The organism is Pseudomonas sp. BC42 (assembly GCF_021560055.1).
In the GTDB taxonomy this organism is placed as follows: Bacteria; Pseudomonadota; Gammaproteobacteria; order Pseudomonadales; family Pseudomonadaceae; genus Aquipseudomonas.
In genome coordinates, this window is the sequence record NZ_CP091067.1 from 5,259,136 (window position 1) to 6,040,000 (window position 780,865).

Sequence of the window (780,865 nt, forward strand, 5' to 3'; positions counted from 1 at the left end):
AATGGCCGTCCAGGCGCAGTGGCTCGTTTAGCGCGTGGCGAATTTTTTCCGCCACGTGCTGGGCGTCGTCAATGTGCTGCACGCTTTCCAGCAGCACCACGAATTCATCGCCGCCCATGCGCGCCACGGTGTCGGATTCGCGCACGCAACCCTTGAGGCGGTTGGCCACCGCTTGCAGCAGCATGTCGCCCACGGCATGCCCGCAGGTGTCATTGACCTCCTTGAACTTGTCCAGGTCGACGTACAGCAGGGCCATGCGTCCCGAGTCGCGCCGGGCCCGGGCCAGGGCCGAACGCAAGCGCTCGCGCAGCAGTTCGCGATTGGGCAGATGGGTCAATTGGTCGTACTCGGCCATGTAGTGCAGGCGCGCATGCAATTGCGCACGTTCGATGGCCGCGGCCAGCTGGGCACTGACGTACTGCAGCAGTTCCAGCTCCGCCTCACCATAGCCTTGGGCGCCGGGGGCGCTCTTGACCATGAGCACGCCGATGGTGCCCTTCTGCGAATTCAGCGGCACCCCCAGCCAGCAACGCGGGCCTTGGATGACCGCGAACTCGTCCCACAGATTCCGGCTCGACGGGCATGTGGGCGCCAGCAGCAGGGACTGGCCATGCTGCAGCACCTGGGCGCAAAACCGCCCGATCAGGGTTCCGGGCCGTTCCGGGCTGCTTTCGCAGTCGTCGACGTGGTAGGGAAAGCTCAGGCTGTCGCTGCGCTCGTCGTACAGCGCCAGGGCGAAATTGAGCGCCGGCAGCCACTCGCCGATGATCCGATGCACACGCTTGAACAGCCCCAGCAGGTCTTCGGTGGCGTGGGCCGCCTCGGAGATGGCATACAGCGCGGCCTGTTTCGACTCGGCCAGCTTGCGCTCGGTGATGTCCCGGGCCACGGCAATGCGCAACTGGTCCACCTCCGACCAGCGCGCCGACCAGAGGATATGGGCCACGCGCCCGTCCTTGCGCAGGTAGCGGTTCTCGAAGTTGGGCTTGGGCACACCGCCCATGATTTCCCGGGCGGCCTGCAGGGTGCGTTCGCGATCGTCCGGGTGTACCAGCTCGATCATCCGCAGACCGATCAGCTCATCGGCGGTGTAGCCGAATACCCGCTCGCAGGCAGCGCTGACAAACACGAAGCGACCCTCGATATCCACGGCGCACACGGCGTCCAGGAGCAGGTCGATGAAACTGGCCAGAGGCGCGGAGTTGTTGGTTGCCATCAGAGAAAGCTACTACCCATGAAAAATGCACTGAGTACCCATCCCTTGAGCCTGTTCGGCCAGTGTCGAGCACCGGCCTTACACCCTCGCACCCCGCGAGCGGCGTTATGCCTTGTTGCCGATCAGTCCCGGTACCGCATGCAGCAGGGCATTGATCGCAAAACCGATGAACATCACCCCGCAGATCCGGGTGATTGCCAGTTCGTGGCGCTGGTAGCCATCGCGCACCCGACGCGCGCCGACAACGCCGATGAGAATAGCGTATGCCACAAGCCCACCGAGGAAGCTCAGGGCAATCAGACCGGGCAGCATCGACCAGGTGAGCAGCTCGGCGCGGCTGGACAGCAGCGCGGTGAAGGTGGCCACGGCCACCGGGTATGCCTTGGGATTGGTCAGGCCGAAGAGAACGCCGTGCCAGAACGGATGGCGCGCGGCGCCCTGGGGCTCATCGCCGTTGCCGCGACGGGCGCGGATCGCGCGCATTCCCAGCCAGAACAGGTACAGGCCACTGAGCAGGCCGAGGATATTGAAAGCCTCGCTGCCGATCTCCCGGGCACCGACAATGGCGATCAGCGCCGTGCTGCACCAGACCACATCCCCCAGCATGTGCCCGCCAAGAAACCCGGCGCCGGCCTTGCGGCCTCGGGACGCACCGATGCCGAACACCGCCAGGACCCCGGGTCCGGGGGTGATGGCATAAATGAAACCCGAGGCGATAACGGCCAGCAACAGCGATGAGGTCATCGGCAAGACTCCAGGACGGATGCACCTCACGGTAACGCCAGGCACAGAACGAATCTGCCGGATTCTGCACGATCAAGGCACCTTGCCACCAGCGACTTTCGTCAGCTGCTTCCAGGCAGCGCAACCTCAGTCGGTGGGGTAAAAGCGCATTCCCGCGTAGGGACGTTCGCGACAGGCGCGTAATCGCGAGGCCAAGTCACCGACATGGACCTCCAGTCGATGGCCATCGGGATCGAGAAAATAAAACGATGCGCCCTCGCTGCGGTTGTCACGCCACTCCTGCACCCGCGCCTCCCGCAGACGCTGGACCAGCGATGAAAAATCCGCAGCGCCGACGCCAAAGGCGTAATGGGTGTAATCGGCAACGGCCGGCGCCTGCCGTTGCGGGTCCAGGGACAGGCACAGCCACAGCCCCGGCAACGACAGATAGGCTCCGCACTCCCAGGTGGCCTCCAGGCGCAGTTGCAATAGCTGGTGATAGAAAGCCAGGCTGCGGGGCAAGTCGCTGACCGCCAGGGTCAGGTGATTGAGGCCAGTGAGCATGGATCACACACCTTTCAGGGCTTGGGGCAAGGGGTAGCGCTGACCGTCGTAGTGCAAGGTGACGCGGCTGCTCCTGGGCGCCAGATCACGACGCTCGCAACCGGCCGGGCCCTTGAAATGCTCGGTGTCGACGATTCGTGTACGCACCAGCAGGTCGACATGGCCATTGCGCTGGCCGTTGCCCAGCTCCAGGGTCCGCTGCAGGATCCGGCTGCGCCCGACACACTCACCGCCCGTGCCGAACTCGCCGCGGCGCTCATCCACCACCAGCCCTTCGAGCCTCGGCGGAAGGCCCTTGCCATCGCGCACGAACAGGGTCAGCACGGTTTTCTCATAGGGCCGGGTGCTGGAGGCGCGGTGGTAGTTCACCCGCAGGCCAAAGGCCCGCTCCTCCTCGCTCAACTGATAACGCCCGGTGTCGATCTGCAACCCCTGCAAGGCCAGGCCATCGGAACGCGGGGCCAGGTCCTTGTTGTAACTGGCCACGGCCCAACCGTTGTCGTCGAGCAGAAGCGCCACATCCAGGTTGTAGCGGGGTGCTTTGGCGTTGACCGGCCCCTGCATCGGCGTTGCTCGAACCCCGATATTCATGCCTTCTTCCGCCGGCCAGGGCTTGCAGACATGGAGTTCTCCCGGGGCATAGATTGAGTCGCTGCACTCGGCCAGCGCAGTCGTCGCCATGCCCAGCAAGGCGCACAGCAGCAGCCCTCGGGCCGATTGTTCAAGCCGTTTCATCAAGCGTCCTTATCGATTGCCGGTATCAGATACCGCTGTAGCCATTGGGCAGGACATAACGCTGGCCGTCGTAATGCAAAGTGACGAGCACCGGCTTGGCGGTCACCGACTTGGACTGGCACTCCTCGCCGACTATTTCGCTTCGGGTACTGACGCTGACCGAACGCACGATCAGGTCGGCATAACCGTGGCTGCGGGTCTTGGCGATCTCCAGGGTGCGGGTGGTTTTTGTCCCCTCCCCGGCACACTGGCCATCCCATTCGCCGTTGTAGGAGTGGGCCAGGAATTTCTCCAGCACCGGGCGCAGGGTGCTGCCCTCTCGCACATACAGGCTGAGCCAGACCTGACTGAAGGGGTTGACCCGGGACGAGCCTTCGAACCCGGCACGGACCCCGAACGCCCGCACCTGCGGCGTCAGTTGGAAGCGCCCGGTGTCGAGCTTCACGCTCTCCAGGCGAACCGCGTCGGAAACAAAGGCCGCAGGCTGTGCATAGCGCGCCAGGACCTGTCCGCTGTTGCGCTCCAGCACTGCCAGTTGCAGGTTGTAGGTGCCGTCACCGTTGCCGGTGTCGCTGGGGTCCGGAACCATCTCGGACAACAGGCTGATGCTCTGGTCGGCAAACGCCGGCCAGTCCTTGCACAGGGAAAAGCCCTGAACCTCGGCATTGCGTGGCGGCGGCAGGCATTGGGCCGCCACCGAGGTGGCGCCGGCCAGCAACGCCAGGCTGCCCAGCAGCGGGATCAGAGAAGAGCGACGGAACATTCACGACTCCTTGTGACAGGCGGATTCAGCGCGATTTCTGCTCGCACTATCCTCTGCCGCGCGGACGCTTTCAACGCTGGGAGCTGGTGCTCGGGAGTTGCCTTGCCTTGTGACAACTCCAGACCTGACGAATGGCCGGGGCTGGGCTAGGGTATGACGAGATCGCCATGTCCATCATGCCCCTGCGCTTGCCCGATGAGCTCGCTGAAACCCTGGCCCTGCTGGCAAAGGCCACCGGGCGCAGCAAGTCGTTTCTCGCCGTGGATGCCCTGCGGGAATACCTGGCACGGGAAGCCTGGCAGATAGAGGAAATCCAGAAGGCCCTGAACGAGGCCGACGCGGGTGACTTTGCCAGTGCCGAAGAAGTGGCGGCCATCGCCAGCAAGTGGACTGACAATGGGCATTGAATGGCTGCGCAGCGCCTTGAACAACCTGGATGCTGAGGCGCGTCATATCGCCCAGGACGATCCCCGGGCCGCTGCGGAATTCGTCAGGACGCTATTGGCCAGCATCGAGCAACTGGCCCGCCTCCCCTCAAGCGGCCGCGAAGGCCGCCTGCCCGGCACCCGGGAGTGGGTGGTACCGGGCTGGCCCTACCTGATTCCCTATCGGGTGCGGGGAGACCGGCTACAGATACTGCGAATTTTCCATACCCGCCGTCAGCCCCCGGCGCGTTGATGAACGCTTCACTTGCAGGAGCTGGCTTGCCAGCGAAACGGACCTACCCGTTCCTCAAAACGCGCTACGGAAGATCTCCTCGATCTGCCGTTGATCCGCCGGACGCGGGTTGGTCAGGCCGCAGGCGTCTTTCAGGGCGTTGGCCGCCAGCAGCGGAATGTCCTGCAACTTGGCCCCCAGTTCACGCAGGCCGGCAGGAATCTCCACATCCCGAGCCAAGGCACGAATCGCCGCGATTGCCGCCTGGGCCCCCTCCTCCGGGCTGAAACCACGGATGTCCGCGCCCAGGGCGTGGGCCACATCGGTCAGGCGGTCGGCGCAGACGCTGGCATTGAAACTCTGCACATGGGGCAGCAACACGGCGTTGCACACCCCGTGAGGCAAGTCGTAGAAACCGCCCAGTTGGTGGGCCATGGCGTGCACGAAGCCCAGGGACGCGTTGTTGAAGGCCATGCCGGCGAGGAACTGGGCATAGGCCATGTTCTCCCGCGCCAACAGATCGCTGCCGTCGTGCACCGCCTGGCGCAGGTTGGCGCTGATCATGCTGATGGCTTTGAGCGCACAGGCATCGGTGATCGGGTTGGCGGCGGTGGACACATAGGCTTCGATGGCATGGGTCAGGGCGTCCATGCCGGTGGCGGCGGTCAGGTCCTTGGGCATCGCCACCATCAGCGCCGGATCGTTGACCGACAGCAAGGGCGTGACGTTACGGTCGACGATGGCCATTTTCACGTGGCGCGACTCGTCGGTGATGATGCAGAAACGGGTCATCTCGCTGGCGGTGCCGGCGGTGGTGTTGATGGCGATCAGCGGCAACTGCGGCTTGCTTGAGCGATCGACCCCTTCGTAATCGGCAATCTGTCCGCCGTTGGTGGCACACAGGGCAATGCCCTTGGCGCAGTCATGGGGCGAACCGCCCCCCAGGGAGATGACGAAATCGCACTGCGACTGCTGCAACTGCGCCAGTCCCTGCTCGACGTTGGCTATGCTCGGATTGGGCTTGGCGCCATCGAAGATCACCGAATCGATGTCCTGCATGGCCAGCTTCTCGGCGATCATCCCGGCCACCCCGGCCTTGGCCAGGCCGGCGTCGGTGACGATCAGCGCCTTGCGAAAACCATAGTTGCGAATGGCCTCCATGGCTTCGTCCAGGCAGTTGATACCCATGATGTTGACGGCGGGAATAAAGAAGGTGCTGCTCATGAGGAAGTCTCCGGGCGAAGGCCCAATGCGGGTGTCGATGCGGTGTATGCCCGACAGGATCGACTCATCGGTCACGGGCGATCTTGATCTGGCTCAAGGGTCGGTCGTGATAAAGTCGGCGCCCTGATCACCTACTGCCTTGAGACCAATGACCGCGATGACGGATTTCCAGGAATTTGACGCCGAACTTGAAGACTGGAACGCCCTGGGCACGAGCACGGCGTTCGGCGGCCTGCTGATCGGCAACGGCGCCAGCCGCGCCGTGTGGGAAGACTTCGCCTACGATTCGCTGTTCGAAAACGCCCGCACCGTCGAAGAAAAGCCCCTGAGTCCATCCGAACTCAGCGTGTTCGAAGCCCTGCAGACCCGCAGCTTCGAGCAGGTGCTGGGGGCCCTGAAAACCACCAGCCGGGTCAACAAGGCCCTGGCGGTCAGCTCGGCGGCGCCGCGCAATCGCTACTACGCGATCAAGGAAGCGCTGATCAACACCGTGCACGCGGTGCACATTCCCTGGCGCCTGGTCCAGGCGCAGAGCCTGGCGGCCATCAACCAGGAACTGCGGCGCTACCCCACGGTGTTCACCAGCAACTACGACCTGCTCAACTACTGGGCCGTGCAGCATGACAGCCAAGGCATCGACGACCTGTTTCACGGCGCCGACCCGGCCTTCGCACTGGGCACCGCCCCCCGTGCCGCGACCCGCATCCTCTACCTGCACGGCGGCCTGCACCTGGTACGCAACCTCGATGGCAGCGCGCGCAAGCTGAGTGCCACCGAAGGCACCCTGCTGGGCAGCTTCGCCATCAACAACACCCTCAAGACCCTGGACGACGTGCCCTTGTTCGTCAGCGAAGGGCCGCTGGCGGACAAGCTCAAGACCATCCGCAGCTCGGACTACCTGTCGTTCTGCTACCAGCAGCTGCTGGATCACAGCGGCGCCCTGTGCATCTTCGGCCACAACCTGGGGCCCCAGGACCAGCACCTGGTGCAGGCGATCCGCCAGTCGGCCGTCACGACCCTGGCGATCTCCATCTACCCGCGCAGCGCGGCGTTCATCCAGCACCAGAAGCGTCATTACGCCAAGCTGTTCAAAGGGTTGGAGTTGAACCTGCGCTTCTTCGATTCCAAGACCCACGCCCTGGGCAACCCGGCCCTGGCGGTGCCCGTCGAACACTGACCGCGCCGGGCGCGGGCGTCCTGGGGTTCGTCGCGGGCCTGCGGCCCGTTCGCAGCCTGCGGCAGCGGCTACAGATGGGGACACGCCAGGCTTGGTGTAGCCGCTGGCGCAGCCTGCGATAAGCACCGCCAGAGGCTTGGGTGTCCTGGGGATTGCCGCGGGCCTGCGGTCCGTTCGCAGCCTGCGGCAGCGGCTACAGGAAGTGGTCGGGGTTCATTCTTCGTTGCTGTGTACCACCACCAGCAACTGCGCCTGCTCGTCCCCCAGGGAGCGGATGCGGTGGGGTTTCTGCGCGTTGAAGTGCAGTGCGTCGCCACGGTTGAGGATCACCCGTTCGTTCATGAAATCCACTTCCACCTGGCCTTCGTGGACGAACAGGAACTCCTCCCCCAGGTGCTCCTTGAAGGTCTTGTCACTGAACTCCCTGGCCGGGTAGATGATGAACGGCAGCAGGTTGCGCTCGCTGACCTGGTGGGCCAGCACCGCATAGCCCGGGGCCTGGTCGTTGGCCGCCAGCGACTGGCGCTGGTCGCTGCGCACCAGGCTGTAGCTGTCGAGGCTGATGCTGTCCTCGGCGAACAGCTCCTCGACCTTGACGTTCAGCGCCTTGGCCAGTTTCAGCGCCGCCGCAATCGACGGGGTGTTCAACCCGCGCTCGACTTTCGACAGATAACTCTTGGTCATCCCGGATTTTTCGGCCAGGGCCTCCAGGGTCACGCCAAGTTTTTTTCTCAGTAATTTCAAACGGATAGACATGTAGAGCGGTTAATCCATCTAGGAAACAACGATTGGCGCTTGCCAATGACACAAAGTGTCATATAGCCTTTTAAGTGTCATCGCGCCTCACCCAACCACCTCGCAAGCAGCAGGTGAAGCGCAGATCCGACGTCCATTGCACTTCTCAAAGGACCTTCGACATGGCCAAGACATTAGCACTGCCCAAAGACCAGCTGGTCAAGCACGCCCTGACCCAGATGCAAAACACCCTGGCGGATAATACGTGGACCGACCGGCAAAAGCTGGCCCTGACCTGCCGCATCCTGTTCGAAAACGGCCATGACTCGGGCCTGGCCGGGCAGATCACCGCCCGTGGCCCGCAACCGGGCACCTACTACACCCAGCAGCTGGGCCTGGGCTTCGACGAAATCAGCGCCAGCAACCTGCTGCTGGTCAACGAAGACCTGGAAGTCCTCGAAGGCCACGGCATGCCCAACCCGGCCAACCGCTTCCACAGCTGGGTGTACCGCGCCCGGCCGGACGTGAACTGCATCATCCACACCCACCCGACCCACGTTGCCGCGCTGTCGATGCTCGAAGTGCCGCTTGAGGTGTCGCACATGGACCTCTGCCCGCTGTACGAGGACTGCGCCTTTCTCGAACCCTGGCCGGGGGTGCCGGTGGGCAACGAAGAAGGCGAAATCATCTCCGCGGCCCTGGGCGACAAGCGCGCGATCCTGCTTTCCCACCACGGCCAGCTGTCCACCGGCGCCAGCATCGAGGAAGCCTGCGTGATCGCCCAACTGATCGAGCGCGCGGCCAAGCTGCAACTGCTGGCCATGGCCGCCGGCCGTATCAAGCCGATCCTCCCGGAGCTGGGCCGCGAAGCCCACGACTGGATCTCCAAGCCCAAGCGCCACGGCGCCGCCTTCAACTATTACGCTCGGCAAAACCTGAAAAAACACGCCGACTGCCTGAACTGATCCACCCCTTGTGCCTTGCAGGAGTTGCACCATGCCTACCACCAAGATCCACGGCATCATCGGCTACACCGTCACCCCCTTCGGCGCCAACGGCGAAGGCCTGGACCTGGACGCCCTTGGGCGTTCCATCGACCGCATGATCGACGCCGGCGTCCACGCCATCGCGCCCCTGGGCAGCACCGGCGAAGGCGCCTACCTCAGCGACGCTGAATGGGACCAGGTCGCCGAGTTCAGCATCCGCCACGTGGCCAAGCGCGTGCCGACCATCGTCAGCGTCTCCGACCTGACCACCGCCAAGGCCATCCGCCGCGCGCGCTTTGCCGAAGCCCAGGGCGCCGACGTGGTGATGGTGCTGCCCACCTCCTACTGGAAGCTCAGCGAAGCCGAGATCCTCGCCCACTACCAGGCCATCGGCGCCAGCATCGGCGTGCCGATCATGCTCTACAACAACCCGGCCACCAGCGGCACCGACATGTCGGTGGAACTGATCCTGAAGATCTTCCACACCGTGGAGAACGTCACCCTGGTCAAGGAGAGCACCGGCGACATCCAGCGCATGCACAAGCTGCACCTGCTGGGCGAAGGCCAGGTGCCGTTCTACAACGGCTGCAACCCGCTGGCCCTGGAAGCCTTCGCCGCGGGTGCCAGCGGCTGGTGCACGGCGGCGGCGAACCTGATCCCGCAGCTCAATCTCGACCTCTACCAGGCGCTGCTGGACAACGACCTGCAGCGCGGCCGGGAGCTGTTCTACCGCCAGCTGCCGCTGCTGGATTTCATCCTCAAGGGCGGCTTGCCGGCCACGGTCAAGGCCGGGCTGGAGCTGACCGGGCTGAACGCCGGCGAGCCACGCCGGCCGGTGTTTGCCCTGGACCAGGGCGCACGCCAACGGTTGCAGACGCTGCTGCAGACCCTGGCTTGAAACCCTGAGCAAAAAGCCCGGGCGGCTGACACCGTCCGGGCTTTGGCATGGGCCGCGTTCACGCGTGGCTCAGTGGCTGTTCAGCGCCACCGGGGCCGTGGCCTTGAACTGCGGGTCCTGCAGCATCTGCGCGATGAAGTCGTCGGTGATGCGCTGCACATGCTGGTATTGGCCGCCATCGAGATTGGCCCAGCCGCGCCAGGAGCGGGTGTGGTTGCTGACCCGGTACTTGGCCAAAGGCTGGTCGCCACGGCTGACGTGGAACATCACCTGGCTGTCCCAGGTGACGCGGCCCGGCACGATAAAAAAGGTCATCGCGCTCAGCAGCCCCATGGGAATGTTCTGCCAGCCGAAGTAGTCACTGTCGGCCATTACGATCACGTTGTAGCCATCGGCAGTGAACCCCGACTGCACCTGTTCGAAGGTGCCGCGGCGGCGCAGTTCATCACGGATCAGGCCCCCGGGAATGGCGCCCATGACGCTGACGCTGATCGCCGGCAACGCCTGCTGATAATCCACCTCGGCCGGCTTGAGACTATGACTGGTCTGGCAACCCCCCAGCCCCAGCATCAACACCAGCAACACCCACAACCGCGTCCGCATCACAACTCTCCCGAGAGCATGGCCTTGAGCATCGAGGCCTTGGGCCCTTGCTCCTTGACGATCAACGGCGTCGCTTGTTCCATCTTCTCCAGGTCGACCCGTTGCAGGCTGGGCACGTGCGGGTACTTGGCACGCACCAGGGCGGCGTCGCGCTCCATATGGTCACTGTGCAAAAACACGCATTTGGCCCCCAGCGCCGACAGACAGGCCGCGCGGAAATCGCCGACGTAATAGGCCTTGCCGGCTTCCAGCTCCAAGGGGATGGAGAAGTCCTCGCGGCTCCAGGACTTGGCGTTGCCGCGATCGAAATGCAGGTTGTAGATCTCGTAGCGCCCTGGCTTGAGCGGCATGACGAACAGGCTGCCGATGCCGTGCCAGCTCTCGCGCACATCCCGTGGCGTGCGGCCGTAGATTTCGTTGTACAAGCGCGCCGAGGCGAACCCATCACCGCCTCGTGGACGAATCAGCAGCATCTGTTCGTTGGCGGTGTGCACCGCCTTCGGCCAGATCCCGACCACCCCCACCACATAAGCCACCCCCGACTGCGGGTCGGGGTTCATGTTCTTGGCAATTTTCGTGGGTGACAGACTGTAGCAACCGCTCAGCGTTAGCAGCGCGGCGAGTAAAACGAAAGGGCGAATCATGAGGTCGCAGATCCCTTGGACAATGATCGATAACGTCACCCAAGGTGCCAGGCATGCCGAGCGCCCGGTGACGGGCGCGGAGGATAAAACAAGTGATGGCATTTCGCCAGAATTCAGTCGCCAATCGGCTGGCGCCCGCCAGGGGCTCGAACCCAAGCCCGCCGCCATCGCGGGCGACCCGCTGCCACAGGGCTGATGGCGCTGCAACAAGGCCGCCTGGCCCCTGATCGGGCCAAGCGGCAAAGACCTTGTCGAACCGGGTTCAGGCGTCCGTCAGGTCCTTGATGTTGTGGCTCGGACCGTTGGCCTTGACGCTGGCGATACCCTTGTCCCGGGCCGCCTCCGACGAATAGGTTTCACTGCTGCCGATGATCTGGTGATTGGCCGCCTTGAGATTGAAATAGGGCTTGCCGTCCTTGGCGCTCTTGCGCTCGTAGCGCTCCTCCAGGGGGCTGTTGGCCTGCACCGAGGCAATGCCGTTCTCGGCGGCGGCGCGCGTGGTGTACAGCTCGCTGGTGAGAATGGTCTCGGCGTTGGCCGCCTTGAGCAGGAAACGAAACTGGCCGCTGCTGCTTTTCTTCAACTCATACCATCCGGACATGCTGTTGCTCCTTGGGGTTTTCGATGGGCGTTGATCGATGGGCGTTGCGCCTTGAGAGTAAAGTCCCTTTTGGCGATTCAGCCATTGCCCCGCTGGCTGAAGAATCGGTTTGCCACCCGTTCCAGCCCCAGGTGTTCGCGCAGGCTGTGCCCCGTGTAGCGCTGGCGAAACAAGCCCCGGCGCTGCAGCTCGGGGGTGATCCATTGCACAAAGTCGTCGATGGCCCCCGGCAGGTGGGTGAACAGCACATTGAAGCCATCGGCGGCGTATTCCTCGTACCAGGTCGCCATCTCGTCGACGATCTGCCCCGGCGTGCCCACCAGCACCTTGTGCCCGCTGGCGGACAGGCTGCGCAGCAGTTGCGCCAGCGTTGGCCGTTCCCGGCGGATCAGCTCCACCACCAGTTGCCGACGGCTCTTGTGCCGTTCGGTGGGCGCCGCATCCGCCAACAGCGGCACCTGGGCGTCCAGGGGCAGGTTCGACAGGTCGATGCCCAGGTCCAGCAGGTAGGACAGCGCCTTGAGCTGGGCCTGCGGGTCCTGCAACTCCTGCAATTGCTGGTACTTTTCCTCGGCCTCGTTGAGGCTGCGGCCCACCGTGGGGGCGATGCCTGGGAAGATTTTCAACTGCCCGGCCTGGCGGCCGTAAGCGGGAAGTCGTTCCTTGAGCCCGGCGTAGAACGCCTTGGCCTGCTCCAGGTCGGTCTGGGCGGTGAACACCAGCTCGGCGCAACGCGCCGCCAGTTCGCTGCCCGGGCCCGAAGAACCGGCCTGGGCGATCACCGGCCAGCCCTGCACCGGCCGTGGCGCGTTCAATGGCCCCTGGACCTGAAAGTGCTGCCCGTGGTGCTGCAACAGGTGCATCCGTTCCGGGCGCAGCCACTGGCCACTGGCCGGGTCCCGGGGGAAGGCATCATCGGCCCAGCTGTCCCACAGGCCACTGACCACGTCGAAAAATTCCTCGGCGCGGGCATAACGCTGGGCGTGGCTCATGGGCACGGGCTGATTGAAGTTCTCGCCGCCGATCAGCCCCGTCACCAGGTTCCAGCCGGCCCGGCCCTCGCTCAAGTGATCGAGCGAGGCAAACTTGCGCGCCAGGTTGTAGGGCTCGTTGTAGGTGGTGCTGGCGGTGGCGATCAGGCCGATGTGCCGGGTCACCACCGCCAGGGCCGGCAGCAGGGTCAACGGGTCCCAGCGCAGGCTGTGGGAACTGCGGGCCAGCACCCGCGGATCGAGATCCCCCACCGCCACGTTGTCGTTGAGAAACAGCGCGTCGAAGCAACCTCGCTCCAGGGTCTGGGCGTAGTGCCGATAGCGCTGGAAATTCAACGAGGCATCGGCATCCGCCCGGGGATGGCGCCAACTGCCGCCGTGGGCCCCGGAGCCGGAGAGAAAGGCCCCCAGCCCCATCTGCCCGCCGCGCTCAGCCATGGCTGGCGCCCTCCTCGGCCGCCGCCACCGGACTCGGCGCGGCGCGCAGCAACAGGCTCACCGCAGCCCAGACCAACAGCGTCGCCAGCGCCAAGAACAGCATCACCCCGCGATAGCCATTGAGAAAGGCGCCCTGGGGGTCATCCAGCGGCGTGGCGGAAAAGTGGTGGAACAAGCCCACCCCCAGCGCCAGTCCGATGCCGCCGCCAACGTTGTGCAGGGTCATCAGCGAGCCCATGGCCACCGAGCCCACGGCCTGGGGCACCGAGGAAATGCCCAGCACCGTCGACGGCCCGAGAATGCTGGCCCAGCCCAGGCCCATGATGACGAAGGCGCCCAACAGATACGCCAGTGACGTCTGGCGATCGAAGCCGGCCTGCAGCAGCGCCGACAGCACGAACAGCAGCAACCCGGCCTTGATCAACAGCGCCGGGCCCTTGCGGTCCACCAGCCGCCCCACCAGCGGCGACAGCAACGCCACCCCCAAGGTGGTGGGCAGCAACAGCAGGCCGCTGGCCTGCACCGATGCGCCACGGATCTGCGCCAAGTACAGCGGCATGACGAAGAACGCCACGCAGTAGAACAGCGCTAGGCCGAAACTGGCCGCGACCCCGGCGACAAAGCGCCGGTTGGCGAACAGCTTGAGGTCGATGATCGGCGCCGCGACCCGTTTCTCCACCGCCAGGAACACCACCAGGGCCAGCAGCGCCACGGCGATCAGGCTCAGGGTCAGGCGTGAACCCCAGCCCCAGGCTCCGCCCTGGACGATCACCAGCACCAGGCTCGGCAAGCCGATCAGCAACAGCAAGGCGCCCCAGCCATCCAGCCGCGCACCGGCCTCGGCCGAGCGCGATTCCTTAACGCTGACACTGCAGATGCCCAGGCTCAGCAGCACGAAAGGCACGTTGATCAGGAAGATCCACTGCCAGCCAAAACCACTGGTGATCAGCCCGCCCAGCACCGGCCCGACAGCCAGCCCCACGCCGTTGACACCGAACAGCACGCCAAAGGCCTTGCCCTGTTCGGCGCTGTCGAAGGTGCTGGAGACAATCGCCCCGGAGGCGGTGTAGAGCACCGCGCAGGCCAGCCCCTGGATCACCCGGGCGCCGATCAGGGTGTCGATCTGCGTCGCCAGTCCGGCCGCCAGGGACGCCAGGCCGAACACGCTCAGGCCGATGAACAGCACCCGCTTGCGTCCATGCAGGTCGGCCAGGCGCCCCACCAGCACCATGAAACTCGACAGCGTCAGGATGAAGCCGTTGATCACCCACTGCAGGCTGTCCACCGAAGCCCCGAGATCGGCCTGCAGCGCCGGTAGCGCGGTGTTGACGATGGTGAAATCCACACAGCCGAGAAAACTGGCGATGCTCACACCGAGCAATGCCCACCACTTGCGTTGCTGTTGCGCAAAAACGCTCATGGAAACTCCTTGTCAGTCAAAAAAAACCGCTCTGCAGGCGCCCGCTTGCCGGCGAACAGGCCCTTGAGTCCTGCATCGCTGGCAAGCCAGCTCCTGCATTGATCGCGGCGGGTCAGATGGCGATGGCGCCGCTGGTCCAGTTGGGGTGAATGGCGCCGGGCAAGGTGAACGGAATCGGAATCCCGCGCTTCTTGAACTTCAGCGGCAGCCAGCGCACCCGGTCCGGGCTGTGGGGTTCGATCAGCAGCTCACGGCTGGTGGCCATGGCGCTGGTCATCTGCTGCGGATAGAGCACGTAGTGGTAACCCTCGTCGGCCCACAGCGGCAGGATGATCGGGATTTCCTCAAGGATGTATTCCCGGCACTGGGCCGCCGCCCGTTCGATGTCCGCCTGTTCATCCCGCAGGCGCAGGCGCTCGGTGAACACGTTGATGGTGCTGTCGATGGCCTGGCGCAATTCCTCGCGCTGCTGATAGATCTGGTCCAGTTGCTGACGCAGTTCGGCGTAACGGTCGCTGGCCAGCTCCTGGTTCCAGCGGGTGATGTGGTACGGCACCCGCAGGCCGTCGAGGATGCTCTGGTTGCGCGCCAGCCAGGCATCGCCGTCGCGGATCGACGCCGACAGCGCCTCGCCGGGGGATTTGCCGTGCTTGTTGTGGCGTTGCAGGGTGTCGGCGACCACCACCTTGACGTGGCTGAAGCCGGACTGGTTGATCAGGTGGATGGTGGACCGCAGCTTCTGGTCCTCGTGGTATTCCTGGCCGACGCTGACCGCCAGGACCACGCGCTTGCCGTCGAATTCGTGCTCCTCGCCGCCCTTGTTGAAGTAGGCCTTGAGGTTGATTTCCTGCACCTTGCTCATGAGTTCAGCTCCAGTAGGCCAAAGGCTGGTGTTCGCCGTAGTAACCGATAAAGACCCCGAGGGTGACCCGGGTGCTGCTGGCCGAAGGGCGTACCGCGTGGATCAGCCGTGGGTTGAGCAGGATGAGGTCGCCGGGCTCGGGCTTGACCACGAAGTCCGGCGGCGGCAGCAGGTGGCGCTCGATGCCGTAGGCCCGCTCGCCCTTGAGGCGGTTGTATTCGTCCTCGTCCGGCTCGATGCCCCAGATCTCCAGTTCACCGCCGTCCTCGGGGATCTCCAGGTAGATGTTGGTCGACAGCTGGGTCAGCAGCGGCGGGCTGTGGCCCTCGGGGGCATTGCGTTCGAGCTTGTCGGTGTGGGGCGTGAGATCGACCCCCGAGCCCTGGAAACGGGCGATGCCGACGAAGCATTTCTGCCCGTCCACCTGCAGCAGGTGCGCGCCCTGGGGCCAGACCTCGTCGAGCAACAGGCGCAGCTCGTCGATGGGCGAGGCCAGGGGCCGGAACAGGTTGCGGATCTTGCGGATGTTGGGCAGGGCCAGGGCGTGGTATTCGGCCCGGCTCTGTTCATCCTGGATCTCGATATAGGCCTTGCCGATCCGGACAAACTCCTGCTGCTGGCTGAAGGCACTGCGCAGTTCCTGCCGGTACAGATGCTCCCGCGCCACCTGCAAGGTATCCGGTGGGCAGAAACCTTTAAGCTGAACGCCGTAAGAGCGTTTTTCCACAACATCGAGGATATGCCGCGCTTCAAGTTTGTCGGCAGTAGTGACTGTGAACATGCAAGCTCCCTTATTCCCTGGAAGTAGCGACGAAGTACAAAACTGGCAGAACGTAATAATTTGTTTCAGGGCCACCTTAGGCAGTTGGCAAGACCTTGTGAAATACCCTTTATCTCTAATATCCAAACTTAAAAATGTATCGAAAATCAGGCAAATAGCGGCCATTACCGACAACTTCAACGGTCTTCGCGAACACTATTAAATTTGCTGATAGTTAAGTTAAACAGCGGACATTATTGAAGGGATATTTATTCATTCCTCCCGAGCTTAATTAATAAAAACGCCATTAACTCATTCAACTTCATTGAACTGTTCGTCCATGTAAGCCGCCGCATCGAACGACTTCTGGATGATGCCTTCCTCGCGATACAGATCAGCGGTGTGCTGCACGTCCGCCACCACCGACGGGCCCACGGCAATGCGTCGGGGCACGGAGTAGCGGTTGGAGCGTTCATGGACCTCTACCGGCAGGCCGCTGTAGCCGGCCTGGATGCGGGAAAACTCGGCCTGATGCTGATTGGCCCAGGCATAGGCGCGATCCAGGCGCCGGAGGAAATCGGCAATCTGTGCCGGCTTGTCATGGATCGCCTGATCATTGGCCACCAGCAGCATGTGCCCGGCGAACAGGCCCTCGCCACTGACCAGCACCCGGGTTCCACCTTCCATCTGCACCATGCTGGTGTAGGGGTCCCAGGTCGACCAGGCGTCGGCCTGACCGTTGCTCAGCAAACTGCGGGACTCGGCCGGCTGGAGAAAGATGAACTGCGCATCCGCGCCGTGCAGGCCGACCGAACGCAGCGCCGCCAGGGCCAGGAAATGGCCGATGGAGCCGCGAGTGGTGGTGATGCGCCGGCCCTTGAGGTCGGCGGCATCCCGTAGCGGCGAGTCGTCCCTGACCAACAGCGCCACCGCTGTGGGCGTGACCTTGAGCTTGATCACCCCCACGGTCTTGATCGGCGCCCCGGCGGCCGCGGCGAACACAAACGGCGCGTCCCCCAGGCTGCCGATGTCCACCGCCCCCGCGGCCAGGGCCTCGGCGGTGGGCGCAGCGGCGGCAAAGGAGGCGAACTCGATGGGGTATGGCACCTGCTCCAGCTCACCGGCGGCCTGCAATAGAATCTTCAGCGACTGCTTCTGGCTGGAGACCCGCAACGCCGGCTGCGCCAGCGCAGTGCCCAGCCACAAACACAACACCAGCCCTTGTAGGAGCCGGCTTGCCGGCGAATGGCCCCTCAACCCTGCACCCGTCATGCGACCGCCTTCGCTGGCAAGCCAGCTCCTGCGAGGTGGATGACTGGCGTGCTTCCGAACACCAGGCTGACACAGCGAACGTAGGAGCCAGCTTGCTGGCGAACAGCCCCTGAACCCTGCACCCGTCATGCGACCGCCTTCGCTGGCAAGCCAGCTCCTACGAGGTGGATGGCTGGCGTGCTTCAGAACACCAGGCTGACACAACGGCCGTAGGAGCCAGCTTGCTGGCGAACAGCCCCTCAACCCTGCACCCGTCATGCGGCCGCCTTCGCTGGCAAGCCAGCGCCTACGAGGTGGATGGCTGGCGTGCTTCAGAACACCAGGCTGACACAGCAGCCGTAGGAGCCAGCTTGCTGGCGAATGGCCCCTCAACCCTGCACCCGTCATGCAGCCGCCTTCGCTGTCAAGCCAGCTCCTACGAGGTGGATGACTGGCGTGCTTCCGAACACCAGGCTGACACAGCAGCCGTAGGAGCCAGCTTGCTGGCGAACAGCCCCTGAACCCTGCACCCGTCATGCGACCGCCTTCGCTGGCAAGCCAGCTCCTGCGAGAGTGATCGTGGTCATGCTCAGAACGCCAGGCTGACGCGGCTGTAGTAATAGCCACCGCCCAGGCCATAGGGCGAGAACATCCCGTATTCATAGGTCCCCGCCCAGGCCTTGAGGCCGATCTTGTCCGGGTACACGTCGAACAGGTTGTTGGCGCCCACCGCCACGGTGAGGTTCTGGGTCACGTCGTAGGCCACGTCCAGGTCGGTGATCCACTTGGCGCTGTAGGTGCGGTCGTTGGCCGGGATGTTCGAGCCTTCGGTGTACTCGCCAAAGCGGGTCAGCTGCAGGTTGGTGGTCCAGTCGCCGACCTTGTAGTTGGTGGACAGGATCCACTTGTCCTTGGGTGTGGATTTAGTCAGGTCGATCTGCTGCTGGCGGTCGAACAGCACATAGCCGGCTCCCAGGCGTGACAGCGCCGCCGGGGTGTCCGCCAGGTCGCGGATGGTGGTCTTGTTGTGGTTGTAGGCCAGGCTCCACTTGGCCGTGCCGTACTCGCCGAACGACTGGCTGTAGTCCGCCACCAGATCGACGCCCTTGGTCCGGGTGTCGGCGGCGTTGGTGTAGTACTGCCCGGCGAGGTTCGGCGACAGGCCGTTCTCCACCAGGATCTGCGACACCGCCGGGCCCTTGAGGATGCCGGTCTGGAGGATGCGCTTGTCGATGTCGATCAGGTAGAAGTCGGCGGTCAGGCGCAGGCGTTCGGTGGGTTCGGCGGTGAAGCCCAGGCTGTAGTTGCGCGAGGTTTCCGGCTCCAGGTCCTTGGCCCCCAGGGCAATGGCTTCCGGCGAGTTGGGGCGCATCTGCTTGGTGCGCACCGAGCTGGTGGTGCCGCCTGCGCCGAACTGGGTCACGGTGCTGGTGGTGGAGAACACGCTCTGGGCCAGGGACGGCGCGCGGAAGCCGTTGCTCACCGCCGCGCGCACCGCGTAGCCGGGGAGGAACTCGTAGCGCGTGGTCAGCTTGCCGCTGGTGGTATCGCCCACCCCGAGGTTGTACTTCTCATAGCGCGCCGCCGCGCCGACGTACCAGTTGGGGGTGATGTTCAGGCCCAGGTCCACATAGGCCGCCTCGCTGTGACGCTTGAGGCTGTAGGCGTCTTCCGGGGTGGTGCCGTTGACCGAGAACAGCCCCGGGTCCGGCACCACGCCGGCAAAGGGGCCGGTGGCCGGCACATAGCTGCCCTGGTTGTAGGAATTGGGTTCGCCCTCCTCCAGGGCGTATTTCTCCCAGCGGTATTCCACCCCGAAGGAGGTTTCCAGCGGGCTGCTCCAGCCGATGTCCAGGGCCCGGGAGAAGTCCAGGTTGTTGGTCCACTGGTCGAACACCAGATTGCCCAGGTGGAAGTCGTGCTGACCGTAGGGGCCGTTGGAAATGTTCAGGTTGTTGGCGGTGTCCAGCACCCCGCGGTCCTTGCCGTAGGTGCTGGACAAATCCCAGTCCCAGCCGCCCGCCAGGCCCTTGGCGCCACCGGCGACCTGGAAGTCGGTCTCGCGGATTTCCCGCCGCGCCTGGCCGCCATTGGGGTACGGCGCATTGGGCACCCCCGCCAGGCTGGTGATGTCGGTGGGCTTGCGATGGCCCAAATCCTTGTTGCTGTTGCGGTAGCTCAGGGTGGAAAACGAATACAGCTTGAGGTCGTCGGCCAGGGGCAGCTCGGCGTTGTAGGCCAGGCTGGTGGTGCGGTCGCGGCCCAGGCCGTATTCGGTGCCCCAGCCCTGGCGATTGCTTTCTCGCGGGTCCGGCGAGCCGTCGGCCTGCTTGAAGTACAGCTGGCCGCTGGCGGCGCTGGAGCGCTCGTAGGGCTCCTGGATCTTGGCGTCCCAGGACAGGTTGAAGAAGCCGCCGTCCTCCCCCAGCTTGTTGCCCCAGTTGAAGGCCTCGTGGCCGGTGGTGCCGTCGCCGTCGTAGTACTGGCCCAGGGTGGTGTCCGAGGTCAGGCCCTCGGCGTTGCGCTTGAGGATGATGTTGATCACCCCGGCGATGGCGTCGGAGCCGTACTGCGCGGCGGCGCCGTCGCGCAGCACTTCGATGCGTTCGATGGCGGCCGTGGGAATCAGGTCCAGGTCCACCGGCACCGAGGCGTTGCCGACTCGGGCCCCGTTGTTGATCAGCGCCGAGTTGTGCCGGCGCTTGCCGTTGATCAGCACCAGCACCTGATCGCCGCCCAGGCCGCGCATGCTCACCCCGCGCACCAGGAAGGCGGTGCCGCCGCCGTTGATGGTGGGCACGTTGAACGACGGCAGCAGGCGTCCGAGCATTTCTTTCAGGCCGTTCTGGCCGATGCTGCGCAGCTGTTCGCTGTCGATCACATCAATCGGCGCCGGGCTGTTGGTGACGGTGCGCTGCTGGCTGCCGCGCACGCCGGTGACCACTACGGTGCCGAGGGTTTCATCGGCGGCCAGCAGCTCCACCGGGGTTGCCAGGCTCAGCAGGCCAAGGCTCAGGGGCGCGGCGCCGAGGACGATTTTATGCAAGGACATACTCATGACTTCAGATCCTTTGACAGGCGCCTCAGCGCGCTCGGGCGGCGACGGTTTCGACTTCGATCAGGGCCCCGGGCAGTACCAGCCCCGCCACTTGCACCGTGGTCCGGGCCGGTTTGAGCGGCTGTTTCTCGGTGCCGAAAAACTCGCGAAAGGCCACTTGCAGGCCGTCGAAATCCAGCTTGCCGCCCAGGGCCGGATCGCCCACCAGGTAGATCCGCAGTTGCACCACATCCCCCAGGGTCAAGCCCTGGCCGGCGAGGATCGTCTGCACCTTGCGCAGCACCTCGCGGGCCTGGCTCTCGGTGTTGCCGGCGGCGTGGATCTGTTCCTTGGGCGCCTTGGGGTCCACCGGGTCCGGCAGCAGGCCGGAGAGGTAGGTCACCTCGCTGTTGGCGGGCAAGGTCACCGATTGCAGGATCGGCGAATGGGGATAGGTGGACGGCACGCGCTGGATCCCCGCGGCCCAGCTGCTGCTGGCGGCGCACAACAGCCCCAGCCCTACGACGGTGTTTTTCAAAGACATGCAATGACGCTCCAAGGTTGTGTTTGCCAGCCTCGGAGGTCCGCTACCCGGCAATGGGTGACTGCTGTTTTATGAGTGTTAGGCTTTTTCAGGCCGTTTGCTGTAGCGACGAGCCTTGCGCCCGTTGAAAAAGGTGGCGCACCACGCGCCGCGCCGCGCCGGCAGCGGCTTCCTGCCAGATGCCCACGCCGCTGTGGGCCAGGCCATCGCTGGTCAGGTAGACCCGGCCCTGGGGCTGGTTGAGCAGGCTGTAGTCCGGCTCGGCCACTTCATGACTGATCCAGGGGCCGAAGTTGTAGGGGATCTTGCCCCAGGCAATCACCAGCGGCTTGCGCAGTTCATGGCTGTGGCCGGGGTGCAGCAACTCCACCGCCTGACGGGAAATCTCGATCTGCTGGGCCAGGCTTTTCTCCCCGAAGCGTCGCGCGGTTTCACCGTTGTTGTAGGCCGCCACCAGCACCCCCTCGGCCTGGTTGAAACCACCGCTGGGGTACCACAGCCCGGAAGCCTCCTGGTTGATGAACGACAGCCCGCCGTAGATCTGGTACTGGCTTTCCCAAAAGCGCCGCGACTGCCAGGCCACCTTGTTGGCGTAACCGAACTGCACCGCGCCGATGGCCCGACGCACCGGGGCGCTGAAGTTGTTCTCGACCTTGGCCAGCAGCGGCAAGGGCAGGGAGCTGATCACGTAGTCGGCCTTGAGGCTCTGGGTGCGGCCGCTGCGGCGATCCAGGTAGACCACCTCGGCACCGTCGGCCCGGTTGGTGATGGAACGCACCTCGCTGTGCAGCCGCAACTGCCCTTGCAGACGCCGGGCAAACGCCTGGGGGATGCGATCCATGCCACCCACCGGCTGGAACATGGTGGGCGAGAATTCCGGGTATTCATCGATCATCAGCGCCGTGGTCAGCGCCGGGTTGAGCAGGGTCTGCAACGGCAGCGGGTCGTTCTTCTGCGCCAGCTGGTCACCGGCGCCGGGCCAGACCTTGTAGCCCGAGCGCGCCGAGCCCAGGTATTCGAGCTTGTCGGAAAGGTCGCCCCAGGTTTTCAGAAAGCTCAGCAGGTTGCTGCGATCGGCAGCCGTCAACTCCTGGTCCAGGGCATGCCGATTGACCGCCTTGGCCAGCAGTTCGGAAAAATGCCCGCGGCTGTCGTTGACCGCCTGACGGATCTGCAACGCCGGCTGATTCAGGTCCGGCCGCACCAGGGCATTGCGGCTGGTGTTGACCAACACCTCCAACTCCACCCCCAGCTCGCGGCAGTAGCCGAGCATCAACTGGTGATGGCTGGGCAGGCGGCCGGCCCCGGCATTGAGGTAGAAGCCGTCGTCGAACTCGGCGACCTGCACACTGCCGTCGCTGTACTCAACCCGATCGCCGCCGCGCACCGTCCAATTGCGCCCGCCGACCCGGTCCCGGGCTTCCAGCAGCGTGACCTTGAACCCGGCCTTGTTCAGCTCATAGGCGCTGACCAGGCCACCGATCCCGGCGCCGATCACCACCACCGAAGCGCCCTTGCCCACGGCGGCTGTGGGCAGCGATGCATAGTTCTCCTCGAAGGCCTCGGCATTGCCCGAGCCGCCGAACAGGCCCATGACCGCGCTCGCCGCCTGGACCCCGCCGACAGCGGCGATACGGGCGATCAATTGTCTTCTGGTCAGTGGCATGCCAGCGCTCCCTGCTGCGAATGGATAGTGCGTTCGGTTATAGCCCGCGGACTTATGCAGTCACTTGGGTCTATGGGAAGCCATCCTAGGGGCGCTCATTTAATAAGAGAAATACATTTTAAGCATATGCAAATATTACTTTGTTTCATATTCAGACACGCAAATACTGCACAAGACGCATGAACAACAGTGACTAGCCAGTCGCAGGACAATCCACCTCGGCCCGCGGGTCTACACCGGGAAAAACCGTTTGTAACGTATTTATTGAACAGTAACATTTTAAATGTTACCGTTCTTAAATCATGTTAAAAGGACACCGACCATGAACCCCGAACTCCAGCACAGGGCTCCCCAACTGCCTGCGCTCGCCTCCTACATCGAGACGGTGCTCGGCGATACCCCAAGCTTCAGCGCCTGGGATCAAGCCCCCAACCTTCCCTACTACCTCAACAGCCACTATTGCCTCCTGCACATGACCCTGCTCGGACAAGCCTGCGTGGTCTTGCTGGAGAACCCGCAGCAAGCGGCCAGCTTGCCGGACGTGAAAAAGCACATGGATACGCTGCGCAAGCTGACCCAGGCCCCCCTGATCTTCGTGGCCGAGGCCCTGGCCTCCTATGAGCGCAAGCGCCTGATTGACAAGGGCGTGCAGTTCATCGTCCCCGGCAACCAGCTGTTCATCCCCGAACTGGGGCTTGATCTGCGGGAGTACTTCCGCGCTCGACAGGAAAAAATCACGCTCATGAGTCCGGCCACCCAGGCCATGCTGATCCACCTGTTGATGAATCCCTCGCCGCCCTCGTTGCAGTTGTCCCAATCGACGCTGGGCTACCCGTTCAAGTACTCCAAGATGACCGTTTCCCGCGCCGTCAAAGAGCTGAAAGATCTGGGTTTGATCGTGGTACACAACGACCGGCAAGCCCATATCGAGATCCAGGTTTCGTCGCATCAACTCTGGGAAGACGCCAGGAAGCACATGCGCTCCCCCTTGAAAAAGACCCTGTGGCTGAACCAGATCCCGCACTTGAATCACACGCCACTGCTATTGGCAGGCGAGTCGGCGCTGCACGAGCACAGCCTGCTGATGGAACCCCGGCTGCCGGTTTACGCCTGCTCCAGTGAAACCCTGGCCACGCTCCTGAAGGACTGCCCGGCGCTGAGCGAAGTTGCCCCCGAGGACGCCGTCTGCGCATTGCAGATCTGGTCCTACGAACCCACCGTCTATGCTCGGACAAAGGATGGCTGTGTCGATCCTTTCTCGCTGCTCCTGAGCTTGCAGGACAGCAAGGATGAAAGGATCCAGATCGGCTTGAGCCAAGTGGAAGGAGACTTGAAATGGTAAGGGGGCTGGACCGCTTCCGTGAGTACTTCACCGACTACGCCGACCGCTACGTGATGATCGGAGGCGTGGCCGCCTACCTGAGCATGGAAGAAGCCGGCCAGGCGTTCAGAGCTACCCGAGACCTGGACATCGTCCTGATCATCGAAGCGCTGGACCCTTCGTTTGTCGCTCGGTTCTGGGAGTTCATACGAGCCGGCGGTTATCAGATCAAGCAACGCAATGACCAAAGGCCGATTTTCTATCGCTTCATGGCTCCGGCCGATACCCGCTTCCCTGTACAGATCGAACTGTTCTCACGCAGCCCGGAAGGCATCGATCTGGCCGAGGGCGCGACCTTGAGTCCTATTCCTGTCGACGAGGCCGTCTCAAGCCTTTCGACCATCTTGCTCAACGACCAGTACTACGACTTTTTACTCGCAGGCATGCAGCAGATCGACGCTATCACCCACATCGGGGCGGACCGGCTGATTCCCCTCAAGGCCCATGCCTGGCTGAACCTGACCGAGCGCCAGGGCAAGGGGGAGCAGATCGACAGCAGGAACATTCGCAAACACCGTAACGATGTCTTGAGCCTCTCGGTCCTGCTTGCTCCCCACTCAACCCACCTGCCCGGCCCAATAGCTGAAGACCTGCAGCAGTTCCTGCGGCAACTGGCCGAACAAGCCGTAGATCCTGCCGCCATAGGGCTGACAGAAAGCCTGCAACAGATGATTTGGCGAATCAGACAAGCCTTTCATCTGGCCTGAAACAGTCAGCCTCCTAACCAGCGCTAGCGGCCTGCGCCGCATCCAGCACCCGCAGCAGATTCCCACCCCAGATCTTCACCAGATCCGCTTCGCTGTACCCCGCCGCCAGCAGGCGTTCGGTGATTCGCGCCAGCTGCGTCACATCCTCCAGCCCCTGCACCCCGCCACCGCCATCCCAGTCGGCACCGATGCCCACATGGTCCGGCCCCACCACGTCCAGGATGTGCAGCAGGTGGCGCATGTAGTCGTCCAGGCTGGCCCTGGGCTGCGGGTAACGCGCCTCGACCTGGCGAATGCGCTCGGCCAGGTCCGCCACCTGCCTGGGGCTCAGGCTCGCCGCCAGGCGAAACTCGCGGTACAGCGGCCCCAGGGCCTTGTCGCGCTCGGGGTTGGGCGCGTGGTTGATCAGGTCGCTGGGGAAGCTGTTGACCTGCACCACTCCGCCCCTGGCCGCCAGCTGGCGCAGGCGCTGGTCATCCAGGTTGCGCGGATGGGCGGTGATCGCCCGGCTGCTGGAATGCGAGGCAATGATCGGCGCCGTGGACAGGGCCAGGACCTGGTCGAATACCTGGTCCGAGGCATGGGACACGTCCAGCAGGATGCCCAGGCGATTGGCCTCGGCCACCAGTTCGCGCCCCGCCGGGCTCAGGCCGTGCCACTGCGGTAGGGCGGTGGCGGAGTCGGCGAAATCGTTGTTGGCCGAGTGCACCAGGCCGAGCATGCGCAGGCCCTGGCGGTAATAGGTGTGCAAGCGGGCCGGATCGGCGGCCAGGGGCTCGGCGTTCTCCATGCTGATGAAGACCACTCGCTGGCCACGGGCGACGATGGCCGGAACATCGCTGGCCTGCAGGGCCAGGGCGAAATCATCGGGGTGGGCGGCGATCAGGTCGCGGATCCGCGCCAGCACCGCCAGCCCATGTTCGCTGGCCAGGGTCCGGCCTTCGGCATTGAGCGGGCCCTGGGGGGTGAAGATGGCCCAGAAGCCGCCGTCCAGCCCGCCCTCTTTCATCCGTGGCAGATCGACCTGGGACAGGTCGTCCCGGTAGGCATGGCGCTGGGTGATGTCCCAGCCGGGGCGGGCCAGTTGCATCGGGGTATCGAGGTGACTGTCGAGCACCGTCAGGCGCTGGTGCAAGGATTGCGCCGGGCTGGCGGCCAGCGCCCAGGGGCTGACCAGCGCCAGGCACAGCAAGGTTCGAGAAAACATCGGGCCTCCTGGCCAATCAAAGAAATCGCCCCATCGGACCGTAAGAGCTGGCTTGCCAGCGAAAGCGGCCCCGAGATCGTCGCAAGGCTCGAGGGCCTATTCGCCGGCAAGCCGACTCCCACGCAAATATCAACATGGGCGTGAACCTGTAGGAGCTGGCTTGCCAGCGAAAGGGGCCCCGAGATCGTTGCAAGGCTCAAGGGCCTATTCGCCGGCAAGCCCGTTCCCACGGAAATATCAACATGGGCGTGTACCTGTAGGAGCTGGCTTGCCAGCGAAGGCGGCACCGAGATCGTTGCAAGGCTCAAGGGCCTATTCGCCGGCAAGCCGGCTCCCACGCAAATATCAACATGGGCTCCTACGCAAATATCAGCATGGGCGTGTACCTGTAGGAGCTGGCTTGCCAGCGAAAGCGGCCCCAAGATCGTTGCAAGGCTCAAGGGCCTATTCGCCGGCAAGCCGGCTCCTACAAGGGGTCATGACCAGTGGAAGCTGCGGTCCCACAGCCCGGAAACATCCAGCTGCTGGGGCAGGACGCCGGCTTCGAAAAACAGGTCGGCCACGTCCTGCTGGGATTTCACCGCCGCGTCGTCCACCGGTTGCAACAGTCGTGGGCCGCTCTGGGCGCGGTATTGGGCCAGGAACACTTCCCGGGGCATGCCAAGAATCTTGGCGCTCTTGGTGGCCCATTCCTCGGGATGGCTGGCGATCCATTGCCAGGCGCGGTATTCGCGCAGGATGTAGTCGGTGATCGCCGCGTGCTTGAGCGGGTCGGCAATGCTGTTCTGGTTGGCGGCGATCACGTAGTTGCCGGACAGGTAGCCCTGGCCGGTCTTCAGCACCCGGGCCCCGGCCCGCAGTTCCGCCAGTTGGATGAAGTAGCCGAAGCTGACCCAGGCATCCAGGGCGCCGTTCTGGAAGGCGGCGAAACCGTCTTGCGGGGTCAGCGCCATGGGCACGATGTCGGCAAAACCCAGGCCCTGTTCCTTCAGTGCCTTGAGCAGAAAGTAGTGCGAGCTGGTGGAGCGGATGTAGCCGATGCGCTTGCCCTTGAGCTCGGCCACCGACTGCACCGCAGAGCCCTTGGGCACGATGAAGGCCTGATTATTGACGTCGCCGGTGAGCACCGCGATCAGCTTCACCGGGGCGTGGTTCTTGATGCCGAAGATCGGCGGGATCTCGCTCATCGGCGAGATGTCCAGGGTGCCGCTGACCAGGGCCTCGAAGCTCAGGTTGCCGCCGGTGAACTCGGCGTACCTGACCTTGTAGGGCGGCGGCTCGATGCCCGCCTCGGCAAAGAAGCTCGGCGCCGCACCCTTGTAGGTGGCGACATTCAGGGTGACCCCGGATAGGTCCACGGCGGCCCCCAGGCCCAGGCGCGGCAAGGCGGCGGCCAGGCCGGCCAGGGCCGAGAGTTGGAGAAAATGACGACGCTGCATGGGCAAGGGTCCTTAATCGAGAAAATCCGGTTCTTCACGCACGATCCGCTCGCGGTAAGGCTGGAAGCTGAACCAGCCGCCGAACTCGGTGCCGACCTGGCGCGCGGTGTGGCGCGCCACCTCGTGAGGGATGAGTCGCGGGGTGCCGGCGGCTTCCGCCAGCAGCTGGGCCTGGGCGGCGTTGTCCATGGCGATGAAGCGCCACACCGCCGCCTCGACGGTTTCGCCCACGGTCAGCAGGCCATGGTTCTGCAGGATCAGCGCCTTGTGCCCCTGCAGCGCGGCGGCGATCCGCGCGCCTTCGCTGGCCTCCAGCACCACCCCGGAGAAGTTGTCGAACAGCCCGTGCTTCTCGTAAAAGGCGCAGGCGTCCTGGGTCAGCGGGTCCAGCAGGCGGCCCAGGCTCGACCAGGCCTTGCCGTGCAACGAATGGGCATGGGCCGCGGCCACCACTTCGGGATGGGCTTCATGCAAGGCGGCATGAATGGCAAACGCCGCGAGGTTCAGCGCCCCCTCGCCTTCGATCACCGCGCCTTCGGGGTTGACCAGCAGCAGGTCCGACACCCGCACATGGCCGAAATAAACCCCCACCGGGTTGACCCAGAAATGGTCCGGGCGCCCCGGGTCGCGCACGGTGATATGCCCGGCGCCCCCTATGTCGAAGCCCAGCCGGGCGAACACCCTAAAGGCCGCGGCCAGGCTTTGCTTGCGCTGCCGGCGCTCCAGCTCGACCGTGGCCTGCTGGGGCGGGTGCTCCCAGCGAAACACCGTATGGCCATCGCGGGGCAAGTCATACACCGCGGGACGAAAATGTGCGGTCATGTCCGCTCTCCTTGAAGTGGTCATCGATACCCTGCGCGCAAAGGCCCGCAGGACCTTGCTTGGCGATCTCCCGCCAAACCTGCAGCAACCTTGAGAACCTCGCGTCCCTTCGGGCCGTTCGCAGCCTGCGGCAGCGGCTACACCTATCCCGGCCCGACATGGGCCCTGTAACCGCTGCCGAGCCTGCGAGGCTGCGCAAAGGCCCGCAGGACCTTGCTTGGCAATCGCCCGCCGAACCTTCAGCGACCTCAAGCCCCCTGCGTCTCCTGCGGAGCCGTGCGCAGCCTGCGGCAGCGGCTACACGAAGCGCTGCAGGCCAAGGCTGGAACCGTGTGTTAGTAGCCACGCTGGATCTCCACCGGGTTTTCCAGGGGTAAACCATCTCTCCAGCGCTGCAGATTGCGCCCCAGCAAGCGGGCGATATTCAGGTAGACCCGTGGCGAATTGGCCGAGGTGTGGGGCGACAGGCGAATGCCCGGGTGGCGATAAAAAGCGTGGCCCGCGGGCAGCGGTTCGGGGTCGGCCACATCCAGGCTGGCCAGGCCGATGCGCCCCGTATCCAGGGCCTGCAACAGCGCTGGCTGATCGATCAGCGCACCGCGAGCGATATTGATCAGGTGCAGCCCGGGCTTGGCCGACGCCAGGACATCGGCATCGATGATGCGTCGGGTCTGCTCGGTCAGGGGCACCGCCAGCAGCAGGTGATCGGCCCGGGCAAACAGCTGGTGCAGGTCGGCCACCGGTTCGACCCCGGGCACCTCGAAAGGCTGCGCCGAACGGCGCAGGGCCAGCACCTGCATGCCCAGGGCCTGGGCCTTGGGCGCCAGTTCGCGGGCAATGCTGCCAAAGCCGAACAGGCCCAGGATGCTGCCGGCCACCGAGGCCAGCGGCCGTGGCTGCCAGTGTTCGGCGCGCTCGATCCACACCTGGGGCAATTGCTTGGCGGCGGCGAAGATCGCCGCCAGGGCAAACTCGGCAATGCTCTCGGCGGTGCTGCCCCGGGCGCTGGCCACCGGCAGATCCTGGAACAGCCAACGGGGGAAATAATCCAGGCCCGAGGTCACCAATTGCACGAAGCGCAGGCCGAAGGGCCAACCCGCAGGCGGCTCTGGAGCATCACGAAAATCGGCATGGGGCGCCGCCAGCAGCACCTGAACATCCCCGGGCAGATCACTGGGCAGCCCTCGGGGCAGGCTCAGCACCTCGACGCCTGGCAGCGACTGGCGCAGTTGCTGGTTGAAGCCCTCGTCGAGCTGGCTGGCAATGCGCGTCACACCTGGGCTCCCCGGCTGGGCAAGGCAAAGGCGGCGCGGCCCACGGCGCCAAGGATCGCGTCGTTCTGCGGGGTGTGGATCCGGCTGCACAGCACATCACGGTAATGCCGCTCGATGGGGTTGCCCCGGGCCAGCCCGGGATTGCCGATGGCCTCGATGCCCAGCTCCACGGCGCTGATGGCGTTGCTGGTCACCAGGTACTTGATCTGGGTCGCCTCGCCCGGGGCGATCCGCCCTTCGGCGGCGGCATCCAGCAGCACCCGGTTGTTCAACAGCAAGGCGTCGATGCGCCCGATCAGCTCCTGGAAACGCGGCAGGCTCGACAGCGGCGCGCCGAGGTTGGCCGGGGCGCGCTGGGCCAGCCAGCCCAGCAGCCAGTCACGGGCGGCGCGGGCCACGCCGTCGTAGATCGCCGACAGCAGCACCGCCAGCCAGAGCACGCCCTTGCTGTCCAGCTCCGAGGGGCGCGGAACGTTGGCCGGCTGGATGTCCACCGCCTGCTCCAGGGGCACAAACACTTCATCGAAGATCACGTCGTGGCTGCCGGTGGCGCGCATGCCCAGGTGGTCCCAGGTTTCCTCGACGCGGATGCCGGGGCTGTCGCGGTGCACCAGCCAGGTGCCCACCTGCGGCTCGGCATCGTCGCTGCGAGCCCAGACCGCCAGCCAGGTCAGCCCGGGAATGCCGGTGGAGTAGATCTTGCGCCCGCTGAGCCGCCAGCCGCCCTCGACCCGGCGCGCCAGGGTGGCCGGCAAGCCGCCCCGGGCCGGGGTGCCGAGGTCCGGCTCGACCCGCAGCGCATTGATCAGGGCGCCCTCTTGCACCGCCTCGCGCGCCACGCGCTGGCGCAGGTGCAGGGGCCAGGCGCTGTTCTGTTGCAGGCGGGTGTGCTGCAGGTACTGCATCACCAGCACCAGCGCGGTGGAAGGTTCGCCCCGGGCCACGGCGCCGATCACCCGCCGCGCCTGGGCCAGGGTCGCCTCGCTGCCGCCCAGGGCCCGGGGCACGGTCAGGGCCAGCAGGCCATGCTGGTGCAGGCGCTGCAGGTTGGCGTGGGGAAACTCGCTGTGGCGATCGTAATGGGCCGCACTGGCGGCGAACTCCTCGCTCAACTGCTGCAGCAGGTCGGCGAACTCGCTGGAGTCCGGATCAGGGACGGGACGGGACACGGACGAAGACGGTTGCACGCTGGAAAGGCTCATCGGCTGGCAGTCCTGCTCAAAGGGTGGGAGATGTCGACGGCCGGCTCGGCCTCGGTTTCCACGCCCAGCAGTTGCAGCAACCGCGCACGCAGCGGCTGGAACCCCGGGGCGGACACCTGACGCGGACGCGGCAGGCGGATCGGCAGTTGTTCGGCGATTTGCCCGTTGGCCAGCACCAGCACCCGGTCGGCCAGCAGCAGCGCCTCGTCGACATCGTGAGTCACCAGCAGCACCGCCGGGGTGTGCGCCCGCCACAGGCGGATGATCAGTTGATGCATGCGGATCCGGGTCAGGGCGTCGAGGGCGGCGAAGGGTTCATCCAGCAGCAACAGCTGCGGCTCGCGCACCAGGGCCCGGGCCAGGGCCACGCGCTGGGCCTCGCCGCCGGACAGGGTGCCGGGCCAGGCGCCCAACCGATGGGCCAGCCCGACCTCGCCCAGCGCCGCCTCGGCCCGCTCGCGGACCCCAGCCCCACGCACGCCCAGGGCAACGTTGCGCCACACGCGCTTCCAGGGCATCAGCCGTGGCTCCTGGAACACCGCGGCCATGGCCGAAGGCACCTGCAACCGGCCCTCATCGATGGGTTCCAGCCCGGCCAGGGCCCGGAGCAAGGTGGTCTTGCCCGAACCGCTACTGCCCAGCAGGGCGACGAACTCCCCCGGCGCGATGTTCAGGTCCAGGCTGTCGAGTACCGCCTGCCCGGCGAAACGTCGGGTCACCCCGCGGCATTCGACGGCGGCGCGCACGGGGCCCGGCTGGGGCAATGACACAGTCATGGGTCAGTTCCTGATAAAGGTCGGGCGCCAGGCCAGGGCGCAACGTTCGAGGCCGCGCACCAGCCCGTCGATGCCCAGGCCGAGCACGCTGTAGACCAAGAGGCAGATGACGATCACATCGGTGCGCATGAAGTCCCGGGCGTCGTTGACCAGGTAGCCGATGCCGGCGCTGGCGTTGATCTGCTCCACCACCACCAGCCCCAGCCAGCTGATGCCGAAGGCGTAGCGCAGGCCGACGAAGAACGCCGGCAAGGCTCCGGGCAGGATCACGTGGACGATCAGTTCCCAGCGCTTGAGGCCGAGCAGGGTCGCCGCCTCCAGCAGCTTGGGGTCCAGGCTGCGGATGCCGGAAAACAGCGTCAGGTAGATGGGAAAGGTGGTGCCCAGGGCAATCAGGGCGATCTTCGGCGTCTCGCCCACGCCGAACCAGAGAATGAACAGCGGCACGATGGCCAGGAACGGCAGGGTGCGCAGCATCTGCATCGGCGAGTCGATGGCGATCTCGCCGCGCCGCGACAGCCCCGCCACCAGGGCCAGGACAGTGCCCAGGCTGACGCCGATGGCCAGGCCGCTGAGGGCGCGCTGGAGGGACACCCACAGATGCCCGCCCAGCTCGCCGCTGCCGAGCATCTGCCACAGGGTGCCGCCGATGGTGCTGGGGGCGGCGATGATCCGCGCCGGCAACAGCCCGCTGCGCGACGCCAGCTCCCAGAGCAACAGCAGCAACAGCGGGCTGATCAGGCGCAGCGACAGATTGCCGAGGAACTTCACTCCGGGGCGCTCGGTCCAGCGGGCATACAAGGAGAGCGGGGCTTGCGCAGGCATTTCAACATCCCTATTTCAGCGCGTTCGAGCCCCATGCTAACTACATAAAAAACGTCCGTGAAATTCGTTTTGGTTCTAACTTAATATACAAAAAATGCATTCATCAAATAGATATATATGCAAACAAAGGATAACCCCGTAGGCGCCAGCTTGCCGGCGAAAGGGCCGTTGAGCCTTGTGCCGCCCTTGCCAGCACCTTCGCGGGCAAGCCAGCTTCTACGCAGCCGGTTGGCGCCGCCCCCGTGGCTAGCCGACGCGAGCGGCGACCATTTCGCCGAACAGACTCACCGGCTCCTGCAGGTTGCCGAGGAAGCGCGGGTGGATCAGCCACAGGTCGATCACCGGCTTGAAGTCGCTGACCGGCACTATCTCCAGTTTGTCCCGGTGACTGCTGTTCTCCAGCAGCGGCAGCGGCACCAGACCGTAGCCCAGGCCATTGGCGATCAGCCCCAGTTGCAGCTCGGTGCCGAAGGTTTCCAGGTTGATCTGCAAGGTCAGGCCCTGGGCGCTCAACGCTCGTTGCAGGCCGGCCCGAAAACCGCAGCCGTCGGGGTTCAGCACCCAGCCGCGCTGGTAACAGTCGGCCAGCTTGCACGAGCGTTTGCGCACCTCGCCCTTGGCCGCCACCACCACCAGATTCATGCTGCCCAGGGAGCGCCCTACCACCCCTTCGGGGAATACCTTGCCGGCGGGAAACAGCGCGGCCACCACGTCCAGTTCACCGTTCTCGACCTTGTTCAGCAGGTGGCTGCCCCAGCCGGTGGCTACCGAGGTCTGCAACTGCGGATAGAGGCTCTTGAGCTGGCTCAGGGCATCCAGCAGCACCACGTCGCCAATGGTCTGCGGCACACCGATGCGCAGGGCGCCGCTGGGGGCGCCGTCATTGGCCACCAGCTCGTTCAGGGCGTCGATGCTGCGCAGCACTTCCAGGCACTGGCCGTAAACCCGCAAGCCCATGCTGGTGGGCTTGAGCGGCTTGGTGTTGCGGTCCAGCAGTTCCACCCCCAGGGCTTCCTCGAAATTCTGCACCCGGCGGGTGATGGCCGGCTGGGTCAACTGCAGGGCATCGGCCGCCTGGCTGATGGTCTGGCAGCGGATCACCGCCACGAACGCGTTCAGATCATCTATCTTCATTCTTTTTTCGCATAATAAATGACTGGAAAAATGTTCGATAAGAATAATACCTTTTAGCTCGCCCGTGTAGTTCGCGTCCTTTGCCTTGTGTCCACGGAGGGAGCCCATGCCCCACAACGCCGCAACAGTCGCTATCGATACCCCCAACTTCGCCCGCCTGCGGGACTTCATCGCCGCCCTGGCCGAGCTGCTGGACGGCCATCCCGATGAGCCCCGGATACTGGAGCAAGGCGCCGACCTGCTGCAGCGCCTGGTGAGCCAGGACGACTGGCTGCCCGACGAATTCGCCCAGCCCGACCCGCAGCACTATCAGCAATGGCTGCTGCATGTCGACTCGCGCCAGCGCTTTTCCATCGTCAGCTTTGTCTGGGGTCCGGGGCAGCGCACGCCGATCCACGATCACCGGGTCTGGGGCCTGATCGGCATGCTCCGCGGCGCCGAGGATAGCCAGGGCTTCGAGCGCCTGGCGGACGGGCGCCTGCAACCTGCGGGGGCTCCGATTCGCCTGGTGCCGGGGCAAGTGGAAGCGGTGTCGCCACGCATTGGCGACATCCATCAGGTGAGCAATGCCTACGCCGACCGGGTGTCCATCAGCATCCACGTGTACGGCGCCAACATCGGCGCGGTACGCCGGGCCGTGTACACCGCCGAAGGTCACGAGAAGCCCTTTATCTCCGGTTATTCCAACCGCTTGCTGCCTAACCTCTGGGACTTGTCGAAGGAGCCCCCGCAATGACCGATTTCCCTACCCGCAGCCCGGCGCAGATCCGTCAGGCCCTGCTCGACCGCCAGGAACTGGCGCTGATCGACGTGCGTGAAGAGGCGCCTTTCGCCGAAGCCCACCCGCTGTTCGCGGCCAATATCCCGCTGTCGAAACTGGAGCTGGAGGCCTATGCGCGCATCCCCCGGCGCGACACCCCGATCACCCTCTATGACCAGGGCGAAGGGCTGGCCCAGCGCGCCGCGAGCCGCCTGGGGCAACTGGGCTACAGCGACGTCGCCCTGCTCGAAGGCGGCCTGGACGGATGGCGCACCGCCGGTGGCGAGCTGTTCAAGGACGTCAACGTACCGAGCAAGTCCTTTGGCGAACTGGTGGAAGCCGAGCGCCATACCCCGTCCCTGGCCGCCGAGGAACTGCAAGCGCTGCTCGACCGGCAGGCCGACCTGGTGGTGCTCGATGCCCGGCGTTTCGACGAGTACCAGACCATGAGCATTCCCGGCAGCACCAGCGTGCCCGGCGCCGAGTTGGTGCTGCGGGTGCGCGAGCTGGCCCCCGATCCGCGGACACAGGTGGTGGTCAACTGCGCCGGACGCACCCGCAGCATCATCGGCACCCAATCCCTGGTCAACGCCGGCATTCCCAATCCGGTGGCGGCCCTGCGCAACGGCACCATCGGCTGGACCCTGGCCGGACAGAAACTCGAGCACGGCCAGACTCGGCGCTTCCGGCCGGTCGACGAAGAGCGGCGGGCCGAGGCGCAAACGGCGGCACGGGCGGTCGCGGACCGGGCCGATGTGGCGCGCATCGACCTGGCCCAGTGGCGGCGCTGGCAAGCCGATCCCAAGCGCACCAGCTATCTGTTCGATGTGCGCACCCCGGAAGAATTCGCCGCCGGCCACCTGCCCGGCGCCCGTTCCACGCCCGGTGGGCAACTGGTGCAGGAAACCGATCACTTCGCCAGCGTGCGCGGTGCGCGCCTGGTGCTGGTGGACAACGACGGGGTACGGGCCAACATGAGCGCCTCCTGGCTGGCCCAGATGGGCTGGCAAGTGGCGGTGCTCGACGGCCTGCGCGACAGCGACTTCAGCGTGCGCGGGCCCTGGCAGGCACCGCTGCCGGACACCGCGTCGGCCGAAGAAATCAGCCCGCGGACCCTGGCCGCTTGGCTGGAGCAGCCCGGCACCCTGGTGCTGGATTTCACTGCCAGCGCCAACTACGTGCAACGCCACATCCCCGGGGCCTGGTGGGTGCTGCCCAGCCAGTTGCAGGAATCCCTGGCCCAGTTGCCCCAGCCCGAACGCTATGTCCTGACCTGCGGCAGCAGCCTGCTGGCGCGTTTCGTGGTGCCCCAGTTGCAGGCCCTGACCCAGCGCCCGGTGTTCCTGCTCAGCGGCGGCACCGCGGCCTGGATCGACGCCGGCCTGCCCGTCGAGGAAAGCCGCCAGCAACTGGCCTCGCCGCGGATCGACCGTTACCGGCGCCCGTATGAAGGCACCGACAACCCGAAAGAAGCCATGCAGGGCTACCTGGACTGGGAATTCGGCCTGGTGGAGCAACTGCGTCGCGACGGCACCCACGGTTTCTTCGTGATCTGAGCCTTAGAGGGGGCTTTCGCTGGCACGCCAGCTCCTACAGGCCTGCTTCCCCTTGTAGGAGCCGGCTTGCCGGCGAAGAGGCCGCAAGCCTGGCATCGCTCGCAAGGTCGCCTTCGCTGCAAGCCCGCTCCTGCGAGGAGGGGTATTTCGGACGCGTAGGCGGTGCCGGTTGATCGTCAATCTGCCAAAGTGACAAATAGCAATAATTCTCGATATCATTCGCGACCTTGTGCTCACCGCGTCGTCAAGAAGGATATCCATGTCTCGCTCCAAGCCCGACTCTGCACTGGCGGACTCTGTCCGCGGGTTCTATGCGGACATCCTGCATTTCCTGCGCAAACGCACGGACAACGCCAGCGACGCGGCGGACATGACCCAGGACGTGTTCACCCAATGGCTCGACTACCGGGACCGGGACCAGGTCGAACAGCCCCGGGCCTTCCTGTTCCAGATGGCACGCAACCTGCTGCGCGATCATTGGCGGCGCCAGCAGGTGCGCTCCAGGGTGCATCACCAGGTCCATCCCGAGTCAGGCTTGGACACTGAGCCCCTGGCCGACGAACAGCACGAGCCACTGCCCGCCGCCCAGCGCCTGCAACGCCTGGAACAATTGAAAGAAGTCCTCGCCCAGCTCTCGCCGCGGCGCCGCGAAGCCCTTATGCTGCACCGCTTCGAGGGGCTGAGCCAGACGCAGATCGCCGAGCGCATGGGGATTTCCGTGAGCATGGTGGAGAAACACATCGCCTTTGCCCTGCTGCATTGCAAGCAACACCTACAACGAGAAAATGGCAAGGAGCAGCCTGAATGACCCGCTTTTCCGGCCCCCAGGACGACCTCGACAGCGAGCAGATCGATGCCCAGGCCGCCAGTTGGTTCGCCCGTAACCGCAATGATCCGGACCGGGCCACGCGCAAAGCGTTCGACAGCTGGATCAGTGAACCGGCCCATGCCCGGGCCTATGCCGAGTTCGAGCAGTTGTGGGTCGATCTGGCGCAGTTGCAGCAGCTGAACCGCCCCGTGCCGCTCCCTCGGCGCAAGACGCCGCTCTGGCGGCCGGCCCTGGCAGCGGCGGCCGCGGTGCTGTGCGCGGTGCTGGCGCTCAACCTGGGGACACCCCAGGCGCCTTACCGGCAGCAGATCGCGGCACAGGAACAGGGCGCCCGAGCCTTCAAGCTGCCGGACGGCAGCACCCTCTACGTCAATGCCAATACTCAGGTGAAGGTGGATTTCAGCGCCCGGCAACGGGATATCTACCTGCAACAGGGCCAGCTGTACCTGGAGGTCGCCGCCGACCAGGAGCGCCCGCTGTGGGTGCACAGCGGTGCGGCCAAGGTCCGGGTGGTGGGCACCGCATTTGACGTGCGCCGCGGTCAGCGCCAACTGGTGGTCAGCGTGGCCCACGGCCAGGTGGCGTTCAGCCCGGACGGCAAGCCCGGGGAACTGACCCTGCTGGGGGCCCGGCAGCAGGCGGTCTACGACCTGCACCAAGGCACCTTGCGCCAACAGTCCCTGGACCGCGACGAAGTGGCCGACTGGCGCAGCGGGCGCCTGGCCTTTCGCAACCGCGACCTGGCCAGCCTGGTGGACGAGCTGAACCTCTATCGGCGGCAGCCGGTGCAACTGGCCGAGGGCTCCATCGGCGCCTACAAGGTGTCCGGCAACCTCGACGTCAACGACCCGGATGCCCTGGTCAAGGCCCTGCCCGCCCTGATTCCGGTGAAAACCCGGGTCCAGGCCGACGGTCAGTTGAAGATCGAAGCCCGCTGAGCAATACATGAGAATATTTTGCATTCGCATATGAGGTATTTTTTCACTGCCGCGTCTTCCTCCTGTCTGCGCTCTGTCCGCAGCGCCTTTCTGGCCTTTAAGCCGCTCTGGGGGATGTCATGTTTCGCGCGTTCTTGCCTGTTCCGTTAGTCCGTACCCGCCCAACCCTGCTCGCCGCCTGCCTGGCCTTCAGCCTGCAGGTCCAGGCCGGGCCGTTGCATTTCCAGTTGCCGGCGCAGCCCCTGGCCGCGTCCCTGAGTCAGGTCGCCCAGCAGGCGAAGATCCAGCTGCTGTTCGATGAGCAATTGCTGCGCAACGCCAAAGCACCGGCCCTGCAGGGGGACTTCAGCCCCGAAGAGGCGATCCGCAGCCTGCTCCAGGGCGGCCCGTTCAATCTGCTGAAGGTCGACAACACCTACGTCGTGCGCCCCGCCGAAACCAGCGTCAGCAGCGGCTCGGCCCTGCAACTGGGGGCCATGAGCGTGATCGGCAACGGCACCGAGGTCGACGCCGCCAGTGTCGGCCGCTCGACCCTGAACCAGGCGGAAATCGATCGCCACCAGTCCAACAACGTGGTCAGCCTGATCGACACCCTGCCCGGCGTCAGCCTCGGCGGCTCGCTGAAACCCGGCGGCCAGACCATCAACATCTGGGGCCTGGGGGACGCCGAGGACGTGCCGATCACCGTCGACGGCGCCACCAAGAGCGGCTTCGAGCGCTACCAGCAGGGAGTGATTTTCATCGAGCCGGAACTGATCCGGCGGGTGGAAGTGGAAAAGGGCCCGCACTCGCCCAAGACCGGCAACGGCGGTTTCGGCGGCACCGTGCACACCGAAACCAAGGACGCCCCAGATCTGTTGCAGGACGGGCGCAACGCCGGCGCCATGGTCAAGTACGGCTACAGCAGCAACGACCATCAACAGGCCTACACCTCGGCGGTGTATGGCCGTTCCGACGATCATCGTTTCGATGCCCTGGCCTACTGGACCAAGCGCGACGGCGACGACATGAAGCTGGCCAGCTCCGTTCCCGACCCGCGCAATGAATACCTGATCAACCCCAAGCGCCAGCCCAACACCGCCCAGGACCTGGAAGGCGAGCTGTTCAAGTTCAACATGCAACTGACCGACGAGCAGCGCCTGGGCCTGAGCTACATGCGCTCCGACAGCGACATCTGGGCGCCCTTCTCGGCCAAGAGCTACCCGGCGCCCCCCAGCAAGGCCAACATCGACAAGTACGGCTACGACGGCGCCACCAAGCGCTACCTGGCCCAGCGCAACACCATCGACACCACCTGGCTGACCAAGTACGAGTACCAGCCGGTGGACAACCCCTGGATCGATCTCAAGGTCCAGTACTCCAATTCCACGACCGATCAGACCGACGAACGCGGCCCGACCGCTTTCTATCAACCGGTCACCGGCGGTCGCAAGATCACCGTGGGCTACGAGGACAAGATCCTCGAAGTGACCAACATCAGCCGCTTCAGCACCGGTTCCCTGGACCATGCCCTGACCCTCGGCACGCAGATCCGCAAACACACCCGCGAGGTGGACATGTGGATGCCGGGCAAGACCTACGAAGTGCCCAAGTACAACTACGGCCACTACCAGCCGGGGTTCATGCCCCATGGCAAGGTCGACAACAACGCCTTCTACATCCAGGACGCGGTGACCCTGGGGGACTTCACCCTGACCCCGTCGCTGCGCTACGACCATGTGCGCAACCGTGGCCAGGAAAACGACGCGCCGCTGTACAACAGCACCAACCCCAAGGACGGCCATGACTACGGCGACAAGACCTACACCGGCTGGTCGCCACGGCTGTCGGCGTTCTGGAACGTCAATCCGAACCTGGCGCTGTTCGCCGACTACAGCAAGACCTGGCGCGCTCCGGTAATCGACGAGCAGTACGAAGTGCAGGCCCCCGGCAGCAGCCGCTCGGCCACCAGCCGCAACCTGGACCCGGAGCGCATCACCGCGTTGCGCGCGGGGACCCTCCACAACTTCTCCAAGGTGCTGGCCGACAACGACAACCTGCAGATCCGCACCACGGTGTTCCAGAACAAGATCAGCAACGAGATCCTCAAGGCCACCGGGATCGGCTGCGCGGAACAACTGAGCACCGGCAAGAGCATCGCCCAGGTGTGCAAGGAGTCGCCGATGTCGGTGTATCGCAACATCGGCGACCTGACCATCAAGGGCTTCGAAGTCGAAAGCTACTACGACTCCAGCTACCTGTTCGGCGCCCTGTCCTACTCGTGGATCACCGGCAAGCACCAGGGCGCCTACACCAACCCCTGGGGGCCGAACGTCTGGGCCCGGGACATTCCGCCGCGCAAATGGGTGGCGACCCTGGGAGTGAAGATTCCCCAGTGGGATGCCCAGGTCGGCTGGCAGGGCCAGTGGGTGCGCCAGACCGACCGCCTGCCCAGCGACAAATACCCCAGTGGCCCGGCCAGCAGCCTGGGCGACTCCTACTGGGACCAGTACGGCAATGACCGCTACAACGTGCAGGGCTTGTTCGCCAACTGGAAGCCCCAGCAGGCCTACCTCAAGGGCACCGAAGTCAACTTCACCCTGGATAACATGTTCAACCGCGACTACCGCCCGGCCCTCAGCGGCGACAACGCCTACAGCGTCGGACGCAACGCCAAGATCAGCGTGACCCGCTTCTTCTGACGGCCGCTGGCTGCGGTGCATCGGACGCACCGCAGCAGGCCAGCCGTTGGCCATCACCGATGTATTGCAAGCCGTTAACCCGGCCCTGCCGCCCGCGCCTGCCGGGCTAAGATCGACTCCCCCCTGAACACCGCTGAAAGGCCGTTGGGCACTTTCAGTCAACGTCCCATTGATTATGTACGACGACTGTCGTACAACCGAGAACGCATCATGGACAGAGGCTTCAGGAAGGTCAGGCGGGACCTGATCAATGCACTACAAAGCGGCAACTATCTGCATGCCGCGCGCGGTTCGATCGAGGCCAAGAACCTACTGGCCACTGGCGAGGTTTCGGCGGGCCAACTGATCGAGGTCATCGGCGCCTGCAAGGGCACCGACCACCATTGCAGTGCCCACCACAGCGTCCCGGACCTTGCCGTCCATGTGCTGAAGAAGGCGGGCTGGTACATCAAGTTCTACTTTATCGAGCCAGAAACCTGGTTCATCGGCGTTCACCGATGAGGGCAACCCATGAAACTCTATCTGCAGGGCGACCGGGGCAAGGCGCTTTGTGAGCATTGCCAACAGGTCGTGGGCATCACCTACACCCGCCGCGACGTCCCTTTCAGCGACGGCAACGGCCAGGCCCGGGAGGTCCTGGTGGGGGTCTGCGACCTGTGCGCCACGGTGGTGGCCATCCCGCCCCAGTCGACGCCGGCGATCAAGGAAGCCCGCAAGCAGTCATTGACCTCCATCGAGGCGCGGCTGCCGGCGGTCTACCTCGATGTGCTGGATGCGGCGATGCACTCGGTGGCCGAAGACGCCGGGGTGCAGATGCGCAAACTGTTCTTCAGCTACTACTTCAGCGCTCCTCCGGCGTCTTCCCTGGAGCAGGTGCATGAGGGCTTCGCCGCGTACCTGGCCGAACAGGCCGAGGCCCGCCAGTTGCCGGCCGTGCCGGCCATGAAACGCCTGTCGCTGAAGGTCAACCACTATGTGGCCGAGGATCTCGCGCGCCTGCTGCAAGCCACCCGGATGACCCAGACCGAGCTGCTGAAATCGCTGATCGCGCAAATGCGCCTGGACGTGCTGGAAGGCGGCAACCCGGCGGTGATCGCCGACCTGCGCCAGCTGGCGCGCCTGGGGCTCTAGTCCTCAGCCTTTGCCGCGGCCCGCCGCCCGGCCCGCCCGGAGGAAATCGCCCCAGCGCCGCACCAGGTAGTTGTGCTCGTCCATCACCGAGTTCCACACCGCGATGTGCCCCATGCGCTGCTGGTAGGAACCGCCGTCGCGAGTCTCGCCGATCTCGATCAGCGGCGCGCCATCGCTGCCCGGCAACTCCTCCCGGGCCGGCTTGCCGGCGTACCAGTAATCCCACTCGGCGCTGCTCAGGTGATCACGGGTACGCGCCGGGTTGCCGATGTAGTAGCCCTGGCGCGCCATCACCGCTCCGGGCCAGCCCGACAGCCACCAGTTGAGATAGGCGTAGGCCGCGTCCAGCACCGCGCCCTGGGCATGGCGCGACAACGACAGGCCGCCGAACCAGGCGCGGTAGCCCTCGCGCGGCACCGCCAGACGGTATTTGACCCCGGCGCGGTGCAGGCGCATCAGGGTCGGCGACCACAGGCTCTGGATATCGATGCGCGGGCTGAGCATCAGTTGCGCGGCTTCTTCGTCGTCCGACCAGAACGCGGCGAAATGCCCTTCGCGCTGCTTGCGTACCAGGATCTGTGCCAGCCGGTCGATCTCCTCGATGCTCAGGTTGCCGATGTCCTTGAACGACTCCAGGCCACAGCCCTGCACTGCCAGGGCGGCATCCAGGGCACCGATCGCGGCGTCGCTCTGCAAGGCGATGCGCCCGCTCCAGGCCGGCTCCAGCAGCCAGCCCCAGCTTTCGTTGGCGCTGCTGAACCCGGCCGGCAGGCGCTCCGGGCGGTAGGCAAAACTGTCGGCGTTGTGGGTCAGCGGCAGCATGCTGATGCGCTCGCTGACCGTGCTGCCCAGGCTGCCGTCGTGCTGCACGTAGAGCCGCTCGCTGGGCACGCTGCCACTGCCCAGGCGATCGCTGGGGGACAAGCGTCCGCGCTTGGGCAGGTCGTTGATCTCGTGCCACAGGGCAATACGCCGGGTATCGATGGGTTGGATCGCCTGGGCCGGCCAGACGAAATCGACGTTGTGAAACCACTGGTCGTAGAGGTCGTAGCTGTCCGGCTGCATCACCGCGATGCGCTGGGCCTGTTCCACATCGTGCACCTGATACACCAGGCGAATGCCCAGGTCCTGTTCGGCACGCAGCCGCAGGGATTCGAGCAGGGTCACCGAGGTGCCCAGTACCCGCAGGGTGACCGGTTGCGTCGCGACCATCAGGCACTCTCCCCGGCGACCGGGGCGAAGCTGCGGGCGAACACCTCGAAGGAATGGCGCAGTTGCTCGGGCTCAAGCCCGCGCAGGATAAACACCAGCCGCGAACGATGATCGGCACTGGGCCAGCGTGGCAGATGCACGGGAGCATGCAGGCAATGCTGCACGCCATGAATGACGATGGGGGCCTGGCTGGCGTTGACGTTGAGCAATCCTTTCACCCGCAGAATTCGTTCGCCGTGGCATCTTAGCAGCATCGACAACCAGACCCCGAAGCCCACCCAATCCAGCGCTTGCTCGAACTCCAGGCTGCACACCTGCGCCGCGCCATGGGACGCAGGGGCGACCGTCAACGGCCGCTGCAACTGCCAGCGCGCCACCTCCCGCTCGGCCGTCGCCCCGCGCAGCCCCTCGCCCAGCAACAGCTGGTCACCGCTCTGGATCTGCCGGGTCAGCAACAGCGGCGCCCCGGGGTTGAGCCGTTGCAGACGCTCACGCAAGGCAGCCTGGGTCGCCTCGTCGACACAGTCGGTCTTGCTCAGCAACAAGCGGTCCGCGGCCGCCACCTGGGCCAGCCACTCCGGATGCAGGCGCTCCTGCAACGCCGCGTGGCTGGCATCCACCAGGGTCACCAGCAAGCCGATGTGCACCCGCCCACGCAACTGCGGATCGTTGTTCACCGTGGCCAGGATCGGGGCCGGGTCGGCCAGCCCGGTGGTTTCCAGCAGCACCCGGCGAAAGGCCGGGACCTCGCCGCGGCTGCGTCGCGCCAGGAGCCCGAGCAAGGCCTCTTTCAATTCGCCGCGAATCGAACAGCAGACACAGCCGCTGGGCAGCAACACGGTATCCGGCGCCACCTCCTGCACCAGCAGGTGGTCGATGCCGATATCGCCGAACTCGTTGATCAGCAACGCCGTGTCGCCCAGGCTCTGGTCCTGCAACAGACGATTGAGCAAGGTGGTCTTGCCACTGCCGAGAAACCCGGTGATGACGTTCAGGGGCATGCTCATGGCTGTTGCTCCAGGTGTTTGAGAAGCACAGGGTCGAGAGGGTCCAGGGGCCGGCCCAGCATGGCCTCGGCCAGGCTCCAGAGTTGCTCCAGGCCGCTGGCCAGCTCCTGGCGGCCAGTGGCCCCGAGCAGCAAGTAGGCCGAGCCCTGGAAGTCCTCGACCTTGAGCCGCAACGGCGCCAGCACCCGGTTGATCGCGGCGATCCTGCGCAAGCGCTCGCGGCGCCGGGGCAGTTCATCCCCCAGCGGATCGCTCCAGTGCACGTCTTCGCCCAGCAGCCCGCATAAGCCGCACATGTTCAACCCTCCTTCATGGCATGACGTCGCCGGAGTTCGGGCCCAGGGTCTGGCCGACGAACAGGTTGCCCCCCGGATCGCTGGCCAGCAGCACCGCGGTGGGCGCCACTTCATCGGCGAGGCCGAAACGCCCCAGGGGCAGTTCGGCGGCCTTGGCGGTTTTCCAGGCACTGCTGATGCCGGCCACCAGCGGCGTCTCGATCGGTCCCGGGGCGATGGCATTGACCAGCACGTTGTCCTTGGCCACTTCCAAAGCCAGGGACTTGGTGAAGCCGATGACCCCGGCCTTGGCCGCGGCGTAGTGGGTCAGCTCGGCGCCGCCCTTGATCCCCAGCTGCGAGGCGACGTTGATGATCCGCCCCCAGCGCTGCACCAGCATGTGGGGCAAGGCCCGCTGGCTGGCGATGAAGACGCTGGTCAGATCGACGCGCAGCATGTCGTTCCACATCTCGATGGACAGGTCGACGCAACGGGCCTGGGTCAGCATGCCGGCGTTGTTGACCAGGATATCGATGCCGCCGAAATGCTCGACGCAGGCATCGACCCCGGCCTGGGCGCCTTCGACGCTGCCGACATCGGCCACGCATTCGACGACTTCGGCGCCCAGTTCGCGACAGGCTTGGGCGCTCTCGGCCAGGCGCGCGGGGTCGCGGTCGGCCAGCAGCAAGCGGGCACCGGCGACGGCATAAGCCCGAGCGATAGCGGCGCCGATGCCGCTGCCGGCACCGGTGATCACGGCGCGGCGGTTGTGCAGGTGTTGCATGTGCAGCACTCCTTAAAAAAGCTCAGCCCCTGGACGCCCCCGAAGGGGCGCGGCTGATTTGAGGACGTTGAAGGTTTGGCATTAGAGCGATGCGCAGCCTCGCAGGCTCGGCAGCGGCTACACCGTGGGTTCAATCCGGCCAGCGCACCGTCAGGCCGCCATCGATGACGATGCTCTGCCCGGTCAGGTAGCTGGACTCGTCGCTGGTGAGAAAACGCACCAGCGACGCCACTTCATCGGCTCGCCCGACGCGCCCCAGGGGAATCGCCCTGGCCGCCTTGGCCAGCCCTTCCGGGCCCAGGGAGTTCTGGCTGTCGAGGGACTGCGGAGTCTCGATCAGCCCCGGGATCACCGCGTTGCAGCGAATGCCCCTGGCCGCCAGTTCCACCGCCAGCGAGCGGCACAAGCCCGGCACCCCGGCCTTGGCTGCGGCGTAGTGGGCGTGGTCCTGCCAGCCGTAGACGCCGCCGGCAATCGACGAAATCGCCACCAGGGCACCGCCCTCGCCCATGTACCTCACCGCCGCGCGAAAGGTGCGCATGACTCCGGTCAAGTCGACATCGAGCATGGCGTTCCAGGCCTGGTCGGTCATGTCCAGCAGCGGCGCACGGCGCAGCAAGCCGGCATTGGCCACCGCGTAATCGAGACGGCCAAAGTGCGACGCCGCCTGTTCCGCCAGGGCGTCCACCGAGGCGCTGTCGGTAACGTCCAGGGGCAGCATCAGGCATTGCCCGCCCGCCTCGGCCACGAGGTCGCGGGTGGTTTGCGGGTCATGGGGATCGGCGGGGAAGTACCCGCCCACCACCGCCACGCCGCAGCGCGCATAGGCCACGGCCAGGGCCTGGCCGATGCCGCTGGCGGCACCGGTGATCAAGGCGACTTGTCGAGTCATGGATCAGTTTCCTTATTGAACGGTTTCAGGACGCACATGGCGCGCGGCGAACATCAGCGCACCGGAGAGAAAGCAAGGCAGCGCGCCGAAATACAACGCCGAGGTCTGCCAGTCGCCACCGGCGGACAGCACCTGGGTCGCGCCGAAGCCCGCCACCACCGCACCGATCGGGCCCATGGCGTGGATGATCGCGCCGCCGGTGGCGCGGATGCTGGTGGGAAAACTCTCACTGATGAAAAACAGCGCCGCCGAATACGGGCCGATCAGGAAGAACAGGCCCAGGCTGTAGAGCCCCACCACCATCGGCAGGTTGCTCGGGCCGTAGAGCATCCCGGCGAACGACAGGCCGCCAAGCATCCAGCCCAGGCCGATGACGTTGCGCCGGCCGATCTTGTCGCCCATCCAGCCGTGGCTCAGGTAGCCGCAATAGCCCACCAGGTTGGACAGCACCAGGATGATCAGCGAGTTCTCGAAGGAGATGTGGTGCACGCTGACGATCACCGACGTGCCCAGCACGCTGAACACCTGGATCGCCGCCCAGTTGAGCAGGATCGCCGCGCCGATCACCAAAGTCGCGCGCCGCGCCGGGCCACGAAAGGCCGCGGCCAGCCCGGCCTTGCTGTGCTCGTCGTAGTCCACGCCGTAAGTCAGGGCCACCGCCTGGGCCTCGCTGACCGAGCCGCTTTTGCGCAACTGGCTGATGCGCCGGTGGATCTGGAACTGCGGGCTCTCCTTGAGCTTGCGCGCCATGACCGCGATGACGATGGCCGGGATCGCGGCAAAGATGAAGCAGCCCTGCCAGCCGATGATCGGCAGCAGCACCGCGGTCAACCCGGCGGCGATCAGCGCCCCCACCGGCCAGCCGCCCTGCACCAGGCTGTAGATGAAGCCCCGGCGCTTGGCCAGCTTCGGATCGTCGGACGCCGCGTACAGCTCACTGAGGTAGGTGGCGTTCACCGTTTCCTCGGCGTAACCCAGGCCGCCCAGGGAGCGGATCAGGATCAGCGGCGACTTGCCCCAGGCGCCGCCGATGGCGGTCAGCGCCGAACAGATGGCCGAGCCGCTGACGGTGAAAATGATGCCCATGCGCCGCCCCAGCTTGTCCACCAGCGGCCCGATGGCCAGGGCCACCACCGCGGTGCCCACCGCCACCCAGGTGGCGATCTCGGCCTGCTCGACCTCGCCCCAGCCGAAGTGCCGGCCGATCTCCGGCAGCAGGGTGCCAAACAGAATGAAGTCGTACACCGCGAAGACCCAGGCGAAGAAGGCGATCCAGGTGGCGAAGCGCACTTGGTCCGGGGTCAGCTGCTGGGGTTTCCACCCAGTCAGGTCGAGCTTGTTATAGATAGACATCAATCACGCCTCGATGAAGTGGCCGGGATCAGCGGTTGCGCGGGTGGCGGCGGATAAAGTCGTCGGCGATCTCGTCGAAGGTGACGAAACGCACGCCGGCGTGGCTCTGGATGTGTTCGATCAGGCGTTCGAGCATCAACAGCACTTGCGGGCGGCCGGAGACGTCGGGGTGGATGGTCATGGTGAACACCGCGTGTTCATGCTCGCGGTAGACCCAGTCGAACTGGTCGCGCCACATTTCTTCCAGGTGTCGCGGGTTGACGAAGCCGTGGCTGTTGGGGGCTTTCTTGATGAACATCATCGGCGGCAGGTCGTCCAGGTACCAGTTGGCCGGGATCTCCACCAGGTCGGTTTCCTGGCCGCGCACCAGGGGCTTCATCCAGGTGTCGGGGTGCTGGCTGTAGTCGATCTTGGTCCAGCTGTCACCGACCCGCACGTAGTAGGGGTGGAAGTCGTTGTGCATCAGGCTGTGGTCGTACTTGATGCCCTTTTTCAGCAGCAGCTCGTTGGTCACCTTGCTGAATTCCCACCAGGGCGCGACGTAGCCGGTGGGGCGCTTGCCGGTGACCCGGGTGATCAGCTCGATGGACTTGTCGAGCACGATCTCCTCCTGTTCGGCAGTCATGGCGATGGGGTTCTCGTGGCTGTAGCCATGCACGCCGATCTCGTGGCCGGCATCAGCCACGGCCTTCATCTGCTCGGGAAAGGTTTCCATGGAGTGCCCGGGGATGAACCAGGTGGTGCGCAGGCCATAGCGCTCGAACAGCTTGAGCAGGCGCGGCGCGCCGACTTCCCCGGCGAACAGGCCCCGGGAGATGTCGTCCGGCGAATCCTCGCCGCCGTAGGAGCCGAGCCAGCCGGCCACCGCGTCCACATCGACACCAAATGCACAGAGAATTTCTTTAGCCATGAGCGGCCTCCAGTGATTGCTTGTTGTTGGAAAAAAATCGTCGGGGCCTAGCGCGGCAGCACCGCCTCCAGCGCCAGGGCCGTGTTCAGCAACTGCTGGTCATGGCCCTGGGGCAGGCTCAGCAGCAACCCGGTGGGCAGGCCCTGGGCATCGCGGCCGCTGGGCAGGGCCACCCCGGGCATGTCGAGGAAACTGCCGGGCATGGTCAGGCGCAGGGTCGCCAGGTTGGTCCGGGCAAAGAGTTCGTCGTCCTGCTCCAGGGGCGCCAGGGGCGGCGCCACATGGGCCACGCTGGGGGTGATCAGCACCGCGCCGTCCAGTTCGTCGTGCATTTGCTGCTGCAACTGGCGCCGCGCCTGGTACAGCCGCAACAGTTGGCTGGCCGGCATCTGCCGGGCGCTTTCCAGGCGCCGGCGCACCCGTGGGTCCAGTTGCTCGGCGTACTCGCTGTCGAGCAACGGCTGGTGCAGGGCGAAGGCTTCGGCGGCGCCGAGCCAGCCGTGTTCCTGGATCAGTTGCAGGGTGGCTTGCAGGCTGTGCAGCGGCCGTTGCTCCACCCGCGCCCCGGCCTGTTGCAGGCATTCGACCACCTGCAGCAGGTTGGCGCGCACCGCCGCTTGGGTGCGGCTGTCGTCGAGCACTGGCGAATCGACCCAGAAGCGCTGCCCGGCCAGGCTGCGCGGCAGCGGCAGTTGCCGTGGGTCGCCACCGCGCAGCAGAGCGTCGATCACCCAGGCATCGCGCACGCTGCGGGTCAGCGGCCCGAGGCTGTCGAGGCTGTGGGCCAGGGGAAACACCCCGTCGCGGTCATAGCGCCGGGATGTGGCGCGGTAGCCCACCAGGCCATTGAAGGCCGCGGGGATGCGGATCGAACCGGCGGTGTCGGTGCCCATGGCGATCGGCACGATACCGGCGGCCACCGCCACGGCGGAACCTGCCGAAGAGCCACCGGGAATCCGTGGCTGGGCATCGCTGTGGGGATTGATCGGGGTGCCGAAGTGCGGATTCAGGCCGAGCCCGGAGTAAGCGAATTCGCTGAGATTGGTCTTGCCCAGGCTGACCAGCCCGGCGCGGCACAACTGCCGCACGCTGGGCGCATCGACGCCGGCCGGCGCTGCATCGCGCCGCACCTGGGCGGCGGCGGTGGTGATGCTGCCGGCGAGGTCGAACAGATCCTTCCAGGCCAGGGGCACGCCATCCAGCAGGCTCAGCGGCTGGCCGTCACGCCACCGGGCGGCAGCCGCCTCGGCCTCGCGCCGGGCCCGGGCCGGGCACAGGGAAATGAACACATGGGGCGTCGCCTCGGCCAACGCCAGGGCCTGCTCCAGGACCTGGACCGGATCGGTGCGGCCCTGGGCGAAGGCTTGGGCCATCGCCGTGGCGTCGCTCAACGAATCTGGATGCATGGTTCACTCCGCAAATCGATAAAATGTACTAATTATTAAAATGTACATTTTATTCAGAGCAGATTCCGTGCCAGCTCAAGAGCCCGCGCACCTCGTCACCCGTTCCGAAAACTTGGAAATGGCCCTGGAATATCGAGGCAGAGTGGGTTGCAGAGACAGGCCGCCGGGCCACCGACGGAGAAAAGCCTCGCGCCTGCTCATGCCAATGAAATAATGTATCTTTTATTAAAAAGTACATTTTGGTGCAGAAAGGTAACAATCCGGCCATGAAGGCCCCAGGACGGGGCAGGCAAACGTGGCACTCAGTGACACTCGGCAACTGTGAGAGAATCCCCGGCCATCGCCGCCCAGCCCCCTAGAGGAACCGATGAAAGCAGTGTCAGCAGAGGACCCGCGCACCGCATCGCGCTACGCCATGATCCGTCAGGTATTGCGCGACGCCATCCTCCAGGGCACCGCCCTGCAGGGCCTGGTGCTGCTGGAAGCGCCGCTGGCTGAACTGTTCGGCACCAGCCGGGTGCCGGTGCGCAAGGCCCTCGACCTGTTGCACGGCGAAGGCCTGATCAGCCGTTTTGATGGCCGCGGCTACCTGATCAACCCCCAGGGCCTGGCGATCGAACCGCTGCGCCTGCCCCTGAGCCATGCGCACCTGGGACTGGCCAGCGATGAAGAACTGGTGGACACCCGCCCCCTGGGAGAACGGATCTACGAGGAACTGAGCGGCGCCCTCTCCACCTGCATCGCCTTTGGCCACTTCCGCCTCGACGAACAGGCTGCCGCCGAGCACTACGGCGTCAGCCGCGCGGTGGTCCGCGAGGCGCTGATGCGCCTGCGCGATCGCGGCCTGGTGGAAAAGGAGCCCTACTCTCAATGGCTGGCCGGGCCGCTGACCGCCCGCGAAGTCACCGAAGACTACGAACTGCGCGCCTGCCTGGAACCCGAGGCCCTGCGCCAGAGCGCCCCGGGCCTGGCGCGCGAGCACCTGGAACAGATGCTGGAACGGGTGACCCAGGCGCAACAGGCCGAGCATTGCGACCTGGAGGTGCTGGAGCGCCTGGAAGAAGACCTGCACCAGCACTGCCTGAGCGGCTTGCACAACCGCAAGATGGCAGCGCTGATCCGCCAGGCCCAGAGCCCGATGATCATCAACCGGATTTTCTACCGCCTGCTGGGCATCGGTGCCGACCCGGCGATGCTCGCCGAGCACCGACTGATTCTCGAACTGTTGCTGCACGGTGCCTTCGACGCCGCCGCCCTGAACCTCAGGGAACACCTGCAACGCGCCCGCCAGCGCATGCTGCAACGCCTCAAAGTGCTGGCGGTGCTCCCGGAACCGCAACTCCCGGGCTTCCTCAGCAAAATCAGCTGAGCCCGGGCGCCGCTGCCGAGCCCGCGAGGCTGCGCAAAGGTCCGCTGGACCTTGCTTGGCGATCGCCCGCCAAACCTTGAGCGGCCTTCAGAAACCCGCGTCCCTGCGGGCCGTTCGCAGCCTGCGGCAGCGGCTACAGTGCGTTGCGCCGCACCAGGCTGAGATCGGGCGCGGCAGTACGCCGCTGGCTCAGGTAGCGGGTGCAACTGACCCGCAGGAAGGAAGCGAAGTTCACCACTTCGCCGCGGTAGTCCATGACCTCTTCATACAGCTTGGCGATCAGCTGGTTGGTGGTCATGCCGTCGGCTTCGGCGATCTCGCTGAGGATGTCCCAGAACTGGTTTTCCAGGCGCAAGGTGGTGACCACGCCACAGATGCGCAGCGAACGGGAGCGGGACTCGTAGAGAATCGGGTCGGCCTTGACGTACAGCTCGCACATGGCGTGGTCCTCGCTTACAGGGTGATTTTGGTGCCCAGCAAGCCCAGGAAATCGGCCAGCCAGCTGGGGTGCGCCGGCCAGGCCGGGGCGGTGGCCAGATTGCCCTGGACGTGGCCTTCGGTCACCGGGATATCGATGTAAGTGCCGCCGGCCAACCGCACTTCCGGGGCACAGGCCGGGTAGGCGCTGCACTCGCGACCTTCAAGGATGCCCGCCGCGGCCAGCAGTTGCGCGCCGTGGCACACCGCGGCGATCGGCTTGCCGGCCTGGTCGAACTCCTGGACCAGTTGCAGCACCTTGGCGTTCAGCCGCAGGTATTCCGGAGCGCGTCCGCCGGGGATCAGCAGCGCGTCGTAATCAGCGGAGTTGACCTGGGCGAAGTCGAAGTTGAGGGCAAACAGGTGCCCCGGCTTCTCGCTGTAGGTCTGGTCGCCCTCGAAGTCGTGGATCGCCGTGCGCACGGTCTGCCCGGCGCGCTTTTCCGGACACACGGCGTGCACCGTGTGACCGACCATCAGCAGCGCCTGAAACGGCACCATCACTTCGTAGTCTTCGACGTAATCGCCAACCAGCATGAGGATCTTTTTCGCGGCCATGGAGTGGACTCCTTTCAGGGAAAGACGTGGGCGGAAGAAGTACTCAAGGTAGTCCCATTACGCCAGCCCGGGTAATAGCCTGGTACTACAGCGGCAAGCGGCAAGCTGTAAGTGGCAAGTGGCAAGTGGCAAGTGGCAAGTGGCTGGCTTGCGGCTTGTCGCTTGTCACTTACAACTGCTGGTCTGCCTTGAGCAGGGTTTCCAGGCAGTGCTCGCTGATCTGGTAGAAGGCCTTGAGTTCTTCGATCCTGGCCAGCAGCGGGGTCGGGTCAACCGGTTCGGCACGCTTGACCGCCAGGATCATCTTGTTCTTGTTGGTGTGTTCCAGGGAGATGAACTCGAAGACCTTGGTTTCATAACCGCAGGCTTCGAGGAACAAGGCCCGCAGGCTGTCGGTGACCATCTCTGCCTGCTGCCCCAGGTGCAGGCCGTATTGCAGCATCGGCTTGAGCAGCGCCGGGCTCTGGATCTGCTGGCGGATCTGCTTGTGGCAGCACGGCGAGCACATGATGATCGCCGCGCCGGAGCGGATGCCGGTGTGGATCGCGTAGTCGGTGGCGATGTCGCAGGCATGCAGGGCGATCATCACTTCCAGCTGGCTGGGGGCCACGCTGCGCACGTCACCGCACTTGAACACCAGGCCCGGGTGCGCAAGGCGCTGCGCGGCGGCGTTGCACAGGGTCACCATGTCCTCGCGCAATTCGACGCCGGTCACCTCGCCCTCGACCTTGAGGGTGTTGCGCAGGTAGTCGTGGATGGCGAAGGTCAGGTAGCCCTTGCCGGAACCGAAGTCCGCCACCCGTACCGGCTGATCGAGCTTGATCGGCGAACTGCTCAGGGCGTGGCTGAAGACTTCGATGAACTTGTTGATCTGCTTCCACTTGCGCGACATCGCCGGAATCAGCTCGTGCTGCTTGTTGGTCACCCCCAGGTCGGCGAGGAACGGCCGGCTGAGATCGAGGAACCGGTTCTTCTCACGGTTGTGCTCGGCCGACGGCACATCGCGCTGGGTTTGCGGCTTGCCCTTGAACAGCGAGCTCTTGCCCTTCTTGCTGTATTCCAGCTGCACTTCATCGGTCAGGGTCAGCAGGTGGGCGTTCTTGAACGCGGCCGGCAGCAGCTCGGCGATGGCGGCGCTGCCTTCGTCCAGGGTGAAGTTCTTGGTGATGTCGCGGGTCTTGTAGCGATAGACGAAGGACAGGCACGGCTGCTCCTTGACCGTCAGTTGCTTGATGATCAGGCGTTGCAGGTCCGCTTCCGGGCCCACGTGCTTGGCCAGTACCAGCTTGATAAAGGCGTTTTGCGCAAGGCTGGTGTCGAGCAATTGCAGGAACTGGGCGTGATGATCCGGCGCGGAGCGGGCGGAAGGAGCGGTAACGGACATGGGGGCAGGTGCCTCGGGCGATGCGGGGTGTGAATCAGGGAGTGGCGGGTATTTTAGGGAGCAAATCCCGTCGGGGCACGGAGTTATTCACCCGACGGTAAAAATTCGTCGCCCCAGGGCAGTGCAAGGCTCAGGGGCCATGGGCCGGCAAGCCGGCCCCCAAGGGGGCTCAGTTGAGCACCACCAGGCGGTTGGGCAATTCATTGCGCACCTGGGTCAGGGGCACATGGGCCTTGAGCAGTTCGCCGCTGGCCTCAATGCAGTCGAGGAAGCCCTGCAGGGTCTGGCCCTGCCGGACCTGCTGGGTAAAGTTGCGCACGATGCCGTTCCACTGCTTGTTATCCAGACGCTTGGAAATGCCCTCGTCCACGAGGATTTCCACGTAGCGCTCGGCTTCGCTGACAAAGATCAGCACCCCGGTGCCGCCCACGGTGTGGTGCAGGTTCTGTTCGAGGAACTGGCGCCGGGCCAGGTTGGAGGCCCGCCAGTGGCGTACCGAGCGCGGGATCAGCCGGGTGGTGATCCGCGGCAGGCGAAACACCAGGCACAGCACGATGAAGGTCGCCCATTGCGCCAGCAGCAATAGGTGCATGTTCAGCCAGCCGGTGGCGTAGTGCACCAGCCCCGGCACCACCAGCGCCAGCAGGCTGGCCCAGAGCAGCGGGATATAGGCGTAGTCGTCGGCCCGAGCGGCCAGCACTGTCACCAGTTCGGCGTCGGTCTGCTGCTCCACCCGGGCAATGGCTTCGGCCACTTGCCGTTGTTCGTATTCACTGAGTAATGCCATGTCGTTGGATTTCCGCTTTTTATTTTGAGTTACCAGCCGCCGGAGGAACCGCCGCCGCCAAAAGTGCCGCCGCCACCGCTGAAGCCGCCACCGCCGGACCCACCACCAAAACCGCCACCGCCGAAACCACCCCCACCACCGCCGCGACCGCTGGTGGTGGTGATGAAACCGAGCGCCTGCGCCACCATCACCACCAGGATGAACAGCAGCACCATGAAGAGGAACAGCCACGGGTGACGCTGGACAAAATCGTCCTGCGGACTGCTCTCGCCGCCGCTGTCGTAGGCCGTGGCCGGCTCGTCCAGCGGCGTGCCGCCGAGCACCAGGAGCATGGCCGAAACCCCGTCGCTGATGCCCTTGCTGAACTGCCCGGTCTTGAACGCCGGGGTGATCACCTGGTTGATGATCACCGAGGCCTGGGCGTCGGTCAGGCGCTCCTCCAGGCCGTAGCCCACTTCGATGCGCAGCTTGCGCTCGTCCCGAGCGACGATCAGCAGCGCGCCGTTGTTCTTGTCCTTCTGGCCGATGCCCCAGTGGCGCCCCAACTGGTAGCCGTAGTCCTCGATGCTGGCGCCTTGCAGGTCCGGCAGGGTCACCACCACCAACTGTTCGCTGGTGGCCTGTTCGTGGGCTTGCAGTTGCCGAGTCAGCTGGGCGCGGACGCTCGGCTCGATCATCTGCGCGTCGTCCACCACCCGCCCAGTCAGGGCCGGGAACCTGAGTTCGGCCTGGGCCGAGACCGCGAAGACCCAGAGCAACAGCACCAGGCCGATTTTATAGAGTCGCATCAGCACCTCATCCTTAATGTTTGTCCGCGTGTACTACCAACTGCCAGACGCCCCGCCACCGCCAAAACTGCCACCGCCGCCCCTGAAACTGTCCGAATCCGAGCTGGAACTGGAGCTGGAGCTGCTGGAGTCGAACCAGTCGAATGAACCGCTGCTCGCACTGCTGTCGCGCTCGGCCCTGGGCTCGCGCCTGTACGAGTCATCGCCGGTGTCGCGCCGCCCGGCGCTTGCCGCTTCACCGTCGTCGCGCGTGTAGAGCAAGAGCCCGACCAGCGGCACGCCGACGAACACCGAGAAAAACACCAGCTTGAACCACCACAGCCATTCGATCTGCTGGTACCAGCTCTGCACCACCCAGCGATGCTCCAGCATCCGCGTGCTGTTGGGCTCCAGCAGACGCACGATGGAGGTGGTGCCGGTAATGATCCCGGAGGAGTACAGCTCATCCTTGAAGTACGGAATGATCGAGTCGTTGATGATCAGGTGCGCCCAGATATCGTCGATCCGCCCTTCCAGCCCGTAGCCCACCTCGATCCGCACCTGGCGCTCGTCCTTGGCCACCAGCAGCAGGACACCGTTGTTCCTGTCCTTGCGGCCGATGCCCCAGTGCCGGCCCAGTTGCAGGCCGAACTCCTCGATGCTGTAGCCGCCCAGGCTCGGCACCGTGACCACCACCACCTGGTCGCTGGTGCTTTGTTCAAGCCGTTCGAGCATCTGCGTCAGGTAGACCTGCGCCGAAGGCGTCAGCAACTGGGCGGTGTCCACCACACGCCCGGTCAACGGGGGGAACAGGCTTGCAATCGGTGCCGCTGTCGCCGTGGCCGGTGCAGGCCCGACCTGGACAGAGGGCTGCGTCGCACGCAACGGCACCCCATCCATGGGTGTTGAACCTGAGGGTTGCGCCAGTACGACGCCACTCACCAGCCCCAGCCACAGGAGCGCGCCTCGTAGCACGCGCTGCCCGAGGGCCATCAGAATTTCACTTGCGGCGCTTTGTCGGCGTCAGGGCTGGTGGCTTCGAAGGATTCACGCACCGGCAGGTCGCTGTACATCAGGCTGTGCCACAGGCGGCCGGGGAAGGTGCGGATCTCGGTGTTGTACTTCTGCACCGCCAGGATGAAGTCGCGACGGGCCACGGCGATGCGGTTCTCGGTGCCTTCAAGCTGGGATTGCAGGGCCAGGAAGTTCTGGTTGGCCTTGAGATCCGGGTAGCGCTCGGACACCACCATCAGGCGGCTCAGGGCTCCGCTCAACTGGTCCTGGGCCTGCTGGAACTGCTTGAGCTTTTCCGGGTTGTCCAGGGTCTTGGCGTCCACCTGGATCGAGGTGGCCTTGGCCCGCGCCTCGATCACCGCGGTCAGGGTTTCTTCCTCGTGCTTGGCGTAGCCCTTGACGGTTTCCACCAGGTTGGGGATCAGGTCGGCGCGGCGCTGGTACTGGTTCTGCACCTGGCCCCAGTCGGCCTTGACCTGCTCGTCCAGGGTCGGAATGTTGTTGATGCCGCAGCCGCTGAGCAGGCTGGTGAGCAGCAACAGGGCAGCGACAGGCCAGCTCGAACGCAGGCTTTGAGTGATGTTCATGGGTGGGGCTCCTTGCACAACCTGATTGAAATGAAGCTTTTGCCCGGTTTCACGCCTCCTGTGGGCAAAATCTGCCTGCGCCACTGGAATGCATCGGGCTGATGGGCTAAAAGATGCCCAGCGCGAAAAAGAGTTCAGAAATAAGGCGGTGTGAAAACGTCGCGAGTGAAGGCAAGACAAGGCAAAAACAGGCGAGGAAGCGGAGTGTAGTAGCCTACATGAGCATTCCGATCGGACTCGCGCACGAGCCTGTTTTTAACGCCGTATTGCCGAACGCAGCAGTTTTCACACGGCCTGAAGTGTGCTGGATTTATCTGAACAACAATAGCCGCTCCCTAAATTTTGGCTGTTCGACGCGTCACTCATGCGTCGGTCTTGAGCCCTTGAGAACACTATTCATGAATAAGCTGTGTTTGCTGGGCCTGCTGGTCAGCCTGGCCAGTCACCCTGTATTGGCCGAATCTGCCCCGGTCCCCCTGGAAAACAAAGACGCCTTTATCAACGACCTGCTCAAGCGCATGACCCTGGAAGAGAAGATCGGCCAGTTGCGCCTGATCAGCATCGGCCCGGAAATGCCCCGCGAGCTGATCCGCAAGGAAATCGCCGCGGGCAATATCGGCGGCACCTTCAACTCCATCACCCGCCCGGAAAACCGGCCGATGCAGGACGCGGCCATGCGCAGCCGGCTGAAGATCCCGATGTTCTTCGCCTATGACGTGATCCACGGCCACCGGACCATCTTTCCCATCAGCCTGGCCCTGGCGTCCAGCTGGGACATGGACGCCATCGGCCGCTCCGGGCGCATCGCCGCCAAGGAAGCCAGCGCCGACAGCCTGGACATCACCTTCGCGCCGATGGTGGACATCTCCCGCGATCCGCGCTGGGGCCGCACCTCCGAAGGCTTCGGTGAAGACACCTACCTGGTCTCGCGCATTGCCAAGGTCATGGTCAATGCCTACCAGGGCCAGAGCCCGGCCCTGCCGGACAGCATCATGGCCAGCGTCAAGCACTTCGCCCTGTACGGCGCGGTGGAGGGCGGTCGCGACTACAACATCGTCGACATGAGCCCGGTGAAGATGTACCAGGACTACCTGCCGCCCTACCGCGCAGCCATTGACGCCGGTGCCGGCGGGGTGATGGTGGCCCTGAACTCGATCAACGGCGTGCCCGCCACCTCCAACACCTGGCTGATGAACGACCTGTTGCGCAAGGAATGGGGCTTCAAGGGCCTGGCGGTGAGCGACCACGGCGCGATCATCGAGCTGATCCGCCATGGCGTGGCCAAGGACGGTCGCGAAGCGGCCAAGCTGGCGATCAAGGCCGGCATCGACATGAGCATGAACGACTCGCTGTACGGCAAGGAGCTGCCGGGGCTGCTCAAGTCCGGCGAGATCGAGCAGAAGGACATCGACAACGCCGTGCGTGAAGTACTGGCGGCCAAGTACGACATGGGCCTGTTCAAGGACCCTTACGTGCGCATCGGCAAGGCCGAGGACGACCCGGCAGACACCAACGCCGAAAGCCGCCTGCACCGCAGCGACGCCCGGGACATCGCCCGCCGCAGCCTGGTGCTGCTGAAGAACCACAACGACACCCTGCCGTTGAAGAAAACCGCGAAGATCGCCCTGGTCGGCCCGCTGGCCAAGGCGCCGATCGACATGATGGGCAGTTGGGCCGCCGCCGGCGTGCCGGCGCAGTCGGTGACGCTCTACGACGGCATGCGCAATGTCCTGGGCGACAAGGCCCAGCTGGTCTACGCCCGGGGCTCCAACATCACCGCCGACAAGAAGGTGGTGGACTACCTGAACTTCCTCAACTTCGATGCCCCGGAAGTGGTGGACGACCCGCGTCCGGCGCAGCAGATGATCGACGAAGCGGTCCAGGCGGCCAAACAGGCGGACGTGATCGTCGCCGCCGTGGGCGAGTCCCGGGGCATGTCCCACGAGTCTTCGAGCCGTACCGACCTGCTGATTCCCGCCAGCCAGCGCGACCTGATCAAGGCGCTCAAGGCCACCGGCAAGCCGTTGGTGCTGGTGCTGATGAATGGCCGGCCACTGTCGCTGCTGGAAGAAAACCAGCAGGCCGACGCCATCCTGGAAACCTGGTTCAGCGGCACCGAAGGTGGCAACGCCATCGCCGACGTGCTGTTCGGCGACTACAACCCGTCGGGCAAGCTGCCGATCACCTTCCCCCGCACCGTGGGGCAGATCCCGACCTACTACAACCACCTGACCATTGGCCGGCCGTTCACCCCGGGCAAGCCGGGCAACTACACCTCGCAATACTTCGACGACACCACCGGCCCGCTGTTTCCGTTCGGCTATGGCCTGAGCTACACCAGCTTCAGCCTGTCGGACATGGCCCTGTCCTCCACCACGCTGAACAAGAGCGGCAAGCTCGACGCCAGCGTGACCGTGAAGAACACCGGCAAGCGTGACGGCGAAACCGTGGTGCAGCTGTATATCCAGGACGTGGCCGGGTCGATGATCCGCCCGATCAAGGAATTGAAGAACTTCCAGAAAGTCATGCTCAAGGCCGGTGAAGAGAAGTCCATTCACTTCACCATCACCGAGGACGACCTGAAGTTCTACAACGCCCAGCTCAAGTACGCCGCGGAACCGGGCGACTTCAATGTGCAGATCGGCCTGGACTCCCAGGACGTCAAGCAACAGAGCTTCGAACTGCTCTGACCCCTGACACCGGCCGGCGCATGACCTGCGCTGGCCGGCTGCCGCTGCAATCGCCACAACCCCCGCAACTCCTGTAGCCGCTGCCGAGCCTGCGAGGCTGCGCAAAGGCCCGCAGGGCCTTGCTTGGCGATCTTGAGATGTTGCGTCCCTTCGGCCGGTTCGCAGCCTGCGCCAGCGGCTACGGTCAGCCGCGCCGGTCCAGCAGGTTGACCACCAGACGGTCGACCCAGCCCCAGATCCGCTGCTTGATCCGCCGCCACAACGGCCGGTTGCGCCACTGCGCCAGGCTGATCTCTTCGCTCTGGGCGAAATCCGCCTCGAAACTGGCCGCCACCGCGCGGGTCAGCGACGGATCCAGGGCTTCGAGGTTGGCTTCCAGATTGAAGCGCAGGTTCCAGTGATCGAAGTTGCACGAGCCGACGCTGACCCAGTCGTCCACCAGGGCCATCTTCAAATGCAGAAACCGCGGCTGGTATTCAAAGATCCGCACGCCGGCCTTGAGCAGGCGCGGGTAGTAACGGTGCCCGGCATAGCGCACCGCCGGGTGATCGGTGTTCGGCCCGGTCAGCAGCAGGCGCACGTCGATCCCCCGGGCCGCGGCCTTGCGCAATGAACGGCGCACCGACCAGGTGGGCAAGAAGTACGGCGTTGCCAGCCAGATGCGCTGCTGGCCGCTGTGCAGGGCGCGGATCAGAGAGTGCAGGATGTCGCGATGCTGGCGAGAGTCGGCATACGCCACCCGACCCATGCCCTCCCCCGAGTCAGGAACGCGCGGCAGATGGGGCAGGCCGAAATCCACACTGGGCTTCCAGGCCCCCCGGTGCAGGTTGGCACTCCATTGCCGGTCAAACAGCCGCTGCCAGTCACGCACCGCAGGGCCGGCGATCTCCACCATCACTTCATGCCAGTCGCAGCTGTTGTGCTCGGGCTGCCAGAAATCATCGGTGACCCCGGTGCCTCCCACCATTGCCAGGGACTGGTCCACCAACAGCAGCTTGCGATGGTCGCGGTACAGGTTGAGCAGGCCCTGGCGCCATTTCAGGCGGTTGTAGAAGCGCAATTCGACACCGGCAGTTGTCAGGCGCTGGCGCAGGGGCTGGGTAAAGGCCAGGCTGCCGTAGTCGTCGAACAGGCAACGCACCCGCACCCCGCGCTCGGCGGCCTGGACCAGGGCCTGAACCATGGCCTCGGCGCAGGCCCCGGCCTCCACCAGATACAGTTCCAGCTCCACCTGTTCTTGGGCGCGGACGATGGCCAGCAGCATGCGCGGAAAGAATTCGGGACCATCGATCAGCAACTCGAAGCGGTTGCCTTCACGCCAGGGGAACACCGCCGCGCGCATTTCAGCGCGCCGTGAAGATCAGCACCGCACCCACCGGCACCGAGAAACTGATGGCCGAAAGCCCCGCGAGCTTGCGCAGGCTGTCCAGCCCCGGGGCCAGGTTGAAGTCTTCGGCGTTGAGCACCAGGGGTTCCAGGGTCACCACCTGAAAGCGCCGGTCATCCAGGCGGGTGGCCAGCAGTTCGGCGTTGTAAGTGTGTTCCTGGCCGTGCAGGGTCACGGTGACCGGCAGCAACAGCTCGATCTGTGCACCGGGAGCCAGGTCGTTGATCGGGCGCAGGTTGATGTGTGCGGTGATCTGCGCCTCGGGAAACTGCTGCACCTGGAACAGTTCCTGGCGCATGCGTTCATCGCGCAGAGGAATGCCGCTGCTGACCGAGTCCATCTCGATCTGCACCAGCGCCTGGCCCTTGCCATCGACCTTGCCGTGCAGCACCAGGAAGCGCTGCACTTCGGAAATATTGGCGTTCTTGGTGGTGATGAAGGACACGCGGGATGACTCGTTGTCCAGGTACCAGTTGGCCTGGACCGGCAGCGCCAGTCCCCCGAGCAGGCTGAGAAGTAGGCGGATCGGCGTACGCATGCAAGCTCCCTTGAACAGAAGGCGCCACCTTAACCGGCTGCCGTAAGGCTGGCAAACGCCGTGCTCGGGCGGCGCCCTGCGATAGAGTGGCAAGCCGCGGCTTTAGTTCAGGAACAAACCTGCGGCGCTCGCGCCGGACGGATCCGGGCCTTGCTCGGCGCCCCGCTGCCAGTCACGCCAAGCATGGATCACGCATTGCGCGCCTGCGCCGCCCGGTAGTGGCTCAGACGAGGGTTTTCTGCAGCTGTTCGACGGTTTCGGCCAGCAATCGCAAATGACGACTGCGCACCTGCTCGACACAGGCCAAATCCATCGGCCAATGCAGGGCGATGCTGCCGATCACCCGGCCTTCGGCCTGCAACGGCAAGGCCACGGCGCGGATCAGAAAAGGCAGGCGCACCGGATACTCCCAGTGGCCTTCAGTGCGCTGGCCAAACCCCAGGTGCTGGGACTGGGCGCAAGCCTGTTGCTGATCTTCGACCGGTACTCGCTCGCGCTCGGCCAACCGCTGGACTTCAGCGCTAGCCAGGGCCCCCAGGCAAGCCTTGCCCATGGCCGAATGAAACAGGCTGGCATGCTGGCCGACAATCCGGCTGTTGATCGGGTAACGCTTGCGCAACACCGGGGGCACTGCGCTTTCCAGGACTTCCAGGTGCTCGCCGTCGAAACCCGACAAGTCGCTGACCAGCCCGGTGCGTGCACTCAATTCCAGCAGCCAGGGCACCGCCTGCTCCACCAGGCGGCGCTTGAACCGTTGTCGGCTGTCGCCGAACAGACTGCGCGCGCTCAAGCGATAGCGCCGGTCACTCAAGCCCCGGTAGATCCAGCCCTGCTCCTGCAAGGTCAGCAACATGCGCGACACCGTCGCCTTGGGCAGCCCGGTCAGGTAGTGCAACTCCTCCAGCCCCAGGGCCTGGTGCTGACCGAGTAACTCGACAATCCCCAGGGCCCGTTCCACGGAACGCACACTGCCGCTTTCGACCTTGCTGGCCATGGTCCGAACTCCCTGACTTGAGAATGGGTAAAGCCGTTACCCAGCAAGATGCGGGCCTCAGGAGCCTATCAGCGACGCTTGCCTGGTTACAGCAGGTTACCCGGGGGGGCGCAGGCGCACCCATTGCGTCAGTTGTTCGTGGGCGTAAGCCAACTGCAGCACGGCGTGATCGGCCTGGGCCGGACCGACGATCTGCATGCCCATGGGCAGGCCCGCCAGGTTGAATCCCACCGGAATGCTGATGCTGGGCAGGCCGGCCAGGGTCGGACCGATCACCACTTCCATCCAGCGATGATAGGTGTCCATTTCCTGCCCATCGATCTGCCTTGGCCAGGCCTGCCGTGCATCGAAAGGGAACACCTGGGCCGTGGGCAACAGCAGGAAATCGTAACGCTCGAACAATCGCTGCAAGGCGCGGTACCAATCGCTGCGACTCTGGGACGCGCGGTACACATCCGCAGCACTCAGGTTGGCCGCTCCCTCCACTTCCCAGCGGGCCTCGGGCTTGAGCCAGCGGCGTTTGTCCGGGTCGCCGTGCAACATCCCCAAAGCCCCCTGGACCAGCCAGTGCCGGTGCACCAGCCAGCAGTCCCACAACTGCGCCATGGAAAAATCCGGCTGGCAGCTTTCCACTTCGCAGCCCAGATGGGTGAAGTCGGCCAACGCCTGTTCGCACAGGCTCAGCACTCCCTGCTCCATGGCCAGATAGCCGTTGTAGTCCCCCAACCAGCCCAGGCGCAGGCCCCGCACGTCCCGTTGCAGAGGCGCCTGCAACAGCGCCGGATCCTCCTTGAGGGACAAGGGCACCCGCGGATCGTAACCGGCCTGGGTGCTCAACAGCCGCGCCACATCGGCCACCGTGCGCCCCATCGGTCCTTCGGTGGCCAGTTGCTGCACGAACAGTTCCGGGGTCGGGCCGAAGGGCACCCGCCCCTGGGAAGGACGCATGCCGAACAGGTTGTTGAAGGCCGCCGGATTGCGCAACGACCCCATCATGTCGCTGCCATCGGCCACCGGCAGCATGCGCAGGGCCAGGGCCACTGCTGCCCCGCCGCTGCTGCCGCCGGCGCTCAGCCGGCTGTCGTAGGCATTGCAGGTGGTGCCGAACAGCTGGTTGTAGGTGTGGGAGCCCAGGCCGAACTCCGGCACGTTGCTCTTGCCGACGATGATCGCGCCACTGGCCCGCACCCGGGCCACGCTGATGGCGTCCACCTGGGGCACCTGTTCGGCGAACAGCGGCGAACCCAGGCTGGTGGTCAGCCCCGCGGTGGATGCCAGGTCCTTGATCGCCTGGGGCATGCCATGCATCCAGCCCATGGACTGCCCCCGGTCCAGTTGCCGGTCGCGCTCATCGGCCTGGGCCAGCAACTCGCCCGGATCGCCCAGGGACACCAGGGCATTGAATTGCGGGTTGTAGCGCTCGATCTGTTGCAGGTAGGCCTGCATCACCTCGCGGCAGGACAACTGACGGGCGTGGATCGCCCGGGACAGCGCCAGGGCATCCAGTTCGACGATGGGCTCGCAGGCCACCGCTTCTTTGTGCTGAATCAAGACTCGCCTCCCAGGGTCAGGGCATCGGGCTTGCTGTCCCGGACCGCGTCGTACATGCAATAGATGCCCAGCAGACTGAGGATCGAAGTTGCCAGGACATAGAAGGACGGCGCCACCGGCGTGGCCATGACCCGGCTCAGCCAGGTCACGATCAACGGAGCAAAACCGCCGAACAGCATCACCGCCACGTTATACGCCACGGAGACGCCGGTGGAACGCACCTCGATGGGGAACTGCTCGGCCAGGGCGGTGGGGCCAGGACCGAAGAAGCCGCCAATGGCGCCACACAGCAGTATCTGCATCACCAGCAGGCGCTCGATGGACGGCGCGGCGGCGACCCACACATACAAGGGATAGACCATGACGAAAAACGCCAGGGTGAACGCCATCAGCACCGGGCGCCGGCCGACCCGGTCCGACAGCGCCCCGGCAAAGGGGATCACCAGGGTCATCAGGGCCACGGCGAACATCTGCACCAGCAGCACCTGATCCAGGGGCAGGCCGAGGTTGGTGTGGGCAAAGGTCGGCATGTTCACCAGCACCACGTAGAAGGACACGGTGCTGCCGCTGCACAGGCCCATGGACACCAGGATTGCCCGGCGCTGGCTCGACACCACCTGCCACAGCCCCGGTCCATCGCCCCGCACCTGCTTGCGTGCCTCGACGAAGGCTTGCGGCTCCTCCATGTACTTGCGGATCCACAGCCCCACCGGACCGATCAGCAGGCCGATCACGAACGGCAGGCGCCAGCCCCAAAGATCCAGGGTCTGGGGCGAAAAGAAATGGGTCACCGCCGCCACCATCGCCGCCCCACTGAACACCGCCAGACACTGGCCGACCAGTTGCCAGGAACCGTACAGGCCCTTCTTGTGGACCGGCGCGCTCTCCACCAGATAGGCCGTGGCGCTGGCGTACTCGCCACCAGTGGCGAAGCCCTGGAGCATGCGCGCCACCACGATCAGCAAGGGTGCCCCCAGCCCGATGGCGGCGTAGTGGGGAGCAAACACGATCATCGCGATGGCCAGGGTCATCAGTTGGATGATCACCATCATGGCGGCCTTGCGGCCCTTGCGATCGGAATAGATCCCCAGCAGCACACCGCCCACCGGGCGCATGAAAAATCCCACGCCGAAGGTGGCCAGGGCCATCAGCAGCGAGGTGTACTCATCCTCCGCCGGAAAGAACTGGCGGGCGATGAAGCTGGCGAGAAAGCCATAGACGATGAAGTCGTACCATTCCAGGGCGTTGCCGACGACGGCAGCTACCACCTGCCGGGTCTTGGAAGCAGCGGGGCTCGAAGTGCTCATGGGACGTTCCTTGGATACTTTTGAGCCCTGGGCCGGGCTCGGAAAAGTGCCGGGCGCCTGTAACGCCCGGGGTGCTCGGAAACACAGGAGCGGCAAGGCTCAGGAGGGCTTGAGCCAGCTTTCCGCCAGGGCAGCCCAATAGGCCGCGCCGGTGAGCAGGATGTCGTCGTTGAAGTCGTAACCCGGGTTATGCACCATCGGCTGCGCCACCCCGTTGCCGATGAACAGGTAGCTGCCGGGGCAGCGTTGCAGCATCCAGCCGAAGTCCTCGCTGCCCATCAGCTTGGGGGTGTTGCCGTTGACCGCATCGGCCCCCACCAGCTCGACCCCGACCCGCCGGGCGAACTCGGTTTCTTCCGGGCTGTTGACCAGCACCGGATAGGCCGGGCGATGCTCGATGCTGGCGCGGCAGCCGAAGCTTTCGGCCTGGGTGCGGATGATCGCCTTGACCCGCTCCAGCATCTGCTCGCGCACCGGTGCGTTGAGGGCCCGCAGGCTCAGGCGCAACAGCGCCTGCTGGGGAATCACGTTGGCCGCCTCGCCGGCCTGCAGGGCACCGACGGTCACCACCGCGGCTTCCTGGGTGTCGATATTGCGCGCCACCACCGTCTGCAAGGCCATCACGATGCTCGCCGCCGCCACCAGCGGGTCCACCGCCAGGTGCGGCATGGAGCCATGGCCGCCGACGCCTTCGACTATCACCTCGAGCAGATCCTGGGAGGCCATCATCGGTCCTTCGCGAAAGCCCAGGTGCCCGGCCGGCAGACCCGGCATGTTGTGCAGGCCAAACAGCGCGTCGCAGGGGAAACGCTCCAGCAGGCCATCGGCGAGCATGGCCTCGGCGCCGCCCTGGCCCTCTTCGGCGGGCTGGAAGATCAGGTTCAGGGTGCCGTCGAACCGGCGGGTCGCGGCCAGGTAGCGCGCCGCCCCCAGCAGGATGGTGGTGTGGCCGTCATGCCCGCAGGCGTGCATGCAACCGCCATGGCGACTGCTGTAGGGCACCCCGGTGTTCTCGATGATCGGCAAGGCGTCCATGTCCGCCCGCAGCCCCAGGGTGCGGCTGCCCGTACCGTTGCGCAGAACCCCCACGACCCCGGTTCGGCCGACCCCGGCATGCACCTGGTAGCCCCACTCCTCCAGGCAACGCGCCACCAGCGCCGAGGTGCGCTGTTCCTCGAACCCCAGTTCCGGGTGGGCATGAATGTCCTGCCGGATGGCCCGCAGGTCGCCGGCGATGTCGTTGAGCCAGGCAAGGATGTGCTGGTGTCGGGTCATGGCGTATCTCCTCTGGGCCGGGTGGCTTCCCGTTCTTGTTGTCGGAGCGCTGCACGAGGGGCCGGACCTGCTCGAAGCGCTGCGTCAGATAACCGCGCGGCGCAGCACAGGACAATCAAATGTGGTTCCACTGTATGGAACACATCATCTGCGGCGCGGCTTGATCGAGGATCAGGGATCGAGGCGGCAGCCTTCGCGGAGACCCAGCCAGGAGGCGCCGTGGGTCCGTCCCAGGGCGCTGGCGGTGACTCGCCGGGCCTGGGGCTCATCGTTGAAACCGCTGATGGGCAGGTACTGGCGCACGTAGGCGCGGCAGTCTTCGGCGGGTTGTTGCATGACGTAACGGCAGGAGCAGTACTCCTTGGCGGTGTAGGCCCCGAGGATGTCGGGAAAGGCCTGCAACGCCACCCGCTGCTGCCAGCCCCAGCCCAGCAGCAGGAGCAGCGCCAGCAGCAACAGGCCGAGCAGCGGATGACGCCGCACCCAGGTCCGGCGCCTCATGGCGGACTCGGCTCGGGAAAGGCCGCCAGGACCCGCTTGAGCAGCTCGTTGTGCCGATAGCTGCCATCGCGATCGTCGCCATAGCGCACGATCACCAGGCGCTCGGCGGGCAGGATGTACAGCGCCTGGCCCCAATGTCCCAGCGCCGCATAAGTGTCCGCCGGCGCATCCGGCCAGGGCCGGGGCGCACCGTCCACCGCGCGGTTGAGCCACCAGTGCCCGCCCGCCACGGCCACGTCCTGGTTGGCGCGGTAGCCGGCAAAGGGCGTGCGACAGAAATCGACCCAGGCCTTGGGCAGCAATTGCCGGTCGCGCCAGCGGCCATCGCGCTGCATCAACAGGCCGATGCGCGCCAGATCCCGAGCCGTCAGGTACAGGTAGGACGAAGCAACGAAGGTGCCGGCCGCGTCGCGTTCCCACACGGCCTGGGTGATTCCCAGGGGGTCGAACAGCGCGTGCCAGGGATAGTCCGCGTACCGCTCGGGCCCCACCATCCCCCGCAGACTGGCCGCCAGCAGGTTGCTGTCGCCACTGGAGTAGCGAAACACCTGCCCCGCCGGCGCGGCCGCTGCCTGCTGCGCGGCGAATGCGGCCATGTCCCGATGGCCCCGGGTGTAGAGCATGGCCACCACCGAGGAGTTGAGCGGTGCGTATTCGTAGTCTTCCTGCCAGTCCAGGCCCGAGGCCCAGTGCAGCAAGTCGGCCAGGGTGATGCTCGGATGCCGCTGCAGCGCCGAGTAATACTGTGCGGCAGGGTCCTGCAGCTGGAAGCGGCCTTCAGCGAAGGCAACGCCCAACACCACCGCCAGCAGACTCTTGCTGGCAGACCAGATGAGATGAGGAGTCTGCGCTCCGGTGGCGCCGGCATAGCGCTCGTAAAGCACCTGGCCATCGCGGATCACCAGCAACGCGTCGGTGCGAATGCCTTGCCGGGACTTCTCGTCCCTGGGCACGAAGGCGTAGTCCTCAAGCGCCTGGAGCGCCGGACCGGCGACATCCGGGGCCCGGCGCCATTGCTCCCCCGGCCACTCCTCGGCCCAGGCCGGCAAGCCGAACAGGAGCAGGAGTGCTAGCAGGGTCGGAGCTTTGCGCATGAAGGACACTCGAACGACGTCAGTGGCCGAGCCTAAACAGGACAGATGACCGTTTTACTGCAGCGCCGTGCTTGCCTGTCAGCCAAGGCGTGATCAGGCCTTGTACACGACGCTCGGCCCCGCTCACCGGCAAGCCGATCCCGCGTGAGGGTGGGCCTCGTTCGGCCGGGATTAAAACGCCGCCAGGGCCTTGGCCAGGCGCTGGCCCCGGGCTCCGGCAGCCAGATCCAGCAGGCCCCGGTCCCGGGACCACTGGTTGCGCCAAGGCTCGGGGCCCTGGGCAAAGGCCGCATCGATCCCGGGCTTCAGGGCCTCGAACTGGGTGAACAAGCCGCCCAACAGAACGTGCCCGCTGCTCAAGGACGGGTTTTGCCGACTGGCTTCGGCACACCCCGCCAGCAGTGCCAGCAGTTGCAATTGCAAAGGCTGCGGCCAGCCGCTGTCCTGCCCCACCCCATACAGCCAGGCGCTCATGGCACTCAGCACGTAGATGTCTTCCAGGGTGCGGAAGGGTTTGACATAGGCGTCCCAGCCGTCGCCGGCGAGCAGTTCGCAAGCGGCGTTGTCCAGCAGCAGGCAGCCATGACCGATCTCCGGCATCAGGCCCATGGCGGGCAGGGTCTGGACCTGGACCCCCGGCTCCCCGGCATAGACCACGGTCAGGCGCAACGCCGCCGGTTGCCCGGGGGCCTCGCTGCGGGCCGCCACCAGCAGCCAGTCGGCGGCATCGCCGGCGGTGACGAAATCCTTGCGTCCGTTTAGACGCAAATCCTCCAGCCGGGTCTGCATGTCCGCCGGGCGCAGGCTGTGACGTTCGGTCGCGCACAACGCCCCCAGGCTGAGCGGCGCGCTGGGCCACAACATGCGCAAGGCCGCCTGGTAACCCACCAGGAACGCCAGCCCGGGGGCGCTCATCAGACGCCCGCCGCGCACCGCCAGTTCAAACGGCGTGACCGCTCCCAGATGGGCCAGCAAAGCCCCGTAACCCTCGGCCAGATCAGGGTTGGCGGGCAGTCGTTCACGGCTCTCGAGCAGGGCTTGCCAGGGCATTCGAAGGTCCTCAGGGGCTGTCATATAAGCATCACCAAAGCTTCATGGCGATGACACCGGGGCTACATAGCCTGACTTTGCACAACAAAGTCGATCGGCTGCAACCCAAGGCGGGTCAGTGGCCCGCACGGAGATTCACAATGACTCAGATCGCCCGCATCAGCGACACCGGCATTGAACGCCGCCTGCAGGCCGAACGCCTGATCGGCGCCCAAGCCCTGCAGGAAGCCCAGGCCCTGCGCTTCAACGTCTTCAGCGGCGAGTTCAACGCCAAGCTCAAGGGCGCGGAATGGGGTCTGGACATGGATGACTACGACATTCACTGCAGCCACATCGGTGTGCGCGACCTGAACACCGGTCGCCTGGTGGCCACCACCCGCCTGCTGGACCACCAGGCCGCCAGCAGCCTGGGGCGCTTCTACAGCGAAGAGGAATTCAGCCTGCACGGCCTGATGCAGCTCAAGGGGCCGATTCTCGAAATCGGTCGCACCTGCGTCGACCCGGCCTACCGCAACGGCGGCACCATCGCCGTGCTCTGGGGCGAACTGGCGGAGGTCCTCAACCAGGGCGGCTACAGCTACCTGATGGGCTGCGCCAGCATTCCGATGCAAGACGGTGGCATCCAGGCCCAGGCGATCATGCAGCGCCTGCGCGAACGCTACCTGAGCACCGAACACCTGCGAGCCGAACCGAAGAACCCGCTGCCGAGCCTGGACATTCCGTCCAACGTGATCGCCGAGATGCCGCCGCTGCTCAAGGCCTACATGCGCCTGGGGGCGAAAATCTGCGGCGAGCCGTGCTGGGACGAGGATTTCCAGGTCGCCGACGTATTCATCCTGCTCAAGCGTGACGAGTTGTGCCCACGCTACGCCCGGCACTTCAAGGCGGCGGTCTGATGCGCCGGCTGCGGGTCTACGGGCGCATCGCCCGGGTTCTGCTGGTGGTGGCGCTGGGGCTGAGCATGGCCAGTGTCTTCGGTCTGCTGGAGCGCCTGGGCGTCGCCAATTCCATGGTCCGGCGCCAGCGCTGGTCGCGCTTCTTCATGGCGCGCTTGAGCAATGCCCTGCCCTTCCAGATCTCGGTACATGGCGAGTTGCCCGGGCAGCCGATGCTCTGGGTCAGCAACCATGTGTCCTGGACCGACATTCCGCTGCTGGGCATGCTCACGCCGCTGTCCTTCCTGTCCAAGGCCGAAGTGCGCACCTGGCCGGTGGCCGGCTGGCTGGCGGCCAAGGCCGGCAGCCTGTTCATCCGCCGCGGGGCCGGCGACAGCCAACTGATCCGCAAGCAGATGACGCGCCACCTGCAGGAACAGCATCCATTGCTGTTGTTCCCCGAAGGCACCACCACCGACGGTCATGGCCTGCGGACCTTCCACGGCCGCCTGCTGGCCAGTGCCATCGACGCCGAAGTGTCGCTGCAACCGGTGGCGATCCGTTATTTGCGCGATGGCCAGATCGACAGCCTGGCGCCCTTCATTGGCGACGACGACCTGCTCTCGCATTTGATGCGGCTGTTCGCCCACGACCGGGGCCAGGTGGAGATTCATCTGCTCAAGCCGATTGCCTGTCAGGGCCAGGAACGTGCAGCACTGGCCTTTCAGGCACAGCAAGCGGTGCAGAAGGCACTGTTCGGCGATGTGCCCCAACCGGCCGAACCGCGCCGCAGCGGCGAACTGGTCGCCGCCTGACCCGCCCTGCTGGAGCCCACTTGCTGGCGAAGCAGCCTCGAAGCCTGCGCCGTTGATAAGGGCGCCTTCGCTGGCAAGCCGGCTCTACAGGAGCGGATCTGATTCAGGGCAAATGGACGTGCTGCGCCGCGAATGCCTGCAACTGCGGGTAGAAGGCGCGAAAGTCTTCGCTCAACGGCTCATACAAGCGCTCCAGCTCGCCCATCGCCGCCGTCAGCTCCTGCGGCTGTGACAGGCGCCGGGCAATCCCGCGCAACACCTGCTCCAGCACCGCGAATTCGCGGTAGGAACCGAGCCAGTCATCGGCCGTCATGTAGGGCGCAATCTGCGCCAGGCGCGCCGGCAACTGCGGTTCGGCCGCCAGCACCCGGTACACCTCGGCAGTGAAGGACGGCAAGGGCTGATCGGCGTAATGCTGCCAGTCCCGGGCCAGGCAATGGTCGAAGAACACGTCGATGACGATGCCGGCATAGCGCCGCCGGGTCAGGGAGAAACGCGACAGCGCCGCACTCACCAGCGGGTGGCTGTCGGTATAGGTATCGATGCGCCGATGCAGCTGAATCGCCGCCTCGACCTCGGGGGCAAACTGCCCTTGCAGGCGGCCTTTGACGAAATCGCCATATAGGCTGCCCAGTAATTGACCCGGACGCTGGCCGCCGAGGTGTAGATGTGCGAGATAATTCATTCGCGCAGCTTAGCACCGCGCCCAACATATCGTTATAACCCGATATACCGATAAGTAATGATTTAAGATCAAAATCATATTGGTATATCGCGAAATAACGATTTAAATTTCGCCTCATCGCGATACAACGTTTTACGGAAAACGAGCACCGCCATGTCCCTCGACCTCGACGAAATAATAAAAGCCCTGGCACATCCGGTTCGCAGGGAAATCCTGCACTGGCTGAAAGACCCGACAGTCGAATTTCCCGATCAGGCTCACAGCAATGAGCACGGCGTCTGTGCCGGACAGATCGATCAACGCTGCGGCCTGTCGCAGTCGACCGTGTCCGCCCACCTCGCCACCCTGCAGCGCGCCGGCCTGATCAGTAGCCGAAAAGTCGGCCAATGGCATTTTTTCAAACGCAATGAGGAAGTCATCCAGCAGTTCCTCACGCAAATGAGCCAACAGCTCTAGACCTGACAAGGACCCGACAATGCCCCTTTCACTCATCATCCTGGCCTTGAGCGCCTTCGCCATCGGCACCACCGAGTTCGTCATCATGGGCTTGCTGCCCGATGTGGCGGCGGACCTCGGGGTGTCGATTCCCGGCGCAGGCTGGCTGGTCACCGGCTACGCCCTGGGCGTGGCCATCGGTGCGCCGTTCATGGCCCTGGCCACCGCCCGCCTGCCACGCAAGGCGGCCCTGGTGGCGCTGATGGGGATCTTCATTGTCGGCAACCTGCTGTGCGCACTGGCCAGTGATTACAACGTGCTGATGTTCGCCCGGGTGATCACGGCGCTGTGCCACGGTGCCTTCTTCGGTATCGGTTCAGTGGTGGCCGCCGGCCTGGTGCCGGCCAACAAGCGCGCCTCGGCCGTGGCCCTGATGTTCACCGGCCTGACCCTGGCCAACGTCCTTGGCGTCCCGCTGGGCACGGCCCTGGGCCAGTCGGCCGGCTGGCGCTCGACCTTCTGGGCGGTGACGGTGATCGGCGTGGTCGCCCTGATCGGTCTGCTGCGCTTTTTGCCGGCCAAGCGCGATGAGGAAAAACTCGACATGCGTTCGGAACTGGCCGCCCTCAAGGGTGCCGGAATCTGGCTGTCCCTGAGCATGACCGCGCTGTTCGCCGCGTCGATGTTCACCCTCTTCACCTATGTCGCCCCCCTGCTCGGCGATGTCACCGGCGTCTCGCCGCGGGGCGTGACCTGGACCCTGCTGCTGATCGGTCTGGGCCTGACCCTGGGCAACATCATCGGCGGCAAGCTGGCGGACAAGCGCCTGGGCGCCACCCTGATCGGCGTGTTCGCCGCCATGGCGGTGGTCTCCACCGTGCTGACCTGGACCAGCGTGGCGTTGATTCCCACGGAAATCACGCTGTTCCTCTGGGCCACCGCCTCCTTCGCCGCGGTGCCGGCCTTGCAGGTCAATGTGGTGACCTTCGGCAAGGCCGCGCCGAACCTGGTTTCGACCCTGAACATCGGCGCCTTCAACATCGGCAACGCCCTGGGCGCCTGGGTCGGCGGCAGCGTCATCGCCCACGGTTTCGGCCTCACCAGCGTACCGCTGGCGGCGGCGGTGCTGGCGATTCTGGCCCTGCTGGTGACGCTGATTACCTTTCGCCAGGGCGGCAACGCCGAACTGGCTCCTGCAACCCACTGATCCGTCTCTTTCCTCTATAGAAGGCTGCATTCCATGACCACTCTCTTTGATCCGATCAAGATCGGCGACCTCGAACTGTCCAACCGCATCATCATGGCGCCGCTGACCCGCTGCCGCGCCGACGCCGGCCGCGTGCCCAACGCACTGATGGCCGAGTACTACGTGCAGCGGGCTTCCGCGGGCCTGATCCTCAGCGAAGCCACCTCGGTCACCCCAATGGGCGTCGGCTACCCGGATACCCCCGGCATCTGGTCCAACGATCAGGTGCGTGGCTGGGCCAACGTGACCAAGGCAGTGCATGGCGCCGGCGGCAAGATCTTCCTGCAACTGTGGCACGTGGGGCGGATTTCCCACCCGTCCTACCTGGACGGCGAAACCCCGGTGGCCCCGAGCGCCATCCAACCCAAGGGCCATGTCAGCCTGGTGCGTCCTCTGGCCGACTACCCGACCCCGCGGGCCCTGGAAACCGCTGAAATCGCCGACATCGTCGAGGCTTACCGGGTCGGCGCGGAAAACGCCAAGGCCGCCGGTTTCGACGGCGTGGAAATCCACGGCGCCAACGGTTACCTGCTGGATCAGTTCCTGCAAAGCAGCACCAACCAGCGCACCGACCAGTACGGCGGCTCCCTGGAGAACCGTGCCCGCCTGCTGCTGGAAGTCACCGACGCGGCCATCGAGATCTGGGGCGCCGGCCGGGTGGGCGTGCACCTGGCGCCTCGCGCCGATTCCCATGACATGGGCGACGCCAACCTGGCGGAAACCTTCACCTACGTTGCCCGCGAACTGGGCAAACGCGGTATCGCCTTTATCTGCTCCCGCGAGAAAGAAGGCGCCGACAGCCTGGGCCCGCAACTGAAAGAAGCCTTCGGCGGCCCGTACATCGCCAACGAGCGCTTCACCAAGGACAGCGCCAACGCCTGGCTGGCTGCCGGCAAGGCTGACGCCGTGGCCTTCGGTGTGCCGTTCATCGCCAACCCGGACCTGCCCGCGCGCTTGAAGGCCGACGCGCCGCTGAACGAGGCGCATCCGGAAACCTTCTACGGCAAAGGTCCGGTGGGCTACATCGACTACCCGACGCTGTAAGCCGGCCCCGGTAAAGCCAAAAGCCCCGACTCTCGCGAGCCGGGGCTTTTTTGTAGGCGCCGGGATCAGCGCCTGCGTTGCGTCCAGGCCACCGCCAGGCCACTGAGGCAGATCACCGTGATGCCGATCAGGCCGTAGCGGTCCGGGGTATGCCCGAAGATCAGGTAGCCGTACAGACCGGCGAACAGAATCTGCCCGTAACTGAACGGCGCCAGCATCCCCGGTGCGGCATGGCGGAACGCCTGGGTCAGCAGCATGTGGCCGAGCATGCCGCAGGTGCCCAGGCCGATCATGAACAGACCATGGAAAAATGACGGCGTGCTCCAGAAAAACGGCAGCAGCGCACTCATGATCAGGCTGTTGAGAATCCCGGTGAGAAAGTTGCTGGTGGTCGGGCTGTCGATACCGCTGAGCTTGCGAGTCAGCAACTGATAGAAGCCGAAACACAGCGCCGACCCCAGGGGCAGCAGGATCGCCGGGGTGAACAACGCCCCCCCGGGCCGCACCACGATCAGCACCCCGACGAACCCGGCGAGCAACGCCAGCCATTGCGCCCGACTGACCCGTTCGCCCAGGAACGGCACCGACAGCGCAGTGACCAGCAAGGGTGCCAGGAAGTTGACCGCCGTGGCTTCCGCCAGGGGGATATAACGCAGGCCGGTGGTGAACAGCAGGCTGGTGCCGATCAGGCACAGGGCCCGCAGCAGTTGCAGGCCAGGACGCTTGGTACGCACGACCGCGGAAAAACCGCAGCGGGGAACGAACACCACCAGCATCAGCAGGGTGTGAACCACGTAGCGGGCCCAGACCACCATGACAATGGGATAAAAAGCCGAGAGGTACTTGGACAACGTGTCATGGCTGGCAAAGAGCAGAACCGCCAGGCAGATCAGGGCAATCCCCTTGATCGGCTGCTCTGCGCCTTTGAACGGTGAAGGGTTCACACTCATTCACACACCCGCAACAAAATCCCTACAAAATACGTAGCTCGCTATCTATCAAGATGCGGCCAGCCCGTATATAAAAGCACCCCATCGCGATGGCGAGCGCGGGAATGGATATCCGTCGCGGTAAATCTTGACACAACTGGATTCAATTACGCATGTTGTCTTGATGACGCAAGTTCGGGCTCAAGCGCAACATATCCAGCCCGATGTCGATCCAGCGCTCTGCCTCGGTGTGCAGGGCGAAGCTCTCAGGGGCCAGCAGCCATTGGTAAAGGATGCCATCGATGAAGGCGCGCATGCTGATAGCCGCCCGCTGCGTATCAAGATTCTCGGGCAATTGCCCGCGATTCACTGCATTGGTCAGCGCCAGCTCGATGCGCACGTTGCACTCCAGGCTGGCGGTGCGACGTTGACGCCGCAGATCGCACATTTCATCGGTGAATTCGCACTTATGAAACAGAATTTCATTAATGCGTCGGGTTTTCGGGTCCAGGGCAACTTGATGAAACAAATGAATCAACAACTTGCGCATCCAGCCCAACGGATCCATTTCATCTACATTCTCACTGGCGGCAGCCATCTCATCCAAAGGTTCACGCAGGCTGTCGAGCATGGCCTGGACCAGATCGGCCTTATTACTGAAATGCCAATAAATGGCACCCCGCGTCACCCCCGCCAGCGCCGCGATATCGGCCAGGGTGGTACGCGCCACGCCACGCTCGTAAAAGGCCTTTTCGGCGGCCTCGAGTATCTGGCTGCGAGTTTCTTGAGCTTCCTCTTTGGTACGACGGACCATGGCAGTAAAACCTCGATCAGGATCTTTCAGCGATGCGTGAAGACCTTCTGAATAAATATGAAACGGCATCTCGGGTGCCGTTTGCCCAGCCTACAATTCAACACCTACAGGGGCTTGTGTAACCGAATGGGTACGCCGCCAGGGTATTTACAAACAGCCGTGAACGTAAGTATATTCCTTAGCAAGCTACTAATCCACTCAGCCAACTCTTTTTAACCTTCCACTTTTCTTGTGCGCATCTTGCGTGCCTGACCCGAGGATCTTCATGCAACTCAAGCCAGCTGTTACCGCTCTGGTCACTGCCGTCGCCCTGGCATCGCTGCTCAGCGGATGTAAAAAGGAAGAGGCGGCACCAGCCCCTCAAGCTCCTCAGGTCGGCGTCGTCACCCTGCAACCACAAGCCTTTACCCTGACCTCTGAACTACCGGGGCGGACCACTGCGTTCCGTATCGCCGAAGTTCGTCCGCAGGTAAATGGGATCATTCTTAAGCGCCTGTTCAAAGAAGGCGGGGAGGTCAAGGAAGGTCAGCAGCTTTATCAGATCGATCCATCGGTCTATGAAGCAACGCTGAAGAGTGCCGAGGCCAATCTGCAATCGACCAGGTCGATTTCCGATCGCTACAAGCAATTGGTCAACGAGCAGGCCGTGAGCCGCCAGGAATACGACACCGCCGTGGCCAACCGCCTGCAATCGGAAGCCGCCCTGCAAAGCGCTCAGATCAACCTGCGGTTCACCAAGGTGCTGGCACCGCTGACCGGTCGCATCGGCCGCTCCTCGGTGACCGAAGGCGCCCTGGTGAGCAATGGCCAGGCCGATGCCATGGCCGTGATCCAGCAACTGGACCCGATCTACGTCGACGTCACCCAGTCCTCGGTGGAACTGCTGGAACTGCGCCGTGAGCTGGAAAGCGGGCGCCTGCAGAAAGTCGGCGACAACGCCGCCAAGGTCAAACTGACCCTGGAAGACGGCAGCCAGTACAAGCTCGACGGCAAACTGGAGTTCTCCGAAGTCTCGGTGGACGAAACCACCGGCTCGGTGACCCTGCGCGCCGTGTTCCCCAACCCTCAGCACACCCTGCTGCCAGGCATGTTCGTTCACGCCCAGCTGCAAGCCGGGGTCAACAGCGCGGCGATCCTGGCCCCACAACAAGGCGTGACCCGCGACCTCAAAGGCACCCCGACCGCCCTGGTGGTTGGCCCGGACAACAAGGTCGAGCTGCGCCAACTCAAGGCCAGCCGCACCGTCGGCAGCCAGTGGCTGGTGGAAGACGGCCTGAAGGCCGGCGACCGGCTGATCACCGAAGGCCTGCAATTCGTCAAGCCGGGCATTGAGGTCAAGGCCAGCGAAGCCACCAACGTAGCCGCGAAAAACCCGGCCCCTGCACAGGCAACTGACAAAGCTGCAGGCGGCAAAGGGGAGTAAACCATGTCGAAATTTTTTATCGACCGTCCGATCTTCGCCTGGGTAATTGCCCTGGTGATCATGTTGGTCGGGGCTCTATCGATCCTCAAATTGCCGATCAACCAGTACCCGAGCATCGCCCCGCCGGCGATCGCCATCTCCGTGACCTACCCGGGCGCCTCTGCACAGACCGTGCAGGACACCGTGGTCCAGGTGATCGAGCAGCAGCTCAACGGTATCGACAACCTGCGTTACGTGTCCTCGGAAAGTAACTCCGACGGCAGCATGACCATCACCGCGACCTTCGAGCAGGGCACCAACTCGGACACCGCGCAGGTACAGGTACAGAACAAGCTCAACCTGGCCACCCCGCTGCTGCCGCAAGAAGTGCAGCAACAGGGTATCCGCGTGACCAAGGCAGTGAAGAACTTCCTGCTGGTGATCGGCGTGGTGTCCGAGGACGGCAGCATGTCCAAGGACGACCTGTCGAACTACATCGTGTCGAACATGCAGGACCCGATCTCGCGGACCGCGGGCGTCGGTGACTTCCAGGTGTTCGGTGCCCAGTACGCCATGCGGATCTGGCTCGACCCGGCCAAGCTGAACAACTTCAACCTGACCCCGGTGGACGTGAAGACCGCGGTTGCCGCGCAGAACGTCCAGGTGTCGTCCGGCCAGATCGGCGGCCTGCCCGCCCTGCCCGGCCAGCAACTGAACGCCACCATCATCGGCAAGACCCGTCTGCAGACTGCCGAGCAGTTCAAGGCGATCCTGCTGAAGGTCAACAAGGACGGCTCGCAAGTGCGTCTGGGTGATGTCGCGGATGTGGCCCTGGGCGGCGAGAACTACGCCGTCAGCGCCCAGTTCAACGGCAAGCCGGCTTCCGGTCTGGCGGTGAAACTGGCCAACGGCGCCAACGCCCTGGACACCGCCAAGGCGCTGCGCAAGACCATCAGCGACCTGGAACCCTTCTTCCCGCAAGGCATGAAGGTGGTATTCCCCTACGACACCACGCCCGTGGTCACCGAATCCATCAAGGGCGTGGTTGAAACCCTGGTGGAAGCGATCGTCCTGGTGTTCCTGGTGATGTTCCTGTTCCTGCAGAACTTCCGCGCCACGGTGATCACCACCATGACGGTGCCGGTGGTACTGCTGGGGACCTTCGGTATCCTCGCGGCGGCCGGTTTCAGCATCAACACCCTGACCATGTTCGGCATGGTGCTGGCCATCGGCTTGCTGGTGGACGACGCCATCGTCGTGGTGGAAAACGTCGAACGGGTGATGCACGAGGAAGGCCTGTCACCCAAAGAGGCAACGAAGAAATCCATGGGCCAGATCCAGGGAGCCCTGGTGGGTATCGCCCTGGTGCTGTCCGCGGTACTGCTGCCAATGGCCTTCTTCAGCGGCTCCACGGGCGTGATCTACAAACAGTTCTCGATCACCGTGGTGTCGGCCATGGCCCTGTCGGTACTGGTGGCCCTGATCTTCACCCCGGCCCTGTGCGCCACCATGCTCAAGCCTGTGGTTGCGGGGCAGAATCACGAGAAGCGCGGCTTCTTCGGCTGGTTCAACCGCACCTTCGACCGCAGCGTAAAAAGCTACGAGCGTGGCGTCGGCAACATCCTGCGCAACAAGGTTCCGTACCTGCTGGCCTATGTGCTGATCGTCCTGGGCATGATCTGGCTGTTCACCCGTATCCCGACCGCGTTCCTGCCGGAAGAAGACCAGGGCGTACTGTTCGCCCAGGTGCAGACCCCGGCCGGCTCCAGCGCCGAGCGGACCCAGGTGGTGGTCGATGAAATGCGCGCCTACCTGCTGGACAAGGAAAAGGACACCGTGGCATCGGTGTTCACCGTGAACGGCTTCAACTTCGCCGGTCGCGGCCAGAGCTCGGGCATGGCCTTCATCATGCTCAAGCCGTGGGGCGAGCGCTCCGCGGAAAACAGCGTGTTCAACCTGGCGGCCCGTGCCCAGCGGCACTTCTTCAGCTTCCGCGACGCGATGGTGTTCGCCTTCGCCCCTCCGGCGGTACTGGAATTGGGTAACGCCACCGGTTTCGACGTGTTCCTCCAGGACCGCGCCGGTATCGGCCACGAGAAACTGATGGCGGCACGCAACCAGTTCCTCGGCATGGCCGCCCAGAGCAAGGTGCTGTCCCAGGTGCGTCCGAACGGCCTGAACGATGAACCGCAGTACCAGTTGAGCATCGATGACGAGCGCGCCAGTGCCCTGGGCGTGACCCTCACCGACATCAACAACACCTTGTCGATTGCCCTGGGCAGTAGCTACGTCAACGACTTCATCGACCGTGGTCGGGTGAAGAAGGTGTACATCCAGGGTCAGGCCGGTGCGCGCATGAGCCCCGAAGACCTGAAGAAGTGGTACGTACGCAACAGCGCCGGGACCATGGTGCCGTTCTCCTCCTTCGCCAAGGGCGAGTGGATCTACGGTTCACCGAAACTGGCCCGTTACAACGGCGTGGAAGCCATGGAAGTCCTCGGCGCCCCAGCCCCTGGCTACAGTACCGGTGAGGCCATGGACGAAGTCGAAGCCATTGCCGCCAAGCTGCCGCCGGGTGTGGGCATCTCCTGGACCGGCCTGTCCTACGAGGAACGTCTGTCGGGCTCCCAGGCACCTGCGCTGTACGCCTTGTCCCTGCTGATGGTGTTCCTGTGCCTGGCAGCCCTGTATGAAAGCTGGTCGATTCCGATCGCGGTCATGCTGGTGGTGCCGCTGGGGATCATCGGTGCGCTGATGGCTACCAGCCTGCGCGGCCTGTCCAACGACGTGTACTTCCAGGTGGGGCTGTTGGTGACCATCGGCCTGGCGGCGAAAAACGCCATCCTGATCGTCGAGTTCGCCAAGGAACTGCACGAGCAGGGCCGCTCCCTGGTGGATGCCGCGGTGGAAGCCTGCCGCATGCGTCTGCGGCCGATCATCATGACCTCCCTGGCCTTCGTCCTCGGGGTCGTGCCCCTGGCCGTCTCCACCGGCGCCGGCTCCGGCAGCCAGCATGCGATCGGCACCGGGGTGATCGGCGGTATGCTCACCGCGACGATCCTGGCGATCTTCTGGGTACCGCTGTTCTTCGTCACCGTATCGTCCATGGGCCGCAGGAAAGCGGATCTATCAGAAACCACTGCAACTGCTAACGAGGCTGGCCAATGAGCAAGTCGCTACTCTCCCTGGCAATCACCGCCATCGCGCTAAGTGGTTGCTCGCTGATACCAGACTATCAGCGCCCGGAAGCGCCGGTGGCGGCGCAATTCCCCCAAGGCCCCGCCTATTCGCCCAAGGAGGCCGCCAACGTGGCGGCCGCCGAACAGGGCTGGCGGCAATTCTTCCACGACCCGGCGCTGCAGCAACTGATCCAGACCGCTCTGGAAAACAACCGCGACCTCAAGGTCGCGGCGCTGAACATCGACGCCTATGCCGCGCAGTACCAGATCCAGCGCGCCGACCTGTTCCCCGCGGTTTCGGCCAACGCCAGCGGCAGCCGCCAGCGCACGCCGGCACGCATGTCGCAGACCGGCGAAGCCGGCATCAGCAGCCAGTACTCCGCCACGGTGGGGATCAGCGCCTATGAGCTGGACCTGTTCGGTCGGGTTCGCAGCCTGAGCGAACAAGCCCTGCAAACCTACTTCTCCAGCGAAGAGGCCCGGCGCAGCACCCAGATCAGCCTGGTGGCCAGCGTGGCCAATGCCTACATGACCTGGCAGGCCGACAAGGAGCTGCTCAAGCTGACCCAGGAAACCCTCGGTGCCTACGAGGAAAGCTACCGCCTGACCTCGCGCAGCAACGAAGTAGGCGTGGCCTCGGCCCTGGACCTGAGCCAGGCGCGGACCTCGGTGGAAAACGCCCGGGTTCAACTGGCCCGTTACACCCGCCAGGTGGCCCAGGATGAAAACAGCCTGACCCTGCTGCTGGGCACGGCGATTCCGAGCAACCTGCCGGCGGCCCAGCCGCTGTCGGCCAATCTGTTGAGCGAACTGCCGGCCGGCCTGCCGTCGGAGCTGCTGCAACGGCGTCCGGACATCCTCGAAGCCGAGTACAAGCTGAAAGCGGCGAATGCCAATATCGGCGCGGCGCGGGCGGCCTTCTTCCCGAGCATCAGCCTGACGGCCAACGCCGGCACCCTGAGCCCGGACCTTTCGGGCCTGTTCAAGGGCGGCTCGGGAACCTGGCTGTTCCAGCCGCAGATCAATCTGCCGATCTTCAACGCCGGCAGCCTGCGCGCCAGCCTGGATTACTCGAAGATCCAGAAAGACATCACCGTGGCCCAGTACGAAAAATCCATCCAGACCGCCTTCCAGGAAGTCTCCGATGGCCTGGCGGCGCGCCAGACCTACAACCAGCAGTTGCAGGCCCAGCGTGATTTCGTCAACGCCAACCAGGACTACTACCGTCTGGCCGAACGCCGCTATCGCATCGGGGTCGACAGCAACCTGACCTTCCTCGACGCCCAGCGCTCGCTGTTCAGTGCCCAGCAGGCCCTGATCACTGATCGCCTGGCGCAGCTGACCAGCGAGGTCAACCTGTACAAGGCCCTCGGCGGCGGCTGGAGCGAGCAGACGGCGAAGAACCAGCCACTGGCTGAAAAAGCCCCGGCGCTGCACCTGTTCTGAAACAGGATCCGGCTGTAGGAAAAACCCACCTCATGGTGGGTTTTTTTATGTCACCGCCCCTCAGCCCCCCGCCCCATTGAGCAAGAACACCGGCTCACGCAGATAATCCAGGCCCAGGCGGGTTTCGAAAGTCTCGTCGCGCAGGGCTGCCGTGGTGCAACTCCTGAGCCCCAGGGCGGTAGCCACCAGGGCAAAGCTCTGGCTCAGATGGCCGCAGTCCATCAAGGCCACCCGCAAGGCCCGACTGCCCGGGTACTTCCAGGCCAGGCGCTGCAGACACGCGGTGGACAGGAACAGCACCGAGGCCTGTTCGATCCAGCTCTGGTCGCCGCACGCCGCACCGATCCAGGACCTGGGGTCCTCGCGCGACAGCAGTTCAAGCCCGTGCCGCCGCACCGAGTAGTGATACAGACCGGCCTCCAGGCCCTGCACATTGAGCAGGATCGGATAGACCTCGATGGCATGCAGGGAGCCCCCGGACGCCGAGGTCTTCTTCAGGAAGAAATCCCCCATGGGATTACGCCGCACCTGACTCGCTCCCCAGGTGTAATACAGCAGCGCCGACAGCTGTTGGGCGGTCACGGGGCCCCCGTCGAAGGTCCGGCAGGTCTGGCGACGGGCCAGAACCTCCAGCAGTTGCGGCTGCTCAAACAGCGAGGGCGATGCCAGCAAGGGATTGTCCAGGGCCTGGAACGGATGGGAAAAGTAGTCCTTGAACGCCGACGGCTGGCGCTGCTGCAGCGCCTTGCCGGCCAGTTGCTCCTCCATCTGCGCCACGCTGATGTAGGGCGTGGCGGTTTGCGTGCGCGTCCCCAGGTAGAAATCCAGCGCGACCTGCCAGTGACTCCAGATCTCGCCGGCCGCCTCGGGCTCGGAGGGCCCAGGGCCCTGCCCGTCCACGGGCTGCAACAGCCCCCGGGCGATCAGGTCCTGGAGCAGCGCCAGGCTGGGGTTTTCCAGCGCGCCGGGGAGCAGCAGCGCGCTGTCCAGGGTCCGCGGACAGAGAAAATGCCGGACCAGCGGCAGAAACTGCAGCGCCAATTCCAGGTCCAGGGCCCGCCGTCGATCCCGCAGGGTAAAGCGGTCCCGGTCGATACCCAGCCAGGTGCCCGGGCGCAATTGCAACAGGGTCTGGCCATCCAGCGGGCTGGCCGCCGGTGGCGCAGGCTTGGCCAGGGCGCCGGCCTGCCAGAACAGCGGCTCAGGCCGCAGCGCCTTGATCTCCCGAATCAGCGCTGCCAGCTCCGGATCGCCGGCGCGATCGGCAATGTCCCACTCGATGGTGACCGCCTTGAGCGGCGCGTGGCCGAACAACTGCCGCAGGATGTCCCAGTCCCGGCGCGGATCGCCGACATGCACTTCGATCAGGCGCTTGAGCGGCAGTGATCGCAGGTACTCACGCAAGTCGTAGCCCAGGGCCCGGGCGGTGCAGATGGCGCTGTCCAGGTCGAGGAGAAAACCGCTGTGGCTGCGCTCCACCACGCTGCAAATGAATCCGCCCTCGGACAGCTCCTGGCCAATGTCCATGGCAAACAGCCGCGGCGCGTTCTCCAGCACCAGCGGGGTGCCGGTGAAGGCCTGCAGTTCGAGGGCGTTGGCCACCACCGTATCGGCCACTTCCCGAGCCAGGCTTGGCAGGATGAAATGCTGGGTATCGCCGCCCTGAAAGCGTGACCAGGAAATGTGCTCCGCCAGCCACGGCGAGGCGGTCCGCTGGCACAGGCGACGGGTCATGTGCAGAAATTCCCGGTCCATCTCGATGCCGACGCTGCCCAGGGACAGGCTCGACGAGTGCAGCAGCACCGGCACCTGCCCGCCCAGCTCGTTCAAGCGCGGCTGCAGGATGCAGTGGGTGGGCTGAAACTCCAGGTAATCGAAGTACGGCAGCCCCTCAGCCTGAATCCGTTCGAGGCTGGGATCGAGCCCGACCGCGCCGCTCCCGGCGCCAGGCGGCAAATGGTATTCCAGGCCCACCCCGGCGTCGGGGAAACGCGAAGCATCGAAGTCTTGCATGTCCGCCTCCCCGGCTCAGGCCGTCATGTGCAGGACCGTGGCAACGGCACTGGCGCCCTCGCCCCGACTCAGCGATCCGGCATGGCGACGCTCCAGGCGATGCACCTCCTGCAGCAGATTGCCCAGCAGCTCCCGCCCCTGCGCGGTAAAACCCGGGGCGGCGGCGAAATCCGCCTGCGCCTTGCTCAAACCCCGCAGGATGAACAGCAGGCGTTGCTCGGCCCGGCGCATCTCCTGCGCCGGACGGTCGCGAACCCGTTCCAGGTACTTGACCAGGGCGATGTAGACATAAAAAGCATGAAAGTACCCGTACAAGTCGCGCTGCTGCCCCGACCAGGGCAGGGTGTACAGGACCTCCCGCGAAGCCTGGGGCTCGACCACCGCGGCGACTTCGACCACGTTGTACAGCAACTGGTGGGTCGCCTCGTGCACCAGCGACTCCTCCAGATCGAGTATCGAGTTGTCCCGGCTCGACAGCAGGATCACCCCGGTATAACGGGACGCGGAGCAACTGCGAAAACTGCCGTCGGGCAAGTAGCACACGGCCTTGACCAGCACCTGCCACTGTTCATGACAGGCCGGCCAGGTGTGTTTGATCCGCTGCAGGGCAAGTTGCATGACATCGCGAAAAAACGCTTTGGAATAACCCGCGCGCTCCAGCTGACGCCGGGTCGCCTCGTCTGGCGGGTAGTCATAACTGGGGGGCGTGACCTGCGTGATCAGCGGATCGACATCGAAGCGATACACCGGCGGGCACTGTTCATCGGGCCGTGCCTGCTGCGCAGCTTCAATCCGTTGCAGCACTTGGGGAAACTCCAGCAGCCTGGCTATGACCTCGCTGTCATCCAGGGTCTTTCCAGTCAATAGATAGTTGACATCGCGAAACGTCAGCACACTCCAGATCTGAAATACCGGATGCGCGACCAGTGGATTGCGGACACTTTCCGGCGACAGAATAATATCCAGCGCCTGTTTGAAAAATACTCGCAGCGCAGAATTCGCCGCAAATAACTTTGACAGTTCCGCATATAACGCGACAAACATCGTATAGCGATTCTTCGCAACTTGTTCCTGCAACTGGAGAAAGCGTTGCGGTTCGCTGTCCGCAAGAAAAGTAGTGCCCTTAAACAGCTCATCGATGGAAAGTTCCGCTTGTTTGCTGTTTACGCTGTCCATGGTTCAACCTTCCCTAAAGTTCACGGCAAGGGCTTGCTCATCGTCAGGCTGGCGACTTCATAGCCCAGCAGTTCATAAAGACGACGCGCCTCAAGGTTGCGACCGAAGACATGCAAACGCATTTCATCACAGCCCCACTCGCGCGCCAGCGACTCACCGGCCAGCAGCGTCTGCCTGGCGTAACCCTGGCGACGTTCGATCGGTTCGATATACAGATCGAGGATGAAGGCAATCCGTCGGGACCCGGCCTGACGTTCGGCGATCCACAGCTCACCCACCGCCCGCCCTGCATGCAGCGCCCGCCACAGGTGGTTGTGCGGACTCAGGCGGCCCTGCGGCAGTAACTGGCGGAACACCTCCGCCGCCTGGAACGATGCCTGCTCCGGCGGCCATTCACCGGCGGCCACCATGCCGGCGGCATACTCCTGCAAGGCTCGCCGGGCGAAACGCTCGAAGTCGGCTTCCTGCATCGACACCAGGCTGATGGACACGGACAGGCACTCCACTGTGAACTTGAATCCCGATTCCGGTGTGCCGCCCTGATCCGCACTGAAGGGCGACACACCGGACTGCACACGCCCCGCTCAGTCCATTCGCGCCTGTTGCTGTTGAGTGTCAAAGATCGCCGCGACACCGATCTTGTCGCGAATGGCCGACCCGGCACTGGTCAGTTTTGCCGTATCAATACTTTTCACGGCGCCCACTTCAGTGGCGCTCAAATGCACGCCGATGCCTTTGGCAGCCGCTTCAGGATCCTGATGCAACTGCGCTGCGAAGTCCTTATCCAGAAGTGCGCGGCCTACTACTGATGCAAGGCGCTCCTGATTGACTTTCGTACTCATGGTATCTCTCCTTATATATTGAAAGCACGATAACAACCTTTCTCCTGACGAAACTTACAACTTATCCCTATCCGCCCTGAGGACTTTCAATATAGCAAGGCAAGTCTGCATTTCCAGCACCAGCAAAGTTTTCGCTTAAACCTTTTTACGATAATAGATAACACCGAATTTAAAGTTTAACTGGCGATTACTCCTATATCTTTTATATAAGTAAGCCACTTGTAGACAATGACTTACAACCAAAGCAATAAACACTTGTCATGAATCTGTGGCGCGCCAGGGATACCACACAAGGACCAGGCCCCATCGAGCAGCGCGGACAACCCCAGGATTCAACAGGCATCCCGGGGTTGCCGGCGCCCCGGAACCGAACTCGATAAGTGTTCGTTAATCGCCCAAAACCGCCATTCGCCAATTGATCGCCCCTGGGGGGCAACGCACCATTCCCGGCACCCGAACACACCAATAACAACAGGTTCGATGTCATGCCCCCACGCCCTGCCCGCTCCGGCTGATCCCACCCGCTGCACCTTCAAGGTATTGCACGCTGTCCGCAGATTTGCCGGCAGTGGGTTGCTGCACCCCTAACAATTAGAGAGACCGACACATGAAGCCAATCACCCCGCCACAACACCTTGTGCCCTGCCTTCTGGCGGTGGCGTTGACCAGCCTCGCCCTGCCGGCAGTGGCCGCGGAATCGGGCTTTTTCGAGGACGCCCAGGCCAACCTGAACCTGCGCAACTTCTACATCAACCGCAACTTCACCAACCCGACCAAGGCTCAGGGCAAGGCCGAAGAGTGGACTCAGAGCTTCATCCTCGACGCCAAGTCGGGTTTCACCCAGGGCACCGTGGGGTTCGGCATGGATGTGCTGGGCCTGTACTCGCTCAAGCTCGACGGTGGCAAGGGCACCGGCGGCACCCAGTTGCTGCCCCTGGACCACGACGGCCGCCCGGCGGACAACTTCGGGCGCCTGGGGGTAGCGTTCAAGGCCCGCTTGTCGCAGACCGAGGTCAAGGTCGGCGAGTGGATGCCGGTGCTGCCGATCCTGCGTTCCGATGACGGCCGCTCGCTGCCGCAGACCTTCCGCGGCGGCCAGATCACCTCCAGGGAAATCGCCGGCCTGACGCTCTACGGCGGCCAGTTCCGCGGCAACAGCCCGCGCGACGACAGCAGCATGAGCGACATGACGATGTTCGGCAAAGCGGCCTTCACTTCCGACCGCTTCAACTTCCAGGGCGCCGAATACGCCTTCAACGACAAGCGCACCCAGGTCGCCCTGTGGAACGCCCAGCTCAAGGACATCTACCGCCAGCAGTTCGTCAACCTGATCCACACCCAGCCTCTGGGCGACTGGACCCTGGGCGCCAACCTGGGCTTCTTCTACGGCAAGGAAGACGGCAGCGCCCGTGCCGGCGATCTGGAAAACCGCACCTGGTCCGGCCTGTTCTCGGCCAAGTACGGCGGCAACACCTTCTATGTCGGCCTGCAGAAACTCACCGGCCCCAGCGCCTGGATGCGGGTCAACGGCACCAGCGGTGGCACCCTGGCAAACGACAGCTTCAACGCCAGCTACGACAACGCCCAGGAAAGATCCTGGCAGCTGCGCCATGACTACAACTTCGCCGCCCTGGGAGTGCCAGGCCTGACCCTGATGAACCGCTACATCAGCGGCAGCAACGTGCACACCGCCACGGTCAGCGACGGCAAGGAATGGGGCCGGGAAAGCGAGCTGGGCTACACGGTGCAGAGCGGTACGCTGAAGAACCTCAACCTGAAATGGCGCAACTCCACCATGCGCCGGGATTTCAGCAACAACGAGTTCGACGAAAACCGCCTGATCGTCAGCTATCCGTTGAGCCTGCTGTAACGGCGCATCAGCCCCACAAAAAAGGCCAGCCCGGTGATCGGGCTGGCCTTTTTGTTGGGCCGTGGAACGGGTTACAGGCGCGACTCGGTGCCCAGTTCGTCCCACACCGATTCGGCCAGGTGGAAGGTGGCATTGGCCGCCGGGATGCCGCAGTAGATCGCGCTCTGCATGATCACTTCCTTGATCTCGCCACGGCTCACGCCGTTATTGGCGGCAGCCCGCAGGTGCAACTTGAGCTCTTCGTTGCGGTTCATGCCGATCAGCATGGCAATGGTGATCAGGCTGCGGGTGTGCCGCGGCAGGCCCGGGCGGGTCCAGATATCGCCCCAGGCATGGCGGGTGATCATTTCCTGGAATTCCGAGTTGAACTCGTTCAGGGCATTCAGGCTGCGGTCGACATGGGCATCGCCCAATACCGCGCGGCGCACCTGCATGCCGGCGTCATAACGTTGTTTCTCGTCCACGAAGGGCTCCTTGAATCGATGCTCAGGCCAGCAGGAATTCCACGACACGGGCGCTGAACGCGTCGCCGGCCTGGACGTTGGACAGGTGCGCGGCATAGAACTCGGCGTACTCGGCGCCGGCCACGTGCTGCTCGATGAAGTGACCGCCGGAGGGCGGAGTCACCGCGTCGTCACTGCCGGAAATCACCAGGGTCGGCACCTTGATCGCCCCCAGTTGCTCGCGGAAATCCGCATCGCGCACCGCCGCACAGTTGGCGGCATAGCCCTGGGGCGAAGTGGCGGCGAGCATGTCGGTAATCAGCTTGGCCTGGTCAGGGTGGGCTTGGGCGAAGTCGGCGGTGAACCAGCGGGCGATGGAGGCGTCACGCAGCGCCACCATGGCCGCCGGGCCGTCACGCAGCACGGTCTCGATCCGCGGGTTCCACACCGAGGGCTCGCCGATCTTGGCCGCGGTGTTGCACACCACCAGTTTGTGCAAACGCTCGCCGGCGTTGATCCCCAGCCACTGGCCGATCAGGCCGCCCATGGACAGGCCGCAGAAATGCGCACGCTGGATATCCAGGGCATCCAGCAACGCCAGCACATCCCGGCCCAGTTGCTCGATGCTGTAGGGCCCCTCGCTCACCAGCGAAAGACCATGGCCGCGGGTGTCCATGCGCAGCACCCGGAAGTGCCGGGTAAAGGCCGCCATCTGCTTGTCCCACATACGCAGATCGGTGCCCAGGGAGTTGGACAGCACCAGTACCGGCGCGCCCTCTGGTCCTTCGAGTTGATAGTGCAGATCGCCCTCGGCGAGTTTCACGAATCCCACAGCAGTCTCCTTCAGGCCTTCAAGGCAAAATGTTCAGCCACGGCGCGCTCGACCCAGGCCTGGGCCTGACCGAGGTAATGCGCCGGATCCATCAGACGATCCAGCTCTGCCGCCGACAGCTCGGCGCAGACCCGGGCATCGTCCGCCAATACCTCGCGCAGATGGCGTTGTTCCTCCACCGCACGCTTGCAGCATTGTTCCAACAGGTGATGGGCGGTTTCCCGGCCCAGGCGCTGGGCCAGTTCAATGCTCACCGCTTCGGCCAGGACCAGGCCCCGGGTCAGGTCGAGGTTGCGCGCCATGCGGGCGCTGTCGACCTGCAACCCCTCGGCCACCAGCAAGGCTTGTTGCAGCGCCCCGGACACCAGGCAGCAGATGTCCGGCAGGGTGTCCCATTCGGCGTGCCACAGGCCGAGACTGCGCTCGTGCTCCTGGGGCATGGCGGTGAACATTGTCGCCAGGAGGCCCGGAACCCGGGTCGCGGCGCTGATCAGTACCGCCGCGCCCACCGGATTGCGCTTGTGCGGCATGGTGGACGAACCGCCCTTGCCCGGCGCAGCAGGCTCGAAGACTTCCGCCGCCTCGGTCTGCATCAGCAGGCTGATATCGCGCCCCAGCTTGCCCAGGCTGCCGGCCAGCAGGCCCAGCACCGAGGCGAACTCCACCAGGCGGTCGCGCTGGGTGTGCCAAGGCTGTTCCGGCAGGCGGAGCTGCAGTTCCTCGGCCAGGGCCCGGGCAATCGGCAGGGCCTGCTCGCCGAGGGCCGCGAGGGTTCCGGAGGCGCCGCCGAACTGCAGCACCAGCAGGCGCGGCTTGAGTTGTTGCAGGCGTTCGCGGCTGCGGGTCACCGCCCCCAGCCAACCGGCGATCTTCATGCCCAGGGTCACCGGCGTCGCGTGCTGCAGCCAGGTTCGGCCGGCCAGGGGCGTGTCGGCATGACGCGTGGCCTGGGCCGCCAGAAGGTCCCCCAGGCGCAACAGGTCCTGCTCCAGCAACTGCACGGCGCGGCGCAGTTGCAGCACCAGCCCGCTGTCCATCACGTCCTGGCTGGTGGCTCCCAGGTGCACATAGCGTTCGGCCTCACCATCGCTGCGGGCGATCTGCTTGCCCAGGGCCTTGACCAGGGGAATCGCCGAATTGCCGGCCGTGGCAATCGCCTCTCCCAGGGCCTGGAAATCATAGAGTTGCGCCCGGCAGGCCGCCTCGATCGGGGCCACGGCACGCTGCGGGATCAGCCCGACCCGCGCCTCGGCGCGGGCCAGGGCCGCCTCGAAGTCGAGCATGGCCTGGACCCGCCCCTGGTCGCAGAACACTCCGCGCATTTCCCGGGCAGTGAAGTAGGCATCGAACAACTGGTTGCTCGCAGTCAGGGTCATAAACAGTCCTTAGCAAGCCTGCGCCCGGCTCGGGCGCAGGCACACAGGTCAAAGATCATGGTGCAGGTAGGCCGCCTGCTTCGGCAGGCGCAGGCTGAACAGGAAGGCTATCGCCATCATCGCCGTGACGTACCAGTAGAAGGTGTTTTCCATGCCCATGTTCTTGAAGTTCAGGGCCACCCATTCCGCCGAGCCACCGAAGATCGCATTGGCCACCGCATAAGCCAAGCCCACCCCCAGCGCGCGCACCTGCGGCGGGAACATCTCGGCCTTCACCAGGCCGCTGATGGAGGTGTAGAAACTGACGATGGCCAGGGCCAGGGTGATCAGCACAAAGGCCAGGAACGGACTGGTGACGGTCTTCAGGGTCAGCAGGATCGGCACGGTGAACAGGGTGCCCAGGGCGCCGAACCAGAGCATGGAATTACGTCGGCCGATCTTGTCCGCCAGCATGCCGAACAGCGGCTGCATGCACATATAGAGGAACAGCGCGCCGGTCATGATGTAGCTGGCGGTCTTGGCGTGCATGCCCGCGGTGTTCACCAGGTACTTCTGCATGTAGGTGGTGAAGGTGTAGAAAATCAGCGAGCCGCCGGCGGTGTAGCCCAGCACGGTGATGAAGGCCGCCGAGTGATTCTTGAACAGCGCGGCGACGCTGCCGGCGTCCTTGTTCTCGCGCATCTCCTTGCTGGTGGTTTCCTTCAGCGAACGCCGCAGCAGCAGCGAGATCAGCGCCGCGATGGCACCGATCACGAACGGAACGCGCCAGCCCCAGGCCTTGAGCTCGGCCTCATCGAGAAACTGCTGGAGAACCACCACCACCGACACCGCCAGCAGTTGCCCGCCGATCAGGGTCACGTACTGGAAGGAGGCGAAGAACCCGCGCTGGCCCTTGAGCGCCACTTCACTCATGTAGGTGGCGGTGGTGCCGTACTCGCCGCCCACCGACAGGCCCTGGAACAGGCGCGCCACCAGCAGCAGGAACGGCGCCCAGGCACCGATGCTGGCGTAGGTCGGCAAAAAGGCGATGACCAGGGAGCCGGCACACATCATCAGCACCGAGATCATCATCGAGTTCTTGCGCCCGTGGCGGTCGGCAACCCGGCCGAACAGCCAGCCGCCGATGGGCCGCATCAAAAAGCCGGCGGCGAACACCCCGGCGGTGTTGAGCAACTGCACCGTGGGATCGTCGGAGGGGAAAAATGCCGGGGCGAAGTAGATGGCGCAAAAGGCATAGACGTAGAAGTCGAACCATTCCACCAGGTTGCCGGAGGAGGCACCGACAATGGCAAAGATCCTTTTGCTGCGCTCCTCTGCGGTGTAGTGACTTGTGCTTGTTGTCATGATTTTTCACTCGTGGGGGACAGTGTGAGTCTAGACACACCTGGCAACACTCCCGTTCCCTACGGGACATGGGCCCTATGGTTCTGCCTGTAGCCGCTGCCGAGCCACGGCGAGGCTGCGAAAGGCCGGGCCGCGTTCGGTACGCAGGGCCTTGCTTGGCACTCTCTCGCCAAACTCGCCGCAACCGCGTCCCTTCGGGCCGTTCGCAGCCTGCGGCAGCGGCTACACCGTGCTCCGGCTCAGTAATCGAAGAACACCGTCTCGGCGTCGGTCCCCTGGAGAATCACGTTCCACTGGTAGTGACCGGCGGCATCGGCCCTGGCCAGCAAGGTACCGCGGCGCTCCTCGGGCACGCAGGCCAACAGCGGGTCGGCGGCGTTGGCCGGCTCGCCGTCGAAGTAGATGCGAGTCAGCAGGTGCTTGACCAGGCCACGGGCGAACACCAGCACCACCAGGTGCGGCGCCTGGGTCGTGCCCTTGAGGCCCGGCACCGTGCCCGGCTTGATGGTGGTGAAGCGAAAGCGCCCTTCGGCGTCCACCGGCACCCGGCCAAATCCCTGGAAGTGCGGGTCCAGGGGCTTGTCCTGCTGATCTTCCGGGTGGCGGTACTTGCCGGCGGCATTGGCCTGCCAGACTTCCAGCATGGCGTCGTTGACGAAGTTGCCGTTGCCGTCCACCACCTGGCCGGTGATCGCCACCCGCTCGCCCCGAGTGCCTTCCTCGGTCAGGTCTTCGCGGTTCAGCCAGGTCAGGCCGATGTGGTAGTAGGGGCCGACGGTGTGGGAGGTAGTCGCGGTCAGGGTCATGTCATTTCTCCATCGGCGTGGCATCGCGGCCGCGCAGGACGATGTCCCAACGGTAACCGAGGGCGTAGGAAGGGATGGTTTTCTCCAGATCGAAACGGGCGATCAGGCGTTCCTTGGCGCGGGTGTCCGGCACGCAGTTGTAGATCGGGTCATATTCCAGCAGCGGGTCGCCGGGGAAATACATCTGGGTCACCAGACGGGTGAGGATGCTCGGGCCGAACAGCGAGAAGTGGATATGCGCCGGACGCCAGGCATTGTGGTGGTTGCCCCAGGGGTAGGCGCCGGGCTTGATGGTCTGGAACTGATACCAGCCGTCGGCATCGGTCACGGTGCGCCCGGTGCCGGTGAAGTTCGGATCCAGCGGTGCATCGTGCAGGTCGCGGTCGTGGTTGTAGCGACCGGCGGCGTTGGCCTGCCAGATCTCCACCAGGATGCCCGGCACCGGCAGGCCGTTTTCGTCCAGCACGCGGCCGTGGATGATGATCCGCTCGCCCTGGGGCTGGCCTGCGTGCTGCGCGGTCAGGTCGTTGTCCCGTTCCTGGATCGATTCGGCGCCGATGCTCGGGCCGGTGATTTCCGACAGCGAATGGGGCAGGAACACCAGCGGCTTGGACGGCGAGCGGGTGTTGGTCGACTGGTAGGCCGGGTGCAGATAATCAGGCTGAGTGCCCGCTTGCGGGCGCCGGTAACCGGGCTTGTCACTCATGGTGGTTCCTCGTTCTCTTCTTGTATAAGGCAGGCAGTCAGACCCGCTCGATGGCCAGCGCCAGCCCTTGGCCGACACCTACGCACATGGTGGCCAGGCCTTTTTTACCACCGCTCTTTTCCAGCTGATGCAGGGCCGTCAGCACCAGGCGCGCACCACTCATGCCCAGTGGATGGCCCAGGGCAATGGCGCCGCCATTGGGGTTGACCTGTGGCGCATCGTCCGCCAGGCCCAGCTCGCGCAGCACCGCCAGGCCCTGGCTGGCGAAGGCTTCGTTGAGCTCGATCACGTCGAAATCGCTGACCGCCACGCCCAGGCGTTCGATCAACTTGCGCACCGCCGGCACCGGGCCAATGCCCATCACTCGCGGCGCCACCCCGGCGCTGGCCATGCCCAGCACCCGCGCACGCGGGGTCAGGCCGTGTTTCTTGACCGCCTCGGCCGACGCCAGGATCAGCGCCGCGGCGCCGTCGTTGACCCCGGAGGCGTTGCCGGCGGTGACGGTCTTGTCCGGGCCGTTGACCGGCTTGAGCTTGGCCAGGGTTTCCAGGGTGGTATCGGCACGCGGATGTTCGTCCTGCTCCACCACTGTCTCGCCCTTCTTGTGGGCGATGCGCACCGGGACGATTTCCTCGGCGAAGTAGCCGGCGGCCTGGGCCGCGGCGGTGCGCTGCTGGCTGCGCAGGGCGAAGGCGTCCTGGTCGGCGCGGGACACCTGATAGTCGTCGGCCACGTTATCGGCGGTCTGCGGCATGGCGTCCACGCCGTACTGGGCCTTCATCAGCGGGTTGATGAAACGCCAGCCGATGGTGGTGTCTTCCAGCTTCATGTTGCGCGAGAAGGCGCTGTCAGCCTTGCCCATGACAAAGGGCGCGCGGGACATGGACTCGACGCCGCCGGCAATCGCCAGCTCCATCTCGCCGCTGGCGATGGCGCGGAACGCGGTGCCGATGGCGTCCAGGCCCGAGGCGCAGAGACGGTTGAGGGTGACCCCGGGCACGCTGTCCGGCAGGCCCGCCAGCAGCAACGCCATGCGTGCCACGTTGCGGTTGTCCTCGCCGGCCTGGTTGGCGCAGCCGAGGAACACCTCGTCCAGCGCGCTCCAGTCCACGCCCGGGTTGCGCTCCATCAGCGCCTTGATCGGCACTGCCGCCAGGTCATCGGCACGGACGGCCGAGAGGCCGCCGCCAAAACGGCCGATGGGGGTACGAATGGCATCGCAAATGAATACGTCACGCATCAGGCTTCTCCAGGAGCTTGGCCATGGGCCGCGGCGGTGCGCGCTTCCAGGTCACGCAGGGCAGTGAGTTCGACTTCGGTGGGTGCGGCCGTTTCGGCCACGTGCTCGGCGAAACGGATCGCCCAGCCGGTGGCGGCCACTACCTGCTCGCGGGTCACGCCCGGGTGCAGCGAGGTGACGATGAATTCGTGGGTGCCGGCTTCCGGCTCCATGATGCACAGGTCGGTGATGATCCCCACCGGACCGGCGCCGGGCAGGCCCAGGCGCTTGCGCGAGTCGCCACCCTCGCCGTGACCGACGGAGGTGATGAAATCCAGCTTGTCGACAAAGGAGCGGGACGACTGCTTGAGGATGATCAGTACGCTTTTCGCCGAACCGGCGATTTCCGGAGCACCGCCGGCGCCCGGCAGGCGTACCTTGGGCCGGTGGTAATCACCGACCACGGTGGTGTTGATGTTGCCGAAACGGTCGACCTGGGCAGCCCCGAGGAAACCCACGTCGATGCGTCCGCCCTGCAGCCAGTAGCGGAAGATCTCGCCGGTAGGCACCACGGTGTCGGCGGTTTCCGCCAGCTCGCCGTCACCGATGGACAGCGGCAGCACGCTGGGCTTGGCGCCGATCGGGCCGGACTCGTAGATCAGTACCACGTCTGGCGACGAGGTCAGGCGCGCCAGGTTGGCGGCCTTGGAGGGCAGGCCGATGCCGACGAAGCACACCGAGCCGTTCTGCAGGCGACGGGCAGCGGCCACGGTCATCATTTCATTGGTGGAGTAGTTCATTACTTGGCCTCCGAAGCTGCGGCCAGCTTGGCCTGGAATTCGCTGAAGTCGGCACTGCCGCGGATGTATTCGTTGATCCAGGCGGTGAAGGTTTCACGGTCGCGGGCGATCGGATCCCAGGCCTGGTAGAAGCGGTTGTCGCGCTCGGAGTAACCGTGGGCATAGGACGGATGGGCACCGCCTGGCACATGGCAGACCGCGCTCAGGGCCCAGGTCGGCAGCACGCAGGCGTTCATCGGGGCGTTCAGGTCGTCGACGATTTCCTCGACGGTGACGATGCAGCGCTTGGCGGCCAGGGCGGCCTCTTTCTGCACCCCCAGGATCCCCCACAGCAGGACGTTGCCCTTGCGGTCGGCTTTCTGCGCATGGATCACCGTGACATCGGGGCGTACCGAAGGCACCGCCGCCAGTACTTCACCGGTGAAGGGGCAGGTCACGGTCTTGATCAGCGGGTTGACCTTGGGCAGGTCGGAGCCGGCGTAGGCCCGCAGTACGGCAAACGGCAAGCCCGAAGCACCGGCGACATAGGCGTTGGCCAGGTCGGCGTGGCTGTGCTCTTCGATTTCCAGCGGCTGAGGCCACTGTTTTTCCACGGCATCGCGCAGGCGGTGCAGGGAGCCCACACCCGGGTTGCCGCCCCAGGAGAAAATCAGCTTGCGAGCGCAACCGGCACCGATCAACTGGTCGTAGATCAAGTCAGGGGTCATGCGCACCAGGGTCAGGTCTTTCTTGCCCTGGCGGATGATTTCATGACCTGCGGCCGTAGGAATCAGGTGGGTGAAGCCTTCGAGCGCGACGGTGTCGCCGTCGTTGACGAATTGCTTCACCGCGTCGTGCAGCGAAAGGATTTCAGCCATGGATGGGGTCTCCCGATTGTTATTCAGCGACTGGAGAAAAAGGCGCTCTGGGCGCGCCGCAGTGACTGAAGATTAAGCGGGAGCCAGACCCCAAACAATCCGATAATCGACTGAGTGTTCGATTATCGAACGCATTGTTGCGTGGCTATCGATTACCGCTCTCCCGTCCCGAAACAGCCTTGCGGGTCGGCTAGTGGCCGCCGCCGCAGGCTGCGATGGGGCTTGAAGAACCTTGCGCAGGACCTTGGAACAGCGGGCCCCTCCGGGCCCGCGGGCAGCCTGCGACAGCGCCTAGGGGGCGAGATGGCCTCAGGTGGCGTCGGCGTGGCTGACCATGCCCTTGATCACCACGGCGGTGGTGGCCAAGGCCGCCGGAATCACCAGGGCGGTCAGTACCTGTTCGAAGTTCCAGCCCAGGCCCAGCAGGGTCGCCCCCATCCAGGCGCCGAGGATGGCACCGAAACGGCCGATGCCGAGCATCCAGGACACCCCGGTGGCCCGCCCCTGGGTCGGATAGAAACGCGCCGCCAGGGACGGCATCGCCGATTGCGCGCCGTTGACGCACATGCCGGCGATCAGCACCAGGGTGGCGAGCAGGGTGATGCTGCCCAGGCTTTGCCCCACGGCGTAGGCAAAGACCCCGGCCAGCAGGTAGAAACAGCCGATCACCTTGTGCGGATTGAAACGGTCCATGGCCCAGCCCACGGCTACGGCGCTGAGCACCCCGCCGAACTGGAACAGGGCGCCGATAAAGGCGGCCTGCTCCATGCTCGCCCCGCTGTCCCGCATCAGGGTCGGCAGCCAGCTGGTCAGCAGGTAGACAATCACCAGGCCCATGAAATAGGTCAGCCACAGCAGCAAGGTGCCCACGCTGTAAGTGCCGGAGAAGATCACCGCGAACACGTTGCGCGCCTTCACCGTCTTCTGCTCGGGCACGCTGAAACTGCCGGCCTCGCCGACGATGGCCGGGGCGATCGGCGCCAGGGTCTTGCGCACCCTGTCGGTGCCGCGATTGCGCACCACCAGGTAACGCGCCGACTCCGGTAACCAGACCACCAGCACCAGGGCCAGGATCAACGGCAGAATTCCGCCAATCAGCAGCAGGCTGTGCCAGCCGAAGGCCGGAATCAGCTTGGCGGAAATGAAGCCACCGCCGGCCATGCCCAGGTTGAAACCGCAGAACATGCTGGTTACCAGCAGCGATTTGTGGCGCTCGGGGGTGTATTCCGACAGCAGCGTGGTGGCGTTGGGCATGCCCGCCCCCAGCCCCAGGCCGGTGAGAAAGCGCAGGACCAGCAACTGATCGACATTGGTGCTATAGGCCGACGCCAGGCTGAAGGCGCCGAACAGCAGCACCGCCCCCACCAGCACCACCTTGCGCCCGAAACGGTCGGCCAGGGGTCCAGAGCCCAGGGCGCCGAAGACCATGCCGATCAGCGCGGCGCTCATCACCGGGCCGAGGCTGGCGCGGTCGATGCCCCAGTCCTGGGACAGCGCCGGGGCGATGAAGCCCATGGCCGCGGTGTCCAGGCCATCGAGGAAGACAATCAGAAAACACAGGATCACCACTCGCCACTGGTAACGGGACAAGGGTTGGGCATTGATGAAGGACTGCACATCAAGGCAGTTCCCTACAGCGGATTGAGGTTGGTTCATTGTTGTTATTTCCACACTAAAACGCAGGCGAGCAAAGGCCGCCAGGGGCTGATCAGGTCACGTAGAAAGGGTGGAGTAAATCAGGCGACTCGGGCGGGACGGCAGGAACGGTCACGGCAACGACGCAGGGAGAGCATGCTCATGAGTTGGCCTCTTCATTATTATTGGACGGGTCATCGGCGCAGACCGGCAATGCCGGCTGGCCGCCGATGACGCTGCCGCGACATTAATGAGCCAGGGGAAACAGCGTCAATTCGTCCGAGGCGGATCTGTGCGTTTATCGAACAGCTTAAGCAAACAGCTGGGCGCTCAGATCGCGGCTGGCGCTCAGCAGGCCGGGCAAAAAGCGCTGTTCCAACTCGGCGCGGCTGACCCGGCCGGCGTGGGTGCTGACGTTCAATGCCGCCAGCACCTGGCCCGAGGCGTCGTACACCGGCACGGCGATCGAGCGCAGCCCCTGCTCCAGCTCCTGGTCGACAATGCACCAGCCTTGCCGACGCACCTGTTGCAGGCATTCCAGCAGGGCTTCCGGTGTATGCAGGGTGCGACTGGTCTTGGCCTGCAGGTCGGCGTGCTCCAGGTACTCATGCAACGAAGAGTCGTCCAGGGCCGCCAGCAGGATGCGCCCCATGGACGTGCAATAGGCCGGCAGGCGCCCGCCGACCGACAGGTCCACGGAAATCAGGCGCTGGGTGGTGGCGGAACGGGCGATGTAGAGAATGTCGTCGCCTTCCAGGGTGGCCATGTTGCAAGCCTCGTGGAGCTGCTCGCTCATGCGGTCCAGATAGGGCTGAGCGGAAACCGCCAGGGGCGTCGACGACAGGTAGGCATGGCCCAGGGTCAGCACCTTGGGCAGCAGCGAATAGGTGCGCCCATCGGTGGTGGCGTAGCCCAGCTTGATCAGGGTGTGCAGGCAACGACGCACCGCGGCCCGGGGAATTTCCGTGCGGTGGCTGATCTGGGCGATGGTCAGGTGGCGCTTGCGCTCCTGGAACGCCTGCACCACTGCCAGGCCACGAGCCAGGGAAGTCATGAAATCCGGGTCACCGGTCAACGCCTGAATCCTCTTCGCAGCCGAAGCCACGATCGGCGGCGCCACCGAGGTAAAGGAATTACGCATCTGATCGTTCATTTCAGGTTCCCTGCGACAAAATTCGGCCGTATTACAAGCCGTATTGGAGAGACAGCACAAGCTGCCACCGGCAACATTGGGCGATTATCGAACCGGCGACCGATAATCGCAATCCGCCGCGCTTGAGGCCGCCACCCTCTTCAGCACTCTTTTATTGCAAAAACTCATAGTAATAATCGCCAGCCGACGCTGGCGCTGCGCGCTGTTTTTTCCATTCGCCACTTGTATAAAGAGCAGCGACGCCCCATCTAGACTTCCATTGGTGGAGTACGAAAACAGGAAGCATCGTGTAGGAAGTGTTTCGAACTTCCGTGTCACAAAATACTCACAATAAAGTTGGCTATTTTAAACTTGTCGCCCATAGAGTTATTCTTCGCCGCGGCTATACTGCACGAGCGAGGAACACGGAGTGAGTCCCGCTCCCGCCTCGCCCAGGTGACGCCAGGCTGTAATCGATCACCTGCCGCAAGCGCTTGACCTCAAAGCAGATTCGGCCAATCCGCTTGCAACAAACAACACTGTTGCTACGACAGTTGTCTTCATCCGGTGACGTGGCCGCATGCAACAAAAGGCACGCTGGAACGGATCACGAATCGGCAGCCCCAGAAGCCCGATTCGGATTGTTATAGTCGCCCACAGGCAATGCGTTACGCCGGAATGGACCTTTACTCAATTAGGTAACACTGTGACGAAAGACGAACTGCGCGCGGAACTTGAGCGCCAGGAACAACGTTACAAGGAAGTTTACGGCGGCGAGATCACCCGCTATGCCGCCCAGCCCGAACCGGAACGCAAACCTTGGCGCAAACGCGCAACTATTCGCGATCAGGCTTTCACTCAAGAACTGCAAAAGATGGAAAAAGAGCTCAAGGCCGAACAGCCATAATCCTGGCGGCCTGACTTCATGGGGCTTGCTCGCTGGTCCGCACGATGATCTCGGCGGCCTGGCAGACTATTGATGCTCGCCACCCCGGGCCCTTCGCCACCTTGTCCCATCCGGACGAGAATCGGCACCCGGCAGGCCCTTTCGCTGAAATTTCATACGATCGTTTTAACCTTTGCTTCACGCCGGTCGAGCCCGCACTCATGGCGCTCAAACCCAATAAACTCAATGGGTTGCCAGGCTCGACGAGAATCGACAAAAACTCTGCTCTGGGTCAGTTTTTTCGTTGAAGAATGTTACCGGTGAGCACCTTGTGCATTGATTACCAGGGTTTTCTGGCATAATCGCGCCCCCTTATGACCGGGTCAGAAAACCTTCATGATCGATTTATTCAGCGGACTGGATGCTTGGGTGCTTGTGAGCCTCTTGCTCGCCCTGGCTTTTGTCCTCGCCTACGAGTTCATCAACGGCTTTCATGACACCGCTAATGCGGTTGCCACTGTTATCTACACCAAAGCCATGCCGCCGCACCTGGCCGTATTCTTTTCCGGTGTATTCAATTTTCTCGGTGTGCTGCTGGGCGGGGTCGGCGTGGCCTATGCCATCGTCCACCTGCTGCCGGTGGAACTGCTGATCAATGTCAACACCGGCCACGGTCTGGCCATGGTCTTCTCGCTGCTGGCGGCGGCCATCGCCTGGAACCTGGGCACCTGGTATTTCGGCATCCCGGCCTCCAGCTCCCACACCCTGATCGGCTCGATCCTCGGTGTCGGCCTGGCCAATGCCCTGCTCAACGACATCCCGCTGGGAGATGGCGTGAACTGGCAGAAAGCGATCGATATCGGCGCTTCCCTGGTGTTCTCGCCGATGGCCGGCTTCCTGATTGCCGCGCTGGTGCTGATCGGCCTGAAATGGTGGCGGCCGATCTCCAAGATGCACAAGACCCCGGAACAGCGCCGCAAGGTCGATGACAAGAAGCACCCACCGTTCTGGAACCGTCTGGTGCTGGTGATCTCGGCCATGGCCGTGAGCTTCGTCCACGGTTCCAACGACGGTCAGAAAGGCATTGGCCTGATCATGCTGGTGCTGATCGGTATCGTCCCCGCGCAGTTCGTGCTGGACCTCAACAGCACCACCTACCAGATCGAGCGGACCCGCGACGCAACCCTGCACCTGAGCCAGTTCTATGAGCGCAACCACGACTCCCTGGGCGAATTCCTGGCCCTGGGCAAGAGCGTGAAAGACGACCTGCCGGGCAAGTTCCGCTGCAATCCGCAACAAACCGAGCCGACCATCAGCGCCCTGCTGAGCAGCCTCAAGGGTGTCGCCGATTACCACTCGCTGTCGCCGGAGAGCCGCATCGAGGTGCGTCGCTACCTGCTGTGCCTGGACGACACGGCGAAGAAAGTGGGCAAACTGCCGGACCTGGCAGCCCGTGAAAAGGCTGACCTGGACAAGCTGCGCAAGGACCTGACCGCCACCACCGAGTACGCGCCGTTCTGGGTAATCCTGGCGGTGGCCCTGGCACTGGGCCTGGGCACCATGATCGGCTGGAAGCGCGTGGTACTGACCATTGGCGAGAAGATCGGCAAACAGGGCATGACCTACGCTCAGGGCATGTCGGCACAGATCACCGCCGCGGGCCTGATCGGCCTGGCGAATATCTTCAGCCTGCCGGTGTCCACCACCCACGTACTCTCCTCCGGCGTGGCCGGGACCATGGTCGCCAACAAGAGCGGCCTGCAGAGCGGCACGGTGAAGACCATCCTGCTGGCCTGGGTCCTGACCCTGCCGGCCACGGTGGCCCTGTCGGCCGGCCTGTTCTGGGCGGCGTCGAAGGTCCTGGGCACCTGATCCACCCGCCCGGGAATAAAAAAGGTGCGCCCCCAGGGACGCACCTTTTTTTATGCCGCACGCTTTTCTGCAGGCAAAAAAAAGGGCAACCGAAGTTGCCCAAAATGCCTTGCGTGCTCGTTGCTCTGGAGAGACTTAAGGTTTTTTACGCTTATTCGCGTCTTTCCAGATGAAGAATCCAAACCCTGCGAAAAACAGAACCATGAGGCCGACAGTCAGCACTCCGGCGATCACCACATTGTCGAAAAACATGACTGGCCTCCTGCTCTTGCCCTGTTGCGATGGGGCTAAGTTAACCAAAGAGGCGGCGGGGAAAATTGACCGGGGTCAATGTCGCCCATGAGTGGGCGCAAGGAAGGGGGAATAACTGACCTGTATCAACAAAAAAGCACCCTGTTCAGCGCTTTTTCGGTTTGTTTTTCGGTTTTTTCTTGGCTTTGCCCAGCGGCATGGCCTGTTCGAATGCCTGGCGCACTTCGTTCAGGCGCTTTTCATTGAGGTCATGCACGCGCTTGGCGCGCTCGGCGGTCAGGTCGATCAGTTTGTCGTCTTGATTCATGGCTTGGCTTGCATCACTCGAAGTCAATATCGACCGCACGGTCTGGAACCCGGGACGGCCTTGGCGAATGTGCCAATAATGCGACGCGGCGCCGCACCTGACCAGTGATCAGACCAACGCGAATGCAATAAAGTCGCTGCCAGACAGATTTTTTATCCGCACAATGGCCGCCCCCCACCCACAGGAAAGCGGATGTGCAAACGCCCCAGCACCTGCCCCCCCTACTGGCCCTGCGCGCCTTCGAGGCCGTGGCCCGCCACCTGAGTTTCAGCAAGGCAGCCCGGGAGCTGTGTGTCAGCCAGAGCGCGATCAGCCATCAAGTGCACAAGCTCGAACAGCACCTGGGCCAGCCACTGTTTGTGCGGCGCACCCGCGCCATCGACCTGACCGCCGCTGGCGCCGCCTATTACCAGCAGATCCGGCCGGCCCTGGAGCAGATCGCCGCAGCCACCCGGGCACTGCTGGCCGCGGAGCCGCCGCGGGTGCTGCGCGTTGGCCTGCTGGCGTCCTTCGCCACCTTGTGGCTGGCCCCGCGCCTGGCGGACTTCAGCCGCCGCCACCCAGAGATCCAGCTGGAGCTGCAACCGGCAATCGACCTGGCGGATGTGGCCGGGGCCGAGGTCGACCTGGCCATTCGCTACGGCAAGGGCAACTGGCCCAAGGTCGAGGCCAGGCGCTTTCTCGCCGAACAGCTGTCGCCGGTGTGCAGCCCGGAGTTCAAGGCCCGCGCCCTGGCCAATGGCACCTTGCTGATGGCCCGCTCCCACCGGCCCTTTGAGTGGGACGACTGGAGCAGGCAGAACAGCATCGACCTCGGCTCCCACCCCAGCGTCATGCTCCACGACTACAACATCGTGGTGGAAGCGGCAGTGGCCGGCCAAGGCATCGCCATGGGCCGCCGTCAGCTGATCCGCCGCCACCTCGCCCAAGGTAGCCTGGTGGATGCCTTCGACCTGCCCTCCCTGCACAGCCCTCACATCGGCTACTGGCTGGTGACCGCCAAAGGTGCGGCCAATCCGTCGGCCGAGTGTTTTGCACACTGGTTAATGGAGCAAGGGTTGATGGAACAGGGCCGCGACACATGAGAAATTCAGATACGTCGGATTAGATCTATCCGTTTGTCGCCCCGAGAGCGAACACCGATGCTGCAAGCCTTTCATTCGAGGACTTGCCATGGGTGACTCTCTGCAACAACGCGTGCAACAACTGGGTCTTGAGCTGCCGCGTCCCGGCCAGCCGATCGCCAACTACGTCAATCATGTCAGCAGTCAGAACCTGCTGTTCATCTCCGGGCAGACGCCGTCGGCCGAGGAGCATCCGCAATTGCTTGGCCGACTCGGTGACAACCTCAGCGTCGAGCAAGGCGCCCAGGCCGCGGAACTGGCGGCCCTGGCCCTGCTGGCGCAACTGGCGGCCGCCCTGGGTGACGACCTGTCACGGCTGCAACGCATCAGTCGGCTGGGGGTGTTCATCGCCGCCAGCACCGACTTCAAGCAGCATGGCCAGGTCGCCAACGGGGCCTCCAACCTGCTGGTCAATGCCTTGGGCGACAAGGGCCGGCATGCCCGCACCTCGGTGGGCGTCGCCAGCCTGCCCGCCGGTGTCGCGGTGGAGGTCGACGGGATTTTCGAGCTCAAGCCGTGAAGCCCCTGGACCTGGAGCAGATCTCCCGGTTGCGGGCCGCCACGCCGGGGTGTGCCCGGGTCTGCCATTTCAATCATGCCGGGGCTTCATTGCCCAGCCAGGGCACCCTGGACGCCATGCTGGAGCAACTGCAACGCGAAGCGCACAACGGGCCGATGGAAGCCGCCCGCCATGGCGCGCAGTGGCAGGAACAAGCGCGACAAGCCGCGGCCCGTGTGCTCAATACCAGCCCGCAAGCGATCGCCTTTGCCAGCAGTGGCTCGGCGGCCTGGAGCATGGCTTTCCACGCCCTGCCCGCCTGGCAACCGGGAGACCGGATCCTCGTGGGGCGCCAGGAATGGGCCGGCAACCTGGCCTGCATGGCCCCGGCCGTGGCGGCCGGCGCGCGGTTGGAGGTGATTCCCTGCGACAGCCAGGGCGCGGTTTCAGTCGAGGCGCTGCAATCCATGCTCGACACCCGGGTGCGGCTGATCGCCCTGACCTGGCTGCCGGCCAACGGCGGGCTGATCAACCCGGCAGCTGCCATCGGCCAGCTGGCGCGCCAGTGGCGCATCCCCTATTTCATCGACGCCGCCCAGGCTGTGGGCCAGTTGCGGTGTGACGTGCAGGCGCTGGGCTGCGATGTGCTCAAGGCCGCCGGACGCAAATACCTGCGCGGCCCTCGGGGCACGGCCCTGCTCTATGTACGGCCAGGCTTCCTCGAACAGCTCAACCCGCTGCCACGGGACGTCTTGTCGGCCCCCTGGGACGGCCAGGGCTTCGCCCTGCGCAACGATGCCCGACGCTTTGAAACCAGTGAAGTGTCGCTGGTGCTGCTGGCCGGTCTGGCCAATGCCCTGCAGGAGCTGGAGCGCATCGGCATCGATGCCATCGCCCAGCGGATCCGCATGCTGAGCGACCGCGTACGCCGGGGGCTGGAGCGTTTGCCCGGCGTGCAACTCCGGGACCTGGGCCAACCGGGGCAGCAATCGGCCTTGATCGCCTTCACCCTCGAAGGCTGGGACGGGCAGACGCTGAAGGAAGAACTGGCGCGCCGCGACATCAACATTGGCGCCAATGGCATGCACTACACACCGCTGGACATGCAGGCCCGGGGCCTAGGTGACATTGCCCGGATCGCGGTGAGTTATTTCAATACAGAAGAGGAAATCGAGCGCCTGTTGCAGGCCCTCGCGGAACTGGCGCGCGCCCATCGGCCCTAGACTTCGACATCCACCCACAGGCCCTGGCGCGGGGCGTCGTCAATCAGCGGCACCACCGGCACGGTGTTGTCGGCATTCAACTCGTCGCCGGGCACGGCCAGATGCTGCTCGGGATCATCATCGGCCTCACGCTTGCGCCGCTGTTTTTCCTGCTGGCGCTGCTGCTCTTCGCGCAGCAGCAGGGCCGACTGCTCGGGATCGCGCTTTTGCAGGTCGATGGTGCTTTCATTGGAGCTTTGCTGCACCGGCACCACCGGCGGGATGTCCGGACGCTGGCGGACCGGATCCTGCTGGGATGTGATTGGCACGGCACTCAAGGGGAGCATCGGTGGCAGCATGTTATGGGTCTCCTGTCAGCAGGCTGTCGGCTGCGGCATGGGCGACTTGAGCCATCGGTCGCAAAACTGTGACCCAGTCGTCAGCCGATAGTGCCCTGCCAACCGACGAATGCACGCCGTACGCTACCTTTTAATCCAGGGGTTTTTATCAGAGTTCTTTGGACTGGAAGCATCGTTCCGTTAAGATAGTCGGCTTTTTCAAAGCGGGAGTCAGGCAGCATGGCGCAGCAGTATCAACCGGGGCAACGCTGGATTAGTGACAGCGAAGCCGAGCTGGGTTTAGGCACCGTTCTGGCACAGGACGGTCGCTTGCTGACCGTGCTCTATCCGGCCACTGGCGACACCCGCCAGTATGCGCTACGGAATGCGCCCCTCACTCGCGTGAGGTTCTCTCCGGGTGACAGCGTCACCCATTTCGAAGGCTGGAAAATGACCGTTCAGGAAGTCGACGACGTCGATGGCCTGCTGGTCTACCACGGTCTCAACGGGCAGAACGAAGCCGTCACCCTGCCGGAAACCCAACTGTCGAACTTCATCCAGTTCCGTCTGGCCAGCGACCGTCTGTTCGCCGGGCAGATCGACCCGCTGGCCTGGTTCTCCCTGCGCTACCACACCCTGGAACACACCAGCCGCCAGCTGCAATCCTCCCTCTGGGGCCTGGGTGGCGTGCGTGCCCAACCCATCGCTCACCAGTTGCACATCGCCCGTGAAGTGGCCGACCGCATCGCGCCGCGGGTCCTGCTGGCAGACGAAGTGGGCCTGGGCAAGACCATCGAAGCCGGCCTGGTGATCCATCGCCAGCTGCTCTCGGGCCGTGCCAGCCGGGTGCTGATCCTGGTTCCGGAAAACCTCCAGCACCAGTGGCTGGTGGAAATGCGCCGCCGTTTCAACCTGCAAGTGGCGCTGTTCGATGAAGAGCGCTTTATCGAAAGCGACGCCAGCAACCCGTTCGAGGACACCCAACTGGCCCTGGTGGCCCTGGAGTGGCTGGTGGACGACGAGAAGGCCCAGGACGCGCTGTTCGCCGCCGGCTGGGACCTGATGGTGGTGGACGAAGCCCACCACCTGGTGTGGCACGAAGACCAGATCAGCCCGGAATACGCCCTGGTTGAACAGCTGGCCGAAACCATCCCCGGCGTGCTGCTGCTGACCGCGACCCCGGAGCAACTGGGCCAGGACAGCCACTTCGCCCGTTTGCGCCTGCTGGACCCGAACCGTTTCCACGACCTTGCGGCCTTCCGTGCCGAGAGCGAGAACTACCGCCCGGTGGCCGAAGCCGTGCAAGAGCTGCTGGACAAGGGCCGCCTGTCCGCCGAAGCGCACCAGACCATCCACGGCTTCCTCGGCAACGAAGGCGAAGCCCTGCTGGCCGCGGTCAACGACGGCGACAGCGAAGCCAGTGCGCGCCTGGTGCGCGAACTGCTGGACCGCCACGGCACCGGCCGCGTGCTGTTCCGCAACACCCGCGCCGCGGTGCAGGGGTTCCCGGAGCGCAAGCTGCATGCCTACCCGCTGCCATGCCCGGACGAATACCTGGAACTGCCCCTGGGCGAACACGCCGAGCTGTACCCGGAAGTCAGCTTCCAGGCGCAGCCCGAGGCCGGCGACGAAGAACAGCGCTGGTGGAAATTCGACCCGCGGGTCGAGTGGCTGATCGACCAGCTGAAGATGCTCAAGCGCACCAAGGTCCTGGTGATCTGCGCCCACGCCGAAACCGCCATGGACCTGGAAGACGCCCTGCGCGTGCGTTCCGGCATCCCGGCCACGGTGTTCCATGAAGGCATGAACATCCTCGAGCGCGACCGCGCGGCGGCCTACTTCGCCGACGAAGAGTTCGGCGCCCAAGTGCTGATCTGCTCGGAAATCGGCAGTGAAGGCCGCAACTTCCAGTTCGCCCACCACCTGGTGCTGTTCGATCTGCCGTCGCACCCGGACCTGCTGGAGCAGCGGATCGGCCGCCTGGACCGGATCGGCCAGAAACACGTGATCGAACTGCACGTGCCGTACCTGGAAACCAGCCCGCAAGAGCGGCTGTTCCAGTGGTACCACGAAGCCCTGAACGCCTTCCTCAACACCTGCCCGACCGGCAACGCCCTGCAGCATCAGTTCGGCCCACGCCTGCTGCCGCTGCTGGAAAACGCCGACGATGGCGAGTGGCAAGCGCTGATCGACGAAGCCCGCAGCGAACGCGAACGCCTGGAAGCCGAGCTGCACACCGGCCGCGACCGCCTGCTGGAGCTCAACTCCGGCGGTGCCGGCGAAGGCGAGGCGCTGGTGGAGGCGATTCTTGAACAGGACGACCAGTTCGCCCTGCCGATCTACATGGAAACCCTGTTCGACGCCTTCGGTATCGACAGCGAAGACCACTCGGAAAACGCCCTGATCCTCAAGCCCAGCGAGAAGATGCTCGACGCCAGCTTCCCCCTGGGCGACGACGAAGGCGTGACCATCACTTACGACCGCAACCAGGCGCTGTCCCGCGAGGACATGCAGTTCATCACCTGGGAACACCCGATGGTGCAAGGCGGCATGGACCTGGTGCTGTCCGGCTCCATGGGCAACACCGCTGTGGCGCTGATCAAGAACAAGGCGCTCAAACCCGGCACCGTGCTGCTTGAGCTGCTGTATGTCAGTGAAGTGGTCGCTCCACGCTCGTTGCAACTGGGTCGCTACCTGCCGCCGGCCGCACTGCGCTGCCTGCTGGATGCCAACGGCAACGACCTGTCGCCACGGGTGGCTTTCGAAACCCTCAACGACCAGTTGGAAAGCGTGCCCAAGGCCAGCGCCAACAAGTTCATCCAGGCACAGCGCGACCAGCTGGCGCCGAAGATCAACGCCGGTGAGGCCAAGGTCGCGCCACGCCACGCCGAGCGTGTGGCTGAAGCGAAACGTCGCCTGGCAGCCGATACCGATGAAGAGCTGGCGCGTCTGACCGCCTTGCAAGCGGTCAACCCGACGGTGCGTGACAGCGAGCTGGTCGCCCTGCGCAAGCAACGGGAACAGGGCCTGGCGATGCTGGATAAAGCCGCTCTGCGCCTGGAAGCGATCCGGGTGCTGGTGGCGGGCTGATTGCCTGGTTCCATCCGCTGAACAAAAGGCCCGCATCATGCGGGCCTTTTTTTTGCCTGCCCGCTCCTGCGGATGGGGCGGCACCCAAGCTCAGACCGCCAGCGCCGGCGCCCCAGGCGCGGCCAGCGCCAAGCCGTCCTTCATGCGCTGTGAGTCACCGACAAAGCAGCGGGCGGCCTGAAACAGAAACAGCAGGGTCAGGAACAGCGCCACCGGAATCAGGTACATGGCGTCGTGCAGGCCGATGGCCTTGAACTCCTCGGTCATCAGCTGCGCGCCGGCGGCGTACATCGCCGAGTGGGCGAAATGGTCCGACAGCGCACCGACCACCACCGGCCCCAGGCCACCACCGAGCAAGTACAGGCCGGCGAAGAACAGGGCCATGGCGGTGGCCCGCAAGCGCGGCTCGACCACATCCTGCAGGGCGGTGTAGACGCAGGTGTAGAAGTTGTAGGCAAACAGCCAGCCGACACTGAAGACCGCGACAAACACCCCGATCTCGACTCGCCCGGCATGCAGCGCCCAGCCGGTGGCCAGGGTCGAAATGATCAGGCTGCAGGCGGCGAACAGCAGGCGACCGTTGGCGATCCGCTGATGGATCTTGTCGGCGAACCAGCCGCCCAGGGTCAGCCCCACCAACCCGGTGACACCGACAATCAGCCCGGTGGCCATCGCCGCCTCCTGCAAGGGCATGAGGAAGTAACGCTGGAGCATCGGCACCAGGAACGAGTTGCAGGCGTAGGTGGCGAAGTTGAAGGTCAGCCCGGCCAGGGTCAGCCAGAGAAAGGTCGGTATCGCCAGCACCCGGCGGATCGGTCGGTCAATAGGCACTTGCGCGACCTTCACCGTTTCCGCAGCGCCGCGCTTGGGCTCCTTGATGAAGAACATGAACACCGCTAGCACCAGCCCCGGCACCGCGGCAATGAAGAACGGCGCCCGCCAGCTGTCGAAGGCCTTGACCATGGCGCCGATGGTGAAGAATGCCAGCACCAGCCCCAGGGGCAGGCCAAGCATGAAGATGCCCATGGCCCGGGCCCGACGATGGGCCGGAAACAGGTCGCCAATCAGCGAGTTGGCCGCCGGCGCATAGCTGGCTTCGCCGATGCCGACCCCCATGCGCACCAGCAAGAAGCTCCAGAAACTGCCGACCATGCCGTTCACTGCGGTCAGCCCGCTCCACACCGCCAGCCCCCAGCCCATCAGCTTGCTGCGCGAGCCGGTATCGGCCAGGCGCCCCAGGGGCAGGCCGGCGATGGCGTAGACGATGGTGAAGGCGGTACCGATGATCCCCAGCTGAAAATCGCTCAAGTGCCATTCCATGCGGATCGGCTCGATGATGATGGCGGGGATGGTGCGATCGAAGAAGTTGAACAGGTTTGCCAAAAACAACAGGAACAGAATGCGCCAGGCATTTGCCGCTTGAGTCGAGTTATCCATGGGTCGATCTCTTTATTGTTATTCGGCCAGACGCAGACGAGCCTGGAAGCTGCAATCTAGTCAGGCCCGGTGCCGCTGTCTGTGATTATTCGCCAGCCTGATATCGACCCATCGCAGCCCGGCGTCCGGGTCCGGCCTCAAGGCGCCGATCGCGGCATCGGCCAATCCGCCACAGCCCCCGCTACCCGGGCGTTTCCCAGTCTTTTCAAGGGCTTGGCCGAGGTTGAAAAAATACCTCGCGCCCCCCCTTCCCATGGCCAATGGGAAGCCTAGAATAGCCGCCTGCCTGCCCCCTTTACCCTTCCCTTTCCCTTTGAATACGCCCATGTCCGAAGCCAGTCCGTGTCTGAATTGCGGTGCCTGCTGTTCATACTTTCGTGTGTCTTTTTTCTGGGGCGAATGCGCCTCATCCGGTGGTACGGTCCCCGACGATCTGGTGCAGAGCATCAATCCCACGCGGGTGGCCATGCTCGGTACCGACTGCAAGTCGCCACGCTGCATCGCCCTTGAAGGCGAGGTCGGCCAGCGCGTGAGCTGCTCGATTTATGAACAACGCTCCAGCCCGTGCCGGGAGTTCGAAGCGTCCTGGGCCGACGGCCAGCACAACAGCGATTGCGACGCCGCCCGCGCGGCCTTCGGCCTCGCGCCACTGGACCCCATCGACCACGAACCCTGGTTCGAGAAAAGCGCTTAGCACCATTGGCGATAGCGCCCATAAGCAAATCATTGGCACCAAAATGCCACCTCCCATTGCAGCCACCGGGTGCCTTCTATACTCCAAGCACTCGTTGGCGCGCGGCTCCGCCGACATCCTATGACTCAGAGATGGGCATGCTATGGACTGGCTGGGTCTGCATTTCATCAGCGAGCTTCCTGACAGTGGGCAGGTGGTCCTGCACGGCACTCACAACCCGGTCCTGGTGCTGCTGGCCTACCTGGTAGCCTGTGCCGCCAGCTTCGCGACCCTGGACATGGCCGAGCGCATCAGTCACGTCGAGCAACCGTCCAGCCAACGCCTGTGGCGCTGTGTCGGCGCCTGCTGCCTGGCCGGGGGTATCTGGACCATGCACTTCATCGCCATGCTGGCGTTCGAAGCACCGCTGAAGATCCACTACGCCCTGCCACCGACCCTGCTGTCCCTGCTCATCGCCCTGATTGCCGCCTGGCTGGCGATGAACACCTTGAGCCACAAGCAATTGCCGTTGTGGCGCTGCGTCATTGCCGCGATATGGATCGGCCTGGGCATCAGCGGCATGCACTACGTCGGCGTCTCGGCCATGCGCTCCAGCGCCGGCCTGTATTACCAGCCGCTGCTCATGGGCCTGTCGCTGCTGCTGGCGATCGCTTGCAGCCTGGCGGCGCTGCTGCTGTCCCGACACCTGCGCGATGGCAGCGGGATGTTCCATCAACTGCTCAAGTACGCCAGCAGCCTGTTGCTGGGCGGCGGCATCGTGCTGATGCACTTCACCGGCATGTGGTCCATGACCCTGGTCTTGCCCGCCGGCAGCGCGGTCGTCCCGGCCATTCCCAACGAGCACCTGCAACTGGGCCTGACCCTCAGCGTGATCATCCTGCTGATCATCGGCAGCGGCCTCAGCGCAGCCCTGGCGGACAAGAAACTGCAGCACAAGGAACGCGACCTGCACCGGGTCAACGCCTTGCTCTCGCAACTGGACCAGGCCCGGATGTCACTGCAGCAGGTGGCCCACTACGACGCCCTGACCAACCTGATCAACCGCCGCGGCTTCAACCAGCTGTTTGCGGAAAAGCTCATGGAGAAGACCCGCTACGGCGGCATGCTGGCGGTGATGTTCCTCGACATCGACCATTTCAAGCGCATCAACGACAGCCTGGGCCACGACGCCGGCGACGAGTTGCTCAAGGTCATCGCCGGGCATATCAAGAGCTCCACCCGCAGCCATGAAGACGTGGTGGCCCGCCTCGGCGGCGACGAGTTCTGCATTCTCATCACTCTCCACGAGCGCGATGAGGCGCGGCACATGGCCCAGCGCATCATGCACAAGATGAAGGAGCCGATCGAACTCGGCGGCCGGCGCATGGTGATGACCACCAGTATCGGCATCAGCGTCTTCCCCGATGACGGCAAGACCTGCGAGGAGCTGCTGAAAAATGCCGACCTGGCGCTCTATCAATCCAAGGACTCCGGGCGCAATACCCTGCACTTCTTCAACACCAGCCTCAAGACCCGGGCCACCCTGGAGCTGCAGCTGGAAGAGGAACTGCGCAACGCCCTGCGCGACGATCAAGGGCTGCTGCTGCACTATCAGCCGATCTACGACCTCAAGCGGGCCAGGGTCACCAAGCTCGAAGCCCTGATCCGCTGGCAACACCCGCAACACGGGCTGCTGACCCCGGATCGTTTCATCAACATCGCCGAAGCCAACGGCATGATCGCCGAACTGGACAACTGGGTACTGCGCAAGGCCTGCCAGGACCTGGGCCAGCTCTCGCAACAGGGGCGCGGCGAGCTGAAGATCGCGGTCAACTGCTCGGCCCTGAACCTGACGCGCGAGGCCCTGGCCACGGAGATCGAAAGCGCCCTGCGCGATGCCCGGGTGGCGCCGCAGCGCCTGGAGCTGGAGGTCACGGAGAACGCCCTGATGGGCAACATCGCCAGCACCCTGGCGCTGCTCCAGCAGATCCGCAGGCTGGGGGTGTCACTGTCGATCGACGACTTCGGCACGGGCTATTCGTCCCTGGCCTACCTCAAGCGCCTGCCGCTCAACACCCTGAAGATCGATCGCTCGTTCATTCAGGACATCCCCCATTCAACCCAGGACATGGAGATCGTGCAGGCGATCATCGTCATGGCCCACACCCTGCACCTGCAGGTGGTCACCGAGGGGGTGGAAACCCTGGAGCAACAGCGCTTCCTGGAACGCTACGGCTGCGACTACCTACAGGGCTACCTGCTCAGCCGCCCGGTGCCGCTGCAGGATCTGCACCGGGTGCTGGATGAACTGGACCAGCGCCAGGAGCAGCTCAATCCAGCCCTGTCGGATCCCGGTACAGGCGGATCAGGGTCGCCGGATCCTGCTCCAGGTAGCCCTGCGCTCCATGCAGGCGCATCAACTGTGCAGCTAATCCGCTGATCGGGGTCGCCGAGCCCTGCTCCCGGGACAATTTCACCGCGCCGTCCAGGTCCTTGAGCAAGGTCCGCACATGCCACTTCACCGGTTCGAAGCGGCTCTCAGCCATTTGCGGAGCGAGAATCTGCAAGGGTTTCGAATCGGCAAAGCCGCCGGCCAGGGCCTCGGCGATCAGCTTGGCGTCCACCCCCGAACGTTCCGCCAGGGCCACCACTTCGGCAATCACCAGGGCGTTGCAGGCGACGATCATCTGGTTGCAGGCCTTGGTCACCTGACCGGCGCCCACCGCGCCCATATGGGTGACCCGCTGCCCCAGGGTCAGCAGCACCGGGCGCACCCGTTCGATGTCCGCCGCCTCGCCGCCGACCATGATCGCCAGGCTGCCGGACTCGGCGCCGGGGGTGCCGCCGGAAACCGGGGCGTCGACCCAGGTCATGCCGGTGTCGCGAGCCAGCGCCGCGGCCATGTCCCGGGTGGCACTGGGCTCCAGGCTGGACAGGTCCAGCAGCAGTTGCCCGGCCCGGGCGCCCTGGGCAACGCCATCAACGCCAAACACCACTTCGCGCACCACGTCGGTATTGGCCAGGCACAGCAGTACCAGATCGGCGTGTTCGCACAGCTGCGCCGGTGTGGCTACTTGTCGCGCCCCGGCGGCCACCAGGGGCGCGCATTTCTGCGGATTGCGGTTCCACACCGTCAGCTCATAGCCCGCAGCCAGCAGCCGGCGGCACATGGGCAGCCCCATCAGGCCGATCCCGGCAAACCCGAGTGAAGGTAACGCTGACATCATATTGCCCCCATTTGATTAAAGATCATCGAATACTGGCCGATTCATCATGATTCAGGAAAGGATTCCCCCGAGCGACGCTCAGTAAATACCCTGACGCCTTGGGCAAAATTCGCGCTCCACGCAGCGACGAGGTCCCATTCCGTGATGGTTCGCTGACACCTCGTCTCGAGCCAACCAGACCAGGCATATGGCGCACAATGACTTCTAAAAACAATCCTGCCAACGCAGTCTCCGAGATGACGCTGACCTCCCCCACATCAAGCCACTCAGATACGAAGCCATTGTCCAGTTCACGCCCCCTGTCGACCCAGCAGTACCTGTACTTCACCGAAACCAACACCGACCGCATCCTCGACAACCTCGACGGCCTGCGCGATTCCGTGTTTCCGCGTCCACCGCACCTGGAAGACGAGCAGGAAAACCGCCGCGACCAGGAATTCCCCTCGGTGTGCCTGATCGGCCTGGGCCGCTGCGGCTCCAACATCGCCCTGGATGTGGCGGAGCTGGTGTACAACGCCCGCAAGTTCTACCTCAACGAATTCAATAACGAAGACAAGGTCTACGAAGGCGGCTACAGCCCCGCGCAGTGGATCCGCCAGAACCTGCGCCTGGGCCAGAGCAAGGCCAGCAAGCCGGTGTTCCTGGTGGAACCGCTGGTGATGCTCGGTGACCTGGACAAGGACATCGCCGGGCGCATCCGCTTCTCGCGCAAGGGCGAAAAGAGCGGCTTCATCCGCGACTACAGCAAGATGAAGATCATGGACCTCTCGGAAGTCCACGCCGGCGGCGCCGGTAACGCGCCGATCCTCGGCCAGTACCTGGCCAAGATCATCCTCAACAAGGACACCCAGCGTTTCTCCAGCCCCGACTGGAAAATGATCCACTCGTACCTGATCGATTCCTGCGGGATCAAGGCCAACCAGTCGCGCCTGTACTTCTCGATCTTCAGTGCCGGCGGCGGTACCGGTTCGGGCATGGCTTCGGAGTTCGGCCTGGCCCAGCAGTACTCGTACATGAACAAGACCTTCGACACCAAGCCGATGGACGAGCACGACAGCAAGAGCGGCCACTCCTTCGTCTTCGAGCCGATCTTCACCAGTGGCATCTGCGTGCTGCCGAACATCTCGGACCATCGCAGCGAAATGTCCGAGGCGCTGCATATCAATGCCGGCCGCCTGCTGTGCAAATACCTTTCGGAAGAGTGGGACTTCTCCTACAACTTCGACAACGAAGACAGCAGCGAAGCCAGTGTGATGGGGCGGATCCGCCCGTGGAACGCGATGATGCTGATCTCCAACGACATCATGCGTTACGCCGAAGAAAGCGATGACGGCAACATCCAGAACATCGACGTCAACGCCATGGAGAAGCACGCCAACCAGTACATCTCCCAGCAGATCTTCAACATCCTCACCGCCCAGGCGGTGACCACCGACTACGACCAGAACTACTTCCGGCGCGCCGGCATCGACATCGGCGAGACCATCCGCCTGGACGCCAACGACCTGTTCATGAGCCTGGCCGGCCCGGTGGCGATCGCCTATGCCGAATCCGTGGTGCCGGAGCAGCCGGTGCCCACCGGCGACAAGTTCAAGGTGTTCGAGAAAGAGCCGCAGCGCCTGAACATCGACGACCTGTTCTTCCGCTCCATCGACCTGCCGCACTTCAACAAGGTGACCCAGGCCATCGAGGGCATCAGCCTGCTGCCGATCGAGTCCAAGCGCTACCGCGCGGCCCTGGAGCAGTACAAGGCGTCGGGTTATGACGCGGCGGCGCTGCACGACCTGCACTTCTTCAAGAACTGCTCGTCGGTGGTGTCGATCGTCTCCCTGCCCAAGGACTACAAGCTGTCCTACATGGACCTGAACCGGCTCAAGACCCACCTCAACAGCCTGTTCCCCAACACCACCCTCAAGCGTTATGCGCTGGTGATCGGCGCTTCGGCCAACCTGTCGCTGACCACCCTGATCGCCAAGAGCCCGTGCCTGTCGGACGACTTCCTGACCCTGATCGTGGCCTTTATCAAGCGTTGCTTCGCGCGCAATCCGTACCGCTTCGACGACACCCTGGACAACTCGGTGCTGGATTTCATCGTCAGCGAGCAATTCGACGAAGACCGCATCGACGATCTGCTCAACGAATTCGAGAACCCGGCGAAGATCCTCGATACCAACTGGTACGCGATCAAGCCGATGTACGAGAAGAAGTACCGCGAGCTGATCAACGACAAGGACAAGTTCGTCTCGATCAACGACATCCGCCTGTCTCGGGATTGCGTGAAGAAGGCCATCAAGTACCTGCGGGAAATCTACCGTCACCGCATCGGCAAGACCCGGGTCATCTCCCTCAACAGCCACACGGGCAAGACCGCCTACTGACCGGGCTGCACCGACAAGCCGGCTCCTGCGCCCTGCAGGAGCCGGCTTGTCGGCGAATGGGTCATTGGCTCACACCACGAAACAATTAAGCAGCTCGTCGGATGGGCTTGAAACTGTGCCCCTTCCGTGAACGTCACCCTGGCTGAAAGCCTTGTGGGGCCTTTCTCCACGGCAAGGTGCCATCACGAAATTCACGGTTACTCGGCTACACACTTTTGTCCGACAAAACGTCGCACCAAATCGGCGCACGCCGTCAGCGCGCTGCTCTTTCCTGGGTCAGAATCCACGGTGAAACCACCACCGCCCACAGCTGCGGATCACGTTCCAACAGATCGGACGCCCGCGTCGCAGACAGCTTTTCAACCTTCCCTTCGGCCAGCCAGGCCGCGACTTTTTGCGCCTCGTTCTGCGCCACCGCCTGGGCCGCCTCGATCAGATCCAGCTCGGCGTCGACCCACAATAGGGCACCCTTGGCGAAGAACGGCTCCAGTTCCTTCCAGCTGATAGATGCGGTCTCACCAAGCAGCTTGGCATAGAGGGTGCTAGGTTCTTGAGTCATGGGACTGTCCAGAAATGAAATCGGCGCAATCATAACGTCGGTGCTCTGGCAGAAAAACCCAGAAGCAAATGCGTCACCGATCGAGAAGCTCAGAAGCGCCAGGGACTGACGCCAAACCGGGCGCAAGCCACGCCGCAAATCTGTCTTTTTCTTTCAATTAAGCGACACTCCGCGTTTTTGCCCCCAGCCGCCAGCTTTTCAAGCGAACAACCGGCGCTCTACACTGTACCGGTACAGTTGCCAGGGGCATTTCCGACGGATATTCGCGATATATCTGATTCGGTTCTGCGACCCAAGGCCGCCGGAACTATAAAAATTACAACAGTAAGAGTGGAGCACTATGAATAAGGCTACTAAGCAGATTTCCAAACTGTTTGCCGCTATGGTCCTGGCCGGTGTTGCCAGCCATTCGTTCGCAGCTGACACCATCAAGATCGGTATCGCCGGCCCCAAGACCGGCCCGGTAGCCCAATACGGCGACATGCAGTTCAGTGGCGCCAAAATGGCCATCGAACAGATCAACGCCAAGGGCGGCGTCAACGGCAAGAAGCTCGAAGCCGTTGAATACGATGACGCCTGCGACCCTAAACAAGCCGTGGCGGTGGCCAACAAAGTGGTCAACGATGGCGTCAAGTTCGTGGTCGGCCACCTGTGCTCCAGCTCCACTCAACCCGCTTCCGACATCTACGAAGACGAAGGCGTGGTGATGATCACCCCCGCCGCCACCAGCCCGGACATCACCGCCCGTGGTTACAAGATGGTGTTCCGCACCATCGGCCTGGACAGCGCCCAGGGCCCGGCCGCCGGCAACTACATCGCCGATCACGTGAAGCCCAAGATCGTCGCCGTGCTCCACGACAAGCAGCAGTACGGTGAAGGCATTGCCACCGCCGTGAAGCAGACCCTGGAGAAGAAAGGCACCAAAGTGGCCGTGTTCGAAGGCATCAACGCCGGCGACAAGGACTTCTCTTCGCTGATCGCCAAGCTCAAGCAAGCCAACGTCGACTTCGTCTACTACGGCGGCTACCACCCAGAGCTGGGCCTGATCCTGCGTCAAGCCCAGGAAAAGGGCCTGAAGGCCAAGTTCATGGGTCCGGAAGGCGTGGGTAACGACTCCATTTCGCAGATCGCCAAGGACGCTTCCGAAGGCCTGCTGGTAACCCTGCCGAAATCCTTCGACCAGGACCCGGCCAACGTCGCCCTGGCTGACGCGTTCAAGGCCAAGAAAGAAGACCCGAGCGGTCCTTTCGTATTCCCTTCCTACTCCGCCGTTGAAGTGATCGCTGGCGCCATTACCAACGCCAAGAGCGAAGACTCGGCCAAGGTGGCTGAAGCCATCCACGCCGGCACCTTCAAGACCCCCACCGGCGACCTGAGCTTCGACGCCAAGGGCGACTTGAAAGACTTCAAATTCGTGGTCTACGAGTGGCACTTCGGCAAACCTAAAACCGAAGTTTCTCCTCAGTAAGGCGCGGCCTGACTGACTGCCAATAAAGCCCACGGCTCGCCGTGGGCTTTGTTTTAAGAATGTATGGGCCTGTATTCCGTGATCCGGAATCCCGCCCACCTGAAAATCTCAAAACCGTCATCAGCGGTTCGCTGGCAAAACCCAGCCCGAAGTGGGTGCAGATCCACGGGGCCTGGGCGGGAAAATGACTCCACCAGTGAAATGCGTATCAGGTTTTTAGGAGCGTTGTAATGCCTGACATCTATCACTTTTTCCAACAGCTGGTTAACGGTCTGACCGTTGGCAGCACGTATGCCCTGATCGCCATCGGCTACACGATGGTCTACGGCATAATTGGAATGATCAACTTCGCCCACGGCGAGGTGTACATGATCGGCTCCTACGTGGCGTTCATCGCCATCGCCGGGCTGGCCATGATGGGACTCGACAGTGTCCCGCTGTTGATGACCGCAGCCTTCATCGCGAGCATCGTCGTCACCAGTGCCTACGGCTACAGCATCGAACGGATCGCCTACCGCCCCTTGCGTGGCAGTAACCGCCTGATCCCGCTGATCTCGGCCATCGGCATGTCGATCTTCCTGCAGAACACCGTTCTGCTGGCGCAGGACTCCAAGGACAAATCCATTCCCAACCTGATTCCGGGCAACTTCTCCATCGGGCCAGGCGGCGCACATGAAGTGCTGATTTCCTACATGCAGATCGTGGTGTTCGTGGTGACCCTGGTGGCCATGCTCGGTCTGACGCTGTTCATCTCCCGTTCTCGCCTGGGACGCGCCTGCCGCGCCTGCGCCGAGGACATCAAGATGGCCAACCTCCTGGGGATCAATACCAACAACATCATCGCCCTGACCTTCGTGATCGGCGCCGCACTGGCCGCTATCGCCGCCGTGCTGCTGAGCATGCAATACGGTGTGATCAACCCCAACGCCGGTTTCCTGGTGGGCCTCAAGGCCTTCACCGCAGCGGTCTTGGGCGGCATCGGCAGTATCCCGGGCGCGATGCTCGGCGGGCTGGTGCTGGGGGTGGCCGAAGCCTTTGGCGCCGACGTGTTCGGCGACCAGTACAAGGATGTCGTGGCGTTCGGCCTGTTGGTTCTGGTGCTGTTGTTCCGTCCGACCGGCATTCTGGGCCGTCCGGAGGTTGAGAAAGTATGACTAGGAATCTTAAATCGGCGCTGTTCAGCGCCCTGTTGGTCTGGGCCGTCGCCTACCCGGTGCTGGGCCTGAAACTGACCATCGTCGGCATCAACCTGGAAGTCCACGACACCAGCCCGGCCATTCTCGCCACCATCGCGGTGTGCTCGGTGCTGATGTTCCTGCGGGTGCTGTTCCACAGCCAGATCAGCGCCGCCTGGAAGTCCTCTCCCAGCATGCCGCTGATCCCGGCCAAGGCCAGCAACTTCCTGACCCTGCCCGGCACTCAGCGCTGGATCATCCTGGCGTTGATCCTCGGCGCCCTGATCTGGCCGTTCTTCGGCTCCCGCGGCGCGGTGGACATCGCCACGCTGATCCTGATCTACGTGATGCTGGGCCTGGGCCTGAACATCGTCGTCGGTCTGGCCGGCCTGCTGGACCTGGGCTACGTGGGCTTCTACGCCGTCGGCGCCTACAGCTACGCGCTGCTGTCGCACTACTTCGGCCTGAGCTTCTGGATCTGCCTGCCGATCGCCGGGATGATGGCGGCCACCTTCGGCTTCCTGCTGGGGTTCCCGGTGCTGCGCCTGCGGGGCGACTACCTGGCCATCGTGACCCTGGGCTTCGGCGAGATCATCCGTCTGCTGCTGCGCAACATGACCGATCTCACCGGCGGCCCGAACGGCATCAGCAACATCGAGAAGCCGACGTTCTTCGGCCTGACCTTCGAACGCAAGGCGGCGGAAGGCCTGCAGACCTTCCACGAGTTCTTCGGCCTGGAATACAACTCGATCAACAAGGTGATCTTCCTCTACCTGGTGGCCCTGCTGCTGGCGCTGGGAGCGCTGTTCGTCATCAACCGCCTGCTGCGCATGCCGATTGGCCGCGCCTGGGAAGCCTTGCGTGAAGACGAGATCGCCTGCCGCGCCCTGGGCCTGAACCCCACCGTGATCAAGCTCTCGGCCTTTACCCTGGGCGCCGCGTTCGCCGGTTTTGCCGGCAGCTTCTTCGCCGCGCGCCAAGGCCTGGTGACCCCTGAGTCCTTCACTTTCATCGAGTCGGCGATCATTCTCGCCATCGTCGTGCTGGGTGGCATGGGCTCGCAGCTGGGGGTGATCCTGGCGGCGATCGTGATGATCCTCTTGCCTGAACTGATGCGTGAATTCAGCGAATACCGGATGTTGATGTTCGGCGCCATGATGGTGCTGATGATGATCTGGCGTCCTCAAGGTCTGCTGCCCATGCAACGTCCTCACATGGAGCTGCGCAAATGAGCCGCGAGATCCTCAAAGTAACCGGCCTGTCGATGCGTTTCGGCGGCCTGCTGGCGGTCAATGGCGTGGCCCTGACCGTCAAGGAAAAACAAGTGGTGGCGCTGATCGGCCCGAACGGCGCCGGCAAGACCACGGTGTTCAACTGCCTGACCGGCTTCTACCAGCCCAGCGCCGGCAGCATTCTCCTGGACGGCGAGCCGATCGAAGGCCTGCCGGGCCACAAGATCGCCCGCAAGGGCGTGGTGCGGACCTTCCAGAACGTGCGGCTGTTCAAGGACATGACGGCGGTCGAGAACCTGTTGATCGCCCAGCATCGGCACCTGAACACCAACTTCCTGGCCGGCCTGTTCAAGACCCCGGCGTTCCGCAAGAGCGAGCGTGAGGCCATGGAATACGCCGGCTACTGGCTGGACAAGGTCAACCTGCGGGAGTTCGCCAACCGTCCCGCCGGCACCCTGGCCTACGGTCAGCAACGGCGCCTGGAAATCGCTCGCTGCATGATGACCCGTCCGCGGATCCTCATGCTCGACGAGCCGGCCGCCGGCCTCAACCCCAAGGAAACCGAGGACCTGAAAGCGCTGATCAGCGTGCTGCGTGAGGAGCACAACGTCACCGTGCTGCTGATCGAGCACGACATGAAGCTGGTCATGAGCATTTCCGACCATATCGTGGTGATCAACCAGGGCACGCCCCTGGCCGACGGTACGCCGGAACAGATCCGCGACAATCCCGAAGTGATCAAAGCCTACCTGGGGGAAGCGTAAATGCTGCAGTTCGAAAACGTTTCCACCTTCTACGGCAAGATCCAGGCGTTGCACAGCGTCAACGTCGAGATCCGCCAGGGCGAAATCGTCACCCTGATCGGCGCCAACGGTGCCGGCAAATCCACCCTGCTGATGACCCTCTGCGGTTCGCCGCAGGCCCACAGCGGCAGCATCCGTTACCTGGGTGAAGAGCTGGTGGGGCAAAGTTCGGCGCAGATCATGCGCAAGAGCATTGCCGTGGTGCCCGAGGGCCGCCGGGTATTCGCCCGCCTGACCGTGGAGGAGAACCTCGCCATGGGCGGGTTCTTCACCGACAAGGGCGACTACCAGGAGCAGATGGACAAGGTCCTGGGGCTGTTCCCACGGCTCAAGGAGCGCTTCACCCAGCGCGGCGGCACCATGTCCGGCGGCGAACAGCAGATGCTCGCCATCGGCCGGGCGCTGATGAGCAAACCCAAGCTGTTGCTGCTGGACGAGCCGTCCCTGGGCCTGGCGCCGATCATCATTCAGCAGATCTTCGACATCATCGAACAGCTGCGCCGCGACGGCGTGACGGTGTTCCTGGTGGAGCAGAACGCCAACCAGGCGCTGAAGATCGCCGACCGCGCCTATGTGCTGGAAAACGGCCGGGTGGTGATGCAAGGCACCGGCGAGGCACTGCTGACCGATCCGAAGGTGCGCGAAGCCTATCTGGGCGGCTAAGCCCGCGCGTCAATGAAAACGGCCCTTCGGGGCCGTTTTTTTGTTCCGGAATAAAAAACTCCGTCCCAGGCTGTAACAAATCCCCAGGTGCCTTCTCTAGAGGGATAAGCAAGCAAACACGCTTTCTTAAACCCACCCCGATCCGGAGAAACACCATGAACACCACTCGCACCTTGTCCGCCACCGCCCTGGTCCTGGCCCTGGGTTCCGCCCTGAGCATCGCCGCGGTGTCCACCAGCGCCCAGGCTGCCGGCGATATGGAGAAATGCTTCGGCGTGGCCATGAAGGGCAAGAACGATTGCGCCGCGGGCGCCGGCACCACCTGCGCCGGGACTTCCAAGGTCAACGATCAGGCCAACGCCTGGAAGCTGGTGCCCAAGGGCACTTGCGAAAAAACCGCCAGCAGCACCTCGCCCACCGGTTTCGGCCAGCTCGAAGCCTTCAAAGCCAAGTCCTGATCCTGCATCAGCCTGAGTGTCGATGATGAACAACGCCCTGAACCACTGCCCCCGCCACGACATTCAGGCGTGCGCCCCGAGCCTGCCGCCCCGCGCAGGCCTGGGGCTCAAGAGCGAACACTTCAAGGAGGTTCTCGAACAGCGGCCCGACCTGGGCTTTTTCGAGGTGCACGCCGAGAACTACATGGTGGCCGGCGGCCCCTTCCATCATTACCTGGGGCTGATTCGCCAGGAGTATCCGCTGTCGCTGCACGGTGTCGGCCTGTCCATTGGTGGCGAAGGCCCCCTGGACAGCGCGCATCTGCAGCGCCTGGCGGTCCTGGTCGAACGCTATCAACCCCAGTCCTTTTCCGAACACCTGGCCTGGTCCAGCCACGGCCCGGTGTTCCTCAACGACCTGTTGCCCCTGGCCTACGATGAGCCGACCCTGCAGCGGGTCTGCGAACACATCGATCAACTGCAGAATCACCTGGGGCGAACCATGCTCCTGGAAAACCCCGCCACCTACCTGCAGTTCCAACGCTCGACCCTGGACGAGACGGACTTCATCCGCGAAGTGATCCAGCGCAGCGGCTGCGGCCTGCTGCTGGACGTCAACAACCTCTACGTCTCGTGCATCAACCACCAGCGCGATCCCCAGGCCTACCTGCAGGCGCTGCCGCTGCACGCGGTGGGGGAGATTCATCTGGCCGGGTTCGCCGAAGACCGGGACAGCCTCGGCGACCGCCTGTTGATCGATGACCACGGCGCCCCGGTGGACCGGGAAGTCTGGGCCCTGTACCAGCAGGTGCTGGAGCGGATCGGCCCCATGGCCACCCTGATCGAACGGGACAATCAGGTGCCGAGCCTCACTACCCTGCTGGGGGAGGCCGCGCAGGCACAGGCGCTGTTGCATCGGTCGCAGGTGCAGCCATGAGCAACCACGCCCTCTTCGCCCAGGCGCTATTGAGCAGCGAAGCCACCTGCCCGGCGGGGCTTTGCAGCAGCAACGGCGCCGATCCGGCCAGCCGCTTCGCGGTCTATCGCAATAACGTGCAAGGCTCGCTGATCAACGCCCTCTCGGAAGCCTACCCGGTGGTGACGCAACTGGTGGGGCAGACATTCTTCAGTGCCATGGCCCGCCTGTATGTGCAGGATTTCCCCCCGCACAGCCCGTTGCTCGGCGACTACGGCCAGGACCTGGCGGACTTTATCCGGGGCTTCGCTCCGGCGGCGGCCCTGCCCTATCTGGCCGATATGGCGCGCCTGGAACGGCTGCGGGTCGAGGCTTATCACGCCGCCGACGCCGAACCTCTGCCACCGGCCCGGTTGCTGGCGGCGATGAACCAGCCCGATCGCCTCGGCCAGCTCTGCCTGCGGCTGCATCCGTCACTGCGCACCCTGCACTCGGCCTTCGCCATCGTCAGCCTGTGGGCCGCACACCAGAGCGATGCCGCCTGGCCGGCGTTCGATCTGCACCAGGGCCAGCACGCCCTGGTGCTGCGCAACGCCCTGGAGGTACAGGTGATGGTGCTGGACGCCGGTAGCGCCACCTTCATCGACAGCCTGCGCCACCACTGGCCGCTGGAAATCGCCGCCGCTCATGCCCTGGACGCCCAGGCCGACTTCGACCTGGGCCAGTGCCTGGGCCTGCTGCTGGCCCACGGTGCCCTCATCGACCTGCAACCTCACCAGAAGGCTTGACCATGAACACCCAGACACCTGCCCCCGTTAGCGGACTGCTGCACCGGATCATTCAAGGATTCGAGCGCATTCCCTACAGCCTGATCGCCTTCGTCGCGCGTTTTTCCATCGCCGCGGTGTTCTGGAAGTCCGGCCAGACCAAGATCGAAGGCCTGGCCATCGACCTGTTCTCCGGAACTTTCGAACTGGGCTGGCCGCGTCTGGCGGACTCCACCCTTCCCCTGTTCCAGAGCGAATACCACGTGCCCCTGCTGAGCCCGGAAGTGGCGGCGCACCTGGCGGCCTTCGCCGAGCACTTTTTCCCGGTGCTGATCCTGCTGGGACTGGCCACGCGCTTTTCCGCCCTGGCGCTGCTGGGGATGACCCTGACCATCCAGCTCTTCGTCTACCCCGACGCCTACCCGACCCACGGCACCTGGGCGGCGATCTTCCTGCTGTTGATGGCCCGTGGCCCGGGCGCGTTCTCCCTCGACCACCTGCTGGCCCGGCATTTTCACCACCGTCCTCTGTAGCCGCTGCCGCAGGCTGCGAACAGGGCCGTAAGCCCTGGAACCGATTCAAGTTCGCAACCCGCCGGCCGCGACTACAGACGATCCAGCGCCTCACCGCTGCGGCGGAACCAGTCCATCAGGTAATCGGCCAGGACCTGGGTGCGCCTGGGCAGGCCGCCCTGATAGGGGTGCACCAGGTACATCGGCATGCTGCGGGTCTGGTAGTCCCGCAACAGCCAGCGCAAGCGGCCATCGGCCAGCTCGCTGTGCAGCACATAGGACGGCAGCCGGGCGATTCCCGCCCCCACCAGGGCGGCCTTCTTCAGCAGGTTGTAGTGATTGCTGGCAAAGGGCCCGGAGACCCGCACCCGCAGCAGCTCGTGACGCTGGTGATAGAGCCACTCCTCCCGCCCGCTGTAGTGACTGTTGAGCAGGCAGCGATGCTCGGCCAGCTCCGCGGGAGTCTGCGGCTCACCGAATTGCTCCAGATAAGCCGGGCTGGCGCAGGTCATTTCATGCCAGGCCAGCAGCGGCCGGGCCACCAGGCGCTGGTCGCTGGCCACCTCGGAACGCACGGCCAGGTCAAAGCCTTCCCGGGTCAGGTCGCGGTAGCTGTTGTTCAGGTCCAGCTCGATCTGCACCTGGGGGTAGTGCCGGGAGAACTCCAGCAGCAGGCCGTCGAAAAAGGTTTCGCCCAAGGACACCGGCACGGTCAGGCGCACCGGGCCGGCCATGTCGTCCTTGAGCCGCGCCAGGGCCTGATGCGCTCGTTCCACTTGGGCAACCAGGGCCTGGGCCTGGGGCAGCAACGCCGCGCCGGCGGCGGTCAGGTCCAGGCGCCGGGTGGTGCGTTGCAACAGCACCACGGCGTAGCGTGCCTCCAGGGCGCTGAGGCGCTTGGACAACTGGCCCTTGCTGCAACCCAGGCGCTGGGCCGCCAGGGTAAAGCTGCCCGCCTCCACCAGCACGGCAAACGCCGCCAGGTCATCCATCTCGCTCATGGACTGTTTCCATTTGAAAACCAAAGGTTGCCTATTAGCGCGTTAATCCACGAAAAAAACCACTCTAGACTGCAAGTTCTTCCCCCCTTATCGAGGAACGACCCATGAAGATTCTCTTGATCGGTGCCAACGGCACCATTGGTTCGGCGGTTGACCGGGAACTGTCCCAGCGTCACGAGGTGATCCGGATCGGCCGTAGCAGCGGCGACTTCCAGGTGGACATCAGTGATGCCCAGTCGATTCGCGCCCTGTTCGAGAAAACCGGACGCTTCGATGCGCTGGTCTGCGCCGCCGGCAACGTCACCTTCGCGCCCCTGGCGGACATGACCGCCGAGCACTTCAGCCTGGGCCTGCAGGACAAGCTGATGGGCCAGGTCAACCTGCTGCTGATCGGCCGCGAGTACGCCAACGATGGCGCGTCCTTCACCTTCACCACCGGCATCTTGAGCCACGACCCGATCCGCAGCGGGGCCTCGGCGGCCCTGGTCAACGGCGCCCTCGACAGCTTCGTGCGCGCCGCCGCCATCGAACTGCCGCGGGGCCTGCGGATCAACTCGATCAGCCCCAACGTGCTGCAGGAAGCCATGGGCAGCTATGCCCCGTACTTCCGTGGCTTCAAGCCGGTGCCCGCGGCTGACGTGGCCCTGGCCTACGCCAAGAGCGTGGAAGGCCTGCAGACCGGCCAGACCTACCGCGTCGGCTGATCCCGCTTGAGTGGGGCTGGCTTGTGTAGGAGCTGGCTTGCCAGCGAAGACGTCCTCCCGAACCACACAAGGCTCCATGGCCTCTTCGCCGGCAAGCCGGCTCCTACGGTTGATGGCGCCGCGGCGTTCAATCCGGGGTTGTGGTGACCGGGCGGGCTGCGTAACGTGTCGGCTTCCGCTTGGAGGCCCGATGATGCGCACTGCCCGTTCACTGCTTTGTTTCGCCCTGTTGCCGCTGTTTGCCGGCTGCCAGATGCTGCCGATGTTCAACCAACAGCCCCAGGCCCCCTCCATGGCCGGGCTGACCCGGATGCAGGGTGAACTCAGTGCGGCGGACGGCAAATTGCTGTTCAAGCCCTGCACCGAGGATCGCCGCTATGTGGTCAGTGACGGCGGCGGCACCAGCGTGCTGCAGGAGGCCGCCACCCTGGCGGAGAAACAGGGCAAGCTGTTCGCCGACCTGCGGGGCAAGTTCTCCGCCAGTGGCAGCAGCGACGGCCAGCTGGACCTGCGCCAGCTGTACCGCGTCGAGCGTTCCGCCAGCGCCTGCGGCGACCCGAACTTCCAGCGCCTGATCCTGCGGGCCGGCAGCAAGAACCCGGCCTGGAACGTCGATGTCAGCGCCAAGGGCATGATGATCGAACGCGCCGGCCAACCGACCCTGGCCCTGCCCTATCTGGAAGAACAGTTGGGCGACGGCCGTTTCAACCTCACCAGCGAAGCCAATCACCAGCGCGTGGAACTCTGGGTGGCGCCGCAGCGTTGCGTCGACCCGACGACCGGCAGCGTCCAACACCTGAGTGCCGAACTGCGGGTGGACGGTCAGGTGCAGCGCGGTTGCGGCTATTTCGGCGGCTCGCGCAACGACTGATTCGACGAGCAGCGGTTTTAGCCTCACGGCCAGGGAGGATTGCGGCTTATAATCGCCGGTTTGTGCAAAGCAAGCCGGCGCACTGTTGCGCACCGCCTACCCGGATCCTGTCATGTTACGAATCACCGAACTCAAGTTGCCGATCGACCATCCCGATGAAGACCTGCGCGCCGCTATCGTGCAGCGCCTGGGAATCGCCAGCGATGAGCTGCTCGATTTCACCTTGTTCAAACGCAGCTACGACGCACGCAAGAAGTCGTCCGAGCTGTGCTTCATCTACACCATCGACCTCAGCGTGCGCGACGAAGCGCCGCTGCTGCTCAAGTTCGCCGACGACCGTAACGTCAACCCGGCGCCGGATGTCAGCTACAAGGTGGTGGGCCAGGCCCCGGCAGAGCTGAGCGAACGGCCGATCGTGGTGGGTTTCGGCCCTTGCGGGATCTTCGCCGGCCTGTTGCTGGCGCAGATGGGCTTCAAGCCGATCATCCTCGAGCGCGGCAAGGAAGTGCGCCAGCGCACCAAGGACACCTGGGGCCTGTGGCGCAAGAGCGTGCTCAACCCCGAGTCCAACGTGCAGTTCGGCGAAGGCGGTGCCGGGACCTTCTCCGACGGCAAGCTCTACAGCCAGATCAAGGACCCGCAGCACCACGGCCGCAAGGTGCTCCACGAGTTCGTCAAGGCCGGTGCGCCGGACGAGATCCTCTACGTCAGCAAGCCGCACATCGGCACCTTCCGCCTGACCGGCGTGGTGGAGAACATGCGCCAGCAGATCATCGCCCTGGGCGGTGAAGTGCGCTTCGAGCAGCGGGTTACCGACGTGTTGATCGAGGACGGCCAATTGCAGGGCGTGGAGCTGGCCAGCGGCGAACAGCTGCATTCGCGGCACGTGATCCTGGCCCTGGGCCACAGCGCCCGCGACACCTTCCGCATGCTCCACAGCCGTGGCGTGTACATGGAGGCCAAGCCGTTCTCGGTGGGTTTCCGTATCGAGCACCCGCAGTCGCTGATCGACAGTGCGCGCCTGGGCAAGTACGCCGGCCACCCGAAACTCGGCGCCGCCGACTACAAGCTGGTGCACCACGCCAAGAACGGCCGTTCGGTCTACAGCTTCTGCATGTGCCCAGGCGGCACCGTGGTGGCCGCCACGTCCGAGCCGAACCGGGTGGTGACCAACGGCATGAGCCAGTACTCGCGCAACGAGCGCAACGCCAACTCCGGCATCGTGGTCGGCATTACTCCGGAAGTGGATTACCCGGGCGGCCCGCTGGCGGGTATCGAGCTGCAGGAGCGTCTGGAATCCCACGCCTTCGTCCTGGGCGGCAGCAACTATCAGGCCCCGGCACAACTGGTGGGCGACTTTATCGCCGGCAAACCCACCACCGCCCTGGGCAGCGTCGAGCCTTCCTACAAGCCCGGCGTGAGCCTGGGCGACCTGGCCCTGGCCTTGCCGGACTTCGCCATCGAGGCCATTCGTGAAGCGCTGCCGGCCTTTGAGCGGCAGATCAAGGGCTACTCCCTGCACGACGCGGTGCTGACCGGTATCGAGACCCGCACCTCATCGCCACTGCGCATCACCCGCGATGCCTCGATGCAGAGCCTGAATGTGAAGGGGCTGTACCCGGCCGGTGAAGGCGCCGGTTATGCCGGAGGGATTCTCTCCGCCGGGGTCGACGGGATTCGCATTGCCGAAGCCGTGGCCCGCGACATCCTCGGCATCCAGGCCTGACGCAGCGGCCCTTTCGCCGGCCAGCCGGCTCCTACCGCCTGCCGTAGGAGCTGGCTCGCCAGCGAAGATGTCATCCAGGACAGTGCAAGGCTCAAGGGCCTGTTCGCCGGCAAGCCGGCTCCTACGACAGGTTCAGATGCCGGCGCGCAATACGCTGGCGGGGAGTGCCTCGCCACGCTCGACGCTGGCCGCTACCGCGTCGATCAAGGCATCCAACTCATACCCCTGCTCCGCCAGCCACTGCTGATCGTAGTAAGTGGTCGCATAGCGCTCACCGCCATCACAGAGAATCGCCACGATCGAACCGCTTTCGCCGGCCGCGGCCATGTGCTGGGCGGCCATCAATGCGCCGATCAGGTTGGTGCCACTGGAACCGCCGACCCGCCGACCCAGGCGCTGGGCCAGGTAGTGCATGGCTGCCAGGGACAGGGCATCCGGCACCTTGACCATGGCGTCGATCACCTTGGGCAGGAACGAAGCTTCGACCCGCGGCCGGCCGATACCTTCGATCCGCGAACCGCAATCCAGGCGCAGGCTGGCATCGCCGCTCTGGTAGTAGTCGAAGAACACCGAACGCTCGGCGTCGGCACACAGCACCCGGGTGCAGTGCTGGCGGTAACGCACGTAACGCCCCAGGGTCGCGGTGGTGCCTCCGGTGCCGGGGCTGGAGATCAGCCAGCTGGGCTCCGGGTAACGCTCGAAGCGCAACTGCTGGAAGATCGATTCGGCGATGTTGTTGTTGGCCCGCCAGTCGGTGGCGCGCTCGGCGTAGGTGAACTGATCCATGAAGTGACCGCCACTTTCACGGGCCAAGCGCTCGGACTCGGCATAGATCTGCGTCGGATCCTGTACCAAATGGCTCTTGCCGCCATAGAAAGCGATCTGGGCGATCTTTTCCTGGGAAGTGCTGGCGGGCATCACGGCAATGAAAGGCAGGCCCAGGAGACGGGCAAAATAGGCTTCGGAAATCGCCGTCGAGCCGCTGGACGCCTCGATCACCGGCGCACCGGGCTTGAGCCAGCCGTTACACAGGGCGTAGAGAAACAGCGAGCGGGCCAGACGATGCTTGAGACTGCCGGTGGGATGGCTGGATTCATCCTTGAAATACAGCTCGATGCCCGGCTGCCCCGGCAGCGGCAATGGAATCAGATGGGTGTCGGCGCTGCGCTGGAAGTCGGCTTCGATGATGCGGATGGCCTCACGGGCCCACTGGCGATTGTCGCTCATGTTCTATTCTCGTCAGATCGAACGCCGTACCGGCGCAAGAAGATGAAATGCCCCCGGGCTGGATGATCCGGGGAGCCGGGACTGACAGGCGCTTTCCCCAGGAAAAACGGCCCGCAACGCCCCGGATCAGACATGTTATGAAATAACTTTCAGGGCTTACAGGTACAGCTGAGAAGCAATTGGAAACACAACTGCAAATGAGCATTTTTAAGCGGGCCCTTTAGCCTCTGCATATAACAAAAAAGAATATATTTTTTGTTTTAACAACTAACTGCACGGGTTAGGGTGTGCCACCTATTTTCGATTTAGATGGAGAGCGACCTTGCCTCTGCGTAGCACTTTCACTCGTTTCTTTGCCATGGAAGCTGCCAGCGGTCTGTTATTGATCGCCGCTGCCATCCTGGCTCTCATCATCAACAACTCGCCACTGTCCTGGCTGTACAACGGTCTGCTGGAAACCCCGGTGGTGGCCCAGATCGGCGCCCTGAAGATCGCCAAACCGCTTCTGCTGTGGATCAACGACGGCCTGATGGCGCTGTTCTTCCTGCTGATCGGCCTTGAGGTCAAGCGCGAAGTTCTGGAAGGCCAACTGTCCAAACCTTCGCAAATCGTTCTGCCGGGCATGGCGGCCATTGGCGGCATGCTGGTTCCGGCACTGATCTACTGGTTTCTCAACCGGGACAATCCGGCGGCGCTCAATGGCTGGGCGATTCCGACGGCCACCGACATCGCCTTCGCCCTGGGGGTCCTGGCCCTGCTGGGCAAACGGGTGCCGACCTCGCTCAAGCTGTTCCTCATGACCCTGGCGATCATCGATGACCTAGGGGCCATCGTGATCATCGCGATCTTCTACTCCGGCGCCCTGTCGACCCTGTCGCTGATGCTGGCGGCCGCCTGCATCGCCGCCCTGGTGGCGATGAACCGCATGGGGGTGGTGAAACTCGGGCCGTACATGATCATCGGCCTGATTCTCTGGGTTTGCGTACTCAAGAGTGGCGTCCATGCCACCCTGGCCGGCGTGACCCTGGCCTTCTGCATTCCCCTGCGCACCCGCAATGCCGAGCCCTCGCCCTCGCAGGCCCTGGAACACGCCCTGCATCCCTGGGTGGCGTTCGGCATCCTGCCACTGTTCGCCTTCGCCAACGCCGGCCTGTCCCTGAGCGGCGTGACCCTTGAGAGCTTCACCCACCATGTGCCAATGGGCATCGCCATCGGCCTGCTGCTGGGTAAGACCATCGGTGTGTTCGGCCTCAGCTGGCTGGCGGTCAAGAGCGGACTCACGGCCCTGCCTGCCGGCGCCAACTGGGGCCAGATCCTGGGGGTGGCGATTCTCTGCGGTATCGGCTTCACCATGAGCCTGTTCGTCGGTTCCCTGGCCTTTGAGCCCGGCAGCAGCGACTACGCGGGCATGGACCGCATGGGGATTCTCACCGGCTCGCTGCTGGCGGCGCTGATCGGTTACGCCGTCACCGCGGCCGCCAGCCGCAAGAGCACGGCGCTGAACTCCTGATCAAGCAGGATCGGCCAGCCTGAAAACACAAAACCCCGACCAGTTGCCTGGCCGGGGTTTTGTTTTGCAGCAAAGGTATCAGCGGGTAACGCGGCTGGTGCCGTTGACGGTCATGATGCGTACCCGATCGCCAACCCGGAACACTTCGTTTTCCTGCACCTGCTGCACATAGGCACGCATGCTGCCGTCGTCTTCACGCACGGTGATTTCGACGCCCTGGGTGCGGGTCAGGCCTTCTTCAGTGGCCGAACCCAGCAGACCACCCGCTACCGCGCCGATCACCGCAGTGACGATGCTGCCACGACCGCCGCCGATGGCGCTACCACCCACACCGCCGATCACAGCGCCAGCAGCGCCGCCGATTGGGGTCTTGGTGCCTTCGATTTTCACCGGCCGCAGGGATTCGATGGTGCCCATACGCACGGTTTGCACGCGACGCGCTTCGTCACGGGAGTAGGAGTCACCGGTCAGGTTAGAGGCACAACCGCCGAGCAACGTTGCCATCGCGGTGAAAGACGCAACCAGCAAAACAGACTTACGCATAGGATCAACTCCAAAGGACAGATGGTCATTAGACTCCGCAGCTTGACGCCTGTCACGGCGCAGCCCGGATAAAATTGGTTTCATTCAGCCGAAGTACAGACTGTATAAACGCTAAACCTTCTCAATACGGTGACGCCAGTTTGCCGCAGAGCGCCACCGAACAAAGGATTCTCCATGGATTACTTCATCATCATCGTGACCACCGTCGCCGGTCTGTACTTCCACTGGTGGCTGTATGTACGCATCAAGCGCTGGACAGACCGGGACCTGGCACTGTCCATGGCCGGGAGCGATGAACAGAAGAAGCAATTCATGCTGCAACAACTGGCCGAGGCCCAACGCCAGAAAGTAAAACGCCGGGACCTGCCGCAATGGCTCGAAGCCGCCGCGGCCGGTTATCCCGGCGAGTGATCCGCAGTCTTCAGGGAGCCAGACGTTCGCGAACCCACTGCTCGCCCTGCAGGCGATAGTTCAAACGATCATGCAGGCGACTGGGACGCCCTTGCCAGAACTCGATACGCTCTGGCAGCAAGCGATAACCACCCCAGTGTTCCGGGCAATCGGGCTGGCTATCGCTGAAGCGCGCCTCAGTGGCCTTGAGCAGTTCCTGCAACTCGGCGCGATCGGCGATCACCCGGCTTTGCGGTGACGCCCAGGCGCCCAGGCGGCTGCCCAGAGGACGAACCTGGTAATAGGCATCGGACTCCTCGGGCGTGACCTTGGCCACCCGGCCTTCAATCCGCACCTGACGCTCCAGGGTTGGCCAGAAGAAGGTCATGGCGGCAAAGGGCCGTGCAGCCAGTTGCTGCCCCTTGGCGCTCTCATAGTTGGTGAAGAAGGTAAAACCTTGTTCATCCAACCCCTTGAGCAACAGGATGCGGCAATGGGGACGACCGTCGGTATCGACGGTCGCCAGGGTCATGGCATTGGCTTCTACCGGGGGCTGCTCGGTTTTCACCGCATCGGCAAACCACTGGTGGAACAGCGCAAAGGGTTCGTCCGGGGCCTGGGCCTCGGACAAACCATCGCGGGTGTAATCGCGGCGCATATCAGCCAGAGACTGCGTCATGCCTGCTTCCTTTTCCTTGAGAATCAGTTGTTAGCTTGCGCGACCTTCTTGGCCGGAGCTGCCGCTTTTTTCGCTGGAGCCTTCTTGGCGGCAGGCTTCTTGGCGACGGTGGACTTCTTCGCCGGGGCTGCGGCCTTTTTGCCGCTTGCAGCTGGCACAGGCGGTTTGGCGTCCTGCACGGCGACCATTTCAGTCTCCGATGGCGTCGGCTGGTTGTACTTGCTCAACAGGCCCAACAGGGTACTGCGCTGGGTCAGCATGATTTCCACACGACGGTTCAGCGAACGACCCTGCGGGCTGTCGTTGGCGGCGCGCGGCATCACTGCGCCCATGCCACGCAGCATCAGGCGGTCCTGCTTCAAGCCGCTGAGGCTGAAGATGGCCGCAACGGACTGTGCACGATCGCGGCTCAGCTTCTGGTTGGCCAGGGTCGGACCGGTCGCATCGGCATGCCCGAGGATCAGCACCGCTGTCTTGGGATCGCCTTCAACCGCCTTGGCCACGCGGGTGAACGGGCCCAGGGTCACAGGCAGCAGCATGGCCGGACGATCCGGGTTGAAGGAGGCGTCGACCAGTGCGGTGACCACCAGCACGTTTTCGCGACGTTCCACTTGCAGCTTGCTGTCCTTCACCGCTTCACGCAGGCGCGGCTCGTAGTCGTCGAGCCAGGCCTGGGTGATTTTCGGATCAGGCATCGGCACGTCCGCCACACTCACTTTGTTCAGAGGCTTGGGCTCGCTCTTGGCAAACGGCCACCACCAGTGAGTCTCGGAATCCGCGGCCTTGGCCACTGCCGGAGCGGGAGCCGGCTCGGCCTTCTTGGCTTCGGCGACCGGCTTGTCAGCCGAGTCCTTGGAGGAGAACGGCCACCACCAGCTGCTGCTTTCGGCCTTCGCGGCGGGCGCGGCTGGGGCGGCGGCCACAGGAGCGGGCGCGGGCGCCGGTTCGGCAGCCGCAGCAACGGCGGGCTTGGCGGCGGCCGGTGCTTTGCCGGCTGGCGCTGCAGGTTTGGCAGAAGCGGTGGCTTTGGCGGCAGGTGCCGGCGCAGCGGCTTTGGCCGCTACCGCCGGTTTGCCCGCAGGAGCGGCAGGCGCCGCTTCGGCTGCGGCCGGTTTCTCGGCCGCTTGCGGGGCTTGATTGCTGCTGCTCTTGTCGGACCCGAACGACCACCAATGGCCGCCATCCGCTTCATTTTGTGGGGTTTGTGCACAACCTGTGACGGTCAGGCAGATGGCCAAGGCTAGAGACTTGTTTGACGACATGGGATATCCACAAAATGAGATAAAAAATTCGGTCTAAATAACCGCTACAAACAGACGCTTGGAAATTATAAAAGCCACAGGGTTCATGCCTGCAGCTTTTCCAGCATGTTTAAGCAAAAAAGTTCTTAACAGCAACCTTTTTACAGACAATCCGACAAAACCCGCACCAGCTTCTGCGCCCGCGGATCCATCAAGACATAAGGCCCCAGGGTGTTTGTCACAAAACCGAAGGCCACGTCATGTTCCGGGTCAGCAAATCCGATGGAGCCGCCCGCCCCCGGATGCCCAAATGCCCGGGCGCCCAAGCCGAACGTGGCATTGGCGACCTGGGGCTGATCGAGCATGCAACCCAGGCCGAACCGGGTCTGGGTCAGCAAGGTCTTGTCCATGCCCAGGCTGTGCTCACGGGTCAGTTCCTCGAGCATGTCGGCCTCCAGCAAACTGCCGTCCAGCAAGCCGCTATAGAAACCGGCAAGACTGCGGGCATTGCCATGGCCATTGGCCGCCGGCTGCTGCATGCGCCGCCACTCGGGTTTATTGGTGCTGGTCATGATAGACGGCGGATTGGTAAAGGCCCGGGTAGTCATCGCCGTGGGCTCGCGCATGGTCACTTGCAACAGGCGCTGGGCCGCGGCATCGCCGACATTGCCCTTGCCCCGGGCGATATGCGCGACCCGATGAAATTCCTCGTCAGCCAGGCCCACATGGAAATCCAGCCCCAAAGGCTTGGCCACCCGGGCCACGATCGACTCCCCCGGGCCACGGCCATCGGCCCGCCGGATCAGTTCCCCAACCAGCCAGCCATAGGTGATGGCGGCGTAACCGTGCCCTTCACCCGGCGTCCACCAGGGCTGCTCTGCAGCCAGGGCATCCACCATGGTCTGCCAGTCGTACAGGGCTTCGGCAGGCAGCAGCTCACGCAGCGCCGGCAGCCCGGCCTGGTGGCAGAGCAACTGACGCAGGGTAATCGCCGCCTTGCCCGAGGCGGCGAACGCCGGCCAGTAATCGGCCACTGGCGCATCCAGCTTGAGCTTGCCTTCGGCCACCAGTTGCAGCGCGGTGACTGCGGTGAAGGTCTTGGTGCAGGAGAACAGGTTGGCGATGGTGTCGCTGTGCCAGGCCTCGGCGCCATCCTTGTCGGCGGTGCCGGCCCAGAGGTCGATGACGGTTTCGCCACCGATCTGGATGCACAATGCCGCGCCGCGCTCCTGGGGATCCTCGAACAATGCCGCGAAAGCTTCGCGTACCGCCTCGAATTTAAGTTCGTAATGACCCTGAATCTGCACCCTGACTCCCCCAGCACATTTGCTCGACAACGAGGCGCGCATTGTTCCAGCCCGTAACGGATTTGGGAACAGCCGGCGGGGCTGCGCTCATGGCGCCAGAGCCCCCGCCCGATCAGTGACCGTTGGCGGCGTGACCACCGGCATGCACGCCGCTGTCCCTGGCGCCGTGCGCCTGGCCGGCGTCACCGGCGCCCTGTGCGGCGGCACCGGCCTGTTGCGCCTGAGCCTTCTGCGCTTCCTTGGCCAATTGCTCAAGCGCCTGCAGGTTGCTCTTGCGCACCGTGTCGACAAAGCCCTGAAACGGCACATCGGTAATGCCCACCAGACCAAAATGTCCGTTTTCACCGTCCAGCAGGCGCCCGGTCACGGGCTGGTCCAGATACTGGAACCAATGCACACCGACGATCGACGGCTCGCTCAGCGCCTGCTTGAGGAAGTTGGCGTAGGCCGGGCCACGCTCCTCTTCCCGGGCCAGTTCGGTCACACCGCCCCAGAACGGACCGCGATCCCGGGAGCCGAAGTTGAATTCGGTCACCAGCACCGGCTTGTCCAGGCTGCGCAGATAGGCAAAGTCCTGACCGTCCTGAGGCTTGAGGGTGTAGAGGTTGAAACTCAAGACGTCGCAGTACTGGGCGCAGGCGGCCACCGCTTCGGGGTTGCTGACGGCAAAACGACCGCCCAGCAGCAGATGATTGGGGGCATGCCACTTCAACGAATCGGCGATGGTCTTGAAATAAGTCTCGGCAAAGACTTTCTGGAAATACTTGAAGTCAGCCTCGATTTCCGGGTGCTCGGGGCTCGGCAACGGCGGCACGAAGCCCGGGTCTTCCATCAGTTCCCAGGCCGGCAGGTCGATGCCCCAGGCTTTCGACAGGCCCGCCTGATTGCGGTACTTGTCCCGCAGTTGCTTGAGGAAGGCCCGCTTGGCCGGGACGTCGGTGGTCAGGCGCAACGTGCCGTAGGCCAGGGCATAGCGGGCTTTAGGATCGTCACCCGGACCGGCCCAGGCCAGTTCGTTGTCGGCAAAGTAGCCGATCAGCCAGGGATCGTCGCGGTGATCGCGGGCGGCAATGGCCACCGCGCGCTCGGTGGCCATGGCAAAGCGCGGGTCGAAGGGATCGGGCATGCCACCCCACCAATCGCTGCCGGTGCTGATGCTGGCGTAGTCGCCGACGATGGACAGCGGCACGGTGTAGGGCACACGGTCGGCCAGCCCCAGGGCCGGCGCGCTCCAGTTGCCGATGGTGTTGAATCCCCAGGCCTGCAGACGATCCAGGGTGTGAGCGACCCAGCGCTTCTCATCAAACGCCGGCGGCGCGCACGGAATGGCCGCCTCCGAAGCCACAGGCTGGGCTTGGCTGGCGGCCGCCTGCTGCGCCGCCGGGTCGTCGTGGGTGCAGGGCTTGCCATACGTGCGTTGCAGGTTGGCCCGGTAGAAGTCGTACCAGCGGCCGGCGTTATAGCCACGCCCTTGGTCGGCACCGTTGCCCCCGCGGTTGTCGCCCTCGCCGTAATAGGCGGCCAGGGGCTCGTCGTCCTTGGGCAAGGCACTGAACATCCACTCGCGCCCGGCGACATAGGTCTGACTGTTGTCCGCGGCCACGGTGTTGACCCCCAGGGAGTAGAACGGATGCCCTTGTGGGGTGACCAGGAACCAGCGGCCATCGCGTTTTTCCGTGCGGAAGAAGCCGCTGGCCTTGAAGTCCGGGCCCAGGCTTGAGCCGCCGAACTTGTCCAGCGGCGCCTTTTCCCGCTCGCCGAGCCAGCCCTTGAGCTGTTGCTGTTCCCTGGCATCGGCCGCCTTGAGCTGATCATCGCTGCTGACTTTTTCCGGCCAGCGGGCCCGGGTCGATTGACCGTAGCCATCCACCAGCGAACCGTAGACCGCCTTGACCACGCCCTCACCGTCCAGCACGCCGAAGCGTTCGAGGAGGATGCTCTGGGTCGCCTTGGGGTTATCCAGGGACAGGGTGACCGACACCACCTGACTGCGGTCCAGTTGCCCTTCGCTACTGGCCAGCAGAATGCGCTGGCCGTCCACGGTCATCGGCATCGGCGGAGCGGCCTTCATGCCCTGGCTCAGGGGGCCGCTGGCCACCAGGGGCACCAGCAGGGTCTGCGCCGGACCGGCCGGCAGGTCGACGCGGCTGACCAGGGTCTTGCCGTCGTTGCTCTGAATGGTCACGTAGAGCGTCAGGGCCCAGTTCATCGCACTCTGGATGCGCAGGCTCATCATCCCCGACTGCGACCAGTCCCAGGCGCCGCTCTGTGGCGTCAGGCTCAGGCTCGGCTTGGCGGTGGGGTTGAAGGTAATCCGCCGCAGCACTTCGCCCTCGGCCGTCTGCTCCGCGTTGGACTGCGGCAGGCTGGCATCTTGTGTCGCCACCTGCACCACGGCGGCAGGTCGGACAAAGTTGAACAGCGTCTGTTGTCCGGCTGGGGCCGCCAGTACGGGCGCGGCAAACAACAGGGCAAATACAGTGGGCAACGAACGGCGAATCATATGAACCTGGCTCTCCCTAAAGGCCGATGAACGGCCGGTGCTGAAGCGGTGACGTGAAATAGACAGCACGGCGCGCAAAGGTGCGCGCCGTGCTCAAGATATTTCTCGGCGAAATGGCGGCAAGGCATTGAGGATAGCCTTGCCGTAGCGCTGGGTGACCAGGCGGCGGTCCAGCAGGGTGATGGTGCCGCGGTCCTGTTCGGTGCGCAGCAGGCGACCGCAGGCCTGGACCAACTTGAGGGAGGCGTCCGGCACCGAGATCTCCATGAACGGATTGCCGCCCCGGGCCTCGATCCACTCCGCCAGCGCCGCTTCCACCGGATCGTCCGGCACCGAGAACGGGATCTTGGCGATCACCACGTGCTCACAGTAGGCACCGGGCAGGTCCACCCCTTCGGCAAAGCTCGCCAGCCCGAACAGCACGCTGGAATCGCCACCGTCGACCCGGGCCTTGTGCTTGTTCAGGGTTTCCTGCTTGGACAGGTTGCCCTGGATGAACACCTGCTTGCGCCAGTCGCGATCCAGGCCGTCGAACACGTCCTGCATCTGTTTGCGCGAGGAGAACAGCACCAGGGTGCCGCGGGAACCCTCCACCAGTTGCGGCAGGTCGCGAATGATCGCCGCGGTATGCGCCGGCGCATCCCGCGGATCGGCCCGCAGGTCGGGCACCCGCAGCACCCCGGCATCGGCGTGATGGAAGGGGCTGGGCACCACGGCGGTCACGGCTTTCTTCGGCAGGCCGGCGCGCATGCGGAAACGGTCGAAGGTGCCCAGGGCGGTCAGGGTCGCCGAGGTCACCAGGGCGCCGTAGGCCACGTTCCACAGATTGCGCCGGAGCATCTCCGCGGCAAGGATCGGGCTGGCGTTGACCTCGATGTCGAACAGCGAGCCGCTCTCGGCCAGGGTCAGCCAGCGAGCCATGGGCGGGTTGTCTTCCGGGTCCTCGACGGTAAATGCGGTCCACAACTCCCAGTTGCCCGAGGCCCGCGCCAGCAGGCTGCCAAACAGCGGGTACCACTCTTCGGCCTGGTTGCTGGCGATGCCGATATTGACCTCGCCATCCATGCCTTCCTTGAGCAGCTCGGTGAGGCGGGTGAACAGGTCGGTCAGACGGGAGAAGCCCTTCTTCAGCTCGATGCCCATCTCGCGCATGTGCTCGGGGATCAGCCCGCCGACGAAGCGATGGCGCGGCCGTTCGCGGCCCTCCATGTCTTCGCCGGTCTTGAAGTCGGCGATCTGCTCGCAGGCGCTGAACATGAACTGCTGCTGGGTCTTGATCTCCCGCGCCAGCTCCGGCACCTGCTCGATCAGGCGCCCCAGGTCCCCGGGCAGCGGATGCTGGGCCAGCAGCTTGGTGAGGTTCTTGGCGGTCTGCTCCAGCCAGTCGGCGGTGGAGCGCAGCCGGGTGTAATGGGCAAAGTGGCCAATGGCCTTGTCCGGCAGGTGGTGGCCTTCGTCGAACACATAAAGGGTGTCGCGCGGGTCCGGCAGCACGGCGCCGCCGCCCAGGGCCAGGTCGGCCAGGACCATGTCGTGGTTGGTGACGATCACGTCCACCTTGCCCATGCCTTCGCGGGCCTTGTAGAAGGCGCACTGGCCGAAGTTCGGGCAATGGCGGTTGGTGCACTGGCTGTGGTCGGTGGTCAGGCGCGCCCAGTCGGCGTCTTCCAGGGCCGTGGGCCAGCTGTCGCGGTCACCGTCCCATTTATTGCCGGCGAGCTTCTCGATCATGCTGGTGAACAGCTTCTGGCTGGCTTCATCCACTTCGATCTTGAAGCCTTCCTCCTCGAACAGCTGGGCCGTGGCGGTCTGGGCGTGGCCTTCCTGAAGCAGCATGTCGAGCTTGGACAGGCACATGTAGCGCCCCCGCCCCTTGGCCAGGGAGAAGCTGAAGTTCAGCCCGCTGTTGCGCATCAGGTCGGGCAGGTCCTTGTAGACGATCTGCTCCTGCAGGGCGACGGTGGCGGTGGCGATCACCAGGCGCTTGCCGGCTGCCTTGGCCGTGGGAATCGCCGCCAGGCTGTAGGCCACGGTCTTGCCGGTACCGGTGCCGGCTTCCACCGCGACCACCGCCGGGTCGCCACTGCGCCGGCCTTCGTCGTCGGTGTCGATATCACCCAGGACCTTGGCCACCTCGGCGATCATCAGGCGCTGGCCATAACGCGGCTTGAGGCTCTTGGCTTCGAGAAAACGCGAATAGGCGCCCTGGATCGTGGTTTTGAGTTCGTTGCTGATCATGGTTTTTCGGGCGCACAAAACGCTGGATAAATTTTCAGTGGTTCGAATCGGCCGCTATCATACCCCGCTAATTCATCCCGCGCAGAACGGAGTACCCGAATGACCCCTTTCGCCCTTGCCTACACCCTGCATGTGCTGGCCGCCCTGGTTTGGGTCGGCGGCATGTTCTTCGCCTGGATGGTCCTGCGCCCCGCGGCCGTGGTCGCTCTGGAAGGCCCCGCACGGCTGAAGCTGTGGGCCCAGGTGTTTCCGCGCTTTTTCGTCTGGGTATGGCTGGCCGTGGTGCTGTTGCCGATCAGCGGTATCGGCCTGCTGCATTTGCGCTTCAGCGGCTTTGAAACCGCGCCCAAGTATGTGCAGATCATGATGGGGCTGTATCTGGTGATGACCGCCCTGTTCATTCGCATCCAGTCCCTGCAACTGCCGGAGCTGCGCAAGGCGCTGGCCGCCGAGGATTGGCCCGCTGGCGCCGCGGCGCTGGGCAAGATCCGCCGGCTGGTGGGCAGCAACCTGATCATCGGCCTGGTGCTGGTGGCCCTGGCCGCGGCCCGGCCGACCTTCTGAAAGCAAGCGCCCGCTACAGGAGCGGGCGACTGGGAAAGCGCGGCCTCAAGGCCGCTGTTACAAACGCTGGACCGTCAGCGTGCCGGCTTCTCCCGCCGGCCCTGGCTGGCCTTGGGCGCCGGGACGACCGCTCTTGCCGCCGTCGGTGCGATACACCAGGCAGCCCTTGGACTTGCCCCCGGCCCCCGGCTTGCCTCCGGCACCGGCCAGGCCACCGGCACCGCCATCGACCAGCACCTTGATCCGCTCGCCTGGGAAGTCGCGGGGCAACTCGAGCCGGACCTGGGCGCCCGCCGCCCCGGGTCGTCCGTCGCCGCCGTTGTCACCATCGGCGCCGCGCCCGGCCTGGCCCCAGGTGCACCCCGGCTCCTGGCCATTGGCGCCGTCGAGGCCGACATAGCCGGGAACACCGGCACCGCCTCGAGCGTCCACCGACAAGGTCTCGGCCTTCAGGGATTCGAACCGCAGGTTCAGATTGCGCCCCGGCTTGGGCGCCTTTTCATAGGTGCCCGGCGCGCCGCGGGAGCTGATCTGGCTGCCGCTGTCCAACTGCGCACGCTGGACCCGCAATTGCAGGCTTTGCCCGGTCGGCACGATGGCGATGCGCGCCTCACGCCCCAGGTGCAGCTCGTCGACCTTGAGCTCGGTGACATTGGCCGGAATCAGCAAGGTGCCGTAGTCCGCCACATCGAGGCGCTCCAGCTGCAGGGTGCTGGTGGTATTGGGCAGGCGCATGAAGGAGTTGCTTTCGACCTGCACCACCTGGGCCACGGCCAGGGGACTGCAGAACAGGGCCAGCAGGCAGAGCTTACGCATGATCGGTCTCGACAGCAGGAACAGCAGCGGGAAGGGTTTGCAGGTGGAAGATGCCCACCAGCAGGATTTGCCAACGATCACGCCAGGGATGCGGACGGTCCTTGAGGCTGCCGTTGAACAGCAGCAGTTCCAGCAGATGGGTCAACAGCAGCAGACTGCCCGCCAGATTCACCAGCAGGTGCAATGGATTGATCAATGGCTTGGCCAGATTGATCAGCACCACCAGCCAAAAAACCAAGGTCAGAAACTTACCCATCCCCCACAAGAACTTCATACGCTCCCCTCGTGAATTATTCTTTGCGCGCACAGTAACGACTTATCCCGGGGGGACGCCAGAGGAGGATGAAAATTCTTCCCGAAGGCTCTGTTTAGCCCCTCGATCGGCGAGGATCGCCTGCCACGACCGAACTCGGCGGACGCATCGAGACCCAGGAGAAGACCAGCGCCAGCCTTATCAACAACGCCCGGAGCCGGAAGCCGAAACGACCCTGCGCGGCAGTCACGCCGCGCAGGTCTAGGTTTCAGCGGTTGATCTGAATCTCCGTGCGACGGTTCATGGCTCGGCCTTCGGCGGTCTTGTTGTCCGCCACCGGCTTGCTTTCACCCGCGCCGGTCACCGAGACGAAGCTGTTGCGTGGAATGCCGTTGCTGATCAGGTACTCCACCACCGAGTGGGCACGCTTGTCCGAGAGTTTCTGGTTGTAGGCGTCGCTGCCGACGCTGTCGGTGTGGCCGGTCACTCGCAGTTGCGCGCTCGGCGCCTCCTGTTTCAGGCGGGTGACGATGGTGTTGAGCTTGGACTTGTCGGCTTCGGTCAGCTTGGCCGAGTCGAAATGGAAGTACACATCGCGAATGACAATGGTTTCTTCCTTGACCACTACCACCTCTTCCACCACGGGTGGCGGTGGTGGGCAGCCGTTGGCATCGACCTTCACGCCCCTTGGGGTATGTGGGCACTTGTCACGGCTGTCCGGCACACCATCGCCGTCCTCGTCGCCATCACCTTTTACCCAGCAATAGGCGCCGGCCAGGCCACCGACCAGCAATGCGCCACCGCCCGCCCACGAGGAGCTTTCGGTGGCGCCCAGCGCCGCGCCCGTGACACCGCCCACCGCGGCGCAGATCGGCCAGTCGGTTTTCTGCAAACCTGCACAACCAGTCAACACACTGGTTAACAGAACCAAGGGTACTGCCGTCCGAATGATGCTCATCTGATTTCTCCTGAGGGATCGGCTCAAGGCCGATTCACGGAGTAAAGACCCCGGTAATGATCTGCGCCAGCAGTCGGCCAGCGCCGTTTTCACCCCGTAAACACGGGAACCTCGCGCAATAAGTGGTGAACCGCTCTAGGCCCGAAGGTGGCGGCACGCTAGTCTTGGGCGTTCTGATCGAGGAGCTAAGATGAGCGCCGGCATTTCTACTCGTACACCCCAGCAGGCCCTGGCGGCCCTGCTGGATCGCTATGCACCGCAACAGCTGCTGCTGATCGGCGCCAGCGACTTCCCGGCCCTGACGGCCTTCAAGGAAGCCCACCCCGGCACTCAGGTCGCCCAGGCAGCGCCCGGCCCCCTACCCGCGGAACTGGCGGCCCGGCGTTTCGACCTGGCCCTGGCGGTGGACTGCCTGGAGCATTTGCCCAAGCGCGACGGCCTGAACCTGCTGGGGGGCATCCGCAACCTCAATGCCAGTCGGATTGCGGTACTGGCCGACCTGTCCGCCTGCGGCTGGCAGGAAACCGATTTTTTCTCCCTGGCCCTGCAGGCCAGCGAACGCTTCCAGCGGGAACAGCAGGTACTGACCCTGTTTACCTATGATCTGCTTGAATACAAACAGGTGCCCGACTGGCTCAATTCACGCTTCTGGGCGAACCCGGAGAACTTTGGAAAGTATTGGTGGTAACACGATGAGCGCCTCGATTTGTCCCTGCGGCAGCGGCAACCTGCTGGATGCCTGCTGCGGCCACTACCATGCCGGCCATCCCGCGCCCTGCGCCGAGGCCCTGATGCGTTCGCGCTACAGCGCCTATGTGCTGGGCCAGGTGGATTACCTGCTGGCCACGACCCTGCCGGTGCAGCAGGCCGGCCTGGATCGCCAGTCCATCAGCGAATGGAGTGCGCAAAGCACCTGGCTGGGGCTGCAAGTGGAGAGCTCGGAGGTCTTCGGTGGCCAGCCGGAGCATGCCTTCGTCACCTTCACCGCGCGCTGGCACGACAGCCAGGGCGAGCACAGCCACCGTGAGCGGTCATCCTTCGTGCAGAACCAGGGACGCTGGTATTTCATCGATCCGACGGTGCCGCTGAACGCCGGGCGCAACGACGCCTGCCCTTGCGGCAGCGGGCAAAAATTCAAGAAGTGCTGCGCCAGCTACTTCACCCGCTGAACCGGGAATGCCCCAGGCCCAGGACGGGCCCGGGGAATTCAAAGGGAGTCTTGCAATGATCGGTGAACTGCGCATCCTGCGAACCCTCTGCCTGCTCGGACTGCTGAGCCTGTCGGGGTGCGTGTCCTGGTTCACCGAGGAGGAACTGAACCCCGCGGTGCATCTGGTGAAAGTCGAGGTGGTCAAGGCCAATCTGCTGGAACAGCGCTTCACCCTGCACCTGCGGGTGGACAACCCCAACGACAGCGACCTGACCGTGCGCCGCCTGACCTACCGGGTCTATCTGCAGCGCTTCCTGCTCAGCGAGGGCGAGCACGAACACTGGTTCACCGTCTCGCCCCACAGCAGCCGCTTGTTCAAGGTGCCGGTGCGCACCAACCTCTGGCCGCAGATCCGCGACGTGGTGAAACTGCTGCGCAAGCCTGAACACCCCATTCCCTATCGCCTGGAAGGCGAACTGGAAATCGGATTATTCATCGGCAAGGACGTGCACCTGAAGCGCAATGGCGTGATAATTCCCGGCGATTTTATTCCGGAGTAACCCGCAATGACCCAGCAACCTCATGTCCATGGCCCTGACTGCAACCACGATCATGACCATCACGATCACGACCATGGCCATGTTCACGGCCCGCACTGCAACCACGCGCACCAGGAGCCGGTCCGCAACGCGCTGAAAGACGTCGGCCGCAACGATCCTTGCCCTTGCGGCAGCAGCAAGAAGTTCAAGAAGTGCCACGGCGCTTGATCTGAGCGCAGGCCGGGCTGCCAGGGCGCTACGCCGTCAGCGGCAACACTGCCCGGCCTCCCCGGCCAGGAGCTGCTCCTGGCTCAGGACCGTGGCGTACTCGCCCTGCAGATTGGCCAGCGACATGGCATGCACCTCCTCGGCAGTACGGGCCCGACCGGCAAAGTCGGGCTTGTCGAAGGTGTAGCAGGCATCGGCCACCACCCATACCGCAAAACCCAGGTTGCCTGCGGTGCGCGCCGTCGACTCCACCGAGTTGTTGGTGGCGACACCGACCATCACCAGCCCCGTAATCCCTTCCCGGCGTAAATCCGCTTCCAGCGGGTTGGCACAAAACGCATCCGGCACCTGCTTGCGAATCAGCCACTCGCCGTCCTGGGGACGAAAGCGCGGCTGAAATTCCACCCCGGATTGCCCGGGCCAGAACACCGAGTCCCGGGAGCGCGACAGGTGCTGCACATGAATCACCGGCCAAGCGCGGGCCCGCCAGTGAGCCAGCAGCTCAAGCATGCGTGCCTCCGCCTCGGGGTTGTTGCGCGGCCCGAGCCGGGGCTCGAGGATGCCTTGCTGCTGGTCGATGAGCATCAGTGCGGTGCTGGCCGAAAGGGGCATATTTTCTCCGCTGCGGTCATTGAATTCGATGCACTTGAGCATCACATGCCTATTCAGGCAAGCCATCGAGGGCAAACAGGACGACCTCATGCCGGCATTGGCTGTCCATAACGTACGGATACATTCCAATTGGAGCACTGCATGATCGACCTGTATTACTGGACCACCCCCAACGGCCACAAGATCACCCTGTTCCTCGAAGAGGCCGGCCTGCCCTACACCCTGCACCCGGTGAACATCGGCCTGGGTGAACAGTTCAAGCCCGAGTTCCTGAAGATCGCCCCGAACAACCGCATTCCGGCCATCGTCGACCCGCAACCCGCCGATGGCGGCCAGCCGCTGTCGCTGTTCGAGTCCGGCGCGATCCTCCTCTACCTTGCGGAAAAGACCGGCCAGTTCCTGCCCCAGGATCTGCGCGGGCGCCAGGAAACCCTGCAATGGCTGTTCTGGCAGATGGGCGGGCTGGGACCGATGGCCGGGCAGAATCATCATTTCAGCCACGCTGCCCCGGAAAAAGTCCCCTACGCCATCAAGCGCTACGTGGATGAGACTGCGCGCCTGTACGGCGTGCTGGACCGACGCCTGGCGGACCGCGCGTTCGTCGCGGGCAGCACCTACAGCATTGCCGACATGGCGATCTACCCCTGGATCGCTTCGTACAAGAAGCAGAGCCAGAAACTCGAGGACTTCCCGCACCTGCATCGCTGGTTCAACAGCATCCAGGCCCGACCGGCCACTGAACGGGCCTATGCCCTGGTCGAGCAGGTCAATCCCGCCATCTGAACCTCGCCTTGCGGGAGCCGACTTGCCAGCGAAGGCGTCCGCAAGCTCCAAGGCCAGGCGCCAGGACCTGTTCGCCCACTAGCCGGCTCCTGTGTGCTTTGGCCGCGGCCGAAGGGCCGGCGATGGCTATTTGCAGCGCCTTCAAGAAATACCTCCCGCCCCCGCTTGCGCGGCACTCGCCTGCTCACTAACGTAGCGCCTTTATCGACGTTACCCCCCGCAGGAGCTTGACCATGGCCTCGCCAGCCCTTTCACATTTTCTTCCCCGGCTCGGCGTTGCCGCGGCTGTGGCCGGTGCCCTGAGCCTGGCCGGTTGCCAATCCTGGAACTCGCAGAACAGCCTGCCCCCGACCTCTGGCGTGCAGCCCCTCAAGGGCCTGGCCCAGAACGTCTCCGTGCGCCGCAACGCCGTGGGCGTGCCGCTGATCGAAAGCAACAGTTTCCATGACGCGCTGTTCACCCTGGGCTACGTGCATGCCAGCGACCGCATCGGCGAAATGGTCACCCTGCGCCTGCTGGCTCAGGGCCGCCTGGCAGAGATGTCCGGCGCCGAGGCGCTGGATGTCGACCGCCTGATGCGCGCGGTAAACCTGAAGAAAAGCGCCGACGAGCTGTACAAGGCCTCGTCGCCACGGATCAAGCGCTTCTTCGAGGTCTACGCCCGGGGGGTCAACGCCTACCTGTTCCGCTACCGCGACAAGCTGCCGCCAGACCTCGCCGCCCGTGGCTACATTCCTGAATACTGGAAGGCCGAAGACTCGGCACTGATCTTCTGCCTGCTGAATTTCGGCCAGTCGGCCAATCTGCTGGAAGAGATCAACAGCCTGGTACTGGCGCAAAGGGTCGGCAGCGACAAACTGCCCTGGCTGACCCCGAGCTACCCCGATGAGCCGCTGCCCATGGCCGAGGCCGACAAGCTCAAGGGGCTGGCATTGTATGTGCCGGGTTTGAGCGAGCTCAGCCTGGCCGCCAAGCAGATGTCGACCCTCAACTCACTGGGCGTCACCGCCGGCAGCAACCTGGCCGTCGCCCCGCAGCGCGCTCGCAGCGGTCGCAGCCTGCTGGCCAGCGACAGCCAGATCGGTGCCTGGTACTACGTACAGATCCGCGCACCGAAATATCAGGCGGCCGGGGCCTCGATCGCCGGTTTACCGGCCATTCTGCAGGGGTTCAACGGCAAGCTGGCCTGGAGCATGAGCTCGGCGATGGGCGACAACCAGGACCTGTTCCTGGAAAAACTCAAGCGCCAGGGCAATGCCCTGTACTACCAGAACAACGGAAAATGGCAGCCGGTCATCGTTCGCAACGAGACCTACTTCGTCAAAGGCCAGCGGCCGATTCGCGAAGCCGTGTACGAAACCCGCCACGGTCCGCTGCTCAACAGCGCCCTGGGGATCAACGCCAACAATGCCCTGGACAGTGGCTACGGCGTGGCGCTGCAAATGCCGGAGCTCAAGGACGACAAGAGCCTGGATGCGTTCTTCGATCTGTCACGGGCACAGAATGTGGAGAAAGCCTCCGACGCCAGCCGCGAGATTCGCGCTATTGCCCTGAATATGGTCTATGCCGATGCCAGCAACATCGGCTGGCAGGTCACCGGACGCTTCCCCAACCGCCGCGAAGGCGAAGGCCTGCTGCCGTCTCCCGGCTGGGACGGACGCTATGACTGGGATGGCTATGCCGATCCGATGCTCCACCCTTATGACCAGGACCCGCCCCAAGGCTGGATCGCCACCGCCAATCAGCGGGTCATCTCCCGCGGTTACGGCATGCAGCTGTCCAACTCCTGGGAGGCGCCGGAGCGGGCCGAGCGCATCGGGCAATTGCTGTCTGGCGGCAAGCAGGACAACCGCAGCCTGATTGCCCTGCAGTACGACCAGACCACCCTGTTCGCGGCCAAGTTGAAAAAGATGTTCGAGGCGCCGGGCATGGCCCAGCCGCTGAAAAACGCCATTGACACCCTGCCCGAGGCAGACCGCGCCAAGGCTCGGGAAGCCTACAGCCGGCTGATGGCGTTCGACGGCAAGCTCACTGCCGGCTCTGCCGACGCCGCGCTCTACGAACTGTTCCTCCAGGAAAGCGCCAAGCAGACCTTCCTCAAACAGCTCGGTCCGGAGCCCGGCATTGCCTGGCAGGCGTTCGTTGCCAATGCGGGCCTGTCCTATTCGGCCCAGGCCGACCATCTTCTGAGCCGCGAAGACAGCCCGTTCTGGGGCGACTCGCGGAACCGGCAAAAAGAGGACAAGCCGGCCATTATCGCCCGCAGCCTGGCGGCGGCCATCAGTTCGGGCGAGCAACTGCTGGGCACGGACCGCAAGGCCTGGCAGTGGGGCAAGTTGCACAGCTACCGTTGGACCAACAACAGTGGCCAGGCGATACGCGGTCCCTTGCAGGCCGGTGGCGACCAGAACACCGTCAACAGCGCCGGCTATCGCTGGGGACAGGACTTTGCCATCACCACGACCCCGGCCCTGCGTTTCGTCGTCGACTTCGCGCTGAGCGAGCCGTTGATGGGCCTCAACAGCAGTGGCCAATCCAGCAACCCGGTGAGCCCGAACTACGCCAATGGCATCGACGGCTGGCTCAAGGCCCAGTACCTGAGCTTCCCGATGCAACCGCAAAACTTTGAACGCAGCTACGGCAAGACCCGTCTGACCCTGGTGCCGGGCAAGTAAGCGCCTGGCCCTGCCACCCGCTTGCCCATCCGGTGCAAGCGGGCCTGCCCCAAAACGAACAGCCCGCCCCCGCCGAGGGCATGACGCGCCAGCGTGATGCCCAAGCCAGCGCCTCCCGCGATCAACCGCGCACCTTGCACCCTATTGGCGCCCGCCCCAAAACACGCCCCACTTGAGCGCACGCCGCCCCTGACACCGACACCTGCCAACGGTTTTAAAACACTTGTTCGGGACTCTGGTTCGGAAATTGCTACTTTCAATATGTCTTATGCGTTCCAGTAACAGTACTCATGCGCCACAAGCGCTCATATTGGTTCTTAGGGATTGAATAATGAAAAAAGCATTGCTGACCCTTTCTGCACTGGCTCTTTGCATGGCCGCCGGCTCCGCGCTGGCCAAGGAATACAAGGAACTGCGCTTTGGCGTCGACCCGTCCTATGCCCCCTTCGAATCCAAGGCCGCCGACGGCAGCCTGGTGGGCTTCGACATCGACCTGGGCAACGCCATCTGCGCCGAGCTGAAGGTCAAGTGCAAATGGGTCGAAAGTGACTTCGACGGCATGATTCCCGGCCTCAAGGCCAATAAGTTCGACGGTGTGATCTCTTCCATGACCGTTACCCCAGCCCGTGAAAAAGTCATCGATTTCTCCAGCGAGCTGTTCTCCGGCCCCACCTCGTTCGTGTTCAAGAAGGGCTCGGGCCTGAGCGCGGACACCGCCACGCTCAAGGGCAAGACCGTCGGCTACGAGCAGGGCACCATTCAGGAAGCCTATGCCAAGGCCGTGCTGGACAAGGCCGGGGTCAAGACCCAGGCCTATCAGAACCAGGACCAGGTCTACGCCGACCTGACCTCCGGGCGCCTGGACGCCTCGATTCAGGACATGCTGCAAGCCGAGCTGGGCTTCCTCAAATCGCCACAGGGCGCGGACTACGAAGTCAGCAAGCCGGTGGAAGACCCCTTGCTGCCGGCCAAGACCGCCGTCGGTATCTCGAAAGGTAACAAAGAGCTGAAAGCGCTCCTGGATAAAGGTATCAAAGCGTTACACGATGATGGCACCTACGCCACCATCCAGAAAAAACACTTCGGTGACCTGAACCTCTACAGCGGTAAATAACCTGTCGGCGCCCATCCTCGATGGGCGCCTTTTTTATCGCTACGGGTCACTGATCGATGCTCGAAGAACTTCTAAAAAACCTGGGGCTTTCCGCCTTCAGCCTGAAGGGTTTCGGCCCCCTGCTGCTGGAAGGCACCTGGATGACCATCAAATTGTCGGTGTTGTCGCTTCTGGTCAGCGTCCTGCTCGGCCTGATCGGCGCCAGCGCCAAACTCTCCAGCATGGCCTTGCTACGGATTCCGGCCCAGCTCTACACCACCCTGATCCGCGGCGTGCCGGACCTGGTGCTGATGCTGCTGATTTTCTACAGCCTGCAGACCTGGCTGACCTCCTTCACCGACTTCATGGAGTGGGAATACATCGAGATCAACCCCTTCAGCGCCGGGGTGATCACCCTCGGCTTCATCTATGGCGCCTATTTCACCGAAACCTTTCGCGGGGCGATCCTTGCCGTGCCCCGGGGCCAGGTGGAAGCGGCCACCGCCTATGGCCTGAAACGCGGCCAGCGCTTTCGCTTCGTGGTCTTCCCGCAGATGATGCGCTTCGCCCTGCCGGGCATCGGCAACAACTGGATGGTGATGCTCAAGGCCACGGCCCTGGTATCGATCATCGGCCTGGCCGATCTGGTCAAGGCCGCCCAGGACGCCGGCAAGAGCACCTATCAGCTGTTCTACTTTCTGGTCCTGGCGGCGCTGATCTATCTGCTGATCACCAGTGCCTCCAACTTTGTCCTGCGCAAACTTGAACGGCGTTACGCCGCCGGCGCCCGGGAGGCCGTGCGATGATCGAACTCCTGCAGGAATACTGGCGTCCCTTCCTCTACAGCGACGGTTACCACATGACCGGGCTGGCCATGACCATGTGGCTGCTCACGGCGTCGATCTGCATCGGTTTCCTGGTGTCGATCCCACTGTCCATCGCCCGGGTTTCGCCCAAGCGCTACATCCGCTGGCCAGTGCAGTTCTACACCTACCTGTTTCGCGGCACGCCGCTCTATATCCAGTTGCTGATCTGCTACACCGGGATCTACAGCATCGCCGCGATCCGCGCGCAACCGCTGCTGGATGCGTTCTTTCGTGACGCGATGAACTGCACCATCCTCGCCTTCGCCCTGAATACCTGCGCCTACACCACGGAGATTTTCGCCGGGGCGATTCGCAGCATGGCCCACGGCGAAGTCGAAGCGGCCAAGGCCTACGGCCTGAGCGGCTGGAAGCTGTATGCCTACGTGATCATGCCCTCGGCCCTGCGCCGCTCGCTGCCTTACTACAGCAACGAAGTGATCCTGATGCTGCACTCCACCACGGTGGCCTTTACCGCGACCATTCCCGACATTCTGAAAATCGCCCGGGACGCCAACTCGGCGACCTTCCTGACCTTTCAGTCGTTCGGCATCGCCGCCCTCATCTACCTGTGCGTGACCTTCACCCTGGTGGGCCTGTTCCGTCTCGCCGAGCGCCGCTGGCTGGCCTTCCTCGGACCGACCCACTAGGACTTGCAGCAGGAATAACCGTCAATGCGCCACGAGATCCACGACCTGCTCGCCCCCTTGCCGGGCACCGCGCGCCAGGTCCACAGCTTTCATTTCGGCCCCACCCAGGCCGCGGGCAAGATCTACATCCAGTCGTCCCTGCATGCCGATGAGTTGCCCGGCATGCTGGTGGCCTGGCACCTCAAGCAGCGCCTGACGGAACTGGAAGCCGAAGGTCGCCTGCGGCATGAAATCGTTCTGGTGCCGGTGGCCAACCCGGTAGGCCTGGAGCAGATACTGATGGATGTACCCCTGGGTCGCTATCAGTTGGAGAGCGGGCAGAACTTCAATCGCGGCTTCGTCGATCTCAGCGAAGAGGTGGGCAACGCCGTCGAAGGACTGCTCAATCACGACCCCCGGCACAACCTCGATCTGGTGCGCCGGCACCTGGCCGACGCCCTGGCCCGGCAACGCCCCGAGACGCAACTGCAATCCCTGCGCTTGACCCTGCAACGGCTGGCCTGCGACGCCGACATGGTGCTGGACCTGCATTGCGACTTCGAAGCCGTGGCGCACCTGTACACCACCCCCGAAGCCTGGCCGCAGGTCGAGCCCCTGGCCCGCTACATCGGCGCCGAAGCCTGCCTGCTGGCCACCGACTCGGCGGCCTGGTCGTTCGATGAGTGCTTCAGCCTGCTGTGGTGGCAACTGCAACAGCGCTTCGGCGAGCGCTTTGCCATTCCCACCGGCAGCTTCGCGGTCACCGTCGAACTGCGCGGCCAGGGCGACGTCAATCATGGCCTGGCCCGTCTCGACTGCCAGGCCATGCTCGATTACCTGACCCATTTCGGTGCCATCGCCGCCGAGGCGCCGCCCTTGCCTGAACTGCCCTTCCCGGCCACGCCGCTGGCGGGAGTGGAACCGGTAGCAACGCCGGTGGGCGGGCTGCTGGTGTTCACCGCACTGCCGGGGGAATACCTGCAAGCCGGACAGCAGGTGGCTGAAATCATCGACCCGATCCACGACCGGGTCACCCCTATCCATTGCAACAACGCCGGGCTCCTGTATGCCCGCTCGCTGCGGCGCATGGCCACCGCCGGCATGGTGATCGCCCATGTCGCCGGCCGCGAAGCCTATCGCAGCGGCTATCTACTTTCGCCTTGAGGATGCAAGCCCCATGTACAAATTGACCGTTGAAGGCCTGCATAAATGCTATGGCGACAATGAAGTGCTCAAAGGTGTGTCTCTCAAGGCCAAGACCGGCGACGTGATCAGCCTGATCGGCGCCAGTGGCTCGGGCAAAAGCACCTTTCTACGTTGCATCAACTTTCTCGAAACCCCGGACGACGGCGCCATGAGCCTGGATGGCCAGCAGATCCGCATGGTCAGCGATCGTCACGGCATGCACGTGGCCGATCCTGCCGAGTTGCAGCGGATCCGCACACGCCTGGCGATGGTGTTCCAGCATTTCAACCTGTGGAGCCACATGACCGTTCTGGAAAACATCACCATGGCTCCGCGCCGGGTGCTGGGGGTCAGCACCAAGGACGCCGAAGAGCGGGCCCGGCGCTACCTGGACAAGGTCGGTCTGCCGGCCCGCGTCGCCGGCCAGTACCCGGCGTTCCTGTCCGGCGGCCAGCAGCAGCGGGTGGCCATCGCCCGGGCATTGGCCATGGAACCGGAGGTCATGCTATTCGACGAACCGACCTCGGCCCTGGACCCGGAACTGGTGGGCGAGGTGCTCAAGGTGATCCAGGGCCTGGCCGAAGAAGGCCGGACCATGATCATGGTCACCCACGAAATGAGCTTTGCACGCAAGGTGTCGAGCCAGGTGCTGTTTCTGCACAAGGGCCTGGTGGAAGAGGAAGGCGCCCCGGAGGACGTGCTGGGCAATCCGAAAAGCGAGCGCCTGCAGCAGTTCCTCAGTGGCAATCTGAAGTAGCGACCCGCTACGACGCTCCCGTCCGCACCGGTTTGCCGCGGGCGGGGCGTCAAGCGGCGACAGGCCGGCTCAGGCCACGGGTGCGGGAGGCGGCTCGTCGGGCAAGGTGGGCTCGCCTGGTTCCTGGGGGTCAAGGGGTTGCGGGGTATCCGGGTCAGGCTGACCGGGAATGCCACCCGCCATCTCGGCGGACGGATGGGCCAGCAGGGTCCAGGCCAAGAGCCCGACCTGATTGGGTTCCAGCTGAGCCAAGGTGGCGCTGATTCGCGGATCTATCTTCATGGGGCACTCCTGAGCTGGGCCCGGCATGCCTTGCGCATACCGGAAATACACCCAATAGAGTGTGGGTCCGCTCAGGAATTCCCGCTGTCTGTCAGACGGACGTACTCAGGTGCGCGGCAGGGTGACGCCACGTTGGCCCTGGTATTTGCCGCCGCGGTCCTTGTAGGACACTTCGCACTCTTCATCGGACTCCAGGAACAGCATCTGCGCCACGCCTTCATTGGCGTAGATCTTCGCCGGCAAGGTGGTGGTGTTGGAGAACTCCAGGGTCACGTGGCCTTCCCACTCCGGTTCCAGCGGGGTCACGTTGACGATGATGCCGCAACGGGCATAGGTGCTCTTGCCCAGGCAGATGGTCAGCACGTTGCGCGGAATGCGGAAGTACTCGACGGTACGCGCCAGGGCAAAGGAGTTCGGCGGGATGATGCAGACGTCGCTCTTGATGTCGACGAAGCTCTTTTCATCGAAGTTCTTCGGATCGACGGTGGCCGAATTGATGTTGGTGAACACCTTGAATTCATCGGCGCAGCGCACGTCGTAGCCGTAGCTCGACACCCCGAAGGAGATCAGCCGATCCGGGCCTTCGCCACGCATCTGGCGCTCTACGAAGGGCTCGATCATGCCGTGCTCTTGCGCCATGCGGCGAATCCACTTGTCCGATTTGATGCTCATGGCGGGTGTCCTGAAATAGCGAGGTGAAAAAAAACGGTCAGGCATCTTACCGGGGCGCGGGGTCGGGTTCAAAGTCCGGGGCGTTTTTCTCGCCCGACACCACGATTTTCAAGGGCTCGGCGACGAACGACGGGCCGTCAGTCACGAAAACCGAGAAACCTTGGCCCTAGCCATTGGCACGTTCAGGAAAAAGGGTTAAGGTGGCGCCACTGTGCTGCTTGTGTCACTGAGAATCTCTACACGATGTTGAATTTCGATCCAACCATCTCCAAGAATTTTTCCTGCTCTTTGCACTCAGTCTCGGCCAGGGCTTTTCCTGAGTCGCAGTTAACTTTGTCCAAGGAGATACACCATGTCTAATCGCCAAACCGGTACCGTTAAGTGGTTCAACGATGAAAAAGGCTTCGGCTTCATCACTCCACAATCCGGTGACGACCTGTTCGTACACTTCAAAGCTATCCAATCCGACGGCTTCAAAAGCCTGAAAGAAGGCCAACAGGTTTCTTTCATCGCTACCCGCGGTCAGAAAGGCATGCAAGCTGAAGAAGTTCAAGTTATCTAACTTGTACTGATCCAGTAAAAAGCCCCGCCCTCAACAGCGGGGCTTTTTTGTGCCCGGTGTTTTTGTCGGCGCCTTTTACTGAAAAGGCGCCCGGGCCGCTCCGGTTTACCAGGCCACGCCAAAGCCCACGGTGTAGCGGGTCTTGTCCAGATCGCTGTCTTTGGTGCCGCGAATCAGGTCCTTTTCCGCCTTCAGGTTCAGCGACGCCCAGTCGGTGACCTTGTAGCGCAACCCCATCTCGGCATCCAGCGCATAGTCGGCTACCCCGGAAAGCGGTCGCCCAACTTCGCCATTGGTGAAGAACTCCACCCGTTTACCGATCAGATAGCGGTTGTAGTCCCACTTCATTGCCAGGGAATAGAAGTTGTCCCTGCCGCCTTCGGCGTACTCGTAATCTGTACGGTTGAGCAGCGAGCCCAGGGAGAACGCCCCCAATTCATCGTCCCAGAACTGGTAGCCAGGGCCGGTACCCACGACCCGCTGCCGCTCCAGCTCCTCGACCTTGTCACGCTTGTAGGTCAGGCGTCCTTCCCAGAACCATTTTTCAGTGATGAAACGGTCCAGGGCATATTCGGCACTCCAGTTGTCCGTGGTCACCACATGATCCTGGAACTCACGGTTGTACTCACCCTGCGCATTGTGGCGCCAAGCCCCATGGCGCGCCGACGTCTTGAAGTCGATGTCGTAGTCATCGGTATCCTTCTCCGCACGCTTGTAGTCCATGGCGACATCGACATTGCCCTTCCAGACCATGTCCTCCACCAGCGGCCTGGGCTTCATGATCTGCTGGATACTCGCCAGCTCCACCGTCTTGGGCGCTTCACCGTTGGCAAGAATGACCTTGCCCTCCTCCGCCGCCTGCAACGACTTGGTCTTCTCGCCGATGTAGGCATCCTGCTTGACCAACAGCTCCTGGTCGCTTTCCAGGGTCTTGACCTGTTTCCAGTCGATGGAAATAGCGCCGCCATAGTCGGTCTGGAGCAACAGCTTGCCGCCGTCGAAAACCTTGATCTTGCCGCTCAGGCGATCACCGTTCTTCAACCAGACGGTATCGGCCAGGACAGGCGTGGAGGCGCTGAGCACCGCGAAACACAACAACGTTCTAGGCAACATAGGTAATACAGGGCTCGATCTTGCGAAAAAAAACGGCATTATTCCTGCTGAACACGCCTTAGTCAGGACTGACCCGGGTATTGAGAGTGAGTTCAATATGCATCCACCCCTCATCCCCTGAACCGACCAACGCCTCTTCATTGATCTGGAACCGCGAATGTGACCGAACACGGCGACGCCCCGCAGGACCCGGCGCAAATCCGACGCACGGCGCTGTACCTGACCCTGGCCCAGGTTCCCGCAGGCAAGGTGGTGAGCTACGGCCAACTGGCAGAAATGGCCGGCCTGGGCCGCGCCGCGCGCTGGGTTGGCCGCACCCTCAGCCAGTTGCCGGCCGACACCCGCCTGCCGTGGCACCGGGTACTGGCCGCCGGCGGCCGCATCAGCCTGCCGGCCGGCAGCCCGTCAGGCGATGAGCAGCGCGCCAGACTGCGCGGCGAAGGCATCACTATCCGGAATAATCGCGTGGATATTCAGCGCCATGGCTGGCGCCCGGTAGAGCACAGCGGTTAGAGTGCGCGCTTTGTTTCCGCAATCTGAGGCAGACTTCAGCCCATGCCCCGTAAAACCTGGCGCGCCGCACTTGCCGCCTATGCCAGCCCCTCGACGCTCGTGCTGTTGCTGCTTGGTTTCGCTGCCGGCATGCCTTACATGCTGGTGTTCTCGACTCTCTCGGTGTGGTTGCGCGAGGCCGGTGTGGCCCGCGAAACCATCGGTTACGCCAGCCTGATCGGTTTGGCCTATGCCTTTAAATGGGTATGGTCCCCGCTGCTTGACCAATGGCGCCTGCCAATACTGGGCAAGCTCGGCAGACGCCGCTCCTGGCTGGTACTGGCCCAGACCCTGGTGATTCTCGGCCTGATCGGCATGGGCTTCTGTGACCCGCAAAAACATCTGTCCTGGCTGATCGCCATTGCCGTGATCGTGGCCTTTGCCTCGGCGACCCAGGACATCGCCATCGACGCCTACCGCCTGGAAATCGCCGACGACAGCCGCCAGGCCGCCCTGGCCGCCAGCTACATGTCCGGCTATCGGGTAGCGGTGCTGCTGGCGACCGCCGGCGCCCTGTTCTTTGCCGAAGGCTTCGGCTCCACCGGCTTCAGCTACAAGCATTCAGCCTGGACCGGCACCTACGTGCTGTTCGGCGTGCTGATGATTCCCGCGCTGATCACCACCCTGCTGATGCGTGAGCCCGCCGTGCCACTGCGCACCCAACTCTCCGCGGGACGCTACAGCTTCGCTCACCAGCTGATCTCGGTATTCGTCCTGATCGTGCTGCTGGTTTCGGTGCCCGCCACCTTCACCCAGCTCTACAACACCGACTTCGCCAGCGTGATCTTCGATGGCATGAGCCTTTTGGACCTGCTGCTGGAAGACCGGGCGTTCCTGCGGGCCATCCTCTATGTCACCCTCACCGCCCTGTGCCTGTCGGCCATGGGCCGCCGGGGCCTGGCGCCGGTGCTGACGCCGGTCAACGACTTCATCCTGCGCTATCGCTGGCAAGCCTTCCTGCTGCTGGGGCTCATCGCCACCTATCGCATGTCGGACACGGTCATGGGCGTCATGGCCAACGTGTTCTATATCGACCAAGGCTTCACCAAGGACCAGATCGCCGGGGTCAGCAAGATCTTCGGCCTGATCATGACCCTGCTCGGGGCCGGCATGGGCGGCCTGCTGATCGTGCGCTTCGGCATCCTGCCGATCCTGTTCATCGGTGGCGCCGCCTCCGCCGCCACCAACCTGCTGTTCCTCATGCTCGCCGACATGGGCCCGAACCTGGAAATGCTGATTGTCACCATTTCCCTGGACAACTTCAGTTCGGGCATGGCCACTTCGGCTTTCGTCGCCTACCTGTCGAGCCTGACCAACCTCAAGTTCTCCGCCACCCAGTACGCCCTGCTCAGCTCGATCATGCTGTTGCTGCCGCGCCTGATCGGCGGCTATTCCGGGGTCATGGTGGAGAAGTTCGGCTACCACGACTTCTTCCTCATCACCGCGATACTCGGGGTCCCGACGCTGATCCTGATCGCCCTGCACTGGTTCCAGGAGAGCCGCCGCGCCGGGCCCAAACCCGAGCCGGAGCACCCCGCCAATGGCACCGCCGTGAGCGAAGAATCCTAGAAAATCCCGGGAGTTACGGGCCGTTCCCCGTCGCTCCCCGCCCTTCCAAGCGCAATCCTGTACGCCAGCGGAACTCGCCCGTACAATGCTCCGTCACTTCCAGTCTTCAGCAACCGACAACGGCCTACCATGCGTACCAGTCAATATTTGCTCGCCACACAGAAAGAAACGCCTTCCGACGCGGTCGTGATCAGCCATCAGCTGATGCTGCGCGCCGGCATGATCCGTAAACTGGCTTCCGGCCTGTACACCTGGCTGCCGATGGGCTTGCGGGTGATGCGCAAGGTTGAAGCCATCGTTCGCGAAGAAATGAACGCCGCGGGCGCGCTTGAAGTGTTGATGCCGAGCACTCAGCCGGCTGAGCTGTGGCAGGAATCCGGTCGCTGGGAAGAATACGGCCCTGAACTGCTGCGCTTCAAAGACCGGCACGGTCGCGATTTCTGCGCCGGCCCGACCCACGAAGAAGTGATCACCGATCTGGCGCGCAACGAGCTGAGCAGCTACAAGCAGCTGCCGCTGAACCTGTACCAGATCCAGACCAAATTCCGCGATGAGATCCGCCCGCGCTTCGGCCTGATGCGCGGTCGCGAGTTCATCATGAAGGACGCCTACTCCTTCCACGCCGACCAGGCGTCCTTGCAGGTCACCTACGACCGCATGCACCAGGCTTATTGCAACGTCTTCACCCGCCTGGGCCTGAAGTTCCGTCCGGTTGAAGCGGACAACGGCTCCATCGGCGGCGCCGGCTCCCACGAATTCCACGTACTGGCCGAGTCCGGCGAAGACGATATCGTCTTCAGCAACGGTTCCGACTACGCCGCGAACATCGAGAAGGCCGAAGCCGTGCCGCGCGAAACCTCGCGCCCGGCGCCGACCGAAGAGATGCGCCTGGTCGACACCCCTGACGCGAAAACCATCGCCCAGCTGGTGGAAGGCTACAACCTGCCGATCGAGAAGACCGTCAAGACCCTGGTGGTGCATGCCGAAGAAGCCGGCAAGCTGATCGCCCTGATCATCCGTGGCGACCACGAACTGAACGAAATCAAGGCCGCCAACCAGCCTGGCGTTGCCAGCCCGCTGGTCATGGCTTCCGAAGCCGAACTGCGTGCCGCCATCGGTGCCGGCGCCGGCTCCCTGGGCCCGGTGAACCTGCCACTACCAATCATCATCGACCGTTCGGTGGAGCTGATGAGCGACTTCGGCGTCGGCGCCAACATCGACGACAAGCACTACTTCGGCGTCAACTGGGAGCGTGACCTGCCCGTTCCGACCGTGGCCGACCTGCGTAACGTGGTCGCTGGCGACCCGAGCCCGGACGGCAAGGGCACCCTGGAAATCAAGCGCGGCATCGAAGTCGGGCACATCTTCCAGCTGGGCAACAAGTACAGCAAGGCGATGAAGTGCGAAGTGCTGGGCGAGAACGGCAAGCCGGTGACCCTGGAAATGGGCTGCTACGGCATTGGCGTGTCCCGCGTGGTGGCCGCCGCCATTGAACAGAACAACGACGAAAACGGCATCATCTGGAGCGACACCCTGGCGCCGTTCCAGATCGCCCTGGTACCGCTGCGCTACGAAACCGAGCAGGTTCGCGAAGCCACCGACAAACTCTACGCAGAACTGACTGCCGCCGGTTTTGAAGTACTGCTGGACGATCGCGACAAGAAAACCAGCCCGGGCATCAAGTTCGCGGACATGGAGCTGATCGGCATTCCTCACCGCATCGTGGTCAGCGATCGCGGCCTCGCCGAAGGCAACCTGGAATACAAGAGCCGTACCGAAGCCGAGGCGCAAGCGCTGCCCGTGGCCGACGTTCTGTCCTTCCTCCAAGCCCGTATCCGTCGCTGAAACCAGATAGAGAAGTCATGTTCAAGCGAAACACCTTAAGCCTCGGGGGCGCCGCCTTGTGCGGCGCCCTGCTGGTCAGCGGCTGCGCCAATCAGATGTCGCAACGCAGCGAACACGAGGAACGGATCGAGCGCAAATTGCTCGATCACAGCCTGCAGATCGATGTCGGTGAGCCTAAGGTGCTTGAGCTGCCGCAACGCCGGGTACGTATCCACGAGCAAAAGACCTTCGAAGTCACCGAGTTCGAGGTCACCCGCCGCTACGATCGCTATACGCCCTACCAACCCTGGCGGGAGATCTACGAGATCCCGCTGGGTGCGGTAGCACTGGTGGCCGGCGTCGGTGCCAACGTGGTCAATGTGTTCGCCCTGGGCAACCTGCCGGACAGCGTCACCAAGGACTGGGTCAGCTATGGCGTGTCGGGGCTCAACCCGTTCATGAACATGCCGTCCCACGGTCGGGCCCAGCAGAACCTGGCAGCCATCGATGAAGTCCAGCGTGACAAGCGCCTGGAGTATTCGAGCCTGCCCTGGAGCGAGCGCCCGGTGCAAGTCAAGGCCGGCAAGCAGACCTACGACATGAGCACCGATCGCAATGGTGTGCTGCGCTTGAACCTGCTGGACGCGCCGTTCTCCGAACAGGACCTGAACCACATCGGCAAGTTGCAGATCAGTGTCGAAGACGCCCAGGACGAAGTGCATTCCGACTCGTCCCTGAGCCTGAGCAGCAGCCTGCGCGGCAAGCTGGTGGAAGCTCACGCCCTGATCTACGACGACCTGGAAGATGACGAAGTGAGCCAATGGGTGCACCGAGTCAAGCGCCTGTCGGAACTGGGCCTGGAAGAAGAAGCCAGCGAACTGGAGCAGAGCCTGATCGAGCTGACCCGCAACGATCCGGAACTGCAGAGCGAGTTTCTCAAGTCCCTGACCAAGAACGCCGGCCGCCTGGTCGCCGACCCCGGCAGCAACTGACATCCCCTGTAGGAGCCGGCTTACCGGCGAAAAGCGCTACCGCGGCTGAATAACAGCCCGGTTCGCTGGCAAGCCAGCGCCTACACTCCGCCCTGGAACAGCTCCAGCTGTTCATGAGCGCCGCGCAGATCCTGCAAACGCACACCAATGCCCAACAGGCGCACTGGCTTTCCGCCCCGCTTGAAGGCCTGGGTCAGCAGTTGCCGATAACTCTCCAGGTCCCGCCCCGCCCCCGCCTGTTCCAGGGTGGTCTGGGTAAAGTCATGGAACTTCACTTTGACGAACGGCTTGCCCGGTCGGTAGCTGGCGTCGATACGGGTCATGCGCCCGGCCAGCGTCTCCATCAGCTCCGGCAACTTCTGCAGGCAACTGTCCAGATCCGGCAGATCCACGTCATAGGTGTTTTCCACGCTGATGGACTGGCGCCGACTGTCATTCTGCACCGGCCGCTCGTCGATCCCCCTGGCCAGGCTCCACAGACGCTCACCGAAACTGCCGAACTCGCGCACCAGCGCCAGCTTGCTCCAGTCGCGCAACTGCAGGCAGTCGACAATCCCCAGGCGACCCAGTTTGTCCGCCGTGACCTTGCCCACCCCATGCAACTTGCTCACTGGCAATTCGGAGACAAAATCCTCCACCTGATCCGGAGTGATGACGAACAGGCCGTTGGGCTTTTTCCAGTCGCTGGCGATCTTGGCCAGAAACTTGTTGGGTGCGACCCCGGCCGAGACGGTGATATGCAATTGATTGGACACCCGCCGCCGAATGTCCTGGGCGATGCGCGTTGCGCTGCCGGCGAAGTTCGGGCTGTCGGAAACGTCCAGGTAGGCCTCGTCCAGGGACAAGGGTTCGATCAGATCGGTGTAATCCCGAAAGATCGCATGAATCTCTTTCGACGCCTCGCGGTAGGCATCCATGCGCGGCCGGACGATCACCAGGTCCGGACACAGGGTCAACGCGTGCCGCGACGACATGGCCGAACGCACGCCATAGGCCCGCGCCTCATAGTTGCAGGTCGCAATCACCCCCCGCCGATCCGCGGAGCCGCCCACTGCCAGCGGTTTGCTGGCCAGCTGCGGGTCATCGCGCATTTCGATGGCGGCATAGAAGCAATCACAGTCAATGTGGATGATTTTGCGCTGCATCATATAAAGGCAGGGATCATTGAAAGCTGAAGTCGGAATCAAAGCGGGCGATCAGTATCTACCGGCCCCTGTATATAGCACCAGTACCTTGCATCTCGGAGCAATCGGCAAAGCACCATGAGACATTTATTCTCTCAATGAGCGCCAAGCCTTCCATAGAGCTGCAAGCCACGTTCTACCTGGGCCCAAGCCTCGCCAAACGCTCCTGCGAGCACGCTAAGCGATTGAACAGGAAGCCTTTTTTAAAAATTAATGATTGACAGGCGCCCGCGACGCTGTAGAATCCGCCCACACAGACGCGGGATGGAGCAGTCTGGTAGCTCGTCGGGCTCATAACCCGAAGGTCGTCGGTTCAAATCCGGCTCCCGCAACCAAACATCAAAAAAGGCTACTCGAAAGAGTGGCCTTTTTTGTGCGCGTCTGTTTTTCCCTGCCCGTACTCACCAGCAGCGCGGCAAAACTCTTTAGCTGTCGCTGACTTAAGCGGCAGAGTCGGCCATTCGACGTTTATTTGACCTGTCGGACCATTAATGGTTGACACTCAGTCGTTCGCCTGTAGAATGCCGCCACACAGACGCGGGATGGAGCAGTCTGGTAGCTCGTCGGGCTCATAACCCGAAGGTCGTCGGTTCAAATCCGGCTCCCGCAACCAAACATCAAAAAAGGCTACTCGAAAGAGTGGCCTTTTTTGTATCTGTTGAAAAAGTTCTTTCGCAACAATGACCTGAGAAAGTATTGCGAACCGTTAGCGGTGCTTCGACCCTTCAAGACGCGAGCTATGCTCTGTCTCGAGCAACCACCCGGCGGCAAGCGCCCAGGGTCGCCGGGCCACGGTGAGACGCGTTAATATCTGAAACTATTTTTTCTACAGGGATTGGTAACTTGGCTGGATACCCCCATCCTGTCGCGCACAATCCAAGAGGTGATTGATGCGCGCCAACACGTCTGACTCACAAGACAGCGATACCACCGCTACCGCCACTCAACCTGTGACAGCCACTCGCTTGCGCTGGCTGGACCTGTTGAGCAAATACCGCCAACCCCTGGGCCTGGCCGTAACCCTGTTGCTGTTCGCCATTGCCCTGGTCGCTTGCCGGCATTTGCTCAGCGAGCTGGACTTCTACGCGCTGCACGACTCGATCCTTGAAGTGCCCAAGCCGGCCCTGCTCGGCGCCCTGGGCGCGACCATCGTCGGCTTCATCATTCTGCTGGGCTACGAGTGGTCCGCCAGTCGCTATGCCGGAGTCAACCTGCCCGGTCGCACCCTGGCCCTGGGCGGCTTCACCGCCTTCGCCATCGGCAACGCCATCGGCCTGTCGCTGCTGTCCGGCGGCTCGGTGCGTTATCGCCTGTATGCACGCCACGGGCTGGGGGCCTCAGACGTCGCCCACATGACCCTGTTCGCCAGCCTCTCCCTGGGCTGCGCCTTGCCACCGCTGGCGGCCCTGGCCACCCTGAGCAACCTGCCGGCCGCTTCGGCGGCCCTGCGCCTGCCAGAGAGCCTGTTGGCCGGCATCGCCCTGGCCATCCTGCTGCTGGGCACGGTACTGGCCGTCGGCATCTATCGCCGGCGCCTGCCGGAGCAACCCCTGCGCGACAACCTGTTGGTCCGGGTCGGACGCCGCACCCTGCGCCTGCCAGGTCGCCGCCTGACCTTCCTGCAACTGATCATCACCGCCCTGGACGTCGCCGCAGCCGCCACCGTGCTCTACCTGCTGCTGCCCGAGGCACCGCCCTTCGGCGCCTTCCTGCTGGTCTACCTGCTGGCCCTGGCAGCGGGCGTACTGAGCCATGTGCCCGGCGGCGTCGGGGTGTTCGAAGCCATCCTGCTGGCAGCCTTCGCCGACAAGCTCGGCGCCGCGCCCCTGGCCGCCGCACTGCTGCTGTACCGCCTGATCTACGTGGTGCTGCCGATGCTGGCGGCCTGCGTCCTGCTGCTGATCAACGAAGCCCAGCGCCTGTTCCAGACCAGGCAATCGCTGCGGGTGGCTTCCGGCCTGGCGGCACCGATCCTGGCGGTGCTGGTGTTTCTTTCCGGCGTGGTGCTGCTGTTCTCCGGCGCCACCCCGGAAATCGACACCCGCCTGCAACACATCGGCTTTCTCATTCCCCATCGCCTGGTGGACGCCTCGCACTTCGGCGCCAGCCTGATCGGCGTGCTCTGCCTGCTACTGGCCCAGGGCCTGCGCCGGCGCCTGTCGGCGGCCTGGATGCTCACCACCATTCTGCTGCTGGTGGGCGCCCTGCTCTCGCTGCTCAAAGGCTTCGACTGGGAAGAAGCCTGCCTGATGACCCTCACGGCCAGCCTGCTGGCGGTGTTCCGGCGCTCGTTCTACCGCCCCAGCCGCCTGACCGAACTGCCCTTCTCGCCGCTGTACCTGGTGGCCAGCGTCTGTGTGCTCGGTGCCTCCATCTGGCTGCTGCTGTTCGCCTATCAGGACGTGCCCTACAGCCATCAGCTGTGGTGGCAGTTCACCCTCGACGCCGATGCTCCCCGGGGCCTGCGCTCGCTGCTGGGCGCCGCGGTGCTGTTGCTGGTGGTGTCCCTGACCTGGCTGCTGCGCACCGCGCGCCCGGTGATCCACCTGCCCACCAGCGAAGAGCTGGACAAGGCGGCGCAGATCCTCATGGCCTCCTCCCAACCCGATGGCGGCCTGGCCCTGACCGGTGACAAGGCGCTGCTGTTCCACCCCAACGACGACGCTTTCCTCATGTACGCCCGCCGTGGCCGCAGCCTGGTGGCGCTGTACGACCCCATCGGCCCGACCCAGCAACGCGCGGAAATGATCTGGCAGTTCCGCGACCTGTGCGACGTACACCACGCACGCCCGGTGTTCTACCAGGTACGGGCGGAAAACCTGCCCTACTACATGGACATCGGCCTGACCGCGATCAAGCTCGGCGAAGAAGCCCGGGTCGATCTCAAGCGCTTTGATCTCGAAGCCAAGGGCAAGGAGATGAAGGACCTGCGCTACACCTGGAACCGCGGCACCCGCGACGGCCTGTCGCTGGAGATCCACGAACCCGGGCAAGCGCCGATGGATGAGCTGAAGGTCATCTCCGATGCCTGGCTGACCGGCAAGAACGTCCGCGAGAAAGGCTTCTCCCTGGGCCGCTTCAGCGACGACTACCTCAAGCACTTCCGTATCGCGATCATCCGTTTTGAAGGGCGCCCGGTGGCCTTCGCTAACCTGCTCGAGACCTACAGCCACGACCTGGCCAGCCTCGACCTGATGCGGGCGCACCCGGACGCGCCGAAGCTGACCATGGAGTTCATGATGGTCGGCCTGATCCAGCACTATAAAAATCATGGATACGCCCGCTTCAGCCTGGGCATGGTGCCGCTGTCCGGCCTGCAACCCCGGCGTGGCGCGCCGCTGACCCAACGCCTGGGCTCGATGGTGTTCCGTCGTGGCGAGCAGCTGTACAACTTCCAGGGCCTGCGCCGCTTCAAAGACAAATTCCAGCCTGACTGGGAACCTCGTTACATGGCCGTGCCGGCAGGTCTGGACCCGCTGGTCGCATTGGCCGACACTGCCGCCCTGATTGCAGGCGGCTTGACTGGATTGGTGAAACGCTAATGATTCGACGCTCTTGGCGGTACCTGCTGGCAACCCTGGTGGTGCTGGCTCTGATTGCAGGTGGCGGCTACTGGTGGTGGAACCGCCCAGCTCCCGAACCCACCCTGGAACAACTGACCCAGGCCGACGGTTCGACCCTGACCCGAGTGACCCCAGGCACCAAGGCCAAGGCCCGAGTGGTGGTGGCGGTGCTGCCTGACGCCACCCTGACCGACAAGCAGCTGCTGGCCCTGAGCCGCAGCGGCGCGGCGCAGATCGTCCAGGTGGTCCTGCCCAAGGACGACTGCAAGCTGCAGGAGCAAGCCCTGCAAGACGCCCTGCCCCAGCTCAACGGCCCGGCCACCCTGGTCAGCGGCATCGGCCCGGGCGCCGCCCTGGCCTGGCGCTGGATCGCCTCCCAGAACGACGACAAGGCCCAGGCCGTGTCGGTAGGCTTCACCATCAACCCGGCGCCCGGCTGTACCGATCCACTGCCCAAGACCCTGGCCCACGGCCACTGGCTGGTGGCCTGGAACGACAACCCAGACGACGAAAGTGCCGGGTTCGTGCGTGACACCCCCAACGCCACCACCAGCATCAGCGACTACGACATCCACCTGCCCCAGGTGCTGAACAACGAGCTGCGCAAGCTGCTGGTGGGTTCGGAGAACGGCGGCCTGAGCATCCCCGTGGTGGAAGTCCCGGCCGGCCAGGCCAAGGACACCGTGACCCTGTTCCTCTCCGGCGACGGCGGCTGGCGCGACCTGGACCGCGACGTGGCCGGCGAGATGGCCAAGATCGGCTACCCGGTGGTGGGCATCGACACCCTGCGCTACTACTGGCAGCACAAGACCCCGGAACAGAGCGCCATCGACCTCACCGAGCTGATGCAGCACTACCGGCAGAAGTGGGGCACCAAGCGTTTCGTGCTGACCGGCTACTCCTTCGGCGCCGACGTGCTGCCGGCGATCTACAACCGCCTGCCGGAAGCCGAGCAACAGCGCATCGACGCCATTATCCTGCTGGCCTTCGCCCGCACCGGCAGCTTCGAGATCGAAGTCGAAGGCTGGCTGGGCAACGCCGGCAAGGAAGCCGCCACCGGCCCGGAAATGGCCAAGCTGCCAGCGGCCAAGGTGGTGTGCATCTATGGCGTGGAAGAAGTCGATGAAAGCGGTTGCACCGACAAGACTGCCGTCGGTGAAGCCATGAAGCTGCCAGGGGGCCATCACTTCGATGAGAACTACCCGGCACTGGCCAAGCGCCTGGTGGATGCCATCGAGAAGCGCCAGGTCAAGGATCAGGCCACCGCTCAAGAGTGAGCTGAGCCTCGCCCCATAAAAGCCCCCGCAGCCCTGAAGCTGCGGGGGCTTTTTTAACATCAGCTGTCTGAGTTGTCTCGCTGAAAGCGGCGCAATAGCGGATGACTCCCGCCCAGGTTGTAGGCAAACTCCGAGAGTTGCGTAAGGGGGGCGTTTTGGGCACTTTGCTGCCTTGTTGGCCAGAGCTTCGACGGGCTAGGCTCCGGGTGTCGCTGATTCTTCAGCGGCCGGGCTTGGAAACCCGAAGAACCTTGGCAACTAGCGCCCCGCTTGATTGCAGATAATTTTTGCGCCTGCAATCCATCTGTTATGGCGGCTGTGCGTGGGAGACCTTCGGGTCTGCCGGGTTCCTTGGTTTCCGGTTTTCCAACCTGCGCATAGCTGCCACCCACTCGCTTGGAAACGAACGTGGTAGCTCCTAAAACCTTGGAGTTGAACCATGAACAATACAAACCCGCCTCAACTTTCAAATCTGAAAACAGTCGGCTTAACCACTTTCCTCTACTGCTCGGAACGCCCGTTATTCCAGGTCAGCCCCGGCCTCCCCATTGGCGACGCCCTGGCCCAAGCCTCCGACCTGCTGTCCCTGGCCAAGGCCTTTGCCGAGGACGCCGCCTACAGCCAGGACAGCGATCGTCACGCCTGGGCCGCGCACTACCTGACCGCCATGGGCAAGGCGGTGGTGGACGATGTGGTGCAGGCGCTCGCCGCGTAATGCGCGAGGGGCGATCTCGCGAACGCGTTCTGTTATCGGCATTGATGCTGGCTGTCAGTCCGTTATCGCGAGCAAGCTCGCTCCTACAGGGCCGTGAAACGAAAAAGCCCCCGCTGCCGCAAGGCAACGGGGGCTTTTATGGGCTCGGGTTTATATCTCGACCTGGGTGCCCAGTTCGATCACCCGGTTCACTGGCAGCTTGAAGAAGCGCAGGTTGCCGTTGGCGTTCTTCAACATGAAGGCGAACAGCGCTTCGCGCCAGCGGGCCATGCCTTCGAGCTTGGAGGCAATCACCGTCTCGCGGCTGAGGAAGTAGGTGGTGCGCATCGGGCTGAAGTCCAGTTCATCCAGGTGGCACAGCTTCAGGGCTTCCGGCACGTCCGGCTCGTCGGTGAACCCAAAATGCAAGATCACCCGGAAGAAGCCTTCGCCGTAGGCATCCACCTCGAAACGCCGCTGGGCGGGCACCCGGGGAATGTCTTCATAGACCACGGTCAACAGCACCACTTGCTCATGCAACACCTGGTTGTGCAGCAGGTTGTGCAACAGTGCGTGGGGCACGGCGTCCGGGCGCGCGGTGAGGAACACCGCGGTGCCCTGGACCCGATGCGGCGGCTGCACGCGGATGCTGCCGATGAAGATCGGCAGCGGCAGGCCGCCTTCGTCCAAGCGATCCACCAGCAGTTCCTTGCCGCGCTTCCAGGTGGTCATGAGGACGAACAGGACGATCCCCGCCAGCACCGGGAAGGCACCGCCCTGGACGATCTTCGGTACGTTGGCGGCGAAGAACAGCCCGTCCACCAGCAAGAAACCCACCAGGATTGGCACGGTCAGCACCGGTGGCCATTTCCACAGCAGCAGCATCACCGCCGATACCAGGATGCTGGTGATCAGCATGGTCCCGGTCACCGCCACGCCGTAGGCCGAGGCCAGGGCACCGGAGGACTCGAAGCCCAGTACCAGCAGGATCACGCCCACCATCAGCGACCAGTTCACCGCGCCAATGTAGATCTGCCCTTGCTCGGCACTGGAGGTGTGCTGGATGTACATGCGCGGGATGTAGCCCAGTTGGATCGCCTGACGGGTCAGGGAGAAGGCCCCGGAAATCACCGCCTGGGAGGCGATCACCGTGGCCAGGGTCGCCAGCACCACCAGCGGGATCAGGGCCCAGCCCGGCGCCAGCAGGTAGAACGGGTTGCGCGCGGCGTCGGGGTTTTCCAGCAGCAACGCGCCCTGGCCGAAGTAGTTCAGCACCAGGGCCGGCAGCACCAGGGCGAACCAGGCACGGGCAATCGGCTTGCGGCCGAAGTGGCCCATGTCGGCGTACAGGGCCTCGGCGCCGGTCAGCGCCAGCACCACGGCGCCAAGAATGGCCACGCCCATGCCGGGATGGACGATGAAGAAGCGCACGCCCCACACCGGGTTGAGCGCCTGCAGCACTTCCGGGTGCTGGAGAATGCCGTTGACCCCCAAGCCACCCAGCACCAGGAACCAGGCCACCATCACCGGGCCGAACAGCTTGCCGATGCGATCGGTGCCGTGTTTCTGGATCAGAAACAGCCCCACCAGCACCACCAAGGCCATGGGCACCACCCAGTGCTCCAGGCCGCTGAACGCCAGCTCCAGCCCTTCTACCGCCGACAATACCGAGATCGCCGGGGTGATCATGCTGTCGCCATAGAACAAGGCGGCGCCGATCAAGCCGAGGATCACCAGCACCGAGCGCAGACGTGGGTAGGAGCCGGCCGCCCGCCGGGCCAGTGCCGTCAGGGCCATGATGCCGCCCTCGCCCTGGTTGTCGGCCCGCAGGATGAACAGCACGTACTTGATCGAAACGACCCAGACCAACGACCAGAAAATCAGCGCCAGGATGCCAAACACCCCATCGTGGTTGACCTGGACGCCATAACTGCCGGAAAACACCTCTTTGAGGGTATAGAGCGGGCTGGTGCCGATATCGCCATACACCACCCCGACCGCTGCCACCAGCATCCCCAGAGGCTTAGCCCCGGAGTGCTCGCCACTCACCGCCTGACCACTTGCCTGACCCATCAATGACTCCTACTACCAAGACCGGGGCTTCTTATATAGAAAGCGCAAGGTTATACAAGGGCTATTCTCTAAACTTGTGCAGTTTCCCATGTAACTTGCAGGTTTTTATTACCACTGGGTACTTAACTAAAGCCGCATGAAAACCACCGGGCATAACGCGAAGAAGCATAGTCCAGCGCTCGTCGTATTTCCCCTGCATAAAGCTGGTCAAGCGCCTCGACCATCGCTAGAATTGCGCACTTTTTGATCAGAGGCGCAGCCAGCGCCCAAGCGTCGCACTTGCCCCCCAAGTGATTCGACACCAATACCGAGGTTAGACATGTCCACCCCCTCCGCGCCGGCCAACCCGAAAGTCGGCTTCGTATCCCTGGGTTGCCCAAAAGCTCTGGTCGACTCCGAGCGCATCCTCACTCAACTGCGCATGGAAGGCTATGACGTGGTGTCCACCTACCAGGACGCCGATGTCGTGGTGGTCAACACCTGCGGTTTCATCGACTCGGCCAAGGCCGAATCCCTGGAAGTGATCGGCGAAGCCATCAAGGAAAACGGCAAGGTCATCGTCACCGGCTGCATGGGCGTCGAAGAAGGCAATATCCGTGACGTGCACCCAAGCGTGCTGGCCGTGACCGGCCCGCAACAGTACGAGCAGGTGGTCAACGCCGTGCACGAAGTGGTGCCGCCGAAACAGGACCACAACCCGCTGATCGACCTGGTGCCGCCGCAAGGCATCAAGCTGACCCCACGGCACTACGCCTACCTGAAGATTTCCGAAGGCTGCAACCACAGCTGCAGCTTCTGCATCATTCCGTCGATGCGCGGCAAGCTGGTCAGCCGCCCAGTGGGCGATGTGCTCGACGAGGCCCAGCGCCTGGTCAAGTCCGGGGTCAAGGAACTGCTGGTGATCTCCCAGGACACCAGCGCCTATGGCGTCGACGTCAAGTACCGCACCGGCTTCTGGAACGGCGCGCCGGTGAAGACCCGCATGACTGAACTGTGCGAGGCCCTGAGTACCCTGGGTGTGTGGGTGCGCCTGCACTACGTGTACCCCTACCCGCACGTGGACGAGCTGATTCCGCTGATGGCCGCCGGCAAGATCCTGCCGTACCTGGACATCCCGTTCCAGCACGCCAGCCCGAAAGTGCTCAAGGCCATGAAGCGTCCGGCCTTCGAAGACAAGACCCTGGCGCGGATCAAGGCCTGGCGCGAGATCTGCCCGGAGCTGATCATCCGCTCGACCTTTATCGTCGGCTTCCCCGGCGAAACCGAAGAAGACTTCCAGTACCTGCTCAACTGGCTGACCGAAGCCCAGCTGGACCGCGTCGGCTGCTTCCAGTACTCGCCGGTGGAAGGCGCTCCGGCCAACGACCTGGACCTGGAAGTGGTCCCGGACGAGGTCAAGCAGGACCGCTGGGAACGCTTCATGGCGCACCAGCAGGAAATCAGCTCGGCACGCCTGCAACAGCGCATCGGCAAGGAGATCGAAGTGCTGATCGACGAAGTTGATGAGAATGGCGCGGTGGGCCGCTGCTTCTTCGATGCGCCGGAGATCGACGGCAACGTGTTCATCGATGGCGCCGGCGACCTGAAGCCGGGTGACAAGGTCTGGTGCCGGGTCACCGACGCCGACGAATACGACCTCTGGGCCGAAACCCTGTAAGGCGTAAAAAAACTGCCAAGCCCCGCTCTCGCCACGAGATGCGGGGCTTTTTTCGGTCTATCGTTAGCCCTTGCCAATCACCTCAGGGACAAGCGGCATGCGCCACCACTCGGTCATCCACACACCGAAAGTCAGCGACTACCCGGAACTGGTCCGCGTCTGGGAAGACTCGGTGCGCGCCACCCACGACTTTCTCCCGGACAGCTACATAGCGCTGCTGCGCAACCTGGTGCTGACCCGCTACCTGGATGCGGTGATGCTGATCTGTACCCGCGACCCACGCCAGCGCATCACCGGTTTCGCTGGCGTGGCAGCGGGCAAGATCGAGATGCTGTTCATCGACCCGGCCCATCGCGGCCAGGGCCTGGGCCGGCAATTGCTGCACTACGCGGTGGAGCACTTGAACGCCTATCAGCTGGACGTCAACGAGCAGAACCCCCAGGCCTTGGGTTTCTACTTCAAGCAGGGTTTCGAAGTGGTCGGCCGCTCGGAACAGGACGGCCTGGGCCAGCCCTACCCGCTGCTGCACATGCGCCTGAAGCAGCCACAGCTGCAAGCCTTGCGCGGCTAAAAGCCACAGCCGGCAAATGGACCCGCGATTAACCAGCGCCAGGCAGGTACAATAGCTGCCCTCTTTTGTTACGGCCCCTGACATGACTGACCCGATTCGTCTCTCCAAACGCCTCATCGAACTGGTCGGCTGCTCCCGCCGGGAGGCTGAGCTGTTCATCGAGGGCGGCTGGGTCACCGTAGACGGCGAAGTCATCGACGAGCCGCAGTTCAAGGTCGGCGCGCAAACCGTCGTGCTCGACCCCGAAGCCAAGGCCACCGCACCGGAGCCGGTGACCATCCTGCTCAACGTGCCCGCCGGCCAGGACCTGGACAGCGCCATGCAGTCCATCAGCGCCGACAGCCTGTCGCAGGAGCACCGCTACGGCAAACGTCCGCTGCGTGGGCATTTCCTGCGCCTGAGCGCCAGTGACGACCTGCAACCCAATGCCAGCGGCCTGCTGGTGTTCACCCAGGACTGGAAGGTGCTGCGCAAGCTGACCGCGGACGCGGCCAAGATCGAGCAGGAATACGTGGTCGAGGTCGAAGGCGAGATGATCGATCACGGCCTCAACCGCCTGAACCACGGCCTGACCTACAAGGGCCGCGAGCTGCCGCCGGTCAAGGCCAGCTGGCAGAACGAAAACCGCCTGCGCTTCGCCATGAAGAATCCGCAGCCGGGTGTGATCGCGCAGTTTTGCCAAGCCGTCGGCCTCAAGGTCGTCGCCATTCGCCGCATCCGTGTCGGCGGCGTGTCCATCGGCAAGGTGCCGCTGGGCCAGTGGCGCTACCTGTCGGCCAAAGAGAAGTTCTAAAGCCGCCCCCATTCAGACGCCGTGCCCTGGCGCGGCGCTCCACGCGCATTGATCAGGACTGTAACCATGATTCATAACGATGTACTGCGCAGCGTGCGCTACATGCTCGACATCAGCGACAAGAAGGTCGTGGACATCATCAAGCTGACCGGCTTCAAGGTCAGCCTCAACGACATCGTCAGCTACCTGAAGAAGGATGAGGAAGAAGGCTTCGTGCACTGCCCTGACGAAGTCATGGCGCACTTCCTCGACGGCCTGGTGATCTTCAAGCGCGGCAAGGACGAAAGCCGTCCGCCGCTGCCGATCGAGCTGCCGGTGACCAACAACATCATCCTGAAGAAGCTGCGGGTGGCCTTCGAGCTCAAGGAAGAAGACATGCACGCCGTGCTCAAGGCCGCCGACTTCCCGGTGTCCAAGCCGGAGCTGAGCGCGCTGTTTCGCAAGTTTGGCCACACCAACTACCGCCCCTGCGGCGACCAGCTGCTGCGCAACTTCCTCAAGGGCCTGACCCTGCGTGTTAGAGCGTAAGACAGCTGCAAGCTTCAAGCTGCAAGTTCAAGGCTTGTAGCTGGCGGCTTGTAGCGCAAGGCTTGAGGCTTGCCAAATGACCTACAGCGTTTCTCCCATCGGTTTCGTGCGCTCCTGTTTCAAGGAGAAGTTCGCCATCCCGCGCCAGCCGCAACTGGCACCCGCCGCCCGTGGGGTACTGGAATTGGTGGCGCCCTTCGATCAGGGCGACGCGGTGCAAGGGCTGGAGCAGGTCAGCCACGTCTGGCTGCTGTTCCTGTTTCACCAGGCCCTGGAGGACAAGCCACGGCTCAAGGTGCGCCCGCCGCGCCTGGGGGGCAACAAGTCCATGGGGGTCTTCGCTACCCGTGCCACCCACAGACCCAACGGCATCGGCCAGTCGGTGGTCAAGCTGGACAAGGTCGAGGCCAACCGCCTGTGGATCTCCGGCATCGACCTGCTGGACGGCACGCCGATCCTCGATATCAAGCCCTACGTGCCTTACGCCGACATCATTGCCACGGCGAGCAATGACATCGCCAGCGCCGCGCCGCAGATTATTCCGGTGCAGTGGCAGGATAATGCCCTGCAACAGGCTCAGATCCACGCTCAGCGCCTTCAGGAGCCGCTGGTGGAGTTGATCGAGCAGTGCCTGGCCCAGGATCCGCGCCCGGCCTATCAGGTGCCCACTGCCGAGCGGGAATACGGCGCGCAGTTCTGGGACCTGGACGTACGCTGGCATTACCCCGAGCCGGGGCTGATCCGGGTGCTGGAAGTGGTCCCGGCGGGCTGAACGCCGGAAACGAAAAAGCCCGCGTTGCCTTGACAGGCAACGCGGGCTTTTTTGCGTTCGGGAGATCGTGCCCAATCAGCACGAATGCGCTGCTTGGGCGATCTTCGCGAGCAAGCTCGCTTCTACTTTTCGACGAAGGCGCGTTCGATCAGGTAGTCACCCGGTTCGCGCATGCGCGGCGAAACGGTCAGGCCGAAGCTGTTGAGCACTTCGCTGGTTTCTTCCAGCATGCTCGGGCTGCCGCACAGCATGGCGCGGTCGTCCTGCGGGTTGATCGGTGGCAGACCGATGTCGCGGAACAGCTTGCCGCTGCGCATCAGGTCGGTGAGACGGCCTTCGTTCTCGAACGGCTCGCGGGTCACGGTGGGGTAGTAGATCAACTTTTCACGCAGCGCTTCGCCGAAGAACTCGTTCTGCGGCAGGTGCTCGGTGATGAACTCGCGGTAGGCGACTTCGTTGACGTAGCGTACGCCGTGGCACAGGATCACTTTTTCGAAACGCTCATAGGTTTCCGGATCCTGGATCACGCTCATGAACGGCGCCAGACCGGTGCCGGTGCTGAGCAGGTACAGGTGCTTGCCCGGCTTCAAGTCATCCAGTACCAGGGTACCGGTTGGCTTCTTGCTGATGATGATCTCGTCGCCTTCCTTCAGATGCTGCAGCTGGGAAGTCAGCGGACCGTCCGGAACCTTGATGCTGAAGAATTCGAGATGCTCTTCCCAGTTCGGGCTGGCAATGGAGTAAGCACGCATAAGCGGACGGCCATTGGGCTGTTGCAGGCCGATCATCACGAACTGACCGTTCTCGAAGCGCAGACCCGGGTCGCGGGTGCACTTGAAGCTGAACAGAGTGTCATTCCAGTGATGAACACTGAGGACACGCTCGTGGTTCATGTTGCTCATGTACGGGGGCTCCTAGAAATTGCCTGCGCTGACCATGAGCGCAATTGCACAGCATTCTAATGGCGGCGACAATATCTGTTAACTGGATTATTAAGATAAGGGTTATCGGTTATATCGATATGCGATTTACTCTCCGTCAACTGCAAGTCTTCGTCGCCGTCGCCCAGCAAGAGAGCGTTTCTCGCGCTGCCGGGCTCCTGGCCCTGTCGCAATCCGCGGCGAGCACCTCGATCACCGAACTCGAGCGCCAATCCAGCTGCCAGCTGTTCGACCGTGCCGGCAAGCGCTTGAGTCTCAATGCCCTGGGCAAGCAGTTGTTGCCCCAGGCGGTGGCCCTGCTCGATCAGGCCAAGGAAATCGAGGACCTGCTCAACGGCAAGTCCGGCTTCGGCTCGCTGTCGGTGGGTGCGACCCTGACCATCGGCAACTACCTGGCGACCCTGCTCATCGGCAGCTTCATGCAGGTACACCCGGAAAGCCAGGTGAAGCTCCATGTGCAGAACACTGCGCATATCGTGCAACAGGTGGCTCACTACGAAATTGATCTGGGTCTAATCGAAGGCGACTGCAGCCACCCGGATATCGAGGTGCAGACCTGGGTCGAGGATGAGCTGGTGGTGTTCTGCGCGCCCCAGCATCCGCTGGCCAAGCGCGGCAACGCCAGCATGGAGGAGTTGACCCACGAAGCCTGGATTCTTCGCGAACAGGGTTCCGGCACGCGCCTGACCTTCGACCAGGCCATGCGTCATCATCGCAGCGCACTGAACATTCGCCTGGAGCTGGAACATACCGAAGCCATCAAGCGCGCAGTGGAGTCGGGATTGGGTATTGGCTGCATCTCCCGCCTGGCGCTGCGGGACGCCTTTCGCCGGGGCAGCCTGGTACCGGTGGAAACGCCGGGGCTGGATTTGGCCCGGCAGTTCTATTTCATCTGGCACAAACAGAAGTACCAGACCTCGGCGATGCGCGAATTTCTCGAACTGTGCCGTTCGTTCACCGCCGGGGTGCAGCGCAGCGACGAGATCGTCCTGCCGAGCATTCCTTAGATCAGGATCACCGCCCAGACGATAGTAATCATGCTCAGGGCAACAAACTGCGCGGCACTACCCATGTCCTTGGCGTTTTTCGACAACGGGTGGCGATCCAGGGAAATGCGATCGATGGCCGCCTCCACCGCCGAGTTGAGCAGCTCGACGATCAGCGCCAGCAGGCACACGGCTATCAGCAGCGCGCGCTCGACACGGCTGACATGGAGCAAAAAGCTCAAGGGAATCAGGATCACATTGAGCAGCACCAGTTGACGAAAGGCTGCCTCGCCGGTGAAGGCGGCGCGCAAGCCATCGAACGAATAGCCGGCGGCGTTAAGGATGCGTTTAAGACCGGTTTGACCTTTGAAAGGCGACATAGGCAGGGCAACTGAAGAAAAAGAAGTGGGGAAGCTAGTTCAACCAAAGTCAAAAAAGCGTGAACCAGCAGCCGGTTAATGGCTGGAAATTGACTCAAGTTGTTGCAGAAGCAAGGCCGCCTGGGTGCGTGTGCGAACCCCAAGCTTGCGGAAGATCGCCGTCACGTGGGCCTTGATCGTCGCTTCCGACACACTCAGTTCATACGCGATCTGCTTGTTCAGCAAACCTTCACAGACCATGGTCAAGACCCGGAACTGCTGGGGCGTCAGGCTGGCCAGGCCTTCGCTGGCGGCCTTGGCTTCCGCCGAAACACTGACTTCTTCAAACGCCTGGGGCGGCCACCAGACATCACCGTCCAGCACACTGCGCACCGCTTGTTGAATGACTTCCAGGGAGCTGGACTTGGGAATGAAACCGCTGGCCCCGAACTCTCGGGAACGGACCATGACGGAGGCTTCTTCCTGGGCCGACACCATCACCACTGGAATCTGCGGGTATTGCCCGCGCAACAGCACCAGACCGGAAAAGCCGTAGGCGCCGGGCATGTTCAGGTCCAGCAGGACCAGGTCCCAGTCGGCTTTTTCGGTCAGGCGGGTTTCCAGTTCAGCGATGCTCGCCACTTCCACCAGACGCACATCAGGCCCCAGGCCCAGGGTGACGGCTTGATGCAGCGCACTGCGAAACAGCGGGTGGTCATCGGCAATCAGGATTTCGTATGTGGCCATTTTTCAAATGATCCTGTTTTTCATGGCAGGACTGATGCATTCAGCCCTTATCCAGGCAACACGAGTGCTCGCCAGAGTGCGACACCCAAAGAGCACGAACACCGCGAAAAGCCTGAGCAAAACGGTGGTTCAAACAGCGCTGGCGCCCTAATCGGCGCCAAGCATGCCCAGCGCAGCCGGGGTGGTCAAGCGTGAAGCTTTGCGGCATCTTAGCCGGCTAACTAATAAGAGTGCCATCATGCGAAGCCAAGCCTTGCGTGCCGATGTCCTGATGCTGATCACCGCCGTCATCTGGGGATCGGCGTTTGTTGCCCAAACCTCCGGCATGGATCATATCGGGCCCTTCCTTTATTCCGGACTGCGCTTCGCTCTGGGTTCACTCTGCCTGCTACCGCTGGTCCTGCGCAGGGCGGCGGCCGATCGCCCTGCCGCACCGCTGCTCAATCGCGGCCTGTTGCTGGGCGGCGTGCTGATGGGGCTGGCCCTTGCTCTGGGGATCAATCTGCAACAGGTCGGGCTGTTGTTTACCAGTGTCACCAATGCCGGGTTCATCACCGGGCTTTACGTCATTGTAGTGCCGCTGCTGGGATTGCTGATTGGCCACAAGACCGGCCTGGGCACCTGGATCGGCGCGGTGCTGGCCGTGGTGGGGATGTTCCTGCTGAGCGTCGGCGACGGCTTTCAGGTGGCCTCCGGCGACTGGCTGCAACTGATCGGCGCCTTTGTCTGGGGTGGGCACGTGATTCTGGTGGGCGTATTCGCCAGCCGCCATGACCCGATTCGCCTGGCCTTCCTGCAATTTGCCACCTGCTCGGTGGTGAGCCTGATCCTGGCGCTGTGCCTGGAGCCGATTCGCTGGAGCGCGATCGTCGCTGCCGGGCCAGCCATTCTTTATGGCGGCGTGATAGCGGTCGGCGTCGGTTACACCTTGCAGGTGATCGCTCAAAAGAACGCAATTGCCTCCCACGCCGCGATCATCCTCTCCCTCGAAGCCGTGTTCGCCGCCGTCGCCGGGGCCTGGCTACTGGATGAGTCGCTGCAGATGCGCGGCTATTTCGGCTGCGCCCTGATGCTCGGCGGCATGCTGGTTGCCCAGCTATGGCCGCAAAAAAACCAGGCAAACGCCACCACTACACAAAGGGCTTGAGCCGGGAGTGCACTTCATCCTGGGGATCGATGGCCTTCTGGAACTTCGCCGACAGGTAATGGGTGCTGAACACATCAAGGTAGGCATCCAGGACCTGGCTGACCTGCTCGTCCCCCGCCAGCTCCAGGCATAACGCGGCAACCTCGGCGGTACAGAAATGGTCGTCGCGCTTGGAGCGGCGCAGTTTGTAGCGCGACAGCTTCTCGGACGACAGGCTCAGGACCGGCAAGTGCTCAAGATACGGGCTCTTGCGAAACATCTTGCGGGCTTCGCTCCAGGTGGCATCCAACAGAATGAACAACGGGCGCTTGCCTTCTTGCCGCCGGACCTCACTGACCACCCGCTCGGGGGCCACGAACTCGCCGGGGAACACGATATAAGGCTGCCACTGCGGATCCGCCAGCAAGGCCAGCAATTGTGGATCGACCTCGGTGCGGGACCAGTGAAACGCCCAGGTGTCGGCAATCACATCGGCGATCAACCACCCGGTATTGCTCGGCTTGAGCGGCTCCACATCGTGCATCACCAGGCACATGGCCGATTCGGCGCTGACCTTTGGCCGCCAGGCACACAGGCAATGACTGGGAATCACGCGGCAGCGCGGGCAACGCTCGGCTCGCGAGCCCCGGGCGAAAAAGGGTTTGACCACACGAGCCATACGCAAATCACGTAGTCGGGATACCGCGTGGCTCATCGCAGGCCACACCGGTAAAGGGCAGGAATCAACACGTCAAAAACTCGAGGCGGGAAAAAGTCGGACAAGTTTATCAGAGCTATCTGTTCAAACCTGTACCGCCTTCCTGGCTCTCCCCCTATAATTCGTCGCCACTGAACGCACAGTCGAGTGACTGGTCGAAGCTTCAGTCATTGCACCAGGAGAGTTTCATGTTGCGCTTTACCATCCCTACCGTCGCCCTTCTGCTGGCCTTGCCTCTGGGAGTCCAGGCTGCGTCTTTGCAAGAGTTCGAACTGAGCAAAATGCTGGAGAAGGTCGCTGCGGAAAGCAACGTCGGCACTCCCCGGGAAATCAACGAAAACATCCTCGATCAGGGTTATACCGTTGAAGGCAAAGAGCTGATCAACCACCTCAGCGTCCAGTCCGCTCACGCCGCCCAGATGCGCGCCAATCCCAAGGCGGTCTACCTGCAACTGGGTGCCAGCGTCTGCCGCAACCCCAACTACCGCAAGCTGATGGCCAAAGGCGCAATCATGCGCTACGAATTTACCGAGAACCGTACCAATCGCCCGGTCGCCTCGGCACGCTTCCAGGAATCGGACTGCCCCTCCCAGAACACCCCCAAGAAGAAGTAATCAAGAGCGAGCCGCGCGTCGCTGCAGATCCTCGGCGCGCAACTCCGCCACCAGGGCCTGCAGGTAACGCGAGTGCGGCTCCTCGCCCGCCAGGCGCCGCCGGCACTCTTCCTCAAGGCTCAAATCATGGGCCGCCGCAGCGGCTTGCAACAGCTGGTACAACTGCGGATCGATTTCCAGCACAACAGTGGTCATCCCTTGCCTCCTTGCCCTTCGCTTTCACGAATGAACGCCCGCGGCCCCTTCCCGGGCCCAGCGCTGTAACTTAGTAAATCAGGGGTACAGCCCCCTGCCGCTGCGCCCGACCAATGGTGCACAAGCCAATAAGTTCATCAAGAAGCGATTGCCAGCCAAGACTTTATGGGCACATGATCAAGTCATGTCCGAAGGTTTCCATTAATGCTTTGAGGACGGTTCAGGAGGCCGCCCTGATGCGCCTTGCAGTGCAATTGTTTTCTCAATAAAGGAAAGCAGGACCTCTGTGGATACCTCGATTGCCGCCCAGCGACGGTCAGCAGCAATCGGCGAGGAGCATTGCTCGCACGCTGGGCCGAGCAGGCAGCGACACAGGCTGTGTCGTGGCACATTCGAATACCTCGAGCGTGCACAAGGTTCTGTGCAGAAGGAGAAGCTGAATGCCTTACCAATCGAATGACCTGTTAACCCGTCATTTTCAGAGCAAGGGCGCCGACCTCACGAGCCAGGTCGAAGCGCAACTCAACCAGATTGCCCCCAACAGCCCGAATATCCCTCTTTATCGCGACATGGTTCTCACTGTCCTGCGCATGGCCGAGGACGACCTCAATCGCTGGAACGCCAAGATCACCCTGCAAGCCCTGCGTGAACTGGAACATGCCTTCAGAGTCCTGGAACAGTTCAAGGGTCGGCGCAAGGTGACGGTATTCGGCTCGGCGCGAACCCCCAGCGAGCACCCGCTGTATGCCATGGCCAAGGAGCTGGGCGCTGCCCTGGCACGCTCGGACCTGATGGTCATCACCGGCGCCGGAGGCGGCATCATGGCCGCAGCCCATGACGGCGCGGGCCTGGAACACAGCCTGGGATTCAACATCACCCTGCCCTTCGAACAACATGCCAACCCGACTGTCGGCGGTACGGAGAACCTGCTGTCATTCCACTTTTTCTTCACTCGCAAGCTGTTCTTCGTCAAGGAAGCGGATGCTCTGGTGCTCTGCCCCGGTGGATTCGGCACCCTGGATGAGGCACTGGAAGTCCTGACCCTGATCCAGACCGGCAAAAGCCCCCTGGTACCGGTGGTGCTACTGGACGTACCTGGCGGGCAATTCTGGCAGGGCGCCCTGGACTTCATCCGCAACCAGCTGGAAGCCAATCGCTACATCCTGCCCAGCGACCTGAAACTGGTGCGTCTGGTGCATAGCACCGAAGACGCCGTCAAGGAAATCCAGCAGTTCTACGCCAACTTCCACTCCAGCCGCTGGCTGAAGCAAGAGTTCGTCATTCGCATGCACCACAATCTCACCGAACAGGCGCTGGCACAGATGCAGACGGAGTTCTCCGACCTGTGCCTCAGTGGTCGGTTTCAGCAACATGCCTACCGTGGAGAGGAGCACGATGAAGCGCAATTCAGCCATTTGACACGGCTGTCGTTCACTTTCAACGCTCGCGACAATGGCCGCCTGCGGGAACTGATCGACTTCATCAACCTGCCGCAGAACTGGGCCAGACAGCCCCCCAAGGCCCACCAAAGCGTGAGAGAAACCAGCGACGCCAACTGATCCGCCTCTCGCCCGCGGCATCACGCAGCGGGTACAGCCTCAGTCATCCAGCCCTCGGCCGCTCAACAGGCGGCCGATCATGTCCATGGAATAGCCGCGATAACTCAGAAAGCGCCCTTGCTTGGCCCGCTCCCGGGCATCCGCAGGAAAGTGCCCGGCAAACTTGCGCTGCCAGACGTCTCGCAACTGCTCTTGCCAGTCGATACCGCACTCACGCAGGGCAAGATCGATATCACTTCGCTGCAAGCCGCGCTGACTGAGTTCTTCGCGAATACGCATTGGCCCGTAACCTGAGCGGGCACGGTAGGAAACAAAGCTTTCGAGATAACGGGATTCGGACAGCAATCCCTCTTCCGTCAAACGGTCAAGGGCAGCTTCGATCATTTCGGGAGGGGCGCCGCGCTGACGCAGTTTACGCGTCAGCTCGACTCGACCGTGCTCGCGTCGCGCGAGCAGGTCCATTGCAGTTCGCCGCACCGCGACGAGGGTATCGAGTACGGCGGTCATTGGATCAATCAGATATCAGCGTCGGCCATATCGTCTTCGGTCTCTTTGACCGGATTAGCTTTGACGTCTGGCGAGGCTGTCAGCAGCTTCTCGCGAATCTGCTTCTCCAACGCGTTGCCGATTTCCGGGTTGTCCTGCAGGAACTTGGCCGAGTTGGCCTTGCCCTGACCGATCTTGTTGCCCTGGTAGCTGTACCAGGCACCGGATTTTTCCAGGAAACCGTGCAGCACGCCAAGATCGATGATCTCGCCGTTGAGGTAGATACCCTTGCCGTAAAGAATCTGGAACTCGGCCTGACGGAACGGCGGAGCCACCTTGTTCTTGACGATCTTGACTCGGGTTTCGCTACCGACCACCTCATCGCCTTCCTTCACCGCGCCGGTACGACGGATGTCCAGACGAACCGAAGCGTAGAACTTCAGGGCGTTACCACCGGTGGTGGTTTCCGGACTGCCGAACATCACGCCGATCTTCATGCGGATCTGGTTGATGAAGATCACCAGGCAGTTGGCGTTCTTGATGTTACCGGTGATTTTACGCAGCGCCTGGGACATCAGGCGGGCTTGCAGGCCCACGTGCATGTCGCCCATTTCGCCTTCGATTTCAGCCTTGGGCACCAGAGCCGCCACGGAGTCGACGATGATCACGTCAACCGCGTTGGAACGCACCAGCATGTCGGTGATTTCCAGGGCCTGCTCGCCGGTATCCGGCTGAGAAACCAGCAGATCGTCGACATTGACCCCCAGCTTGCCGGCGTATTCCGGGTCCAGCGCGTGCTCGGCATCGACGAAGGCACAAGTGGCACCGGCTTTCTGCGCCTGAGCGATGACCGACAGGGTCAGGGTGGTCTTACCGGACGATTCAGGACCGTAGATTTCAACGATACGGCCTTTTGGCAGACCGCCAATGCCCAGAGCGATGTCCAGACCCAGAGAGCCGGTGGAAATGGCCGGGATCGCCTGACGGTCATGATCGCCCATACGCATTACGGCACCCTTGCCGAATTGACGTTCGATCTGACCCAGGGCCGCAGCCAAGGCTTTCTTCTTGTTGTCGTCCATTAAAGTCCTCACGTAATCAATAAGGCCTGACGGCCAACACCTGTATAAGTAGCCAGTATTATTCCACAGCGCTCAAGGATCGCCTACCCCTGATTTGCGATTTCTGCTGCGGCGTGTTGCAGCAGCCCCTCTAGCGCGGCCTTCACCGTTTGTCGGCGAACCTCATCGCGATTCCCGGGGAAGTGCCGGCACTCGGCAGTCAGCGTCTCTCCCGCGCCCCAGGCCAGCCACACGGTACCCACCGGCTTCTGCGCGGAACCGCCATCCGGCCCGGCGATGCCACTGACCGCCACGGCAAAATGTGCATGGCTCTTGGCCTGCGCTCCGCGAACCATGGCCTCTACCACCTCACGACTGACCGCACCGACCGAGTTGAACAACCCGGCCGGTACATTCAATTGCAAAGTCTTCTGGCGATTGGAATAAGTGACATAACCGGCCTCGAACCAGGCCGAACTGCCCGGAATCCGCGTGATCGCCTCGGCAATACCGCCGCCGGTGCAGGACTCCGCGGTGGTGACATGGGCATTCAGAACCTGCAGACGCCGGCCAAGTTCAGCGGCAAGCTGGGTAATTTCTTTCACAATCCTCTCCTGATGGGGCTGGCGTGTGCTTACCGTACACCAGCAAAGACGGCTTGCAAGTGACAAGCCGTCAGGAAAACCAACGGCTCTGGAACACGGCTTCAGACAACGAAGCCCCAAAGAACAGGAAAGCGCTCGCGCAAGCTCGCGAAGCTCGACACACAACTCAGGCCAGCAAGTCCCAAGTCAACGCGATTGCACCACCCGGAGTGGATGCATAGGCCCACAATGCCTGGCCTGCGGGAATACGGATCGGGTACGGCATGACGATCTCGGAGTCACTGCCGGAAATGCTGGAGCCGTTGCCCGAGAAGATGATGGCCGCATTGGAGATGGAAGACCCGGTCGGTCCCACATACAGATCGACCACACCGGTCGAGGTCTTGATCAACCCCGTCTGGATGATCAGCCCCCCCGTGTTTTGGGCCGCCGAAACGATCTCCACAATGCCTTTTGGGAATACGGTAATGAAGTGCTTGCCCATGGTTACTGCGTTCATATTTTTCACCTTTGAATGGAAGGGGCGGTCACGGAAAGTGCCGTTTTCATGTCGCTCAAAGGCGATGGGGTCGAAGCTCTTGGGCTTCTCGATGGACGAGCTGCAACAGCACACCCACCGATATCTTGAAGACGCCAGGCAAAGGCCCCGCACGATCGCGGGGCTTCTTGCGGCCTTTTAGAACACGTTGTCCCAGGTGTAGCTAGCGGTTTGCCACTTGTGATCCGGGTAAAAGACACGCGGCGGCTTGATGGTCGGGGTGTACCCGAAACGGGCCCAGATCGGCCGCTCGGTCACGATGCTCAAGCTGCCGTTGGCCTGCAGGCGAATGGTTGCGCCCGGATGGCCAGCAGTACCACTTTGCCAAACGACAGCATTGTTCGCTGCGTAGATCACCAGGTTACCGTCTGCCTGCATGACGCATCGCGCACCGCCCCTGTTCTGGGTGTACGTCGCCCAGACAACGCTCCAGTTCGGACCGTAGACCACCAGGTTGCCATCGCCCTGGAAGACCAGGGAATGATCACCGGCACGGTAGAACTGGCCCGGTACCAACTCCGCAGGGCCACCGATGATCATGGCCGCCCCGACTGCCGGAGTGAACACGCGACCGTTGGGCGCATACCAGTGAGGGATGGTGTCGATGGTCACGATGTTCCCGTCATCCTGAACCTGGGTGAACGCACGCAAGGACGCATCCTCGCGAGAGCCCATGGTGGGATCGCTCGGTGTCGTCGACCAGATACGGCCGCGCAACGGGTCATCCAGAACGAAGCCGTAATTCATAAAGACCATCATCGGGTCTTTCTTGTTGCCCTTGCTCACATTGGTAAAGGGCGTGTTCTGGTCGGCGACCCACGCCAACTGGGCGCCGTCATAAAGCGCAAGGTTGCCATCAGGTTGAAAGAGCAACTTGAAGCGTTTGTTGGGGGACTGCAGATACTGGTTCGGCGCCATGTAATAGCGAGCCGGTAGCACCGAAGAACCGTTGTCGGTGAAGTCGTAGCGAATCCAAGCCATGTTGATACCTATTGAGTCGAATGATCAGTCGCGGAAAAGTCCGCTCTCATGTCGCTCACAGGCGATTGCCCAAGGCTCGAGGCCTTCACGTGATTCAAGGTTCCACAGCGGGAACATTTAATCTGGAGCTCGGTAAACTCACCCACGCGGGCGAGAAGTCGTTTGCAATGACCGCATCTGCATTCTTTTAACATCGACAAGTCCATTTGATTTCAACTGCCCCACACTGCGGCAGCGATCCATTTCATAAAGATCTCAAGGCCGTCAGGGCATCGCCGGAGCACCTTGCAACAGCGACTGAGACTCCCGCACCCACTGCTGCAACGCCCTCAATTGCTCGGCATTGGCATGGCATTGGCTGTAGTTGTCGACGACGCTGGCGGCGACGGTAGAGAGTGCAAGGCCCGAGGCGGCGTCATCAGCGACGCCGGGGCCTGGGGCCACGGGCAGGTTGGTGGCGCCGGCGTCGTGCACCCGGACAAAACCAGCAGGTACAACGCAGGCGTTATCAGCCGCTTTCGAAACATAGATCGGAACCTCCTTGGTGACAGTGGCGCCCGCCTGATAGACCTTGACGACGCGATCGACGTACTCGACCACCACCTTCTCCTTGACCCTGCCCAACGCCTGGCCCTGCTCGAAGGATTGCTGCAGTCGGGCCTCGTCCAGGCGCTGCTGTTGACTGCGTTCGCTGCCAACTCCGCTGACGAAGCCAAGGGCATAAAGCAACCCCGCTACGACGGCGAGAGCCAGCCAACTGCGGATATTCATCACGTCCTCCTCGGACCGATATGAAATGCATCAAACGGCCGGCAAAAATCCCTGTAACCGCTGCCGCAGGCTGCGAAAAGGTCCGCAGGACCTTCCCTCCAGGTCCAATCGCAGCCTACGGCAGCGACTACAGAAGGTGCCCGCCTCCGCATGAACTCAGACCACGGGCAGGCACAGCACCGCCCGCGCCCTGGCCCAGAGTTGCAGGCGATCCTGCAAGCCGTTCAAACCGCCATTGATGCGACGGGTGATGCTGTTGAACTCATCGCGATCGGCCAGGGCATTGAGCCCGCCGCGCTCCCAGAACCAGGCCGCCGACTCGGCGGCCCATTGCGGCTGCTCCAGCAGCTCGGGCAACTCCAGCAGGCGCTCATCGCCAAACAGCCCGAGGCTGCACTGGCGATAGTTGCTGCGCCCGGTGATCTGGATCAGCCCGCGCCCGCGATAACGCTGACCGTCGCCATCGGCCTCGGGGGTGTTGCCCAGGCGTGCCGCGAGCGTGCCGGTGTCGTACTTGCTCAGGTATTGATCACTGCCCAGCTCGCGCACGTATTGCAGTTGCCCGGATTCGTGACCGATCTGGGCAAGAAAGGCCGCCTGGCGCTTCGGCGTATCGATCTGCCGATGGGCCATGGCGGTGTTGAGTGGAGAAACAAAAACGCCCGCTTGGCGGCGGGCGTTAGGCATGATTTGTTGCAGTTGTTGTTCGGTAATAAGCATGTTCTGTGTTTGTAAGTCGGATAAGAAAACGCCCCGGCGGTGCGGGGCGTTTATTGGGTCTGTTCAGTTATCCACGATGGTGCAACAGGGCGATATCGACTATTGGGAAAATTGGCAGATTGCGGCCAATCGCGTAAAGCCTGGATATACACAAGCAGAGTATTGAACTGCTCACTATCAAGACTAGTCGGTGCTTTAATTTCCAATTGATCACGGTGCCGCTCACGCAACCATATGACGGACATCAGATTTTCATCGCGCCACGCTCGCTCTTGGCTTGAAAAATCCTGGACCACTTTAGGCGCATCAATTAAGAATGGCAGCCCTTGTTCATCATGCGCGCGAATCTGACCAGGCAAAGGATTTCCAATCACAGATTGATAAAGCGCCTCCGATATCTGGATAGCATCCATTGGGATACGAGCATGAACCCCCATGAGATATGTCGTCTGTGTTGTCTTGCTATAAAGTCTTTTCATCTCAGATCTCAACTTCCAATTGCAATCCAACGAATAGGAATTCCGGCACTCATAGCAGTTCCATTATTACTATCAAGCCTCCATCTCGCGCCCGTGAGTGTTATTAAGTCAAACGCAACAATAGGGATACCGCCTGATCCAGAAGTATTGAGGCCTACATTGATATTAGTGGCACCGGGTGCGCCCAGCACTACACGTGTAGCGTCTGGAAATGCCATAGGAAAGTTTAATGTACCAAACGGGGCAGAACCTCCAGTTGCGGAGACCACCCCCCACTGGAGAATGAATCCTCCTAGCCAACTGGGTAAAGCAATATATCCGTTAGGTGAAAGACTGATTGAAAATCCCCATCGCAGCTTATTCGGAGTGACAATCACGGAGTCGTCTGTCCCTGTAAACGTCTGCGCTAACGTCGCGACCCTCGCTGTACCCTGATTCATCTCTGTCGCCTGAACAGCTAATGGAGCCAACGCAGCGACATCGATATTCCCCTGGTTGATGGGAGTGTTCCAGGCCTTGATGCACCACATCACCGCCAGGTTACGAGGGCGGGTTTCAACTCCACCTGATGGATTTGTCCTGAGATTTTCATCATCAGTAACTCCGTTACCAGTATCACCATAAACCCAAGAATCAAACACACTTCCAGCACTTGAACTGTCCTTCACTGAGTGTGCATGACTCTTGAACTCATCGGCCTGCCAACTGCCGACAGTCCGCCCAGCATCCACCCCCCGACCATGATCCCAACCCCGCAAAAACTCCCCCCGCGACTCCGGCAGCCGGAAGTTACCCGCGCCCTCGCCCCCGGTGTTGAAGGTCGTCCCCAGATAAGCCGCCAAATCCGGATAAGTCGCAGCACTCTGCACACTGCCATCCACCTCCAGAAACCCCGCCGGCACCGTGCCCTTGGGAAACGGCACCATGGCGCCCACCGGCAGGGCCGACATGTTCTTCAGCAGCGCCTCGATCTCGGCCTTGGTGTAGGTCACCGACTTGGTATAGGCGTCGGTGATGCCGTACTCGGCCAAGGTGCTGCGAATCTTCTCTGGCGGTATCGAATCCCGGACGATCGCCTTGATCGCCGCCAGCAACTGGTCGTGCTCGGCCTCGGCCGGCTCCTTCCCACCCGCACGAATCACATTGAGCAATTCATCGGTCACCGCATTTCCCCAGTCGGAAGAAATCAGTGAGCCGACTTGCCCCGTGACCGGGTTCTCGTCGACAAACTTCCCATTAACCAGCCCGACACTGGGCACACTCTTTGGATAATCCACTCGTCTGTCCTCTAGTTGAAATTGAAACCCACCAACGCAAGGTAGATGGGTAACCAATAAGTCAGAGACTCCAGGCCTAGGCCTGGAACGATCTCAATGTGCCGTGTGCATCAACTCGCCCAGATGCCGAACTCTGGTCAAACCGATAACGAACTGAATCGCATCGACAGTTGACTAGAGAGATCCGCATCGGGACTTATCAAAAGGTAAGAAAGGTGAAATGCCCCATCGAAGGACGAGGAGTCGGAAACAATGCCTTTAGCATCGTCCCGGTAATCAGAGGGTTGAAACAGGTAACTCGCAAACCACCAAAAACATCAATGAAGCGCTGTCACAACAATTCAGGCGCTGCGGAAAACTCAACAGCCGGCCAACCTGCAATGAGCATCGACGCCTCATACAAGCCAGCATCAACAGCATCAACCAACTCGCTCTCACGCATAAAGCAAGCCTGTACGTAAGCATCAACGGCACTATCACAAACCTGTACCTGACGTGCATCGAGCTGTACGAAAGAGCCATTTTCCAACTTCCAGTGGATTACGTAGTTGGCATCTCGACTTGCCCTTACTGCGGCTCGAGTGAGCTTTGCCTGGCTTGCACGATCCGTTTGAATAGCCAAGCCTTGTACAACGATACCGGCTTCCTCACGCCTGAATCGCTCATCGGCAATCAATGCCAACCTATCGGTAGCGTTAAGAGCGAGAGTCGGATATTCGACTGAGAAAACCTCCCCTTCCAGCAAGTGCTCGACACCGTCCACCGCCCTGCAACCCCGGCCATCGGCTCGAACTGCAAAACCATTCATAAGTTGTCCTCCCATCCAATACATTGCAAAACACCTGTCGCCGCAAAAGATCCGAATCGAATCGTTGGTCCTTCCAGCAAAAACTGACCATTAGCAGTAGGTACCGGCGAAGACGGGTTATAACCGCCGACAAAGGGCGCAGCATTGAGCGTTGCGGTATTCAAATAAACAGGTGCTTGCGCGGTATAGGCACTGCTGGGGGCAAAGCCAACGTAGCCGTTGTTGGTACCGGCAGTCAGTGAAATTTTTGCCGCCGTCGGCGGAACAAAAGCAGAGACGGCAACATCCGCAGCGGGGCTGACAACCCCAGAAGCCATGACCGGCAGATTTTGCACATTGGAACCCGGAACCACCTTGTACTGAACGCAGTTACCCGCCTGAATAAACGACAACAGAAACTTGTTTGCCGTGGGGTCGGTTCGCGTCCAACTGACCCGGGCCTTGTGGGTGTAACCCACAGGTAGCACAGGAGCTTTCTCACTGAGCGACAGCAAACCCGCAACCCCAGCACCTCCCCATATCACCCAGACGCTGTACCAGGTGGAACCGGTCAGCACTCCTGTATCCAGTCCGTTGGCGCCGATGACCGTAGCGTTGATCTTGAGAGTCACATCACCCAGTGTCTTGAACGACAAATCGTTACCGACCACCAACTGCTCAGCCACCACATTAACGATCGAACTGAGCCCGGAAGCAGAAACCTTCAGACCTTTACAAATCCCGACCACAGCATTTTTCTGTGCATTACGAACATCAACGGCCAGAGCAGCAACATCGATGCTTCCCTGATTGGTCGGTGCGTTCCAGGCTTTGACGCACCACATCACCGCAAGGTTTCTAGGTCGGGTTTCCATACCACCTGAGAATGCGGTTTCTGTCAGGTACTTGTTGCCATCGGTAGCAATACCGCCAGCGTATCCAGACCCTGTTTCGGTAACGACGTTGGCGTCAAGCGCGTGCTTGTGACTCCTCAATTCGTCGGGCTGCCAGCTACCCAGAGCCCGCCCAGCATCCACCCCCCGCCCATGATCCCAACCCCGCAGAAACTCTCCCCGCGACTCCGGCAAACGGAAATTCCCCGCCCCTTCACCACCGGTGTTGAAGGTCGTCCCCAAATAGGCCGCCAGATCCGGATAAGTCGCAGCGCTCTGCACACTGCCATCCACCTCCAGGAACCCCGCCGGCACCGTGCCCTTGGGAAACGGCACCATGGCCCCCACCGGCAGGGCCGACAGGTTCTTCAGCAGCGCCTCGATCTCGGCCTTGGTGTAGGTCACCGACTTGGTATAGGCGTCGGTGATGCCGTACTCGGCCAAGGTGCTGCGAATCTTCTCTGGCGGTATCGAATCCCGGACGATCGCCTTGATCGCCGCCAGCAACTGGTCGTGCTCGGCCTCGGCCGGCTCCTTCCCACCCGCACGAATCACATTGAGCAATTCGTCGGTAACCGCGTTTCCCCATTGCGAGGAAATCAGTGAGCCGACTTGCCCCGTGACCGGGTTCTCGTCGACAAACTTGCCGTTCACCAGCCCTACGCTGGGAACACTTTTCGGATAATCCACTTGTTCTTGTCTTCTCTAGTCATAGTTGATGTACACCTGTGTATGCGCCGGTGTACTGCGATGGATAAGGCACTCCAGGGCGCTCCCCGGATTCATGCCAAAACGTTCACCCCAATAGCTCGCGCCGAAACGCCGGCCCAGTTGCAGGCGGCCGCCGGTATTGAGGGTCCACATGAAGTTCGCCCGCCAGGTGCCGAAATGCGCATGACCAAAGCGTGAGCGGCCCATGCGCGGGGTACTCAGCTCAGTGACGCTGGCATTGGGGTAGCCCTGGCTGCGGGCGATTTCGACGAAGTAGGCAGCGCGCTGGCTGCCCACCGCCAACAGACGGCGGCGCACGGCCAGCCGTCGGTCTTCGAACAGCGGGGTCAGGCCCAGGCAGGGATCGGGCAGGTTCATGACCTTTTCCCAATCGGTCACCAGTTCGCTGACGCTGGCCGGGTCCATTTCGTTTTGCAGGTCAACGGCCCGGGCGTCGATGCGCGCCAGCTCCTGGGAGACGCCCTGCAACACTCGTTCAAGCTCCGGCACCCGCTCCGGGTCCCAGGCCGGGCCGCTGGGCAGCAGGCTGCGCAACTGATCCTGGTACTGGGCGGCGCTTCTTATTGCTGCCATTGGCAACCTCCGAAAACCAGCAACTGATTATTCGCCGCCGGAACATCGGCCAGGGGCGCCAGCAGCCGGTGATCCTGCTCGCCGGTGGCGCTGCTGATGGCTTCGCGGATATGGCTGAGCAACAGGGTCTGGCCCAGGCCGGCCTCGCGGCTGTGCAGATCGCGCAGCTGGTCCTCGACCGCGGCGCGCACCGCGCTGGTGTCGGGGGTCAGGCGCAACGTGTAGGTCACCGGCAGCATCACCGGGGCCAGCACATGCACCTCGGCAGTGACCGGGCGCAGTGGCTCGATATAGGCCTGGACCTGCGCCAGTTGCTCGGCATTGGGGATCGGCTGCGAGTCATCGTCACGCATGACGAACAGGCCCACCGTGCCTGGCCCCAGGTAATTGCGCCGGCACCAGGCACGGGTGATCCCCGGGCATTCCAGGGCCCAGGTTTCGTAGTCGTCTGCCGAGCCGCCGTGGGGAATGATCCGATAGGAGCGGATCACCCGGGAGCGCAGGGATTCGAGGCTTTCTTCAGCCACGCCACCGCTCAGCCCCGGGGCCAGCACGGTGAACGCGTTGCCAATGCCTTGCACCGGCTGCACCGCGGTCAACTCCAGGCCGGCGCCGGCATTGCCCAGGGCGCCGCCATCGACCGCCTGGATCGTGGTGCTGTTGAGCCCGGCGCTGGTGGTGCGCGCGGCGGTCACTTTGTAACTGCGACCGTCGCTGCTCTGCAGCAGGGTATCGACATCCAGCACGGCTCCGGCCGCGGCCGTGAAGCTGACGCTGCCACGGGCCGCCTGGGCGGCCTTGCGCGGCTGGTTCAGGCGCAGGGCGGCGATGCGCTCCAGAGTCGACTCATCGGCCTTGTCCGGAAGGATCTGCTCGGCGATCCAATCCAGGTAGCCGTACAGGCCAAAGGCGGCCCCACTCAGGGTTCGGGCCAGCACTTGGGCATCGGACTGGCGCAGCGAATCGCTGGCCAGGTCGCTTTGGGTGCGTTGAATCAGCACCGGCAGCGAAGGGGTTTCAAACGGCATAGGTCACCTGCCAACTGTGAATGGGGTTGAGGTCCAGGCGTTCGCCGTCGGCCAGTATCAGCACCGTGCGCAGGTTCAGGCGCTGGGCATCGAGGCGTTCGCTGAGAATCTCGACGGCGTTGCAATGACCATCGTCGATCAGCCACTGCAAGGCCTCGCGGGCATAGAACTCGGCGTCGAGCTGGGTCTGCCGGGTCAGCTTGACCCGGCGCAGCAGCCACAGCCGCGAACCGATGCGGTCGTCGGCCACCGTGGGAAAGCTGTCGCCCCACCAGCCATAGCGCTGATCGTCGTCCAGGGCATCGTCATCAGCGGCGCGGCGCCAGGTGAACAGGCTGATTTCCACAGCCCGGGTCAGGGCGTTCTTCAGGTCATAGGTGGCGAACATGCTTAACCTCCCACCGGCGCGCCGGTCTGGCCCGGACCGGGTTGCACGCCGCTGTGGACGTGGTTGATCTGGCTGATGCCGGCGGCAAGCTGATCGCCCTGGGAGACGATCTTGCCGCTCATGCTCAGGGTCGGGCTGTCGATGTTGACGCCGCTGCTGGCGCGGATGTTCAGGGTCGCGGTGTCGATGTCGATGACGCGCCCACGCTTGAAGTGGATCTTGTCGCCCTCGTCGGTGTAGATCGCCACCTCACCGGCGGCCAGGGCCTTGAGGCGATAGCGCCGGTCGGCCACCACCAGCACCACCGCGTGGGACCGGTCGCCGCCGAGGAAGGTGGCGATGCCCTCGGCGCCGGCCAGGGGATTGCTGGTGAAACCGTAAGGCTCGAAATGCTCCATGTCGTCGTTGACCTCGCCGGCGGTAAGGCGCATTTGCAGCGATTGCAGTTTGTTGGCCGAGTTGGCGAGCACCACGGTGCCCCGCGCCAACAGGCGTGTCAGTAGGCTCATGCTGAGTTCCTTGGAGGGTAGGAGCCGGCTTGCCGGCGAACAGGGGTTGCGCGGTTTCGGGCCGGATGCCTTCGCCGACCAGCCGGCGCCTACGGATGGGCGCGGGTTTCAGGTGTTGCCGGGTGTCGGGTTGGCGTCGAAGGTCTGCGGCGGCGCCACCTGCAGGGTGGTGATCGAGCCCTGCTCGGACAGCGACCAGGTGACCTTGGAGATCAGCATGTCCCGGTCGAACCCCAGCACCGGGTCGATCACTCGCACCAGGGTGTTGTGGCGCCACAAATCGCCATTGCTCTGGCGCCAGCCCTGCACCTGGTAGGTGGTGGTCAGGGCCTTGCCGGTGCGGGTGCCGCACTCCCAGTCAGCGCGCTGCTGAGCCAGCTCGGCACTCAGTTGCGCGGCTTCGTTGATCACCGTGACCCGCTTGCGCGAAACCCTTGCATCGCTGGCCCGGCCAGACACCTCGCTGACCGCCGCCCCGCTGCTCTGATCGCTGCCCTTGTGCTGGCCGATCACCCGGTACTCGGAAAACACCGCGGAAAAATCCATCGGTGCATTGGCCGAGAGGATGTTCTTGCCCAGCTCCAGGGCATCGCTGGCGCGCCCACCGCTGCCCGGTGCCGCCAGCAGTAGGTAACCGTCGGCGTCGTCGGTGGAGAACACCCGGTACAGGGTCAGCAAACGGTCGATGGAGGCGAACACCGTCTCACCCGGCACGATGCTGTGGGTGTGCAGCTTGCCGGTCGGGGCGATCTCGCTGCGCACCCCGACCCCGTAGGAGCCGGCCAGGGCGCGGACGATGCTCAGCACGTCCTGCTGGCGCCACTGACTCGGCCGGTTGATGGCCGCGCAATCCACCAGGTCCTGGGTCAGCGAACCGCCCTGGATGCTCAGGCTGATCTGCTTGCCGTCGTAACTGATCGGCGCCTTGTAGACATGCCCGGTGAGCACCAGGTCGCAACCGATGCGCACCTGACAGCGAGCGCCCGGGCGGATCCGCACCTGCGAGTCCTGCCCCGGCCATTGCCAGGTGATGTTGAGGCTGAAGGTGCGGAACTGACGCTCCAGGTCGGCGCTGATCTCCACGCTCTTCCAGCCGCTGTAGTCCAGCCCGTCCACCGTCAGGGTGACGATATTTGCCAGTTCGTCCATGGGTCACTCCCGAGCAATTTGCAGGTCGGCGGGCGGCAGGAAACCCGGGTGAGGCACCCGATTGCGCTGCACCACTTCGCCGCCCCGGGTCGCATCGGCAAACCGCTGATAGGCCAGCACCAGCGCCGGAAGGCTGCTCTTGGGGCTGAGGCTGACCAGCCGCACCCCCGAGGAAGCCACGGCATTGAGGTGCCCCTGCACCTGCTGACGCAGAGTGTTGAGCGCCTGGTAATGCACCGCGTCGGCCTTGAGCGAGGCTTGCCAGATCAGCTCATTGAACTGATCGCGCAGCGCCAGCACATCGTCGGCCACCGGCACCTCCAGGCGCTGCACCGGCCGGCTGGCCTGCTGCGCCAGGGGCGGCGTGTTCTTGAGCTTCACCACGGGCGTGGCCACCGGTAACGCCGACACCAGGCGGGCGATCTGCACCAGCAGCGCATCCTGCACCAGGTTGGCCACTGCCTCGGCCGCCGCCGTGGTGTCCTTGCCGGTGGTCAGCTTCGGCGCATCGATGCGCCGGGCCGCCTCCACCTGCTGGGCAATATCGGCGAGCATCTGCCGATAGCCGCTGCGGGCAAAATCCTTGAGCCCGCGCACATCCTCCAGCAACCCCTTGAACTCCGTGCTCAGCTCCTTGGGTATTTCCTTGACCGCCTTGACCAGGGTGTTGAGGTCGCCATAGAACTCGATCAGCGGCTTGAACTCGTGCTCGATGACCGCATACACCTCGGTCAGCCCCTTGCGCAGCGCGTCCACGCCGATCCGCGCCTGCTTGATCAGATTGGTGGCGAACTCGAAACGCAGCACGGCCGAGCCCAGCAAGGTATCGCTGGCCACCAGCACCTGCTGCTGGGTGTTGACCACCGCCGAGGGAAAGCGCAGCGGCTGGTCCGGATAGAACTTCAGGCTGAAGGTCACCAGGCCGCCGTCCTGGCGGCTCTGGGTCATCTCGCATTCGCCGACCTTGACCTGCATCCGCCCAAGCCAGGGGTGCACCAGCTCGCCGCTGCCCTCCTCCAGGGCCTTGAGCAGCCTGTCGCGCTGCTCCAGGCAATCGGCGCCGACGATAAAGGCCGTCAGGTCATGGATTTTCGCCTGCTGGCCAAGGCCCTCGAAAAACGGCTGGTCACGCTGCGGGTACTCGTGCAACTGACCTTTCTGGCCCACCGGGGTTTTCGCCTGATCGACCCAGAACGGCACACCGCGAAAGGACGCGGGCAACAAACGATCACGCCAGTTATCCGCCATTGGAACCTCCTAGGGAAAGTGAGCGATAGCCCAGGGTCGAAGCCACGTTCAGGCCTGGTTGATTGGTCTTGGCTTGTTCGGCACGCAGGCCCGCCGGGGCGTTTTCGAAACGCACGGTCAAACCGCCTTCGAGTTGCGTGCGGTTGTTGGCAGCGTTCTGCTGGATCAGGGCACTGGAGTTCTGGGTCAGCGAGCTGCCCTGGGTGGCGGCAAAGGGTGATGCCAGCCCGCCTTTACCCTCGGCGTTGATTTGCCTTTGCGCCTCGGTAAAGCCTTCGACCTTGCCGGTGACCGTGGCGATCAGCCCTCCGAAACCGCCCTCGAACAGTTCCTTGATCGGCACCATCAGCTCTTGAAGCTTGCTCCACAGCCCGGAAAACCAATCGGCGATGGGGGCCCAATTGGTCATGATCAGCTCCATCGGCGACCAGTCGAACAGGGCTTCAATGGCCTTTCTGATCGAGTCGATACCCGGTTGCAATTCGGCCCAGATCGAACTGAAAAAGCCCGTAACCGCGCCCCAGTTGTTGTAAAGAATCACCAGCGGAGAGAAGTCGAACAGGGTTTGCAGGACCTTCTTGACCCCGTCGATACCCGGTTGCAGCGCCGCCCAGATCGAGCTGAAGAAGCTGCTGACAGCGCCCCAGTTGTTGTAAAGCACCACGGACGGAGAAAAGTCGAACAGCGTCTGGAACACCGTTTTGATCGCCTGGATGCCCGTTTGCAACACTCCCCAGATCGACGCGAAGAAACCGGTGACCGCGCCCCAGCTCTTGGTGATCATGTCCATCGGCACCCAGTCGAACAGGCCTTTTAGAAAGGCCATCGCGGGTACCGTCAAGGCCTTGAGCGACTCCCAGATGGACGCGAACAGGCCCGTCAACCCAGCCCAGTTATCGATGATCAGTCCCAGAGGCGACCAGGAAAACACCTCCTTGAGGAAGCCGACGACCGCAGCCGTCATCGCCTTGATTCTGTCCCAGAGCCCGGCAAAGAACGCCGTGACGGCTCCCCAGTTACCGATCAGCATGCCCAGGGGCGTCCAGCTGAACAGGGTACTCAGCACCTCCATCGCCTGAGCCGCGAAGCTCTTCACGCCTTCCCAAAGGCTGACGAAAAAGGCCGAGATCGGTGTCCAGTTGGCAATGATCACTCCGGCTGCAAGAGCAATGCCCATGGCAATCAGCATCACCGGATTGGCCTTGGCCACGGTGCCCATCAGGTCGAGCACCTGGATCGCACCGGTCACGGCGGTTTGCATCGCCGAAAAGGCAATGGCACCCATCGCCAGCCCCTCGACCAGCTTCGGGTTGTCGTCGAGCAGTGTCCCCACGCTGTTGAGCATGGGCTCCAGACCGACCACCAGTGCCCCCACCGCCGGCGCCAGCGCAGCATCAATGGCCGAGGACACCTTGGCCATGGACTGACTGAATACATTCATGCCTTTGGCCGCGTCGGCCGACGCGCTGGAGTCACCGACCTCGGCCAGTTTGCCCTTGAACGCGTCGCAGGCCTTGATCCCGTCGAGAAACGGGGTGATCAGGCTGCCGCCCTTGAACAGACCACTGATATCCAGCTTGCCCAGCCCGGTCTGCTCAAGGTTTTTCTTGAAAGAGTCGACCTTGCCTTGAAGGGCGACGAGTTTGGGTGACAGTTCGTCGATGCCGGTCAACAGCACCGACTTCTTCTCTACGGTTTGTGTATCTGCCATCACTGCACCTGCTGCATCGCATTGATCCGTTGCGCGTGCTCCAGGGATTCCCGGAGCACATCCAGTGGCCTGGCCATCATCTGTTCGGGGTCGACCTTCCAGAACCAGGCCAGGTCATAGGCGACAGCGATCAGGTCGGCGATGGCTGCGATGCCGCACTCATGAAAAAACTCGCCACCGCCCAGCTCAGGGCGTTGAGGTCCACCAGGTCCAGCTGGTTCACCGAGGACGGTGGAATACCGGCGCAGACCGCGATGTATTTGGCCGCGACGTCCATGTCGAGGCTGACTTCTTCGCTCTTGTCGATCTTGTACGGCAGCGCCTTGATCGCCCGCACTTCCTGCACCGTCGGACGGCGCAGGGTCAGTTCGCTCAGGGGCTCGCCGTGGGCCTCGATCGGCACCTGCAGCTTCACCAGGTTGCTCATTGCCAGGTCCCCTTCTGCCCTTCGAAGTTCAGCTCGATGCTGGCGTCGTCGCCCTTGGCAATAGGCTCGTCCACCAGGTAGGCGCCGGCCAGCACGTAGACCTTGCCGTTGGCGAACTCGCAGGTGACAGTCATGTCGGAGCCGGCAATCAGTTGCTTGAGCGGAAAGTCCGGGGTGTGCAGCGCGGTGACTTTGAACGACGGGGTGAGGTCGGTTTCCTTGTAGAAACCCGGAACCACGGTTTCCCGCTTGACGGCCATCAGCGGTGCTTCGCAGCCGCCGCTGATGGTCAGTTGAGCGCCGTCCACTTTGACGTAGCAGGTGCCCGCAATCAGTTGACCCATGATGTTTCTCCCAAAAAATAAGCCCGCTCAAGGCGGGCTGAAAAAGCGCAGTGATGCAGGTCCGGCTCAGGCCGCGGCGTCGTACTGCAGGCGGAATTGGTTGAGCAGCGCGAACACCCGCAGGCCGTTGATGTAGTCCGGCGGGAACAGCACGTTGACCCGGCTCGGGTCCTGCACGTCGCGCTCGACGATCAGGTGCTCGGCGAACAGGTCGGCGTTCTCCACATGGCCTTCCAGCTCCAGCTTGGCGTACTGGGCGATCAGCTCACCGCGAATGGTGCTCGGGGTGACGATCGGCTGGCCGGCGCCGAAACGGGTGCCGTCGGCGGCCAGCTTGTGGCGCCCGTACTTGCTGGTGATCACGCTTTGCAGGCGACGCACGATGAACGCCGACTGGTGCATGGTTTCGCTGTCCAGGTAGGAGTTGTCGGCCTGGCCGTAGGCGTTCTTCTGGTAGGTGGTGATCGCCCGCTGAATGCGCATGTAGCCGCCTTCGTAGTAGGCGGTGGCGATGCCGTAGCTGAGCAGCGACTGACGCTCGGTGAGGGTGAAGCGTTCGCTGGCCGGCGCCGGGTCGATCCCCGGCAGGCTGCCGCTCTGGGTCGGACGGCTGGCGTCGGCGGAGATGAACACCGAGGTCCGCGCTGCCAGGGCTGCGGCCTGAACCCACACGGGCTGGGGCACGCCGGTTTCCAGGGCCTGGATGGTGATGTGCTGGTCGTTGCGCGCCTGACCGGCCGCCACCAGGGTGCCGACGGTGCCGCGCTTGGCGCTGTAGACATGGCCGAACAGCTGCTTGGCCCAGGACCAGCGGCCGGTGTTGTCGTCCATCACCGCTTGCCAGGCATTGAGGCTGGCGGTGTCGGTCCAGGGCATGCAGATGAACTCGAACGGCTCGTCGCCCAGGGCCGCCAGGGCCGCGACCTGATCCGGCACGCCGGTGCCGCCGGCCATCTTGCCCAGCACCAGGGTCAGGCCGGCCGGGGTTTCTTCGCCATTGCTCTTGCCCAGGCGATTGAGTTGCAGGCTGATGTCGTTGCCGCTGTCGCCGGTCCACTTGGCGCTCAGGGTCACCGTGCCGTCGACCGCCGCCGCGGTCACCGGCAGGTCCACCGCCGCATTGACCTTCAGCGCCAGGGCGCTGGCCGCCTGGGCAGCACTGGCGCCACTGACGATCGAGGCCTGCACCCGCACCCCGCTTACGTACAGATTGAGCAGGCCGGCGGCACTGGCGCTACCGGTGAGCTTCAGCTCGGCCTTGGCCACGCTGCCCTCGGTGCTGTGCAGCGGCAGGCACCAGATCTCGCCCACCGGGTCGGTCTTGCGCCAGGTTTCATACATCGAGGCGAGCATCGAACCTTGCCCGCCGATGCTCTTGGCCAGGGCCACGCTGGACACCAGCACCAGCTTGCCGAGATCGTCGCCGGTCTGGTTGTCATTGACCTGGGCGACGATCAGACGGCGCATGGCCGAAGACGCGCTATTGGCCGCCGAGTTGTCCATCTCGGCGTAGAACAGCGGAACACGGATGTCCGCCGGGATATTGCTGAAACCGATCGCCATTATTTGGCTCCTTGAGATTTCGCCGCTTTCACGGCTTTGCTAGTGATATCGCCATCGGCCAGACGCCGGCGCCACCAGGCGTTGTCCGGCACTTCACGGCCGGAGGCGGGCAGCAGATCGCCTGCTTCCGGGTCCGGTACGGCGCGGCCAGCGACCGGCAGCACGGTGATGCGTTTGCTCATTGCTTCAGCTCTCCTGAAAAAGTCAGCTCCAGGCGCCCGTCGGGGCCCGGTTTCTTCAAATTGGGGTCCGCCGGATCGATGGCATCGACCCGCACCGTGACCCCGGTAAAGGACGGCAGGCCGTCGAGTTCACGCTCATGCCAGGTTTCCGCCGGCTGCCCGGGCAGATTGCGCCCCAGCTGGAATTCGGCGAAGAAGCGCAGGCGGTAGAGCAAGCGGGTGGCGTCGAACGACACCAGTTCACCGCCGTCGTATTGGATCGGGTTGTACTCGGCGCCGGGCTTGAAACCGACCAGGGCGCGCCAGACTTCGGCGCGCAGGTCATATAGCTGAGTGGTGGCTGTTACTAGGTGCTCCTGTAATGCATCCAGAACAACTACCACCTCAAATTGCTCTCGAACTATGGGGTGCTGGGTAGTTTGGCGAACCAAATCCCCTACAAGATTTACATAAGCAGCCGGCTTATCAGTCAGGGGAAGTTTTTCAATCCCCCTCAAACCAACAGCAACACTCACCAAACCTTTCAGACCAGGGCAAAACCCAGCAACCTGGGCAATCAAATTTTTAATATTCAGACCCCACCTCCTGATACAACATCATTGGAAGCCACCTTATTTACAGCCCCGAAACATCCGCCACCAATATACGAATTGCACCCGTTGGAGGAACATGATCATAAGTACCATTCCAACCCGAGCGCCGAATGGTCGCACCGTATTGCATGGCATAATTGCTATAGACTCCCGCATCATCCACTCTACAACCCAAAATATACTCGAACGAATCAGTGGAACCGTTTGAAAACTGCTGTTGTAGATAAATATAGCGAGCATTACCAACGGACCATGCAACTTTGGGTGCTTTTAAACCGGTAGTTTGAGCTGGATAGCTAAACCCATACTTGAACCCCAGCAGGGAAGCTCTACTATCAGCATGGACACCGACCAGCTTCAAGAAAGGCCTTGCAGTATTAAACGTCAATTCCCCGGACGGACCATAAACTTCCAAACCTTCTCCAGCATTTGACTTCACAACTGGACCAAAACTGTAGCAAACAATAGACCCACCAATATTGCCTGTAGGCGCACGCACAACTCCGCCCTGTTCTACAACTGGAAAATCCGCACGATAAAAACGAATGATCGAACCATCATTAGGAATAGCAGCATATGCATCCCAGTAGATCCGTTGCCCTGCGGCAGTCACTAAGTACTGACCTCCAGAAACTGTAAGAGTCCTGGTTCCATAATGGACAAGGTTCGCATAATCAGTACCTATTATCTTGAACCCTTTCTGATTGAAGCTTTCGAATCCGACGTTCATCCGGACACCACAACGAGTAGAGGCTTACCAGCAAAAACACCATAACCAAGATTATTAGCAAACCCCCAATACAAGGTTGAACCTGTAGCACTTACAACACGCGCTCTATTTCCACCCTGATAAAGTATATAGTTGAGAGTTTCGGGATCAACAGCCGGATAACTTCGACTTCCTGGAGTACCAACAACGGACAGATCAATAATTTCGACTATACGAGGGTAACGCCCAGAACCATCCATCATTAGGCGCCCATTACGGTCGAAAAATTCGATTCCACTCGGCATAGCCACCTCCGTAGATATAAGATACGCCGCATAAAAAACTTATAAAAATACAACTAAATCTCATGACCAAATACCAGCGCGCAGGCAAAGACTGCCATCACCATAAAAGATCTGCAGTAGTTGATTATTGATACTCAGACGACCACCACCAGCAACAGGCCCATTAAACTCAATAGACCCGCTTTTATCCAACCGCCACCCCACTTCTCCTGGGACGTAGTCAGTCGATTGAATATATTCACCTATCTGTGCACTGGTTATTGAGCCATTACTTATAAAAGCACTATCAATGAACACCTTATTATCCTGAACAACAAACGGATAAAAAACCTTGTCCATATTTGGATCAACCACCGCAAATCGACTAGCAGCTATCAGCACCTGACTAGTAACAATCCCTTTGTCATTCTCCACCCCCAAACCGATCCCGGCCAAGTAAGGTCGCCCATCTACCGTCAGTTGAGTCTTGATACTGTACATGGCGGCCAACTCGTCTTTTACAGCCTTTATCTGAATTGCAGAGCCACCACCAGTTTCAACTTTCTCAAGCAAGTTTTTACTGAGCTGAGTTTCACTGATCTGATCATTTAAATACTCAAGAATCGGTCCAGCATCACTACTGGACTGGCCCATTACCGCCTTTGAATAGGCGCCAACATTACCTATACGGTCTACGAGTCTGGCCCAAAAAAAGAATGTCGTCCCAGCTGCCAACCCCATAATGGTCAAATCAGTTTGTGGGTATGCATAATCACCAAACTTGGTCGCATTGGATAAATCGTTAGTCTTGCCATACCAGATCTCTGTTCGCTGCAGGTCAGCAACGCTAATGTCATCAGAAATAGTCCATTTGACTTTGATGGCAAAGACTAGAGATTGCGCAGTCAACGACGAAACAACCGGAGGTGGAGTGATCTTGCCAGTTAAAACTGTCTCCGCTGAAACGGCATATACCGAGCCGATATCCAACGCACTAATTGCTCTGACTTTGGCAACATAGCGGCCTGAATAGATGCCTGACACCTCGATGGAATTACCCCCAGTACGTCCTGCAAACACCCACTCACCATCGTTCTTGCGCCAGTAGGCTTCAAACGCAATAGCATTGGCCGGTCGGCTCCACTCGATAGTCATCACATTGATTGTGCTGCCTTGATCAACAAAGTGATCATTACTCACTCGAACGTCGGTTGGTGGTAGTTGCACACTCGGCGGTATCACCGTCACCGGCGGTCGTTCAATCCGCGCGCCGTTATCAATCGCGTCAAACTTGCTGGGTACATGCTTGACCGCGCTGATGCTGTATTTGATGGCGTCATCGCTGAAGTCTTCAGCCACCGACAGCACCCGAAACTGTTGGGCTGCCAAGGTCGGCGAATCGATCGCCCACATCGATTGCTCTGGCGGCAGTTCCTCCAGCTTCTTCTCCAGCACCACTCGCTGGACTTCGGCAGGAAAGCCGGTGGTATCGAGAGTGATGTCACCGTTGTCCCAGGTAATCCCCGTGCTGTCCCAGGTCAGTGGATAGCCCACTGACTTGATCACCCGCGAGACGGCCTTGCCGGTGGGCATGATCAGGGTGACGGTGTCCCCCGGATAGGCCTTAACGTCGGCGTCGAGCACCAGGGTATCCAGGGTCGCGGAACGCAGTCGGCCGCCAATCCGGCGCCCTGCCCTGTCGTTGTCCGCCACCCGGATGATCTGCCCAGGGCGTGCGAGGGTGCCATCCAGGCCCACGGCGAAACTCACGCTTTCGGTTTCCAGGCGGTTGGTCAGCAGCGCCCATTTACCGATGCGCTGGGCCTGGGCCTGGGAGGTGCAACCGGTGGCGGTGATTTCGGTCTGCTGCACGCCGTAGCGGGCAATGCCTTCGGGGTCATCGACGTACTGGACCTTCTGCCGGTAAAAATCCGCCGGATCGTTCCAGCTGACCAGGGCCACGCTGTAGCGGGTCTTTTTCGCCGAGCCGCCGTAGACGAACTTGCCGTCGACCACGTTGGCATTGCTGTAGGTGTACACCGGATCTTCCGGCATATCGGCCACGGCCATCACCGAACCAGCGCCCCAATAGGCCATGCCGCGGAAGGTGGTCGCCAGGTCCTGCAACACTTTCAAGGCGTCGGCGCGAACGGACAGGTAGAGGTTGCAAGTAAAGCGTGGTTCGGTACCGCCCTTGCCATCGGAGACCGGCTGGTCGCAGTACTGGCCGATGCGGTACAGCTCCCACTTGTCCACCTGGGCGGCGTTGAGCAGATGCCCCAGGCCATAGCGCTGGTGCAGCAGCAGGTCGTAGTAGATCCAGGCTGGGTTGTCGGTCCAGGCCGACTTGAAGGTGCCATCCCAGACGCCACTGTAGATCCGGGTCTGCGGGTCGTAGTTGCTGGGTACGCGGATAATCCGCCCCTGCAGTTCGAAGGAACGGGTGGGGATCGACTGGAACTGTGAGGCATCGAATTGCAGGCCGATGATCGCCGACCCGGGGTAGCGCAACTTGGCGTCGATCACATCGGTGATGGACTCGACACTGGTGGTGTCGGCGATCGCTCCGCTGGTGGAGTTCGGCGTCAGGCGCCGCACTCGAACCGTCCAGCCAGCAGTAGCGGCAGGCAGATCGACGCGATGGGAGCGCTCGTACTTGCTTGAGGTCTTGCCGCTGAAGGCTGCTTGCAGCACTTCCACGAAGGCACCGCCATCGGTGGAAAGGTCGATGGCATAGCGCACCGTATATCCGTTGGTGTCGCCATTGCTGGTGTTGGTCTGCGCCAGCCGCGAGACCGCCAGGCGAATGCGCACGGCCGACAGTTGCAGGTTGGTGATGGCCTTGCTCCAGGGCTGGTCACTGCGCAACTCCACCGCCACCGACGATTCGTTTTCCACCGCCGGGAATCCCGGGATGTAGGTCTGGTCCTGGCTGCCATTGCGGGTCTCGAGGGTGACCCCGGAGAAGTTCAGGCTGCCATCGGCGTTGGCCAGGGGTGTCTCGTTGAGAAACACCGAGCGCTTGCCATTCTTCAAGCCCACAATCTCGCCCTCGCTGACGAGATCGAGGATCCGAGCATAAGCCGTGCTTTGCAGGCTGTCTGGCGCCTCCACGGAGGGACGGGGCTTGGAGCCGCCGCCTTTGCTGCCAGCGAGAGTGAGGTCAGTCATGGCTTTCCTTCAGGCGAAATAAGGCCCACGCAACGGCAGGCAGGTTGAAGACAGGAGGAGTTAAAGTTGATCTTCGGCATAGATGCCGGAACTGATCACGGCGCTGCCAATGGTCAACTGACCGTAGAGCAGGCCTACCGGGTTGCCCTGGGCGCTGGTGTTGACTGGCCCGTTGAAGCTATAGCTGGAGCGGCTTTCCGGGCTGTCCTGGGCGGCAAGCCCCTTGGGCAAGGGAGCCAGCATTTGCATAACACCGCCCATGGCCATGCTGACTCCCGTCATCATCAGAAACGACGCAGCAGGCCCGGTCAGGAAGCCAAAGGGGTTGTAATAAGCCACGGCCATCAACACCGCGCCCAGAATGGTCTGCAATCCACCAGCACGCTTCGAACCGCTGAGGACCGGGGCGATCCGAATCACTTCTTTGCCCAAAGGCTGATGAATATCGGTCTCGGACAAATTTCGCCGTCCATTGAACACCGCAAATCGCAAGCCTTGGTCCGCGCTCTGCACCATATAACGCTCGAAGCCGGGGAATTGACGGAAGTACCCCATCACCTCCTTGAAGCCACCCGTAATGGCCACTCGATGCTCACGCCCGAACATCCTTGCCAGGGAGCCGGACAGCAGCACGGTTTGCATCTTTTGTCGTTCTACGGCCAAGCCCATGGGGTTCTCCTGGCAATAAAAAACCCGCCAAGGCGGGTTTCAAGTAAAGGGTGGGCCCAGGCGGATTCAGAGCTGGTCCTGGGCATAGATCCCGGCGCTGATCACCGAGCTGCCAACGGTCAACTGACCGTACAACAACCCCACCGGATTGCCCTGGGCACTGGTATTGACCGCGCCATTGAAACTGTAGCTGGCGCGATTGTCGGGACGGTCCATGGCCCCCAGTCCCTTGAGCTGCGGCGACATCATCTGCATGACCCCACCCATGGCGAGGGCGATGCCCATTTGCGCGGCCATGGTCCAGCCCGTGGTGCCAGTACCGCCGATCAGTGTTGTGCCACCAGCGGCAAACGTGCCCCCGGAGAAGTACGACGCAGCCACTACCAATGCGACCCCGATGATGGTTTGCAATCCACCTGAACGCTTGCTACCGATCAATACCGGAGCGATTCGGATATCACTGGCACCACAGGGGGCATTCAAGCGGTCGTGACCGATGTTGTCGCGGCCAAGAAACAGCGAGTAGGTCAGGCCGCGGTCCTTGGACTCCATCAGGAAAGCCTCGAACCCCGGAATCAGGATGCACAAGGCTCTAACCGCTTCCGAGGCACTACTGACCGCCAGCCTGTGCACTCGGCCAAAACGTGCGCCCAGGGTGCCGTAAAGACGGATGACGCGGATTTTTTGCTGATTCATCACATCACTCCCAGGAACAAGATCCCCGGTTGATTTCAAGGAAAGACGATGCACTTCAATCCATCGCCATGAGTTGGCGATGTCGCCAGATGCTGACTGTTACCTCGTCCCAGTAACCACCATAGGTGTCGCGTTTGCTGTCGCGTCCATAGAGGTGATGCAGGATCGAGCCTGGCGCGGGGAAGTGCTCCGGCTCGCTCTTGAGCACGCCGTCGGCCAGATAGATTGCCGCATGATTGGGCACCGGCGAGCGGATCTGCATCAGCACCACGTCGCCTTGGCGCAGGTCATTGACTCGCTCGAATCCGGCCTGAGGCAGATGCTCTAAATAAAGGTTGCCGCCCTTGTCCCACCAACCGTCTTCACGCTGGTAGCTACCCAATTCGATACCCAGTTCACGACGGTAGTAGTCCAGGATAATGCTCAGGCAATCGTGAATGCCGTGGGCAAAAGCTCGGCCAATCAACGGCGATTGATAGCCCGTGGGCAGCTGACTCGCCCAGTCGCCCTTGCGCAAGGTGCCGTCATCGTCCTTGCGCACTTCCAGGATGTGCCAGGGCAAGCCCGACGCCTCGCAGGCCACCCGGTCCGCCTCGCTGGGAGCCGGTGGATAATCCGGGTGACTGTGGATCACCGCCAGCACCTCGCCGCGCTCTTCCGCCGCCGCGTAATCCTCGGGGGCCAGGCGAAAATGTTCGCTGGGCGTGACAGCGGTGTTGCGACAGGGCACATAGACCCGCTTGCGCCCCTCGCGGATCAACAGCCCGCAACATTCCTTGGGGTACTCGGCCAGCGCGTGGCGCTCGATGGCGGCCCGATTTGCCTTGTTCATGCTCAGCTCCGTAGCAGCCCTGCCGCTGGAAATGAACCGAAAGGCAGCGGGTTGTTTTCACCGAAACGCAGCTTGCAGCTGCTCAAACGACCACCGCATTTATCCTTGGCCGCATCGGTGACGATCACATCGTTGAGATCCGCCACCGGGCCACCGTTGTAGCCGCAATAAGGCCCGCGATAGCCTCCACAACTGAGCCACCAGCAGACGTTGGCAACGATTTGCCGTCGTGGCAGTTGTACACCGTTGAAGTCCAGGGCGCTGGCCAGTTCGAACTTCACCACCTCGTTGTCTTCGCTAGACTTGCGCTCGACATACCAGATGTCTGGCGGCAACTCTTCTTCGGGGTCGGCTTCAGGCTGGCCATCCAGGTACTTGCCAAGGGTCCGGTGACGAATCAACCGGGCCCCTACCAGGTCCTCGAAATACAGCACCAGGGCAGTGATGAAACCGCCGACGTTGCCGACCGACAACGTCGGAGTCGGCTGCGCGCCCTTGCCGGTCATCTCAAAACCCTCGGCCTGAATCGGCCAGGGTGAGTACTCAAGCCCCTGCCAGAAGATCGACGACTGCTGGGGGTAACCGTGAAAGCGATAAAGCTCGGCGCCGAGGCTGGTGGCGTCGAGCTCAAAAAGCTCCACCCACGCGCCTGGCTCCAGGGTCTGGATATCGGCCGTGATCGGCATGGTGATTCCTCGGGCAAAAATAAGCCCGCACAGGGCGGGCACGGGGTAACTCACAGTGGTTTAGCGGTTAGAGCATCCAGTTAGGTTTCATTTGCAAAGGAACCAGGCAATCAACTGCAGAGCTCGAGAGGTAAACACCGTATTGGCCCTGGTGCCCCCAGCCATAGATCATGCCTTCGCTGTCCATAGCATAGGTAACCGTGGCACCAGCACCTGCGTGACTCGTGCCCAGGAACCCAATGGTTTCAATGGAAACCGGCTTGCCACTATTGCCCAGTTTTGGCAGCGCCACCAAAACAGGAGTAGAAATGGTTCCGACGACGCCTCGCCCACCTTCACCGTAACCATTGACACCCATGTGATAGATGTTGCCCGCGGCAGTTCGGATGTACATCGGGAAACAGTAACCATAGTAGGGACGGTCGTAATCATGAGTCATGATCTTGCCGACCTTTCGGTCCGAAGTCGTTCCATCAAACGTCGGGTGCTTGGTCGGCACCAAAAGATTGGTCGCATTGCCAGTCCCCAGTTGTGAGGTTGCGTTATAACCCCAGACCCAAAGTGCACCATCTGAATCCACACCGTAGCAACTGCCAACACCACCGCCGCACACGCTCAGTTGAGAAAAAGCCTGTGAGATTTTGAAGGGCGTCGTCAGGGACGTGGTGTTGCCACTGCCCAGTTGCCCATAAGTATTGAAGCCGCACGTACGCAATGAGTCAGTGAACCACATCACAGTGAACCCACTGGCGTTCGCAGCACTGTCAGCCCAGCCGCTTCCCCCCTTGATATGCAGGAGTTTGGCGATTTCTTCAGGCCCACCCCACGCGGTGGTCACATCGGTGAAAGAAACAACATTGGCTGGAGTAGCAATGCCTGCCTGCCCTTGCCCGTTATAACCCGCAAAGAACAAACGATTATCAGAGGTCTGCACCCAAGTGCGCCCATAGTGACTGCCGAGGTTCCACACCGATTTGATATCACCCCGAGTCGCCACATCCCATACTTTCGTCCAGCTATTTCTAAGCGTGGTATCGCCACTGCCGAGCTGACCGTATCCGTTGTAGCCGGCTGCGTACAAACCATCAGCCTTGCGAATCAAGGCCTTGCCTCCGTCGAAGTTGTGACCGGAGTTAGTCTCATGGAAGTAGATGTCGAGCACACCACTCGTGGAAAGCGTCGGCAATGGAGCCACCGCCACGCTCCCGAGCCCCAACTGTCCATTGTTGTTATAGCCCCATGCCCACAGTTCTCCGTTACCGAGAAGTGCATAGCCGTTATAGCCCACCGCTCCAGCCTTGATAACCGGAGAAGTGCTGGGAATATTTACGCGACTAAAATTGTTCAGGCCATAGAAAGTTGTCGATGCATTAGGTCCGCGACCGGCCTGAAAGTTACCGTACACAGAAGCAGCGCCACACGCTGACCACAACACGCCATTGACGATGGCGTAAACGCTATTGACCAAGCAATTGCTTATCCAAGAGGGCTTAAGCGGATTGATTACATCTTCCAGCTTAGTGACTCGCTGGGTGTTGTTGTCCACCTGAGTCGCCAAAGCGGGAACATTCACTTCACCTGGGGCAGAAGCAGCCGCTGCCGCCATTGTGATCCAGATTACGGTGGCGTTGGCCATACGCGTTTCCGAACCGACTCGCGGGGTACCGTTGGAGCCATCGGACACCGCACCTCCGGTATAAGTAGCCCACCCTGTCGCCGCAACTACGTTGCCAACCAGACTGCTCTGAACAGTGTCACCTCCAAATACAGGGTTTAGACCTGTGGAGTTGGCTCCACCGCCATTCACAGAGGTCCTGTGCTTCATGCTTTGAACTTGATCGGACTGGTGCATCCCGACCATGCCCATAGAGTTCAATCCATAACCCCGGTATGTAACCCCACCCACTCCAAGCTGGTCATACTTGCCGTTGTCATCCGGCATCCGGAAAGTTGTGGAGCCATCGCCATTGGAATAGCAGCCACGAAATGCAATGTTGGACTTCCACTGATCATCCGACACTGCCACCGCCTGGACCTTACCCCACAGCCCCGGCCATACAGCGCGCGACAGGAGTTGCCCGGAGCGCTCGACGAACCCGGCGGGAATAGTCTCAACCGGCAAGGTCCAAGGAATGGTCGCCCCTACTGGCAAACCAGTTCCGCTGCTGACTTCCTTGAAGGTTCCATCGCTGCAGAGGAAGCGGTCTTTATCCGTTTCCAGCTGAGGCGGCGCAGGCACCAGACCCTGAGTACCAGAGGCGGTGGCGGTCGCTCCACCCATGGGAGCACGGTAGTAAGCCGCAGGCAGGCCTGCCAGCTTGTCCGAATCGATAGCCTTTTCGCTTTTGCCGAGTTTGGCGTCGACCTGCCCCTGCAACTTGGCAATGCCTTGCAACAGCGTATCGCTGGCGACAACAGCAGCGTTGACCGACGCTCCCAGGCCCGTCAGAGTCGTCGAACGCACACGCGCCGCTGTGAAGTACTGGTTAGTCGCCCCTTCAGCCACCTGATCCGTTGAACCTGGGGAGGAAGGGATCAGTACGAAGGACAAACCATTCCAGCGATACTGCTTGCTGGGGTTGCTCAGACTGTCACCATCATTGACCGCGATATAGATCTTCCCGCCCTCACCCGTCGCTGGAAAACCAGCCAGCGTCGCGAACTCCAGCACGTCACTGGGCAACTGCGACTGCGGTACTGTTCCGTTGACCAATTGAGCCACAGTGGCTCCTAGAGCTGATGCCGGAATCGCCGCATCAGCCTTGGCCTGGGCGGCTACGGCCTGCGCAACCCCCTGCTCGGCTGTGGCTTGTGCTGTTGCAGTACGGGTGTCCAGCTCAGCGAAGTTGTCATTGATGGTCTGCCCCCCCGAACGCAGGTTCTGCCCGGTGCCATCGTTGGGAGCACTGCCAAGGTGGATCGGATCGATAGTCATGGATGAAATGCCTGTTCAAAAGTTGCGCTGAGCGAGTAAATCCCTGCGCCCAACGGCGAGGGCTGGTAGGTCTTGCAGCGGTACAACCCCTGCTCGCCCAACGGCGGGGTCCAATAGAAAGGCCTGGCTCCTTGATGGGCGTCGATGAAGTTGATGATCGGCTTGATCTTCTTGTCGTCGCCGACAAAGGTCAGCGGCCAGGACTGGGTCTTGTTGTTGATCCCGTCCTGGACAACCTGCTGATAGCCATCACCAAAGCGCGCCGACTTGAGGCGAAACTCGACGCTGCCCACGGGCTCGATCTTGGGTACCCAAGTGAATGTTTCGATAGTCATGTCTTTTCTCCGGGCGTGAGCCGTTGCGGCCGCTGGAAATCAGCGGCCGTTGATGACGGACCAGATCTGGCCGCCCGGTTTCAGGTCTCGGGCGATCTGTTCGGCCGCGCCCTGCTTCGCCGCGCTGGCGTAGGCATTGGCCAGGCTCTGGGAGTTAGTGCCTGCACCCGCGGCCTGTCCGTCGGGTACGTTGATGGTCTGCTGGATCACCACCTGCTGGTTGCTGGTGGTGCCGGGCTGTCCACCGCCAAGCGCAACTACGCCCAGCGAACCATCGGAACCACGACTCAGGGGCATGATTGCTTCTGGTCCGGCCTCACCGAACAGGGCCATAGGAGCCAGGGTCGGACCGGTAGCGACACCATTGGTGAAGACACCACCGTTGGCATACTTGAAGCTGGAGTCCAGGCTCAACTGAGGATCGAAGGTGTAGCTTGAGGAACCGACCGTAGCGGTCGTTGGGGCAGGGGCAGCAGTAGAGCCAAACCATCCCATGACCGCCGAACTGGCCATTCCAAACAACGAACTCAACGCTTTGGACGCCGCCGTCTTCGCCGCCAACATCGCCATGTCCTTGAGCACCGACTTGGCGAAATCGGAAAAGGAGAACTTGCCCGTGGTAGCGAACTGGAGGATCGCTGCATCCATCTGCTCAAACGCACTGGTGAACACCGCCTTCGACTGAGCGGCGACGTTACCGGCGTTATTCATGTAGTCATCCAAAGCCGACGAGGCACCATTTTTCCAGTCGCCAAGTGCTTCGCTCATCTGTACATAGTTGCTTTGAATCTGCAGGGCCATGTCACTGTGCTTGGTCTTGAGCTCATCAAGCTTGGTGGCATACTCGTCGCCCTGTTCGGCCCCACGGCCATAGGCATCTCCCGCCGGAAACTTGATCCCCGACTTGTCGGCATAGGTCGCTGGCGACTGAACCGCGCCTTGAGGAAATTGCTTATCCAGAGCCTTGCGCGCCGACGCATATTCTTCATCGTTCGCGCTAAGTTGAGCGGCCAGTGCCTGTTGACGACTACCCCTGCCCAGCTGAGAGGCTGCTAAAGCCCCTGAGTTACGCAGTTTCTCCAGCTCGTCGGAGTACGCCCCCAGCTTTTTTCCAGATACTTCCAGGGACTGCGCATACTCGGTTCCAGCACTTTTGTTCTGCTGGAGCAGTGCGCTCAAGGAACTTTGACTCTTTACAAAATCATCGGCCGCTCTGGCAGCCGGGTCATAGGCCTTGCGCAGGCCATCGAAGGCATTGGAGGTCGCGCCCAACGCGGAAGCAGACGAAGTCGCCATTGCCTCGGCCATTTTCTTGCTGGCCTCCTCGACACGCCTCTGCATGCTGCGCATGCCTTGGTCGGTAATACGCTGGGCCTTGTCCAGGGCCCGCTCCAGGCTGCCAAGGTCCAGCTGCAAACTCCCTTGGGAAGCAGTTGCCATAGGTTTCTCCGGGTCATGAAAAAACCCGTCGAAACGGGTTTGGGGAAAGTGGCCTGAGGTCAGCGCCACTCGTTCATTGCACGTTCGAGTGACAACCCCAAACGTTGTTCGTGAGGCATGAAGTCCAGCAACTCCGCCATGCCTCCGCCCAGCCGGTGGGTCTGCAGCGCCACCAGGGCGCTGCCCGCCTCCAGCCGCCTACCGGTATGCAAGGAGCCATATCGGTCGATATAGCGCCCCCATGCCAGGGCTTCCTGGTAGGTCATGCGTTCCTTGGCTTCGGCAATGGTCCGGCCGCCGACTCCGTTCAGCACCAACTCGTGCCAGAACTCATCGGCGGCGGTCAGTTTTTTGCCGCGGCGCCACCGGTGCCATTGACCTCATTCACCGCATTGAGAATCAGGAACCCCAGGGACGGCTCCAGCCCGTAGGCATCGTCGTAACTGAGGGCTTCCGAGCCATCAGCGCCCAAGGCCACCGACGCGGCGATGTAGCGGGCATTGCGGCTCAGCTCGCTGTCACTCTCGGCAAACAGGCGCTCGATAACCCCGAAAGACTGCCGGCGTACATGCAGGGTCAAGGTGTCGGTCACTTCCTTGCCAGTCTTGCTGTCAAGGTGAGTCCAGCTCACCTGTTTCTTCACGGGCAGGGCATCGACGATGCCGCCCTTGGCTTTCAGTTGCTTGAGGTTCATGGCGTGGCTCAGGCCTTCTTGATCCAGGTGGAACCGCCGGTGCGCTGAATGGTGACGGTAGTGGTCACCACAGCGTTGAGGGCGAAGTTGAACGGGAAGTCCGAGACGTAGCCGTCGAAGGCGAACCAGGTACGGGTGGTGGGCAGTTCGAAGTTGTCACCCTTGGTATTGAGGGTAGGGACTACACCCTTGCCATCGGACCAGCCCACGACCCATTTGACGCTGGTATCGCCATTGGCTTCGGACAGTTGGTGCAGGCGGATATGGCTGGCGTTGGCCGGGTCGGCGTTCAGCCCGAGACTGGCCGTGCCTGGAGTGCGCAGGCCCTTCTTGTAGCTGCGCTCTTCGGCATTGAGGCTGGTGTCTTCGATCTGCTCGGCGGGCGCACCGCCCGGATCGAAGGAAGTGGCGTGCTCGATTTCCAGCACGGTGTAGGGGCCGCTGCCGGAGACAGGCGGAACCAGGGCAAAGATTTGCGTACCTTGGGTAAGAATCGACATCAGGTGTTCTCCATCAAACAATAAAAAACCCGCGACGGCGGGCTGTGAGTGTTACTCGGGGAGGAAGCTCAAGACGCTGGAACCCTGGGTTCAGGGAGCCGGCGAGCCATCCAGATAAGGGGGAGCGTTGGGGTCGGGCTCGCGACTCTTGATCAAGTCCACCAGTGCCTGATTGCTCTGCGCCAGCAGGCGGATTGCGCTATTCAAGGCGGCCTGGCCATCGGTCTGGGCCTGGAGCGCAGCGATCAGTCGATTGATCGCCGCAAGGTCTTCGTCATTCATGGGGCAGTACTCTCTATCCGTCGAACGTCACCCGGGGCAGTCCCGGAACTCTGGTACTGGCCTGGCTCACTCCCGCCCCGCCGGCAACAGCTCAGCACCGGCCTTGAGCCCGGCCTGCAGCGCCGTCCAGAACTCGGCATTTTCATAGCCCATGGCCCAGACGCTGGTACCACCCAGGCCCAGCTTGGTCACCAGTGCGGTCTTGGTCTTGATGCTCGTAGCGTCGTCATACCAGAGCACCGGTTGCGCGCGCTCCGGGGTCCACTCCACGCCATCGGCGAAGCTCTTGACCGGCCCCCAGGTGGCATAAGGCGTTGCGGAAGCGGCGTCCCGGTGGGTGACGGCGCGGTGCTCGGCAATGATTTCCTGATAGGCCGACCAGTGCACCCGGTTGCCAATGCTGTAGTCCTGACCGTAGGCCGGCAGCCCGGCCAGGACCTTGCCCGGCGCGACTCGCGATACCGCGTAGCCGAGCACAGCCCGTTGCCAGTCGGCGCCGGAGCCCGGGCCGGGCCAGACTTCGTCGTGGAAACCGCCGCTGCTCCAGCCCGGGCCGACCTGGTCGTAGGTCATGACCTGGACGTAATCCACCGCCGCGCCCAGGGCCTTGTAGTCGTAGCCTTGCAGGTACTCGGGCTCGCGGTCGCTGGACTTGGGCGGGACGCTGATGATCAGTTTCTTGCCGCTGGCATGCAGGGCATTGCCCAGGGCTTTGACATAGGCGGAAAAGGCCTTGGCATTCCTCGGTTCGACCTGTTCGAAGTCCAGGTTGATGCCGGCAAAACCGCCCTCCTTGGCCAGCCTCACCAGTTGCTTGATGCTGCCGGCACTCAAGGTCTTGTCGTTGACGATGGAGTGGGAAATCGCCGGGTCGAAATCCGCAATGCCCTGGTTGTAGTCGGACACGGTGGGGTACAGCGGCAGCGATTTGGACTGGGCGAAGCGAATGATGTTTTCGCTGGTCGGGTTCATCCCTTCCTGGTGCAACTGGCCGGTGACGGTCAGCCCGTAGACGCTGCCCAGGCCCACTGCAGACAGGTTGCCGTGGAACGCTTGCAGGTTGCTGTAGGAGGCTTCGACCTGGCCGTCGGTGTAGGCCAGGACAAAGGGCCCGGCATGGGCTGTGGCCGCCAGCAGCAAGCTGCAGCCGACGATCAATGTCTGGAACAGAAAGCGCAGGCCTCGCTTCGAGGCCGGGCTGCTGATGCCTGGGTTCATGACTACTCCTGCGGATTGTCCGCGTACTTGAAAAGGCAGAGTGGGTTGCAGCGCAACGCTGCACATGGGGTGGCTACGGCAAAGCTCGCGGGGCTGACGCAGCGTCAAAGCTGCACCACTCTGAGTGGTTTTTTGGCGGGGGTTTTCTTCGCCTTGGCTTTGGCCTTGCCTTGCTTGCCGCCGTTGCATTCGACCGTGGTGCTCCACCCCGACGGGTTGAACAGCTGCTCTACCGAGTCCACCAGGTACTCGCCGTCCAGTCCGGCCTTGAAGCCCTGGGCATTGATCAGGCGCTCGGCAAACAGATCGGTGCGCCCGGGCATCTCCAGGCGCAGGCTGGCGCTGCTGCGGTTGAAGGCCGCCAAACGGGCCTTGGCTGCTTGCTCGGCGGCGGACTTGTTGGGGTACAGGTGTCGATCGGTGTGCACCGCCGGCACGCTGGCCGGCGAGTCGCTGTTGCCCAGGTCGATGACCTTGAGCGTGCCGCTCTTCGGGTCCTGATGCTTGGTCTGCACCGCCTTGTGGGTGCTGCTGTCACTGAGGCGGAACTGATAACGGCTGACGTCGCGGCGGCTGAGGCTGACAACGCCCAGGGCCTTGCCGCTGGCACTCAACCCGGACTGACGGGGCAGCACCAGCAACCTGCCTTCGGCCACCTTGGCGGTGCAATCGTACTGCCGGGCCAGGCGGGTGATGAAGTTGAAGTCGGATTCGTTGAGCTGGTCGATCCGCGGCACCTTGGTCGCCACCGGACAGACCGGCTGCCAGCCGTTGCGGGCCGCCAGATCGCGGACGATCTGCGCCAGCGCAACGTTCTCCCAACTGCCGCTGCGGGTGGTCTTGCCACTGCCGCGCATGTCGCTGGCCTTGCCGCGGATCTCGATGGAATCCGGCGGTCCGTTGACCACCACTTCATCCACCGTGTAGCGCCCCAGGCGAGTCAATGCCTGCCCGGCATAGCCGAGGAACACTTCGATGGCGGCGCCACGACCGGGCAAGGCGACCGCACCGTCACGGTCGTCGATGCGCAGTTCGAACTCGTCCGCTTCCATGCCCGGTTTGTCCAGGGTGCGCAGCGTCAGCAGCCGGTCATTGATCTGCGCGGTGATGTCGCGGCCATCGGCGAGGATGCGAAAGACCGGGGTCATGGCCTGTGCTCCAGAAAATGAAGACCCCGCACGCAGCGGGGTCTGTTGAGCGGAGGCCAGGTCAGTCCCATAGCTGAACCATCGCCTCTGTGCGGATCGGCAGCTCCGGTAGCAGGATCAGTACCCCGGACCGAAAGGGTTGTGGCTCATCGGCCAGGCCCTGGTTGGCGTCCAGCACCGCCTCGACGCTGCCATTGAGGTGCCCGTAGTAGCGATGACACAGGGTGTCGAGCAGATCGCCGTCAGAGGTTCTGCAGGTCGTTGCCATAGCTCACAAACTCCAGTGAAAACCCTTGTTTGCGGGGAATGCCGCCCGCCAGCAGGTGGCTCTGTTCCTCGTCGATGCTGGTGAGGCACCAGGTGCCCAGCACTTCGCCGTAGCCCGTGGTCAGGCTCAGGGGCTGCAGGCGCCGGCCAATGCTGCGCAACGCCTGCAACTGCCCCAGCCCGCCCTTGAACCCGGGAAAGATCGCGCCCTTGAGGGAGATCTTGTCGTCGCCCTGCCCCACTGCCTGCTGCGCGATGCTGCGGCTCAGGCGCTCCTGGGCCGCCCAGCGAAAGCCGGTTTGCCGGCGCAGCTCATCGAAGGCCGCGGTGTCGAGGTTGAAGTAGAACGGCTCGGCCGCGGCCCCCAGGGGCTGCAGGATCAGCAGGTGCGGGAAGGGTTTCACCGCCTCTGCCGCCGGGGTGGCCTGGGGCGCCAGCGCGCCGGAAGGAAAGATATTGCCCAGGGCCGGACTGATCTGCCCGCCGATGCGATTGATCGCCGCGCCAGCCTTGGCCACCTGCTCCTGCAAGGCGCCAAGACGCTGCTGCATCTGCCCCGCCACGGTCACGGCCTGGCTGTACTTGGCCGCGACCTCACCCACCGCCGACTGCGCCGCGCCGATGCTGCGCATCGTGCGTTGCAGCTTGGCGCCCAGCACCGGGCCGACCCAGGGCAGGTTTTCCAGCTCCGAGGCGGCGCCGGTGATGTCGCTGATGGCGCCGTTCATCGGCCCGAGCATTTCATCGGCACTGCGCCGCCCCGCCTCCGCTGCCGCCACCAGGGACGTGAGCCCCGATTGCAGCTGTTCCATATAGGCCATGCCGCCTCCTTAAACGTGTGCCGCGTCGAACAACTGACGACCCGCCGCCTGGCGGCTGTATTCGTCGAACTGAAAGCGCAGATAGGGTTCCAGCTCCCGGGCCAGTTGCGCCGGATCCCTGACATCGCCCTGGACCGAGATCGACAGGTAAGGCGCGAAGCTGAACTGCTGTTCGATTGCCGGGGGCGCCGCCGATTTGAACGGCTCCGGAGGATTGCTCAGCGAAAGGCTCGACGCCGACGGTGCCGGACTGGCCAGCGAACGCGCGGCCTGGCCCATCAGCGGAGGCGTCTGGCCCGGTTGGAAGGACCTGGCGATATCGCCCATGACCGACGGGATGTTCTGCCCGGCATTGCGCATCATCAGCGGACCGGCAGCGGGCATTTGCTTGAGCGAGTCGTCGGAGCCGAACAGTTTTTTGCCCAAGGCCCCACCTGCGGCAGAACCGCCCCAAGCGCCCAGGGCACCGCCCACCAGCCCACCAATAACAGTACCGATGACCGGCACCACGGAACCAATGGCGGCCCCTGCTGCTGCTCCGGCAGCGGCGCCTGCAAGATTGCCTGCCGCCTCGCCATAGCCTTCGGCTTTTTCATCCTGGGTCTTGGCATTCAGATAGGTGTCCGCAACCTGGAAACCGGCACCAAGCACCGATAGAATCGCGCCGCCCTTGAGCAAAGGTGCGAACCCTTTGGCCACAGAGCCAGCGCCTTTCAGTGCGGCACCGGCCACGCCAGACCTGACCGCCCCTCTGGGCATTTTTTCCAGACCACTGGGCGTCAAAGGGCTCTTGCCACCTTGAATGCCCGCCCCCCTCGCAGGTGGCCTGCGCCTGTCAGCCTTACGCCCACCACGGCCCCGACGGCGTTGCTTGTCCAAGCCGCAGTCGATAATGGGCTCGCAACAGTCAATGCCTGGCGCATTGCGACCGGGCGCTCGCTTTGCCGCCTTGGGGTCAACTTTCAACCCACCCCGCAGGACATTGATCAGGCCCTTGCCCATGGTGTAGACCGCCATGAGCTTTTGCACCGCGACATACGCGGCGCCCAAAGCGACCACACCCTGCACCAACGATGGGTTGTGCTCTGCCAGCTCGGTCAGCTTGCCGACCACCACGGTGATGCTTTTGGCCACCAGATCCGTCACCGGTTGCAGGGCCTGCCCCACGACCCGCTGGCCTTCATCGATGGCTAAACCTGCTTCAGCCCACAACTGCTTGGAGGCCTCTCGACGCTCCGCGAGGTTCTTGTCGATAACCCCCGAAGCGCTCAACGAATCCCTCTTCACTTGCTCATACTGCTGCCGACCCTGGGTCTGGGCTAGCAAGGCCGCCTTGATCTGCATATCGGTAAACAGGTCGCCGGTGCGCAGGGACTCTTCCAGGGCCTCAAGCATGGCCTTGGCCTTGGCCGGGTCGGTTTCCTGGCTGATCTGCGCCTGGGCCTCGGCCATCTTCGCCGCCTTGGCCGGGTCGATGGCCCTGACGTAACGCATGGCCAGGGCAAAGCTCGCCTCCAGGCTCGACATGCCCTTTTGGATGCCGGTGTTCAGCGAAGCCTGATAATCAATGCCGGCGTCTTCATAAGCCTTGACCGCCTCACTGGAGCCGATTTTCTCGATCCAATTCTGCAATTGGCCAGCGGCCTGATCGGCACTGCCCGCAGTGTTCATCTGCACTTGCAGCATGGACCCCAGCTGACTCACCGCCTCCATGCCGGTGAGTCCTTCCGCGCTCGCACTGTTGAGCAGCGCCGGGAGCAAGCGCGCCATGTCGGCCGCCTCGAAATTACCGGCCTGCCCCTGCAGGGCGATGGCCTCAAGAGCCTGCTCCATGACCTTGGGATCGCTGATCCCGGCCTTCAGCTCCAGGGCGCGCATCAGCTTCGCGGTGTCGTCGACACTCGCGCCCTGCCCCACCGCAAACTTGGCGGCCAGCCCTGTGTAGCCTTGTGCCTTGCCCAGCGACATGCCGCTGGCCATCATCTGGCTCACCAGGGCCGCCACATCGTTACGGGCCATGCCCGTGTCACGGGAGGTCTGAATCACCGTGCGGCTCAGCTGCGCTTCCTGAGGCTGGTTGACCACATTGGCCTTGATCGCCATGTCGCGGATCAGCGCCTGATAATCGGCACTGATCTTGACCGGGGCGCGCAGTTTATCGACGCCAAACTTTGCCCAGCCATAAGCCGCCTTGAAGTCGGCCTTGCCTTGGGTGACCTGCTGTAGCCCACGAGCCTGAAGCTCAGAACCCCGGGCCACCTTGCCCAGCGCTTGATATTCCTGGCGCAGCTTGTGCACCTCAATACCCTGCTGGCGCAGCCCGTTGCGGCTCTCTTCCAACCGGCGCAACAGCCCGGCTGCGGAAGTGGCGCCGGTGTCATGGGCCTTTTTCCATTCATCCTGCAGGCGCAGGGTCTGGCCAATGGTCTTCTCCAGCACCCTGGCCTTGCTGCCCTGCTGTTCCAGCTGCTTGATCCGGTCTTCCACCGTCTTGAAGGCGGCGTCCCAGGTCGAACTGAGGGCAGTACCCACTACCACCAGCCCCGATACCAGTTTGTTCGCCATGTGCTTCTCCTGATCCTTGGGTGACGGGCTCAATCCGTGAGCCACCAGACCATGTCGGAAAAGCCCATGGTCATGATTTCCTCGGCGGAAAAATGCAGCTCGCGAGCGAGCCGTTTCGCCGCCACCTTCATCACCGCCGGATCAAAGCTCGTCGTCTTGCACCAGGCGAAAATAGCCAGCCTGCAGGCGCTGATAGTCCTTGAGCGCCATGCTCTCCAGGTCCTTGGTGCTGATTTGCGCGAGGCTGGCAAACAGCATCAGCTCGCGCTGTTCATCGTCACCCACACCGGCGGCACTGGCGGCGCGCACATCACGCACCGTCGGCGCTCGCAGGGTGAGCCGGTCGCAGACCACACCGTTCATCTCCACCGGCCTGCTCAGCGCCACCATCACGCTGTCGCTGCTCAGGGTCATCCAGCTCGGGGTCTTGTCGCTTGCTTGAGACATGGGGTGTCTTCCTTACAGGCCCAGGGCCGAACGTTGGGCGGCGAGCTGGTCGACGCCGTTGATCACGCGCTTCATGCCCAGGGCATCGATCTCGTAGATCAGGCGGCCGTCGACTTCCAGCTTGTAGTAGGTCAGGGCCACGTTGTGCTTGATCTCGGCCTTGTCGCCGGATTTCCAGTCGCCCATGTCGACCTCCTTGAGCAGGCCGCGCAGGGTGACGATCACCGGAGTGACCTTGCCCTTGAGGCCCTTGAAGGCGCCACGGAACACACCGTTGAAGCCGCTGCCATCGGCCAGGCCGAACATCTTCAGCGACTCGCGGCGCACGCCGGTGGTGGTGAAGCCGGCCTCTTGCTTCTCCATGCCCATGTCCAGTTCCACCGGCACATCCATGCCGCCGACACGGTGTTCCTCGGTCTTGAGGGTCAACTTGGGCAGGGTCAGGCTCGGCACGTCGCCTTGAAAGCTGATGCCATCGACGAACAGGTTCATGTTCGCCAGGGTTTCGGGAATCATTGCCATTGCGGGGGCTCCTTAAGCGGCTTGGTCGAGGACTTCGGTCAACCACTGGTTGGTGACCTCGACCCGGAAGTGGGGGTTTTCGGCGGGCGGCACGTCGGTAAAGCGGATGTTCCAGTAGACCTTGCCCTGCTCCAGCTGGCTGGCGGTGTTCAGTTCGGTGTCCGCGTAGACCTCGAAATTGATGATCGCGCCCTGGTTCTTCAGATCACGCATGAAAGCCTGCAGGCCCTCGGTGACATCCTTGACGTAGGTCGCGGTGATCGAGCGGTCCACGGCCCATTTGTGGCCGAAGAGGATCGCGTCCATGACGATGTCCATGGTCCGCACCCGGGTGACGAAGGCCCACTTCGGATCGCTGGACAGCGTGCGGTTGCCCCACAGGCGGAAGCCCGCATCGCGAATGATGGTGGTGATGTTGGCGTTGTTCAGCAGGTTGGCGCGGCAGGTTTCATCGCCGTCGAGGAACTCGATCGGCCGCTTGGTGCCGGTGATGCCGACGAACTCCTTGTTCGACGGCGAGGCCCAGAAGCCGTACTCGTTGTCGGTCCAGGCGAACAGACCGGCAACCCAGGCCGAGGCCGGCGCATCGACGGTGGCATTGGCGCCGTTGTCCCAGTGCTGAACACCCGGATCGACCATATAGGCGCGCTTGGCACCGAAGTTCTTGGCGTAGGCCATGGCCGCTTCGTCGGTGGTATTAGGGCCATCGAGAATGGCCAGGCCACGCAGCTTGTCCGCCAGGGCCACCAGGGCAGTGCCGATGGCCAGGGTCGAACTGTGCTTGGGGGTGACCAGCAGACGTGGCTGGGCGTTGAAACGGCTCTTGCCGTCCAGCAGCGCCTGCAGACCGGTACGCTTGCCGTCGGCCAGCACCCCGCCGATGATCGCCGAAGTCTGCTCGGCCGCGTCGGTCATCTTGGCCACGCCACAAGCGACGATCACCGCCTTGGCCCGCTGGTAGATGGCCTGGCAGGCCTTGGTGATGGCCGCATCCGGGCCCCAGGCGGCAATGGCCTCGCGCTCGTTGGTGATCAGCAGCAGGTCATTGACCTTGGCAGTGGCGGTCGGGCCTTCGGTGAAGGTGTCCACCAGGCCGATGATCGAAGACGACGGCAGCGAAATGGTGCGCGTGCCGGTGTCGACGTTAGTTACGGTAACGCCGTGGAAAAAACCACTCATGGATAAACTCCAGACATGAAAAAGCCCCGGGTGAAGGGGGCTCGTAGGGATGATTGATTGGTGGGAAGCGAGAAAGAAAACGCCCCGGCGGTGCGGGGCGTTTAATCGGTTTGCTCGGCGATCCAGGATGGGGCTACTGGGCGGTGCTCGGCTTGCGGGAAGTCCGGGGATTGGGGCCAATCGCGTAGGGATTGCATGTACATAAGCAACTCCTTGAACTGCTCACCGGTCAGCGTCGTGGCTGTCCCGATTTCGAGCTGGTCACGGTGACGCTCGCGCAGCCACATGACAGATGCCAGCTCCAAATCGCGCCACTGGCGTTCCTGTGCTGCTGGATCCGGAAGCACCTCGGGGGCATCGATCAGATAGGGCAAGCCCAGTTCATCATGAACCCGAATCTTGCCTGGCATTGGGTTTCCAATTACCGAGAGATAACGCTCATCAGATATCTCTACTGCGTCGTCAGGTATCGACGTATGCAACCCCATCAGGTAAGTGGTCTTTGTGCTCTGGCTATAAAAACGCTGCATATTTCACCATCCAATCGCGATGTAAGAGACGTCATATCCGGTCCCGCCTACTGCCGAGTAAAAGATCGCTCCCTCACGCGAGGGGGCCCCGGTTGAAACACCGCCGCTTGGCGCGGATGCCCCGCCGAAAGATGCAGAGCAGCGACCAAATGCATTGGGGAAAGCCATGGGCCATGTCACTGGAACTGCCGCTGCACTCGGCTTCGGAACATACCCCCACTGAACAACTAGCCCTCCCAGCCATGAGGGGAAAGCCACATATCCGTTTGCCGCCAAGCTCATTGCAAAACCGAGGCGTAGTTTTTTAGGCGTTGCGATCATCGCGTCGTTTGCACTGTCCAGCATCTGCGCATCCGTGGCGACCTTGGCCGTCCCATGTTTTATCTCCGTCGCCTGAGCCGCCAACGGCGCCAGTGCGGCGATGTCGATGGTGCCCTGATTGACTGGCGCGTTCCAAGCCTTGATGCACCACATGACAGAGAGGTTGCGCGGACGGGTTTCAGCTCCCCCAGTCGGGCTGGTTGGCTGGGTTAGTTCTCCAACTTTCGCTCCGTTGTGCAACGGCCCAGAAGACCCGCCGCTGCCGTATGTATTTTGATTACCGATTGGATGAGTGTGCGACTTGAACTCATCAGCCTGCCAAGTGCCAAGAGCACGCCCAGCATCCACACCGCGCCCATGGTCCCATCCCCGCAAGAACTCCCCCCGAGACTCAGGCAATCGGAAGTTTCCAGCACCCTCATCGCCCTTGTTGAAGGTGGTCCCGAGATAAGCCGCAAGATCGGGATAAGCGGCAATGCTTTGCACGCTACCGTTAAGTTCAAGATAGCCCGGTGGAACCTCACCCTTGGGAAATGGAATGATGGCACCGACAGGGTGCGCAGACTTGAGTGCGGCCAGTTCCTTTACCAGCGCTGCTACGTCGATGTTTCCCTGATTGATGGGTGCGTTCCAGGCTTTGATGCACCACATGACCGCCAGGTTGCGTGGGCGGACGTACATTGCAGAAGCTATACCGGGACCACTAATATTTGCCCCGGTCCCAACGTACTGAACATTTGGTAGAGCCGTCGGAGTCCCATCAGAGTTCAGCCGCGCCCTGAATGCTGCAGAGTCATCATTGAGATCATTGTAAAACGCTACAACGCTTACTCCTGAAACTACCGCATCGCCTGCTGAGACAATCGACGCATCTTGCCGACTTCCAATTTCCCGCCCAGCATCCACCCCACGCCCATGATCCCACCCCCGCAGGAACTCGCCCCGAGACTCGGGCAAGCGAAAGTTTCCAGCCCCCTCATCCCCCTTGTTGAAAGTGCTCCCCAGATACGCCGCCAGATCCGGATAAGCCGCAATGCTCTGCACACTGCCATCAATCTCCAGAAACCCCGGCGGCACGCTGGCCCTGGGAAACGCCACCATCGAGCCCACCGGCAATGATGACGACTGCGCCACAATCGACTCGATCTCGGCCTTGGTGTAGGTGTCGGTAATGCCATGCCCGGCCAGGGTGCTCGGGTTGGTCCCGGCGATCACCCGGCCGTACTTGTCGACCGTGACGTTGGCATAGGAGCCCGCGCTGATGCCGGTTCGCCCGATGGCCATCTCGAAGGCCAGCGGCGTGGTGCCGAGGACAATCGGCCCGTCGGTAACCAACTGCCAGACGCTGTCGCCGTTGACCGTGCCCTTCTCGATGCTGACGAACAGCCCGGGGGTGACCTCCAGGCTGGTGTCCGCATCCTGGGCACGGGTCCAGACGCCCGTCGACGACACCACATACAAGCCGTTGTCCTTGGCCTGAGTCTGGTTCTTCACCAGCACCCGGGCATCGGCCGGCAGCAACACGCCGTCGATGGTCTGAATTCCGCTCAAGGCGATGTTGGCGGTGGTGGCCACCACTGCCGAATGCTTGAAATCCAGCTTGGCGAGAGCCTCGATCACTGCATTGTCGACATACTCGCGAGTCGCCAGCACCACAGCAGGATCAATCTTCAACACGATCTGCGCGGTGTTGGCGACGATGAAGTTCATGCGGATGACTTGGGTCTTGCCGGTGCCCTGGGCCAGCAGGGGCTTGAAGCTAGGCGCGCAGTTGGCCACCGCCACCAGGTCGCCGTCGGCGTCGAACAGGCCGATCTCGCGGATCCAGCGCCCACCGACATCAGGCGGGATCACCTGCTCGGTGATGATGATGTTGGGGTTGGCCGGGTCGGTGCGCACCTGGTTGACCGGGGCGCGGCGCCATTCGTTGATCAGCTTGGTCTGGGCCTTGTTCGGGATGGGGTCGGTGCCGTTGGCATCGCCGACCGCCATTTCCTTGAAGGTCCAGGACGTGCCCAGGGCCGTGGCATTCGCCTGTTTCGCCTCGCCCACTGCCGTGAGGATGGCGAAGAACTGACTGTTGGAATCAATCATGAGTACACATCCAGGGTGTCTGTTTCATCAATACACATGACCTGGCCATAACGGCCGGTCACTTCAATGTCGCGGGGTGTCGGGGGATAAACGTCGAGCACTTCGCCTTGATCCACGTAGGCGCCGTAACCGATGACGCCGGAGGTTTCCAGGCTGATGGCCAGGCCGGTCATGTGCCGGCTGACCGGCCGGGCGTCGTCGATCAACCGGGTCAGCTCCTGGTACATCTCCTCGGTGATGCCGGTATCCAGCACCCCTACTTTCAGGGCAAAGGTGGCCGGTTCGCCTTCAGGGACCGTCTGCCACCATTCGACCACTTCGATCAGGTAGCCCAGCGGTTCCACCACCCGCCGCAGCGCACCGAGGGTGCCCTTGCGGGCGTGGATGAAGTACGAGGCGCGAATGGCGTTGCGCTTGACCGTCTCGGACCAGCGCGGGTCCCAGCGATCCACCGACCAGGCCCAGGCCAGTTGCGGCAGCAGATGCACCGGGCAGGTCGCCGGGTCGTACAGGGTGCGCAGCATGATGGCGGTATCGCCTGCGCTGGCCGCCTCCAGGGCGCGCTCCAGCGGCGTGCTATTGATCGGCAATAGGCTGGTCATCTCAGCTCCCCAGCGTGACGCTGTAACCGGCGCAATACGCCGCTTGAGCCTTGGTCGGGGTGATGTCTTGCCAACCCGCCAGATCGACCCGAGCCACGCCGGCCACATGCAACTGCGCATCAATGGCCGAACGGGCCACCTCGATGCCCAGGCGCCGGCGTGGGTTGACCCAGGCAGCCAGCTTGCGCTCGGCTTCAGCCAGGGCAGCGTCACCTTCCGGGCCGGAGCCCTTCATGTGCAGCACCGCGTCGATGCGATACGGCAAGACTTGGGCACTCTGGACCGTGACCCGGTCGCCGAGCGGTCGCACGTCTTCATCGTTGAGGGCTGCGGCAACGGTCGCCAGCAAGCCAGGACTGGCCGCGCCATTTCCCTCCAGGCTCAGCACCGTGACCGTTACCCGGGCCGGTGCCGGGCTTTCGGCCTCGGCGTCTGCTACCAGCGCAGAAGCGTTACGGGCATGCAGGATGTAGCTGTTGCGCGGGCCGGCCGTGGTCAGTCCTTCATAGGCCAATTGCACGCGCTCGCGCAGCGCGTCGTCAGCTTCCTTGACCTCCTCCAACGGCGGTACCGCCTGCGGGTCTGCGGCCTGGATCACCAGGCGCTGCAGTTTGACGTTGGCCGCCAGGTGGTCCAGGTCCGTGCCCTGGGCATGGGCCAGCAGCAACGCCTTGGCGGCGTCGTTGACCCGGGCCCGCAGCAGCATGTCAGCGTAAGCCGAGACTTCCAGCAGTTTGCTCACCGGGTCGCTTTCCAGGTTGGCCGTCCAGTTCTCGCCCATGTGCCGGCGAAAGGTGTCCAGCTTGCCCTGGTACAAGGCCTCGAAATCCAGGGCTTCAAGCACCTGGGGGGCCGGCAGCGCCGACAGGTCCAACGTACTCATGCCGTCACCTCCAAAACCGCGCGATTGCCCAGGTACTGGCCGGTCAGTTGAAAACTGATCTGGCCTCCCACCACCGCGATCACACTGACCCGCTCCAGCTTCAAGCGTGGCTCCCAGCGCAACAGCGCCCGGGCCACTTCGGCCTGCACCGCGCTTTTCCAGCCGCCGGTCACTGGCAGGTCGACATAACGACGCAGGTTGCTGCCGTATTCGGGGCGCATCCGCCGGCTGCCCTGGGGCGTGGTCAGGATGTCCTCGATGGACTGCCGCACATGCTCGATGCCGGACAGCGACAGGCCGGTACGGCGATCCATTCCGATCATGGCCTTACTCCTGTGCTTGCAGATCCGGGTGGCTGGCGAGGTAGTCCAGGGCAACGCGGTCGCCGGCCTTGACCGATACCTGTCCCTGGACCACCGGCAATTGGCGGCCATCCGGCAGGATCAGATGGCGCGAGGTGTAAAGGCTGTCGCGAAACACCACAGCACCGGTGCCGGCCGGGCGGCCGGTTTTTTTCTTGGGGGTGGCCATTGGATTCTCCGGGTAGAAAAAACCGCTCTGGGCGGGTTGCTTGAGTGATAGGTGGGTCGTGCGGGCAATGGGGCCAAGGATCACTGCGGCGGAGCCGTTGCACCGGGGCCTGACATCACACCCGGGTGGGTATGGGTCGAACCGACGTTGACCCCGTTGTGCTTCAGGCTCCCACCGTTGATCTGCACATCGCCATTCAAGGTGATCGCTCCGCTCAGGGTGATGCTGTCGGCCTTGCCGGTCAGGGCGCTGTCGGTCACCACCGCCGAGCTGGCGCCGACCTGAATGCTCACCGTGCCGCTGGGCAGGCTGATGCTGTAGCTCTTGGCCTGCCAGTCATAGACCAGCGAGCCGCCATCCTCGAAACGCCAGACCTCGACATGGTCGCGGTTGTCCGGCTGGGGACCGGCGTTGCCATACAGGCCGGGAACGAAGGTGCCCTGGGCCGGCTCGCCGCTGGGGCTGATCAGCACGCCCTGCTCCCCCAGGCTCGGTGCCCGCCAGTGCCGGGCCTTGCCCGCGGCCTGGCTGTGCCAGCGCAGCCAGGCGCTGGTCCAGCCGGCACCATCGGAAACCCGCACCAGACCGGCAGCCAGATCCACGCCGACCACGCTGCAAGGCAGGATCAGACCGGCAATCATGCGGTCGTGGGTTGCAGACACGTAACTCACGCCATGTGCTCCGGCGACTGGTAGTCGCCCTCGTGGCCGGGTCCGGTATCGGGGCTGAAGCCCAACACCAGCGTGCCCGGTGGTTGATCGGGCCAGGGCCATTGCTCCTGGCCCAGGTAGACCAACTGCTGCCACTGCACGATCCACTCGGCGCGATAAGCCGGATCGGCCACCGGGCCGGCAGGCTTGGCCCATACCGCCGTTGCCCCCTCGACAAAGTCCAGGTTCCACTGCTGGCAACGCAACAGCTCAAGCAACTGCGCCGCCAGCATGGCCGCCTGCAAAGGCGCCTGTGCCAGTTCGGGGTCAACCCGTATCCGCGCCTCGAAGGTGGCCCGCATGCAACTGCGGCCATCCCCGGGGTCGGCGGCCTGGTCCAGGCCGGTAACCGCGAAGTGGAGCGTCGGTTCAGTGACGCCTTCGAGGATCTTGGGGAAGGCCTCAACCCTCTGCAGTTGCGGCATCGCCAGCTTGATGGTGGAGGTGATGGCGTCTTTTAGCTGGGTCAGTTCGTTCATTGTGTAGTTCCTGAATCAGGTCGAGGCGCCCCAGCCGCCAGGGCCGATGAGCCTTGTTGAAGGCCGGAGCCGATGCGGGATCAGCGCTGATCCGGGTTCGAGTCCCGTGAGGGCGGTTCGCATACTCCGATGCGCTTGGCCGCCCAGCGCTCGTAGAGGCCGATGGCGACGTCGGCACCGGCCATGGCGGTCAGGCAACCGAAGGCACAGGCGGTCCAGATCGAGACGCCGGCGGCATACAGCAGCATGATGGCCGAGACCCCGCAGACCACGCAGGCTCCAGAGCGCAGCGCCAGGCGCCGTAACAGCGACCAGCCACGGGCGCCCTCCTTGTCGGCGCGCCACATTTCGCCGGAAACGCCACCGACCAGCGCCAGGACGATGACCAGCCAGATCGGCATGTCCAGCAACGCTTGCTGCTCGTTTGTCATTCACGTCTCCCGTGCGGATTGAGGCCAGCGAGATGGCCAGTTGATAGAAAGCTGAAAAGGGTGATTCAAGGGGTCCCTGTCTATTGGCGGCCCACGTTAGGCAGGCATTCCAAAAAGCCCGGTCGCCCGGGCTTTTCAGTAATGCAAACCTTGGTCTTTCGGCACTACTGGTGCGGTACGGACCCATTCAAATTGTTCCTCCGACCGCGACCCTGTCCGCCGGATAACTGCTTCTGGTGCTTTACGCTGCACACCCGGGTCAGTTGCCAACCCTCTGAACCGTCGAGGCCGGTTCATCGCTGCCTTTGCTTTGCCACTAAAGAGCGTCGTTGCAGCCGTTGTTGAACGGCCTGAGATGGATAATATGCATTCATGCATATGCAGTCAATGCGTAAATGCATTTATTTATGCGCAAAAATTGCACGCGCGCATGGAGCCCGCATAAATGCAGGGGGGAGGATTTTTCGAGGGCGAAAAAAAGCCCGCTCAGTGGCGGGCTGTGTCTGACCGTGATGGCTTAGCGGGCGTACATGCCCCACCAGAAAACGTGACCGAGGATGCTGATCTGCTCCTCCTGGATCTCCTGGAAGCTGTAGTCCTCGTCCGGATGTTCATCGCGGTTGAAACTGCGCAGGCGGATCCCGGTGGGCAGGCGATACAGCTGCTTCACCCGCAGCTGGCCATTGTGGTTGATCGCGTAGAGGTCGCCATCGATGATGTCGCCAATGGCGCATTTGCCGGCATTGACCCCGACCGTAGCGCCATCGCGCAGCACCGGCAACATGCTGTTGCCCCGCACCGTGACGCACTTGGCCTGATCGAACTGCACGCCGTTGTGCCGCAGGCTGCGCTTGCCGAAGCGCAGGCTGGCGCGCTCGCTTTCCTCGATGACGAATCTTCCTGATCCAGCAGCCAATTCAACCTCACGCAGAAAGGGAACCGACACCTCGTCGTCATCGACAGGGGTATCGTCGTCCCACAGGCTTATGTCCTTGAGTTCCGAATGAATCTCGTCACGGGGGGCCGCCGCGCGGGCAGGCGCGATGTCCACGCGCCCGCGCAGTTGATCGGTGCTCACCTGGAAGTATTCGGCGATCCGCGAGATGTGCTTATCCGAGGGATCGACGATCTTCCCGCTGAGAATCCGCGAGAGGGTGGATTGAGGCACACCGGTACGGCGGTGAAGCTCCGTGGGGGAGATTCCATCGCGATCCAGCAGCTCTCTTAAGACGGTAGAAACATTGCGTATTTGCATAGAACGCATATTGCTCGATCTTTTAGGCAATGACAAATGCTGTTTTGCATATTTGCAATGCATTTGCCGGACAAACCTGCTCGCGCCTTGGTGCCTGCGAGCCCGGGGCACCCATGGTAACCTTGCCGCCATCTGCAAAAAGCCGGGCCCAGCGCTCCTTTGCTTCACCCATTCAACGAATCCGCCTAAATACCAATGAGTAAAACTACCTCCGATCTGTCCTCCCACACGCCGATGATGCAGCAGTACTGGCGCCTCAAGAACCAGCACCCTGATCAGTTGATGTTCTACCGCATGGGCGACTTCTACGAGATCTTCTATGAAGACGCGAAGAAGGCCGCCAAGCTGCTGGACATCACCCTGACGGCGCGCGGACAGTCGGCGGGCCAGGCGATTCCCATGTGCGGCATTCCCTACCACGCCGCCGAGGGCTACCTGGCCAAACTGGTGAAACTCGGCGAGTCGGTGGTGATCTGCGAGCAGGTTGGTGACCCAGCGACCAGCAAAGGCCCGGTGGAGCGCCAGGTGGTGCGCATCATCACCCCGGGTACTGTCAGCGACGAAGCCCTGCTGGACGAGCGCCGCGACAACCTGATTGCGGCCGTGCTGGGCGATGAGCGCCTGTTCGGCCTGGCGGTACTGGATATCACCAGCGGCAACTTCAGCGTCCTGGAAATCAAGGGCTGGGAAAACCTGCTGGCCGAGTTGGAGCGGATCAATCCGGTCGAACTGCTGATCCCCGATGACTGGCCGCAGGGCCTGCCGGCGGAAAAACGCCGCGGTACAAGGCGCCGCGCGCCCTGGGATTTCGAGCGCGATTCGGCTCACAAGAGCCTCTGCCAGCAGTTCTCCACCCAAGACCTCAAGGGCTTTGGTTGCGAAACCCTGACCCTGGCCATCGGCGCCGCCGGTTGCCTGCTCAGCTACGCCAAGGAAACCCAGCGTACTGCCCTGCCCCACCTGCGCAGCCTGCGTCACGAACGCCTGGACGACACCGTGGTGCTGGACGGCGCCAGCCGCCGCAACCTGGAGCTGGACACCAATCTGGCCGGTGGGCGCGACAACACCCTGCAATCGGTGGTCGATCGCTGCCAGACCGCTATGGGCAGCCGCCTGCTGACTCGCTGGCTGAACCGCCCGCTGCGCGACCTCAAGGTCCTGCAGGCGCGTCAGTCGTCCATTACCTGTTTGCTGGACGGTTACCGCTTCGAACGGCTGCAACCGCAGTTGAAGGAAATCGGCGACATCGAGCGGATTCTCGCGCGAATCGGCTTGCGCAACGCCCGTCCGCGCGACCTGGCCCGCCTGCGCGACGCCCTGGCCGCGCTGCCGGAACTGCAAGAGGCGATGACTGAGCTGGAGGCGGATCACCTCAAGCAGTTGGCGCTCACCACCAGCACCTACCCGGAGCTGGCAGCGCTGCTGGCCAAGGCCATCATCGACAACCCGCCGGCGGTGATCCGTGACGGCGGCGTGCTCAAGACCGGCTACGACGCCGAGCTCGACGAACTGCAATCGTTGAGCGAGAACGCCGGGCAATTCCTGATCGATCTGGAAGCCCGGGAAAAAGCCCGTACCGGCCTGGCCAACCTCAAGGTCGGCTACAACCGCATTCATGGCTACTTCATCGAGCTGCCGAGCAAACAGGCCGAGCAGGCACCGGCGGACTACATTCGCCGGCAGACCCTGAAAGGCGCCGAGCGCTTCATCACGCCGGAACTCAAGGCGTTCGAAGACAAGGCGCTGTCGGCCAAGAGCCGGGCCCTGGCCCGGGAGAAGATGCTCTACGATGCGCTGCTGGAAACCCTGATCAGCCATCTGCCCCCCCTGCAGGACACCGCCGGCGCCCTGGCGGAGCTGGATGTGCTGAGCAACCTGGCCGAGCGCGCCTTGAACCTGGACCTCAATTGCCCGCGCTTTGTCAGCGAGCCGTGCATGCGCATCACCCAGGGTCGTCACCCGGTGGTGGAGCAAGTCTTGACCACGCCTTTTGTGGCCAACGACCTGAGCCTGGACGACAACACACGGATGCTGGTGATCACCGGTCCGAACATGGGCGGTAAATCCACCTATATGCGCCAGACCGCGCTGATCGTGCTGCTGGCCCATATCGGCAGCTTCGTCCCGGCGGCCAGCTGCGAGCTGTCCCTGGTGGACCGGATCTTCACCCGGATCGGTTCCAGCGACGACCTGGCCGGCGGCCGTTCGACCTTCATGGTGGAAATGAGCGAAACCGCGAACATCCTGCACAACGCCACGGAGCGCAGCCTGGTGTTGATGGACGAAGTGGGCCGCGGTACCAGCACTTTCGACGGACTTTCCCTGGCCTGGGCTGCGGCAGAACGTCTCGCCCAGCTACGGGCGTACACCCTGTTCGCCACCCACTACTTCGAGCTGACCGTACTGCCGGAAAGCGAACCGCTGGTGGCCAACGTGCACCTCAATGCCACCGAGCACAATGAACGCATCGTGTTCCTGCACCACGTCCTGCCAGGACCTGCCAGCCAGAGCTACGGCCTGGCGGTAGCCCAGCTGGCCGGGGTTCCCAGCGCTGTCATCAGCCGCGCCAGGGAGCACTTGAGCCGTCTGGAAACCACCAGTTTGCCCCATGAGGTGGTGCCTCCAGCACCGGGTAAAACCTCGGTTCCGCAGCAAAGCGACATGTTCGCCAGCCTGCCGCACCCGGTACTGGACGAACTGGCCAAGCTGGATCTGGATGACATGACCCCGCGCCGAGCGCTGGAAATGCTCTATACATTGAAGACGCGCATCTAACGCGAACGCCTTCAAGCTGTTAGAATCTCGCGCGGTTTGGGATGCTGCGGACTATTAGCCTGGTTCGCAGACTATCGCTCCCAAACCTGGCGACCCCGTCATGTTGGGGCTCCGCTGCCGCCGCCTGAGGAGAGAATTAGAAATGACCTTCGTCGTCACCGACAACTGCATCAAGTGCAAGTACACCGACTGCGTAGAAGTCTGTCCGGTGGACTGCTTTTACGAAGGCCCGAACTTCCTGGTGATTCACCCGGATGAGTGCATTGACTGCGCGCTGTGCGAGCCTGAGTGCCCCGCTGTAGCTATTTTCTCCGAGGATGAAGTCCCGGAAGAAATGCAGGAATTCATTCAGTTGAACGTCGAGCTGGCAGAGATCTGGCCGAACATCACTGAAAAGAAAGAACCGTTGCCGGATGCCGAAGAGTGGGATGGCGTCAAAGGCAAGATCAAAGACCTCGAACGCTGATTGCCCCGCGTTCCTGAAAAGGCCCCTTGCGGGCCTTTTTGCGTTTCTGGGAACGGGGTTCTTGCGATTGGGGACTTTTCGCCAGGCAAAAAAAAGGGGCGGTATGACCCGCCCACTTTTTCCCTAGTCCCTGTGTTCCTTTTCATCGTCCTGATGAATCGCTTCCTGCGATGTCCTGACCATCGTCCTTGATGGCTGTGTCTATCCGTCGACACAGAGCTGATATTAGAGAGTTCCCTGATAAGAGCAATCGCACCTATCCCGGGAAATACTGTCGAAGGCCAACAGGAAAAATAAAAAATACCCTTATAAATCAAATAGATAAAAAATAGCCTAAGGTGTTTTAGGCAAGCCTGAAGCACTAGCGAACCGAACACCTACGAAAAAGTAATCTATTGCTTACACGCAAGTTAAGAGTAATCCCATCCTTGATCAGAATCCGCGCACTCAGGGCCAAAACACTTAGCCAATAAAAAGCCCCGAACGAATCGGGGCTCTTGCGAATCAGTTCCAGAAGCTACTGGAACAGCGACTCACTGGACAGGCCATTCTTCTCAAGGATCTCCCGCAGGCGCTTGAGCCCTTCAACCTGAATCTGCCGAACCCGCTCGCGGGTCAGGCCGATCTCCAGGCCGACGTCTTCGAGCGTGCTGCTCTCGTGACCCCGCAGACCAAAGCGGCGAACCACAACTTCACGCTGCTTTTCAGTCAGTTCGGAAAGCCATTGATCGATGCTTTGTGACAGATCGTCGTCCTGCAAAAGCTCACAAGGATCCGTCGGACGGTCATCCGTCAGGGTGTCCAGCAGGGTTTTGTCCGAATCCGGTCCCAGCGAGACATCAACCGAAGAAACCCGCTCATTCAGACCGAGCATGCGTTTGACTTCGGCCACCGGCTTCTCCAGCAGGTTGGCGATTTCTTCGGGAGAGGGTTCATGATCGAGTTTTTGCGTCAACTCACGGGCGGCGCGCAGGTAGACGTTGAGCTCTTTGACCACATGAATCGGCAGCCGAATGGTGCGGGTCTGATTCATGATCGCCCGTTCGATGGTCTGACGAATCCACCAGGTGGCGTAGGTCGAAAAGCGGAAACCGCGTTCCGGGTCGAACTTCTCCACTGCCCGGATCAGGCCGAGGTTGCCCTCTTCGATCAGGTCCAGCAGCGACAAGCCGCGATTGACATAGCGCCGGGCGATTTTCACCACCAGGCGCAAGTTGCTTTCAATCATGCGTTTGCGCCCGGCAGGGTCGCCACTCTGCGACAAACGCGCAAAGTGCACTTCCTCTTCAGGAGAGAGCAATGGAGAAAAACCGATTTCATTGAGATACAACTGCGTCGCATCGAGGGCGCGCGTGTAATCAATGTACTTGTGTTGCTTAAGTGATGCGGAGCTTTTGGATTTGGCGCGAACGGAAGGTGGAGTTGCCCCCTCATTATTCGACATCGAATCCATATCGATACTGCTCTCCATAAGGAGAACTTCATCGTCGATGTCAAACTCCGGCACTTCTTTACTGAGAGCCATTGTTATAGTCCTTTGGTGAGTTCGACCTCAGGCTCAAGCGGCGCCTTAATCCTTGGCAACGCTGGAGCCTGTTCCCTCTACGTGAGTGGAACAGGCTGGTGACGGATCAACGTCGTGGCAGGAATTGCAGCGGATCTACAGGTTTACCTTGTCGGCGAATCTCAAAGTGCAGTTTCACCCGGTCTGTACCAGTTGATCCCATCTCGGCAATTGTCTGTCCGACTTTGACCTGCTGTCCCTCCCGAACCAATAGCTTGCGGTTGTGGCCGTAAGCACTGACGTAGGTTTCGTTGTGTTTGATGATGACTAATTCGCCGTAGCCCCTTAAGCCACTCCCGGCGTAAACCACCGTCCCATCAGACGCAGCTAAAACAGGCTGTCCCAAATCCCCGGCGATATCAATGCCTTTATTCAAACTACCGTTTGAAGAGAATTTTCCAATCAGAACGCCGTTTGAAGGCCAGCCCCAACCTGTCGGTGCGGGGCCCGCAGGCGTAACCGGGGCAGGCGCCGGCTTGCTGGCCGCGGGGGCTGCGGTGCCCGATGCTGGAGCCGTTGCGGGGGCCGTAGCAGCACCAACGGGACGACGAATAACCGTGGTCTTGCTCGACGACGAGGCACCGGACTGGGCGCTGGTAACCACCGTGGCCGGCGCTGCGCCAGTGCGGCCATCAAAGCGAATGGTTTGCCCGGGATGGATGGTATAGGGCTCGGCAATATTGTTGCGAGCGGCCAATGCCTTGTAGTCCCAGCCATAGCGGAAGGCAATGGAGAACAAGGTGTCGCCACGACGCACCACATATTGCCCAGTCGTGACTGTCGGGCGCTGAGGCGCGGCGGTATTACTGCGCTCAACCACACCTACGCTGCTGGACTTGGTACTGGAACAACCGACCAACAAGGAACTCAAGACAAGGCCAATCATCAGTCGCTGAAAGCTTGATATACCTATTCGCTGCGCAATGACTGTGAGACTCACCCGCCGCTCCCTTTATGGTGGTTGACGATATAGATTGCCTTGCTCAGGCGTGAAATGACGCAAGTATAACTGGACGACCGCGCTTTACCGCTGGCAAAGCGCACCACACAGTGGCAAGAAATGACCATTGAAGGCCACCCGACTCATTGACGATCAATACGGCACTAAGACACAGCGCTTCAAACAGAATTCACCCAGCCCCGACAAATACTCAGGCCAGCGGCCCATTGAGCAGAGGCACAAAACGCACCGCCCCCAGGACATGCCGGGCAAAGCCGTGTTCTTCTCGAATGATCAGCATCAACTGCTGCACTTCTCCTGCCCCCACCGGAATCACCAGGCGTCCGCCCGGAGCCAGCTGGTCGAGCAGCGCCTGGGGAACATCAGTGGCCACAGCGGTCACGATGATGCCGTTGTAAGGCGCCAAGGCTGGCCAGCCCTCCCAACCGTCACCCCAGCGAAACACCACATTGCGCAGGTTCAACTCCTGCAGCCGTTCCTTGGCACGGTCCTGCAGGACCTTGATCCGCTCCACCGAAAACACCCGCTCCACCAACTGCGACAGCACCGCCGTCTGATAGCCGGACCCGGTGCCTATCTCCAGGACCTTGTCCAGAGGACCGGCCTCCAGCAGCAGCTCGCTCATGCGCGCCACCATGTAAGGCTGGGAGATGGTCTGGTTGTGGCCGATCGGCAGGGCCGTGTCTTCATAGGCCCGATGGGCCAGGGCTTCATCAACGAACAGGTGCCGCGGCGTACGACGAATGACTTCCAATACCTGTGGATTGGACAGCCCTTCATCGTAGAGCCGTTGAATCAGGCGTTCGCGGGTACGCTGGGAAGTCATGCCGATTCCCCGTCGCAGCAAATCGTCTTGCTCACGAGCCATCAGCGCAGCCCCTCCAACCAGCCGTCCAGGCTCCGGAACGCGTCATTGAACGTGCGATCCAGCTGCAACGGAGTGATGGAGACATAACCTTGCATCACCGCATGAAAATCGGTGCCCGGGCCGCCATCTTCGGCATCCCCGGCGGCGGCAATCCAGTAACCCGACTTGCCGCGGGGATCGACGACCTTCATCGGTGCCGCCGCGCGCGCGCGATGGCCCAGGCGGGTCAGCTGTATGCCACGAATATGATCCAGTGGCAGGTTGGGAATATTCACGTTCAACACCGTCCGTGGTGGTAAATCCAGCAAGCCCTGAGCCTGCACCAGCTTGCGCGCGAAATGGGCCGCCGTGGCAAGGTTTTCCACCTGCCGCGACACCAGCGAAAAGGCAATCGCCGGACGCTGCAGAAAGCGCCCTTCCAGGGCTGCGGCGACCGTTCCGGAGTACAGCACGTCATCCCCGAGGTTGGCCCCCAGGTTGATCCCCGACACCACCATGTCCGGCTCATGCTCCAGCAGGCCGTTGAGCCCCAGGTGCACACAGTCGGTCGGCGTGCCGTTGATGCTGATGAAGCCATTGCCGAGGGTATGCGGATGCAACGGACGGTCAAGCGTCAGCGAGCTGCTGGCGCCGCTTTTGTCCTGGTCCGGTGCGATCACCACACAGTCGGCGTAATCCGCCAGCGCAGCATGCAGCGCGGCGATACCGGGTGCGGTTACCCCATCATCGTTAGAAATCAGAATACGCATGAGCTGTCCGTCTGCCCCACCGGCACCAGATCGACGAGTTCACGCACCAATGCGGTGGCGAAACACCCGGCCGGCAGGACGAATTCCAGTTGCAGAATGTCAGGCTCGGGATAATGCCACGTCAAACCGCCAATGGGCAGCCGCAGGATGCGTCGTTCGTGGCTCATGCCGGCTCTGATCAGCCAATCACACAGTGCCGCCTCACGGCCGGCAATCTGTTGCTCAAGCTCGTGGGACACACCGCTCGCCGGAGAGGCGCCCTCGCCCCACAACGGACCGGTGGGGTGCAGGTCGAGAATCGCCAGGCGCGGGTCCGAGCATTCCTCAGGACCGGCCATGAAAAAACTGCGACTGTCGGTAAACGCCAGCAGGTCACCGACTTGCGCCTGCTGCCAGCTGCCGTCCGCCACCCGTGCCGCCAGCACCTGATTGAACAGATAGCTGCGGGCCGTGGAAAGCAGGCGCGAACGCACATTGCGCTGCTCTGGCAAGGCCTGGCGCGCGGCCCAGCCACGGGCATCCACCAGGTTGCCGCCGTCGTGGCCAAACCGCTGGGCGCCAAAATAGTTGGGAATCCCGTGCTGGGCGATCTGGCGCAAACGCTCATCGATGGCCGCATGATCCGCCGTGAGCTCTGTCAGGCGCAGGGTAAAACCGTTGGCCGCATGGGCACCGCGCTGCAGCTTGCGCTTGTGGCGGGTAGCCTTGAGGATTTTCAGGGTGTGGTTTTCCGCAGCGCCAAGATCCGGGTCAGCCTTGCCCGGCAGTTGCACGCTGAACCATTGGCGAGTCAGCGCCTGGCGATCCTTGAGCCCGGCGTAGCTGACGGTGCGCAACGATACTCCGGCGGCCTTGGCAATCCGCCGCGCGGCCTCTTCGGTATTCAGGCCACGCTTTTCCACCCACAGCCACAGGTGCTCGCCTTCACCGCTCAGCGGGATATCGAGCACTTCATCGACTTGGAAATCTTCGGCAGTGGCCTTGAGCACGGCGCTGCCCAGGGCGTCACCATAGGCCCGCGGGCCCAACAGTTGCGATTCATTCATGGGCGCAGCAACAAGGCCACGGAGTGCACCGCGATACCTTCCTCGCGGCCGACGAAACCGAGTTTTTCAGTGGTGGTGGCCTTCACGTTCACTTGGTCCAGTTCGACTTGCAGGTCCTCGGCAATCAAGGCCCGCATGGTTTCAATATGAGGCGCCATTTTCGGGGCCTGGGCGACGATGGTGTTGTCGACGTTGCCGACCTTCCAGCCTTTGGCGTGGATCAGCGCGACAACATGACGCAGCAGGACGCGGCTGTCGGCACCTTTGAACTGCGGATCGGTGTCCGGAAAATGCTTGCCGATGTCCCCCAGCGCCGCAGCGCCCAGCAGGGCATCACTGAGCGCGTGCAACAACACGTCACCGTCGGAGTGGGCGAGCAAGCCGCAATGATGGGCGATGCGCACACCACCCAAAGTAATGAAGTCGCCCTCAGCGAAACGGTGCACATCGTAGCCGTGGCCAATACGCATAAAAAAACGCCCCGAAAAAGTCAGGGCGTGATTCTACCTGCTTTGGCAGGCATTAGGCGTTAAGAGCACGTGCATGGTGCTGCAAGTGATCGTCGATAAAGCTGGCGATGAAGAAGTAGCTGTGGTCGTAGCCCGGCTGCATCCGCAGCGTCAGCTGATGGCCGGCGCTCCTGGCCGCCTGCTGCAGCACTTCTGGCTTGAGCTGGGTGGCGAGAAAGTCATCTCGATCCCCTTGATCCACCAGCAACGTCAGTTTTTCCCTGGCTTCGGCAAGCAGTACGCTGGCATCCCATTCACGCCAGCGTGAACGTTCCTCACCCAGGTAACGGGAAAACGCCTTCTGCCCCCAAGGACAATCCATGGGATTACTGATAGGAGCGAACGCCGAAACCGACTGATAGCGACCGGGATTACGCAAGGCACAGACCAATGCCCCATGACCGCCCATGGAGTGCCCGCTGATCCCACGTTTCTGCGACGCGGGAAAATGCGCCTCTACCAATTCCGGCAGTTCGTTCACCACATAGTCATGCATCCGATAATGCTGGGCCCAGGGCTCCTGGGTCGCGTTCAGATAGAACCCGGCTCCCAGGCCAAAGTCCCAGGCGCCCTCAGGGTCACCGGGCACGCCGGCGCCGCGAGGGCTGGTATCCGGAGCGACGATGATCAGACCAAGCTCCGCCGCCAGCCGTTGGGCGCCGGCCTTTTGCATGAAGTTCTCGTCGGTGCAGGTCAGGCCGGACAACCAGTAAAGCACCGGTAGCTTGCCACCCTGTTCCGCCTGGGGCGGCAAATACACCGCGAACACCATGTCGCAGCCCAACACCTGGGAATGATGCTTGTAGCGTTTGTGCCAGCCGCCGAAGCTCTTCTGGCAGGAAAGGTTTTCCAGACTCATGGCAGACCTCCAGCCACAAGCCGCAAGCTACAAGCCGCAAGTGGGAATCCCTTCTTGGTGCTTGTGGCTTGCCGCTTGCCGCTGCTCTTAGAAATGAATGACCGAACGAATGCTCTTGCCTTCGTGCATCAGGTCGAAGGCCTTGTTGATGTCTTCCAGGCCCATGGTGTGAGTAATGAAGGTATCCAGCGGGATTTCGCCGGTCTGGGACATTTCCACGTAACTTGGCAGTTCGCTGCGACCACGCACGCCGCCAAAAGCCGAACCACGCCATACGCGACCGGTCACCAACTGGAAGGGACGGGTCGAAATTTCCTGGCCGGCACCGGCCACCCCAATGATCACCGACTCGCCCCAGCCCTTGTGGCAGCATTCCAGCGCGGCGCGCATCAGCTGGACATTGCCGATGCATTCGAAGGAGAAATCCACGCCGCCGTCGGTCATGTCGACAATGACCTCCTGGATCGGACGATCGAAGTCCTTGGGATTGACGCAGTCGGTAGCGCCCAGTTGCTTGGCGATCTCGAACTTGGCCGGGTTGATATCGATGGCAATAATGCGCCCGGCCTTGGCCTTGACCGCGCCAATTACCGCCGACAGGCCAATGCCGCCCAGGCCGAAGATGGCCACGGTGTCACCGGCCTTGACCTTGGCGGTGTTGATCACCGCACCAATGCCAGTGGTCACGCCGCAACCCAGCAGGCAGACCTTTTCCAACGGCGCTTCCTTGGGGATCTTGGCCACGGAAATTTCCGGCAGCACGGTGTACTCGGAGAATGTCGAGGTGCCCATGTAATGGAAAATGGGCTGGCCTTTGTAGGAAAAGCGCGTGGTGCCGTCAGGCATCAAGCCTTTGCCCTGGGTTGCACGAATGGCCTGACAGAGGTTGGTCTTGCCCGACAGGCAGAATTTGCACTGGCCGCATTCCGGGGTGTACAGCGGAATCACATGATCGCCCACGGCCACCGAGGTCACGCCCTCACCCACCGCTTCTACAACTGCCCCCCCCTCATGGCCGAGGATCGCCGGAAAGATGCCTTCCGGATCGGCGCCGGACAGGGTGTAGGCGTCGGTGTGGCAGACGCCGGAAGCGACGACCCGCAACAGCACTTCGCCGGCCTTGGGCATGGCGACATCCACTTCGACGATTTCCAGGGGCTTCTTGGCCTCGAAGGCTACGGCAGCACGTGACTTGATCATCCTGACTCTCCAGCGAATAAAAACGAGGCAGTGAGTGTAAAACAGCGCAATGCGATGAATAATCCAGGCAAAAGCAAAACATTATTGCCATGCAGGGATAATCAATGAGCGAAAACCGTTGGGAAGGCATCGACGAATTTGTCGCGGTTGCCGAATGCAGCCAATTCACTGCCGCTGCCGAGCGCCTGGGGGTTTCCTCATCTCACATCAGCCGCCAGGTGGCGCGCCTCGAAGAACGCTTGCAGACCCGCCTGCTGTATCGCAGTACCCGCCGCGTCACCCTGACCGAGGCCGGGCAGACCTTCCTCCAGCATTGCCAACGCTTGCAGGATGGTCGCGAGGAAGCGTTGCGCGCCGTAGGGGACCTGACCAGCGAGCCCAAGGGCATGCTGCGCATGACTTGCGCAGTAGCCTATGGCGAGCGGTTCATCGTGCCACTGGTCACGCGCTTCATGAGCCTTTATCCACAGTTGCGGGTGGACATCGAATTGAGCAACCGGCCTCTGGACCTGGTGCACGAGGGGCTCGACCTGGCCATTCGCCTGGGACGCCTACAGGACTCACGCCTGGTCGCCACTCGCCTGGCACCACGCCGCATGTACCTATGTGCATCGCCCTCCTATCTGGAGCGCTATGGCCGCCCCCACAGCCTTTCGGAATTGAGCCGGCACAACTGCCTGATTGGCAGCTCGGATATCTGGCAGTTGGAGGTCGATGGGCGCGAATTTTCGCAACGGGTGCAGGGCAACTGGCGCTGCAACAGCGGACAGGCAGTGCTGGATGCGGCGCTACAAGGCGTCGGGCTCTGCCAACTGCCGGACTACTACGTGCTGGAGCACCTGCAGGACGGTACGCTGGTTTCCTTGCTGGACGCTCACCAGCCGCCCAATACCGCGGTCTGGGCGCTGTACCCGCAGCAACGGCATCTGTCGCCGAAAGTGCGCAAGCTGGTGGATTATCTCAAGCACGGCTTGGCCGAACGCCCGGAATACCGCGATGTGTAGCCACTGTCGCAGCCTGCGACAAGGCCCGCAGGGCCTTCAGGTTTCAAGAGCGGCGCCTCCTTCGGAGTCGTTCGCAGCTTGCGGCAGCGGCTACGAGGTTCGTCGGCCGCCCGCGATCAGCGCCGATTGGACCAACGCTGGCGCAGCCACTCAAGGTCCTCGGGGCGAGTGACCTTGAGGTTGTCGGAGCGGCCTTCGATCAGGCGTGGCGCCTGCCCGGCCCATTCCATTGCCGAAGCCTCATCGGTGACCGTCACATCGGCCACCAGGCTGTCGGCCAGGGCCCGGTGCAGCGCGCCAAGCCGGAACATCTGCGGTGTGTAGGCTTGCCAGATCAGGCTGCGATCCACGGTTTCCAGAACCCTTCCGTGCTTGTCGATCCGCTTCAGGGTGTCCCGGGCCGGCACCGCCAGCAGCCCGCCCACCGGGTCGTGCGCCAACTCGCCCAGTAGCTTGTCCAGGTCATCTCGGGAAAGATTGGGGCGCGCGGCATCGTGAACCAGCACCCAGTCTTCGTCGGCCGCGCCCTGGGCGTGCAGATGAAGCAGGGCATTGAGCACCGAACCGGAGCGCTCGGCGCCACCTTCGACCCGCTGAATCCGCGAATCGTGGGCGCAGGCCAGGGTCGGCCAGTAGGGATCATCCAGCGCCAGACTGACCACCAGCCCCTTGAGGCCGGGATGGTCGAGAAAACAGCCGAGGCTGTGTTCGAGAATTGTGCGTCCGCCCAGTTGCAGGTACTGCTTGGGACGGTCCGCGGCCATGCGGGCACCGACGCCCGCGGCAGGAATCACGGCCCAGAAGGCCGGTAGCCGATTGCTCATTGGGCCAACTGGTAGAGGGTTTCACCCTCCTTGACCATGCCCAGTTCATGGCGAGCCCGCTCTTCCACGGTCTCCATGCCCTTCTTCAACTCCATGACTTCCGCATCGAGTACGCGATTTCGCTCCAGCAGACGCTCGTTTTCAGCGTGCTGGTCGGCAATCTGCTGAGTCAGGTCAGCTACCTGGGCCAAGCTGCCGTTCCCCACCCACAGGCGGTACTGCAAGCCGGCCAGCAGCAAGAGCAAGACCAGGAACAACCAATTGGGACTGCGCATCGAATATCGGGTATCCAGTGAAAAAAGACAGCCATGCCAACAACTTTGGACCTACTGATAGCACGAAGCCTGGAAGAACCAGGCTTGTGCTCTTAAGGCATCAGATTAGTGGCAAAAAACTCGCTGTAGCGATTTTCCCGACACAATCCGGTGTCTTTTTACCATCTACTGCTTAGCCGCGAAACTCGCCGCGACCGTTGTACTTGGCCTTGCCGTTCAATTGCTCTTCGATACGCAGCAATTGGTTGTACTTGGATACGCGGTCGGAACGGCACAGGGAGCCGGTCTTGATCTGGCCAGCCGAGGTGCCCACGGCCAGGTCGGCAATGGTCGAATCTTCGGTTTCGCCGGAACGGTGCGAGATCACGGCGGTGTAACCGGCAGCCTTGGCCATCTGGATGGCTTCCAGGGTTTCGGTCAGGGTGCCGATCTGGTTGAACTTGATCAGGATCGAGTTGGCGATCTTCTTGTCGATGCCTTCTTTCAGGATCTTGGTGTTGGTCACGAACAGGTCGTCACCGACCAGTTGCACCTTGTCGCCGATCTTGTCGGTAAGAATCTTCCAGCCCGCCCAGTCAGACTCGTCCAGGCCGTCTTCGATGGAGATGATCGGGTAGCGCTGAGTCAGACCTTTGAGGTACTCGGCGAAACCTTCGGCGGTGAACACCTGGCCTTCGCCGGACAGGTTGTACTTGCCGTCTTCATAGAATTCGCTGGCGGCGCAGTCCAGAGCCAGGGTCACGTCGGTGCCCAGGGTGTAACCGGCGTTGGCCACGGCTTCGGAGATGACTTTCAGCGCGTCTTCGTTGGAGGCCAGGTTCGGGGCGAAGCCACCTTCGTCACCCACCGCAGTATTCAGGCCACGGGCCTTCAGCACGGCTTTGAGGTGATGGAAAATCTCGGTGCCCATGCGCAGACCTTCCGAGAAAGACTTGGCGCCGACTGGCTGCACCATGAATTCCTGGATGTCGACGTTGTTATCGGCGTGCTCGCCACCGTTGATGATGTTCATCATCGGTACAGGCATCGAGTAGACGCCTGGAGTGCCGTTGAGGTTGGCGATGTGGGCGTACAGTGGCAGGTCCTGGTCCTGGGCAGCAGCCTTGGCCGCAGCCAGGGACACGGCGAGGATGGCGTTGGCGCCCAGGGAGGCTTTGTTCTCGGTACCGTCCAGGGCGATCATCGCGTGATCCAGCGCTTTCTGGTCGATCGGGTCTTTACCCAGCAACAGATCGCGGATCGGACCGTTGATGTTGGCTACCGCCTTGAGCACGCCCTTGCCCAGGTAACGGCTCTTGTCGCCATCACGCAGCTCCAGCGCTTCGCGCGAGCCGGTGGAGGCACCGGACGGCGCGCAAGCACTGCCGATGATGCCGTTGTCGAGAAGCACGTCCGCTTCGACAGTGGGGTTGCCACGGGAGTCGAGAACTTCACGACCTTTGATGTCGACGATTTTTGCCATTGTTGTAAACACTCCAAAGTTGACGAAAACGCTGAGTACCGCTCGATTTATAACTTGTGGGTCAAACTGCTGGTTCGTAGGAGCCGGCTTGCCGGCGAACAGGCCCGCGAAAACGCGGTGCCGGTCAGCCGGCTCCTACAGAGGAAGTCGCCGTTTTTTACGCGGTTTCTACCGTGGGGAAACTCTTGACCAGTTCGTCCAGAGCCTTGAGCTGAGCCAGGAACGGCTCAAGCTTGTCCAGACGCAGGGCGCAGGGACCGTCGCACTTGGCGTGGTCGGGATCCGGATGGGCTTCCAGGAACAGACCCGCCAGGGATTGGCTCATGCCGGCCTTGGCCAGGTCGGTGACCTGGGCCCGACGACCGCCAGCGGAGTCGGCGCGACCGCCCGGCATCTGCAGGGCATGGGTAACGTCGAAGAACACCGGGTACTCGAACTGCTTCATGATGCCGAAGCCGAGCATGTCCACCACCAGGTTGTTGTAGCCGAAGCTGGAACCGCGCTCGCAGAGGATCAACTGATCGTTGCCCGCCTCTTCGCACTTGCTCAGGATGTGCTTCATTTCCTGAGGCGCGAGGAACTGGGCCTTCTTGATGTTGATCACCGCGCCGGTCTTGGCCATGGCCACTACCAGGTCGGTCTGCCGCGAGAGAAACGCCGGCAACTGGATGATGTCGCAGACTTCGGCGACCACGGCGGCCTGGGCCGGCTCGTGGACGTCGGTGATGATCGGCACGCCGAAGGCCTGCTTCACGTCTTCGAAAATCCGCATGCCCTCTTCCAGGCCCGGGCCACGGTAGGAGGTCACCGACGAACGGTTGGCCTTGTCGAAGCTGGCCTTGAACACGTAGGGGATCCCGAGCTTCTCGGTCACCCGCACGTACTCTTCACAGACCTGCATCGCCATGTCGCGGCTTTCCAGCACGTTCATGCCGCCGAACAGCACCATCGGCTTGTCGTTGGCGATCTCGATGTTGCCTACGCGGATGATCTTCTGCGCCATCAGGTTCAAGCCTTCTTCTGGTGTTGAGCCAATGCAGCTTTGACGAAACCGCTGAACAGTGGGTGACCGTCACGTGGCGTCGAGGTGAACTCGGGGTGGAACTGGCAAGCGACGAACCATGGATGATCCGCAGCTTCGACCACTTCGACCAGCGCGCCGTCGCCCGAGCGACCGGAGATCTTCAGGCCCGCCTCGATCAGTTGCGGCAGCAACTTGTTGTTCACTTCATAACGGTGGCGGTGACGCTCGACGATCACGTCCTTGGCGTAGCAGTCGTGCACCTTGGAGCCCGCTTCGAGCAAGCATTCCTGAGCGCCCAGGCGCATGGTGCCGCCCAGGTCGGACGCTTCGTTACGCACTTCGACGGCGCCGGTGGCATCTTCCCACTCGGTGATCAGGCCGACGACCGGGTGACCGCTGGCGCGATCGAATTCGGTGGAGTTGGCATCTTTCCAGCCCATGACATTACGGGCGAATTCGATGACAGCCACTTGCATGCCCAGGCAGATACCCAGGTACGGCACCTTGTTCTCGCGAGCGTATTGCACAGCGGTGATCTTGCCTTCCACGCCACGCAAGCCGAAACCGCCCGGAACCAGGATCGCGTCGACGCCTTCCAGCAGCGCGGTGCCCTGGTTCTCGATGTCTTCGGAGTCGATGTAGCGCAGGTTGACCTTGGTGCGGTTGGTGATGCCGGCGTGACTCATCGCTTCGATCAGCGACTTGTAGGCGTCCAGCAGCTCCATGTACTTGCCGACCATGGCGATGGTGACTTCGTGCTCGGGGTTGAGCTTGGCGTCCACCACCTTTTCCCACTCGGACAGGTCGGCGCCGTTGCATTGCAGGCCGAAACGCTCGACGACGAAATCGTCCAGGCCCTGGGCGTGCAGCACGGCCGGGATCTTGTAGATGGTGTCGACGTCTTCCAGGGAAATCACCGCACGCTCTTCAACGTTGGTGAACAGGGCGATCTTGCGACGCGAGGACACATCCACCGGATGGTCGGAGCGGCAGATCAGCACGTCAGGCTGCAGGCCGATGGAGCGCAGCTCCTTCACCGAGTGCTGGGTTGGCTTGGTCTTGGTTTCGCCGGCAGTGGCGATGTACGGAACCAGGGTCAGGTGCATCAGCATCGCGCGCTTGGAGCCGACTTCGACCCGCAACTGGCGGATGGCTTCGAGGAACGGTTGCGACTCGATGTCGCCCACGGTACCGCCGATTTCCACCAGGGCCACGTCGGCATCGCCGGCGCCCTTGATGATGCGACGCTTGATCTCGTCGGTGATGTGCGGAATCACCTGGATGGTGGCGCCCAGGTAGTCACCACGGCGCTCCTTGCGCAGTACGTGCTCGTAGACACGGCCAGTGGTGAAGTTGTTGTTCTGGGTCATGGTCGTGCGGATGAACCGCTCGTAGTGGCCCAGGTCCAGGTCGGTCTCGGCGCCGTCGTGGGTGACGAACACTTCACCGTGCTGGAACGGGCTCATGGTGCCCGGGTCGACGTTGATGTACGGGTCCAGCTTGAGCATGGTGACCTTAAGCCCCCGCGCCTCCAGGATGGCCGCCAATGAAGCCGAGGCAATGCCTTTCCCCAATGAAGAAACAACACCGCCCGTGACGAATATGTAGCGCGTCATGAAAAACCCTAGAAGTCTGCGTTAAAGCGGTCAGTGCCGCCGGGGAAAGCGAAGGAAGGCCGAAGCCCCCGATCACCTGCATTAATCACAGTGCACCTTTCAAAAAAACCGCCGCGTGGTGACAGACCGGATGCAAAAACACCGGTAGGTTGCTCGCTACACATTTTTTGGAATCGCCCAGCAAAGACTGCTTGGTAATCGGCAACTCCTGCAATTCAGGCGAATCCACAGAAGTTGTATCAAGAAGGGAGCGTAGTCTACCGGAAAGCCCCTTTCAGCTCAAACCTTGATCGCTGGTCAGTGGTCGCCAATGCAATTGCCAGTCGGCCAGAGGTTCCGCGCCGGGCCCAGGCAGGTTAGCCAGCGCCAACAGCCGCTCCCCCTGATACAACAGCGGCAATCTGCCACGGACAAAACCCGGTAGCCCGGCTTCGTTGAGCAAACGCTTCAGGTCACGATGGCCGCGCCCTGCCACCTGCACGACCTCCCCTCCCTGTCGGTAGCCTATGCGCAACGGTCCCTGGGGCGCCCTTCCACTGAAAAACACCTGGCCATTGCCCGGCAAACGCAATGGGCATGTCGGATCCAGCCATTCAACCGGCCCCTGCACCGGCTGCAACCAGGCACCGGACAACCACCAGACCCGCCCGCACGCACGATGCAGCTCACCATCGGCCAGGCGCCACAGCGGCCGGCCATCGGCGCCGGCATCCCGCAGGTTCTCCCAGCCGTGCCAATGATCGGTATCGGGCAAACGGCCAAAACCACCCAGCCAATGGCTCAGGGCATTGCGCTGGCGGGCCGGGGACAGGGCCTGCAACGGCGCAAGGGCCAGCGACGGCAGGCCAAGCCAGGAAAAACAGTCCCCGCCCTCGGCAGCCGACAGGTCCAGCGCCGCCAGCTCGTCGAGCAGGCCCTGGGCCTCCCTCAGGTGCGCGGCGCTGCGACTCATGCAGGTAGCGGCCTGAGGCCAGCGGGCCAGCAAAGAGGGCATGACCTGATGCCGCAGGTAGTTGCGCGAATACTGATGATCGGCATTCGAAGGGTCCTCGACCCAACTCAGGCCATGCTCGGAGGCATAGCGCTCAAGCTCCTGACGCGACACGCCAAGCAAAGGTCGCAGCAACTGCCCGCCCCCCAGAGGCCGGCACATCGGCATTGCCGACAAGCCCCGGACCCCGGCTCCGCGCAACAGACGAAACAGCAGGGTTTCGGCCTGATCATCACGATGCTGCGCCGTCAGCAGCAGTTCATGCGCCGCGGTGAGCGCTGCAAAAGCCCCGTATCGAGCCTCACGGGCGGCCTGTTCAAGACTGGCACCAGCCTGCACCTGCACGCGAATCACTTTCAGGGGCACGCCCAGGGCATCACAGATCGCCTGGCAATGATCCGGCCAGGCATCCGCCGCTTCTTGCAGCCCATGGTGGATATGCACAGCCTGCAGTGTCGGCAAGCGTTGCCGGTGCGCCAGACTGGCAAGCAGGTGCAGCAGGACAGTGGAGTCAAGACCACCGGAGAGGGCGACACGCCAGACCTTGGCATCGAGCCAGGGCCTCAGACTGTGCAGTAATTGGGTGCTGAGAGCGTTCATGCAGCGATCGAAACCTGTAGGAGCGGCCGGCTGGCGCAGTCACTTGCCCCGCTATAAGCAACGACGCCGCCATCGAATCGATGGCGGCGCCTGGGTCGCGAACGAGCGTGCCCCTATCGGGGAAAGCGCTAGTCGATCAGAGACCGTAGCTCATCAGGCGGTCATAACGACGGGCCAGCAAGGTGTCGTTATCCATTTCCTTGAGCATCGCCAGCTGCGAGCTGAGCTCGGCACGGATCGAAGCGGCAGCCGCCGCCGGATCACGGTGGGCGCCGCCCAGTGGCTCGCTGATGACCTTGTCGACAATGCCCAGGCCTTTCAGACGCTCTGCGGTGATGCCCATGGCCTCTGCCGCATCGGCAGCCTTTTCCGAGGTTTTCCACAGGATCGAGGCGCAGCCTTCCGGCGAAATCACCGCATAAGTGGAATATTGCAGCATGTTCAACTGGTCGCAGACGCCGATGGCCAATGCGCCGCCGGAACCGCCCTCACCGATCACGGTAGCGATAATCGGGGTCTTCAGGCGCGCCATGACCCGCAGGTTCCAGGCAATGGCCTCGCTCTGGTTGCGCTCTTCAGCGTCGATGCCCGGATAGGCGCCCGGGGTGTCGATGAAGGTCAGGATCGGCATCTTGAAGCGTTCGGCCATTTCCATCAGGCGGCAGGCCTTGCGATAACCTTCCGGACGCGGCATGCCGAAGTTGCGACGCACTTTCTCGCGTACTTCGCGGCCTTTCTGATGACCGATGATCATCACCGGCTGCTCGTCCAGGCGGGCAACCCCACCGACAATCGCCGCATCGTCGGAGAAGTGGCGATCGCCATGCAGCTCGTCGAACTCGGTGAAGATGTGCTGGATGTAGTCCAGGGTGTATGGACGACGTGGGTGCCGTGCCAGACGTGCGATCTGCCAGCTGGTGAGCTTGCCGAAGATGTCCTCGGTCAGGGTGTTGCTCTTGTCCTGCAGGCGGGAAATCTCATCGCCGATATTCAGCGAATTGTCATTACCGACCAAGCGCAACTCTTCGATCTTGGCTTGCAGGTCGGCGATCGGCTGTTCGAAATCAAGAAAATTCGGGTTCATAGGCGTCCGTCTGGGCTCGACGTCCAAGGGGGCTTGGGCCGGCCGGTTGTCTATTCGCGCCCTACCTTAAGGGACGGACGCGTTGAGGTCGAGATTAAAAATTCAGGTGACGACAAGGCGCAATGATGGCGCCTCTCCGTCAACGGTATTGGAGGAAGACGTTGTCTCGCCCGAACTGGTCACGCAGGGCTTGAATCAAGCTGTCCGCCGGGTCGATCCGCCAGTTCTCGCCGAACTGCAGCAGGGCCTTGGCGTCGTTACGGCTGTACTCCATGGTGATCGGGCACGCGCCGCGGTGGCGCTTGAACAACTCACCCAGCCAGCGTAGCTGATCGCCCTTGAGGGCATCGGTATGGACTTTCAGGCGCAGGCTTTCCGCCAGGTTGGTCCGCGCGTCTTCCATGCTCATCACCCGCTTGACCCGCAAGCGCAGGCCTCCGGAGAAGTCGTCGTTGCTGACCTCGCCTTCCACCACCACCATGGCATCGGTCTGCAACAGCGATTGCGCCGAATGGAACGCATCGGCAAACAACGAGGCCTCGATCCGTCCCGAGCGGTCGTCGAGGGTGATGAAACCCATCTTGTCGCCCTTCTTGTTCTTCATCACCCGCAGGGCAATGATCATCCCCGCCACCGTCTGGGTATCCCGGGCCGGCTTCAGATCGATGATGCGCTGACGGGCGAAACGACGGATCTCGCCTTCATACTCATCGATCGGGTGCCCGGTCAGGTACAGCCCAAGGGTATCTTTCTCGCCCTTCAGGCGCTCCTTGAGGGTCAGTTCCTTGGCCTTGCGGTGGTTGGCATAGACGTCCGCGTCTTCCTCGACAAACACTCCGCCGAACAGGTCGGCGTGGCCACTGTCGTGGGTCCGGGCGGTCTGTTCCGCCGCCTTGATCGCCTCTTCCATGGCCGCCAGCAGTACGGCACGGTTCTGATCGATGTTGGCCTGATAAGCCTTGGGCTCATCGAAGAAGTGCGGGCCGAGGCGGTCCAGGGCGCCACTGCGAATCAGACCATCCAGGGTCCGCTTGTTGATGCGCTTGAGGTCGACCCGGGCACAGAAATCGAACAGGTCCTTGAACGGCCCCTCGACACGGGCTTCGGTGATGGCTTCCACCGGACCCTCGCCCACCCCTTTGATCGCGCCAAGGCCATAAACGATACGGCCTTCGTCGTTCACCGTGAACTTGAACTCGGAGGTGTTCACATCCGGCGCATCGAGGCGCAGCTTCATGGTCCGCACTTCCTCGATCAAGGTCACGACCTTGTCGGTGTTGTGCATATCCGCAGACAGTACCGCCGCCATGAAGGGCGCCGGGTAGTGCGCCTTGAGCCAGGCAGTCTGGTAGGACACCAGGCCGTAGGCGGCGGAGTGGGACTTGTTGAAGCCGTAACCGGCGAACTTTTCCACCAGGTCGAAGATGTTGCCCGCCAGGTCGGCGTCGATGTTGTTGCTGGCGCAACCCTCAATGAAACCGCCACGCTGCTTGGCCATTTCCTCGGGTTTCTTCTTACCCATGGCCCGACGCAGCATGTCCGCACCGCCGAGGGTGTAACCGGCCATGACCTGGGCGATCTGCATCACCTGTTCCTGATACAGGATGATGCCGTAGGTCGGCGCCAGCACCGGGCGCAGACCCTCGTACTGATAGTCGGGGTGCGGGTAGGCCAGTTCGGCGCGACCGTGCTTACGGTTGATGAAGTCATCCACCATCCCCGATTGCAGCGGCCCCGGACGGAACAGGGCCACCAGTGCGATCAGGTCTTCCAGGCAGTCGGGCTTGAGCTTCTTGATCAGCTCCTTCATGCCCCGGGATTCAAGCTGGAATACCGCGGTGGTTTCAGCTTTCTGCAACAGGCTGTAGGTCGGCTTGTCGTCCAGCGGGATAAAGGCGATATCCAGCGGTTCCTCGCCCACCTTGGCGCGGTCGCGGTTAATGGTTTTCAGCGCCCAATCGATGATGGTCAGGGTCCGCAGGCCGAGGAAGTCGAACTTCACCAGACCGGCCGCCTCGACGTCATCCTTGTCGAACTGGGTTACCAGGCCGCCGCCTTCTTCGTCGCAGTAGATCGGCGAGAAGTCGGTGAGCTTGGTCGGCGCGATCACCACGCCACCGGCGTGTTTACCGACGTTACGCACCACGCCTTCGAGCTTGCGCGCCATTTCCCAGATTTCCGCCGCCTCTTCATCGACCTTGATGAAGTCCCGCAGGATCTCTTCCTGCTCGTAGGCTTTTTCGAGCGTCATGCCGACTTCGAAGGGGATCATCTTCGACAGACGGTCGGCCAGACCATAGGACTTGCCCTGGACCCGCGCCACGTCGCGGACCACCGCCTTGGCCGCCATGGAACCGAAGGTAATGATCTGGCTCACCGCGTTGCGGCCGTATTTCTCGGCCACGTAGTCGATCACCCGGTCACGGCCATCCATGCAGAAGTCGACGTCGAAGTCGGGCATCGATACCCGTTCCGGGTTAAGGAAACGTTCGAACAGCAGGTCGTATTCCAGCGGGTCGAGGTCGGTGATCTTCTGCACGTAGGCCACCAGGGAACCGGCACCCGACCCCCGGCCGGGACCTACCGGCACACCGTTGTTCTTGGCCCACTGAATAAAGTCCATCACGATCAGGAAGTAACCGGGGAACCCCATCTGGATGATGATATCCAGCTCGAAGTTCAGGCGGTCGACATAGACCTGGCGCTTGGCCTCGTAGTCCTCGGTGGTGTCCCTGGGCAACAACACGCTGAGGCGCTCTTCCAGGCCGTCGAAGGAAACCTTGCGGAAGTACTCATCGATGGTCATGCCATCGGGAATCGGGTAGTCGGGCAAGAAGTGCTTGCCCAGCTTGACCTCGATGTTGCAACGCTTGGCGATCTCGACCGTGTTTTCCAGGGCCTCGGGCAGGTCGCTGAACAGCTCGGCCATTTCCTCGGCGCTTTTCAGGTACTGCTGGTCGCTGTAGTTCTTCGAGCGTCGCGGATCGTCCAGGGCGCGGCCTTCGCCGATGCAGACCCGGGTCTCGTGAGCTTCGAAGTCTTCCTGCTTGATAAAGCGCACATCGTTGGTGGCCACCAGCGGCGCGCCAATCTTGTCGGCCAGGGCCACGGCGGCGTGCAGTTGCTCTTCATCATTGGGCCGGTTGGTACGCTGCACTTCCAGGTAGAAACGGTCCGGGAATACCGTCATCCACTCCCGGGCCAGGGTCTCGGCGACCTCCAGGTCACCGGCGATCAGCGCCATGCCGATCTCCCCCTCCTTGGCCGCCGAGAGCATGATCAGGCCTTCCGCGGCTTCCGCGACCCATTCGCGCTCGATGATGATCTGGCCGTTGCGCTGGCCATCGATAAAGCCCCGGGAAATCAGCTCAGTGAGATTGCGATAGCCCACGGCATTCATCACCAGCAGACTGATGCGGCTCAGGGCATTGTCCGGGTCCTTGTTCGACAGCCACAGGTCGGCACCACAGATCGGCTTGATCCCGGCACCCATGCTGGCCTTGTAGAACTTGACCAGGGAACACATGTTGTTCTGGTCGGTAACCGCTACCGCAGGCATGCCCATGCCGGTCAGGGCTTTGACCAGCGGTTTGATCCGCACCAGGCCGTCGACCAGGGAGTACTCAGTGTGCAGGCGCAGGTGAACGAATGAAGCCGGCATAGTGATCCTGTAATAAGCGCGAAAACAACAAGGCCCGGATTGTACCGGGCCTCGACTAAAACATCAGCCTCAGGACGGAATCTCGCCCCGCGCCTCAAGGGCCTCATAGGCTTGTCGCACCGGGGCGAAGGAGCGCCGGTGAATCGGGGTCGGTCCCAGGCGGGCCAGGGCCTCCAGGTGCACCGGCGTCGGATAGCCCTTGTGGCCGCCAATACCGTAGCCCGGGTAGATCAGCTCAAAGGCAGCCATCTCGCGGTCGCGGCTGACCTTGGCCAGAATCGATGCCGCGGCAATCGCCGGAACCTTGCTATCGCCCTTGACCACCGCTTCGGCGGGCATGGCCAGCTTGGGGCAGCGGTTGCCATCGATCATTGCCAGCTTCGGGGTCACGCTCAGCCCCTCCACCGCCCGCTGCATGGCCAGCATGGTGGCGTGGAGGATATTCAGTTCGTCGATTTCCTCGACTTCAGCCCGGGCAATGCACCAGCTCAAGGCTTTTTCGCAGATTTCGTCGAACAGCTTCTCGCGACGGGCCTCGGTGAGTTTCTTCGAATCATTGAGACCAAGAATCGGCCGTTTCGGATCGAGAATCACCGCCGCAGTGACAACGGCTCCGCACAAGGGGCCACGGCCGACCTCATCGACACCGGCCACCAGATCCTCGGCATCCGCCACCAAGGTGAAGTCCAGGCCCATCTGCATCTTCGCGTTACTCATTGTGATTTGCCGATCAGCTCAAGCACCGCTTGCGCGGCCTGGTTGGACGCGTCGCGACGCAAGGTTCGGTGGATCTCGTCAAAACCGCGGGTCTGCTCTTCCCCGCCTTCGATCAAGGGCGACAAGGTCTGCGCGAGGGCTTCGGCGGTGGCGTCATCCTGCAACAGCTCCGGCACCAGCAGGCGCTGGGCCAGCAGGTTCGGCAAGGAAATGTACGGACTCTTGACCATGCGCTTGAGAATCCAGAAGGTCAGCGGCGCCAAACGGTAGGCCACCACCATTGGACGCTTGTAGAGCAAGGCTTCGAGTGTCGCGGTGCCAGAAGCGATCAGCACCGCGTCGCAGGCGGCCAGGGCCTTGTGGGACTGGCCATCGAGCAAGGTCAGCGGCAGGTCACGACTGGCCAGCAGTTCTTCGAGCTGGAGCCGACGCTCCGGGCTGGCGCACGGCATGATGAAGCGCACGCCGGGACGCAGGGTACGCAAGCGCTGTGCGGCATCCAGGAACAAGGCCCCCAGGCGCCCCACTTCACCGCCACGACTGCCGGGCATCAAGGCCACCAGAGGCCCGTCCGGCAGACCCAGTTCGGCACGCGCCGCCTCACGGTCCGCCTGCAGCGGAATGGCATCGGCCAGAGAGTGGCCGACGAACTTCACCGGTACGCCTTTCTCTTCGTAGAACCGGGCCTCGAAGGGAAACAGCGTGAGCATCAGGTCGCACCCTTCGCGAATCTTCAGCACCCGTTTCTGGCGCCAGGCCCAGACCGACGGACTGACGTAATGCACGGTCTTGATCCCGGCCTGACGCAGCTTGAGTTCAATATTCAGGGTGAAATCCGGAGCATCGATACCGATGAATACATCCGGCTTTTCGGCAATCAGGGTCTGGATCAGCTTCTTGCGTCGCGCCAGCAACTCACGCAGTCGCCCAAGCACCTCGACCAAGCCCATGACCGCCAGGCGCTCCATGGGAAAGTAAGAGGTCAGACCTTCGGCGTGCATCAGCGGACCGCCGACGCCAATGAATTCGACAGCCGGGTGCTGAGCCTTGAGGGCTCGCATCAGGCCGGCGCCGAGAATGTCGCCGGAGGCTTCGCCAGCCACCAGCGCAATACGCAGAGTGTTCATGATTAACGGGTGATGCCGCGAGTCGAAGACTGGATCGAGTCACGAAACACCGCGACTTCCGGGAACTCAACCGCCGCTTCGGCCAGTTCAGCCAAGGCTTGATCCACGGTCAGACCCTGACGGTAAACCACCTTGTAGGCGCGCCGCAGTGCGTGGATCGCGTCCTCGCTGAAGCCGCGACGGCGCATGCCTTCAAAATTCATGCTGCGGGCTTCGGCGGGGTTGCCGAACACCGTGACGAACGCCGGTACATCCTTGCCGATGGCGGTGCCCATGCCGGAGAAGCTGTGGGCGCCGATATGGCAGTACTGATGCACCAGGGTGAATCCGGAAAGAATCGCCCAGTCGTCGACATGCACATGGCCGGCCAGCGCTGTGTTGTTGACCAGGATGCAGTGGTTGCCAATGACGCTGTCATGACCGATGTGGGCGTAGGCCATGATCAGGTTGTGATCGCCCAGGGTGGTTTCGGAACGGTCCTGGACGGTGCCACGGTGAATGGTCACGCCTTCGCGGATCACGTTGTGGTCACCGATGACCAGGCGGGTTTCCTCGCCTTTGTACTTCAGATCAGGGGTGTCCTCACCTACCGAAGAAAACTGGTAGATGCGGTTGTGCTTACCGATCCGGGTCGGGCCCTTGAGAATGACATGGGGCCCGATCACTGTACCCTCGCCGATTTCCACACCAGCGCCGATGATCGACCACGGGCCAACCTCAACGTCGTCGGCCAGGATGGCCGTCGGATCGATGATTGCGCGAGGGTCAATCAAACTCATAGTTTGCGTTCCGCACAGATGATTTCAGCAGAGCACACCGGCTTGCCGTCGACCGAGGCCTGACACTCGAACTTCCAGATCTGGCGCTTGCAGCTGATGAACTTGGCCTCAAGAATCAGCTGGTCGCCCGGCAGCACTGGCTGGCGGAAGCGCAGCTTGTCGGAACCGACGAAGTAATACAGGGTGCCATCGGCTGGCTTCACGTCGAGCATCTTGAAACCGAGAATGCCCGCAGCCTGAGCCATGGCTTCGATGATCAGTACGCCCGGCATGATCGGATGCGCAGGAAAGTGACCATTGAAGAACGGTTCGTTGATGCTGACATTCTTGTAGGCACGAATGCACTTGCCCTCAACATCCAGGTCCACTACCCGATCCACCAACAGGAAAGGGTAACGGTGAGGCAGGTATTCGCGAATCTCGTTGATGTCCATCATTTCGGGGGGAAGCCTGTAGTAAAGAGTGGGAGCGCGCGACTAACGCACGCCCCTCTAGCAAATCAAGGAGGCCGTCTAGCGGCTGTGCACACTTGATATGGAAATGGTATCAGCCATCTGATGAAGCATTGCCGTCAGGGGTCACGCCCCCAACGCGCTTTTCCAACTGACGCAGGCGTCGCGCAAGATCATCGAGCTGACGGATGCGTGCCGCGCTCTTGCGCCACTCGGCAGCAGGTTGCATGGCCGTACCGGAAGAGTAGGCACCCGGCTCGGTAATCGAGTGAGTCACCATGGTCATTCCAGTGAGGAATACGTTGTCACAAATATCGATGTGCCCGACCAGCCCCACACCGCCGGCGAGCATACAGTGCTTGCCGATCTTGGTGCTGCCGGAGATCCCCACACAAGCGGCCATGGCGGTGTGATCACCGACCTGAACGTTGTGGGCGATCTGAATCTGGTTATCGAGCTTCACGCCATTGCCGATGACGGTGTCAGCCAGGGCGCCACGATCGATCGCGGTGTTGACGCCAATCTCGACATCGTCACCGATGGTCACGCCGCCAATCTGCGCGATCTTCTGCCAGATGCCTTTCTCGTTGGCAAAGCCGAAGCCTTCGCCCCCCAGCACCGCGCCCGACTGGATAACCACTCGTTTGCCGATGCGTACGTCGTGGTACAGGGTGACCCTTGGCGCCAGCCAGCCGCCCTCGCCGATCTCGCAGCGGGCACCGATAAAGCAATGAGCGCCGATGGTCACTCCGGCACCGATGCGAGCACCACTCTCGATCACCGCAAACGGGCCAATGCTGGCCGCTGGATCCACCTGCGCATCAACGGCAATTACCGCGGATGGGTGAATGCCAGCCGGCGCCTTGGGCTTGGGGTCGAACAGATGGGAAATTCGGGCATAGGACAGGTAAGGATCGGCCACCACCAATGCGTCGCCGGCATAGGCCTCGGCATCAGCGGCTTTCAGCAACACCGCACCGGCCTGGCAGTCCACCAGGTACTTGCGATATTGCGGGTTTGCCAAAAAGCTCAACTGAGCTGGGCCAGCCTCCTGCAAGGTGGCTAGCCCAGTGATTTCCTTCTCCGCGTCGCCACGCAAGGTGGCGCCGAGGAACTCGGCCAACTGGCCGAGTTTTATAATCGCGGTCATGGCTTACTTCAGCTGATTCATGCGCTCGATAACTTGGCGAGTGATGTCGTACTGAGGTTTGACATCGATCACTGCGCCACGCTCGAAGACCAGATCGAAACCGCCTTTCTTGATGACTTCTTCAACTGCGCTATCCAGCTTCGGCTTCAGTTGCTTGAGCATCTCGCGGTCAGCAACAGCCTTGGCTTCGTTCAGTTCCTTGGACTGGAACTGGAAGTCACGGGCCTTTTGCTTGAACTCGAGCTCCAGACGTTCACGCTCGCCCTGCTGCATCTTGTCGCCACCGGCCACCAGACGATCCTGGATACCCTTGGCGCTGCTTTCCAGGGTTTTCAGCTTGGTCAGTTGCGGACCGAACTTTTTCTCGGCGTCCACTGCGTACTTCTTCGCCGCGTCGGATTCCAGCAGTGCCATCTGATAGTTCAGAACGGCAATTTTCATTTCGGCAAACGCCGGGCTCGCGACCAGAACGGAGGCCAGGAGAACCAATTGAGTCAACTTACGCACGATGCACTCCTACAAAATCCATTGTCGTTATCTTGGGTCAGGCTATTAGAAAGTCTGACCGAGGGAGAATTGGAACACCTGGGTCTCAGCGTTATTCGGTTTCTTCACTGGCATCGCCAGGGCAAAGCTCAATGGACCCAGGGCCGTAACCCAAGTCACACCGACGCCCACGGAGCTGGCCAGGTTGCTGAGACTGATGTCATTGCACTGCGTCTTGGAAGAAATGCCGTTGGTATTTTTCACGTTCGAGCACTTGGAATCGAACACGTTACCCACATCCCAGAACACCGACGTCCGCAGGGAACGCTGATCCTTGACGAACGGCAGCGGGAACAACAGTTCGGCACCACCCTGGATCAAGACGTTACCACCGAACGGTAGCGGATCCTGATCGGGGTCGGCTGCAGTTCCGACGTTGCCCGTTACACCGGCACCACGACTCGGGGTACTGCGCGGACCCAAAGTGCTGTCCTTGAAACCACGAACCGAGTTAAAACCACCAGCATAGTAGTTCTCGTAGAATGGCAAGCCGTCGGTTGAACCGTAGCCATCACCGTAGCCCAGCTCGGTATGGAAGCGCATGGTGTAGTTTTCAGTCAGCGGCTGGAACATCTGGCCACGGTAATCAAGCTTGAAGAACGACAGATCGCTACCTGGGGTCGTGGTTTCCAAGACCAAACTCTGAGAGTGGCCTCGGGTGGCCAGCACACCTTTGTTCAAAGTCGATTCGGACCAGCCGGCGGATGCCTTGAAGTTCAGGTAGTTGCTGCCCTGCTGATTCACGAAGTCGAAAATCTCATCGACGGTGTACAGACCAGTCTTGATCTTGTCCTGCTGCGCAGTCAGGCCGAAGGTCAGACGCGAAGTCTCACTGATCGGGTAACCCACGCTGACACCGGCACCCAGGCTGTCCACCGCATAGCTGGCCACGTTGACGTCGAGGTCTTTGTAGTCAGTGGTGCGATAGAAGGCGTTGTAGCCCAGGCTCACGCCATCGGCGGTCCAGTAGGGGTCAACGTAGCCGAAGTTGTAGCGGCTCTGGTATTCACTGCGGGTCAGGCCAATGCTGACCTTGTTACCAGTACCCAGGAAGTTGTTCTGAGTGATCGAACCACCAAGGATCAGACCGGCACTCTGGGCGAAACCGACGCTGGCGGTGATCGACCCGGACGCTTGTTCTTCCACCGCGTAGTTCACGTCAACCTGGTCATCGACACCCGGAACAGCCGGAGTCTCGACGTTGACCTCCTTGAAGAAGCCCAGGCGCTCCAGGCGAGTCTTGGACTGGTCGATCAGGTAGGTCGAAGCCCAGCCACCTTCCATCTGGCGCATTTCGCGACGCAGAACTTCGTCCTCGGACTTGGTGTTGCCACGGAAGTTGATGCGGTTGACGTAGGCACGCTTGCCCGGGTCCACCACGAAGGTGATGTCCACGGTGTGATCTTCATCATGCGGCTGAGGCACGCCGTTGACGTTGGCGAAGGTGTAACCCTCGTTACCGAGACGACGAGTGATCAGTTCGGAAGTGGTGGTCATCAGCTTGCGCGAGAACACCTGGCCCTTCTCCACCAGCAACAGCGCCTTGACCTGGTCTTCAGGGACTTTCAGGTCGCCGCTGAGCTTCACGTCACGAACGCTGTACTTCTCGCCTTCGTTGACGTTGACAGTGATATAGACGTGCTTCTTGTCCGGAGTGATGGACACCTGGGTCGAAGCGATATCCATGTTGATATAGCCGCGATCGAGGTAGTAGGAACGCAGACGCTCCAGGTCACCGGACAGCTTTTCACGGGCGTACTTGTCGTCGTTCTTGAAGAACGACAGCCAGTTGGTGGTCTTGAGTTCGAACAGGCCGATCAGGTCTTCATCAGGGAAAACCGTGTTGCCCACCACGTTGATGTGCTGGATGGCAGCGACCGTACCTTCGTTGATCTTGACCTTCAGGCCAACGCGGTTGCGTGGTTGCGGCACCACTTCGGTCTCAACGGTGGCCGAGTAACGACCCTGGGCGACATATTGACGCTGCAGTTCGTTACGCACGCCTTCGAGAGTCGCACGCTGGAAGATTTCGCCTTCGGCCAGGCCAGACTGCTTCAGGCCCTTCATCAGGTCTTCGGTAGAGATCGCCTTGTTGCCTTCGATCTCGATACTGGCAACCGACGGCCGCTCGACTACCGTAATGACCAGGACGTTGCCATCGCGGCCCAGCTGGATGTCTTGAAAGAAACCGGTTTTGAACAGCGCACGAGTGGATTCCACCAGGCGACGGTCGTCCGCCTGCTCGCCGACGTTCAACGGCAAGGCACCAAAGACGCTACCCGCGGAAACGCGCTGAAGGCCGTTGACGCGGATATCGGAGATAGTGAAGGACTCGGCGTGAACTTCGGCGATCATCAATACGGTGAGAACCGCAGTTAGCAGCAGACGTTTCATGAAGTCCTTTCTTATTCCAACTGGCAATAAACAAACTGCCGCAAAATGCGGCAGATTCGCAATTCAGCGAAGCGTTACAGACGACCCAGATCGTTGACCAGAGCAAGCAGCATGACTCCGACCACCAAGCTGATACCGATCTGTATCCCCCAACCTTGCACCCGATCCGACAAGGGACGACCACGCGCCCACTCGATCAGATAGAACAACAAATGCCCCCCATCCAGTACCGGGATGGGCAACAAATTCAGAACACCCAGGCTAATACTCAGATAAGCAAGGAAATTCAAGAAATCAGCAATGCCCGACTGGGCAGAAGCGCCCGCCACTTTAGCAATGGTTATCGGTCCACTCAAGTTTTTTACCGAGAGCTCGCCGAACAACATTTTCTTCAGTGATTCCAGGGTCAGGACGCTCATGGTCCAGGTCCGCCGGGCCCCTTCGCCAATGGCCTCCAGCGGACCATAACTGACCTCGCGGAGCATCTCCGGCGGCCAGTCTACCGCCTTCACCCCGGCCCCAAGATAACCGCTGGGCGCCTTGCTTTCACCGCGACTGGCCAAAGTCACCGGGATCTCGACCTGAGCGCCATCGCGCTCCACCTGCAGCACAATCTTGCTGCCAGGGTGCATCCGCACCCGATCGACCACCTGCTGCCAGTCATTGAGCGGCTGCCCATCAAGGGCCAACAGGCGATCACCGCTTTTCAGGCCAGCCGTCTGGGCCGGGCCTTTCGGGTCCAGCTCGGCCAACACCGGCGGCAAGGCCGGCCGCCATGGGCGAACCCCCAGGGAGCGGATAGGGTCCGGCTCATCAGCCCCCTTGAGCCACTTGTCCAGTACCAGCTGACGGGGCGACTCCACAGTCGCGCCCTGCTCGCGCACCAACACCTGCAGCGCGCCACTTTCACCCAAACGACGCACCAGCTGCAGGTTGACCGCTGCCCAGCCAGTGGTCGGCTCACCGTCGATGGCGACGATTTCCTGACCGGCAGCAAGGCCCGCCTGCGCCGCAATACTGCCCGCCTCCACATCACCGATAACCGGCCGCACCTGCTGGCTGCCCAGCATCGCCAGACCCCAGAAGAACACCAGCGCCAGGAGGAAGTTGGCAATCGGCCCCGCGGCAACAATGGCAATGCGCTGGCGAACCGACTTGCGATTGAAGGATTGATCCAGCTCCTCGACGGCCACTTCGCCTTCACGCTCATCGAGCATTTTCACGTAGCCGCCCAGCGGAATGGCGGCGATCACGAACTCAGTGCCGCGACGATCGTGCCAGCGCAGCAGCGGCATGCCGAAGCCTACGGAGAAGCGCAGCACCTTGACGCCACAGCGGCGGGCGACCCAGAAGTGGCCGAATTCGTGGAAGGTGACCAGCACACCCAGGGCTACCAGGGTGCCGACAATCATATAGAGCGCGCTCATCTACTTTCTCCGCAATCCTGTTCGCCGCCACTCGCGCGGTCGCGCATCCTATCGCCCGTTACGCTGCAACCATTGTTCCGCCAGGCTCCGGGCCTTGGCGTCCGCCGCAAACACCGCATCGAGTTCATTGACTGCGACCACAGGTTCACGGACTAAAACTTCGTCGATGATACTCGCGATTTCCGGGTAACGGATGCGCCGTTCGAGAAACGCCGAAACCGCCACTTCGTTGGCCGCATTGAGCATCGCCGGCGCACTGCCACCCGCCTCGGCAGCCTGACGCGCCAGCCGCAGGCAAGGAAACCGCTGCTCGTCGGGTGCTTCGAAGTCCAGGCGGGCAATCGCAAACAGATCCAGCGGCGCAACACCAGAGTCGATACGCTCCGGCCAGGCCAGGGCATTGGCGATCGGCGTGCGCATATCGGGATTACCCAACTGCGCCAGCACCGAACCGTCGACATAATCCACCAGGGAGTGAATCACGCTCTGGGGATGCACCACCACTTCAACCTGTGAAGGCCTGGCATCGAACAACCAACAGGCCTCGATCAGCTCCAGGCCCTTGTTCATCATGCTCGCCGAGTCCACGGAGATCTTGCGTCCCATGGACCAGTTCGGATGGGCACAAGCCTGCTCGGGCGAGACACGCTCAAGCTCGGCCAGCGGCGTCTGACGGAACGGACCACCCGAGGCTGTCAGCAGAATCCGTCGCACCCCGATTGCCCCCAACCCCCGGGAGAAGTCGGCAGGCATGCACTGGAAGATTGCATTGTGCTCGCTGTCGATGGGCAGCAGCACCGAACCACTCTTGCCCACCGCCTGCATGAACAGCGCGCCGGACATCACCAATGCTTCCTTGTTGGCCAGCAGAATTTTCTTGCCGGCCTCAACGGCTGCCAGGGTCGGACGCAAACCGGCCGCCCCGACAATCGCCGCCATCACCGCATCGACCTCAGGCGCCGACGCGACGTCACACAAACCTTGCTCACCCACCAGAACCCGGGTCGAGAGACCGGCAGCCCGCAGCTCTTCCTGCAAACGACTGGCGGCAGCCGCCTCCGGCACCACCGCAAAGCGCGGCACGTGGCGAATGCACAATGCCAGCAACTCGGCCAGGCGACTGAACCCGGTGAGGGCAAACACCTGGTAGCGATCCGGATGACGGGCAATAACGTCCAAGGTACTCAGCCCTATGGAGCCCGTAGCCCCCAGAACCGTTACCTGCTGGACAGCACTCACAGTCCGGCCATCCACAGCAGTACCGCAAACACCGGGATAGCCGCCGTCAGGCTGTCGATCCGATCGAGCACGCCACCATGGCCCGGCAACAGGTTGCTGCTGTCCTTGATGCCCGACTGACGCTTGAACATGCTCTCGGTCAGATCACCGACCACGGAAATAAACACCACGATGGCCGCCCCCAGCAACCCCAGCAGGATCTGCCCGGCACTCCAGTCACGCACCAGCCCGACCACCGCGGTAATCACCAGGCTCAAGGCCAGGCCGCCATACACACCTTCCCAGCTCTTGCCAGGACTGACCTGAGGCGCCAGCTTGCGCTTGCCGAAAGCCTTGCCGGAGAAATAGGCGCCAATATCCGCGCCCCACACCAGCACCATGACCGACATGATCAACCAGTTGCCCAGTGGCAGCTGCTTGATGAACACCAGGCCCTGCCAGGCCGGCAACAGGATCAACAGACCGATCAGCAGCTTGGGCGCGACGCCCGACCAGTGCTCGCTGGTACGTGGATAAGTCAGCACCAGGAAGGTCGCCAACGCCCACCACAGCACTGCAGCGCCCAGCACCCAAGGAGCAACGCCCGGCACCAGGTGCATGAGCAGCAACATCGCCGCCACCACCAAGGCGAAGGCGACCCGAGCCGGCTGCGCCTCGAAACCGGCCAGGCGCGCCCACTCCCAGGCTCCCAGGCTCACCACCAGACCGATGAACAGGGCAAACCCCGAACCTTCCAGCAGGAAAAACCCGCACAAAGCGATCGGCAGCAGGATCAGTGCCGTAATGATTCGTTGTTTAAGCATTAAACCCGGGCTCCAGCCTCGACCTGCTCGCTCGTCTTACCGAAGCGCCGCTGGCGAGATGCGTAATCGGCCAGCGCATTGCGCATGGCTTCGTGTTTGAAGTCCGGCCAGAACAGGTCGGAGAAATACAACTCGGCATAGGCCAGTTGCCACAACAGGAAGTTACTGATGCGATGCTCGCCACCGGTACGGATGCACAAATCCGGCAACGGCAGATCGCCGGTTGCCAGGCAGGTTTGCAACAGACCCGGCGTGATGTCCTCGGGGCGCAGATGACCGGCCTGAACCTCACGCGCCAGGCGCTGGGCAGCCTGAGCGATGTCCCACTGCCCGCCATAGTTGGCGGCAATCTGCAGGATGAAACGATCGGGACCGGCCGTAATGGCTTCCGCCTCGCGCATTGCCGCCTGCAGCTCGGGATGGAAGCGCGAACGATCGCCAATGATCCGCAAGCTGATGTTGTTCTCGTTGAGGCGCTTGGCCTCACGACGCAACGCCTTGAAGAACAGGTCCATCAAGGCGCTGACCTCATCAGCCGGGCGCTGCCAGTTTTCACTGGAAAAGGCAAACAGGGTCAGCACCTCGACCTTGGCCTCAGCGCACACCTCGATCACCGCACGCACCGCATCGACACCCGCTTTATGCCCGGCAACACCCGGCATAAAGCGTTTTTTTGCCCAGCGGTTATTTCCGTCCATGATGATCGCGACATGGCGCGGCACCGAGGACAACACGGACTGCTTGGTCTTTTCCATGAAAACGCCTGACCCTTAAACGGCCATCAAGTCCTTTTCTTTTTCCTCAGTCGCCTTGGCGATCTGAGCTTCAAAGTCCTTGATCAGCTTGTCGATTTCGGCGCTGCCACGACGCTCTTCGTCTTCGCTGATTTCCTTGTCCTTGGTCAGTTTCTTCAACTCGCCCAGGGCGTCGCGACGGATGTTGCGCACGGCAACCCGTGCATCTTCGGCCGCGGCGCGCGCCTGCTTGGTGAAGCCTTTGCGGGTTTCCTCGGTCAGCGGCGCCATCTTGATCAGCAGAAGCTCGCCCAGGTTGGTCGGGTTGAGGTTGAGACCGGCACTGCCAATGGCCTTGTCGATGGCGCCGAGCATGTTGCGCTCGAATGGCACGACCTGCAGGGTCTGGGAATCCTTCACGGTAACGTTGGCAACGCCGCTCAACGGCGTGTCGGTACCGTAGTAAGGCACCATCACGCTGCCCAGGATACTCGGGTGGGCCTTGCCGGTACGGATCTGGCCGAATGCATGCGCCAGCGATTCCAGGGACTTTTTCATGCGCTCCTGGGCGTCTTTCTTGATTTCGTTGATCATTGTTCGCCTTCCTCGATCAGGGTTCCTTCAGCGCCACCATGCACGATATTCAGCAGGGCGCCGGGCTTGTTCATGTTGAATACCCGCAGCGGCATCTTGTGGTCGCGGCACAGGCAGATGGCCGTCAGGTCCATCACTCCCAGCTTGCGATCCAGCACTTCATCGTAAGTCAGATGATCGAACTTCTCGGCATGCGGGTCCTTGAACGGGTCTGCAGTGTAAACACCGTCGACCTTGGTTGCCTTGAGCACGACATCGGCATCGATCTCGATGGCGCGCAGGCAGGCTGCGGAGTCGGTAGTGAAGAACGGGTTGCCGGTGCCGGCCGCGAAAATCACCACCTCTTTGGAGTTCAGGTGGCGCATGGCCTTGCGACGGTCATAGTGATCGGTCACGCCCACCATGGAAATGGCGGACATCACGATGGCCGAGATATTCGCACGTTCCAGCGCGTCGCGCATGGCCAGGGCGTTCATCACAGTGGCCAGCATGCCCATGTGGTCGCCCGTGACCCGATCCATCCCGGCTGCGCTCAATGCGGCGCCACGGAACAGGTTGCCACCACCGATTACCAGGCCTACCTGGACGCCGATGCCGACCAGTTGGCCGACTTCCAGCGCCATGCGATCCAGCACCTTGGGGTCGATCCCGAACTCTTCCGAGCCCATCAGGGCCTCGCCGCTAAGCTTGAGTAGAATGCGTTTATAGCGAGCTTGATAACCACTGCCCTGCTGAGCCATTGCGAATCTCTCCTGCGGCGTATTTTAAAAATTCTTTGCGGGCTGTTTTCAGCCTGCGTTCACTCTAGCTTGACGCTGTCACAGCGCCATCAGAACACGACTTTGTAAACCGGTTCCGAGGTCACACAACAAAATTGCCCTGCCCATTTGAAAAGAGGCTGCGCGCGTGAGCGGGCAGCCTCTTCTGGGCGACAGTTGAAAAACCGTCTTACTGTTGCTTGGCAGCAGCCAGTTGTGCAGCTACTTCTTCAGCGAAGTTGTCTTCTTTCTTCTCGATGCCTTCGCCTACGGCGAAACGAGTGAAGGAAACGATTTCAGCGCCGCCTTTCTTGGCCAGAGCACCTACGGTGATTTCTGGATCCTTGACGAAGGCTTGCTCAACCAGGCTGGCTTCAGCCAGGAACTTGCTGATACGGCCAGCGATCATCTTCTCGACGATTTCGGCAGGCTTGCCTTTCATCTTGTCTTCGTTCAGCTGCAGGAACACGCCCTTTTCACGCTCGATGGCTTCGGCGGAAACTTGCGAAGGCAGCAGGAACTCAGGGTTGCTTGCCGCTACGTGCATGGCGATGTCTTTGGCCAGGTCAACGGAACCGCCCTTCAGGACAACCGCAACACCGATCTTGTTACCGTGCAGGTAAGTACCGACCACGTCACCTTCAACGCGAGCCAGACGACGGATGTTGACGTTCTCGCCGGTCTTACCCACCAGGATCAGACGGTCGGCTTCTTGAGCTTCGATCAGCGGAGCGGCGTCGGTCAGTTTGTCAGCGAACGCTTTTTCAACGCTGGCAGCAACGAATGCCTTGAAGTCGTCCTGCAGAGCCAGGAAGTCGGTCTGCGAGTTCACTTCCAGCAGGACAGCGGCTTTACCGTCGTCCTTGATGGCGATAGCGCCTTCAGCAGCCACGTTGCCTGCTTTCTTGGCAGCCTTGATGGCGCCGGAAGCACGCATGTCATCAATGGCTTTTTCGATGTCGCCGCCGGCCTTGGTCAAGGCCTTTTTGCAATCCATCATGCCTTCGCCGGTACGCTCGCGCAGTTCTTTGACCAACGCTGCAGTAATCTCTGCCATTTTCAAAATCCTCTTGGATAGGTTTTCAACCATTCCACCCGATCGAACGGGCGTTCAATTCTTGGGCGCTGCCCCGAACTCACTTCATAACAGCCCCGGATTACAGAATCTGTCGGGGCGCGACGACGAAATGATTTTCGAGTTGGCAAAAAGGGGGCCAAGCCCCCTTTTTGCGTACTGAGTAAACGCTAAGCGTCAGTTACTCAGGCTTCAGCCGCCGGTGCTGCAGCTTCTTCGAACACTTCGGTGCCGCCAGCAACGTTGTTGCGACCACGGATCACAGCGTCAGCCATCGAACCCATGTACAGCTGGATGGCGCGAATGGCGTCATCGTTGCCTGGGATGATGTAGTCAACGCCTTCCGGGCTGCTGTTGGTATCGACAACGCCGATGACCGGGATGCCCAGCTTGTTGGCTTCGGTGATCGCGATGCGCTCGTGATCAACGTCGATCACGAACAGTGCGTCAGGCAGGCCGCCCATGTCCTTGATACCACCCAGGGAACGATCCAGCTTTTCCAGATCGCGAGTGCGCATCAGCGCCTCTTTCTTGGTCAGCTTGGCGAAGGTGCCGTCTTCTGCTTGCACTTCAAGGTCACGCAGACGCTTGATGGAAGCACGGATGGTTTTGTAGTTGGTCAGCATGCCGCCCAACCAGCGGTGATCGACGTACGGCGAACCGCAACGTGCTGCTTCTTCAGCAACGATCTTGCCAGCGGAACGCTTGGTGCCGACGAACAGAATCTTGTTTTTGCCCTGGGCCAGACGCTCTACGAAAGTCAGAGCTTCGTTGAACATTGGCAGGGTTTTTTCAAGGTTGATGATGTGAATCTTGTTACGCGCACCAAAAATGTACTTGCCCATTTTCGGGTTCCAGTAACGAGTTTGGTGACCGAAGTGCACACCGGCCTTCAGCATATCGCGCATGTTGACTTGGGACATGATAGTTCCTTAATAAGTCGGGTTAGGCCTCCACGTATCCCAATGACCAACCAACAGCCTGCGCTGAGGGCACCCAGGTCATCGTGTCGACACGTGTGTGGGTTTGGGCTTTTCGGGGCATCCCCGGAAAGCGGCGCATTTTATACCACAGCGAGGGGCAAAACGGAACCCGGATTCACATCCGCCGATCCTTGGAGTTTTTGCCCTGTTGCTGGAATCGGCCCAGAATGCACCATTGTATGGAGACAAGCGCCAGCAGAACCTCAGATTTGCGCTGAGCGTCTGTTAGAATCGCTCCTTTGCGGCTTCCGAAAACCTTCCTGCTTCCACCCCGGCGCCAGCCTTGCCGGGGCAGGTTTTCAAGCCATTCCGTGTATATCGCGCCACTGAGCGTCAAGAGAGCCTGTATGACCGTCACCCTCAAAACTCCCGAGGACATCGCCAAAATGCGTGTCGCCGGCAAACTGGCCGCCGAAGTGCTGGAAATGATTGCCGAGCATGTCAAACCCGGGGTCACCACCGAAGAACTGGACCGCATCTGCCACGACTACATCGTCAACGTGCAGGGCGCCATCCCGGCCCCGCTGAACTACAAGGGCTTCCCCAAGTCCATCTGCACCTCGATCAACCACGTGGTGTGCCACGGCATCCCCAACGAGAAGCCGCTGAAGGATGGCGACACCCTGAACATCGACGTAACCGTCATCAAGGACGGCTACCACGGCGACACCAGCCGCATGTTCCACGTCGGCAATGTGCCTGTCTGGGCCGAGCGCCTGTCGCAGATCACCCAGGAATGCATGTACAAGGCCATCGAACTGGTGAAGCCGGGCTGCCGCCTGGGCGACATCGGCGAAGTGATCCAGAAGCACGCGGAAAAGAACGGCTTCTCGGTCGTGCGCGAATTCTGCGGCCACGGCATTGGCAAGGTATTCCACGAAGAGCCGCAGATCCTGCACTACGGCCGCGCCGGCACCGGCATGGAACTCAAGGCCGGCATGACCTTCACCATCGAGCCGATGATCAACCAGGGCAAGGCCGACACCAAGGTGCTGGGCGATGGCTGGACCGCCATTACCAAGGACCGCAAGCTCTCGGCGCAGTGGGAACACACCCTGCTGGTCACCGAGACCGGCTACGAAATCTTCACCCTGCGCAGCGATGACACCATCCCCCGGGTATCTGCCTGATCCACAACGCCGCGTCCCGACCTTATAGATAGAAAGGAAAGCCAATCGATGCCGCAGGTGGATCCCGAACTCTTCGACCGTGGCCAGTTCCAGGCGGAACTGGCACTGAAGGCCAGCCCCATCGCCGCCTTCAAGAAAGCCATCCGCCAGGCACGGGAAGTGCTCGACAACCGCTTTCGCAGCGGACGGGAAATCCGCCGGCTGATCGAGGACCGCGCCTGGTTCATCGATAACATCCTGCAAAAGGCCTGGGACCAGTTCAACTGGAGCACCGAGGCCGACATCGCCCTGGTGGCGGTCGGCGGCTACGGCCGCGGCGAGCTTCACCCCTACTCCGACATCGATCTGCTGATCCTCCTGGACAACGCCGATCACGAGATCTTTCGCGACTCCATCGAGCGCTTCCTTACCCTGCTCTGGGACATTGGCCTGGAAGTCGGACAAAGCGTGCGTTCGGTGGACGAGTGCGCCGAGGAGGCCCGGGCCGACCTGACGGTCATCACCAACCTGATGGAAAGCCGCACCATCGCCGGGCCCGAGCACCTGCGCCAGCGCATGCTGGACGTCACCAGCACCGCGCACATGTGGCCGAGCAAGGACTTCTTCCTGGCCAAGCGCGCCGAACAGAAGGCCCGTCACCACAAGTACAACGACACCGAATACAACCTGGAGCCCAACGTCAAAGGCTCCCCCGGCGGCCTGCGGGATATCCAGACCATTCTCTGGGTGGCCAGGCGCCAATACGGCACCCTGAACCTGCGAGCCCTGGCCGGCGAAGGCTTCCTGGTGGAAAGCGAAAACGCCCTGCTGGCCTCCTCCCAGGAATTCCTGTGGAAGGTCCGCTACGCCCTGCACATGCTTGCCGGGCGCGCCGAAGACCGCCTGCTGCTGGACCACCAGCGCTCCATCGCCGAGCTGCTGGGGTTCAGCGGTGAAGACGTCAAGCAGTCGATAGAAAGCTTCATGCAGCAGTACTACCGGGTGGTGATGAGCATCGCCCAGTTGAGCGACCTGATCATCCAGCACTTCGAGGAAGTGATCCTCGCCCCCGAGGACGAAGCCCCGCCGCAGCCGATCAACGCTCGCTTCCAGCTGCATGACGGCTATATCGAGGCGATCAACGACAACGTGTTCAAGCGCACCCCGTTCGCCATGCTGGAGATCTTCGTGCTGATGGCCCAGCACCCTGAGATCAAGGGCGTGCGCGCCGACACCATCCGCCTGCTGCGCGAACACCGGCACCTGATCGACGACGACTTCCGCCACGACATCCGCAACACCAGCCTGTTCATCGAGCTGTTCAAGTGCGAGATCGGCATCCACCGCAACCTGCGGCGGATGAACCGCTACGGCATCCTCGGACGCTACCTGCCGGAGTTCGGCTTCATCGTCGGACAGATGCAGCACGACCTGTTCCACATCTATACCGTGGACGCCCACACGCTGAATCTGATCAAGCACCTGCGCAAGATGCAGTACACGCCGATCTCCGAGAAATTCCCCCTGGCCAGCAAGCTCATGGGCAAGCTGCCCAAGCCCGAGCTGATCTACCTGGCCGGCCTGTATCACGACATCGGCAAGGGCCGCCACGGCGACCACTCGGAAATCGGCGCGGTGGATGCCGAAGCCTTCTGCGTGCGCCATCAGTTGCCTCTGTGGGACACCCGGCTGATCGTCTGGCTGGTGCAGAACCACCTGGTGATGTCCACCACCGCCCAGCGCAAGGACCTGTCCGACCCGCAGGTGATCCACGACTTCGCCCAGACCGTGGTCGACCAGACCCGCCTCGACTACCTCTACGTACTCACGGTCGCCGACATCTACGCCACCAACCCGACCCTGTGGAACTCCTGGCGCGCCAGCCTGTTGCGCCAGCTCTACACCGAAACCAAGCGCGCCCTGCGCCGCGGCCTGGAAAACCCGGTGGACCGCGAAGAGCAGATCCGCCAGACCCAGAGCGCCGCCCTGGACATCCTGGTGCGCAACGGCACCGACCCGGACGAAGTGGAACAACTCTGGTCGCAACTGGGCGACGACTACTTCCTGCGCCACACCGCCGGCGATGTGGCCTGGCACAGCGACGCGATCCTCCAGCAGCCGGCGGACGGCGGCCCGTTGGTGCTGATCAAGGAAATCACCCAGCGCGAGTTCGAGGGCGGCACCCAGATCTTCATCTACGCCCCGGACCAGCACGACTTCTTCGCGGTGACCGTGGCCGCCATGGACCAGCTCAACCTGAACATCCATGACGCACGCATCATCACCTCCAGCAGCCAGTTCACCCTCGACACCTACATCGTCCTGGACAACGACGGCGAGTCCATCGGCAACAACCCGCAGCGGGTCGAACAGATCCGCAAGGGCCTGACCGACGCCCTGCGCAACCCCGACGACTACCCGACCATCATCCAGCGCCGGGTGCCGCGCCAGCTCAAGCACTTTGCCTTCGAGCCCGAGGTGACCATCCACAACGACGCCCAGCGTCCGGTGACCGTGCTCGAGCTCAGCGCCCCGGACCGCCCAGGCCTGCTGGCGCGGATCGGCAAGATCTTCCTGGAGTTCGACCTGTCGCTGCAGAATGCCAAGATCGCCACCCTGGGCGAGCGTGTGGAAGACGTGTTCTTCATTACCGATGCGCACAACCAGCCCCTTTCCGACCCACAGCTGTGCAGCCGCTTGCAGGATGCGATCGTCGAACAGTTGAGTGTCAGCCACGAACCGACTATCGAAACGACCCGCCTGAGCATCTGACAGGTCTGAACCGCCGCTTTGAGTGAGAAAACGCACCGATGAACAACGCTCTGAACCAGTTGCAGCCTTACCCGTTCGAAAAGCTGCGGGCCCTGCTCGGCACCGTGACGCCCAACCCGGACAAGCGCCCGATCGCCCTGTCCATCGGCGAGCCCAAGCACCGCTCGCCGAGCTTTGTCGCCGAAGCCCTGGCCAGCAACCTCGATCAGATGGCGGTCTACCCCACCACCCTGGGCATCCCGGCGCTGCGTGAAGCGATTGGTGCCTGGTGCGAGCGCCGCTTCGGCGTGCCGACCGGCTGGATCGACCCGGCGCGCAACGTATTGCCGGTCAACGGCACCCGCGAAGCCCTGTTTGCCTTCACCCAGACCGTGGTCAACCGCGGCGAAGACGCCCTGGTGGTCAGCCCCAACCCCTTCTATCAGATCTACGAAGGCGCCGCCTTCCTCGCCGGAGCCAAGCCGCACTACCTGCCGTGCCTGGATGAAAACGGCTTCAACCCGGATTTCGACGCCGTACCGGCCGAGATCTGGCAGCGCTGCCAGATCCTCTTCCTGTGCTCCCCGGGCAACCCCACCGGCGCGCTGATCCCGCTGGACACCCTGAAAAAACTGATCGCCCTGGCCGACGAACACGACTTCGTGATCGCCGCCGACGAGTGCTACAGCGAGCTGTACTTCGACGAGCAGACCCCACCGCCGGGCCTGCTCAGCGCCTGTGTCGAACTGGGCCGCAAGGACTTCAAGCGCTGCGTGGTGTTCCACAGCCTGTCCAAGCGCTCCAACCTGCCGGGCCTGCGCTCCGGCTTCGTTGCCGGCGACGCCGAGATCCTCAAGGGTTTCCTGCTGTACCGCACCTACCACGGCTGCGCCATGCCGGTGCAGACCCAACTGGCCAGCGTCGCCGCCTGGAACGACGAAGTGCACGTGCGCGCCAACCGCGCGCTGTACCGCGAGAAGTTCGACGCGGTGCTGGCGATCCTCGCCCCCGTGATGGACGTACAACGCCCGGACGGCAGCTTCTACCTGTGGCCGAACGTGGCCGGGGATGACGCCGCCTTCTGCCGCGACCTGTTCGAGCAGGAGCACGTGACCGTGGTCCCGGGTTCCTACCTGTCGCGGGATGTGGACGGCACCAACCCGGGCGCCGGACGGGTGCGCATGGCGCTGGTCGCGCCGCTGGCGGAGTGCGTGGAAGCCGCCGAGCGGATTCGCGATTTCGTGTTGCGTCGGGCCTGAGCCCCTTCGTCGACAAGCCGGCTCCTGCACCTTCCCTGCAGGAGCCGGCTTGCCGGCAAAAGCGTCATCCGTTCACTTCACCTGCCCCAGATTCGCCTCGCTCAAATCCAGGTCCGCCAACACCTCGCGCAGCACATCGTCACCGATCTGGTGATGTCGGCTCAGGCGATACAGCTCCAGCCGTTGCGCACGCAGGGCCTTGAGCCGCAGGCGGCGCTCCAGCAAGTCCATCTGCAAGGCCAGGGCCTGGGCCTCGGCGGAGTCGTTGTAGACCTCCAACTGATGCCGGTACTCAGCCATCAAGCGTCCCTTGAGCTCGGTGGCCAGCGCCGCTTGCGCCGCGTCCGGAACCTCACTGGTTTCGGCCACCTCCTCGGCCTCCAGGGCATGGATCGCTGCCTCGGCAGTCTTGCGCCAGGCATCGCGCACTTCCCCGCGGCGCTTGTCGTCGGGGCTCTTCACAATGCCGCGCAACAGCAGCGGCAGGGCAATGCAGGCCGCCACCAGGGACAGCAGAATCACTCCGGCGGCGATAAAGATCAGCAGGTCACGCTCGGGAAATGCCTCCCCGGCGCCCAGGAACAAAGGCACCGACATCACACCGGCCAAGGTCACCGCCCCACGTACCCCACCCACGGTCAGCAGCCAGCAGGAACGCGCCGTGGGCACCAGGGTCAGCTCGCCCTTGCCGCGCCAGCGCCGCAGCAGCCCGGACAGACGCCAGATGCTCTGCACCCAGATAAAGCGCAACACCAACAGCACCAGGAAGATCGCCAGCACATCCAGGCAGCGGTAGAACAGGGTCGGCCAGAGCGAGGTCTCGTGACTGACCACGGCCTTGACGATGTCCGGCAGTTGCAGGCCCAAGAGCAGAAAAATCAGGCCGTTAAAGGCAAATTCCAGCAACGACCAGACACTGCGATTGAGCAGCCGGGTGCTGGTCTGGCGCGGCAGCAGGTCGAGCCAGCTCTGCATCATCCCCGCCGCCACCGCCGAGAGAATGCCCGAGGCCCCCAGGCGCTCGGCCAGCACATAGGCGGCAAACGGCAACAGCAGCATGAACACCACATGGGTCGCCGGGTCGTCCCAGCCGCGGGCGATCATCCAGGCCCGCAGGCGCCCCACCAACCAGCTCAGGGCCACGCCGACCGCCAGCCCGCCCACCGCCACCAGAACAAAGGTCAGGCTGGCATTGGCCAGGGAAAACACCCCAGTCACGGCCGCCACCAGGGCGAACTTGAAGGTCACCAGGCCCGAAGCGTCGTTCATCAGGGCCTCGCCCTGAAGCATGTGCATCAGCGGGGTCGGCAGGCGGTTCTGGGAAATCGCCGACACCGCCACGGCGTCGGTGGGCGACAGCACGGCCGCCAAGGCAAAAGCCACCGGCAGAGGAATGGTCGGCAACAGCCAGTGAATGAAGTAGCCGGCACCGACCACTGTAAACAGCACCAAACCCACCGCCAGGGTCAGAATCGGTCCCCGCAGACGCCAGAATTCGCGCTTGGGCATGCGCCAGCCATCGGAAAACAGCAGCGGCGGCAGAAACAGGAACAGGAACAGCTCCGGGTCCAGGGCGACGTGCAATCCCAGGGTCGGCCAGGCCAACAAGGCGCCGGCGACAATCTGGAGCAAGGGCAAGGGCAGCGGAATCACCCGTCCGACCAGTCGCGAAAGACTCACCAGCATCAGCAGGATGAGGACGGTATAGGCGGTTTGCATAAAGCGAAAATCCAAGGCTCAACAGGAAAAATCGTACGCATCTCAGCTGAGAATCGCCGACGAAGTGCCATATTAGCCGCTTAAACTTGGCGCTGACCGCTGCACATAAGTCGCAAGCCCCGCACCCTGCCACGCAACAACCTGCGACAAAGCCGATTTCAGGCCGGCGCCGAAGCGCTGCGGTCGTGGCATAATCCGTGACCGTTGATCTCCAGCATCTCCAAAGGGGGCAATTCCTTGACCGCTTCAAGTAAAACGTTGCACCTTTTCGGCATCAAAGCCTGTGACACCATGAAAAAGGCGCGCACCTGGCTCGATGAACACGCTGTCAGCTATGACTTCCACGATTACAAAACCTCCGGCATTGACCGTGAGCACCTGAACCAATGGTGCGACGAGCACGGTTGGCAGGTGGTGTTGAACCGCGCAGGCACGACCTTTCGCAAACTCGATGACGAAAGCAAAGCCGATCTCGACCAGGCGAAAGCCGTTGAACTGATGCTCGCGCAACCTTCGATGATCAAGCGCCCGGTGCTCGATCTCGGAGACAAGACCCTGATTGGCTTCAAGCCAGACCTTTACGCAGCGGCGCTCAAGTAAGCCTGCTCACTCAATTTCGCAAGAGGTAACTGCATGTCCATTACCCTGTTCAGCCTGGCATTCGGTGTCGGCACTCAAAATCGTCAAGGCGCTTGGCTGGAAGTGTTCTACGCATCGCCACTGCTCAATCCTGCCGCCGAAATCGTTGCCGCTGTCGCACCGATCCTCGGCTACAGCGAAGGCAACCAGGCCATCACCTTCACCACCGCCCAGGCCGCGCAGATGGCCGATGCGCTGAAGAGCATCGACGCCACCCAGGCTGCCCTGCTGACCCGCCTGGCCGAAAGCCACAAGCCGCTGGTAGCCACCCTGCTGGCCGAAGACGCTCAGTTGACCTCCACTCCAGAGGCCTACCTGAAGCTGCACCTGCTGTCCCATCGCCTGGTCAAGCCACACGGCCTGAGCCTGGCCGGCGTGTTCCCGCTGCTGCCGAACGTGGCCTGGACCAGCCAGGGCGCGATCGATCTGGGCGAGTTGGCCGAGCGTCAACTGGAAGCCCGCCTGCGCGGCGAGCTGCTGGAAGTGTTCTCGGTGGACAAGTTCCCGAAAATGACCGACTACGTGGTGCCGAGCGGCGTGCGCATCGCGGACAGCGCGCGGATCCGCCTGGGCGCCTACATCGGCGAAGGCACCACCGTGATGCACGAAGGCTTCGTCAACTTCAACGCCGGCACCGAAGGCCCGGGCATGATCGAAGGCCGCGTATCGGCTGGCGTGTTCGTCGGCAAGGGTTCGGACCTGGGCGGTGGCTGCTCCACCATGGGCACCCTGTCGGGTGGCGGCAACATCGTGATCAAGGTCGGCGAAGGCTGCCTGATCGGCGCCAACGCCGGTATCGGCATTCCCCTGGGCGACCGCAACACCGTGGAATCGGGCCTGTACGTGACCGCTGGCACCAAGGTGGCGCTGCTGGACGAGAACAACCAGCTGGTCAAGGTGCTCAAGGCCCGGGAACTGGCCGGCCAGCCGGACCTGCTGTTCCGTCGCAACTCGGAAACCGGCGCCGTGGAGTGCAAGACCCACAAGTCGGCCATCGAGCTGAACGAAGCGCTGCACGCTCACAACTAAGCAGCGATTCGGTTTCACTGGAACCGGCCGGGCGCTTATCATCGGCGCCCGGCCTGTTCAAACGAGTTCTGCCACCATGCTTGTAGCCTCCCCCTGGCGCGCCGACTTCCCGGCCATCGCCGCCCTGCATCGCCAGGACCAGACGTACCTGGACAACGCCGCCACCACGCAAAAACCACAAGCCCTGCTGGACGCCCTGGCCCACTACTACGCCAATGGCGCGGCCAATGTGCATCGCGCGCAACACCTGCCCGGCGCCCACGCCACCCAGGCCTTCGAAGACAGCCGCAGCAAGGTCGGCCAGTGGCTCAATGCCGGTGACAGCGGACAGATCATCTTCACCCACGGCGCCACTTCCGCGCTGAACCTCCTGGCCTACGGCCTGGAACACCAATTCACAGCGGGCGATGAAATCGTCATCAGCGCCCTGGAACACCACGCCAACCTGCTGCCCTGGCAGCAACTGGCCGAACGTCGTCAACTCAAGCTGATCGTCCTGCCGCTGGATGCCGACGGCATGATCGATATCGAGGCGGCCGGCCACCTGATCGGCCCGAGAACGCGGCTGCTGGCGCTGAGTCAGCTGTCCAACGTGCTCGGTGCCTGGCAGCCCTTGAGCCCGCTGCTGGCCATGGCCAGGGCCCGGGACGCACTGACCGTGATCGACGGCGCCCAGGGCGTGGTGCATGGCCGCCATGACGTGCAGGCCCTGGGCTGCGACTTCTATGTGTTCTCCAGCCATAAACTCTACGGCCCGGACGGGGTCGGTGTGCTCTTTGGCCGCCACGAGGCGCTCAAGGGGCTGCGCCACTGGCAGTTTGGTGGCGAGATGGTCCAGAACGCCGACTACCATCACGCCAGCTTCCGCCCGGCGCCGCTGGGCTTCGAGGCCGGCACCCCGCCGATTGCCGGGGTCATCGGCCTGGGTGCGACCCTGGATTACCTCGGCGGCCTGGATCAGTCGGCAGTGGCCGCGCACGAAGCCGCGTTGCACGCCTATCTGTTGCAGGGCTTGCAGGCACGCAACGGCATCCGCCTGTTGGGCTCCCCGCAACTGGCCCTGGTCAGCTTCGTCGTCGATGGCGTGCACAACGCCGACCTGGCGCACCTGCTGACCGAACAGGGCATTGCCGTGCGTGCCGGGCATCACTGCGCCATGCCGCTGATGAAAAGCCTGGGGCTGGCCGGAGCGATCCGGGTGTCGTTGGCGCTGTACAACGACTCCGAAGACCTGGAGCGCTTCTTCGAGGCCCTGGATCAGGCCCTGGAGTTGCTGCGATGAGCCTGCCGGCGGATGCCGTCGCCGCCCTGCAGGTGTTCCAGGGCGCTGCCGGCTGGGAACAGCGGGCACGCCTGCTGATGCAATGGGGCGAACGCCTGCCAGCCCTGAGCGAGGCCGACAAGGTCGAAGCCAATCGGGTGCACGGCTGCGAAAGCCAGGTCTGGCTGGTGGCGAGCCTGGAAAATGATCATTGGCAATTTGCCGCCGCCAGCGACGCGCGGCTGATTCGCGGCCTGGTGGCCTTGCTGCTGGCGCGGGTCAACGGCCTGACGGCGCAGCAGTTGCGCGAGGTGGACCTGGCGGACTGGTTCAATCAGTTGGGCCTGTCGCGCCAGCTCTCGCCATCGCGCAGCAACGGCCTGAACGCGGTGCTGCAGCGCATGAACGAACTGGCCGGCCCCCTGTAGCCGCTGCCGAGCCTGCGAGGCTGCGAAAAGGTCCGCAGGACATTGCCTGGCGCTCTCCCGCCAGCCCCCTAGCGGCCTCAAGCCCCCACGGCCCGCCGGGCCGCTCGCAGCCTGCGGCAGCGGCTACAGGGGCTTGCTGCGCTCGGACGGGCGGCGCACGCCGGCAACGATCTTGTCCACCGCCTTGGTCGCGGCCACCATGCCAAAGGTCGCGGTCACCATCATCACCGCGCCAAAACCACCGGCGCAGTCGAGCTTGACCCCGTCGCCGACAAAGCTCTTCTGCAGGCAGATGCTGCCATCGGGTTTCGGATAACGCAGTTGCTCAGTAGAAAACACGCAGGGCACGCTGTAATGCCGGGTCACGGTGCGCGAGAAACCATAGTCGCGGCGCAACGTGGAGCGCACTTTGGAGGCCAATGGATCGTTGAAGGTGCGGTTCAGGTCGCAGACCTGGATCAGCGTCGGGTCGATCTGCCCGCCGGCACCGCCGGTGGTGATGATCTGGATCTTGCGCCGCTTGCACCAGGCGATCAGCGCCGCCTTGGCATTCACGCTATCGATGCAGTCGATCACGCAGTCGATGTTCGGGGTGATGTATTCGGCCATGGTCTCGCGAGTGACGAAATCCGCCACCGCATGCACGCGGCAGTCCGGATTGATGCCGCGCAGGCGCTCGGCCATGACCTCGACCTTGGGCTTGCCCACGGTGCTGTCCAGGGCATGCAGTTGCCGGTTGCTGTTGCTGACGCAGACATCGTCGAGGTCGAACAGCGAGATCTCGCCCACCCCGCAGCGGGCAATGGCTTCCGCCGCCCAGGAACCGACACCGCCGACCCCGACAATCGCCACATGGGCCGCCCGCAGCCGCTCCAGGCCTTCAATGCCATACAAACGAGCGACGCCGGCAAACCGTGGATCTTCTGTACTCATGACCATCACCTAAAAAACCGGCGCGCATTATAGGGCTGGGAAGCGACAAGTTTTAAGCCGCCAGCTACAAGTAAAGAACTTAAACGCAATTACAGTGCCCAAGGTCTGGCTTTCCTCTGTGCGCTGTACGCTCAGTTGAGGGCCGGTGTAGGATGCCCGCCGTTTGGCGCCTGCCAACCCTTCCCTCGTTCCACACCCTTTGGAACCCGAAATAGCTATGTCATCGCGTAAATTTGGACTCAACCTGGTGATAGTGCTGGCCATTGCCGCGCTGTTCACCGGCTTCTGGGCGCTGATCAATCGCCCGGTCTCGGCCCCCGACTGGCCGGAACAGATCTCCGGTTTTTCCTACTCGCCTTTCCAGCAGGGCCAGTTCCCGCAGAAGGACCAGTACCCGTCCGACGATGAAATGCGTCGCGACCTGGAGATCATGAGCAAGCTGACGGACAACATCCGTACCTATTCGGTGGATGGCAGCCTGCAGGATATTCCCAAGCTGGCGGAAGAGTTCGGCCTGCGCGTGACCCTGGGCATCTGGATCAGCCCGGACCTGGAGCGCAACGAGCGGGAAATCATGCGCGCCATCGAACTGGCCAACAGCTCGCGCAGCGTGGTGCGGGTAGTGGTGGGCAACGAAGCGATCTTCCGCAAGGAAATCACCGCCGACCAGTTGTCGGTGATTCTCGACCGGGTCCGCGCTGCGGTGAAAGTCCCGGTCACCACCTCGGAACAGTGGCACGTCTGGGAAGAACACCCGGAGCTGGCCAAGCACGTCGACCTGATCGCCGCGCACATCCTGCCGTACTGGGAGTTCATCCCGGTGGACAAGGCCGAGCAGTTCGTCCTCGATCGCGCCCGCGACCTGAAGAAGATGTTCCCGAAAAAGCCGCTGCTGCTGTCCGAAGTGGGCTGGCCGAGCAACGGCCGGATGCGCGGTGGCGCCGACGCCAGTCCGGCGGACCAGGCGATCTACCTGCGCACGCTGGTCAACAAGCTCAACCGCCAGGGCTACAACTACTTCGTCATCGAAGCCTTCGACCAGCCGTGGAAGGCCAGCGACGAAGGTTCGGTGGGCGCCTACTGGGGCGTGTTCAACGCCGCGCGCCAACAGAAATTCAACTTCGAAGGCCCGGTAGTGGCGATTCCGCAATGGCGGGTGCTGGCCATCGGTTCGGTGGTGCTGGCGCTGCTGTCGCTGACCCTGCTGATGATCGACGGCTCGGCCCTGCGCCAGCGCGGCCGCACATTCCTGACCTTCATCGCCTTCCTCTGTGGTTCGGTGCTGGTGTGGATCGGCTACGACTACAGCCAGCAATACAGCACCTGGTTCAGCCTGACCGTGGGCTTTCTCCTCGCGCTCGGTGCGCTGGGGGTGTTCATCGTGCTGCTCACCGAGGCCCATGAGCTGGCCGAGGCGGTGTGGATCCACAAGCGCCGGCGCGAGTTCCTGCCGGTGGAAGGCGACTCCAGCTACCGGCCGAAAGTCTCGATCCACGTGCCGTGCTACAACGAGCCGCCGGAGATGGTCAAACAGACCCTCAATGCCCTGGCCAACCTCGATTACCCGGACTTCGAAGTCCTGATCATCGACAACAACACCAAGGATCCGGCGGTCTGGGAGCCGGTGCAGGCCTATTGCGAGACCCTGGGCCCGCGCTTCAAGTTCTTCCACGTCGCGCCATTGGCCGGTTTCAAGGGCGGTGCGCTGAACTACCTGCTGCCGCACACCGCCAAGGATGCCGAAGTGATCGCGGTGATCGACTCCGACTACTGCGTCGACCGCAACTGGCTCAAGCACATGGTGCCGCACTTCGCCGATCCGAAGATCGCCATCGTGCAGTCGCCCCAGGACTACCGCGACCAGAACGAAAGCACCTTCAAGAAGCTCTGCTACGCGGAGTACAAGGGCTTCTTCCATATCGGCATGGTCACCCGCAACGACCGTGACGCGATCATCCAGCACGGCACCATGACCATGACCCGGCGCACAGTGCTGGAAGAGCTGGGCTGGGCCGACTGGTGCATCTGCGAAGACGCCGAGCTGGGCCTGCGGGTGTTCGAGAAGGGCCTGTCGGCGGCGTACCACCACGAAAGCTACGGCAAGGGCCTGATGCCCGACACCTTTATCGACTTCAAGAAGCAGCGCTTCCGCTGGGCCTATGGCGCGATCCAGATCATCAAGCGCCACACCGCCAGCCTGCTGCGCGGCAAGGACACCGAGCTGACCCGCGGCCAGCGCTACCACTTCCTCGCGGGCTGGCTGCCGTGGGTGGCGGATGGCATGAACATCTTCTTCACCGTCGGCGCCCTGCTGTGGTCGGCGGCGATGATCATCGTGCCGCAACGGGTCGACCCGCCGCTGCTGATCTTCGCGATCCCGCCGCTGGCGCTGTTCGTGTTCAAGGTCGGCAAGATCATCTTCCTCTACCGCCGGGCGGTGGGGGTCAACCTCAAGGACGCGTTCTGTGCGGCCCTGGCGGGCCTGGCCTTGTCCCACACCATCGCCAAGGCGGTGCTGTACGGCTTCTTCACCAGCAGCATCCCGTTCTTCCGCACACCGAAGAACGCCGATAACCACGGCTTCTGGGTGGCGATCTCCGAAGCCCGGGAAGAGTTGTTCATCATGCTGCTGTTGTGGGGCGCGGCGCTGGGGATCTTCCTGGTGCAGGGCCTGCCGAGCAACGACATGCGCTTCTGGGTGACCATGCTCCTGGTGCAGTCGCTGCCTTATGTGGCGGCACTGGTCATGGCCTTCCTTTCGTCGCTGCCAAAACCTGCGGAACACCCCGAGCCGGCTCCAGCCGCCTAAATCGATGCAAAGCACTAAACGGCGGCCTCAGGCCGCCGTTTTGCTTTAAGATATCCGCCATTTTGCGCGCCTAGCCCGCAGCTCTCCCTGTAGGAGCGAGCCTGCTCGCGATAGATGTCAAGAATGACGCAAGCACCTGAGGCTCTGCGCCGCTCTTGAGTCCATCGCGAGCTTGCTCGCTGCTACAACAAGAAAAGAGCCGCGCCTGATCTTGCCTTGCACCGGAGTTTCCCATGACGGCCCACGCCGAGCTTTCGCCGACCCTGCAACTTGCCTGTGATCTGATCCGCCGCCCCTCGGTGACGCCGGTCGACGCCGACTGCCAGAAGCTGATGATGCAGCGCCTGGGCGATGCCGGCTTCAAGCTGGAACCGATGCGCATCGAGGACGTGGACAATTTCTGGGCCACCCATGGCCGGCATGACGGCCCAGTGCTGTGCTTCGCCGGGCACACCGACGTGGTGCCCACCGGTCCGGTCCAGGCCTGGCAGAACGATCCGTTCGAAGCCCTGATCGATGAACACGGCATGCTTTGCGGCCGTGGCGCGGCGGACATGAAAGGCAGTCTGGCCGCCATGCTGGTGGCCGCCGAGCGCTTTGTCGCCGACTACCCGGACCACAAGGGCTCGGTGGCCTTCCTCATCACCAGCGACGAAGAAGGCCCGGCGCACCACGGCACCAAGGCGGTGGTGGAACGCCTGGCAGCACGCAAGGAGCGCCTGGACTGGTGCATCGTCGGCGAGCCTTCGAGCACCAGCCTGGTGGGCGACGTGGTCAAGAACGGCCGTCGCGGCTCCCTCGGCGCCAAGCTCACGGTCCGCGGGGTACAGGGCCACGTGGCCTACCCGCACCTGGCCAAGAACCCGATCCACCTGGCGGCAGCGGCCCTGGCGGAACTGGCGGCCGAGCATTGGGACGACGGCAATGCCTTCTTCCCGCCCACCAGCTTCCAGATCTCCAACCTCAACTCCGGCACCGGCGCCACCAACGTGATCCCCGGTGATCTGGTGGCGGTGTTCAACTTCCGCTTCTCCACCGAATCCACCGTGGAAGGCCTGCAGCAGCGGGTCGCGGCGATCCTCGACAAGCACGGCCTGGACTGGCACGTGGACTGGGCCCTGTCCGGCCTGCCATTCCTCACCGAACCCGGCGCCCTGCTGGACGCGGTTTCGGCCAGCATCAAGCAGGTCACCGGCCGCGAGACCAAGGCGTCCACCAGCGGCGGGACGTCCGACGGTCGTTTCATCGCCACCCTGGGCACCCAAGTGGTGGAACTGGGCCCGGTCAACGCCACGATCCACCAGGTCAACGAGCGGATCCTGGCCAGCGACCTGGATGTGCTGACCGAGATCTACTACCAGACTCTCGTCAAGTTGCTTGCCTGATGCTCGCCTGTCCTCTTTGCAGCACCCCGCTGAATGCCGTGGACAACGGCGTGGCCTGCCCGGCCGGGCATCGCTTCGACCGTGCCCGCCAGGGCTACCTGAACCTGCTGCCGGTGCAGCACAAGAACAGCCGTGACCCGGGTGACAACCAGGCCATGGTCGAGGCCCGCCGCGACTTCCTCAACGCCGGGCACTACGCCCCGGTGGCCCGGCGCCTGGCAGAGCTGGCGGCGGAACGCGCGCCCCAGCGCTGGGTCGACATCGGCTGTGGCGAAGGCTACTACACCGCGCAACTGGCCGAGGCCTTGCCTGGCGCCGACGGATATGCCCTGGATATTTCCCGGGAAGCGGTGAAACGCGCCTGCCGCCGCGCGCCGCAACTGACCTGGATGGTCGCCAGCATGGCGCGCATTCCGTTGGCCGATGCCAGCTGCCAGTTCCTCGCCAGCGTCTTCAGCCCCCTCGACTGGCAGGAAGCCAAGCGTCTGCTGAGCCCCGGCGGCGGGCTGATGAAAGTCGGCCCCACCAGCGGTCACCTGATGGAACTGCGCGAGCGCCTGTACGACGAGGTGCGCGAGTACACCGACGACAAGCACCTGGCCCTGGTGCCTGAAGGCATGGCCCTGGCCCACAGCGAAACCCTGGCGTTCAAGCTGTGCCTGGAACGCCCGGAAGATCGCGCCAACCTGCTGGCCATGACCCCTCACGGCTGGCGCGCCAGCGCCGAACGCCGGGCCGCGGTGATCGAGCAGGCCGAGCCTTTCGAGGTCAGCGTGTCGATGCGCTACGATTACTTCGTGCTGCAATAAACCCCACTAGAACCCACGACTTCGGGCAGCGGCCCGGGGTCGAAGAAATCCGCGAATGGATTTTTCAGACCGGCAATGAGGACATCCATGCGCCAGCCCGATATCGAGATTTACCTGAAAGACGCCGACGTCGACTACAAGGCCATCGCCGCCTGGCTCGGTGCCGTGCTCGGCCCTTGCAGCGACTGGGTGCAGAAAGGCCAGACCTACAAATGCAGCGCAGGCAACGTGCCAGTGACCTGGCTGCCCAAAGCGGTGGGCAAGTGGAACAGCCTGTACCTGGAAAGCGACCAGACCCCATGGGATGACGACATCGCCTGCGCCCGCGCCGCCTTTGCCGCCTTGAACGTGGAAGTGCGCTGCGCACCGGGCAGTTGGGTCGAGGAAGAAGGTGAAGAGTCCGCCGATCGCTGGATTCGCATCAGCGCCGACGGTGAAGAAGAGATTACCTGGCGCACCGCCTGAAGATTGAACCCGTAGGAGCCGGCTTGCCGGCGAAGGCGCCGCCAAAGCTTGCATCGCCAGTGCCCCTGTTCGCTGGCAAGCCAGCTCCTACCGGGTTGGTTACAGGCCGACGACGTCTTCGGCTTGCAGACCTTTCTGGCCTTCGACCACGGCGTACTCCACCTGCTGGCCTTCGGTCAGGGAGCGGTGGCCTTCGCCACGGATCGCTCGATAGTGGACAAACACGTCCGCCCCACCTTCACGCTGGATAAAGCCGTAGCCCTTGGCGTCGTTGAACCACTTCACGTTGCCGGTCTCACGAGTAGTCATGAATCCATACCTCATTTTTTTATTATTGGATTGGCGCACTGCAACCAAACCTTGAGAACTTTCCCCCGACCTGTGTCTCTATGACAGGAGGCAACACGGCCGCGAGAGAGTCGGCCGAGTATATGACAGGCGTAAAAACTCTCAACTCAATCTTGTTTCGGCGCTTTTTTGCCGATTTTCGGCGAATCCGGCACACTACCGGCCCCGAGCAGTTGCTCGGTTTTGTGTTCATCCACATATTCACTCACGCAGAAGCCGTATGACCCGCTCCCCGATCCGCCGTCTCGTGTTTGGCACCTTGCGCCGCCTGCTGTACCTCTGGGTGCGCTCGGAAACCATCAACCAGTCGTCCTTCACCCTCGACCTCGACCGCAGCCGGCCGGTGTTCTACGTCCTGCAAAACCCGTCCCTGACTGACCTGGCCGTGGTCGATAGCGAATGCACCAAGGCCGGGCTGCCACGCCCGGTGCTGCCGGTGTCGGTGGGCAATCTGCTGGAGCCTGCGGCCTTCTTCTACCTGACCCCGGAGCCCGACTGGCTCGGCCGCCAGGACAAGCGCGGCGCGCCGCCGACCCTGACCCGACTGGTCAGCGCCCTGGCCCAGAACGCCGCCGAAGACGCGCAGATCATTCCGGTCAGCGTGTTCTGGGGCCAGTCCCCGGACAGTGAATCGAGCCCGTGGAAACTGCTGTTCGCCGACAGCTGGGCAGTCACCGGGCGCCTGCGCCGGCTGCTGAGCATCATGATCCTGGGGCGCAAGACCCGGGTGCAGTTCTCCGCGCCGATCAACCTGCGGGAACTGATCGAACACAACAAGGGCCACGAACGCACCGTGCGCATGGCCCAGCGCATCCTGCGGGTGCACTTCCGCAACCTCAAGGCCGCGGTCATCGGCCCGGACATTTCCCACCGACGTAACCTGGTCAAGGGCCTGCTCAACCAGCCCCTGGTGAAACAGGCGATCCTCGACGAGGCCGAGCGCGAGAAGATCTCCCCGGAAAAAGCCAAGGCCCAGGCCCTGCGCTACGGCAACGAGATCGCCTCGGACTACACCTACACCGCGATCCGCTTCCTGGAAGTGGTGCTCAGCTGGTTCTGGAACAAGATCTACGACGGGATCAAGGTCAACCATCTGGAAGGCGTGCAGAAGATCGCCCAGGGTCACGAAGTGATCTACGTGCCCTGCCACCGCAGCCATATCGACTACCTGCTGCTGTCCTACCTGCTGTTTCGCAACGGCCTGACGCCACCGCACATCGCCGCCGGGATCAACCTCAACATGCCGGTGATCGGCAGCCTGCTGCGCCGCGGCGGCGCCTTCTTCATGCGCCGCACCTTCAAGGGCAACCCGCTGTACACCTCGGTGTTCAACGAATACCTGCACACCCTGTTCACCAAGGGCTTCCCGGTGGAGTACTTCGTCGAAGGCGGGCGTTCGCGCACCGGGCGCATGCTGCAGCCCAAGACCGGAATGCTGGCCATCACCCTGCGCAGCTTCCTGCGCTCGTCGCGCATGCCCATCGTCTTCGTGCCGGTGTACATCGGCTACGAGCGGGTCCTGGAAGGCCGCACCTACCTGGGCGAACTGCGCGGCGCGAGCAAGAAGAAGGAGTCGATCTTCGACATCTTCAAGGTCATCGGTGCCCTCAAGCAGCGCTTCGGCCAGGTGGCGGTGAACTTCGGCGAACCGATCAAGCTGGCGGAGTTCCTCGACCAGGAGCAACCGGACTGGCGCTCCCAGGAGCTGGGCCCGCAGTACCGCCCGGCCTGGCTCAACGAAACCACCAACCGCCTGGGCGAGCGGGTGGCCCAGCACCTCAATGAAGCCGCGGCGATCAACCCGGTGAACCTGGTGGCCCTGGCCCTGCTCTCCACCAGCCGCCTGGCCCTGGACGAACGCGCCATGGCCCGGGTCCTGGACCTGTACCTGGCACTGCTGCGCCGCGTGCCCTACTCGCCCCACACCACCTTGCCGGAAGGCGATGGCCGGGCGCTGATCCAGCACGTCAAGGACATGGACCTGCTGGCCGAGCAAAGCGACGCCCTGGGCAAGATCCTCTACCTGGACGAGCAGAACGCCGTCCTGATGACCTACTACCGCAACAACGTGCTGCACATCTTCGCCCTGCCGGCCCTGCTGGCGAGCTTCTTCCAGAGCTCGTCACGCATGAGCCGCGAACAGATCCTGCGCTACACCCGGGCGCTGTATCCCTACCTGCAGGCGGAGTTGTTCATTCGCTGGTCGCTGGAGGAACTCGACGCGGTGGTGGATCAATGGCTGGAGGCCTTCGTCGAACAGGGCCTGCTGCGTTTCGAGAAAGACCTGTACCTGCGCCCGGCGCCCAGCTCGCGGCATTTTGTCCTGCTGACGCTGCTGTCCAAGAGCATCGCCCAGACCCTGCAACGCTTCTACATGGCCATTTCCCTGCTGCTCAACAGTGGCCAGAACAGCATCAGCGCCGAAGAGCTGGAAGACCTGTGCACGGTCATGGCCCAGCGCCTGTCGATCCTGCATGGCCTCAATGCCCCGGAGTTCTTCGACAAGAGTCTGTTCCGCCACTTCATCCAGACCCTGCTGGACCAGGACGTATTGCGCCGCGACGAAGCCGGCAAGCTGAGCTACCACCCACTGCTGGGAGACCTGGCCGAAGGCGCGGCCAAGCGCGTGCTGCCGGCGGAGATTCGCCTGTCGATCCGCCAGGTCGCCCTGCACCGCAGCGAAGATGCCGCCGAGCAGCTCGCGGCACCGGTGCAAAGCGACTAGATTCTTATCGGCGCCGCAGAATCTGCGGCGCCCCCGATACGGAGATCCGCAATGAAAAAACTCACCCTGCTGGCAGCCACTGCGCTGCTCGGCGCCTGCCAAGCCATGCAGCCTGCGGCCAAGGCCAGCCTCGATGGTGAAGTCTTCTACCTGCAGCGCATCGCCCTGCCGCCCACCGCCACCCTGAGCGTGAGCCTGCAGGACGTGTCCCTGGCAGATGCGCCGGCGCAAGTCCTGGCCGAGCAGAACGGTCCGATCAAGGGCCAGGTGCCGCTGCCCTTCCACCTCAGCTACGACCCGGCCCAGGTCAAGCCAGGCCACCGCTACGCGGTCAGTGCGCGGATCGAACTGGACGGCAAGCTGATGTTCATCACCACCGAACACAACGGAGTCAATCTGGACGGCAAGGATCCCCAGCCGCTGAAACTCCGTGTCGACGCTGTACGTTAACTCTCATTGTCCAAGGAAGCCGCCATGCTCCGTACTTCGCTCCGCTTCACCAGCCTGTGCGCTGGCCTGATGATCTCCGCCAGTGCTCTGGCCCTGTCCCTCAGCGACCTGTCCCAGGGTGACGCCAGCGGCGGCCTCAAGGACGCCCTGACCCAAGGCGCGCAGATCGCCGTGAAACAGCTGGGGACCCCTGGCGGTTTCAGCAACAACCCCGATGTGCGCATCGAACTGCCGGGCAACCTCGGCAAAGTGGCGAAGAAAATGAAACAGTTCGGCATGGGTGACCAGGTCGATCAGTTGGAAACCAGCATGAACAAGGCCGCCGAAGCGGCAGTGCCGCAAGCCCAGGCGCTGCTGGTGGATGCGGTGAAGAAAATGACCGTGGCGGACGCCAAGGGCATTCTCGCCGGAGGCAAGGACTCTGCCACCCAGTACCTGGACAAGAGCAGCCGCGAGCAGATCCGCGCCAAGTTCCTGCCTATCGTCAAGCAGGCCACCGACCAGGTGGGTCTGGCCAAGCAGTACAACTCCTTCGCCGGCCAGGCCGCGACCCTGGGTGTGCTGGATGCCAAGAGCGCCAACATCGAAAGCTACGTGACCGAGCAAGCCCTCAATGGCCTGTTCGAAATGATCGGCAAGCAGGAAGAAGCCATTCGCCAGAACCCGGCGGCCGCGGCCACCAGCCTGGCCAAGAAAGTCTTCGGCACCCTGTAAGACCTTCCCCTCACCTGCAGGAGCCAGCTTGCTGGCGAAGGCGTCTGCCGACAGACGCCGGCCTCAAGGCCTCTTCGCCGGCAAGCCGGCTCCTGCTGGATGCAACCCTGCGTAGCGCTTGCTAGGTTTTCTTGACCCGGAACCACGCCGCATAAAGTGCCGGCAGGAACAGCAGGGTCAGCGCCGTCGCCACGATCAGCCCGCCCATGATGGCCACCGCCATCGGCCCGAAGAACACGCTGCGCGACAGCGGGATCATCGCCAGCACCGCCGCCAGGGCCGTCAGCACGATGGGCCGGAAACGCCGTACCGTGGCTTCGATGATCGCATCCCAGGGCGTGTGCCCGGCCTTGATGTCCTGCTCGATCTGGTCCACCAGGATCACCGAGTTGCGCATGATCATTCCCGACAGGGCAATGGTCCCGAGCATGGCCACGAAGCCGAACGGCTGGCGGAACACCAGCAGGAACAGGGTGACCCCGATCAGCCCCAGGGGCGCGGTGAGAAACACCATGGCCGTGCGCGAGAAACTGCGCAGCTGGATCATCAGCAAGGTCAGCACCACCACGATGAACAGTGGCACGCCCGCCTTCACCGAGTTCTGGCCACGGGCCGAGTCCTCGACGGTGCCGCCCACCTCCAGCAGGTAGCCATCCGGCAGTTCGGCGCGGATCGGCTCCAGGGTCGGCAGAATCTGCTGCACCAGGGTCGCCGGCTGTTCCTTGCCGTAGATATCGGCCCGTACCGTGACGTTGGGCAGGCGGTTACGGTGCCAGATCACCCCTTCCTCGAAGCCGTACTCCAGGGTCGCGACCTGGGACAGCGACACGCTCTTGCCGTTGTCGGTAGGCACCGCCAGGCTCGGCAACAATGCCAGTTCGGTGCGCTCCTGCCGGGTACCCCGCAGGAGGATCTCGATCAGCTCGTTGTCCTCGCGGTACTGGCTGACGGTGGAGCCGATCAGTGAGCTCTGCAGGAACTTCGACAGGTTGGCAGTGCTGACGCCCAGGGCCCGGGCCCGGTCCTGATCGATGTTCAGGTAAACCACCTTGCTCGGCTCCTCCCAGTCCAGATGCACGTTGACCACATGGGGGTTCTCCCGCACCTTGGCCGCCACCTTGCGGGCCAGGGCGCGAACCTCCTCGATGTGCTCGCCGGTGACCCGGAACTGCACCGGATAGCCCACGGGCGGACCGTTTTCCAGCCGCGTGACCCGCGAGCGCAGGGCCGGGAACTGTTCATTGAGGGTGGAGATCAGCCAACCCCGCAGGCTTTCCCGCTCCTCGATGGACTTGGCCAGCACCACGAACTGGGCAAAGCTGGTGGCCGGCAGTTGCTGGTCCAGCGGCAGGTAGAAACGCGGCGAACCGGTGCCCACATAGGCCACGTAGTTATCGATGCCCGGGTGATCCTTGAGCATCGCCTCCAGACGCTTGACCTCGTCGGCGGTATTGCTCAGGGACGCGCCCTCCGCCAGCTTCAGGTCGACCATCAGTTCCAGGCGTCCCGAGGCCGGGAAGAACTGCTGCGGCACGAAGCGGAACAGCACGACCGAGCCGACAAACGCCAGGATGGTCAGGACGATCACGGTCTTGCGCCGCTCCACACACCAGCCGACCACGCGGCGCACGCGCTGATAAAACGGCGTGCCGTGGGGGTTGGACTCGGCGCCGTGCTTGGCGGCATGGATCTTGGCCAGGTCCGGGAGGAGCTTCTCTCCCAGGTAGGGGACGAACACCACGGCAGCGATCCACGAGGCCACCAGGGCGATGGTCACCACCTGAAAGATCGAGCGGGTGTACTCGCCGGTGCCGGACTGGGCCGTGGCAATCGGCAAAAAGCCTGCGGCGGTGATCAGGGTGCCGGTGAGCATGGGGAAGGCGGTACTGGTCCAGGCAAAGCTGGCGGCCTTGATCCGGTCGAAGCCCTGCTCCATCTTGATCGCCATCATCTCCACCGCGATGATCGCGTCGTCCACCAACAGCCCCAGGGCCAGCACCAGAGCACCGAGGGAGATCTTGTGCAGACCGATCCCCAGGTAGTACATGGTGGCGAACGTCATCGCCAGCACCAGGGGAATCGCCAGGGCCACCACCATCCCGGTACGCACACCGAGGGAGAAGAAGCTCACCAGCAGCACAATGATCAGCGCCTCGGCCAGCACCCGCACGAACTCGCCGACCCCGGTCTTCACTGCCGCCGGCTGGTCGGACACCTTGCGCAGCTCCATCCCTGCCGGCAGGCTGTTCTGCAGGCGCGAGAACTCGCCTTCCAGGGCCTTGCCCAGCACCAGGATGTCGCCGCCTTCCTTCATCGCCACCGCCAGGCCGATTGCGTCTTCGCCCATGAAGCGCATGCGTGGTGCCGGCGGATCATTGAAACCACGGCGCACCTCCGCCACATCGCCGATGCGGAAGGTACGGTCAGCGATCCGGATCGGGAAATTGCGAATCTGCTCCACCGTCTGGAAATTGCCCGATACCCGCAATTGCACCCGCTCGCTGGGGGTTTCGAAGAACCCGGCGGTGGAGACGGCGTTCTGCTCCTCCAGCGCCTGCTGCACCGCCGCCAACGGCAGTCCCAGGGTCGCCAGCTTGACGTTGGACAGTTCGATCCAGATCTTTTCATCCTGCAGGCCCAGCAGGTCGACCTTGCCCACGTCCTTGACCCGTTGCAGCTGGATCTGGATGCGGTCGGCGTAATCCTTGAGCACGGCGTAGTCGAAGCCCTTGCCCGTCAGCGCATAGATATTGCCGAAGGTGGTGCCGAACTCATCGTTGAAGAACGGACCCTGGATGCCCGGCGGCAAGGTCTGGCGGATATCGCTGATCTTCTTGCGTACCTGGTACCAGAGATCGGGAATCTCGTTGGAATGCATCGAGTCCCGGGCGATGAAGGTCACCTGGGATTCCCCGGGGCGGGAGAAGGAAACGATGCGATCGTATTCGCCGGTTTCCATCAGTTTCTTTTCAATGCGCTCGGTGACCTGGCGCGACACTTCCTGGGCCGTGGCCCCGGGCCAGTTGGTGCGGATCACCATGGCCTTGAAGGTGAAAGGCGGGTCTTCACTCTGACCCAGCTTGGTGTAGGACAAGGCGCCGACAATGGCCAGCAACAGCATCAGGAACAGGACGATCTGGCGATTGCGCAACGCCCAGGCGGAAAGGTTGAAACCCATCGGGACTACTCCTTGGCCGCCAGGTTAACCATACGGTTGTCACGATCCACCGGGCGCACCTGCAAGCCCTCATGGAGCACATGCACGCCGGCAGCCACCACCCAATCGCTGGCACTCAAGCCTTCGAGCACCGGCACGCTCTTCTCGCCAAAGGCGCCGACCCGCACCGGGGTCTTGTGCAGGGTGTTGTTGGCATCGACCCGCCAGACGAAGGTCGCGCCACCTTCAGCAGTCAAGGCCGACAACGGCACCGACAGCGACAGCGCATCGGCGTTCTGGATAAACACCCGGGCGCTCTGGCCCAGCTCGGCGGGCACTTTGCCGGCAGTGAAGGCAATGCGCGCGGCGAAGGTCCGGGACTTGGGATCGGCAGCCGGCGACAGCTCGCGGATACGTCCGTCGAAGCGCTGGCCCGGCTGGGTCCAGAGCTCGACCGACACGGGCTGGCCGACCTTGAAGCGACCGTAATTCTGCTCGGGGAAACTGATCAGCACCTCGCGCTCGCCATCGGTGGCCAGGGTGAAGACCGTCTGCCCGGCCGCCACCACCTGCCCCACTTCCACCGCACGCTTGGCCACCACGCCGTCCTGCGGCGCACGCAGCACGGCATAGCCGGCCTGGTTGTTGGCCACGTCGAACTCGGCCTTGATCTGCTTCAGCCGCGCTTCACCGGCGCGGTAGAGGTTTTCGGCATTGTCGTACTGGGAGCGGCTGACCATCTGCCGGTCCAGCAGGGTCTTGTAGCGATCGCGCTCGGCACGCACCAGATTGAGGTTGGCGCTGGCCGCCGTGACCTGGGCCCGGGTGGCTTCAAGCTGCAGGCGCACGTCCTGCGGGTCGAGTTCGGCCAGGGGTTGATTGGCCTTGACCCGCTCGCCTTCCTCAACCAGTCGTCGACTGACCTTGCCGCCAATGCGGAATGCCAGCTCGGGTTCGTAACGGGCGCGCACCTCGCCGGGATAACTGTCCGAAGCCCGTGCCGAAGGCTCTGGCTGGACCACCATGGCCGGTCGGATGCCAATTTGAACGGGCTCTTCGTGCCCACAAGCAGACAGAAAAAAAGCCAGGCTGACTGGCAAGGCATAGCGGAACATGGCGGCGACCCTTCGCTAATGGTGCTTTGAATAATTATACTGGCCGGTATGTTATTAATAGCAAACTCACCAGTCCAGTATTAACAGCGAAAAATGTCCGACAATCTTTCCGCAAACGTTGGGCCAGGCAGGCCCAAAGATCTGGCCAAGCGCCAGGCCATTCTCGAAGCAGCGAAAAACCTGTTTCTGAGCAATGGCTACGCCAGTACCAGCATGGATGCGGTCGCCGCCGAAGCCGGCGTTTCAAAGCTCACGGTGTATAGCCACTTCAATGACAAGGAGACCCTGTTCACCGCCGCGGTGGTGGCCAAGTGCGAAGAGCAGTTGCCGACGCTGATCTACGAACTGACGCCCGACACGTCGGTGGAAAGCGTCCTGCTGAACATCGCCAGAGGCTTTCACCAACTGATCAACAGCGACGAGTCGGTGAACCTGCATCGCCTGATCATGGCCCTGGGCAATCAGGATCCCAAGCTCTCGCAGATGTTCATCGAAGCCGGCCCAGAACGCGTGTTGCAAGGCATGGAACGGCTGCTGAGGCGAATCAATGAGCTGGGCACCTTGCACATCGACAAGCCGCGCAATGCCGCCGAGCACTTCTTCTGCATGCTCAAGGGCGGGGCGAACTTCCGCCTGCTCTATGGCTGCGGCGAGCCGCTGAGGGGCGACGCGGCGGAAGAGCACGTGCAGGAAGTGGTGGCGCTGTTCATCCGCGCCTACAGGTCGTAGCAGCTGGGTTGAGCAGGCCCTGGCCTGCCAGCGAACGGGCCATGAAGACAGCCTTCGCCGGCAAGCCGGGCCCTAGGGGGATCAGGCCTTGAGGGCCTTCTTCGGGTAGATGTCGTAGCGGCTGGACTTGCCCTCCAGCCCGTGGCTCGGCTTGGGCCCGTCAATGCACGGGGCCTTGCGCGGGCGCTTGACCACCACCCGGTGGCTGGCCAGGGCCAGGGCCGCCGCCAGCAGCGCCGGCGCATCGTTGTCGTCCCCCACCAGCGGGCGGAACAGGCGCATTTCCTTTTTCACCAGCGCGCTTTTCTCCCGATGGGGAAACATCGGATCGAGGTAGATCACTTGAGGCGGCTCGCCTTCCCAGTTGCGCATCAGTTCGATGGAGTTGCCCTTGAGCAAGTGCATGCGAGCCACGATCGGCGCCACTTCGGCGTCCAGCGCGGCACGGGCCAGGCCGTCCTCCAATAGCGCGCCAATCAATGGCTGACGTTCGATCAGGCTCATCTCGCACCCCAGGGTGGCGAGGACAAACCCGTCCTTGCCCAACCCCGCCGTCGCATCCAGCACGCGGGGCCGCACGCCTTGAGCCACCCCCACCGCCTTGGCAATCATCTGTCCGCTGCCGCCGCCGTACAGGCGTCGATGGGCTGCGCCGCCTTCGACGAAGTCGACCCGTACCGGCCCCGGCGCATCCGCCCCCAACTGCTGCAATTGCAGGCCCTGCTCACCGACCTGCAGCGCGAACTCCGGCTCGTCGATCTGCAAGGGCAGGCCCAGGCGCTCGGCCCATTGCCGCGCCAGGGGCTCGAAGCCAGCGCCCAGGGCCTCGACTTGGATGCGGCAGGCCGCGGGTTGCTCATTCATCTGAAACCACACTCAAAAAATTAATGATCGGCAAAAACTGCCGATAACAGAACTATCGGCCATTTTGCCAGAGCTCAAGCGTCGACCGAGAGCAATGTCAGACATTCAACGCACATCGATAGGTTATATCTCTCGCCACGGCGACTATGGCCTACGCAACTCCCAGGCACTGAGCGGCGTCAGCCATCTGTGGCAGGACTTCTTTGCCCAGGCCCTGGCCGAGCAACGGGGAGATGGCGCGAGCGTTGAAGGGCTGCCGGCGGTTGCCGTCGATGGACCGGTAGAACCGGCGGGCGGTAGCGACGTGCTGGCGCAGATCGTCAATCAGCGCCACTGCGACGTGCAGGAAACCGAAGTTCGCCCTCCCGAGCCGCTGTTCCTGCCGATTGCCGAATTCGAAATGGAGCTGCTGGACAAACCCGCTACGCCTTTCCCGCCGGAAGAAATCGTCGCCCAGCAACGCCAGCAGGACTTCGAAAGTGGCTGGGTACGGCCGCTCGTGCTCAACGCCGGTCAGCCAGTGCCTGCTCCAGGTCCTGCGCCGGAGCCGCGCCCGCTGCACCTGCCGATTGCCGAATTCGAGCTGGATCTGCTGGACAAGCCGGCCGAACCGTTCCCGCCGGAGGAGCTCATCGAACAGCAACGGCAGATGGATTTCGACATCGGCTGGGCACGCCCGCTGATTCTGCAGAACCTGCGCATCGCCGCCTGAGCCGCTGTTTAGCGACACACCCACCAAGGCCCCACATCCAGATGGAAATGGTTGCGGTGCGCGCTGTTGTAGTCCGGCCCCAGCACCACATTGAACGCATCGCAGGCGCCGTCCCGGGCCAATCGCAAGAAGCGCCCTTCACTGCTGTCCTTGGGCCAATCCCGCAGCACGCTGATACTGCGTCCATCGCTCAAACGAAAGCCGGCAATATCCAGGGCATTGGCGCTGGCATGCTGACTGCGCGCCCCCTTCTCGCGGCTGTACATATTGCGGCAGGCAAAGCTGCCCAGATGATCGACCCGCGCCACTCGCTGCCCATACACCGCCTGCGCCGCCGGCTGCAGTCCATGGCGCTCGTACAGGGCAAACGCCACCGCCAGCGGACAACTGGCGAGAAAGCTGCTGCTCAACGCCACCGACCCACCTTGCACCCGCAAGGTATTGCTCAGCGGACAGGCGACATCGCCACGACTGTCGGGTTGGCGACTGGTGCGCAAACCGGAGCGCCCCAGCACCTCATCGCACAGCTGCGGATCGTCCCGCAGCCGCGCCAGCTTGAAACGGGTCAGCAGATTGGGCTTGGCTTGCACATCCAGCGGCGCCCAGGGGTTCCACGCATCAGCCACCGGCAACCAGCCCAAGCGGATGCCAAGCAACAACAGGGCGCACAACAGCAACACGGCGCCCAACACTTTCAGCCTCCGCACATGCCCCCCCTGTTCATGGCTGCTTGAACAATTGATTGATCTGCCTAAACGGCATCGCCCGCTCGGCAAAATCGAAGCGGCCGTGATCGCGAATGTCCTCAGCCGCGCGGTAGAAGGCGCCATAGGCTGCCCGAGCCAGGGCGGAACCGACGCTGATGCGCTTGACCCCCAGCTCCGCCAGTTGCGCCACGCTCAGGTTGAGGCCGCCGGACATCAGCACGTTCACCGGCCTGGGGGCCACGGCCCGCACCACTTGCAGGATTTCCTCGGCACTGCGCAACCCCGGCGCATAGAGCACATCGGCCCCGGCTTCGGCAAAGGCCTGCAAACGGCGGATGGTGTCAGGCAGATCGTCACGACCGTGGAGCAGATTCTCCGCCCGAGCCGTCAGGGTGAAGGGAAATGGCAGGCTACGGGCTGCCACGACACAGGCCTCGATGCGCTCCACGGCCAGATTGAAGTCATAAATGGGCTCGTCGGCACGCCCGCTGGCATCCTCGATCGAACCGCCCACCACGCCACTGGCCGCGGCCAGCAACAGCGCCTGGGCGCAGCCTTCAGGGCTGTCGGAAAAACCGTTTTCCAGGTCCGCCGCCACCGGCAGGCTGCTGGCGCCGACGATCTCGCGGACGTTGTTCAAGGTGTCTTCCAGGCTGACCGCGCCCTCGGCATCCGGGCGCCCCAGAGAGAAGGCGTTTCCCGCGCTGGTGGTGGCCAGCGCTTCGAAACCGAGGCCGACCAGCATCCTCGCGGAACCGGCATCCCAGGGATTGGGAATGACAAAGGCTCCGGCACGCTCGTGCAGGGCCTTGAAAACGTTGGCTCGAAGGGATTGCGCGTCCATTTGCTCGCTCCTGAAAAAGGCGGTGAAACCGCCTCAGAGCAGGCCGAGCTGCTCCGCGGCGGGCTCTCTGTATAACTCAGGCAACGCGGGCAAGCCAGGCAAACGTTGCATCAGCCGAGCGTGAAAACGTCGGGCCAGTTCCGCTGCCAGGCGGTTGTCCGAGGTGTGCAGGAACACATAGGGCGTGCGCCCTTCCTCGATCCAGGTGGCGACCTTGTCGATCCAGGGCAGCAGGAACGGATCGTTGGCCTCCAGCTCCGGATGGCCGATGAAACGCACCTGGGGAAACTGCGTGAAGGCCGCCGGCCGTGGCGGCACCCGGGGCTTTTTCGACTGCGCATGCAGCACTGCCGGAGCGCTGGACGTGCAACTGAACAGGGCCCGCGGATCCAGGCAGATGCGCTCGACACCCCGCTCGCGCAGCAATCGGTTGAGCCTGCGCTCGGCATCGCCCTTGGCAAAGAATTCCGGGTGCCGGACCTCCACCGCCAGCGGCCGCTGCAGACCATCGATAAACCCCGCCAGCTCCGCCAGGCGCTGGGGCGCGAAGCTGGCCGGCAGTTGCAACCACAGGGGCGAGACCCGCTTACCCAACGGGCTGAGCAACTGAACAAAGGTCTCGGCTGCGCTCAACTGCTGGCGCAGGTCACCGCCGTGACTGATATCGCCGGGAAACTTGGCGGTGAAGCGAAAGTGCTCGGGCATGATCTCGGCCCAGCGCTGCACCGTGGTTGGCGCGGGACGGGCATAGAAGGTGGTGTTGCCTTCGACGGCGTTGAAGACCTGGGAATACAGGCCGAGGAAATCATTCGCTCGGGCATCTTGCGGATACAGGTACTCACGCCAGGCGTTTTCGCTCCAGGAAGGACAACCGAGGAAATAAGGCAGCATCAGATGTGCAGGTCGAGCCCCACCACTTCCAGGTCCCAATCGACAAAGCCGGCGGTGGTCAAGTAGCTGGCCAGAGCATTGGCCACGCTCTTTTTCATCGCGCGCTGGAAGATCATGTCCTGAGGACGGGCGGGGAGATTACCGGTGCGGGAGGCAGAAGCCTGGGAACGGCTTTGGGGTTCGGGCTGGACTTCGACCGCATCGGCATCGTCCAGGGACTCGTCTACCAGCACCGGGCCTTTGCGAGGCTTGCGCTTGATGGGGTAGGACTGCGAGGAGATGCCGTCTATGCGCATACTGAAAAGCCCGGGATCAATGATGGCAATTTAGCGGCACTGCTGCGACTTAGCAAATGCCCGAGTGATAACTAGAACACAGAAAAGCCAAAAGGTTTAAAACCGGGCAGGAAGGATGCTGAAAAACAGACGATTGGCGGCTGTCGGCAGAAAAAATCTGAACAACCGCAAACACTTGGAGCACCCTCAACGGGCTTTGGGCGTGGCCACCTTATCCCGCAGATAGACCGGCTGAGCCTCGTCGGCGACGATCGCCTCGCCCCGCTCCCAGGCAAATTTCGCCAGGGTCAGCAGGTCTTCGGCATGGGGCAGCATGCCCGCGTCCCGAGCGCTGAGCGTGACGGCAATGCGCTCGCCATACCCCCAGCCCGTGCCCGCGCCAAACCAGTCACCACTGGCGCCTGCCGGCAAGCTCGCGACTTCCGGCGCCAGCACGGCTTCGGCCCCGACCAGGCGCATCTCGCCGGCCGTTTCCCGATAACAGCCCCAATAGACTTCATCCATGCGCGCATCGATGGCCGCGGCCACCTGAGTCGCACCGTGCTCACGCAAGGCGCGCTGGGCCAGCACCGCCAGGTTGGACACCGGCAGCACCGGACGCTCCAGGGCGAAGGCCAGCCCCTGCACCACGCCAATGGCGATGCGCACACCGGTAAAGGCGCCCGGGCCACGGCCGAAGGCAATGGCATCCACCGCCTGCAAGGTGGTACCGGCATTGGCCAGCAGTTCCTTGATCATCGGCAACAACTTCTGCGCATGCAGACGCGGGATCACCTCGTAATGGCTCGTGACCTTGCCGTCATGCAGCAAAGCAACGGAGCAAGCTTCAGTCGCGGTGTCCAGGGCCAGCAAGGTGCTCATTCGGGGTTCCATCGGCATTGAAAAAAGTGACGCATTATAAACAGCAACGGCCCGCAAGCGGGCCGTTGAACGATCAAACGATCAGGTAAATCAGCTCAGGGCTTCAAGTACCTTGGCAGTGATCACTTCCACCGAACCCACGCCCGGGATGTGGCTGTACTTCGGCTTGCCCTGGGTCGAGGCCAGCTGCTGGTAGAACTCCACCAGCGGCTTGGTCTGGGAGTGATAGACCGACAGGCGATGACGCACGGTTTCTTCGGTGTCGTCCTTGCGCTGCACCAGGTCTTCACCGGTGATGTCGTCCTTGCCGGCAATCTTCGGCGGGTTGTAGACGGTGTGGTACACACGGCCCGACGCCTCGTGTACGCGGCGACCGGCGATACGCTGGACGATCTCTTCGTCGTCGACAGCGATTTCCACCACGTTGTCCAGTTCCACACCGGCTTTGACCAGTGCTTCGGCCTGAGGAATGGTGCGCGGGAAACCGTCGAACAGGAAACCCTTGGCGCAGTCAGGCTGGCTGATGCGTTCCTTGACCAGGTTGATGATCAGGTCGTCGGACACCAGGCCACCGCTGTCCATCACGCTCTTGGCCTTCAGGCCCAGCTCGGTGCCGGCCTTGACCGCAGCACGCAGCATGTCGCCGGTGGAGATCTGTGGAATGCCGAACTTTTCGGTGATGAACTTTGCCTGAGTACCTTTACCGGCCCCGGGAGCTCCCAGCAGAATTACGCGCATCGATGTGCTCCTCAATTTTTTATTTAGAAACGCTCGGATTCGCCTCGTGGGGCCAATCTCAAAAATAGGGTGATGACCGCCCAAACGGCCAAAGGCTGATCAAGATACACAGCCGACACAGCCCGCACAAGCAGTCGAAAGTCGGAGGAACCCGGCCTTTTTATGCCACTTTGGCCGGGTAGAACAAGTCGCAACCCCATAACAAAGTGTCGCCAGATGAATCTGAGCGACACCTTGGGTTTGTCCTGATCAGGGCTGCGCCAGAGCAGGCAAACAGCCCTCTGCCGCCTCAGCCGGTGTTGCGCAAACCGGCGGCGATACCGGCCACGGAGACCAGCAACGCCTGTTCCACGGGGCTTCCTTGCGGCGCCTCCTGCTGGCGCGAGCGCGCCAGCAGCTCCGCCTGCAGCAAGTGCAGCGGATCCAGGTAGGTATTGCGCAGGCGGATGAACTCCAGGGTATCGGGGCTGTGGGCCAGCAATTGCGACTGTCCGGTCAACCCCAGGACCACCGCGCAGGCCTGCGACAATAGGTCGCGTAAATGCGCACCCAATGGCAGCAGTTCCGCCTCCACCAGGCGCTCGTCATAAGAGCGGGCAATGTCCGCATCGGCCTTGGCCAGCACCATTTCCAGCATATCGATGCGGGTGCGGAAGAACGGCCACTGTTCACGCATCTGCCCCAGCAACTCACCCTCGCCCCGGGCCAGCGCCTTGCTCAAGGCCGCCTCCCAGCCGAGCCACGCCGGCAGCATCAGGCGGGTCTGGGTCCAGCCGAAGATCCACGGAATCGCCCGCAGGCTTTCAATCCCACCGGCCCGGCGCTTGGCCGGGCGACTGCCCAGGGGCAGGCGGCCCAACTCCTGCTCCGGGGTGGACTGGCGGAAGTACTCGACAAATTGCGGATTGTCGCGCACCACCGCGCGATAGGCCTGGACCCCGTCGCTGGCCAGTTCGTCCATCAGGTGACGCCAGGCCGGTTCCGGTGGTGGCGGCGGCAGCAGGGTCGCCTCCAGCACAGCGGCCAGGTAGAGGTTGAGATTCTGCTCGGCAATGTCCGGCAGGCCGAATTTGAAACGGATCATTTCCCCCTGTTCGGTGGTGCGGAAACGCCCCGCCACCGAACCCGGCGGCTGCGACAGGATCGCCGCGTGGGCCGGACCACCGCCGCGTCCCACAGTACCGCCGCGGCCGTGGAACAGCAGCAACTCCACCTGTTGCTCACGGCAGATATCCACCAGCCGCTCCTGCGCCCGATACTGCGCCCAGGCGGCCGCGGTGGTCCCGGCGTCCTTGGCCGAATCCGAGTAGCCGATCATCACCTCCTGAGGCCCCTGCAGCCGCGAGCGGTAGCCCGGCAAGTGCAGCAGTTTCTCCATCACCGGGCCGGCGTTGTCCAGGTCCGCCAGGGTTTCGAACAGCGGCACCACGCGCATCGGCCGCAGCACCCCGGACTCCTTGAGCAGCAACTGCACCGCCAGCACATCGGAGGCCGCCCCCGCCATGGAAATCACGTAGGAACCCAGGGACGCCGCCGGCGCCTGGGCGATCTCGCGGCAAGTGGCAAGCACTTCGGCAGTGTCCGCCGAAGGCTTGAAGTAGCCCGGCAGCAACGGCCGCCGGCTGGCCAGTTCGCGATTGAGGAAGGTGATGCGGTCCTCTTCGCTCCAGTCGGCATAGCGCCCCAGGCCCAGGTAATCGGTGATCTCGGTCATGGCCGAGGTATGCCGGCTGGAGTCCTGACGCACATCCAGACGCACCAGAAACAGGCCGAACGTCACCGCCCGGCGCAGGCAATCGAGCAGCGGGCCATCGGCAATCACGCCCATCCCGCATTCATGCAGCGACTGGTAGCACAGCTGCAAGGGCTCAAGCAGCTCGCGGTTGTTCTGCAACACCTCGGGCCCGGCCGGCACCGCCGCGCCAAGCGCCGCCTGGGCCCAGTTGCGGGTGGCCCGCAGGCGCTCGCGCAGTTGCTTGAGCAACGCACGGTAGGGTTCGGCACTGTCCCCGGCCTTGGCCAGCAGGGCCGGGCTGGCCTGCTGCATGGACAGCTCGGCGGCCAGGTGATCGACGTCACGCAAATACAGATCGGCGGCCATCCAGCGCGCCAGCAGCAGGACTTCGCGGGTCACGCTGGCAGTGACGTTGGGGTTGCCGTCACGGTCGCCGCCCATCCACGAAGCGAAACGGATCGGCGCCGACTCCAGGGGCAAACGCAGGCCGGTGGCTTCGAACAGCGCCTTGTCGGCCTTGCGCAGGTAATTGGGGATCGCCTGCCACAGCGAGTGCTCGATCACCGCAAACCCCCACTTGGCCTCATCCACCGGGGTCGGCCGGGTGCGGCGGATTTCCTCGGTGTGCCAGGCCTCGGCGATCAGCCGTTGCAGGCGCTCCTGAATCTGCCCGCGCTCGGCGCTGGTGAGATCGCGATGGTCCTGGGCCGCCAGCTGCGCGGCAATCGCATCGTACTTCTGGATCAGGGTGCGGCGCGCCACTTCGGTGGGGTGAGCGGTGAGCACCAGCTCGATCTCCAGACGCGCCAATTGCCGGGCCAGGGCATCGGCGGAGTGGCCCTCGGCCCGCAGGCGCGCCAGCAGCTCCGGCAGTACCCGGGCTTCGAAGGGCGCCGGTTGCGACTCGTCGCGACGGTGAATCAACTGATACTGCTCGGCGATGTTCGCCAGGTTGAGGAACTGGTTGAAGGCCCGGGCCACCGGCAGCAGTTCGTCTTCGCTCAGCGAATCGAGACTGGCGCTCAATTCGGCACTGGGCGAGCCCCGGCGATCGGCCTTGGCGCCCTTGCGGATCTGCTCGATCTTGTCGAGGAAAGCCTCCCCGTACTGATCTCGGATGGTATTGCCCAACAGTTCTCCCAAGAGGTGAACGTCTTCGCGCAAGCGCGCATCAATATCGGTCATCGAGGTGGTCTCCAGCAGACTCAAGGCGGCACGGAAGGCTCAAGAGTGCCGCTTGCACGCCTGCCTTAGCAAGCGTGCAACCTCACCCCGGGCCAACCCTGGCCGATGGGACTAGTCTCAAGGGTAGGCCGCACAAGGGCCACGCACCGGCCCCGGCCGGTTACTCAACCCAACCTGCCACAAGCAGGCGTTCATCGAGGTCAACATGAAAATCCGTGAACTGGCACAACATTGGGAAGAAAACGCCAAGGGGCGCCTGAGCAAAACCGCCTACCGGATTCACCTGGACGTGGAAGCCGCCGCCCGCCTGGCCGCCCTCTCCGAGATGTACCCCAAACGCCAGACCGAGGAACTGCTCGGCGAACTGATTGGCGCCGCCCTGGAAGAGCTGGAAGCCAGCTTCCCCTACATCCAGGGTCGGCAGGTGGTGGCCACCGACGAGGAAGGCGATCCGCTCTACGAGGATATCGGTCCGACCCCGCGCTTCCTGGCCCTGTCACGCCAGCATCTGCAGCTCATGGCCAGCCAGTCCGACAAGCCGAAGCACTGAGTCGGCGCCCTCTCCAACTCCCGTTGAACTTCATCGTCCCCGGCCCTGAACAGGGTCGGGGATACCCCGCTGCACGGCAAAAGTTCCGGATTTAGAGCCTTGTCCGAGTCGTCAGTTTTTTTCCGGCCAATCGCCATCTTTCTCTGAACTATTCAAAAAAGCCTCGGGTCACACCCAGTAGCCATCACTGGAACGGCCGTTTCAAATTTTGCCATCAGCGCTCGTCACTCAGCACCACGGCGCCAGGACCGGGATGGACATTGATGTTTTCCAGGAGTTACCCAATGGAGTTGAAGACCATGAAGATCAGCACTGCCAAATCCTCGTTCACCTCTCTGCGCGGGCTGAAGCTGGCCGCGCTGGCCCTCGGTAGCAGCATGGCACTGGCCGGTTGTGCCGGTAACCCGCCTTCCGAGCAGTACGCGGTCACGCAATCTGCGGTCAATAGCGCAGTGAGCGCAGGCGGCACCGAATTCGCCGCTGTGGAAATGAAGTCGGCCCAGGACAAGCTCAAGCAAGCCGAGATTGCCATGCACGACAAGAAGTACGACGAAGCCCGCCGCCTGGCCGAACAAGCCGAGTGGGACGCCCGTGTCGCCGAGCGCAAGGCCCAGGCCGCCAAGGCCGAGCAGGCGCTGAAGGACTCGCAGAAAGGCGTTCAGGAACTGCGTCAGGAAGGTATGCGCAGCGTGCAGTAAGCCGCCGCCGATTCCCACGTACTCGTATTTGATTGAAAGGACGAACCATTATGCGCAAACAACTGATGATCCCTGCCCTGTTGGCCATGAGCGTAGCCCTGGCGGCGTGCTCCACCCCACCCAACGCCAACCTGGAAAACGCCCGCACCAACTTCTCCGGCCTGCAAGCCAACCCGCAGGCGAGCAAGGTCGCGGCCCTGGAAACCAAGGACGCCGCCGACTGGATGGACAAGGCCGACAAGGCCTACCTGAACAAGGAAGACGAGAAGAAAGTCGACCAGCTGGCCTACCTGACCAACCAGCGGGTTGAAGTGGCCAAGGAAACCATTGCCCTGCGCACCGCCGAAGCCAAGCTCAAGGACGCCGGCGACCAGCGCGCCCGCGCGATCCTCGAGGCCCGTGACGCACAGATCAAGCAGCTGCAGGACAGCCTCAACGCCAAGCAGACCGATCGCGGCACCCTGGTGACCTTTGGTGACGTGCTGTTCGCCACCAACAAGTCCGACCTGAAGTCCAGCGGCCTGGTGAACATCAACAAGCTGGCGCAATTCCTCCAGCAGAACCCGGACCGCAAGGTGATCGTCGAAGGCTACACCGACAGCACCGGCAGCGATTCCTACAACCAGTCCCTGTCCGAGCGCCGTGCCGGTTCGGTGCAGATGGCCCTGATCCGCATGGGCGTCGACCCGTCGCGCATCGTCAGCCAGGGTTATGGCAAGGAGTATCCGGTGGCCGATAACGGCAGCGTTTCCGGTCGTGCCATGAACCGTCGCGTGGAAGTGACCATTTCCAACGACAACCAGCCGGTGGCACCACGTTCGGCCATCAGCCGCAACTGATGCAGCCTCTGCCTTATATAGGCAGGTGAAACACAACGCCGCCGACCTGTTCAGGTCGGCGGCGTTTTTGTGTGCATCTTCGCCGGCACGCCGGCTCCTGCAAAAAACCTGCAGATCACTGCTGCAGCTGGGGCGTCTCCTGGCCCATGCAGCGCACGGCCTGCTTCTTCTTGTTCACCAGGACCCCAGTCAGGCCCTTCTGCTGGGTGTCGAACAGCACCAGCACGCCATCGATGCACTGGGCCACTTCATCGGCCGGTTGCAGGGAGATCTTGTAGTCCTCGCCCGGCACGGTCTTGAGCATGGTGAAGTCGCTGAGCAGCAGCGCGTCCTCCGGTTTGGCGAAGTGCAGATAGCCGTAGTACCACAGGCTGCCCACGGTAACGATGATGCTGCAGATACCGGTGATGATCATGGGAATGGCGTTGCGTTCTTCACTCATTGCGGACTCTCTGGAGGTTCAACGGCTGAATTCGGGGGCGTCGGGTAATTGGGGATTTCCCCCAGCCGACGCAACCCGTCGAAATGCTGCGGATCATCGAGGTAGCGCAGCATCACGCTGCGCCAGGTCGGATCGGCAAAGGTTTGCACATGGCCGCCGCGAGTCAGTTGCAGGACCCTGGGCGGGGGCGCAGCTTGATACACGCGGATGCCGTTGGAAAGGGGCACGATCGGATCATCGATGCTGTGGTAGATGAGTTTCGGCACCCCAGTCAGGCGCGGCAGAAGGTAAACCGCGCTGTCGCTGTCCGGCACCAGCCAGGACAGCGGCGCCTGCAACGGCCAGGTCAGCCAGGAGGTGCTCAGGGCATAACGCCCGACATCGCGATAACTGGCCGGCACGCCATCGAGGACGATGGCCTTGAGCCGGGCCTGACGCTCGGGGTGCTCCACCAGGTAGTGGATCGCCAGCGCGCCACCCAGGCTTTGCCCCAGCACGATCAAGGGTTTGCCTTGCACTTCAGGGGCCTGGTCCAGCCACTTGAACGCAGCGTCGACGTCCTGGTAGATCGCCGGCAGGCTCGGCGCGCCCTCGGACAGGCCATAGCCGCGATAGTCCAGCAGCAGCACCTGATAGCCCTGCTCCGGCAACCACCAACTGCCCCCCAGGTGCCAGGCAAGGTTGCCGCCGTTGCCGTGCAGGTGCAGCACCGTGCCCTTGACCGCCACCCCCGGCTTGGCCGGCAGCCACCAGCCGTGCAGCTTGAGGCCGTCGGCGCTGGTCAGGGTCACGTCACGGTATTCGAGCCCGGCCCGTTCGGGAGTGAATGGCAGCCCGGGTTCGGGATAGAACAGCAGCGAGCTGCAGCCATTGAGGCACAGCAACAAGGTCAGCGCGGCCAGGATGCGCATCATCGGCCACTCCGTGCAGCTAGCAGTACGTCCATGTGTGCCCCCCGGAAAGATTCAAAGGATATTGGAGTAGTCCGCCTCGATCCGGTCCAGGCTCAGGTGGTTGAGGAAGTTGGAGAAACACATCCAGGCCGACAGGGCATTCAGGTCACGGAACTGGTCCGGCAGGTACTTGGGCGGCACCACCAAACCTTCATCCACCAACTGGCGCAAGGTACGCATGTCTTCCAGGGTGGTCTTGCCGCAGAACAGCAAGGGGATCTGCTCCAGCTTGCCCTTGCGCACGGCCAGCTGAATGTAGTTGTAAACCATGATGAAGCCCTTGAGATAGGACAAGTCTTTGGTAAACGGCAGCCCCGTGGGCACCGAACCGCGGAACACCCGGCTGGCGTTGCCGTAGCTCTCGGCCATCTCGAAACCCTGCTCGCGGAAAAACTCGAACACCTGCAGGAAGTCCGCCCCCTCCTCCACCATGTGGATGGCCCGGGTGCGGTTGGTCAGCTTGCGCAGGCGGCTCGGGTAGGAGGCGAAGGTGATGATCTCCATGAGGATCGCCAGGCCTTCCTGGGTCACCGTGGACGAGGGCGGCCCCTTGGCCAGGAAGGTACAGATCGGCTGGTTCAGGCCATTGAGGGTGGTGCCGACATGCACCAGTCCTTCATGGACTTCCAGGGCCCGCACATCGCGTTCGTTGAACATCGCGTCGCTGCGGATCTTGATGTAGTCGGCGCCCGCCGCGGCGTCGGCGACGATACCGTCGGACTCGAACACGCGGATGGTTTCCTCGGCCTCGCCGAACACCTTGTTCAGCCGGCCCTGCAACAGGCCGACCGCCTGCTTGGCGCTGAGGACCTTGGGTTCGTCCTTGAGGTCGCCGCGCCCGTCGATGTTGTTCAGGTAGTCGGACATCATCAGCCCGAGGTCCGCCAGGGTCGGATCGCCGGCGTGGAAGGCATCGGACGCGGCGCCGTAGAGCTCCTGGGAGATCAGCCCGAAGTCGCCGGTGCCCCGGGCTTCGAGCATGCGCACCACCATGCGGTATTCCTTGCACATGCGGCGCATGATCTGCCCCACCGGGCTGAACTGGCCCAGTTGCCGGGTGATGTCGCGCTCGATGTTCTGGAATTCCAGCTTTACCGCTCCGGAATCGAAGGACAGCGGCCGTCCTTCGTAATAGGCGCGATCCACGGCGGGCAATTCCTTGCCCTTGGCCTTGAGAAAGCCCTTGCGGATGTTCTCGTCCCACTTCACCGCATCCAGTACGCGGATCGGGGTCTGCGCCAGCACTATGCGATCGGACAAAGTGCGTATCGTCTGCTGGTAGTCGTCCACCGGAAGTTCCTATTGATTGGGTCTGTGGCGCAGGCTCAGCGGGCCACGCGCTTGAAACGTGCCGTCTCGACGAACAGGTCGGAGTTGGCGGGGTCGTCAAGGTAAGCGAAGACCTCGGGCAACGGACTGCTGATCAGCACCCCCTCGCCTTCGGCCGTGGGCATGGATTGCCCGCTCAGGGCCTTTTGACCCAGGGACTGGCGCATCTGTTCCAGGTCCAGGGTATAGAGCACCAGTTCGTGCCTGGCCGTCAGTTCGAACCCGGCAATGCTGTAGTGCCCGCCGAAGGCCTGGGGCACCGCGGCCGACAGATACCAGCGATTGCCATGTTGCGCCACCGTGAACTCGTAGGTGTCGCGCGGGCGCGCCGTGCCACCGGGGAAACTCGCGGCCCGATAGCGGTTGGGGCCGATCTGGCGCAGTTCGATGTTCAGCGGCTCGCCCCAGGCGTTCTGGCTGGCCCACTTGCCCAGCAACGCGGCAGGCGCCGCCTGCTCGGCAGGCAGTGGCTCCTTGAAGACCACCAGGCAACCGCTGAGCAGAAGAAACGCCAGAGCCATCAGGACGCGCCAGGCTTGCATGCAACTCTCCCTTGAACACCAGAATCACTGTAGCCGCTGACGCCGGCTGCACAGCCCGGGACGGATAAATCAGACCGAAGCCAGCACCAGATGCATGTAGCGGGTGAGGATGCCAAGCATCTCCTCCTCCGCCTGCGGCTCGCTGTCGTTGAGCAGGCCCTGATATTCCATCCGGCCGATTATAGACGTCAACACCTTGGCATCCTGCTGCGGCTCCCGGGAGCCCAGGACCTGAAAGAACTGGCAGGTGCCCTGCAACAGGATCTGCTGGTGCGAGCGCACCAGTTGCGCCAGGCGCGGATTGAGCAGCGCCTCCTGGCGGAACGCCTGCTCGGCCATCAGGTGCTCGCGGCGGGTGTACAACTGGCGCTGTACGTAGTCGGCGGTCAGACGGGCAATGTCATCGGCCAATTGCGCGCGCGACGCCGGACTGCCATCACCGTAGGCGACCATCTCGCGCAGCAACCCTTCGTTGCTGGCCCACAGCTTGGCCATGTAGGCCGCGCTGCGCTCGACGTACTGGGCGAAGGTATCGGTGAGCAGGTCATCGATATCCTTGAAGTAATAGGTGGTGGCCGACAAGGGCACACCGGCTTCGGCGGCCACCGCGCGGTGACGCACGGCCCGCACACCGTCACGCACGACAATGCGCATGGCGGCGTCGAGAATTTCCTGTCTGCGCTGTTCGCTGCCCTGTCGGCTGGCCTTGCGCCCCTGGTACTGAACGCTTTCAGCCACCGCAGTGGCGATGCCAGCTGCACCTTCTTGAGCAATTGCGCGGTTCACGACAGGTATTCCCTCTGAAAAATCACACAGAATTAGAAGCGGTACGTCAGTTCCAACCAGACAATAAAAAGCCGCCTGTCAAAGGCGGCTTCATATTCACGACATTCAGGCTTGCGGCCGCATGTGTGGGAACAGGATCACGTCGCGGATCGACGGCGAGTTGGTCAGCAGCATCACCAGGCGGTCGATACCGATACCTTCACCGGCGGTGGGCGGCATGCCGTATTCCAGGGCACGAACGAAGTCGGCGTCGTAGTGCATGGCTTCGTCGTCGCCGGCGTCCTTGTCCGCCACCTGGGCCATGAAGCGCTCGGCCTGGTCTTCCGCGTCATTGAGCTCGGAGTAGGCGTTGGCAATTTCGCGGCCGCCGATGAACAGCTCGAAGCGGTCGGTGACGTTGGGGTTTTCATCGTTGCGGCGGGCCAGCGGCGACACTTCGAACGGGTACTGGGTGATGAAGTGCGGCTGTTCCAGCTTGTGCTCCACCAGCTCTTCGAAAATCATCACCTGCAGCTTGCCCAGGCCTTCGAAGCCCAGCACCTTGGCCCCGGCCTTCTTGGCGATGGCACGCGCCTTGTCGATGTCGTTCAGGTCGTCGGCGGTCAGCTCGGGGTTGTACTTGAGGATCGAGTCGAACACCGACAGACGGGCGAACGGCTCGCCGAAGTGGAACACCTTGTCGCCATACGGCACGTCGGTGCTGCCCAGCACCAGCTGCGCCAGTTCACGGAACAACTCTTCGGTCAGGTCCATGTTGTCTTCGTAGTCGGCGTAGGCCTGGTAGAACTCCAACATGGTGAATTCAGGGTTGTGCCGGGTCGAAACGCCTTCGTTACGGAAGTTGCGGTTGATCTCGAACACCTTCTCGAAACCACCGACCACCAGGCGCTTGAGGTACAGCTCGGGGGCGATACGCAGGAACATTTCCATGTCCAGGGCGTTGTGGTGGGTTTCGAACGGCTTGGCCGCGGCGCCGCCAGGAATGGTCTGCAGCATCGGCGTTTCGACTTCGAGGAAGTCGCGCTTCATCAGGAAGCTGCGGATGTGCGCGATCACTTGCGAACGTACGCGGAAGGTCTGGCGCACGTCTTCGTTGACGATCAGGTCAACGTAGCGCTGGCGGTAGCGCTGCTCGGTGTCGGTCAGGCCGTGGTGCTTGTCCGGCAGCGGGCGCAGGGATTTGGTCAGCAGGCGCACCTGGGTCATTTCAACGTACAGGTCGCCCTTGCCGGAACGGGCCAGGGTGCCTTCGGCGGCAATGATGTCGCCCATGTCCCAGGTTTTCACCGCGGCCAGGGTCTCTTCGGACAGGGTCTTGCGGTTGACGTAGACCTGGATGCGCCCGGTCATGTCCTGGATCACCATGAACGAGCCACGGTTGAGCATGATGCGACCGGCAACCTTGACCGGGATTGCAGCCTCCGCCAGCTCTTCCTTGGTCTTGTCGGCGTACTGCTTCTGCAGGTCCTGGCAGTAGTTTTCGCGGCGGAAGTCGTTCGGGAAGGCATTGCCCTTGGCGCGCTCGGCAGCAAGCTTTTCCTTGCGCAGGGCGATCAGGGAGTTCTCTTCCTGTTGCAGGGCTTGCGGGTCGAGTTGTTGGTCGCTCATGTCTTTAGATATTCCATCAGGTTCGTTGCCCCCGGGCCTTGCGGCCCGGGGATCGCCAGCAGAGCTGGCTCCTACAGGGATCGCGTTGAATCAGCCGATCCTGTATCGCGTCTTTTTACAGGCCGGATTTCAGGCTGGCTTCCAGGTATTCGTCGATGTCGCCGTCGAGCACCTTGTCGCAGTCGCTGCGTTCGATGTTGGTGCGCAGGTCCTTGATCCGCGACGCGTCGAGCACGTACGAACGAATCTGATGACCCCAGCCGATGTCCGACTTGGTGTCTTCCAGGGCCTGGGAAGCCGCGTTGCGCTTCTGCATTTCCTGCTCGTACAACTTGGCCCGCAGCATTTTCATGGCGGTGTCCTTGTTGGCGTGCTGGGAACGTTCGTTCTGGCAACTGACCACGGTGTTGGTCGGCACGTGGGTGATACGCACGGCCGAGTCGGTGGTGTTTACGTGCTGACCACCGGCACCGGAGGAACGATAGGTATCGATCCGCAGGTCGGCCGGGTTGATTTCGATTTCCACCTTGTCGTCGATCTCTGGCGAAACGAACACTGCCGAGAACGAAGTGTGGCGACGGTTGCCGGAGTCGAACGGGCTCTTGCGCACCAGGCGGTGTACACCGATCTCGGTACGCAGCCAGCCAAAGGCGTATTCGCCCTTGATGTGCACGGTCGCGCCCTTGATCCCGGCCACTTCACCGGCGGACAGCTCCATGATGGTGGCGTCGAAACCGCGCTTGTCGGCCCAGCGCAGGTACATGCGCAGCAGGATGTTGGCCCAGTCCTGGGCCTCGGTGCCGCCGGAGCCGGCCTGGATGTCCAGGTAGGCGTTGTTCGGGTCCATTTCGTGGCTGAACATGCGGCGGAATTCTAGCTTGGCGAGGTTTTCCTCGAGACGGGCCAGCTCGGCGACGACATCGCCCACCGCGCCTTCGTCGTTTTCTTCGACCGCCATGTCCAGCAGGTCGCGGCAATCGGCCAGGCCGCCATTCAGCTCGTCCAGGGTCTCGACGATCTGCGCCAGGGCAGCGCGCTCGCGCCCCAGTTCCTGGGCGTATTCGGGTTTGTTCCAGACACTCGGATCTTCAAGCTCGCGATTGACCTCGGTCAGACGCTCATGCTTTTGATCGTAGTCAAAGATACCCCCGAATAGTTTCGGAGCGCTCGGACAGGTCCTTGATGGTGTTCAGGATCGGGTTGATTTCCATGGGGGGCGGCACTCGTTGGCGAACTTTTGAAAGCCGGCGATTATAACGGAATCACCGAATCACGGCAGCCCGCTTAGCGGCTTTAGCGGCCAATCGGCCATCTAATTTCAGCGACAGCCCCACTGAAATCCGAGTGCACACTGAATTTCATTGCCCTCACTGACCTGCAAGCCCTGTCCGGCAAGTCACATCGCCTTCGATACTCACAGGCCGCGACGTAAAATCACGGCGCCCTTGAGACCGGCCGGCGCAATACAATGCCGCCTGAAATGACACGCACGCAGTAGGCTCATGGGACGCACACTCAACAACGCCGAAATAGAAGAGATCCAGCGCAGGGAGCGGCGAAACGGGAGAGGCGTCCAGGCGTTTTTCGCCGCGCTCTTCAGCGCACTGGCCTTTATGCCATTGATGGGAATCTGGCTGATGGTCTCACCAGCGCTGGCCTGCGCCCTGGTCGTGCCCTGGCTGATCTTTTTGTGGTGGTGGATCTACTACCGCACAAGAATGCTGGTGGATGAGGTCGGTGAGCGAACCCAATGGCTGCAGGCCAGGTTCAGCTGTCGCTGGGTCCACGTCCATAGGGGCGGCTACATGGACTACCGCTTTGGCGACTACCCGATCGCCCCTGGCAACCTGCTGAACAACTGGTTCATCGACAAGACACTCAACACCTACACCACCTATCGCATCGAAGCGGTAAAGCTCACTTGTCGGCACACCGCGAGCCACAGCTACTACCTGTTCAGGGACACCCTGGTGGAGGTCGCACAGGATCAGGCGCCGGCCACGCCAATGGCTGACGCCTAGAGCGCACGCCCAACCCGCCTACTCGATCCCGACCTGATTGCGGCCATTGTTTTTCGCCAGGTACAACCCCTTGTCCGCCGCCGAAATCAACTGCCGGCAATGGCTGTTGGGCTGCGGGGTGATGGTGGAAAGTCCGATGCTGATGGTCAGGCTGGAGCCTTCCACGGGGGCGTTATGGGGAATCTTCAGGGCTTCGACGGTCTGGCGCAGCTTCTCGGCCACCAGCCGCGCCCCGCCCGGTGAAGTGTTGGGCAGTACCAGCACGAACTCCTCGCCGCCATAGCGCGCCGGCAGGTCCGAAGGCCGGCTGCTGGCCTCGCGAATCGCCGTGGCCACTTTACGCAGGGCTTCATCGCCCTCCAGGTGGCCAAAGGTGTCGTTGTAGATCTTGAAGTAGTCGACGTCGATCATCAGCAATGACAACTGACTCTGCTCGCGCATCGCCCGGCGCCACTCCAGCTCCAGGTATTCGTCGAAGTGCCGGCGGTTGGACAGCCCGGTCAGGCCGTCGGAGTTCATCAGCCGCTGCAGCACCAGGTTGGTGTCCAGCAACTGCTGCTGACTGACCCGCAGCGCCCGGTAGGCGGCGTCACGTTGCAGCAGGGTCATGTAGGAGCGCGAGTGGTAGCGGATCCGCGCCACCAGCTCGATGTTGTCCGGCAGCTTGACCAGGTAGTCATTGGCTCCGGCGGCAAAGGCCGCGCTCTTGATCAGCGGGTCTTCCTTGGTCGAGAGTACGATGATCGGGATGTTCTGGGTCGCCGGGTGGTTGCGGTACTCGCGCACCAGGGTCAGGCCGTCCAGCCCCGGCATCACCAGGTCCTGGAGGATCACCGTGGGCTTGATGCGGATCGCCTGGGCAATGGCCTGGTGCGGATCGGCGCAGAAGTGGAAGTCGATGTTTTCTTCATTCGCCAACCCACGCCGAACCGCTTCGCCGATCATGGCCTGGTCGTCCACCAGCAACACCATGGCGGCATTTTCGTCGGTCTTGAATTCGTCGAGCTGTAAATCATTCATGGGTTGTCACCTGAGTTGCTACCTGGCCAGGACAGCTGCGTTTATCAGTCATTTGGCAAATATCTCCAGCAAACGTGGAGCGATCTTGTCCAGTGGGCGAATCTCTGTGGCGGCACCGATGGCAGCGGCCGCCTTTGGCATGCCATACACCGCGCTACTGTTCTGGTCCTGCGCGATGGTCAGGAATCCCTGGTCGCGCATCAGCTTCAAGCCCTGGGCTCCGTCACGGCCCATGCCGGTCAGCAGCACCCCCACCGCATCGCCATTCCAGTAGCTGGCGACGCTCTCGAAGAACACGTCGATGGAGGGCCGGTAGATCTCGTTCACCGGCTCGGCGGTGTAGGCCAGGGTGCCGTTCTTCAGCAAACGGATGTGGTGGTTGGTGCCCGCCAGCAATACCGTGCCACTTTGCGGCGGCTCGCCCTCCCGGGCCAGGCGCACCTGCAGGCCGGAGGCGCTGCTGAGCCACTCGGCCATGCCGGCGGCAAACACCTGATCAACATGCTGGACCAGCACGATGGCGGCGGGAAAGTCCTTTGGCAAGGCTTTGAGCAGCACCTCCAGAGCGGCCGGGCCTCCGGCGGAGGAGCCAATGGCCACCAGCCCCTGCCGGGGAGCGCCGCTGCGCAAGGGCACCGGCGCCGAACGGACCCGGCTGCCACGCTGGCCGATCAGCCAGCCGATATTGAGGATCTTGCGCAGCAGCGGCGCCGCCGCCTCCTGGGCATTGCCGGCCCCCAGGGCCGGGGTATCGACCACGTCCAGCGCGCCGTGGCCCATGGCCTCGAACACTCTGTGGACATTCTGCTGGCGATCGACGGTGACGATCACGATGGCGCACGGCGACTCGGCCATGATCCGCCGCGTGGCCTCGACGCCGTCCATCACCGGCATGATCAGGTCCATGAGAATCAGGTCCGGGGTCAGCTCGGCGCAGTACTTCACCGCGTCGGCGCCATTGGTGGCGACCCACACCACTTCATGGCTGGGGTCGAAGGCCAGCGCCCGGCGCAGGGCCTCCACCGCCATGGGCATGTCGTTGACGATGGCGATCTTCATGCCCGCGCGCCTCCAATCAGTTCCACCACCGCGTCCAGCAGCGCGTCGTCATGGAAACTGGCCTTGGCAAGATAGTAGTCGGCGCCGGCATCCAGGCCACGGCGCCGGTCCTCCTCACGATCCTTGTAGGACACCACCATCACCGGCAGGGACTGCAGGCGATTATCGCGACGCAAGAGTGTGACCAATTCAATTCCGTCCATTCGCGGCATGTCGATATCGGTGATCAGCAAGTCGAAACTTTCCGAACGCAAGGCATTCCAGCCGTCCATGCCATCCACCGCCACGGCCACATCGTAGCCGCGGTTGATCAGCAGCTTGCGTTGCAACTCACGCACCGTCAGTGAGTCGTCGACCACCAGAATACGCTTGCGCGCGGCCTGTGCGTGCAACGAATGATTGCCCGCGATGCGCTCCAGGCGTCCGGTATTGAGCAGCTTGTCCACCGAACGCAGCATGTCCTCGACATCCACGATCAGCGCCACCCGGCCATCATCGAGCAGGGCTCCGGCGGAAATATCCTGAATCTTGCCCAGGCGGTCGTCCAGGGGCAGCACCACCAGAGTGCGCTCGCCGATAAAGCGCTCCACGGCGATCCCGTACACCGCGTCACGCTCACGGATCACCACCACCTTGAGGGTTGGCGCGCTGCTCGGGGTCGCCGGGCGCTGCAGCAGCTGGCTGGCCGCCACCAGGCCGACATGCCGCCCCTCGTGCCAGAAATGCTGACGCCCTTCGACCTGGACGATCTCCTCCGGCTGCAGATCGCACATGCGCTCGATGTGAGCCAGGGGAAAGGCATAGGCCTCGTCGCCGACTTCCACCACCAGACTGCGCACCACCGACAGGGTCAGCGGCACCTCCAGGTGGAAGCGACTGCCCTGGCCGCTGGTCTGCTCCAGCAACACCGCCCCGCGCAACTGCCGGACCATGTGTTGCACCGCATCCAGGCCGACGCCGCGCCCGGACACTTCGGTGACCTTGTCCCGCAGGCTGAAGCCGGGCAGGAACAGGAACGTCAGCAATTCTTCCTCGCTGAGCTGGGCGGCCGTCTGCGCCGGCGACAGCTGGCGCTCGACGATGCTCTGGCGCAGGCGCTCAAGGTCCACGCCGTTGCCGTCGTCGCCCAGCTCCAGCACCAGCAGGCCGGCCTGGTGCGAGGCCCGCAGGCGGATCACCCCTTCTGCCGGCTTGCCCGCCAGCAAGCGCTGCTCGGGCAATTCGATGCCATGGTCGACGGCGTTGCGCAGCAGGTGGGTCAGCGGCGCTTCGAGTTTCTCCAGCACGTCGCGATCGACCTGGGTCTTCTCACCCTCGATCTCCAGGCGCACCTGCTTGCCCAGGCTGCGCCCCAGATCACGGACCATGCGCGCCTGGCCGCTGAGCACATCGGCAAAGGGCCGCATGCGACAGGCCAGGGCCGTGTCATACAGCACCTGGGCCCGCTGGCTGGCCTGCCAGCCGAACTCATCGAGTTCGGCGGTCTTCTGCGCCAGCAGTTGCTGGGATTCGGCCAGCAGCCGCCGCGCATCCTCCAGGGCTTCCTGGGCCTCCAGGCTGAGGCTGTGTTCCTTGAGGTGCAGGTTGAGGTTTTCCAGGGCCGCCAGGCTGTTGCTCTGGATCCGCTTGAGACGCTGCATAGTGGCCAGGTAGGGCTTGAGCCGCTGGGTTTCCACCAGGGACTTGCTCGACAGGTCCAACAGGCTGTTGAGGCGTTCGGCGGTGACCCGCAGCACCCGCTCGCCGCCTTCGGTCACGCGCCGGCCCGGACGCGCCGCATTCACGCTCGATTCCACCGCCGGCTCATTCGGCAACGCCAGGGATTCGGGCTCGCTCAACGCCTCCGGCATGGCGTCGACCGGCTCCGCCACGGCGGGCATGGGCAAGGGCGCATCCGGCGTCGCCGGCCCATGGCTCAGCAGGTGCTCCATCAGCGCCACGTAGGCAAGCACGTCCGGGGCAGCCAGTTCGGCGCCTCCGGGCGTGGCGATGCGCATCAACAGGTCGGTGCCCTGCAACAGCGCATCGATGTGCTCGGGCTGCAGGTAGAGTCGCCCTTCCTGGGCACTGACCAGGCAATCCTCCATCACGTGGGCGACGCTGACCCCGGCGTCCACCCCGACAATCCGTGCCGCGCCCTTGAGGGAATGGGCCGCGCGCATGCAGGCTTCCAACTGGTCGGCCTGGGTCGGATTGCGTTCCAGCGCCAGCAGTCCGGCACTGAGCACCTGGGTCTGGGCCTCGGCTTCCAGGCTGAACAGCTCCAGCAGCGAGGCATCGCGCATTTGATCGGGGGTCATGTCAGGCTCCGGGTCACGGCCAAGAGCAACTGCTCTTCATCCAGCAAGCGCAGGCTGCGGCCCTGCCATTGCAACACGCCACGGGTGTACTTGGCATTGGCTTGCTCGCCGGACAGCGACGCGCCATCGAGAATGCGCTCGTCAATGGCATGGATACCGTCGACCTCATCCACCGGCACCACCACCGGGCCACCCTCGGCACCGATGATCAGCATCCGCGGCATGATCCGCGCCGAAGGGGCGGCGCCGGCTGGCGCGCCATCGAGCCCCAGCAGTTCGCTCAACGACAGGCAGGCCACCAGCGCCCCGCGCACATTGGCCACCCCCAGCAGCGCCCGCGAACGCTGGTGGGGCAAGGAGTGGATCGCCTGCAGCGGCGCCACTTCAAGCAGGCAGCGGGTGGCCAGCCCCAGCCACTCCTCGCCCAGACGCAAGATCAGCAGCGAGCGGGTGACCACATCGCTGTCGGGCGAAAGGGCCACCGATTGCTCGCGGTCCTCCTGGCGCAGCGAATAGCGATCCAGCAGGCGCGTGGCCGCGGCGGAGTACACCGAACAGTTGCGGCAATGAATGTGCTCGGCCAGCAACGGGCAGGACTTGTCGCCGTGGATACCGATGCGGTTCCAGCAATCGTCGATGGCCTGGGCATCGTCACGGGTCAGGTCCAATGAGAGGGAATGGCTCATCGTTTCAACTCACTGTCGGCAGCGCGGGTGCTGCGCACAGCCCGCGCCTGCAATCGTTGGGCACCGGCGACATCGCCCTGGGACGCCAGCAGCGCCGCCAGGTGCGCCAGGGCCTCGGGGTGCTGGGGCGCCAGGTACAGGGCCTTGCGGTAAAAGCCCTGGGCCTCCATGGCGTTGCCGGCCACATCACTGAGCAGCCCCAGCCAGTAGAACACCTGGGCCACCGGCTCATGCTGCTGCAGGTAGCGCTCACAGGCGGCACGGGCCTCGGCACTCTTGCCCTCGTTGGCCAGGGCGGCAATGGTGGCCAACAGGCTCGCCGCATCGCTGGGCGGCGCGCTGTCCAGCGCTGGAGCCGGCACCGGAACCGCCCGGGTGGCGAAGGGCCGCGGCCGCGGCGCCGGGGCTGCCGGGGTCAGCGGATGACGCGGCCGCAACGGCAGGGACAGCGGCTGCGGCAAGGTCACCGGCAGCGGCGCCGGTTCCGGCTCCTGATGCCGGCTGAAGGCAAAGGACTGGGGAATGCCGATCGAACGCATGCCCAGGCGCCCCAGCAGACTGCCCTCGGCGGGGCCGATAAACAGCACGCCTTCTTCATGGGTCAGGCGCTTGAGCACCTCGAACACCTGACGCTGGGTCGGCTGGTCGAAATAGATCAGCAGGTTGCGACAGAAGACAAAGTCGAAAGGCGGCTCTGCGGCCAGCAATCCGGGGTCCAGGACATTGCCCACCTGCAGCCGCACCTGCTCGCGCACCCGCTCGCTGAGGCAATAACGATCGCCCTCGACATGAAAGTGCCGCTCACGAAACTCGGTGTGCTGGCCGCGAAAGGAGTTCTTGCCATAGCTGGCGCCCCGGGCCCGCTCCACCGACAGTGGGCTGACATCCAGGCCGTCGACCTTGAATTGATGAGGCGCCAGGCCACCGTCGAGCAGGGCCATGGCGATCGAATAGGGCTCTTCACCGGTGGAGCACGGCAGGCTCAGCAGGCGCAGGGCGCGCATGCCCTTGATCTGCCCCAGGCGGGCCTTGGCCAGCTTGACCAGGGTGGCGAAGGATTCCGGGTAGCGGAAAAACCAGGTTTCCGGAACGATCACCGCCTCGATCAGGGCCTGCTGCTCCTCCCGGGAGCCCTGCAGCTTCTGCCAGTATTCGTCGCTGCTGTGGACGTACAGGGCATTGCAGCGCTGGCGCACCGCGCGCTCGATGATCGCCGGGCCGACCGACGCTACATCCAGGCCGATGCGCTCCTTGAGAAAATCGAAAAACCGTTGCTCGTCACTCATCGAGGCTCCTCAAGCGACGCCGGGTCCAGGGGCTCCTCGGGAAACAGCAGCTCACGCACCTCGGCCGCCAGCAAGTCGTCGACCCGCACCCATTGCAGCAGCCCCAGGTCATCCTCACGCACCGGCCCCAGGTAAGGGGCCTGGCGGTTGTCCAGGCCATAGGGCTGGAATTCCCGGGGATCGCAGCGCAGGGTGTCATTGGCCTGCTCCAGCAGCAGCCCCAGCACCCGCGGCGGCCGCTCGGCATCGCTGCGGTAGTGCACCAGCACCAGCCGGGTACTGGTGCGCAATTGTGCGGGACGGCCGAAGGTCAGCTCGCACAGGTCGATGACCGGCACCACCACCCCGCGGTAGGCAAACACCCCGGCGACCCAGGACGGCGCCCGGGCAATGGGCTTGAGCTGCAGGCGCGGCAGCACCTCCACCACATCCACGGCCCGCAGGGCGTAGCGCTCCTGACCGATGCGAAACATCAGGAACAGAGCGCTTTTCGCCCCCGCAGCGCCACTGCGCTTGTGCGCCAGTTCGTCCATCAGACTTTGAAACGCGAGACGCCGCTGCGCAGGCCCACCGCGACCTGGCTCAGCTCATCGATGGCGAAGCTGGCCTGACGCAGGGACTCGACGGTCTGGCTGCTGGCATCGCCCAATTGCACCAGGGCGTGATTGATCTGCTCGGCGCCGGTGGCCTGGGCCTGCATGCCTTCGTTGACCATCAGCACCCGCGGCGCCAGGGCCTGGACCTGATGGATGATCTGCGACAGCTGCTCGCCCACCTGCTGCACTTCGGCCATGCCGCGACGCACTTCCTCGGAGAACTTGTCCATGCCCATGACCCCCGCCGACACCGCCGACTGGATCTCGCGGACCATCTGCTCGATGTCGTAGGTGGCGACGGCGGTCTGGTCCGCCAGGCGGCGCACCTCGGTGGCCACCACGGCGAAGCCGCGGCCGTATTCGCCGGCTTTTTCCGCCTCGATGGCGGCGTTGAGCGACAACAGGTTGGTCTGGTCGGCCACCTTGACGATGGTCACCACCACCTGGTTGATGTTGCCGGCCTTCTCGTTGAGGATCGCCAGCTTGGCGTTCACCAGGTCCGCGGCGCCCATCACCGAGTGCATGGTGTCTTCCATCCGCGCCAGGCCCTGCTGGCCCGAGCCGGCGAGCACCGAGGCCTGGTCGGCGGCGCTGGAGACTTCCGTCATGGTGCGCACCAGATCCCGGGAGGTCGCGGCGATCTCCCGCGAAGTGGCGCCGATTTCCGTGGTAGTGGCCGCGGTTTCGGTGGCGGTGGCCTGTTGCTGCTTGGACGTGGCGGCAATTTCGGTCACCGAGGTGGTCACCTGCACCGACGAGCGCTGGGCCTGGGACACCAGGGCGGTGAGCTCGGTCATCATGTCGTTGAAGCCGGTTTCCACGGCACCGAACTCGTCCTTGCGGTCCAGGTTCAGGCGGCCGCTCAGATCGCCGGTGCGCATGACATCAAGAATGCTCACGATGCGATTCATCGGCGCCATGATCGCCCGCATCAGCAGCAGGCCACACAGACCGGCGGCAAGAATGGCCACCAGCAAGGACACGCCCATGCTGACCTTGGCCGTCGCCACGGCCTCGTCGATGGCGTCGCTGGCGGCGTCGGCCACGGCCTTGTTCTCGCTGATGATGTCATTGAGCTTCATCCGTCCGGCAATCCAGGCCGGGGTCAGTTGCTCATTGAACAGGCGAATCGCCTCGGCTTCCTGGCGCTTCTGATGCAGGTCGAGCACCGCGGCCTGGATGCGGTTGAACTCCTGGTGGTCTTTCTCGAAGGCATCGAACTCGGTCTGATCCTGGCGACTGTTGAGGGTCTGCTTGTAGTTGCCCATCTGGGTCTGCAGGCGCTCTTCGAATACCTTGAAGTCGGCCTTGTCTTCGGAACTGATGTCCTGATTCTGCTTGAGGCCAATGATCTCCTGGGTCTGCAGGTAGGTATCGACCCAGGCGCTGCGGATCATCGAACTGTAATAGACCCCGGGGATCGCATCGTCACGCATGCTGTTTTCACCGGCTTCGATCTTCAACAGGCGCGAGTACGAGACGACGACCATCAGCAGCATGATGGCGATAATCACCGCAAAGCTCGCCAAAATGCGTTGGCGCAACGTCCAGTTCTTCACAGTCAGTCCTCGGGGCCATTCAAAAATGGAGGGAGTATAGCCGAGGACGATCGCGGTTTTACGGGTGGTTTAACGACACAGGCAGCACTTTGGGCAAATTTGCGCGCCCGCTCTGGCTCGCGCTTTAGCGGGCTTTTTCCGCCCCTGAAGGCATATCGGCAAATCCCTCGGGCAGAACCGCCATCCATGGCAAAGGGGGCCCGTGCAAGTCAGTGAGCGTTCTGGCGCACCTGGTTTTCCAGTTCGGCCTTGAGCCCCACTGGCAGTTGCAGTTGGCGCGCCAGTTCATCCAGGTAGGCCTTCTCCATGAAGTGTTCTTCATCCACCAGCATCACGCTGGCCAGGTACATCTCGGCGGCCATTTCCGGGGTGCTGGCGGCGCGGGCCACGTCCGCTGGGTCCAGCGGCTTGTGCAACTCGCTGTGCAGCCACTGCTGCAGCTGCGGGTCGTTGTCCAGCTTGCGCAACTGGTCCTCGATCAGCGCCCGCTCGCGCTCGTCGACATGGCCGTCGGCCTTGGCCGCCGCCACCAGGGCCTTGAGGATCGCCTGGCTGTGCAGCTCGACCTGTTGCGCCGGCAACCGGTCGAGGGTCCGCGGCTCATTGGCCGGGGCCGTGCCCTGTTGCGCCTGCCAGTTGCCGTAGGCCTTGTAGGCCAGCACGCCGAGAGCCGCGAGGCCGCCATAGGTCAGGGCCTTGCCGCCGAACTTGCGGGCCTTCTTGTTGCCCAGCAGCAAGCCCATGGCCCCGGCTGCCAGGGCCCCGCCGCCAGCGCCGCCGAGCAGTCCGCCAAGACCGCCGGACTTGCCCCCGAGCAAATCGCCAAGGCCGCCCTGGCGGGCCTTGCCGCGCTCGCCGGACGCGGTGCCGGCCTGGTTCTGCAACAGCTCCTGGCCGGACCTGAGTAATTGATCGAGCAATCCACGGGTGTTCATCTGCCGCCTCCGCAAAGTCAGTGTCGTGTCGACACATCAGGCCGCAAGCCTAGAGAGAAGTGCCGAGGCTCAGGGGACGATAGTGCTTCTGAATGTTGCTTTCACCGGATCAGGGAAAGGTGCTAAACAAGGCATCGGTTTTACCAATACAGCGCCCAATACTTCTAATAAGCCGCCCGGTAGCCCCGCCATGATGACCTTGCGCCAGATCCGTCACTTTATCGCCGTGGCCGAAACCGGCTCGATCTCCGCCGCCGCCCAGGCGGTGTTCATTTCCCAGTCGACCCTGACCCTGGCCATCCAGCAACTGGAGCAGGAAATCGGCGTCAACCTGTTCAGCCGCCATGCCAAGGGCATGACCCTGACCCATCAGGGGCACCAGTTCCTGCGTCAGGCGCACCTGATCCTGGCCACGGTGGACAACGCCAAGCGCAGCCTGCAACAGAACAGCGACCCAGTGGCCGGGCAGTTGACCGTGGGGGTGACCAGCCTGGTGGCCGGCTATTACCTGGCGGACCTGCTGACCCGCTTCCAGCGCGCCTACCCCAATGTCGACATCCGGGTCATGGAGGACGAACGGCCCTATATCGAACACCTGCTGGTCAGTGGCGAAATCGACGTCGGGGTGCTGATCCTGTCCAACCTCGAAGACCGCCACGCGCTGCAGACCGAAGTCCTGACCCACTCGCCGCACCGCCTCTGGCTGCCGCCCCGGCATCCCTTGCTGGAACACGACAGCATCAACCTGGCGGACGTGGCCCGGGAGCCGCTGATCCAGCTCAACGTCGATGAAATGGAGCGCAATGCCCAGCGCCTGTGGAGCACGGCCGGGCTGCAGCCGCGGATCAGCCTGCGCACCGCCTCCACCGAAGCGGTGCGCAGCCTGGTGGCCGCCGGGCTCGGCCTGTCGATCCAGCCGGACATGACCTACCGCCCCTGGTCCCTGGAGGGCGACATCATCGAGGCCCGGCCTCTGGCGGACCTCAACCAGACCCTGGATGTGGGCCTGGCCTGGCGCCGGGGCACCGCGCGCCCGGCCCTGGTGGACCCTTTCCTCACCGTGGCCCGGGAGCAGCCCCCGGGCGGGCGCAAGCCATCTATTTAATCGAACGGCCCCTTCAGTATTAAGAATTTGTCGACCTCAGGCCCCGCCACTAGTCTCTGGGCATTCCCGATAAGAGCAGGCCGGGCACTCACCCCCAGGGGAGCCCCATGGCCCTAGCAGAAAAGAGAACCCGCAAAATGGCTGGCCCACAGACTCCGCTGTGCACGGCATTGCTGATCGACGGCGAACTGGTGAACGGCCAGGGTCGGGTCGAGCCGATTCTCAACCCGGCCACCGGCGAGGTGCTGACGCAGATCGCCGAAGCCAGCAGCGAGCAGGTGGAAAGCGCGATCCTCGCCGCCCACCGGGCGTTCTCCAGTTGGTCGCGGACCACCCCGCAGCAACGCTCGAACCTGCTCCTGGCGATTGCCGACAGCCTGGAAAGACAGGCCGACTACCTGGCCCGCCTGGAAGCCCTGAACTGTGGCAAGCCGCTGCACCTGGCGCGCCAGGACGACCTCGGCGCCAGCATCGACGTGTTTCGGTTCTTCGCCGGTGCGGTGCGCTGCCAGACCGGCCAGTTGAGCGGCGAGTACCTGCCCGGCTACACCAGCATGGTGCGCCGCGATCCCATCGGCGTAGTGGCCTCGATCGCGCCCTGGAACTACCCGATCATGATGGCCGCCTGGAAGATCGCCCCGGCCCTGGCGGCGGGCAACACCCTGGTGTTCAAGCCCTCGGAACACACCCCGCTGTCGATCCTGGCCCTGGCCCCGAGCCTGGCGCAGTTGCTGCCACGGGGCGTGATCAACATCGTCTGCGGTGGCGGCGAAGGGGTCGGCAGCCATCTGGTCAGCCATCCGAAGGTGCGCATGGTGTCCCTGACCGGCGACATAGTCACCGGCCAGAAAATCCTCCAGGCCGCGGCGAAGACCCTCAAGCGCACCCACCTGGAACTGGGGGGCAAGGCACCGGTGATCGTCTGCGACGATGCCGACCTGGAGGCCGTGGTCGAGGGCGTGCGCAGCTACGGCTACTACAACGCCGGCCAGGACTGCACCGCTGCTTGCCGGGTCTACGCCCAGGCCGGCATCCACGACCGCCTGGTGGCGGAGCTGGGCAGCGCCGTCAGCAGCCTGCGCTTTGCCAGCAAGCGCGACGCCGACAACGAAATCGGCCCGCTGATCAGCACCCGCCAGCGCGACCGGGTGGCCAGCTTCGTCGAGCGCGCCCTGAGCCAGCCCCACATCGAACGCATCACCGGCGCGGCGGTGCACTCCGGCGCCGGTTTCTACTACCAGCCGACCCTGCTGGCCGGCTGTCGCCAGAACGACGAGATCGTCCAGCGCGAGGTGTTCGGACCGGTGGTCACCGTCACCCGCTTCGAACAACTGGAGCAGGCCCTGGACTGGGCCAACGACTCGGAATACGGCCTGGCCTCTTCGGTCTGGACACAAAACCTGGACAAGGCCATGCAAGTGGCGGCGCGCCTGCAATACGGCTGCACCTGGATCAACAGTCATTTCATGCTGGCCAGTGAAATGCCCCACGGCGGCCTCAAGCGCTCCGGCTACGGCAAGGACCTGTCCAGCGACTCACTGCAGGACTACAGCGTGGTGCGCCACATCATGGCGCGCCACGGCAACGAGCTGGAATAACACCACTACGCTAATAACAAGCCGTCCGCGGCCGCAGCACACATCGTCAACCACTGCCCCGATCCTAATAAAAGCAGAGGCAATTCCTATGTCCGCGCACAAGACCGCAATCCTCAGTGCTCTCACCACCGCCCTGCTGGCCAGCGCCAGCCTGCAGGCCGCCGAACCGCTCAAGGCCGTGGGCCCGGGCGAAGGCCAACTGGATATCGTCGCCTGGCCGGGGTACATCGAACGGGGCGAGAGCGACAAGAATTACGACTGGGTCACCGGCTTCGAGCAGGAAACCGGCTGCAAGGTCAACGTCAAGACCGCCGCCACCTCCGACGAGATGGTCAGCCTCATGGCCAAGGGCGGCTACGACCTGGTGACCGCCTCCGGCGACGCCTCCCTGCGGTTGATTGCCGGCAAGCGGGTGCAACCGATCAACACCGCGCTGATCGCCAACTGGAAGAACCTCGACCCGCGCCTCAAGGACGGCCCCTGGTACGTGGTCGAGCACAAGACCTACGGCACCCCCTACCAATGGGGCCCCAACGTGCTGATGTACAACACCCAGGTGTTCAAGCAGGCGCCCACCAGCTGGGACGTGGTGTTCACGGCGCAGAACCTGCCGGACGGCAAGCCCAACAAAGGCCGCGTCCAGGCCTATGACGGCCCGATCTACATCGCCGACGCGGCGCTGTACCTCAAGACCGCACGGCCGGAACTGGGCATCCAGAGTCCCTATGAGCTGACCGAGGCCCAGTACAAGGCGGTGCTCGATCTGCTGCGCGCCCAGCAACCGCTGATCCACCGCTACTGGCACGACACCACGGTGCAGATGAGCGACTTCAAGAACGAGGGCGTGGTGGCCTCCAGCGCCTGGCCCTATCAGGTCAATGGCCTGGTCAACGAGAAACAGCCGATCGCCTCGACCATTCCCAAGGAAGGCGCCACCGGCTGGGCCGACACCACCATGCTGCACGCCGAGGCCAAGCACCCCAACTGCGCCTACAAGTGGATGGACTGGTCGCTCAAGCCCAAGGTCCAGGGCGACGTCGCCGCCTGGTTCGGCTCGTTGCCGGCGGTGCCAGCGGCCTGCAAAGAGAGCGAGCTGCTGGGGGCCGAGGGCTGCAAGACCAACGGTTTCGATCAGTTCGACAAGATCGCCTTCTGGAAAACCCCACAGGCCGAGGGCGGCAAGTTCGTGCCCTACAGCCGCTGGACCCAGGACTACATCGCCATCATGGGTGGCCGCTAGAACGACCTGTCCAACCCGGCCCTCGTCGACCCAGCAGTCCAGGCAGGCCGCCAGTGGCGGCCCTGCCTTTGCGGAGCAGTGCACCATGACCCTTGCAGTCCAGTTCACCCAGGTTTCCCGGCAGTTCGGCGAGGTCAAGGCCGTCGACCGGGTGTCCATCGATATCCACGACGGTGAATTCTTCTCCATGCTCGGCCCGTCCGGTTCGGGCAAGACCACCTGCCTGCGGCTGATTGCCGGCTTCGAGCAGCCCAGCGCCGGATCGATCCGCATTCACGGCGCCGAGGCCGCGGGCCTGCCGCCCTATCAACGGGACGTCAACACGGTGTTCCAGGACTACGCGCTGTTCCCCCACATGAACGTGCGGGACAACGTCGCCTACGGCCTGAAGGTCAAGGGGGTGGCCCGCCACGAACGCCTGGAGCGCGCCGAGGCGGCCCTGCAGATGGTGGCCCTGGGCGGTTATGGCGAGCGCAAGCCGGCGCAACTGTCCGGTGGCCAGCGCCAGCGGGTGGCCCTGGCCCGGGCCCTGGTCAACCGGCCACGGGTACTGCTGCTGGATGAACCCCTGGGGGCGCTGGACCTGAAACTGCGCGAGCAGATGCAGGGCGAACTGAAGAAACTCCAGCGCCAGTTGGGCATCACCTTCATCTTCGTCACCCACGATCAGACCGAGGCCCTGTCGATGTCCGACCGGGTGGCGGTATTCAACAAGGGCCGCATCGAACAGGTGGACAGCCCGCGCAACCTGTACATGAAACCCGCCACCACCTTCGTCGCCGAATTCGTCGGCACCTCCAACGTGATTCGCGGCGAGCTGGCGCAACAGCTCAGCGGCAGCCCGCAGCCCTTCTCCATCCGCCCGGAACACGTGCGTTTCGCCCAAGGCCCGCTGGCGGCCTCGGAGATCGAGATCAGCGGCCTGCTCCAAGACATCCAGTACCAGGGCAGCGCCACCCGCTTCGAAATGAAGCTGGACAATGGCCAGACCCTGAACATCAGCCAGGCCAACAACCAATGGCTGGACACCGGCAGCAGCCACTGCACCGGACAACGCATCAGCGCCCGCTGGGCCCGGGAGGCGATGATCCCGCTGACCGACACCCCGACCAGCGAGGCCTGAGATGAGCACCCAGGCCCTCGTCCAAGGCAGCGGCGACACGCCCCTGCGGCGCTTGTCCAACCTGCTGTACCGGCGCCCCAACCTGTACCTGACGCTGCTGCTGGTGCCGCCGCTGATCTGGTTCGGCGCGATCTACCTCGGCTCCCTGCTGACCCTGCTGTGGCAGGGTTTCTACACCTTCGACGACTTCACCATGGCGGTCACCCCGGAGCTGACCCTGGGCAACTTCACCGCGCTGCTGCAGCCGTCGAACGTCGACATCATCCTGCGCACCCTGGGCATGGCCGTGGCGGTGTCCATTGCCAGCGCCATCGTCGCCTTTCCCATCGCCTACTACATGGCCCGCTACACCAGCGGCAAGACCAAGGCGTTCTTCTACATCGCGGTGATGCTGCCGATGTGGGCCAGCTACATCGTCAAGGCCTATGCCTGGACCCTGCTGCTGGCCAAGGGCGGCGTGGCCCAGTGGTTCATCCAGCACCTGGGGCTGGAGACGGGGCTGCAATGGCTGCTGGGCGTTCCCGGGGTCGGCGGCAGCACCCTGTCGACCTCGCACCTGGGGCGCTTCCTGGTGTTCGTCTACATCTGGCTGCCGTTCATGATCCTGCCGATCCAGGCGTCCCTGGAGCGTCTGCCGCCCTCGCTGCTGCAAGCCTCGGCGGACCTCGGGGCCACGCCGCGCCAGACCTTCATGCTGGTGGTCCTGCCGCTGGCGGTGCCGGGCATCGCCGCCGGCTCGATCTTCACCTTCTCCCTGACCCTGGGGGACTTCATCGTGCCGCAACTGGTGGGCCCGCCGGGCTACTTCGTCGGCAGCATGGTCTACGCCCAGCAAGGCGCCATCGGCAACCTGCCGATGGCCGCCGCCTTCACCCTGGTGCCCATCGTGCTGATCGCCATCTACCTGTCCATCGTCAAACGCCTGGGGGCCTTCGATGCACTCTGAACGAGCATCCTTCGGCCTGCGTCTGGCGGCCTGGGGCGGGCTGGTGTTCCTGCACTTCCCGATCCTGATCATCGTCCTCTACGCCTTCAACACCGAGGACGCGGCCTTCAGCTTTCCGCCCCGGGGCCTGACCCTGAAGTGGTTCAGCGTGGCCTTCAACCGCCCCGACGTGCTGGACGCCATCCAGCTGTCGCTGCAGATCGCCGCCATCGCCACCCTGATCGCCCTGGTCCTCGGCACCCTGGCCTCGGCGGCCCTGTACCGCCGCGAGTTCTTCGGCAAGCAGGGCATCTCGCTGATGCTGATCCTGCCCATCGCCCTGCCGGGCATCATCACCGGCATCGCCCTGCTGGCGACCTTCAAGACCCTGGGCATCGAGCCGGGGCTGTTCACCATCGTCGTCGGCCACGCCACCTTCTGTGTGGTGATCGTCCACAACAACGTGATCGCCCGGCTGCGGCGCACCTCCCACAGCCTGATCGAAGCCTCCATGGACCTGGGCGCCGACGGCTGGCAGACCTTCCGCTACATCATCCTGCCCAACCTCGGTTCGGCCTTGCTGGCGGGGGGCATGCTGGCGTTCGCCCTGTCGTTCGATGAAATCATCGTCACCACCTTCACCGCCGGCCATGAACGCACCCTGCCGCTGTGGCTGCTCAACCAGTTGAGCCGGCCCCGGGACGTACCGGTGACCAACGTGGTGGCCATGCTGGTGATGCTGGTGACCATGCTGCCGATCCTCGGCGCCTACTACCTGACCCGTGGCGGCGAAAGCGTGGCCGGCAGCGGCGGCAAATAACCCGCTTCCCTACCCTCAGCGCCAAGAAAGGAGATGAACATGCAGACCAAATTGCTGATCAACGGCCAACTGGTGGCCGGCGAGGGGCCGGCCCAGCCGGTGTACAACCCGGCCCTGGGCAGCGTGCTGGTGGAGATCAACGAGGCCAGCCAGGCCCAGGTGGACGCCGCGGTGCGGGCCGCCGACGACGCCTTCGCCAGTTGGTCGCAGACCCCGCCCAAGGACCGCTCGCTGCTGCTGCTCAAGCTCGCCGACACCATCGAGGCCCACGGCGCCGAGCTGGCCAGGCTGGAATCGGACAACTGCGGCAAGCCCCTGAGCGCGGCCCTGAATGATGAAATCCCGGCCATCGCCGACGTGTTCCGCTTCTTCGCCGGCGCCAGCCGCTGCCTGGGCGGCTCGGCGGCGGGGGAATACCTGCCCGGGCACACCTCGATGATCCGCCGCGACCCGGTGGGGGTGATCGCCTCCATCGCCCCCTGGAACTACCCGCTGATGATGGTCGCCTGGAAGATCGCCCCGGCCCTGGCCGCCGGCAATACCGTGGTGCTCAAGCCCTCGGAACAGACCCCGCTGACCGCTCTGCGCCTGGCCGAACTGGCCAGCGAGATTTTCCCGGCCGGCGTGCTCAACCTGGTGTTCGGCCGTGGCCCGAGCGTCGGCCAGCCGCTGGTGACCCACCCCAAAGTGCGCATGGTGTCGCTCACCGGTTCGATCGCCACGGGCGCGAACATCATTTCCAGCACCGCCGACAGCGTCAAACGCATGCACATGGAACTGGGGGGCAAGGCCCCGGTGATCATCTTCGACGACGCCGACCTCGACGATGCGGTGGCGGGCATCCGCGCCTTCGGCTTCTACAACGCCGGCCAGGACTGCACTGCCGCTTGCCGGATCTACGTGCAGGCCGGGGTCTACGAACGCTTCGTCGAGCAGCTCGGCGCCGCCGTCGGCAGCATCCGCCACGGCCTGCAGGACGACCCGGCGACCGAGCTGGGGCCGCTGATCACCGCCGCGCATCGCGACCGCGTGGCCGGGTTTGTCGAGCGCGCCCTCGCCCAGCCGCACATGCGCCTGATCACCGGGGGCAAGGCCGTGCCGGGCAACGGCTACTTCTTCGAACCCACGGTGCTGGCCGACGCCCGGCAGGACGACGAAATCGTCCGCCGCGAAGTCTTCGGCCCGGTGGTTTCGGTGACCCGCTTCGAGGATGAAGCCCAGGTCCTGGGATGGGCCAACGACTCGGACTACGGCCTGGCCTCCTCAGTGTGGACTGCCGACGTCGGCCGCGCCCATCGCCTGTCGGCACGCCTGCAATACGGCTGCACCTGGGTCAACACTCACTTCATGCTGGTCAGCGAAATGCCCCACGGCGGACAGAAACTGTCCGGCTACGGCAAGGACATGTCCCTGTATGGCCTGGAGGACTACACCACGGTCCGCCACGTCATGTTCAAGCACTGAGCCTGCACGGGCCATCGGCAGGCGCTGGCCCCACAGCGCCTGCCGCTCGATCCCCAGCCGCCAGACTGGATTAGCGCCCCCAGTTGCGGCACTATCCGCCGCCTGAAAACCCCGGCGCCATCGACCGGAATCGCTGAACACCTTCCGGCAGCAAGGATGCGCCCATGCCCCGCCCTCCCACCACCACCGCCCGCGAGCGCCGTCCATGAGCCTGGACGCCACAAGCCGTTATCACCTGCTGCGCATCTGCACCAGCCTGGTGCCGCTTGCGCTGCCGGCGCCGCTGTTCTATCTGGCGCATGTCTGGGGCATACCGGTGTATCGCAGCTACTTCGGCGCCCTGGCCAAGGGCTTTGGCCTGGGTGTGATGGTGGATTTACTGTTTTATCTGCTGATCATCGTCAGCGTGCTGGTGGCCCTGGTGCCCAACCTGAAGGCCAAGCTGGGCCTGGTCGGCGCCCTGGTGCTGTTCACCGCCTGGGCGATGTTTCCCAACCATCCGGTACGCGGCTACGTCTATTGCCTGCTGATGAGCGTGCCGCCGCTGCTGGCGATCGCTCTGGCCCAGTGGCTGTGCCGCCGCCTGCTGCCCGCGCCCGCCCCGGACAGCCCATGACCGACGCTCTGTCTCCCACCTCAACGAGTTCGCCGATGCCCGCCCTTCGTCATCTTTTGCGCCCACTGTGCGCCGCCCTGTTGCTCGGTGGTGCCGCTCAAGCGGCCCAGGCCGCTGCCCCCGCCTGCCCGTCCAGCGACCTGCCGACCTTCCTCCAGGCCTTTGCCAGCAGCCCGGAACTGCAGCAGGCGTTCACCGATTCGCCGCTGATCGAACAGCGCCCGGCCCACGACGAGTACGGACGCGAGATCACCACCCGGCACAAGCTGACGGGCGATACCCGACACCTGCTGACCCTGCTCGATCCGAAGGCCCAGGCCCGGGCCGGACTGCAATCCTTCTGGGAGAGCCAGACCCTGGTGGTGCATGACCCGCTGGGCGATGTGGTCCAGGCCTTCGTCTTTCAACAGGGCGCCTGCTGGCAACTGGTGCGGGTGGAGCAGTGGTCCATGGACGGCCTGCTCGACCAGGACGCCCCGGCCAACGAAACAGCCTTGCAACGGCAGATGCGCAAGGCCGATCTGTTCCTGGGCTACGGCGGCCGGGAGCAATACCTGTTGACCCAGTACTTCTTCGAGCTGGGTCAGCAGATTCTGCTGGACGCCGCCCGCCATGGCTCGGCCAAGGCGGCCGTGCAGGCCGTGAGCCTGGGCTACTCGGGCATGGCGCCGGAGCTCAAGCCCGGGGAGCCGGAAGAACTGCTGCTGCCCTATGCCCAGACCGATGCCGAGGCGGCGCTGATGCTGTCGATGTACTACTGCGATCCGCTCGGCGATGGCTCGGTCAATGAATGCCAGCAACCCCGCAAGTCCGAAGAGCTGGTGCAGCGCACCGCCCGGGAACTGGACTCGGCCAGCGCCTTCTACTACCTGGGCAGCGGCTACGCCGAGGGTAAGTGGGGCACCACCGATGCCCCCCGGGCCCTGGCCTGCTACCGGGAAGCGATCAAGCGTGGCGACCTGAACAGCCTCAACCGCCTGACCTGGTGGACCAAAAAGGGCGAAACGCCCGCCGCCGGAGCCCAGTGCCTGCCGGCGCAGAGCTGAACTCGGAGCGGCGTGCCAGCCCCGGCGCAGGCCCGTTGACTTTTTTTCACAAGAGTTTGATTGCCCCCACGCCGCCTGATCGCGTTAATTGAGCCTTCACTCCTTTAACCGACAGGCCAGCCCATGCCCCTCGTCCCTCTGGAACACGCCCTGTTGCCCGGGCCCCGGACATGAACGCGCCATTGCCGCGCCAGGCCGCACGCCTGCAGCAGGTCGATGCCCTGCGCGGCTTCGCACTGCTGGGCATCCTGGCGGTGAACATCTGGTCTTTCGCCGATCCCTACTACGCCTCGCCGGTCAGCAACCCGGCCTACGCCAGCGACCTCGACCACCTGATCCGCTGGCTGGTGTCGGTGCTGTTCGAGGCCAAGTTCTACCTGCTGTTCTCCTTCCTGTTCGGCTACAGCTTCACCCTGCAGATGGCCTCCGCCGAGCGGGCGGGTGAACGCTTCGTGCCGCGCATGCTGCGGCGGCAACTGGCCTTGCTGGCCATCGGCCTGGTGCATGGCGCGCTGCTGTTCTACGGCGAGATCCTCACCCTGTACGCGCTGCTGGGCCTGGTGCTGCTGGCGTTGCGCGGGCTGACAGCACGGATGGCGGCCATCCTGGCGATCCTGTTGATCGGCGCCACGGCGCTGCTGATTCTGCTGTTTGGCATCGAGTTGCTGAACGCCGGCCTCTATACCGGGGCCGCCGACGACCAGCCGCTGCTCAAGGATCTGGCCCTGGGTGGAGATGCACTGGACACCCTCGGCTACAACGCTGCGCATTTGCTGGAAACCGCCTCGGCCCTGTGGCTGCTGCAGGGGCCCAGCACCCTGGCGATGTTCCTCCTGGGTTATGTGGCCGGACGCAAGGGCCTGCTGGTGGCGCCCGAGCGCTTTGCCGCGCGGGTGCCCCGGCTGCTGGCCCTGACCCTGCCCATCGGCCTGGGGGGCGCCCTGTTCTACGGTTACTGCAGCGCCTACGCGCCCGGTGGCGGCCTGGAGGTCATCGGCTACGGCATCAGCCAGATCAGCGCACCGCTGCTCTCGGCCAGCTACGCCATGCTGCTGCTTCGGGCCTTCGACTCGCCTCTGGGCCAGCGCCTGTGCCAACGCCTGGCGCCACTGGGACGGATGTCATTGAGCAACTACCTGCTGCAATCGCTGATCCTGTGCCTGCTGTTCACCGGCTACGGGCTGGGGCTGATCAACCACCTGCAGCCCCTGTGGATTCCCCTGCTGGTGATCGCCATCTACCTGTTGCAGATGCAGCTCAGCGCAGGCTGGTTGCGCAGCCATCAGTACGGCCCCTGCGAATGGCTGCTGCGGGCGCTGACCATCGGCGCCTGGCCGCACTGGCGCAAGCGCGCGCAGGCTTAAACCAGCCGCAGACAGAGGTGGATATCCTCCGGCTCGATGCGCAGCAGCTCCGGGTCCGGGGTCGCCAGCACTTCGCAGCCCAGGCGCCGGTAGAAGTCCACCGTGTGCCACGACGGCGTGGCCGATACATACAAGCCCTGGGCGCCCATGGCCAGGGCCTGCTCCCGGGCCAGGGCGAACAGCTGCCGGCCCAGGCCAAGGCCGCGATAAGCCTGGCTCACGTGGAGGAATTTCAACTGTCGCAAATCCAGCCCGGCGCACTCGATCGCCAGGCAATCGACCACCGCTGCCGCCACCAGCACCTCAGCGTCGAAAATCCCGTACAACCAGCCGCCACGCTGGTAACACTGCTGCAAGATCAGCGCGTCATGCTCGGCCTCGCCCTCCGGCCAGCCGCTGACCACCTCAAGCTGGGCATAGCCGATCAGACGGCCATCCTGCACACGGTAGAAGCCGTCGATGACTTCGGCGCGGTCGATCCATTTGAGCTGCGGGATATCGTTTGCGGTAAGGGCACGCGGGTGCAACATGAGGCCGGTTCCTGAGGCGATTCAAGTGGTTACCAATGGACACAAGCTAAGCATTTTTCTGCCTGGGGCGAACCGTTTATTCTAGCGACCCTCTATTTATCGTCCGCTGCGTCTGGCCAATGGCATGGCCGGACCTCACCTTGCGATCCCCCCAGTCAGCCAGGAGCGGCTGACGATCCCAGCCCCCCACAAGGTTCATCTATGCACCGCAGGCACCTCCTCAAAGCTTCCATGGCCCTGGCGGCCTACACCGGCCTCTCGGCCAGCGGGCTGCTGGCCGCACGAGCCTGGGCCGGCGCCGCTGACGGCGACGCCCAGGCCTTCGATTTCGAGCGCCTCAAGGCCCAGGCCAGGCAGTTGGCCGGCAACCCGTATGTAGACACCAAGCAAGTGCTGCCGCCAACCCTGGCGCAGATGACGCCGCAGCACTTCAACGCCATCCAGTACGACAGCCAGCATTCACTGTGGAATGAGTTGAACGGCCAGCTGGATGTGCAGTTCTTCCATGTGGGCATGGGCTTCAAGCAACCGGTGCGCATGCACAGCGTCGACCCCAAGACCCGCCTGGCCCGGGAGGTGCACTTCCGCCCGTCGCTGTTCAACTACCAGAACACCAGCGTCGACACCGCCCAGCTCAAGGGCGACCTGGGCTTTGCCGGGTTCAAGCTGTTCAAGGCCCCGGAACTGGACAGGCATGACGTGGTGTCCTTCCTCGGCGCCAGCTATTTCCGTGCGGTGGACGCCACCGGCCAGTACGGCCTGTCGGCCCGGGGCCTGGCCATCGACACCTACGCCAAGCGCCGCGAGGAATTCCCCGACTTCACCCAGTTCTGGTTCGAGACTCCGGACAAGGACAGCACCCGTTTCGTGGTCTACGCCCTGCTGGATTCGCCGAGCGCCACCGGTGCCTACCGCTTCGACATCGACTGTCAGGCCGAGCGCGTGGTGATGGAGATCGACGCCCACATCAACGCCCGCACCGCCATCGAGCAGTTGGGCATCGCCCCCATGACCAGCATGTTCAGTTGCGGCACCCATGAACGGCGCATGTGCGACACCATCCACCCGCAGATCCACGACTCCGACCGCCTGGCCATGTGGCGCGGCAATGGCGAGTGGATCTGCCGTCCGCTGAACAACCCGGCGACCCTGCAATTCAACGCCTTCGCCGACAAGGACCCGAAAGGCTTCGGCCTGGTGCAGACCGACCATGAATTCGCCAGCTACCAGGACACCGTGGACTGGTACAGCCGCCGGCCGAGCCTGTGGGTCGAGCCCACCACCGCCTGGGGCGAAGGCAGCATCGACCTGCTGGAGATCCCCACCACCGGCGAGACCATGGACAACATCGTGGCCTTCTGGACCCCGAAGCAACCCGTGGCCGCCGGCGACTCCCTGAACTACGGCTACAAGCTCTACTGGAGCGCCCTGCCGCCGGTGGGCACGCCGTTGGCGCGAGTGCACGCCACCCGCTCGGGCATGGGCGGCTTCGTCGAGGGCTGGGCCCCGGGCGAGCATTACCCGCCAGTCTGGGCCCGACGCTTTGCCGTGGACTTCACCGGTGGCGGCCTCGATCGCCTGCCTGCCGGCACCGGCATCGAACCGGTGGTCACCGCCTCCCACGGCGAGGTCAAGGATTTCAGCATCCTGGTGCTGGACGAGATCAAGGGCTACCGCATCCTCTTCGACTGGTACCCCACCAACGACAGCGTCGATCCGGTGGAACTGCGGCTGTTCATCCGCACCCACGACCGCACCCTGAGCGAAACCTGGCTGTACCAGTACTTCCCGCCGGCGCCGGACAAGCGCAAATACCCCTGATCGGCTGACAGCCCCCGGCACGCCCTAGGGGCCTCTTCGCCGGCAAGCCGGCTCCTACAGACCGCACCGCCTCCGTAGGAGCGGGCTTGCCCGCGAAGGCGGCCAGCAGCCAGACACAAAAAACCGGCCCACACGGGCCGGTTTTTTTACATCGGCACAACCTTAATCGCGCAAGTCCGACTCATGAATCGGCTGGTCCCTGTGGGTGGCCCGCTGGTACTGCGCCGGCCAGATCGCCTTGCGCCCGCCCAGGTCGTCATCGGCATGCAGCGGCCAGTACGGGTCGCGCAACAGCTCCCGGGCGAGGAAGATGATGTCCGCCTGACAGGTGCGCAGAATGTGCTCGGCCTGGGCCGGTTCGGTGATCAAGCCCACGGTGCCGGTGGCGATCCCCGACTCCTTGCGCACCCGCTCGGCAAAGCGCGTCTGATAGCCCGGCCCGGTGGGTATCTCGGCATTGGCCGCGGTGCCGCCGGACGACACATCAATCAAGTCCACCCCCAGGTCCTTGAGACGCCGCGCCAGCTCCACGGTTTCGTCGGGGTTCCAGCCGTCCTCCACCCAATCGGTGGCCGACACCCGCACAAACAGCGGCAACTCCTCGGGCCAGACTTTTCGTACCGCCTCGGTCACTTGCAACACCAGGCGAATGCGATTTTCAAACGAGCCGCCGTACTGGTCCTGACGCTGATTGCTCAGGGGCGAGAGGAACTGGTGCAGCAAATAGCCATGGGCGGCATGCACTTCCACCACCTTGAAGCCGGCCACCAGGGCCCGCTTGGCGGCCGCGACGAAGGCCTGGATGATCTCGCCGATCTGCCCTTCGTCCAGTTGGGTGGGCGGCGTGTGCTGTGGGTCGAAGGCAATCCGCGAGGGCCCCACCGGCACCCAGCCGCCATCCTCGGGCTTGACGCTGCCGGACTTGCCGAGCCAGGGCCGATGAGTACTGGCCTTGCGCCCGGCATGGGCCAGCTGGATGCCGGCCACGGCGCCCTGGGCGGTGATGAAACGGGTGATGCGCTGCAAGGGTTCGATCTGCGCATCGTTCCACAGGCCCAGGTCCTGGGCGGTGATCCGGCCCTCGGCGGTGACCGCCGTGGCTTCGGTGAAGATCAGCCCGGCGCCGCCGACGGCACGGCTGCCCAGGTGCACCAGATGCCAGTCGTTGGCCAGCCCGTCCACCGACGAGTACTGGCACATGGGCGACACGGCGATGCGGTTGAGAAGGGTCAGTTGACGCAAGGTATAGGGTTCAAGCAGCAGACTCATGGGGCACCTCTCGATCAATGGTCAGGCTCCAGGGTTCTGTTTGAACGGTCGACGAGTGACTGCGAAGTGAAGCGCCCGCCCCCGCGGGTAGAGGAATGACAAAAGGTCACAAGGCCAATCAGACAGTGCTTAGAGACTAGTCGACAACACTGCCGCTGGCAGGGTTCCTGATGCGTGCCGGGGTAAAAACTTGCCCCCGGGCCCAAGCGCTAGCCGCTGCGGCGGGGCAGCGGCTAGCAGAGCGTCAGATTGCAGGCCCCCTGCGATTGCCATCAAGCAAGGCTTCCACCACGCCGCGGGCCATGGCCATCTCCACCGAATGCACCAGCGACCAGATCAGGCCGCGCTCCACGCCGCTGGCGTGCTCGGTGATTTCATCGGACACCTCCTCGGCGGCCTTGAGCAGCATGGACACATGAATCAATGCCTCTTCGGCACTGATGCCGGGGCGCACAGCGAAGGGGTTATCAGGCCCTGCAGGGCCGGCCACGGTGGGTTGCAGAGTCGCGATCAACGAGCCATTTACGCAAGTGTTGGCCAGGGCATGGCGCACAGCTTCATTGGCCAGATCGTGGTCTGGATTACGACGGGAAGAAGGATGGAGAACCGGCGGATCGGGGAGGATCTTTTTCATGGTGTAGCTCCTCGACGATGAAGCCTCCACACCTAACGCTGCTAGACGTTTAAACAGGGTGGCGGCTGTACGCGGGCTAGCAGACCGGGTCGAGGAACCGGTGCGCCCGAAAGCGCCCCCACGCACAGCCGCCATAACAACACACTGCAAATCTGCATGGCAGTGCTGATGGCATCGCTTGCGTTCGACCCGGGCTGCTATTCCCGATCACTGATAGGCAGTGATGAACCGAGACTAGTCAGCTGAGTAGGTCGCCACAAGCGCCCGGGAGTGTCTCGGAAACCCCTTACAAAAGAAAGAGACATACCGCCATCCCGCTTTCCAAAAGTCTGGCGAAACCACCCTCGTCGCCCTTAACGCGGTTCGATATGGGCAATCATCAACTGCACGGTTTCCTGGCCACGGAACTCGTTGAGGTCGAGCTTGTAGGCCAGTTCCACCCAGCGGATGGTCGGGTTGGGCCAGACTTCGCGGTCGATGCCGAAGGCGATGCCGTCCAGCTTCAGCGAGCCGCATTCGCTACGCAGCACCACTTTCAGGTGGCGTTCGCCGACGATGCGCTGCTCCACCAGTTCGAACACGCCATGGAACATCGGCTCGGGGAAGTGCTGGCCCCAGGGGCCGGCGTGGCGCAGGGCGCGGGCCAGTTCCAGGTGGAACTCCTCCACCGCCAGGGTGCCGTCCGACAGCAGGCGCCCGGTGAGGTCTTCTTCGCGCAGCTGGCGCCGCACTTCTTCGTCGAAGGCCTCGGCAAAGGCCGGGAAGTTCTGCTCCGGCAGCGACAGCCCGGCGGCCATGGCGTGGCCGCCGAACTTGCTGATCAGTTGCGGATGGCGCGCGGCCACGGCGTCCAGGGCATCGCGGATATGAAAGCCCGGCACCGAACGCGCCGAGCCCTTGAGCATGCCGTCGCCGGCATCGGCAAAGGCGATGGTCGGGCGGTGGTAACGCTCTTTCAGGCGCGAAGCGAGAATCCCGATCACCCCCTGGTGCCAGTCGGCATCGAACAGGCACAGGCCGAACGGCATGGACTCCACCGGCAGTTCCTTGAGCTGGGCCAACGCTTCGCGCTGCATGCCCTGCTCGATGGATTTGCGGTCCTGGTTCAGCTCGTCGAGCTGGGCGGCCATGGCCCGGGCCGCCGAGACGTCGTCGCTGAGCAGGCACTCGATGCCCAGGCTCATGTCGTCCAGGCGCCCGGCGGCGTTGAGCCGCGGGCCGAGGATAAAGCCCAGGTCGGTGGAGGTGATGCGCGAATGATCGCGCTTGGCCACTTCGAGAATCGCCTTGAGCCCCGGCCGGGCGCGACCGGCGCGAATCCGCTCCAGGCCCTGGTGCACCAGGATGCGGTTGTTGGCGTCCAGGGGCACCACGTCCGCCACGCTGCCCAGGGCCACCAGGTCCAGCAGCTCGCCGATGTTCGGCTGCGGCCGGGTTTCATAGCGTCCCAGGCTGCGCAGGCGCGCGCGCAGGGCCATCAGCACATAGAAGATCACCCCGACCCCGGCCAGGGCCTTGCTGGGGAATTCGCAGCCCGGCTGGTTGGGGTTGACGATGGCATCCGCCGCCGGCAGTTCATGGCCGGGCAAGTGGTGGTCGGTGACCAGCACTTGCAAGCCTGCGGCCTTGGCCGCGGCCACGCCTTCGACGCTGGAGATGCCGTTGTCCACGGTAATCAGCAACTGCGGCTCGCGCTGCAGGGCCACGGCGACGATTTCCGGGGTCAGGCCGTAGCCGTATTCGAAGCGGTTGGGCACCAGGTAATCGACATGGGCCGCGCCCAGCAGGCGCAGGCCCAGCAGCCCCACGGTGCTGGCGGTGGCGCCATCGGCATCGAAGTCGCCGACGATAAGGATGCGCTGGCGCTGGTCCAGGGCGGTCACCAGCAAGTCCACCGCGGCATCGATGCCCTTGAGTTGCTGATACGGGATCAGCCGCGCCAGGCTCTTGTCCAGCTCCTCCACCGACTGCACGCCACGGGCGGCGTAGAGGCGGGTCAGCAGTGGCGGCAGGTCGCCGAGAAAGGGCAGGACGGCGGGCAACTCACGGGGTTCGATACGCATGGGCTAACAGCAACTTCTCTTGGGGGACGGTGGGTCGTTCAGGAGCGGCGCGGGCAATCAGCCGCGCTCGCCCAGCAGCCATTCCAGCTGGACTTCATGCTGGCCGCGATCGTCGGTGACGAAGATCGTGCCTTCGCTGATCATCACGTCCCACTTGATGACCCGCGGCATGTCCTTGGCCAGGGTCTCAAGGACCTCCTGGGGCACGCCGGCGATGTTGAGGTTCTTCAAGTTCTTCACCGCGTCCACCACCCGGGTCTGCCAGACCCGCAGGCTGCCGTAGGCCAGCAGGCTGGTGCGCTCGGTACGGCGCGAGCACCAGGTCAGGCGATCGGCGTCCGGCTGGCCGACTTCGATCCAGTGCAGCACGCGGTCGTCCAGGCTCTTTTCCCACAGGGCCGGCTCATCCACTTCCGACAGACCACGACCAAACGACAGCTGCTCGTTGTACCAGAAGGCGTAGGCCAGCAGGCGCACGGTCATGCGTTCCTCGGTTTCCGAAGGGTGACGGGCGATGGTCTGCTTGACGCTTTCGTAGACCCCGCGGTCGAGGTCGGTCAGGTTCAGTTCGAATTTATAGGTGGTGGACGGCTGGGCCATGTGCGGGCTTCTTGAGTGTGCGAAAAGGCGGCAAGTCTAACCCGAAACCTGCCGCCCTGCCCGACCGCTGACCGGCCGGAGGCCCTTGCGCTGAAATCCGCAGAAATGCATTGCCTCGGTAAAGTTGGTTGCCAGCCTGCCACCAGGGTTTTATAACCCCCGCGCGAATCGGCCGGCGCGCACCGCGCCAACGCCGCAGTTCAATAGAAAAGGACGTCCATGACTCTCTTTGTCACCCTGCTTGTCATCGTGCTGCTGTTCATCGCGCTGATTTTGTATGCCCGCCAAAAAACCGCCGATCGCAACGAGAGCCTGGAGCTGACCGGCAACCTCACCGCCCAGATCAACCAGACCCTGCTGCTGAGCAAGGCCGAACCGCTGCTGGCGCTGAAACTGGCAGAGCAACTGCCCGGCGAAGCCCGGGAACTGGCCTCGCAGCTGGTGGCCAGCGAGCTCTACCTGGCGGGCCACAAGGCCCAGGCCCGGGAGCTGTACCAGCAATTGCCGCCCCACGCCCGGGACTACGTACTCAATACCCTGATCGAAACGCTGCTCGACACCGACGATAGCCAAGCCTGCCTGGAACTCCTGGAGAACTGGGGGGAATCCCTGCCCAGCTGGCCGCTGCTGCAAGTGCGTATCCTCCAGGCCCGTGGCGAACAGGAGCGGGCCCTGGCCGTGCTCGGCGAACTGAGCGACCCGCGCCAAGCGGCCGCCCATGAGCGCCAGAGCATCGGCAACCTGCTGACCCTGGCGCGCCTGCAGCATCAGGCCGGGATGCAGGACGCGGCGCTGGTCAGCGTCGAGCAGGCATGGTCGGTGTTCGAGGGGCCCGAGGAGGGCCACCGCCAGTCGATTCTGCGCCAACTGTTCGAGGCCAGCGCGACCCTGGGCCAGTTCGACTCGATCCTCACCCGCGCCGCGTCGCTGCCGGCCGAAGAGCAGGCCCAGGCGGTCGCCGCCCTGATCAAGGCCGGTCAACTGGACTCTGCCCTCAGCCTGCTGGCCCCCATCAGCGACGATCTCTACTCCACCACGCACAGCGAACTGATGGACCTGGCCCTGGCCCTGCCGCCCATCGACAACGCCCTGCGCCTGCTGGAGAAGGCCCCCGACCTGCATCGCTACAGCCTGCTGCTGAGCCTGCTGAACCACATGGCGACACAAGGCCAGACCGCAGAAGCCGAAGCACTGCTGCCGACGCTGGAAACTGAGCCGAGCCAGCATCCGGGGCTGATGCTCAGTCTCTGCGAACAGCACCACGCCACGCAGCCGCAATGGGCCGAGGCACTGCTGGCCAAGGCGCTGCAACAGATCGACGGTTACAAGCATGACCATGAGTTCTGGAGCGGCATGCGGATCCAGGCGCTGCGAACCCAACTCCAGCTGCAAAGCCGACTGCCGGCCCATCGTCGGGACAGCTGGCTGGTACGCAGCAGCCTTGAGGAATTGCACAGGCTGCATCAGCAGGAGGAAGGCGAACAGCAATTGCTGTGCATTCGCGAGCAGACCAAGCTGCTGCACGACCTGGGGCAGACGGCCCAGGCCAGGACCCTGCTGGAGCAGGCCCTGGCGTTGCTGGACAGCGACAGCCTGCCGGAGGTCGATGAGATGGACAAAACCTTCTACCTGGAGGACATCGCCAGCGCCTACCTGAGCATCGACGAAGCACAGCAGGCCCAGGCCCTGCAGGATCGATTGCACAGCCTGGAGGCCGGCAGTCGCGACCTGGAAGAGGACCTGCTGCTCAATCACATCGAGCACCAGCGCTACGCCCAGGCCATCAAGGCCCTGAACCTGAGCGTCCTGCTCAGCGACAAGAAACCTCTGTCACGCCTGTATCAGGCCCTGGAAGAGCTGCACCAGCGCGCCCCCGAGCGCGCCGCCGAACTTCAGCAACAGCTGATGGAGCGGTTCAGCAGCGGGCAGGCCTGGCGCGCCTCTCAGGCGAACTGACCCAGCGGCCTTTGGCGCCCCAACGGGGCGCTGTTGGCGTCCAAGGGCTTGACCATCGGCTCCAGCCGTTTCAATGCCGGCAGCACATTGCCGCGGTCCGCCAGGCTCAGTTCTCGCCCCCAAGGAAAACCGAATCATGGAAGTGTTTCTCATCCTGCTGCTCATCACCGGCGTGATCTCGCTGCTGGTGGTCTACGCCCACAAGGGCAGCAGCAATGACCAGGGCAGCAGCCTGGGCATCAACCTGGACGAGGAGGCGCAGATCTATCGCGCGGCGTACCTGAGCGCCGTCGAACCGCAGGTGGCCCTGCAACTGGCCCAGCGCCTGGCGGGCAAAGCCCGGCAACAGGGGCTGCTGCCGATACCCGCCGCGCTGTACCGGCAAGGCAACCAGGCCCAGGCCCTGGAAATCCTGGCCGAGCTCGATGAAACCTGCCAGCCCATGGCGCTGTACCGACTGCTCGAAACCCTGCTCGACAAGGACGGCCCGCAGGCGGTGCTGAGCCTGTTGGAGCGCCTGCATCAGCCCCTGCCGTCAGCCCCCCTGCTGCGCATCCCGCTGTTGGTGGCCCGCGGTGAGCTTGAGCAGGCCCGCGCCTTGCTGGTGACCTTCGGTGTCGAGCAGTTGAACCAGGGCTGTGCCAGTGAGCACCGAAAGTTGGCAACCCTGCAACGCAGTGTGGGCCTGGCCGAGCAAGCCGCCATCAGCATCGGCCTGGCCTGGCAACTGCAGCTCAAACAACCGGCCGACGAACTGGACCCGTATGAAGTGGAACAGACCCTGCGCGAGTACCGTGCCCAGGGGCAGGACGTGCAGTTCCCGGCCATGGCCGCGCAATTGCCCGCGTCGGCCCAGATCATCGTCGTGGTCTTGCTGATACAAGCCGGGAAATTCGACGCCGGGTTCGAACTGCTGGCGCAGAACCCCGAGCCCGAGGACTACTGCGGCTACCCACCGCTGCTCAAGCTGATCCTGGACGCCAGCCGTCCGGATCTGGCGGCATCGCTGATCGCCCAGGTGCCGGTGAGACACGCCAGCGAGATGCTGCTGAGCCTGTTGCACTGGCATGTCGCGCGCCATGAGCTGGCCGAGGCCGAGGCGGCCTTGCAGGCCTGCGCGGTCGCGCCCTCGCAGCGTCTGTGGTGCCTGCTCTCTCTGTGGCGCACCTACTTCGAGGAACACCCGCATTGGTGCGCCCACCTGCTGGAGCAGGCCCTGCTGACACTGGAGACCTGGCGTGGCGCTGAGCAATGGCCGTGGCATCGCCTGCTGATCGTGGAAACCCAGTTGTGGGTGCAGGCTGCCCTGGCGCCCGAGCGGCGCGACAGCGAACTGATCCGCAACGGTCTTGAGGAAGTGGCGCTCCTCAACACCCAGCTCGAATACGCCGATCGCCCGGTGAAACAGGCAGCACAGGCCAAACTACTGCACGACCTGGAACAGACCCGGCCAGCCGTCGAACTGCTGGACCAGACCGTGCAAGCGCTCGACGACGAAGCTCAGAATGCGGCGATGGACCCAGCGGAAAAAAACTACCACCTGGCACAGCTGGCATTGGTTTATCTCTACATCGACGAGCAGGCAAAGGCCGCCGAGCTCAAGAGCCGCGTGGAACAGCACGTTTCCTATACCAGCCAGTTGAGCCACGCCACGCTGCTGAACCATATCCGTCAGCAACGTTTCGAAGAAGCCATTGCCGGCCTGGAACTGGGCAGCCTGTTTAATAGCGAAAACCCGCTGCAGCAGTTGCACCTGGCCCTGGAAACCCTGAGCCAGAGCGCCCCGGAACAGGCCCATAGGTTGCGCCAGAAACTCCTCGACAGGCTGGCCGACGACAGCCTCTGGAGTCAGCCGAGCGCTGCCTGAGGCCGGGTGCTGGCCCGCCGCTACACGCCTTAACGCGGCGCGTAGCGGGCCCAGAGTTCGTTGAACTCCCTGAGGTAACTGGCCACCAGTTGCGGGTGGTCGATCACCAGCAGGTTTTCCTCATTGCCGGTGGTGGCACTGCGGGTCCAGTTGAAGCTGCCATTGAGCAGGGTTCGGCCATCGAACACGGCGAACTTGTGATGCATGTGGAACGGCGTGTCGTCGATCCGCACCGGCACCCCGGCCTCGCGCAGCGCGGCGATATCGCTGCCGACATCGAATTGCTTTTCACTGTCGCTGATCACCCGCACGGCCACGCCGCGCTGGTGGCAGGCGCGGATTTCGTCGCTCAGTTGATCGTCGGAAATGGTGAACACGCAGATATCCACCGAGACTCGTGCCTGGCGGCACAGGTCGCGGATCTTGCGCCGGCAGTCTTCACCGGGGCTGAAGTGGGCGCTGGCCATGTCGCGCACCGGGGCGCTGTGGGTGTCCAGGGTCTTGATCACCTGCTCCAGCCATTTCAGCGCCGGCAGCACATTGGCGCTGTCCGCCAGCGCCAGCTCGCGCACCAGGTCAAAGGCCCGGTTGCGCAGGTAGCGCACCTGGTCGCTGCCCAGTTCGCTGCCCAGTTGGCGCAGTTCGTCCCGTTCTTCGTTGCTCAGTTTCAGGTCCAGCAGGCTGTCGCGCAGTTGCCGGTCCAGGTGGGCAAAATCCATGTCGTGATCCTTGGCTGTTCGCCGGCAAGCCGGCTCCTACTATTGGGAGTCCTTGAGGGTCGGCACATCACCGTGGCTGAGCATGCGGCTCAATTCGTCCACCCGCGTGGCGATGTCGCCAATGCGCTGGTGGCTGTGCAGGTCGACGTCGATCTTCTTGTGCATGACCTTGAGCAGCGGCAGGAAACTCTGCTCCAGGTGCTCGGAGAGGTTTTCCAGCACTTCACGCATGCCCTGCTGTTCCGCCGGCCGGGCCAGGCCGCGCACGCCTTCCACCAGATCGTTGAGCTGGGCCACCACCCGGGTGCCGACATCGCTGTCGCTGCCGCCCATGGAGCGGTTGCGCACGAAGTCGCGCTTGATCTGGGCCCAGCGTTCGCTCTGCTCCGGGGTCTGGTTGCCGCGCAGCTCGGCGAGCTTGAGCAGGTTTTCCTCGGCGCCGGTGGTCAGCAACTGGGATTCACCCTGGTAGTGGTCGGCCAAGAGTTGCAGGAGCTCGGCGTCGTTCATCACCGCCGAGATCTTCTCCGCCATCTTGTTCATGTTGCGGTAGCTGCCCTGCAGCTTGAACGGCGGCTCGCTGCGGTACTGGTCGGCCTGGGCGGCGCTGGCGATGTACTGCTGGTTGACTCGCAGCACCACGTCGCGCACCTGCATCAGGCGTTGCAGGGTGGTGGTGATTTCGTTGATCTCGGCGCCGCTGTAGCTGTGGCTCAGTTCGTTGCTGGAGAAGGCCTTGCCTTCGGCCTTGGCGACAAAGCGGTAGACGTCCGCCATGTCGCGGGTGGCCAGGGGCGCCAGCACCGGGTTGGAGGTCAGGCCGTTCTCGATGTAGCTCAGGGCGAAGGCTTCCTGCATGCCGCCCAGGGTGTCGCCGAGGTTATAGATGTCGGCCCGGTTGGCCAGCATGTCGGGGATCTTGAACACCTCGCCGGACTCGGTGTACGGGTTGCCCGACATCACCACGCAGAACTTCTTGCCGCGCATGTCGTAGGTCTTGGTGCGGCCTTTCCACACGCCTTCGATGCGCCGGGTGCCGTCGCACAGCGAGATGAATTTCTGCAGGAACTCGGGGTGGGTGTGCTGGATGTCGTCGACATAGAGCATCACGTTGTTGCCCATTTCCAGGGCCAGGTTGAGCTTCTCCAGCTCCTGGCGCGAGGTGGCGTCCGGCGCCTGGGCCGGGTCCAGGGAGCGCACCTGGTGCCCCAGGGCCGGGCCGTTGATCTTCATGAAGATCAGGCCCAGGCGGTGCGCCACGTATTCCATCAAGGTGGTCTTGCCGTAGCCCGGTGGCGAAATCAGCATCAACAGGCCCATCAGGTCGGTGCGCTTGTTCTCGCCCACGGTGCCCATCTGCTTGGCCAGGTTGTCGCCGATAAAGCCCAGGTACACATCGTTGATCAGCTTGTTACGCACGAAGGAGCTCAGCGGCCGCGGCTTGAATTCGCTCAGGCGCAGGGCCGAGCGTTCGCGGCTGATGATGCCCTGGCGCAGCGCCTGGTAGCGCTGCAGGCCGGGCAGGAACTGTTCGCGGTGGGCCCGCAGGCGGGCAAAGAAACCGTCCACGGTGAGGGACAGGCTGCGTTCCTGGATGCGCGGGTGTTCGCCCATCAGGTTGCCGACGCTGAACCGCAGGTCGACTTCGGTGATGCGCTTGGCAAAGTCGTCCCGCAACAGCGACAGGGCCACGGCCTCGGGCACGTAGTCGCTCCACTCGGCGAACTCGCCCTCGGCACACAGCGCCGACAGCCAGTTGCCGGCCAGCGCCCACTGCGCGGCGGGCCGCTCGGCCAGCTGGGCCAGGGCCTGCTGGTAGTCGTCCCACATGCGCGCGCCTTGCAGGCGCAGGGTCAGGGCTTCCTGCAACTGCCTGGCGTACTTGCTGAAGGTGAACTCGATGCGTTCTGCGGCCAGTTCCTGCACCAGGTACTCGGCGGCTTCCGGCAACAGCTCCGCCGGCAGGCTGAAGGCCTGCTGCTGACGCCAGTCCTGCAGCGCCAGGAAGATTTCGTCCTGCAACTGCAACAAGCCTTCACGACGACCGAACAGTTGCTGGATATGCCGGCTGGTGCGGGCCCGCTCGGCCCATTGCTGCGGTTGCGGCTGGTGCTGCTGGCGGTCCCAGAACAACGCGGCAAAAGCCCGCGCCGAAGCGCCGAAACGCAGCAGGCCGGCACTGTCGCGCAGGGGCAGCAGTTGCAGGAGGATCGCCGCGGCATCGTGATCGTGGATGCCCTTCTCGTAGCCTTCCTTGTAGCGCGGCGCAGCGAAGTCGCGGATCACCCGCGCCAGTTCCTCGGGGTGCGCCAGCAAGGGTTTCAGGCTTTCCAGGCTCAGGCCTTCCTGGCCGCGGTCGGCGGCATCCAGCACTTGCCCGGCCAGGTACTCGGCGCGGTACAGCTGGGCCGACTCCGACTCCAGGGCCACCTGCCAGAAGTCCCGCAGGGCTTCCAGCTCGGGGTCGCGCAACGGTTCAAGGAAATCCGTGCCGGTCAGGTGCAGGTGCAGTTCGTCGCCCCGGGGCATCAGGGTCAGGTCCAGCTCCTGGGTGTTGACGCTGAAACGGTGGCGCGGCCCCAGCTTGATGACGTTGCCGCCCTCTTCGAACAGCTCGGTCTTGTCGCGCAGGGCACGTACGGCCTGATCCCGGGCGCCCTTGAGGCGCGACTCGACATCGTCGGCCTTGACGCTGTCCTTGAGCTCGCGCAGGCGCTCGGCCAGCTCCCGCAGCTTGAGGATCAGCGGGTCGGCGGCGAAGAACGCGTTGAGTTCCTCGGCCTGGGTGAACTTGGCGGTGCGCCGGCCGAGACTGTCGAGAATCCGCCGCGCCGCGTCCAGCAGGCCCTGGGCCTTGCGCTGGCGCTCGTCGAGCAACGATTGCTTGTGGGCCTCGAAGGTTTCCAGCAGTTCCTCACGCTTGCCGAGGATGTCGCCGAGGAACTGTTCGTGATCGCCGAAGCGACTCTCCAGCTCTTCGAGCTGCACCAGCAGCCGCGACAGTTGCTCGTCGCAACGCTCGGGGTCCTGGGCCTGGGCCAGGGCGTTGGTGATGCCCTGGCTGAAGAGTTTGAACTGCGCGCCGAACTGCGCCACGGTCTCGGTCGAGCCCAGGCCCTTGCGCCGTTGCTCGGCGCGGGCCTTGGCCTGGTTCAGGCGGGCGTAGATCTGCGAGATCGATTCGATGATCCGGGTGCGCTGGGTGGCGTCGTCGATCTGCAACGAGGCCATCAGGCTCGACAGCATGTCCAGGTCGCCGGCCATGGCTTGCAGGGCGCCCAGGGGCTCGTTGAGCTGGGCCACGGTTTCGGCTTTCTGCGCCTGGGCGTCGAGGGTTTCCAACTGGGTGACGAAGGGCAGCAGGGCCTGGTCGCTGGCGAGGAAGGTCGCGGTGCCAGCGGCGGTGCGCTCCTGGGCCTTGAGCAGCTCGGCTTCCATGGCGTCGATGCGCGCCACGTCGATGTAGCGGTAGTCGCGAATGGTCAGCAGCAGGCCGCGCTGGGCAGTGATGCCGTTGAGCGCATCGACGAAGCTCTGCACCTGGTCCCAGCTGTCCACCAGCAGGCTGTCGAGCAGGGCTTTCTGCTTGGCCTCGGCGGCCACCATGGCCTGGTCCGACTGGCGGCGGATACTTTCGACTTTCTCGTATTCATCCAGCACCAGCTCCGAGGTCGAGGCCACCTCGCGCAGCAATGGGGCCAGGCCTTCGAGCTCGGCGCTACCCAGCCAGTGGTACACATCGAACAGGCGCCGGGTGTTCTGGCACAGCAGCGAATAGCGCTGCACCGACACCGCCGGGGTGTCGATCTCGCGGCACAGGTCGTAGAGATCGGAAACGCTGCGCACCAGCTCGGCGTTGCCGATGCGCCCGAGGAAACCGCTGCGGGTCGGTTGCCGCGCGGCGTATTCCTCGGTGAAGAACGGGGTCTGCCAGACCTGCATCGGGTGGACCCGGGTCGGCTCGTCGCCTTCGGCGGCGAAGATCACCATGCGCCCGTCTTCCAGGCGCGCGTAACCGTGGCCGAACAGCGGGTTCTGCAACTGGCGGTTGATCATGTTGTAGGTCAGCAGCACCGAGCGGCCCTGCTCCGGGTGGTAGAAGATGTACTGCACATCTTCACCGTTGGGCGAGCGCACCGAGCGCTTGAAGCGCATGCCGTCCATGGACTGTTCGAAGGTCTTGTACTCGCCGCTCTGCAGGTAATAGCCACCGGGGAAGATGATCCCGTGGTCTTCCGGCAGTTGCACGCAGGCCAGGCCGATGGCGTCGATGCGCTCCACCTGGCGAGTCAGGCTGTTGAACACCAGGTAGCGCCACTGCTCTTCGCGGTACGGCAGGACCTTGAGCAGGATCAGGCTGCCCAGGCGGGCGAATTCGATCTGCGAGTCGTCCAGGGACTGGGTCTTGTCCAGCACCTCTTCGCGGTAGATGCCCAGGCCGGACTCGGTGTTGTTCTCGACCTTGATGGTCAGGTCGCCGCCGATGGTTTCGACGAACACCGTGTCGAGGATGTTCAGGTGCGGGAAGCGGCCTTCGACCACCATCTCGCGGGTGGCCTTCTTCCATTCGAAGTCGAAGGGCGCCGGCAGGGCGATATCCCGTTCGCCGCGGTTGTCGATGTAACGGACTTCGCGCCCGTCCACCGAGATCGACCAGCGGAACACCCGCACATCGGTGACGCGCTCGCCGATCTGGAAACTCGCCAGCAGCTTGCCGTCACGGATCGCCAGTTGCAGCAGGCGGGTGTTCTTGTAATAGGTGTAGAGCTCGTTGAAATCGTTGAGGAAGCCCTGGGCCGCCAGGAAGCTGCCTTCCAGGGGCACCGGCTCGGCTTCGTAGCCTTCGCCCTCCTCCACCAGCCGGTAAAGGGAAAACACGTCGGCGACGCTGGTTTCCTTCTTCAGGCCGATGAACACGTTGTAGCCGAACAACAGGCAGTCGCCGACCTGGACGATGTCCCGGGCGATGCAGTTGTTCTCGGTGCGGATGCGCACCCGCCCGACCACTTCCATGCGGCTGTTGCCGAACTCGTCGAGACGCCTCTGGTTGAGGTCGTCGGTGGTGGCCCGCAGGCGCTGGCCCTGGTCCAGCAGGCGCTTGTGCAGCACCTCATAGGCGCCGCCTTCGGCGACGGCCTTGTCCAATACGTCCTGCGGGGGAGTTGCGACTTGAGCGTCCGACATCGTGGCCTTCCTGGATCTACGGCGGTGTGCAAAAAAAGCGGGCTCCTCAAACCTGGAGCCCGGTGCCCGACACAAGGCCGGTAGCCGCTGCCGCGGGCTGCGTGCTTGAGGGCCCGAAGGCCCTCAAGGGCTGCGCCTCCTACGGAGTCGGTCGCAGCCTTCGGCAGCGGCTACAGGTGTGTCAGGTGTGGGTCAGGCTTCGGCAGACGGCGCGTCGGCCTTGCGCGAGACGGCAGCGGCGGCCAGTTCGGCGGCAACCGCCGGGGCGCCCTTGCCATTGAGCAGGCGTGCCAGGACGTCCTGGACCACCGGGCTCTTGCCCACCACGCCCTCGATGGCCTTGCCCACCGACAGCGACTTGGCGAAGGAGTTGAAGAAGTCGCCTTCGCCGCCAACGATCTCGATCTTGGCCTTGCTGAGGGCCGCCGACAGCACTTCGGCCTGGTCCTTGGCGATCTCCTTGTTGGCGGCGATGGCGGCCATCGCTTCCTCGAAGTTCTTCTCCAGTTGCATGCGGAACTCTTCGTGCTGACGCGCGCTGTCGCTGAGGGAATCCAGGGCACCGAACTTCTTGCCCAGGCCTTCGGCTTCGGCGTTCAGGCGCTGCAGCAGCACTTCGGCTTCGGCCGAACCCAGGTCCTTGGTGGCCTTGGCCTTGGCCGCGCCCAGTTGCTCTTCGCCACGGGCCTGAGCCCCGAGTTTCTCTTCCATGACCTTGGCTTCGGCCAGGCCGTCCTTCTCCTTGGCCGCCGCCTGGGCTTCCATGATGCGGGCGTCGGCCAGGCCTTTTTCCTGCTCGCCACGGGCTTCGGCAATCAGCTGCTCGGTGCGGACGCGGGCTTGCGCCAGGCCTTCTTTTTCCTGGGCCGCTGCAGTGATTTCCAGCACGCGGGCATCGGCCAGGCCAGGCGCGGCGCGCTCGGCTTCCAGGCCTTCGGCCAGGCGTTTCTTGGCTTCGGCCTGCTTGGCCGCGGCTTCCAGCTCGGCCTGGGCCAGGTTGTTGATTTCCACCGCCTTGTGCTTGGAGCGGGTTTCGTCGGCTTCGGCCTGTTTGACCTGGCGCACCAGATCCTGCTCGGCTTCGGCCTGGGCCTGGATCACCACCACTTGCTTGGCACGCTCGGCTTCGGAAACCTCGCGCACTTCCTTGATCCGCTCTTCTTCCTGGGCCACGGTCTTCTCCACCGCGACCCGCTCACGGATCACCGTGGCGATGTTCTTACGCTGCTCTTCCAGGGCCTTTTCTTTCTCGATGCGCTGCAGTTCCACTTCACGCTCGCGGGCCACCACTTCCAGGTCCTTGGCGCGGGTGACTTTCTCCACTTCGATGACCACCGCGCGCTGGCGGTTCTGCTGGGCCACTTCGACTTCGCGCTGATGGTTCTCGGTGCGCACGTCGATTTCCTGCTGCGCCTGGATACGGGCCTGTTCGGCCTTCAGACGCTCTTCTTCCTTGACCTTGGCGGTCTCGGCTTCCTCGCGGGCGCGGATGGTTTCGATCTCGCGCTTCTGCCGTGCTTCGGCATCGGCCTGCTGGCGTTCCAGCGACAGCGAGGCTTCGCGGGTCTCGACGTTCTTCTTCTGGATCGCCAGTTCCTGGTTGCGCTCCAGTTCGTTGGTGATGACGTTCTGCGCCGCGGTCAGCTCGGTGATCTTGCGGATACCCTCGGCGTCGAGAATGTTGCTCGGGTCCAGGGAATGCTTGGCGGTCTGCTCCAGGTAGTCGATGGCCACGTCTTCCAGCACATAGCCGTTGAGGTCGTTGCCGATGATCTCGATGATGCGGTCGCGGAAGTCCTGGCGGTTCTCGAATAGCTGGACGAAGTCGAACTGCTTGCCCACGGTCTTCAGCGCTTCGGAGAACTTGGCGTTGAACAGCTCGTTGACCGCGGCGCGATCGGAGGCGCGGTCGACACCGATGGCCTTGGCCACCTTGAGCACGTCTTCCTGGGTTTCATTGACCCGCAGGTAGAAGGCCACGGTGATGTCGGCGCGCATGTTGTCGCGGCAGATCAGACCATCCTTGGCCCGACGGTCGACTTCCAGGGTGATCAGCGAGATGCGCATGAACTCCTTGAGGTGGATGACCGGGTACACCAGGGCGCCGGTGAAGTGCACCTTGGGGGTCGAGGACATGTCGTTGACGATCAGCGCCGTGCCTTGGGGGACCTTGATGTAGAAGGCCTTGAACAGGGCCAACAGGCCGAAGACCACCAGGACGACGAGGCCGATCCCGAGCAGGATGGGCAGCAGCGACGGTAAATTCATGCAATCAATCTCCTTTGATTCTGAGGAAGCCCGGGCTCAGAGGCCGCGAAACTCGTCCTCGGTAATGACCCGATAGGCGTGTTGCGCCTCCAGATACTCCAGTAACACGACGCGATCGCCGCGTTTGAAAGCTCGCGCCTCATCGGCACGCACACGCAGGATCAGGCCCGCGCCGCCGTTCTCGAGCACGGCTTCGCCGTGTTCCAGGGTGACTCTGCCGCTACGCACCACAGCGGTCTGCCCCAGCACCGACTGGCTGCTGGTGGCTTCCATCTTGTGAAACAGCGGACGCAGCGGACGGCAGATGGCCGCGCTGATGGGCGCTGCCAGAAACAGCGCAACCACGGCCAGCAACAGGCCCAGGGGATAGCGCAGCCAGCCCAGGGGCAGGTGGCTGAGGACGTAGAGTTCGGCGAAATAGGTCAGGAACCAGCTGAAGAACATCAGCAGGGTCAGCACCAGGGTGACCGGCACCCCGTTGAGCTTGAACTTGATCAGCAGCCCGGCCAGGCCTTCGCCGGCGTGGGCGCTGTCGAGCAGCGAGTCGGCCTCGAAGTCCAGCAGGTCGACTTCAAGCATGCCCATGGCCACCACGGCCCAGTAGATCACGGCCAGGCAGAGCATGAAGCTGAACAGCACTGTGGGGAACGACAACACTGTCTGCAGGAAGATTTCCATTGCTTTCCTATCCCTGAAAAAGCCGGGCAAGGCCCGACGACCTCGCCCCTACAACACAACGATGAATCAGGACTTGTTACGGTCCTTGAGGCGCGCCAGCACGCTGTCGGCGCTGGTGCTGCCGGCGACGATCCCGGCCTCGCGCAACTTGGCGTCCAGGGCGTCGTCGGGGTTGCTGGTGCTGGCCAGCTCCGCTGCGGCTTCCATCTTCGCCGCGCGCTCGGCCTGCTTCTGCTTGATCCGCTCCAGGGACTCCACCGCGGTGTGCAGCTTGCTCTGGGAGCCGCCGTAGCGCTGGGCCACGGCCTGCTGGGCCTTCTGCACGCTCTCGGTGGCCTTGACGGTATCCACCTGCTGTTTCAAATGTTTGATATTGCCCTCGGCCTGGGTCACGGCCTTGCGCAACTGGGCCACGCTGGCGGCGAAACCGTCGGCCTGCTCGCGTTCCACGGCCAGGTCGTTCTCCAGGTTGGCGATTTTCTGCGCCACTTCCTGGGCGAGCTGTTCGTTGCCCGACTCCAGGGCCTTGAGGGCGTAGGTTTCATATTCGGCGATCTTCGCCGCGCTGCCATTGGCGCGCTCGGCGGCGAGTTTCTGCCGGGCCATGATCTCGGCCAGGGCCTCCTTGGACTTGCGCAGTTCCTGATCGGCGTCGCGGATTTCCTGATCGAGAATCCTCAGTGCCTGGCTGTCCACCAGGGCTTCACCCGCTTCGTTGGCGCCACCGCGCAGGGCGGTAAGCAACTTGCTCCATACGTTCATGTGCATTCCTCCAGGTCAGGCCTGAGCCTTCAGGTAGCCTTCATAGGCCTCGGTAGCCCTGATCACGTTGCTGGCCAGGGTTTCGATCTCGTAGAGCACGTTGGAGAGGATCGAGGTGGCGCTGAGCGCGCCGAACATCATGTAGAAGCGCTCGCCGCCAAGACGGGTTTCCAGGCCGATGCTCGACAGCGGGAACAGCTGGCGGCTGAGCAGGACCTCTTCATTGAAGGCCTGCACATCGGTCACTTCGCTTTGCGGCCAGAGCAGGGCTTCGACCAGGATCTGCTCGCCGGACAGGGCAACGAACAGCGGCAGGTCGCCGTATTCGCGCATGGTCACGTGCAAGCTCGGTTCGGCGCCTTCAAGCAGCTCAACGCAGGCTTCGCCGCTGCTGAACAACTCGGTGGCCATCAGGGCCTGGCACAGCGATCGGGCATTCCAGATCTGCGGCATGCTCATTTCTCCATCCTTTTCCACAGGAGCCAGCCCCTTGGAGGGCTGACGCAGTTTGCGTTCAACCGCCAGCAACGCCTGGGCGTTCTCCGGCAGTATCCAGACTTCCTTTTTCACCAGGCCCTGATCACGCAGGCGCTGGCGGAATAAACGTTGGTAATGGGCTGAGGATTTGTTTTCCATGGCGCACAGACTAGAGCATCACATGTAAGGAGTTCAATTCATCACATGTAAGTTTTTGATCGGGTATTTGTAACGAGATTTATCAGACTTACCGTTCCGGCAAGAGCACAGGCTCCGTCACGGACATAGACCAGATTGCGTCCTTTGCAAGCGCGTTCTCTCGAAAGGCGTCATTAAACCTGTCACCAAAGGGAATGAGAAGCACAATTGTCTGCGCAGCCACCCGGAAATAATCAACGCGGGCCGGCGCCGGACGCTGACTTAATCACGACCAATGGTCTAGGCTAGGCGGATTTTCCTGCCCAGCGGATGCCCCATGAACAGTCTCAGCAAGCCCCTCGCCGGATTGAAAGTGATCGAACTCGGCACCTTGATCGCCGGCCCCTTCGCCTCGCGCATCTGCGCCGAGTTCGGTGCCGAGGTGATCAAGGTCGAATCCCCGGACGGCGGCGATCCGTTGCGCAAGTGGCGCAAGCTGTATGAAGGCACTTCGCTGTGGTGGTTCGTCCAGGCGCGCAACAAGAAATCCCTGACCCTGAACCTCAAGCACCCCGAAGGCCTGGCGGTGCTCAAGCAACTGCTGGGCGAAGCGGACATCCTGATCGAGAACTTCCGCCCCGGCGTGCTGGAGAAGCTCGGCCTGGGCTGGGACGTGCTGCACGCCCTGAACCCGAAACTGGTGATGGTGCGCCTGTCCGGCTTCGGCCAGACCGGACCGATGAAGGACCAGCCGGGTTTCGGCGCCGTGGGCGAATCCATGGGTGGCCTGCGCTACATCACCGGCTTCGAGGACCGCCCGCCGGTGCGCACCGGAATCTCCATCGGCGACTCCATCGCCGCTCTGTGGGGCGTGATCGGCGCCCTGATGGCCCTGCGTCATCGCGAGGTCAACGGCGGCCAGGGGCAAGTGGTGGACGTGGCGCTGTACGAGGCGATCTTCGCCATGATGGAGAGCATGGTTCCGGAGTTCGACGTGTTCGGCTTTATCCGCGAACGCAGCGGCAACATCATGCCCGGCATCACCCCGTCGTCGATCCACACCAGCGCCGACGGCAGGCATGTGCAGATCGGCGCCAACGGCGACGCGATCTTCAAGCGCTTCATGCACCTCATCGGCCGCGACGACCTGGCCAACGATCCCGCGCTGGCCAGCAACGATGGACGCGACACTCGCCGCGACGAACTGTACGGGGTAATCGATCGCTGGGTGGCGTCCCTGCCCCTGGAACGGGTGCTGGAGCAACTGAACCAGGCCGAAGTCCCGGCCAGCCGGATCTTCAGCGCCGAAGACATGTTCAACGATCCGCAATTTCTGGCCCGGGAAATGTTCCTCCAGGCCAAGCTGCCGGACGGCAAGGCCTTCAAGATGCCCGGCATCGTGCCGAAACTCTCTGAGACGCCCGGCTCCGCGGACTGGATCGGCCCCGAACTGGGCGAACATTCGGCACAGGTCCTGGAGGGCCTGGGCTACAGCAGCGAGCAGATCCAGCACTTGCGCAACTCTGGGGCAATCTAACCTGAAACAGCCGTCTCACACCGACGCTCCACAACCGGCACATCGACGCTCGAAGCCCGGCCTTGGCCGACTGACGACGGCGCTCGCGGTGTGCCTGCTGTGGCTGCCCTGCCCACCCGGCCACGCCGGGGAAATGCTCACCTGGCTGCTGCGCGACCTGCCCCCCTTGAATGTGTTCGAAGGCCAGCAGAAGGGCCGCGGCGTCATCGACCTGCTGATGCCACAACTGATCGCCAACCTGCCCGAGTACCAGCACGAGCTGGTCCGGGTCAATCGCGCGCGAGGCATGCAGATGCTGCGCGAGCCCAGCTTCACCTGCGACCCGGCGCTGATCTGGAGCAAGGAGCGCGCGCAGTGGGTCGCCTACTCCATCACCAGCTTTCGCGTATTGAGCAATGGCCTGGCGATCCGCCGCGCCGACCGCGAACAACTCGCGCACTTCCTGCATGACGGCAAGGTCGACCTGCATGGCCTGCTCGAGAGCGGCAAGGAACTGATTGGCGTGGTGGCCGAGCGCAGCTACGGGCAACAGCTCGACAACCTGCTACAGCAAGTGTCGCCGCAGCAGATTCGCGCCCACTATGGCAACGACGCCCTGGGCAGCCTGCTGCAGATGCAGCGCCTGGGCCGCCTGCAACTGCTCCTGGGCTACTGGCCGGAAATCCGCTATCAGGCCATGCAGCAAGGTATCGACCCGCAGGATCTGGAGTTCTATCCGATCGAAGGCACCAGCAAGTATCAGGAAATCCACGTCGGCTGCTCCGACACCCCACAGGGCAGGCAGGCCATCACCCAGATCAACCAGGCCCTGCTCAAGCTGCGCGAAGTGCAACTGGTGGAGCTGTATGCCGCCTGGCTGGACCCCGGAATGCGCGACGAATACCGCGCCGACGCCCGCGCCTACTTCCAGGACCTACACGACCACTGACAAATCCCGGGCAAAAAGAAACCCCGAGAAGTGGGGAGACGACTCGGGGTTAAACGCGGTCTTTGACGACCGGTATCAGCCGGCTGCAAGCACCGGAGCACAATGCCTGATCCTGCTGATACTGAGTCTGACTGATACGACTGGCGGAAGGTTCCGTAAAAATTTGCATCAGCGGTGCTGATCGAACACCTTGCCTTCGGCGGCGTGGCGCAAGGCTGCGATCACACAAGGCTCCAGCCGCCCTTCAGCGATCAACACATCACGGTACAGCCCATCGACCACATCGGTCAGCAGGCGCTTGTCGGCGAGCTGGGCCTGATTGACCTCACGCTCCACGACAATCGCACCAGCGGTATTCTTCAGCCTCACCAGGCATTCACCGTGGGCGCCACAGGGCATCAGCGTGACCTGGTAGGGACTCAACGACTCACTCAATAAAAGACTGATACTTTCCATCTAGATCACCACTCAATAGCTCGAATTAGAGGTTCGAAAACAAAAATGCCGGTAGCTTTCTGACATTCAAGTGACCATCGCTCAGAGAAGAAAGTTCGCCACGCCTACTGCTGCCGACCTGAGTCAATCGAGCATGCACGGGTAACATGACAGATATAAAACGGCCAACCAGGCGCAACCCACGCCGCCGTTGCATTGGAGCCCAAGCTTTGAAAGCAATGTCGAACCACAGATTGCGCATCATCCTTGCCGACGACCACCCGATCTTCCTGATCGGCCTGCGTGCCGTGCTGGAGCAAAACGACAGCTTGATGATCGTCGGTGAAGCCCGATCCCCCTCCGCCCTCGTCCAGTTGCTGCAGGACACGGAATGCGATGTGCTGGTAACGGATTTCATGATGCCCGAGGAGCAACAGAACGACGGCCTGCGCCTGATCGAACAACTGCGCCGGCATCATCCCGATCTGCCCATCGTGGTGGTGACCATGCTCAACCACGCCGGACTGTTCCGCTCGATCCTCGACCTCGGCGTGATGGGCCTGCTGAGCAAGGCCAGCCTGGCCGATGAGTTGCCGTCCGCCATTGCCCGGGCACGACAGCACAAGCGCTATGTCGCCCAGGCCATCAGCCGGGCCCTGAGCCTTGCCGGCGAAGTGGGCCCGGATCGCCTGGTGTCCAAGGACCAGTTGTCCCCCCGGGAGCTGGAAGTGATCCGCCTGCTGGCCGCCGGCCATGCCGTGGGGGAAATTGCCACCCGGCTCAACCGCAGCAAACAGACCGTCAGCGCACAGAAAGTCAGCGCCATGCGCAAACTGGGTCTTTCCAGCGAAGCGGCGCTGTACATCTACGTTCAGGAACATGGGCTGTCCTAGGCACACAAACCGGCCAACTGCTCGCCCGGCCCATTGCATCCCGCTCCTGAAGTTTCGACCAGCCATTGGCGCAACTCGGCGGCGCTCATCGGTGGCGCGATAAAACAACCCTGCAGATGAACCGCCCCCAACGCCCTGGCCGCCAAACAGTCGGCCTCACTCTCGATGCCCGTCACCACCACCGCCAGGGACATGCGCCGAGCCATGCTCGTGGCGCCACCGACCAGTGCCAGCTTGCGTTCATCGGCCGCCATGCCTGCAACAAACACCGGAGGGATCTTCAGCTCGGTGAAAGGCAGCTCCAGCAGGCGCTGCAGACTGGTGCCCCCGGTACCGAAATCGCCAATGGACAACTTGCAGCCCAGCATCCGCAGGCGCAACAGTGCCTCGACATGGGCGCTATCGGTTTGCAATTGGGTGGTGTCGACCAGCTCCAGGGTCAACATCCGCGCCGGGACTTCGAAGCGCCTCAGCAAGGCTTCCAACTGCCGAGGGAACAGCGGCCGCTCAAGGATGCCGGTGGGAATGTTCACCGCAATCGGCAGCCAGTAGCCCAGCACCAGCTTCACTCCGGCCACCAGCTCAAGTGCCTGCTCCAGCATGTGCCAGGTGAAGAGTTCTTGCAGGCCGGCGAACTCGATCAGGGGAAGAAACTCGCCCGGCATCAGCAAGCCCCGCTCGGGATGCTGCCAGCGGGCCAGTGCCTCGACACCCTGCAACCCGCCCTGCTGGTGGATGACGGGCTGAAAGTGCGCCACGCCACAACCCAGCACCGCCGCCAGCCCCTCGTCCGTGGTCACAGGTTCGCGAACAAAGGGTTCAAGGCCCAGCAAGTCCCGGAGCAGTGTCTGATTCAGCTCGGGGCCATCGGCCCTGGAGTGCAACTGATAGGCACAGAGCAAGTCGCCAATCACCGCGGCCGACGCCGGTTTTGGCAGGCATGCGAGCACTTTCAGGCCCAATTCACGGGCCATGCCGGACGCGCCCTCAAGCACATCCGGCTCCGCGTCGCTGAGAATGATCAAGGCCTTGGCCTGCTGGTGCCGGGCCAGATCACGGATCAGTTCCAGGCCGTCAGCCTGCTCCAGGTACAGATCGCAGATGGCGATATCCACCGGCCCCTTGCTGTCCAGCGAACGCCGCGCGGATGCCACGTTCTCGGCAGCCAGCACGTTGAAAACGCCATTGGCGTTGAGCATCTGGTGCAAGGCCATCAACTGGAACGAGTTATCTTCGAGAATCAGCACGTTAAGCGTATTCATGGGGGGCAACCTCCGAGACGGCGCAAGTGAAACAGTCCACTACGAGCCGACACGGTAGTCAGATATTTCTTAGCCACACATAGGACAAGTCTTATTCGTCCAGAGCCGCCTGAATGTCGCTACGCAAGATCCCGATAACGTCTCGCAACTCCGGCCAATGACTGGCCAGCGCCTGCGCCTGCTGCCCCTTGACCACCTCTTCCAACGCGATACAGACCTTGGCCAGGGGCAAGGCGTCAATCAGGCAACACACCCCCTTGAGACGGTGCAAGGTGCCTCCCAGGCCCCGCCAATCCTGCGCCGCCAGGGCCGCCTCCAGCGCCTGCTGCTCCTCGTCGAGATTACGCAACAACTCCTGCAACATGCGCTGCAGCACCGGCTCATCGGCCTGAGTCATCCCGCGCAAGGTCTGGATATTGAATGACGGTGACGGCAGGAAACGCGCGAGGGACTGAGCCAATTGATCCAGGGTCACCGGCTTGACCAGCAATTGATCCATGCCGGCACGCTCGCAGCGCTCTCGCTCGTCTTCGAAAGCATTGGCGGTACAACCGATCACCGGACAGCGCCGACGCCCCTCTTGCGCCTCGATCCGGCGGATGGCCTCGGTCAGTGCATAGCCGCTCATCTGCGGCATGTTGCAATCGGTCATCAGTACGTCAAAGGCCCCGGAACGCCACTGCAGCAGCGCCTCCTGGGCATTGTCACAGGCCACGACCCGGTGCCCGAGAAACATCAACTGCTGGCTCAGGACCATCCGATTGGCGCTCAAGTCATCCACCACCAGCACCTCGATGCTGCGACTCGGCGGGCGCTCGGCAGACGGTGACGCCTGAGGCTCAAGATCGTCGCTGACCCGTTCCGGATACAGCTCGAGGGTGACCACGGTTCCCGCACCCGGTTCGCTCGACAGGTGAATGCGCCCGCCCATCAACTCGATCAGCTGCCGACAGATGCTCAGGCCCAGCCCGGTACCGCCATACGTCGAGGAGGTCATGGCGTCGGCTTGAACAAAAGGCGTGAAAATGTTCGCTTGCTGCTCGGCACTGATACCCGGGCCGGTGTCCGCAACACTGATGCGCAGGCACTCGATACCGGACTCGTCGGGCTGACGCTCGACCGTCACCCGCACCTCACCTTCCGCGGTGAACTTCAGGGCGTTGCTCAACAGGTTGTGCAGGACCTGGCGCAAGCGCAGCGGGTCGAAGAAATAACGGCCCTGGGCCTCTGCGTTGAACACCAACCGTAAATGCACCCCCTGATTACGCGCCGTTACCTCGAACAACTGCCGAACACTCTCGAAAAACGGCTTGAGGGCGGTGACCTGTGGCACCAACTGCATGTGCCCGGCTTCGATCTTGGCCAGATCAAGGCTGTCCCCCATCAGGCTGATCAACTCCTGGGCGGAGCGATAGGCCACCCGCAAGGCCTCGGAGAAGGGCGCGCCCCGGACCCTGGCCTGCTCCTTTTCCAGCTCAAGCAAGCCGACGATGGCCGTCATGGGCGTGCGGATCTCATGGCTCATGGTGGACAGAAATGCGCTTTTCGCGGCATTGGCCTGATCGGCCGCCTGACGCGCCTCCACCAGCTGATTCTCCAGGCGCTTGCGCTCGGTGATATCGATCCAGCCGCCCAGCAAGCCTTGCAGGAGCCCGTCGGCGCTATAGAAGGGCACTGTCCATTGATAGGCGTGAATCGAACCATTGCGCGTCTCCACCTGCCGATCGGCGAACACCGACGCCTCGCTGGCCAGCAATTGCATGATCTCGCCATGCAACTGGCGAGCGGTGGCCGCAGGCAACAGGTCCAGCTCGGTCAGTTGTCGTCCGCGAATCAGCTCCAGGCTCGTCCCCAACTGCTGCTCGTAACTCTTGTTGCAAGTGATCAGGCGCCCTTCCAGGTCTCGGACAAAGATCGGATTGGGAATGCCGTCAAGCAGAGCACGCATGAACACCAACTGATCATTGAGTCGTTGCTCGGCCTGCAATCGCTGCTGAATCTGGCGCTTGAGCCGACTGCTCCAGGCCAGGGAGGCCAGCCCGAATAGCAGCGCCGTGGCAATGGCCCAGTAGACCCAGGTCGGCACACGCTGCCAGGCCGGCATCGGCACCGGCGTGGCTCCCAGCCACTTGAGGCGAATGGCACTGAGCTCCGCCACCGGCAGCGCCTCCAGCGACTTGTTCAAGATGCTCAGCAGTTCGGGCTGATCCTTGCGCACGGAAAACTCGTCAGCCGACCAGGTGCCTTCGACACTGCGCCCGACCCGCAACCCGTCATCGGCCGCCCCCAGCGCCTGAACCTGGACCTCATTCTGAATGGTTGCCCGGGCCTCGCCACTACTCACCAGGGCCCGCGCCTCTTCATCGCTGGCGACACTGCGCAAGCGGATATCGGGGTAGTTGCGGCGAATGTAGCTCTCAAGGGTGTGCCGGGCCGGCAGCGCCAGTACCTCGCCTGCCAACTGTTCCAGGCTGCTCAGGCGCCGATCCTCGGGGCGCACGACAAAAACCCAGGCGGCACCACCAAAGGCATGGGAAAAATTCAGGAACAGTCGCCGGTCTTCACTGGCCGTGAGGGTCGAGTTCATCTGCGCCTGCCCGCTTTCCAGCAGCTCCAGGGTCTGCGCCGTGGTAAGGCTCTCCTTGTGCACAAAATGCAGACCGGTCATGCGCGAGATGCGGTTGAGCAAATCGATGTTCAGGCCAGCCCAGCGCCCCTCCTTGTCCTTGAACACATGGGGCGGATACTGCTGGGACGCGACCATCACATGCGGGTGCTGGAGAATCCAGGCCTGCTCCTCGGCGCTGAGTTCGATGCGCTCACCCGAGATATTCGCCCCCAGCCCGGTGGTCCAACGGGCCTGTATTTCCCGCTGCAGGGACTCGTCGATGCTCTGCAGCGCCTGCTCCAGCATGCCCGCCAGCAGCACGTTGTCATCCCGCGTGGCAAAGGCAAAGCCCGTCGGCGGCAGGCGGCTTTCATCCTGAATCCGCACCGCCAGATAAGGGCGCAGGGCCTGGTAGGCGCGGACGATGATCTCATTGCCGATGAAGGCGTCGGCATCGCCCTGATTCAATGCCTCCAAGCCGCTGTAGAGGTTCGGCGAGAGCATGATCTGACTGTTCGGATACGCCGCATGAACCTGCTCGGCGTTGGCATAGCCATCCAATAACACCAGTTTCTTGCCGGCCAGGTCATCGCTGGAGCTCACCCCGTCACGACGCACCACCACTACCGCCCTGTCAGGCATGTAGTCACTGGTGAAACGCAGCCCCGAGACACCGCGCTCATAGCCATTGGCACTGGTCAGGACATCGATACTGCCGTTGCGCAGCGCTTCAATCGCCTGCTCTCGCTCGGAAAACCCCAGGACCTCCATCGTGACACCCAACCGCTCGCCCACCAGCGCCAGGTAGTCGGCGCTGATTCCTTGATAGCGATTGCGGTCCCGGGTGATATCAATGGGCTGGTAATCATCGATGGCGATGCCGACCCTCAGCGTCTTATGCGTCGCCAGCCACTGGCGTTCGGCAGGTGCCAGGGCCAGGGGTTCCAGGTCAACGAAAGCCGGCACCAGCTTGAAGGGTAGATTCTTCGTCGCAGCCGCCAGCAACGCGCCACAGAACAGGCAGGCCAGCAGGCCCCCGACAAGCCGCCACAAGGCAAGTGACATGCAATGGGTTTGGCGGTTGCTCATCCGTGCCTCCCTGCCCCAGCCGGGCCAAGCTCATGCAACAAGTGCGAGAAAAAACAAAGCCCGTCAGGAGACGGGCTTCGTGGACGACAAGACCATCCGGTCAGAGCGGCTTGCCACGATTGCCGTGCTGGCTGACGAAAGCCTGCACCGCTTTCAGGTCGTTGGCCAGGACCGTGCAGCGTTCTTCACGCTGGAACAGGTCGGACAGGTGCGCCGGCAGCTCCAGGGCCTTGCCGACACCGGCCTTCTCCACGGCATCCGGGAACTTGACCGGGTGCGCGGTGCCCAGGACCACCATCGGCGTGTCCAGGCTGCGACGGCATTCACGGGCGGCCTTGACGCCGATCGCGGTGTGCGGGTCCAGCACTTCGCCGGTCTGGGCGAAGACTTCGGCGATGGTTTCGCAGGTCTGCTCGTCGTTCACCGCCAGGGAATCGAACAGCTTGCGCGCTTCGATCCAGCGGTCCTGTTCGACGCTGAAACCGCCGCCTTGCTTGAAGCTGTCCATCAGCGCGGCCAGGGCCGCGCCGTTGCGACCGTGCAGGTCGAACAGCAGGCGTTCGAAGTTCGACGACACCATGATGTCCATGGACGGCGACAGGGTCGCGTGCAGGGTTTCCTTGACGTACTGATTGCCGCTCATGAAGCGGTGCAGGATGTCGTTGCGGTTGGTCGCGACGATCAGCTGGCTGATCGGCAGGCCCATGTTGCGCGCCAGGTAGCCGGCGAAGATGTCGCCGAAGTTGCCGGTGGGCACCGAGAACGCGATGGAGCGCGCCGGACCGCCCAACTGCAGGGCCGCGTGGAAGTAGTAGACGATCTGGGCCATGATCCGCGCCCAGTTGATCGAGTTCACCGCCACCAGGCGCGTGCCCTTGAGGAAGCCCTGGTCGGCGAAGCTGGCCTTGACCATCTCCTGGCAGTCGTCGAAGTTGCCTTCGATGGCGATGTTGTGGATGTTCTCGCCGAGGATGGTGGTCATCTGCCGGCGCTGCACTTCCGATACCCGGTTGTGCGGATGCAGGATGAAGATGTCGACGTTGTCGCAACGCTTGCAGCCTTCGATGGCCGCCGAACCGGTGTCACCGGAGGTGGCGCCGATGATCACCACGCGCTCGCCGCGCTTCTCCAGCACGTAGTCCAGCAGGCGACCCAGCAGTTGCAGGGCGAAGTCCTTGAACGCCAGGGTCGGGCCGTGGAACAGCTCCAGCACCCACTCGTTGCCATTGAGCTGACGCAGCGGCGCAATGGCGTTGTGGGAGAACGCCCCGTAGGTTTCTTCGAGGATCTTCTTGAAGTCGGCATCCGGAATGCTGCCGGTGACGAACGGGCGCATGACCCGGAACGCCAGCTCGTGATACGGCAGGCCGGCCCAGGAAGCGATTTCTTCCTGGGTGAAACGTGGCAGGTTCTCCGGTACGTAGAGACCGCCGTCGCTGGCCAGACCGGCCAGCAGCACATCTTCGAAATTCAGGGCCGGTGCCTGGCCACGAGTACTGATATAGCGCATGGGGACAAACCTTCGGTTTGAGCTGCAAGTTGCAAGCTACAGGCGACAAGTCAGAGCAGTTGCGCTTCTGGCTTGCCGCTTGGAACTTGAAGCTTGCCGCTGCTTCAATTGAGATGTTCGACGCGGATACGGACCACTGGGCCAACGACGCCCTGCAGGGCCTCCAGCGCGGTAATCGCATCGTTGATGTGCTGCTCCAGAACGCGGTGGGTCAGCAGGATCATCGGCACCAGGCCGTCCTGCTCTTCCACTTCCTTCTGCATGATCGATTCGATGTTGATGCCACGCTCGGAAAGAATGCTCGCCACCTGGGCCAGCACGCCCGGGTGATCCTTGGCCTGGATGCGCAGGTAGTAGGCGCTTTCGCAGGACTCGATCGGCAGGATCGGGTGATCAGACAGGGAGTCCGGCTGGAAGGCCAGGTGCGGCACGCGGTTTTCCGGGTCGCTGGTCATGGCGCGAACCACGTCCACCAGGTCGGCCACCACCGAGGAAGCGGTCGGCTCCATACCGGCGCCGGCGCCGTAGAACAGGGTCGAACCGGCAGCGTCGCCATTGACCATGACCGCGTTCATCACGCCGTTGACGTTGGCGATCAGGCGATCGGCCGGGATCAGGGTCGGGTGCACCCGCAGCTCGATGCCCGCCTCGGTGCGGCGCGCCACACCCAGGTGCTTGATGCGGTAGCCCAGGGCTTCGGCGTAGTTCACGTCGGCGGTGGTCAGCTTGGTGATGCCTTCGGTGTAGGCCTTGTCGAACTGCAGCGGGATACCAAAGGCGATGGACGCCAGGATGGTCAGCTTGTGCGCGGCGTCGATGCCTTCGACGTCGAAGGTCGGATCGGCTTCGGCATAACCCAGGGCCTGGGCTTCGGCCAGCACGTCTTCGAAGGTGCGGCCCTTCTCGCGCATTTCCGAGAGGATGAAGTTGCCGGTGCCGTTGATGATCCCCGCCAGCCAGTTGATGCGGTTGGCCGACAGCCCTTCGCGGATCGCCTTGATCACCGGGATGCCACCGGCCACGGCGGCTTCGAAGGCCACGATCACGCCCTTCTCCTGGGCCTTGGCGAAGATTTCGTTACCGTGCACGGCGATCAGCGCCTTGTTCGCGGTGACCACGTGCTTGCCGTTCTCGATGGCCTTGAGCACCAGCTCGCGGGCCACGGTGTAGCCGCCCACCAGCTCGATGACGATATCGATCTCGGGGTTGGTGGCCACGGCGAATACATCGTTGGTAATCGCAATACCGGTCGTTTGGAACTGCGGCTTTGGCGTACGGGTAGCAATTTGCGCTACTTCGATTCCACGCCCGGCACGGCGGGCAATCTCCTCGGCGTTACGCTGAAGTACGTTTAGGGTACCGCCACCGACAGTACCCAGCCCACAGATGCCTACTTTGACCGGATTCACTCTGAACTCCCCATAAAACGGCCGACTCAAGGCCGGCCGTGGAAAACAGCCGCAAACAGCGCGGCTCTCTATTAATGCCCCTCCAGCTACACGCAGAGGGGCATGATCGTCAAAGGCTAGCGTGACGATGCAGGATTATTTCGCACCCAGCGCCAGTTTGGCGATCTGTGGTGCCGGCTGGTAGCCGGGAATTACCTGGCCATCGGCCAGAACGATGGCCGGCGTGCCATTGACGCCGATCGACTGCCCCAGCGCGAACTGCTTGGACACCGGGTTATCGCACTTGGCAGCCTTGATTTCCTTGCCGTCGACCATCTTGTCCATCGCGGCTTTCTTGTCCGCCGAGCACCAGACCGCCTGCAGCTGTTCGTCACCCGGCGAGCCCAGGCCCTGGCGCGGGAAGGCCACGTAGCGCACTTCCACACCCTGCTTGTTCAGCGCCGGGATTTCCGCGTGCAGCTTGTGGCAGTAGGGGCAGGTGGTGTCGGTAAATACGGTGATGTGGGTCTTGGTTTCGCCAATGGCCGGATAGACCACAGTTTCTGCGACCGGAATGCCGTTGATCAACTTGGAAATGCCCAGGCGCTCGGTTTTTTCCGTGAGATTCACCGGCTTGCCGTCCTTGAGCTGGAACAGATAGCCCTGAACCACGAACTGGCCGTCGGCGCTGGCGTAGAGCACGCGACTGCCCTTGAGCTTGACCTCATACAGGCCCGCCAGGGGGCTGGCGGTGATGCTTTCCACCGGCACTTCGAGCTGCAGCGTCTCGAGGCTCTTGCGGATGGCTTTCTCGGCACTGTCATCGGCCACGGCGAAGGTGCTGAGCAGCGCCAGGGAGGCGGCGGCAATAATCTGGGTCAAACGCATGGGAACTCCTGAAGGCGGGCAAATGGGCAAACGCCAAGGCTGGTCGGGACCAAACGCGGGCAAACACCCTTTTTGCAAACCGGCAAAGCCTATCACATCTGTTTGCCGGCACCGACTACGGGCGACGCAAAGCGCCGCACGGACGCCCATTCAGCCCCTTGGATGATGTTTGGCGTGCAGATCCTGCAGCCGCGCGCGCGCCACGTGGGTGTAGATCTGGGTGGTGGACAGGTCGCTGTGCCCCAGCAGCATCTGTACCACCCGCAAATCGGCACCGTGATTGAGCAGGTGCGTTGCAAACGCGTGGCGCAGGGTATGGGGCGACAGCGCCTTGCCGATCCCGGCGACCTTGGCCTGGTGCTTGATCCGGTGCCAGAAGGTCTGTCGGGTCATCTGCTCGCCGCGCTGGCTGGGAAACAGCACATCGCTGGGCCGCCCGCCCAGCAACTCGGCACGGCCATCGCGCATGTAGCGCTCGACCCAGACAATCGCCTCCTCGCCCATGGGCACCAGGCGCTCCTTGCTGCCCTTGCCCATGACCCGCAACACACCCTGGCGCAGGTTGACCTGCTCCAGGGTCAGGCTGATCAGCTCGGTGACCCGCAACCCGCAGGCATAGAGCACTTCAAGCATGGCGCGGTCGCGCTGGCCGATGGCCTCGCTCAGGTCCGGGGCGGCCAGCAGCGCCTCGACATCCGCTTCCGACAGCGACTTGGGCAACGGCCGCCCCAGTTGCGGCATGTCGATCCGCAGGGTCGGATCGACCTCAATCAGCTTCTCCCTGAGCAGATAGCGATAGAACCCGCGCAGGCCGGAGAGAAACCGCGCCGTCGAGCGGGGCTTGTAGGCCTGCTCCACGCGCCAGGCCAGGTGATCGAGGATCAACTCGCGACCGGCTCGCGGCAGTTCCAGCCCCTGCTCCTGCAGCCAGCCGTTGAACAGCGCCAGATCGCTGCGGTAGGCGTCGCGGGTGTTGTCGGACAAGCCTTTCTCCAACCACAGGGCATCGAGAAAACGGTCGATCAGAGGGTGGTCGATGGCGGGCATAAAGACTCGAAAGGCGCGGCCCAGGGGCTGCGGGTAAAAAAATAGTGAACTGCACGGAGGGTCGCTAGTCTTTCATAGCCAGCCATTTCAAGGAACAGGGTGCATTGATGAGCGAACAACAGATTCTGCTGGCCTTCGGCGGCATCGGCGTGGCGGCACTGGGCTGCCAATGGCTGGCCTGGAGGCTGAAGCTGCCGGCCATTCTGTTCCTGCTGCTCAGCGGCATCCTGGCCGGCCCCGTGCTCGGCTGGCTCGACCCGCAGGAAATGTTCGGCCCGCTGCTGATGCCCCTGGTGTCGCTGGCGGTGGCGCTGATCCTGTTCGAAGGCAGCCTGACCCTGCACCTCTCGGAATGGCGCGAGATCGGCAGTGTGGTCCATCGCCTGGTCACCCTCGGCGCGCTGTCCACCTGGGCGGTGATCACCCTGGCCACCCATTGGCTGCTGGGCTTCGACTGGATGCTGGCCCTGCTGTTCGGCACCCTGACCCTGGTCACCGGACCGACGGTGATCGTGCCCATGCTGCGGGTGGTGCGCCCCAAGGCCTCGATCGCCAACATCCTGCGCTGGGAAGGCATCGTCATCGATCCCATCGGCGCCCTGCTGGCGGTGGTGGTCTACAGCTTCATCATCGCCAGTGCCGCCGGCGATGGCCTGAGCCACAGCCTGCTGACCTTCGGCGGCGTGATTCTGTGCGGCAGCCTGTTCGGCATCGTCGGCGGCTGGGTCCTGGGCAGCATCATGCGGCGCCAGTGGCTGCCGGAATACCTGCACAACCTGGCAAGCCTGGCCGGGGTACTGGGAATCTTCATTGCCTCCAACCAGGTGATGCACGAATCCGGGCTGCTGGCGGTGACCCTGATGGGCATGTGGATGGCCAACATGAAGGGCGTGGACGTGCGGCACATCCTGCACTTCAAGGAGAACCTCAGCGTGCTGCTGATCTCCGGGCTGTTCATCCTGCTGGCAGCGCGCCTGGACCTCAAGGCGCTGATCGCCCTGGGCCCGCTGGTGCTGATCCTGCTGCTGGTGATCCAGTTCATCGCCCGCCCGCTGAACGTGCTGCTGTCCACCGCCGGCTCCAGCCTCAGCTGGCGCGAGCGGGCGTTGCTGGCGTGGATTGCCCCACGGGGGATTGTCGCCGCCGCGGTGTCGGCCATCTTCGCCATCCGCCTGGACGAAGCCGGCCATCAGGGCGCGCTGCTGCTGGTGCCGCTGACCTTCGCCGTGATCATCGGCACCGTGGTCCTGCAAAGCGCCACCGCTCGCCCTCTGGCGCGCCTGTTGAACGTCGCCGAACCGGCGCCCAGCGGCTTTCTGATCGTCGGGGCCAACGGTCCGGCCCGCACCCTGGGCAAGGCCCTGCAGCAACTGGGCAGCCGGGTGCTGCTGACCGACTCCAGCTGGGAGAACATCCGCACAGCGCGCATGGAAGGCCTGCCGACCTACTTCGGCAACCCGGCCTCGCAACATGCCGACGCGCACCTGGACCTGGTGGGCCTGGGGCATCTGCTGGCGCTCTCGCCTTCCGGCGAGCTCAACACCCTGGCGGCCATGCGCTTTCGTCATGACTTCGGTCATCAGCGCCTGTTCGCCCTGGCCAACAGCCAGGAAAGCCGGCGCACCGACAAACACCGCGCCAGTCACGAACACCGAGGCCAGCTACTGGGCAGCGAGGCCCTGAGCTACACCAAGCTGGCCAGCCTGCTGGGCCAGGGCGCGGAGCTGTACAGCACGCACCTGACCGAGGCCTTCGGCTGGGATGACTACCAGGCCCTGCACGGCGAACGCGCCACCCTGCTGTTCGCCCGCGACAGCAACGGCTGGGTGCACGTAGTCACCCCGGAGAGCGACCTCAAGCCGGCACCGGGCTGGACCCTGCTGGCGCTGATCCAGCCCGAGTCCCCGTAACCAGCCCCGGTAGGAACCGGCTGCCGGCGAATAGCCCCGATAGCGTGCTCGCCGGCAAGCCGCCTCCTACGCCGCAAACCCCGGAAGCACCGGCACCGGGCGCTTTTCGTCATCGATGGCGACAAAGCTGAACAGGCCATGGATGGCTTTTTCCCGCCCATCGCAGCTCATGCTTTCGACAAACACCTCGACTTCGACCTTGAGGCTGGTGTTGCCCACCTTCACCACTCGCCCGACCAACTCGACGATCGAACCGGCGGCAATCGGGTGCTTGAAATCAATGCGGTCGGTGGACACCGTCACCAGCGGCAAGCGACAGAAACGCGTGGCCGCAATGAACGAAACCTCATCCATCCAGGCCAGGGCCGTGCCGCCGAACAGGGTGTTGTGATGGTTGGTGGTGGACGGGAATACCGCCTTGGTCACGCGGGTCACCGAGAGTTCGGTACGACGCTGGATTTCTTGCTCACGAGGGGTCATCGAATTACTGCCTGAATGAATAGATCCGCGCATGGGCACGCTGCGGGCATGGAATGCCGATGAGCGCTGTCGGGCAGCGACCAAAGGCTTGAGGGAAACAATCGGGGGCCGCCTGCCTGTGGATAACGTCAGGTCAGGAGCGCCAGGAGGGTGTCACGCGCCCTGGGCGTCCATGCGGGTTGCAGGGCGTGGGCGATCACACTTTATTGGGCCGGCGAGTATATCGCCGCCCGCCAGGGGCCGAAAGAACCCGCCAGGGGCCTGAGGCCAACGGCGGCGAGAAAAAATGCGATGATCCGCGCACTGTAAAAGGAGACCCGCCGCCATGGATGCCCCGCTCACGCCTTCACTCGTCACGCACCTGCAACAACGCCTGAATGCCGACCGAGTGGATCATCCAGACTTCATCGGCCCGCCGCTCGACATCAGCCCTCTGACACCCGCTCAACTGGGCAGCCTGTGGCCGGACATCCGCCGGGCCCTGCGCGACCCTGGCAACCCGGCGGCGCAGCAACTGGCGACCGTGATCGTGCAACAGGCCGCGGAACTGGAACTGAGCCCGGCCCTCGACCACGCCACCCTGCTGGAGGCGCTGCGCAGTTGCCTGACCTGGCCGGAGGCACTGGAGCAACTGGCCTGTTTCAGCGGCACACCGAGCGCCGCCCTGGCCGCGGAGCTGCGCAGGATCCTCGCGGAACCCGGCGCACAGTGGGCGGCGAATTACCCCCAGGCGTACATGCTGACGCAATGGGTGGATGAAGAAGCCCGTACGGCGCTGCAACGCTGCGTGGAACAGCACCATGGGAATTCGCCTTACGCCCGGCAGGAGTTCGAACTGCTGGGGCAACTGGAGCCGCGCTCACAGCAGGCCCTGGCCGGTAGCGAGTACTGGATCGGCCATCATCACCTGAGCGCCGATCCGGCCAGGGTGTTGATGGATGACGCGGCATACGTCGAATTCTCACAGCAGATTCTCAACATGGCGGCCCAGCGCCTGGACGCGATTCACAGCGGCGCCACGCCCTATGTGGCCGATGGCGCCTTTACCACCGATGACACGCCGGTGATCGCCCGCGCCGCGCGGGTCGCCCTGCTGCGCGATGCCCCCTGGCTGCCACCGCTGATGGACATTTTGCTGCCCAAGGCCTGTGTCGCCCCGACCCAGGCCAAGACCGCGCCATCGCAGTCCCTGGCCATTGCCCTGGGGCACTGCATCGAGCAGGTGCCAACCCCGGAAAGCGTGCAGGCACTGCGCAGCGCCCTGAGCCTGGTGCGCCATGCCGGCATCCAGAAAAAACTCGCTCGCAACCTCAAGCCTGCCGAACGCGGCCTGGCCCAACGCCCCGAGATTGCCCTGCGCCTGGCCCCTACCAGCACGCCGGGCAAGGCCCAGCACGGGCTTCTGGCCAACTGCCTGGAATCCGGACTGTGGCAAGCCTTCGAGCTGCCTTTGCGCGACTGGCGGGTGCAACTGGCTGACTCCGCCGTGGGCTCGCCCTTTGCCCGCTCATTGATTTGGGTTGCCCACTGCGACCAAGGCCAACGCCGCAGCTTCCTGCTGGATGCGAACGCGCAAGCGATGGACCCCTGGGGCCAGCCGCTGGACCTGGAGGCCGGGTGCAGGATTTCGCTGTGGCACCCGCTGTCGGCCAGCGCCGAGGAGCGCCACGCCTGGCAAAAGCTGATCAGCCAACGCCGGATCAAACAGCCGCTGCGCCAGGTGTTTCGCGAGTACTACCTGCCGTCCCCGCCAGAGCTGGAAAGCCACCACTGCCAGGCATTCGCCGGCTACAGCCTGTCCATCCGCCCACTGATCGGCCTGGCCCGCCGCGAAGGCTGGAAGATCGACAGGGACGGCGGTCTGAACCGATGCCTGGGCGACATCCGGGTGAGCTTCGCCGTGAACACGGCGCTGTACCCGGGCCTGGAGGGGCACTGCCAGTCGGGCAGCACAAGCTTTGCCCGGCGCACCGACCGACATTGGCAGCCGATGCAGCTTCAAGATGTGCCGCCCCAGGTGTTTTCAGAGGCCTGCCGGGCCATCGACCTGCTGGTCAGCGTCAGCAGTTTCGCCATCGAGGAACTGGCGCAGAGCGCCACCGGCCAGCCCCTGCCGCAGATGCCGGTAGCCAGGCGTGAACAACGTCTGAATCTGTTGGCCGGGCAGAATCTCACCCAGATGACGCTGATGCGCCGCCACGTACTGGGCATGGCCTTCGCCACGCTGATCGAGGAGGGGCTGGTGTCGCTGGAGGGACGTCATGTCCGGGTCGGCGACTATGCGGTGCATCTGGTCAGCGGGCGCGTGACGCGCAATGGGGCACCGGTGGAAGTAGCCCTGGCGGGGCAAAGTGGCAAATTGGCGGCGCTGCCCTGGCTGCCTTACGACGAGGTCCTGCTGGAGCGGATCGCCAATACGGTCTGCGTATTGCTCAACCGCTCCGGGGATTAAATGACAGGCAACAAAAAAGCAGCCCGTAGGCTGCTTTTTTCTGCATCGGAAGCTGGACTTAAGCCAGTTTTTCCTTGATGCGAGCTGCTTTACCCGACAGGTCGCGCAGGTAGTACAGCTTGGCTTTACGCACGTCACCGCGACGCTTGACAGCCATGCTGTCGATCTGCGGGGAGTAGGTCTGGAAAGTACGCTCTACGCCAACACCGTTGGAGATTTTACGTACGGTGAACGCGCTGTTCACACCGCGGTTGCGCTTGGCGATAACTACGCCTTCGAACGCCTGCAGACGGGAACGATCGCCTTCCTTCACTTTCACCTGAACGACAATGGTGTCGCCCGGGGCAAAGGCTGGGATCTCTTTGGTCATCTGCTCTGCTTCGAGTGCAAGGATGATTTTGTTGGTCATGCTGTGCTCCTAAGGTAAATCGTCGGATCTACCATCGATACGTTGTTAACTATCGTCCCGCTCGCGGAGATATTCCTCGAGCAGCTTCTTCTCTTCTCCAGAAAGCGAGCGGCTTTCCAGAAGATCGGCGCGTCGTTCATAGGTCCGACCAAGGGACTGCTGTAAACGCCAACGCCGGATGTGTGCGTGATTGCCACTTAGCAATACGTCGGGAACACGCTGATCCGCATACACCTCCGGTCGGGTGTAGTGCGGGCAATCCAGCAGACCGTCCGTGAAGGAATCTTCCTCCGCGGAATCCACATGCCCTAAAGCTCCGGGCAGCAGTCGCGTAACCGCATCAATCAGGACCATCGCCGGCAGCTCGCCACCGGAGAGTACATAGTCGCCAATCGACCACTCTTCATCGACATGAGCTTCAATAAACCGCTCGTCAATGCCTTCATAACGACCAGCAATCAGGATCAATGCATCCTCATTCGCCAACTCGCGCACCGCCGACTGATTCAGTTGACGGCCTTGGGGCGACAGGTAGATCACCTTCGCACCCTCCCCGGCTGCGTTTCTGGCCTGAACCAGTGCATCCTCCAGGGGCTTGATCTTCATCACCATGCCCGGACCACCGCCAAACGGGCGATCGTCCACAGTGTGATGTCGATCCGTGGTGTAGTCTCGCGGATTCCAACAGGTCAGCTGCAACAGCCCCTGTTTCACCGCGCGGCTGGTTATGCCGTACTCGCTGATGGCGGAAAACATCTCGGGAAACAGACTGATCACTTCTACGCGCAAGTTAGCCACGCTTAGAAATCCGCGTCCCATTCCACCTTCATCTCGCCCGCTGCCAGGTCGACGGCCAACACGCATTGCTCGGTATAGGGCAACAGGCGTTCGCGATCATCCAGGCTGCCAGCGCAAGGCTTGACCACCATTACATCGTTCGAGCCGGTCTCCAGCAGGTGATCGATCTGCCCGAGCAGTTGCCCGAGGGTGTCGATGACCTTGAGACCTTGCAGCTGGTACCAGTAGTACTCGCCGTCGGTCAGTTCAGGGAACAGGCTGCGCGGCACGCAGATCTCGTAACCGGCCAGAAGACGAGCTTCTTCGCGATCATCAAGACCCTTGAGCTTTGCGACCAGGAACTTGTCGTTCCCGCGTCCGCTGACCAGCTCAACCTGCTTCACGCTACCTTCGCGCTTGAGCGTCCAGGTTTTGTAGTCCAACAGGTTTTTAATCGGATCAGTAAAGGAAAAGACCTTCACTTCGCCGCGAACGCCATGAACAGAGTAGATTTTGCCGATAACGATCAAATCATCAGCAGGAGCTGGCGTCGCGTTCATAGGGTTCAGGCTGCAGCCTTAGCCGATTCCTTCAGCAACTGAGCAACGCGCTCAGAAGGCTGTGCACCCACGCTCAGCCAGTAGGCTACGCGCTCTTGGTTCACGGACAGGCGTACTTCTTGACCACGAGCGATCGGGTTGAAGAAGCCAACTTGTTCTTTGTGCGAACCGTCACGTGGGTTACGGCTGTCGGTCACGGTCAAGTGGTAAAACGGGCGCTTTTTGGAGCCGCCAAGGGCAAGACGGATTGTTAGCATGTGAACATCGTTCCTGTAGTCGGTGCTGCAAATCTAAATGCACAGCGGGCATGGGTGCCCGAAAGGCCGCATATTCTAAGGAATATCCGGACTTTTGCAAATGACTTTTTCCGGCGCCTATCGGCTGCCACTCAGATTTGCTATGGAGCCGCCGCAAGCGGCAGCGAGTGAGCGCGCCCCAATCGAGGGTTTGCCCAGGATTCCACGTCCCCGTGGAAATGCGCCGACATGACTGTCGGCGCGGATTCTTCAGATCTTCGGCATGCCGCCGCCGGGCAACATTCCGCCCATGCCGCGCATCATCTTGGCCATCCCGCCCTTGGCGGAGAACTTCTTCATCATCTTCTGCATCTGCTTGTGCTGCTTGATCAAGCGACCGATGTCCTGCACCTGGGTACCGGAACCCATGGCGATCCGGCGCTTGCGCGAACCGCTGATCAGCTCAGGGTCGCGGCGCTCGGCCGGGGTCATGGAGTTGATGATGGCTTCCATCTGCTTGAACTGCTTTTCAGCGGCGCTCTGTGCGTTGCCCATCTGCGCCAGATTGACGCCGCCGATGCTCGGCAGCTTGTCCATCAGGCCGCCCAGGCCACCCATGTTCTTCATTTGTTGCAGCTGGTCGCGGAAGTCTTCGAGGTCGAAGCCCTTGCCCTTCTTCAGCTTCTTGGCCAGTTTGTCGGCCTTTTCCTTGTCGAGGGTCTGCTCGGCCTGCTCGATCAGACTGAGCACGTCGCCCATGCCCAGGATCCGCGAAGCGATACGCTCAGGGTGGAACGGCTCCAGGGCCTCGGTCTTCTCGCCCATACCGATGAACTTGATCGGCTTGCCAGTGATCGCGCGAACCGACAGCGCGGCACCGCCACGGGCGTCGCCGTCGACCTTGGTCAGGATCACCCCGGTCAGCGGCAGCGCATCACCAAAGGCCTTGGCGGTGTTGGCGGCGTCCTGGCCGGTCATGGCGTCGACCACGAACAGGGTTTCCACCGGCTTGATCGCCGCGTGCAGCGCCTGGATCTCGTCCATCATCTCGCTGTCGACGTGCAGGCGACCGGCGGTGTCGACGATCACCACGTCGATGAACTTGAGTTTTGCTTCCTTAATAGCCGCTTCGGCGATGGCCACCGGCTTCTGGCTCAGGTCCGACGGGAAGAAGGTCACGCCGATGTCGTTGGCCAGGGTCTCCAGCTGCTTGATCGCCGCCGGACGGTAAACGTCGGCGGACACCACCATCACGCTCTTCTTCTTGCGCTCCTTGAGGAAGCGCGCAAGCTTGCCGGCGGTGGTGGTCTTGCCCGCGCCCTGCAGACCGGCCATCAGCACCACGGCTGGCGGCACGGCGCTGAGGTTCAAGTCTTCGTTGGCCGCGCCCATCAGGCTTTCCAGCTCGGCCTGGACGATCTTCACAAAGGCCTGGCCCGGGGTCAGGCTGCGGGACACTTCGGTGCCGACCGCACGTTCCTTCACCGAGTTGACGAAGTCCTTGACCACCGGCAACGCGACGTCGGCTTCGAGCAGCGCCATGCGCACTTCGCGCAGGGTGTCTTTGATGTTGTCCTCGGTCAGCTTGGCCTTGCCGGTGACATGGCGCAGCGTCTGCGAGAGACGGTCGGTTAGGTTTTCAAACATGCTCGATCCTTTCAGGCCCAAGGTAGACCGGGGTAATGGCGGCCCAGAGCGTAATAAACAAGTGCTCGATGAGCCTGCGGCGTGGGCAGGTCGCGGATTATAGCGAAGACTGTGCGTGGCGGACACCTCGCCGTCTGCTTGCGTGGTCTTTCAGGGCTGTGGGTTCTATGCCAAACTCAGCGACTTTCGGGCCTGCCTAACAGGATTTATGCTCCCCTTGTCACCCAGCTTGCTACCCACCCTCGCCGCCGCCGTCCTTTATGCCGCTGCGACCTTCTATCAAGGCTCTCGCCTGGCCTCCGGCGCCAAGGCAAACAAGCGCCTGCTGGTTACGCTGGGCATCCTGGCCCTGCTCGCCCATGGCCTCAGCCTGCTGACCCACCTGCTGACTCCGGCAGGCCTGGGCCTGGACTTCTTCAGCGCTGCCAGCCTGATCGCCGCCGCGGTCATTGCCCTGACCCTGCTGGCCTGCTGGCGGATTCCGGTGGAAAACCTGCTGGTGCTGTTATTTCCCCTGGGCGCCCTGACGGCCCTGCTGGCGCAGTTCGTGCCCACCGGCACGGTGCCGGTGATCGATGAGGAGCCGGGGATTCTCGCCCACATCCTGTTGTCGATCCTGGCCTACGGCATGTTCACCATCGCGGTCTTCCAGTCGTTGTTGCTGCTGGTGCAGGACCACCAGTTGAAGAACAAGCACCCTTCCGGCCTGATCAGGAACTTCCCGCCCCTGCAGACCATGGAAAGCCTGCTGTTCGGCTTTCTCTGGGCCGGCTGGACCCTGCTGTCGCTGTCGCTGATCTCCGGCTGGCTGTTCGTCGAAAACCTGTTCGCCCAGCACCTGGTGCACAAGACCTTGCTGGCCTGCCTGGCCTGGGTGGTGTTCAGCGTGCTGCTGTGGGGGCGCAACCGCCTGGGCTGGCGCGGGCACAAGGCGATTCGCTGGACCCTTGCAGGTTTCTGCCTGCTAATGCTGGCGTACTTCGGCAGCAAGCTGGTTCGTGAATACATCCTGCACATCTGACGACCGGCCATGACCGACTCCCTGCCCTCCGGGCCCATGCTCGCGGTAATCGCCCTGCTGATCGTCTGGTCGGGGCTGTTCACCGCCATCGACGCCGCCCAGCAACACCTGCTGACCCAACGCAACGGCTCGCGCTCCGGGGACAAACCGACAGCGCGACTGGCCTTCCCCAAGGAAAGCCTGATCCTGTGCAATACCCTGTCCCGGGTCCTGGCGGTGATCATCAGCACCTTGCTGGCGCTGTTCTACTGGGCGGAAGAAGGCCCCTGGCTGGCCTGTCTGATCAGCACCAGCGGCTTGCTGGTACTGGCCGAATACCTGCCCCGCACCCTGGCATTGCGCTATCCGGAAGGCACCCTGAGCTTCGGCAACAGCCTGCTGGCAATCCCCATGAAGCTCGTCTATCCCCTGGCCTGGCTGCTCAACGCCATCGGCCAACTGCTGTTGCGCCCGTTTGCCGCCAAGGCCAGCGCGGTGAAGCACAGCGACGACGATCCGGCGCTGCTGGACGACGAGCCCGCGCCTCAGGAACACCACGCCCTGTCTGGCATCCACGCCCTGGACAACATCACCGTCAACGACATCCTGGTGCCCCGCAGCGAAGTGCAGGGCATCAACCTCGACGACCCGATCGAAGAGATCATTGCCCAACTGCGCCTGAACAAGCGCACCCGGCTACCGGTATTCCACAGTGATATCAATCAGGTCGAAGCGGTGCTCAACACCCGGCAGATCCGCCACCTGCTGCCCGACGCCAGCCTGACCAAGGAAGCCCTGCTGGCCGCCTGCCACGAACCCTACTTCGTCCCCGAAAGCACCCCGCTGCAACTGCAACTGCTCAACTTCCACAAGCAGCAACGGCGCCTGGGCATGGTGGTGGACGAATACGGCGAAGTACTGGGCATCGTCACCCTGGAAGACATCCTCGAAGAAATCGTCGGCGAGTTCGAAAGCGAGCACAGCCTGGACAACCCTCACATCCACCCGCAGGCCGACGGGCGTTATGTGGTGGAAGGCGCGGCCTCGATTCGCGAACTGAACAAGAGCCTGGGCTGGCACCTGCCCAGCGACGGCCCCAAGACCCTCAACGGCCTGGTCACCGAAGCCCTGGAAACCATTCCCGACAGCGCCGTGTGCCTGAAGATCGGCCGCTACCGCCTGGAGATCCTCGAAACCGAGGAAAACCGCGTCAGCCGCGTGCTGCTCTGGCACACCAGCAGCGTTCCCGCCCGGGTCTGACTCGCAGCCGATACGCCACAGGCGCTGATGCCGGCGCCCTGTCCCGCCTGCAACGGGCTCTCGGGGCCTTGCGCAGTCACGCAAAACCGGCAACGAGCACAGGCCTTGTTGGATCGTTAGCAGCCTTTCTATAATCGCGCTGCTTACCCAAGCCCCGCAGATCCGCGTGCTACCCGCACCGCAGACGATCCTGCAGGCATCACCCGCCACCGTTCGACGTCACTCCCATCCCGAGTGACGAGCGCGCCAAACCCACATCCCTGGGTGCTCGACCATAATAATTCGCTCCACAGGAGCACAGACTGTCAGGGATATCCGCATGACGACCAGCACCACCTACAGCACCGCGGCGCCTGCCCAACCGAGCAACTCCGCCTCTCGGGTGGCCACCGCCAGTTTTATCGGCACCGCCATCGAGTTCTACGATTTCTACGTCTACGCCACCGCCGCCGCGCTGGTGATCGGACCGGTGTTCTTCCCCCAGAGCTCCGGCACCGCGCAAATGCTCTCGGCCTTCTTGACCTTCGGCATCGCCTTTCTCGCCCGCCCCCTGGGTTCGGCGCTGTTCGGCCATTTCGGCGACCGCATCGGGCGCAAATCGACCCTGGTCGCTTCGCTGCTGCTGATGGGGGTCTGCACCACCCTGATCGGCGTATTGCCGGGCTATGACAGCATCGGCGCCTGGGCACCGATCCTGCTCTGCGTGCTGCGCTTCGGCCAGGGCCTCGGACTGGGCGGTGAATGGGGCGGAGCCGCTCTGCTGGCCACGGAAAACGCCCCGGCTGGCAAACGCGCCTGGTTCGGCATGTTCCCGCAACTGGGCCCCTCCATCGGCTTTCTCGCCGCCAACGGCCTGTTCCTGGCCCTGGCCATGGGCCTGGACGACGAGCAGTTCCGCGCCTGGGGCTGGCGCATTCCGTTTCTGCTCAGCGCCGCGCTGGTGATGGTGGGGCTCTACGTGCGCCTGAAGCTGCACGAAACCCCGGTGTTCGCCAACGCCGTGGCGCGCCAGGAGCGGGTGAAGATGCCGCTGGTGGAACTCTTCAGCCAATACTGGATGCCAGTGCTGCTGGGCGCCGCCTCGATGGTGGTGTGCTACGCGCTGTTCTACATATCCACGGTGTTTTCCCTGAGCTACGGCGTCGCCACCCTGGGTTACAGCCGCGAGACGTTCCTCGGCCTGCTGTGCTTTGCCGTGCTGTTCATGGCCGCGGCGACCCCGTTGTCGGCCTGGGCCAGCGATCGCTTCGGGCGCAAGCCGGTGCTGGTGGTTGGCGGCGTGCTGGCGATTCTGTCCGGTTTCACCATGGAACCGCTGCTGACCCAGGGCTCCACCGCCGGCGTGGCGTTGTTCCTGTGCATCGAGCTGTTTCTGATGGGGGTGACTTTCGCCCCGATGGGCGCGCTGCTGCCGGAGCTGTTTCCGACCCATGTGCGCTATACCGGCGCTTCGGCGGCTTACAACCTGGGGGGCATTGTCGGTGCTTCGGCCGCACCCTTCTTCGCCCAGAAACTGGTGGCGATGGGTGGGTTGAGCTGGGTAGGCGGGTATGTGTCGGGGGCGGCGATCCTGAGCTTGATCGCGGTGCTGTGCCTGAAGGAAACGCGCAATAACGATTTGAATCGGGTCGTCTGAGCGACCGCTTCGCGAGCAAGCTCGCTCCTACAGGTTCAATCCGGACCTTGTAGGAGCGAGCTTGCTCGCGATGCGTCTCAGAGTTCGACGACGACCGCTTGTGCAGCACGGGTCGCCTTGGCCCGGGCCGCTTCGATCGACTCGTCACGGGCCAGGGCCACGCCCATGCGGCGCTGTCCGTTGACCTCAGGCTTGCCGAACAGGCGCAGCGCAGTGTCCGGCTCGCTCAGGGCGACGCCGAGGTTGGCGAACGCGGTCTGGGTGGATTTGCCTTCTACCAGAATCACTGCCGAAGCCGATGGACCGAACTGACGGATCAGCGGAATCGGCAGGCCGAGAATCGCCCGCGCATGCAGGGCGAACTGCGACAGATCCTGGGAAATCAGGGTCACCAGGCCGGTGTCGTGAGGGCGCGGCGACACTTCGCTGAACCACACCTGATCGCCCTTGATGAACAGTTCCACGCCGAACAGGCCGCGGCCGCCCAGGGCTTCGGTCACTGCCTTGGCCACACGCTCGGATTCGGCCAGGGCTTTGGGGCTCATGGCCTGCGGCTGCCAGGATTCCTGGTAGTCGCCCTTCTCCTGACGATGACCGACCGGCGCGCAGAAGGTGGTGCCGCCCACGTGGCGCACGGTCAGCAGGGTGATTTCGTAGTCGAAGTCGATAAAGCCCTCGATGATCACCCGGCCCTTGCCGGCACGCCCGCCTTCCTGGGCGTAGTCCCAGGCTTTCTGTACGTCATCGACGCTGCGCAGCAGGCTCTGGCCCTTGCCCGAGGAGCTCATCACCGGCTTGACCACGCACGGGAAGCCCAGGTCTTGCACGGCCTTGGCGTAGTCTTCGAAGGTGTCGGCGAAGTGGTACGGCGAGGTCGGCAGGTCCAGCTCTTCGGCGGCCAGGCGGCGGATACCTTCGCGGTTCATGGTCAGCGAAGTGGCCCGCGCGGTCGGGATCACGGTAAAGCCTTCAGCTTCCAGCTCCACCAGGGTCGCAGTGGCGATGGCCTCGATTTCCGGAACGATGAAGTGCGGCTTCTCGGCTTCGATCACCGCCCGCAGCGCTGCGCCATCGAGCATGTTGATCACGTGGCTGCGATGGGCCACTTGCATCGCCGGGGCGTTGGCGTAGCGGTCCACGGCAATCACCTCGACACCCAGGCGTTGCAGCTCGATCACCACTTCCTTGCCCAACTCACCACAGCCACAAAGCAAGACGCGGGTCGCGGTTGGCGACAATGGAGTTCCGATACGAGTCATCTGAAGGTCCTCAAAGGAGCGAATCATCGAGGGCCGAGCGCCAGGCGGACGACCCAAGGGGGAAAGAGCGCGGCATTTTACATGAACCGCGGCCTTTGGCTCAGCCGGCGCACGCCGCTTTGCGCAAACGCCAGGCCATGGCCAGCCAGACCACGGTGACCCCGGCGAACTTCGAGCCCAGGGCGGTGAGGATCACCCCCGGGGTCATGGCATCGATCATGCCGTAGAAGATGAAGGTATCCAGGGGAATGCTCAGGGCCGAACTGATCCACAGGCGATCATGCAGGGGCCGCTTGGTGATGCTGAACACCAGCCAGTCGATGCATTCCGAGACGGCGAACGCGCTGGCGCTGGCCAGGGCAATGGTCGGGTCGGAGGTGACATAGGACAACACCAGGGCCGCCAGCATGGCGACGACGGCGCCATGGCCGAAGCGAGTCTGCACCATGTCCCGCAGGACAAACACCAGCCCGCCCCAGGCCGACCAGACGATATCCAGCTGCGGCGCGACGGAAAAGGCGTAGTTGATCAGCACGACACTGCTGATATAGGTGATCAGGAAGAGCATGGGGCGAAGAGTACCTGTCGGGAAGGCGCACAGGTTACTGCAGGCCAGGGGTTGGGCCAAGAAACCCTTGCGCCGGCAAGCTGGCTCCCGCGCATCGCCTGCAGGAGCCGGCGAATGGCCGGATCAGCTCGCCGAGCTGGAACCGACCATCCACAACAGTCCACTGGACTTGGCCCGCTCGTGGCACAGGGCCAGGACGGCGCGGCGCTCGTTGTTGTCCATGCGACTCCAGCGGGTGATTTCCTCCACCGTGCGCTGACAGCCGGTGCAGATGTCCTGTTCATCCAGGGCACAGATGCTCACGCAAGGCGAGGCGACGGGTCTTTCAGGGGCAGTCATTGTTCTTGCTCAACCAGATCTCGGGCATAACGCTGGCCATTATGAACGTAGTGGGCGGCGCTGGCTTCGAGCATTTTCTTCTGTGCCTCGGTCAGCTCGCGCACCACCTTGCCGGGCGACCCCATGACCAGCGAGCCATCGGGGATTTCCTTGCCCTCGCCGATCAGCGCGTTGGCGCCGATGATGCAGTACTTGCCGATCTTCGCGCCATTGAGCACCACCGCATTGATGCCGATCAGGCTGTAGTCGCCCACGGTGCAGCCATGCAGCATGGCGTTATGGCCGATGGTCACGCCGGTACCCAGGGTCAGTGGAAAGCCCATGTCGGTGTGCATCACGGCCCCGTCCTGGACGTTGCTGTGCTTGCCGATCAGGATCAGTTCGTTGTCGCCACGCAACACGGCGTTGAACCACACACTGGCCCCTTCTTCGAGCTTGACCTTGCCCACCAGGGTGGCATTCGGGGCCACCCAGCTCTGTGGATGGGTGTCGACTCGGGCGTCGCCCAGGCGGTATTTCATCTTGTTGTCCTTATGGTTCAGGCAGCCGCGGTTTATGCCATGCCAAGCCATGGCTTCAGGTGTCGATAAAGGATTTCGGCGGGTGATGCAGGCTGATATCGGCGTCGTACAGCAGGTTGACCAGTTCGACCACCATGATCGCGGTCAGGCCCCAGATCTTGTACTCGCCGAAACGGTAGCTGGGGACATACCAACTGCGGCCCTGGTAGTCGATACGGTGGGTGTGTTCGCGCGGGTCCTGGCGAAAAAACTCCAGGGGCACGCTGAAAACAGCGGCAATCTCGGCATCATTGGCCCGGTATTCGACGTAGTCGGGAATCACCCCGACGTAAGGCGTGACCTTGATCCCATGCAGGGAAATCAGCGGACTTAAGGGGCCGATGACCTCCACCAGTCCCGGCGGCAGACCGATCTCTTCCTCGGCCTCGCGCAGGGCGGTGAAGATCAGGTCCGGGTCTTCCGGATCGCGCCGGCCACCGGGGAAGGCCACTTCACCACCATGGGTCGACAGCCCGCTGGCACGCAGGGTCAGCACCAGTTCCGGTTCGTCGCTGCGGGTGATGGGAACCAGCACCGCAGCCTCGGGGAAACGTCGGTCGGTCTCCAGGGTTCGTGGGGTGTAATGGCTTACCCGATGAAGTAGCTCGTCCAGCATGAGGCATCTCGATCTGTTGGCTACCGTGCATCATGCACCAATCCAATCGGTGGCCCAACCCCCGCTCCCGGGCATGTCGCTTAACGACAACTTGCCGACAACCGGACGGCGCGCCAAGATAGCCCCAGCCTTTTCGGATACCCCTCATGAAATTTTGCAGCCAGTGCGGCAACCCGGTGACCCAGCGCATTCCCGACGGCGATTCGCGCCTGCGCTTTGTCTGCGATCACTGCCAGACCATCCATTACCAGAACCCCAACATCGTTGCCGGCTGCCTGGCGACCTGGGAAGGCAAGGTGCTGTTGTGCCGCCGCGCCATCGAACCGCGCCTGGGCTACTGGACCCTGCCGGCGGGCTTCATGGAAAACGGCGAGACGGTGGAACAGGCGGCCATCCGCGAAACCTTCGAGGAAGCCTGCGCCCGGGTGCGCAACCTGAATATCTACACCCTGATCGACGTGCCGCACATCAGCCAGGTGCATGTATTCTTTCGCGCCGAGCTGGCGGACCTGGACTTTGCCGCCGGTCCCGAGAGCCTGGAAGTGCAGTTGTTCGAGGAAGCCGATATCCCTTGGTCCGAGCTGGCTTTCCGCACCGTCGGTCGTACCTTAGAATGCTTCTTCGCTGACCGGCGGGCACAGGCTTATGCCGTACGCTCCGAATCCATTCCGCCGCTCTCTCAGCCTGCCATCAGTTAAACAATAAAAACGTGCACGGAATCTGTGCGCGCCTGGGGATATCGTGTCAATGCGCTGGTTGCTTGCCCTGCTGTGCTGTTCCGTCGTCACTCTGTCTCAGGCCTCCACGGTGGAAACCCTGGACGGCAAGGTCATCGAAAAGGTCCTGGTGCTCAAATCCGCCCATCAACTGCAGTTGATCAATGGCGGCAAGCCACTGAAAACCTACCGGATCTCCCTGGGCAAGAAGCCCAAGGGGCCCAAGCTCATGGAAGGCGATAAACGCACCCCGGAAGGCCTCTACTGGCTCGACTGGCGCAAGACCAGCGACCGCTACAACCTGGCCATGCACATCTCCTACCCGAACATCACCGATGCCGCCCGCTCGCGTCGCGAAGGGGTCAATCCCGGCGGCATGATCATGATCCACGGCACCCCGGACACCGAAGAGTTTCCCGAGCAGTACTTCCACACCCTGGACTGGACCGATGGCTGCATCGCCATGCGCAACGTCGACATGCGCGAAGTCTGGGGCCTGGTGAAAGACGGCACGCTGATCGAAATCCGCCCTTAACGGCCTCCCGGCAAAAAATATTTCTCCCCCCGCCGCCCTCCCCGGGCGCGCATACCACTTGGCGACCCGCTGCGGGTCGCCACCTCGACTCAAGGCCTTCGCGGCCAGACCTGCCTAATACCACTTCAATCATTTATCCTCTCAGGCACCCCGAAAGCGCCGGATTTACTGCACTTCAGCCCGATAGGTGGCGTTGACATGGTATTTAAGTGGTATTAGTTTTTCGGCATTACCGGGCGACAACAACCTAATAACCGCATCGGAAAACCTATAGATGAATCACCTCCTGACCCTGCGTCCCGACGACTCCCAGCCGACCCCGCTGTACCTGCAACTGGCCCGCAACCTGGAAGCGGCGATCCACTCCGGCCAATGGAAAGCCGAGCAGGCACTGCCTTCGGAACGCAACCTCAGCGAACTGCTGGGCATCTCCCGAGTGACCGCGCGCAAGGCCCTGGAGGTGCTTTTCGAGCGAGGCCTGATTCGTCGCAGCCAGGGCTCGGGCACCTTCATCACTCCGCGCCTCGAACAGCCCCTGTCGCGTCTTTCCGGCTTCAGCGAGATGCTGCGCCTCAAAGGCTTCGTCCCCGGCTCGCAGTGGCTGGAACGCACCCTCACCCCGCCGACCCACGAAGAACTGATCCGCCTCGGCCTGTCGCCCAACGACAAGGTGGCGCGGCTCAAGCGCCTGCGCAAAGCCGACGATGCGGTCATGGCCATTGAGATGAGCACCCTGCCGGCCAGCATCATTGCCAGGCCCGAGGCGGTGGGTGATTCGCTCTACGAGTACCTCGACAGCATCGGCCGCCCCGTGGTCCGGGCCCTGCAGCACATCCAGGCGATCAATGCCTCGGACGAGTTTGCCGCCCTGGTGGGCATTGCCCCCGGCACCGCCATGCTGCTGATGACCCGGGTCGGCTACCTGGAAGACAACACGCCGATCGAAGTCACCGACACCTATTGCCGCAACGACTACTACGACTTCGTCGCCGAGCTGCGACGCTGAATCCGCCCCCTGGAGCCAGAGAAACGCCCATGTCCGAAGACAACATCCTCACGCCCCAAGGCTGGGTCCGTGGCCGCCTGGTCCATGAGCACGGCAAGGTTGTGGCCATCGAAGGCAGCCCCTGCGACCCGGCGGACAATGACCTGCCCTACCTGCTGCCGGGCTTCATCGACCTGCACGTCCACGGCGGTGGCGGCCAGGACGTCATGCAAGGCCGCACAGCTTTCGAAACCATCACCCGTACCCACGTGCGTTTCGGCACCACCTCGCTGCTGGCCACCACCATGACCGCCCCCAGCGCGGAAATCAGCCAGGTCCTGGCCGAGCTCGGGGTCTACGCCGAGCAGCGCCCCCAGGGCTGTGCCCGAGTGCTCGGCGTGCACCTGGAAGGCCCCTACATCAACCCCGGCAAGCTCGGCGCCCAGCCCAACTTCGCCCACACCGCGCTCATGGCGGAAGTGGAGAAGTACCTGCAACTGGCGCCCATCCGGGTGATCACCATCGCCCCGGAAATCGCCGGCCACGACGCGCTGATCCGCGAACTCAGCGCCCGCGGCGTGCGCATGCAGATCGGCCACACCCTGGGCAGCTACGAAGAAGGCGTGGCCGCCCTCGCCGCCGGCGCCACCAGCTTCACCCACCTGTACAACGCCATGAGCCCCCTGCATCACCGTGAGCCGGGCATCGTCGGCGCCGCCCTGGCCCATGCCCAGTACGCGGAGCTGATCCCCGACCTGCTGCACGTGCACCCCGGCGCCATGCGCGTGGCCCTGCGCTCGATCCCGTGCCTGTACTGCGTCACCGACTCCACCGCCGCCGCCGGCATGCCCGACGGCGAATACCGGCTCGGCAGCCACACCGTGACCAAGTGCCTGGGCGGCGTGCGCCTGGCGGACGGCACCCTGGCCGGCAGCACCCTGACCATGGATCAGGCCCTGCGCAATCTGGTGAAGATCGGCTTGCCCCTGGCCGAGGCCTCCCAGCGCCTGTCGCAATTTCCCGCCGATTACCTCGGCATCCCCGAACGCGGCCGCCTGCAACCCGGCAGCTGGGCCGACAGCGTGCGCCTGGACCGCGCACTCACACTGACCGCCGTCATGGTCGAAGGAGAAGACATTGACTTCAAAAATGCTTAAAGAGGCGCTGTCCTCGCACAGCGCCGTCCGCAGCCAGTTGCAGCACCTGGACCCGTCCCTGGTCGAGGTCGCCGGCCGCCTGCGCCGCCAGCCGCCACAAGTGGCCATGACCGTGGCCCGGGGCAGCTCCGACCATGCCGCCAGCTACTTCGCCTACCTGACCATGCAACAGGTGGGCATCCCGGTGGCCTCGCTGCCGATGTCGGTGGTGACCATGCAACAGGCGCCCTTGCGGGTCAGCGGCCAGGCGGTGTTCGCCTTCTCGCAATCGGGCCAGAGCCCGGATCTGGTGAACAGCGTGCGCCTGCTGCGCAAGCGCGGGGCCCTCAGCGTGGCCATGGTCAATGCCGAACACAGCCCCCTGGAGGCCGCCAGCGAATTCTCCCTGCCGCTGTACGCCGGCACCGAGCAGAGCGTGGCGGCGACCAAGAGCTTTATCGCCACCCTCAGCGCCAGCGCCCGGCTGATCGGTCACTGGAACGAGGACAGCCACCTGCTGGAGGCCGGCCTGGCTCTGCCCGAGGGCCTGCAACAGGCCGCGACCCAGGACTGGAACCTGGCGGTCAATGCCCTGCGCGATTGCCAGCGCTTGATGGTGATCGGCCGTGGTGCCGGCTTCGCCATCGCCCAGGAAGCGGCGCTCAAGCTCAAGGAAACGTCGGCGATCCAGGCCGAAGCCTTCAGCAGCGCCGAAGTGCGCCACGGCCCGATGGCCCTGATCGACCACGACTACCCGTTGCTGGTGTTCGCCCCCCGGGGCGCCGAACAGGGCGGCCTGTTGAGCCTGGCGGCGGACATGCGCCAGCGCGGCGCCAAGGTGCTGTTGGCGGCGCCGGATGACATCGGTGAGCGGGACCTGACCCTGAGCCGCGCGGAACACCCGGTGCTGGACCCGATCCTGGCGATCCAGAGCTTCTATGTGATGGCCGCCGGCCTGGCCGAGGCCCGCAGCATGGACCCGGATCAGCCGCGCCACCTGAGCAAAGTGACCCGCACGCACTAAGCCCCTTTGATCGATGAGTACTGCGCCATGCACAACAACAATAACGACCTGACGCTCAGTGCCCCCCTCAGCGGGCCTGTCCTGCCGCTGAGCAGCGTCCCCGACCCGGTGTTCGCCAGTGGCGCCATGGGAGACGGGATTGCCATCGACCCGCTCAACGACACGCTGCACGCGCCCTGCGCCGGGCAAGTGGTGCAGATCGCGCGCACCGCCCATGCGGTCACGCTGCGGGCCGCCAACGGTGCCGAATGGCTGCTGCACCTGGGCCTGGACACCGTCGAACTGCAAGGCGAAGGCTTTGCCCTGCTGGTGGAACAAGGCCAGCAAGTCAGCGCCGGCCAGCCCCTGCTGCGGTTTGACCTGGACCATGTGGCGCAGCACTGCCGGAGCCTGATCAGCCTGATGATCCTGACCAACGGCGAACACTTCGAACTGCGTCACCTGAACCTGTCTTCGGTCAAGGTCGGCGAGCCGCTGCTGCATCTCAGCCGCCGCACGGATGCCGCCAGGCCGGAGCTTTCCCGGGCCGACGCCAGCGAGCAGGCCAGCGCCCGGATCAGGGTCGCCCACCGCGGCGGGCTGCACGCTCGCCCGGCCGCGCTGGTGCGCCAGACCGCGGCGGCATTCAACAGCCACTCACAGCTGAGCTTCAAGGACAAAAGCGCTCCCTGCACCAGCCTGATCGCCCTGATGGGCCTGGGCATCGGCGAACAGGATGAAGTGTTGGTCAGTTGCCAGGGCGATGATTGCCAGGCCGCCTTGCAGGCGCTGCTCAAGACGCTAGGCAGCGCCCTGGCGGACGATGCCCACGCCGCAGCGCCGGCCGCGCTCCAGGTGCTGCGCCCGGCCACCGAGGCTGGCGTGTTGCAAGGCGTCTGCGCGGCACCCGGGCTGGCTTGCGGCCCCCTGGTGCGCCTCAACGCCATGGAGCTGCCCAAGGACAGCGGCCAGCACCAACCCGAGTCGCAGCGCCAGGCCCTGAGCGCGGCCCTGGAGCAGGTGCGTGGGGATATCCTGCGCACCCTGGAACAGGCCCGGCAACGTCGGGATCAGCAGGAACAGGACATCTTCAACGCCCACCTGGGGCTGCTGGAAGACCCGACCCTGCTGGACGCCGCCGACGCCGCCATCGCCCAGGGACGCGCCGCCACCCATGCCTGGAGCGCCGCCATCGCCGAGCAATGCCAGGTCCTGCAACAACTGGGCAATCCGTTGCTGGCCGAGCGCGCCAACGACCTGCGGGACCTGCAACAACGGGTGCTGCGGGCCTTGCTCGGCGAAGCCTGGCAGTACCAGTTGCCCCCGGGGGCCCTTGTCGCCGCCCAGGAGCTGACCCCGTCCGACCTGCTGCAACTGAGCGCCCAGGGCGTGGCCGGCCTGTGCATGGCCGCCGGCGGCGCCACCTCCCACGTGGCCATCCTCGCCCGCAGCAAAGGCCTGCCTTGCGTGGTGGCCCTGGGCCCGGAGCTGCTTGAGCTGGAGCACCTTCCGGCAGTGGTACTCGATGCCGATGGCGGACGCCTGGAACTGGCACCGGACCCGCAACGCATCGCCCGGGTGCAAGAGGTCGTTGCGGCCCGGAGACAGCGCCGCGAGCAGCAACGCCAGCAAGCCGGTGACCCGGCCCTGACCCGGGACGGCCAGTCGATCGAGGTGGCGGCCAACGTCGCCTCCAGCGCCGAGGCCCGGGACGCGCACCAGGGTGGCGCCGATGGCGTCGGCCTGCTGCGCACCGAGTTCCTGTTCGTCGATCGGCAGACCGCCCCGGACGAAGCCGAGCAACGCCAGGCCTACCAGGCAGTGCTCGACGCCATGGGCGACAAGCCGGTGATCATCCGCACCATCGATGTCGGCGGCGACAAGCAGCTGGACTACCTGCCATTGCCGGTGGAAGCCAACCCGGTGCTGGGCCTGCGCGGCATCCGCCTGGCTCAGGCAAGACCGGAGCTGCTGGACCAGCAATTGCGCGCCCTGCTGCAGGTCAGCCCGGTGCAACGTTGCCGGGTGATGCTGCCGATGGTCACCGAAGTGGCCGAGCTGTTGCACATCCGCCAGCGCCTGAAGCAGCTCGCCGCCGAACTGGGCCTGACCCAACAGCCGGAACTGGGGGTGATGATCGAAGTGCCGGCCGCGGCCCTGATGGCCGAGCAGTTGGCGGAACACGCCGACTTCCTCTCCATCGGCACCAACGACCTGTCCCAGTACACCCTGGCCATGGACCGCGACCATGCCGGACTGGCGGCGCGGGTCGACGCCCTGCACCCGGCCCTGCTGCGACTGATCGCCCAGACCTGCAGCGGTGCCGAGCGCCATGGGCGCTGGGTCGGCGTCTGCGGCGCCCTGGCTTCCGATCCCCTGGCCACCCCGGTGCTGATCGGCCTGGGCGTGCGCGAACTGTCGGTGAGCCCGCCGCAGGTGGGGGAAATCAAGGACCGGGTGCGCCAGCTGGATGCCGCCGAATGCCGCCGGCTGAGCCAGCCGCTGCTCGACCTCCAGGGTGCCGTCGCGGTGCGCGAGGCCTGCGCCCGGCACTGGCCGCTGAACCCATAACAAGCATTCCAGGAGAGACGCCATGTACCAGTACTTCATCGAGGGCCTGCAACGCCTCGGCCGCGCCCTGATGCTGCCCATCGCCATCCTGCCGATCGCCGGCCTGCTGCTGCGCCTGGGCGACACCGACCTGCTGAACATCGCCATCATCCACGATGCCGGGCAATCGATCTTCGGCAACCTGGCGCTGATCTTCGCCATCGGCATCGCCGTGGGCTTTGCCCGGGACAACAACGGCACCGCCGGGCTGGCCGGGGCCATCGGCTACCTGGTGATGATCTCGACCCTCAAGGTGCTGGACGCCAGCATCAACATGGGCATGCTCGCCGGGATCATCAGCGGCCTGATGGCCGGCGCGCTGTACAACCGCTTCAAGGACATCAAGCTGCCCGAATACCTGGCGTTCTTTGGCGGCCGGCGCTTCGTGCCCATTGCCACCGGCTTCAGCGCCGTGGGCCTGGGGCTGGCGTTCGGCCTGATCTGGCCGCCGATCCAGCACGGCATCAACAGCTTCGGCCAGTTGCTGCTGGAAAGCGGCAGCTTCGGCGCCTTCGTCTTCGGCGTGTTCAACCGCCTGCTGATCGTCACCGGCCTGCACCACATCCTCAACAACATGGCCTGGTTCATCTTCGGCAGCTTCACCGACCCGAGCACCGGCGCGGTGGTCACCGGCGACCTGACCCGCTACTTCGCCGGGGACCCCAAGGGCGGCCAGTTCATGACCGGGATGTTCCCGATGATGCTGTTCGGTCTGCCCGCCGCCTGCCTGGCGATGTACCGCAACACCTTGCCGGAACGGCGCAAGGTGATGGGCGGGATCTTCCTGTCCATGGCCCTGACCTCGTTCCTTACCGGGGTCACCGAACCCATCGAATTCGCCTTCATGTTCCTCGCCCCATTGCTGTATCTGGTACACGCGCTGCTCACCGGCCTGGCCATGGCCCTGACCAACCTGTTGAACATCCACCTGGGGTTCACCTTCTCCGGCGGCGCCATCGACATGGCCCTGGGCTGGGGACGCTCCACCAACGGCTGGAAGGTGTTCCCGGTGGGGCTGCTGTACGCGGTGGTGTACTACCTGGTATTCGACTTCTGCATCCGCCGCTTCAACCTCAAGACCCCGGGACGCGAGGACAGTCCATCCGGGGACAAGAGCGAACTCAACGCCGATCAGCGCGCCGCCGCCTATATCAAGGCCCTGGGCGGTGCGGCCAACCTGATCACGGTCGGCGCTTGCACCACGCGCCTGCGCCTGGAGCTGGCGGACCGCAACCTGGCCGCCGACGCAGAATTGAAAGCCCTGGGCGCCCTGGCCGTGGTGCGCCCCGGCAAGGGCGGCAGCTTGCAGGTGGTGGTGGGACCGATGGCCGACAGTATCGCCGACCAGATCCGTCTGGCGCTGCCGGCGGCAGCCCCGGTCGCGGCGCCAGCGCCACCAGTCGAGGCCCCCCAATCGCTCGAAGTCTCCACCCAGGAAGCCCAGCAGTGGCTCAACGCCCTGGGTGGCCGGGACAATCTGTTGCAGGCCGACTGCGTCGCCCTGACCCGGTTGCGGGTGCAACTGAGTGACAGCCGCAGCCTGTCGGAGTCGGCGCTCGACGCCCTGGGCTGCCAGGGTATGCGGCGCATGGAGGGGGATGTCTGGCACGTGCTGATTGGCCAGAAGGCCGGGGGATTGCAGGCCGCTCTGCAAACGCTGCTGCACAAGAAGGTGGGGGCGAGAGCCTGAAGACGCCTTCGCCGGCAAGCCGGCTCCTACGCTGATCCCGTAGGTGCCGGCCTGACTGAAAAGTCCCACAAAAAAGCCCGCTGACCGTCTCCGGTGCAGCGGGCTTTTTATCGGTGGATCACTTCAGAACGTTTCAAGACGCCAGACTTCATAAGCCGGCGTCTCGTAGGGATGGCTCTGCTTGAGAGCCGCCACTGCATTGGCGATCAGTTCATCGGCCACCACCAGCTCGACCTTCCATTCCTCCACCCGCTCCACCTGACCGGTCTGCCCGAGAAACGGCTGGCTGCCGTCCAACGGGCGAAACTGGCCCTGGCCGAGCACCTGCCAGGCGCACTGGTCATAGGCGCCGATACGTCCGCCACCGGCGGCAAATACGGCGCTCTTGACCTGCTCCACATGGCTGGGAGGCACGAAGAAGCTGAGCTTGTACATCAGCCTCAGTTCACCCAGGCACGTGCGTTGCGGAACATGCGCATCCACGCCGCGTCTTCGTTCCAGTCATCCGGACGCCAGGAGTTCTGCACAGCACGGAACACCCGCTCAGGGTGCGGCATCATGATGGTGACGCGACCGTCGCGGCTGGTGAGGCCGGTGATCCCGCGCGGCGAGCCGTTCGGGTTGGCCGGGTAACGCTCGGTGACCTTGCCGTGGTTGTCGACGAAGCGCAGGGCCACGCAGCCGGACAGATCGGCTTCCAGCAGGGCCTCCTCGCTTTCGAATTCCGCATGGCCTTCGCCGTGGGCGATGGCGATCGGCATCCGCGAACCGGCCATGCCCTGCAGGAAGATCGAGTTCGACTCCTGGACCTGGACCATGGCTACACGGGCTTCGAACTGCTCGGAGCGGTTGCGCACGAAGTGCGGCCAGAACTCGCTGCCCGGGATCAGCTCGTGCAGGTTGGACATCATCTGGCAACCGTTGCACACGCCCAGGGTGAAGCTGTCGGTACGCTCGAAGAAGCCCTGGAAGGCGTCACGCGCGCGGCTGTTGAACAGCGCCGACTTGGCCCAGCCCTCACCGGCGCCCAGTACGTCGCCGTAGGAGAAACCGCCGCAGGCCACCATGCCCTTGAAGTCGTTGAGGTCGACACGACCGGCGAGGATGTCGCTCATGTGCACGTCGATGGCGTTGAAGCCGGCGCGGTCGAAAGCCGCCGCCATTTCCACCTGGCCGTTGACGCCCTGCTCACGCAGCACCGCCACCTGGGGACGCACGCCTTTCTTGATGTAAGGCGCGGCGATGTCCTGGTTGACGTCGAAGCCCAGCTTGACGCTCAGGCCCGGGTTGTCTTCTTCCAGCAGGACGTCGAATTCCTGCTCGGCGCACTCGGCGTTGTCCCGCAGGCGCTGGATCTGGTAGCTGGTTTCCGCCCACTGACGCTGCAGCAGACGGCGCTGGCCGGTGAACACGCTTTCGCCGTTGTAGGAGATGCTCACTTCACCGTTGTTGATCGGCTTGCCGATCACCGCCACGCAGTCGCCCAGACCGGCAGCGCTGAACTGAGCCAGCACGCCTGGGGTCGCATCCTGCCGCACCTGGATCACCGCACCCAGTTCTTCGTTGAACAGAATGGCGGCGATTTCCGCGGCGTTTTCCGCCACGGCGTCGAGGGTCAGGTTCAGACCGCAGTGACCGGCGAAGGCCATTTCCAGGGCGGTTACCAGCAGGCCGCCATCGGAACGGTCGTGGTAGGCCAGCAGGTGGCCGTCGGCGTTGAGGCCCTGGATCACGGCGAAGAAGGCTTTCAGGTCTTCGGCGTCATCGACGTCCGGCGCTTGCTTGCCGAGCTTGCCGTGGGTCTGGGCCAGGATCGAGGCGCCCATGCGGTTCTGCCCGCGACCGAGGTCGATCAGGATCAGATCGGTGGTGCCCTTGTCCATGCGCAGTTGCGGGGTCAGGGTCTGACGGATGTCCGCCACAGGCGCGAAGCCGGTCACGATCAGCGACAGCGGCGAGGTGACGCTCTTGTCCACGCCTTCTTCGTTCCAGCGGGTGGCCATGGACATCGAGTCCTTGCCCACCGGGATGGTGATGCCCAGCTCGGGGCACAGTTCCATGCCCACGGCCTTGACGGTGTCGTACAGACGCGCGTCTTCACCCGGGTGGCCGGCGGCCGACATCCAGTTGGCGGAGAGCTTGATGTCGCTGATCTTGTTGATCCGCGAGGCGGCGATGTTGGTCAGGGTTTCGCCGATCGCCATGCGGCCGGACGCCGGGGCATCCAGCAGGGCCAGCGGCGTGCGCTCGCCCATGGCCATGGCTTCACCGGTGTAGACGTCGAAGCTGGTGGCGGTCACGGCCACGTCGGCCACCGGCACCTGCCATGGGCCGACCATCTGGTCACGGGCCACGAGGCCGGTGATGGTGCGGTCGCCGATGGTGATCAGGAAGCTCTTGCTGGCCACGGCCGGGTGGTGCAGGACGCGCTCGATGCTCTCGGCGATATCCAGGGTGCTTGGATCGAAATCATCACCCAACTCGGTTTCCCGCACGGCCGAACGGTGCATGCGCGGGGCCTTGCCCAGCAGCACTTCCAGGGGCATGTCCACCGGGCTGTTGCCGAAGTGGCTGTCGGTCACGGTCAGCTGTGGCTCGGCAGTGGCTTCGCCGACCACCGCGAATGGGCAACGCTCGCGCTCGCAGATGGCCTTGAAGCGTTCGAAGTCTGCTGCGCCCACCGCCAGGACATAACGCTCCTGGGATTCGTTGGACCAGATTTCGTGCGGGGCCATGCCCGGCTCGTCGTTGGGAATGTTGCGCAGTTCGAAGCGACCACCGCGGCCGCCATCGTTGACCAGCTCCGGGAAGGCGTTGGACAGGCCGCCGGCGCCGACGTCGTGGATGAAGCTGATGGGGTTGTTGTCCCCCAGCTGCCAGCAACGGTCGATGACTTCCTGGCAACGGCGCTCCATTTCCGGGTTTTCACGCTGTACCGAGGCAAAGTCCAGGTCCGCCGAGCTGGTGCCGGTGGCCATGGAGGAAGCGGCACCGCCGCCCAGGCCGATGAGCATCGCCGGGCCGCCGAGGACGATCAGTTTCGAACCGACGGTGATCTCGCCTTTCTGTACGTGCTCGTCACGGATGTTGCCCATGCCGCCCGCCAGCATGATCGGCTTGTGGTAGCCACGCACTTCATCGCCACGGGGGGTGTTGATGGACTGTTCGAAGGTACGGAAGTAACCGGTCAGGGCCGGACGGCCGAATTCGTTGTTGAACGCGGCGCCGCCCAATGGGCCTTCGATCATGATGTCGAGGGCGTTGACGATGCGCTCGGGCTTGCCGTACGGCACTTCCCACGGCTGTTCGAAGCCCGGGATCTGCAGGTTGGACACGGTGAAGCCGGTGAGGCCGGCTTTCGGCTTGGCGCCGCGGCCGGTGGCGCCCTCGTCACGGATCTCGCCGCCGGAACCGGTGGAAGCCCCCGGGAACGGAGCGATGGCGGTCGGGTGGTTGTGGGTCTCGACCTTCATCAGAATGTGCACCGGCTCCTGCACCGCGCCGTACTGGCGGGTTTCAGGGTTCGGGTAGAAGCGCCCGGCAACGGAACCGACGATCACCGCGGCGTTGTCCTTGTAGGCGGACAGCACACCTTCGCTGTGCATCTGATAGGTGTTCTTGATCATGCCGAACAGGCTTTTTTCCTGGCTCTGGCCGTCGATGTCCCAACTGGCGTTGAAGATCTTGTGGCGGCAGTGCTCGGAGTTGGCCTGGGCGAACATCATCAGTTCGATGTCGTGGGGATTACGCTTGAGGCCCTGGAAGGCGCTCATCAGGTAATCGATTTCGTCTTCGGCCAGGGCCAGGCCCAGTTCGCTGTTGGCTTTTTCCAGCGCGGCGCGGCCGCCGCCGAGGATGTCGATGGCGGTCAGCGGCTTGGGTTCGGCGTGGCTGAACAGGCCGGCGGCCTGCTCCAGGTTGGCCACCACGATCTGGGTCATGCGGTCATGCAGGGCATCGGCAATCGACTGGGCGTCGGCGTCGCTGAACTCACCGGTCACGTAGAAAGCGATACCGCGCTCCAGGCGCTGGACTTTGGCCAGGCCACAGTTACGGGCGATGTCGCTGGCCTTGCTCGACCAGGGCGAGATGGTGCCGAAACGCGGCAGGACCAGGAACAGACGACCGCTCGGCTCTTGTACCGGAACGCTGGGGCCGTACTTCAGAAGGCGCGCAAGCACCTGCTGTTCGTCGCCGGTCAGGACGCCGGTGACTTCGGCGAAGTGAGCGAATTCAGCATACAGGCCACTGACAGCTGGAACCTTCTGGCTCAGTTGTTCAAGGAGTTTGCTGTGGCGAAAGGCAGAAAGGGCAGGAGCGCCGCGCAGGATCAACATCTTCGGGACAGCCTCGGGAAGGGGGTGTGCTTTGAGGCCGTGCATTCTAACGTAAACCGTTGCCATCGGCACTCGAAACCCAACCCCGGGTGGCGCCCGGACGTCGGCCCGGCCCAGGCGCCCTATAACAAAGGCTCATCAGGGTCATTGCCGCGGGTTATTTTAATCGTCACATCAAGCACCGAGGCCCCATTCTTGAGGCCTCCAGCCCAGACCGCCGCTGGCTAGCAGACAAGCCCTTCGCTGTCGAGATATGGCGGCCGTTATCCTTTGCGTATACTGCGCCAATGTTTTCCCCTATGGCTTTACGTCCGCGCTGCGCCAAGTGGCTCATCGTAACCGGACTCTTCCTGATGCTCGGCGCCTGCGTTGAAAAACCCAGCACCCTTGAGCGCGTAAAGGAGGATGGTGTGCTGCGGGTGATCACCCGTAACAGCCCCGCCACCTACTTTCAGGACCGCAACGGCGAAACCGGCTTCGAATACGAGCTGGTGAAGCGCTTTGCCGACGATCTGGGCGTGGAGCTGAAGATCGAGACCGCCGACAACCTCGACGACCTGTACAACCAGTTGGGCCAGCCCAAAGGCCCGGTGCTGGCTGCCGCTGGCCTGGTGAGCAGCGAGCAGCGCAAACAGCAGGTGCGGTTTTCCCACCCTTACCTGGAAGTCACCCCGCAGATCATCTATCGCAACGGCCAGTCCCGCCCTACCAGCGCGCAGAACCTGGTGGGCAAGCACATCATGGTGCTCAAGGGCAGCAGCCACGCCGAACAACTGGCGGAACTCAAGCTCAAGTACCCCGGCATCGACTACGAAGAGTCGGACGCCGTCGAGGTCGTCGACCTGCTGCGCATGGTGGACGAAGGGCAGATCGACCTGACCCTGGTGGACTCCAACGAACTGGCGATGAACCAGGTGTACTTCCCCAACGTACGGGTCGCCTTCGACCTGGGGGATGCCCGCAGCCAGAGCTGGGCGGTAGCCGCCGGCGACGACAACAGCCTGCTCAACGAAATCAACAGTTTCCTCGACAAGGTGGAGAAGAACGGCACCCTGCAACGCCTCAAGGACCGCTATTACGGCCACGTGGACGTGCTCGGCTATGTCGGTGCCTACACCTTCGCCCAACACCTGCAGCAGCGTCTGCCCAAGTACGAGAAACACTTCAAGAATTCGGCCAAGCAGGAGAAGCTCGACTGGCGCCTGCTGGCGGCGGTGGGCTACCAGGAATCCATGTGGCAGGCCGAGGTCACCTCCAAGACCGGCGTGCGCGGGCTGATGATGCTGACCCAGAACACCGCCCAGGCCATGGGCGTGTCCAACCGCCTGGACCCCAAGCAGAGCATCAGTGGCGGGGCCAAGTACCTGGCTTATATCAAGGAGCAACTGGACGACAAGATCGAGGAGCCGGACCGCACCTGGTTCGCCCTCGCCGCCTACAACGTCGGCACCGGCCACCTGGACGACGCCCGCAAGCTGGCGGAAAGGGAAGGCCTGAATCCGAACAAATGGCTGGATGTGAAGAAAATGCTGCCACGGCTGTCGCAAAAGCAGTGGTACAGCAAGACCCGCTATGGCTACGCCCGGGGCGGCGAGCCGGTGCATTTCGTCGCCAACATCCGCCGCTACTACGACATCCTGACCTGGGTGACCCAGCCGCAGCTGGAAGGCGATCAGGTCGCCGAGGGCAACCTGCACGTGCCCGGGGTCAACAAGACCAAGCCGCCGGAAGACAATCCGCCGCTTTAACAGCCCTGGCCGGCCAGCCGACTCCTACAGAGATGGTGCAGGAGCCGGCTCGCCGGCGAAGGTCATTCAGGCCTTGGCCGCAGCCGCCAAAATCAGGGCCTTCATCTCCGCTACCGCACCCTTGAAGCCGACGAACAGGGCATGGGCCACCAGGGCGTGGCCGATGTTCAGCTCGTTGATGCCCTTGATCGCCGCCACCGCTTCGACGTTGTGGTAATGCAGGCCGTGGCCGGCATTGACGATCAGGCCCTGGGCCAGCCCCACGGCAACCCCGTCGACGATGCGCTGCAGCTCGTCCGCCACTTCACTCGGCGTCTGGGCATCGGCATAACGACCGGTGTGCAACTCGATGGCCGGCGCGCCGACGCGCTTGGAGGCTTCGATCTGGCGCTCGTCGGCATCGATGAACAGCGACACTTCGGAACCGATTTTCGACAAGCGCTCCACCGCCGCCTTGATCCGTGCCTCCTGCCCGGCCACGTCAAGACCGCCTTCTGTGGTCAGCTCCTGACGGGTTTCCGGCACCAGGCAGATATGCGCCGGGCGAATGCGCTCGGCGAACGCCATCATCTCTTCGGTGACGCCCATCTCGAAGTTCATGCGGGTCTGCAGCACGTCCTTGAGCAGCAGCACGTCGCGCTCCTGAATGTGCCGGCGATCTTCGCGCAGGTGCACGGTGATGCCGTCGGCACCCGCCTCTTCAGCATCCAGAGCGGCCTTGACCGGGTCAGGGTAACGCGTGCCGCGGGCCTGACGCAGGGTGGCAACGTGATCGATGTTCACGCCGAGAAGAATGCGATTGCTGGTGGTCACGGAAGCGCTCCTGGATAAATGAAAATTCGCCGCACAGCATACGGGGAGAACAGGGTCTGTTGCCATTTGCACGAACGCAGAATAAGCGCTGCACGTGGCCGGCCGCCGCCGACGGATAAGCGGCAAGTACACCTAGGGTTTGCGAAACAGCTCGCGACTGACCAGGGGCCGCCCGCCCAGGTGCACGGCCAGGGCCTGGCGCATCAGGCGCTTGGCGGCCGACAAGGCACCGGGAGCGCTCCAGTCGGCCTCGGCCATGGCCAACAGCTCGGTGCCATTGAACAGGCCCGGTTGCAGCAGGAAGACCTGCTCCAGTCCGGCATCCACCTGCAGGCGATACAGGCCATCGGCAGCGATGGGCGCGCCGTGGATGTCGCTGTCCAGGGCGAAGCCATAGCCCAGATCGTCCAGCAGGCGCCACTCAAAGGCCCGCAGCAGGGGCTCCAGGGGCCGGCCCTCGGCCAGGGCCAGCAAGGTGGCGGCGTAGTGGTCGAACACCGCCGGATGGGGATCTTCCGCCGGCAGCAGGCGGATCATCAGCTCATTCAGGTACAGGCCGCTGAACAGCGCTTCGCCGTTGAGCCAGGCGGCGATTCCGGCACTTTCCATGCGCCCGACGTTCTTCAGCTCGCCGCGGCCGCGAAACTCGACTTCCAGAGGAACGAAGGGTCGCGCCAGGGTACCGGCCTTGCCTCGTGCATTGCGCAGGACAGCGCGCAGGCGACCTTGCGGGGTGAGAAAATCCACCAGGGCGCTGCTTTCACGGTAAGCGCGGCTGTGCAGGACGTAGGCAAGCTGGCCGACTGGGGCGTTGCTGGACATGGTTGCGGGGGATCTCAGGGGCAGAGAGGGAACCGGGTCCGGAGAAGGAGGTGAAGCGGTTCGCCGACCAGCCGGCTCCTACAGGGTGTTGTAGGAGCCGGCTGGTCGGCGAAAGGTCTCAGAGGTCGCCGTAGCCCAGGGAACGCAAGGCGCGCTCGTCATCGGACCAGCCACCCTTGACCTTGACCCAGAGGTTGAGCATGACCTTGGAGTCGAACAGCAGCTCCATGTCCTTGCGCGCTTCCATGCCGATGCGCTTGATCCGCTCACCCTTGTCGCCAATGATGATTTTCTTCTGCCCATCGCGTTCGACAAGGATCAAGGCGTGGATATGCAGGGTCTTGCCCTGCTGCTTGAACTCTTCGATTTCCACGGTGATCTGGTACGGCAGCTCGGCACCCAGCTGGCGCATGATCTTCTCGCGCACCAGTTCGGCGGCGAGGAAGCGGCTGCTGCGGTCGGTGATCTGGTCTTCCGGGAAGAAGTGGTCGTTCTCCGGCAGGTGCTTGGCGATCAAGCCTTCCAGGGCTTCGAGGTTATGCCCCTGCTGCGCGGAGACCGGCACGATCTCGGCATTCGGCAGTTGCTCCTGCAGCCAGGTCAGGTGCGGCATCAGCTCGGCCTTGTCCTCGATGCGGTCGGTCTTGTTGATCGCCAGGATCACCGGCCCCTGCACGTACTGCACGCGCTCAAGGACCAATTGGTCCTCGTCGGTCCACTTGGTGCGGTCGACCACGAAGATCACCACGTCGACGTCTTTCAAGGCCGCCGAAGCGGTCTTGTTCATGTAGCGGTTCAGCGCCTTCTCGTTGCTCTTGTGCATGCCGGGGGTGTCGACGTAGATCGCCTGGATGGCGCCTTCGGTCTTGATGCCGAGCATGTTGTGACGAGTGGTCTGGGGCTTGCGCGAGGTGATCGCCAGCTTCTGGCCGAGGATGTGGTTGAGCAGCGTCGACTTGCCCACGTTGGGGCGGCCGACGATGGCGACATAGCCACAGCGTGTTGCGGTTGTATCAGTCATGGCCATTCTCCACGCCCAGGGCAATCAGTGCTGCAGCGGCCGCTACCTGTTCGGCAATACGACGGCTCACACCCTGACCTCGGCTTTTTTCATTCAATAAGGTGACTTCACATTCAACGAAGAATGTCCGGCAGTGCGGCTCGCCCTGGATATCCACCACTTCGTAGCGCGGCAGTTCGCAGGCACGGGACTGGAGGAACTCCTGCAGCCGGGTCTTGGGGTCCTTGTTGGTGTCCACCAGGGTCAGGCTCTCGAACTCCGAGGCCAGCCAGGACAGTACGCGGTCGCGGGCGGTTTCCATGCCGGCGTCCAGGTAGATCGCACCAATCAGGGCTTCCAGGGCATCGGCCAGGATCGATTCACGACGGAAACCGCCGCTCTTCAATTCGCCGGAACCCAGGCGCAGGTATTCGCCCAGGTCGAAACCGCGGGCCAGTACCGCCAGTGTTTCACCTTTCACCAGGCGCGCGCGCAAACGCGACAGCTGGCCTTCGCGGGCCTGGGGGAAGCGCTCGAACAACGCCTCGCCGGCCACGAAGTTGAGAATGGCATCACCGAGAAACTCGAGGCGCTCGTTGTTGCGCCCGGCAAAGCTGCGGTGAGTGAGGGCCAGGAGCATCAGTTCCTGGTCCTTGAAGGAATAGCCGAGCTGACGCTCGAGACGGCTCAAAGAAACGCTCACGGTTTACCCACACTGATTTCGTTGCCGAAACTCGCCATCCTAGGGGCCGCGCACGAAGTGCGGGTGGCAATTAACGCTGTGTTCAAATCCACATCCTGAATATCGTTGACTGCATGCTTCTGGCGATAAGGCTGTTACGGATGGCCCGAAGGCGCGCCGTTTTATACAAGAGCCAGAAAAGCATTCGGCGCTGTGTTCAACAGCGCCGTGTGTGATTACTTGATCAGGCCAACCCGCGAGAAATTCGGCAGGTGGCTGAGTTTCGGTTCGGGCCAGCTCATCCAGACTGCGAAGGCCTTGCCGACGATATTCTTGTCGGGAACCATGCCCAGCAGGTCTTTGGGAATACTCGGATCGTCCCAGTAGCGACTGTCGTTGGAGTTGTCGCGGTTGTCGCCCATCATGAAGTAGTGCCCGGCGGGTACCACCCAACGACCGTCCGGAGTGGCCCGATAGCGGCTCATTTCCTTGCGGATCAAGTGCTCGGCGGCACCGAGTTTCTCCTTGTACAGCTCAGCGCTGCCCAGGGTGCCGGGCTCAGCGCCGACCAACTGCTCCGCCACCGGCTGGCCGTTGACGAACAGATGCTTGTCGCTGGTGTAGCGCACTTCATCCCCCGGCAGGCCCACTACACGCTTGATGTAGTTGACGTTGGGGTCGCTTGGGTAGCGAAACACCATCACATCGCCACGTTGCGGATCACCGATCTCGATGACTTTCTTGTCGATCACCGGCAAGCGAATCCCGTAGGAGAACTTGTTCACCAGGATGAAGTCGCCGACATCCAGGGTCGGTTTCATCGAGCCCGACGGAATCTGGAACGGTTCCACCAGGAACGAACGCAGCACCAGAACAATGAACAACACCGGAAAGAACGACTTGCCGTATTCAACCAGCAGCGGTTCCTTGTTCAGCTTCTCGACCACCAGCCCATCCGGCTGGCTGACGCTGCCCTGATAGTTGGCGATGGCCGCGCGTCGACGCGGTGCGAGAAACACCAGATCGAGCAACGCCAAGAAACCGCATACGAAGACAGCGATGACCAGCAACAGCGGGAAATTTAGTGACATAGGACCTAACTATCCAACCTGAGCACGGCAAGGAAGGCTTCTTGTGGAATTTCCACGTTGCCCACTTGCTTCATGCGTTTCTTACCGGCCTTCTGCTTTTCCAACAGCTTGCGCTTACGGCTGACGTCGCCGCCGTAGCATTTGGCCAGTACGTTCTTTCTGAGGGCCTTGACGGTTGTCCGCGCCACAATCTGCCCGCCGATGGCGGCCTGGATTGCCACGTCAAACATCTGCCGAGGAATCAGATCTTTCATCTTCTCGGTCAACGCACGCCCTTTGTAGTGGGCGTTGTCACGGTGCACGATCAATGCCAGGGCATCGACCTTGTCGCCGTTGATCAATACATCCAGCTTGACCAGATTAGCTGACTGGTAGCGATCGAAGTGGTAATCCAGCGACGCGTAGCCGCGGCTGGTGGACTTCAGGCGATCGAAGAAATCCAGTACCACTTCGTTCATCGGCAGATCGTAGGTCACCTGGACCTGGCTGCCCAGGAACAGCATGTCATGCTGCACACCGCGTTTCTCGATGCACAGGGTTATGACGTTGCCCAGGTGCTCTTGCGGCACAAGGATATTGGCCCGCACGATCGGCTCGCGCATGTCTTCGATCGACGACAGGTCCGGAAGCTTGGACGGGTTGTCGACATAGATGGTTTCACCGGTCTTGAGCAGCAGCTCGAAGATCACCGTCGGCGCGGTGGTGATCAGGTCCAGGTCGTATTCGCGCTCCAGGCGCTCCTGGATGATCTCCATGTGCAGCATGCCGAGGAACCCGCAACGGAAGCCGAAGCCCAGGGCATCGGAGCTTTCCGGGGTGTACTGCAGCGACGAGTCGTTGAGGGTGAGCTTCTGCAGCGCTTCGCGGAAATCCTCGAAGTCATCGGAGCTGACCGGGAACAGGCCGGCATAGACCTGAGGCTGGATGCGCTTGAAGCCTGGCAGCACTTCCACGTCCGGGGTCGAACTCAAGGTCAGGGTGTCACCCACCGGCGCCCCGTGAATATCCTTGATGCCGGCGATGATGAAGCCCACTTCACCGGCCTTGAGGTCGGCAGTGGCGGTGTGTTTCGGGTTGAATACACCGACGCTGTCCACCAGGTGGATCTTGCCGGTGGACTTGACCAGGATCTTGTCGCCTTTCTTGACCCGGCCGTGACGCACACGCACCAGGGACACGACGCCCAGGTAGTTGTCGAACCAGGAGTCGATGATCAGCGCTTGCAGCGGGTCTTCGATATTGCCGGTCGGCGCCGGAATGGTGGTCACCAGGCGCTCGAGCACCTCGTCCACGCCCAGGCCGGTCTTGGCGCTGCAGGTCACGGCGTCGGTGGCATCGATACCGATGATCTTCTCGATCTCTTCCTTGACCCGCTCCGGATCGGCCTGTGGCAGGTCGATCTTGTTCAGCACCGGCATCACTTCCAGGCCCTGCTCGATGGCGGTGTAGCAGTTGGCTACCGACTGGGCTTCAACGCCCTGGCCGGCATCCACCACCAGCAGCGCACCTTCACAGGCCGCCAGGGAGCGACTGACTTCATAGGTGAAGTCCACGTGGCCCGGGGTATCGATGAAGTTCAGCTGGTAGGTAATGCCATCTTTGGCTTTGTAATAGAGGGTGACGCTGTGGGCCTTGATGGTGATCCCGCGCTCACGCTCAAGGTCCATGGAGTCCAGAACCTGGGCTTCCATTTCGCGCTCGGCCAGGCCGCCGCACATCTGGATGAAGCGATCGGCCAGAGTCGACTTGCCATGGTCAATGTGGGCGATGATGGAGAAATTGCGGATATGACTCAAATCACTCACGGATGAACACTCAAAAAGGCTGCAGGCATGGCCCGCCGAAAAATAGCCGGGAATTGTACCTGATACTCGGCACGAGCGTCACGCTCGCCTGTCAGCGTTTGTCAAATGCAAAAACGCCCCAATCCAGAGACCGGGGCGTTGCGCTTAAAACCTGGCGGAACCGCTAAATCAACCGGCCCGGCGCAGCAGCCAGAAGCCTGCAATGGCGCAGATGCCTGCCGGCACCAGCACCGCAAACAGCGGCGAGAAGCCAAAAACCAGGCTCGAAGGCCCCAGCAGGTCCTGGGCGATGCGGAAAGTGAACCCCACCAGCACGCCGGTGAACACGCGCTGACCGAGGGTCACCGAACGCAGCGGGCCGAAGATGAAGGAAATCGCCATCAATACCAGGGCCGCCGTCACCAGGGGCTGCAGGACCTTGACCCAGAACGCCAGCCAGTAGCGACCGTTGTTCAGCCCCTGATCCGCCAGGTAATGGATGTAGCCCCACAAGCCAGTGATCGACAGGGACTCCGGCGCCATCACCACGGTGCTCAGCAGTTGCGGGCTCAGGGCCACGTCCCAGCGCTCGTCGGGCGCGCTGATGACTTCGGTGTGACCTTCACGGAAATAGGTGGTGGTGACATCCGTCAACTGCCAGTAGCTCTCATGGAAGCGCGCCTGGCGGGCGAAGCTCGACGACAGCATGTGGTGATTGTCATCGAAGTGGTAGCGGGTCACGCCATACAGCAAGCCATTGGGTTGCACGGCGTTGATGTGGATGAACTCCTCGCCCTGACGGTGCCACAGGCCATGCTTGGAACTCTGGGCATCGCCGGAACCCTGTGCCAGGGCGCGACTGGCCTGGGCCTGGGTCTCGGTGGCCGGCGCCACGTACTCGCCCACCAGCACCCCCACCAGCATCAGCACCAGCATGGGCTTCATGACCGCCCAGACGATACGACCGACGGAGACACCGGCGGCACGCATGATGGTCAGCTCACTGTTGCTGGCCAAAGAGCCCAGGCCGATCAGACAGCCGATCAGAGCCGCCATCGGCAGCATCTCGTACACCCGGCGCGGAGCGGTGAGGACGACGTAGCTCATCACGTCCATCACGGTGTAGGTATCGCTGACGCTGCCCATCTCATCGATGAAGGCAAACAGCGAGGCCAGCCCGAGGATGATCCCCAGGACTGCAAGAATGGCCATGAACACACTGCTACCGATGTAGCGATCGAGCTTAACCACGAGCCATCTCCTTCACGCTGCGACGACTCGCCATTTTCAACCGCATCGGTTCCCAGTACATCAAGCCCAGGCCAATGGCCAGGAACAGCAGGTGAACCCACCACAGCCCCAGGGCAGGCGAGATCTTGCCTTTCTCCAGGGCACCGCGCACCGCGATCAGGATGGTCAGGTACGCCATGTACAGCAGAATGGCCGGGATCAGCTTGAGGAAGCGGCCCTGGCGCGGATTGACCCGGGACAGCGGCACCGCCATCAGGGTCACGATGAAGACCAGCAACGGCAGGGACAGGCGCCATTGCAGTTCGGCGCGGGCCCGCAGGTCGTCCTTGCCGATCAGGTCGCGGGTCGGCATGGCGTCGCGATCGGTGACTTCGTCGCTGACGTCCGGACGCTCCAGCAGCACGCCGTAGGTGTCGTACTTGATCACCCGGTAGTTGGCCTCGCCCGGGTTGCCGTCATAGCGGTAGCCGTTCTCCAGGATCAGGTAACGATTGCCGTCGGGCCGGATGTCCTGATGGCCCTTCTCGGCCACCAGCACCGAGATGCCCTGGTCCTTCTTTTCCTGATTCAGGCGTTTTTCGGAGATGAACACCCCGGAAAGATTGGTCCGGTCTTCCGACAACTGCTCGGTGTAAGTCACCCGGCTGCCGTCGTTGAGCGCCTGAAAGCGTCCGGCCACCAGGGTGTCGAACTCGGTCAGGGCATCCTGCTTGTTCAGCAGCAACTGGAACTGATTGGCTCCCTGCGGCGCCAGGCTCAGGCTCAGCCACGCCACCACCAGCGCCACCAGGGCCGCCGGAACCATGGTCATGCCCAGCAGGCGCTGCTGGCTCATGCCGGTCGCGGACAACACGGTCATCTCGCTTTCGAGATAAAGCCGGCCATAAGCCAGAAGAATGCCGAGGAACAGCCCCAGCGGCAGGATCAGTTGCAGGAAGCCCGGCAGACGAAAGCCCATGATCAGGAACAGCGAGCCCGGATCCAGAGCACCCGAGGCGGCTTGAGCGAGGAACTTGACGAAGCGCCCGCTCATGATGATGACCAGCAGCACCGCACTCACGGCACTCAGGGTCAGCAGGATTTCGCGGGATAGATAACGAAAGACGATCAAACCAGACACTCCAGGGTTGTCAGGCTAAGGCGGCCGAACAAGCAAACGTATCGAGCCGGCTCCAAATTGCAGAGCCGCCGAAAAAGATGGCGCATTATCCTGTGATTGCGCGCGCCTGTCACGGAGGATGCTCTCCCGGCGCTCTAAAGCGGCGAACTTGGCCGATACGAGGGTTGTCAGCCGCGACCGGCGAGGTTCAAACTGGCGGCTTTGTCGTCGCCAGCACGCGACGCCTTCTTCTATATAGATAAGCCCCGCGCCGGAGTCTTTCCTGCGCTCTTAGACCATTCATTCAGGGACCCGGACATGGAACTGGTTGTAAAAAGCGTTAGCCCGGAAACGTTGAAGACCGCCACCCTGGTGGTCGCCATCGGCGAAGACCGCAAGCTCGGCACCGTCGCCAAGCAACTCGACGAACTCAGCGGCGGCGCCATCAGCGCCGTACTCAAGCGCGGCGACCTGGCCGGCAAGGTCGGCCAGAGCCTGCTGCTGCACGGCGTGGCCAAGCTCAAGGCCGAACGCGTGCTGCTGGTCGGCACCGGCAAGGATGGCGAACTGGGCGACCGCCCGTTCCGCAAGCTCATCAGTGGCGTACTGAGCACGCTCAAGGGCCTGGGCGGCAGCGACGCCGTGCTGGCTCTGGACGAAGTCGTGGTCAAGGGCCGCGACAGCTACGGCAAGACCCGCCTGCTGGCTGAAACCCTGGTGGACGGTGGCTATGTCTTCGACCGCTACAAGAGCCAGAAGGCCGAACCTCGCGCCCTGAAGAAAATCACCCTGCTGACCATCAAGGCCGCCGAGGCGGAAGTCCAGCGTGGCGTGACCCACGCCCAGGCCATCGCCAAGGGCATGGCCTTCACTCGCGACCTGGGCAACCTGCCGCCGAACGTCTGCCACCCGACCTTCCTCGGCGAACAGGCCAAGGCCCTGGGTAAAGAGTTCAAGGGCCTGAAAGTCGAAGTCCTCGACGAGAAGAAGATCAAGGAACTGGGCATGGGCTCGTTCTATGCCGTGGGCCAGGGCAGCGACCAGCCGCCACGCCTGATCGTCATGCAGTACAACGGCGGTAAGAAGTCCGAGAAGCCATTCGCCCTGGTGGGCAAGGGCATCACCTTCGACACCGGCGGCATCAGCCTCAAGCCCGGCGCCGGCATGGATGAGATGAAATACGACATGGGCGGCGCCGCCAGCGTGTTCGGCACCCTGCGTGCGGTGCTGGAGCTCAAGCTGCCGATCAACCTGGTGTGCATCCTCGCCTGCGCCGAGAACATGCCCAGCGGCGGCGCTTCCCGTCCTGGCGACATCGTCACCACCATGAGCGGCCAGACCGTGGAAATCCTCAACACCGACGCCGAAGGCCGCCTGGTGCTGTGTGACGCCCTGACCTACGCCGAACGCTTCAAGCCTCAGGCCGTGATCGACATCGCCACCCTCACCGGTGCCTGCATCGTGGCCCTGGGCGCCCATACTTCGGGCCTGCTGGGCAACAACGACGAACTGATCGAGCAACTGCTCAGCGCCGGCCGGCAAGCCGACGACCGCGCCTGGCAACTGCCGCTGTTCGACGAGTACCAGGAGCAGCTGGACAGCCCGTTCGCCGACATTGCCAACATCGGCGGACCGAAGGCCGGCACCATCACTGCCGCCTGCTTCCTCTCGCGCTTCACCAAGAACCTGAACTGGGCACACCTGGACATCGCCGGCACCGCCTGGACCAGCGGCGGCAAGGACAAGGGCGCCACCGGCCGTCCGGTTCCCCTGCTGACCCAATACCTGCTGGACCGCGCCAAAGCCTGAAAACCATGACCGCGGAGGGTGTCGCTTGAAAGCGGCGCCCTCTCCGGCTCAGGAACCCCAATGACCACAGTCGACTTTTATATCCTTCCCAGCGCGGACCCCGCGGCGCGCCTGGATTTTGCCTGCAAGCTCACCGACAAGGCCTGGCGCATGGGCCACCGCATCTACCTGCATTGCAGCGATGCCGCGCAACGGGATGAACTCGATGCCCGCCTGTGGCGCTTCAAGGGCGAAACCTTCGTCCCCCACGGCCCGGCGGAAAGCGAACCCGAAGGCTTGATCGTCCTCGGCCTGGGCCAGGACCCCGGCGAACACAACGACCTGCTGGTGAACCTGGACCTGAAAGTACCGGCCTTCGCCCCGCGCTTTGCCCGAATTGCCGAGGTCGTGGTGGAAGACCCGACTATTCGTCAGGCGGCCCGCGAGAGTTTCCGTTTCTATCGCGAACAGGGCTATCCTCTGCAAGATCACCGTTTACAGCGACTCTGAGCACCCGATGGACACTCCCAACCCGCTGCAAAAACCCGCGCACCTGCTGGACGACCTCGAGTCGATCCGTCAACTGCTCGGTGATGACAACCTGCAACCACCGCTGCTGACCGAGACCGTGAGCAGTGAAGTGCAAATCCCCCTGCTGTTCGACATGGTGGGCAGCCAGCAACCGGCCACCACCGAAACCGCCCCTGCCGTGCCAGCCAAACCGCAACCTGCGCCGACCCCGGCTCAAGTCGCAGCACCAGCACCAACCCCTGCTGCGCCCGCGGCTCCCGCGCCAACGCCGGCAGCCAAACCCGCAGCCGCCAGCAACAGTGCCGACGCCCTGCTGCATCTGGACACCGAGCTGCGCGCCGCCGCGCAATTGATCATGCAAGACGTGATCGACGACTTCGCCCCACACATCGAAACCGAGATCAAGCGTCGCCTCGACGCCCGCCTGGAACGCCTGCTCGCAGCAGCCACCAGCGGCAAACCATAAGCCACACGCAAAAGCCGGGCATGGCCATCTTGTCGCTTGCCGCTTGTGGCTTGCTGCTGCCGCCCTCCGCTATACTTCCCGGCTTTTCCTGAATAAATGCCAATAGGGTCCCGCCGCGCATGGATAAGACCTACCAGCCGCACGCCATTGAAACTTCCTGGTACCAGACCTGGGAGTCCGAGAACTACTTCGCCCCGCAAGGCGCGGGCGACTCCTACACCATCATGATCCCGCCGCCGAACGTCACCGGCAGCCTGCACATGGGCCACGGCTTCAACAACGCGATCATGGACGCCCTGATCCGCTTCCGCCGCATGCAGGGTCGCAACACCCTGTGGCAGCCGGGCACCGACCACGCCGGTATCGCCACCCAGATGCTGGTGGAGCGCCAGATCGAAGCCCAGGGCCAGAATCGTCACGATCTGGGCCGGGAAAAGTTCCTCGAAAAAGTCTGGGAATGGAAGGATCAGTCCGGGGGCAACATCAGCCGCCAGATCCGCCGCCTGGGCTCCTCCGTGGACTGGAGCCGCGAGCGCTTCACCATGGACGACGGTCTCTCGGAAGCGGTCAAGGAAGCCTTCGTGCGCCTGCACGAAGACGGCCTGATCTACCGCGGCAAGCGCCTGGTGAACTGGGACACCAAGCTGCACACGGCGATTTCCGATCTGGAAGTGGAAAACCACGACGAGAAAGGCTTCCTGTGGAACCTCAAGTACCCACTGGCCGACGGCGCCAAGACCGCTGAAGGCAACGACTACCTGATTGTCGCCACCACCCGTCCGGAAACCATGCTCGGCGACTCCGCCGTCGCGGTGAACCCCGAAGACGAGCGCTACAAGGCCCTGATCGGCCAGTTCGTCGAACTGCCCCTGGTCGGCCGGCGCATCCCGATCATCGCCGACGACTACTGCGACCCTGAATTCGGCACCGGCTGCGTGAAGATCACCCCGGCCCACGACTTCAACGACTACGAAGTCGGCAAGCGCCACAACCTGCCGCTGCTGAACATCTTCGACAAGAACGCCGCCGTGTTGCCGGCCTGCCAGGTGTTCAACCTGGACGGCAGCCTCAACGAAACCGTCGACGGCAAGATCCCGGCCGAGTACGTCGGCCTGGACCGCTTCGAAGCGCGCAAGCAGATCGTGGCCGCCTTCGACGCCGCCGGCCTGCTGGTCAGCGTCGACGACCACGCCCTGAAAGTGCCGAAGGGCGACCGCTCCGGCACCGTGATCGAGCCGTGGCTCACCGACCAGTGGTACGTCTCCACCAAGCCTCTGGCCGAGCCTGCCATCGCCGCCGTGGAAGACGGCCGCATCGCCTTCGTGCCCAAGCAGTACGAAAACATGTACTTCTCCTGGATGCGCGACATTCAGGATTGGTGCATCAGCCGCCAGCTGTGGTGGGGCCATCGCATTCCGGCCTGGTACGACGAGTCCGGCAAGGTCTATGTCGGCCGCGACGAAGCCGAAGTGCGGGCCAAGCACAACCTCGGTCCGGACGTTGCCCTGCAGCAGGACAACGACGTACTCGACACCTGGTTCAGTTCGGGCCTGTGGACCTTCTCCACCCTGGGCTGGCCGGAGCAGACCGAGTTCCTCAAGACCTTCCACCCGACCGACGTGCTGGTCACCGGCTTCGACATCATTTTCTTCTGGGTCGCCCGGATGATCATGCTCACCATGCACCTGGTGAAGAACGAGGACGGCACGCCGCAGGTTCCGTTCAAGACCGTGTACGTGCACGGCCTGGTCCGCGACGGCCAGGGCCAGAAGATGTCCAAGTCCAAGGGCAACGTCCTCGACCCGCTGGACATCATCGACGGCATCGACCTCGAAACCCTGGTGCAGAAGCGCACCACCGGCCTGATGCAGCCCAAGTTGCAGAAAGCCATTGAGAAGCAGACCCGCGCCGAATTCGCCGACGGCATCGCCAGCTATGGCACCGACGCCCTGCGCTTCACCTTCTGCTCCCTGGCCACCACCGGCCGCGACATCAAGTTCGACATGGGTCGCGTCGAGGGTTACCGCAACTTCTGCAACAAGATCTGGAACGCCGCGCGCTACGTGCTGGACAAGGGCGAGGACTGCGGCCAGAACGGCGAGGCCTATGAGCTGTCCCTGGCGGACCGCTGGATCATCTCCCAGCTGCAGCGCACCGAAGCCGAAGTCACCCGCCAGCTCGACCAGTTCCGTTTCGACCTGGCCGCCCAGGCCCTGTACGAGTTCATCTGGAACCAGTACTGCGACTGGTACCTGGAGCTGTCCAAGCCGGTGCTGTGGGACGAGAACTCGCCGGTTGAACGCCAGCGTGGCACCCGTCGCACCCTGGTGCGGGTACTGGAAGTGGCCCTGCGCCTGGCGCATCCGTTCATGCCGTTCATCACCGAAGAGATCTGGCAGCGCCTGGCGCCGCTGGCCGGTAGCACCGGCAAGACCATCATGCTGCAACCCTGGCCAGTGGCTAACGAAGCCCGCATCGACCAGGCCGCCGAAGACGACATCGAATGGCTCAAGGGCCTGATGCTCGGCACTCGCAACATTCGCGCGGAAATGAACATCGGTCCGGGCAAGCCCCTGGCCCTGTTCCTGAAGAACGCCGGTGCCGAAGACCAGCGTCGCCTGACCGAGAACGAAGCCTTGCTGAAGAAGCTGGCCAAGCTCGAATCCATCACCGTACTGGGCGCCGGCGACGAAGCACCGCTGTCCGCCACCGCCCTGGTGGGCGAGATGGAAGTGCTGGTACCGATGGCCGGCCTCATCGACAAGGGCGCGGAACTGGCCCGTCTGGACAAGGAAATCCAGCGCCTGCAAGGCGAAGTGCAGCGCGTGGGCGGCAAACTGTCCAACGCTTCCTTCGTCGACAAGGCACCGGCGGAAGTGATCGAGAAGGAACGCGCCAAACTGGCCGAGGCCGAACAGGCCCTGGGCAAGCTGGCGGAACAGCACGCACGGATTTCCAGCCTGTAACGAATATTCGCGCAGTGTGAAAAAGGGAGGCCCATACAGGCCTCCCTTTTTTGTGCCCCTTGTCTTGGGCGGCGCGGAGGCAGGCATCACTTGTCGCTCACCGCTTGAAACTTACCGCTGCTCCTGTGTGACAATGCCCGCCACTTTGAACCAGCCCCGAATCGATCCCCCATGACCGCCCCCAGCACACCCAAGCCTGCGCGCAAAAAGCCCAAGCCCGCCGCCCCAAAAACCGCCGCGCCCCGGGAAAAGGCCAGCCTGCATCCGCGCAATCGTCACCAGGGGCGTTACGACTTCCCGCAACTGATCAAGAGCACCCCGGAACTGGGGCAGTTCGTGATCCTCAATCCCTACGGCAAGGAAAGCATCGATTTTGCCGACCCGGCGGCCGTGCGGGTGTTCAACCGCGCCCTGCTCAAGGCCTTCTACGGCATTGCCCACTGGGACATTCCGGCGGACTTCCTGTGCCCACCCGTGCCCGGTCGCGCCGACTACGTGCATTTCCTCGCCGACCTGCTGGCCAGCCACAACCAGGGTGAAATCCCGCGTGGCGCGGCGGTACGGGTGCTGGACGTCGGGGTCGGCGCCAACTGCATCTACCCGCTGATCGGCTACAGCGACTACCGCTGGCAGTTCCTCGGTTCGGACATCGACAGCACCGCCCTGGCCGCCGCCAAGGCCATCGTCCAGGCCAACGGCTTGAACAAGGCCATCAGCCTGCGCCAGCAGGGCAATCCCAGGCAGATCCTCAACGGCCTGCTGGAAAGCACCGAGCGTTTCGACCTGACCATGTGCAACCCGCCGTTCCACGCCTCCCTGGATGAAGCCACCCGCGGTAGCCAGCGCAAATGGCGAGCCCTGGGCAAGGCCGATCCCAAGCGCAAGCTGCCGGTGCTGAACTTTGGCGGGCAGGCCCGGGAGCTGTGGTGCGAAGGTGGCGAGATCCGCTTCGTCAGCCAGTTGATCAGCGAGAGCGCAAACGTCGGCCAGCAAGTGCTGTGGTTCAGCACCCTGGTGTCAAAGGCTTCGAACCTGCCGGCGATTGAAAGCGCACTGAAAAAGGCCGGCGCCCTGGAAAGCCAGGTGGTGGAGATGTCCCAGGGACAGAAACAGAGCCGCTTCGTCGCCTGGACCTTCAAGGACAAGGCACAGCAACAGGCCTGGAGTCAGGAACGCTGGGTCAGGAAGAACTGAGGAAAAACTTGAGAGGCGGGGGAGGCAAAGACGATTCACCTTGCGTGAATCGGTGTCACACAAACCGTGCCCGGAGAACTTCTGAGCACGGTTTCACTGCAAGTCTTACTTGTTAACAGCGTCGGTCAGGCCTTTAGCCACAACCAGCTTGATAACTTTCTTGGCAGCGATTTCGATGGCAGCGCCAGTCGATGGGTTACGGCCAGTACGGGCAGGACGCTCGGTCACTTTCAGCTTGCCGATACCTGGCAGAGTGATTTCGCCGCCATTTTCCAATTGATCAGCAACGATCTGGGCCAGTTGGTCCAGAGCGTTACGCGCGGTGGTTTTCGGCGCGTCGATAGCTTCAGCGATATCAGCGATCAGTTGGTCTTTAGTAATAGCCATTGTGGTGTTCCTTCCCTATCAAATTCATTTGGATTGCAGAGTGCAGTGTCAGCCATCGAGCCAGATCTTGTGAATCTGGCACCCCGGTTACAACCACGACAGATCGGGGTTATAGATACCGAAATCAGGGTTTGGTTCGACCCGACAAATGCTGAATGCACGCTTAACGCTGAGACATCGCGTAAGACGGGGCAAAACTAGCACACAGACGGGGAAATATCCGCCTCTACCTAGCCATTTGGTCAGCTTTATTGCTCTAAATCGGTAAAAAAATGCATAAGCGTTACCGACGAGCCGTTCATCGCCCGGCAAACCGCGCCCGAACCCTCGGCTGCGGTACACTGGGCACTTTTTCGGGGAGCCCGCCCTCCCCCTTCAATCAGCCGAGAAGCCCATGCCGATCCGTCATTGCATCGTCCACCTGATCGACAAAAAACCCGACGGCAGCCCCGCAGTTCTTCATGCCCGAGACTCCGAACTGGCAGAGTCCGCGGCCATCGAGAACATGCTCGCCGACCTCAACGAAAGCTATAACGCCAAACAGGGCAAAGCCTGGGGACTGTTCCATCCCGAGTCCGGCGCGTTTCCCTTCAGCGGCTGGCTGAAGGAGTACCTGGACGGCGGCCAGGACTTCACCGCGTTCAGCCGGGTGGCGGTGGAACACCTGCAGAAGCTGATGGAGGAATCCAACCTGTCAGTGGGCGGCCACGTGCTGTTTGCTCACTACCAACAGGGCATGACCGACTACCTGGCCATCGCCCTGCTGCACCACAGCGAAGGCGTGGCCGTGACCGACCAGTTGGACGTGACGCCGTCGCGCCACCTGGACCTGGGCCAGCTGCACCTGGCGGCGCGGATCAACATCTCCGAGTGGCAGAACAACAAGCAGTCCAAGCAGTACATCTCCTTTATCAAGGGCAAGAACGGCAAGAAGGTCTCGGAGTACTTCCGCGACTTCATTGGCTGCCAGGAAGGCGTCGACGGCCCGGGCGAAACCCGCACCCTGCTCAAGGCCTTCAGCGACTTCGTCGAAAGCGAGGATTTGCCGGAAGAGTCGGCCCGGGAAAAGACCAAGACCCTGGTGGACTACGCCAGCAGCCAGGCCAAGCTCGGCGAGCCCATGGGCCTGGAGGAGCTCTCGGAACTGATCGACGAAGACCGCCCCAAGGCCTTCTACGATCACATCCGCAACAAGGATTACGGGCTGTCGCCGGAGATTCCCGCGGACAAACGCACCCTCAACCAGTTCCGCCGCTTCACCGGCCGCGCCGAAGGCTTGTCCATCAGCTTCGAAGCCCACCTGCTGGGCTCGAAGATCGAGTACGACGAAGAAGCCGGGACCCTGATCATCAAGGGCCTGCCGACCCAACTGACCGACCAGCTCAAGCGCCGCAACTGATGCTCCAGGGGGTATTGAAGAAGTTCTTGCTGATCCTGCTGGTGGTGGTGATCTACCAGCACTGGGGCAAGATCGAGCGCCTGTTCAACCCTTCGGCGGTGGTCAGCGAAGCGATCCGCAGCCAGGCCCGGGTGGTGCTGTACGCCACCGACTGGTGCGGCTACTGCAAGGCCACCCGGCGCTTTCTCGATCAGAAGGGCATTCCCTACCGGGAGTTCGACATCGAGAAAGACGCGGAGGCGCGTAAGGCCTATACCGCCCTGGGCGGTGCCGGGATTCCGATCCTGGACGTGAATGGCAGCCTGATCCGTACCTACGACCCCGACGCGATCATGGCTGCGCTGAAACCTTAGTCGGAGCCGGCCGGGCGGCGCTCCGCTTGCCGGCGAAAGGGCCAGTAGATCGAGCATCGATCTTGAGGACGCCTTCGCTGGCAAGCCAGCGCCTACAGGTGTGGATCATTGTGCCTGGATACGGAAACCCAACCGCGGGAAGTGCACGTGGACCAAGCCGGCGCGCGGGTCCTGGCGACGCAGGATCAACTCTTCAGTACCGGCAAACAGCAACTCGCCCGCCACCGGATCGACGCCATAGTCGGTCGCGGCAATCACCACCTGCTGCCCTGCAGCAAAGCCATTGGGATCGACAAACCGCTCATCCGGCAGCGGCGCCGGCGTAGCGCTGCGCGACACCTCAAGGGCCTCTTCGGCACTCAGCTCGGTGAAGGAGCCATGACCAAAGCCCAGCACCCGCGCCAACCAGGCGGATACCGCCGGATACTCGTCCACCAGCGGTGCGGTCACCGGCGTGCCCTTGAGGAACCACAGCGGGTGCGCCAGGGCGATATCGGCAATCGACGGTTCACCAAACAGGAAGTCCCCCGGCTCGCGCTGCAGTTGCTGCTCCAGACGCGCCATGATGGTCGGCCATTGATGCTTGGCCACGTCCAGGGGCAGACGGCTGGCGCTGCCGCCACTGAACAACCCGGCGCGGTCGGCCATGAAGGCCTTGACCGCTTCCGGCGGCAGCTTGCCAAAGCGCACGGCTGCCGACTCGGGCTGGAACACCAGGGTCACCGCATGCTGGAACACCACCGAGTCGACCCAGGCGGCGAAGGTCGCGCTGATCATTTCCTGGCCTTCGGGGAACAGCGCCGGCGAGGCTTTCTCCCGCTCCAGGCGGCGCGCGATCAAGGCCGTGTCGCAATAGATGTCCGCCCCGATCTGCAACACCGGGGTCTTGCGATAGCCGCCGGTCAGGGCCGTCAGGTCGGGTTTGGGCATGACCGGGGAGATCTTCACGGAGCGCCAGGACAGGCCCTTGAACCCCAGGAGCAAGCGGGCTTTTTCCGCGAAGGGAGAGGTCGGGTAATGGTGGAGAATCAACTCTGACATGCTGGGGTCCGCCACAAGAGGGAGAGCGCTGAAGCTTAGCGCGCAATCCGTGGACGGCCTACAGATCCAACTGATGAGAACCTATCAGTCAGATTGATGCCGCTGCACTGGCCGCGGCCACCAGGCACTCCTTGGCGCTCTTCCTGAGTTTCTTGATCAGCCGCTCCTGGCGCAGGGCCTCGCTCTTGTCTCGGCAGGCTTCGGTGTAGACCAGGGCCACCGCCGGGCTGGAGAGAAAGAAACGCGCGCCCTTGCCGCTCTGGTGCTTGGCAAAGCGCTTCACCGGGTCGTCGCTGATGCCGCAGTAGAGAGCGCCATTGGCCGCGCGCACCAGGTACACAAACCAGGGTTTGCTGGCAGGCGCAGGCCGCTCGGCGGCAATTGCGGGGGTTGGATCGGGGCTGCTCACAAAAAGAATCGAGGCCTGTGGATAACCAGCCGCGATCTTAGCAGAGGATGGCTTTCAGCGACCGCCCTGGAAGGCCTTGAGTCCCTTGCGGGCCTGAGCGCGAACGGCGTTCTTGAGCAGCGGCGTCCAGCCCAGCAACAGGCCCTTGGCCCCGAGGGCCTGACGCGCCCAACGCCACATGTCGAAATGATCGTGGTGCTCGCAGATCTTGCCGTCGCGAAACACGAAGCGCGCCTGAATGTCATTGACCACGGTGTTGCCGGTCTGGCTGAACAGGTAGGTGGCCACCCAATGCGCGCTGCCGGTGTTCCCATCGGCACGCACCTGATCGAAGGTCAGGGAAAAGTCCTTGGCCCGGGACGTGAGCATGCGCCACATGTCACCAGCATCACGTCCGCGCAATTCACCGAAGGCCGGATCGCTGAACAGCACATCCTCGGTATAACAGGCGCTCATGGCCTCGGCATCGAGCCGCTGGAAGGCCTGGTAGAACTCGGTGATCAGGGCGCGCTGGGCATCACTCATGGACAGACTCCGGAAAGGCAAGGGAATGCCAGCACAATAATCCCCATGCCTCGGGAAGACTATCGGCATTTGCCAGGCAAATACCGACAGCGAAGTCCGTCAGATTTTCTCGCTTTGCACCTGCACATACAGCGAACGACCGGCGCCCAGGCCGGCGATGATCGCCCCGCTGCCCAACACGGCGAAGATCCAGCCCACGGCGTTCCAACCACCGGTCCAGTCGTGCACCAGCCCCACCGCAAAGGGCCCCATGGACGCCAGGGTGTAACCGATGCCCTGGGCCATGCTCGACAGGTTGGCCGCCACATGGGTGTCCCGCGAGCGCAGCACGATCAGGGTCAGGGCCAGGCTGAAAGTGCCGCCCTGCCCCAGGCCCAGCAGGATCGCCCAACCCCACAAGCCGTCCAGCGGCGCATACAGGCAACCGAACAGGCCGCCCAGGGTCATCAGCATGACCATCACGATGGCCAGGCGCTGGTCCTTGCCGCGGGTCGCCAGCCAGGGCGCCGCCAGGGAGCTGGCCAGTTGCACGATCACCGATCCGGAGAGCACCAGTCCGGCCTGGGTCGGACTCAGCCCGCGGCCGATCAGGATCGACGGCAGCCAGCCAAACACGATGTAGGCCAGGGAGGACTGCAGGCCCATGTACAGGGTGACCTGCCAGGCCAGGCGATCACGCAGCAACCCGCGCACACGGAAGGCGACATGGTGGGCGCCGTGTTTGTGCCCCACTTGCGGCAACCAGAACAGCGCCGCCGCCAGCGCCGGCACAACCCAGAACCCCAGGCCCATGGCCCAGCTGCTACCGAAGTGCTGGCTCAGGGGCACCGTCGCGCCTGCCGCCATCGCTGCCCCCAGGCACAGGGCCATGGTGTAGACCCCGGTCATGGTGCCTGCATGGCGGGCAAAATCGCGCTTGACGATGCCCGGCAGCAGCACCCCGATCACGCCGATGCTGGCGCCGGCCAGGATGCTCCCGGCAAAGACGCCGAACTCCCCCAGGGAACTGCGCAGCACAATGCCCAGGGCCAGGGTCAGGAGAATCCCCAGCACCACCCGCTCGGCACCAAAACGCCGGGCCAGCAGCGGCGCCAAAGGCGCGAACAAGCCCAGGCACAGCACCGGCAGAGTGGTCAGCAGGCCGGCCTTGGCGGCTGACAGCCCCAGTTGCTGCGACACATCGCTGAGCAACGGCGCCATGCTCGACAGCGCCGGACGCAGGTTCAGCGCCACCAGAATCAGCCCTAGCAGCAACAGCCAGGGCCGGCGCACTGCGGGTGGGGCCTGCTGAAGCTCCTCGTCATCGGCCTCGGCGTCGATCAGCAGCTCTTCGAGTTCGGCAGGACGCCGAGGAGCAGACGGGGTATTCGGGGGTACCTGGTGATTGGACATGAAGGTCTCGGATTCAGGATTCGTTGATCAACTGGCGGGACAGCTGCTTGGCCTGCTCGGGGTCGCCCTGTTCGATGGCATCCAGCAGATGCTGATGGAGATCGAAGACGTCCTGGCGACGCGGAGCCTGGGTCAAGGTCTGGCGCAACTGCGCGCCCACCACGCTGGAAAAATAGCGATACAGCTGGCTGAGGGTCGGGTTGTGGGCGGCATCCACCAGGCGCTGGTGAAAAACCAGGTCGCAGGCGATGTAGCTTTCCAGGTCACCATGAAAATGCCCGCTGCTGGCCTGCAAGGCTTGGTTCAGGGCCTGCAGGTCCTCGTCGGTGCGGCGCAGGGCCGCCAGGCCGACCGCCTCCACTTCGAGGATCTGCCGGGTTTCCCGGGCCTGTTCCAGGGAGCACTGGGACAGGGCCTGGAGCATGTCCAGTGGATCGGCCACCGCTCGCAGGTAGCTGCCGTCGCCCTGGCGGATCTCGATCAGTCCGGAGAACGCCAGCACTCGCATGGCTTCGCGCACGGTATTGCGGCTGATGCCCAGTTCTTGGGCCAGTTCAGGTTCGGTGGGCAAGCGCTGGCCGACCCGCCAGACACCGCTGTTGATGCGTTTGCGCAGTTGTTCCAGGGCCTGGTCAACCAGGGATTTTTTGATCAGGGGGGATGTTTCGCTCATGGGACTCGCTCAATCATCCAATCATCGGATGAATTGTCCGACATGGTATTCAGGCTTTTCCGAGAGTTCAACGATTTAGGCTGGAGGAGGCACTTTCGCCAAGGCAAACAAGTCTTGACAAAAAACCCTATAAGGGTAATTTCGGTCAAGCCTCAAGGGTGTCTCATGGAAAAGAAAACACCTCATTACGACCTGTCGCTGATCAAGGCACAGGTCGTTCGGCAAGGAGCACAAGCCTTCACTCGAAGCGCATTGCGCTGCGGCCAGGAACTCGGATTGTCCCTGGCCGCCATGCAACGAGTGATAGCCGGACTGCAGGGCAGCCTGTTCTACAAATCGATGACCACCTATGGCGATCACCGGCTGTGGCAGGACGTGTATTACACCCGCATCGATAACCGGACGCTCTACATCAAGGTCACCTACCGCCCCGGTGCAGGGCCTCCGGTGATCTCCTTCAAGGAGGCAGAGACATGAAACGACAACAATGCTACAGCTGCGGCGCTCCCACCGGCATGCTGGCCTTCGAGCAGCGCAGCGAGCTCATCGACTACCGGCACCTGCAGCGTCAGCTCCATGGCCTGGCGGGCTGGGAATGCCAGGAGTGCGGTGAAATCGAATTCGATGCCCAGAGTGCAGAGCGCTATGCCGCCGCGGGCGACCACTTGCTGGAGGAGTACCGGCAGAGCGTCGCCGCCGACCTGAAGCGCATCCGCCGCAAGCTGCACCTCTCGCAGAAAGAAGCGGTCAAACTGCTGTCCGGCGGCGGGCACAACGCCTTTTCCCGTTACGAGCGCGGCGAAGTCGGCGTGCCCCAACCGCTGTACGTGCTGATGCGCCTGCTGGATCGCCACCCACGGTTGATGAAGGACGTACTGGAGCTTGGCGAACCACAGCTGGCGCCCTCAGCCTTGGGCGACCACCCCGAACCACATCTCGGCGTTGCCGGCAGCTGAATGCCGGGCAAAAATAAACCCGGAGCCAGTCCGGGTTTATCGTCAGCGCCAGCCGTGCATCAGGATCAATGCAGGATCTGGCTCAGGAACAGCTTGGTGCGGTCGTTCTGCGGGTTGTCGAAGAAGTCGTTGGGGGCCGCCTGCTCGACGATTTCGCCCTTGTCCATGAAGATCACCCGGTTGGCCACGGTGCGGGCAAAGCCCATTTCATGGGTCACGCAGAGCATGGTCATGCCGTCTTCCGCCAGGCCGATCATGGTATCGAGCACCTCCTTGACCATTTCCGGGTCCAGGGCCGAGGTGGGTTCGTCGAACAGCATGATCTTGGGCTTCATGCACAGCGCCCGGGCAATCGCCACCCGTTGCTGCTGGCCACCGGACAGCTGGCCCGGGTACTTGTTGGCCTGCTCCGGAATGCGCACCCGCTCCAGGTAGTGCATGGCGATTTCCTCGGCCTTGCGCTTGGGCATCTTGCGCACCCACATAGGCGCCAGGGTGCAGTTTTGCAGGATGGTCAGGTGCGGGAACAGGTTGAAGTGCTGGAACACCATGCCCACTTCCCGGCGAATGGCCTCGATCTGCTTGAGGTCGTTGGTCAGCTCGACGCCATCCACCACGATGCGTCCCTGCTGGTGCTCTTCCAGGCGGTTGAGGCAGCGGATGGTGGTGGACTTGCCCGAGCCCGAAGGCCCGCACAGCACGATGCGCTCACCCTGCCTGACGTTGAGGTTGATGTCCTTCAACACGTGGAACTGGCCGTACCACTTGTTCACACCCTGCATCTGAATAATGCCTTCAGGGCCCACAGGCTTTTTGTTCGCTTCACTCATGGAGATACTCCTAACGCTTGTGGCCTGTGTCCAACTTACGCTCCAGATGCATGGAGTAGCGGGACATACCGAAACAGAAAATCCAGAACACCAGGGCCGCGAAGACATAGCCTTCGGTGGCCATGCCCAGCCATTTGGGATCGGCGGCGGCTTGCTTGACGCTGTTGAGCAGGTCGAACAGGCCGATGATGATCACCAGGCTGGTGTCCTTGAACAGGGCGATGAAGGTGTTGACGATGCCGGGAATCACCAGCTTCAGGGCCTGGGGCAGAATCACCAGGCCCATGGCCCGCCAATAACCCAGGCCCATGGCCGCAGCGGCTTCGTACTGGCCCTTGGGAATGGCTTGCAAGCCACCGCGCACCACCTCGGCCACATAGGCCGACTGGAACAGGATCACCCCGATCAGGGCCCGCAACAACTTGTCGAAGTTCATGCCCTCGGGCAGGAACAGCGGCAGCATTACCGAGGACATGAACAGCACGGTGATCAGCGGCACGCCGCGCCAGAACTCGATAAAGGTCACGCAGACCACGCGAATCGCCGGCAGGTTGGAGCGTCGCCCCAATGCCAGCAGGATCCCCAGCGGCAGGGCTCCGGCAATCCCCACCGTGGCGATCACCAGGGTCAGCATCAGACCGCCCCATTGGCTGGTGGCGACATTGCTCAAGCCCAGGTAACCGCCATGCAGCAAGGTGTAGGCAACCACCGGGTACCACACCAGGAAACACAAGCCGTAGATCGCCTTGCGGGCAAAGCGCGAGATGAACAACGGCGCCACGCCGATCACCGCCAGCCACACGGTCAGGTCCACCCGCCAGCGCAGTTCCACCGGGTAGTAGCCATACATGAACTGGCCGAAACGCTGCTGGATGAACACCCAGCAGGCGCCGTCCTTGGTGCAATCGGCACGGGTGGTGCCGACCCAGTTGGCGTCGAGGATCGCCCAATGCAGGAGCGGCGGCACCACCAGGTAGATCAGGTAGAAGGCAAACAGGGTCAACAGGGTGTTGAGCCAGCTGGAAAACATGTTGGCGCGCATCCACGCCAGCACGCCGATACTGCGGCTGGGCGGCGGCATGTCGGGCTTGAAAGTATGAGTTGTCATGGGCGCTTCCTCACCGCTCGATCAGCGCAATGCGCTTGTTGTACCAGTTCATCAGCAGGGAAATGCTGATGCTGATCGCCAGGTACACGCTCATGGTGATGGCAATGACCTCGATGGCCTGGCCGGTCTGGTTGAGCACCGTGCCGGCGAACAGCGAAACCATTTCCGGGTAGCCGATACCGGCGGCCAGGGACGAGTTCTTCGCCAGGTTCAGGTATTGGCTGGTCAACGGCGGAATGATCACCCGCAGGGCCTGGGGAATGATCACCTTGCGCAGGGTCGGGCCGTTGCGCAGCCCCAGGGAGCGGGCCGCCTCGGTCTGGCCGTGGCTCACCGACTTGATCCCGGAGCGCACGATCTCGGCGATGAATGCCGCGGTGTAGACGGTCAGGGCCAGGGTCAGGGCCAGCAGCTCGGGAATCAGCACCCAGCCGCCAACGAAGTTGAAGCCTTGCAGCTTCGGCAACTCCCAATGCACCGGCGAACCGAACAACAGGGTGCACAACGCCGGAATCACCAGCAGCAGCGCCAATCCGCACCAGAACTTGTGGAACGGCACCCCGGTTTCTTCAAAGCGTTTGTTGGCCCAGCGGCACATCAGCACGATGGCGACGATGGCCAGCACCACACTCGCCACGAACGCCCAGAACCCAGGGGCCATTTGCGCCGCCGGCATGTTCAGGCCCCGGCTGCTGACAAAGAAGGTGTCGCCGAAGTTGTGGCTGTTGCGCGGCCCCGGCATGGTCAGGAACACCGCGAAGTACCAGAACAGGATCTGCAGCAGCGGCGGAATGTTGCGGAACACTTCCACATACACCGTCGCCAGCTTGTTGATGATCCAGTTCTGCGACAGCCGCGCCACCCCGATGATGAACCCCAGCAGGGTCGCCAGGACTACCCCGATAAAGGTCACCAGCAGCGTATTGAGCAGGCCGATGACGAAGACCCGGGCATAGCTGTCCGCTTCGGTGTAGGCAATCAGGTGTTGAGCGATGCCGAAACCGGCGCTGCGCTCAAGAAAGTCGAAACCCGAGGTGATACCCCGGTGCTGAAGGTTGGTTTGCGTGTTGTCGAACAGAAACCAGCCCAGCGAAACCACCGCCACGAGGGTGATGATCTGGAACAGCCAGGCGCGCACACGCGGATCGCTGAGGCTAAGCCTCTGCTTGGGTGCGCCGATAGAATTTTGCATGAAGTGCCCCAGGAATAATGGAACAGAACATCACCCGGCGGTTGGCCCGCCGGGTGATAGAACCATCAGCGCACAGGTGGTGCGTATTGGATGCCGCCGTTGTTCCACAGCGCGTTCAGGCCGCGGTCGATGGCCAGTGGCGTGCTCTTGCCGAGGTTCTTCTCGAACACTTCACCGTAGTTACCTACTTGCTTGACGATCTGTACTACCCAGTCCTTCGGCAGTTTCAGGTCTTTACCGTATTCACCGTCCGCGCCCAGCAGACGTGCCACATCAGGGTTCTTGGTCGACTTGGCTTCAGCTTCGACGTTTTTCGAAGTGATGCCCGCCTCTTCGGCGTTGAGCATGGCGAACAGGGTCCACTTGACGATGCTGAACCACTCTTCGTCGCCCTTACGCACCACCGGGCCCAGCGGCTCCTTGGAGATGGTTTCCGGCAGCACGACATAATCGGTCGGGGTCGCCAGCTTGCTGCGCTGTGCGTAGAGCTGGGACTTGTCGGATGTCAGCACGTCGCAACGCCCGGACTCCAGGGACTTGGCGCTTTCATCGGAGGTGTCAAAGGTAATCGGGGTGTATTTCAGACCATTGCCACGGAAGTAGTCCGACACGTTCAGCTCGGTAGTGGTACCGGCTTGAATACAGATGGTCGCACCGTCCAGCTCCTTGGCACTTTTCACACCCAGCTTGTTGTTCACCAGGAAGCCGATGCCGTCGTAGTAAGTGACACCGGCAAACATCAGGCCCATGCCCGCGTCGCGAGAGCTGGTCCAGGTGGTGTTGCGCGACAGCACGTCGATTTCGCCGGATTGCAGCGCGGTAAAGCGCTCCTTGGCGTTCAACTGGCTGAACTTGACCTTGGTCGCGTCACCGAATACTGCAGCGGCCACTGCGCGGCAAACGTCGGCGTCGATCCCGAGGATCTTGCCGGTCGCATCCGGTACCGAGAAGCCCGGCAGACCATCACTGACGCCGCACTGTACGAAACCTTTCTTCTGTACTGCATCCAGAGTCGCACCCGCCTGTGCGAAACCGCTTGTAGCCAGGACCGTGGCCGCCGTGACAGCGGCCAGGGTGGATTTCAACATCTTCATTCAAACCTCCAGTTTTGCTCTTGTTGTGTCGGAGCTTGAGTCCTGCCGCACCCTCATGAGGCGCTGTTGACCCGTGTAGGCTTTTTTATGGGGTCAAGCGGCGTAAGACCTTCGCTATGAGTCTAGTAGGAGAAATCCACGTAATGGGGGGCCTACATCTCACCAATCGGCCGAACGGGCTGTAGCCCTTTGCAGTTCGCAAAGCCCGTAGCGGCCATTGGCGAACCTGTATCAGAGGAGGTTGGCTATGCCATCGCCCGCGGTAGCCTGTTAGTGTTACCGCCGGCAGAGAGTGCTATCACTTCCACTCCTCTTTCTGAGCCATAGCAAAGCCCGTACCACAGTTTCGGCTAAAGCGTTTCAGCCAGTGGTCAATAGCAAAACGTTCAACCGTGCGACATCTTCTTCACCGATCAACCGGGCGCGCCCCTTGACCTCGCACTCAATCAACGCGCACGCACAAAAATGGAGCAGCCATGACCGAGCCCTTGATTCTTCAGCCCAGCAAGCCCGCAGATGCCTGTGTGATCTGGCTTCACGGCCTGGGAGCGGACCGTTACGACTTCCTGCCGGTGGCCGAGATGCTGCAGGAAAAACTCTTGAGCACCCGCTTCGTCCTGCCCCAGGCGCCGACCCGTGCCGTGACCATCAATGGCGGATATGCCATGCCCAGTTGGTACGACATTTTGGCCATGAACCCGGCTCGTGCGATCAGTCGTGAACAGCTCGACGAATCATCCGATGAAGTCATCAGACTTATCGAAGAGCAACGCGCCAGCGGAATAGACGCCTCGCGAATTTTCCTGGCAGGTTTCTCCCAGGGGGGCGCCGTCGTACTGCACACCGCCTTCCTCAAGTGGCAGGGTCCGTTGGGTGGCGTGCTTGCCCTCTCCACTTACGCACCGACCTTTGGCGACGAACTGCAACTTTCCGCCAGCCAACAGCGGATTCCGGTGCTGTCGCTGCATGGCCAGTACGACGAAGTGGTGCAAAACGCCATGGGCCGCACCGCCTACGAGTATTTGAAGCAGCATGGTGTCACCGTGACATGGCAGGAATACCCAATGGGGCACGAGGTGTTACCAGAAGAAATCAGCGATATCGGCACCTGGCTGAACGAGCGTTTGCGCTAGAAAATCCGCCTCCAACCGGGGGCCAGAGCAACAGACTACGCCGCGCCCGTTTCTTGCATTACACTGGCCGGCGTACATTCCTTAACCAATTGATGAGATGACCGTGCTCAAAGCACTCAAGAAAATCTTCGGTAAAAGCGAGGCTGAGCCGCTCGCGCCAGGCCCCAGTGCCCCTTCCCCCAGTTCCAGCAGCCGTAATGACGGCCGTCAGCCGGAACGGAGCGCACCCGCTACCGCAGCTAAAAAAGAACCGGTGAACACACCGGCCGCCCCTTCTGCTCCCAAAGCGCCACGCCAAGAGAAGCCCAAGGCCGAGCAACCCAAGCCTGAGCAGCCGCGCCGTCCGCGCGCACCCAAGCCGCCCGCCAGTACCTGGAAACTTGAAGACTTCGTGGTCGAACCCCAGGAAGGCAAGACCCGTTTCCACGACTTCAAGCTGGCACCGGAACTGATGCACGCCATCCAGGACCTGGGCTTTCCTTATTGCACGCCGATCCAGGCCCAGGTGCTGGGCTATACCCTGGCGGGCAAGGACGCCATCGGCCGGGCCCAGACCGGCACCGGCAAGACCGCCGCGTTCCTGATCTCGATCATCACCCAGTTGCTGCAGACCCCGCCGCCCAAAGAGCGCTACATGGGCGAGCCACGGGCGCTGATCATTGCCCCGACCCGGGAGCTGGTGGTGCAGATCGCCAAGGACGCCGCGGCGCTGACCAAGTACACCGGCCTCAACGTCATGACCTTCGTCGGCGGCATGGACTTCGACAAACAGCTCAAGCACCTGGAAGCCCGCCACTGCGACATCCTGGTAGCCACCCCGGGCCGTCTGCTGGACTTCAACCAGCGCGGCGACGTGCACCTGGACATGGTCGAAGTGATGGTGCTGGACGAAGCCGACCGCATGCTCGACATGGGCTTCATCCCGCAGGTGCGGCAGATCATCCGCCAGACCCCGCCCAAGAGCGAACGCCAGACCCTGCTGTTCTCCGCCACCTTCACCGATGACGTGATGAACCTGGCCAAGCAATGGACCACCGATCCGGCGATCGTCGAGATCGAGGCCGAGAACGTCGCCAGCGAAAACGTCGAACAGCACATTTATGCCGTGGCCGGGGCCGACAAGTACAAGCTGCTGTACAACCTGGTCACCGACAACGGCTGGGAACGGGTCATGGTCTTCGCCAACCGCAAGGATGAAGTGCGGCGCATCGAGGAACGCCTGGTGCGCGACGGGGTGAACGCCGCCCAGCTGTCCGGCGACGTGCCGCAGCACAAGCGGATCAAGACCCTGGAAGGCTTCCGCGAAGGCAAGATCCGGGTGCTGGTGGCCACCGACGTGGCCGGCCGCGGCATTCACATCGACGGCATCAGCCATGTGATCAACTTCACCCTGCCGGAAGTGCCGGACGACTACGTGCACCGCATCGGCCGTACCGGGCGTGCCGGGGCCGAGGGCGTGTCCATCAGCTTCGCCGGCGAGGACGACTCCTACCAGCTGCCCTCGATCGAAGCCCTGCTGGGACGCAAGATCAGCTGCGAGATGCCGCCCACCGAACTGCTGCGCCCTGTAGAGCGCAAACGCCCGCAAGCCTGATCACGGGCGCACCCAAAAAACGCAGCCATTACCGGCTGCGTTTTTTTTCGCCTGGATATTGCCCGCAAAAACTAAAAGTCCATAATGGACAAATTAGTTTAATTTGATGGGAGCCCTTGCATGTCCAGCACGCCCTACCTGATGGCCCGACCCGAAGCCCGCCAGTGGCTCGGGCAAATCGACGTACCGCAGATTTTGCGCAAACTGTTCCGCGACCTGGCCGCCGGACTCGCCGTGCAACCGGCGCAGCAGCTGGTGGAGTTTCCCCAGGGCGCCGGCGACTTCATCAACTACCTGGGGGTGCTGGCTGAAGATCGGGTGTACGGGGTCAAGACTTCGCCCTACATCGTCCGCGCCGAAGGCCCGCTGGTCACCGCCTGGACCCTGCTGATGTCCATGGACAGCGGCCAGCCGCTGCTGCTGTGCGACGCCGCCGAACTGACCACCGCACGCACCGCCGCCACCACGGCGGTCGCCGTCGAGGCACTGGCCACGCCCGAGGCCCGGCACCTGACGATCATCGGCAGCGGCGCGGTGGCCCAGGCTCACCTGCACTACGTGAAAGACCTGCGCCCCTGGCAGAGCATCCGCCTCTTTTCCCCAAGCCTTGCGAGCAAATCCGCCGAGGAGCTTGCGCGTCTCAAGGCCCTCGATCCGCGCCTGCAAATCGCCCCGCAGCTTGAAGAGGCTGTCGAAGATGCCGACGTGATCATGCTTTGCACTTCCTCCGCCGGGCCGGTGATCGATCCGCGCCGCCTCGGCAAGCCGGCGCTGATCACCTCCATCAGCACCAACGCGCCACGGGCCCATGAAGTGCCGCCCGCGGCCCTGCCAGAGCTGCAGGTCTACTGCGACTACCGGCGCACCACCCCGGGCTCGGCCGGCGAGATGCTGATCGCCGGCGAACAGCACGGCTGGGACAGCGCGGCGATCCTCGGCGACCTGCCGGAGCTGCTCAGCGGCCAGGCCCGGCGCCCCAATGCCGAGCGCCACGTGTTCTTCCGCTCCATCGGCCTGGGCCTGGAAGACATCGCCCTGGCCAATGCCCTGTACCACTTGCAACGCCAGCCCTAAGCCCCCGTCACCTGCATCTTTTCCGGAGTTATCAATGACCCAGGCAGACTTCATCATCATCGGCGGCGGTATCGCCGGGGCCTCCACCGGTTACTGGCTGTCGCGCCACGGCCGGGTCATCGTGCTGGAACGCGAGTCGCACCCGGCCTACCACTCCACCGGCCGCTCCGCCGCGCTCTACACCGCTGCCTATGGCACTGCCCAGGTGCGTGCTCTGACCCTGGCCAGCCGGGACTTTTTCGACCACCCGCCAGAGGGTTTCTGCGAACACCCACTGCTGACGCCACGGGGCGAAATGACCGTGGACTTCACCGGCGATCCGGCCGAACTGAACAACCAGTACCTGAGCGCCAAGGCCACGGTGCCGCAGATGCAACTGCTCAGTGCTGACGAAGCCTGCGCCCGCCTGCCAATCCTGCGCCGCGAAAAGGTCCACGGGGCCCTCTACGACCCCACTGCCAGCGACATCGACACCGACGCCCTGCACCAGGGCTACCTGCGGGGCATTCGCCGCCATCAGGGCCAGGTCCATACCGACCATGAAGTGCTGGGGTTGCGCCGTGATGAACAAGGGCTGTGGCAGGTCCAAACCAGCGGCCAGACCTTCAGCGCCCCCCTGCTGATCAACGCCGCCGGCGCCTGGGCCGACCAGATCGGCGCCATGGCCGGCGCGCGCTGCCTGGGCCTGCAACCCAAGCGCCGCGCGGCGTTTATTTTCGCCGGCCCGGAAGGGCTCGATATTCACCAGTGGCCGATGCTGGTCAGCCTGGACGAATCCTTCTACATGAAGCCCGACGCCGGCATGTTCCTCGGCTCGCCGGCCAACGCCGACCCGGTCGAGCCCCACGATGTGCAGCCCGAGGAACTGGACATTGCCCTGGGCATCTACCAGATCGAAGAAGCCACCACCCTGAGCATCCGACGTCCAACCCGGACCTGGGCCGGCCTGCGCAGCTTTGTCAGCGACGGCGACCTGCTGGCCGGTTTCGATCCACAGGTGCCCGGGCTGTTCTGGGTTGCCGGGCAAGGCGGCTACGGCATCCAGACCTCCCCGGCCATGGGCCAGGCCAGCGCCGCCCTGGTGCGGGGCCAGCCGCTGCCGGAACAGCTGACCCGCTTCGGCCTCACGCCCGCCATGCTGTCCCCTGCCCGCCTCGGCTGAAGGCCCTCAAGATGACGCGCCCGAACGATTGCGGCACACTCCCAGCGCCCGCCAACGGCGGGCGCCGATGCCGCCTGGAGTACGACCCATGACCTCACCCGCAAAGGACCCTGCCCTGGACAACTTCCGGGCGATTGCCGATGCCATTGCCACGCTGTTCTTCCCTCACGCCGAGGTGGTGCTCCACGACCTGCGCACGCAGAAGATCGACTACATCGCCAACAACCTGTCCAAGCGCGAAGTGGGCGACGATGCGGCCCTGGAAGACCTGCTCAGTGGCGACAGCGAGGAGCGCAATATCGGCCCCTATGAAAAGCTCAACTGGGACGGGCAGAAGATCCGCAGCCTCAGCAGCGTGCTGCGCGACAGCCACGGCCAGCCAATGGCCGTGCTGTGCATCAACCTGAACATCTCGCTGCTGGAAAACGCCAAGGCGGCGCTGGACCTGTTCCTCTCGCCGAGCAAACTGATTCCCCAGCCCGACTCGCTGTTTCGCGACGACTGGCAGGAACGCATCAACACCTTCCTGCACAACTGGCTGCGCGAACGCCAGCTGGGGCTGAACCTGCTGACCCGCGACCACAAGCGCGAGCTGGTGCTGGCGCTGCACGCCGAGGGCGCCTTCAAGGGCAAGAGCGCCTCCAACTACGTGGCCAACGTGCTGAACATGGGCCGGGCCACGGTGTACAAGCACCTGAAGGAATTGAAGGGACAGTAAAGGTTCGCGAGCAAGCCCGCTCCTACACGCAATTGCACAACACCTGTAGGAGCGAGCTCGCTCGCGAAGGCGTCCTCAAGAACACCGCAATGTCTCAATCCCCATAAATATCTGACTTGAAGTACTTGGCCTGGATCTTCTGATATTCGCCCTTGGCGCGAATCTCATCGATGGCCTTGTTCAACTCGCCCACCAGTTCACTGTTGCCCTTGCGCACCGCGATCCCCGCGCCCTCGCCGACGTACTTCGGATCCTTCAACTCGGGCCCGACAAAGGCGTAGTCGGCGCCGCGAGGCATCGACAGGAAATCGTCCAGGGGAATGGTGTCGGCGAAGATCGCGTCCAGGCGCCCGGCCGCCAGGTCCATGTAGATCTCTTCGTTGTTGCTGTAGCGCACCACCTTGATGCCCTTGGGCTCGAAGACCTCGGTGGCGAAACGATCGGTGGTGGTGGAACGCTGCACGCCCACGGTCTTGCCCTTGAGGCTGGCGTACTGGTCATCCACCACCGCGCCCTTCTTCATCACCAGGCGCGACGAGGTGAAGTAGTACTTGTGGGTGAAATCCACCGATTTACGGCGTTCCGCGGTGATGGTCATGGAGGACAGCGCGGCGTCGATCTTCTTCACCTTCAACGAGGGAATCAGGCCGTCGAACTCGCCCTCGATCCACTCGCACTTGACCTGCATCTGCGCGCACAGGGCATTGCCGATGTCGTAGTCAAAACCGCCGATCTTGCCGTCGGCGGTCTTGAAGGCGAACGGCGGATAAGCCGCCTCGATGCCCAGGCGCAGGGTTTTCTCGGCAGCCATCAGGCTGCTGCACGCCAACAGGCTCAAGGCCAGGCCACTGATGAGGGGGAATTTTTTCATGTTCGTTCTCTCGCGGGTTGTTGTTAGTTTGGCAAGACAGAAGGAAGGGGTGAAACGGGAGACGCTGTATTTGTACTTGTAATTCCATACTGGACTTTTACGTACATATCGTCAACGGCGCGCGCAGCGACTTATCCCCAGCGGTCGGCGGGAACAGTCGCAGTCGATTGCAAGCAGGATTGCGGCGGGATCCGGCCCCGCCGCCAGGCATCAGGGGATCAGTCTTTCCAACGCTCGGCCGCAGCGTGATCACTGTCGCGGCCTTCCACCCAGCGCGGGCCGTCGGCGGTGTTTTCCTTTTTCCAGAACGGCGCGCGAGTCTTCAGATAATCCATGACAAAGGCACAGGCATCGAAGGCCGCCTGGCGATGGGCACTGGCCGCGCCGACGAAGACAATCGGCTCGCCCGGTTCCAGGGCGCCGACGCGGTGCAGCACCTGCAATTGCAACAGCGGCCAGCGCTGCTCGGCTTCGGCCGCAATCTTGCCCAGGGCCTTTTCGGTCATGCCCGGGTAATGCTCCAGGAACATGCCGTGCACGTCCTGGCCGTCATTGAAATCGCGCACGTAGCCGACAAAACTGACCACCGCGCCCACCCCGGTATTGGCGGCGTGCATGGCATTGACTTCGGCGCCGGGATCGAAGGCCGCGGCTTGCACACGGATCGCCATCTCAGCCTCCGGTCACGGTGGGAAAGAACGCCACTTCATCGCCGTCCGCCACGGGTTCGTCCAACTGGCACAGCTCCTCGTTACGGGCGCACATCAAGTTCTGTTCGGCGAGCACGGCGGCCCCGTCACGGGACAGCAGCGCCTGGCGCACATCGTCGACACAGGCAAAGTCACCCTCAACAAGCACACCATCGAGCTTCAGGGCCTCACGGTAGCGGGCAAAGAACTTCACCGAGATCTTCATGCGTCAGCCACCCGGTAATGGCCGCTCTTGCCGCCGGTCTTCTCCAGCACCCGCACGCCTTCGATGATCATGCCGCGGTCCACAGCCTTGCACATGTCATAGATCGTCAGCGCGGCGACGCTGGCGGCGGTCAACGCCTCCATCTCCACCCCGGTCTGCCCCGACAGCTTGCAACGGGCCACGATGTGTACGCTGTCTTCGCCCTCGGCACTGAGCTCGACCTTGACGCTGGTCAGCATCAGCGGATGGCACAGGGGGATCAGCTCGCTGGTCTTCTTCGCTGCCTGAATCCCGGCGATGCGCGCCACGGCAAATACATCGCCCTTGGGGTGACCGCCACTGACGATCATCTGCAGGGTTTGCGGGAGCATGCGCACCCGGGCTTCGGCCGCCGCCTCGCGAAAAGTCACGGCCTTGTCGGTGACGTCGACCATATTGGCGCGCCCCTGGGAATCGAGATGAGTCAGCACGGCGTTACTCCTGATCAGGTGGGCCGATTGTAAACCTGCGGGTCAATTTTTCGCACGGGGCATCTGCCTGCGCCAAACGGCAATCAGCCCGACGAATAGGGCGCATCAGAACAACGAATTGGAGCCCGGCGCTGGATAACCGTACAACAGCGCCAACATCCAAAAAAGGAAGTCGCTTCATGGCCTTGTTCGTTTCGATCCTGCTCAGTCTGCTCGCCGGTTTCGCCGTGCCCCTCCAGGCCGGGACCAACGCCCGCCTGGGCACCCTGCTGGGGCATCCACTGTGGGCCACCGGTGTTTCGCTGCTGGTCAGCCTGCTGGTGCTGGGGGTCCTGCTGCTGTTCATCAAGGTGCCCAAGCCCAATCTCATGGCCGCCCTGCAAGGTCCCTGGTGGATCTGGATGGGCGGCCTGGCCGGGGTGCTGTACATCACCGTCGCGCTGTTGATGGCGCCGCGCCTGGGGGCGCTGAACTTCATCATGGTGGTGATCATCGGCCAGTTGCTGATCTCGCTGATCATCGACTACTTCGGGCTGGTGGGCCTGCCACGCAAGGACATCAGCCTGCAGAAGCTGATCGGCGTGCTGGTGGTGATCGGCGGCTTCGTCATCACCACCCGTGGCTGAGCTGTCGCCTCAGTCCTTGGCTGCGCTGGCCAGCCTGACCTGCTCGCGCAACCAGCGATGCGCCAGGTCATCACTGAAACGCGAATGCCAGATCTGCACGAACTTGAAGGGCGCAATGTTCAGCGGCGGGGCCAAGCGCAGCAGTCCCTGCTGCAGCGGGATCTCGTCCAGGGTGCGGCTGGCCACGGTGAGGATCAGGTCGGTGCCACGGATCATGTTCGGCGCGGCCCCCCAATGGGGCACGCTGACCGCAATCTGGCGCTGCAGGCCTTCGTCGGCCAGGCGCTGATCGACCTCACCGTTGAAGCAACCGTCCATCGACACCTGCAAATGGGGACGCGCCAGGTAGGTGTTCAAGTCCAGGCTTTGCTCCGCGCCCAAGGTGCTGCCATCCACCAGGCAAGAGAAGGTCTCTTCAAACAGCACCTCCTTGGCGATCTCTGCGCCGAGGCTGGGAAACACTCCCAGGGCCAGGTCGATCTGGCCCTGGGCAATCTGCTCGGACATCTCGTGGCGGCTGCCCTGGGTCACCACCAGGCGCATCAACGGCGCCTCACCGCGCAAGCGCACCAGCAGCCGGGGAAGGACGATGGCCGCCGCGTAATCCGACATCGCCAAATGAAAGATCCGCTGGGAGGTGGCCGGGTCGAAGTCCAGGGATTTGCCGAGCAAGGTCTCGATCTGGCTGAGAACCTCCTTGAGGGGCGCCTGCAGGCTACGGGCCAGCGGGCTGAGCAGCACCTCGTTGCCCTGGCGGATCAGCAGCGGATCATCCAGCAGCACCCGCAGCTTGCCCAGGGAATGGCTGATGGCCGGCTGGCTCAGGTGCAGGCGCTCGCCGGTGCGGGTCACATGCTTTTCCGTCAGCAAGGCATCGAGGATTACCAACAGATTCAGGTCGATATTGCGCAGGGAAACGCGGGTCATCCGGTGTTTTCCAACTGGGGAACGCTCGGCGGCGGGAGCGCAGGATAACCCGGGGCCGGGGCCTGGATGCAAAACGGGCGACCCGAAGGCCGCCCGTGCTGGAAGGCATTGCCGTTACAGATGGCTCTCCGCGTACTCCGCCAGGATCGAGCGCGGCACCCCTTGCAGGGTGATGTGCACGCCGTTGGGGAAGTCCTTGAAGCGTTCGGTGAGGTAGGTCAGGCCCGAGCTGGTGGCCGACAGGTAAGGGGTATCGATCTGTGCCAGGTTGCCCAGGCACACCACTTTGGAACCGGCGCCGGCACGGGTGATGATGGTTTTCATCTGGTGCGGGGTGAGGTTCTGGCATTCGTCGATCAGGATCAGGCTCTGCTGGAAGCTGCGACCGCGGATGTAGTTCAGGGATTTGAACTGCAACGGCACCTTGCTGAGGATGTAGTCGACGCTGCCGTGGGTGTTCTCGTCATCCATGTGCAGGGCTTCGAGGTTGTCGGTGATGGCGCCCAGCCAGGGCTCCATTTTCTCCGCCTCGGTGCCCGGCAGGAAGCCGATCTCCTGGTCCAGCCCCTGCACGCTGCGGGTGGCGATGATGCGCCGGTAGCGCTTGCTGACCATGGTCTGCTCGATGGCCGCGGCCAGGGCCAGGATGGTCTTGCCGGAACCGGCGGCGCCGGACAGGTTGACCAGGTGGATGTCCGGGTCGAGCAGCGCGTACAGCGCCAGGCCCTGATAGATGTCACGCGGTTTCAGGCCCCAGGCTTCCTGGTGCAACAGGGGTTCCTGATGCAGGTCGAGGATCAGCAGCACATCGGCGCGGATCTCCTTGATCCAGCCGACAAAGCCCTGCTCGTCGATGATGAATTCGTTGATATGCACCGCCGGCAGGTTGTCGATCAACTGCACCTGGTGCCAGGTACGGCCGTGATCCTGACGGGTTTCCACCTTGCTTACGCGGTCCCAGAACGAGCCGCTCATGTTGTGGAAACCATTGGGCAGCAGGGACACGTCGTCCACCAGCTGGTCGGTGCTGTAGTCCTCGGCGGCGATCCCGCAGGCCCGCGCCTTGAGGCGCATGTTGATGTCTTTGGTCACCAGCACCACGGGCAGGTCCTTGTTGCGCGCGTGCAGGTCGATCAACTGGTTGATGATGATGTTGTCGTTGAGGTTCTCCGGCAACAGGCTGTTGGGCTCGTTGCGCTTGCTCATGAGGATCGACAGCAAGCCCTTGGGCCCGCTCTTGCCACGCTGGATCGGCACGCCCAGCTCGACATCCTCGGGCGAAGCCTCGCCCAGGGTCTTGTCGATCAGGCGGATCGCCTGGCGGCATTCCGCGGCAACGCTATGGTGTCCGCTCTTGAGCTTGTCCAGCTCTTCGAGGACGGTCATGGGAATGGCGACGTGGTGTTCTTCGAAATTCAGTAAGGCGTTGGGATCGTGAATCAATACATTGGTATCGAGTACATAAAGGATTGGCTGGTTGGAAGAAGAGCTACGTCCGTGGTCATCCATACTCGGTCACCTTATGTGGGAGCCAGTCGACGCAATACCATGGGGTATCGCGCCTCGAATGACCACCGAATTCACCCGCAGGGGGGTCAGGTGAGCTGCACACGAGGAGTCTTGGAAGACGCCACCTGTGTCGCAGGTTTCGGCGGTCTGAGTTCGTAATACTCCAAAAACCGTGACAGGAAAACGCACTTTGACGCTTTTTTGATGTTTATTTTTCAGAGTGACGAAAAGCCCTTGGCGCACTGCCCGCTCACCGTTAAAGTCGGAAGTCCGCCTGCCTCGAAACCCCGCTGAAATCCGCCCCCTTTTGCGCCCACGCCCCGTGTTTCCGGGCACTTGGCCGTTTCAGCGGAACGCGTCCTGACAATCCTCCCAGCCAATGCCGCTCTGCGCGGTCTGCGCCAGCAACCAGGGCAGGCTGGTCTTGACCCCGTCCTGCTTGGCATTGAAGGCAATCACCCCGCGCCGCCACAACAGCATCAGGGTCAGCACCCGCTGGCCACTGTCCTCGGCCTTGAGCTTGCCGGCGCCATCCTGGGCGTCGATGTCCCACAACGCCACCTGCATGCCCTGGGCATTGAAGAAACCCTCGGCGTCGGCGCGGCGCTGGCCAAGGGGCGGGCGGAACAGCGGCACGTAGTTTTCCGGCAGCTTGCTCTTCACCAGGTCGGCGCTGCGCTGGATCGAGTACTGCCAGTCCTGCCAGTGGCTGTGGGAGCGGAACTCCCAGCCCTGGACCCCGACGCACTGCCGGGAATACAGCGACTGCAGGCTGGCCACCGAAGCCTTGTCGAGGCGGTTCTGGATGTCGTTGCCGAGGACGAAGAACGTCCCGCTGAGGTTGGCCTTGCGCAGGTAGTTGGTGAGCCAGGGCGTATTGTCCGGCGCCAGGTTGGCGGCGCTGTCGAAGGTCAGCAGAAACAGCCGGTCATTGAGTTCGTCGCCATTGCGCTCGTAATCGCCGAAACGCAGCACCTCGCTGCTGGTCTGCGGTGACAGCGCCGCCTTGCGCAGCAACTCATCCAGGTACTGCTCGTGAAAGCTGCGACTGGGTTCGCCCCAGCGGGCGTAATAGGAATCCTCGCCGAGCTGGAACTTGCCGGCCTGCTTGCGCAACTGCTGCATGTTTTCCACCAGGAAACAGAACGAAGCGTCCTGATCGCAGCTTTGCTGGGCGAAGTCGTAGTTCTCCAGCAGGCGCGCCCACAGATGCTCGCGCAGCTCGTTGATCGCCCCCATGTTGATCATGCGCAAGCCCAGACGCTGCTTGAGCGAGGCCTCGTCCCAGGCCTCGCTGACCAGCAGGGCACGGGCGAAAGTGAGGATCTCGGCCCGCGAGGCGACGTCGAACAGGGTCGGATTGTCGAGCTTTTCCGGCCAGGTGCTGCGATCCAGGGTCGCCGGATCATTGGGCGCCGCCAGCACGCTGACACTCAGTAGCCAGGCCGAGAAGAGAAACGCGATACGCAAAAGGGATGCCTCCAGAACAAAACCCGCGCGGCACTATAGCCGATCTGGGCCAGGAATCAGGGCCCCTTCGCCGGCAAGCCGGCTCCTACAGGGCTATGTAGGAGCCGGCTTGCCGGCGAACCGCGATCAGCGGTCATGGCTATCGCCATCATAGGTGGAGTCCCGGCGCCCGAGCCCCTAGAATCCCCCGACGCTTAAAGGAGACGACCCCATGCTGATGGTGATTTCACCCGCCAAGACCCTCGATTACGAAACACCGCCGGTCACCCAGCGCTTTACCCAGCCGCAATACCTCGACCACTCCCAGGAACTGATCCAGCAACTGCGGGAACTGAGCCCGGCGCAGATCAGCGAACTGATGCACGTGTCCGACAAGATCGGCGGGCTCAACGCCGCGCGTTTCGGCAGCTGGACCCCGGCCTTCACCCCGGACAACGCCAAGCAGGCGCTGCTGGCGTTCAAGGGCGACGTCTACACCGGGCTCAATGCCGAATCCTTGAGCGAAGCGGACTTCGACTACGCCCAGCAGCACCTGCGCATGCTCTCCGGCCTCTACGGCCTGCTGCGCCCCCTGGACCTGATGCAGCCCTACCGCCTGGAAATGGGCACCAAGCTGGCCAACGCCCGGGGCAAGGACCTGTACGCCTTCTGGGGCACCCGCATCAGTGAATGGCTGAACGAGGCCCTGGCCGATCAGGGCGACGACCTGCTGCTGAACCTGGCCTCCAACGAGTACTTCTCGGCGGTCAAGCGCACCGCCCTGAACGCGCGGATCATCAACACCGAGTTCAAGGACCTGAAGAACGGCCAGTACAAGATCATCAGCTTCTATGCCAAGAAGGCCCGGGGCCTGATGAGCCGTTTCGTCATCCAGGAACGCATCAACGACCCCGCCCAGCTCAAGCAATTCGACGTCCAGGGCTACCGCTTCAGCGCGGAGCAATCCAAAGCCGACAACCTGGTGTTCCTGCGCGACCACGCACCGGAATAAAGCGTTCCCCTGCCGCGCTCGTTACCACCTGGCGAGCGCGCCAGAATGTGATCACCCGCACATTCCCCGCCTTCAATAAGCCATTTTTTTGGCGCGACAGAACTTTCCGCGTTTTGCATAACTTTTATTTCACTCGACAGCGCTGAATTTTTTCAGTAGTGGCACCACTTTTTTTATTCGGTAGTGGCACAAAACTATCTACGCAGTTCAACTCCCCACAACTAAAGGCCCAAACCTTAAGTGCTATCAGTTTGAAAGCAGTGCCATCTTTCTCAATATTTCAAGAAATTTCGCAAAACAGGATGAGCGGGCCGGAACTATGCCCGCGGACACCGCTCATACCACCGGTAACGATTCTCAACGAGCTTGTAAGAGATGACTTACACGGACTCAGCTGAAACTAATCAAGTTGCGTCCCCCTTTGACCAATGAGTCACAAACTTGAACTAAAGGGTAAACAACAGGAGATAAGGCAGCACAACTATCCCCTAACGAGCCAAGGAACAGCTGGCCTTCAAGGACCGCGAGAACCAACTGAAAAGCCCGTATTACGTGGCCTTCAGCCATCCCAAGGATAGCGGATGGTTTTTCTCGCGAACCCTGCAGCAGGAGCCGCCGGCAACATTCAAGGGCAAATCAGAACAACAAGGATCGGTTGCGCACAACTTGAGTGCACTTATTTAGACACTCGGAACTTAGTCTGCCTGCACGCGGCCCTACAACGTACTTCGTTGTACTTCCGAGTGCGCAACAACAGCTGGCAAACATTAACTCCGGCCATCTAATGGCGTGAATAACACAGAGGTAAATGCGATGCGCATCAGCATATTTGGTTTGGGTTACGTCGGTGCAGTCTGTGCCGGTTGCCTGTCCGCACGGGGCCACGAAGTGGTTGGCGTAGATATTTCGAAAGAGAAGATCGACCTGATCAACGCCGGTAAATCGCCGATCGTTGAACCGGGTCTGGGTGAACTTCTGGCGCAAGGTATCCAGACCGCTCGTCTGCGCGGCACCACCAACTTCGCCGAAGCCATCCGCGATACCGACCTGTCGATGATCTGCGTCGGCACCCCGAGCAAGAAGAACGGCGACCTGGAACTGGACTACATCGAATCGGTGTGCCGCGAGATCGGTTTCGTCCTGCGCGACAAGGCCACCCGCCACACCATCGTGGTGCGCAGCACGGTGCTGCCGGGCACGGTGAAGAACGTGGTGATCCCGATTCTCGAAGACTGCTCGGGCAAGAAGGCCGGGGTGGATTTCGGCGTCGCGGTGAACCCGGAGTTCCTGCGTGAAAGCACCGCGATCAAGGACTACGACTTCCCGCCCATGACCGTGATCGGCCAGTTCGACCAGGCCTCCGGCGATGTGCTGCAAGCGCTGTACGAAGAACTCGACGCACCGATCATCCGCAAGGACATCGAAGTCGCCGAGATGATCAAGTACACCTGCAACGTCTGGCACGCGACCAAGGTCACCTTCGCCAACGAGATCGGCAACATCGCCAAGGCGGTGGGCGTCGACGGCCGCGAAGTGATGGACGTGGTCTGCCAGGACAAGACCCTCAACCTGTCCCAGTACTACATGCGCCCGGGCTTCGCCTTCGGTGGCTCCTGCCTGCCCAAGGACGTGCGCGCCCTGACCTACCGTGCCAGCTCCCTGGACATCGAGGCGCCGCTGCTCAACTCGCTGATGCGCAGCAACGAATCCCAGGTGCAGAACGCCTTCGACATCGTCTCCAGCCACGACAAGCGCAAGGTCGCCCTGCTCGGCCTGAGCTTCAAGGCCGGCACCGACGACCTGCGCGAGAGCCCGCTGGTGGAGCTGGCGGAAATGCTCATCGGCAAGGGCTTCGACCTGAGCATCTACGACAGCAACGTTGAGTACGCACGGGTCCACGGCGCCAACAAGGACTACATCGAGTCGAAGATCCCCCACGTCTCGTCCCTGCTCAACTCGGACTTCGACGCGGTGATCGGCAACTCCGACCTGATCATCCTCGGCAACCGCGACGAGAAGTTCCGCGCCCTGGCCGAACACGTGCCTGACGGCAAGCAGGTCATCGACCTGGTGGGCTTCATGGCCAAGGCCACCAGCAGCAAGGGCCGTACCGAAGGCATCTGCTGGTAAAGCAGCGGCAAGCTTCAAGCTTCAAGCCGTAAGCAAGAGCTCCACGCTTGGAACTTGCGGCTTGGAGCTTGCAACTGATTTTAGGATGCAGATTATGCACAGGCTAAAGCACGGCCTGCTTCAGGCCGCCGGTTGGCTGTTTTACTCGAGTTTGCTGATGGGCATGGCCTTGCTCCTGCCCGCCTCGACCTTCGACTCGCAATCCAAGGACTTCATTTTCCTGATTGGCGCCGTGGGCATCTGGCGCTACTCCATGGGCGCCACGCACTTCGTGCGCGGCATGCTGTTTCTCTACGTGGTCTACCCGCACCTGCGGCGCAAGGTGCGCAAGCTCGGCAGCGCGGCCGACCCGTCCCACGTATTCCTGATGGTCACCAGCTTTCGCATCGACGCGCTGACCACCGCCCAGGTCTACGGCTCGGTGATCCGCGAAGCCATCGACTGCGGCTTCCCCACCACCGTGGTCTGCTCGATCGTGGAGATGTCCGACGAGCTGCTGGTGAAAAGCCTGTGGGCACGGATGAACCCGCCGGAGCGGGTCAAGCTGGACTTCGTGCGCATCCCCGGCACCGGCAAGCGTGACGGCCTGGCCTTCGGTTTCCGCGCCATCTCCCGCCACCTGCCGGACAGCCGGGCCGTGGTGGCGGTGATCGACGGCGACACCGTGCTCGGCGAAGGCGTGGTGCGCAAGACCGTGCCCTGGTTCCAGCTGTTCGGCAATGTCGGCGGCCTGACCACCAACGAATTCTGCGAAGTGCGCGGCGGCTACGTCATGAGCGAATGGCACAAGCTGCGCTTCGCCCAGCGCCACATCAACATGTGCTCCATGGCCCTGTCCAAGCGCGTGCTGACCATGACCGGGCGCATGTCGGTGTTCCGCGCCAGCGTGGTCACCGACCCGGACTTCATCGCCGACGTCGAAAGCGACTCCCTGCAACACTGGCGCCTGGGCCGCTTCAAATTCCTCACCGGCGACGACAAGTCCAGCTGGTACAGCCTGATGCGCCTGGGCTACGACACCTTCTACGTGCCCGACGCGGCGATCAACACCGTGGAACACCCGCCGGAAAAGAGCTTCATCAAGGCCAGCCGCAAGCTGATGTTCCGCTGGTACGGCAACAACCTGCGGCAGAACGCCCGGGCCCTGGGCCTGGGGATCAAGCGCCTGGGACTGTTCACCAGCGTGGTGCTGTTCGACCAGCGCGTGTCGATGTGGACCTCGCTGCTGGGCCTGACCGTGGCCATCATCGCCAGCGTCAAGTACGGCACCGCCTTCCTCCTGGCCTACCTGCTGTGGATCGGCATCACCCGGCTGATCCTGACCCTGCTGCTGTCCTGCTCGGGGCACCACATCGGCCCGGCCTACCCCTTGATTCTCTATTACAACCAGATCGTCGGCGCGCTGGTGAAGATCTACGTGTTCTTCCGCCTCGACCAGCAATCCTGGACCCGCCAGGACACCAAACTGACCCGTGATCTCGCCAGCTTTCAACGTTGGTTCAACACCTGGTCGTCTCGAACCATGACCTTCTCCGCCGGCAGCGTATTCGTCGCCGTGCTGCTGCTGATGGTCTGACCCGACTTGCCTGAATTAACTAGGAAATCGACTCTATGAACACCGCCGTGAACGTCAACGTAGTGCATGAATCCGAAGCCCAACGCCAGCACGCCCGGGTCAAGATCCCGGCCAAGCTGCGCTTCTTCGGCAACGAGGCCAAGCCGCTGGAAGTGCGGGTCCACGATCTCTCCGCCGGCGGCCTGAGCTTCAACGCCGGGCAACAGATGCTGACCGTGGGTGCCGTGCACAAGGGCCGCCTGCAATTTGTCATCGACAACCTCGGCCTGGCCATGGATGTGGAGCTGCAGATCCGCTCCTTCGATCGCCAGAGCGGCCGCGTCGGTTGCCAGTTCCAGAACCTGGAGCCCCAGGACATCTCCACCCTGCGCCACCTGATCACCTCGCACCTGGCCGGCGACATCGTCAGCATGGGCGACGTGCTCGCCACCCTGCAGCGCGACAACTTCACCAAGGCGCGCAAGGTCAAGGACAGCGGCAGCGGCATGAGCGCCATGGGCCGCCTGCGGGCCGTGACCTTCAGCGCCGGGATCTTCGTGGTGGGCTTGGCCGCCTTCGGCTTCGTGCTCAAGTCGGTGTACGGCATGTACTTCGTCAGCCACGCCCAGGCCGGCCTGGTCAGCGTCCCGGGGATGAACGTCACCATGCCCCGCGATGGCACCGTGCAAAGCCTGGTGCAGATCGATGGCGCCGTGGCCAAGGGCGCGCCCCTGGCCAGCTTCAGCACCAGCATGCTCGACGTGCTCAAGGGCCACCTGGACGAAAACCAGCTGCAACCGGCCAAGGTCGAGGAACTGTTCGGCAAGCAGATGACCGGCACCCTGACCTCCCCCTGCGACTGCACCGTGGCCCAGCAACGGGTGGCCGACGGTCAGTACGCGAGCAAGGGCGACGTGATCTTCCAACTGGTGCCCCGCAACAGCCAGGCCAACGTCGAGGCACGCTTCTCCTATCGCCAGTTCGGCGACGTGCGCCCGGGCACCCAGGTCAACTTCCAGATCGCCGGCGAGGATGAAATGCGCACCGGCACCATCGTCAGCAGCACCAGCCTCAACAGCGATGACCTGTCCTCCGACATCCGCGTGCAGATCAAGCCCGACGCGCCTCTGAGCAGCGCCTTCGCCGGTCGCCCGGTGGAAGTCAGCAGCGACCGCGGCCCGTCGATGAACTGGCTGATCGACAAAGCCATGGCCGCGGGTCTCTGAGCGGAGGACATGCCTGTGACTAGCCTTTTCATTGGCGAGTGCTGCGCACTCGATCGCGAGCAAGCTCGCTCCCACCAGAGCACCGCCACCCCCCGTAGGAGCGAGCTTGCTCGCGAAAGCGTCCCAGGCCGTCGCCATCTGGCCCTGTGCTCCCTGGCGCTGGCCGTGAGCCTGGCCGGTTGCGCCGGCCTGCCGGACCAGCGCCTGGCCAACGAAGCCCTGAAGCGCGGCGACACCGCCCTGGCCCAGCAGAACTACCGGCAACTGGCGGACCTGGGCTACAGCGAGGCGCAAGTGGGCCTGGCCGACATCCAGGTGGAAAGCCGCGACCCGGCGCAGATCAAGCAGGCCGAGGCCACCTATCGCGCCGCAGCCGATGTGTCGCCCCGGGCCCAGGCGCGCCTGGGCCGCCTGTTGGTGGCCAAGCCCGGTTCCACCGAGGCCGAGCAGCACGAAGCCGAAGGCCTGTTGAAAAAAGCCTTTGCCAACGGTGAAGGCAACACCCTGATTCCCCTGGCGATGCTGTACCTGCAATACCCCCACAGCTTCCCCAACGTCGACGCCCAGCGGCAGATCAGCCAATGGCGCAGCGCCGGTTACCCGGAAGCCGGCCTGGCCCAGGTGCTGCTGTACCGCACCCAAGGCACCTACGACCAGCACCTGGCCGAGGTGGAAAGCATCTGCAAGGCCGCGCTCAACAGCACCGACATCTGCTACGTGGAACTGGCCACCGTTTATCAAAAACGCGGTCAGCCGGAGCAACAGGCCGAGCTGCTCAAGCAGCTGCAGGCCGGCTACAGCCGTGGCACGGTCAGCGCCCAGCGCGTCGACAGCGTGGCCCGGGTGCTGGGCGATGCCAGCCTCGGCAAGCCGGATGAAAAAACCGCCCAGGCCCTGCTGGAACAGGTCGCTCCGGGTTACCCGGCGTCCTGGGTCAGCCTGGCCCAACTGCTCTACGACTTCCCCGAACTGGGTGACGTCGACCAGATGATGCAGTACCTGGACAACGGCCGCGCCGCCGACCAGCCCCGCGCCGAACTGCTGCTGGGCAAGCTCTACTACGAAGGCAAATGGGTGCCGGCCGACGCCAAGGTCGCCGAAGCACACTTCCAGAAAGCCGTGGGCCGCGAAGTGGCTGCCGACTATTACCTCGGCCAGATCTACCGCCGTGGCTACCTGGGCCAGGTCTACCCACAAAAGGCCCTGGACCACCTGCTGACCGCCGCGCGCAACGGCCAGAACAGCGCCGACTTCGCCATTGCCCAGTTGTTCTCCCAGGGCCGCGGCACCCAGCCCAACCCAGTCAACGCCTACGTCTTCAGCCAACTGGCGAAGGTCCAGGACACACCGCAGGCCAACGAACTGGCGCAACAACTGGAAAGCCAATTGCCGCCTGCACAGCGCGCCGAAGCCCAACGCCTGCTGCAACAAGAGCAGGCCGTGCGTGGGGCCTTGAGCCAGAACGCGCTGCAACTGCACGCCCTGCAAGAAGAAGACGGCGAGGAAACCCTATGACGCTCCCCCCACTCAATCCAACTCCTGTAGCCGCTGCCGCAGGCTGCCATCGAGCGCAAAGCGCTCGCCACTCCAGCCCCCGCCAATCGCGGCCGCTGCGCGACCGGGCGCAGCCTGCGGCAGCGGCTACAGGCAAGCGTTTCAGCCTGTCGAAGCTGGGCATGGCCCTGGGCTTTGCCATGCTCTGGTCCAACCCGACCCTGGCCGCCCTCACCGACACCAGGAACTTCGGCCTGGAAGTGAAGATCACCGGCCAGTCCGAGGACGACCGCGACCTGGGCACCCAGCGCGGTGGCGACGTCAACGGCGTCGGCCTCGACCTGCGGCCCTGGGTCTACGGCGAAAGCGGTGCCTGGAGCGCCTACGCCATGGGCCAGGCGGTGACCGCCAGCGACGTGATCGAAACCGACACCCTGCAACAGTCCAGCGACGACGCCAGCCAGCAATCGAGCAACGACGACCGCAAGACCAAGAAGAGCTACCTGGCGATGCGCGAGTTCTGGATCGGCTACAGCGGCTTCACCGCCTACCCCGGCGAGCAGTTGAAGTTCGGTCGCCAGCGCCTGCGCAACGACGACGGGCAATGGCGCGACACCAACATCGAGGCGCTGAACTGGACCTTCGACACCACCCTGCTGCGGGCCAACGTCGGCGTTGCCGAGCGCTTCAGCGAATACCGCACCGACCTCAAGGAACTGGCGCCCAAGGACAAGGACCGCCTGCACCTGTACGCCGATGCCGCCTATCAGTGGACGCCCAGCCAATGGGTGGGCATCCGCGCCCACCACACCCATGACGACGGCAAGCTCGACTATGCCCAGCCCGGCGTGGCCAGCGACCCGCTGGACAAGAAGCAGAACGGCGACCTGACCTGGCTAGGCCTGGAAGCCAACAGCGACGCCTTTAACTGGCGCAACACCAATACCGTCAACTACTGGGCCAGCCTCACCGGCATGCGCGGCGACCGCGACAGGGTCAACCCGCTGAACGCCGACGGCAGCCGCCCGACCCAGGCCAAACGCGGCGACAACCTCGACGGCTGGGCCACCGACCTGGGCGTGCGCCTGCGCCTGGACCCGAACTGGCAAATCGGCGCCGCCTATGCCCGGGCCAGCGGCGACTACGAGCAGAACGGCCTGCAAAGCAACCGCTCCAACTACACCGGCACCCGCTCCCGGGTGCACCGCTTCGGCGAAGCCTTCCGTGGCGAAATGAACAACACCCAGAGCGCCACCCTGTTCGGCTCCTGGATGCTCAACGATGAATACGACGCCAGCCTGATCTACCACAAGTTCTGGCGCGTGGACGGCAACAAGCCGGTGGGCAGCAACGGCATCAACGCCGTGGACAACGACTATGACGGCAACGGCAACCTGCTCTCCAGCACCGCGCTGCCCCTGCAGGACGGCAAGAAAGACTTGGGGCAGGAAATGGACCTGGTGGTCACCAAGTACTTCAAGCAAGGCCTGTTGCCGGCGGCCCTGAGCCAGTCCATCGATGAGCCGTCGGCCCTGGTGCGTTTTCGTGGCGGCGTGTTCAAGCCCGGCGACGCCTATGGCAAAGACGTCGACTCGTACATGCACCGCGCCTTTATCGACGTGATCTGGCGCTTCTGATGCGAACCGCGAAGGGAGTGCCCGAAATGAACTGCTACCCCATGAACAGCCCCGCTGCGAAAGGCGCCATCAGCCTGTTGGCGGGCGCTCTGTTGCTGGCCAGCAGCTCGGCGTTCGCCAGTGTCGAGCCGGCCAAGGCGCCGATCATCGCCAAGGGCCTGCAGCAGGCCAAGACCTACACCGTCAGCAGCGCGCCCACCGAGCCCCTGGCCCTGGCCAAGCCGACCCTGCCGGACCTGTCCGGCTACACCGCCGAAGCCGTCGCGGCGAAGATCGTGCGCAGCAAGCCGGGCAAGATCAGCGTGCGCCGGATGATGCAGGAAGACGCCCTGAAAGACTTCATCGGCGGCGACAACAAGATGGCCGAATGGGTGGTGCGCCAGCACGGCATCCCCCAGGGGATCTTCATCGACGACGGTTACATCAACCTCAAGCAACTGGTGGGCAAGCTGCCCAAGCAGTACATCAGCGAGACGGCGCCCGGGGTCTACCTGGCCCGCGTGCCGATCGTCGTCGGCCGCCACGGCATCCTCGACATCGACAAGCAGACCCAGGAGCTGCGCCTGTCCCAGGAGGGCGGCGCGTTCCTGGTCAACGACGGCCAGCTGTTCGTGCGTGACACCAAAGTCACCGGCTGGCGCGAGCAGGACAACGGCCCGGCGAGCTTCCGTTCGCCCAAGGAATTCCGCCCGTTCCTGCTGGCCTGGGGCGGCACCGAGACCTACATCGTCAACAGCACGATGGCCAGCTTCGGCTACGCCAATTCCAAGTCCTACGGGGTGAGCATTTCCCAGTACACGCCGAACATGGCCAAGGTGCTCAAGCGCCCCGAGCCCACCGGCTGGATCATCGGCTCGACCTTCTCCGACATGTGGTACGGCTTCTACTGCTACGAAACCCGGGACTTCGTGCTCAAGGGCAACACCTACAAGGACAACATCGTCTACGGCATCGACCCCCACGACCGCTCCCACGGCCTGATCATTGCCGACAACACCGTCCACGGCACCAAGAAGAAGCACGGCATCATCATTTCCCGGGAAGTGAACGACAGCTTCATCTTCAACAACCGCAGCTACGACAACCACCTCTCGGGGCTGGTGATCGACCGTAACAGCGTCAACAACCTGATCGCCTACAACGAGATCTACCGCAACCACAGCGACGGCATCACCCTCTACGAGAGTGCCGACAACCTGATCTACGCCAACAAGGTGATCAGCAACCGCCGCCACGGCATCCGCATTCGCAACAGCGTGAACATCCGCCTGTACGAAAACATCGCCATGGCCAACGGCCTGACCGGGGTCTACGGCCACATCAAGGACCTGTCCGACACCGACCGCGACATCAAGCTCGACCCGTTCGACGCCCAGGTGTCGCTGATCGTGGTCGGCGGCGAGCTGGCGGCCAACGGCAGCGGGCCGATGTCCATCGACTCGCCCCTGAGCGTGGAGCTGTACCGGGTGTCGATGCTGGCGCCGACCAAAAGCAGCGGCATCAGCTTCTCCGGGGTCCTGGGCGAGCGCCAGGACGAAATTCTCGACCTGCTGGTGCGCCAGCAGAAGGCCGTGCTGATCGACCCCGTCGAACGCCAGACCGAAATGCGCGATTGAGGATGACTTGCATGCACCCACACTGGATCAAACTCCTGGGCCTGTCGGCCCTGACCGCGGGGATACTCGCCGCCAGCGCCGGCGCCCGCGCCGATGCGGCCAGCGCTGCGAGCGCCGCGCCCAGCTTCAAGGCCGAGCCGTGCTGCAACCTGTGCCCGGCCGCCCACGACGCGAAGAACTACGTGACCCGCTACCAGCAGAACTTCACCACCCTGGTGCAAGCCCAGGGCGACTGGCTGTTCCGTACCCAGGAAGATTTGCGCACCGAGTTCAACACCACGCCTGAAGGCTACCGCCGCCTCAAGCAGCTGCACGAAGCCTTCAAGAGCAAGGGCGTGGAACTGGTGCTGGTGTACCAGCCGACCCGCGGCCTGGTGAACCGCAACAAGCTCAACCCGGAACAGAAAGCCCGCTTCGACTACGACAAGGCGCTGAACAACTACAAAGCCATGCTCGGGCGCTTCGCCCAGATGGGCTACGTGGTGCCGGACCTGTCGCCGCTGACCAACGAACAACTGCCCGAGACCCTGCCGGCCCACGACTTCTACTTCCGCGGCGACCAGCACTGGACCCCTTACGGCGCCCAGCGCACGGCGAAGATCGTCGCCGACAAGGTCAAGCAACTGCCGGCCTTCGCCGACATTCCCCGGCGCGAATTCGAGACCCACAAGTCCGGGCGCATGGGCAAGACCGGCACCCTGCACAACATGGCCGGGCAGCTGTGCGGCACCAGCTACGCCATCCAGTACATGGACCAGTTCACCACCGAGCCCAAGGGCGAGGCCGGCGACGGCGACCTGTTCGGTGATTCCGGCAACCCGCAGATCACCCTGGTGGGCACCAGCCACAGCGGCAAGAACTACAACTTCGCCGGCTTCCTCGAAGAGGCCATCGGCGCCGACATTCTCAACGTCGCCTTCCCCGGCGGCGGACTGGAAGGCTCGATGCTGCAGTACCTGGGCAGCGACGAATTCCAGAAGTCCCCGCCGAAGATCCTGATCTGGGAATTCTCGCCGCTGTACCGCCTGGACCAGGAAACCATCTACCGGCAGATGATGGCCCTGCTGGACAACGGCTGCGAAGGCAAGAACCCGCAGATGAGCGCCAGCACCACCCTCAAGCCGGGCAAGAACGAATTGCTGGTCAACAGCAAGAACCTGGACCTGCGCAACAGCGGCCATCAGGTCGACATCCGCTTCGCCGACCCTTCGGTGAAAACCCTGCAAGCCACCCTCTGGTACATGAACGGCCGCCACGAGGACATCAAGATCGAAAAACCGGAAACGTCCGACACCGACGGGCGCTTCGCCTTCGAACTGCGCACCGATGAAGACTGGGCCTCGCAGAACCTGCTGGCGGTGGAGATCCAGGGTCCGGAAGCGGGCACTGCCGGGCAGAAGGTCGAAGCGAAAATTTGCAAACGCAACGTATTCCCGAGCGCCGAGCAACGCACCGCGCAGATCGGGCAATGAGGTTACCTATGCAAAGCACACAGCTGAAACGCCTGTTGATACCCAGCCTGCTGGGGCTGGCCATGCTCACCGGCAGCGCCCAGGCCGCCGCGCCGCTGCGTCCGCCCCAGGGCTATTACGCCCCGGTGGACAAGTTCAAGAGCGCTGACGACAGCGAAGGCTGCGACGCCATGCCCGCGCCCTACACCGGCGCCCTGCAGTTTCGCAGCAAGTACGAAGGCTCGGACAAGGCCCGGGCCACCCTCAACGTGCAGTCCGAACAGGCCTTTCGCGACACCACCGCGGACATCACCAAGATCGAGCGCGGCACCAGCAAGCGGGTCATGCAGTTCATGCGCGACGGCCGCCCGGAGCAACTGGACTGCACCCTCGCCTGGCTCAGCGCCTGGGCCCAGGCCGATGCGCTGATGTCCAAGGACTTCAACCACACCGGCAAGTCGATGCGCAAATGGGCCCTGGGCAGCATGGCCTCGGCCTACCTGCGGCTGAAGTTCTCCGACTCCCACCCCCTGGCCACCCACCAGGAACAGGCGCAGAAGATCGAGGCCTGGTTCAGCAAGATGGCCGACCAGGTGGTCAGCGACTGGGACAACCTGCCCCTGGACAAGACCAACAACCACTCCTACTGGGCCGCCTGGTCGGTGATGGCCACCGCCGTGGCCACCAACCGCCGCGACCTGTTCGACTGGGCCGTGAAGGAATACAAGGTCGGCGCCAATCAGGTCGATGCCGACGGCTTCTTGCCCAACGAACTCAAGCGCCAGCAACGGGCCCTGGCCTATCACAACTACGCCTTGCCGCCCTTGGCGATGATCGCCAGCTTCGCCCAGGTCAACGGCGTCGACCTGCGCCAGGAAAACAACGGCGCGCTCAAGCGCCTGGGCGAGCGAGTGCTGGCTGGGGTGAAAGACCCGGACACCTTCGAGCAGAAAAACGGCAAGCAGCAGGACATGACCGACCTCAAGGTCGACTCCAAATTCGCCTGGCTGGAACCCTACTGCAGCCTCTACACCTGCGCCCCGGATGTCTTGGAACGCAAGCACAAGATGCAGCCGTTCAAGACCTTCCGCCTGGGCGGCGACCTGACCAAGGTCTACGACCCGACCCACGAAAAAGGCAACAAGGGCCCGTAACAGCAACACCTGTCGCCACTGCCGAGGCACGAGGCTGCGACGCGGTCCAAAGGACCGCCGCCGGGGGCCGCTTCGTACCTCGGCAGCGGCGACAGAGAGCGTCATGCATGCAATACGCCCCCCGCGTTTTTTCACGGGGGGGTTTGGGGGGGCTGCGGCCTCTGACTATTGGTTAAACATGGAGAGATCGGGATGGTTTTCTCATCCAATGTGTTCCTGTTCCTGTTCCTGCCGATCTTTCTCGGCTTGTACTACTTGAGCGGGCAACGCTATCGCAACCTGCTGCTGCTGATCGCCAGCTACGTGTTCTACGCCTGGTGGCGCGTGGACTTCCTGGCGCTGTTCGCCGGGGTCACCCTGTGGAACTACTGGATCGGCCTGAAAGTCGGCGCCGCCGGTGTGCGCACCAAACCCGCCCAGCGCTGGCTACTGCTGGGGGTGGCGGTGGACCTGTGCATCCTCGGCTACTTCAAGTACGCCAACTTCGGCGTCGACAGCCTCAACGCCATCATGACCTCCATGGGCCTGGAGCCGTTCATCCTGACCCACGTGCTGTTGCCGATCGGCATCTCGTTCTACATCTTCGAGTCCATCAGCTACATCATCGACGTCTACCGCGGCGACACCCCGGCCACCCGCAACCTGATCGACTTCGCGGCGTTCGTGGCGATCTTCCCGCACCTGATCGCCGGCCCCGTGCTGCGCTTTCGCGACCTGGCGGACCAGTTCAACAACCGCACCCACACCCTGGACAAGTTCTCCGAAGGCTGCACCCGCTTCATGCAGGGCTTCATCAAGAAAGTGTTCATCGCCGACACCCTGGCGGTGGTCGCCGACCATTGCTTCGCCCTGCAAAACCCCACCACGGGCGACGCCTGGCTCGGCGCCCTGGCCTACACCGCGCAGCTGTACTTCGACTTCTCCGGCTACAGCGACATGGCCATCGGCCTGGGCTTGATGATGGGTTTTCGCTTCATGGAAAACTTCAAGCAGCCCTACATCAGCCAGTCGATCACCGAGTTCTGGCGGCGCTGGCACATCAGCCTGTCCACCTGGCTGCGGGACTACCTGTACATCACCCTGGGCGGCAACCGCAAAGGCACCCTGATCACCTACCGCAACCTGTTCCTGACCATGCTCCTGGGCGGCCTGTGGCACGGCGCCAACTTCACCTACATCGTCTGGGGTGCCTGGCACGGCATGTGGCTGGCCATCGAAAAGGCCCTGGGCATCAACACCACGCCGCGCAGCCTGAACCCGATCCGCTGGGCCCTGACCTTCCTACTGGTGGTGATGGGTTGGGTGATCTTCCGCGCCGAGAACCTGCACGTGGCCGGGCGCATGTACGGCGCCATGTTCAGCTTTGGCGACTGGTCGCTGTCGGAACTCAACCGCGCCAGCCTCACCGGCCTGCAAGTGGCGACCCTGGTCCTGGCCTACGCCACCCTGGCGTTCTTCGGCCTGCGTGACCTGTACCGCAACCCGGCACCGGTCAAGGCCAAGCCCGACGTCGCTACCCCCGCCGACGGCCCGGCCAGCGCCCAGCCCGGCCTGATCAAGGCAGTGCCCGGGGACACCCCCGGCAGCATTCACCAGCCGGGCTACATCGTCGGCACCGAGGCCCAGGTGCAACCGGCCTACTGGAGCGCCGACTGGTCGCGCTACGTGATGCGCGCCCTGGTGCTGCTGCTGTTCATCGCCTCGATTCTCAAACTCTCGGCGCAAAGCTTCTCGCCGTTCCTTTACTTCCAGTTCTGAGGGATCTGCCCATGACCCGCTCATTACGTGTGTTCTACATCGCCCTGTTCCTGATGACCCTGCTGGTTCTAGGGCTGTGGTCGGTGCGCAGCTTCTTCGGCTTCAGTACCAACAACGACGCCACCGTGCTCAACGGGCGCTGGGCCAAGGCCGTGGAAACCCACTACGACGACCAGTTCCCGATCAAGCGCCTGGGCACCAACCTGTGGGCCGCCCTGGACTTCAAGCTGTTCAACGAAGGCCGCCCCGGGGTGGTGCTGGGCCGCGACCAGTGGCTGTACAGCGATGAAGAGTTCAACCCGGTGGTCAACGAGGAGCTCAACCTGCAAGGCAACTACGCCCTGGTGGAAGGCGTGCGCCAGACCTTGAAAGAGCACGGAGTGAAACTGGTGATGGCCATCATTCCGGCCAAGGCGCGCCTGTACCCGGAGCACCTGGACGAGGTACGTCCGGCGCGGATCCACGCCAACCTCTACCAGGACTTCCACGCCCGGGTCGCCGCCAACAAGATCCTTGCCCCCGACCTGCTGGGGCCCCTGCGACAGGCCAAGCAACAGGGCCAGCAAGTGTTCCTGCGTACCGACACCCACTGGACCCCGGCCGGCGCCGAAGTCGTCGCCCGGCAACTGGCCACAGCCATCGCCGCCAAGGCCCCGCTCAGCGGTCCGCCGCAACGCTTCGTCACCCAAACCCAGGAGACCGTGAAGCACCAGGGCGACCTGCGGCGCTTCCTGCCCCTGGACCCGCTGTTCGAGAGCCTGATGCCCGCCGAAGAGCCCCTGCAAAAGCGCGTGACCCGGGCCAGCGAGGAACAGCCGGCCGCCGACGACGCACTGTTCGCCGACCACGAAGTGCCGGTGACCCTGGTGGGCACCAGCTACAGCGCCAACCCCAGCTGGAACTTTGTCGGCGCCCTGAAACAGGCCCTGCACAGCGACGTGCTGAGCTACGCCGAGGACGGCCACGGCCCGATCCTGCCGATGCTCAGCTACCTGAAAAGCGACGACTTCAAGAACCACCCGCCCCAGGTGCTGATCTGGGAATTCCCTGAACGCTATCTGCCTGTGAACAACGAAATCGGCGACGCCGACCCGCAGTGGGTCGCAGAACTCAAGCAAGCCGGTGCACGCCAACAGAACCTAGCTGTTAACGCCAAATCCGAGACGCCCGACCGGGCGCAAAACTGAAAAAGAGGTAACACTCATGACTTTCATCACTACTCCTCGCCGTCTCGCCCAAGCAATCACCCTGGCTGCCGGCATGAGCGTCCTGTCCCTGTCCGCCTTCGCCGGTGGCGACGCCGCCCTGTACGGCCCCACCGCGCCCAAGGGCTCGACCTTCGTGCGCCTGTACAACGCCAGCAACAGCGAAGTCAGCGCCACGGTGGGCAGCACCAACGTCAACGACGTCGCGCCTCTGGCCAGCAGCGACTTCAGCTTCATGCCCGGCGGCGACTACACCGCCAAGGTGGGCAGCCAGAGCGTGCCGGTAAAACTGGCCGCCGATCACTATTACACCCTGGTCAACAACGCCAGCGGCCAGCCGCAACTGATCGAAGAACCGCCGTTCAAGAACAAGCAGAAATCCCTGGTGCGGGTGCAGAACCTCAGCGACCAGGCCCTCACCCTGAAGACCGCCGACGGCAAGACCGACGTGGTCAAGGCGGTGGCCGCCAAAGGCCGCGGCGAGCGCGAAATCAACCCGGTGAAGGTCAGCTTCGCCCTGTACGACGGCGATAAAAAAGTCAGCGACCTCAAGCCCGTGGCCCTGGAGCGAGGCGAAGCGGCGGTGCTCTACGTCACCGGCAACGGCAGCAACCTGTCGCCGGTGTGGGTGAAACGCCCCGTCTCCACCCGCTAACGAATTTCCGGACGGCCGCCGCTCCCCCTGTGTAGGAGCTGGCTTGCCAGCGAAGGCGTCCTCAAGCCCGACACAAGGCTAACAGGCCCCTTCGCCGGCAAGCCGGCTCCTGCAGGGGGCGAGCAAGGGCATCCGGGCACGCCACAAAAACAAGAGTGAAACGACAGAACGCAGTAGCTCTAACCCATACGATGTTTGAAGGAGTAACAACATGATTCCGGTGATCTTGTCAGGTGGTAGCGGCTCACGTCTTTGGCCGCTTTCGCGCAAGCAATTCCCCAAGCAATTCCTCGCCCTGACCGGCGAACACACCTTGTTCCAGCAAACCCTGGAGCGCCTGGTGTTCGAAGGCATGGACACCCCGATCGTGGTCTGCAACAAGGACCACCGCTTCATCGTCAACGAGCAACTGGCAGCCCGTAAGCTCGAATCCCAGCGCATCCTCATGGAGCCCTTCGGCCGCAACACCGCCCCGGCCGTGGCCCTGACCGCGATGATGCTGGTCAACGAAGGCCGTGACGAACTGATGCTGGTGCTGCCCGCCGACCACGTCCTGGACGACCAGAAAGCCCTGCAACGGGCCCTGGCCCTGGCCACCGTGGCCGCCGAGCGGGGCGAAATGGTGCTGTTCGGCGTGCCGGCGACCAAACCGGAAACCGGCTACGGCTACATCAAGTCCAGCAACGATGCGCTGCTGCCGGAGGGCATCAGCCGGGTCGCGCAGTTCGTCGAGAAGCCCGACGAAAAACGCGCCAACGAATTCGTCCAGGCTGGCGGCTACTTCTGGAACAGCGGCATGTTCCTGTTCCGCGCCAGCCGCTTCCTCGAAGAGCTGAAGAAACACGACCCGGACATCTACGACACCTGCCTCCTGACCCTGGAACGCAGCCAGCAGGACGCGGACACCGTGACCATCGACGAAGCCACCTTCGCCTGCTGCCCGGACAACTCCATCGACTACGCGGTGATGGAAAAGACCCAACGCGCCTGCGTGGTGCCACTGAGCGCCGGCTGGAGCGATGTCGGCTGCTGGTCGTCGCTGTGGGACGTGCATGAAAAGGACGCCAACGGCAACGTCAGCAAGGGCGATGTGGTGATCCAGGACAGCAAGAACTGCATGATCCACGGCAACGGCAAGCTGGTGTCGGTGATCGGCCTGGAAAACATCGTCGTCGTCGAAACCAAGGACGCCATGATGATTGCCCACAAGGACAAGGTCCAAGGGGTGAAACAGATGGTCAACACCCTCAACGAACAGGGCCGCAGCGAAACCCAGAACCACTGCGAAGTCTACCGCCCGTGGGGCTCCTACGACTCGGTGGACATGGGCGGGCGCTTCCAGGTCAAGCACATCTCGGTCAAGCCGGGGGCCTGCCTGTCGCTGCAGATGCACCACCACCGCGCCGAACACTGGATCGTGGTCAGCGGCACCGCCGAAGTCACCTGTGACGAGAACGTGTTCCTGCTCACCGAGAACCAGTCCACCTACATCCCCATCGCCTCGGTGCACCGCCTGCGCAACCCGGGCAAGATCCCGCTGGAGATCATCGAAGTGCAATCGGGCAGTTATTTGGGCGAGGACGATATCGAGCGGTTTGAGGATATCTACGGGCGCTCTACTCCGGTGGAGCGTGGCGTTTCGGTGAAAACTATCGCTCAGTAACAGCGGCAAGTAGAAGCAGCCGTAAGCTTCAAGCGGCAAGCTGCAAGTAAAAGCAGGTAGTCGTGCTAACAAGACCTTTGTGCTCCCCCTTTCCAGGTGCCGGCGTCCCCTATCCGCAGGCACTTGGACAGGGGGATTTTTGTAGCCGCTGCCGCAGGCTGCGAAAAGGGCCGAAGGACCTTCAGCGATCTCAAGCCCCCTGCGCCCGCTGCGCGGTCGTTCGCAGCCTGCGGCAGCGGCTACAAGAAACAGCGATCAGTAAAGGCAGCCGTAAGCTTCAAGCGCCAAGCTGCAAGTAAAAGCAGGGAGTCGTGCTAGCAAGACCTTTGTGCTCCCACTTTCCAGGTGCCGGCGTCCCCTATCCGCAGGCGCTTGGACAGGGGGATTTTTGTAGCCGCTGCCGCAGGCTGCGAAAAGGGCCGAAGGACCTTCAGCGATCTCAAGCCCCCTGCGCCCGCTACGCGGTCGTTCGCAGCCTGCGGCAGCGGCTACAAGAAACAAAAAAGCGCTGCGTCCCTCCCACGAAGACACAGCGCTCTTTCGACTCCCTCCATCAGGAAACATCGATCAGGCGTGCAACACCTCTTCCTTCATTCCCAATCCCACGTCATCGATCAGCGCCTTGCCCATCTCCGCCAGGAAATGCGCGGCCCAGGCGTAACGCTCGCCCTGGTCTTCCATGGCCGCATCCAGGGCGAGTTTCTTGGCGTAGTACAGCAGGGTCGACGCGTGCTCCAGCGCCTGCTGCAAAGGCACATCTGCATTGACGCGGAACAGAGACTGATCGGCGTCACCACAGGAACCAAAGGTGACGAAGCCCGAGGTCTTGATAGCGCACATGGTTGAACCCCCATATCAAAGTGAGAGCTGCCACGTTCGTTACCAAGCGAATGGGTGGCAGCCGTGCGCAGGTTGGTAAACCGGAGATACAGGAACCCGGCAGGGACGAGCCCTCCCACGCACAGCCGCCATTGCACGGAAATGCGGGCGCAAAAAAAGCGCCTGCAATCGTCAAGGGGCGCTGTTGCGCCTGTATCAACACGGGTTACCAAGCCCAGCCGCTGAGTTGGCAGCGACGCTCAAAGGCTAGTCCCGGGTTCGATACAGAGCAACGACAAAGGCGTCGCAGTTTATGTCCAAGCCGCTGGCGTTGGGAACATTCAGGATGGCGGCACGCCGTAGCACGCCAGAACAAGCAGGCCATTGCGGCCAACTTCGATAGGAGGTTTTAGGCAGTGACGATGCGCTTGAAGATCTCTGCCATGGGCGCGTAGTTCACATAGACGCCATTGATATTCGCTTCAAGCCACTCATCCTGGCTGACCTCTTCCCAGTCCAGTTCGTAACCTGCCGATAGCGCGAGGTGTTCAAAGAAGATCCGCTGAACTCGGCCATTGCCCTCGCGAAACGGATGAATCATGTTCAGCTCGCAGTAGAATTCCGCCAGCTTTTCACAGAAATCGTTTCGCTCAAGTCCACTCAGCCAGTTGTTTTCTTGAAGATTGGAAAAAATCTTCAGGGCTTCCGCCTCGATTCTTCCGCAGTTACAGAAACGCGTCCCGCCCTTGGAGATATCAACATTTCTTATCTCTCCCGCCCAGGCATAGAGGTCGGAAAACAACTGTCGATGCAGCAGCTTGAGATTCTCCAGGCTGTAGGGCGGAGCAACATAGCGAACCCGACTGACGGTCAGCGCGGTGATGTCCCTCTCCGCCGCCTCAAGGGCGGCCATTTCCTGGATATTCAGCTTGTTTTTAAGCACTGAGGAGGCGGGGTAGCAGTAATGATCATGAGAAGCGTCGTATTTATCCATCCAACGGTCTTCCATGCTTGGCCAAGATTTTTTCCAACGAGGCTTTTTCGTCGAAGATCGGTATGTCTATGCCTTCCAGTCTTGAACTGCTTACAAAGTTTTTAAGCTTGTTCTTTTCGAAACGTTCATAAGGATCAAACCTAGGACGAACAGCGCATTTCGACAACAGGGACAAAGCGCCTCTAAGTTCTGCAACATTCCTGGCGCACATCCTGAAGCCGATTCTTTTTGAAACTTCATTGCGCACAACCGGATAGGGCAAGGCATCACTGAGCGCACGTTCGCACTCTCGCCCCTCTTCTGCGAGGGCACTGAGGCGCTTCAACTTCAAAGATAAAGAGCTCCAGCCATTTGCCCCTAACTTCAAATACAGCTGAGTTTCGACAAAGCGCTTGACCTCAAGAAACGTCCCCAGCTTCTTCAGATCGCTGATCTGTGCAGTTTGCAAAATCTGCTGCAGTGATACGTCCATCATCGCCCCATGATTGATGCCAAAGCCCGGAGATTATACACCTCATAGATCGCCACCACGGGCATGTCTCGTCCTTGGCACCAGCACTCTTCACTGTCGAAAGCGGAGTCCACCCCTTCAGCTAGCATTCGCCTCGTTCGATGTTTGCAGCCCTTAGAACCTGAGCATTTTCCAGTCCCGGTAAAGGTGCTCCAGGAGTGAATAGAGGCCCCGGGAGCATGCCAACCACCCGCTCGGGCGGGCACCAGAATGGACCACATGATGTCCACTATCGGCATAAATCCGCTTTAACGGACCGTCTGTTGTCCCTAACACCCCCATCAAAACCAGACCTGTGGATAACGTCACAACAGCCCTCCTCCATCGCCAACCCCACCTACGCTTAGGTAGGATGTCCCCCTCCTTTTCCCCGAGGCTCGCGTCATGTTCATCGGCGTTCTGCTGGTCGTCACCTGGCTGATCCTGCTTCTGCGCTATCCCGCCAAAGCCCTTCCCGTGTCCCTGGCCGCTGCGTTCGGCCTGGCCCTGGTGGCCTGCTGGGTGGTCTGGCTGGACAATCGCGAAGCCCAGCAACTGGCGCGCCTGGAGCTGCGCCTGAGCTACGCGCCGGACCACTGCCCCGCCGACCGGCCGCTGCAGGTCAAGCTCAACAACGGCAACAAGGTGCCCCTGGTGGAACTGCGCTGGCGGGTCGCCGCCTATGCCCCGGGGGATACGGTCAACCTCGCCGACAACCAGTACAGCGCCCCGCGCTACCGTGGCCCCGGCGAGTTGCAGGCCGGCGCCAACTGGCAGGACTGCCTGCCGCTGCCGCCCCTGCGCCCCGGCTATCGCCCGCAAACCCTGGAGTTTCGCGCCGAGCGTCTACAGGGTAGTTTCTCCGACTGATTCGCCCCTCCTCTCACCCAGCACAAGGACCGCGCCATGCCCGTAGCGTTGATCACCGGTTGTTCCAGCGGCATCGGCCGCGCCCTGGCAGACACCTTCAAGAACGCCGGTTTCACCGTGCTCGCCACCGCTCGCAAGGCCGAGGACGTGAACACCCTGCAAGCCGCCGGTTTCAAGGCCGTGCAACTGGACGTGAATGACGCCCCGGCCCTGGGCGCCCTGGGCGAGGAGATCAACCAGCAATACGGCGGCCTGGATGTGCTGATCAACAACGCCGGCTACGGCGCCATGGGCCCGCTGCTGGATGGCGGTGTGCAAGCCATGCAGCGCCAGTTTGAAACCAACGTGTTTTCGGTGGTCGGGGTGACCCGGGCGATGTTCCCGGTGCTGCGCCGCAGCCGTGGCCTGGTGGTGAATATCGGCAGTGTGTCCGGGGTGCTGGTGACGCCGTTTGCCGGCGCCTACTGCGCCTCGAAGGCCGCGGTGCATGCCTTGAGCGACGCCCTGCGCATGGAGCTGTCGCCGTTCGGCATCCGGGTCATGGAAGTGCAGCCCGGGGCCATTGCCTCCAGTTTCGCCAAGAACGCCGGGCATGAAGCCGAACAGCTGCTCAACGAACAATCGCCCTGGTGGCCCCTGCGCGAGGGCATCCGCGCCCGGGCCAAGGCCTCCCAGGACAAGCCGACCCCCGCCAGCGAATTTGCCGCCGGCTTGCTCAAGGCCGTGCAGCAGGACAACCCGCCGCGCCTGGTGCGCCTGGGCAATGGCAGCCGTGCCCTGCCGCTGCTGGCCAACCTGCTGCCCAAGGGTTTGCTGGAGAAGGGACTGATGAAGCGGTTTGGCTTGAACGCCAAGCTCTGAGCACCCCACGCTGGGCATCCGTTGCATGACACCGTTGTATGCCGCGCCGATGCCCATAGAATGCCCGCACTCAAATTCCAGGGAAGCGGCACCTCAGGCACGCAACGGCTGCCCCCCGCCCCTGCTCATGCCCTCTTGGCGTCCTGCCTTATACGATTGAACCTCAGGGACTCTCCATTGATATCTCGCAGCCTGCTGCCCTTGACCATCCTCACTCTGCTGCTGGGCTGCAATGCCTCGTCACCGGACGAAAAACTCAATGCCACCCTGCCGGACCTGAGCCTGGAACAGATCCTGCCCAAGGTCGAGGCCAACCCCTACTGCACGCCGGAGATGGACAGCGAACGGCTGGTCGGCCTCGGCATCCGACTGATCGATGAGGACGAGGTGCGGCATGGCGCAAGCCGTACCCTGCTGGCAAGCCAGGCCATACAGATGGCCCGCGCCTGCCTGATCATGGCCGCCCCCCGCAACACCATGAGCCTGTGCATCCTGGGCGGGATTGTCGGCTCCCGGCAGAAGGACTATGACAAAAGCGAAGCCTTCAACTACATCGCCTACGCCGCCCAGCACAATGAATCCTGCGCGGAAGCGGGCCTGTACCACATCTATAACGTCGGCAAGCTGGACCAGCCCCCGAACAAGGCATTGGCCATGGCCTGGCTGGAACGCGCCGCTCGGCACGGCGACCAGGACTCGCAACAGGAGATGGTGCGCCGCAACGAACAGGACAATTTGCCGCTGGCCTACGCCTGGGCCCGAACCCTGGATGACGCCCAAACGCTCGCAGCGCTGAAACGCAAGATGAGCCCTCAGCAGTTGGCCGAAGGCGAGCAGCATTACACCCGGTTACTCGGTCAACTCACGCCGAAACAGGAGATTGAGCAGGCGCTGCGCCAGGACCTCATCGCCCTGGGCACAGGGGATCTGTACTTCAGCTACCCGGAAGTATTCGCGGGCATGTCGCCTGAGCAACGGCATGCGTTCGTCGCCCAGTTGGTGGACATGCAGGACCGCCACCCGAAGTTCCACACCCGCGGCCAACTGGTGGCCTACGCCTTGATTTCCCGCCTGGTGCAAAGCACAGGCCCGGCCGTGGACCTGTGGCAAGACCCGGCGCTGCAGGCCGTGCTGGAGGACGATGACCTGAGCGTGGAAGACAGCGTAGCCAAGGCCAAAATCATTCTGGCCAAGCGCAAGTCATAACGGGAGCGGCGGCGCTAGCGCTGTTGAAGCCGTCGCCGAGGTGTCATCCGCTCAAGGCCTCAGGGCCCCTTGCCGCGGTCAACCAGATGCCGCGGTTTGGGTTGTACGCCCTCTCAAACCCCGTAGAATGCGCGACCTTGAGCCCTTAGGGCTCATGCAGCATGGAATCGCTGGCGTCGACACCCAAGCACGGAATGGCTAACGCTCCTCCTTCCCCCGTCCCAGCCTGATTTCATGCGCGCCTTTTCATTCGCCGATCAGGGAATACCCATTGAAATTGTTCAACGCGCTGCCACTGGCCTTGGCTGTCTTGCTGGCGGCCTGCGCCTCCACGGCTCCGGAAAACACCGAACCGAAAGTCCCCGAACTGAATGACACCCTGCCCAAGCTGACGCTGGAAAGTGTCTTGCCCAAGGTCAGCGCCAACGAGTACTGCAACCCGGCCATGGAGGCCGATCTGCTGTACGGCATCGGTTACAAGCTGAACGAGATCGAGGACTACAAGAACGCCAAGGGCTGCTTCGCCATGGCCGCGCCGCACTACACCCGGGCCTTCTGCTTCCTGTCCACCACCACTGACCAGGAAACCGACAAGCCCAAGGCCGAGCGCGACCGCGAGTCCTTCAACTACATCGCCTACTCCGCCTCGCAGAACGACTGGTGCGCCGAGTACGGCATGTACGCCACCTACTGGTTCGGCGACAAGGACATCCCCAAGGACCGGGACCTGGCCCTGCGCTGGCTGGAGCGCTCGGCGCTGCACGGCAACCCGGAGCCGCAGCAGAACCTGGCCGACGCCGCCGAAGAGTCCGGCGACCTGGTCAAGGCCTACGCCTGGCTGAAGGTTATCGACAACACCGAAGACACCAGCCAGCTGGATGCCCTGAAAGGCAAGATGAGCCCGGAGCAACTGGCCGAAGGCGAACAGCGCTTTGCCGACCTCAAGAAGCGCGTGACCAGCAAACAGGTGATGTACGACGAAGCACGAGATGAGGAGGTGGCGATTTTCTCCGCCGAGATCCACTTCGATCTCCCCGACCTGTTCCAGGGCATGACCACGGCTGAGCGCCAGGCTTTTGTCAAAGCGGCCATCGCCAAGGCCCGGGACAGCGGCCAGTTCAAGCTGCATTACGCGGTAACCCAGTACGTCATCGTCTCGCGGCTGGCCCAGCAGCGTTACCCCGGTGTCGACGTGCTGCAGAACCCGAAGCTGGTGGCCGCGATCAACCACGTCAACGACGGCCTGCAAGCCACGGCGAAGAAGTCCCTGGCGATCATGCAGAAAACCTACAAATAACCGCCCCCCGTAGGAGCCGGCTTGCCGGCGAAGGGGCCCGCAAGCCTTGCAGCGCCTGTGACGACGCTTTCGCTGGCAAGCCAGCTCCTACAGCCGTCAGGTGCACCGCGCAGTTCCCCGTAGGAGCCGGCTTGCCGGCGAAGGGGCCCGCAAGCCTTGCAGCGCCTGGGCCGACGCCTTCGCTGGCAAGCCAGCGCCTACAGCAGTCAGGTGCACCGCGCAGTTCCCCGTAGGAGCCGGCTTGCCGGCGAAGGGGCCCGCAAGCCTTGCACCGCCTGTGACGACGCCTTCGCTGGCAAGCCAGCTCCTACAGCAGTCAGGTGCACCGCGCAGTTCCCCGTAGGAGCCGGCTTGCCGGCGAAAGGGCCCGCAAGCCTTGCACCGCCTGTGACGACGCCTTCGCTGGCAAGCCAGCGCCTACAGCAGTCAGGTGCACCGCGCAGTTCTCCGTAGGAGCCGGCTTGCCGGCGAAGGGGCCCGCAAGCCTTGCAGCGCCTGGGCCGACGCTTTCGCTGGCAAGCCAGCGCCTACAGCAGTCAGGTGCACCGCGCAGCTCCCCGTAGGAGCCGGCTTGCCGGCGAAGGGGCCCGCGAGCCTTGCAGCGCCTGTGACGACGCCTTCGCTGGCAAGCCAGCGCCTACAACCGCCGGCGGCTACAGAGGCTCGGGGTTGACGATGACGGTGCAGGTGATGCCGGCGGCCAGCAGCACGCCGTCCGGCACTTCGTCGATGTGGATGCGCACCGGCACGCGCTGGGCCAGGCGCACCCAGTTGAAGGTCGGGTTGACGTCGGCGATCAGTTCGCGGCTTTCCGGGTTGTCGCGGTCGTAGATGCCGCGGGAAATGCTTTCCACATGCCCCTTGAGCACTTCGCCGCTCATCAGTTGCATGTCCGCCTTATCCCCCACGCGCACGTGGGGCAGCTTGGTTTCCTCGAAGAAGCCGTAGACCCAGAACGAGTTCATGTCGACCACCGCCATCTTCGCTTCGCCAATACGCGCGTAGTCGCCGCGGTGCACGTTGAGGTTGGTGACGTAGCCGTCCACCGCCGCCCGCACCTGGGTGCGCTTGAGGTTGAGTTCCGCCGCTTCCAGCTGGGCCTGGGCGTGCTGGTAATCGGCCAGGGCCGAGTCGGCGATGTTGCCGGCGTCGTCGCGGTTTTCCTTGGAGATCACCAGGTTGTCCATGTCGGCGCGGCGCTTGGCGTTGACCTTGCGCATCTCCCAGGTGGCCTTTTTCGACGCCACCAGCGATTGCGCCTGCTTGACCGCGATCTGGTAGTGCTCGGGGTCGATCTGCATCAGCAGATCGCCCTTGTGCACCAGCTGGTTGTCCTTGACCGGCACGTCCACCACTTCACCGGTGACGTCGGCGGCGACGTTGATGATGTCCGCGCGCACCCGGCCGTCACGGGTCCAGGGGGTGTACATGTAGTGCTCCCACAGGGTGCGGCCGATCCACAGGGCCAGGGCCAGCACGAGCAGGGTGGCGAGCAGGCTGAAAAACTTTTTCATTGGGCGAATCTCAACGGTAGACAGTGAGCGCCATGGCGCCGAACAGACAGCAGAACAGGCTCAGGCGCAGCAGCGCCGGGTGCCAGAAGAAGCGATACAGGTCATAGCCGGAGATGAACCGGTCCAGGGCCCAGGCCAGGGCCGCGGCGATGAAGAACATCAGGGTCATGGTGGGCATGTAAACGCCGTGGAAGGCGATTTCACGAGGCATGGTCAAGTCCTTGGGGTGCAGGCGCCGTTGGCTTGGCCACGGCATAGGCCGCCAGCGGCGATTGCGGGTCGAGCAGTGAAGTGCGGATGAAGTGCAGGTAGCTCTTGACCCGGCGCAGGGCCGAGGTGTCGAAGTGCGGGGCAAAGGGCTCGTCGGTGGCCTGGACCCGGCTGATGGCGTGGTCCACGGCGATCAGCCCGCGTTCCAGGTTGCTCTGGCTGGGCTGCAGGAACAGCCGCACCAATGATCGGCCCATGACCCGGATCGCCTGGCGCCAGGGCTGGGATTCGGCATAGGCCGGGTGCACCGGCAGGATCGCCTGCTCCTTGCGCAACTCGATGATGGCGTGGCCGACTTCCAGCACCACGAACATCCAGCGCAGCAGTTCGCTCTGCACCTTGGGCTGGCCCACCGCCAGGCCATAGGCCTGGTGCAGCAGGTCGCGGGTGCGGCTTTCGAAGCTCGACGCCAGGCCCTTGAGCTTGCCGCTGATGGCGTACACCACTTGGCCGCGCAGGTCCTGCTCCAGGCGCCGCCACAGCCAGCGGCTGTTGGGCGGCAGGATGATCGCCCCGGCCGCGGCGCAGACCAGCATGCCCATGACCATGGCGATGTAGTCGTTGATGAAGGTGTAGGGGTTGTAGACCGTCAGGTTGTCCGGCACCGAGCCGGTGCTGAAGAAGATCAGCAGGCCCAGGCCGACCCCGGCGTACTTGGGCCGCGAGGCGAGGAATGAGCCGAGCACGATCACCGGCGCCAGCATCAGGCACAACAGCGGGAAGCCGTCGATCCAGGGGAACACGAAGAACATTTCGACGAAGCCCACCAGGGCCCCGATAAAGGTCCCGCAGGCCATCTGGAAGGCCATGCGCTTGGGGTTCGGCGTGGCGGCGGACAGGCCGATGGTGGCGGCGGCGATCAGGGTCATGGTGGCGCCGCTGGGCCAGGCGGTGGCCACCCAGTAACTGCCCAGCACCAGCAGCACGAAGGCCGCACGAATGCCCGAAGCGGCACTGGCCAGCCAGTTGGTCTGCGGGGTGTAGGGCTCGTCCCAGCGCTCGCGTTCGTGGCTGTGGTCGGCCAGGGACGCGTGGGTCTGGGCGTAGCTGTGCATCTCGTCGACGAAGCGGTACAGCAGCTCGTAGGCGGTGTGGAAATCCAGCTGCTCGGCGTCGCTCGGGCCGCTCTCCTGGAAGGCCGCGCGCAGGCTGCGCACCCGCGCCGGCAGCTCGCTCTTGTAGGCCGCCAGGGCCGTGGCCAGGCGCGCCGCGTCGGGGCTGGTGAGGGCCCGACCGGAGAAACCGTCCAGCAGTTCCGCCAGGTCCTGCAGGCCCGGCTTGATCGCCGCCACCACATGGTCGGCGCCGCTGCTGCGCAGGCGTTCGAGCAACTGGTGCAGGGCGTTGAAGCGCGTGGTGATGCCCATGAACTCGCTGTTCAGGCGGCTCAGGCGGCCGTTGCGCCGACGCATGTGCGGGTCTTCGAACACGGTGACGCTGCGCAGCCCTTCCAGGCCCACGGCCTCGGCAATGAAACGCACGTTGCTGCTTTCAAAACTGTCGCGCTGGCTGCGCCCGCGCAGGCCGTCGGTGACGAACAGAGCGAACACCCCGAAGCGCTGGTACAGGGCGTTGCGCATCGCAGCGCTGGCGGTCTGCGGCAGGATCGCGGCGCTGACCAGGGTCGAGCAGAGAATCCCCAGGGAGATCTCCAGCACCCGCCACACCGCCGCCATGAAGGCGCCTTCCGGATGGGCCAGGGCCGGCAGGCCGACCATGGCCGCGGTGTAGCCGGCGAGGACGAAACCGTAGGCGCGGAAGTTGCGGCAGCGCGCGGCACCGGCCGAGCAGATGCCGACCCAGATCGCCAGGGAGCCGAGGAACAGCTCGGTGTTCTGGGCGAACAGGGCGATCAGCGCCACCATCACCGCCGAGCCGGTCAGGGTGCCGAGAAAGCGGTAGAAGCTCTTGGCGAACACCTGGCCGCTCTGCGGCTGCATGACGATGAACACGGTGATCATCGCCGTGCGCGGTTGCGGCAATTCCAGGCGCATGGCCAGCCACAGGGTGAGGAACGCGGCGGCCAGCACCTTGAAGATGTAGACCCAGGTCACGCCGTCGCTGCGTGCCCAGTCGAAGAAACCCCGGCGCCATTCAAGGGAGTACAGCCAGCGCAAAGGGGCGGGCAAGGAAGTCATGGGAGCCTGCTTCAGTGGTCGAACACGGCCAGGGCCGCGGGGGTCTTGGGTGCCTGGGTGCGGTTTTCCGCGGGGACGTCGCGGCCGGCTTCCAGCCCGCCGCCCAGGGCCGTCACCAGGTCCGCCTGGGCGGTCAGGCGCGCGGCCTGCACCTGCTGCTGGATCTGCTGCTGGTGAAACAGCAGGCTCTGGGCGTTGAGCACATTCAGGTAGTCGGTCAGGCCGCGCTGGAAGGCCACGGTGGCGATGTCGTAGGTCTTCTGCGCCGCGGCCACCGACTCGGCGGCAAAGACTTGCTGCTTGTCCATGGACTCGCGGCGGATCAGCTGGTCGGAAATGCTTTTCAGCGCGTCCACCAGGGTCTGGTTGTACTTGGCCACGGCCATGTCGTAGCCGGCCGCGGCTTCGCCCAGCTCCGAGCGCAGGCGGCCGCCGTCGAAGATCGGCAGGCTGATGGCCGGGCCGACGCTGTAGTTGAGCTTCTTGCCAGTGAGGAACTCCAGGGCGCCGCCGCCAGTGGCCATGAAACCGATGCTGCCCACCAGGTCGACGTTGGGGTAGAAGCCGGCGTGGGCCACATCGATGCCTCGGGCCTGGGCTGCCACTTGCCAGCGGCTGGCGACCACGTCGGGGCGCTGCCCCAGCAGTTCGGCGGGCAGGGCCGACGGCAGTTTCAGCGCGGCGCCCAGGGACAGGCTCGGCCGCTGCAGTTGCGCGCCCTCTCCCGGGCCCTTGCCAGCCAGGGCCGCCAGTTGGTTGCGGGTCAGGGCGATTTCTTCGTCCAGGGCGTCCAGCTGGCGATGGGTTTCCGGCAGCGGCGCCTCGGCCTGGCTGACTTCGAAATGGGTGCCCAGGCCGCCGTCCAGGCGCCGTTGCGCCAGTTCGAGAATCTGTTGCTGCTGCTTCAGGGTGGCGGCGACGATATCGCGCTGGGCGAAGTGCAAGGACAGCTGGATATAGCTGCGCACCACGTTGTTCACCAGTTCCAGCTGGGCCTGGCGGGCTTCGGCCACGCTCATGTGGGCCAGGTCGACGGCGCGCTCGGTGTTGTTGCTCTCGCGGCCCCAGAGGTCCAGGGCATAACTCAAGCCCAGGGCGGCGTTGTTGTCCCAGGTGGTGGTGTTGGCCAGGGCGCCGGGGCCGTAGAACTGATCGGTGGGCCAATTGTGGCGCTTGAGGGTGGCGTCGCCCTTGATCTGCAGCGACTCGGCCGACTCGGCGATACCGGCCAGGGCCTTGGCCTGGCGCACCCGGGCGGCGGCCATGGCCAGGCTCGGGCTGCCTTGCACGGCGAGGCTGATCCAGCGGTTCAACTGCGGGTCGCCGTAGGCCTGCCACCACTGGGCACTCGGCCAGTGGGCCTCTTGCGCGGCGCTCTGGATCGCCTCGTCGGTGGCCAGTGTATTAGCGGGAAGTGTCTTGCCTTGTGGGGCAATGCCTCCGGTTCCGATGCAGCCGCTGATTGCTAACGATAAAGCCCAAACACTGAGGGTCTTGAACCCTCTGCTGATGCGACGCGGCACTGCTGCGAATTCCTGAAGATCGGGGGGGAGTATTTCTCTCGTGGAAGTCGGCCGGCCAGCGCAGCGATACGCCTGCTACACCGCGTTGCGCGGATCGCCGGCACGCCGACTCCTACGGATCGGCGCAATTCTAGGGGGCGGCCGGGGCGGCGATAAGCTGGGATTCCTGTGAATCTTTGTTACCGTAAACGCGATAATCCCTTGGTCGCCTATCCAAGCCCCCGTAACTTCGTGTCACAATTTGCCATCTCCCCAGAGAGCACCCCATGGACACTTTGCAAAACATGCGCGCCTTCAGTTGTGTGGCCGAAGCCGGCAGTTTCACCGCCGCGGCGGTGCAACTGGATACCACCACGGCCAACGTCTCGCGCGCAGTCTCCAATCTTGAGGCTCACCTGCAAACCCGCCTGCTCAACCGTACCACCCGCCGTATCGCCCTGACCGAAGCCGGCAAGCGCTACCTGCTGCGCTGCGAGCAGATCCTGGCCTACGTCGAAGAAGCCGAGGCCGAGGCCAGCGACGCCCACGCCCGCCCCGCCGGCCAGTTGAAAGTGCACACCATGACCGGCATCGGCCAGCACTTCGTGATCGACGCCATCGCCCGCTACCGCAAATCGCACCCGGACGTGACCTTCGACCTGACCATGGCCAACCGCGTGCCGGACCTTCTGGACGAGGGCTACGACGTGTCCATCGTGCTGGCCAGCGAGCTGCCGGACTCGGGGTTCGTCTCCCAGCGCCTGGGGATCACCTACAGCATCGTCTGCGCCTCCCCGGCCTACGTGAAAGCCAACGGCTGCCCGCACAAACCCAGCGACCTGCTGAACCACGCCTGCCTGCGCCTGGTGAGCCCGGTGATTCCCCTGGAGAAATGGGCCTTCGACGGCCCGGAAGGCCAGGAAATGGTCACCATCAACAGCTCGCCGTTCCTGGTCAACTCCGCCGACGCGATGAAGACCGCGATCATCAGCGGCATGGGCATTGGCGTGCTGCCGGTGTACGCCGCCATCGAAGGTTTGCGCAACGGCACCCTGGTGCGCGTGATGCCCCAGTACCGCTCCCAGGAGCTGAACCTGTACGCCATCTACCCGTCGCGCCAGTACCTGGACGCCAAGATCAAGACCTGGGTCGAATACCTGCGCGGCTCCCTGCCGGAGATCCTTGCCGCGCACCAGGCGGAACTGGCGGCCTATGAACTGAGCGGCAGCCTCACCGGCGCACGCCTGGCCAATTGACCGCCGGGGCACTCCCCAAACCACCGTCCCCACCTGTAGGAGCCGGCTTGCCGGCGAAGAGGCCCGCCAGCCTCAGCACCGCCTTCGCTGGCCAGCCAGCTCCTACAGGATGTACGCGGCTCCCACGAACGACGCCCGCCCCCCGTAGGAGCCGGCTCGCCGGCAAAGAGGCCCGCAAGTTCTGCGCAAATCTGGAAACCGATTTCGCTGGCAAGCCAGCGCCTACACAGGCCAGCGCCGGCAGGCTTTGGCGGCGGCGGCAAAAATGTTAGCTTGCTTGGCATTCTCTCCCGCCTGACGAGTCTTCCCGCAATGAAAAAGACGGTACTTGCCTTCAGCCGCATCACCCCCGAGATGACCGAACGCCTGCAACAGGACTTCGAGGTCATCGTCCCCAACCCCAAGCTGGGGGACATCGCCGCGCAGTTCAATGAAGCCCTGCCCCGGGCCCACGGCCTGATCGGCGTCGGCCGCAAGCTGGGGCGCGCGCAGCTGGAAAACGCCGCGCAGCTGGAAGTGGTGTCGAGCATCTCGGTGGGTTACGACAACTATGACCTGGCCTATTTCAACGAACGCGGGCTGATGCTCACCAACACCCCGGACGTGCTCACCGAGAGCACCGCCGACCTGGCCTTTGCCCTGCTCATGGGCAGCGCTCGCCGGGTGGCCGAGCTGGATGCCTGGACCAAGGCCGGGCAATGGCAGGCCAGCGTCGGCCCGGCGCTGTTCGGTTGCGATGTGCACGGCAAGACCCTGGGGATCGTCGGCATGGGCAACATTGGCGCGGCCATCGCCCGCCGTGGGCGTTTGGGCTTCGGCATGCCGATCCTCTACAGCGGCAACAGCCGCAAGGCGGCCCTGGAGCAGGAACTGGGCGCACAGTTCCGCAGCCTGGAGCAACTCTTGGCCGAGGCGGATTTCGTCTGCCTGGTGGTGCCGTTGAGCGAACAGACCCGGCACCTGATCAGCCACCGTGAACTGGCCCTGATGAAACCCAGCGCGATCCTGGTGAACATTTCCCGCGGGCCGGTGGTGGATGAGCCGGCGTTGATCGACGCCTTGCAGAAGGGCCAGATCCGTGGCGCCGGCCTGGATGTGTACGAGAAAGAGCCGTTGGCAGAATCGCCGCTGTTCCAGTTGAAGAACGCGCTGACCCTGCCGCACATCGGCTCGGCCACCCATGAAACCCGTGACGCCATGGCCGAACGCGCCATGAGCAACCTGCGCAGCGCCCTTCTGGGCGAACGCCCGCAGGACCTGGTCAACCCGCAAGTGTGGAAGGGCTGACCACCCACTGCCTATCACCCCCTGCCGCTGCCGAGCCTGCGAGGCTGCGAAAAGGTCCGCAGGACCTTCAGCGATAGCCCGGCAGCATCAGGTCGCCTGGTTTTGCGACGGCTGCGCCGCCGTTCGCAGCCTCGCGAGCTCGGCAGCGGCTACAGAGGCTGGTACAGCCTTGGGTTTACGGAACACCAGCACGTTGCCCAGCATCACCAGCACCAGTCCGGCCAATGCCGGGGCGGTCCACTGATAGCCTTCGGCAAAGGCCGAGACGTTCAGCGCCACCACCGGGAACAGCACGGTGCAGTACGCCGCCCGCTCCGGGCCCATGCGCCCCACCAGGGTCAGGTAGGCGGTGAAGCCGATCACCGAACCCGGTATCACCAGGTACAGCAGCGAGCCGATGTAGCGGGTGCTCCACTCCAGGTCGAAGGCAATGCCCTGGACCAGGCAATACACCGCCAGCATCGTCGCGCCGTAGGCCATGCCCCAGGCATTGGTGGTCATGGGCTTGAGCCCGGCTTTCTGCTGCAGGCTGGAGAGCATGTTGCCCGCCGAGAAACACAGGGTGCCGAGCAGGGCCAAGCCCAGGCCCAGCAGGGTTTGCGGACTGGCGCTGTGGCCCGCCAGTTCGGGCCAGAACAGCAGCCCCAGCCCGAGCAGCCCCAGGCCGCCGCCGAGCAACACGTTGCGGGCGATCTTCTGGCCGAAGAACACTCGGGCATTCAGGGCGTTCCACAAGGTCGCGGTGGAAAACACCACCGCCACCAGGCCACTGGGAATCCACTGGCTGGCGTGCAGGAAGCACATGAAGTTGATGCAGAACAGGCACAGGCCCTGGGCCAGGCAGATCAGGTGGCCACGGCGGTTCATCGGCTGCAGCTTGCGGCTGAGCAACAGCAGGACGAACAGCACCAGGGCCGCCAGGGCGAAGCGATAGACGATGGACACCGGTATCGCCACCACCCCCAGTTGCAGTTTCAGGGCGATCCAGGTGGTGCCCCAGATCAGCACGGTCAACAGGTACAGCGATAGGTTCATGGCACGACTCCTTTATAAGGTGTGCAGTGTCATGCCCGGCAGATCAGGGGCGCTTGCACAAACTTGCGCTTTTTATCAGCCCGGGGCTGGCAGCGCAGGGGCGACGGAGTAGCATGCGAAACACCGGCAAACGGACCTTTGATTGACGCCCCCACCATGCCCGCACTGGATACCCTGCAAGTCTTCCAAGCCTTGAACCGCTCGCCCCATGCTCGCCTGGAGCACAGCGCCGAGCTCGGTGACGGCTTGTCCGCGGCCTTATGGAGCAACCATCACGACGCCCAGGAATATCAGGCGCCCGGCCACCACACCCTGTCTTGCTACCTGGCCGGCGGCACCGGCACCTTTCGCCGCGATCAGCCGGGCAGCAAGGGCGCCCCGGGCAAGCTGTGCATCCTGCCCGCCGAGCACCAGTCGGCCTGGGTGATCAACGGCGATATCCGCCTGGCCCACGTGTATTTCAGCCCCGAGCAGTTCGCCCTCGGCTGCGTCACCCTGCTGGACCGCGAGCCCCGGGACATGCACCTGCGCGAGAGCACCTTCGTCGACGACCCCGAGCAGACCCGGCGCTTCGCACAGTTGGTGCGCCTGAACTGGGACGAGCCCGGCGAGCGCCTGCTGACCAGCAGCCTGGCCCACGAGATGCTCAGCCACGCCCTGCTCAATCAAGTGGGCCCGCGCCAGGGTGTCCGGCTCAAGGGCGGCCTGGCCGCGCACCAGCGCCGCCTGCTGGTGGACTACATCGACAGCCAGCTGGACGCGCCGCTGAGCCTGGGCCAACTGGCGGGGTTGTGTGCGCTGTCGGAATACCACTTCGCCCGCATGTTCCGCGCCAGCTTCGGCCTGCCGCCCCATCAATATGTGCTGGCCCGGCGCCTGGTCCGGGCCCGCTATCTGCTGCGCCACAGCGCCCTGCCCCTGGGGGAAGTCGCCCTGGCCTGCGGCTTCTCCAGTGCCAGCCACTTCACCAACCGCTTTCGCCAGGCCCTGGGCGGCACGCCCGGTGACTACCGGCAGGCGTTCCAGCGCCAAGGTTCGGACTACCGCTAAGCCACCTCCGCTGACCCCTTCTTGCGGCAAAACCCACGCCGACACGTCCGAATTCGTAACTGACCAAAGTTCCTTACTTAAACAAGACAACTCTTACAACCCAATTAAACAACTCCTACACACCCCTCCATAAAAGAGCACTTTCAATAAATACTTATATGACAACCAAAAACATAAACAGGTAATAATTTTAAAGTTTCAGTTACCACTTCATTCACAGAGCTGATGGTTCTTGTTTAACCCTAGGCCCAACTTAGTCTTCCGACTTTGAATCCCGGGCATTACGCAAAGATTCAACATCCCCATACCCACAACACACCACTCACAACTTCGATCAACTCAAACCAACCGGCAACAACTCAACACGTCATTCGTCAATCGCCTGACTCCAAAAACAACAAGAACAGAGGACGATGCAATGCTTTCAAGAAACTGGCCACGACAATGGGTCAAGCGCTCGACCCTGATGTGTGCCTTGATGCTGGCCATTCCGGTCAACGCCGAACTGCTGGGCGACAGCAGCGCTCGCCTGGAACTGCGTAACTATTACTTCAATCGGGACTATCGCGAAGGCACGGCCCCGAGCCGTGAAGAATGGGCGCAAGGTTTGCTCTTGCGCCTGGACTCGGGGTTGACCGAAGGTCCCATCGGTGTCGGTGCCGACGCCATCGGCATGCTCGGCATCAAGCTCGACTCCTCGCCTGGCCGAACCGGCACCGGGCTGCTGAAGGTGGCGCGCGATGGCCGGGCAGAAGATGACTATTGGAAACTGGCCCTGGCCGGGAAGCTCAAGACCGGCAAGACCCTGTTCAAGTTCGGCGCGCTGGTGCCACCGGTACTGCCAACCTTGAAACCCAACGACGGCCGTCTGTTTCCGCAAGTTTTCGAAGGCGGGCTGCTGACCTCGAATGAAATCGAAGACCTGGAATTGACCGCCGGGCGCCTGAGCCGGGTCATGCAGCGCAACGCCACGCAGTACACGCCACTGACCTTAAGCCCCTTGAACCGGCGCTTTCAGGGTCAGGGGGCCACGGCGGAACACTTCGACATGGCGGGCGTCGACTATCGGTTCAACAAGCAATGGCTGGCGCGTGTGCATGTCGCCCAACTGCAGGACATCTACCGCCAGCGGGTCTTCACCCTGGTCAACAAGAGCCCCTGGGGAGCGGGAACATTCAGCAGCGATCTGCGCTTGAGCCTGATGAACGACTACGGCGATGCCAAAGGCGGCAAGATCGACAACCGCGCCCTGCAGGGACTCATCGGCTATGCCTATGAAGGCCACAGCCTTGGCCTGGCTTATCAGCGAATGTTGGGAGACACCGGTTATGCCAACATCCTGGGCGCCGATGCCAACTTGATCAACTTGTCGGTACTGGGTGACTTCGCCAATGCCAAGGAACGCTCCTGGGCACTGCGTTATGGCTACGACTTCGCCAGCCTGGGCTTGCCGGGCCTGAGTTTCAACAGCCGCTATATATCCGGCAGCCATGCCCAGATCACCGGCAGCCAAACCATTGGCAAATCATGGGAGTTGGATAACGAACTGCGTTACGTCGTACAACAAGGCCCGCTGAAAAACTTGAGTGTGCGCCTGCGCACCGCGAACTATCGCTCCAACTATGCCAAGAACTTCATTCGTGACACCGATGATACACGGCTGATGTTCAATTACGCCTGGAACTTCAAGTAACCCAACTAGCAGACCCCATGTAGCGAATCAAACTCCTAGAGGTGATATCCACATGCAACGCCTACTATCCAAATGTTTGGCCGGTGTATTGCTTTCAAGCCTGATCCACCCAGCCGTGGCCCAACAACACAGCCAAACGGACAATGTCCCGGAGTTCCGACCCGGTTACTTGATCGGATATCTGAAACAGCAGGATCTGCCCAATAGTCTTGCGCTGTTACCGCCACCTCCTGCGGTGGGCTCACAAGCCTTCGCGCTGGACCAGAGCATGGCTGAAAAAAGCCAGGTCTTGCGTGGCAGCAAACGCTGGGCGCTGGCCATCAGCGATGCCAACCTGAAGTTCCCCGCCGCCGCAGAGACGTTTTCCTGTGCGCTGAATGCGCCCATCAGCGAACAGCAGACACCTGCGCTGTACAGAGTCTTGCGCCGGACCCTGACCGATGCCGGGCTGGCCACCTATAGCGCCAAGAAGCGCTACCAGCGCACACGGCCCTTCGTCTACAACCAGCAGCCCAGCTGCACCCCGGAAGATGAGGCCAAGCTCGCCGAAGATGGTTCCTACCCGTCGGGCCACAGCGCCATTGGCTGGGCCTGGGCGCTGCTGTTGAGCGAACTGTCCCCCGAGCACGGCGACGCGCTCTGGGCCCGTGGCCGGGCCTATTCGGAGAGCCGCATGGTGTGCAACGTGCATTGGTACAGCGACGTACGTGAAGGGCGCGAGATCGGCGCGACCACCGTGGCACGCTTGCACACCGATCCGACCTTCCAGGCCGACTTCGCCGTCGCCCGGCAAGAGCTGCTGGCCGTCCGCGCCAGGGGCCTGACCGCCAGCGGCGACTGTGCGGCACAAGCGCAAGCCCTGGCACTGGGCGCCGACTAAGGCGCCACGGCCAGGCCCGGGATCAGGGTGCTCATCAGAACTCCAGGGTGCTGGACAGCGACACCTGACGGGCATCCCCCATGGACACGAAGTACTTGCTGGCCGACGAGGTGTAGTAGGTCTTGTCGAACAGGTTCTTCACGTTGAGCTGGAACTTGACCTTCTGCCCTTCGACCCGGGTGTCGTAGGTGGCGAAGGCATCGGCCACGGTGTAGCCCGGCAGGTCGAAGCTGTTGGGCGCGTCCCCGGCGCGCTGGCCGACATAACGGGCCCCCGCGCCGACCCGCAGGCGGTCGCCGCCGATCAGGCTGCCGAAGTCGTAGACCGCCGACAGCGAGCCGCTGTTCTTGGCCACGTTCTGCAACTGCTTGCCCTTGTACTGGGTGTCCTTGGTCACCTCGGTGTCGGTGTAGGCATAGCTGCCGATCAGGCTCCACTGATCAGTGAGCTGCCCGGTCAGGTCCAGCTCCAGGCCCTGGGAGTGCACTTCACCGGCCACGCTGGTGACGGTCTCGGTGGCGGTGGCCGTGGACACCAGCACATTGCGCTTGGTGATGTCGAACAGCGCCGCGCTGGCGGTGATGCGCCCGGGGATGTCGAGCTTGGCTCCCAGCTCCCAGGACTTGGCCTCTTCCGGGGCGATGGAACCGTCCAGCACCGCGGTGCCGCCGGCCAACTGGGCGATGCTGGAGTTGGGTTTGAACGACTCGGTGTAGCTGCCGTAGAACGACAACTGATCGGTGTAGCGATACACCAGCCCGGCACGGGGCACGAACTTCTGTCCGTTGCTGTCGGTGTTGGCGTGGAACGGCCGGCCCTTGCCGGCGTACTGGTCGTATTCCTGGAAGCGTCCGCCGCCCACCAGGATCCACTGGTCGGTGAGGTGGATGGCGTCCTGGAAGAACAGCGAGTCGCTGCGCAGCAGGTCGGTCTGGTCGCTGTCCGGGGCGCTGACCGTGGTGCCGGCCACTTCCCGACCGTAGACCGGGTTCAGGTAGTTGAAGGTGGTGCGGCTTTTCTGCCGGATCAGGTCGGCGCGGTAGATCTTGCGGTACTCGTCGTCCAGGCCGAACACCAGGTCGTGCTGCATGCCGCCCAGCTGCACCTTGCCTTCCAGGCTGACGGTGGCGTAGCGATCGGTGGTCAGGGCGTTCTGGGTGCCGTCCATGCTCCGGGTCAGGGTGCCGTTGGGGTTGACCGCGGTCAGGCGCACCTGGCTGGCGTCGTAGGTCTCGCGGTTCCAGCTGTAGCCGAAGTGGGCTTTCCAGTCGTCGCTGAGCTCATGATCGACTTCAAGGCGATACAGGTCCGAGCGCCCTTCCATGTTGTTGAACGGCTCGTCCAGGCGTCGGGTGGCCGGGATGTCCAGCGGGTGGTTGGTCTTGGGATCGATGGCGGTGCCGCGATCGAACGGGGTGAGGAACTCGCGGTGCTCGTAGGCCAGTAGCACCCGGGTACTCTCGCCGTACCAGGCCAGGGACGGTGCCACCAGGGATTCGCGATGGGTGCCGAAATTGCGCCAGTAGTCCTCGTCTTCATGGTCGACGATCAAGCGGTAGGCCAGCCCGGAATCGCCGAGCGGCCCGGTGGTGTCGAGGCTGCCGCCGCTGCCGTTCTTGCCCGAGCCATAGGTCGAGCCGCGCACGGTCAGGGCCGTGGATTGCTGCAGCTCGGGCTTCTTGCTGACCACGTTGACCACGCCGCCCGGGTCCTGGATGCCATACAGCAGCGACGAGGGCCCCTTGAGCACTTCCACCCGTTCCGCCGTGGCATTGAGCGCCCGGCCCTGCACCACCGGCATGCTGTCGCGCATGATCGAGCCGTTGCGGTTGTCGCCGAAGCCGCGCAGCAGCACCGCGTCCTGGGTGCCGCCCAGGGTGTTGGTCTGGGTGATGCCGCTGACATTGGCCAGGGCGTCATCCAGGTTGCGCGGGGTCTGGTCCCGCAGTACCTGGGCTGGAACCACGTTGATGATCTGCGGGATCTCCTGGTTCAGCGCCTGGGAACGGGCCACCGAGGTGCTGGCCGGCGGCTGGTAGCTGGTGCTGTCGTCTGGCCCCTGGGTGGTGACCTGGGTCGCCTCCAGGTTCAGCCCGGCGCCGCTCGGCAAGGGTTCCAGGACCAGGGTGTGGGCATCGCTGCGGCGGTAGCCGAAGCCGGAGTTGCCCAGCAGGCGCTGCAAGGCCTGATCGGCGCTGAACTGGCCGCTAAGGGGGGGTGCCGTCAGCGCATAAGGCGCTTCGTCGGTGTAGATCACACTGATCCCGGTGATCCGGGTGAAGTCGCTGAGGGCCTGGGGCAGCGACTTGGCCGCGATGGAAAAGTTGAACAGCGCGCTGTGTTGCGCAACGCCGGACTCGCTCGCCAGCGCCACGCCCAGGGGCAGCATGGCCAACCCCGACACCACCAGCGCCGAGGCGCCGAACCACCGTTTGACCGAAGCGTTTGCCGCCGAATGTGCCCTGGACTTCATGCTTGAGACTCGCGTGTAAAAAAGCCGTGAATGCGAATTAGTCGCACTTTCAAGCACTACACGTAGCTCGAACGCCAAGACCTCACCTGTTTTTTGAAAATATTTTCACGACGGCGAAAACGCCCCCCGCCCGATGCATCCCCTGTAGCCGCTGGCGCAGGCGGCGAACGGGCTGGGCGGTATTCCGACGAAGCGGTCGCGGCGGTCTAAAGATCGCCAAGCAAGGTCCTGCGGACCTTTTCGCAGCCTCGCTGGCTCGGCAGCGGCTACAAGCGTCAGTTGAGGCGCTGGATACGCCCGGCGCTGGTGCTGGAGCCCACAGGCCGGCCCTGCTGGTCCATGGCCTTGAGGTACTGCAGCATCGCGTCCAGGTCGCTGAGCCCGAGGTCGCTGCGGTTGCCCCCGCTCTTGAACAGGCTGAAGCGGTCGCCGCCATCGGCCAGGAAGCCGTTCATCACCACCCGGTAGTTCGCCTCGGCCTGCAGCGGCTGGCCATTGAGGCGCAGGCTGCCGGGCACTACGCGGCTGTCCGGCGGGCGCTTGGCGTCCCAGCGGTAACTGAAGCCCTCGGACACTTGCAGGATGTTGGCATCGTCCGCGCCCTTCCATTGCTGGTTGAGCACCTGCTCGATCTGCCGGCCCGTGAGGTCGAAGGCGATCAGGTTGTTGTTGAACGGTTGCAGGGTCGCCAGTTGCCCGTAGTTCACCCGGGTTTGCCCGGGCTCCAGGGCCAGGTCGCTGCGAATGCCACCGGTGTTCATGAAGGCGATCTGTGCGCCGTTGGCTCGGCCACCGGCCAGATGCGCGTCGGCGATCAGGTCGCCGATGGGCATTTCTCCGGCGGCATCGGCGCGCCGGGCAATCGGCGAGGCGGCGATCGCGCCCACCGGTTTGAGCAGCACCTGGTTGCTGCGCGCTTCGACCTGTTGTTGCAACTGCGCCAGGGCCGGGTCCTGTGGATAACGGGCCGGATCGGCCAGCAGGTTGACCGCCTGGATGCTCGCCACCCGGTGCTGGCCCGGGGTCACTTGCAGGGTCAGGTGGGTCAGCAGGTGGCCGTATGAATGGCCCTGGGTCACCAGCAGCGGCCCGACCTGGCACAGGTAGCCCTGGTGCGAGTGGGCGCTGATCAGCACGTCCACCGCCGGGTCCAGGCGCTTGGCCACCTCGACGATATCGCCGCCCAGTTGCGAGCAGTCCGGCTTGTCGAACGGCTCCGGGGTCGAGCCGCCCTGGTGCACCACGGCGACGATGGCGTTGACTCCCTTGGCGTTGAGTTCGGGAATCAGCCGGTTGATGGCGTCGGCTTCATCGCTCACCTGCAGGCCGCGCATGCCCTTGGCGCTGACCACCGAGGCCACGTCCCGCAGTACCGCGCCGACAAAGGCCACCTTGACCCCGCGCACCTCCTCGATGCGATAGGCCGGCAACAGCGGCTGGCCGGTGTCGCTGTCCAGCAGGTTGGCCGCCAGGTAGGGGAAGCCGCTGCCCGGGTAGTTCGGGCGGAACTGGCAGGCCTTGTCCGGTCGCGACGACTGGCAGCCACCGTTGAGCTGGCGCAGGAACTCGGCCTTGCCGTTGTCCAGTTCGTGGTTGCCGATGGCGCTGAGCTTCATGCCCATCTGGCGCAGGGCCTCCAGGGTCGGCTCGTCGGCCCACATGGCCGACAGCGGCGGGCTGCCGCCCACCAGGTCGCCGGCGCCGATAAACAGCAGCTGCGGATCCTGCTGGCGCAACTGGGTGAGCATGCCGCCCAGGGTGGCGATGCCGCCGGCCGCAAGCTTGCGCACCCCGCCCGGGGCCTGGGGGTCCTTGTAGCTGAAGGGGTTGGCCTGCAGGTAGCCGTGCAAATCGTTGATGGCGACGATGTTCACCGCCACCGGTTGCGGCTCGCGGGTCAGCGAGCTGCAACCGGCCAGGGTCACCAGGGCCAGGGTCAGTGCACCCAGCAGCCGGGGCATGGGACGAAGACGGGACATGGAAAAAATCCTTGGAAAGTCGACGAAAAAAAAGCCGCTGGCCAAAGCTGTGAGGGGACGACCCGGGGGGCTGGACAACAGCACCGGTCCGGTCGTCGATCACAGCCTGCGCCAGCGGCGACAGGCTAGGCCATCAGGCCGGTTGCAGGCTGCCGTGGAGCGCTTGCGGTGCGGGCGGCGCCTTCAGCGCGGTGCCCATGCCGGCGCGCAGCAGCAGGATCTTCAGGTGGTCGGTGATGCGCTCGACCCGGTCCTGGAAGTGGTTGTGGAAGATCATGCTGCCCAGGGCAATGGCGATCCCCAAGGCGGTGGCGTACAGCGCGGTGCCGATGCCCTTGGACACTTCGCCCGGGTCGCTGACGCCGGTCTCGGCCAGGGCCTTGAAGGTGTCGATGATCCCCAGGATGGTGCCCAGAAGGCCCAGCAGGGGCGCGGCGGTGACCACGGTTTCCAGCAGCCACAGGCCATGCATCAGCTTGCTGCGGGTGGCGATGTAGATCGACTCGCTGAGGTCTTCCAGGTCCTTGTGGCTGGCCAGCCCCTGCTTGTGGGCAAACAGCTCGGCGACCATCTCCAGGGGCAGGCTGTTGCGCTGGCGCAGCTCGGCGGGCAGGTCGTCGACGCTGTGCATCTTCGGGTTGAGCACGCTCTCCAGTTTCTTCGCCTGGCGCAGGCTGAAACTGAAGTAGATGCCCCGCTCCACGGCGATAAAGGCGGCAATCGCGGCGGCGCCATACATGGTGTAGAAGGTGATGTCGTGCAGCAGATTCATGTCCATCGTCATTTCCTCTTGGCCCCGAAGGGCATCAGAACCCGGCTTCCAGGGAGACCATCGCGGTGCGTTCCTCACCGACGTTGTAGTAGGCGGTGCTCGGCGCCAGGCCGTTGGTGCGCTGGGTGTTGAACGACACGGTACGGGTCGAGGCCAGGTATTCCTTGTCGAACACGTTGAGCATGGAGAAGCGCAGGGTCGCGGACTTCAGCACCTTCTTGTCCACCGGCAGGTGGATACCGGCGTTGAGGTCGACCACGGTGCGGCCGGCGATCTTCTCGTCGTTGGTCAGGTCGCCGTAGAAGGCGCCGACGTACTTGCCGACGACGTTGCCGTAGTAGCGCGAGTCGTCGTAGCCCAGGCTCAGGTTGAACATGTTTTCCGGCACGTTGGCCAGTTGCTTGCCGGAGGTCGGCAGCAGCACGTTCTTGTTGGTCAGGTCGTCCATCTGCTCGGACTTGGTGTAGGTGTACGAGGCGTAGTAGTTGAAGTCGTGGGGCAGCTTGCCGCTCCACTCCAGCTCCAGGCCGCGGTTCTTCACTTCGCCGACGTTGGCCACGACGTAGTCGCCGTTGAGGTCGGTGGTGGAGATCTGCCGGTCCTTGAAGCTGATGTAGAACAGGGTCGCGCTCAGGGCCATGTTCTCTTCGCTGTAGCGCCAGCCCAGTTCCTGGTTCCAGCTCAGCTCGGGTTTCAGGCTGATGGAGTCGCCCTTGTTGTAGAGCACGTAGTTGGGCGGTGTGCGCATGTTGCGGGTGACGTTGTAGAACGCCTGGTTGTTCGGGTCCACCTGGTACTTGGCGTTGAAGCTGGGCAGGAACTGGTGGTACTTGGCGTCGCGTTTTTCCGGCTTGTCGGTGAGGCTGCCGAGGTTGTTGCCGTCGCGTTCCACGTACTGGTAGGCCAGGGCTCCGGTAAGGGTCAGGTCCGGGGTCGCCTGCCAGGTGTCCTGCACCCAGAGCTTCTGTGCCGGGGTCACGGTGTACTGGTGACGGCCCTGGACCGTGACGCCGTTGCGGTCCACCAGTTGGTCGGAACCGTTGTAGTCGCCCCAGACATTCTCCGGAGCACCGTTGCCCTTGATGCCGATGAAGGGCTGGGTCTGGCGCTGGCGGGCGCGCTCGTACCAGTAGCCGACGTCCAGGCTGTGCTCTTCGTTGAGATCCCACTTGAGCTTGGTGGTCATCCCGGGGCGCCAGGTTTCGGTCCACGACGGCCGGTAGTAGGTGCCGGCAGGCAAGCCGGCCAGGTCGTAGTTGCCGGCCTTGTTCGAGCTGGCGGACAAGCTGGTGGCGGTCTGGCCGCTGAAGCTGCCGCCGTTGGACCACACGTAGTAGGGGTTGAAGGTCAGGCTCAGGTCGTCACGCAGCTGAAAGCGCTGGGTCAGCGAAGCGGTCACGCTCTCGAAGGGGTTGCGGTTGAGCTTGTAGGACTGGGACACGCTGCCGTTCTTGAACACGGTGCTTTCCGAATAGTCCAGGCGCCGGCCCTGGTTCTGGAACTGGGCCTTGCTCAGGCTGTTGTAGTTGTAGTTTTCCTGCAGGTTGTACTTGACGATGGCGTTGGTGGAGTTGCCGTTGCCGTCTTCGAACAGGGTGTTCCACTCGACCTTGTCGGCCCGCAGGGTGCCCTTGCCGCGCCATTTGTCGCCCTCGGTGTGGGACGCCGAAACCCAGGTCTTGAAGCCGCCCAGGTCACCGGTATTGAGCCGGGCGAAGCTCTTGCGCACATTGTTCGAACCGATGGACTGCTTGGCGAACACGCCAAAATCCTTGGTCGGGCGCACGGTCACCAGGCCGATGTTGCCGCCGCTGGAGCCGATGTGCGGGCCGTCGGCCTCGGACGAGCCCTGGGTGACGAAGACTTCGCTGAAGTTCTCCGGGTCGCCCATGAGGTTCGGGTAGATGCTGTAGTCCCCCGAGTCGTTGATCGGGAAACCGTCGGCGGACAGACCCACCTGGTCGGAGTTCATCCCGCGCATGGTGAAGTTGGTGCCACTCAGGCCCGTGGCGTCGGTGCTGGAGACGTTGATGCCCGGGGTGTACTTGAGCTTGTCCACGGCGTTGGCGGTGGGGGCCATCTGGTCCATGGCTTCCTTGGTCACGGTGGAGCGCCCCTTGGCGCTTTCTTCCTTGATCATGTGGCCGTTGCCCAGGGTCTGTTTACCGGCAACGTTCACCGCACCGACGTCAACTGTATCTTCGGCCAGAACCAATGGCGCAAAACTGCCCAGGCCCGATGCCAGAAGCAGGGCATAAAGTTTATTGATCTTCACGGGTCAATCCCTTGCTTACAACTTTCGTTAATAGGTGATGGGTTTATTCCACGTTGTAACTAAAGGTCGCGGTAAAACGTTGCTTGTTCTTGCCGGAGAATGCGTCCGAGGGAAACGGTGAAACTTTCTCCACGCGGCGCAAACTGGTTTGCGCGGCGCGATTGAGCAACATGTTCGGCGCCTTGTTTTCGATGCCACTGTCGAGCACGTTGCCGGCCCGATCGACTTCCAGCCAGATCACCACATCGCCCTGGGGACGTTGCAACGAGGCCTCGCGGCCGCTGGGGTATTGCTTGTGCTTTTCCAGTTCCTTGCGCAAAGCGGCGGTGTACAGGCTTTCCTTGATGGCACTGCTGGGCGCCGCGGGTGCGGGGGCCGGAGCAGGTACGGCGGCCGGTGGCGCCACCGGCTTGGGGGCGGCGGCCACCGCGAGCTGCGGCGCCACCGGAGTGCTCTGGGCCACGGCGGCCGGGGCCGGCTTGGGCGGCTGCGGCTTGGCCACCAGAGGCTTGGGCGCCGGCGGTTTGGGCTTGACCACCGGCTTGGGCTTGGGCGGCTCGATCACCAGCGGCTCTTCCTCGGGCACCACCTGCGGCGGCTCGGGCTCGACCGGCAGCGGCTCGGGCGGCGGCGGTGGCTCGGCAGCGGCCAGCAGTTCGGCGGCATCGACCAGGGCAATTTCCACCGTGCTTTCGTCGTACACCGGCTTGATCTGCAACTGTTGCAACTGGCTGGTATAGATCACCAGCAACAACAGGCCAGCCGGCAGCAGGCACGCCAGCCACTTGCGTGTTTTATATAAGGCGAACATGGCGTCAGGACTTGCGTGTAGCGATGGAGACGGAAGAGAAGCCATTGCCCTTGAGCAAGTCCATCACCGACACCAGGCGCTTAACTTCCACGCCCTGATCGCTATTGATAATGATCACCAACTTTTCACTGCCGTTATTCAGCACTTTGAGTTGGGCCAACAGTGCCCCTTCATCCAGGTCCTGTCCGTCCAGTTGCAGACGTTCCTGCAGACCCAGGGTAATCACCGCCTTGTTTTGCGGCTTCAACTGTTGCGCGGTGCTGGCCACCGGCAACTGCGTCTTGATTCCCACGGCGGGAATCACGTTGAGACTGATGAGTACGAAGAACACCAGGAGAAACATCATCACATCGATCATCGGAATGATTTCGATGTGGGCCTTCTTCTTTTTAGCGACATCCCAGCTGCGCATCGTCTTGCTCCCGCTTCAGCCTTCCCTCCCTTGTGAGAGCTGAATCACAACCCTCGCCGATCCTGACCATGTGCTCAGGAATGCGCAGATGATCCGCGCCCCATGTAACGTTTTGGTGACAGAACGGTGTGATCTCGATGAATGTTCGGGAGCTCTGGGACGGGCCTTTCAGCGCAGGACCAGGAGTCGGCCAAAGAGCTGGTGCTGCTCGAAGCCCAGGACGGCCTGCAGGGAATCGAGGACCGCTTGCGGGTCCTTGCTGGAGAAACTGCCGCTGACCCGGCGCGCCGCCAACTCGTCGTTGAGCAGAACGATGCGTCCGGGGAAATAGCGCCGCAGGTCGGCCACCACCTCACCCAGGGGCGCGTGGTAGTAGTTCAGCCAGCCCTGGCGCCAGGCCAGTTGCGCCTCGCTGTCGACACCGTGCAACGGGGTCGCCGCAGCATGCCCGTAGGCCACTTGCTGGCCGGCGCCGAGTACCTGCTGCGCCGCGCCCTGGGCCGCCGTGACCCCGACCCGCCCGGACAGCACCGTGACCTGGGCCCCTTGCGGTTGCAGGCGCACTTCGAACTGGGTGCCCAGGACTCGCGTCTCGCCCTCCCCGGCCGCCACCACGAAGGGCGCGCCGGTGTGGCTGACACTGAAGAACCCGGCGCCGCGGCGCAGTTGCACATGCCGCTCGCCGCCGCTGAAATCCACGGCAATGGCGCTGTCGGCATCCAGGGTCACCTGGCTCTGGTCGGCCAGGGTCACGGTGCGCACCTGGCCCGGCGCGGAAACGTAGTCGGCCCCCAGGTCATCGACCCAGCGCCCGGGCTGCCAACCGGCGCCCAGGGCCACCGCCAGCACCAGGCTGGCGGCCATGGCCAGGCCCGCCGACCAGCGTCGTCGGCTCCGGGCCCGGGCGCCATCCATGGAACGCAGCAGGCCTTGCAGGGCCAGGGCGTCTTCATCGGCCAGGGTGCGCGCCGGCTGTTCGCTCAACTCCCACAGCACCTGGGCCTGGGCATAGGCCTCGATGTGCGCGGGGTCGGCCTGCAGCCACTGGCTGAACGTCGCCTGATCACCGCTGCTGGGCTGATCGTGGAGCAGGCTCAGCCAGGCCAGGGCCGCCTGTTCCTGGGCGGGCGTCGGGATAACGCGGGAGCGGTGGTTCACGGTGCATTCCTTGGCGTGCGCGGGGTCGAGGGGTCCCGCAGGCTGGCCTTGCAGGCTTCGAGGGCGCGCATCATGTGTTTTTCCACGGCGCTTTGGGACAGGCCCATGACCTTGGCGATCTCGGCGTACTTGCGCCCATGGATGCGGTTGAGCAGGAAGATCTGCCGGGTGCGTTGCGGCAGGCTGCGCAGGGCGGCCTCGACATGGCGCAGATCGTTGCCGGCTTCCAGGGCGGCCTGGGGTTCGCAGCCCTGGTTGTCCTGTTGCTCCGGCAGCCAGCCTTCGCTGACCCGCACCCGCGCGCCCTCGCTGCGCAGGTGATCGATGGCGATGTTGCCGGCGCAGCGCAGCAGGTAGGTGCTGAGTTCTTCGACCTGCACCAGCGGCCGGCGCCAGAAGCGCAGGAACAGGTCCTGCACCAGATCCGCGGCGGTGGCCCGGCAACCGACCCGGCGGCTGACCAGGGCTTCCATCTGCGCCCGCTGGGACAGGAACACCTGGAGAAAATGCGCGCGACTGCCCCGCAGATCGGGGTGATCCAGATCGGAGGGTTCCGGTGGCAGGGTGCTCATCATGGGCCGCTCCTTCAGAACCCGGCCAGGGCGGCGAGCGGGCTGGCCAACAGGCTGGCCCCCGCCATCGACAGCACCAGGCGCGGGCGATAGGGCAGCAACAACACCAACAGCAGGGCGCTGGCCATCAGCACCGCGCACCACTGCACCAGGCCCAGGCTCCAGCCGGTTTCGAGCACCGCCGCCGCCAGCGACAGGCCCAGCAACAGCCAGCCGCCCAGGCGCAGGCCGTGTCGGCGCCGGGTCGTGGGCTTGCGCCCGAGCACCTCAGCGTGGTGCCGGTCCAGGGACAGGCACAGACCGGTGAATCCGGCAAAGCACAGCAGCAGCGCCAGCAGCATTCAGTTCACCTCGGTGTCAGGGGCCGGTGGCCGTTGTCGTGGGGCACGGGCCGCCGCCGGCTGGCCGCGATGCATCTTGCGCGCCGCCCAGGCCAGGAACAGGCCGCTGCCCAGGCAGGTCAGGTCGAAGCCCGCCAGCATCCAGTCGCCGCGGACCATGAGGCCGTCGGCCCGGCTCGGGCTGGTCAGGACGTCCAGCAAAGGAATGCCGGCGAACAGCAAGGCCGCCAGGCTCAGTTGCTCGACCCAGGCACGACGCTCCGGCCGCAGCACGGCATGCAGCAAGCTCAGGCCCCACAGCATGAAGAAGCCGTTGACCTCCCAATCGGCACGTTCGGCCAGGGTCACCGGCAACAGCCGGTTGGCCCAGAAGAACCCGGCCACCGCCAGCACCAGCCCGGCCATGCTGGCCAGGTTCAGCACTTGCACCAGACGCAGCTCGAAGGGCAGCGCCGGGCTCTTGGCGTGCTTGAGCTGGCGCTTGCCGAGCCAGAGCACCAGGCCGGTGCCGATCATCGCGGTGCTTGCCAGGCCACAGGCAAAGTACAGCCAGCGCAACAGCGAACCGGCGAACAGCCCCATGTGCAAACCATAGAAACTGCCGCTGATGGCCTTGGGCAGGGATTGTTCCGGGCTGGCCTGCAACAGCTGGCCACTGACCCCGTTGAACGACAGGGTGCTGCCCCCATCGCGCACCACCCGGTCGGCGCTGTGGCGCATGACATGCACCGAAGCGTTGGCATCCCCCGGGTGATTGATCACCAGCCGCTGCACCCGGCCCCCCGGCCAATGGTCCAGGGCCTGTTCGAGCAGCGGGTCGAGGGCGGTCAGGGGCGCTGCCCGACCGGCCGCCGGGGTGTTGTTGCTGGCCGGCCGCAGGTCCTTGAAGTAGGCGTTGCTGTCACCCTTGTAGGCCACCTGGATGCTCGCCGGCATGACCATGGACATGAAGATCACCAGGCTGCTGTAGGTGATCATCAAGTGGAACGGCAGCACCAGCACGCCCAGCGCGTTGTGCCCGTCGAGCCAGGTGCGCTGGCCCTTGCGCGGGCGGAAGGTGAAGAAGTCCTTGAAGATTTTCTTGTGGGTGATGATGCCGCTGATCAGCGCCACGAACATCACCATGGCCGCCAGGGTCGAGAGCCAGCGGCCCCAGGGATAGGGCATCTGCAACTGGAAGTGGAAGCGGTAGAAGAACTCGCCGCCACGGGTATCGCGCACGTGCAGTTCGCTGCCGGTGCCGGGGTCCAGGAGCTTTTCCGTGAACACGCCGCGCTCGCCGGGGGCGCTCGGCGCCTGCCAGGCCACCGCCAGCAGCGGCTGGCGCGGGTCCGGCAGGTCGATGAACCAGCGCTGGGCGCCCTGGCCGTGCTGTTCCAGGTAGCGCTGGGCCAGCTCCAGACTGACGTCGGCGTTCAGGGCGCGGGCCGGCGCCTCGGGCTGCATCCAGTGGGTGATTTCCGCCTTGAAGTAGGACAGGGTGCCGGTGAAGAAAATCGCGAACAGCAACCAGCCCAGCAACAGCCCGCTCCAGGTGTGCAGCCAGGCCATGGATTGCCGCAACCCCTCCTTCATGACCAGGCCGCCCAGTAGAGACTGCCGCTCACCAGCGCCAGCACCAGGCTCGGCAGCAATACCCCGGCCCAGGCCTGCCAGGCACTGCGACAGGCGAAGCACCAGAGCACCGCCAGCAGGTAGAACACGAAGGACAGGAGCATCCCGCTGAGCACGGCATCGACCCTGGGGCCAGGCAGCAGCAGGGTCAGGCAGACACTGGACAGCGCCGCCAACAGGTAGCCCCCCAGGACTGCGGCGCAGACCCGCGAGGCAACCGCCAGACGATAGGAAGCGGGGAGCCCGCCGGCCTTGCTTTTCATGTTTGGACCTGGAAACGAAGGGAGAAGCCCGGGATGCCACGCAAGCACCCGGAGCCAACAGGCGCACGATAATAATGATAAATATTCTCATATGCAAAAAACCCCAGGCACAGCCACTGGCTGCCGGCGACGCGGGCGGATTGCCGAATGCCAGGTAGCGACACTACAATGCGAACAATTCTTGTTCTCTTGTGCGCCCTGCGGGTGCAGGAGCGTCCCGCTTGTCCCATTGCGCTACCGTCGAAGGCCTCTACCAGGCCCATCACAGCTGGCTGAACAACTGGTTGCGGCATCGGCTCGGCTGCCCCCACAGCGCCGCCGACCTGGCCCAGGACACCTTTATCCGGGTGCTCAGCGCCCGGGAAACGCCGGCCCTGATCGAGCCCCGGGCGTTCCTCACCACCATCGCCAAACGCGTGCTGTACAACCACTACCGCCGCCAGGACCTGGAGCGGGCCTACCAGGAAGCCCTGGCGCACATGCCGGAGCAACTGGCCCCCTCCGAGGAGGACCGGGCCATCATCCTGCAGACCCTGATGGAACTGGATGCCCTGCTCGACGGCCTGCCACGCCCGGTCAAGCGGGCCTTTCTGCTCTGTCAGCTCGACGGCCTGAGCTACGGCGAAATTGCCCGGGAGTTGAACATTTCCATTGCCACGGTCAAACGTCACCTGAACAAAGCCGCCATGCGTTGTTACTTCGCCCTGTGAGCGCCTCGATGAATCCACACCTCAATGGCCAGCCCGACTTCAGCAACGCCGTGGCTGAACAGGCCGTGCACTGGCTGATCGAAATGCAAGGCGGCCCCTTGAGCCCGCGCCAGCAAGCGGCCTGGCAGCAATGGCACGACGCCCACAGCGAACACCAGCGAGCCTGGGCGCATATCCAACGGGTCAATCAGCGCTTGCGCGGCGTGTCCTCGCCCCTGGCCCACGCGGCCTTGAATGCACCGAAATCCGCCAGCCGGCGCCAAGCGATGAAGCTGTTGCTGATGCTCGGTGCCGGCTCGGCCGCCGCCTGGGGCCTGCGGGAACACAACCCGCTGCCGCCGCTGTTGGCGGACTACCGCAGCGCCGTGGGCCAGCGGCGCACCTTGCAGCTGAGCGATGGCAGCCAGTTGCAGCTCAACACCCGCAGTGCGGTGGATGTGCGCTTCGATGGACAACAACGACTGATCCGCCTGCTGGAGGGCGAGATCATGCTCAGCGCCGGCCAGGACGCCCGGCCGCTGCTGGTACAGACCGCCCAGGGGCAGGTCCGCCCCGCTGCCGCACGAATCAACCTGCGCCAGTTCAAGGAGCACAGTCAGCTGGCGGTGTTTTCGGGAACGGTCAGCGTGACGCCGGCGCACTACAGCGCAATGCCGCCTCAGGTAGCGGCCGGACAGCAACTGAATTTCACCCACAGCAGCTGGCAGCCGCCCCGGGCCCTGGATGCCGGCAGCGGTGCCTGGAGCGAAGGCATGCTGGTGGCGGCCCATATGCGCCTGGCGGATTTCCTCGACGAGTTGGGGCGCTACCGTCGTGGCCAGTTGAACTGCGATGCCCAGGTGGCGGACCTGCTGATCTCAGGCAGTTATCCGCTGGATGACAGCGAGCGGATTCTCGACCTGCTGGCCATCAGCCTGCCGGTCAGGGTGCGGCGCTTTACCCGCTATTGGGTCACGGTTGAGGCCCGGGCCTGATTGTCGGCAACCGCCATCCGTCGCTGGTTCTTTCGCTCAGGTAGATTTTTTTCAAGGCCGTTGAGCCGTTTTGCCCGGCTCGGGTGACAGAGAGGGAAAGCCACCTTGATTCCCCCTTCTCAGGATCGCCGTTCATGACCGAGCACCCCATCCGCCTCACGCCCCTGGCCCGTACCCTACGTCACCTGTTGCTGGGCGCCAGCCTGAGTCTTGCCAGCCTGCCCCAGGTCCTGGCCGCCACCACCGAGACCAAGCCCTACCACATTGCCCCGACCAGCCTGGAAAGCGCGCTGAACCAGTTCGGTCGTGCAGCCGGGGTGCTGATCTCCTTCGGCTCAGAGGTCACCCGTGGCTTGCAAAGTCGTGGCCTGGAAGGTAACTACAGCCCGGAACAGGGCCTCAAAGCCCTGCTGCAAGGCACCGGCCTGCAAGCCCGGGCCGAGGGCCAGAATGCCTTCAGCCTGCAACCGGCCAGCCCCGAGGCAGCTCCGGCGTCGGTGCAACTGGAGGCTTCCAGCGTGGTCGGCGACTGGCTCGGCGATGCCCGGCAGGGCGATGTCTTCGAGCACCCCGGCGCCCGGGACGTGATCCGCCGGGACGAGTTCGAGCGCCAGGGCGCGACCCAGGCCCGGGACGTGCTCAATCGGATTCCCGGGGTCAATGCACCGGACAACAACGGCACCGGCAGCCACGACATGGCCCTGAACTTTGGCATCCGCGGCCTCAATCCGCGACTGGCCTCGCGCTCCACGGTGCTGATGGACGGCATCCCGGTGCCGTTCGCCCCCTACGGTCAGCCGCAGCTGTCGTTTGCCCCCATCAGCATGGGCAACATGGATGCCGTGGACGTGGTGCGCGGTGGCGGCGCGGTGCGCTACGGCCCGCAGAACGTCGGCGGCATCGTCAACTTCGTGACCCGGGCGATTCCCGACACACCGACGGTCAAGGGTGGTTTTCAGACCGAGACCAGCCCCTCCTCCAGCCACGACGGTTTCAAGACCAGCAGCAACCTGCTGGCCGGTGGCACCGCCGACAACGGCCTGGGGGGCGCCCTGCTGTATTCCGGCACCCGCGGCGGCGACTGGCGCGAACACAGCGACACGCAGATCGACGACCTGATCCTCAAGGGCAAGTACCAGCTCGACGAGGCCAACAGCTTCAACGCCATGGCCCAGTACTACGAGGGTGAAGCGGACATGCCCGGCGGCCTGAACGTGGCGGACTACAAGGCCGACCCGTATCAGTCGACCCGCCCCTACGACAAGTTCTGGGGCCGGCGCACGATGTTCAACCTCGGCTATCGCTATCAGGAAGATCGCCGGGAGTTCAGCGTCAACAGCTTCTTCACCAAGACCCTGCGCAGCGGCTACCTGGACCAGGGCAGCTTCCTCTCCCTGTCGCCCCGGGAATACTGGGTGCGAGGCCTGGAAACCCGCTTCGCCCAGGGCTTCGACCTGGGAGACAGCAGCCATGAAGTGGGCGTCGGCTATCGCTACATCAACGAAGCCGGGCATGAACTGCGCTACCGCACGCCGGTGACCGCCAACCAGGCACTGCCCACCAGCAACAGCCGCAACGACCGGGATACCCGCGGCGGCACCGAGGCCCATGCGTTCTTCGTCGACGACCGGATCGATATCGGCAAGTGGACCCTGACCCCGGGGATCCGCTACGAGATGATCGAGTCCCAACAGAGCAACAACCTCACCCACGTCAAATACCAGGGCGACTACAACACCGCCCTGCCGGCGCTGAATGTGCTGTATCACCTCAACGAGAGCTGGAACCTCTACGCCAACACCGAAGGCTCCTTCGGCAGCGTGCAGTACAGCCAGATGCCCAACCGCGTGGCCAGCGGCCAGGTCAAACCGGAAAAGGCCCGCACCTGGGAACTGGGCACCCGCTATGACGATGGCACCCTGCGGGCGGAGATCGGGGCGTTCCTGATCAACTTCGACAACCAGTACGACAGCAACCAGACCAACGACACGGTGATCGCCCGGGGCGAAACCCGGCACCAGGGCATCGAGAGCAGCATCAACTACGCCCTGGACGGCCTCGATCCGGCGCTGGCCGGTTTCAATGTCTACGCCACCTATGCCTACGTCGACGCCACCATCCGTGAGGACGGCCCGAACCAGGGCAACCGCGTGCCCTTCTCGTCCAAGCACAAGGGGACACTGGGGGTGAGCTACACCGAAGGCCCATGGAAGCTCAACCTCGACAGCAGCTACCAGAGCAGCCAGTTCGCCGACAACGCCAACACGTCACGCGAAAGTGCCGACGGCAGCAACGGGCGCATCCCCGGCTACATGCTGTTCAGCACCCGGGCCGGCTACGACTTCGGCCCGCAACTGTCGGACCTGAATGTGGCGGTGGGGGTGAAGAACATCTTCAACCACCAGTACTTCACCCGCTCCTTCGACGACAACAACAAGGGCAAGTACGTGGGTGAACCGCGCACTCTCTACGTGCAGACGTCGGTCGCGTTCTGATTTGTTTCGCCACAAAACAAAACGGGCCTGCAATGCAGGCCCGTCGTTGGGAGTGAAGCTCAGCCGTCAGCTATTGAGCGCGGCCTGTTGGTTTTCCAGGAATTCTTCTTCAAGCAGGGCATCGGCCTCGCTACCATCGCTGCTAGGTACGGCCGCCGCACGTTTGCCGCGCAGTTTGCCGAACATGTGCTCCAGGGCGCTTTCCAGCTTGATGGTGGCACCATCGATGGCCTGCTCCAGGGTGTCGGCCTTGTGGGTCACGGAAATCGGTTGGTGACCTTTCGGACGGGCTTCCAGCTGGCAGCGCATATCGTCCGGACCCGACTTGCCGCCGTTCTCGTCCCGCAGGTGGACCACGACCCGGGTCAAATCTTCTTCGTAGCGTTCGAGCGTGCTTTCAACGGTGCTGCGCACCCACTCCTCCATCCGAAGGCTGCTTTGAATATGGTTATCGCTATGGACTTGGATTTGCATAGTTCTTCCCTTATTTCAGCTTGCTCGTAAGAGGGTCAAGGCAGGGCGTTTGGACCTGCGTTTCGTGACCTCTTGGTTACACAATTAGGCACGGCGACGAACATTTCAACCCCTAAAAAAAGATAAATATTCATACGCAAATAAACCCGGACAAACTGCAAAAGCGCTGTTACTGTCGGGAGTTAGCTCCACTCGGCTACCGCGCTTGCCCCCTCACAATTGCCCCTCGCCCAGAGGGTGCAGACCGCGAAAAATCTCCGCCTCCTCCACCAGCCAGTCATGCACCGCGCGTACGCCCGGATGACTCAGCGCGCCCGGCGCATAGAGCAGCACATAGCGCTTGTGGTTGGGCACCGCCAGGCCGAAAGGCACGATCAGGGTGCCGCGCTCCAGCTCGTCGTTGAGCAGGGTGCGTCGGGCAATCGCCACGCCCATGCCGGCAATCGCCGCCTCGATGGTCAGGTGATTGCGGTTGAAGGTATGGCCACGGCGCACGTCCGCGCCCTCGAAACCGATGGCATTGAGGTAAAACTCCCATTCGGCGTATTCGTAGCTGCCGCGCCAGGCGGTGATGTCGTGCAACAGCGGAAAATGCGCCAGGTCCGCCGGGCCGTGCAGCGGCGGTCGGCCGCGCAAGAGGCTCGGGGCACACACAGGAAAGATCTGCTCATCCAGCAGCGCGGTGGATTGCAAACCGGGGTAGCTGCCGTCGTTCAGGTCGATGGCCAGATCGAAGTCGCCTTCGTGCAGGGCCACGCTGCTGTCTTCGGCCACCAGGCGCAGCTGGATCTCCGGATAACGCTGCTGCAGCCGCGGCAGACGCGGGGTCAGCCACTTGCCAAGGAACGACGGGATCGAACGCAGGCGCAAGGTGCCGCTGATCATTCCCGCGTCCAGGCGCCGCAGTTCCGCATCGATGCTGCCGTAGGCCTCGCTCACCGTCAGCGCCAGCCGCTGGCCCTCGGCACTCAGCTCGACGCCCCGGGGCCGGCGATGAAACAGGCGCAGCCCCAGGCGCTCTTCCAACTGGCGAATCTGCTGGCTCACCGCGCCGGGGGTGATGTGCAGTTCTTCGGCACAGCGAGTGAAGGACAGGTGCCGCGCGGCACAGGAAAACACATGCAGCCAGACATAGGTCTGGGCATGAAACTGACGACTCATCGTTTAGTCCTGCTAAAGGATCTCTTAGGAATTTTCGTTGGTCAGCCGCGACCGACCCGGGCAGTATCGCCGACATTGCGCTTGGCCTACAAAAAATGGCAGCGATCCACCTTCCATTGCTTGTAAGGCTTTAGCATGGCTATCAGTGTTTTCGATCTTTTCAAAGTCGGTATCGGCCCCTCCAGTTCACACACCGTAGGCCCGATGCGCGCCGCCGCCACCTTCGCCCAGGCACTGTTCGACCAGGGCCTGGAGCAGCAGGTGCAGCGGGTGCAAATCCGCCTCTACGGCTCGCTGTCGGCCACCGGCGTCGGCCATGCCACCGACCGCGCCAGCGTCATGGGCCTGATGGGCCAATGGCCAGACAGCATCGACCCCAGCAGCATCAACCCTTGCATAGCGCAACTGCGCGAAAGCGGCCAGCTGCTGCTGGGCGGACGCACGCCCATCGCCTTTGACTGGCAGCAGGACTTGCTGCTGCTGGACGAAAGCCTGCCCTACCATCCCAACGCCATGTCCCTGAGCGCCTCCGGCGAGCAGGGCATGCTGCTGGAGCAGACCTACTACTCGGTGGGCGGTGGCTTCATCATCGAGGCCGCCCAGGTCGAGACCGGTGCCGACGCCGCTGCCAGCGTCGAATTGCCTTACGACTTCAACAGCGCCGCCGAACTGCTGGCCCTGTGCAAGACCCACAAGCTGCGGGTCGGCGAACTGATGCTGGCCAACGAACGGGCCTGGCGCAGCGATGCGGAAATCCGCAGCGGCCTGCTGCATATCTGGTCGGTGATGCGTGAGTGCGTCGAACAGGGCCTGCGCCACGAAGGCACCCTGCCCGGCGGCCTCGACGTCCCGCGGCGCGCCGCCAAGCTGCACCGCAGCCTGCTGGAAATCGGCAAGCCGAACGTCATCACCTCGACGCTCTCGGCCATGGAGTGGGTCAACCTCTACGCCCTGGCGGTGAACGAGGAAAACGCCGCCGGCGGCCGCATGGTCACCGCACCCACCAATGGTGCGGCGGGGATTATCCCGGCGGTGCTGCACTACTACATGAAGTTCAATCCCCAGGCCTGTGACGACGACGTCGTGAGCTTTTTCCTCGGCGCCGCAGCCGTGGGCATCCTGTGCAAGAAGAACGCTTCCATCTCCGGCGCCGAAGTCGGTTGCCAGGGTGAAGTGGGCTCGGCCTGCGCCATGGCCGCCGCCGGCCTGGCGGAAGTTCTTGGCGCCACGCCCGAGCAACTGGAGAACGCTGCCGAGATCGGCCTGGAACACAACCTCGGCCTGACCTGCGACCCGGTGGGCGGCCTGGTGCAAGTGCCGTGCATCGAGCGCAACGCGATTGCCGCGGTGAAGGCGATCAACGCCACCCAGATGGCCCTGCGCGGCAACGGCCAGCATTTCATTTCCCTGGACCGGGTGATCCGCACCATGCGCGATACCGGCGCCGATATGCACGACAAATACAAAGAAACTTCACGGGGCGGCCTGGCGGTGAGCTGGGTGGAATGCTGAGGAGCCTTGCCTGACCGTCCGTAAAACGTGAGCCCGAGCAAAAATAATAACGAGGCGATACCGATGACCGATGTACCGACACCTGCTGCCGAACACCCTGCTGTAGCCACACCCCGCGACACCGCGACAGCCCACCAGGGCTGGAGCAAGCACGACACCACCTGGATGCTCGGCCTGTATGGCACCGCCATCGGCGCCGGCACCCTGTTCCTGCCGATCAACGCCGGGGTCGGGGGCTTCTGGCCGCTGATCGTGCTGGCGCTGCTGGCCTTTCCCATGACCTTCTTCGCCCACCGCGGCCTGACCCGCTTCGTCCTCTCCGGACGCTCCGGGGACATCACCGAAGTGGTCGAGGAACATTTCGGGATCGGCGCCGGCAAGCTGATCACCCTGCTGTACTTCTTTGCCATCTTCCCGATCCTGCTGGTGTACAGCGTGGCCCTGACCAACACCCTGGGCAGTTTCATGGAGCACCAGCTGCACATGACGCCACCGCCCCGGGCGCTGCTGTCGCTGCTGCTGATCCTCGGCCTGATGGCCATCGTGCGTTGCGGCCAGGGCGTGATCGTGCGGGCCATGAGCCTGCTGGTCTATCCGTTCGTCGCCGCCTTGCTGCTTCTGGCCCTGAGCCTGATCCCCAACTGGAACGGCGCCTTCTTCGCCTCGGCCAGCGAAGGCATGGCCCTGCCGCTGTTCTTCAAGACCCTGTGGCTGGCGATTCCGGTGATGGTGTTTTCCTTCAACCACTCGCCGATCATCTCGGCCTTCGCGGTGGATCAGAAGCGCCAGTACGGTGCCCTGGCCGAGCGCAAGAGCAGCGGCATCCTGGCCACTGCCCACGGCATGATGGTGCTGACGGTGATGTTCTTCTGCTTCAGCTGTGTGCTGGCCCTGTCGCCGGCGGACCTGGTGGCGGCCAAGGAACAGAACATCTCGATCCTGTCCTACCTGGCCAACCACTTCCAGACCCCGGTGATTGCCTACGCCGCGCCGCTGATCGCCCTGGTGGCCATTACCAAGTCGTTCCTGGGCCACTACATCGGCGCCAGCGAGGGCTTCCAGGGGCTGATCGTGAAAAGCCTGCGCAGCCGCGGCCGTGTCCTGTCGGCCGGCAAGCTGGAAAAGATCACCGCGCTGTTCATGGTCCTCACCTGCTGGGCCGTGGCCACCTTCAACCCAAGCATCCTCGGCATGATCGAAACCCTGGGCGGCCCGGTGATTGCCTGCCTGCTGTTTTTGATGCCGATGTACGCGATCCAGCGGGTGCCTTCACTGCGCCAGTACTCGGGCCAGCTGTCGAACCTGTTCGTGGTGTTGATCGGCCTGATCGCACTGTCTGCGATCATTTACTCGTTCCTGCCCTGAAACGGACCGGAATAAAAAAAGCGGACCTTGCGGTCCGCTTTTTTATCCCTGCAATCATTGCCTCCCGCGGTTCCCGGCATGCCCCTTGCTTTGTTCGTCCTTGAGCCACACGGACGTAGACAAACCTCGGCGAACGACCGGCCAGTGGTCTGGAATCGCGAACCTATTGCGCGCCCTGCCGGTCAATGACTGCACGACCCAATCAAGCGGTGAGGCATCATGGACAACCCCTTCCAACTGATTACCGACACCTTCACCCCGGACTATCAGGTCAACCTGAGCATCCAGGGCCTGGACGGCAGCATCATGCTGACCCTGTCCCAGGCCGGTCGGGTGGTGGCCAAACGCATCATCAGCGCGGCCCAGCGCAATGACCCGCAACGCATCAAGCGCCTGGTGCAGAGCATCCAGTTCGGCATCGCCATCGAACAGGGCCACAGCGCCGTGGCCATCCTCGAAGCCATGACCAACGGCGACAACCTGGCGCAGTTGCCGCCCGCCGGCCACAAGCCCGCGCCCCAGGCCCTGAGGATTTAAAGCTCGCCCTTCTCCACTTCCGGGTGCTCGCCGGAGCCGGCGCCGAGCTTGCGCTGCGGATGCTCGATCTTCACCGAGGGAAATTGCGACGAGGCGTAGCGCACCACCAGAATGGCGAAGGCCAGCAACAGGATGCCGCCGCACAGGTAGATGATCCCCAGGTCCGGCGGGTTGTGGTGGGAAACGTTGGAGATCAGCAGCCGGGTCAGCGCGGTGATCGCCACGTAGATCAGGAAGCGCACCGGCATGTGGTTGGTCTTGAAGTAGATACCGACCATCGCCCCCAACTCCAGGTAGATGAACAACAGCAGGATGTCATCGATCTTGATGTGCCCTGCCTCGATCATCTGCAAGAATTCCATCACCGCGGCCCAGGCGGTCACCGCACCAATGGCGAACAGCGCCAGGTAATGGAATGTCTCGACGAACAGGTTGCCCAGGGATTCGGCCAACTGATGGACGTTCTGCCGCAGGTTCTCGGCCCAATTGATTTTCACGATGGTACTTCCTTAGGTCGGTTCGACCGGATGATGCGGATTGGACGTGACGGTTGTTCTGCATGCAGAAAAAAGGCCAGGAGCCGTCAATGAGATGGTGGCCACCCGCAACGAGGCACGGCCCGGTAACAATCGGCCCGGGAAAAAAAATCCGTCTACATTAAAAAGCCACTATCCAAGGGAAAAGGATTCGCCTATTCTCTCGACCTGTATATAGATACAGTATTTATACAGACCCATTATCGTGAAGGCATGTGAGGTGGTGAATGGCCGTCGAAGTGGTATACCGCAGCAGCCGAGATCTGGAGCGCTTGTTCATGGATAAAGCCGAAGCTGACCGTCATGACAAAATGCTCGAACTGGCTGAATTGCTGGCGCAAGTGTTGCAGAAAGCCGTGCCGTCGTTGAGCGAGCAGCAGGTGGAAGAAGCCGGGATCTACATGGCGAAAAATCGCGATGTGTTCGCCAAGGCATTCAAGAGCCAGCCGGATGCGTTGTCCGAGTTGCTCAGCGCCCCCGCACCCGTGGTGGAAGCGGTCGAGGCGCAGCAACCTGCCGAAGCCGAGGCGCCAGCCAAACCGGCGAAAGCGACCAAGGCGGCAAAGTAGGTTTCACGCGAATTGATTCAGCCCTGTGTCCATGACCCAGGGCTTTTTTCATGCCTGCGGATAACCGAAAGCGGCGTGCACAACGGCCGCTCAAATGGCCCTTGGTCCTGGCAACTCGGGCAGATCGAGAGACTGGCCACGCAGTATGGAAGTGATCTTGCGCACAAAGGTCACCGGCAAATCCGTCGATTCACCAAACAGGTCGACAAGGCCAACCTCCACCGCGCTGTCGACGAGGCTGGAGAACGCCTCGGTCTCCGAGGGCGGTATCAGAGCGACAAGGTCCTGTGGCCAGTCATCCCCGCGACCATTCAACGCCAGCAAGGCCCCGGCCCGCTCCCAGGCCAGTACAGAACCCCTGTCCGGATAATCCTTGAGGTGCCGGATCAGCGCATCGACAGCGCAATGGCGAATGCCCTTCCCCTGGCAGTACGCCTCCAGGCAGGTCGCAGCGTATCGCTGCAGATCCCTGACCGAACACTCGGCAAACCCCTGGTCCGCATCTGCCACAGTCATTGCCCAACGCCCCATACTCTGCAACCTGCCGAGCAATGGCCGGACGCGATATCCATGGCTTCCAGGATTCGGTCCTCGACCGCATCGGATGCATCAAGCCTGAGTAATGCCAGGTAGTTGTACACCGCCGCCGCCGAAAAGCCCCTGTCCCGGTACAGCACAAGAATATTGCGCACCGACTCCATATCCGCCCCCACCCGCAACAGGCAAGACAGCTGCTCATCCAGCCCACTATCCAGTGCTTCACGCATCGTCGAATACATTCCTTGTCCATTGGGCCTGCCAGGGGGCGGGTTCAGCGCCGCGTTTTCGGGGCCAGATACTACAGAGGGCGTGGGCAAGGATGAAGGCCTGGGCCTAGCGATACAGCACCCGCTCCGCCAGCTCATCGGCCACCCGCGCCGGGGAGCGTTTTTCCGCCTGGGCGTGGGCGAAGACTTCGGTCAGCCGTGAACTGATCTTCGAGAGGTGGGCGGTGATGGTCGACAGCTCCTCGCCCCGGTGCTTGAGCGAGACATAAATCAGCCCGCCGGCATTGATCACGTAATCCGGCGCATAAAGGATGCCGCGACGTTCAAGCTGGTCGGCCACCTCCAGGTTGGTCAGTTGGTTGTTGGCCGACCCCGCCACCGCCGCGCAGCGCAATTGCGCCACGCTATGACTGTTGAGCACGGCCCCCAGGCCGCACGGCGCAAGGATGTCGCAGGGGGTGCTGAGCAGCGCATCGTTGGCAATCGGATGGGCGCCCAGTTGCTCCATGGCCAGCTGCACCTTGCCGGCATCGATGTCGCTGACCAGCAGTTCGGCCCCGACCGCATGCAGTTGTTCGGCCAGGGCGAAGCCGACGTTGCCCAGGCCCTGGATCGCCACCCGCAGGCCTTCCAGGTTGTCGCTGCCCAGGCGCGCCATGGCCGTGCTGCGGATGCCGGCGAACACCCCCATGGCAGCGTGGGGCGAAGGATCGCCGGCAGCGCTGGTGCTGGTGACATAGCGAGTCTGCTGGGCGATGCAGTCCATGTCGGCCACCGAGGTGCCGCTGTCGATGGCGGTGATGTAGCGGCCGTCCAGTTGCTCGACGCAGCGGCCAAAGGCCTCGAACAGCGCGGCGCGGTTTTCCACATGGGCCGGGCGGATGATCACCGCGGTACCGCCACCTTGCGGCAATCCGGCCAGGGCGGCCTTGTAACTCATGCCCCGGGCCAGGCGCGCAGCATCTTCCACAGCACTGGTGGCGTCGGGATAGGCCAGATAACGGCAACCGCCCAGGGCGGGCCCCAGGCGGTTGTTGTGGATGGCGATCACTGCCTTCAACCCGGTGCTGGGGTCGACGCTGAGGTGCAGCGATTCAAGGCGGGTGCTGTGCATGAGAGCAAACATCGACAGGCTCCCGAATCACTTCTGGTAGTCGCCAGTATAGGCTTGCGCCTGGAATTTGCTGCGCCGCGCAGGAATAAGCCGAGAGTGTTTGCAGGCATTGGGAAATAACCTGCAACCACCTGTGTCAGCACTGGACGAAGCGGCGCCACGAGGCTAAAACGAGGCATCCGTCGGAGGTTGAGATGAACCCGCGCCAAGCCTTTTTCGCCTGCCTGCACCGCTCGCCGCCCGCTCTGCTGGAGGCGGCCCTGTGGATTGCCGCCGAACACGCCCCGCAACTGGTCCCCGAACGCCAGCTGGAAGCCTTCAAGGAAATCCAACTGCAGATCGGCCACAGCCTGCCCCCTCTGCCGGCAAACGAACTGGGCCAGCCGCTGTTGCGCCGGATGAACGACCTGGGCTTCCAGCAGGACGAACACCTGCCCCTGCGGCCCCAGGCAGCGCTGATGGACAAGGTCCTGGAGACGCGCCGCGGACAGCCCCTGGCCCTGGCGCTGATCGCCCTGGAACTGGCGCAACGCTTGCAGATTCCCCTGGTGGGCGTGAACTTCCCCGGGCACTTCCTGCTGCGGGTGCCCGGCGCCGATCATTTGCTCGATCCCTGCGGCGGACGCCGCTTGTACCCCGCCGACTGCCGGGAACTGCTGCAACGCCAATACGGTGCCCACATCAAGCTCAGTGCCGAACACCTGGTCAGCGCCGAGCCCACGCAGATGTTCCAGCGCCTGTCGCGCAACCTGCGCCAGTTGCACCTGTCCTACGACGACCACCTGGGGGCCCTGATCAATGCCGAGCGCGTACTGGAGCTGGGCAATGGCAGCGCCGCCGACTACCTGGCCCGGGCCAGCCTCTACCAGCGCCTGGAATGCCCGAATGCCGAGCGCTTCGACCTGGAGCACGCCCTGCTGCTCAGCGACGACCCGATCCAGCGCCTGCGCCTGACCGAACGCCTGGGGCACCTGCCGCCCAACACCATCGTGCACTGAATCCCCCCGCGGTTCCGCGCCTGCCGTGCAACAATGCCCGCCGCCCACCCGCCTGCTGCAAGGATGAAAAAGCATGAACAGCGCCGAACGCTTCCTCCAGGATTTCCACCAGCGCCACCCCGGCACCACGCCACCGGCCTTCGCCGGGCTGAGCCTGGCAGGGCGTGGTTCCTCCTACGACATACTGGCAACCACCCTCAAGGCCCTGCCACCCGAGGCGCGGGTGCTGGACCTGGGTTGCGGCGACGGTTTCCTGCTCGACCTGCTGGCCAGGCACCACCCCACGGCACGGTTGCTCGGGGTCGACATGAGCGCCACCGAATTACAGGCGGCCCATGTGCGCCTGGCGGGCCGGGGCCTGCTGCTGGAGGAGCGGGCGCAAGCCCTTTCCCTCGCCAGCGCCAGCGTCGACGCGGTGCTTTCCCACCTGGCGCTGATGCTCATGAGCGATATCGAGCAGGTGCTGCAGGAGGCTCATCGAGTGCTGGTCCCGGGCGGCCAACTGTCAGCGGTGGTCGGCCGGAAATTTCTCCTCGGGGAACTGGGCCAGCACTACCTGCAGGTGTTCCGCGCCGCCGCCCGACGCGACCACCTGGCGCACCTGCCCCTGGTGGACCCACGGGCGCAGTCGGAGGATGGCTGGCGGCAACTGCTGGGCCGGCACTTCACCGCGCTGCACTTCGAAGACCTGGACCTGCCCTGGACGCCAACCTTCGAGGAACTCTGGGTTGCCCTCGGCGACACCTACGACCTGGATCGCCTGAGCCCTGCCAACCGCGCCAGGATGAAGCAGGAGCTGCACGACGCCACCCGGCACTTGCAATGCGCAGACGGCACCCTGCCCACCGGCTGGGGGCTGTTGCTGATACAGGCCAGGGCCGCATGACAGCAGCGCCCGGGCTCTGGCAGGATGGGCGGCTAACTCCAGGGAACGGACACAGCATGCTCATCAGAAAAGCCCACGGCGCCGACGCACAACGGGTCTTCGACATTCGCAACCAGGCCATCAACCAGCAGTGCGCCGGCCATTACCCCGAAGCGGACCTCCAGGTCTGGACGGCTGGCGAACTGAGCGGCTACTTCATCGAAGTGGTGGAAAACACCGGCCATGTCGCGGTCATCGACAATCAGGTGACCGCCAGCGGCATGCTCGACCTGGAGACCGGGCAGGTCGACGCGGTGTTCGTCGACCCGGCCTACATGGGACGCGGCATCGGCCGCAAGATGATGGAGTACCTCGAAGAACGGGCGCTGGAGGCCGAGTTGCCCCACCTGATCCTGGACTCGACCCTCAACGCCGCCGACTTCTATCGCCGCTGCGGCTTCGTCGGTGAGCGCATCGCCCAGTACCAGTCGCCCCGGGGCCTGACCCTGGCCTGCGTGCCGATGATCAAGCACCTGGCACGCTGAACCACCCTGCCCCTCAGGACTTGAGCGGGGCCTGCCGTTGCACGGCCGGCCCCGCCTCACCCGAGGCCGCCACCAGCGGCGAACGCACCTGGATGATCAACAACGCCGCGAGCAGGGCCGGAATCGCACAGAAGAAGAAAATCTGCTGCACCGGAACATGCATCGCCAGCAGCATGCTGCCAAACAGCGGACCGAGGATCGAACCGAAACGCCCGACGCCCAAGGCCCAGCCGGTGCCGGTAGCGCGCACCTGGGCCGGGTAGAAGTTGCTGGCGAAGGCGTTCAGGGTCAGCTGGCCGCCGATGATGCAGAAGCCCGCGGCAAACACGAACAGCACCAGGTAGCGCGGGTTGTCGTGGTTCAACCCCAGTAGCACGGTGCACAGTGCGGCGGCGCTGAGCACCGCGGCCAGCAGGCGCACCTTGCGTTTCAGGCGGTCGGCGAACCAGGCCATGCAGATCGCGCCGAGGGTGCCGGCAAAGAGGAACATCGAGGTCACCAGGTTGGCCTGCTGCAGCGCCAGGCCACTCTCCAGCAGCAGCGTCGGCAGCCAGCTGATCATGAAATACAGCAGGATCAGGCTGACGAAAAAGGTCGACCAGATCAGCAGGGTCGGCCGCGCATAACCGTGGCGAAACAGTTCCAGCACCGTGAGCTTGCTGTCCGCCTGCGCTTCGTCGCGGCCCAGCTCGGCAGCCGGCGGCTGCCAACCCGGAAGCATCTGTACGGTGAGCTTGCGCAGCCGCGCATAAGGCGGTGCATCGCGCAGCAGCCGCGGCAGCGATTCGGGCAAGCGCCAGAGCAGGAAAGGAAACAACAGCAGCGGGGTGATGCCACCGGCAAGGAACACCGCCTCCCAACCAAAGCGATCAATAAAGCCGGCGGCCACAAAACCACCGGCAGCACCGCCAAAGGAGAAACCACAGGCCGCCAGGGTGACCATCAGGGTGCGCAGGCGCGGCGGCGAGTATTCCGACATCAGCGCCATGGCGCTGGGCATCGCCCCACCCATGCCGATGCCGCAGATAAAGCGCGCCACCATCAGGCTCTGCAGAGAATGGGCGAACACCATCAGCACCGTCAGGCTGGCGTAGATCAGCACACAGCAAAGCAGGATGCGCCGCACGCCAAAACGGTCCGCCAGGGGCGTCACTGCCAGGGAGCCCAGGGTCAGGCCCAACAGGTTGGCGCTGAACACCGGGCCGAAGGCAGCCTTTTCCAGGCCCCAGTCCTGAGCCAGGGCCGGCACCACATAACCCAGGACCTGGGCATCGTAGCCATCGGTGACCAACAGCAAGGCGAGAAGCAACAGGAGCAACCACTGGTAGCGGGACACCGGGCGGGCGTCGAGCGCCGCGCGAAAGCTGGCAATCTGATTTTGCATCGCAAGGTACCTGTTCGGTTTTTTATGGTGATGGGCAGCGGTGTTGCACAGGTCACCGGTGGTGACCGCTCGGGCCCCCTTGCGGGGCCCGGGTGATGCGGATGCCGCGCGGCCCCGGATGCCGGGGCCGCGCGCAGGCTCAGGCCGGGGTGTCCGGCTGGTTGGCCGGGTGCGCGGCCTGGAACGCCGGGTGTTCGGCCGCCAGGGCCGCGACCCGGAGAATCCGCGGGTAGTTTTCCAGGGACACCTTGAAACGCTCGGCCGCGTACAGCTGGGGAATCAGGAACACATCGGCCAGCCCCGGCTCGGCGCCGAAACAGAACCCCTGATCGCCGATCAGCTGTTCCAGGGCCGCCAGGCCCTGGCTGATCCAGTGGTCGATCCACACCAGCAACTGTTCTTCCTCATGCCCCCACTCGCGCAACAGGTTGAGGGTGCTGGAGTTGTGCAGCGGATGGACGTCGCAGCCGATGATTGCCGCCACCGCCCGTTCCCGGGCACGGCTGGCCAGGTCCTCGGACAGCAGCGGCACCTGTGGATAACGTTCCTCCAGGTACTCGATGATCGCCAGGGACTGGATCAGCAGGTCGCCGTCATCGGTGCGCAGCGCCGGTACCCGCCCCTGGGGGTTGATCTCCAGGTATTCCGGCTGGCGGTTGGCGCCGCCCTTGGGCACCAGCAGGTTGACCGGGATGGCCTGGAAATCCAGGCCCTTGAGGGCCAGGGCAATCCGCACCCGATAGGACGCGGTGGAACGGTAGTAGGTATAGAGCTGCATGGGGCTCTCCCTTAACGCGCCGGTTGGACCGTGCCACGGCATTCGCCGAAGCCGATGGAGGCGAAGCCTTCGCGGCGGCAACGCCCGCGCAGGATGATTTCATCGCCGTCTTCGAGGAACTTGCGCACCTCGCCGGAGGCCAGCTCGATGGGTTTCTTGCCGCCCTCGGTGATTTCCAGCAGGCTGCCGAACTGGCCGCTCTGCGGACCGGACAAGGTGCCCGAACCAAACAGGTCGCCCGCCTGCAACTGGCAACCGTTGACGCTGTGGTGCGCGACCATCTGCGCCACGGTCCAGTACATGTACTGGGTGTTGCTCAGGGTCAGGCGGTGAGCCGGCAGGCCCTGCTCGCGCATGGTCTGGGTGATCAGCAGCACTTCCAGTTCGATGTCGAAGCCGCCAGCGGCCTGGTCGCGCGGGTCCAGCAGGTACGGCAGCGGTTGCGGATCGCCTTCCGGACGCTGCGCCTGGGCCTGGCGAAACGGCTCCAGGGCTTCGGCAGTCACCACCCAGGGCGAAATGCTGGTGATGAAGCTCTTCGACAGGAACGGGCCCAGCGGCTGGTATTCCCAGGCCTGGATATCCCGCGCCGACCAGTCGTTGAGCAGGCAGAAGCCGGCGATGTGCTCGGCGGCGTCGCCAATCGCGATCGGCTCGCCCATCTCGTTGCCCTGGCCGATCCAGATCCCCAGCTCCAGCTCGTAGTCCAGCCGCGCGCAGGGGCCGAAGGTCGGCTCGCTCTGCCCGGCCGGCAGGGTCTGGCCCTTGGGCCGGCGCACGTCGGCACCGGAAACCCGGATGGTCGAGGTCCGGCCGTGATAACCGATGGGCACGTACTTGTAGTTGGGCAGCAGGGGGTTGTCGGGGCGGAACAGCTTGCCGACGTTCTGCGCGTGCTCGATGCCCACATAGAAGTCGGTGTAGTCATTGATCTTGGCCGGCAGGTGCATCTGGCAATCGGCCGCCAGGGGCAGCAGTTTCGCGCCCAGGGCCTCGATCTTGCCGCGCAGGCTGCTGCCTTCGCCGAGCAACTCCAACAGGCGCTCACGCAGGGCGACCCGGGCCGGGCGGCCGAGCTCGAAGAACGCGTTCAACTGACCACCACGGGCGGCTTGCACCGCGGCCTTGGCCTGGCCTTCGAACAGGCCGGCCTCCAGCGCCGCTTCCAGGTCGAAAATCTGTTCGCCGATGGCGACCCCGCTGCGGGGCGCCGAACCCTGGGTGCTGAAGACGCCCAGGGGCAGGTTCTGCAACGGGAAGTCGGGGTGACCGTTGGCGGACTCGACCCAGCTACGGGTGATGGTGGGCAAGGTCATGGGTTATCTCCGATTCGGGTTGAAGGTGACGGGCAGCGAGGCCCAGCAAGCATCGTAGTCGTTCTGCAGCTCCGGGCATTCCAGGGCGAACTGGCTCGGGCGCAGCACCTGGCTGGTTTCGAACATGAAGGCCATGGTGTTGTCGATCTTGGCCGGCTGCAGCTCGACGTTGATCGCCTTGGTGCAGGTTTCGCCGTCCGGGCCGTGGGCGCTCATGCAGCTGTGCAGCGACGCCCCGCCGGGCAGGAAGCCTTCGGCCTTGGCATCGTAGGCGCCCTGGATCAGGCCCATGAACTCGTTCATCAGGTTGCGGTGGAACCACGGTGGACGGAAGGTGTTCTCGGCCACCATCCAGCGTGGCGGGAAGATCACGAAATCCAGGTTGGCCAGGCCCGGCACGCTGGTGGGCGAGGTCAAGACGGTGAAGATCGACGGGTCCGGGTGGTCGAAGCTGACCGTGCCGATGGTGTTGAAACGGCGCAGGTCGTATTTGTACGGCACGTTGTTGCCGTGCCAGGCGACGACGTTCAGCGGCGAGTGGTCGAGCTCGCAGCCCCAGAGTTCGCCGAGGTATTTCTGGATGAGCGTGGTGGGCTGGCGCAGGTCTTCGTAATGGGCCACCGGCGCCAGGAAGTCGCGAGGGTTGGCCAGGCCGTTGCTGCCAATGGGCCCGAGGTCCGGCAGGCGCAACGGCGCACCGTGGTTCTCGGCAACGTAGCCACGGGCTTGCGGGTCCAGCAGCTCGACGCGGAATTTCAGGCCGCGAGGCAGCACGGCGATCTCCAGCGGCTCCAGCTGCAGCACACCCAACTCGGTGACGATGCGCAGGCGGCCCAGTTCCGGCACCAGCAGCAACTCGCCATCGGCGTTGAAGAACACCCGCTCCATCGAGCGGTTGGCGCGGTAGTGATAGACGCTGATACCGGCCGGATGCTGCGCCGCCGAGTTGGCCACCATGGCCACCAGGCCGTCGATGAAGTCGGTGGGCTCGCCTGGAATCTGCAAGGGGCTCCAGCGCAGGCGGTTGGGGGTGACTTCACCCAACGGGCCGCCTGCCAGTTGCCGCGCCAGCTTGGCGAAAGCCGGGTGCTTGGCCGAAGGCTGGATGCGGTACATCCAGGTGCGCCGGGCTTCGCTGCGGGTCATGGTGAAGGCGGTGCCGGAAAACAGTTCGGCGTACAGGCCGTAAGGGGCTTTTTGCGGGGAGTTCTGGCCGACGGGCAGTGCGCCCGGCAGGGCTTCGCTGGCGAATTCATTGCCGAAGCCCGATTGGTAGCTGAGGGCCGACGCCGAAGAATCGAGGTTCATGGAGCCTCCTGGAAGTTGGAATAGGCAGGGGCCCACTACTCCTTCACAAGAGTTATCGGCACGCCTGGGTTATTTTTATCGTAATCCAATTACGCATAACGTAATTTGATTGCCTATGAGCGTCAAGCTATAAAGACCGCCACTTGTCACGGGACCCCGACACCTCCATGGAAAAGCCGCGCAGCACCAGCGACAGCACCGGTAAACAGAAAGTCCGCTCGGCCGAAGTCGGCACCGACATCCTCAAGGCCCTGGCCGAACTGTCACCGGCCACTTCTCTTTCGCGCCTGGCCGAACATGTGCAGATGCCGGCGAGCAAGGTGCACCGTTATCTGCAGGCGTTGATCGCCAGCGGTTTTGCCGAGCAGAACACCGCCACCAATCATTACGGCCTGGGTCGCGAAGCCCTGCGGGTCGGCCTGGCGGCCCTGGGCAGCATGGATGTGCTGAAGGTCGGCGCCCTGCCCCTGGCAGAACTGCGGGATGAGCTGAACGAAACCTGCTTCCTCGCGGTGTGGGGCAACCAGGGCGCGACCGTGGTGCACATCGAACCGGCGGTACGGGCGGTGACCGTGGTCACTCAACTGGGTTCGGTGCTGCCGTTGCTCAGTTCATCCACCGGCCTGGTGTTCAACGCCTACCTGCCACAACGGGAAACCCTCGACCTGCGTCAGCAGGAACTGGCCGGCAGCGAGCCCCATGCACTGGCCGATCCCCAGGTTCACGATGCACTGGCGCAGCAAATTCGCCAGCGCGGCCTGCACCATGTCCACGGCCTGCTGATGCCCGGGGTCGATGCGCTGTCGGCCCCGGTGTTCGATGCCACCGGCAAGATCGCCGCCGTGCTGACCGTGGTGGGACCGACTTCGCTGTTTCACGCCGATGAACATGGGCCGGCGGCCCAGCGCCTGCTGGCGGCCAGCGCCGCCGTGAGCTGGCGCATGGGTTATCAGCCGCAGCCCGAGTAACCGCCCCCCCTCAGCTCATCAGCCCCAGGGCCTGGGCCTTGGCCACGGCCTGGGTGCGCCGCTCCACCCCCAGCTTGCTGTGGATCCTGCGGCCGTGGGTCTTCACCGTGTGCAGAGAGATGAACAACTGCTCGGCAATCTGCTGGTTGGAGCAGCCCTGGGCGATCAATTGCAGCACCTGCAGCTCCCGCAGGCTAAGCAGGCTCTCGTGATGCTCTGGCGGCGCCTGGGCCGCCATGGCTGGCGGGCTGTCGGCTGGCGCCAGCAAGCCGGGTTGCCGCAGGCGCAACTCGTGCAGGGCGTGGGGCAGATTGCAGCGCGCCGCCAGTTCCTGTCCGGCCTGCAGGGCCTGGGCCGCCAGAGCCTGATCGTCGAGCCTGAAGGCCACCTCGGCCAGCACCAGCTGCACCTGGACCTCCAGGCCCAGCATGCCGTGGCGCCGGGCCCGGGCCAGCAGCCCCTGCAAGCTGGCCACCGGTGCCTGGGCCCGCCCCAGATGCACCTCGGCCAGCACCAGCAGGCATTCGATACTCGGGATCAGTTCCAGACTGGCCGGCGGCGCCTGCAGTGCCTGGGGCCCGCGATAATGCCGCAGTACCCGGCTCAGGGCTTCGTGAGCCAGATCCGCCCGCCCCTGCTGCAGCCAGAGCTGGCTGCTGACCTGCAACAGCACGCCACGGTAGACGCTGTCCGGGATCTGCCGTTGCTGCATCAGTCGCTCGGCGTCTCGCAGGCGGACGAAGGCCTGGGCGTAGTCGCCCTGGTTGGCCGCCAACTGCGCCTCGCCGAGAAAGCCATACAAGGCGCGCTTGTCATGACTGACCAGGCAATCCTCAAGGCCCCGGCGAAAATACCCGGCCGCTTGCTGATCCTGTCCCTGGCGCAGGGCCAGACGCCCCAGGCGCAAGGCCAGGCGCCCCAGCAGGGGCGTGGCCCGCAGCACTTGCCCGGACAATCGCTCGAGCACCTGCTCCAGCAGGCTTTGCGCCCGATGCGGCGCGCCGCGCTGTTCCAGCAGTTGGGCATGGTCGAGTTCCAGCAGGCCCTCGAACAACTGCGCATCCTGGGCCCGGGCCAGGCACAGGGCTTGCCGATTGAGGGACTGGGCCACATCCAGCTCGCCGCACAGCAACGCTTGCTGGGTCAGGCCGGACAGACACAGCAAGCGGATGGTCCAGGCGCTGTCGTCCAACTCGTTCAGGGCTTCGCGAAAGTGCTGCCGCGCGGCCTCCATGCGCCCGCCCAGATGCAACAGCCAGCCCTGCTGCGCCTGCCAGCGGGCCAGCAGCTGGCGCTGGTCGGCGGCCGACGCCTGCGGCGTGAAACGGGCCATCTGGGCCATGCACTGCCCGGCCTGCTCGAAGCGTCCGGCAAACAGCATGGCCGCCACCAGCAGCCCCAGTAACTGCGGACTGCCCAGCAACAGCTCGGCGCCCTGGCGTTCGTGCAGTTGCAACAGCAGCAAGCCATTGTGGCGCTGGAACAGGAACTCGACGTTGAAGTGCTCCAGCAGGCTGACCGCCACTTCATACTCCTGGGCCAGCAGCGCCTGCTCAAAGGCCGACTGCCAATCCTCCTGGGCGGTAAACCACTGGCAGGCCCGACGATGCCAGGAGCGTCCCGCGGGCCAGGCCTCATCGCGCATCAGCCGGGCCAGGGGCGCAAACACCTGCAGCCAGTCGGCACCGCCTTCCCAGGGTTCGATAAAGCAGCCCAGGTCCTGCAGGGTCCGCAGGTACCGGGCCCCTTCTCCGGCGCCGAACAGGTGCTCGCACAGCTCGGCATTGAACCGCGGCATATGGGCCAGCACTTGCCAGACTTCCGCCAGTTCCGCCGACAGCACGCTGAACAGCTCGTGCTCCAGGTATTCGAGCAAGGTGTTGGGACGCCCGGGCTTGCAGGGTTGGCTGACCCACTCGCTGCCGTCGAGCAAGGCGATACGCACCCCCGCGCACCAGCCGCCGCTGCGTTGCAGGACGCGGCTGGCGGTCTGGGCGCACAACGGCTGCGGCAGGCGCTGCAGCAAGCGCTCGATATCGTCCTGGCTGAACGCCAGGGCGCTGCCGTCCAGTTCATGCAGCTGGTCGTCCAGCAACAGTCGTGGCCAGTTGCATTGAGGCCGGCGGCGACTGCCGATCCACCAGGTGAGCGCGGGGTTGTCGACGCTCAGCAAGCGGTCCAGCAACAGGTCCAGATCGGCCGCCGGCAGCCGGCAATAGTCATCGAGACACAGCCAGGCCGGGCCCGGCAGTTGGGCCAGATGAGCCAGCAACGCAGCCGGTTCGGCAGCGGCCAGGCCCAACGCCTGGGCCAGGGCGCGACACAGGTCCTCGGGCGTCTGCCGGGTGCCGCCCAGGGGCAACCAGATGACCCGGCAGCCCTCGGGGGCCTGCTGCAGGCATTCGCTGAGCAGTGCGGTCTTGCCGCTGCCGGCGGGGGCGCACAACAATTTGACCCGCGCGCTGGAGAGCAGCAGGGGCTCACTCAAGTGGCGGCGTGGAGAATGATGGGAAGACAAACGGGGCATGAACCCGGGACGCTCTGGACAACGAGTCATGGCAGTCATTGCGGCGAGCCTTTTTATAGTTTTTGCCAGCGTGCCCCCACCCTAGCCCCGACCTCCCGGCCTGTTGAAGAAGTATTCAGCGGGCTGATCCCCTGCCATAAAAAAGGCGACCGGGCGGTCGCCTTTCGAGCGCCTGCGTCACCTGCGGCCTAGCGCACCCCGCTGGCGCGCAAGGCGGCCGGGGTGTAGTCGGCCGCCTTGGCGGCAAAGCCGAATTCCAGGCTGTGCTTTTCCTCGTTCTTCATGCCCAGGGCCAGGTAGCGACCGGCGTTGAGGTCATACAGGGCTTCCAGGGTGTAGGCCGGGACCTGATGGTCGTAGTAGTACTGCGCGTGACCTTCGGCGACCCGCCACAGCTGGCCACGGCCGTCGTAGTGATCCACCAGGGCCACCTGCCAGCTGTCCTCGTCGATGTACATGTGCCGGGTGGCGTAGATGTGCCGCTGGTTCGGCTTGACCGTGCCCACCACCTCCCAGACCCGGTGCAGCTCGTAGCGGGTCAGGTCCTGGTTGATGTGTCCGGCCTTGATGATGTCGTCGTACTTGAGGCTCGGCGAGTCCAGCTTGTAGCTGTTGTAGGGGATGTACATCTCCTTCTTGCCCACCAGCTTCCAGTCGTAGCGGTCGGGGGCGCCGGAGAACATGTCGAAGTTGTCCGAGGTGCGCAGGCCGTCGGCGGCAGTGCCCGGACCGTCGTAGGCTACTTGCGGGGCGCGGCGCACCCGACGCTGCCCGGCGTTGTAGATCCACGCCGAGCGGGGCTCCTTGACCTGGTCCAGGGTTTCATGGACCAGCAGCACGTTGCCCGCCAGCCGCGCCGGGGCGGTCACCGACTGCTTGAAGAAGTTCTGCACGTTGGCGCCCTTGGCCGGGTCCAGGTCGGGGATCAGTTGCGGCGCCGCCACTTCCTCCTCAAATCGGATCGAGGTGTAGCTGCCGTTGGTCTGCGGGGTGGCCTGGGTGATGATGCGTTTCTGGTTGCCGCCGTGATAGCGGGTCAGGTGGTTCCACAGCACCTCGATGCCGTTCTTCGGAATCGGGAAGGCGTAGTAGCGGTTGCCGGTGAAGTTGGCCAGACCGTTGCCATCGTTGGTGGTGGTCACGTTCAACGCGCTGCGCTTGGCCGACTCGTAGATCTCCGGTGGCAGGCCGACGCTACGATGGGTCGGGTAGACCGGAATCCGGTAGCTGTCCGGGTAGCGCTTGATCATCGCCAACTGACCGTCGGACAGCTTGTCCTTGTACTGGTCCGCCGTGGCCGCGGTGATGATGAACAGCGGCTTTTCATTGGCGAACGGGTCGGCGAGAAAGCCCTTGCTGTCCACCGCCCCGGCGTTCTTCGGGAGGCCGCCGGTCCAGGCCGGGATCGAGCCATCGGCATTGCCAGCCTTTTGCGCCCCCAGGGGCGTCAGGCTGGTGCCCAGCTGGGCGGCTTCTTGCGGGCTCACCGCGGCCATCAGGTTGGCCGCCCACAGGCTCAGTGCCAGGGCGCTGCATTGCAGAATCATGTTGCGCATTCAAGTGCTCCTTCTTGTGCCGGTTCAGAAATTCACGCCAAAGCTCAAGGCGAGGAAGTCTCGGTCGGTGAGGGTGTTGTAGCGCCCGCCAAAAAAGTCGGTGTAGCTGAGGCTGGCGGTGTAGGTATTGCGGTAGTCGGCATCGACCCCGACGCTCAGGGCCTTGGCGCCCTGGTTGAACAGGCCGTTGGGACCGTAGCCGTTGACGTCATGGGACCAGGACAGGTTGGGCTTGAAGTTGATCCCGGCGATGACGTTGCTGTAGTCGAGGATCGCCCGGGCCCGATAGCCCCAGGAGGTGGCGGTGACGAAACCGCCGGTATCGCCGCCATAGCCGTACTGGCCGTAGGCCGAGTCACGGCCGTAGCGCAGCTTGCTCTTGTCTTCCAGGCCGCCGACGTGTACGACCGCGGCCTCGCCCACCAGGGTCAGGCGGTCGGCCCCCAGCACCTGGTCGAAGAACTGGGTCATGGAGCTCTGGATCTGGGTGATTTCCTTGCGCCGGTAGCCGGTGTTGTCGGCGCCCAGGGCGGTCTTGATCGGCGACGCCGCGCCGCCGGCAATCGGGTTGAGCAGGGCCAGGGTCAGGTCGTTGGTGTTGACCTGCACCGGGGCGTTGGGGCGGTAGCTGATCTCGCCGGTCCAGGCGGTGCCGGTGGGCAGCGTGGTGGAGAAGCTGGCGCCATACAGGCGGATGTCTTCGGGGTATTCCAGGTAGTACTGGCCACGGCCGAGCATCACGCTTTGCACCAGGCTGGCTCCCGCGCCGGGAACCGTGGGCGCGGCCGCAGCTCCTGCGGCACCAATAGCCCCCAGGGTGGCCGGACTGATGTTGGCCGTGGTGGTGCTCACCACCGGGCTGCGCGCATGGTAGTTCATGAAATACAGGCCGTACTCGGTGTCATCGCCGAGCCAGCGCAGAGCGGCGCCCCACTGCCCGGAATCCCGGGCATCGCGGTCGCCGCCACGGGGCAGGATCACCCCTTCACGGGACACCTGAAAGCCCTGGCCGAACGCCGCGGCAACCGGTTGCAGGGGCGCGATCGCCGGGCTGCCGACGGTGTAGCCGGTGGTGCAGCCATCGGCCACCACATCGTTGCCGAAGAAGGTGCCGCAGTTGTCCACCACGGTCTGGTCCCACTCCAGCTGATAGAAACCTTCCACGGTCAACTGGTTGGTCAGGCCCTGGGAGGCGAACAGCATGTTCACCGGCACCAGGCCTTCCTTGATCTCGGCCCCCGGGCGGCGAAAGGCCGAGACGTCCACCGGGTTGATGCTGTTGATGGAGTTGCCGATGAAGGTGCTCTCGCCCCAGCTGACCACCTGCTTGCCGGCGCGCACGGTGCCCGGCAGGTCGGCGATGGAGTAGTTGTGGTAGACGAAGGCGTCGAGGATCTGCCCGCCTGCGGACTTGGCGCCTTCCTTGCGGTTGTGATCGCTGATGGGCTTGAACTCGCGATCCTCGTCCTTGAGCTCGAAGTCGTACCAGTACTTGCCGCGCACGAAGACGCCGGTGTCGCCGTACTTGAGCTCCAGGTCATGCAGGCCCTTGAAGATCTTCGAGAAGGTCTCGCCCTTCTTGAAGTTCAGGCGGCCATCGTCGCCGGTGGAAGACTGCGCGGTCCCGCCGTTGACCGTGCCGACGAACGCCCGGTCGGCATCGCGCATGCCCCAGCTGGCGCCGACCGATAGCGACGAGTCGAACTGCCCTTCGATTTCCCCGATGTTGAACGAAACCGCTTGCACCTGGCTGCAACAGCCCAGTGCCACCGCGGCGGCCAACGCCTGCGGTGTGAAGATGGCGCGCATTGTTGTTTTTGTCATGCGTCTTCCCCGGTGAATGACAGGAGAAGTCACCCTACTGCCGGGGTGCCACGGCCGATAAGCGCACCAAGGAGGTATTCGCGTTGTCGCTCGAAAGGATGAATGCCCTTGCCTCCGGGGCGCTCCAGCGGTCTATCCATGGGCTGGATACGCCCCCATCAGGGGCGTCGATCCGATTGGCGGGCGCTCACTTGGAACTGTTGCTCAGGCTGTAACAGTCCTTGTCCTGAATCGCTATTTTTCCACGGCGGGCCAGGGCTTATTCTTGCCCCGCAGTCACGGCAAACAGCACCACGCCACTGCCACGGGAAGCACCCGGCAACCGGGTTCCCCGAATCAGTTTCCAGGCGGCTTGAAGGGGTTGGGTTCAGGTCGCGACACCGGGTTCACTGACGTTGATTTTGTAGCTCCTTGATCTAACGTCTTACTTTGGCCGCTGCTCTTGCAGCGGCCTTTTTTATGCGCGCAAGACAACCGCGACGTTGAACTTACAACCTGTCGTCATCCCCTTCGTCGTAGTGAAACTTGTGCAACAGACGATGCGCCACCGGAGACAGGATCAAGCCCAGCGTGGCGGCGAACACCAGGTTGGTATAAAGCCCGTAGGTGGCAAAAAACAGTTTGCCGCCAGGGGTTTGCGGCATGTTGATGGGCCCGATGCCGCCGAGGATCATGGCCGCGTCATACAAGGCGTCGTGAAAGGAAATGTCCTGCTCGAAGTACAGCAGGCCGCTGATCCCCAGCAGCACCGAAAAGCTGATCAGGGCCAGGACCACCAGGCCATGAACACATAGACGCCGGATAAACAGCAGTCGCGACAGTACCGGCTGATCCTTTGATTCATACATCTCAAGCGCTCCTTGTGCGTTCGCCAACCGTCGAGCATAGAGACGAACGCCACAGGAGTAAAACCGCCGGGGCCCAGGCTCCGGCGGGTCATTGAACGGCTGTTTTCAAGCCGGGGAAGAGTGCCCGCCGATCAGCGCCGGACAACGCTGGTCCGCGCAGCGTCAGAGGGCGTACTTTTGCAGATTCTGCATCATCTCCTTCAGCGCCTCGATGTTGTCCTTGGGATGGGCCGCCCCTTCGAAATCGCAGATCTGCTGCCAGTGCGCCGCCACATCGTCGGGCGAAAAGCCCTGGCGCGGATCGAAACCGACGCCCAGGCTGCGCTCCCAACGCACCTTGCCGATCCAGCCGCCGCCCACTTCGAACAGGCCGGAGGTTTCCTGGCATTGCTCGCTGCCCAGGTACACCACCAGCGGGCTCACCAGTTCGGGCTTGAGCTGTTCGAACACTTGCGGCGGGATCAGCCCCTCGGTCATCCGCGTGCCACCAGTCGGGGCAATGGCGTTGACCAGGATGTTGTTCTTGCGCCCTTCGATGGCCAGGGTCCGGGTCAGGCCGTACAGGCCGAGCTTGGCCATGCCGTAGTTGGACTGGCCGAAGTTGCCGTAGATGCCCGATGTGGAGGCGGTGAAGATCACCCGCCCGTAGGCCTGGTCCCGCAGGTGCGGCCAGGCGGCACGGGTGACCTTGTAGGCCCCTTCGACATGCACCCGGTACACCAGGTCCCAATCGCTGTCGTCCATCTTGTGGAAGGTCTTGTCCCGCAGGATGCCGGCGTTGTTGACCACCACATCGACCCGGCCGAAGACGTCCAGAGCGTTCTGCACGATCTTTTCGCCATCGGTGACCGAGTCGTGGTTGGCCTCGGCAATGCCCCCGGCCTCACGGATCTGTGCCACCACCTTGTCGGCCGCCGAGGCGCTGGCGCCTTCGCCCTGGGCCGAGCCCCCCAGGTCGTTGACCAGCACCTTGGCCCCGTGCCTGGCGAACAGCAAGGCATGGGCCCGGCCCAGGCCACCGCCGGCTCCGGTGATGATCACTACTTTGTCTTGCAAGCGCACAGATTCACTCATACCGAACTCCAGCAGGGCCAATGGACAATGGGCCGAGTGTCAGGCAGCCGGGCGGCGGTCACAATAAAAACGTCCGGACCTGAATGGTGCGCAATAAGACAGCGGGATAATTGCCCCGAGCGCTCAACAACGGGCTCCGGCAAGGGGCCACGGTGTGGCCCTGGCGCTCAGGAGCCCACGGCCTGACGCGATGGCGACGACAGCCTGTCGCGAAAGCCCAGGTAATGCTTGAGCACCGGCAGCGGCGCCTCGATCTGCGGGTAATGGCCGATGCCCGGCAGCAGCACGGTGTCCGGCTCGGGGATCAGCTGGCGATAGCGCTCCACCATGTGTGCGCCGGAAATCGGGTCCTGGGCGCCGTCGATCACCCGCAGCGGCACTTCGCCGCGTTGCATGGCACTGACCCAACGCTCGCGCTGCAGCCGCCGCTCGGGGATGTAGGCGATCAGCTTGTGCAGGATGCGCGGCCCGTTGTTGCTGTGCACCAGGCTCCAGAAGTCGTCCAGGACCGACTCGCTGGGACGGGTCTGGGGGCCGAAGATCTGCCGGAAGCTGTTCGCCAGGCCGTGGCGGCTGAAGGCCCGCCCAAGCATCCAGCCCAGCGGGCTGAGCAGGAGCTTCTGGGTCAGCACCGGGCGATGGGTTTCCGGAAACAGGCCGCCATTGAGAAACACGCAGCTGGCAATTGCGATGCGCTGTTCATAGTGCCGGGCCAGCAGCTCCTGGGCGACGCTGTCGCCATAGTCATGGGCCAGCAGGTGCAGCGGCTGGCGGACATGCAAATGAGCCAGCAGCGCCTGCTGCAAGTCCGCCTGTTCCAGCAGGCTGTACTCATGCTCCAGGGGCTTGTCCGAGTCGCCGAAGCCGAGCATGTCGCAGGCGATCACCTGATAACGCCGCGCCAGGGGCTGCCACAGGTAATGCCAGTCCCAGCTGGCCGTGGGAAAGCCATGGATCAACAGCAGCGGCTCGCCATGCCCCGCCACCCAGTAGCGAATGCGCCGGCCGCGGAACTCGAAGTCCTTGCCGCGCTTGCGCCAGACACATAGAGGAATCTCGGCAATAGGCATCAGACTTTATAACCTGGGTCGAGTTGATCGAGTTTGCGCAGCAGGGCCGGCCAGGCCAGCACCCCGCCCATGCCCTGGGCACTGCGGGTGACCCCGGCGATCATCGCCTTGGCCCCGCTCAGGATCGCCGGGGAAATGGCCATCAGCTCGGCGCCGCCACTCTGCGCCAGCACCTGAATCTCACAGGCACGCTGGAAGATGAACATCATCAGAAAGGTATCGGCGATGCTGGCGCCGCAGGTCAGCAAGCCATGGTTGTGCAGCAGCAGAAAGTTGTTGTCGCCCAGGTCGGCCTGCAGCCGCACCTTTTCCTCGGGGTTCAGGGCCACTCCTTCATAGGGGTGATGGCCCAGGCTCGACAGGACAAACAGCGACTGCTGGCTGATGGGCAGCACGCCCTGCTTCTGCGCCGACACTGCGACCCCGGCGGCGGTGTGGGTGTGCAGCACGCAGAGCGCATCGTGGCGCACCGCATGCACCGCGCTGTGAATGGTGTAGCCGGCCGGGTTGATCTCGTAGGGGCTGTCCATCAGCTTGTTGCCGGCCTGATCGACCTTCACCAGGCTGGAGGCGGTGATCTCGTGGAACATCATGCCGAACGGATTGATCAGAAAGTCTTCGGTGCCCGGCACCTTGGCGGAGATGTGGGTGAAGATCAGGTCGTCCCAGCCATGCATCGCCACCAGGCGATAACAGGCGGCCAGGTCCAGGCGGGTTTGCCACTCGATGGCACTGACCTGGTTTTTCACACTCGCTGTCGATTGAACGGGGGCTGAGCTCACGGCAAGGACCTCGGTGACAGTTCTTATTGGAGGAAGAGGACCCTCAGAGTCTAGACAGCCCGCAGCGCTGGCGGAGTTGCATTGCCAGCCAGCTTGATGACCGAGCGGGTCAGCCGGAAAAAAGGCTCTGGCCCGCGGTTTTCACGTCAAAGCACCGACGCCAGCAAAGGGGCGGCGAACAGGTTCAACAGCCCGGTCAGCACCATCACCAGCCCGGCCACGGAGCCCTCTTCGCCGCCAACTTCGTGGGCCCGGCTGACTCCGGCACCATGGGCCCCCACCCCAAACAGGGCGCCCCGGGCCAGGGCGCTGCGCAAGGGCAGCCAGCGCAGCAGCACACCGCCAAGCATGGCGCCGAACACCCCGGTGAACATCACGAACACCGCCGTCAGTTCGGGCACGCCGCCCAGGTCATGGGCCAGGGGCATGGCGAACGGCGTGGTAATGGAACGTGGCACCAGGGACAGAGTCACCGAGCTGTCCAGGGCCAACATCTTCGCCAGGCCGAAGGAACTGCCGATGGACGCGGCGCTGCCCGCCAGCATGCCCAGCAACAGGGCCGACCAGTGGCGCATCAGCAGTTGCCGCTGCTGCCAGATGGGAATCGCGAAGGCCACGGTGACCGGCCCCAGCACCAGCATCAGCCAGTGGGTATTGGCGGCGTATTCGGCGTAGGCGGTGTGCAGCGGCACGGCAATCGCCAGCAACAGGGCCGGCACCAGGATCAGCGGCGATAGCAGGTAGCGCCCGGTGCGCCGATAGATCCAGCGGCTGAACAGATAGGCCCCCAGGGTCAGGGCCAGCCAGAACATCGGCATCAGCTCAAGCTTCATGGCGCATTCTCCAGCGGCACACCCATTCCACGGTCAGTGCAGTCACCAGCATCACCAGCAAGGTGCTGATGCCGATCACCAGGAGGATCCGCCAGCCGTCCTCGCGCAGCAGGCTGCCGTAATCCAGCAGGCTCATCAGCGCCGGAATGAAAAACAGCAGCATTTCCGCCATCAGCAGGCCGGCCCCCAGTTGCAGCGCCGCCGGCTTGACCCAGCCCAGGGCGAAGGCCAGCAGCAACAGCCCCAGGCCGATGACTCCGCCGGGAATTGGCCAGGGCAGCCAGGTGGCCAGTTGGCAACCGAGAAAATAGATGGCCAGCAGCACCGCCAGCTCGTAAATCAGGCGGCTCAGGCGTTTACAGGTGGAAATGTTCATGGGGTCAGGTCCTCTCAGGGGGCTATTTTATGAAAAGCCCCCGCATCACCGAAGCGAATTGTTAGACTCGAAACCATTCCAATCTGGAATCACCACCATGGATTTCAAACAACTGCGCAGCTTCGTCGAAGTGATGCGCCAGGGCGGGTTCACCCAGGCCGCCAAGACCCTGCACATCAGCCAGTCGGCCGTCAGCAAACAGATCGCTCAGCTGGAACAGAGCCTGGGCACGCCCCTGCTGGAGCGCCAGGGCTCGCACATTCACCTCACCGCCGCCGGCCAGGTGGTGCTGCAACGGGCCGAGGGCATGCTGCGCCTGCGCCACGAGCTGCTCAGCGAGCTGGACGACCTGAGCCAGCTGGCCCGGGGCGAACTGCGCCTGGGCCTGCCGTTGCTGGGCAGCGACGCGCTGTTCGCCAGCCGCTTTGCCGAATACCGCCGGCGCTATCCGAACATTCAGGTGTCACTGCTCGAAGGCGGCAGCCTGAATGTCGAGCAGGCGGTGCGCAATGGCGAGCTGGAACTGGGCGGCAGCCTGACCCCCAAGGACCCGGCGTTTGCCTACCAGCCCTTTTGCGATGAGCCGCTGGATGCCTTGCTGCCCGCCGATCATCCCCTGGCGATGAACGCCCAGGTGCGCCTGGAAGAACTGGCGGATACCCCCTTCCTCCTCTATCAGCGCAGCTTTGTGCTCAACGACCGGTTGCTCCAGGCCTGCCAGCAGGTGGGCTTCACCCCCAAGGAGGGCGGGCGCAGTGGTCAGGCGGATTTTCTCGCGGCGCTGGTGGCCGCCGGCCAGGGCGTGGTGTTGCTGCCCAGTGTGGTGGCCCGCGGCCTGGTGCGGCCGGGGGTGGTGCGCCTGACACTCAAGGCGCCGGACTACCTGCGTTGGGATATCGCCTTCATCTGGCGCCAAGGCGCTTATCTGTCCAAGGCAGCGCAAGCCTGGCTCGCGCTGCTGCGGGAACAGCCGGTCAGCCCCGCAGGGCGCTGATCAGCTCGGCCAGCCAGGGCTCGGCGTCGGTTTCCGGGGTCACGCTCTCGCTGGCGTCCAGGCGCAGCATCGGCAGCACTTCGCGCACGCCCAGTTCGGCGAACAATTCGCGCATCTGCTCACCGCCACCGCAAAAGGTATCGCCATAGCTGGAATCGCCGAGGCCGATCACCGCCCCCGGCAGCCCGCGACAGGCGGCGGGCAACTGATCGCGAAGGCTCGAATACAGCGGCAGCAGGTTGTCCGGCAGTTCCCCCATGCCGGTGGTCGAGGTCACCGCCAGCAACGCCTGCGGCGCGAAGGCCTGGAGCTCGGCCAGACTGGCCCGTGGGTTGTGCCAGGCCTCCAGGCCTGCAGCGTTGAGGAGCTTGGCGGCGTGCCGGGCGACTTCTTCAGCCGTGCCGTAGACCGAGCCGGAAAGGATGGCGACTTTCATCAATCTGTTCCTGAAGCTGACTAAAAGACTGGGATATTACCAGCTACGGAGTAAAATCCCCTTCCTGGCATCCCGCGCCTCTGGAGAGCCCCAGTGGACAGCGTGCCAGCATGTCTTAGAATCCAGCACCAACTGATCGATAGCGGAACTTCGGGATGATCAACGCGCATCTTCTGCAACGGATGATCGACGCCTCCAACGACGGGATTGTGGTCGCGGAACAGGAAGGCGAAGACAACATCGTGATTTACGTGAACCCGGCCTTCGAGCGATTGACGGGCTACAGCGCCGATGAGGTGCTTTATCAGGACTGTCGTTTCCTGCAGTCCGGAGACCGTGACCAGCCGGGACTGGAGCGGATTCGCCAGGCCCTGGGCAAGGGCCAGCCGTGCCGCGAGGTGCTGCGCAACTACCGCAAGGACGGCAGCCACTTCTGGAACGAGCTGTCGATCACTCCGGTGTTCAACGACAGCGACCAGCTGACCTATTTCATCGGTGTGCAAAAGGATGTCAGCGCACAGATCAAGGCTCAGCAACGGCTGCTCCAGCTGGAACAACAGTTGGCCGCGGCACAGGCCGAACTGGCCGCGTTCAAGGCGACCGACGGACACTAATAAAATCCATCTTTCGTGGTCTGTAGGGATATTCCCCGCCGATCTGTACTCCACCCTTCGAGCAACATCATGCAGCGTGACGCCCTTCTCACTCAGGATGAACTGGATTTCATCCGGACCATGCAGCACAACCCGCAGCTCAATGTGCGCGACAGCACATCCAGCCTGCTGGTCAATGGCGGCTCGCAGATCCGTGACTTGCTGACCCGCCTGGCCGCCAACGAAAAGGTCACCATCCAGGCGCACTTCGACAATCAGCAGATGACCTTTCCCCTGCAATTGGTGGAAGACGAGTTCCATGCCCTGCATCTGCGCCTGGGTGTGCCGAGCATCTTCGAGGACGGCCCGATGGTCCGGCCCTGGCGCCTGGCGCTGGAAGAACCGGTGGCCCTGGAAAACGCCAAGGGCCAGCCGGGACGCCTGTGGGTGCGGGAAGTGTCGTTCAAGGGCGTGTTGCTGGAGATCCGCAACCGGACCCGCCCGCCCAAGCAGTTCGCCCAGTGGTTCAGCCCCTCGGGGTATGAGCGGATTGCCCTGCATGGGCGCTTCGAGCGCCAGACCGAAGCCGGTTTCTATGCCTATCGCCTGGATCAGCGCGATGTGGAAGAAACCGAGCGCCTGCGCCAGTTCATCCTCCAGCAGCATCGCCACAGCCATCCGGCCCTGCACGCCTGAGGCGGGCGGGCCAACGGCGGGCTCAGGTATCCAGGCGCCCGCTGAGGAACTGCCGCAGGCGCTTCTGCATCAGGCGTCCCTCATTCCCCAGGCAGGCCACCGGCGAACCGCTGAGACGCTCCTGTGCCAGGTCCGCCGCATCTCCGGCCAGCATCAGCGGACAATCCAGGGTCAGCGCCAGACGCTGGAGACGCTTGGGCAGTTCCGCCGTGGGCGCATGATTGGAAAACACCACCAGGGCCACGGGCTGGAGCTTCTCGCAAACCAGGGTCAGCTCCTCCAAGGGCGCCCCCGGCCCCAGCAGACGCACACCGAGCTGGTCATGCCCGAGCATCAGCGCCGCCACCAACAGCTCCAGCTCGCGACACTGTTCGTTGAGCGCGGTCAGCAACAAGTGCCGGCTCTGCCCGGCCCGCTGCAACAACAGACGCTGAGTGATCCGCGCGCGCAGGAAACCGTCCAGAAACAACCACTCGCTGGTCTGGCCGAAACCGTCCCGAACCTGCAGCAGCTGCTTCCAGAACGGCAGGAAGATGTCCTGGAACACCACTGGCAGGGCGTAACTGGAAAAAATCTGCCCGTACAGACGCTCCAGCAGCTCCTCATCGAAGGCGCTCACCGCCAGCTTCAACTGATCGCGCCACTGGCCGTACTCGCCTTGCAGGGCATCGTCCAGCGGCGCCTTGCCCTGCGCCTGGGCAGCGCGGTTCTTGGCCAGGATCTTGCCGACCTTGCTCACCGCCACGCCACGCTCGATCCAGCCCAGAATCTCCCGCACCGCCTCAACATCGTGCATGGAATACAGGCGATGCCCACTTTCGGTGCGCGTGGGTTGAATCAGACCGTAGCGTCGCTCCCAGGCCCGCAGGGTCACCGGGTTGATGCCGGTCAGGCGCGCCACCTCACGAATCGGAAACAACTCGTCCTGAGCGACAGGGTCGGGGGCGGGCGTGACAGGGGCAAGTTCAGTCATGACGGGCATCTGGGGGAGAACACACCGGTAAACAAAGTGGCGCTCATTCTACTCTTCCCCGACGCAAATGCTTCAAGCCCGAGAAAAACCGACCGGCGTCGTTGGTCCCGCGCCAGCAATCGGGAATAATCCTTGCTTGTTTCAGGCGCGGCCCACTACCCCGGTGCCACGTCAAGCGCCTGCCTTATCCAGGCAGCGCATTGGTTTTACGGAGATACATAATGTCTACCTCACCCGTCACCCTGATGGTTGCCCGGCGCGTTGCCGACGGCCGTTACCAGGACCTGATCGCCTGGCTGCGCGAAGGCGAACAACTGGCCACCGACTTTCCCGGCTACCTGGGTTCCGGTGTCCTTGCACCACCGCCCGACGATGACGAATTCCAGATCATCTTCCGCTTTGCCGACGAACATACCCTGCACACCTGGGAGCACTCCGCCTCGCGTACCGCCTGGCTGGCCCGGGGCAGCGATCTGTTTGCCCACCCTTCGGAGCACCGGGTCAGTGGCATCGACGGCTGGTTCGGCGCCGCCGGACAACGGCCGCCACGCTGGAAGCAGGCCGTGGCCATCTGGCTGGCATTCTTCCCGGTATCGCTGCTGTTCAACTTCGTCCTCGGCCCCTTGCTCAGTGATCTGAGCCTGCTGCCCCGGGTGTTTGTCAGCACCCTGGCGCTGACCCCGCTGATGGTCTATTTCTTCATTCCGCTGTCCACCCGCCTGCTGGCCAACTGGCTCAACAGCACACCGGCGCGCGTATTGCCGAGCGCCCCCTCGACGCAAAATCCGTGATTTGCCGGCAAGCCGGCTCCTGCAGCACCTGGCGCAGCATTCGCGCCGAGCGCAGGAGCTGACTCGCCAGCGAAGAGCCGCGCAAGGTCGCTTTCGCCGACCAGCCTGTTGCCTGCAGGCACAGGTCCGCCCCTCGCTGGTATAGTTTTCCCACTACCCGCGACGCGAGCCCTCCATGAACGCCTCCCCCGCCCCGATCCTGATCACTGGCGCCAGCCAGCGTGTCGGCCTGCATTGCGCCCTGCGCTTGCTCGAAGACGGACAGCCGGTGATCGTCACTTACCGCAGCCTGCGCCCAGGCCTTGAAACCCTGCGTGAAAAAGGCGCGACCCTGCTGTTCGCCGACCTGTCCAGCGAGGCCGGAATCCTGGCCTTGATCAGCGAGCTGAAAACCCAAACCAACCGCCTGCGGGCCATCGTCCACAACGCCTCGGAGTGGCTGGAAGAAAGCCCGGGCGAGGAAAGCGCCGCCTTTACCCGGATGTTCAGCGTGCACATGCTCGCGCCCTACCTGATCAACCTGCACTGCGCGGAGTTGCTGCAGCGCTCGAGCCCCGCGGACATCATCCACATCAGCGACGACGTGACCCGCAAAGGCAGCAGCAAGCACATTGCCTACTGCGCCAGCAAAGCCGGGCTGGACAGCCTGACCCTGTCCTTCGCAGCGAAATACGCCCCGACAATCAAGGTCAACGGCATTGCTCCGGCCCTGCTATTGTTCAATCCCGACGACGACGCGGCGTACCGCGCCAAGACCCTGGCCAAATCCGCGCTGGGCATCGAACCCGGCAGCGAAGTGATCTACCAGAGCCTGCGCTACCTGCTGGACAACCCCTATGTCACCGGCACCACCCTGACCGTCAACGGCGGGCGACACATCAAGTAAGCCGGCCCCGCGAGGACCATGCATGAGCCTTTCCCTGCCCCAGCATTACCGCGAGATCCTCAAGGATCTGGGCGAAGACCCCGAGCGCGAAGGTTTGCTCGACACCCCCAAGCGCGCAGCCAAAGCCATGCAGTACCTGTGTCACGGCTACAGCCAGTCGCTGGAGGAGATCGTCAACGGCGCGCTGTTCGCCTCCGACAGCGATGAAATGGTGATAGTCGCCGACATCGAACTGTATTCGCTGTGCGAACATCACCTGCTGCCCTTCATCGGCAAGGCCCATGTGGCTTATATTCCCACCGGCAAGGTGCTGGGGCTGTCGAAGATCGCCCGCATCGTCGATATGTTCGCCAGGCGCCTGCAGATCCAGGAAAATCTCACCCGGGAAATCGCCGACGCGCTGCAGAGCGTGACCCAGGCCGCCGGCGTCGCGGTGGTGATCGAGGCCAAGCACATGTGCATGATGATGCGCGGCGTCGAGAAACAGAATTCCACCATGCACACCTCGGTGATGCTCGGCGCCTTCCGCGATTCGAGCACCACTCGCCAGGAATTCCTGCAATTGATTGGACGGAGCAAGTAGCAATGCCACAACTTCAGCCAGGAATGGCTCGTATCCGAGTCAAGGACCTGCTCCTGCGGACCTACATCGGAATCAACGAGGAAGAAATCCTCAACAAGCAGGATGTGCTGATCAACCTGACCATCCTGTACCCCGCCCAGGAGGCGGTGCGTGACAACGATATCGATCATGCGCTGAACTATCGCACCATCACCAAGGCGATCATCGCTCACGTCGAAGGCAATCGCTTCGCCCTGCTGGAGCGCCTGACCCAGGAACTGCTGGACCTGGTGATGAGCAACGACTCGGTGCACTACGCCGAGGTCGAGGTCGACAAGCCCCACGCCCTGCGCTTTGCCGAATCGGTATCGATCACATTGGCGGCAAGTCGCTAGCGCCAAGCGGCCGGTCAGGGCGATTGGGCTTTGACTGGCCGCCGGCAGCTTGTAGCTTGCAGCTGTTCCCATCCTTCTACGTGCAGTGAGTCTTATGTCCCCTCAACAACGCCTGGAACTGGAAGCCGCGGCCTTTCGCCGCCTGGTGGCCCACCTGGACAACCGCAAGGACGTGCAGAACATCGACCTGATGAACCTGGCCGGGTTCTGCCGCAACTGCCTGTCCAAGTGGTACAAGGCCGAGGCCGATGAACGCCAGATCGAGGTCAGCCTCGATGAGGCCCGTGAAGTGGTGTACGGCATGCCCTACGCCGAATGGAAAAATCTCTACCAGAAAGAAGCCAGCGCCGAGCAGCAAGCGGCGTTCGCCAAAGGAAAGCCCCATGACTGACCTGAACACCCTGCGCGCCAGCCTGAACAGCGGCGAACATGCTTTTGCCGACACCCTGGCCTTTGTCGCCGCCGGTTACCACTACCAGCCCCAGGCGTTCAACAACGGCGGCGTGGAAAACGCTGCCGGACAGAATGAAGGCTCGTGCAAGACCCTGGGCCTGGCCCTGCTGGAAGGCCTGAGCGACAACGAGGCCCTGCTGGCCTTTGGCGAACACTACCGCTCGGTACTGGCCACTCCCGAAGGCACTGATCACGGCAACATCCGCGCCCTGATCGCCCACGGCCTGGCCGGGGTGAAGTTCGCCGCCCAGCCGCTGACCCGCCGCTGATCCGGAGCCTGTAGCAGCCGGCTTGCCAGCGAAGGCGACAGCCTCGCCACCGACAAACCGGCTCCGACAGTGCAACCCCCATAAAAAAACCGGCTTGCGCCGGTTTTTTTATTGCCTGGAAATCAGTGTGCCGCGTTCTGCAGGCCGTCCAGGTAACGCTCGGTGTCCAGTGCTGCCATGCAGCCGGCGCCGGCCGAGGTGATGGCCTGACGGTACACGTGGTCGGCCACGTCACCGGCGGCAAAGATGCCTTCGACGCTGGTCGCGGTAGCGTTGCCGTCACGGCCGCCCTGCACCACCAGGTAACCGTCCTTGAGGGTCAGTTGGCCTTCGAACAGCGAGGTGTTCGGGGTGTGGCCGATGGCGATGAACACGCCGTCGACTTTCAGTTCGTCGAAGCTGCCGTCGTTGTTCTTCAGGCGCGCACCGGTCACACCCATGTTGTCGCCCAGGACTTCGTCGAGGTTGGCATTGAGCTTGAGGATGATCTTGCCTTCGGCCACACGGGCGTTGAGCTTGTCGATCAGGATCTTCTCGGCGCGGAAGGTTTCGCGACGGTGGATCAGGGTCACGGTGCTGGCGATGTTGGCCAGGTACAGGGCCTCTTCAACCGCAGTGTTGCCACCGCCGACCACGGCCACCGGCTTGTTGCGATAGAAGAAGCCGTCGCAAGTGGCGCAAGCGGAAACGCCCTTGCCCATGAAGGCTTCTTCCGAAGGCAGGCCCAGGTAACGGGCGCTGGCACCGGTGGCGATGATCAGGGCATCGCAGGTGTAGGTCGCGCTGTCGCCGGTCAGGGTGTAAGGCTTGGCGGCAAAATCCACGGCGTTGATGTGGTCGAAGACGATTTCGGTTTCGAAACGTTCGGCGTGCTCGCGCATCCGCTCCATCAGCGCAGGGCCGGTCAGGCCGTGCACGTCGCCAGGCCAGTTGTCGACTTCAGTGGTGGTGGTCAGTTGGCCGCCGGCCTGCATGCCGGTGATCAGCAGCGGCTTCAGGTTGGCACGGGCGGCATAGACGGCGGCGCTGTAACCGGCAGGGCCGGAACCGAGAATAATCACACGCGAATGACGTACTTCAGACATGACTCACTCCTATCGACCGGCCCAGGTGACCTGGCACGGAACGCCGGATTGCCGGCTGGAATAAAAAAGGACGGCGATACCTTGGGGAAGGCTTTGACTCGTCCGTCCAAAAAATAATGGGTGAAGCGTATAGAGGGGGCGAAGATTAAGGAAATACGGTTTAACAATCCAGCTCATAGGCGGTCTCTATCCTCTGCGGACTCATTTGAAAGGGTCTTTGTTACCGTTGATGTCGAGCTGATCGCACCACTTTCGCCCCCTGGGCAAAGCCGGTAAGGTCGGCGCGTTTTCCATCTGCTCGGAGCGCTCTATGCCCGCCCCCGTACTGTCCGGACCGCAATACCTGCGCGAAGGCCTGAAGCTGGTCCTCAGCCCTGGCCTGCGCCTGTTCGTGCTCCTGCCCCTGGCGATCAACCTGATACTGTTCGTCGGATTGATCTATTTCGCCGGCCACCAGTTCAGCCTGTGGATCGACAGCCTGATGCCGACCCTGCCGGACTGGCTGAGCTTTCTCAGCTACATCCTCTGGCCACTGTTCATGGTGCTGGTGGCGCTGATGGTGTTTTTCACCTTCACCATGCTGGCCAACATCATCGCCGCGCCCTTCAACGGCTTTCTATCGGAAAAGGTCGAAACCGTGGTCCGCGGCACCGATGATTTCCCGGCCTTCAGCTGGGGCGAGCTGATCGCCATGATCCCCCGCACCCTGTCCCGGGAAATGCGCAAGCTCGGCTACTTCCTGCCCCGGGCCATCGGCCTGTTCATCCTCTCGCTGATCCCGGTGATCAACCTGGTGGCCGCGCCCCTGTGGCTGCTGTTCGGCATCTGGATGATGGCCATCCAGTACATCGACTACCCGGCGGACAACCACAAGATGAGCTGGCAGGACATGCTCGCCTGGCTGCGGCAGAAGCGCTGGCAGAGCCTGGGCTTTGGCGGCATCGTCTACCTGGCGCTGATGATCCCCTTCGTCAACATCCTGATGATGCCGGCCGCCGTGGCCGGAGCGACGCTGTTCTGGGTGCGCGAGCGCGGGGTGGAGAACCTGCCGGGCAAATAGGCTGCCGGCGTCATAAATCCATCATCCGCACGTCACAATGGCGACATGGCCTCAGTCGACACTGAGGCCATGACGACCGCTCTGCATATCACCCTCATCACTGAAACCTTCCCGCCGGAAATCAATGGCGTGGCCAATACCCTTGGCCGCCTGTGCGATGGCCTGCGCGCCCGCGGGCATCAGGTGGAGCTGGTGCGCCCGCGCCAGGGCTGCGACCAGAGTCGGCCCAGCGATGAAGCGCTGCTGCTGTGCCGCGGCTGGCCGCTACCGGGCTATCCGGGGCTGCAATGGGGTCAGTCGTCGATGCACAAACTGCTGCGGCGCTGGAAACGCCAGCGCCCGGACGTGCTCTACATTGCCACCGAAGGTCCCCTGGGACTGTCTGCACTGCGGGCCGCCCAGCGCCTGGGGATCTCGGTGGTCAGCGGTTTCCATACCAACTTCCAGCAGTACTCCAGCCAATACGGCCTGGGTTTGCTGACTCGCCTGCTGACCCACTACCTGCGCTGGTTCCACAACCGCTCGAAGCTGACCCTGGTGCCCAGTGTCAGCCAGCGCCTGGAGCTGGAGCGCCGCCACTTCGAACGCCTGGCCCTGCTGTCCCGAGGCGTCGACAGCCAGTTGTTCCATCCGGCCAAGCGGCTCAATGAGTTGCGCAGCCATTGGGGCCTGGGCAACGACGACCTGGCGGTGATCCATGTCGGGCGCCTGGCGCCGGAGAAGAATCTCGGGCTGCTCAAGCGCTGCTTCGAACAGCTCAAGGCCAGTTATCCACAGCGTCGGATGAAGTTGATCGTGGTGGGTGACGGCCCACAACGTGCCGCCCTGGAAAAAAACCTGCCCGAAGCCCTGTTCTGCGGCAGCCAGCGCGGCGAGGCACTGGCGGCCCATTACGCCTCGGGGGATGTGTTCCTGTTTCCCAGCCTGACCGAAACCTTCGGCAATGTGGTGCTGGAAGCCCTGGCGTCCGGCTTGGCGGTGGTGGCTTACGATCAGGCCGCGGCAGCCCAGCATATCCGCCATGGCTACAACGGCGTGCTGGCCATGCCCGGGGATGAAGGCGCGTTCTGTGAGGCTGCCGGCTGGCTGCTGGAGGAAGCCGAAACCCTGCGCCGGGTACGTCTCAATGCCCGGCAACACGCCAGCCGCCAAGGGTGGCCCGCCGTGATCGAACAGTTTGAAGATCAGTTGCGCAATGCCTGCCAGCCGGCTCCAGCCGGAGACTACGAGGCAATGATCGAAGCGGCGCTGCAAAAAACGCCAGGTACGGTCAAGACACTCCAGGCGGTGAGAGGGCTGCCCCCCTCGCCGCCCGGAGCCGGACGTTAGACCAGGGTCATCAGGGCTTCGCGGCTGAACGGCAGAATGTCCTGCTCACGGCCTTCACGGACTTTCTGCGCCCAATCCGGATCCACCAGCAGGGCCCGGCCCACGGCCACCAGATCGAACTCGTCGTTGTTCAGGCGCTGCAGCAGGTTTTCCAGGCTGGCCGGCTGCGCCACCTTGTCGGTGTTGACCATGAACTGCAGGAACTCGCCGTCCAGGCCGACGCTGCCCACGGTGATGGTCGGCTTGCCGGTGAGCTTGCGGGTCCAGCCGGCCAGGTTCAGGTCCGAACCTTCGAACTCCGGCTCCCAGAAGCGCCGGGTCGAGCAGTGGAAGATATCCACACCGGCATCCGCCAGCGGCTTGAGGAATGCGCCCAGGGCTTGCGGAGTCTGTACCAGGCGAGCGCTGTAGTCCTGCTGCTTCCATTGGGAAAAGCGCAGGATGATCGGGAAGTCCGGGCCGACGGCGGCACGCACGGCCTGGATCAGCTCGATGGCGAAACGCGAACGCTGGGCCAGGTCGCCGCCATATTCATCGGTGCGCTGGTTGCTGCCTTCCCAGAAGAACTGGTCCACCAGATAACCGTGGGCGCCGTGGATTTCCACGCCATCCATGCCGATGCTCTGGGCATCCTTGGCGGCCTGGGCGAAAGCGGCGATCACCTCCCGGATGTCCTCGTGGGTCATGCCATGCACCACCACCTTGCCATCCTTGAGCTTCTCACTGGGGCCGTAGCCGGGCACGCTGGCATCCGGCTCGGTGCCCAGGCGCCGCACATTGCCCACATGCCACAGCTGCGGGACGATCTTGCCGCCCTCGGCATGAACCGCGTCCACCACCTTCTTCCAGCCGGCCAGGGCCGCTTCGCCATAAAACTGCGGCACGTTGGGGTAACCGTTGGCGGCCTTGTGTCCGACCGTGGTGCCCTCGGTGATGATCAGGCCCACGCCGGCGGCGGCACGGCGCCGGTAATACTCGATGACCTTGGCGTTGGGCACCCCACCCGGGGAAAACGAGCGGGTCATGGGCGCCATCACCACGCGGGTCGGCAGCTCCAGCGCGCCGAGTTGAAAGGGTTTGAACAAGGCTTGAACAGGCATGCTGCACTCCGACAAAAAGGCTTGAGTCGATATTCGACGCACAAGACTGCGCCGGGTACCGGCCCCGGCGCACTTATGATGGGGATAATATTCATCCCCCAAAGCCCTGCACAGCATTATTGATTTAAGTGATTTAGATGCAAAAACGCCGCATGAGAGCGGCGCGAGGCAGGCAATAACAATGGGCCGGGCGGGTGCACCCGGCTGGCCGCCTCAGCTCAAGGCCTTCTCGATAGCCTGGACCACGGTGGGATCATCCGGCGCGGTGCGTGGCGAGAAGCGCGCCAGAACCCGGCCATCCTTGCCCAGGAGGAATTTTTCGAAGTTCCAGGTGATGTCCCCCGGAAACTCGGCCCCCTCGCCCGCCAGCAAACGGTACAGCTGATGCCGCTCGGGACCGTTGACCTCGAGCTTGCTGCTCAGGGGAAAGGTCACCCCGTAGTTGAGGCTGCAAAACTCCTGGATCTGCTGCTCGGTGCCCGGCTCCTGCCCGGCGAACTGATTGCAGGGCAGGCCCAGTACGCTGAACCCCTGGCCCTTGTATTGCTGGTAGAGATTTTCCAACGCCGCATATTGTGGTGTCAGACCACATTTGGAGGCGACGTTGACCACCAGCACGACTTGCCCCTTGAAGGGCGCGAGCGGCAGCTCCTGACCATCCAGGGCTTTCAATTTAAGGTCGTGAAAAGCACTCATGACGAACTCCAAATTCCTGTGTTCTTACAGAAAACAGCCTCTCGACAGTACAGCCAAAAGCCGCGGACTAAAAAGGCGCCCTCGCAGGCTGTGTGAAAACGTCGCGAGTGCAGGCAAGACAAGGCAAAAACAGGCGAGGAAGCGGAGTTTAGGAGCCCAAATGAGCATTCCGAGCCTGTTTTTAACGCAGTATTGCCAAACGCAGTAGTTTTCACACAGCCTGCTCGGGCGCCTCTCCAGCACGCTTGAGCTTAGCGCAGAAAATCAGTGGTGATGGCCACCTTCGCCATGGACGTGGCCATGAGCGATTTCTTCCTGGCTGGCATCACGGATGGCAACGATCTTGACCTGGAAGTTCAGGCGCTGACCGGCCAGCGGGTGGTTGCCGTCGACGGTCACGTCGTCGCCGTCCAGGTCACGGATGGTCACGATCTGCATCTGGCCGTCCGGAGCGGATGCGTGGAACTGCATGCCCACTTCCAGCTCGTCGACACCTTCGAACATGCTGCGGCTCAGGGTGCTGACCAGTTCGGCAGCGTATTCGCCGTAGGCATCTTCAGGTTCTACGGAAACGTTCAGCTCGTCACCGACTTGCTTGCCTTCCAGAGCCTTTTCCAGACCAGGAATGATGTTACCTGCGCCTTGCAGGTAAACCAGCGGGGCGCCGCCGGCAGAGCTGTCGATGACCTCACCAGCGTCATTGGTGAGGGTATAGTCGATGGAGACAGCCTTATTGGCGGCGATCAGCATGGGGCGGGACCTTTTGCATAAGAATGAAGAGCGTCGAAGTTTAGCGAAGCAATCGCTCGAAAGCGAACGGAACCCGGACCAACGGAACGGGAAAAGCCGGCCGACAATTCGTGGATTTCATCAGGATGAAGACGGCCACTGGGTGGTGGAGCTGTCCTGCGGCCATACCCAGCACCTGCGCCACCAGCCCCCCTGGCAATCCCGGGCCTGGGTCCTAGACACACAGCGGCGGGCAGAAAAAATAGGCCAGCCCTTTGACTGTGGCTGGTGTGCTCAGACCCCGGGAAGCGATAACCTTAGCGCCTGACGATTCGGCAGACGGCCTTAGACCGTCGCCCTTGCCATGCACCTTCCGAGAATTCGCATGCAAACTTTTTTTATCGCGCCCACCGATTTTGGTGTGGGTCTGACCTCCATCAGCCTCGGGCTGGTGCGTACCCTGGAACGGGCCGGCCTCAAGGTCGGCTTTTTCAAACCCATTGCCCAGCCTCATCCGGGCGATACCGGTCCCGAGCGCTCCACCGAGCTGGTGGCCCGCACCCACGGTCTGAAACCGCCACAACCCCTGGGCCTGGCCCATGTCGAACGGATGCTCGGCGACGGTCAGCTGGATGAGCTGCTGGAGGAAATCATCACCCTCTACCAGCAAGCCGCCATCGGCAAGGACGTGCTGATCGTCGAAGGCATGGTGCCGACCCGCAGCGCCAGCTACGCCGCCCGGGTCAACCTGCACCTGGCGAAAAGCCTGGATGCCGAGGTGATCCTGGTGTCCGCCCCGGAAAACGAAGTGCTCACCGAACTGTCCGGCCGGGTCGAGCTGCAGGCACAGTTGTTCGGCGGCCCGCGGGACCCGAAAGTGCTGGGTGTGATCCTCAACAAGGTGCGCACCGATGAAAGCATGGAGGCCTTCTCCGCACGCTTGAAGGAGCATTCACCGTTGCTGCGCAGCGGCGACTTCCGCCTGCTGGGGTGCATTCCCTTCCAGCCGGAACTCAACGCCACACGCACCCGCGACGTAGCAGAGCTGATGGGAGCCCAGGTGCTCAACGCCGGCGACTACGAAAGCCGGCGCATGACCAAGATCATCATTTGCGCCCGCACCATGCGCAACACCGTGGAGCTGCTCAAGCCCGGCGTGCTGGTGGTGACGCCAGGGGACCGCGACGACATCATCCTCGCCGTGAGCCTGGCGGCGATCAACGGCGTGCCCCTGGCCGGCCTGCTGCTGACCAGCGACACCCTGCCCGACCCACGGATCATGGAGCTGTGCCGTGGCGCCCTGAACGCCGGCCTGCCGGTGCTGTCGGTCAGCACCGGGTCCTACGACACCGCCAACCAGCTCAATGGCCTGAACAAGGAAATCCCCATCGATGACCGCGAGCGCGCGGAAATCATCACCGACTTCGTCGCCAGCCACCTGGACGCCAACTGGCTGCACCAGCGCTGCGGCACCCCGCGGGAAATGCGCCTGTCGCCGGCCGTGTTCCGCTACCAGTTGATCCAGCGAGCCCAGCAGGCCAACAAACGCATCGTCCTGCCCGAAGGCAGCGAGCCGCTGACCGTACAGGCCGCCGCCATCTGCCAGGCCCGTGGCATTGCCCGTTGTGTGCTGCTGGCCAAGCCGGAGGAAGTTCATGCGGTGGCCCGGGCCCAGGGCATCGAGTTGCCCGAAGGCCTGGAGATTCTCGACCCGGACCTGATCCGCGAGCGCTACGTGGAGCCCATGGTTGCCCTGCGCAAGAGCAAGAGCCTCAACGCGCCCATGGCCGAGCAGCAACTGGAAGACCCGGTGGTGATCGGCACCGTGATGCTGGCCCTGGATGAAGTGGACGGCCTGGTATCCGGGGTGATCCACTCCACCGCCAACACCATCCGTCCGGCCCTGCAACTGATCAAGACCGCCCCGGGGTGCACCCTGGTGTCTTCGGTGTTCTTCATGCTGTTCCCCGAGCAGGTGCTGGTCTACGGCGACTGCGTGATGAACCCGCACCCCAGCGCCAGCGAGCTGGCGGAAATCGCCTTGCAGAGCGCCGATTCGGCGGCGGCCTTCGGCATCACTCCACGGGTGGCAATGATCAGCTACTCCAGCGGCGATTCGGCCAGCGGCGAAGAAGTGGAGAAAGTCCGCGAGGCGACCCTGCTGGCCCACGAAGCCCAGCGCTCACTGCTGATCGACGGCCCGCTGCAATACGACGCCGCGGCCAACGAGAACGTCGCCCGACAACTGGCGCCCAACAGCCAGGTGGCAGGCAAGGCCACGGTGTTCGTGTTCCCCGACCTGAACACCGGCAACACCACCCACAAGGCCGTGCAGCGCAGCGCCGATTGCGTGAGCCTGGGCCCGATGCTGCAAGGCCTGCGCAAACCCGTGAACGACCTGCCCCGGGGCGCCCAGGTGGACGACATCGTCTACACCATCGCCCTGACCGCGATTCAAGCCGCCAACCGACCCATGGATGTCTAAATGCTGGAATTTCTACCTGCCGTCGTGCGCGGGATCATTGCCTCGATCCTGCTGGCGCTGAACACCCTCCTGCTGTGCTCGTTCCTGTTCTGCGTGGCGATCTGCAAGGCCCTGCCCTTCGCCCTCACCCAGCGCTTGACTCACTGGCTGATGAACCACACCCACGAAGCCTGGATCAGCAACAACAAGGCCTGGATGCAGCTGGTGTGCCGCACCCGCTGGCATGTGCAGGACCTGCAAGGCCTGGATTACCAGCACTCCTACCTGGTCACCAGCAACCACCAGAGCTGGGTCGACATCATGGTCCTGCAGTACGTGTTCAACCGGCGCATTCGCCCGTTGAAGTTCTTCCTCAAGCAGGAGTTGATCTGGGTGCCGGTGATTGGCCTCGCCTGGTGGGCTCTGGGCTTCCCGTTCATGAAGCGCTACTCCAAGGCCTACCTGGAAAAGCATCCGGAGAAGAAAGGCAAGGACCTGGAAACCACCCGCAAGACCTGCGCGAAGTTTCGCAACAACCCGGTGGGCATCTTCAACTTCGTCGAAGGCACGCGCTTTACCGACGCCAAGCACACCCAGCAGCAATCACCGTTTCGCTACCTGCTCAAGCCCAAGGCCGGTGGTATCGCCTTTGTGTTGGACGCCATGGGCGAGCAACTGCAATCGATCATCGATGTGACCCTGCACTACCCCGCTGGCCGGCCCGGTTTCTGGGACCTGTTGTGCGGCAGGGTCAAGGATGTGGTGGTGCGCTTTGAAGAGGTACGGATTCCGCCGCAGTTCATTGGCAAGAACTACGAACAGGACACGGCCTATCGCCAGGAATTCCAGGGCTGGATCAACCAGCAGTGGCTGGCCAAGGATGCGCTGCTGGAAGTGCTGCATCGAGAGTATCCGGCAAAATCCTGAGGGCCTCTTCGCTGGCAAGCCAGCTCCTACGGAGCTGTACCGTCCTGGCCGGGGAAGGCTAATTCAAGCGCACAAAAAAGCCCGCAGCCGATCACTCGACTGCGGGCTTTTGGCTACGGCTTAGATCGCGCCGCGGCTGCGCAGCAGGTCCAGCACCTGCTTGACGCTCTCTTCCACCGACAGCGCCTGGGTGTCGATCACCAGATCGGCATTGAGCGGCACGTCGTAAGGGAAGGATTCGCCCGGGATGTTATCCCCACCCGCCGCGTACAGGCCTTGCGGATCACGCTCGGCGCACACCGCAGGCGATGCCTGGACATACACCGTCAGCAGACGCTCCTTGCCGATCAGGTCCTTGGCCTGCTCGCGCCCTTCGGCACTCGGTGCCACGAACGCGGCCAGGGTCAGCAGGCCGGCTTCGTTGAACTGACGGGCGACGTGGGCCGCACGGCGCCAGTTCTCGGTCCGCCCGGCACGGTCCTGGGGCAGGCCCTTGTTCAGGTCGTGCCGCAGGTTCTGGCCATCGAGCACGTACACCGCACGGCCCATATCGAACAGCTTGCGCTCCACGGCGTAGGCCAGGGTGCTCTTGCCGGCGCCCGACAGGCCGCTGAACAGCACGGTGGCCGGTTGCTGGCCGAAGCGCTGGGCACGCTCTTCGGTGGCCACATGAGCCAGCTTGCCATGGTGGGTGGCGCTGCCATGGGCCACCGGCTGGGCGATGATCATGCCGGCGCCGACGGTGCCGTTGGTCAAGCGGTCGATGACGATGAAAGCGCCGGTGGTGCGGTTGCTTTCGTAGCCATCCAGGGCGATCGGTGCATCGAGGCTGATCTTGACCTTGCCGATCTCGTTCAGTTGCAGCGCGCTGGCCGCGCCCTCTTCCAGGGTGTTCACATCCACCTTGTGGTTGATGCTGGCGATCGAGCCCGGCACGTAGCTGGTCGCACGCTTGATGTCGTATTTCTTGCCCGGCAGCATCGGCTCTTCGGCCATCCACACCAGCATGGCTTCGAAGCTGTCGGTGACCGGCGGCACGTTGTCGGCATGCACCAGCAGGTCGCCGCGGGAGATGTCGATCTCGTCTTCCATGGTCAGGGTCACGGCCTGGCCAGGACCGGCCTGCTCCAGCTCGCCCTCGAAGGTGACGATGGACTTGACCCGGCTGCTCTTGCCCGACGGCAGCACCACGACTTCGTCACCCTTGTGCACGATGCCGCTGGCCAGGGTGCCGGCAAAACCACGGAAGTTCAGGTTCGGACGGTTGACGTATTGCACCGGGAAACGCAGGTCGGTGAAGTTGCGGTCACCGGCCACTTCCACGGTTTCGAGGATTTCCATCAGCGACTGCCCGGTGTACCAGGGCGAACGCTCGCTCTTGTTCACCACGTTGTCGCCCTTGAGCGCCGACATCGGCACGAAGTGCAGGCTGGTGGGCTGCAACTTCAGGCCCTGGGCAAACTTCAGGTAGTCGGCCTTGATCGACTCGAACACGCCTTCATCGAAGTTCTTGAGGTCCATCTTGTTGATGGCGACGACGATGTGCTTGATGCCCAGCAGCGAGGCGATGAAGCTGTGACGACGGGTCTGGGTCTGCACACCGTAGCGGGCATCCACCAGGATGATCGCCAGGTCACAGGTGGAAGCACCGGTGGCCATGTTACGGGTGTACTGCTCATGGCCTGGGGTGTCGGCGATGATGAACTTGCGTTTGGCGGTGGAGAAATAGCGATAGGCGACATCGATGGTGATGCCCTGCTCGCGCTCGGCCTGCAGGCCATCGACCAGCAACGCCAGGTCGATGTCGTCACCGGTGGTGCCGACCTTCTTCGAATCCCGGGTGATGGCTTCCAGATGGTCTTCGTAGATCATCTTCGAGTCGTGCAGCAGGCGCCCGATCAGGGTGCTCTTGCCGTCGTCGACGTTGCCGCAGGTGAGAAAGCGCAGCAGCTCTTTGCGTTCGTGCTGGCCCAGGTACGCGAGGATGTCCTCGCTGATCAAATCAGATTGATGCGACATGACAGCCCCTTAGAAATAACCTTGACGTTTCTTGTCTTCCATCGAGCCGGCGCCATCGTGGTCGATGACCCGGCCCTGGCGCTCGGAAGTTCGCGTCAGGAGCATTTCCTGGATGATGTCCGTCAGGCTCTCGGCCTCGGACTCCACCGCGCCCGTCAACGGGTAGCAGCCAAGGGTACGGAAACGCACTTTCTTCTTGACGATGCGGGCTTTCTCTTCATCGGACAGATGCTCGAGGATGCGCTCGTCATCGATCATGATCAGGGTGCCGTTCTTCTCGATCACTTCACGCTCGGCGGCGAAGTACAGCGGCACGATCGGGATGCCTTCCAGGTAGATGTACTGCCAGATGTCCAGCTCGGTCCAGTTGGACAGCGGGAACACGCGGATCGACTCGCCCTTGTTGACCTTGCCGTTGTAGACGTTCCACAGCTCGGGACGCTGGTTCTTCGGGTCCCAGCGGTGCTTGCTGTCGCGGAACGAGTAGACGCGCTCCTTGGCGCGGGACTTCTCTTCATCGCGGCGGGCACCGCCGAACGCGGCGTCGAAACCGTGTTTGTCCAGGGCCTGCTTGAGGCCCTCGGTCTTCATGATGTCGGTGTGCTTGGCACTGCCGTGGGTGAACGGGTTGATGCCCTGGGCCACGCCATCCGGGTTGACGTGGGTGATCAGGTCCAGGCCCAGTTCTTCGACCATGCGGTCGCGGAACTTGTACATTTCCTGGAATTTCCACTGGGTATCGACGTGCATCACCGGGAACGGCAGCTTGCCGGGGAAGAACGCCTTGCGGGCCAGATGCAACATCACGGCGGAGTCTTTACCGATGGAGTACAGCATCACCGGGTTGTCGAACTCGGCGGCCACCTCGCGGATGATGTGGATGCTTTCCGCCTCCAGCTGTTTCAGATGCGTCAGTTTGTCGACCATGGCTACTCACGAAAGCTTTCTTATGGACGGCCATCGGGCCGTGTTCGAGCGGGGCATGCTAGCACAGCGACCTGCTTCTAATCAGGGAGCCAACTAGAACGAAACGATATATGAATATGCCGCCCGGTTAGGCAGCTAAATCGCCTGCCCGGGCGGCCCATGCAGGGGTTAGATCGGGTTGGGGCAGTCGATGAACAGGTGCTCCAGGGCAAAGCGCCGGGCCAGATAGTCGCCCAGGGCCTGGACGCCGTAACGCTCGGTGGCGTGGTGGCCGGCGGCGATGAAGCTGATGTCGTTTTCCCGGGCACTGTGGAAGGTCTGCTCCGAGGCCTCGCCGCTCAGGTACAGGTCGACGCCGGCCTGCACCGCCTGATCGATGTAGCCCTGGCCACCCCCGGTGCACCAGCCGACCCGGCGGATCATTTCGCTGCCTTCGATCAGCAGCGGTTCACGGCCCATCGCTTCCTGCACCCGCCGGGCAAAGTCCCGCGCCGTCATGGGTTCGCCCAGGGAACCGACCAGACCGACGACCTTGGGGTTCTCCGGGTCCAATGGGCCTTCCACGGTGATATCCAACTGCCGGGCCAACTGCACGTTGTTGCCCACCTCGGGGTGCAGGTCCAGGGGCAGGTGATAGGCCAACAGGCTGATGTCGTGCTTGAGCAGGGTTTTCAACCTACGCTGCTTCATGCCGGTGATGCAGGGGTTCTCGCCTTTCCAGAAGTAGCCGTGATGCACCAGCACCAGATCGGCCTTGGCCTCCACGGCGGCGTCCAGCAAGGCCTGGCTGGCGGTCACGCCACTGACGATACGCATCACCTGCGGGCGCCCTTCGACCTGCAGGCCATTGGGGCAGTAGTCGGCAATGCGTGAACTGCCCAGATAACGGTCCGCTTCTTCCACCAATGTGCTCAGGGCAACGGCCATAAAAGACTCCTAAATATCCCGTTCAGAGGCGCGCGCGGCCTCGTATAATGCGCGACATTATGGGCCGTGCGCAGCCCTTCGTAACCACCCAGGACTTGCTCAATGCTCAAGGCTCTGCGTTTTTTTGGCTGGCCGCTTCTGGCCGGCGTGCTCATCGCGTTGCTGATTATTCAGCGCTACCCCCAGTGGGTCGGCCTGCCCAGCCTGGACGTCAACCTGCAACAAGCGCCTCAAACCACCAGCACCCGGCAGGGACCGGTGTCCTATGCCGATGCGGTGCTGATTGCCGCGCCTGCGGTGGTCAACCTGTACACCACCAAGGTCATCAACAAACCGGCCCACCCACTGTTTGAAGACCCGCAGTTCCGCCGCTTCTTCGGCGACAACCTGCCCAAGCAGCAGCGCATGGAGTCGAGCCTGGGTTCCGGGGTGATCATGAGCCCCGAAGGTTACCTGCTGACCAACAACCACGTGACCTCCGGCGCCGAACAGATCGTGGTGGCGCTCAAGGATGGGCGGGAAACCCTGGCCCGGGTCATCGGCAGCGATCCGGAAACCGATCTGGCGGTGCTCAAGATCGACCTGAAGAACCTGCCTTCGATCACCGTCGGCCGCTCGGAAAACGTCCGCGTCGGCGACGTCGCCCTGGCCATCGGCAACCCGTTCGGGGTCGGCCAGACCGTGACCATGGGCATCATCAGCGCCACCGGACGCAACCAGCTGGGCCTGAACAACTACGAAGATTTCATCCAGACCGACGCCGCGATTAACCCGGGCAACTCCGGCGGCGCCCTGGTGGACGCCAATGGCAACCTGACCGGGATCAACACCGCGATCTTCTCCAAGTCCGGCGGCTCCCAGGGCATCGGCTTCGCCATTCCGATCAAGCTGGCCATGGAAGTGATGAAATCGATCATCGAACACGGCCAGGTCATCCGTGGCTGGCTGGGAATCGAAGTGCAACCGCTGACTCAGGAACTGGCGGAGTCTTTCGGCCTGGCCGGACGTCCCGGGATCGTGGTGGCGGGGATCTTCCGCGATGGCCCGGCACAGAAAGCCGGCATGCAACTGGGTGACGTGATCCTCAGCATCGACGGCGAGCCGGCCGGCGACGGCCGTCGCTCGATGAACCAGGTGGCGCGCATCAAGCCGATGGAAAAAGTCGCCATCCTGGTGATGCGCAATGGCAAGGAACTCAAGCTGACGGCGGAAATCGGCCTGCGTCCGCCACCCGCACCGGTCAAGGAAGAAGACTAAAGCTGGGCCCGGCAATGCCGGGCTAACAGCATACATTCTCATCGGTCATGTTATATTGTTTCAATATTGCTATTGGAACAGCCCCATGACGTCCCGAAAAATCCTCCCCCTGGCCGGTCTGGCACTCGGCCTGCTGGCCGACCCCCTGCTCGCCGAAGAACCGCAAACCCTGGAGCTGGAAACCACCCGCATCAGCACCGAGTACGAGTCCGCCACCGGTCCGGTCAAGGGCTACCGGGCCACCCGCTCGGCCAGTGCCACCAAGACCGATACGGCAATCCGCGATATCCCGCAGTCCGTCAGCGTGATCCCCGCCAGCGTGCTCAAGGACCTGGGCAGCCACAATGTCGAACGCGCCCTGGAGTTTGCCGGCGGAGTCGCCAAGCAGAACAACTTCGGCGGTCTGACCCTGTATGAATACAGCGTGCGCGGCTTCACCACCTCGGAATTCTACAAGGACGGCTTCAGCGCCAACCGCGGTTACCCCAGCACCCCGGACGCCGCCAACATCGAGCGCATCGAAGTGCTCAAGGGCCCGGCCGCCAGCCTCTATGGCCGTGGCGACCCCGGCGGCACGGTGAACATCGTGACCAAGAAACCCCAGCCCGAAGCCTTCACCACCCTGCAGACCAGTGCCGGCAGCTGGGACCGCTACCGCACCGCCCTGGACCTCAACACCCCGCTGGATGCCGAGGGCGACCTGCTGTCCCGGGTCAACCTGGCGGTGGAGGACAACCACAGCTTTCGCGACCACGTCGACAGTCGCCGGGTGTTCGTCGCCCCCTCCTTCAGCTGGCAGTTGAACCCGGACACCAACCTGCTGGTGGAAAGCGAATTCGTGCGCCACAGCTCGACCTTCGACCGCGGCATCGTCGCCCCCAACAACCGCTGGAGCGGCGTCTCGCGCTCGACCTTCCTCGGCGAACCCAGCGACGGCAACATCGACAACCACAACACCATGCTCCAGGCCGCCCTGGAACATCACCTCAACGACAGCTGGAAGCTGCGCCTGGCCAGCCACTACAAGGAAGGCAAGTTGTGGGGCTTCGCCTCGGAAACCCGCCCGTTGAATGCCGACCAGCACACCGTCAACCGGCGCTATCGCGAGCGCGACAACAACTGGCACGACAGCATCACCCAGCTGGAACTGCGCGGCCTGTTCGACATCGGCAGTTGGCAGCACGAACTGCTGATCGGCAGCGAATACGAGAACTACCGCAAGAACGAGCGGGTCACCACCCTCGCCGGCGGCGCCTACGCTGTCGACATCTACGACCCGATCTACGGCCAGGCCAAGCCCAACGGCAAACGTTCCGGCACGGACTTTTTCGAGCATGTCGAAAGCCAGGCCCTCAACCTGCAGGACCAGATTATCTTCACCGATCGCCTGCGAGGCATGCTCGGTGCCCGCCTTGAACACTTCGAACAACGGATCGACGACCACACCAACGGCAAGCGCAGCCGCCAGAGCCACGACGCCCTGACCCAGCGTGCCGGCCTGCTCTATCAACTGACGCCGCAAGTGGGCCTGTTCGCCAACGCCTCCACCTCGTTCAAGCCCAACAACGGGCTGGATGCGGCCGGCAAGACCTTCAAGCCCGAGGAAGGGGTCGGTTATGAAGTGGGGATCAAGAGCGAGCTGTTCGACGAGCGTCTGAGCGCCACCCTCGCCGCCTTCCGCATCGACAAGGAAAACGTCCTGGCCCTGGACCCCGGCAGCGACTTCAGCCGAGCCGTGGGCAAGGCCCGCAGTCAGGGCTTGGACATGCAAGTGAGCGGCCAGTTGACTGACGCGGTGCGGGTGATTGGTGCTTATGCGCTGATCGATGCCGAAGTGACCAAGGGCGACCAGACGATCCCGACCGGCAGTCGCATACTCGGCGTGGCCAAGCACAGTGGCAGCTTGCTGGGCGTCTATGAGTTCCAGGACGGACGATTCAAAGGCTCGGACGTCGGCGCCGCCCTGACCTACGTCGGCGATCGCTCCGGCGAGGCCGGCGGCAGCTTCGAGCTGCCGGCCTATCGCACCCTGGACCTGCTGGCCCATTACAAGGCCAGCGACAACCTGACCCTGGGCCTGAACCTGAACAACCTGTTCGACGAGAAGTACTACGAGCGCTCCTACAGCAACTACTGGGTCACGCCCGGCGAGCCGCGCAACTTCACCGTCAGCCTGACACTCAACCTGTAGCCGGAAATCGCCATGCACAACCTCAAATCAATCGCCCTGCTGGGCCTGCTCGCCACCCTGGGTACAACCCAGGCCTCGGCCCACGGTCTGTGGACCGAACAGCGCCGCGGCAATATCGAAGTGATCTACGGCCACGGCGCCGAAGACGACGCCTTCAAGGCCCAGAAGATCAGTGGTACCTGGGCCTACGACGCGGCGGCCAGAATGATTCCAGTGACCGTGCAACGCCTGGCTGACCATGCGCGCCTGCAACCCCTCAAGCCACCGGCGGTGCTGGCGGTGGCGCTGGACAACGGTCCCTGGTCACAAACGGCGGACAAACGCTGGGTCAACCAGGGGCGCAGCAAAGTTGCGGGGGCCATCGCCTCGACCCACACCTTCAAGTACAGCCTGGCGATCTATCAAGCGGGGGCGAAGCTACCCAAGCTGGAACAGCTCAAGCTGCTGATCCTGCCGGAAGTCGACCCGCTGACCGTCGGCCAGGGCAATAGCCTGCCGGTGCGGGTACTGCTGGATGGGCAGCCCGTGGCTGGGGTCAAGTTGATCGGCGACTACCGCAATGCACCGAGCACCCTGAGCACCGAAACCGATGCCCAGGGACGCGCTCAAGTGTTGGTGAGAAATGAAGGCTTGAACGTGATTGCCGCAGAGCTTGACGTGCCGCTCAAGGACGACCCGGATGTGGCTTCACGCGGCCTGTTCAGCTCCCTGACCTTCCTCGGCGAGCCGCACCACGAGTGAGAGCAGCCGGGGGGCTGCAGCTACAAGCGGCAAGCTTGTAGCTGCAGGCGAGAGGCTCCAAGCATTGGCTCTGGGCTTCTAAATTTGCAGCTTGCGGCTTAAAGCTGCCCCAACCCGTCGATCAGCGCCTGGTTCTGCTCCGGCGTGCCTATGCTGATCCGCAGGAATTGGGCGATCCGTTCCTGCTTGAAGTGACGCACGATCACCCCTTGCTCACGCAGCTTGGCCGCCAGGCCGGCTGCGTCGTGCTGCGGGTGGCGGGCAAAGATGAAGTTGGCCGCCGACGGCAGCACTTCAAACCCCTTGGCCTGCAACTGCGCCACCACCCACTCGCGGCTTTCGATCACCAGCTGACAGGTCTTGGCAAAGTACTCGCGGTCCTCGAAGGCCGCCGCTGCACCCACAATGGCCAGGCGATCCAGCGGGTAGGAGTTGAAGCTGTTCTTGATCCGCTCCAGGGCCTCGATCAGGTCCGGATGCCCCACTGCCAGGCCCACCCGCAAGCCGGCCAGGGAGCGCGACTTGGACAGGGTCTGGGTCACCAGCAGGTTGGGGTAGCGGTCCACCAGGCTGATGGCGGTCTGGCCGCCGAAGTCGATATAGGCTTCGTCCACGACCACCACCGAATCCGGGCTGGCCTGGAGGATCTGCTCCACCGCGTCCAGGGCCAGCAGGCAGCCGGTGGGCGCATTCGGGTTGGGGAAGATGATCCCGCCGTTGGGCTGGGCGTAGTCGGCCACACGGATCTGGAACTGTTCGTCCAGGGGCACCGCCTGGTAGTCGATGCCGTACAGGCCGCAATACACCGGGTAGAAGCTGTAGCTGATGTCCGGGAACAGCAGCGGCTTATCCTGCTGCAGCAGGCCATGGAAAATGTGCGCCAGGACTTCGTCGGAACCGTTGCCAAGGAACACCTGATTGCCCTGCACCCCGTAATAGCGGGCCACCGCCTGCTTGAGCAGGTCGCTGTTGGGATCGGGATACAGGCGCAGGTTGTCGTTGAGCTCGGCCTGCATCGCCGCCAGGGCCTTGGGCGACGGGCCATAGGGGTTTTCGTTGGTGTTGAGCTTGACCAGCTTGGTCAGCTTGGGTTGCTCGCCCGGCACGTAGGGCACCAGGTTCTTGACGAACGGACTCCAGAATTTGCTCATGTTCATTGCCCCTGATCTTGGTCGTCGACGATGCGGTATTCGGCGCTGCGGGCGTGGGCGGTCAGCGACTCGCCACGGGCCAGCACCGAGGCGGTCCGGCCCAGCTCGGACGCACCCTGCTCGGAGCAGAAGATGATCGACGAGCGTTTCTGGAAGTCATACACCCCCAGCGGTGAGGAGAAACGCGCAGTACCGGACGTCGGCAGCACGTGGTTCGGCCCGGCGCAGTAATCGCCCAGCGCCTCGGAGGTGTGACGGCCCATGAAGATCGCCCCGGCGTGGCGGATCTGCGGCAGCCAGGCTTGCGGGTCGGCCACCGACAGCTCCAGGTGCTCGGGGGCAATGCGGTTGGCCACGTCCATGGCCTGCTGCATGTCGCGAACCTGGATCAGGGCGCCACGGCCATTGATCGAGGTGTTGATGATTTCCGCACGCTCCATGGTCGGCAGCAACTTGGCGATGCTCGCCGCCACCTTGTCCAGGAACTCGGCGTCCGGGCTGACCAGGATCGCCTGGGCGTCTTCGTCGTGTTCGGCCTGGGAGAACAGGTCCATGGCGATCCAGTCCGGATCGGTCTGGCCGTCACAGACCACGAGGATCTCCGACGGACCGGCGATCATGTCGATGCCGACCTGGCCAAACACATGGCGCTTGGCGGTGGCCACATAGATGTTGCCCGGACCGACCACCTTGTCCACCTGGGGCACGCTTTCGGTGCCGTAGGCCAGCGCGGCCACGGCCTGGGCGCCGCCGATGGTGAAGACTCGGTCGACCCCGGCAATGCAGGCCGCCGCCAGCACCAGCTCATTGACCTCGCCGCGCGGGGTCGGCACCACCATCACCACCTCGGTCACGCCCGCCACCTTGGCCGGAATCGCGTTCATCAGCACCGACGACGGGTAGGAAGCCTTGCCCCCCGGCACGTACAGGCCGGCGCGGTCCAGCGGCGTGACCTTCTGGCCCAGCACCGTGCCGTCGGCCTCGGTGTAGCTCCAGGAGTCCTGCTTCTGCTTCTCGTGATAGCTGCGCACCCGCGCCGCGGCCTTTTCCAGGGCTTCGCGCTGGGCCACGGTGATTCGGGTCAGGGCCAGCTCCAGGCGCTCGCGCGGCAGGATCAGGTCGGCCATGGAGGCCACTTGCAGGCCGTCGAAACGCTGGGTGAACTCCACCAGCGCCGCGTCACCGCGCTCGCGCACGGCCTTGATGATGTCCAGCACCCGCTGATTGACCGAATCGTCAGAGACACTTTCCCAGCTCAGCAGATGATCCAGATGACGGGCAAAATCCGGGTCGGCAGCGTTGAGTCGGCGAATTGCAGTCGGAGCGGTCATAGCGAAGGCCTCAATGATTGGCGAGTGCACAAAAGGGCAAGCTTGGATTTGCAAAGCTCAGGCGCCGCAAGACTACCAAGCCATCCGCGTGGGCACCTGAGCATTCTGGCTATGACGCGGATAGATGGGCGCGGCTCAAGGCCACGCATGTGAATCAACCGCGGTGTCGCGATTCCACTGCCTTGCGCAGGGTGTCGATCAACGCCTGGATACGGGCGTGCTGCATCTTCATCGATGCCTTGTTGACCACCAGGCGGGAGCTGATGGTGGCGATCAGTTCCTGGGGCTCCAGGCCGTTGGCCCGCAGGGTGTTGCCGGTGTCGACCACGTCGATGATCTTGTCCGCCAGACCGATCAGCGGCGCCAGCTCCATCGAGCCGTAGAGCTTGATGATGTCCACCTGGCGGCCCTGTTCGGCGTAGTAACGCTTGGCCACGTTGACGAACTTGGTGGCCACGCGCAGGCGCCCCTTGGGTTCGACGGCGCCAATGGCTCCGGCGGTCATCAGCTTGCACTGGGCAATCTGCAGGTCCAGTGGTTCGTACAGGCCCTGGCCGGAGTACTCCATCAGGACGTCCTTGCCGGCCACCCCGAGGTCGGCAGCGCCATGCTCGACATAGGTCGGCACATCGGTAGCGCGCACGATCAGCAGGCGAACATCGTCCTGAGTCGTGGGGATGATCAGTTTGCGGCTCTTGTCCGGATTCTCGGTTGGCACGATGCCCGCTTCAGCCAGAAGCGGCAGCGTGTCGTCGAGGATACGGCCCTTGGACAGTGCGATGGTCAACATGAGTAACGTAAGTCCTTATGCGGCGACTGATGCCCGGACGCAAACGGCGCCAGACATGCGTCGAGCCTGAAGACAGGCTCGACGTGGAACAGATTCGGCTGTGGGCACCTCCCTGTGCCCGTCATGCTACTAGCCCGGTACGCGGCGGATCTTGGCGCCGAGCATCTGCAGCTTCTCTTCGATGCACTCGTAACCACGGTCGATATGGTAGATGCGGTCGATCAGGGTGTCGCCTTCGGCCATCAGGGCCGAGATCACCAGGCTGGCCGAGGCCCGCAGGTCGGTGGCCATGACCGGCGCGCCCTTGAGGATTTCGGTGCCGGTGACGATCGCAGTGTTGCCTTCGACCTGGATCTTGGCGCCCATGCGGTGCAGTTCGTATACGTGCATGAAGCGGTTTTCGAAGATGGTTTCGATCACCGCGCCCGTGCCTTCGGCAATCGCGTTCAGGGAAATGAACTGCGCTTGCATGTCGGTCGGGAACGCCGGGTACGGAGCGGTACGCACGTTGACCGCCTTGGGGCGCTTGCCGTGCATGTTGAGCTCGATCCAGTCGCTGCCGGTGGTGACTTCGGCGCCTGCTTCCTTGAGTTTTTCCAGTACGGCTTCAAGGATGGTCGGATCGGTGTCCTTGACCTTGACCCGGCCGCCGGTGACGGCAGCCGCCACCAGGTAGGTGCCGGTTTCGATACGGTCGGGCATGACCTTGTAGATCGCCGAATGCAGACGCTCGACACCATCGATGGTGATGGTGTCGGTGCCGGCGCCGGAAATCTTCGCACCCATGGCGATCAGGAAGTTTGCCAGGTCGACGACTTCAGGTTCGCGGGCGGCGTTCTGCAGCACGCTGCGGCCCCGGGCCAACGCCGCGGCCATCATGATGTTCTCGGTACCGGTCACGCTCACGGTATCGAAGAAGAAGTTCGCGCCGCGCAGGCCGCCTTCAGGGGCCTTGGCCTTGATGTAGCCGCCTTCGACGTCGATCACCGCGCCCATGGCTTCCAGGCCGCGGATGTGCAGGTCAACCGGGCGCGAGCCGATGGCGCAACCGCCTGGCAGGGCCACTTCGGCCTCACCGAAGCGGGCAACCATCGGGCCCAGCACCAGGATCGAGGCGCGCATGGTTTTCACCAGCTCGTAAGGCGCCACCAGGGTCTTGATGGTGCGCGGGTCGATTTCGACACTGAGCTTCTCGTCGATCACCGGTTCGATGCCCATGCGACCGAACAGCTCGATCATGGTGGTGATGTCGTGCAGGTGCGGCAGGTTGGCCACGGTGACCGGGCCATCGCACAGCAGGGTTGCCGCCAGAATCGGCAGCGCGGAGTTCTTGGCCCCGGAAATGCGGATCTCGCCATCAAGGCGAACGCCGCCGGTAATAATCAATTTATCCATAACAGTCTCGACGCCCTTGGGCTCAGGTGCGCTCGGCCCAGGCCGCGCGGCTGAAAAATTTCATGGTGATCGCGTGGATGCTGCCATCGGCAATCCATGGATTCAAATGGGCATAGATGCTCTGCTGACGCTTGACCGGGCTCAAGGCCACCAGTTCGTCGCTAATCACGTTCAGCTGAAAGTTGCAGCCTTCGCCCTCAACTTCTACCTGAGCTCCGGGCAGCTTTCCCTCAAGAAAGCTCTTCACTTCGTTGGCCTGCATGCTCAACCTCAATCGGCGCCCTGTGCGCGCGGGTCGGACATCATACAAAAAAGCCCCGCGCCTGCGAACCCCGCATAGCAGGACTCTGACGGGGGGCTTCTATATAGATGTGGGTAACTACGGATGGAGGAGGATCTCGGTGACCCCGGATACCTCGGCGATTTCCCGCATGTCCTCGGGCAGGGCGCGAACGCTCACTGTCTTGCCCAGCCCCTGACCATCGCGAATGAAGGCCAGCAACAGGGCCAGACCGACACTGCTGGATTTTTCCACCGCCGAGCAATCGAGTACCAGGGCGGTGCCCGGGCTCGACTTGATCAGCGCCAGGCCCTGCTTGCGCAGGCCCGGGCCGCTGCGGTAATCCAGCACGCCGCTGATCAGCAGCTCCCCGGCGTCACCCAGGCGTACGGCCGACTCACTCATTGTGCAGCCTTATGGGCGGCGTCTTCGGTGACTTCCTTGGCCTTGGCCACTTCGCCGGCCCAGCCGTCGATGGTCTTGTCCAGGTTGTTGCCGTTGCGCTGCATAGCGTCGGCGAACTGATCACGGAACAGCTTGCCGATGTTGATGCCGTTGATGATCACGTTACGCACTTTCCACTCGTCGTTGATCTTTTCCAGGGTGTAGGACACCGGATAGATAGCGCCGTTGTTGCCTTTGACCTGCATGTCCACGCTGGTACGGGTGCCGCTTTCATCCTTGGCCGGAGAAACGGTGATGCCCTGGTTGTTGTACTCGAGCAAGGCGTTGCCATAGAACTGCATCAGGCTGCGCTTGAAGTTCTCCTGGAAGCGCGCCATCTGCTCCGGTGTGGCCTTGCGCGAATACTTCACGGTCATGATGCTGCGGGAGATGCCGTCGGCATCCACCACCGGACCGACAATGCCGTTCAGGGCGTTGTAGAAGTCGTTCGGGCTTTGCTTGTACTTTTCCTTGTTGGCCGCCAGATCCGCCAGCAGGCGGGTGGTGGTGTCCTGCACCAGATCGTGTGCGGAAGGTGCACCGGCCGCATTGGCCAGCAACGGCAGGGCCGCCAGCAGCACCAACAGGCCACGTCGCAAGATAGAGATCATCGAAAAACTCCTCATTTGGCGTCTTTGCTAACGGTATTGAGCAGGAATTTACCGATCAGGTCCTCCAGCACCAGCGACGACTGGGTGTCGTGGATGGTCCCGCCATCCTTGAGCAAGGCTTCTTCCCCGCCCACGCTGATACCGATGTATTTCTCACCCAACAGGCCAGCCGTCAGAATAGATGCAGTGGAGTCAGTCGGCAGATTATCCACACGTTTCTCCAGTTGCATGGTGACCCGACCGGTGAAGCTGTCGCGGTCCAGATCGATCGCCGTGACCTTGCCGATGGTTACCCCGGCCATGGTCACCTTAGCTCTGACCGTCAAACCGGCGATATTGTCGAAGTAGGCGTAAAGCTTGTAGGTATCGGTGCTTGCGCTCGGAGACAAGCCACTGACTCGCAGGGCAAGCAACAGCAAAGCCAGGATGCCGGCCAGCAGGAAAAGGCCGACACCGATTTCCAGGGTGCGGTTTTGCATCAGAAATCTCCAAACATCAAGGCGGTCAGAATAAAGTCCAAGCCGAGTACGGCCAACGAGGCGTACACAACGGTCTTGGTAGTGGCACGGCTGATCCCCTCTGAAGTGGGCTCACAGTCGTAGCCTTGGAATACGGCGATCCAGGTCACTACAAACGCAAAAACGATACTCTTGATCACACCATTGAGTACGTCACCGCTGAAGGTCACGCTGTTCTGCATGTTCGACCAGTAGGAACCTTCATAGACACCCAGCCAGTCCACAGCAACCCAGGAGCCGCCCCAGATGCCCACTACGCTGAAAATCATCGCCAGCAGCGGCAGGGAGATGAAGCCGGCCCACAGGCGTGGCGCGATGATGTACTTGAGCGGGTCGACCCCGATCATCTCCAGACTGGAGAGCTGCTCGGTGGATTTCATGTTGCCGATCTCGGCAGTCAGCGCCGAACCGGCACGACCGGCAAACAGCAGCGCGGTAACCACCGGTCCCAGCTCACGCAACAGGGTCAGGGCGACCATCTGCCCCACCGCCTGCTCCGAACCGTAGCTGGAGAGAATGTTGAAGCCCTGCAGCGCCAGCACCATGCCGATGAAGACTCCGGACACGACGATGATCACCAGGGACATCACGCCCACGGAGTGCAGTTGCTTGATCAGCAGGCCGAAACTGCCGCCGATGCCGCCACGTCCCAGCAGCGCGTGAAACAGGAACAGGGTGGAACGCCCCAGTACCGCCAGGACATCGATGCCTGAGCGACCGAAGAGGCGAACCCTCTCGATTAGCGATATTTTGCGCATCAGCGCTTCCCCAGAAGATCTGCGCGGTAATCCGTCGCTGGAAAGTGAAACGGCACCGGGCCGTCGGGATCCCCCTTCATGAATTGACGGATACGCGGATTGTCGGAGTCCATCAGTTCGTCAGGAGTTCCCTGACCCAATACCTGGCCATCACCGACTACATAGAGGTAATCGGCAATGCTCGCGGTTTCCGCAAGATCGTGGGACACCACGATGCTGGTAATGCCCAGGGCATCGTTGAGCAGGCGGATCAGCCGCACCAGGACGCCCATGGCGATCGGGTCCTGACCCACGAAGGGTTCGTCATACATGAGAATCTGCGGGTCCAGGGCGATGGCCCGGGCCAGGGCGACCCGACGCTTCATGCCGCCGGACAGCTCGTCGGGCATCAGGTCGACGGCACCACGCAGGCCCACCGCCTGCAGCTTGAGCAGGACAATGTCGCGAATCATCTCGTCCGGCAGTTCGGTATGCACCCGCAGCGGAAAAGCCACGTTCTCGAACACATCCAGATCGGTAAACAGTGCGCCACTCTGAAACAGCACGCCCATTTGCTTGCGCGCATCGAACAGATCGCTGCGCGAGAGGGTCGGCAGATTCTGGCCGTTGACCCACACTTCGCCGCTGCTGGGCCGCAACTGCATGCCCATCAAGCGCAACAGGGTGGTTTTTCCGCAGCCGGAAGGCCCCATGATGCCGGTGACCTTGCCCCGCGGAATACGGATATCCACGTTATTGAAAATGCTGCGCGCACCGCGCTTGAAGGACAGTCCCTTCAGCTCGACCGCGTAGGCGTTATCGGCACTCATCTAAACTCCTTGCGATGCAGCCTATCACTCGGACGCTTGGCTCCCTGCCGGGAGTACGTGCCCCTGGGCAGGCCGAACTGGCGGCGAACTATATCACTGCTGATACGACGCCCCCAAGGCCGAAGCCGTGAACGTTCAGGTCTAGGACAGGCGAAATCGGAGGAATCCTGATACCGGACGGACAAAGGCTGACGAACTTGCGTGAGGGATTTGTTCATTACCGCTATAATCGCCGCCTTTTCATCGGGCTATACGATTTCAGACATGAGCCAATCCAGCGACCTGATTCAATCAGCACAACGCACCATCCGCCTCGAACTTCAGGCCGTAGAAGGCTTGCTGCCCCATATCGACGCAGATTTCGTACGCGCTTGCGAGATGATTCTGGCCAGCAAAGGCCGAGTGGTCGTGGTCGGCATGGGCAAGTCCGGGCACATCGGCAACAAGATCGCCGCGACCCTGGCGAGCACCGGAACCACCGCTTTCTTTGTCCATCCGGCCGAAGCCAGCCACGGCGACATGGGCATGATCACCCGCGACGACGTGATCCTGGCCCTCTCTAACTCCGGCTCCACCAACGAAATCGTCACCTTGCTGCCGCTGATCAAGCGCCTGGGCATCCAATTGATCAGCCTGACCGGCAACCCCGAGTCGCCGCTGGCCAAGGCCGCCGACGTCAACCTGAATGTGCATGTCGAACACGAGGCCTGCCCGCTGAACCTGGCCCCCACCTCCTCGACCACCGCAGCCCTGGTGATGGGCGACGCCCTGGCCGTGGCCCTGCTGGAAGCCCGCGGTTTCACCGCCGAAGACTTCGCCTTCTCCCATCCTGGAGGCGCCCTGGGCCGCCGCCTGCTGCTCAAGGTCGAGAACGTGATGCACGAAGGCAACGACCTGCCACAGGTGCAACGGGGCACCCTGCTCAAGGATGCGCTCATGGAAATGACCCGCAAGGGCCTGGGCATGACCGTGATCCTCGAGGCCGACGGCCGCCTGGCCGGGATCTTCACCGACGGCGACCTGCGCCGCACCCTGGATCGCGCCATCGATATCCACCACGCCACCATCGATTCGGTCATGACCCCTCATGGCAAGACCGCCCGTGCCGATATGCTGGCCGCCGAAGCCCTGAAGATCATGGAAGACCATAAAATCAGCGCCCTGGTGGTGGTGGACAAGGAAGACCGGCCGATCGGCGCCTTGAACATGCACGACCTGCTGCGCGCGGGAGTGATGTAAATGAGTGCCGACCTGCTGCAACGCGGTAAACACATCAAGCTGGCGGTCTTCGACGTCGATGGCGTCCTGACCGACGGTCGCCTGTACTTCCTTGAAGACGGCAGCGAATTCAAGACTTTCAATACCCTCGATGGCCAAGGCATCAAGATGCTCATGGCCGCCGGAGTGCAGACCGCGATCATCAGCGGGCGCAAGACCCCGGTGGTGGAACGCCGCGCCAAGAACCTGGGGATCCCCCATCTGTACCAGGGCCGCGAAGACAAGCTGGTGGTACTGGACGAGCTTCTTGCCCAACTGGGCCTAAGCTATGAACAGGTCGCCTACCTGGGTGACGACCTGCCCGACCTGCCGGTGATCCGCCGTGTCGGCCTGGGCATGGCGGTGGCCAACGCTGCCAGCTTTGTCCGCGAACACGCCCACGGCATTACCGTTGCCCGCGGCGGCGAAGGTGCCGCACGGGAGTTCTGCGAGCTGATCCTGCGCGCCCAGGATCGCCTTGAAGCAGCCAATGCCGCTTATTTATAGAGCCCTCCCATGCTGAGTAAAAAGATTCGCACCATCCTGATCTTCGGGACCATCGCCCTGCTGTTCGCGGCGGTCGGCTACTGGAACATCAGCCCGGAACGCTTCCTCGACAAGCCAGTGGTGCAGGTCGACGAGAGCGCCATCGACTATTACGCGATCAACGCCCGCAGCGTGCAGTACCTGCCCGACGGCAAACTGCAGTACGAAATGACCTCGGACAAGGTCGAACACATCAAGGCCAGCGAAGTGACACTGCTGACCAAGCCCGACCTGCAGATGTACCGCGGCACCACTTATCCCTGGCACGTCCAGAGCGAGCGCGGCGAAGTCAATCCGGACGGCACCGAGGTCGAGCTGATCGACTCGGTTCGGGTTTCCCGCACCGACGAGCACAACCGCAACCTGCTGATCACCACCAGCCGCATGACAGTATTCCCGCAGAAGCAATATGCGCAGACCGAGCAAGCCGTTAGAATCGACGGCGCCGACGGCGTGACCACTGCCAAGGGAATGAAAGCGTATTTGAAAGACGGCAGGATGAACCTGCTATCGAACGTAAGAGGACAGTATGAGGCTCGTTAAAACCCTCCCTATTTTGCTCAGTCTGGGCGCAGCACTGGGAAGCGTGAGCGCCTGGGCTCTGCCGAACGATAGCCAACAGCCAATCCGCATTCAGGCCGACGACGCCCAGCTGGACGACAAGAACGGCGTGGCCACCTACAAGGGCGATGTGATCATCACCCAGGGCTCGATGAAGATCACCGGCAACACCGTGACCATCACCCGATCCAAGACTGGCGAAATCGATGTCGTGACGTCGGTGGGCAACCTGGCCTACTTCGAGCAGCTGCAGAAGCAGACCGACCCGAAACCGGTCCAGGCCTACGCCGTGACCATCCAGTACCATGCCCAGCAGAACCGCATCGTGCTGATCGACAAGGCCAAGGTCATCAACGACGGCAACACCACCGAAGGCGAGAAGATCGTCTACGACACCGTCAAGCAAGTGGCTAACGCCGGTCGCGCCAACGGCAGCTCGGTCACCGCGCCACGTCCGCGGATCGACATGGTCATCCAGCCGAAAAAGAAAACCGACGAGCAAAAGGCCCAGTAATGGCAACTCTAAAAGCCCAGCACCTGGCCAAGAGCTACAAGAGCCGCCAGGTCGTGCGTGATGTCAGCCTGTCCATCGACAGCGGGCAGATCGTCGGCCTGCTCGGCCCCAACGGCGCCGGCAAGACCACCTGCTTCTACATGATCGTCGGTCTGGTCCAGGCTGATCAGGGCCGCGTCCTGATCGACGACCTGGATGTCAGCCACCAACCGATGCACGGTCGCGCCCGCGCCGGTATCGGCTATCTGCCTCAGGAAGCCTCGATCTTTCGCAAGCTGTCGGTCGCAGACAACATCATGGCCATCCTCGAGACCCGCAAGGAGCTCGACAAGGCCGGCCGCCGCCAGGAGCTGGAAAGCCTGCTGCAGGAATTCCACATCAACCACATCCGCGACAATCTCGGCATGAGCCTGTCCGGTGGCGAGCGCCGCCGCGTGGAAATCGCCCGGGCGCTGGCGACCGCACCCAAGTTCATCCTGCTGGACGAACCCTTCGCCGGTGTCGACCCGATCTCGGTCGGCGATATCAAGCAGATCATCCATCACCTGAAGGCCAAAGGCATCGGTGTACTGATCACTGACCACAACGTCCGGGAAACCCTGGACATCTGTGAGACTGCCTATATCGTCAATGACGGGCAACTGATCGCCGAGGGCGACTCCGAGACCATCCTGGCCAACGAACTGGTCAAGGAAGTCTATCTGGGCCATGAGTTCCGCCTGTAACGGCTGAGGTGTCGGGCCAGACGCCAGAGCGCCGCAAACGATAAATCCCCACAAACTTTATTGTTACAGCGCTCTAGGCAAACACTTCAGTTTCAGGCATATAATTTGCTTATGTTTGGCGCTTCGGCGCCCTGTAGTGGATGGCGCATGTGCGCCGGCAAATAAGGTGTTAAGCCCCTGCCATGAAACCATCGCTAGTCCTGAGAATGGGCCAGCAGCTGACGATGACACCGCAGCTGCAACAGGCCATCCGCCTGCTCCAATTGTCGACCCTGGACCTGCAACAGGAAATCCAGGAAGCCCTGGAGTCCAACCCGATGCTCGAACGCCAGGAAGACGGCGACGACTTCGACAACAGCGACCCCCTGGCCGACAACACCGAGTCCAAACCCAATACCGAAATCCAGGAACCCTCCTACCAGGAAACCGCCCCCACGGTGGACAACCTCGAGGAAGGCGAATGGAACGAACGCATCCCCAACGAATTGCCGGTGGATACCGCCTGGGAAGACGTCTACCAGACCAGCGCCAGCAGCCTGCCCAGCAGCGATGACGACGAGTGGGACTTCACCACTCGCACATCGGCCGGAGAAAGCCTGCAGAGCCACCTGCTCTGGCAACTGAACCTGGCCCCGATGTCGGACACCGATCGCCTGATCGCCGTGACCCTGATCGATTGCATCAACAATCAGGGCTACCTGGACGAAACCCTTGAGGAGATCCTCGAGGCCTTCGATCCTGAGCTGGACATCGAGCTGGACGAGATCGAAGCCGTCCTGCATCGCATCCAGCAATTCGAACCTGCCGGCATCGGCGCACGCAACCTGGGCGAATGCCTGCTCCTGCAGTTGCGCCAGCTGCCGGTGAAAACTCCCTGGCTGAGCGAGGCCCAGCGCCTGGTCAGCGATTACATCGACCTCCTGGGCAGTCGCGACTACAGCCAGTTGATGCGTCGCATGAAGCTCAAGGAAGACGAACTGCGCCAGGTCATCGAACTGGTGCAAAGTCTCAACCCGCGTCCCGGCTCGCAGATCGAATCCAGCGAAGCCGAGTACGTGGTTCCGGACGTCATCGTGCGCAAGGACAACGAGCGCTGGTTGGTGGAGCTGAACCAGGAATCCGTGCCACGCCTGCGGGTCAACGCACAGTACGCCGGTTTTGTTCGCCGCGCCGACACCAGCGCCGACAACACCTTCATGCGCAATCAGTTGCAGGAAGCCCGCTGGTTCATCAAGAGCCTGCAGAGCCGCAACGAAACCCTGATGAAAGTGGCCACCCAGATCGTCGAGCACCAACGGGGCTTCCTCGAATATGGCGACGAAGCCATGAAACCCCTGGTTCTGCATGACATTGCCGAAGCGGTCGGCATGCACGAATCAACGATTTCCCGGGTGACCACGCAAAAATTCATGCATACCCCCCGGGGCATATATGAACTGAAATACTTTTTCTCCAGCCACGTCAGCACCTCGGAAGGCGGCGAATGCTCGTCCACGGCAATCCGCGCGATCATCAAAAAACTGGTGGCTGCGGAAAATCAGAAAAAGCCGTTGAGTGACAGCAAGATCGCTGGTTTACTGGAGGCACAAGGCATTCAGGTAGCCCGCCGGACCGTCGCCAAGTACCGCGAATCCCTTGGGATCGCGCCTTCCAGCGAACGGAAGCGGTTGATGTAACCGCCGGGCCGGCCACAGCGTTTCGGAGTGTGCCTGCAAGCTGGCTGAGCCAGCTGGTTGCAGGCATGGTCTAGGTGGCAGGCACCTCAGCCTGCCGCGTTATGCACTGGCAACGAAGGAGAAGCTGTATGCAAGTCAACATCAGTGGACACCAACTCGAAGTGACTGAACCTCTGCGCGCTTACATCGGCGAAAAACTCGACCGGCTGGAGCGGCATTTCGACAAGATTACCAATGTGCAGGTCACCATGGCCGTCGAGAAACTGAAGCAGAAAATCGAAGCCACCCTGCACATCCACGGTGGGGAGGTCGTCGCCAATGCAGAACATGACGATATGTATGCCGCAATCGACCTGCTCACGGACAAGCTTGACCGCCAACTGAAAAAGCATAAGGAAAAGCAACTCCACCTTCTCCAAGGCACGGGTCGCTAACACTCCCCTCCCATGATCCGACTTGAAAGCATCCTGACCCCCGGCCGTTCCCTGGTGAACGTGCCGGGCGGCAGTAAAAAACGCGCCCTCGAACAAATTGCCAACCTGATCAGCCGTGAAGTGCCTGATCTGGAGATGCAGGACGTCTTCGAGAGCCTGATCGCCCGCGAAAAACTCGGCTCCACCGGTTTTGGCAATGGCATCGCCATTCCCCACTGCCGCCTCAAAGGCTGCGAGTCTCCCATCAGTGCACTGATGCACCTGGACGCTCCCATCGATTTCGACGCCATCGACGGCGCCCCGGTCGACCTGCTGTTCGTCCTGCTGGTCCCGGAAGCCGCCACCGATGCTCATCTGGAACTGCTGCGGCAGATAGCCAGCATGCTCGATCGCAAGGAAGTCCGCGAGCGCCTGCGCAGTGCCACCAGCAACGAAGCCTTGTATCAGGTTGTCCTGGACGAGCAAAACGGTCAGTAATCATGCGCTTGATCATCGTCAGCGGCCGTTCCGGCTCAGGTAAAAGCACCGCCCTCGATGTTCTTGAGGACCACGGCTACTACTGCATCGACAACCTGCCCGCCGGCTTGCTGCCCGAGCTGGCCGAACGCGCTTTGATTCACACTGAACTGGCGCAACCGCTGGTTGCGGTGTCCATCGACGCCCGCAACCTGCCCAGCCATCTGTCACGCTTCCCCGAACTGCTGGAGGAAGTGCGCAGCCGGCATATCCAGTGTGACGTTCTTTATCTGGATGCCGACGAGGAAACCCTGCTCAAGCGTTTCTCGGAAACTCGTCGTCGTCACCCGCTGAGCAGTGCCAATCGCTCACTGGCCGAAGCCATCCACGACGAAACCCAGCTGCTGGGCCCGATCGTCGATCTGGCCGATCTCAAGGTCAACACCACTAATCTGAACCTCTACCAACTGCGGGACACCATCAAGCTGCGCCTGTTGAACCAGCCGGAACCCGGCACCGCGTTCCTGGTGGAGTCCTTTGGTTTCAAGCGCGGCATGCCGGTGGATGCCGATCTGGTGTTTGACGTTCGCTGCCTGCCCAACCCGTATTGGAAACCCGAGCTGCGTGCCCAATCCGGACTCGACGCCCCGGTGGCGGAATACCTGGCTGCGCAACCCGATGTCGAAGAGATGTTCCAGGACATCGAAAGCTATCTGCTCAAGTGGCTGCCGCGCTTCGCCGCCAGCAACCGCGCCTACGTGACCATTGCCATAGGCTGCACCGGCGGGCACCACCGCTCCGTGTACCTGACCGAGCGCCTGGGCAAGGTGTTGCAAAAAACCCTGAAGAACGTCCAGGTTCGCCACCGCGACCTTAGCTGAAAGGATCTACCCCGCGATGCCAGCTCTGGAAATCGAGATCATCAACAAACTGGGCCTGCACGCCCGCGCCTCAGCCAAGTTCGTCGGCGTGGCCGGCCAGTTTCCCTGCCAGATCCGCGCCGGCAGGACCCCGGAATCCATGGTCGATGGCAAAAGCATCATGGCCATGATGATGCTCGCCGCCGGCAAGGGCACCAAGATCCACCTCAAGACCGAAGGCGAGCAGGAACAGGAAGCACTGGATGCACTGGTTGCCCTGATCAACAACTACTTCGACGAAGGCGAGTAAGCACGAGCGGCATTCAGGCCAGTGCGGTATCCATCACCATCATCAGGCAGAAACCGATACATAGGCCGAGACTGGCAAGCTTGTCATGGCCATTGCGACGCGACTCCGGAATCACTTCATGAGTGACCACCAGCAGCATCGCCCCCGCTGCCAGGGCCAGGCCCAAGGGCAGCAGCACCTGCGCCAGGCTCACCAGCCAGGCACAGAGCAAGGCAAAGACCGGCTCCACCAGGCCTGAAGCGGCGCCGATCAGGAACGCCTTGCCCCGCGACATCCCCGCCCCCGCCAACACCAGGGCAATCACCAGCCCTTCCGGTACATCCTGCAGGGCAATGCCCATGGCCAGACTGTCCGCATCCGGCATGCCGCCTCCGGCCGACACCCCCACCGCCATCCCTTCAGGAATGTTGTGGGCAATGATCGCGAAGACGAACAACCAGATCCGCGGGGCAATCACTGGATGCTCCGGCGTGCCCACCAGCAACTCCGGGCTGCCGCCGGAAATCTTGCGGTCCACCAGGAACAGAACAAGGGCCCCCAGCATGATGCCGGCACAGATCAGGCCGCTGGAGCCCCAGGCAGACAAGCCCAGGTCCTGGGCTGCGGCAATGCCGGGGACAACCAGTGAAAACGCCGTCGCCGCCAGCATCACTCCGGCACCAAAACCCAGCAGGGTGTCGCTCACCGCCACCGGCATTTGCCGGATCACCAGCACCGGGACCGCCCCCAATGCCGTGCCCAGCGCGCAAATGGAACCGCCTTGCAAGGCACGCAGCAGGCGCGGTTCCAGGCTTAGCCAGCTCAGCCCTTGAGCCACCAGCAAAGCGGTCCCCGCCAACAGCAACAGCGAACCGAAGGCATAGCGAAACATTCGTCCGCTGCTGATCGCCAGTGTTTCAGTGCCCATAGTCGGCCTTAGATCTTGTTTTCAGGAGAAGGGATCAAGCCATCGCGGCCCGGTAGCGCTGAGCCACTTCCGGCCAGTTGATCACGTTGTAGAACGCGTTGATGTATTCCGGCCGCCGGTTCTGATATCGCAGGTAATAGGCGTGCTCCCACACGTCCAGCCCCAGAATGGGCGTATTGCCGTTCATCAGCGGACTGTCCTGATTGCCGCTGCTTTCCACCACCAGCTTTTTCTCCGGGGTCACGCTGAGCCAGGCCCAGCCGCTGCCGAAACGGGTCAGCGCGGCCTTGGTGAAGGCCTCCTTGAAGCGTTCGAAACCGCCCAGTTGCTGCTCGATGGCCTGCCCCAAGGCACCTTCGGGCTGGCCACCGCCGGCCGGGGTCATGACGGCCCAGAACAGTGAATGATTGGCATGCCCACCACCTTGGTTGATCACTGCGGCCCGGAGCGGCTCAGGCAGTTGCTGGACGCTGGCCACCAGCTTGTCGATCTCCCAACCGGCCCATTCGGTGCCCTCCACTGCGGCATTCAGGTTGTTGATGTAGGTCTGGTGGTGCTTGCTGTAGTGAATCTCCATGGTCTGCGCATCGATGTGCGGCTCCAGGGCGTCGTAGGCGTAAGGCAGTGCAGGCAAGGTAAAGGACATATCAATGAACTCCGAAAAAGGTGCCGCCGGCGCGCGGGCTGTCGGTCGACAGGCCCGTGACGTTGCCGCCCAGCAAGCGATGAGTGCGGGGGTATTCACCGTGCTCGCCGATGAAATTCAGCAGCTCGACGTAAGTCTTGCTGCTCTGGCGCCAGGCCGCTTCGCGCAAGGCCGGGTTCAGGCGACTGTCCTGCATGGTCTGCAGCAGGCGCTGATGGATGGCACAGAGGTATTCCGCGCTCTCCTCCGGCTGGTTCAGGCGTAGATGCAGGTCCGCCAGGTTGTGATGGGAAATCACGCAGGCCGCCACCGCTTCGTCGGCATCCGCCCAGCGCTCGAACAACACCTGAGCCAGCGCCAGCGCCTGCAGGTAGAACTCGCGAGCATCCACCAGTTCGCCCTGCATAAAGAGACGATTGGCCCTTTCGATCGTGCGTTTCCAGTGCTCCATGGTGCGCCTCCAAAACGGTGTCGAGGGTTACAGGCCGCCTGCGGTGAGTTTTTCCGGATCCAGCAGAGTTTCGAGCTGGCTACGCGGCAGATCGGTGAGTTCCAACGCCACATCGATCACCGGCCGTCCCTGCCTGTAGGCGGTCTTGGCAATTTCCGCGGCCTTCTGGTAACCGATGATCGGGTTCAGGGCGGTGACCAGGATCGGGTTGCGCGCCAGCGCTTCCTTGAGCTTGGGCTCATTGACCTTGAAGCTGGCAATGGCCTTGTCCGCCAGCAGCCGGCTGGAGTTGGCCAGCAGCTCGATGCTGCCCAGCAGGTTCTGGGCGATGACCGGCAGCATCACATTGAGCTCGAAGTTGCCCGATTGGCCGGCCACGGTGATGGTGCTGTCGTTGCCAATGACTTGGGCGGCAACCATCGCCACCGCCTCCGGAATCACCGGATTGACCTTGCCCGGCATGATCGACGACCCCGGCTGCAACCCTTGCAGCTCAATCTCGCCCAATCCCGCCAGCGGGCCTGAGTTCATCCAGCGCAGGTCGTTGGCGATCTTCATCAACGACACCGCGGTGGCCTTGAGCTGACCGGATACCGTCACTGCGGTGTCCTGCGAACCGATCAGGGCGAACAGGTTCTTGCCCGGGGTGAACGGCACCTGGGTCAGGTGGCTCAACTGCTGGCAGAAGCGCGCAGCGAACTCGGGGTGGGCGTTGATCCCTGTGCCCACCGCGGTGCCGCCCTGGGCCAGGGCCTGCAGGCTCGGCAGCAGATCCTGCAAGTGAGCGATGTTGGCCTTGAGCTGTTGCGCCCAGCCGTCCAGCACCTGGCTCATGCGCACCGGCATGGCGTCCATCAGGTGAGTACGCCCGGTCTTGATGAAGGGATGCACCTGCACCGCCTTGCGCTCGATGACGTCCACCAGGTGCACCAATGCCGGCAACAAGCGTTCGTGCAGGCTCAGGGCGGCGCTGACGTGAATGGTGGTGGGAATGATGTCGTTGCTGCTCTGACCACAGTTGACGTGGTCGTTGGGATTGACCGGTTCGCCCAACAGGCGGCCGGCCAGGGTCGCCAGCACTTCGTTGGCATTCATGTTGGAACTGGTGCCGGAACCGGTCTGGAAGATGTCCACCGGGAAGTGCTGCATGAAGTCGCCTTCCAGGAGGCCCTGAGCGGCATCGACAATGGCCTTGCCCTGGGATTGGCTCAACTGCCCCAGCTCGACGTTGGCCCGGGCCGCCGCGGCCTTGGCCAGGATCAGAGCCCGGATGAAGGCTGCCGGCATGCGCTGGCCGCTGATGGGAAAGTTATCCACCGCCCGCTGGGTCTGTGCGCCGTACAGCGCCTGCTCCGGGACCTGCAGTTCGCCCATGCTGTCACGTTCGATACGGAAGTTACTCATCGGGAAATCCTTGCACCAGTTCAATCAGGGGAATGGAAGGCAGCAGCGACACCGTCGCCAACCGCCAGGCATGGCTTTGCCAGCGCTTGAGCCGGCACTTGCACAAAGACAACCGCTCCATGTCGCGCAGCGGGCGCCAGGCCTGATCCAGGCACAGGCTGCGCCAGTGCCAGGGCAATGCGGTATCGGTAGCGGTATCGATCAATAAACGGAAGGAGGTTTCAGCGACGCGCCACGCCGACATGGAGGTGCAACACGCCAGATAGCGCCCTTCGGCCAGGTAGTGCTCAATCAGACGCGGCTCATCCGGCTCCAGCGCGCAACGGATCTGGCGACTCATCCAGCGCCAGCTTTCGAGGTAGGGCTGCTCGTGCAAGGCAGAACTCATGACCTGGGCTCATTGATTAATGATTTTCATTATTAAATGATATTGAGAATCAAATCAATCTGACTTGTACGATTTTTGCCCAACTTCTGTAGGAGCCGGCTTGCCGGCGAATAGGCCCTTGAACCTGATAAGGGGCCTCAGCACGCCTTCGCTGGCCAGCCAGCGCCTACGAGAATTGCGCGCATAAAAAAACGCGCCACCCGGGAAAGGTGGCGCGTTTGGCTGACTCAGGAGGAGGATCAGCTGCCGGCGACGGTCATGCGCTCGATCAGCACCGAGCCGGTGCGGATGTTGCTGCGCAGTTCCAGATCGTTACCCACGGCCACGATCTGCTTGAACATGTCGCGCAAATTACCGGCAATGGTCACTTCCTGCACCGCGAACTGGATCTCGCCGTTCTCGACCCAGAAGCCTGCCGCGCCACGGGAGTAGTCGCCAGTGACCATGTTCAGGCCATGGCCCATGAGTTCGGTGACCAGCAGGCCGCGTCCCATGCGCCGCAACAGCGCAGCCTGATCTTCATCGCCATGGGTGACGAACAGGTTGTGCACCCCGCCGGCGTTGGCAGTGCTGGGCATGCCCAGTTTGCGCCCGGAATAGGTGCCGAGCACATAGGACACCAACTCGCCGTCCTTGACGAAGGGCTTGGCATAGGTGGCCAGGCCATCGCCATCGAATGCCGAACTGCCCATGGCGCGCATCAGGTGCGGCCGCTCGTCGATCGTCAGCCACTGGGGAAACAGCTGCTGGCCCAGAGCGCCTTCGAGGAACGAGGATTTGCGGTACAGGTTGCCGCCGGAGATCGCGCCGAGAAAACTGCCGAACAGACCGCCGGCCAGTTCTGCGGAAAACAGCACCGGCACTTCGCAGGTCGGCACCGGACGGGCACCCAGCCGGCTGGCCGCACGCTGGGCCGCGCGCTGGCCGATGCTCGCCGGATCCGCCAGCAACTGGCCCTGGCGATTGACGTCGTACCAGTAGTCGCGCTGCATCTGGCCGTTGGCCTCGGCGATCATCACGCAGCTCAGGCTATGGCGGGTCGAGGCGTAACCGCCGATGAAACCATGGCTGTTGCCATACACCCGGCAACCCTGGTGGGTGCTCAAGGTGGTGCCATCGGCATTCTTAATCCGGCTGTCGGCGGCAAAGGCTGCCGCCTCACAGGCCAGGGCCTGCTCGATGGCTTGCTCGGGCGTGATGTCCCAGGCATGGAACAGATCGAAGTCCTGCAGGTCCTTGGCCATCAGGGACGCATCGGCCAGGCCCGACGCTTCATCTTCCGACGTGTGCTTGGCTATCGCCAGCGCCGCAGCCACGGTTTCACGAATGGCCTCCGGACCGCTGGCAGAAGTGCTGGCCGAGCCTTTGCGCTGGCCCACATAAAGGGTGATGCCAAAGCCCTGGTCGCGGTTGAACTCCACGGTTTCCACTTCCCGCTGGCGCACCGACGTCGACAGCCCCTGCTCCAGGGACACCGCCACTTCGCAGGCACTGGCCCCCTGGCGCTTGGCCTCGGCAACAATCTGCTCGACTTGCTCCTGCAGGGCCGGCAAAGCCTGTGGGCCGACGCTTTGTGCTGCACTCATGCTGTTCTCCACTCAAATTCTGCTTTCGATTAAGGCCGGCGAGCGACCGAGCCGGACAAGCGGCCCTCGACTGGTTATCATGGCGGCGTTTCTTTGCGGACTGCCACCATGGTTGATTCTTACGACGACTCCCTCGATGGGGAGAAAAGCAAATCCCAGGTCAAACGCGAGCTGCATGCTCTGGTTGATCTCGGCGAGCGCCTTACCACCCTCAAGCCCGACCTGCTGAACAAACTGCCTCTGACCGACGCCTTGCGCCGGGCGCTGGCGGATGCGCCCAAGCACGTCGCCCATATCGCCCGCAAACGCCACCTGCAATTCATCGGCAAGCTGATGCGGGACCAGGACACCGACGCGATTCTGCAACTGCTTGACCAACTCGATGCCTCCACCCGGCAGTACAACGAACGCTTCCATAACCTGGAACGTTGGCGTGACCGCCTGATCGGTGGCGGCGATGACGTCCTGGAAAAGTTCGTCAACGAGTACCCGGATGCCGATCGCCAACAGCTGCGTTCCCTGATCCGTCAGGCCCAGCACGAGGTGGCCCATAACAAGGCGCCGGCCTCCAGCCGTAAAATCTTCAAGTACATCCGCGAACTGGACGAGACTCAACGCGGTCTGCGTTGAGTCCTCCACGGGCGAGCTGCCCGGCAGCTCGCCCGACGCCCTCCTTCCTATGCCCCAGTGCCACCCACGGTGATCGCATCGATCTTCAGGGTTGGCTGGCCGACGCCCACCGGCACCGATTGGCCATCCTTGCCACAGGTGCCGACACCGCTGTCCAGGGACAAGTCATTGCCCACCATCGACACCCGGCTCATGGCCTCGGGACCGTTGCCGATCAGGGTCGCGCCCTTGACCGGAGCGGTGATCTTGCCGTCTTCGATCAGGTAGGCCTCGCTGGTGGAGAACACGAACTTGCCGCTGGTGATGTCCACCTGGCCGCCGCCGAGGTTGGCGCAGTAGATGCCCTTCTTCACCGAAGCGATAATTTCCGCCGGGTCGCTCTCGCCCCCCAGCATGTAGGTGTTGGTCATGCGCGGCATCGGCAGGTGGGCATAGGATTCGCGCCGCCCGTTGCCGGTGCGGGCCACGCCCATCAGGCGGGCATTGAGCTTGTCCTGCATGTAGCCCTTGAGCACGCCGTTCTCGATCAGCGTGGTGCATTCGGTCGGGGTGCCTTCGTCGTCCACGCTCAGGGAACCACGGCGCCCGGCCAGGGTGCCGTCGTCGACGATGGTGCAGAGCTTGGAGGCCACGCTTTCGCCCATGCGCCCGCTATACGCCGAACTGCCCTTACGGTTGAAGTCGCCTTCCAGGCCATGGCCCACGGCTTCATGCAGCAGCACCCCGGACCAGCCGGAACCCAGCACCACCGGCAAGGTGCCGGCCGGTGCCGGAATCGCTTCCAGGTTGACCAGGGCCTGGCGCAACGCTTCACGGGCATAGCCCATGGCCCGGTCCTCGCTGAGGAAATACCGATAGTCGGTCCGCCCGCCACCGCCGTGGCCACCGCGCTCGCGGCGACCGTTCTGCTCGACGATGACGCTGACGTTGAAGCGCACCAGCGGCCGCACATCCGCCGCCAGGCCACCGTCGGTGGAGGCCACCAGGATGCGCTCCCAGACCCCAGCCATGCTCACGCTGACCTGCTGGATACGCGGATCCAGGGCCCGGGTCGCGGCGTCAACGCGCTTGAGCAGCTCGACCTTCTCGGCGCGGCTGATGACTTCCAGTGGATTGTCCGGTGCGTACAGCTGAGCCACGTCCTGGGTCGAGAACGCCTGCACCGTGCCGTTCTGCCCGGCCCGGGAAATCGAACGCGCCGCTCGGGCGGCGAGGCCCAAGGCTTCCAGGGTGATGGCGTTGCTGTAGGCAAAGCCGGTCTTCTCACCGGACTGCGCCCGCACCCCGACCCCCTGGTCAAGGTTGAAGCTGCCTTCCTTGACGATCCCGTCTTCCAGGGACCAGGACTCGGAAATCTGTCCCTGGAAATACAGGTCGGCGGCGTCGATGCCCGGGCCGGCCAGATCCCCCAGCACGCCCTGCAGGCTTTCGATGGTCACGCCGCCAGGGGCTAGAAGATGTTCACTGACTGAGGACAACAACCCGCTCATATGCTTTGGCCTTAAATTCGTCGTACTTATGCAAGCCGTTGAACGCCTTGCGAGAAAATGCGCCGGTGACTGAACACCGGCATCCGCGCCCGAATGGACGCCTGCTCACTGCTGTCGCGCTCGGCCAGCAGCACAGCCTCACCTTGATCCTGCTGCGCCAGCACTCGCCCCCAAGGGTCGACGATTGCGGCGTGGCCGTAGGTTTCCCGAGGGCCCGGGTGCACGCCCCCCTGGGCCGCAGCCAGCACATAGCACTGGGTCTCGATGGCCCGGGCCCGGATCAGCACCTCCCAATGCGCGGCACCGGTCACTGCGGTAAAAGCCGAAGGCGCGCTGATCAATTCGGCGCCGGCAGCGCGCAACTCGCTGTACAGCTCGGGAAAACGCAAGTCATAACAGACCGTCAGCCCCAGGCGCCCCACCGGCGTATCCGCCACCACCACGCGGTTTCCATGAGCATAGTCATCGGATTCGCGATAGCGGCCGCGATTGTCGGCCACGTCGACGTCGAACAGGTGCAACTTGTCGTAGCGCGCCACCCACTGCCCCTGGTCATCCACCAGCAACGAACAGGCGTTGGACTTGGCATCGGGCTGATTCTCCGGGGGCAGCGGCAGGGTGCCGGCGACAATCCATAACCTGAGGTCGCGGGCGGCCTGTTTCAACCACGGCAGGATCGGTCCCTCGCCCAGGGCCTCGGCGCGACCGATGGCGGCCATGTCGCGACGCCCCATGGCCGCGAAGTTTTCCGGCAGCACCGCCAGCTTGGCGCCACCGGCGGCAGCGCGTTCGAGCAGGCTGCGGGCCTGCTGCAGATTGGCCAGAACATCGCTCTGGCTGACCATTTGAATCACCGCAAGAGACATGGCGTACTCCGTGTTGGGTAGGCCGCCATGCTACTCCATAGGCACGAATCGAGGATTCTCAAAACGGCTTGTCGAAGGTGATTTTCGGCTCTTTCCACGGGCCCTTGACGTTGTACTTGACGCTGGCGAAGCGCGCCACGCGGTCACCGATCAGCTTGTCGATCAGGAACAGCGCCCCACCCACCGCCGGAGCACCGACAATCAGCGCGGCGATCGGCAGGTTGTTGGTCACCGGCAAGGTCACCAGCAACTTGGCGTCCACCTGATCGGCCACCATGTCCAGGGTGCCATTGAGCTCCAGATTGCTCGACGGCCCGGTCAGGGTGATCGGTTCTCGGGTGACATAGACGCCGTTGCTCGCCACCAGCACGCCACGCACCCGGTCGTAGCTCAGGCCCTTGCCGAACAGATCGGAGAAGTCCAGGCGCAGCCGCCGGCCGATGGAGTTGAAGTTCAGCAGACCGAATACCCGCAGCGCCTGGGCGCCGCCCTCGACTTCAACGAACTGGCCCTTGCGCAAGGTGGCGTCCAGGCTGCCGGAGTAGCGCTTGAGGCCGACCCAGGCCGGCGAGCCCGGCCAGCGACCGTCAACATCCAGATGAAAGTCTTCGCTGGTTACCGTGGGCGCAAAGCCCCAGCCCTTGAGCACGTCGGCCAGGTTCTTGCCGCCAATGCGCCCGCGGTACCAGCTGTTGCTGGCACCGGCCTGGCCTTCCCAACCACCCTCGCCTTGCAGCTGCATGCCCTTGAGCCCCAGGTCCAGGCTGTTGAAGCTCATGCCCTTGGCGGTAGGACGCACCTTGAGCGCCCAGCGGCCGATCAGGTCCGGGCCCTGGAACAGTTGCTCGATGGCGATATCCAGCGGCGGCACATTCTTGGGGTCCACCGAAGCCAGCGGATCGGGCGCATTCTCGTCGGCCTGGGCCGCCGGGTCTGCGGCCGGCAAGCGCACGTATTGCATATTGATCGCCATCGGCGCCGCCTTGGCATCGGGGATGCCGACAGTGCCCTTGGCCTGCTGACTGTCAATCTGCAACGTCCAGGCGGCGGGCTGCCGGGTCAGCTGCAGGTTGACCTGATCCAGGCGGGTGCCAAAGGCGCTGAGCGTCCCGACCTTGAAGTCAGCACTGCTGAGCAACTGCTTGGCGCTGCCTCCCGGGTCCTTCCCGGCATAGCGGTCCACCAGGTTCTTCCAGGGCTCGACGTCCAGCTCGGACAAGATTCCGCGCACCCGCAGCCCTTTGCTGGTGGGCAGCAAGGCCGCGCCGTCGCCGAGAAACAGTTCGCCACGGCCCTCGCCGAGCTTGCCGCTGGGGGCGGCGAACGTGAAGTCGGCCAGCTCGCCGTAATCGAACCAGTAGCGGCGCTCGGCCCCTTGCAGGGTCATGCGGAACACACTGTTGCGGCCGGTGCTGGCGCTCATGCCGAACGGTGCCGGCAGGTCCACCGCCACCCCCTTGAGACTGGAGCTGACCATCAACTGACTGTCGGCGCCATCGAGGTTCAGTTGCAACTGATAGGGCAACTCGCCAGAGACCGGCAGCGGCTGGTTGACCTGCAACCAATCGGTGAGTTTCTTGATTGCCACCTGCCCCTTGGCCACCACCCGCGTATTGGGCTTGCCGGGCTTGCCATCGGCGAAAATCTGCGCGCTCACCGGCCGGTCGAAGGCCTGGGCACTGATGCCCTCGCCACTGAGCCCCTTGCTGCTGTCAAAGCGGAAGTCGCCCTTGAGCTGACTCAGCTCCAGTGCCGGCTCACTGAGCTTGAGGCGCGCCTTGTCGGTCTTGAAATCCACCACGATCTTCGGCTCTTCGCCCTTGACCAGCGGGATGTCCAGATCCAGCTTGCCTTGCAGGTCACCCTCGCCCTGCCAGCCGGCAAAGGTCGAGGCGGTGCCGATCGGCGCCTCCTGCAGGATCTTCACCCCATCGCCCAGGCCGCCGGCAAAACTGCCGTCGATCAACATGTGGCTGCTGTGCCCGCTGGCCACATGGGGAATGTTGACGAAGACATCCCGCACCTTGGTGTCCAACAACTGACCCTTGCTGGCGACGATGCGCACGCCGCTGTCTTCGACGAACACATCGCCACTGATCTTGCTCAGGTGCGGCCAGCCCGGCTGGAAGGCCAATTCAGCGTCATGCACCTTGAAGAACAGGCTGATGCTACGAGCCGCTTCGATGGCGTCATGGTTCAGCGAGCCCTGGTACTGGAAGAAGCCCTCATCCACCGCGCCCTTGAGAATCGCCGTGCGTAGCCATTCATCCAGCGCCGGGCTGAGTACCTGGGGCAGGTACTTGGCGGTGTAACGACCATCGCCCTCCACCAGGCCGACCCGCAGGTCCATGTAGTCTTCCTGGCTGTGGTCCAAGTGCAGCCGGATCAGGAAATCGCCGGCAATCTTGCCCTCCTCCCCCAGCACCTTGAGATACGGAGCGATCAGGGTGAAACCTTGCTTGTCCAGTTTCCAGGTCAGGGTGGCGTTGGCCTGGATGTACTGCCAGGGCTTGGCGAAGATCGGGTACAGGTGCAGGGAGAAATCCTTGCTGTCCATGCGCAGCTCGCCCTGCCCCAGGTCGCCGCTGATGCTGCCGCTGACATTGCGGGCCGCCGGAGCGCCGTGATAGGCGTCGAAGCCGACCCGATCAAGGTTGGCGGCGAAGCTCAGGCGCTGGTCGCCGGTGTTCTGCGGGCGATAGTCGAGCAGCACATTGCGCAGCCCGCCGGTGACCTTCAAGCGCTCGACAGTGGTGGCCAGGCCTTCCGGCAGGGGTGCCAGGGCATTGAGGATCGGCGTGAGCGGTGTCAGGTCCAGGCGATCGGCCTGCAGATGCCAGAGTTCTTCTTGATTGTCGCCGGCCAGGGTTTGCTGCAGTTGCAGGCGCGACTCCCAACGGGTCTCGCCAAGGCTCAGCGCCAGGGAGTCCAGTTGCACCTGCATGCCCTGATCGCTGCGCTGGAAGAAGGCGTTCAACGCCAGGTTCTTCAGGGTGACCGGCGTGCGCTCGGCATAGGCGCCAGTGAGCTGGGGCGCATTCAGGCGCAGCGCCGCGCTCTGCACGCTGCCCTTGGCCCAGTTCAGCCACAGCTCACCGCCGGCCTTGAGTTCGGAGAGTTTCCATTGCTGAGTGACACGCGCCGGCAGCCAGCGTGACCAGTCGCTTTGCGGCAGGCTCAGGTACAGCTCGGCCTGGGCGTCGCGCCAAGCCTGCGCCTGGATCCGCGTGCGCAGATTGACGGCCAGGGGCTGCCCGTCCGGCAGGGTCAGACGCAGGTCAAGACGCTGACGGCTGGGACCGGTGCGCAGGTTGAGGCCGACATAGGTCAGGGCCAGCGGCGCATGATCCTGCGGCAGCAAGGTGACCTGGCTGTCCAGCAGGGACAGCTCGGCGACCTGCTGCAAGCGGGTCAGCAGTTGCTCCGGGTCCATGGGCTGGTCCTGCTGCATCGGCAGACCCTGCAATTGCCACTGGCCGTCCGCGCCCTCCTTGAGGCTCAGGCTCAGGCCACTGAGTTCCAGGCGCCCTATGCGCAGGTCCCGGGCCAGGAGGCTGCCGAGCATGTCCGGGGCTACGCTGACCTGATCCAGGCGCAGGGCATTGGCCCCGTCGCCCACCGTCACATCGTGGGCCAGCAGGATCGGTGACAAGCCGCTCCAGCGGCCCTCCAGACTGCCGATCTGCACCGGCAAGCCCACAGCCTGCTGCACCTTGGCTTCGACCTCGGCCTGGTACTCGGCCACCAACGGAGTCAGCTCCCGCCCCAGACTGACGTACAGGGCAATCACCACCAACAGCAACGCGCACAGGCCCAGGCCCCAGCGAGTCAGCGTGGCGAACAGACGGATCAGCCGCTCCATTTCAGTTGGCTCCCACGGCAAAAGTCATGCAGAAAGCTGAAGCCAGCCATTTCCACTGAGGTAAGACACGGGGACTCAGAGCAGCACCACGTCGTATTGTTCCTGGGAATACATGGTTTCGACCTGGAACCTGATGGTCCGGCCGATAAAACCTTCCAACTCCGCAACGTTGCCCGACTCTTCGTCCAGCAGACGATCCACCACTTTCTGATTGGCCAGCACTCGGTACCCTTCTGCCTGATAAGCCCGGGCCTCGCGGAGAATTTCGCGGAATATTTCGTAACAGATGGTTTCCGGGGTCTTCAGCTTGCCCCGCCCCTGACAACTGCTGCAGGGCTCGCAGAGCACCTGCTCCAGGCTTTCCCGGGTGCGTTTGCGGGTCATCTGCACCAGCCCCAGCTCGGTGATGCCGATGATGTTGGTCTTGGCGTGATCGCGCTCCAGCTGCTTCTCCAGGGTCCGCAGCACCTGGCGCTGGTGTTCTTCGTCTTCCATGTCGATGAAGTCGATGATGATGATCCCGCCCAGGTTGCGCAGGCGCAGTTGCCGGGCAATGGCGGTGGCGGCTTCGAGGTTGGTCTTGAAGATGGTTTCCTCAAGATTGCGATGACCGACGAAGGCGCCGGTGTTGACGTCGATGGTGGTCATGGCTTCTGCCGGATCCACCACCAGATAGCCACCGGACTTGAGCGGCACCTTGCGTTCAAGCGCCCTTTGCACTTCATCCTCGACCCCGTACAGGTCAAAGATCGGCCGCTCGCCGGGATAGTGTTCCAGGCGGTCGGCAATTTCCGGCATCAGTTCAGCCACGAATTGCGTGGTCTTCTGGAAGGTTTCCCGGGAGTCGATGCGGATCTTCTCGATCTTCGGGTTCACCAGGTCGCGCAGGGTGCGCAAGGCCAGGCCCAGGTCTTCATAGATCACATTGGGTGCGCCGATGGTCTTGATCTGCGCACCGATCTGATCCCACAGCCGGCGCAGGTAGCGGATGTCCATGAGGATCTCGTCGGCCCCGGCCCCCTCGGCGGCGGTGCGCAGAATGAAACCACCCGCTTCCTTGATGCCTTCCTGGGCCACGCAATCGCTGACCACCTGTTTCAGGCGCTCGCGCTCGGCCTCGTCCTCGATCTTCAGCGAGATGCCGACATGGGCGGTGCGAGGCATGTACACCAGATAGCGCGAGGGAATCGACAACTGGGTGGTCAGGCGCGCGCCCTTGGTGCCGATGGGGTCCTTAGTGACCTGCACCACCAGGCTCTGCCCTTCATGGACCAGGGCGCTGATGCTCTCCACCGCCGTGCCTTCGCGGGTGGAGATTTCCGAGGCATGGATAAATGCCGCGCGATCCAGGCCGATGTCGACAAAGGCCGCCTGCATGCCGGGCAGAACCCGTACCACCTTGCCTTTGTAAATGTTGCCGACGATGCCACGGCGCTGGGTGCGCTCGACGTGAACCTCTTGCAGCACTCCGTTTTCGACCACCGCCACCCGCGATTCCATCGGCGTGATGTTGATCAGAATCTCTTCACTCATGGCAGTGTCTCGTTCAGGCGTGTTCATAGAAGGCCGCAGCTGTCTTACACGGCGCTTTAGCGCACTGGAAGGTTTTGCCAACAGGGTATGCCGAAATGGCCGAGCAATTCTGCGGTTTCGCATACCGGCAAGCCGACCACGGCGGAATAACTGCCATTGAGCCCTGCGACAAACACCGCTGCAAGTCCCTGGATCGCATAACCACCGGCTTTGTCCCGGGGCTCGCCACTGGCCCAGTAGAGCGCCGCCTCTGCTGCCGAAACGGGACGAAAACGCACCAGGCTGCGCACCACTCGCGACTCGCAACGCTCGCCGTCGAGCAGGGCAATGGCGGTCAACACTTCATGCTCGCGGCCGGACAGGGCCATGAGCATGTCCAGGGCGTCGGCCTGGTCCCGCGGCTTGCCCAGGATCCGTCCATCGAGCACCACGGCGGTATCGGCTCCCAGCACACAGGCCGGAGCCTGGGACTCGCTGCTGGTGATCAGGGCGCGGCCGGCAGCCGCCTTGCCCCGGGCGAGGCGCTCGACATAGGCGGCCGGAGATTCGTCGGCCAGCGGCGTTTCATCGATATCGGCACTGATGACGGTGAACGGCACGCCGATCTGGGTGAGCAGCTCACGTCGACGGGGCGAACCGGAGGCGAGGTAAAGCGGATTCATCAAGACATCTCCCTGTCGAGGTGCGGGCCAATGCCTGACCGAATTAGTTGATTTTGAAACGTCGACGCAAGCCACGCAGGCCAAAGCTGACCCAAGGCCATAACAAGGCGCTGACCAGGGCCGGCAGCACCAGGGCCAGGGTTGGCTGGCGATTGCCGGTCAGGGCGCTGAGCCAGAGCTGGACCAGCTGCGCCAGACCGAAGATCACCAGGATCACCAGGCTTTGCTGCCACATCGGGAACATCCGCAGGCGCTGCTGCAAGGACAGCACAAGGAAAGTGATCAGGGTCAGAATCAGTGCGTTCTGTCCCAGCAGGGTGCCGTAGAGCACGTCTTCCGCGAGCCCCAGGCACCAGGCCGTGACCATGCCGACCTTGTGCGGCAGGGCCAGGGCCCAGAAAGCCAGCAACAGGGCCAGCCACAACGGGCGCAGGACTTCCATGAACTGAGGCAGTGGCGACACGCTGAGCAACATGCCGATCAGGAACGTCAGCCAGACGATCCAGCCGTTTTGTGAATAGGGGGTGCCCGCCATTATTCTCTTCCTCCGGTGGTGGCCGGTGCTGCTGCCGCAGGCTTGGTTGCCGCCGGCTTCACCACGGGTTTATGGACCGGCTTGGCCGGTGCGTGGGCCGCGGGCTTGGCTGGAGTTGCTGGCGCAGTGGGCGCCGTGCTGGCGGGTGCAGCAGCATTTGCCGCCGGCTTGGGCACCGTGGCCGGCACCACCGGCGCCGCGTTGCCACCTTGCTGATCCTGGGCTTCCTGGGCCTGGGCGGCATCGTTGGCCCGTTCCTCGGCGGTACGCGGATCGCTGAACACCAGCAGCAGGTAACGGCTGCGGTTCAAGGCGGCAGTGGGCACCGCCCGCACGATGGCGAACGGCTGGCCGGAGTCGTGGATCACTTCCTTGACCGTGGCCACCGGATAACCCGCCGGGAAACGCTGGCCGAGGCCGGAGCTGACCAGCAGGTCGCCTTCCTTTATATCCGCCGTATCGGCCACATGCCGCAGTTCCAGGCGCTCCGGGTTGCCGGTGCCGCTGGCAATCGCGCGCAGACCGTTGCGATTGACCTGTACCGGAATGCTGTGGGTGGTGTCGGTGAGCAGCAGCACGCGGGACGTGTAGGGCATCAACTCCACCACCTGGCCCATCAGGCCACGGGCATCGAGCACCGGCTGACCGAGAAAGACCCCATCGCGCTCACCTTTATTGATGATGATGCGGTGGGTGAAGGGGTTCGGATCCATGCCGATCAACTCGGCCACTTCGACCTTCTCGTTGACCAGTGCCGAGGAGTTGAGCAGTTCGCGCAGGCGCACGTTCTGCTCGGTCAGGGCGGCAAGCTTTTGCATGCGCCCCTGCAGCAGCAGGTTTTCGGTCTTGAGTTTTTCGTTTTCAGCGACCAGTTCGGTACGACTGCCGAACTGACTGGCCACGCCTTGCCATAGCCGCTGCGGCAGGTCGGTGATCCAGTAGGACTGCATCAGCACCAGCGACATCTGGCTACGCACTGGCTTGAGCAGTGTGAAGCGGGCATCGACCACCATCAGTGCGACCGACAGCACGACCAGCACCAGGAGGCGCACGCCTAATGAGGGGCCTTTGGCGAAAAGCGGTTTAATAAGCCGCTCCTCCCAGGCAAATGTTGTGTTTATTCATACGGCATCAAACCGGCCTGGATGCAGATTGACAGAAGATAAACGCCACAGGCAGCACTGCAAAGTGCTGCCTGTGAGCGCAACAGCATAGATGCCCGCCGCGAAGTTATTCGCTGGAGAGCAGGTCCATGGTGTGTTTGTCCATCATTTCCAATGCACGGCCACCGCCGCGAGCAACACAGGTCAGCGGATCTTCGGCGACGATCACCGGCAGACCGGTTTCCTGGGCCAGCAGCTTGTCCAGATCACGCAGCAGGGCGCCACCACCGGTCAGCACCAGGCCACGTTCGGCGATGTCCGAGGCCAGTTCCGGCGGCGATTGCTCCAGGGCGCTTTTCACCGCCTGAACGATAGTGGCCAGGGACTCTTGCAGAGCTTCCAGCACTTCGTTGGAGTTCAGGGTAAAGGCACGTGGCACGCCTTCAGCCAGGTTACGGCCGCGCACGTCGACTTCGCGCACTTCGCCGCCCGGGTAGGCGGTGCCGATTTCCTGCTTGATGCGCTCGGCGGTGGACTCGCCGATCAGGCTGCCGTAGTTGCGACGCACGTAGGTGATGATCGCTTCGTCGAAACGGTCGCCGCCAACCCGCACGGATTCGGCGTAGACCACACCGTTCAGGGAGATCAGGGCGATTTCAGTGGTACCGCCACCGATGTCCACGACCATCGAACCGCGAGCTTCTTCAACCGGCAGGCCGGCACCGATGGCTGCGGCCATAGGCTCTTCGATCAGGAACACTTCACGGGCACCGGCACCAAGGGCCGATTCACGGATGGCGCGACGCTCAACCTGGGTGGACTTGCATGGAACGCAGATCAGCACACGAGGGCTGGGCTGCAGAAAGCTGTTTTCATGAACCTTGTTGATGAAGTACTGCAGCATCTTTTCGCAGACGCTGAAGTCGGCGATCACGCCGTCCTTCATCGGACGAATGGCGGCAATGTTGCCCGGAGTACGACCGAGCATGCGCTTGGCCTCAGTACCAACCGCGACAACACTTTTCTGATTACCGTGGGTCCGAATGGCCACAACCGATGGTTCATTCAGGACAATACCGCGCTCGCGCACGTAAATAAGGGTGTTGGCAGTGCCCAGGTCAATGGAAAGATCGCTGGAAAACATGCCACGCAGTTTCTTGAACATGGGAAAGGGACCCTAGGCAACGCGTGGGTAAAAAAGTGCGGCAAACTCTAACAACGACAGGGATTTTGGGCAAGGCGCCAATATGTTAAATTGGCCGCTTTTCTGTGCACCAAACCCCACAATCGCGGCCATAAGACCGTAGAAATGCGGTAGTGTTCCGACAATCTAACACGCGGACGAAATCCGTTTTTGTTTTCCACTGGAGAATCCCATGGCGCTTGAACGCTCCGACGTGGAAAAAATCGCTCATTTGGCCAGCATCAAGCTCAATGAAGGCGATCTTCCACACATCACCTTGGCCCTGAACAGCATTCTCGGGCTGGTGGATGAAATGCAGGCAGTCGATACCGACGGTATCGAGCCCCTGGCCCACCCTCTGGAAGCCAGCCAGCGCCTGCGCGCAGACGTTGTGACCGAGTCCAATCATCGCGAGGCTTATCAGTCCATCGCACCAGCGGTCGAAAGCGGCCTGTATCTGGTTCCGAAAGTCATCGACTAAAGGGAAAGAGCCTGCAATGCATCACATGACTCTGGCCGAGATCGCCCGCGGACTCGCCGACAAGAAATTCTCTTCCGTAGAACTGACCCAGACCCTGCTGGCGCGCATCGCCCAGCTGGATCCGCAGATCAACAGCTTCATCAGCCTCACCCAGGACCTGGCCCTGAGCCAGGCCCAGGCCGCCGACGCCCGTCGCGCCAACGGTGAGAGCGGTGCCCTGCTGGGCGCGCCGATCGCCCACAAGGATCTGTTCTGCACCCAGGGCATCCGCACCAGCTGCGGCTCGAAGATGCTCGACAGTTTCAAGGCGCCCTACGACGCCACCGTGGTCGCCAAGCTGGCTGCGGCCGGGGCCGTGACCCTGGGCAAGACCAACATGGACGAATTCGCCATGGGCTCGGCCAACGAGTCGAGCTGGTATGGCGCGGTGAAGAACCCGTGGAACCTGGAACACGTGCCCGGCGGTTCGTCCGGCGGTTCCGCCGCAGCGGTTGCCGCACGCCTGCTGCCGGCCGCCACCGCCACCGACACCGGCGGCTCGATCCGCCAACCGGCCGCCTTCACCAACCTCACCGGCTTGAAGCCGACCTACGGTCGCGTTTCCCGCTGGGGTATGATCGCCTACGCTTCCAGCCTCGATCAGGGTGGCCCGCTGGCCCGCACCGCCGAAGACTGCGCAATCCTGCTGCAAGGCATGGCCGGCTTCGACCCGAACGACTCCACCAGCATCGATGAGCCGGTGCCGGACTACAGCGCCGGCCTAAACGGCTCGCTGCAGGGCCTGCGCATCGGCGTGCCGAAGGAGTACTTCAGCGCCGGTCTCGACCCGCGCATCGCCGAGCTGATCCACAACAGCATCAAGGAGCTGGAAAAGCTCGGCGCGGTGATCAAGGAAATCAGCCTGCCGAACATGCAGCACGCGATTCCTGCGTACTACGTGATCGCCCCGGCGGAAGCCTCCTCCAACCTGTCGCGTTTCGACGGCGTGCGCTTCGGCTACCGTTGCGAGAACCCGGCCAACCTGGAAGACCTGTACAAGCGCTCCCGTGGCGAAGGCTTCGGCAGCGAAGTGCAGCGCCGGATCATGGTCGGTGCCTATGCCCTGTCCGCCGGCTACTACGACGCCTACTACCTCAAGGCACAGAAAATCCGTCGCCTGGTGAAGAACGACTTCATGACCGCGTTCAACGAAGTCGACATCATCCTCGGCCCGACCACGCCCAACCCGGCCTGGAAGCTCGGCGCCAAGAGCAGCGACCCGGTCGCTGCGTACCTGGAAGACGTCTACACCATCACCGCCAACCTCGCCGGCCTGCCGGGCCTGTCGATGCCGGCCGGTTTCGTCGACGGCTTGCCGGTCGGCGTGCAACTGCTCGCCCCGTATTTCCAGGAAGGCCGCTTGCTCAACGTTGCGCACCAGTATCAGTTGAACACTGACTGGCATACCCGCACCCCAACCGGCTTCTGAGGAGACACACATGCAATGGGAAGTCGTGATCGGGCTGGAGATTCATACCCAGCTCACCACTCAATCGAAGATTTTCTCCGGTAGCTCCACCGCCTTCGGTGCCGAGCCCAACACCCAGGCCAGCCTGATCGACCTGGGCATGCCCGGCGTGCTGCCGGTGCTGAACCAGGAAGCGGTGCGCATGGCGGTGATGTTCGGCCTGGCGGTAGACGCCGAGATCGGCCAGCACAACGTGTTCGCCCGCAAGAACTACTTCTACCCGGACCTGCCCAAGGGCTACCAGATCAGCCAGATGGAGCTGCCAATCGTTGGCAAGGGCCACCTGGACATCCCTCTGGAAGACGGCACCATGAAACGCGTCGGCATCACCCGCGCGCACCTGGAAGAAGACGCCGGCAAGAGCCTGCATGAAGAGTTCAACGGTTCTACCGGCATCGACCTGAACCGCGCCGGCACGCCGCTGCTGGAAATCGTGTCCGAGCCGGACATGCGCAGCGCCAAGGAAGCCGTGGCCTACGTCAAGTCGATCCACGCCCTGGTGCGCTACCTGGGCATCTGCGACGGCAACATGGCCGAAGGCTCGCTGCGTTGCGACTGCAACGTCTCGGTCCGCCCCAAGGGCCAGGTCGAGTTCGGCACCCGCTGCGAGATCAAGAACGTCAACTCGTTCCGCTTCATCGAGAAGGCCATCAACTCCGAGATTCGTCGCCAGATCGAGCTGATCGAGGACGGTGGCAAGGTGATCCAGCAGACCCGCCTGTACGACCCGAACAAGGACGAAACCCGTCCGATGCGCAGCAAGGAAGAAGCCAACGACTACCGTTACTTCCCCGATCCGGACCTGCTGCCAGTAGTCATCGAGGATGCCTTCCTCGACCAGGTGCGCGCCACCCTGCCCGAGCTGCCACCGCAGAAACGCGAGCGCTTCCAGGAGCAGTTCGGCCTGTCGACCTACGACGCCAGCGTCCTGGCCACCAGCCGCGAACAGGCGGACTACTTCGAGAAAGTCGCCAGCATCGCCGGTGACGCCAAGCTCGCCGCCAACTGGGTCATGGTCGAGCTGGGCAGCCTGCTGAACAAGCAGGGCCTGGAAATCGACGAAGCCCCGGTTTCCGCCGAACAGCTGGGCGGCATGCTGCTGCGGATCAAGGACAACACCATCTCCGGCAAGATCGCCAAGACCGTGTTCGAAGCCATGGCCAATGGCGAGGGCACTGCTGACGAGATCATCGACAAGCGCGGCCTCAAGCAAGTCACCGACACCGGCGCGATCTCCGCGGTGCTGGATGAAATGCTCGCGGCCAACGCCGAACAGGTCGAGCAGTACCGCGCCGCCGATGAGGCCAAGCGCGGCAAGATGTTCGGCTTCTTCGTCGGCCAGGCGATGAAAGCATCCAAAGGCAAGGCCAACCCGCAACAGGTCAACGAACTGCTGAAAAGCAAGCTCGAAGGCTGATCGCGGTTTAACCGCAAGCGGCCCGGGCCGCTTGCGTGTGACGAGGGAGCGGGCTCCCGTTCGGTCGCGCAGCAACGGCACACCGGCCAGCGCCATTCCTGCAAGGAACATCGCCGCCGGCTTGCGGTCTGCCAGACAGACCGGCGGGAGCCCGCTCCCTCGCCACATCAACCATCGGAGCCCACCGAATGAAGCGTCTGGTTGCCACTAGCGCCCTGCTCGCTCTGCTCACTGGCTGCGCCACCAGCCACGTCATCGACCCTCGGGGCTATGACGAAACCGGCACGGCCTCCTATTACGGTGCTCGCCACCACGGCAATCGCACCGCCAGCGGCGAATCCTTCGATCAGAACGGCCTGACCGCCGCCCACCGCGAACTGCCCTTCGGCACCCGAGTGCAAGTCACCAACCTGGGCAACGACAAGAGCGTCGTGGTCCGTATCAACGATCGTGGCCCGCACACCCGCGGCCGCCTGATCGACCTGTCCCGCGCCGCCGCGCAACAGCTGGACATGCTGCGCAGCGGGACCGCCAAAGTGCGGGTCCAGGCCCTCAGCGACTGACCGACGGAGCCCAAGCCATTACCGCCTTTGCCGAACTGCCCCTGCTCAGCCTGATCCAGCTCATCAGCGGCCTGGTGATGCTGATCGCCGGTGCCGAACTGCTGGTGCGCGCGGCCGTGCGCCTGTCCGCGCGCCTGCGGGTGCGCCCGCTGATCATGGGCCTGAGCGTCGTCGCCTTCAGCAGCAGCGCGCCACAGATGGCCATCAGCCTGCAAGCGACCCTGGCCGATAACACCGACATCGCCGTGGGCAGCGTGATCGGCAGCAGCATCTTCAACATCCTGGTGATCCTTGGCCTCTCGGCATTGATCATTCCCCTGCGAGTGTCCCGGCAGCTGGTGCGCCTGGATATCCCGCTGATGATCGGTGCCAGTGCGCTGGTCTTTGTCCTGGCCTATAACGAACGCCTCACCCCCTCCGACGGCCTGATCCTGCTGGCGCCCCTGCTGCTCTATCTGGTTCTGCTGCTGCGCCAATCCAGGCACCCGGCACGCGTGCCGCTGCCTAGCGCCACCGACCGCCGTGGTTACGCCCCGCGCCTGAGCAGCATGTTGCTGGTGCTTCTGGGTCTGGGGCTGCTGGTGTTCGCCGGCCATCTGCTACTGGGAGCGGCGGTCACCGTCGCCGACGACCTTGGCTTGTCGGAACGGGTCATGGGACTGACCGTGATCGCGGTCAGCACCTCCCTGCCGCAACTGGCCACCTCGCTGCTCGCCGCCGTGCGGGGCCAGCGGGACATTGCCGTGGGCAACGTGATCGGCAGCAACCTGTTCAATCTGCTGGGCGTACTGGGCTTTACCGCGCTGGTCGCGCCGACTCCGCTGTCGGTTTCGCCCAACGCCCTGGACTTCGATCTGCCGGTACTGCTCTGCGTGGCCGTGCTGTGCCTGCCGGTGTTCTATTCGGGGTATCGCATCACCCGCGCCGAAGGCCTGCTGTTTCTCGGGCTGTACCTGGCCTACGGGCTGCACGTGGTGTCCTTCACCACGGGCATGCCGCTGGCCGGCAAGCTGGAACACTTGATGCTGTTTTTCGTCCTGCCAGCGTTGGTAGCGTTTCTGCTGTTCAGTTCGCTACGGGCCTGGCGCCGCCAACACAAGAGAGAAGCGCCATGAGCGAGAACAAGAAAAGCGGACTGCAAATGCGTCGCCAGGTGATGGGCGATGCCTTCGTCGATCGCGCCCTGGGCAATGCCACCGAGTTCACCCAACCGCTGCAGGACTTCGTCAACGAGCATGCCTGGGGCGGGGTATGGAATCGTGAGGGGCTGCCGCTGAAAACCCGCAGCCTGATCACCCTGGCCACCCTGACCGCCCTGAAATGCCCGCAGGAGCTGAAAGGCCATGTGCGCGGCGCCCTGAACAATGGCTGCACCGTGGAAGAAATACGTGAAGCCTTGCTGCATTGCGCGGTGTATGCCGGAGTGCCGGCGGCCATCGATGCGTTTCGCGCCGCCCAGGAGGTGATAGACACCTATCAACAAGCGCAGTGAACCCGCTGTTCGCCGGCCAGTCGGCTCCTACCCTCGCCCTGTAGGAGCCGGCTGGCCGGCGAACAGCGTCAGATCCACCCGCCCCACTGCAAGACAAAGATCCCGATGTTGGTGGTCACCGCCGCCATCACCGTGGTGATGACGATAATGGCTGCCGCCAGCTCATGATTGCCATTGGCCGCCCTGGCCATGACAAAGCTCGCCGCCGCGGTGGGGCTGCCAAAATACAGAAACAGAATCCCCAGCTCCGCACCACGAAACCCGCACAGCCAGGCGCCGAAGGTGGCCAGCGTCGGCAGGCTCACCATCTTCAGCAAGCTCGAACTCATGGCCATCCGCCCACTGTTGCGCAAGGCCGCCAGGGACAGCGTGCCGCCAATGCAGATCAACGCCAGGGGCAGGGACATCTGCGCCAGATAGCGGCCCGAGGTTTCCAGCCAGCCGGGCAGGCCGATCTGCCAATAGGCGAACGGCGCGGCCGCCAGCACGCTGACGATCAAGGGATTGCTGAACACGCTCTTGCAGATGCTCCAGGGATCGGACTTGATCACCGGGCTGTAGACCGCCAGGACAACGGTCGACAGGGTGTTGTAGAACAGAATCACCAGCGCCGCGAGCAACGCCCCCAGGGATATCCCGTAATCCCCGTACATGCTGGCCGCCAGGGCCAGACCGATGATCGCGTTGTTGCCGCGAAATGCCCCCTGGGTATAGATCCCCCGATCCTCCTTGGGACAGCGCCAGATAGCCCAGCACCAGGCAAGGACGAAACAGGCCAGGGTGGCCACGGAAAAGTAGATTAGCACCCCGGGTTTTAGCGAGGCATGCAGATCGGCGTGGACGATGCCGAGAAACAACAGCGCCGGCATGGTGACATTGAAGACCAGGGCCGACGCGGTGTGGATGAAGCTGTCGTTAATCCAGCCGACGCGCTTGAGCACCAGCCCAAGAAACAGCATGGCAAAGACCGGCGCGGTGATGCTCAGGGTTTCGAAGAAGATTGCCAGCATGCGCGGGGGACCTTGAGCCTGTCGTTAGGGCGCTAATGATAATCCAATCGAACAATGCCGTCGCAATCGGCTTCTTGACGCCCGGTGATTTTCGATTATGCTGAAAATAACTGTATATACATACAGTTAAACCAAGCATGACCATGACATATCAAGGAGCTAGAAATGTCAGGAATCTCTGCACAGATGCAGCAACAGTCACAACCGGCGGGCCAGATCATTGCCGACCTGGATCACCTGTTCAGTGAACAGGGCATCGCCATCACCGGCGATGGCGACACCCTGGTGCTGACCGCCGACGGCCACCACACCGTCAAGTACCACCGTCCGCAAGACCTTCCCCTGCCAGCGCACAACCCCCGCAAGGCATTGCCACAATTGCGTTTCGAGGGGGGCGAACACACCGCCATCGGTGACAGCACCCTGCTGCGCTTCGTCAAGGATGGCCCGGCCATTCCCGCCTGGCAGGTCGAACTGCACCTGCCCAACGGCCTGGCCCTGACCTACGGCCAGGTGGTGGCCCTGGGAGGCGACTTCTACGGCATTCCCGAGCAACCCATCTGTGACGGCGCCACCGCCGCCGAGCGGGTGCAGCGTTTCAACGCCGCCTTCAATTCCCTCGCGGTGCTGCCGGCATCCAGGGATGAAGCCCGGCAGATCCTGGCCGTGATGCAGAAGGAGGTCCTCGCCGCCAATCAGGCAATCCGCGACGGCAAACAGCCCCACGAAGCCTATGACGCCCTGGGCGATACCTTGTCCGAAGAGTGGAACCGGATTACCGGCGGCGGCAGCGTGGTGTCCGCCCTGTTCCCCCTGGGCCGCTACCTGAAGCTGGCGGCCAACAACGCCGACCACTTTGGCGAATGGGCCCTGGCCGCCTATGTCGCCGGGCATACCGCCGCCCTGCAACAGGCGGCTCTGGCGGGCAAAACCGCGGACGACAAGCAACTGGAACTGGCCTACGCGATGAACGCCTTCGCCGACCACTTCCTCACCGACCTGTTTTCCGCGGGCCATGTCCGCGTGCCGCGCAAGCAACTGGCCGCGGTGGTCACCCCCAGCGACCTGGGCTCGTTGATCACCCGCTTCATGCACGACGAAGACAGCAAGTTCGGCCTCAATGTCAGCAACGCCCTGGGCGAGCGCTGGCATGCCTACGGCGACAAGCGCTACTTCGACAGCGTCGATCACCGCAATCGCCAGCAGGTGAAGCAGGCCGTACAGCGTTCGGCGGATGAGATCTTCGCCTGCTACCTGAGCGGCAACTTGCCGGCTGCCGGCAGCTATGGGGCGCTTCAGGCACTGCCGGATCTGAACGCGGCGAAAACCGGCAATTTCTCGCCACTGTTCGTGATGAGCGGGGACAAAGTGCTGCGCCGCAGCGACGTCAACAACCTCAACGACAACAAGACCATCGACAACTGGTGGGGCTGGAGCACCTACCTGCTGCTGAAGAACTACAGCCCGAACAAACCGGCGGGCTATCTGGACACTCCAAGCGCAGTGCCGTCGATCCTCGCCGACGGCTGGCAGAGCCACAGCCCCAGTGAACCCAACTGGCTGCCAGGCCAGGCAGTGCGTTATGCCCTCAGCGAAACCAACGGCTTGAACGAGTCTTACATCGGCCCCTGGTCGGCCTATGTCGAACTGAGCGACAGCTTCCAGCCCACCCTGAACATCCCGCCTGGCACCCACAACAGCAGCGCCAGCGGACGCAATGTGTTCCGTCAGTTCCGCGGAGGCTCACCGGAGCTGATCGGCTCCATCGACAAGAACGCCAGTCGCTTCATCGATCGCAACGCCTGATAAGGACATCACCATGACAATCAACCTGAACCTGCAACTGGCCTCCGGCCAATCCCTGAAGGATGCACCGCTGGAGCTGTTGCTCAATGGCGCGCCCATTGCCCGGGCCCGCGTGGATGAACACGGCAAGGTGGTGTTCAACGCCAAGCCGGGCAGCGGCCAACTGGCCGTCCGCGTCGACCGTTCGATCCTCCATCAGCCCTGATCGCCCCTAGCGGGCTTGCCCGCGAAACGGCCTCAGCGCCATGGCTACGCCATGAGCCTGGGGCCAGCGACGCCCTGCCGACAGCGCCCTCAAGCGGTGACAACCTGCTCCTGCAGATGCCCCTGCTCGATGCGCACATGCCGCGGGTGGAAACGCTTGAGACTGCTGCGGTGGCCGACACTGACAATGCTCAAGCCCGGCAGTTGATCGATCAGTGCCTGGTACAGGCTGGCCTCGTCTTCCTCATCCATGGCCGAGGTCGCCTCATCCATGTACAGCCATTGCGGCGCATAGAGCAGCGCCCGGGCAAAGGCCAGACGCTGCTGTTCACCCGGGGACAACATGCGTTGCCAGTGGTTGCTTTCGTCCAGGCGCGCAACCAGGTGCGGCAGGCGGCAAGTCTCCAGGACCTGTGCATAACGCTCCTGGGCATAGCTGTCGCCGGCTTGTGGATAACTCAAGGCGTCACGCAGGCTGCCAATGGGCAGGTAAGGTTTCTGCGGCAGGAACAGGTAACGCTGATTGGGCAGCAGAATGCTGCCACGTCCTGCCGGCCATAACCGTCCCATGGCGCGCAGCAAGGTGCTCTTGCCACTGCCGGAGCGGCCACTGAGCATCAACCGCTCGCCGGGATTCACGGTCATCTGGGCTCCGGCCAGCAGATGACGGCCGTCTGCCAGGTCCAGGCTCAGGTCACGCACTTGCAATTGCTCGCCCTGATGCTGCACATCGATTGCCGGCGGGCACTCTTCGTTTTCGCTCATGGCCTGACGAAAGCTCAGCAGACGATCACAGGTGGCGCGCCAGGCGGCCAGATCCGAATAGGCGCTGATGAACCAGCTGAAGTTCTCCTGGACGTTGCCGAAGGCCGAGTTGATCTGCATCAGCTCGCCCAGTTCGATCTTGCCGGCGAAGTAGCGCGGCGCGGCGACGATGAACGGAAAGATGATCGCGATCTGACCGTAGCCGGCGGTGAAAAAGGTCAGGCGCTTGGACACCTTCATGATGTCCCAAAAGTTGTGCCAGACCTTGCCGAAGCGGCTGCTCAGGCGCTGGTTTTCGTTTTTCTCACCGTCGTACAGGGCAATACTCTCGGCGTTCTCCCGGACCCGCACCATGGAGAAACGCAGATCGGCTTCAAAACGCTGTTGCTGGTTGTTGAGGCCGATCAAGCGACGTCCGATCAAGTGGGTCAGCCAGCTGCCGACGGCGGCATACACCAGCGCACACCAGAACATGTAGCCGGGAATGGTGTAGCCGAACACCTCGATGCTGCCGGACACGCCCCACAATATGATCGAGAACGACACCAGGCTGACCAGGTTGCGAATCAGCCCCAGGCCCAGGGACAGGGTATTGCTGGTGAAGCTGTTGAGGTCTTCGGAAATCCGCTGGTCCGGGTTGTCGGTGTAGCCGCCCTGCTCCAGCCGGTAGTAGTTCTTGTTGCCAAGCCAGCGGGCAAAGTGTCTTTCGGTCAACCAGGCCCGCCAGCGGATGGTCAGCATCTGGGTCAGGTAGAGACGATAAACCGCCCCCAGAATTGCCACCGCGGCGATCCCGCAGAAATACAGGATCAGGCTCCAGAAGGCCGCCTCGTCCTTCTTCTGCAAGGCGTTGTAGAAGTCCTTGTACCAACTGTTGATCCACACCGAGATGGCCACGCTGAACAGTGACAAGCCAATCACGGCAATCAGCAGCAACCAGGCCTTGCCCTTTTCCTCACTGCGCCAGTAAGGAGTGATCATGGCCCAGACCCGTCGGAAGAATTGACCGCGCACAGCATCGTTGACCGCAGAGTATTCAGCGTTCTGATTCATCGTTGAGGCTCGATTGGAAGGAGGACAAGCATTGAGCCGATCTTAGTAGATCGGCTCGCTTTTTCACGATGTCCGGCGGACATTCGTTCAGTCGCGGTTCAGCGACGGACGGGGCGCTTCTGCAGTTTGCGCTGCAAGGTGCGGCGATGCATGCCCAGCGCGCGGGCGGTGGCGGAGATATTGCCTTCGTGCTCGGTCAGCACACGCTGAATGTGCTCCCATTGCAGGCGGTCCACGGACATCGGGTTTTCCGGCACAAGGGTGTCCAGGTCAGCGTGTTCGGAGAGCAGTGCGGCCAGCACATCATCGGCGTCCGCCGGCTTGCACAGGTAGTTGCAGGCGCCGCGCTTGATCGCCTCCACCGCTGTCGCAATGCTCGAGTAGCCGGTGAGGATCAGCACACGCATTTCCGGATCCAGCTCCAGCAGCTTGGGCAACAGCACCAAACCGGAGTCGCCGTCCATCTTCAGGTCCAGCGCGGCGTAGTCCGGCAGATCCTGCTGGGCGATGCTCAGGCCCTCCTCGGCAGAACCTGCGGTACTGACGCGAAAGCCCCGCCGGCTCATGGCCCGGGCCATGACCCGGGTAAAGGTGGCGTCATCGTCCACCAGCAACAGATGCGGCAGTTCTTCGCCTTCGACTTGGATCTCTTCACTCATGGTCGTCTCCTCGGGCGGCACGGGGCAGGCGCAGCTCAGTGAGCGTTCCGCCTTCCTCATGACTGTAGAGTTTCACTGAGCCGCCAGCACGGGTCACGCTGGCCTTGCTCAAAAACAGGCCCAGGCCGAAGCCTTTGCCCTTGGTGGTAAAAAACGGCTTGCCGATCTGCTCGGCGATGGCCAAGGGTACTCCGGCGCCGTGGTCGCGAATACTGATGGTGAGGTTTTCCGCATCCCAGTCCAGGCGCACTTCCAGGCCCTCGGCACAGGCATCGGCTGCATTGTTCAACAGATTGAGCAAGGCCTGGGTCAGGTCCGGCGGCGGCGCCAGGCGCGGCACCGGCCCCTCTCCCAGGAGATGAAAGCGGTAGCTGGCCTCTGGGCGCATCAGGTGCCAGCGATTCAAGGCTTCGTCCAGCCACTGGGTGACGTCCTGCATCTCCACCGCCAGCCGGCGATTGGCCTCGGCGGCGCGCACCAGCTGTTGCAGGGTTTCCTTGCACAGCTTGACCTGGTCCTGGAGCACACTGAGGTCATCCTGCAACAGCGGGTCGGGATGGTCCTGGCGCATTTCCTTGAGCAATACGCTCATGGTCGCCAGCGGCGTACCCAACTCATGGGCGGCGCCGGCGGCCTGGGTCGCCACGGCCAGCAATTGCTGATCCCGCAGCCCCTCTTCGCGGCGGATCGCCCGCAGCTCTTCCTGGCGGCGCAGCTCTTCGGCCATGCGCGCGGCGAAGAAGGTGATCACTGCTGCCGCCAGGGCGAAGCTCAGCCACATGCCATAGACCTGCAGGTTTTCCCGAGCGATGGGGAAGGTCTGCAAGGGGTAGAAGCGGGCCAGCAGCAAGGTATAGAGCGTCAGCGCAATTCCCGAGAGCACCACCGAATAGCGCCAGGGCAAGGTCACGGCGGCGATCGTCAGGGGCACCAGGTAATAGGAGACGAAGGGGTTGGTGGACCCCCCGGAGAAGTACAGCAGCACGCTGTGGATAAACAGGTCACAGGCCAGTTGCAGGGCATATTCCAGCTCCGTCACCGGCCACGAGGTGCGCAGGCGGATGGCCGTGAAGGCACAGAGCACCATGGAAAACATCAGGGTCACGCCCAGTTGCAGCCAGGGCAGGGGCAACAGGTCCAGCCAATAGGCGAGCCCTACCGAACCGGCCTGAGCGGCCAGCACCAGGGTGCGGATGAAGGTCAGCCGCCAGAGATTCTGACGGGTGGCGGACAGCAATTTTACGGGGGCGAGCATGAGCTCTCCTGATGAGCGCTCCAGGGCAATCGGCGGGAGTATAACCAAGCAGCCGCCGACGCAGGCAAAACTGCGGCAAAGCGTCACAGAAAAACAGTTGCAAGCCGCAGGCTTTCAGCTACAAGCGTAGTGGCTTGCCGCTTGCGGCTTGAAACTTGCCACTGCCTTACCTGTCTGAAGGTTTCACGCAGGTCGGGATCAACCCTGCGGACCGCACTCAAGGAGTTTCCATGCAGCATTTCAGTCGCAGCCTCGCCCTTCTGGCCCTCAGCACCGGCACGCTCACCAGCCTGCCCGCCCTGGCCGCCGATGAACTGCACTACAACCAGATTTCCCTGCGCGCCGAAGTCAGCCAGGAAGTGGCCCGCGACCTGATGATCGTGACCCTCTACAGCGAATCGCAGAACAGCGACCCGGCCAAGCTCGCCACGGAAATCACCACCACCATGAACAAGGCCCTGGAGCAGGCCCGCCAGGTCAAGGACGTGACCCTGCGCCAGGGCAGCCGCAACAGCTACCCGATCTACGACGGCAAGGGGCAGAAGATCACCGGCTGGCGTGAACGCGCCGAACTGCGTCTGGAAAGCTCCGACTTCGCCGCGCTGTCCAAGCTCACCGGTGAGCTGCTGGGCGACCTGAAAATGGGCGGCATGGACTTCGCCATCGCCGATCCGACCCGCAAGGCCAGCGAAGATGCCCTGCTCAAGGACGCGGTCAAGGCGTTCAAGGCCCGCGCGCAACTGGCCACCGATGCCCTGGGTGGCAAGGGCTACAAGATCGTCAACCTGAACCTCAACAGCAACGGTTATCCACAGCCCTACATGCGCGCGCCGATGATGATGAAGGCCGCCAGCATGGACTCGGCACCGGTGACTCCGGAAGTGGAAGCCGGCACCAGCCAGGTCAGCATGACCGCCGATGGCGCCATCGAAGTGCTGATGCCGTAACCCTTTCCCTGCCTCTTCCAGCGGCGATAACCTTCTGCAGAAAGGTTGTCGCCGTTTTTCATTACCAACTATTTCAATCCGAACCCGGGGAACTCGGTTCGCTGATGTTAGAGTTATGGCCCCGGTATGGGGCAGGTCAGATGTTACTGACGTCCGCCGGGTATACTGCGCCTTTCCTATAAGAGTCTCGTCAATGACCGCAGATCGCATCGGCGAACGCCTGCGTCGCTATCGCCGCGCCGCCAAGAAAACCTTGCGTCAGATCGCCAGTGAATCGGGACTGACCGCCAGTTTTCTCTCCCAAGCAGAACGCAACCTCACCGGGGTCTCCATCTCCTCCCTGGTCAACATTGCCAAGTCTCTGAACGTTCCCCTGAACGCCCTGTTCGACCAGCCGATTCAGGCGCAGCCCGACTCCCACGACGGCAAGCGGGTGCGCTACACCATCGAGGGCCAGCCTTTGGCCTACGAACGGCTGTCCAGTTCCTTTCCCGGCAACCTGATCAATGCGGTGAAGATGAACATACCGGTGGGTTATCAGTCGGAGCTGATCTCCCATGACGGTTCGGAGTTTTCGTACGTGCTTTCCGGGCAGATCGTCTACACCATCGAAGGTCAGCAATACCCGCTGAGTGCCGGAGACTCGGTGCACTTCGACGCGACCAAGAGCCATTTCCTGGCCAATGCAGGCCCTGGCCCGGCGGAAGTGCTGACCGTCACCACCATGGGCCTGTTCGACGATCATTCGGCGGCCTGAGCCAAGTCCACAGCCGTCAATGGAACCTCACAAGCGGCACTGCTGCGCAGAGAAATGTTAGTGAGGCTTAATTTTCGTTGACCACGATTTCAGCATGACTTAATTTCGGCATCGGCGAATCGACAATCAATCACATAACAAGCGATCGCCGTCGCCGCACAGGGTCGATGGGGCTGGATCAACGCCCCATAGCAAGGCGAGTTGCCACGGCCCACAAGGCCAATCCTCAGATCTGCCCTAGAAGAAGAAAAAATGAGGTTTGCATGTGTAAGACCTTTGCGCTTCAGGTTTGGCAAACAACGGGGCTGACCCACCCCTGCGGACGGTCGAACGCCTCCCGCAACCTCCACAGTGACAACCTCACTGCGAGCCAAGACTCCCACACCGCCGACGATGCGCTGTTCACTCGCCATCGCCTGCAAGGTCCCGGGCATCCGTCTCCCACGGCCTCCCCTAACCAAACGAACACCGTCATCCGCTCAGGCGAATGCGCCGCGCCCCTGTGTGCGCCAGCCAGGGCCTGGCGGCAGCCGGTCGGCACCCGCGCCAGCAACGCACCCATTGGAGGCACGGCCCGCCCTGCCTGCCCAAGAAAAAGGCGACGTATGCACCAGAAACACCCCGCGCAAACGGTCAAATGCGTCAAGTTTTATACAAATGCGTCATTCCTGTACGTTCGTTCCACTCTTTGAGACTTGTGACAGCCCCGCATCTTGCATTGGGTATGGGGCCTGCATAAGTATCGGCGGGTCGACTCACAAGGTCGCCCTCTACACCAAAAATGACAACAAATCATGAGGCCACCATGTTCAAGAAAGCAGTCCTTCCGTTCTTAGTCAGCGCCGGCTTGCTTGCCAGCGCCCCCTTCGCCCACGCGGCGACTAACCTGGTGTTCTGCTCTGAAGGGAGCCCGGCCGGTTTCGACCCAGGCCAGTACACCACCGGAACCGACTTCGACGCCTCAGCCGAAACCCTGTACAACCGCCTCAGCCAGTTTGAACGGGGCGGCACCGCCGTCATCCCGGGCCTGGCCACCAGTTGGGACATCTCGGACGACGGTCTGACCTATACCTTCCATCTGCGTGAAGGCGTCAAGTTCCACACCACGCCGTACTTCACCCCGACCCGCACCTTCAATGCCGACGACGTAGTGTTCACCTTCACCCGCATGCTCGACAAAGACATGCCGTTCCGTAAGGCCTACCCCACCGAATTCCCGTATTTCACCGACATGGGGATGGACACCAACATCACCAAGGTCGAAAAAGTCGACGACAAGACCGTCAAGTTCACCCTCAAGACCGTGGACGCCGCGTTCATCCAGAACCTGGCCATGAGCTTCGCCTCCATCCAGTCCGCCGAGTACGCCGACAAGCTGCTCAAGGAAGGCAAGACCAGCGACATCAACCAGAAGCCGATCGGCACTGGCCCGTTCGTGTTCAAGAGCTACCAGAAAGACTCCAACATCCGCTACACCGGCAACAAGGACTACTGGAAGCCTGAAGACGTGAAGATCGACAACCTGATCTTCGCCATCACCACCGACCCATCGGTGCGCATTCAAAAGCTGAAGAAGAACGAATGCCAGGTGACCCTGTTCCCGCGTCCGGCCGACCTCAAGGCCCTCAAGGAAGACAAGGACCTGAAGATGCCTGAACAGGCAGGCTTCAACCTCGGCTACATCGCCTACAACGTGATGCCGGTGCTCAAGGGCCGTACCGACGCCAACCCGCTGGCCGACCTCAAGGTTCGCCAGGCCCTGGACATGGCCGTCAACAAGCCGCAAATCATCGACTCCGTCTACCAGGGCGCGGGCCAGCTGGCGGTCAACGCCATGCCGCCGACCCAATGGTCCTATGACACCAGCATCAAGGACGCCAAGTACGACCCCGAGAAAGCCAAGCAGCTGCTCAAGGAAGCCGGTATCAAGGAAGGGACCCAGATCACCCTGTGGGCCATGCCGGTACAGCGCCCCTACAACCCCAACGCCAAGCTGATGGCTGAAATGCTGCAATCCGACTGGGCCAAGATCGGGCTCAAGGTCAACATCGTCAGCTACGAGTGGGGCGAGTACATCAAACGCTCCAAGGGCGGCGAGAACCAGGCCATGATCATCGGCTGGAGCGGTGACAACGGTGACCCCGACAACTGGCTCGGCACCCTGTTCGGCTGCGATGCGCTCAATGGCAACAACTTCTCGAAATGGTGCGACAAGCCTTACGACGCGCTGATCAAGCAAGCCAAGGCCACGTCGGATGTGGCCAAACGCACCGAGCTGTACAAGCAGGCGCAACACATCCTCAAAGACGCCGTTCCAATGACACCTATCGCACACTCGACGGTGTTCCAACCCATGCGCGCCAACGTGCAGGACTTCAAGATCAGCCCCTTCGGCTTGAACTCCTTCTATGGTGTCAGCATCGGCAAATAAGGCCCGGCAACGGCGGCGTCGCTGACGTCGCCGTTGTTTTACCGGCCCACACCGTAAGCACCCGGCCTACCTTCGACACACCGCCTCGACAAAGAGCGGTCCCACGAATTTAGAGCCGATTCTTACAGGGCTTTCAGGCACAGCGGATATACGCCCCGGCCTTCGACCCTTAACGTCGAGGCGAGGCAAGACTGCGTCTGTCGGCGGGCATTTGCTACAGCCATGGTTTGGCATCAATGACCTGTACAGGCTCCAGGAAGGAGCCATGGTCCATTGATCATCACAACAAAAAATGGAGATGGACCGTTATGCGTCATTCCCTGATTTTCTCCGCCCTGATAGGGGGCAGCCTGCTGGCCTCCAGCGCCATCTGCGGCGCCGCCGAGCGCAGCCTGGTGTTCTGTTCCGAAGGCAGCCCGGCGGGCTTTGACACGGCGCAATACACCACCGCCACCGACAACGACGCCGCCGAGCCGCTGTACAACCGCCTGGTGGAATTCGAGAAAGGCGCCACCAACGTGCTACCCGCCCTGGCCAAAAGCTGGGACATATCCGAGGACGGCCTCACCTACCGCTTTAACCTGCGTGAAGGGGTGAAGTTCCACAGCACCCCGTACTTCAAGCCCAGCCGCGACCTCAACGCCGACGACGTGCTGTTCACCTTCAATCGCATGCTCGACGCCGGACATCCGTTCCGTAAGGCCTACCCGACGGAGTTTCCCTACTTCAACGGCATGAGCCTGAACAAGAACATCGCCAAGGTCGAGAAAACCGACCCGCTGACCGTGGTCATGACCCTCAACACCGTGGACGCGGCGTTCATCCAGAACCTGGCCATGAGCTTTGCTGCGATCCTCTCCGCCGAATACGCCGAGCAACTGCTCAAGGCCGGCACCCCCGCCCAGATCAACCAGAAGCCCATCGGCACCGGGCCGTTCGTATTCCAGCGTTACCAGAAAGACTCGCAGATCCGCTACGCCGCCAACCCGCACTACTGGGACCCGAGCCGGGTCAAGCTCGACCGGTTGATCTTCGCCATCAACACCGATGCCTCGGTGCGGGTGCAGAAGCTGCGGGCCGGCGAATGCCAGGTGACCCTGCACCCGCGTCCCGCGGACATCGATGCGCTGAAAAACGACCCGAAACTGCAAGTCATCGAGAAGCCCGGCTTCAACCTCGGCTACATCGCCTACAACGTGCAGCACAAGCCCTTCGATCGCCTCGAAGTGCGCCAGGCCCTGGACATGGCGGTGAACAAGCCCAGCATCCTCAACGCCGTGTACCAGGGCGCCGGCCAGCTGGCGGTCAACGCCATGCCGCCGACCCAGTGGTCCTACGACGAAACCATCCAGGACGCGGCCTACAACCCGGAAAAGGCCCGCGAACTGCTCAAGGCCGCCGGGGTCAAGGAAGGCACGGAGATCACCCTCTGGGCCATGCCCGTGCAGCGCCCCTACAACCCCAACGCCAAGCTGATGGCCGAAATGCTGCAGTCCGACTGGGCGAAGATCGGCCTCAAGGTGAAGATCGTCAGCTACGAATGGGGCGAGTACATCAAGCGCACCAAGAATGGCGAGCACGACATCAGCCTGATCGGCTGGACCGGAGACAACGGTGACCCGGACAACTGGCTGGGCACCCTGTACAGCTGTGACGCCATCGGCGGCAACAACTACTCCATGTGGTGCGACCCGCAGTACGACAAGCTGATCAAGCAAGCCAAGCTAGTGACCGACCGCCAGCAACGCACAGAGCTGTATAAACAGGCCCAGCAGTTGCTCAAGCAGCAGGTGCCGATCACGCCGGTGGCCCACTCGATGATCAATCAGCCATTGAGCGCGAAAGTCGAGGGTTTCAAGGTCAGCCCGTTCGGCCGCAACACCTTCTCGGGTGTCAGCCTGGCCCCATAACCGATGAGCCAAAACCTTGGGGACGATTTTCGTCCTCACGCAGACGCTTTGCCTGAATTCGGCGATCAAGCCCTATGCAAACGTTTGCGATGCCATGAATGAGTTCCAAAAACCAGCCGGCCGAAAAAAACCGGCATCTAAAAAAGAAAACAAAGGAGCTTCACCCATGAAACTGAGCAGCAGCGCATTGTTAGCCTTGGCTATCGGTAGCATCACCGCCACGGCCCATGCGGAGAGCGTCAGCCAGGACTTCGTCCCGACTGTACAGAACAGCACCAATGCCCAGGCCGAGGCCAAGGGTTTCATCGAAGGGCAGAGCCTGTCGGGCACCACGCGCAACTGGTACGCCAACGAGCTGAAACGCCGCAATGACCGTTTTTCCTACAACCACAATGGCGTGGACACCTCGACTCCACGCCGGATCAACTGGGTCCAGGGCACCATCCTCAACTACAGCTCCGGCTTCACCGAAGGCACCGTGGGGGTCAGCACCGAAGTCGCGGCCTACAACGCCATTGCCCTGGATCGTGACCGCAAGGACATCGCCGGCAAGAACAACCGCACCCTGACCCATTCCGACGGCGACGCCGTGGGCCAGTGGAGCAAGCTCGGCCTGGCCAACGTCAAGTTCCGCGTATCCAACACCACCCTGACCGCCGGCCGGCAGAACTTCAGCACGCCGATCGTCGACGTCATCGGCAACCGTGCGCTGCCTTCGAGCTTTGAAGGGGTGAGCCTGCACAGCGAAGAGTTCAACAACCTGTCGTTCGATGCCGGCACCTTTGACCGGGTATCGCCACGGACCGAACAGAGCCTGTCGAAATTCCGCTCCGAGTACACCAGCAACACCGCCGAAACCGACCGCGTGAGCATCGTCGGCCTCAACTACCAACCGCTGAAAAGCCTGAAGACCAGCCTCTACGCCTCCAAGGTGGAAGACTTCTGGAACCAGTACTACTTCGGCGCCACCCACGAGCTGGGCGACAGCTCGGTGCTGAGCCTGACCACCGGCCTGAACTACTACAAGACCGTCGACACCGGCAAGAAAGAGATGGGCGAGATCGACAACGATACCTACTCCCTGTCCATGGGGCTGACCCACCAGGCCCACAGCCTGACCTTCTCGTACCAGGAAGTCAGCGGCAACGAGTACTTCGACTACCTGCATGAAACCAACGGCATCTACCTGGCCAACTCCCTGCTCTCGGACTTCAACGGCCCGAACGAGAAATCCTTCCAGATCGCCTACGGCCTGAACATGGCCGAATACGGCGTACCCGGCCTCAAGTTCAACGTCTACCAGGCTCGTGGCTGGGGCATCGACGGTACCCACTACACCGGCAGCGCCTACGGCGGCATCAACTCCGAAGGCAAACTCTACGGCGTGAGAACCATGGATGGCGAAACCCACTATGAATACGGCATCGGCGCCTCCTACGCCGTGCAGAGCGGGCCACTCAAAGCCACCGCGATCCGTGCCACCTACACCACGCACCGCGCCAGCAAGAACCAGGCCGACGGCAACATCAACGAATTCCGTCTGGTTACCACCATCCCGTTCAACATTCTCTAACCCACCAGTTGAAGGGCGGGTTCATGACGAATCCGCCGTTCAAGCTAATCTGGTTCAATCGATTGCAGAGGGTTCCTGATGAACATGCTTCCCCTGAAAGCGGCCATTGGCGCCGCCCTGCTGAGCGCCGCCCTCGGCGCCGCAGCCAAACCCTTGGTGGTCTGTACCGAAGCCAGCCCGGAAGGCTTCGATATGGTCCAGTACACGACTGCAGTCACGGCCGACGCAGTGGCGGAAACCATCTTCAACCGGCTGGTGGACTTCAAGCCCGGCACCACTGACATCGAACCGGCCTTGGCCGAGTCCTGGGACATCAGCCCAGACGGCCTGCAATACACCTTCCACCTGCGCAAGGGCGTCAAGTTCCACAGCACCGACTACTTCACCCCGACCCGCGACATGAATGCCGACGACGTGCTCTGGAGCTTCCAGCGCCAGCTGGACCCAAAGCACCCCTGGCATGACAAGTCCAGCGTGGGCTTCCCCTACTTCGAAAGCATGGGGTTCAAGGAACTGCTCAAAAGCGTCGAGAAGATCGACGATCACACCGTGGTCTTCACCCTGACCCGCCGAGAGGCACCGTTCCTGGCCGACATCGCCATGGCCTTCTCATCGATCTACCCGGCGGAATACGCCGACAAGCTGCTCAAGGAAGGCAAGACGGCCGACCTCAACAGCAAGCCCATCGGCACCGGCCCCTTCATCTTCAACCGCTACGCCAAGGACGCCCAGGTACGCTTCAAGGCTAACCCGGACTACTTCCGCGGCAAGCCACCGGCCGACCCGCTGGTGCTGGCGATCACCATCGACAACAACGTGCGCCTGCAGAAGCTCAAGGCCAACGAGTGCCAGGTCGCCCTGTACCCCAAGCCCGATGACATCCCCAGCATCAAGGCCGACGCCAACCTCAAGGTCGACGAACTGGCGGCCATGACCACCGGCTACATCGCCATGAACACCACCCGCAAATACATGAGCGACGTGCGGGTACGCAAAGCCATCGACATCGCCTTCGACAAGGAAGCCTACGTCAACAGCCTCTACGGCAAAGGCAATGCGCTGGTCGGCACCGGCCCTTATCCGCCGACCCTGCTGGGCTTCAACAACAGCCTGAAGAACCCGCCCCGGGATCTGGACAAGGCCCGGGCCCTGCTCAAGGACGCCGGGGTGCCGGACGGTACGGTGATCACCCTGTTCACCCGCAACGGCGGCGGCCCGACCAACCCCAATCCCCTGCTGGGTGCGCAGATGATGCAGGCCGACCTGGCCAAGATCGGCCTCAAGCTCGAGATCCGCGTCATGGAATGGGGCGAGATGCTCAAGCGTGCGAAAAACGGCGAACACGATATGGTGTCGGCCGGCTGGGCTGGGGACAACGGCGACCCGGACAACTTCCTGACCCCGAACCTGAGTTGTGATGCAGCGAAAAACGGCGAAAACTACGCCCGCTGGTGCAACAAGGAGTTCCAGGAGCTGATCGACCAGGCCCGCGCCGACGCTGAACCTGCCAAGCGTGCCGCGCTCTATGAAAAGGCTCTGCTGGTTTTCCAACAGGACCAACCCTGGATTCCCATGGCCTATCCAAAAATGTTCACCGCCATGCGCAAGAACGTCGAGGGTTACCACCAGAGCCCCCTGACCACCAACAACTTCGCGACCACCCAAGTGAAGTGATAAGAAACGCCTGCCGCCCTTGACCCCAAGGGTGGCGGGTACGCCTAACCGGCTGATTGAGGTACTTCAGAAGATGTTTAGTTTTATTGCCCGCCGTGTGGGGTTGTTGATCCCCACATTCTTCGGCATCACCTTGCTGACCTTCGCCTTGATACGCATGATTCCCGGCGACCCCGTGGAAGTCATGATGGGCGAGCGTCGGGTCGACCCCGAGATGCATGCCCAGGCAATGGAACGCCTTGGATTGAACAAGCCGCTGTACGCCCAGTACCTGGACTACATCGGCAAACTGGCCCACGGTGACCTGGGTGAGTCCCTGCGCACCCGCACCAGCGTGTGGAGCGAGTTCACCTCGCTGTTCCCCGCGACCCTGGAACTGTCCATGGCCGCCCTGCTGTTCGCCGGCATCATCGGGCTCTTGGCCGGGGTGATCGCCGCCCTCAAGCGAGGGTCGCTGTTCGACCACGGGGTCATGGGCATCTCCCTTGCGGGCTATTCGATGCCGATCTTCTGGTGGGGCCTGATCCTGATCATGTTCTTCTCGGTGAGCCTGGGCTGGACCCCGGTTTCCGGGCGCATCGACCTGCTCTACGACATCGAGCCCAGAACCGGCTTCATGCTCATCGACACCCTGCTGGCCGAAGACACCAGCGCCTTCTTCGACGCCCTGCACCACCTGATCCTGCCGGCCATCGTCCTGGGCACCATTCCCCTGGCGGTGATCGCGCGGATGACCCGCTCCTCGATGCTCGAAGTGCTGCGCGAGGATTACATCCGCACCGCCAAGGCCAAGGGCCTGTCACCGGCGCGGGTGGTGTTCGTCCACGGCCTGCGCAACGCCTTGATTCCGGTACTGACCGTGGTCGGCCTGCAAGTCGGCACCCTGCTGGCCGGTGCGGTCCTGACCGAAACCATCTTTTCCTGGCCGGGCATCGGCAAGTGGCTGATCGAAGCCATCGGCGCCCGGGACTATCCCGTGGTGCAGAACGGCATCCTGCTGATCGCCTGCCTGGTGATCATGGTCAACTTCGTGGTGGACATCCTCTACGGCTTTGCCAACCCACGCATCCGTCATCAGCGCTGAGATCAAGACCAATGAGCACTCCAACTACCTCAGTAGCAGTCGATCAAAGCCTGCTCTATCCGTCCGTGTACAAAGAATTCTGGCAGCACTTCTCCCGCAACAAAGGCGCGGTGGCCGGCCTGCTGTTCATGTTGCTGATCGTGTTCTGCGCGCTGTTCGCCCCCTGGGTAGCGCCGCACAACCCCAGCGAGCAATACCGCGACTTCCTGCTGACCCCGCCGGCCTGGCTCGAAGGCGGGCAGATGCAATTTTTGCTGGGCACCGATGAACTGGGCCGCGACCTGCTGTCGCGCCTGATACAGGGCTCGCGCCTGTCGCTGCTGATCGGCCTGTCGTCGGTGGTGATGTCGCTGATCCCGGGGATCCTCCTGGGGCTGTTCGCCGGGTTCTTCCCACGTCTGCTGGGCCCGACCATCATGCGCCTGATGGACATCATGCTGGCCCTGCCCTCGCTGCTGCTGGCCGTGGCGATTGTCGCCATCCTCGGCCCGGGCCTGATCAACACCGTGATCGCCATTGCCGTGGTGTCCCTGCCCTCCTATGTGCGCCTGACCCGCGCCGCGGTGATGGGCGAGATCAACCGCGACTACGTGACGGCCGCGCGCCTGGCCGGTGCCAGCCTGCCACGCCTGATGTTCATCACCGTGCTGCCCAACTGCATGGCACCGCTGATCGTCCAGGCCACCCTGAGCTTCTCCTCGGCGATCCTCGACGCCGCCGCCCTGGGCTTCCTCGGCCTCGGCGTGCAACCGCCGACTCCAGAGTGGGGCACCATGCTGGCCTCGGCTCGCGACTACATCGAACGCGCCTGGTGGGTGGTGAGCCTGCCGGGCCTGACCATTTTGCTCAGCGTGCTGGCAATCAACCTGATGGGCGACGGCCTGCGCGATGCGCTGGACCCGAAACTCAAGAACGCCGCCTGAGGAGATTCCCATGTCACTGCTCGAAATCAAGAATCTCAATGTCCGTTTCGGCGACGCCAAGGCGGTGCCGGTGGTCGACGGCCTCGACCTCAAGGTCGACAAGGGCGAAGTGCTGGCCATCGTTGGCGAGTCCGGCTCCGGCAAATCGGTGACCATGATGGCCCTGATGGGCCTGATCGAGCACCCCGGCATCGTCACCGCCGACGCCTTGAGCTTCGACGGCCGCGACATGCTCAAGCTCAGCGCCCGCCAGCGCCGGCAGATCGTCGGCAAGGACCTGGCCATGGTCTTCCAGGACCCGATGACCGCGCTGAACCCGAGCTACACCGTGGGCTTCCAGATCGAGGAAGTGCTGCACCTGCACCTGAAGATGTCCGGCAAGGCTGCGCGCAAACGTGCCATCGAACTGCTGGAGAAGGTCGAGATCCCCGGCGCCGCCAGCCGCATGGACGCCTACCCGCACCAACTGTCCGGCGGCATGAGCCAGCGGGTGGCGATCGCCATGGCCATTGCCGGCGAACCCAAGCTGCTGATTGCCGACGAACCCACCACCGCCCTGGACGTGACCATCCAGGCGCAGATCATGGACCTGCTGCTCAACCTGCAACAAGAGCAGAACATGGGCCTGGTGCTGATCACCCACGACCTGGCCGTGGTGGCCGAAACCGCCCAGCGCGTCTGCGTGATGTACGCCGGACAAGCCGTGGAAGTCGGCCAGGTGCCGCAGCTGTTCGACATCCCCGCACACCCCTACAGCGAAGCGCTGCTGGCGGCGATTCCCGAGCACAGCCTCGGTGCCACCCGCCTGTCGACCCTGCCGGGCATCGTCCCCGGGCGCTACGACCGGCCCCAGGGTTGCCTGCTGTCACCCCGCTGTCCCTACGCCCAGGACAACTGCCGTCAGCAGCGTCCAAGCCTTGATCCGAAAGCCGCCAGCCTGGTGCGCTGCTTCTATCCGCTGAATCAGGAGGTGGCGTAATGGCCGTCGTTCTTACCGCCCGCGACCTGACCCGTCACTACGAAGTGTCCCGAGGCCTGTTCAAGGGCCACGCCACCGTGCGCGCCCTCAACGGCGTGTCCTTTGAGCTGGAGGCCGGCAAGACCCTGGCCGTGGTCGGCGAGTCCGGCTGCGGCAAGTCCACCCTGGCCCGGGCCCTGACCCTGATCGAGGAGCCGTCCTCCGGCTCGCTGAAAATCGCCGGCCAGGAAGTCGCCGGTGCCGACAAGGCCCAGCGCAAGCAACTGCGCAAAGACGTGCAGATGGTGTTCCAGAGTCCTTATGCCTCGCTCAATCCGCGGCAGAAGATCGGCGATCAACTGGCCGAGCCGTTGTTGATCAACACCAAGCTGTCGGCCGCCGAACGCCGGGAGAAAGTCCAGGCCATGATGAAACAGGTGGGCCTGCGCCCCGAGCACTACCAGCGCTACCCGCACATGTTCTCCGGCGGTCAGCGCCAGCGCATCGCCCTGGCCCGGGCGATGATGCTGCAACCCAAGGTGCTGGTGGCGGATGAACCGACCTCGGCCCTGGACGTGTCGATCCAGGCCCAGGTGCTGAACCTGTTCATGGACCTGCAGCAGGAATTCAACACCGCCTACGTGTTCATCTCCCACAACCTGGCGGTGGTGCGTCACGTCGCCGACCAGGTGCTGGTGATGTACCTCGGCCGGCCGGTGGAAATGGGCCCCAAGGAGGACATCTACACCCGCCCGCTGCACCCCTACACCCAGGCCCTGCTGTCGGCGACCCCGACCATTCATCCGGACCCGGACAAGCCGAAGATCAAGATCGTCGGTGAATTGCCCAACCCGCTGAACCCGCCACCCGGCTGCGCCTTCCACAAGCGCTGCCCTTACGCCACCGAGCGTTGCAGCACTGAAGAGCCGGCCCTGCGACCGCTGGACAACCGGCAAGTGGCCTGCCACTACGCCGAGCAATTCGTGCTGTAGCGGCCATGAAAAAGGCGCTCCCGATTACCTTCGGGAGCGCCTGAACCTTGTTCGACCCGCCCCTGGCGACGGATTGCGCATCAGTCCGTCGCTGGGGGTTTCTTTTAGCCCTGGCTGTCGCCTTCGCCCTCGTCGGTGGTCTGGTCGTCATCGCCGGAACTGCCGCCCTGGCCTTCATCGCCCGGCTCCGAGTCGGACTTGGCAAGCATCTGCACCGGTGCGCTATGGCTCGACTGATAACCCGGCTCTTTCACCTGCAGCAGGTTGTGGGCCCAGGCCGCCGAGGTTCCGAGCGACAGCATCACCAGCACTTTGATCAACAGCACAACGCGTTGGAAAATTCTCATGGTCGATTCCATCCCTTCATAGGTGAATCTTCGAAGGCTGCGAACCCTGCCGAACAGTGACCACAGCACAGTCTGAAACTAGTCGTGATCTCCCGGCTTTGCCAGATAGCCCCCTATCGATACCCAAGCCGTCCAAGCCCTTCCGACTAACGGCGTGCCCTGAAAAACACCACCCTCCGTAGGAGCCGGCTTGCCGGCGAAGAAACCCGCCAGCCATGCACCACAGCGTCCGCCGCCTTCGCTGGCAAGCCAGCGCCTGAGGGGCGGTGGGCCATTGCTGCGCGCAACAAAAAGCCCCGCTGTCTGCACAGCGGGGCTTCGGGGCTTGCCGGCGAACTTAGTGGTGTTCGCGGGTGGCGCGGAATTTCACGTCCGGCCAGCGCTCTTCCATCAGCGCCAGGTTGACCCGGGTCGGCGCCAGGTAGGTCAGGTGACCACCGCCGTCCAGGGCCAGGTTTTCCACCGCCTTGTTGGAAAACTCTTCGAGCTTCTTCTTGTCGCTGCAGTCGATCCAACGGGCGGACCACACGGTGATCGGCTCATAGGAGCACTCCACCTTGTATTCCTCCTTCAGGCGGCTGGCCACCACATCGAACTGCAGCACACCAACGGCGCCGAGAATGATGTCGTTGCTGCGCTCGGGGAAGAACACCTGGGTCGCGCCCTCTTCGGCCAGCTGTTGCAGGCCCTGACGCAACTGCTTGGACTTGAGCGGATCCTTCAGGCGCACGCGGCGGAACAGCTCCGGGGCGAAGTGCGGAATCCCGGTGAAGCCCAGGGCCTCGCCTTCGGTGAAGGTGTCGCCGATCTGGATGGTGCCGTGGTTGTGCAGACCGATGATGTCGCCGGCGTAGGCTTCTTCCAGTTGCTCACGCTCGGAGGAGAAGAAGGTCAGGGCGTCGCCGATGCGCACGTCCTTGCCGGTACGCACGTGGCGCATCTTCATGCCCTTCTCGTACTTGCCCGAGCAAATGCGCATGAAGGCGATACGGTCGCGGTGCTTGGGGTCCATGTTGGCCTGGATCTTGAACACGAAACCGCTGAACTTTTCTTCCTGCGGCGCCACGGCGCGCTCGTTGGCTTCACGGGGCAGCGGCAGCGGCGCCCAGTCCACCACGGCGTCCAGCACGTGGTCGACCCCGAAGTTGCCCAGGGCGGTACCGAAGAACACCGGGGTCAGCTGGCCGTCGAGGAACTCCTGCTGGTTGAACTCGTGGCAGGCGCCCTGCACCAGCTCCAACTGCTCGATGAAGCGCTCGTACTCGTCACCCAGGTGGGCGCGGGCTTCGTCGGAATCGAGCTTCTCGATGATCTTGGTTTCGGTGCGCTCGTGGCCGTGGCCCGGGGTGTAGACGATGATGTAGTCGTCCGCCAGGTGGTACACGCCCTTGAAGTCGCGGTAGCAACCGATCGGCCAGGTGATCGGCGCGGCCTTGATCTTCAGCACCGCTTCGATTTCATCCAGCAGCTCGATCGGGTCGCGAATGTCGCGGTCGAGTTTGTTGATGAAGCTGACGATCGGCGTGTCCCGCAGGCGGCAGACGTCCATCAGGGCGATGGTCCGGGGCTCAACGCCCTTACCGCCATCGAGCACCATCAGCGCCGAGTCCACCGCGGTCAGGGTGCGATAGGTGTCTTCCGAGAAGTCTTCGTGGCCCGGGGTGTCCAGCAGGTTGATCATGTGTTCGCGATAAGGGAACTGCATGACCGACGTGGTAATGGAAATACCCCGCTGCTTTTCCATCTCCATCCAGTCGGAGGTGGCGTGGCGGTCGGACTTACGCGATTTGACGGTACCCGCCACCGCAATGGCCTTGCCCATCAGCAACAGCTTCTCGGTGATGGTGGTCTTACCCGCATCCGGGTGGGAAATAATGGCGAAAGTGCGGCGTTTCGCGACTTCGGCGGCCTGTTTGGTCATGGGAAATCGCCTGGCGGTGATCAAAAAAGGGCGCAGATTATAGCCCAGAGAACACCCCGCGGGCCACCGCTGCCCCCGTTGCCGGGGTCGCCGCGCGGCAGATAAACAGTGGCTAAATGCTGCCAAGTATGGAACCTTTTAAAACGTGGAGACGTCCACTCCCCTGTCACGCACTGTCGTCAGGGGCTGAAATATCAGCAAGTTAGCTTGACGAAGCTGCGCTCATGGCTCGTTCACCCGCCGCTTTGCCGGCATTCGACGAGCTGCTTTTCGCGCGCACTGTCCCGGCAGCCAGGAATGGCCCTGCCACACGGGAAAGTGCCCGCCGACCGACAAAAGGAGTCCGCCTGTGGCTATTCGCTATGGCAAAGGGCTGATAGGAGGGGTTGCGGTCATCGCCCTCCTGGCCCTGCTGGTCCACTGGATCGGCATCACGACGATCGAACACTACCGCGACGATCTACTGTTCTACCTGCAAGCTCATCTGTTCCTGGTCCTGGCGTCCATGCTCGCCGCATTGCTGGTGGGCATCCCCGCCGGCATCTTCCTCAGCCGCCCGAACATGGTCGGACGCGCCGAACGCTTCATGCAGGTGTTCAACATCGGTAACACCGTTCCCCCTCTGGCCGTCCTGGCCATCGCCCTGGGGATCCTCGGCATCGGCAGCGGCCCGGCCATCTTCGCGTTGTTCCTCGCCTCCTTGCTGCCCATCGTGCGCAACACCTACGAAGGCCTGAAAAACGTCCAGGGCTCCCTCAAGGAAGCCGCGGTCGGCATCGGCATGACGCCGCGCCAGGTGCTGTGGAAAGTCGAATTGCCCAATGCCGTGCCGATCATCATCGGTGGCGTGCGGGTGGCCCTGGCGATCAACGTCGGCACCGCGCCCCTGGCCTTCCTGATCGGCGCCAACAGCCTGGGCAGCCTGATATTCCCCGGCATTGCCCTGAACAATCAGCCGCAACTGCTGCTCGGCGCCGCCTGCACCGCACTGCTGGCCTTGCTCCTCGACGGCCTGGTCACCCTGGCCAGCCGCCTCTGGCTGGAACGCGGTCTGCGCCCGTCCTAAGCCCGTCAGAGACAAGGAATCGACATGAAAAAACTAAGCCTGATACTCGGCTGTGCCCTGCTGTTCGCCGGGCTGGCCCATGCCGCGGAAAAGCCGCTGATCCGCATTGGCGCCCGGGTCTTCACCGAACAGACCCTGCTGGCGGAAATCACCTCCCAGTACCTGCGCAGCAAGGGTTACGACACCCGCGTCACCGGCGGCCTGGGCAGCAACCTGGCCCGCAGCGCCCAGGAAAGCGGACAACTGGACCTGATCTGGGAATACACCGGGGTGTCGCTGGTGGCCTACAACCACATCGACGAGAAACTCGACAGCCAGCAGTCCTACGCCCGAGTCAAAGAACTCGACGCGAAAAAAGGCCTGGTCTGGTTGGCGCCGTCCAAGTTCAGCAACACCTACGCCCTGGCCCTGCCGGAGAACGTGGCCAAGGAACATCCGCAGATCAACAGCATCAGCGACCTGACCCGAGCCCTGGCCGAAAAACCCGAGGAGAACCGCCTGGTGGCCCTGGACACGGAGTTCGCCAACCGCTCCGACGGCATGGCCGGCATGGTCAAGCTGTATGAGATGAACCTGACCCGCAAAAACACCCGGCAAATGGATGCCGGCCTGGTCTACACCGCCCTGCGCAACGGCCAGGTGTTCGCCGGCCTGGTCTACACCACCGACGGTCGGCTCAACGCCTTCAAGCTCAAGCTGCTGGAGGACGACAAGCACTACTTCCCGGACTACACCGCCGCCCCCGTGGTGCGTCAGGCGTATCTCGATGCCCACCCGCAATTGGCGGCGGACCTCAAGCCGCTGGCGGCGCTGTTCGATGACGAAACCATGCGCCAGCTGAACGCGCGGGTCGATGTCGACCATGAAAGCCCTTCCGCCGTGGCCGCAGATTTCCTGCGCCAGCATCCGATCAACCACTGATAGAGAGGAGAAGACATGGAATTTTTAAACGCCTTTTCCCATCTCGATTGGGCCCAGGTCCTGCACCTGACCTGGCAGCACATCACCCTGGTGGGCATCGCCGTGACCCTGGCGATTGTCTTCGGTGTGCCCCTGGGCATCCTGATGACCCGCTTCCCGACCCTGGCCGGCCCGCTGCAGGCCAGCGCCACGGTGTTGCTGACCATCCCGTCCATCGCCCTGTTCGGCCTGCTGCTGCCGTTCTACTCCAAGTTCGGCCAGGGCCTGGGCCCGCTGCCGGCCATCACGGCGGTGTTCCTCTATTCGCTGCTGCCGATCATGCGCAACACCTACCTGGCGCTGACCGGCGTCGAACCGGGCATCCGTGAAGCCGCCCGCGGTATCGGCATGACCTTCGGCCAGCGCCTGCGCATGGTCGAGTTGCCCATCGCGGTGCCGGTGATCCTCGCCGGGGTACGCACCGCCGTGGTGATGAACATCGGCGTCATGACCATCGCCGCCACCATCGGCGCCGGCGGCCTGGGCGTACTCATTCTTGCTTCCATCAGCCGCAGCGACATGTCGATGCTGATCGTCGGCGCGGTGCTGGTCAGTCTCCTGGCCATCTTCGCCGACCTGCTTCTGCAATGGCTGCAACGCTCGCTGACACCAAAAGGACTGCTCAAATGATCGAACTTCAAAAGCTGACCAAGACCTTCCAAAGCAACGGCAAGACCATCACCGCCGTTGACTCAGTAAGCCTGACCGTCAATGAAGGCGAAATTTGCGTATTCCTCGGCCCTTCGGGCTGCGGCAAGAGCACCACGCTGAAGATGATCAACCGCCTGATCAAACCCACCTCGGGCAAGATCCTGATCAACGGCGAAGACACCACCGACCTCGACGAAGTCACCCTGCGCCGCAACATCGGCTACGTGATCCAGCAGATCGGCCTGTTCCCCAACATGACCATCGAGGAAAACATCGTGGTGGTCCCCAAGCTGCTGGGCTGGGACAAGCAGAAATGCCACGACCGTGCCCGCGAGCTGATGAGCATGATCAAGCTGGAGCCCAAGCAGTACCTGCACCGTTACCCGCGGGAGCTGTCTGGTGGCCAGCAACAGCGCATCGGCGTGATTCGCGCCCTGGCGGCGGACGCCCCGCTGCTGCTGATGGACGAACCCTTCGGCGCGGTGGACCCGATCAACCGCGAGATGATCCAGAACGAGTTCTTCGAGATGCAGCGCGCGCTGAACAAGACCGTGATCATGGTCAGCCACGACATCGATGAAGCCATCAAGCTGGGGGACAAGATCGCCATCTTCCGCGCCGGCAAGCTGCTGCAGATCGATCACCCGGACACCTTGCTCGCCCACCCGGCGGACGACTTCGTCAGCAACTTCGTCGGCCAGGACAGCACCCTCAAGCGCCTGTTGCTGGTCAAGGCCGAAGACGCGGCAGACAACGCCCCGTCGGTCAGCCCGGAAACCCCGGTGGCCGAAGCCCTGGAATTGATGGACGAACACGACCGCCGCTACGTGGTGGTGACCTGCGCCGAGAACAAGGCCCTGGGTTATGTACGCCGTCGCGACCTGCACCGTCAGACCGGCACCTGCGCCCAGTTCCTGCGCGAATTCAACGCCACCGCCGCCTACGACGAGCACCTGCGGATTCTTCTGTCACGCATGTACGAGTTCAACCGCTCGTGGCTGCCGGTGCTGGATGCCGAACGGGTGTTCCTGGGGGAAGTGACCCAGGAATCCATTGCTGCCTACCTGAGCTCGGGGCGTTCACGGGGGATGAAGACCAATATCGTCTCACCGGCTGAAGCGGTGGTTGCCTGATCAATAAATAGCCAACAACGAACCTGTGGCGAGGGAGCTTGCTCCCGCTGGGCGGCGAAGCGGCCCCTCTTGGCAAAAAAGAGTGGAACTGCTGCGCAGTCCGCGGGAGCAAGCTCCCTCGCCACAAGGTTTTTTGTCCGCCAACGCGCCGGAAAAAAATATCAACAGCCACACCCTTGAACGCTGTCTGGCGACACCTTCCGAAACAGCCAAAATCCCCCTCACACCCGCCTCTCGCCGCTAACGTCGCCGATGTTGACGACTTGACACTTTCCAGCCACTTGGCGCGCAAAAGCGTCGAACGTGCAGGTATTTTTAACACCCGTGAATTCTTCGGGAACATCTGTCCGTCATCTGTGTCGGCTACAAAGAGAGGTGTCGTCAACGCACGTCAGACAAGTGCAAAAACGCGACATTTTTTGTTGATCTCAGGCCCCTCACCGCCTAAAGTTCGCGCCGAACGTCCATGCTGGAAACGATCCATCCGGCTCAAGTACTGACGACGAGACAGCAAGGCCAAGGGCAGATTGCCCATGGCCTTTTTGCTTTCGGCGACATGCCTTGGGAAGTAGGCGAACCAAAGTGGGGATACGGAGGACGTTCATTTGCACCCATTGATTTCTAACGTTTGCCAGTAGGAGCTCCCAACGCATGTCGATTAACGTCGAAGACTATTTTGCGCGCGAAACCTTTCAAAAAATGAAGGCGTTCGCCGACAAGCAAGAAACCCCATTCGTGGTCATCGATACCCAGATGATCGCCCAGGCCTACGACGACCTGCGCGCCGGTTTCGAATTCGCCAAGGTCTACTACGCGGTCAAGGCCAACCCGGCCGTCGAGATCATCGACCTGCTGCACGAAAAAGGCTCCAGCTTCGACATCGCCTCGATCTACGAGCTGGACAAAGTGCTGAGCCGCGGAGTCAACCCGGCCAACATCAGCTACGGCAACACCATCAAGAAGTCCAAGGACATCCGCTACTTCTATGAGAAGGGCGTGCGCCTGTATGCCACCGACTCCGAAGCCGACCTGCGCAACATCGCCAAGGCCGCCCCGGGTTCGAAAGTCTACGTGCGCATCCTCACCGAAGGCTCCACCACCGCCGACTGGCCGCTGTCGCGCAAGTTCGGCTGCCAGACCGACATGGCCATGGACCTGCTGATCCTCGCCCGCGACCTGGGCCTGGTGCCTTATGGCGTATCGTTCCACGTCGGTTCGCAACAGCGCGACATCAGCGTCTGGGACGCGGCGATCGCCAAGGTCAAAGTGATCTTCGAACGCCTGAAGGAAGAAGACGGCATCGAACTCAAGCTGATCAACATGGGTGGCGGCTTCCCGGCCAACTACATCACCCGCACCAACAGCCTGGAAACCTACGCCGAGGAAATCATCCGCTTCCTCAAGGAAGACTTCGGTGACGACCTGCCGGAAATCATCCTCGAACCGGGCCGTTCGTTGATCGCCAACGCCGGCATCCTGGTCAGCGAAGTGGTACTGGTGGCGCGCAAATCCCGCACCGCCGTCGAGCGCTGGGTCTACACCGACGTGGGCAAATTCTCCGGCCTGATCGAAACCATGGACGAGTCGATCAAGTTCCCGATCTGGACCGAGAAGAAAGGTGAAGTCGAAGAAGTGGTGATCGCCGGCCCGACCTGCGACAGCGCCGACATCATGTACGAAAACTACAAGTACGGCCTGCCGCTGAACCTGGCCATCGGCGACCGCCTGTACTGGCTGTCCACCGGTGCCTACACCACCAGCTACAGCGCAGTGGAATTCAACGGCTTCCCGCCGCTGAAGGCCTTCTACCTGTAAGGGCAGTGGCTAGCTGCTAGCGACAAGCTGCAAGAAAAAGCCCATGACGTGTCATGGGCTTTTTTGTATCCGAACACACATCCGTACCTGTAGGAGCGAGCTTGCTCGCGAAACGCAGACGCCCCATTGCCTGGGTCTGCCCCCTTCGCAGACAAGCCTGCGCCTCCAGGTCATTGCGGTGCGTCACCCAGCTCCACCGCCCGCTGCTGATAAGCCTGGGCCAGTTGGCGAATCTCGGGATGCGTGGCATTAAGCAACTCGGCGCAAGCCACCCGCAGGAAGTTCAGATTGCCGCCGACCAGGGCGCGCTTCAGCCAATCCACCGCTTCGTCGATCCGCCCAGCATCGGCCAGCACCGCCGCATAGCTGAACTGTCCGCGAAAGTCCCCACCCTCGGCCGAGCGCCGGTACCAATCCCGGGCCGCCTCGGGGTCGGCCGGACAGACCAGCCCTTCTTCCAGGTAACGCCCCAGCAGGTTCATCGATTTGGCATGGCCAAGGTCCGCCGCACGGCGGTAGCAGGCCAGGGCCAGGGCATGGTTCTGCGCCACGCCACGGCCAGTGGCCAGCAGGTTGGCGTAGTTGTACAGGCCCCAGTCCAGACCCGCTTCGGCGGCCAATCGATAGTGTCCGGCAGCGCGGGCGGCATCCGCCGGGCAGCCCCAGCCATGTTCATGGCAGCGCCCGAGCATGTTGCGGGCCATCAGGTGCCCGCCTTGGGCGGCGATGTCGAACCAGCGCAAGGCGAGAGCCTGGTCCTGCTGGATGCCGTGGCCGTCGAGGAGAATCTGCCCCAGCAGCGCCTGGGCCTCCACCAGGCCCTCGCCAGCAGCCACCAGGATCGCCTGGGCCGCGCGGGACGGGCTTTGCTGGAGCATGGCGCTCAGTTGTGCGCCGTCGAGGACTTCCTTGCGGCGAAGTTGAACAGTCACCGCCTACACCTCGACCCAGCGCCGCAGCAGGTTGTGATAGGTGCCGGTCAGGCGGATCAGCGAAGGATGCTCGGGCACGTCCCGGGTCAGTTCCTGGATCGCCCCGTCCATCTCGAACAGCAAGGCGCGCTGGCTGTCCTCGCGCACCAGGCTCTGGGTCCAGAAGAACGAGGCGTAGCGAGCGCCACGGGTCACCGGGTTGACCTTGTGCAGGCTGGTGCCGGGGTACAGCACCATGTCCCCCGCCGGCAGCTTGACCCGCTGCAGGCCGTAGGTGTCCTGGATCTCCAGTTCCCCCCCGTCATAGTCCTCGGGGTCGCTGAAGAACAGGGTCGACGACAGGTCGGTGCGCACCCGCTCCGCGCTGCCCTTGGGCTGGCGCACGGCGTTGTCGATATGAAAGTCGAAACTGCCGCCAGCGGTGTAGCAGTTGATCAGCGGCGGGAACACCTTGTGCGGCAAGGCGGCGGACATGAACAGCGGGTTCTGCCACAGGCGATCGAGCATCGCCGCGCCGATCTCCTGGGCCAGCGGATGCCCTTCGGGCAGTTGCAGGTTGTGCTTGGCCTTGGCCGACTGGTAACCGGCAGTGATCTTGCCATCCGCCCAGTCCGCCTGCTCCAGGGCTTCGCGGATACGCCCCACTTCATCACGGGTGAACACGCCGGGGATGTGCAGCAACATGGCCAGGTACCTGAGCAGCGAAAGGTCGTCAATGATATTGATTCTTATTGACTGTGTAAAACCCGGTGACGAATGAGAACGCAAAAACCGTAAGGATAAATTGTAAAGATTGTAAATTCAGTGCGAATAGTAACGTTTCGCAATTGATAACGATTGTTTCTTTCCCCTATATTCCGCGACCTCAAATCCTTGGGGAGGGGAACCACCATGTCACGCCAACAACCACCATCCGCTGTCAGTTCACCGCGCCTGCTGGCCTCCGCCATTGGCGTGGCGATTACCGCCGGCTCCGCGGGCCATATGGTTCAGGCCGCCGAAGACACCCAGCAAAAGACCGCGGGCAAGGCCATTGCCCTGGATGCCACCAGCATTAGCGGTGAGGCCCAGGACAACACCTCCTACCAGGTCGAAAAAGCCTCCTCGCAGAAGTACACCGCTCCGCTGGTGGATACGCCGCGCTCGGTCACGGTGGTTCCACAGCAAGTCCTCAAGGACACCGCCGCCACCTCCCTGCAAGATGCGCTGCGCACAGTACCCGGCATCACCTTTGGTGCGGGTGAAGGTGGCAACCCTCAAGGCGACCGTCCGTTCATTCGTGGTTTCGACGCCCAGGGCGACACCTATCTCGACGGTGTGCGTGACACCGGCGGCCAGAGCCGCGAGATCTTCGACATCGAAACCATTGAAGTGAGCAAAGGCCCGAACTCCGCCTTTGGTGGGCGTGGCTCGGCAGGCGGCAGCCTGAACCTGACCAGCAAGATGCCCAAGCAGCAAGACTTCCTCAATGGCGGTTTCACCTACGGTTCCGACCAGACCCGACGCTACACCCTGGACGTCAACCGGCAGTTCCTAGAGGGTGCCGCGTTCCGTCTGAACCTGATGAGCCACGAACAGAATGTGGCTGGCCGCGACGCCGTCAATTACGACCGCTGGGGCGTGGCCCCCTCGCTGACCTTCGGCCTGGGCACCCCGACCCGGGTCAACGTCAGCTACTACCACATGGAAAGCGACGACCTGCCGGATTCGGGCATTCCCTATGGCTACAGCTCCGCGACCGCCACGGCTCACAGCCACGACAAGCCCACAGACGGTGGTGACAGCAGCAATTTCTACGGCCTGAAGGACCGCGATTTTCGCAAGACCCGCGCGGACATCAGCACCTTCTCCATCGAGCATGACCTGAGCGACACCATGACTCTGAAGAACACCCTGCGTCACGGCAGCACCGGGCAGGACTACGTCCTCACCCAGCCGGACGACAGCAAGTTCAACGTCAACCGTTACGGCACCGTATGGCGTCGCGCCAACAGCCGCGTCTCGACCACGGAAACCACCACCAACCAGACCGATCTGTTTGGCGAATTCAACACACTGGGCTTCAAGCACAACTATTCCACAGGCCTCGAATTCACCGGCGAAGAAACCCGTGTCAGCAGCTACACCGTCACGCCGAACAGCAACCCGACCTGCACCGCGGGCAAGGTCGGCAACAGCGGTGGCAGCTGCACCTCCCTGGGCAATCCGAACCCGGATGATGCCTGGACCGGCAGCGTTGCTCGCAACTACTACGGCACCAACACCAAGGCCACTAGCCGCGCCGCCTACGTCTTCGACACCATCGAGCTAGATCCGCAATGGCTGTTGAACCTGGGCCTGCGCTACGACACTTTCGACACCGTGGCCAACACCAACGCCGCCACGGGCCGCACCAAGCTCAAGAACGACAGCCAGTTCTGGAACTGGCAAGCCGGCTTGGTCTGGAAGCCGATGGAAAACGGCAGCGTCTATGCCTCCTACGCCACCTCGGCCACCCCGCCCGGCGCCCTGGTGGGTGAAGGTGCAGAGGGCAACCCCCTGGCTGCCGGCGCCAGTACCAGCGACCTGCAACCTGAAGAGACGGTCAACTACGAACTGGGCACCAAGTGGAACGTGCTCAACGACCGCCTGTCCCTCACCGCGGCGGTATTCCGCACCGAGAAGAAAAACACCCGAGTCCTGGTGGACGCGCTGACCTACCAGAACGCCGGTGAGTCCCGTGTCGATGGCCTGGAGTTGGGCGCCAGCGGCAAGATCACCGACAAATGGCAAGTCTTCGCTGGCTACAGCTACCTCAAGAGCGAGCTGGTTGATCCAGGCTTGACCGGTCGTAACGGCGTGATCACCGCTGGCGCGGCCTCGGCCAAAGGCAATGAAATGCCCAATACGCCGAAGAACAGCTTCAGCCTGTGGAGCACCTACGACATCACCTCCAAACTCACCGTCGGTGGTGGTGCGTTCTATGTCGACGAGGTATACGGCGACACCGGCAACACCGTGTATGTGCCGTCCTATACCCGCTACGACGCCATGGCCAGCTACAAGCTGACCAAGAACGTCGACCTGCAGTTGAACGTGCAGAACCTGACCGACAAGACCTACTACGACAAGGCTTACTCGGCGCACTTCGCCAACCAGGCCGCCGGCCGTACCGCGCTGATGAGTGCCAACTTCCACTTCTGATCCAGCGCAACACCCACCTGTGGCCCCGGCTACAGGCGCTCAAGCCCCACGCATCCGAATGCCTGGGGCTTTTGCGTGTAAAAACGAATGCTTCTCGACAACCCACGGCATACTGCGCGCCGTGTTTCACCTCTCTGGACGTACAAGGCGGTCGACGTGTTGAAGAAAACCCTGTTCCAGCTGCACTGGTTCTTCGGCATCAGCGCGGGGCTGATCCTGGCCCTGATGGGCATCACCGGGGCGACGGTGTCGTTCCAGGACGAAATCCTGCGCGCCCTCAACCCATCGGTGCTGCAAGTCGACCCGCTCCCCGCCGGGGCGCTGCCGCCCGCCGAACTGGTGGAGAAAATCCAGGCCGCCGAAGGCCAGACCGTGTCCATGCTCTGGGTGGAAACCGACAGCGGCAACGCCGCGCGGGTGTTCTTCACCCCGCCGCCGGGCGAACGCCGTGGCCAGATGCGCTACTTCGACCCCTACACCGGCGAGCTCCTGGGTGACGCGGTCGGCCAGGACTTCTTCGGCTTCATGCTGCAACTGCACCGTTTCCTGGCCATCGGCGACACCGGCCGGCAGATCACCGGCGCCTGCACCCTGATCCTGATCTTCTTCTGCCTGTCCGGGCTGTACCTGCGCTGGCCGCGCCAGGTCGGCAACTGGCGGGTATGGCTGACCCTGGACTGGGCCAAGAAAGGCCGCGGTTTCAACTGGGACCTGCACGCGGTGTTCGGCACCTGGTGCCTGTTGTTTTACCTCTTGTTCGCCCTCACCGGCCTGTACTGGTCCTACGACTGGTACCGGGAAGGCCTGACCAAGCTGCTCTCCGACGCGCCACACAGCGAACGCCAGCGCGGCGGTCGCGGCGGCCCACCGCCCAAGGGCCCGGCCCCGGTGGCGGACTACAACGCCCTGTGGAGCAGCCTCTACAGCGCCGCCGGCAAGGACCTCAGCGCCTACAACATCCGCATGCCCGCCGTGGCCGGCCAACCGGCGACAGTGTTCTACCTGCTCAAGGACTCGCCCCACGATCGCGCCCTGAACCAGCTGACCCTGGATCCCGTCACCGGGGTCATCAGTCGCCACCAGCGCTACGCCGAGCAGAGCGTCAAGGCGCAACTGCTCACCAGCGTCTACGCCCTGCACGTGGGCAGCTACTTCGGCCTGATCGGGCGCATCGCCCTGACCCTGGCCTCACTGAGCATGCCGCTGTTCTTCGTCACCGGCTGGCTGCTGTACCTGGATCGCCGGCGCAAGAAGCGCCAGATCAAGGACGCACGCCAGGGCCTGGCAAACCCCGTCGACGACGGCTCGGCGTGGCTGATCGGCTTCGCCAGCCAGAGCGGTTTTGCCGAACAACTGGCCTGGCAGACCGCCGGGCAACTGCAGACTGCGGGGATCGCCGCCCGGGTCCTGCCCCTGGGCGATCTCGGTGAGCAGGACCTGCATGGCGCCCAGCGCGCGCTGTTCGTGGTCAGCACCTTTGGCGACGGCGAAGCCCCGGACAGCGCCCGCGGCTTCGAGCGCAAACTGCTGGGCCGCGAGCTGTCGCTGCCCGGGCTGCACTACGCGGTACTCGGCCTGGGCGACCGCCAGTACCTGCACTTCTGCGGTTTTGCCCGGCGCCTGCATGACTGGCTGGCGAACCAGGGCGCCAGCACTCTGTTCGCCCCTATCGAAGTGGACAGCGGCGACAGCTACGCCCTGCGCCACTGGCAGCAACAACTGGGACAACTCATCGGCCATGCGCCGGTGGATCTGTGGCGGGCCCCGGCGTTCGACAACTGGACCTTGAAAAGCCGCAGCCTGCTCAATCCTGAGAGCAGCGGCTCCGAGGTCTACCTGCTGCAACTGCTGGCCCCCAGCGCCAGCAGCTGGCTGGCCGGGGATCTGGTGGAAGTCATGCCGCGCAACAGCCGTGGCGCGGTGGCGGACTTCCTCGCGGGCCTGGGCCTCTCCGGTAACACCCCGGTGCAACTGGACGGCCTGCAGGAAAGCCTCGAACAAGCCCTGGGCAGCCGCCAGCTCCCGGAAAACCGCGCCCATTTGATCGGCCTGCACGCCCAGGCCCTGGTGGATGCCCTGGTGCCCTTGAACATGCGCGAGTACTCCATCGCCTCGATTGCCGCCGATGGCTGCCTGGAATTGCTGGTGCGCCAGGAATGCCGCCCCGATGGCAGCCTGGGGATTGGCTCCGGCTGGCTCACCGAACACGCGGCGGTGGGTTCGAGCATCAGCCTGCGGGTACGGCGCAACAGCGGCTTCCACCTGCCGGCCGAACCCTGCCCGCTGATTCTGCTGGGCAACGGCACCGGGTTGGCGGGCCTGCGCAGCTTGCTCAAGGCACGGATCGCCGAGGGCCAGCAACGCAACTGGCTGATCTTTGGCGAGCGCAATGCCGAGCATGATTTCTACTGCAAGGACGAACTGCAGGAATGGCGCACCCGGGGCGACCTGAGCCGCCTGGACCTGGCGTTCTCCCGGGACCAGGCCGAGAAGGTCTACGTCCAGGACCGCCTGCGCCAAGCGGCCGACGAACTGAAGAAATGGCTGGCCGACGGCGCCGCGATCTACATCTGCGGCAGCTTGCAGGGCATGGCTTCAGGGGTGGATCAGGTGCTCAACGAGGTACTGGGCGCAGACCAGGTCGAACGCTTGATCGAACAGGGGCGCTACCGCCGCGACGTTTACTGAGGCGTCAGACGCTTCGCCGGCAAGCCGGCTCCTACACCAATCCTGTGGCCCCCTCCTGCGTAGGAGCTGGCTTGCCAGCGAAGGTGCCCGTCAGAACAGCGCAGGGCTCAAGGCCCTCTTCGCCGGCAAGCCGGCTCCTACACCACTCCTGCAGCCCCCTCCTGCGTAGGAGCTGGCTTGCCAGCGAAGGCGCCCGTCAGAACAGCGCAAGGCTCAAGGCCCTCTTCGCCAGCAAGCCGGCTCCTACACCAATCCTGTGGCCCCACTCCTGCGTAGGAGCTGGCTTGCCAGCGAAGGCGCCCGTCAGAACGGCGCAAGGCTCAAGGGCCTCTTCGCCGGCAAGCCGGCTCCTACGGGACGGGGGGGCTGGCGAGGAGGGTTACACCGGTTGAAGGTTGTGTTCGTACACCGCCACGCCATCCAGGTCCCGCAGGATCACCTTCAGCTCCGCCGTCTGCCCGTCGATCTGCACTTCGCCAAAGAACTGAAAACCGGCAAAGGGCGAGGTGTTCTGCGCGGGTGGCGCCTTCTGGAACACCACTTCCGGGCCGAAGGTTTTATCCAGCACATTGGGCCCGAAACTCCCGGCATTCAGGGGACCGGCAACAAACTCCCAGAACGGCTCGAAATCCTGGAACGCCGCGCGATCCGGGTGGTAATAATGGGCCGCGCAGTAATGCACATCCGCCGTCAGCCACACATGGTTGCGCACCTGATGCTTGCGCAGGTGCGCCAGCAATTCGGCAATCTCCAGCTCACGCCCCTGGGCCGGTCCCGGGTCGCCGTTGGCAATCGCCTCCCAGCGCGCCACTCCCGGGCTGACCTCGCCATCCGGCACACCCAGGCCAATCGGCATGTCCGCCGCCACCACTTTCCATTGGGCCTGCGAATCCTTGAGTTCACGCTTCAACCAATCCAGCTGCTCACGGCCCAGGAAGGGCTTCTCGCCACCAAGGTTGTCATCGTTGGCCCCGCGATAACTGCGCATGTCCAGCACGAACACATCCAGCAGCGGCCCATAGCTGAGCTTGCGGTAAATCCGCCCGCCGCCATCGGCGCTCTGCCGGCGCATCGGCGCATACTCAAGCCACGCCTGCCGCGCGCGGCCCACCAGGGTCTGGATGTCCTTGACCACGTAGCGCTCGTCCAACTGCTTGCCGGGCGACCAGTTGTTGACCACCTCGTGGTCGTCCCACTGCCAGATCTGCGGCACCTCGGCGTTGAAGCGACGCAGGTTCTCGTCCATCAGGTTGTAGCGGTAATTGCCCCGGTATTCATCGAGGGTTTCAGCCACCTTGCTCTTGGCCTCGGTGGTGATATTGCGCCAGACGCGCCCGTCCTCCACGGTCAACTGCGCCGGCACCGGGCCGTCGGCGTAAATGGTGTCGCCGCTGTGGATAAAGAAGTCCGGCAAACGCAGGCGCATGGCCTCATAAATGCGCATGCCGCCGATGTCCGGGTTGATGCCGAAGCCCTGGCCCACCGTGTCGCCGCTCCAGACAAAACGGATGTCCCGGCGTTGCGTCGGCGCACTGCGCAAATGGCCGAACCACGGCTCACTGGCCACACCGGATTGCGCATCCTCGAAGGTCACCCGATAGAAGATCGCCTGATCGGCCGGCAACCCGGTCAACTCCACCCGCGCCGTGAAGTCGGTCCGCGCATCGGCCAGGGGCGAGATGAAACGCCGAGGGTTGCTGAACATGCTTCGCGTGTCCCACTCCACCACCATCCGCGCCGGTCGATCGCTGCGGCTCCAGATCATCGCCTTATCCCCCAGCAGATCCCCGGACTGCACCCCATCGGTGAGCTGCGGCCGATCCTTGACCGACGCAATCACCGCCGGCGCCAGGCTCGGCAGCAACAGCCCCGCCCCGGCGATTTGCATGATCCGACGACGGCCGAGGTTGAACTCGCTCATGGTGACTCCCTGACAATGGTCAAAAGGCAACCTTAGTCAGCGGGGATGAAGGGGGTGTGACAGGGGACTTGGAACCAGCCGCCTTTAACCTGCTGCCCTGCCGTGCAACACAACAAGAACAATCATTGGCAGCATCTGAAAAATCAGTTCTACATCAAGTTTGATCCTACCTACCCAAAACAACCGAAACGCTAAGCTCGCCCGTTCCGATATAAGCAACCGAGCCGAACATGAATAATAAAAAAAGAATATTAGTAACCGGTGGCGGAAAAGGAATTGGCGAAAAAGTGATTCGCCTATTGGTAAGCAAGGGCTACGAAACGCATTTCACCTACTGCCGATCCAAAGCCAGCGCAGAAAAACTATGCCGCGAGTTCCCCAACAAGGTGTTCGCTCACTATTTGAATATGGCAGACCCCAACTCCATCAACACTGGCGGTTTTAGTGAGATACCCGATTGGTACGGCATTGTCTTCAATGCGGGAGTGGGCTCCGCCAGCGTTACCGGCTATGCCAATAACCCTGATACCTCTGAAGATCAGTTAGATGAGGCGATGTTGAAAATCAATGCCTTGGGGCCCCTCTCCCTGTATCGGCGACTCAAGCCCAACCTGATCAAAAACAACCACGCAAAGATAATTTTCATTTCATCGGTGGGAGGAGGCATCGCCGCATTTCCCGGCTTTCGCTACAGCGACGGAATGAGCAAGGCGGCCCTGAGCTATCTGGCCAAACAGATAGCCACGGAGAACACGGACTCTGGCATCGATGTGTTCACCCTCTGCCCTGGAGCGACCGAAACATCGATGTTTAAGGCCAGTACCCTGAATAAACTGAGCCCGTCGGAACGAGCCCTCTTTGTCCAAAAACTCCCTAAAAGGCGTCTTATCCAGCCTGAAGAAATAGCCCACTGGGTCGCCAAACTATTAGAACCTGAATCCACCGTATTGCATGGTTGCGTCATCGATGCCTCTGCCGGACTGGGCATACGCCCCAGTCACATGGACTGACCCCAGCAATTGTAATACCGACCAACTGAATAACAGCCAAACACCGGAGGTTAACGTGGAAGCTGAAACATGGATCACTTACTTAATAGCCTGCATCTTCATCTGTATCTCTCCAGGCAGCGGTGCCGTTCTGGCGATGAGTCATGGCACTCTTCTTGGCTGGCGCCGGACCTTCTTCACCATTGCCGGCCTGGAAACCGGTGGCGCGCTCATACTCTTGTTGGCAGGAGTGGGAGTGGGCTCTCTATTACTGGCCTCCGGATTCTGGTTCGGCGTGATCAAAGTCATTGGCGCCCTCTACTTGATCTGGCTCGGACTCGTTCAATGGCGCAGTGCAAGAACTCAAAGCCAGGCTGAAGCAGGACACTTCAGCGTCCCGACCACCCGACTCTTCCTGACCGGATTTGCAACTAACGTATCCAACCCCAAAGGCATTGTTTTCATGGTGGCCATCCTGCCCCAGTTCATAAACCAGACACTGCCCTTAGTCCCTCAACTTGCACTCATGGCCGTGACCATGACCCTGGTGGATACGCTGGTGATGACAACCTACGCCTACAGCGCCAACCGACTGCAACACTACCTGCGCAGCCCATCGGCCCTGAGCATTCAGAGCCGATTCTTTGGCGGCGTACTGATGTCCATGGGTGCAGCCTTGCTCATGGTGAAAAACCAGGCCGTCGATTGACTGCCCCCCTCTGAACCTGATGGCAAGGGAGCCGGAGCCCCTTGCCAAACGGGCGGAAAATCTCGACTACGAAACCGAGCGATTGCCATCAAGCAAGGCATCGACCAAGCCACGGGCCATTTCCACCGAATGCACCAGGGACCAGATCAAGCCTCGCTCGATGCCGCTGGCCTGCTCGGTGATCTCGTCGGACACCTCCTCGGCCGCCTTGAGCAGCATGGACACGTGGAGCAAGGCTTCCTCGGCGCTGATACCGGGACGAACGCTGAAGGGCGAGTCGGTGCCCGCCGGACCCGCGGCGGTGGGGTGCAGAGCCGCAATCAACGAGCCGTTTGCACGGGTGTTGGCCAGTGCATGGCGAATGACTTCGTTGGCCAGATCGTGGTCGGGATTACGACGGGAAACAGAATGGGAAACAGGCGGATCGGGGACGATCTTTTTCATGGTGCAGCTCCTTGGGGTGGAGCCACCACCTGACGCTGCTAAACGTAAGGTGGCAGCTGTACGCGGGTTAGCAGACCGGTCCAAGGAATCCGGCGCACCCGAGGGCGCCCCGCGCACAGCCGCCATAACAGAACTCGGCAGGCCAAAAGCCAACCGGGACAGGGGCCATACTTGCGTGTCTTGGAATCAGGCTGCTAAACCCGATCACTGAACATTCAGTGACGAACCGAGCCTAGTGAGCCAAGTACCCAGCCGCAAGCGCCAGGGAGTGTCTCGGAAACGCCTTACAAAAGAAAGAGACTTGGCCGACAGCAGCCTATGCCTGTGGCTGAGTTTGCTCTCGAAATGGACACAAAATGTCTAGCCTCCTTCAGATCGCCGCGTCTCCTGCGACGGAGTGCCGCCCAGAGCGTTCGTAGCCTGCGGCAGCGGCTACACAAAGCCGCCTGTAGCCGCTGCTGAGTCCGCGAAGCTGCGAAAAGGACCGCAGGGCCTTGCTTGGCGATGTCCCGACGAACCTCGGGCGGCTTTGGAATCGCCGCGTCTCCTGCGGAGCCGTTCGCAGCCTGCGGCAGCGGCTACACAAAGCCGCCTGTAGCCGCTGCTGAGCCTGCGAAGCTGCGAAAAGGACCGCAGGGCCTTGCTTGGCGATTTCACGACAAACCTCGGGCGGCTTTGGAATCCCCGCGCCTCCTGCGACGGAGTGCCGCCCAGAGCGTTCGCAGCCTGCGGCAGCGGCTACAGCGGGTGCCGTTGCGGGATTGCGCCGCAACGGAAGTGCCGTGGAGGTCAGGCCGCCTTGGCCGGTTCCAGGGCCAGTTCGACGGTCTCTGGTCGTTTCACTAGGGCATAGACAACCGCCGTCAGCAAACTCCCCGCAACAATCGCCAGCAGGTACAGCAGCGCATGATTGATCGCATTCGGAATCAGCATGACAAACAGGCCGCCATGGGGCGCCATCAGTTTGCAGCCGAAGTACATCGACAAGGCCCCGGTCAGGGCGCCGCCAGCAATGCTCGCCGGGATCACTCGCAGCGGGTCCTTGGCGGCAAACGGAATCGCCCCTTCGGAGATAAAGCACAACCCCAGCACCAGCGCCGCCTTGCCGGCTTCGCGTTCGGTCTGGGCAAATTTGCGTCGGGCAATGAGGGTGGCAATCCCTAAGCCAATCGGCGGCACCATGCCCGCGGCCATGGTCGCGGCCATCGGTGCATAACTCTGGGACGCCAGCAGCCCCACCGAGAACGCGTAGGCCGCCTTGTTGATTGGCCCGCCCAGGTCGACGCACATCATCCCGCCCAGCAGTACCCCCAGCAGAATGGCGTTGGTGGTGCCCATGCTGTCGAGGAAATGGGTCAGGGCTTCGAGCATGCCCGCCACCGGTTTGCCCACCACGTAGATCATCACCAGCCCGGTGAACAGGCTGGCCAGCAGCGGGATGATCAGGATCGGTTTCAACGCCTCCAGGCTTTGCGGCAGTCGCACATATTGGCTGATTGCCTTGGCCGCATAACCGGCCAGGAAGCCGGCGACGATGCCGCCGATAAAACCCGCGCCCAGGGTGCTGGCGAGCATGCCGCCGATCATTCCCGGCGCCAGACCCGGGCGGTCGGCGATGGAGTAGGCGATGTAACCGGCCAGCAGCGGCACCATCAACTTGAAGGCGGTCTCGCCGCCGATCTGCATCAAGGCCGCGGCCAAGGTGCCCTGCTCCTTGAAGGCGGTGATGCCGAAGACGAAGGACAGGGCAATCATCAGGCCGCCCGCCACCACCATCGGCAGCATGAACGACACGCCAGTCAGCAGGTGTTTGTAGACCCCGGTCTTTTCCTGCTTGGCCGGTGCCGCGGCGCCTGGCGCGGTGGACTCCAGCTGGCCCTCGGCCAGGGCCTTGTTCAGAGTGGCCTCGGACTGTTTGAGGGCCACGCCGGTGCCGCAGCGGTAGATGCGCTTGCCGGCAAAACGCTCGGTGGCCACTTCGATGTCCGCCGCCAGCAGCACCACGTCGGCGGCAGCGATGGCTTCGGCGCTCAGCGGGTTGCGGGCGCCCACCGAGCCCTGGGTTTCCACTTGCAGGTCGTAGCCCAGGCGCTTGGCGGTCTGCTGCAAGGCCTCGGCGGCCATGAAGGTGTGGGCCACGCCGGTCGGGCAGGCAGTGATCGCCACCAGGCGCGGCGCGCGTTTGCCCGCCTCGACCACAGGCTCGGCACTGGCCTCGGTGGCGACATGGATCTGGGCCTCTTCGGCGCCGCGACGCAGCACCGCATCGACGTCCTGCAGGGCCTGGGACGGGGTGCTGCGATACACCCGCTTGCCGACAAAACGCGACAGGTCCACAGGCCCGGTGCTGACCACCAGCACCCACTCGGCAGCCTCAATGGTGGCCGCTGACAGTTGGCGTTCGGGGTGTGCGTCATCGTGCACTTCCACGCTGGTGCTCCAGCCCTGGCGCTGGGCCGCGGCGTCCAGCAGGCGGGCGCAGAGTACGCTGGTGACCATGCCGTTGGGGCAGGCGGTAATAATGGCTAACTTCATACGCAACCCTCTTATTGTTCTAGGAGGGGGTGCACGCGCACCCCCTGCTCCAGCCGGGCCAGTTGGGCCCTGTCGCTGATGCCAAAACCGATCTGGGTCACGGCCATGGCGGCAATCGCCGTGGCGGTGCGCAGGGTCTGTTCTAACGGCTGGGCGCCGAGCAGGCCGTGGAGCATGCCCGCCAGCAGCGAGTCGCCGGCGCCCACGGTGCTGACCACGCTGACCTTGGGCGGAAAGGCCTGCAGGGACGGCGCGGCGCTGAACCAGTTGACGCCCTCGGCACCGTGGGAGATCACCACGTGCTCGACGCCTTGGGCCAGCAGAAGGCGCGCCGCCTCGGCCTGCACCGCCACGCCAAGCACCGGGCTGCCGAGGACGTCCGCCAGTTCCTCAGTGTTGGGCTTGATCAACCAGGGCCCCGCTGCCAGACCGGCGCGCAGGGCGGCGCCACTGGTGTCGAGGGCGACCTTCAGGCCCAGGCTTTTCAGGCGCAGCAACAGCGCCTGGAACCATTCGGGGCTGATCCCTCGCGGCAGGCTGCCGGCCACCACCACCGCGTCATGCCCGGGGGCGATCTGGTCCAGGCGCTCCAGCAAGGCCTGTTGCGCCGCCTCGCTGACCTCGGGCCCGAGGCCATTGATATCGGTGATGCGCCCGTCGTCTTCGGCCAGCTTGATGTTGCTGCGGGTATCGCCAGGCACGCGGATAAAGGCATCGACAAAGCCGCGCTGGGCGAACAACGCGTCAAACGCCTGTGGATTGTTTTCCCCGAGAAAGCCGCTGACGGTCAGTTGGTGGCCGAGGTCGGCCAGCACCTGGGCCACGTTCAGGCCCTTGCCTGCCGCGTGGCTGTGCAGGGCGTTGCTGCGGTTGACTTCCCCGACCTCCAGGCGGGCCAGCTGCACCGTCAGGTCCAGCGCCGGGTTGAGGGTCAGGGTGAGAATCTTTGCCATTACATGGCCTCCACTAGGGCACGCACCTCGTGGGCGCTGCCGACGGCCAAAGCCTGTTGAGCAAGGGTTTGCGCCTGGGTCAGGCTGAGCTCGCGAATCCGCGCCTTGACCTCGGCGATGCTGCGTCCGGAGACGCTCAGTTCATCCACCCCCAGGCCCACCAGCACCGGCACCGCCAGCGGGTCGGCCGCCAGCTCGCCGCAGACCCCGACCCACTTGCCGTGGGCATGGGCGGCGCGCACGGTGATGTCGATCAGTTGCAGCACCGCCGGGTGCAGGCCGTCGGCCTGGGCGGACAGGCTCGGGTGGCCACGGTCGATGGCCAGGGTGTATTGGGTCAGGTCGTTGGTGCCGACGCTGAAGAAGTCCACTTCCTTGGCCAGCACCGGCGCCAGCAGGGCGGCGGACGGCACTTCGATCATGATCCCCAGTTGCAGGTCGGCCACCGGGATTTCCCGGCGCAGGCGCTCGGTCATGTCCCGGGCCTGACGCCATTCTTCGACGCTGCCGACCATGGGGAACATGATCCGCAACGGGCGGTTGTCCGCCGAGCGCAGCAGGGCGCGCAATTGCGCTTCCATAATGAGCGGCCGCTGCAGGGTCAGGCGGATGCCGCGCACGCCGAGGAAGGGGTTTTCTTCCTTGGCGATCGGCCAGTAAGGCAGCGGTTTGTCGCCGCCCACGTCCAGGGTGCGCACCACCAGCGGACGCCCGGCAAGGCCGTCGAGCACACGGCGGTATTCGGCTTCCTGGGTGGCTTCGTCCGGGGCCTGGGGATGGGCCATGAAGATCAGTTCGGTGCGCAGCAGGCCGATGCCTTCGGCGCCGTTTTCCACGGCGGCGGCGACACCGGCGCTTTCGCCGATGTTGGCGAACACCTCCACCGCATGACCATCCGTGGTGCGGGCCTGTTGATGGCGTTGCTCGGCGGCGGCCTTGAGGCGTTGCTCGCGGGTGTCACGTTCCTCGGCGGCCCGCTGCAGGGTGTGGCTGTCGGCGTCGACATGCAGGCGGCCGCGCTGGCCGTCCAGCAGCAGGGGCGTGCCGGGCTTGATCAGCAACACGCTGGCGCCCGCGCCCACCAGGGCCGGAATGCCCAGGGCCCGGGCGACGATGGCGCTGTGGGCGGTGGCGCCGCCGCGGGCGGTGAGAATGCCGGCGACGCGAGCCGGATCCAGGCGCGCGACGTCCGAAGGACCGACTTCGTCCATCACCAGGATGTAGGGCTGGTCCGGCTCGGCCGGGGTTTCGATGCCGCACAGTTGCGCCAGCACCCGACGGCCGATGTCCCGCAGGTCGGCGGCGCGTTCGGCGAGCAAGGCATCCTGCAGGGCTTCCTGCTGCTTGGCGGCGGTTTCGATCACGGTCATCCACGCCGCTTCCGCGCTTTCACCCTGCTTGAGGCGGGTGTCCACTTCGTCGGTCAGCTCGGGGTCGTCGAGCATTTCCTGGTGGGTGATGAAGATCTCGCGAATGGCTTTGGACTTGCTGCGCTGGACCAGCCCATCGATGTCCTGGCGGACGTCGGCCAGGGCCTGCTGCAGGCGCTGGCGCTCGATGGCGGTGGACTCGCCCCGCAGCGGGTAGTCGATGGCTTGCTGGACCTGGATGTGGGCCGGGCCGATGGCGATGCCGGGAGCGGCGGCGATGGCCTGGATCAGGCTGCCGGAAGCCGGGGCGCTGGGCGGGACCACGACTTCCTGTGGCTCTTCCCGGGGGGCGCTGGCCGCCGGCAGAGGCTCGACGGCTTCGCCGAGGCCGGCCTCGATGGCCGCCAGCAGGGCCGGCAAGGCATCGGCGGCAATGCTCGGTTCCGCGATCAGCTCCAGCACCTGGCCGCGTCGGGCACCCAGGCTCAGCAGCTTGCTCAGGCTTTTCACCGAGACCGCCGAAGCCGCGCTATCGGCGATACGGATGCGGATCTCACCCTCGAAATTCTTCGCCAACTGCGCCAGCTCCTTGGCCGGGCGCGCATGCAGGCCGTGGGCATTGGCCAGGGCAATGCGGGCGCTGGGCCAGTCCGCGGGCAACTCGCCGCCGAGCACTTCCAGTACCGCGCGACTGCTGGTGGCGCGGCCCAATTCCTGGCCACGGCCCTCGATCAGCAGCGCACACAGGCGCTCCAGCAGGGCTTGATGGGCTTCCCCCAGGCTGGCCAGGCAGAACAGACCGCTCAGGGGCTGGCCCAGGTAGCGGATGGGTTTGTCCGGGGTGACGAACGCCAGCCCGGGGCGCAACACGGTCTGCTCGCTGTGCAACCACCACAGGCCGTCGCCCAGGGGCAGCGCATCCACCTGTTGCAGCACCGCGGCAAAGCCGTTGCTCACGCACTCGGCCTGGCGCAGCAGGCGGGCGCCGCGCCAGACCAGCTCTTCGAAATCTTCCGCCGCCACCCCGAGGCCGATCATCTGCGCGTCCAGCGCCAGCTCCTGGGGCGCCCCCTGCAACAGCTTGAGCAGGGCCTCCGGGGAGCTGGCGCGACGCAGGGCCTGGCCCAGGTCGGTTTCTCCCAGGGCCCGGGTCAGCAGTTGCAGCAGGCGCAGGTGCTCGTCGGATTTGGCCGCGATGCCGATGGCCAGGTAGACGATCTGCCCGTCGCCCCAGTCCACACCGTCGGGAAACTGCAGCAGGCGCACGCCGGTGGCAAATACCTGATCGCGGGTTTCCGGGGTGCCGTGGGGGATGGCGATGCCTTGGCCGAGAAAGGTCGAGCCCTGGGCTTCGCGGGCCTTGAGGCCGGCCAGGTAACCCTCGGCCACCAGGCCGTCAGCCACCAGTTTATCGGCCAGCAAATGCAGCGCCGCGGACTTATCCACAGCCGTTTGGCCCATGGATATCTGCTCTACAGTGAGCTCGAGCATGGCTTCTCCTATTTAGCGCGGCAGGTGGCGGCGCTAGGTATTGTTTTAAGTAAGCAGCGTAGGCGTGTTTATGGCCACAAACGGGACTTGTTACCGGGCAGAGGTGTTTTTCCGCTTATGATCTAGCCTAGAAAATACGCCTGCTGAAACGTTTAATCTAGCAAGTTTGCTAAGTTACTCGATAATCTCGGCGCCTAGAAGTCCTTCCGCTCGATGGCCGGTTCCGACGTTGGTCGCCTGCCCAGATCAGGTAGGATTGGCGAAAATGTCGGGGCAAGCACCAAAAACAAGGAAATCCCGGGTTGAAACTCAGTGATATCGCTCGCCTGGCCGGTGTGTCCGTTACCACCGCCAGTTACGTCATCAACGGCAAGGCCGAACAACAACGCATCAGCAACGCCACCGTGGAACGGGTGCGCGCGGTGGTGGAAGAACATGGCTTTACCCCCAACCCCCAGGCCGCCGGCTTGCGTAGCCGGCACACCCGGACCCTGGGGTTCATTCTTCCGGACCTGGAAAACCCCAGCTACGCGCGCATCGCCAAGCTGCTGGAGCAAGGCGCCCGGGCCCGGGGCTATCAATTGCTGATCGCCAGCTCCGACGACGCACCGGACAGCGAGCGGCAATTGCTCCAGCTGTTTCGCGCGCGGCGTTGCGATGCGCTGTTCGTCGCCAGCTGCCTGCCAGCCGAAGACGACAGCTATGAGCAATTGCAGGCCCAGGGCCTGCCGATCATCGCCATCGACCGGGTGATGCCGGCGCAGCAGTTCTGCTCGGTGATCAGCGACGACCTGCAAGCCAGCCTGCAACTGACCCAGAGCCTGCTTGAGCCCGAGCCCAAGCAGATCGTGCTGATCGGCGCCCGCCCGGAACTGAGCATCAGCCAGGAGCGCGCCGCCGGTTTCCGCCAGGCCCTGCAAGGCTTTGCCGGTGAGGTACTGATCGAGCATGGCGAAGCCTTCAGCCGTGAGTGCGGCCGGCAGTTGATGGAGGAGTTGCTGCAGCGCCTGGGCCACCTGCCGGATGCCCTGGTGACCACCTCTTATGTGCTGCTGCAGGGGGTGTTCGATGCCCTGCATGATTTCCCGCTCAAATCCCGACCGCTGCGCCTGGGAACCTTCGGCGACACCCAGTTGCTGGATTTTCTGCCGCTGCCGGTCAACGCCATGGCCCAGCAGCATCAACTGATTGCCGAAAAAGCCCTGCAACTGGCCCTGGCAGCGATTGAAGAAGGGCATTACCAACCCGGCGTCCAGGCCATCGCCCGGACCTTCAAACAGCGTATCCGGCAGGATTGATACCGTGGAGCTGATCGACAGCCACACCCATCTGGATTTTCCGGATTTCGACGACGACCGTGAGGCGCTGCTGGCCGACAGCCGCGCCCGGGGCGTTTTGCGAATGGTGGTGCTGGGGGTCTATCAGGCCAATTGGCAACGGGTCTGGGACCTGGTGCAGAAGGACCCACAGTTGTACGCCGCCTTTGGCCTGCACCCGGTCTATCTGGACGCTCATCAGCCCGCCGACCTCCGGCAACTGGGGGACTGGCTGACGCGGCTGGCGGGGCATCCCCAGCTGTGCGCGGTGGGCGAGATCGGCCTGGATTACTTTCTGGAACAACTGGACCGCGAGCGCCAGCAATCGCTGTTCGAGGCCCAGTTGCAGCTGGCGGCGGACTTTCACTTGCCCGCCCTGCTGCACGTGCGGCGCAGTCACGCAGCGGTGATCGCCACCTTGAAGCGCTTCAAGCTCAAGCGCGGCGGCATCATCCACGCCTTTGCCGGCAGCCGCGAGGAAGCCCGGGAATACCTCAAGCTCGGTTTCAAGCTGGGCTTGGGCGGCGCCGCCACCTGGCCCCAGGCCCTGCGCTTGCGCAAGGTGATCGCCGAGTTGCCCCTGGACTCTGTGGTGCTGGAAACCGACTCGCCGGACATGGCCCCCGCCATGTTTCCCGGCCAGCGCAACAGCCCGCAGCATTTACCCGCCATTTGCGCCGCCCTGGCGCAGATCATCGGCATCGCTCCCGAGCAACTGGCCAGCGCCAGCACCCGCAATGCCTGCGAACTGTTCGGCTGGCCTTCAGCCGGCCTGTAGCTGCAAGGGTCGGCGCAATCGCCGCCGGGCAATGCCCATCACCAGCAGGTAGCCCAGCAGCATCAGCGCCGAAAGGCTCAATTGCTGGGTCAGGCTGACCAGTCCCAGCCACTCCAGTACCAGGGTCACCAACAGCAGCGTGGCGCACAGCACGATCATCAGCGCCCGCAGCCCGGCCAGGCCGCCGAAGCTTTTCAGGCGCTTGATCTGCACCGGGCAACTGAGCTTCAGGGGCTTGTGGCAATGGCTGCAGTTGAAGGGTTCCTGCAACGCCATGGCGTTGAGTTGCCAGGGTTCAAGATCAAGAAGGGTCTGGCAATGGGCGCAGCGGCCGCGGATTCCAGAAGTGACAGTCATCAGCACATGTCCTCAGGGCCATGGGAGGGTCATGGCCGACGGGGCGAGTCGCCCGACGTGGGACGCTCAAAAAAACAGACGCGCAGGAAAACAGGAAATCCGCCTAAGACAAAGACTTTAATTACTACAGTTTGTATGCGAGACGGCGGAGCACCTTTGGACAAGGCGCCCCGCCGACACTCGTTGCCGGCCGCGTCTAGACCCGGAAGGCGCCGATCAGTTGCTTGAGCTGCATCACTTGGGCCGAGAGCTGACGGCTGGCGTCTTCGGTCTGGTGCGCGCCCTCGGCGGTACGTTCGCCGGCGCGGTTGATCTCGACGATGTTCTGGTCGATGTCGTGGGCCACCGAGGTCTGCTGCTCCACGGCGGCGGCAATCTGCTGGTTCTGGTCGACGATCATGCCCACCGCGCCGAGGATGTTTTCCAGGGCCTGCTGGACCTTTTCCGACTGATCGACCGTACCGTTGGCCATGGCGTGGCTGCTGCCCATGGCCTTGACCGCCGCGCTGACACCGCCATGCAGCTTGCCGATCATCTCCTCGATTTCCTCGGTGGACTGCTGGGTGCGCTTGGCCAGGGTCCGCACTTCATCGGCCACCACGGCAAAGCCCCGGCCCTGCTCGCCGGCACGCGCGGCCTCGATGGCCGCATTGAGCGCCAGCAGGTTGGTCTGCTCGGCAATGCTCTTGATCACTTCCAGCACCCGGCTGATGGACTGGCTGTCGCTGGCCAGCTGGTTGATCACCAGCACCGACTGATCGATCTCGCTGGCAAGGCGAACGATGCTGCCCTGCTGCGACTCCACCAGGCCACGGCCGCTGATGGTTTCGTCGTTGACGCTGTGGGCGCTGCTGACCGCCGCCGCCGCGCTGCGGGCCACTTCCTGGGAGGTGGCGGACATCTGGTTCATGGCCGTGGCCACTTGTTCGATCTGACTGCGCTGACCGGCCACCGCCTGGTTGCTCTGGGCCGAGACGCTTTCCACTTGCCCGGCCTGGCGTTCGACTTCGCTGACGGTATGGCCGACCCGTTCGATCAGGTCGTGGATCTTGCGCACCGTGCCGTTGAACACACTGCCCAGCTCGCCCAGCTCATCACGGCTGTGGGCGGTGAAGGTGACGGTCATGTCCCCCGCCGCCACCTTGTCCATCATCGCCCCCAGGCGCCGCAAGGTGGTGCGGGTCGAGGCGTAGAAACCGCCGTACAGATAGACGATCGAGAGGAACACCAGGGCCAGGGCGGCCACCAGCAGCACCATGTGGCTGCGGTTCTGCGCCAGGCGTTTTTGCAGCTCGACATCGAGGAATTTCAGGGTGCCTTCGTTGAGTTGATAGGTCTGTGCCATCAGGCCGCTGATCTGGTCGTAGAAACCCTGCCAGGGGGCATCCAGGGTATCGGCCATCACCACCTGCTCCTCGAACAGTTCACTGGCCTGCTTGAGGCTGCTCTTGCTGGCGCTGGCCAGGCTGTCCAGGGCGTCGTGGGCGGCACGGCTCGAACCCAGGGCGTCCTGCAGCTTGAGCCCGTACTCGGCCTGGAGCTTTTCGATCTGCACCAGCAGTTCGTCGAAGCGGGTGCTGGATGATGAGTTGAGAAAACCCTGGCCCAGGGAATAGGCGCCCATGGCCCGGCCCTCGCCGAGGGTTTGGGTCACTTGCGGGGTGATGCTGGTGATCAGGTCGCTGAGCTGGCGGATGTCGCCCTGGCCATCGCGGCTCAGGCCCGACTGGCTGGCGATGATCTGGCTGAACAACTGTGCGCTGCCCAGGAGCTTGCCGATCAGTCCGCTCTTGTTCAGCAGCGAGCTTTCCGTCTGCTGGGCCTTGAAGGCCGCCACCAGTTCATCGCGCTTGGCGTTGAACACCTCGACCTGCTGCGGATCGACGGTGACCGCCTGCAGGGCCTGCAGGCGGTCCAGCACGGATTTTTCCAGGGCCAGGATCTTGCCTTCCAGGTCCCCCGCCTTGCCCGATTGTCCGAGACCGGCGTTGATCTGCACCAGGTTGTTGAGCGTCTCCAGATCCCGGCGCAGGCTCAAGCTGCTGCCCAGCAGGTCGAGGCTTTGCAGCTCGACCCGGGTGCCCTGGAACTCGCGGTAGGAATCACGCACCAGATAGAAGTTGGTCACCAGCATGGGCACAAAGAACAGCACGCTGATCAGGCTGAACTTCATGCCGAAGCTCAGGCGGTTCATCAGCGCGACAGCGGGATAGAGCAAGCTCTTCACAAAGAAGTCTCCCTTTTCTTTTATTTTTATTGGCAGGCAGGCGAAGGCAGCAGATAGCCACTATTCGGCGCTCCGTCTGTATAGCTCAATTTCGGGGGAGGTTTTGTAACTTAAAGTTAACCGCTGTGGATGAGGGAGCATGCTCCCTCATTCGTTCAGGCCAGGACGGTCCACAGGGCAAAACCGGCGTACCAGAGCACGGCGGCCCGCAGCAGCAATTCCCAGATGCGGTCCAGGCTGTTGATGCCTTCGGGGCCGGTCAGGGGTGGCGGAATTTCAGCGGCCACCAGGCCGACCCGCTCCACCAGCTGGGCAGCACTGATGTGCCAGTTGAGCAACTCGTGGAGCATCACCCGGCTCACGGCCACGAAGTTGCCCACCAGGGCGAAGCTCGCCGCCAGCAGGCGCACGGGCAACCAGTCGAAGGCATGGCGCAGTTGCGCGGCACGCTCCACCAGGGCGGGATTCTTGCCGTGCTCGGCAGCCAGGGCCAGCAGGCGGTAGCTCAAGGCTGCCACCGGCCCCAGCAGGAAGTACCAGAAGATCACCACAAAGAAGCTCTGGAAGGCCTGCCACAGCACATAGCCCTGCACCCGCTCCAGCAGTTGCTCGCCGCTGTCGGCGCCAATGTCCAGGTCACGCTTGGCGACATGCACCGCCGCTTGCAGGTCCTCGCGCCGCCAGGCGTCGCGAAACGGCCCGAGGCCCCCAAGCAGATCTCCGCGCCCCAGGGCGTAGATCACCACCAGCAGATGCAGCGGCAAGGCCAGCAGCCCGTAGGCCACCGGTTGCAGCACCAGTAACAGCAGACCGAGCAAGGCCACCGGCAGCAGCACCAGTATCAGCAACAGCCACCAGGGGTGTGCGGCCAGACGCGGGCTGGACTCCAGCTGCGCCAGGTTCTTCAGCCACCAGCCGTCACGCTGCACCCGCTGCCGCAAGGCCGAGAATTTCTCGACCCACACCGCTAGCAGCAACACCAGAAAACTCATTGTCCTTCCCCCTTTTCCAAGGCGGCACGATAGCGTGCCCAGTCGAAAGCCCGACCCGGGTCGGTCTTGCGCCCGGGCGCAATGTCGCTATGGCCACAGATCCGTTGTGTGGTGATGGCGCTGTAGGCGGCCTGCAATTGTTCGGTCAGGGCGCTCAAGGACCGGTACTGGGCCTCGGTGAACGGCAGCTCGTCGGTGCCTTCCAGTTCGATGCCAATAGAAAAGTCGTTGCAGGTATCGCGCCCCTCGAAGCTCGACACCCCCGCGTGCCAGGCCCGGTCCAGACAAGAGACAAACTGGGTGACCGCGCCGTCACGTTCGATCAGGAAATGCGCCGAGACGCGCAAATCGGCAATCCCGGCAAAATACGGGTGCTCTGTGACATCAAGGCGATTCTGGAAGAATTCCTGGACCTTGCCGGTGCCGAACTGCCCCGGCGGCAAGCTGATGTTATGAATCACCAGCAGGGAGATTTCCCCCGCAGGACGTTGATTGAAATTGACTGACGGGCAGTGCCGCACGCCGTGACACCAACCCGTGGCAGGGTCCAGCCGCATACCGATTCCTTCAACTAAAGCCTTGAGTGGCCCAGTATGCCGCGTTACCCCCTCGGGTTGCGATCACTTGCCGTGATTGAGTCGCTGCAGATTGCCGATCACCGACTCCAGGGCCCGGTCGAACAGCAGGGTGTCGTCCAGAGCCCGTACCGCGCCGCGCTGGAACTCCAGGGCCAGGCCCATGCGCGTGCGCTCCAGGACCTTCATCCCGGTGCGGTTGACGAACACGTACTTGGCCACGGGATGGGGGACAATCGCCGCCAGCTTGCAGCGCAAGGTGGTGTCCTCCTCTTCCTGGAACTCGACCCAGGCCCCCAGCCGCAATTGATCGACCAGCAGCAGGCTGGGGTCGTTGGCCGGCAGGACCAGGGGCGCAGCCTCCAGCGGTCCTTCCTCGGCAGAAGGCAGGACAATCTCCTGGGCGACCACGATCATTTGCGCAGGCTCGGCCGACGAAGCGCTCCCGCGCAGCAGCGGCGCCAGGGCCTGGCGCTCGAATGCCTGAAGATGCAGGGCCTCCAGCTGGCTGAAGAATTCGCTGGTGGCAAAGGGATCGACCGCCGCACCGTTCAAACCGTCACGCAGGCCCTTGAGCAGTCCCGGCACCCGTTCCAGCAAGCGCATGGCCGCGTCCGCTTGCGGCTGGGGCTGCACACTCCAGATCAAGTCGTGCAGGGTGCGCTCGGCGGTCTGCCACTCGACGGAGTCATCGCCGTGCCTGAGGCAACTGAGCAGCAGCACCTGACTCCAGGCATCGCGAACAAAATCCACCACCTTGTGCGGCAGTACCTTGCCCAGCAGCGCCTCATTGAGTGCCTGCTCGACCCGGCGCCGGGCCAGTTCCGCCTTGGCTCGTCCTTCCTCGGCGTCTCGGGTGCGCTGCTCCAGCAACTCGGCACGACGTCGTTCGTCGGCGGTAAAGGCGAGAAAGTCGGCCAGCAGTTCGGAGAAGATCGCCGGGTCGTCGCTGAACTCGCTCAACAGGCGCTGCACCACCTGTTCGATGCGCAGGTACAGGCTGTCGCGTTGGTGGTCGTCGCAACCGCCCCAGCCCATGGCCGCCGCGGCGATTTCATTGAGCAGGCGTCGAGCCGGGTGGTTGCCGCGACTGAAGAAGCTCTTGTCCAGCACCGCGACCTTGAGCATGGGAATCTGCAGGCGCCCGATCAGCGCCTTGAGCGAGTCTGGCAGGTTGCGATCATCGAGGATGCACTCGAAGAGCATGGCGATCAGGTTGATCACGTCCTCGTCGGCCACGTCCACCACCCGCGACTTGCCGCTCTTGACGCTGACCCGGGTGAGCAGTTGCTCCAGCTGGTTGCGCAGGTCGAAATCTTCCTGGGCGCTGGGGGGCGGTACGTATTGCTGCAGGTGCGAGAGCAGGCGCATCAGGTCGCGGGTGGAAATCGGCTGCGTCTCGGCGCTGGCTTCCAGGGTCGGCGCCACGCTGCCACGCACCTGCAGAAGCAAGGTCTGCAAGGCCGCGAAAACTTCCTGCACGCTCTCGTCGAGCTGGCATTGGCTGGGCTTGGTGCCTTCGCCAGCCTGTGCCTGGGCTTCGACCCGGGCTCGGTCCGAGGCTCGACGCGCCGGTGGCGGCATCAGCTCGGGCAGAATGCCGGTGGCGATCAACAGCTGGTTGGCTTCGCCAAAAAGCTGCTCGGCATCGCTGAGCACGTAACGCTCGAACAGCTTGAGGATGATCAACTTGACCTTGATCTCCACCCCCAGACTGCGCCCAGCCTGCAGGAAGTACTCACAAAGCAGCGCCGGCCCCAGGGGATTCTCCGCATCCAGCAGGCGTCGGCCCAGCAGCGCACTCAGGCGCTCCGTCAGTTGCCCGAGGGCAAAGCCTTCGCGGTTGAGGACCTTGGCCACCATGGCCTGCACCGCGACGTTCTTTTCCAGGTCATCCCGGGAGGGATCAAGGGACGGGTCGTATGCCACCGCGTGGGGAATGACCAGGGCGGGGTCGTATTGCACCAGGCTGGCAAAGGCTTCGAAAAACTTCTCCAGGAATGCGCGTTCAATGCTCTTGCGCTTCAGGCGCAGGTCGCGCATGGCTTCGAACAGGGTGTTCTGCTCGACATTGTTCTGGGCACGATCGGCCATTTCGAACAGGGTGTCGTCGGCGTTATCGAACAGCTCCTGCAAACCGTGGCGCAGTTGCTGGGCGGCCTTGTCACGAACCTGAAGCAGAATCACCGGCAGGCGGGCAAGCGGCGAAGCGTTCGCCTGATCTGTAGCCGCCTTGTGCAAAGGCACTACATTCCCGTCGTTGTGCATCCAAGCCTCCTGGAAAGGTGTTTCTTCGGTTCGAGATCAAGATTCAGTCAAGCCGACGGCGCTCACAGTCGGTTCTCAGCGGAGGCGGGTGCACTCCACAGCACTGCGTTTAAAAGGGAGCCAAAGATACGTCAAAGCTATGACGTCAATTACAAGTCATATTATCTTGTAAAACTCCCCTCTTGCGCCAGCAGACTCTGTCGCCTCTCCGGAAATAACCCTCAACTCACCAAGAAAGTTCACTTATCCCCATCAGACAAAACGACGAAAGAGCGGTTCGCCAGAGACTCACCGGCACTCGCCGCCTTGGGTTCGCTGATCCCATGCCCCTATAATCGGCGCACCTTGATTGTGGAGCCCGTTATGCCGAATCTACGCCTCGCCGACCTGACCGCCGAAATCGAAGCCAACGTGCGCCGCGCGTTGCTGGAAGACATCGGCAGCGGCGACATCACCGCGCAATTGATCCCGGCCGAACGCCTGGCCAAGGCCACCATCATTACCCGCGAAGCCGCGGTCATCGCCGGCACAGCCTGGGTGGACGCGGTGTTCCGCCAACTGGATCCGCGGGTCGCCGTGCACTGGCAAGTGGCTGACGGCGAGCGAGTGGTACCCAACCAGGCGCTGTTTCACCTCGAAGGACCGGCCCGGTCGCTGCTCACTGGCGAACGCAGCGCGTTGAACTTCCTGCAACTGCTGTCCGGCGTGGCCACCCGTGCCCGCTATTTGGCCGACTTTGTCGCCGATACCCAGGTCAAGCTGCTCGATACCCGCAAGACGCTCCCTGGCTTGCGCCTGGCGCAGAAGTACGCGGTCACCTGTGGCGGCTGCCACAACCACCGCATCGGTCTGTATGACGCCTTCCTGATCAAGGAAAACCATATCGCAGCCTGCGGGGGCATCGCCCAGGCCATCAGCGCCGCGCACAAGATCGCCCCGGGCAAGCCGGTGGAAGTGGAAGTGGAAAGCCTTGGGGAGTTGAAGCAAGCGCTGGCAGCCGGAGCCGACATCATCATGCTCGACGAACTGAGCCTGGACGACATGCGCGAGGCCGTGCGCCTGAATGCCGGCAAGGCCAAGCTGGAAGCCAGTGGCGGGATCAATGAAAGCACCCTGCGGCCGATTGCCGAAACCGGGGTGGACTACATTTCCATCGGCGCCATGACCAAGGACGTGAAGGCTGTGGACCTGTCCATGCGCCTGAGCCTGTGATGGATGAAAAACGCCAGCCTGGATCAGGCTGGCGTCGGGCTCAATCGTCGATTTCGTTGAGCTGCAGATAGTCCTCAAGGTCCATGCCCAGCGCTTCAGCAACCTCCTGATGCACCTCCAGGCGCATGGCCTTCAACTCCTCCGGTGTCTCGGCCACCAGATCGAGCACCAGCTCCCACGGCTCGATGCCGCGGGACTCTGCCTCGTCCTCAAACGCCCATTGCGCTTGCTGTTTCTGTTCTTCGGGGCTCAGGGCGCTGATTTCCTCTTGCAAGGAAGGCGTGGCAGCCAGGTACCGTTCAAGCGCTACGTCGATTCTTGCCTCTTTAGGAATCATCTCGTTCTCTCTGATCATGGGAATGGAAGATGGATCTGGATCGTTGGGATCTCTCTGCCGCAAAAAATCGTCGTGAACGGCGATTTATCTGGCCTTCAGAACCATTCGGGATCATCTGAAAACAGCATGCTGGTACTCAGACAGCAACCGAATATAGGACCTTTGAGCGACGATTTATATGACCTGATGCACCCATGAGGGAAAAATCGGCGAATTTGCGGGCCATCATCAGACACAGGCCCACCAGAAACCGCAGGAAACAAGGTTGCTCAGCCAGTTGTTGTGTCTTTTCTCAAGCAAACGCCTGCCTTGCCGAGTTCGAAAAATCTTCTGAGATTTTCCAGGATGTCGTACTGCTGGACTGTTCCATCGCGGGCAATATTCATTTCAGCCTTGGTCACCCACAAGTGTCCTTCCTTGCGTTGATTAGGAATAACGGAGAGCACGATATTGAACTTTGTAGCCTCAGGAGGCGTTCCGGCTGACTTAGGTTCATAAAAATTGAAAGTCAGCTGGTTATCATCATTGGGCGAGACGCTCTGCGCACTGACAACAGGCAGTCCAGCCTTCGCAGCTGCTGGAAAACGAGCCGAGAACAACACGTTTCTGCCCCGCACTTCTTTGGTGATCTCCAGATAATATTGTTCAGCATCTTTCACATTCGCCGGAGTCGTGCACTCTTCGCCCTCCATTGCAAAATACTGCCCCTCAAACTCATATGTAGGGGCCTTCTCGCAGGCTGCAAGGGCCAGCGACACTGCGCCAATCAACGCCAACTTCCACTTCTTCACGCTGAACACTCCATGATTCCCGGGCGCCATTATGGGCAATGCCGTTCGCTGGCACCACCTGATTCATGGCCAGCATCAAGTAACCGCATAAGCAACTAAGTACGACTCCCATCCCACCACGAAAGCATTGCCCTCAAATGCCAACGGAGAAACGGCCAGAAGCACGATAGGCACTAACGAATATAAAAAAACGAAGTTTCGGTTCGGCTTACTATTTACCGACTGTAAGAACCTTTAAAAATGCCATTCAACAATCAACTACAGGAGTAGCCAATTAAATAGAACAGCACGTCCAGCAATCCTCAGAATAAGCCGTGACGACTATCAATAATTTGTTATGAAGACTGCCCATGAACTCAACACAGGTTAAACCTGGCTGACGGCATTTCTTGAAGACGTATCTTTCGAGGGTGCTCATTCAGCACAAGATGGACTTTGCTGGAGGGGCCATACAGTTGCAAACCGCTCCAAACTCGATTCTGGTGCCGATGACAGGAATCGAACCTGCGACCTTCGCGTTACGAGTGCGCTGCTCTACCGACTGAGCTACACCGGCGTGGGCTAAAACCTAGCACCCGTACCCTGGACCAGCAACCAAGAAGCCTTGCCGCAGATAGCAAAACGCCCCGAACCAGTCGGGGCGTTTGCTTGTTCAGCATGAGGCTATAGGACGATTAAACGCCCGAAGCCTTGGCCGCTGCCACGTCTTTGATGGACAGCTTGATACGGCCGCGGTTGTCCACGTCCAATACCAGCACTTCCACTTCCTGACCTTCTTTCAGGATGTCGGTGACTTTCTCAACGCGAGCGTCGCTCAGCATGGAGATGTGCACCAGACCGTCCTTGCCCGGCAGGATGTTGACGAAAGCGCCGAAGTCGACGATGCGCTCAACCTTGCCGAGGTAGATCTTGCCGATTTCGGCTTCCGCGGTGATGCCCAGAACGCGCTGACGCGCGGCTTCTGCCGCTTCCTTGGTTTCGCCGAAGATCTTGATCGAGCCGTCGTCTTCGATGTCGATCGAAGCCTTGGTCTCTTCGCAGATCGCGCGGATGGTGGCGCCGCCTTTACCGATGACGTCACGGATCTTGTCGGTGTCGATCTTCATCGCGATCATGGTCGGTGCGTTGGCCGACAGTTCGCTACGGGACTGACCGATGATCTGGTTCATCTGGCCGAGGATGTTCAGGCGAGCTTCCAGGGCCTGGCCCAGGGCGATCTCCATGATTTCTTCGGTGATGCCCTTGATCTTGATGTCCATCTGCAGCGCGGTCACGCCTTTGGCGGTACCGGCTACCTTGAAGTCCATGTCGCCCAGGTGATCTTCGTCACCCAGGATGTCGGTCAGGACGGCGAACTTCTCGCCTTCTTTAACCAGGCCCATGGCGATACCGGCAACCGGTGCCTTCATCGGCACACCGGCGTCCATCAGTGCCAGGGAAGCACCGCACACGGAAGCCATGGAGCTGGAACCGTTGGATTCGGTGATTTCCGACACTACGCGGATGGTGTAAGGGAACACGTCGGCGGCTGGCAGCATGGCCTGGACCGAACGACGGGCCAGACGGCCGTGACCGATTTCACGACGCCCCGCGCCGCCCATGCGACCACACTCGCCCACCGAGAACGGAGGGAAGTTGTAGTGCAGCATGAAGGGGTCTTTCTTCTCGCCTTCCAGGGTGTCCAGCAGCTGTGCGTCGCGGGCAGTACCCAGGGTCGCAACCACCAGGGCCTGGGTTTCGCCACGGGTGAACAGGGCCGAACCGTGGGTCTTCGGCAGGACGCCGACTTCGATGTTCAGCGGACGTACGGTGCGGGTGTCGCGGCCGTCGATACGTGGCTTGCCGTTGACGATGTTTTCGCGAACGGTGCGGTATTCGATCTCGCCGAAAGCGGCTTTGACCTCGGCAGCCGAAGGCTGGCCTTCTTCACCGGAGAGCTTGGCAACCACTTGGTCTTTCAGCTCGCCCAGGCGCGCGTAACGGTCGGCCTTGACGGTGATGGTGTAAGCCTGGGAGATGGCTTCGCCGAACTCGGCACGGATAGCGCCCAGCAGTTCGGTGGCTTCTGGGGCAGCAGCCCAGTCCCAGGTAGGCTTGGCCGCTTCGGCAGCCAGCTCTTTGACAGCCTTGATCACCGACTGGAATTCGTCGTGGGCGAACAGTACCGCGCCCAGCATCTGGTCTTCGGTCAGCTCTTTGGCTTCCGATTCAACCATCAGTACGGCTTCTTCGGTACCGGCAACGACCATGTCCAGGCTCGAAGCAGCCAGTTGTTCGTAGGTCGGGTTCAGCAGGTAGCCGGTGCTTTCGTGGAAAGCCACGCGAGCGGCGCCGATCGGGCCGTCGAAAGGAATGCCGGAGATCGCCAGGGCAGCCGAGGTACCGATCATCGCAGCGATGTCCGGATCGGTCTTCTTGCTGGTGGAAACCACGGTGCAGACAACCTGCACTTCATTCATGAAGCCTTCTGGGAACAGAGGGCGGATCGGACGGTCGATCAGACGCGAGGTCAGGGTTTCTTTCTCGGAAGGACGGCCTTCACGCTTGAAGAAACCGCCAGGGATCTTACCGGCAGCGTAAGTCTTTTCCTGGTAGTGCACGGACAGAGGGAAGAAGCCCTTGCCTGGATCCGCTTGCTTGGCGCCCACCACGGTCACCAATACGCTGACGTCGTCGTCAACGGTGACCAATACTGCGCCGGAGGCTTGACGGGCGATACGGCCAGTCTCGAGGGTGACGGTCGACTGACCGAACTGGAATTTTTTGATTACCGGGTTCACGGTGTCCTACCTTCTTTGTGGCTCTTGGGGAAACTTGCTTCTTGCGAAATTCTTGGGCAATGCGGGGAATCGGCCCAGCCTTTATTGTCCAGGTAAAACAGTGCAGCAGATAAAACTTGAGGCTGGAAGCCTGCCATACGCCGGCGGAAAAACCGCTGACGCATGGCAAACAACCAACCTCATAGCGCAATCGCTGATTAGCGACGCAGACCCAGACGAGCGATCAGGGTGCTGTAACGGCTCAGGTCTTTGCCTTTCAGGTAGTCCAGCAGCTTACGACGCTGGTTTACCATGCGGATCAGGCCACGACGGGAGTGGTGGTCTTTACCGTTGGCTTTGAAGTGACCTTGCAGTTTGTTGATGTTGGCGGTCAGCAGTGCAACTTGCACTTCTGGCGAACCAGTGTCACCAACAGCTTGCTGGTAGTCGGTTACGATCTGAGCTTTTTCTTCAACGCTGAGTGCCATGTGGGCAATCCTTATATCAGGAAACTGTTCAAGAACAGTTTCAACAGGCCAGGGACAAATCCCTGTATCTATAAATGAGTAGTGACCGTGCCTGTTAACAGCCACCCTCGTCCGGTCATTCTGACCGAATCAGTCGACGCGGCGCGATGCGCCCGTCTTCGCTCACTTCACCGATACCGATGAAGCGACCGTTGTGATCCTGTACCCGCACCATGCCGAACTTCGGTGCATCCGGGGCACGTACCGGCTGGCCATTGAGCCAGTAGAACGCGCTGTGCTCCGAGAACTGCAGCAGCGGCCAATCCAGCAAGCCGCTGTCCGATGGCATCAGGAAGCGGTCCACCGCTTCGTTGCCGCCCTCGGCGTGCACGGCCTCAAGCTCTTCCAGGGTGACCGTCTGGGCCAGGCTGAAAGGTCCGGCCTGGGTCCGCCGCAGTTCTGCAACGTAAGCACCGCAGCCGAGCTTTTCACCAATATCTTCCACCAGGGTGCGGATATAGGTGCCTTTGCTGCAGTCCACCGCCAGGCGCGCAGTGTCGCCTTCACAGGCGAGTAATTCCAAGCGCGCAATAGTAACAGAACGCGGTTCGCGCTCCACCACTTCCCCTGCTCGAGCCAGTTTGTAGAGGGGCTGGCCATCGCGCTTGAGGGCGGAGTACATCGGCGGTATCTGTTTGATTTCACCGCGAAATTCCGGCAATACCGCTTCGATATCGGCACGACCAACGGTCACTTCACGGGTCTGCAAAACTTCGCCTTCAGCGTCCGCCGTGGTGGTGGTCTTGCCCAATTGCATCAGGGTTTCGTAACCCTTGTCGGAATCGAGCAGGTATTGCGAGAACTTGGTGGCCTCGCCAAAGCACAGCGGCAGCACACCGGTGGCCAGGGGGTCGAGGCTGCCGGTATGACCGGCTTTCTCGGCATTGAGCAACCAGCGGACTTTCTGCAGCGCCGCGTTGGAGGTGAAGCCCAGCGGCTTGTCCAGGAGGATGATGCCGCTGACGTTACGACGGATACGCTTGACCTGAGCCACCGCTTACTCCTTGGCGTCTTCAGGGGCAGGCGCGTCGCCATGCTGGCTGTCTTCAGCCACGGCACGCTCGATCAGGGCCGACAGGTGTGCCCCGCGAGCCACGCTTTCGTCGTAATGGAAGTGCAGTTGCGGCACGCTGCGCAGCTTCATTTCCTTGGCCAGTTGCATGCGCAGGAAACCTGCCGCCGAGTTCAGCACCTTGATGCTCTGGGCGATCTCTTCGGCGTTTTCCTGGCCCATCACGGTGATGAAAATCTTCGCGTGACCGACATCACGGCTGACTTCCACGGCGGTGATAGTCACCAGGCCGACGCGTGGATCCTTGACTTCGCGACGGATCAGCTGCGCCAGTTCGCGCTGCATCTGATCACCGATGCGTTGGGTACGGCTGTATTCTTTTGCCATGTCTTGTTACCTGTTACTGCCTCACGGTGAAACCCGTGTGGTCTGAAAGCGGCAAACGCCCGGCCTGGCAGGAGCCAGACCGGGCGTTGCGTTTAGAGGCCGCTGGAGGCGCCGGGCACTTGCATGCGGCGGGCCACCAGGGCTCTTGAAGTGCGCGAGTTAGAGGCTGCGAGCAACCTGGACCTTCTCGAAGACTTCGATCTTGTCGCCGACTTTGACGTCGTTGTAGCTCTTCACGCCGATACCGCATTCCATGCCGGCACGCACTTCGGAGGCGTCATCCTTGAAGCGGCGCAGGGATTCCAGCTCGCCTTCGAAGATAACGATGTCTTCACGCAGTACACGGATTGGACGGTTACGGTGCACGACACCTTCGATGACCATGCAACCAGCGATCGCGCCAAACTTCGGCGAGCGGAACACGTCGCGAACTTCGGCAACACCCAGGATGTTCTCCCGAACGTCGCTGCCCAACATACCGGTCAAGGCCTTCTTGACGTCTTCGATGATGTCGTAGATCACGTTGTAGTAACGCATATCCAGACCTTCCTGCTCGACGATCTTCCGTGCACCGGCATCGGCACGCACGTTGAAGCCGAACAGTACAGCGTTGGAGGCCAGTGCCAGGTTGGCATCGCTCTCGGTGATACCACCGACGCCGCCGCCCACTACGCGCACTTGCACTTCGTCGTTGCCCAGGCCGTTCAGAGCGCCTTGCAGAGCTTCCAGCGAACCACGGACGTCGGATTTGAGGACGATGTTGAGCGTCTTCTTCTCTTCCTGGCCCATGCTTTCGAAGATGTTTTCCAGCTTGCCGGCGTGAGCACGGGCCAGCTTGACCTCGCGGAACTTGCCTTGACGGAACAGAGCCACTTCACGGGCTTTCTTCTCGTCGGCCACTACGCTCATCTCGTCGCCAGCATCCGGAGTACCGTCCAGGCCGAGGATCTCGACCGGAATGGAAGGACCGGCTTCCTTGATTGGCTTGCCGTTCTCGTCGAGCATGGCGCGCACACGGCCGTAGTTCGAGCCGACCAGCACCATGTCGCCTTGACGCAGCGTACCGTCCTGAACCAGCACGGTGGCTACCGGGCCGCGGCCCTTGTCGAGACGGGATTCAACCACGACACCACGGCCAGGAGCCGAAGGAGTCGCCTTGAGTTCCAGTACTTCGGCTTGCAGCAGAACGGCTTCGAGCAGGTCGTCGACACCCGTACCCATTTTCGCGGAGACCGGTACGAACGGCGTATCGCCACCCCAATCTTCCGACGTCACGCCGTGAACCGAGAGTTCACTGCGGATACGGTCCAGGTCGGCGCCCGGCTTGTCGATCTTGTTCACCGCAACCACCAGCGGAACGCCGGCAGCTTGAGCGTGCTGAACAGCTTCAACGGTCTGTGGCATCACGCCGTCGTCCGCTGCAACCACCAGGATCACGATGTCGGTGGCCTTGGCACCACGGGCACGCATGGCGGTAAACGCGGCGTGACCCGGGGTGTCGAGGAAGGTGACCATGCCGCGCTCGGTTTCTACGTGGTAGGCACCGATGTGCTGGGTAATGCCACCGGCTTCGCCCGCGGCCACTTTGGCGCGACGGATGTAGTCCAGCAACGAGGTCTTACCGTGGTCAACGTGGCCCATTACGGTCACGACCGGCGCACGGGCAACCGCTTCACCTTCGAACTTCAGGGACTCGGCCAGGGAATCTTCCAGGGCGGTGTCGCTGACCAGGGTCACTTTGTGGCCCAGTTCTTCAGCAACCAGCTGGGCAGTTTCCTGATCCAGAACCTGGTTGATGGTGGCTGGAGTACCCAGCTTGAACATGAACTTGATGACTTCGGCAGCCTTGACCGACATCTGCTGGGCCAACTCGCCCACAGTGATGGTCTCGCCGATCTGCACGTCACGTACCACTGGCCCGGTCGGGCTCTGGAAACCGTGAGCGTTGCGTTTCTTCAGCTTGGCCTTGCCGCGACCACCACGACGGAAGCCATCGCTTTCTTCGTCGGTGGTACGTGGAGCAACACGCGGTGCTGGTGCCTTTTCCTTGACCGAAGCACGATGCGGAGCGTTTTTGCGCTCGCCATCGCCGCTGCGACGGTTGTCGTCGTTGCGGGACTTGTCCGGACGGCGCTGCTCGTCTTTCTTGCGCTCGGCCACTGGTGCCGGAGCGGCCACCGGTGCTTCTTGCACAGTTTCGACCACAGGCGCAGGTGCAGGGGCTGCAGCAGCTTGCGCAGCAACAGGCTCGGCAACCGGAGCAGGCTGGCGACGCGCTTCTTCTTCGGCGCGACGCTTGGCTTCTTCTTCAGCCTTTTGACGAGCAGCATTTTCTACTGCGCGACGTTCTTCCAGTTCGCGTTGACGCTCGGCTTCGATTTCTTCCGGGCTGCGCTGCACGAAGACTTTCTTCTTGCGCACTTCAACGCTGATGCTCTTGCTGCCAGCAACACGCAGGGTGCTGGTGGTCTTGCGCTGCAAAGTGATCTTGCGCGGTTCTTCCACTTTCGCCTTGTGGCTGCTTTTCAGATGAGTCAACAACGACTGCTTCTCACTGTCGCTCACATGTTCCTCGGCGGCGGTGTGCGGCAGACCTGCCTCACGCATCTGCTGCAGCAGGCGCTCTACCGGTGTTTTGACCTCATCGGCCAGTTGTTTCACCGTGACTTGCGTCATGCACTTCTCTCCTCAGGCCGCGCCTAATTACTCGAACCAATGGGCTCGGGCGGCCATGATCAACTTGCCGGCACGATCATCGTCAATGCCGTCGATGTCGAGCAGGTCGTCAATAGACTGCTCGGCCAGGTCTTCGCGGGTAATTACGCCGCGCACCGCCAGTTCCATCGCCAAATCCTTGTCCATACCCTCAAGCGAGAGCAGGTCTTCGGCCGGATGGGCGTCTGCCAGCTTTTCCTCAGTAGCGATGGCTTTAGTCAACAAGCGATCCTTGGCCCGAGCGCGAAGCTCGTTGACGATGTCTTCGTCAAAGCCGTCGATGTTGAGCATTTCTTCCAGCGGTACGTAGGCAATCTCTTCCAGGCTGGTGAAGCCTTCATCAACCAGAACCTGTGCCAGTTCTTCATCGACTTCCAGCTCATCGATGAAATTGCGCAGGATGTCGCCGGTTTCTGCTTGCTGCTTGGCCTGGATGTCCGATTCGGTCATCACGTTCAGGGTCCAGCCAGTCAATTGGCTGGCCAGACGCACGTTCTGACCACCGCGACCAATGGCCTGAGCCAGGTTGTCTGCGCCAACGGCGATGTCCATGGCATGGGCATCTTCGTCAACGATAATTGCCGCGACCTCAGCCGGCGACATGGCATTGATCACGAACTGCGCCGGGTTCTCGTCCCACAGGACGATGTCCACACGCTCGCCGCCCAACTCGCCGGAAACGGCCTGGACGCGCGAACCGCGCATACCAATGCACGCGCCCTGCGGGTCGATGCGCTTGTCTTTGGAGCGGACTGCGATCTTGGCCCGCGAACCCGGATCACGGGAGGCGGCCATGACTTCGATCAGGCCTTCGGCAATTTCCGGCACTTCGATACGGAACAGCTCGATCAGCATTTCCGGCGCGGTACGCGACAGGATCAGCTGCGGGCCGCGGTTCTCGGTGCGGATTTCCTTGAGCAGCGCACGCAGACGCACGCCAACCCGGAAAGTCTCACGGGAGATGATGTCTTCACGGGCCAGCAACGCTTCGGCGTTGTTACCCAGGTCAACGATCACGTTGTCACGTGTCACTTTTTTCACGGTGCCGGAGATGATTTCACCCAGGCGCTCGCGATAGGCATCAACTACCTGTGCGCGCTCGGCTTCGCGAACCTTCTGCACAATGACCTGCTTGGCGGTCTGGGCAGCGATACGGCCGAACTCGATGGATTCGATTTTCTCTTCGATCACATCACCGACTTTAGCGTCGGGATGGGTTTCACGAGCCTTGCTCAACCAGGTCTCGACCGCTGGATCATCCAGATCGGCTTCTTCGACCACCGTCCAGCGACGGAAAGTCTCGTAGGAACCGGTGTGGCGATTGATTTCCACACGCAGGTCCACTTCGTCTTCAAAACGCTTTTTGGTAGCAGTGGCCAGGGCCAGCTCCAGCGCTTCAAAAATCACGCTTGCCGGTACACCCTTTTCATTGGATACCGACTCAACAACCAGCAGTACTTCTTTGCTCATCGTACGCCTCGCCTTTCGCAAGCCATTGGATCCGCGGGATCCGCGTCTCAGTCAAAACTGGGAATAATGTTGGCCTTGTCGATCATATCGATCGGCAACAGAAACTCGTGATCATCTACCTGCACCACGACGTCCTGCTCCTCCACCCCGCGGAGAAGGCCCTGAAAATTACGCCGACCTTCGAAGGGCGAGCGCAGCTTGATCTTCACTTGCTCACCGACATACTTGGCAAACTGTTCAAGGGTGAACAGTGGGCGTTCCATGCCAGGAGAGGAAACTTCAAGGGTGTATTCAACGGAGATCGGGTCTTCCACGTCGAGAACACCACTGATCTGACGGCTGACGATGGCGCAATCGTCCACCAACACACCGCCTTCTTTATCGATATAAACGCGCAACAATGAGTGGCGACCCTGAGCCGAAAACTCAATACCCCAGCATTCATAGCCAAGGGCCACGACCACCGGGGCCAACAAGGCCTGCAACTGTTCTAGCTTGCTCGACACCTGAACCCCCTCGTGCATGCTTGTGCAAATAAAAAATGGGCGAAGCGCCCATCCCGGAAACGCCGTTGAATAGCGGCGCTGTAAAGTGTCCAGCTAACAAAAAGCCCCTGAAAAGGGGCTCCGCTAAAACTGGTTGCGGGGGCCGGATTTGAACCGACGACCTTCGGGTTATGAGCCCGACGAGCTACCAGACTGCTCCACCCCGCGACAAAGCTGGGGCGGAAGTATACGACCGATCCCTTTTTGGGTCAATGTAACCTTCCACCTACAAGAAAGCCCGCAACAGCGGGCTCTCCTGACAATTGGTACCGAGAAGGGGACTCGAACCCCTACACCCTATGGGCACAACCACCTCAAGGTTGCGTGTCTACCAATTCCACCACCTCGGCATAGACTACGTTACTGCGTGAAACCCTTCTTACTTCTGCTCTGGAGCTGGAGGTACGTCAGTCGCACTGTTGGCCGACTTTTGCTCTTGGAGCACCGGGACATCATCAGAAGCCGGTTTTTGCTTTGGTACTTCAAGTACTGCTGGATCTGGCAAACCTACTTGAGTCAGCTGGTGAGCTTTCTCTTTAGCAAAGTAACCTAACCCCAAGCTGGTCATGAAGAAACCGGCGGCAAGTATAGCAGTAAACTTACTAAGAAAGGTAGAGGAACCTTGGCTTCCGAACACAGTATTTGAAGCACCTGCACCGAAAGACGCGCCAGCATCGGCACCTTTACCCTGCTGCAGCAAAACCAGAGCAACTACGCCCAGGGCACCCAGCAGATGAAAAACGACTACGACTGTTTCCAGCATTTTTTCAGTTTCCCGCGGCGCGACAGATCGCACCGAACTCATCTGCATTCAGGGAAGCTCCACCAATGAGCCCCCCATCGATATCCGGCATGCCGAACAGTTCGACCGCATTGGCCGCCTTCACGCTGCCGCCGTATAGAAGCCGCACTCCTCGTGCCACTTCAGAATTCTCTGCCGCCAACTGAGCGCGAATGGCTGCGTGCACATCCTGCGCCTGTTGCGGTGTTGCAGTCAGCCCGGTACCAATAGCCCAGACCGGCTCGTAAGCGATAACCGCATTGGCGAAAGCGCCAACACCCAACTCTTCGATGATGCTGCCCAGCTGACGCCCGACAACCTCTAGAGTCTTACCAGCTTCGCGCTGCTCAAGGGTTTCCCCTACACACAGAACCGGCTTCAAACCACAGGCCTGCGCTGCTGCAAACTTGCGATTGAGAGTCGCGTCACGCTCACCCATGATCAGGCGGCGCTCGGAGTGCCCAACCAGCACCAGGGAGCAACCTGCATCCACTAATTGACTCGGGGCGATTTCGCCCGTCAACGCACCTTGCATGGATTCCACCGCAGAGTTCTGCGCGCCGACCTGAATCGACTTGCCTTTCAAGCCATCAATCACTTGATTGATATACAAGCAAGGCGGGAATACCGCGACATCAACACCGCTTGGCAAGGCCAGATGACGAAGGCCGTTGATCAGCTCAGCGACGCTGGCGCGGGTACCGTGCATCTTCCAGTTACCAGCTACCATAGGGCGACGCATGCTGTACCTCGTCGGTCAAAGTGGGCGCAGATGTTACCCAACCAAAACAACACTGGCAAGCCGAAATCAGGCAGAAACTTCAGCAACCAGTTTTGCCAGCTCATCGGCGTAGGCTCGAACCTGCGCTTCATCGTCACCTTCGACCATGACACGCACCAGAGGCTCAGTACCGGACTTGCGCAGCAAAACCCGGCCACGCCCCGCCATAGCGGTCGTAACGCGCTCACAAGCCTCTTTCACAGCAGGATGCTCAACCGGACTGTCGCCGCCACCAAAACGGACGTTGACCAGCACTTGAGGGCATTTGCGCAGACCCTGGCGTGATTGCGCCAGACTTTCACCACGCGCCTTGAGCGCCATCAGCACCTGCAGCGCGGCAATGATTGCATCACCGGTGGTCGCGTGGCGGAAGCACACGATATGGCCGGAATTCTCTCCACCCACCAACCAGTTGCGCTCAAGCAGCTCAGCAATCACATAACGGTCGCCAACATTGGCTCGCACAAAAGGAATACCCAGATCCGCCAACGCCAGCTCAAGACCGAGGTTACTCATGAGAGTACCGACCACGCCGCCCTGCAACTTGTCTCGCTCATGCAGATCACGAGCGATGATGAACAACAGTTCGTCACCGTCAACGATGGCGCCGGTCTGGTCGACCATCAGCACCCGATCACCGTCACCGTCGAAGGCAATCCCCAGGTCCGCATGCTCCGCCAGAACTGCCGCCTGCAGTTGCGCCATATGAGTCGAACCGCAGTTCTCGTTGATGTTCAGGCCGTTAGGTTGCGCACTAAGCACCGTCACTTGCGCACCCAGCTCACGGAACACACTGGGCGCTACCTTGTAGGTCGCGCCGTGAGCACAGTCCAGGACGATCTTCAGGCCGGCGAAGCTGGTGCTGGAAGGCACGCTGCTCTTGCAGAACTCGATATACCGCCCCGAGGCGTCATTGATTCGCGATACCTTGCCGAGTTTGCTCGACTCGACCACGGTCATCGGAGCGTCCAGCAACTCTTCGATCATCAGCTCTACTTCGTCGGGGAGCTTGGTACCTTCGCCCGAGAAGAATTTGATGCCGTTGTCATCGTGAGGATTGTGCGAAGCACTGATGACAATGCCCGCTTCGGCGTGAAAGGTGCGCGTCAGGTAAGCGATCGCCGGTGTTGGCATCGGCCCCAACAACATCACATCCGCGCCGGCGGCGGACAATCCGGCCTCCAGAGCCGACTCGAACATATAGCCAGAAATACGGGTGTCCTTGCCCACCAGCACCCGGCAAGCCCCCATGCTGCGGAAAGCCATGCCTGCCGCCCAGCCGAGCTTGAGCATGAAGTCTGGAGTGATCGGGTATTCGCCCACACGACCACGAATGCCGTCGGTGCCAAAGTATTTCTTCGTCATAAGTACTCCATCATTCTTATTCGGCGGATTCCACTGCCGCAATCATTCGCACCACATCCACCGTTTCGGCAACATCATGGACGCGGATAATCTTCGCGCCCTTGGTCACCGCCAGTGCCGCAAGTGCCAGACTGCCGTGCAATCGCTCGGCTACAGGTCGATTCAGGGACTGACCAATCATGCTTTTGCGCGACACCCCAACCAGCAGGGGGCGCCCAAGGGCATGCAAGGTCTCCATATGCTTGAACAGACTCAAATTGTGCTGCAGGGTCTTGGCAAAACCAAAGCCCGGGTCAAGGACAATGCGCTCAGCCTCGATCCCCGCCGACGCACACGCGGCCATCCGCTCAAGCAGAAACTCACTCACCTCCCGAGCGACATCCTCGTAGTGCGGGTTGTCCTGCATGTCGCCAGGCTCACCGAGCATATGCATCAGGCATACAGGCAAACCTGTAGCGGCCGCCGCATCCAGGGCACCATCACGGCGCAATGCGCGCACATCATTGATCAACCCCGCTCCCTGGCGAGCAGTTTCGCGCATGACAGCCGGCGTTGAGGTATCAACGGAAATAACCACATCCAGCTCGCGATTAATTCGCTCCACGACCGGGGCCACACGCTCCAACTCTTCCAGAGGCGATACCGCACGGGCACCTGGCCGCGTCGACTCGCCGCCGATATCGATCAGCGTAGCACCAGCCAGGACCATGGCCTCGGCATGCCGCAAGGCGACATCCAGCTGGCTGAAGCGACCGCCATCAGAGAAGGAATCGGGGGTTACATTGAGAATGCCCATGACATGCACACGGGCCAAATCAAGAACCCGGTTGCCGCAAGGCAGCCGGGTGGAGGAAGGAACAGAAGTCATTTAAAACCTTAGTGGTCGGCAGCAGGGCCGCCGATGGGTGTTTCCGGACGTTCGTTTTGCACCACTGGAGGAGTAGTGCCCGAACCGCCCTCCCAATCACGAGGTTCACGCGGCGTGCGCCCGGCCATGATGTCGTCAATCTGATCAGCATCGATGGTTTCGTACTTCATCAAGGCGTCTGCCATGGCGTCCAGCTTGTCGCGGTTGTCGGTCAGGATCTGCTTGGCAGTGCCGTAGCACTGATCAATGATGCTGCGCACTTCAGAGTCGATCAGCTTCGCCGTTTCAGCGGACAAGCTGGCGTGCTGGCTGCCTGCACTACGACCCAGGAATACTTCGCCCTCTTCTTCCGCATACATCAACGGACCGAGCTTTTCGGACAACCCCCACTTGGTGACCATGTTCCGGGCAATCTGACTGGCGCGCATGATGTCGTTGGATGCACCGGTGGTCACACCGTCAAAACCAAGAGTCATCTCTTCTGCGATACGGCCACCATAGAGCGAGCAGATCTGGCTGATCAGGGCCCGCTTGGACAGGCTGTAGCGGTCTTCTTCCGGCAGGAACATGGTGACGCCCAACGCCCGACCGCGAGGAATGATCGAGACTTTGTAGACCGGATCATGCTCAGGCACGACTCGACCGACAATGGCGTGGCCAGCTTCGTGATAAGCGGTGTTCTGCTTTTCTTTCTCGGACATGACCATGGATTTGCGCTCAGCGCCCATCATGATCTTGTCCTTGGCCAGCTCAAACTCTTTCATTTCGACAATACGCTTACCGGTACGCGCCGCGAACAGCGAGGCCTCGTTCACCAGGTTCGCCAAGTCCGCACCGGAGAAGCCCGGAGTACCGCGCGCGATCACTGCCGGAGCGACATCTTCGCCCATTGGCACTTTGCGCATGTGAACCTTGAGAATCTGCTCACGACCGCGAATATCCGGCAGCCCCACCACCACTTGACGGTCGAAACGACCGGGACGCAGCAGCGCCGGGTCGAGTACGTCTGGACGGTTGGTAGCGGCAATCACAATGATGCCGTCGTTCATTTCAAAGCCATCCATCTCAACCAGCAATTGGTTGAGGGTTTGCTCACGCTCATCATGACCGCCGCCCATGCCGGCACCACGGTGACGACCGACAGCGTCGATCTCATCGATGAAAATGATGCATGGCGCATGTTTTTTGGCCTGTTCGAACATATCGCGAACACGGCTGGCACCAACACCGACGAACATCTCGACGAAGTCGGAACCGGAAATGGTGAAAAACGGCACCTTGGCTTCGCCGGCAATGGCCTTGGCCAGCAGGGTCTTACCGGTACCCGGAGGACCGACCATCAGCACGCCGCGAGGAATACGACCACCCAAACGCTGAAACTTGCCTGGATCACGCAGGAACTCAACCAGCTCGCCAACTTCCTCTTTGGCCTCGTCACAACCTGCGACGTCAGCCAGAGTGGTTTTCACTTGATCTTCAGAGAGCAGACGCGCCTTGCTCTTGCCAAAGCTCATCGGCCCACCTTTGCCGCCTGCCCCACCCTGCATTTGCCGCATGAAGAACATGAAGACTGCAATGATCACCAGGATCGGGAAGCTGGCGACCAACAGTTGGGTCCAGATACTTTGCTGCTCAGGTTGTTTGCCTTCGACCACAACATGGTTGTCCACCAAGTCGCCAATCAGGCCGTTGTCCTGAATCGCAGGGCGGATGGTCTTGAAGCTGTCGCCATCGTTGCGCTTGCCGGTAATAACGTAGCCATCAACAGCTACGCGCTCGACCTTGCCATCCTTAACTTGCTGGATGAAGTCGGAATAGTTGAGGGTCTGCGGCTCGTTAGGGCTGGAGAAGTTGTTCATCACCGTCACCAGGACGGCAGCGATGATCAACCACAGGATCAGATTCTTTGCCATGTCGTTCAATTAACTACCCTCTGAAGCAAGCTCCGCTACTGGCGCGCGCTTCGCATGATATTCACCGGCCTAACTTACTACATTACCTACAGCTCTGGCAGGCGCTGTCTGTAACCCTATGTGAAACTTAGACTACACAATATGCGTTTAATCTGACGGGGCGAAATACGAAAATCCTATCACCCCGGTCAAAAACCTTACTCACTCACTACGACCCCGGAAGCCGCGCCCAAGCAGATACTGCTCTCGGGAACGGTCACGAGAGGACGTCGGCTTACGCATCTGTACCTTCTCGAACATCTGCCGAACGCTCTTGTGGTACTCGTCAAAACCTTCACCCTGGAAGATTTTGATCAGAAAATCACCACCTGGACGTAGTACACGGCTGGCAAGGTCCAGCGCCAATTCGCACAAGAACATCGCCCGCGGCATATCCACAGCCGCTAACCCACTCATATTGGGGGCCATATCGGAAATCACAAGGTCGACTTCCGAATTTCCAACAGCCTCGAGAATCTGTGCCAGCACCGCATCCTCGGTGAAGTCCCCTTGAATAAAGGTCACATCGGGAATGCTGTCCATCTCCAGGATATCGGAAGCAATCAGTCGCCCCTGACCACCAATCAGACGACTGGTCACTTGCGACCAGCCACCCGGCGCAGCACCCAGGTCGATAACACTCATGCCAGGACGGATAAGCCGGTCCTTTTCCTGGATCTCCAGTAGCTTGTAGCTGGCACGAGAACGATACCCATCTTTTTGCGCCATTTTGACGAATGGGTCGTTGAAGTGCTCTTTCAGCCAGTTATGGCTTGTCTTGGAACGGGCCACGGGCCACCTCAAAAATAAAACGGGTCGTGATTAACTGGGCGGTCCCGGACTCGCTCGGGTAAACTGGCCGCCGCTTTTTACAAGATCAGACGCAGGGGTCAGATTATGCCGCTCACTCAAGAGCAGAAGAAACAGTACAAATCCATTGGCCACCATCTGAAACCAGTATTGACTGTGGCTGACAACGGTTTGACCGAAGGTGTGCTAGCCGAACTTGAACGCGCCTTGAGCGATCACGAGCTGATCAAGATCAAGCTCAACATCCTTGAGCGCGAGTCGCGCCTGGAAGCCATTGCCGAACTGTGCAAAGCCGGCAAAGCGGATCTGGTGCAAGTTATCGGCAAGATGGCGTTGATCTACCGCAAGAACGCCAAGGTAAACAAGCAATTGTCGAACGTCCATCGTTTCCACTGACGTCGACAAGGGTCAAGGGTGTGCCTGGCGCACCCTTCCACCCCATCCCGGCACTGGCTGCAACACCAATACCAGACCGGAAAACCCCAGAACCAGATAGCTGAACAACTGCCAGCGCTGAGCCTCCGGCAGCAGAATGCGTACAGTGAAATACATCCCGCACGCATACATCGCCATCAACAGCAGTTGCCCCCGAATATCCCGCCATAGACTTTTCAGCCCTTCGGACTGAATCAGTACCGCCGCCTGCAGAATCAGGCATGCCGCCGAAAAACCCACCAACAACGCACTGAGCAAGGTGGAAATTTCTTCGATCAGCAAAGGGGCAAGACCAATCTGCCCCAGGGCGGGAAGCAAGCCGAGATGCAACAACCATAAGCCGCCAACCCACAACATCTGGGTCAGCTGCCAAAGCATGGCGCCCGCTTGCAGCGGGCGCCTTCTTTCAGATGTGACGGACTTCGACAATCTCATACTCGATAACGCCGCCAGGCGTTTTGACCGCCACCACATCACCCTCTTCCTTGGCAATCAAGGCGCGAGCGATCGGCGAACCGACGGAGATTTTACCGAGCTTGATATCAGCCTCGTCCTCACCAACGATCTGGTAGGTGACACTTTCGTCGGTTTCGACGTTAGCGATCTCCACCGTGGTACCAAAAATTACCTTGCCGCTATGAGGGATGGTCGTAACATCAATGACCACCGAGTTCTGCAAGCGGCCTTCGATATCACGGATCCGCGCCTCGACCATACCCTGCTGCTCACGAGCAGCATGGTATTCGGCGTTTTCCTTCAAATCACCCAACTCACGGGCCGTACCGATGTCCTGGCTGAGCTTCGGACGCACGACCTTGGTCAGGTGAGCATGCTCTTCTTCCAGGGCGCGAGCGCCCTGGACGGTCATTGGGTATTTATTCATGCTTCAATCCTGCGTGTAGATCCTGCAAGCGACGCACGGTCTTTTCCGGACCGAACTTCAACGCTTCGCAGATAGCTTCGCCAGCAGCAATGGTGGTAGTGCAGTAGATCTTGTGCTGCAAGGCGTTACGACGAATGGAATACGAGTCAGCGATAGACTGACGACCTTCAGTGGTGTTGATGATCAGGGTGACTTCGTCGTTCTTGATCATATCGACCACATGCGGACGACCTTCAGTCACCTTGTTCACGCGACGTACTTTCAGGCCGGCCGCCTCGATCACCTTGGCGGTGCCTGCCGTCGCAACCACTTCGAAGCCCAAGTTGATCAGATCACGGGCTACGCCTGCAACCAGCGGCTTGTCATCATTACGCACGCTGATAAATGCAGTGCCGCCAGTTGGCAATACTTCGCTGGCGCCCATCTGGGCCTTGGCAAAGGCTTCACCGAAAGTATCGCCCACACCCATCACTTCACCGGTGGACTTCATCTCTGGGCCGAGGATCGGGTCAACACCCGGGAACTTGGCAAAGGGGAACACCGCTTCCTTGACGCTGTAGAAGTTCGGAATGATCTCCTTGGTGAAACCCAGCTCTTTCAGAGTCTTACCCGCCATCACACGGGCAGCGATCATTGCCAGCGAGACACCGATGCACTTGGACACGAAAGGCACGGTACGGGAGGCACGCGGGTTCACCTCGATCACGTAGATCTGCTCACCCTGCAGGGCCAGCTGCACGTTCATCAGACCGACCACACCCAGTTCCAGGGCCATCTTCTTGACCTGCTCACGCATCTCGTCCTGGATGTGCGCCGGCAGCGAGTAAGGCGGCAGCGAGCACGCGGAGTCACCGGAGTGAACACCGGCTTGCTCGATGTGCTGCATGATTGCGCCGATCACCACATCAGTGCCGTCACAAACGGCGTCCACATCCATTTCGATGGCGCAGTTGAGGAAGTGGTCCAGCAGCACCGGGCTGTCGTTGGACACCTGGACCGCTTCGCGCAGGTAGCGCTTGAGCTCTTCTTCCTCATAAACGATTTCCATCGCCCGACCGCCCAGAACGTAGGACGGACGCACCACCAGCGGATAGCCAATCTTGGTCGCGGCACGAATCGCTTCGTCTTCGCTGCGCACGGTGGCGTTTGGTGGCTGACGCAGGTTCAGGCGCTCGACCATCTGCTGGAAACGCTCACGGTCTTCGGCACGGTCAATAGCGTCAGGGCTGGTACCGATGATCGGCACGCCGGCCGCTTCCAGGGCACGAGCCAGCTTCAGCGGAGTCTGGCCGCCGTACTGCACGATCACACCTTTAGGCTTCTCGACGCGGACGATTTCCAGCACGTCTTCTAGGGTCACTGGCTCGAAGTACAGGCGATCAGAGGTGTCGTAGTCAGTGGAAACGGTTTCCGGGTTGCAGTTGACCATGATGGTTTCGTAACCATCGTCGCGCAGCGCCAGCGCAGCATGTACGCAGCAGTAGTCGAACTCGATACCTTGGCCGATACGGTTTGGACCGCCACCCAGGATCATGATCTTGTCGCGGGTCGACGGCGCGGCCTCGCACTCTTCTTCATAAGTCGAGTACAGATAAGCGGTGTCAGTGGCGAACTCGGCAGCGCAGGTGTCGACGCGCTTGTAGACCGGGAACACTTCCAGTTTGTGACGGTGAGTACGCAGGTTTTTCTCGGTCACACCCAGCAGCTTGGCCAGACGCTGATCGGAGAAGCCTTTGCGCTTCAGGCGGAACATCAGATCGCGATCGATGGCCGACAGACCCAGGGTCTTGACCCTCTCTTCTTCCTTGATCAGATCTTCGATCTGCACCAGGAACCAAGGGTCGATCATGTTCATGCCGAAGATCTGCTCGACAGTCATGCCGGCACGGAAGGCATCAGCCACGTACCAGATACGCTCGGCACCCGGCACGGTCAGTTCGCGCTTGAGCACGTTCATGCTTTCCGGATTGCTCAGGTCGAGCTTCGGATCCAGGCCGCAAACGCCCACTTCCAGGCCGCGCAGGGCTTTCTGCAGGGATTCCTGGAAAGTCCGGCCGATGGCCATGACTTCACCAACAGATTTCATCTGGGTGGTCAGGCGTGCGTCGGCCTTGGAGAACTTCTCGAAGGCGAAGCGTGGCAACTTGGTCACGACGTAGTCGATAGACGGCTCGAAGGACGCCGGAGTCTTGCCGCCGGTGATGTCGTTGGACAGCTCATCCAGGGTGTAGCCCACTGCCAGCTTGGCCGCGACCTTGGCGATCGGGAAGCCGGTAGCTTTCGAGGCCAGCGCCGAAGAGCGGGACACCCGCGGGTTCATCTCGATCACGACCATGCGGCCAGTGTTCGGGCAGATGCCGAACTGCACGTTGGAGCCGCCGGTTTCCACGCCAATCTCGCGCAATACCGCCAGGGAGGCGTTACGCAGGATCTGGTATTCCTTGTCGGTCAGGGTCTGCGCCGGAGCCACGGTGATCGAGTCACCGGTGTGCACGCCCATCGGGTCGAAGTTTTCGATGGAGCAGACGATGATGCAGTTGTCCTTCTTATCGCGGACCACTTCCATCTCGTACTCTTTCCAGCCGATCAGCGATTCGTCGATCAGCAGCTCCTTGGTCGGCGACAGGTCCAGACCGCGGGCGCAGATTTCTTCGAACTCTTCACGGTTGTAAGCAATACCGCCGCCGGTGCCGCCCATGGTGAAGGACGGACGGATGATGCAAGGGAAGCCCAGCTTGTCGAGAACCGCATTGGCCTCTTCCATGCTGTGAGCGATACCGGAACGTGGGCACGCCAGGCCGATGGACTTCATCGCGGCGTCGAAGCGCGAACGGTCTTCGGCCTTGTCGATGGTGTCGGCGTTGGCACCGATCATCTCTACGCCAAACTTTTCCAGAACGCCTTCGCGCTCCAGGTCCAGGGCGCAGTTCAGAGCCGTCTGGCCGCCCATGGTTGGCAGCAGCGCGTCCGGACGTTCTTTCTCGATGATCTTGGCAACGGTCTGCCACTTGATCGGCTCGATGTAAGTGGCGTCGGCCATGGCCGGGTCGGTCATGATGGTGGCTGGGTTGGAGTTCACCAGGATGACCCGGTAACCCTCTTCGCGCAGGGCCTTGCAAGCCTGGGCGCCGGAGTAGTCGAATTCGCAGGCCTGGCCGATCACGATCGGGCCAGCGCCAAGAATCAGGATGCTTTTAATGTCTGTACGTTTTGGCATGGGTTGTCACTCAAATCCGCAGGTCAGTCGGCAAGCCGTCTTGAACATTCTCTGAGGCGCCTGAGGGGATTCCGCCGGACTCGCCGGGGCCACCCTCAAGCGCTGCTCGCTACACTTTCAAGGCGAGCGCTTAGCGTCGCTTGGCCATCTCGTTGATGAAGCGGTCGAACAGCGGCGCCACATCGTTCGGGCCCGGGCTGGCTTCAGGGTGGCCCTGGAAGCTGAACGCGCTCTTGTCGGTACGCTCGATACCCTGCAGGGTGCCGTCGAACAGCGACTTGTGGATCGCCCGGACGTTACCCGGCAGCGTGGCTTCATCCACGGCAAAGCCGTGGTTCTGGCTGGTGATCATGACCACGCCGGTATCCAAGTCCTGGACCGGGTGGTTGGCGCCGTGGTGACCATGCCCCATCTTCAGCGTCTTGGCGCCGGAGGCCAGGGCCAGCAGCTGGTGCCCCAGGCAGATGCCGAATACCGGAATCTCGGTATCGAGGATCTCCTTGATCGCCTTGATGGCGTAGTCGCAAGGCTCGGGATCGCCAGGGCCGTTGGACAGGAACACGCCATCTGGATTGAGAGCCAGCACGTCGCTCGCCGGCGTCTGGGCAGGCACCACGGTCACGCGGCAGCCACGCTCGACCAGCATGCGCAGAATGTTCAGCTTGACCCCGTAATCGTAGGCAACCACGTGGTACGGCAGGTCAGCGGCTTCGAGGGTGGCGTGGCTGTCGGTCTTCAGATCCCAGACAGTGGAACGCCACTCGTAGCTTTGCTTGGTGCTGACGACTTTCGCCAGGTCCATGCCTTTGAGGCCCGGGAAGGCGCGGGCTGCGGCAATCGCCGCTTCTTCGGAGATGTTTTCACCGGCCATGATGCAGCCGTTCTGCGCACCTTTCTCACGCAGGATGCGCGTCAGGCGACGGGTGTCGATACCGGCGATCGCCACCACATTGTTGGCTTTCAGGTAATCGGACAGGGACAGGGTGTTACGCCAGTTGCTGGCCACCAGCGGCAGATCACGAATGACCAGGCCGGCCGACCAGACGCGGTCGGACTCGGCATCTTCCGGCGTGGTGCCGGTGTTGCCAATGTGGGGATAAGTCAGGGTAACGATTTGCTGGGCGTAGGAAGGATCGGTAAGGATTTCCTGATAGCCGGTCATTGCGGTGTTGAACACCACCTCACCAACGGTTTGACCGTCGGCTCCAATGGCTTCGCCACGAAAAATGCTGCCATCAGCAAGGGCGAGTATGGCTGGCTTAGTCAAGAAGACCTCCCGTAAATAGAGCCTGAAAGGGCGATCGCAGGTTGCAAAAAAGCGGAATGACGTATAGACACGTCACCCCGCTTCTTCGTCGAATTATCTGCGCGCTTTTAGTGGACACACTAAAGCTGTAGCTTACAGAAAAAGGCTTTTTCGGTCCACCGCTAATGAGCCCTAAAGGCAGAGGAATGCGACAGAACATCGCCTAGCGGTGCGAAGCGGGGTTGAAAGACAACCTCAACCCCACTTCAGATGCTTCTCAACGCAGATCAAGCACATCCTGCATGTCGTAAAGACCGGCCTCGCGACCATCCAGCCAGAGGGCAGCACGCACCGCTCCCTTGGCAAACGTCATGCGACTGGACGCCTTGTGAGTGATCTCCAGACGCTCGCCCTCGGTGGCAAACAACACGGTGTGATCCCCCACCACATCGCCGCCGCGCACAGTGGCAAAGCCAATGGTTTCCCGCTCACGCGCACCGGTATGACCTTCGCGACCATAAACCGCAACCTGCTGCAGATCACGCCCCAAGGCATTGGCGATCACCTCACCCATGCGCAGGGCCGTGCCCGACGGCGCATCGATCTTGTGTCGGTGATGGGCTTCGATGATTTCGATGTCCGCGTCATCACCCAGGACCCGCGCTGCCATATCCAGCAGTTTCAGCGACAGGTTGACCCCGACACTGAAGTTGGCGGCGAAGACGATGGGAATATCCTTGCTCGCCTCGACCAGCAACTGCTTTTCCTTGGCCCCAAGACCGGTGGTACCAATCACCATGGCCTTGCCCGCCTTGCGGCAGAACGCCAGGTTCTTGAGCATCACTTCCGGCAAGGTGAAGTCGATCAGCACATCGAACTCATCAACGACTTTTTCCAGGCTGTCGGACATTGGCACGCCAAGACGCCCAAGAGACGCCAGCTCACCCGCATCCGCACCGACCAGCGAACTGCCCGGCCGAACGATCGCGGCCGTCAGGCCGGAGAGCGGCGAACGCAGCTGCACGGCCTCGACCAAAGTCTTGCCCATGCGCCCTGCGGCACCCATCACAGCTATACGTCGCATGCCCTACTCCTTACAGGTCGCCGAAGAAGCGCTTGACGCCCTCGAACCAGCCAGTGGTTTTCGGCGAGTGAGAGTTATCGCCATCCAGCGAACCACGCAGCTCTTCCAGCAATTCCCGCTGGCGACGACTCAGATTCACCGGCGTCTCTACCGCAACCCGACACATCAGGTCGCCAGCACCGCCACCACGCACAGGAGCAACACCCTTGCCGCGAATCCGGAACTGCTTGCCAGTCTGAGTCCCCTCGGGAATCTTCAGCTTGACCCGACCATCCAGGGTCGGAATCTCCAGCTCGCCGCCCAACGCCGCATCGACGAAACTGATAGGCACTTCGCAGAACAGATGCTTGCCGTCGCGCTGGAAGATCGCGTGCTCACGCACATTGATCACCACATAGAGGTCGCCGGTCGGACCACCCTGGGTCCCCGCCTCACCTTCACCGGAAAGACGAATACGATCCCCGGTATCGACACCGGCCGGCACCTTGACCGACAGCGTCTTGTACTCTTCGACACGACCTTCGCCGCGGCACGAATCGCACGGATCGGAAATGATCTTGCCCTGGCCATGGCAACGCGGGCAGGTCTGCTGCACCGAGAAGAAGCCCTGCTGCATGCGCACCTGACCAATGCCGCCGCAAGTCGGGCAAGTCACAGGTGACGAGCCTTTCTTGGCGCCCGAACCATCGCACGGCTTGCAATTGACCAGCGTCGGCACACGGATATTTACCGTGGTGCCACGCACCGCCTCTTCCAGATTCAGTTCCAGGGTGTAACGCAGATCGCTGCCGCGCTGCGCGCCGCCGCGGGAACCACCGCGACCACCACCGAAGAAATCACTGAACACATCACCGAAGATATCGGAGAAATTCTGACCACCGAAACCGGCACCGCCGCCACCCATGCTCGGGTCGACACCGGCATGACCGTACTGGTCATACGCTGCACGCTTACTGGAATCGGACAGCACTTCGTAGGCCTCGTTGGCCTCCTTGAACATATCCTCCGACGCTTTGTCGCCGGGATTACGATCCGGGTGATGCTTCATCGCCAGGCGGCGGTAAGCCTTTTTCAGCTCCGCTTCGCTGGAGCCGCGCTCCACACCCAACACTTCGTAATAGTCACGCTTTGCCATAAGTCTTTGCACTCTTAAGGACGTCCGGCAAACCCTCCTGAGCTCTGCCAAACTCGCTGAGCCCCAATACAGGCCCGGACCCAACTCACGTCAATTCAACGATCCTGGTCTTGGATAGACGACCCGATTGCAGGTCGACGACTGCGGTCGTCGCAACCGGAAAGCAGGAGCTTCTCCGGCCCGACCGCCAGCGCACAAACGGAGGTTGCACGCCGTCAAAAATTCACTGACTCCAGACACGCCAACGCGGGAGCAAGCTCCCGCGCGGCGACATCCTACCAGTCACCGCCCAAAGGCAGTCAACCGGCCGACCAACAAGCTATTACTTGTGGTCTTTAACTTCTTCGAACTCGGCGTCGACAACGTCATCGGCTTTTTCAGCGGACTCGGCGTGTGGTGCCGCGCCCTCTGCAGGCTGAGCCTGTTCGGCGTACATCTTCTGAGCAACCGGAGCCGAGACTTTCGACAGCTCTTCGACCTTGGCTTCGATGGCAGCCTTGTCGTCGCCTTTGACAGCGGCCTCCAGGGCGACCACAGCAGCTTCGATGGCGGCCTTTTCTTCTGCGGTGACTTTGTCACCGGCGTCAGCCACCATCTTGCGAGTCGAGTGCACCAGCGCATCACCCTGGTTACGGGCAGTGGCCAGCTCTTCGAACTTGCGATCCTCTTCCGAGTTGGCTTCAGCATCACGGATCATCTGCTGGATTTCTTCATCCGACAGGCCGGAGTTGGCCTTGATCACGATCGACTGAGTCTTGCCGGTAGCCTTGTCCTTCGCACCTACGTGCAGAATGCCGTTGGCGTCGATGTCGAAGGTCACTTCGATCTGCGGCACGCCACGTGGAGCAGGTGGAATGTCGGTCAGGTCGAACTTGCCCAGGGACTTGTTCTGCGCGGCTTGCTTACGCTCGCCCTGCAGTACGTGAATGGTCACTGCGCCCTGGTTGTCATCGGCAGTCGAGAACACTTGCGATTTCTTGGTTGGAATCGTGGTGTTTTTCTCGATCAGCGCGGTCATCACGCCACCCATGGTTTCGATACCCAGGGTCAGCGGGCTAACGTCCAGCAGCAGTACGTCCTTCACGTCACCGGCCAATACCGCACCCTGGATGGCAGCACCCATGGCAACCGCTTCGTCCGGGTTGACGTCCTTGCGAGCTTCCTTGCCGAAGAAATCGGTTACAGCTTTCTGCACCAGAGGCATACGGGTCTGGCCGCCGACCAGGATCACATCGTTGATCGAGCCAACGTCGATACCAGCGTCCTTCAGAGCGATACGGCAAGGCTCGATGGTGCGCTGAACCAGGTCTTCAACCAGCGATTCCAGCTTGGCGCGGGAAATCTTCACGTTCAGGTGCTTAGGACCGGTGGCGTCTGCAGTGATGTAAGGCAGGTTCACGTCGGTCTGCTGGCTCGAGGACAGCTCGATCTTGGCTTTTTCAGCAGCTTCTTTCAGACGCTGCATGGCCAGCGGGTCACCCTTGAGGTTCATGCCGCTTTCTTTCTTGAACTCGTCAACCAGGTAGTCGATCAGACGGATGTCGAAGTCTTCACCACCGAGGAAGGTGTCACCGTTGGTAGCCAGCACTTCGAACTGGTGCTCGCCATCGACTTCAGCGATCTCGATCACGGAAACGTCGAAAGTACCGCCACCCAGGTCGTAAACGATCACGGTGTGATCGCCCTTGGCCTTGTCCATACCGTAGGCCAGCGCGGCTGCGGTTGGTTCGTTGATGATGCGCTTGACGTCCAGACCGGCGATGCGGCCAGCATCTTTGGTGGCCTGACGCTGGCTGTCGTTGAAGTAGGCCGGAACAGTGATGACCGCTTCGGTCACCGCTTCACCGAGGTAATCTTCGGCGGTCTTCTTCATTTTCTTGAGAATTTCAGCCGAGATCTGTGGCGGAGCCATTTTCTGGCCGTTCACTTCAACCCAGGCGTCGCTGTTGTCAGCCTTGACGATCTTGTAAGGGACCATCTGAATGTCTTTCTGCACAACTTCTTCGTCAAAACGACGACCGATCAGACGCTTTACGGCGTACAGGGTGTTGTGCGGGTTGGTGACTGCCTGGCGCTTGGCCGACTGACCTACCAGGATCTCGCCATCGTTGGCGTACGCAATGATCGACGGGGTGGTCCGCGCGCCTTCGGCGTTTTCGATAACTTTTACGTTGCCGTTTTCAAGAATGGAGACGCACGAGTTGGTGGTCCCCAAGTCAATTCCGATAATTTTGCCCATGTTAACTCTCCCGAAACTTTGGATTTGGATGCCGCAGCCGTGGTGGCAAACTGCGGTAGCACTTAAACGCTTGACTGATAAATGGGGGCTCTACAGCCGTTTTCAAGCCTTTTCGTCAATCGAAGGCGAAACGGGTGCAGGAACCTTGCTGACCACGACCATGGCCGGGCGCAGCAGGCGACCATTGAGCTGATAGCCCTTCTGGAACACCTTGAGAACACTGTTGGGCTCGACGTCTGCGCTTTCCTGCATGGCCATGGCCTGGTGCTGTTCAGCGTTGAACGGCTCGCCATGCGGATCGATGGCTTCCAACTGATAACGCTTGAGGGTGTCGTGGAACATCTTCAAGGTCAGCTCGATGCCTTCACGCATCGGACGGATGCTCTCGTCGTCCGGGTTGGACAGCTCCAGGCCGCGCTCCAGGCTGTCGATCACCGGCAGCAAGTCGCCGGCAAACTTTTCCAGAGCGAATTTGTGAGCTTTCTCCACGTCCTGCTCGGCGCGGCGGCGGACGTTCTGCAGATCAGCTGCAACACGCAAAGCCTGATCTTGCGCACCAGCCAGTTGCTCTTCGAGCACTTGTACACGAGCCGCCAGGTCTTCACCCGAAGCCTCGGGAGCCTGATTGGCGTCTAGATTTTGCGTATCCAGAGTCTGTTCGTCAGCCATGAAATTCTCCTTTCAATATCGTCAGTGAGCCAGGCCCACTCTTCTGCCCTGCTATATGGGGTCGCATTTTCAGGGTTCAAGCCCGCCACCACAGCAAAAGTCATCAGCCTTCAGTAAATCCCGACAACAGTGATTACCGAACGCGCTAAAAAGACAAATCAACCAAGCGAATCGAGCTAAGGGAAAGCATTGTCAGCCCAAAACAAAACACTGTATAAATAACCAGACATTTAGTTTGGGAGCGGCCTTCATGCTGGTGCACCTGTCCGTACACAATTACGCCATCGTCGAACACCTGGATCTGGAACTGGATCGCGGGATGAGCGTCATCACAGGCGAAACCGGCGCCGGCAAGTCGATCATGCTCGACGCACTCGGCCTGACCCTGGGCGACCGGGCCGACAGCGGTGTGGTACGACCAGGAGCCGACAAGGCCGACATCCTCGCCACCTTCGACCTGGCGGACATTCCCGAGGCCCGCACCTGGCTGGCCGAGCGCGACCTGGACAACGACGGCCCCTGCATCCTGCGCCGGGTCATCACCGCCGAAGGGCGCTCACGCGGCTATATCAATGGCACGCCCTGCCCGCTTGGCGACCTCAAGGCCCTGGGCGAGCTCTTGATCGACATTCACAGTCAGCATGAACACCAGTCGCTGCTCAAAACCGATACCCATCGCCGCCTGCTGGATGAATATGCCGGCGCTACCGATCTTGCCCGCCAGGTACAACTGGCAGCCCAACGCTGGCGCCAGACCCGCCAGGAGCTGGAGCGCCTGTCCAATTCCGGCGATGAGCAGCGCGCCCGCCATCAACTGCTGAGTTATCAGCTTGAAGAGCTGGAGAATCTCGGCCTGGGAGAAAACGAACTCGAAGAGCTGGAGCAGGAACACAAGAACCTGACCAACGCCGAAACCCTGCTGGGCATCTGCCGCCAGGTGGTCGAACAGTGCAGCGAAAGTGACTCCGGCAATGTCCTCAACGCCTTGACCGTCAGCCTCAACCGCCTGTCCAGCATCGGCAACTCGACAGGAGCATTAGGCGAGGCCACCAACCTGCTGGCCAGCGCCCAGATCCAGGTGGAAGAAGCCGTGGGCGAATTGAATCGCTTCCTCGATCACTTCGATGCCGACCCGGCACGCCTGCAACAGCTGGAGGAACGCCTGGACTCCATCTATACCCTGGCACGCAAGCATCGCATCCAGCCCTTCGAACTGGCGGCCATGCAGCAAACCCTGCTGGATGAAATCGAAACCCTGGACGCCAACGACGAGAGCATCGAGCGCCTCGGCGAAGAGCTGCAGTCCTTCGCCCGCCACTATCAGGAGAAAGCCCAGGAACTGAGTCGCTTGCGGGAGCAGGCGGCCACCGGACTGGCCAGCGCGGTAGAACTGGAAATTCAGCGCCTGGGCATGCCCGGCGGACGCTTCACGATCGAGCTGCGAGCCAACACCAGCGATGAGCTGCTGCCCAACGGCCTGGAGCAGGTCGAACTCCTGGTCAGCGCCAACCCGGGACAACCGCTCAAGGCGCTGGCCAAGGTCGCCTCGGGTGGCGAGTTGTCACGCATCAGCCTGGCGATCCAGGTCATCACGGCACAAACCTCACGAGTGCCTACCCTGGTGTTCGACGAAGTCGACGTAGGGATCGGCGGCCCGACTGCCGAGATCGTCGGCCAATTGCTGCGGCGTCTTGGCGAGCGCGGCCAGGTGCTGACGGTTACTCACCTGCCACAAGTTGCCGCCCAGGGGCATCAACATCTGTTCGTGCACAAGGTCCGTGGCAACAACGCGACCCATACCGCCGTTTCCAAACTGGGCAAGAACGAAAGAATCGAGGAAATTGCCCGCATGCTGGGCGGTATCGATTTGACCAAGGAGTCCCTGGCCCATGCCAAGAAAATGGTGGTAACCACCAAGGCCTGAGGTTGTAGCGCTTCTTTTATAATAGGCAAAAAGCACGAAGGCGACCCTGAGGTCGCCTTCGATCGTTTCACGACTATGCCAGTCGCGTGAGGGGCTTACTTCTTCTTGCGCACATACAGCACAAGATTGTGATCCACCAACTCGAAACCGTGCTTTTCGACAATCGCCTTCTGAAGCTTTTCGATTTCCTCGTCGAAGAATTCGATCACTTCACCAGACTCCACGTTGACCATATGGTCGTGGTGACCGCCATCCGCCAGCTCGAATACAGCGTGACCGCCATCAAAGTTATGGCGCACCACCAGTCCGGCTGCTTCGAATTGAGTCAGTACACGGTAAACCGTGGCCAGACCGACATCCTCACCAGCTTCCATCAGCGCCTTGTAGACATCCTCGGCGCTCATGTGCCGCTGCTCAGTAGAATCGAGCATTTGTAGAATTTTGACCCGTGGCAGAGTCACTTTAAGGCCGGCTTTACGTAGTTCGCTATTTTCAACCATGGTCAGCTTTCTCGCCGATGCTGCTTCGCAGCTTCTCTTAATGCGGGTATGATCGGGGTTTACGTTGTCCCAGCCAAGATAGTGGAAGTCGCCCACCGATGCAAAACACCAAGCTCTTGCTAACCAGTTTCACATTCGTGGGACTGCTCGCACTCGCCGGTTGTTCATTCCCCGGGGTTTACAAAATCGACATCCAGCAGGGCAATGTCGTGACGCAGGACATGATAGACCAGTTGCGCCCGGGAATGACCCGACGGCAAGTAAGGTTTATCATGGGCAACCCTCTGTTGACCGACACGTTCCATGCCGATCGCTGGGATTATCTCTACAGCCTGCAACCTGGCGGCGGTGAACGCCAACAGGAACGCGTCAGCCTGATCTTCAATGGCAACGACCAACTGGTCAGCCTGGCCGGCGACTTCATGCCTGGCGTGAGCCGCGACGAAGCCCTGCTTGGCAAAGAGAGCGGAAACACCGTCACCGCTCCTGCCGAGAACGCCGAGAAGCCAAAAGCCGAGAAGCCGGTCAAACCGGGCTCGCTGCTGGACCAGATCCAGAAAGATGTGGATGGCGTCAAAACCGTACCAGTGCCTATTCCTGAACCACTGGATACCTCTCCGCAATAATTTGTGGCGAATAAAAAAGCCCGGGCATTCCCGGGCTTTTTATTGCCTGTCACTGGCTATCAATGTCCGCGCTTACGCGCCTGAGCGGCCTTGGCAGCACGCAAACGCCGAACCTCTTTCGGGTCCGCCAGCAGCGGACGATAAATTTCGATTCGATCCCCTGCCTGAACCAAATGCTGCTCAGGATTCATGACCTGCTTGCCGAAAATGCCCACCGGACAGTTCGCCAGATCCAACTCGGTAAAATGCTCACCTATGGAAGAAGCCAGCAGCGCACCGCGCAGAGTCGAGCCCTGGGGCACCCATACAGTGATCAGCAACTGTCGATCGACTGCGGCGTAAACCACCTCGATCGAGATCAGGGACTCAGCCATGCAGTTGCTTGGCCCGCTGACAGAATGCATCCACCAGGGTATTGGCCGCCTGGTTGAACAGCGGCCCTAACGTGGCCCGCACCAAAGGCCCCGCATAATCAAAAGACAGATCAAGACTGATCTTGCAGGCCTTCTCTCCCAACGGCTTGAACACCCACAGACCATGCAATTGATTGAACGGCCCCTCTTCCAGGTTCATCTCGATCGACTGGCCGGGTACCAGGGTATTACAGGTCACAAAACGCTGACTCATGCCGCCCTTGGCCACCGCCAGACTGGCACGCATCCGTTCCTCGCTGTTTTCCAGCACCTCGGCCGAAGAGCACCAGGGAAGAAACTCCGGGTAACGGGCCACATCATTGACCAGGTCATACAGAAACTGCGCCGGATAGGGCAAAAGGGCCGAACGTTGAATATGGGTCGTCATGTGAGCTTCATTTCCACAACTGGGCGGCAAACACCACAAGAATGCCGACGGGCGCCACATAGCGCATCAAAAACAAGGCCAGGGTGAACAACAACGGACTGCGCAACGACAACTCATCACGAACAGCCTCACGGCCCATCACCCAACCTGCAAACACCACGAAGCACAAACCGCCAAGAGGCAACATGATCCGCGAGGTGAAAAAGTCGATCACACCAAAGAAGTCCAGACCGCCGGCCGCGCCCCATCGGTAGAGATGAAAAACGCCGCCTTCGTTCACGAAAAACTTGGCCTGCTGCCAGATATTGAAGGAAAACACCGTCCCCAATCCCACGAACCAGCAGCTGAACGCCAGCCAGAATGTCACCCAGCCGCGGCGGATTTTAGTCCTCTCGACGAGATAAGCCACCATCGGCTCCAACAAGGAAATGGCCGAGCTCCAGGCAGCAATCGCCACCAGGATAAAGAACACTACGCCCATAAGCTGGCCGAACGCCACATTACCGAAGGCGAACGGCAGACTGATAAACATCAAACCAGGCCCTTCGCTGGGGTTCAGCCCGGCAGCGAACACAATGGGAAACAAGGCCATTCCCGCCACCAGGGAAACAAAGGTGTCCAGCAGCGCCACCCCTACCACAGTGCCGGACAGGGACGAATGCTTCGGCATATAGGCGCCGTAGATCATGATCGAACCGACACCGACGCTGAGGGAAAAGAATGCATGCCCCATGGCCGGCAGCAGCCCATCCAACAAGCGGTCCAGGCTGAAATCGAACATGAAATGCAGGCCCTGCATGAAATGCCCGGTGGTCATGCTGTAACCCAGCAGCACCAGCAACATCACAAACAGCAGGGGCATCATGACCCGCAAACTGCGCTCCAGCCCTGCCACCACCCCCTTGGCAATCACCCAGGCCGATAGCAGCATGAACAGCGTGTGCCATAAGGTCAGGCGCCAAGGGTCGGACGTCACGGCAGAGAAATAAGCCCCGACCTGGTCCGCGGTCACACCCTGAAAATCCCCTCGCCCCATATCGATGATGTAGTCCAGGGACCAACCACCCACCACGCTATAAAAGGAAAGGATCAATAGCGCCGTGATCATTCCGGCAAAGGCGCCCCAGGACCACTTGGCCGAATGCCCGGCCTCCAGAGCCAGGTTCTTCAAGGCATTGGCCGGACTCTGCCGCGCCCTGCGACCGATCAGGGTCTCTGCCAGCATCACCGGCAACCCGATCAGCGCGATACACGCCAGAAACATCAGGACAAAGGCACCACCACCATAGACGCCGACCATGTAGGGGAATTTCCAGATGCTCCCCAGGCCCACGGCCGAACCAGTTGCAGCGAGTATAAAGACCCAGCGGCTTGCCCAGCCGCCGTGGACAGAGACCCTGTCTGTCGACATCGTTAACGCGCCCAACCGAAAAAAAAGAGGCCGCATTGTCCGGGATTCAATCAACCTGCTCAAGCACGCTGCGTCACCGTAGCCGACGCGCGCGCAACTCCCTATAATGCCGCCCCTATGGCTAAACAGAAGAAACACCCAACAGGGACCATCGCGCAAAACAAAAAGGCGCGTCACGATTACTTCATCGAACATCGGTTCGAGGCTGGACTGGTCCTGGCCGGCTGGGAAGTAAAGAGTCTGCGGGCGGGCAAGGCACAACTGGTGGACAGTTACGTGCTGCTCAAGGATGGCGAGGCCTGGCTGTTCGGCAGCCATTTCACCCCGCTGACCACCGCCAGCACCCACGTCATCGCCGACCCAACGCGCACGCGCAAGCTGCTGCTTAACCAGCGCGAGCTGGAAAAGCTGTTCGCTGCCGTGCAGCAGAAGGGTTACGCCTGCGTGTGCCTTTCGCTCTACTGGAGCAAGCACCTGGTCAAGTGTGAAATTGCGCTGGGCAAGGGCAAGAAGGAATACGACAAGCGTCACACCGAACGCGAGCGCGATTCCGATCGCGAGCTGCAGCGTGCGGTGCGGACCAAGGGCAAGGAAGACTGATCTTCCTGCCTTGAGGTCGCTTTCGCCGGCAAGCCGGCTCCTACAACACCCAGGTAGGAGCCGGCTTGCCGGCGATTTGCATTACATGCCCTTGCGCCGTTCGGCCCGGGCCACTCGCTGCACTTCCTGGCGTACTTCTTCGAGCACCTCCTGCACATAGAGAATGTGCCGGCTGGAAACTTCCCGCGCCTCTTCCGCACGCCCCTCGATAATCGCCTGGTACAGGTCGCGGTGCTGGCTGATCAGCATGTCGCGGGTTTCCGTGCGCTGTTTGTACATGCCACCGATGTTGGTCACCACGTTGCGCTTGAGCAGATCGAACAAGCCGCGGATGGTGTGCAGCAACACCGCGTTATGGCTGGCCTCGGCAATCGCCAGGTGAAACTTGGCATCCGCCGCGCCCTCCTCGATACGGCTGACATCGTCGGAGCGGGAATAACAATCCTGCAGCTCCTCGAAGGCTTGTGTCAGCCGCTCACGATCCACCGCCGTCGCCCGCAGCGCCGCGTAATAAGCGCAAGACGCTTCCAGGGTATGGCGGAACTCCAGCAGATCGCGCTGGGCATCGGTGTTGTTTTCCAACAGGTGCAGCAGCGGATCGCTGAAGGTCGAGCCCAGGGATTCCACCACATAGTTGCCGCCGCCCTGACGACTGATCAGCAAGCCCTTGGCCGTCAGTTTCTGGATCGCCTCGCGCAATGAAGGACGTGACACCCCAAACTGCTCGGCCAGGGCACGTTCGGCCGGCAGCCGCTCACCGGCCTTCAAGGTGCCTTCGAGAATCATCCCTTCCAGGCGCTCGACAATATCGTCGGACAAACGGCGCTGGCGTATCTGATCAAACCCCATAACTCACTCTCCACCCTCCCGACCCTTCGCCGGGGGGCTCTATTCTGGCCTATTCACGGCGCGCCAACACCTGGCAGAAGGCAGCCATTTGCACCGATCAGATGGCCGCGCCATAGCGCATTCGACAAAAGTTTTAGGGCGGCAAATTGACACACCGAGCACAAGGCTTTTACCCTAGCCAACAGCGATTGTAAATTGGTCTTACCAATTAACCAAGACGCTAGCAGTGCCTGACCAACAACAATTAGGGGCCACCCCATTATGCAAACCTGGCAACAGCTCTATAGCCCGCTTGGCAGCCTCGGCCTGTCCGCCCTCGCCGCCGTCATCCCGATCGTGTTCTTCTTCCTGGCTCTGGCCGTGTTCCGTCTCAAAGGACACGTCGCCGGGAGTATCACCCTGGCCTTGTCGATCCTGGTGGCGATCTTCGCCTTCAAGATGCCCGCCGACATGGCCTTCGCTGCCGCTGGCTATGGATTTGCCTACGGTCTGTGGCCCATCGCCTGGATCATCGTCGCCGCCGTGTTCCTCTACAAACTGACGGTGAAAAGCGGCCAGTTTGAAATCATCCGCAGCTCGGTATTGTCGATCACCGACGACCAGCGCCTGCAGGTGCTGCTGATCGGTTTCTGCTTCGGTGCCTTCCTCGAAGGTGCGGCAGGTTTTGGCGCACCGGTGGCGATCACCGCCGCCCTGCTGGTAGGCCTGGGCTTCAACCCGCTGTACGCCGCCGGCCTGTGCCTGATCGCCAACACCGCGCCCGTGGCCTTCGGCGCCCTGGGGATTCCGATCATCGTCGCCGGCCAGGTGACGGGCATCGACGCCTTCAAGATCGGCGCCATGACCGGCCGCCAACTGCCGCTGCTGTCGCTGTTCGTGCCGTTCTGGCTGGTGTTCATGATGGACGGCCTGCGCGGCGTCAAGGAAACCTGGCCTGCCGCGCTGGTGGCCGGCCTGAGCTTTGCCGTGACCCAGTACTTCACCTCGAACTTCATCGGCCCGGAGCTGCCGGACATCACCTCGGCCCTGGCCAGCCTGATCTCCCTGACCCTGTTCCTGAAGATCTGGCAGCCCAAGCGCACCGCCGGCGCACAGATCGCCGGTGCCACCTCCAGCGCGGCCGTGACCGCCAGCGCCGGCGGCTTCGGCCAGCCACGCAGCACCGTCGCTTCGCCCTACAGCCTGGGGCAGATCTTCAAGGCCTGGTCGCCGTTCCTGATCCTCACCGTGCTGGTGACCCTCTGGACCCTCAAGCCCTTCAAGGCGATGTTCGCCGCCGGCGGCTCGATGTACAGCTGGGTGTTCAACTTCGCCATCCCGCATCTGGATCAGATGGTGATCAAGATGGCGCCGATCGTGACCACGCCGACCGCTATCCCGGCAGTGTTCAAGCTCGACCCGATCTCCGCCACCGGCACGGCGATCTTCTTCTCGGCGCTGATCTCCATGCTGGTGCTGAAGATCAACGTCAAAACTGGTCTGACCACTTTAAAAGAGACCTTCTACGAGCTGCGCTGGCCGATCCTGTCCATCGGCATGGTGCTGGCGTTCGCCTTCGTCACCAACTACTCGGGCATGTCCTCGACCATGGCCCTGGTCCTGGCGGCCACCGGCGCGGCGTTCCCGTTCTTCTCGCCGTTCCTCGGCTGGCTCGGGGTGTTCCTCACCGGTTCCGATACCTCGTCCAATGCCCTGTTCAGCTCGTTGCAGGCCACCACCGCGCACCAGATCGGAGTCAATGACACCCTGCTGGTGGCGGCCAACACCAGCGGCGGCGTGACCGGCAAGATGATCTCGCCGCAATCGATCGCCGTGGCCTGCGCCGCCACCGGCCTGGTAGGCAAGGAGTCGGACCTGTTCCGCTTCACCCTCAAGCACAGCTTGTTCTTTGCCACTATTGTCGGCCTGATCACCCTGGCCCAGGCCTACTGGTTCACCGGCATGCTGGTGCACTAAGCAATACCGAAAGAACCGACGCCGCCTTCACCCGCGGCGTCCGCATTCACCACCCGGTCTGCAAGGCTGCTGAAAGCTTGCTGGTTTATCTTTCAGCCGCCGCAACGGACGAATAACCGGGACCACCCGGAGACACGCCTGATGAGCGAGCTTTTCTACAACGCCGTGCCCAATGCGACCCGCGTCGCACCGCCGCTGGCCGAATCCCGGCAGTACCCCAGCGCGAAACCTGCGCGGGTCTACCTGTTCGGCACCTGCGTGGTCGACCTGTTCTATCCCGAAGCCGGGATGGACGCGATTCACCTACTGGAACGCGAAGGCATTCGCGTGGAGTACCCGCAAGGGCAAAGCTGCTGCGGACAACCGGCCTACACCTCGGGCTACACCGAGCAGGCGCGCACCGTGGCCCGCTCGCAACTGGCGCTGTTTGCCGGCGACTATCCGGTGGTGGTGCCGTCGGGTTCCTGCGCAGGCATGCTGCGCGAGCATTACGCGGACTTGTTCAAGGACGAGCCCGAAACCCTGAAACAGGTACAGGCCCTGGCTGCCCGCACCTTTGAGCTGGCCGAGTTCCTGCTGCACGTGTGCAAGGTGCAGCTCAAGGACAGCGGCGCGCCGGTCAAGGTGGCCCTGCACACCTCCTGCTCGGCCCGTCGGGAAATGAACACCCACCTGCACGGCCGTGAGCTGCTGTCACAGCTGAGCAATGTGGAACGGGTAGAACACAGCCACGAAAGCGAATGCTGTGGCTTTGGCGGGACTTTCAGCGTCCGAATGCCGGACATCTCCGGCGCCATGGTCGCGGACAAGACCCGCGCGCTGAAGGAATCCGGCGCGCACCAGGTACTGAGTGCCGACTGCGGCTGCCTGATGAACATCAACGGCGCGCTGGAGAAACAGCAAGAGGCCTTGCGCGGCCAGCACCTGGCGAGCTTCCTCTGGCAACGTACCGGAGGTGCGCAATGAGCACCCCCGAGCTGATTCCGACCACCACCGTGGCGGACGATTTTCGCACCCGGGCCCACCAAGCCCTGGGTGATAAACAACTGCGAAACAACTTTCGCAGCGCCATGGATTCACTCATGGCCAAGCGTGCGGCCTCGTTCAGCGATGCCCACGAAAGAGAACACCTGCGCGCCCTGGGCAATGCGATTCGCGCCCGGGCGTTATCCAAGCTGCCCGACCTGCTCGAGCGCCTGGAACAGAACCTGACCCGCAACGGTGTGACAGTGCACTGGGCGGAAACGGTGGACGAAGCCAATGGCATCGTCCTCTCGATCATCCGCGCTCACGAGGCGCGGCAAGTGATCAAGGGCAAATCGATGGTCAGCGAAGAGATGGAAATGAACCATGTCCTCGCTGAACAAGGCATTGAATGCCTTGAGTCGGACATGGGCGAGTTCATCGTCCAGCTCGACTTTGAAAAGCCTTCACACATCATTATGCCGGCGATCCACAAGAATGCCGGTCAGGTCGCGTCCTTGTTCCACGACAAACTCGGCGTGGAGTACACCAAGGACGTTGACCAACTCATTCAGATCGGTCGCAAGGTCTTGCGGCAGAAGTTCTTCGAAGCCGATATCGGCGTCTCCGGCGTCAACTTCGCCGTGGCCGAGACCGGCACCCTGCTGCTGGTGGAAAACGAAGGCAACGGGCGCATGTCCACCACCGTGCCGCCGGTCCACATCGCCGTCACCGGGATCGAGAAAGTCGTCGAGAACCTGCGCGATGTCGTTCCGCTGCTATCGCTGCTGACCCGCTCGGCCCTCGGCCAGCCCATCACCACCTACGTCAACATGATCTCCGGCCCGCGCAAGGAGCATGAGCTGGACGGCCCCCAGGAAGTACACCTGGTGCTGCTGGACAACGGCCGCAGCCAGGCCTTTGCCGACAGCGAACTGCGCCAGACCCTGAACTGCATCCGCTGCGGCGCCTGCATGAACCACTGCCCGGTCTACACCCGGGTCGGCGGCCACACCTACGGCGAGGTCTACCCGGGGCCGATCGGCAAGATCATCACCCCGCACATGGTGGGCCTGGCCAAGGTGCCGGATCACCCCAGCGCCTCGTCGCTGTGCGGTGCCTGTGGCGAAGTGTGCCCGGTGAAGATCCCGATCCCGGCGTTGCTGCGGCGCCTGCGGGAAGAGAACGTCAAGGCCCCGGACAGCCCACATCAAGTGATGCGTGGCCAGGGCAGCAAGTACTCGCGCAAGGAGCGTTTCATCTGGAACGCCTGGGCCCGCCTCAACAGCTCGCCGACCCTGTATCGCCTGTTCACCCTGGCCGCCACCCGCCTGCGGGCGCTCACCCCGAGCAACGTCGGCCCCTGGACGCAGAACCACAGCGCGCCCAAACCCGCCGCCCGGTCGCTGCATGACCTGGCCCGTGAGCACCTGGACAAGCAGGGAGATCGCTGATGAGCGCGAAACACAACATCCTCGCCAAATTGCGCAACAGCCTGACCGGCACCACGCCGATTGTGGATAACTTCGACGAGGCGCTGGTCACCGAGCCTTACAGCTACACGGCGGAGCAACGCATTCCGCAGCTGCGCAAACAGATGGAAGCGGTGCACACCGAGATCCACCTGAGCACCGCCGCCGGCTGGCCGGAGCTGCTGGCAAAGCTGCTGCAGGAGCGCCAGTTGCCCAGCCTGCTGATCGCCCCGAGCACGCCCCATGGCCAGCGGGTCACCCAGCACTGGGCCGAGCACCCGCACCTGCCGACGCTCAAGGCCTACGACCGGCCAGTGGAAGAATGGAAGGCCGAGCTGTTCAACGACACCCCCGCCAGCCTCACCGGCACCCTGGGCGCGATCGCCGCCACCGGCAGCCTGATCCTCTGGCCGACCCGGGAAGAACCGCGGCTGATGAGCCTGGTGCCGCCGGTGCATTTCGCCCTGCTCAAGGCCAGCGAAATCCGCGACAACTTCTATCAGGTGCAGCAACAGATGAACTGGGCCGCCGGCATGCCGACCAACGCGCTGCTGGTGTCCGGCCCATCGAAGACCGCTGATATCGAACAAGTCCTGGCTTACGGCGCCCACGGCCCGAAAGACCTGGTGGTGCTGATCCTGGAGGACCAATGAGCCTACCGGCCGCTTTTCTGCGTGACGCCCAGCAACTGATTCCCCAGGAGCGGCGTTTCGACGACCCGCTCTCGACCCTGGCCTTCGGCACCGATGCCAGCTTCTACCGACTGATCCCCAAGCTGGTGATCCGCGTCGAATCCGAGGACGAAGTGGTCGCCCTGCTCCAGCTGGCCCAGCGCGACCGGGTGCCGGTGACCTTCCGCGCCGCCGGCACCAGCCTTTCCGGGCAGGCCATCAGCGACTCGGTGCTGATCGTTCTGGGGGATAACTGGAACGGCAAGGAGATTCGCCACCAGGGGTCGCAGATCCGCCTGCAACCCGGTGTGATCGGTGCCCAGGCCAATGCCTGGCTGGCGCCGTTCGGGCGCAAGATCGGCCCCGACCCGGCCTCGATCAACGCCTGCAAGATCGGCGGCATCGTCGCCAACAATGCCAGCGGCATGTGCTGCGGCACCGCGCAGAACACCTACCACACCCTGGCCGGCATCCGCCTGGTGCTGGCCGATGGCACGCGCCTGGACACCGAGGATGAGGCCAGCGTCAGCGCCTTCCGCGCCAGCCATGGTCCGTTGCTGGAGCGCCTGGCCGAACTGGGCCGCAGCACCCGCGCCAACAGCAAGCTGGCGGCGAAGATCCGCCACAAATACCGGCTGAAAAACACCACCGGCCTGTCCCTCAATGCCCTGGTGGATTTCGACGAGCCGCTGGACATCCTTAGCCACCTGCTGGTGGGCTCCGAAGGCACCCTGGGCTTTATCAGCGCGGTGACCTACGACACGGTGATCGACCACCCGAACAAGGCCTCGGCGCTGATCGTGTTTCCCGATGTGGAAACCTGCTGCAACGCCGTGACCGTGCTCAAGAGCCAGCCAGTGTCGGCAGTGGAGCTACTGGACCGCCGCAGCCTGCGCTCGGTGCAGGACAAGCCCGGCATGCCGGCTTTCGTCCAGCAACTCTCGGCCAACGCCTGCGCGCTGCTGATCGAGTCCCGCGCCGCGTCCTCGTCGCTGCTACACGAGCAACTGGCGCAGATCATGAGTTCCCTGGCCGCCTTCCCGGTGGAAAAGCAGGTGGACTTCACCGAAGACCCGCAGGAAAACGCCAAGCTCTGGGCGATCCGCAAGGACACCTTCCCGGCGGTGGGCGCGGTGCGCAAGACCGGCACCACGGTGATCATCGAAGACGTGACCTTCCCTGTGGAACAGCTGGCCATCGGCGTCAACCGCCTGATCGAGCTGTTCGACAAGCACCACTACGACGAAGCGATCCTGTTCGGCCATGCCCTGGAGGGCAACCTGCACTTCGTCTTCACCCAGGGCTTCAACAGCAGCGAGGAAGTGAACCGCTACCAGGCATTCATGGACGACGTGGCGCAACTGGTGGCGGTGGAATTCGGTGGTTCGCTGAAAGCAGAGCACGGCACCGGACGCAACATGGCGCCCTTCGTCGAGCTGGAATGGGGCAGCGACGCCTACCAGCTAATGTGGCAGCTCAAGCGCCTGCTGGACCCCAACGGCATCCTCAACCCGGACGTGGTGCTCAGCGAAGATCCGCAGATCCACCTGAAGCATCTCAAGCCGCTGCCGGCGGCCGACGAGATTGTGGATAAGTGCATCGAGTGCGGTTTCTGCGAGCCGGTGTGCCCGTCCAAAGGGCTGACCCTGAGCCCGCGCCAGCGCATCGTCATCTGGCGTGATATCCAGGCGCGCAAACGCGCCGGCATCGACACCTCCGAGCTGGAGGCGGCCTATCAGTACCAGGGCATCGACACCTGCGCCGCCACCGGCCTGTGCGCCCAGCGCTGCCCGGTGGGCATCAACACCGGCGAGTTGGTGAAAAAACTGCGCAGCGAGCACGCCACCCACACCGGCACCGCCGACTGGCTCGGCTCGCACTTCGCCAGCACCTTGCAGGGCGCGCGCTTCACCCTGCACGTGGCCAACGGCGCGCGCATGCTCCTGGGGGCGCCGCGACTGAGCAAGCTGTCGGCGAGCCTGACGCGCCTGTCCAAAGGCCGGGTGCCGCAGTGGAACAACGCCATGCCCCAGCCGGAAAAGGCCATTCGCTTCAGCCCGAGCGTCAGCGACGCGCGCCCGCGAGTGGTGTACCTGGCGGCCTGCGTGTCCCGAGTGATGGGGCCAGCAGCAGGCGACAAGGAACAATCGTCGCTCTACGAAAAAACCCGCGGCCTGCTGGAAAAGGCCGGCTATCAAGTGGTACTGCCGGACAACCTCGACAACCTCTGCTGCGGCCAGCCCTTCGCCTCCAAGGGCTACGCCACCCAGGCCGAAGACAAGCGCCAGGAACTGATCGGCGCCCTGCTGCACGCCAGCCGTGGCGGCCTCGACCCGATCTACTGCGACACCAGCCCCTGCACCCTGCGCCTGGTGCAGGACCTGGGGGACGTGCGCCTGGACCTCTACGACCCGGTGCGCTTCATCCGCACCCACCTGCTGGAACGCCTGGAGTTCACCCCACAGGAAGCACCGATCGCCGTGCACGTCACCTGCAGCACCCAGCACCTGGGCGAGAGCCAGGCCCTGATCGAACTGGCCCGGCGTTGCAGCAAGAATGTGGTGATCCCCGAAGGCATCCACTGCTGTGGTTTCGCCGGCGACAAGGGCTTCACCACCCCGGAACTCAATGCCCACTCCCTGCGCAGCCTCAAGGACGCGGTGCAGTATTGCAGCGAAGGCATTTCCACCAGCCGCACCTGTGAGATCGGCCTCAGCCAGCATGGCGGGATCGACTATCACGGGCTGGTCTACCTGGTGGACCGGGTCACCCGGGCCAAGGCGGTCTGACCTAAGGGGCGATACACAAGGGGCGGTTTCGCCCCTTTTTTGTACCTGCTCGAACGCGATAAGGGCGGCAGCGTTTCATCGCAAAAAAAACCGAACCCCGGCACCCGGCCAGGGTCCACTTTCCAGGCCCGCACAAAAAGGGCTTCGCCCCACTCGGCCGCCTGTCCTGTTGACCGGCAGCACCGAGCCCCTGCAATCAAGGAGATCACCATGAAGCGTTCCGCACTGGCTGGACTGTTCATTACCGCCGCGATGCTGGCCTCCCCGGTGTTTGCCGCCGGGCAAGAGGACCTGTGCCAGATCAACCTGCAAAAGATCAGAGACGCCAAGGTCAGCACCGAGGCCATGAGCTCGGACCTGAGCAGCGACATCGACGCCACGGTGCAGCAAGCCACCGCCGAGCACGCCAAAGGCACCGAGCAAGGCACCAAGAACTGCATCTCCCTGACCACCCAAGCGCTCCAGCGCTTGCAGAACAACACCAAGGGCGATCAGTAGGCCGATGCATTGGCCAACCTTCGGGTTGGCCTTCTGCGCTCGGTTAGCGTAGAATCCGTCCACCTGTTGGTAATGCACAACAGGTTCGGGGCCGTTTAGGATTCGACGCCGGTTGCGAAACTTTAGGTGCATGCCGAGTTGGTAACAGAACTCGTAAATCCACTGTTGCAACTTCCTATAGTTGCCAATGACGAAACCTACGGGGATTACGCTCTCGCTGCGTAAGCAGCCTTAGCCCTTCCCCCCTGGTACCTTCGGGTCCAGCAATCATCAGGGGATGTCTGTAAACCCAAAATGATTGTCATATAGAACAGAATCGCCGTGCAGTACGTTGTGGACGAAGCGGCTAAAACTTACACAACTCGCCCAAAGCACCCTGCCCGTCGGGTCGCTGAGGGTTAACTCAATAGACACGGCTAAGCATGTAGGACCGACAGCGGAGTACTGGCGGACGGGGGTTCAAATCCCCCCGGCTCCACCAAATGAAGCAGTACAAAAAAGGCACTTGGCGATTATCGCAAGTGCCTTTTTTGTGCCTGACTGGCTGGTTTTGCTCACCTATGCCAGCTTAATGACGGCCTGCTGAGCACAGCTCAACAGCTGTGCGGATACTCGAGTGAGCCTTCGTACCCAAGCACATTGCCAAGTATGTGGTTGTGCACCTGCACGAGCCGCACCACACACCTGAGTTCTGGCTACGCCTCGAGCGCGTCATGCCAGACTACGCACAGCGAAAGACCTGGTTGGCGGAACATGGGATCGAAGTTGAAGGGGTGTGAAGCTCTTCCTCTGACAGGGAGATGCTTGAGGCTAAAAAACCGAAACGCCAGCCAACTTGGACCGCGCCTTCGTTCCCCCAAAGCAGCGTTAAGTCTCTTTCTATTGTGCGAACTTTCCTAGAAACTCCTAGCCGCTTGCGCCTACCCCCTCACCCTGGCTAGCCTCGATCCGTCACTGCACATTCAGTGACCGGGTTTAGCAGCCCGGAATCGATTAGGCGCACAGCGCCGCCATCTACGTGGCGTTTTTTAGGCTCCGTTTTATGGCGGCCGTGCGCAGGGCACCTTCGGGTGCGCCGGGTTCCTAATCGACCGGTACTGCTAACCTGCGAACGGCCGCCACCCTATCGTTTAGCAGCGACGGTGAAGGTTCCTACCATCGATTAGGAGTTGCACCATGAAAAAGCTCGTGCCCGATCCGCCTCTCACTGCTGCCCATCGCGGCAGAAACCCTGAACACGATCTGGCCAATCAGCAGATCCGGCAGAAGCTGTCACTTCAGCCTGCCGATGCCTCTCTGATCCAGTCACTGAAGCAAACCATCAGTACCCCAGTAAGTCGCGACTCTCTGTTCTCGGTACGCGGCGGCATCACCGCCGAAGAAGCCCTACTCCACGTCTCCCTGCTGCTAAAAAGCGCCGAAGAAGTCTCCGATGAAATCACCGAGCGCGGCAGCGGTATCGAGCGCGGTCTGATCTGGTCCCTGGTGCACTCGGTGGAGATGGCCCGGGCCGTGGTGGATGCCTTGCTCGATGGCAGTCGCCATAGGCCCTAGCTGAAGTAGCAGGACTAGCAAAAGCACAGCGCGGCAGCACGACCTGCCGCGCTGTCTCCTCAAACAAACCGCCCCGCCCTGAGCGCCTTCAAAAAGGTGTAAGACGCACGGTTCAAGGTCTCTCCCGGATCGGTGGTCACGCTCACCGAGCGCACGATGCGCTGGCTTTCCAGGCGCAGGAAGTTCAGTGGGTCGCCCGCTGTGGAGCGGCTCAGCAGTTCCAATAGCAGGGTCACGCCCATGCGCGTGACCGGCAACCTCGGTTTTAATCGCTACTGGGTCGTGGACGGCTCGACCAGTGGCCGCAGCCCCACGATCAACCCAATCGGCAACCACAGCACAACCCAATAAGGATTGGGCCGAGTGAACACGCTCGAGATATCAGAGACCATCGCCACCAGGGCGAACACCAAAGTCGCCAGGGCCACACGCGCAGCAGGATCGGCACGCAAGCGCCACGCCTTGAGGAGCGCGGTACCGAGCAACAGCACGAACAAGACAAAGCCGACGATCCCGTACTCGAACCACAGTTGCAAATACAGACTGTGGGCGTGATACACGATATCGCCCCAGGGATAGCGATAGACCAAGTTGACTCCGGCACCCTTGCCTAGGGCCCAGAACTCGGACAAATGGGCCAGCCAGTTCAGCCAGATCGGACCTCGCTGGCTGGCACCCAGAAACCATTCGTGCTCAACCCGCGACCAGAACACCGCCATCATCAGCAGTATCAACAGTGCACCGATCAGCAGCAGGACACGAGCACGCCGTTGCGGGCTGAGCACCAACAGGGTCAAGCTGCCCGCCAGGGTCGAGAACCAGGCACCACGCGAGAAGGTCAACAGCACATACATCAACAAGCCTGCCAGACCGACCAGTACAGGCAACCAGGCCCAGGCCTTGAGTTCACGCTCCACCAGGACGCTGAGCAGCAGAACGGCGAAAATCCCGTAGTAAAGGCCAGCCGGGATGGGGTATGAGAAATCCGCGAAACCATGCCAGCCCAACTCTTGCAGCCGACCGGTGCTTCTGAGTACCTCGTAGGCCAGCGGCTTATCCAGAACAACGAACTGAACGATCAGTGTCAGCCAGGCAAAACAGCAGGCGAGCAGCACCGCGAGAGCCAGGGGAATTTCGATCACGCCTTTGCGCACCAGCTGGCCGACCACGAACACATAGAGCAAGATCAGCAGCGCCACCTTCAGCAAATAGCCCGGCGCCTTCCAGGAATCGTCAAAGCAGCTCCGTAGCACCACCCAGCCCAGCAGGGCCAGCAGTATCAGCGCGCTGGGTTGGCGCCACCAGGAGAGCGCAAAACGTTCGGCAATAAGCAGAATCAGCGCCGGTACGAACAGCAACAGGTAAACCTGTGTGGCCTGGCGACTGCCGTCGTTATTGAACAGAAACCCGCTCAGTTGCACGAACAGGCCCAGGGCCAACAAAGCCTGGCCGGGTCGGGACAGCAAAATCCGCAAGGGTTCATAAGACATGACTGCTCCTGCTTTCAGCACTGGGCTCTGACCTTGGCCCGCGTCGCAAGCCTTATACGGGTAACGACCAGCAACAGTAAGTAGAGGCTGTTACTACGCACGTAGCGCCAGAGCAGGCGACGAGGTTCGAGCAACAAGCGAAACAACCACTCCATGGCAATCCTCTGAACCCAGCGCGGCGCTCGAGGTAACTGGCCGGAGAGCACGTCGAACGAGCCGCCGACCCCCATGCCTACCCGGACGCCCAAGTTCGGCCAGTGGGTGTGCAGCAGCAATTCCTTTTTGGGTGAGCTGATGCCGACAAACAGGATATCCGCACCGCTGGCGCGGACATCTTGAATTACTTTCGCCTCTTCGCCGGCCGTGAAGTAACCGTTGCGCAGGCCGGCAATGCGCAGGCCGGGATAACGGGCCTGCAAACGCTCTGCCGTCAACTCAACCACCTCCTGGCGGGCTCCGAGCAGGTACACCGAAGCACCGGTCGCGGCCGCCATTTCACACAGCAGGCCCATCAGGTCGATACCCGCGCAGCGCGGTGGCGTCTTGATTCCCAGCGCCTTGAGTCCCAGAGAAATACCCGCACCATCGATATGGACACGCTCCGCCTCATGCAGCGCCTGCATCAGGAACGGGGTAGCGCGCGCGTCGACCAGCTTGGCGACATTGAGCCCTTCCAGGCGCAGTCGACAGCCATCCGTGAGAGCGTGCCGGGCCTGTTCGATCATCTCCTGCGGGCTGAGCAGGTCCAGAGGACAACCCAGAAACTCAATGCGGCGGCTATCCGGAGTGCTGTTCATCGATGATGGGCTCAGTTTGGTAGCGAGTGGACGAGGTGCTGCGTAGCGTGGCTCCGCAAAGCAGCCAGAAGGCGCCCGTGCCGGAGACGGTGAGCAGGTGCTCGGAGCTGATCAAGGTGGTGGACAGGCCCAGCGTCAACCAGAACATCGCCAGCAGCATCGGCTCAGGGTGCCTACGATAACGGTTCAACAAGGCCAGGGCCATGTTCAGGTAGAACCAGAGAAACAGCAGGGCGGCAGGCAGGCCGAGCTGGAACGCAATGCTGAAGATTGCCCCTTCGCCACCGCCGATCAGCGTCTGTTGCTGCTGGGCCGCCTGCGCGCCCTGGGCGCCGAGGCCGGCACCCAGCAACAGCACCTTGGGCAGATCCAGCAGGTTTTTCTGCAACGCCTGCCAGTGGCCGATGGTTGAGCCATCCAGAAAATTGATGCTCATCTGCACGATGCCATAGGAGAACATCGCAATCCCCCCGCAGACGCCAGCGGCCACCAACCAGCGTATGGCGCGGTAACGGAACAGCGAGGTACCCGTGGCCAGGTAACCGATCAGGGCCAGGCTGCCGGCGAGCATGGCGCCGCGCGTTCCCGACATCCAGATTCCCACGAACAGCAAACCACTGAGCAGCAGGCTGAGATAGCCAGCACGTCGCTCCGACCAGGCGATGGCAGCCACAGCCACGACTGCCAGGAACATGCCCTGCGCCAGGGGGGACGCCAGCAGGCCCGCCGCCCGCCGTTGCAGGTCGACGCCGCCGTAGAAGTTCCATGGCAAGCCGCTTTCCCAATCGGCGCCCAACACCATGCCCTTGATATCGCGCATATAACGCGGATAACCAATGGTCTCGGTCCAAAACGTTGTGTGCTGCTGCTCCCAGGCGCCAAACACTGTGCTGGCAATGCCCAGCAGCACCAGCAAGGCGACGCAGCTGCGCAACTGTTCAGGGCGGCGCACGCAGTAGAAACCCAGCAGAAAAAACAGCACGGGAATCATCAGCGTGCCGTAGGAGCCCAGCAAGATGCTCGGCGTCATGCTTGCCCTGTTGACCAGCAGGTAGCACAGCGCCAGGGCGCTGTAGGCCACCAGCGGCAGCAACAGGCGGCTTGGCAGACGGGTGCTGAGTAGACAGCACGCGGCGAGCACCACCACCAAAACGTCACGCAGGTTGCGCAGCAACCCCACGCCTGGCCAGGCACCGTCGCCATACAGCCAGGCGCTGACCAGATCCCCCAGGTGCACCCAGAGGATGATCAGCAACACGATCCTGAACCTCATCGCCGCGCCTGCTCTGCACAGTGACGGCGATGCTGGCGCCAGCGCTGCCACTCGCCTAGCAAGCCCGCCCCCAGCACACGCATGGCCATGGCTTTGAGCAGCGCCTTGATCCGGTCCCGGTACCCCCAGCCGACCCGTGAGATCCACTGATCGACAGCGTCCACCTGCTGTTGCGCTGCCGACGCCACAGGCTGGCGGATCGGCGTCGTCGGGCGCAGCGCCTCCAGCCACAGCGTCCCCGCCAGCGCGGAGACGGGATGGGCGCCGCAGTACAGCACATGCAGGCCGGCCGCTTCGGCAAGGCGCCGCAGGCTGTCGGCACAGAAGTAACTCAAATGTGCCGGATGGACGAACAGCCGGGTCTGCCAGTCGCTCATCAAGTCTGGCACCTCCAGCCACAGGCGGCCCCCGTCCCGCAGTCTTTGCGCGGCCTGTTCAAGAAAACCGCGTGGGTCGATCAGGTGTTCGAGTACATGGAAGGCCACCACTGCATCCAGGCTCTGTTCCGGCAGGGTTGCCAGGCTCTCGACAAAGCGCACCGATGCCTGCCCGAGCAAGGCCTGGCGTTGCGCGGTGTCCGGCTCGCTGGCGCTCAGTTGCAGATCGGGCCGTTGCTGCGCGGCCTGCCCGAGAAAGGCACCGAAACCTGCGCCCATTTCGAACAGTTGCCCTTGCGGCGGCAGGTTCGCGTCAATCAGGGCAAACCGTTTGCGCGCCACGTCGGCATCGCCACGCCAGGCAAAAAAACGCACCGTGCTGCGCCAAGGTATTTCGGCAGGAAACAGGCGGCGATACGGGCCGCTATAAAAACGCAGCAGCCCGGCTGCACTGAAACCGGGGGCCAGATACACCGTGGCGCAATAGCCACAACGCATGAGGGCCTGCCCGGAGTGGGCATAGACCTCCGGCCAGAAGTAGCGCTGTGCGGCGCTGCTGCCGCACACACGGCACTGACCGGCATCCGCCGCCAGGCCCCAGTCGTGGAACCGTTCAGGCATAGATGCTCCGGTACCAGAGCGCGACTGACAGTGCCAGCCACAGGGTGCTGTGACATTGCGGCCTGGCCAGGTGCCGGCGCAGTGCGCTCAGGTCGACAAAGTCGTTCAGTTGCGCAGGCAGATCCTCCAGCAGCTCACGCCAGGGCAACTGCGCCACCAGGAACTGTTCGGCATGGCCGAATCCGGTACTTTTCGGCGTGGTCACCAGCCGATCCGGCAACACCCCCTTGAATGCATCGCGCAGCAGGGACTTGGAGAGACCGGCCCCTATCCGCTCCAGGGCCGGCGTACGGAACGCCCGCTCGACCAGGCGATGGTCCATGAATGGGCTACGCAGTTCGATGCCGGCACTCATGCTGTTGCGATCGGCCATACGCAGTGCCATGGGCAACAGATTATCCAGCTGGTCCTCGCGCATGCGCTGCTCCAGGGGACTGGACATCCGCTGGCGTATCAGCGCGAGGCGCTGCTGCTGAGACTCCCACAACCCGGCGCTCATCACCCCGACACTCGGACGATGACGACGCAATAGCGGCCCTATCAGCGCTGGAGGCAGGTCCCAGACCAGGCGGTTGAACAGCAAGCTGACAGGAAAGGTACGCAGCCTCAAGCGCTGGACCACCTGCATCAGGTGCCCGGACCAGAGCGCATCTCGGGCCGCCACCGAGTGATAACGGGCCGAATAGCCGCCGAACAGCTCATCGGCCCCTTCGCCGGAGAGCACCACCTTGAATCCCTGTTCGGCGATGGCCCGGTAAGTCCTGAAACTGGCCAGCACCGAGGGCGTACTGAAGGGCTCGCCCTGTACCGAGATCAGGTTCATCAGCTCGTCCGCCGATGGGATGGGGGTAAAGCGCAGCACGTGGTGCCGGTCGTCATGGCCACTTTCGGCCATGAACAGCGCGGCCCGTGCCGACTCATCGAACCCGCGCTGTTGGGCATCGCGGTAGCCGTAGGTGAACGCCGCGTCGAGCCGCTGCCGGGGCTGCTGGCTGGCGTTGAGCGCCACCCGGGTGATGATGGAGCTGTCCAGACCGCCGGACAGCAGGCTGGCCACCGGCACATCCGCCTGCAGACGCAGGTGCACCGCGTCCTCCACCAGTCCCCGCAGTTCCAGGCTGGACAGCGGCTCGGCACTGCCGGGTGCGGGCCATTGGTGATAAGGAGCCTGACTGAATCGGCCGGTCCGGCTCATGCGCCCGACCACGCCAGGTGGGACGGCCCGCACCCCCTGGAAAAAGGTGGCCGAACCCTGTTCGGAAAAGCCCGTGATCAGGAAGTCGAACAACTTTTCAGGATTCGGGGCCGGATAACCGCCAAGCATCTGGGCAATGGCGCCGATTTCACTGGCCAGCACCATCTGCTGACCGTCGTGATGCAGATACAGGGGTTTTACCCCCAGCCGGTCACGGCTATACACCAGGTCGCCACTGGGCGCATCCCAGATCACCACGGCCCACATGCCGTTGCAGCGGGAGAAAAGCCCCTCGCCCCAGACACGCCAGCCGTGCAGCAGCACCTCGGTATCACCATCGGTCACGAAGACACAGCCAAGCGTACGCAGCTCACTACGCAGCTCGACAAAGTTGTAGATGGCGCCGTTGAACACCAGCGCCGTGCCAGTGATCGGGCATCGCATGGGCTGCTCGGCGGCGCGGCTGGTATCGAGGATAGCCAGGCGGCGATGCCCGAGCAGTGTCGGTGGCGCCGTCTCGACCATCAGCAGGCCCTCGGCATCGGGGCCGCGACGGGCCAGGCTGGCCAATGCCCGGCTGGCCCGTTGCTGCAGGTCGGCTGCCGCGCTCAGGGCGCGTACGGCGATCAGCCCGCACATGACCGGTACTCCTGCCTATTCATCCATCCCCCCTGTGCAACGTGGTTCGATATAGCAAGGACGCCGGCCCAGCAAACCGATCATGGCCGGGACCGCCAGCATGATGGCCAGGCCGGTGGCCCAGCTCGTTTGCGCCGCCGCGCAGGTTGCCAACGCCCCCGCCAAGGCGAGCATGCCCCAACGCCCAGGGCGCAGCCTGAGCATGACCAGCAATACGCTCATCACCAACAACATCCCCACGACCCTGGCCCACAACACGGACGCTGGCGCGTCGCTCCAGGCGGCCATGAGCTGCAGCACCGCACTGGCACCTAGCCCCAGAAGGAACGGCCGCACAAACTGCCCTTCGCGACGCTCGCCAATAAGCAGCAGCACGAGAAAACCGCTGGAGGCGGACAGGCCCCAGGCCAACACCACCAGCCCTGCCAACGCCAGCCACTGACGCGACTCGATCGGCAGTTCCAGGCTTTGCGCCAGTGTGCCCAGCAACAGCATGTTGGCGGTCGCCCAAGCCAGCAACGAAGCCACCGCCACGATCCGCTGGCGACCACCCGCGCTGCTGGCCTGGCCCAGCAACAGGCGGGATAACTGGCCCTGTACGCCAGAAAGGCCACTCAAGACATGGTTCAGCAGCAGAAAGACCGGCATGAACCCTGGTACCAGGGGCGCCAGCAGAAAGGGCGTGAGCCGGTCATGCAAGGTGCCGGACACGCTTAATGCACACAGGTGCAGCGCCGCCCTCAACTGGCCTTTGCCCAATAACGGCAACCACAACAGCCGCTGACCGCTCATGGCGAAATTGACGATGGCCTGGGTGAGATACCCCAGGCTTACCGCCAGCCCTGCGCTGGCAGCCGCTGACAGGGGCAGGCTGACGCTGACCGGCCACCACAGCAGCAACCCGGCCGGCCAGGCGATCTGCGCCGCCATCAGCCCGCGCAGACGCTGGCCGGCCGCGATCAGCGGGGCGGAAAAATTGAACAGCGCAAACAGGCTGGCGGGGGCGGCGCTGAACAGGTACTGCCGCCCGGCCTGGTCATCGCTGTAGAACACCCAGCCAGTCAAGGCAAGGCCCATCAACACCAGGGTCGCGAGCAACCGCTGCCCGAGCGCGCAACGCCAGGTCACCAGCCAGTGGCTGGCATGGCGGTCTTCTCGCAGGAACAACGAGGCGTAGCCCAGGTCGGCCAGGAAGATCAGGGTCAGCAACAGCAGGTGCGCCAGGCCGACCACTGCGTAGGTGGTCGCCCCCAGCGACTTCAAGAGAACGATCTGGAACGTCAGGTTGGCCAGTTGACCGATGGCGAAGGTCACGGCCGCCAGCACAAACGATTGGCTGAGGGACCCGCCGTTAGCTGCGAGTCCCTGTCGCTCTGGAGAAACGGACGAGCGTGGTCGCGTCGGACCCACGCTTACCGCACCTGGTCCGGAAACACGACCAGGCGCAGGGCCTCGGCAAACGCCAGGCGGGGCTGCCAGCCCAGTAACTGCAGGGTACGGCGGGGATCGCCCAACTGACTGGGGCGGTCGACCCGCCGTTGCCGGGCCGGGTCAACTTCTACCTTGACCTGCACGCCGACGATGTCTCCGAGTTGCTGCACCAGTTGTTCCACGGAGTGCTCCACCCCGGAACACAGATTGAACACGTCGAATGGCACATCTGTACGCGGGTCGTGCAGCATGGCGATCAGGCCGCGGGCGATGTCATCGGCATGCAGGTAGTCGCGCCGGGGCGTCAGGTTGCCCAGGCGTATGCAGCCATCGCTCGATTGGCGCAATTGCTTGAGCACATCGGGGATCAGATGGGCGTTAGGGTCATCATGGCCCACCGCGTTGAAAATCCGCGCCACCCGACCGATTCGCCCGCCGCGTCCGCTCCAGAACTGCAATTGCTGCTCGTTGCAGTGCTTGGACAATGCATAGTTGTCACAGGCTGCCAAGGGGCTGGACAGCTCCGACAGCGGCCCTTCCTGCCAAGCGTAGACCGCGCCGCTCGAGGCAATCACCACGCGGTCTACCTGCGCCGCCTCAGCCGCAGCCAGCAGCCTTTCGGTACCCACCACGTTGACGTCCAGGCAATGGGCGCGCTGATACTCGCAGGTGGGAATGTGGTGCACCGCCGCCAGATGCAGGATGGCATCGGGGCGCCAGGATGCCAGCAACTCGGCCAGTCCCTGGGCATCGCGAAGATCACCCTGGACCGTCCAACTGGCCTCGGGCGGCATCGCAAGGCCGCTGGAGAGATTATCCAGCACCGCCACTTCACCGCCGGCAGCACGCCACTGCCGAACGACACGGCGCCCCAACATACCGGCGCCGCCGGTCACCAACAGGCGCATCACGGCCTTGGCTCCACAATCAGCCTGCTGCGGATCGGGCGTGGCAGCCACAGCAGCACATCGCGCCCTTTATGCAGCGCCACGTACAGCGCAAGCACAATGGACAACGCCACGAACACCAGCACGAAGGCCGCGACGCCCATTATCAACGGGTTGCGCAGCGGTACCGGCGCCGTGGAAATCGCCGAGCGTGTCTTGATACCGATGGCTTGCTGCCGGGACTCGGCCTGGGTGAGTTTGAGGTTGATGTCCTCGGCTGCTTCCCGAGCGCTGGCGTCCAGTTGTGCCGCGTTGGCAAGCAGCTTTTCGCGGTTGCTCTTGAGCTTGTCGAGAATGACCTGTCCCGAGGTTGCGTTGCGGATCGTTTCGTCCATGCCAGCCAGCAGGCGCTCGGTCCAGTCGAGCTTGTCAAGTTCACGCTGGGCCGCTCGCGCCTTGGCCTGCAGTTCGGAAACCGTGCTTTCCAGAGCCACGATCTGCGGCAAGGGCGACAGGTATTTGCCACCACCATCGCTGACCGAAAACAGGGTGCTGGTTTCCAGATGGCGCAGATCAGGGTAGCGCTCCAGCAACTGGCGCATGTCGGCGATGCGCTGGCGGTTCTGTTCAATCTCGAACTCGGCCTTGAGCACATCCAGCTTGAGTTGCGGACGATGATCGAGGGCCGCCTGGCTGGTCCTCACCAAGTCGATCAGGCTATTGGCCAGAAAGGCTTCGCGTACTTGCCGGGCAAGGGTATTGATGGTCAGGTTGGCCTGTTCCTCGTCGGACACCCGCAGGGCGAACTCCAAGCCAAGCCCCGTGCTGCTCTGGATTTGCGCGACAGGAATATCCCGGGCGTCGTCCCGATTGAGGGAGGAACGATAGCGCACGCTCTGGATCCAGTACTGGGGATTGAGCGCGCGGTTGCGCAACTGCAGGTGTCCAGGGCCGACTTCTTGCCGGTCGTCGCCGAAGGCGTGATCGACCCAGCGTTTGTCCCAGAGAAACGACTGCGCCTGCCGCCATTCTTCAAGCGTTACCTTCGGCACTTCGAGCAGCGCGGACACGCTATACAGCGGGCGACTGGCTACCCAGGCAGCCACAGTACACGCCGCCAGCAGCGCCAAGAGCAGCAGCAAGCGGCCAAACCGCTGATAGAACTGCAGGGCTCGCAGCGCCAGCTCCGCCAGCGAAATTTCATCGTAAGGCCCAATAGGTCTTGCTGTAGGCGTTGTATGCATCATTCCAACCTGATGGGCCTGCCTGCACAAACGTGAAGGTGGTCTGCTAGTCACGGGGCAAAGTGCGAGAATTTGACACAGCGACCAGGCTGCTGCAATGCGCTGACCGTGTTTGGAACGGCCAATGAATAGAGACAGGTCGTTACCATCGTCTTGCGGACTGCTAGAGTGCTGCCTCTTTTACGGACTCCTTCGATTCAATGCGGGAACAGGCATAGATGGCATTTTCTCTGCTCAATCAGCTTCGCCAGATCAATCGACATCTGGTCGAGCTTCCCTGCCCTGGCTGCGGGCAAAACGATCCACAGCTTATCTGGCGATATGACCGTTATTTTCTGCGAGTCAATCTGTCGACCTGCCGTCATTGCAGCCTGGTTTATCTGGCGCGTGGCCTGAAGGGCGACACCCAGGCACGCTTCTACAGCCAGCTATACCCCCGCCTCATGCGACAACCACCAGCCAGCAAAGCGATGTGGAACTATCGGCTGCTCGCAGGCTATCGCTTTAGCGAGATCAGCGCCGTTGTAGGTCAATGCCAATCGGTGCTGGATATCGGTGCCGGCCTGGGGTTTTTCCTGGATGCCTGTCGCGCCCAAAACTATGAACACTATATGGGCCTGGAGCCAGGCGGCCCTCAGCGCGATCATGCGGTACAGGTGCTGGGCTTGGGCGAACACGTTCGCCCTGAAGAGCTCGACGAACACACGCAACTGCCTTTCGCACCTCGGCTGGTGACATTGTTCCATGTCTTGGAGCATCTTCAGGAGCCGGGCAAAGCACTGGCTCGGATAGCCAAGCTGATGGATCCGCAGGGCTGGCTGGTGATCGAGGTCCCGGATATCGAGGCTGACTGGCCCGAGCTTGGCCTGTTGCAGGTGCATGTTTCGCACCGCAGCTATTTCTCGGCGCAAACCCTTGAGGCATTGTTGAGCGCCAATGGGTTTCATGCCCAGCACTGGCGCCGGGAAGCCCACGGAATCTACGAAGGCAATCTGCGCGTGTATGCGCGGCTCAACGCACCGGCGACACCTACCGTCGCGCCACCACCACCGCAGGCGAACGACATCCGAGCTCACATCCTCAAACAGATTCGGCCTCTGAGTCTGCGTAACGGCTATCCGCGGATGGCGTGGCGGCTTGCTCGTCTCTAGAGGGGGCCGAGACCGCTACACGCTCAGGCTCACAGCGCCCATGGCCGCTGCGCAACAGCGCCATCGGTGTGGCCAGCAGAATAAACAGGTCCAGCCACAGCGACTGGCGCGCAATGTATTCGAGGTCATCGCGCACCCGTGAGGCCATATCGGATACGGCGCGGGTTTCCCCACGCCGACCACGGATCTGGGCAAGCCCGGTGATACCGGGCCTGGCGGCTTGCCGCGCGGTGTAACCACAGACCTTGGCGCCATAATGCAGGTCATGAGCGACCGCATGGGGCCGTGGGCCGACCAGGGACATATCACCGCGCAACACGTTGATCAGCTGTGGTAGCTCATCAATGCCCCAGTAACGCATCCACTTGCCGAGCGGCGTGACACGCGGGTCATCGAGGCGCGCCTGGGGCGCCAGCAGGTCACTACCAGCGGCCACCCGCATGCTGCGAAACTTCAGCACGGTAATGATCGAGCCCTGCAAACCCAGGCGCTGCTGACGAAACAGCGCCGGCCCGCCGTCCTGCAGGCGAACGATCAGTCCGATAACCACCAGCAGCGGCGCACAGCCGCAGAGCAGTACGGCCGCGACGAGTAGATCGAACAAGCGCTTGGCCGCCGCAGCTCCTGGCGAAAAAGCATGCACATCCTGTATGGGCAGCGTGGGGCACCCGCCTTCCAGATGCTGGGGCGGCGTTGCGTGCAGGCAGGTATCGAAAATCACCACCTGTTCTGACAGCTGCCGGCTTGGCTGCTGCGTCAGCAGGCCCAGGGCCTCTTCATGCGACAAGCGAACGGCGGACTGCCCAAGCTGTTCCGTGAACTGACTGACATGTGGGCAAGCGCCCGCCAGCACGACCCTCGGCACGCCGGGACGCCAGGCTGCAACCCGATCATTGCCCACCTCGAGCAGGGCAAGCGTGACACTGGCCAACAGCAGCCAGCCCAGCGACCACGACACCGATAACGAATAGCCGAACAGCCCCGCCAGACAGGCCAGCACGCCCAATCCCAGAAGCAGTTGCCCGATCCCCGTAGCCAGGCGTTCGGCCAGGCGATAGCGGGGACGTATCAGTGCCCAGTCCAGCCCCATGAACTGCAGCGCGGCTGCCAATGCCAGGCCCCAGGTGCCAGGCCAGGGAACCCCGGACTCGACGACCCAACCTGCCGACAAGGCACTGGCGGCAACGCCCAGGCCACGAGCCAATAAACGAGAGAGCGGAATGGCAAGAGTCAAACTTCGTGCCCCCGCTGGCGCAGCGCCAGCCGCAAAAGGCGCACGAACGGATAGAGAAAGCTCAGCCCGCGCGGCAGTGCCAGCCACTGGAGGTCCTTTGCCGTGGGGCTCAGCCAGCCCACCAGCGCCTGCCAACGGGCCGCCAGCGTGTCCTGCAAGGCAATGTCCAGGCTCACGCGTTTGAACAGACCTTGGCCCATCGCCACCTGGTCATCGCTCATAGACCTGCGCAGCGCATCCAGTGCCAGCTCGACCATCTCCCGACTTGCCCGGCAAGGTCGGCGCACCTGCTGCAGAGGCGCCGGAACCTGCAGGCCGAACAGCAGGGTCAGCAGGCTGAGGCAGGTATCCAGCATCGCGCAGGTGCCGCTGCGCTTTACCTGGCTGGCGAGCAGCTCAAGGTCCAGGTCGGGGCACTGCAACAGCGCGTGTATATCCATCAGCCAGATCAAGCGGCGGAAGCAGTGCTGGTTGGCGTGGGCAATCAAATACGGCAGCGCATAGGCCGGCGCCAGGCAGGTCACCTCGGTACCTTGCAGGTCGAGCACCTGGGTCATTCGCTGCGGGGCGTGGAGCAAATGCTGGTGACGCAGAAGGCGGCGGTGCAGCTCGATCCGCGGCAGCTGCCCGTGAGCGAGCACCAGTTCATGGGTGGCATCGGGCAGGGGCCACTGTTGGCCAGGAGCCACGTGATAGCCCATGTCCTGCAATACGGCCAGGGCCTCGGGCCACTGTTCCGTCGGCAGCAGTACATCCAGGTCCACACCACCCCGTGCGCCGAGATTGCCGTAGGCCTGCACGGCCAGCGCCGGCCCTTTGAGCGCCAACGGCTGCAGACCTCGCGCGGCAAATCCCGTGACCAGGCGCTTGAGCCCGGCCCCCAGTGCCAGGGCCCGAATGGCAATGCGCTGGCGTTCGGCATTCAGCGCTGCCAAGCAAACGGGGGCCTGGCTTTTTACCCTGTCGGGCTGCATCAGGCCCGCCACCCCATGGTGGCGGATGAACTGGCAAAGGGCGGGCACGGCGGGAGCGCTGAACGGCTGCTCAAAACCCATCAACCACAAGGTTGCCTGCAGCAGTTCGACATGATCTCCATGGAGGTCATCGGCGTTCTGCCCGGGAGCGCTGGCGGTACATTGAGAATGGGATATGGCCATAACGGGGCGTGCATCCTGTGCACTAGACAAGCGGCTGATGGTAGTTGGCAACTCAACTGCCTAGCTGTAGCGTGGCTGGCATAAGAGAAATCGGATCTTACCCCATGAAGTCATCCGCCTGGCTACGAGAATCTTTCTCGGAGCACGTCGAATACATACGCCAGCAGTTCGGCCCGGATGCGGCAGATGTTCGCCATGAGCTGTTCTATCTGCACGCAGGAAGAAGCCAGGTCGCGGCCGGAGTCCGCGCCCTGGGGGCCCTGTTGCGTGATTCCTGGCTATTGCTCAGGCACAAGAACCCTGGCCTCAACGAAGGGCACAAGCAAGCCATCCTGTTGACCACCCTGGCTGGCGTGAGTGGCTGGAGCACCCTGGAGCGGGCACTGCCCGCCCTGGCAGCGGCGGGCTATGCGCCGCTGGTGCTGTTGCACCCGCGCCTGGCCATCGATGACATCTCCCCAGGTCTGACCTGCATCCGCCCCGCGCGACCAGGCCTGCAGGCGTGGCGCTCGGCCTTGCACGTGTTCATCGCCACGCTGAGGCAACAGCAGCCGCTGCTGCTCGCCAGTTGCCTGGCCCGCCGCGCGCTCTGGACCGCCAGCCTGCGGCGGACCCTGATAGGCAGCCGAGGCGTCGTGCTGTTGCACAACGATTTCGATCTGATGAGCCGCGCCGCGATTGGCCAGGGGCTGCCCAGCATCTGCGTGCAACACGGCATTGCCACGGATGAGTTCTTCCCGACCCGGGCCGACTGCTACTTGGTATGGGGAAACGCCAGCCGTCAGGTGTTCGAGGCCAATGGCACCCCGAGCACGCAACTGGTAGAGGACGCATTGGGCCGGGGTCAGCAGCCGGAGCAGGCTGCGCGTGCCCCTGAGGGCATTGCCCTGCTCTCGCAGACCCATGCCCGGATACTGGGCGAGGGCATTGGCGAAACCCTGGCGACCTTTGCCCACGCGCTGCTGCAAATCGCCCCGGATACCCGCATTCTGCTGCACCCTCAGGAAGACCAGCCCTACAGCGGTGCGGCCGCATGCGCCACTCGCCGTCCACCGCACCCGGAGCTGCAACCCCGGGCCGCCATACCGCAGCTGGTGGTGGGCTACTGCTCCACCGCCATGCTGGAGGCAGCGCTGGCCGGGCATTGGGTGGTGGCGTTGCAGTTGGCCTTGCCTGGAAACCGGGCGGTACGCCAGGCAATGGCGGCGCCTTTACAGGCCGCGACAGCCAAGCAAGTGGCCGGCCTCTATCAGCGTCTGCGCGATGACCCGGCCTTTCGCCAGGCCACCGGACAGGCCCAGGCCCAATGGTTGCGCAGCCACTTTGCCAGGCAAACCAGCGGGCTCGCCGGCTTGCTGCAACAGCTCCAGCAGCCGGCAACGCTGGAGTCCGTGGCATGAAGATACGGGTACTGCATATCAGCAAGGAGTTCGACCCCCTGTCCAGTGGCGTGGCCCGTCATATCCAGGGGTTGGCCACGGCCATACAGGCCGATGACAGCACCCGCATCACCATCCTTGCCCCGCAGGTCAATGTGGCCGGCGACGGGCTCGACGTACGCCAGGGGGGGCATCGAAGCCTCTGGTCCGCCCTGGCCGAGCATGACCTCGTGCATGTGCATGGCGCCCGGACCCCAATTGCCGCATTCGCCGCACTGCTGGCCGTCGTCCGTGGCCGGCCCCTGGTGTACACCCCGCACTGTTACTACGACACGGGCTCCAGGTGGCGACAACTGCTCAAGCGCCTGTGGGACTGCACCGTCGAGCGCCTGATGGTGCGCGCCGCCAGCGCCGTGGTGCTGCTGCACAAGGGCTGGGAGGGCGACCTTGACCGGCGCGGCTTGCAGCCCACGCGGACCCTGATCATTCCCAACTGTATTGATGATCACCGTCAACCTGCCGTCGCCAGTCCGGTGCCGCTGGAGGGGGCGCCCGCCTTGCTGTCCATCGGGCGTCTAGATCCGGTCAAACGCCTCGACGATGTGATTGCTGCGCTGAAGACGCCCCCCCTGGCCCAGGCCATTCTGCACATCGTCGGTCAGGGCAGTGACCGCCCACGCCTGGAAGCCCTGACGGCACAGTGGGGTCTGTCCTCGCGGGTGCGCTTTCATGGCTGGCAGGACGATGCCGTTACCCAACAGATGATGGCCGGCTGCAAGACAATGGTGCTGGCTTCCGAACGCGAAGGCATGCCGACGGTCATCCTCGAGGCGTTGCTGGCCGGTGTGCCTATCGTCTGCTCGGATATCGAGGGGTGCCGCGCCATCACCGACGCCGTTGGCTGGAACGGCGTGTTCGCCCTGGGCGACATCCCGGCCCTGGGCGCGCGTGCCGCACAATGCGCACAAAGCCAAGTACCGGCCAGTGTGGTAGAGGCCGTTCGCCAAGGCTTCACCTGGCAGCGCAAAGCCGCCGAGCTGGTGACCTTCTACCAGCAGGCCATGCAGCGATCGCGGCCTACCGGTTGGATGAAAAGGCTGGCGCGCTATTTGACCAACTACGACAACCCGCGCGCGCTCGCTACGCGGCTGCGCAGCCGGCGTATCGGGCCACTGCGGGACATGATCGAGCAGGCATACGCCCGGCATGGCCATGTCAATTTGCTGGATGTGGGAGGGACACAAAAATACTGGAAAATTTTGCCGGCGACCTACCTGGCCTCACGCCGTGTATCCATCACGCTGCTCAACACTCAGCCCGTACATCAGCCCCCCCTGTCCCCCTTCAGTGCACTGTGCGCTGATGGCTGTGACCTGAGCCAGTTCGAGAACGGTGCCTTCCATATCGTGCATTCCAACTCCGTGATCGAGCATGTGGGCAGTCCGGAGCGTGTCGAACGTTTTGCCCGGGAGCTTGTGCGCGTCGCCGAACGCTACTTTATCCAGACACCGGATTTCTGGTTTCCACTCGAACCGCACTGCATGACGCCTTTTTTTCACTGGCTGCCGCGTCGCCTCAGGGTCGGACTGGTACGCCAAGTGGCACTGGGGCACTGGCAACGCGCCGCGAACCACGAACAGGCCGAGTTTCTCGTCGATAGCGTCCGCCTGCTGACCCGTCGGCAGATGCAGGTTTTGTTTCCCACTGCCCGTATCATCCGCGAACGAATCCTGGGCTTGCCCAAATCCTTGATCGCCGTAGGCCCATGAAACTTGTGAAACCCTTTGCACTGTTCGACCTTCCACCGCGGGCACTGGCCTTCGTCAGACGCTGTGGCGCCAGCACGTCCAGCATTGTGTCGATGCTGGCGCTGCTGCTGGGCAAGGCCGCCATCGATACGCTCTGTGCGCTGCTGGTGGCGATCCTGTTGGGCTCGCTGCTACCGACGGTGCGTACCTCCTCCGGTTGGTATGCGCAGCTCGAAATGCAGTGGTCAGCGTTCGCCGGTAGCGGCGTATCCGCGCTGCCCCTGCTGGTGGTGGCCCTGGTGCTGGGCAAGGGCGTGCTGGCGCCGCTGCTGTCTGCCGCGCGCAGCCGGCTGATCGACGCCTGGACACTGATGATCTCGTTGAGCATTTTCCAGCACGAACTGGACCGCCCCGTTGCCCAGCTCTCAAACACAACCGCGCAGGGCAGCAATGTGGTTGTCAACTACATGGCGCCCAGAATCGTCATAGGCACCCTCCTGCCCAGCCTGGAGCTGCTCACCGAAGTATTGGTGGTCGCTCTGCTGCTCTGTGTATTGCTGGCTCTGGAGCCCCTGGCGACGGCGATGCTGCTCGGTGCGTTGCTGCTGGCCGCCGGCGCTGGCGGCGCCTTGTCTGTGGTGCTCAACGACATCAGGGAAACGCGCAGGGGCGAAAGCCAGGTGCTGATGCAGCGCTGGGTCACCGACAGCATTGCCTGCCTGCGCGAGATACACCTGTATGGCCGCGTGCAGGCGGTACTGGAGCGCTATTACCCAGTGGCCAAACGCTTCGCCAGAGCCACGGCCCGGGAACGCACGCTGATGGAGGTCCAGTCCCCCGTCATGGAGCTGTTTTTCCTGATGATGCTGGTGCTGTGCGTACTGGTAGCCAGCAAGGGAAGCGGGCAAACGGACCTGCATGCAATGGCCTTGTTTTCAGCCGTGGGCTTGCGTTTGCTGCCAGGTTTTCGGCGGGTGCTGTTCAGCCTGCAGACGCTGCGCTTGTCCCGCCCGTATTTTGAGGAGTTGACCTCGCCCGACTCGCCCTCCCGAACAGCCCCAGAGGCCGTCCAGCAGCACATGGCACCTGCTCGCGCCCCGCTCCAGCCAGTGCTGCTGTGCGAGGCACTGGAGTACCGGTACCCCCAGGCCAGCCAGGCAGTGATCCACAACCTGAACCTGAGCATCGGCCAAGGGGAGTGGCTGGGTCTGGTCGGCGAGTCGGGCGTGGGCAAATCGACATTGGTGGATGTTCTGATTGGTGAGCTGCAGCCAAACCAGGGCACGCTGCAATGGCTCGACCTGCCAGCGGAGCACCGGGCCATCGGTTACGCCTCCTCCGGCACCACGCTGATTCCAGGCACGCTGCGCGACAACGTGGCCTTTCTGGGTTCCGGTGCAGAGCAGACGCTCAACGACGCACTGGCCATCACCGGTGTCGACGCTCTGCTGAACCGCCTTCCCCAAGGCCTGGACACTCCGGTGGAGGCCTTCGAGCAACAGCTATCGAGCGGCGAGCGGCAACGCATCGGGCTTGCTCGCGCGGTTGCCCACGCCCAGGTGCTGCTGGTTCTGGACGAAGCCACGGCAGCCCTGGACCAACTGAGCGAGAGCCGCTTTCTGCAAGCCCTGCGCGCCGCAAGGCCCGAGCTTGCCGTGGTGCTGATCACCCATCGCCTCACCGCTTTGCGCCATACCGACCGTAACATGCTGATGGTCGACGGCGCGCTCAAGGACTTCATTTGTCCGCCCGAGCCGGAACCGACTATCGATTTTGCAGGGCGTTCCCACTCATGCATCTAGCCTTTGTACTGGGCACGCGCCCCGAAATCATCAAGCTTTCCTCGCTGATTAGTGCCTGCATTCGGCAAGGTATCCGCTATACGTTGATCCACACCAACCAGCACTACGCCGCGGCCATGGACAAGCTGTTCTTCGACGAACTCGAGCTGCCTCTCGCGCATTTCAATCTAGGGGTGGGGTCTGATGTCGCGGGCTCGCAAGTGGCGCGCATGGTCATGGGAATCGAACCGGTACTGCAGGCCGTTAGGCCGGACTATGTGATTGTCCAGGGCGACACCAACAGCTCGTTGGCCGGAGGGCTCGCTGCGCGCCAGGCTGATATCCCGATTGCCCATGTCGAGGCTGGTTTACGCAGTTTCGACAAATCTATGCCGGAAGAAACCAATCGAATCCAGCTGGACCACATGTCCGACTTCTGGTTCTGCCCCTCGGCATTGCAGGTCGAGCTACTGGCCAATGAGGGCATCCACGGCGCCAATGTGCATATCACGGGCAACACCGGCATCGATGCCACCCTGCGCTATGTGCACAGCTCCCGGGCACGCTCGGGAATCCTGGAAAGGCTGGGGGTGCAAGCCGAAGGCTACCTGCTGCTGACCTGTCACCGGCCTTCCAACACCGACGACATCGCGCATTTCGCCAGACTGATCGAAGCCGTTCAGCGCTTGGCTGAAGCGCGCAACAGGCCAGTGATTTTCCCCGTCCACCCACGGCTGGGCCGGGAGCACTGGAAAATCATCGACAGCTCGTCGCCTATAAAGACCACAGATCCCCTTGGCTATATCGACATGCTGGCCTTGCTACAAGGCGCCGATCTGGTACTGACCGACAGTGGCGGCCTGCAGGAGGAAGCCTGCGTGCTGCAGCGCCGCTGCCTGGTGCTGCGAGCCAATACCGAGCGCCCGGAAAGCCTGGACAGCGGGGGCTCCAGGCTGGCGCCCGTGGTGACGCAAAACAGTTTGATCGATGCTGCAGATGAACTGCGTCATTCAAGCGTTACCTGGAGCAATCCATTTGGCGACGGTCAGGCCTGGCAACGGATTTTGCAGGTGTTGCGAGATGACTTCGGCACACGCCGGGCATAACGCCAGTAAAGGCCCGCAGCGATCCCCGCGGGTCCAGACTGCAGATTAAGCGCTAGCGCGTCATGTTCGATGAGGCAAGGGGCGCTGGTCGCTTGCGGTAGATGCCGTCGTCCCCCGGTACGCCGGGCAGCAAGCGGTCGTCCCGTCCATAGATCGGCGAAGCCTGCGCCGCCTCGCCGTGCAGGCACTCGAACAGACCCGCCGCGCCCGTGTCGCCGAGACGGAAGTTGGCATGGCGGATCACCAGCAAACCACCCGGCTTGAGCACCCTGGCCAGGTCGCCAAGCACGCGATCAAAGTCGGCGAAGCGAATCCAGGCAGAACAGTCAGTGGGGCTCTCGCCCAAGGCGCCGTGGCGGAAGACGGCCATCGCCATCACCAGGTCATAGCTGGCGGTCATTTCCAGCGCAACGTCACCCGCACATACGAAGCTCAGGCGGGGCTCTCGCCCCTCACGCTGCCATCGCGCCCGGCACCGGCCAATACGGCCCGCATCGATATCCACGCCACGGATATGGGCCTGTCGAAAATAGCGGGCCAGGCTGAACACTTCCTCGCCGGTAGAGCAGCCGAACGATAGGAGGCGCGTTTGCGGAGTGTCTGCCAGTACCTGGCGAATTGACTGGAACAACTCGGGGTAGCGATCTTCTCGCGTCGTGCCGTATGGCTGAAACAAGCCTTGTGGACGCCGTCGCATCAGGAGTGCAGAACTCCGTCGTTCACCGCCGCGCAAAACCTGCACCAAGAAACGCACCCATTCGTGAAACAACCAAAGACTCCTCATTTCGCTTTACCGTAATCTCCACGACAAGGAAACTGTCCACCAACAAACGATGCGGAGCGGGTTACCTTGACCACCACCAGCACGGACTTTCTGAACCTCAAATTGGGTAAGTCCACTATTGGGCAAAATCTCCTGATCGCACGCGAAAGAGGCGATGTAGTTCTGCATGAAGATGACACCTGGGAACTGTCGCGTCCTGTCCAATTGAATGAAACCTGGGTAGTTGGTCCCATCCGCACACCATTCCCCTGCGGGAAGCTCTTGGGCTTCCTGTTCCGTCAGGCCTACGGTCGAGCGGCCGTCCCGGTAGGCTGCCGCCACTGCTTCAAGGTCCAGATACGCCCAGCCAACTTGGAACAGCTGATTGCGACCCAGAAGATCGCGCATGACCTACCCTATGCCTACAAGGCCGGCGCCAGCCTGAATGCACGCTACCAGGCCGGTCCCTACCGAGTCCTGTTCCATCTGGATGGACTGCAGAATGCCCGCGAAGCTTACCAGCAGGTACTTGAAAAAGTACTCGATACACCTGAGCTTGGCGCCAGTGTCTCGGTCAGCATAAAGCGTGGCTGCTCCGAATATGAGGTCCATTGCGGCCCTTCAAGCGAATTCACCTTCAGCGATGATCTCGCCGCCGCCGAGTTGGAGTTGCTGAAGCGACTGCGTCAGCCTGCTCCGCCAAAGCCGAAGCAGCACACGCTGACGATGATGAACTGGATGCAGGTTGCCTATCAGTTGGGTGACGAAAGCTACAAGAAATTCACCCAGGGCAGACCTTTGTACCCTGAGCCTGTCTGTTACTCGGCAAAACCTTAGCCAATCCCCAATTGCCAAAATGCGAGCAGTTGATATAGCTTGATCACCGGACTTACAGGAGCAAGAAGATGGCCGAACAAGACACTAATGAATCCAACGAAACCGAGTCCCAACGTAAAGCCTGGGAGAAGCCAGAAATCGTTGAAGTCTCCATATCGGATGTGACCACCTCTATTTTCGCCACAAGCGGCAATGACGGTACGGTTGGCTTTTCGAACGTCTCCTGACCGGCATGCTCCGTCACTGTAAATCCCTGGCTCATCGATGAGCGCATTTGCCGGTCTGCTTTCCGCTCAGGCCATCCCTGCGGAACTACCTGAACATTTTGCAGCAGCACTGGATGCGCCAGGGCTCGAGCAATCCCGGCACTGGTCTCACCCGGGCCTTCACTTTACCCATCGTCTACGTATAACAGCCCCGGAGGATCATCAGGATCATCAGCCCGCACTTCGGCATGATGTCCCTCTGGTGTTGGTATTTGACGGTTACCTGATTAATCGCATCGAGCTGATAGACGCTCTGGCGCTACCCAGGGAAGCACATGGCTGGGCCGACAGCGCCATTGCCTTTGAAGCAATGGCGCGCTGGGGAGCGCGCGGTCCCGAGCGCATGCTCGGAGATTTTGCGCTAGTGGTGTGGAATGTTGCTGATCGTAGTCTACTGCTCGCACGTGACGCAGTTGGTCAGCGCCCCTTGTACTATCACCAGAAGGACGGGCTCTTTGCTTTCGCCACAAACCCGGCAGCCCTACTGGCAGTTCCCGGCATCGATCGCGAGCTAGACGAAGAGCACTTCGTCGCCCTGCTCTCGGACTTGCCCGTGGCCGACAACGGCACACCTTACAAGCATCTGCGCCTTCTACCTGCAGGCTCGGTGGCAATACTGCGCTCGGGCCAACTCAAGCAACATTTCTACTGGACGCCTGAGCAACGAACCGAGCTCCGCTTGCCCAGAGAAGAGGAATACGTCGAGGCAGCACGCGAATTGTTCGAGCGTGCAGTCAAAGACTGCCTGAGGATCGAAGGCCCGGCATTTTCCTCGCTCACAGGAGGATTGGACTCCTCCGCCGTGTCGGTGACGGCCGTGAAACACCTGCCAGGCAACTCATTGACCACCATCACCTGCCTGCCCGCCGCCAACACCGAGCTGCTGGATTCAAATCAGCACTACATGAGTGAGCGACGTTATGTAGAGAGCATCTGCGAACAGACACCCGGATTGCAGCCTCTGTTTTTCAATGGGCCAGTGCAGCATCGATGGGATACCGACTGGCTACAGATGTTCCAGCTGACAGGCGTCCCTTGGCGAAATGTGATGAACCTGGCCTGGATGGGCTCCGCCCGGGATCACATAAGGCGGCAAGGTGGGCGTGTACTGCTGACCGGAGCGCTCGGCAATGTGACTTTGTCTTGGGATGGACAGGGCACCCTTACTGGCTTGATGAGGGATGGCCGCTGGCTGAAGGCCTTTCAGGAATCACTCGCCCAGGCCCGCACGAGCGGACAAAACGCGGCCATTGCGCGCCAGATATGGCGCTCCACCCTGGCCCCGTTTGCTCCAGAGATCATTCAGCAATCAATAGCAAAACTGCAAGCCAGGTCAAGCGCTTCCGAGTGGGGGCATCTCTATCCAATTGACCCGATGATAAAGGCGCGCATTCGAACCGAAGAGGGGGCCAAGCGGCGCAAGCAAATGGCTTCTATGGCTAGCTGGCAGCTACGCCAGGCGTGGTTCCGGGAGCGCCAGTCAGCGCTACAGGCAACGGGACTTGTACGTGCCCTGCATGGCTTCGAGGTTCGCGATCCGATGGCTGATCGGCGCTTGCTGGAATTCTGCTTTTCACTTCCCGACAGCCTCTACCTGCAAGGTGGCGTAACTCGTCTACTCGCCCGTCGAGTCACAGCGGATCGCCTGCCTGGCGAGGTGGTCAACAACCGCAAACGCGGCATGCAATGTCCTGAATACCTTCATCGAATGAGTATGGTGCGCCCTTTCCTCGGCGAACGACTCGAAGAGCTGGAGGCTTCCCCGCTGGCCCAACGCCTGCTGGACCTTAAACGAATGAAGGCCCTCCTTTCGAACTGGCCGAACCGACCAGCGAGTCCTGAGCATCTGATCGTTCTACACCGAGGTCTTCACTTTGGCGCATTCCTGCGTTGGATCGAAACTGGCCGCCAGTTCCAGGGTTGACCTTCATCGACTCAAGCGCCCAGGCCCTTGCCTAACAATAAGCAAGGCGCGCTCTGACCGACTCGGTGGCCTCTTCAATACGGCGTAGCTGCGCATCGTTCAATCGCTCACGCCACCCTCCAGCACGCCCCTCTCGGAAGAAGCGAGAGGCGCGTTGCGGCCGCTCACTGAAGCCATGGCTGGCCTCCGCAGCCTGCAGCCGGTCGAAGCGAGTGGCATCCAAGGCTTGCTCCAGGCGCTCGTCATCTAACGGCCAACCACAATATTTGATGACACAGGCAAAGCTTTCCCAGGGCTTCTCCAACATGTCTTCATAGCGAATGAGCAAAGGACTCCAAGGCGCGGGCAGATCGATCCAGCTCAGTACATGCTGACTCCAACTCCCCAGTCGTTGCGGCAGCTGATCCATGAGTCCGAGCTTTTGGTCACACAGGATAGCTGTCTCGTCCAGGAGAAGGTCGATCGCCCTATCCACACTGAAACCGATGTGCCCGGCCAGCGACAACACCACATCTCGAGGATCACGCACGATATAGACCGCTCCCAGGGTATTGGTGGCCGGGAACAGTGGCTCCCCCCCAGGGGTCAATTGCCAGGCGTCATGCACCTTGTTGAACAAAGGTTCGCGGGCCTCTGTCACCTGCAGCTCATACATGCGCGGACGCAATCTCAACAACTCATCAGGCAACAAGTCAGACGAGGCGACGCCCAGAAGCTCGTCGAAGCGGCGACGACTGCTGGCGATAGGAGCGAAGTTCTGCTTCTGCGAGAAGTCTGGCTTCGATCCGCCGAGGCGATAACTGTTGAGGACCAAGCGCAGCCAAGTGTTGCCAGACTTGGGGTAGGACGCCAGCCAGTAAAAGCCACTCATGCCTGATGGGCCGTCCCGGCGTGAAACGCGACGATGCGCTGGACAAGTTCATCCAAATGTTCAAAGCCAGAAAGCTGTCGAACCAGAACATGTCGCGCAACGCCAGCCGCCAATCGCATTGCCAGTGAGAAGTGGGCGCCCTTACCAGAGGCAACCGTCATGAGAATCCGCTCCTGATACAGGGCCTTGGAGAACCGAACCGAAGCGGGTAAACCGCCGACCTCTTCCAGACCTGCATGCCTGGCATCTTCGACTCGCTCAAGGTGGTACAACGCTGCCAGCTTCAGAGGAGCGCCTACGGCGAAGTGCTCGGCCCCTAAGCCAACGGAGAATTTGTCCATATCCTGGCGCACACGCTCTGCGTCACCCATGCCATGGCCAAACTGGCTCATTGCATCCCGCCAGAGCTTGACCCTGGGGAAGGTGGGCAACGCAACGGCACCTCGCTCCTGGTCGAGGCTGACCACCGTGACATCGTCTGCCAGAATCGGGTAACCCCGCCGCATGAAGGCAGATGCCAGGGTCGATTTACCTGTTCCCGAAGGCGCCGTGAAGGCAACTGCAATATCCCCCTGGGGAGAAGGCAGTTTCACGCAACAGGCATGCAAAGGTAAGACGGTACGGCGCTGGCAAACAATTGCAAACACGGTACCGAACAAAAATGTCCTTACTGCAGGGAGATCCGCAGACAGGCTGGGCTGTACCCGAATCGTACGGCCATCGTGTGCTATTCGGTAAGTCGCAACTGACTCGATAGTGAAGCGACAGGTTCCATCAGTGCTCATTTGCAGAACCGGACCTTCGTATTGAGGGTCCAGCAGTCGCGCCTCAACTGCTCCAAGTTCGATATTCAGGTCTATCGGAGCCTGTAGGTCCCCTGTCCAGGGCAGTAGCTCCGGCAACGGCAAATCACTGCGCACACGCCAGCCGCAAAGAGAGTAATCGTCATACATGGTGTGACACCTAGTCTTGCCGCCGCAAAGCGCGAACGTTGCCAATATTCTCCGCCCCGCAAACGATCCCACCGTCTTGCCCCGGTAACACCAGCCATGCATGTGCGCCTATAGATTCACCTTCTCTGCGTACACCCAGGCATAGTACGGAACGCTTCCCCCGCAGGCGCAACATGCAGGCCGCCACCAACGCTTGGCGCAGACAAAGAGGTTTCCAGGGAAGGCGCCTGGCCGCGACGGCTACCGCATCTCCCACTGCACGAGCCATGGGTGACAAGGCGGGATTCAAATCAGACGATGCCGGCTCAATGCGGGCCCCACTCAAACTCAGCAAAAGGCGCCACGAAAACAGTCGGCAGAAGATAGGCGTGAGCGAAAAAAAGAGGGCGGCTTCAATGACACGAAGACGGTGAGCGCTGATCAAGCCTGGACCTCAATGAGCTCACGACTCACCAACTTGCTCAGCAACTCCATGACATCCTGGCGAATCACCTGGATGTCTGCGTCATACTCGGCTACCAGTGCCTCACACAAGGTATCTACACGCACAGGCGATGCGAGTCGCTCCCAAATATCGCTGGCCACGGAGTTAAGGCCGAAGTAATGCCACTGGGACACGCTCATTAGCACCAGTTCTCCACCGATTTCGGCTGCCAGCACGCTGGCATTCCTGATGACAGTCGCCTCTCCCGTGATATCGCTCATTCTTGGCTCCGTCGCCCCAGTCAAACGCAGCTCATAATGCCGAGCCTTCCATGTATCTACAAGCCCGCAGACTGGCCGAGCCAGGGCCTGTCAACGCTGGCCAGAGTACGTTTCAAGATCAGCGGACAAGAGCGGTATGCCGCGGTGTCGATCTTGCCCATAAACAGAGGGAACAAATTCCGGGATTAGGTGCTATCCAGGGGCATACATCCACATGCATGCAAGCCCAAATTGCCAAGGCAGATGGCCCAGCGATAAGCACTCCCCCGGTATCAGGTGCACTCAGTAAAGATGGCCCGGGCTGGGGTGAATGCCCTGCCCGACGGCTGTCCCAAGGGTCATCGCTTACGTAGCAGGCCTCGCGGCAGCACAACCTGTCGCACTCCCCCCTCAAGCAAACCGACTGCCCCTAAGCGCCTTCAAAAAGGTATAGGACGCATGGTTCAACGTCTCGCGCGGAGCGGTGATCACGCTCACCGAGCGCACGATGCGCTGGTCTTCCAGGCGCAGGAAATTCAACTGGTCCCCCGCCGCCGAACGGCTGAGCAATTCCGGTAGCAAGGTCACGCCCATGCCCTGGGCCACCAATGCCAGCAATGAGGTGGTGTTTCTCACGCTGAGGGTCGAGTGGTCGCGGATGTGCCGGAACTCGGCGGCATTGATCTCGGCACCCAGGCCGCTGTTGATGAAGGTCTGCCCTTCCAGGTCGCTCCAGCGTACCGGGCGCGTGAGGCGGTTGAGGGGGTTGTCGCTGGCGCAGACCACGCAGAAGGCGTCGGAGAACAGGAAGTCCTGGTCGATGTTGGGGATGCTCGCCGGTACGGTGCCGATGCCGATGTCCACTTCGCCGCTGAGCACCGCTTGCACCACTCGCTCGGAATCCATGTCGCGGATATCCAGGTGGAACTGCGGGTGCTGTTCATGGAACTGCTTGAGCAACGGCGGCAGCAGGGTGATGGCGAAGGACGGCACCGCCGCTACGCGCACCAGGCCGGTGTCGGCCTTGGCGTAGGTCTTGATGGTGCTGATGGTGCGGTCGAAATGTGCCAGTTCGCGCTGGGCTTCCAGCAGCACGAAACGCCCCAGGGGGCTGAGCTGGTTCTTGCGTTCGCCTTCGAACAAGGCGCCGCCCAGTTCCTCTTCCAGTTGTTTGAGCGAGAGCGACACCGCCGCCGGTGTGCGGTGCAGGCGCTGGGCGGCCTGGGTCAGGCTCTGGCTGGTGGCCACCGCGACGAAAAACTGCAAATTGGAGATCTTGATGCTCATGGCGGCGCGTCCTGCAGGCAAAGGCAAGTCTTAAATATTACTTAAACAACCTTAAAATTTATTAGATTTACTTAAAACAAGGCCGACTCATAATCCTCCCAGAACCGCACAAAGGCAACGCCCTGCCTGGCGTGCCGCCCTGGAGGATTTCATGAGCGACAACCATCACAATTACATCGCCGGCCAATGGCTCAAGGGCGCCAGCGAGATCGAAAACCGCAACCCGTCCGACACCCGCGACCTGATCGGCCTTTACGCCCAGGCCTCCCGGACGCAGTTGGACAGTGCCATTGCCGCCGCCAGCGAGGCCCAGCAAATCTGGGCCCGCAGCGGCATCGAGCAACGCTACAAGGTGCTGATGGCCATCGGTCAGGAGCTGATGCAGCGCTCTGCGGAAATCGGCAAGACCCTGTCCCGGGAAGAAGGCAAGCCCATGGCCGAAGGCGCCGGCGAGGTGTACCGCGCCGGGCAGTTCTTCACCTACTACGCTGCGGAAACCCTGCGCCAGTTGGGCCAGACCGCCGACTCGGTGCGCGACGGCATCGAGATCGATATCCGCCGTGAACCCATCGGCGTGGTGGCGATCATTTCGCCATGGAATTTCCCCATGGCCACCGCCTGCTGGAAGATCGCCCCGGCCCTGGCCTTCGGCAACGCCGTGGTGTGGAAGCCCGCCAACCTGACCCCGGCCAGCGCGGTGATTCTCAGCGAAATCATCGCCCGCCAGGACTTGCCCAAGGGCCTGTTCAACCTGGTGATGGGCACAGGTTCCGAGATCGGCCAGGCGCTGATCGAGCACCCGGGCATCAGCGCCATTTCCTTCACCGGCTCGGTGGACGTGGGCAAGGGCATCGCCGCCTCGGCCGCCGCCAACCTGACCAAGGTGCAGCTGGAAATGGGCTCGAAAAACGCCCTGGCGGTGATGGACGACGCCGACCTCGACCTGGCGGTGAGCTGCGCGGTGAATGGCGCCTTTGGCGGCACCGGGCAGAAGTGCACCGCTTCCTCGCGGCTGATCGTGCATGAAGGCATTCATGATGCCTTCGTGGAAAAACTGCTGGCGGCGACCCAGGCGCTGAAGGTCGGTCACGCCCTGGAAGCCGGCACCCAGATCGGCCCGGTGGCCAGCGCCGCACAGTTGGAAGCCAACCTGGCGAACCTGCAACTGGGCCAGCAGGAAGGCGCCGAACTGCTCACCGGCGGCCAGCGCCTGGAGCTGGAAACCCCCGGCTACTACCAGGCACCGGCGCTGTTGATTGGCGGCAGCAATGCCATGCGCATCAACCGCGAAGAGCTGTTCGCGCCCATCGCCTGCGTGATCAAGGCCGGCAGCTATGAAGAGGCCCTGAGCCTGGTCAACGACACCCGCTTCGGCCTCACCGCCGGCATCATGACCCGCTCTCTGGCCCGCGCCAGTCACTTCCGCCGCCAGGCCCGGGTCGGCTGCGTGATGGTCAACCTGCCCACCGCCGGCACCGACTACCACGTGCCTTTCGGCGGGCGTGGCGACTCCAGCTACGGCCCCCGCGAGCAGGGGCGCTCGGCGGTGGAGTTCTACACGCATGTGAAGACCGGCTACATCGCCGCAGGGGCACCACTATGAGCCTGCCCCAGACCTTCGCCAGCCGCGGCCCGCGCATCGATGCCATGCAGTACGACAACTGGTCGGAAAAGATCTTCCAGCAGATGCGCGAAGGCGGCGTCGATGCGGTGCACGTAACCATCGCCTACCACGAGACCTTCCGTGAAATGGTGGCCAATATCGAAGCCTGGAACCGCAGGTTCCAGCGCTACTCGCACTTGATCCTCCATGGCAAGTGGGCCAGCGACATCGCCCTGGCGCGGCAGACCGGGCGCACGGCGATCTTCTTCGGCTTCCAGAACCCCTCGCCCATCGAGGACGACATCGGCCTGGTGGAAGTGGTGCACAGCCTCGGCGCGCGCTTCATGCAACTGACCTACAACAACCAGTCGCTGCTGGCCACCGGTTGCTACGAGCAGGAAGACCCGGGGCTGACCCGCATGGGCAAGCAGGTGGTCAGGGAGATGAACCGGGTCGGCCTGGTGGTGGACATGTCCCACTCCGCCGAGCGCTCGACCCTGGAAGCCATCGAGCATTCCGAGCGCCCGATTGCCATCACCCACGCCAACCCGGCGTTCTGGCACGCGGCCTTGCGCAACAAGTCCGATACCGTGCTCAAGGCCCTTGGCCAGAGCGGCGGCATGTTCGGTTTCTCGCTGTATCCGCACCACCTCAAGGACAAGAGCGCCTGCAGCGTGCAGAGCTTCTGCGAAATGATCGCGCGTACCGCCGACCTGATGGGCGTCGGGCACCTGGGCCTGGGTTCCGACCTGTGCCAGGACCAGCCCAACAGCGTGGTGGACTGGATGCGCGCCGGCCGCTGGACCCTGAATGTCGACTACGGCGAAGGCTCCAAGGCCCAGCCGGGGTTCCCCGATCAGCCGAGCTGGTTCCGTGATAACCGCGACTTCCACAACATCGAGTCGGGCCTGCACAGCGTGGGTTTCAGCGCCCAGGAAGTCGCCGCGATCATGGGGGGCAACTGGCTGCGTTTCTTCGAGAACAGCTTCATTCCGGCCAAGGCCCAGGCAGGTGCCGCCGTCCACCCTGACCAGATCGCGGTCTGAGGCCCCCGACTGTTTCCTGATTGTCCTGACGTCCGGCCTGAACAAGGTCATCGCCACGCACTAACAACAATAAATGCGCCCATAACAATTATTAGCGATCGACAACGCAACACGGAGGCACCATGGAAATTCCAAGCGAAATAAAAGCGGGGATCGACACTCGCTCGCTGCGCAGCCGCGCCGATGGAACCCTCGACTGGTCGATTTTCTGGATCAGCGGAGGCTTCTTCCTGCTGTTCCTGGTCATTGCCCTGATAGACCTGAACACTCTGTCCAGCCTGATTGGCAGCGCCTTCACCTGGAGCACCCGCTACTTCGGGCTCTACTGGCAAGTGCTGATGCTGGCCACCTTTGGTGCCAGCCTGTACATCGGCTACACGCGCCTGGGCCGGGTCCGCCTGGGTGGCGTCGGACACACGCCGAGCATCAGCACCTTCAATTGGGTGTCGATGATCATGTGCGCCCTGCTGGCCGGGGGCGGCGCCTTCTGGGCCGCGGCCGAACCGATGATGCACTTCATCAACCCGCCACCGTATTTTGCCGCCGTGGCCAAGACCGACGGCGCCGCCGTCGCCGCACTGTCCCAATCGTTCCTGCATTGGGGCTTCATGGCCTGGGCGGTGCTCGGCAGCCTGCTGACCGTGGTCTACATGTACCTGCACCACGAAAAGAACCTGCCGCTGATGCCGCGCACCCTGCTCTACCCGCTGCTGGGCGAACGTGCCCTCAAGGGCCCGATCGCGGTGTTCGCCGACGCCTCGGCAATCATCGCGGTGGTGGCCGGCACCATCGGCCCGGTGGGTTTTCTCGGCCTGCAGATCGCCTTCGTCCTGCACTCGGTGTGGGGCGTGCCCAACACCATCATGGTCCAGGCCATGGTGATTCTCTCGGTAACGGTGATCTACACCCTGTCCTGCGTGGTGGGCCTGGGCGGCCTGCGCCTGGTGAGCAAGGTCCATGTGTGGCTGATGCTGGGCCTGGCGGCGTTCCTGTTCATCTTCGGCCCGACCCTGTTCCTCAGCGAGACCTTCGCTCAGAGCCTGGCGGTGCACGTCACCGGTTTCTTCCAGACCGCCCTGTACCGCGACGACACCTCCTGGCTCAACAGCTGGACCCTGTTCTACTGGGGCTGGTTCATCGGCTACGCGCCGATGATGGGCATCTACGTGGCCAAGGTGTCCCGCGGGCGCAGCATCCGTGAAGTGATCACCCTGATGTCGGTGGCCGCACCGCTGATCACCATGCTCTGGTTCACCCTGGTGGGCGGCACCGGAATGGGTGTTGAATTGCAGACAGCGGGCAAGGTCATCAGTCACGGCGTGCAACCCGAAGCGCTGCTGCTGGGCGTAGCCCAGTCGATGCCCCTACCGAACCTGATTTCCGCGCTGTTCCTGTTCCTGAGTTTCTTTTCGGTGGTCACCAGCGCCGGCTCCATGTCCTACACCGTGGCCATGGCCATCAGCAGCGACCACGACGAATCACCAGCCTGGCTGCGAGTGTTCTGGGGCGTCGGCATGGGCTTGGTGGGGGCCACCCTGATCACCCTCGGCGAGGGCGGCATCAGTGCCCTGCAATCCTTTATCGTGATCACCGCGGTGCCGGTGTCATTGCTGATTCTGCCGGCGGTGTGGGACGCGATCCGCATCGCCCGGCAGATGGCCCGTGATCAGGGGGTGCTCTGAATGAACCTGCGACCACCCGCCACCGTCATGAAAGCGGCGCGCCTGGGGGCCTTTCACCAGTCCCGGCTGTCGTTCATGCGTCAGTTGCTGCGCCGGCTCAAGGCCGAAAACTGGCAGTTCCAGCGTCCACTGTGGACCCTCGACAGCCAGGGCGTGGGCCGCGCGGTGTACACCGCCAGCGGTCCCGAACGCAGCTACAGCCTGGTGGCCTTTGCCCATGACCTGGACCCGGCGCTGCGCTCGGACCGGGTCATCGCCACCGCCTGGGACGCCACCTTCGCCCTGTTCGACGGCATCCCCGATGCCGCCGACCTGGACCGCCTGGAAGCCAATGTGCCCAAGCAAGAGGCCGGGCGCATTTCCTCCCGCGAGCTGTGCATGGCCCGGGCCAACCGCTCGGTGCGGCTGTTCGAGCATGTGGTCGAGGCCCTGGCCGCCGGCCGCCAGCCACAGCGCGAGTTCATCGACGAGGTCGGTTACCTGATGCGCACCACTGCGGTCTACGGCAGTGGCAAGTTCGGTGCGGCCGACCGTGAAAGCATCGCCCAGCGGCCGGAGCTGGCGGCGCCATTCCAGGCGGAGATGCTCACGGTGTTCCTGATCCGCGCCTTCACCCTGGACCTGGTGGAACACCTGGCCCAGGCTCGGGCGCCCCGACAAGCGGTGACCCTGGAGCCGCCACTGCGCCGGCGCCTGGGCATCGGCAACTCCACGGGCCTGGGCATGGCGCCGTTCCTGCTGAACCATCCGGTGCTCTTGAACAACTGGGTGCAGGCACGGGAAACCGCCCTGCAACGGGTACGCGCCGTGCGCCAGCCATCAGTTGCGGAGCGCCAGCAGTTCGCCGAATTCCTCGCCCGGGCCCAGGCCGGCATCGGCCACTGGCACTCCGAGCACGAACTGCAACACGGCCGCATCCTGCAACTGCAAAGCGACCTGCAGCGCCTGGAACACCGTCTCGCCAGCGGCATCCTGGAGCAGGATTCCCCCTGGGACGAACTCTATCGCTGGGCCGAAGGCGCGCTGTCGCTGGAGGCCCAGGAATGCCTGGTGTCGCTGCTGCTGGAGCCCTACGGGCACCTGGTGGACGAGCTGAGCGCCGGCATGCAGGCCGATGAGCAGGCCTGCTTCAGCGTCGACGGCAGCATGAGCATCGGCCGACTGCGGCAGATACTCGATGAGCATTATTCCTGGGTCGCGGCCATCGATTTTTCCAGCGAAGCCAGCCGCGCGCTGTTCTGGTACGTCTCCGAGGAAAAGCTCGAACCGCGGATCGGCCAGCGCTTTGCCGAGCCCGGGCAAGACCTGGAACAGCCCCTGGCAGTGGCCCGGGACATCGCCCAGTTGCAGACCGCCCTGCCGGGCTGGAGCGACTCGCAATGCGTCGCCAGCTTCCTGCTGCGACACCCGGAACACCGCCACAGCTTGCGCCGGGTGCAACTAGCGCCAGCGTTCCCCTACGCCGACATCCAGGACAACCTGATCGACCAGGCGCTTCTGCCCATCGACCTGCTGCGCTGCAAGCTGTCGTTCTTCGGCGCCACCCACTTCGACCCGCGCTCGGATCGCTGGGTACGCATCACGCTGTACAAGAACGCGCCCTTTCCCCATGAGCTGGGGCAGGTGGCCGCGGATGACTGGTCCTACCCCAACCTCGACAGCCAGGAGCAACGCCGTGCATGCCTCGTTGAATGAAATCGAAAGCCTGTGCAAGAAAGCCGCCCGTGGTGCAGGGCTGTCCTGGGGCCTGGCCGAGGAAGCCGGCAAGGCCGCGCGCTGGCTCTCGGCCCACGGCCTCGACGGGCCTGGGGTACTGGCCCAGCAACTGCAAGAAAATGACGGCTGCGCCTACGCGCAACTGGCCCCGGATGTCAGCGCCGAGCCCTGGCAGGGGCCAGGGCATGCACTGTGCCCACTGATCGCCGGGGCGACCCTGAGCGATCACGCCCATCTGCTGCGCCACAACGGTGACATCGAGCTGCGGCATGTGGCGCACCCGCAGTTACTGCTGCCCTTTGCCAGCAGCATCGCGCGTCAGTTGGGCATGTGGCTGGAGCTGTCCTGGGAGGCTTGCCGCCTGAGGTTTGCCCCCACCGGCGAGGCCTGGCTGATACAGGCGCAGAGCCTGGGCGCCGCCAGCACCGCCCAGGTGCGCTGCGCCAGCGTGCCTCCCGCCGAGCCTCTCGGCAAAGCGCTGGTGGGAAAGATCCCGGAGCTAGGCGACAGCCCTCAGCACGACCTCGACCACCTCGCCGCCCGCACCTACGTACCCGCCTCCGAAGCCTCGCGCCTGCTGGGCGCCGGTGCCGGCCTGAGCGACAACAATTGATCACTACCCCCCTTGAACCCTCAACCCTGACTCCCCGGACCTCGACATGACCTCATCCATCCAGCGAATCGGCACCACTGCGCGCTTCAGCCAAATCGTCATTCACCATCAGACCGTCTACCTGGCAGGCCAGGTCTCACAACTGATCGAAGGGGACATCCGCGCCCAGACGCAGGACGTGCTGCAACAGATTGAAGACCTGCTGGCCAAGGCCGGCACCGACAAGGGGCACATGCTCAGCGCACAGATCTGGCTCAAGGACATGGCCGACTACTCGGCCATGAACCTGCTCTGGGACGCCTGGCTGGAGGGCGTCCAGGCGCCGGTGCGAGTCTGTGTCCAGGCACCGATGGCCAAACCACACTACCGCATCGAAGTACTGGTGATTGCGGCGCAAAAGGCCTGAATCAGGCCGGACCTGGTCAGCTCGCTGTGGCGACCAGGCCCCGCTCCATGATCAGCGTCAACTCCTCGCCCTCGTAATGCTCGCGGACCCGAACGAACCCCAGGCGCGCATAAAAGCCTTCGGCGGTGACCGATGAGGGCACCACCAGCGAGGTCAAACCCGAGTCCAGCGCCGCCTGCTCGACCGCGGCCATCAGTTGCCGGCCCAGGCCATGGCCGTGGTACGCCGGATCGACAAACACCGAGCGCACCGCGCGCCCGTCGAGGCTGGCGGTGCCCAGCAGTTTCCCGTCCACCAGGGCGACGAACATTTGCCGACGCCGCATCAGTTGCAGGACGGCGTCCGGGGTAAAGCTGTCTTGCACCCGCTCGATCACATGGGCGGGATAGTCCTGGGCATTGCTGGTGAGCAGGGCCGCCAGGATCACTTGGCTGACCCTCGCGGCATCGGCCTCTAGGGCCGGACGAACTTGGCATTCCATGACCACTCCCTGGTTTCAACGCGGATCGCAGGGGCCAAAAATACGACCCGCACCACTCGCTGCAAAGGACTTACTGCAACTGAAACACCAAACAGGGATTGTCATTCAAGCGCCCCTCGTACACCGGCTGCTGGTTTTCCAGCGAGGTGCCCTGCAGCTTCTCTCGATCCTTGCGCGCCACGATCACCCAGGAGCCGTGGGGCAGCGTGTCCAGTTGCCCGGGGGCGTCGCCGGCGACAAACAGCGGCTGTTCGTCGTGGTCCAGGTTCATCATGTAGCGCACCGCCCAGGTGTCCTGGCCCAGGTTGAAGAACACCAGGGGACCGTGTTCGGCCGCGCGCAGCTGCTCCACGTCGCTGACGAAGCCCTGGGTGTCGAATTGCCGGTCCTTGCCCGGGTCCACCACCGCCACCAGCAGGGTCCATTGCGCCGCCAGGGCCAGGGCGCTGAGCAGCACCAGGCGCCGCCCGAAGCTGCCCCGGGTGTGGCGCCAGCAGTACAGCGCCAGCAGTTGCAGCAGGGCAAAGATCGCAATCAGCAAGGGCATCGACACCGGCGGCCAATAGCCGTGCTTGTGCCAGCTGTGTTTGAGCACGAACAGCACCAGGATGCACAGCCCCGGCAGCACACCCACCAGCCACAGGTAGGCACTGCGCACCTTGCCCATTTGGCCCCGAACCATGAGCAGGCCGTAGGCGGCCACCGCGGCGAACATTGGCACCATGGGCAGGATGTAATAGGCGCGCTTGAAGTGCGGCACCGACAAGCCCAGGAGGATCATCAGGCCGCAGGCGCCGAGCCGCAGCACCAGGCGCAGTTGCGGGTCGGCATGGCGCCGGAACACTTGGCTGCGCAGCATCCACAGGGTCACCAGGGCCAGGGGCACCACCGGGAAATAGCGGTACAGCGCCAGCTGGAAATAGAAGTAGAACGGCTCGCCACTTTCATCCAGGCGCCCGCTCACCTGCATGTTGTAGACCTGATGGACAAAGGCCTCGCCGCCGCTGACATAGGCCAGCTGCATCAGCAGCCACCAACAGCCGGCCAGCACCAGCAGGCCGCCGCAACCGTAGCCGAGCACGTGCTTGAACAAGGTGCGGCGCGCCTCCTGGGTGCGGCTGTCTCCCAGCAGCCAGTAGGTGCAGACCACGCCGCAGACTTCCACCAGCCCCAGGGGCCCGCGAATGGCGAAGGCCAGCACGAACAGCGGCAGCACCAGCCATGGCCGCAGTCGCGAGCCGCGCTGCTCGCCGCTGTGCAGCAGGTAGAAGGCCCCCAGGCACAGTAGCGAGATCATCTGGTCCAGGCACACCGAACGGGACTTGTCCAACAGCTGGCTGGTCAGCGCCGTCAGCAGCACCGCGAGCAGCGCCCAGGTGCGACCCATGGGCGCCAGCAAGCGGTACAGCAGCGCCAGAACCCCCGCCGAGGCCAGGGCCGTGGGCAGCACATTGGCCAGGTGGTTGGGCGCGCCGAACAGCTGGGCGCACAGGTAGCTGAAATAGGTCGCCGTGCCCGGGTAATCCGGATACGGCTGGCCATACGTGGTGGGGAACAGACTCGGCCCGTGGCGGAACATCTCCTGCAGAAACAGCGCCCAGCGCCCATCGAAACCCTGGGGCTGCTGGTCCCAGATGCCAAAGGTGAACAGCAGCAGGGCCGCCAGGTAGATACCCCAGGACTCAATCCCGAAACGCGTTTCTCGAACCATCTTCGCCCCGTCAGAAAGTGCCGCGCCATGGGCCCGGCGTAAGGCTGAACATGGTGCGCGCGCCCCCCCTGAACGGTGACTGAACGAGGATAAAAAACCCGCCTGCCCCACCGACTGTCAGCGACTGGGTGATTGCCGGCCGAACCTCCGGCGCCTTCAAGATCGCCGCGCCTCCTCCGGAGCCGTTCGCAGCCTGCGGCAGCGGCTACACAAAGCCGCCTGTAGCCGCTGCTGAGCCCGCGAAGCTGCGAAAAGGACCGCAGGGCCTTGCTTGGCGATTGACCGACGAACCTCTGGCGCCTTCAAGATCGCTGCGTCTCCTCCGGAGCCGTTCGCAGCCTGCGGCAGCGGCTACAGGGACCGGCGCCCCAGGGCCGAAAACCGGCGCCAGTCGAACTGCCCCACGGCCAGCGCCAGCAGGATCAGGCCCATGGATACAGCCTCATCGACCCCGACCCGCTGCCCCAGGATCAGCACCGACCCGGCCATGCCGAACACCGGGATCAGCAACGACAAGGGCGCCACCCGAGAGACCGGATACTCCCGCAGCAACAGGTTCCAGCCCCAGTAACAGAAGTGCGTTGCCGCATAGACCTGGAACATCAGCGACAGCAGCGCACTGACGGACACCTGCCCGGCCAGTTGCAGAAACGGCGCACTCCCATGGCTTACCCAGGTCAACGCCAGCAGCGGCAACGGCGCAAACAGGCTGGCCCAGACCACGAAGGCGAACACCTCGCGAACCCCGCAGCGCTTGATGATGACGTTGCCCACGCTCCAGCTGAAGGCGCTCACCAGCAGCAAGGCGTAACCCAGGCTGGTGGCGTGCCCAGGGCTGTCGCCGATGATTCGCAGCAGCCCCCACAGCGCAATGGCCGTGGCCAGAACCTGTTGCCAGCGCAGGCGTTCGCCGAACAGCAGCACGCCCCAGCCGAGGGAGAAAAAGGCGCTGAACTGGATCAACAGCGACGCCGTGCCCGGCGCCACGCCCTGATCGATCCCCAGGTTGATCAGGGCCCACATGGCCACGCCGAATATCAGCCCGTAGGCCGCCAGCCAGCCAAACCCTACCGGCGGGCGCGGCACCAGAAATACCCAGGGCAAGGCCGCCAGGGTGAAGCGCAAGGCGGTGAGCAGCAACGGATCGATGCTCGCCAGCCCAAGCTTGGTGATGGGAAAGTTCAGGCCCCACAAGGCGGTCACCAGCAGGGCCAGGAACAGGTGTTTTTTCTGCATGTCGCGCGGTCCAGGAAAGGCGGCCGCGAGCAAATCCCCGGCCGGGACCGAACTATCGCCGCAGCACGCCATGGCCCGCTTGCAGTATCAGGTCAACTATCAGTAGATTCGGGCCATGCAATCTATCGCTATCGATCCCTACGAAAACATCCCCCGAGACGCGCGGGTCACGGCCGTCGACTATGCGGACGGCCAGCACTTCGCCGAACACCAGCATCGACGCGGGCAATTCGCCTACGCCGCCACCGGGGTGATCAGCGTCTACACCGAACAGGGCAACTGGGTGGTGCCGCCGCAACGGGCGATCTGGGTACCGGCCGGGGTGACCCACGCCATGCACATGCGCGGCCCGGTGACCCTGCTCAACACCTATGTGCGCCCCCGGGCGGCACAGCGCCTGGGCTTGCCGGCGCAATGCGAGGTACGGGAAGTGTCCGAGTTGCTGCGCCAACTGCTCCTGCGGGCCATGCACCTCCCCGCGCTCTACGCCAGGGACGGCGTGCAGGGGCAATTGATGAACCTGCTGCTGCATGAAATCGCCAGCATGCCGGCCTTGACCCTCAACGCCCCGCTGCCGGACGAGCCGCGGCTGGCCAGGGTCTGTCGCGAGTTGCTGGAACAGCCATCGCTGGAGTTGGGGATCGATGCCATAGCCGAGCGCGCCGGCATGAGCCGTCGCACCTTCACCCGGCTGTTTCGCCAGCACACCGGCATCAGTTTCGTCGAATGGCGCCAGCAGGCCTGCCTGTTGGCGGCCGTGGTGCGCCTGGGCCGTGGCGAGGCGGTGACCCGGGTCGCCAGCGACCTGGGCTACAGCAGCCCGAGCGCCTTCAGCAGTGTGTTTCGCAAGGTCCTGGGCGAGGCGCCCAGCCGTTACTTTGCCCGGGCCCGGGCCTGAAGGACCCGAGCCAGAGCGAGGCCGTGCTAGAGGAACACGGCGGACAACATCCCCAGCGCACCGAGGCAGAAACCGATCAAGGCACCGCGCCCGGGCGCCTGCTGGAACAGCGCCCAGATCACCAGCGGCTCCAGGAGCAGCAGCGAGGTCACCGAGACCACGGTGATGATCCAGATATCGCCCACCGCCACGTAACCCAGCCAGTAGGCCGCCAGCAGGCAGATACCGCCCAGGCACATGATCAGCACCGGCAACGCCAGTTCGGCACCAGAGGTGTTGCCGGAATGGGCCAGCCGCGCCACCACCACTTCACTGTAGATGGCGCAAAACTCGCCCAGCACCATCAGCCCTACAGCAGAAACTCCGAGTAATTCTTTGGACATGTAACAAACCCCTTGGTATTGAGAGCCCGATTTTTCAGCTCCCAGGCATTGATCGCTCCGCTGATGGAGCCGGAATCACGATGCGCAGGGGTACGGGGCAACTCGGTAATTGTCAGGAACTTGAACATGTCCATCTCCTTCTGGGTGGGTGACGCAAGCCGGGCCCGTGAACAGTCGACGGGCCGCTGCCTGTATAAGGGATTTTCTGCCCCGACGTCATCCACCAAAGAACATTGACCGCAAAAAAACCACGCAAACTCCACAATCAAACCGCCTGCTTGCCGATAGCCTGGGTCCGGTCATCCTCTGCCTGAAGCCCGTGCCCACCATGTCCCAAGCGCCCCAATCCGTTCGCCCCCTGAACCGCGGTCACTGGATCGCCACCTATTTCATCGGCGTCGCCGGGCTGGCCCTGGCCCTGGTGCTGGTGGTCAACCTGATACTGCTGACCACCAGCCAGCACCCGTGGAGGGCGCTGCTCGACTCCCTGTCGTTCAGCGTGGCGGTGCTGATGGTGAGCCTGGTGCTGATTACCCTGATCGCCGCCTTGCCGTGCATCCTGTTCTTCTGGCTGGCCCAGCGCTTTACCTGGCGCCGCCTGTGGATCTACCTGGTGAGCGGAGCCCTGGCGGCGCAGTTCGCCATTCCCGTGATGACCCAACTGCTCCCCGAACTCTTCAACCTCCCGCACGGCGTCAGCGCTGCGCTGCACTATTTACAGCTGGCATCGATGTTCGGCGGCTGCGGGGTGTTTCTGGGGGTAGTGTTCTGGTGGCGCAGCGGGCGTCACTTGCGCTGAGCCGAGCCTTTATTCACCAGCGGCCCGACGCCAAGGCACCCTTGAGCAGGGCCAGAGCAGCCACCCATATAGCGACCTTTGCCATGTCCGTAACCACTCCACCCCCACGCAGCGTGCAGCCGGAAGACTGGTTCGCCGCCTACTTCATCGGCGTCACGGCCCTGGCCACGGTGCTGGCCCTGCTGCTGATGCTGACGATGCTAGCCAGCGCCGGTTCGTTGAACGGCGACATCATTCTGCAGACGCTGTTCGTGGGCCTGCTGACCCTGGTGGTCAGTGGCGTGCTGACCGGCATTATCACAGCCCTGCCCTGCGCCCTGTTCTTCTGGCTGGCCCAGCGCTTTGCCTGGCGCAACGTGCTGATCTACCTGTTCAGCGGCGCTGTGGCCGCCATGCCGACCATTCCCGTGGTCGCGAGCCTGGCCCCTTCCAGCTTCTATTCCGACCCGGCCGAAGAGGAACCGCTACCCGAGGGTTTGCCGCGCTACCTGCCACTGGCGCCGCTGTTCGGTTGTGCGGGGGCCTTCCTCGGCGGCGTCTTCTGGTGGCGCAGCGGGCGCCACCTGCGCTGACCGCGACAGCCTCTACAACGAGGCGCCGGGCTCGGCCTTGCGGGCCACCACCACCTTGCCCAGCAGGCCACCCTGCTCCACCCGGGCATGGGCCCGGCGCAAGCTGTCGGCACTGAAGGGGTGAATGACTTCATTCAAGGTGCTGCGTATCACGCCCTGGTCCAGCAGTTGCCCCAGCCGGTTGAGGATGTGGTGCTGCTCGATCATGTCCGGGGTCTGAAACAGCGCCCGAGTGAAAACCATCTCCCAGTGCAGAGACACGCTCTTGGCCTTGAGCGGCAGCGCATCGAAGAAGTCGTGATCGTCGATCAGCGCAAGATGGCCGTGAGGCGCGATGATTTCGCTCAGCTCGGCATAGTGCCGGGCGGTGTGGGTCAGGGCGGCGATATGGCTCGGCGGCGGCAGGTCGAGGGCGGCCACTTGCGGCACCAGCGAGCGGGAATGATCCAGCACCCGATGGGCCCCCAGGTCCAGGCACCACTGGCGGCTGTCGGGTCGCGAGGCGGTGGCGATCACCGTCAATCCGGTCAGCTGGCGCGCCAGTTGGATCAGCACCGAGCCCACGCCACCGGCACCGCCGACAATCAGCAGCGTGCCCTGCCGGGACAGGTCGCCGGGCACCCGGCCCAGGCGTTCGAAGAGCAATTGCCAGGCGGTCAGCGCGGTCAACGGCATGGCCGCCGCCTGGGCAAAGGACAGACGCTTGGGCTTGTGCCCCACCAGGCGCTCATCGACCCGGTGCAGCTCGGCATTGGCCCCCTCGCGGGTGAAGGTGCCGGCGTAGTACACCGCGTCCCCGGGAGCGAACAGGGTCACCGCGCTGCCCACCGCGCGGACCACGCCACTGGCGTCCCAGCCCAGGGTGCGCACGTCGTCCGGCACCCTGACCTTGCCGGCGCGGACCTTGGTGTCCAGCGGGTTGACCGACACCGCCTCGACCGCCACCAGCAGGTCATGGGGTTCGAGTGACGGCTCGGCCCGATCCAGGTCGTAGAGGGCTTGGGGATCGGACAGCGACGAGCCTTTGAGGTAGGCGATGGCCTTCATTGCAAAGCGTCCTTGGCGTTGGAAAGCGCACACTTAAATCCCTCATGCCCCACACGCACAAGTAGGGTACTTTTGCGTACCTGCTACGCAAAAGGACCGTCAGGCGATGAAAAACAAACACTACCAGGACATTCCGGGCTGCCCGGTGGAGGTCACCCTGGACCTGATCGACGGCCGCTGGAAAGGCGTGATCCTGCATCAATTGCTGGCCAACGAGTTCCTGCGTTTCAACGAGCTGCAACGCCGCCTGCCGGGGATTTCCCAACGCCTGCTGACCAAGCAATTGCGTGACCTGGAAGGCGCCGGGCTGGTCTCGCGCACGGTGTACGCCGAGGTGCCGCCACGGGTCGAATACCGCCTGACCGCCGAAGGCCGATCGCTGCAACCGGTGATCGAGGCGCTGTCCGCCTGGGGCCACGGGCGCATCCAGCGCCGCCGACAGGAAGCCGCCCTCCTCTAGCGGTCATTATTCCCCTTACTGCAGGTCTCGCCATGCCAGCCCAAGCGGATGCTTACCCAAGGTTCAAGATCTACCAGGGCACGACCCTGCTCGGCTGGTCCGCCCTGGAATCGAATGACCCGCCGATGGGCGTGGCCTGGGGCCAATTCATCGCCGCCCCGGCCTACGCCGCGCTCCAGGAGCAGGTGCGGGTACTGACGGGGGCCGCGGACCAAAGCTCGCTGCAACTGCAGGTGTATCACCTCGACCAGCCCGTGCCGGCCATGGGCGTGAGCCTCCAGGACTACTCTGCCGAGTGCGGTGCAGAGGCCATCGAGATCAGCGTGCTGGGCATTGGCTACCCCCTCTACGAGCAGCTGTTCCCGCATGCCGTGGCCGCCTACCTGAAAGCCCCGGGGTGACTGGGCCGAGCTCGGAAAAACCGACTATTTCCCCCTACTTGTTCACAATTTGTTAAGACTCGCCTCCGTATACTTTGGCGCTTGCCCGCAGCCTCCCGGCTGCGCCTCTTGATCTGCCGGCGCACAACCCATGTCACGACCCGCTCCGCTGCTGTTCCTGCTGGCCTGCCTGCTGTTCTTCTTCGCCCTGGGCAATCACCAGTTGCAAGGCTCCACCGAGGCCCGGGTCGCCGGGATCGCCATGGAAATGCACCTGGACGATGACTGGGTCACGCCGCGCCTGTTCGGCACGCCGTTCCTGGAAAAACCACCGCTGAGCCTGTGGCTCGACGCCAGCGCCATCCGCGCCTTCGGCGGCACGCCCCTGGCGGTGCGCCTGGCCTCGGCCTTTGCCGGGCTGTTCAGCGTGATGCTGCTGTACGCCATGCTGCGCCGTTTTGGCCGCCCGGCCACCCTGGCGGCAGTGGCCGGGCTGATGCTGGCGACCATGGCCAGTTACTGGAGCAACGTGCGTGGCGTGGGTGAAGATGCCCTGCTCAGCCTCGGAGTGACCCTGGCCCTGCTGGCGTTCTTTCAGGCCCAGCGCCGTCAGGCCGAACAGCAACCGGCGTTGCTGGCCTGGTTAGCCTTCGCCGGCGGCATTGCCATCGCCACCCTGAGCAAGGGCGTGCTGGGCCTGGCCATGCCGGGGGTGGTGATCTTCGCCTACCTGCTGGCCGACAGCCTGATCGAAAAACGCTTCAGCTTCGGCCAGTGGCTGCGCCCCGGCTTGCTGACCCTGCTGGGCCTGGTGCCGCTGATGATCTGGCTGTACATGCTCTATCAGCGCGGCGGCCTGCAAGCCCTGGGCGAAGTGCTGTGGACCAACAGTGTCGGGCGCTTCGACGGCTCATTTGTCGAGGCCGGGCACTACGAGCCCTTCTATTACTACCTGGCCAAGCTGCCCCAGGCCTTCCTGCCGTGGAACATCCTGGTCTACCTGGGCCTGTGGCACTTTCGCAAGACCCTGGTGCAAAACCGCTACCTGCTGTTCTTCAGCCTCTGGTTGCTGGCGCAGTTCACCCTGCTGTGCCTGGCCTCCAGCAAACGCACGGTGTACCTGATGTCCCTGACTCCGGCGGCGGCGGTGCTGGCGGCCGAGTACGGGGCAGTGCTGTACCAGCGCCTCGCGCAGCGGGCTGCGGGCAGCGGTTTCTGGAGTGCGGTGGGGCGTCGGCGCCAGGGCCTGGCGATCGCCCTCATGAGCCTGATCATTGGCGGTTATCTGGTGAACGCCCAATGGGCCGCGCCCCGGGCCGACCGTGAGCTGTCGTTCGTCCCGGTGACCGACCAGATCATGGCGCTGCAGGCCAGCGGGCATCAGTTGGCGCTGTATCAGGCCAACGAGCGCATTGCCGGCGCCAGCGTGTTCTACACCCAGAGCCTGCTCAAGGACCTGCAGACCGAAGCGCAGTTGCAGGCCTTTCTCGCCGAGTCGCCGCAGCATGTCGCCGTCATCGGCGGCGACCAGACGCCCAAGCCGCCATTGCAGATCCTCAAGACCCTCATGGTCAGCCGCCAGGCCTACCACTTCGTCAGCCTCGCACCGGGCCACTGACCCGCCAACGAAAACGGCACCTGAATCAGGTGCCGTTTGTCTATCCGGGCGAGGCTTACTGAGGGTTCTTCAGCTTGACCACATCACCGGAGACCTTGGTGGTGTAGCCGTTCAGGACCCAGGCCCAGAACCAGCTTTCCTGGACCTGGGTGTTGATCAGGGCGTCGCCGCCCTTGGCCTTGATCGCCGCAGTCTGCGCGCGGACGAAACGGCTGTTCTGCTGGATCGGGATCACCCCGAACAACATGATGCCGGTGGCGGTCGCTTCACTGTGACCGATCACGGTGTACTGGCTGCTGTCCAACTGCTGGGTTTTCATCGGGGTGCCGGTGCAGCCCGCAAGAACCAGACCGAGGCAGGCAGAGGCAACGACTTTGCTGATGTGCTTCACGACGTAACTCCATGGAAAAAGCGTCCGGGATTCATTTCCCGGGCGCGGCACTTTACTCGCGGGACATTGAAATGCCCATCCCCGTGGCCCCGCCCCTTGCCCACGCCCCCTTGAACGCCACCCCTTGAACCCTTTCCCGCTGATACCCGCTCACCGCCCTTGAAACCATGACTCCTGCCCATTGACGGGCATTTCCTCAAAGGAGTCAGTCATGACCATTACCGTTACCACCACGACCCTGGACCAGGCCGTCGCCCAGAAGCGTTTCGACGATGCCTGCCACTATCTGCGCCAATCCGACCTGGCCAACTTCCTGATCGACGAACTGATCGCCGTCAAGGAAGAGCTGATCGTGGAAGTCACCAACTCGTCGGCAGCGGACAAGACCGACCGCTGGATTCCTCCGGCCGCCAACTCCACCACTTCCGCCGGGCGCGTGGTGTGGAACCTCAAGTCCCAGGTGTACGCCATCGAGAAAAAATACAAGCAGCCGGACCTGAGCAATTTCCAGAAATTCCTCGCGCTGTTCAGCAGCGACCGGGTCGAGCGCCTGTCCCCCGCCCTGGTGCTGATGCACGAGCTGGGACACGCCTGCCAGTTCCTCACCAACAAGGCCGAGTTCCGCCAGCAACTGGCGAACAAAAACATCCTCGAAGTGGAAAACATCAACGTCAACGCCATCGAGAACACCGTGGCCAAGGAATTGACTGCTAAAAACAACAAGGAAGGCCTGCGCTGGGATTACCTCGACGCCCGCTGAGCCTTGCTCCCCGGCGACAGCCTGTCGCCGGGGGGACTTCCCCCGTGTTCGTGTCGGGCCGTGCGGCCTGGAAAAGGAGTTATTCCCATGTTGATTCTGCGTTCACTGATCATCGGCCTGAGCCTGCTGGCCAGCGCTGCCCACGCCCTGGAAACCGCCCAGGTGCCGCCCGCCACCCTCAAGGCCTACGCCGCCACCCTGAGCTCCGTCGCCGGCAGCAGCCAGTGGCAGCAACTGTGGAAACGCTCTCGTGACCAGGGCGTGTTCGTCCACCAGGGCGAGCAACCGCGCTTTACCGTCAGCCAGGACAAACTGCCGGACATGGCCCGCAGTACCTTGCTCAACGCCGGCAGCGTCACCCCGCAAAACACCACTCAGGCACTGTACCGCTACGAGTTTTCCAACCCCATCGGCCAGGCCAAGGGCATTTCCCTCAGGGCCATGTGCCTGTTGGTGGACTGGCGTACGCTGCCCAGCAATACCCAGCCTGATGACACCCACTACATGGGCAGTGTGAGCCTGCTGCACACCTACCCCTGCCCTTGAAACCGGCCAGCCGCCCAGGCCCGGGGCCTGGGCGGCAACCGCTCATGAGCCGAGCTGCGAGCCCAGCAGATCGGCCTCCTTGCGCCGCCGAGTGCCGTAGCTGTCGCCAAAATTGCGCAGGTTGGCCAGGGCACTCTTCCAGTCGCGAGCCACCACCTGGGCCCAGAACTTCGGCGTGCGGCTGGCCAGGCTGCCGTACTGAAAGGCCACCGAGGCGATCACGGTCTGCATCGGCGCCGGCAGCTGGGCGAAATCCACCCCGCTGGCCTGGGTGTAGGCCGCGGCCAGGCGATCGACGAAGGGCGCCTTGTACGCCTCATCGATCAGCTCGGCCTCGGCGCTGCTGATGCTCAGGGGCTGGTCAACCAGAAACTGCTTGGCCTTGAGTCCCGTCAGCCCCAGGTAGGGCGTCAGCCGCCGCACCAGATCCGCCGGCAGGTTGAGCGCCTGCAGATCCTGGACCCCGCGCTGCCCCAGGTCGAACCCGGTGCCCACCGTCACCCCGCTTTTGCTGTTGGCCGCATCGGGCACATAACCGCGAGTCATGGCACCGCCTTCGAGGGCGGCGATAAAACTGAAATCAATCGCATAACGTGACATGGATATTTCCTCCAACGGTTGAAGAAAATCCAGTGCACCACCCGCGACCGATACAACATCAGAATGTAATAGTTCCCTTTAATAGGGGGGAAATTTCCCACTGAACAACGGACGAGGCACCTCCTTAGGATCGAACCAGCGTTATCCATAATTCCAAGGAGGTACCAAATGGACGTGAAAGACCTCAGTCTCATTGATGTTCGCCAACTACCCCACTCGCTCCAGGCCCTCATCGACTGCATCGGCCTGGAGAACGCCTACCGCCTGACCCGGGAATACGGCGGCCGTCCCAAGTACATTCCCAAGCACGCCGAACGCACCTCGCTGGCCCTGATCCTGCCCCCCGACGCCCTCAACGCCCTGATCGAACGCTTTGCCGGCCTGGCCCTGGAAATCCCCAAGGCCGATCACTTCTGCCGGCAGATCCGCAACCAGCACATCCAGCTGGAAAGCCTGGGCGGCATCTCCCGCAGCGTGCTGGCGGACAAGTACGGCCTGAGCCTGCGGCAGATCGGCAATATCCGTCGCCTGGAAGCCAACACTCACCGGTAATCGATTCCCGCTGAATCGGCCGTCACGGCTTTCTTAAGGTGCAGGGGCGCATTTCGCGCAACGAAGAACAAGGAGCTAGACCATGGCAGATATTGATAAGGGCTTGATCGGCGGCGTGATTGCCGCGCTGCCCCTGGACAAGATGATCACCGGCCCACTGATGGCGATGATTCAGGCGCAGGTCGCCGCGAGCAAAGCCTATGCGGACTTCCTGATGGGCGTGTGCATCAAGGACGGCCAGGCGGTATCGGTGCAGTTCGACTACGACGAAACCCTGGTGGATGAACAGGGCGTCTACAAGGGCACGGTGAAGAAGTCGATGCGCATTCCGCTGCTGGCGGCCATCAGTCACCCCAACATCACCATCGAGGAAGGCTCCATCGAGTTCGAGCTGACCATCAGCCAGATGGCCGAGGACACCAGCTCCACCGAAGCCTCCGGCAGCTTCGAGGCGAAGCTGGGCTGGGGCCCGTTCAGTGTGTCGGTCAAGGGTGCGGCAAGCCACAAATCCACCCAGACCCGCAAGACCGACACCCGCGCGCGCTACGCCATCAGCACCAAGATCGTCCGCCAGGACCCACCGGAAGCCCTGATGCGCGTCATCGACTTCCTCACCGACGCTGCCACCAAGCCGGTGCGGCTGCCGAGCACTCAACCGACCGACCCGGACAAGCTGCCAACCGCTAATACGCTGGCAATGCCGGGCGCTGCGGCCGAGAAGAAAACCGGCACCGGCGGTTGATCCACGCGGCACCTTCGACCCAGTAACCCGCCCCGCCTTCACGGCGGGGTTCTCCAGCCACCGAACAAGGAGCGTGATCCATGGCATTCTTTTCCCGCCGCAAGGAGCCCATGTCAGCCAGCGACCTGAGCCACATCACCCGGGGCATGCACCAGGCCGCCGCCGCCACCCACAACCTGATCGCCCAGCAGTACATCAAGCTGTTCGACCAGTTCTTCGATTACAACGTCAACGACCTGGGCACGCCGATGAAGGCCAAGATGGTCGAGGTGGCGCTCAACGAGCAGCACATCATCAATGTGCCGCTGATCGCCCTGGTTTCGCCCAAGGGCCTGGCCCTGCACAAGATGACCGTCGACCTGTCGGTACGCATGCATGGCACCGAACTGCAGAAGGCCAGCCACGACCTGGAGAATGGCGAACTGCAAAGCGAGAAGTTCTTCGTCACCTTCGGCAGCGGCAAGCGCGAGGGCCAGGAACGCGACCCGGACGAAGTGCAGATCAGCATGGAGTTTCGCGACTGCGAGCCGCCGGAAGCGATCCAGCGCCTGATCGAAGAGTTCACCAACCTGATCAGTCCGCAACGGATCGAGGACGGCCCCGCGCCGACGGCGATCGCGCCCGCCGGCAGCCCGCCAGCCGATCCGGACCTGCTGGCCCCCTGAGCCCGGGGCGCGCCCGGCTGACCGCAGCGGTCAGCCCCGAGGCGCATCAAGGCTTGAGGTTCACCGAACGCCAGTCGCTGGCCTCGATCATGCCAAGCATCTTCGGCGCGCCATTGAGGGTATCGGTGGTGATGAACAGGGAAGCGCCATAGCCCAGGGTCGGGGTCGCCAGCTTCAGTTCCTGTTCCAGTTCATCCATGCATTCACTGTGGGTCACCAGCACAAGATTGCGCCCGGCCACCTTGTGCGCCAGCACGTCGCGCAACAGATTGCCCTTGCAGTCGTACAGCCAGCCATCGCCACTGCTGACCTTGCTGAACATGTAGCCCGCAGTCTGCGCGGTACGGGTCATGGGGCTGTTGTAGAGGTCGGTGCGTTCCAGGCCCAACTGCTCGAATCGCGCGCCGATGGCTACCGCCACCTCCCGGGCACGATCGGTAATGCCATCGGCGGGCCCCAGGCAGGGCGCGCTGGAACGGTCGCAGCGCTCCACATGCCGCACCAGGACAATGGTGTCGCCCTTGGCCCAACTGCTGGTCACCGCCTTGATCCCGGCCACATTGCCGTGAGCCAGGTCGGGCACCGCCGTCGGCTGCAACAGCAGCAGGCCAAGGGGAATCAGCAAAAAGGCCGCCAGCAGCAACCCCAGGCGGTTCTTGTAACGCGTCAGGCCGCCCATCGCAAATGAGCGTTTGACCGGCGGCAAAGCGAGTCTTGTGGCCACTGTCCAACCGCCCCTCTGAGAATGATCCGATGTATTGAGCGACGCGCCATCAGGCTAGCGCCTGCTGATGACAAACGAGCGCCGCCGAATGCCGGCGGCATCGACTCGTCGGACTCTAGGGCGGCAAGCGTGGGGCGCGGGTGAAATGAATGTGAAAAAAAGCTCAACGGACCGACGGTGATCCCGCAAAATGACCGTCCATCGCATCAAACATTGTCCTGGGACAATACCGACGAAATCGTTTCAGCTATGGAACGTCCCGCCGATACACCCCCTACAAAACACCTTGCTGGTCACCAACAACAACAATCTTCCAGCCAACTCAAGATCAAGAAGAGCTACGTTCCTGGAGGAATTCAATGAGTAGTTGGTTTGCCAACATCAGCGTCAACCTTAAGCTGGGCCTGGGTTTCGGCCTCGTCCTGGCCCTGACCACCGTCCTTGCACTGACCGGCTGGACCAGCCTGGGCAACCTGATCGACCGCAGCAACTGGATGAGCGACATCACCCAGCTCAACAGCGGCCTGACCAAACTGCGGGTCACCCGCCTGCAGTACATGCTGGCCAACGGCGACGAAACCGCCGCCCAGGGCGTGCAGAGCACCCTGGACGATTTCAGCGCGCAGCAGAAAAAGCTCCTGGCCTCGTTCCAGAGCCCGGACAACATCAAGCTCCTGCAAGGCCTGGGCACGACCATCAGCGCCTACCAGGACTCGCTGAACAAGATGCGCAATGCCTACCGCACCGGCGACGCCGCGCGCCAGGCGATGAACCAGAACGCCGAGCGCGCCAACGACCTGATCAACGCCATCAACGCCCGGGTCAAGCAGATGCCCCTGAGCGACGAGCGCTTCGAGCAGTTCCAGGCCATCACCCAGGCCAAGGACGCCTTCCAGCTGGCCCGCTATGAAGTGCGCGGCTACGTCACCACCAACAACCCGGACACCGAACAGAAAGCCGCGACCCAGCTCAATGCGGCGATTGCCGAGCTGGACCAGCTCAATGCGCACTTCGGCAGCACCCAGCGCGACGCCATGCAACAGCTGGAAGCGGCCCTGAGCGGCTACCGCAGTTCGCTGCAGGCCTTCAAGCTGGCCTTCAGCGATGCCGTGCAGGCGCGCAAGGAAATGACCGACCAGGGCGCCGACATCGTCAGCCGCAGCGACGCCCTGTACCAGATCCAGCTGGACCGTCGCGACATCGAAAGCGCCCAGGCCCGCAGCCTGCAGTTGATCAGCACCCTGCTGGCGCTGCTGGTGGGCGTACTGGCCGCCGTGATCATCACCCGGCAGATCACCCGCCCGCTGCAGGAAACCCTGGCCGTGGTCGAGCGCATCGCTTCCGGCGATCTCACCGAAAACCTGCGGGTCACCCGTCGCGATGAACTGGGTGTGCTGCAACAGGGCATCGCCCGCATGGGCGTGACCCTGCGCGAGCTGATCGGCGGCATCCGCGACGGCGTGACCCAGATCGCCAGCGCCGCCGAAGAACTGTCGGCCGTGACCGAGGAAACCAGCGCTGGGGTCAACAGCCAGAAAGTCGAGACCGACCAAGTGGCCACCGCCATGCACGAGATGACCGCCACCGTGCAGGAAGTCGCGCGCAACGCCGAAGAGGCCTCCCAGGCCGCGGCCGCCGCCGACGGCGAAGCCCGCCAGGGTGACAAGGTGGTGGCACAGGCCATCGAACAGATCGAGCGCCTGGCCAGCGAAGTGGTGCGCTCCACCGACGCCATGACCGTGCTGCAACAGGAAAGCGACAAGATCGGCAGCGTCATGGACGTGATCAAGGCCGTGGCCGAACAGACCAACCTGCTGGCGCTGAACGCCGCCATCGAAGCGGCCCGGGCCGGTGAAGCCGGGCGTGGTTTTGCCGTGGTCGCCGACGAAGTGCGGGCCCTGGCCCAGCGCACCCAGAAGTCCACCGAAGAGATCGAGGAACTGGTGGCCGGCCTGCAGAACGGCACCCAGCAAGTGGCCACGGTGATGAACAACAGCCGCAGCCTGACCGACAGCAGCGTCGAGCTGACCCGCAAGGCCGGTGCCTCGCTGGAAAGCATCACCCGCACCGTGTCCAACATCCAATCGATGAACCAGCAGATCGCCGCCGCCGCCGAACAGCAGAGCGCCGTGGCCGAAGAGATCAGCCGCAGCATCATCAACGTGCGCGACGTGTCCGAACAGACCGCCGCCGCCAGCGATGAAACCGCCGCCTCCAGTGTTGAACTGGCGCGCCTGGGCGGCCAGTTGCAGATGATGGTCAGCCACTTCCGCGTTTGATTTGCGCCCCGTCGCCGCCCCCCCCCTTGAACCAGGGTGGCGGCCACACGCGGGTTGGTAGACCGGTACTCCAGACAACCGGCGCACGCAAGGTGCCCCGCGCATGGACGCCCTACCTCTGTAGCCGCTGCCGCAGGCTGCGACAAGGCCCGCAGGGCCTTCCGAGGTCCTCAAGAGCGGCGTCCCCTTCGGGGCCGGTCGCAGCCTGCGGCAGCGGCTACAAGAAGCGGGGGCGCAGGCCATTTACAGCCCTTGGGGTTTGCCGTTACCTTTCCCGGTCTTCGTCCTGCTGTCCTAGGGATTAGTCACCAGGAACCCGTACATGCCCAGCCTCGGTTTTACTTCGGTCCCGCCCCTGCTGAAATACCTGCTCTATGCCGAGCAACTGGGTATTGCCACCGAGCCGGCGCTGGCGGCGGCCGGGCTGCAAGCCGCGCAGTTGAACGACACCAGCCTGCGCCTGCCCATGGAGGTGCATGAACGGCTGCTGGACTATTTCTGCCAGCACTCGGGCGATCCGCTGTTCGGGCTGAATTCGGCGCGCTTCGTCAAACCCAGCTCCTGGAACGTGCTGGGCTACATCACCATGAACTGCGCGACCCTGGGCGAAGCCATGGGCCGCATCATGCCGTTCGAAAAACTGGTGGGGGACATGGGCACCAGTCGCGCCGAGGCGGCAGGCGATCAGGTGCGGCTGATCTGGAATTGCCGCCATCAGCGCCCGGACATTCGCCGGCACCTGGTGGAAAACGTCCTGGCCTCCTGGCTGTTGTACGCGCGCTGGATCGCCGACTCGCAGTTGTCGCCCAGCGCAGTGTGGTTCGAGCACGCCCTGCCGGACCAGGCCGAGGCGGCGCAGTACGAGGCGTTGTTCGGCTGCCCGGTGCTGTTCCAGCAACCCTGCTCGGCGCTGGTGGCGCCACTGGACTACCTGCAGTTGCCCCTGCGCCAGGCCGACGCACGCCTGCTCAAGACCCTGGAAGAACATGCCCAGGCGATGATGGCGTCCCTGGGCGATGCGCCCCTGGCGTTGCAGGTGCAGAACCTGTTGCGCCAGTTGCTCAAGGACGGCCTGCCGCGCAAGGAGCAGGTGGCGGAGCAGTTGCAGATGTCGGAACGCACCCTGCAGCGCCAGCTGCAACAGGCCGGCACCTCCTACCAGCAGATTCTCGATGACTTGCGCCAGGAGTTGGCCGAGCACCACTTGCGCCACAGCGCCCTGTCGATCCAGGACATCGCCGATTGCCTGGGCTACAGCGAATCCCGTTCCTTTCACCGCAGCTTCAAGAACCGCACCGGGCTGACCCCGGGGCAATTCCGTCAGGCCACGCTGAGCACCGGCAAGGCCTGAGCCCCCTCAGACGCAAATGGCGTTGGTGAACACCAGTCGATTGCCGAATGGATCGCTGACGGTCATGTCCTGGCTGCCCCAGGGCATGGCCTGGATCTGCGGATGGGAGAAACGGTAGTTCTTGGCCAGCAATTGCTGCTGGAAGGCTTCCAGCTCGTCGGTCTCGATCCGCAGCGCCGCACCCGGGGTGCTATCGCCGTGATGCTCGGACAGATGCAGCACGCATTCGCCCCGGGACACCTGCATGTACAGCGGAAAGTCATCCTCGAAACGATGCTGCCAATCCAGGTTGAACCCCAGGAAGTCGAGGTAAAACTCCCGGGCCTTGGCTTCATCGAAGATCCGCAGGATGGGGGTGGTTTTGCCAAAGCTCATTGCACGACTCCCTGACCGAAATAAGCCGCCTGTACCGACGGCGGTTCCCAGCACTTCGGCGCCACTCAGGGATTCTTTAATAGCACCGCGCCATCACTGTGACGAAGATCAAAGAATCAGCCCGCGGTGCGAAAGCCCCGGCGCAAATCCCCCTCCCGCGGCAGGAAGCGCCCGGCGCGCTGAGCGTTGGCCCGGCCCTGGGCATAACTGCACACCCCGTTGACCCAAACCCCGTCGATCCCTTGCGCCGCTTGCTGCGGGTGCTTGAAGTCGGCCACGTCGCGCACCCGCGCCGGGTCGAACAGCACCAGATCCGCCCAGTGCCCTTCGCGGATCTCGCCGCGCTGCTGCAGGCCGAAGCGCGCGGCGGAAAGCCCGGTCATCTTGTGCACCGCGGTGTGCAGCGGGAACAGGCCCAGATCGCGACTGAAGTGCCCGAGCACCCGGGGAAAGGCGCCCCACAGGCGCGGATGGGGGAAGGGATCGTCCGGCAGGCCATCGGAGCCGATCATCGATAGCGGATGGGCGAGGATGCGCCGCACATCGCTTTCATCCATGCCGTAGTACACCGCCCCCGCCGGTTGCAGGCGCTCGGCGGCGGCCAGCAGGCTGACGCCCCACTCGTCGGCAATCTCGTTCAGATCACGACCGCCCTGTTCGGGGTGCGGCGTGGACCAGGTGATGGTGATGCGGTACGCATCGGTAACCTGCTTGAGATCCAGGGTCGAAGAGCTGGCGGCGTAGGGATAACAATCACAGCCCACCGGATGATCCTGGGCCGCCCGCTCCAGGGCCGCCAGCAGTTGCGGGCTGCGTCCCCAGTTGCCGGCCCCGGCGCATTTGAGGTGGGAGACGATCACCGGCGCCCGGGCCGCGCGACCAATGAGGAAGGCCTCGTCCATGGCCTCCAGCACCGGCTCGAACTCACTGCGCAGGTGGGTGGTGTACACCGCGCCGAATGCCGTCAGTTCCTGGGCCAGTTGCAGCACTTCATCGGTGTCGGCGCTAAACGCGCTGGCGTAGGCCAGCCCGCTGGACAGGCCCAGGGCCCCCTGCTCAAGGCTCTCGCGTAACTGCCCGCGCATGGCCGCGATCTGATCGGCGCTGGCGCTGCGGTACAGGTCCGGCAGGTGGTTGCTGCGCAGCGCCGTGTGCCCCACCAGGGCCGCGACATTCACCGCTGGCTGCGCCTGGTCCACCGCCGCGCGGTAGTCGCAAAAACGCGGGTAGACAAACATGCCGCGCTCGCCCAGCAGGTTCATCGGGTCCGGCGGGTCGCCCTTGAGGCTCACCGGCGCGGCGCTGATCCCGCAGTTGCCGACAATCACCGTGGTCACGCCCTGACTGAGCTTGGGCAACATCTGCGGCTGGCGGATCACCACCGTGTCGTCATGGGTGTGCACGTCGATGAAACCCGGGGCCAGCACACGCCCGGCGGCATCGATATCGACCTCGGCCGTGGCCATGGACAGATCGCCAATACAGGCGATGCGACCGTCGCCGATCGCCAGGTCGGCGGGGTAACCCGGGCGGTCGCTGCCGTCGATGATCAGGGCGTTGCGGATCAGCGTGTCGTAGCGCATGTCAGTCTCCCAGGGGCAGGCAGTCTTCGCCGCCACGGTAATGGTCCAGGGCCAGCTTGATTCGCCGCAGGCGCTCCTGGTTGTCGTCCGGCTGGGCCAGGGCCAGCTCGGTGGCCAGCACGTCGATGGCCAGGAGCATGCCGTAGCGGGCGGCGGTGGGCTTGTAGATGAACGGGGTTTCGGCGCTGTGCAGGGGCAGCAGCACATCCGCCAGTTGCGCCAGGGGCGAGTCGGGCAAGGTGATGGCCAGGATCCCCGCGCCGTAGGTGCGCGCCAGGGTCACCGCCTCCAGCAGCTCGGGGGTGATGCCGGTCAGGGAACAGGCGATCACCGCGTTTTGCGGCCCCAGGGCGGCGGCGGTGACCCGCATCATCACCGGGTCGTGACAGGCGGCGATGGGGTAGCCCAGGCGCACCAGGCGCACCTGCAGTTCATCGCTGCACAGGGTCGAGCAGCCGCCGCTGCCGAAGGCGTGAATCATCCGCGCGCGCCCCAGCAAGCGCACCGCGTCGGCGAACTGCGCCTGGGTGAAACCGGCCAGGTGCCGATGCAGCACGGACTCGATGTCGCCGACGATCTGCCGGTAGAAACCGGACTGCTCGGGCGTACTGCCCGGGTCGAGAAAGCGGCTGCCGACGCCGCTGGCCTGGGCCAGTTGCAGGCGCAGTTGACGCAGGTCGCGGCACCCGACGCTGCGGGCAAACCGCGACAGGGTGGCGGCGCTGACTTCGGCGCGTCGGGCCAGTTCGTCGAGGCTGGCGGAGGCGCCAAAGCCGACGTCGTCCAGCAGCAGACGGGCGATCCGCTGCTCCCCGGCGCTGAAGTCGTTCAGCCCCGAACGGATCTTGTAAAGAATGTCCATCTACAGCAGCTCCGCGAGACCCAGGGTCAGGCCGAAGGCGATCAGCGAAATCAGCGTCTCCAGCACGGTCCAGGTCTTGAAGGTTTGAGTGACGGTCATATTGAAGTATTCCTTCACCAGCCAGAAGCCACCGTCGTTGACGTGGGACAGAATCACCGAGCCGGCGCCGGTGGCGATCACCAGCAGTTCCGGGTGCGGGTAGCCCAGGCCGACGGCCACCGGCGCCACCACCCCCGAGGCGGTGGTCAGGGCCACGGTGGCGGAGCCGGTGGCGACCCGCATCAGCACCGCGAACAGCCAGCCCATCCACAGCGGCGACAGCTGGAACTCATGGGCCAGGCCGACGATCTGCTCGGTGACCCCGGAGTCGATCAGAATCCGATTCAGGCCGCCCCCGGCCCCCACCAGCAAGGTGATGCTGGCCGTGGGCGCCAGGCATTCGTTGGTGAATTTGAGGATCGATTCACGGTTGATGCCCTGGGCCAGCCCCAGGGTCCAGAAACTCACCAGGGTGGCCACCAACAGAGCGATCACCGAGTTGCCGATGAACAGCAGGAACTGATTGAGCCCGGTGCCGGGCTCGGCCAGCAGGTTGGCCCAGCCGCCGATCAGCATCAGCACCACCGGCAGCAGGATGGTGAACATGGTCAGGCCAAAGCTGGGCAGGCGCGCCCGGGGTTCGCGAGCAATGAACTGACGCTCCAGGGGGTTCTCGGCCGGCAGGTGGATGTGCGGCACGATGAACCGGGCATACACCGGACCGGCGATGATCGCCGTGGGCACGCCGATCAGGATCGCGTACAGCAGGGTCTGCCCCACCGACGCCTGATAGGCCTGCACCGCCAGCATCGCCCCCGGGTGCGGCGGCACCAGGGCGTGGACCACCGACAGCCCGGCGACCATGGGCAGGCCCACCATCAGCAGCGACACCCCCACCCGCCGTGCCACGGTGAAGGCAATGGGGATGAGCAGTACAAAACCCACTTCGAAAAACAGCGGCAGCCCCACAAGAAAGGCGATACAGACCATGGCCCAATGGGCGTTGCGCTCGCCGAAGCGGTCGATCAAGGTCCGCGCCACTTGTTCGGCGCCGCCGGATTCGGCCATCAGCTTGCCGAGCATGGTGCCCAGGGCCACCACCAGGGCGATATGGCCCAGGGTCTTGCCGACCCCGGCTTCATAGGCACCCACCACGCCGGACGGCGGCATGCCGGCCATCAGCGCCAGGCCGACGGACACCAGGGTGATGACGATAAAGGGATTGAGCCGGTAGCGAGCGATCAACACGATCAACGCAATGATGGCGACTGCGGCGTAGCCCAGCAGCCAAAAACCCGATGCAGGAGCCATGGGACCCTCCTTGAAGACAGCGTCACTTCGAATGGTTGTGAAACGCTTTAATCACTTAAGGAGGAGGGTTTCAAACCCAGTGAAACTAATTTTCGTAAAGAGGCAGGCCTTGTCGCGAACAGCTAAGTAAAACGCCGCTCGATGAAAATCGGCAGTGGATATTTTCACTCCACGGCCCTGACAAACCGCCGAGCGGAACGACTCGCCCGAGGGCTTCAGTCGGGCTGCACCCGAGCCCGTTTCAGCAGCTGCCTGCAACGTTCGGACAGGTGCAGCACCTGCAGGTGCTTGCCGGCCTTGGCATAACGCTCGCGCAGGGTTTTCAGGGCGGCGATGGCCGAGTAATCCACGAAGCTCAGGTGGCGACAGTCGATGGTGACGTGCTGCGGATCGCCCGCCGGGTCGAACTGGTTGAGAAACGGCGTGGTGGAGGCGAAGAACAAAGTGCCGTGCAACTGATAGCGCTTGCTGCCGTCGGCCTCCAGGTGAGCGTCGGCATACAGCTCCCGGGCCTGCTGCCAGGCGAAGTTGAGGGCGGCGATGACAATGCCGCAGAACACCGCCATGGCCAGGTCGGTGAACACCGTGATCACGCTCACCGCAAAGATCACCAGCACATCGTTCAGCGGCACCTTGCGGATCACCCGCAACGAGGCCCAGGCAAAGGTCTGCTGTGACACCACGAACATCACCCCCACCAGCGCCGCCAGGGGAATGCCTTCGATCAGCGGCGCCGCAAACAGCACGAACAGCAGGATCAGGCCACCGGCCCCCCCCCCGGACAAGCGCCCGCGGCCGCCGGAACTGAGGTTGATCACGGTCTGCCCGATCATCGCGCAGCCACCCATGCCGCCGAACATCCCCGAGACCATGTTGGCCGCCCCCAGGGCCACGCATTCACGGTCCGGATGGCCGCGGCTCTCGGTGATTTCATCGGTGAGGTTGAGGGTCAGCAGGGTTTCCAGCAGGCCGACCATGGCCATCAGCAGCGCGTAGGGCGCGACGATCGACAGCGTCTCCAGGTTCCACGGCACCTGGGGCACGGCCAGGCCCGGCAGGCTGCCGGCGATGTGCGCCATGTCGCCCAGGGTGCGGGTCGGCAGGTCCAGCAGGTACACCAGCAAACCGACGCCGAGGATCGCCACCAGGGCCGGCGGCACGGCGCGGGTCAGGCGCGGCAGCAGATAGACGATGGCCATGGTCAGCGCCACCAGGCCGCCCATCAGGTACAGCGGCCGGCCGCTGAGCCAGTGTTCGCCGCTCTTGAAATGCTCCAGCTGGGCCAGGGCAATCACGATCGCCAGGCCGTTGACGAAGCCCAGCATCACCGGGTACGGCACCATGCGCACCAGCTTGCCCAGGCGCAGCAGGCCGAAGGCGACCATCACCAACCCGCCCAGCAACACCGTGGCCAGCAGGTACTGCACCCCGTGCTGCACCACCAGGGCGACGATCACCACCGCCATGGAACCGGCAGCACCGGAGATCATCCCGGGGCGACCGCCGAACAGTGCGGTCAGGGTGCAGATGAAGAAGGCGCCGTACAGGCCCATCAACGGGTTGAGGTGAGCCACCAGGGCGAAGGCGATGCATTCGGGGAGCAAGGCGAAGGACGTGGTGAGTCCGGCCAGGACATCGGCGCGCAGACGTTTTGCTTTCATGGTTGACCTGATCGACGGACCGGCGGACGCGGTCCTGGGGGAGAGCGGAAAAAGGCGCGCAATGGTACGGAATTGAAGCGCCGCCGAACAGCCGCTCGTCGGCGCGTGAGCAACAAAGGCAGGAGCTGGCTTGCCAGCGAAGCGGCGCTCGATCGGGCGCCAGGCTGACGGGCCCGTTCGCCGGCAAGCCGGCTCCTACAGCGGTTCAGTGGTTATTTGACGACCTTGCCGACGCCACGACCACGGGGGTCGGAAGCGGTTTCAAGCGCGGTGCCGTTGACCCGGATCGCCTGGATGTCGCCCATCTCCCAGCCCTGGTCTTCCAGGGTGTAGCCCATGGCTTTGAGCTCGTCGGCGACCTTGCCGGTGAGCGGCGCGTAGGCGTCGTAGTAGATCGTGTCCTTGGGCAGCAGTTGGTGATGCACGCGCTGCGCGGCCACGGCCTTCTCCAGGGGCAGGTGGTAGTCGTAGAGGTTGTTCAGCACCTGGAAGATCGAGGTGAAGATCCGCGAACCACCGGGGGTGCCCAGCACCAGGGTGACCTTGCCGTCACGGGTCACCAGGCTCGGGCTCATGGACGACAGCATGCGCTTGCCGGGAGCAATAGCGTTGGCGTCACCGCCGACCACGCCAAAGGCGTTGGCGACGCCGGGCTTGGCGCTGAAGTCGTCCATTTCGTCGTTGAGCAAAAAGCCCGCGCCCTTGACCACCACGCCGCTGCCGTAATCCCAGTTCAGGGTGTAGGTGTTGCTCACCGCGTTGCCCTGGGCATCGACGATGGAGAAGTGGGTGGTCTGGTGCCGCTCAAGCCCGGGACGCACCTTCTCGGTGGCCGAGATGGCATTCGGGTTGACTTCGGCGGCGCGTTTTTTCAGGTACGCCGGGTCGGTCAGCTGCTTGACCGGCACCTCGGAAAACGCCGGGTCGCCCAGGTAGTCGGCGCGGTCGGCGAATACGCGTTTCTCGATTTCCGCCAGCAGGTGGATGTACTTGGCCGAGTTCAGCTCGACGCCCTTGAAGTCCGCTGCGCGCTCTTCCTTGATGCTGATCAGCTGCGCCAGGGCGACCCCGCCGGAGCTGGGCGGCGGCGCGGTGTACAGGGTGTTGCCCCGGAAGGTCACCTGCAGCGGCTGGCGCCACTGGACCTTGTAGTCCTGCAGGTCCTGCTTGGTGATCAGGCCCTTGTCGGCCTGCATCTGGGCCACCAGCAAGTCGGCGGTCTTGCCGCTGTAGAACTCCTTGGCGCCCTGGTCCGCGATGCGCTCCAGGGTCGCGGCCAGCTCCGGCTGACGGAAGGTTTCACCGGGTTTCATGCTGCCGAAGTAGTCGCCGAAGTTGGTGCTGCCGTTGAACAGCTTCAGCGCATCTTCGCGGTACTGGTACTGCTTGTCCGCCACCTTGAAACCGTTTTTCGCGTAGCCCACGGCCGGGGTGATCAGCTCGCTCCACGGCAACTTGCCGAACTTCTGGTGGGCTTCCCACAGGCCCATCACGGTGCCCGGCACCCCGGCGGCGCGGGCGCCCACCAGGCTCAGGTTCTCGATCACCTCGCCCTTTTCATTCAGGTACATGTCCCGGGTCGCGGCCTTGGGCGCGGTTTCCCGGTAGTCGAGGAAGTAGGGCTTGCCGTCGATGTACATCGTCATGAACCCGCCGCCGCCGATATTGCCGGCCTCGGGGTAGGTCACCGCCAGAGTGAACGCGGTGGCCACCGCCGCATCCACCGCGTTGCCGCCCTTCTTCAGGATCTGCGCCGCGACATCGGCGCCGTACTGGTTGGGCGCCGCTACCGCGCCACCTTCCAGGGTCACGGCAAAGGCCGAACCGCTGGCGGCGATGGCAGCCGTCAGGGCCAGGGACTTGAACAACAGAATGCGCATAAAGTCCTTCCTTTTCTTGTTTTTGAACGGCAAGAACCTTAGGCCCGAGACGGGGGGTCGAGCAATCGCCAATCGTGGCACGAACGTCCCAAGCCTCAGCCATGGATCACCGTAGGAGCTGGCTTGCCAGCGAAGGCGATCTCGGGACTGGCGCCAAATCCGCTGGCCCCTTCGCCGGCAAGCCGGCTCCTACAAGGGATCGATTGCCGGACAGACCCGATACACACAGCCACCGTAGGAGCTGGCTTGCCAGCGAAAGCGATTTCAAGACTCGCGCAAAACCTGGGGGCCTCTTCGCCGGCAAGCCGGCTCCTACAAGGGATCGATTGCCGGATAGACACGATGCACACAGCCACCGTAGGAGCTGGCTTGCCAGCGAAAGCGATCTCGGGACTGGCGCCAATCCGGTGGCCCCTTCGCCGGCAAGCCGGCTCCTACAAGGGATCGATTGCCGGACAGACCCGATACACACAGCCACCGTAGGAGCTGGCTTGCCAGCGAAAGCGATTTCAAGACGTGCGCAAAACCTGGGGGGCCCTTCGCCGGCAAGCCGGCTCCTACAAAGGATCGATTGCCGGATAGACACGATGCACACAGCCACCGTAGGAGCGGGCTTGCCAGCGAAGGCGATTTCAAGACTTGCGCAAAACCTGGGGGCCCCTTCGCCGGCAAGCCGGCTCCTACAAGGGATCGATTGCCGGATAGACCCGATGCACACAGCCACCGTAGGAGCTGGCTTGCCAGCGAAAGCGATTTCAAGACGTGCGCAAAACCTGGGGGCCTCTTCGCCGGCAAGCCGGCTCCTACAAGGGATCGATTGCCGGACAGACCCGATACACACAGCCACCGTAGGAGCTGGCTTGCCAGCGAAAGCGATTTCAAGACTCGCGCAAAACCTGGGGGTCTCTTCGCCGGCAAGCCGGCTCCTACGGCTGATAGGCGGGGAACGGGGCTTTCAGCCCTGGAACTCGGGGTGGGCGTAATCGGCCAGCTTGCCCTGGATGAAATCCAGGAAGCACTGGATGCGCAGGGCCAGTTGCGAGTTGCGGTAGTACACCGCGTTGATCGGCTGGCGATAGCCGCTGTTGAACGCGGCCAGCAGCGGTTGCAGGCGCCCGGCGCGAATGTCGTCGACGGTCATGAAATGCGACAGGCAGGCAATGCCCTGCCCTTCCAGCGCCAGGTGGCGCAAGGTCTCGCCGCTGGAGGCGCTGATGTCCGGCTGGATCTGCCAGCGGTCGCCATGCACATGGCGCAACGGCCAGTGGTTGAGGGTCTCGGTCTGGGTGAACCCGAGCAAGGTGTGCCCGGTCAGTTCCGCCACGCTCTGCGGGGTGCCGTGGCGGGCCAGGTAATCGGGGCTGGCAAGAATGTGCAACGGGCTGCAGCCCAGGGAGCGGGCATGCAGGGTCGAATCCGCCAGCACGCCGATGCGGATGGCAATGTCGGTGCTTTGCTCCAGCAGGTCGATGATCAGGTCGTTGCTGTTGAGCTCCAGCTGGATATCCGGGTACAGGCGGCGGAACTCGGCCACATGGGGAACGATGGCGTGCAGCATGAAGGGCGACGCGGCGTTGATCCGCAAACGCCCGGACGGGGTGCGCTGGCGCGACGACAGGCGCTCTTCGAGCTCGTCCATCTGATCGAGAATGCGCTTGGCCTGTTCGAAGAAGTAGCGCCCTTCTTCGGTCAGGTCCATGCGTCGAGTGGTGCGGTTGATCAGCGTGGTCTCGAGCTTGGCCTCCAGCCGCGACAAGCTGCGGCTGACCGCCGAAGGGGTCTGGGCCAATTGCTCGGCCGCGGCGGAAATCGAACCGCACTCGATGACGCAAACCAAGACTTGCAACTCGTCGGATCGGGCTTTCACAGGAGTCCTTTATCGGCGCTGGTGGGCCCTGGATAAACCGCAGGCCCGCTTCAAGGCGCTCAATAGTAGCCGGATTCAGCCCTGGAGATTGAACACCGCCTTGAGGTGCTGCGCATAACGCTGCACATCGCCTTCGATGTTCGGGCGCTTCATCACGTCGACACAGAGGAAGGTTGGCAAACCGCTCATGCCGAGGAACTGGTTGGCCTTGTGGAACGGGAAGTAGACCGCGTCCACGCCCTTGGCTTCGAAGAAGTCGGTCGGGTCGTCGAAGGCCTGCTGCGGCGCGTTCCAGGTCAGCGAGAGCATGTACTGCTTGCCCTGGATCAGGCCGCCGCTGCCGTACTTCTGCGAGGCGTCGGAGCGGGTCCGGCCATCGCTGGCGTAGAGGCTGCCGTGGCCTTCGGTGAAGACTTCGTCGATGTACTTCTTGACGATCCACGGCGCGCCCATCCACCAGCCGGGCATCTGGTAGATGATCACGTCGGCCCAGAGAAACTTCGCCACTTCTTCCTGGATGTCATAGCCCTCGTCGATATGGGTGACCTTGACCTCCAGGCCACCGCGATCCAGCACCGCCAGGGCGGTGTCGTGCAGGGTGGCGTTGTAACGGCCATCGGAGTGGGCGAACTGTTTGGCGCCATTGAGCAGCAGTACTTTTTTCATGATCCGGCCTCATCGGGGACAACCCATCGCGCATTGGCAGCGGCGGGCTGTGAAGGTTGCAAACGATGGCGGCAGGTTAATCAGGCAGGGCGCGGAGAATAAGCCCGGGTTGCTCAAAATACATTTGACCAAAATGCACGAATCGACAGCCGATCTTTGCCTTAGGATTCTCAGCACCTTTCCCGTCAATGAGTGCTTTGTGCATGTCCACGCCCCAGGCCTTTATCCTCCACGCCAAGACCCGCGCCGAACGCGCCGACGCCTTCGAGGCGTTTTTCCTGAGCCATGTCGCCGCCAGCCGCGCTGAAGCCGGCTGCATCGAGTACCACATGCTGCGGGACCGGGAAGACCCAAGCCTGTTCATCTTCTACGAGGTCTGGGCCTCCCAGGAGGCGCTGGATAGCCACTCGGGCCTGCCGCACATGCAGCAGTTTCTCGCCGCGCGCATGGACTACCTGGAGCGCGATTTCGAGATCCGCGCCATCGACATGCTCAGCCCGGCCTCGGCTGGCCGCTGAGCACAAGCTCTAGCCACTGATCAGCAAGTGCCCGCCCAGCAGCCCGAGGCCGATGAAGAACACCCGCTTGAACAGCACGGCGCTGATGTGCTGGCGCAACCATTGCCCCAACCACATGCCCAGCAGCGCCGGAGCCAGGGTCAGCACGGACGCCCCCAGTTCGGCGCCGCCCAGGGCGCCACGCCACAGCAGGCCGCCGGCCAGGGCCAGGGTCGAGACGGTGAACGACAGGCCCAGGGCCTGCACCAGTGAGTCCCTGTTCAAGCCCAGGGCCTGTAGATAAGGCACCGCCGGGATCACGAACACCCCGGTAGCAGAGGTGATCACCCCGGTGACCAGCCCGCACAGCGGCGCCAGCCAGCGCTCCCGGGCCGCCGACACCCGCAAGGTCGGCAGCAACAGGCCGCTCAGGGCATACAGCAGCAGCGCCGCGCCCAACCCGCGCACCACCCAATGCCCGCCCTCGATGCCCAGCCACAGGGAACCGCCGACGGTGCCGACGAAGATCGCCAGCAACATCGGCCACAGACGCTTGAGCAACGCCGGCAGGTGCCCGCCAAAGGCCAGTTGCCAGAGATTGGTCAGGGTCGCCGGAATGATCAGCAAGGCCGCAGCCTGCGCCGGAGCCATAGCCAGCCCCAATAGCCCCATGGCAATGGTGGGCAGCCCGAGACCGATCACGCCCTTGACCATGCCGGCCAGCAAGAATGTGCCGATGACCAGCAGTGAAAGGGCCATTCCGAGATGCTGATAAAACGCGAGTGAGCTGTTCATGGGCCAATCCTGCACCCGCAGCGGCGTGCTGAAAATCTGCCATATACTGAGCCAGCCTCTTGCCCAGCAAGAGGCACATGCCAAAACCTATTGCCCGCCACAGCCGTAGGAGCTGGCTTGCCAGCGAAGGCGCGCTCAAGCCCGATGCAAAATCCGAAGGCCTCTTCGCCGGCAAGCCGGCTCCTACAGAGATGATGTTCGCCGAGGGATGTCCCATGCACTTCGATCTGATCGACCTGCGCCTGTACCTGAATATTCTGGAGGCCGGCAACATTACCGCCGGGGCCGCTCGCAGCCATCTGTCCCTGGCCGCCGCCAGCGCTCGAATCCGCGCCATGGAAGCCTCCCTGGGCATCGAGTTTCTCGAACGCGGGCGTCGCGGCATCCGTCCGACGGCCGCCGGCAAGGCCCTGGCCCAGCACGCGCGAACGCTGCTGCTGTACGCCGAGCACCTGCAACAGGACCTCGGTGAGTACGCCAGGGGGGTCAAGGGCCAGGTGCGTCTGTTGTGCAACACCACCGCCCTCAGCGAGTACTTGCCGGAGTTGCTGGCGGACTTCCTGCACAGCCATCCACAGGTCGATATCGAGCTGCAGGAACTGCCCAGCCAGCGCATCACCCACGCCCTGCGCCAGGGCGCCGCGGACCTGGGGATCGTCTCCGATGCGGTCGACACCCAGGGCCTGATGACCCGGGCATTTCACGACGATCCACTGGTGCTGGCGATGCCCCCGGACCACCCCTTGAGCGCCCAGCCGGCCCCCAGCTTCAGCGACAGCCTGGCCTACGACTATGTCGGCCTGGCCAGCCACAGCGCCCTGGCGGTGTACCTGGAGGAACAGGCCCTGCACCTGGGCCGGCGCATGCCATTGCGCATCCGCGCCGAGGGTTTCGACGCGCTGCTGCGCATGGTCGCCCGTGGCGCCGGGCTGGCCCTGGTGCCCCTGGCCGCCCTGCAGCGCAACCCGCATCTGCAACTGCACAGCCGCCCCCTGGAGGAGGCCTGGGCACGGCGCCGGCTGTTGCTGTGCGCCCGCGACTTCGAGGCCCTGCCGCTGTACGCACAGGGTTTGTGTCGCGCGCTGCTGGAACCTTGACTCTCCCCCTAGGGGCAGACTTTAGCCTTGGGGTTTATTCCTCAAGGACCACGGTAATGAGCAAACGCATCCTGGTGATTCTCGGCCACCCCTCGCGCCACAGCCTGTGCGCGGCATTGAGCGAGCGCTACGTGAAGGCGGCGCAGGAGGCCGGGCATGAGGTGCGCCAGCTCAGGCTCGGCGACCTGCACTTCGACCCGGTCCTGCATGAAGGCTACCGGCAGATCCAGCCCCTGGAAGAGGACCTGCGCCAAGCCCAGGCCGACATCCTCTGGGCCGAGCACCTGACCTGGGTCTTCCCCATCTGGTGGGGCGGAATTCCGGCGCTGATGAAAGGTTTTCTCGACCGCGTGCTGCTGCCGGGCTTCGCCTTCAAGTACCGCCCCGGCAAGGCCTTTCCCGAGCAACTGCTCAAGGGCCGCACCGCCCACCTGATGGTGACCATGGACACCCCGCCCTGGTATTTCCGCTGGTTCTACCGCATGCCCGGCTTGCAGCAGATGCGCCGCACCACCCTGGATTTCTGCGGCATCAAGCCGTTGCGCACCCTGACCTTTGGCCCGGTGCTGGACGCCAGCGAAGAACGCAAGGCGGATTGGCTGATGCAGGCGCAGTACCTTGCCAGGCAGTGAAAGCGCCGGATAATGCGCAACGCCGTCCACCGCCGGACGGCCCGGTACTGGAAAAGGAGCCTTCATGTACATCGGCCAAGCCGCGCAACTGTCCGGAACCACGGTCAAGAGCATCCGTCACTACGAAGCCATCGGCCTGTTGCCCGCAGCTCCGCGCCAGGGTCGCTACCGCCTGTATGACGCGCAGAGCGTCGAGCAGTTGATGTTCATCAAGTGCGCGCAGCAGTTGGGTTTCAAGCTCAAGGAGTTGCAGCAGGTGTTCGCCACGCACCAGGGTCAGGCCTTTCCCTGGGACCGCGCGCAGGCCGCCCTGGCGCAAAAGAGGCGCGAGCTGCAACGGCAGATCGATGATTTGCAACAGTTGCAGGGCCGGCTCGAAATTTTCGAGACCAGCCTGCAACAGGCTCGCGAGGAGTGCCCCCTGGGCAGCCTCTAGGGCGACCCGGGAGGCGTGGCCTCAGACCTCGGACAACCCGGCGACCGTCCTCGGCTTACGGAAGCACAGGAAGTAGACCAGGGTCAGCAACAGCAGGAACGGCACGCCGAACACCAGGGTCATCTTGAACGCCTCGGTGAAGAAGGTGGTGATCATCACCGCCCCCATCAGCACCAGCCCCAGCAGGGTGCTGTAGGGAAACAGGCGCATGCGGAACGACAGCTGCTGCTCGCCATGGCGCTGGTGATAGCGGCGGAAGCAGTAGTGGGTGAGGAAGATCATGAACCAGGTGAAGATCGCGCCAAACATCGAGATCGCCATCATCAGGGTGAACGAGCTTTCCGGGTACAGCACGTTGACCAGGGTCGCCAGGGCGATGCCGGAGCTGGACAGCAACAGGGCATTGAGCGGAATCCCGCTCTTGCTCAAGGCCCCCATGGACTTGGGGGCGTAGCCGGCGCGGGACAGGCTGAACATCATCCGCGTGGTGATGTAGAGCTGGCTGTTCATCGCCGACAGCGCGGCGATCAGGATCACGAAGTTCATCACCCCGGTGGCCCCGGGAATACCGATGGTCTGCATCACCGTGACGAACGGGCTCTGGGCCTTGCCGGCCTGGACCCAGGGCACGATGGCCAGCATCAGCGCCAGGGTCAGCAGGTAGAACACCACCAGGCGCACGATGGTCGCGCGAAAGGCCTGCTTCACCGCCCGCTGCGGGTCCTTGGCCTCCCCCGCCGCCACCGCGATCATCTCCACGCTCAGGTAGCTGAAGATCGACACGATCACCGCGATCCACATGCCCTCGAAACCGTTGGGGAAGAAGCCGCCGTGGGCGCTGTAGTTGTGCAGCCCGTAGTCGGGGTTGCCGGAACCGAACACCACGTACACCGCAAGGATGATGAAGCCGACGATGGCGGCGATCTTGATGGTGGAGAACCAGTATTCGAAGTTGCCGAAGGTCTTCACGCTGATGGCGTTGAGCACGATCAGCACGCTGGAGAAGGAGATGATCCACACCCATTCCGGAACGTTGGCGAACCAGTACTTCATGTACATGGCGATGGCCGTGACTTCGGCGCCCACCGCCAGGACGATGGCCGCCCAGTAGGCGTAGCGCACCAGGAAACCGGCCAGCGGGCTGACGTAGAACTCGGCATAGGCGCCGAAGGAACCGGAGGTGGAATGGGCCACGGTCATTTCCGCCAGGCAGCCCATCAGGATCAGGGTGATCAGCGCGCCGATGGCGTAGCTCAGCAGCACGCTGGGGCCGGCATAGCCGATGGCGTAGGCGCTGCCCATGAACAGGCCGGTGCCGATGGCCCCGCCGATGGCGATCATGCTCATCTGGCCGGCGGTCAGTTGGCGCCTGAGGCCGTGCTCGCGATTGGAGATCGCTTCGAAACCCTTGTTGGAGGTGGTCACTTTGAGTGCCTCTTTATTGTTGTGTGCACGTATGAATCGTTGTGACGGCCCGTCCTTGTGCCGCTTGCCTGGTCGCCGCGAGCGGCGGCGACCAGGGGGTGAAGCGCGCCTTAGGTCACGCTGTGACGTACCTGGAACTGCGCCTGGGCCCAGGTTTTCTGATCGAGGATTTCACCGAGGATCTGCACCGCGTCCCAGACTTCGCTGAAGCGGGTGTACAGCGGGGTGAAGCCGAAACGCATGATCCGCGGCTCGCGGTAGTCGCCGATCACGCCACGGGCGATCAGGGCCTGGATCACCGCGTAGCCTTCGGGGTGCTCGAAGCTCACGTGGCTGCCACGCTTGGCGTGATCGCGTGGGGTCACCAGCTTCAGCTCGTGGCCGGCGCAACGCTGTTCCACCAGTTCGATGAACAGGTCAGTGAGGGCCAGGGACTTGCGCCGCAGGCTCTGCATGTCGGTCTTTTCGAAGACCTCCAGGCCGCACTCGACCATGGCCAGCGAAGTGATCGGCTGGGTGCCGCACAGGTAGCGGGCGATACCGCTGGCGGGTTCGTACTGGGTGGCCATGTCGAACTGCCGGGCATGGCCGAACCAGCCGGACAACGGCTGGGTCACCAGGTTGCACAGGGCCGAGGCGACCCAGGCGAAGGCTTGCGAACCCGGGCCGCCATTGAGGTACTTGTAGGTGCAGCCGATGGCGTAGTCGGCGCCGCTGCGAGTCAGCTCCACCGGCACCGCGCCGGCCGAGTGGGCCAGGTCCCAGATGCTCAGGGCGCCGGCTTCGTGGATCAACCCGGTGACGGCCTGCATGTCGTGCATGTAGCCAGTCTTGTAGTTGACGTGGGTGAGCATCACCACCGCCACGTCCTGGTCGATCGCCGCCGGCAGTTGGTCCGGGCTGTCCACCAGGCGCAGGGAATAGCCCTGCTCAAGCATCCGGGTCAGGCCCTCGGCAATGTACAGGTCGGTGGGAAAGTTGCTGCTCTCGGAAACGATCACCCGCCGCTCGGGGGCGCGCCCGGCCTGCACCTGCAGGGCGGCGCTGAGCACCTTGAACAGGTTGATGGACGTGGTGTCGGTGATCACCACTTCGCCGCTGCCGGCGCCGATCAGCGGGGCCAGGCGGTCCCCCAGGCGCTGGGACAGGTCACGCCAGCCGGCGCTGTTCCAACTGCGGATCAGGCCGTCGCCCCACTCCTGCTCGATCACTTGCCGGGCCCGCTCCAGGGCCGCCACGGGGCGGGCACCCAGGGAGTTGCCATCGAGGTAGATCACCCCCTCGGGCAGGGCAAACTGTTGGCGCAGCGGCGCCAGTGGGTCCTGTTCATCGAGACGCAGGCAGTGGTTTTTATCGATCATTGGAAGTCCTGTCTTGGTCAAGGTCATGCCCGCCTGGAACAGGCCGGGCACGGGGTCTGGGCGACCCGCAAACTCAGGAAATAATGGACGAAGCCAGCTAGAATTTTCGTGCAAAGTGCAGCGCGTTACCGTACTAATCTCGAATAAAATTCTAATCCTCCAATAAAAAACGCGGATTTATGCCAGCCATGACCCTCGACTCCACCGACCTGCGCATCCTCTACTTCCTGCAACAGGATGGACGTATCAGCAACCAGGAACTGGCGGAGAAAGTGGCCCTTTCACCCTCGGCCTGCCTGCGCCGCCTGCGCATGCTCGAAGGCGACGGGATCATCAGCGGCTACCGCGCCCAGCTCAATGCCGAGCGCCTGGGCATCGAGCTGGAAGCCATCGTCCACGTGTCCCTGCGCCAGGACGTGGAAGGCTGGCACGAGACGTTCATCGGCAAGGTCCAGCAGTGGCCGGAAGTGGTGGCCGCCTACGTGATCACCGGCGCCAGCAACTACGTGCTGCGGGTGCAGGCGCGCAACCTCAAGCACTTCTCGGATTTCATCGTCAATCACCTGAATCGCGCGTCGGGGGTCACCGACATCCGCTCGGAGATCGTCCTGCAGAAGATCAAGGAGCAGGACGGCCTGCTGGACCTGGTACTGCGCAAGTAGTCCGCCCTAGAACCCCACCGGGCGCCGTGCCGGATGGCGCTGCGCGGTGGCGCTGGGCGCCTCGTCGAACAGCTTGCGGTACTCGGCGGAAAAACGCCCCAGGTGAGTGAAACCCCAGCCCAGGGCGATCTCGGAAATATTGCGCGCTGCGCCGTGTTCGAGAATGTCCTGGCGCACACCGTTGAGCCGATGGCGCTTGAGATAGGCCATGGGCGACAGGGCGAAGTATTTGCGAAAGGCCTCGAACAGCTTGAAGCGCGAGACACCGGCGGCGGCTTCCAGGTCCTCCAGGTGCACCGCTTCACGGGCATGCTCGTGCAGGTACTGGCGGGCTCGCACCAGGTAATGCGGCAGCTTGACCCCGAGCATGGCCCGCAGCTCGCTGGAGTAGTTGTTGGGCTGGGCCAGGATCAGGCCCTTGATCAGCGAGCTTTCGATTTCCCGGGTGAAGGCCAGCTGTTCATAGAGCTCGTTGCCCTGGGTCAGCTCGCCGATGAAGTGCTGGGCCATGCGCCACCAGGCCGCGGTGGCCCCCTGCCGCGCGTCCATCGCCGGTTCGAAGCGCAGCGGCTGCTCGACCGGGCGTTGCAGCAGGGTCTCCAGGGCTTCGCTCATGGCCGGCCGGGAAATCACCACCTGCAGCTTGCGGCAGTCGCCGGAGATGGCCAGCACCTGGCTTTCGTTGGGGGCAACGATCACCCCCTGGTCGCGGTCCGAACGCAGCAGCCGACCGTCCTTGCTCAGTTCCTGTTCGCCGCACAGGGGCAGGCTCAGGCTGTAGCTGCTGAAGCGCTCGGTGTCCTCGATATCGACGGTCACATCGGTGCCGTACTCGATGATGCCCAGGGTCGTGGAGCGTGACCTGAGCACGTTGGCACTGTGGTGAAAACGGATCCGTTCGGGGGTCGCGGTTTCCAGGCGATGCGGCCCACAGATACCCGACATCCAGCTCCTGGCCCCTTCAAGGTCATAGCGATCGATACGAATCTCGCGAAACAGCCCATCAGCCTTGCTATTCATCACGGCGCACCCACGGCAATTGTTATTCAGCGCGCTCTGACGGCGCGTCTTGTGTGACAGGGCAAGTTTTGCGCCAGCCGGCAACGCTGCCAACCCAGTGGATAGCAATCGCCGACTAAGTGGATAACCCGACCCCATCGTCCTCATCTGGCCGGGCTCACAGTAGCCGATCGGCGCCCCGGGATGCAGCCGTCGATCGCTTATCCGCTCGAAGGTGGGTCGCAACTACCCAGGCAATTTTATGGATGGCCTTGGCCGACTAAGCGGATAGCCACCGGCGCCCCGCACTCTCTCTAATGACGGCACCCGATTGACCTGAATAAAAAAGGTACCGACTCATGAGTGGTGCAAGAAGCGTCGAGCAGTGGCAGGACTTCATCCACGGCTGCCTGGATTTTCGCCCTGCGGACGGAGTGTTCCGTATCGCCCGGGAGATGTTCACCGAGCCCGAGCTGTTCGATCTGGAGATGGAGCTGATCTTCGAGAAGAACTGGATCTACGCCTGTCACGAAAGCGAACTGCCCAACAATCACGACTTCATCACCCTGCGCGCCGGGCGCCAGCCGATGATCATCACCCGCGACGGCGAGGGCCGGCTCAATGCCCTGATCAACGCCTGCCAGCACCGCGGCACCACCCTGACCCGGGTCGGCAAGGGCAACCAGTCGACCTTCACCTGCCCGTTCCACGCCTGGTGCTACAAGAGCGACGGGCGCCTGGTGAAGGTCAAGGCCCCGGGGGAATACGACGAGGGCTTCGACAAGGCCACCCGCGGCCTGAAGAAGGCCCGCATCGACAGCTACAAGGGCTTTGTCTTCATCAGCCTGGACGTGGCCGCCGACAACAGCCTGGAAGACTTCCTGGGCGACGCGCGGATTTTCTTCGACATGATGGTCGCCCAGTCCCCCAACGGTGAGCTGGAGGTGCTGCCGGGCAAGTCCGCCTACACCTACGACGGCAACTGGAAGCTGCAGAACGAGAACGGCCTGGACGGTTATCACGTCAGCACCGTGCACTACAACTACGTGGCCACGGTGCAGCACCGCCAGCAGGTCAACCGCGACAACGGTAGCGGCAGCAGCGCCACCCTGGACTACAGCAAGCTCGGCGCCGGCGACGCCAGCACCGACGATGGCTGGTTCGCCTTCAACAACGGCCACAGCGTGCTGTTCAGCGAAATGCCCAACCCGGCGGTGCGCTCCGGCTACGCCAACATCATGCCGCGCCTGGTGCAAGAGCACGGCCAGGCCAAGGCCGAGTGGATGATGCACCGCCTGCGCAACCTGAACATCTACCCCAGCCTGTTCTTTCTCGACCAGATCAGCTCGCAGCTGCGGATCATCCGCCCCATCGCCTGGAACAAGACCGAGATCATCAGCCAGTGCATCGGGGTCAAGGGCGAGAGCGATGCCGACCGGGAAAACCGCATTCGCCAGTTCGAGGATTTCTTCAACGTCTCGGGCATGGGCACGCCGGATGACCTGGTGGAGTTTCGCGAGGCCCAGCGCGGCTTCCAGGGGCGCCTGGAGCGCTGGAGCGATGTCTCGCGCGGTCATCACCGCTGGACCACCGGCCCCACCGCCAACAGCGAGAACCTGGGCATCCAGCCGGCCATGACCGGCACCGAGATCACCCATGAAGGGCTGTACGTCAACCAGCACCGCAACTGGCAGAAATTCCTCCTCGACGGCCTGCAGCGCCAGCCCCTGAAACTGCGTGAGGTATGAACATGAATGCGCAATTGCAGTACCAGATCGAGCAATTCTTCTATCGCAAGTCCGAGCTCTGCGACGCCCAGGACTGGGACGCCTACCTGCAGCTGTTCGCCGTGGACAGCGAGTTCCACCTGCCGCAGTGGGACTCGGAACACGTCTACACCCGGGACCCGAAGCGCGAGATGTCGCTGATCTACTACGCCAACCGTTCGGGGCTGGAAGACCGGGTGTTCCGCCTGCGCACCGGCAAGGCGGCGTCGACCATTCCCATGCCGCGCACCCTGCACATGGTCAGCAACCTGCGCATCAGCGAGGGCGCCAACGGGCTGCTGCAGGTGCGCCTGAACTGGCACACGCTGTTCTATCGCCTGGCCACCTCCGAGGACTTCTACGGTCACGCCACCTACGACCTCAAGCCCCATGGCGACAGCTGGCTGATCCAGCGCAAGCACGTGCTGCTGCTCAACGACACGATCAACTCGGTGCTCGACTTCTACCACCTCTGACTCGACGGACATCCCTTCATGACGCACAAGGTCGCGTTCAGCTTTGCCGATGGCAAGACCCTGTTCTTCCCGGTCAAGGCCAATGAAATACTGCTCGACGCTGCCCTGCGCAACGGCATCAAGATTCCCCTGGACTGCCGCGAAGGCGTCTGCGGCACCTGCCAGGGTCGTTGCGAATCGGGCCAGTACAGCCAGGACTACGTGGACGAGGAAGCCCTCTCGCCCCAGGACCTGGAGCAACGCAAGATGCTCACCTGCCAGACCCGGGTGCAGTCCGACGCGGCGTTCTATTTCGACTTCGATTCCAGCCTGTGCCACAACGCCGATCCGGTGCGACGCACCGGCTCGGTGATCGACGTGCGCCAGGTGTCGGACAGCACCGCGATCCTGCACCTGGACCTGGGCCGCAGCGAGGCGCCGCTGGAGTTTCTCCCCGGTCAGTACGCCCGCCTGCGGATTCCCGGCACCGACAGCAGCCGGGCCTACTCCTTCGCCAACCGGCCGGGGGCGGACAACCAGTTGCAGTTCCTGATCCGCCTGCTGCCCGACGGGGTGATGAGCAACTACATTCGCGAGCGCTGCCTGGTGGGCGACAGCATCGAGCTGGAGGCGCCGCTGGGGGCTTTCTACCTGCGCCAGATCAGCCGGCCGCTGCTGCTGGTGGCCGGCGGCACCGGGCTGTCGGCGCTGCTGGCGATGCTCGAACAGGTCGTCGAGCAGGGCTGCCAGCAACCGGTACACCTGTACTACGGGGTGCGCCAGAGTGCCGATCTGTGCGAACTGGCGCGCATCCAGGCCCTGGGCGAACGCTTGCCGGCATTCCGCTTCACCCCGGTGATCAGCGACGCCGACCCGCAGTGGTCGGGCAAGCGCGGCTACATCACCGAGCACTTGGACAGCAGCGAGCTGCGCGACCACGACAGCGACCTGTATGTCTGTGGACCGCCACCGATGGTCGATTCGATCCGAATCTGGCTGCAAGAACAGCAACTTAACCGCGTTCAGCTGTATTACGAGCGGTTTACCGAGAGTAATATCTGATCCCGTCAGCATTCAGCCGCGATCGCTCCCATTCACCCTGGGATCGGTCCTGATAACAACTAGAAGAGAGCGCAAGTTAGTGGATCAAACCTTGAAGCAAGGTGAACTCAAGCGTGGCTTGAAGAATCGCCATATTCAGTTGATCGCCCTGGGCGGGGCGATCGGCACCGGACTCTTCCTCGGCTCGGCCGGGGTTCTCAAGTCCGCCGGCCCCTCGATGATCCTCGGCTATGCGATTGCCGGATTCATTGCCTTCCTGATCATGCGCCAGCTGGGGGAGATGATCGTCGAAGAACCCGTGGCCGGCTCCTTCAGCCACTTCGCCCACAAGTACTGGGGCGGCTACTTCGGCTTTCTCGCCGGCTGGAACTACTGGGTGCTGTATGTCCTGGTAGGCATGGCCGAACTCACCGCAGTGGGCAAGTACGTGCAGTTCTGGTGGCCGGAGATCCCCACCTGGGTCAGTGCGGCGGTGTTCTTCGTACTGGTCAACCTGATCAACATGATGAACGTGAAGTTCTTCGGCGAGGCCGAGTTCTGGTTCGCCATCATCAAGGTGGTGGCCATCGTCGGCATGATCGTTCTGGGCTGCTACATGCTGTTCAGCGGCAGCGGCGGCAGCCAGGCGTCGGTGAGCAACCTCTGGTCCCACGGCGGCTTCTTCCCCAACGGCGGCACCGGCCTGCTGATGGCCATGGCCTTCATCATGTTCTCCTTCGGCGGCCTGGAACTGGTGGGCATCACTGCCGCCGAAGCCGCCGAGCCGCGCAAGGTGATTCCCAAGGCGATCAACCAGGTGGTCTACCGGGTGCTGATCTTCTACGTCGGCGCCCTGGCCGTGCTGCTGTCGCTGTACCCGTGGGACGAGCTGCTGGTGAGTCTGAATGCCGGCGGCGACGCCTACAGCAGCAGCCCCTTCGTGAAGATCTTCTCGCTGATCGGCAGTGATGCGGCGGCGCAGATCCTCAACTTCGTGGTCCTGACCGCGGCGCTGTCGGTGTACAACAGCGGCGTGTACTGCAACAGCCGCATGCTCTTCGGCCTGGCCGAACAGGGCGACGCGCCCAAGGCGCTGATGAAGCTCAACAAGCAAGGCGTGCCGATCCTGGCCCTGGGCATCTCCGCCCTCATCACCCTGCTCTGCGTACTGGTCAACTACCTGGCGCCCCATGAAGCGCTGGAGCTGCTGTTCGCCCTGGTGGTGGCCGCGCTGATGATCAACTGGGCACTGATCAGCCTGACCCACCTGCGCTTTCGCAAGGCCATGGCCGAGCGTGGCGTGGTGCCGTCGTTCAAGGCCTTCTGGTCGCCCTTGAGCAACTACCTGTGCCTGGCCTTCATGCTGATGATCGTCGGCGTGATGTGGATGATCCCGGGCATCCGCGCCTCGGTGTATGCGATTCCGGTATGGGTCCTGGTGATCTGGGGCTTCTACCGCCTGAGCCATGCGCGCAAGGCCGGGCAGCCCGCCCTGCACTAAGCCGCACGGTTGCCCCCCCCCCCAAAGCCCGGCCTGAATCAAGGCCGGGCTTTTTTGTCGGCGCTCGCAAAGCGGTCTGCCAGCAATGGCAAATGCGGCCTGAAACAACAGTCCACCCGGTCCCTAGAATCGACTCCCTCCCGGCACCCGAGCCTGGGAGCCTGTTTCTGGATGGAGAGCGGCTGATGAACAGAACGGCGACAAGCCTGCGCTGGAGCGATGTTTTCTCACCCACCGTGGCGGCGCTGATTTCAGTGCTGGTGAACTACGGCGGAACCTTTGTCCTGGTGTTCCAGGCCGCCGAACTGGCGCGCCTGTCAGCGGCCCAGACCGCGTCCTGGGTCTGGGCGGTGTCGGTGGGCGTGGGGCTTTCCGGCCTGTGGCTGAGCCTGCGTTACAAGGCGCCGATCATCACGGCCTGGTCCACACCCGGCGCGGCCTTCCTGGCCACGGTGATGCCATTCACGCCCTACGCCGAGGTGATCGGTGCCTATCTGATCTCGGCTCTGGGGTTCATGCTGCTGGGCGCATCAGGGGCCTTCGACAAACTGGTGCGGATGATCCCCAAGGGCATTGCCGCCGGCCTGCTGGCGGGCATTCTGTTGCAGTTCGGGATCAATGCCTTTGGCGGTGCCAGCGCCGACCCGCTGCTGGTGATCGTGCTGCTGGTGTCCTACGCCTTGCTGCGGCGTTTCACCTCGCGCTTTGCCGTGGTGGGCATCCTGGTCATCGGCCTGGGGCTGCTCATCGCTCAGCAGCGGATCGACTTTTCTGCAGTGCACTTGAGCCTGGCCGTGCCGGTATTCACCGCGCCGCAGTTCTCCCTGCAGGCCTTGCTCGGAGTGGCCTTGCCGCTGTTCGTCATCACCCTCACCGGCCAGTACATGCCCGGCATGCTGGTGTTGCGCAATGACGGCTACGGCACCAGCGCCAATCCCGTGCTCACGGTCACCGGCCTGGGTTCGCTGCTGATGGCACCGTTCGGCGCCCATGCCTTCAATGTGGCGGCGATTACCGCGGCGATCTGTACCGGCAAGGACGCCCATCCTGACCCGAAAAAACGCTACATCGCCGGTATCGCCTGCGGGCTGTTCTACATCCTGGTGGGCACCTTCGGCGTGACCCTGGCCAGCCTGTTCATGGTGCTGCCCAAGACCTTTGTCAGCACCCTCGCGGGCCTGGCGCTATTGGGGGCGATCGGCGGCAGCCTGACCAATGCCATGGCCGACGCGGCCACCCGGGAAACCGCGCTGATCACCTTCCTCGCCACCGCAGCCAACGTCACCCTGCTCGGGGTCGGCGGCGCCTTCTGGGGGCTGGTGGCCGGCTTGACCGCACACCTGCTGATTCACGGCCGGGCCAATGCCCTCGCCGGCCGTGCCGCCAACCCCTGAAGGCCGGCGTTGAGCTAGGCCTTTCGCAGGGCCAGGGACAGGCGAGCCATGGTGGTTTCGATTTCATGGGCGCTCAGCGAGGCGTAGCCGAGCAACCAGCCCTGCCGCTTCGGCTCGGTGGCATAGAGCCGGCTGAGCCCCGGCAGCTGGATGCCGGCCCGGGCGGCCCGTTGCTGGGTCAGTTCCTCGCTCCAGCCGGGCTCCAGCAGGCAAGGAATCTGCAACCCGCCCGGTGGCGGCAAGGCCACGGCAATGCCCTGCAAATGCCGCCCGATGGCATCGAGCATGGCTTGCCGGCGACCGGCGTAGAGCTTGCGCATGGCCCGCACATGGGCATTGTAGTGGCCCTCCTCCATGAACCGCGCCAGGGTCAACTGGAGGATCTGCGGCGTGTGGCCATCCATGATGCTGCGGGCCGCGCTGAAGGCGCCCACCAGTTCATCGGGCAAGGCCATGTAGCCCATGCGCAGGCCGGGGTAGAGGGTCTTGCTGAAGGTGCCGACGTAGAGCGTGCGCTGATAGGGGTCCAGACCCTGGACACAGGCGGTGGGCAGGCCGTCGTAATGGAACTCGCTGTCGTAGTCGTCCTCGATGATCCACTTGCCGTGCTCGGCGGCCCAGCGGGTCAGCTCCAGGCGACGCTCCAGGGACAGGGTCACGCCGCTGGGGTACTGGTGCGACGGCGTCACGTAGACGCATTGACCGCCACTGCGATCAGCCCGCAGCAGGTCGGTGCGAATGCCCTGGTCGTCGACATCGATGGGATTGATCCAGGCCTCGGCGGCCTCGAAGGCCTTGCGAGCCCCGAAGTAGCCGGGGTTCTCCATCAGGATCGGCTTGCCGGCATCCACCAGCAGTTGGGCACAGAGGTACAGCGCCTGCCGGGTACTGCTCAGCACCAGGATCTGCTCGGCACGCACCTTGGCCCCGCGCTCCAGGTTCAGGTAGGCGGCGATGGCCTGGCGCAGCGGCTCGGCGCCTTGCGGATCGCCGTGCAGCAACACGTTGCCGCGATAGGCCTTGAGCACCTGGCGTTGCAGGCGCTCCCAGACATCAAGGGGAAAGCTGCGGGTTTCCGGCAAGCCCGTGGCAAATGCACTCACCGCCTGCTGGTCGGTGACACCGCCGCGCTCGACCAGCATCCGGCCCCGGCGGCTCAGCCCCGAGCCCGGCTCCCGGGCGCTGTGGGGCTGCTCCTGCAAACGCAGGCGACGCCGGGCGGCTCCGCGCAACTGGGCACCGATGCTTTCGCAGACGTAGCTCCCCGAACCTTCGCGGCGCACGATGAAGCCGTCGCGCTGCAACTGCACATAGGCGTTCTCCACCGTATCCCGGGACACCGCGAGCGACTTGGCCAGACCCCGGGTGGCCGGCAGTTTCACCCCAGGGCCCAGAGCACCGTCGAGGATCAGCCCGCGCAAGGCCCGCTGGATGCGCTGATGCAGGTCCAGGGGCGCGAACTGCGGATCGTTGAGGCGCATGTTGAGGGTTTCAAGCTCGAAGGTCCGGGCCACGTGGTCTGCCTGATCAAATGAAAATAACGCACAAGGGGCGACCACTTTAGCCGCACAACGGCCCCACGTCAGCTGTTGCAACCGTCGCTGATGGCGAACGAGGAATGTGGCGGGGGAGCCTGCTCCCGTTCGATTGCGCAGCAATCGCAAAGCCTGCTGGCGCGGGATGCCTGAAAACGCTTACAGGCCGTAGATGGGGTGCTGCACCCCTCAGCGGGAGCAAGCGCCCTCGCCACAGGGCAATCGGCAAACACTACAAAAACGGCGCGTCCCCAAGGTGAGGACGCGCCGTTTCTTGTTGAGCGAACAGGGCGGTCAGAGCGAGGATCGCACTCGCCACAATTCGGGGAACAGCACGGTGTCGAGCATCTTGCGCAGGTAGCCGACGCCTTCGGTGCCACCGGTGCCGGGCTGGAAGCCGATGATGCGCTCCACGGTGGTCACGTGGCGGAAGCGCCACTGGCGGAACGAGTCTTCCAGGTCGATGAATTTTTCCGCCAGCTGATACAGGTCCCAATAGGCCGAAGGGTTGGCGTACACCTCGCGCCAGGCGGCTTCCACCGAGGGGTCGTGCCGGGTCGTGGTGGTGCTCTTCAACGCCAGGCGCTCGGGATCGATGTTCAAGCCGCTGCGGGCCATCAGGGCGATTGCTTCGTCATACATGGACGGGGTGGCAATCGACTCTTCCAGGGATTGCAGCAACTCGGGGCGGTGAGCATGGGGCCGCAGCAGGGCCGCGCTCTTGTTGCCGAGGATGAATTCGATTTCCCGGTACTGGAACGACTGGAAGCCCGAGGACTGGCCCAGGTACGGGCGGATCGACTTGTACTCGGACGGCGTCATGGTCGCCAGTACGGCCCAGGCGTGCACCAGTTGGTCGAAGATCCGCGAGACCCGCGCCAGCATCTTGAACGCCGGGGGCAACTGACCCTGGCGCACTTGCTCGCGGGCGGCCTTGAGCTCGTGGAGCATCAGCTTCATCCACAGCTCCGAGGTCTGGTGCTGGATGATGAACAGCATCTCGTTGTGGTCCGGCGACAGCGGGTGCTGGGCACTGAGGATGCGCCCCAGGTCCAGGTAGTCGCCGTAGCTCATGGAGTCGGAGAAATTCAGCTCGGCGTTATGCCATTCATCCGGTGGGTTGCTTGAAAAAGGACATTGGCTCATGGCGTGGGCTCCTCGCCTCAGGCAGCGGTTGCCGCCCGCAGGCTGCGCAACCCGGACTCGGGCTGCACAACGGCGCGGACGGCCAGCTGTGTATTTATTGTAGGAATCAATCGGCCAGGGGGCGCAGGATCGCCCGCACCGGACTGGCGTCCAGGTGAGCGAAGCGCAGTGGCAGGGCAATCAGTTCGTAGTCGCCTTCGGCCACTTCATCCAGGACGATCCCCTCAAGGATCGCCATGCCGTGGCGGGCCACCTTGTTGTGGGCCTCCATGGTCTTGGACTGCTGAGGGTCCAGGGACGGCGTGTCGATGCCGATCAGGCGCACGCCGAGACTGGCCAGCAGCTCGACAGTGGCCGGGGCGACGGCGGTGAAGTCCGGGTCCCAGGTGCTCAGCGGCGCCTGTGGATAAGTGCGCAGCAAGACGCGCGGGGGCAGGTTGTCCAGGCGCCCGAGCAAGGCTTCGGGCTGCACCAGGGCGCCGCTGTCCAGGCAATGCAGGACCCGGCACGGACCCATGTAGACATCCAGCGGCACCTCGCCGATGGGCAGGCCATCCGGCCGGTAATGCAGGGGCGCGTCGACATGGGCGCCGGTGTGGGGCGACAGGGTCACCCGCCCGACATTCACCGGGCACTCGGGCCCGAACTGCCAGACGCGCTCCTCCTGGAACGGTGTATCTCCCGGCCAGGTCGGGGTCGCGGTACTCAAGGGCGGGCTGATATCCCACCAGCGTGGTGTATTTTCCATTCGTGCGGCTCTCGGTCACTCCGGACTGAATGATACGAGCGATACCGCTGAAGTTTCTTGCGAAATAACTCGGTACTCGTCAGATATTTCGCAAATCCTGCTAATAAAGCGCGCTTCATCAACCGAATCTTGCAACCCCTCAAACCCCTTTCGGGCCGCCCCGGCAGCGCCCCGCCCAACAGCCGCCACAGAGCGCGGCAGCGCTTCTGGATACCCCGAGGTCGAGCACAGACATCCCCCGCAATGCCGGGCGCTATAGGGTGCGTCTTCAGTTCTCTGCCCGCTAGGAGCACAGCATGTCGCAACCCATTACCGTTCTGCGCGATACCCATCCGCTGCCCGTTCTTGATGCCTGCAAGTGGGAAAAGCTCGCAGGCGACCCACACACCGTCAACCTCAACGCCTACACCAGCGAGGACGGCAGCAAGATCATGGGCACCTGGATCTGCACCCCGGGCAAGTGGCGGGTGGCCTACGAAAAGTGGGAGTACTGCCATTTCCAGGAAGGCTACTGCGTGATCACCCCGGACGGCCACGATCCCATCCACCTGCGTGCCGGCGATATCTTCGTGGTGGAACCCGGAATGAAAGGCACCTGGGAAGTGCTGGAAACCGTGCGCAAGTACTTCGTGTTCGCCTGATCCCTGAACACCCGCCGGGAGCCCGCGCCATCCGGGCTCCTCCGGCATGGCGGCCATTCAACTCAACGCACCCTGCCAAATGTCTATATAATCACTGCCAAATGGCAAAGGCAGGAGTAGACCCATGGTTGCGCTGACAGACACCGGCCTCACCCCCAAGCGGCGGGGCAAGCTGGTATTGAAAGAACAGTCTTCGGACATCCTCCTGGGTGGCCGGGCACGCTTTGACGACCGCATCTCGATCTATCGGCTGACCGAGGAAGGCATCCCGCTGACGGCGATCATCAAGTTCGTCTCCTCGGTGCCCATGCTCAAGGACGAACAGGTCCTGGCCAAGATCATCGGCCTCTCCGAACGCACCCTGCACCGCCGCCTGAAAACCCCGGACGAGCCCTTGAATCCGGAGCAGAGCGCCCGCGCAGTGCGCTTTGCCCAGGTGCTGGCCAAGGCGCAGGAGATCTTCGGCAGCAGTGAAGAGGCACAGGACTGGATGGCCAAGCCGGTAATGGGCCTCGATGGCCACAAACCGGTGGACCTGCTGACCAACCCCATCGGCTTCGAACTGGTGGACGAGTTCCTCACCCGCCTGGAATACGGGGTCTATCAGTGATCAGCGCCCCCGGCAGCAGTGCAATTCACTTCTGGCGACTGGACGCCGCCCGACACGCCGACAGCTGGGACAGTGGCATCGGCGCCGAGCTGTGCGGCGGTCGCTGGAACTCCAAAGGGGTCAAGGCCGTGTATGGCAGCGCCGACCCGGCCACGGCGATTCTGGAAGTGGCGGTGCACAAGGGCTTTGCCGCCCTGGACAGCGTGCCCCATGTGCTCACCGGCGCCCTGATCCAGGACCCGTCGGCCATCTACCGGATCGATGAACAGAGCATTCCCAATCCCAACTGGCTGGTGCCGGGCATACCCAGCGCCGGCCAGCAGAAGTTCGCCGACCAGTTGCTGGCCGACCATCCATTCGTGCTGGTGCCCTCATCGGTGTCGCGCCACAGCTGGAACATTCTGATCAATCCGTTGCTGGCCAAAGGGCTGTACCAGGTGGTGGTCCAGGAACGCTTCGGCCTCGACACACGCCTCAATCCTCCCCCTCGCACCGTGGCCGGCCGCCCGAACTGAGGCGGCAAAAAAAAGCGGGAACCTGCCCGACGCAGGTTCCCGCAAATGCCCCGGCTGAAGGGGCCGCGTTCAATACCAAGCTTCGCCAGAGGTGAAATCGCTGCGGCCCTTCGGGCCGTTCGCAGCCTGCGGCAGCGGCTACACCTACCCTTGTAGCCGCTGCTGAGCTCGCGAAGCTGCGAAAAGGACCGCAGGGCCTTGCTTGGCGCTATCCAGCTTTGAGATTGCTGCGTCCGTTCGCAGCCTGCGGCAGCGGCTATAGCCTTACTGCGGCTTGCGGTAGCTGTTGACGATGGCCGAGAAGTCCTTGCCACCCTCCCCGCGCAGGCTCATGGCCTGGTACAGCTGCTGGGCCACGGCGCCGAGCACCACCGGCTGATGCGCCTGGCGAGCGGCCTCGGTGGCCAGCCCCAGGTCCTTGAGCATCAGCTCGGCCCCAAAGCCGCCGGTGTAGCCGCGGGATGCCGGAGCGGTTTCAATCACTCCCGGCCACGGGTTGTAGGTATCGGAACTCCAGCAACGGCCGGTGGAGCTGTTGATGATCCCCGCCAGCACCTGGGTGTCGATGCCCAGGGCATCGCCCAGGGCCATGGCTTCGCTGACGCCGATCATCGAAATCCCCAGCAGCAGGTTGTTGCAGATCTTGGCGATCTGCCCGGTGCCCACTTCGCCGCAATGCACGATGTTGCGCCCCATCTGCGCCAGCACCGGTTGCAGGGTGGCGAACAGCTCGGCACTGGCGCCGACCATGAAGGTCAGGGTGCCGGCCTGGGCGCCACCGGTGCCGCCAGACACCGGCGCATCGGCCATGGCCACGCCTTGCCTGGCAGCCACAGCGGCCACTTCGCGGGCGGTCTGCGGGTCGATGGTGCTGCAGTCCACTGCCGGCACGCCGCTGGCGATCCCCGCCAGCACCCCGTCTTCACCCAGCCACACACTGCGCACATGGGCCGCGGCGGGGAGCATGGTGATCACCAGCTCGGCGCCTTCGGCGGCGGCCTTGGGCGAGGCGCTGATGCGCCCGCCCAGTTGCGCCAGCTCCGCCAGCACGCTCTGGTTGAGGTCGAACAGGTTCAGCTGATGCCCGGCCTTGATCAGGTTGCGGGCCATGGGCGCGCCCATGTTGCCCAGGCCGATAAATGCAATGTTCATGTCAGGCTCCTCAACGCAGGCTGATGGTGGTGTTCACACCGTCGTTGACGCTGTCGTCATCGAACCAGCGGGCGGTGACGGTCTTGGTCTGAGTGTAGAACTGCACCACTTGCTTGCCGTACGGGCCCAGGTCGCCGAGCTTGGAACCGCGGGAACCGGTGAAGCTGAAGAACGGCACCGGCACCGGAATCGGGATGTTGATGCCGACCTGGCCGACGTCGATTTCGCTCTGGAACTTGCGCGCCGCCGCCCCGCTCTGGGTGAACAGGCCGGTGCCGTTGCCGAAGGGGTTGGCGTTGACCAGGGCAATGGCCTGATCCAGGGTGTCGACCTCCAGCACCACCAGCACCGGGCCGAAAATTTCCTGGGTGTAGATCTGCATATCGGTGGTTACCCCGGAGAACAGGGTCGGGCCGATGAAGTTGCCCTGCTCGTAGCCCGGGACCTTGATGCCGCGGCCATCGAGTTCCAGCTTGGCGCCTTCTTTCACGCCGCTTTCGATCAGCTCCAGAATCCGCGCCTTGGCGCGCTTGGACACGACCGGGCCCACATCGGTGCCCGGCTCGCTGCCAGCGTTGACCTTGAGCTTCTGCGCCAGGGCCTTGAGGTCTGGCAGCCATTGTTTAGCGGCGCCCACCAGCACCACCACCGAGGTGGCCATGCAACGCTGACCGGCCGCGCCGAAGCCGGCGCCCACCAGGGCATTGAGGGTCTGTTCGCGGTTGGCGTCGGGCAGGACCACGGCGTGGTTCTTGGCGCCCATCATCGATTGCACGCGCTTGCCGTGCTTGCCCGCCAGGTCATAGACGTGAGTGCCGACCGCGGTCGAACCGACGAAGGACACGGCCTTGATGTCCTTGTGGGTGCACAGCGCATCCACCACGTCCTTGCCACCGTGCACCACGTTGAGCACGCCGGCCGGCACCCCGGCTTCCACCGCCAGCTCCACCAGCAGCATGGTGGACAGCGGGTCCTGCTCGGAAGGCTTGAGGACGAAGGTGTTGCCACAGGCGATGGCCATCGGGAACATCCACAGCGGAATCATCGCCGGGAAGTTGAACGGGGTGATCCCGGCGCACACGCCGATCGGCTGGCGCAGGGTGTAGGTGTCGACACCGCCGGCAACGTTCTCGGCGAATTCGCCCATCTGCAGGGTGCCAATGGAGCAGGCGTGTTCCACCACTTCCAGGCCGCGGAAGATGTCACCCTCGGCGTCGGCGAGGGTCTTGCCCTGCTCGGCGCTGAGGACTGCGGCAATGCGTTTGGAATGCTCGCGGATCAGGGCCTGGAGCTTGAGCATGATGCGCATCCGCGCGCCGATCGGGGTCAGTTTCCAGGTCTGGAAGGCACGCTGGGCGGCGGCAATCGCGGCGTCGACTTCAGCGGCGGTGGCAAAGGGCACCTTGGCCAGCACTTCCTGGGTCGCCGGGTTGACGATGTCATGCCATTCCTGGCTCTGGGACTGGACCCATTCACCGTCGATCAGCAATTTGACCTGTTGCAGGGTGGTGCCGTCGGGCTTGAGGGATGCGTTCATGAGGTCTCCTGACTTCTTGAGTTCTTATGCAGGGAACCAAGGCGGGCAAGCGCCTTGAAAGAGGGGCTGTCGCGAGTTGGTGTCGGACGGTTTTTGGAGTATAGATGTGCAAATTCCTAATAAGAACGCACATAAAATCCGGTCCAACATGCAAAAAAACATCACCTCGCTGAGCACCCTGAACTGGGACGACCTGAAGTTTTTCCTCGAAGTGGCGCGCACCCGCAAGGCCAGCAGCGCGGCCAAGCGCCTGGCGGTGGACTACACCACGGTGTCGCGGCGCATCGGTTCGCTGGAAACCGCCCTGGGCACCCTGCTGTTCGAAAAGTCCCGCACCAACGGCTTCGTCCTCACCGCCGAAGGCCAGCGCCTGCTGGGTTATGCCGAGTCGATCGAGAGCACCCTGCACATGGCCTGCGAGCAGGTCTCGGGTTCCGGGGTGGCGTTGTCCGGGCATGTGCGCATGGGCTGCACCGAAGGCTTCGGCAGCTTCTTCGTCACCCCGCAACTGAGCCATTTCCTCGACGCCTACCCGGCGATCTCGGTGGATATCCTGCCGCTGCCGCACTTCATCAGCCTGTCCAAGCGTGAGGCGGACATCGTCATTGCCCTGGAGCGCCCGGAGCACGGACCTTACGTGTGCTGCAAGCTGTGCGACTACCGCCTGCAGCTGTACGCCACCCAGGAATACCTCGACCGTCACCCGCCGATCCGCCGCCCCAGCGACCTGGGGGAACATCAATTCATCAGCTACGTGGACGACCTGGCGTTCAGTTCCGAGCTGCTGTACCTGGCCAATGTGGTGCCCGGGGCCAGCGCCAACCTGCGCAGCACCAGCGTCATCGCCCAATACGTGGCGGCGCAGCAGGGCCGCTCGCTGGCGATCCTGCCGTGCTTCCTGGCGGCCCAGGACCCGCGGCTGCTGCCCGTACTGCCCAAGGAGATCAACCTGACCCGGCAATTCTGGATGTACTGCCGTGAAGACCTGCGCAAATTGAAGCGCATCACCCTGCTGTGGGATTACATCCGCGAGGTAACCGAGCAGAATCGCCCGCTGCTCATGGGGGACAGTCGCAGCATGCTGTTCGCCGCCCCCTGACGCTTGACCTGCTCATGGATCGATCTGGATACCCGAAGATGAAAAAACTCAGCCGACGCGGCTCGCTCACCCTTGGCGCAGTGGTTCTCGGCGCCTCGCTGTGGCCCGCTTCGCAATGGTGGGAAAAAGGCCTGGCGACGGCCCGCAGCGCCCCCCGCATCAGCCCCAACGGGTGCTACAGGGTTCAGGTATTCAGGCCGTTCTGGGTCCTGCCCGGCAGATTCCACACCCAGTACCACCCGGACCCGGAGCAGGCTCCCAACGAGAACCCGCACTGGGAGCTGCCGGCGTTTTTCCGTTTGTATGACCAGCGCAATGGCCAATGGCTTGGCGACAGCCAGATCTATGACCTGGTCGTCGACGGGGGGCCCTTGCAGTGGGGCATGAAAGGAGACCCGCGGGTGTCCGCGGCCATGATCGACATCGGCCCCAACGTGCCGGATTGCATCGGCGACCAGCCGGCCAAAGGGCGCTAACGGCTGCCGGGGGTAGCCGCCAGCCGGGCAATGCCGATCAGTCGGCGATCACCACGATCGACACCCGGCGGTTCTCGGTGCGTCCGGCTGCGGTGCTGTTGGAGGCCACCGGCTCGCTGCTGCCCAGGCCGCGCAACTGGATATTCTCTTCACGCATGCCGACCTGGGTCAGCACCTTGACCACGCTCTTGGCCCGGCGCACCGACAGCTGCACGTTGTAGGCCTCCTTGCCCGAAGCGTCGGTGTGGCCGTCGACCCGGACCTTCTGGATATCGACGCTGAGCAAGGCCTTGCCGATGCGCTGGACGATCTCGGTGCTGGCCTGGTTCAAGGTTTCCACATCGCTGCCAAACAGCACCTTGCCCGACAGGCCGAAGGCCCAGCCTTCATCCGTCAGTTCGAAGCCCTCCTGTTTCAGTACCGCGATCTGTTTCGGGGTCAGACCTTTGGGCGGCACGCTCTGGCAGCCAGCCAGGGCCAACAGGGCCATGAACACCAGGGTGCTGAACAGTCGAACCGAACGTTGCGTCATCGAGAACAAGGGAATTAGCTCCTGTTTTGAACCTGAACGATTGGGGGCTCCGCCCCCACGGTGTGTTGCCCGCCTCGCGAACCGCGCTTGGCTTGGTACATGGCCTCATCGGCAGCATTCAACAGGCTGCCGGGGGTCAGGCCATGATCCGGGTACACGGCAATGCCGATGCTCAGCGACGTCATGATCGACAGATTGCCGGGCAGCTGGATCGGCATTTCCATGCTGTTGATGATTTTGTCAGCAATGCGCTGGGCGTCTTCGACCCGGTGCAGCGGCGTCAGCAGCACGGCGAATTCATCCCCGCCCAGGCGCGCGACCAGGTCTTCCTCACGCAGTTGCGCGCGAATCCGCGTGGCCACCGCCACCAGCACCGCATCGCCGGCGGCATGGCCGAAGTTGTCGTTGATCTCCTTGAAGCGGTCGCTGTCGAGAAACAGCACCGCCATGCGCTCGTTGAGCTTGCTGGCGCTGCGCAGCGCACGGATCAGCCGGCCCTCGAAAAACGCCCGGTTGGGCAGACCGGTCAGGCTGTCGTGGCTGGCCTGGTGCGCCAGGGTTTCATTCTCGCTTTGCAGATGGGTCTGCCAGGCTTCCAGCTCATCGAGCAGGGCATTGAAGTCGTTGCCCAGGTTGTCCAGCTCGGCGATTTGTGCAGGCGGCACCCGCTGGTCGAACGCGCGCTCGCGCCGGGCCGCGTGAGCCACTTCCGCCAGACTGCGCAGGGGGCCGGTGATGCCCCGCAGTTGCCGGCGCGCCAGGTACAGCGACACCCAGGCACTCAGCGCGGTGCACAGCACGATGCCCACCAGACCGCTGAACAGGAAGCGCAAGAGGCTGCCGCCATGGCCGGTGACATTGACCGTGCCGACTTCGCGGTTCTGATGCAGGATCGGCAAGCTGATGGGCTTTTCCAGGAACGCGCTGGCGACGTGCATTTCCAGGTTGGTCAGCAGGCCGCTCTCCGGACGTTGCCAACTGGCCAGCAGGCGGCCCTGGGTGTCGTAGACCTTGGCATCGGCCACCTCTTCGGTGGAGGCGATCAGGGCCAGGGCCTCGGTGGCCACCACCGTGTCGTTGAACACCACCGCGGCTTCCACGGTGTAGCTGATGGACCGGGCGATCAGGTGCAGGTTGTGATCGGCATAGACCCGCAACGCCAGGACCCCGAGAAAGGTCAGGGACAGGCTGGCCATGCAGATCGCCAGCAGCGCGACGATCAGGTGGCCACGACCGATGACCGACCGCAGGGTGGGGCGGGCCTTGGACTTGAACCCTTTCATGGGGCCGCCGGACGACGACGAGACAATTGCAGCACGCTGGGATGAATCTTCACCCCACTGCGGGCCACCGAGTCCAGATTGACCTCGAACGACACCTGGTTGTCGCTGACCCGCAGGCAGAACAGGCTGCCCACGGTGCACTGGTCGCCGCCCTCGCTGATGCTCAGTACGGGCTGGCCGATCAGCGAGTTGAACAGCCGGTTACGCTCTTCAGTGCTCAATTTGCCGACGTACACCGAGTCGCACTCGCTGGCCAGGGCCTGACTGCTGGCCAGCAACCGGCGCACCAGCACCGGGCGGCCGGTGGCCTGTGTCGTGCCCTTGAGCAGGTCATCGGTGTATTCGGTGGGCCCCACCACGCACAAGCGCAGCTCCGCGGGCTCCACCGGCCATCGCGCGTAGCTGAGGATCCCCAGCACCACTTGCGTCACCGCCTTGGCCCGCTGCTCGGCCAGGCTGGTCGGGGTTGAAGGCTCTGACTGCGCCACGGCGCACAGACTGAACAGGCAAAGAATGGTCGACAGTGCAAACTGTCTCCACCGCAAACTGCGCTCTGTCCTCAAGACAGCCACGTCCATGCAGGGATTCTCGTTGAATTTCACGGAAATGATGCCGCAACGATAGCACAGCCCGGGAAAATGCCGCGAGGCCAGCGCCCCGAAACGGTGCCGGGCACCAGACTCAGACATCGGCGTCAGTCCAGCTCCAGCATCAACCCGCTGAGGCGCTTGACCTTGCGCCGCACGGCCTCTTCGAAGACCCCGGCGCGGGGCTCGATCAGGCTGAACCAGTCCTTGGCCCGAGTGATGCCGGTGTAGATCAACTCCTTGGTCAGCACCGGGTTCAGGGCATCGGGCAGGATCAGCGCCGTATGGGCGAACTCCGAGCCCTGGGACTTGTGCACCGTCATGGCATAGACCGTCTCCACGTCGTTGAGCCGGCTCGGCAGTACCAGGCGCACCCCGCCCTGGCCATCGTTCCGCGGGAAGGCAACCCGCAGCACCTGGCGCCCCGGCTCCTGGCCCTGCGCCTCCGGCAGTTTCAGGGCGATGCCGATATCGCCGTTCATCAGCCCCAGGCCATAGTCGTTGCGGGTCATCAGCACCGGACGGCCTTCGTACCACAGCTGGTCGCTGTCGATCAGCCGGGCCTTGAACAGTGCCTGGGTAATGCGCAGGTTCAGGCCTTCGACGCCCCAGGGCCCCTTGCGCACCGCGCAGAGCAACTGGAAACGGTCAAAGGCCAGCAGCACATTGCGCGCCCACTCGGTCCAACACCGGTCGTCCAGGGGCGTGTCGGCGGCGGGACGCTGACTGCGCAGCACATTCAGGTAATGCCGGTAGCCTTGCGGGCCCTCGCCATGGCCTTCCAGCAGCAGGCGCTCCAGCGCCCGATCCTGCTCGCCCTTGAGGCTCAGGCCATACAGGTCGGCATGGCTGCGGGCCGCCAGCAGGCGCCGGGCCTCGTCGGCCTGTTGCTGATTGACCCAACGCGCCAGCTGGCCAATGCCGCTGCCTTCGCCGAAACGCCGGGAGTGACGCAGCATCACCACCTGCTGCGCCAGGGGATGCTGGTGCCCGCTGTCCTCCTGCAGGCCGCTGGCACCCAGGTGTTCGCCACTGACCGCTTCCAGCCAGGCACGGGTCTGCGGGTTGTACCAGCCGGCCTCGGCATCGCGGCACAGGTCCCCGAGCACGGCCCCCGCCTCCACCGAGGCCAACTGATCCTTGTCCCCCAGCAGCACCAGACGCGCATGGATGGGCAAGGCGTCCAGCAGATTGGCCATCATTTCCAGGTCGATCATCGAGGCTTCGTCCACCACCAGCACATCCAGAGGCAGGCGGTTGCCGGCGTGATGGCGGAAATGCCGGGTGCCCGGACGATTGCCCAGCAAACGGTGCACCGTGGTCACTTCACTGGGGATCTTCTCGCGCACTTCGTCGGCCACCGACAGCGAGCGCACCTGCAGGCTGATGGACTCGGTGAGACGCGCCGCGGCCTTGCCGGTGGGCGCCGCCAGACGAATGCGCAGCGGTTTGCGGGCTTCCACCGCCGGGCCCTGGAGCAGGGCCAGCAGGCGCACCACAGTGGTGGTCTTACCGGTGCCGGGGCCGCCGGTGATGATGCTGAAGGCACCGCGGGTGGCCAGGGCGCAGGCCAGTTTCTGCCAGTCGATGGGGCCACTGGCCCGGGCCACACCGAACAGCCCGTCGAGGCGCTGGGACAGGTTTTCCGGGGTGGCCTCGGTGACCGCCAGGCGTTGACGCAGGGCATTGTCGATGCGCCGTTCATAGGCCCAGTAGCGCCGCAGGTACAGGCGCTTGCCGGACAGCACCAACGGCCGCTGGCGGGACGCATCACCCTGATCCGCCGCCAGGGCCACCAGCCGGCTGCCGGCCAGGACCTTGCACCACTGGGCGCCTTCCAGTCCCGCCAGGACCTGGGACGGCAGCACCGGGGCACCGCTTTGCGAATCCCCTTCCGGGGGCAGGGACAGGGCGAAATCCGGCTCCTTGAGGGTTTCGAACAGGTCCAGGCAGACATGCCCATGCCCCAGCTGGTGACTGGTCAGGGCCGCGGCCATCAGCACCAGCGGATCGCAGCCCGGGTCCAGTTCATGGAGAAAGCCGACAAAGGCCTTGTCTAGGGAACGCAGCCAGCCGCGCTCGACCCAGCGCTCGAGCAACAGCAGCAGGTCCTCGGCACGGGCCAGGGGGGCCAGGTCGAACGGCACCTCCGGCGTTTCGGTCGAGGAGTCGAACAGATCCGGGGTCATAGCAGCACTCCCTGCTCCCAGGCGGGCTCGGCCCTGGGCGGCTCGGGCTGGCCCTGGAACATGCGGTCGAGACTCTCGATCAACTGCCGTGGCGGCCGGGCGAAATACGCGCCCTGGCTCGCCGAACGACTGCCGCGCAGGAACAGGTACAGGGCGCCGCCGACGTGCCGGTCATAATCGTAGTCCGCCAGCCGGGCCTTGAGCTGGCGATGCAGGGCCAGCAGGTACAGCACATATTGCAGGTCGTAGCGGTTGTCGAGAATCGATTGTTCCATGGCCTGCTCGGTGTAGGCGGCGTCGTCCACGCCCAGCCAGTTGGATTTGTAGTCGGCCACGTAATAGCGGCCCCGGTGTTCGAACGTCAGGTCGATAAAGCCCTTGAACATGCCGTTGAGCAGCACCGGCTCGGCGGTGACCCGCGCCGCGCCCTGGTGGGTCTGCTGACGCACCCGTTGGTCCAGCTTGAGTACGTCGACCTTGTGGCTGGCGAACCAGAACTCCATTTCGACCCGGTACTGGGTCAGTTGCCCCAGCACCACCGGCGGCTGTCCGTCCCCCACCGGCAAGGGGGCTTGCAGCAGGTGCTGCAGCCAGTCGCTGAGGGTCGGGATCCAGCCCTGCCAGCCGCGGCGATTGCAACGGCGGGCGATGGCGTCGCCGATCTGCTCCGGGGTTGCGGCAAAGCCCTCCTCCCCGGCCCACTCCAGCAGACCATGCAGGAAGGTGCCGGGGTTCGGGCCCCGGGGAAAACGATGGATATCGCCACCACTGGCGGCGACTTCACGCGGGGCTTCAGGGTCCAGCCGCTCATCATCGAAGAGTTTCTGCGCCTGGGGGTTTTCCGGGGCTTCGCTGCTGCCCGCGCCCAGGGTGTCGCTGATGCGCAGGGCACTGTAGGAAGCGATCCACCAGTTCTCCGCGGCACGACGAACCGGGATCAGCGGCTCCAGGAGGCTGGCGTCATTGCGTGGCGGATGAAAGCGCTGCTCATCGGCGGCCGGCAGCTCGCCAACGCCGATGGCGTCACAGCCTTGCTGCAAGTCCAGCAGCCAGCGCAGCAGCCCCTTGGACTCGTCGAGCCGGGCACCACCGCCCAGCAGGTAGCCCAGGGCCGAGAGGTGCAGCACCGAGCTGTTGTGATTGCCGCGCTTGAGGTCGGCCACACCCAGCCAGCAGGCATGCTGGGCCCGGGTCAGGGCCACGTAGAGCAGCCGCAGGTCCTCCGCCAGGCGTTCTTCGTCCGCTTGCGCGATCAGCTCCGGGGTCGGTCGCAGGCTGACCTGAGGCTTGCCTGCGCCATCGTGGTAATGCAGGGGCAGGCGGCTGCCATCCACCGGTTTGGTGGAGCAGATAAAGGGCAGGAACACCAAGGGATACTCCAAGCCCTTGGACTTGTGGATGGTCACCACCTTGACCAGTTGCTCGTCGCTTTCCAGGCGCAGGATCTGCTCCTCCGCGGCCTGCCCGGACAGCGCCAGATGCTCGGCCAGATGACGGATCAGGGCTTGCTCGCCGTCCAGTTCCGCGGCGTTCTGTTGCAGCAGCTCGGACAGGTGCAACAGGTTGGTCAGCACCCGCTCGCCATCGCTGCGGGCCATCAGCGCCTGGGGCAGCTGGAAGTCGTGAAGCAGGCGGCGCAACATCGGCAGCACGCCCTGGCTGCGCCAGATCGCCCGATATCCGCGAAACTGCATGACCCGGGCCTCCCAGGCCAGCTCGTCCTGGTTCAGCCGCTCCAGTTCCACCAGGGACAGGTTCAGGGTCAAGGAAGCCAGGGCGGCCCGCAGCGGGCGCTCCACATCCGGCTCGGCACAGGCCTTGAGCCACACCAGCAGGTCCCGGGCTTCCTGGGCGGCGAACACCGAATCCTTGTCCGACAGGTACACGCTGCGCACCCCGCGGGCGGCCAGTTCAGCGCGGACCGCCTGAGCCTCCTTGCCATCGCGGACCAGGATGGCGATATCCGCCGGCAACAGCCCCTTGAGGGGTTGCTGCTCGCGGACAAAACCGCTGCGGCCCTGCTGGCCGCCATTGAGCATCTGAACGATCGCACTGGCACAGGCCGCCGCCTGCTGCTGACGATACTGGGCCCCGGACAGTGGCTGCTCGGCCGGCAGATGCCAGAAGTTCAGCGCCGGCACCCCTTGCCCCTCGACCTGCAGATGCTCCTTACGCCCCTGGGCCGCCACCGCCAGGAACGGCACCGGGTTCTGGCCGTCGTCTTCGCGAAACAGAAAGGCCCCGCGCCCCTGCGGACGCTGTTCGGCCTGCAGGAACACATGGTTGACCGCACTGACCATGGCCTGGCTGGAACGGAAGTTGGTGCCCAACGTGTGCAGGCGCCCGGTGGTGGCCTGGCGGGCCCGCAGGTAGGTGTAGATATCGGCGCCACGGAAGGCGTAGATCGCCTGCTTAGGATCGCCGATCAGAAACAATCCGGTCTCGGGATCGTTGGCCTCGATGCGGTAGATGCTTTCGAAGATCCGGTACTGCACCGGGTCGGTGTCCTGGAACTCGTCGATCAGGGCCACCGGGAACTGCTCGCGGATCAGGGTCGCCAGGCGCTCGCCGCCATCGCTGTGCAGGGCGCAGTCCAGACGCAGCAGCATGTCGTCGAAGCCCATCTCGGCACGGCGACGTTTCTCTTCTTCAAAGCGCTCACCGACCCACTGCGCGGCGTGCTGCAGGACCGCGGCGTCAGGGCTGGGCAAAGCCTCGAGGCTGGCCTTGAGCCCGGCCATGGCTTCAAGCGCCGGGTGCTGCGGCGCCTCTCCCTTCCAGGCTTCGCTCATGCCGTCCGGGGTCAGGCGGGTGAAGCCGGTGCCGATGTCCAACTGTTCAACGGACTCGTCCTCGGCCCAGGCGCTGATCTTTTCAAACCAGGGCTCGAAGAAGCGCGCCTGCAGCTTGCGGCCATCGACGCTCTTGCTGGCCACGCCTTGCAGGCAGATATCCCGCAACTCCCCGGCCCATAGCCGCCAGGGTGCCTTGAGTTGCACCAGGGCTTCCCGGCGCTCCTGCAGGCAAGCCTCGATCAACTCGGCGGGCGTCTGCGCCGAGGGCTCGCGATGCTCGCTGCCAAACAGCGCGCGAACCCGCGGCAGCAACTGGGCCGGGCCGACCCAGTGGGCGCGTACCCAGTTCAGCGCATCGCCCTGCATCGGGTAGCAGAACAGCCGCCAGTAATCGCGCAGCACCTGCCCCAGCAGGTCGCTGTGGTCGGTTTCCAGGGTCTGGGTGAACAGACTGCCGCTGTCGAAGGCGTGCTCGCGCAGCATCCGCTGACACCAGCTGTGGATGGTGGAGACGGCGGCCTCGTCCATCCATTGCGCGGCGATGTCCAGGCGATTGGCGCAGGCGGCCCACTGTTCGGCAGGGTATTGCTCACGCAGCTCGAGAATCAGGCTGTCGGGGGCACTGATCTCGTCACGGAAGAAACGCGCGGCCTCCGCCAGGCGGGTACGGATGCGCTCGCGCAGCTCCTTGGTCGCGGCGTCGGTGAAGGTCACCACCAGAATCTGCGGCGGCAGCAGTTCGCGGCCAAAACCTGCGGACTCGCCACCGTGCCCCAGCACCAGGCGCAGGTACAGCGCGGAGATGGTGAAGGTCTTGCCGGTGCCGGCGCTGGCTTCGATCAGCTGGCTGCCGCGCAGGGGAAAGGCCAGGGCCAGGGGGGCTTGTTGACTCATTGCGCGGCCTCCTCGCCGAGGGCGGAACGCCAGGGCGCGTCCAGCAGGGGACGATAGAGCGTTTCGGCCCAGCCGCTGAAGGTCTCATCGGCGATCAGTGCGTTGTAATCGGCAAATTGCCGGGCTAGGGCCGGAGTCTCCCGGCGCTCGCCCTCGCTGTTCTGGCCGTCGCCATCGTAAGTCTTGCGGGCGGCGGCGCCGGCTTTGTCCGGATCGCTCTGCCCGAGCCAGGCAAAGGCGGTCTTGACCGCCACCGGCAGCGGCTGGCGCATGCCCGCCTGCCAGGCCAGCAGCAGATTGCCGAGAATCGTCCGTGCCTGCTGCTGCTCCAGCGGCGCGAGCAACAGGCTGTCATCGCTGGCTACCAGCGCGGTGGTCAGGGAGTAGCCGCTGGCGCAGGCCAGCAGGTGATTGATCCAGGGTTTGATCAGGCGGTGCCATTTGCGGGTCTTGATCGAGCCGATGCCATTGGCAATGGTGGTCACCGCCAACAGCCCGCCATCTGCCCGCTGATGCAGGCTGCTCAACCAGCCTTCCACACGCACGCCCTGGAGCTCCAGGCTGACCGGCAAGGCGCTGGTCAGCGGTGTCGGCCACAGGTCCAGCAGTTGCCGGTAGCGCTGCAGCAGGTCCGGCAACGGCTCCATGAGCTCACGTTGCAGGCACTCGCCAAACCCGGCCATGGGCAGCAGGCCGCTGGCTTGCAGCCGCTGCGCCTGGGCCTGCAGGGCCTGCTCCGGATGCGCGGCATCGCTCAAGGCCGCTTCCAGCAAACTGTCGCTCAGGCTGTAGCGTTGCAGGGCATCGAGGACGAAGGGCTCCTCGTCCGCCAGGGGCGCGTCCATGGCCTCGAAGAACACCTTGAGCCGCTGGCTGAAAAAGTGCCGTACCGGGTGCCGCAGAAAGTCCTGCAACTGAGCCAGGCTCAGGGGTTCATCCTGGACATAGGGTTCAAGGGGCTGGACGGCCATGGCGGGCTCGTGGGCCTGGTGCAGGACCTGCCATTCCCGGGCATAGCTGAACAGTGTGTCGCTGTCGTGGAAGTAGCGGGCACTGAAGGGCTGCAGCGGGTGCTCCTGGGTCAGGGCGTCGAGCAACGATGCCTGTTCGTCCACCAGCCGCCAGCCGCCGGCCAGATGATCGCGCAGCTGGCCGATCAGTACCGAGGCGGGCCGTTCGCTGTTGTCGCGAATACTACGGCCAACCCAACTGATGTACAGCTGGTCCCGGGCCGAGAGCAGGGCTTCGAGCAGCAGGTAGCGGTCATCCTCACGCCGTGAACGGTCGCCGGGGCGGTAGTCGCTGCCCATCAGGTCGAAGTCCAGGGGCGGCTGGGCGCGCGGGTAATCGCCGTCGTTCATGCCCAAAAGACACACCAGCTTGAAGGGGATGGCACGCATCGGCATCAGGGTGCAGAAGTTCACGGCGCCGGCGAGAAAGCGCTGGGACAGGCGGCCCTGATCCAGGCCGGCGAGCCAGGCTTCGCGCACCACCGTCAGGGGCAACCGATCTTGCAGGCCGACGGATTCGCAGGTTTCCAGCCAGGTTTCCCGCAGGTCCTCAAGCTGGCCCAACAGGTAGTCGTCGTGCTCGGTAGAGGCCAGGAAGAACAGCTGCAGCAACTGCTGCAGGCGCTCGCCCCACTGGGCGGGCACCGCCGGTTCGATGAGTTGCTGGTAGGCCATCTGCAAGGCATCCAGCAGAGCCACCAAGGGACCGATCAGCGCTGCGTCCAGGCCGCCAATCTCGTCATAGGGCTCGATGCCGTCGCAGGCAGCGGAGCGGCCGACGGCGTACCCCAGGAGCATGCGCCGCAGACCGAAACGCCAGCTGTTTTGCTCAAGCTCCTGGGGCAGCCCCAGTTCGGCCCGTTGCTCGGCGTTCATGCCCCAACGGATACCAGCCCCCTCGATCCAGCGATGCAAGGTCGGCAGGTCGGCTTCGTCGACACCAAAACGGGCGCGCAACGCAGGCACATCAAGCAGGTCGAGGATCTCGCTGACCGGAAAGCGGCTGTCCGGCAGTTTCAGCAGGTGCTCGACGGCAATCAGCAGCGGGTCGCGGCCACGCTGGCCCTGGTCGGTGAGGGTGAAGGGGATGAAGCGGCGGTCATCTCGTTCCAACTGGCCGAATACCGCCCGGATGTGCGGGGCGTAGCTGTCGATGTCCGGCACCATGACAATCACGTCCCGGGGGCGCAGCTCGGGTTCGGCACTGAAGCGCGCCAGTAGCTGGTCATGGAGGATTTCCACTTCCCGTTGCGCACTGTGGGCAATGTGAAAACGGATCGATTGATCCTGCTGCAAATCGACGGCGGGCCAGCGTTCGCGGGTTTCGTTGAGGGGGCGCAGTTCGAGGATGTCGTCCTGCAACTGCTGGAGCATGGTGCGCGGTTCGCTCTCGCTGAACAGGTCGATGCGACCGTCGCGAAAAGCCGCGCGGTAGCTGTTGGGATCGTCGTAGCTGTCCAGCAGATTGATGTAGTCCCGTCCCTGTTTTCCCCAGGCTGCCAGCAGCGGATGGGCGTGCTGGTGCAGGGTTTGCGGATCCAGGGCCAGGGGCATGCCGGCTTTGCGCGCCTGACGTTTGTACTGGTGGCGCAGCAGATCCTTGTCGGCAACGATATCCGCCCAATGGTGACGGCAGGGGTTGTGCACACAGAGCAGGACCTGGCTGAAACGCGCCAGTCCGGCCAAGGCTTCGAGGGCTTGGGCCGGCAATGAGGAAATGCCGAAAACGATCACCCGGGATGGCAAGCCGGCGGGGGGCTGGTCCAGGCTGTTGATCCGCTCGATAAAGCGTTGGTGGACTCCGGCTCGACTCTGGGCCATGCCCTCAGTGCCGACATCCACCAGCAGGGCTCGCCACAGTTCGGCTTGCCAGCAGTTGGCTGGGGTCAGGGCCTTGGCTTCGCCGCGAACGTTGCGCAATTGATGGCGCCCTGCCGACCAGTCTTCCAGCCAGTCGGCTCGATAGACCTGATATTGGTCGAACAGGTCCGCCAGGCGCTCAGCCAGTTGGTAGCGTTTACGCAGATCGCTGTCGTGGGTCAGGAAGCGTTGCAGGGGCTCGAAATGGGGCTCGTCGATCAGTTCCGGCAGCAGGCGCATCAGACGCCAGGTCAGCGGGGCTTTATCCAGCAAGGATTTGGGCGGGATTTCATCACGCCCCAGTACCAGACGGTAGAGCTGCCACATGAAGCTACCGGGCAACTGCACATCGATCGCCGCGGCGATCCCGCAGCCGCCGGAGTCATCCTCCTCGGGGTCTTCGGCCAGGGCCAGCTTCAACCATTGGGCTATGCCATTGCTCTGCACCAGGGCGATTTCATTTTCCAGGGGAGCCAGCGGGTAACGCCGCATCCAGCTGACCACCAGACTGCGCAACTCGTCCAGGCGGTTACCGTGAACCACCATAAAACCGGGGGTGAGGGACGAGGCGTCCGGCATAAAGGCTTCCTTGGAGAATGCAAAAAGCTAGGCCGGAACCTTAGCACTGTCGCGGGGTGCTGGCAGCCGCAGCCGAGCGGTCATGGCCGGCCGCAGCAGCGCAACTTTTCTGCAGCGCAAAAACAAAACCCCAACTGCTTTCGCAATTGGGGTTTCGGAATTTAATCTTGACGATGACCTACTCTCACATGGGGAAACCCCACACTACCATCGGCGATGCATCGTTTCACTTCTGAGTTCGGGATGGGATCAGGTGGTTCCAACGCTCTATGGTCGTCAAGAAATTCGGTAGCCAGTCCGTTGCTTGTGCAACGTGCCAGCGAATGGGTATGTAATAGGTTTGTGTGCTTTGTGAGCGGTGCAAACTTTCGGTTCGTTTCGTCTTCACACACCGCAACTCGCTTCTTAAGCAAATTGCTTGGGTGTTATATGGTCAAGCCTCACGGGCAATTAGTATTGGTTAGCTCAACGCCTCACAGCGCTTACACACCCAACCTATCAACGTCGTAGTCTTCGACGGCCCTTTAGGGGATTCAAGATCCCAGTGAGATCTCATCTTGAGGCAAGTTTCCCGCTTAGATGCTTTCAGCGGTTATCTTTTCCGAACATAGCTACCCGGCAATGCCACTGGCGTGACAACCGGAACACCAGAGGTTCGTCCACTCCGGTCCTCTCGTACTAGGAGCAGCCCCTCTCAAATCTCAAACGTCCACGGCAGATAGGGACCGAACTGTCTCACGACGTTCTAAACCCAGCTCGCGTACCACTTTAAATGGCGAACAGCCATACCCTTGGGACCGGCTTCAGCCCCAGGATGTGATGAGCCGACATCGAGGTGCCAAACACCGCCGTCGATATGAACTCTTGGGCGGTATCAGCCTGTTATCCCCGGAGTACCTTTTATCCGTTGAGCGATGGCCCTTCCATACAGAACCACCGGATCACTAAGACCTACTTTCGTACCTGCTCGACGTGTCTGTCTCGCAGTCAAGCGCGCTTTTGCCTTTATACTCTACGACCGATTTCCGACCGGTCTGAGCGCACCTTCGTACTCCTCCGTTACTCTTTAGGAGGAGACCGCCCCAGTCAAACTACCCACCATACACTGTCCTCGATCCGGATAACGGACCTGAGTTAGAACCTCAAAGTTGCCAGGGTGGTATTTCAAGGATGGCTCCACGCAAACTGGCGTTCACGCTTCAAAGCCTCCCACCTATCCTACACAAGCAAATTCAAAGTCCAGTGCAAAGCTATAGTAAAGGTTCACGGGGTCTTTCCGTCTAGCCGCGGATACACTGCATCTTCACAGCGATTTCAATTTCACTGAGTCTCGGGTGGAGACAGCGCCGCCATCGTTACGCCATTCGTGCAGGTCGGAACTTACCCGACAAGGAATTTCGCTACCTTAGGACCGTTATAGTTACGGCCGCCGTTTACCGGGGCTTCGATCAAGAGCTTCGCGTTAGCTAACCCCATCAATTAACCTTCCGGCACCGGGCAGGCGTCACACCCTATACGTCCACTTTCGTGTTTGCAGAGTGCTGTGTTTTTAATAAACAGTCGCAGCGGCCTGGTATCTTCGACCGGCATGAGCTTACGGAGCAAGTCCTTCACCCTCACCGGCGCACCTTCTCCCGAAGTTACGGTGCCATTTTGCCTAGTTCCTTCACCCGAGTTCTCTCAAGCGCCTTGGTATTCTCTACCCAACCACCTGTGTCGGTTTGGGGTACGGTTCCTAGTTATCTGAAGCTTAGAAGCTTTTCTTGGAAGCATGGCATCAACCACTTCGTCACCTAAAAGGTAACTCGTCATCAGCTCTCGGCCTTAGAACCCCGGATTTACCTAAGATTCCAGCCTACCACCTTAAACTTGGACAACCAACGCCAAGCTGGCCTAGCCTTCTCCGTCCCTCCATCGCAATAACTAGAAGTACAGGAATATTAACCTGTTTTCCATCGACTACGCTTTTCAGCCTCGCCTTAGGGACCGACTAACCCTGCGTCGATTAACGTTGCGCAGGAAACCTTGGTCTTTCGGCGTGGGTGTTTTTCACACCCATTGTCGTTACTCATGTCAGCATTCGCACTTCTGATACCTCCAGCAAGCTTCTCAACTCACCTTCACAGGCTTACAGAACGCTCCTCTACCGCATC

At 63.2% G+C, this 780,865-nt stretch carries 719 protein-coding genes, 5 tRNA genes, 2 rRNA genes, 1 other RNA gene and 3 pseudogenes (2 of these 730 running past the window's edge); 293 read left to right on the plus strand and 437 right to left on the minus strand.

Annotated features, from left to right (window positions below):
- From L1O02_RS23690 to L1O02_RS23710, 5 genes are all read right to left on the minus strand, one after another.
- Positions 1–1,216, minus strand: partial view of a diguanylate cyclase gene (locus L1O02_RS23690; RefSeq protein ID WP_235758833.1) — the 5' portion only. 134 nt of this gene lie to the left of the window's left edge; 1,216 of the gene's 1,350 nt are visible here — the first part of the coding sequence; its start codon is at positions 1,214–1,216; its stop codon lies off the left edge, out of view.
- Between the two features lie 105 nt (positions 1,217–1,321).
- Positions 1,322–1,960, minus strand: coding sequence for a LysE family translocator (locus L1O02_RS23695; protein ID WP_235758835.1), 639 nt, complete (start codon positions 1,958–1,960; stop codon positions 1,322–1,324).
- A gap of 126 nt (positions 1,961–2,086) precedes the next feature.
- Entirely contained in the window at positions 2,087–2,503 is a 417-nt protein-coding gene (gene fos / locus L1O02_RS23700; protein WP_060837956.1) for a fosfomycin resistance glutathione transferase, read from the minus strand.
- 3 nt (positions 2,504–2,506) lie between these two features.
- A complete protein-coding gene (locus tag L1O02_RS23705; RefSeq protein ID WP_108544645.1) occupies positions 2,507–3,238 on the minus strand; it encodes a hypothetical protein in 732 nt (243 codons plus the stop codon).
- Between the two features lie 25 nt (positions 3,239–3,263).
- A complete protein-coding gene (locus L1O02_RS23710; RefSeq protein ID WP_235758837.1) occupies positions 3,264–4,001 on the minus strand; it encodes a hypothetical protein in 738 nt (245 codons plus the stop codon).
- Positions 4,002–4,168: 167 nt separating this feature from the next.
- Here L1O02_RS23710 and L1O02_RS23715 point away from each other — a divergent pair, with 167 nt between their 5' ends.
- Together L1O02_RS23715 and L1O02_RS23720 are read left to right on the plus strand one after the other, a co-directional pair.
- On the plus strand, positions 4,169–4,408 hold the full coding sequence (locus L1O02_RS23715; RefSeq protein WP_235758839.1) for a ribbon-helix-helix protein, CopG family: 240 nt from the start codon (positions 4,169–4,171) through the stop codon (positions 4,406–4,408).
- Complete coding sequence (locus L1O02_RS23720) at positions 4,398–4,679, plus strand: type II toxin-antitoxin system RelE/ParE family toxin (protein WP_060837952.1); 282 nt, start codon at positions 4,398–4,400, stop codon at positions 4,677–4,679. Before L1O02_RS23715 ends, L1O02_RS23720 begins: the two co-directional genes overlap by 11 nt.
- Before the next feature lie 54 nt (positions 4,680–4,733).
- On the opposite strand, the gene yiaY is transcribed toward L1O02_RS23720, so the two are convergent.
- Entirely contained in the window at positions 4,734–5,882 is a 1,149-nt protein-coding gene (gene yiaY, locus L1O02_RS23725) for an L-threonine dehydrogenase (protein ID WP_235758841.1), read from the minus strand.
- 157 nt (positions 5,883–6,039) lie between these two features.
- Between yiaY and L1O02_RS23730 the strand changes: the two genes are divergently transcribed.
- The gene (locus L1O02_RS23730) at positions 6,040–7,059 is read left to right on the plus strand and encodes a DUF4917 family protein (protein WP_108544900.1); all 1,020 of its coding nucleotides are present in this window, start codon (positions 6,040–6,042) and stop codon (positions 7,057–7,059) included.
- 213 nt (positions 7,060–7,272) lie between these two features.
- Here the strand turns inward: L1O02_RS23730 and L1O02_RS23735 are convergent, their stop codons facing one another.
- Positions 7,273–7,815, minus strand: a complete 543-nt coding sequence (locus L1O02_RS23735; protein WP_060837950.1) for an XRE family transcriptional regulator — start codon at positions 7,813–7,815, stop codon at positions 7,273–7,275.
- 161 nt (positions 7,816–7,976) lie between these two features.
- Between L1O02_RS23735 and L1O02_RS23740 the strand changes: the two genes are divergently transcribed.
- Both L1O02_RS23740 and L1O02_RS23745 read left to right on the plus strand, forming a co-directional pair.
- Entirely contained in the window at positions 7,977–8,759 is a 783-nt protein-coding gene (locus L1O02_RS23740; RefSeq protein ID WP_108544642.1) for an aldolase, read from the plus strand.
- A gap of 31 nt (positions 8,760–8,790) precedes the next feature.
- Entirely contained in the window at positions 8,791–9,678 is an 888-nt protein-coding gene (locus tag L1O02_RS23745) for a dihydrodipicolinate synthase family protein (RefSeq protein ID WP_108544640.1), read from the plus strand.
- A gap of 69 nt (positions 9,679–9,747) precedes the next feature.
- On the opposite strand, the gene L1O02_RS23750 is transcribed toward L1O02_RS23745, so the two are convergent.
- Together L1O02_RS23750 and L1O02_RS23755 are read right to left on the minus strand one after the other, a co-directional pair.
- Positions 9,748–10,281, minus strand: a complete 534-nt coding sequence (locus tag L1O02_RS23750; RefSeq protein WP_108544638.1) for a hypothetical protein — start codon at positions 10,279–10,281, stop codon at positions 9,748–9,750.
- Complete coding sequence (locus L1O02_RS23755) at positions 10,281–10,925, minus strand: hypothetical protein (protein WP_235758843.1); 645 nt, start codon at positions 10,923–10,925, stop codon at positions 10,281–10,283. Before L1O02_RS23755 ends, L1O02_RS23750 begins: the two co-directional genes overlap by 1 nt.
- 22 nt (positions 10,926–10,947) lie before the next feature.
- Here L1O02_RS23755 and L1O02_RS23760 point away from each other — a divergent pair, with 22 nt between their 5' ends.
- Positions 10,948–11,121, plus strand: coding sequence for a hypothetical protein (locus L1O02_RS23760; protein WP_181321576.1), 174 nt, complete (start codon positions 10,948–10,950; stop codon positions 11,119–11,121).
- Between the two features lie 66 nt (positions 11,122–11,187).
- On the opposite strand, the gene L1O02_RS23765 is transcribed toward L1O02_RS23760, so the two are convergent.
- From L1O02_RS23765 to L1O02_RS23805, 9 genes are all read right to left on the minus strand, one after another.
- Complete coding sequence (locus L1O02_RS23765) at positions 11,188–11,526, minus strand: YegP family protein (RefSeq protein ID WP_060842706.1); 339 nt, start codon at positions 11,524–11,526, stop codon at positions 11,188–11,190.
- A gap of 77 nt (positions 11,527–11,603) precedes the next feature.
- Complete coding sequence (locus tag L1O02_RS23770) at positions 11,604–12,956, minus strand: LLM class flavin-dependent oxidoreductase (RefSeq protein WP_181321575.1); 1,353 nt, start codon at positions 12,954–12,956, stop codon at positions 11,604–11,606.
- A complete protein-coding gene (locus tag L1O02_RS23775; protein ID WP_108544632.1) occupies positions 12,949–14,376 on the minus strand; it encodes an MFS transporter in 1,428 nt (475 codons plus the stop codon). The genes L1O02_RS23770 and L1O02_RS23775 overlap by 8 nt, the downstream gene beginning before the upstream one ends.
- A gap of 112 nt (positions 14,377–14,488) precedes the next feature.
- Entirely contained in the window at positions 14,489–15,238 is a 750-nt protein-coding gene (locus L1O02_RS23780) for a tRNA-dependent cyclodipeptide synthase (RefSeq protein WP_060837942.1), read from the minus strand.
- Between the two features lie 4 nt (positions 15,239–15,242).
- Positions 15,243–16,019 (minus strand): 2OG-Fe(II) oxygenase, encoded by a 777-nt coding sequence (locus L1O02_RS23785; protein WP_060837941.1) that lies wholly within the window; start codon positions 16,017–16,019, stop codon positions 15,243–15,245.
- 291 nt (positions 16,020–16,310) lie between these two features.
- Positions 16,311–17,213 (minus strand): aliphatic sulfonate ABC transporter substrate-binding protein, encoded by a 903-nt coding sequence (locus tag L1O02_RS23790; RefSeq protein ID WP_231979011.1) that lies wholly within the window; start codon positions 17,211–17,213, stop codon positions 16,311–16,313.
- Positions 17,214–17,838: 625 nt separating this feature from the next.
- Positions 17,839–20,307: a TonB-dependent receptor gene (locus L1O02_RS23795; protein ID WP_060837939.1), complete on the minus strand. Its 2,469-nt coding sequence runs from the start codon at positions 20,305–20,307 to the stop codon at positions 17,839–17,841.
- Between the two features lie 25 nt (positions 20,308–20,332).
- Positions 20,333–20,830 carry a RidA family protein gene (locus L1O02_RS23800; RefSeq protein WP_060837938.1) on the minus strand — a complete coding sequence of 166 codons (498 nt, stop codon included), beginning with the start codon at positions 20,828–20,830 and terminating at the stop codon, positions 20,333–20,335.
- Positions 20,831–20,918: 88 nt separating this feature from the next.
- Positions 20,919–22,496 carry an FAD-dependent oxidoreductase gene (locus L1O02_RS23805; protein WP_060837937.1) on the minus strand — a complete coding sequence of 526 codons (1,578 nt, stop codon included), beginning with the start codon at positions 22,494–22,496 and terminating at the stop codon, positions 20,919–20,921.
- A gap of 322 nt (positions 22,497–22,818) precedes the next feature.
- On the opposite strand from L1O02_RS23805, the gene L1O02_RS23810 reads away from it, so the two are divergent.
- Together L1O02_RS23810 and L1O02_RS23815 are read left to right on the plus strand one after the other, a co-directional pair.
- The gene (locus L1O02_RS23810) at positions 22,819–23,838 is read left to right on the plus strand and encodes a MarR family transcriptional regulator (RefSeq protein ID WP_108544630.1); all 1,020 of its coding nucleotides are present in this window, start codon (positions 22,819–22,821) and stop codon (positions 23,836–23,838) included.
- Entirely contained in the window at positions 23,832–24,584 is a 753-nt protein-coding gene (locus L1O02_RS23815; RefSeq protein ID WP_108544628.1) for a hypothetical protein, read from the plus strand. Before L1O02_RS23810 ends, L1O02_RS23815 begins: the two co-directional genes overlap by 7 nt.
- A gap of 13 nt (positions 24,585–24,597) precedes the next feature.
- On the opposite strand, the gene L1O02_RS23820 is transcribed toward L1O02_RS23815, so the two are convergent.
- From L1O02_RS23820 to L1O02_RS23855, 8 genes are all read right to left on the minus strand, one after another.
- Positions 24,598–25,791, minus strand: a complete 1,194-nt coding sequence (locus L1O02_RS23820; protein ID WP_108544626.1) for a dipeptidase — start codon at positions 25,789–25,791, stop codon at positions 24,598–24,600.
- 476 nt (positions 25,792–26,267) lie between these two features.
- Positions 26,268–27,230 carry an ABC transporter substrate-binding protein gene (locus L1O02_RS23825; RefSeq protein ID WP_060837934.1) on the minus strand — a complete coding sequence of 321 codons (963 nt, stop codon included), beginning with the start codon at positions 27,228–27,230 and terminating at the stop codon, positions 26,268–26,270.
- 12 nt (positions 27,231–27,242) lie between these two features.
- Complete coding sequence (locus tag L1O02_RS23830; protein WP_108544625.1) at positions 27,243–28,052, minus strand: class II aldolase/adducin family protein; 810 nt, start codon at positions 28,050–28,052, stop codon at positions 27,243–27,245.
- A gap of 335 nt (positions 28,053–28,387) precedes the next feature.
- A complete protein-coding gene (locus L1O02_RS23835; RefSeq protein WP_235758845.1) occupies positions 28,388–29,326 on the minus strand; it encodes a D-isomer specific 2-hydroxyacid dehydrogenase family protein in 939 nt (312 codons plus the stop codon).
- Positions 29,323–30,528 (minus strand): acyl-CoA dehydrogenase family protein, encoded by a 1,206-nt coding sequence (locus L1O02_RS23840; protein WP_235758847.1) that lies wholly within the window; start codon positions 30,526–30,528, stop codon positions 29,323–29,325. The genes L1O02_RS23835 and L1O02_RS23840 overlap by 4 nt, the downstream gene beginning before the upstream one ends.
- A complete protein-coding gene (locus L1O02_RS23845) occupies positions 30,525–31,304 on the minus strand; it encodes an ABC transporter ATP-binding protein (RefSeq protein ID WP_115581763.1) in 780 nt (259 codons plus the stop codon). Before L1O02_RS23845 ends, L1O02_RS23840 begins: the two co-directional genes overlap by 4 nt.
- Before the next feature lie 3 nt (positions 31,305–31,307).
- Positions 31,308–32,129 carry an ABC transporter permease gene (locus L1O02_RS23850; protein ID WP_060842692.1) on the minus strand — a complete coding sequence of 274 codons (822 nt, stop codon included), beginning with the start codon at positions 32,127–32,129 and terminating at the stop codon, positions 31,308–31,310.
- A gap of 246 nt (positions 32,130–32,375) precedes the next feature.
- Entirely contained in the window at positions 32,376–33,263 is an 888-nt protein-coding gene (locus L1O02_RS23855) for a LysR family transcriptional regulator (protein ID WP_060837928.1), read from the minus strand.
- Positions 33,264–33,369: 106 nt separating this feature from the next.
- On the opposite strand from L1O02_RS23855, the gene L1O02_RS23860 reads away from it, so the two are divergent.
- The 7 genes from L1O02_RS23860 (at position 33,370) to L1O02_RS23890 (ending at position 41,158) form a co-directional block, all read left to right on the plus strand.
- Positions 33,370–33,999 carry a cysteine dioxygenase gene (locus L1O02_RS23860; protein ID WP_060842691.1) on the plus strand — a complete coding sequence of 210 codons (630 nt, stop codon included), beginning with the start codon at positions 33,370–33,372 and terminating at the stop codon, positions 33,997–33,999.
- On the plus strand, positions 33,996–35,579 hold the full coding sequence (locus L1O02_RS23865; RefSeq protein WP_060837926.1) for a rhodanese-related sulfurtransferase: 1,584 nt from the start codon (positions 33,996–33,998) through the stop codon (positions 35,577–35,579). The genes L1O02_RS23860 and L1O02_RS23865 overlap by 4 nt, the downstream gene beginning before the upstream one ends.
- A gap of 259 nt (positions 35,580–35,838) precedes the next feature.
- Positions 35,839–36,387: an RNA polymerase sigma factor gene (locus tag L1O02_RS23870; RefSeq protein WP_060837925.1), complete on the plus strand. Its 549-nt coding sequence runs from the start codon at positions 35,839–35,841 to the stop codon at positions 36,385–36,387.
- Positions 36,384–37,346 carry a FecR domain-containing protein gene (locus tag L1O02_RS23875; protein ID WP_060837924.1) on the plus strand — a complete coding sequence of 321 codons (963 nt, stop codon included), beginning with the start codon at positions 36,384–36,386 and terminating at the stop codon, positions 37,344–37,346. The genes L1O02_RS23870 and L1O02_RS23875 overlap by 4 nt, the downstream gene beginning before the upstream one ends.
- Positions 37,347–37,465: 119 nt before the next feature.
- On the plus strand, positions 37,466–40,027 hold the full coding sequence (locus tag L1O02_RS23880; RefSeq protein WP_129405473.1) for a TonB-dependent receptor: 2,562 nt from the start codon (positions 37,466–37,468) through the stop codon (positions 40,025–40,027).
- A 210-nt stretch (positions 40,028–40,237) separates the two neighbouring features.
- On the plus strand, positions 40,238–40,528 hold the full coding sequence (locus L1O02_RS23885; RefSeq protein WP_235758848.1) for a hypothetical protein: 291 nt from the start codon (positions 40,238–40,240) through the stop codon (positions 40,526–40,528).
- A 9-nt stretch (positions 40,529–40,537) separates the two neighbouring features.
- The gene (locus L1O02_RS23890; protein WP_060842687.1) at positions 40,538–41,158 is read left to right on the plus strand and encodes a hypothetical protein; all 621 of its coding nucleotides are present in this window, start codon (positions 40,538–40,540) and stop codon (positions 41,156–41,158) included.
- 3 nt (positions 41,159–41,161) lie between these two features.
- Here L1O02_RS23890 and L1O02_RS23895 read toward each other — a convergent pair whose 3' ends face one another.
- The 8 genes from L1O02_RS23895 to L1O02_RS23930 all read right to left on the minus strand — a co-directional run bounded on the left by L1O02_RS23895 (position 41,162) and on the right by L1O02_RS23930 (position 48,997).
- Positions 41,162–42,370, minus strand: a complete 1,209-nt coding sequence (locus L1O02_RS23895; RefSeq protein ID WP_129405470.1) for an extracellular solute-binding protein — start codon at positions 42,368–42,370, stop codon at positions 41,162–41,164.
- Positions 42,370–43,377, minus strand: coding sequence for a GTP-binding protein (locus tag L1O02_RS23900; RefSeq protein ID WP_235758850.1), 1,008 nt, complete (start codon positions 43,375–43,377; stop codon positions 42,370–42,372). Before L1O02_RS23900 ends, L1O02_RS23895 begins: the two co-directional genes overlap by 1 nt.
- On the minus strand, positions 43,374–43,673 hold the full coding sequence (locus tag L1O02_RS23905; protein ID WP_060837918.1) for a hypothetical protein: 300 nt from the start codon (positions 43,671–43,673) through the stop codon (positions 43,374–43,376). Before L1O02_RS23905 ends, L1O02_RS23900 begins: the two co-directional genes overlap by 4 nt.
- A gap of 13 nt (positions 43,674–43,686) precedes the next feature.
- A complete protein-coding gene (locus tag L1O02_RS23910) occupies positions 43,687–44,436 on the minus strand; it encodes an SDR family NAD(P)-dependent oxidoreductase (RefSeq protein ID WP_060837917.1) in 750 nt (249 codons plus the stop codon).
- A 130-nt stretch (positions 44,437–44,566) separates the two neighbouring features.
- Positions 44,567–45,328, minus strand: a complete 762-nt coding sequence (locus tag L1O02_RS23915; protein WP_060837916.1) for an SDR family NAD(P)-dependent oxidoreductase — start codon at positions 45,326–45,328, stop codon at positions 44,567–44,569.
- 12 nt (positions 45,329–45,340) lie between these two features.
- Positions 45,341–46,681 carry an MFS transporter gene (locus tag L1O02_RS23920; protein ID WP_235758852.1) on the minus strand — a complete coding sequence of 447 codons (1,341 nt, stop codon included), beginning with the start codon at positions 46,679–46,681 and terminating at the stop codon, positions 45,341–45,343.
- 28 nt (positions 46,682–46,709) lie between these two features.
- Entirely contained in the window at positions 46,710–47,591 is an 882-nt protein-coding gene (locus L1O02_RS23925; RefSeq protein ID WP_060837914.1) for a polysaccharide deacetylase, read from the minus strand.
- 47 nt (positions 47,592–47,638) lie between these two features.
- Positions 47,639–48,997: an amidase gene (locus L1O02_RS23930; protein ID WP_060837913.1), complete on the minus strand. Its 1,359-nt coding sequence runs from the start codon at positions 48,995–48,997 to the stop codon at positions 47,639–47,641.
- A 367-nt stretch (positions 48,998–49,364) separates the two neighbouring features.
- Here L1O02_RS23930 and L1O02_RS23935 point away from each other — a divergent pair, with 367 nt between their 5' ends.
- Positions 49,365–50,366 (plus strand): GntR family transcriptional regulator, encoded by a 1,002-nt coding sequence (locus L1O02_RS23935; protein ID WP_108544603.1) that lies wholly within the window; start codon positions 49,365–49,367, stop codon positions 50,364–50,366.
- A 133-nt stretch (positions 50,367–50,499) separates the two neighbouring features.
- Here the strand turns inward: L1O02_RS23935 and L1O02_RS23940 are convergent, their stop codons facing one another.
- The 7 genes from L1O02_RS23940 to L1O02_RS23970 all read right to left on the minus strand — a co-directional run bounded on the left by L1O02_RS23940 (position 50,500) and on the right by L1O02_RS23970 (position 55,940).
- Complete coding sequence (locus L1O02_RS23940) at positions 50,500–50,805, minus strand: ribbon-helix-helix domain-containing protein (RefSeq protein WP_060837911.1); 306 nt, start codon at positions 50,803–50,805, stop codon at positions 50,500–50,502.
- A 14-nt stretch (positions 50,806–50,819) separates the two neighbouring features.
- A complete protein-coding gene (locus L1O02_RS23945; RefSeq protein ID WP_235758854.1) occupies positions 50,820–51,401 on the minus strand; it encodes a DJ-1/PfpI family protein in 582 nt (193 codons plus the stop codon).
- A 169-nt stretch (positions 51,402–51,570) separates the two neighbouring features.
- On the minus strand, positions 51,571–52,785 hold the full coding sequence (locus tag L1O02_RS23950) for an SAM-dependent methyltransferase (protein WP_060842681.1): 1,215 nt from the start codon (positions 52,783–52,785) through the stop codon (positions 51,571–51,573).
- 169 nt (positions 52,786–52,954) lie between these two features.
- Complete coding sequence (locus tag L1O02_RS23955; RefSeq protein ID WP_060837908.1) at positions 52,955–53,572, minus strand: TPM domain-containing protein; 618 nt, start codon at positions 53,570–53,572, stop codon at positions 52,955–52,957.
- 29 nt (positions 53,573–53,601) lie between these two features.
- On the minus strand, positions 53,602–54,360 hold the full coding sequence (locus L1O02_RS23960) for a TPM domain-containing protein (protein WP_235758856.1): 759 nt from the start codon (positions 54,358–54,360) through the stop codon (positions 53,602–53,604).
- Positions 54,361–54,393: 33 nt separating this feature from the next.
- Positions 54,394–55,332 carry a TPM domain-containing protein gene (locus L1O02_RS23965; RefSeq protein ID WP_235758858.1) on the minus strand — a complete coding sequence of 313 codons (939 nt, stop codon included), beginning with the start codon at positions 55,330–55,332 and terminating at the stop codon, positions 54,394–54,396.
- Positions 55,332–55,940 (minus strand): LemA family protein, encoded by a 609-nt coding sequence (locus tag L1O02_RS23970; protein WP_016965469.1) that lies wholly within the window; start codon positions 55,938–55,940, stop codon positions 55,332–55,334. Before L1O02_RS23970 ends, L1O02_RS23965 begins: the two co-directional genes overlap by 1 nt.
- Positions 55,941–56,338: 398 nt before the next feature.
- Here L1O02_RS23970 and bglX point away from each other — a divergent pair, with 398 nt between their 5' ends.
- Positions 56,339–58,630 (plus strand): beta-glucosidase BglX, encoded by a 2,292-nt coding sequence (gene bglX, locus L1O02_RS23975; protein ID WP_060837905.1) that lies wholly within the window; start codon positions 56,339–56,341, stop codon positions 58,628–58,630.
- Between the two features lie 184 nt (positions 58,631–58,814).
- On the opposite strand, the gene L1O02_RS23980 is transcribed toward bglX, so the two are convergent.
- The 9 genes from L1O02_RS23980 to L1O02_RS24020 all read right to left on the minus strand — a co-directional run bounded on the left by L1O02_RS23980 (position 58,815) and on the right by L1O02_RS24020 (position 68,327).
- The gene (locus L1O02_RS23980) at positions 58,815–59,972 is read right to left on the minus strand and encodes a phosphatidylserine/phosphatidylglycerophosphate/cardiolipin synthase family protein (protein ID WP_060837904.1); all 1,158 of its coding nucleotides are present in this window, start codon (positions 59,970–59,972) and stop codon (positions 58,815–58,817) included.
- Between the two features lies 1 nt (position 59,973).
- Entirely contained in the window at positions 59,974–60,555 is a 582-nt protein-coding gene (locus L1O02_RS23985; RefSeq protein ID WP_108544595.1) for a YceI family protein, read from the minus strand.
- Between the two features lie 223 nt (positions 60,556–60,778).
- Positions 60,779–61,549 (minus strand): IclR family transcriptional regulator, encoded by a 771-nt coding sequence (locus tag L1O02_RS23990; protein ID WP_060842677.1) that lies wholly within the window; start codon positions 61,547–61,549, stop codon positions 60,779–60,781.
- Positions 61,550–61,645: 96 nt separating this feature from the next.
- Positions 61,646–63,100, minus strand: coding sequence for an amidase (locus tag L1O02_RS23995; protein ID WP_235758860.1), 1,455 nt, complete (start codon positions 63,098–63,100; stop codon positions 61,646–61,648).
- Positions 63,097–64,407, minus strand: a complete 1,311-nt coding sequence (locus L1O02_RS24000; RefSeq protein ID WP_235758862.1) for an MFS transporter — start codon at positions 64,405–64,407, stop codon at positions 63,097–63,099. The genes L1O02_RS23995 and L1O02_RS24000 overlap by 4 nt, the downstream gene beginning before the upstream one ends.
- Positions 64,408–64,506: 99 nt before the next feature.
- The gene (locus L1O02_RS24005) at positions 64,507–65,682 is read right to left on the minus strand and encodes a M20 aminoacylase family protein (RefSeq protein ID WP_060837900.1); all 1,176 of its coding nucleotides are present in this window, start codon (positions 65,680–65,682) and stop codon (positions 64,507–64,509) included.
- A gap of 171 nt (positions 65,683–65,853) precedes the next feature.
- On the minus strand, positions 65,854–66,183 hold the full coding sequence (locus L1O02_RS24010) for an amidase (RefSeq protein ID WP_235758864.1): 330 nt from the start codon (positions 66,181–66,183) through the stop codon (positions 65,854–65,856).
- Complete coding sequence (locus L1O02_RS24015; RefSeq protein WP_060842673.1) at positions 66,180–67,277, minus strand: serine hydrolase; 1,098 nt, start codon at positions 67,275–67,277, stop codon at positions 66,180–66,182. Before L1O02_RS24015 ends, L1O02_RS24010 begins: the two co-directional genes overlap by 4 nt.
- 171 nt (positions 67,278–67,448) lie before the next feature.
- A complete protein-coding gene (locus tag L1O02_RS24020) occupies positions 67,449–68,327 on the minus strand; it encodes an acyl-CoA dehydrogenase family protein (RefSeq protein ID WP_108544587.1) in 879 nt (292 codons plus the stop codon).
- A 140-nt stretch (positions 68,328–68,467) separates the two neighbouring features.
- Here L1O02_RS24020 and olsB point away from each other — a divergent pair, with 140 nt between their 5' ends.
- Entirely contained in the window at positions 68,468–69,223 is a 756-nt protein-coding gene (gene olsB / locus L1O02_RS24025; protein WP_060837896.1) for an L-ornithine N(alpha)-acyltransferase, read from the plus strand.
- On the plus strand, positions 69,223–70,017 hold the full coding sequence (locus L1O02_RS24030) for a lysophospholipid acyltransferase family protein (protein ID WP_060837895.1): 795 nt from the start codon (positions 69,223–69,225) through the stop codon (positions 70,015–70,017). The genes olsB and L1O02_RS24030 overlap by 1 nt, the downstream gene beginning before the upstream one ends.
- Before the next feature lie 103 nt (positions 70,018–70,120).
- Here the strand turns inward: L1O02_RS24030 and L1O02_RS24035 are convergent, their stop codons facing one another.
- Entirely contained in the window at positions 70,121–70,702 is a 582-nt protein-coding gene (locus L1O02_RS24035; RefSeq protein ID WP_060837894.1) for an ACP phosphodiesterase, read from the minus strand.
- Positions 70,703–70,855: 153 nt separating this feature from the next.
- Here L1O02_RS24035 and L1O02_RS24040 point away from each other — a divergent pair, with 153 nt between their 5' ends.
- The 3 genes from L1O02_RS24040 to L1O02_RS24050 are packed head-to-tail and all read left to right on the plus strand — an operon-like array spanning position 70,856 to position 73,427.
- Positions 70,856–71,158 (plus strand): metalloregulator ArsR/SmtB family transcription factor, encoded by a 303-nt coding sequence (locus tag L1O02_RS24040; RefSeq protein ID WP_016965050.1) that lies wholly within the window; start codon positions 70,856–70,858, stop codon positions 71,156–71,158.
- Positions 71,159–71,177: 19 nt separating this feature from the next.
- Positions 71,178–72,344 carry an MFS transporter gene (locus L1O02_RS24045; RefSeq protein ID WP_060837893.1) on the plus strand — a complete coding sequence of 389 codons (1,167 nt, stop codon included), beginning with the start codon at positions 71,178–71,180 and terminating at the stop codon, positions 72,342–72,344.
- A gap of 33 nt (positions 72,345–72,377) precedes the next feature.
- Positions 72,378–73,427: an alkene reductase gene (locus L1O02_RS24050; RefSeq protein WP_060837892.1), complete on the plus strand. Its 1,050-nt coding sequence runs from the start codon at positions 72,378–72,380 to the stop codon at positions 73,425–73,427.
- A gap of 65 nt (positions 73,428–73,492) precedes the next feature.
- Here the strand turns inward: L1O02_RS24050 and L1O02_RS24055 are convergent, their stop codons facing one another.
- Together L1O02_RS24055 and emhR are read right to left on the minus strand one after the other, a co-directional pair.
- Positions 73,493–74,377, minus strand: a complete 885-nt coding sequence (locus L1O02_RS24055) for a DMT family transporter (RefSeq protein WP_108544585.1) — start codon at positions 74,375–74,377, stop codon at positions 73,493–73,495.
- 142 nt (positions 74,378–74,519) lie between these two features.
- Complete coding sequence (emhR, locus tag L1O02_RS24060; protein ID WP_060837890.1) at positions 74,520–75,170, minus strand: efflux system transcriptional repressor EmhR; 651 nt, start codon at positions 75,168–75,170, stop codon at positions 74,520–74,522.
- Positions 75,171–75,435: 265 nt separating this feature from the next.
- Here emhR and emhA point away from each other — a divergent pair, with 265 nt between their 5' ends.
- From emhA to adeC, 3 genes are read left to right on the plus strand one after another with little or no spacing between them, the layout of a single operon-like run.
- Positions 75,436–76,593 (plus strand): efflux RND transporter periplasmic adaptor subunit EmhA, encoded by a 1,158-nt coding sequence (gene emhA / locus L1O02_RS24065; protein WP_108544583.1) that lies wholly within the window; start codon positions 75,436–75,438, stop codon positions 76,591–76,593.
- A 3-nt stretch (positions 76,594–76,596) separates the two neighbouring features.
- The gene (locus tag L1O02_RS24070; protein ID WP_060837888.1) at positions 76,597–79,740 is read left to right on the plus strand and encodes an efflux RND transporter permease subunit; all 3,144 of its coding nucleotides are present in this window, start codon (positions 76,597–76,599) and stop codon (positions 79,738–79,740) included.
- Positions 79,737–81,197, plus strand: a complete 1,461-nt coding sequence (adeC, locus tag L1O02_RS24075; protein WP_060842670.1) for an AdeC/AdeK/OprM family multidrug efflux complex outer membrane factor — start codon at positions 79,737–79,739, stop codon at positions 81,195–81,197. Before L1O02_RS24070 ends, adeC begins: the two co-directional genes overlap by 4 nt.
- 60 nt (positions 81,198–81,257) lie before the next feature.
- On the opposite strand, the gene L1O02_RS24080 is transcribed toward adeC, so the two are convergent.
- From L1O02_RS24080 to L1O02_RS24095, 4 genes are all read right to left on the minus strand, one after another.
- On the minus strand, positions 81,258–83,210 hold the full coding sequence (locus tag L1O02_RS24080) for a DUF692 family multinuclear iron-containing protein (RefSeq protein WP_235758866.1): 1,953 nt from the start codon (positions 83,208–83,210) through the stop codon (positions 81,258–81,260).
- 15 nt (positions 83,211–83,225) lie between these two features.
- Positions 83,226–84,386 carry an HEXXH motif-containing putative peptide modification protein gene (locus L1O02_RS24085; protein WP_060837885.1) on the minus strand — a complete coding sequence of 387 codons (1,161 nt, stop codon included), beginning with the start codon at positions 84,384–84,386 and terminating at the stop codon, positions 83,226–83,228.
- Between the two features lie 20 nt (positions 84,387–84,406).
- A complete protein-coding gene (locus L1O02_RS24090; protein WP_231979009.1) occupies positions 84,407–84,877 on the minus strand; it encodes a GNAT family N-acetyltransferase in 471 nt (156 codons plus the stop codon).
- Between the two features lie 93 nt (positions 84,878–84,970).
- The gene (locus tag L1O02_RS24095; RefSeq protein ID WP_016965124.1) at positions 84,971–85,228 is read right to left on the minus strand and encodes an Os1348 family RiPP precursor; all 258 of its coding nucleotides are present in this window, start codon (positions 85,226–85,228) and stop codon (positions 84,971–84,973) included.
- Between the two features lie 607 nt (positions 85,229–85,835).
- Here L1O02_RS24095 and L1O02_RS24100 point away from each other — a divergent pair.
- Positions 85,836–87,098 (plus strand): OprD family porin, encoded by a 1,263-nt coding sequence (locus tag L1O02_RS24100; protein WP_060842667.1) that lies wholly within the window; start codon positions 85,836–85,838, stop codon positions 87,096–87,098.
- Positions 87,099–87,169: 71 nt separating this feature from the next.
- Here the strand turns inward: L1O02_RS24100 and pcaC are convergent, their stop codons facing one another.
- The 11 genes from pcaC to pcaR all read right to left on the minus strand — a co-directional run bounded on the left by pcaC (position 87,170) and on the right by pcaR (position 98,269).
- On the minus strand, positions 87,170–87,562 hold the full coding sequence (gene pcaC, locus L1O02_RS24105; RefSeq protein ID WP_060837883.1) for a 4-carboxymuconolactone decarboxylase: 393 nt from the start codon (positions 87,560–87,562) through the stop codon (positions 87,170–87,172).
- A 22-nt stretch (positions 87,563–87,584) separates the two neighbouring features.
- The gene (gene pcaD, locus L1O02_RS24110; RefSeq protein WP_060842666.1) at positions 87,585–88,373 is read right to left on the minus strand and encodes a 3-oxoadipate enol-lactonase; all 789 of its coding nucleotides are present in this window, start codon (positions 88,371–88,373) and stop codon (positions 87,585–87,587) included.
- An 11-nt stretch (positions 88,374–88,384) separates the two neighbouring features.
- Complete coding sequence (locus tag L1O02_RS24115; protein WP_060837881.1) at positions 88,385–89,749, minus strand: 3-carboxy-cis,cis-muconate cycloisomerase; 1,365 nt, start codon at positions 89,747–89,749, stop codon at positions 88,385–88,387.
- Between the two features lie 48 nt (positions 89,750–89,797).
- Entirely contained in the window at positions 89,798–91,093 is a 1,296-nt protein-coding gene (locus tag L1O02_RS24120; RefSeq protein WP_060837880.1) for an MFS family transporter, read from the minus strand.
- Positions 91,094–91,332: 239 nt separating this feature from the next.
- Positions 91,333–91,899, minus strand: a complete 567-nt coding sequence (gene pcaG / locus L1O02_RS24125) for a protocatechuate 3,4-dioxygenase subunit alpha (RefSeq protein ID WP_060837879.1) — start codon at positions 91,897–91,899, stop codon at positions 91,333–91,335.
- Position 91,900: 1 nt separating this feature from the next.
- The gene (gene pcaH / locus L1O02_RS24130; protein ID WP_060837878.1) at positions 91,901–92,605 is read right to left on the minus strand and encodes a protocatechuate 3,4-dioxygenase subunit beta; all 705 of its coding nucleotides are present in this window, start codon (positions 92,603–92,605) and stop codon (positions 91,901–91,903) included.
- Positions 92,606–92,642: 37 nt separating this feature from the next.
- Entirely contained in the window at positions 92,643–93,848 is a 1,206-nt protein-coding gene (pcaF, locus tag L1O02_RS24135) for a 3-oxoadipyl-CoA thiolase (protein ID WP_173655930.1), read from the minus strand.
- Positions 93,845–94,624: a CoA-transferase subunit beta gene (locus tag L1O02_RS24140; protein ID WP_060837876.1), complete on the minus strand. Its 780-nt coding sequence runs from the start codon at positions 94,622–94,624 to the stop codon at positions 93,845–93,847. The genes pcaF and L1O02_RS24140 overlap by 4 nt, the downstream gene beginning before the upstream one ends.
- Positions 94,624–95,481 (minus strand): CoA transferase subunit A, encoded by an 858-nt coding sequence (locus L1O02_RS24145; protein WP_060837875.1) that lies wholly within the window; start codon positions 95,479–95,481, stop codon positions 94,624–94,626. The genes L1O02_RS24140 and L1O02_RS24145 overlap by 1 nt, the downstream gene beginning before the upstream one ends.
- 309 nt (positions 95,482–95,790) lie before the next feature.
- Positions 95,791–97,137 carry an MFS transporter gene (locus tag L1O02_RS24150; RefSeq protein ID WP_129405460.1) on the minus strand — a complete coding sequence of 449 codons (1,347 nt, stop codon included), beginning with the start codon at positions 97,135–97,137 and terminating at the stop codon, positions 95,791–95,793.
- Between the two features lie 289 nt (positions 97,138–97,426).
- Positions 97,427–98,269, minus strand: a complete 843-nt coding sequence (pcaR, locus tag L1O02_RS24155; RefSeq protein WP_060837873.1) for a pca regulon transcriptional regulator PcaR — start codon at positions 98,267–98,269, stop codon at positions 97,427–97,429.
- A gap of 685 nt (positions 98,270–98,954) precedes the next feature.
- On the opposite strand from pcaR, the gene L1O02_RS24160 reads away from it, so the two are divergent.
- Together L1O02_RS24160 and L1O02_RS24165 are read left to right on the plus strand one after the other, a co-directional pair.
- Complete coding sequence (locus tag L1O02_RS24160; RefSeq protein WP_016962562.1) at positions 98,955–99,155, plus strand: hypothetical protein; 201 nt, start codon at positions 98,955–98,957, stop codon at positions 99,153–99,155.
- A gap of 375 nt (positions 99,156–99,530) precedes the next feature.
- Positions 99,531–101,006 carry an inorganic phosphate transporter gene (locus L1O02_RS24165; RefSeq protein WP_060837872.1) on the plus strand — a complete coding sequence of 492 codons (1,476 nt, stop codon included), beginning with the start codon at positions 99,531–99,533 and terminating at the stop codon, positions 101,004–101,006.
- A 135-nt stretch (positions 101,007–101,141) separates the two neighbouring features.
- On the opposite strand, the gene ccoM is transcribed toward L1O02_RS24165, so the two are convergent.
- Together ccoM and L1O02_RS24170 are read right to left on the minus strand one after the other, a co-directional pair.
- The gene (ccoM, locus tag L1O02_RS31145; protein WP_015634423.1) at positions 101,142–101,258 is read right to left on the minus strand and encodes a cytochrome c oxidase subunit CcoM; all 117 of its coding nucleotides are present in this window, start codon (positions 101,256–101,258) and stop codon (positions 101,142–101,144) included.
- Positions 101,259–101,403: 145 nt separating this feature from the next.
- Positions 101,404–101,565 (minus strand): hypothetical protein, encoded by a 162-nt coding sequence (locus L1O02_RS24170; RefSeq protein ID WP_092320233.1) that lies wholly within the window; start codon positions 101,563–101,565, stop codon positions 101,404–101,406.
- Between the two features lie 194 nt (positions 101,566–101,759).
- On the opposite strand from L1O02_RS24170, the gene L1O02_RS24175 reads away from it, so the two are divergent.
- From L1O02_RS24175 to L1O02_RS24185, 3 genes are all read left to right on the plus strand, one after another.
- Entirely contained in the window at positions 101,760–102,650 is an 891-nt protein-coding gene (locus tag L1O02_RS24175; RefSeq protein ID WP_235758868.1) for a LysR substrate-binding domain-containing protein, read from the plus strand.
- 88 nt (positions 102,651–102,738) lie between these two features.
- Positions 102,739–103,209 (plus strand): RidA family protein, encoded by a 471-nt coding sequence (locus tag L1O02_RS24180; protein ID WP_060842662.1) that lies wholly within the window; start codon positions 102,739–102,741, stop codon positions 103,207–103,209.
- 5 nt (positions 103,210–103,214) lie between these two features.
- Positions 103,215–104,411: an aminotransferase class V-fold PLP-dependent enzyme gene (locus L1O02_RS24185; protein ID WP_108544895.1), complete on the plus strand. Its 1,197-nt coding sequence runs from the start codon at positions 103,215–103,217 to the stop codon at positions 104,409–104,411.
- Here the strand turns inward: L1O02_RS24185 and L1O02_RS24190 are convergent.
- Positions 104,408–104,749, minus strand: a complete 342-nt coding sequence (locus tag L1O02_RS24190; RefSeq protein WP_060837869.1) for a hypothetical protein — start codon at positions 104,747–104,749, stop codon at positions 104,408–104,410. The two genes, L1O02_RS24185 and L1O02_RS24190, sit on opposite strands and share 4 nt — an antisense overlap.
- Positions 104,750–104,968: 219 nt before the next feature.
- Between L1O02_RS24190 and rapA the strand changes: the two genes are divergently transcribed.
- Entirely contained in the window at positions 104,969–107,818 is a 2,850-nt protein-coding gene (gene rapA, locus L1O02_RS24195; RefSeq protein WP_108544574.1) for an RNA polymerase-associated protein RapA, read from the plus strand.
- A gap of 90 nt (positions 107,819–107,908) precedes the next feature.
- Here rapA and L1O02_RS24200 read toward each other — a convergent pair whose 3' ends face one another.
- A complete protein-coding gene (locus L1O02_RS24200) occupies positions 107,909–109,255 on the minus strand; it encodes an MFS transporter (protein ID WP_060837867.1) in 1,347 nt (448 codons plus the stop codon).
- Between the two features lie 325 nt (positions 109,256–109,580).
- On the opposite strand from L1O02_RS24200, the gene L1O02_RS24205 reads away from it, so the two are divergent.
- Together L1O02_RS24205 and L1O02_RS24210 are read left to right on the plus strand one after the other, a co-directional pair.
- On the plus strand, positions 109,581–109,949 hold the full coding sequence (locus L1O02_RS24205) for a YkgJ family cysteine cluster protein (protein WP_047302217.1): 369 nt from the start codon (positions 109,581–109,583) through the stop codon (positions 109,947–109,949).
- 142 nt (positions 109,950–110,091) lie between these two features.
- The gene (locus L1O02_RS24210) at positions 110,092–112,368 is read left to right on the plus strand and encodes a bifunctional diguanylate cyclase/phosphodiesterase (RefSeq protein ID WP_235758870.1); all 2,277 of its coding nucleotides are present in this window, start codon (positions 110,092–110,094) and stop codon (positions 112,366–112,368) included.
- Here the strand turns inward: L1O02_RS24210 and L1O02_RS24215 are convergent.
- The gene (locus L1O02_RS24215) at positions 112,259–113,155 is read right to left on the minus strand and encodes an NAD(P)-dependent oxidoreductase (RefSeq protein WP_016967503.1); all 897 of its coding nucleotides are present in this window, start codon (positions 113,153–113,155) and stop codon (positions 112,259–112,261) included. The genes L1O02_RS24210 and L1O02_RS24215 overlap by 110 nt on opposite strands.
- Before the next feature lie 197 nt (positions 113,156–113,352).
- On the opposite strand from L1O02_RS24215, the gene L1O02_RS24220 reads away from it, so the two are divergent.
- Positions 113,353–115,533 carry a hypothetical protein gene (locus L1O02_RS24220; RefSeq protein ID WP_060837863.1) on the plus strand — a complete coding sequence of 727 codons (2,181 nt, stop codon included), beginning with the start codon at positions 113,353–113,355 and terminating at the stop codon, positions 115,531–115,533.
- 253 nt (positions 115,534–115,786) lie between these two features.
- On the opposite strand, the gene L1O02_RS24225 is transcribed toward L1O02_RS24220, so the two are convergent.
- Positions 115,787–116,092: a DUF2288 domain-containing protein gene (locus L1O02_RS24225; protein ID WP_060841883.1), complete on the minus strand. Its 306-nt coding sequence runs from the start codon at positions 116,090–116,092 to the stop codon at positions 115,787–115,789.
- Between the two features lie 340 nt (positions 116,093–116,432).
- Here L1O02_RS24225 and L1O02_RS24230 point away from each other — a divergent pair, with 340 nt between their 5' ends.
- The 9 genes from L1O02_RS24230 to L1O02_RS24270 all read left to right on the plus strand — a co-directional run bounded on the left by L1O02_RS24230 (position 116,433) and on the right by L1O02_RS24270 (position 124,086).
- A complete protein-coding gene (locus L1O02_RS24230; protein WP_060842659.1) occupies positions 116,433–117,560 on the plus strand; it encodes a branched-chain amino acid ABC transporter substrate-binding protein in 1,128 nt (375 codons plus the stop codon).
- Between the two features lie 230 nt (positions 117,561–117,790).
- Positions 117,791–118,714, plus strand: a complete 924-nt coding sequence (gene livH / locus L1O02_RS24235) for a high-affinity branched-chain amino acid ABC transporter permease LivH (protein WP_025127777.1) — start codon at positions 117,791–117,793, stop codon at positions 118,712–118,714.
- Complete coding sequence (locus tag L1O02_RS24240; RefSeq protein WP_047302207.1) at positions 118,711–119,967, plus strand: high-affinity branched-chain amino acid ABC transporter permease LivM; 1,257 nt, start codon at positions 118,711–118,713, stop codon at positions 119,965–119,967. The genes livH and L1O02_RS24240 overlap by 4 nt, the downstream gene beginning before the upstream one ends.
- Positions 119,964–120,731 (plus strand): high-affinity branched-chain amino acid ABC transporter ATP-binding protein LivG, encoded by a 768-nt coding sequence (gene livG / locus L1O02_RS24245; protein WP_060837861.1) that lies wholly within the window; start codon positions 119,964–119,966, stop codon positions 120,729–120,731. Before L1O02_RS24240 ends, livG begins: the two co-directional genes overlap by 4 nt.
- Complete coding sequence (locus tag L1O02_RS24250) at positions 120,732–121,433, plus strand: ABC transporter ATP-binding protein (protein WP_016967589.1); 702 nt, start codon at positions 120,732–120,734, stop codon at positions 121,431–121,433.
- Positions 121,434–121,588: 155 nt separating this feature from the next.
- A complete protein-coding gene (locus L1O02_RS24255; protein ID WP_060837859.1) occupies positions 121,589–121,891 on the plus strand; it encodes a DUF2282 domain-containing protein in 303 nt (100 codons plus the stop codon).
- A 25-nt stretch (positions 121,892–121,916) separates the two neighbouring features.
- Positions 121,917–122,807, plus strand: a complete 891-nt coding sequence (locus L1O02_RS24260; protein ID WP_108544565.1) for a DUF692 domain-containing protein — start codon at positions 121,917–121,919, stop codon at positions 122,805–122,807.
- Positions 122,804–123,574 carry a DNA-binding domain-containing protein gene (locus L1O02_RS24265; protein WP_060837857.1) on the plus strand — a complete coding sequence of 257 codons (771 nt, stop codon included), beginning with the start codon at positions 122,804–122,806 and terminating at the stop codon, positions 123,572–123,574. Before L1O02_RS24260 ends, L1O02_RS24265 begins: the two co-directional genes overlap by 4 nt.
- 2 nt (positions 123,575–123,576) lie before the next feature.
- A complete protein-coding gene (locus L1O02_RS24270) occupies positions 123,577–124,086 on the plus strand; it encodes a DoxX family protein (RefSeq protein WP_108544562.1) in 510 nt (169 codons plus the stop codon).
- Positions 124,087–124,157: 71 nt separating this feature from the next.
- Here the strand turns inward: L1O02_RS24270 and L1O02_RS24275 are convergent, their stop codons facing one another.
- Positions 124,158–125,066, minus strand: a complete 909-nt coding sequence (locus L1O02_RS24275; protein ID WP_108544560.1) for a LysR family transcriptional regulator — start codon at positions 125,064–125,066, stop codon at positions 124,158–124,160.
- A 104-nt stretch (positions 125,067–125,170) separates the two neighbouring features.
- Here L1O02_RS24275 and L1O02_RS24280 point away from each other — a divergent pair, with 104 nt between their 5' ends.
- The 3 genes from L1O02_RS24280 (at position 125,171) to L1O02_RS24290 (ending at position 128,367) form a co-directional block, all read left to right on the plus strand.
- Positions 125,171–125,770 (plus strand): short chain dehydrogenase, encoded by a 600-nt coding sequence (locus L1O02_RS24280; protein WP_060837854.1) that lies wholly within the window; start codon positions 125,171–125,173, stop codon positions 125,768–125,770.
- A 193-nt stretch (positions 125,771–125,963) separates the two neighbouring features.
- Positions 125,964–126,641, plus strand: a complete 678-nt coding sequence (locus L1O02_RS24285; protein WP_060845074.1) for a hypothetical protein — start codon at positions 125,964–125,966, stop codon at positions 126,639–126,641.
- Between the two features lie 112 nt (positions 126,642–126,753).
- Positions 126,754–128,367, plus strand: a complete 1,614-nt coding sequence (locus L1O02_RS24290) for an NAD(P)/FAD-dependent oxidoreductase (protein WP_060837853.1) — start codon at positions 126,754–126,756, stop codon at positions 128,365–128,367.
- A 132-nt stretch (positions 128,368–128,499) separates the two neighbouring features.
- Here the strand turns inward: L1O02_RS24290 and L1O02_RS24295 are convergent, their stop codons facing one another.
- On the minus strand, positions 128,500–129,594 hold the full coding sequence (locus tag L1O02_RS24295) for a PLP-dependent cysteine synthase family protein (RefSeq protein ID WP_060837852.1): 1,095 nt from the start codon (positions 129,592–129,594) through the stop codon (positions 128,500–128,502).
- A gap of 322 nt (positions 129,595–129,916) precedes the next feature.
- Here L1O02_RS24295 and nhaA point away from each other — a divergent pair, with 322 nt between their 5' ends.
- Entirely contained in the window at positions 129,917–131,104 is a 1,188-nt protein-coding gene (gene nhaA / locus L1O02_RS24300) for a Na+/H+ antiporter NhaA (RefSeq protein ID WP_108544557.1), read from the plus strand.
- 78 nt (positions 131,105–131,182) lie between these two features.
- Here nhaA and L1O02_RS24305 read toward each other — a convergent pair whose 3' ends face one another.
- Complete coding sequence (locus L1O02_RS24305) at positions 131,183–131,647, minus strand: glycine zipper 2TM domain-containing protein (protein ID WP_016965081.1); 465 nt, start codon at positions 131,645–131,647, stop codon at positions 131,183–131,185.
- 174 nt (positions 131,648–131,821) lie between these two features.
- Between L1O02_RS24305 and L1O02_RS24310 the strand changes: the two genes are divergently transcribed.
- Positions 131,822–132,058, plus strand: coding sequence for a hypothetical protein (locus L1O02_RS24310; protein ID WP_016965080.1), 237 nt, complete (start codon positions 131,822–131,824; stop codon positions 132,056–132,058).
- A 10-nt stretch (positions 132,059–132,068) separates the two neighbouring features.
- Here L1O02_RS24310 and pdxH read toward each other — a convergent pair whose 3' ends face one another.
- The 5 genes from pdxH to dinG all read right to left on the minus strand — a co-directional run bounded on the left by pdxH (position 132,069) and on the right by dinG (position 140,005).
- A complete protein-coding gene (gene pdxH / locus L1O02_RS24315) occupies positions 132,069–132,716 on the minus strand; it encodes a pyridoxamine 5'-phosphate oxidase (protein ID WP_108544555.1) in 648 nt (215 codons plus the stop codon).
- Between the two features lie 23 nt (positions 132,717–132,739).
- Positions 132,740–133,978 carry an OmpA family protein gene (locus tag L1O02_RS24320; RefSeq protein ID WP_060837848.1) on the minus strand — a complete coding sequence of 413 codons (1,239 nt, stop codon included), beginning with the start codon at positions 133,976–133,978 and terminating at the stop codon, positions 132,740–132,742.
- Positions 133,979–134,118: 140 nt separating this feature from the next.
- A complete protein-coding gene (locus L1O02_RS24325) occupies positions 134,119–135,264 on the minus strand; it encodes a serine hydrolase domain-containing protein (RefSeq protein ID WP_108544553.1) in 1,146 nt (381 codons plus the stop codon).
- Positions 135,265–135,376: 112 nt separating this feature from the next.
- Positions 135,377–137,767 carry a beta-galactosidase gene (locus tag L1O02_RS24330; protein ID WP_235758872.1) on the minus strand — a complete coding sequence of 797 codons (2,391 nt, stop codon included), beginning with the start codon at positions 137,765–137,767 and terminating at the stop codon, positions 135,377–135,379.
- 93 nt (positions 137,768–137,860) lie between these two features.
- Complete coding sequence (gene dinG / locus L1O02_RS24335; RefSeq protein ID WP_060837845.1) at positions 137,861–140,005, minus strand: ATP-dependent DNA helicase DinG; 2,145 nt, start codon at positions 140,003–140,005, stop codon at positions 137,861–137,863.
- A 99-nt stretch (positions 140,006–140,104) separates the two neighbouring features.
- Here dinG and L1O02_RS24340 point away from each other — a divergent pair, with 99 nt between their 5' ends.
- A complete protein-coding gene (locus L1O02_RS24340) occupies positions 140,105–140,569 on the plus strand; it encodes a CopD family protein (RefSeq protein ID WP_060837844.1) in 465 nt (154 codons plus the stop codon).
- 57 nt (positions 140,570–140,626) lie between these two features.
- Here L1O02_RS24340 and L1O02_RS24345 read toward each other — a convergent pair whose 3' ends face one another.
- The 3 genes from L1O02_RS24345 to L1O02_RS24355 form a co-directional block, all read right to left on the minus strand.
- Complete coding sequence (locus L1O02_RS24345) at positions 140,627–141,385, minus strand: hypothetical protein (protein WP_108544549.1); 759 nt, start codon at positions 141,383–141,385, stop codon at positions 140,627–140,629.
- Complete coding sequence (locus L1O02_RS24350) at positions 141,378–141,659, minus strand: DUF1145 domain-containing protein (protein ID WP_060837842.1); 282 nt, start codon at positions 141,657–141,659, stop codon at positions 141,378–141,380. Before L1O02_RS24350 ends, L1O02_RS24345 begins: the two co-directional genes overlap by 8 nt.
- A gap of 247 nt (positions 141,660–141,906) precedes the next feature.
- The gene (locus L1O02_RS24355; protein ID WP_060837841.1) at positions 141,907–142,596 is read right to left on the minus strand and encodes an OmpA family protein; all 690 of its coding nucleotides are present in this window, start codon (positions 142,594–142,596) and stop codon (positions 141,907–141,909) included.
- Between the two features lie 190 nt (positions 142,597–142,786).
- Here L1O02_RS24355 and L1O02_RS24360 point away from each other — a divergent pair, with 190 nt between their 5' ends.
- The 4 genes from L1O02_RS24360 to L1O02_RS24375 are packed head-to-tail and all read left to right on the plus strand — an operon-like array spanning position 142,787 to position 144,513.
- Entirely contained in the window at positions 142,787–143,284 is a 498-nt protein-coding gene (locus L1O02_RS24360) for a DUF6231 family protein (protein ID WP_060837840.1), read from the plus strand.
- Between the two features lie 4 nt (positions 143,285–143,288).
- The gene (locus tag L1O02_RS24365; RefSeq protein WP_060837839.1) at positions 143,289–143,765 is read left to right on the plus strand and encodes a YchJ family protein; all 477 of its coding nucleotides are present in this window, start codon (positions 143,289–143,291) and stop codon (positions 143,763–143,765) included.
- A 55-nt stretch (positions 143,766–143,820) separates the two neighbouring features.
- Positions 143,821–144,306: an LEA type 2 family protein gene (locus L1O02_RS24370; protein ID WP_108544547.1), complete on the plus strand. Its 486-nt coding sequence runs from the start codon at positions 143,821–143,823 to the stop codon at positions 144,304–144,306.
- Positions 144,307–144,312: 6 nt separating this feature from the next.
- The gene (locus L1O02_RS24375; RefSeq protein WP_007923047.1) at positions 144,313–144,513 is read left to right on the plus strand and encodes an SEC-C metal-binding domain-containing protein; all 201 of its coding nucleotides are present in this window, start codon (positions 144,313–144,315) and stop codon (positions 144,511–144,513) included.
- 36 nt (positions 144,514–144,549) lie between these two features.
- On the opposite strand, the gene L1O02_RS24380 is transcribed toward L1O02_RS24375, so the two are convergent.
- Complete coding sequence (locus tag L1O02_RS24380) at positions 144,550–145,125, minus strand: cysteine hydrolase family protein (RefSeq protein WP_060841881.1); 576 nt, start codon at positions 145,123–145,125, stop codon at positions 144,550–144,552.
- A 141-nt stretch (positions 145,126–145,266) separates the two neighbouring features.
- On the opposite strand from L1O02_RS24380, the gene L1O02_RS24385 reads away from it, so the two are divergent.
- The 7 genes from L1O02_RS24385 (at position 145,267) to L1O02_RS24415 (ending at position 153,110) form a co-directional block, all read left to right on the plus strand.
- Positions 145,267–145,908 carry a glutathione binding-like protein gene (locus L1O02_RS24385; RefSeq protein ID WP_060837837.1) on the plus strand — a complete coding sequence of 214 codons (642 nt, stop codon included), beginning with the start codon at positions 145,267–145,269 and terminating at the stop codon, positions 145,906–145,908.
- Between the two features lie 233 nt (positions 145,909–146,141).
- The gene (locus tag L1O02_RS24390; RefSeq protein ID WP_235758874.1) at positions 146,142–148,583 is read left to right on the plus strand and encodes a penicillin acylase family protein; all 2,442 of its coding nucleotides are present in this window, start codon (positions 146,142–146,144) and stop codon (positions 148,581–148,583) included.
- Between the two features lie 331 nt (positions 148,584–148,914).
- Positions 148,915–149,697 (plus strand): transporter substrate-binding domain-containing protein, encoded by a 783-nt coding sequence (locus L1O02_RS24395; RefSeq protein WP_108544542.1) that lies wholly within the window; start codon positions 148,915–148,917, stop codon positions 149,695–149,697.
- A 56-nt stretch (positions 149,698–149,753) separates the two neighbouring features.
- Complete coding sequence (locus tag L1O02_RS24400) at positions 149,754–150,482, plus strand: ABC transporter permease (protein ID WP_060837834.1); 729 nt, start codon at positions 149,754–149,756, stop codon at positions 150,480–150,482.
- Complete coding sequence (locus L1O02_RS24405) at positions 150,479–151,189, plus strand: ABC transporter permease (protein WP_016965526.1); 711 nt, start codon at positions 150,479–150,481, stop codon at positions 151,187–151,189. Before L1O02_RS24400 ends, L1O02_RS24405 begins: the two co-directional genes overlap by 4 nt.
- Before the next feature lie 24 nt (positions 151,190–151,213).
- Positions 151,214–152,332, plus strand: a complete 1,119-nt coding sequence (locus L1O02_RS24410; protein WP_060837833.1) for a succinylglutamate desuccinylase/aspartoacylase family protein — start codon at positions 151,214–151,216, stop codon at positions 152,330–152,332.
- Between the two features lie 13 nt (positions 152,333–152,345).
- Positions 152,346–153,110: an ATP-binding cassette domain-containing protein gene (locus tag L1O02_RS24415; protein ID WP_060842652.1), complete on the plus strand. Its 765-nt coding sequence runs from the start codon at positions 152,346–152,348 to the stop codon at positions 153,108–153,110.
- Between the two features lie 69 nt (positions 153,111–153,179).
- On the opposite strand, the gene L1O02_RS24420 is transcribed toward L1O02_RS24415, so the two are convergent.
- Complete coding sequence (locus L1O02_RS24420; RefSeq protein WP_060837831.1) at positions 153,180–153,392, minus strand: hypothetical protein; 213 nt, start codon at positions 153,390–153,392, stop codon at positions 153,180–153,182.
- A gap of 105 nt (positions 153,393–153,497) precedes the next feature.
- Positions 153,498–154,064 carry a dCTP deaminase gene (dcd, locus tag L1O02_RS24425; protein WP_016965530.1) on the minus strand — a complete coding sequence of 189 codons (567 nt, stop codon included), beginning with the start codon at positions 154,062–154,064 and terminating at the stop codon, positions 153,498–153,500.
- A gap of 352 nt (positions 154,065–154,416) precedes the next feature.
- Between dcd and L1O02_RS24430 the strand changes: the two genes are divergently transcribed.
- Positions 154,417–154,626 carry a cold-shock protein gene (locus L1O02_RS24430; RefSeq protein WP_002554837.1) on the plus strand — a complete coding sequence of 70 codons (210 nt, stop codon included), beginning with the start codon at positions 154,417–154,419 and terminating at the stop codon, positions 154,624–154,626.
- 105 nt (positions 154,627–154,731) lie between these two features.
- Here the strand turns inward: L1O02_RS24430 and L1O02_RS24435 are convergent, their stop codons facing one another.
- Entirely contained in the window at positions 154,732–155,739 is a 1,008-nt protein-coding gene (locus tag L1O02_RS24435) for a DUF481 domain-containing protein (protein ID WP_060842651.1), read from the minus strand.
- A 159-nt stretch (positions 155,740–155,898) separates the two neighbouring features.
- Between L1O02_RS24435 and L1O02_RS24440 the strand changes: the two genes are divergently transcribed.
- From L1O02_RS24440 to L1O02_RS24455, 4 genes are all read left to right on the plus strand, one after another.
- Positions 155,899–156,252, plus strand: coding sequence for an MGMT family protein (locus L1O02_RS24440; RefSeq protein ID WP_060837829.1), 354 nt, complete (start codon positions 155,899–155,901; stop codon positions 156,250–156,252).
- Positions 156,253–156,294: 42 nt separating this feature from the next.
- Positions 156,295–157,860: an AmpG family muropeptide MFS transporter gene (locus L1O02_RS24445; RefSeq protein WP_108544540.1), complete on the plus strand. Its 1,566-nt coding sequence runs from the start codon at positions 156,295–156,297 to the stop codon at positions 157,858–157,860.
- Positions 157,861–157,989: 129 nt separating this feature from the next.
- On the plus strand, positions 157,990–159,705 hold the full coding sequence (locus tag L1O02_RS24450; RefSeq protein ID WP_060837827.1) for a proline--tRNA ligase: 1,716 nt from the start codon (positions 157,990–157,992) through the stop codon (positions 159,703–159,705).
- A gap of 17 nt (positions 159,706–159,722) precedes the next feature.
- Complete coding sequence (locus tag L1O02_RS24455) at positions 159,723–160,676, plus strand: hypothetical protein (RefSeq protein WP_060837826.1); 954 nt, start codon at positions 159,723–159,725, stop codon at positions 160,674–160,676.
- A gap of 80 nt (positions 160,677–160,756) precedes the next feature.
- Here the strand turns inward: L1O02_RS24455 and dinB are convergent, their stop codons facing one another.
- Entirely contained in the window at positions 160,757–161,824 is a 1,068-nt protein-coding gene (gene dinB / locus L1O02_RS24460; RefSeq protein WP_060837825.1) for a DNA polymerase IV, read from the minus strand.
- A 294-nt stretch (positions 161,825–162,118) separates the two neighbouring features.
- Between dinB and L1O02_RS24465 the strand changes: the two genes are divergently transcribed.
- The 5 genes from L1O02_RS24465 to L1O02_RS24485 all read left to right on the plus strand — a co-directional run bounded on the left by L1O02_RS24465 (position 162,119) and on the right by L1O02_RS24485 (position 167,415).
- A tRNA-Met gene (locus L1O02_RS24465) sits at positions 162,119–162,195 on the plus strand.
- Between the two features lie 201 nt (positions 162,196–162,396).
- Positions 162,397–162,473 (plus strand) — tRNA-Met (locus L1O02_RS24470).
- A gap of 277 nt (positions 162,474–162,750) precedes the next feature.
- Positions 162,751–165,402: a bifunctional lysylphosphatidylglycerol flippase/synthetase MprF gene (gene mprF, locus L1O02_RS24475; protein WP_108544538.1), complete on the plus strand. Its 2,652-nt coding sequence runs from the start codon at positions 162,751–162,753 to the stop codon at positions 165,400–165,402.
- Positions 165,402–166,700, plus strand: a complete 1,299-nt coding sequence (locus tag L1O02_RS24480; RefSeq protein WP_060837823.1) for an AcvB/VirJ family lysyl-phosphatidylglycerol hydrolase — start codon at positions 165,402–165,404, stop codon at positions 166,698–166,700. The genes mprF and L1O02_RS24480 overlap by 1 nt, the downstream gene beginning before the upstream one ends.
- A gap of 439 nt (positions 166,701–167,139) precedes the next feature.
- Positions 167,140–167,415: a DUF3077 domain-containing protein gene (locus tag L1O02_RS24485; protein WP_108544536.1), complete on the plus strand. Its 276-nt coding sequence runs from the start codon at positions 167,140–167,142 to the stop codon at positions 167,413–167,415.
- A 150-nt stretch (positions 167,416–167,565) separates the two neighbouring features.
- Here the strand turns inward: L1O02_RS24485 and L1O02_RS24490 are convergent, their stop codons facing one another.
- On the minus strand, positions 167,566–169,467 hold the full coding sequence (locus L1O02_RS24490) for a potassium transporter Kup (RefSeq protein WP_060837822.1): 1,902 nt from the start codon (positions 169,465–169,467) through the stop codon (positions 167,566–167,568).
- A 319-nt stretch (positions 169,468–169,786) separates the two neighbouring features.
- Between L1O02_RS24490 and rimO the strand changes: the two genes are divergently transcribed.
- The 5 genes from rimO (at position 169,787) to tsaA (ending at position 173,788) form a co-directional block, all read left to right on the plus strand.
- Positions 169,787–171,124, plus strand: a complete 1,338-nt coding sequence (gene rimO / locus L1O02_RS24495; RefSeq protein ID WP_047284184.1) for a 30S ribosomal protein S12 methylthiotransferase RimO — start codon at positions 169,787–169,789, stop codon at positions 171,122–171,124.
- Between the two features lie 97 nt (positions 171,125–171,221).
- Positions 171,222–171,695, plus strand: a complete 474-nt coding sequence (locus L1O02_RS24500) for a GNAT family N-acetyltransferase (protein ID WP_060837821.1) — start codon at positions 171,222–171,224, stop codon at positions 171,693–171,695.
- An 82-nt stretch (positions 171,696–171,777) separates the two neighbouring features.
- A complete protein-coding gene (locus L1O02_RS24505; RefSeq protein WP_108544534.1) occupies positions 171,778–172,488 on the plus strand; it encodes an rRNA pseudouridine synthase in 711 nt (236 codons plus the stop codon).
- Positions 172,489–172,554: 66 nt separating this feature from the next.
- Entirely contained in the window at positions 172,555–173,016 is a 462-nt protein-coding gene (locus L1O02_RS24510) for a DUF1456 family protein (protein ID WP_016966060.1), read from the plus strand.
- A 76-nt stretch (positions 173,017–173,092) separates the two neighbouring features.
- Positions 173,093–173,788 (plus strand): tRNA (N6-threonylcarbamoyladenosine(37)-N6)-methyltransferase TrmO, encoded by a 696-nt coding sequence (gene tsaA, locus L1O02_RS24515; protein ID WP_108544532.1) that lies wholly within the window; start codon positions 173,093–173,095, stop codon positions 173,786–173,788.
- Between the two features lie 122 nt (positions 173,789–173,910).
- On the opposite strand, the gene fpr is transcribed toward tsaA, so the two are convergent.
- Positions 173,911–174,690: a ferredoxin-NADP reductase gene (gene fpr, locus L1O02_RS24520; protein WP_016966062.1), complete on the minus strand. Its 780-nt coding sequence runs from the start codon at positions 174,688–174,690 to the stop codon at positions 173,911–173,913.
- Positions 174,691–174,809: 119 nt separating this feature from the next.
- Here fpr and L1O02_RS24525 point away from each other — a divergent pair, with 119 nt between their 5' ends.
- Positions 174,810–175,736 carry a LysR family transcriptional regulator gene (locus L1O02_RS24525; protein ID WP_108544530.1) on the plus strand — a complete coding sequence of 309 codons (927 nt, stop codon included), beginning with the start codon at positions 174,810–174,812 and terminating at the stop codon, positions 175,734–175,736.
- On the opposite strand, the gene L1O02_RS24530 is transcribed toward L1O02_RS24525, so the two are convergent.
- Together L1O02_RS24530 and erdR are read right to left on the minus strand one after the other, a co-directional pair.
- Positions 175,733–176,101: a diacylglycerol kinase gene (locus tag L1O02_RS24530; protein WP_173655929.1), complete on the minus strand. Its 369-nt coding sequence runs from the start codon at positions 176,099–176,101 to the stop codon at positions 175,733–175,735. The genes L1O02_RS24525 and L1O02_RS24530 overlap by 4 nt on opposite strands.
- Before the next feature lie 69 nt (positions 176,102–176,170).
- Positions 176,171–176,821: a response regulator transcription factor ErdR gene (erdR, locus tag L1O02_RS24535; RefSeq protein WP_060837817.1), complete on the minus strand. Its 651-nt coding sequence runs from the start codon at positions 176,819–176,821 to the stop codon at positions 176,171–176,173.
- 238 nt (positions 176,822–177,059) lie between these two features.
- Between erdR and L1O02_RS24540 the strand changes: the two genes are divergently transcribed.
- Positions 177,060–177,968, plus strand: a complete 909-nt coding sequence (locus L1O02_RS24540; RefSeq protein ID WP_108544528.1) for a DMT family transporter — start codon at positions 177,060–177,062, stop codon at positions 177,966–177,968.
- Here the strand turns inward: L1O02_RS24540 and L1O02_RS24545 are convergent.
- On the minus strand, positions 177,952–178,662 hold the full coding sequence (locus tag L1O02_RS24545; RefSeq protein WP_060837815.1) for a tRNA-uridine aminocarboxypropyltransferase: 711 nt from the start codon (positions 178,660–178,662) through the stop codon (positions 177,952–177,954). The two genes, L1O02_RS24540 and L1O02_RS24545, sit on opposite strands and share 17 nt — an antisense overlap.
- 191 nt (positions 178,663–178,853) lie before the next feature.
- Between L1O02_RS24545 and L1O02_RS24550 the strand changes: the two genes are divergently transcribed.
- Positions 178,854–179,279, plus strand: a complete 426-nt coding sequence (locus L1O02_RS24550) for a quorum-sensing-regulated virulence factor family protein (RefSeq protein WP_060837814.1) — start codon at positions 178,854–178,856, stop codon at positions 179,277–179,279.
- Here the strand turns inward: L1O02_RS24550 and L1O02_RS24555 are convergent, their stop codons facing one another.
- Positions 179,280–179,474: a hypothetical protein gene (locus L1O02_RS24555; protein WP_060837813.1), complete on the minus strand. Its 195-nt coding sequence runs from the start codon at positions 179,472–179,474 to the stop codon at positions 179,280–179,282.
- 440 nt (positions 179,475–179,914) lie between these two features.
- On the opposite strand from L1O02_RS24555, the gene L1O02_RS24560 reads away from it, so the two are divergent.
- Positions 179,915–181,033: a TIGR00730 family Rossman fold protein gene (locus tag L1O02_RS24560; RefSeq protein WP_060837812.1), complete on the plus strand. Its 1,119-nt coding sequence runs from the start codon at positions 179,915–179,917 to the stop codon at positions 181,031–181,033.
- A gap of 39 nt (positions 181,034–181,072) precedes the next feature.
- On the opposite strand, the gene recX is transcribed toward L1O02_RS24560, so the two are convergent.
- From recX to L1O02_RS24840, 56 genes are all read right to left on the minus strand, one after another.
- Positions 181,073–181,540, minus strand: a complete 468-nt coding sequence (gene recX / locus L1O02_RS24565) for a recombination regulator RecX (RefSeq protein WP_060837811.1) — start codon at positions 181,538–181,540, stop codon at positions 181,073–181,075.
- An 8-nt stretch (positions 181,541–181,548) separates the two neighbouring features.
- Positions 181,549–182,601, minus strand: coding sequence for a recombinase RecA (gene recA, locus L1O02_RS24570; RefSeq protein ID WP_011059579.1), 1,053 nt, complete (start codon positions 182,599–182,601; stop codon positions 181,549–181,551).
- A gap of 83 nt (positions 182,602–182,684) precedes the next feature.
- Complete coding sequence (locus L1O02_RS24575; protein WP_060842639.1) at positions 182,685–183,185, minus strand: nicotinamide-nucleotide amidohydrolase family protein; 501 nt, start codon at positions 183,183–183,185, stop codon at positions 182,685–182,687.
- A 166-nt stretch (positions 183,186–183,351) separates the two neighbouring features.
- Complete coding sequence (locus L1O02_RS24580; protein WP_020372545.1) at positions 183,352–183,684, minus strand: hypothetical protein; 333 nt, start codon at positions 183,682–183,684, stop codon at positions 183,352–183,354.
- A 177-nt stretch (positions 183,685–183,861) separates the two neighbouring features.
- Positions 183,862–184,704: a putidacin L1 family lectin-like bacteriocin gene (locus tag L1O02_RS24585; RefSeq protein WP_060837808.1), complete on the minus strand. Its 843-nt coding sequence runs from the start codon at positions 184,702–184,704 to the stop codon at positions 183,862–183,864.
- Positions 184,705–184,712: 8 nt separating this feature from the next.
- The gene (locus tag L1O02_RS24590) at positions 184,713–184,898 is read right to left on the minus strand and encodes a Com family DNA-binding transcriptional regulator (protein WP_082729320.1); all 186 of its coding nucleotides are present in this window, start codon (positions 184,896–184,898) and stop codon (positions 184,713–184,715) included.
- A gap of 70 nt (positions 184,899–184,968) precedes the next feature.
- Positions 184,969–185,475 (minus strand): hypothetical protein, encoded by a 507-nt coding sequence (locus tag L1O02_RS24595; RefSeq protein WP_108544526.1) that lies wholly within the window; start codon positions 185,473–185,475, stop codon positions 184,969–184,971.
- A gap of 156 nt (positions 185,476–185,631) precedes the next feature.
- A complete protein-coding gene (locus tag L1O02_RS24600) occupies positions 185,632–186,195 on the minus strand; it encodes a glycoside hydrolase family 19 protein (protein WP_016966077.1) in 564 nt (187 codons plus the stop codon).
- 50 nt (positions 186,196–186,245) lie between these two features.
- On the minus strand, positions 186,246–186,674 hold the full coding sequence (locus L1O02_RS24605) for a phage tail assembly chaperone (protein WP_235758877.1): 429 nt from the start codon (positions 186,672–186,674) through the stop codon (positions 186,246–186,248).
- An 8-nt stretch (positions 186,675–186,682) separates the two neighbouring features.
- A complete protein-coding gene (locus L1O02_RS24610) occupies positions 186,683–187,951 on the minus strand; it encodes a phage tail protein (protein ID WP_235758879.1) in 1,269 nt (422 codons plus the stop codon).
- A gap of 331 nt (positions 187,952–188,282) precedes the next feature.
- Positions 188,283–188,759: a DUF4376 domain-containing protein gene (locus tag L1O02_RS24615; RefSeq protein WP_181321574.1), complete on the minus strand. Its 477-nt coding sequence runs from the start codon at positions 188,757–188,759 to the stop codon at positions 188,283–188,285.
- On the minus strand, positions 188,756–190,321 hold the full coding sequence (locus tag L1O02_RS24620; protein WP_235758882.1) for a phage tail protein: 1,566 nt from the start codon (positions 190,319–190,321) through the stop codon (positions 188,756–188,758). Before L1O02_RS24620 ends, L1O02_RS24615 begins: the two co-directional genes overlap by 4 nt.
- A 15-nt stretch (positions 190,322–190,336) precedes the next feature.
- A complete protein-coding gene (locus L1O02_RS24625) occupies positions 190,337–190,936 on the minus strand; it encodes a putative phage tail protein (protein ID WP_102861419.1) in 600 nt (199 codons plus the stop codon).
- Positions 190,924–191,964 (minus strand): baseplate J/gp47 family protein, encoded by a 1,041-nt coding sequence (locus tag L1O02_RS24630; RefSeq protein WP_108544522.1) that lies wholly within the window; start codon positions 191,962–191,964, stop codon positions 190,924–190,926. Before L1O02_RS24630 ends, L1O02_RS24625 begins: the two co-directional genes overlap by 13 nt.
- Complete coding sequence (locus L1O02_RS24635; RefSeq protein WP_060837801.1) at positions 191,954–192,352, minus strand: phage GP46 family protein; 399 nt, start codon at positions 192,350–192,352, stop codon at positions 191,954–191,956. The genes L1O02_RS24630 and L1O02_RS24635 overlap by 11 nt, the downstream gene beginning before the upstream one ends.
- Positions 192,353–192,354: 2 nt before the next feature.
- Complete coding sequence (locus L1O02_RS24640) at positions 192,355–192,861, minus strand: phage baseplate assembly protein (protein ID WP_060837800.1); 507 nt, start codon at positions 192,859–192,861, stop codon at positions 192,355–192,357.
- A 108-nt stretch (positions 192,862–192,969) separates the two neighbouring features.
- A complete protein-coding gene (locus tag L1O02_RS24645) occupies positions 192,970–194,010 on the minus strand; it encodes a phage baseplate assembly protein (RefSeq protein ID WP_060842634.1) in 1,041 nt (346 codons plus the stop codon).
- 3 nt (positions 194,011–194,013) lie between these two features.
- The gene (locus L1O02_RS24650) at positions 194,014–195,258 is read right to left on the minus strand and encodes a DNA circularization N-terminal domain-containing protein (RefSeq protein WP_108544520.1); all 1,245 of its coding nucleotides are present in this window, start codon (positions 195,256–195,258) and stop codon (positions 194,014–194,016) included.
- Positions 195,248–196,969, minus strand: coding sequence for a phage tail protein (locus tag L1O02_RS24655; protein WP_108544518.1), 1,722 nt, complete (start codon positions 196,967–196,969; stop codon positions 195,248–195,250). Before L1O02_RS24655 ends, L1O02_RS24650 begins: the two co-directional genes overlap by 11 nt.
- 130 nt (positions 196,970–197,099) lie before the next feature.
- Positions 197,100–197,396 (minus strand): phage tail assembly protein, encoded by a 297-nt coding sequence (locus tag L1O02_RS24660; RefSeq protein ID WP_060837796.1) that lies wholly within the window; start codon positions 197,394–197,396, stop codon positions 197,100–197,102.
- Complete coding sequence (locus tag L1O02_RS24665; RefSeq protein ID WP_016965085.1) at positions 197,393–197,740, minus strand: phage tail tube protein; 348 nt, start codon at positions 197,738–197,740, stop codon at positions 197,393–197,395. The genes L1O02_RS24660 and L1O02_RS24665 overlap by 4 nt, the downstream gene beginning before the upstream one ends.
- 66 nt (positions 197,741–197,806) lie before the next feature.
- Positions 197,807–199,303, minus strand: coding sequence for a phage tail sheath subtilisin-like domain-containing protein (locus L1O02_RS24670; RefSeq protein ID WP_108544515.1), 1,497 nt, complete (start codon positions 199,301–199,303; stop codon positions 197,807–197,809).
- Positions 199,303–199,485 (minus strand): DUF2635 domain-containing protein, encoded by a 183-nt coding sequence (locus tag L1O02_RS24675; protein WP_047302105.1) that lies wholly within the window; start codon positions 199,483–199,485, stop codon positions 199,303–199,305. Before L1O02_RS24675 ends, L1O02_RS24670 begins: the two co-directional genes overlap by 1 nt.
- Positions 199,482–200,060 carry a hypothetical protein gene (locus tag L1O02_RS24680; RefSeq protein ID WP_108544513.1) on the minus strand — a complete coding sequence of 193 codons (579 nt, stop codon included), beginning with the start codon at positions 200,058–200,060 and terminating at the stop codon, positions 199,482–199,484. Before L1O02_RS24680 ends, L1O02_RS24675 begins: the two co-directional genes overlap by 4 nt.
- 40 nt (positions 200,061–200,100) lie before the next feature.
- The gene (locus L1O02_RS24685; RefSeq protein ID WP_146189185.1) at positions 200,101–200,808 is read right to left on the minus strand and encodes a hypothetical protein; all 708 of its coding nucleotides are present in this window, start codon (positions 200,806–200,808) and stop codon (positions 200,101–200,103) included.
- Positions 200,805–201,092, minus strand: coding sequence for a hypothetical protein (locus tag L1O02_RS24690; protein ID WP_146189184.1), 288 nt, complete (start codon positions 201,090–201,092; stop codon positions 200,805–200,807). Before L1O02_RS24690 ends, L1O02_RS24685 begins: the two co-directional genes overlap by 4 nt.
- A gap of 60 nt (positions 201,093–201,152) precedes the next feature.
- A complete protein-coding gene (locus L1O02_RS24695; RefSeq protein ID WP_235758884.1) occupies positions 201,153–204,242 on the minus strand; it encodes a host specificity protein J in 3,090 nt (1,029 codons plus the stop codon).
- Between the two features lie 60 nt (positions 204,243–204,302).
- The gene (locus L1O02_RS24700) at positions 204,303–204,911 is read right to left on the minus strand and encodes a tail assembly protein (protein ID WP_060842627.1); all 609 of its coding nucleotides are present in this window, start codon (positions 204,909–204,911) and stop codon (positions 204,303–204,305) included.
- Positions 204,912–204,977: 66 nt separating this feature from the next.
- Positions 204,978–205,607: a tail assembly protein gene (locus tag L1O02_RS24705; RefSeq protein WP_108544509.1), complete on the minus strand. Its 630-nt coding sequence runs from the start codon at positions 205,605–205,607 to the stop codon at positions 204,978–204,980.
- 55 nt (positions 205,608–205,662) lie between these two features.
- On the minus strand, positions 205,663–206,439 hold the full coding sequence (locus L1O02_RS24710) for a Mov34/MPN/PAD-1 family protein (RefSeq protein ID WP_060842625.1): 777 nt from the start codon (positions 206,437–206,439) through the stop codon (positions 205,663–205,665).
- Positions 206,440–206,441: 2 nt separating this feature from the next.
- Entirely contained in the window at positions 206,442–207,125 is a 684-nt protein-coding gene (locus tag L1O02_RS24715) for a phage minor tail protein L (protein WP_019093175.1), read from the minus strand.
- 67 nt (positions 207,126–207,192) lie between these two features.
- The gene (locus tag L1O02_RS24720; RefSeq protein ID WP_108544507.1) at positions 207,193–210,060 is read right to left on the minus strand and encodes an RCC1 domain-containing protein; all 2,868 of its coding nucleotides are present in this window, start codon (positions 210,058–210,060) and stop codon (positions 207,193–207,195) included.
- Positions 210,057–210,395 carry a phage tail protein gene (locus L1O02_RS24725; RefSeq protein WP_047302098.1) on the minus strand — a complete coding sequence of 113 codons (339 nt, stop codon included), beginning with the start codon at positions 210,393–210,395 and terminating at the stop codon, positions 210,057–210,059. The genes L1O02_RS24720 and L1O02_RS24725 overlap by 4 nt, the downstream gene beginning before the upstream one ends.
- Before the next feature lie 39 nt (positions 210,396–210,434).
- A complete protein-coding gene (locus L1O02_RS24730) occupies positions 210,435–211,835 on the minus strand; it encodes a phage tail tape measure protein (protein WP_108544505.1) in 1,401 nt (466 codons plus the stop codon).
- Between the two features lie 59 nt (positions 211,836–211,894).
- Positions 211,895–212,149: a hypothetical protein gene (locus tag L1O02_RS24735; protein ID WP_019093181.1), complete on the minus strand. Its 255-nt coding sequence runs from the start codon at positions 212,147–212,149 to the stop codon at positions 211,895–211,897.
- Positions 212,150–212,178: 29 nt separating this feature from the next.
- Entirely contained in the window at positions 212,179–212,529 is a 351-nt protein-coding gene (locus tag L1O02_RS24740; protein ID WP_016964891.1) for a phage tail assembly chaperone family protein, TAC, read from the minus strand.
- Between the two features lie 8 nt (positions 212,530–212,537).
- Positions 212,538–213,029: a phage tail tube protein gene (locus L1O02_RS24745; RefSeq protein ID WP_016964892.1), complete on the minus strand. Its 492-nt coding sequence runs from the start codon at positions 213,027–213,029 to the stop codon at positions 212,538–212,540.
- 90 nt (positions 213,030–213,119) lie between these two features.
- Positions 213,120–213,311, minus strand: a complete 192-nt coding sequence (locus tag L1O02_RS24750; protein WP_019093183.1) for a hypothetical protein — start codon at positions 213,309–213,311, stop codon at positions 213,120–213,122.
- A 66-nt stretch (positions 213,312–213,377) separates the two neighbouring features.
- Entirely contained in the window at positions 213,378–214,529 is a 1,152-nt protein-coding gene (locus tag L1O02_RS24755) for a glycosyl hydrolase family 18 protein (protein WP_108544503.1), read from the minus strand.
- A gap of 104 nt (positions 214,530–214,633) precedes the next feature.
- Positions 214,634–215,677: a contractile injection system protein, VgrG/Pvc8 family gene (locus tag L1O02_RS24760; protein WP_108544501.1), complete on the minus strand. Its 1,044-nt coding sequence runs from the start codon at positions 215,675–215,677 to the stop codon at positions 214,634–214,636.
- 61 nt (positions 215,678–215,738) lie between these two features.
- On the minus strand, positions 215,739–215,945 hold the full coding sequence (locus L1O02_RS24765) for a tail protein X (protein WP_108544499.1): 207 nt from the start codon (positions 215,943–215,945) through the stop codon (positions 215,739–215,741).
- Complete coding sequence (locus L1O02_RS24770) at positions 215,920–216,765, minus strand: phage tail protein (RefSeq protein ID WP_060842618.1); 846 nt, start codon at positions 216,763–216,765, stop codon at positions 215,920–215,922. Before L1O02_RS24770 ends, L1O02_RS24765 begins: the two co-directional genes overlap by 26 nt.
- 9 nt (positions 216,766–216,774) lie before the next feature.
- Positions 216,775–219,330: a phage tail tape measure protein gene (locus tag L1O02_RS24775; RefSeq protein ID WP_108544497.1), complete on the minus strand. Its 2,556-nt coding sequence runs from the start codon at positions 219,328–219,330 to the stop codon at positions 216,775–216,777.
- A gap of 141 nt (positions 219,331–219,471) precedes the next feature.
- Positions 219,472–219,777 (minus strand): phage tail assembly protein, encoded by a 306-nt coding sequence (locus L1O02_RS24780; RefSeq protein ID WP_108544495.1) that lies wholly within the window; start codon positions 219,775–219,777, stop codon positions 219,472–219,474.
- Positions 219,778–219,789: 12 nt separating this feature from the next.
- Complete coding sequence (locus tag L1O02_RS24785) at positions 219,790–220,299, minus strand: phage major tail tube protein (protein ID WP_016965333.1); 510 nt, start codon at positions 220,297–220,299, stop codon at positions 219,790–219,792.
- A gap of 12 nt (positions 220,300–220,311) precedes the next feature.
- On the minus strand, positions 220,312–221,478 hold the full coding sequence (locus tag L1O02_RS24790) for a phage tail sheath family protein (RefSeq protein WP_102861404.1): 1,167 nt from the start codon (positions 221,476–221,478) through the stop codon (positions 220,312–220,314).
- A 101-nt stretch (positions 221,479–221,579) separates the two neighbouring features.
- Positions 221,580–222,008, minus strand: coding sequence for a phage tail assembly chaperone (locus L1O02_RS24795; protein ID WP_060837787.1), 429 nt, complete (start codon positions 222,006–222,008; stop codon positions 221,580–221,582).
- Positions 222,009–222,011: 3 nt separating this feature from the next.
- Positions 222,012–224,423 (minus strand): phage tail protein, encoded by a 2,412-nt coding sequence (locus L1O02_RS24800; RefSeq protein ID WP_235758886.1) that lies wholly within the window; start codon positions 224,421–224,423, stop codon positions 222,012–222,014.
- Complete coding sequence (locus L1O02_RS24805; RefSeq protein ID WP_060842613.1) at positions 224,420–225,025, minus strand: phage tail protein I; 606 nt, start codon at positions 225,023–225,025, stop codon at positions 224,420–224,422. Before L1O02_RS24805 ends, L1O02_RS24800 begins: the two co-directional genes overlap by 4 nt.
- A 1-nt stretch (position 225,026) precedes the next feature.
- A complete protein-coding gene (locus L1O02_RS24810; RefSeq protein ID WP_235758888.1) occupies positions 225,027–225,908 on the minus strand; it encodes a baseplate J/gp47 family protein in 882 nt (293 codons plus the stop codon).
- The gene (locus L1O02_RS24815) at positions 225,905–226,231 is read right to left on the minus strand and encodes a GPW/gp25 family protein (RefSeq protein ID WP_235758890.1); all 327 of its coding nucleotides are present in this window, start codon (positions 226,229–226,231) and stop codon (positions 225,905–225,907) included. The genes L1O02_RS24810 and L1O02_RS24815 overlap by 4 nt, the downstream gene beginning before the upstream one ends.
- Positions 226,232–226,235: 4 nt before the next feature.
- Positions 226,236–226,439: a hypothetical protein gene (locus L1O02_RS24820; RefSeq protein WP_060837783.1), complete on the minus strand. Its 204-nt coding sequence runs from the start codon at positions 226,437–226,439 to the stop codon at positions 226,236–226,238.
- Between the two features lie 80 nt (positions 226,440–226,519).
- Positions 226,520–227,110, minus strand: coding sequence for a phage baseplate assembly protein V (locus tag L1O02_RS24825; protein ID WP_235758892.1), 591 nt, complete (start codon positions 227,108–227,110; stop codon positions 226,520–226,522).
- A complete protein-coding gene (locus L1O02_RS24830; RefSeq protein ID WP_060837781.1) occupies positions 227,107–227,628 on the minus strand; it encodes a hypothetical protein in 522 nt (173 codons plus the stop codon). Before L1O02_RS24830 ends, L1O02_RS24825 begins: the two co-directional genes overlap by 4 nt.
- Positions 227,629–227,708: 80 nt before the next feature.
- A complete protein-coding gene (locus tag L1O02_RS24835) occupies positions 227,709–228,059 on the minus strand; it encodes a phage holin family protein (RefSeq protein WP_016967167.1) in 351 nt (116 codons plus the stop codon).
- A gap of 517 nt (positions 228,060–228,576) precedes the next feature.
- The gene (locus L1O02_RS24840; RefSeq protein ID WP_060837780.1) at positions 228,577–229,323 is read right to left on the minus strand and encodes an XRE family transcriptional regulator; all 747 of its coding nucleotides are present in this window, start codon (positions 229,321–229,323) and stop codon (positions 228,577–228,579) included.
- 186 nt (positions 229,324–229,509) lie between these two features.
- Here L1O02_RS24840 and mutS point away from each other — a divergent pair, with 186 nt between their 5' ends.
- The gene (mutS, locus tag L1O02_RS24845; protein ID WP_235758894.1) at positions 229,510–232,089 is read left to right on the plus strand and encodes a DNA mismatch repair protein MutS; all 2,580 of its coding nucleotides are present in this window, start codon (positions 229,510–229,512) and stop codon (positions 232,087–232,089) included.
- Positions 232,090–232,231: 142 nt separating this feature from the next.
- Positions 232,232–232,555: a ferredoxin FdxA gene (gene fdxA, locus L1O02_RS24850; RefSeq protein WP_016964674.1), complete on the plus strand. Its 324-nt coding sequence runs from the start codon at positions 232,232–232,234 to the stop codon at positions 232,553–232,555.
- A gap of 517 nt (positions 232,556–233,072) precedes the next feature.
- Here fdxA and rpoS read toward each other — a convergent pair.
- The 8 genes from rpoS to L1O02_RS24890 form a co-directional block, all read right to left on the minus strand.
- Complete coding sequence (gene rpoS / locus L1O02_RS24855) at positions 233,073–234,080, minus strand: RNA polymerase sigma factor RpoS (protein WP_016964675.1); 1,008 nt, start codon at positions 234,078–234,080, stop codon at positions 233,073–233,075.
- Between the two features lie 106 nt (positions 234,081–234,186).
- On the minus strand, positions 234,187–235,059 hold the full coding sequence (locus L1O02_RS24860) for a peptidoglycan DD-metalloendopeptidase family protein (protein ID WP_108544483.1): 873 nt from the start codon (positions 235,057–235,059) through the stop codon (positions 234,187–234,189).
- A 211-nt stretch (positions 235,060–235,270) separates the two neighbouring features.
- Complete coding sequence (locus L1O02_RS24865; RefSeq protein WP_173655928.1) at positions 235,271–235,906, minus strand: protein-L-isoaspartate(D-aspartate) O-methyltransferase; 636 nt, start codon at positions 235,904–235,906, stop codon at positions 235,271–235,273.
- Positions 235,907–235,947: 41 nt separating this feature from the next.
- Complete coding sequence (surE, locus tag L1O02_RS24870; protein WP_047302063.1) at positions 235,948–236,697, minus strand: 5'/3'-nucleotidase SurE; 750 nt, start codon at positions 236,695–236,697, stop codon at positions 235,948–235,950.
- Positions 236,685–237,743 carry a tRNA pseudouridine(13) synthase TruD gene (gene truD / locus L1O02_RS24875; protein ID WP_108544480.1) on the minus strand — a complete coding sequence of 353 codons (1,059 nt, stop codon included), beginning with the start codon at positions 237,741–237,743 and terminating at the stop codon, positions 236,685–236,687. The genes surE and truD overlap by 13 nt, the downstream gene beginning before the upstream one ends.
- The gene (ispF, locus tag L1O02_RS24880) at positions 237,740–238,213 is read right to left on the minus strand and encodes a 2-C-methyl-D-erythritol 2,4-cyclodiphosphate synthase (protein WP_060837777.1); all 474 of its coding nucleotides are present in this window, start codon (positions 238,211–238,213) and stop codon (positions 237,740–237,742) included. Before ispF ends, truD begins: the two co-directional genes overlap by 4 nt.
- Before the next feature lie 52 nt (positions 238,214–238,265).
- Entirely contained in the window at positions 238,266–239,111 is an 846-nt protein-coding gene (gene fghA, locus L1O02_RS24885) for an S-formylglutathione hydrolase (protein WP_060837776.1), read from the minus strand.
- An 87-nt stretch (positions 239,112–239,198) separates the two neighbouring features.
- Positions 239,199–240,311, minus strand: coding sequence for an S-(hydroxymethyl)glutathione dehydrogenase/class III alcohol dehydrogenase (locus L1O02_RS24890; RefSeq protein ID WP_060837775.1), 1,113 nt, complete (start codon positions 240,309–240,311; stop codon positions 239,199–239,201).
- A 104-nt stretch (positions 240,312–240,415) separates the two neighbouring features.
- Here L1O02_RS24890 and L1O02_RS24895 point away from each other — a divergent pair, with 104 nt between their 5' ends.
- On the plus strand, positions 240,416–241,315 hold the full coding sequence (locus L1O02_RS24895; RefSeq protein ID WP_060837774.1) for a LysR substrate-binding domain-containing protein: 900 nt from the start codon (positions 240,416–240,418) through the stop codon (positions 241,313–241,315).
- Between the two features lie 116 nt (positions 241,316–241,431).
- On the opposite strand, the gene ispD is transcribed toward L1O02_RS24895, so the two are convergent.
- The 23 genes from ispD to rpsB all read right to left on the minus strand — a co-directional run bounded on the left by ispD (position 241,432) and on the right by rpsB (position 267,570).
- Complete coding sequence (ispD, locus tag L1O02_RS24900) at positions 241,432–242,139, minus strand: 2-C-methyl-D-erythritol 4-phosphate cytidylyltransferase (protein WP_108544478.1); 708 nt, start codon at positions 242,137–242,139, stop codon at positions 241,432–241,434.
- Positions 242,136–242,414, minus strand: a complete 279-nt coding sequence (gene ftsB / locus L1O02_RS24905; protein ID WP_011059544.1) for a cell division protein FtsB — start codon at positions 242,412–242,414, stop codon at positions 242,136–242,138. The genes ispD and ftsB overlap by 4 nt, the downstream gene beginning before the upstream one ends.
- Positions 242,415–242,586: 172 nt before the next feature.
- Positions 242,587–243,876: a phosphopyruvate hydratase gene (eno, locus tag L1O02_RS24910; protein WP_060837772.1), complete on the minus strand. Its 1,290-nt coding sequence runs from the start codon at positions 243,874–243,876 to the stop codon at positions 242,587–242,589.
- Between the two features lie 157 nt (positions 243,877–244,033).
- Entirely contained in the window at positions 244,034–244,879 is an 846-nt protein-coding gene (gene kdsA, locus L1O02_RS24915; RefSeq protein WP_042940934.1) for a 3-deoxy-8-phosphooctulonate synthase, read from the minus strand.
- A 5-nt stretch (positions 244,880–244,884) separates the two neighbouring features.
- The gene (locus L1O02_RS24920) at positions 244,885–246,516 is read right to left on the minus strand and encodes a CTP synthase (protein WP_016964687.1); all 1,632 of its coding nucleotides are present in this window, start codon (positions 246,514–246,516) and stop codon (positions 244,885–244,887) included.
- A gap of 274 nt (positions 246,517–246,790) precedes the next feature.
- Positions 246,791–248,107 (minus strand): tRNA lysidine(34) synthetase TilS, encoded by a 1,317-nt coding sequence (gene tilS / locus L1O02_RS24925; protein WP_108544476.1) that lies wholly within the window; start codon positions 248,105–248,107, stop codon positions 246,791–246,793.
- A gap of 136 nt (positions 248,108–248,243) precedes the next feature.
- Positions 248,244–249,191: an acetyl-CoA carboxylase carboxyltransferase subunit alpha gene (locus tag L1O02_RS24930; protein ID WP_016964689.1), complete on the minus strand. Its 948-nt coding sequence runs from the start codon at positions 249,189–249,191 to the stop codon at positions 248,244–248,246.
- 139 nt (positions 249,192–249,330) lie between these two features.
- The gene (gene dnaE / locus L1O02_RS24935) at positions 249,331–252,852 is read right to left on the minus strand and encodes a DNA polymerase III subunit alpha (RefSeq protein ID WP_060837770.1); all 3,522 of its coding nucleotides are present in this window, start codon (positions 252,850–252,852) and stop codon (positions 249,331–249,333) included.
- A 69-nt stretch (positions 252,853–252,921) separates the two neighbouring features.
- A complete protein-coding gene (gene rnhB / locus L1O02_RS24940) occupies positions 252,922–253,554 on the minus strand; it encodes a ribonuclease HII (RefSeq protein WP_060837769.1) in 633 nt (210 codons plus the stop codon).
- A gap of 11 nt (positions 253,555–253,565) precedes the next feature.
- Positions 253,566–254,699: a lipid-A-disaccharide synthase gene (gene lpxB, locus L1O02_RS24945; protein ID WP_235760267.1), complete on the minus strand. Its 1,134-nt coding sequence runs from the start codon at positions 254,697–254,699 to the stop codon at positions 253,566–253,568.
- Entirely contained in the window at positions 254,699–255,475 is a 777-nt protein-coding gene (gene lpxA / locus L1O02_RS24950; protein ID WP_060837767.1) for an acyl-ACP--UDP-N-acetylglucosamine O-acyltransferase, read from the minus strand. The genes lpxB and lpxA overlap by 1 nt, the downstream gene beginning before the upstream one ends.
- Complete coding sequence (gene fabZ / locus L1O02_RS24955) at positions 255,472–255,912, minus strand: 3-hydroxyacyl-ACP dehydratase FabZ (RefSeq protein WP_007924058.1); 441 nt, start codon at positions 255,910–255,912, stop codon at positions 255,472–255,474. Before fabZ ends, lpxA begins: the two co-directional genes overlap by 4 nt.
- A 109-nt stretch (positions 255,913–256,021) precedes the next feature.
- Positions 256,022–257,077 carry a UDP-3-O-(3-hydroxymyristoyl)glucosamine N-acyltransferase gene (gene lpxD, locus L1O02_RS24960; protein WP_060842603.1) on the minus strand — a complete coding sequence of 352 codons (1,056 nt, stop codon included), beginning with the start codon at positions 257,075–257,077 and terminating at the stop codon, positions 256,022–256,024.
- Positions 257,078–257,080: 3 nt separating this feature from the next.
- Positions 257,081–257,584, minus strand: a complete 504-nt coding sequence (locus L1O02_RS24965) for an OmpH family outer membrane protein (protein WP_016964695.1) — start codon at positions 257,582–257,584, stop codon at positions 257,081–257,083.
- Positions 257,585–257,629: 45 nt separating this feature from the next.
- On the minus strand, positions 257,630–260,017 hold the full coding sequence (gene bamA, locus L1O02_RS24970; RefSeq protein ID WP_060842602.1) for an outer membrane protein assembly factor BamA: 2,388 nt from the start codon (positions 260,015–260,017) through the stop codon (positions 257,630–257,632).
- 74 nt (positions 260,018–260,091) lie between these two features.
- Positions 260,092–261,444: a sigma E protease regulator RseP gene (gene rseP, locus L1O02_RS24975; RefSeq protein WP_060837764.1), complete on the minus strand. Its 1,353-nt coding sequence runs from the start codon at positions 261,442–261,444 to the stop codon at positions 260,092–260,094.
- Positions 261,445–261,492: 48 nt separating this feature from the next.
- Positions 261,493–262,683 carry a 1-deoxy-D-xylulose-5-phosphate reductoisomerase gene (ispC, locus tag L1O02_RS24980; protein WP_060837763.1) on the minus strand — a complete coding sequence of 397 codons (1,191 nt, stop codon included), beginning with the start codon at positions 262,681–262,683 and terminating at the stop codon, positions 261,493–261,495.
- Entirely contained in the window at positions 262,680–263,486 is an 807-nt protein-coding gene (locus L1O02_RS24985; RefSeq protein ID WP_060837762.1) for a phosphatidate cytidylyltransferase, read from the minus strand. Before L1O02_RS24985 ends, ispC begins: the two co-directional genes overlap by 4 nt.
- Positions 263,486–264,241 (minus strand): polyprenyl diphosphate synthase, encoded by a 756-nt coding sequence (gene uppS / locus L1O02_RS24990; RefSeq protein WP_047302041.1) that lies wholly within the window; start codon positions 264,239–264,241, stop codon positions 263,486–263,488. The genes L1O02_RS24985 and uppS overlap by 1 nt, the downstream gene beginning before the upstream one ends.
- A 15-nt stretch (positions 264,242–264,256) precedes the next feature.
- Positions 264,257–264,814: a ribosome recycling factor gene (gene frr / locus L1O02_RS24995; RefSeq protein WP_011059527.1), complete on the minus strand. Its 558-nt coding sequence runs from the start codon at positions 264,812–264,814 to the stop codon at positions 264,257–264,259.
- Positions 264,811–265,554: a UMP kinase gene (gene pyrH / locus L1O02_RS25000; RefSeq protein WP_011059526.1), complete on the minus strand. Its 744-nt coding sequence runs from the start codon at positions 265,552–265,554 to the stop codon at positions 264,811–264,813. Before pyrH ends, frr begins: the two co-directional genes overlap by 4 nt.
- Positions 265,555–265,762: 208 nt before the next feature.
- Positions 265,763–266,629 carry a translation elongation factor Ts gene (tsf, locus tag L1O02_RS25005; RefSeq protein WP_060837761.1) on the minus strand — a complete coding sequence of 289 codons (867 nt, stop codon included), beginning with the start codon at positions 266,627–266,629 and terminating at the stop codon, positions 265,763–265,765.
- Between the two features lie 203 nt (positions 266,630–266,832).
- A complete protein-coding gene (rpsB, locus tag L1O02_RS25010; protein WP_011059524.1) occupies positions 266,833–267,570 on the minus strand; it encodes a 30S ribosomal protein S2 in 738 nt (245 codons plus the stop codon).
- A gap of 407 nt (positions 267,571–267,977) precedes the next feature.
- Here rpsB and map point away from each other — a divergent pair, with 407 nt between their 5' ends.
- From map to dapC, 3 genes are read left to right on the plus strand one after another with little or no spacing between them, the layout of a single operon-like run.
- On the plus strand, positions 267,978–268,760 hold the full coding sequence (gene map / locus L1O02_RS25015; RefSeq protein WP_047302039.1) for a type I methionyl aminopeptidase: 783 nt from the start codon (positions 267,978–267,980) through the stop codon (positions 268,758–268,760).
- Between the two features lie 48 nt (positions 268,761–268,808).
- Positions 268,809–271,511 (plus strand): [protein-PII] uridylyltransferase, encoded by a 2,703-nt coding sequence (locus tag L1O02_RS25020; protein ID WP_060842600.1) that lies wholly within the window; start codon positions 268,809–268,811, stop codon positions 271,509–271,511.
- Positions 271,512–271,549: 38 nt separating this feature from the next.
- Positions 271,550–272,749, plus strand: coding sequence for a succinyldiaminopimelate transaminase (gene dapC, locus L1O02_RS25025; protein WP_060837759.1), 1,200 nt, complete (start codon positions 271,550–271,552; stop codon positions 272,747–272,749).
- 72 nt (positions 272,750–272,821) lie between these two features.
- Here the strand turns inward: dapC and L1O02_RS25030 are convergent, their stop codons facing one another.
- Positions 272,822–274,468, minus strand: a complete 1,647-nt coding sequence (locus tag L1O02_RS25030; RefSeq protein ID WP_108544468.1) for a Na+/H+ antiporter — start codon at positions 274,466–274,468, stop codon at positions 272,822–272,824.
- 291 nt (positions 274,469–274,759) lie between these two features.
- Between L1O02_RS25030 and L1O02_RS25035 the strand changes: the two genes are divergently transcribed.
- The 4 genes from L1O02_RS25035 to L1O02_RS25050 all read left to right on the plus strand — a co-directional run bounded on the left by L1O02_RS25035 (position 274,760) and on the right by L1O02_RS25050 (position 277,825).
- Positions 274,760–275,068: an arsenate reductase gene (locus L1O02_RS25035; RefSeq protein ID WP_230493600.1), complete on the plus strand. Its 309-nt coding sequence runs from the start codon at positions 274,760–274,762 to the stop codon at positions 275,066–275,068.
- Between the two features lie 33 nt (positions 275,069–275,101).
- Positions 275,102–276,136, plus strand: coding sequence for a 2,3,4,5-tetrahydropyridine-2,6-dicarboxylate N-succinyltransferase (gene dapD, locus L1O02_RS25040; protein ID WP_108544466.1), 1,035 nt, complete (start codon positions 275,102–275,104; stop codon positions 276,134–276,136).
- Between the two features lie 76 nt (positions 276,137–276,212).
- A complete protein-coding gene (locus tag L1O02_RS25045) occupies positions 276,213–277,418 on the plus strand; it encodes an aminotransferase class V-fold PLP-dependent enzyme (RefSeq protein ID WP_060837757.1) in 1,206 nt (401 codons plus the stop codon).
- Positions 277,415–277,825, plus strand: a complete 411-nt coding sequence (locus L1O02_RS25050) for a SufE family protein (protein WP_060837756.1) — start codon at positions 277,415–277,417, stop codon at positions 277,823–277,825. The genes L1O02_RS25045 and L1O02_RS25050 overlap by 4 nt, the downstream gene beginning before the upstream one ends.
- Before the next feature lie 123 nt (positions 277,826–277,948).
- On the opposite strand, the gene tcdA is transcribed toward L1O02_RS25050, so the two are convergent.
- Positions 277,949–278,758, minus strand: a complete 810-nt coding sequence (tcdA, locus tag L1O02_RS25055) for a tRNA cyclic N6-threonylcarbamoyladenosine(37) synthase TcdA (protein WP_060842598.1) — start codon at positions 278,756–278,758, stop codon at positions 277,949–277,951.
- Positions 278,759–278,975: 217 nt separating this feature from the next.
- Between tcdA and L1O02_RS25060 the strand changes: the two genes are divergently transcribed.
- The 4 genes from L1O02_RS25060 to L1O02_RS25075 all read left to right on the plus strand — a co-directional run bounded on the left by L1O02_RS25060 (position 278,976) and on the right by L1O02_RS25075 (position 284,226).
- Positions 278,976–281,567, plus strand: coding sequence for a glycosyltransferase (locus L1O02_RS25060; RefSeq protein WP_060842597.1), 2,592 nt, complete (start codon positions 278,976–278,978; stop codon positions 281,565–281,567).
- 233 nt (positions 281,568–281,800) lie between these two features.
- A complete protein-coding gene (gene dapE, locus L1O02_RS25065; RefSeq protein WP_060837753.1) occupies positions 281,801–282,952 on the plus strand; it encodes a succinyl-diaminopimelate desuccinylase in 1,152 nt (383 codons plus the stop codon).
- Complete coding sequence (locus L1O02_RS25070) at positions 282,952–283,761, plus strand: putative RNA methyltransferase (RefSeq protein WP_108544462.1); 810 nt, start codon at positions 282,952–282,954, stop codon at positions 283,759–283,761. Before dapE ends, L1O02_RS25070 begins: the two co-directional genes overlap by 1 nt.
- An 87-nt stretch (positions 283,762–283,848) precedes the next feature.
- A complete protein-coding gene (locus L1O02_RS25075; protein WP_060837751.1) occupies positions 283,849–284,226 on the plus strand; it encodes a hypothetical protein in 378 nt (125 codons plus the stop codon).
- Between the two features lie 99 nt (positions 284,227–284,325).
- Here the strand turns inward: L1O02_RS25075 and L1O02_RS25080 are convergent, their stop codons facing one another.
- Positions 284,326–284,535, minus strand: coding sequence for a cold-shock protein (locus tag L1O02_RS25080; RefSeq protein ID WP_011059510.1), 210 nt, complete (start codon positions 284,533–284,535; stop codon positions 284,326–284,328).
- Between the two features lie 259 nt (positions 284,536–284,794).
- Between L1O02_RS25080 and plsB the strand changes: the two genes are divergently transcribed.
- The 3 genes from plsB to L1O02_RS25095 are packed head-to-tail and all read left to right on the plus strand — an operon-like array spanning position 284,795 to position 288,463.
- Positions 284,795–287,299 carry a glycerol-3-phosphate 1-O-acyltransferase PlsB gene (gene plsB, locus L1O02_RS25085; RefSeq protein WP_060837749.1) on the plus strand — a complete coding sequence of 835 codons (2,505 nt, stop codon included), beginning with the start codon at positions 284,795–284,797 and terminating at the stop codon, positions 287,297–287,299.
- Positions 287,300–287,350: 51 nt separating this feature from the next.
- Entirely contained in the window at positions 287,351–287,749 is a 399-nt protein-coding gene (locus L1O02_RS25090; protein ID WP_060837748.1) for a YbaY family lipoprotein, read from the plus strand.
- A 24-nt stretch (positions 287,750–287,773) separates the two neighbouring features.
- Positions 287,774–288,463 (plus strand): DUF4197 domain-containing protein, encoded by a 690-nt coding sequence (locus L1O02_RS25095; RefSeq protein ID WP_060837747.1) that lies wholly within the window; start codon positions 287,774–287,776, stop codon positions 288,461–288,463.
- A gap of 121 nt (positions 288,464–288,584) precedes the next feature.
- On the opposite strand, the gene L1O02_RS25100 is transcribed toward L1O02_RS25095, so the two are convergent.
- Both L1O02_RS25100 and L1O02_RS25105 read right to left on the minus strand, forming a co-directional pair.
- Positions 288,585–291,641 carry an efflux RND transporter permease subunit gene (locus L1O02_RS25100; RefSeq protein WP_060842594.1) on the minus strand — a complete coding sequence of 1,019 codons (3,057 nt, stop codon included), beginning with the start codon at positions 291,639–291,641 and terminating at the stop codon, positions 288,585–288,587.
- A 5-nt stretch (positions 291,642–291,646) separates the two neighbouring features.
- Positions 291,647–292,735 (minus strand): efflux RND transporter periplasmic adaptor subunit, encoded by a 1,089-nt coding sequence (locus tag L1O02_RS25105; protein ID WP_060837745.1) that lies wholly within the window; start codon positions 292,733–292,735, stop codon positions 291,647–291,649.
- A 93-nt stretch (positions 292,736–292,828) separates the two neighbouring features.
- Here L1O02_RS25105 and L1O02_RS25110 point away from each other — a divergent pair, with 93 nt between their 5' ends.
- The gene (locus L1O02_RS25110; protein WP_108544457.1) at positions 292,829–293,464 is read left to right on the plus strand and encodes a TetR/AcrR family transcriptional regulator; all 636 of its coding nucleotides are present in this window, start codon (positions 292,829–292,831) and stop codon (positions 293,462–293,464) included.
- 81 nt (positions 293,465–293,545) lie between these two features.
- On the opposite strand, the gene L1O02_RS25115 is transcribed toward L1O02_RS25110, so the two are convergent.
- A complete protein-coding gene (locus tag L1O02_RS25115; RefSeq protein ID WP_060837743.1) occupies positions 293,546–294,328 on the minus strand; it encodes a class I SAM-dependent methyltransferase in 783 nt (260 codons plus the stop codon).
- Positions 294,329–294,422: 94 nt separating this feature from the next.
- Here L1O02_RS25115 and L1O02_RS25120 point away from each other — a divergent pair, with 94 nt between their 5' ends.
- Positions 294,423–295,040: a hypothetical protein gene (locus L1O02_RS25120; protein ID WP_060837742.1), complete on the plus strand. Its 618-nt coding sequence runs from the start codon at positions 294,423–294,425 to the stop codon at positions 295,038–295,040.
- Positions 295,041–295,048: 8 nt separating this feature from the next.
- Here L1O02_RS25120 and L1O02_RS25125 read toward each other — a convergent pair whose 3' ends face one another.
- The 7 genes from L1O02_RS25125 to ppc all read right to left on the minus strand — a co-directional run bounded on the left by L1O02_RS25125 (position 295,049) and on the right by ppc (position 302,297).
- Positions 295,049–295,747: an extensin family protein gene (locus L1O02_RS25125; RefSeq protein ID WP_060837741.1), complete on the minus strand. Its 699-nt coding sequence runs from the start codon at positions 295,745–295,747 to the stop codon at positions 295,049–295,051.
- Positions 295,748–295,760: 13 nt separating this feature from the next.
- Positions 295,761–296,591 (minus strand): isocitrate lyase/phosphoenolpyruvate mutase family protein, encoded by an 831-nt coding sequence (locus L1O02_RS25130; RefSeq protein WP_060842592.1) that lies wholly within the window; start codon positions 296,589–296,591, stop codon positions 295,761–295,763.
- Between the two features lie 33 nt (positions 296,592–296,624).
- The gene (locus tag L1O02_RS25135; protein ID WP_108544893.1) at positions 296,625–297,485 is read right to left on the minus strand and encodes a DUF72 domain-containing protein; all 861 of its coding nucleotides are present in this window, start codon (positions 297,483–297,485) and stop codon (positions 296,625–296,627) included.
- Entirely contained in the window at positions 297,482–297,778 is a 297-nt protein-coding gene (locus L1O02_RS25140; RefSeq protein ID WP_060842591.1) for a hypothetical protein, read from the minus strand. The genes L1O02_RS25135 and L1O02_RS25140 overlap by 4 nt, the downstream gene beginning before the upstream one ends.
- Positions 297,779–297,964: 186 nt before the next feature.
- Positions 297,965–298,639 carry a tRNA (adenosine(37)-N6)-threonylcarbamoyltransferase complex dimerization subunit type 1 TsaB gene (gene tsaB / locus L1O02_RS25145; protein WP_060837738.1) on the minus strand — a complete coding sequence of 225 codons (675 nt, stop codon included), beginning with the start codon at positions 298,637–298,639 and terminating at the stop codon, positions 297,965–297,967.
- A gap of 90 nt (positions 298,640–298,729) precedes the next feature.
- Positions 298,730–299,377 (minus strand): adenylate kinase, encoded by a 648-nt coding sequence (gene adk / locus L1O02_RS25150; RefSeq protein WP_060837737.1) that lies wholly within the window; start codon positions 299,375–299,377, stop codon positions 298,730–298,732.
- Positions 299,378–299,666: 289 nt separating this feature from the next.
- Complete coding sequence (ppc, locus tag L1O02_RS25155) at positions 299,667–302,297, minus strand: phosphoenolpyruvate carboxylase (RefSeq protein ID WP_235758896.1); 2,631 nt, start codon at positions 302,295–302,297, stop codon at positions 299,667–299,669.
- 205 nt (positions 302,298–302,502) lie between these two features.
- Between ppc and L1O02_RS25160 the strand changes: the two genes are divergently transcribed.
- The 3 genes from L1O02_RS25160 (at position 302,503) to L1O02_RS25170 (ending at position 304,384) form a co-directional block, all read left to right on the plus strand.
- On the plus strand, positions 302,503–302,847 hold the full coding sequence (locus L1O02_RS25160; protein ID WP_060837735.1) for a hypothetical protein: 345 nt from the start codon (positions 302,503–302,505) through the stop codon (positions 302,845–302,847).
- Between the two features lie 284 nt (positions 302,848–303,131).
- The gene (locus L1O02_RS25165) at positions 303,132–303,545 is read left to right on the plus strand and encodes a DUF4398 domain-containing protein (protein ID WP_108544453.1); all 414 of its coding nucleotides are present in this window, start codon (positions 303,132–303,134) and stop codon (positions 303,543–303,545) included.
- A gap of 50 nt (positions 303,546–303,595) precedes the next feature.
- The gene (locus L1O02_RS25170; RefSeq protein ID WP_016967759.1) at positions 303,596–304,384 is read left to right on the plus strand and encodes an OmpA family protein; all 789 of its coding nucleotides are present in this window, start codon (positions 303,596–303,598) and stop codon (positions 304,382–304,384) included.
- Between the two features lie 115 nt (positions 304,385–304,499).
- Here L1O02_RS25170 and L1O02_RS25175 read toward each other — a convergent pair whose 3' ends face one another.
- The 7 genes from L1O02_RS25175 to prfB form a co-directional block, all read right to left on the minus strand.
- The gene (locus L1O02_RS25175; protein ID WP_016967760.1) at positions 304,500–304,826 is read right to left on the minus strand and encodes a hypothetical protein; all 327 of its coding nucleotides are present in this window, start codon (positions 304,824–304,826) and stop codon (positions 304,500–304,502) included.
- A complete protein-coding gene (locus L1O02_RS25180) occupies positions 304,823–305,737 on the minus strand; it encodes an alpha/beta hydrolase (protein WP_060841879.1) in 915 nt (304 codons plus the stop codon). The genes L1O02_RS25175 and L1O02_RS25180 overlap by 4 nt, the downstream gene beginning before the upstream one ends.
- 54 nt (positions 305,738–305,791) lie before the next feature.
- Positions 305,792–307,069: a flavohemoglobin expression-modulating QEGLA motif protein gene (locus tag L1O02_RS25185; RefSeq protein WP_060837734.1), complete on the minus strand. Its 1,278-nt coding sequence runs from the start codon at positions 307,067–307,069 to the stop codon at positions 305,792–305,794.
- 35 nt (positions 307,070–307,104) lie between these two features.
- Complete coding sequence (locus L1O02_RS25190) at positions 307,105–307,650, minus strand: hypothetical protein (protein WP_060837733.1); 546 nt, start codon at positions 307,648–307,650, stop codon at positions 307,105–307,107.
- 69 nt (positions 307,651–307,719) lie between these two features.
- Positions 307,720–308,436 carry a TetR family transcriptional regulator gene (locus tag L1O02_RS25195; RefSeq protein WP_060837732.1) on the minus strand — a complete coding sequence of 239 codons (717 nt, stop codon included), beginning with the start codon at positions 308,434–308,436 and terminating at the stop codon, positions 307,720–307,722.
- A gap of 105 nt (positions 308,437–308,541) precedes the next feature.
- A complete protein-coding gene (lysS, locus tag L1O02_RS25200; protein WP_108544451.1) occupies positions 308,542–310,044 on the minus strand; it encodes a lysine--tRNA ligase in 1,503 nt (500 codons plus the stop codon).
- Positions 310,045–310,159: 115 nt separating this feature from the next.
- A protein-coding gene (gene prfB / locus L1O02_RS25205) for a peptide chain release factor 2 (protein ID WP_108544449.1) occupies positions 310,160–311,255 on the minus strand; the annotation gives its coding sequence in 2 pieces (ribosomal slippage) (positions 310,160–311,182 and positions 311,184–311,255; 1,095 coding nt in all).
- 426 nt (positions 311,256–311,681) lie between these two features.
- Here prfB and L1O02_RS25210 point away from each other — a divergent pair.
- Positions 311,682–312,065 carry a hypothetical protein gene (locus L1O02_RS25210; RefSeq protein ID WP_231979007.1) on the plus strand — a complete coding sequence of 128 codons (384 nt, stop codon included), beginning with the start codon at positions 311,682–311,684 and terminating at the stop codon, positions 312,063–312,065.
- A gap of 18 nt (positions 312,066–312,083) precedes the next feature.
- On the opposite strand, the gene L1O02_RS25215 is transcribed toward L1O02_RS25210, so the two are convergent.
- The 8 genes from L1O02_RS25215 to L1O02_RS25250 form a co-directional block, all read right to left on the minus strand.
- Positions 312,084–313,085: a PleD family two-component system response regulator gene (locus L1O02_RS25215; RefSeq protein ID WP_016967768.1), complete on the minus strand. Its 1,002-nt coding sequence runs from the start codon at positions 313,083–313,085 to the stop codon at positions 312,084–312,086.
- Between the two features lie 48 nt (positions 313,086–313,133).
- Positions 313,134–314,144, minus strand: coding sequence for a chemotaxis response regulator protein-glutamate methylesterase (locus L1O02_RS25220; protein ID WP_060837729.1), 1,011 nt, complete (start codon positions 314,142–314,144; stop codon positions 313,134–313,136).
- Positions 314,141–316,444, minus strand: coding sequence for a hybrid sensor histidine kinase/response regulator (locus tag L1O02_RS25225; protein ID WP_108544447.1), 2,304 nt, complete (start codon positions 316,442–316,444; stop codon positions 314,141–314,143). The genes L1O02_RS25220 and L1O02_RS25225 overlap by 4 nt, the downstream gene beginning before the upstream one ends.
- Positions 316,441–317,130 (minus strand): chemotaxis protein CheW, encoded by a 690-nt coding sequence (locus L1O02_RS25230; RefSeq protein WP_060837727.1) that lies wholly within the window; start codon positions 317,128–317,130, stop codon positions 316,441–316,443. The genes L1O02_RS25225 and L1O02_RS25230 overlap by 4 nt, the downstream gene beginning before the upstream one ends.
- Positions 317,127–318,416 carry a CheR family methyltransferase gene (locus L1O02_RS25235; RefSeq protein WP_060837726.1) on the minus strand — a complete coding sequence of 430 codons (1,290 nt, stop codon included), beginning with the start codon at positions 318,414–318,416 and terminating at the stop codon, positions 317,127–317,129. Before L1O02_RS25235 ends, L1O02_RS25230 begins: the two co-directional genes overlap by 4 nt.
- Positions 318,413–318,949: a chemotaxis protein CheW gene (locus L1O02_RS25240; protein ID WP_060842585.1), complete on the minus strand. Its 537-nt coding sequence runs from the start codon at positions 318,947–318,949 to the stop codon at positions 318,413–318,415. Before L1O02_RS25240 ends, L1O02_RS25235 begins: the two co-directional genes overlap by 4 nt.
- Complete coding sequence (locus L1O02_RS25245; protein ID WP_060837724.1) at positions 318,949–320,571, minus strand: methyl-accepting chemotaxis protein; 1,623 nt, start codon at positions 320,569–320,571, stop codon at positions 318,949–318,951. Before L1O02_RS25245 ends, L1O02_RS25240 begins: the two co-directional genes overlap by 1 nt.
- A 209-nt stretch (positions 320,572–320,780) precedes the next feature.
- On the minus strand, positions 320,781–321,506 hold the full coding sequence (locus L1O02_RS25250; protein WP_108544445.1) for a tellurite resistance TerB family protein: 726 nt from the start codon (positions 321,504–321,506) through the stop codon (positions 320,781–320,783).
- A gap of 190 nt (positions 321,507–321,696) precedes the next feature.
- On the opposite strand from L1O02_RS25250, the gene L1O02_RS25255 reads away from it, so the two are divergent.
- From L1O02_RS25255 to L1O02_RS25300, 10 genes are all read left to right on the plus strand, one after another.
- Positions 321,697–322,611 carry a LysR family transcriptional regulator gene (locus L1O02_RS25255; protein ID WP_060837722.1) on the plus strand — a complete coding sequence of 305 codons (915 nt, stop codon included), beginning with the start codon at positions 321,697–321,699 and terminating at the stop codon, positions 322,609–322,611.
- A 107-nt stretch (positions 322,612–322,718) separates the two neighbouring features.
- Positions 322,719–324,209 carry a gamma-aminobutyraldehyde dehydrogenase gene (locus L1O02_RS25260; RefSeq protein ID WP_082729824.1) on the plus strand — a complete coding sequence of 497 codons (1,491 nt, stop codon included), beginning with the start codon at positions 322,719–322,721 and terminating at the stop codon, positions 324,207–324,209.
- 88 nt (positions 324,210–324,297) lie between these two features.
- Positions 324,298–325,449, plus strand: a complete 1,152-nt coding sequence (gene ydcS / locus L1O02_RS25265; protein WP_060837720.1) for a putative ABC transporter substrate-binding protein YdcS — start codon at positions 324,298–324,300, stop codon at positions 325,447–325,449.
- Between the two features lie 85 nt (positions 325,450–325,534).
- The gene (locus L1O02_RS25270) at positions 325,535–326,572 is read left to right on the plus strand and encodes an ABC transporter ATP-binding protein (RefSeq protein ID WP_235758898.1); all 1,038 of its coding nucleotides are present in this window, start codon (positions 325,535–325,537) and stop codon (positions 326,570–326,572) included.
- A 1-nt stretch (position 326,573) separates the two neighbouring features.
- Entirely contained in the window at positions 326,574–327,518 is a 945-nt protein-coding gene (locus L1O02_RS25275; RefSeq protein ID WP_235758900.1) for an ABC transporter permease, read from the plus strand.
- A complete protein-coding gene (locus tag L1O02_RS25280) occupies positions 327,508–328,317 on the plus strand; it encodes an ABC transporter permease (RefSeq protein WP_060837717.1) in 810 nt (269 codons plus the stop codon). The genes L1O02_RS25275 and L1O02_RS25280 overlap by 11 nt, the downstream gene beginning before the upstream one ends.
- A gap of 39 nt (positions 328,318–328,356) precedes the next feature.
- Positions 328,357–329,781: a gamma-aminobutyraldehyde dehydrogenase gene (locus L1O02_RS25285; RefSeq protein ID WP_060842579.1), complete on the plus strand. Its 1,425-nt coding sequence runs from the start codon at positions 328,357–328,359 to the stop codon at positions 329,779–329,781.
- Between the two features lie 205 nt (positions 329,782–329,986).
- The gene (locus L1O02_RS25290; RefSeq protein WP_060842578.1) at positions 329,987–330,397 is read left to right on the plus strand and encodes a hypothetical protein; all 411 of its coding nucleotides are present in this window, start codon (positions 329,987–329,989) and stop codon (positions 330,395–330,397) included.
- Between the two features lie 35 nt (positions 330,398–330,432).
- Positions 330,433–331,443: a hypothetical protein gene (locus tag L1O02_RS25295; RefSeq protein WP_235758902.1), complete on the plus strand. Its 1,011-nt coding sequence runs from the start codon at positions 330,433–330,435 to the stop codon at positions 331,441–331,443.
- A gap of 170 nt (positions 331,444–331,613) precedes the next feature.
- Complete coding sequence (locus tag L1O02_RS25300; RefSeq protein WP_108544439.1) at positions 331,614–332,807, plus strand: DUF418 domain-containing protein; 1,194 nt, start codon at positions 331,614–331,616, stop codon at positions 332,805–332,807.
- On the opposite strand, the gene L1O02_RS25305 is transcribed toward L1O02_RS25300, so the two are convergent.
- Positions 332,804–333,337: a GNAT family N-acetyltransferase gene (locus tag L1O02_RS25305; protein ID WP_108544436.1), complete on the minus strand. Its 534-nt coding sequence runs from the start codon at positions 333,335–333,337 to the stop codon at positions 332,804–332,806. The genes L1O02_RS25300 and L1O02_RS25305 overlap by 4 nt on opposite strands.
- 201 nt (positions 333,338–333,538) lie before the next feature.
- Here L1O02_RS25305 and L1O02_RS25310 point away from each other — a divergent pair, with 201 nt between their 5' ends.
- Positions 333,539–335,158: a glucan biosynthesis protein D gene (locus tag L1O02_RS25310; protein ID WP_108544434.1), complete on the plus strand. Its 1,620-nt coding sequence runs from the start codon at positions 333,539–333,541 to the stop codon at positions 335,156–335,158.
- Between the two features lie 162 nt (positions 335,159–335,320).
- On the opposite strand, the gene L1O02_RS25315 is transcribed toward L1O02_RS25310, so the two are convergent.
- The 4 genes from L1O02_RS25315 to L1O02_RS25330 all read right to left on the minus strand — a co-directional run bounded on the left by L1O02_RS25315 (position 335,321) and on the right by L1O02_RS25330 (position 339,724).
- Positions 335,321–336,427: an NADH:flavin oxidoreductase/NADH oxidase gene (locus L1O02_RS25315; RefSeq protein ID WP_060837711.1), complete on the minus strand. Its 1,107-nt coding sequence runs from the start codon at positions 336,425–336,427 to the stop codon at positions 335,321–335,323.
- A 244-nt stretch (positions 336,428–336,671) separates the two neighbouring features.
- On the minus strand, positions 336,672–337,061 hold the full coding sequence (locus L1O02_RS25320) for a hypothetical protein (RefSeq protein ID WP_108544432.1): 390 nt from the start codon (positions 337,059–337,061) through the stop codon (positions 336,672–336,674).
- Positions 337,062–337,414: 353 nt separating this feature from the next.
- The gene (gene recJ / locus L1O02_RS25325) at positions 337,415–339,124 is read right to left on the minus strand and encodes a single-stranded-DNA-specific exonuclease RecJ (RefSeq protein ID WP_072451195.1); all 1,710 of its coding nucleotides are present in this window, start codon (positions 339,122–339,124) and stop codon (positions 337,415–337,417) included.
- A gap of 57 nt (positions 339,125–339,181) precedes the next feature.
- Positions 339,182–339,724, minus strand: coding sequence for a YaeQ family protein (locus L1O02_RS25330; protein WP_060837708.1), 543 nt, complete (start codon positions 339,722–339,724; stop codon positions 339,182–339,184).
- A 219-nt stretch (positions 339,725–339,943) separates the two neighbouring features.
- On the opposite strand from L1O02_RS25330, the gene L1O02_RS25335 reads away from it, so the two are divergent.
- On the plus strand, positions 339,944–341,680 hold the full coding sequence (locus tag L1O02_RS25335; RefSeq protein WP_235758904.1) for a hypothetical protein: 1,737 nt from the start codon (positions 339,944–339,946) through the stop codon (positions 341,678–341,680).
- A 136-nt stretch (positions 341,681–341,816) separates the two neighbouring features.
- Positions 341,817–343,547, plus strand: coding sequence for a hypothetical protein (locus L1O02_RS25340; RefSeq protein WP_108544428.1), 1,731 nt, complete (start codon positions 341,817–341,819; stop codon positions 343,545–343,547).
- Positions 343,548–343,576: 29 nt separating this feature from the next.
- Here L1O02_RS25340 and L1O02_RS25345 read toward each other — a convergent pair whose 3' ends face one another.
- The 6 genes from L1O02_RS25345 to L1O02_RS25370 form a co-directional block, all read right to left on the minus strand.
- Complete coding sequence (locus L1O02_RS25345) at positions 343,577–344,266, minus strand: phospholipase D-like domain-containing protein (protein ID WP_108544427.1); 690 nt, start codon at positions 344,264–344,266, stop codon at positions 343,577–343,579.
- A gap of 39 nt (positions 344,267–344,305) precedes the next feature.
- Positions 344,306–349,450, minus strand: coding sequence for a DNA repair ATPase (locus tag L1O02_RS25350; protein ID WP_108544425.1), 5,145 nt, complete (start codon positions 349,448–349,450; stop codon positions 344,306–344,308).
- 192 nt (positions 349,451–349,642) lie between these two features.
- Positions 349,643–351,718 (minus strand): flotillin family protein, encoded by a 2,076-nt coding sequence (locus L1O02_RS25355; protein WP_103741021.1) that lies wholly within the window; start codon positions 351,716–351,718, stop codon positions 349,643–349,645.
- A 36-nt stretch (positions 351,719–351,754) separates the two neighbouring features.
- On the minus strand, positions 351,755–352,396 hold the full coding sequence (locus L1O02_RS25360; RefSeq protein WP_060837702.1) for an OB-fold-containig protein: 642 nt from the start codon (positions 352,394–352,396) through the stop codon (positions 351,755–351,757).
- A 66-nt stretch (positions 352,397–352,462) separates the two neighbouring features.
- On the minus strand, positions 352,463–353,158 hold the full coding sequence (locus tag L1O02_RS25365; RefSeq protein ID WP_060837701.1) for a PspA/IM30 family protein: 696 nt from the start codon (positions 353,156–353,158) through the stop codon (positions 352,463–352,465).
- Between the two features lie 15 nt (positions 353,159–353,173).
- Positions 353,174–353,794: a YjfI family protein gene (locus tag L1O02_RS25370; RefSeq protein ID WP_060837700.1), complete on the minus strand. Its 621-nt coding sequence runs from the start codon at positions 353,792–353,794 to the stop codon at positions 353,174–353,176.
- Positions 353,795–354,110: 316 nt separating this feature from the next.
- On the opposite strand from L1O02_RS25370, the gene L1O02_RS25375 reads away from it, so the two are divergent.
- Together L1O02_RS25375 and L1O02_RS25380 are read left to right on the plus strand one after the other, a co-directional pair.
- A complete protein-coding gene (locus tag L1O02_RS25375; protein ID WP_060837699.1) occupies positions 354,111–355,310 on the plus strand; it encodes a CaiB/BaiF CoA-transferase family protein in 1,200 nt (399 codons plus the stop codon).
- 133 nt (positions 355,311–355,443) lie between these two features.
- Entirely contained in the window at positions 355,444–356,238 is a 795-nt protein-coding gene (locus L1O02_RS25380) for a TIGR02285 family protein (protein WP_235758906.1), read from the plus strand.
- A 168-nt stretch (positions 356,239–356,406) separates the two neighbouring features.
- On the opposite strand, the gene L1O02_RS25385 is transcribed toward L1O02_RS25380, so the two are convergent.
- Positions 356,407–356,694 (minus strand): DUF3509 domain-containing protein, encoded by a 288-nt coding sequence (locus L1O02_RS25385; protein ID WP_108544419.1) that lies wholly within the window; start codon positions 356,692–356,694, stop codon positions 356,407–356,409.
- A gap of 218 nt (positions 356,695–356,912) precedes the next feature.
- Between L1O02_RS25385 and L1O02_RS25390 the strand changes: the two genes are divergently transcribed.
- Positions 356,913–357,566: a response regulator transcription factor gene (locus tag L1O02_RS25390; RefSeq protein WP_173655887.1), complete on the plus strand. Its 654-nt coding sequence runs from the start codon at positions 356,913–356,915 to the stop codon at positions 357,564–357,566.
- Here L1O02_RS25390 and L1O02_RS25395 read toward each other — a convergent pair.
- From L1O02_RS25395 to xerD, 6 genes are all read right to left on the minus strand, one after another.
- Positions 357,563–358,828: an EAL domain-containing response regulator gene (locus L1O02_RS25395; RefSeq protein ID WP_060837696.1), complete on the minus strand. Its 1,266-nt coding sequence runs from the start codon at positions 358,826–358,828 to the stop codon at positions 357,563–357,565. The two genes, L1O02_RS25390 and L1O02_RS25395, sit on opposite strands and share 4 nt — an antisense overlap.
- Before the next feature lie 91 nt (positions 358,829–358,919).
- Positions 358,920–362,525 (minus strand): transporter substrate-binding domain-containing protein, encoded by a 3,606-nt coding sequence (locus L1O02_RS25400; RefSeq protein WP_235758908.1) that lies wholly within the window; start codon positions 362,523–362,525, stop codon positions 358,920–358,922.
- A 100-nt stretch (positions 362,526–362,625) separates the two neighbouring features.
- Positions 362,626–364,035 carry a threonine synthase gene (thrC, locus tag L1O02_RS25405; RefSeq protein WP_235758910.1) on the minus strand — a complete coding sequence of 470 codons (1,410 nt, stop codon included), beginning with the start codon at positions 364,033–364,035 and terminating at the stop codon, positions 362,626–362,628.
- Between the two features lie 104 nt (positions 364,036–364,139).
- Positions 364,140–365,444: a homoserine dehydrogenase gene (locus L1O02_RS25410; RefSeq protein ID WP_060842565.1), complete on the minus strand. Its 1,305-nt coding sequence runs from the start codon at positions 365,442–365,444 to the stop codon at positions 364,140–364,142.
- A gap of 135 nt (positions 365,445–365,579) precedes the next feature.
- On the minus strand, positions 365,580–366,311 hold the full coding sequence (locus tag L1O02_RS25415; protein WP_060837693.1) for a thioredoxin fold domain-containing protein: 732 nt from the start codon (positions 366,309–366,311) through the stop codon (positions 365,580–365,582).
- A gap of 150 nt (positions 366,312–366,461) precedes the next feature.
- Entirely contained in the window at positions 366,462–367,358 is an 897-nt protein-coding gene (gene xerD, locus L1O02_RS25420) for a site-specific tyrosine recombinase XerD (RefSeq protein WP_060842564.1), read from the minus strand.
- Between the two features lie 107 nt (positions 367,359–367,465).
- On the opposite strand from xerD, the gene L1O02_RS25425 reads away from it, so the two are divergent.
- Entirely contained in the window at positions 367,466–369,268 is a 1,803-nt protein-coding gene (locus tag L1O02_RS25425) for a sodium:proton antiporter (protein ID WP_108544413.1), read from the plus strand.
- Positions 369,269–369,334: 66 nt separating this feature from the next.
- Here the strand turns inward: L1O02_RS25425 and L1O02_RS25430 are convergent, their stop codons facing one another.
- On the minus strand, positions 369,335–369,748 hold the full coding sequence (locus tag L1O02_RS25430; protein ID WP_060837690.1) for an acyl-CoA thioesterase: 414 nt from the start codon (positions 369,746–369,748) through the stop codon (positions 369,335–369,337).
- Positions 369,749–370,073: 325 nt separating this feature from the next.
- On the opposite strand from L1O02_RS25430, the gene L1O02_RS25435 reads away from it, so the two are divergent.
- A complete protein-coding gene (locus tag L1O02_RS25435; RefSeq protein ID WP_108544411.1) occupies positions 370,074–372,200 on the plus strand; it encodes a DUF4132 domain-containing protein in 2,127 nt (708 codons plus the stop codon).
- Between the two features lie 58 nt (positions 372,201–372,258).
- Here the strand turns inward: L1O02_RS25435 and rplS are convergent, their stop codons facing one another.
- The 5 genes from rplS to ffh all read right to left on the minus strand — a co-directional run bounded on the left by rplS (position 372,259) and on the right by ffh (position 375,829).
- Positions 372,259–372,609, minus strand: coding sequence for a 50S ribosomal protein L19 (gene rplS / locus L1O02_RS25440; RefSeq protein WP_009047143.1), 351 nt, complete (start codon positions 372,607–372,609; stop codon positions 372,259–372,261).
- A gap of 45 nt (positions 372,610–372,654) precedes the next feature.
- Entirely contained in the window at positions 372,655–373,428 is a 774-nt protein-coding gene (gene trmD, locus L1O02_RS25445) for a tRNA (guanosine(37)-N1)-methyltransferase TrmD (protein WP_016967526.1), read from the minus strand.
- On the minus strand, positions 373,410–373,946 hold the full coding sequence (gene rimM, locus L1O02_RS25450) for a ribosome maturation factor RimM (RefSeq protein ID WP_016967527.1): 537 nt from the start codon (positions 373,944–373,946) through the stop codon (positions 373,410–373,412). Before rimM ends, trmD begins: the two co-directional genes overlap by 19 nt.
- A gap of 5 nt (positions 373,947–373,951) precedes the next feature.
- Entirely contained in the window at positions 373,952–374,203 is a 252-nt protein-coding gene (gene rpsP / locus L1O02_RS25455) for a 30S ribosomal protein S16 (protein ID WP_007927680.1), read from the minus strand.
- Positions 374,204–374,452: 249 nt separating this feature from the next.
- On the minus strand, positions 374,453–375,829 hold the full coding sequence (gene ffh, locus L1O02_RS25460; protein WP_060837688.1) for a signal recognition particle protein: 1,377 nt from the start codon (positions 375,827–375,829) through the stop codon (positions 374,453–374,455).
- 217 nt (positions 375,830–376,046) lie between these two features.
- Between ffh and ccsA the strand changes: the two genes are divergently transcribed.
- The 3 genes from ccsA to L1O02_RS25475 all read left to right on the plus strand — a co-directional run bounded on the left by ccsA (position 376,047) and on the right by L1O02_RS25475 (position 379,725).
- Positions 376,047–376,850 carry a cytochrome c biogenesis protein CcsA gene (gene ccsA, locus L1O02_RS25465; RefSeq protein WP_173655886.1) on the plus strand — a complete coding sequence of 268 codons (804 nt, stop codon included), beginning with the start codon at positions 376,047–376,049 and terminating at the stop codon, positions 376,848–376,850.
- A gap of 9 nt (positions 376,851–376,859) precedes the next feature.
- Entirely contained in the window at positions 376,860–378,089 is a 1,230-nt protein-coding gene (locus L1O02_RS25470) for a transporter associated domain-containing protein (protein WP_235758912.1), read from the plus strand.
- A gap of 319 nt (positions 378,090–378,408) precedes the next feature.
- Positions 378,409–379,725: an MFS transporter gene (locus tag L1O02_RS25475; protein WP_060837685.1), complete on the plus strand. Its 1,317-nt coding sequence runs from the start codon at positions 378,409–378,411 to the stop codon at positions 379,723–379,725.
- A 77-nt stretch (positions 379,726–379,802) separates the two neighbouring features.
- On the opposite strand, the gene purT is transcribed toward L1O02_RS25475, so the two are convergent.
- From purT to L1O02_RS25500, 5 genes are all read right to left on the minus strand, one after another.
- Positions 379,803–380,984 (minus strand): formate-dependent phosphoribosylglycinamide formyltransferase, encoded by a 1,182-nt coding sequence (gene purT / locus L1O02_RS25480; RefSeq protein WP_060837684.1) that lies wholly within the window; start codon positions 380,982–380,984, stop codon positions 379,803–379,805.
- Positions 380,985–381,084: 100 nt separating this feature from the next.
- A complete protein-coding gene (locus L1O02_RS25485) occupies positions 381,085–381,552 on the minus strand; it encodes a VUT family protein (RefSeq protein WP_060837683.1) in 468 nt (155 codons plus the stop codon).
- Between the two features lie 123 nt (positions 381,553–381,675).
- A complete protein-coding gene (locus L1O02_RS25490; protein ID WP_060837682.1) occupies positions 381,676–381,891 on the minus strand; it encodes a DUF1289 domain-containing protein in 216 nt (71 codons plus the stop codon).
- Positions 381,888–382,412 carry a gamma carbonic anhydrase family protein gene (locus tag L1O02_RS25495; RefSeq protein ID WP_060837681.1) on the minus strand — a complete coding sequence of 175 codons (525 nt, stop codon included), beginning with the start codon at positions 382,410–382,412 and terminating at the stop codon, positions 381,888–381,890. Before L1O02_RS25495 ends, L1O02_RS25490 begins: the two co-directional genes overlap by 4 nt.
- 55 nt (positions 382,413–382,467) lie before the next feature.
- Positions 382,468–383,067 (minus strand): CoA pyrophosphatase, encoded by a 600-nt coding sequence (locus tag L1O02_RS25500; protein WP_060837680.1) that lies wholly within the window; start codon positions 383,065–383,067, stop codon positions 382,468–382,470.
- A gap of 146 nt (positions 383,068–383,213) precedes the next feature.
- On the opposite strand from L1O02_RS25500, the gene L1O02_RS25505 reads away from it, so the two are divergent.
- From L1O02_RS25505 to nagE, 7 genes are all read left to right on the plus strand, one after another.
- The gene (locus L1O02_RS25505; RefSeq protein ID WP_060837679.1) at positions 383,214–383,765 is read left to right on the plus strand and encodes an NUDIX hydrolase; all 552 of its coding nucleotides are present in this window, start codon (positions 383,214–383,216) and stop codon (positions 383,763–383,765) included.
- A gap of 49 nt (positions 383,766–383,814) precedes the next feature.
- Complete coding sequence (locus L1O02_RS25510; protein ID WP_047301939.1) at positions 383,815–384,318, plus strand: L,D-transpeptidase family protein; 504 nt, start codon at positions 383,815–383,817, stop codon at positions 384,316–384,318.
- Between the two features lie 274 nt (positions 384,319–384,592).
- Positions 384,593–385,324 (plus strand): GntR family transcriptional regulator, encoded by a 732-nt coding sequence (locus L1O02_RS25515; protein WP_060837678.1) that lies wholly within the window; start codon positions 384,593–384,595, stop codon positions 385,322–385,324.
- Positions 385,325–385,353: 29 nt separating this feature from the next.
- Positions 385,354–386,460, plus strand: coding sequence for an N-acetylglucosamine-6-phosphate deacetylase (gene nagA / locus L1O02_RS25520; RefSeq protein WP_060837677.1), 1,107 nt, complete (start codon positions 385,354–385,356; stop codon positions 386,458–386,460).
- Positions 386,441–387,463 (plus strand): SIS domain-containing protein, encoded by a 1,023-nt coding sequence (locus L1O02_RS25525; RefSeq protein WP_235758914.1) that lies wholly within the window; start codon positions 386,441–386,443, stop codon positions 387,461–387,463. Before nagA ends, L1O02_RS25525 begins: the two co-directional genes overlap by 20 nt.
- 27 nt (positions 387,464–387,490) lie before the next feature.
- Positions 387,491–390,013, plus strand: coding sequence for a phosphoenolpyruvate--protein phosphotransferase (ptsP, locus tag L1O02_RS25530; protein WP_235758916.1), 2,523 nt, complete (start codon positions 387,491–387,493; stop codon positions 390,011–390,013).
- Positions 390,014–390,035: 22 nt separating this feature from the next.
- The gene (gene nagE / locus L1O02_RS25535) at positions 390,036–391,742 is read left to right on the plus strand and encodes an N-acetylglucosamine-specific PTS transporter subunit IIBC (protein ID WP_060837674.1); all 1,707 of its coding nucleotides are present in this window, start codon (positions 390,036–390,038) and stop codon (positions 391,740–391,742) included.
- Positions 391,743–391,865: 123 nt separating this feature from the next.
- Here nagE and L1O02_RS25540 read toward each other — a convergent pair whose 3' ends face one another.
- Complete coding sequence (locus tag L1O02_RS25540; RefSeq protein WP_060837673.1) at positions 391,866–392,177, minus strand: YqfO family protein; 312 nt, start codon at positions 392,175–392,177, stop codon at positions 391,866–391,868.
- Between the two features lie 5 nt (positions 392,178–392,182).
- On the minus strand, positions 392,183–396,079 hold the full coding sequence (gene purL, locus L1O02_RS25545; protein ID WP_060837672.1) for a phosphoribosylformylglycinamidine synthase: 3,897 nt from the start codon (positions 396,077–396,079) through the stop codon (positions 392,183–392,185).
- A 287-nt stretch (positions 396,080–396,366) separates the two neighbouring features.
- Between purL and mltF the strand changes: the two genes are divergently transcribed.
- Positions 396,367–397,827 (plus strand): membrane-bound lytic murein transglycosylase MltF, encoded by a 1,461-nt coding sequence (gene mltF, locus L1O02_RS25550; RefSeq protein ID WP_060837671.1) that lies wholly within the window; start codon positions 396,367–396,369, stop codon positions 397,825–397,827.
- A 66-nt stretch (positions 397,828–397,893) separates the two neighbouring features.
- Here the strand turns inward: mltF and pdxJ are convergent, their stop codons facing one another.
- The 8 genes from pdxJ to lptF form a co-directional block, all read right to left on the minus strand.
- On the minus strand, positions 397,894–398,640 hold the full coding sequence (pdxJ, locus tag L1O02_RS25555) for a pyridoxine 5'-phosphate synthase (RefSeq protein WP_060842554.1): 747 nt from the start codon (positions 398,638–398,640) through the stop codon (positions 397,894–397,896).
- Positions 398,641–398,772: 132 nt separating this feature from the next.
- Entirely contained in the window at positions 398,773–399,462 is a 690-nt protein-coding gene (gene recO / locus L1O02_RS25560; protein WP_108544398.1) for a DNA repair protein RecO, read from the minus strand.
- A gap of 118 nt (positions 399,463–399,580) precedes the next feature.
- Positions 399,581–400,483: a GTPase Era gene (gene era / locus L1O02_RS25565; protein WP_007932155.1), complete on the minus strand. Its 903-nt coding sequence runs from the start codon at positions 400,481–400,483 to the stop codon at positions 399,581–399,583.
- Complete coding sequence (rnc, locus tag L1O02_RS25570) at positions 400,476–401,165, minus strand: ribonuclease III (RefSeq protein WP_011059421.1); 690 nt, start codon at positions 401,163–401,165, stop codon at positions 400,476–400,478. Before rnc ends, era begins: the two co-directional genes overlap by 8 nt.
- Before the next feature lie 215 nt (positions 401,166–401,380).
- A complete protein-coding gene (gene lepB / locus L1O02_RS25575; RefSeq protein WP_060837668.1) occupies positions 401,381–402,235 on the minus strand; it encodes a signal peptidase I in 855 nt (284 codons plus the stop codon).
- A 5-nt stretch (positions 402,236–402,240) separates the two neighbouring features.
- A complete protein-coding gene (gene lepA, locus L1O02_RS25580; protein ID WP_060837667.1) occupies positions 402,241–404,040 on the minus strand; it encodes a translation elongation factor 4 in 1,800 nt (599 codons plus the stop codon).
- Positions 404,041–404,208: 168 nt separating this feature from the next.
- Positions 404,209–405,270 (minus strand): LPS export ABC transporter permease LptG, encoded by a 1,062-nt coding sequence (gene lptG / locus L1O02_RS25585; protein WP_235758918.1) that lies wholly within the window; start codon positions 405,268–405,270, stop codon positions 404,209–404,211.
- Positions 405,263–406,381, minus strand: a complete 1,119-nt coding sequence (lptF, locus tag L1O02_RS25590) for an LPS export ABC transporter permease LptF (protein ID WP_060837665.1) — start codon at positions 406,379–406,381, stop codon at positions 405,263–405,265. The genes lptG and lptF overlap by 8 nt, the downstream gene beginning before the upstream one ends.
- Positions 406,382–406,687: 306 nt before the next feature.
- Here lptF and L1O02_RS25595 point away from each other — a divergent pair, with 306 nt between their 5' ends.
- From L1O02_RS25595 to rlmF, 5 genes are all read left to right on the plus strand, one after another.
- Positions 406,688–408,178: a leucyl aminopeptidase gene (locus tag L1O02_RS25595; RefSeq protein WP_060837664.1), complete on the plus strand. Its 1,491-nt coding sequence runs from the start codon at positions 406,688–406,690 to the stop codon at positions 408,176–408,178.
- A 60-nt stretch (positions 408,179–408,238) separates the two neighbouring features.
- Positions 408,239–408,667, plus strand: coding sequence for a DNA polymerase III subunit chi (locus tag L1O02_RS25600; RefSeq protein WP_235758920.1), 429 nt, complete (start codon positions 408,239–408,241; stop codon positions 408,665–408,667).
- Between the two features lie 7 nt (positions 408,668–408,674).
- On the plus strand, positions 408,675–409,154 hold the full coding sequence (locus L1O02_RS25605; RefSeq protein WP_235758922.1) for a DNA polymerase III subunit chi: 480 nt from the start codon (positions 408,675–408,677) through the stop codon (positions 409,152–409,154).
- A gap of 119 nt (positions 409,155–409,273) precedes the next feature.
- Positions 409,274–412,120, plus strand: coding sequence for a valine--tRNA ligase (locus L1O02_RS25610; RefSeq protein ID WP_060837661.1), 2,847 nt, complete (start codon positions 409,274–409,276; stop codon positions 412,118–412,120).
- A 171-nt stretch (positions 412,121–412,291) separates the two neighbouring features.
- Entirely contained in the window at positions 412,292–413,314 is a 1,023-nt protein-coding gene (gene rlmF / locus L1O02_RS25615) for a 23S rRNA (adenine(1618)-N(6))-methyltransferase RlmF (protein ID WP_108544394.1), read from the plus strand.
- A gap of 105 nt (positions 413,315–413,419) precedes the next feature.
- On the opposite strand, the gene L1O02_RS25620 is transcribed toward rlmF, so the two are convergent.
- Entirely contained in the window at positions 413,420–413,701 is a 282-nt protein-coding gene (locus L1O02_RS25620; RefSeq protein ID WP_003440137.1) for an HU family DNA-binding protein, read from the minus strand.
- 394 nt (positions 413,702–414,095) lie between these two features.
- On the opposite strand from L1O02_RS25620, the gene yejK reads away from it, so the two are divergent.
- Entirely contained in the window at positions 414,096–415,100 is a 1,005-nt protein-coding gene (gene yejK / locus L1O02_RS25625) for a nucleoid-associated protein YejK (RefSeq protein ID WP_060837659.1), read from the plus strand.
- The gene (locus L1O02_RS25630) at positions 415,100–415,453 is read left to right on the plus strand and encodes a glutaredoxin family protein (protein ID WP_060842549.1); all 354 of its coding nucleotides are present in this window, start codon (positions 415,100–415,102) and stop codon (positions 415,451–415,453) included. The genes yejK and L1O02_RS25630 overlap by 1 nt, the downstream gene beginning before the upstream one ends.
- A 105-nt stretch (positions 415,454–415,558) precedes the next feature.
- Here the strand turns inward: L1O02_RS25630 and L1O02_RS25635 are convergent, their stop codons facing one another.
- From L1O02_RS25635 to L1O02_RS25655, 5 genes are all read right to left on the minus strand, one after another.
- Positions 415,559–416,494: a glutathione S-transferase family protein gene (locus L1O02_RS25635; RefSeq protein WP_108544392.1), complete on the minus strand. Its 936-nt coding sequence runs from the start codon at positions 416,492–416,494 to the stop codon at positions 415,559–415,561.
- 88 nt (positions 416,495–416,582) lie between these two features.
- Entirely contained in the window at positions 416,583–416,903 is a 321-nt protein-coding gene (locus L1O02_RS25640; protein WP_060837656.1) for a GIY-YIG nuclease family protein, read from the minus strand.
- A gap of 54 nt (positions 416,904–416,957) precedes the next feature.
- Positions 416,958–417,428: a nuclear transport factor 2 family protein gene (locus tag L1O02_RS25645; protein ID WP_060837655.1), complete on the minus strand. Its 471-nt coding sequence runs from the start codon at positions 417,426–417,428 to the stop codon at positions 416,958–416,960.
- A gap of 99 nt (positions 417,429–417,527) precedes the next feature.
- Positions 417,528–418,820, minus strand: coding sequence for a CynX/NimT family MFS transporter (locus tag L1O02_RS25650; protein ID WP_235758924.1), 1,293 nt, complete (start codon positions 418,818–418,820; stop codon positions 417,528–417,530).
- Between the two features lie 13 nt (positions 418,821–418,833).
- Positions 418,834–419,493 carry a FadR/GntR family transcriptional regulator gene (locus L1O02_RS25655; RefSeq protein WP_060842546.1) on the minus strand — a complete coding sequence of 220 codons (660 nt, stop codon included), beginning with the start codon at positions 419,491–419,493 and terminating at the stop codon, positions 418,834–418,836.
- A gap of 165 nt (positions 419,494–419,658) precedes the next feature.
- Between L1O02_RS25655 and L1O02_RS25660 the strand changes: the two genes are divergently transcribed.
- Together L1O02_RS25660 and L1O02_RS25665 are read left to right on the plus strand one after the other, a co-directional pair.
- Positions 419,659–419,970: a type II toxin-antitoxin system MqsR family toxin gene (locus tag L1O02_RS25660; RefSeq protein ID WP_108544891.1), complete on the plus strand. Its 312-nt coding sequence runs from the start codon at positions 419,659–419,661 to the stop codon at positions 419,968–419,970.
- Entirely contained in the window at positions 419,967–420,449 is a 483-nt protein-coding gene (locus tag L1O02_RS25665) for a type II toxin-antitoxin system MqsA family antitoxin (RefSeq protein WP_235758926.1), read from the plus strand. The genes L1O02_RS25660 and L1O02_RS25665 overlap by 4 nt, the downstream gene beginning before the upstream one ends.
- A 65-nt stretch (positions 420,450–420,514) precedes the next feature.
- Here L1O02_RS25665 and L1O02_RS25670 read toward each other — a convergent pair whose 3' ends face one another.
- The 4 genes from L1O02_RS25670 to L1O02_RS25685 form a co-directional block, all read right to left on the minus strand.
- Positions 420,515–421,279, minus strand: a complete 765-nt coding sequence (locus tag L1O02_RS25670; protein WP_016965197.1) for an amino acid ABC transporter ATP-binding protein — start codon at positions 421,277–421,279, stop codon at positions 420,515–420,517.
- A gap of 10 nt (positions 421,280–421,289) precedes the next feature.
- Entirely contained in the window at positions 421,290–422,387 is a 1,098-nt protein-coding gene (locus L1O02_RS25675) for an amino acid ABC transporter permease (protein WP_060837651.1), read from the minus strand.
- A 10-nt stretch (positions 422,388–422,397) separates the two neighbouring features.
- Positions 422,398–423,579, minus strand: coding sequence for an amino acid ABC transporter permease (locus L1O02_RS25680; protein ID WP_129405416.1), 1,182 nt, complete (start codon positions 423,577–423,579; stop codon positions 422,398–422,400).
- Between the two features lie 65 nt (positions 423,580–423,644).
- Positions 423,645–424,673, minus strand: a complete 1,029-nt coding sequence (locus L1O02_RS25685; protein ID WP_016965200.1) for an amino acid ABC transporter substrate-binding protein — start codon at positions 424,671–424,673, stop codon at positions 423,645–423,647.
- A 476-nt stretch (positions 424,674–425,149) separates the two neighbouring features.
- Between L1O02_RS25685 and L1O02_RS25690 the strand changes: the two genes are divergently transcribed.
- From L1O02_RS25690 to L1O02_RS25710, 5 genes are all read left to right on the plus strand, one after another.
- Entirely contained in the window at positions 425,150–425,806 is a 657-nt protein-coding gene (locus L1O02_RS25690) for an alpha/beta hydrolase (RefSeq protein WP_060837649.1), read from the plus strand.
- A 97-nt stretch (positions 425,807–425,903) separates the two neighbouring features.
- Positions 425,904–427,400 (plus strand): ATP-dependent RNA helicase RhlB, encoded by a 1,497-nt coding sequence (gene rhlB / locus L1O02_RS25695; RefSeq protein WP_235758929.1) that lies wholly within the window; start codon positions 425,904–425,906, stop codon positions 427,398–427,400.
- Positions 427,401–427,520: 120 nt separating this feature from the next.
- Positions 427,521–428,474, plus strand: a complete 954-nt coding sequence (locus tag L1O02_RS25700) for an ornithine cyclodeaminase family protein (RefSeq protein ID WP_235758931.1) — start codon at positions 427,521–427,523, stop codon at positions 428,472–428,474.
- Positions 428,475–428,508: 34 nt separating this feature from the next.
- Entirely contained in the window at positions 428,509–429,636 is a 1,128-nt protein-coding gene (locus L1O02_RS25705) for an FAD-binding oxidoreductase (RefSeq protein ID WP_108544384.1), read from the plus strand.
- 88 nt (positions 429,637–429,724) lie between these two features.
- Entirely contained in the window at positions 429,725–430,354 is a 630-nt protein-coding gene (locus L1O02_RS25710) for a transcriptional regulator (protein ID WP_060837645.1), read from the plus strand.
- Between the two features lie 94 nt (positions 430,355–430,448).
- Here the strand turns inward: L1O02_RS25710 and L1O02_RS25715 are convergent, their stop codons facing one another.
- The 4 genes from L1O02_RS25715 to moaC all read right to left on the minus strand — a co-directional run bounded on the left by L1O02_RS25715 (position 430,449) and on the right by moaC (position 432,610).
- Positions 430,449–431,225, minus strand: a complete 777-nt coding sequence (locus tag L1O02_RS25715; RefSeq protein WP_129405415.1) for an ABC transporter substrate-binding protein — start codon at positions 431,223–431,225, stop codon at positions 430,449–430,451.
- Positions 431,226–431,443: 218 nt separating this feature from the next.
- Positions 431,444–431,896 carry a molybdopterin synthase catalytic subunit MoaE gene (gene moaE / locus L1O02_RS25720; protein ID WP_060842541.1) on the minus strand — a complete coding sequence of 151 codons (453 nt, stop codon included), beginning with the start codon at positions 431,894–431,896 and terminating at the stop codon, positions 431,444–431,446.
- Between the two features lies 1 nt (position 431,897).
- Positions 431,898–432,140 carry a MoaD/ThiS family protein gene (locus L1O02_RS25725; RefSeq protein ID WP_235758933.1) on the minus strand — a complete coding sequence of 81 codons (243 nt, stop codon included), beginning with the start codon at positions 432,138–432,140 and terminating at the stop codon, positions 431,898–431,900.
- A complete protein-coding gene (gene moaC, locus L1O02_RS25730; RefSeq protein ID WP_060837641.1) occupies positions 432,137–432,610 on the minus strand; it encodes a cyclic pyranopterin monophosphate synthase MoaC in 474 nt (157 codons plus the stop codon). Before moaC ends, L1O02_RS25725 begins: the two co-directional genes overlap by 4 nt.
- A gap of 179 nt (positions 432,611–432,789) precedes the next feature.
- On the opposite strand from moaC, the gene L1O02_RS25735 reads away from it, so the two are divergent.
- Positions 432,790–433,236 (plus strand): DMT family transporter, encoded by a 447-nt coding sequence (locus tag L1O02_RS25735; RefSeq protein ID WP_047301890.1) that lies wholly within the window; start codon positions 432,790–432,792, stop codon positions 433,234–433,236.
- 9 nt (positions 433,237–433,245) lie between these two features.
- On the opposite strand, the gene L1O02_RS25740 is transcribed toward L1O02_RS25735, so the two are convergent.
- From L1O02_RS25740 to L1O02_RS25750, 3 genes are all read right to left on the minus strand, one after another.
- Positions 433,246–434,163 carry a LysR family transcriptional regulator gene (locus L1O02_RS25740; protein WP_235758935.1) on the minus strand — a complete coding sequence of 306 codons (918 nt, stop codon included), beginning with the start codon at positions 434,161–434,163 and terminating at the stop codon, positions 433,246–433,248.
- Positions 434,164–434,277: 114 nt separating this feature from the next.
- Positions 434,278–435,672 (minus strand): PhoH family protein, encoded by a 1,395-nt coding sequence (locus L1O02_RS25745; RefSeq protein WP_060837639.1) that lies wholly within the window; start codon positions 435,670–435,672, stop codon positions 434,278–434,280.
- A gap of 345 nt (positions 435,673–436,017) precedes the next feature.
- Positions 436,018–437,142, minus strand: coding sequence for a polysaccharide deacetylase family protein (locus L1O02_RS25750; RefSeq protein ID WP_060837638.1), 1,125 nt, complete (start codon positions 437,140–437,142; stop codon positions 436,018–436,020).
- Between the two features lie 211 nt (positions 437,143–437,353).
- Between L1O02_RS25750 and yaaA the strand changes: the two genes are divergently transcribed.
- The 13 genes from yaaA to L1O02_RS25815 all read left to right on the plus strand — a co-directional run bounded on the left by yaaA (position 437,354) and on the right by L1O02_RS25815 (position 455,677).
- Entirely contained in the window at positions 437,354–438,133 is a 780-nt protein-coding gene (yaaA, locus tag L1O02_RS25755) for a peroxide stress protein YaaA (protein ID WP_060837637.1), read from the plus strand.
- Positions 438,134–438,946: 813 nt separating this feature from the next.
- Positions 438,947–440,263, plus strand: a complete 1,317-nt coding sequence (locus L1O02_RS25760; RefSeq protein WP_060837636.1) for a nucleotide sugar dehydrogenase — start codon at positions 438,947–438,949, stop codon at positions 440,261–440,263.
- 91 nt (positions 440,264–440,354) lie between these two features.
- Positions 440,355–441,839, plus strand: coding sequence for a mannuronan synthase (gene alg8 / locus L1O02_RS25765; protein ID WP_173655927.1), 1,485 nt, complete (start codon positions 440,355–440,357; stop codon positions 441,837–441,839).
- Between the two features lie 35 nt (positions 441,840–441,874).
- Positions 441,875–443,044 carry an alginate biosynthesis protein Alg44 gene (locus tag L1O02_RS25770; RefSeq protein WP_060837634.1) on the plus strand — a complete coding sequence of 390 codons (1,170 nt, stop codon included), beginning with the start codon at positions 441,875–441,877 and terminating at the stop codon, positions 443,042–443,044.
- Between the two features lie 9 nt (positions 443,045–443,053).
- On the plus strand, positions 443,054–444,559 hold the full coding sequence (gene algK / locus L1O02_RS25775) for an alginate biosynthesis TPR repeat lipoprotein AlgK (RefSeq protein ID WP_235758937.1): 1,506 nt from the start codon (positions 443,054–443,056) through the stop codon (positions 444,557–444,559).
- 161 nt (positions 444,560–444,720) lie between these two features.
- Positions 444,721–446,175 (plus strand): alginate export family protein, encoded by a 1,455-nt coding sequence (locus L1O02_RS25780; RefSeq protein ID WP_235760268.1) that lies wholly within the window; start codon positions 444,721–444,723, stop codon positions 446,173–446,175.
- Between the two features lie 26 nt (positions 446,176–446,201).
- Positions 446,202–447,791 carry a mannuronan 5-epimerase AlgG gene (gene algG / locus L1O02_RS25785; RefSeq protein ID WP_235758939.1) on the plus strand — a complete coding sequence of 530 codons (1,590 nt, stop codon included), beginning with the start codon at positions 446,202–446,204 and terminating at the stop codon, positions 447,789–447,791.
- An 11-nt stretch (positions 447,792–447,802) separates the two neighbouring features.
- Positions 447,803–449,263 (plus strand): alginate O-acetyltransferase, encoded by a 1,461-nt coding sequence (locus tag L1O02_RS25790; RefSeq protein WP_129405413.1) that lies wholly within the window; start codon positions 447,803–447,805, stop codon positions 449,261–449,263.
- Between the two features lie 8 nt (positions 449,264–449,271).
- Positions 449,272–450,396: a mannuronate-specific alginate lyase gene (locus L1O02_RS25795; protein ID WP_060837630.1), complete on the plus strand. Its 1,125-nt coding sequence runs from the start codon at positions 449,272–449,274 to the stop codon at positions 450,394–450,396.
- Positions 450,397–450,588: 192 nt separating this feature from the next.
- Positions 450,589–452,154 carry an MBOAT family protein gene (locus L1O02_RS25800; protein WP_235758941.1) on the plus strand — a complete coding sequence of 522 codons (1,566 nt, stop codon included), beginning with the start codon at positions 450,589–450,591 and terminating at the stop codon, positions 452,152–452,154.
- 11 nt (positions 452,155–452,165) lie between these two features.
- Entirely contained in the window at positions 452,166–453,341 is a 1,176-nt protein-coding gene (locus L1O02_RS25805) for an alginate O-acetyltransferase (protein WP_235758943.1), read from the plus strand.
- A gap of 16 nt (positions 453,342–453,357) precedes the next feature.
- A complete protein-coding gene (locus L1O02_RS25810) occupies positions 453,358–454,014 on the plus strand; it encodes an alginate O-acetyltransferase AlgF (RefSeq protein ID WP_047301872.1) in 657 nt (218 codons plus the stop codon).
- 211 nt (positions 454,015–454,225) lie between these two features.
- Positions 454,226–455,677 carry a mannose-1-phosphate guanylyltransferase/mannose-6-phosphate isomerase gene (locus L1O02_RS25815; protein WP_235758944.1) on the plus strand — a complete coding sequence of 484 codons (1,452 nt, stop codon included), beginning with the start codon at positions 454,226–454,228 and terminating at the stop codon, positions 455,675–455,677.
- 567 nt (positions 455,678–456,244) lie between these two features.
- Here L1O02_RS25815 and L1O02_RS25820 read toward each other — a convergent pair.
- The 3 genes from L1O02_RS25820 to L1O02_RS25830 form a co-directional block, all read right to left on the minus strand.
- Positions 456,245–456,517, minus strand: coding sequence for a DUF3077 domain-containing protein (locus L1O02_RS25820; RefSeq protein ID WP_108544359.1), 273 nt, complete (start codon positions 456,515–456,517; stop codon positions 456,245–456,247).
- 388 nt (positions 456,518–456,905) lie between these two features.
- Positions 456,906–457,490 (minus strand): putative adenosine monophosphate-protein transferase Fic, encoded by a 585-nt coding sequence (locus tag L1O02_RS25825; RefSeq protein WP_108544357.1) that lies wholly within the window; start codon positions 457,488–457,490, stop codon positions 456,906–456,908.
- On the minus strand, positions 457,483–457,962 hold the full coding sequence (locus L1O02_RS25830; protein WP_108544890.1) for a YhfG family protein: 480 nt from the start codon (positions 457,960–457,962) through the stop codon (positions 457,483–457,485). The genes L1O02_RS25825 and L1O02_RS25830 overlap by 8 nt, the downstream gene beginning before the upstream one ends.
- 423 nt (positions 457,963–458,385) lie before the next feature.
- Between L1O02_RS25830 and L1O02_RS25835 the strand changes: the two genes are divergently transcribed.
- The 4 genes from L1O02_RS25835 to L1O02_RS25850 all read left to right on the plus strand — a co-directional run bounded on the left by L1O02_RS25835 (position 458,386) and on the right by L1O02_RS25850 (position 462,214).
- The gene (locus L1O02_RS25835; protein ID WP_060837626.1) at positions 458,386–458,850 is read left to right on the plus strand and encodes a hypothetical protein; all 465 of its coding nucleotides are present in this window, start codon (positions 458,386–458,388) and stop codon (positions 458,848–458,850) included.
- 36 nt (positions 458,851–458,886) lie between these two features.
- Positions 458,887–459,711: an SDR family oxidoreductase gene (locus L1O02_RS25840; protein ID WP_108544355.1), complete on the plus strand. Its 825-nt coding sequence runs from the start codon at positions 458,887–458,889 to the stop codon at positions 459,709–459,711.
- Positions 459,712–459,888: 177 nt separating this feature from the next.
- A complete protein-coding gene (locus L1O02_RS25845; protein WP_233789165.1) occupies positions 459,889–460,917 on the plus strand; it encodes a sel1 repeat family protein in 1,029 nt (342 codons plus the stop codon).
- A 271-nt stretch (positions 460,918–461,188) separates the two neighbouring features.
- Positions 461,189–462,214 carry a sel1 repeat family protein gene (locus tag L1O02_RS25850; RefSeq protein WP_235758946.1) on the plus strand — a complete coding sequence of 342 codons (1,026 nt, stop codon included), beginning with the start codon at positions 461,189–461,191 and terminating at the stop codon, positions 462,212–462,214.
- 653 nt (positions 462,215–462,867) lie between these two features.
- Here the strand turns inward: L1O02_RS25850 and L1O02_RS25855 are convergent.
- Genes L1O02_RS25855 through L1O02_RS25870 form a run of 4 tightly spaced genes read right to left on the minus strand, consistent with a single transcriptional unit; the run spans position 462,868 to position 467,659 of the window.
- Complete coding sequence (locus tag L1O02_RS25855) at positions 462,868–463,728, minus strand: HlyD family secretion protein (protein WP_060837623.1); 861 nt, start codon at positions 463,726–463,728, stop codon at positions 462,868–462,870.
- Between the two features lie 10 nt (positions 463,729–463,738).
- A complete protein-coding gene (locus L1O02_RS25860; protein ID WP_007930063.1) occupies positions 463,739–463,939 on the minus strand; it encodes a DUF1656 domain-containing protein in 201 nt (66 codons plus the stop codon).
- Positions 463,929–466,136, minus strand: a complete 2,208-nt coding sequence (locus tag L1O02_RS25865) for an FUSC family protein (protein WP_060837622.1) — start codon at positions 466,134–466,136, stop codon at positions 463,929–463,931. The genes L1O02_RS25860 and L1O02_RS25865 overlap by 11 nt, the downstream gene beginning before the upstream one ends.
- An 11-nt stretch (positions 466,137–466,147) precedes the next feature.
- Positions 466,148–467,659: an efflux transporter outer membrane subunit gene (locus tag L1O02_RS25870; RefSeq protein WP_060837621.1), complete on the minus strand. Its 1,512-nt coding sequence runs from the start codon at positions 467,657–467,659 to the stop codon at positions 466,148–466,150.
- Positions 467,660–467,925: 266 nt separating this feature from the next.
- Between L1O02_RS25870 and L1O02_RS25875 the strand changes: the two genes are divergently transcribed.
- Positions 467,926–468,894: a LysR family transcriptional regulator gene (locus L1O02_RS25875; RefSeq protein ID WP_060837620.1), complete on the plus strand. Its 969-nt coding sequence runs from the start codon at positions 467,926–467,928 to the stop codon at positions 468,892–468,894.
- Positions 468,895–469,206: 312 nt separating this feature from the next.
- Entirely contained in the window at positions 469,207–470,181 is a 975-nt protein-coding gene (locus L1O02_RS25880; RefSeq protein WP_060837619.1) for a D-glycerate dehydrogenase, read from the plus strand.
- An 87-nt stretch (positions 470,182–470,268) separates the two neighbouring features.
- On the opposite strand, the gene L1O02_RS25885 is transcribed toward L1O02_RS25880, so the two are convergent.
- Complete coding sequence (locus L1O02_RS25885; RefSeq protein ID WP_235758948.1) at positions 470,269–471,216, minus strand: DMT family transporter; 948 nt, start codon at positions 471,214–471,216, stop codon at positions 470,269–470,271.
- Between the two features lie 156 nt (positions 471,217–471,372).
- Here L1O02_RS25885 and L1O02_RS25890 point away from each other — a divergent pair, with 156 nt between their 5' ends.
- The 3 genes from L1O02_RS25890 (at position 471,373) to L1O02_RS25900 (ending at position 474,839) form a co-directional block, all read left to right on the plus strand.
- Complete coding sequence (locus L1O02_RS25890; RefSeq protein WP_060837617.1) at positions 471,373–472,266, plus strand: AraC family transcriptional regulator; 894 nt, start codon at positions 471,373–471,375, stop codon at positions 472,264–472,266.
- 418 nt (positions 472,267–472,684) lie between these two features.
- Positions 472,685–473,959, plus strand: coding sequence for an OprD family porin (locus L1O02_RS25895; RefSeq protein WP_235758950.1), 1,275 nt, complete (start codon positions 472,685–472,687; stop codon positions 473,957–473,959).
- Between the two features lie 268 nt (positions 473,960–474,227).
- Complete coding sequence (locus L1O02_RS25900; protein WP_231979003.1) at positions 474,228–474,839, plus strand: phosphatase PAP2 family protein; 612 nt, start codon at positions 474,228–474,230, stop codon at positions 474,837–474,839.
- Between the two features lie 34 nt (positions 474,840–474,873).
- Here the strand turns inward: L1O02_RS25900 and L1O02_RS25905 are convergent, their stop codons facing one another.
- The 11 genes from L1O02_RS25905 to L1O02_RS25955 form a co-directional block, all read right to left on the minus strand.
- On the minus strand, positions 474,874–477,312 hold the full coding sequence (locus L1O02_RS25905; protein ID WP_235758952.1) for a TonB-dependent receptor: 2,439 nt from the start codon (positions 477,310–477,312) through the stop codon (positions 474,874–474,876).
- Between the two features lie 275 nt (positions 477,313–477,587).
- Positions 477,588–479,291 carry a bifunctional metallophosphatase/5'-nucleotidase gene (locus tag L1O02_RS25910; protein WP_060842522.1) on the minus strand — a complete coding sequence of 568 codons (1,704 nt, stop codon included), beginning with the start codon at positions 479,289–479,291 and terminating at the stop codon, positions 477,588–477,590.
- A 133-nt stretch (positions 479,292–479,424) separates the two neighbouring features.
- Complete coding sequence (locus tag L1O02_RS25915; RefSeq protein ID WP_060837612.1) at positions 479,425–480,069, minus strand: MotA/TolQ/ExbB proton channel family protein; 645 nt, start codon at positions 480,067–480,069, stop codon at positions 479,425–479,427.
- 28 nt (positions 480,070–480,097) lie between these two features.
- On the minus strand, positions 480,098–482,338 hold the full coding sequence (locus L1O02_RS25920) for a TonB-dependent receptor (RefSeq protein WP_060837611.1): 2,241 nt from the start codon (positions 482,336–482,338) through the stop codon (positions 480,098–480,100).
- Between the two features lie 43 nt (positions 482,339–482,381).
- Positions 482,382–483,149 (minus strand): energy transducer TonB, encoded by a 768-nt coding sequence (locus tag L1O02_RS25925; protein WP_235758954.1) that lies wholly within the window; start codon positions 483,147–483,149, stop codon positions 482,382–482,384.
- A gap of 4 nt (positions 483,150–483,153) precedes the next feature.
- Complete coding sequence (locus L1O02_RS25930) at positions 483,154–483,561, minus strand: biopolymer transporter ExbD (RefSeq protein ID WP_060837609.1); 408 nt, start codon at positions 483,559–483,561, stop codon at positions 483,154–483,156.
- Between the two features lie 168 nt (positions 483,562–483,729).
- Entirely contained in the window at positions 483,730–484,719 is a 990-nt protein-coding gene (locus L1O02_RS25935; RefSeq protein ID WP_235758956.1) for a FecR family protein, read from the minus strand.
- On the minus strand, positions 484,716–485,294 hold the full coding sequence (locus L1O02_RS25940) for an RNA polymerase sigma factor (RefSeq protein ID WP_060842519.1): 579 nt from the start codon (positions 485,292–485,294) through the stop codon (positions 484,716–484,718). The genes L1O02_RS25935 and L1O02_RS25940 overlap by 4 nt, the downstream gene beginning before the upstream one ends.
- Positions 485,295–485,305: 11 nt before the next feature.
- Complete coding sequence (locus L1O02_RS25945; RefSeq protein ID WP_060837606.1) at positions 485,306–485,632, minus strand: DUF3325 domain-containing protein; 327 nt, start codon at positions 485,630–485,632, stop codon at positions 485,306–485,308.
- Positions 485,633–487,207 carry a PepSY-associated TM helix domain-containing protein gene (locus L1O02_RS25950; RefSeq protein WP_235758958.1) on the minus strand — a complete coding sequence of 525 codons (1,575 nt, stop codon included), beginning with the start codon at positions 487,205–487,207 and terminating at the stop codon, positions 485,633–485,635.
- The gene (locus tag L1O02_RS25955; RefSeq protein WP_041116026.1) at positions 487,204–487,509 is read right to left on the minus strand and encodes a DUF3649 domain-containing protein; all 306 of its coding nucleotides are present in this window, start codon (positions 487,507–487,509) and stop codon (positions 487,204–487,206) included. Before L1O02_RS25955 ends, L1O02_RS25950 begins: the two co-directional genes overlap by 4 nt.
- Before the next feature lie 221 nt (positions 487,510–487,730).
- On the opposite strand from L1O02_RS25955, the gene L1O02_RS25960 reads away from it, so the two are divergent.
- The 3 genes from L1O02_RS25960 to fecA all read left to right on the plus strand — a co-directional run bounded on the left by L1O02_RS25960 (position 487,731) and on the right by fecA (position 491,688).
- On the plus strand, positions 487,731–488,219 hold the full coding sequence (locus tag L1O02_RS25960) for a sigma-70 family RNA polymerase sigma factor (protein ID WP_235758959.1): 489 nt from the start codon (positions 487,731–487,733) through the stop codon (positions 488,217–488,219).
- Positions 488,220–488,227: 8 nt separating this feature from the next.
- Positions 488,228–489,193: a FecR domain-containing protein gene (locus tag L1O02_RS25965; protein ID WP_060837603.1), complete on the plus strand. Its 966-nt coding sequence runs from the start codon at positions 488,228–488,230 to the stop codon at positions 489,191–489,193.
- A gap of 134 nt (positions 489,194–489,327) precedes the next feature.
- Positions 489,328–491,688, plus strand: a complete 2,361-nt coding sequence (gene fecA, locus L1O02_RS25970; protein ID WP_235758961.1) for a TonB-dependent Fe(3+) dicitrate receptor FecA — start codon at positions 489,328–489,330, stop codon at positions 491,686–491,688.
- Between the two features lie 66 nt (positions 491,689–491,754).
- Here fecA and L1O02_RS25975 read toward each other — a convergent pair whose 3' ends face one another.
- Entirely contained in the window at positions 491,755–492,162 is a 408-nt protein-coding gene (locus tag L1O02_RS25975; RefSeq protein ID WP_060837601.1) for an HPF/RaiA family ribosome-associated protein, read from the minus strand.
- 213 nt (positions 492,163–492,375) lie between these two features.
- Entirely contained in the window at positions 492,376–493,323 is a 948-nt protein-coding gene (locus L1O02_RS25980; RefSeq protein WP_060837600.1) for a LysR substrate-binding domain-containing protein, read from the minus strand.
- A gap of 135 nt (positions 493,324–493,458) precedes the next feature.
- Here L1O02_RS25980 and L1O02_RS25985 point away from each other — a divergent pair, with 135 nt between their 5' ends.
- The 3 genes from L1O02_RS25985 (at position 493,459) to L1O02_RS25995 (ending at position 496,737) form a co-directional block, all read left to right on the plus strand.
- Positions 493,459–494,835 (plus strand): L-serine ammonia-lyase, encoded by a 1,377-nt coding sequence (locus tag L1O02_RS25985; RefSeq protein WP_108544321.1) that lies wholly within the window; start codon positions 493,459–493,461, stop codon positions 494,833–494,835.
- Between the two features lie 63 nt (positions 494,836–494,898).
- On the plus strand, positions 494,899–496,200 hold the full coding sequence (locus L1O02_RS25990; RefSeq protein ID WP_060837598.1) for a serine/threonine transporter: 1,302 nt from the start codon (positions 494,899–494,901) through the stop codon (positions 496,198–496,200).
- Positions 496,201–496,419: 219 nt separating this feature from the next.
- A complete protein-coding gene (locus tag L1O02_RS25995) occupies positions 496,420–496,737 on the plus strand; it encodes a DUF3509 domain-containing protein (RefSeq protein WP_060837597.1) in 318 nt (105 codons plus the stop codon).
- On the opposite strand, the gene L1O02_RS26000 is transcribed toward L1O02_RS25995, so the two are convergent.
- Positions 496,734–497,234, minus strand: a complete 501-nt coding sequence (locus tag L1O02_RS26000) for a phosphate-starvation-inducible PsiE family protein (RefSeq protein ID WP_016968029.1) — start codon at positions 497,232–497,234, stop codon at positions 496,734–496,736. The genes L1O02_RS25995 and L1O02_RS26000 overlap by 4 nt on opposite strands.
- Before the next feature lie 266 nt (positions 497,235–497,500).
- Between L1O02_RS26000 and L1O02_RS26005 the strand changes: the two are divergent.
- Positions 497,501–497,740, plus strand: a pseudogene (locus L1O02_RS26005) (YebG family protein); the annotation flags it as partial.
- Between the two features lie 192 nt (positions 497,741–497,932).
- Here L1O02_RS26005 and L1O02_RS26010 read toward each other — a convergent pair.
- From L1O02_RS26010 to L1O02_RS26020, 3 genes are all read right to left on the minus strand, one after another.
- Positions 497,933–498,358, minus strand: coding sequence for a hypothetical protein (locus tag L1O02_RS26010; RefSeq protein WP_235758963.1), 426 nt, complete (start codon positions 498,356–498,358; stop codon positions 497,933–497,935).
- On the minus strand, positions 498,355–498,609 hold the full coding sequence (locus L1O02_RS26015) for a hypothetical protein (RefSeq protein ID WP_060842513.1): 255 nt from the start codon (positions 498,607–498,609) through the stop codon (positions 498,355–498,357). The genes L1O02_RS26010 and L1O02_RS26015 overlap by 4 nt, the downstream gene beginning before the upstream one ends.
- A gap of 106 nt (positions 498,610–498,715) precedes the next feature.
- The gene (locus tag L1O02_RS26020) at positions 498,716–499,735 is read right to left on the minus strand and encodes a Glu/Leu/Phe/Val dehydrogenase dimerization domain-containing protein (protein WP_060837593.1); all 1,020 of its coding nucleotides are present in this window, start codon (positions 499,733–499,735) and stop codon (positions 498,716–498,718) included.
- A gap of 182 nt (positions 499,736–499,917) precedes the next feature.
- Between L1O02_RS26020 and L1O02_RS26025 the strand changes: the two genes are divergently transcribed.
- The 3 genes from L1O02_RS26025 (at position 499,918) to L1O02_RS26035 (ending at position 502,131) form a co-directional block, all read left to right on the plus strand.
- On the plus strand, positions 499,918–500,721 hold the full coding sequence (locus L1O02_RS26025; protein WP_060842512.1) for a transglutaminase family protein: 804 nt from the start codon (positions 499,918–499,920) through the stop codon (positions 500,719–500,721).
- A gap of 73 nt (positions 500,722–500,794) precedes the next feature.
- Positions 500,795–501,607, plus strand: coding sequence for a class I SAM-dependent methyltransferase (locus tag L1O02_RS26030; RefSeq protein WP_060837591.1), 813 nt, complete (start codon positions 500,795–500,797; stop codon positions 501,605–501,607).
- Positions 501,608–501,663: 56 nt separating this feature from the next.
- On the plus strand, positions 501,664–502,131 hold the full coding sequence (locus L1O02_RS26035) for a GNAT family N-acetyltransferase (protein WP_235758965.1): 468 nt from the start codon (positions 501,664–501,666) through the stop codon (positions 502,129–502,131).
- 13 nt (positions 502,132–502,144) lie between these two features.
- Here L1O02_RS26035 and L1O02_RS26040 read toward each other — a convergent pair whose 3' ends face one another.
- The 4 genes from L1O02_RS26040 to hmgA all read right to left on the minus strand — a co-directional run bounded on the left by L1O02_RS26040 (position 502,145) and on the right by hmgA (position 506,917).
- A complete protein-coding gene (locus tag L1O02_RS26040; RefSeq protein ID WP_235758967.1) occupies positions 502,145–503,515 on the minus strand; it encodes an aromatic acid/H+ symport family MFS transporter in 1,371 nt (456 codons plus the stop codon).
- 139 nt (positions 503,516–503,654) lie between these two features.
- Entirely contained in the window at positions 503,655–504,293 is a 639-nt protein-coding gene (gene maiA, locus L1O02_RS26045; RefSeq protein ID WP_060837589.1) for a maleylacetoacetate isomerase, read from the minus strand.
- Positions 504,294–504,304: 11 nt separating this feature from the next.
- Complete coding sequence (fahA, locus tag L1O02_RS26050) at positions 504,305–505,609, minus strand: fumarylacetoacetase (protein WP_235758969.1); 1,305 nt, start codon at positions 505,607–505,609, stop codon at positions 504,305–504,307.
- A 3-nt stretch (positions 505,610–505,612) separates the two neighbouring features.
- Positions 505,613–506,917, minus strand: coding sequence for a homogentisate 1,2-dioxygenase (gene hmgA, locus L1O02_RS26055; RefSeq protein ID WP_060837587.1), 1,305 nt, complete (start codon positions 506,915–506,917; stop codon positions 505,613–505,615).
- A 167-nt stretch (positions 506,918–507,084) separates the two neighbouring features.
- Here hmgA and L1O02_RS26060 point away from each other — a divergent pair, with 167 nt between their 5' ends.
- Positions 507,085–507,885, plus strand: a complete 801-nt coding sequence (locus L1O02_RS26060; RefSeq protein WP_060837586.1) for an IclR family transcriptional regulator — start codon at positions 507,085–507,087, stop codon at positions 507,883–507,885.
- Positions 507,886–507,895: 10 nt separating this feature from the next.
- Here the strand turns inward: L1O02_RS26060 and L1O02_RS26065 are convergent, their stop codons facing one another.
- The 9 genes from L1O02_RS26065 to L1O02_RS26105 form a co-directional block, all read right to left on the minus strand.
- Positions 507,896–510,451: a LuxR C-terminal-related transcriptional regulator gene (locus tag L1O02_RS26065; protein ID WP_235758971.1), complete on the minus strand. Its 2,556-nt coding sequence runs from the start codon at positions 510,449–510,451 to the stop codon at positions 507,896–507,898.
- A gap of 149 nt (positions 510,452–510,600) precedes the next feature.
- Complete coding sequence (locus L1O02_RS26070; protein ID WP_235758973.1) at positions 510,601–511,968, minus strand: DUF1329 domain-containing protein; 1,368 nt, start codon at positions 511,966–511,968, stop codon at positions 510,601–510,603.
- A gap of 24 nt (positions 511,969–511,992) precedes the next feature.
- Entirely contained in the window at positions 511,993–513,792 is a 1,800-nt protein-coding gene (locus L1O02_RS26075) for a DUF1302 domain-containing protein (protein WP_060837583.1), read from the minus strand.
- Between the two features lie 488 nt (positions 513,793–514,280).
- On the minus strand, positions 514,281–514,640 hold the full coding sequence (locus L1O02_RS26080) for a hypothetical protein (RefSeq protein ID WP_060837582.1): 360 nt from the start codon (positions 514,638–514,640) through the stop codon (positions 514,281–514,283).
- Between the two features lie 162 nt (positions 514,641–514,802).
- Entirely contained in the window at positions 514,803–515,714 is a 912-nt protein-coding gene (locus tag L1O02_RS26085) for an SDR family oxidoreductase (protein ID WP_060837581.1), read from the minus strand.
- Positions 515,715–515,881: 167 nt separating this feature from the next.
- A complete protein-coding gene (locus L1O02_RS26090) occupies positions 515,882–516,784 on the minus strand; it encodes an alpha/beta hydrolase (protein ID WP_060837580.1) in 903 nt (300 codons plus the stop codon).
- Entirely contained in the window at positions 516,784–517,566 is a 783-nt protein-coding gene (locus L1O02_RS26095; protein WP_060837579.1) for a class II aldolase/adducin family protein, read from the minus strand. Before L1O02_RS26095 ends, L1O02_RS26090 begins: the two co-directional genes overlap by 1 nt.
- 146 nt (positions 517,567–517,712) lie before the next feature.
- Entirely contained in the window at positions 517,713–518,399 is a 687-nt protein-coding gene (locus L1O02_RS26100; RefSeq protein ID WP_060837578.1) for an LrgB family protein, read from the minus strand.
- Complete coding sequence (locus tag L1O02_RS26105) at positions 518,389–518,775, minus strand: CidA/LrgA family protein (RefSeq protein WP_060837577.1); 387 nt, start codon at positions 518,773–518,775, stop codon at positions 518,389–518,391. The genes L1O02_RS26100 and L1O02_RS26105 overlap by 11 nt, the downstream gene beginning before the upstream one ends.
- A 97-nt stretch (positions 518,776–518,872) precedes the next feature.
- On the opposite strand from L1O02_RS26105, the gene L1O02_RS26110 reads away from it, so the two are divergent.
- A complete protein-coding gene (locus L1O02_RS26110) occupies positions 518,873–519,769 on the plus strand; it encodes a LysR family transcriptional regulator (RefSeq protein WP_060837576.1) in 897 nt (298 codons plus the stop codon).
- On the opposite strand, the gene L1O02_RS26115 is transcribed toward L1O02_RS26110, so the two are convergent.
- The gene (locus L1O02_RS26115) at positions 519,750–520,205 is read right to left on the minus strand and encodes a flavodoxin (RefSeq protein WP_060837575.1); all 456 of its coding nucleotides are present in this window, start codon (positions 520,203–520,205) and stop codon (positions 519,750–519,752) included. The two genes, L1O02_RS26110 and L1O02_RS26115, sit on opposite strands and share 20 nt — an antisense overlap.
- Positions 520,206–520,360: 155 nt before the next feature.
- Here L1O02_RS26115 and L1O02_RS26120 point away from each other — a divergent pair, with 155 nt between their 5' ends.
- Together L1O02_RS26120 and L1O02_RS26125 are read left to right on the plus strand one after the other, a co-directional pair.
- Positions 520,361–520,819, plus strand: a complete 459-nt coding sequence (locus L1O02_RS26120) for a PAS domain-containing protein (protein WP_060837574.1) — start codon at positions 520,361–520,363, stop codon at positions 520,817–520,819.
- A 69-nt stretch (positions 520,820–520,888) separates the two neighbouring features.
- Positions 520,889–521,494, plus strand: a complete 606-nt coding sequence (locus tag L1O02_RS26125; protein WP_060837573.1) for a hypothetical protein — start codon at positions 520,889–520,891, stop codon at positions 521,492–521,494.
- A 22-nt stretch (positions 521,495–521,516) separates the two neighbouring features.
- On the opposite strand, the gene L1O02_RS26130 is transcribed toward L1O02_RS26125, so the two are convergent.
- Positions 521,517–522,476 carry a MerR family transcriptional regulator gene (locus L1O02_RS26130; protein WP_108544271.1) on the minus strand — a complete coding sequence of 320 codons (960 nt, stop codon included), beginning with the start codon at positions 522,474–522,476 and terminating at the stop codon, positions 521,517–521,519.
- Between the two features lie 212 nt (positions 522,477–522,688).
- On the opposite strand from L1O02_RS26130, the gene L1O02_RS26135 reads away from it, so the two are divergent.
- The 6 genes from L1O02_RS26135 to L1O02_RS26160 all read left to right on the plus strand — a co-directional run bounded on the left by L1O02_RS26135 (position 522,689) and on the right by L1O02_RS26160 (position 525,823).
- Positions 522,689–523,258 (plus strand): antibiotic biosynthesis monooxygenase, encoded by a 570-nt coding sequence (locus tag L1O02_RS26135; protein ID WP_016964754.1) that lies wholly within the window; start codon positions 522,689–522,691, stop codon positions 523,256–523,258.
- Positions 523,259–523,433: 175 nt separating this feature from the next.
- Positions 523,434–524,144 carry a dihydromonapterin reductase gene (folM, locus tag L1O02_RS26140; protein WP_108544269.1) on the plus strand — a complete coding sequence of 237 codons (711 nt, stop codon included), beginning with the start codon at positions 523,434–523,436 and terminating at the stop codon, positions 524,142–524,144.
- A gap of 22 nt (positions 524,145–524,166) precedes the next feature.
- On the plus strand, positions 524,167–524,727 hold the full coding sequence (gene folE, locus L1O02_RS26145) for a GTP cyclohydrolase I FolE (protein WP_060837570.1): 561 nt from the start codon (positions 524,167–524,169) through the stop codon (positions 524,725–524,727).
- A 2-nt stretch (positions 524,728–524,729) separates the two neighbouring features.
- Complete coding sequence (folX, locus tag L1O02_RS26150; RefSeq protein ID WP_060837569.1) at positions 524,730–525,101, plus strand: dihydroneopterin triphosphate 2'-epimerase; 372 nt, start codon at positions 524,730–524,732, stop codon at positions 525,099–525,101.
- Between the two features lie 94 nt (positions 525,102–525,195).
- Entirely contained in the window at positions 525,196–525,492 is a 297-nt protein-coding gene (locus L1O02_RS26155; RefSeq protein WP_060837568.1) for a DUF1244 domain-containing protein, read from the plus strand.
- Positions 525,485–525,823 carry a HopJ type III effector protein gene (locus tag L1O02_RS26160; RefSeq protein ID WP_060837567.1) on the plus strand — a complete coding sequence of 113 codons (339 nt, stop codon included), beginning with the start codon at positions 525,485–525,487 and terminating at the stop codon, positions 525,821–525,823. Before L1O02_RS26155 ends, L1O02_RS26160 begins: the two co-directional genes overlap by 8 nt.
- A 122-nt stretch (positions 525,824–525,945) precedes the next feature.
- Here L1O02_RS26160 and trxB read toward each other — a convergent pair whose 3' ends face one another.
- The gene (gene trxB, locus L1O02_RS26165; protein WP_060837566.1) at positions 525,946–526,908 is read right to left on the minus strand and encodes a thioredoxin-disulfide reductase; all 963 of its coding nucleotides are present in this window, start codon (positions 526,906–526,908) and stop codon (positions 525,946–525,948) included.
- Positions 526,909–527,218: 310 nt separating this feature from the next.
- Between trxB and cysZ the strand changes: the two genes are divergently transcribed.
- Both cysZ and L1O02_RS26175 read left to right on the plus strand, forming a co-directional pair.
- Positions 527,219–527,968: a sulfate transporter CysZ gene (gene cysZ / locus L1O02_RS26170; RefSeq protein ID WP_060842501.1), complete on the plus strand. Its 750-nt coding sequence runs from the start codon at positions 527,219–527,221 to the stop codon at positions 527,966–527,968.
- A gap of 45 nt (positions 527,969–528,013) precedes the next feature.
- Positions 528,014–529,297: a glycosyltransferase family 1 protein gene (locus L1O02_RS26175; RefSeq protein WP_060842500.1), complete on the plus strand. Its 1,284-nt coding sequence runs from the start codon at positions 528,014–528,016 to the stop codon at positions 529,295–529,297.
- On the opposite strand, the gene L1O02_RS26180 is transcribed toward L1O02_RS26175, so the two are convergent.
- The 3 genes from L1O02_RS26180 to L1O02_RS26190 all read right to left on the minus strand — a co-directional run bounded on the left by L1O02_RS26180 (position 529,294) and on the right by L1O02_RS26190 (position 531,843).
- Positions 529,294–530,397 carry an NADH:flavin oxidoreductase gene (locus tag L1O02_RS26180; protein WP_108544267.1) on the minus strand — a complete coding sequence of 368 codons (1,104 nt, stop codon included), beginning with the start codon at positions 530,395–530,397 and terminating at the stop codon, positions 529,294–529,296. The two genes, L1O02_RS26175 and L1O02_RS26180, sit on opposite strands and share 4 nt — an antisense overlap.
- A gap of 213 nt (positions 530,398–530,610) precedes the next feature.
- Complete coding sequence (locus L1O02_RS26185) at positions 530,611–531,093, minus strand: glutathione peroxidase (RefSeq protein ID WP_016964799.1); 483 nt, start codon at positions 531,091–531,093, stop codon at positions 530,611–530,613.
- A 264-nt stretch (positions 531,094–531,357) separates the two neighbouring features.
- Positions 531,358–531,843, minus strand: coding sequence for a peptidylprolyl isomerase (locus L1O02_RS26190; protein ID WP_016964800.1), 486 nt, complete (start codon positions 531,841–531,843; stop codon positions 531,358–531,360).
- On the opposite strand from L1O02_RS26190, the gene L1O02_RS26195 reads away from it, so the two are divergent.
- Genes L1O02_RS26195 through L1O02_RS26205 form a run of 3 tightly spaced genes read left to right on the plus strand, consistent with a single transcriptional unit; the run spans position 531,812 to position 535,213 of the window.
- Positions 531,812–532,150, plus strand: coding sequence for a DUF3565 domain-containing protein (locus tag L1O02_RS26195; protein ID WP_235758975.1), 339 nt, complete (start codon positions 531,812–531,814; stop codon positions 532,148–532,150). The genes L1O02_RS26190 and L1O02_RS26195 overlap by 32 nt on opposite strands.
- A gap of 57 nt (positions 532,151–532,207) precedes the next feature.
- A complete protein-coding gene (gene pta / locus L1O02_RS26200) occupies positions 532,208–534,307 on the plus strand; it encodes a phosphate acetyltransferase (RefSeq protein WP_235758977.1) in 2,100 nt (699 codons plus the stop codon).
- The gene (locus L1O02_RS26205; protein WP_235758979.1) at positions 534,308–535,213 is read left to right on the plus strand and encodes an acyltransferase; all 906 of its coding nucleotides are present in this window, start codon (positions 534,308–534,310) and stop codon (positions 535,211–535,213) included.
- Between the two features lie 120 nt (positions 535,214–535,333).
- Here L1O02_RS26205 and cysN read toward each other — a convergent pair whose 3' ends face one another.
- From cysN to L1O02_RS26220, 3 genes are all read right to left on the minus strand, one after another.
- Positions 535,334–537,232, minus strand: coding sequence for a sulfate adenylyltransferase subunit CysN (gene cysN / locus L1O02_RS26210; RefSeq protein WP_060837560.1), 1,899 nt, complete (start codon positions 537,230–537,232; stop codon positions 535,334–535,336).
- A 9-nt stretch (positions 537,233–537,241) separates the two neighbouring features.
- The gene (cysD, locus tag L1O02_RS26215) at positions 537,242–538,159 is read right to left on the minus strand and encodes a sulfate adenylyltransferase subunit CysD (RefSeq protein ID WP_011059289.1); all 918 of its coding nucleotides are present in this window, start codon (positions 538,157–538,159) and stop codon (positions 537,242–537,244) included.
- A 168-nt stretch (positions 538,160–538,327) separates the two neighbouring features.
- Positions 538,328–539,086: a Nif3-like dinuclear metal center hexameric protein gene (locus L1O02_RS26220; protein WP_019093347.1), complete on the minus strand. Its 759-nt coding sequence runs from the start codon at positions 539,084–539,086 to the stop codon at positions 538,328–538,330.
- Positions 539,087–539,188: 102 nt separating this feature from the next.
- On the opposite strand from L1O02_RS26220, the gene algW reads away from it, so the two are divergent.
- From algW to L1O02_RS26235, 3 genes are all read left to right on the plus strand, one after another.
- A complete protein-coding gene (gene algW, locus L1O02_RS26225; RefSeq protein WP_060837558.1) occupies positions 539,189–540,343 on the plus strand; it encodes a Do family serine endopeptidase AlgW in 1,155 nt (384 codons plus the stop codon).
- An 85-nt stretch (positions 540,344–540,428) separates the two neighbouring features.
- Complete coding sequence (locus L1O02_RS26230) at positions 540,429–542,534, plus strand: TonB-dependent siderophore receptor (protein WP_060837557.1); 2,106 nt, start codon at positions 540,429–540,431, stop codon at positions 542,532–542,534.
- A 12-nt stretch (positions 542,535–542,546) separates the two neighbouring features.
- The gene (locus tag L1O02_RS26235) at positions 542,547–543,275 is read left to right on the plus strand and encodes a DUF4198 domain-containing protein (protein WP_235758981.1); all 729 of its coding nucleotides are present in this window, start codon (positions 542,547–542,549) and stop codon (positions 543,273–543,275) included.
- Between the two features lie 98 nt (positions 543,276–543,373).
- Here L1O02_RS26235 and hisC read toward each other — a convergent pair whose 3' ends face one another.
- From hisC to L1O02_RS26285, 10 genes are all read right to left on the minus strand, one after another.
- On the minus strand, positions 543,374–544,426 hold the full coding sequence (gene hisC, locus L1O02_RS26240) for a histidinol-phosphate transaminase (RefSeq protein WP_060845069.1): 1,053 nt from the start codon (positions 544,424–544,426) through the stop codon (positions 543,374–543,376).
- Positions 544,427–544,428: 2 nt separating this feature from the next.
- A complete protein-coding gene (gene hisD, locus L1O02_RS26245; RefSeq protein ID WP_047283941.1) occupies positions 544,429–545,757 on the minus strand; it encodes a histidinol dehydrogenase in 1,329 nt (442 codons plus the stop codon).
- 154 nt (positions 545,758–545,911) lie between these two features.
- Positions 545,912–546,547, minus strand: coding sequence for an ATP phosphoribosyltransferase (gene hisG / locus L1O02_RS26250; protein WP_016968619.1), 636 nt, complete (start codon positions 546,545–546,547; stop codon positions 545,912–545,914).
- Positions 546,548–546,676: 129 nt separating this feature from the next.
- Positions 546,677–547,942 (minus strand): UDP-N-acetylglucosamine 1-carboxyvinyltransferase, encoded by a 1,266-nt coding sequence (murA, locus tag L1O02_RS26255; RefSeq protein ID WP_011059281.1) that lies wholly within the window; start codon positions 547,940–547,942, stop codon positions 546,677–546,679.
- 22 nt (positions 547,943–547,964) lie between these two features.
- Entirely contained in the window at positions 547,965–548,204 is a 240-nt protein-coding gene (locus tag L1O02_RS26260; protein WP_016966651.1) for a BolA family protein, read from the minus strand.
- A 117-nt stretch (positions 548,205–548,321) separates the two neighbouring features.
- Complete coding sequence (locus L1O02_RS26265; protein ID WP_047301785.1) at positions 548,322–548,627, minus strand: STAS domain-containing protein; 306 nt, start codon at positions 548,625–548,627, stop codon at positions 548,322–548,324.
- Positions 548,624–549,277, minus strand: a complete 654-nt coding sequence (locus tag L1O02_RS26270) for an ABC transporter substrate-binding protein (protein WP_060837555.1) — start codon at positions 549,275–549,277, stop codon at positions 548,624–548,626. The genes L1O02_RS26265 and L1O02_RS26270 overlap by 4 nt, the downstream gene beginning before the upstream one ends.
- Before the next feature lie 11 nt (positions 549,278–549,288).
- On the minus strand, positions 549,289–549,756 hold the full coding sequence (gene mlaD, locus L1O02_RS26275) for an outer membrane lipid asymmetry maintenance protein MlaD (protein ID WP_016966648.1): 468 nt from the start codon (positions 549,754–549,756) through the stop codon (positions 549,289–549,291).
- Positions 549,756–550,553 (minus strand): lipid asymmetry maintenance ABC transporter permease subunit MlaE, encoded by a 798-nt coding sequence (gene mlaE, locus L1O02_RS26280; RefSeq protein ID WP_016966647.1) that lies wholly within the window; start codon positions 550,551–550,553, stop codon positions 549,756–549,758. Before mlaE ends, mlaD begins: the two co-directional genes overlap by 1 nt.
- Positions 550,553–551,362, minus strand: coding sequence for an ATP-binding cassette domain-containing protein (locus L1O02_RS26285; RefSeq protein ID WP_016966646.1), 810 nt, complete (start codon positions 551,360–551,362; stop codon positions 550,553–550,555). The genes mlaE and L1O02_RS26285 overlap by 1 nt, the downstream gene beginning before the upstream one ends.
- A 264-nt stretch (positions 551,363–551,626) precedes the next feature.
- Here L1O02_RS26285 and L1O02_RS26290 point away from each other — a divergent pair, with 264 nt between their 5' ends.
- The 10 genes from L1O02_RS26290 to L1O02_RS26335 all read left to right on the plus strand — a co-directional run bounded on the left by L1O02_RS26290 (position 551,627) and on the right by L1O02_RS26335 (position 558,701).
- On the plus strand, positions 551,627–552,601 hold the full coding sequence (locus L1O02_RS26290) for a KpsF/GutQ family sugar-phosphate isomerase (protein ID WP_060837553.1): 975 nt from the start codon (positions 551,627–551,629) through the stop codon (positions 552,599–552,601).
- On the plus strand, positions 552,602–553,126 hold the full coding sequence (locus L1O02_RS26295) for an HAD family hydrolase (RefSeq protein ID WP_060842494.1): 525 nt from the start codon (positions 552,602–552,604) through the stop codon (positions 553,124–553,126). It abuts the gene before it with no gap.
- Positions 553,127–553,135: 9 nt separating this feature from the next.
- Positions 553,136–553,708, plus strand: coding sequence for an LPS export ABC transporter periplasmic protein LptC (gene lptC / locus L1O02_RS26300; protein WP_016966644.1), 573 nt, complete (start codon positions 553,136–553,138; stop codon positions 553,706–553,708).
- Entirely contained in the window at positions 553,695–554,240 is a 546-nt protein-coding gene (lptA, locus tag L1O02_RS26305; protein ID WP_011059271.1) for a lipopolysaccharide transport periplasmic protein LptA, read from the plus strand. The genes lptC and lptA overlap by 14 nt, the downstream gene beginning before the upstream one ends.
- Positions 554,240–554,965, plus strand: coding sequence for an LPS export ABC transporter ATP-binding protein (gene lptB / locus L1O02_RS26310; RefSeq protein WP_011059270.1), 726 nt, complete (start codon positions 554,240–554,242; stop codon positions 554,963–554,965). The genes lptA and lptB overlap by 1 nt, the downstream gene beginning before the upstream one ends.
- Positions 554,966–555,147: 182 nt before the next feature.
- Positions 555,148–556,641: an RNA polymerase factor sigma-54 gene (locus tag L1O02_RS26315; protein ID WP_108544260.1), complete on the plus strand. Its 1,494-nt coding sequence runs from the start codon at positions 555,148–555,150 to the stop codon at positions 556,639–556,641.
- A gap of 128 nt (positions 556,642–556,769) precedes the next feature.
- Positions 556,770–557,075, plus strand: coding sequence for a ribosome-associated translation inhibitor RaiA (raiA, locus tag L1O02_RS26320; RefSeq protein WP_016966642.1), 306 nt, complete (start codon positions 556,770–556,772; stop codon positions 557,073–557,075).
- A 12-nt stretch (positions 557,076–557,087) separates the two neighbouring features.
- Positions 557,088–557,552: a PTS IIA-like nitrogen regulatory protein PtsN gene (gene ptsN / locus L1O02_RS26325; RefSeq protein ID WP_235758983.1), complete on the plus strand. Its 465-nt coding sequence runs from the start codon at positions 557,088–557,090 to the stop codon at positions 557,550–557,552.
- Positions 557,553–557,554: 2 nt separating this feature from the next.
- Positions 557,555–558,412: an RNase adapter RapZ gene (rapZ, locus tag L1O02_RS26330; RefSeq protein WP_016966640.1), complete on the plus strand. Its 858-nt coding sequence runs from the start codon at positions 557,555–557,557 to the stop codon at positions 558,410–558,412.
- Positions 558,413–558,428: 16 nt separating this feature from the next.
- Positions 558,429–558,701 (plus strand): HPr family phosphocarrier protein, encoded by a 273-nt coding sequence (locus tag L1O02_RS26335; RefSeq protein ID WP_060837549.1) that lies wholly within the window; start codon positions 558,429–558,431, stop codon positions 558,699–558,701.
- A gap of 13 nt (positions 558,702–558,714) precedes the next feature.
- Here the strand turns inward: L1O02_RS26335 and L1O02_RS26340 are convergent, their stop codons facing one another.
- The 6 genes from L1O02_RS26340 to pmbA form a co-directional block, all read right to left on the minus strand.
- On the minus strand, positions 558,715–559,608 hold the full coding sequence (locus L1O02_RS26340; RefSeq protein WP_060837548.1) for a ZIP family metal transporter: 894 nt from the start codon (positions 559,606–559,608) through the stop codon (positions 558,715–558,717).
- Between the two features lie 34 nt (positions 559,609–559,642).
- Positions 559,643–560,254, minus strand: a complete 612-nt coding sequence (locus tag L1O02_RS26345) for a superoxide dismutase (RefSeq protein WP_060837547.1) — start codon at positions 560,252–560,254, stop codon at positions 559,643–559,645.
- 1 nt (position 560,255) lies between these two features.
- A complete protein-coding gene (locus L1O02_RS26350) occupies positions 560,256–560,705 on the minus strand; it encodes a hypothetical protein (protein ID WP_060837546.1) in 450 nt (149 codons plus the stop codon).
- A gap of 27 nt (positions 560,706–560,732) precedes the next feature.
- The gene (locus tag L1O02_RS26355) at positions 560,733–562,109 is read right to left on the minus strand and encodes a class II fumarate hydratase (RefSeq protein WP_060837545.1); all 1,377 of its coding nucleotides are present in this window, start codon (positions 562,107–562,109) and stop codon (positions 560,733–560,735) included.
- Positions 562,102–562,497, minus strand: a complete 396-nt coding sequence (locus L1O02_RS26360; protein WP_060837544.1) for a hypothetical protein — start codon at positions 562,495–562,497, stop codon at positions 562,102–562,104. Before L1O02_RS26360 ends, L1O02_RS26355 begins: the two co-directional genes overlap by 8 nt.
- A gap of 239 nt (positions 562,498–562,736) precedes the next feature.
- Positions 562,737–564,083 carry a metalloprotease PmbA gene (gene pmbA, locus L1O02_RS26365; protein WP_060837543.1) on the minus strand — a complete coding sequence of 449 codons (1,347 nt, stop codon included), beginning with the start codon at positions 564,081–564,083 and terminating at the stop codon, positions 562,737–562,739.
- A gap of 108 nt (positions 564,084–564,191) precedes the next feature.
- Here pmbA and yjgA point away from each other — a divergent pair, with 108 nt between their 5' ends.
- Positions 564,192–564,713 (plus strand): ribosome biogenesis factor YjgA, encoded by a 522-nt coding sequence (gene yjgA / locus L1O02_RS26370; protein WP_016966626.1) that lies wholly within the window; start codon positions 564,192–564,194, stop codon positions 564,711–564,713.
- 47 nt (positions 564,714–564,760) lie between these two features.
- Here the strand turns inward: yjgA and tldD are convergent, their stop codons facing one another.
- The 8 genes from tldD to mreB form a co-directional block, all read right to left on the minus strand.
- On the minus strand, positions 564,761–566,203 hold the full coding sequence (gene tldD, locus L1O02_RS26375) for a metalloprotease TldD (protein WP_060837542.1): 1,443 nt from the start codon (positions 566,201–566,203) through the stop codon (positions 564,761–564,763).
- A gap of 26 nt (positions 566,204–566,229) precedes the next feature.
- Positions 566,230–567,069: a carbon-nitrogen hydrolase family protein gene (locus tag L1O02_RS26380; RefSeq protein ID WP_060842489.1), complete on the minus strand. Its 840-nt coding sequence runs from the start codon at positions 567,067–567,069 to the stop codon at positions 566,230–566,232.
- Positions 567,070–567,127: 58 nt separating this feature from the next.
- Positions 567,128–570,931, minus strand: coding sequence for a YhdP family protein (locus tag L1O02_RS26385; RefSeq protein WP_235758986.1), 3,804 nt, complete (start codon positions 570,929–570,931; stop codon positions 567,128–567,130).
- 75 nt (positions 570,932–571,006) lie between these two features.
- Positions 571,007–572,464 carry a ribonuclease G gene (rng, locus tag L1O02_RS26390; RefSeq protein ID WP_060837539.1) on the minus strand — a complete coding sequence of 486 codons (1,458 nt, stop codon included), beginning with the start codon at positions 572,462–572,464 and terminating at the stop codon, positions 571,007–571,009.
- A 56-nt stretch (positions 572,465–572,520) separates the two neighbouring features.
- A complete protein-coding gene (locus L1O02_RS26395; RefSeq protein WP_060837538.1) occupies positions 572,521–573,126 on the minus strand; it encodes a nucleoside triphosphate pyrophosphatase in 606 nt (201 codons plus the stop codon).
- A gap of 43 nt (positions 573,127–573,169) precedes the next feature.
- Positions 573,170–573,661, minus strand: a complete 492-nt coding sequence (mreD, locus tag L1O02_RS26400) for a rod shape-determining protein MreD (protein WP_016963426.1) — start codon at positions 573,659–573,661, stop codon at positions 573,170–573,172.
- Positions 573,661–574,713: a rod shape-determining protein MreC gene (gene mreC, locus L1O02_RS26405; RefSeq protein ID WP_235758988.1), complete on the minus strand. Its 1,053-nt coding sequence runs from the start codon at positions 574,711–574,713 to the stop codon at positions 573,661–573,663. The genes mreD and mreC overlap by 1 nt, the downstream gene beginning before the upstream one ends.
- 178 nt (positions 574,714–574,891) lie before the next feature.
- Positions 574,892–575,929 (minus strand): rod shape-determining protein MreB, encoded by a 1,038-nt coding sequence (gene mreB, locus L1O02_RS26410; RefSeq protein WP_002555108.1) that lies wholly within the window; start codon positions 575,927–575,929, stop codon positions 574,892–574,894.
- 211 nt (positions 575,930–576,140) lie between these two features.
- Here mreB and gatC point away from each other — a divergent pair, with 211 nt between their 5' ends.
- From gatC to L1O02_RS26440, 6 genes are all read left to right on the plus strand, one after another.
- Positions 576,141–576,428, plus strand: coding sequence for an Asp-tRNA(Asn)/Glu-tRNA(Gln) amidotransferase subunit GatC (gatC, locus tag L1O02_RS26415; protein WP_041115970.1), 288 nt, complete (start codon positions 576,141–576,143; stop codon positions 576,426–576,428).
- Between the two features lie 16 nt (positions 576,429–576,444).
- The gene (gene gatA / locus L1O02_RS26420; RefSeq protein WP_060842486.1) at positions 576,445–577,896 is read left to right on the plus strand and encodes an Asp-tRNA(Asn)/Glu-tRNA(Gln) amidotransferase subunit GatA; all 1,452 of its coding nucleotides are present in this window, start codon (positions 576,445–576,447) and stop codon (positions 577,894–577,896) included.
- Between the two features lie 10 nt (positions 577,897–577,906).
- The gene (gatB, locus tag L1O02_RS26425) at positions 577,907–579,352 is read left to right on the plus strand and encodes an Asp-tRNA(Asn)/Glu-tRNA(Gln) amidotransferase subunit GatB (RefSeq protein WP_060842485.1); all 1,446 of its coding nucleotides are present in this window, start codon (positions 577,907–577,909) and stop codon (positions 579,350–579,352) included.
- Between the two features lie 188 nt (positions 579,353–579,540).
- Positions 579,541–579,915 (plus strand): septal ring lytic transglycosylase RlpA family protein, encoded by a 375-nt coding sequence (locus L1O02_RS26430; protein WP_060837535.1) that lies wholly within the window; start codon positions 579,541–579,543, stop codon positions 579,913–579,915.
- A gap of 50 nt (positions 579,916–579,965) precedes the next feature.
- Positions 579,966–581,030 carry a calcium/sodium antiporter gene (locus L1O02_RS26435; RefSeq protein ID WP_235760269.1) on the plus strand — a complete coding sequence of 355 codons (1,065 nt, stop codon included), beginning with the start codon at positions 579,966–579,968 and terminating at the stop codon, positions 581,028–581,030.
- Complete coding sequence (locus tag L1O02_RS26440) at positions 581,027–581,407, plus strand: carboxymuconolactone decarboxylase family protein (protein WP_060837533.1); 381 nt, start codon at positions 581,027–581,029, stop codon at positions 581,405–581,407. The genes L1O02_RS26435 and L1O02_RS26440 overlap by 4 nt, the downstream gene beginning before the upstream one ends.
- Positions 581,408–581,475: 68 nt before the next feature.
- Here the strand turns inward: L1O02_RS26440 and L1O02_RS26445 are convergent, their stop codons facing one another.
- On the minus strand, positions 581,476–582,417 hold the full coding sequence (locus L1O02_RS26445; protein WP_060837532.1) for an AEC family transporter: 942 nt from the start codon (positions 582,415–582,417) through the stop codon (positions 581,476–581,478).
- Positions 582,418–582,582: 165 nt separating this feature from the next.
- Between L1O02_RS26445 and L1O02_RS26450 the strand changes: the two genes are divergently transcribed.
- A complete protein-coding gene (locus L1O02_RS26450) occupies positions 582,583–584,223 on the plus strand; it encodes a phospholipase (protein ID WP_108544236.1) in 1,641 nt (546 codons plus the stop codon).
- Between the two features lie 13 nt (positions 584,224–584,236).
- Positions 584,237–584,428, plus strand: coding sequence for a hypothetical protein (locus L1O02_RS26455; protein WP_060837530.1), 192 nt, complete (start codon positions 584,237–584,239; stop codon positions 584,426–584,428).
- Positions 584,429–584,517: 89 nt separating this feature from the next.
- Here the strand turns inward: L1O02_RS26455 and L1O02_RS26460 are convergent, their stop codons facing one another.
- The 3 genes from L1O02_RS26460 to L1O02_RS26470 form a co-directional block, all read right to left on the minus strand.
- Positions 584,518–586,245, minus strand: a complete 1,728-nt coding sequence (locus L1O02_RS26460) for an ABC transporter ATP-binding protein/permease (RefSeq protein ID WP_060837529.1) — start codon at positions 586,243–586,245, stop codon at positions 584,518–584,520.
- 98 nt (positions 586,246–586,343) lie between these two features.
- On the minus strand, positions 586,344–586,904 hold the full coding sequence (locus L1O02_RS26465) for a response regulator transcription factor (RefSeq protein ID WP_016968400.1): 561 nt from the start codon (positions 586,902–586,904) through the stop codon (positions 586,344–586,346).
- Positions 586,897–588,159 (minus strand): ATP-binding protein, encoded by a 1,263-nt coding sequence (locus L1O02_RS26470; RefSeq protein ID WP_060837528.1) that lies wholly within the window; start codon positions 588,157–588,159, stop codon positions 586,897–586,899. Before L1O02_RS26470 ends, L1O02_RS26465 begins: the two co-directional genes overlap by 8 nt.
- Before the next feature lie 230 nt (positions 588,160–588,389).
- Between L1O02_RS26470 and L1O02_RS26475 the strand changes: the two genes are divergently transcribed.
- The 10 genes from L1O02_RS26475 to L1O02_RS26520 all read left to right on the plus strand — a co-directional run bounded on the left by L1O02_RS26475 (position 588,390) and on the right by L1O02_RS26520 (position 601,408).
- Positions 588,390–589,106 carry an SIMPL domain-containing protein gene (locus L1O02_RS26475; protein WP_060842480.1) on the plus strand — a complete coding sequence of 239 codons (717 nt, stop codon included), beginning with the start codon at positions 588,390–588,392 and terminating at the stop codon, positions 589,104–589,106.
- Between the two features lie 193 nt (positions 589,107–589,299).
- Positions 589,300–589,863 carry a cupin domain-containing protein gene (locus tag L1O02_RS26480; protein ID WP_060837526.1) on the plus strand — a complete coding sequence of 188 codons (564 nt, stop codon included), beginning with the start codon at positions 589,300–589,302 and terminating at the stop codon, positions 589,861–589,863.
- Positions 589,864–590,668: 805 nt separating this feature from the next.
- Positions 590,669–592,294: an ABC transporter substrate-binding protein gene (locus L1O02_RS26485; protein WP_060837525.1), complete on the plus strand. Its 1,626-nt coding sequence runs from the start codon at positions 590,669–590,671 to the stop codon at positions 592,292–592,294.
- 308 nt (positions 592,295–592,602) lie between these two features.
- A complete protein-coding gene (locus tag L1O02_RS26490; RefSeq protein WP_108544230.1) occupies positions 592,603–594,204 on the plus strand; it encodes an ABC transporter substrate-binding protein in 1,602 nt (533 codons plus the stop codon).
- Positions 594,205–594,370: 166 nt separating this feature from the next.
- Complete coding sequence (locus tag L1O02_RS26495) at positions 594,371–595,777, plus strand: OprD family porin (RefSeq protein WP_060837523.1); 1,407 nt, start codon at positions 594,371–594,373, stop codon at positions 595,775–595,777.
- Between the two features lie 78 nt (positions 595,778–595,855).
- Positions 595,856–597,451 carry an ABC transporter substrate-binding protein gene (locus tag L1O02_RS26500; RefSeq protein WP_108544228.1) on the plus strand — a complete coding sequence of 532 codons (1,596 nt, stop codon included), beginning with the start codon at positions 595,856–595,858 and terminating at the stop codon, positions 597,449–597,451.
- 73 nt (positions 597,452–597,524) lie between these two features.
- Positions 597,525–598,535: an ABC transporter permease subunit gene (locus L1O02_RS26505; RefSeq protein ID WP_060837521.1), complete on the plus strand. Its 1,011-nt coding sequence runs from the start codon at positions 597,525–597,527 to the stop codon at positions 598,533–598,535.
- Positions 598,536–598,546: 11 nt separating this feature from the next.
- On the plus strand, positions 598,547–599,458 hold the full coding sequence (locus L1O02_RS26510) for an ABC transporter permease subunit (RefSeq protein ID WP_060837520.1): 912 nt from the start codon (positions 598,547–598,549) through the stop codon (positions 599,456–599,458).
- A 10-nt stretch (positions 599,459–599,468) separates the two neighbouring features.
- Positions 599,469–600,437 carry an ABC transporter ATP-binding protein gene (locus L1O02_RS26515; RefSeq protein ID WP_235758990.1) on the plus strand — a complete coding sequence of 323 codons (969 nt, stop codon included), beginning with the start codon at positions 599,469–599,471 and terminating at the stop codon, positions 600,435–600,437.
- Complete coding sequence (locus tag L1O02_RS26520; protein WP_060837518.1) at positions 600,437–601,408, plus strand: peptide ABC transporter ATP-binding protein; 972 nt, start codon at positions 600,437–600,439, stop codon at positions 601,406–601,408. Before L1O02_RS26515 ends, L1O02_RS26520 begins: the two co-directional genes overlap by 1 nt.
- Positions 601,409–601,512: 104 nt before the next feature.
- On the opposite strand, the gene L1O02_RS26525 is transcribed toward L1O02_RS26520, so the two are convergent.
- Together L1O02_RS26525 and L1O02_RS26530 are read right to left on the minus strand one after the other, a co-directional pair.
- Positions 601,513–601,755: a hypothetical protein gene (locus L1O02_RS26525; RefSeq protein ID WP_060837517.1), complete on the minus strand. Its 243-nt coding sequence runs from the start codon at positions 601,753–601,755 to the stop codon at positions 601,513–601,515.
- A gap of 337 nt (positions 601,756–602,092) precedes the next feature.
- Positions 602,093–603,676, minus strand: coding sequence for a peptide chain release factor 3 (locus L1O02_RS26530; protein ID WP_060837516.1), 1,584 nt, complete (start codon positions 603,674–603,676; stop codon positions 602,093–602,095).
- A gap of 349 nt (positions 603,677–604,025) precedes the next feature.
- Between L1O02_RS26530 and L1O02_RS26535 the strand changes: the two genes are divergently transcribed.
- The 5 genes from L1O02_RS26535 to L1O02_RS26555 all read left to right on the plus strand — a co-directional run bounded on the left by L1O02_RS26535 (position 604,026) and on the right by L1O02_RS26555 (position 609,301).
- The gene (locus tag L1O02_RS26535; RefSeq protein ID WP_060837515.1) at positions 604,026–604,742 is read left to right on the plus strand and encodes an ABC transporter permease; all 717 of its coding nucleotides are present in this window, start codon (positions 604,026–604,028) and stop codon (positions 604,740–604,742) included.
- A 24-nt stretch (positions 604,743–604,766) separates the two neighbouring features.
- A complete protein-coding gene (locus L1O02_RS26540; protein ID WP_235758992.1) occupies positions 604,767–605,663 on the plus strand; it encodes a glycine betaine ABC transporter substrate-binding protein in 897 nt (298 codons plus the stop codon).
- 15 nt (positions 605,664–605,678) lie between these two features.
- Positions 605,679–606,332 carry an ABC transporter permease gene (locus tag L1O02_RS26545; protein ID WP_016967202.1) on the plus strand — a complete coding sequence of 218 codons (654 nt, stop codon included), beginning with the start codon at positions 605,679–605,681 and terminating at the stop codon, positions 606,330–606,332.
- The gene (locus L1O02_RS26550) at positions 606,329–607,486 is read left to right on the plus strand and encodes an ABC transporter ATP-binding protein (RefSeq protein WP_060837512.1); all 1,158 of its coding nucleotides are present in this window, start codon (positions 606,329–606,331) and stop codon (positions 607,484–607,486) included. Before L1O02_RS26545 ends, L1O02_RS26550 begins: the two co-directional genes overlap by 4 nt.
- A 651-nt stretch (positions 607,487–608,137) precedes the next feature.
- Positions 608,138–609,301, plus strand: a complete 1,164-nt coding sequence (locus tag L1O02_RS26555; protein ID WP_047301731.1) for a type III PLP-dependent enzyme — start codon at positions 608,138–608,140, stop codon at positions 609,299–609,301.
- Positions 609,302–609,471: 170 nt separating this feature from the next.
- Here L1O02_RS26555 and L1O02_RS26560 read toward each other — a convergent pair whose 3' ends face one another.
- Together L1O02_RS26560 and L1O02_RS26565 are read right to left on the minus strand one after the other, a co-directional pair.
- Entirely contained in the window at positions 609,472–610,233 is a 762-nt protein-coding gene (locus L1O02_RS26560; protein WP_060837511.1) for a tetratricopeptide repeat protein, read from the minus strand.
- Between the two features lie 3 nt (positions 610,234–610,236).
- Positions 610,237–610,917, minus strand: a complete 681-nt coding sequence (locus L1O02_RS26565; protein WP_060842472.1) for a Fe2+-dependent dioxygenase — start codon at positions 610,915–610,917, stop codon at positions 610,237–610,239.
- Between the two features lie 207 nt (positions 610,918–611,124).
- Here L1O02_RS26565 and L1O02_RS26570 point away from each other — a divergent pair, with 207 nt between their 5' ends.
- Positions 611,125–613,416: a TonB-dependent siderophore receptor gene (locus tag L1O02_RS26570; RefSeq protein WP_108544226.1), complete on the plus strand. Its 2,292-nt coding sequence runs from the start codon at positions 611,125–611,127 to the stop codon at positions 613,414–613,416.
- A 156-nt stretch (positions 613,417–613,572) separates the two neighbouring features.
- The gene (locus L1O02_RS26575) at positions 613,573–616,104 is read left to right on the plus strand and encodes a sulfite reductase flavoprotein subunit alpha (RefSeq protein ID WP_235758994.1); all 2,532 of its coding nucleotides are present in this window, start codon (positions 613,573–613,575) and stop codon (positions 616,102–616,104) included.
- 379 nt (positions 616,105–616,483) lie between these two features.
- On the opposite strand, the gene L1O02_RS26580 is transcribed toward L1O02_RS26575, so the two are convergent.
- Entirely contained in the window at positions 616,484–618,025 is a 1,542-nt protein-coding gene (locus tag L1O02_RS26580) for an alkaline phosphatase D family protein (RefSeq protein ID WP_108544222.1), read from the minus strand.
- A gap of 230 nt (positions 618,026–618,255) precedes the next feature.
- Between L1O02_RS26580 and L1O02_RS26585 the strand changes: the two genes are divergently transcribed.
- Positions 618,256–619,035, plus strand: a complete 780-nt coding sequence (locus L1O02_RS26585) for an SDR family oxidoreductase (RefSeq protein WP_060837506.1) — start codon at positions 618,256–618,258, stop codon at positions 619,033–619,035.
- Between the two features lie 55 nt (positions 619,036–619,090).
- A complete protein-coding gene (locus L1O02_RS26590; RefSeq protein ID WP_108544220.1) occupies positions 619,091–619,723 on the plus strand; it encodes a LysE family transporter in 633 nt (210 codons plus the stop codon).
- A 66-nt stretch (positions 619,724–619,789) separates the two neighbouring features.
- On the opposite strand, the gene L1O02_RS26595 is transcribed toward L1O02_RS26590, so the two are convergent.
- The 4 genes from L1O02_RS26595 to ptsP (L1O02_RS26610) all read right to left on the minus strand — a co-directional run bounded on the left by L1O02_RS26595 (position 619,790) and on the right by ptsP (L1O02_RS26610) (position 626,516).
- Positions 619,790–620,167 carry a hypothetical protein gene (locus tag L1O02_RS26595; protein WP_235758996.1) on the minus strand — a complete coding sequence of 126 codons (378 nt, stop codon included), beginning with the start codon at positions 620,165–620,167 and terminating at the stop codon, positions 619,790–619,792.
- A 789-nt stretch (positions 620,168–620,956) separates the two neighbouring features.
- The gene (locus L1O02_RS26600) at positions 620,957–622,702 is read right to left on the minus strand and encodes a PTS fructose-like transporter subunit IIB (RefSeq protein ID WP_108544199.1); all 1,746 of its coding nucleotides are present in this window, start codon (positions 622,700–622,702) and stop codon (positions 620,957–620,959) included.
- 11 nt (positions 622,703–622,713) lie between these two features.
- The gene (gene pfkB, locus L1O02_RS26605) at positions 622,714–623,655 is read right to left on the minus strand and encodes a 1-phosphofructokinase (RefSeq protein WP_060837502.1); all 942 of its coding nucleotides are present in this window, start codon (positions 623,653–623,655) and stop codon (positions 622,714–622,716) included.
- The gene (ptsP, locus tag L1O02_RS26610) at positions 623,655–626,516 is read right to left on the minus strand and encodes a phosphoenolpyruvate--protein phosphotransferase (protein WP_108544197.1); all 2,862 of its coding nucleotides are present in this window, start codon (positions 626,514–626,516) and stop codon (positions 623,655–623,657) included. Before ptsP (L1O02_RS26610) ends, pfkB begins: the two co-directional genes overlap by 1 nt.
- A 302-nt stretch (positions 626,517–626,818) precedes the next feature.
- On the opposite strand from ptsP (L1O02_RS26610), the gene cra reads away from it, so the two are divergent.
- Together cra and L1O02_RS26620 are read left to right on the plus strand one after the other, a co-directional pair.
- Positions 626,819–627,814 carry a catabolite repressor/activator gene (gene cra, locus L1O02_RS26615; RefSeq protein ID WP_060837500.1) on the plus strand — a complete coding sequence of 332 codons (996 nt, stop codon included), beginning with the start codon at positions 626,819–626,821 and terminating at the stop codon, positions 627,812–627,814.
- Between the two features lie 4 nt (positions 627,815–627,818).
- The gene (locus L1O02_RS26620; protein WP_108544195.1) at positions 627,819–628,610 is read left to right on the plus strand and encodes a TatD family hydrolase; all 792 of its coding nucleotides are present in this window, start codon (positions 627,819–627,821) and stop codon (positions 628,608–628,610) included.
- Here L1O02_RS26620 and L1O02_RS26625 read toward each other — a convergent pair.
- From L1O02_RS26625 to L1O02_RS26645, 5 genes are all read right to left on the minus strand, one after another.
- Positions 628,596–628,967 (minus strand): hypothetical protein, encoded by a 372-nt coding sequence (locus tag L1O02_RS26625; protein WP_235758998.1) that lies wholly within the window; start codon positions 628,965–628,967, stop codon positions 628,596–628,598. The genes L1O02_RS26620 and L1O02_RS26625 overlap by 15 nt on opposite strands.
- 196 nt (positions 628,968–629,163) lie before the next feature.
- The gene (locus tag L1O02_RS26630) at positions 629,164–631,194 is read right to left on the minus strand and encodes a methyl-accepting chemotaxis protein (RefSeq protein ID WP_060837497.1); all 2,031 of its coding nucleotides are present in this window, start codon (positions 631,192–631,194) and stop codon (positions 629,164–629,166) included.
- Between the two features lie 155 nt (positions 631,195–631,349).
- Complete coding sequence (gene ampE, locus L1O02_RS26635) at positions 631,350–632,186, minus strand: regulatory signaling modulator protein AmpE (RefSeq protein WP_060837496.1); 837 nt, start codon at positions 632,184–632,186, stop codon at positions 631,350–631,352.
- The gene (gene ampD / locus L1O02_RS26640; RefSeq protein ID WP_060837495.1) at positions 632,183–632,743 is read right to left on the minus strand and encodes a 1,6-anhydro-N-acetylmuramyl-L-alanine amidase AmpD; all 561 of its coding nucleotides are present in this window, start codon (positions 632,741–632,743) and stop codon (positions 632,183–632,185) included. Before ampD ends, ampE begins: the two co-directional genes overlap by 4 nt.
- A 63-nt stretch (positions 632,744–632,806) precedes the next feature.
- Entirely contained in the window at positions 632,807–635,029 is a 2,223-nt protein-coding gene (locus L1O02_RS26645) for a DUF1631 domain-containing protein (RefSeq protein ID WP_108544191.1), read from the minus strand.
- A gap of 363 nt (positions 635,030–635,392) precedes the next feature.
- Between L1O02_RS26645 and nadC the strand changes: the two genes are divergently transcribed.
- On the plus strand, positions 635,393–636,241 hold the full coding sequence (gene nadC / locus L1O02_RS26650) for a carboxylating nicotinate-nucleotide diphosphorylase (RefSeq protein WP_103742154.1): 849 nt from the start codon (positions 635,393–635,395) through the stop codon (positions 636,239–636,241).
- A gap of 40 nt (positions 636,242–636,281) precedes the next feature.
- On the opposite strand, the gene L1O02_RS26655 is transcribed toward nadC, so the two are convergent.
- From L1O02_RS26655 to rlmE, 18 genes are all read right to left on the minus strand, one after another.
- On the minus strand, positions 636,282–636,578 hold the full coding sequence (locus L1O02_RS26655) for a DUF6388 family protein (RefSeq protein WP_042942084.1): 297 nt from the start codon (positions 636,576–636,578) through the stop codon (positions 636,282–636,284).
- Positions 636,579–636,847: 269 nt separating this feature from the next.
- Positions 636,848–637,369 carry a hypothetical protein gene (locus L1O02_RS26660; protein WP_082729316.1) on the minus strand — a complete coding sequence of 174 codons (522 nt, stop codon included), beginning with the start codon at positions 637,367–637,369 and terminating at the stop codon, positions 636,848–636,850.
- Between the two features lie 480 nt (positions 637,370–637,849).
- Positions 637,850–637,925: transfer RNA gene (locus L1O02_RS26665), tRNA-Thr, on the minus strand.
- Between the two features lie 118 nt (positions 637,926–638,043).
- Positions 638,044–640,149, minus strand: coding sequence for a polyribonucleotide nucleotidyltransferase (gene pnp / locus L1O02_RS26670; protein ID WP_016967781.1), 2,106 nt, complete (start codon positions 640,147–640,149; stop codon positions 638,044–638,046).
- A 197-nt stretch (positions 640,150–640,346) separates the two neighbouring features.
- Positions 640,347–640,616, minus strand: coding sequence for a 30S ribosomal protein S15 (rpsO, locus tag L1O02_RS26675; protein WP_060837491.1), 270 nt, complete (start codon positions 640,614–640,616; stop codon positions 640,347–640,349).
- 115 nt (positions 640,617–640,731) lie between these two features.
- Positions 640,732–641,649, minus strand: a complete 918-nt coding sequence (gene truB, locus L1O02_RS26680; RefSeq protein WP_060837490.1) for a tRNA pseudouridine(55) synthase TruB — start codon at positions 641,647–641,649, stop codon at positions 640,732–640,734.
- A gap of 3 nt (positions 641,650–641,652) precedes the next feature.
- Entirely contained in the window at positions 641,653–642,054 is a 402-nt protein-coding gene (gene rbfA / locus L1O02_RS26685; protein WP_016967778.1) for a 30S ribosome-binding factor RbfA, read from the minus strand.
- Between the two features lie 159 nt (positions 642,055–642,213).
- Positions 642,214–644,730: a translation initiation factor IF-2 gene (gene infB, locus L1O02_RS26690; RefSeq protein WP_060837489.1), complete on the minus strand. Its 2,517-nt coding sequence runs from the start codon at positions 644,728–644,730 to the stop codon at positions 642,214–642,216.
- A 27-nt stretch (positions 644,731–644,757) separates the two neighbouring features.
- Positions 644,758–646,239 carry a transcription termination factor NusA gene (nusA, locus tag L1O02_RS26695; protein WP_011059201.1) on the minus strand — a complete coding sequence of 494 codons (1,482 nt, stop codon included), beginning with the start codon at positions 646,237–646,239 and terminating at the stop codon, positions 644,758–644,760.
- Positions 646,240–646,286: 47 nt separating this feature from the next.
- Positions 646,287–646,745, minus strand: coding sequence for a ribosome maturation factor RimP (rimP, locus tag L1O02_RS26700; protein WP_041120545.1), 459 nt, complete (start codon positions 646,743–646,745; stop codon positions 646,287–646,289).
- A 130-nt stretch (positions 646,746–646,875) separates the two neighbouring features.
- Positions 646,876–646,952, minus strand: a tRNA-Met gene (locus tag L1O02_RS26705).
- Positions 646,953–647,048: 96 nt separating this feature from the next.
- Positions 647,049–647,134, minus strand: a tRNA-Leu gene (locus tag L1O02_RS26710).
- Between the two features lie 29 nt (positions 647,135–647,163).
- Entirely contained in the window at positions 647,164–647,547 is a 384-nt protein-coding gene (gene secG / locus L1O02_RS26715; RefSeq protein WP_108544187.1) for a preprotein translocase subunit SecG, read from the minus strand.
- A 4-nt stretch (positions 647,548–647,551) separates the two neighbouring features.
- A complete protein-coding gene (gene tpiA / locus L1O02_RS26720) occupies positions 647,552–648,307 on the minus strand; it encodes a triose-phosphate isomerase (protein WP_011059200.1) in 756 nt (251 codons plus the stop codon).
- A 66-nt stretch (positions 648,308–648,373) separates the two neighbouring features.
- Positions 648,374–649,711, minus strand: a complete 1,338-nt coding sequence (gene glmM, locus L1O02_RS26725) for a phosphoglucosamine mutase (RefSeq protein WP_016967235.1) — start codon at positions 649,709–649,711, stop codon at positions 648,374–648,376.
- 16 nt (positions 649,712–649,727) lie between these two features.
- On the minus strand, positions 649,728–650,579 hold the full coding sequence (folP, locus tag L1O02_RS26730; protein ID WP_108544185.1) for a dihydropteroate synthase: 852 nt from the start codon (positions 650,577–650,579) through the stop codon (positions 649,728–649,730).
- A gap of 8 nt (positions 650,580–650,587) precedes the next feature.
- Positions 650,588–652,492 (minus strand): ATP-dependent zinc metalloprotease FtsH, encoded by a 1,905-nt coding sequence (gene ftsH, locus L1O02_RS26735; protein ID WP_060837486.1) that lies wholly within the window; start codon positions 652,490–652,492, stop codon positions 650,588–650,590.
- A 201-nt stretch (positions 652,493–652,693) separates the two neighbouring features.
- Positions 652,694–653,323: a 23S rRNA (uridine(2552)-2'-O)-methyltransferase RlmE gene (gene rlmE / locus L1O02_RS26740; RefSeq protein WP_016967229.1), complete on the minus strand. Its 630-nt coding sequence runs from the start codon at positions 653,321–653,323 to the stop codon at positions 652,694–652,696.
- A 105-nt stretch (positions 653,324–653,428) separates the two neighbouring features.
- Here rlmE and L1O02_RS26745 point away from each other — a divergent pair, with 105 nt between their 5' ends.
- Positions 653,429–653,737, plus strand: a complete 309-nt coding sequence (locus tag L1O02_RS26745) for a YhbY family RNA-binding protein (protein ID WP_007920867.1) — start codon at positions 653,429–653,431, stop codon at positions 653,735–653,737.
- Between the two features lie 12 nt (positions 653,738–653,749).
- Here L1O02_RS26745 and L1O02_RS26750 read toward each other — a convergent pair whose 3' ends face one another.
- From L1O02_RS26750 to grpE, 8 genes are all read right to left on the minus strand, one after another.
- Entirely contained in the window at positions 653,750–654,154 is a 405-nt protein-coding gene (locus L1O02_RS26750; RefSeq protein ID WP_060837485.1) for a hypothetical protein, read from the minus strand.
- Positions 654,155–654,182: 28 nt separating this feature from the next.
- Positions 654,183–654,659 (minus strand): transcription elongation factor GreA, encoded by a 477-nt coding sequence (gene greA / locus L1O02_RS26755; RefSeq protein WP_060837484.1) that lies wholly within the window; start codon positions 654,657–654,659, stop codon positions 654,183–654,185.
- Positions 654,652–657,876 (minus strand): carbamoyl-phosphate synthase large subunit, encoded by a 3,225-nt coding sequence (carB, locus tag L1O02_RS26760; protein ID WP_108544172.1) that lies wholly within the window; start codon positions 657,874–657,876, stop codon positions 654,652–654,654. The genes greA and carB overlap by 8 nt, the downstream gene beginning before the upstream one ends.
- A gap of 130 nt (positions 657,877–658,006) precedes the next feature.
- Positions 658,007–659,143, minus strand: a complete 1,137-nt coding sequence (gene carA, locus L1O02_RS26765; RefSeq protein WP_235759000.1) for a glutamine-hydrolyzing carbamoyl-phosphate synthase small subunit — start codon at positions 659,141–659,143, stop codon at positions 658,007–658,009.
- 256 nt (positions 659,144–659,399) lie between these two features.
- The gene (gene dapB, locus L1O02_RS26770) at positions 659,400–660,206 is read right to left on the minus strand and encodes a 4-hydroxy-tetrahydrodipicolinate reductase (RefSeq protein WP_060842454.1); all 807 of its coding nucleotides are present in this window, start codon (positions 660,204–660,206) and stop codon (positions 659,400–659,402) included.
- A 10-nt stretch (positions 660,207–660,216) separates the two neighbouring features.
- Positions 660,217–661,341: a molecular chaperone DnaJ gene (dnaJ, locus tag L1O02_RS26775; protein ID WP_016967224.1), complete on the minus strand. Its 1,125-nt coding sequence runs from the start codon at positions 661,339–661,341 to the stop codon at positions 660,217–660,219.
- 322 nt (positions 661,342–661,663) lie between these two features.
- Positions 661,664–663,580 (minus strand): molecular chaperone DnaK, encoded by a 1,917-nt coding sequence (dnaK, locus tag L1O02_RS26780; protein WP_108544169.1) that lies wholly within the window; start codon positions 663,578–663,580, stop codon positions 661,664–661,666.
- A gap of 102 nt (positions 663,581–663,682) precedes the next feature.
- Positions 663,683–664,249 (minus strand): nucleotide exchange factor GrpE, encoded by a 567-nt coding sequence (gene grpE / locus L1O02_RS26785; RefSeq protein WP_047301678.1) that lies wholly within the window; start codon positions 664,247–664,249, stop codon positions 663,683–663,685.
- Positions 664,250–664,499: 250 nt separating this feature from the next.
- Between grpE and recN the strand changes: the two genes are divergently transcribed.
- A complete protein-coding gene (gene recN, locus L1O02_RS26790) occupies positions 664,500–666,173 on the plus strand; it encodes a DNA repair protein RecN (protein ID WP_235759002.1) in 1,674 nt (557 codons plus the stop codon).
- A 95-nt stretch (positions 666,174–666,268) separates the two neighbouring features.
- Here recN and fur read toward each other — a convergent pair whose 3' ends face one another.
- Complete coding sequence (gene fur / locus L1O02_RS26795) at positions 666,269–666,673, minus strand: ferric iron uptake transcriptional regulator (protein WP_011059185.1); 405 nt, start codon at positions 666,671–666,673, stop codon at positions 666,269–666,271.
- 98 nt (positions 666,674–666,771) lie between these two features.
- On the opposite strand from fur, the gene L1O02_RS26800 reads away from it, so the two are divergent.
- Positions 666,772–667,299 (plus strand): outer membrane protein assembly factor BamE, encoded by a 528-nt coding sequence (locus L1O02_RS26800; RefSeq protein ID WP_060837477.1) that lies wholly within the window; start codon positions 666,772–666,774, stop codon positions 667,297–667,299.
- A 59-nt stretch (positions 667,300–667,358) separates the two neighbouring features.
- Here L1O02_RS26800 and L1O02_RS26805 read toward each other — a convergent pair whose 3' ends face one another.
- Genes L1O02_RS26805 through L1O02_RS26815 form a run of 3 tightly spaced genes read right to left on the minus strand, consistent with a single transcriptional unit; the run spans position 667,359 to position 669,511 of the window.
- Positions 667,359–667,673, minus strand: coding sequence for an RnfH family protein (locus L1O02_RS26805; protein WP_235759004.1), 315 nt, complete (start codon positions 667,671–667,673; stop codon positions 667,359–667,361).
- Positions 667,666–668,100 carry a type II toxin-antitoxin system RatA family toxin gene (locus L1O02_RS26810; RefSeq protein ID WP_016967218.1) on the minus strand — a complete coding sequence of 145 codons (435 nt, stop codon included), beginning with the start codon at positions 668,098–668,100 and terminating at the stop codon, positions 667,666–667,668. The genes L1O02_RS26805 and L1O02_RS26810 overlap by 8 nt, the downstream gene beginning before the upstream one ends.
- A gap of 7 nt (positions 668,101–668,107) precedes the next feature.
- Positions 668,108–669,511 (minus strand): sodium-dependent transporter, encoded by a 1,404-nt coding sequence (locus L1O02_RS26815; protein WP_235760270.1) that lies wholly within the window; start codon positions 669,509–669,511, stop codon positions 668,108–668,110.
- Positions 669,512–669,628: 117 nt separating this feature from the next.
- Between L1O02_RS26815 and smpB the strand changes: the two genes are divergently transcribed.
- Complete coding sequence (gene smpB, locus L1O02_RS26820) at positions 669,629–670,111, plus strand: SsrA-binding protein SmpB (RefSeq protein ID WP_022642145.1); 483 nt, start codon at positions 669,629–669,631, stop codon at positions 670,109–670,111.
- 81 nt (positions 670,112–670,192) lie between these two features.
- On the opposite strand, the gene L1O02_RS26825 is transcribed toward smpB, so the two are convergent.
- Complete coding sequence (locus L1O02_RS26825; RefSeq protein WP_060837475.1) at positions 670,193–670,960, minus strand: FCD domain-containing protein; 768 nt, start codon at positions 670,958–670,960, stop codon at positions 670,193–670,195.
- Between the two features lie 261 nt (positions 670,961–671,221).
- Here L1O02_RS26825 and L1O02_RS26830 point away from each other — a divergent pair, with 261 nt between their 5' ends.
- The 9 genes and pseudogenes from L1O02_RS26830 (at position 671,222) to L1O02_RS26870 (ending at position 680,863) form a co-directional block, all read left to right on the plus strand.
- Positions 671,222–672,916, plus strand: coding sequence for a lactate permease LctP family transporter (locus tag L1O02_RS26830; protein ID WP_235759006.1), 1,695 nt, complete (start codon positions 671,222–671,224; stop codon positions 672,914–672,916).
- Positions 672,917–673,057: 141 nt separating this feature from the next.
- Positions 673,058–673,882: a (Fe-S)-binding protein gene (locus L1O02_RS26835; RefSeq protein WP_235759008.1), complete on the plus strand. Its 825-nt coding sequence runs from the start codon at positions 673,058–673,060 to the stop codon at positions 673,880–673,882.
- Positions 673,879–675,333, plus strand: a complete 1,455-nt coding sequence (locus L1O02_RS26840; protein ID WP_235759010.1) for a LutB/LldF family L-lactate oxidation iron-sulfur protein — start codon at positions 673,879–673,881, stop codon at positions 675,331–675,333. The genes L1O02_RS26835 and L1O02_RS26840 overlap by 4 nt, the downstream gene beginning before the upstream one ends.
- The gene (locus tag L1O02_RS26845; protein ID WP_235759012.1) at positions 675,333–676,004 is read left to right on the plus strand and encodes a lactate utilization protein; all 672 of its coding nucleotides are present in this window, start codon (positions 675,333–675,335) and stop codon (positions 676,002–676,004) included. Before L1O02_RS26840 ends, L1O02_RS26845 begins: the two co-directional genes overlap by 1 nt.
- Positions 676,001–678,811, plus strand: a complete 2,811-nt coding sequence (locus tag L1O02_RS26850) for an FAD-binding and (Fe-S)-binding domain-containing protein (protein ID WP_235759014.1) — start codon at positions 676,001–676,003, stop codon at positions 678,809–678,811. The genes L1O02_RS26845 and L1O02_RS26850 overlap by 4 nt, the downstream gene beginning before the upstream one ends.
- A 210-nt stretch (positions 678,812–679,021) precedes the next feature.
- Positions 679,022–679,309, plus strand: a complete 288-nt coding sequence (locus L1O02_RS26855) for a hypothetical protein (protein ID WP_016967212.1) — start codon at positions 679,022–679,024, stop codon at positions 679,307–679,309.
- An 87-nt stretch (positions 679,310–679,396) separates the two neighbouring features.
- Positions 679,397–679,790, plus strand: a transfer-messenger RNA (tmRNA) gene (ssrA, locus tag L1O02_RS26860).
- A gap of 145 nt (positions 679,791–679,935) precedes the next feature.
- Positions 679,936–680,088, plus strand: a pseudogene (locus L1O02_RS26865) (M48 family metallopeptidase); the annotation flags it as partial.
- 397 nt (positions 680,089–680,485) lie between these two features.
- Positions 680,486–680,863, plus strand: a complete 378-nt coding sequence (locus L1O02_RS26870) for a hypothetical protein (RefSeq protein WP_060842451.1) — start codon at positions 680,486–680,488, stop codon at positions 680,861–680,863.
- A gap of 59 nt (positions 680,864–680,922) precedes the next feature.
- Here the strand turns inward: L1O02_RS26870 and L1O02_RS26875 are convergent, their stop codons facing one another.
- The 9 genes from L1O02_RS26875 to L1O02_RS26915 all read right to left on the minus strand — a co-directional run bounded on the left by L1O02_RS26875 (position 680,923) and on the right by L1O02_RS26915 (position 690,679).
- Positions 680,923–681,105: a hypothetical protein gene (locus L1O02_RS26875; RefSeq protein ID WP_060842450.1), complete on the minus strand. Its 183-nt coding sequence runs from the start codon at positions 681,103–681,105 to the stop codon at positions 680,923–680,925.
- 30 nt (positions 681,106–681,135) lie between these two features.
- On the minus strand, positions 681,136–682,374 hold the full coding sequence (locus L1O02_RS26880; RefSeq protein ID WP_235759016.1) for an O-antigen ligase family protein: 1,239 nt from the start codon (positions 682,372–682,374) through the stop codon (positions 681,136–681,138).
- Positions 682,368–683,150: a WecB/TagA/CpsF family glycosyltransferase gene (locus L1O02_RS26885; protein WP_082729171.1), complete on the minus strand. Its 783-nt coding sequence runs from the start codon at positions 683,148–683,150 to the stop codon at positions 682,368–682,370. Before L1O02_RS26885 ends, L1O02_RS26880 begins: the two co-directional genes overlap by 7 nt.
- The gene (locus L1O02_RS26890; protein ID WP_060842448.1) at positions 683,131–684,423 is read right to left on the minus strand and encodes a hypothetical protein; all 1,293 of its coding nucleotides are present in this window, start codon (positions 684,421–684,423) and stop codon (positions 683,131–683,133) included. The genes L1O02_RS26885 and L1O02_RS26890 overlap by 20 nt, the downstream gene beginning before the upstream one ends.
- Entirely contained in the window at positions 684,420–685,421 is a 1,002-nt protein-coding gene (locus tag L1O02_RS26895) for a class I SAM-dependent methyltransferase (protein ID WP_060837466.1), read from the minus strand. Before L1O02_RS26895 ends, L1O02_RS26890 begins: the two co-directional genes overlap by 4 nt.
- Complete coding sequence (asnB, locus tag L1O02_RS26900; RefSeq protein WP_060837465.1) at positions 685,414–687,255, minus strand: asparagine synthase (glutamine-hydrolyzing); 1,842 nt, start codon at positions 687,253–687,255, stop codon at positions 685,414–685,416. Before asnB ends, L1O02_RS26895 begins: the two co-directional genes overlap by 8 nt.
- A 15-nt stretch (positions 687,256–687,270) precedes the next feature.
- Positions 687,271–688,569, minus strand: a complete 1,299-nt coding sequence (locus L1O02_RS26905; RefSeq protein ID WP_129405367.1) for a hypothetical protein — start codon at positions 688,567–688,569, stop codon at positions 687,271–687,273.
- A gap of 98 nt (positions 688,570–688,667) precedes the next feature.
- A complete protein-coding gene (locus tag L1O02_RS26910; RefSeq protein WP_060837463.1) occupies positions 688,668–689,594 on the minus strand; it encodes an NAD(P)-dependent oxidoreductase in 927 nt (308 codons plus the stop codon).
- Positions 689,594–690,679 (minus strand): hypothetical protein, encoded by a 1,086-nt coding sequence (locus tag L1O02_RS26915; RefSeq protein WP_129405366.1) that lies wholly within the window; start codon positions 690,677–690,679, stop codon positions 689,594–689,596. Before L1O02_RS26915 ends, L1O02_RS26910 begins: the two co-directional genes overlap by 1 nt.
- A gap of 356 nt (positions 690,680–691,035) precedes the next feature.
- On the opposite strand from L1O02_RS26915, the gene L1O02_RS26920 reads away from it, so the two are divergent.
- Positions 691,036–691,968, plus strand: a complete 933-nt coding sequence (locus L1O02_RS26920) for a class I SAM-dependent methyltransferase (protein ID WP_235759018.1) — start codon at positions 691,036–691,038, stop codon at positions 691,966–691,968.
- Here the strand turns inward: L1O02_RS26920 and L1O02_RS26925 are convergent.
- Positions 691,898–693,202 carry a sugar transferase gene (locus tag L1O02_RS26925; protein WP_235759020.1) on the minus strand — a complete coding sequence of 435 codons (1,305 nt, stop codon included), beginning with the start codon at positions 693,200–693,202 and terminating at the stop codon, positions 691,898–691,900. The two genes, L1O02_RS26920 and L1O02_RS26925, sit on opposite strands and share 71 nt — an antisense overlap.
- The gene (locus L1O02_RS26930) at positions 693,199–694,359 is read right to left on the minus strand and encodes a nucleotidyltransferase family protein (protein WP_348636641.1); all 1,161 of its coding nucleotides are present in this window, start codon (positions 694,357–694,359) and stop codon (positions 693,199–693,201) included. Before L1O02_RS26930 ends, L1O02_RS26925 begins: the two co-directional genes overlap by 4 nt.
- Before the next feature lie 104 nt (positions 694,360–694,463).
- Between L1O02_RS26930 and L1O02_RS26935 the strand changes: the two genes are divergently transcribed.
- The 4 genes from L1O02_RS26935 (at position 694,464) to wecB (ending at position 700,373) form a co-directional block, all read left to right on the plus strand.
- Positions 694,464–695,759, plus strand: coding sequence for a hypothetical protein (locus L1O02_RS26935; protein WP_235759022.1), 1,296 nt, complete (start codon positions 694,464–694,466; stop codon positions 695,757–695,759).
- Entirely contained in the window at positions 695,756–697,507 is a 1,752-nt protein-coding gene (locus L1O02_RS26940) for a glycosyltransferase (protein ID WP_235759024.1), read from the plus strand. The genes L1O02_RS26935 and L1O02_RS26940 overlap by 4 nt, the downstream gene beginning before the upstream one ends.
- 92 nt (positions 697,508–697,599) lie before the next feature.
- The gene (locus L1O02_RS26945; protein ID WP_235759026.1) at positions 697,600–699,288 is read left to right on the plus strand and encodes an ABC transporter ATP-binding protein; all 1,689 of its coding nucleotides are present in this window, start codon (positions 697,600–697,602) and stop codon (positions 699,286–699,288) included.
- The gene (wecB, locus tag L1O02_RS26950; RefSeq protein ID WP_060842438.1) at positions 699,279–700,373 is read left to right on the plus strand and encodes a UDP-N-acetylglucosamine 2-epimerase (non-hydrolyzing); all 1,095 of its coding nucleotides are present in this window, start codon (positions 699,279–699,281) and stop codon (positions 700,371–700,373) included. The genes L1O02_RS26945 and wecB overlap by 10 nt, the downstream gene beginning before the upstream one ends.
- Before the next feature lie 52 nt (positions 700,374–700,425).
- On the opposite strand, the gene L1O02_RS26955 is transcribed toward wecB, so the two are convergent.
- On the minus strand, positions 700,426–701,142 hold the full coding sequence (locus tag L1O02_RS26955; RefSeq protein WP_159426268.1) for a class I SAM-dependent methyltransferase: 717 nt from the start codon (positions 701,140–701,142) through the stop codon (positions 700,426–700,428).
- A gap of 81 nt (positions 701,143–701,223) precedes the next feature.
- Here L1O02_RS26955 and L1O02_RS26960 point away from each other — a divergent pair, with 81 nt between their 5' ends.
- The 3 genes from L1O02_RS26960 (at position 701,224) to L1O02_RS26970 (ending at position 704,163) form a co-directional block, all read left to right on the plus strand.
- Positions 701,224–701,973 (plus strand): hypothetical protein, encoded by a 750-nt coding sequence (locus L1O02_RS26960; protein ID WP_060837454.1) that lies wholly within the window; start codon positions 701,224–701,226, stop codon positions 701,971–701,973.
- Between the two features lie 68 nt (positions 701,974–702,041).
- Positions 702,042–702,200, plus strand: coding sequence for a hypothetical protein (locus L1O02_RS26965; RefSeq protein ID WP_159426267.1), 159 nt, complete (start codon positions 702,042–702,044; stop codon positions 702,198–702,200).
- Positions 702,201–702,237: 37 nt separating this feature from the next.
- Complete coding sequence (locus tag L1O02_RS26970; protein WP_082729165.1) at positions 702,238–704,163, plus strand: asparagine synthase-related protein; 1,926 nt, start codon at positions 702,238–702,240, stop codon at positions 704,161–704,163.
- Between the two features lie 31 nt (positions 704,164–704,194).
- Here the strand turns inward: L1O02_RS26970 and L1O02_RS26975 are convergent, their stop codons facing one another.
- From L1O02_RS26975 to L1O02_RS26990, 4 genes are all read right to left on the minus strand, one after another.
- Positions 704,195–705,034 carry a sulfotransferase domain-containing protein gene (locus tag L1O02_RS26975; protein WP_060842435.1) on the minus strand — a complete coding sequence of 280 codons (840 nt, stop codon included), beginning with the start codon at positions 705,032–705,034 and terminating at the stop codon, positions 704,195–704,197.
- Positions 705,031–705,987, minus strand: coding sequence for a hypothetical protein (locus L1O02_RS26980; RefSeq protein WP_129405362.1), 957 nt, complete (start codon positions 705,985–705,987; stop codon positions 705,031–705,033). Before L1O02_RS26980 ends, L1O02_RS26975 begins: the two co-directional genes overlap by 4 nt.
- A 420-nt stretch (positions 705,988–706,407) precedes the next feature.
- Positions 706,408–706,692: a PqqD family protein gene (locus L1O02_RS26985; RefSeq protein WP_060837450.1), complete on the minus strand. Its 285-nt coding sequence runs from the start codon at positions 706,690–706,692 to the stop codon at positions 706,408–706,410.
- Between the two features lie 390 nt (positions 706,693–707,082).
- Positions 707,083–707,958: a LysR family transcriptional regulator gene (locus tag L1O02_RS26990; RefSeq protein ID WP_235759028.1), complete on the minus strand. Its 876-nt coding sequence runs from the start codon at positions 707,956–707,958 to the stop codon at positions 707,083–707,085.
- 151 nt (positions 707,959–708,109) lie between these two features.
- Between L1O02_RS26990 and L1O02_RS26995 the strand changes: the two genes are divergently transcribed.
- The 6 genes from L1O02_RS26995 to L1O02_RS27020 all read left to right on the plus strand — a co-directional run bounded on the left by L1O02_RS26995 (position 708,110) and on the right by L1O02_RS27020 (position 715,024).
- Positions 708,110–709,561 carry an aldehyde dehydrogenase family protein gene (locus tag L1O02_RS26995; RefSeq protein ID WP_108544141.1) on the plus strand — a complete coding sequence of 484 codons (1,452 nt, stop codon included), beginning with the start codon at positions 708,110–708,112 and terminating at the stop codon, positions 709,559–709,561.
- Positions 709,558–710,607, plus strand: a complete 1,050-nt coding sequence (locus tag L1O02_RS27000) for a membrane dipeptidase (protein ID WP_108544139.1) — start codon at positions 709,558–709,560, stop codon at positions 710,605–710,607. Before L1O02_RS26995 ends, L1O02_RS27000 begins: the two co-directional genes overlap by 4 nt.
- A 122-nt stretch (positions 710,608–710,729) precedes the next feature.
- Positions 710,730–712,289 (plus strand): BCCT family transporter, encoded by a 1,560-nt coding sequence (locus tag L1O02_RS27005; RefSeq protein ID WP_108544137.1) that lies wholly within the window; start codon positions 710,730–710,732, stop codon positions 712,287–712,289.
- Entirely contained in the window at positions 712,290–713,984 is a 1,695-nt protein-coding gene (locus tag L1O02_RS27010; protein ID WP_108544135.1) for a hypothetical protein, read from the plus strand. It abuts the gene before it with no gap.
- A complete protein-coding gene (locus tag L1O02_RS27015) occupies positions 713,965–714,618 on the plus strand; it encodes a DUF3726 domain-containing protein (RefSeq protein WP_108544133.1) in 654 nt (217 codons plus the stop codon). The genes L1O02_RS27010 and L1O02_RS27015 overlap by 20 nt, the downstream gene beginning before the upstream one ends.
- A 46-nt stretch (positions 714,619–714,664) precedes the next feature.
- The gene (locus tag L1O02_RS27020; protein ID WP_108544131.1) at positions 714,665–715,024 is read left to right on the plus strand and encodes a RidA family protein; all 360 of its coding nucleotides are present in this window, start codon (positions 714,665–714,667) and stop codon (positions 715,022–715,024) included.
- Positions 715,025–715,040: 16 nt separating this feature from the next.
- On the opposite strand, the gene L1O02_RS27025 is transcribed toward L1O02_RS27020, so the two are convergent.
- From L1O02_RS27025 to L1O02_RS27035, 3 genes are all read right to left on the minus strand, one after another.
- The gene (locus L1O02_RS27025) at positions 715,041–715,505 is read right to left on the minus strand and encodes a GNAT family N-acetyltransferase (RefSeq protein WP_108544129.1); all 465 of its coding nucleotides are present in this window, start codon (positions 715,503–715,505) and stop codon (positions 715,041–715,043) included.
- 70 nt (positions 715,506–715,575) lie between these two features.
- Entirely contained in the window at positions 715,576–717,216 is a 1,641-nt protein-coding gene (locus tag L1O02_RS27030) for a glycosyltransferase family 39 protein (RefSeq protein ID WP_108544128.1), read from the minus strand.
- A gap of 351 nt (positions 717,217–717,567) precedes the next feature.
- Positions 717,568–718,452, minus strand: coding sequence for an EamA family transporter (locus L1O02_RS27035; RefSeq protein ID WP_235759030.1), 885 nt, complete (start codon positions 718,450–718,452; stop codon positions 717,568–717,570).
- Positions 718,453–718,567: 115 nt separating this feature from the next.
- Between L1O02_RS27035 and L1O02_RS27040 the strand changes: the two genes are divergently transcribed.
- The gene (locus L1O02_RS27040) at positions 718,568–719,350 is read left to right on the plus strand and encodes a helix-turn-helix transcriptional regulator (RefSeq protein ID WP_235759032.1); all 783 of its coding nucleotides are present in this window, start codon (positions 718,568–718,570) and stop codon (positions 719,348–719,350) included.
- A gap of 26 nt (positions 719,351–719,376) precedes the next feature.
- Here L1O02_RS27040 and L1O02_RS27045 read toward each other — a convergent pair whose 3' ends face one another.
- The gene (locus L1O02_RS27045; protein ID WP_011059155.1) at positions 719,377–719,694 is read right to left on the minus strand and encodes a hypothetical protein; all 318 of its coding nucleotides are present in this window, start codon (positions 719,692–719,694) and stop codon (positions 719,377–719,379) included.
- Between the two features lie 5 nt (positions 719,695–719,699).
- Entirely contained in the window at positions 719,700–719,861 is a 162-nt protein-coding gene (locus L1O02_RS27050; RefSeq protein ID WP_164990710.1) for a hypothetical protein, read from the minus strand.
- Between the two features lie 200 nt (positions 719,862–720,061).
- Here L1O02_RS27050 and L1O02_RS27055 point away from each other — a divergent pair, with 200 nt between their 5' ends.
- A complete protein-coding gene (locus tag L1O02_RS27055; RefSeq protein WP_235759034.1) occupies positions 720,062–720,532 on the plus strand; it encodes a hypothetical protein in 471 nt (156 codons plus the stop codon).
- An 83-nt stretch (positions 720,533–720,615) separates the two neighbouring features.
- Entirely contained in the window at positions 720,616–721,104 is a 489-nt protein-coding gene (locus L1O02_RS27060) for a hypothetical protein (RefSeq protein ID WP_173664401.1), read from the plus strand.
- Positions 721,105–721,116: 12 nt separating this feature from the next.
- On the opposite strand, the gene L1O02_RS27065 is transcribed toward L1O02_RS27060, so the two are convergent.
- Positions 721,117–722,151: a zinc-binding alcohol dehydrogenase family protein gene (locus tag L1O02_RS27065; protein WP_235759036.1), complete on the minus strand. Its 1,035-nt coding sequence runs from the start codon at positions 722,149–722,151 to the stop codon at positions 721,117–721,119.
- Positions 722,152–722,257: 106 nt separating this feature from the next.
- Here L1O02_RS27065 and L1O02_RS27070 point away from each other — a divergent pair, with 106 nt between their 5' ends.
- The 3 genes from L1O02_RS27070 (at position 722,258) to L1O02_RS27080 (ending at position 724,609) form a co-directional block, all read left to right on the plus strand.
- Positions 722,258–722,611, plus strand: coding sequence for a helix-turn-helix domain-containing protein (locus L1O02_RS27070; protein ID WP_235759038.1), 354 nt, complete (start codon positions 722,258–722,260; stop codon positions 722,609–722,611).
- 32 nt (positions 722,612–722,643) lie between these two features.
- Complete coding sequence (locus L1O02_RS27075; RefSeq protein WP_235759040.1) at positions 722,644–723,012, plus strand: hypothetical protein; 369 nt, start codon at positions 722,644–722,646, stop codon at positions 723,010–723,012.
- 130 nt (positions 723,013–723,142) lie between these two features.
- Entirely contained in the window at positions 723,143–724,609 is a 1,467-nt protein-coding gene (locus L1O02_RS27080; protein ID WP_060842422.1) for a glycosyltransferase family 39 protein, read from the plus strand.
- 55 nt (positions 724,610–724,664) lie between these two features.
- On the opposite strand, the gene L1O02_RS27085 is transcribed toward L1O02_RS27080, so the two are convergent.
- On the minus strand, positions 724,665–725,000 hold the full coding sequence (locus tag L1O02_RS27085; RefSeq protein WP_235759042.1) for a hypothetical protein: 336 nt from the start codon (positions 724,998–725,000) through the stop codon (positions 724,665–724,667).
- A 211-nt stretch (positions 725,001–725,211) separates the two neighbouring features.
- Between L1O02_RS27085 and L1O02_RS27090 the strand changes: the two genes are divergently transcribed.
- Both L1O02_RS27090 and L1O02_RS27095 read left to right on the plus strand, forming a co-directional pair.
- Positions 725,212–725,760 (plus strand): hypothetical protein, encoded by a 549-nt coding sequence (locus L1O02_RS27090; protein ID WP_231979001.1) that lies wholly within the window; start codon positions 725,212–725,214, stop codon positions 725,758–725,760.
- An 87-nt stretch (positions 725,761–725,847) separates the two neighbouring features.
- Entirely contained in the window at positions 725,848–726,306 is a 459-nt protein-coding gene (locus tag L1O02_RS27095) for a hypothetical protein (protein WP_060837439.1), read from the plus strand.
- A 42-nt stretch (positions 726,307–726,348) separates the two neighbouring features.
- On the opposite strand, the gene L1O02_RS27100 is transcribed toward L1O02_RS27095, so the two are convergent.
- Entirely contained in the window at positions 726,349–726,906 is a 558-nt protein-coding gene (locus L1O02_RS27100; RefSeq protein WP_060837438.1) for a pesticin C-terminus-like muramidase, read from the minus strand.
- Between the two features lie 168 nt (positions 726,907–727,074).
- Between L1O02_RS27100 and L1O02_RS27105 the strand changes: the two genes are divergently transcribed.
- From L1O02_RS27105 to L1O02_RS27115, 3 genes are all read left to right on the plus strand, one after another.
- Positions 727,075–727,458: a hypothetical protein gene (locus L1O02_RS27105; protein ID WP_016965010.1), complete on the plus strand. Its 384-nt coding sequence runs from the start codon at positions 727,075–727,077 to the stop codon at positions 727,456–727,458.
- A gap of 82 nt (positions 727,459–727,540) precedes the next feature.
- A complete protein-coding gene (locus tag L1O02_RS27110; RefSeq protein ID WP_047283839.1) occupies positions 727,541–728,200 on the plus strand; it encodes a DUF2589 domain-containing protein in 660 nt (219 codons plus the stop codon).
- A gap of 80 nt (positions 728,201–728,280) precedes the next feature.
- The gene (locus L1O02_RS27115; protein WP_060837437.1) at positions 728,281–728,865 is read left to right on the plus strand and encodes a DUF2589 domain-containing protein; all 585 of its coding nucleotides are present in this window, start codon (positions 728,281–728,283) and stop codon (positions 728,863–728,865) included.
- A 46-nt stretch (positions 728,866–728,911) separates the two neighbouring features.
- Here the strand turns inward: L1O02_RS27115 and L1O02_RS27120 are convergent, their stop codons facing one another.
- On the minus strand, positions 728,912–729,544 hold the full coding sequence (locus L1O02_RS27120; RefSeq protein WP_231979000.1) for a histidine phosphatase family protein: 633 nt from the start codon (positions 729,542–729,544) through the stop codon (positions 728,912–728,914).
- A 404-nt stretch (positions 729,545–729,948) separates the two neighbouring features.
- Here L1O02_RS27120 and L1O02_RS27125 point away from each other — a divergent pair, with 404 nt between their 5' ends.
- Positions 729,949–731,868 carry a methyl-accepting chemotaxis protein gene (locus tag L1O02_RS27125; RefSeq protein WP_060842418.1) on the plus strand — a complete coding sequence of 640 codons (1,920 nt, stop codon included), beginning with the start codon at positions 729,949–729,951 and terminating at the stop codon, positions 731,866–731,868.
- 322 nt (positions 731,869–732,190) lie between these two features.
- Complete coding sequence (locus L1O02_RS27130; RefSeq protein ID WP_060842417.1) at positions 732,191–733,219, plus strand: AraC family transcriptional regulator; 1,029 nt, start codon at positions 732,191–732,193, stop codon at positions 733,217–733,219.
- Positions 733,220–733,225: 6 nt separating this feature from the next.
- On the opposite strand, the gene L1O02_RS27135 is transcribed toward L1O02_RS27130, so the two are convergent.
- The 8 genes from L1O02_RS27135 to L1O02_RS27170 form a co-directional block, all read right to left on the minus strand.
- Positions 733,226–733,594 (minus strand): glyoxalase superfamily protein, encoded by a 369-nt coding sequence (locus L1O02_RS27135; protein WP_060837433.1) that lies wholly within the window; start codon positions 733,592–733,594, stop codon positions 733,226–733,228.
- A 116-nt stretch (positions 733,595–733,710) separates the two neighbouring features.
- Positions 733,711–735,177 (minus strand): D-aminoacylase, encoded by a 1,467-nt coding sequence (locus L1O02_RS27140; RefSeq protein WP_235759044.1) that lies wholly within the window; start codon positions 735,175–735,177, stop codon positions 733,711–733,713.
- A gap of 1 nt (position 735,178) precedes the next feature.
- The gene (locus tag L1O02_RS27145; protein ID WP_060837431.1) at positions 735,179–736,039 is read right to left on the minus strand and encodes a MurR/RpiR family transcriptional regulator; all 861 of its coding nucleotides are present in this window, start codon (positions 736,037–736,039) and stop codon (positions 735,179–735,181) included.
- Positions 736,040–737,389: a gluconate:H+ symporter gene (locus L1O02_RS27150; protein WP_060837430.1), complete on the minus strand. Its 1,350-nt coding sequence runs from the start codon at positions 737,387–737,389 to the stop codon at positions 736,040–736,042.
- Positions 737,390–737,604: 215 nt separating this feature from the next.
- Positions 737,605–739,050 (minus strand): SulP family inorganic anion transporter, encoded by a 1,446-nt coding sequence (locus tag L1O02_RS27155; protein WP_235759046.1) that lies wholly within the window; start codon positions 739,048–739,050, stop codon positions 737,605–737,607.
- 212 nt (positions 739,051–739,262) lie between these two features.
- Complete coding sequence (gene ggt, locus L1O02_RS27160) at positions 739,263–740,930, minus strand: gamma-glutamyltransferase (RefSeq protein WP_060842414.1); 1,668 nt, start codon at positions 740,928–740,930, stop codon at positions 739,263–739,265.
- A gap of 955 nt (positions 740,931–741,885) precedes the next feature.
- The gene (locus L1O02_RS27165; RefSeq protein ID WP_060837427.1) at positions 741,886–742,797 is read right to left on the minus strand and encodes a LysR family transcriptional regulator; all 912 of its coding nucleotides are present in this window, start codon (positions 742,795–742,797) and stop codon (positions 741,886–741,888) included.
- Between the two features lie 75 nt (positions 742,798–742,872).
- On the minus strand, positions 742,873–743,463 hold the full coding sequence (locus tag L1O02_RS27170) for an NAD(P)H-dependent oxidoreductase (RefSeq protein ID WP_060837426.1): 591 nt from the start codon (positions 743,461–743,463) through the stop codon (positions 742,873–742,875).
- Positions 743,464–743,666: 203 nt separating this feature from the next.
- Between L1O02_RS27170 and L1O02_RS27175 the strand changes: the two genes are divergently transcribed.
- Complete coding sequence (locus L1O02_RS27175) at positions 743,667–743,981, plus strand: putative quinol monooxygenase (RefSeq protein WP_060837425.1); 315 nt, start codon at positions 743,667–743,669, stop codon at positions 743,979–743,981.
- Between the two features lie 9 nt (positions 743,982–743,990).
- Here the strand turns inward: L1O02_RS27175 and L1O02_RS27180 are convergent, their stop codons facing one another.
- Positions 743,991–744,755: a sulfite exporter TauE/SafE family protein gene (locus L1O02_RS27180; protein WP_060837424.1), complete on the minus strand. Its 765-nt coding sequence runs from the start codon at positions 744,753–744,755 to the stop codon at positions 743,991–743,993.
- 215 nt (positions 744,756–744,970) lie between these two features.
- Here L1O02_RS27180 and L1O02_RS27185 point away from each other — a divergent pair, with 215 nt between their 5' ends.
- From L1O02_RS27185 to L1O02_RS27195, 3 genes are all read left to right on the plus strand, one after another.
- On the plus strand, positions 744,971–745,852 hold the full coding sequence (locus L1O02_RS27185; RefSeq protein ID WP_060837423.1) for a LysR substrate-binding domain-containing protein: 882 nt from the start codon (positions 744,971–744,973) through the stop codon (positions 745,850–745,852).
- Between the two features lie 56 nt (positions 745,853–745,908).
- Positions 745,909–746,484 carry an NAD(P)H-dependent oxidoreductase gene (locus L1O02_RS27190; protein ID WP_060837422.1) on the plus strand — a complete coding sequence of 192 codons (576 nt, stop codon included), beginning with the start codon at positions 745,909–745,911 and terminating at the stop codon, positions 746,482–746,484.
- A 64-nt stretch (positions 746,485–746,548) separates the two neighbouring features.
- A complete protein-coding gene (locus L1O02_RS27195; protein ID WP_060837421.1) occupies positions 746,549–746,920 on the plus strand; it encodes a MerR family transcriptional regulator in 372 nt (123 codons plus the stop codon).
- Here L1O02_RS27195 and L1O02_RS27200 read toward each other — a convergent pair.
- Both L1O02_RS27200 and kynU read right to left on the minus strand, forming a co-directional pair.
- Positions 746,917–748,345 (minus strand): annotated as a pseudogene (locus L1O02_RS27200) (amino acid permease). The gene L1O02_RS27195 and the pseudogene L1O02_RS27200 sit on opposite strands and share 4 nt — an antisense overlap.
- Before the next feature lie 110 nt (positions 748,346–748,455).
- On the minus strand, positions 748,456–749,706 hold the full coding sequence (gene kynU, locus L1O02_RS27205) for a kynureninase (RefSeq protein ID WP_235759048.1): 1,251 nt from the start codon (positions 749,704–749,706) through the stop codon (positions 748,456–748,458).
- Positions 749,707–749,894: 188 nt separating this feature from the next.
- Between kynU and L1O02_RS27210 the strand changes: the two genes are divergently transcribed.
- Complete coding sequence (locus L1O02_RS27210) at positions 749,895–750,368, plus strand: Lrp/AsnC family transcriptional regulator (protein ID WP_016964416.1); 474 nt, start codon at positions 749,895–749,897, stop codon at positions 750,366–750,368.
- A 6-nt stretch (positions 750,369–750,374) separates the two neighbouring features.
- Here L1O02_RS27210 and L1O02_RS27215 read toward each other — a convergent pair whose 3' ends face one another.
- A complete protein-coding gene (locus tag L1O02_RS27215; RefSeq protein ID WP_060837418.1) occupies positions 750,375–751,388 on the minus strand; it encodes a helix-turn-helix domain-containing protein in 1,014 nt (337 codons plus the stop codon).
- Between the two features lie 338 nt (positions 751,389–751,726).
- On the opposite strand from L1O02_RS27215, the gene antA reads away from it, so the two are divergent.
- From antA to L1O02_RS27240, 5 genes are all read left to right on the plus strand, one after another.
- Positions 751,727–753,115 carry an anthranilate 1,2-dioxygenase large subunit gene (antA, locus tag L1O02_RS27220; RefSeq protein WP_235759050.1) on the plus strand — a complete coding sequence of 463 codons (1,389 nt, stop codon included), beginning with the start codon at positions 751,727–751,729 and terminating at the stop codon, positions 753,113–753,115.
- A 2-nt stretch (positions 753,116–753,117) separates the two neighbouring features.
- Positions 753,118–753,609, plus strand: coding sequence for an anthranilate 1,2-dioxygenase small subunit (gene antB, locus L1O02_RS27225; RefSeq protein ID WP_060837416.1), 492 nt, complete (start codon positions 753,118–753,120; stop codon positions 753,607–753,609).
- Positions 753,610–753,627: 18 nt separating this feature from the next.
- Positions 753,628–754,650, plus strand: coding sequence for an anthranilate 1,2-dioxygenase electron transfer component AntC (gene antC, locus L1O02_RS27230; protein WP_060842406.1), 1,023 nt, complete (start codon positions 753,628–753,630; stop codon positions 754,648–754,650).
- A 79-nt stretch (positions 754,651–754,729) separates the two neighbouring features.
- Positions 754,730–756,130, plus strand: coding sequence for an amino acid permease (locus tag L1O02_RS27235; protein WP_060837414.1), 1,401 nt, complete (start codon positions 754,730–754,732; stop codon positions 756,128–756,130).
- A 185-nt stretch (positions 756,131–756,315) separates the two neighbouring features.
- Positions 756,316–757,524, plus strand: coding sequence for a benzoate/H(+) symporter BenE family transporter (locus tag L1O02_RS27240; protein ID WP_060837413.1), 1,209 nt, complete (start codon positions 756,316–756,318; stop codon positions 757,522–757,524).
- Positions 757,525–757,538: 14 nt separating this feature from the next.
- Here the strand turns inward: L1O02_RS27240 and L1O02_RS27245 are convergent, their stop codons facing one another.
- From L1O02_RS27245 to kynB, 3 genes are all read right to left on the minus strand, one after another.
- Positions 757,539–759,038, minus strand: coding sequence for a PLP-dependent aminotransferase family protein (locus tag L1O02_RS27245; RefSeq protein ID WP_060837412.1), 1,500 nt, complete (start codon positions 759,036–759,038; stop codon positions 757,539–757,541).
- Positions 759,039–759,353: 315 nt separating this feature from the next.
- Positions 759,354–760,205, minus strand: a complete 852-nt coding sequence (gene kynA / locus L1O02_RS27250) for a tryptophan 2,3-dioxygenase (protein ID WP_108544084.1) — start codon at positions 760,203–760,205, stop codon at positions 759,354–759,356.
- 106 nt (positions 760,206–760,311) lie between these two features.
- The gene (kynB, locus tag L1O02_RS27255) at positions 760,312–760,953 is read right to left on the minus strand and encodes an arylformamidase (RefSeq protein ID WP_060837410.1); all 642 of its coding nucleotides are present in this window, start codon (positions 760,951–760,953) and stop codon (positions 760,312–760,314) included.
- A 296-nt stretch (positions 760,954–761,249) separates the two neighbouring features.
- Here kynB and L1O02_RS27260 point away from each other — a divergent pair, with 296 nt between their 5' ends.
- From L1O02_RS27260 to L1O02_RS27270, 3 genes are all read left to right on the plus strand, one after another.
- Positions 761,250–761,594: a cupin domain-containing protein gene (locus L1O02_RS27260; protein ID WP_060837409.1), complete on the plus strand. Its 345-nt coding sequence runs from the start codon at positions 761,250–761,252 to the stop codon at positions 761,592–761,594.
- A 124-nt stretch (positions 761,595–761,718) separates the two neighbouring features.
- On the plus strand, positions 761,719–762,204 hold the full coding sequence (locus L1O02_RS27265; protein WP_060837408.1) for an antitoxin Xre/MbcA/ParS toxin-binding domain-containing protein: 486 nt from the start codon (positions 761,719–761,721) through the stop codon (positions 762,202–762,204).
- A complete protein-coding gene (locus tag L1O02_RS27270) occupies positions 762,201–762,719 on the plus strand; it encodes an RES domain-containing protein (protein ID WP_060837407.1) in 519 nt (172 codons plus the stop codon). The genes L1O02_RS27265 and L1O02_RS27270 overlap by 4 nt, the downstream gene beginning before the upstream one ends.
- Positions 762,720–762,983: 264 nt before the next feature.
- On the opposite strand, the gene mmsB is transcribed toward L1O02_RS27270, so the two are convergent.
- Complete coding sequence (gene mmsB, locus L1O02_RS27275; protein WP_060842403.1) at positions 762,984–763,871, minus strand: 3-hydroxyisobutyrate dehydrogenase; 888 nt, start codon at positions 763,869–763,871, stop codon at positions 762,984–762,986.
- A gap of 10 nt (positions 763,872–763,881) precedes the next feature.
- Complete coding sequence (locus L1O02_RS27280) at positions 763,882–765,408, minus strand: CoA-acylating methylmalonate-semialdehyde dehydrogenase (protein WP_235759052.1); 1,527 nt, start codon at positions 765,406–765,408, stop codon at positions 763,882–763,884.
- 148 nt (positions 765,409–765,556) lie between these two features.
- Between L1O02_RS27280 and L1O02_RS27285 the strand changes: the two genes are divergently transcribed.
- Together L1O02_RS27285 and L1O02_RS27290 are read left to right on the plus strand one after the other, a co-directional pair.
- Positions 765,557–766,507, plus strand: coding sequence for a LysR family transcriptional regulator (locus tag L1O02_RS27285; RefSeq protein WP_016965434.1), 951 nt, complete (start codon positions 765,557–765,559; stop codon positions 766,505–766,507).
- A 38-nt stretch (positions 766,508–766,545) separates the two neighbouring features.
- Positions 766,546–766,983 carry a hypothetical protein gene (locus L1O02_RS27290; RefSeq protein ID WP_235759054.1) on the plus strand — a complete coding sequence of 146 codons (438 nt, stop codon included), beginning with the start codon at positions 766,546–766,548 and terminating at the stop codon, positions 766,981–766,983.
- Positions 766,984–767,020: 37 nt separating this feature from the next.
- Here the strand turns inward: L1O02_RS27290 and L1O02_RS27295 are convergent, their stop codons facing one another.
- The 8 genes from L1O02_RS27295 to L1O02_RS27330 all read right to left on the minus strand — a co-directional run.
- A complete protein-coding gene (locus tag L1O02_RS27295) occupies positions 767,021–767,515 on the minus strand; it encodes an OmpA family protein (protein ID WP_060841871.1) in 495 nt (164 codons plus the stop codon).
- 14 nt (positions 767,516–767,529) lie between these two features.
- On the minus strand, positions 767,530–768,798 hold the full coding sequence (locus L1O02_RS27300; protein WP_060837403.1) for a diguanylate cyclase: 1,269 nt from the start codon (positions 768,796–768,798) through the stop codon (positions 767,530–767,532).
- On the minus strand, positions 768,795–769,376 hold the full coding sequence (locus L1O02_RS27305) for a YfiR family protein (RefSeq protein ID WP_235760272.1): 582 nt from the start codon (positions 769,374–769,376) through the stop codon (positions 768,795–768,797). Before L1O02_RS27305 ends, L1O02_RS27300 begins: the two co-directional genes overlap by 4 nt.
- 116 nt (positions 769,377–769,492) lie before the next feature.
- Entirely contained in the window at positions 769,493–771,574 is a 2,082-nt protein-coding gene (recD, locus tag L1O02_RS27310) for an exodeoxyribonuclease V subunit alpha (RefSeq protein WP_060837402.1), read from the minus strand.
- Positions 771,571–775,263: an exodeoxyribonuclease V subunit beta gene (recB, locus tag L1O02_RS27315; RefSeq protein WP_235759056.1), complete on the minus strand. Its 3,693-nt coding sequence runs from the start codon at positions 775,261–775,263 to the stop codon at positions 771,571–771,573. Before recB ends, recD begins: the two co-directional genes overlap by 4 nt.
- The gene (gene recC, locus L1O02_RS27320) at positions 775,260–778,712 is read right to left on the minus strand and encodes an exodeoxyribonuclease V subunit gamma (protein ID WP_235759058.1); all 3,453 of its coding nucleotides are present in this window, start codon (positions 778,710–778,712) and stop codon (positions 775,260–775,262) included. The genes recB and recC overlap by 4 nt, the downstream gene beginning before the upstream one ends.
- 165 nt (positions 778,713–778,877) lie before the next feature.
- Positions 778,878–778,993: ribosomal RNA gene (gene rrf, locus L1O02_RS27325) — 5S ribosomal RNA — on the minus strand.
- A 148-nt stretch (positions 778,994–779,141) separates the two neighbouring features.
- Positions 779,142–780,865 (minus strand): 23S ribosomal RNA (locus tag L1O02_RS27330); it runs 1,168 nt beyond the window's last position.

Bases quoted from the DNA above. Each gene is read 5' to 3' on its own strand.
- L1O02_RS23695 (WP_235758835.1), bottom strand. From the start codon at position 1,960: ATGACCTCATCGCTGTTGCTGGCCGTTATCGCCTCGGGTTTCATTTAT.
- fos (WP_060837956.1), bottom strand. From the start codon at position 2,503: ATGCTCACTGGCCTCAATCACCTGACCCTGGCGGTCAGCGACTTGCCC.
- L1O02_RS23705 (WP_108544645.1), bottom strand. From the start codon at position 3,238: ATGAAACGGCTTGAACAATCGGCCCGAGGGCTGCTGCTGTGCGCCTTG.
- L1O02_RS23710 (WP_235758837.1), bottom strand. From the start codon at position 4,001: ATGTTCCGTCGCTCTTCTCTGATCCCGCTGCTGGGCAGCCTGGCGTTG.
- L1O02_RS23715 (WP_235758839.1), top strand. From the start codon at position 4,169: ATGTCCATCATGCCCCTGCGCTTGCCCGATGAGCTCGCTGAAACCCTG.
- L1O02_RS23720 (WP_060837952.1), top strand. From the start codon at position 4,398: ATGGGCATTGAATGGCTGCGCAGCGCCTTGAACAACCTGGATGCTGAG.
- yiaY (WP_235758841.1), bottom strand. From the start codon at position 5,882: ATGAGCAGCACCTTCTTTATTCCCGCCGTCAACATCATGGGTATCAAC.
- L1O02_RS23730 (WP_108544900.1), top strand. From the start codon at position 6,040: ATGACGGATTTCCAGGAATTTGACGCCGAACTTGAAGACTGGAACGCC.
- L1O02_RS23735 (WP_060837950.1), bottom strand. From the start codon at position 7,815: ATGTCTATCCGTTTGAAATTACTGAGAAAAAAACTTGGCGTGACCCTG.
- L1O02_RS23740 (WP_108544642.1), top strand. From the start codon at position 7,977: ATGGCCAAGACATTAGCACTGCCCAAAGACCAGCTGGTCAAGCACGCC.
- L1O02_RS23745 (WP_108544640.1), top strand. From the start codon at position 8,791: ATGCCTACCACCAAGATCCACGGCATCATCGGCTACACCGTCACCCCC.
- L1O02_RS23750 (WP_108544638.1), bottom strand. From the start codon at position 10,281: ATGCGGACGCGGTTGTGGGTGTTGCTGGTGTTGATGCTGGGGCTGGGG.
- L1O02_RS23755 (WP_235758843.1), bottom strand. From the start codon at position 10,925: ATGATTCGCCCTTTCGTTTTACTCGCCGCGCTGCTAACGCTGAGCGGT.
- L1O02_RS23760 (WP_181321576.1), top strand. From the start codon at position 10,948: ATGATCGATAACGTCACCCAAGGTGCCAGGCATGCCGAGCGCCCGGTG.
- L1O02_RS23765 (WP_060842706.1), bottom strand. From the start codon at position 11,526: ATGTCCGGATGGTATGAGTTGAAGAAAAGCAGCAGCGGCCAGTTTCGT.
- L1O02_RS23770 (WP_181321575.1), bottom strand. From the start codon at position 12,956: ATGGCTGAGCGCGGCGGGCAGATGGGGCTGGGGGCCTTTCTCTCCGGC.
- L1O02_RS23775 (WP_108544632.1), bottom strand. From the start codon at position 14,376: ATGAGCGTTTTTGCGCAACAGCAACGCAAGTGGTGGGCATTGCTCGGT.
- L1O02_RS23780 (WP_060837942.1), bottom strand. From the start codon at position 15,238: ATGAGCAAGGTGCAGGAAATCAACCTCAAGGCCTACTTCAACAAGGGC.
- L1O02_RS23785 (WP_060837941.1), bottom strand. From the start codon at position 16,019: ATGTTCACAGTCACTACTGCCGACAAACTTGAAGCGCGGCATATCCTC.
- L1O02_RS23795 (WP_060837939.1), bottom strand. From the start codon at position 20,307: ATGAGTATGTCCTTGCATAAAATCGTCCTCGGCGCCGCGCCCCTGAGC.
- L1O02_RS23800 (WP_060837938.1), bottom strand. From the start codon at position 20,830: ATGTCTTTGAAAAACACCGTCGTAGGGCTGGGGCTGTTGTGCGCCGCC.
- L1O02_RS23805 (WP_060837937.1), bottom strand. From the start codon at position 22,496: ATGCCACTGACCAGAAGACAATTGATCGCCCGTATCGCCGCTGTCGGC.
- L1O02_RS23810 (WP_108544630.1), top strand. From the start codon at position 22,819: ATGAACCCCGAACTCCAGCACAGGGCTCCCCAACTGCCTGCGCTCGCC.
- L1O02_RS23815 (WP_108544628.1), top strand. From the start codon at position 23,832: ATGGTAAGGGGGCTGGACCGCTTCCGTGAGTACTTCACCGACTACGCC.
- L1O02_RS23820 (WP_108544626.1), bottom strand. From the start codon at position 25,791: ATGTTTTCTCGAACCTTGCTGTGCCTGGCGCTGGTCAGCCCCTGGGCG.
- L1O02_RS23825 (WP_060837934.1), bottom strand. From the start codon at position 27,230: ATGCAGCGTCGTCATTTTCTCCAACTCTCGGCCCTGGCCGGCCTGGCC.
- L1O02_RS23830 (WP_108544625.1), bottom strand. From the start codon at position 28,052: ATGACCGCACATTTTCGTCCCGCGGTGTATGACTTGCCCCGCGATGGC.
- L1O02_RS23840 (WP_235758847.1), bottom strand. From the start codon at position 30,528: ATGAGCCTTTCCAGCGTGCAACCGTCTTCGTCCGTGTCCCGTCCCGTC.
- L1O02_RS23845 (WP_115581763.1), bottom strand. From the start codon at position 31,304: ATGACTGTGTCATTGCCCCAGCCGGGCCCCGTGCGCGCCGCCGTCGAA.
- L1O02_RS23850 (WP_060842692.1), bottom strand. From the start codon at position 32,129: ATGCCTGCGCAAGCCCCGCTCTCCTTGTATGCCCGCTGGACCGAGCGC.
- L1O02_RS23855 (WP_060837928.1), bottom strand. From the start codon at position 33,263: ATGAAGATAGATGATCTGAACGCGTTCGTGGCGGTGATCCGCTGCCAG.
- L1O02_RS23860 (WP_060842691.1), top strand. From the start codon at position 33,370: ATGCCCCACAACGCCGCAACAGTCGCTATCGATACCCCCAACTTCGCC.
- L1O02_RS23865 (WP_060837926.1), top strand. From the start codon at position 33,996: ATGACCGATTTCCCTACCCGCAGCCCGGCGCAGATCCGTCAGGCCCTG.
- L1O02_RS23870 (WP_060837925.1), top strand. From the start codon at position 35,839: ATGTCTCGCTCCAAGCCCGACTCTGCACTGGCGGACTCTGTCCGCGGG.
- L1O02_RS23875 (WP_060837924.1), top strand. From the start codon at position 36,384: ATGACCCGCTTTTCCGGCCCCCAGGACGACCTCGACAGCGAGCAGATC.
- L1O02_RS23880 (WP_129405473.1), top strand. From the start codon at position 37,466: ATGTTTCGCGCGTTCTTGCCTGTTCCGTTAGTCCGTACCCGCCCAACC.
- L1O02_RS23885 (WP_235758848.1), top strand. From the start codon at position 40,238: ATGGACAGAGGCTTCAGGAAGGTCAGGCGGGACCTGATCAATGCACTA.
- L1O02_RS23890 (WP_060842687.1), top strand. From the start codon at position 40,538: ATGAAACTCTATCTGCAGGGCGACCGGGGCAAGGCGCTTTGTGAGCAT.
- L1O02_RS23895 (WP_129405470.1), bottom strand. From the start codon at position 42,370: ATGGTCGCGACGCAACCGGTCACCCTGCGGGTACTGGGCACCTCGGTG.
- L1O02_RS23900 (WP_235758850.1), bottom strand. From the start codon at position 43,377: ATGAGCATGCCCCTGAACGTCATCACCGGGTTTCTCGGCAGTGGCAAG.
- L1O02_RS23905 (WP_060837918.1), bottom strand. From the start codon at position 43,673: ATGTGCGGCTTATGCGGGCTGCTGGGCGAAGACGTGCACTGGAGCGAT.
- L1O02_RS23910 (WP_060837917.1), bottom strand. From the start codon at position 44,436: ATGCAACACCTGCACAACCGCCGCGCCGTGATCACCGGTGCCGGCAGC.
- L1O02_RS23915 (WP_060837916.1), bottom strand. From the start codon at position 45,328: ATGACTCGACAAGTCGCCTTGATCACCGGTGCCGCCAGCGGCATCGGC.
- L1O02_RS23920 (WP_235758852.1), bottom strand. From the start codon at position 46,681: ATGTCTATCTATAACAAGCTCGACCTGACTGGGTGGAAACCCCAGCAG.
- L1O02_RS23925 (WP_060837914.1), bottom strand. From the start codon at position 47,591: ATGGCTAAAGAAATTCTCTGTGCATTTGGTGTCGATGTGGACGCGGTG.
- L1O02_RS23930 (WP_060837913.1), bottom strand. From the start codon at position 48,997: ATGCATCCAGATTCGTTGAGCGACGCCACGGCGATGGCCCAAGCCTTC.
- L1O02_RS23935 (WP_108544603.1), top strand. From the start codon at position 49,365: ATGAAAGCAGTGTCAGCAGAGGACCCGCGCACCGCATCGCGCTACGCC.
- L1O02_RS23940 (WP_060837911.1), bottom strand. From the start codon at position 50,805: ATGTGCGAGCTGTACGTCAAGGCCGACCCGATTCTCTACGAGTCCCGC.
- L1O02_RS23945 (WP_235758854.1), bottom strand. From the start codon at position 51,401: ATGGCCGCGAAAAAGATCCTCATGCTGGTTGGCGATTACGTCGAAGAC.
- L1O02_RS23950 (WP_060842681.1), bottom strand. From the start codon at position 52,785: ATGTCCGTTACCGCTCCTTCCGCCCGCTCCGCGCCGGATCATCACGCC.
- L1O02_RS23955 (WP_060837908.1), bottom strand. From the start codon at position 53,572: ATGGCATTACTCAGTGAATACGAACAACGGCAAGTGGCCGAAGCCATT.
- L1O02_RS23960 (WP_235758856.1), bottom strand. From the start codon at position 54,360: ATGCGACTCTATAAAATCGGCCTGGTGCTGTTGCTCTGGGTCTTCGCG.
- L1O02_RS23965 (WP_235758858.1), bottom strand. From the start codon at position 55,332: ATGGCCCTCGGGCAGCGCGTGCTACGAGGCGCGCTCCTGTGGCTGGGG.
- L1O02_RS23970 (WP_016965469.1), bottom strand. From the start codon at position 55,940: ATGAACATCACTCAAAGCCTGCGTTCGAGCTGGCCTGTCGCTGCCCTG.
- bglX (WP_060837905.1), top strand. From the start codon at position 56,339: ATGAATAAGCTGTGTTTGCTGGGCCTGCTGGTCAGCCTGGCCAGTCAC.
- L1O02_RS23980 (WP_060837904.1), bottom strand. From the start codon at position 59,972: ATGCGCGCGGCGGTGTTCCCCTGGCGTGAAGGCAACCGCTTCGAGTTG.
- L1O02_RS23985 (WP_108544595.1), bottom strand. From the start codon at position 60,555: ATGCGTACGCCGATCCGCCTACTTCTCAGCCTGCTCGGGGGACTGGCG.
- L1O02_RS23990 (WP_060842677.1), bottom strand. From the start codon at position 61,549: ATGGCCAGCAAGGTCGAAAGCGGCAGTGTGCGTTCCGTGGAACGGGCC.
- L1O02_RS24000 (WP_235758862.1), bottom strand. From the start codon at position 64,407: ATGAGCACTTCGAGCCCCGCTGCTTCCAAGACCCGGCAGGTGGTAGCT.
- L1O02_RS24005 (WP_060837900.1), bottom strand. From the start codon at position 65,682: ATGACCCGACACCAGCACATCCTTGCCTGGCTCAACGACATCGCCGGC.
- L1O02_RS24010 (WP_235758864.1), bottom strand. From the start codon at position 66,183: ATGAGGCGCCGGACCTGGGTGCGGCGTCATCCGCTGCTCGGCCTGTTG.
- L1O02_RS24015 (WP_060842673.1), bottom strand. From the start codon at position 67,277: ATGCGCAAAGCTCCGACCCTGCTAGCACTCCTGCTCCTGTTCGGCTTG.
- L1O02_RS24020 (WP_108544587.1), bottom strand. From the start codon at position 68,327: ATGCCCTGGCAAGCCCTGCTCGAGAGCCGTGAACGACTGCCCGCCAAC.
- olsB (WP_060837896.1), top strand. From the start codon at position 68,468: ATGACTCAGATCGCCCGCATCAGCGACACCGGCATTGAACGCCGCCTG.
- L1O02_RS24030 (WP_060837895.1), top strand. From the start codon at position 69,223: ATGCGCCGGCTGCGGGTCTACGGGCGCATCGCCCGGGTTCTGCTGGTG.
- L1O02_RS24035 (WP_060837894.1), bottom strand. From the start codon at position 70,702: ATGAATTATCTCGCACATCTACACCTCGGCGGCCAGCGTCCGGGTCAA.
- L1O02_RS24040 (WP_016965050.1), top strand. From the start codon at position 70,856: ATGTCCCTCGACCTCGACGAAATAATAAAAGCCCTGGCACATCCGGTT.
- L1O02_RS24045 (WP_060837893.1), top strand. From the start codon at position 71,178: ATGCCCCTTTCACTCATCATCCTGGCCTTGAGCGCCTTCGCCATCGGC.
- L1O02_RS24050 (WP_060837892.1), top strand. From the start codon at position 72,378: ATGACCACTCTCTTTGATCCGATCAAGATCGGCGACCTCGAACTGTCC.
- L1O02_RS24055 (WP_108544585.1), bottom strand. From the start codon at position 74,377: ATGAGTGTGAACCCTTCACCGTTCAAAGGCGCAGAGCAGCCGATCAAG.
- emhR (WP_060837890.1), bottom strand. From the start codon at position 75,170: ATGGTCCGTCGTACCAAAGAGGAAGCTCAAGAAACTCGCAGCCAGATA.
- emhA (WP_108544583.1), top strand. From the start codon at position 75,436: ATGCAACTCAAGCCAGCTGTTACCGCTCTGGTCACTGCCGTCGCCCTG.
- L1O02_RS24070 (WP_060837888.1), top strand. From the start codon at position 76,597: ATGTCGAAATTTTTTATCGACCGTCCGATCTTCGCCTGGGTAATTGCC.
- adeC (WP_060842670.1), top strand. From the start codon at position 79,737: ATGAGCAAGTCGCTACTCTCCCTGGCAATCACCGCCATCGCGCTAAGT.
- L1O02_RS24080 (WP_235758866.1), bottom strand. From the start codon at position 83,210: ATGCAAGACTTCGATGCTTCGCGTTTCCCCGACGCCGGGGTGGGCCTG.
- L1O02_RS24085 (WP_060837885.1), bottom strand. From the start codon at position 84,386: ATGGACAGCGTAAACAGCAAACAAGCGGAACTTTCCATCGATGAGCTG.
- L1O02_RS24095 (WP_016965124.1), bottom strand. From the start codon at position 85,228: ATGAGTACGAAAGTCAATCAGGAGCGCCTTGCATCAGTAGTAGGCCGC.
- L1O02_RS24100 (WP_060842667.1), top strand. From the start codon at position 85,836: ATGAAGCCAATCACCCCGCCACAACACCTTGTGCCCTGCCTTCTGGCG.
- L1O02_RS24115 (WP_060837881.1), bottom strand. From the start codon at position 89,749: ATGACCCTGACTGCGAGCAACCAGTTGTTCGATGCCTACTTCACTGCC.
- L1O02_RS24120 (WP_060837880.1), bottom strand. From the start codon at position 91,093: ATGACAACAAGCACAAGTCACTACACCGCAGAGGAGCGCAGCAAAAGG.
- pcaG (WP_060837879.1), bottom strand. From the start codon at position 91,899: ATGACCCTGACCGCGACTACCTCCCACACCGTCGGCCCCTACTACCAC.
- pcaH (WP_060837878.1), bottom strand. From the start codon at position 92,605: ATGAGTGACAAGCCCGGTTACCGGCGCCCGCAAGCGGGCACTCAGCCT.
- L1O02_RS24140 (WP_060837876.1), bottom strand. From the start codon at position 94,624: ATGAACTACTCCACCAATGAAATGATGACCGTGGCCGCTGCCCGTCGC.
- L1O02_RS24145 (WP_060837875.1), bottom strand. From the start codon at position 95,481: ATGGCTGAAATCCTTTCGCTGCACGACGCGGTGAAGCAATTCGTCAAC.
- L1O02_RS24150 (WP_129405460.1), bottom strand. From the start codon at position 97,137: ATGAACCAACCTCAATCCGCTGTAGGGAACTGCCTTGATGTGCAGTCC.
- pcaR (WP_060837873.1), bottom strand. From the start codon at position 98,269: ATGAACGATCAGATGCGTAATTCCTTTACCTCGGTGGCGCCGCCGATC.
- L1O02_RS24165 (WP_060837872.1), top strand. From the start codon at position 99,531: ATGATCGATTTATTCAGCGGACTGGATGCTTGGGTGCTTGTGAGCCTC.
- ccoM (WP_015634423.1), bottom strand. From the start codon at position 101,258: ATGTTTTTCGACAATGTGGTGATCGCCGGAGTGCTGACTGTCGGCCTC.
- L1O02_RS24170 (WP_092320233.1), bottom strand. From the start codon at position 101,565: ATGAATCAAGACGACAAACTGATCGACCTGACCGCCGAGCGCGCCAAG.
- L1O02_RS24180 (WP_060842662.1), top strand. From the start codon at position 102,739: ATGGGTGACTCTCTGCAACAACGCGTGCAACAACTGGGTCTTGAGCTG.
- L1O02_RS24190 (WP_060837869.1), bottom strand. From the start codon at position 104,749: ATGCTGCCACCGATGCTCCCCTTGAGTGCCGTGCCAATCACATCCCAG.
- rapA (WP_108544574.1), top strand. From the start codon at position 104,969: ATGGCGCAGCAGTATCAACCGGGGCAACGCTGGATTAGTGACAGCGAA.
- L1O02_RS24200 (WP_060837867.1), bottom strand. From the start codon at position 109,255: ATGGATAACTCGACTCAAGCGGCAAATGCCTGGCGCATTCTGTTCCTG.
- L1O02_RS24205 (WP_047302217.1), top strand. From the start codon at position 109,581: ATGTCCGAAGCCAGTCCGTGTCTGAATTGCGGTGCCTGCTGTTCATAC.
- L1O02_RS24210 (WP_235758870.1), top strand. From the start codon at position 110,092: ATGGACTGGCTGGGTCTGCATTTCATCAGCGAGCTTCCTGACAGTGGG.
- L1O02_RS24215 (WP_016967503.1), bottom strand. From the start codon at position 113,155: ATGATGTCAGCGTTACCTTCACTCGGGTTTGCCGGGATCGGCCTGATG.
- L1O02_RS24220 (WP_060837863.1), top strand. From the start codon at position 113,353: ATGACTTCTAAAAACAATCCTGCCAACGCAGTCTCCGAGATGACGCTG.
- L1O02_RS24225 (WP_060841883.1), bottom strand. From the start codon at position 116,092: ATGACTCAAGAACCTAGCACCCTCTATGCCAAGCTGCTTGGTGAGACC.
- L1O02_RS24230 (WP_060842659.1), top strand. From the start codon at position 116,433: ATGAATAAGGCTACTAAGCAGATTTCCAAACTGTTTGCCGCTATGGTC.
- livH (WP_025127777.1), top strand. From the start codon at position 117,791: ATGCCTGACATCTATCACTTTTTCCAACAGCTGGTTAACGGTCTGACC.
- L1O02_RS24240 (WP_047302207.1), top strand. From the start codon at position 118,711: ATGACTAGGAATCTTAAATCGGCGCTGTTCAGCGCCCTGTTGGTCTGG.
- livG (WP_060837861.1), top strand. From the start codon at position 119,964: ATGAGCCGCGAGATCCTCAAAGTAACCGGCCTGTCGATGCGTTTCGGC.
- L1O02_RS24250 (WP_016967589.1), top strand. From the start codon at position 120,732: ATGCTGCAGTTCGAAAACGTTTCCACCTTCTACGGCAAGATCCAGGCG.
- L1O02_RS24255 (WP_060837859.1), top strand. From the start codon at position 121,589: ATGAACACCACTCGCACCTTGTCCGCCACCGCCCTGGTCCTGGCCCTG.
- L1O02_RS24260 (WP_108544565.1), top strand. From the start codon at position 121,917: ATGAACAACGCCCTGAACCACTGCCCCCGCCACGACATTCAGGCGTGC.
- L1O02_RS24265 (WP_060837857.1), top strand. From the start codon at position 122,804: ATGAGCAACCACGCCCTCTTCGCCCAGGCGCTATTGAGCAGCGAAGCC.
- L1O02_RS24270 (WP_108544562.1), top strand. From the start codon at position 123,577: ATGAACACCCAGACACCTGCCCCCGTTAGCGGACTGCTGCACCGGATC.
- L1O02_RS24275 (WP_108544560.1), bottom strand. From the start codon at position 125,066: ATGAGCGAGATGGATGACCTGGCGGCGTTTGCCGTGCTGGTGGAGGCG.
- L1O02_RS24280 (WP_060837854.1), top strand. From the start codon at position 125,171: ATGAAGATTCTCTTGATCGGTGCCAACGGCACCATTGGTTCGGCGGTT.
- L1O02_RS24285 (WP_060845074.1), top strand. From the start codon at position 125,964: ATGCGCACTGCCCGTTCACTGCTTTGTTTCGCCCTGTTGCCGCTGTTT.
- L1O02_RS24290 (WP_060837853.1), top strand. From the start codon at position 126,754: ATGTTACGAATCACCGAACTCAAGTTGCCGATCGACCATCCCGATGAA.
- L1O02_RS24295 (WP_060837852.1), bottom strand. From the start codon at position 129,594: ATGAGCGACAATCGCCAGTGGGCCCGTGAGGCCATCCGCATCATCGAA.
- L1O02_RS24305 (WP_016965081.1), bottom strand. From the start codon at position 131,647: ATGCGTAAGTCTGTTTTGCTGGTTGCGTCTTTCACCGCGATGGCAACG.
- L1O02_RS24310 (WP_016965080.1), top strand. From the start codon at position 131,822: ATGGATTACTTCATCATCATCGTGACCACCGTCGCCGGTCTGTACTTC.
- pdxH (WP_108544555.1), bottom strand. From the start codon at position 132,716: ATGACGCAGTCTCTGGCTGATATGCGCCGCGATTACACCCGCGATGGT.
- L1O02_RS24320 (WP_060837848.1), bottom strand. From the start codon at position 133,978: ATGTCGTCAAACAAGTCTCTAGCCTTGGCCATCTGCCTGACCGTCACA.
- L1O02_RS24330 (WP_235758872.1), bottom strand. From the start codon at position 137,767: ATGATTCGCCGTTCGTTGCCCACTGTATTTGCCCTGTTGTTTGCCGCG.
- dinG (WP_060837845.1), bottom strand. From the start codon at position 140,005: ATGATCAGCAACGAACTCAAAACCACGATCCAGGGCGCCTATTCGCGT.
- L1O02_RS24340 (WP_060837844.1), top strand. From the start codon at position 140,105: ATGACCCCTTTCGCCCTTGCCTACACCCTGCATGTGCTGGCCGCCCTG.
- L1O02_RS24345 (WP_108544549.1), bottom strand. From the start codon at position 141,385: ATGCGTAAGCTCTGCCTGCTGGCCCTGTTCTGCAGTCCCCTGGCCGTG.
- L1O02_RS24350 (WP_060837842.1), bottom strand. From the start codon at position 141,659: ATGAAGTTCTTGTGGGGGATGGGTAAGTTTCTGACCTTGGTTTTTTGG.
- L1O02_RS24355 (WP_060837841.1), bottom strand. From the start codon at position 142,596: ATGAGCATCATTCGGACGGCAGTACCCTTGGTTCTGTTAACCAGTGTG.
- L1O02_RS24360 (WP_060837840.1), top strand. From the start codon at position 142,787: ATGAGCGCCGGCATTTCTACTCGTACACCCCAGCAGGCCCTGGCGGCC.
- L1O02_RS24365 (WP_060837839.1), top strand. From the start codon at position 143,289: ATGAGCGCCTCGATTTGTCCCTGCGGCAGCGGCAACCTGCTGGATGCC.
- L1O02_RS24370 (WP_108544547.1), top strand. From the start codon at position 143,821: ATGATCGGTGAACTGCGCATCCTGCGAACCCTCTGCCTGCTCGGACTG.
- L1O02_RS24375 (WP_007923047.1), top strand. From the start codon at position 144,313: ATGACCCAGCAACCTCATGTCCATGGCCCTGACTGCAACCACGATCAT.
- L1O02_RS24380 (WP_060841881.1), bottom strand. From the start codon at position 145,125: ATGCCCCTTTCGGCCAGCACCGCACTGATGCTCATCGACCAGCAGCAA.
- L1O02_RS24385 (WP_060837837.1), top strand. From the start codon at position 145,267: ATGATCGACCTGTATTACTGGACCACCCCCAACGGCCACAAGATCACC.
- L1O02_RS24390 (WP_235758874.1), top strand. From the start codon at position 146,142: ATGGCCTCGCCAGCCCTTTCACATTTTCTTCCCCGGCTCGGCGTTGCC.
- L1O02_RS24395 (WP_108544542.1), top strand. From the start codon at position 148,915: ATGAAAAAAGCATTGCTGACCCTTTCTGCACTGGCTCTTTGCATGGCC.
- L1O02_RS24400 (WP_060837834.1), top strand. From the start codon at position 149,754: ATGCTCGAAGAACTTCTAAAAAACCTGGGGCTTTCCGCCTTCAGCCTG.
- L1O02_RS24405 (WP_016965526.1), top strand. From the start codon at position 150,479: ATGATCGAACTCCTGCAGGAATACTGGCGTCCCTTCCTCTACAGCGAC.
- L1O02_RS24410 (WP_060837833.1), top strand. From the start codon at position 151,214: ATGCGCCACGAGATCCACGACCTGCTCGCCCCCTTGCCGGGCACCGCG.
- L1O02_RS24415 (WP_060842652.1), top strand. From the start codon at position 152,346: ATGTACAAATTGACCGTTGAAGGCCTGCATAAATGCTATGGCGACAAT.
- L1O02_RS24420 (WP_060837831.1), bottom strand. From the start codon at position 153,392: ATGAAGATAGATCCGCGAATCAGCGCCACCTTGGCTCAGCTGGAACCC.
- dcd (WP_016965530.1), bottom strand. From the start codon at position 154,064: ATGAGCATCAAATCGGACAAGTGGATTCGCCGCATGGCGCAAGAGCAC.
- L1O02_RS24430 (WP_002554837.1), top strand. From the start codon at position 154,417: ATGTCTAATCGCCAAACCGGTACCGTTAAGTGGTTCAACGATGAAAAA.
- L1O02_RS24435 (WP_060842651.1), bottom strand. From the start codon at position 155,739: ATGTTGCCTAGAACGTTGTTGTGTTTCGCGGTGCTCAGCGCCTCCACG.
- L1O02_RS24445 (WP_108544540.1), top strand. From the start codon at position 156,295: ATGCCCCGTAAAACCTGGCGCGCCGCACTTGCCGCCTATGCCAGCCCC.
- L1O02_RS24450 (WP_060837827.1), top strand. From the start codon at position 157,990: ATGCGTACCAGTCAATATTTGCTCGCCACACAGAAAGAAACGCCTTCC.
- L1O02_RS24455 (WP_060837826.1), top strand. From the start codon at position 159,723: ATGTTCAAGCGAAACACCTTAAGCCTCGGGGGCGCCGCCTTGTGCGGC.
- dinB (WP_060837825.1), bottom strand. From the start codon at position 161,824: ATGATGCAGCGCAAAATCATCCACATTGACTGTGATTGCTTCTATGCC.
- mprF (WP_108544538.1), top strand. From the start codon at position 162,751: ATGCGCGCCAACACGTCTGACTCACAAGACAGCGATACCACCGCTACC.
- L1O02_RS24480 (WP_060837823.1), top strand. From the start codon at position 165,402: ATGATTCGACGCTCTTGGCGGTACCTGCTGGCAACCCTGGTGGTGCTG.
- L1O02_RS24485 (WP_108544536.1), top strand. From the start codon at position 167,140: ATGAACAATACAAACCCGCCTCAACTTTCAAATCTGAAAACAGTCGGC.
- L1O02_RS24490 (WP_060837822.1), bottom strand. From the start codon at position 169,467: ATGGGTCAGGCAAGTGGTCAGGCGGTGAGTGGCGAGCACTCCGGGGCT.
- rimO (WP_047284184.1), top strand. From the start codon at position 169,787: ATGTCCACCCCCTCCGCGCCGGCCAACCCGAAAGTCGGCTTCGTATCC.
- L1O02_RS24500 (WP_060837821.1), top strand. From the start codon at position 171,222: ATGCGCCACCACTCGGTCATCCACACACCGAAAGTCAGCGACTACCCG.
- L1O02_RS24505 (WP_108544534.1), top strand. From the start codon at position 171,778: ATGACTGACCCGATTCGTCTCTCCAAACGCCTCATCGAACTGGTCGGC.
- L1O02_RS24510 (WP_016966060.1), top strand. From the start codon at position 172,555: ATGATTCATAACGATGTACTGCGCAGCGTGCGCTACATGCTCGACATC.
- tsaA (WP_108544532.1), top strand. From the start codon at position 173,093: ATGACCTACAGCGTTTCTCCCATCGGTTTCGTGCGCTCCTGTTTCAAG.
- fpr (WP_016966062.1), bottom strand. From the start codon at position 174,690: ATGAGCAACATGAACCACGAGCGTGTCCTCAGTGTTCATCACTGGAAT.
- L1O02_RS24525 (WP_108544530.1), top strand. From the start codon at position 174,810: ATGCGATTTACTCTCCGTCAACTGCAAGTCTTCGTCGCCGTCGCCCAG.
- erdR (WP_060837817.1), bottom strand. From the start codon at position 176,821: ATGGCCACATACGAAATCCTGATTGCCGATGACCACCCGCTGTTTCGC.
- L1O02_RS24540 (WP_108544528.1), top strand. From the start codon at position 177,060: ATGCGAAGCCAAGCCTTGCGTGCCGATGTCCTGATGCTGATCACCGCC.
- L1O02_RS24545 (WP_060837815.1), bottom strand. From the start codon at position 178,662: ATGAGCCACGCGGTATCCCGACTACGTGATTTGCGTATGGCTCGTGTG.
- L1O02_RS24550 (WP_060837814.1), top strand. From the start codon at position 178,854: ATGTTGCGCTTTACCATCCCTACCGTCGCCCTTCTGCTGGCCTTGCCT.
- L1O02_RS24555 (WP_060837813.1), bottom strand. From the start codon at position 179,474: ATGACCACTGTTGTGCTGGAAATCGATCCGCAGTTGTACCAGCTGTTG.
- L1O02_RS24560 (WP_060837812.1), top strand. From the start codon at position 179,915: ATGCCTTACCAATCGAATGACCTGTTAACCCGTCATTTTCAGAGCAAG.
- recX (WP_060837811.1), bottom strand. From the start codon at position 181,540: ATGACCGCCGTACTCGATACCCTCGTCGCGGTGCGGCGAACTGCAATG.
- recA (WP_011059579.1), bottom strand. From the start codon at position 182,601: ATGGACGACAACAAGAAGAAAGCCTTGGCTGCGGCCCTGGGTCAGATC.
- L1O02_RS24580 (WP_020372545.1), bottom strand. From the start codon at position 183,684: ATGAACGCAGTAACCATGGGCAAGCACTTCATTACCGTATTCCCAAAA.
- L1O02_RS24585 (WP_060837808.1), bottom strand. From the start codon at position 184,704: ATGGCTTGGATTCGCTACGACTTCACCGACAACGGTTCTTCGGTGCTA.
- L1O02_RS24590 (WP_082729320.1), bottom strand. From the start codon at position 184,898: ATGTTAAAAGAATGCAGATGCGGTCATTGCAAACGACTTCTCGCCCGC.
- L1O02_RS24595 (WP_108544526.1), bottom strand. From the start codon at position 185,475: ATGAATATCCGCAGTTGGCTGGCTCTCGCCGTCGTAGCGGGGTTGCTT.
- L1O02_RS24600 (WP_016966077.1), bottom strand. From the start codon at position 186,195: ATGCTTATTACCGAACAACAACTGCAACAAATCATGCCTAACGCCCGC.
- L1O02_RS24605 (WP_235758877.1), bottom strand. From the start codon at position 186,674: ATGAAAAGACTTTATAGCAAGACAACACAGACGACATATCTCATGGGG.
- L1O02_RS24615 (WP_181321574.1), bottom strand. From the start codon at position 188,759: ATGAATGGTTTTGCAGTTCGAGCCGATGGCCGGGGTTGCAGGGCGGTG.
- L1O02_RS24625 (WP_102861419.1), bottom strand. From the start codon at position 190,936: ATGGCAGCAATAAGAAGCGCCGCCCAGTACCAGGATCAGTTGCGCAGC.
- L1O02_RS24630 (WP_108544522.1), bottom strand. From the start codon at position 191,964: ATGCCGTTTGAAACCCCTTCGCTGCCGGTGCTGATTCAACGCACCCAA.
- L1O02_RS24635 (WP_060837801.1), bottom strand. From the start codon at position 192,352: ATGTTCGCCACCTATGACCTGAAGAACGCCCTGACCCGGGCTGTGGAA.
- L1O02_RS24640 (WP_060837800.1), bottom strand. From the start codon at position 192,861: ATGAGCCTACTGACACGCCTGTTGGCGCGGGGCACCGTGGTGCTCGCC.
- L1O02_RS24645 (WP_060842634.1), bottom strand. From the start codon at position 194,010: ATGGACGAACTGGCAAATATCGTCACCCTGACGGTGGACGGGCTGGAC.
- L1O02_RS24650 (WP_108544520.1), bottom strand. From the start codon at position 195,258: ATGGCGGATAACTGGCGTGATCGTTTGTTGCCCGCGTCCTTTCGCGGT.
- L1O02_RS24655 (WP_108544518.1), bottom strand. From the start codon at position 196,969: ATGGCAGATACACAAACCGTAGAGAAGAAGTCGGTGCTGTTGACCGGC.
- L1O02_RS24660 (WP_060837796.1), bottom strand. From the start codon at position 197,396: ATGAGCAACCTGGTGAAGCTGCAGGTGCCGATCGAGGCCCACGGCGAG.
- L1O02_RS24665 (WP_016965085.1), bottom strand. From the start codon at position 197,740: ATGGGTCAACTGATTGCGGGCACCTGCTACGTCAAAGTGGACGGCGCT.
- L1O02_RS24670 (WP_108544515.1), bottom strand. From the start codon at position 199,303: ATGGCGATCGGTTTCAGCAATATCCCGGCGGACATCCGTGTTCCGCTG.
- L1O02_RS24675 (WP_047302105.1), bottom strand. From the start codon at position 199,485: ATGAGCAAACGCATCACCGTGCTGCCGGTCGCTGGCCGCGCCGTACCG.
- L1O02_RS24685 (WP_146189185.1), bottom strand. From the start codon at position 200,808: ATGAACGTCGGATTCGAAAGCTTCAATCAGAAAGGGTTCAAGATAATA.
- L1O02_RS24690 (WP_146189184.1), bottom strand. From the start codon at position 201,092: ATGCCGAGTGGAATCGAATTTTTCGACCGTAATGGGCGCCTAATGATG.
- L1O02_RS24695 (WP_235758884.1), bottom strand. From the start codon at position 204,242: ATGACTGACCTCACTCTCGCTGGCAGCAAAGGCGGCGGCTCCAAGCCC.
- L1O02_RS24700 (WP_060842627.1), bottom strand. From the start codon at position 204,911: ATGGGCTTGGCCGTAGAACGACAAAAGATGCAAACCGTGCTGCTGTCC.
- L1O02_RS24705 (WP_108544509.1), bottom strand. From the start codon at position 205,607: ATGAATCAGCAAAAAATCCGCGTCATCCGTCTTTACGGCACCCTGGGC.
- L1O02_RS24710 (WP_060842625.1), bottom strand. From the start codon at position 206,439: ATGAACAAGGCAAATCGGGCCGCCATCGAGCGCCACGCGCTGGCCGAG.
- L1O02_RS24715 (WP_019093175.1), bottom strand. From the start codon at position 207,125: ATGCCGATCACGGCCGATATCCAGACCCTGGAGCCAGGCGCGTGGGTG.
- L1O02_RS24720 (WP_108544507.1), bottom strand. From the start codon at position 210,060: ATGACTATCGATCCGATCCACCTTGGCAGTGCTCCCAACGATGGCACC.
- L1O02_RS24725 (WP_047302098.1), bottom strand. From the start codon at position 210,395: ATGACTATCGAAACATTCACTTGGGTACCCAAGATCGAGCCCGTGGGC.
- L1O02_RS24730 (WP_108544505.1), bottom strand. From the start codon at position 211,835: ATGGCAACTGCTTCCCAAGGGAGTTTGCAGCTGGACCTTGGCAGCCTG.
- L1O02_RS24740 (WP_016964891.1), bottom strand. From the start codon at position 212,529: ATGAACCTCAAGCAACTGAAAGCCAAGGGCGGCATCGTCGATGCCCTG.
- L1O02_RS24745 (WP_016964892.1), bottom strand. From the start codon at position 213,029: ATGTCGATTCTTACCCAAGGTACGCAAATCTTTGCCCTGGTTCCGCCT.
- L1O02_RS24750 (WP_019093183.1), bottom strand. From the start codon at position 213,311: ATGAATGACGAAGACCTTGCGGCGATCAATCGACTGATCGCTGCGCTC.
- L1O02_RS24755 (WP_108544503.1), bottom strand. From the start codon at position 214,529: ATGAACCCAGGCATCAGCAGCCCGGCCTCGAAGCGAGGCCTGCGCTTT.
- L1O02_RS24760 (WP_108544501.1), bottom strand. From the start codon at position 215,677: ATGACCCCGGTCTTTCGCATCCTCGCCGATGGCCGCGACATCACCGCG.
- L1O02_RS24765 (WP_108544499.1), bottom strand. From the start codon at position 215,945: ATGGCAACGACCTGCAGAACCTCTGACGGCGATCTGCTCGACACCCTG.
- L1O02_RS24770 (WP_060842618.1), bottom strand. From the start codon at position 216,765: ATGGCCTATATGGAACAGCTGCAATCGGGGCTCACGTCCCTGGTGGCG.
- L1O02_RS24775 (WP_108544497.1), bottom strand. From the start codon at position 219,330: ATGGCGAACAAACTGGTATCGGGGCTGGTGGTAGTGGGTACTGCCCTC.
- L1O02_RS24780 (WP_108544495.1), bottom strand. From the start codon at position 219,777: ATGTCTCAAGCAAGCGACAAGACCCCGAGCTGGATGACCCTGAGCAGC.
- L1O02_RS24785 (WP_016965333.1), bottom strand. From the start codon at position 220,299: ATGGCAATGATTCCCGAAACCCTGGCGAACATGAACCTGTTCGTCGAT.
- L1O02_RS24790 (WP_102861404.1), bottom strand. From the start codon at position 221,478: ATGAGTGGTTTTTTCCACGGCGTTACCGTAACTAACGTCGACACCGGC.
- L1O02_RS24795 (WP_060837787.1), bottom strand. From the start codon at position 222,008: ATGCAGCGTTTTTATAGCCAGAGCACAAAGACCACTTACCTGATGGGG.
- L1O02_RS24800 (WP_235758886.1), bottom strand. From the start codon at position 224,423: ATGATTGATTCCAACAGTCAGTTCTTCGCCATCCTCACGGCAGTGGGC.
- L1O02_RS24805 (WP_060842613.1), bottom strand. From the start codon at position 225,025: ATGACCAGCCTATTGCCGATCAATAGCACGCCGCTGGAGCGCGCCCTG.
- L1O02_RS24810 (WP_235758888.1), bottom strand. From the start codon at position 225,908: ATGAGTACGTTGGACCTGTCGGCGCTGCCGGCCCCCCAGGTGCTTGAA.
- L1O02_RS24815 (WP_235758890.1), bottom strand. From the start codon at position 226,231: ATGATCGGAATGGATCGCCGTACCGGCCTGTCGCTGTCCGGCATCGAG.
- L1O02_RS24820 (WP_060837783.1), bottom strand. From the start codon at position 226,439: ATGGCCACCCCCAAGAAAAAAACCGGCCGCCCGGCCGGCACCGGTGCT.
- L1O02_RS24830 (WP_060837781.1), bottom strand. From the start codon at position 227,628: ATGAACGAACTGACCCAGCTAAAAGACGCCATCACCTCCACCATCAAG.
- L1O02_RS24835 (WP_016967167.1), bottom strand. From the start codon at position 228,059: ATGACAAACGAGCAGCAAGCGTTGCTGGACATGCCGATCTGGCTGGTC.
- L1O02_RS24840 (WP_060837780.1), bottom strand. From the start codon at position 229,323: ATGCGTTCTATGCAAATACGCAATGTTTCTACCGTCTTAAGAGAGCTG.
- mutS (WP_235758894.1), top strand. From the start codon at position 229,510: ATGAGTAAAACTACCTCCGATCTGTCCTCCCACACGCCGATGATGCAG.
- fdxA (WP_016964674.1), top strand. From the start codon at position 232,232: ATGACCTTCGTCGTCACCGACAACTGCATCAAGTGCAAGTACACCGAC.
- rpoS (WP_016964675.1), bottom strand. From the start codon at position 234,080: ATGGCTCTCAGTAAAGAAGTGCCGGAGTTTGACATCGACGATGAAGTT.
- L1O02_RS24865 (WP_173655928.1), bottom strand. From the start codon at position 235,906: ATGACTTCCCAGCGTACCCGCGAACGCCTGATTCAACGGCTCTACGAT.
- surE (WP_047302063.1), bottom strand. From the start codon at position 236,697: ATGCGTATTCTGATTTCTAACGATGATGGGGTAACCGCACCCGGTATC.
- truD (WP_108544480.1), bottom strand. From the start codon at position 237,743: ATGAATGAATCGCAACTGTTGGGCCCGCGGGCCTATGGTGACGCCCTG.
- ispF (WP_060837777.1), bottom strand. From the start codon at position 238,213: ATGCGTATTGGCCACGGCTACGATGTGCACCGTTTCGCTGAGGGCGAC.
- fghA (WP_060837776.1), bottom strand. From the start codon at position 239,111: ATGAGTCTGGAAAACCTTTCCTGCCAGAAGAGCTTCGGCGGCTGGCAC.
- L1O02_RS24890 (WP_060837775.1), bottom strand. From the start codon at position 240,311: ATGATCAAGTCACGTGCTGCCGTAGCCTTCGAGGCCAAGAAGCCCCTG.
- L1O02_RS24895 (WP_060837774.1), top strand. From the start codon at position 240,416: ATGAGCGAAAACCGTTGGGAAGGCATCGACGAATTTGTCGCGGTTGCC.
- ispD (WP_108544478.1), bottom strand. From the start codon at position 242,139: ATGAGCAATCGGCTACCGGCCTTCTGGGCCGTGATTCCTGCCGCGGGC.
- ftsB (WP_011059544.1), bottom strand. From the start codon at position 242,414: ATGCGCAGTCCCAATTGGTTGTTCCTGGTCTTGCTCTTGCTGCTGGCC.
- eno (WP_060837772.1), bottom strand. From the start codon at position 243,876: ATGGCAAAAATCGTCGACATCAAAGGTCGTGAAGTTCTCGACTCCCGT.
- kdsA (WP_042940934.1), bottom strand. From the start codon at position 244,879: ATGGCGCAGAAGATCATCCGCGTAGGCAACATCGAGATCGCCAACGAC.
- L1O02_RS24920 (WP_016964687.1), bottom strand. From the start codon at position 246,516: ATGACGCGCTACATATTCGTCACGGGCGGTGTTGTTTCTTCATTGGGG.
- tilS (WP_108544476.1), bottom strand. From the start codon at position 248,107: ATGAACGCTCTCAGCACCCAATTACTGCACAGTCTGAGGCCCTGGCTC.
- L1O02_RS24930 (WP_016964689.1), bottom strand. From the start codon at position 249,191: ATGAACCCGAATTTTCTTGATTTCGAACAGCCGATCGCCGACCTGCAA.
- dnaE (WP_060837770.1), bottom strand. From the start codon at position 252,852: ATGCCGGCTTCATTCGTTCACCTGCGCCTGCACACTGAGTACTCCCTG.
- rnhB (WP_060837769.1), bottom strand. From the start codon at position 253,554: ATGCAGATGGGCCTGGACTTCACCTTGGTGGCGGATGCCGAGGATCTG.
- lpxA (WP_060837767.1), bottom strand. From the start codon at position 255,475: ATGAGTTTGATTGACCCTCGCGCAATCATCGATCCGACGGCCATCCTG.
- fabZ (WP_007924058.1), bottom strand. From the start codon at position 255,912: ATGATGGACATCAACGAGATTCGCGAATACCTGCCTCACCGTTACCCT.
- lpxD (WP_060842603.1), bottom strand. From the start codon at position 257,077: ATGACCGCGATTATAAAACTCGGCCAGTTGGCCGAGTTCCTCGGCGCC.
- bamA (WP_060842602.1), bottom strand. From the start codon at position 260,017: ATGAAACGTCTGCTGCTAACTGCGGTTCTCACCGTATTGATGATCGCC.
- rseP (WP_060837764.1), bottom strand. From the start codon at position 261,444: ATGAGCGCGCTCTATATGATTGTCGGCACCCTGGTAGCCCTGGGTGTG.
- L1O02_RS24985 (WP_060837762.1), bottom strand. From the start codon at position 263,486: ATGCTTAAACAACGAATCATTACGGCACTGATCCTGCTGCCGATCGCT.
- uppS (WP_047302041.1), bottom strand. From the start codon at position 264,241: ATGGAAAAGACCAAGCAGTCCGTGTTGTCCTCGGTGCCGCGCCATGTC.
- frr (WP_011059527.1), bottom strand. From the start codon at position 264,814: ATGATCAACGAAATCAAGAAAGACGCCCAGGAGCGCATGAAAAAGTCC.
- pyrH (WP_011059526.1), bottom strand. From the start codon at position 265,554: ATGGCTCAGCAGGGCAGTGGTTATCAAGCTCGCTATAAACGCATTCTA.
- tsf (WP_060837761.1), bottom strand. From the start codon at position 266,629: ATGGCAGAGATTACTGCAGCGTTGGTCAAAGAACTGCGCGAGCGTACC.
- rpsB (WP_011059524.1), bottom strand. From the start codon at position 267,570: ATGTCCCAAGTCAACATGCGCGATATGCTGAAGGCCGGTGTGCACTTC.
- map (WP_047302039.1), top strand. From the start codon at position 267,978: ATGACCGTCACCCTCAAAACTCCCGAGGACATCGCCAAAATGCGTGTC.
- L1O02_RS25020 (WP_060842600.1), top strand. From the start codon at position 268,809: ATGCCGCAGGTGGATCCCGAACTCTTCGACCGTGGCCAGTTCCAGGCG.
- dapC (WP_060837759.1), top strand. From the start codon at position 271,550: ATGAACAACGCTCTGAACCAGTTGCAGCCTTACCCGTTCGAAAAGCTG.
- L1O02_RS25030 (WP_108544468.1), bottom strand. From the start codon at position 274,468: ATGCAAACCGCCTATACCGTCCTCATCCTGCTGATGCTGGTGAGTCTT.
- L1O02_RS25035 (WP_230493600.1), top strand. From the start codon at position 274,760: ATGAAAAAGGCGCGCACCTGGCTCGATGAACACGCTGTCAGCTATGAC.
- dapD (WP_108544466.1), top strand. From the start codon at position 275,102: ATGTCCATTACCCTGTTCAGCCTGGCATTCGGTGTCGGCACTCAAAAT.
- L1O02_RS25045 (WP_060837757.1), top strand. From the start codon at position 276,213: ATGCTTGTAGCCTCCCCCTGGCGCGCCGACTTCCCGGCCATCGCCGCC.
- L1O02_RS25050 (WP_060837756.1), top strand. From the start codon at position 277,415: ATGAGCCTGCCGGCGGATGCCGTCGCCGCCCTGCAGGTGTTCCAGGGC.
- tcdA (WP_060842598.1), bottom strand. From the start codon at position 278,758: ATGAGTACAGAAGATCCACGGTTTGCCGGCGTCGCTCGTTTGTATGGC.
- L1O02_RS25060 (WP_060842597.1), top strand. From the start codon at position 278,976: ATGTCATCGCGTAAATTTGGACTCAACCTGGTGATAGTGCTGGCCATT.
- dapE (WP_060837753.1), top strand. From the start codon at position 281,801: ATGACGGCCCACGCCGAGCTTTCGCCGACCCTGCAACTTGCCTGTGAT.
- L1O02_RS25070 (WP_108544462.1), top strand. From the start codon at position 282,952: ATGCTCGCCTGTCCTCTTTGCAGCACCCCGCTGAATGCCGTGGACAAC.
- L1O02_RS25075 (WP_060837751.1), top strand. From the start codon at position 283,849: ATGCGCCAGCCCGATATCGAGATTTACCTGAAAGACGCCGACGTCGAC.
- L1O02_RS25080 (WP_011059510.1), bottom strand. From the start codon at position 284,535: ATGACTACTCGTGAGACCGGCAACGTGAAGTGGTTCAACGACGCCAAG.
- plsB (WP_060837749.1), top strand. From the start codon at position 284,795: ATGACCCGCTCCCCGATCCGCCGTCTCGTGTTTGGCACCTTGCGCCGC.
- L1O02_RS25090 (WP_060837748.1), top strand. From the start codon at position 287,351: ATGAAAAAACTCACCCTGCTGGCAGCCACTGCGCTGCTCGGCGCCTGC.
- L1O02_RS25095 (WP_060837747.1), top strand. From the start codon at position 287,774: ATGCTCCGTACTTCGCTCCGCTTCACCAGCCTGTGCGCTGGCCTGATG.
- L1O02_RS25100 (WP_060842594.1), bottom strand. From the start codon at position 291,641: ATGGGTTTCAACCTTTCCGCCTGGGCGTTGCGCAATCGCCAGATCGTC.
- L1O02_RS25105 (WP_060837745.1), bottom strand. From the start codon at position 292,735: ATGTTCCGCTATGCCTTGCCAGTCAGCCTGGCTTTTTTTCTGTCTGCT.
- L1O02_RS25110 (WP_108544457.1), top strand. From the start codon at position 292,829: ATGTCCGACAATCTTTCCGCAAACGTTGGGCCAGGCAGGCCCAAAGAT.
- L1O02_RS25115 (WP_060837743.1), bottom strand. From the start codon at position 294,328: ATGAATGAGCAACCCGCGGCCTGCCGCATCCAAGTCGAGGCCCTGGGC.
- L1O02_RS25120 (WP_060837742.1), top strand. From the start codon at position 294,423: ATGTCAGACATTCAACGCACATCGATAGGTTATATCTCTCGCCACGGC.
- L1O02_RS25130 (WP_060842592.1), bottom strand. From the start codon at position 296,591: ATGGACGCGCAATCCCTTCGAGCCAACGTTTTCAAGGCCCTGCACGAG.
- L1O02_RS25140 (WP_060842591.1), bottom strand. From the start codon at position 297,778: ATGCGCATAGACGGCATCTCCTCGCAGTCCTACCCCATCAAGCGCAAG.
- tsaB (WP_060837738.1), bottom strand. From the start codon at position 298,639: ATGAGCACCTTGCTGGCCCTGGACACCGCGACTGAAGCTTGCTCCGTT.
- adk (WP_060837737.1), bottom strand. From the start codon at position 299,377: ATGCGCGTAATTCTGCTGGGAGCTCCCGGGGCCGGTAAAGGTACTCAG.
- ppc (WP_235758896.1), bottom strand. From the start codon at position 302,297: ATGACCGATATTGATGCGCGCTTGCGCGAAGACGTTCACCTCTTGGGA.
- L1O02_RS25160 (WP_060837735.1), top strand. From the start codon at position 302,503: ATGAAAATCCGTGAACTGGCACAACATTGGGAAGAAAACGCCAAGGGG.
- L1O02_RS25165 (WP_108544453.1), top strand. From the start codon at position 303,132: ATGGAGTTGAAGACCATGAAGATCAGCACTGCCAAATCCTCGTTCACC.
- L1O02_RS25170 (WP_016967759.1), top strand. From the start codon at position 303,596: ATGCGCAAACAACTGATGATCCCTGCCCTGTTGGCCATGAGCGTAGCC.
- L1O02_RS25175 (WP_016967760.1), bottom strand. From the start codon at position 304,826: ATGAGTGAAGAACGCAACGCCATTCCCATGATCATCACCGGTATCTGC.
- L1O02_RS25180 (WP_060841879.1), bottom strand. From the start codon at position 305,737: ATGCGCATCCTGGCCGCGCTGACCTTGTTGCTGTGCCTCAATGGCTGC.
- L1O02_RS25190 (WP_060837733.1), bottom strand. From the start codon at position 307,650: ATGCAAGCCTGGCGCGTCCTGATGGCTCTGGCGTTTCTTCTGCTCAGC.
- lysS (WP_108544451.1), bottom strand. From the start codon at position 310,044: ATGAGCGACCAACAACTCGACCCGCAAGCCCTGCAACAGGAAGAGAAC.
- L1O02_RS25210 (WP_231979007.1), top strand. From the start codon at position 311,682: ATGGTCTCACCAGCGCTGGCCTGCGCCCTGGTCGTGCCCTGGCTGATC.
- L1O02_RS25215 (WP_016967768.1), bottom strand. From the start codon at position 313,085: ATGAATGATTTACAGCTCGACGAATTCAAGACCGACGAAAATGCCGCC.
- L1O02_RS25220 (WP_060837729.1), bottom strand. From the start codon at position 314,144: ATGAAGATCGCCATCGTCAACGACATGCCCATGGCGGTGGAGGCCCTG.
- L1O02_RS25225 (WP_108544447.1), bottom strand. From the start codon at position 316,444: ATGACCCCCGATCAAATGCGCGATGCCTCGCTGCTGGAGCTGTTCAGC.
- L1O02_RS25230 (WP_060837727.1), bottom strand. From the start codon at position 317,130: ATGAGCCATTCCCTCTCATTGGACCTGACCCGTGACGATGCCCAGGCC.
- L1O02_RS25235 (WP_060837726.1), bottom strand. From the start codon at position 318,416: ATGAGTGACGAGCAACGGTTTTTCGATTTTCTCAAGGAGCGCATCGGC.
- L1O02_RS25240 (WP_060842585.1), bottom strand. From the start codon at position 318,949: ATGGACGAACTGGCGCACAAGCGCAGTGGCGCTGCGGGGGCGAAAAGC.
- L1O02_RS25250 (WP_108544445.1), bottom strand. From the start codon at position 321,506: ATGAACACCCGTGGATTGCTCGATCAATTACTCAGGTCCGGCCAGGAG.
- L1O02_RS25255 (WP_060837722.1), top strand. From the start codon at position 321,697: ATGATGACCTTGCGCCAGATCCGTCACTTTATCGCCGTGGCCGAAACC.
- L1O02_RS25260 (WP_082729824.1), top strand. From the start codon at position 322,719: ATGGCCCTAGCAGAAAAGAGAACCCGCAAAATGGCTGGCCCACAGACT.
- ydcS (WP_060837720.1), top strand. From the start codon at position 324,298: ATGTCCGCGCACAAGACCGCAATCCTCAGTGCTCTCACCACCGCCCTG.
- L1O02_RS25270 (WP_235758898.1), top strand. From the start codon at position 325,535: ATGACCCTTGCAGTCCAGTTCACCCAGGTTTCCCGGCAGTTCGGCGAG.
- L1O02_RS25275 (WP_235758900.1), top strand. From the start codon at position 326,574: ATGAGCACCCAGGCCCTCGTCCAAGGCAGCGGCGACACGCCCCTGCGG.
- L1O02_RS25280 (WP_060837717.1), top strand. From the start codon at position 327,508: ATGCACTCTGAACGAGCATCCTTCGGCCTGCGTCTGGCGGCCTGGGGC.
- L1O02_RS25285 (WP_060842579.1), top strand. From the start codon at position 328,357: ATGCAGACCAAATTGCTGATCAACGGCCAACTGGTGGCCGGCGAGGGG.
- L1O02_RS25290 (WP_060842578.1), top strand. From the start codon at position 329,987: ATGAGCCTGGACGCCACAAGCCGTTATCACCTGCTGCGCATCTGCACC.
- L1O02_RS25295 (WP_235758902.1), top strand. From the start codon at position 330,433: ATGCCCGCCCTTCGTCATCTTTTGCGCCCACTGTGCGCCGCCCTGTTG.
- L1O02_RS25300 (WP_108544439.1), top strand. From the start codon at position 331,614: ATGAACGCGCCATTGCCGCGCCAGGCCGCACGCCTGCAGCAGGTCGAT.
- L1O02_RS25305 (WP_108544436.1), bottom strand. From the start codon at position 333,337: ATGTTGCACCCGCGTGCCCTTACCGCAAACGATATCCCGCAGCTCAAA.
- L1O02_RS25310 (WP_108544434.1), top strand. From the start codon at position 333,539: ATGCACCGCAGGCACCTCCTCAAAGCTTCCATGGCCCTGGCGGCCTAC.
- L1O02_RS25315 (WP_060837711.1), bottom strand. From the start codon at position 336,427: ATGAGTCTGCTGCTTGAACCCTATACCTTGCGTCAACTGACCCTTCTC.
- L1O02_RS25320 (WP_108544432.1), bottom strand. From the start codon at position 337,061: ATGAAAAAGATCCTCCCCGATCCGCCGGTTCTCCATCCTTCTTCCCGT.
- recJ (WP_072451195.1), bottom strand. From the start codon at position 339,124: ATGCGTATCGAACCCCGTGAGTTGCCCGCCGTCCTGCCCTTTCTCGGC.
- L1O02_RS25330 (WP_060837708.1), bottom strand. From the start codon at position 339,724: ATGGCCCAGCCGTCCACCACCTATAAATTCGAACTGAACCTGACCGAC.
- L1O02_RS25335 (WP_235758904.1), top strand. From the start codon at position 339,944: ATGACTCTCTTTGTCACCCTGCTTGTCATCGTGCTGCTGTTCATCGCG.
- L1O02_RS25340 (WP_108544428.1), top strand. From the start codon at position 341,817: ATGGAAGTGTTTCTCATCCTGCTGCTCATCACCGGCGTGATCTCGCTG.
- L1O02_RS25345 (WP_108544427.1), bottom strand. From the start codon at position 344,266: ATGGATTTTGCCCACCTGGACCGGCAACTGCGCGACAGCCTGCTGGAC.
- L1O02_RS25350 (WP_108544425.1), bottom strand. From the start codon at position 349,450: ATGTCGGACGCTCAAGTCGCAACTCCCCCGCAGGACGTATTGGACAAG.
- L1O02_RS25355 (WP_103741021.1), bottom strand. From the start codon at position 351,718: ATGAATTTACCGTCGCTGCTGCCCATCCTGCTCGGGATCGGCCTCGTC.
- L1O02_RS25360 (WP_060837702.1), bottom strand. From the start codon at position 352,396: ATGGAAATCTTCCTGCAGACAGTGTTGTCGTTCCCCACAGTGCTGTTC.
- L1O02_RS25365 (WP_060837701.1), bottom strand. From the start codon at position 353,158: ATGAACGTATGGAGCAAGTTGCTTACCGCCCTGCGCGGTGGCGCCAAC.
- L1O02_RS25370 (WP_060837700.1), bottom strand. From the start codon at position 353,794: ATGGAAAACAAATCCTCAGCCCATTACCAACGTTTATTCCGCCAGCGC.
- L1O02_RS25375 (WP_060837699.1), top strand. From the start codon at position 354,111: ATGAACAGTCTCAGCAAGCCCCTCGCCGGATTGAAAGTGATCGAACTC.
- L1O02_RS25380 (WP_235758906.1), top strand. From the start codon at position 355,444: ATGCTCACCTGGCTGCTGCGCGACCTGCCCCCCTTGAATGTGTTCGAA.
- L1O02_RS25385 (WP_108544419.1), bottom strand. From the start codon at position 356,694: ATGGAAAGTATCAGTCTTTTATTGAGTGAGTCGTTGAGTCCCTACCAG.
- L1O02_RS25390 (WP_173655887.1), top strand. From the start codon at position 356,913: ATGTCGAACCACAGATTGCGCATCATCCTTGCCGACGACCACCCGATC.
- L1O02_RS25395 (WP_060837696.1), bottom strand. From the start codon at position 358,828: ATGAATACGCTTAACGTGCTGATTCTCGAAGATAACTCGTTCCAGTTG.
- L1O02_RS25400 (WP_235758908.1), bottom strand. From the start codon at position 362,525: ATGAGCAACCGCCAAACCCATTGCATGTCACTTGCCTTGTGGCGGCTT.
- thrC (WP_235758910.1), bottom strand. From the start codon at position 364,035: ATGCGCTATATCAGTACTCGTGGCCAGGCACCGGCCCTGAATTTCGAA.
- L1O02_RS25415 (WP_060837693.1), bottom strand. From the start codon at position 366,311: ATGCGTTTGACCCAGATTATTGCCGCCGCCTCCCTGGCGCTGCTCAGC.
- xerD (WP_060842564.1), bottom strand. From the start codon at position 367,358: ATGCCCGCCATCGACCACCCTCTGATCGACCGTTTTCTCGATGCCCTG.
- L1O02_RS25425 (WP_108544413.1), top strand. From the start codon at position 367,466: ATGAGCGAACAACAGATTCTGCTGGCCTTCGGCGGCATCGGCGTGGCG.
- L1O02_RS25430 (WP_060837690.1), bottom strand. From the start codon at position 369,748: ATGACCCCTCGTGAGCAAGAAATCCAGCGTCGTACCGAACTCTCGGTG.
- L1O02_RS25435 (WP_108544411.1), top strand. From the start codon at position 370,074: ATGGATGCCCCGCTCACGCCTTCACTCGTCACGCACCTGCAACAACGC.
- rplS (WP_009047143.1), bottom strand. From the start codon at position 372,609: ATGACCAACAAAATCATCCTTGCACTCGAAGCAGAGCAGATGACCAAA.
- trmD (WP_016967526.1), bottom strand. From the start codon at position 373,428: ATGGGACGCGGATTTCTAAGCGTGGCTAACTTGCGCGTAGAAGTGATC.
- rimM (WP_016967527.1), bottom strand. From the start codon at position 373,946: ATGAACGCGACGCCAGCTCCTGCTGATGATTTGATCGTTATCGGCAAA.
- rpsP (WP_007927680.1), bottom strand. From the start codon at position 374,203: ATGCTAACAATCCGTCTTGCCCTTGGCGGCTCCAAAAAGCGCCCGTTT.
- ffh (WP_060837688.1), bottom strand. From the start codon at position 375,829: ATGTTTGAAAACCTAACCGACCGTCTCTCGCAGACGCTGCGCCATGTC.
- L1O02_RS25470 (WP_235758912.1), top strand. From the start codon at position 376,860: ATGACCGACTCCCTGCCCTCCGGGCCCATGCTCGCGGTAATCGCCCTG.
- L1O02_RS25475 (WP_060837685.1), top strand. From the start codon at position 378,409: ATGACGACCAGCACCACCTACAGCACCGCGGCGCCTGCCCAACCGAGC.
- purT (WP_060837684.1), bottom strand. From the start codon at position 380,984: ATGACTCGTATCGGAACTCCATTGTCGCCAACCGCGACCCGCGTCTTG.
- L1O02_RS25485 (WP_060837683.1), bottom strand. From the start codon at position 381,552: ATGCTCTTCCTGATCACCTATATCAGCAGTGTCGTGCTGATCAACTAC.
- L1O02_RS25490 (WP_060837682.1), bottom strand. From the start codon at position 381,891: ATGACTGCCCCTGAAAGACCCGTCGCCTCGCCTTGCGTGAGCATCTGT.
- L1O02_RS25495 (WP_060837681.1), bottom strand. From the start codon at position 382,412: ATGAAATACCGCCTGGGCGACGCCCGAGTCGACACCCATCCACAGAGC.
- L1O02_RS25500 (WP_060837680.1), bottom strand. From the start codon at position 383,067: ATGCTGGACGAGCTACTTCATCGGGTAAGCCATTACACCCCACGAACC.
- L1O02_RS25505 (WP_060837679.1), top strand. From the start codon at position 383,214: ATGAAATTTTGCAGCCAGTGCGGCAACCCGGTGACCCAGCGCATTCCC.
- L1O02_RS25510 (WP_047301939.1), top strand. From the start codon at position 383,815: ATGCGCTGGTTGCTTGCCCTGCTGTGCTGTTCCGTCGTCACTCTGTCT.
- L1O02_RS25515 (WP_060837678.1), top strand. From the start codon at position 384,593: ATGAATCACCTCCTGACCCTGCGTCCCGACGACTCCCAGCCGACCCCG.
- nagA (WP_060837677.1), top strand. From the start codon at position 385,354: ATGTCCGAAGACAACATCCTCACGCCCCAAGGCTGGGTCCGTGGCCGC.
- ptsP (WP_235758916.1), top strand. From the start codon at position 387,491: ATGCACAACAACAATAACGACCTGACGCTCAGTGCCCCCCTCAGCGGG.
- nagE (WP_060837674.1), top strand. From the start codon at position 390,036: ATGTACCAGTACTTCATCGAGGGCCTGCAACGCCTCGGCCGCGCCCTG.
- L1O02_RS25540 (WP_060837673.1), bottom strand. From the start codon at position 392,177: ATGTACAAGCTCAGCTTCTTCGTGCCTCCCAGCCATGTGGAGCAGGTC.
- purL (WP_060837672.1), bottom strand. From the start codon at position 396,079: ATGTTGATCCTGCGCGGCGCTCCTGCCCTTTCTGCCTTTCGCCACAGC.
- mltF (WP_060837671.1), top strand. From the start codon at position 396,367: ATGTTTTCCCCTATGGCTTTACGTCCGCGCTGCGCCAAGTGGCTCATC.
- recO (WP_108544398.1), bottom strand. From the start codon at position 399,462: ATGTCCAGCAACGCCCCAGTCGGCCAGCTTGCCTACGTCCTGCACAGC.
- era (WP_007932155.1), bottom strand. From the start codon at position 400,483: ATGACTGATACAACCGCAACACGCTGTGGCTATGTCGCCATCGTCGGC.
- lepB (WP_060837668.1), bottom strand. From the start codon at position 402,235: ATGTCACTAAATTTCCCGCTGTTGCTGGTCATCGCTGTCTTCGTATGC.
- L1O02_RS25595 (WP_060837664.1), top strand. From the start codon at position 406,688: ATGGAACTGGTTGTAAAAAGCGTTAGCCCGGAAACGTTGAAGACCGCC.
- L1O02_RS25600 (WP_235758920.1), top strand. From the start codon at position 408,239: ATGACCACAGTCGACTTTTATATCCTTCCCAGCGCGGACCCCGCGGCG.
- L1O02_RS25605 (WP_235758922.1), top strand. From the start codon at position 408,675: ATGGACACTCCCAACCCGCTGCAAAAACCCGCGCACCTGCTGGACGAC.
- L1O02_RS25610 (WP_060837661.1), top strand. From the start codon at position 409,274: ATGGATAAGACCTACCAGCCGCACGCCATTGAAACTTCCTGGTACCAG.
- rlmF (WP_108544394.1), top strand. From the start codon at position 412,292: ATGACCGCCCCCAGCACACCCAAGCCTGCGCGCAAAAAGCCCAAGCCC.
- L1O02_RS25620 (WP_003440137.1), bottom strand. From the start codon at position 413,701: ATGGCTATTACTAAAGACCAACTGATCGCTGATATCGCTGAAGCTATC.
- yejK (WP_060837659.1), top strand. From the start codon at position 414,096: ATGCCGATCCGTCATTGCATCGTCCACCTGATCGACAAAAAACCCGAC.
- L1O02_RS25630 (WP_060842549.1), top strand. From the start codon at position 415,100: ATGCTCCAGGGGGTATTGAAGAAGTTCTTGCTGATCCTGCTGGTGGTG.
- L1O02_RS25635 (WP_108544392.1), bottom strand. From the start codon at position 416,494: ATGTCAGAGTTGATTCTCCACCATTACCCGACCTCTCCCTTCGCGGAA.
- L1O02_RS25645 (WP_060837655.1), bottom strand. From the start codon at position 417,428: ATGAGTGATGCCCAGCGCGCCCTGATCACCGAGTTCTACCAGGCCTTC.
- L1O02_RS25650 (WP_235758924.1), bottom strand. From the start codon at position 418,820: ATGTCCAATCACCAGGTACCCCCGAATACCCCGTCTGCTCCTCGGCGT.
- L1O02_RS25655 (WP_060842546.1), bottom strand. From the start codon at position 419,493: ATGAGCGAAACATCCCCCCTGATCAAAAAATCCCTGGTTGACCAGGCC.
- L1O02_RS25660 (WP_108544891.1), top strand. From the start codon at position 419,659: ATGGAAAAGAAAACACCTCATTACGACCTGTCGCTGATCAAGGCACAG.
- L1O02_RS25665 (WP_235758926.1), top strand. From the start codon at position 419,967: ATGAAACGACAACAATGCTACAGCTGCGGCGCTCCCACCGGCATGCTG.
- L1O02_RS25670 (WP_016965197.1), bottom strand. From the start codon at position 421,279: ATGAGTGAAGCGAACAAAAAGCCTGTGGGCCCTGAAGGCATTATTCAG.
- L1O02_RS25675 (WP_060837651.1), bottom strand. From the start codon at position 422,387: ATGACAACTCATACTTTCAAGCCCGACATGCCGCCGCCCAGCCGCAGT.
- L1O02_RS25680 (WP_129405416.1), bottom strand. From the start codon at position 423,579: ATGCAAAATTCTATCGGCGCACCCAAGCAGAGGCTTAGCCTCAGCGAT.
- L1O02_RS25685 (WP_016965200.1), bottom strand. From the start codon at position 424,673: ATGAAGATGTTGAAATCCACCCTGGCCGCTGTCACGGCGGCCACGGTC.
- L1O02_RS25690 (WP_060837649.1), top strand. From the start codon at position 425,150: ATGACCGAGCCCTTGATTCTTCAGCCCAGCAAGCCCGCAGATGCCTGT.
- rhlB (WP_235758929.1), top strand. From the start codon at position 425,904: ATGACCGTGCTCAAAGCACTCAAGAAAATCTTCGGTAAAAGCGAGGCT.
- L1O02_RS25700 (WP_235758931.1), top strand. From the start codon at position 427,521: ATGTCCAGCACGCCCTACCTGATGGCCCGACCCGAAGCCCGCCAGTGG.
- L1O02_RS25705 (WP_108544384.1), top strand. From the start codon at position 428,509: ATGACCCAGGCAGACTTCATCATCATCGGCGGCGGTATCGCCGGGGCC.
- L1O02_RS25710 (WP_060837645.1), top strand. From the start codon at position 429,725: ATGACCTCACCCGCAAAGGACCCTGCCCTGGACAACTTCCGGGCGATT.
- L1O02_RS25715 (WP_129405415.1), bottom strand. From the start codon at position 431,225: ATGAAAAAATTCCCCCTCATCAGTGGCCTGGCCTTGAGCCTGTTGGCG.
- moaE (WP_060842541.1), bottom strand. From the start codon at position 431,896: ATGGCGATCCGTGTGCAAGCCGCGGCCTTCGATCCCGGCGCCGAAGTC.
- L1O02_RS25725 (WP_235758933.1), bottom strand. From the start codon at position 432,140: ATGAAGATCTCGGTGAAGTTCTTTGCCCGCTACCGTGAGGCCCTGAAG.
- L1O02_RS25735 (WP_047301890.1), top strand. From the start codon at position 432,790: ATGGCCTTGTTCGTTTCGATCCTGCTCAGTCTGCTCGCCGGTTTCGCC.
- L1O02_RS25740 (WP_235758935.1), bottom strand. From the start codon at position 434,163: ATGACCCGCGTTTCCCTGCGCAATATCGACCTGAATCTGTTGGTAATC.
- L1O02_RS25745 (WP_060837639.1), bottom strand. From the start codon at position 435,672: ATGGATGACCACGGACGTAGCTCTTCTTCCAACCAGCCAATCCTTTAT.
- yaaA (WP_060837637.1), top strand. From the start codon at position 437,354: ATGCTGATGGTGATTTCACCCGCCAAGACCCTCGATTACGAAACACCG.
- L1O02_RS25760 (WP_060837636.1), top strand. From the start codon at position 438,947: ATGCGCATCAGCATATTTGGTTTGGGTTACGTCGGTGCAGTCTGTGCC.
- L1O02_RS25770 (WP_060837634.1), top strand. From the start codon at position 441,875: ATGAACACCGCCGTGAACGTCAACGTAGTGCATGAATCCGAAGCCCAA.
- algK (WP_235758937.1), top strand. From the start codon at position 443,054: ATGCCTGTGACTAGCCTTTTCATTGGCGAGTGCTGCGCACTCGATCGC.
- L1O02_RS25780 (WP_235760268.1), top strand. From the start codon at position 444,721: ATGGCCCTGGGCTTTGCCATGCTCTGGTCCAACCCGACCCTGGCCGCC.
- algG (WP_235758939.1), top strand. From the start codon at position 446,202: ATGAACTGCTACCCCATGAACAGCCCCGCTGCGAAAGGCGCCATCAGC.
- L1O02_RS25790 (WP_129405413.1), top strand. From the start codon at position 447,803: ATGCACCCACACTGGATCAAACTCCTGGGCCTGTCGGCCCTGACCGCG.
- L1O02_RS25795 (WP_060837630.1), top strand. From the start codon at position 449,272: ATGCAAAGCACACAGCTGAAACGCCTGTTGATACCCAGCCTGCTGGGG.
- L1O02_RS25800 (WP_235758941.1), top strand. From the start codon at position 450,589: ATGGTTTTCTCATCCAATGTGTTCCTGTTCCTGTTCCTGCCGATCTTT.
- L1O02_RS25805 (WP_235758943.1), top strand. From the start codon at position 452,166: ATGACCCGCTCATTACGTGTGTTCTACATCGCCCTGTTCCTGATGACC.
- L1O02_RS25810 (WP_047301872.1), top strand. From the start codon at position 453,358: ATGACTTTCATCACTACTCCTCGCCGTCTCGCCCAAGCAATCACCCTG.
- L1O02_RS25815 (WP_235758944.1), top strand. From the start codon at position 454,226: ATGATTCCGGTGATCTTGTCAGGTGGTAGCGGCTCACGTCTTTGGCCG.
- L1O02_RS25820 (WP_108544359.1), bottom strand. From the start codon at position 456,517: ATGTGCGCTATCAAGACCTCGGGCTTCGTCACCTTTGGTTCCTGTGGT.
- L1O02_RS25825 (WP_108544357.1), bottom strand. From the start codon at position 457,490: ATGGATAAATACGACGCTTCTCATGATCATTACTGCTACCCCGCCTCC.
- L1O02_RS25830 (WP_108544890.1), bottom strand. From the start codon at position 457,962: ATGGACGTATCACTGCAGCAGATTTTGCAAACTGCACAGATCAGCGAT.
- L1O02_RS25835 (WP_060837626.1), top strand. From the start codon at position 458,386: ATGTTCATCGGCGTTCTGCTGGTCGTCACCTGGCTGATCCTGCTTCTG.
- L1O02_RS25840 (WP_108544355.1), top strand. From the start codon at position 458,887: ATGCCCGTAGCGTTGATCACCGGTTGTTCCAGCGGCATCGGCCGCGCC.
- L1O02_RS25855 (WP_060837623.1), bottom strand. From the start codon at position 463,728: ATGAAAAAGTTTTTCAGCCTGCTCGCCACCCTGCTCGTGCTGGCCCTG.
- L1O02_RS25860 (WP_007930063.1), bottom strand. From the start codon at position 463,939: ATGCCTCGTGAAATCGCCTTCCACGGCGTTTACATGCCCACCATGACC.
- L1O02_RS25865 (WP_060837622.1), bottom strand. From the start codon at position 466,136: ATGACTTCCTTGCCCGCCCCTTTGCGCTGGCTGTACTCCCTTGAATGG.
- L1O02_RS25875 (WP_060837620.1), top strand. From the start codon at position 467,926: ATGGACACTTTGCAAAACATGCGCGCCTTCAGTTGTGTGGCCGAAGCC.
- L1O02_RS25880 (WP_060837619.1), top strand. From the start codon at position 469,207: ATGAAAAAGACGGTACTTGCCTTCAGCCGCATCACCCCCGAGATGACC.
- L1O02_RS25885 (WP_235758948.1), bottom strand. From the start codon at position 471,216: ATGAACCTATCGCTGTACCTGTTGACCGTGCTGATCTGGGGCACCACC.
- L1O02_RS25890 (WP_060837617.1), top strand. From the start codon at position 471,373: ATGCCCGCACTGGATACCCTGCAAGTCTTCCAAGCCTTGAACCGCTCG.
- L1O02_RS25895 (WP_235758950.1), top strand. From the start codon at position 472,685: ATGCTTTCAAGAAACTGGCCACGACAATGGGTCAAGCGCTCGACCCTG.
- L1O02_RS25900 (WP_231979003.1), top strand. From the start codon at position 474,228: ATGGCTGAAAAAAGCCAGGTCTTGCGTGGCAGCAAACGCTGGGCGCTG.
- L1O02_RS25905 (WP_235758952.1), bottom strand. From the start codon at position 477,312: ATGAAGTCCAGGGCACATTCGGCGGCAAACGCTTCGGTCAAACGGTGG.
- L1O02_RS25910 (WP_060842522.1), bottom strand. From the start codon at position 479,291: ATGTCCCGTCTTCGTCCCATGCCCCGGCTGCTGGGTGCACTGACCCTG.
- L1O02_RS25915 (WP_060837612.1), bottom strand. From the start codon at position 480,069: ATGGACATGAATCTGCTGCACGACATCACCTTCTACACCATGTATGGC.
- L1O02_RS25925 (WP_235758954.1), bottom strand. From the start codon at position 483,149: ATGTTCGCCTTATATAAAACACGCAAGTGGCTGGCGTGCCTGCTGCCG.
- L1O02_RS25930 (WP_060837609.1), bottom strand. From the start codon at position 483,561: ATGCGCAGCTGGGATGTCGCTAAAAAGAAGAAGGCCCACATCGAAATC.
- L1O02_RS25940 (WP_060842519.1), bottom strand. From the start codon at position 485,294: ATGATGAGCACCCTGCCACCGGAACCCTCCGATCTGGATCACCCCGAT.
- L1O02_RS25945 (WP_060837606.1), bottom strand. From the start codon at position 485,632: ATGCTGCTGGCGCTGCTGCTGTGCTTTGCCGGATTCACCGGTCTGTGC.
- L1O02_RS25950 (WP_235758958.1), bottom strand. From the start codon at position 487,207: ATGAAGGAGGGGTTGCGGCAATCCATGGCCTGGCTGCACACCTGGAGC.
- L1O02_RS25955 (WP_041116026.1), bottom strand. From the start codon at position 487,509: ATGAAAAGCAAGGCCGGCGGGCTCCCCGCTTCCTATCGTCTGGCGGTT.
- L1O02_RS25965 (WP_060837603.1), top strand. From the start codon at position 488,228: ATGAATCCACACCTCAATGGCCAGCCCGACTTCAGCAACGCCGTGGCT.
- fecA (WP_235758961.1), top strand. From the start codon at position 489,328: ATGACCGAGCACCCCATCCGCCTCACGCCCCTGGCCCGTACCCTACGT.
- L1O02_RS25975 (WP_060837601.1), bottom strand. From the start codon at position 492,162: ATGCAAATCCAAGTCCATAGCGATAACCATATTCAAAGCAGCCTTCGG.
- L1O02_RS25980 (WP_060837600.1), bottom strand. From the start codon at position 493,323: ATGAGTCGTCAGTTTCATGCCCAGACCTATGTCTGGCTGCATGTGTTT.
- L1O02_RS25985 (WP_108544321.1), top strand. From the start codon at position 493,459: ATGGCTATCAGTGTTTTCGATCTTTTCAAAGTCGGTATCGGCCCCTCC.
- L1O02_RS25990 (WP_060837598.1), top strand. From the start codon at position 494,899: ATGACCGATGTACCGACACCTGCTGCCGAACACCCTGCTGTAGCCACA.
- L1O02_RS25995 (WP_060837597.1), top strand. From the start codon at position 496,420: ATGGACAACCCCTTCCAACTGATTACCGACACCTTCACCCCGGACTAT.
- L1O02_RS26010 (WP_235758963.1), bottom strand. From the start codon at position 498,358: ATGACTGTGGCAGATGCGGACCAGGGGTTTGCCGAGTGTTCGGTCAGG.
- L1O02_RS26015 (WP_060842513.1), bottom strand. From the start codon at position 498,609: ATGCGTGAAGCACTGGATAGTGGGCTGGATGAGCAGCTGTCTTGCCTG.
- L1O02_RS26020 (WP_060837593.1), bottom strand. From the start codon at position 499,735: ATGTTTGCTCTCATGCACAGCACCCGCCTTGAATCGCTGCACCTCAGC.
- L1O02_RS26025 (WP_060842512.1), top strand. From the start codon at position 499,918: ATGAACCCGCGCCAAGCCTTTTTCGCCTGCCTGCACCGCTCGCCGCCC.
- L1O02_RS26030 (WP_060837591.1), top strand. From the start codon at position 500,795: ATGAACAGCGCCGAACGCTTCCTCCAGGATTTCCACCAGCGCCACCCC.
- L1O02_RS26035 (WP_235758965.1), top strand. From the start codon at position 501,664: ATGCTCATCAGAAAAGCCCACGGCGCCGACGCACAACGGGTCTTCGAC.
- L1O02_RS26040 (WP_235758967.1), bottom strand. From the start codon at position 503,515: ATGCAAAATCAGATTGCCAGCTTTCGCGCGGCGCTCGACGCCCGCCCG.
- maiA (WP_060837589.1), bottom strand. From the start codon at position 504,293: ATGCAGCTCTATACCTACTACCGTTCCACCGCGTCCTATCGGGTGCGG.
- fahA (WP_235758969.1), bottom strand. From the start codon at position 505,609: ATGACCTTGCCCACCATCACCCGTAGCTGGGTCGAGTCCGCCAACGGT.
- hmgA (WP_060837587.1), bottom strand. From the start codon at position 506,917: ATGAACCTCGATTCTTCGGCGTCGGCCCTCAGCTACCAATCGGGCTTC.
- L1O02_RS26060 (WP_060837586.1), top strand. From the start codon at position 507,085: ATGGAAAAGCCGCGCAGCACCAGCGACAGCACCGGTAAACAGAAAGTC.
- L1O02_RS26065 (WP_235758971.1), bottom strand. From the start codon at position 510,451: ATGACTGCCATGACTCGTTGTCCAGAGCGTCCCGGGTTCATGCCCCGT.
- L1O02_RS26070 (WP_235758973.1), bottom strand. From the start codon at position 511,968: ATGCGCAACATGATTCTGCAATGCAGCGCCCTGGCACTGAGCCTGTGG.
- L1O02_RS26075 (WP_060837583.1), bottom strand. From the start codon at position 513,792: ATGACAAAAACAACAATGCGCGCCATCTTCACACCGCAGGCGTTGGCC.
- L1O02_RS26080 (WP_060837582.1), bottom strand. From the start codon at position 514,640: ATGTATGAATCAAAGGATCAGCCGGTACTGTCGCGACTGCTGTTTATC.
- L1O02_RS26085 (WP_060837581.1), bottom strand. From the start codon at position 515,714: ATGAGTGAATCTGTGCGCTTGCAAGACAAAGTAGTGATCATCACCGGA.
- L1O02_RS26090 (WP_060837580.1), bottom strand. From the start codon at position 516,784: ATGCCTATTGCCGAGATTCCTCTATGTGTCTGGCGCAAGCGCGGCAAG.
- L1O02_RS26100 (WP_060837578.1), bottom strand. From the start codon at position 518,399: ATGAAGCTTGAGCTGATGCCGATGTTCTGGCTGGCCCTGACCCTGGGG.
- L1O02_RS26105 (WP_060837577.1), bottom strand. From the start codon at position 518,775: ATGAACATTTCCACCTGTAAACGCCTGAGCCGCCTGATTTACGAGCTG.
- L1O02_RS26110 (WP_060837576.1), top strand. From the start codon at position 518,873: ATGGATTTCAAACAACTGCGCAGCTTCGTCGAAGTGATGCGCCAGGGC.
- L1O02_RS26115 (WP_060837575.1), bottom strand. From the start codon at position 520,205: ATGAAAGTCGCCATCCTTTCCGGCTCGGTCTACGGCACGGCTGAAGAA.
- L1O02_RS26120 (WP_060837574.1), top strand. From the start codon at position 520,361: ATGATCAACGCGCATCTTCTGCAACGGATGATCGACGCCTCCAACGAC.
- L1O02_RS26125 (WP_060837573.1), top strand. From the start codon at position 520,889: ATGCAGCGTGACGCCCTTCTCACTCAGGATGAACTGGATTTCATCCGG.
- L1O02_RS26130 (WP_108544271.1), bottom strand. From the start codon at position 522,476: ATGCCCGTCATGACTGAACTTGCCCCTGTCACGCCCGCCCCCGACCCT.
- L1O02_RS26135 (WP_016964754.1), top strand. From the start codon at position 522,689: ATGTCTACCTCACCCGTCACCCTGATGGTTGCCCGGCGCGTTGCCGAC.
- folM (WP_108544269.1), top strand. From the start codon at position 523,434: ATGAACGCCTCCCCCGCCCCGATCCTGATCACTGGCGCCAGCCAGCGT.
- folE (WP_060837570.1), top strand. From the start codon at position 524,167: ATGAGCCTTTCCCTGCCCCAGCATTACCGCGAGATCCTCAAGGATCTG.
- folX (WP_060837569.1), top strand. From the start codon at position 524,730: ATGCCACAACTTCAGCCAGGAATGGCTCGTATCCGAGTCAAGGACCTG.
- L1O02_RS26155 (WP_060837568.1), top strand. From the start codon at position 525,196: ATGTCCCCTCAACAACGCCTGGAACTGGAAGCCGCGGCCTTTCGCCGC.
- L1O02_RS26160 (WP_060837567.1), top strand. From the start codon at position 525,485: ATGACTGACCTGAACACCCTGCGCGCCAGCCTGAACAGCGGCGAACAT.
- trxB (WP_060837566.1), bottom strand. From the start codon at position 526,908: ATGTCTGAAGTACGTCATTCGCGTGTGATTATTCTCGGTTCCGGCCCT.
- cysZ (WP_060842501.1), top strand. From the start codon at position 527,219: ATGCCCGCCCCCGTACTGTCCGGACCGCAATACCTGCGCGAAGGCCTG.
- L1O02_RS26175 (WP_060842500.1), top strand. From the start codon at position 528,014: ATGGCCTCAGTCGACACTGAGGCCATGACGACCGCTCTGCATATCACC.
- L1O02_RS26180 (WP_108544267.1), bottom strand. From the start codon at position 530,397: ATGCCTGTTCAAGCCTTGTTCAAACCCTTTCAACTCGGCGCGCTGGAG.
- L1O02_RS26185 (WP_016964799.1), bottom strand. From the start codon at position 531,093: ATGAGTGCTTTTCACGACCTTAAATTGAAAGCCCTGGATGGTCAGGAG.
- L1O02_RS26195 (WP_235758975.1), top strand. From the start codon at position 531,812: ATGGAGACAGCCTTATTGGCGGCGATCAGCATGGGGCGGGACCTTTTG.
- L1O02_RS26190 (WP_016964800.1), bottom strand. From the start codon at position 531,843: ATGCTGATCGCCGCCAATAAGGCTGTCTCCATCGACTATACCCTCACC.
- pta (WP_235758977.1), top strand. From the start codon at position 532,208: ATGCAAACTTTTTTTATCGCGCCCACCGATTTTGGTGTGGGTCTGACC.
- L1O02_RS26205 (WP_235758979.1), top strand. From the start codon at position 534,308: ATGCTGGAATTTCTACCTGCCGTCGTGCGCGGGATCATTGCCTCGATC.
- cysN (WP_060837560.1), bottom strand. From the start codon at position 537,232: ATGTCGCATCAATCTGATTTGATCAGCGAGGACATCCTCGCGTACCTG.
- cysD (WP_011059289.1), bottom strand. From the start codon at position 538,159: ATGGTCGACAAACTGACGCATCTGAAACAGCTGGAGGCGGAAAGCATC.
- L1O02_RS26220 (WP_019093347.1), bottom strand. From the start codon at position 539,086: ATGGCCGTTGCCCTGAGCACATTGGTGGAAGAAGCGGACCGTTATCTG.
- algW (WP_060837558.1), top strand. From the start codon at position 539,189: ATGCTCAAGGCTCTGCGTTTTTTTGGCTGGCCGCTTCTGGCCGGCGTG.
- L1O02_RS26230 (WP_060837557.1), top strand. From the start codon at position 540,429: ATGACGTCCCGAAAAATCCTCCCCCTGGCCGGTCTGGCACTCGGCCTG.
- L1O02_RS26235 (WP_235758981.1), top strand. From the start codon at position 542,547: ATGCACAACCTCAAATCAATCGCCCTGCTGGGCCTGCTCGCCACCCTG.
- hisC (WP_060845069.1), bottom strand. From the start codon at position 544,426: ATGAGCAAATTCTGGAGTCCGTTCGTCAAGAACCTGGTGCCCTACGTG.
- hisD (WP_047283941.1), bottom strand. From the start codon at position 545,757: ATGACCGCTCCGACTGCAATTCGCCGACTCAACGCTGCCGACCCGGAT.
- hisG (WP_016968619.1), bottom strand. From the start codon at position 546,547: ATGTTGACCATCGCACTGTCCAAGGGCCGTATCCTCGACGACACGCTG.
- murA (WP_011059281.1), bottom strand. From the start codon at position 547,942: ATGGATAAATTGATTATTACCGGCGGCGTTCGCCTTGATGGCGAGATC.
- L1O02_RS26260 (WP_016966651.1), bottom strand. From the start codon at position 548,204: ATGCAGGCCAACGAAGTGAAGAGCTTTCTTGAGGGAAAGCTGCCCGGA.
- L1O02_RS26265 (WP_047301785.1), bottom strand. From the start codon at position 548,627: ATGAGTGAGTCGGCCGTACGCCTGGGTGACGCCGGGGAGCTGCTGATC.
- L1O02_RS26270 (WP_060837555.1), bottom strand. From the start codon at position 549,277: ATGATCTCTATCTTGCGACGTGGCCTGTTGGTGCTGCTGGCGGCCCTG.
- mlaD (WP_016966648.1), bottom strand. From the start codon at position 549,756: ATGCAAAACCGCACCCTGGAAATCGGTGTCGGCCTTTTCCTGCTGGCC.
- mlaE (WP_016966647.1), bottom strand. From the start codon at position 550,553: ATGCGCAAAATATCGCTAATCGAGAGGGTTCGCCTCTTCGGTCGCTCA.
- L1O02_RS26285 (WP_016966646.1), bottom strand. From the start codon at position 551,362: ATGAGTGCCGATAACGCCTACGCGGTCGAGCTGAAGGGACTGTCCTTC.
- L1O02_RS26290 (WP_060837553.1), top strand. From the start codon at position 551,627: ATGAGCCAATCCAGCGACCTGATTCAATCAGCACAACGCACCATCCGC.
- L1O02_RS26295 (WP_060842494.1), top strand. From the start codon at position 552,602: ATGAGTGCCGACCTGCTGCAACGCGGTAAACACATCAAGCTGGCGGTC.
- lptC (WP_016966644.1), top strand. From the start codon at position 553,136: ATGCTGAGTAAAAAGATTCGCACCATCCTGATCTTCGGGACCATCGCC.
- lptA (WP_011059271.1), top strand. From the start codon at position 553,695: ATGAGGCTCGTTAAAACCCTCCCTATTTTGCTCAGTCTGGGCGCAGCA.
- lptB (WP_011059270.1), top strand. From the start codon at position 554,240: ATGGCAACTCTAAAAGCCCAGCACCTGGCCAAGAGCTACAAGAGCCGC.
- L1O02_RS26315 (WP_108544260.1), top strand. From the start codon at position 555,148: ATGAAACCATCGCTAGTCCTGAGAATGGGCCAGCAGCTGACGATGACA.
- raiA (WP_016966642.1), top strand. From the start codon at position 556,770: ATGCAAGTCAACATCAGTGGACACCAACTCGAAGTGACTGAACCTCTG.
- ptsN (WP_235758983.1), top strand. From the start codon at position 557,088: ATGATCCGACTTGAAAGCATCCTGACCCCCGGCCGTTCCCTGGTGAAC.
- rapZ (WP_016966640.1), top strand. From the start codon at position 557,555: ATGCGCTTGATCATCGTCAGCGGCCGTTCCGGCTCAGGTAAAAGCACC.
- L1O02_RS26335 (WP_060837549.1), top strand. From the start codon at position 558,429: ATGCCAGCTCTGGAAATCGAGATCATCAACAAACTGGGCCTGCACGCC.
- L1O02_RS26340 (WP_060837548.1), bottom strand. From the start codon at position 559,608: ATGGGCACTGAAACACTGGCGATCAGCAGCGGACGAATGTTTCGCTAT.
- L1O02_RS26345 (WP_060837547.1), bottom strand. From the start codon at position 560,254: ATGTCCTTTACCTTGCCTGCACTGCCTTACGCCTACGACGCCCTGGAG.
- L1O02_RS26350 (WP_060837546.1), bottom strand. From the start codon at position 560,705: ATGGAGCACTGGAAACGCACGATCGAAAGGGCCAATCGTCTCTTTATG.
- L1O02_RS26355 (WP_060837545.1), bottom strand. From the start codon at position 562,109: ATGAGTAACTTCCGTATCGAACGTGACAGCATGGGCGAACTGCAGGTC.
- L1O02_RS26360 (WP_060837544.1), bottom strand. From the start codon at position 562,497: ATGAGTTCTGCCTTGCACGAGCAGCCCTACCTCGAAAGCTGGCGCTGG.
- pmbA (WP_060837543.1), bottom strand. From the start codon at position 564,083: ATGAGTGCAGCACAAAGCGTCGGCCCACAGGCTTTGCCGGCCCTGCAG.
- yjgA (WP_016966626.1), top strand. From the start codon at position 564,192: ATGGTTGATTCTTACGACGACTCCCTCGATGGGGAGAAAAGCAAATCC.
- tldD (WP_060837542.1), bottom strand. From the start codon at position 566,203: ATGAGCGGGTTGTTGTCCTCAGTCAGTGAACATCTTCTAGCCCCTGGC.
- L1O02_RS26380 (WP_060842489.1), bottom strand. From the start codon at position 567,069: ATGTCTCTTGCGGTGATTCAAATGGTCAGCCAGAGCGATGTTCTGGCC.
- L1O02_RS26385 (WP_235758986.1), bottom strand. From the start codon at position 570,931: ATGGAGCGGCTGATCCGTCTGTTCGCCACGCTGACTCGCTGGGGCCTG.
- rng (WP_060837539.1), bottom strand. From the start codon at position 572,464: ATGAGTGAAGAGATTCTGATCAACATCACGCCGATGGAATCGCGGGTG.
- L1O02_RS26395 (WP_060837538.1), bottom strand. From the start codon at position 573,126: ATGAATCCGCTTTACCTCGCCTCCGGTTCGCCCCGTCGACGTGAGCTG.
- mreD (WP_016963426.1), bottom strand. From the start codon at position 573,661: ATGGCGGGCACCCCCTATTCACAAAACGGCTGGATCGTCTGGCTGACG.
- mreB (WP_002555108.1), bottom strand. From the start codon at position 575,929: ATGTTCAAGAAACTGCGTGGCATGTTTTCCAGCGATCTTTCCATTGAC.
- gatC (WP_041115970.1), top strand. From the start codon at position 576,141: ATGGCGCTTGAACGCTCCGACGTGGAAAAAATCGCTCATTTGGCCAGC.
- gatA (WP_060842486.1), top strand. From the start codon at position 576,445: ATGCATCACATGACTCTGGCCGAGATCGCCCGCGGACTCGCCGACAAG.
- gatB (WP_060842485.1), top strand. From the start codon at position 577,907: ATGCAATGGGAAGTCGTGATCGGGCTGGAGATTCATACCCAGCTCACC.
- L1O02_RS26430 (WP_060837535.1), top strand. From the start codon at position 579,541: ATGAAGCGTCTGGTTGCCACTAGCGCCCTGCTCGCTCTGCTCACTGGC.
- L1O02_RS26440 (WP_060837533.1), top strand. From the start codon at position 581,027: ATGAGCGAGAACAAGAAAAGCGGACTGCAAATGCGTCGCCAGGTGATG.
- L1O02_RS26445 (WP_060837532.1), bottom strand. From the start codon at position 582,417: ATGCTGGCAATCTTCTTCGAAACCCTGAGCATCACCGCGCCGGTCTTT.
- L1O02_RS26450 (WP_108544236.1), top strand. From the start codon at position 582,583: ATGTCAGGAATCTCTGCACAGATGCAGCAACAGTCACAACCGGCGGGC.
- L1O02_RS26455 (WP_060837530.1), top strand. From the start codon at position 584,237: ATGACAATCAACCTGAACCTGCAACTGGCCTCCGGCCAATCCCTGAAG.
- L1O02_RS26460 (WP_060837529.1), bottom strand. From the start codon at position 586,245: ATGAATCAGAACGCTGAATACTCTGCGGTCAACGATGCTGTGCGCGGT.
- L1O02_RS26465 (WP_016968400.1), bottom strand. From the start codon at position 586,904: ATGAGTGAAGAGATCCAAGTCGAAGGCGAAGAACTGCCGCATCTGTTG.
- L1O02_RS26470 (WP_060837528.1), bottom strand. From the start codon at position 588,159: ATGCTCGCCCCCGTAAAATTGCTGTCCGCCACCCGTCAGAATCTCTGG.
- L1O02_RS26475 (WP_060842480.1), top strand. From the start codon at position 588,390: ATGCAGCATTTCAGTCGCAGCCTCGCCCTTCTGGCCCTCAGCACCGGC.
- L1O02_RS26480 (WP_060837526.1), top strand. From the start codon at position 589,300: ATGACCGCAGATCGCATCGGCGAACGCCTGCGTCGCTATCGCCGCGCC.
- L1O02_RS26485 (WP_060837525.1), top strand. From the start codon at position 590,669: ATGTTCAAGAAAGCAGTCCTTCCGTTCTTAGTCAGCGCCGGCTTGCTT.
- L1O02_RS26490 (WP_108544230.1), top strand. From the start codon at position 592,603: ATGCGTCATTCCCTGATTTTCTCCGCCCTGATAGGGGGCAGCCTGCTG.
- L1O02_RS26495 (WP_060837523.1), top strand. From the start codon at position 594,371: ATGAAACTGAGCAGCAGCGCATTGTTAGCCTTGGCTATCGGTAGCATC.
- L1O02_RS26500 (WP_108544228.1), top strand. From the start codon at position 595,856: ATGAACATGCTTCCCCTGAAAGCGGCCATTGGCGCCGCCCTGCTGAGC.
- L1O02_RS26505 (WP_060837521.1), top strand. From the start codon at position 597,525: ATGTTTAGTTTTATTGCCCGCCGTGTGGGGTTGTTGATCCCCACATTC.
- L1O02_RS26510 (WP_060837520.1), top strand. From the start codon at position 598,547: ATGAGCACTCCAACTACCTCAGTAGCAGTCGATCAAAGCCTGCTCTAT.
- L1O02_RS26515 (WP_235758990.1), top strand. From the start codon at position 599,469: ATGTCACTGCTCGAAATCAAGAATCTCAATGTCCGTTTCGGCGACGCC.
- L1O02_RS26520 (WP_060837518.1), top strand. From the start codon at position 600,437: ATGGCCGTCGTTCTTACCGCCCGCGACCTGACCCGTCACTACGAAGTG.
- L1O02_RS26525 (WP_060837517.1), bottom strand. From the start codon at position 601,755: ATGAGAATTTTCCAACGCGTTGTGCTGTTGATCAAAGTGCTGGTGATG.
- L1O02_RS26530 (WP_060837516.1), bottom strand. From the start codon at position 603,676: ATGACCAAACAGGCCGCCGAAGTCGCGAAACGCCGCACTTTCGCCATT.
- L1O02_RS26540 (WP_235758992.1), top strand. From the start codon at position 604,767: ATGAAAAAACTAAGCCTGATACTCGGCTGTGCCCTGCTGTTCGCCGGG.
- L1O02_RS26545 (WP_016967202.1), top strand. From the start codon at position 605,679: ATGGAATTTTTAAACGCCTTTTCCCATCTCGATTGGGCCCAGGTCCTG.
- L1O02_RS26550 (WP_060837512.1), top strand. From the start codon at position 606,329: ATGATCGAACTTCAAAAGCTGACCAAGACCTTCCAAAGCAACGGCAAG.
- L1O02_RS26555 (WP_047301731.1), top strand. From the start codon at position 608,138: ATGTCGATTAACGTCGAAGACTATTTTGCGCGCGAAACCTTTCAAAAA.
- L1O02_RS26565 (WP_060842472.1), bottom strand. From the start codon at position 610,917: ATGTTGCTGCACATCCCCGGCGTGTTCACCCGTGATGAAGTGGGGCGT.
- L1O02_RS26570 (WP_108544226.1), top strand. From the start codon at position 611,125: ATGTCACGCCAACAACCACCATCCGCTGTCAGTTCACCGCGCCTGCTG.
- L1O02_RS26580 (WP_108544222.1), bottom strand. From the start codon at position 618,025: ATGAGCGAGTTCAACCTCGGCCGTCGTCGGATCATGCAAATCGCCGGG.
- L1O02_RS26585 (WP_060837506.1), top strand. From the start codon at position 618,256: ATGAATAATAAAAAAAGAATATTAGTAACCGGTGGCGGAAAAGGAATT.
- L1O02_RS26595 (WP_235758996.1), bottom strand. From the start codon at position 620,167: ATGAAAAAGATCGTCCCCGATCCGCCTGTTTCCCATTCTGTTTCCCGT.
- L1O02_RS26600 (WP_108544199.1), bottom strand. From the start codon at position 622,702: ATGAAGTTAGCCATTATTACCGCCTGCCCCAACGGCATGGTCACCAGC.
- pfkB (WP_060837502.1), bottom strand. From the start codon at position 623,655: ATGGCAAAGATTCTCACCCTGACCCTCAACCCGGCGCTGGACCTGACG.
- ptsP (WP_108544197.1), bottom strand. From the start codon at position 626,516: ATGCTCGAGCTCACTGTAGAGCAGATATCCATGGGCCAAACGGCTGTG.
- L1O02_RS26625 (WP_235758998.1), bottom strand. From the start codon at position 628,967: ATGACTGTCACTTCTGGAATCCGCGGCCGCTGCGCCCATTGCCAGACC.
- ampE (WP_060837496.1), bottom strand. From the start codon at position 632,186: ATGAGTTTTCTGGTGTTGCTGCTAGCGGTGTGGGTCGAGAAATTCTCG.
- ampD (WP_060837495.1), bottom strand. From the start codon at position 632,743: ATGCGGCTGGACCCTGCCACGGGTTGGTGTCACGGCGTGCGGCACTGC.
- L1O02_RS26645 (WP_108544191.1), bottom strand. From the start codon at position 635,029: ATGCACAACGACGGGAATGTAGTGCCTTTGCACAAGGCGGCTACAGAT.
- nadC (WP_103742154.1), top strand. From the start codon at position 635,393: ATGCCGAATCTACGCCTCGCCGACCTGACCGCCGAAATCGAAGCCAAC.
- L1O02_RS26655 (WP_042942084.1), bottom strand. From the start codon at position 636,578: ATGATTCCTAAAGAGGCAAGAATCGACGTAGCGCTTGAACGGTACCTG.
- rpsO (WP_060837491.1), bottom strand. From the start codon at position 640,616: ATGGCACTCAGCGTTGAAGAAAAAGCTCAGATCGTAACCGACTACCAG.
- rbfA (WP_016967778.1), bottom strand. From the start codon at position 642,054: ATGGCAAAAGAATACAGCCGTACCCAACGCATCGGTGATCAGATGCAG.
- infB (WP_060837489.1), bottom strand. From the start codon at position 644,730: ATGACGCAAGTCACGGTGAAACAACTGGCCGATGAGGTCAAAACACCG.
- nusA (WP_011059201.1), bottom strand. From the start codon at position 646,239: ATGAGCAAAGAAGTACTGCTGGTTGTTGAGTCGGTATCCAATGAAAAG.
- secG (WP_108544187.1), bottom strand. From the start codon at position 647,547: ATGCTGGAAACAGTCGTAGTCGTTTTTCATCTGCTGGGTGCCCTGGGC.
- tpiA (WP_011059200.1), bottom strand. From the start codon at position 648,307: ATGCGTCGCCCTATGGTAGCTGGTAACTGGAAGATGCACGGTACCCGC.
- glmM (WP_016967235.1), bottom strand. From the start codon at position 649,711: ATGACGAAGAAATACTTTGGCACCGACGGCATTCGTGGTCGTGTGGGC.
- folP (WP_108544185.1), bottom strand. From the start codon at position 650,579: ATGACTTCTGTTCCTTCCTCCACCCGGCTGCCTTGCGGCAACCGGGTT.
- ftsH (WP_060837486.1), bottom strand. From the start codon at position 652,492: ATGGCAAAGAATCTGATCCTGTGGTTGATCATCGCTGCCGTCCTGGTG.
- L1O02_RS26745 (WP_007920867.1), top strand. From the start codon at position 653,429: ATGCCGCTCACTCAAGAGCAGAAGAAACAGTACAAATCCATTGGCCAC.
- L1O02_RS26750 (WP_060837485.1), bottom strand. From the start codon at position 654,154: ATGCTTTGGCAGCTGACCCAGATGTTGTGGGTTGGCGGCTTATGGTTG.
- greA (WP_060837484.1), bottom strand. From the start codon at position 654,659: ATGAATAAATACCCAATGACCGTCCAGGGCGCTCGCGCCCTGGAAGAA.
- carB (WP_108544172.1), bottom strand. From the start codon at position 657,876: ATGCCAAAACGTACAGACATTAAAAGCATCCTGATTCTTGGCGCTGGC.
- dapB (WP_060842454.1), bottom strand. From the start codon at position 660,206: ATGCGACGTATAGCTGTGATGGGTGCCGCAGGGCGCATGGGCAAGACT.
- dnaJ (WP_016967224.1), bottom strand. From the start codon at position 661,341: ATGGCAAAGCGTGACTATTACGAAGTGTTGGGTGTGGAGCGCGGCTCC.
- dnaK (WP_108544169.1), bottom strand. From the start codon at position 663,580: ATGGGCAAAATTATCGGAATTGACTTGGGGACCACCAACTCGTGCGTC.
- grpE (WP_047301678.1), bottom strand. From the start codon at position 664,249: ATGGCTGACGAACAGACTCTGGATACGCAAAATCTAGACGCCAATCAG.
- recN (WP_235759002.1), top strand. From the start codon at position 664,500: ATGCTGGTGCACCTGTCCGTACACAATTACGCCATCGTCGAACACCTG.
- fur (WP_011059185.1), bottom strand. From the start codon at position 666,673: ATGGTTGAAAATAGCGAACTACGTAAAGCCGGCCTTAAAGTGACTCTG.
- L1O02_RS26800 (WP_060837477.1), top strand. From the start codon at position 666,772: ATGCAAAACACCAAGCTCTTGCTAACCAGTTTCACATTCGTGGGACTG.
- L1O02_RS26805 (WP_235759004.1), bottom strand. From the start codon at position 667,673: ATGGCTGAGTCCCTGATCTCGATCGAGGTGGTTTACGCCGCAGTCGAT.
- L1O02_RS26810 (WP_016967218.1), bottom strand. From the start codon at position 668,100: ATGACGACCCATATTCAACGTTCGGCCCTTTTGCCCTATCCGGCGCAG.
- L1O02_RS26815 (WP_235760270.1), bottom strand. From the start codon at position 669,511: ATGTCGACAGACAGGGTCTCTGTCCACGGCGGCTGGGCAAGCCGCTGG.
- smpB (WP_022642145.1), top strand. From the start codon at position 669,629: ATGGCTAAACAGAAGAAACACCCAACAGGGACCATCGCGCAAAACAAA.
- L1O02_RS26825 (WP_060837475.1), bottom strand. From the start codon at position 670,960: ATGGGGTTTGATCAGATACGCCAGCGCCGTTTGTCCGACGATATTGTC.
- L1O02_RS26830 (WP_235759006.1), top strand. From the start codon at position 671,222: ATGCAAACCTGGCAACAGCTCTATAGCCCGCTTGGCAGCCTCGGCCTG.
- L1O02_RS26835 (WP_235759008.1), top strand. From the start codon at position 673,058: ATGAGCGAGCTTTTCTACAACGCCGTGCCCAATGCGACCCGCGTCGCA.
- L1O02_RS26840 (WP_235759010.1), top strand. From the start codon at position 673,879: ATGAGCACCCCCGAGCTGATTCCGACCACCACCGTGGCGGACGATTTT.
- L1O02_RS26845 (WP_235759012.1), top strand. From the start codon at position 675,333: ATGAGCGCGAAACACAACATCCTCGCCAAATTGCGCAACAGCCTGACC.
- L1O02_RS26850 (WP_235759014.1), top strand. From the start codon at position 676,001: ATGAGCCTACCGGCCGCTTTTCTGCGTGACGCCCAGCAACTGATTCCC.
- L1O02_RS26855 (WP_016967212.1), top strand. From the start codon at position 679,022: ATGAAGCGTTCCGCACTGGCTGGACTGTTCATTACCGCCGCGATGCTG.
- L1O02_RS26870 (WP_060842451.1), top strand. From the start codon at position 680,486: ATGAAAAAGCTCGTGCCCGATCCGCCTCTCACTGCTGCCCATCGCGGC.
- L1O02_RS26875 (WP_060842450.1), bottom strand. From the start codon at position 681,105: ATGGGCGTGACCCTGCTATTGGAACTGCTGAGCCGCTCCACAGCGGGC.
- L1O02_RS26885 (WP_082729171.1), bottom strand. From the start codon at position 683,150: ATGAACAGCACTCCGGATAGCCGCCGCATTGAGTTTCTGGGTTGTCCT.
- L1O02_RS26890 (WP_060842448.1), bottom strand. From the start codon at position 684,423: ATGAGGTTCAGGATCGTGTTGCTGATCATCCTCTGGGTGCACCTGGGG.
- L1O02_RS26895 (WP_060837466.1), bottom strand. From the start codon at position 685,421: ATGCCTGAACGGTTCCACGACTGGGGCCTGGCGGCGGATGCCGGTCAG.
- asnB (WP_060837465.1), bottom strand. From the start codon at position 687,255: ATGTGCGGGCTGATCGCCGTACGCGCCCTGAGCGCGGCAGCCGACCTG.
- L1O02_RS26910 (WP_060837463.1), bottom strand. From the start codon at position 689,594: ATGCGCCTGTTGGTGACCGGCGGCGCCGGTATGTTGGGGCGCCGTGTC.
- L1O02_RS26920 (WP_235759018.1), top strand. From the start codon at position 691,036: ATGGCATTTTCTCTGCTCAATCAGCTTCGCCAGATCAATCGACATCTG.
- L1O02_RS26930 (WP_348636641.1), bottom strand. From the start codon at position 694,359: ATGGCCATATCCCATTCTCAATGTACCGCCAGCGCTCCCGGGCAGAAC.
- L1O02_RS26935 (WP_235759022.1), top strand. From the start codon at position 694,464: ATGAAGTCATCCGCCTGGCTACGAGAATCTTTCTCGGAGCACGTCGAA.
- L1O02_RS26940 (WP_235759024.1), top strand. From the start codon at position 695,756: ATGAAGATACGGGTACTGCATATCAGCAAGGAGTTCGACCCCCTGTCC.
- L1O02_RS26945 (WP_235759026.1), top strand. From the start codon at position 697,600: ATGCTGGCGCTGCTGCTGGGCAAGGCCGCCATCGATACGCTCTGTGCG.
- wecB (WP_060842438.1), top strand. From the start codon at position 699,279: ATGCATCTAGCCTTTGTACTGGGCACGCGCCCCGAAATCATCAAGCTT.
- L1O02_RS26965 (WP_159426267.1), top strand. From the start codon at position 702,042: ATGGCCGAACAAGACACTAATGAATCCAACGAAACCGAGTCCCAACGT.
- L1O02_RS26970 (WP_082729165.1), top strand. From the start codon at position 702,238: ATGAGCGCATTTGCCGGTCTGCTTTCCGCTCAGGCCATCCCTGCGGAA.
- L1O02_RS26975 (WP_060842435.1), bottom strand. From the start codon at position 705,034: ATGAGTGGCTTTTACTGGCTGGCGTCCTACCCCAAGTCTGGCAACACT.
- L1O02_RS26980 (WP_129405362.1), bottom strand. From the start codon at position 705,987: ATGTATGACGATTACTCTCTTTGCGGCTGGCGTGTGCGCAGTGATTTG.
- L1O02_RS26985 (WP_060837450.1), bottom strand. From the start codon at position 706,692: ATGAGCGATATCACGGGAGAGGCGACTGTCATCAGGAATGCCAGCGTG.
- L1O02_RS26990 (WP_235759028.1), bottom strand. From the start codon at position 707,958: ATGAGCATCAAGATCTCCAATTTGCAGTTTTTCGTCGCGGTGGCCACC.
- L1O02_RS26995 (WP_108544141.1), top strand. From the start codon at position 708,110: ATGAGCGACAACCATCACAATTACATCGCCGGCCAATGGCTCAAGGGC.
- L1O02_RS27000 (WP_108544139.1), top strand. From the start codon at position 709,558: ATGAGCCTGCCCCAGACCTTCGCCAGCCGCGGCCCGCGCATCGATGCC.
- L1O02_RS27005 (WP_108544137.1), top strand. From the start codon at position 710,730: ATGGAAATTCCAAGCGAAATAAAAGCGGGGATCGACACTCGCTCGCTG.
- L1O02_RS27010 (WP_108544135.1), top strand. From the start codon at position 712,290: ATGAACCTGCGACCACCCGCCACCGTCATGAAAGCGGCGCGCCTGGGG.
- L1O02_RS27020 (WP_108544131.1), top strand. From the start codon at position 714,665: ATGACCTCATCCATCCAGCGAATCGGCACCACTGCGCGCTTCAGCCAA.
- L1O02_RS27025 (WP_108544129.1), bottom strand. From the start codon at position 715,505: ATGGAATGCCAAGTTCGTCCGGCCCTAGAGGCCGATGCCGCGAGGGTC.
- L1O02_RS27030 (WP_108544128.1), bottom strand. From the start codon at position 717,216: ATGGTTCGAGAAACGCGTTTCGGGATTGAGTCCTGGGGTATCTACCTG.
- L1O02_RS27035 (WP_235759030.1), bottom strand. From the start codon at position 718,452: ATGCAGAAAAAACACCTGTTCCTGGCCCTGCTGGTGACCGCCTTGTGG.
- L1O02_RS27040 (WP_235759032.1), top strand. From the start codon at position 718,568: ATGCAATCTATCGCTATCGATCCCTACGAAAACATCCCCCGAGACGCG.
- L1O02_RS27045 (WP_011059155.1), bottom strand. From the start codon at position 719,694: ATGGTGCTGGGCGAGTTTTGCGCCATCTACAGTGAAGTGGTGGTGGCG.
- L1O02_RS27050 (WP_164990710.1), bottom strand. From the start codon at position 719,861: ATGTTCAAGTTCCTGACAATTACCGAGTTGCCCCGTACCCCTGCGCAT.
- L1O02_RS27055 (WP_235759034.1), top strand. From the start codon at position 720,062: ATGTCCCAAGCGCCCCAATCCGTTCGCCCCCTGAACCGCGGTCACTGG.
- L1O02_RS27060 (WP_173664401.1), top strand. From the start codon at position 720,616: ATGTCCGTAACCACTCCACCCCCACGCAGCGTGCAGCCGGAAGACTGG.
- L1O02_RS27065 (WP_235759036.1), bottom strand. From the start codon at position 722,151: ATGAAGGCCATCGCCTACCTCAAAGGCTCGTCGCTGTCCGATCCCCAA.
- L1O02_RS27070 (WP_235759038.1), top strand. From the start codon at position 722,258: ATGAAAAACAAACACTACCAGGACATTCCGGGCTGCCCGGTGGAGGTC.
- L1O02_RS27075 (WP_235759040.1), top strand. From the start codon at position 722,644: ATGCCAGCCCAAGCGGATGCTTACCCAAGGTTCAAGATCTACCAGGGC.
- L1O02_RS27080 (WP_060842422.1), top strand. From the start codon at position 723,143: ATGTCACGACCCGCTCCGCTGCTGTTCCTGCTGGCCTGCCTGCTGTTC.
- L1O02_RS27090 (WP_231979001.1), top strand. From the start codon at position 725,212: ATGACCATTACCGTTACCACCACGACCCTGGACCAGGCCGTCGCCCAG.
- L1O02_RS27095 (WP_060837439.1), top strand. From the start codon at position 725,848: ATGTTGATTCTGCGTTCACTGATCATCGGCCTGAGCCTGCTGGCCAGC.
- L1O02_RS27100 (WP_060837438.1), bottom strand. From the start codon at position 726,906: ATGTCACGTTATGCGATTGATTTCAGTTTTATCGCCGCCCTCGAAGGC.
- L1O02_RS27105 (WP_016965010.1), top strand. From the start codon at position 727,075: ATGGACGTGAAAGACCTCAGTCTCATTGATGTTCGCCAACTACCCCAC.
- L1O02_RS27110 (WP_047283839.1), top strand. From the start codon at position 727,541: ATGGCAGATATTGATAAGGGCTTGATCGGCGGCGTGATTGCCGCGCTG.
- L1O02_RS27115 (WP_060837437.1), top strand. From the start codon at position 728,281: ATGGCATTCTTTTCCCGCCGCAAGGAGCCCATGTCAGCCAGCGACCTG.
- L1O02_RS27120 (WP_231979000.1), bottom strand. From the start codon at position 729,544: ATGGGCGGCCTGACGCGTTACAAGAACCGCCTGGGGTTGCTGCTGGCG.
- L1O02_RS27125 (WP_060842418.1), top strand. From the start codon at position 729,949: ATGAGTAGTTGGTTTGCCAACATCAGCGTCAACCTTAAGCTGGGCCTG.
- L1O02_RS27130 (WP_060842417.1), top strand. From the start codon at position 732,191: ATGCCCAGCCTCGGTTTTACTTCGGTCCCGCCCCTGCTGAAATACCTG.
- L1O02_RS27135 (WP_060837433.1), bottom strand. From the start codon at position 733,594: ATGAGCTTTGGCAAAACCACCCCCATCCTGCGGATCTTCGATGAAGCC.
- L1O02_RS27140 (WP_235759044.1), bottom strand. From the start codon at position 735,177: ATGCGCTACGACACGCTGATCCGCAACGCCCTGATCATCGACGGCAGC.
- L1O02_RS27145 (WP_060837431.1), bottom strand. From the start codon at position 736,039: ATGGACATTCTTTACAAGATCCGTTCGGGGCTGAACGACTTCAGCGCC.
- L1O02_RS27150 (WP_060837430.1), bottom strand. From the start codon at position 737,389: ATGGCTCCTGCATCGGGTTTTTGGCTGCTGGGCTACGCCGCAGTCGCC.
- L1O02_RS27155 (WP_235759046.1), bottom strand. From the start codon at position 739,050: ATGAAAGCAAAACGTCTGCGCGCCGATGTCCTGGCCGGACTCACCACG.
- ggt (WP_060842414.1), bottom strand. From the start codon at position 740,930: ATGCGCATTCTGTTGTTCAAGTCCCTGGCCCTGACGGCTGCCATCGCC.
- L1O02_RS27170 (WP_060837426.1), bottom strand. From the start codon at position 743,463: ATGAAAAAAGTACTGCTGCTCAATGGCGCCAAACAGTTCGCCCACTCC.
- L1O02_RS27175 (WP_060837425.1), top strand. From the start codon at position 743,667: ATGTCCACGCCCCAGGCCTTTATCCTCCACGCCAAGACCCGCGCCGAA.
- L1O02_RS27180 (WP_060837424.1), bottom strand. From the start codon at position 744,755: ATGAACAGCTCACTCGCGTTTTATCAGCATCTCGGAATGGCCCTTTCA.
- L1O02_RS27185 (WP_060837423.1), top strand. From the start codon at position 744,971: ATGCACTTCGATCTGATCGACCTGCGCCTGTACCTGAATATTCTGGAG.
- L1O02_RS27190 (WP_060837422.1), top strand. From the start codon at position 745,909: ATGAGCAAACGCATCCTGGTGATTCTCGGCCACCCCTCGCGCCACAGC.
- L1O02_RS27195 (WP_060837421.1), top strand. From the start codon at position 746,549: ATGTACATCGGCCAAGCCGCGCAACTGTCCGGAACCACGGTCAAGAGC.
- kynU (WP_235759048.1), bottom strand. From the start codon at position 749,706: ATGATCGATAAAAACCACTGCCTGCGTCTCGATGAACAGGACCCACTG.
- L1O02_RS27210 (WP_016964416.1), top strand. From the start codon at position 749,895: ATGACCCTCGACTCCACCGACCTGCGCATCCTCTACTTCCTGCAACAG.
- L1O02_RS27215 (WP_060837418.1), bottom strand. From the start codon at position 751,388: ATGAATAGCAAGGCTGATGGGCTGTTTCGCGAGATTCGTATCGATCGC.
- antA (WP_235759050.1), top strand. From the start codon at position 751,727: ATGAGTGGTGCAAGAAGCGTCGAGCAGTGGCAGGACTTCATCCACGGC.
- antB (WP_060837416.1), top strand. From the start codon at position 753,118: ATGAATGCGCAATTGCAGTACCAGATCGAGCAATTCTTCTATCGCAAG.
- antC (WP_060842406.1), top strand. From the start codon at position 753,628: ATGACGCACAAGGTCGCGTTCAGCTTTGCCGATGGCAAGACCCTGTTC.
- L1O02_RS27240 (WP_060837413.1), top strand. From the start codon at position 756,316: ATGAACAGAACGGCGACAAGCCTGCGCTGGAGCGATGTTTTCTCACCC.
- kynA (WP_108544084.1), bottom strand. From the start codon at position 760,205: ATGAGCCAATGTCCTTTTTCAAGCAACCCACCGGATGAATGGCATAAC.
- kynB (WP_060837410.1), bottom strand. From the start codon at position 760,953: ATGGAAAATACACCACGCTGGTGGGATATCAGCCCGCCCTTGAGTACC.
- L1O02_RS27260 (WP_060837409.1), top strand. From the start codon at position 761,250: ATGTCGCAACCCATTACCGTTCTGCGCGATACCCATCCGCTGCCCGTT.
- L1O02_RS27265 (WP_060837408.1), top strand. From the start codon at position 761,719: ATGGTTGCGCTGACAGACACCGGCCTCACCCCCAAGCGGCGGGGCAAG.
- mmsB (WP_060842403.1), bottom strand. From the start codon at position 763,871: ATGAACATTGCATTTATCGGCCTGGGCAACATGGGCGCGCCCATGGCC.
- L1O02_RS27280 (WP_235759052.1), bottom strand. From the start codon at position 765,408: ATGAACGCATCCCTCAAGCCCGACGGCACCACCCTGCAACAGGTCAAA.
- L1O02_RS27285 (WP_016965434.1), top strand. From the start codon at position 765,557: ATGCAAAAAAACATCACCTCGCTGAGCACCCTGAACTGGGACGACCTG.
- L1O02_RS27290 (WP_235759054.1), top strand. From the start codon at position 766,546: ATGAAAAAACTCAGCCGACGCGGCTCGCTCACCCTTGGCGCAGTGGTT.
- L1O02_RS27295 (WP_060841871.1), bottom strand. From the start codon at position 767,515: ATGACGCAACGTTCGGTTCGACTGTTCAGCACCCTGGTGTTCATGGCC.
- L1O02_RS27300 (WP_060837403.1), bottom strand. From the start codon at position 768,798: ATGAAAGGGTTCAAGTCCAAGGCCCGCCCCACCCTGCGGTCGGTCATC.
- L1O02_RS27305 (WP_235760272.1), bottom strand. From the start codon at position 769,376: ATGGACGTGGCTGTCTTGAGGACAGAGCGCAGTTTGCGGTGGAGACAG.
- recD (WP_060837402.1), bottom strand. From the start codon at position 771,574: ATGACCCCGGATCTGTTCGACTCCTCGACCGAAACGCCGGAGGTGCCG.
- recB (WP_235759056.1), bottom strand. From the start codon at position 775,263: ATGAGTCAACAAGCCCCCCTGGCCCTGGCCTTTCCCCTGCGCGGCAGC.
- recC (WP_235759058.1), bottom strand. From the start codon at position 778,712: ATGCCGGACGCCTCGTCCCTCACCCCCGGTTTTATGGTGGTTCACGGT.